The sequence below is a fragment of the Stenotrophomonas maltophilia genome (assembly GCF_025642255.1).
In the GTDB taxonomy this organism is placed as follows: Bacteria; Pseudomonadota; Gammaproteobacteria; order Xanthomonadales; family Xanthomonadaceae; genus Stenotrophomonas; species Stenotrophomonas maltophilia_P.
Window position 1 is genome coordinate 1,239,841 of sequence record NZ_CP106759.1, and the last position, 913,917, is coordinate 2,153,757.

At 66.5% G+C, this 913,917-nt stretch carries 804 protein-coding genes, 21 tRNA genes, 1 other RNA gene, 7 pseudogenes and 1 riboswitch (2 of these 834 cut by a window edge); of the genes and pseudogenes, 449 read left to right on the forward strand and 384 right to left on the reverse strand.

Annotated features, from left to right (window positions below):
- A protein-coding gene (locus N8888_RS05765) for an autotransporter family protein (protein ID WP_262219284.1) crosses the window boundary here: on the forward strand, positions 1-2,342 show its 3' portion. Its footprint begins 55 nt before the window's first position; the window shows 2,342 of its 2,397 coding nt (coding positions 56-2,397); its start codon lies beyond the left edge, outside the window; it ends in the stop codon at positions 2,340-2,342.
- 118 nt (positions 2,343-2,460) lie between these two features.
- Here the strand turns inward: N8888_RS05765 and N8888_RS05770 are convergent, their stop codons facing one another.
- The 23 genes from N8888_RS05770 to N8888_RS05880 form a co-directional block, all read right to left on the reverse strand.
- Complete coding sequence (locus tag N8888_RS05770; RefSeq protein WP_053519898.1) at positions 2,461-3,420, reverse strand: acetyl-CoA carboxylase carboxyltransferase subunit alpha; 960 nt, start codon at positions 3,418-3,420, stop codon at positions 2,461-2,463.
- A gap of 150 nt (positions 3,421-3,570) precedes the next feature.
- On the reverse strand, positions 3,571-7,164 hold the full coding sequence (gene dnaE, locus N8888_RS05775; RefSeq protein WP_065174693.1) for a DNA polymerase III subunit alpha: 3,594 nt from the start codon (positions 7,162-7,164) through the stop codon (positions 3,571-3,573).
- Positions 7,165-7,382: 218 nt separating this feature from the next.
- Positions 7,383-8,042 carry a ribonuclease HII gene (locus N8888_RS05780; RefSeq protein WP_065181173.1) on the reverse strand — a complete coding sequence of 220 codons (660 nt, stop codon included), beginning with the start codon at positions 8,040-8,042 and terminating at the stop codon, positions 7,383-7,385.
- Positions 8,039-9,298: a lipid-A-disaccharide synthase gene (gene lpxB, locus N8888_RS05785; protein ID WP_053519895.1), complete on the reverse strand. Its 1,260-nt coding sequence runs from the start codon at positions 9,296-9,298 to the stop codon at positions 8,039-8,041. The genes N8888_RS05780 and lpxB overlap by 4 nt, the downstream gene beginning before the upstream one ends.
- Positions 9,295-10,086, reverse strand: coding sequence for an acyl-ACP--UDP-N-acetylglucosamine O-acyltransferase (lpxA, locus tag N8888_RS05790; protein ID WP_053519894.1), 792 nt, complete (start codon positions 10,084-10,086; stop codon positions 9,295-9,297). Before lpxA ends, lpxB begins: the two co-directional genes overlap by 4 nt.
- Positions 10,087-10,104: 18 nt before the next feature.
- Positions 10,105-10,563 carry a 3-hydroxyacyl-ACP dehydratase FabZ gene (gene fabZ, locus N8888_RS05795; protein ID WP_053519893.1) on the reverse strand — a complete coding sequence of 153 codons (459 nt, stop codon included), beginning with the start codon at positions 10,561-10,563 and terminating at the stop codon, positions 10,105-10,107.
- Positions 10,560-11,582 carry a UDP-3-O-(3-hydroxymyristoyl)glucosamine N-acyltransferase gene (lpxD, locus tag N8888_RS05800; RefSeq protein ID WP_053519892.1) on the reverse strand — a complete coding sequence of 341 codons (1,023 nt, stop codon included), beginning with the start codon at positions 11,580-11,582 and terminating at the stop codon, positions 10,560-10,562. The genes fabZ and lpxD overlap by 4 nt, the downstream gene beginning before the upstream one ends.
- Positions 11,583-12,023: 441 nt before the next feature.
- Positions 12,024-14,444, reverse strand: coding sequence for an outer membrane protein assembly factor BamA (gene bamA, locus N8888_RS05805; protein WP_065174695.1), 2,421 nt, complete (start codon positions 14,442-14,444; stop codon positions 12,024-12,026).
- Positions 14,445-14,518: 74 nt separating this feature from the next.
- On the reverse strand, positions 14,519-15,877 hold the full coding sequence (rseP, locus tag N8888_RS05810; protein WP_053518305.1) for an RIP metalloprotease RseP: 1,359 nt from the start codon (positions 15,875-15,877) through the stop codon (positions 14,519-14,521).
- Positions 15,878-15,937: 60 nt separating this feature from the next.
- Positions 15,938-17,128, reverse strand: coding sequence for a 1-deoxy-D-xylulose-5-phosphate reductoisomerase (gene dxr / locus N8888_RS05815; protein WP_263177860.1), 1,191 nt, complete (start codon positions 17,126-17,128; stop codon positions 15,938-15,940).
- Positions 17,129-17,130: 2 nt separating this feature from the next.
- Positions 17,131-17,967, reverse strand: a complete 837-nt coding sequence (locus N8888_RS05820) for a phosphatidate cytidylyltransferase (protein ID WP_074900963.1) — start codon at positions 17,965-17,967, stop codon at positions 17,131-17,133.
- A complete protein-coding gene (gene uppS / locus N8888_RS05825; protein ID WP_065174698.1) occupies positions 17,964-18,731 on the reverse strand; it encodes a polyprenyl diphosphate synthase in 768 nt (255 codons plus the stop codon). Before uppS ends, N8888_RS05820 begins: the two co-directional genes overlap by 4 nt.
- Before the next feature lie 5 nt (positions 18,732-18,736).
- A complete protein-coding gene (frr, locus tag N8888_RS05830) occupies positions 18,737-19,291 on the reverse strand; it encodes a ribosome recycling factor (RefSeq protein WP_053518312.1) in 555 nt (184 codons plus the stop codon).
- A 97-nt stretch (positions 19,292-19,388) separates the two neighbouring features.
- Positions 19,389-20,117, reverse strand: a complete 729-nt coding sequence (gene pyrH / locus N8888_RS05835; RefSeq protein ID WP_263177861.1) for a UMP kinase — start codon at positions 20,115-20,117, stop codon at positions 19,389-19,391.
- Positions 20,118-20,237: 120 nt separating this feature from the next.
- Positions 20,238-21,773 carry a sensor domain-containing diguanylate cyclase gene (locus N8888_RS05840; RefSeq protein WP_111185787.1) on the reverse strand — a complete coding sequence of 512 codons (1,536 nt, stop codon included), beginning with the start codon at positions 21,771-21,773 and terminating at the stop codon, positions 20,238-20,240.
- 203 nt (positions 21,774-21,976) lie between these two features.
- Positions 21,977-22,855 (reverse strand): translation elongation factor Ts, encoded by an 879-nt coding sequence (tsf, locus tag N8888_RS05845; protein ID WP_053518318.1) that lies wholly within the window; start codon positions 22,853-22,855, stop codon positions 21,977-21,979.
- Between the two features lie 125 nt (positions 22,856-22,980).
- Positions 22,981-23,787, reverse strand: coding sequence for a 30S ribosomal protein S2 (gene rpsB / locus N8888_RS05850; RefSeq protein ID WP_053518321.1), 807 nt, complete (start codon positions 23,785-23,787; stop codon positions 22,981-22,983).
- Positions 23,788-24,006: 219 nt separating this feature from the next.
- Positions 24,007-24,705: a fimbrial biogenesis chaperone gene (locus tag N8888_RS05855; protein ID WP_263177862.1), complete on the reverse strand. Its 699-nt coding sequence runs from the start codon at positions 24,703-24,705 to the stop codon at positions 24,007-24,009.
- 5 nt (positions 24,706-24,710) lie between these two features.
- A complete protein-coding gene (locus tag N8888_RS05860) occupies positions 24,711-24,959 on the reverse strand; it encodes a hypothetical protein (RefSeq protein WP_229765838.1) in 249 nt (82 codons plus the stop codon).
- An 84-nt stretch (positions 24,960-25,043) separates the two neighbouring features.
- Entirely contained in the window at positions 25,044-26,090 is a 1,047-nt protein-coding gene (locus N8888_RS05865; RefSeq protein WP_263177863.1) for a Csu type fimbrial protein, read from the reverse strand.
- Positions 26,087-28,441, reverse strand: a complete 2,355-nt coding sequence (locus tag N8888_RS05870; protein ID WP_263178357.1) for a fimbria/pilus outer membrane usher protein — start codon at positions 28,439-28,441, stop codon at positions 26,087-26,089. The genes N8888_RS05865 and N8888_RS05870 overlap by 4 nt, the downstream gene beginning before the upstream one ends.
- Before the next feature lie 7 nt (positions 28,442-28,448).
- Positions 28,449-29,201: a fimbrial biogenesis chaperone gene (locus tag N8888_RS05875; RefSeq protein ID WP_065174701.1), complete on the reverse strand. Its 753-nt coding sequence runs from the start codon at positions 29,199-29,201 to the stop codon at positions 28,449-28,451.
- A complete protein-coding gene (locus tag N8888_RS05880; protein WP_263177864.1) occupies positions 29,201-29,731 on the reverse strand; it encodes a Csu type fimbrial protein in 531 nt (176 codons plus the stop codon). The genes N8888_RS05875 and N8888_RS05880 overlap by 1 nt, the downstream gene beginning before the upstream one ends.
- Positions 29,732-29,971: 240 nt before the next feature.
- Between N8888_RS05880 and map the strand changes: the two genes are divergently transcribed.
- The 8 genes from map to N8888_RS05920 all read left to right on the forward strand — a co-directional run bounded on the left by map (position 29,972) and on the right by N8888_RS05920 (position 40,355).
- The gene (gene map / locus N8888_RS05885) at positions 29,972-30,748 is read left to right on the forward strand and encodes a type I methionyl aminopeptidase (RefSeq protein ID WP_111185881.1); all 777 of its coding nucleotides are present in this window, start codon (positions 29,972-29,974) and stop codon (positions 30,746-30,748) included.
- Between the two features lie 20 nt (positions 30,749-30,768).
- Positions 30,769-33,381 carry a [protein-PII] uridylyltransferase gene (locus tag N8888_RS05890; RefSeq protein ID WP_429001219.1) on the forward strand — a complete coding sequence of 871 codons (2,613 nt, stop codon included), beginning with the start codon at positions 30,769-30,771 and terminating at the stop codon, positions 33,379-33,381.
- The gene (gene dapD / locus N8888_RS05895) at positions 33,381-34,430 is read left to right on the forward strand and encodes a 2,3,4,5-tetrahydropyridine-2,6-dicarboxylate N-succinyltransferase (protein WP_263177866.1); all 1,050 of its coding nucleotides are present in this window, start codon (positions 33,381-33,383) and stop codon (positions 34,428-34,430) included. Before N8888_RS05890 ends, dapD begins: the two co-directional genes overlap by 1 nt.
- Positions 34,431-34,432: 2 nt before the next feature.
- Positions 34,433-35,299, forward strand: a complete 867-nt coding sequence (locus N8888_RS05900; RefSeq protein ID WP_263177867.1) for a hypothetical protein — start codon at positions 34,433-34,435, stop codon at positions 35,297-35,299.
- Positions 35,300-35,330: 31 nt separating this feature from the next.
- Positions 35,331-35,702, forward strand: a complete 372-nt coding sequence (locus tag N8888_RS05905) for an arsenate reductase (RefSeq protein ID WP_180875666.1) — start codon at positions 35,331-35,333, stop codon at positions 35,700-35,702.
- Entirely contained in the window at positions 35,699-36,826 is a 1,128-nt protein-coding gene (dapE, locus tag N8888_RS05910; RefSeq protein ID WP_263177868.1) for a succinyl-diaminopimelate desuccinylase, read from the forward strand. The genes N8888_RS05905 and dapE overlap by 4 nt, the downstream gene beginning before the upstream one ends.
- Positions 36,827-37,192: 366 nt before the next feature.
- Positions 37,193-38,884: an asparagine synthase B gene (asnB, locus tag N8888_RS05915; RefSeq protein ID WP_053518338.1), complete on the forward strand. Its 1,692-nt coding sequence runs from the start codon at positions 37,193-37,195 to the stop codon at positions 38,882-38,884.
- Positions 38,885-38,966: 82 nt separating this feature from the next.
- Positions 38,967-40,355 (forward strand): cation:proton antiporter domain-containing protein, encoded by a 1,389-nt coding sequence (locus N8888_RS05920; RefSeq protein WP_263177869.1) that lies wholly within the window; start codon positions 38,967-38,969, stop codon positions 40,353-40,355.
- A gap of 82 nt (positions 40,356-40,437) precedes the next feature.
- On the opposite strand, the gene N8888_RS05925 is transcribed toward N8888_RS05920, so the two are convergent.
- Positions 40,438-42,765, reverse strand: a complete 2,328-nt coding sequence (locus N8888_RS05925) for a penicillin acylase family protein (RefSeq protein WP_263177870.1) — start codon at positions 42,763-42,765, stop codon at positions 40,438-40,440.
- A 123-nt stretch (positions 42,766-42,888) separates the two neighbouring features.
- On the opposite strand from N8888_RS05925, the gene bfr reads away from it, so the two are divergent.
- On the forward strand, positions 42,889-43,377 hold the full coding sequence (gene bfr, locus N8888_RS05930) for a bacterioferritin (protein ID WP_053518345.1): 489 nt from the start codon (positions 42,889-42,891) through the stop codon (positions 43,375-43,377).
- 210 nt (positions 43,378-43,587) lie between these two features.
- Here bfr and parC read toward each other — a convergent pair whose 3' ends face one another.
- Together parC and N8888_RS05940 are read right to left on the reverse strand one after the other, a co-directional pair.
- Entirely contained in the window at positions 43,588-45,831 is a 2,244-nt protein-coding gene (gene parC, locus N8888_RS05935; RefSeq protein ID WP_053518348.1) for a DNA topoisomerase IV subunit A, read from the reverse strand.
- Between the two features lie 59 nt (positions 45,832-45,890).
- Complete coding sequence (locus tag N8888_RS05940) at positions 45,891-46,799, reverse strand: helix-turn-helix domain-containing protein (protein ID WP_065181185.1); 909 nt, start codon at positions 46,797-46,799, stop codon at positions 45,891-45,893.
- A gap of 144 nt (positions 46,800-46,943) precedes the next feature.
- On the opposite strand from N8888_RS05940, the gene emrR reads away from it, so the two are divergent.
- Genes emrR through emrB form a run of 4 tightly spaced genes read left to right on the forward strand, consistent with a single transcriptional unit; the run spans position 46,944 to position 51,661 of the window.
- Positions 46,944-47,387, forward strand: a complete 444-nt coding sequence (emrR, locus tag N8888_RS05945; protein ID WP_053518351.1) for a multidrug efflux system transcriptional regulator EmrR — start codon at positions 46,944-46,946, stop codon at positions 47,385-47,387.
- Complete coding sequence (emrC, locus tag N8888_RS05950; protein WP_263177871.1) at positions 47,384-48,877, forward strand: multidrug efflux transporter outer membrane subunit EmrC; 1,494 nt, start codon at positions 47,384-47,386, stop codon at positions 48,875-48,877. Before emrR ends, emrC begins: the two co-directional genes overlap by 4 nt.
- 11 nt (positions 48,878-48,888) lie before the next feature.
- A complete protein-coding gene (gene emrA / locus N8888_RS05955; protein WP_053518354.1) occupies positions 48,889-50,067 on the forward strand; it encodes a multidrug efflux MFS transporter periplasmic adaptor subunit EmrA in 1,179 nt (392 codons plus the stop codon).
- Positions 50,068-50,074: 7 nt separating this feature from the next.
- On the forward strand, positions 50,075-51,661 hold the full coding sequence (gene emrB, locus N8888_RS05960; RefSeq protein WP_053518356.1) for a multidrug efflux MFS transporter permease subunit EmrB: 1,587 nt from the start codon (positions 50,075-50,077) through the stop codon (positions 51,659-51,661).
- A gap of 177 nt (positions 51,662-51,838) precedes the next feature.
- Here the strand turns inward: emrB and N8888_RS05965 are convergent.
- Together N8888_RS05965 and N8888_RS05970 are read right to left on the reverse strand one after the other, a co-directional pair.
- A tRNA-Leu gene (locus N8888_RS05965) sits at positions 51,839-51,923 on the reverse strand.
- Between the two features lie 50 nt (positions 51,924-51,973).
- Positions 51,974-52,873: a LysR family transcriptional regulator gene (locus N8888_RS05970; protein WP_065181187.1), complete on the reverse strand. Its 900-nt coding sequence runs from the start codon at positions 52,871-52,873 to the stop codon at positions 51,974-51,976.
- 100 nt (positions 52,874-52,973) lie between these two features.
- On the opposite strand from N8888_RS05970, the gene N8888_RS05975 reads away from it, so the two are divergent.
- Positions 52,974-53,720 (forward strand): sulfite exporter TauE/SafE family protein, encoded by a 747-nt coding sequence (locus tag N8888_RS05975; protein ID WP_180875661.1) that lies wholly within the window; start codon positions 52,974-52,976, stop codon positions 53,718-53,720.
- A 63-nt stretch (positions 53,721-53,783) separates the two neighbouring features.
- Here N8888_RS05975 and N8888_RS05980 read toward each other — a convergent pair.
- Positions 53,784-53,868: transfer RNA gene (locus N8888_RS05980), tRNA-Leu, on the reverse strand.
- Positions 53,869-53,998: 130 nt separating this feature from the next.
- A tRNA-Leu gene (locus N8888_RS05985) sits at positions 53,999-54,083 on the reverse strand.
- Between the two features lie 359 nt (positions 54,084-54,442).
- Between N8888_RS05985 and rnr the strand changes: the two are divergent.
- From rnr to rlmB, 3 genes and pseudogenes are all read left to right on the forward strand, one after another.
- Positions 54,443-56,671, forward strand: a pseudogene (gene rnr, locus N8888_RS05990) (ribonuclease R); the annotation flags it as partial.
- Between the two features lie 30 nt (positions 56,672-56,701).
- The gene (locus N8888_RS05995; RefSeq protein ID WP_128987820.1) at positions 56,702-57,196 is read left to right on the forward strand and encodes a GFA family protein; all 495 of its coding nucleotides are present in this window, start codon (positions 56,702-56,704) and stop codon (positions 57,194-57,196) included.
- Positions 57,197-57,288: 92 nt separating this feature from the next.
- Positions 57,289-58,032, forward strand: a complete 744-nt coding sequence (rlmB, locus tag N8888_RS06000; RefSeq protein ID WP_053518184.1) for a 23S rRNA (guanosine(2251)-2'-O)-methyltransferase RlmB — start codon at positions 57,289-57,291, stop codon at positions 58,030-58,032.
- A 93-nt stretch (positions 58,033-58,125) separates the two neighbouring features.
- Here the strand turns inward: rlmB and N8888_RS06005 are convergent, their stop codons facing one another.
- The 3 genes from N8888_RS06005 to N8888_RS06015 are packed head-to-tail and all read right to left on the reverse strand — an operon-like array spanning position 58,126 to position 62,761.
- Positions 58,126-59,565 carry an efflux transporter outer membrane subunit gene (locus tag N8888_RS06005; RefSeq protein ID WP_317629483.1) on the reverse strand — a complete coding sequence of 480 codons (1,440 nt, stop codon included), beginning with the start codon at positions 59,563-59,565 and terminating at the stop codon, positions 58,126-58,128.
- A complete protein-coding gene (locus tag N8888_RS06010) occupies positions 59,562-61,520 on the reverse strand; it encodes a MacB family efflux pump subunit (protein WP_111185759.1) in 1,959 nt (652 codons plus the stop codon). The genes N8888_RS06005 and N8888_RS06010 overlap by 4 nt, the downstream gene beginning before the upstream one ends.
- On the reverse strand, positions 61,517-62,761 hold the full coding sequence (locus N8888_RS06015) for an efflux RND transporter periplasmic adaptor subunit (RefSeq protein ID WP_111185757.1): 1,245 nt from the start codon (positions 62,759-62,761) through the stop codon (positions 61,517-61,519). Before N8888_RS06015 ends, N8888_RS06010 begins: the two co-directional genes overlap by 4 nt.
- Positions 62,762-62,966: 205 nt before the next feature.
- On the opposite strand from N8888_RS06015, the gene N8888_RS06020 reads away from it, so the two are divergent.
- The 8 genes from N8888_RS06020 (at position 62,967) to N8888_RS06055 (ending at position 74,278) form a co-directional block, all read left to right on the forward strand.
- Positions 62,967-63,695 carry a response regulator gene (locus N8888_RS06020; protein ID WP_053518224.1) on the forward strand — a complete coding sequence of 243 codons (729 nt, stop codon included), beginning with the start codon at positions 62,967-62,969 and terminating at the stop codon, positions 63,693-63,695.
- Positions 63,696-63,701: 6 nt separating this feature from the next.
- A complete protein-coding gene (locus N8888_RS06025) occupies positions 63,702-65,111 on the forward strand; it encodes an ATP-binding protein (protein ID WP_053518188.1) in 1,410 nt (469 codons plus the stop codon).
- Between the two features lie 213 nt (positions 65,112-65,324).
- Positions 65,325-67,043 (forward strand): PAAR domain-containing protein, encoded by a 1,719-nt coding sequence (locus N8888_RS06030; protein ID WP_263177874.1) that lies wholly within the window; start codon positions 65,325-65,327, stop codon positions 67,041-67,043.
- 13 nt (positions 67,044-67,056) lie between these two features.
- A complete protein-coding gene (locus N8888_RS06035) occupies positions 67,057-67,818 on the forward strand; it encodes a PoNe immunity protein domain-containing protein (protein WP_263177875.1) in 762 nt (253 codons plus the stop codon).
- Between the two features lie 277 nt (positions 67,819-68,095).
- Positions 68,096-68,863 carry a PoNe immunity protein domain-containing protein gene (locus tag N8888_RS06040; RefSeq protein ID WP_128987823.1) on the forward strand — a complete coding sequence of 256 codons (768 nt, stop codon included), beginning with the start codon at positions 68,096-68,098 and terminating at the stop codon, positions 68,861-68,863.
- Positions 68,864-69,264: 401 nt separating this feature from the next.
- Positions 69,265-70,038 (forward strand): PoNe immunity protein domain-containing protein, encoded by a 774-nt coding sequence (locus N8888_RS06045; protein WP_197601367.1) that lies wholly within the window; start codon positions 69,265-69,267, stop codon positions 70,036-70,038.
- A gap of 115 nt (positions 70,039-70,153) precedes the next feature.
- On the forward strand, positions 70,154-70,921 hold the full coding sequence (locus tag N8888_RS06050) for a PoNe immunity protein domain-containing protein (protein ID WP_263177876.1): 768 nt from the start codon (positions 70,154-70,156) through the stop codon (positions 70,919-70,921).
- 330 nt (positions 70,922-71,251) lie between these two features.
- Complete coding sequence (locus N8888_RS06055) at positions 71,252-74,278, forward strand: ligand-binding sensor domain-containing diguanylate cyclase (protein WP_065181197.1); 3,027 nt, start codon at positions 71,252-71,254, stop codon at positions 74,276-74,278.
- A gap of 63 nt (positions 74,279-74,341) precedes the next feature.
- Here N8888_RS06055 and rnt read toward each other — a convergent pair whose 3' ends face one another.
- The 15 genes from rnt to N8888_RS06130 form a co-directional block, all read right to left on the reverse strand.
- Positions 74,342-74,926 (reverse strand): ribonuclease T, encoded by a 585-nt coding sequence (gene rnt / locus N8888_RS06060; protein ID WP_053518226.1) that lies wholly within the window; start codon positions 74,924-74,926, stop codon positions 74,342-74,344.
- A 140-nt stretch (positions 74,927-75,066) separates the two neighbouring features.
- The gene (locus N8888_RS06065) at positions 75,067-75,597 is read right to left on the reverse strand and encodes an HvfX family Cu-binding RiPP maturation protein (protein WP_111185747.1); all 531 of its coding nucleotides are present in this window, start codon (positions 75,595-75,597) and stop codon (positions 75,067-75,069) included.
- Between the two features lie 23 nt (positions 75,598-75,620).
- Positions 75,621-76,376 (reverse strand): HvfC family RiPP maturation protein, encoded by a 756-nt coding sequence (locus tag N8888_RS06070; protein WP_128987826.1) that lies wholly within the window; start codon positions 76,374-76,376, stop codon positions 75,621-75,623.
- Entirely contained in the window at positions 76,369-77,247 is an 879-nt protein-coding gene (locus N8888_RS06075; protein WP_253119040.1) for an HvfB family MNIO-type RiPP peptide maturase, read from the reverse strand. Before N8888_RS06075 ends, N8888_RS06070 begins: the two co-directional genes overlap by 8 nt.
- Positions 77,234-77,584: an HvfA family oxazolone/thioamide-modified RiPP metallophore gene (locus N8888_RS06080; RefSeq protein ID WP_053518199.1), complete on the reverse strand. Its 351-nt coding sequence runs from the start codon at positions 77,582-77,584 to the stop codon at positions 77,234-77,236. Before N8888_RS06080 ends, N8888_RS06075 begins: the two co-directional genes overlap by 14 nt.
- A 257-nt stretch (positions 77,585-77,841) precedes the next feature.
- Entirely contained in the window at positions 77,842-78,549 is a 708-nt protein-coding gene (phoU, locus tag N8888_RS06085; protein WP_053518201.1) for a phosphate signaling complex protein PhoU, read from the reverse strand.
- 67 nt (positions 78,550-78,616) lie between these two features.
- Positions 78,617-79,447, reverse strand: coding sequence for a phosphate ABC transporter ATP-binding protein PstB (pstB, locus tag N8888_RS06090; protein ID WP_053518202.1), 831 nt, complete (start codon positions 79,445-79,447; stop codon positions 78,617-78,619).
- Positions 79,448-79,466: 19 nt separating this feature from the next.
- Positions 79,467-80,330 (reverse strand): phosphate ABC transporter permease PstA, encoded by an 864-nt coding sequence (gene pstA, locus N8888_RS06095; RefSeq protein ID WP_053518203.1) that lies wholly within the window; start codon positions 80,328-80,330, stop codon positions 79,467-79,469.
- Positions 80,330-81,298: a phosphate ABC transporter permease subunit PstC gene (gene pstC / locus N8888_RS06100; RefSeq protein ID WP_053518204.1), complete on the reverse strand. Its 969-nt coding sequence runs from the start codon at positions 81,296-81,298 to the stop codon at positions 80,330-80,332. The genes pstA and pstC overlap by 1 nt, the downstream gene beginning before the upstream one ends.
- A gap of 82 nt (positions 81,299-81,380) precedes the next feature.
- Positions 81,381-82,469, reverse strand: coding sequence for a phosphate ABC transporter substrate-binding protein PstS (gene pstS / locus N8888_RS06105; protein WP_053518206.1), 1,089 nt, complete (start codon positions 82,467-82,469; stop codon positions 81,381-81,383).
- 351 nt (positions 82,470-82,820) lie between these two features.
- Positions 82,821-83,840 carry a phosphate ABC transporter substrate-binding protein PstS gene (gene pstS, locus N8888_RS06110; protein WP_065174722.1) on the reverse strand — a complete coding sequence of 340 codons (1,020 nt, stop codon included), beginning with the start codon at positions 83,838-83,840 and terminating at the stop codon, positions 82,821-82,823.
- 208 nt (positions 83,841-84,048) lie between these two features.
- On the reverse strand, positions 84,049-85,260 hold the full coding sequence (locus N8888_RS06115) for an OprO/OprP family phosphate-selective porin (protein ID WP_053518208.1): 1,212 nt from the start codon (positions 85,258-85,260) through the stop codon (positions 84,049-84,051).
- Positions 85,261-85,452: 192 nt separating this feature from the next.
- Complete coding sequence (nth, locus tag N8888_RS06120; RefSeq protein ID WP_065181202.1) at positions 85,453-86,142, reverse strand: endonuclease III; 690 nt, start codon at positions 86,140-86,142, stop codon at positions 85,453-85,455.
- Entirely contained in the window at positions 86,142-86,495 is a 354-nt protein-coding gene (locus tag N8888_RS06125; RefSeq protein WP_053518210.1) for a hypothetical protein, read from the reverse strand. The genes nth and N8888_RS06125 overlap by 1 nt, the downstream gene beginning before the upstream one ends.
- 4 nt (positions 86,496-86,499) lie before the next feature.
- Positions 86,500-87,282: an enoyl-CoA hydratase/isomerase family protein gene (locus N8888_RS06130; RefSeq protein ID WP_065181203.1), complete on the reverse strand. Its 783-nt coding sequence runs from the start codon at positions 87,280-87,282 to the stop codon at positions 86,500-86,502.
- Positions 87,283-87,449: 167 nt separating this feature from the next.
- Between N8888_RS06130 and N8888_RS06135 the strand changes: the two genes are divergently transcribed.
- The 3 genes from N8888_RS06135 (at position 87,450) to N8888_RS06145 (ending at position 90,029) form a co-directional block, all read left to right on the forward strand.
- A complete protein-coding gene (locus N8888_RS06135; RefSeq protein ID WP_005408797.1) occupies positions 87,450-88,151 on the forward strand; it encodes an FKBP-type peptidyl-prolyl cis-trans isomerase in 702 nt (233 codons plus the stop codon).
- A gap of 166 nt (positions 88,152-88,317) precedes the next feature.
- Entirely contained in the window at positions 88,318-89,130 is an 813-nt protein-coding gene (locus N8888_RS06140; RefSeq protein ID WP_065181204.1) for a CoA pyrophosphatase, read from the forward strand.
- The gene (locus N8888_RS06145) at positions 89,127-90,029 is read left to right on the forward strand and encodes a sulfurtransferase (protein ID WP_053518214.1); all 903 of its coding nucleotides are present in this window, start codon (positions 89,127-89,129) and stop codon (positions 90,027-90,029) included. Before N8888_RS06140 ends, N8888_RS06145 begins: the two co-directional genes overlap by 4 nt.
- A 71-nt stretch (positions 90,030-90,100) precedes the next feature.
- Here N8888_RS06145 and N8888_RS06150 read toward each other — a convergent pair whose 3' ends face one another.
- Positions 90,101-90,667 carry an N-acetylmuramoyl-L-alanine amidase gene (locus N8888_RS06150; protein ID WP_065174726.1) on the reverse strand — a complete coding sequence of 189 codons (567 nt, stop codon included), beginning with the start codon at positions 90,665-90,667 and terminating at the stop codon, positions 90,101-90,103.
- Positions 90,668-90,739: 72 nt separating this feature from the next.
- On the opposite strand from N8888_RS06150, the gene N8888_RS06155 reads away from it, so the two are divergent.
- Together N8888_RS06155 and rlmKL are read left to right on the forward strand one after the other, a co-directional pair.
- The gene (locus N8888_RS06155) at positions 90,740-91,267 is read left to right on the forward strand and encodes an alpha/beta hydrolase (protein ID WP_111185879.1); all 528 of its coding nucleotides are present in this window, start codon (positions 90,740-90,742) and stop codon (positions 91,265-91,267) included.
- Positions 91,268-91,412: 145 nt separating this feature from the next.
- Positions 91,413-93,551, forward strand: coding sequence for a bifunctional 23S rRNA (guanine(2069)-N(7))-methyltransferase RlmK/23S rRNA (guanine(2445)-N(2))-methyltransferase RlmL (gene rlmKL / locus N8888_RS06160; RefSeq protein WP_263177877.1), 2,139 nt, complete (start codon positions 91,413-91,415; stop codon positions 93,549-93,551).
- A gap of 31 nt (positions 93,552-93,582) precedes the next feature.
- On the opposite strand, the gene N8888_RS06165 is transcribed toward rlmKL, so the two are convergent.
- From N8888_RS06165 to N8888_RS06190, 6 genes are all read right to left on the reverse strand, one after another.
- Positions 93,583-93,912 carry a DUF3325 domain-containing protein gene (locus N8888_RS06165; protein WP_065181206.1) on the reverse strand — a complete coding sequence of 110 codons (330 nt, stop codon included), beginning with the start codon at positions 93,910-93,912 and terminating at the stop codon, positions 93,583-93,585.
- Positions 93,909-95,537, reverse strand: a complete 1,629-nt coding sequence (locus tag N8888_RS06170; RefSeq protein ID WP_065174728.1) for a PepSY-associated TM helix domain-containing protein — start codon at positions 95,535-95,537, stop codon at positions 93,909-93,911. Before N8888_RS06170 ends, N8888_RS06165 begins: the two co-directional genes overlap by 4 nt.
- Positions 95,534-95,848: a DUF3649 domain-containing protein gene (locus N8888_RS06175; RefSeq protein ID WP_053518219.1), complete on the reverse strand. Its 315-nt coding sequence runs from the start codon at positions 95,846-95,848 to the stop codon at positions 95,534-95,536. The genes N8888_RS06170 and N8888_RS06175 overlap by 4 nt, the downstream gene beginning before the upstream one ends.
- A gap of 275 nt (positions 95,849-96,123) precedes the next feature.
- The gene (locus tag N8888_RS06180) at positions 96,124-97,410 is read right to left on the reverse strand and encodes a DUF445 domain-containing protein (RefSeq protein ID WP_263177878.1); all 1,287 of its coding nucleotides are present in this window, start codon (positions 97,408-97,410) and stop codon (positions 96,124-96,126) included.
- A gap of 115 nt (positions 97,411-97,525) precedes the next feature.
- Positions 97,526-98,404, reverse strand: coding sequence for a ParB N-terminal domain-containing protein (locus tag N8888_RS06185; RefSeq protein ID WP_263177879.1), 879 nt, complete (start codon positions 98,402-98,404; stop codon positions 97,526-97,528).
- Between the two features lie 63 nt (positions 98,405-98,467).
- Positions 98,468-99,820, reverse strand: coding sequence for an omega-aminotransferase AptA (locus tag N8888_RS06190; RefSeq protein ID WP_263177880.1), 1,353 nt, complete (start codon positions 99,818-99,820; stop codon positions 98,468-98,470).
- Positions 99,821-99,967: 147 nt separating this feature from the next.
- Between N8888_RS06190 and N8888_RS06195 the strand changes: the two genes are divergently transcribed.
- The gene (locus tag N8888_RS06195; protein WP_263177881.1) at positions 99,968-101,464 is read left to right on the forward strand and encodes an aldehyde dehydrogenase; all 1,497 of its coding nucleotides are present in this window, start codon (positions 99,968-99,970) and stop codon (positions 101,462-101,464) included.
- A 149-nt stretch (positions 101,465-101,613) separates the two neighbouring features.
- The gene (locus N8888_RS06200) at positions 101,614-102,894 is read left to right on the forward strand and encodes an MFS transporter (protein ID WP_053516563.1); all 1,281 of its coding nucleotides are present in this window, start codon (positions 101,614-101,616) and stop codon (positions 102,892-102,894) included.
- On the opposite strand, the gene N8888_RS06205 is transcribed toward N8888_RS06200, so the two are convergent.
- Positions 102,895-103,356 carry a bacteriohemerythrin gene (locus N8888_RS06205; protein ID WP_053516564.1) on the reverse strand — a complete coding sequence of 154 codons (462 nt, stop codon included), beginning with the start codon at positions 103,354-103,356 and terminating at the stop codon, positions 102,895-102,897.
- An 86-nt stretch (positions 103,357-103,442) separates the two neighbouring features.
- On the reverse strand, positions 103,443-104,786 hold the full coding sequence (locus tag N8888_RS06210) for a diguanylate cyclase (RefSeq protein ID WP_053516566.1): 1,344 nt from the start codon (positions 104,784-104,786) through the stop codon (positions 103,443-103,445).
- Positions 104,787-105,144: 358 nt separating this feature from the next.
- On the opposite strand from N8888_RS06210, the gene N8888_RS06215 reads away from it, so the two are divergent.
- Positions 105,145-105,555, forward strand: coding sequence for a hypothetical protein (locus tag N8888_RS06215; protein ID WP_227255205.1), 411 nt, complete (start codon positions 105,145-105,147; stop codon positions 105,553-105,555).
- Between the two features lie 39 nt (positions 105,556-105,594).
- Here the strand turns inward: N8888_RS06215 and N8888_RS06220 are convergent, their stop codons facing one another.
- From N8888_RS06220 to N8888_RS06230, 3 genes are all read right to left on the reverse strand, one after another.
- Positions 105,595-107,175 carry an MASE1 domain-containing protein gene (locus N8888_RS06220; RefSeq protein ID WP_065176206.1) on the reverse strand — a complete coding sequence of 527 codons (1,581 nt, stop codon included), beginning with the start codon at positions 107,173-107,175 and terminating at the stop codon, positions 105,595-105,597.
- A 194-nt stretch (positions 107,176-107,369) separates the two neighbouring features.
- On the reverse strand, positions 107,370-108,971 hold the full coding sequence (locus N8888_RS06225; RefSeq protein ID WP_263177882.1) for an MASE1 domain-containing protein: 1,602 nt from the start codon (positions 108,969-108,971) through the stop codon (positions 107,370-107,372).
- Between the two features lie 98 nt (positions 108,972-109,069).
- The gene (locus tag N8888_RS06230) at positions 109,070-110,347 is read right to left on the reverse strand and encodes an NAD(P)/FAD-dependent oxidoreductase (RefSeq protein ID WP_065176207.1); all 1,278 of its coding nucleotides are present in this window, start codon (positions 110,345-110,347) and stop codon (positions 109,070-109,072) included.
- Between the two features lie 161 nt (positions 110,348-110,508).
- On the opposite strand from N8888_RS06230, the gene N8888_RS06235 reads away from it, so the two are divergent.
- From N8888_RS06235 to N8888_RS06245, 3 genes are all read left to right on the forward strand, one after another.
- Positions 110,509-111,270, forward strand: coding sequence for a gamma-glutamyl-gamma-aminobutyrate hydrolase family protein (locus N8888_RS06235; protein ID WP_263177883.1), 762 nt, complete (start codon positions 110,509-110,511; stop codon positions 111,268-111,270).
- A complete protein-coding gene (locus tag N8888_RS06240; protein ID WP_065181214.1) occupies positions 111,267-112,664 on the forward strand; it encodes a glutamine synthetase family protein in 1,398 nt (465 codons plus the stop codon). The genes N8888_RS06235 and N8888_RS06240 overlap by 4 nt, the downstream gene beginning before the upstream one ends.
- A 92-nt stretch (positions 112,665-112,756) precedes the next feature.
- A complete protein-coding gene (locus N8888_RS06245) occupies positions 112,757-113,866 on the forward strand; it encodes a polyamine ABC transporter substrate-binding protein (protein WP_065176209.1) in 1,110 nt (369 codons plus the stop codon).
- Between the two features lie 26 nt (positions 113,867-113,892).
- Here N8888_RS06245 and N8888_RS06250 read toward each other — a convergent pair whose 3' ends face one another.
- A complete protein-coding gene (locus N8888_RS06250; protein WP_263177884.1) occupies positions 113,893-115,218 on the reverse strand; it encodes a flavin-containing monooxygenase in 1,326 nt (441 codons plus the stop codon).
- Positions 115,219-115,499: 281 nt separating this feature from the next.
- On the opposite strand from N8888_RS06250, the gene N8888_RS06255 reads away from it, so the two are divergent.
- From N8888_RS06255 to N8888_RS06285, 7 genes are all read left to right on the forward strand, one after another.
- Positions 115,500-116,669: an HlyD family secretion protein gene (locus tag N8888_RS06255; RefSeq protein ID WP_429001039.1), complete on the forward strand. Its 1,170-nt coding sequence runs from the start codon at positions 115,500-115,502 to the stop codon at positions 116,667-116,669.
- Entirely contained in the window at positions 116,666-118,222 is a 1,557-nt protein-coding gene (locus N8888_RS06260) for a DHA2 family efflux MFS transporter permease subunit (RefSeq protein ID WP_053516574.1), read from the forward strand. The genes N8888_RS06255 and N8888_RS06260 overlap by 4 nt, the downstream gene beginning before the upstream one ends.
- The gene (locus tag N8888_RS06265) at positions 118,222-119,763 is read left to right on the forward strand and encodes an efflux transporter outer membrane subunit (RefSeq protein ID WP_263177885.1); all 1,542 of its coding nucleotides are present in this window, start codon (positions 118,222-118,224) and stop codon (positions 119,761-119,763) included. Before N8888_RS06260 ends, N8888_RS06265 begins: the two co-directional genes overlap by 1 nt.
- Before the next feature lie 164 nt (positions 119,764-119,927).
- Positions 119,928-121,064, forward strand: coding sequence for an ABC transporter ATP-binding protein (locus N8888_RS06270; RefSeq protein ID WP_065176213.1), 1,137 nt, complete (start codon positions 119,928-119,930; stop codon positions 121,062-121,064).
- A complete protein-coding gene (locus N8888_RS06275) occupies positions 121,061-121,993 on the forward strand; it encodes an ABC transporter permease subunit (RefSeq protein WP_053516578.1) in 933 nt (310 codons plus the stop codon). Before N8888_RS06270 ends, N8888_RS06275 begins: the two co-directional genes overlap by 4 nt.
- Positions 121,990-122,832: an ABC transporter permease subunit gene (locus N8888_RS06280; protein ID WP_005415928.1), complete on the forward strand. Its 843-nt coding sequence runs from the start codon at positions 121,990-121,992 to the stop codon at positions 122,830-122,832. Before N8888_RS06275 ends, N8888_RS06280 begins: the two co-directional genes overlap by 4 nt.
- Before the next feature lie 63 nt (positions 122,833-122,895).
- Entirely contained in the window at positions 122,896-124,260 is a 1,365-nt protein-coding gene (locus tag N8888_RS06285; protein ID WP_111185697.1) for an NAD-dependent succinate-semialdehyde dehydrogenase, read from the forward strand.
- 57 nt (positions 124,261-124,317) lie between these two features.
- Here the strand turns inward: N8888_RS06285 and N8888_RS06290 are convergent, their stop codons facing one another.
- From N8888_RS06290 to N8888_RS06315, 6 genes are all read right to left on the reverse strand, one after another.
- On the reverse strand, positions 124,318-125,340 hold the full coding sequence (locus tag N8888_RS06290; RefSeq protein WP_053516581.1) for a magnesium and cobalt transport protein CorA: 1,023 nt from the start codon (positions 125,338-125,340) through the stop codon (positions 124,318-124,320).
- Positions 125,341-125,346: 6 nt separating this feature from the next.
- Positions 125,347-126,576, reverse strand: coding sequence for a lipoprotein N-acyltransferase Lnb domain-containing protein (locus N8888_RS06295; RefSeq protein WP_263177886.1), 1,230 nt, complete (start codon positions 126,574-126,576; stop codon positions 125,347-125,349).
- A complete protein-coding gene (locus N8888_RS06300) occupies positions 126,573-127,454 on the reverse strand; it encodes a CorC family transporter (RefSeq protein ID WP_053516583.1) in 882 nt (293 codons plus the stop codon). The genes N8888_RS06295 and N8888_RS06300 overlap by 4 nt, the downstream gene beginning before the upstream one ends.
- 64 nt (positions 127,455-127,518) lie before the next feature.
- Positions 127,519-128,073, reverse strand: coding sequence for a hypothetical protein (locus N8888_RS06305; RefSeq protein ID WP_053516584.1), 555 nt, complete (start codon positions 128,071-128,073; stop codon positions 127,519-127,521).
- A gap of 65 nt (positions 128,074-128,138) precedes the next feature.
- Positions 128,139-128,624, reverse strand: a complete 486-nt coding sequence (gene ybeY / locus N8888_RS06310) for an rRNA maturation RNase YbeY (protein ID WP_053516586.1) — start codon at positions 128,622-128,624, stop codon at positions 128,139-128,141.
- A complete protein-coding gene (locus N8888_RS06315; RefSeq protein WP_053516587.1) occupies positions 128,621-129,607 on the reverse strand; it encodes a PhoH family protein in 987 nt (328 codons plus the stop codon). Before N8888_RS06315 ends, ybeY begins: the two co-directional genes overlap by 4 nt.
- Before the next feature lie 297 nt (positions 129,608-129,904).
- On the opposite strand from N8888_RS06315, the gene N8888_RS06320 reads away from it, so the two are divergent.
- From N8888_RS06320 to N8888_RS06330, 3 genes are read left to right on the forward strand one after another with little or no spacing between them, the layout of a single operon-like run.
- Entirely contained in the window at positions 129,905-133,084 is a 3,180-nt protein-coding gene (locus N8888_RS06320; protein ID WP_263177887.1) for a type VI secretion system Vgr family protein, read from the forward strand.
- Between the two features lie 2 nt (positions 133,085-133,086).
- Positions 133,087-136,395: a phospholipase D-like domain-containing protein gene (locus N8888_RS06325; protein ID WP_263177888.1), complete on the forward strand. Its 3,309-nt coding sequence runs from the start codon at positions 133,087-133,089 to the stop codon at positions 136,393-136,395.
- Positions 136,392-137,948 (forward strand): hypothetical protein, encoded by a 1,557-nt coding sequence (locus N8888_RS06330; protein ID WP_263177889.1) that lies wholly within the window; start codon positions 136,392-136,394, stop codon positions 137,946-137,948. Before N8888_RS06325 ends, N8888_RS06330 begins: the two co-directional genes overlap by 4 nt.
- Before the next feature lie 245 nt (positions 137,949-138,193).
- Here N8888_RS06330 and miaB read toward each other — a convergent pair whose 3' ends face one another.
- Complete coding sequence (gene miaB / locus N8888_RS06335) at positions 138,194-139,615, reverse strand: tRNA (N6-isopentenyl adenosine(37)-C2)-methylthiotransferase MiaB (RefSeq protein WP_263177890.1); 1,422 nt, start codon at positions 139,613-139,615, stop codon at positions 138,194-138,196.
- A 133-nt stretch (positions 139,616-139,748) separates the two neighbouring features.
- Positions 139,749-140,369 carry a glutathione S-transferase family protein gene (locus tag N8888_RS06340; RefSeq protein WP_053516594.1) on the reverse strand — a complete coding sequence of 207 codons (621 nt, stop codon included), beginning with the start codon at positions 140,367-140,369 and terminating at the stop codon, positions 139,749-139,751.
- A gap of 81 nt (positions 140,370-140,450) precedes the next feature.
- Here N8888_RS06340 and N8888_RS06350 point away from each other — a divergent pair.
- The 7 genes and pseudogenes from N8888_RS06350 to N8888_RS06380 all read left to right on the forward strand — a co-directional run bounded on the left by N8888_RS06350 (position 140,451) and on the right by N8888_RS06380 (position 146,501).
- Positions 140,451-141,418 (forward strand): annotated as a pseudogene (locus N8888_RS06350) (helix-turn-helix transcriptional regulator).
- Positions 141,419-141,464: 46 nt separating this feature from the next.
- On the forward strand, positions 141,465-142,382 hold the full coding sequence (locus N8888_RS06355; protein ID WP_263177892.1) for a lytic transglycosylase domain-containing protein: 918 nt from the start codon (positions 141,465-141,467) through the stop codon (positions 142,380-142,382).
- Between the two features lie 189 nt (positions 142,383-142,571).
- Positions 142,572-143,192: a ubiquinol-cytochrome c reductase iron-sulfur subunit gene (petA, locus tag N8888_RS06360; RefSeq protein ID WP_053516597.1), complete on the forward strand. Its 621-nt coding sequence runs from the start codon at positions 142,572-142,574 to the stop codon at positions 143,190-143,192.
- Positions 143,192-144,451, forward strand: a complete 1,260-nt coding sequence (locus N8888_RS06365) for a cytochrome b (RefSeq protein WP_053516598.1) — start codon at positions 143,192-143,194, stop codon at positions 144,449-144,451. Before petA ends, N8888_RS06365 begins: the two co-directional genes overlap by 1 nt.
- On the forward strand, positions 144,444-145,193 hold the full coding sequence (locus N8888_RS06370) for a cytochrome c1 (RefSeq protein WP_053516600.1): 750 nt from the start codon (positions 144,444-144,446) through the stop codon (positions 145,191-145,193). Before N8888_RS06365 ends, N8888_RS06370 begins: the two co-directional genes overlap by 8 nt.
- Positions 145,194-145,327: 134 nt before the next feature.
- A complete protein-coding gene (locus N8888_RS06375; RefSeq protein WP_053516601.1) occupies positions 145,328-145,963 on the forward strand; it encodes a glutathione S-transferase N-terminal domain-containing protein in 636 nt (211 codons plus the stop codon).
- 85 nt (positions 145,964-146,048) lie between these two features.
- Positions 146,049-146,501 (forward strand): ClpXP protease specificity-enhancing factor, encoded by a 453-nt coding sequence (locus tag N8888_RS06380; protein ID WP_053516602.1) that lies wholly within the window; start codon positions 146,049-146,051, stop codon positions 146,499-146,501.
- 116 nt (positions 146,502-146,617) lie between these two features.
- Here N8888_RS06380 and N8888_RS06385 read toward each other — a convergent pair whose 3' ends face one another.
- The 4 genes from N8888_RS06385 to N8888_RS06400 all read right to left on the reverse strand — a co-directional run bounded on the left by N8888_RS06385 (position 146,618) and on the right by N8888_RS06400 (position 149,303).
- Complete coding sequence (locus N8888_RS06385) at positions 146,618-146,968, reverse strand: DUF3301 domain-containing protein (protein ID WP_053516603.1); 351 nt, start codon at positions 146,966-146,968, stop codon at positions 146,618-146,620.
- Between the two features lie 68 nt (positions 146,969-147,036).
- Positions 147,037-148,017, reverse strand: a complete 981-nt coding sequence (locus N8888_RS06390) for a DUF2272 domain-containing protein (protein ID WP_065175856.1) — start codon at positions 148,015-148,017, stop codon at positions 147,037-147,039.
- Positions 148,018-148,185: 168 nt separating this feature from the next.
- The gene (gene nadC / locus N8888_RS06395; protein WP_111186038.1) at positions 148,186-149,037 is read right to left on the reverse strand and encodes a carboxylating nicotinate-nucleotide diphosphorylase; all 852 of its coding nucleotides are present in this window, start codon (positions 149,035-149,037) and stop codon (positions 148,186-148,188) included.
- Positions 149,034-149,303 (reverse strand): Trm112 family protein, encoded by a 270-nt coding sequence (locus N8888_RS06400; protein ID WP_005408847.1) that lies wholly within the window; start codon positions 149,301-149,303, stop codon positions 149,034-149,036. The genes nadC and N8888_RS06400 overlap by 4 nt, the downstream gene beginning before the upstream one ends.
- Positions 149,304-149,361: 58 nt before the next feature.
- Here N8888_RS06400 and purE point away from each other — a divergent pair, with 58 nt between their 5' ends.
- From purE to N8888_RS06415, 3 genes are all read left to right on the forward strand, one after another.
- A complete protein-coding gene (purE, locus tag N8888_RS06405; RefSeq protein WP_053516607.1) occupies positions 149,362-149,865 on the forward strand; it encodes a 5-(carboxyamino)imidazole ribonucleotide mutase in 504 nt (167 codons plus the stop codon).
- Positions 149,862-151,007 (forward strand): 5-(carboxyamino)imidazole ribonucleotide synthase, encoded by a 1,146-nt coding sequence (locus N8888_RS06410; protein WP_053516608.1) that lies wholly within the window; start codon positions 149,862-149,864, stop codon positions 151,005-151,007. The genes purE and N8888_RS06410 overlap by 4 nt, the downstream gene beginning before the upstream one ends.
- Positions 151,008-151,104: 97 nt before the next feature.
- Positions 151,105-151,446, forward strand: coding sequence for a carboxymuconolactone decarboxylase family protein (locus tag N8888_RS06415; RefSeq protein ID WP_053516609.1), 342 nt, complete (start codon positions 151,105-151,107; stop codon positions 151,444-151,446).
- A gap of 58 nt (positions 151,447-151,504) precedes the next feature.
- Here N8888_RS06415 and N8888_RS06420 read toward each other — a convergent pair whose 3' ends face one another.
- Complete coding sequence (locus N8888_RS06420; RefSeq protein WP_263177893.1) at positions 151,505-152,083, reverse strand: superoxide dismutase; 579 nt, start codon at positions 152,081-152,083, stop codon at positions 151,505-151,507.
- Positions 152,084-152,204: 121 nt separating this feature from the next.
- On the opposite strand from N8888_RS06420, the gene grxD reads away from it, so the two are divergent.
- From grxD to N8888_RS06475, 11 genes are all read left to right on the forward strand, one after another.
- Positions 152,205-152,525, forward strand: a complete 321-nt coding sequence (grxD, locus tag N8888_RS06425; protein WP_053516610.1) for a Grx4 family monothiol glutaredoxin — start codon at positions 152,205-152,207, stop codon at positions 152,523-152,525.
- On the forward strand, positions 152,522-153,298 hold the full coding sequence (locus N8888_RS06430) for an SDR family NAD(P)-dependent oxidoreductase (protein WP_164152714.1): 777 nt from the start codon (positions 152,522-152,524) through the stop codon (positions 153,296-153,298). The genes grxD and N8888_RS06430 overlap by 4 nt, the downstream gene beginning before the upstream one ends.
- A 232-nt stretch (positions 153,299-153,530) precedes the next feature.
- Positions 153,531-156,764, forward strand: coding sequence for a TonB-dependent receptor (locus N8888_RS06435; RefSeq protein ID WP_262101170.1), 3,234 nt, complete (start codon positions 153,531-153,533; stop codon positions 156,762-156,764).
- 252 nt (positions 156,765-157,016) lie between these two features.
- The gene (gene ppnN / locus N8888_RS06440; protein WP_053516614.1) at positions 157,017-158,405 is read left to right on the forward strand and encodes a nucleotide 5'-monophosphate nucleosidase PpnN; all 1,389 of its coding nucleotides are present in this window, start codon (positions 157,017-157,019) and stop codon (positions 158,403-158,405) included.
- 162 nt (positions 158,406-158,567) lie between these two features.
- Positions 158,568-159,086 carry a GspH/FimT family pseudopilin gene (locus tag N8888_RS06445; RefSeq protein ID WP_053516624.1) on the forward strand — a complete coding sequence of 173 codons (519 nt, stop codon included), beginning with the start codon at positions 158,568-158,570 and terminating at the stop codon, positions 159,084-159,086.
- Positions 159,083-159,550: a type IV pilus modification protein PilV gene (pilV, locus tag N8888_RS06450; protein ID WP_164152710.1), complete on the forward strand. Its 468-nt coding sequence runs from the start codon at positions 159,083-159,085 to the stop codon at positions 159,548-159,550. Before N8888_RS06445 ends, pilV begins: the two co-directional genes overlap by 4 nt.
- The gene (locus N8888_RS06455) at positions 159,550-160,737 is read left to right on the forward strand and encodes a PilW family protein (RefSeq protein WP_065175861.1); all 1,188 of its coding nucleotides are present in this window, start codon (positions 159,550-159,552) and stop codon (positions 160,735-160,737) included. The genes pilV and N8888_RS06455 overlap by 1 nt, the downstream gene beginning before the upstream one ends.
- 7 nt (positions 160,738-160,744) lie before the next feature.
- Positions 160,745-161,233, forward strand: coding sequence for a pilus assembly PilX family protein (locus N8888_RS06460; protein WP_053516616.1), 489 nt, complete (start codon positions 160,745-160,747; stop codon positions 161,231-161,233).
- Positions 161,230-165,807, forward strand: a complete 4,578-nt coding sequence (locus N8888_RS06465; RefSeq protein WP_263177894.1) for a pilus assembly protein — start codon at positions 161,230-161,232, stop codon at positions 165,805-165,807. Before N8888_RS06460 ends, N8888_RS06465 begins: the two co-directional genes overlap by 4 nt.
- Positions 165,808-165,830: 23 nt before the next feature.
- Positions 165,831-166,244: a type IV pilin protein gene (locus tag N8888_RS06470; protein WP_053516619.1), complete on the forward strand. Its 414-nt coding sequence runs from the start codon at positions 165,831-165,833 to the stop codon at positions 166,242-166,244.
- Positions 166,245-166,310: 66 nt separating this feature from the next.
- Positions 166,311-166,387, forward strand: a tRNA-Asn gene (locus tag N8888_RS06475).
- A gap of 57 nt (positions 166,388-166,444) precedes the next feature.
- On the opposite strand, the gene N8888_RS06480 is transcribed toward N8888_RS06475, so the two are convergent.
- On the reverse strand, positions 166,445-166,975 hold the full coding sequence (locus N8888_RS06480) for a GspH/FimT family pseudopilin (protein ID WP_263177895.1): 531 nt from the start codon (positions 166,973-166,975) through the stop codon (positions 166,445-166,447).
- 128 nt (positions 166,976-167,103) lie between these two features.
- Here N8888_RS06480 and uvrB point away from each other — a divergent pair, with 128 nt between their 5' ends.
- From uvrB to N8888_RS06495, 3 genes are all read left to right on the forward strand, one after another.
- Positions 167,104-169,128, forward strand: a complete 2,025-nt coding sequence (gene uvrB, locus N8888_RS06485; RefSeq protein WP_053520440.1) for an excinuclease ABC subunit UvrB — start codon at positions 167,104-167,106, stop codon at positions 169,126-169,128.
- Positions 169,129-169,233: 105 nt separating this feature from the next.
- Positions 169,234-169,308: transfer RNA gene (locus tag N8888_RS06490), tRNA-Val, on the forward strand.
- A gap of 97 nt (positions 169,309-169,405) precedes the next feature.
- Positions 169,406-169,480 (forward strand) — tRNA-Val (locus N8888_RS06495).
- A 93-nt stretch (positions 169,481-169,573) separates the two neighbouring features.
- Here the strand turns inward: N8888_RS06495 and N8888_RS06500 are convergent.
- Positions 169,574-169,915 carry a hypothetical protein gene (locus tag N8888_RS06500; protein WP_111186045.1) on the reverse strand — a complete coding sequence of 114 codons (342 nt, stop codon included), beginning with the start codon at positions 169,913-169,915 and terminating at the stop codon, positions 169,574-169,576.
- 181 nt (positions 169,916-170,096) lie between these two features.
- Here N8888_RS06500 and N8888_RS06505 point away from each other — a divergent pair, with 181 nt between their 5' ends.
- The gene (locus tag N8888_RS06505; RefSeq protein WP_164972405.1) at positions 170,097-170,237 is read left to right on the forward strand and encodes a hypothetical protein; all 141 of its coding nucleotides are present in this window, start codon (positions 170,097-170,099) and stop codon (positions 170,235-170,237) included.
- A gap of 85 nt (positions 170,238-170,322) precedes the next feature.
- On the opposite strand, the gene N8888_RS06510 is transcribed toward N8888_RS06505, so the two are convergent.
- Positions 170,323-170,607: a hypothetical protein gene (locus N8888_RS06510; protein WP_065175865.1), complete on the reverse strand. Its 285-nt coding sequence runs from the start codon at positions 170,605-170,607 to the stop codon at positions 170,323-170,325.
- A 28-nt stretch (positions 170,608-170,635) separates the two neighbouring features.
- Complete coding sequence (locus N8888_RS06515; RefSeq protein WP_262101174.1) at positions 170,636-171,403, reverse strand: MipA/OmpV family protein; 768 nt, start codon at positions 171,401-171,403, stop codon at positions 170,636-170,638.
- A gap of 137 nt (positions 171,404-171,540) precedes the next feature.
- On the opposite strand from N8888_RS06515, the gene N8888_RS06520 reads away from it, so the two are divergent.
- The 19 genes from N8888_RS06520 (at position 171,541) to N8888_RS06610 (ending at position 189,984) form a co-directional block, all read left to right on the forward strand.
- A complete protein-coding gene (locus N8888_RS06520; RefSeq protein WP_065175867.1) occupies positions 171,541-172,212 on the forward strand; it encodes a response regulator transcription factor in 672 nt (223 codons plus the stop codon).
- A 1-nt stretch (position 172,213) separates the two neighbouring features.
- The gene (locus N8888_RS06525) at positions 172,214-173,557 is read left to right on the forward strand and encodes a sensor histidine kinase (protein WP_053519968.1); all 1,344 of its coding nucleotides are present in this window, start codon (positions 172,214-172,216) and stop codon (positions 173,555-173,557) included.
- 59 nt (positions 173,558-173,616) lie between these two features.
- Positions 173,617-176,016: a DNA internalization-related competence protein ComEC/Rec2 gene (locus N8888_RS06530; RefSeq protein ID WP_263177896.1), complete on the forward strand. Its 2,400-nt coding sequence runs from the start codon at positions 173,617-173,619 to the stop codon at positions 176,014-176,016.
- A 3-nt stretch (positions 176,017-176,019) separates the two neighbouring features.
- A complete protein-coding gene (locus N8888_RS06535) occupies positions 176,020-176,688 on the forward strand; it encodes a MotA/TolQ/ExbB proton channel family protein (protein ID WP_053519966.1) in 669 nt (222 codons plus the stop codon).
- A gap of 3 nt (positions 176,689-176,691) precedes the next feature.
- Positions 176,692-177,114, forward strand: coding sequence for an ExbD/TolR family protein (locus N8888_RS06540; protein ID WP_065181236.1), 423 nt, complete (start codon positions 176,692-176,694; stop codon positions 177,112-177,114).
- Positions 177,111-178,859, forward strand: coding sequence for a lipid A export permease/ATP-binding protein MsbA (gene msbA / locus N8888_RS06545; RefSeq protein ID WP_053519964.1), 1,749 nt, complete (start codon positions 177,111-177,113; stop codon positions 178,857-178,859). Before N8888_RS06540 ends, msbA begins: the two co-directional genes overlap by 4 nt.
- Positions 178,859-179,878 (forward strand): tetraacyldisaccharide 4'-kinase, encoded by a 1,020-nt coding sequence (gene lpxK, locus N8888_RS06550; protein ID WP_262101176.1) that lies wholly within the window; start codon positions 178,859-178,861, stop codon positions 179,876-179,878. Before msbA ends, lpxK begins: the two co-directional genes overlap by 1 nt.
- A gap of 75 nt (positions 179,879-179,953) precedes the next feature.
- Positions 179,954-180,727, forward strand: a complete 774-nt coding sequence (kdsB, locus tag N8888_RS06555; RefSeq protein WP_263177897.1) for a 3-deoxy-manno-octulosonate cytidylyltransferase — start codon at positions 179,954-179,956, stop codon at positions 180,725-180,727.
- Entirely contained in the window at positions 180,724-181,212 is a 489-nt protein-coding gene (locus N8888_RS06560; protein ID WP_065175871.1) for a low molecular weight protein-tyrosine-phosphatase, read from the forward strand. Before kdsB ends, N8888_RS06560 begins: the two co-directional genes overlap by 4 nt.
- Positions 181,209-182,621 carry a hypothetical protein gene (locus tag N8888_RS06565; RefSeq protein ID WP_253119602.1) on the forward strand — a complete coding sequence of 471 codons (1,413 nt, stop codon included), beginning with the start codon at positions 181,209-181,211 and terminating at the stop codon, positions 182,619-182,621. Before N8888_RS06560 ends, N8888_RS06565 begins: the two co-directional genes overlap by 4 nt.
- On the forward strand, positions 182,618-184,462 hold the full coding sequence (gene uvrC, locus N8888_RS06570) for an excinuclease ABC subunit UvrC (RefSeq protein ID WP_053519959.1): 1,845 nt from the start codon (positions 182,618-182,620) through the stop codon (positions 184,460-184,462). The genes N8888_RS06565 and uvrC overlap by 4 nt, the downstream gene beginning before the upstream one ends.
- 18 nt (positions 184,463-184,480) lie before the next feature.
- Positions 184,481-185,110, forward strand: a complete 630-nt coding sequence (pgsA, locus tag N8888_RS06575) for a CDP-diacylglycerol--glycerol-3-phosphate 3-phosphatidyltransferase (RefSeq protein WP_053519958.1) — start codon at positions 184,481-184,483, stop codon at positions 185,108-185,110.
- Between the two features lie 113 nt (positions 185,111-185,223).
- Positions 185,224-185,299: transfer RNA gene (locus tag N8888_RS06580), tRNA-Gly, on the forward strand.
- Positions 185,300-185,478: 179 nt separating this feature from the next.
- Positions 185,479-185,554 (forward strand) — tRNA-Gly (locus N8888_RS06585).
- Between the two features lie 155 nt (positions 185,555-185,709).
- Positions 185,710-189,021, forward strand: coding sequence for a hypothetical protein (locus N8888_RS06590; protein WP_263177898.1), 3,312 nt, complete (start codon positions 185,710-185,712; stop codon positions 189,019-189,021).
- A gap of 55 nt (positions 189,022-189,076) precedes the next feature.
- Positions 189,077-189,152 (forward strand) — tRNA-Gly (locus N8888_RS06595).
- Between the two features lie 155 nt (positions 189,153-189,307).
- Positions 189,308-189,383, forward strand: a tRNA-Gly gene (locus N8888_RS06600).
- A gap of 67 nt (positions 189,384-189,450) precedes the next feature.
- Positions 189,451-189,524 (forward strand) — tRNA-Cys (locus N8888_RS06605).
- Between the two features lie 190 nt (positions 189,525-189,714).
- The gene (locus tag N8888_RS06610; protein ID WP_053520307.1) at positions 189,715-189,984 is read left to right on the forward strand and encodes a hypothetical protein; all 270 of its coding nucleotides are present in this window, start codon (positions 189,715-189,717) and stop codon (positions 189,982-189,984) included.
- Here the strand turns inward: N8888_RS06610 and N8888_RS06615 are convergent.
- Positions 189,981-191,060, reverse strand: a pseudogene (locus N8888_RS06615) (alpha/beta hydrolase). The gene N8888_RS06610 and the pseudogene N8888_RS06615 overlap by 4 nt on opposite strands.
- Before the next feature lie 73 nt (positions 191,061-191,133).
- A complete protein-coding gene (locus tag N8888_RS06620) occupies positions 191,134-191,628 on the reverse strand; it encodes a DUF6265 family protein (RefSeq protein ID WP_263177899.1) in 495 nt (164 codons plus the stop codon).
- Between the two features lie 133 nt (positions 191,629-191,761).
- Between N8888_RS06620 and N8888_RS06625 the strand changes: the two genes are divergently transcribed.
- Positions 191,762-192,595: an AraC family transcriptional regulator gene (locus N8888_RS06625; RefSeq protein WP_128989011.1), complete on the forward strand. Its 834-nt coding sequence runs from the start codon at positions 191,762-191,764 to the stop codon at positions 192,593-192,595.
- Positions 192,596-192,599: 4 nt separating this feature from the next.
- Here the strand turns inward: N8888_RS06625 and crcB are convergent, their stop codons facing one another.
- Both crcB and N8888_RS06635 read right to left on the reverse strand, forming a co-directional pair.
- The gene (gene crcB, locus N8888_RS06630) at positions 192,600-192,992 is read right to left on the reverse strand and encodes a fluoride efflux transporter CrcB (RefSeq protein ID WP_053520303.1); all 393 of its coding nucleotides are present in this window, start codon (positions 192,990-192,992) and stop codon (positions 192,600-192,602) included.
- Between the two features lie 81 nt (positions 192,993-193,073).
- Positions 193,074-193,137: riboswitch (Fluoride riboswitch) on the reverse strand.
- A gap of 22 nt (positions 193,138-193,159) precedes the next feature.
- On the reverse strand, positions 193,160-193,561 hold the full coding sequence (locus N8888_RS06635; RefSeq protein ID WP_053520302.1) for a hypothetical protein: 402 nt from the start codon (positions 193,559-193,561) through the stop codon (positions 193,160-193,162).
- A gap of 111 nt (positions 193,562-193,672) precedes the next feature.
- Between N8888_RS06635 and N8888_RS06640 the strand changes: the two genes are divergently transcribed.
- Both N8888_RS06640 and N8888_RS06645 read left to right on the forward strand, forming a co-directional pair.
- Positions 193,673-193,882 (forward strand): helix-turn-helix domain-containing protein, encoded by a 210-nt coding sequence (locus N8888_RS06640; RefSeq protein ID WP_053520301.1) that lies wholly within the window; start codon positions 193,673-193,675, stop codon positions 193,880-193,882.
- A gap of 349 nt (positions 193,883-194,231) precedes the next feature.
- Positions 194,232-194,468 (forward strand): hypothetical protein, encoded by a 237-nt coding sequence (locus N8888_RS06645; protein ID WP_019337197.1) that lies wholly within the window; start codon positions 194,232-194,234, stop codon positions 194,466-194,468.
- 1 nt (position 194,469) lies between these two features.
- Here N8888_RS06645 and N8888_RS06650 read toward each other — a convergent pair whose 3' ends face one another.
- Positions 194,470-195,516: a 4Fe-4S dicluster domain-containing protein gene (locus tag N8888_RS06650; RefSeq protein WP_263177901.1), complete on the reverse strand. Its 1,047-nt coding sequence runs from the start codon at positions 195,514-195,516 to the stop codon at positions 194,470-194,472.
- On the reverse strand, positions 195,513-195,800 hold the full coding sequence (locus N8888_RS06655) for a hypothetical protein (RefSeq protein ID WP_263178363.1): 288 nt from the start codon (positions 195,798-195,800) through the stop codon (positions 195,513-195,515). The genes N8888_RS06650 and N8888_RS06655 overlap by 4 nt, the downstream gene beginning before the upstream one ends.
- Positions 195,801-195,980: 180 nt before the next feature.
- Here N8888_RS06655 and N8888_RS06660 point away from each other — a divergent pair, with 180 nt between their 5' ends.
- Both N8888_RS06660 and hemN read left to right on the forward strand, forming a co-directional pair.
- Entirely contained in the window at positions 195,981-196,421 is a 441-nt protein-coding gene (locus N8888_RS06660) for a group III truncated hemoglobin (protein ID WP_065175929.1), read from the forward strand.
- Between the two features lie 44 nt (positions 196,422-196,465).
- On the forward strand, positions 196,466-197,875 hold the full coding sequence (hemN, locus tag N8888_RS06665; RefSeq protein WP_253119716.1) for an oxygen-independent coproporphyrinogen III oxidase: 1,410 nt from the start codon (positions 196,466-196,468) through the stop codon (positions 197,873-197,875).
- A 50-nt stretch (positions 197,876-197,925) separates the two neighbouring features.
- Here the strand turns inward: hemN and N8888_RS06670 are convergent.
- Positions 197,926-198,012, reverse strand: a tRNA-Leu gene (locus N8888_RS06670).
- A 131-nt stretch (positions 198,013-198,143) separates the two neighbouring features.
- Between N8888_RS06670 and N8888_RS06675 the strand changes: the two genes are divergently transcribed.
- The 4 genes from N8888_RS06675 (at position 198,144) to N8888_RS06690 (ending at position 202,162) form a co-directional block, all read left to right on the forward strand.
- Complete coding sequence (locus N8888_RS06675) at positions 198,144-198,578, forward strand: BLUF domain-containing protein (RefSeq protein ID WP_053519798.1); 435 nt, start codon at positions 198,144-198,146, stop codon at positions 198,576-198,578.
- A 135-nt stretch (positions 198,579-198,713) separates the two neighbouring features.
- The gene (locus tag N8888_RS06680) at positions 198,714-200,000 is read left to right on the forward strand and encodes a nucleotide sugar dehydrogenase (protein WP_263177902.1); all 1,287 of its coding nucleotides are present in this window, start codon (positions 198,714-198,716) and stop codon (positions 199,998-200,000) included.
- Between the two features lie 55 nt (positions 200,001-200,055).
- Positions 200,056-201,678, forward strand: a complete 1,623-nt coding sequence (locus tag N8888_RS06685) for an FMN-binding glutamate synthase family protein (protein ID WP_053519800.1) — start codon at positions 200,056-200,058, stop codon at positions 201,676-201,678.
- A 22-nt stretch (positions 201,679-201,700) separates the two neighbouring features.
- Positions 201,701-202,162: a GNAT family N-acetyltransferase gene (locus N8888_RS06690; RefSeq protein WP_263177903.1), complete on the forward strand. Its 462-nt coding sequence runs from the start codon at positions 201,701-201,703 to the stop codon at positions 202,160-202,162.
- 50 nt (positions 202,163-202,212) lie between these two features.
- Here the strand turns inward: N8888_RS06690 and N8888_RS06695 are convergent, their stop codons facing one another.
- The gene (locus tag N8888_RS06695; protein WP_263177904.1) at positions 202,213-203,460 is read right to left on the reverse strand and encodes a TIGR03862 family flavoprotein; all 1,248 of its coding nucleotides are present in this window, start codon (positions 203,458-203,460) and stop codon (positions 202,213-202,215) included.
- Positions 203,447-203,881: an FKBP-type peptidyl-prolyl cis-trans isomerase gene (locus N8888_RS06700; RefSeq protein WP_053519803.1), complete on the reverse strand. Its 435-nt coding sequence runs from the start codon at positions 203,879-203,881 to the stop codon at positions 203,447-203,449. The genes N8888_RS06695 and N8888_RS06700 overlap by 14 nt, the downstream gene beginning before the upstream one ends.
- A 69-nt stretch (positions 203,882-203,950) precedes the next feature.
- Here N8888_RS06700 and N8888_RS06705 point away from each other — a divergent pair, with 69 nt between their 5' ends.
- From N8888_RS06705 to N8888_RS06720, 4 genes are all read left to right on the forward strand, one after another.
- Entirely contained in the window at positions 203,951-204,316 is a 366-nt protein-coding gene (locus N8888_RS06705) for a DUF6164 family protein (RefSeq protein WP_053519804.1), read from the forward strand.
- A gap of 68 nt (positions 204,317-204,384) precedes the next feature.
- Positions 204,385-205,152 carry a sulfurtransferase gene (locus N8888_RS06710; RefSeq protein ID WP_053519805.1) on the forward strand — a complete coding sequence of 256 codons (768 nt, stop codon included), beginning with the start codon at positions 204,385-204,387 and terminating at the stop codon, positions 205,150-205,152.
- 148 nt (positions 205,153-205,300) lie between these two features.
- Positions 205,301-206,296, forward strand: a complete 996-nt coding sequence (locus N8888_RS06715; protein WP_065181249.1) for an LLM class flavin-dependent oxidoreductase — start codon at positions 205,301-205,303, stop codon at positions 206,294-206,296.
- A gap of 68 nt (positions 206,297-206,364) precedes the next feature.
- Positions 206,365-206,862 (forward strand): pyridoxamine 5'-phosphate oxidase family protein, encoded by a 498-nt coding sequence (locus tag N8888_RS06720; RefSeq protein WP_053519807.1) that lies wholly within the window; start codon positions 206,365-206,367, stop codon positions 206,860-206,862.
- A gap of 10 nt (positions 206,863-206,872) precedes the next feature.
- Here the strand turns inward: N8888_RS06720 and N8888_RS06725 are convergent, their stop codons facing one another.
- Both N8888_RS06725 and N8888_RS06730 read right to left on the reverse strand, forming a co-directional pair.
- Positions 206,873-207,526 (reverse strand): exopolysaccharide biosynthesis protein, encoded by a 654-nt coding sequence (locus N8888_RS06725; RefSeq protein WP_111186061.1) that lies wholly within the window; start codon positions 207,524-207,526, stop codon positions 206,873-206,875.
- A complete protein-coding gene (locus N8888_RS06730) occupies positions 207,510-208,814 on the reverse strand; it encodes a hemolysin family protein (protein WP_053519809.1) in 1,305 nt (434 codons plus the stop codon). Before N8888_RS06730 ends, N8888_RS06725 begins: the two co-directional genes overlap by 17 nt.
- Before the next feature lie 292 nt (positions 208,815-209,106).
- Here N8888_RS06730 and N8888_RS06735 point away from each other — a divergent pair, with 292 nt between their 5' ends.
- Together N8888_RS06735 and N8888_RS06740 are read left to right on the forward strand one after the other, a co-directional pair.
- On the forward strand, positions 209,107-209,733 hold the full coding sequence (locus N8888_RS06735; protein ID WP_004152833.1) for a DUF47 domain-containing protein: 627 nt from the start codon (positions 209,107-209,109) through the stop codon (positions 209,731-209,733).
- A gap of 13 nt (positions 209,734-209,746) precedes the next feature.
- The gene (locus tag N8888_RS06740) at positions 209,747-210,868 is read left to right on the forward strand and encodes an inorganic phosphate transporter (protein WP_053519810.1); all 1,122 of its coding nucleotides are present in this window, start codon (positions 209,747-209,749) and stop codon (positions 210,866-210,868) included.
- 241 nt (positions 210,869-211,109) lie between these two features.
- Here N8888_RS06740 and N8888_RS06745 read toward each other — a convergent pair whose 3' ends face one another.
- From N8888_RS06745 to parE, 3 genes are all read right to left on the reverse strand, one after another.
- Positions 211,110-212,606 (reverse strand): S10 family peptidase, encoded by a 1,497-nt coding sequence (locus N8888_RS06745; protein WP_111186062.1) that lies wholly within the window; start codon positions 212,604-212,606, stop codon positions 211,110-211,112.
- Between the two features lie 110 nt (positions 212,607-212,716).
- Entirely contained in the window at positions 212,717-213,295 is a 579-nt protein-coding gene (locus tag N8888_RS06750; RefSeq protein ID WP_253119740.1) for a GNAT family N-acetyltransferase, read from the reverse strand.
- Between the two features lie 151 nt (positions 213,296-213,446).
- Entirely contained in the window at positions 213,447-215,336 is a 1,890-nt protein-coding gene (gene parE, locus N8888_RS06755) for a DNA topoisomerase IV subunit B (protein ID WP_053519719.1), read from the reverse strand.
- 160 nt (positions 215,337-215,496) lie between these two features.
- Here parE and N8888_RS06760 point away from each other — a divergent pair, with 160 nt between their 5' ends.
- The 8 genes from N8888_RS06760 (at position 215,497) to truD (ending at position 222,233) form a co-directional block, all read left to right on the forward strand.
- Positions 215,497-215,730, forward strand: coding sequence for a hypothetical protein (locus N8888_RS06760; protein ID WP_053519720.1), 234 nt, complete (start codon positions 215,497-215,499; stop codon positions 215,728-215,730).
- 413 nt (positions 215,731-216,143) lie between these two features.
- Positions 216,144-217,808, forward strand: coding sequence for a CTP synthase (locus N8888_RS06765; RefSeq protein ID WP_065174923.1), 1,665 nt, complete (start codon positions 216,144-216,146; stop codon positions 217,806-217,808).
- Between the two features lie 85 nt (positions 217,809-217,893).
- The gene (locus tag N8888_RS06770; RefSeq protein WP_263177905.1) at positions 217,894-218,274 is read left to right on the forward strand and encodes a hypothetical protein; all 381 of its coding nucleotides are present in this window, start codon (positions 217,894-217,896) and stop codon (positions 218,272-218,274) included.
- 53 nt (positions 218,275-218,327) lie between these two features.
- Positions 218,328-219,620, forward strand: a complete 1,293-nt coding sequence (gene eno, locus N8888_RS06775) for a phosphopyruvate hydratase (RefSeq protein ID WP_053519724.1) — start codon at positions 218,328-218,330, stop codon at positions 219,618-219,620.
- Between the two features lie 4 nt (positions 219,621-219,624).
- Positions 219,625-219,978 carry a cell division protein FtsB gene (ftsB, locus tag N8888_RS06780; protein WP_128989041.1) on the forward strand — a complete coding sequence of 118 codons (354 nt, stop codon included), beginning with the start codon at positions 219,625-219,627 and terminating at the stop codon, positions 219,976-219,978.
- Positions 219,975-220,673, forward strand: a complete 699-nt coding sequence (ispD, locus tag N8888_RS06785) for a 2-C-methyl-D-erythritol 4-phosphate cytidylyltransferase (RefSeq protein WP_074901198.1) — start codon at positions 219,975-219,977, stop codon at positions 220,671-220,673. The genes ftsB and ispD overlap by 4 nt, the downstream gene beginning before the upstream one ends.
- Before the next feature lie 34 nt (positions 220,674-220,707).
- Positions 220,708-221,205 (forward strand): 2-C-methyl-D-erythritol 2,4-cyclodiphosphate synthase, encoded by a 498-nt coding sequence (gene ispF / locus N8888_RS06790; protein WP_164152231.1) that lies wholly within the window; start codon positions 220,708-220,710, stop codon positions 221,203-221,205.
- The gene (gene truD / locus N8888_RS06795) at positions 221,202-222,233 is read left to right on the forward strand and encodes a tRNA pseudouridine(13) synthase TruD (RefSeq protein WP_263177906.1); all 1,032 of its coding nucleotides are present in this window, start codon (positions 221,202-221,204) and stop codon (positions 222,231-222,233) included. The genes ispF and truD overlap by 4 nt, the downstream gene beginning before the upstream one ends.
- A 10-nt stretch (positions 222,234-222,243) precedes the next feature.
- Here the strand turns inward: truD and N8888_RS06800 are convergent, their stop codons facing one another.
- On the reverse strand, positions 222,244-222,783 hold the full coding sequence (locus N8888_RS06800; protein WP_065181254.1) for a Smr/MutS family protein: 540 nt from the start codon (positions 222,781-222,783) through the stop codon (positions 222,244-222,246).
- 209 nt (positions 222,784-222,992) lie between these two features.
- On the opposite strand from N8888_RS06800, the gene surE reads away from it, so the two are divergent.
- The 4 genes from surE to N8888_RS06820 are packed head-to-tail and all read left to right on the forward strand — an operon-like array spanning position 222,993 to position 225,850.
- Positions 222,993-223,772, forward strand: a complete 780-nt coding sequence (gene surE, locus N8888_RS06805) for a 5'/3'-nucleotidase SurE (RefSeq protein ID WP_053519730.1) — start codon at positions 222,993-222,995, stop codon at positions 223,770-223,772.
- On the forward strand, positions 223,769-224,446 hold the full coding sequence (locus N8888_RS06810) for a protein-L-isoaspartate(D-aspartate) O-methyltransferase (protein WP_053519731.1): 678 nt from the start codon (positions 223,769-223,771) through the stop codon (positions 224,444-224,446). Before surE ends, N8888_RS06810 begins: the two co-directional genes overlap by 4 nt.
- A gap of 19 nt (positions 224,447-224,465) precedes the next feature.
- Complete coding sequence (locus N8888_RS06815) at positions 224,466-225,080, forward strand: YqaA family protein (protein WP_053519732.1); 615 nt, start codon at positions 224,466-224,468, stop codon at positions 225,078-225,080.
- Complete coding sequence (locus N8888_RS06820) at positions 225,077-225,850, forward strand: peptidoglycan DD-metalloendopeptidase family protein (protein ID WP_053519733.1); 774 nt, start codon at positions 225,077-225,079, stop codon at positions 225,848-225,850. Before N8888_RS06815 ends, N8888_RS06820 begins: the two co-directional genes overlap by 4 nt.
- A gap of 80 nt (positions 225,851-225,930) precedes the next feature.
- Here the strand turns inward: N8888_RS06820 and N8888_RS06825 are convergent, their stop codons facing one another.
- Positions 225,931-226,305: an Mth938-like domain-containing protein gene (locus tag N8888_RS06825; protein WP_053519734.1), complete on the reverse strand. Its 375-nt coding sequence runs from the start codon at positions 226,303-226,305 to the stop codon at positions 225,931-225,933.
- Between the two features lie 13 nt (positions 226,306-226,318).
- Entirely contained in the window at positions 226,319-226,624 is a 306-nt protein-coding gene (gene yhbY, locus N8888_RS06830) for a ribosome assembly RNA-binding protein YhbY (protein ID WP_263177907.1), read from the reverse strand.
- Positions 226,625-226,689: 65 nt separating this feature from the next.
- On the opposite strand from yhbY, the gene rlmE reads away from it, so the two are divergent.
- From rlmE to N8888_RS06910, 16 genes are all read left to right on the forward strand, one after another.
- Positions 226,690-227,322: a 23S rRNA (uridine(2552)-2'-O)-methyltransferase RlmE gene (gene rlmE / locus N8888_RS06835; RefSeq protein ID WP_053519736.1), complete on the forward strand. Its 633-nt coding sequence runs from the start codon at positions 226,690-226,692 to the stop codon at positions 227,320-227,322.
- 66 nt (positions 227,323-227,388) lie between these two features.
- Positions 227,389-229,326: an ATP-dependent zinc metalloprotease FtsH gene (gene ftsH / locus N8888_RS06840; protein ID WP_053519737.1), complete on the forward strand. Its 1,938-nt coding sequence runs from the start codon at positions 227,389-227,391 to the stop codon at positions 229,324-229,326.
- Between the two features lie 103 nt (positions 229,327-229,429).
- Entirely contained in the window at positions 229,430-229,615 is a 186-nt protein-coding gene (locus tag N8888_RS06845; RefSeq protein WP_065179301.1) for a hypothetical protein, read from the forward strand.
- Between the two features lie 159 nt (positions 229,616-229,774).
- Positions 229,775-230,671 (forward strand): dihydropteroate synthase, encoded by an 897-nt coding sequence (gene folP / locus N8888_RS06850; RefSeq protein WP_263177908.1) that lies wholly within the window; start codon positions 229,775-229,777, stop codon positions 230,669-230,671.
- Positions 230,671-231,624, forward strand: a complete 954-nt coding sequence (gene miaA / locus N8888_RS06855) for a tRNA (adenosine(37)-N6)-dimethylallyltransferase MiaA (protein ID WP_065181258.1) — start codon at positions 230,671-230,673, stop codon at positions 231,622-231,624. The genes folP and miaA overlap by 1 nt, the downstream gene beginning before the upstream one ends.
- A gap of 96 nt (positions 231,625-231,720) precedes the next feature.
- Entirely contained in the window at positions 231,721-231,996 is a 276-nt protein-coding gene (gene hfq, locus N8888_RS06860; protein ID WP_004152891.1) for an RNA chaperone Hfq, read from the forward strand.
- 14 nt (positions 231,997-232,010) lie between these two features.
- The gene (gene hflX, locus N8888_RS06865; protein ID WP_065174932.1) at positions 232,011-233,321 is read left to right on the forward strand and encodes a ribosome rescue GTPase HflX; all 1,311 of its coding nucleotides are present in this window, start codon (positions 232,011-232,013) and stop codon (positions 233,319-233,321) included.
- Positions 233,322-233,441: 120 nt separating this feature from the next.
- A complete protein-coding gene (locus N8888_RS06870; RefSeq protein ID WP_053520002.1) occupies positions 233,442-233,936 on the forward strand; it encodes a CinA family protein in 495 nt (164 codons plus the stop codon).
- Positions 233,937-233,970: 34 nt separating this feature from the next.
- A complete protein-coding gene (gene ubiB / locus N8888_RS06875; RefSeq protein WP_263178365.1) occupies positions 233,971-235,653 on the forward strand; it encodes a 2-polyprenylphenol 6-hydroxylase in 1,683 nt (560 codons plus the stop codon).
- A gap of 89 nt (positions 235,654-235,742) precedes the next feature.
- Positions 235,743-236,378, forward strand: coding sequence for a transcriptional repressor LexA (gene lexA, locus N8888_RS06880; RefSeq protein ID WP_263177909.1), 636 nt, complete (start codon positions 235,743-235,745; stop codon positions 236,376-236,378).
- Between the two features lie 204 nt (positions 236,379-236,582).
- Positions 236,583-237,620 (forward strand): recombinase RecA, encoded by a 1,038-nt coding sequence (gene recA, locus N8888_RS06885; RefSeq protein ID WP_128990793.1) that lies wholly within the window; start codon positions 236,583-236,585, stop codon positions 237,618-237,620.
- Positions 237,621-237,730: 110 nt separating this feature from the next.
- Complete coding sequence (gene recX / locus N8888_RS06890) at positions 237,731-238,225, forward strand: recombination regulator RecX (RefSeq protein WP_111186069.1); 495 nt, start codon at positions 237,731-237,733, stop codon at positions 238,223-238,225.
- Between the two features lie 109 nt (positions 238,226-238,334).
- Positions 238,335-240,983 carry an alanine--tRNA ligase gene (gene alaS / locus N8888_RS06895; protein WP_065181261.1) on the forward strand — a complete coding sequence of 883 codons (2,649 nt, stop codon included), beginning with the start codon at positions 238,335-238,337 and terminating at the stop codon, positions 240,981-240,983.
- Positions 240,984-241,130: 147 nt separating this feature from the next.
- The gene (gene csrA / locus N8888_RS06900; RefSeq protein ID WP_053520007.1) at positions 241,131-241,334 is read left to right on the forward strand and encodes a carbon storage regulator CsrA; all 204 of its coding nucleotides are present in this window, start codon (positions 241,131-241,133) and stop codon (positions 241,332-241,334) included.
- Positions 241,335-241,411: 77 nt separating this feature from the next.
- A tRNA-Ser gene (locus tag N8888_RS06905) sits at positions 241,412-241,504 on the forward strand.
- 179 nt (positions 241,505-241,683) lie between these two features.
- On the forward strand, positions 241,684-242,613 hold the full coding sequence (locus N8888_RS06910) for a hypothetical protein (RefSeq protein WP_263177910.1): 930 nt from the start codon (positions 241,684-241,686) through the stop codon (positions 242,611-242,613).
- Between the two features lie 66 nt (positions 242,614-242,679).
- On the opposite strand, the gene N8888_RS06915 is transcribed toward N8888_RS06910, so the two are convergent.
- On the reverse strand, positions 242,680-244,788 hold the full coding sequence (locus N8888_RS06915) for a phosphocholine-specific phospholipase C (RefSeq protein ID WP_263177911.1): 2,109 nt from the start codon (positions 244,786-244,788) through the stop codon (positions 242,680-242,682).
- A gap of 8 nt (positions 244,789-244,796) precedes the next feature.
- The gene (locus N8888_RS06920) at positions 244,797-247,175 is read right to left on the reverse strand and encodes a TonB-dependent receptor (RefSeq protein ID WP_263177912.1); all 2,379 of its coding nucleotides are present in this window, start codon (positions 247,173-247,175) and stop codon (positions 244,797-244,799) included.
- Between the two features lie 225 nt (positions 247,176-247,400).
- Between N8888_RS06920 and N8888_RS06925 the strand changes: the two genes are divergently transcribed.
- Positions 247,401-248,546 (forward strand): alpha/beta fold hydrolase, encoded by a 1,146-nt coding sequence (locus tag N8888_RS06925; RefSeq protein WP_180876655.1) that lies wholly within the window; start codon positions 247,401-247,403, stop codon positions 248,544-248,546.
- 7 nt (positions 248,547-248,553) lie between these two features.
- Here the strand turns inward: N8888_RS06925 and N8888_RS06930 are convergent, their stop codons facing one another.
- Positions 248,554-249,693 carry an MFS transporter gene (locus tag N8888_RS06930; protein ID WP_065181266.1) on the reverse strand — a complete coding sequence of 380 codons (1,140 nt, stop codon included), beginning with the start codon at positions 249,691-249,693 and terminating at the stop codon, positions 248,554-248,556.
- A gap of 369 nt (positions 249,694-250,062) precedes the next feature.
- Positions 250,063-250,764 carry a pirin family protein gene (locus tag N8888_RS06935; protein ID WP_053520377.1) on the reverse strand — a complete coding sequence of 234 codons (702 nt, stop codon included), beginning with the start codon at positions 250,762-250,764 and terminating at the stop codon, positions 250,063-250,065.
- A 139-nt stretch (positions 250,765-250,903) separates the two neighbouring features.
- Here N8888_RS06935 and N8888_RS06940 point away from each other — a divergent pair, with 139 nt between their 5' ends.
- A complete protein-coding gene (locus tag N8888_RS06940) occupies positions 250,904-251,824 on the forward strand; it encodes a LysR family transcriptional regulator (protein WP_065181268.1) in 921 nt (306 codons plus the stop codon).
- Positions 251,825-252,129: 305 nt separating this feature from the next.
- On the opposite strand, the gene N8888_RS06945 is transcribed toward N8888_RS06940, so the two are convergent.
- The 10 genes and pseudogenes from N8888_RS06945 to N8888_RS06990 all read right to left on the reverse strand — a co-directional run bounded on the left by N8888_RS06945 (position 252,130) and on the right by N8888_RS06990 (position 258,051).
- Positions 252,130-252,206, reverse strand: a tRNA-Arg gene (locus N8888_RS06945).
- A gap of 32 nt (positions 252,207-252,238) precedes the next feature.
- Positions 252,239-252,315: transfer RNA gene (locus N8888_RS06950), tRNA-Arg, on the reverse strand.
- Between the two features lie 58 nt (positions 252,316-252,373).
- Positions 252,374-252,450: transfer RNA gene (locus N8888_RS06955), tRNA-Arg, on the reverse strand.
- A pseudogene (locus N8888_RS06960) lies at positions 252,441-253,368 on the reverse strand (alpha/beta hydrolase family protein). Before N8888_RS06960 ends, N8888_RS06955 begins: the two are co-directional and overlap by 10 nt.
- Entirely contained in the window at positions 253,365-254,174 is an 810-nt protein-coding gene (thiD, locus tag N8888_RS06965) for a bifunctional hydroxymethylpyrimidine kinase/phosphomethylpyrimidine kinase (RefSeq protein WP_111185422.1), read from the reverse strand. The pseudogene N8888_RS06960 and the gene thiD overlap by 4 nt, the downstream one beginning before the upstream one ends.
- 90 nt (positions 254,175-254,264) lie before the next feature.
- Positions 254,265-254,933, reverse strand: a complete 669-nt coding sequence (locus tag N8888_RS06970) for a YoaK family protein (protein WP_053517265.1) — start codon at positions 254,931-254,933, stop codon at positions 254,265-254,267.
- An 11-nt stretch (positions 254,934-254,944) separates the two neighbouring features.
- Positions 254,945-255,451, reverse strand: a complete 507-nt coding sequence (locus N8888_RS06975; RefSeq protein WP_053517266.1) for a hypothetical protein — start codon at positions 255,449-255,451, stop codon at positions 254,945-254,947.
- Positions 255,448-256,848, reverse strand: coding sequence for a PhoH family protein (locus tag N8888_RS06980; RefSeq protein WP_053517267.1), 1,401 nt, complete (start codon positions 256,846-256,848; stop codon positions 255,448-255,450). The genes N8888_RS06975 and N8888_RS06980 overlap by 4 nt, the downstream gene beginning before the upstream one ends.
- 81 nt (positions 256,849-256,929) lie before the next feature.
- Positions 256,930-257,409, reverse strand: a complete 480-nt coding sequence (locus tag N8888_RS06985) for a peroxiredoxin (RefSeq protein ID WP_263177913.1) — start codon at positions 257,407-257,409, stop codon at positions 256,930-256,932.
- Between the two features lie 81 nt (positions 257,410-257,490).
- On the reverse strand, positions 257,491-258,051 hold the full coding sequence (locus tag N8888_RS06990) for a glycine cleavage system transcriptional repressor (RefSeq protein WP_025879444.1): 561 nt from the start codon (positions 258,049-258,051) through the stop codon (positions 257,491-257,493).
- A gap of 164 nt (positions 258,052-258,215) precedes the next feature.
- On the opposite strand from N8888_RS06990, the gene dapA reads away from it, so the two are divergent.
- Both dapA and N8888_RS07000 read left to right on the forward strand, forming a co-directional pair.
- A complete protein-coding gene (dapA, locus tag N8888_RS06995; RefSeq protein WP_053517270.1) occupies positions 258,216-259,109 on the forward strand; it encodes a 4-hydroxy-tetrahydrodipicolinate synthase in 894 nt (297 codons plus the stop codon).
- 32 nt (positions 259,110-259,141) lie between these two features.
- Positions 259,142-259,660, forward strand: coding sequence for a hypothetical protein (locus N8888_RS07000; RefSeq protein ID WP_065174942.1), 519 nt, complete (start codon positions 259,142-259,144; stop codon positions 259,658-259,660).
- Between the two features lie 122 nt (positions 259,661-259,782).
- Here the strand turns inward: N8888_RS07000 and fdxA are convergent, their stop codons facing one another.
- Positions 259,783-260,106 (reverse strand): ferredoxin FdxA, encoded by a 324-nt coding sequence (gene fdxA, locus N8888_RS07005; protein WP_049411316.1) that lies wholly within the window; start codon positions 260,104-260,106, stop codon positions 259,783-259,785.
- A gap of 192 nt (positions 260,107-260,298) precedes the next feature.
- On the opposite strand from fdxA, the gene N8888_RS07010 reads away from it, so the two are divergent.
- The gene (locus tag N8888_RS07010; protein WP_128989055.1) at positions 260,299-261,720 is read left to right on the forward strand and encodes a sugar porter family MFS transporter; all 1,422 of its coding nucleotides are present in this window, start codon (positions 260,299-260,301) and stop codon (positions 261,718-261,720) included.
- 172 nt (positions 261,721-261,892) lie between these two features.
- Here the strand turns inward: N8888_RS07010 and N8888_RS07015 are convergent.
- A tRNA-Glu gene (locus N8888_RS07015) sits at positions 261,893-261,967 on the reverse strand.
- 52 nt (positions 261,968-262,019) lie between these two features.
- On the opposite strand from N8888_RS07015, the gene pcnB reads away from it, so the two are divergent.
- From pcnB to pgi, 6 genes are all read left to right on the forward strand, one after another.
- Positions 262,020-263,399 carry a polynucleotide adenylyltransferase PcnB gene (gene pcnB, locus N8888_RS07020; protein ID WP_065174944.1) on the forward strand — a complete coding sequence of 460 codons (1,380 nt, stop codon included), beginning with the start codon at positions 262,020-262,022 and terminating at the stop codon, positions 263,397-263,399.
- 3 nt (positions 263,400-263,402) lie between these two features.
- Positions 263,403-263,888, forward strand: coding sequence for a 2-amino-4-hydroxy-6-hydroxymethyldihydropteridine diphosphokinase (folK, locus tag N8888_RS07025; RefSeq protein ID WP_053517275.1), 486 nt, complete (start codon positions 263,403-263,405; stop codon positions 263,886-263,888).
- Positions 263,889-263,922: 34 nt separating this feature from the next.
- Complete coding sequence (gene panB, locus N8888_RS07030; RefSeq protein WP_053517276.1) at positions 263,923-264,738, forward strand: 3-methyl-2-oxobutanoate hydroxymethyltransferase; 816 nt, start codon at positions 263,923-263,925, stop codon at positions 264,736-264,738.
- Positions 264,735-265,574, forward strand: a complete 840-nt coding sequence (gene panC / locus N8888_RS07035; RefSeq protein ID WP_074901264.1) for a pantoate--beta-alanine ligase — start codon at positions 264,735-264,737, stop codon at positions 265,572-265,574. Before panB ends, panC begins: the two co-directional genes overlap by 4 nt.
- Before the next feature lie 119 nt (positions 265,575-265,693).
- The gene (panD, locus tag N8888_RS07040; protein WP_053517331.1) at positions 265,694-266,074 is read left to right on the forward strand and encodes an aspartate 1-decarboxylase; all 381 of its coding nucleotides are present in this window, start codon (positions 265,694-265,696) and stop codon (positions 266,072-266,074) included.
- Positions 266,071-267,582, forward strand: coding sequence for a glucose-6-phosphate isomerase (gene pgi / locus N8888_RS07045; RefSeq protein ID WP_065174946.1), 1,512 nt, complete (start codon positions 266,071-266,073; stop codon positions 267,580-267,582). Before panD ends, pgi begins: the two co-directional genes overlap by 4 nt.
- 34 nt (positions 267,583-267,616) lie before the next feature.
- On the opposite strand, the gene N8888_RS07050 is transcribed toward pgi, so the two are convergent.
- Both N8888_RS07050 and N8888_RS07055 read right to left on the reverse strand, forming a co-directional pair.
- Positions 267,617-268,186: a response regulator transcription factor gene (locus N8888_RS07050; RefSeq protein ID WP_053517280.1), complete on the reverse strand. Its 570-nt coding sequence runs from the start codon at positions 268,184-268,186 to the stop codon at positions 267,617-267,619.
- Complete coding sequence (locus N8888_RS07055; RefSeq protein ID WP_263177914.1) at positions 268,183-269,409, reverse strand: ATP-binding protein; 1,227 nt, start codon at positions 269,407-269,409, stop codon at positions 268,183-268,185. Before N8888_RS07055 ends, N8888_RS07050 begins: the two co-directional genes overlap by 4 nt.
- A 114-nt stretch (positions 269,410-269,523) precedes the next feature.
- Between N8888_RS07055 and ispG the strand changes: the two genes are divergently transcribed.
- The 3 genes from ispG (at position 269,524) to N8888_RS07070 (ending at position 272,368) form a co-directional block, all read left to right on the forward strand.
- Positions 269,524-270,789 carry a flavodoxin-dependent (E)-4-hydroxy-3-methylbut-2-enyl-diphosphate synthase gene (gene ispG / locus N8888_RS07060; protein WP_263177915.1) on the forward strand — a complete coding sequence of 422 codons (1,266 nt, stop codon included), beginning with the start codon at positions 269,524-269,526 and terminating at the stop codon, positions 270,787-270,789.
- Positions 270,770-271,519 (forward strand): phosphatase PAP2 family protein, encoded by a 750-nt coding sequence (locus N8888_RS07065; protein ID WP_053517284.1) that lies wholly within the window; start codon positions 270,770-270,772, stop codon positions 271,517-271,519. The genes ispG and N8888_RS07065 overlap by 20 nt, the downstream gene beginning before the upstream one ends.
- Before the next feature lie 201 nt (positions 271,520-271,720).
- Positions 271,721-272,368, forward strand: coding sequence for a response regulator (locus N8888_RS07070; RefSeq protein ID WP_065174949.1), 648 nt, complete (start codon positions 271,721-271,723; stop codon positions 272,366-272,368).
- A 107-nt stretch (positions 272,369-272,475) separates the two neighbouring features.
- Here N8888_RS07070 and eda read toward each other — a convergent pair whose 3' ends face one another.
- The 5 genes from eda to zwf form a co-directional block, all read right to left on the reverse strand.
- Positions 272,476-273,135, reverse strand: a complete 660-nt coding sequence (gene eda / locus N8888_RS07075) for a bifunctional 4-hydroxy-2-oxoglutarate aldolase/2-dehydro-3-deoxy-phosphogluconate aldolase (protein ID WP_065181278.1) — start codon at positions 273,133-273,135, stop codon at positions 272,476-272,478.
- 129 nt (positions 273,136-273,264) lie between these two features.
- Complete coding sequence (gene edd, locus N8888_RS07080; protein WP_065174951.1) at positions 273,265-275,181, reverse strand: phosphogluconate dehydratase; 1,917 nt, start codon at positions 275,179-275,181, stop codon at positions 273,265-273,267.
- A 58-nt stretch (positions 275,182-275,239) separates the two neighbouring features.
- Complete coding sequence (gene pgl, locus N8888_RS07085) at positions 275,240-275,962, reverse strand: 6-phosphogluconolactonase (RefSeq protein ID WP_053517289.1); 723 nt, start codon at positions 275,960-275,962, stop codon at positions 275,240-275,242.
- Positions 275,959-276,966 carry a glucokinase gene (glk, locus tag N8888_RS07090; RefSeq protein ID WP_053517290.1) on the reverse strand — a complete coding sequence of 336 codons (1,008 nt, stop codon included), beginning with the start codon at positions 276,964-276,966 and terminating at the stop codon, positions 275,959-275,961. The genes pgl and glk overlap by 4 nt, the downstream gene beginning before the upstream one ends.
- Positions 276,963-278,399: a glucose-6-phosphate dehydrogenase gene (gene zwf, locus N8888_RS07095; RefSeq protein WP_065174952.1), complete on the reverse strand. Its 1,437-nt coding sequence runs from the start codon at positions 278,397-278,399 to the stop codon at positions 276,963-276,965. The genes glk and zwf overlap by 4 nt, the downstream gene beginning before the upstream one ends.
- Positions 278,400-278,753: 354 nt before the next feature.
- Between zwf and N8888_RS07100 the strand changes: the two genes are divergently transcribed.
- The gene (locus N8888_RS07100) at positions 278,754-279,836 is read left to right on the forward strand and encodes an ABC transporter ATP-binding protein (RefSeq protein WP_065181281.1); all 1,083 of its coding nucleotides are present in this window, start codon (positions 278,754-278,756) and stop codon (positions 279,834-279,836) included.
- Between the two features lie 69 nt (positions 279,837-279,905).
- On the opposite strand, the gene N8888_RS07105 is transcribed toward N8888_RS07100, so the two are convergent.
- Positions 279,906-280,778, reverse strand: a complete 873-nt coding sequence (locus N8888_RS07105) for a CAF17-like 4Fe-4S cluster assembly/insertion protein YgfZ (protein WP_263177916.1) — start codon at positions 280,776-280,778, stop codon at positions 279,906-279,908.
- A 39-nt stretch (positions 280,779-280,817) separates the two neighbouring features.
- Between N8888_RS07105 and N8888_RS07110 the strand changes: the two genes are divergently transcribed.
- The 10 genes from N8888_RS07110 to N8888_RS07155 all read left to right on the forward strand — a co-directional run bounded on the left by N8888_RS07110 (position 280,818) and on the right by N8888_RS07155 (position 287,867).
- The gene (locus N8888_RS07110; protein WP_074901279.1) at positions 280,818-280,988 is read left to right on the forward strand and encodes a DUF1674 domain-containing protein; all 171 of its coding nucleotides are present in this window, start codon (positions 280,818-280,820) and stop codon (positions 280,986-280,988) included.
- Positions 280,989-281,044: 56 nt separating this feature from the next.
- The gene (sdhC, locus tag N8888_RS07115) at positions 281,045-281,437 is read left to right on the forward strand and encodes a succinate dehydrogenase, cytochrome b556 subunit (protein ID WP_004153151.1); all 393 of its coding nucleotides are present in this window, start codon (positions 281,045-281,047) and stop codon (positions 281,435-281,437) included.
- On the forward strand, positions 281,434-281,820 hold the full coding sequence (gene sdhD / locus N8888_RS07120; RefSeq protein WP_053517295.1) for a succinate dehydrogenase, hydrophobic membrane anchor protein: 387 nt from the start codon (positions 281,434-281,436) through the stop codon (positions 281,818-281,820). The genes sdhC and sdhD overlap by 4 nt, the downstream gene beginning before the upstream one ends.
- A 31-nt stretch (positions 281,821-281,851) precedes the next feature.
- A complete protein-coding gene (sdhA, locus tag N8888_RS07125) occupies positions 281,852-283,642 on the forward strand; it encodes a succinate dehydrogenase flavoprotein subunit (RefSeq protein WP_263177917.1) in 1,791 nt (596 codons plus the stop codon).
- Between the two features lie 67 nt (positions 283,643-283,709).
- On the forward strand, positions 283,710-284,495 hold the full coding sequence (locus tag N8888_RS07130; RefSeq protein ID WP_053517298.1) for a succinate dehydrogenase iron-sulfur subunit: 786 nt from the start codon (positions 283,710-283,712) through the stop codon (positions 284,493-284,495).
- A 90-nt stretch (positions 284,496-284,585) separates the two neighbouring features.
- Positions 284,586-284,834 (forward strand): FAD assembly factor SdhE, encoded by a 249-nt coding sequence (locus tag N8888_RS07135; protein WP_053517299.1) that lies wholly within the window; start codon positions 284,586-284,588, stop codon positions 284,832-284,834.
- The gene (locus N8888_RS07140; protein WP_080375252.1) at positions 284,785-285,234 is read left to right on the forward strand and encodes a hypothetical protein; all 450 of its coding nucleotides are present in this window, start codon (positions 284,785-284,787) and stop codon (positions 285,232-285,234) included. Before N8888_RS07135 ends, N8888_RS07140 begins: the two co-directional genes overlap by 50 nt.
- Positions 285,235-285,257: 23 nt before the next feature.
- Positions 285,258-286,499, forward strand: coding sequence for a lipoprotein-releasing ABC transporter permease subunit (locus N8888_RS07145; protein WP_065174956.1), 1,242 nt, complete (start codon positions 285,258-285,260; stop codon positions 286,497-286,499).
- Positions 286,492-287,310, forward strand: a complete 819-nt coding sequence (locus N8888_RS07150; RefSeq protein WP_263177918.1) for an ATP-binding cassette domain-containing protein — start codon at positions 286,492-286,494, stop codon at positions 287,308-287,310. The genes N8888_RS07145 and N8888_RS07150 overlap by 8 nt, the downstream gene beginning before the upstream one ends.
- A gap of 107 nt (positions 287,311-287,417) precedes the next feature.
- Positions 287,418-287,867, forward strand: a complete 450-nt coding sequence (locus N8888_RS07155; RefSeq protein WP_053517332.1) for a DUF6491 family protein — start codon at positions 287,418-287,420, stop codon at positions 287,865-287,867.
- A gap of 18 nt (positions 287,868-287,885) precedes the next feature.
- Here the strand turns inward: N8888_RS07155 and N8888_RS07160 are convergent, their stop codons facing one another.
- From N8888_RS07160 to ftsY, 3 genes are read right to left on the reverse strand one after another with little or no spacing between them, the layout of a single operon-like run.
- Entirely contained in the window at positions 287,886-288,155 is a 270-nt protein-coding gene (locus N8888_RS07160; RefSeq protein WP_065174958.1) for an oxidative damage protection protein, read from the reverse strand.
- Positions 288,156-288,160: 5 nt separating this feature from the next.
- Positions 288,161-289,273 carry an A/G-specific adenine glycosylase gene (mutY, locus tag N8888_RS07165; RefSeq protein ID WP_231107715.1) on the reverse strand — a complete coding sequence of 371 codons (1,113 nt, stop codon included), beginning with the start codon at positions 289,271-289,273 and terminating at the stop codon, positions 288,161-288,163.
- Positions 289,266-290,567 (reverse strand): signal recognition particle-docking protein FtsY, encoded by a 1,302-nt coding sequence (gene ftsY / locus N8888_RS07170; RefSeq protein ID WP_065181286.1) that lies wholly within the window; start codon positions 290,565-290,567, stop codon positions 289,266-289,268. Before ftsY ends, mutY begins: the two co-directional genes overlap by 8 nt.
- Positions 290,568-290,696: 129 nt before the next feature.
- Here ftsY and N8888_RS07175 point away from each other — a divergent pair, with 129 nt between their 5' ends.
- Positions 290,697-290,996 carry a hypothetical protein gene (locus N8888_RS07175; protein ID WP_065174961.1) on the forward strand — a complete coding sequence of 100 codons (300 nt, stop codon included), beginning with the start codon at positions 290,697-290,699 and terminating at the stop codon, positions 290,994-290,996.
- A gap of 70 nt (positions 290,997-291,066) precedes the next feature.
- On the opposite strand, the gene htpG is transcribed toward N8888_RS07175, so the two are convergent.
- On the reverse strand, positions 291,067-292,959 hold the full coding sequence (gene htpG, locus N8888_RS07180) for a molecular chaperone HtpG (RefSeq protein WP_053517309.1): 1,893 nt from the start codon (positions 292,957-292,959) through the stop codon (positions 291,067-291,069).
- 636 nt (positions 292,960-293,595) lie between these two features.
- Between htpG and rsmD the strand changes: the two genes are divergently transcribed.
- From rsmD to N8888_RS07210, 6 genes are all read left to right on the forward strand, one after another.
- The gene (gene rsmD / locus N8888_RS07185) at positions 293,596-294,174 is read left to right on the forward strand and encodes a 16S rRNA (guanine(966)-N(2))-methyltransferase RsmD (RefSeq protein ID WP_065181287.1); all 579 of its coding nucleotides are present in this window, start codon (positions 293,596-293,598) and stop codon (positions 294,172-294,174) included.
- Between the two features lie 26 nt (positions 294,175-294,200).
- Complete coding sequence (coaD, locus tag N8888_RS07190; protein WP_053517312.1) at positions 294,201-294,710, forward strand: pantetheine-phosphate adenylyltransferase; 510 nt, start codon at positions 294,201-294,203, stop codon at positions 294,708-294,710.
- 58 nt (positions 294,711-294,768) lie between these two features.
- Positions 294,769-295,260, forward strand: a complete 492-nt coding sequence (locus tag N8888_RS07195) for a hypothetical protein (protein ID WP_053517314.1) — start codon at positions 294,769-294,771, stop codon at positions 295,258-295,260.
- Positions 295,261-295,392: 132 nt separating this feature from the next.
- Positions 295,393-295,674 (forward strand): YfhL family 4Fe-4S dicluster ferredoxin, encoded by a 282-nt coding sequence (locus N8888_RS07200; RefSeq protein ID WP_053517316.1) that lies wholly within the window; start codon positions 295,393-295,395, stop codon positions 295,672-295,674.
- Positions 295,671-297,401 (forward strand): gamma-glutamyltransferase, encoded by a 1,731-nt coding sequence (ggt, locus tag N8888_RS07205; RefSeq protein ID WP_197600423.1) that lies wholly within the window; start codon positions 295,671-295,673, stop codon positions 297,399-297,401. Before N8888_RS07200 ends, ggt begins: the two co-directional genes overlap by 4 nt.
- Before the next feature lie 120 nt (positions 297,402-297,521).
- Positions 297,522-298,409 carry an MBL fold metallo-hydrolase gene (locus N8888_RS07210; protein WP_053517318.1) on the forward strand — a complete coding sequence of 296 codons (888 nt, stop codon included), beginning with the start codon at positions 297,522-297,524 and terminating at the stop codon, positions 298,407-298,409.
- Between the two features lie 52 nt (positions 298,410-298,461).
- Here the strand turns inward: N8888_RS07210 and upp are convergent, their stop codons facing one another.
- Positions 298,462-299,094, reverse strand: a complete 633-nt coding sequence (upp, locus tag N8888_RS07215; protein ID WP_053517320.1) for a uracil phosphoribosyltransferase — start codon at positions 299,092-299,094, stop codon at positions 298,462-298,464.
- Between the two features lie 210 nt (positions 299,095-299,304).
- On the opposite strand from upp, the gene N8888_RS07220 reads away from it, so the two are divergent.
- From N8888_RS07220 to N8888_RS07245, 6 genes are all read left to right on the forward strand, one after another.
- The gene (locus N8888_RS07220; RefSeq protein WP_262918073.1) at positions 299,305-301,818 is read left to right on the forward strand and encodes a TonB-dependent receptor; all 2,514 of its coding nucleotides are present in this window, start codon (positions 299,305-299,307) and stop codon (positions 301,816-301,818) included.
- Positions 301,818-302,939, forward strand: coding sequence for an NHL repeat-containing protein (locus N8888_RS07225; protein ID WP_263177919.1), 1,122 nt, complete (start codon positions 301,818-301,820; stop codon positions 302,937-302,939). Before N8888_RS07220 ends, N8888_RS07225 begins: the two co-directional genes overlap by 1 nt.
- A complete protein-coding gene (locus tag N8888_RS07230; RefSeq protein WP_164152977.1) occupies positions 302,936-304,300 on the forward strand; it encodes a purple acid phosphatase family protein in 1,365 nt (454 codons plus the stop codon). Before N8888_RS07225 ends, N8888_RS07230 begins: the two co-directional genes overlap by 4 nt.
- A gap of 10 nt (positions 304,301-304,310) precedes the next feature.
- On the forward strand, positions 304,311-304,931 hold the full coding sequence (locus N8888_RS07235; RefSeq protein ID WP_065174967.1) for an inorganic diphosphatase: 621 nt from the start codon (positions 304,311-304,313) through the stop codon (positions 304,929-304,931).
- A gap of 85 nt (positions 304,932-305,016) precedes the next feature.
- The gene (locus N8888_RS07240; RefSeq protein WP_053517325.1) at positions 305,017-306,432 is read left to right on the forward strand and encodes a cryptochrome/photolyase family protein; all 1,416 of its coding nucleotides are present in this window, start codon (positions 305,017-305,019) and stop codon (positions 306,430-306,432) included.
- A gap of 141 nt (positions 306,433-306,573) precedes the next feature.
- On the forward strand, positions 306,574-307,269 hold the full coding sequence (locus N8888_RS07245) for a YiaD family glycine zipper/OmpA-like lipoprotein (RefSeq protein ID WP_053517326.1): 696 nt from the start codon (positions 306,574-306,576) through the stop codon (positions 307,267-307,269).
- Positions 307,270-307,381: 112 nt separating this feature from the next.
- Here the strand turns inward: N8888_RS07245 and N8888_RS07250 are convergent, their stop codons facing one another.
- Complete coding sequence (locus N8888_RS07250) at positions 307,382-308,107, reverse strand: SDR family oxidoreductase (protein ID WP_053517327.1); 726 nt, start codon at positions 308,105-308,107, stop codon at positions 307,382-307,384.
- 122 nt (positions 308,108-308,229) lie between these two features.
- Between N8888_RS07250 and N8888_RS07255 the strand changes: the two genes are divergently transcribed.
- A complete protein-coding gene (locus tag N8888_RS07255) occupies positions 308,230-309,126 on the forward strand; it encodes a LysR family transcriptional regulator (protein ID WP_065174969.1) in 897 nt (298 codons plus the stop codon).
- 18 nt (positions 309,127-309,144) lie between these two features.
- Here the strand turns inward: N8888_RS07255 and N8888_RS07260 are convergent, their stop codons facing one another.
- Positions 309,145-310,176, reverse strand: a complete 1,032-nt coding sequence (locus tag N8888_RS07260; RefSeq protein ID WP_065174970.1) for a LysR family transcriptional regulator — start codon at positions 310,174-310,176, stop codon at positions 309,145-309,147.
- A gap of 147 nt (positions 310,177-310,323) precedes the next feature.
- Here N8888_RS07260 and N8888_RS07265 point away from each other — a divergent pair, with 147 nt between their 5' ends.
- From N8888_RS07265 to N8888_RS07295, 7 genes are all read left to right on the forward strand, one after another.
- Complete coding sequence (locus N8888_RS07265; protein ID WP_053517540.1) at positions 310,324-310,551, forward strand: hypothetical protein; 228 nt, start codon at positions 310,324-310,326, stop codon at positions 310,549-310,551.
- Complete coding sequence (locus N8888_RS07270) at positions 310,548-311,318, forward strand: SDR family NAD(P)-dependent oxidoreductase (protein ID WP_053517454.1); 771 nt, start codon at positions 310,548-310,550, stop codon at positions 311,316-311,318. Before N8888_RS07265 ends, N8888_RS07270 begins: the two co-directional genes overlap by 4 nt.
- An 89-nt stretch (positions 311,319-311,407) precedes the next feature.
- On the forward strand, positions 311,408-312,631 hold the full coding sequence (locus N8888_RS07275) for an efflux RND transporter periplasmic adaptor subunit (RefSeq protein ID WP_263177920.1): 1,224 nt from the start codon (positions 311,408-311,410) through the stop codon (positions 312,629-312,631).
- 112 nt (positions 312,632-312,743) lie between these two features.
- Positions 312,744-315,914, forward strand: a complete 3,171-nt coding sequence (locus N8888_RS07280; RefSeq protein WP_263177921.1) for an efflux RND transporter permease subunit — start codon at positions 312,744-312,746, stop codon at positions 315,912-315,914.
- Positions 315,915-315,978: 64 nt separating this feature from the next.
- Positions 315,979-316,716, forward strand: a complete 738-nt coding sequence (locus N8888_RS07285; protein ID WP_053517458.1) for an SDR family oxidoreductase — start codon at positions 315,979-315,981, stop codon at positions 316,714-316,716.
- The gene (locus N8888_RS07290) at positions 316,710-318,131 is read left to right on the forward strand and encodes an efflux transporter outer membrane subunit (RefSeq protein WP_263177922.1); all 1,422 of its coding nucleotides are present in this window, start codon (positions 316,710-316,712) and stop codon (positions 318,129-318,131) included. Before N8888_RS07285 ends, N8888_RS07290 begins: the two co-directional genes overlap by 7 nt.
- 220 nt (positions 318,132-318,351) lie before the next feature.
- Positions 318,352-318,615 (forward strand): hypothetical protein, encoded by a 264-nt coding sequence (locus N8888_RS07295; RefSeq protein WP_053517461.1) that lies wholly within the window; start codon positions 318,352-318,354, stop codon positions 318,613-318,615.
- Positions 318,616-318,633: 18 nt separating this feature from the next.
- On the opposite strand, the gene N8888_RS07300 is transcribed toward N8888_RS07295, so the two are convergent.
- The 6 genes from N8888_RS07300 to ssrA all read right to left on the reverse strand — a co-directional run bounded on the left by N8888_RS07300 (position 318,634) and on the right by ssrA (position 325,741).
- Entirely contained in the window at positions 318,634-319,488 is an 855-nt protein-coding gene (locus N8888_RS07300; protein ID WP_065181299.1) for an endonuclease/exonuclease/phosphatase family protein, read from the reverse strand.
- Between the two features lie 109 nt (positions 319,489-319,597).
- Positions 319,598-320,302: a PA1136 family autoinducer-binding transcriptional regulator gene (locus N8888_RS07305; RefSeq protein WP_197600414.1), complete on the reverse strand. Its 705-nt coding sequence runs from the start codon at positions 320,300-320,302 to the stop codon at positions 319,598-319,600.
- Positions 320,303-320,307: 5 nt separating this feature from the next.
- On the reverse strand, positions 320,308-321,180 hold the full coding sequence (gene hchA / locus N8888_RS07310; RefSeq protein ID WP_263177923.1) for a glyoxalase III HchA: 873 nt from the start codon (positions 321,178-321,180) through the stop codon (positions 320,308-320,310).
- A 125-nt stretch (positions 321,181-321,305) separates the two neighbouring features.
- On the reverse strand, positions 321,306-323,315 hold the full coding sequence (locus N8888_RS07315; RefSeq protein WP_263177924.1) for an esterase/lipase family protein: 2,010 nt from the start codon (positions 323,313-323,315) through the stop codon (positions 321,306-321,308).
- Positions 323,316-323,600: 285 nt separating this feature from the next.
- Positions 323,601-325,100, reverse strand: a complete 1,500-nt coding sequence (locus tag N8888_RS07320) for a S8 family serine peptidase (protein ID WP_263177925.1) — start codon at positions 325,098-325,100, stop codon at positions 323,601-323,603.
- Positions 325,101-325,387: 287 nt separating this feature from the next.
- Positions 325,388-325,741: a transfer-messenger RNA gene (ssrA, locus tag N8888_RS07325) on the reverse strand.
- Positions 325,742-325,970: 229 nt separating this feature from the next.
- On the opposite strand from ssrA, the gene N8888_RS07330 reads away from it, so the two are divergent.
- Complete coding sequence (locus N8888_RS07330; RefSeq protein ID WP_053519702.1) at positions 325,971-326,543, forward strand: hypothetical protein; 573 nt, start codon at positions 325,971-325,973, stop codon at positions 326,541-326,543.
- Between the two features lie 51 nt (positions 326,544-326,594).
- On the opposite strand, the gene smpB is transcribed toward N8888_RS07330, so the two are convergent.
- Entirely contained in the window at positions 326,595-327,098 is a 504-nt protein-coding gene (gene smpB, locus N8888_RS07335; RefSeq protein ID WP_019661238.1) for an SsrA-binding protein SmpB, read from the reverse strand.
- A 57-nt stretch (positions 327,099-327,155) separates the two neighbouring features.
- Between smpB and N8888_RS07340 the strand changes: the two genes are divergently transcribed.
- Together N8888_RS07340 and N8888_RS07345 are read left to right on the forward strand one after the other, a co-directional pair.
- Positions 327,156-327,581: a type II toxin-antitoxin system RatA family toxin gene (locus N8888_RS07340; RefSeq protein ID WP_053519703.1), complete on the forward strand. Its 426-nt coding sequence runs from the start codon at positions 327,156-327,158 to the stop codon at positions 327,579-327,581.
- Between the two features lie 3 nt (positions 327,582-327,584).
- On the forward strand, positions 327,585-327,842 hold the full coding sequence (locus N8888_RS07345) for an RnfH family protein (protein ID WP_180876306.1): 258 nt from the start codon (positions 327,585-327,587) through the stop codon (positions 327,840-327,842).
- A 36-nt stretch (positions 327,843-327,878) separates the two neighbouring features.
- Here N8888_RS07345 and N8888_RS07350 read toward each other — a convergent pair whose 3' ends face one another.
- Positions 327,879-328,271, reverse strand: coding sequence for an outer membrane protein assembly factor BamE (locus N8888_RS07350; protein ID WP_053519705.1), 393 nt, complete (start codon positions 328,269-328,271; stop codon positions 327,879-327,881).
- A gap of 103 nt (positions 328,272-328,374) precedes the next feature.
- Here N8888_RS07350 and fur point away from each other — a divergent pair, with 103 nt between their 5' ends.
- On the forward strand, positions 328,375-328,782 hold the full coding sequence (fur, locus tag N8888_RS07355; protein ID WP_053519706.1) for a ferric iron uptake transcriptional regulator: 408 nt from the start codon (positions 328,375-328,377) through the stop codon (positions 328,780-328,782).
- A gap of 55 nt (positions 328,783-328,837) precedes the next feature.
- On the opposite strand, the gene N8888_RS07360 is transcribed toward fur, so the two are convergent.
- On the reverse strand, positions 328,838-330,091 hold the full coding sequence (locus N8888_RS07360) for an SGNH/GDSL hydrolase family protein (RefSeq protein WP_263177926.1): 1,254 nt from the start codon (positions 330,089-330,091) through the stop codon (positions 328,838-328,840).
- Between the two features lie 97 nt (positions 330,092-330,188).
- Here N8888_RS07360 and N8888_RS07365 point away from each other — a divergent pair, with 97 nt between their 5' ends.
- Positions 330,189-331,106: a LysR family transcriptional regulator gene (locus tag N8888_RS07365; RefSeq protein WP_053519708.1), complete on the forward strand. Its 918-nt coding sequence runs from the start codon at positions 330,189-330,191 to the stop codon at positions 331,104-331,106.
- Positions 331,107-331,149: 43 nt separating this feature from the next.
- Here N8888_RS07365 and recN read toward each other — a convergent pair whose 3' ends face one another.
- A complete protein-coding gene (recN, locus tag N8888_RS07370) occupies positions 331,150-332,811 on the reverse strand; it encodes a DNA repair protein RecN (protein WP_263177927.1) in 1,662 nt (553 codons plus the stop codon).
- 114 nt (positions 332,812-332,925) lie between these two features.
- Between recN and hrcA the strand changes: the two genes are divergently transcribed.
- The 4 genes from hrcA to dnaJ all read left to right on the forward strand — a co-directional run bounded on the left by hrcA (position 332,926) and on the right by dnaJ (position 337,976).
- Positions 332,926-333,990 carry a heat-inducible transcriptional repressor HrcA gene (hrcA, locus tag N8888_RS07375; RefSeq protein ID WP_053519710.1) on the forward strand — a complete coding sequence of 355 codons (1,065 nt, stop codon included), beginning with the start codon at positions 332,926-332,928 and terminating at the stop codon, positions 333,988-333,990.
- Positions 333,991-334,053: 63 nt separating this feature from the next.
- Positions 334,054-334,569, forward strand: coding sequence for a nucleotide exchange factor GrpE (gene grpE / locus N8888_RS07380; protein WP_053519711.1), 516 nt, complete (start codon positions 334,054-334,056; stop codon positions 334,567-334,569).
- Between the two features lie 206 nt (positions 334,570-334,775).
- On the forward strand, positions 334,776-336,698 hold the full coding sequence (dnaK, locus tag N8888_RS07385; protein WP_053519712.1) for a molecular chaperone DnaK: 1,923 nt from the start codon (positions 334,776-334,778) through the stop codon (positions 336,696-336,698).
- Between the two features lie 153 nt (positions 336,699-336,851).
- The gene (gene dnaJ, locus N8888_RS07390; RefSeq protein ID WP_053519713.1) at positions 336,852-337,976 is read left to right on the forward strand and encodes a molecular chaperone DnaJ; all 1,125 of its coding nucleotides are present in this window, start codon (positions 336,852-336,854) and stop codon (positions 337,974-337,976) included.
- A 145-nt stretch (positions 337,977-338,121) separates the two neighbouring features.
- On the opposite strand, the gene N8888_RS07395 is transcribed toward dnaJ, so the two are convergent.
- Positions 338,122-338,919 (reverse strand): AraC family transcriptional regulator, encoded by a 798-nt coding sequence (locus tag N8888_RS07395; protein ID WP_164152968.1) that lies wholly within the window; start codon positions 338,917-338,919, stop codon positions 338,122-338,124.
- A 72-nt stretch (positions 338,920-338,991) separates the two neighbouring features.
- On the opposite strand from N8888_RS07395, the gene N8888_RS07400 reads away from it, so the two are divergent.
- The 3 genes from N8888_RS07400 to N8888_RS07410 all read left to right on the forward strand — a co-directional run bounded on the left by N8888_RS07400 (position 338,992) and on the right by N8888_RS07410 (position 342,808).
- Positions 338,992-340,191: an MFS transporter gene (locus N8888_RS07400; protein ID WP_065175027.1), complete on the forward strand. Its 1,200-nt coding sequence runs from the start codon at positions 338,992-338,994 to the stop codon at positions 340,189-340,191.
- A 587-nt stretch (positions 340,192-340,778) separates the two neighbouring features.
- Complete coding sequence (pdxY, locus tag N8888_RS07405) at positions 340,779-341,687, forward strand: pyridoxal kinase (RefSeq protein ID WP_053519791.1); 909 nt, start codon at positions 340,779-340,781, stop codon at positions 341,685-341,687.
- Positions 341,684-342,808, forward strand: a complete 1,125-nt coding sequence (locus tag N8888_RS07410; RefSeq protein ID WP_262101260.1) for a prephenate dehydrogenase — start codon at positions 341,684-341,686, stop codon at positions 342,806-342,808. The genes pdxY and N8888_RS07410 overlap by 4 nt, the downstream gene beginning before the upstream one ends.
- Positions 342,809-342,984: 176 nt before the next feature.
- Here the strand turns inward: N8888_RS07410 and N8888_RS07415 are convergent, their stop codons facing one another.
- From N8888_RS07415 to N8888_RS07435, 5 genes are all read right to left on the reverse strand, one after another.
- Positions 342,985-343,179 carry a hypothetical protein gene (locus N8888_RS07415; RefSeq protein WP_053519789.1) on the reverse strand — a complete coding sequence of 65 codons (195 nt, stop codon included), beginning with the start codon at positions 343,177-343,179 and terminating at the stop codon, positions 342,985-342,987.
- Positions 343,180-343,249: 70 nt separating this feature from the next.
- On the reverse strand, positions 343,250-345,022 hold the full coding sequence (locus tag N8888_RS07420) for an ABC transporter transmembrane domain-containing protein (protein WP_065181307.1): 1,773 nt from the start codon (positions 345,020-345,022) through the stop codon (positions 343,250-343,252).
- Entirely contained in the window at positions 345,015-345,611 is a 597-nt protein-coding gene (locus N8888_RS07425; protein ID WP_263177928.1) for an IMPACT family protein, read from the reverse strand. Before N8888_RS07425 ends, N8888_RS07420 begins: the two co-directional genes overlap by 8 nt.
- 34 nt (positions 345,612-345,645) lie before the next feature.
- A complete protein-coding gene (locus N8888_RS07430) occupies positions 345,646-346,617 on the reverse strand; it encodes a hypothetical protein (RefSeq protein WP_263177929.1) in 972 nt (323 codons plus the stop codon).
- Positions 346,614-347,132 (reverse strand): RNA polymerase sigma factor, encoded by a 519-nt coding sequence (locus tag N8888_RS07435; protein ID WP_229765872.1) that lies wholly within the window; start codon positions 347,130-347,132, stop codon positions 346,614-346,616. The genes N8888_RS07430 and N8888_RS07435 overlap by 4 nt, the downstream gene beginning before the upstream one ends.
- Before the next feature lie 247 nt (positions 347,133-347,379).
- On the opposite strand from N8888_RS07435, the gene N8888_RS07440 reads away from it, so the two are divergent.
- Positions 347,380-350,220 (forward strand): bifunctional diguanylate cyclase/phosphodiesterase, encoded by a 2,841-nt coding sequence (locus N8888_RS07440; RefSeq protein WP_263177930.1) that lies wholly within the window; start codon positions 347,380-347,382, stop codon positions 350,218-350,220.
- A gap of 19 nt (positions 350,221-350,239) precedes the next feature.
- On the opposite strand, the gene N8888_RS07445 is transcribed toward N8888_RS07440, so the two are convergent.
- Together N8888_RS07445 and N8888_RS07450 are read right to left on the reverse strand one after the other, a co-directional pair.
- Positions 350,240-350,833 (reverse strand): LOG family protein, encoded by a 594-nt coding sequence (locus tag N8888_RS07445; RefSeq protein ID WP_065175031.1) that lies wholly within the window; start codon positions 350,831-350,833, stop codon positions 350,240-350,242.
- A 264-nt stretch (positions 350,834-351,097) separates the two neighbouring features.
- Positions 351,098-352,594, reverse strand: a complete 1,497-nt coding sequence (locus N8888_RS07450; RefSeq protein WP_065181311.1) for an aminotransferase class III-fold pyridoxal phosphate-dependent enzyme — start codon at positions 352,592-352,594, stop codon at positions 351,098-351,100.
- Between the two features lie 209 nt (positions 352,595-352,803).
- On the opposite strand from N8888_RS07450, the gene queA reads away from it, so the two are divergent.
- The 6 genes from queA to fabV all read left to right on the forward strand — a co-directional run bounded on the left by queA (position 352,804) and on the right by fabV (position 360,440).
- Positions 352,804-353,871 (forward strand): tRNA preQ1(34) S-adenosylmethionine ribosyltransferase-isomerase QueA, encoded by a 1,068-nt coding sequence (gene queA / locus N8888_RS07455; protein WP_111185614.1) that lies wholly within the window; start codon positions 352,804-352,806, stop codon positions 353,869-353,871.
- A 97-nt stretch (positions 353,872-353,968) separates the two neighbouring features.
- Positions 353,969-355,099 carry a tRNA guanosine(34) transglycosylase Tgt gene (tgt, locus tag N8888_RS07460; RefSeq protein ID WP_065181313.1) on the forward strand — a complete coding sequence of 377 codons (1,131 nt, stop codon included), beginning with the start codon at positions 353,969-353,971 and terminating at the stop codon, positions 355,097-355,099.
- A gap of 134 nt (positions 355,100-355,233) precedes the next feature.
- Positions 355,234-355,578, forward strand: a complete 345-nt coding sequence (gene yajC, locus N8888_RS07465) for a preprotein translocase subunit YajC (protein WP_053519780.1) — start codon at positions 355,234-355,236, stop codon at positions 355,576-355,578.
- 61 nt (positions 355,579-355,639) lie between these two features.
- Entirely contained in the window at positions 355,640-357,496 is a 1,857-nt protein-coding gene (secD, locus tag N8888_RS07470; RefSeq protein WP_053519779.1) for a protein translocase subunit SecD, read from the forward strand.
- Between the two features lie 15 nt (positions 357,497-357,511).
- Entirely contained in the window at positions 357,512-358,492 is a 981-nt protein-coding gene (gene secF, locus N8888_RS07475) for a protein translocase subunit SecF (protein ID WP_053519778.1), read from the forward strand.
- A gap of 688 nt (positions 358,493-359,180) precedes the next feature.
- Positions 359,181-360,440: an enoyl-ACP reductase FabV gene (gene fabV / locus N8888_RS07480; RefSeq protein WP_053520465.1), complete on the forward strand. Its 1,260-nt coding sequence runs from the start codon at positions 359,181-359,183 to the stop codon at positions 360,438-360,440.
- 149 nt (positions 360,441-360,589) lie between these two features.
- Here fabV and N8888_RS07485 read toward each other — a convergent pair whose 3' ends face one another.
- From N8888_RS07485 to N8888_RS07495, 3 genes are all read right to left on the reverse strand, one after another.
- Entirely contained in the window at positions 360,590-362,659 is a 2,070-nt protein-coding gene (locus tag N8888_RS07485) for an EAL domain-containing response regulator (RefSeq protein WP_065181393.1), read from the reverse strand.
- A gap of 91 nt (positions 362,660-362,750) precedes the next feature.
- Positions 362,751-363,935 (reverse strand): BaiN/RdsA family NAD(P)/FAD-dependent oxidoreductase, encoded by a 1,185-nt coding sequence (locus N8888_RS07490; protein WP_111185616.1) that lies wholly within the window; start codon positions 363,933-363,935, stop codon positions 362,751-362,753.
- Positions 363,932-364,480 (reverse strand): YaeQ family protein, encoded by a 549-nt coding sequence (locus N8888_RS07495; protein WP_053517781.1) that lies wholly within the window; start codon positions 364,478-364,480, stop codon positions 363,932-363,934. The genes N8888_RS07490 and N8888_RS07495 overlap by 4 nt, the downstream gene beginning before the upstream one ends.
- A gap of 124 nt (positions 364,481-364,604) precedes the next feature.
- Here N8888_RS07495 and N8888_RS07500 point away from each other — a divergent pair, with 124 nt between their 5' ends.
- Positions 364,605-365,486, forward strand: a complete 882-nt coding sequence (locus N8888_RS07500; RefSeq protein ID WP_111185618.1) for a pseudouridine synthase — start codon at positions 364,605-364,607, stop codon at positions 365,484-365,486.
- A gap of 13 nt (positions 365,487-365,499) precedes the next feature.
- On the opposite strand, the gene N8888_RS07505 is transcribed toward N8888_RS07500, so the two are convergent.
- Positions 365,500-365,991, reverse strand: a complete 492-nt coding sequence (locus N8888_RS07505; RefSeq protein ID WP_053517778.1) for a YaiI/YqxD family protein — start codon at positions 365,989-365,991, stop codon at positions 365,500-365,502.
- A gap of 303 nt (positions 365,992-366,294) precedes the next feature.
- On the opposite strand from N8888_RS07505, the gene N8888_RS07510 reads away from it, so the two are divergent.
- From N8888_RS07510 to pcaC, 15 genes are all read left to right on the forward strand, one after another.
- A complete protein-coding gene (locus tag N8888_RS07510) occupies positions 366,295-366,504 on the forward strand; it encodes a cold-shock protein (RefSeq protein WP_005416210.1) in 210 nt (69 codons plus the stop codon).
- Between the two features lie 148 nt (positions 366,505-366,652).
- Positions 366,653-367,342 (forward strand): glutathione S-transferase, encoded by a 690-nt coding sequence (locus N8888_RS07515; RefSeq protein WP_263177931.1) that lies wholly within the window; start codon positions 366,653-366,655, stop codon positions 367,340-367,342.
- Positions 367,343-367,373: 31 nt separating this feature from the next.
- Positions 367,374-368,939, forward strand: coding sequence for a protein adenylyltransferase SelO (locus N8888_RS07520; RefSeq protein ID WP_263177932.1), 1,566 nt, complete (start codon positions 367,374-367,376; stop codon positions 368,937-368,939).
- Between the two features lie 273 nt (positions 368,940-369,212).
- Positions 369,213-370,724: a NosD domain-containing protein gene (locus N8888_RS07525; protein ID WP_263177933.1), complete on the forward strand. Its 1,512-nt coding sequence runs from the start codon at positions 369,213-369,215 to the stop codon at positions 370,722-370,724.
- 22 nt (positions 370,725-370,746) lie between these two features.
- Positions 370,747-372,036, forward strand: coding sequence for a carbohydrate porin (locus N8888_RS07530; protein ID WP_111185624.1), 1,290 nt, complete (start codon positions 370,747-370,749; stop codon positions 372,034-372,036).
- Positions 372,036-372,923 carry a type I 3-dehydroquinate dehydratase gene (aroD, locus tag N8888_RS07535; RefSeq protein ID WP_263177934.1) on the forward strand — a complete coding sequence of 296 codons (888 nt, stop codon included), beginning with the start codon at positions 372,036-372,038 and terminating at the stop codon, positions 372,921-372,923. Before N8888_RS07530 ends, aroD begins: the two co-directional genes overlap by 1 nt.
- A gap of 53 nt (positions 372,924-372,976) precedes the next feature.
- A complete protein-coding gene (locus N8888_RS07540) occupies positions 372,977-374,293 on the forward strand; it encodes an MFS transporter (RefSeq protein ID WP_193396263.1) in 1,317 nt (438 codons plus the stop codon).
- A gap of 169 nt (positions 374,294-374,462) precedes the next feature.
- The gene (locus tag N8888_RS07545) at positions 374,463-375,143 is read left to right on the forward strand and encodes a 3-oxoacid CoA-transferase subunit A (RefSeq protein ID WP_053517770.1); all 681 of its coding nucleotides are present in this window, start codon (positions 374,463-374,465) and stop codon (positions 375,141-375,143) included.
- On the forward strand, positions 375,140-375,787 hold the full coding sequence (locus N8888_RS07550; protein ID WP_111185628.1) for a 3-oxoacid CoA-transferase subunit B: 648 nt from the start codon (positions 375,140-375,142) through the stop codon (positions 375,785-375,787). Before N8888_RS07545 ends, N8888_RS07550 begins: the two co-directional genes overlap by 4 nt.
- A 1-nt stretch (position 375,788) precedes the next feature.
- Positions 375,789-377,003 carry a 3-oxoadipyl-CoA thiolase gene (gene pcaF, locus N8888_RS07555; protein WP_428992951.1) on the forward strand — a complete coding sequence of 405 codons (1,215 nt, stop codon included), beginning with the start codon at positions 375,789-375,791 and terminating at the stop codon, positions 377,001-377,003.
- Positions 377,004-377,070: 67 nt separating this feature from the next.
- Positions 377,071-377,781 carry a protocatechuate 3,4-dioxygenase subunit beta gene (gene pcaH, locus N8888_RS07560; protein ID WP_111185630.1) on the forward strand — a complete coding sequence of 237 codons (711 nt, stop codon included), beginning with the start codon at positions 377,071-377,073 and terminating at the stop codon, positions 377,779-377,781.
- A gap of 4 nt (positions 377,782-377,785) precedes the next feature.
- Positions 377,786-378,349, forward strand: coding sequence for a protocatechuate 3,4-dioxygenase subunit alpha (gene pcaG, locus N8888_RS07565; RefSeq protein WP_111185632.1), 564 nt, complete (start codon positions 377,786-377,788; stop codon positions 378,347-378,349).
- A 90-nt stretch (positions 378,350-378,439) separates the two neighbouring features.
- Entirely contained in the window at positions 378,440-379,783 is a 1,344-nt protein-coding gene (locus N8888_RS07570) for a 3-carboxy-cis,cis-muconate cycloisomerase (protein ID WP_263177935.1), read from the forward strand.
- A gap of 26 nt (positions 379,784-379,809) precedes the next feature.
- Entirely contained in the window at positions 379,810-380,595 is a 786-nt protein-coding gene (pcaD, locus tag N8888_RS07575) for a 3-oxoadipate enol-lactonase (RefSeq protein ID WP_193396267.1), read from the forward strand.
- A 24-nt stretch (positions 380,596-380,619) separates the two neighbouring features.
- Positions 380,620-381,006: a 4-carboxymuconolactone decarboxylase gene (gene pcaC, locus N8888_RS07580; RefSeq protein WP_065181323.1), complete on the forward strand. Its 387-nt coding sequence runs from the start codon at positions 380,620-380,622 to the stop codon at positions 381,004-381,006.
- A 115-nt stretch (positions 381,007-381,121) separates the two neighbouring features.
- On the opposite strand, the gene N8888_RS07585 is transcribed toward pcaC, so the two are convergent.
- Together N8888_RS07585 and N8888_RS07590 are read right to left on the reverse strand one after the other, a co-directional pair.
- Positions 381,122-381,979, reverse strand: coding sequence for an IclR family transcriptional regulator domain-containing protein (locus N8888_RS07585; RefSeq protein WP_197572672.1), 858 nt, complete (start codon positions 381,977-381,979; stop codon positions 381,122-381,124).
- Positions 381,980-382,080: 101 nt separating this feature from the next.
- Positions 382,081-384,498, reverse strand: a complete 2,418-nt coding sequence (locus N8888_RS07590) for a membrane-bound PQQ-dependent dehydrogenase, glucose/quinate/shikimate family (protein WP_263177936.1) — start codon at positions 384,496-384,498, stop codon at positions 382,081-382,083.
- A gap of 296 nt (positions 384,499-384,794) precedes the next feature.
- Between N8888_RS07590 and N8888_RS07595 the strand changes: the two genes are divergently transcribed.
- Positions 384,795-385,334, forward strand: coding sequence for an adenine phosphoribosyltransferase (locus N8888_RS07595; RefSeq protein ID WP_053517758.1), 540 nt, complete (start codon positions 384,795-384,797; stop codon positions 385,332-385,334).
- An 80-nt stretch (positions 385,335-385,414) separates the two neighbouring features.
- On the opposite strand, the gene dbpA is transcribed toward N8888_RS07595, so the two are convergent.
- Together dbpA and N8888_RS07605 are read right to left on the reverse strand one after the other, a co-directional pair.
- A complete protein-coding gene (dbpA, locus tag N8888_RS07600) occupies positions 385,415-386,791 on the reverse strand; it encodes an ATP-dependent RNA helicase DbpA (protein ID WP_263177937.1) in 1,377 nt (458 codons plus the stop codon).
- A gap of 69 nt (positions 386,792-386,860) precedes the next feature.
- Entirely contained in the window at positions 386,861-387,940 is a 1,080-nt protein-coding gene (locus N8888_RS07605) for a YeiH family protein (protein ID WP_263177938.1), read from the reverse strand.
- Positions 387,941-388,041: 101 nt separating this feature from the next.
- Between N8888_RS07605 and N8888_RS07610 the strand changes: the two genes are divergently transcribed.
- Together N8888_RS07610 and N8888_RS07615 are read left to right on the forward strand one after the other, a co-directional pair.
- Positions 388,042-388,917, forward strand: coding sequence for a LysR family transcriptional regulator (locus N8888_RS07610; RefSeq protein WP_065181327.1), 876 nt, complete (start codon positions 388,042-388,044; stop codon positions 388,915-388,917).
- Positions 388,918-388,968: 51 nt separating this feature from the next.
- Positions 388,969-390,849 (forward strand): ATP-binding cassette domain-containing protein, encoded by a 1,881-nt coding sequence (locus tag N8888_RS07615; protein WP_263177939.1) that lies wholly within the window; start codon positions 388,969-388,971, stop codon positions 390,847-390,849.
- A 128-nt stretch (positions 390,850-390,977) separates the two neighbouring features.
- Here N8888_RS07615 and N8888_RS07620 read toward each other — a convergent pair whose 3' ends face one another.
- Together N8888_RS07620 and N8888_RS07625 are read right to left on the reverse strand one after the other, a co-directional pair.
- Positions 390,978-391,439, reverse strand: a complete 462-nt coding sequence (locus N8888_RS07620) for a c-type cytochrome (protein WP_053517751.1) — start codon at positions 391,437-391,439, stop codon at positions 390,978-390,980.
- Between the two features lie 9 nt (positions 391,440-391,448).
- The gene (locus tag N8888_RS07625; protein WP_053517750.1) at positions 391,449-391,841 is read right to left on the reverse strand and encodes a c-type cytochrome; all 393 of its coding nucleotides are present in this window, start codon (positions 391,839-391,841) and stop codon (positions 391,449-391,451) included.
- Positions 391,842-392,046: 205 nt separating this feature from the next.
- Between N8888_RS07625 and N8888_RS07630 the strand changes: the two genes are divergently transcribed.
- Genes N8888_RS07630 through N8888_RS07640 form a run of 3 tightly spaced genes read left to right on the forward strand, consistent with a single transcriptional unit; the run spans position 392,047 to position 399,784 of the window.
- Entirely contained in the window at positions 392,047-393,192 is a 1,146-nt protein-coding gene (locus N8888_RS07630; protein ID WP_262101279.1) for an efflux RND transporter periplasmic adaptor subunit, read from the forward strand.
- Between the two features lie 56 nt (positions 393,193-393,248).
- A complete protein-coding gene (locus N8888_RS07635) occupies positions 393,249-396,710 on the forward strand; it encodes an efflux RND transporter permease subunit (RefSeq protein WP_253118852.1) in 3,462 nt (1,153 codons plus the stop codon).
- On the forward strand, positions 396,707-399,784 hold the full coding sequence (locus N8888_RS07640; RefSeq protein ID WP_263177940.1) for an efflux RND transporter permease subunit: 3,078 nt from the start codon (positions 396,707-396,709) through the stop codon (positions 399,782-399,784). The genes N8888_RS07635 and N8888_RS07640 overlap by 4 nt, the downstream gene beginning before the upstream one ends.
- A 156-nt stretch (positions 399,785-399,940) precedes the next feature.
- On the opposite strand, the gene N8888_RS07645 is transcribed toward N8888_RS07640, so the two are convergent.
- The 6 genes from N8888_RS07645 to ykgO form a co-directional block, all read right to left on the reverse strand.
- Entirely contained in the window at positions 399,941-401,161 is a 1,221-nt protein-coding gene (locus N8888_RS07645) for a TraB/GumN family protein (protein ID WP_263177941.1), read from the reverse strand.
- A 4-nt stretch (positions 401,162-401,165) separates the two neighbouring features.
- Complete coding sequence (locus N8888_RS07650; RefSeq protein ID WP_111185650.1) at positions 401,166-401,696, reverse strand: GNAT family N-acetyltransferase; 531 nt, start codon at positions 401,694-401,696, stop codon at positions 401,166-401,168.
- A gap of 13 nt (positions 401,697-401,709) precedes the next feature.
- A complete protein-coding gene (locus N8888_RS07655; RefSeq protein ID WP_053517744.1) occupies positions 401,710-402,597 on the reverse strand; it encodes a carbon-nitrogen hydrolase in 888 nt (295 codons plus the stop codon).
- Positions 402,598-402,761: 164 nt separating this feature from the next.
- The gene (locus tag N8888_RS07660; RefSeq protein ID WP_180877199.1) at positions 402,762-403,799 is read right to left on the reverse strand and encodes an agmatine deiminase family protein; all 1,038 of its coding nucleotides are present in this window, start codon (positions 403,797-403,799) and stop codon (positions 402,762-402,764) included.
- A gap of 39 nt (positions 403,800-403,838) precedes the next feature.
- Entirely contained in the window at positions 403,839-404,168 is a 330-nt protein-coding gene (locus N8888_RS07665; protein ID WP_053517741.1) for a hypothetical protein, read from the reverse strand.
- A gap of 146 nt (positions 404,169-404,314) precedes the next feature.
- Complete coding sequence (gene ykgO / locus N8888_RS07670) at positions 404,315-404,440, reverse strand: type B 50S ribosomal protein L36 (protein WP_005409283.1); 126 nt, start codon at positions 404,438-404,440, stop codon at positions 404,315-404,317.
- 197 nt (positions 404,441-404,637) lie between these two features.
- On the opposite strand from ykgO, the gene cmk reads away from it, so the two are divergent.
- The 8 genes from cmk to galU all read left to right on the forward strand — a co-directional run bounded on the left by cmk (position 404,638) and on the right by galU (position 412,917).
- On the forward strand, positions 404,638-405,315 hold the full coding sequence (gene cmk / locus N8888_RS07675) for a (d)CMP kinase (protein WP_053517740.1): 678 nt from the start codon (positions 404,638-404,640) through the stop codon (positions 405,313-405,315).
- Between the two features lie 199 nt (positions 405,316-405,514).
- Entirely contained in the window at positions 405,515-407,194 is a 1,680-nt protein-coding gene (gene rpsA, locus N8888_RS07680) for a 30S ribosomal protein S1 (protein ID WP_053517739.1), read from the forward strand.
- A gap of 85 nt (positions 407,195-407,279) precedes the next feature.
- Entirely contained in the window at positions 407,280-407,585 is a 306-nt protein-coding gene (locus N8888_RS07685; RefSeq protein WP_053517737.1) for an integration host factor subunit beta, read from the forward strand.
- A 77-nt stretch (positions 407,586-407,662) separates the two neighbouring features.
- On the forward strand, positions 407,663-407,947 hold the full coding sequence (locus tag N8888_RS07690) for a lipopolysaccharide assembly protein LapA domain-containing protein (RefSeq protein ID WP_111185656.1): 285 nt from the start codon (positions 407,663-407,665) through the stop codon (positions 407,945-407,947).
- A 6-nt stretch (positions 407,948-407,953) separates the two neighbouring features.
- Complete coding sequence (lapB, locus tag N8888_RS07695; RefSeq protein ID WP_053517734.1) at positions 407,954-409,132, forward strand: lipopolysaccharide assembly protein LapB; 1,179 nt, start codon at positions 407,954-407,956, stop codon at positions 409,130-409,132.
- 3 nt (positions 409,133-409,135) lie between these two features.
- Positions 409,136-410,125 carry an MraY family glycosyltransferase gene (locus tag N8888_RS07700; RefSeq protein WP_053517733.1) on the forward strand — a complete coding sequence of 330 codons (990 nt, stop codon included), beginning with the start codon at positions 409,136-409,138 and terminating at the stop codon, positions 410,123-410,125.
- Positions 410,126-410,128: 3 nt separating this feature from the next.
- Entirely contained in the window at positions 410,129-412,039 is a 1,911-nt protein-coding gene (locus N8888_RS07705) for a polysaccharide biosynthesis protein (RefSeq protein WP_262101284.1), read from the forward strand.
- Positions 412,039-412,917, forward strand: coding sequence for a UTP--glucose-1-phosphate uridylyltransferase GalU (gene galU, locus N8888_RS07710; RefSeq protein ID WP_053517730.1), 879 nt, complete (start codon positions 412,039-412,041; stop codon positions 412,915-412,917). The genes N8888_RS07705 and galU overlap by 1 nt, the downstream gene beginning before the upstream one ends.
- A 543-nt stretch (positions 412,918-413,460) precedes the next feature.
- On the opposite strand, the gene N8888_RS07715 is transcribed toward galU, so the two are convergent.
- The 3 genes from N8888_RS07715 to N8888_RS07725 all read right to left on the reverse strand — a co-directional run bounded on the left by N8888_RS07715 (position 413,461) and on the right by N8888_RS07725 (position 417,831).
- Positions 413,461-414,669, reverse strand: a complete 1,209-nt coding sequence (locus N8888_RS07715; RefSeq protein ID WP_053520191.1) for an acetyl-CoA C-acyltransferase — start codon at positions 414,667-414,669, stop codon at positions 413,461-413,463.
- A gap of 92 nt (positions 414,670-414,761) precedes the next feature.
- Positions 414,762-417,134: a 3-hydroxyacyl-CoA dehydrogenase/enoyl-CoA hydratase family protein gene (locus tag N8888_RS07720; protein ID WP_065175049.1), complete on the reverse strand. Its 2,373-nt coding sequence runs from the start codon at positions 417,132-417,134 to the stop codon at positions 414,762-414,764.
- 40 nt (positions 417,135-417,174) lie between these two features.
- Entirely contained in the window at positions 417,175-417,831 is a 657-nt protein-coding gene (locus N8888_RS07725; RefSeq protein WP_065175050.1) for a TetR/AcrR family transcriptional regulator, read from the reverse strand.
- 349 nt (positions 417,832-418,180) lie between these two features.
- Between N8888_RS07725 and ndk the strand changes: the two genes are divergently transcribed.
- From ndk to N8888_RS07795, 14 genes are all read left to right on the forward strand, one after another.
- The gene (ndk, locus tag N8888_RS07730) at positions 418,181-418,606 is read left to right on the forward strand and encodes a nucleoside-diphosphate kinase (RefSeq protein ID WP_005409295.1); all 426 of its coding nucleotides are present in this window, start codon (positions 418,181-418,183) and stop codon (positions 418,604-418,606) included.
- A 10-nt stretch (positions 418,607-418,616) separates the two neighbouring features.
- Positions 418,617-419,822: a dual-specificity RNA methyltransferase RlmN gene (rlmN, locus tag N8888_RS07735; protein WP_053520188.1), complete on the forward strand. Its 1,206-nt coding sequence runs from the start codon at positions 418,617-418,619 to the stop codon at positions 419,820-419,822.
- Complete coding sequence (pilW, locus tag N8888_RS07740) at positions 419,809-420,594, forward strand: type IV pilus biogenesis/stability protein PilW (RefSeq protein WP_053520187.1); 786 nt, start codon at positions 419,809-419,811, stop codon at positions 420,592-420,594. The genes rlmN and pilW overlap by 14 nt, the downstream gene beginning before the upstream one ends.
- An 18-nt stretch (positions 420,595-420,612) precedes the next feature.
- Positions 420,613-421,482, forward strand: coding sequence for a RodZ domain-containing protein (locus N8888_RS07745; RefSeq protein ID WP_065181338.1), 870 nt, complete (start codon positions 420,613-420,615; stop codon positions 421,480-421,482).
- A gap of 64 nt (positions 421,483-421,546) precedes the next feature.
- Positions 421,547-422,185 carry a YfgM family protein gene (locus N8888_RS07750; RefSeq protein ID WP_053520185.1) on the forward strand — a complete coding sequence of 213 codons (639 nt, stop codon included), beginning with the start codon at positions 421,547-421,549 and terminating at the stop codon, positions 422,183-422,185.
- A complete protein-coding gene (gene bamB, locus N8888_RS07755) occupies positions 422,185-423,393 on the forward strand; it encodes an outer membrane protein assembly factor BamB (protein ID WP_053520184.1) in 1,209 nt (402 codons plus the stop codon). The genes N8888_RS07750 and bamB overlap by 1 nt, the downstream gene beginning before the upstream one ends.
- Before the next feature lie 15 nt (positions 423,394-423,408).
- Positions 423,409-424,806, forward strand: coding sequence for a ribosome biogenesis GTPase Der (gene der / locus N8888_RS07760; RefSeq protein WP_053520183.1), 1,398 nt, complete (start codon positions 423,409-423,411; stop codon positions 424,804-424,806).
- A 126-nt stretch (positions 424,807-424,932) separates the two neighbouring features.
- Positions 424,933-426,069, forward strand: coding sequence for a molybdopterin-synthase adenylyltransferase MoeB (gene moeB, locus N8888_RS07765; RefSeq protein ID WP_263177957.1), 1,137 nt, complete (start codon positions 424,933-424,935; stop codon positions 426,067-426,069).
- Positions 426,070-426,455: 386 nt separating this feature from the next.
- Positions 426,456-428,288, forward strand: a complete 1,833-nt coding sequence (locus tag N8888_RS07770; protein ID WP_053517608.1) for a monovalent cation:proton antiporter-2 (CPA2) family protein — start codon at positions 426,456-426,458, stop codon at positions 428,286-428,288.
- Positions 428,289-428,434: 146 nt separating this feature from the next.
- On the forward strand, positions 428,435-429,310 hold the full coding sequence (folD, locus tag N8888_RS07775; RefSeq protein ID WP_053517606.1) for a bifunctional methylenetetrahydrofolate dehydrogenase/methenyltetrahydrofolate cyclohydrolase FolD: 876 nt from the start codon (positions 428,435-428,437) through the stop codon (positions 429,308-429,310).
- 327 nt (positions 429,311-429,637) lie between these two features.
- Complete coding sequence (gene guaB, locus N8888_RS07780; protein ID WP_014036909.1) at positions 429,638-431,095, forward strand: IMP dehydrogenase; 1,458 nt, start codon at positions 429,638-429,640, stop codon at positions 431,093-431,095.
- A gap of 107 nt (positions 431,096-431,202) precedes the next feature.
- Positions 431,203-431,682, forward strand: a complete 480-nt coding sequence (locus N8888_RS07785; RefSeq protein WP_049483145.1) for a hypothetical protein — start codon at positions 431,203-431,205, stop codon at positions 431,680-431,682.
- Positions 431,679-433,244, forward strand: a complete 1,566-nt coding sequence (gene guaA / locus N8888_RS07790) for a glutamine-hydrolyzing GMP synthase (RefSeq protein ID WP_049483147.1) — start codon at positions 431,679-431,681, stop codon at positions 433,242-433,244. The genes N8888_RS07785 and guaA overlap by 4 nt, the downstream gene beginning before the upstream one ends.
- A gap of 248 nt (positions 433,245-433,492) precedes the next feature.
- On the forward strand, positions 433,493-436,039 hold the full coding sequence (locus N8888_RS07795; protein ID WP_263177963.1) for a tetratricopeptide repeat protein: 2,547 nt from the start codon (positions 433,493-433,495) through the stop codon (positions 436,037-436,039).
- A 36-nt stretch (positions 436,040-436,075) separates the two neighbouring features.
- Here the strand turns inward: N8888_RS07795 and N8888_RS07800 are convergent, their stop codons facing one another.
- Together N8888_RS07800 and N8888_RS07805 are read right to left on the reverse strand one after the other, a co-directional pair.
- Positions 436,076-436,432: a hypothetical protein gene (locus tag N8888_RS07800; RefSeq protein WP_263177965.1), complete on the reverse strand. Its 357-nt coding sequence runs from the start codon at positions 436,430-436,432 to the stop codon at positions 436,076-436,078.
- A gap of 555 nt (positions 436,433-436,987) precedes the next feature.
- Positions 436,988-437,911: a LysR family transcriptional regulator gene (locus N8888_RS07805; RefSeq protein WP_263177967.1), complete on the reverse strand. Its 924-nt coding sequence runs from the start codon at positions 437,909-437,911 to the stop codon at positions 436,988-436,990.
- A 97-nt stretch (positions 437,912-438,008) separates the two neighbouring features.
- Between N8888_RS07805 and N8888_RS07810 the strand changes: the two genes are divergently transcribed.
- Together N8888_RS07810 and N8888_RS07815 are read left to right on the forward strand one after the other, a co-directional pair.
- Positions 438,009-438,848 (forward strand): type 1 glutamine amidotransferase domain-containing protein, encoded by an 840-nt coding sequence (locus tag N8888_RS07810; protein ID WP_263177969.1) that lies wholly within the window; start codon positions 438,009-438,011, stop codon positions 438,846-438,848.
- Between the two features lie 98 nt (positions 438,849-438,946).
- Positions 438,947-439,678 carry a hypothetical protein gene (locus N8888_RS07815; protein WP_263177971.1) on the forward strand — a complete coding sequence of 244 codons (732 nt, stop codon included), beginning with the start codon at positions 438,947-438,949 and terminating at the stop codon, positions 439,676-439,678.
- A 66-nt stretch (positions 439,679-439,744) separates the two neighbouring features.
- Here N8888_RS07815 and N8888_RS07820 read toward each other — a convergent pair whose 3' ends face one another.
- From N8888_RS07820 to N8888_RS07830, 3 genes are all read right to left on the reverse strand, one after another.
- Positions 439,745-441,628, reverse strand: a complete 1,884-nt coding sequence (locus N8888_RS07820) for a DUF2075 domain-containing protein (protein WP_197600479.1) — start codon at positions 441,626-441,628, stop codon at positions 439,745-439,747.
- On the reverse strand, positions 441,625-441,897 hold the full coding sequence (locus tag N8888_RS07825) for a nucleotide pyrophosphohydrolase (RefSeq protein ID WP_227255387.1): 273 nt from the start codon (positions 441,895-441,897) through the stop codon (positions 441,625-441,627). The genes N8888_RS07820 and N8888_RS07825 overlap by 4 nt, the downstream gene beginning before the upstream one ends.
- Positions 441,898-442,146: 249 nt before the next feature.
- Positions 442,147-443,526: a M1 aminopeptidase family protein gene (locus N8888_RS07830; protein WP_263177974.1), complete on the reverse strand. Its 1,380-nt coding sequence runs from the start codon at positions 443,524-443,526 to the stop codon at positions 442,147-442,149.
- A gap of 128 nt (positions 443,527-443,654) precedes the next feature.
- Between N8888_RS07830 and N8888_RS07835 the strand changes: the two genes are divergently transcribed.
- Positions 443,655-444,437, forward strand: a complete 783-nt coding sequence (locus N8888_RS07835; RefSeq protein ID WP_197600481.1) for a 3-hydroxybutyrate dehydrogenase — start codon at positions 443,655-443,657, stop codon at positions 444,435-444,437.
- Here N8888_RS07835 and N8888_RS07840 read toward each other — a convergent pair.
- The 6 genes from N8888_RS07840 to N8888_RS07865 form a co-directional block, all read right to left on the reverse strand.
- Positions 444,434-444,805, reverse strand: a complete 372-nt coding sequence (locus tag N8888_RS07840; RefSeq protein ID WP_111186661.1) for a DUF4180 domain-containing protein — start codon at positions 444,803-444,805, stop codon at positions 444,434-444,436. The genes N8888_RS07835 and N8888_RS07840 overlap by 4 nt on opposite strands.
- Complete coding sequence (locus N8888_RS07845) at positions 444,798-445,664, reverse strand: alpha/beta fold hydrolase (RefSeq protein ID WP_263177977.1); 867 nt, start codon at positions 445,662-445,664, stop codon at positions 444,798-444,800. Before N8888_RS07845 ends, N8888_RS07840 begins: the two co-directional genes overlap by 8 nt.
- Positions 445,661-446,080, reverse strand: coding sequence for a helix-turn-helix domain-containing protein (locus tag N8888_RS07850; protein ID WP_263177979.1), 420 nt, complete (start codon positions 446,078-446,080; stop codon positions 445,661-445,663). Before N8888_RS07850 ends, N8888_RS07845 begins: the two co-directional genes overlap by 4 nt.
- A gap of 133 nt (positions 446,081-446,213) precedes the next feature.
- Positions 446,214-446,672, reverse strand: a complete 459-nt coding sequence (locus N8888_RS07855; protein WP_263177981.1) for an SRPBCC family protein — start codon at positions 446,670-446,672, stop codon at positions 446,214-446,216.
- A 2-nt stretch (positions 446,673-446,674) separates the two neighbouring features.
- Positions 446,675-446,989, reverse strand: coding sequence for an ArsR/SmtB family transcription factor (locus N8888_RS07860; protein WP_053517574.1), 315 nt, complete (start codon positions 446,987-446,989; stop codon positions 446,675-446,677).
- Positions 446,990-447,022: 33 nt separating this feature from the next.
- Positions 447,023-447,859 carry an oxidoreductase gene (locus tag N8888_RS07865; protein ID WP_263177982.1) on the reverse strand — a complete coding sequence of 279 codons (837 nt, stop codon included), beginning with the start codon at positions 447,857-447,859 and terminating at the stop codon, positions 447,023-447,025.
- A 102-nt stretch (positions 447,860-447,961) separates the two neighbouring features.
- On the opposite strand from N8888_RS07865, the gene N8888_RS07870 reads away from it, so the two are divergent.
- From N8888_RS07870 to N8888_RS07880, 3 genes are all read left to right on the forward strand, one after another.
- Positions 447,962-448,915, forward strand: a complete 954-nt coding sequence (locus tag N8888_RS07870; RefSeq protein WP_263177983.1) for an AraC family transcriptional regulator — start codon at positions 447,962-447,964, stop codon at positions 448,913-448,915.
- Between the two features lie 54 nt (positions 448,916-448,969).
- Positions 448,970-449,554 (forward strand): TetR/AcrR family transcriptional regulator, encoded by a 585-nt coding sequence (locus N8888_RS07875; RefSeq protein WP_193396291.1) that lies wholly within the window; start codon positions 448,970-448,972, stop codon positions 449,552-449,554.
- Between the two features lie 96 nt (positions 449,555-449,650).
- Positions 449,651-450,136 carry a hypothetical protein gene (locus N8888_RS07880; RefSeq protein ID WP_193396292.1) on the forward strand — a complete coding sequence of 162 codons (486 nt, stop codon included), beginning with the start codon at positions 449,651-449,653 and terminating at the stop codon, positions 450,134-450,136.
- A 24-nt stretch (positions 450,137-450,160) separates the two neighbouring features.
- Here the strand turns inward: N8888_RS07880 and N8888_RS07885 are convergent, their stop codons facing one another.
- Complete coding sequence (locus N8888_RS07885; protein ID WP_263177986.1) at positions 450,161-451,405, reverse strand: hypothetical protein; 1,245 nt, start codon at positions 451,403-451,405, stop codon at positions 450,161-450,163.
- 86 nt (positions 451,406-451,491) lie between these two features.
- A complete protein-coding gene (locus tag N8888_RS07890; protein ID WP_263177989.1) occupies positions 451,492-452,493 on the reverse strand; it encodes a helix-turn-helix domain-containing protein in 1,002 nt (333 codons plus the stop codon).
- 260 nt (positions 452,494-452,753) lie between these two features.
- Here N8888_RS07890 and N8888_RS07895 point away from each other — a divergent pair, with 260 nt between their 5' ends.
- The 9 genes from N8888_RS07895 to N8888_RS07940 all read left to right on the forward strand — a co-directional run bounded on the left by N8888_RS07895 (position 452,754) and on the right by N8888_RS07940 (position 463,352).
- On the forward strand, positions 452,754-455,330 hold the full coding sequence (locus N8888_RS07895; protein ID WP_263177991.1) for a TonB-dependent receptor plug domain-containing protein: 2,577 nt from the start codon (positions 452,754-452,756) through the stop codon (positions 455,328-455,330).
- A 52-nt stretch (positions 455,331-455,382) separates the two neighbouring features.
- Complete coding sequence (gene msuE / locus N8888_RS07900; protein WP_053517566.1) at positions 455,383-455,964, forward strand: FMN reductase; 582 nt, start codon at positions 455,383-455,385, stop codon at positions 455,962-455,964.
- A 159-nt stretch (positions 455,965-456,123) separates the two neighbouring features.
- On the forward strand, positions 456,124-456,486 hold the full coding sequence (locus N8888_RS07905) for a DUF3088 family protein (RefSeq protein WP_053517565.1): 363 nt from the start codon (positions 456,124-456,126) through the stop codon (positions 456,484-456,486).
- Positions 456,487-456,500: 14 nt separating this feature from the next.
- A complete protein-coding gene (locus N8888_RS07910; RefSeq protein WP_053517564.1) occupies positions 456,501-457,496 on the forward strand; it encodes an LLM class flavin-dependent oxidoreductase in 996 nt (331 codons plus the stop codon).
- Positions 457,497-457,514: 18 nt separating this feature from the next.
- Positions 457,515-458,858, forward strand: a complete 1,344-nt coding sequence (locus N8888_RS07915; protein ID WP_263177994.1) for an LLM class flavin-dependent oxidoreductase — start codon at positions 457,515-457,517, stop codon at positions 458,856-458,858.
- Between the two features lie 4 nt (positions 458,859-458,862).
- Positions 458,863-460,077, forward strand: a complete 1,215-nt coding sequence (locus tag N8888_RS07920; protein ID WP_263177996.1) for a M20 aminoacylase family protein — start codon at positions 458,863-458,865, stop codon at positions 460,075-460,077.
- A complete protein-coding gene (locus N8888_RS07925) occupies positions 460,074-460,634 on the forward strand; it encodes a GNAT family N-acetyltransferase (protein WP_065181368.1) in 561 nt (186 codons plus the stop codon). Before N8888_RS07920 ends, N8888_RS07925 begins: the two co-directional genes overlap by 4 nt.
- Positions 460,631-462,361, forward strand: coding sequence for an ABC transporter permease subunit (locus N8888_RS18765; protein ID WP_111186671.1), 1,731 nt, complete (start codon positions 460,631-460,633; stop codon positions 462,359-462,361). Before N8888_RS07925 ends, N8888_RS18765 begins: the two co-directional genes overlap by 4 nt.
- Positions 462,362-462,377: 16 nt before the next feature.
- Positions 462,378-463,352 (forward strand): ABC transporter substrate-binding protein, encoded by a 975-nt coding sequence (locus N8888_RS07940; protein WP_111186672.1) that lies wholly within the window; start codon positions 462,378-462,380, stop codon positions 463,350-463,352.
- A gap of 59 nt (positions 463,353-463,411) precedes the next feature.
- Here the strand turns inward: N8888_RS07940 and N8888_RS07945 are convergent, their stop codons facing one another.
- Positions 463,412-466,528, reverse strand: a complete 3,117-nt coding sequence (locus N8888_RS07945; protein WP_263177999.1) for a galactose-binding domain-containing protein — start codon at positions 466,526-466,528, stop codon at positions 463,412-463,414.
- Positions 466,529-466,726: 198 nt separating this feature from the next.
- Complete coding sequence (locus N8888_RS07950) at positions 466,727-467,806, reverse strand: MBL fold metallo-hydrolase (protein ID WP_065181371.1); 1,080 nt, start codon at positions 467,804-467,806, stop codon at positions 466,727-466,729.
- A 103-nt stretch (positions 467,807-467,909) separates the two neighbouring features.
- Between N8888_RS07950 and N8888_RS07955 the strand changes: the two genes are divergently transcribed.
- The gene (locus N8888_RS07955) at positions 467,910-468,521 is read left to right on the forward strand and encodes a TetR/AcrR family transcriptional regulator (RefSeq protein ID WP_263178001.1); all 612 of its coding nucleotides are present in this window, start codon (positions 467,910-467,912) and stop codon (positions 468,519-468,521) included.
- A 124-nt stretch (positions 468,522-468,645) separates the two neighbouring features.
- Positions 468,646-469,674 (forward strand): aminoglycoside phosphotransferase family protein, encoded by a 1,029-nt coding sequence (locus N8888_RS07960; protein WP_053517554.1) that lies wholly within the window; start codon positions 468,646-468,648, stop codon positions 469,672-469,674.
- Between the two features lie 7 nt (positions 469,675-469,681).
- On the opposite strand, the gene N8888_RS07965 is transcribed toward N8888_RS07960, so the two are convergent.
- The 7 genes from N8888_RS07965 to amaB form a co-directional block, all read right to left on the reverse strand.
- Complete coding sequence (locus N8888_RS07965; RefSeq protein WP_065175629.1) at positions 469,682-470,569, reverse strand: DMT family transporter; 888 nt, start codon at positions 470,567-470,569, stop codon at positions 469,682-469,684.
- A gap of 32 nt (positions 470,570-470,601) precedes the next feature.
- Entirely contained in the window at positions 470,602-471,663 is a 1,062-nt protein-coding gene (gene murB, locus N8888_RS07970; RefSeq protein WP_263178003.1) for a UDP-N-acetylmuramate dehydrogenase, read from the reverse strand.
- 8 nt (positions 471,664-471,671) lie between these two features.
- Positions 471,672-472,727, reverse strand: a complete 1,056-nt coding sequence (locus tag N8888_RS07975; protein WP_263178005.1) for a quinone-dependent dihydroorotate dehydrogenase — start codon at positions 472,725-472,727, stop codon at positions 471,672-471,674.
- Between the two features lie 8 nt (positions 472,728-472,735).
- Positions 472,736-473,503 carry a class I SAM-dependent methyltransferase gene (locus N8888_RS07980; RefSeq protein WP_053517550.1) on the reverse strand — a complete coding sequence of 256 codons (768 nt, stop codon included), beginning with the start codon at positions 473,501-473,503 and terminating at the stop codon, positions 472,736-472,738.
- Between the two features lie 5 nt (positions 473,504-473,508).
- On the reverse strand, positions 473,509-473,793 hold the full coding sequence (locus tag N8888_RS07985; protein ID WP_053517549.1) for a DUF4190 domain-containing protein: 285 nt from the start codon (positions 473,791-473,793) through the stop codon (positions 473,509-473,511).
- A 76-nt stretch (positions 473,794-473,869) separates the two neighbouring features.
- Positions 473,870-474,673 (reverse strand): SDR family NAD(P)-dependent oxidoreductase, encoded by an 804-nt coding sequence (locus N8888_RS07990; protein ID WP_263178008.1) that lies wholly within the window; start codon positions 474,671-474,673, stop codon positions 473,870-473,872.
- Positions 474,673-476,205: an L-piperidine-6-carboxylate dehydrogenase gene (gene amaB, locus N8888_RS07995; RefSeq protein ID WP_065175566.1), complete on the reverse strand. Its 1,533-nt coding sequence runs from the start codon at positions 476,203-476,205 to the stop codon at positions 474,673-474,675. The genes N8888_RS07990 and amaB overlap by 1 nt, the downstream gene beginning before the upstream one ends.
- Before the next feature lie 591 nt (positions 476,206-476,796).
- Here amaB and N8888_RS08000 point away from each other — a divergent pair.
- The 12 genes from N8888_RS08000 (at position 476,797) to N8888_RS08055 (ending at position 490,195) form a co-directional block, all read left to right on the forward strand.
- Positions 476,797-478,146, forward strand: coding sequence for an undecaprenyl-phosphate glucose phosphotransferase (locus N8888_RS08000; protein ID WP_430542975.1), 1,350 nt, complete (start codon positions 476,797-476,799; stop codon positions 478,144-478,146).
- Between the two features lie 143 nt (positions 478,147-478,289).
- On the forward strand, positions 478,290-478,724 hold the full coding sequence (locus N8888_RS08005) for a low molecular weight protein-tyrosine-phosphatase (RefSeq protein ID WP_263178012.1): 435 nt from the start codon (positions 478,290-478,292) through the stop codon (positions 478,722-478,724).
- 57 nt (positions 478,725-478,781) lie between these two features.
- Positions 478,782-480,992, forward strand: coding sequence for a polysaccharide biosynthesis tyrosine autokinase (locus N8888_RS08010; RefSeq protein WP_263178014.1), 2,211 nt, complete (start codon positions 478,782-478,784; stop codon positions 480,990-480,992).
- Between the two features lie 104 nt (positions 480,993-481,096).
- Positions 481,097-482,230: an NAD-dependent epimerase/dehydratase family protein gene (locus N8888_RS08015; protein WP_263178016.1), complete on the forward strand. Its 1,134-nt coding sequence runs from the start codon at positions 481,097-481,099 to the stop codon at positions 482,228-482,230.
- Between the two features lie 28 nt (positions 482,231-482,258).
- Positions 482,259-483,260, forward strand: coding sequence for a WaaS/CpsH family glycosyltransferase (locus N8888_RS08020; protein ID WP_263178018.1), 1,002 nt, complete (start codon positions 482,259-482,261; stop codon positions 483,258-483,260).
- Positions 483,261-483,329: 69 nt separating this feature from the next.
- Positions 483,330-484,676, forward strand: a complete 1,347-nt coding sequence (locus N8888_RS08025; protein WP_263178020.1) for a capsular polysaccharide export protein, LipB/KpsS family — start codon at positions 483,330-483,332, stop codon at positions 484,674-484,676.
- Positions 484,673-485,971: a lipopolysaccharide biosynthesis protein gene (locus N8888_RS08030; protein ID WP_263178022.1), complete on the forward strand. Its 1,299-nt coding sequence runs from the start codon at positions 484,673-484,675 to the stop codon at positions 485,969-485,971. The genes N8888_RS08025 and N8888_RS08030 overlap by 4 nt, the downstream gene beginning before the upstream one ends.
- Before the next feature lie 165 nt (positions 485,972-486,136).
- A complete protein-coding gene (locus tag N8888_RS08035) occupies positions 486,137-487,111 on the forward strand; it encodes an EpsG family protein (protein WP_263178024.1) in 975 nt (324 codons plus the stop codon).
- Positions 487,112-487,198: 87 nt separating this feature from the next.
- A complete protein-coding gene (locus tag N8888_RS08040) occupies positions 487,199-487,753 on the forward strand; it encodes a DapH/DapD/GlmU-related protein (protein WP_263178026.1) in 555 nt (184 codons plus the stop codon).
- A 22-nt stretch (positions 487,754-487,775) separates the two neighbouring features.
- The gene (kdsA, locus tag N8888_RS08045) at positions 487,776-488,621 is read left to right on the forward strand and encodes a 3-deoxy-8-phosphooctulonate synthase (protein WP_263178028.1); all 846 of its coding nucleotides are present in this window, start codon (positions 487,776-487,778) and stop codon (positions 488,619-488,621) included.
- A gap of 1 nt (position 488,622) precedes the next feature.
- Positions 488,623-489,174 carry a KdsC family phosphatase gene (locus tag N8888_RS08050; protein WP_263178030.1) on the forward strand — a complete coding sequence of 184 codons (552 nt, stop codon included), beginning with the start codon at positions 488,623-488,625 and terminating at the stop codon, positions 489,172-489,174.
- Positions 489,175-489,247: 73 nt separating this feature from the next.
- A complete protein-coding gene (locus N8888_RS08055) occupies positions 489,248-490,195 on the forward strand; it encodes a KpsF/GutQ family sugar-phosphate isomerase (protein ID WP_263178032.1) in 948 nt (315 codons plus the stop codon).
- Between the two features lie 45 nt (positions 490,196-490,240).
- Here N8888_RS08055 and N8888_RS08060 read toward each other — a convergent pair whose 3' ends face one another.
- The 6 genes from N8888_RS08060 to N8888_RS08085 all read right to left on the reverse strand — a co-directional run bounded on the left by N8888_RS08060 (position 490,241) and on the right by N8888_RS08085 (position 496,063).
- The gene (locus tag N8888_RS08060) at positions 490,241-492,382 is read right to left on the reverse strand and encodes a YjbH domain-containing protein (protein WP_263178034.1); all 2,142 of its coding nucleotides are present in this window, start codon (positions 492,380-492,382) and stop codon (positions 490,241-490,243) included.
- The gene (locus N8888_RS08065; protein ID WP_263178036.1) at positions 492,382-493,155 is read right to left on the reverse strand and encodes a capsule biosynthesis GfcC family protein; all 774 of its coding nucleotides are present in this window, start codon (positions 493,153-493,155) and stop codon (positions 492,382-492,384) included. Before N8888_RS08065 ends, N8888_RS08060 begins: the two co-directional genes overlap by 1 nt.
- Positions 493,152-493,841, reverse strand: coding sequence for a YjbF family lipoprotein (locus tag N8888_RS08070; RefSeq protein WP_263178038.1), 690 nt, complete (start codon positions 493,839-493,841; stop codon positions 493,152-493,154). The genes N8888_RS08065 and N8888_RS08070 overlap by 4 nt, the downstream gene beginning before the upstream one ends.
- Before the next feature lie 10 nt (positions 493,842-493,851).
- Positions 493,852-494,961: a polysaccharide biosynthesis/export family protein gene (locus N8888_RS08075; protein ID WP_128988627.1), complete on the reverse strand. Its 1,110-nt coding sequence runs from the start codon at positions 494,959-494,961 to the stop codon at positions 493,852-493,854.
- Positions 494,962-495,050: 89 nt separating this feature from the next.
- Positions 495,051-495,350, reverse strand: a complete 300-nt coding sequence (locus N8888_RS08080; RefSeq protein WP_263178041.1) for a hypothetical protein — start codon at positions 495,348-495,350, stop codon at positions 495,051-495,053.
- Between the two features lie 122 nt (positions 495,351-495,472).
- On the reverse strand, positions 495,473-496,063 hold the full coding sequence (locus N8888_RS08085; protein WP_263178042.1) for a phosphatase PAP2 family protein: 591 nt from the start codon (positions 496,061-496,063) through the stop codon (positions 495,473-495,475).
- A 109-nt stretch (positions 496,064-496,172) separates the two neighbouring features.
- Between N8888_RS08085 and N8888_RS08090 the strand changes: the two genes are divergently transcribed.
- Both N8888_RS08090 and N8888_RS08095 read left to right on the forward strand, forming a co-directional pair.
- Positions 496,173-496,249, forward strand: a tRNA-Arg gene (locus N8888_RS08090).
- A gap of 75 nt (positions 496,250-496,324) precedes the next feature.
- Positions 496,325-497,242, forward strand: coding sequence for a HEPN domain-containing protein (locus tag N8888_RS08095; RefSeq protein ID WP_263178044.1), 918 nt, complete (start codon positions 496,325-496,327; stop codon positions 497,240-497,242).
- 7 nt (positions 497,243-497,249) lie between these two features.
- On the opposite strand, the gene N8888_RS08100 is transcribed toward N8888_RS08095, so the two are convergent.
- Positions 497,250-497,729, reverse strand: coding sequence for a tyrosine-type recombinase/integrase (locus N8888_RS08100; protein ID WP_263178046.1), 480 nt, complete (start codon positions 497,727-497,729; stop codon positions 497,250-497,252).
- 98 nt (positions 497,730-497,827) lie between these two features.
- On the opposite strand from N8888_RS08100, the gene N8888_RS08105 reads away from it, so the two are divergent.
- Positions 497,828-498,232 (forward strand): recombination protein NinB, encoded by a 405-nt coding sequence (locus N8888_RS08105; protein WP_263178048.1) that lies wholly within the window; start codon positions 497,828-497,830, stop codon positions 498,230-498,232.
- An 8-nt stretch (positions 498,233-498,240) separates the two neighbouring features.
- Here N8888_RS08105 and N8888_RS08110 read toward each other — a convergent pair whose 3' ends face one another.
- Complete coding sequence (locus tag N8888_RS08110) at positions 498,241-498,528, reverse strand: DUF4145 domain-containing protein (protein WP_263178050.1); 288 nt, start codon at positions 498,526-498,528, stop codon at positions 498,241-498,243.
- 555 nt (positions 498,529-499,083) lie between these two features.
- Here N8888_RS08110 and N8888_RS08115 point away from each other — a divergent pair.
- The 7 genes and pseudogenes from N8888_RS08115 (at position 499,084) to N8888_RS08140 (ending at position 501,937) form a co-directional block, all read left to right on the forward strand.
- Entirely contained in the window at positions 499,084-499,392 is a 309-nt protein-coding gene (locus N8888_RS08115) for a nuclease domain-containing protein (RefSeq protein WP_171955606.1), read from the forward strand.
- Positions 499,389-499,730, forward strand: a pseudogene (locus N8888_RS18810) (RusA family crossover junction endodeoxyribonuclease); the annotation flags it as partial. The gene N8888_RS08115 and the pseudogene N8888_RS18810, both read left to right, overlap by 4 nt.
- Before the next feature lie 106 nt (positions 499,731-499,836).
- Entirely contained in the window at positions 499,837-500,073 is a 237-nt protein-coding gene (locus tag N8888_RS08120) for a hypothetical protein (protein ID WP_263178053.1), read from the forward strand.
- Positions 500,066-500,779, forward strand: a complete 714-nt coding sequence (locus N8888_RS08125) for a hypothetical protein (RefSeq protein WP_263178054.1) — start codon at positions 500,066-500,068, stop codon at positions 500,777-500,779. Before N8888_RS08120 ends, N8888_RS08125 begins: the two co-directional genes overlap by 8 nt.
- A 432-nt stretch (positions 500,780-501,211) precedes the next feature.
- A tRNA-Gly gene (locus N8888_RS08130) sits at positions 501,212-501,285 on the forward strand.
- Between the two features lie 66 nt (positions 501,286-501,351).
- A tRNA-Met gene (locus N8888_RS08135) sits at positions 501,352-501,426 on the forward strand.
- 16 nt (positions 501,427-501,442) lie between these two features.
- Complete coding sequence (locus tag N8888_RS08140) at positions 501,443-501,937, forward strand: glycoside hydrolase family 19 protein (protein ID WP_263178056.1); 495 nt, start codon at positions 501,443-501,445, stop codon at positions 501,935-501,937.
- A 750-nt stretch (positions 501,938-502,687) separates the two neighbouring features.
- Here the strand turns inward: N8888_RS08140 and N8888_RS08145 are convergent.
- From N8888_RS08145 to N8888_RS08155, 3 genes are read right to left on the reverse strand one after another with little or no spacing between them, the layout of a single operon-like run.
- Entirely contained in the window at positions 502,688-503,173 is a 486-nt protein-coding gene (locus N8888_RS08145) for a hypothetical protein (RefSeq protein WP_263178057.1), read from the reverse strand.
- Positions 503,170-503,586 carry a helix-turn-helix domain-containing protein gene (locus tag N8888_RS08150; protein ID WP_263178059.1) on the reverse strand — a complete coding sequence of 139 codons (417 nt, stop codon included), beginning with the start codon at positions 503,584-503,586 and terminating at the stop codon, positions 503,170-503,172. Before N8888_RS08150 ends, N8888_RS08145 begins: the two co-directional genes overlap by 4 nt.
- The gene (locus N8888_RS08155; RefSeq protein ID WP_263178061.1) at positions 503,583-503,951 is read right to left on the reverse strand and encodes a type II toxin-antitoxin system RelE/ParE family toxin; all 369 of its coding nucleotides are present in this window, start codon (positions 503,949-503,951) and stop codon (positions 503,583-503,585) included. The genes N8888_RS08150 and N8888_RS08155 overlap by 4 nt, the downstream gene beginning before the upstream one ends.
- A gap of 245 nt (positions 503,952-504,196) precedes the next feature.
- Between N8888_RS08155 and N8888_RS08160 the strand changes: the two genes are divergently transcribed.
- The 3 genes from N8888_RS08160 to N8888_RS08170 all read left to right on the forward strand — a co-directional run bounded on the left by N8888_RS08160 (position 504,197) and on the right by N8888_RS08170 (position 505,591).
- Positions 504,197-504,274 (forward strand) — tRNA-Arg (locus N8888_RS08160).
- Between the two features lie 837 nt (positions 504,275-505,111).
- Positions 505,112-505,324, forward strand: a complete 213-nt coding sequence (locus N8888_RS08165) for a hypothetical protein (protein WP_146256238.1) — start codon at positions 505,112-505,114, stop codon at positions 505,322-505,324.
- 132 nt (positions 505,325-505,456) lie between these two features.
- Positions 505,457-505,591: a hypothetical protein gene (locus tag N8888_RS08170; protein WP_258012811.1), complete on the forward strand. Its 135-nt coding sequence runs from the start codon at positions 505,457-505,459 to the stop codon at positions 505,589-505,591.
- A gap of 15 nt (positions 505,592-505,606) precedes the next feature.
- Here the strand turns inward: N8888_RS08170 and N8888_RS08175 are convergent, their stop codons facing one another.
- Both N8888_RS08175 and N8888_RS08180 read right to left on the reverse strand, forming a co-directional pair.
- Positions 505,607-505,966, reverse strand: a complete 360-nt coding sequence (locus N8888_RS08175) for a response regulator (protein WP_053516753.1) — start codon at positions 505,964-505,966, stop codon at positions 505,607-505,609.
- Complete coding sequence (locus N8888_RS08180; protein WP_193396309.1) at positions 505,963-507,117, reverse strand: two-component system sensor histidine kinase NtrB; 1,155 nt, start codon at positions 507,115-507,117, stop codon at positions 505,963-505,965. The genes N8888_RS08175 and N8888_RS08180 overlap by 4 nt, the downstream gene beginning before the upstream one ends.
- Positions 507,118-507,269: 152 nt before the next feature.
- On the opposite strand from N8888_RS08180, the gene N8888_RS08185 reads away from it, so the two are divergent.
- From N8888_RS08185 to N8888_RS08210, 6 genes are all read left to right on the forward strand, one after another.
- Positions 507,270-510,371 carry a response regulator gene (locus tag N8888_RS08185; protein ID WP_053516749.1) on the forward strand — a complete coding sequence of 1,034 codons (3,102 nt, stop codon included), beginning with the start codon at positions 507,270-507,272 and terminating at the stop codon, positions 510,369-510,371.
- On the forward strand, positions 510,368-511,192 hold the full coding sequence (locus tag N8888_RS08190) for a CheR family methyltransferase (RefSeq protein ID WP_065175572.1): 825 nt from the start codon (positions 510,368-510,370) through the stop codon (positions 511,190-511,192). The genes N8888_RS08185 and N8888_RS08190 overlap by 4 nt, the downstream gene beginning before the upstream one ends.
- Positions 511,192-511,767 carry a chemotaxis protein CheB gene (locus N8888_RS08195; protein WP_053516743.1) on the forward strand — a complete coding sequence of 192 codons (576 nt, stop codon included), beginning with the start codon at positions 511,192-511,194 and terminating at the stop codon, positions 511,765-511,767. The genes N8888_RS08190 and N8888_RS08195 overlap by 1 nt, the downstream gene beginning before the upstream one ends.
- The gene (locus N8888_RS08200) at positions 511,764-512,891 is read left to right on the forward strand and encodes a hybrid sensor histidine kinase/response regulator (RefSeq protein WP_053516742.1); all 1,128 of its coding nucleotides are present in this window, start codon (positions 511,764-511,766) and stop codon (positions 512,889-512,891) included. Before N8888_RS08195 ends, N8888_RS08200 begins: the two co-directional genes overlap by 4 nt.
- 89 nt (positions 512,892-512,980) lie before the next feature.
- Positions 512,981-513,409, forward strand: a complete 429-nt coding sequence (locus N8888_RS08205) for a BLUF domain-containing protein (RefSeq protein ID WP_065182710.1) — start codon at positions 512,981-512,983, stop codon at positions 513,407-513,409.
- A gap of 83 nt (positions 513,410-513,492) precedes the next feature.
- Positions 513,493-514,545, forward strand: a complete 1,053-nt coding sequence (locus tag N8888_RS08210; protein WP_053516740.1) for a linear amide C-N hydrolase — start codon at positions 513,493-513,495, stop codon at positions 514,543-514,545.
- Here N8888_RS08210 and N8888_RS08215 read toward each other — a convergent pair.
- Positions 514,542-515,315, reverse strand: a complete 774-nt coding sequence (locus N8888_RS08215; RefSeq protein ID WP_053516738.1) for a DUF6491 family protein — start codon at positions 515,313-515,315, stop codon at positions 514,542-514,544. The two genes, N8888_RS08210 and N8888_RS08215, sit on opposite strands and share 4 nt — an antisense overlap.
- 80 nt (positions 515,316-515,395) lie before the next feature.
- On the opposite strand from N8888_RS08215, the gene N8888_RS08220 reads away from it, so the two are divergent.
- The 6 genes from N8888_RS08220 to thrC all read left to right on the forward strand — a co-directional run bounded on the left by N8888_RS08220 (position 515,396) and on the right by thrC (position 522,257).
- Positions 515,396-516,091: a helix-turn-helix transcriptional regulator gene (locus N8888_RS08220; protein ID WP_053516737.1), complete on the forward strand. Its 696-nt coding sequence runs from the start codon at positions 515,396-515,398 to the stop codon at positions 516,089-516,091.
- A gap of 126 nt (positions 516,092-516,217) precedes the next feature.
- On the forward strand, positions 516,218-517,168 hold the full coding sequence (locus N8888_RS08225) for a DMT family transporter (RefSeq protein ID WP_253118767.1): 951 nt from the start codon (positions 516,218-516,220) through the stop codon (positions 517,166-517,168).
- Positions 517,169-517,306: 138 nt separating this feature from the next.
- Positions 517,307-517,441, forward strand: a complete 135-nt coding sequence (locus N8888_RS08230; protein ID WP_258391179.1) for a hypothetical protein — start codon at positions 517,307-517,309, stop codon at positions 517,439-517,441.
- Between the two features lie 84 nt (positions 517,442-517,525).
- Positions 517,526-520,030: a bifunctional aspartate kinase/homoserine dehydrogenase I gene (gene thrA, locus N8888_RS08235; protein WP_263178064.1), complete on the forward strand. Its 2,505-nt coding sequence runs from the start codon at positions 517,526-517,528 to the stop codon at positions 520,028-520,030.
- Positions 520,027-520,941: a homoserine kinase gene (locus N8888_RS08240; RefSeq protein ID WP_263178065.1), complete on the forward strand. Its 915-nt coding sequence runs from the start codon at positions 520,027-520,029 to the stop codon at positions 520,939-520,941. The genes thrA and N8888_RS08240 overlap by 4 nt, the downstream gene beginning before the upstream one ends.
- A 29-nt stretch (positions 520,942-520,970) precedes the next feature.
- On the forward strand, positions 520,971-522,257 hold the full coding sequence (thrC, locus tag N8888_RS08245; protein WP_262101322.1) for a threonine synthase: 1,287 nt from the start codon (positions 520,971-520,973) through the stop codon (positions 522,255-522,257).
- Between the two features lie 91 nt (positions 522,258-522,348).
- On the opposite strand, the gene N8888_RS08250 is transcribed toward thrC, so the two are convergent.
- Positions 522,349-523,101 carry a Crp/Fnr family transcriptional regulator gene (locus tag N8888_RS08250; protein ID WP_263178066.1) on the reverse strand — a complete coding sequence of 251 codons (753 nt, stop codon included), beginning with the start codon at positions 523,099-523,101 and terminating at the stop codon, positions 522,349-522,351.
- 138 nt (positions 523,102-523,239) lie between these two features.
- Between N8888_RS08250 and hisS the strand changes: the two genes are divergently transcribed.
- The 17 genes from hisS to cueR all read left to right on the forward strand — a co-directional run bounded on the left by hisS (position 523,240) and on the right by cueR (position 543,276).
- Positions 523,240-524,637, forward strand: a complete 1,398-nt coding sequence (gene hisS / locus N8888_RS08255) for a histidine--tRNA ligase (RefSeq protein WP_053516730.1) — start codon at positions 523,240-523,242, stop codon at positions 524,635-524,637.
- A gap of 188 nt (positions 524,638-524,825) precedes the next feature.
- Positions 524,826-525,134 carry a YerC/YecD family TrpR-related protein gene (locus N8888_RS08260; protein ID WP_074901503.1) on the forward strand — a complete coding sequence of 103 codons (309 nt, stop codon included), beginning with the start codon at positions 524,826-524,828 and terminating at the stop codon, positions 525,132-525,134.
- A gap of 33 nt (positions 525,135-525,167) precedes the next feature.
- Positions 525,168-526,079, forward strand: coding sequence for an ATP phosphoribosyltransferase (gene hisG, locus N8888_RS08265; RefSeq protein WP_263178067.1), 912 nt, complete (start codon positions 525,168-525,170; stop codon positions 526,077-526,079).
- A complete protein-coding gene (gene hisD, locus N8888_RS08270; protein WP_065175580.1) occupies positions 526,076-527,371 on the forward strand; it encodes a histidinol dehydrogenase in 1,296 nt (431 codons plus the stop codon). The genes hisG and hisD overlap by 4 nt, the downstream gene beginning before the upstream one ends.
- Positions 527,368-528,462, forward strand: coding sequence for a histidinol-phosphate transaminase (hisC, locus tag N8888_RS08275; RefSeq protein WP_263178068.1), 1,095 nt, complete (start codon positions 527,368-527,370; stop codon positions 528,460-528,462). Before hisD ends, hisC begins: the two co-directional genes overlap by 4 nt.
- Entirely contained in the window at positions 528,459-529,532 is a 1,074-nt protein-coding gene (gene hisB / locus N8888_RS08280; protein WP_262218452.1) for a bifunctional histidinol-phosphatase/imidazoleglycerol-phosphate dehydratase HisB, read from the forward strand. The genes hisC and hisB overlap by 4 nt, the downstream gene beginning before the upstream one ends.
- The gene (gene hisH, locus N8888_RS08285) at positions 529,529-530,131 is read left to right on the forward strand and encodes an imidazole glycerol phosphate synthase subunit HisH (protein WP_053516724.1); all 603 of its coding nucleotides are present in this window, start codon (positions 529,529-529,531) and stop codon (positions 530,129-530,131) included. Before hisB ends, hisH begins: the two co-directional genes overlap by 4 nt.
- Positions 530,128-530,862, forward strand: coding sequence for a 1-(5-phosphoribosyl)-5-[(5-phosphoribosylamino)methylideneamino]imidazole-4-carboxamide isomerase (hisA, locus tag N8888_RS08290; protein ID WP_053516723.1), 735 nt, complete (start codon positions 530,128-530,130; stop codon positions 530,860-530,862). Before hisH ends, hisA begins: the two co-directional genes overlap by 4 nt.
- Positions 530,856-531,632, forward strand: coding sequence for an imidazole glycerol phosphate synthase subunit HisF (gene hisF / locus N8888_RS08295; RefSeq protein ID WP_053516721.1), 777 nt, complete (start codon positions 530,856-530,858; stop codon positions 531,630-531,632). The genes hisA and hisF overlap by 7 nt, the downstream gene beginning before the upstream one ends.
- Complete coding sequence (gene hisIE / locus N8888_RS08300) at positions 531,622-532,242, forward strand: bifunctional phosphoribosyl-AMP cyclohydrolase/phosphoribosyl-ATP diphosphatase HisIE (protein ID WP_111186556.1); 621 nt, start codon at positions 531,622-531,624, stop codon at positions 532,240-532,242. The genes hisF and hisIE overlap by 11 nt, the downstream gene beginning before the upstream one ends.
- A gap of 124 nt (positions 532,243-532,366) precedes the next feature.
- Positions 532,367-533,956 (forward strand): calcineurin-like phosphoesterase C-terminal domain-containing protein, encoded by a 1,590-nt coding sequence (locus tag N8888_RS08305; protein ID WP_263178069.1) that lies wholly within the window; start codon positions 532,367-532,369, stop codon positions 533,954-533,956.
- A 157-nt stretch (positions 533,957-534,113) separates the two neighbouring features.
- Complete coding sequence (locus N8888_RS08310) at positions 534,114-535,136, forward strand: glucokinase (protein ID WP_053516768.1); 1,023 nt, start codon at positions 534,114-534,116, stop codon at positions 535,134-535,136.
- Positions 535,137-535,186: 50 nt separating this feature from the next.
- Entirely contained in the window at positions 535,187-536,185 is a 999-nt protein-coding gene (locus tag N8888_RS08315) for a glycosylasparaginase (protein WP_263178070.1), read from the forward strand.
- Positions 536,182-536,922 (forward strand): copper homeostasis protein CutC, encoded by a 741-nt coding sequence (locus tag N8888_RS08320; RefSeq protein WP_111186557.1) that lies wholly within the window; start codon positions 536,182-536,184, stop codon positions 536,920-536,922. Before N8888_RS08315 ends, N8888_RS08320 begins: the two co-directional genes overlap by 4 nt.
- A gap of 295 nt (positions 536,923-537,217) precedes the next feature.
- The gene (locus N8888_RS08325) at positions 537,218-540,175 is read left to right on the forward strand and encodes a TonB-dependent receptor plug domain-containing protein (RefSeq protein WP_263178071.1); all 2,958 of its coding nucleotides are present in this window, start codon (positions 537,218-537,220) and stop codon (positions 540,173-540,175) included.
- Positions 540,176-540,326: 151 nt separating this feature from the next.
- Entirely contained in the window at positions 540,327-542,825 is a 2,499-nt protein-coding gene (locus N8888_RS08330) for a heavy metal translocating P-type ATPase (protein ID WP_263178072.1), read from the forward strand.
- 13 nt (positions 542,826-542,838) lie between these two features.
- Positions 542,839-543,276 carry a Cu(I)-responsive transcriptional regulator gene (gene cueR, locus N8888_RS08335; protein ID WP_065182695.1) on the forward strand — a complete coding sequence of 146 codons (438 nt, stop codon included), beginning with the start codon at positions 542,839-542,841 and terminating at the stop codon, positions 543,274-543,276.
- 88 nt (positions 543,277-543,364) lie between these two features.
- On the opposite strand, the gene N8888_RS08340 is transcribed toward cueR, so the two are convergent.
- Positions 543,365-543,559, reverse strand: coding sequence for a heavy-metal-associated domain-containing protein (locus N8888_RS08340; RefSeq protein ID WP_053516712.1), 195 nt, complete (start codon positions 543,557-543,559; stop codon positions 543,365-543,367).
- 157 nt (positions 543,560-543,716) lie between these two features.
- The gene (locus tag N8888_RS08345) at positions 543,717-546,791 is read right to left on the reverse strand and encodes a TonB-dependent receptor (RefSeq protein WP_263178073.1); all 3,075 of its coding nucleotides are present in this window, start codon (positions 546,789-546,791) and stop codon (positions 543,717-543,719) included.
- Between the two features lie 530 nt (positions 546,792-547,321).
- Here N8888_RS08345 and N8888_RS08350 point away from each other — a divergent pair.
- The 6 genes from N8888_RS08350 to N8888_RS08375 all read left to right on the forward strand — a co-directional run bounded on the left by N8888_RS08350 (position 547,322) and on the right by N8888_RS08375 (position 557,254).
- A complete protein-coding gene (locus N8888_RS08350; RefSeq protein ID WP_193396326.1) occupies positions 547,322-549,787 on the forward strand; it encodes a GH92 family glycosyl hydrolase in 2,466 nt (821 codons plus the stop codon).
- Positions 549,788-549,883: 96 nt separating this feature from the next.
- Positions 549,884-550,936 (forward strand): LacI family DNA-binding transcriptional regulator, encoded by a 1,053-nt coding sequence (locus tag N8888_RS08355; RefSeq protein WP_053516709.1) that lies wholly within the window; start codon positions 549,884-549,886, stop codon positions 550,934-550,936.
- A 59-nt stretch (positions 550,937-550,995) separates the two neighbouring features.
- The gene (gene fucP / locus N8888_RS08360; protein ID WP_053516708.1) at positions 550,996-552,309 is read left to right on the forward strand and encodes an L-fucose:H+ symporter permease; all 1,314 of its coding nucleotides are present in this window, start codon (positions 550,996-550,998) and stop codon (positions 552,307-552,309) included.
- A 7-nt stretch (positions 552,310-552,316) separates the two neighbouring features.
- The gene (locus N8888_RS08365) at positions 552,317-553,312 is read left to right on the forward strand and encodes a carbohydrate kinase family protein (protein WP_053516706.1); all 996 of its coding nucleotides are present in this window, start codon (positions 552,317-552,319) and stop codon (positions 553,310-553,312) included.
- Positions 553,309-554,535 (forward strand): AGE family epimerase/isomerase, encoded by a 1,227-nt coding sequence (locus N8888_RS08370; RefSeq protein WP_263178074.1) that lies wholly within the window; start codon positions 553,309-553,311, stop codon positions 554,533-554,535. Before N8888_RS08365 ends, N8888_RS08370 begins: the two co-directional genes overlap by 4 nt.
- Positions 554,536-554,557: 22 nt before the next feature.
- The gene (locus tag N8888_RS08375; RefSeq protein WP_430542977.1) at positions 554,558-557,254 is read left to right on the forward strand and encodes a beta-mannosidase; all 2,697 of its coding nucleotides are present in this window, start codon (positions 554,558-554,560) and stop codon (positions 557,252-557,254) included.
- 71 nt (positions 557,255-557,325) lie between these two features.
- Here N8888_RS08375 and mtnC read toward each other — a convergent pair whose 3' ends face one another.
- From mtnC to N8888_RS08400, 5 genes are all read right to left on the reverse strand, one after another.
- Positions 557,326-558,021, reverse strand: a complete 696-nt coding sequence (gene mtnC, locus N8888_RS08380) for an acireductone synthase (RefSeq protein WP_053516704.1) — start codon at positions 558,019-558,021, stop codon at positions 557,326-557,328.
- Between the two features lie 3 nt (positions 558,022-558,024).
- Positions 558,025-558,582, reverse strand: a complete 558-nt coding sequence (locus tag N8888_RS08385; protein ID WP_053516703.1) for a 1,2-dihydroxy-3-keto-5-methylthiopentene dioxygenase — start codon at positions 558,580-558,582, stop codon at positions 558,025-558,027.
- 78 nt (positions 558,583-558,660) lie between these two features.
- The gene (locus tag N8888_RS08390; protein WP_053516701.1) at positions 558,661-559,302 is read right to left on the reverse strand and encodes a methylthioribulose 1-phosphate dehydratase; all 642 of its coding nucleotides are present in this window, start codon (positions 559,300-559,302) and stop codon (positions 558,661-558,663) included.
- A 546-nt stretch (positions 559,303-559,848) separates the two neighbouring features.
- A complete protein-coding gene (locus N8888_RS08395) occupies positions 559,849-561,276 on the reverse strand; it encodes an amino acid permease (protein WP_197571283.1) in 1,428 nt (475 codons plus the stop codon).
- Positions 561,277-561,367: 91 nt separating this feature from the next.
- On the reverse strand, positions 561,368-562,843 hold the full coding sequence (locus N8888_RS08400; protein ID WP_053519499.1) for an amino acid permease: 1,476 nt from the start codon (positions 562,841-562,843) through the stop codon (positions 561,368-561,370).
- 131 nt (positions 562,844-562,974) lie between these two features.
- On the opposite strand from N8888_RS08400, the gene N8888_RS08405 reads away from it, so the two are divergent.
- Positions 562,975-563,589 carry an NUDIX hydrolase gene (locus N8888_RS08405; RefSeq protein ID WP_081279755.1) on the forward strand — a complete coding sequence of 205 codons (615 nt, stop codon included), beginning with the start codon at positions 562,975-562,977 and terminating at the stop codon, positions 563,587-563,589.
- A 94-nt stretch (positions 563,590-563,683) separates the two neighbouring features.
- Here the strand turns inward: N8888_RS08405 and serA are convergent, their stop codons facing one another.
- Entirely contained in the window at positions 563,684-564,925 is a 1,242-nt protein-coding gene (gene serA / locus N8888_RS08410) for a phosphoglycerate dehydrogenase (protein WP_111186471.1), read from the reverse strand.
- A 171-nt stretch (positions 564,926-565,096) separates the two neighbouring features.
- Here serA and N8888_RS08415 point away from each other — a divergent pair, with 171 nt between their 5' ends.
- The 3 genes from N8888_RS08415 (at position 565,097) to N8888_RS08425 (ending at position 568,747) form a co-directional block, all read left to right on the forward strand.
- Entirely contained in the window at positions 565,097-566,485 is a 1,389-nt protein-coding gene (locus tag N8888_RS08415) for a D-2-hydroxyglutarate dehydrogenase (protein WP_193396330.1), read from the forward strand.
- Positions 566,486-566,547: 62 nt separating this feature from the next.
- Positions 566,548-566,847 (forward strand): DUF2388 domain-containing protein, encoded by a 300-nt coding sequence (locus N8888_RS08420; protein ID WP_053519503.1) that lies wholly within the window; start codon positions 566,548-566,550, stop codon positions 566,845-566,847.
- Positions 566,848-566,992: 145 nt separating this feature from the next.
- Positions 566,993-568,747, forward strand: coding sequence for a DUF7844 domain-containing protein (locus N8888_RS08425; protein ID WP_263178372.1), 1,755 nt, complete (start codon positions 566,993-566,995; stop codon positions 568,745-568,747).
- On the opposite strand, the gene N8888_RS08430 is transcribed toward N8888_RS08425, so the two are convergent.
- Entirely contained in the window at positions 568,725-569,792 is a 1,068-nt protein-coding gene (locus N8888_RS08430; RefSeq protein WP_065175596.1) for an ATP-binding protein, read from the reverse strand. The genes N8888_RS08425 and N8888_RS08430 overlap by 23 nt on opposite strands.
- Positions 569,792-570,508: a response regulator gene (locus N8888_RS08435; protein WP_196769946.1), complete on the reverse strand. Its 717-nt coding sequence runs from the start codon at positions 570,506-570,508 to the stop codon at positions 569,792-569,794. Before N8888_RS08435 ends, N8888_RS08430 begins: the two co-directional genes overlap by 1 nt.
- Before the next feature lie 129 nt (positions 570,509-570,637).
- Between N8888_RS08435 and N8888_RS08440 the strand changes: the two genes are divergently transcribed.
- The 4 genes from N8888_RS08440 (at position 570,638) to N8888_RS08455 (ending at position 576,127) form a co-directional block, all read left to right on the forward strand.
- Positions 570,638-571,786, forward strand: coding sequence for an efflux RND transporter periplasmic adaptor subunit (locus N8888_RS08440; RefSeq protein ID WP_253118752.1), 1,149 nt, complete (start codon positions 570,638-570,640; stop codon positions 571,784-571,786).
- A gap of 36 nt (positions 571,787-571,822) precedes the next feature.
- A complete protein-coding gene (locus N8888_RS08445; RefSeq protein ID WP_263178078.1) occupies positions 571,823-574,966 on the forward strand; it encodes a multidrug efflux RND transporter permease subunit in 3,144 nt (1,047 codons plus the stop codon).
- Positions 574,953-575,345 (forward strand): nuclear transport factor 2 family protein, encoded by a 393-nt coding sequence (locus N8888_RS08450; protein ID WP_197571288.1) that lies wholly within the window; start codon positions 574,953-574,955, stop codon positions 575,343-575,345. Before N8888_RS08445 ends, N8888_RS08450 begins: the two co-directional genes overlap by 14 nt.
- A gap of 83 nt (positions 575,346-575,428) precedes the next feature.
- Complete coding sequence (locus N8888_RS08455; RefSeq protein WP_197571289.1) at positions 575,429-576,127, forward strand: MliC family protein; 699 nt, start codon at positions 575,429-575,431, stop codon at positions 576,125-576,127.
- Positions 576,128-576,180: 53 nt separating this feature from the next.
- On the opposite strand, the gene yeiP is transcribed toward N8888_RS08455, so the two are convergent.
- The 5 genes from yeiP to N8888_RS08480 form a co-directional block, all read right to left on the reverse strand.
- Positions 576,181-576,747 (reverse strand): elongation factor P-like protein YeiP, encoded by a 567-nt coding sequence (yeiP, locus tag N8888_RS08460; protein ID WP_005409468.1) that lies wholly within the window; start codon positions 576,745-576,747, stop codon positions 576,181-576,183.
- Positions 576,748-576,795: 48 nt separating this feature from the next.
- Positions 576,796-577,566, reverse strand: a complete 771-nt coding sequence (locus N8888_RS08465; RefSeq protein ID WP_128988706.1) for an SDR family oxidoreductase — start codon at positions 577,564-577,566, stop codon at positions 576,796-576,798.
- A gap of 103 nt (positions 577,567-577,669) precedes the next feature.
- Complete coding sequence (locus tag N8888_RS08470; RefSeq protein ID WP_065175602.1) at positions 577,670-578,563, reverse strand: hydroxymethylglutaryl-CoA lyase; 894 nt, start codon at positions 578,561-578,563, stop codon at positions 577,670-577,672.
- Positions 578,560-578,961, reverse strand: a complete 402-nt coding sequence (locus tag N8888_RS08475) for a VOC family protein (RefSeq protein WP_263178091.1) — start codon at positions 578,959-578,961, stop codon at positions 578,560-578,562. Before N8888_RS08475 ends, N8888_RS08470 begins: the two co-directional genes overlap by 4 nt.
- 2 nt (positions 578,962-578,963) lie before the next feature.
- Complete coding sequence (locus N8888_RS08480; protein ID WP_053519513.1) at positions 578,964-579,752, reverse strand: enoyl-CoA hydratase/isomerase family protein; 789 nt, start codon at positions 579,750-579,752, stop codon at positions 578,964-578,966.
- Between the two features lie 119 nt (positions 579,753-579,871).
- Here N8888_RS08480 and N8888_RS08485 point away from each other — a divergent pair, with 119 nt between their 5' ends.
- The 3 genes from N8888_RS08485 to N8888_RS08495 are packed head-to-tail and all read left to right on the forward strand — an operon-like array spanning position 579,872 to position 582,239.
- Positions 579,872-580,126 carry a FeoA family protein gene (locus tag N8888_RS08485; protein WP_053519514.1) on the forward strand — a complete coding sequence of 85 codons (255 nt, stop codon included), beginning with the start codon at positions 579,872-579,874 and terminating at the stop codon, positions 580,124-580,126.
- On the forward strand, positions 580,123-581,985 hold the full coding sequence (feoB, locus tag N8888_RS08490) for a ferrous iron transport protein B (protein ID WP_065175604.1): 1,863 nt from the start codon (positions 580,123-580,125) through the stop codon (positions 581,983-581,985). The genes N8888_RS08485 and feoB overlap by 4 nt, the downstream gene beginning before the upstream one ends.
- Positions 581,985-582,239, forward strand: coding sequence for a DUF6587 family protein (locus tag N8888_RS08495; protein WP_065175605.1), 255 nt, complete (start codon positions 581,985-581,987; stop codon positions 582,237-582,239). The genes feoB and N8888_RS08495 overlap by 1 nt, the downstream gene beginning before the upstream one ends.
- Positions 582,240-582,281: 42 nt before the next feature.
- On the opposite strand, the gene N8888_RS08500 is transcribed toward N8888_RS08495, so the two are convergent.
- The gene (locus N8888_RS08500) at positions 582,282-583,043 is read right to left on the reverse strand and encodes a 3-oxoacyl-ACP reductase (RefSeq protein ID WP_263178093.1); all 762 of its coding nucleotides are present in this window, start codon (positions 583,041-583,043) and stop codon (positions 582,282-582,284) included.
- A gap of 137 nt (positions 583,044-583,180) precedes the next feature.
- Between N8888_RS08500 and N8888_RS08505 the strand changes: the two genes are divergently transcribed.
- From N8888_RS08505 to N8888_RS08555, 11 genes are all read left to right on the forward strand, one after another.
- Positions 583,181-583,864: a 4-hydroxy-tetrahydrodipicolinate reductase gene (locus tag N8888_RS08505; RefSeq protein ID WP_065182679.1), complete on the forward strand. Its 684-nt coding sequence runs from the start codon at positions 583,181-583,183 to the stop codon at positions 583,862-583,864.
- Positions 583,865-584,190: 326 nt separating this feature from the next.
- Positions 584,191-585,318 carry a glutamine-hydrolyzing carbamoyl-phosphate synthase small subunit gene (gene carA, locus N8888_RS08510; RefSeq protein ID WP_053519346.1) on the forward strand — a complete coding sequence of 376 codons (1,128 nt, stop codon included), beginning with the start codon at positions 584,191-584,193 and terminating at the stop codon, positions 585,316-585,318.
- A gap of 150 nt (positions 585,319-585,468) precedes the next feature.
- Positions 585,469-588,711, forward strand: coding sequence for a carbamoyl-phosphate synthase large subunit (gene carB, locus N8888_RS08515; protein ID WP_065182678.1), 3,243 nt, complete (start codon positions 585,469-585,471; stop codon positions 588,709-588,711).
- Between the two features lie 8 nt (positions 588,712-588,719).
- A complete protein-coding gene (greA, locus tag N8888_RS08520; protein ID WP_026347191.1) occupies positions 588,720-589,184 on the forward strand; it encodes a transcription elongation factor GreA in 465 nt (154 codons plus the stop codon).
- A gap of 4 nt (positions 589,185-589,188) precedes the next feature.
- Positions 589,189-590,106 (forward strand): phosphoglycerate mutase, encoded by a 918-nt coding sequence (locus N8888_RS08525; RefSeq protein WP_263178096.1) that lies wholly within the window; start codon positions 589,189-589,191, stop codon positions 590,104-590,106.
- A 175-nt stretch (positions 590,107-590,281) separates the two neighbouring features.
- Entirely contained in the window at positions 590,282-592,039 is a 1,758-nt protein-coding gene (recJ, locus tag N8888_RS08530; RefSeq protein WP_164152632.1) for a single-stranded-DNA-specific exonuclease RecJ, read from the forward strand.
- A gap of 200 nt (positions 592,040-592,239) precedes the next feature.
- A complete protein-coding gene (locus N8888_RS08535; RefSeq protein ID WP_263178100.1) occupies positions 592,240-594,483 on the forward strand; it encodes a type VI secretion system Vgr family protein in 2,244 nt (747 codons plus the stop codon).
- 19 nt (positions 594,484-594,502) lie between these two features.
- Positions 594,503-596,119 (forward strand): hypothetical protein, encoded by a 1,617-nt coding sequence (locus tag N8888_RS08540; RefSeq protein ID WP_263178101.1) that lies wholly within the window; start codon positions 594,503-594,505, stop codon positions 596,117-596,119.
- Positions 596,116-596,244 carry a hypothetical protein gene (locus N8888_RS08545; protein ID WP_006441023.1) on the forward strand — a complete coding sequence of 43 codons (129 nt, stop codon included), beginning with the start codon at positions 596,116-596,118 and terminating at the stop codon, positions 596,242-596,244. The genes N8888_RS08540 and N8888_RS08545 overlap by 4 nt, the downstream gene beginning before the upstream one ends.
- Positions 596,245-596,263: 19 nt before the next feature.
- Complete coding sequence (locus N8888_RS08550) at positions 596,264-600,721, forward strand: RHS repeat-associated core domain-containing protein (RefSeq protein WP_263178104.1); 4,458 nt, start codon at positions 596,264-596,266, stop codon at positions 600,719-600,721.
- 12 nt (positions 600,722-600,733) lie between these two features.
- On the forward strand, positions 600,734-601,321 hold the full coding sequence (locus N8888_RS08555; RefSeq protein ID WP_263178106.1) for an SUKH-4 family immunity protein: 588 nt from the start codon (positions 600,734-600,736) through the stop codon (positions 601,319-601,321).
- 98 nt (positions 601,322-601,419) lie between these two features.
- Here N8888_RS08555 and N8888_RS08560 read toward each other — a convergent pair whose 3' ends face one another.
- Positions 601,420-602,262 (reverse strand): hypothetical protein, encoded by an 843-nt coding sequence (locus N8888_RS08560; RefSeq protein WP_263178107.1) that lies wholly within the window; start codon positions 602,260-602,262, stop codon positions 601,420-601,422.
- Between the two features lie 254 nt (positions 602,263-602,516).
- Between N8888_RS08560 and N8888_RS08565 the strand changes: the two genes are divergently transcribed.
- The gene (locus N8888_RS08565) at positions 602,517-605,423 is read left to right on the forward strand and encodes a DUF2135 domain-containing protein (RefSeq protein ID WP_263178109.1); all 2,907 of its coding nucleotides are present in this window, start codon (positions 602,517-602,519) and stop codon (positions 605,421-605,423) included.
- Positions 605,424-605,487: 64 nt separating this feature from the next.
- On the opposite strand, the gene N8888_RS08570 is transcribed toward N8888_RS08565, so the two are convergent.
- Positions 605,488-606,696 (reverse strand): acyltransferase family protein, encoded by a 1,209-nt coding sequence (locus N8888_RS08570; protein ID WP_065175613.1) that lies wholly within the window; start codon positions 606,694-606,696, stop codon positions 605,488-605,490.
- Between the two features lie 175 nt (positions 606,697-606,871).
- Between N8888_RS08570 and N8888_RS08575 the strand changes: the two genes are divergently transcribed.
- Complete coding sequence (locus tag N8888_RS08575) at positions 606,872-607,732, forward strand: LytTR family DNA-binding domain-containing protein (protein ID WP_065175614.1); 861 nt, start codon at positions 606,872-606,874, stop codon at positions 607,730-607,732.
- A 38-nt stretch (positions 607,733-607,770) separates the two neighbouring features.
- On the opposite strand, the gene N8888_RS08580 is transcribed toward N8888_RS08575, so the two are convergent.
- Complete coding sequence (locus N8888_RS08580) at positions 607,771-608,511, reverse strand: M48 family metallopeptidase (RefSeq protein WP_053519322.1); 741 nt, start codon at positions 608,509-608,511, stop codon at positions 607,771-607,773.
- A gap of 183 nt (positions 608,512-608,694) precedes the next feature.
- On the opposite strand from N8888_RS08580, the gene prfB reads away from it, so the two are divergent.
- The 7 genes from prfB to N8888_RS08615 all read left to right on the forward strand — a co-directional run bounded on the left by prfB (position 608,695) and on the right by N8888_RS08615 (position 620,080).
- A protein-coding gene (gene prfB, locus N8888_RS08585) for a peptide chain release factor 2 (RefSeq protein WP_111186457.1) occupies positions 608,695-609,820 on the forward strand; the annotation gives its coding sequence in 2 pieces (ribosomal slippage) (positions 608,695-608,769 and positions 608,771-609,820; 1,125 coding nt in all).
- A 45-nt stretch (positions 609,821-609,865) separates the two neighbouring features.
- Complete coding sequence (locus N8888_RS08590; RefSeq protein WP_053519318.1) at positions 609,866-610,648, forward strand: helix-turn-helix transcriptional regulator; 783 nt, start codon at positions 609,866-609,868, stop codon at positions 610,646-610,648.
- 598 nt (positions 610,649-611,246) lie between these two features.
- A complete protein-coding gene (locus tag N8888_RS08595) occupies positions 611,247-612,632 on the forward strand; it encodes an NAD-dependent succinate-semialdehyde dehydrogenase (protein WP_164152614.1) in 1,386 nt (461 codons plus the stop codon).
- A gap of 64 nt (positions 612,633-612,696) precedes the next feature.
- Entirely contained in the window at positions 612,697-614,337 is a 1,641-nt protein-coding gene (locus N8888_RS08600) for an acetolactate synthase large subunit (RefSeq protein WP_263178113.1), read from the forward strand.
- A 169-nt stretch (positions 614,338-614,506) separates the two neighbouring features.
- Entirely contained in the window at positions 614,507-616,018 is a 1,512-nt protein-coding gene (gene lysS, locus N8888_RS08605; protein WP_053520221.1) for a lysine--tRNA ligase, read from the forward strand.
- A gap of 206 nt (positions 616,019-616,224) precedes the next feature.
- Positions 616,225-617,364 (forward strand): cyclic di-GMP phosphodiesterase response regulator RpfG, encoded by a 1,140-nt coding sequence (locus N8888_RS08610; protein WP_053520222.1) that lies wholly within the window; start codon positions 616,225-616,227, stop codon positions 617,362-617,364.
- Position 617,365: 1 nt separating this feature from the next.
- Positions 617,366-620,080: a response regulator gene (locus N8888_RS08615; protein ID WP_263178114.1), complete on the forward strand. Its 2,715-nt coding sequence runs from the start codon at positions 617,366-617,368 to the stop codon at positions 620,078-620,080.
- Positions 620,081-620,092: 12 nt separating this feature from the next.
- Here N8888_RS08615 and N8888_RS08620 read toward each other — a convergent pair whose 3' ends face one another.
- The 5 genes from N8888_RS08620 to betI all read right to left on the reverse strand — a co-directional run bounded on the left by N8888_RS08620 (position 620,093) and on the right by betI (position 626,932).
- Positions 620,093-620,962 (reverse strand): diffusible signal factor synthase RpfF, encoded by an 870-nt coding sequence (locus N8888_RS08620; protein WP_053520223.1) that lies wholly within the window; start codon positions 620,960-620,962, stop codon positions 620,093-620,095.
- Between the two features lie 205 nt (positions 620,963-621,167).
- Positions 621,168-622,844 (reverse strand): long-chain fatty acid--CoA ligase, encoded by a 1,677-nt coding sequence (locus N8888_RS08625; protein WP_065175618.1) that lies wholly within the window; start codon positions 622,842-622,844, stop codon positions 621,168-621,170.
- 213 nt (positions 622,845-623,057) lie between these two features.
- Positions 623,058-624,740 (reverse strand): choline dehydrogenase, encoded by a 1,683-nt coding sequence (betA, locus tag N8888_RS08630; RefSeq protein WP_053520386.1) that lies wholly within the window; start codon positions 624,738-624,740, stop codon positions 623,058-623,060.
- A gap of 88 nt (positions 624,741-624,828) precedes the next feature.
- Complete coding sequence (gene betB, locus N8888_RS08635) at positions 624,829-626,301, reverse strand: betaine-aldehyde dehydrogenase (RefSeq protein WP_262218555.1); 1,473 nt, start codon at positions 626,299-626,301, stop codon at positions 624,829-624,831.
- Positions 626,302-626,341: 40 nt separating this feature from the next.
- Positions 626,342-626,932 (reverse strand): transcriptional regulator BetI, encoded by a 591-nt coding sequence (gene betI, locus N8888_RS08640; RefSeq protein ID WP_053520388.1) that lies wholly within the window; start codon positions 626,930-626,932, stop codon positions 626,342-626,344.
- Positions 626,933-627,101: 169 nt separating this feature from the next.
- On the opposite strand from betI, the gene N8888_RS08645 reads away from it, so the two are divergent.
- Complete coding sequence (locus N8888_RS08645; protein ID WP_111186107.1) at positions 627,102-628,652, forward strand: BCCT family transporter; 1,551 nt, start codon at positions 627,102-627,104, stop codon at positions 628,650-628,652.
- Between the two features lie 21 nt (positions 628,653-628,673).
- Here the strand turns inward: N8888_RS08645 and N8888_RS08650 are convergent, their stop codons facing one another.
- From N8888_RS08650 to N8888_RS08665, 4 genes are all read right to left on the reverse strand, one after another.
- Positions 628,674-629,306 carry an ATPase gene (locus tag N8888_RS08650; protein WP_263178122.1) on the reverse strand — a complete coding sequence of 211 codons (633 nt, stop codon included), beginning with the start codon at positions 629,304-629,306 and terminating at the stop codon, positions 628,674-628,676.
- Complete coding sequence (locus tag N8888_RS08655) at positions 629,306-629,680, reverse strand: type II toxin-antitoxin system Phd/YefM family antitoxin (protein WP_053520391.1); 375 nt, start codon at positions 629,678-629,680, stop codon at positions 629,306-629,308. Before N8888_RS08655 ends, N8888_RS08650 begins: the two co-directional genes overlap by 1 nt.
- Positions 629,681-630,293: 613 nt before the next feature.
- The gene (gene acnA / locus N8888_RS08660) at positions 630,294-633,047 is read right to left on the reverse strand and encodes an aconitate hydratase AcnA (RefSeq protein ID WP_263178124.1); all 2,754 of its coding nucleotides are present in this window, start codon (positions 633,045-633,047) and stop codon (positions 630,294-630,296) included.
- Positions 633,048-633,219: 172 nt separating this feature from the next.
- Complete coding sequence (locus N8888_RS08665) at positions 633,220-634,122, reverse strand: LysR family transcriptional regulator (RefSeq protein WP_053519987.1); 903 nt, start codon at positions 634,120-634,122, stop codon at positions 633,220-633,222.
- Between the two features lie 109 nt (positions 634,123-634,231).
- On the opposite strand from N8888_RS08665, the gene N8888_RS08670 reads away from it, so the two are divergent.
- From N8888_RS08670 to acnB, 8 genes are all read left to right on the forward strand, one after another.
- A complete protein-coding gene (locus tag N8888_RS08670; RefSeq protein WP_164152603.1) occupies positions 634,232-635,353 on the forward strand; it encodes a 4-oxalomesaconate tautomerase in 1,122 nt (373 codons plus the stop codon).
- A gap of 77 nt (positions 635,354-635,430) precedes the next feature.
- A complete protein-coding gene (locus N8888_RS08675) occupies positions 635,431-636,486 on the forward strand; it encodes an ABC transporter substrate-binding protein (RefSeq protein WP_053519997.1) in 1,056 nt (351 codons plus the stop codon).
- Positions 636,487-636,499: 13 nt separating this feature from the next.
- Entirely contained in the window at positions 636,500-637,333 is an 834-nt protein-coding gene (locus N8888_RS08680; protein ID WP_263178126.1) for an ABC transporter ATP-binding protein, read from the forward strand.
- On the forward strand, positions 637,317-638,093 hold the full coding sequence (locus N8888_RS08685; protein WP_053519990.1) for an ABC transporter permease: 777 nt from the start codon (positions 637,317-637,319) through the stop codon (positions 638,091-638,093). Before N8888_RS08680 ends, N8888_RS08685 begins: the two co-directional genes overlap by 17 nt.
- Positions 638,094-638,206: 113 nt before the next feature.
- Complete coding sequence (locus tag N8888_RS08690) at positions 638,207-639,643, forward strand: OprO/OprP family phosphate-selective porin (RefSeq protein WP_263178128.1); 1,437 nt, start codon at positions 638,207-638,209, stop codon at positions 639,641-639,643.
- 122 nt (positions 639,644-639,765) lie between these two features.
- On the forward strand, positions 639,766-639,990 hold the full coding sequence (locus N8888_RS08695; protein WP_053519992.1) for an AbrB/MazE/SpoVT family DNA-binding domain-containing protein: 225 nt from the start codon (positions 639,766-639,768) through the stop codon (positions 639,988-639,990).
- A 6-nt stretch (positions 639,991-639,996) separates the two neighbouring features.
- Complete coding sequence (locus N8888_RS08700) at positions 639,997-640,395, forward strand: type II toxin-antitoxin system VapC family toxin (protein WP_053519993.1); 399 nt, start codon at positions 639,997-639,999, stop codon at positions 640,393-640,395.
- A gap of 51 nt (positions 640,396-640,446) precedes the next feature.
- Positions 640,447-643,038 (forward strand): bifunctional aconitate hydratase 2/2-methylisocitrate dehydratase, encoded by a 2,592-nt coding sequence (gene acnB / locus N8888_RS08705; protein ID WP_193396858.1) that lies wholly within the window; start codon positions 640,447-640,449, stop codon positions 643,036-643,038.
- Positions 643,039-643,107: 69 nt separating this feature from the next.
- Here acnB and N8888_RS08710 read toward each other — a convergent pair whose 3' ends face one another.
- From N8888_RS08710 to N8888_RS09030, 65 genes and pseudogenes are all read right to left on the reverse strand, one after another.
- A complete protein-coding gene (locus tag N8888_RS08710; protein WP_111186102.1) occupies positions 643,108-644,184 on the reverse strand; it encodes a protein-glutamate methylesterase/protein-glutamine glutaminase in 1,077 nt (358 codons plus the stop codon).
- Entirely contained in the window at positions 644,181-644,777 is a 597-nt protein-coding gene (cheD, locus tag N8888_RS08715; protein ID WP_053519995.1) for a chemoreceptor glutamine deamidase CheD, read from the reverse strand. Before cheD ends, N8888_RS08710 begins: the two co-directional genes overlap by 4 nt.
- Positions 644,774-645,643: a CheR family methyltransferase gene (locus N8888_RS08720; protein ID WP_053519996.1), complete on the reverse strand. Its 870-nt coding sequence runs from the start codon at positions 645,641-645,643 to the stop codon at positions 644,774-644,776. Before N8888_RS08720 ends, cheD begins: the two co-directional genes overlap by 4 nt.
- A 34-nt stretch (positions 645,644-645,677) precedes the next feature.
- Complete coding sequence (locus tag N8888_RS08725) at positions 645,678-647,933, reverse strand: methyl-accepting chemotaxis protein (RefSeq protein WP_164152593.1); 2,256 nt, start codon at positions 647,931-647,933, stop codon at positions 645,678-645,680.
- Between the two features lie 735 nt (positions 647,934-648,668).
- Positions 648,669-651,045, reverse strand: a pseudogene (locus tag N8888_RS08730) (methyl-accepting chemotaxis protein).
- 102 nt (positions 651,046-651,147) lie between these two features.
- Positions 651,148-651,531 carry a hypothetical protein gene (locus N8888_RS08735; protein ID WP_053520421.1) on the reverse strand — a complete coding sequence of 128 codons (384 nt, stop codon included), beginning with the start codon at positions 651,529-651,531 and terminating at the stop codon, positions 651,148-651,150.
- A 136-nt stretch (positions 651,532-651,667) separates the two neighbouring features.
- Positions 651,668-652,159: a chemotaxis protein CheW gene (locus N8888_RS08740; RefSeq protein ID WP_053520422.1), complete on the reverse strand. Its 492-nt coding sequence runs from the start codon at positions 652,157-652,159 to the stop codon at positions 651,668-651,670.
- Between the two features lie 137 nt (positions 652,160-652,296).
- Positions 652,297-653,070, reverse strand: coding sequence for a flagellar brake protein (locus N8888_RS08745; protein WP_263178136.1), 774 nt, complete (start codon positions 653,068-653,070; stop codon positions 652,297-652,299).
- A gap of 141 nt (positions 653,071-653,211) precedes the next feature.
- The gene (locus tag N8888_RS08750) at positions 653,212-655,404 is read right to left on the reverse strand and encodes a methyl-accepting chemotaxis protein (protein ID WP_263178138.1); all 2,193 of its coding nucleotides are present in this window, start codon (positions 655,402-655,404) and stop codon (positions 653,212-653,214) included.
- A 3-nt stretch (positions 655,405-655,407) separates the two neighbouring features.
- Positions 655,408-655,881, reverse strand: a complete 474-nt coding sequence (locus N8888_RS08755) for a hypothetical protein (protein WP_128990761.1) — start codon at positions 655,879-655,881, stop codon at positions 655,408-655,410.
- Between the two features lie 202 nt (positions 655,882-656,083).
- Positions 656,084-658,327 (reverse strand): methyl-accepting chemotaxis protein, encoded by a 2,244-nt coding sequence (locus tag N8888_RS08760; protein ID WP_263178140.1) that lies wholly within the window; start codon positions 658,325-658,327, stop codon positions 656,084-656,086.
- 345 nt (positions 658,328-658,672) lie between these two features.
- Positions 658,673-660,682 carry a chemotaxis protein CheA gene (locus tag N8888_RS08765; RefSeq protein ID WP_053520424.1) on the reverse strand — a complete coding sequence of 670 codons (2,010 nt, stop codon included), beginning with the start codon at positions 660,680-660,682 and terminating at the stop codon, positions 658,673-658,675.
- A 44-nt stretch (positions 660,683-660,726) separates the two neighbouring features.
- Entirely contained in the window at positions 660,727-661,092 is a 366-nt protein-coding gene (locus N8888_RS08770; protein ID WP_005409521.1) for a response regulator, read from the reverse strand.
- Positions 661,089-661,397, reverse strand: coding sequence for an STAS domain-containing protein (locus N8888_RS08775; protein WP_053520056.1), 309 nt, complete (start codon positions 661,395-661,397; stop codon positions 661,089-661,091). The genes N8888_RS08770 and N8888_RS08775 overlap by 4 nt, the downstream gene beginning before the upstream one ends.
- 118 nt (positions 661,398-661,515) lie before the next feature.
- On the reverse strand, positions 661,516-662,511 hold the full coding sequence (locus N8888_RS08780) for a chemotaxis protein CheW (RefSeq protein WP_065176152.1): 996 nt from the start codon (positions 662,509-662,511) through the stop codon (positions 661,516-661,518).
- On the reverse strand, positions 662,508-663,290 hold the full coding sequence (locus N8888_RS08785) for a ParA family protein (protein WP_111186097.1): 783 nt from the start codon (positions 663,288-663,290) through the stop codon (positions 662,508-662,510). The genes N8888_RS08780 and N8888_RS08785 overlap by 4 nt, the downstream gene beginning before the upstream one ends.
- A 4-nt stretch (positions 663,291-663,294) precedes the next feature.
- Entirely contained in the window at positions 663,295-664,308 is a 1,014-nt protein-coding gene (gene motD / locus N8888_RS08790; RefSeq protein WP_053520059.1) for a flagellar motor protein MotD, read from the reverse strand.
- A 1-nt stretch (position 664,309) separates the two neighbouring features.
- Entirely contained in the window at positions 664,310-665,050 is a 741-nt protein-coding gene (locus N8888_RS08795; protein WP_053520060.1) for a flagellar motor protein, read from the reverse strand.
- Between the two features lie 146 nt (positions 665,051-665,196).
- Positions 665,197-667,026, reverse strand: a complete 1,830-nt coding sequence (locus tag N8888_RS08800; protein WP_111186096.1) for a chemotaxis protein CheA — start codon at positions 667,024-667,026, stop codon at positions 665,197-665,199.
- Between the two features lie 2 nt (positions 667,027-667,028).
- Entirely contained in the window at positions 667,029-667,634 is a 606-nt protein-coding gene (locus N8888_RS08805; protein WP_263178165.1) for a protein phosphatase CheZ, read from the reverse strand.
- A complete protein-coding gene (gene cheY, locus N8888_RS08810) occupies positions 667,634-668,026 on the reverse strand; it encodes a chemotaxis response regulator CheY (RefSeq protein WP_263178166.1) in 393 nt (130 codons plus the stop codon). Before cheY ends, N8888_RS08805 begins: the two co-directional genes overlap by 1 nt.
- Before the next feature lie 57 nt (positions 668,027-668,083).
- Complete coding sequence (locus N8888_RS08815) at positions 668,084-668,827, reverse strand: RNA polymerase sigma factor FliA (protein ID WP_053520064.1); 744 nt, start codon at positions 668,825-668,827, stop codon at positions 668,084-668,086.
- Positions 668,824-669,711: a MinD/ParA family ATP-binding protein gene (locus tag N8888_RS08820; RefSeq protein ID WP_053520065.1), complete on the reverse strand. Its 888-nt coding sequence runs from the start codon at positions 669,709-669,711 to the stop codon at positions 668,824-668,826. The genes N8888_RS08815 and N8888_RS08820 overlap by 4 nt, the downstream gene beginning before the upstream one ends.
- Positions 669,698-671,350 carry a flagellar biosynthesis GTPase FlhF gene (gene flhF, locus N8888_RS08825; RefSeq protein WP_065183039.1) on the reverse strand — a complete coding sequence of 551 codons (1,653 nt, stop codon included), beginning with the start codon at positions 671,348-671,350 and terminating at the stop codon, positions 669,698-669,700. The genes N8888_RS08820 and flhF overlap by 14 nt, the downstream gene beginning before the upstream one ends.
- Positions 671,351-671,495: 145 nt before the next feature.
- Positions 671,496-673,601 (reverse strand): flagellar biosynthesis protein FlhA, encoded by a 2,106-nt coding sequence (flhA, locus tag N8888_RS08830; RefSeq protein WP_065176156.1) that lies wholly within the window; start codon positions 673,599-673,601, stop codon positions 671,496-671,498.
- Positions 673,598-674,728 carry a flagellar biosynthesis protein FlhB gene (gene flhB, locus N8888_RS08835; protein WP_053520068.1) on the reverse strand — a complete coding sequence of 377 codons (1,131 nt, stop codon included), beginning with the start codon at positions 674,726-674,728 and terminating at the stop codon, positions 673,598-673,600. Before flhB ends, flhA begins: the two co-directional genes overlap by 4 nt.
- A gap of 84 nt (positions 674,729-674,812) precedes the next feature.
- Positions 674,813-677,047: a CocE/NonD family hydrolase gene (locus N8888_RS08840; protein ID WP_263178169.1), complete on the reverse strand. Its 2,235-nt coding sequence runs from the start codon at positions 677,045-677,047 to the stop codon at positions 674,813-674,815.
- Between the two features lie 72 nt (positions 677,048-677,119).
- Positions 677,120-679,252, reverse strand: coding sequence for a putative bifunctional diguanylate cyclase/phosphodiesterase (locus N8888_RS08845; protein ID WP_111186092.1), 2,133 nt, complete (start codon positions 679,250-679,252; stop codon positions 677,120-677,122).
- A gap of 163 nt (positions 679,253-679,415) precedes the next feature.
- Positions 679,416-680,207, reverse strand: coding sequence for a flagellar biosynthetic protein FliR (gene fliR / locus N8888_RS08850; protein ID WP_053519606.1), 792 nt, complete (start codon positions 680,205-680,207; stop codon positions 679,416-679,418).
- A gap of 13 nt (positions 680,208-680,220) precedes the next feature.
- Positions 680,221-680,490 (reverse strand): flagellar biosynthetic protein FliQ, encoded by a 270-nt coding sequence (locus N8888_RS08855; protein WP_053519605.1) that lies wholly within the window; start codon positions 680,488-680,490, stop codon positions 680,221-680,223.
- Positions 680,491-680,583: 93 nt separating this feature from the next.
- The gene (gene fliP / locus N8888_RS08860) at positions 680,584-681,366 is read right to left on the reverse strand and encodes a flagellar type III secretion system pore protein FliP (protein ID WP_053519604.1); all 783 of its coding nucleotides are present in this window, start codon (positions 681,364-681,366) and stop codon (positions 680,584-680,586) included.
- A 1-nt stretch (position 681,367) separates the two neighbouring features.
- Entirely contained in the window at positions 681,368-681,775 is a 408-nt protein-coding gene (fliO, locus tag N8888_RS08865) for a flagellar biosynthetic protein FliO (RefSeq protein WP_053519603.1), read from the reverse strand.
- A complete protein-coding gene (gene fliN, locus N8888_RS08870; RefSeq protein WP_053519602.1) occupies positions 681,772-682,107 on the reverse strand; it encodes a flagellar motor switch protein FliN in 336 nt (111 codons plus the stop codon). The genes fliO and fliN overlap by 4 nt, the downstream gene beginning before the upstream one ends.
- The gene (gene fliM, locus N8888_RS08875) at positions 682,104-683,108 is read right to left on the reverse strand and encodes a flagellar motor switch protein FliM (RefSeq protein ID WP_065176161.1); all 1,005 of its coding nucleotides are present in this window, start codon (positions 683,106-683,108) and stop codon (positions 682,104-682,106) included. The genes fliN and fliM overlap by 4 nt, the downstream gene beginning before the upstream one ends.
- Before the next feature lie 10 nt (positions 683,109-683,118).
- Complete coding sequence (locus N8888_RS08880) at positions 683,119-683,637, reverse strand: flagellar basal body-associated FliL family protein (protein ID WP_053519600.1); 519 nt, start codon at positions 683,635-683,637, stop codon at positions 683,119-683,121.
- A 111-nt stretch (positions 683,638-683,748) separates the two neighbouring features.
- Complete coding sequence (locus tag N8888_RS08885) at positions 683,749-684,840, reverse strand: flagellar hook-length control protein FliK (protein ID WP_263178173.1); 1,092 nt, start codon at positions 684,838-684,840, stop codon at positions 683,749-683,751.
- Entirely contained in the window at positions 684,837-685,304 is a 468-nt protein-coding gene (gene fliJ, locus N8888_RS08890) for a flagellar export protein FliJ (protein WP_053519598.1), read from the reverse strand. Before fliJ ends, N8888_RS08885 begins: the two co-directional genes overlap by 4 nt.
- Before the next feature lie 3 nt (positions 685,305-685,307).
- Positions 685,308-686,693 (reverse strand): FliI/YscN family ATPase, encoded by a 1,386-nt coding sequence (locus N8888_RS08895; protein ID WP_053519597.1) that lies wholly within the window; start codon positions 686,691-686,693, stop codon positions 685,308-685,310.
- Entirely contained in the window at positions 686,690-687,331 is a 642-nt protein-coding gene (locus tag N8888_RS08900) for a FliH/SctL family protein (RefSeq protein WP_053519596.1), read from the reverse strand. Before N8888_RS08900 ends, N8888_RS08895 begins: the two co-directional genes overlap by 4 nt.
- Entirely contained in the window at positions 687,328-688,314 is a 987-nt protein-coding gene (gene fliG, locus N8888_RS08905) for a flagellar motor switch protein FliG (protein ID WP_053519595.1), read from the reverse strand. Before fliG ends, N8888_RS08900 begins: the two co-directional genes overlap by 4 nt.
- A 7-nt stretch (positions 688,315-688,321) precedes the next feature.
- A complete protein-coding gene (gene fliF / locus N8888_RS08910) occupies positions 688,322-689,968 on the reverse strand; it encodes a flagellar basal-body MS-ring/collar protein FliF (protein WP_065176166.1) in 1,647 nt (548 codons plus the stop codon).
- A 12-nt stretch (positions 689,969-689,980) separates the two neighbouring features.
- On the reverse strand, positions 689,981-690,346 hold the full coding sequence (gene fliE / locus N8888_RS08915; RefSeq protein WP_053519593.1) for a flagellar hook-basal body complex protein FliE: 366 nt from the start codon (positions 690,344-690,346) through the stop codon (positions 689,981-689,983).
- 258 nt (positions 690,347-690,604) lie between these two features.
- Positions 690,605-692,110, reverse strand: coding sequence for a sigma-54 dependent transcriptional regulator (locus N8888_RS08920; RefSeq protein WP_263178179.1), 1,506 nt, complete (start codon positions 692,108-692,110; stop codon positions 690,605-690,607).
- On the reverse strand, positions 692,107-692,484 hold the full coding sequence (locus N8888_RS08925; protein ID WP_053519591.1) for a response regulator: 378 nt from the start codon (positions 692,482-692,484) through the stop codon (positions 692,107-692,109). Before N8888_RS08925 ends, N8888_RS08920 begins: the two co-directional genes overlap by 4 nt.
- Positions 692,485-692,498: 14 nt before the next feature.
- Positions 692,499-693,908 (reverse strand): RNA polymerase factor sigma-54, encoded by a 1,410-nt coding sequence (gene rpoN / locus N8888_RS08930; protein WP_065183028.1) that lies wholly within the window; start codon positions 693,906-693,908, stop codon positions 692,499-692,501.
- 269 nt (positions 693,909-694,177) lie between these two features.
- Positions 694,178-694,810, reverse strand: coding sequence for a response regulator (locus N8888_RS08935; protein ID WP_053519589.1), 633 nt, complete (start codon positions 694,808-694,810; stop codon positions 694,178-694,180).
- A gap of 91 nt (positions 694,811-694,901) precedes the next feature.
- Positions 694,902-695,480 (reverse strand): PilZ domain-containing protein, encoded by a 579-nt coding sequence (locus tag N8888_RS08940; protein ID WP_053519588.1) that lies wholly within the window; start codon positions 695,478-695,480, stop codon positions 694,902-694,904.
- Positions 695,477-695,770 carry a hypothetical protein gene (locus N8888_RS08945; RefSeq protein WP_053519587.1) on the reverse strand — a complete coding sequence of 98 codons (294 nt, stop codon included), beginning with the start codon at positions 695,768-695,770 and terminating at the stop codon, positions 695,477-695,479. Before N8888_RS08945 ends, N8888_RS08940 begins: the two co-directional genes overlap by 4 nt.
- Positions 695,767-696,183 (reverse strand): flagellar export chaperone FliS, encoded by a 417-nt coding sequence (gene fliS, locus N8888_RS08950; protein ID WP_053519586.1) that lies wholly within the window; start codon positions 696,181-696,183, stop codon positions 695,767-695,769. Before fliS ends, N8888_RS08945 begins: the two co-directional genes overlap by 4 nt.
- A gap of 127 nt (positions 696,184-696,310) precedes the next feature.
- Positions 696,311-697,726: a flagellar filament capping protein FliD gene (gene fliD, locus N8888_RS08955; protein ID WP_053519585.1), complete on the reverse strand. Its 1,416-nt coding sequence runs from the start codon at positions 697,724-697,726 to the stop codon at positions 696,311-696,313.
- A 436-nt stretch (positions 697,727-698,162) separates the two neighbouring features.
- On the reverse strand, positions 698,163-699,341 hold the full coding sequence (locus N8888_RS08960; RefSeq protein WP_263178184.1) for a flagellin: 1,179 nt from the start codon (positions 699,339-699,341) through the stop codon (positions 698,163-698,165).
- 86 nt (positions 699,342-699,427) lie between these two features.
- A complete protein-coding gene (locus N8888_RS08965; protein ID WP_263178186.1) occupies positions 699,428-700,660 on the reverse strand; it encodes a flagellin in 1,233 nt (410 codons plus the stop codon).
- A gap of 72 nt (positions 700,661-700,732) precedes the next feature.
- Entirely contained in the window at positions 700,733-701,950 is a 1,218-nt protein-coding gene (locus tag N8888_RS08970) for a flagellin (RefSeq protein ID WP_262218044.1), read from the reverse strand.
- A 369-nt stretch (positions 701,951-702,319) separates the two neighbouring features.
- Positions 702,320-703,522 (reverse strand): flagellar hook-associated protein FlgL, encoded by a 1,203-nt coding sequence (gene flgL / locus N8888_RS08975; protein ID WP_053517905.1) that lies wholly within the window; start codon positions 703,520-703,522, stop codon positions 702,320-702,322.
- Positions 703,519-705,399 (reverse strand): flagellar hook-associated protein FlgK, encoded by a 1,881-nt coding sequence (gene flgK, locus N8888_RS08980; protein WP_053517907.1) that lies wholly within the window; start codon positions 705,397-705,399, stop codon positions 703,519-703,521. Before flgK ends, flgL begins: the two co-directional genes overlap by 4 nt.
- An 8-nt stretch (positions 705,400-705,407) precedes the next feature.
- Entirely contained in the window at positions 705,408-706,604 is a 1,197-nt protein-coding gene (flgJ, locus tag N8888_RS08985; RefSeq protein WP_263178190.1) for a flagellar assembly peptidoglycan hydrolase FlgJ, read from the reverse strand.
- A gap of 1 nt (position 706,605) precedes the next feature.
- A complete protein-coding gene (locus N8888_RS08990; protein ID WP_414487527.1) occupies positions 706,606-707,733 on the reverse strand; it encodes a flagellar basal body P-ring protein FlgI in 1,128 nt (375 codons plus the stop codon).
- A gap of 8 nt (positions 707,734-707,741) precedes the next feature.
- Positions 707,742-708,434, reverse strand: a complete 693-nt coding sequence (flgH, locus tag N8888_RS08995) for a flagellar basal body L-ring protein FlgH (protein WP_065175710.1) — start codon at positions 708,432-708,434, stop codon at positions 707,742-707,744.
- Between the two features lie 22 nt (positions 708,435-708,456).
- Positions 708,457-709,242 carry a flagellar basal-body rod protein FlgG gene (gene flgG, locus N8888_RS09000; RefSeq protein ID WP_053517910.1) on the reverse strand — a complete coding sequence of 262 codons (786 nt, stop codon included), beginning with the start codon at positions 709,240-709,242 and terminating at the stop codon, positions 708,457-708,459.
- Positions 709,243-709,344: 102 nt separating this feature from the next.
- On the reverse strand, positions 709,345-710,094 hold the full coding sequence (locus N8888_RS09005) for a flagellar basal-body rod protein FlgF (protein WP_065175709.1): 750 nt from the start codon (positions 710,092-710,094) through the stop codon (positions 709,345-709,347).
- A gap of 32 nt (positions 710,095-710,126) precedes the next feature.
- A complete protein-coding gene (gene flgE / locus N8888_RS09010; protein WP_053517912.1) occupies positions 710,127-711,350 on the reverse strand; it encodes a flagellar hook protein FlgE in 1,224 nt (407 codons plus the stop codon).
- Between the two features lie 31 nt (positions 711,351-711,381).
- A complete protein-coding gene (locus N8888_RS09015) occupies positions 711,382-712,065 on the reverse strand; it encodes a flagellar hook assembly protein FlgD (protein ID WP_053517914.1) in 684 nt (227 codons plus the stop codon).
- A gap of 23 nt (positions 712,066-712,088) precedes the next feature.
- The gene (gene flgC / locus N8888_RS09020; protein ID WP_053517916.1) at positions 712,089-712,496 is read right to left on the reverse strand and encodes a flagellar basal body rod protein FlgC; all 408 of its coding nucleotides are present in this window, start codon (positions 712,494-712,496) and stop codon (positions 712,089-712,091) included.
- Positions 712,497-712,499: 3 nt separating this feature from the next.
- Positions 712,500-712,895 (reverse strand): flagellar basal body rod protein FlgB, encoded by a 396-nt coding sequence (flgB, locus tag N8888_RS09025; RefSeq protein WP_053517917.1) that lies wholly within the window; start codon positions 712,893-712,895, stop codon positions 712,500-712,502.
- A 166-nt stretch (positions 712,896-713,061) separates the two neighbouring features.
- Positions 713,062-714,006 carry a chemotaxis protein gene (locus N8888_RS09030; RefSeq protein ID WP_053517918.1) on the reverse strand — a complete coding sequence of 315 codons (945 nt, stop codon included), beginning with the start codon at positions 714,004-714,006 and terminating at the stop codon, positions 713,062-713,064.
- Between the two features lie 129 nt (positions 714,007-714,135).
- Between N8888_RS09030 and flgA the strand changes: the two genes are divergently transcribed.
- The 4 genes from flgA (at position 714,136) to N8888_RS09050 (ending at position 716,817) form a co-directional block, all read left to right on the forward strand.
- Positions 714,136-714,792: a flagellar basal body P-ring formation chaperone FlgA gene (gene flgA, locus N8888_RS09035; protein ID WP_111187003.1), complete on the forward strand. Its 657-nt coding sequence runs from the start codon at positions 714,136-714,138 to the stop codon at positions 714,790-714,792.
- Between the two features lie 75 nt (positions 714,793-714,867).
- Positions 714,868-715,173, forward strand: a complete 306-nt coding sequence (gene flgM / locus N8888_RS09040) for a flagellar biosynthesis anti-sigma factor FlgM (protein WP_053517921.1) — start codon at positions 714,868-714,870, stop codon at positions 715,171-715,173.
- Positions 715,170-715,508, forward strand: coding sequence for a flagella protein (locus tag N8888_RS09045; protein WP_053517922.1), 339 nt, complete (start codon positions 715,170-715,172; stop codon positions 715,506-715,508). The genes flgM and N8888_RS09045 overlap by 4 nt, the downstream gene beginning before the upstream one ends.
- 91 nt (positions 715,509-715,599) lie before the next feature.
- On the forward strand, positions 715,600-716,817 hold the full coding sequence (locus tag N8888_RS09050) for an ATP-binding protein (protein WP_065175707.1): 1,218 nt from the start codon (positions 715,600-715,602) through the stop codon (positions 716,815-716,817).
- A gap of 54 nt (positions 716,818-716,871) precedes the next feature.
- Here the strand turns inward: N8888_RS09050 and N8888_RS09055 are convergent, their stop codons facing one another.
- The gene (locus N8888_RS09055; RefSeq protein WP_053517925.1) at positions 716,872-718,647 is read right to left on the reverse strand and encodes an EAL domain-containing protein; all 1,776 of its coding nucleotides are present in this window, start codon (positions 718,645-718,647) and stop codon (positions 716,872-716,874) included.
- 4 nt (positions 718,648-718,651) lie between these two features.
- Positions 718,652-720,754, reverse strand: coding sequence for a sensor histidine kinase (locus N8888_RS09060; protein ID WP_263178197.1), 2,103 nt, complete (start codon positions 720,752-720,754; stop codon positions 718,652-718,654).
- Between the two features lie 131 nt (positions 720,755-720,885).
- On the opposite strand from N8888_RS09060, the gene N8888_RS09065 reads away from it, so the two are divergent.
- On the forward strand, positions 720,886-723,648 hold the full coding sequence (locus N8888_RS09065; protein ID WP_053517927.1) for a bifunctional diguanylate cyclase/phosphodiesterase: 2,763 nt from the start codon (positions 720,886-720,888) through the stop codon (positions 723,646-723,648).
- A gap of 215 nt (positions 723,649-723,863) precedes the next feature.
- Here N8888_RS09065 and N8888_RS09070 read toward each other — a convergent pair whose 3' ends face one another.
- The 6 genes from N8888_RS09070 to N8888_RS09095 form a co-directional block, all read right to left on the reverse strand.
- Positions 723,864-724,082 carry a hypothetical protein gene (locus N8888_RS09070; RefSeq protein WP_111187001.1) on the reverse strand — a complete coding sequence of 73 codons (219 nt, stop codon included), beginning with the start codon at positions 724,080-724,082 and terminating at the stop codon, positions 723,864-723,866.
- 98 nt (positions 724,083-724,180) lie between these two features.
- Positions 724,181-725,371, reverse strand: a complete 1,191-nt coding sequence (locus N8888_RS09075; RefSeq protein ID WP_053517932.1) for a methyl-accepting chemotaxis protein — start codon at positions 725,369-725,371, stop codon at positions 724,181-724,183.
- Positions 725,372-725,562: 191 nt separating this feature from the next.
- Positions 725,563-726,177, reverse strand: a complete 615-nt coding sequence (gene hflD, locus N8888_RS09080; RefSeq protein ID WP_263178200.1) for a high frequency lysogenization protein HflD — start codon at positions 726,175-726,177, stop codon at positions 725,563-725,565.
- On the reverse strand, positions 726,174-727,316 hold the full coding sequence (mnmA, locus tag N8888_RS09085; protein ID WP_053517935.1) for a tRNA 2-thiouridine(34) synthase MnmA: 1,143 nt from the start codon (positions 727,314-727,316) through the stop codon (positions 726,174-726,176). Before mnmA ends, hflD begins: the two co-directional genes overlap by 4 nt.
- Positions 727,313-727,774 carry an NUDIX hydrolase gene (locus tag N8888_RS09090; RefSeq protein WP_065182192.1) on the reverse strand — a complete coding sequence of 154 codons (462 nt, stop codon included), beginning with the start codon at positions 727,772-727,774 and terminating at the stop codon, positions 727,313-727,315. The genes mnmA and N8888_RS09090 overlap by 4 nt, the downstream gene beginning before the upstream one ends.
- A 1-nt stretch (position 727,775) precedes the next feature.
- On the reverse strand, positions 727,776-728,246 hold the full coding sequence (locus N8888_RS09095; protein ID WP_111186999.1) for a hypothetical protein: 471 nt from the start codon (positions 728,244-728,246) through the stop codon (positions 727,776-727,778).
- Between the two features lie 108 nt (positions 728,247-728,354).
- Here N8888_RS09095 and clpS point away from each other — a divergent pair, with 108 nt between their 5' ends.
- Positions 728,355-728,681 carry an ATP-dependent Clp protease adapter ClpS gene (clpS, locus tag N8888_RS09100; RefSeq protein ID WP_053517940.1) on the forward strand — a complete coding sequence of 109 codons (327 nt, stop codon included), beginning with the start codon at positions 728,355-728,357 and terminating at the stop codon, positions 728,679-728,681.
- Between the two features lie 43 nt (positions 728,682-728,724).
- On the opposite strand, the gene N8888_RS09105 is transcribed toward clpS, so the two are convergent.
- Positions 728,725-729,537, reverse strand: a complete 813-nt coding sequence (locus tag N8888_RS09105) for an APH(6) family putative aminoglycoside O-phosphotransferase (protein WP_164152913.1) — start codon at positions 729,535-729,537, stop codon at positions 728,725-728,727.
- A 135-nt stretch (positions 729,538-729,672) separates the two neighbouring features.
- Here N8888_RS09105 and clpA point away from each other — a divergent pair, with 135 nt between their 5' ends.
- On the forward strand, positions 729,673-731,952 hold the full coding sequence (gene clpA / locus N8888_RS09110; RefSeq protein WP_065182194.1) for an ATP-dependent Clp protease ATP-binding subunit ClpA: 2,280 nt from the start codon (positions 729,673-729,675) through the stop codon (positions 731,950-731,952).
- A gap of 83 nt (positions 731,953-732,035) precedes the next feature.
- Here the strand turns inward: clpA and N8888_RS09115 are convergent, their stop codons facing one another.
- The 6 genes from N8888_RS09115 to trxB form a co-directional block, all read right to left on the reverse strand.
- Entirely contained in the window at positions 732,036-732,905 is an 870-nt protein-coding gene (locus tag N8888_RS09115) for a hypothetical protein (protein ID WP_263178204.1), read from the reverse strand.
- 276 nt (positions 732,906-733,181) lie between these two features.
- A complete protein-coding gene (locus N8888_RS09120; RefSeq protein WP_263178206.1) occupies positions 733,182-733,559 on the reverse strand; it encodes a hypothetical protein in 378 nt (125 codons plus the stop codon).
- 201 nt (positions 733,560-733,760) lie between these two features.
- Positions 733,761-733,979 carry a translation initiation factor IF-1 gene (gene infA / locus N8888_RS09125; protein ID WP_005409596.1) on the reverse strand — a complete coding sequence of 73 codons (219 nt, stop codon included), beginning with the start codon at positions 733,977-733,979 and terminating at the stop codon, positions 733,761-733,763.
- An 86-nt stretch (positions 733,980-734,065) separates the two neighbouring features.
- Complete coding sequence (aat, locus tag N8888_RS09130; protein ID WP_053517945.1) at positions 734,066-734,806, reverse strand: leucyl/phenylalanyl-tRNA--protein transferase; 741 nt, start codon at positions 734,804-734,806, stop codon at positions 734,066-734,068.
- A gap of 43 nt (positions 734,807-734,849) precedes the next feature.
- The gene (locus tag N8888_RS09135) at positions 734,850-735,974 is read right to left on the reverse strand and encodes a GNAT family N-acetyltransferase (RefSeq protein ID WP_065175701.1); all 1,125 of its coding nucleotides are present in this window, start codon (positions 735,972-735,974) and stop codon (positions 734,850-734,852) included.
- An 83-nt stretch (positions 735,975-736,057) separates the two neighbouring features.
- On the reverse strand, positions 736,058-737,029 hold the full coding sequence (gene trxB / locus N8888_RS09140; RefSeq protein ID WP_053517948.1) for a thioredoxin-disulfide reductase: 972 nt from the start codon (positions 737,027-737,029) through the stop codon (positions 736,058-736,060).
- 233 nt (positions 737,030-737,262) lie between these two features.
- On the opposite strand from trxB, the gene N8888_RS09145 reads away from it, so the two are divergent.
- From N8888_RS09145 to N8888_RS09215, 15 genes are all read left to right on the forward strand, one after another.
- The gene (locus N8888_RS09145; RefSeq protein WP_053517949.1) at positions 737,263-739,626 is read left to right on the forward strand and encodes a DNA translocase FtsK; all 2,364 of its coding nucleotides are present in this window, start codon (positions 737,263-737,265) and stop codon (positions 739,624-739,626) included.
- 38 nt (positions 739,627-739,664) lie between these two features.
- The gene (locus tag N8888_RS09150) at positions 739,665-741,608 is read left to right on the forward strand and encodes a DUF3857 domain-containing protein (protein WP_263178248.1); all 1,944 of its coding nucleotides are present in this window, start codon (positions 739,665-739,667) and stop codon (positions 741,606-741,608) included.
- A gap of 111 nt (positions 741,609-741,719) precedes the next feature.
- Positions 741,720-742,358 carry an outer membrane lipoprotein periplasmic chaperone LolA gene (gene lolA, locus N8888_RS09155; protein ID WP_065182198.1) on the forward strand — a complete coding sequence of 213 codons (639 nt, stop codon included), beginning with the start codon at positions 741,720-741,722 and terminating at the stop codon, positions 742,356-742,358.
- Between the two features lie 186 nt (positions 742,359-742,544).
- Positions 742,545-743,822, forward strand: coding sequence for a replication-associated recombination protein A (locus N8888_RS09160; RefSeq protein ID WP_227255445.1), 1,278 nt, complete (start codon positions 742,545-742,547; stop codon positions 743,820-743,822).
- Between the two features lie 81 nt (positions 743,823-743,903).
- Positions 743,904-744,293, forward strand: coding sequence for a DUF805 domain-containing protein (locus N8888_RS09165; protein ID WP_065182200.1), 390 nt, complete (start codon positions 743,904-743,906; stop codon positions 744,291-744,293).
- A gap of 200 nt (positions 744,294-744,493) precedes the next feature.
- The gene (locus N8888_RS09170; RefSeq protein WP_065182201.1) at positions 744,494-745,522 is read left to right on the forward strand and encodes an alpha/beta hydrolase; all 1,029 of its coding nucleotides are present in this window, start codon (positions 744,494-744,496) and stop codon (positions 745,520-745,522) included.
- A gap of 122 nt (positions 745,523-745,644) precedes the next feature.
- On the forward strand, positions 745,645-747,033 hold the full coding sequence (locus N8888_RS09175; RefSeq protein ID WP_128988579.1) for a YncE family protein: 1,389 nt from the start codon (positions 745,645-745,647) through the stop codon (positions 747,031-747,033).
- Between the two features lie 51 nt (positions 747,034-747,084).
- Positions 747,085-748,137: a heme/hemin ABC transporter substrate-binding protein gene (locus N8888_RS09180; protein ID WP_263178252.1), complete on the forward strand. Its 1,053-nt coding sequence runs from the start codon at positions 747,085-747,087 to the stop codon at positions 748,135-748,137.
- Positions 748,134-749,177 (forward strand): FecCD family ABC transporter permease, encoded by a 1,044-nt coding sequence (locus N8888_RS09185; RefSeq protein WP_197599961.1) that lies wholly within the window; start codon positions 748,134-748,136, stop codon positions 749,175-749,177. The genes N8888_RS09180 and N8888_RS09185 overlap by 4 nt, the downstream gene beginning before the upstream one ends.
- Positions 749,174-749,935 carry a heme ABC transporter ATP-binding protein gene (locus tag N8888_RS09190; protein WP_263178253.1) on the forward strand — a complete coding sequence of 254 codons (762 nt, stop codon included), beginning with the start codon at positions 749,174-749,176 and terminating at the stop codon, positions 749,933-749,935. The genes N8888_RS09185 and N8888_RS09190 overlap by 4 nt, the downstream gene beginning before the upstream one ends.
- A 370-nt stretch (positions 749,936-750,305) precedes the next feature.
- Positions 750,306-752,342 (forward strand): elongation factor G, encoded by a 2,037-nt coding sequence (gene fusA / locus N8888_RS09195; RefSeq protein ID WP_263178255.1) that lies wholly within the window; start codon positions 750,306-750,308, stop codon positions 752,340-752,342.
- A 156-nt stretch (positions 752,343-752,498) separates the two neighbouring features.
- Entirely contained in the window at positions 752,499-752,771 is a 273-nt protein-coding gene (locus tag N8888_RS09200) for a hypothetical protein (RefSeq protein ID WP_019659661.1), read from the forward strand.
- 110 nt (positions 752,772-752,881) lie between these two features.
- Positions 752,882-753,634, forward strand: coding sequence for a SapC family protein (locus N8888_RS09205; RefSeq protein ID WP_111186989.1), 753 nt, complete (start codon positions 752,882-752,884; stop codon positions 753,632-753,634).
- Positions 753,635-753,821: 187 nt separating this feature from the next.
- A complete protein-coding gene (locus N8888_RS09210) occupies positions 753,822-755,756 on the forward strand; it encodes a caspase family protein (protein WP_263178259.1) in 1,935 nt (644 codons plus the stop codon).
- A complete protein-coding gene (locus N8888_RS09215; protein ID WP_263178260.1) occupies positions 755,753-756,658 on the forward strand; it encodes a hypothetical protein in 906 nt (301 codons plus the stop codon). The genes N8888_RS09210 and N8888_RS09215 overlap by 4 nt, the downstream gene beginning before the upstream one ends.
- A 31-nt stretch (positions 756,659-756,689) precedes the next feature.
- On the opposite strand, the gene N8888_RS09220 is transcribed toward N8888_RS09215, so the two are convergent.
- From N8888_RS09220 to N8888_RS09260, 9 genes are all read right to left on the reverse strand, one after another.
- The gene (locus N8888_RS09220) at positions 756,690-757,223 is read right to left on the reverse strand and encodes a lipocalin family protein (RefSeq protein ID WP_065175694.1); all 534 of its coding nucleotides are present in this window, start codon (positions 757,221-757,223) and stop codon (positions 756,690-756,692) included.
- A 7-nt stretch (positions 757,224-757,230) separates the two neighbouring features.
- Complete coding sequence (locus tag N8888_RS09225; RefSeq protein WP_065175693.1) at positions 757,231-758,304, reverse strand: SAM-dependent methyltransferase; 1,074 nt, start codon at positions 758,302-758,304, stop codon at positions 757,231-757,233.
- Positions 758,301-759,086: a DUF1295 domain-containing protein gene (locus N8888_RS09230; protein WP_263178262.1), complete on the reverse strand. Its 786-nt coding sequence runs from the start codon at positions 759,084-759,086 to the stop codon at positions 758,301-758,303. The genes N8888_RS09225 and N8888_RS09230 overlap by 4 nt, the downstream gene beginning before the upstream one ends.
- On the reverse strand, positions 759,083-759,631 hold the full coding sequence (locus N8888_RS09235) for a DUF2878 domain-containing protein (protein WP_197599964.1): 549 nt from the start codon (positions 759,629-759,631) through the stop codon (positions 759,083-759,085). The genes N8888_RS09230 and N8888_RS09235 overlap by 4 nt, the downstream gene beginning before the upstream one ends.
- Position 759,632: 1 nt before the next feature.
- Positions 759,633-760,892 carry an SAM-dependent methyltransferase gene (locus tag N8888_RS09240; RefSeq protein WP_180875144.1) on the reverse strand — a complete coding sequence of 420 codons (1,260 nt, stop codon included), beginning with the start codon at positions 760,890-760,892 and terminating at the stop codon, positions 759,633-759,635.
- Positions 760,889-761,656, reverse strand: coding sequence for a DUF1365 domain-containing protein (locus N8888_RS09245; protein ID WP_263178265.1), 768 nt, complete (start codon positions 761,654-761,656; stop codon positions 760,889-760,891). The genes N8888_RS09240 and N8888_RS09245 overlap by 4 nt, the downstream gene beginning before the upstream one ends.
- Positions 761,653-762,930: an NAD(P)/FAD-dependent oxidoreductase gene (locus N8888_RS09250; RefSeq protein ID WP_263178266.1), complete on the reverse strand. Its 1,278-nt coding sequence runs from the start codon at positions 762,928-762,930 to the stop codon at positions 761,653-761,655. Before N8888_RS09250 ends, N8888_RS09245 begins: the two co-directional genes overlap by 4 nt.
- Before the next feature lies 1 nt (position 762,931).
- Positions 762,932-763,882, reverse strand: a complete 951-nt coding sequence (locus tag N8888_RS09255; RefSeq protein ID WP_065182214.1) for an acyl-CoA desaturase — start codon at positions 763,880-763,882, stop codon at positions 762,932-762,934.
- 93 nt (positions 763,883-763,975) lie between these two features.
- Positions 763,976-764,743, reverse strand: coding sequence for a hypothetical protein (locus N8888_RS09260; protein WP_193396569.1), 768 nt, complete (start codon positions 764,741-764,743; stop codon positions 763,976-763,978).
- Positions 764,744-764,874: 131 nt separating this feature from the next.
- Between N8888_RS09260 and N8888_RS09265 the strand changes: the two genes are divergently transcribed.
- Genes N8888_RS09265 through N8888_RS09275 form a run of 3 tightly spaced genes read left to right on the forward strand, consistent with a single transcriptional unit; the run spans position 764,875 to position 766,876 of the window.
- Entirely contained in the window at positions 764,875-765,498 is a 624-nt protein-coding gene (locus N8888_RS09265; RefSeq protein ID WP_065182216.1) for a sigma-70 family RNA polymerase sigma factor, read from the forward strand.
- On the forward strand, positions 765,495-766,175 hold the full coding sequence (locus N8888_RS09270; protein WP_263178269.1) for a ChrR family anti-sigma-E factor: 681 nt from the start codon (positions 765,495-765,497) through the stop codon (positions 766,173-766,175). The genes N8888_RS09265 and N8888_RS09270 overlap by 4 nt, the downstream gene beginning before the upstream one ends.
- Before the next feature lie 32 nt (positions 766,176-766,207).
- Positions 766,208-766,876: an NAD(P)H-binding protein gene (locus N8888_RS09275; protein WP_053518533.1), complete on the forward strand. Its 669-nt coding sequence runs from the start codon at positions 766,208-766,210 to the stop codon at positions 766,874-766,876.
- A 21-nt stretch (positions 766,877-766,897) separates the two neighbouring features.
- Here N8888_RS09275 and N8888_RS09280 read toward each other — a convergent pair whose 3' ends face one another.
- From N8888_RS09280 to N8888_RS09295, 4 genes are all read right to left on the reverse strand, one after another.
- The gene (locus N8888_RS09280) at positions 766,898-769,294 is read right to left on the reverse strand and encodes a PAS domain-containing hybrid sensor histidine kinase/response regulator (protein ID WP_263178271.1); all 2,397 of its coding nucleotides are present in this window, start codon (positions 769,292-769,294) and stop codon (positions 766,898-766,900) included.
- Positions 769,287-769,754: a response regulator gene (locus N8888_RS09285; RefSeq protein ID WP_053518529.1), complete on the reverse strand. Its 468-nt coding sequence runs from the start codon at positions 769,752-769,754 to the stop codon at positions 769,287-769,289. The genes N8888_RS09280 and N8888_RS09285 overlap by 8 nt, the downstream gene beginning before the upstream one ends.
- Positions 769,751-771,988, reverse strand: coding sequence for an ATP-binding protein (locus N8888_RS09290; RefSeq protein ID WP_263178273.1), 2,238 nt, complete (start codon positions 771,986-771,988; stop codon positions 769,751-769,753). The genes N8888_RS09285 and N8888_RS09290 overlap by 4 nt, the downstream gene beginning before the upstream one ends.
- A 97-nt stretch (positions 771,989-772,085) precedes the next feature.
- Positions 772,086-772,697 carry a biliverdin-producing heme oxygenase gene (locus N8888_RS09295; protein WP_155761037.1) on the reverse strand — a complete coding sequence of 204 codons (612 nt, stop codon included), beginning with the start codon at positions 772,695-772,697 and terminating at the stop codon, positions 772,086-772,088.
- A gap of 126 nt (positions 772,698-772,823) precedes the next feature.
- Between N8888_RS09295 and N8888_RS09300 the strand changes: the two genes are divergently transcribed.
- Positions 772,824-773,123, forward strand: a complete 300-nt coding sequence (locus tag N8888_RS09300) for a hypothetical protein (protein WP_065175681.1) — start codon at positions 772,824-772,826, stop codon at positions 773,121-773,123.
- Positions 773,124-773,136: 13 nt separating this feature from the next.
- Here the strand turns inward: N8888_RS09300 and N8888_RS09305 are convergent, their stop codons facing one another.
- The 3 genes from N8888_RS09305 to N8888_RS09315 form a co-directional block, all read right to left on the reverse strand.
- Positions 773,137-773,622: a TspO/MBR family protein gene (locus N8888_RS09305; RefSeq protein ID WP_111186977.1), complete on the reverse strand. Its 486-nt coding sequence runs from the start codon at positions 773,620-773,622 to the stop codon at positions 773,137-773,139.
- Positions 773,623-773,688: 66 nt separating this feature from the next.
- Entirely contained in the window at positions 773,689-775,884 is a 2,196-nt protein-coding gene (locus tag N8888_RS09310; RefSeq protein ID WP_263178278.1) for a translocation/assembly module TamB domain-containing protein, read from the reverse strand.
- A gap of 78 nt (positions 775,885-775,962) precedes the next feature.
- Positions 775,963-776,925 carry an alpha/beta fold hydrolase gene (locus N8888_RS09315; protein ID WP_263178280.1) on the reverse strand — a complete coding sequence of 321 codons (963 nt, stop codon included), beginning with the start codon at positions 776,923-776,925 and terminating at the stop codon, positions 775,963-775,965.
- 38 nt (positions 776,926-776,963) lie between these two features.
- Between N8888_RS09315 and N8888_RS09320 the strand changes: the two genes are divergently transcribed.
- Positions 776,964-777,578 (forward strand): CGNR zinc finger domain-containing protein, encoded by a 615-nt coding sequence (locus N8888_RS09320; protein WP_263178282.1) that lies wholly within the window; start codon positions 776,964-776,966, stop codon positions 777,576-777,578.
- Positions 777,579-777,602: 24 nt separating this feature from the next.
- Here the strand turns inward: N8888_RS09320 and N8888_RS09325 are convergent, their stop codons facing one another.
- Positions 777,603-778,850: an arsenic transporter gene (locus N8888_RS09325; protein WP_263178284.1), complete on the reverse strand. Its 1,248-nt coding sequence runs from the start codon at positions 778,848-778,850 to the stop codon at positions 777,603-777,605.
- 402 nt (positions 778,851-779,252) lie between these two features.
- Between N8888_RS09325 and N8888_RS09330 the strand changes: the two genes are divergently transcribed.
- From N8888_RS09330 to N8888_RS09365, 8 genes are all read left to right on the forward strand, one after another.
- Positions 779,253-782,390 carry a TonB-dependent receptor gene (locus N8888_RS09330; RefSeq protein ID WP_053518517.1) on the forward strand — a complete coding sequence of 1,046 codons (3,138 nt, stop codon included), beginning with the start codon at positions 779,253-779,255 and terminating at the stop codon, positions 782,388-782,390.
- A gap of 137 nt (positions 782,391-782,527) precedes the next feature.
- On the forward strand, positions 782,528-783,286 hold the full coding sequence (locus N8888_RS09335) for a SapC family protein (RefSeq protein WP_263178286.1): 759 nt from the start codon (positions 782,528-782,530) through the stop codon (positions 783,284-783,286).
- Between the two features lie 9 nt (positions 783,287-783,295).
- Positions 783,296-784,312, forward strand: coding sequence for a cupin-like domain-containing protein (locus N8888_RS09340; protein WP_263178288.1), 1,017 nt, complete (start codon positions 783,296-783,298; stop codon positions 784,310-784,312).
- Between the two features lie 8 nt (positions 784,313-784,320).
- Positions 784,321-785,853 carry a tryptophan halogenase family protein gene (locus N8888_RS09345; protein ID WP_263178290.1) on the forward strand — a complete coding sequence of 511 codons (1,533 nt, stop codon included), beginning with the start codon at positions 784,321-784,323 and terminating at the stop codon, positions 785,851-785,853.
- Between the two features lie 197 nt (positions 785,854-786,050).
- The gene (gene xylB, locus N8888_RS09350) at positions 786,051-787,544 is read left to right on the forward strand and encodes a xylulokinase (RefSeq protein ID WP_263178381.1); all 1,494 of its coding nucleotides are present in this window, start codon (positions 786,051-786,053) and stop codon (positions 787,542-787,544) included.
- 46 nt (positions 787,545-787,590) lie between these two features.
- Complete coding sequence (xylA, locus tag N8888_RS09355; RefSeq protein WP_253118467.1) at positions 787,591-788,925, forward strand: xylose isomerase; 1,335 nt, start codon at positions 787,591-787,593, stop codon at positions 788,923-788,925.
- A 45-nt stretch (positions 788,926-788,970) separates the two neighbouring features.
- Positions 788,971-790,380, forward strand: coding sequence for a sugar porter family MFS transporter (locus N8888_RS09360; RefSeq protein ID WP_111187020.1), 1,410 nt, complete (start codon positions 788,971-788,973; stop codon positions 790,378-790,380).
- Between the two features lie 5 nt (positions 790,381-790,385).
- Positions 790,386-792,935: a glycoside hydrolase family 3 protein gene (locus tag N8888_RS09365; protein ID WP_263178293.1), complete on the forward strand. Its 2,550-nt coding sequence runs from the start codon at positions 790,386-790,388 to the stop codon at positions 792,933-792,935.
- 73 nt (positions 792,936-793,008) lie between these two features.
- Here N8888_RS09365 and N8888_RS09370 read toward each other — a convergent pair whose 3' ends face one another.
- On the reverse strand, positions 793,009-794,067 hold the full coding sequence (locus tag N8888_RS09370) for a LacI family DNA-binding transcriptional regulator (protein WP_053516379.1): 1,059 nt from the start codon (positions 794,065-794,067) through the stop codon (positions 793,009-793,011).
- A 92-nt stretch (positions 794,068-794,159) separates the two neighbouring features.
- Here N8888_RS09370 and N8888_RS09375 point away from each other — a divergent pair, with 92 nt between their 5' ends.
- From N8888_RS09375 to N8888_RS09405, 7 genes are read left to right on the forward strand one after another with little or no spacing between them, the layout of a single operon-like run.
- Positions 794,160-796,334, forward strand: coding sequence for an alpha-glucuronidase family glycosyl hydrolase (locus N8888_RS09375; protein WP_263178295.1), 2,175 nt, complete (start codon positions 794,160-794,162; stop codon positions 796,332-796,334).
- Positions 796,335-796,336: 2 nt separating this feature from the next.
- Positions 796,337-798,313 carry a sialate O-acetylesterase gene (locus tag N8888_RS09380; protein WP_430542982.1) on the forward strand — a complete coding sequence of 659 codons (1,977 nt, stop codon included), beginning with the start codon at positions 796,337-796,339 and terminating at the stop codon, positions 798,311-798,313.
- 59 nt (positions 798,314-798,372) lie between these two features.
- Positions 798,373-800,055 (forward strand): glycoside hydrolase family 43 protein, encoded by a 1,683-nt coding sequence (locus tag N8888_RS09385; RefSeq protein ID WP_263178384.1) that lies wholly within the window; start codon positions 798,373-798,375, stop codon positions 800,053-800,055.
- A complete protein-coding gene (locus tag N8888_RS09390) occupies positions 800,055-802,760 on the forward strand; it encodes a glycoside hydrolase family 3 protein (protein ID WP_430542979.1) in 2,706 nt (901 codons plus the stop codon). The genes N8888_RS09385 and N8888_RS09390 overlap by 1 nt, the downstream gene beginning before the upstream one ends.
- The gene (locus N8888_RS09395; protein ID WP_263178300.1) at positions 802,747-804,231 is read left to right on the forward strand and encodes an MFS transporter; all 1,485 of its coding nucleotides are present in this window, start codon (positions 802,747-802,749) and stop codon (positions 804,229-804,231) included. The genes N8888_RS09390 and N8888_RS09395 overlap by 14 nt, the downstream gene beginning before the upstream one ends.
- 16 nt (positions 804,232-804,247) lie before the next feature.
- Positions 804,248-805,285 (forward strand): glycoside hydrolase family 43 protein, encoded by a 1,038-nt coding sequence (locus N8888_RS09400; protein ID WP_263178302.1) that lies wholly within the window; start codon positions 804,248-804,250, stop codon positions 805,283-805,285.
- On the forward strand, positions 805,275-806,126 hold the full coding sequence (locus N8888_RS09405) for an aldose epimerase family protein (RefSeq protein WP_263178303.1): 852 nt from the start codon (positions 805,275-805,277) through the stop codon (positions 806,124-806,126). Before N8888_RS09400 ends, N8888_RS09405 begins: the two co-directional genes overlap by 11 nt.
- 48 nt (positions 806,127-806,174) lie before the next feature.
- Here N8888_RS09405 and N8888_RS09410 read toward each other — a convergent pair whose 3' ends face one another.
- From N8888_RS09410 to ptsP, 4 genes are all read right to left on the reverse strand, one after another.
- Positions 806,175-807,428: a carbohydrate porin gene (locus N8888_RS09410; protein ID WP_111186965.1), complete on the reverse strand. Its 1,254-nt coding sequence runs from the start codon at positions 807,426-807,428 to the stop codon at positions 806,175-806,177.
- A gap of 78 nt (positions 807,429-807,506) precedes the next feature.
- Entirely contained in the window at positions 807,507-809,207 is a 1,701-nt protein-coding gene (locus N8888_RS09415; protein WP_053516393.1) for a PTS fructose transporter subunit IIC, read from the reverse strand.
- Positions 809,208-809,290: 83 nt separating this feature from the next.
- Positions 809,291-810,247, reverse strand: coding sequence for a 1-phosphofructokinase family hexose kinase (locus N8888_RS09420; protein ID WP_263178305.1), 957 nt, complete (start codon positions 810,245-810,247; stop codon positions 809,291-809,293).
- The gene (ptsP, locus tag N8888_RS09425) at positions 810,244-812,754 is read right to left on the reverse strand and encodes a phosphoenolpyruvate--protein phosphotransferase (protein ID WP_263178307.1); all 2,511 of its coding nucleotides are present in this window, start codon (positions 812,752-812,754) and stop codon (positions 810,244-810,246) included. Before ptsP ends, N8888_RS09420 begins: the two co-directional genes overlap by 4 nt.
- Before the next feature lie 159 nt (positions 812,755-812,913).
- Between ptsP and N8888_RS09430 the strand changes: the two genes are divergently transcribed.
- The 3 genes from N8888_RS09430 to N8888_RS09440 all read left to right on the forward strand — a co-directional run bounded on the left by N8888_RS09430 (position 812,914) and on the right by N8888_RS09440 (position 815,052).
- Positions 812,914-813,897, forward strand: a complete 984-nt coding sequence (locus N8888_RS09430; protein WP_111186961.1) for a LacI family DNA-binding transcriptional regulator — start codon at positions 812,914-812,916, stop codon at positions 813,895-813,897.
- Positions 813,898-814,008: 111 nt separating this feature from the next.
- Positions 814,009-814,413, forward strand: coding sequence for a hypothetical protein (locus tag N8888_RS09435; protein WP_263178308.1), 405 nt, complete (start codon positions 814,009-814,011; stop codon positions 814,411-814,413).
- Positions 814,414-814,680: 267 nt separating this feature from the next.
- Entirely contained in the window at positions 814,681-815,052 is a 372-nt protein-coding gene (locus N8888_RS09440; protein ID WP_263178310.1) for a DUF3653 domain-containing protein, read from the forward strand.
- A gap of 96 nt (positions 815,053-815,148) precedes the next feature.
- On the opposite strand, the gene N8888_RS09445 is transcribed toward N8888_RS09440, so the two are convergent.
- Positions 815,149-815,466: a hypothetical protein gene (locus N8888_RS09445; protein WP_263178312.1), complete on the reverse strand. Its 318-nt coding sequence runs from the start codon at positions 815,464-815,466 to the stop codon at positions 815,149-815,151.
- 96 nt (positions 815,467-815,562) lie between these two features.
- Here N8888_RS09445 and N8888_RS09450 point away from each other — a divergent pair, with 96 nt between their 5' ends.
- The gene (locus tag N8888_RS09450; protein WP_263178313.1) at positions 815,563-816,096 is read left to right on the forward strand and encodes a hypothetical protein; all 534 of its coding nucleotides are present in this window, start codon (positions 815,563-815,565) and stop codon (positions 816,094-816,096) included.
- A gap of 13 nt (positions 816,097-816,109) precedes the next feature.
- Here N8888_RS09450 and N8888_RS09455 read toward each other — a convergent pair whose 3' ends face one another.
- The 10 genes from N8888_RS09455 to N8888_RS09500 all read right to left on the reverse strand — a co-directional run bounded on the left by N8888_RS09455 (position 816,110) and on the right by N8888_RS09500 (position 821,241).
- Positions 816,110-817,429, reverse strand: a complete 1,320-nt coding sequence (locus N8888_RS09455; protein WP_263178314.1) for a zonular occludens toxin domain-containing protein — start codon at positions 817,427-817,429, stop codon at positions 816,110-816,112.
- A gap of 1 nt (position 817,430) precedes the next feature.
- Positions 817,431-817,778 (reverse strand): phage coat protein, encoded by a 348-nt coding sequence (locus tag N8888_RS09460; protein ID WP_128990220.1) that lies wholly within the window; start codon positions 817,776-817,778, stop codon positions 817,431-817,433.
- Entirely contained in the window at positions 817,775-818,761 is a 987-nt protein-coding gene (locus tag N8888_RS09465; protein WP_263178316.1) for a hypothetical protein, read from the reverse strand. The genes N8888_RS09460 and N8888_RS09465 overlap by 4 nt, the downstream gene beginning before the upstream one ends.
- 67 nt (positions 818,762-818,828) lie before the next feature.
- On the reverse strand, positions 818,829-818,966 hold the full coding sequence (locus tag N8888_RS09470; RefSeq protein ID WP_193396960.1) for a hypothetical protein: 138 nt from the start codon (positions 818,964-818,966) through the stop codon (positions 818,829-818,831).
- 71 nt (positions 818,967-819,037) lie between these two features.
- Complete coding sequence (locus N8888_RS09475; protein WP_164972359.1) at positions 819,038-819,178, reverse strand: hypothetical protein; 141 nt, start codon at positions 819,176-819,178, stop codon at positions 819,038-819,040.
- Between the two features lie 34 nt (positions 819,179-819,212).
- Positions 819,213-819,464, reverse strand: coding sequence for a hypothetical protein (locus tag N8888_RS09480; RefSeq protein WP_193396959.1), 252 nt, complete (start codon positions 819,462-819,464; stop codon positions 819,213-819,215).
- A gap of 3 nt (positions 819,465-819,467) precedes the next feature.
- Positions 819,468-819,746 carry a single-stranded DNA-binding protein gene (locus N8888_RS09485; protein ID WP_164191972.1) on the reverse strand — a complete coding sequence of 93 codons (279 nt, stop codon included), beginning with the start codon at positions 819,744-819,746 and terminating at the stop codon, positions 819,468-819,470.
- Complete coding sequence (locus N8888_RS09490; RefSeq protein ID WP_263178321.1) at positions 819,728-820,783, reverse strand: replication initiation factor domain-containing protein; 1,056 nt, start codon at positions 820,781-820,783, stop codon at positions 819,728-819,730. Before N8888_RS09490 ends, N8888_RS09485 begins: the two co-directional genes overlap by 19 nt.
- On the reverse strand, positions 820,773-821,057 hold the full coding sequence (locus tag N8888_RS09495) for a hypothetical protein (RefSeq protein ID WP_263174204.1): 285 nt from the start codon (positions 821,055-821,057) through the stop codon (positions 820,773-820,775). Before N8888_RS09495 ends, N8888_RS09490 begins: the two co-directional genes overlap by 11 nt.
- Complete coding sequence (locus tag N8888_RS09500) at positions 821,047-821,241, reverse strand: hypothetical protein (protein WP_263174206.1); 195 nt, start codon at positions 821,239-821,241, stop codon at positions 821,047-821,049. Before N8888_RS09500 ends, N8888_RS09495 begins: the two co-directional genes overlap by 11 nt.
- A gap of 83 nt (positions 821,242-821,324) precedes the next feature.
- On the opposite strand from N8888_RS09500, the gene N8888_RS09505 reads away from it, so the two are divergent.
- On the forward strand, positions 821,325-821,645 hold the full coding sequence (locus tag N8888_RS09505) for a hypothetical protein (protein WP_263174208.1): 321 nt from the start codon (positions 821,325-821,327) through the stop codon (positions 821,643-821,645).
- A 17-nt stretch (positions 821,646-821,662) separates the two neighbouring features.
- Here N8888_RS09505 and N8888_RS09510 read toward each other — a convergent pair whose 3' ends face one another.
- Positions 821,663-821,923, reverse strand: a complete 261-nt coding sequence (locus tag N8888_RS09510; RefSeq protein WP_263174210.1) for a hypothetical protein — start codon at positions 821,921-821,923, stop codon at positions 821,663-821,665.
- Between the two features lie 41 nt (positions 821,924-821,964).
- On the opposite strand from N8888_RS09510, the gene N8888_RS09515 reads away from it, so the two are divergent.
- The 3 genes from N8888_RS09515 to N8888_RS09525 all read left to right on the forward strand — a co-directional run bounded on the left by N8888_RS09515 (position 821,965) and on the right by N8888_RS09525 (position 825,077).
- Positions 821,965-822,642, forward strand: coding sequence for a hypothetical protein (locus N8888_RS09515; RefSeq protein ID WP_263174212.1), 678 nt, complete (start codon positions 821,965-821,967; stop codon positions 822,640-822,642).
- 190 nt (positions 822,643-822,832) lie between these two features.
- A complete protein-coding gene (locus tag N8888_RS09520) occupies positions 822,833-823,318 on the forward strand; it encodes a DUF3693 domain-containing protein (RefSeq protein ID WP_263174214.1) in 486 nt (161 codons plus the stop codon).
- A gap of 658 nt (positions 823,319-823,976) precedes the next feature.
- A complete protein-coding gene (locus tag N8888_RS09525; protein ID WP_263174217.1) occupies positions 823,977-825,077 on the forward strand; it encodes a hypothetical protein in 1,101 nt (366 codons plus the stop codon).
- A gap of 55 nt (positions 825,078-825,132) precedes the next feature.
- On the opposite strand, the gene N8888_RS09530 is transcribed toward N8888_RS09525, so the two are convergent.
- The 7 genes from N8888_RS09530 to N8888_RS09560 all read right to left on the reverse strand — a co-directional run bounded on the left by N8888_RS09530 (position 825,133) and on the right by N8888_RS09560 (position 833,704).
- Positions 825,133-825,957, reverse strand: a complete 825-nt coding sequence (locus tag N8888_RS09530; protein WP_263174220.1) for a hypothetical protein — start codon at positions 825,955-825,957, stop codon at positions 825,133-825,135.
- 623 nt (positions 825,958-826,580) lie between these two features.
- Positions 826,581-827,204 carry a nucleotidyltransferase family protein gene (locus N8888_RS09535; RefSeq protein WP_263174222.1) on the reverse strand — a complete coding sequence of 208 codons (624 nt, stop codon included), beginning with the start codon at positions 827,202-827,204 and terminating at the stop codon, positions 826,581-826,583.
- A complete protein-coding gene (locus tag N8888_RS09540) occupies positions 827,180-828,241 on the reverse strand; it encodes an XdhC family protein (RefSeq protein ID WP_263174224.1) in 1,062 nt (353 codons plus the stop codon). Before N8888_RS09540 ends, N8888_RS09535 begins: the two co-directional genes overlap by 25 nt.
- A 9-nt stretch (positions 828,242-828,250) precedes the next feature.
- On the reverse strand, positions 828,251-830,455 hold the full coding sequence (gene paoC, locus N8888_RS09545) for an aldehyde oxidoreductase molybdenum-binding subunit PaoC (RefSeq protein WP_263174226.1): 2,205 nt from the start codon (positions 830,453-830,455) through the stop codon (positions 828,251-828,253).
- A complete protein-coding gene (locus tag N8888_RS09550; protein ID WP_263174229.1) occupies positions 830,455-831,405 on the reverse strand; it encodes an FAD binding domain-containing protein in 951 nt (316 codons plus the stop codon). Before N8888_RS09550 ends, paoC begins: the two co-directional genes overlap by 1 nt.
- Entirely contained in the window at positions 831,402-832,049 is a 648-nt protein-coding gene (gene paoA, locus N8888_RS09555) for an aldehyde dehydrogenase iron-sulfur subunit PaoA (RefSeq protein ID WP_263178386.1), read from the reverse strand. The genes N8888_RS09550 and paoA overlap by 4 nt, the downstream gene beginning before the upstream one ends.
- A gap of 458 nt (positions 832,050-832,507) precedes the next feature.
- Positions 832,508-833,704, reverse strand: coding sequence for a GAF domain-containing sensor histidine kinase (locus tag N8888_RS09560; RefSeq protein ID WP_081279764.1), 1,197 nt, complete (start codon positions 833,702-833,704; stop codon positions 832,508-832,510).
- Positions 833,705-833,903: 199 nt separating this feature from the next.
- On the opposite strand from N8888_RS09560, the gene N8888_RS09565 reads away from it, so the two are divergent.
- The 4 genes from N8888_RS09565 (at position 833,904) to N8888_RS09580 (ending at position 838,165) form a co-directional block, all read left to right on the forward strand.
- Positions 833,904-834,755: an AraC family transcriptional regulator gene (locus N8888_RS09565; protein ID WP_111187015.1), complete on the forward strand. Its 852-nt coding sequence runs from the start codon at positions 833,904-833,906 to the stop codon at positions 834,753-834,755.
- 209 nt (positions 834,756-834,964) lie between these two features.
- A complete protein-coding gene (locus N8888_RS09570; protein ID WP_263174235.1) occupies positions 834,965-837,271 on the forward strand; it encodes a TonB-dependent siderophore receptor in 2,307 nt (768 codons plus the stop codon).
- Between the two features lie 53 nt (positions 837,272-837,324).
- The gene (locus N8888_RS09575; protein WP_263174238.1) at positions 837,325-837,786 is read left to right on the forward strand and encodes a hypothetical protein; all 462 of its coding nucleotides are present in this window, start codon (positions 837,325-837,327) and stop codon (positions 837,784-837,786) included.
- Complete coding sequence (locus N8888_RS09580; RefSeq protein ID WP_263174239.1) at positions 837,767-838,165, forward strand: hypothetical protein; 399 nt, start codon at positions 837,767-837,769, stop codon at positions 838,163-838,165. The genes N8888_RS09575 and N8888_RS09580 overlap by 20 nt, the downstream gene beginning before the upstream one ends.
- Before the next feature lie 99 nt (positions 838,166-838,264).
- On the opposite strand, the gene N8888_RS09585 is transcribed toward N8888_RS09580, so the two are convergent.
- The 5 genes from N8888_RS09585 to N8888_RS09605 form a co-directional block, all read right to left on the reverse strand.
- Positions 838,265-839,362, reverse strand: coding sequence for a hypothetical protein (locus tag N8888_RS09585; RefSeq protein ID WP_263174241.1), 1,098 nt, complete (start codon positions 839,360-839,362; stop codon positions 838,265-838,267).
- Between the two features lie 176 nt (positions 839,363-839,538).
- A complete protein-coding gene (locus tag N8888_RS09590) occupies positions 839,539-840,525 on the reverse strand; it encodes an acrylyl-CoA reductase (NADPH) (RefSeq protein WP_253118489.1) in 987 nt (328 codons plus the stop codon).
- Positions 840,526-840,603: 78 nt separating this feature from the next.
- On the reverse strand, positions 840,604-841,242 hold the full coding sequence (locus N8888_RS09595) for an acrylate utilization transcriptional regulator AcuR (protein WP_053515927.1): 639 nt from the start codon (positions 841,240-841,242) through the stop codon (positions 840,604-840,606).
- A gap of 119 nt (positions 841,243-841,361) precedes the next feature.
- On the reverse strand, positions 841,362-841,988 hold the full coding sequence (locus tag N8888_RS09600) for a LysE family translocator (RefSeq protein ID WP_065182261.1): 627 nt from the start codon (positions 841,986-841,988) through the stop codon (positions 841,362-841,364).
- On the reverse strand, positions 841,985-843,013 hold the full coding sequence (locus tag N8888_RS09605; RefSeq protein WP_263174251.1) for a glutathione S-transferase family protein: 1,029 nt from the start codon (positions 843,011-843,013) through the stop codon (positions 841,985-841,987). Before N8888_RS09605 ends, N8888_RS09600 begins: the two co-directional genes overlap by 4 nt.
- On the opposite strand from N8888_RS09605, the gene N8888_RS09610 reads away from it, so the two are divergent.
- The 3 genes from N8888_RS09610 (at position 843,012) to N8888_RS09620 (ending at position 845,299) form a co-directional block, all read left to right on the forward strand.
- Entirely contained in the window at positions 843,012-844,007 is a 996-nt protein-coding gene (locus N8888_RS09610; protein WP_263174254.1) for a LysR substrate-binding domain-containing protein, read from the forward strand. The two genes, N8888_RS09605 and N8888_RS09610, sit on opposite strands and share 2 nt — an antisense overlap.
- 469 nt (positions 844,008-844,476) lie before the next feature.
- Positions 844,477-844,833, forward strand: coding sequence for a hypothetical protein (locus N8888_RS09615; RefSeq protein WP_111186949.1), 357 nt, complete (start codon positions 844,477-844,479; stop codon positions 844,831-844,833).
- A gap of 187 nt (positions 844,834-845,020) precedes the next feature.
- Positions 845,021-845,299, forward strand: coding sequence for a hypothetical protein (locus N8888_RS09620; protein WP_053515798.1), 279 nt, complete (start codon positions 845,021-845,023; stop codon positions 845,297-845,299).
- Positions 845,300-845,311: 12 nt separating this feature from the next.
- On the opposite strand, the gene N8888_RS09625 is transcribed toward N8888_RS09620, so the two are convergent.
- Positions 845,312-846,130 carry a S1 family peptidase gene (locus N8888_RS09625; RefSeq protein WP_263174261.1) on the reverse strand — a complete coding sequence of 273 codons (819 nt, stop codon included), beginning with the start codon at positions 846,128-846,130 and terminating at the stop codon, positions 845,312-845,314.
- 116 nt (positions 846,131-846,246) lie between these two features.
- A complete protein-coding gene (locus tag N8888_RS09630) occupies positions 846,247-847,929 on the reverse strand; it encodes an ABC transporter ATP-binding protein (protein WP_263174264.1) in 1,683 nt (560 codons plus the stop codon).
- A 138-nt stretch (positions 847,930-848,067) separates the two neighbouring features.
- Between N8888_RS09630 and N8888_RS09635 the strand changes: the two genes are divergently transcribed.
- The 4 genes from N8888_RS09635 to N8888_RS09650 are packed head-to-tail and all read left to right on the forward strand — an operon-like array spanning position 848,068 to position 853,975.
- On the forward strand, positions 848,068-850,431 hold the full coding sequence (locus N8888_RS09635; protein ID WP_263174267.1) for a TonB-dependent receptor plug domain-containing protein: 2,364 nt from the start codon (positions 848,068-848,070) through the stop codon (positions 850,429-850,431).
- Between the two features lie 5 nt (positions 850,432-850,436).
- Positions 850,437-851,900, forward strand: coding sequence for a DUF3526 domain-containing protein (locus N8888_RS09640; protein ID WP_263174269.1), 1,464 nt, complete (start codon positions 850,437-850,439; stop codon positions 851,898-851,900).
- Positions 851,897-853,255 (forward strand): ABC transporter permease subunit, encoded by a 1,359-nt coding sequence (locus tag N8888_RS09645; protein ID WP_263174271.1) that lies wholly within the window; start codon positions 851,897-851,899, stop codon positions 853,253-853,255. Before N8888_RS09640 ends, N8888_RS09645 begins: the two co-directional genes overlap by 4 nt.
- A gap of 9 nt (positions 853,256-853,264) precedes the next feature.
- Entirely contained in the window at positions 853,265-853,975 is a 711-nt protein-coding gene (locus N8888_RS09650; protein ID WP_053515807.1) for an ABC transporter ATP-binding protein, read from the forward strand.
- Here the strand turns inward: N8888_RS09650 and N8888_RS09655 are convergent.
- The 3 genes from N8888_RS09655 to N8888_RS09665 form a co-directional block, all read right to left on the reverse strand.
- Positions 853,972-855,813: an asparagine synthase-related protein gene (locus tag N8888_RS09655; RefSeq protein WP_263174276.1), complete on the reverse strand. Its 1,842-nt coding sequence runs from the start codon at positions 855,811-855,813 to the stop codon at positions 853,972-853,974. The two genes, N8888_RS09650 and N8888_RS09655, sit on opposite strands and share 4 nt — an antisense overlap.
- Before the next feature lie 13 nt (positions 855,814-855,826).
- On the reverse strand, positions 855,827-856,528 hold the full coding sequence (locus N8888_RS09660; RefSeq protein ID WP_263174278.1) for a lasso peptide biosynthesis B2 protein: 702 nt from the start codon (positions 856,526-856,528) through the stop codon (positions 855,827-855,829).
- 78 nt (positions 856,529-856,606) lie between these two features.
- Positions 856,607-856,768, reverse strand: coding sequence for a hypothetical protein (locus N8888_RS09665; protein WP_195840294.1), 162 nt, complete (start codon positions 856,766-856,768; stop codon positions 856,607-856,609).
- A gap of 192 nt (positions 856,769-856,960) precedes the next feature.
- Here N8888_RS09665 and N8888_RS09670 point away from each other — a divergent pair, with 192 nt between their 5' ends.
- Positions 856,961-857,887 carry a ParB N-terminal domain-containing protein gene (locus tag N8888_RS09670; protein WP_263174282.1) on the forward strand — a complete coding sequence of 309 codons (927 nt, stop codon included), beginning with the start codon at positions 856,961-856,963 and terminating at the stop codon, positions 857,885-857,887.
- 131 nt (positions 857,888-858,018) lie between these two features.
- Here N8888_RS09670 and N8888_RS09675 read toward each other — a convergent pair whose 3' ends face one another.
- Entirely contained in the window at positions 858,019-859,020 is a 1,002-nt protein-coding gene (locus N8888_RS09675) for a glycoside hydrolase family 43 protein (protein WP_197600006.1), read from the reverse strand.
- A gap of 105 nt (positions 859,021-859,125) precedes the next feature.
- Here N8888_RS09675 and N8888_RS09680 point away from each other — a divergent pair, with 105 nt between their 5' ends.
- The 11 genes from N8888_RS09680 (at position 859,126) to N8888_RS09730 (ending at position 872,277) form a co-directional block, all read left to right on the forward strand.
- Complete coding sequence (locus tag N8888_RS09680; RefSeq protein ID WP_197600007.1) at positions 859,126-860,055, forward strand: 2-dehydro-3-deoxygalactonokinase; 930 nt, start codon at positions 859,126-859,128, stop codon at positions 860,053-860,055.
- Between the two features lie 104 nt (positions 860,056-860,159).
- Positions 860,160-861,302 (forward strand): aldose epimerase family protein, encoded by a 1,143-nt coding sequence (locus tag N8888_RS09685; RefSeq protein WP_065182275.1) that lies wholly within the window; start codon positions 860,160-860,162, stop codon positions 861,300-861,302.
- Between the two features lie 116 nt (positions 861,303-861,418).
- Positions 861,419-862,567 (forward strand): cellulase family glycosylhydrolase, encoded by a 1,149-nt coding sequence (locus N8888_RS09690; RefSeq protein ID WP_263174290.1) that lies wholly within the window; start codon positions 861,419-861,421, stop codon positions 862,565-862,567.
- 75 nt (positions 862,568-862,642) lie between these two features.
- A complete protein-coding gene (locus N8888_RS09695) occupies positions 862,643-865,354 on the forward strand; it encodes a TonB-dependent receptor (protein WP_263174291.1) in 2,712 nt (903 codons plus the stop codon).
- Positions 865,355-865,447: 93 nt separating this feature from the next.
- Positions 865,448-866,170, forward strand: a complete 723-nt coding sequence (locus N8888_RS09700; RefSeq protein ID WP_053515824.1) for a FadR/GntR family transcriptional regulator — start codon at positions 865,448-865,450, stop codon at positions 866,168-866,170.
- Between the two features lie 10 nt (positions 866,171-866,180).
- Positions 866,181-866,816 carry a 2-dehydro-3-deoxy-6-phosphogalactonate aldolase gene (locus N8888_RS09705; RefSeq protein ID WP_065182277.1) on the forward strand — a complete coding sequence of 212 codons (636 nt, stop codon included), beginning with the start codon at positions 866,181-866,183 and terminating at the stop codon, positions 866,814-866,816.
- The gene (gene dgoD / locus N8888_RS09710; protein ID WP_065182278.1) at positions 866,813-867,961 is read left to right on the forward strand and encodes a galactonate dehydratase; all 1,149 of its coding nucleotides are present in this window, start codon (positions 866,813-866,815) and stop codon (positions 867,959-867,961) included. Before N8888_RS09705 ends, dgoD begins: the two co-directional genes overlap by 4 nt.
- 5 nt (positions 867,962-867,966) lie before the next feature.
- Complete coding sequence (locus N8888_RS09715; protein WP_197571792.1) at positions 867,967-868,731, forward strand: SDR family NAD(P)-dependent oxidoreductase; 765 nt, start codon at positions 867,967-867,969, stop codon at positions 868,729-868,731.
- Positions 868,728-869,663: an SMP-30/gluconolactonase/LRE family protein gene (locus tag N8888_RS09720; RefSeq protein WP_263174303.1), complete on the forward strand. Its 936-nt coding sequence runs from the start codon at positions 868,728-868,730 to the stop codon at positions 869,661-869,663. Before N8888_RS09715 ends, N8888_RS09720 begins: the two co-directional genes overlap by 4 nt.
- Entirely contained in the window at positions 869,660-871,219 is a 1,560-nt protein-coding gene (locus N8888_RS09725) for a sodium/sugar symporter (protein ID WP_263174306.1), read from the forward strand. Before N8888_RS09720 ends, N8888_RS09725 begins: the two co-directional genes overlap by 4 nt.
- 5 nt (positions 871,220-871,224) lie before the next feature.
- Complete coding sequence (locus N8888_RS09730; protein ID WP_263174308.1) at positions 871,225-872,277, forward strand: sialidase family protein; 1,053 nt, start codon at positions 871,225-871,227, stop codon at positions 872,275-872,277.
- 11 nt (positions 872,278-872,288) lie between these two features.
- Here the strand turns inward: N8888_RS09730 and N8888_RS09735 are convergent, their stop codons facing one another.
- The 12 genes from N8888_RS09735 to N8888_RS09790 all read right to left on the reverse strand — a co-directional run bounded on the left by N8888_RS09735 (position 872,289) and on the right by N8888_RS09790 (position 884,806).
- A complete protein-coding gene (locus tag N8888_RS09735) occupies positions 872,289-872,711 on the reverse strand; it encodes an H-NS histone family protein (RefSeq protein WP_053515935.1) in 423 nt (140 codons plus the stop codon).
- Positions 872,712-872,788: 77 nt separating this feature from the next.
- Positions 872,789-874,270, reverse strand: coding sequence for an OprO/OprP family phosphate-selective porin (locus tag N8888_RS09740; RefSeq protein ID WP_065182288.1), 1,482 nt, complete (start codon positions 874,268-874,270; stop codon positions 872,789-872,791).
- A 32-nt stretch (positions 874,271-874,302) separates the two neighbouring features.
- Positions 874,303-875,343 carry an alpha/beta hydrolase gene (locus N8888_RS09745; RefSeq protein ID WP_263174315.1) on the reverse strand — a complete coding sequence of 347 codons (1,041 nt, stop codon included), beginning with the start codon at positions 875,341-875,343 and terminating at the stop codon, positions 874,303-874,305.
- 59 nt (positions 875,344-875,402) lie between these two features.
- Positions 875,403-876,692: a serine hydrolase domain-containing protein gene (locus N8888_RS09750; RefSeq protein ID WP_430542941.1), complete on the reverse strand. Its 1,290-nt coding sequence runs from the start codon at positions 876,690-876,692 to the stop codon at positions 875,403-875,405.
- A 90-nt stretch (positions 876,693-876,782) separates the two neighbouring features.
- Positions 876,783-877,733, reverse strand: coding sequence for a DUF2268 domain-containing putative Zn-dependent protease (locus N8888_RS09755; protein WP_263174317.1), 951 nt, complete (start codon positions 877,731-877,733; stop codon positions 876,783-876,785).
- A gap of 19 nt (positions 877,734-877,752) precedes the next feature.
- Positions 877,753-878,436, reverse strand: coding sequence for a hypothetical protein (locus N8888_RS09760; RefSeq protein WP_263174319.1), 684 nt, complete (start codon positions 878,434-878,436; stop codon positions 877,753-877,755).
- Positions 878,437-878,447: 11 nt separating this feature from the next.
- Positions 878,448-879,044, reverse strand: a complete 597-nt coding sequence (locus N8888_RS09765; protein WP_263174321.1) for an NADPH-dependent FMN reductase — start codon at positions 879,042-879,044, stop codon at positions 878,448-878,450.
- An 81-nt stretch (positions 879,045-879,125) separates the two neighbouring features.
- Positions 879,126-880,349: a hypothetical protein gene (locus N8888_RS09770; protein ID WP_263174324.1), complete on the reverse strand. Its 1,224-nt coding sequence runs from the start codon at positions 880,347-880,349 to the stop codon at positions 879,126-879,128.
- Positions 880,346-882,877: a TcfC E-set like domain-containing protein gene (locus tag N8888_RS09775; protein ID WP_263174327.1), complete on the reverse strand. Its 2,532-nt coding sequence runs from the start codon at positions 882,875-882,877 to the stop codon at positions 880,346-880,348. Before N8888_RS09775 ends, N8888_RS09770 begins: the two co-directional genes overlap by 4 nt.
- An 83-nt stretch (positions 882,878-882,960) precedes the next feature.
- On the reverse strand, positions 882,961-883,458 hold the full coding sequence (locus tag N8888_RS09780; protein WP_053515864.1) for a CS1 type fimbrial major subunit: 498 nt from the start codon (positions 883,456-883,458) through the stop codon (positions 882,961-882,963).
- A 66-nt stretch (positions 883,459-883,524) separates the two neighbouring features.
- The gene (locus N8888_RS09785) at positions 883,525-884,268 is read right to left on the reverse strand and encodes a CS1 fimbrial subunit B flags: Precursor (RefSeq protein WP_262100613.1); all 744 of its coding nucleotides are present in this window, start codon (positions 884,266-884,268) and stop codon (positions 883,525-883,527) included.
- A 172-nt stretch (positions 884,269-884,440) separates the two neighbouring features.
- Positions 884,441-884,806: a hypothetical protein gene (locus N8888_RS09790; RefSeq protein WP_146256258.1), complete on the reverse strand. Its 366-nt coding sequence runs from the start codon at positions 884,804-884,806 to the stop codon at positions 884,441-884,443.
- Positions 884,807-885,240: 434 nt separating this feature from the next.
- Here N8888_RS09790 and N8888_RS09795 point away from each other — a divergent pair, with 434 nt between their 5' ends.
- Positions 885,241-885,546: a hypothetical protein gene (locus N8888_RS09795; protein ID WP_154582308.1), complete on the forward strand. Its 306-nt coding sequence runs from the start codon at positions 885,241-885,243 to the stop codon at positions 885,544-885,546.
- Positions 885,547-885,581: 35 nt separating this feature from the next.
- Here the strand turns inward: N8888_RS09795 and N8888_RS09800 are convergent, their stop codons facing one another.
- Both N8888_RS09800 and N8888_RS09805 read right to left on the reverse strand, forming a co-directional pair.
- Positions 885,582-885,785 carry a hypothetical protein gene (locus N8888_RS09800; protein WP_065176077.1) on the reverse strand — a complete coding sequence of 68 codons (204 nt, stop codon included), beginning with the start codon at positions 885,783-885,785 and terminating at the stop codon, positions 885,582-885,584.
- A 90-nt stretch (positions 885,786-885,875) separates the two neighbouring features.
- Positions 885,876-886,520 carry a LuxR C-terminal-related transcriptional regulator gene (locus N8888_RS09805; protein WP_065182299.1) on the reverse strand — a complete coding sequence of 215 codons (645 nt, stop codon included), beginning with the start codon at positions 886,518-886,520 and terminating at the stop codon, positions 885,876-885,878.
- An 83-nt stretch (positions 886,521-886,603) separates the two neighbouring features.
- Between N8888_RS09805 and N8888_RS09810 the strand changes: the two genes are divergently transcribed.
- Together N8888_RS09810 and N8888_RS09815 are read left to right on the forward strand one after the other, a co-directional pair.
- Complete coding sequence (locus tag N8888_RS09810) at positions 886,604-887,242, forward strand: response regulator (protein ID WP_065182300.1); 639 nt, start codon at positions 886,604-886,606, stop codon at positions 887,240-887,242.
- 264 nt (positions 887,243-887,506) lie between these two features.
- Positions 887,507-889,939 (forward strand): ATP-binding protein, encoded by a 2,433-nt coding sequence (locus N8888_RS09815; protein ID WP_263174339.1) that lies wholly within the window; start codon positions 887,507-887,509, stop codon positions 889,937-889,939.
- On the opposite strand, the gene N8888_RS09820 is transcribed toward N8888_RS09815, so the two are convergent.
- The gene (locus tag N8888_RS09820; protein ID WP_111186921.1) at positions 889,913-891,487 is read right to left on the reverse strand and encodes a S15 peptidase family protein; all 1,575 of its coding nucleotides are present in this window, start codon (positions 891,485-891,487) and stop codon (positions 889,913-889,915) included. The genes N8888_RS09815 and N8888_RS09820 overlap by 27 nt on opposite strands.
- Positions 891,488-891,693: 206 nt before the next feature.
- Here N8888_RS09820 and N8888_RS09825 point away from each other — a divergent pair, with 206 nt between their 5' ends.
- Positions 891,694-892,608, forward strand: a complete 915-nt coding sequence (locus tag N8888_RS09825; RefSeq protein WP_263174343.1) for a hypothetical protein — start codon at positions 891,694-891,696, stop codon at positions 892,606-892,608.
- A gap of 93 nt (positions 892,609-892,701) precedes the next feature.
- Positions 892,702-893,397: an HAD family hydrolase gene (locus N8888_RS09830; RefSeq protein ID WP_263174344.1), complete on the forward strand. Its 696-nt coding sequence runs from the start codon at positions 892,702-892,704 to the stop codon at positions 893,395-893,397.
- A 5-nt stretch (positions 893,398-893,402) separates the two neighbouring features.
- Here the strand turns inward: N8888_RS09830 and N8888_RS09835 are convergent, their stop codons facing one another.
- Genes N8888_RS09835 through N8888_RS09845 form a run of 3 tightly spaced genes read right to left on the reverse strand, consistent with a single transcriptional unit; the run spans position 893,403 to position 894,518 of the window.
- Complete coding sequence (locus N8888_RS09835; protein ID WP_263174346.1) at positions 893,403-893,624, reverse strand: hypothetical protein; 222 nt, start codon at positions 893,622-893,624, stop codon at positions 893,403-893,405.
- Positions 893,621-894,046 carry a VOC family protein gene (locus N8888_RS09840; protein WP_263174348.1) on the reverse strand — a complete coding sequence of 142 codons (426 nt, stop codon included), beginning with the start codon at positions 894,044-894,046 and terminating at the stop codon, positions 893,621-893,623. The genes N8888_RS09835 and N8888_RS09840 overlap by 4 nt, the downstream gene beginning before the upstream one ends.
- Complete coding sequence (locus N8888_RS09845) at positions 893,997-894,518, reverse strand: helix-turn-helix transcriptional regulator (protein ID WP_263174350.1); 522 nt, start codon at positions 894,516-894,518, stop codon at positions 893,997-893,999. Before N8888_RS09845 ends, N8888_RS09840 begins: the two co-directional genes overlap by 50 nt.
- 204 nt (positions 894,519-894,722) lie before the next feature.
- Between N8888_RS09845 and N8888_RS09850 the strand changes: the two genes are divergently transcribed.
- From N8888_RS09850 to N8888_RS09885, 8 genes and pseudogenes are all read left to right on the forward strand, one after another.
- Positions 894,723-895,595: an NAD(P)-dependent oxidoreductase gene (locus tag N8888_RS09850; RefSeq protein WP_263174351.1), complete on the forward strand. Its 873-nt coding sequence runs from the start codon at positions 894,723-894,725 to the stop codon at positions 895,593-895,595.
- Positions 895,596-895,691: 96 nt separating this feature from the next.
- A complete protein-coding gene (locus N8888_RS09855) occupies positions 895,692-896,831 on the forward strand; it encodes an SPFH domain-containing protein (protein ID WP_065182307.1) in 1,140 nt (379 codons plus the stop codon).
- A 21-nt stretch (positions 896,832-896,852) separates the two neighbouring features.
- Entirely contained in the window at positions 896,853-898,205 is a 1,353-nt protein-coding gene (locus N8888_RS09860; RefSeq protein WP_263174355.1) for a TFIIB-type zinc ribbon-containing protein, read from the forward strand.
- Entirely contained in the window at positions 898,202-898,459 is a 258-nt protein-coding gene (locus tag N8888_RS09865) for a hypothetical protein (protein ID WP_053515893.1), read from the forward strand. The genes N8888_RS09860 and N8888_RS09865 overlap by 4 nt, the downstream gene beginning before the upstream one ends.
- A 136-nt stretch (positions 898,460-898,595) precedes the next feature.
- Entirely contained in the window at positions 898,596-899,207 is a 612-nt protein-coding gene (locus tag N8888_RS09870; protein ID WP_065182310.1) for an AprI/Inh family metalloprotease inhibitor, read from the forward strand.
- Positions 899,208-899,277: 70 nt separating this feature from the next.
- Positions 899,278-900,237 (forward strand): cation diffusion facilitator family transporter, encoded by a 960-nt coding sequence (locus N8888_RS09875; RefSeq protein ID WP_180875229.1) that lies wholly within the window; start codon positions 899,278-899,280, stop codon positions 900,235-900,237.
- A 69-nt stretch (positions 900,238-900,306) separates the two neighbouring features.
- Positions 900,307-900,940: pseudogene (locus tag N8888_RS09880) on the forward strand (DNA-3-methyladenine glycosylase).
- Positions 900,937-901,131 carry a hypothetical protein gene (locus N8888_RS09885; protein ID WP_111186911.1) on the forward strand — a complete coding sequence of 65 codons (195 nt, stop codon included), beginning with the start codon at positions 900,937-900,939 and terminating at the stop codon, positions 901,129-901,131. Before N8888_RS09880 ends, N8888_RS09885 begins: the two are co-directional and overlap by 4 nt.
- 42 nt (positions 901,132-901,173) lie before the next feature.
- On the opposite strand, the gene N8888_RS09890 is transcribed toward N8888_RS09885, so the two are convergent.
- Together N8888_RS09890 and N8888_RS09895 are read right to left on the reverse strand one after the other, a co-directional pair.
- Complete coding sequence (locus N8888_RS09890; protein WP_263174363.1) at positions 901,174-901,965, reverse strand: exodeoxyribonuclease III; 792 nt, start codon at positions 901,963-901,965, stop codon at positions 901,174-901,176.
- A gap of 127 nt (positions 901,966-902,092) precedes the next feature.
- Entirely contained in the window at positions 902,093-903,193 is a 1,101-nt protein-coding gene (locus tag N8888_RS09895) for a DNA glycosylase AlkZ-like family protein (protein ID WP_263174366.1), read from the reverse strand.
- 61 nt (positions 903,194-903,254) lie between these two features.
- Between N8888_RS09895 and pip the strand changes: the two genes are divergently transcribed.
- On the forward strand, positions 903,255-904,214 hold the full coding sequence (gene pip / locus N8888_RS09900; RefSeq protein WP_065176103.1) for a prolyl aminopeptidase: 960 nt from the start codon (positions 903,255-903,257) through the stop codon (positions 904,212-904,214).
- A gap of 9 nt (positions 904,215-904,223) precedes the next feature.
- On the opposite strand, the gene N8888_RS09905 is transcribed toward pip, so the two are convergent.
- The 4 genes from N8888_RS09905 to N8888_RS09920 are packed head-to-tail and all read right to left on the reverse strand — an operon-like array spanning position 904,224 to position 910,559.
- Positions 904,224-905,579, reverse strand: coding sequence for a heavy metal sensor histidine kinase (locus N8888_RS09905; RefSeq protein ID WP_263174369.1), 1,356 nt, complete (start codon positions 905,577-905,579; stop codon positions 904,224-904,226).
- Positions 905,580-905,581: 2 nt separating this feature from the next.
- Entirely contained in the window at positions 905,582-906,271 is a 690-nt protein-coding gene (locus N8888_RS09910; protein ID WP_053515914.1) for a heavy metal response regulator transcription factor, read from the reverse strand.
- Positions 906,268-909,381, reverse strand: a complete 3,114-nt coding sequence (locus N8888_RS09915) for a multidrug efflux RND transporter permease subunit (protein ID WP_263174374.1) — start codon at positions 909,379-909,381, stop codon at positions 906,268-906,270. The genes N8888_RS09910 and N8888_RS09915 overlap by 4 nt, the downstream gene beginning before the upstream one ends.
- Positions 909,378-910,559, reverse strand: a complete 1,182-nt coding sequence (locus tag N8888_RS09920) for an efflux RND transporter periplasmic adaptor subunit (RefSeq protein ID WP_053515919.1) — start codon at positions 910,557-910,559, stop codon at positions 909,378-909,380. Before N8888_RS09920 ends, N8888_RS09915 begins: the two co-directional genes overlap by 4 nt.
- Before the next feature lie 375 nt (positions 910,560-910,934).
- Between N8888_RS09920 and N8888_RS09925 the strand changes: the two genes are divergently transcribed.
- Entirely contained in the window at positions 910,935-911,234 is a 300-nt protein-coding gene (locus tag N8888_RS09925; RefSeq protein ID WP_193395833.1) for a hypothetical protein, read from the forward strand.
- Between the two features lie 64 nt (positions 911,235-911,298).
- Positions 911,299-913,917, forward strand: partial view of a magnesium-translocating P-type ATPase gene (mgtA, locus tag N8888_RS09930; protein WP_263174378.1) — the 5' portion only. The gene runs 141 nt beyond the window's last position; 2,619 of the gene's 2,760 nt are visible here — the first part of the coding sequence; the start codon lies at positions 911,299-911,301; its stop codon lies beyond the right edge, outside the window.

Sequence of the window (913,917 nt, forward strand, 5' to 3'; positions counted from 1 at the left end):
TCTCGCAATGCCTGCTGCTGGCACTGGCCCTGCCGTTGGCCCAGCACGCGTTGGCCGGCAACCTCAACGGCGAGGACCACGAGGTGGTACAGGGTGACCCTACCGAAGCATGGCGGGCGAACAATGGCTCCACTCTTACGGTGTCCAACGCCAGCACCTACGGCATCCAGGTGTTCTATGGCTCCAATGCCTTCCTCACGAGTGCGGATGTGCTGGTCCGCAATGCCCGTGAGAACATTCACGTGCAGTCCGGCTCCCGGCTGGTCGCGCGGGACAGCCGTTTCGATCTGGGCATGACCCAGTTCAACGTTTCGATCGATTCGTCTGCCAGGCTCTACAACACGCAGATCAACTCTGTCGGTGGTGCCATCGCCTTGTACCCGGCAATCTACGGTGGACAGGGCGACGTGTACCTTCTGATGGACAACTCCCACCTGGCGGTGGCACACCGCGACAGCACTGCCTGGAACCACAACGTCGGTCTGAGTATGGGCGCGGGCAGGGCTGACATCGTCAACGGTTCGACGATCCGGGCCAGCCGCAACGGCGCCGTCATGTACTTCGAATATCGGGGTGCGGACAACCTGGTATTGAACGTCGACAATTCCACCCTGGAGTCGCAGACCGGCCCGGCGATCTGGGTCAATCCCGATGTCGACTGGGGCAGTCCCGATGCCGACGTCGACGGCGAATCCGCCGAGATCACCATCCGCAACGGTGCGCGCCTGATTGCCGGCGATGGCACGCTGTTGCTGGTCAAGCATGGCGAGGAGGGGCAGGTCGGCAACGTTGCTGTGCGCTTCAACGTGGAGAACGCGGCGCTGACCGGCGACATCATTGCCGATCGCACCTCCTACACGGGCCAGCTGGATGTCTCGCTGCGCAACCGCGCCACGCTGATCGGCCGCATCGTCGATGCGAGCTCGGTGGCGGTGGGGGAGCAGAGCACCTGGCAGCTGACCGGCGACAGCAGTGTCGGCCGTCTGCAGCTGGATGCGGGCAGCATGGTCAAGCTGGGCGACGGCGCGGGCGGCTTCAACACGCTGTCCCTGGACGAGTTCGTCGGTAACGGCGGCACGCTGGTATTCAACACGGTGCTTGGCGAGGACGACTCGCAGACCGACCGCCTGGTGATCGCCGGTGATGCGACCGGGCAGGCCAATGTGCGGGTGCTCAACGCCAGCGGCCAGGGCGCGCAGACCGACAAGGGCATCGAGCTGATCGAGATCAACGGCGCGTCCGACGCGCAGTTCGACCTGGTCGGCCGTGCGGTCGGCGGGCAGTACGAGTACTTCCTGTTCAAGGATGAGGCCGACGGCAACTGGTACCTGCGTTCGGAACTGCCGGTGACGCCGCCGGATCCCTGTGACCTGGATCCGTCGCTGCCCGACTGCGACCCGACCGGTCCGATCAATCCGGATCCGAAGCCGGTGCTGCGCCCGGAGACCGGCGCGTACCTGGCCAACCAGTACGCCGCAGGGCAGTTGTTCCGCCTGCAGCGCAGTGATCGCGACGGCAATGCGGCCGTTGCCGAGGGTGTGCACGGCTGGGCACGCGTGGACAGCCAGCAGGCGCGCCTGGGGGCCATGCAGGAGCAGCTGGATCTGCGCACGCAGCGCCATGTGGTGCAGGTGGGCGCAGACGTGGGGCTGTTCGATGAAGGGCGTGGCCGCCTGGGCGTGATGCTCGGTAGTGGGCGTGCTGACAGCACCAGCACCTCGGCGCTGACCGGCTTTGCGGCACGCGGCAAGGTCGCCGGCGTGGCCGCAGGGGTGTACGGCAGCTGGAACACTGGTCGTGCCTATGTGGACAGCTGGGTGCAGCACGGCCGCTTCAACAACCGGGTGGAAGGCGATGGCCTGGCCGCGGAGCGCTACGACAGCGACCTGTGGCAGGGTTCGCTGGAGGCGGGTTACCGCTTCGGCGTCGGCACGCTGGGCGACAGCAGGGTCAGCCTGCAGCCGGAGCTGCAGCTGGTCTACACCAACGTCAGCACGGATCGACATACCGAGCAGAACGGCACCGTGGTGCGTGGCCTGGGCGAAAGTGGCCTGTCCGGCCGCCTCGGCCTGCGCCTGGAAGCGGAATCGACCAGCACGCATGGCGCCGTGGTGACCCCGTACCTGACCGCCAACTGGTATCGCGACGCCCGCACGGGTGGCATGGCGTTCGATGACGTGGCCATGGACAGCGACGCGCCGCGCAACCGCTACGCGCTGGGTGCAGGCGCGCGGGTGGAATTCACCAAGGGCTGGACGGGCTGGGGCGGTCTGGACGTGAGCCGCGGTGACTCCGGCTACCGCGAAGTCAGCGCCACGCTGGGCATGTCCTACAACTGGTAAGCAGATCGGCGTACGGCGGGCCCGTACGCGCAGGAACAGGGACGTATCGCCACACGGATGTGGCACTGAAGCCGGGCATTGCCCGGCTTCAGGCGTTACCGTGCAGCGGAAGCAGCGATTACGCCGCCTCGTAGGTGCCGTAGCTGCGCAGGCGCTTGTAGCGCTGCTCCAGCAGTTCCCCGGTGGACAGCTTGTCCAGCGCGTCCAGCTCGTTCAGCAGCACGGCCTTCAGGCGCCGGGCCATCTGCGTCGGGTTGCGGTGGGCGCCGCCGGTCGGCTCGCGCACGACCTTGTCGACCAGGCCCAGGCTCTTCAGGCGCGGGGCGGTCAGGCCCAGCTGTTCGGCCGCGTCCTTGGCCTTGCCGGCGTCCTTCCACAGGATCGAGGCGCAGCCTTCCGGGGTAATGGTCGAATACACCGCGTACTCCAGCATCACGGTGCGGTCGCCCACGCCCAGTGCCAGCGCGCCGCCCGAGCCGCCTTCGCCGATCACGGTGCAGATCACCGGCACCTTCAGTTCGGCCATTTCCATCAGGTTGCGCGCGATCGCTTCGGACTGGCCGCGCGATTCGGCGTCGATGCCCGGCCAGGCGCCGGCGGTGTCGATCAGGGTCAGCACCGGCAGGCCGAAACGCTCGGCCATCTTCATCAGGCGCAGCGCCTTGCGGTAGCCCTCGGGCTTGGGCATGCCGAAGTTGCGCTTGATCTTCTCCTTGGTGTCGCGGCCCTTCTGGTGGCCGATGACCATCACCGCGCGGCCATTGATGCGGGCCAGGCCGCCCATGATGGCCTTGTCGTCGGCAAAGGCGCGATCACCGGCCAGTTCCTGGAACTCATCGAAGATGATGCGGATGTAATCGGCGGTGTAGGGCCGCGACGGGTGGCGGGCCAGCTGCAGCACCTGCCAGGAGGTCAGGTTGCGGAAGATCTGTGCGGTACGCATGCGCAGCTTGTCCTGCAGCGCGTGCACTTCGGCCTCGACATTGACCGCCGGACCGGCACTGGCGTTGCGCAGCTCCTGGATCTTCGCTTCCAGGTCGGCGATGGGTTGCTCGAAGTCGAGGTAGTTCGGATTCATCGGAAGCCGTCGTGTAAAGAAGGAGGAAAGTGTAGCCGAACCCGGTGAAATTCCCCGTACGCCCCTGTCTGGAGCGTACGGAGGGGCTGGCCGGCAGGCAGCGCGCTGCCTTGGCCGCGCCAGCTGGACGCGGGACCTGGCGGGGCGGGATCAGCTGGCCCAGGGCGGGCTGTAGCGCACCTTCAGGGTGCGCACGGCCGGGTCGGCGCGCAGCGCTTCCATCAGCTTCGAGTCGATGCGCACGGCGCTCTGTCCGGACACGTCGAGCATGCCGGCGATACCGCCGTGCGGGCCCTTCAGCAGCAGGTCCAGGCGCAGGGGCGTGCGGCCGGGGCGATGGCGGTCGAGCAGGGCATCGATGCGCTCCCACACCGGCCGCTGCTGGCGCAGGTCCAGCCGCAGCGACAGGCGCGTAGCGTAGTTGGCGCAGACCTCATCGAAATCCCAGCACTGGCGGATGCGCAGGGCGTAGCCACCGTTGAATTCGTCTTCACGCAGGCCGCCCTTGACCACCAGGATGCGGTCCTTGGTCATCAGGTGGCCGAACTCGGCCATGGTGTCGGAGAACGCGCTGCACTCCACGCGTCCACGCCCGTCCTCGAGCTGGATGAAGATCTGGCTTTCGCCCTTGCGGCGAACGCCGACCACCTGGCCGGCCAGCACGGTCTGCACTTCCGGCCGCCAGCGCTTCTCACCGCCACCACCACCACCGCCGCTGCTGGCGCTCCAGATCTTTTCCACCGCGCCCAGATCGTTGCCGACCAGATCGCGCACGTCGTCGCGCCACGGATCGAATGGATGGCCGCTGAGGTAGAAGCCCAGCGTGTCGCGCTCGCCGTTCAGGCGCTGCAGCAGGGGCCACTCTTCGGCCTCCGGCAGGTCCAGCTGGATCGTCGCCGCGCTCGGGTCCGGCCCACCGAACAGCGAGTTCTGCCCGGAGGCGCGCTCGCGTGCCATCTGCTCGGTGGCCTTGATCACTTCCGGCAGCTGCAGCATCAGCGAGGCGCGGTTGCGGCCCAGCTCATCCAGTGCGCCGCAGTTTATCATCGCTTCCAGGGTGCGCCGGTTGAGCTTGGCCGAGCCGACGCGGGTACAGAAATCGAGCAGGTCGGTGTAGTTTCCGCCCCGCAGCCGCTCGTCCACCACCGCTTCGCAGGCACCCTGGCCGACACCCTTGATCGCACCCAGGCCGTACTGGATGGTGTCCGGCGTGGCTGCCTCGAACATGAAGGCGGACTGGTTCACCTTCGGCGGCAGCACGGTCAGGCCGAGGTTGCGCACCTCGTCGAGGAAGCCGACCACCTTGTCGGTGTTGTCCATGTCCGAAGACAGCGTGGCCGCCATGAACTCGGCCGGGTAATGGCGCTTGAGCCACGCGGTCTGGTAACTGACCAGCGCGTAGGCAGCGGCGTGCGACTTGTTGAAGCCGTAGCCGGCGAACTTCTCCATCAGGTCGAAGATCTCGTCGGCCTTGGGGCCGTCGACGCCGCCCTTGGCCGCGCCCTCGCGGAAGATCTCGCGGTGCTTGGCCATTTCGGCCGGCACCTTCTTGCCCATCGCACGACGCAGCAGGTCGGCGCCGCCCAGCGAGTAGCCGCCGACGATCTGCGCCATCTGCATCACCTGCTCCTGGTACACCATGATGCCGTAGGTGTCCTTGAGGATGGCTTCGGTGCGCGGATCGGGATAGATGATCTCTTCCTGCCCGTGCTTGCGCGCGTTGAAGGACGGAATCAGGTCCATCGGGCCGGGGCGGTACAGCGACACCAGCGCGATCAGGTCTTCGAAACGGTCGGGGCGTGCGTCCTTCAGCAGGCGGCGCATGCCGGAGGATTCGAACTGGAAGACCGCACCGGTGTTGCCGTTGGCGAAGATGTCCTTGTAGGTCGGCGCGTCGTCCAGCGGGATCGCCGCGATGTCCACCGGCGGAATGCCGGCGCGCGCGTGGCGCTTGTTGATCGCCTTCACTGCCCAGTCGATGATGGTCAGCGTGCGCAGGCCAAGGAAGTCGAACTTCACCAGGCCCACTTCTTCGACGTCGTTCTTGTCGAACTGGGTGACCGGATTCTTGCCGATGCCGTTCTCGTCGTGTTCGGCGTACAGCGGGCAGAACTCGCTCAGCGGCTCGGGGCCGATCACCACGCCACCGGCGTGCTTGCCGGCGTTGCGGGTGAGGTCTTCAAGCTGCAGCGCCAGATCGATCAGGTCACGGACATCGTCTTCGGTTTCGTAACGCTGGATCAGCTCGGCCGATGCCATCTCCGAGCCCGGGCCTTCCTTGCCCTTGCCGAGCGCATCCTTCAGGTGGATGCCGAGGATGTTCGGGATCAGCTTGGAGACGCCGTCAACCAGGCCATAGGGGAAACCGAGCACACGGCCGGAATCGCGCACCACGGCCTTGGCGGCCATGGTGCCGTAGGTGATGATCTGGCTGACGCGTTCGCGCCCGTATTTGCGTGCGACGTAGTCGATCACTTCGTCGCGGCGGTCCATGCAGAAATCGATGTCGAAGTCGGGCATCGACACGCGTTCCGGATTCAGGAACCGCTCGAACAGCAGGTTGTAGGGCAGCGGATCCAGGTCGGTGATCTTCAGCGCCCACGCCACCAGCGAACCGGCACCGGAACCACGGCCCGGGCCGATCGGGATGCCCTGGTTCTTGCCCCACTGGATGAAGTCGGCCACGATCAGGAAGTAGCCGGGGAAACCCATCTTGATGATGGTATCGAGCTCGAATTCGAGGCGCTCGAAGTACTCCTCGCGGGTCTTGCCCGGCGCCAGCGGATTCTTCTGCAGGCGTTCTTCCAGGCCGTCGCGCGACATCTTCTGGATCCAGGTATCCAGGGTCTCGTCGTCCGGCACCGGGTAGTTGGGCAGGAAGTAGGTGCCCAGCCGCATCTCGATGTTGCAGCGCTCGGCCAGCGCCAGCGTGTTGTCGATCGCATCGGGGATGTCGGCGAACAGCGCGCACATCTCCTCGGCCGACTTCAGGTACTGCTGGTCACTGTACTCGCGCGGCCGCTTGGGATCGTCCAGCACGCGGCCGGTCGAGATGCACACACGTGCCTCATGCGCGCTGAAGTCCGACGGTGCAAGGAAGCGCACATCGTTGCTGGCCACCACTGGCAGGCCGCGCTGGCCGGCGGCCATCAGCGCGAAGCGGTTGAAGGCCTCCTCGCCATCGCGGCCGGTGCGGGTCAGCTCCAGGTGCAGGCCATCGCCGAACACCCGCTGCCAGTCGGCCAGATGCTGCTCGGCAAGGTCGTGCTTGCCGTCCAGCGCCAGGCGCCCGGCCAGGCTCTCGCGCCCGGCCAGCGCGAACAGGTTGGCGTTGCCCGCCTTCAACCAGTCCGGATGCACGGCGACGCCGCCTTCCGGACGATGGCCCTCCATCCAGGCACGGGTCAGCAGCCGTGACAGGCTCAGGTAGCCTTCGCGGTCGCGGCACAGCAGGGTCATCCGCCACGGGTCCTGGCCCTCCTCGGCGATCATCACGTCGGCGCCGGCGATCGGCTTGATGCCCACGCCTTCGGCTGCCTTGTAGAACTTGATCAGGGCGAACAGATTGTTGAGGTCGGTCACCGCCAGCGCGGGCAGGCCCAGCTCGACCGAGCGTGACAGCAGGTTGGCCTGCTTTGCCTTCTTCGGGTCGGCCTGGTCCGGCTTGGCCGGCACACGGATGGTCGAGTCCGCCAGCGAGAACTCGGTGTGGACGTGGAGATGTACGAAACGGGAGTTGGACATGCCGGACCAGGTTGGAGCGCGGGGGCCCCGGGTGCCGACGGGAGTTCGTCGCCGGGGTCGGGAAGCGCTGGAATGCCCGGTCAGGGTAGCGAGGGCAGGGAGAGGCGACAAGCTCTTGACGGCGCGTCGATTGCGCGAACATGCCGCCGGGCATGGCCCGGCGCTACCGCCGCAATGTGGGCGCACGATGCCGCCGGGCCATGCCCGGCGGCGGTTGTTCAGGCGATGGCCGCGGCCGCCGGGTTTTCCAGGCATTCACGCACCGGGGCGAAACTGCGCCGGTGCTCGCCACAGGGGCCGTGTTCACGCAGTGCCGCCAGGTGGGCCGGAGTGCCGTAGCCCTTGTGCTGGTCGAAACCGTAGTGCGGATGCTGTACGTGCAGGTCCTGCATGTACCGGTCGCGCGACACCTTGGCCAGGATCGACGCCGCCATGATCGCGCGGTCGATGCCATCGCCACCAACCAGCGCCTGCGCCGGCAGTACCAGCCCCTTCGGAACCACGTTGCCGTCGATGCGGGCGAAGCCGGCCACGTGGGCCACGGCCGCCACCACGTCGCGCATGCCCTGCAGGGTGGCCTGGTAGATGTTCAGGCGGTCGATCGCTGCTACGTCCACCAGCACCACATGCCAGGCCAGGGCGCGATCGATGATTCGATCGTACAGCTGCTCGCGGCGCGCGGCGGTGAGCTGCTTGGAGTCATCCAGGCCGTTGATGCGCGGGCGGGCAGGATCGAATACCACCGCCGCGACGGCGACCGGCCCGGCCAGCGGGCCACGGCCGGCCTCATCGACACCGGCGACCAGGCGGTCCGGTTCAACCCGCAGTGAACCGTCGAACAGGGCCAGGCTGGCTGCGGCGGCGTGGCGGCGGCTCATGCCTTGTCCAGTTCGCGTACCAGCAGCTCGCCGACAGCGTCGGCGGCGCGTGCCGAGGCATTGCGGCGCAGGCGTTCATGCAGGCGCGAATAGGTTCCCTGCAGGTCGGCGGCCCGTTGCGGATGGTCGAACCACTGCTGGATGGCGGCGGCCAGCTTGTCCGGCGTGCAGTCGTGCTGCATCAGCTCCGGTGCCAGGTCCTGGCCGGCCAGGATGTTGGGCAGGGCGAAGCGGTCGACCTTGATCAGGCCCAGCGCCTTGACCAGGCGGTAGGTCAGTTCGTTGACGCGATAGCCGACCACCATCGGCCGCTTCACCAGCATGGCTTCCAGGGTCGCGGTACCGGAGGCGAGCACCACCACGTCGGCGGCGATCATGGCGTCGCGGGCCTGGCCATCAAGCACATGCGAGTAGGCGACCGGCAGCGCCGAACGCGACAGCTGTTCCTCGATCAGGCGACGGCAGGCGGCATTGGCGGCAGGCACCACGACGTGCAGCCCCGGAATCCGTTCGGAAACCTGCCACGCGGCCTCGAAGAACGGCTCGCCCAGGCGCGAGATCTCGCCCAGGCGGCTGCCCGGCAGCACCGCCAGCACCTTGGCCGTGGCCGGCAGGCCCAGCGCGGCACGGGCTTCGTCGCGGTTGCCCTGCAGCGGAATGTCATCGGCCATCGGATGACCGACAAAGCGCGCGTCGATTCCGTGCCGGGCGTAGATGGGGGGTTCCATCGGGAACAGGCACAGCACGAGGTCGGCACTGTTGCCGATCTTCTCGGCGCGCTTCTCGCGCCACGCCCAGACCGAAGGGCTGACGTAATGCACGGTGCGCACGCCACGCTGCTTCAGCCAGCGCTCGATGCCCAGGTTGAAGTCCGGCGCATCGATGCCGATGAACACGTCCGGCTGCCACTCGAGCGCGCGCTGGCGGAAGGCCGAGCGCAGCTTCAACAGGCGCGGCAGGTGGCGCAGGACTTCGGTCAGCCCCATCACCGCCAGTTCGCTGGCGTCGTGCCAGGTCTGGCAACCGGCATTGCGCATGGCATCGCCGCCGATGCCGGCGAACTCGGCGTTCGGGAAGCGGGCCTTCAACTCGCGCACCAGGCCGGCACCGAGCAGGTCGCCGGAGGCCTCACCGGCCACCAGTGCGATCCGCAGCGGCCGCTCGCTGAGCACCCGCTGTGCAGGCACGCTGCCGGCCAGGGAGGCCAGCGGAATGACAGCGGCGCCGGCCGGCGCCTGGCCGGACGTGCTGCTCATCGCAGCAGGGGCCTCTCTGCGTGTTCGATGAACTCCAGCATGGACTTCACGTCCTCGCTGTCGCGCGCCTGTTCCACCAGCTGCTGCTTGGCTTCGGCCAGCGGCAGGCCGGCCACGTACAGGGTCCGGTAGGCACGCTTGATGGCGGAGATGCGTTCGGCATCGAAACCGCGGCGCTTCAGGCCTTCACTGTTGATGCCGCGCGGACGGCCCAGCGAATCGGAGCCCACCATGGTGAACGGCGGAACATCGCCGTTGGTCAGCGCACCCATGCCGAGGAAGGCGTGGGCGCCGATGCGGCAGAACTGATGGGCACCGGCGAAGCCGCTGATGATCACGTAGTCGCCGACAGTAACGTGGCCGGCCAGCGTGGTGTTGTTGGAGAACACGCAGGCGTTGCCGACGTGGCAGTCGTGTGCCACATGCGTATAGGCCAGCATCCAGTTGTCGTCACCGATCGTGGTGATGCCACCGCCGCCGCCGGTACCGCGGTTGACGGTGACGAACTCGCGGAACACGTTGCGGTCGCCGATCACCAGTTCGGTGCGTTCACCGGCGAACTTCTTGTCCTGCGGCTCGCCGCCGATGGCTGCGTGGCCGATGAAGCGGTTGTCGCGGCCGATCCGGGTCGGTCCGAGAATGCTGCAGTGTGGGCCGACGACCGTGCCTGCGCCGATGTCCACATCGGCACCGATCAGGGTGAAGGCACCGACCTGCACATCGTCGGCCAGCCGGGCGGACGGGTCGATGACGGCGGTGGGGTGGATCCGTGGGGCGTTGTCAGTCATTCCTGGCTCCGTTATGGCTCAGCCCTTGGCACCGGCGCACATGACCTCGGCAGAGGCCACCACTTCGCCGTTGACCTTGGCTTCGCCGTAGTACCAGCCCATGTTGCGGATCAGCCGCTTCATCTGCACGTCCAGCAGCAGCACATCGCCCGGCACCACCTGCTTGTTGAAGCGGGCGTTCTCCACCTTGACCATGTAGAACAGCTTGGACTGCGCATCGCGGCCGAGCGAGAGCTGGGTCATCACACCGCCGGCCTGCGCCAGTGCCTCGATGATCAGCACGCCGGGCATGATCGGGCGGCCCGGGAAATGGCCCTGGAAGAACGGCTCGTTGATGCTCACGTTCTTCTGGGCAAGGATGCGCTTGGCGTCCACATCCAGCTCGAGGACCTTGTCCACCAGCAGGAACGGGTAGCGGTGCGGGATCAGCTCCTGGATCTGGAGGACATCGATCGGAAGCTGCAGCGTGTCGTTCATTCTTTCTCCTTGCTCACAGCCAGGATGCGCCGGGCCAGCGTATCGAGCTGCTTGAAGCGCGCGGCGTTCTTGCGCCACGTGCGGTTGTCGGTCAACGGGGTGCCGGACGAATACTCGCCCGGCTCATGGATGGAGTTGCGCACCACCGATTTGCCGGTGATCACGACCTTGTCGCAGATCTCCAGGTGGCCGACCACGCCTACGTGGCCGCCGAGCAGGCAGTAACGTCCGATCTTGGCGCTGCCGGCAATGCCGGTGCAGCCAGCGATGGCCGAGTGCGCGCCGATCTGCACGTTGTGTGCGATCTGCACCAGGTTGTCCAGGCGCACGTCTTCGTCCAGCACGGTGTCTTCCAGCGCGCCGCGGTCCACGCAGGTGTTGGCGCCGATTTCGCAGTCGTCGCCGATGCGCACGCCGCCAAGCTGCGGCACCTTGATCCACCTGCCCGCGTCCATCGCCAGGCCGAAGCCATCGGCGCCGAGCACGGCGCCGGGGTGGACGCGCACACGCTTGCCCAGCCGGACGCGGGTGACCAGGGTGACCCGCGCAATCAGTTCGCAGCCGTTGTCCAGGCTGCAATCCTCGCCGATCACGCTGCCGGTGCCGATGATGCAGTTCTCGCCGACCACGCTGCGGGCGCCGATGGACACGAACGGACCGATATGGGCGCTGGCTGCGACCTGGGCAGTGGGATCGATGACGGCGCTGGGATGGATGCCCGGCGGGCGCGTCGGTGCGATGTCGAACAGCGCGGCGATCTTGGCGAAGGTGGTGTACGGGTCCTTGGCCACGAGCGCGGCGCCGGGAGCCGCCTCGGCATCGTCGGCACGCAGTACCACCAGCGAGGCCTGGCTGTCGGCCAGCTGGGTGCGATAGCGCGGATTGGCGAGGAAGGTCAGCTGGCCTGGGCCGGCATGGGCGAGGGTGGCCACGCCATGGATGGCGGTGGCGGGGTCGCCATGGACCTGCAGGCCGAACTGCTCGGCGAGTTGCTGGGCGGTGTAGGAGGGAGTATTCACGGCGGGAGTTTAACGTGTGACGCCATTGCGGTCATGCGGGGGGCAGTTGTGCAGCCAACGGCGGGGCCCCTCGCGGCCGGCAGAGCCAGGCTCATGGGCTGGGTCGGACGGGTCGGGGCTGCGGGGGACGGCGCAAGTACGTCCCTGTAGCCTTGATCGCCGCATCCATGCGGCTCACACCCCCGCAGCCCCGACCCGCCCGACCTCTGACAGCGTGGCGCGAGTGCCAGCCGCGGAAAACAGAAAAGATCAAAAGCAGATCGTGCGCTTCAGCCATCCGGGTTAAACGAAAACGCCGGGCAGAGCCCGGCGCTTCGTACCCCGTCTGGTGGAGAGCCCCCCTTCTGTTAAGGGGGGCGCGCCAGCGGCGCGGGGGATAGGGGGTAGGTCGGGACCCACTGCTTGCGCAGCAAGCCGCGGCGCACCTTCGGTGGTCAGTTCTTAGAACTGCCCACCGAAGGTGAATTGCAGACGCTCGATCTTGTCGTCGTCTTCCTTCTTCAGCGGGAACGCATAGCTGATCGAGATCGGACCGACCGGGGCACGCCACAGCAGGGCCACACCGGTGGACACGCGCAGCTCGTTGGCCTTGAAGTTCTTGGTGCCGTTGTAGACGTTGCCGAAGTCGACGAAGGCCGACACGCGCGCCGAGGGGCTGTCGAACAGGCGCGGGAAGTAGGCTTCCACCGAGCCGACCGTCTTCACCGAGCCGCCCAGCGGCTGGCCGTCCGGGTACCCCGGGGTGATTTCGCGCGGGCCCAGCGTATTGTCCTCGAAGCCGCGCACCGAGTTGGTACCGCCGGCGTAGAAGTTCTCGTAGAACGGCAGGCCGCTGGCGGTCACCGTCTTCACGTAGTCCGGCGAGTTCGGGTTGCAGTTCACGGTCTGCACCGGGTTCGGGTTGGCCGCGGTCGGCTCGGTGTAGCAGAGATCACGCGAGGTGTCCTTGCCGTAGCTGTCGCCGTAGCCGATTTCCGCGCGCGTGTTGATCACCAGCGACGGCATGATCGGCCAGTACTTGGAGATCTGGTAGTTCAGCTTGTAGTACTCGACGGTCGAACCCGGCAGCGTGGTCTCCAGGCCGATGCGCTGGTAGGTACCGCGGGTCGGCATGAAGTAGTCGTTGCGCGAGTCGCGTGCCCAGCCGAGCTCGGTGCGCCAGGCATGGAAGGTGCGGCGGCCGACGGCGTTGATGTAGTCGATGATCGATTGCGGCGTCGCGTTCTGGTACGTCGAGATCTGGTTGCTGTCGATGCCGAACATCAGCGAGACCGAGTCGGTTTCGGTCAGCGGCACGCCGAACACCACCTGCGCGGCACCGTTGGTGCTGTTGTACTGCGCGGTGTTGAAGTCGGAGTAGTCCAGTTCGCGCCAGGACAGGTTGTAGCCCAGCGACACGCCGTCATCGGTGAAGTACGGGTTGGTGTAGCTGAAGCCATAGCGCTGCAGGTAGCTGCTGCGCGAGGCTTCCACCGACACGCGGTTGCCGCCGCCGAGGAAGTTGTTCTGCGACAGCTGCACGGAAGTGGTCATGCCGTAGGACTGCGAGTAGCCCAGGCCGAACACGAAGCTGCCGGAGGTGGTTTCCTTGACGTTGTAGACGACGTCGACCTGGTCGTTGCTGCCGCTGACGGCCGGGGTTTCCACATCCACCGATTCGAAATAGCCCAGGCGCTGCAGGCGGATCTTGGAGCGGTCGATCGCGGCCTGCGAGTACCAGCTGTTCTCGAACTGGCGCATTTCGCGACGCATCACCTCGTCGGAGGTGCGGGTATTGCCGCGGAAGACGATACGACGCACCGACACGCGTGGGCCCGGCACCACCTGCATGTTGATGGCAACGGTCTGGTCAGCACGGTTGGTGGTCGGGATCGGGTTCACCTTGGCGAACGCGTAGCCGATGTTGGACAGCGAGTTGGTGATCGTGTCCGAGCTGAATTCCAGCAGCGCCCGCGAGAAGGTGTCGCCGGACTTCTGGATCACCATGCGCTCCACGTCCTCCTGCGGGAGGATGGTGTCGCCGCTGACCTTGATCTCGGAGATCTTGTACTGCTCACCCTCGGTCACGCCGGCGGTGAGGAACATGTCGCGCTTGTCGGGGCTGATCGACACCTGGGTGGAGTCGATGCTGAAGTCGACGTAGCCACGGTCGAGGTACCACGAGTTCAGCTTTTCCAGGTCGCCGGACAGCTTCTCCTTGGAGTACTGGTCATCGCGGCGGTACCACGAGGCCCAGTTGTGCTCCTTGGATTCCCAGGTTTCCAGGATGTCCTTGCTGTCGTACTTCTCGGTGCCGACCAGGTTGACATGGCGGATCTTGGCCGCCTTGCCTTCCTTGATCGCGATGGCGATGTCCACACGGTTGCGGTCCAGCGGGCTCACCGTCGGGGTGATCTCGACGTTGTACTTGCCGCGGTCGTTGTACTGGCGGCGCAGTTCCTGGGTCACGCGGTCCAGGCTCAGGCGATCGAACGTGCCACCTTCGGTCAGGCCGATGTCGGACAGGCCCTTCAGCAGCTGGTCGGACTTGATGTCCTTGTTGCCGGTCACGGTCAGCTTGTTGATCGCCGGGCGTTCCTTGACCGTCACCACCAGGATGTTGCCCTGGCGGTCCAGCTGCACGTCCTCAAAGAAGCCGGTCTTGTACAGGGCGCGGATGGTTTCGCCGACCTTGCTGTCGGTGACCGTCTCGCCACGCTCCACCGGCAGGTAGGTGAATACCGTACCCGAGCTGATGCGCTGCAGGCCGTCGACGCGGATATCGCTGACAGTGAAGGGCTCGGCTGCCTGGGCCAGGGCGGGAGCGCCGGTGACGGCGGCGAGGGCGAGGGCCAGCAGGCGGCGATTGGGGAGTCGCGTCATGTCACGTCCGGTAGGAAGGTCGATTTCATTGGTGCGGGATGCCGACGCTGTAGACGGCAACAACGTGGAAAAGTTCATCGCGGGACCAGGCCGAGGATGTCGTTGTAGAACGCCAACCCCATCAGCCCGGCCAGCAACGCCAGGCCGATGTATTGGCCGGCGGCGATGGCACGCTCGCTCAGCGGGCTGCCCTTGACCAACTCGATAAGGTAATACAGCAGGTGGCCGCCGTCCAAGATCGGGATCGGCAGCAGATTGATGATGCACAGGCTCAGCGACAGCAGCGCGAGGAACTGCAGGAACCAGTCGAGCCCACGTTTGGCCGATACATTGGCCACACGGGCGATGGTGACCGGGCCGGAAACGTTCTGCAGCGAGGCCTTGCCGGTCACGATGCGGGCCATCATGCCCAGCGAGTCGGCGGCCAGCCGGCCGGTTTCACGCACCGCCACGGTGACCGCGTCCAGGGGCCCGTAACGCAGCAGGGTGTCGTAGGCCGGGCTGTAGGTGGTGGGGAAACCGACGCCGATCTGCCAGACCGGCTCGCCCTTGCCGTCCTTGCCCTGGCGCGGAGTCACTTCCAGTGCCAGCCGCTCGCCGCCACGCAGGACTTCGATCATGCCGGGGCCGCCGGTGCGGCCCAGGGCCTGGATTTCGCCGATCACCTGGTCGACGCTGTCAATGCGCTGCCCGTCGATGGCCACGATGAGGTCGCCCGGCTGCAGCTGGCCCGCAACAACGGAATCCGGTGTGAGCCTGTCGACCAGGGCGGGCTGCAGCCATGACTGCCAGTACAGGCCCGCCAGGATCGGCACCCGCCGTTCATCGAAGCCTGCCGGCAGCTGCGACAGCGGCAGGGTACGGGCATGCACCTGATCGCTGCGGTCGATCACGTCCAGCGTGACATCACGACGGTCCATCGCTGCCGCGGTCAGGGCCATGCTGGCCTCGCCCAGGGTGCTGACCGGGCGGTCGTCCACGCGCAGCACGCGGTCACCACTGTTGAGCCCCGCCGTCGCCGCGATGCCGCTGGTGCGGCCGAGGGTGGGCGAATAGTCCTGCTTGCCGATCACGAACATCGCCCACAGCAGCAGGATGCACAGCAGCAGGTTGGCGACCGGCCCGGCAGCAACGATGGCGATGCGCTGCCAGACCGTCTTGTGGTTGAACGCCTGGCCGCGTTCCTGCGGATGCACCTCGACTTCGCGCTCGTCGAGGAATTTCACATAGCCGCCCAGCGGAATCGCAGCAATGGCGAATTCGGTTCCATGCCGGTCGCGCCGCGACCACAGCGGCCGGCCAAAGCCGACAGAGAAGCGCAGCACCTTGACTCCGCACAGGCGGCCGACCCAGTAATGCCCGAGCTCGTGGAAGGTGACCAGCAGCCCCAGGCTGACAATCATCCACCAGACCGATCCGATGAAGTCAGTCATGCAGGCTCACGTTGGCGGGCAGGGGCGGCGGCGTCATGCAGGGCTGGGCAGGCGGGCGGTTCAGGCGGCGTCGATGGCGTTCAGGGTCAGCAGGCGTGCGCGCTGGTCGGCGGACAACAGGACCTCCAGTGTATCGGCTGGCTCGGTCGGCAGTGTTGAAAGAGCGTTAGCAACCAGCGCCGGGATGGTCAGGAAACCGATCCGGCCCTGAAGAAACGCTGAAACGCCCTCTTCGTTGGCGGCGTTCAGCATCGCCGGGGCGGTGCCACCGGCGCGCATCGCCTGCCAGGCCAGCGCCAGGCAGGGGAAGGCCTCGGTATCGGGCGCCTCGAAATCCAGCCGACCCTGCGCCAGCAGATCCAGCCCGGCCACGCCCGAGGCGATGCGTTGCGGCCAGCCCAGGCCAACGGCCAGGGTGGTGCGCATGTCCGGCAGGCCCATCTGCGCCAGGGTCGAGCCGTCGACGAATTCGACCAGCGAATGGACCAGGCTCTGCGGATGGACCAGCACCTCGATGCGTTCACCCGGCACGGCGAACAGGTGGTGGGCCTCGATCACTTCCAGGCCCTTGTTCATCAGGGTCGCGGAATCGACCGAGATCTTCGGCCCCATCGACCACTTCGGGTGGGCCACGGCCTGGGCCGGGGTGACCTGCGCCAGTTCGGCGCGGCTGCGGCCACGGAACGGGCCACCGGAGGCGGTGAGCAGGATCCGGCGCACCCCGGCGCCTTCGAGGCTGGCGTCGCGCGAGCGCAGGCACTGGAAGATGGCGCTGTGCTCGCTGTCGATCGGGATGATCTCGGCCCCGGCACGTTCGGCGGTACGGGTCAGCAGTTCGCCCGCCAGTACCAGTGATTCCTTGTTCGCCAGCAGGATGCGCTTGCCCGCGGCGGCGGCGGCCAGGGTCGAGGACAGCCCTGCCGCGCCGACGATGGCGGCCACCACGGTGTCGCAGGCGTCACTGGCGGCCAGCTGGTCCAGCGCTGCCTGGCCGGCGTGGGCCTGGGTCGCCAGGCCGGCCTCGCGCAGACCGTCGCGCAGCGCAGGGTACAGGGCCTCGTCGGCGATCACCGCGTGCAGGGGCTGATGCTGGCGGCACAGCGCAAGCAGCGCCTGCACCTGGCGGCCGGCGGCAAGCACGGTGGCCCGGTAGCGCTGCGGATGGCGCGCGATCACATCCAGGGTGGAGGCACCGATCGATCCGGTGGCGCCGAACACGGCGACCCGGCGCAGGTCTGCTGCTGCATGCATGGTCAGAATCCGAAGATTTCCTTGCCCAGCGCGAACACCGGCACGGCTGCCAGGACGCCGTCGACACGGTCGAGCACGCCACCATGGCCCGGGATCAGGTTGCCCGAGTCCTTGGCACCGGCATGGCGCTTGATCAGGCTCTCAAACAGATCGCCCAGCACCGAGGCCAGCACGGCGACCACGGACGTGATCAGCAGGCCCGGCAGGTGGGCCAGGTCGATACCGGCCAGCCAGCCCAGGCCGACGGCCACGGCCACGCCGGCCAGCAGGCCGCCGACCAGGCCTTCCCAGGTCTTGTTCGGGCTGATGCGCGGGGCCAGCTTGTGCCTGCCGAAGCGGCGGCCGGCAAAGTAGGCGCCCGAATCGGCGGCCCAGACCAGCGCCAGCGCGGCCAGCAGCCACAGATGCCCCTGCTGGCCGGGCGGGTCGCCGCCGGCGTGGATCAGCACCAGTGCGGCCCAGGCCGGCACGATGGCCAGTGTGCCGGCCAGCAGCTTGAGGATGCGCGCGGGGCTGCCCGGCTGTGCACCGAAGTTGAAGAAGCGCAGCCAGACCAGCGCCGCCAGCCACCAGGCGACGCCGACCAGCGTGGTGATCTGGAACAGCACCAGGGTACTGCCGTCGGCCCACACCAGCAGCACCATCAGCAGCAGGTTCAATACCAGCAGCACGGTGCGCGCCAGGGTGTCTTCGACGTCGGCCAGCTTCAGCCATTCCCACAGGCCGATCAGCAGGACGGCGGCGGCCGCGGCGGCCAGCCATTGCGTCGGCAGCAGCAGGATCGCGGCAATGGCGACCGGCGCCATGATCAGCGCGGCGAGGACTCGGGTCTTGGTCATGGGCTGGACGTCTCGGTGGCCAGGGCGGCGATCTGGGCGCTGGTCAGGCCGAAGCGGCGCTCACGGCCCGCATAGGCATCCAGCGCCTGTTGCAGCATCGCGGCGTCGAAGTCCGGCCACAGTGCCTCGGTGAACCACAGCTCGGTATAGGCCAGCTGCCACAGCAGGAAATTGCTGATGCGGGTGTCGCCACCGGTGCGGATGAACAGGTCCGGTGCCGGCAGGTCGGCCAGGGCCATCTGCCGGCCCAGCAGCGCCTCGTCGATCTGTTCGGGCAGCAGGCGACCGGCCGCCACTTCGGCAGCCAGTGCGCGCGCCGCGCGGGCGATGTCCTGGCGGCCGCCATAGCTGGCGGCGATCGACAGGGTCAGCGTGGTGTTGCCGGCGGTGCGCTGTTCGGCCAGCTGCATGCGGCTGACCAGCGAGGCGCCGAAGCGCTCGCGCTCGCCGATGAAGCGCACGCGCACGCCGCGGCGGTGCAGCTCGTCCACTTCGCGGTCGAGCGCACCCAGGAACAGCTTCATCAACGCATCGACTTCGTCCTGCGGCCGGCCCCAGTTCTCGCTGGAGAAGGCGAACAGGGTCAGCGCCGGGATGCCCAGTTCAAGGCAGCGCTCGATGGTGCGGTTGACCGCGCGCGCGCCGGCACGGTGGCCGATCACGCGCGGGCGGCGGCGCTGCTGTGCCCAGCGTCCGTTGCCATCCATGATGATGGCGACGTGGCGGGGCAGGGCGGCCGGCAGGGGAGGCGGGACTGAAGGCATCGACTTCAGACCGACAACAGTTCCTTTTCCTTGTCCGCGACGACCTTGTCGACATCCTTGATGTTGCTGTCGGTCAGCTTCTGGATATCGTCTTCGCCGCGCTTCTTCTCGTCTTCGCTGATCGCCTTGTCCTTGACCAGCTTGGCGATTTCCTTGTTCGCGTCCTGACGGATGTTGCGGATCGCGATCTTGGCGCCTTCGCCTTCCTTCTGCACCTGCTTGACCAGTTCCTTGCGGCGCTCTTCGGTCGGCGGCGGCATGTTGATGCGGATCGCGGTGCCCAGCGTATTCGGGGTGAACTCGGCGTTGTACAGCCCCTTCTCGATCTCCTTGATCATGCTCTTGTCGAACGGCGTGACCAGCAGCGAGTGGGCGTCGGCGTTGGAGATCGAGGCGACCTGGTTCAGCGGGGTGCTGGCATTGCCGTAGGCATTGACGGTGACGCGGTCCAGCAGGGCCGGAGTAGCACGCCCGGTGCGGATCGAGGTGAGGGTGTGCTTCAGAGCGTCGATGCTCTTGGCCATGCGCGTCTGCGCGTTGTTCTTGATGTCGTTGAGCATCGCCCGGGTCCTGGATGTAACTGGAATCGGGCGATTATAGGCGAATACGGGACGCTGCCGGGCCTGGATCGGCCCGGGCGTCGCCTTGCGCTCAGGCTCAGGCCGGGTCGCGGCCCTGGACCAGGGTGCCGATGTTCTCGCCGCTGAGGATCTTCAGCAGCTCGCCCGGCTGGCCCATGTCGAACACCCGCATCGGCAGATCGCTGTCGCGGGCCAGTGCGAAGGCGGCGGTGTCCATCACTTCCAGGCCGCGGCGGATCACCTCGTCGTAGCTCAGGCTGTCGAAGCGGATCGCGTCGCTGTGCTTGTTCGGATCCTTGTCGTACACGCCATCGACCTTGGTGGCCTTGAGCAGCAGGTCCGCACCGATCTCGATGGCACGCAGGGCTGCGCCGGAATCGGTGGTGAAGAAGGGGCTGCCGACGCCGGCGGCGAAGATCACCAGCCGGCCTTTTTCCAGGTGACGGATGGCGCGGCGGCGGATGTAGTCCTCGCACACGTCGTTGATCTTGATCGCGCTCATCACGCGGGCCTTGGCGCCCAGCTTCTCCAGGGCGTCCTGCATGGCCAGCGCGTTGATGACGGTGGCCAGCATGCCCATCTGGTCGCCGGTGACCCGGTCCATGCCGCCGGCAGCGAGGCCGGCGCCGCGGAAGATGTTGCCGCCGCCGATCACCAGTGCCACTTCGGCCCCTGCCTGCTGGGCCTCGATCACTTCACGGGCCAGGCGGTTGATGACCTTCGGGTCGATGCCGTAGTCCTCGTCTCCCATCAGCGCCTCCCCGGAGAGTTTCAGCAGGATGCGGCGATAGGCGAGCTTGGACATGGGGACCTCGGGTGCGTGGAAATCGCGGGCGATTCTACGCGCATGCGGCGCCCGGCCAAAGTGTTTTGTGCACTGCGGCGCAAAATCGGCTGGATCGCCCCGCTCATCGGGGCGTCCCGTTCAGCCCGCTTCGAGGCCGGCAGTGGCGGACAGTTCGTCGTGGCCCAGCGCGCCGGGGGAGCGGGCGATCACCCGGTTGCGGCCCAGGTTCTTGGATCGATACAGCACGTCATCGGCGGCGCGCAGCAGGTCCTGCACGTCGGCGAAGCGTTCGTAGCCCCCCTGCGTGGCCACGCCGGCGGAGAAGGTGACGAACAGCGGCCCTCCCTCGAGTTCGGCCATCGGCGTGGCGACGATGTTCGCCAGTACGCGCCGGATCACCTCCAGCGCTACCGATTCGCTGGTATTGGGCAGCAGCGCCACGAACTCCTCGCCACCGAAGCGGGCGACGGTGTCGCTGTTGCGCAGCTGGCCCTGCAGTTTGCCGGCGAAGGCGCGCAGCACCTCGTCGCCGGTCAGATGACCGTGAGCGTCGTTGATCTTCTTGAAGTCGTCCAGGTCGATGAAGGCCACCGAAAGCGGCCAGCCATGCCGGCCGGCGCGCAGGAATTCCTGCTCCAGCACCGCTTCCAGCTGGCGCCGGTTGAGTACGCCGGTCAGCGCGTCACGGTGGGCCTGGTCGGCCAGCCGCTTGGCGCGCGCCTCGAATTCATCGGCGCGTCGCCGTGCCTGGTCGGCATCCTGCAGTTCGCGCAGGTTGCGCAGGGTGGCCAGCTCCTGTGCGTGATCGATCAGTTCGTGCACCCGCGCCGGAGAATTCAGGCCGGCTTCGAACAGGCTGGCGATATCGGGCAGGGCATCGCTGATGCGGGCCAGGACCTGGTCGAAGCGGGCGCTGTCCAGATCCAGGCGGTCATGCACCTGCTGCAGCGCCCGTTCGCGGGCCGCGTCGGCGTCGCCGTCCAGCCAGATGTCGGCGACCGCGCCGGACAGTTGCACGCACGCCTGGAAGGGCGAATCGGCGGCGTCCTCGTCTTCGCTGTGGCTGATGCTCTCCACCAGGTAGCGCGGCAGGCCCCACTGCTCGGCCACCCAGGCGCCGACATCGGCGTGGCTGCAGCCCAGCACGTTGCGCTCGCGGGCAACCAGGTCGAGGTTGTCGCGTGCTTCACGCAGCAGGGGCAGGTAGCGCTCGGCTTCGGCCTGGGCCAGGCACAGCACGCCCATGTCCTGCAGCAGTCCGGCCAGCATCAGTTCTTCCAGGCGGCGCAGCCCGCGCGCCTGGCCAAGCTGGCTGGCAGCCAGTGCACTGAGGATGCTGCGCTTCCAGGCCCGCTGCCGCAGGTCGTGATCGGCACCGCTTCCGGTCAGTCCCTGGGTGACCGTGAAACCCAGCGCCAGACTGATGGTGGCGTTGAGGCCCAGCATGGTCAGTGCCTGGCCGAGATTCTCGATGCGCCGCCGGCTGGCATACAGCGGCGAGTTGGCGATGCGCAGCATGCGGGCGCTGAGCGCCATGTCGATGGCGATGATGTCGGCGGCGGTGGCGATGTCCGCTTCCGGATCCTGGGCCAGTTCGATGATGCGCAGGGCAATACCGGGTGGCGAGGGAAGGTTGCGGCAGAGCGCCAGGGCAGCTGTCAGCTCGGGAGGCATGGCGGATCGTTCAATTCCATTAGGGCAAGAATACCTAGGAATTCATCACAGTCTGCGACTTTCTATCCTGCTATGTGACTGAGGATTCCCTGCGCCGAGTATCGGCCTGATTCGCGCGCAACGCAAAGTTCACCGACGGCATAAAAAAAGAGCCGCGGTTCCCCGCGGCTCCTTGTGGTCGCTTCACAGCCGGAAGGCTGGACTCAGACCTGCATCGCCTTGGCAACTTCGGCGGCGTAGTCTTCCACCACCTTCTCGATGCCTTCGCCGACGACCAGCAGCTGGAAACCAGCGACGTCGGCACCGGCGGCCTTGACCACCTGCTCGACGGTCTTGTCGCCGTCCAGCACATAGGCCTGGCCGTACAGGGTCACTTCGCTGACGATCTTGTTGATCTTGCCGCTGATGATCTTTTCCAGGATATCGGCCGGCTTCGACTTGTCCTTCTCGGACATCTTGGCCAGTTCGATTTCCTTTTCCTTCTCGACGAAGTCGGCCGGAACGTCGGCGGCCTTGTTGTGCGGCGGCTTCAGCGCAGCCACGTGCATGGCCAGGCCGCGGGCCAGTTCGGCGTCGCCGCCGACCAGGTCCACCAGGACGCCGACCTTGCCATTGGTGTGCACATAGGCACCCACGGTGTTGTTGCCGTCGACCTTGGCGATGCGGCGGATCTGGATGTTCTCACCCAGCTTCTGCACGGCCAGGGCGCGGGCTTCTTCGACGGTCTCGCCGGAGGCCAGCTTGGCGGTCTTCAGCGCTTCGACGTCGGCAGCGCCCGATGCCAGGGCGGCAGCGGCAACGGCGTCGACGAAGGTCTTGAAGTTGACGTCGTTGGCGACGAAGTCGGTTTCCGAGTTGACTTCGACCAGCACAGCCTTGCCGCCGTCCTGTGCCAGGCCCAGACGGCCTTCGGCGGCCACGCGGTCAGCCTTCTTGTCGGCCTTGGCAGCGCCGGACTTGCGCAGCAGTTCCGCCGCAGCGTCGATGTCGCCGGCGGCTTCGGTCAGCGCCTTCTTGCATTCCATCATGCCGGCGCCGGTGCGCTCGCGCAGTTCCTTGACCAGGGAAGCAGTGATTTCCACGGGATTACCTCACGAAAGAAAGGGGTTGGGCCGGCATGGTGGCCGGCCCGTATGACATGGTCCTGTCACGCGCCGAGGGCGGCATGCAGGAGGGGTGGGCGCTGGGGCCCACCCCGGGGCCTGGATCAGGCCTGGGCTTCGTCGCCCTTCTTGGCGGTCTTCTTGGCCGGAGCGCGACGGGCCGGCTTCTCTTCGCCTTCAGCGGCGGCTTCAGCGAACTCTTCCTCACGCACCGAGGCGGCGTGCGGAGCAGCGGCCTTGCCTTCCAGCACGGCGTCGGCGGCGGCACGGGCGTACAGCTGCACGGCGCGGATGGCGTCGTCGTTGCCCGGGATGGCGTAATCGACCAGCTCCGGGTTGTAGTTGGTATCAACCACGGCGATCACCGGGATGCCGAGCTTCTTGGCTTCCTTGATGGCGATGTCTTCGTGGCCGATGTCGATGACGAAGATGGCGTCCGGCAGACGGTTCATGTCCTTGATGCCGCCCAGCGAGGCTTCCAGCTTGTCGCGCTCGCGACGCAGGCCCAGCACTTCGTGCTTGACCAGCTTCTCGAAGGTGCCGTCGGTTTCACCGGCTTCCAGTTCCTTCAGGCGGGCAACCGACTGCTTGACGGTACGGAAGTTGGTCAGGGTGCCGCCCAGCCAACGCTGGTTCATGAACGGCATGCCGCAACGCTCGGCTTCTTCCTTGATGGTTTCGCGGGCGCTGCGCTTGGTGCCCAGGAACAGGACGGTGCCGCGCTTCTGGGCAACCGACGAGATGAAGTTCATCGCGTCGTTGAACAGCGGGACGGTCTTTTCCAGGTTGATGATGTGGATCTTGCCGCGGGCGCCGAAGATGTACGGAGCCATCTTCGGGTTCCAGTAACGGGTCTGGTGGCCGAAGTGGACGCCGGCTTCCAGCATCTGACGCATGGTGACCTGGGGCATTGCAGTACTCCTGATATGGAACCAGCGATTCCGCCCGCGGGACAGGTATGCGGGACGCGTGGAAGCGCGATCGGTTCCGGGGTTGGGCTTCCCTGTTGCCTCCGTGGCCGAACTCCTTGCGGAGCACCCCGGCACGGATGGGGGCAGCAGGTGTGGATTCACCGGTGACGTCCGGTGTGGACGGGGTCCAGCGCACAGGGCGGCAGGACATCCCGGCGATTATAGCCCGGCGGGCGGGTTCACCGCAATTGACGGGTCCCATGCGTCCAGAACGACCTCCCGGCCGTCCTGCAGGCGGGCCCGGAAGCGGCCGCCGAGATAGCCGTCGCGGCGTGCCGGCAACGTCCAGCGCCTTTCCCGTCCTGCCAGCACATAGCCGGCCAGGCCCGGCAGCAGCACGCTGCGATGGCCGCCGGCGGACTCGAATGAAAGCCCGTCCAGGCGCGCATGCAGGCGGCCCGGGTTGTCCAGTCGCAGATGAGTCTGCGACCCGTTGGTTTCGACGCGGGCACGCACGGCCGGGCGCGCTGACGACGCAGCCGCACCCTGGAACAGCGGCAGCGAGTAGCGTGGCAGGCTGCTTCTGCTGGGGGCAAGCACGATACGGTAGGCCTGCTCGGCAGCGACCGGTACGGCGCTGCGGGGCAGCAGCCAGAGCCGCTGGCGGGCGCCGGGCGCCAGATCCAGTCGGGTCGGACTGGCCAGGATGCGGTCGCTCGGCTGCAGCCGTTCGGCGTCCAGCTGCTGCTCCCACGCCAGGATCTGCACCTCGCCCTGCCAGCGCTCGGGGCCGGGGTTGTGCAGCCAGAGTTCGGTACGGCCCCCTTCGGCGGGCAGCTGCAGGGTCGTGGGCAGCAGGTCCAGTGCGGCGGCAGGCAGCCCCGGCAGCAGCAGGAACAGGGCAAGGAGTGCGCGCATCGGCATCAGTAGATGAATGTCGGCGCGGCGGAAGCGTCGTCGGTGGGCGAGGCTGGCGCGGGGGCGAGTTCACGCAGCTGTGCCGGCAGCTGCGGGGCATCGCTGCGCTGGTGCGGAACGGCACACGCGCGGCCGCCGGCATCGCCCTGGCAGGCTTCCACTACGACCAGGCGCACCTGCACCGGGGCTGCCGGCTCGGCCCAGGCCAGGGGGGCGGCGAGCATCATCGCCAGGATCGGAACTGCGCGAACCACCTGTCATCCACCGTGCCGGGATACCTGCTGGACGCTATCGGCCGGGCGCGCCGGATCTGTAGGGGCAGGTGCTCGCGGCACCGGCTAGTAGGTGATCGTCACCTGTACCACATCGTTGTAGGTACCTGCCGGCGGCTGGCCGGTGATCGGCGGCACCCGGCCGTAGATCGTCAGCTGCTGCGCACTGCCGGTACCGGTTCCGCTGGCGGTATCGACCGTGAGCGTGTTGCCCCAGCGCTGGTTGCGTGCGCTGTCGCGGTACAGTTCATAGGCCAGGTAGTAACTGCTGCCCCCGATGGTGGTGCGCATGCGCCGGGTCGGGGTGGCCGGGGGATTGTTCTGGCCGTTGTCCAGGCCGATCTGGAATGCCGTGTTCTTCAGGCAGGTCAGGGTCAGGGTGGCGGTCTGGTCGATGTTGCTGGTGATGCTGCCGGTGACGTTGCCGAAGTCCAGAGGGGTGGTGAGGTAGCTGCCGCACTGTGGCAGCACGGTCGCGGTCGCGGTGAAGCTGAAGGCCGCGCTGGCGCTGTTGGTACCGGTGGCGCCGCCGTTGCAGGTGGCCGGTACGGTGGCGTTTCCGAGCAGCACTTCGTTCCAGGCCCAGGTCAGCACCACGTCGGCGCCGCTGAAGGTGCTGCTGTAGTTGCCCGCGGCCAGCACCTGGTTGGCGGGGATCTGTGCGAACAGCTGGGTGGACTGCGCGCCGCTGCCGCCGACCACCAGCGGCACGTTGTAGGTCATGGTCAGCTCCTGCGCTGGCGGCGTACCGCGGGGAACCAGGCCGGTGACCTGGCTGTAGCCGGCATTGTTGTAGAGCTGGAAGTTCAGGGTGTCGGGAGGGGTGCCGGTACTGGTGCGCAGGGTCCGCCAGGTGCTGCTGCTGCCACCGCCGCTGCCGGCACCGATGCCCACGCACACGCGCACGCCGGTGGTGGCCAGCAGGCTCAGCGCCGCCGTCGTGCAGGTGACGGTGATGTTCAGCGTGGCCGAGGTGGGGCCGGGGGCATTGCTGTTGACGTTGCCGAACGGCAGGGTGGGGTTGGCGGTGGCCGTGCACACCGCCGCCGCGTGCGCCGGTGTGGCGGCCAGCAGGCCGAGCACGAGCAGCAGTCCGAGCAGGGGCACCTTCATGGCGCCACCTCGGGAATGCACGGTACCGGTGCCGGGCGGGGCCGGGCGCCGCTGGCAGCCACTTCCGGTGTGGCCGGTACTTTCACCCGGCACTGGCTGCGGCTGGTGGTGATGTACAGCACGCTGCCCGGCGCCACGTCCTCCAGGTACAGCAGGCCGTCGTAGCCGACGGTGGCCTGGCGACCCTGCGGCAGCTGCACTTCGCTGCCCACCTCCAGCGGTTGTCCGGCCATGTCCTGCAGGACCAGGGTCAGCGACGGCCGCGAGCGCAGATGGAACGTCACGCCGGTGCCGGCGCGCTGGCGGGGTGTCACCCAGTCCTCGACGCGGTCGGCGCGCATGTCCGCCGGCAGGTCGAGAGTGTCGATGGAGACCCGGTTGCGCTGCCACGACAGCAGGGGGCTGACCAGCAGCAGGCCACGGTCGTCGGTGACGCCGATCAGGCGGTTTTCCAGCCGTACCGGGACACCGGCGACGCCGCTGGTGCTGACCACCGCGAAGGCATCGGAGACCTCGCGGGTGGCAAAGGTGTGCCCGTCCATCCACACCAGGCTGCCGCTGGCGCTGGCATAGGCGTAGTCAATGCCGGCCTGGCGCGATGCGCCGAGCGCGTAACGCCCCACGTCGTTGAGGATGCCGACCTCGGCCAGGCCGCCTGTGCCCTCGTCGCCCCCGCGCACCTGCGCGCGCCAGCCGATGCCGCCGGCACTGCCATCGCCGGGGACCGGCTGGGTGATATCGGCCACCCAGGCCTGGCTGTCGCCGTTGCGCTGGCTGGAGAGGCTGGCCTGGCGGTTGTTGCCGAGGCTGGCGCTCACTGACAGGTAGATGTTGCGGTCGTCACTGCTGTCCAGGTTCTGGTTGACCGACAGGTAGGCCGACCAGCGCTGGCTCCAGGTACGCGACCAGAACAGGCTGGCATAGCGGTTGTCGTCGCCATCGGGGTAGCGCAGCCGCAGGTAGCTTGCGCTCAGCGTTCCCAGCCCCAGCAGATCGAGACCGGCAGTGGCCTGTTCGCTGATGCGCGGGGGCAGATTGTCCTGCAGCGCGCCGAGATCACGGTAGTCGCCGTGGGTGCGTACGCTGCGCACATTGAAATTGAAGCGGCGGTTGTTCCAGCTGTAGCCCAATGCCCATTGGCCGCCCTGCAGGCCCTGCAGGCGGCTGTGCGCATAGGCGGCATTGAACACGCCGGCCTCGCCCGCCAGCCACCAGCCACCGACGCCGGCCTGCAGCAGGCCGCCACCGCCTTCGGCGTGCGCTTCGCCGGTGAAGGTGTCGCTGATGCCACCACGCCAGCTGGCACTGGCCACCGTGCGGCTGTCGTACTCGAAGGAGCGTTCGCCGAACGCTTCGCGCAGTTGTCCGGCACCGACCGACCAGTCGGACAGGCCCTTGGCCAGCAGCTGCTGGGTGCCATAGAAGCTGAAATCCAGCGTCTGCATGCGGCCGAAGGCATCGGTCACCACAACCTGCGCGGTGCCGGTGCCGCTGATGCCCGGCTGTGCCGCCAGCTGGAACGGTCCGACCGGCACCTGGCCGCTGTACTGGCGCAACCCGTCGACGTACAGCTCCACCGTTGACGGCACCACCGCCTCGCCCAGGAAGCCGGGCGTCGGTGTCAGCACGCGGTAGGGCTGCAGCCCGTAGTTGCGTCCGACCTGCACGCCGCCCAGGCGCACCGGCCGGGTCCAGTCGACAAAGCCGCTGTAGAAATCACCGATCTCCAGCGTGGTCGCCGACTCGGGAAAATCCAGTGTCCAGTGCGTATCCAGGCGCACGCTTTCGCTGCGCCAGTGACGGTCGTCCGGCTGCTGGTAGCGACGGGTGACCGCCGTGTTCTCGAAGGTGCCGCTGCCGATGCCGAACAGGCGCAGTTCCGAGCTCAGGGTAAGGTTGCCGAGTGTTTCGATGCGGCTGCCGTACACGTCGTAGTTGAGCAGCAGGCCCGGCGAGGCGCTGCCAGCCGGCGCACGCACCTGCGGGCGGCCGAGCAGGGTGGTGGGCAGGGTCAGCTGGTCCAGCGGCACATCCAGCGCCAGTGTCTGCAGCTGGGCGTCGTAGCGCGCGACCACGCCGCTGATCTGATCCAGAAACACCGGTGCATCGCCGGTGGCGCTGAAGCCGAGCTGGCGCAGCACCTCCGGACTGGCCTGCAGGCGGCCACGTGCTTCAGTGAAGGGCAGCAGGCCGCGCGGCGTGCTGTTCAGTGAGACGTCCAGGTACAGCGTCTGGCTGGCCGTCAGCGGTGTCGGGGGAGGCAGCAGGGCATCGGCGGAGACGCCGGAGATGCCGGACACGTCGGCGGCCGGAGCCGCGGGAACCCACGCGGCAGCGAGCACCGTGCCCACCACCGCCTCAGCGAGCCGGTGGCGGCGATAGCGGTGTCTGCGTCGACTCGCCATTGATCTTGGCCGTGATCTGGTCGTTGTCCCGGTCGACCGCCGTGCGCTCCACGGGCCAGCGCATCACCTGGCCGGGCAGCACATAGCCCAGCAGGCCGGGGTGGACGATACGCGGGCGTTCGACACTGCCCAGCGCCAGGTCGGCGATCTGCGCGTAGCTGTCGCCGGAATTGCCGATCTCGACGCCACTGCGACCATCGTCCAGCCGCAGCAGGCGTGCCTGCAGGCGCGGCGCCGGCGTGCCCCCAGCCGGCTGGATGAACACCGGGATCGAATAGCGCAGCACGAACTGCATGCCGCTGGCGCGGGTGGCCAGGTCCGGCACTTCGTCGACGATCAGGCGGTAATGCTGCTGGGAGGCCGGTGCCTCGCTGTCCGTGCGCATCACCCGCACCAGCTGCTGCTGGCCTGCGGCCAGTTCCTGCATCGGTGGAGTTGCCAGTAGCCCATCGGCAGGCAGCAGCTGCTCATTGCCATCCTGCTGGACCCAGCGGAACACCCGCACCTGCAGCTTCACCGGCGCGGTCCCGCTGTTGGTCAGCCACAGCTCGGCGGCACGCTGGCGGGGCTCCAGCTGCAGGGTGGTGGGCGCGACCTGCAGACTGGTGGCGGCGGAGGTGGCCATGGCGCTGGCCAGCAGGCAGGCGAGCAACGCCACGCCGGCGGCGCGCCACAGGCGGGGTCGGGACATGGAGGCGTGCTCCATCAATAAGTGATCGTGGCGGTGATCGTGTCCAGGTAGTTGCCGGCGGCCGCGTTGTTGGTGCTCAGGTTCAGGATCTGGCCGTAGACGATGTAGGGGACCGCCAGGCCCGTGCCGATGCCGGCCTGGGTATTGGTGCCGGTCGTCGACCCCCAGACCAGGCTGTGTGCCGCGTCGCGGTACAGCTGGTAACCGACGTAGTTGTTGGCGGTCACCGCCGCGTCGGTGTTCTTCATGCGCCGGGTGGTGACGTCGCCGGCCGTACCGGCGTTCGCACCCGCGTTCAGCGCGATCGTATACGGGGTCAGCGCAGAGCACTGGGCGGTCACCGTGCCCTGGCCCAGGGTAGGTATCGCGGTGGTCGATGCGGCGGTACCGAAGTCGACGTTGGTGGCGGCCGCGGCCGTGATCGTGCAGGCCTTGGTGACCACGAGGGTGACGTTGAAGGTGGTGGTATCGGCCGCCAGCGCCGGGCCGGCCAGCAGCAGCGCGATCATGGCCCCGGCAAGGGAGGAGCGCAGTGGGATTCGCATGGACAACCTCCTTGACCCGAAGGTCCGTTGAACAAGGCGAAGGCGGCACGTTCGGGGCCGCTTCGGCGACGCTGGCGCCAGCTTAGGACCGCCAAGTGTCTGTAATCCGTGATAAACAGGGGCTGCGGAATGTGGGCGCGATCACGCTTTCGCTCGCCTTGCCGGAACTGTGCATGGCCGGGAACGTCCAGTTGGGTGGCGTTCGTTCAGATTGCGGCCGGATCGGCGATAATGGGCGCCATGAGCGTGAATCTGAAAACCCCGCAGGAAATCGAGATGATGCGCATCGCCGGCCGCCTGGCCAGCGAAGTGCTGGACATCGTCACCCCCCACGTCAAGCCCGGTGTCACCACCGAGGAACTGGACCGCATCTGCCATGACCATATCGTCAACGTGCAGGGCGCCATTCCGGCCAACGTCGGCTACCGCGGCTTCCCCAAGACCGTGTGCACCTCGGTCAACAATGTCATCTGCCACGGCATCCCGAGCGAAGGCAAGGTGCTCAAGGACGGCGACATCGTCAACATCGACGTGACCGTCATCAAGGATGGCTGGCACGGCGATACCAGTCGCATGTACTTCGTCGGCACACCGTCGGTGATGGCGCGCCGCCTGGTGGAGACCACCTACGAAGCGATGTGGCGCGGCATCCGCGCGGTACGTCCGGGGGCGACCCTGGGCGACATCGGCCACGCGATCCAGAGCTATGCCGAAGGCGAGCGCTTCAGCGTGGTGCGCGAGTACTGCGGCCACGGCATCGGCAAGGTCTATCACGACGAGCCGCAGGTGGTGCATTACGGTCGCCCGGGCCAGGGCCTGGTGCTGCAGCCGGGCATGACCTTCACCATCGAGCCGATGATCAACGAGGGCACCCGCTACAACAAGGTGCTGCCGGATGGCTGGACCGTGGTGACCAAGGACCGCAAGCTGTCGGCGCAGTGGGAGCACATGATCGCGGTCACCGAGACCGGCGTTGACGTGCTGACCCTGTCGCCGGGCGAATCGCAGGTCTCCTGAGGATGCTGCCGGCGAGTTCGCTGCTGGACACGCCGGCCGCGTCGCTCAACGACCCGGACTGGGCTTCCGCTGCACGGCAGGCCTTGCAGCAGGCCGATGCGCGGCTTTACCGCCGTTTCGACCAGGGCGACAACATCGAGCGCCTGCTGGCACTGCGCGCGCGCGCGGCCGATCACCTGATCCGGCTGGCGTGGCAGCGCTGCCTGCCGTCCGACAGCGGGCTGTCCCTGTTCGCAGTGGGCGGCTACGGCCGTGGGGAGCTGTTCCCACGGTCTGACATCGATCTGCTGGTGTTCGGCGCGCCGCCAGCGCAGCTCGCCCACGAAGCGGGCCTGGCGCGGTTGTTCGCCCTGCTGTGGGATTGCGGATTGGCGGTCAGCCATGCCGTGCGCTCGGCGGCGCAGTGCCGCGAGGCGGCCGCCGACCAGACCGTGCTGACCGCGCTGATCGAAGCGCGCCCGATCCTGGCCGACGATGCGGCGCGCCGGGCGCTGCGCGAAGCAACCGACGACGACAGCGGACTGTGGCCGGCGCGCACCTTCTTCCTGGCCAAGCTGGAGGAACTGCGCAACCGCCACCAGCGTTTCGGCGATACCGCCGACAACCTCGAGCCCGATCTGAAGGATGGCCCCGGCGGGCTGCGTGATCTCAATACGCTGGGGTGGATGGCGCTGCGCGCGTTCGGCGTTCGCGACCTTGAGGCGCTGGTCGGGCTGGGCCATCTGGGTGCCGACGAAGCCGCAGCGCTTCAGCGCGAGCGCGCGGTGCTGGCGCGCCTGCGCTTCGGCCTGCACCTGGTGGCACGGCGGCCGGAGGAGCGCCTCCGCTTCGATTACCAGAAGACACTGGCCGCGCGGCTGGGTTTTGAGGACGACGCCGAGAACCTGGGCGTCGAGAAGATGATGCAGGGGTTCTATCGCGCCGCTTCGGTGGTGCGCCGGATCAGCGACCGCCTGCTGCAACGCTTCGAGGAGCAGTTCGACGGCGAAGCGCTGCCGGAACCGCTGACCGTGGGTTTCTCGCTGCGCCGCGGCTATCTGGCGGCGAACGAGGCGGCGTGGCCGCGCGGCGACATCGGCCAGGTGTTCGCCCTGTTCGCCGGCTGGGCCAACAACCCGCAGGTGCGTGGCCTGCATTCGCTGACCGCGCGCGCACTGGCCGAGTCGCTGCCGCTGCTGCCCGCCTATGACCAGGCCGATGCCGATGCGCGTGAGCAGTTCATGGCGCTGCTGCGTGGCCAGCGCCCGGTCGACACGCTCTCGCGGATGGCCCGGCTGGGTGTGCTGGGCCAGTGGATTCCCGCGTTCGCCCAGGTCAGCGGGCGCATGCAGTTCGACCTGTTCCACGTCTACACCGTCGATCAGCACACGCTGATGGTTCTGCGCAATATCGGCCAGTTCGCCAGCAGCCGTGCCGACGAGCGCTTCTCGATCGCGCATGAAGTGTGGCCGCGGCTGCGCAAGCCGGAGCTGCTGCTGCTGGCCGGGCTGTTCCATGACATTGCCAAGGGCCGCGGCGGCGATCATTCCGAGCTGGGAGCGGTGGATGCGCGCGCGTTCTGCCAGGCGCATGCGCTCAGTGCCTCGGATACCGAACTGGTGGCGTGGCTGGTCGAACAGCACCTGCGCATGTCGGTGACAGCGCAGAAGCAGGACATCGCCGATCCGGCCGTGATCCATCGTTTCGCAACCCTGGTCGGCAGCCGCGACCGCCTCGACTACCTGTACCTGCTGACCTGTGCCGACATCGCCGGCACCAGCCCCAAGCTGTGGAACGCCTGGAAGGACCGGCTGCTGGCCGATCTGTACTTCGCCACGCGGCGCGCACTGCGCGAGGGTCTGGAGCATCCGGCGCCGGCCGCCGAGCGCGTTGCCGAGGCGCGTGACAGCGTGCGCGCGCTGGTACGCGAACAGGGCTATGACGACGCCACGATCGACCGCCAGTTCGCCGTCATGCCTGATGAAGGCTTCATCCGCCTGCGTCCGGAGCAGCTGGCCTGGCAGGCCGCTGCGCTGGTGCCGGTGAAGCAGGGCCAGGCGCTGGTGAAGGTGCGCCGCATCAGCGTCGACGACCCCGCGCTGGAAGTGTTCGTGCATTCGCCGGATCGCGACGGCCTGTTTGCTGCCATCGTGATGACGCTGGACCGCAAGGGCTACGGCATCCATCGCGCACGGGTACTGGACGGCCCCGCGGGCACCATCTTCGATACCTTTGAGGTCAGCCCCGCCGATACCTTCGCCGATGGCAGCAGCGCCAACCTGGAAGCTGCGCTGCGCGAGGCGCTGGCCGGTGACCTGGGCCGTCTGCGCCCGTCGCGGCGGGTGGTGCCGCGGCAGCTGCGTCACTTCCGCTTCGTGCCGCGCATCGAGTTCCGCGATGAGCCTGGCGCAACCCGATTCGCCCTGGTCGCACCCGACCGCCCCGGCCTGCTGGCCGACGTGGCGTTCGTGCTGCGCAACCAGGGCCTGCGCGTGCATGACGCGCGCATTGCCACGTTCGGCGAACGCGCCGAAGACACCTTCGTGATCAGTGACGAACACGACCTCCCCCTGACCGAACCCGCCCGGCAGCAGCTGCATGACGCGATGCTGGCCTGCCTGGACCCTGATCGAAACGCCGGAGACCCCACCTGATGGCCACCAAGCCTGCAAAGAAGACCGCCGCGACCGCCAAGAGCGCAGCGGCCCGAAAGACCACTGCCGCGACGGCCGCAAAGAAGACCGTTGCCCCGGTGAAGAAGGTGGCTTCCGCGAAGAAGCCGGCGCCGAAGAAGGCCCCGGCCAAGAGCGCGGAAGCCGCGCGCGCCGAGACCATCGCCCGCAAGTCGCTGCGCAGGCCGGCCGCGCCGGGCGTGGAAGAACTGAAGTTCGGTATCGAAAGCGCCTTCGAGCGCCGCGCGACGCTGACCCTGCATGAACTGGAGGGCTCGACCCGGGTGCTGGTCAACCGCGTGATCGACGGCCTGGAAAGCGGCGAGTTCCGTGTCGCCGAGCCGGACGGGCAGGGGGGCTGGAAGGTCAACGAATGGCTGAAGAAGGCGGTGCTGCTGTACTTCCGTGTCAATGACATGGCAGTGGTCGACGCCCGTCCGGCCCCGTTCTGGGACAAGGTCGAATCGCGCTTTGCCGGGTACGACGAAGCGAAGTTCCGTCGTGCCGGGGTACGCGTGGTGCCGGGCGCGATCGCGCGCCGGGGTACCTACTTCGGCAAGGATGTGGTGCTGATGCCGAGCTTCACCAACATCGGCGCCCATGTCGGCGAGGGCACGATGGTCGATACCTGGGCCACCGTCGGTTCCTGTGCGCAGATCGGCCAGCATTGCCACCTGTCCGGTGGCGCCGGCATCGGCGGCGTGCTCGAACCGCTGCAGGCCAGCCCGACCATCATCGAAGACCATTGCTTCATCGGCGCGCGTTCGGAAGTGGTGGAGGGCGTAGTGGTCGGCCACCACAGCGTGATCGGCATGGGCGTGTTCCTCAGCCAGAGCACCCGCATCTACAACCGCGCCACCGGCGAGATCACCTACGGCTACATCCCGCCGTACAGCGTGGTGGTGTCGGGCTCGCTGCCGAGCAAGGACGGCACGCACTCGCTGTACTGCGCGGTGATCGTCAAGCAGGTCGATGCCCGCACCCGCAGCAAGACCAGCGTCAACGATCTTCTGCGCGGCCTGGCGGACTGACGATGGCTGCGCCGGACGACCTGGCGCAGTCCGCGATCTACCGGCATCCGTTCGACAACGTGTTCGCGCGGATGCTGCCGCGCCTGCTGCACGCACCGCGCTGGACCCGGCTGCGCCGCGCGCTGTCGCGGCGCTGGCCGATGCCGGCGCTGGCCAGCGATGTGCGCGACGTGGTCTACGCGAGCTGGTGGGTCGATGTGCGTCATGCGCCGTCACCGCCGCCTGGCCATCACTACGTGGTCCATGCCGGTCGTACGCCTTACACCATCCTCAGCTATCGCCACGGCCACTTCGGGCCGGCCCTGGCCGGCCCTCTGCGGGCGCTGATGCCATCGCCGCAGCAGAGCAACTGGCGCTGGTACCTGCGCCGCGACGACGATCCGGACGGCACCCCGGTCGTGCTGTTCGACCGCAACGTGATGGATCAGCTGGCCTTCGTCGCCGGTGCGCGTGCCTTCAGCGATGCCATGCAACCTCATCTCTCCGTGCGCTTCGCACATGTGCTTGAGGCCAATGGCGGCGGCCATACCCTGATCGAAGGTGGGCACGGCAGCGCGCCGGCGCTTCGACTGCAGTGGCAGGTTGCCGCAGGCTGGGACGATGCCACGTGGTCGGCGGCCTTTGGCGGCCATCACGCCCTGCTGCGTTTCCTGACCTGCCAGGACGAGGCCATCGCCCGTACCTGTGACGGGCACTGGGCCAGCACCCGCATCGACCTGCCGGTGGAGCTGACCCATCTGCGGCCGCTGCACCTGCAGGGTACGCTGCAGTGCCCACGCCTGCAGGCGATGGGCGTTGCGCTGCCCGACGGGCTGGCCTTCCACCTGCCACGCGTGCCGTTCCGGGTCGTGTCCGAGCGTCTGTTGTGAGATTCTGACCCTCTGTTTTCCAGCATTGCCGATGGCCATGAGCACCACTGTCTACGGATTGAAGAACTGCGATACCTGCAAGAAGGCGACCAAGTGGCTGGACCGCTTCGGCGTGCCATACACCTTCGTCGACTACCGCGAGACCAAGCCCGGCCCGGAAACGCTGGTCGAGTGGGCCGCGCAGCTGGGCGGCCTGTCCGCGATGGTCAACCGGTCATCGACCACCTGGCGGCAGCTGCCGGACAACCGCAAGGCGGCCGCCTCCGATGCCGAGTGGAAGCTGCTGCTGCGCGAGTACCCGCAGCTGATCAAGCGCCCGCTGGTGGTGACGTCCGACGGCAAGGTCAGCCAGGGATTCAGCGACAACGGGTTCAAGGCGCGCTTCGGCGTGGGTGGCGCGTGAGCGCGGTGCTGGACCTGGCCAGCGAGCTGATCGCACGGCCATCGGTCACGCCGGACGATGCCGGCTGCCAGGCGCTGCTTGCGGAGCGGCTGCAGCGTGCGGGGTTCGACTGCGAGCACCTGCGCCTGGGCGACGTCGACAACCTGTGGGCGACCCATGGCAGCGGTGCGCCGGTGCTGGTCCTGCTGGGCCACACCGACGTGGTGCCACCGGGACCGCGCGAGGCCTGGCAGAGCGATCCGTTCGTCCCGCAGATCCGCGATGGCGTGCTGTACGGCCGTGGCGCGGCCGACATGAAGGGCAGCGTAGCCGCGTTCGTGATCGCGGCCGAGCAGTTCGCCGCAGCCCACCCGTATCACGCGGGAACGCTGGCGGTGCTGCTGACCAGTGACGAGGAGGGCGATGCGATCGACGGCGTGCGCCATGTCGCGCGCCTGTTCGCAGAGCGCGGCCAGCGCATCGACTGGTGCATCACCGGCGAACCCTCGTCGACCGCAACGCTGGGCGATCTGCTCCGCGTCGGCCGCCGCGGCAGCCTGTCGGCGAAGTTGCGCGTGCAGGGCGTGCAGGGCCATGTGGCCTACCCGGAGAAGGCGCGCAACCCGATCCACCAGGCGGCGCCGGCGTTGGCCGAACTGAGTGCGCGGCGCTGGGACGAGGGTTACGAGAGCTTTCCGCCGACCAGCCTGCAGATCTCCAACATCCATGCCGGCACCGGTGCCAACAACGTGATTCCGGGCGAGCTGGAAGTGGATTTCAACGTCCGCTACAACCCGCATTGGGATGCGCCGAAGCTGGAAGCGGAGATCACCGCGGTGCTGGACCGCCACGGCCTGCAGTACACGCTGAAGTGGCACCGCAGCGGCGAGCCTTTCTACACGCCCGAAGGCACGCTGCGTGCCGCCGCGCGCGCTGTGCTGGCCGACCACATCGGCGGTGCGCCGGAAGAAAGTACCGGTGGCGGAACGTCCGACGCCCGCTTCATCGCGCCCTTGGGCGCGCAGTGCATCGAAGTGGGACCGGTCAACGCCAGCATTCACCAGGTCGATGAGAACGTCCGCGTGGACGAGCTTGAGGCCCTGCCGGGCCTGTACCTGCGGCTGGTCGAGCGCCTGCTGGTGTGAGGCACGACGCCGGGCATGGCCCGGCGCCGCCCTTGGCCGACGGTAGCGCCGGGCCATGCCCGGCGTACGACGCACCTGGTTGCCAACGCAACTGTTGCGCGGCCCCGGAAACCGGGTTAGGGTCGGGTCATGTCGATCCGCCTGGCCACCGCCGTCAACAACAACCGCAATAATCTGCGCGCGAATAATCGTGCGCGGCCGATGCGGGACTGCGCCCTGGGTAGATAGACAGCAACACACGCCCGGACACCAGAAAACCCGCATCGGCCGATGCGGGTTTTTTTGTGCCCGGGCGCAGCGCTACCCGGGCCTGGATGGCCGGTCGAACACCTTTCCCCTCGTAGAACCGACAACAGGAGTTCCCCCATGTGTTCGATCTTCGCAATCTTCGGCCTGCAGGCCGGTGATGATCTTCCCGCCCTGCGCCGGCATGCGTTGGAGCTGTCGCAGCGGCAGCGTCATCGTGGCCCGGACTGGAGCGGCGTCTACCTTGATGAAGGTGCACTGCTGGTGCACGAGCGGCTGGCCATCGTCGATCCGGCGGGTGGCTCGCAGCCGCTGTTGTCGGCGGACGGTCAGCTGGCGCTGGCGGTCAACGGCGAAATCTACAACCATCAGCTGCTCAAGGCCGCGCTGGCCCACCCCTACGACTTCCAGACCGGCTCGGACTGCGAGGTGATCAACGCGCTGTACCGGCAGGGAGGCTCGCCGTCCCGCTGGCTGGAGCAGCTCAACGGCATCTTCGCCTTCGCGCTGTGGGACCGCGATGCAGGTCGCGTACTGGTGGCGCGCGATCCGGTCGGCGTGGTGCCGCTGTACTGGGGGCACGACGCGCAGGGGCGCCTGCGTGTGGCCTCGGAGATGAAAGCGTTGGTGGATACCTGTGCCGACGTTGCCCAGTTCCCGCCGGGTCATTACTACGACAGTGCCAGTGGCGAACTGGTGCGCTACTACCAGCAGCCCTGGCGCGAGTATGCGGACGTTGAAGGGCGCCAGGCCGATCTGGCCGAGCTGCGACAGGCCTTTGAACATGCAGTGGAACGCCAGCTGATGAGCGACGTGCCGTACGGCGTGCTGCTGTCCGGTGGACTGGATTCGTCGCTGGTGGCCGCCGTCGCCGCCCGCTATGCCCGCCGCCGCATCGAAGATGGCGGCCAGAGCGAAGCCTGGTGGCCGCGCCTGCATTCGTTCGCGATCGGGCTGAAGGGATCGCCCGATCTGGCCGCCGCCGCCGTCGCCGCCGAAGCGCTGGGCACCGTGCACCACGGCTTCGAGTACACCTTCGAGGAAGGCCTCGACGTGCTCCCCGAGGTGATCCGCCATATCGAAACCTACGATGTCACCACCATCCGCGCGTCCACGCCGATGTTCCTGCTGGCACGGCGGATCAAGGCGATGGGGGTGAAGATGGTGTTGTCCGGCGAAGGCAGCGACGAGATCTTCGGCGGCTACCTGTACTTCCACAAGGCACCGGACGCGCGCGAATTCCACCAGGAGCTGGTGCGCAAGCTCGATGCCCTGCACAACTACGATTGCCTGCGTGCCAACAAGTCAATGATGGCCTGGGGCGTGGAGCCCCGCGTGCCGTTCCTGGACCGCGACTTCCTCGATGTGGCGATGCGCATCGACGCCGCGCACAAGATGGTCGGCAGCGGCTTCGGCGGTCGCCGTATCGAGAAGGCGGTGTTGCGTGAAGCGTTCGATGGCTATCTGCCGGACAGCATCCTGTGGCGCCAGAAGGAGCAGTTCAGCGATGGCGTCGGCTATGGCTGGATCGACGGATTGAAGGCGCACGCCGAGGCGCAGGTCAGCGACCGGGTACTGGCCGCCGCCGACAAGCGCTTCCCTCACAACCCGCCGCAGACCAAGGAGGCGTACTACTATCGCCACCTGTTCGAACAGTTCTTCCCGAGCAGGGCCGCGGCCGAAACGGTCCCGGGTGGAAAATCGATCGCCTGTTCCTCGCCGGCCGCGATTGCCTGGGACGCGAGTTTCGCCGCAGCGGCCGATCCGTCCGGCCGGGCGATTGCCGGGGTACACGAGCAGGCCCTGGCGTGACCGGCAGCGCCAGGCCACGACCGGCGGGCGCGCAGCGTCGGCGCAGGCAAGGACGTATCATCGCCCCCCTGCACATTGGGGAATGTTCATGGACGTACAGAGCGAGGGCCGGGCGCCGCCGATGAAGTGGGGGTGGCGCTACGTGGCCTGGGCCGGGCTGCCGTTGCTGGCCGGCCTGCTGCTGGCGCGGTATGCCGGGCCGGCGGCGCCTGAAGCGGTCGCACGCGCCACGGTTGCCGACGAAGGCAGCTGGGCCCGGCATCTGTCATCGCCGCTGGGCCTGTTCCTGCTGCAGCTGCTGGTCCTGCTGCTGGTGGCCAAGGGCGCGGGAGCGCTGCTCAAGCGCTTCGGCCAGCCGGCGGTGATCGGCGAAATGGCGGCAGGCCTGATGATGGGCCCGTTGGTGCTGGGCAGCCTGTTGCCGCAGTTGCATGGCGCGCTGTTCCCGGCGGCGTCGCTGGCGCCGTTGGGCCTGCTCAGCCAGCTGGGTGTGCTGATGTTTCTGCTGGTGGCCGGTGCCGAACTCGACCTGGCCGCACTGCGCGGACGACGGCGGTTCGCGTTCACCGTCAGCCATGCCGGTATCGCCGTGCCATTCATGCTGGGCGTGGCCCTGGCGATCTGGCTGTACCCGCAGCACGGTCCGCAGGGCGTGGGCTTCACGTCCTTCGCGCTGTTCGTCGGGATATCGATGAGCATCACGGCATTCCCGGTGCTGCTGCGGATCCTCGCCGATCGCGGCATCACCCATACGCCGCTGGGACAGACCGCCATTGCCTGCGCGGCACTCGGCGACGCCACGGCCTGGTGCCTGCTGGCGCTGATCGTGGCGGCTGCACAGGCTGGTGGCTGGCTGCCGGCAAGCCTCAACCTGCTGGGCGTGGTGGCCTTCGTGGTGCTGATGCTTGGCCTGGTGAGACCGTGGTTTGCCCGCCAGCAGGTCGTGGCAGGACGCGAAGGACGGTGGTTGCTGGGCATCCTGCTGTTGTCGCTGGCCAGTGCGTTGGTGACCGAGATGCTGGGCATCCATGCGTTGTTCGGTGCATTCGCTGCGGGCGTGGCGGTGTCATCCAATGCGCCGCTGCGCGCACTGCTGATGGCCCGCGTCGAGCCGTTCGCGGTGACCCTGCTGCTGCCCCTGTTCTTCGCCATGACCGGCCTGCGCATGCGCGCCGACGCACTGCACGCCGGCGACATCGTGCTGTGCCTGGTGGTGATCGCGGTGGCCACGGCCGGCAAGCTGCTGGGCACATTCAGTGCCGCCCGCAGCACCGGCCTGCCGGCCCGCGAGGCATGGCGGCTGGGAGCGCTGATGAACACGCGCGGCCTGATGGAACTGATCGTGCTCAACCTGGGCTATGAGCTGGGCCTGCTCGGGGATCGCCTGTTCGCGGTGCTGGTGGTCATGGCACTGGTGACCACTGCGATGACCGGGCCGTTGTTGAACCTGATCGAGCGCCGCCGCACCTGAGCCGGTAGCGCCGGGCCATGCCCGGCGGCTTTGCTGTCCGTCCGCGCTGCGCGCTCGCCGGGCATGGCCCGGCGCTACCCCTCTATCTCGCCGGCACCAGCGTCATCACGTGCTGGGCCTTGCCCGGCAGGAACGGCGAGGGGCGGCCATGCACCCAGTCTTCGTGGCCCGCGCCCCAGTAGGGGGACAGCGGGTGGCCACTCTGGCCACCGGGCATGTGCACGATGCCGTCGGCTTCGTGACCGGGGGAGACAACCATCCGCTGCGAAGCACCGAAATCCGGGGCCTGCACCCGTGGCATGTCGCGGTCGCCGGGCAACGGCTCGGCCGGCATGCACAACGCGCGGCGTGCGAAGGCGGGCAGGGCGCGACTGACCGGGTGGCAGATCGACGCGGTGTTGCGCTCTCCCCAGCGGCGCTGGGCCAGCGGTCCCTGGCCGGCAAGATCTGCTTCCAGCTCACGTGCGGCCTTCGCCAGCAACGCATCCCAGCTGTCGATACCGGGTGGCAGCAGATGTGCCGGGCGCTGTTCCAGCATCGGCCAGACCACGCCTTCCAGCTCGGGCAGCCGCGGCGGCAGGTAGTCGGCGCCCAGCTGTGCGCGGGCAGGCGCGAGCAGCGCGCCTTCGACCGCATCGAGCACCTTGCCACGGAAGCCGCGGGTGATGCGATAGCTCACCGAGTCCACCGATGCCCGTCCTTCCCAGTGCGCATTGGCTTCATGCAGGCGCTGCAGTGCAGGGTCGCTGCTGTGTGCGGTGATCTGCTGCAGCAGCGCCCACCAGCGTTGCAGCATTACCGCGCGGTCATCGAGCTGGATCGCCAGCAGGTCGTGCTCATCGAAACGGTCCTGGACCGCCAGCAGGTCGCGGATCTGCCGCGCGCGGGCGCCAAGGTCGTAGCCGCCATTGCCGGCCACTGCCAGGGCTGCGCCGTCCAGCACGCGGCCGTTGGCCGTCCACAGACGGTGGTCGGCGGGATCGATCAATGCGGGGGCAGCGTCGCTGCGCAGCGACCAGGGTGCGCAGGCGTCATTGCGGGCTGGCGCGTAACCGGCCGCCGCACATCCGGGGCCACGGTCCGGACGGGCGCCGATCAGACGCCAGGCGATGCGCCCGCTGCGGTCGCCGATCACCAGGTTCTGTGCAGGAATGCCGGCGCGGTCGGCCACGCGCAGGGCCTGGTCCAGGTCGCCCGCGCGGGCCATGTCGGCGAAATCCAGGCGCACCGCGCCGGGCAGATGTGCGACCCAGCGCAGTGCGTCGCCGCTGCCATCGGCGTGGGTGTGCAGGATCGGCCCCCAGGCGGTCTCGCGCACCGGGAACACCACGTCATCCTGGCCGGCCACGGCGATGCGCTCTTCGTGCACCGTCACCGGGGCAGTGGCCGGTTCGTTGCGGAAATCCGCGGTGTCGATGTAGCTGTTGGTGAATCCCCAGGCGATGTGCCCGTTGCTGCCGACGATGACGGCCGGTAGACCGGGCAGCGAGAAGCCACTGATGTCGACCTGGCCATCGGCCGCCTGCGGATCGGGATAGCGCAGGCGCACGCGGAACCAGAGACCGGGTGCACGCAGGCCCAGGTGCATGTCGTCGGCAACGATCGCACGGCCATCGGCAGTGAGGGCGCCGGCCACGGCGAAGTTGTTGCTGCCCACTGCGCCGGTTTCCACCGGCACGGGGGCGGCCGAGGCGGCCAGCGTGCGCAGATCCAGTTGCCCTGCATCGGGCAGCAGGGCATTGCCGCGCGGCTCGCCGAACAGGGGCGCATCCCATTCGCTGCCCTGGTGCGCGATCAGCGCATGCAGCGCCGGTGGCACCACCGCCTGGATGCGGCTGAGCGCCAGTTCAGTCCGGTTGCCCGGATCCTGCAGGTCGGCATACATGGCCAGCCCGGCCAGCACGCTGTCGCTGGCGGTCCATGGCTGCGGCGCCTGCCGCAGCAGCAGGTAGGCCCATGGGCGCACGGAGAGATCGGCCAGGCCCTGGTTGACCCCTTCGACATACGCGTTTACCGCCGCGGCGTTGCTGCCAAGGGCGGCCTCCAGATGGGCTTCGGTCCGCGCGCGCAGGCGATGAACCCGCATGCGCTTGTCCACCTCGATGGCCTTCGGGCCGAACAGCGCAGCCAGTTCGCCGGCTGCGCTGCGCCGCATCAGGTCCATCTCGAAGTAGCGCTCCTGCGCGTGGACACGGCCGAGCGCACGCATGGCGTCGGCCTGGCTGCCCGCGGTGATGGTGACCACGCCCAGCGCGTCGCGCTCGACAGTGACTGCTGCGCTTAGGCCGGGCAGGGCATGTTCACCTTCCAGATCGGCCAGGCTGCCGCGCAGCAGCAGCCACGCTGCCAGGGCCACCACCAGCAGGGTGGCGATCAGCACGCCGAGCAGCCAACGCCATGTACGTCGCATTGCAGGTCCTTTCCGAACGCCGGGGCCGATTGTAGCCGCAGGCGCAACTGCGACTGATTCCGATTAGATCACCGTATCCCGAAATGGGGCACCCTATGCCGCATCGATTCACAGGAGCCCCCCATGAAAGGCAACCCGGACGTCATCGCCTGCCTGAAGGAACTGCTGCGCGGCGAGCTTGCCGCGCGTGACCAGTACTTCATCCACTCCCGCCGTTACGAGGACCAGGGCCTGTTCGCGCTGTATGAGCGCCTGAACCACGAGATGGAGGAAGAGACCCAGCATGCCGACGCGCTGCTGCGCCGCATCCTGTTCCTTGGCGGTGATCCTGACATGCGCCCGCACCTGACCGAGCCGGGTACGACGGTGGAGGAGATGCTGCAGAAGGATCTGGACACCGAGTACGCCGTGCGCAACAACCTCGCCGCCGGCATGAAGCTGTGCGAAGAGAAGGGCGACTACGTGAGCCGCGACATCCTGCTGGCGCAGCTGAAGGACACCGAAGAGGACCACGCCTGGTGGCTGGAGCAGCAGCTGGGCCTGATCAAGCGCATCGGCCTGGAGCTGTACCAGCTGAGCAAGATCGACGGCAGCGGCGCCCCGGCGCACTGAACCGGTACCGTCGCCCGCCAGCACCGGAGCATCGCTCGCCAGCCTTCGCCCGCCAGCCGCTCCACCGCCCGCCAGCCGACAACGAAAAAGCCGGGGAATGCCCCGGCTTTTTCGTGTCTGGTGCTGCGTTTCGGTAGCGCCGGGCCATGCCCGGCGGGCAGAGCTGGGGTCAGAGCCCTTTCCGTTGGAAAGGGATCCGACCCCGCTGCGTCATTCCACTGACAGGCCTTCGACCTTCTGCCAGCCACGCGGCAGCAGGTGGCCGCGGGTCGCCCGCGCGCCGAGGTAGGCATCGAGCTCGTTGAACTTCAGGCCCATCGTGCGCTGGCCGGCGCGCACCTGCAGGGTCTGCCCCGGCCCGATCGCCACGATGGCGACCACGCGTTCCGTGGCCAGCTTGGCCTTGGGGATCTCGATGATCTTGTTGCCCTTGCCCTTGTCCAGTTCGGGCAGATCGCTGGCCGGAATCGCCAGCAGGTTGCCCGAGCTGGTCACCGCCACGATGCGGTCGCTCTCGACATTGGCGACCACCGCCGGTGGCAGCACCGACGAGCCGGCGGACAGGTTCAGCATCGCCTTGCCGGCCTTGTTGCGGCCGATCAAGTTCTCGAAGCGGGTGACGAAGCCGTAGCCATGGCTGGACGCGAGCACGAAGCGTGCGTCCGGCTCGGCGCTGGCCAGGGTGACGAAGCTGGTGCCGGGCGCCGGCGAGAAACGGCCGGTCAGTGGCTCGCCGTTGCCCCGCGCAGAAGGCAGGGTGTGCACCGCCGTTGAATAGGCCCGGCCTTCGCTGTCCAGGAATGCGACCTGCTGGGTGCTGCGCGCGCGCACGGCGCCCTGCAGCGCATCGCCATCGCGATAGGACAGGGCCGACGCGTCCACGTCATGACCCTTGGCGGCGCGGATCCAGCCCTTCTGCGACAGCACCACCGTCATCGGCTCGCTCGGCACCAGTTCGGTCTCGTCGATGGCCTGCGCCGCCTGGCGCTGGACCAGCGGCGAGCGGCGCTCGTCGCCGAACTTCTTCGCATCGGCTTGCAGCTCGTCGCGGATCAGCTTCTTCAGCTTGGCCTTGCTGTCGAGGATGCCGATGATCTTCTCGCGTTCCTTGGCCAGCTCGTCCTGCTCGCCGCGGATCTTCATTTCCTCCAGGCGGGCCAGCTGCTTCAGCTTGGTCTCCAGGATGTACTCGGCCTGTTCTTCGGACAGGCCGAAGCGCGCGATCAGTGCGGCCTTCGGTTCGTCCTCGGTACGGATGATATGGATCACCTCGTCCAGGTTGAGGAAGGCCACCAGCAGACCTTCCAGCAGGTGCAGGCGGCGTTCGACCTTCTGCAGGCGATGCTGCAGGCGGCGGGTGACGGTGTTGCTGCGGAACGTCAGCCATTCGCTGAGCAGCATCTTCAGGTTCTTCACCTGCGGACGGCCGTCCAGCCCGATCACGTTGAGGTTGACGCGGTAGCTGCGCTCCAGGTCGGTGGTGGCGAACAGGTGGCCCATCAGCTGCTCGGCATCGACGCGGTTCGAGCGCGGCACCAGCACCACCCGCACCGGATTGGCGTGGTCGGATTCATCGCGGATGTCTTCCAGCCACGGCAGCTTCTTGGCGCGCATCTGCGCGGCGATCTGCTCGATCACCTTCGAGGGCGATACCTGGAACGGCAGTGCGGTGACCACGATGTTGCCGGCTTCACGGCTGAACGTCGCGCGCGCACGCACGCTGCCGTTGCCGGTCTCGTACAGGGTGCGCAGATCGTTGGCGGCCGTGATGATCTCGGCGCTGGAGGGATAGTCCGGGCCTTTCACGTGCTCGCACAGGTCGCGCACGGTGGCATCCGGATCGTCCAGCAGGTGCAGCAGCGCGCTGACGATCTCGTTGAGGTTGTGCGGCGGCACATCGGTGGCCATGCCCACGGCGATGCCCGTGGTGCCGTTAAGCAGCAGGTGCGGCAGGCGGGCCGGCATCCACGTCGGCTCCTGCAGCGTGCCATCGAAGTTGGGCGCCCAGTCGGTGGTGCCCTGGCCCAGCTCGCCCAGCAGCACCTCGGCGATGGGGGTCAGCTTGGATTCGGTGTAGCGCATCGCCGCGAACGACTTCGGGTCGTCGCTGGAGCCGAAGTTGCCCTGGCCCTCGATCAGCGGATAGCGGTAGGAGAACGGCTGGGCCATCAGCACCAGCGCCTCGTAGCACGCGCTGTCGCCGTGCGGGTGGTATTTACCGATGACGTCACCGACGGTGCGTGCGGACTTCTTCGGCTTGGACGCGGCATTCAGCCCCAGCTCGCTCATCGAATAGATGATGCGGCGCTGCACCGGCTTCAGGCCGTCGCCGACGAACGGCAGGGCGCGGTCCAGGACCACGTACATCGAGTAGTCGAGGTAGGCGCGTTCGGCGTACTCGCGCAACGGCAGTTGTTCGAATCCGTGGAACACGGGGCGGGCAAGTTCGGTCATGCGGCGTTGTTACCTATGTCGGGAGGCGGCGACGGCGGTCGCCGCTCGCAATCCTGTGATTATCCGGATGCGGCCGGGGATGCCAAGCCGCGCGCAGGGTCCAGGCCGGTTTCCAGTCCATTCCCGGCCCGCGCCAGGTAGCGCCCGGGCGGCAGGCCGAAATGGCGGCGGAACACGGTGACGAAGGCGCTGGCGCTGCTGAAGCCCAGCGCATGGGCGATATCGGCCACGCTGCGGCCATCGGTCAGCTGCCGCAGCGCTTCGGACAGACGGGCCTGCTGGCGCCACTGCGCGAAGCTCAGCGTGGTCTCGTCGCGGAAGTGGCGGGTCAGGCTGCGCGGCGAAAGCCCGGCCCAATGCGCCCATTCGGCCAGGCTGCGCTCGTCGGAGGGATCGGCCAGCAGCTGCGAGGCGATCTTCAGCAGGCGCCGATCGTGCGGCATCGGCAGGTGCATGCGCTGGCGCGGCGCGGTGCGGATCTCATCCAGCAGAACCTCGATGATGTGCTGGTGCTCGGGCGTGGCGACCTGGTCGAGCGACCAGCTGCAGATCCGGTCCGCCAGTGCCTGCGCCAGCCTGGACAGGCCCAGCACGCAGGGGGCGGCGGGAAGGGCAGTGCAGGCCGGCGCGGCCAGCGCCATGCCCCAGCCACGCAGCGGGCCGTCCAGAGCGACCGTGTGAGGTTCCAAGGGCGGCATCCAGCCGGCCGAACCGGGCGCCAGCGACCACGTTCCATGCGAGGTGCGGGTGGTCAGCAGGCCGCGTTCGACGCAGATCAGCTGCGCACGCTGGTGATGGTGCCAGTCGACTTCACGGGCGAGCCCCTGCGGACTGTCGAAGCGGAAGCCGACGACCGGCGGGCCATCGTTGCGCTCGAACCAGTCCAGCGCCTCGTTGCGCAGCAACTGCCGGGCCGGGGCGATGTCCCCCTTGTTCATCCTGTCCGATGGCTGGAATGTGTCATTCATTGGCTTGATGGTACTACCGGGCCATCCGTGGCGCCATTAAGGTAGGCGCCTTCACTGATCCAGCCCGCTGCTGCAACACAGCATTCGATGCCAGATCGAATATTTCCATTGAGAAATATTTTTTTTGGAAGAGAATGCACTCCCATGATCTGTCCTGCAACCACTCCCCCCAGCTTCGGCCTGCTGCTGCGCCAGGTGCGCGACGGCCTGGTCCGCCAGCTTGACGCGTCCATGGCCGAAGAAGACCTGGGCATCGGCTTCACCCACTACATCGGGTTGAAGGTGCTCTCGAACATGGCCCCCTGTACCGCCAACGAACTGGCCCAGGCCATCGACCAGGTACCCAGTGCCGTCACCCGCCTGCTGGACAAGCTCGAAGCCCTGGGCTGCGTTCGCCGCGAGGCACATGCGCAGGACCGCCGTGCGCTGCAGATCGTGCTGACCGATGAAGGCCGCGCACTGTGGGCGCGCTTGAAGCTGCGCGGCGACGCGGTGATGGATTACGCCCTGCGCGATCTGTCCGCCGACGAGCGCACGCTGCTGTTGTCCCTCCTGACCCGAATCCGCGATTCCCTGACGACCCCATGAACCCGATCCCGCATTCCTCATTCCGCCGGTCCGGGCGCGCGCTGCTGCTGTCGGCGCTGGCGCTGGCGCTGGCCGCCTGTGCCAGCAGCCGCGGCCTCGAACCGCAGGCCCGCCTGCTCGATGTGGACAGCCTGCACAGCGAGCGCACCCTGGCCGACACCGATCTCAGTGCCACCGGCTTCCCCGCACAGGACTGGTGGAAGGCATTGGGCGATGCGCAGCTGGACGCGCTGATCGCCGAAGGCCTGGCCGGTCATCCGAGCCTGGACGCCGCCGACGCACGTCTGCGCCAGGCGCAGGCCAAGGTCGGTACCGCACGCGCTGACCGCCTGCCCAGTCTCTCCGTTTCCGGCGGCTATACCGGGCTTCGCCTGCCCGAGTCGATGGCCGGCGACGAGATCGGTGGCCACTACGCAGGCAGCAGCCAGGTCGCTTTCGACTTCAGCTACGGCATCGACCTGTGGGGCGGCAAGCGCGCCGCCTGGGAAGCGGCCGTGGATGGCGCGCATGCCGCCACCGTGGAGGCCCAGGCCGCACGCCTGAATCTGTCCACCGGCATCGCCCAGGCCTATGCGGACCTTGCTTACGCGTGGCAGCTCGACGATGTCGCCGAGGAAGAACTGACGCGGTCGCAGAAGTCGCTGGAACTGACCCGGCAGCGTCGCCGCGCTGGCATCGACAGCGATCTGCAGGTGCGCCAGGCCGAAGCCCGCGTGCCCGCCGCGCAACAGCAGGTGCAGGCCGCGCAGCAACGTATCGACGCCGCCCGCACCGCATTGGCTGCCCTGGTCGGCAAGGGCCCCGACCGTGGCCTGACGATCGAGCGTCCGCATCCGTTGAATCCGACGGCCCTGCAGCTGCCAGGCGTGCTGCCCAGCGAGCTGCTCGGCCGTCGTCCTGACATCGTCGCCGCACGCTGGCGCGTGGAAGCGGCCAACAAGCAGATCAAGGTCGCCAGGACGAAGTTCTACCCGAGCCTCAACCTGACCGCCCTGGCCGGCGTGGTTGCGCCGAATGTCGGCGATCTGCTGCAGAGCAGTTCCACCTTCGCCTACATCGGCCCGGCGCTGAGCCTGCCGATCTTCGAAGGCGGCAAGCTGCGCGCCAACCTGGCCGACACCGATGCGCAGTACGACCTGGCGGTGGCCAGTTACAACCAGGCGGTGCTTGACGCACTGCGCGACGTGGCCGACCAGGTCAATGCGGTGCGCTCGCTGGCGCAGCAGGCGCAGTCGCAGCAGCAGGCCGTGGACACGGCGCGTGCAGCGTTCGACCTGGCCGGGCAGCGTTACCGCGCCGGCATCGGCAGCTACCTGGATGTGCTGTCCGCACAGTCCACCCTGCTGCAGTCACAACAGCAGCTGGCCAGCCTGCAGTCGCAGCAGGTGCAGACCTCGGTGCGCCTGAGCAAAGCGCTGGGCGGGGGCTTCCAGCCCAGTGATGCCGATCGCGCGCCGCTTGCCTCCCATTCCGATTCCTCGCATTCCTGAAGATCCCCGCCATGAGCCAGACCCAAGACACTGCGGCCCCGGCCGCCTCCAACCGCCGCAGCAACCTGCTGCGGGGCCTGTTCGTCATCGTCGTGCTGCTGCTTGCCGCACTGGCGCTGTGGTATTTCATGTTCGGCCGTTGGTTCGAAGAAACCGACGATGCCTACGTGCAGGGCAACCTTGTACAGATCACCCCGCTGGTGGCAGGCACCGTGGTCGCCATCAATGCCGATGACGGCATGCGCGTGGAGCGTGGCCAGCTGCTGGTGCAGCTGGACCCGGCCGATACGTCCGTGGCCCTGCAGCAGGCTGAAGCCAACCTGGCCAAGACCGTTCGCCAGACCCGTGGCCTGTATCGCAGCGTGGAAGGCGCGCAGGCAGACCTGAATGCCCGTCAGGTGACCCTGAAGCGCGTGCGCGAGGACTTCGCCCGCCGCAGGGATCTGGCCGCCACCGGTGCCATCTCCAACGAAGAACTCGCCCATGCCCGCGATGAGCTGGCGGCGGCGGAAGCAGCGGTGGCCGGTTCGCGCGAGACCGTCGAGCGCAACCGTGCGCTGGTCGACGATACGGTGATCGCCACCCAGCCCGACGTGCAGGCGGCCGCCGCGCAGCTGCGCCAGGCCTACCTCAACAATGCCCGCGCCGGCATCGTCGCGCCGGTCACCGGTTATGTGGCCCGTCGCTCGGTGCAGGTGGGCCAGCGTGTGCAGCCGGGTGCCGCACTGATGGCCGTGGTGCCGACCGAGCAGATGTGGGTCGAGGCCAACTTCAAGGAAACCCAGCTGCGCCACATGCGCCTGGGCCAGGAAGTGGAGCTGAAGTCTGACCTGTACGCCGGCGATGTGAAGTACAAGGGCCGCGTGCAGAGCCTGGGTCTGGGGACCGGCTCGGCGTTCTCGCTGCTGCCGGCGCAGAACGCCAGCGGCAACTGGATCAAGATCGTGCAGCGCGTTCCGGTGCGCATCGCCATCGATGCCAAGCAGCTTGCCGAACATCCGTTGCGTATCGGCCTGTCGATGAAGGCCGAGGTGAGCCTGCGCGACCAGAAGGGCGAGGTGCTGCCGAGCGCCCCGGCCAAGGGCACGGTGTTCGACACCGACGTCTATGCCAAGCAGCTGCATGATGCCGACGAGGTGATCCACTCGATCATCCAGGGCAACGTGCCGCAGCAGTCGAAGGTGGGCTGAGGTCGCCATGTCCGCCCAAGCTCCAGCCGCGCCCGGAAGCCCGGGCGCACCGGCGGCGCCGGGTGCGGCCGCCGGGTTTCTGCCGCCGAGCGTGGCCCTGTGCACCGTGGGCCTGGCGATGGCCTCCTTCATGCAGGTGCTCGACACCACCATCGCCAACGTCTCGCTGCCGACCATCGCCGGCAATCTCGGCGCCAGTTCGCAGCAGGCGACGTGGGTCATCACTTCGTTCGCGGTCAGCACGGCCATCGCACTGCCGCTGACCGGCTGGCTCAGCCGCCGTTTCGGCGAGCGCAAGCTGTTCGTCTGGGCCACGCTGGCCTTCGTCATCACCTCGCTGTTGTGTGGCCTGGCGCAGAGCATGGGCATGCTGGTGGTGTCGCGCGCCCTGCAGGGCTTCGTGGCCGGCCCGATGTATCCGATCACGCAGTCGTTGCTGGTCTCGATCTATCCACGCGAGAAACGCGGGCAGGCGTTGGCGCTGCTGGCGATGATCACCGTGGTCGCGCCGATCTGCGGGCCGATTCTCGGGGGCTGGATCACGGACAACTACAGCTGGGAATGGATCTTCCTGATCAACGTGCCGCTGGGCATCTTCGCCGCGCTGGTGGTGGGCAACCAGCTGAAGGGCCGTCCGGAACACGTGGAGAAGCCGAAGATGGACTACGTCGGCCTGATCACGCTGGTGATCGGCGTCGGCGCACTGCAGCTGGTGCTCGACCTGGGCAACGACGAGGACTGGTTCTCCTCCACCCGGATCGTGGTGCTGGCCTGCGTGGCGGTCGTGGCGCTGACGGTGTTCCTGATCTGGGAACTGACCGACAAGGACCCGATCGTCGACCTGAAACTGTTCCGCCACCGCAACTTCCGCGCCGGCACGCTGGCGATGGTGGTGGCCTATGCCGCATTCTTCAGCGTGGCCCTGCTGATTCCGCAGTGGCTGCAGCGCGACATGGGGTACACGGCGATCTGGGCAGGGCTGGCGACGGCGCCGATCGGCGTGCTGCCGGTGATCATGACGCCGTTCGTGGGCAAGTATGCCTCGCGCTTTGACATGCGCATGCTGGCGACCATCGCCTTCGTGTTCCTGTCGATGACCAGCTTCCTGCGCTCGGGCTTCAATCTGCAGGTGGACTTCCAGCACGTGGCCGGCGTGCAGCTGATCATGGGCATCGGCGTGGCGCTGTTCTTCATGCCAGTTCTACAGATCCTGCTGTCGGATCTGGATGGTCGCGAAATTGCCGCGGGTTCGGGCCTGGCCACGTTCCTGCGCACGCTGGGCGGCAGCTTTGCAGCGTCGCTGACCACCTGGCTGTGGGCACGTCGCACGCAGGTGCACCACGCCGATCTGACCGAACACATTTCGGCCTATCAGCCGGGCATGCAGGACCAGGTTGCGGCGATGGGGCAGGGTGACCTGCAGCATGGTGCAGCGGTGCTCAACACCATGATCAACCACCAGGCATCGCAGATGGGCTTCAACGACATCTTCTTCCTGCTGGGCTGGATCTTCCTGGCCATCATCACCTTCCTGTGGCTGGCCAAGCCGCCGTTCGGTGCCGGTGCCGGTGCAGCGGCCGGTGGCGGGCACTGAAACTGCCCGCAAACACGGCGCTGTATGTCGACCCCGCCGCAAGGCGGGGTTTTTGTCTGTGGGTGAGTTCTGCCAGGCGGCGTTCGCGCAACGCGCGGAAGGCGTCGCCATTGCGTTGACGCTGCGGATTCCGGAAACGAAAAAACCCGCTTTCGCGGGTTTCATCATCATGAGTCGTGGTGCCCAGGAGAGGACTCGAACCTCCACGGTTTTACCCGCTAGTACCTGAAACTAGTGCGTCTACCAATTCCGCCACCTGGGCGACTCAGGAGGGGAATTCTGCGGTACGGCATCGGATGTGTCAACACCATTTCATGCTTTTTTCTCCGCTTCCACGCCGAGGTGCAGCAGCAGGCTGCGCATCGCTGTCGACAGCCGTGTCCAGTCGGCGAAGCAGGCACACAGGCGGCGCTGTGCCCACGCATCCGCGAGGGGCACCGCCAGCGCCTGTGTCGCGCGGCGGTGCTGGCGGGCGATGGTGCGCGGCACGATACCCACGCCGATGCCGTGACCCACCATGATGCACACGCCTTCGAAGGTCTTCATGCGGATGCGCACGTCCAACCGATGGCCGATGTCGCGTGCCTGCGCTTCGATGTAGGTCTGCAGCGCATTGCCATCGGCCAGCGCGACGAAGGTTTCGCTGGCCACATCGGCGAAGGCCAGCGTGCGACGGGCCGCGAAACGATGGCCTGCGGGCAGCAGCATCACCAGGGGATCCTCGGCAACGACATGGCGTTGCAGGCCGGTTGCCTCGACCGCATCACTGATGATTCCCGCTTCGGCTTGGCCAGCGGTCAGGGCGCGGACCACTTCAGGGCTGGTGCGTTCGTGCAGTTCGACGTGCAGGCGTGGGCGTTCGGCCAGCCAGGGAGCCAACCGGGAAGGCAGGTAGCTGGTCAGTGCGGCGGTGTTGGCATACAGGTGCAGGGTGCCGCGCGCGCCCTTCGCGAAGGCCTGCAGTTCGCCCCGCAGCTGTGCCTGTTGATGCAGGATCTGGCGCGCGTGGTGGGCGAGGGCGGCCCCGGCTTCGGTCAGGCTCACGCCGCGCGGGTGACGCACCAGCAGCGCGGTGCCGGCGTCGTTCTCGATCGCGCGCAGGCGTTCGCTGGCAGAGCCCAGCGCCAGGTTCGCCTGCGCGGCGCCTGCGGTGATGCTGCCGGCGTCGGCCACGGCCAGGAACAGGCGCAGGTCGGCGATGTCCATCCGCATGTCACGGCCCTCGTTGCGTGCCGCCTGCCTTCGGGCCAGCCGAAGGGTGGGGCGCATAAGCCGCATTGTGCGCGGAAGGCGCGCTGGTTCCAATGACGGCATGAGTGAGACGACATTCTTCTATGGTCTGCTGGTCGCCGTGTTCATGCTGGCGGGGGTGGTCAAGGGCGTGACCGGCATGGGCCTGCCAACCGTGGCGATGGGCCTGCTGGGAGGGGCGCTGTCGCCGGTGGCGGCGGCGTCGATGCTGTTCATTCCGACCTTCGTCACCAACGCCTGGCAACTGCTGGCCGGGCCATCACTGGGGCCGATCGTGCGACGCCTGTGGCCGATGATGCTGGCCGTGGTGGTGGTGACCCTGGGCGCGGCGACGTTGCTGGTGCGGGTCGACCGCACGTGGTCGCGCGTGACGCTGGGCGTGGCGCTGGTGGTGTATGCGCTGTACGCCTTGGTTGCGCCGGTATTCCGTGTGCCGCAGCGGCGTGAGCGCTGGCTGGGCCCGCTGGTGGGGGCGATGTCCGGCGTGGTGACCGGGGCGACCGGAGTGTTCGTGATGCCGGCGGTGCCGTACCTGCAGTCGCTGGGGCTGCAACGCGAAGAGCTGGTGCAGGCGCTGGGCCTGGCGTTCACGGTGTCGACCCTCTCGTTGACGGGCGGGCTGGTGCTGCACGGCGCATTCGGTGTGCAGCAGCTGGGATTGAGCGCGCTGGCGGTGTTGCCGGCGCTGGCGGGCATGTGGCTGGGGCAGGTGGTCCGGCAGCGGATCAGTGCGCGGGTGTTCCGCGTGTGCTTCCTGGGCTTCCTGCTGCTGCTGGGCCTGGAGCTGGTGCTGCGACCGCTGTTCTGATCCCGTTGGCTGGCGCCCGGACATGAAAAAACCCGCTTTCGCGGGTTTTTCTCAGTCTCGACGTGGTGCCCAGGAGAGGACTCGAACCTCCACGGTTTTACCCGCTAGTACCTGAAACTAGTGCGTCTACCAATTCCGCCACCTGGGCGTCGAGGAGCGAGATTATGGGGTGCCGTGACGGGGGTGTCAACACCCTTGTGAACGCCCGGCCACGCTGCGGAACGACGGCAGGAAACGCGGGCAAAAAAAATCCCCGCCGAGGCGAGGAGATTTTTCGTTGGTGCCCAGGAGAGGACTCGAACCTCCACGGTTTTACCCGCTAGTACCTGAAACTAGTGCGTCTACCAATTCCGCCACCTGGGCGTTCCAGAGGCGCAATTGTGAAGATGAATCCGCAGGCTGTCAACGACTTCGCGGAGTTTTTTCACGTGGCGCCTGCAAGCGGGTCGCTGACCGGTTCTGCACGCCGTCAGCGGCTACCATGGAGGGCGATGACTACCAAAAAACCAAGCAAGGGCGGGAGCAAGTCCCGCAGCCAGGCCCCGAAGAAGGGCGCCAAGACGGGTGCAGCCCGTACCTCCCAGCCGGGCAAGCCACTGCCGGGCTGGTTCCCGGAACTGGGGGGTGGCGGCGCACCGCCGCGCGGTCGCCCGGGCCGTGGCGGCGACGCCCCGGGACCGGCGCCGGGCCGCAAGCTGCCGCCGGCCGGCAAGGTGATCGAGGATCCCTACGCGTCCCGCGAAGCCGAGAAGTACGAACAGCCCATCGCCAGCCGCGAGGCCATTCTGGCCCTGCTGGAGCGCTGCGAAGGGCCGCAGACTGCCGAGGAGCTGGGTGCCCGCCTGGGCCTGACCGCGCCGGACCGGGCCGAAGCGCTGTCGCGCCGGCTGGGTGCGATGGTCCGTGATGGCCAGCTGGTGCAGAACCGCCGTGGAGGTTTCGCGCCGGTGCAGGCGCTGAGTCTGGTCACCGGTGTGGTGATCGCCAATCCGGAAGGATTCGGGTTCCTGCGCCCGGTCGAGGGCGGTGACGACCTGTTCCTGCCGCCCTATGAAATGCGCAAGGTGATGCACGGCGACAAGGTGCTGGCGCGTGTCACCGGCATCGATCATCGCGGCCGCCGCGAAGGCAGCATCGCCCGCGTGCTCGAGCGCGGCATGACCCGTCTGATCGGTCGCTTCAGCATCGAGATGGGCATCAATTACGTGGTGCCTGATGACAAGCGCGTGCAGCGCAACGTGCAGGTGCCGCCTGATCAGACCGGAGGTGCGCGTGATGGCCAGCTGGTGGTCTGCGAGCTGACGCAGGCGCCGGACAGCCGCCGTCCGCCGATCGGCCGCATCATCGCGGTACTGGGTGACAAGCTGACCGCCTCGCTGGTGGTGGAGACCGCCATCCACGGCCACGAGCTGCCGTTCGAGTTTCCGCAGGAGGTGCTGGACGAGGCCGCCGCGGTGCCGCTGGTGGTCGAGCCGGCGATGATCGGCGACCGCGTCGACCTGCGTCGCACGCCGCTGGTGACCATCGATGGCGAGGATGCCAAGGACTTCGACGATGCGGTGTATTGCGAGCCGAACGCGGAGGGTTTCCGCCTGGTGGTGGCCATCGCCGATGTCTCCAACTATGTGCGTCCGGGCACGCCGCTGGATGAGGAGGCACAGAAGCGCGCTACCTCGGTGTACTTCCCGGGCTTCGTCGTACCGATGCTGCCGGAGACCCTGTCCAACGGTATCTGCTCGCTGATGCCCAAGGTCGACCGCATGTGCTTCGTCTGCGACATGCAGATCGACCGCGATGGCCAGGTCGTCCACTCGCGCTTCTACGAAGCGGTGATGAATTCGCACGCACGTCTGACCTATACCCAGGTGTGGCAGGCCGTGGGCGAGGACGATGCCGGCGCGAAGGCCGTCATCGGCGATCTGCTGCCCCAGGTGCAGCGCCTGCACCAGCTGTACAAGGTGCTGGCCAAGGCACGTGCCAAGCGCGGGGCCATCGAGTTCGAGAGCAGTGAAGTGCGCTTCGTGCTGGACAATCGTGGCGAAGTCACCCAGGCCGGCATGCTGGTGCGCAACGACGCGCACAAGCTGATCGAGGAATGCATGATCGCCGCCAACGTGGAGGCGGCCAAGTACCTGCTGTCGCACCATGTGCCGGCGCCGTACCGCGTCCACGAGAAGCCGCCGGAGACCAAGTACGCCGACCTGCTGGAATTCCTCAAGGAGTTCAAGCTGAGCCTGCCGCCGTGGTCGAAGGTGCGCCCCGGTGACTACACCAAGCTGTTGAAGAAGATCCGCGACCGTCCCGATGCCACCCTGCTGGAGTCGGTGCTGCTGCGCAGCCAGAGCCTGGCCGTCTACAGTCCTGACAACCACGGTCACTTCGGGCTCGCGCTGGAGGCGTACGCGCACTTCACTTCGCCGATCCGCCGCTATCCCGATCTGCTGGTGCATCGCGCGATCAAGCATGCGTTGTCGGGCAAGCCGATGGACAAGTTCACCTACACCGCACGCGAGATGGCAGCGCTGGCGCTGCAGTGCTCCGAGCGCGAGCGCCGCGCTGACGAGGCCGAACGCGAGGTCGACGAGCGTTACCGGGCCGCGTGGATGGAGAAGCATGTCGGCGGCCAGTTCGATGGCGTGATCAGTGGCGTGACCAGCTTCGGTCTGTTCGTGGAACTGGACGATTCCAAGGTGCAGGGCCTGGTCCATGTCACCCAGCTGCCGCAGGACTATTACAAGTTCGATGCGACCCGCAAGACACTGACCGGTGAACGTCGTGGCAGCAGCTACCGGCTGGGTGACCGCGTGCGCATCCTCGTACTGAAGGCCAGCATGGAAGAGCGCAAGATCGACTTCCGGCTGGTCGAACACAAGGGCGAGGAAGAAGAGGCAGGACTGTCGCCGCTGCCCGAACGCGGCAAACCGGCCAAGCGCAGGAAAGAGAAGTACTGATCCGTAGAGCCCGTTCCGGAGGAAAGCAGCATGCAGGGCCAACCCGAGTACAGCGGCGGCTGCCAGTGCGGTGCCATCCGCTTCCAGGTGCGCGGTGAGCTGTCCGACAGTTCGATCTGCCACTGCCGGATGTGCCAGAAGGCCTTTGGCGCGTATTACGCGCCTTTGGTCTCGGTGCGCGGCGTGCAGTTCAGCTGGACCCGCGGCCAGCCGCGCCATTTCCAGTCCTCCAATGTGGTCCGGCGCGGTTTCTGCGGCGACTGCGGCACGCCGCTGACCTATGAAGCCCCCGACGGCATGGCCGTGGCGGCGGGGGCGTTTGACCAGCCGGAACGGTTGCCGCCGACGATCCAGTACGGTGTCGAGCGCAAGCTGCCCTTCGTCGATGCCCTGGGCAGCCTGCCGGCACGGCGGACGGAGGAGGACGTGGCGGCACTGGACTTCCTGGCTGCGATCGTTTCCCACCAGCATCCCGACCACGACACGCCACACTGGCCGCCGCGCAGCCGTTCAGCCGAAGGGTGAACGGCGGGTAGCGCCAGGCCCTGCCCGGCGAGCGCGAAGCGCGGCCGTCGCCGATGCTCTACCATAGCCACCCCCTTTCCGGTCCCGCCCGCATGAGCAAGAACAGCCAGTGGATCGTCGGCGTCAACGCCGTCGCCTCCTCCATCGAGAACGACGCCGAGAACGTCCGCGAAGTGCTGGTCGAGGCCGGTGCGAAGAATCCACGCCTGACCGAAATCGAAGAGAACGCGCGCCGCAAGGGCATTGATGTCCGCCGGGTCACCGCGCAGGCGCTGGACGGCGTTGGCGGTGCAGTCCGCCACCAGGGCGTGGCCGCGCGCTATGCCGCTGCGCGCACCTACAGCGAGAATGAACTGGAAGGCCTGGTCACTGCCGCTGAAGGCCGGGCCCTGCTGCTGGTGCTGGATGAGGTACAGGACCCGCACAACCTGGGCGCCTGCCTGCGTTCGGCCGCGGCGGCCGGTGCCACTGCGGTGATCATTCCCAAGGACAAGTCGGCGACGGTGAATGCCACCGTGCGCAAGACCTCGGCCGGCGCCGCCGACCGTATCCCGGTGGTGGCCGTGACCAACCTGTCGCGCTGCCTGAAGGATCTGCAGAAGCAGGGCGTGTGGATCTACGGCCTGGCCGGTGAAGCGACCGCGTCGCTGTACGATCTGGACCTGAAGGGCAACATCGCCCTGGTGCTGGGGGGTGAAGCCGACGGCCTGCGCCGCCTGACCCGCGAGAACTGCGATGGACTGGTCAAGATCCCGATGCCGGGCGAGATCGAGAGCCTGAACGTATCGGTCGCCGCGGGCGTCAGCCTGTTCGAGGCCGTGCGCCAGCGCGGCTGATCGTCCCGTGGCAGCGCCGGGCCATGCCCGGCGGATCCAGTCCGACCACGCTCATGGCGTGCCGCGCTCTACGCCGCCGGGCATGGCCCGGCGCTACCCCGCGCTGCCGCCCAGCGCCTTGAACAGCGTCACATCGTTGGTCAACTGGCTCTGCCGGACGCGGGCCAGTGACAACTCCGCATCGCGCCGGGTCTGCTGGGCTTCCAGCCAGGTCCGCAGGTCGGTGGCACCCACGCGGTAGCGCACTTCCTGCATGCGTTCCACTTCCACCGCCTCGTCATACGAGGCCTGCGACGCCGCCACCTGGCGCGCCAGCTGCTCGCGTGCCGACAGCGCGTTGTCCACTTCCGACAGCGCGGTGTACAGCGTCTTGCGGAACCCGGTCGCGGCGATCTGGTAGTTGGTACCGGCCACGTCGGTATCCAGCTGTGCGCGCTGCAGGTTGAGGAAGGGCAGGGACAGGCCGGCACCGAGCGTGGCCACCGGATTGCGCAGGACATCGCCCAGCGAGGTCGCGCTGGAACCGAGGCTGCCGGTCAGGCTCAACGCCGGGTAGTACTGGGTGGCGGTGACCTTGATCGTCTTCAGGCTGTTGCGCAGCCGCAGCTCGGCCGCGCGCAGGTCGGGACGGCGAGCGAGCAGGTCCGCCGGCAGGCCTTCAGCGATGGCAGGGCTGCGTGCCTGCTGCAGGTTCTGCGGCTCGTCCTGTTGCGGCCAGGGGGTGCCGTCGAGCAGCACGGTCAGCGCATTGCGCACTTCCACGCGCTGCTGTTCCAGCGCACTCTGCGCAGCGCGCTGCGACTGCAGGTTCTGCAGGGCCTGGCGTACTTCCAGGCGCGAAACCGCACCGGCGTCGAAACGGGCCTGGACCAGTTCGCGGGTGCGTTCCAGCCGCTCCAGGTTGGCCTGGCCGGTGCTGATCGACTGGTTGAGATACGCCAACGCCCAGTACTGGCTGATGGCATCGCCGATCACCAGCAGGGCGGTGTTCTGTCGATCTTCCTCGGTGGCTTCAGCCTCCCAGCGTGCGATGTCGCGCTGGGTCCTGAGCCGGCCCCACAGATCGACTTCCCAGGCCAGCGAAACGCCGGTGGAATAGCTGCGGCGCCAGTCGTCGGCCTGGTCGGTGGCACGGCTGCCGCTGCCACTGACGCCCGACGAGGACGGCTGTGGCCAAAGCGCGTTGCTGGCCAGTCCGGCCTGCAGGCGGGAACGCTGCACGGCCAGGCCGGCGGCGGCAAGGTCACTGTTGGCGGCCAGCGCCCGGGCTACCAGCCGGTCCAGACGTTCATCGCCGAAACCGCTCCACCAGACATCCTCGCGGATGTCGCGGGCAGGCGTATCCAGGCTGCTGCGTGGAGCGTCCACCGGTGCGTTGCGTGCGGCATCGCCACGCCCATAAGCAGCAGCCACGTCGGGATCGGCAACCGGATAACGGCCGACCGAGGCACAGCCGGACAGGGCAATCAGTACGGCGCCGGCCAGCAGCAGGCGCGAGGGAGCAGGAAAGGGGAGCATGGGCATCGTCTTCATTCGCGGGCCAGGGCCTCCACCGGGTCGAGCTGCGCGGCATTGCGCGCGGGAAGGAAGCCGAAGCCCACGCCGATCAGGGTGGAACAGGCAAATGCGGCGATGATCGAAGCGGTGGAGAACAGCACCTGGAAGTCGCTGGCGAAACGTCCGATCATCGAGCCCAGCAGCAGCGCCAGGCCGACGCCGAGCAGGCCTCCGAGCAGGCACACCAGCACCGCCTCGATCAGGAACTGCTGGCGGATGTCACTCTGCCGGGCACCCACGGCCATGCGCACACCGATCTCGCGGGTCCGCTCGGTGACCGACACCAGCATGATGTTCATCACGCCGATGCCTCCAACCAGCAGTGCGATGGCGGCGATCGCGCCGATCAGCAGGGTCATCGTGCGTGTGGTCTGCTCGATGGTCTCGCGGATTTCGGCGCTGTTGCTTAGGAAGAAGTCCTCGGTACCATGGCGCATCGTCAGCAGGCGGGTGATCGCCTCCTGCGCGGCGTCCATCGGCGTGGCGTCATCCACGCGCACGGTGATGCTGGAGACGTGACTCTGGCCCAGCATGCGCGACATCACGGTCGTGTACGGCACCCAGACGCTGAGACTGGTGCTGCCACCAAAACCGAAGCTCTGCCGCTTGGCGACACCGACCACCCGCACCGGCACGTTGCCGAGCAGGATGACCTGGCCGACTGGATCGACGCCGGGGAAGAACTGGGTCTGGGTGTTCTCGTCGATGATCGCGACCTGGGCCAGCCCTCGCACCGCATCGGCATCGAAGAAGCTGCCACTGAGCAGGGTCACGCCCTTGACCCGGAAGAACTGCTCGCCAACGCCGCTGACCTGGGCGGTGGAGGACTGGTTGCGGTAACGCGCGGTGACCGAGGTCGACACGCTGGGCGTGGCGCTGTCCACGTAGCTCTGCCGTGAGAGCGCATCGGCATCGCTGGCCTTGAGCGTCTGTACCCGTGCAGAGCGCATGTCGCCGAAACCGCGGCCGGGATACACATCGATGGTGTTGGTTCCCAGCGCGCTGATGTTCTGCAGGATCTGCTGCTGCGAGCCGTTGCCGAGCGCGACCACCGAGACCACCGAAGCAATGCCGATGATGATGCCGAGCATGGTCAGGAACGTGCGCAGGCGATGCGCGTTCATCGCCAGCAGGGCCATGCGGAACGCTTCGGTGAAGCGGTCGCGCGCTGCGCGCCAGCTGTTGCCGTGGGCAACACCGGTGCTGGCCTCGCGTCGCGCGCGGTAGGACGGCGCATCAGGATTGGCGCGGTCGGCGATGATCTCGCCATCGCGGATCTCGATGATGCGCTGGGCATGCTCGGCCACGCTCATGTCGTGGGTGACGATGATGATGGTATGTCCCTCGGCATGCAGCTCGCCCAGGATTGCCATCACCTCTTCGCCGGATTTCGTATCCAGGGCGCCGGTGGGTTCATCGGCCAGGATCACCTCCCCGCCGTTCATCAATGCACGCGCGATCGACACACGCTGCTGCTGGCCACCGGACAGCTGGCCCGGCTTGTGATGCATGCGGTCGCCCAGGCCGAGCCGTTGCAGCAGCTGCTCGGCCCGCGCGTTGCGTACCGGGCCGGGGCTGCCCGCGTATACCGCCGGCACTTCCACGTTGCCGCGTGCATCCAGGTCACCGAGCAGGTGGTAGCGCTGGAAGATGAAGCCGAAATGCCCGCGCCGCAGTTCGGCCAGCTCGTCCGGCTGCATCCGGCCGGTTTCGCGGCCGGCCACCTGGTAGCTGCCCCGGGTGGGGCGATCCAGGCAGCCGAGGATGTTCATCAGGGTGGACTTGCCCGAACCGGACTGGCCGACGATGGCGACCATTTCGCCGGCGTGGATGTCCAGGTTGACGTCGCGCAGCACGGCAATGACGTCGTCGCCGGCCGGGAACTCGCGTCGCAGGTCACGCAGGCGCAGCAACGGCGCCGTCGTGCTCATCGGCGCGGGCCCATGCCCGGGCCGCCGACGCGCATCTGCATGCCTCCCCGGTTGCCGCCGCCCGCAGACGCTGCCGCGGCGCTGGCCTCGCCGACCACCACGCGTTCGCCCTCCTGCAGGCCTGAGAGGATTTCAGCCGATGCACCGTTGTTGATGCCGACCTTGACCTTGCGCGGTTGTGGCTGGCCCCGATCATCCACCACCCGTACCACGCGCTCGCCGTCGCGGGTCTTCGGCCCCAGTGCCACCGCCGGTACCATCAGCACGCCCTTGGCCTGCTTGAGCAGGACCGACACCTGCGCGGTCATGTCGATGCGCAGGGTGCCGTCCGGGTTCTCCACGTCGAACAGGGCGTTGTAGTACACCGCGCTGCTGGAGCTGGAACTGGAAGAGCTGCTGGAGCTGGACGAGCTTTCATTGGCAATCGATGCCGGTGCCGGATTGATCTGCCGCAGCGTGGCGTGATACTTCCGGTCCGGGTCGCCCAGCGTCGTGAAGTACACCGGCATGCCGGCCTTGATCTTCACAACGTCCGCCTCGGACACCTCGGCATTGACCGTCACCACGTCCAGGCGCGCCAGCATGACGATGGTCGGCGCGGTCTGGTTGGCGTTCACCGTGCGGCCTTCCTCGGCCACCACGGCGACCACGGTGCCGTCCATCGGCGCGGTGATCCGGGTGTAGGCCAGGTTGGCCCGGGCGGTACCCAGCTCGGTTTCGCGACCCTTGATCTGTGCCTCGTAGGACTGCAGCTGGGCGCGCGCGGTTTTCAGCTGTGCTTCGGCGGCATCGTACTCCTGGCGGGAGGTGGCCTCGGCGGCCAGCATCTGCTGCTGGCGTGCGAATTCCAGCTCGGCCTGGCGCAGTGTCGCCTGCTGCACCGCCCGCTGCGCGATCACCTGGTCCAGCGAGGCCTGTGCGTTGAGCACCTGGTTCTGCTGGGTGGTGGCGTCGATCTCGGCGATCAGGTCGCCTTCCTTCACCGTATCGCCCAGCTGCACCTTCAGCGATTTGATCTGGCCGGAGGCCTGCGCACCTACGCTGACCAGCTTGTAGGCGTCGATCACGCCGGTCGCCTCAACGGTCTGTTCGATGTCGCCACGGCCTACGGGGGTGGTGGCCAGGGCCGGAGCGGCCGGCTTGCGCAGCAGCCACCAGGCGGCCACGGCAGCGATCAGGACGAGCAGGGCGGCCAGCATCAGGCGGCCCCGGCGGGTTGCGGGCAACAGGCGGCGGATCACGTGGTGGCTTCACTCTCGGTGCCGCGATGGCGGCGATGGTGGGCATTGTGAAGACCGGGCGATCAACCGCTCAATCCTCAGGGTGTGTCTGTGTGTAACACTGTCGGCGAAAGCGCGTATCGACAGGTATCCGGCCCGCGGGTGGATACAGTGGTACGCATTGGCCAGGATGCGGTTCAGCTCCCGACACGGGATGATCCGCGACATGGAGACTGAAAACCCGATGCATCGACTGCTGATCGTCGACGACGACAACGACATCCGCACCCTGCTGGCCGAGCAGCTCGGCCGCGCCGGCTACCAGGTCAGCACGGCGGCCGACGGCACCAGCATGCGCCAGCTGCTGGAGCGCGAACACGTGGACCTGATCGTGCTCGACCTCAACCTGCCGCGCGAGGATGGCCTGACCCTGTGCCGTGACCTGCGGGCACGCTCGAACACGCCGGTGATCATGCTGACCGCCCGCGCGGAACCGATCGATCGCGTGCTGGGCCTGGAAATGGGCGCCGATGACTATCTGGCCAAGCCGTTCGAGCCGCGCGAGCTGCTGGCGCGCATCCGCAACGTGCTGCGCCGTACCGAAGCCCTGCCGGCCAATCTGGAGCCACTGGCGGTGCGCCGTGCACGATTCTCGCGCTGGGTGTTCGATCTGGAGCACCGCCACCTGGTCGATCCGGATGGGCGCGTGGTGGTGCTGTCCGGCGCGGAGTTCCGCTTGCTGCGGGTATTCATCGCACATGCCAACAAGGTCCTGTCGCGTGAGCAGCTGGTCGCGCTCAGCAGCGGCCGCAACTATGAGGCGCAGGATCGCGCGATCGATCTGCAGGTCAGCCGCCTGCGCAACAAGCTGGGTGACGATGGCGGTCCCGATGGGCTGATCAAGACCGTGCGCAACGAAGGCTATGTCCTCGCCTCGGCCGTCAACCTGGAATAAGCCGCGATGAATCGCCTGCGCCACTTTCTGTCCTCGATGGTCGGGCGGCTGTTCGTGATCCTGCTGCTGGGCATGTCGGTGGCGGCGATCGGCGCGACCATGCTGGCCACCTCCAAGCGGCAGCAGGAGTTCGAGCGGCAGAACCTCAACCGCATCGCCGATCGCCTGCAGGGCTACGTCAATCTGCTCGACGGCAATCCCGAGCTGCGCGAGCGCCTGCTGGAAGTGGGCGGGCCGAGCGTGCGCGCGCTGCAGTCCGGTGCGCGCGTGGGACGTGCCGATGCTGCGCTGATGGAAGTGCTGGAGGACCGCCCGGGCCCGGTCGCGCGGGCGCAGGTGCACTTCACTTCGTTCCGCTCCTGCATTCCCAGGCTGCAGGAACTGCTGCCACCGCCGCCGCCCGGCTACCGCAAGCATCCTCGCGAGCGCGATCCGGCGTTCATCCCGCCCAAATGCCGCGCGGTGGACGTCACCCTCAACGACGGTACGTTGCTGAAGCTGGCACTGGATTCCCCTGCGGTGGCCCACAACGGCATCCTGGCCGTGGACCCGCTGTTCCTGACCCTGCTTGTGCTCGCCATCGCGGTACTGGCCTACATCGTGGCCCGCATGGCCAGCGCACCGCTGCAGGAGCTGGCCGCCGCCGCCGAGGATCTTGGCGACGACCTGCAGCGCGATCCGCTGCCGCTGCGCGGCCCGCGTGAAGTACAGCGCGCCGCCGAAGCCTTCAATGCCATGCAGCACCGCCTGCAGCGACACCTGGCCGAGCGTACGCAGATGCTGGCGGCGATCACCCACGATCTGCAGACACCGCTGACCCGCCTGCGCCTGCGGCTGGAGAACGTGACCGATGAGGCGCTGCGCGAGCGCCTGATCGGCGATCTGGCTGCGATGCAGGCACTGGTCCGCGAAGGCCTGGAACTGGCCCGAAGCGCCGAGAGCGCCGAGCAGCGCGCTGCACTGGACCTGGATTCGCTGCTGGAGAGCATCGTCGAGGACACCGCAGAAGGTGGGGCCGATGTCGTCTTCGAGGGCAGGAGCGATGCGGTGCTGATGCTGCGGCCACTGGCGATGCACCGCCTGTTCTCGAACCTGGTGGACAACGCGGTGATGTACGGCCAGCGCGTGCGGGTGCGCATCGAGCGGGGCGGCGGCAGCATCACCGTGGTGGTGGCCGATGATGGCCCCGGCCTGGCCGACGACCAGCTGGAGGCCGTGTTCGACCCGTTCGTGCGGGTGGAGACCTCGCGTTCGCGCGAAACCGGTGGGGCCGGGCTGGGCCTGACCATTGCGCGCGCTCTGGCCGAGAAGGACGGCGCGCGGCTGTGGCTGCGCAACCGTGCCGAGGGCGGACTGGAAGCCGTGGTGCAGTGGCCGGCCAGTGCACAGGTGGTGGCGCCGGGTCGGGCAGGCTGAGCAGACGCGGTGGGGGCTGCGTTCCGGCAGGGCCCACGCAAAACTGACGCGATAGCCCTGCCTGCAGCACGATAGGGCGAATGCGTCACCCACGGTAATTGCCTGCGCTGCAAGGCGTTTTACAGGCAGTCGAGGCAATTGCGTCAGCGTTGAATTGCCTGCGCTGCGTGCGGCCGGTCACCTGAAGCCATCGAAGTTCCTTGCGGATGGCAGATGGCACGGATGTGGATCGTGGTGGGCGACGCCACCACGGGCGGCGGGCGGGTGCTGACCGGATCGTCGAATACGGATATCGAAGGCAAGGCCGTCGCCTGCGTGGGCGACAAGGCAACGTGCCCGAAGCATGGCGGCGCGTTCGAGATCGTCACCGGTGACCCGACGCTGATCCTCGACGGCAAGCCGATCGCGCGCGAAGGCGATTCGCTGGCCTGTGGCTGCAGGCTGCTCGGAGGTGCTCAGTCGCTGGTGTATGTGGTTGACGGCGGAGGCGGTGGCGGTGGCGGTGCGTCGGTCTCCGCGCCGCCTGCCGCGCCGGCAGCAGTGGACCTGTGGAACGCCACGCCGCCGCCCAGCGGTTTCGTTGCCCGCGATGCGGTCGCTACGCGCGAGGTCGTGCTGCATTGCCACTACGGCGACCTGGACTGCACGCCCGCGCGCGGTGTCAGTTACCGGGCGACCCTGTCCGATGGCCGCGTGCTCAGCGGCCATCTCGATGACGAAGGTCGTGCACGCCTGCCGCAGGTAAGCGTGGGGCCGGTGCAGGTGATCTACCAGCACGAGGCCGACAGCACCGACTCGGCTGAGATCGAGGCCTGCCGCGAACGCCTTCGCGCGGCCCTGCAGCGCATCGTGCAGCAGACCCGGCAGGATTTTGCTGCGGACTGGCGGCAATGGAACAGTGCCAGCGCTGCGCATCAGGCCTTCCTGATGGAACTGAATCGCATCGAAGGCCAGGCAAGAGGCACATGGGACTGGGCCAGCGGCAGCGTGGAAGCGGTGTGGCAGCTGGCGGTGCTGCGCTTCAAGGCCGATGCGGAACTGCGCGAACTGAGCGGACTGCTGCTGACGGGCGACTGGGACGGGCTGGATGCACGCATCGCGGGGCATCGTGCAGCAGGCGAGCAGGTGCTGGACAAGGCCAGTGCGATCAAGGAGCAGCTGATCCTGCTGTTCGACGACGGCCCGACCTGGCAGCTGTTGGCGGCGTTCCCCGCGGACTGGGCGAAGGCGGTGCCGCCAGACGAGCTGCAGGAGCTGACCCAGCGCTACGGCAGCCAGTTTGCGCTCGATGTCGTGATCAGCGTGCTGCTGGGCGCGTTCAGCGCAGGCACGGCCGGAACCGCCTATGGCGGCGCAACCTGGGCGGCCCGGATCGGGCGGTTGGGGCAGCGTCTGGCAGCGCTGCTGGACGAGCTGGGCGAGGCGTTCACCGCATTGGCGCGGGCATTGCGCTTGCGCAAGCGTCGGCACACGGAAAGCCGGGCGCCGGACGCCGATGGGGTGGTGGAAACCCGGCTGCCGCGCACGCGCGCCGCAGGTGCCGCGTTCGGTGAGGCGAGGGCGCATCAAGCGATGCTGGACAAGGGCCTGACGCCAGTGGGAAAGACCGATGGCGTGTATCGTCCGGGAGAGAATGGCATCGATGGGGTCTACAGCCACCCGGATCCGCCGCCCGACTATGTGATCACCGAAGCGAAGTACAACACGGGCCGGTTGGGTGGACCGTACAGGGACGGTACGCGGCAGATGGATAGTGAATGGATCGATAAACGCTTGGATGCAAAAGTGGGTGAAGTGGAAGGGGACAGAATCAGAGATTCGACGGCGCGTGGGAGGGTCAAGAGCGTATTGATCCGCACTTCGGAGGATGGCACGGCAGACTTCTACGAACTTGACGTCAACGGACGCGTTGTCGGTCCAACATCAATCTAATCGGTGGCTTACGATGTTGCGGGATACCAAGAAGTCATATGACTACTTCTCGGAAAAAATAGCTTTTCAGTCGCGATCCATTCTTGGCTTCGTGTCTGGTATTCGAGAAGGGCGCTATCCTCCTGAGGGGGCGCTCAAGTGCTCAGGCAGCATTTTTACCAAGCAGCTTCAAGTGATGGTGATGCGTTACTCGAGGGGTGATGACATCGGTGGCCTGTCTGCGGATCTGGACGAGGTTCTCGCCGCTAGAGTCAGGATCAGGCGATGCGCAGACGGACTTCCTTTGGAAGGCCAAGCAATCCGATCTCTGTGGGAGGATCTGCGACTGGATAGATACGTCCAGTACCTTTGGTGGTTGGCATTCACGGTTGCAGTTGGAGCTTCGCGCGACTATCTGCATGAAATGTGGGTATTGATAGACAATACGGGGAAGGACAAACTTCTCGACAGCGTTGCCGTTGCGTCGGGCGGAGCAAAAAGGTCCATCCCCGATCAATTACTGTATCGGCACTACCTCCCGCTCATGGAAGCAATCGCCTCACCCTCGGACCGGCCCGGGCTCGTAAAGAAGTTCCTGGACGGCTGGTATGCAGGCAGCCGCAACGTGTACTGGCACGGGAACCACCATGACGACGACAGCGGCTACATGGGCTACTGGGCCTTCGAGGCCGCGCTGGTCGTGATGCTGTTCGACATCGACGATTCGAGCTTCCGCGACCACGAGTACTATCCGGCCGATCTGGTGGCCTATTACAGGCGTCAATCGGGCGCATGAACCTGATGGTCAGGCGGCTCAGATGTTTGCACCGCGTGCGGGGACGAATCGAACGCGGCGGCGATGCGATCAGCCAGCGGCTTCGTCGCCCGCGACGCGGTCGCCGGAGGTGAGGTAGTGCTGCATCGCCGCTACGGCGACCCTACCCGATACCGAGTGCCCAGCGGCCACATGGATGGCGAGGGCCGCGCACGCGCGCCGCAGGTGCCGCGTTCGGTGAGGCGAGGGCGCATCAGGCGATGCTGGACAAGGGCCTGACGCCAGTTGAACTGGACCGATGATGCGCGATAGCAGGAAATCCAAGGCATATTTCTCTGGAATCATCGAGTTCCGGCTGGATGAGGTTGCAGAGGTCGTTGATCGTATTGATTCACACAGGTACACCGACGTCGGACGCGCCAATGCATCGAGTTCCGTGTTTTCCCTGCTCCTTCAGATAATGGTCATGCGCTACTCGCGTGGCGACGATCTGGTTGAAGTACTGGGGGGGCTGGAAGAATTGCTGCTTGCAAGGCGGCGCGTTGATCTGTGCGCCGATGCCTTGGGCGCACAGGATCAGATGATTCGTGCAGTGTGGGAGGATCTTCGGCCGGACAGGTACACAAAGTACCTCTGGTGGTTGGCATTCTCGGTTGCCGCGGGTATGGAGGGCTCTTATGTGCGAAGTGCACTTGGCTTGATGAAGCACGCCGGGGAAGACGAGCTTTTCGACAGAGTTGCGATTGCATTGGGAGACACAGGCCGACCCGCTGCCAATCACGTGCTGTATCGCCAGTACCTTCCGCTAGCAAAGGCCGTCGCATCGATCCAGGACCGACCGGGGCTCGTAAAGAAGTTCCTGGATGGCTGGTATGCGGGCAGCCGCAACCTCTATTGGCACGGGAATCACCGTGACGACGACAGCGGCTACATGGGCTACTGGGCCTTTGAGGCCGCGCTGGTCGTGATGCTGTTCGATATCGACGATTCGAGCTTCCGCGACCACGAGTACTACCCGGCCGATCTGGTGGCTTATTACAGGCGTCGTGCTGGCGCAGGTATCTGATGGTCAGGCGGCTCAGATGCTTGCACCGGGTGCGGGGACGAATCGAGCGCGGCGGCGATGCGATCAGCCAGCGGCTTCGTCGCCCGCGACGCGGTCGCCGGAGGTGAGGTGGTGCTGCATCGCCACTACGGCGCCCCTACCCGATACCGAGTGCTCAGCGGCCACATGGATGGCGAGGGCGGCGCACGCGTGCCGCAGGCGCCGCGTTCGGCGAGGCGATGGCGCATCAGGCGATGCTGGGCAAGGGCCTGACGCCAGTGGGAAAGACCGATGGCGTGTATCGTCCGGGAGAGAATGGCATCGATGGGGCCTACAGCTACCCGGATCCGCCGCCTGACATACATTGGTGAGGAAAAAATCGGCGACACCGTTTCTTTGATCGGCCCGTGGGACGATGGCGCATGAGTGCGCAGCGTGACACCCGGATGCTGGAGCCGTACTTCACGGATTGGATCGATTATGACTCCGTGGAGGTGGCGCGTATTGATCATTCAATCGCGACTCGAGCCTATCCTCCCAAGGGATGTGTTCTCGGCGCGTCGGACGTGTCCGGTCGCATCCTTCGTCGGTTGGTCATGCGATTCTCAAGGGGCGACGCTATTGTTTTGCTTCATGATGAGCTGAACCAGCTGCTTGTTTCGCGTGCGCAGCTTCTGCATCAGTGTGATCAATTGCCTTTGGAGGACCAGAACTATCGTGCACAGTTCGAGGATCTTCGTGAAGATCACTACGTCGATCACCTCTGGTGGCTGGCGATCGCGGTCAGCGCCGGTATGGGTTCGACCTACCTTGCGAAGGCCCTAACGCTGATTGGGAATGCGGGAAAGGATCGACTCTTTGACGAAATCGCGATACTGCTGGTTGAAGACGGAAGAGTTCCGGGGAGGCAGGTGCTGTATCGCCAGTACCTCCCGCTCATGGAAGCAATCGCCTCACCCTCGGACCGGCCCGGGCTCGTAAAGAAATTCCTGGACGGCTGGTATGCAGGCAGCCGCAACGTGTACTGGCACGGGAATCACCGTGACGACGACAGCGGCTACATGGGCTACTGGGCCTTCGAGGCCGCGCTGGTCGTGATGCTGTTCGACATCGACGATGCGAGCTTCCGCGACCACGAGTACTACCCGGCCGATCTGGTGGCTTATTACAGGCGTCGTGCTGGCGCAGGAATCTGATGGTCAGGCGGCTCAGATGTTTGCACCGCGTGCGGGGACGAATCGAGCGCGGCGGCGATGTGATCAGCCTGCGGACGCGTTGTCGGTCCAGCATCAATCTAATCGGTGGCTTACGATGTTGCGGGATACCAAGAAGTCATATGACTACTTCTCGGAAAAAATAGCTTTTCAGTCGCGATCCATTCTTGACTTCGTGTCTGGTATTCGAGCAGGGCGCTACCCTACTGAGGGGGCGCTCAAGTGCTCAGGCAGCATTTTTACCAAGCAGCTTCAAGTGATGGTGATGCGTTACTCGAGGGGTGATGACATCGGTGGCCTGTCTGCGGATCTGGACGAGGTTCTCGCCGCTAGAGTCAGGATCAGGCGATGCGCAGACGGACTTCCTTTGGAAGGCCAAGCAATCCGATCTCTGTGGGAGGATCTGCGACTGGATAGATACGTCCAGTACCTTTGGTGGTTGGCATTCACGGTTGCAGTTGGAGCTTCGCGCGACTATCTGCATGAAATGTGGGTATTGATAGGCAATACGGGGAAGGACAAACTTCTCGACAGCGTTGCCGTTGCTTCGGGCGGAGTAAAAAGGTCCATCCCCGATCAATTACTGTATCGGCACTACCTCCCGCTCATGGAAGCAATCGCCTCACCCTCGGACCGGCCCGGGCTCGTAAAGAAATTCCTGGACGGCTGGTATGCAGGCAGCCGCAACGTGTACTGGCACGGGAATCACCGTGACGACGACAGCGGCTACATGGGCTACTGGGCCTTTGAGGCCGCGCTGGTCGTGATGCTGTTCGATATCGACGATGCGAGCTTCCGCGACCACGAGTACTACCCGGCGGATCTGGTGGCCCATTACAGGCGTCGTGCTGGCGACAGGACGTAGCTGTCCCTCCGCAGAGGCGCCAGGCGAGGGGTCTTCTGGTCCTGCCTGTGGTCACCGCCTGGGCTCGGGAAGGTGTGCCGGACCACGCCCTTCCGCCAGAAATCCGTACCGCCTGCACGGGTGAGCCAGAAAGCCCGCCGTTGCTGCCCGGGGGAGGGGGGCACGGCTGGGCAGGCGCGGCGGGCTGGCGTTTGCCCTATCATTCGCGCATCTCCCCAGACGCCCCCCGATGAGCCAGCCTGTTCCCGTCGGCACGCCGCCCCGCGCTGCCTGGGCATTTCCACCTGCCGCCCCGCCTGGCCGCAGTACCCGGCCGCCACTGCTGCGGTGATGGGCGGGCAGGGGGACGACGGGCGCTGGGTGGAGCGTCACGCGTGGGACTGGAGGGCGGTGCTGCGACACAGCCTTCTGTGGCTGCTGCTGGCTGCTGCATTGCCGTTGCAGGCACAGAGCGGTGCACCGCCGCTGCGCGACTACGCCATCGATGTGTGGACCTCGCGCAACGGCCTGCCGCACAACTCGCTGCGCGACATCGCGCAGACGCCGGAAGGCCATCTCTGGTTTGCCACCTGGGAAGGCCTGGTGCGCTACAACGGCCTGGATTTCACCGTGTACGACCGCAGCACGCGGCCCGGGCTGCGCGACAACGGCATCGGCGCGTTGTTCGTCGACCGTCAGGGCGGGCTGTGGATCAGCGACTCGCGCGGCAATGTCAGCCGACGTGGCAGTGATGGCCAGTGGCGTGTGTGGGAGCACCAGCCGGATACCCCGCAGGTACTGATCCAGTCGATGCAGATGGACAGCCAGGGGCGCCTGTGGCTGCTCTACGAAGGCAAGGGCCTGGGTTATCTCGCGCCGGACAAAGGCCTTGTCTATCAGGCGCCGGCTGCCGATCTGCCGATGGCGATGAGCTTCACCAAACTGGTGGTGGATGCGCAGGATCGGGTCTGGGTCGGCACGCTCGATGGCCTGGTACTGCGTGACAACGATGGCGTGCTGAAGCGCGCGCCCGCCGCCTGGGGGCTGGGCGCGGGCAGTGGCCTGTCCTGGCCGTACCGGGCGCCGGACGGTGCGCTGTGGATCGTGGCGGGCGAGCGCCTGTACCGGGTCGAGGATGACCGGCTGGTGCTGGTGCACCGGCTGCCGGGCCAGCTGCACCTGACCTCGATGCTGCAGGACCGCCACGGTGATCTCTGGCTGGGCACCGAGAACCAGGGGCTGCTGCGGATTTCCTCGCATGGACTGGAGCGGCTGCCTGCGGGCCTGAGCCTGCCGGGCGGGCGCGTGGTGAGCCTGCGCGAGGATGACGAGGGCAGCATCTGGGTGGGGGCCAACGGCGGCCTCTACCGCCTGCGCGAGACCCTGTTCAGCAGCTACACCGAGCGCGATGGGCTCAGCGGCGATTACGTGCGCACCGTGCTGGAAGATCGTGACCGCCAGCTGTGGGTGGGCAGTGCCAGTGGCCTGGATCGACAGAATGCCGATGGCCGTTTCCAGGCCATGCCGCTGCACAACCGCGGTGGCAAGGCGCCGTCGGTGCTGAGCCTGGCGCAGGGGCCGGACGGCGATCTCTGGGTGGGAACCTTCGGTGACGGCGTCTACCGCCTGTCCCGGGACGGCCGCCTGCGCCACAACTACGCCGCCGACGATGGCATGCCGGGTGGCAACATCCGCGCGATCAGCGTGGATTCGAGCGGGGCGGTCTGGGCCGGAACGCAGAAGGGAGTGGTGCGCATCGACGGCGACCGGGTGCAGGTGTCGCCGGTGGCGGGCATGCCGACCGGGCTGATCACAGCGCTGGAACACGATCACCAGGGCAACCTGTGGATCGGCACGATCGAGGGCATCCGCGTGCTGCGCGGCAACCGTGTGCAGGCGATCGATCTGGCGCCGCTGGGGGGCGGACGCAGTGTGTTCGGCTTCCACCAGCTGGGTGACGCGATGTGGATCAGCAGTGATCGTGGCCTGTACCGCTGGCAGGGCGGGCGGCTGGCCCGCGTCGGCCTGGAGCAGGGCATGCCGGTCGACGCGGTGTTCCAGCTGGTGCCCGACCGGCTGGGCAACGTATGGATCAGCAGCAACCGTGGCGTGCTGCGCACCGACATGGCGACCCTCAATGCCGTGGCCGACGGCCGCGCGCCGCGGGTGAGCGTGGAGCGCTACAACGAGATCGACGGCATGGCCAATGCACAGGCCAACGGCAGCTCCGGCCCCTCGGCGATCCTGCGCCAGGATGGCACCTTCTGGGTGGTCACCGCGGGGGGCCTGAGTACGGTCGATCCGCAGCGCCTGCAGCGCTTCCGCGAACGGCGGGCACCGCCAGCGGCGATCGAGAACGTGCAGGTGGACGGCGCGCCGGTGCACTGGGAGGGCGCCGAACGCAATCTGATTCCCGGTGGTCGTCGCCTCGCGGTGAGCTATGTCGGCCTGAGCTACCTGATGTCGGACCGGATCCGCTACCGCACGCGCCTGGATGGACTGGACAGCGGCTGGGTCGAGCGCGGTCCACAGCGCAGCGTGGAGTTCGTTGGCCTGCCACCGGGCGATTACACGCTGCACGTGGCCGCCGCGCACCCGAGTGGCGCCTGGGGCCAGCAGGAAGCCGTATGGAGCTTCAGCGTGGAGCCGTTCTGGTGGCAACGGCGCAGCGTGCAGGCGCTGGGCGGCATCCTGCTGCTGGCCGGGCTGGTGGCGCTGTACCGCTTCCTGCTGCAGCAGCTGAAGGCCAGCAACCTGCGTCTGGCTCGCCGCGTGGACGAGGCCACCTTCGACCTGCAGGCCCAGACCGTCCATCTGCAGGCGGTGAACCAGGAGAAGACCGAGCTGGCCGAACGCCTCGCACGGCAGGCCGAAGCGTTCGAGCGCCAGGCGCGGGAGGATGCGCTGACCGGATTGGCCAACCGCCGCGGCTTCGATGAAACCCTGGCGCGTGACTTCGCACGATCGCAGCGCAGCGGCCACCCGCTATGCCTGGTGGTGCTGGATATCGATCACTTCAAGGCTGTCAACGATCGCTACAGCCACAGTACCGGTGATGCGGTACTGGTCGAGGTGGCGCGGGTGATCGCCACGGCCTGTCGTGACTCGGACCTGCCTGCGCGCACGGGCGGCGAAGAATTCGCGCTGCTGCTCAACGACACCCGGCTGGAGGAAGCCGCGCAGCTGTGCGCGCGGTTGCGGGGGCTGTTCCATGACCACCCGGACTGGGCGGGCGTGGACGGGCTGAGGGTGACCTTCAGTGCGGGACTGGTCGAACTGGAGGCCGAAGACCGCACCCCGGCCCTGCTGTACCAGCGCGCCGACCGCGCGCTCTACCGTGCCAAGAGCGACGGGCGGGATCGCACGAGCATCGGTTGACGCGCCGGCGGTGCCGGCCCACGGTCGGCACCCACGCCTGCGCGGCGAGAGGGGCGCTGACGGTTACCGCGGCCAGGCGTTGGCGATCGTGCAGAACAGCCGTGCCGTCTGCTCGGTGTCGTACACCGCGCTATGCGCTTCGTTGGCATCCCAGCCCAGTCCCGCCGCATTGGCAGCACGTGCCAGCACCGTCTGCCCGTATGCGATGCCGGCCAGCGTCACCGTGTCGAATACGCTGAAGGGGTGGAACGGATTGCGCTTGTGCCCGGTACGGGCGACGGCGGCATTGACGAAACCGAGGTCGAAATGCGCGTTGTGGCCGACCAGGATTGCGCGCTGACAGCCGTACTTCTTCATTGCGGCGCGAACCGGGGTGAAGATATGGTCCAGCGCGGCGCGCTCTTCCTTGGCCAGCCGGAACGGGTGATCCAGGATGATGCCGGTGACTTCCAGCGACTTCGGATCGATTTCCAGCCCTTCGGCCGGCACGACATGCGCGCTGGCGGTCTGCCCGGGGAAGAGCAGGCCGTTCTCGTCCATCTCGATCGGCACCGCCGCGATCTCCAGCAGCGCGTTGCGCTGGGCGTCGAAGCCGCCGGTCTCCACGTCCACCACCACCGGCAGGAAGCCACGGAAGCGTTGTGACATCGCACGCTGCGCCTGCGGTACTGCGGAAACGGGGGCGACGTCAGGTGCGGGGGTGGGGTCGGTCATGCGTGGATTCTAGCAGAGCGTTCCTGAGCGCCCGGTGCGCGCAGCCGGATGGGGCGTTGCGGGCGGCGCGCCAATCAGCGGCATCGCGGACCGGCTCCCGCCCAGGTGCCCCCGCCAGCGCCATGCCGGGCCAGCAGTGCATCGACGCTCAGCCTGCCGGCGCCAGCGAACAGCAACGGCAGCAGCATCGCCATGAACAGCACGGGCAGTTTGAAGTTGCCGAAACCTTGGTCGCTGATTGCATACCCCATGGCGAGGTCGCCCAGCGAGTGCCATTCCATCGGCCAGTGCACCGCATGGGTCGCCACCACGGTCAGCACCAGCAGGCTGGCAGCGGCAAAGCGGGTGCCGAAACCGACGAGCAGGCAGGCGGCACCCAGCAGTTCGAACCAAGTGGCCAGTTGCCAGTTCAGCGCGGCCGGCAAGTGGTCGAATGGAAACGGAAAGGCCTGCTGCAGGTCGGCGAACCAGTTCTGGCCGTGCAGTTTCTCCAGGCCGGATTCGAAGTACTCCCAGGCCAGCAGTACGCGCAGGCCCAGCGGGGCCAACCAGGGGGCGAGACGGTCCAGCTGGCCACGCGCGGTGGCCAGGATCGGGTAGTTCATCGGGAATCTCCGGGAGTGGGGCGTCAGGGCGGCGGCGTGATCGGGCCGATTACGCCGGCTTGCAGGAACTGTTGCAGCAGGGCGGCACCGGCCTCGTCCAACGCGTGCTCCTCCAGCCCGTGTGCCAGTGCCAGCTGCCGCAGGTAGGTGTTGCCATCGGCGCCGGGCTGCTCGCCGATGCGGGCCAGCAGATGCACCGCCAGTGGGCTGAGGCTGGCGAAACGCACCTCACCGTCAGCATCGCGCCGGACCAGCAGGCCGGTCGGCTCGGCCGGAGCCGTGCGCGGCGCATCGTCCGCGCCAAGCCGGTGGACCGGCCATTGATACAGCAAGGGCCAGGCCAGCGGCGAACGCTGCAGGGCGACCACCCGAGGATCGATCGCGCCGGCCACCGGCAGCGGCTCGGCCTGCAGCTGGTACAACGCCGTTTCCACCCACTCGTAGTGGGCCAGCTCGGCCAGCGCCGGATGCGGAAGCTGCGGCTGTGCCTGCAGCCACTGCACGAACTCGGCGGCCAGTTCGGTGAACAGCGGACTGCGGCAGCGATGCGTCGCGAAGTAGCTGCGCACCAGGGCACTCCAGCCCGGTTCACCGAGCAGGCGCACGCAGACCGGGAACCCGTTGCTCAACAGACCCAGCAGGTTGTTGAACAGCAGGCGCTGGTACACCGCTACGCGTCGCGGCTCCATGCCGGCCGGCGCGGCCACGGTGTCCGGGTCGCGCAGATGGGCGGTGAACGCGTGCTGCTGCGCACGCAGCCGTTCCGGCGCTTCAGCCATGCGTGCTGCCTCCGGCTGGGTCGGCCTGCAGGCGGCGGATGGTCTGCAGCTCGCTCTGGAGCTCGGCGTATGGGGGGAAGTTGAAGTCGCGTTCGAGCAGGGTGGGGCGGGGGCCGATGCGCGCATAGGTACGTGCAAGCAGTTCCCAGACCGGATCGATCACGGCGCTGCCATGGGTGTCGATCTTCAGGTCCGGCGCTTCATCCAGGTGCCCGGCCACGTGCAGGCAGACGATGCGCTGTGCCGGCAGGCCGGCGATGAACGTGTCGGCGTCGTAGCCATGGTTGCAGGCGTTGACGTAGACGTTGTTGACGTCCAGCAGCAGGTCGCAGTCCGCTTCGGCAAGCACCGCGTTGGTGAAGGACAGTTCGTCCATGGACGGTTCCGGTGCCAGGTAGTAGGACACGTTCTCCACCGCGATGCGCCGGCCGAGCAGGTCCTGCACACGGGCAATGCGCGTGGCGGTATGGCGCACGGCTTCATCGGTGAACGGAATCGGCAGCAGGTCGTACAGATGGCCGTCGTCGCTGCAGTAGCTCAGGTGCTCGCTGTAAAGCGGCACGCGGTACTCGTCCAGGAAACGGCCAACCTGTGCCAGCAGCTGCGTGTCCAGCGGTGCACTGCCGCCCAGCGACAGCGACAGGCCATGGCAGCTCAGCGGATGCCGCGCCGCCAGTTCGGCCAGTGCATCGCCTGCCGGGCCGCCTACGTGGATCCAGTTTTCCGGCGCACATTCGAGGAAGTCGAAGTCGCCGGCCGGCGCCTCGCGCAGCGCCTGCAGCAGCGCGCGGCGCAGGCCCAACCCGGCGGCCGCCGCGGGAAGCGGCGACCGCCGGTGGACAGCGCTGGCGCGGACGTCAGTGCTTGCCACCGCACTTGCCTTCGCCGCACTTGCCTTCGGCCGCCTTCTTGTCGCCGGTGCTCTTGGCCTTGGCATCGGTGCCGGCGGCGGCCTTGCCCTTGTCGCCACCACACTTGCCTTCGGCGCTCTTGCCATCGGCGCCGCACTTGCCTTCGGCATGCTTGGCGGCGTCGCCGGTACGCGCGTCGGCGGCCTTGGCATCGGTGGCCTTGGCGGCCTGGCCGGCCACCAGATAGCCCTGCGCCAGATCGCTCATGCTCAGAGCCGAAGCGCTGGCCGTCATGCCCAGGCCGGCGACAAGGGCGGTAGCGGTCAGCAGGGACAGGGTCTTGTTGGTACTGCTCATCGGTTGTGCTCCTGGGTGGTGTGGGCAGGTGCCCGGGTGGCCGGCAGGGGTGCCGGTGGAAGCGATCGTGCGCCGATCCTACTCAACGAATCCTCGCAGAGAACTCAAATTTTCGTGAGATTTTCCGCGCAGTCAGGGGGCGGGGCCTTGCCAGGCAGGCGCGGCGCCTTTGGAAATGCTGGAAGGCCCAAAAAGAAAGGCCGCTGTCGCGCGGACAGCGGCCACTCTGGAGTCGACTCCGGTGTTGCAGTGCAGCGTCAGGGCTGACCGGTGCTGGAGGTTTCGTCGCGCTTCTCGCGCGGCGGCAGCGGCTGCTCTCCATGCACGAGGAACCAGACGTTCTCGGCGATGTTGGTGGCGTGGTCGCCCACGCGTTCCAGATTCTTGGCCATGAACAGCAGGTGGGTGCACGGCGTGATGTTGCGCGGATCTTCCATCATGTAGGTCAGCAGTTCGCGGAACAGCGCGGTGTACTGCGCATCCAGGCGCGCGTCATCCTCGCGCAGGGCCAGCGCCGCCTCGGCATCATTGTCGCGGTAGGCCGCGATGGCGCGGCGCACCTGCTGTGCGGCCAGCCGGCCCAGGGCGCGCAGGCCCTGGATCTGCGGCAGCGGCGGCACCTTGCCCAGTGCGATCGAACGCTTGGCAACGTTGGCCGCGTAGTCGCCGATCCGCTCGATGTCGGCGGGGATGCGCAGGCCCGCAAGAATTTCGCGCAGGTCGCGCGCCATCGGGCCGCGCAGCGCAAGGCGCATCACGTCGTGGCTGATCTGCTGCTCCAGTGCATCGATCGCCTCATCGTTGGCGATGATGCGATGGGCGGCGTTCTCATCGCGCTTCTCGATCACGTCCATCGATGCTTCGAGCTGGGCGACGGCCATCTCGCCCATGCGCACGATTTCGGCCACCAGGCGCTGCTGCTCTTCGTCGTAGCTCTTGACGATGTGGTCGTTGGGAAGATTCATGGTTGTTCCGTCATGTAGAGCCGGGCCATGCCCGACTGGCGTTGTCTGTGAAGAAGCCGCGGTCCGGTCAGCCGAAGCGACCGGTGATGTAGTCCTCGGTCTGCTGCTTGGACGGCTGCGAGAAGATCACTTCGGTGCGGTCATGTTCGATCAGGTCGCCCAGGTACATGAAGGCGGTGTAGTCCGATACGCGGGCGGCCTGCTGCATGTTGTGGGTGACGATGACGATGGTGTAATCGTTCTTGAGCTCTTCCACCAGCTGCTCGATGCGGCTGGTGGAGATCGGGTCCAGTGCCGAAGTCGGTTCGTCCAGCAGCAGCACGTCGGGGCGCAGGGCGACGGCGCGGGCGATGCACAGGCGCTGCTGCTGGCCACCGGAAAGACCCAGCGCGCTCTGGTTGAGCTTGTCCTTCACCTCGTCCCACAGCGCGCCCTGGCGCAGTGCCTGCTCGACGCGGTCGCTCATCTCACCCTTGGACAGCTTCTCGTGGTGGCGGATGCCGTAGGCCACGTTCTCGAAGATCGTCATCGGGAACGGCACCGGCTTCTGGAACACCATGCCTACTTTGCTGCGCAGCCGGTTCATCGGGAACTTCGGCGACAGGATGTTCTCGCCGTCCAGCAGCACTTCGCCGCGTGCTTCCAGCTTCGGGTACAGCGCGTAGATGCGGTTGAAGATGCGCAGCAGGGTCGACTTGCCGCAACCGGAGGGGCCGATCAGCGCGGTGACGCGCTTTTCCGGGATCTCCAGGTTGATGCCCTTGAGGGCGTGGAACTTGTCGTAGTAGAAGTCCAGGCCACGCGCAGCGAGCTTGACCGGAGCCGGGGTATGCAGGTTCTCGTGCGAGGCCGGCACGGCGATGCGCTGCATCGGCACGGCATTGGAAAGATCGTTCATGGTGGTTTCCACGGAAAGGTCAGTCATGGGAGATGCGGTTGCGCAGCAGGAGGCCGCGGGCGGCGAGGCTGACCAGCAACACGAAGACGGTCAGCACCAGGGCACCGGCCCAGGCCAGCACCTGCCAGGATTCGTACGGGCTGCCGGCGAACTGGTTCATCACCACCGGCACCGAGGCCATCGGCTGGAACACGTTGCTGTTCCAGTACTGGTTGCCGAAGGCAGTGAACAGCAGCGGTGCGGTCTCACCGGAGATGCGGGCCAGCGCCAGCAGGATGCCGGTGATGATGCCGGCCGAGGCGCTGCGGTAGAGCACCTGCACGATCACCTTCCATTGCGGGATGCCCAGCGACAGCGCCGCTTCGCGCATCTGCGAGGGCACCAGGCGCAGCATTTCGTCGGTGGTACGCACCACCACCGGCAGCACGATGAAGGCCAGCGACAGCGCACCGGCGAAGGCGGAGAACTGGCCGCCGGTCTGCATCACGTACAGGGTGTAGACGAACAGGCCCAGCACGATCGACGGGGCCGACAGCAGGATGTCGTTGACGAAGCGGACCACGGTGCCGGCCTTGCGGGCATTGCCGTACTCGGCCAGCCAGGTGCCGGCCAGGACACCCAGCGGGGTGCCGATGCCGATCGCCAGCGCACACATCACCGCGCTGCCGAAGAAGGCGTTGGCCAGGCCGCCTTCCTGCATCGGCGGCGGTGTCATCTTGGTGAACAGGTCCAGGTTGATGCCGGCCAGGCCCTTCGCGGCCAGGGTGAACAGGATCCAGCCCAGGAAGAACAGGCCGAACAGCGCGGTGGCGCAGGACAGCGCGATGGCGACGACATTGCCGATGCGACGGCGCAGGTACAGCGAGTCAGCGGTGGTGGACATCAGTTGCCCTCCTTGCGGGCCAGGCGCATCAGCATCAGGCGGGCGATGGCGAGCACCACGAAGGTGACGATGAACAGGACGAAGCCAAGCAGCAGCAGCGCCGACCGGTAGGTTTCGGTGGCCTCGCCGAAGTCGTTGGCGATCAGGGCGGCGATGGTGGTGCCCGGCTCCAGCAGTGACGGCGACAGGCGCACGCTGTTACCGATCACGAAGGCCACGGCCATGGTCTCGCCCAGTGCGCGGCCAAGGCCGAGGAAGACGCCGCCGATCACCGCCGAACGGGTGTAGGGCAGCACGATGTCCCAGCTCACTTCCCACTTGGTCGACCCCAGCGCATAGGCCGATTCCTTCAGGCGGGTCGGTACGGTCAGGAACACCTCGCGCATGACCGAAGAGATGAACGGGATGACCATGATGGCCAGCACGAAGCCGGCGGTCAGCATGCCGATGCCCAGCGGTGGGCCCTGGAAGATCGGGCCGATGACCGGCCATTCGCCCAGCGTTTCGTTGAGGAACGGGGTGACGTACTCGGTCATCACCGGCACCAGCACGAACAGGCCCCACATGCCGTAGATGATGGAGGGAATGCCTGCCAGCAGTTCGATGGCGGTGCCGACCGGCCCCCGCAGCCAGCGTGGCGCCACTTCGGTCAGGAAGAACGCGATGCCGAAGCTGACCGGCACGGCGATGACCATCGCGATCAGCGCGGTGACCAGGGTGCCGTAGATCGGAGCGAGCGCACCGAACTTGTTTTCGACCGGATTCCAGTCGGAAGAGAAGAAGAAGCTCAGGCCCTGCATCTGCAGGGCATGACGGCCGCCCCACAGCATCGACAGAGCCGCGCAGGCCAGGGCGATCAGGACGAAGATGACGGTGCCGACCAGCACCCATCGGAACAGTTTGTCGTTGCGGGCATCACGCGCGTCACGCGTGGACGGGGCGGCTACAGGCTGGGCGATGGCATTCATGGGGACGGCAGGGCCAGGAAGGGGCGGGGCGGCACGGCGTGGAAGACACGGTGCCCGCACGCGGCGGGCACCGTCGGGTCCATCACTTCAGTTCGGTCGCCCAGTAGGCCTCGATCTGCGTGACCAGTTCGGCCGGCAGCGGCACATAGTGCAGCTCGTTGGCCTGGGCCTGGCCGTTCTCGAAGGCCCACTTGAAGAAGGCCAGGGTGTCCTGGTTGCGCTTGGCATCCTTCGGCTGCTTCTGCATCAGCATGAAGTTGGTGGCGGTGATCGGCCACGCCTGCTCACCCGGGGCATTGGTGATGACCAGATTGAAGTCCTTGGCGCTGGCCCAGTCGGCGCTGGCGGCCGCAGCGGCGAAGGTCTCCGCGCTCGGCTGCACCCAGGTGCCGGCGGCATTCTGCAGCGAGGTGTACGGCATGGCGTTCTGCAGCGCGTAGGCCAGTTCGACGTAGCCGATCGAGCCCTTGATCTGCTTGACGTACGAGGCGACGCCTTCGTTGCCCTTGCCGCCCACACCGTCCGGCCACTGCACCGAGGTGCCTTCGCCGACCTTGCTCTTCCACTCCGGGCTGACCTTGGACAGGTAGTTGGAGAAGTTGAAGGTGGTGCCCGAGCCGTCCGAACGGTGGACGATGGTGATCTTGCCGTCCGGCAGGGTCACGCCAGGGTTGGCAGCGACGATCGCCGGGTCGTTCCAGGTCTTGACCTTGCCGAGGAAGATGTCGGCCAGCAGGGCGCCGCTCAGGCGCAGCTTGCCCGCTTCCAGGCCTTCGATGTTGACGACCGGCACCACGCCGCCGATGGCCGACGGGAACTGGGCCAGACCGGCCTGCGCCAGCTCCTCGCTGCTCAGCGGCTTGTCGGACGAGCCGAAGTCGACCGTGCCGGCCTTGATCTGGGCGATGCCGCCGCCGGAACCGATGGACTGGTAGTTGATCTTGGCGCCGGTGCTGGCGTTGTAGTCGGCCGACCACTTCGACACCAGCGGGAAGATGAAGGACGCGCCGGCGCCGGAGACTTCGGCGGTCACCTTCGCACCGGCGGCAGCCGGGGCAGCGGCACCGTCGGCGGCCGGCTGCTGCGCGGCCTGCTTGTCGCCACCGCAGGCCGACAGGCCCAGGGCGATGGCCAGGGAAAGGGCGGCGAGGCCGGCCGAGTGCAGTTTCATGGTCACTCCATAGCGGGGAAGAGCCGACGGCGTCGGCGGATGCGGCTATGAAATGATGTTTTTGTTACAGCCGTATGACGTCCATGACAGAGGTGTCCTGGATCACGTTCCGACAAGGGTTTCACAGGGGCCTCGCCCACTGCGGACATCCCCGGAGACCGCCGCGGCCGCCCGATCTGCGCACCGGCAGGGTTGCCCCGGGCCGGTGCAGGATCGTGCCCCACGCCCCGCTGCGACGGCAGGCCGGACCCCACAAACGAGAAGAGCGCGAGATCCCGAGGATCTCGCGCCCGGTGGGGCCGGCGGGGGAGAGAGGACCCGCCGGCCCCGCTCCTGCGGGGGAGGTCTTGCTCAGTACTTCAGGTTCTGGGTCCAGTAGGTCTCGATCTGGCGGACCAGGGTGTCCGGCAGCGGCACGTAATCAAGCTGCTTGGCCTGCTGGTCGCCGTTCCTGTAGATCCAGCGGAAGAACTCCTGCGTGGCCTTGGCACCGGCGACGTTCTTCGGCTGCTTGCGGACCAGGATGAAGTTGGTGGCGGTGATCGGCCACGCATCGGCACCCGGGGCATTGGTCATCACCAGGTAGAAGTCACGGGCATTGGCCCAGTCGGCGCTGGCGGCGGCGGCCGAGAACGAGGCGTCCGACGGCTGCACGATCTTGCCCGCGGCGTTCTTCATTGCCGCGTACGACATCTTGTTCTGCAGCGCATAGGACAGCTCGACGTAGCCGATGCCACCCTTGATCTGCTTGACGTAGGCGGCCACGCCTTCGTTGCCCTTGCCACCGATGCCCGCCGGCCACTGCACCGAGGTGCCTTCACCGACCTTGCTCTTCCACTCCGGGCTGACCTTGGACAGGTAGTTGACGAAGTTGAAGGTGGTGCCCGAACCGTCGGAGCGGTGCACGATGGTGATCTTGCCGCTGGGCAGGGTCAGGCCCGGGTTCAGTGCAGTGATGGCCGGATCGTTCCAGGTGGTGATCTTGCCCAGGAAGATGTTGGCCAGGGTCGGGCCATCGAGCTTCAGCGCACCCGGCGCGACGCCGGCGACGTTGATCACCGGCACCACGCCGCCGATCACCGACGGGAACTGGGCCAGGCCGGCCGCAGCCAGTTCTTCCGGCTTCAGCGGCGCGTCGGAGGAACCAAAATCGACGGTCGCTGCCTTGATCTGGGCAATGCCGCCGCCGGAACCGATCGACTGGTAGTTGACCTTCTTGCCGGTGGCGGTGCTGTAGTCCGCCGACCACTTGGACATCACGGGGTAGATGAAGGAGGCGCCCGCGCCGGTGACATCGGCAGCATTGGCGGCGAACACGGACGACGCGGCCAGGATGGCGACAGCGGCGCGCGACTTGAAGGCGTGGATCACGGGAGAGACTCCTGGGGTGGTCGAAGGGCGGTTGCCCAACGTATCGGTGCACATTCCATAACGATTCCGTGACACGGAAAGGTCTGTCATATGACGCTGGTGTGACATCGGATGAGGGGGGCGCGCTGCGGTACAGGCGCTACCGCACGTGGCAAGGGCACGACCGCAGTCGTGCCCTTGCCGGTGCGTGATGCGATGACGCGGGGTCTTACCAGAAGAACTGCGCGCGGGCTTCCAGGATGTTCGGATCGTCATTGACGAAGCCGCGGGCGCTGGAGCTGTACTTCTTGCTGTCGACCTTCACGTAGTTCAGCATCAGCTTGAAGTTCGAGCGCCAGTACCAGTTGGCGCCGACGGTCCACACATCCATCTTGCCGCCGAGCACGCCATCGACGATCGGCGGGCGACCGGCGACCGGGTTCGCGGCCAGGTTGCCGTCGTTGAGGTCCATGTGGTCGTAGCGCACGCCCAGCTGCCACTGGCCGCTGGCCGGGTTGTTCGGCAGGCCGGTGCCGGGCGTGCCACCCTTGTAGCTCCAGGTCTCGCCGGTGACATTCCACAGGCCGCTGATGTAGTAGCCGTCGCTGGTGTAGTTGTCGTGGTCGTAGCGCTTGGCCTTGCTGGTGTAGTACTCGGCCTGGGCCTTGAACGGGCCCTGGAAGTACATGGCTTCGGCGCCGACGGTGCTGACGCGGTCGGTGTCGGTCAGGTTGCCGCTGTCGATCAGGCGGGCGGTGGCCAGGTCGGCGTTCGGACGTGCGCGCACGCGCAGGGTGTCGGCGTCGGCGTCGTAGTCCACGTAGCTCAGGCCGAAGTGCAGGACCTGGCCCTTCTCGTTGATCGGAGCCCAGGTGCCACGCGCACCGTAGCCGCTGCCATGGGCCAGGTTGCGGGTCAGCTCGCGGCCGAAGGCGCTGGCGGTGACCGACCAGTTGTCCTGGCCGTAGCTGTAGGCGCCACCCAGGCGGCGGGCGATCGCGTAGGTGTTGGTGACCGCGGCCTTGGAGATGAAGTCGTTGTTCTTGGTGCTGGACAGCTCTTCCAGACTGTTGGGCTGCTTGAACTGGCCGACCTGGATGAAATGGTTGGCATTGCCCAGCAGTTTGTACTTCACGTTGGTGTCGAGGAACTTGTCCGCCTTGGCGTCGTAGCCGAGCACCCACTCCACGTTGCCCGGGCCCTTGCCCTTGAGCACCAGCTCGGCGCGGCGCAGCTCGAACTCGCTGTCCTTGCCGTTGCCGGCATCGCCACCATTGAGGTCCACGACGTCGTTGTGGAACCAGTTGCCGTCGGCCTGGACCAGGCCTTCGAAGGTGATTTCCGAACCGCCGATCACGTCGATGGCGACTTCAGCGTGGGCAGCCGGCACATAGAGCGCAGCGGCCACGGCCACCGTCAGGAGTTGGTGATGCAGTTTCATGGAGAGGAGCCTTGCAGGCAGGTGGGAAGATGCGCGCAGGCTAGAAGGTAAAGATTGCGTAAATGTGACAGTTTCCGCGCGCAGTCTGTCCGCCGCGACCCTTGCCACGACTGGGCCCGGCATTGATGCCGGGCCGATATGACGTGGGGATTGCGCTGCGATGGCATTTACCCGCAGGCGCTGCGGGATGCCTCAGGGGGCCGGTGTCTTGTCCTTGAAGCGGCACAGATCAGCGATCACGCATCCCGGGCAGTCCGGCTTGCGTGCCTTGCAGACGTAGCGTCCGTGCAGTATCAACCAGTGATGTGCGTCGAGCAGGAATTCATCAGGAATCGCCTTGACCAGCCTGTCCTCGACTTCGCGCACGTTCTTTCCCGGCGCCAGTCCCGTGCGGTTCGCAACGCGGAAGATGTGCGTATCCACCGCCATCACAGGTTCGCCGAAAGCCGTGTTGAGCACGACGTTGGCGGTCTTGCGGCCGACGCCGGGCAGGGCTTCCAGTGCCTCGCGTTCGCGTGGTACTTCACCGCCATGTTTCTCCAGCAGGATCGCGCAGGTGGCGATCACGTTTTTCGCCTTGGCGTTGAACAGGCCGATGGTGGCGATGTATTTCTTCAGTCCGTCCTCGCCCAGCGCCAGGATCTGCGCGGGCGTGTTGGCAACGGGGAACAGGCGGCGCGTGGCCTTGTTGACGCCGACATCGGTGGCTTGGGCCGACAAGGCCACCGCCACCAGCAGTTCGAACGGCGAGCTGTATTCCAGTTCGGTCTTCGGATGCGGGTTGAGTTCGCGCAGGCGCGTGAACATTTCCACCACGTCGGCGCGCGGCATGCTGCTGCCACGCCGCGCTGGCGCGCGGGCGGCCTTCTTCGCGGTGGCCATCAGCGCTCCTTGCCGGTGGCGCGTGCCTTGGCACGGGCGAGGATGGCGGCCGCGGCGGCGGGCAGCGCAGGTTTCACGTCCGGCGCCGGGCGCGGCGTGCGACGCGCATCGCGTTCGGCGTCGCGGCGGGCCAGGCGCACCGCGCGTGCGCGGTAACGGTCACGTGCGGCCCACGCGCGCTGCAGCTGCTGCCGCGCCTGGCTGAGCACCTCCGGCAGTTCCGGGTGCCCGGGAACCTCGTGTGTGTCGCCTTCGTTGGCGACATAGTCCATCAGACCGGCCTGCAGGGCACCATCAAGATCGTCTGCCTGGACCCGGGCGAACAGCAGCGCGGGGTTGGGTCGGGATGCCATGGGGTCAACGGTTCTGGAAGGCGGGGGGACGGCGTTGCAGGAAGGCACCGGTGCCTTCGCGCATGTCCTCGGTGGCGAACAGCAGGCCGAACTGCGCGCTTTCGTACTCCAGTCCCGCCTCCAGGCTGCACTCGCCGCCGACGTGGACCGCATCAAGCAGGGCGCGCAACGCCAGGGGCGCCGAGCGTGCCAGCTGCCGGGCGATGTCCTGCACACGGGTGTCCAGATCGGCCGCCGGCACCACCTCGTTGACGATGCCCAGCGCGAGCGCACGGGCGGCATCGATGGGCGCACCCAGCAGGCACAGTTCCAGGGTGGCAGCCCGGCCGCAGAGGCGCAGCAGGCGCTGGCTGCCGCCGAAGCCGGGGATCAGGCCGAGATTGATCTCCGGCTGGCCGACCTTGGCCGAGTCAGCGGCAACGCGCAGATGGCAGGCCAGCGCCAGTTCCAGGCCGCCGCCCAGGGCAAAACCGTTGACGCGGGCGATGACCGGCTTGGGCATGCGTTCGATCTGACGCATCAGTCCTTGGCCGAGCAGGGAGAAATCACGTCCCTGAACCGCACTGAGTGTGTTCATCTCGGCGATGTCGGCGCCGGCGACGAAGGCCTTCTGGCCGGCACCGGTCAGCACCACCACACGCACCTCGGGGTCGGCCGCGGCGTCCCTGAACGCATCGGCCAGACCCTGCAGGGTCGCGGCATTGAGGGCATTGAGCTTGTCCGGGCGCTGGACGGTCACGGTGCGGATGGCGCCATCGTCGGTGACAGCGATCAGGTCATCGGCCACGGTGAAACTCCTGGAACGTTAAAAAAGAGTGATTTTGAACTCTGCCCGCGCAGACAGGTCATAGCCTGCGTGGTGAGTAGCGGTTACACGTTGTGGCCGTTATCCTAACCCGTCGCCTCAGGGCGGCGCAGAACGTCCCTGAGTTACCACCCCTGGAGAACTGTTTGATGAAGTTGCGTTCTATCGCGGTCGCCGTCGCGGCCCTGGCCCTGACGGGCAATGCCTTCGCCCAGGACGTCTCGTCCGAAAAGGGCAAGCTGAGCTACTACTTCGGTTACGACTACGGCAACAACCTGGCGGAGCTGACCGGTCGTGGTGAGCAGCTGGACATCAACTCGGTGGTGAAGGGTCTGCAGGACGCCTACGCCAAGAAGCAGCCGGCGATCACCGCCGAGCAGCTGAAGCCGGCCGTTGAAGCGTTCCAGAAGCGCGAGCAGGGTCGTGCCCAGGCCGCCAAGGCCGAGTACGAAAAGGCCGCTGCCGAAAACAAGACCAAGAGCGATCAGTTCATCGCGGCGAACAAGGCCAAGGCCGGCGTGCAGTCCCTGCCGAGCGGCGTCCAGTACCGCGTGATCGAAGCCGGCAAGGGTGCCAAGCCGACCCAGGCCAGCACCGTGCAGCTGGAAGTTGCCGGTCCGTTCCCGTACGGCCAGCGCCCGACCGAGGCCCGCCCGGCCCAGCAGATTCCGTCGATCAAGGTCAGCGAAGTCGAAATGAAGGCCATGCGTGAGACCCTGCTGCAGATGCCGGCGGGTTCGAAGTGGGAAGTCACCCTGCCGCCGGACCAGGCGTACGGTGCCGACCCGCGCACCCCGTTCCCGCCGAACGTGGCCGTGCAGTTCGAGATCAAGCTGGTCAGCGTCAAGTAAGCCTCCGCATCAACATCAACGCGCCGGTGATCCCACCGGCGCGTTTTTGTTTGCGCCGCGCGCGGCCGGCAGCATCGGGCCATGCTCGGCGAAGGCGCGCGGCGAAGGACCGCATGCCGCATCTTCAGCCCGCGCAAATTCAGCGCAATCGCGCTACTGTTGCAACGTGCAAACTACGGAAGACCCGGCGCGTGTTGTCGCAAGCCCCTGCATCGGAACGTGCAAGCTGGATGGCAACCGGCTGTGCCGCGGTTGCCGGCGGCACATCGACGAGATCACACGGTGGTCGTCGATGAGCGACAGCGAACGCAGCCACATCCTGCATCGCGTGCTGCCGCTGCGCGAGCAGCTGCAGCAATCGCTGCACGGCTCGCTGGCCGACCATGATCGCCTGTTGCGCGCATTGCATCCGCTGGCCGCCCCGCCCGCCGGTGACGGTTGGAACCGCAGTGAACTGATCGACCTGCTGCCGCCGGGTCCGCCGGTGGAAGCGGCGGTGTTGGCCGGCATCGTGCCGCGTGCCAGCGGCGCGCAGGTGATCCTGACCCGTCGCACTGAAACCCTGCGACAGCACGGCGGCCAGGTCGGCTTTCCCGGCGGCCGTACCGAGCCGGATGATCGCGATGCGCTGGCCGCAGCGCTGCGCGAAAGCCAGGAAGAAATCGCGCTGGCGCCTGCGCAGGTGCAGCCACTGGGCTACCTCGATCCGTTCGTGACCATCACCGGTTACCGTGTCACCCCGGTGGTGGCGGTGGTCGATCCGGACTTCGTGCCCGTGCCGCAGCCCAGTGAAGTGGCCGAGGTGTTCGAGGTGCCACTGGATTACCTGATGGCGGCCGACAACCTGCGCCAGGTCGAAATCAACCATCGTGGCCGCATCCGTCATGTGCTCGAGTACGGCTGGCCCGGCCAGCGGATCTGGGGGGCGACGGCGGCCATTCTCTACAACCTGCGTCGCCGCCTGGAGCAAGTGCAATGAAGCCGATCGATCCGCCGTGGACCACCCTGGTCGATGTCGCCACCCTCGCCGCTGCACTGGGCGAGGACGTGCGCGTGGTCGACGCCCGTGCAACGGCGAGCACCGCCGTGCGTGTGGTCGATGCGCGCGCGTCGCTGGGCGATCCGCAGGCGGGCGAGGGCCAGTACCTGGCCGGTCATGTCCCCGGTGCGGTGTACGCCGATCTCAACCGGGATCTGTCCGACCTCACCCGTGCCGGCCACGGTCGCCACCCGCTGCCGGACAGCGACGCGTTCGCCGCACGGCTGGGTCGCTGGGGTATCGCCCCGGAGACCCAGGTGGTGGTCTACGACGGCAGCGATGGCAGCATGGCCGCCGCGCGCCTGTGGTGGCTGCTGCGCCTGATGGGCCACGCGCGGGTGGCGGTGCTCGATGGAGGCATTGCGGCCTGGCAGGCAGCGGGGCTGCCGCTGGCGACCGGTGCGGGCGAGGTTCCGGCCCAGCCTGCCTATCCGGGGCGCTTTGACACCACGCAGATCGCCAATGCCGACGAGATCACCGCCCGGCTCAAGCATGCGCCGGGCTGGTTGCTGGACGCCCGCGCGGGAGAGCGCTTCCGCGGCGAAGTCGAACCGCTGGATCCGGTGGCCGGCCACGTGCCCGGCGCGGTCAACCGCCCGTTCGCATCCAATGTGCTCGATGGCCGCATGCGCGATACGCAGGAGCTGCGTGCCGAGCTGCAGGGCATCATCGGCAATCGCGATCCGCAGCAGGTCGTACTGATGTGTGGTTCCGGCGTGACGGCGTGCCATCTGCTGCTGGCGATGGAAGCGGCGGGCCTGTCCGGGGCGCGCATCTATGCCGATTCCTGGAGCGGCTGGGTGAGCGACAGCAGCCGACCGGTCGCCAGCGGTACCTGAGACAGAACCGGGGTCAGATCCGTTTTCCCGCGCAGAACGGATCTGCCCCCTTCAGGCGGCAGTCCTGCCGGTTACCCGATCGATTGCAGGGGCACCTTCGCCAGCACCCGAGCCCACGGAAACAACGGCCCCGGATCGCGCTTGCGGGCCACGCTCAACGTCGGATCGTCACTGGCCTGCACCTGTTCCCGGTCCAGCTGGTCGTGGCCGGCGATCCGCTGCAGTGACGGGTAGCGCGCCACCAAGGCCAGCAGCAGCTGTTCCAGGGCCTGCAGCTGCGGCTCGGTGTACGGCTCGTCCATCGCCTGGTGACGGCTGTCGAACCAGTCGGGGTAGCGCCCGCTGTTGACCAGCTCGATGCCCAGCGTCCGTGCGTTCATGCCGCGGACGTGGTGGGCCACGCGCTCAGGGGCCACGTACTGCACGACGCTGCCGTCGCGGTCGATGTAGAAATGGCCGCTGTTGCCGGCGCCGCTGTCGTACAGCACCCGCTCGCCATAGGCACGGGCCGTGGCCAGGTCGGGCAGCTCGGTGCAGTGGATCACCACCATCTCCAGCGTGTCCGGCGCGCGCAGCGGCAGAAGGTCGTGATAGGGCAGGGGCTGCAGCAGCAGGCCGGGCAGGAGCGGGTTGGGCATGCGGCGATGCTAGCATTGCGCAATGAACCTGCATTCTCTTTCGTTGTCGGCGCGCGCCTGCGGAGCGTGCGCGTGAGCCGCGGTCACTGCATCCTCTCCCATGGCTTCGAGAGCGGGCCGGAGGCCACCAAGGTCACGGCACTGGCCGAGGTCGCCCAGCGCCTGGGCTGGACCCATGAGCGGCCGGACTACACCGATCTGGACGCGATGAGCGAAGTGAGCCGCGTCGGTGACGTGCCGGGGCGTCTGCAGCGCCTGCTGGAACGCGCTGCACATGCGGCGGCACAAGGGCCGCTGGTGCTGGCGGGTTCCAGCCTGGGCGCCTACATCTCTGCGATCGCCTCGTTGCAGGTACCGGTGGCGGGCCTGTTCCTGATGGTCCCGCCGACCACCATGGGGCCCATGCCGGCGCTGGACGCCGCAGCGGTCCCCACCACCGTGATCCAGGCCTGGCACGATGATGTCGTGCCTGCCGCCGGGGTGATCGCCTGGGCGCAGGCGCGCTCGGCACAGCTGCTGCTGGTGGACGATGGCCACCGCCTGGAACGGCACGTGGAGGCATCCGCACACGCCTTCGAGCGCCTGCTGCGCCAACTGTGAAGCCGGGGCGCACGGCGCGCCGGCCCGCATTGACTACAATGGCAGGCCCGCCGCCCCCGGCGCGGGCCTGCCGGCCGTGCCCACGGCCCTCCTTTCCGACTGGCGCGGCTCCCCTGCCGCGCCCGACCACCTGCGAACCGATCCCGTGAAATTCTTCGTCTCCTGCGCCAAGGGCCTGGAATACCTGCTTGCCGATGAACTGTCGGCCCTGGGCCTGGACAAGGCCACTGCCACCATTGCCGGCGTCAATGCCGAGGGCGAGCTGGAGCAGGCGCTGCGGATCGTGATGTGGTCACGCCTGGCCAGCCGCGTGCTGTGGCCGATCGACGAGTTCGAATGCCCGGACGAGCAGGCGCTGTATGACGGCGTGCGTGCGCTGCCGTGGCATGAGCACATCAAGCCGGAGATGACCCTGGCGGTGGATGCGCATGTGTCCGGCGACAAGATCACCCACGCCCGCTTTGCCGCGCAGCGGATCAAGGACGCCATCGTCGACCGCATGCGCGATGAGGGCCTGGAGCGGCCGTCGGTCAACACCGATCTGCCGGATGTGCGCGTCAACCTGTCGCTGCGCAAGGGCCGTGCCTCGCTGTCGATCGACCTCGGCGGCGGCCCGCTGCACCGCCGTGGCTGGCGGGGGGCCGCGCACGAAGCACCGCTGAAGGAGAACCTGGCGGCCGCGTTGCTGCTGCGGGCGCAGTGGCCACGTCTGCATGCCGCCGGTGGTGGCCTGCTCGACCCGATGTGCGGCAGCGGCACGTTGTTGATCGAAGGCGCGCTGATGGCGGCCGACGTCGCGCCGGGCCTGATGCGCCACGGCAGCCTGCCGCCGAGCCGCTGGCTGGGCTTCGACAAGGTGGCCTGGAAGGCGATCCAGAGCGAAGCGCGCGAGCGCGAGGCCACCGGCCTGGCCGCGCTGAAGCCGGTGATCCACGGCAGCGACATCGATCCGACGGCGATCGAAGCGGCACGCGAGAATGCCGAAGTGGCGGGCGTGGCCCACGCCATCCGCTTCACCCGCGCCGACGTATCCGAGCTCACCTCGCCGGAGCAGGAGATCGGTGCGGTGGTCTGCAACCCGCCCTACGACGAGCGCCTGGCCGCCGATCCGGCGCTGTACCGCGCCTTGGGCAACGCGCTGCAGAAGGCGGTGCCGCAGTGGCGCGCCAGCCTGCTGTGCGGCAACGACGAGCTGGCCTTCGCCACGGGTCTTCGTGCGGCCAAGAAGTACCAGATGTTCAATGGCGCGCTGGAATGCGCGCTGATCGTCTGCGACCCGATCGCGGTGCCGGGGCGTGATCCGGCACTGCCGCGGGAGCTGAGCGAAGGTGCGCAGATGGTGGCCAACCGCCTGCGCAAGAACCTGAAGAAGTTCAAGAGCTGGCGCGCGCGCGAGGACATCACCTGCTTCCGCGCCTACGATGCGGACCTGCCGGAATACGCGGCGGCCATCGATGTCTACGAAGAGGACGGTGGACAGCGCCGTACCTTCCTGCACGTGCAGGAATACGCTGCACCGGCGGCGATTCCCGAGAACGACGTGCGCCGCCGCCGCAACGAACTGCTGGCCGCCGCGCGTGAGGTATTCGGCGTGCCGCCCGAACAGGTATCGATGAAGTCACGCGAGCGTGGCAAGGGCGGCAGCAAGTACGGCCGTTTCGAGCAGCGCGACGAGTTCGTGGTGGTGCGCGAGAATCATGCGCTGCTGCAGGTGAACCTGTTCGACTATCTCGATACCGGCCTGTTCCTGGACCATCGTCCGCTGCGCCGGATGATGGCCGAGCAGGTGCGTGGCAAGCGCTTCCTCAACCTGTTCTGCTACACCGGCGTGGCCAGCGTGCAGGCAGCCGTGGCCGGCGCGGCCAGCACCACCAGTGTCGACCTGTCCGCTACCTACCTGCAATGGTGCTACGACAACCTGGCCCTGAATGGTCAGGGCGGCAACCAGCATCTTCTGGTGCAGGCCGATGCGATGGCCTGGCTGGAAGCCGACCGCGGACAGTACGATGTGATCTTCTGCGATCCGCCGACGTTCTCCAACTCCGCCCGCGCCGATGATTTCGATGTGCAGCGCGAGCAGCTGCGGCTGCTGCGTGCAGCGGTGGCACGGCTGGCACCGGCAGGCGTTCTGTACTTCTCCAACAACTTCCGCCGTTTCAAGCTGGAAGAGAACGCGATCGCCGAGTTCGCCCAGTGCCGTGAGATCACTGCGCGTACCATCGGTCCGGACTTCGAGCGCAACGCACGCATCCACCGTGCGTGGGAGTTGAAGCGTTTGGGTTGAAGGTTCGCCGGGCATGGCCCGGCGCTACCGGCTATGCCAGCGCCACCACCAGGCCCAGCAACGGCAGGGTGATCGCCAGCGGCACGATCCACCGCGGCCGGTAGGGATACAGCCCGAACGACAGCGTCACGCCGCCCACCGTCATCACGCCCAGCCACTGCACCGGGCCCATGGCCCAGCCATGGTCGGCAACGCACAGGGCGAAGGTGACCGCCAGCAGCAACCAGCCCAGCGCCCGCCACTGGGCGCGCCGTGCCGGAACGGCGGCGGCTTTGCCGTGCAGATCGTGCTGGTGCCTTTCCATCGCCAGCGACAACGCGGTGAACGCAGAGAAGGAAAGCGCCAGCGCCAGCAGCATCATGCGCTGGCCTCCACTTCGGTGGCTTCGGTCGGTGCCCTGGGCGCAACGGTTGCCGCGGCACGCTTTTTCTTCTCGGCCGCAGACAGCGGTGGCGTCCAGCGCTGCATGCGCCAGCCGCACAGCGCCAGCATCGCACCGAAGGCGATCATCGACAGGTCGAAGCCCGCCAGCACCCAGTCGCCGCTGCGCAGGGTAATGCCCAGATGGGCGTGGGTGGTCAGCGCGTTGACCACCGGAACCAGCGCGAATGCGGCTGCGCCCAGGTACAGCTGCCACGTCCACATCACCCGTTTCGGCCAGACGAACGCGGCCAGCAGGGCGCCGCCCCACGCATAGAAGAACACGTTGGCTTCGGCATTGGAGCGATCGGCCAGATCCAGCGGCAGCAGCCGATTGCCCCAGAAGTAGGCGGCAAAGGCGATCGGCAGGCCGGCCACGGTACCGATGTTCAACGCATCGACCAGGCGCAGGCCGAAGCCGGTGCGCCCGCTCTTGGCATGCTTCGGTCGTTCCTTCACTGCCCACAGCACCACGCCACTGGCCACCATCAGGCAGCCGACCAGGCCGGACAGGAAGAACAACGCACGCAGCCCCCAGTCGGCGAAGCGCGCCAGGTGCAGGCCATACAGCACGCCACGGGTGGCGGTGGCACCACCGGAGGCCGGGGTCTGTTCCAGCAGCCTGCCGTCCACCATGTCGTAACGCAGCGAAGGCGTGTCGATGGAAAGACGCTTTCCGTCACGCTGGCGGATGTCGATCACCGCGTTGCGCGCGCCCGGATTGGACACGGTGAAGCCGGCCACTTCGGCGCCATGCCAGTGGGCGCGCGCATCGTCCAGCAGGCGGGCGATCGGCAGCGGCGCGGCGCGGCCTTCGGCCGGCGCGGTTACTTCAGGCAGGCCACCGAAGGCTTCGCTGAAGAATTTGTCCTCATCCTGCGGGTAGGCCACTTTCACGCCCCAGGGCAGGTACATGATCATCAGGGTGACGATGCCCGTGTAGGTGATCATCGCGTGGTAGGGCAGCGCCATCACCGCGCTGACATTGTGGAAATCCAGCCAGGAGCGCAGGCCCTTGTCTTTGCGGAAAGTGAAGAAGTCCTTGAAGATCTTCTTGTGGGTGATCACCCCGGTGATGATGGCCACCAGCATGAACATGGCGCAGAAGCCGACCAGGTAACGGGCCCACAGCACGGGGATGTAGTGCAGGTCGAAATGCAGGCGGTAGAAGAAATCTCCGCCGCGCGTCTGGCGGGCGTTCAGTTCGTCGCCGGTGTTCGGGTCGAGCGTGGCATCGCCGAAGGCACCGCGTCGGCCACGGCTTGGATCGGCCAGCTCGGGTGGCAGGCGCCAGAACAGCTGCATGGCCGGGTTGCGCGGCTGCGGCAGGGTCACGAACCAGGTCTGGGCCTGCGCCGCATGGGTCTGCAGGTAGTCCACGCTGCGTTGCGCGGCCACATCGATGCTGACGGTGCTGGCCGGCAGTTCCGGGCGCATCCAGCGGCTGATCTCTTCACGGTAGTAGCTTGCGGTACCGGCCATGAAGATCAGCAGCAGCAGCCAGCCGACCAGCAGGCCGGTCCAGGTGTGCAGCCAGGCCATCGACTGGCGGAATCCGTTCTTCATGCCCAGGCTCCCATCAGCCGCGCGATGCCGGCCATCAGCAGGGCAGGGGCTAGGATGCCGATCCACGCACGCAGGGCACTGCGGGTGGCGAATGCCCACAGCGCGGCACAGGCGGCAACCAGGATGGCCAGCAGCATGCCGGTCAGCACGGTCTGGCCCCGCGCGCCCGGCAGGACGACGGCACAGAACACGCCGGTCATGGAGGCCAGCGCATAGCCACCGAAGATCGCGGCCAGCGAGCGCGACAGGATGCCCCAGCGCGGGTTGCGGAAGAAAACACGGGAGCTGGCGGTTGCGGGCGAGCGGTCCACGGTGGTCCTGTCGGTCGGGGAGGGGATCGAACGCGCATGCGGCCCCCTTGCGCCCCGCGCACGTCGCCCAGCGTGTCCCATCAATGCAGCGCTGCCCGCGCAGACGGGCAGCCGGAGGTCAGGGCTGTACATGGCACCGGACAGGTCTTCCTTGCCCGTGCGGCCAAGCGCACCACCGATCAGTAAATGATAGGCATTCGCATTCTGTTAATCAAGGCTGCGTGACGAAAGAGGAGTCGTTCCGTGCCCACGCAGCAGGTCAGCGGACCCGCCGCTCAGAAGCGGAACACCACCGTTGCCGCGTGCAGCAGCAGGCCGATCAGGCCGCCAACCAGCGTGCCGTTGAAGCGGATGAACTGCAGGTCGCGGCCGACGCTCAGTTCCAGCTGCTCGACCAGATGGCGCTCGTCCCAGCCCCTGACCGTCTGTGCGATGTGCGTGGTGACCCCCTCGCGCAGTCGCCCGGTCAGGCGCTGTGCGCCTTCCAGCAGATGCTGGTTCAGTGCATCGCGCAGTGCCGGGTCGGACTGCAGGGTGCTTCCCAGCGAGGCGAGGCTGCGCTGCAGGTGGCCGACCAGCGCCGAATCCTCGCGCTGCAGGTCGGCGCGCAGACTGGCGTGGATGCGTGCCCAGACCCCCTGCACATACTCCTGCAGGGCAGGATGGTCGATCATCTCCTGCTTGAGCTGTTCGATGCGCTCGGCCAGCGCCGGGTCTTCGCGCAGGCGCTGGACGTAGTTGCCCAGCCACGCCTCGTAATCCTGCCGCAGCGGATGCTGCGGCTCGGCCAGTACCTGCTGCAGCTCCTCCAGCACGGCGCGTGCCAGCCGCTCGGCCAGGCTGTCACCGATCTCGTCGATGGGTTTCACCCAGTTCACCGTGCTTGAGAGCGTCGGCCATTCGCGCTGGATGTAGCGCACGATCAGCTGCGACGCGCGCTCCTTCACTTCCGGCTGCTCCAGCCAGCGTCCCAGTCTCTGCAGGCCCTCGTCCAGCACACGCTGGTGGCGCCCGTCGGCGGTCAGCAGGGCAAGCAGCTCGCCGGCGGTGGATGCCGCGTTCCACTGTCGCAACTGCTGCACCACGAACGCGTGCAGCTGCCGGCGCACCGCGCGTTCATCGAAGAAGTCCAGTGCCTGCAACGCCCAGCCGCGTGCCATGTCGGCCAGCATGCGTGCGCGTGCCGGTTCGGCCAGCCAACTGCCGAGACGGCCAGCCGGATCGAACACCTTCAGCTTGGCCAGCAGCACCTGTGGTTCCAGGAACTGATCGCGCACGAACAGCGCCAGGCTGTCGCCGATGCGCTCCTTGCTGCGCGGAATGATGGCGGTATGGGGAATCGGCAGCCCCATCGGCCTGCGGAACAGGGCGACCACCGCGAACCAGTCTGCCAGCGCGCCCACCGCTGCCGCCTCGCAGAAGGCGGATACCCAGGCCCAGGCGCCGCGCTCGCCCTGCCAGTGGCTGACCGCAAAACCGGCCAACATCAACACCAGCAGGCCCAGGGCGATGGCTTTCAGGCGTCGCAGCTGGGCGCGGCGCGGATCGATTGCGGACGTCATGGCGGCAGTCTAACCGCCACCGGATGATGCCGGCGCATCGGTAGCGCCGGGCCATGCCCGGCGGCTTTTCAGGGCCCGCTGCGCTCGCCGGGCATCGCCCAGCGCTACCCATTCGTTACAGCGCTTCCAGCTGCCTGCGCAATGCCGCCAGCTGCGTGCGCAGGGCATCGTTCTCGCGAGTGAGCGCGACGACGCGTCGGCGCAGCGCCGGCGCATCCTCACCCAACTGCTCCAGCGCGGACAGCACTTCCGCATCGCGCAGGGCGATCTCGTCCTCGCTGGGCTCATCGAATGCCATTTCCGCCGGTTCTGGCTTCGCCGCGCGCGGCTTGCGCTTGGACTCGCGTACGCGCTTGGCGGCCTGCTTCAGTTCGTCCTTGCCGCCTGCGGCTGCCGCGCGCTGCTCTTCCTCGGGCAGGTCGGCCACGGCCGCGGCCGCGCTGATCGAGATCACGCCGGCCTTGACCGCTTCCACGACTTCGGCGGCGGCCTGCGCGTGAATGCGTTCGATCATCCCGACCTGGCTGGTGCTCAGCTTCGCTTCGCGGGCCAGTTCCGCACGGCTGAGTTTCGGCGCGGGTTCCCACGGTGGGCTGTCTTCACCGGCATCGTCGGCCGATGCGGCGGTGCCATCGCTTTCGCGTTGCAGCTGGGCCTGCTCGATCTGCTTGCGTGCCGACAGGATGTCGCGCTTGCGCAGGGCCAGCACGCCGCGCTGGAAATCGGACACGCTGCGGCGGCCCAGGTGCTGTTCGATCATCCACAGGTGCACGTCCTCCATGCTCTGGAAGCGGCTGTTCTGCACCGTGTTGAACGGCAGGCCATGCTTCTGGCAGATGCCGTAGCGGTTATGGCCATCCACCAGGACATCGCCCCACAGTACCAGTGCATCGCGGCAGCCCTCGGCGAGGATGCTGCGCTCCAGCGCCTCATGTTCGTCGGGCGTGAGCGGGTCGATGTAGGCCTTGAGTTCTTCTTTGACGACGATGTCCATGGGCACGGCAACGGGCAGGAACGGAACCGACCATTGTACCTGCTTGCTGTCGCCGGCCCGGGCTTACGCGGTGGCCCGGATCATCTCGCCCAGAGTGCTGGTGATCTGGTCGATCTGGGGCTCGTCCACGATCAGTGGCGGCGACAGCGCGATGATGTCGCCCGTACAGCGCACCAGCAGTCCGCCGTCGTGGAAACAGCGCCGGTAGACCTCGTGACCACGGCTGCCCGGAGCATCCTTGCGCGGGGCCAGCTCGACCGCACCGACCAGTCCGAAGTTGCGGATGTCGATCACGTTGGGGAGCCCCTGCAGGGCGTGCAGCCGCTCCTGCCAGTACTCGCCCAGCTCGATGGCGCGCTCGAACAGGCGCTCCTCTGCATAGACGTCGAGTGTGGCCAGGGCTGCCGCGCAGGCCAGCGGGTGCCCCGAATAGGTATAGCCATGGAACAACTCGATGGCCTGTGCCGGGCCCTGCATCAGGCCGGCGTGCACCGCATCGCTGGCCAGCACGCCACCCAGCGGAACCGCGCCGTTGCTGACTCCCTTGGCAAAGGTCAGCAGGTCCGGCGTGACGCCGAAACGCTGCGCGGCGAACGGCATGCCGACCCGGCCGAAACCTGTGATGACCTCGTCGAACACCAGCAGGATGCCGTGCTGGTCGCAGATTTCCCGCAGCCGCTGCAGATAGCCGGGCGCAGGCAGGATCACCCCCGCAGAACCGGCGATGGGCTCGACGAACACGGCCGCAATGGTGGACGCGTCGTGCAGGCCGATCAGCCGCTCCAGATCGTCGGCCAGTTCCGCGCCCTGGCGCGGCAGGCCCTTGCTGAACGCGTTGCGCTGCAGATCCAGGGTGTGCCGCAGATAGTCCACGCCCGCCAGCTGCAGGCCGAACTGGCGGCGGTTGTTGGGCAGGCCGCCGAGCGCCATGCCGCCGAAGCCCACACCGTGATAAGCCTTCTCGCGGCTGATGAAACGGGTACGCTGGCCTTCGCCGCGCTGGCGGTGATAGGCCAGCACGATCTTCATCGCGGTATCCACCGCCTCGGAGCCCGAATTGGTGAAGAACACGTGGTTGAGCCCGGCCGGAGCCAGCGCGGCCAGGCGCTGCGCCAGCGCGAATGCCGGTGGCGAACCCATCTGGAAGGCGGGTGAGTAATCCAGGGTGCGTGCCTGTTCGACAATCGCCTCGACGATGCGCGGGCGGGCGTGGCCGGCATTGCAGCACCACAGGCCGGCGGTGCCATCGAGAACCTGGCGCCCGTCCACGTCTTCGTAATGCATGCCTTCGGCCCGTACCAGCATGCGCGGCGCGCCCTTGAACTGGCGGTTGGCGGTGAAGGGCATCCAGTACGCCTCCAGGGAGTCGGGGCGCTGGATGGCCAGCTCGTGCACGTCGCTCGCGGGGTTCTTCATGCCGGTTCCGTCGGGTCCGATGCAGGGACTGTAGCGCAGCCGTCATCGCCCGGGCCATGCCCGCCGTGCACGCGGGGCATGGCCTGTCACGGCGAGGTCGCGGCGGCACCGGTATAACCGGAACGACACGCACTGCAGGATCCTGTCATGGCCGATTTCCCCGACCGCAGCCACTGGCAGGCGCTGGCCGGCCAGCTCTCCATTCCCGGCCAGGCCTTCATCGCGGGCCGCTACGTGGATGCCGCCAGCGGTGCCCGCTTCGACTGCGTCAGCCCGATCGACGGCCGCGTGCTTGGCACCGTCGCCGACTGCGACGCGCAGGACGTGGAGCGTGCCGTGCAGGTGGCACGGCGCGCCTTCGAGGCCGGCCACTGGTCGCAGGTGAGCCCTGCGCAACGCAAGCGCGTGCTGTTGGCATTGGCGGCGCTGGTGGAAGCGCATGCCGACGAACTGGCCCTGCTGGAAACGCTGGACATGGGCAAGCCGGTGCGCGATGCGCGGCGCATCGACCTGCCGGGCGTGGTGCGTTGCCTGGCCTGGACCGCAGAGGCGGTGGACAAGCTGTACGGAGAGATCGCACCGACCGGCCCCCGGGAGCTGGGCCTGGTCACGCGTGAGCCTGCGGGTGTGGTCGGCGCCATCGTGCCGTGGAACTTCCCGTTGCTGATGGCCTGCTGGAAGATCGCGCCGGCGCTGGCCATGGGCAATTCGGTGATCCTCAAGCCTTCCGAGCGCTCGCCGCTGACGGCGTTGCGGCTGGCAGCGCTGGCCAGCGAGGCCGGTCTGCCTGATGGCGTGCTCAACGTTCTGCCGGGCGATGGTGCCCGCGTGGGCGAGCCGCTGGCGCTGCACAGGGATGTCGACGTGCTGGCCTTCACCGGCTCCACCGCCACCGGCGCCAAGCTGCTCGAGCATGCCGGGCGCTCCAATCTGAAGCGGGCCTGGCTGGAGTGCGGCGGCAAGAGCCCGCATATCGTGTTTGCCGATGCGCCCGACCTGGAGCGGGCGGCCAAGGGGGTGGCGCAGGGCATCTTCTTCAACCAGGGAGAAGTCTGCACCGCCGGCTCGCGGCTGCTGGCGCAGCGTTCGATCCGCGAGGAGTTCGTGCATCGGGTGATCGCCCATGGCCAGCGCATGCAGCCGCGTCACCCGTTGGAGGCCGACGCACCGATGGGTGCCCTCGTCGATGCCGCGCATGTGGACAAGGTACTGGCGGACATCGCCATGGCCGAAGCTGACGGAGCGCGCCTGCTGCTGGGGGGACGCCGCGCCGAGGTGGAAGCAGGCGGCTGCTACGTGCAGCCGACCGTGTTCGACCAGGTCCGGCCGGAACAGGCCCTGGCGCGCGAGGAGGTGTTCGGTCCGGTGCTGGCGGTGCTGGGTTTCGACGACGAGGCCGAAGCGGTGCGCCTGGCCAATGACAGCCGCTACGGCCTGGCGGCGGGCGTGTGGACGCGGGACCTGGGCCGGGCACACCGGGTTGCGCGGCAGCTGCGCGCGGGCAGCGTCTGGGTCAACGGCTGGGACGGCGGTGACATGACCGCCCCCTTCGGGGGCTACAAGCAGTCCGGCAGTGGGCGCGACAAATCACTGCATGCCTTCGACAAGTACAGCGAGATCAAGGCCACCTGGATCCAGCTGTAGCAGCGGGCCGCGCCCCGAAGGGAGCGGCGGCACCACCGCCCTGAACACATCGGATCGCGTGTGATTGCATCCGTGTCGGCTGAAACCATCGTCACGCCTACCGGGTCATGCGTGGCAGAATCGGACGATCCGGATTGCCTGCCTTGCCGATGTCGACGATCACCGCTGCCGCGTCACCCGTGAATTCCCCTCGCCGTGTACTGCTGGCCAGCCTGATCGGCACGACCATCGAGTTCTTCGACTTCTACATCTACGCCACCGCCGCGGTGCTGGTGTTCCCGCATCTGTTCTTTCCGGAAAGCAGTGACCAGGCCGCGCTGCTGCAATCCCTGGCCACGTTCGCCGTGGCGTTCATCGCGCGGCCGGTGGGTTCGGCGGTATTCGGCCACTTCGGCGACCGCATCGGCCGCAAGGCCACCCTGGTCGCGGCATTGCTCACCATGGGACTGTCGACTGTCGCAATCGGCCTGCTGCCGACCCATGCGCAGATCGGGCTGTGGGCTCCGGCGCTGCTGGCGCTGTGCCGGTTCGGCCAGGGGCTGGGGCTGGGCGGCGAGTGGGGCGGGGCGGTGCTGCTGGCAACCGAGAACGCACCACCGGGCAAGCGCGCGTGGTACGGCATGTTCCCGCAGCTGGGCGCGCCGCTCGGTTTCCTGCTGTCGGCAGGCATCTTCCTGGTGCTGGGCCGAAGCATGGGGCAGGACGACTTCCTGCAGTGGGGCTGGCGTATTCCGTTCGTGGCCAGCGCATTGCTGGTCGGGCTGGGCCTGTGGGTGCGCCTGAACATCCATGAGACGCCGGACTTCCAGAAGGCACTGGAACGCAGAGCGCCGGTGCGGCTGCCGATGTGGACGGTGCTGCGCGACCATCCCGTGCCGATGCTGCTGGGTACGCTGGGCGCATTCGCCACCTTCGTGCTGTTCTATCTGATGACGGTATTCAGCCTGGGCCATGGCACGGCGGTACTCGGTTACAGCCGCGAGCAGTTCCTGCTGATGCAGATGGCCGCCATGCTGTTCTTCGCGCTGGGCATCCCGCTGTCGGCGCGCTACGGCGACCGTTGGGGCACCCGCCGGACGATGATCGTGGCCAGCCTGCTGATCCTGGGCTTCGGCCTGCTGTTTGCGCCGTTGTTCCAGCCCGGTAGCCCGTGGCTGGTGCTGGGCTTCCTGTGCCTGGGTCTGTTCCTGATGGGCCTGACCTATGGCCCCTGCGGCACATTCCTGGCCGAGATCTATCCGGTCGAAGTGCGCTATACCGGCGCATCGCTGTCGTTCAATCTGGCCGGCATTCTCGGTGCGGCGCCCGCTCCGTACCTGGCGACCTGGCTGGCCGAGCGCTTCGGCCTGGTCGCGGTCGGCTACTACCTGTGCCTGACCGCGGTTGCGACGTTGGCCGCGCTGGTGGCACTGCAGCGTCGCGTGCGCTGATCAGCCGAAGATCCGCTTGAGCGTGCGGCCCAGCCAGCCCCCGCCCTGGTGTTCACGGGTGAACTGGTTCAGATGTGACTTGACCTGTTCGGCGTAGGCCTGGTCGTCGCCGCGGATGTGGTTGAACAGCCAGCGCGAGAGCATCGTGCGCAGCTCGTCGCTGATGTCCTCGCCGGCCTGGAACCGCAGCCGGTACTCGGCCACGCGCTTGATGAAGACCTCATGCACGCGCTTGTGGGCAGCGCAGAACGGATATCCGGCTTCCTCCATCAGCTCTTCTTCGAACGCGAAGTGCGACATGGTGTAATCAACCACCTCGTCGATCACTTCGCCGACAGCAGCACGCTGCATGCTGGCCTGGGCCACATGCAGGTGATTGAGCATCTCGATGATGCGGCGGTGTTGTTGGTCGATCACATCGATGCCGATGTTCAGATCGTCCTGCCAGACCAGTAATGCCATCCCCGGCTCCCCTTCATGCGTGATGTCGGGGCCGACTGTAGGGCTGCTGCCGGCAGGCAGCGTTGATCTGGATCAAAGCGGATCGATCAGGGCAGGGCGGGCTCGCGCGGACGCAGCGGGCTGCCCATGGTGGTGCAGCTGACCCGGTTGCGGCCACCGGCTTTGGCCAGGTACAGCTGACGGTCGGCCTCGGAAATCAGGCGATGCAGCGCATCGCGCTGCGGGCGGAGGCAGCACAGGCCGATGCTGACGGTCATGCGCAGTGTGGCGGTGCCGATATCCACTTCCAGCGCCGCGATGCGCTGGCGGAGTTCCTCGAAGTAGAGCATTGCCTCGTCCTGCTCCATGTCCGGCACCAGCAGGCAGAACTCCTCACCGCCGAAGCGCGCGATCAAGTCCTGGCTGCGCGCATGCACGGCCACCGCCCCGGCCACGGCACGCAGGGCGTCATCGCCGGCCTCATGGCCGTGCGTATCGTTGATGTGCTTGAAGTGATCGATGTCGATCATCGCCACCGCCACGCTCTGGCCATGGGTCTGCAGCTGGGGCAGCTGGCGCTGGCTCTGTTCCAGGAAGCAGCGGCGGTTGGGCAGGCCGGTCAGGAAGTCCCGGGTGGCCAGATCCTGCAGGGTGCCGATCAGCTCCAGCTGGTCCACGTTCTGCGACACGCGGCAGAAGAATTCCTCGCGCGAGAAGGGCTTGCGCAGGAAGTCGTTGGCGCCGTTCTTCAGGAAGCGCGGAATCAGTGATGCGTCGGTATTGCCGGAAATGCCGATCACCGCCACCTTGTCGCGCGAGCGCAGGGTGCGCAGGCGGCGGGTGAATTCCACGCCCTGCATGCCTGGCATCTCCTGGTCGACCACCGCCAGCCGGATCGCAGGATGGGCCTCGATCGCCGCCAGGCCTTCATTGCCATCGGCAGCCTCGTACACTTCGTGGCCGTACATGCGCAGCAGCGCGGCCGCATAGCCGCGTGCCGAGGGCGAATCGTCCACCACCAGCGCGGCGATGCGACGGTTGCGTTCCAGGCGCTGCACCAGCCACACCAGATAGTCGATGCTGCCGGGCGTGTTCTTCAGGACGTAGTCGATGATCTGCTGCTGCAGCACGCGCTTGCGCAGATCCTCGTCATACACGCCACTGACCACCACGGTGGGCAGATCGCGTTTCAGGAAGAATTCGACCACCGCGTCCCTGTCGCCATCGGCCAGAACCAGGCCGGTCAGGACCAGGAACCAGCCGCCGCTCTCATTGAGCAGGCGGTCGGCCTCGGCCAGGGTGGAAGCGACCACGACGGGCAGCTCCAGGCGCTGTTCGATCGCCTCGCGCAGCATGCCGGTGAAGGCACGGGAGTTTTCGACCAGCAGGATCCGCTGCGGAAGCGGATCGGCGAGGTCGCCATCGACGGCGGCCTGCGGCAGGACGGGCATGATGCGGAGGCTCACGTCAGGGAAGTCTTGGCACGAGTAGCGGCGGTTTCGGCCGTAACTTTAGTGGTGGTACCGCATGCGTTGTCATCGCGTGAACGCCGGCCGACACGTTCAGTGTCGGGGCCCGACGAGCGGAGTGGCGGAAGTTCTGCTCGTGGCGCTGGTGCTGGATGATGGTTATGCTGGCTGCGCCACCCTGCCGGCGGCCTGAGGTTGACTCCGTCCGGCTGAGGCAGCCCGCAAGCGAGGCCGAGAGCCCATCCAGTCATGGGGTGGCGAAGTGAGTTTGCCTGGCGTTGTCCAACCGAACACGGGGGTGAGTGTGAATTTCTCTGGTCTGCGTTTTTTGATGCCTGCAATGACTCTGTTGTCCGCACCTGCCGTCGCCGAGGCGGCATGCTGCCCGAGTGACGACAACGGAACACATATGGCTCAGGCGGGGCTTGGTGAGTCCCGTCCAGCAGCGACGAATCTGAGTGCAGATCCGAACTGGCTGGTGTATGGGTTCGAGCGTGAGGGAATCAACTATTATCAGGTGAATGACCTCTCCGGACAGGTCCTGCTGATAATCGGCAAGGTTGACACCACGTTCTGGACGCTCCCGGCCGGCAAAAGTCCGATTACCGTGTCATTGCCGTCGCAGCGGCTGGCATTGCCGGAAAAGTCCCAGCGGCATGTGGTACTCAGGCAAGCCGAGTTCTCGCTGGTCGTCTATGGTGCTGGTAGCAACGCAACGTGGGCGATCGAACTGCCGGCTACGAGTCGCTGAAGCATGATCTTTTCCTTGATCGAGGCGGATGAGTGAGAGTCAGGTGATGTCGGCGCGAGCAATCCACGCTGCATGCGTGCTGCCGTGGGTTGCACCCGTGGCCGTTTCCTGCAGTAGCACTCTTACGCGGTTCTGACGTGTCTGCACTTTACCGCCATAGGCCAGTGCACGTGAACTCAGGCGCTCGACGATCAGTTTTGCGGTTTCCAGCGACAAGTGGCGATCTCTGTCCAACAGAGATGCACTGATCAGGATGCCCTGTTGACCATGCAGGCTGCCGCAGCGTGCTTGGATCTGGATCTGCCCCCGTTCGTGTTTGAGCAGCAGTGCGACCGTTTCGGTAAGGGTTCGATAGGCAGCAAGCTGCAGTGCAATGCTCAGCCTGCAGGGGTCGCCCGTCATGCGGGGGAGCGCAACCCTGCTGGTCCGGTCCCAGTTTTCGCTGATGCCGCTGACCTGCAGGGCAACATACAACCCGACCTGCTCGACTTCGGTTGGATACACCAGGCTTGTGAGTTCACGGAACTGGCGTGAATGTGTCGTCGAGGTGTGCAGCAGATCCATTGCAGGTGCATGGTGTCCGTGCATTTTCAGAAGATCGGCAGTCTGGTTCAGTGATTTCTCGACGCCGTCTGCGATCTTCCTGAGATCAAGCGCCCGCTGCCTCAGATCGAGTTCGCTGGCCATATGAGCAGTTCTCGAAAGTCTGGCCGTCTGACTCCCATCCAGATCATGGCGCGCATGCTGATGATAGTGCTGAGTGATGCGGGAACCGAGTAGAAGAAGCGCCGTCCCTGCAACGGCAATGAGCTGCTGCATCATGAATGTTCGCTGGTCGAACGAACCAGGCAGTCCTGATGCTGGTGTTGTCATTGCAATCACTATGTTCAACAGCGGAACACCCACAGCTGCTCCTCGCCAGCCATGGATGCAGGTCAAGGCAACAACCGGCAAAGCCATCACCAGTTGCAGGGATGTCTTGGTGGCATCTGGGAGCTCGACACCCGAGGCCATGAATGCGCCCAGTGATATCAGTAGTGTCAATGCGGCTACGGTAGGCGCGTGCTTCCAAAACTTCCACTCGTACAGTGACCGGCGCCGGATCCAGAGCAGTGCGAGTGGGGCGACAGTCAGTATTGCGATGTAATCACCGAGCACGAAGCGGACAGCTCGTGTCGCAAATGGCACGGAAGACGGGTTCTCGGAGAGCAGGTGGGCCAAGCCCAGTTTCAATGCGGTGGCGATGAGCGCGGCGGAAACCGCCATCGAGAGAAGCCAGCCCTCCGTTGTCGCGGTCATGAATCTGCGATGCGCCCGCACGACCAAGGCTACTGCTGGCATGAGGAACACGGAGCCCAGGATCACCCAAGCCAGCCCATACTTCCCGATGAGTGGATATCGCATCTGGGCAAAGTAAGCATATTCGCCAAGCAGCAGATAGGGCCAGAGGCGGGGAGGGCAGAGCAGCAGCGCAGCGACCCGTATGCCTGCCGGCAGGTAAAACTGGTCGAGCGAGACCTGACGAGCGGCCCAGCACGTGACGGCGTACATCCCAGCGATGAAAAGTCCGATGGGGCGTATCCGGAAGCTCAGCTCGACATCGTTCTTCCACCAGTTCAATCCCAAGCCTCCCTTGCTCGTACCATGGTGGCGTTCCATCCACTCTGGACGTCTACACCTCTGGCGACAGTATCGGCAGATTCCCGCCTACGCAATCGGATCTCTTCTTCGTTACCTGGCTCTTTGCCGCCGACACCAGTTCAGCACTGCTGCGAATTAGTGACATCCATCGCGCTTTGACTGGCAATTCTGTGTCAGGTTGCAGATTGCCGACCTTGGTCGAACGGCCACGGCGCATCTGGACAGTGTGCTGCCAGAGGGGCCTGCGGATAGGTGGCCAGCCCATCCAGCAAGGCGATCCGGATCCTGTTTTTCTGAACATCGACGACCCCGGAATAGGCGACGATCCGGCCCAATAGCTGTGAACGGACCAGTTCCTGAGTCTGTTGCGAAAGCGCATGGTGAGGATCGACAAGAGCGGCGGAAATCAGTACTCCGTGCATCTGTCTGAAGACGCCGCACCTGATGCGCACGGAGATCTGACCGGGCTCATACCTGAGCAGCAACGATACGGCCTCAACCACGGTCCGGTATGCGGCCAGCTGCAGATCCACTCCCAACTGACATGGGTCGCCCGTCAGCCGGGGCTGCGTAACCCGGTGCGTATTGTCCCATGCCTCCCGCACGCCACCTGCACGAAGAGCGACGTAAAGCCCGAGACGCTCCAGGGCGGATGGGTAGATCATGCTCGCCTGCGCGCGGAATTGGCGCGAATGGACTTCTGATGTGTGTTTCAGGCTGTTGGCGACAGCGTGGTGCCCTTGCGCGTGCAGCCAGTTCACCATCTCGTTGAGCGACAGGTCCATCCCCTCGCCCAGCCTGCGCAGGTGCGCCGCTCGCTCTCGCAGATCCATTTCGCTGGCCATGTGCGTACTGCGGGCCAGTTTCATCGAGTTTCTGCCGTCTTCCTCACGCAGCCGATGCTGGCTCTGGAAATGCGTGATGCGCGCACCCAGCAACAACAGGGCGACGCTGGCGATGGCCATGGCCTGCTGGGTGGCAAAGGTCGCCTGATCGAATGATGCGGGGTGGTCAGAAGGGGTGCTCAGACCAAGAATCATGTTCACTGCGGCGACACCGACGGCCGCCCCGCGCCATCCCAGCAGGCAGGTCAGGGCGATTGCGGGAATAGGCAGGATCAACAACAACTGCAGCGAGCCAGGGGCCGTGATCGAGGCGGGTACCGGCGTCGCCTGCAGGCCAATGACCAGCATGGCTACTAGTGCTCCGACTGTGGCCGCAACGGACCGGGGTGTCCATTGTTCCTCGGCGCGACGGATCCAGAGCAGCGCGAGTGGCGCCAGGATGAGGATCCCAGTGAAGTCGCCCAGCGCATAGCGCATTACGTTGGTGATAAACGACGCGTTATGCAGCGGCTCCCAGAGCACGTACGAGATTCCGAGGTTGAGCAGGCTGATGATCGTCGCGGCACAGACCGCGATCGAGATCACGCCGAGGACCGTGGTGCGCGCAAGCAACTTCTGGTGCATGCGTACGATCAGCATCACTGCCGGCATGAGAAATGCCGAGGCCAGAAGCACCCATGCCAACCCGTATTTTTCGAGCAGCGGAATCCGCAGATGGGCGAAGTAGGCGTACTCGCCCAGCAACAGGTAAGGCCACAGGCGCGGTGGACAGAGCAGCAAGGCGGCCACACGCACACCTGCCGGCAGGTAGAACTGGTCTACCGAAAGTTTGCGCGTGGCCACGCAGGCGACGGCATAGATGAGCATCAGCACCAGTCCCTGGGGACTGATCCGGATGTTCACCGGTAGACCTTCCTTCCACCACTGCATCCACGTGCTCCCCCTGCTCCTGTGCAGATTATGCAAACAATCGGTGTGAAGGGATCAAGTCGCACTGTCGTGGAGTCCCGTCAAGGGCGCTGATATCGTCACCACAACGCATCCCGCAGCCTGTACCACGACATCGCAGCCACCAGCAGCGGCATGCGCAGCAGGCGCCCGCCCGGGAACGGCGCGTGCTTCAGGCGCTGGAACACGTCGAGGCGCTCGCTCTGGCCGGCGATTGCCGCGGCGATCACGTCACCCGCCAGTCCGGCTGCCGCCACGCCGTGGCCGGAGAATCCCTGCGCGAAGTACAGATTGCCGTCCAGCCGTCCCCAATGCGGGGCGCGGTTGCGGGTGATGTCGACATAGCCGCCCCAGACCTGATCGAGAGCGACGTCGGCCAGCTGCGGAAAAACCGCGTGCATGCGTCGCTGCATCACTCCGCGCAGCCCGGGCGGCGGTAGCGCCGAGTAGCTGGCGCGGCCCCCGAACAGCAGACGGTGGTCGTGGCTCAGGCGGAAATAGTCCAGCGCCCAGGCAGTGTCTGCTACTGCCATGTCATTACGGATCAGGGCGCGGGCCCGTTCTGGGCCGAGGCACGCACTGGCACCGATATAGGTGCCTACCGGCATGATGCGGTGCTCCAGCGCTGGCAGCAGGCCCTGCAGCCAGGCATTGCCGGCGATCACCAGATGCGCGGCGCTGACGCTGCCGTGCGCGGTGTGCAGGGCCGGGCGGGGCCCGCGCTGCACGCGGGTAACCGCAGAGTTCTCATGGATGACCACCCCGGCCGCGCGCGCTGCGTCGGCCAGGCCGCGCGCATACGCCAGGGGGTGCAGGTGCGCGCTGAGTGGATCGAACATGGCCGCGCGATAGCGCGGGCTGTCCAGCTGCCCACGCAGTGTCTGCCGGTCCCACCACTGCATCGGGTAATCGTAATGCTGTTGCAGGTGCTCGCAGTGGGCACGCAGCTCGCGCTCGTGGCGGGCACGGATGGCGACGCTGGCGTGGCCCTCACGCCAATGGCAGTCGATGCCGTAGCGGTCGATGCGGGTGCGCATGGCCTGCACGGCGTCACGTGACCAGTCGAACAGATGGCGGGCATCGTCCCGGCCCAGCTGCCGTTCCAGTTCGTCCACCTCGCAGCCATAGCCCACCAGAGCCTGGCCACCGTTGCGACCGGACGCGCCCCAGCCGATCCGGTGGGCGTCCAGCAGGACCACGTGCTGGCCGCGTGAGGCCAGTTCCAGCGCCGCCGTCAGGCCCGTGTAGCCTGCACCGAGCACTGCGACATCGGCCTGCACGTCGCCCTGCAACGGAGGCAGGGCGGCCGGCTCCGGCAGGCTGGCGGCATACCAGCTGGCTGGAAAGGCGGACGTCACTGCGGGCCTCGCGGGCGCAGGGTGGGAAGACGGGGCGGAGGAGGTTGATCGGCGTTCACGCCCCCAGTTTCGCCGATACTTGGCACCTCGCGCGTGATGGCGACGACTTGCCGCACTCGTGCACCTGCGGGTAACGTGTCTGCACGCCAAGGAGTTTCCCCATGCGTCGCCTGCCCTGGGTGGGCCTGCCCACCGACAGTACGGTGCTTGGCCATCATCGCTTTGCGGTGGCCGGCGAGAAGTATGTCCGCGCCCTGGCCGAGGCAGCAGAGGTCACGCCGCTGGTGCTGCCCAGCCTGCAGCCGCCGCTGCCGGCGCTCGATTGGCTGCAGGGCCTCGACGGTCTGCTGCTGACCGGTGCGGTCAGCAACATCGAGCCGCAGCATTACGACGGTGGCCGCAGCTGGCCCGGCAATGCGCGTGATCCTGCGCGCGATGCCAATGCCTTCGCACTGCTGGACGAGGCGCTGGCGATGGACCTGCCGGTGCTGGCGATCTGCCGTGGTTTCCAGGAATTGAACGTCGCCCTGGGAGGCAGCCTGCATCCACAGGTCCATCGGGTACCCGGGCTGGCCGATCATCGCGAAGATCCGCAGGCACCCGTGGACGTGCAGTACGGGCCGTCCCACCCGGTCACACTGGTGGCGGATGGGTGGCTGGCGGACTGGCACGGCGAGGGGAGGGTGCAGGTCAATTCGGTGCACGGCCAGGGCATTGCCCGCCTGGCCAGCGGCCTGCAGGTCGAGGCCCGCGCCGATGACGGGCTGGTCGAGGCGGCACGCAGCCCGCGCCACCGCTTCGTGCTCGGCGTACAGTGGCACCCGGAGTGGCGCGTCATGCAGGCGCCGTTCTATCACGCTATTTTCCGTGCGTTCGGCCAAGCTTGCCGGCAGCATCAACAGAACCAACTGGATTCCCGATGAGTTCCCGAACGCGCCCGCGCAAGACGGCAACGCCCCCCGCACCGCAGGAGAGCAGCCTGCTGCGCTGGCTGAAGGAGCGGCGTATCACCGAAGTCGAATGCCTGGTGCCCGACATCACCGGCAACGCGCGCGGCAAGATCATTCCCGCCGATAAGTTCTCGCACGACTACGGTACCCGCCTGCCCGAGGGCATCTTCGCCACGACTGTCACCGGCGAGTTTCCGGATGACTACTACGAACTGACCTCGCCGTCGGACTCGGACATGATGCTGCGCCCGGATCCGGATACCGTGCGCATGGTGCCGTGGGCCGCCGATGCCACCGCGCAGATCATCCATGACTGCTACACCAAGAATGGCGAGCCGCATGAGCTGGCGCCGCGCAATGTGCTGCGTCGCGTGCTGGCGGCCTACGCCGAGCTGGGCCTGCGCCCGGTGGTGGCGCCGGAACTGGAGTTCTTCCTGGTGCAGAAGAACACCGACCCGGATTTCCCGCTGCTGCCGCCTGCCGGCCGCTCCGGTCGCCCGGAAACAGCGCGGCAGTCGTATTCGATCGATGCGGTCAACGAGTTCGACCCCATCCTCGACCTAATGTACGACTACGCCGATGCCATGAAGCTGGACGTGGACACGCTGATCCACGAATCCGGCGCGGCACAGCTGGAAGTCAACTTCACCCACGCCGATGCGATGGATCTGGCCGACCAGGTTTTCCTGTTCAAGCGCACCATGCGCGAGGCGGCGATGCGCCACGGCGTGTACGCCACTTTCCTGGCCAAGCCGATGGAGAACGAACCGGGCAGCGCCATGCACATCCACCAGAGCCTGGTGCGGGTGAGCGATGGCAGCAACGTGTTCGCCGGTGAGACCGATGCCGAAGGCGAGTTCAGCCCGGTGTTCGGCCATTATCTTGGGGGGCTGCAGAAGTATGCGCCGCAGGCGATGGCGTTCTTCGCGCCGAACGTCAATTCCTATCGACGGCTGGTGTTCGGCGAGGTGTCGCCGAGCAACGTGCACTGGGGCTTCGACAACCGCACCTGCGGCCTGCGCGTGCCGCTGGATACACCGGAGAACATGCGGGTGGAGAGCCGATTCGCGGGCTCCGACGCCAATCCCTACCTGGCGATGGCCGCCACCCTGGCCTGTGGCCTGCTCGGCATCCGCGAGCGGCTGGCGCCGGATGCGCCGGTCACCGGCAGCGCCAAGGAGCTGGGCTACAACCTGCCGCGCTCGCTGGGCGAAGCGCTGGACGGGCTTGAGCGCTGCGGCGAACTGCAGGCGCTGCTGGGCGAGCGCTTCTGCCGGGCCTACATCTCGGTCAAGCGCAAGGAGTACGAGACCTTCTTCCGTGTCATCAGCTCGTGGGAGCGCGAGTTCCTGCTGCTGAACGTGTGAAAGCGTGGAATAGAAAAATCCGCCGCCGGGGGGTAGGCTGGCATCCATCGCCGGCCCGAGCCGGCCCCCCTCCCCGCATTCTGGAGCACCCGATGAAGCTGCGTATCCTCACGCTCGGCCTGGCCTCCGCCATGCTCGCCGCCTGTGGCGGTGGCAACGGTGGCAGTCAGGACAGCCAGGTCCTGAACGTCTACAACTACAGCGATTACATTGCCGAGGACACCATCCCGACCTTCGAGAAGGAAACCGGGATCAAGGTGACCTACGACGTGTTCGACAGCGATGAGATGGTCGAGACCAAGCTGCTGGCCGGCAACAGCGGCTACGACGTGGTGGTGCCGACGCTGAACTTCTTCGGCCGGCAGATCCAGGCGGGCGTGTTCCTGCCGCTGGACAAGAGCAAGATCCCGAACCTGGCCAATCTGGACCCGGCGGTGATGAAGCGCATCGCCACCCAGGATCCGGACAACCGCTACGGCGTGCCGTACATGGTCGGCACCACCGGCATCGGCTACAACGTGGACATGCTGAAGGAGCGTTTCGGCGGCAGCACCGACATCGCCAACAGCTGGGACCTGGTGTTCAAGCCGGAGAACATCAGCAAGATGAAGGACTGCGGCGTGACGATCCTGGACACGCCGGCCGACATGATCCCGATCGCACTGCACTATCTGGGCCTGGACCCGCACAGCGGCGATCCGGCCGAGCTGCAGAAGGCGGCCGACCTGTTGAAGTCGATCCGCCCGTACGTGCAGAACTTCCACTCCTCGCAGTATGTCGGTTCGCTGGCCAACGGCGGCACCTGCCTGGTGGTCGGCTGGTCGGGCGACATCATCCAGGCCCGCGACCGCGCCGAGGAGGCCAGCAACGGCGTGCATGTCGCCTATTCGATTCCTAAGGAAGGCGCACCGCAGTGGTTCGACATGCTGGCGATCCCGAAGGACGCCAAGCATCCGGAAGCCGCTTACAAGTTCATCAATTACCTGCTGGAGCCGAAGGTCGCTGCGGCCAATACCAACTTCATCCACTACGCCAACCCGGTGCCGACCGCGACCCCGCTGGTGGACGAGGCGATCCGTACCGACCCGACCATCTACCCGCCGGCCGATGTGGCCGCGAAGATGTTCACCTATTCGATCAACACCCCGGAGACGGACAAGCTGTACACCCGTCTGTGGACCGAGGTGAAGACCGGCAGGTAGTACCGGCCGCTGGCCGGCAAGCCGGCTCAGGCAGCGCTGCGGCACCGCTCAAGGTGCCGCAGGATGTCCGGCAACAGGTCGCGTGCATCGCGGCCTCCGTTGCACAGGAACGACGAACTCATCCGCTGCAGGTTGTGCATGCCGATGAAGAACAGTCCTGGCTCGGGTGACACCCCGAACTCGCCCCGCGGATAGCCATGCGCATCGATCGCGCCGTCCACGGCCAGCCATGGCCATTCGGCGACGAAGCCGGTGGCCAGCACCACCGACCGGATGCCTGCGCTCTGCAGGTCCAGGGAGGAGGGCGACGACGGCAGCTCCCAGTCCAGATAGACCTCCTCGGGAATGTAGCGGGCGTCGTCCGTGCGCGGTTCCGGTCGCGTGGCGTAGTACGCACTGGCCAGCCCATTGAGGTAGGCGAACTCGGCCCGCGTGGCGTCGATTGCACGTCGCAGCTGCGGTCGTACGTCGGCGAAGCTGCACGCATGACCGCTCAGCTGCTGCAGGCGCCCGAGCAGCGTGATGCCGTCGCGGTGCATGCTCATCAGGCTGATCGAACTGCCACGGCCACCATGGCCCTTGCCGGATATCAACGGAAATTCCGCTGTCCTGGCCTTCCGCAGGGCATCGGGTTCGCCCGCGAGCACGCCAGCCGATTCGCTCACATGCTGATGGATGCGCCCGGCCATGTCCCACCAGAGCATCGAGTCCTTGCCACGCAGGCGGCGCGTATGTGATGGACGGTCGGCCAGTGACCAGTAGACCGTTCGCCCGCTGGCATGCAGGTCCTGGGCGATCTGCGCGCCCGACTGCCCCCCACCGATCACCAGCACCGCGCCGTCGGCCAGCTGGCCGGCATTGCGGTACTGGCCCGAGTGCAGCACGGTGAGCGTTGCGCTGGGTGCGAAGGGAACCCGCGGCATGCGGGCCCGGCGATACTCCCCGGTGGCCACCACCACCGACCGCGCGTGGATGCGGCCCTGGTCGGTGGTGATCGCATAGCCGCCCGCAGCGGGAGCGACCCGCTGGACCGTGCAGCCTTCCTTCACCGGCAACGCGCGCGCCTGTGCGTAGCCGGCAAGCATGTCGATGACCTCCGGAGCGGTCATGAAGCCCTCCGGATCGTCGCCGGCATAAGCGTGATCATGCAGCGCCATGGTCATGTTGGCGGTGTTCACCTGGAAGGTGTCCCAGCGCCGTCGCCAGCTGGCACCCACGTGTTCCGATTCCAGCACCAGATGCTCGACGCCGGCCTCCTGCAGGACCGCGCTTGTTGACAGTCCGGCCTGACCGGCCCCGATGACGACGACGTCCAAGGGGCGCGAGGGTGATGCAGCAGTGTGTGCGGGCATGGAGAGGGCAGATCCTTTGGCGGATGGCCACGATTCCGCCCCGCTGGTGGGCACCGGTCAATGATTGCGACTCCAAAAAGCGTTGCAGATACCTGTACGGCTGCTGTGGTGCGGGTCTGGCGGTCATGGCGGCATGCCTTGCAGCGTCCTGGGGCAGGACTATCGCGACATGCGCCGCGCGCAGATCCGCGCAGGGGAGGGCGCGGGAGGCACTTTCACTCCGCGTCCGCACGTCCTCCCCTACCGTCCCGTATGGCACCGACCACCGCCACGACGAGACAATGACCGACCAGCCCTCGCGCACCGATGCCCCCGCCGACGAAGCCCCCTCCACCCACGAGGACAAGCCCTCGCCGCTGAAGAACCCCAAGGTCCGCTGGACGCTGGCCATCATCGGCGTCGTCGTGGTCATCGCCCTGGTTGCCTGGCTGATCTACCACCTGCTGGTCGGCCGCTACCTGCAGGACACCAACAACGCCTATCTGCAGGCCGACGCTGTCGCGGTCGCTCCGCGCATCAACGGTTACGTCACCGAAGTGCTGGTGCAGGACAACCAGTGGGTCAAGGCCGGCGAACCGCTGCTGCGCATCGACCCGCGCACCTACCGTGCCACGCTGGACCAGGCCGAGGCCGTGATCGCCGTGCGCGAAGCCGACATCGCCGCTGCTGCCGCTGGGGTGCAGGGCCAGCAGTCCAGCCTGCTGCAGGCACGCACCCAGCTCACCGCGGCCGCCGCCTCGCTGCGTTTCGGCCGGTCAGAGCTGGCGCGCTTCACCCCGCTGGCGGCCAGTGGTGCCGACACCCATGAACACGTCGAAAGCCTGCGCCACGATGTCGAACGCGCCCAGGCCCAGTACGATGCAGCCAAGGCACAGATCCAGGGCGCGCAGAGCCAGATCGAAGCCAGCCAGGCCCAGCTCGAGCAGGCGCAGGCTGGACTGAAGCAGGCGCAGGCCGACGCTGCGCAGGCCAGAGTGGCGTTTGAGGACACCGAGCTGCGCGCGCGCATCGATGGTCGTGTCGGCAACAAGACCGTGCAGGTCGGCCAGTTTGTTGCTGCCGGTACCCGCACCATGACCATCGTGCCGGTTGCCTCGCTGTACCTCGTCGCCAATTTCAAGGAAACCCAGGTGGGCCTGATGCGCGCCGGCCAGGCGGCCGAAATCAAGGTCGATGCGTTGCCAGGCACCCCATTGCGCGGCACGGTGGAGAGCATTTCGCCGGGTACCGGCTCGCAGTTCGCGCTGCTGCCGCCACAGAACGCCACCGGCAACTTCACCAAGGTCGTGCAGCGCGTGCCGGTGCGCATCCGGGTGGACGCAGGTGCTGAAGCACGCAAGGTGCTGGTGCCGGGCATGTCGGTGGAAGTGACCGTCGATACCCGCAATGCAAAGGATGCGCGCGAGCGCACCCAGGACGAGGCCGAGGCCATGGCCGCGCCGGCGCGATGAACGCCACCCGTGCCCACGCAGCACCTGTCGCCGGAGGCAAGGCGGATGCCGCGGCCTGGCTGGCCGTGGCGGCCGGCACCATCGGTTCGTTCATGGCTACGCTGGACATCTCCATCGTCAACGCCGCGTTGCCCACCATCCAGGGCGAAGTGGGCGCCAGCGGCACCGAAGGCACCTGGATCTCCACAGCCTTCCTTGTCTCGGAAATCGTGATGATTCCGCTGACCGGCTGGTTCGTGCGCACGCTGGGCCTGCGCACTTTCCTGCTGATCTGCGCCACGCTGTTCACTGCGTTCTCGGTGATGTGCGGCCTGGCCGATTCGTTGCCGATGATGATCGCCGGACGGGTAGGGCAGGGTTTTGCCGGTGGTGCGCTGATCCCGACCGCGCTGACCATCGTCGGCACGCGGCTGCCGCCGAAGCAGCAGCCGCTGGGTACGGCGCTGTTCGGCATGACCGTCATCCTGGGCCCGGTGATCGGCCCCTTGCTGGGCGGCTGGTTGACCGAGAACGTCAGCTGGCACTACGCGTTCTTCATCAACGTGCCGATCTGCGCCGGCCTGGTTGCCCTGCTGCTGCTCGGCCTTCCGCATGAAACGTCTGATTGGGGTGGGCTGCTGCGCGCAGACTGGCTGGGCATCGTCGGCATGACCGCCGGCCTGTCCGCGCTTACCGTGGTGCTGGAAGACGGCCAGCGCGAGCGCTGGTTCGAATCGACGATGATCGTGGTTCTCAGCATCGTCTCGGTGCTGGGCTTCGCGCTGCTCGCGCTTTCGCAGTTCACCAGCAAGGCGCCGGTCATCCGCCTCAACATCCTGTTCCAGCGCAGTTTCGGCGCAGTGTTCGTGATGGTGATGGCGGTGGGCATGATCCTGTTCGGTGTCATGTACATGATCCCGCAGTTCCTGGCGATCATCGCCGGCTACAACACCGAGCAGGCCGGCTATGTGCTGCTGCTGGCCGGCCTGCCGACCATCCTGCTGATGCCGTTGATGCCGAAGATGCTGGAAACGGTCGACGTACGCATCATGGTGTTCGGCGGCATGCTGTGCTTCGCCGCTGCCTGCTTCGTCAATCTGGGGCTGACTCCGGACAGCATCGGCCCGCACTTCGTCATAGGCCAGCTGCTGCAGGGCTGTGGGTTGGCGCTGGCGATGATGGCGTTGAACCAGGCGGCCATCACCTCGGTGCCGCGCGAGTACACCAGCGATGCGTCCGGCCTGTTCAACGCCGCGCGCAATCTCGGCGGCTCGATCGGGCTGGCCATCATTTCCACTTTCCAGGAACGCCGCACCACCCTGCACATCGATGCGATCGGCAGCAGCGTTACCGCAAACTCGACCATCGCCCAGGACGCGCTGCATGCCTACGGCCAGCAGCTGGGCGACGCCACCCAGGCGATGGCCGTGCTGGCGCAGACGGTGCAGATGCAGGCGATGGTGATGGCCTACAACGACCTGTTCTGGATCTTCGGCCTGATCGTGGTGGCCACCCTGCCGCTGGTCTTCCTGCTCAAGCCCCTGCCCAAGGGCGTTCCATTGGCGATGCACTGATGACTTCGACGACCTTGCCCGTTTCCCCCCTTCTGCGCCGGCTGTGCCCGGCCACCCTGCCGCTGCTGCTGGCGGGCTGCATGGTGGGGCCGGATTACGTGAAACCGGACGTGGCCACGGTCGCTACCGCGCAGGCGCAGCTCCCACGCGCGGCGCAGGCCGGCGTGCAGCCTGCCAGCCCGCCCAGCCAGTGGTGGCGCGCGCTCAACGATCCGCTGCTGGACCAGCTGGTGGACGAGGCGCTGCGCAACAGCCCCAACCTGCGCGCCGCCCAGGCCAAGCTGCTGGCCTCGCGCGCGCTGCAGCGCCAGCGGCGCGCCGAGCAGCTGCCCAGCGTGGGCGCGGCGGCGGGCTACGCCAACATCAAGGCACCGGATTCGCTGGAAAACAGCGTGCGCGGTCTGGGCGAGAACATCGCCGGGGTGGCCGAGGCCAACGGCCCTCCGCAGGAGGCGGCGCAGCTGCGCCAGCAGTTCGCCGATATCGATCTGGACACCGAGCTGTACGTGGCCGGCTTCGACGCCAGTTGGGAACTGGACCTGTTCGGCCGCCGACGCCGCGCGGCCGAGCAGGCCGCCGCCGAAGCCGAGGCCAACGCCGCAGCACTGGCCGATGCGCAGGTGCAGCTTGCCGCGGAACTGACCCAGGTCTACCTCGGCTACCGCAGCAGCCGCGAGCGTATCGCCCTGGCCGAGCACAACCTCCGAGCCGCCGATGAAAGCCTGCAGCTGACCCGTCAGCGTCGCCAACGCGGTGCGGATTCGGACCTGCAGGTGGAGCGCGCGCAGGCCCAGCTGCAACAGCAGCAGGCTGCGCTGCCGCCGCTACAGGCACAGGCCGACGAAGCCCGAGATGTGCTGGCCCTGATGGTAGGCCGCGAGCCGGGGGCGCTGGATGCACGGTTGGCGGCAGACCAGCCGCTGCCGGTGCTGCCGGCCAGCGTGCCGGTGGACGATGCGGGCGCGTTGATCCAGCGCCGGCCGGATGTGCGCAAGGCTGAGCGCGAGCTGGCGGCATCCTCGGCGCAGATCGGCCAGGCGATCTCGGCGTATTTTCCGCAGGTGACCCTGCTGGGCAGCATCGGCGCGGGCGCCACCTCGGTTTCCGACCTGGGGCGGGATTCAGCCGCCACCATCGTCGCCCCGTTCCTGCGCTGGTCGCTGTTCGACTTCGGCGTGAACAAGGCCCGTGTGGCCCAGGCTCGGGCCGGCAATGAGGCCCGGTTGGCGGCCTACGAGGGCACGGTGCTGGCTGCACTGCAGGATGCCAACACCGCGTTGGCGCGCTTCGGTGCGGCGCGGCAGCAACTGCAGGCCAGTGTCCGCGCCGAGGCTTCGGCGGACCGTTCGCTGGCGTTGATGAGCCAGCGTCGACAGGCGGGTGCCACCTCGCAGATCGATCTGCTGGACGTACAGCGCCAGCGGCTGCAGGCGCAGGATGCCGCCGCCCAGGCGCGGCTGCAGTTGCTGGTGCGGTATGTGGCGCTGCAGAAGAGCCTGGGGCTGGGCTGGCAGGAGGCGCCGCCGGTGGCTGTTCGCTGATCCTCTCCGCCGGGCATGGCCCGGCGCTACCGGAGCCAGGCCATGCGGGTAGCGCCTGGCCATGCCCGGCGGGCAACGGCCGCTCGCCATACCCCGTCATACCGTCATCGCCCCCTGGCCGGTAGAATGGCGCCCGCTGTCCACCGCCCGCTCCCGGAGCCCCCATGCCCGTTGAAGCCCAGCCGGAAGCCGCCGCCGTTGATACGGTGAGTGCGCCCGGCTATCTCTCCATTCGCGACCTGCGCAAGGAATTCGACGGCTTCGTCGCCGTCGACGACGTCAATCTGGATGTGCGCAAGGGCGAGATCTTTGCCCTGCTGGGCGGCTCCGGCAGCGGCAAATCCACCCTGCTGCGCTGCCTGGGCGGCTTCGAGACACCCACCAAGGGCAGTATCACCCTTGATGGGCAGCGTCTGGACGCCTTGCCGCCCTATCAGCGGCCGGTCAACATGATGTTCCAGTCCTACGCCCTGTTCCCGCACATGACGGTCGAGCAGAACATCGCGTTCGGCCTCAAGCAGGACGGGCTGGGCAAGGATGCGATCGGCAGGCGCGTCGGCGAAATGCTGGAGCTGGTGCAGATGGGCCACCTCGGCAAGCGCAAGCCGCATCAGCTGTCCGGCGGACAGCAGCAGCGCGTGGCGCTGGCACGCTCGTTGGCCAAGGGCCCCAAGCTGCTGCTGCTGGATGAGCCGATGGGTGCACTGGACAAGAAGCTGCGCTCGCAGATGCAGCTGGAACTGGTCAGCATCATCGAATCGTCGGGCGTGACCTGCGTGATGGTCACCCACGACCAGGAAGAAGCGATGACCATGGCCACCCGCATCGCGGTGATGGATGCGGGCTGGATCCAGCAGGTCGGCAAGCCGGACGAAGTGTACGAGCAGCCGGCCAACCGGTTCGTCGCCGAGTTCATCGGCTCGGTGAACCTGTTCGACGGCGTGATCGACGAGGACCTGCCGGAGTATGTGACCGTACGATCGCCGCTGTTCCCGGCGCCGATCTACATCGCCCATGGCATCACTGGATATGAAGGGCAGCCGGTCGCATTCGCGCTGCGCCCGGAAAAGGTGATGATCGGCAAGGACGAGCCGGAAGGGCACACCAACAAGGCACAGGGTGTGATCGAGGACATCGCCTACTTCGGCAGTCACTCGGTCTACCACGTGCGCCTTCCCAGTGGAGCCAAGGTGCTGGCCAACTTCGCCAATTCGCAGCGCTGGGCCAGCGATGGCCTGACCTGGGGTGACAGCGTGTGGGTGCACTGGCGCGACAATGACGGCGTGGTGCTGACCTCATGAGTGTCGCCGGGCTGAAGCGCTGGCTGCCGGGACTGCGCGCCACGGTGATCGGTGTCCCGTATCTGTGGCTGCTGCTGTTCTTCGCAGTGCCCTTCCTGATCGTGTTGATGATCAGCTTCTCGCACAGCCGTGTCGGCTCGCCGCCGTACACCTGGCTGCTGCAGTACGTGGACGGCGGGTTCTCGCTCAAGCTCAACCTCGAGAACTATCTGGCGCTGTTCCGCGATTCGATCTACGCCCAGGCGTTCCTGAGTTCCATCAAGATCGCAGCGATCTCCACCTTCCTGACCCTGCTGATCGGCTACCCGATGGCCTATGCCATCGCCCGGCTGTCGCCGGCGGCGCGCAACGTGGCGATGATGCTGGTGGTGTTGCCGTCGTGGACCTCGTTCCTGATCCGCGTGTACGCGTGGAAGGCGATCCTGGACCGCAACGGCCTGCTCGACCAGTTCCTGCAGTTCACCGGCCTGCAGACGCTGATGACCGGTATGGGGCTGCCCAGGCTGCAGCTGATCGATACGCCGACCGCAGCCTATATCGGTATCGTCTACTGCTACCTGCCATTCATGGTGCTGCCGCTGTACGCCAACCTGGTCAAGCATGACCACCGCCTGCTGGAGGCGGCCTACGATCTCGGTGCGAAGCCGTGGCAGGCCTTCCTGCGCATCACCCTGCCGCTGTCCAGGGCCGGCATCATCGCCGGCTGCATGCTGGTGATGATTCCGGCGGTCGGCGAGTTCGTCATCCCTGAGATGCTCGGCGGATCGGAGACGTTGATGGTTGGCCGGCAGCTGTGGAACGAGTTCTTCAACAACCGCAACTGGCCGGGCGCCTCGGCGATGGCGGTGGCGATGATCCTGCTGCTGCTGGTGCCGATCCTGCTGTTCAACCGTTCCCAGCAGCGCCTGCTGGAAGGGAAGCAGGCATGAGCCCGCGTACCGCCAAGGGCCTGGGTCTGGGCGTGCTGCTGCTCGGCTTCGCCTTCCTGTACCTGCCGATCCTGCTGTTGATGTTCTATTCGTTCAACAGTTCGCGGCTGGCGATGGTGTGGGCGGGCTTCTCCACCCGCGCCTACAGCGATCTGTTCGCCGACCGTGCACTGATGGACGCGATGTGGACCAGCCTGGTGGTGGCGTTCTGGACCGCCTGCACCGCCACGGTGCTCGGTACGCTGGCGGCCATGGTGATGACCCGATTCAAGCGTTTCCGCGGCAAGCCGCTGTTCGGCGCGCTGGTCACCGCGCCGCTGGTGATGCCGGACGTGATCCTGGGTTTCTCGCTGATGGCGCTGCTGGCCTCGATGGGGGCCATTCCGGGCTTCCCGGCGCGTGGACTGGCGACCATCTGGATCGCCCACGTCACCTTCACTCTGTGCTTCGTCACCGTGGTGGTGTCTTCGCGCCTGCAGGAAATGGATCTGTCGCTGGAAGAAGCGGCGATGGACCTGGGGGCCAGCCGGCTGACCGTGTTCACCCGCATCACGCTGCCGATCATCGCCCCAGCACTGGTAGCGGGCTGGCTGCTGGCCTTCACGCTGTCGCTGGATGACGTGGTGGTGGCCAGCTTCGTCGCCACGCCGGGCTCGACAACACTGCCGATGAAGGTCTTCGCTTCGGTCCGCATGGGCATCAGCCCGAAGATCAATGCGCTGGCCACGCTGCTGGTATCGGCGGTGTCGATCGCGGCGGTGATCGGCTGGTACATCAACGCGCGCGCCGAGAAGCGGCGCCAGCGCGACCTGCAGCTGGCCCGGCAGGACAACGGCTGATCCGGCAACGCGCGGCTCACGGGCAAGGGCGCACACTGGGGATCTGCCTGAAGGAGATCCCCCATGACTGTCGAGATCATCGATCCCACCACCGGCCAGGTGACCTACCGCCATGAACTGATGGGCGCTGCCGACGTCGAGCAGCGCCTGCAGGCCGCTGCCGACGCATTCCCGGGCTGGGCCGCACGTTCGCTGCAGGAGCGGGGTGCCGTCCTGCGAGGGATCGCCGCGCAGCTGCGCACGCGGCGTGACGAGCTGCAGCAGGCGATGACGCACGAGATGGGCAAGCTGAAGGCCGAGGCATTGGCCGAGGTCGACAAATGCGCGGCGGCCTGCGAGTACTACGCCGATCACGCCGCCGACTACCTCAAGCCCCAGCTGATCGATACCGAGGCACAGCGCAGCTACGTGCGCTACGAGCCGATCGGCTGCGTGTTCGCGGTGATGCCATGGAACTTCCCGGTCTGGCAGGTGTTCCGCTTCCTTGCGCCTGCCTTCATGGCCGGCAACGTGGCGCTGCTCAAGCACGCCAGCAACGTGCCCCAGTGTGCGGACCTGATCCTGGCGGTGTGCCGCGACGGTGGCCTGCCGGCCGGTGTGTTCGACGTTCTGCACATCGACAACGACCAGGCAGCCGAGGTGCTGCGCGATGCGCGGGTGAAGGCGGTGACGCTGACCGGCAGCGAACGCGCCGGGCGTTCGATCGCGTCCAATGCGGGCAGCCAGCTGAAGAAGTCGGTGATGGAGCTGGGGGGCAGTGACGCCTTCGTGGTGCTGGACGATGCCGACCTCGACAAGACCGTGGCGGCCGCAGTGAAGTCACGCTTCGACAACAGTGGGCAGACCTGTATCGCTGCCAAGCGCTTCATCGTGGTGGAGCGCGTGGCCGATGAATTCACCCGCCGCTTCGTCGAGGCGGCTGGTCAGCGCCGGTATGGCGACCCCAGCGAGCGCGAGACCACGCTGGCACCGATGGCCCGCGCGGACCTGCGCGACGAGCTGCACAAGCAGGTGCGGGCGAGTGTGGCCAAGGGGGCGCGGGTGCTGCTGGGCGGCGAGCCGATCGCGGGCACGCATGCCGGCTATCCGGCCACCGTGCTGGACCAGGTCGGGCCGGGCATGCCCGCCTACGACGAGGAACTGTTTGGGCCGGTGGCTGCGGTGATCCGGGTCAAGGATGAAGAGGAAGCGCTGCGCGTGGCCAACGACACCCGCTTCGGGCTGGGCGGCAGTGTCTGGACCGGTGACCCGGTGCGTGGCGAGTCCTTCGCCCAGCGCATGGAATGCGGTGCGGCCTTCGTCAATGCCATCGTCAAGAGTGACGCGCGGCTGCCGTTCGGCGGCAGCAAACAGTCAGGCTTCGGCCGCGAACTGGCGGACCATGGCATCCATGAGTTCATGAACATCAAGACTGTCTACGTGGCCTGATGATGCATTCCGTGTGCCACGCTAAAGAAGCAGCCGAGCCCGAGCCTGGGCTCGGCTCTACAACCACCGCGCGCGCTTGAACAACCGGTACAGGCCCACGCAGACACCGCCCACGCCGACGATCATCAGCGGGTATGCCCATGGCTGGCTCAACTCCGGCATGTGACTGAAGTTCATGCCGTACCAGCTCGTGATCAGTGTTGGCGCCGCCAGCAGGGCCGCCCACGCACCCAGCCGCTTTACGGTTTCGCCCTGCGCCAGCGTCACCAGCGAGAGGTTCACGCTCAGTGCGGTACCCAGCATCTCGCGCAGGGTATCGATCACGTCGCTGATGCGCACCGCATGGTCATGCACGTCGCGCACGTAGAGCTTCACTTCGTCCGGAATCAATTCGCCCTGGTAGCGGCGCAGCTGCGCCAGCACGTCCTGCAAGGGGGCCACGGCCATCCGCATCTTGTTCAACTCGCGCTTGAGCTCGTACAGGCGCACCACGGTGCTGCGCTTGTAGCTCTCGGCGAAGATGTCCTTCTCCAGCAGCTCCAGCGTGTCGCGGAAGCGGTTGGTGATCGGCAGGTAGTTGTCGACCACGAAGTCGGTGACGGCATACAGGCAATACGACGGACCCATCTTCAGCAGCTGCGGCTCGCGTTCCACCCGGGCACGCACTGGCGCATACGACAGCGAAGCGCCGTGGCGCACGGTCACCAGGAAACGCGGCCCGAGGAAGGCGTGGGTTTCACCGTACTGGATGCGCTCATCGACCATCTGCGCGGTGGTCATCACCACAAACAGCGAGTTGCCGTAGGCTTCCACCTTCGGCCGCTGGTGCGCATTGCGCGCGTCCTCGATCGCCAGGTCGTGCAGGCAGAACTCCTCCTGCAGCTTCAGCAGCACGTCTTCATTGGGGTCGAACAGGCCGACCCAGACGAAGCCGTTGCCGCTGGCGATGACGTCGCTGATGGCGTCCAGGCTGATGTCATGGCGGACGCCCTGCTCATCGTAGTGGACGCAGTTGATGACGCAGGCGGGATTGGCCGAAGCAGGTGCGGCAGCGGAGGCGGGCAGTGACATGCCCGCCATCGTGCGTCAGTGCCGCGTATCCGACAAGTGACGATCGCGCCCCAGCACCCAGGCCAGGGCCGCATGGATCGGCAGCAGCAGCACGATCCATTGCACGTTGTACTGCGCCTGCAGGCTCAGCCAGTGCAGGACCAGCGCTGCCAGGGCCTGCAGTGCCACCAGCCACAGCACGACCGTGAACATGCGGCCCGGCGGGCGACGGCGCAGCAGCCGGACCGCGCCCGGCAGCAGCAGCACGCACAACGGCGAAAGCAGCAGCAGGTTGCGGTTGGCCCAGGCGGCGTAATGGGTGCTGAAACCCCAGAGGAACACCAGCAGGCCACCTGCGACGGCACACAGCAGCCACAACGGCAGTCCCAGTCCGGCCAGCAGGCGCGGCCGGTTGCGCAACGCCAGCACGCCGGCAGCGATGGCCAGACCGCACAGCAGCCACGGCCACCAGCGGCGCGGGAATTCCTTGGGCTCCGGATCGATGCGGTGCGGCAGCAGTTCCTGCTCGGACTGCACCAGCGGACGACCGTCGCTGTTGCGCGCCTGGCGCAGGGCATCGGCCAGGCGCATCGGCACGAAGGCTTCCTGCCAGCGTGACAGCGGCTGATCGGCGAACGGGCCCAGGCCCACGTCGAAGCCCAGCCACATCCACGGCGCGGGCGAGGCCAGGCGGACCGATTCGCTGCGGTAGGTATTGCCGCGCGAGCGTCCGGACAGCTGAGCATGCAGTCCACCACCCAGCGCCTTGTCCAGCGTGTCGCGCACCATCGTCGCGCAGTTGGCGGTGTAGTAGTCGTAGTGGTAGCGCGCGTTCTCCGGCCTGGCCCGCTCGGCCAGGTCGGCGGCCAGTGCGCGCGCCTGGTCCGGGCGCAGATCCAGCCACTGCACGCTCGCTCCGCGGCCGGTCTCGTCGTAGTACGACAGGTCCTGCTGAAGGGGCAGCGCCACCAGGTAATACATCATGTCGCCACGCACGAAACGACCGATGAAGTCATCCTCGGACGGATCGAAGTAGCCGAAATTGTACGACGTTGCTTCACCACTGGCCGGATCGAGCACCGCGATGGCGTCATGACCGAAACGCTCGAAGAACACCGTGCCGGGCTGCATCGTCACCACGCCGATGCGCGGCGCCGGGGTTCCGGCGACTGTAGCCGTCGCCTGCGCGAAGGCGATGGCAGGCACGGCCGTGGCCAGCATGCACAGCGCCAGCCACAGGGTGAGGATCAGCCCGCGCCGCTTCAAGCGTCGTCCTGCGCGTCCGGTGGCAGCACCGTCACGTGGAAGGCCTGTACCCGGCGCGCATCGGCACGCGCGACACGGAACATGAAGCGGTCCAGCGCCAGTTCGTCTCCGATCTCCGGAAGGTGACCGACCGCTTCCGTGACCAGGCCGCCGATGGTGTCGTAGTCCTCGTCGGAGAACGTGGCACCGAAGCGCTCGTTGAAATCCCCGATCGGGGTCAGGGCATCGACCACGTACTGGCCGTCGGCCTGGATCGCGATCTGTGCCGACGGATCCTCGGCTTCGTCGTGCTCGTCATCGATGTCGCCGACGATCTGTTCCAGCACGTCCTCGATGGTGACCAGGCCGGCGACGCCGCCGTACTCGTCGACCACGATGGCCATGTGGTTGCGCGACAGGCGGAACTCCTTCAGCAGCACGTTGAGCTTCTTCGCTTCAGGAATCAGCACCGCCGGGCGCAGCAGTTCGCGTACGTTGGCCGGGCCGTGGTCGGCAACCACGCCGCGCAGCAGGTCCTTGGCCAGCAGGATGCCGAGGATGTCGTCCTTGTTCTCGCCATGCACCGGGAAGCGCGAATGGCCGGATTCGACCACCTGCTTCATCAGTTCCAGGAAGGGCGCTTCGACGGGCAGCGAGACCATCTGCGAACGCGAGATCATCACGTCGCCCACGGTCAGCTCGGCCACCGAAATGGCGCCTTCCATCATCTTCAGGGTATCGGCGGCGATCAGACCTTCTTCCTGCGCGGTGTGCAGGACAGCGACCAGCTCGTCGCGGGTATGGGGTTCGCCGGAGAACGCGGACGTCAGGCGTTCCAGCCAGCCGCGCTTCTTTTCACTGTGCTCCTGCAGGGAGCTACTACTGTCGTCTTCAGACATCTCTGGAAAAAGGGCACCCGGCATGCCGGGCGTTGGCGCCAGTCTAGCAGGATGTAGCGGCCTGTCAGCGCCCCCCGCTGCCGGGGCCGGTGATCGGGGGCGGCGCCAGTTCAGGCCGGGACGCCGGTGCTTCGGGCAGGTCCAGGCTGTAGGTGCAGCCGGCCAGCGTCCGGCCTGGGTGGGAGGCCACCGTTGAGACACTGAGGATGATCGACTCGATCTGCGCCTCGCCGGTGGTCGGGTCGGTCACGTCACGGCTGACCAGTTCGCGCCCCGCCATGAACTTGCCGTCCTGGTCGTATCCGGTCTCCAGCCCGAGCCGCCTGGCCAGTGGCCGGGGGTCGGCCTCATCGAGGATGGCCATGATGCTGGCACCGGCCATTGCGACCCGGTCCGTGCGGGTGCCGAACACCGTGATGGGCTGCGCCAGCCGGTACTCGCTCAGGAACCGGTTGCCCTGCGGCAGGGGTTGCAGGCCGCTGGCGACCGCTTTCAGCGGGTCGGCCAGCAGCGGTGCCAGCGCGGCATGGGCGGCCACGTCCTGGCGGCATTCGATCAGTGCCGGCAGGTCCAGCGGAGCGGCGGACGCAGAGGTGGCAAGCAGCAGGGGCAGGAACACAGCGGCACTCCGTGGTGGCGCCGAGCCTGGGCTCGGCTGCCTTCCGGTCAGGGGGGGCGGCGGGCTCAGCGCTCGCCGGCGTAGGGGTCGGCGATGCCGAGCTCGGCCAGGATCTCGCGTTCCAGCTGCTCCATCGCCTCGGCTTCCTTGTCGTCTTCGTGGTCCCAGCCGAGCAGGTGCAGCACGCCGTGCACGGTGAGGTGCGCATAGTGGGCGTTGAGCGCCTTGCCCTGCTCACCGGCCTCGCGCTCGACCACCGGGGCACAGATCACCAGGTCGCCCAGCAGCGGGAACTTCACGCCCTTGGGCAGGCCTTCGGGCACTTCGGCCGGGAAGCTGAGCACATTGGTGGCGTAGTCCTTGCCGCGGTAGTGGCGGTTCAGCGACTGCCCCTCCTTGGCATCGACCACGCGGATCGCCAGGTCGGCTTCGCGGATCCGCCCCTTCAGGGCCGCGGCAACCCACCTGCGGAAGCTCACCGCGGCCGGCAGTCCGGCGCGGGGCAGGGCGTAACTGACGGCGACGTCCAGCCGTACGGGACCACGGGTCATGATGTCGCTCCGGGTTGGATCTGATGCAGGTCGCGGCGGTCGTAGGCACTGACGATGCGGGCCACCAGCGGATGGCGGACGACGTCGCGCGATTCGAAGAAGGTGAAGCTCACGCCCTCGACATCGCGCAGCACGTCGATGGCATCGCGCAGGCCCGATTTCAGGTGCTTGGGCAGGTCGGTCTGGGTCAGGTCGCCGGTGACCACGGCGGTGGAGCCGAAGCCCAGCCGGGTCAGGAACATCTTCATCTGCTCGATGGTGGTGTTCTGCGCCTCGTCCAGGATCACGAACGCATCGTTGAGCGTGCGGCCACGCATGTACGCCAGCGGTGCGATCTCGATGACGTTCTTCTCCAGCAGCTTGACCACCTTCTCCACGCCCATCATTTCGTACAGGGCGTCGTACAGCGGCCGCAGGTAGGGGTCGACCTTCTGGGTCAGGTCGCCGGGCAGGAAGCCGAGCTTCTCGCCGGCCTCGACCGCAGGCCGCACCAGGATCAGGCGCTGCACGCGCGACTCGTTCAGCGCTTCCACCGCGCTGGCCACGGCCAGGAAGGTCTTGCCAGTACCGGCCGGGCCGATGCCGAAGTTGATGTCATGGGTGGCGATCTGGTGCAGGTAGCGGCCCTGGTTGGCGCCGCGACCGCGCACGGTGCCACGCTTGACCCGGATCGCCACGTCCTGTGCTTCGTACGAGCGTTCGGCGATCTGCTCCACGTTGGCCTGGGCCAGGCGCAGGTGGATGGCGTGGTTGTCGAAGGTGGTCTCGCCGGCTTCGGCGTACAGGGCCTCGATCAGCTTCTGCGCTTCCACGCTGGCTTCCTTCGGTCCACTGATACGGAACACGAAGCCGCGATTGGCGATCTCCACGCCGAGTTTCAGTTCGATCTGTCGCAAATGGCCGTCGAACGGGCCGCACAGGTTGGCCAGGCGCGCGTTGTCTTCCGGCGACAGGGTGAAGTCTCGATGCTCGATGTTTTTCATTGCTGGAGGTGGGGCGGAAGCCTTCCACCACAGTGTCTTCAAGGGGAAACAAGGGTAGCGCGCGGGGGCGCACACGGCCAGTACGGGGGCTGCGACGCGGTTTTCCACACGGGGTGTGGATCGGGCCTGCGGGAACCTGTGGATAGACGTTCGCAATGCTTGTGCCACAAGCTTCCTGCGCCGGTGGTGAAAAAAGCGTCACGGCCGGGTGGGGAACGGAAACCGGAAGCAGCGGTGGCCACGGGAAGGTTCACAGGCATTGAGCGTCGGGGCGGAGCGCCCGGCCAGGGAGAGGTCATGGATGTTTCACATACGGCAGCTGCGCACGCGCCGCTGGCGGGGCTCGGGTCGAACGGGCAACTGCATCGGCTGCAGGCTGAGGGCCTGCCTCCCTTGTTCGTCGAACAGTGGTGGGGCCACGAAAGCCTGGTCAACGGTTTCGATTACTGGGTAGATGCCGTGCACCCGGATGCGGGCCTGTCATGCGCAGACTGGCCGGGACTGAGCGCCGCGCTGGTCACCTGCCTCGATGATGGCCAGGACCACCATCGCTGCGGCTACATCGCCGCCGCTCACCTCCTTGGCGCAGACGGCGGTCTGGCGCGCTATCGGCTGCATCTCGTGCCATGGACGTGGTTCCTGCGGCATGCGCGGCGCAGCCGTGTCCATCAGCAGCGGACCGTGCGGGACATCGTCGAGGACGTGTTCGGCACGCACAGCGGACTGGCCCGCTGGCGCTGGAGCGACGATGCCCTGGCCGCTCTGGCCGCCGCACCCGTGCGCGACTGCTGCATCCAGTATCGGGAGCCGGACCTTGAGTTTGTTCAGCGGCTGTTGGCCGATGAAGGCATTGCGGGCACGTTCGAGAGCGACAGTAGCGGCGGATTGACGCTCGTGCTGTTCGCCGACAGCAGCGTGCAACCTGAGAATCCACAATCGGCCCGAGACGGCGGTATCCGTTTCCACCGTGACGACGCCACCGAGCGCGCAGATGCCCTGCAGCAGCTGGGCAGGTGGCGTCGGCTGGGCAGCAGCCGGCTCTCGCTTGTCACCGACGATGGCCCTGCGGCCACCGTCCGACATGTGCAGATGCCACTGCAGGAAGCCGGGCACAGCCCGCGCGAGGTCTATGAGCCGGTGGGCACCCACGTCCTGGCTGGCGCCGATGAGGGGTATCGTCGCGTGCGGCGAGCAGCTGAAGCACACGAGGCCGGCAGTGCAGGCTGGCTGGCGGCAGGCAGCGTACGCAGCCTGCAGGTCGGTCGCTTCATCCGCGTTCTGGCCGCGGGCGCTGGTTCGACGCCGAGCCTGCTGCCGACCGAACTACTGCATTACGGGTGCAATCCGCCGCCGATCACGCAGGGGGCGGAGCAACCACGCGCTGCGGCACCGGCCCGCTGGCTTGAGGCCGGTTCAGCCATACCCGGCGTGGCGCTGGAGACAACCGCGCCCCTGGGTTATGCCAATCGCTTCCGCGCCGTCGATCGGAATCGACCGTGGCGGCCCGTGCTGGCCGACGGCACCGGCGAACGCATCCACCCGCGGCCGCTCGCGCCAGGCCATCAGACCGCTACGGTGATCGCCGGCGATGGCCGTGATGATGCCGCTCTGTACGCCGATCACCTGGGCCGGGTACGGGTACGTCTGCATCTACAGGACGCCACAGATGCCGGTACGACCTGTTGGCTGCGGGTCGCGCAGCGCTACGCTGGACCGGGCGTCGGTGCACAGTTCCTGCCGCGTGTCGGCCAGGAGGTGGTGATCGGCTTTCTGGACGGGAACATCGATCAGCCCTTGGTGCTGGGCGCGCTGTACAACGGTCGTGGCGAGGCGGGCGTTGCGCGCACCCCGGCCGGAGCAGCGGCCGCAGACGAAAGCGGCGGCCTGTTCGGGCATGCCACCGACTCCCGCCCGAGCGCACAGGGCAATGCGGCCGGCGGCCATGCGCCTGTCTGGCACGCGATGGCACCGGGGCAGGACCAGCACCGGCATGCCGGGGCGGTATGGGGCATCCAGTCACGGGAATGGTCCGGAACGGGTTACAACCGGCTGGCCTTCGATGATTCCGACGCACAGCTGCGCGTGCAGCTGGCCAGCAGCCACGCCAGCAGCGAGCTGAATCTTGGTCATCTGCTGCACATGGCTGACAACCATCGTGGTTCCCTGCGCGGAGAAGGCGCGGAACTGCGCACTGACGCGTGGGGCGCGCTGCGTGCCGAACGGGGCGTCTGGTTGACCGCGCGTGGCCACGCTGCGCTGTCACCCGCAGGCGAAGTGGCTGCGGCCGGCGCGCTGCTGCAGCAGGCCGCCCTCCTGGCCGCGTCCAGCCATGGCGCGGCTACGATGCACGGCACGGCTGGCTTGGACAGCCACGCAGTACGGGAGGACAGCACCGGCGTGGCAGGTCTGCAACGGGTTGCGCGGGCCAGTGTGAACGGACTTTCCTATGCGCAGGCCAGCGCCGATGAGGAGGGCCGCCCCGCGCCCGGCGATGTTCCGCATACCGGCCAGCCAACGCTGGGCCTGCATGGGCAGGCCGGTCTGATGATGGTGGCCGGGCAGGCACTGCACTGGGGCGGTGCCCGGAGTGTGGCACTGTCCAGTGGCGGGCACACCGATGCCAACGTGGCCGGCGGTGCGCGCCTGCACGCGGCGCAGGCGGTGGGCATGCTGGCGGCCAGTGGCCGCAGCTTTGCCGGTGATGCGGCATTGACCATCGTCGCTGGGCAGGAGGTACTGGACATCCGGGCCCAGTCCGAAACGATCCACCTGCAGGCGCGCAGCACCGTGCGTGCAGCGAGCGGGCAAGGGGCTGTGGAGCTTGCCGCACCGCGCACCCTGCACATCGCCACCGCCGGTGGCGCCAGCATTACGCTGGAAGATGGCAACCTGGTGCTGGTCTGCCCCGGCACGGTGACCGTGCAGGCCGGGCAGCGCACCTTCGTCGGCCCGGCGCAGCTGGCCCGTCCCCTGCCGGACATGCCGTCCAGCGCGCTGGACGGGCAGGTTCCGAAGCTTGCTTTCAGGCTGCAGGACATCCCGGGCCCACAGGGTGTGCCGCTGGGCGGGCAGCCCTGGAGGATCGTGCGCACGCACCGCGCCCTGGACGATGAGCAGCGTGACAGCGCCCTGCTGCCGGAACGCTGGGCCGAGACCCTGGCCGAAGGTGAGGCCGACGCACAGGGCGATGTCAGCCTGGACGATGCGCTGTGCGCGAGGATCTGGAGTGACGCAGGCCGCCATCCCGGCTGCCTGTTCCTGGTACACGGAATCGACGTGATCCCGCTGCAGCGGCCCCGGCCATACAGCAGCTCCCCGGGGGTGCGGGCAACCCTGGACACGCTGGAGGCGATCAACTATGGCAAGAGTCTGGCCGATCTGCCTGACGATGCCGCACTGCATGCCTACCGGCAGCGCGCCGAGTACGAGTTCCAGTCCCACATCGACGCCAGCCCGGCCCGGCGCAAGGAGATCTGATCATGGCAGACGCCAACGCATGGGGCAGGGTCGAGCGCGCCTCCCTCATCTGCAGGGATGGCCAGAAAGGCACGACCAGCGGCGACTACTACGCACCACCGGACCGTCAGTTCGCGCCGGTGCGGCACGGGAACCGCGTCGACGCGTTCACCGACGGGCGCTCGGCCATGAAGGCGATGGCCGATGCCATCCGCGGCGCGCAGAAATTCATCTTCATCGCCGACTGGCAGATGAACTTCGATACCGAGATGGAGGCGCGCGGTGACGCGCACTCCGCGCGGCTGAGCGAGCTGCTGTTCGACGCTATCAACCAGCGCGGCGTGGATGTGCGGGTACTGCTCTACGACAGCGTGGAGGCGGCCGCCTACACCCACGAGAACGAGGTGCGCACGGCGCTGTACAAGATGCAGGATGACAAGACGCCCGGGCAGGTGCAGGTGGGCCTGCACAACCCGGCAACCGGCCGCACCGATGCCTTCAACATCGCCTTCTCGCACCACCAGAAGATCCTGGTGGTAGACGGACGCATCGGCTTCGTCGGAGGACTCGACGTCGCCCATGGCCGTTGGGACGACGGCAACTTCGACGTGGTCTGCGACCCGACGCTGCACGTGATCAATGACCATTACAACAACTGCCTGAGCAAGTATCGGAGCATGACGGATGATGAGACGGAGCTCACGCTGGACAAGCCCGATACCAGCCCGGATGCGGCAGGCCGCGTTCGTCCCGGCTTCGCACAGGCGTATGTGCCCGGCATGGCCATCGCACTGGACCAGATGAAGGCGCAGTGGGATGCCGGTGCCGCATTGGCCGAACTGCAGGACTATGCAGACAAGCTGGGCGTACCCGACGCGCTTGAGCGCGAAGGCATCCGCAAGCTCGCCGAGATGGTCATTCCGGGAATGGAACAAGCTGTCTGGGTACAGCGTTCGGTCGCCAAGACCTTCCTGGCCATTCAAGGGTGGTTGGCCGAGGTCGAAAAGGAGTACGCCGACGTCATCGCCGCTTCCAACCGAACCGCTGACGAGGCGGTGAAGCTGAACATCGGCGAGGCTGCTGCCGCCGCAGGACGCGCACTGGAAGGCTTTACGAAGATCCAGGCGAAGAAGTTCGGCGAGTGGGTCGACGAGCGCAAGGCCACGATCAAGGACGCCATTCTGGGCCCGATCATGACAGCCACCACCGTCGTGGGGTACATGCGTGATCCCGACTCGCTGGTCACGGACGCCATAACCAAGTATGACGAGATCGAGAGCAAGTTCAACAAGGCCAAACAGGCATGGGAATCGCTGGTGCAGTGGATCAATACACCAGTTGATCGCACCCAGCGGCTGCTCGACAGTGGCCGCCAGCCTCGCATGCCCTGGCAGGACGTGCACGCGCAGATCGCGGGCCCGGCCGTGTTCGATATCTGCAGCAACTTCATGCACCGCTGGAATGCCATGGTCTGGCAGAACCAGCGTGGCGACCGGACCATCGGCTCGCTGCTGCGCAAGGGTCTGAATACTGGCCTTCGCAAGACCAATGAATGGCTCGACACAGCGCTGCCCGAGCAGACCACCCTGGCGCGTGGCATGGAACTGACGCCATTGAGCGATCAGTGGCTGCAGTCCATGGGGGGCATGCAGGCGGTGTTCGGTGACCTGACGGTGCCCGGCACGGCGGGAAAGATCAGCGTGCAGATCGTGCGTTCCTCGGGCACCGCCCTGCATGCGCTGGAGAAGAAGGGGTGCAGGGAACTCGGCCTGAACCTGGACGACGCCAGCTGCCTGCAGCCGTACTGGGAGCGTGAGCAGCCGATGCACTCCATTCTCGACGCAATGGTCAACTGCATCGCATCGGCCAGTGCCTACATCTATCTGGAAACGCAGTTCCTCATTTCCGACTGTGGCTGGTCCGACGCGGATCCGGGCAGCGTGGTGGAAACCGCAGTGAAGGGCGGGGAGCGGCGGGACGCGACGGATGCCGAGAAGGCGAAGCTTGGTCACGTGGGGCGTGGCGTGGGCATGAGCGGCCCGGTAGGCAGGGCCGACATCGTGCAGGATGTGGTGGAACGCAGGCAGGGAGTGAAGTCGGCGGCCAGCAACCCGCTGGTGGCCGCCCTCGCCGCGCGCATCCGCCGCGCGATCCTGGCCCGGCAGGGCTTCCATGTATACATCACCCTGCCGGTGCACCCGGAGGGCAGCCTGGCGGACGGTGCCGTGGTGAAGCAGCAGTACTGGGTGCAGCAGACCCTGCTGCGTGGTGACGACAGCCTGATCCGGCGCATCTGCCGATCATTGATCGCACGTGACAAGGACATCCGCGAGGCCAGCGTGGAGGAGGCCGACCTGCAGGCCGAGGTCAAGGCCGGGCGCTGGAAGGAATACCTGTCGGTGATGAATCTGCGCAGCTACGGCGTGCTGGCCGAAACGCGCAGAAGCGATCATCCGCCGCCGCACACGATCGGCTCCGAGCATGGCCCCTCCCTGTATGTGGTAACTGAGCAGTGCTATGTGCATTCCAAGCTGCTGATCGTTGATGACGCGGTGGCGATCATCGGCAGCGCGAACTGCAATGACCGCAGTCTGCTGGGGACGGGTGATACCGAGATCGCCGCGGTGATCGTTGATGGCGAGGCGAAGCGGATGGATCTGGGCAACGGCGTGCAGGTAATAACCCGAACATTTGCGCGGGAGCTGCGGTTGAAGCTGTGGAGGAAGTTTCTGGGGCAGGAGATTCAAAAGCTGCCGGAGAAGGAGAACAAGCCATACTCGGCAGTGGAAGCGGCGCAGACGTATCTGCCTTGGTTCAACAAGAACGTGCCAACCCTGACGGTGGACAGGCCAGCAAGTGCCGAGACGTGGAGAAGCATCAGGAATCTTGCCGATTCAAATTCCGCCGCTTATCAGCGTGTCTTCACCAATGTCCCCCGCGACTCGTTCCCTCGCTACGACTCCGTGCTTCATGGATTTCCCGCCGCAGGCTTGAATGACAAGGGTCACGTCAAACGCATGTTGCATGCGCAACCACCTGACCTGCAGCCAGATTTCATGGAGGAGCCTAGTGTCGTTAGCGACTATGTGACCAGTGTAGTAGGTCGGCACGATGTGCGTAGGGCGACAGACTTTCTTCGGGGCGAGCCAGGACGCCCACGGATCAAAGGCTTCTGGGTCACCATGCCGCTGCTTTGGGGGAGCAACATGGACGATCCGGTTGCCACGATGCCGAGCGAGATCATTGCAGCCGTGCCTGTTGAGGGAGGCAGTTCAAGTGAATTGGCATATTCGATTCGACATGCTGCATTGAATCAAGGAGAGAAGGTGTGATTGAGCGCTTGCTGTTGAAAGCCCTGCATGCGGTTGGTGCTCTGTGCGCTGTGCAAGCCGCGCATGCAGGTTGTATTTCAATCAATGAAGACGATGGCCGCTCTCAGGGCAACGGATTGGTGGTTAAGTTCACGCCGAGCTTGGTTGGCGGAGGAGATGCAGTGGGCGCCAGTCTCAGTCGCGCGAACGAGGCGGAACCTTACATAAGGATCAGTATCGGTCCTGACCTGTCTGAGTTGAAGAATGAGCCATTCGACTCGAATGGCGGTTCGGTCTACTACTTGGAAAGCAGTGGTCAAGGGCAACGGATTTGCCGTGCTGAGGAATGGAGAAAGCGGAAATCCAAGCTGACTGGTGAAGCACCTCCTGAGCGCCTGCATCCTGCGGTGAGGCCCGTGTATCCGTATTTCGAGCTGCACAAGATGTATGAGCTCGATTATGATTCGGTCGGTCAATTGACGTCGATTCATGCAACTGACGCGAAGGGGCATAGGGAGACTACGTTCTGTGCGCTCTATGATGATGATGGCCGCATAGAGGTGGCCAATCAGAGTTCCGGGATGAGCGTTTCGGATGTTCCTGACTTCACGTGCTCGCAGTTACGTGAAAAGGCCTCGAAGAAGATGACCTGGTACTTCACGTATCGGTCGGATGGCGCGTTGGTTTCAGTTGTTGACAAGGAGGCCACAAGGAAGCGTGGTGAGCAGCCAGAACGTGACGACACGGCAACGGGCGCCGAAACTACGGACGGAGCGTGGATTGCGAGTGGCTACATGTATGTTGATGGGGCGAATGGTCGCAGAGAAGTGGCGATCACCTTTCACGGAAGTGATAGGCAAGGCCTTTTGGGGGTTCGGGACTCCTCCATGACTGTCGTGCAATCCGACGCTACTGCGCTCTTCGCGCAGCGTAGCCGGGACCGTCGGCACAAGCTGCGGTATACCTTCCCCGACGAGCGCGTTCCAATGGAACTTGCCACGGGATTGTTCGAAGGAGTAACTGACTACACCCGCGTCCGGGAGTACTACCATCGCTCGCATCGACGGATCTTCGAGGTATTCGGACCTGGTGCCAAGCAGCCCCACGAACGCCAGTGGCGCACGCTGGATCTGAATCGCCAGGAAAACTACGACGCAAACGGCAGGCTCACGCGGGTGATCCTGTTCGGCCCGGTTCCCGATAGTGGTGGCTACACCGAGAACCTGCGCGCATACGTAGAGAAGGGTGTGTTGAAGCTTACGCCGCTGACCAGCGGCTACACCTCCTACCGCGTCTATGACTATGACGCAGCAGGCAACGAGACGCTCTCGTTCGTGTGCTGGCGCCATGAGGTCTCGGCCAACAAGCCGTATGCCCATTTCCCCTGGTGGGAGCCCGATCCCCGTCCCAAACGCGGTCGTGAAGCCGAACTGCAGTACGGCAGGACGCAGCTGGCAGCCCGCTGTGGCACGCCTGATGGCAAGGTAATCGTAGAGGGTATGGGGCCGGCGAAGAAGCTGATGGAGACCCGGTACGGATTCGGGACGACGAAGCTTGGATTCCTGAGCGAGTAGCCCGGTGCGTCCTTCTGAGGCTCAGAGCAGACCCGCTAAGCGGAGGTTGCGGCAAGCAACGAGGCCCGGCGGGCTCACCCCTGAGACCCACCGCTTTTCCACAATCACTGTGGAACGACGCGCAATCAACCTGTGGATAGGTGACGCAGAGCCTTCTGCACAGAGGGTCTGCGTGGCGTGGTGAGAAAATCACCACGCCTGCCGCGTGGGGCGCAAGCCGTACATGGCTTCCCCCACTCCAGCGATCAGCCTTCCGTCACCACCCGCCCGCGCAGCGAATTGGTCAATGCCTCGGTGATCACCACATCCACGAACTGACCGATCAGGCGTGCCGGCGCCGGGAAGTTCACCGAGCGCATGTTCTCGGTCTTGCCGGTCAGCTCGTTCGGGTTCTTCCGCGACGGGCCTTCCACCAGTACCGTCTGCACGGTGCCGACCATCTTTGCGGAAATGCCGGCGGCGTGCGCGTTGATGCGCTCCTGCAGGCGCGACAGCCGCGCGTGCTTCTCGGCATCGCTGAGCGTGTCTTCCAGGTCGGCGGCCGGAGTGCCCGGGCGTCGCGAATAGAGGAAGGAGAAGCTGTGGTCGAAGCCGATGTCCTCGATAAGTTTCATGGTCTTCTCGAAGTCCGCCTCGGTCTCGCCAGGGAAGCCGACGATGAAGTCCGAACTGATCGAGATATCCGGGCGCACCGCGCGCAGCTTGCGGATCTTCGACTTGAACTCCAGCGCGGTGTAGCCGCGCTTCATCGCCGACAGGACGCGGTCGCTGCCGGCCTGCACCGGCAGATGCAGGAAGTTGGCCAGCTGCGGCACATCCCGGAACGCGTCTACCAGCGAGTCGCTGAACTCCAGCGGGTGCGAGGTGGTGAAGCGGATGCGGCCGACGCCATCGATCTCGGCGATGGTGCGGATCAACAGGCCCAGATCGGCGAACTCGCCATCGCCATACGGGCCACGGTAGGCGTTGACGTTCTGGCCGAGCAGGTTGATCTCGCGTACGCCCTGCGCGGCCAGCTGTGCCACTTCCACCACCACGTCCTCGAATGGACGGCTGACTTCGGTGCCGCGGGTGTAGGGCACCACGCAGAACGAGCAGTACTTCGAGCAGCCTTCCATGATCGACACGAACGCCGACGCGCCTTCAGCGCGCGGCTCCGGCAGGCGGTCGAACTTCTCGATTTCCGGGAAGCTGATGTCCACCTGCGGTCGCTTCTGCTCGCGACGCGCTCGGATCAGCTCCGGCAACCGGTGCAGGGTCTGCGGGCCGAACACCAGGTCCACGAACGGCGCGCGCTTGATGATGGCTTCGCCCTCCTGCGAAGCGACACAGCCACCGACGCCGATGATGACCTCGCGGCCCTGGTTCTTCAGTCCCTTCCAGACGCCGAGCTGGCTGAACACCTTCTCCTGCGCCTTCTCGCGGATGGAACAGGTGTTGACCAGGATGACGTCGGCATCCTCCGGGGTGTCGGTCAGCACCAGGCCGTCGCTGGCGGCGAGCACGTCGGCCATCTTGGCCGAGTCGTACTCGTTCATCTGGCAACCGTGGGTCTTGATGTACAGCTTGCCCTTGATCTGCTCCGGCGTGCGCGGAGCGGAGGGCAGGGCAACGAGCGGGGTGCCGCCCGGCGTGGCGGGCGGAAAGACGTCTGGCGTCCCGGTCATGGCGCTTAATCCATTCGGGTGGCGGGAAAGCGGGCAATTCTACCCGCATCCTGCGCCTCCCGCCGCGGTGCACGCTCATGGGGCACGGCCCCTGCCGCGCCCGGTAGCGCCGGGCCGTGCCCGGCGGGCGCCCTTACGCCGCGATCAGCTCCGCGTCGATCTGCCGCGAGCGGTCGAAGGCCGTCAATGCGCCCATCCGGGCGATGTAGTCCGCCGTGGCGGGGGCGGGCTGCACCAGCCCGAAATCGGTGGTCCATTTCAGGGCATTGCCCCACAGCACGTCGGCGGCGCTCATTTCCTCACCCAGCAGGTAAGGCCCCTGCGCCAGCTGCGCCTCGATCACCTGCAGGACGGTTTCGGCGTCGTTGTAGGGCGACATCGACTGCGGGGGCGGGTCGCGGCGCATCGCGCGGTCGATCATCGCCGGCTCGAAACAGGCGCCGTAGAAAGCCATCCAGCGCAGGTAGGGGCCGCGCAGCGGCGAGCCGATCGGCGGCGCCAGGCCGGCTTCGGGGTAGAGATCGGCCAGGTACAGGTAGATCGCCACCTGCTCGGTCACCAGCGCGCCCTCATGGATGATCGCCGGCACTTTGCCCATCGGGTTGATGGCCAGGTAGGCCGGGGCCAGGTTGGCGCCGGCTTTCAGGTCCAGCACATGCAGGCGGTAGTCGGCACCCAGGGCTTCAAGCAGGGCCACGGCGCCGCTCGAGCGTGAACGGGCAGCGTGATAGAGGGTGATCTGGCGGGACGTCATGGCAGTGCTCCTTGCAGCAGAGGGGTGAACTGGGGCCCATGCTGGGGCACTATTGCGGACGACTTCTGTCCTCGATCCCTCATGCGCCATACCGCCCATCGCCTGCTCCGCCTGATCGCCCTGCTGCAGGCCCGCCGACAGTGGTCGGGGGCTGAGCTGGCCGAGCGCATGGGGGTGGACCGGCGCAGCATCCGCCGCGACATCGAGCGCCTTCGTGAGCTTGGCTATCCGGTCAGGGCATCGGCCGGGGTAGGGGCGGCTATCAGCTGGGGGCGGGCGCACCGGTACTGCCGATGCTGCTGGACGAAGAGGAGGCGACGACCCTGGCCATCGCCCTGCGTGCGGCCTCCGCCACGGTGGCCGGCATCGACGAGACCGCGCGCGGTCTGCTGTCCAAGCTCGATCCACTGGTGCCGACCCGCCGCCGCCAGCAGGCTGGCGAGGTGCACGCCGCTACCGCGACGCTGTCGGATCTGCCTTCCACCGATGCACGTCTGCTGGGGCGCCTGGCCCAGCATTGCCGCCAGGCAACCCGGCTGGCCTTCGAGTATCGCAGCGCGCAGGACGCGGTGACCCAGCGCGAGGTCGAGGCCCAGCATCTGGTCAACTACGGACGTCGCTGGTACCTGCTGGCCTGGGATCTGGGCCGCCAGGACTGGCGCACGTTGCGGGTGGACCGGATGGGCGCGGTGCGCGCGCTGGCCGAGCCCGGCCTGCATCGGCGCACGCCCGCACCGCCGGATGTGATGGTGCGGCAGGCGGTCAGCCAGGCGCCGTTCGCACTGCAGGCGGTGCTGCGCCTGGCCGGCAGCCACACCGAGCTGGAAGGTCGCATTCCCCCCTGGTGTGGCGTGCTCGAAGCCGAGGGTGCCGATCACTGCCTGCTGCGCATGGGCGCGGAAAGCCGCGGCATGATGCTGGCGCAGATTCTCAGCCTCGACCGGGTGCCGCTGGAGCTGTGGACCACGCCGCCGGCGCTGCGCCAGGAACTGGCGCAGCGCCTGGGCGGGCTGGCGCAGCTGCTGGCTGTGCCTGACGTCACAGGCTGAGCCGCACGGCTTGGCAACGCGGGGCGAAGCTGGGACACTCGCGGCCATGAAGGGGAGACTGGGGACAACGGCGATCATCATCGCTGCGCTGACCGCTGCGCCGGCCAGCGCCGGCACCCTGTACAAGTGCCAGGGGGCAGACGGGGTCACCAGCTATGTGAGCAAGCGTGTGGCCGGTGCCCAATGCAGCACCATCAGCTACAGCCGGGAGGCCGCCCGCCCGGCCCGCCCGGCAGCGACTGTCGCCAGGCCTGTGCCGGCCACCGTGGCCAGCATCGAGCGCAATCCGGTGGCGGTGGCCGCCAGTGCAGCCGTGCCCGTGCCGGCTGCACCGGTGCCTGCTTCGACTCCGGCAGTTGCTGCCGGCACGTCCCGCACCGGGCGCATGGTCAGTGGCCAGGTCTATTCCTATATGAAGGATGGGGTGCGCCACTACACCAGTGCGCGGCCCAGCCAGGTTGCCCACCTGGGGCCGGTGCGCACCATCCGCTACAGCTTCATGGAGCGCTGCTACGCCTGCGGGGCCAACCCGCGCGTGGACTTCGGCACCGTGCGTCTGAACACGACGGCGTTCAAGACCGAGATCGCTTCGGCCGCGCGCGAGTTCGGCGTGGAGGAGGCGGTGGTCCGGGCGATCATCCATGCCGAGTCGGCCTACAATCCGACCGCACTCAGCCGCGCCGGTGCGCAGGGCCTGATGCAGCTGATGCCGCCGACTGCCGCGCGCTTCGGGGTCAGTGATTCCTACGATGCGGGCCAGAACATCCGTGGCGGCGTGCAGTACCTGTCGTGGCTGCTGAAGCGATTCAACGGCAACCTCACCCTGGCCGCCGCCGGTTACAACGCCGGGGAAGGTGCGGTCGACCGCCATGGTGGCGTGCCCCCTTACAGCGAAACCCAGTACTACGTGCGTCGGGTGGGCCAGCTGGCCGAGCGTTACCGCAGTGCCTTGAGTCACCAGTAGTCCGGCCGGTGCCGGTGCCGACTGACGGCCCATCGCCGGCTGCCGGTCGGCACACGGTGCAAAGAGTTGTTGCAATGCGTTGTGTGGCGCGTAACGGTTCCGCTACACTCGCCCATGATTCAATGCGGCTCTGGCCCCCACCAGACCGCTGGCAGCCTTAAAGCTACCTAATCAATATCGGAGTGCCGGATGGCCAACGATGGGGTACACGATCCAGTCAATACCGGACGTCGGCGTTTTCTTACTGCCACCACAGCCGTGGTTGGCGCCGTCGGCGTCGGATTCACCGCAGTTCCTTTCATCAAATCGTGGAACCCCAGTGCCCGCGCGAAGCTCGCGGGAGCACCGGTGGTGGCCGATATCAGTGCCCTGCAGGAAGGCCAGCGCCTGATCGTGGAATGGCGCGGCCAGCCCATCTGGATCGTCAAACGGTCCAAGGCGATCCTCGACGCGCTGCATGGGCTCGACGACCGCCTCAAGGACCCGGAGTCCGGCGAGAAGGACCAGCAGCCCGCCTACGTGCTCAAGCAGAATCCCGAGCTGCGCTCGATCAAGCCCGATGTGTCGGTACTGGTCGGCCTGTGCACGCATCTGGGCTGCTCGCCGGAGATGGTGGCCGAGATCCGCCCCGAACCGTATGACCCGCAGTGGAAGGGCGGCTACTTCTGCCCCTGCCACAAGTCGCGCTTCGACATGTCCGGCCGCGTCTTCAAGGACGTGCCGGCGCCGATCAACCTGCTGGTGCCACCGCACCACTACCAGGACGACAACACGCTCATCATCGGTGTCGATCCGGAGGGGGCAGCCTGATGGCCAATATCCTGAGCCGTACCGCGACAGGCGTCGCCGACTGGGTCAACGCCCGCGCGCCGGGGCTGATGCCGATCTACCGCAAGCACGTCAGCGAGTACTACGCGCCGAAGAACTTCAACATCTGGTACTACTTCGGTTCACTGGCGCTGCTGGTGCTGGTCAACCAGATCGTCACCGGCATCTTCCTGACGATGCACTACAAGACCAGCGCGGCGGAGGCCTTCGGCTCCATCGAATACATCATGCGTGATGTCGAGTGGGGCTGGCTGATCCGTTACATGCACTCCACCGGTGCATCGCTGTTCTTCATCGTGGTCTACCTGCACATGTTCCGCGGGCTGCTGTATGGCAGTTACCAGAAACCGCGCGAGCTGGTGTGGATCCTGGGCATGCTGATCTACCTGGTGCTGATGGCCGAGGCCTTCATGGGCTACGTGCTGCCGTGGGGCCAGATGTCGTTCTGGGGCGCCAAGGTGATCATCTCGCTGTTCGGCGCGATTCCGGTGATCGGCAATGGCCTGACCGAGTGGATCATGGGCGATTACCTGCCCAGCGATGCCACGCTCAACCGCTTCTTCGCGCTGCACGTGATCGCACTGCCTCTGGTGCTGCTGCTGCTGGTGGTGCTGCACCTGGGCGCGCTGCATGAAGTGGGGTCCAACAACCCGGATGGCGTGGAGATCAAGAAGGGGCCCAAGGGCAACCGCTGGTCGCCCAATGCACCGGCCGATGGCATTCCCTTCCATCCTTACTACACGCTCAAGGATGGCGTCGGCGCCGGCTTCCTGCTGATCATCGCCGCCTTCATCATCTTCTTCGCCCCCGGCTTTGGTGGCCTGTTCCTGGAGCACGACAACTTCACCGAGGCCAACCGGCTGGTGACCCCGGAACACATCAAACCGGTGTGGTACTACACCCCGTACTACGCGATGCTGCGCGTGGTGCCGAACAAGCTCGGTGGCGTGCTGGTGATGTTCTCGGCGATCGCCATCCTGTTCCTGGTGCCCTGGCTGGACAAGGCGCGGGTGAAGTCGGTGCGCTACCGCGGCTGGATCTCGAAGGTGATGCTGGGCATGCTGGCCGTGTGCTTCGTGTGGCTGGGCGTGATCGGTTCCGGTCCGGGTACGGACGTGCACGAGACCTACATCGGGCGGGTGCTGACCTTCCTGTACTTCGCGTTCTTCATCACCATGCCGCTATGGACAAGGCTGGACAAGACCAAGCCGGTACCGGAGAGGGTGACCACGCATGACTGAGCGCTGGATGGTCCGGCTGGCCCTCGCGGCCGCCCTGATGCTGGGCAGTTTCCTGGCCACCGCTGCCGAAGGCGGCACCAAGCTGCTGCAGGCCGGCAATGACCTCGGTGACCGCGCATCGCTGCAGCGCGGCGCGCAGCTGTACATGAACTACTGCTCCAGCTGCCACGCGCTGAAGTACCTGCGCTACTCGCGGATGGCGCAGGACCTGGGGCTGACCGAGGAAGAGGTGATGAACAACCTCAACTTCACCGGTGCGGCAATCGGCGATCCGGTGCCGGTGGCGATGCCCAAGGAGCAGGCCGAGAAGTGGTTCGGCAAGATGCCGCCGGACCTGAGCCTGATCTCGCGTGTGCGGGGCAGCGACTGGGTCTACACCTACCTCAAGTCGTTCTATCTCGACAGCAGCCGCCCGCTGGGCTGGAACAACGCGTTGTTCGCCAACGCCTCCATGCCCAACCCGCTCTGGGAAATGCAGGGCCTGCAGCATGCCGTGCACGGCAAGGCCGAAGGGCCAGGCATGGACCCGCCGGTGACCGGGCTGCGCATCGACAGCCCCGGCTCGGTTGATGCCGGCCAGTACGACCAGGCCGTGCGGGACATCACCAACTTCCTCGAATACGCCGGCGAACCGGCCGCGCTCAAGCGGCAGCAGCTGGGCGTGTGGGTGATCCTGTTCCTGGCCCTGTTGACCTTCCTGGTGTACCTGCTGAAGAAGGAATACTGGAAGGACGTTCACTGATTCTGCCGCCGGCCGTTGGCTGGGCCTATTGGCTTTTGTGATGGTCGGTTGCACACTCGGGGAGAAGTCGACCGCTGGCACGGTGCTGGCGGCGCCGATGCGGCAGGCGGTCTCCTGTCGTAGGAGAGCCTTTGATGGCGGCGAGCGTACGCATGCGCAATACACTGACGCTGTTTTCCTCGAACGACGATGTACTGTGCCACCGTGTGCGCCTGGTCCTTGCGGCCAAGGGTGTGACGTTCGATTTCGTTGCGGTCGATCCGCAGAATCCGCCCGAAGACCTGATCGACCTCAATCCGTACCATTCGGTGCCGACCCTGGTCGAGCGCGAACTGGTGCTGTACGCCGCTTCGGTGGTGAGCGAATACCTTGACGAGCGCTATCCGCATCCGCCGCTGATGCCGGTCGATCCGCTGTCACGTGCACGCATCCGCCTGGCGATGCTGCGCATCGAGCACGACTGGGTGCCGCAGGTGCAGGCCATCCAGCTGGGCAACAAGACCCAGGCCGAGGCCGGGCGCAAGCGCTTGAAGGAGTTGCTGACCGCGTCGCTGCCGCTGTTCAAGGCCAGCAAGTTCTTCCTGAACCCGGAAATGAGCCTGGCCGACTGCGCGATGGCGCCGATCATCTGGCGCCTGCAGTCACTGGATGTGCCGTTGCCGAAGGACGGCAAGGCCATCGAGGATTACGGCAACCGCATCTTCCGCCACCCGGGGTTCGTGCGCAGCCTGACCGAGCAGGAAAAGAAGCTGCGCGACCTGCCCGTCTGAGCCGGCCGCCGCTTTCCCGTCTGCACGCCGACCGGCGTGCAGGCGATCCGCCCCGGTCGGGGCGTCGGGCGCGTACACTTCACGCATGACCGAAGACTTCTTCCACATGACCAGCCACCGCCCGTACCTGCTGCGGGCACTGGTGGAATGGATCAATGACAACCAGCTGACCCCGCACATCCTGGTCGACGCCGGCGTCCCCGGCGTGCAGGTGCCGCCTTCGGCGGTCAAGGATGGCAGAGTGGTGCTCAACATCGCCGAACGCGCGGTAGTGCGCCTGATGATCGACAACGAGATGGTGAGCTTCTCGGCGCGCTTCTCCGGTACCAGCTACCCGGTGCAGGTGCCGATCAGTGCCGTGCTGGCCGTCTACGCCCGCGAGACCGGGCAGGGCATGGCACTGCCGGATGACATTCCGGGCAGCGAACCGGCGTCGACCGGCGACGAAGTGCTGCATGACGACGACACGCCGCCGGAGGATACGCCGCCGGCAGGGCCGCCGCCGAAGGGCCGGCCGAACCTGCGCGTGGTCAAGTAGCAGGAGCGTCCAGCACAACTTTGCGCCTTGCCGTTTTACAGACCTGGTCGCCGGGCATGGCCCGGCGCTACCGATCCCGGATCAGGAAGATCCACGCCACGCGTGGATGTCCGGGATCAGACATCCTCGGCATCGTCCACATCCGGCCGGATCTGGCTGATCCGCGCCGCGCCCGGGCCGGTGAACGACACCAGCTGATCGCCGCGCAGCACCATCCGGCCCACATGGCGATCGATGCCATCGTAGGAATACTCGAATTTGAAGGTGCGCTCGAAACCGAGCCGGCCATCCTCGCCGCGCGACAGGCGCAGGCCGGTGGCATGCACCGCCTGGTCCAGCCACTGCACATTGGCGGCGCGGCAGGCGTTGCGTCCCAGCTCGACCGCGCGCTCGGCGGCGGAGCGGGCAGCGTTCCAGAAGAAGTAGACGATGGCGCCGGCAATCAGCAACAGCAGCAGGGTGGGCATGGTTCCAGGGCGTCAGGTGTCGATGCGGCAAAGATGGCGGCGAATGCCTGCTGGATCAAGCAGAAGATTCAGTTCATCCGCTGCGGATCACCGGAAGCCGGCTGCACTGCGGGCGCTGTGGTCATCGGTGGCGTTGCCGGTGCCGGTGCGATCAACGGCGCGGTCGCAGTCAGCTGCAGCAGTGCGGCCCAATCCTGGCGGTTGAAACTGCATTCGTCCTCGCGCCCGGGCGTGCAGCTGGGCTCGATGCCGGTGCTGTCGCGTTCGCGGGCCGCAGGCAACTGGATCAGTCCGGTCCGATCCAGCGGCAGCAGCCGCATCGCCACGGTGTTCATGACGTTGCCGCCTACCAGGTACAAGGTCTGGTCACCGCCGAGATTGGCCGCGACCACCACTTCGCAGTGCGACTTCCAATGGCCGACCGAGCCATTGCCAAGCGCCTGTACCAGTCCGCTGTAGCTGAGCGTGGTGCTGCGGTCGCGCAGGAAGCACAGAAGATCACCGGGGGCCGGCTTAGCCGTGGCTGGATCGGCCAGCCGGTAAGGCACGCCGGAAGGGCCACCCTGGTAGGCAGCACGGATGTAGTCGATGTGGCGCGGCGAGGTGTTGAAGCCGGGGACCCCGGCGCGCACCATCACCCAGGAAATGAAGGCAGCCGACCAGGGATTGTCGATCAGGAAGGCACGGCAGTCGCTGTCGGTATAGCGCGAGCCCAGTGGTGCGGCACAACTGCTGGCACCGGCGATGCTGCCCATGGCGTTGAGCGTCCCGCTGTCACGCCAGTAGTGGGAGACGCGCTGCCAGGCAATCAGGCCGTTGTCGGCCAGATGCTCGTTCTCGGCTTCCGTGACGCTGAGGCTGGCGGCGCGGCCATCGCGGTCGATGAAGGGGCGGAACCACAGCCGATGCTCGTTGCATGCCGCGTTGCGGATGGCAATGGCCAAGGGGCTCAGGCCGAAGCGCGGCGGGACATCACAGGCCTCGGCCGCTGCGGCGGACAAGGGCATTGACGCGAGCAGCAGACAGGCAGGCAACAGCATCCGGCGCATGCGCGGCTCCAGTGGGGGATGCGCGCAGCGTCGCAGCGCCGTCGTGAACGCCGGGTGGATCCGTCAATGTCGGCCGGGCATGGCCCGGCGCTCCCCAGTGCATGACGCGTCCGGTAGCGCCGGGCCATGCCCGGCGGGCAACGCGGTTGCGTCAGGCGTTACCGGGCCTCAACCCGGCGGTGGGCCCAGCTTCAGTGACAGATCGATGGCCTGTACATGCTTGGTCAGGCCGCCGATGGAGATGCAGTCCACGCCGTCCTCCGCGATCGAGCGCAGGCCGCCAAGGCCGACGCTGCCGGACACCTCCAGCGGAATGCGGCCGGCGGTGATGCGTACGGCTTCACGGCGCAGGTCGGGGCTGAAATCATCGAGCAGGATGCGCTCGCAGCCGGACTCCAGCGCCTGACGAAGCTGGGTCAGGTCTTCGACCTCGACCACCAGCGGCAACCGTGGCCATTGCCGACGCGCGGCCGCCACCGCAGCGGCCAGCGAACCGGCGGCACGGATATGGTTTTCTTTCAGCATCACCGTGTCGTACAGGCCGAAACGATGGTTTTCCCCGCCTCCGCAGCGCACTGCGTATTTCTGTGCAAGGCGCAGGCCGGGCAGGGTCTTGCGGGTGTCGAGAATGCGCGTGCCGGTGCCTGCCACGGCGGCCACGTAGCGCGCCGTGGTGGTAGCGGTGCCGGACAGGGTCTGCAGGAAGTTCAGCGACGTGCGCTCGGCGCTGACCAGGCTGCGGCTGCGGCCGTGCAGCAGCGCAAGTACCGTACCGGCAGTGACGGACTCGCCTTCGGCGATGCGCCATTCGATGCGCACGTCCGGGTCGAGCGCGCGGTGGGTGGCATCGAACCACGGCCGGCCGGCAATCACCGCATCCTGTTTGCACAGCAGGTAGGCGCTGTCAGCCTGGTCGGGCAGCAGGGCGGCGGTGACGTCGCCGCTGCCCAGATCCTCCGCCAGCGCGCGGGCGACATCGGCGGCGACGACGGCCGCATCCGGCGTCGGCAGCATGCTCATGCGGCCGGGAAGTCAGCGATCTGCGCGGTTGGAATGGCCTCCTCGGCCAGCAGCACCGGGATGCCGTCGTCGACCCGGAACACCTGCTTGCGGTCACGGGTGACCAGGGCCTCGCGCAGCGGCTGTGCCAGCGGGTTGCCGTCGGCCTTGTTCACCGCGCCGGCGGAAATCGCCTTGTTGAGGGCTTCCAGGCCCTTGCCATCCAGCAGGGACAGGGGCTGGCGGGTGTCCGGCGACACCAGCAGGTCGAGCAGCTTGCGATCCATGGTTCTTCGTCTTGCGTGGAAGACGGCTAGAATACGTCTTTAAGGCAGGTGACGGCCAATGACCCCCAATCCGAACGCGCCGCTCGTCGGCATCGTCATGGGTTCCCGCTCCGACTGGGAAACCATGCAGCACGCCGCCCAGAAGCTTGAGGCCCTGGGTGTTCCGTTTGAAGTGAAGGTGGTGTCCGCCCATCGGACGCCGGATGTGTTGTTCAGCTATGCCGAACAGGCGGGTGGACGTGGCCTGCGCGCGATCATCGCCGGCGCCGGCGGTGCCGCGCATCTGCCGGGCATGATCGCGGCCAAGACCGCGGTTCCGGTGCTGGGCGTGCCGGTGCAGTCCAAGGCGCTCAATGGCATGGACTCGCTGCTGTCGATCGTGCAGATGCCGGCCGGCATTCCGGTGGCTACCTTCGCCATCGGCAATGCGGGTGCCTCCAACGCCGCGCTGTTCGCCGCCGCGATGCTGGCCAGCGACCAGCCGGCCATCGGCCAGGCGCTGGATGCCTTCCGCACGCGCCAGACCGAAGATGTGATGGCCCACGACGACCCGCGCCAATGAACCTGACTGTCGGCATCCTCGGCGGCGGCCAGCTGGCCCGCATGATGGTCCTGGCCGGTGCGCCGCTGGGACTGCGCTTCGAACTGTACGATCCGGCGGCGGACGCCTGCAGCGGGCCGCTGGCACCGCTCACCGTCGGTGCCTTCGATGACCGCCAGGCGCTGGCGGACTTCGCCGCCAAAGTCGATGTAGTGACGTTCGACTTCGAGAATGTGCCCGCGGACAGTGCGCAGTGGCTGGCCGAGCGGGTGCCGGTGTATCCGCCGCCCGCAGCGCTGGCTGTAGCGCAGGACCGCCTGAGCGAGAAGACGCTGTTCCAGCAGCTGGGCATTCCGCTGCCGCCGTTCGCCGATATCCGCAGCCGCGAGGAGCTCGCCGCGAAGGCGGCCGCGTTCGGCCTGCCGTGCATCCTCAAGACCCGTCGCCTCGGCTATGACGGCAAGGGCCAGTTCCGGTTGCGCAGCGAAGCTGACATCGACGCTGCCTGGCAGGCCCTGGGCGCCCAGGTCGAGCACACCGGCCTGATCCTGGAGGGCTTTGTGGCTTTCCAGCGCGAGGTCAGCGTGGTGGCCGTGCGCGGCCGTGACGGCGGTTTCCAGGCCTGGCCGGTGACCGGCAACTGGCATGTGGATGGCGTGCTTTCGGCCAGTGTGGCGCCTGCTGTGCTGTCGGCCGCCGAACAGGATGCCGCCATCGGCTATGCCCGACGGCTGGCCGAGCATCTGCAGTACGTGGGCGTGTTCGCCCTGGAGCTGTTCTGCCGGGACGGCGAACTGCTGGCCAACGAGATGGCGCCGCGCGTGCACAACTCCGGCCATTGGACCATCGAAGGCAGCGAGACCTCGCAGTTCGAGAATCATCTTCGCGCCGTGCTGGGCCTGCCGCTGGGCAGTACCCGCATGCTCGGCCACGCCTGCATGCTCAACTGGCTGGGCGAGATGCCGGACCCGGCGCCGGTGCTGGCCCAGGCCAGCGGCCACTGGCACGATTATGGAAAGCGGCCCCGCGAAGGCCGCAAGGTGGGCCACGCCACGCTGCGCGACGACCAGGCCGGCGCACTGGCCACGGCGCTGGAACAGGTGGGCGAGGCACTGGGGCGCCAGCTGCAGGTCGCACCGGCGGTGCGGGCACTGCGCGGTTGACCGCGACGCGGAAGCGCAACGCTGTGACGCGCCGATGCACGCATCGGCGCATCAACCAGGGTGATAGCGTAAGGCTCCTTTCCCCGGAGTCATCGTCATGCTCGACTGGAACGAATACCGCAAGGAACTGAAGGGCCGTATCGGCGAGATCGGCAAGCTCTCGCCGGATACCATCAAGGGTTACGCCACTCTGGCCAATGCCGGTGCCCAGACCCACCATCTCGATGCAAAAACCCGCGAACTGATCGCGCTGGCGGTCGCCGTGACCACCCGTTGCGACGGCTGCATCACGGTGCACGTCGATGCCGCACTCAAGCAGGGTGCCAGCCGCGAGGAGATCGCCGAGGCGCTCGGGGTGGCGGTTTCGCTCAACGCCGGCGCGGCACTGGTGTACTCGGCCCGAGTCATGGATGCGGTGGCGGCGCACGAGAGCGCGTGATGCCCATCGCGTCGCCAGGCATGGCCCGGTGCTGCCGGGCTACGCCCGGCGGATGCTCTCAGCGCAGCCGGCTCTCGGCGAATTCCCAGTTGGCCAGCTGCCAGAACGCCTCCAGGTAGCGTGCGCGGTCGTTCTGGTAGTCGGTGTAGTACGCGTGTTCCCACACGTCGCAGCACAGCAGCGGCGTGCTGTCGCCGGTCAGCGGGGTGCCGGCGTTGCGGGTGGCCTGGATGCCAAGCTGGCCGCCCGGATGCTGCACCAGCCACACCCAGCCGGAGCCGAACAGGCCCAGCGCGGTGCGGTTGAACTCCTCGCGCAGGCGCTGCACGTCGCCGAACTGGCGCTTGACCAGCTCGCCTAGCCGTCCCTGCGGCTCACCGCCGCCGCGCGGGCGCAGACACTGCCAGTAGAAGCCGTGGTTCCAGGCCTGGGCCGCGGCGTCGAACAGCGCGCCCTGGGCATGGCGGACGATCTCCTCCAGCGGGGCCTCTTCCCATTCGGTGCCGCGGATCCCGGCATTGACCGCATCGATGTAGGCACGGTGGTGTGCGCCGTGATGCAGTTCCACGGTCTGCGCGGAAAGATGAGGCTGCAGGGAGCCGGACAGGTAGGGCAGGGCAGGCAGTTCGACGGGCATGGACAGGTTCGTGGCCAGAGGGGCGGCGGCAGCCGGTTCCATCCGCTTACAATGGCGGCTACCTTGGGCAGTCTAGCCGACCATCGCGGTTGGTTTGTCCGGCGAAGCAAGGAGTGTGGTTGTGGCGGTAATGCAGCAAATCCAGGCCGAGGTCGATCGTTACCCGCTCGTGCTGTTCATGAAGGGCACCCCGCAATACCCGACGTGCGGCTTCTCCAGCCGCGCCGTACAGGCGCTGATGGCTGCCGGCGCCGTCTCCCTGCGCACCGTCAATGTGCTGGAGGAGCCGGAAATCCGCGCGAACCTGCCGCGTTTCTCCAACCTGCCGACGTTTCCGCAGCTGTTCATCAACGGGGAGTTGATCGGCGGCTGCGACATCATCATGGAGCTGTTCGAATCCGGCGAGCTCAAGCGCATCGTCGAAGAGGCGACCCTGGGATGAGTGCGCCGCCATCGACGTCACCGACCAACGGGGCGCTCGATGGCCGCCCGTTGCAGGACCGCGTGGTGCTTGTGGCCGGTGCCGGTGGTGGCCTCGGAAGTGCCGCCGCAGTGGCCGCCGCCAGCGCAGGCGCGACCGTGGTCCTGCTGGGGCGCAAGCCGCGCCGGCTGGACCGGGTCTACGCCCAGGTGCAGGCAGCCGGTCCCGAGCCCCTGCTGTATCCGCTGGATCTGGAAGGGGCCGGTCCCGATGACTACGCCGACCTCGCCCAGGCGCTGCAGACGGAGCTGGGGCGACTGGACGGGCTACTTGTCTGCGCCGCCCACTTTCCGGGCTTGACCCCGTTCGAACTGGCCGACCCGGCAAGTTTCGCCCGCGCCGTCCACGTCACCCTGACCGCACCCGCCTGGCTGGCGCAGGCCTGCCTGCCGCTGCTGCGCCAGCGCGAGGATGCGGCGCTGGTGTTCACGGTCGATGACCCGGAACGGGTGGGGCAGGCCTACTGGGGAGGCTATGGCGCCGCCCAGCATGGCCTGCGCGGCCTGATCGCCAGCCTGCATGATGAGCTGGGCCGCAGTCCGGTCCGGGTCAGCGGCCTGTACCCGGGGCCCCTGCGCACGGCCCTGCGCGCCCGCGCCTACTCGATCGACCAGGACCCGGCTGCGCAGGGGCCCGAGGCCGCCGCGGCCGCGGCCGTGACCCTGCTGTCCAGTGCCGGCTCGGCCTGGCGGGGGCAGATCCTGGACGCAGGCAGCGCTCGCCCGGCAGGGTAAAGGGCGACGTAAGGCGGAATGAAGATCCCGTCATGATTGCGTTGCGATCCGGTGCCGTTTGTCGCACAACCGTCACATTGATGGCGTAGCGTGTTAATCTAGTGTTAACCGTTATGGCTGCCTTCAGCCAACACGGTCGGGAACCCCAGATCACTGTCCAGTCGGCCACCCGCAAGGCCGCTTGGATGCGTCTTTTTTCCGCCATCGCCAACTCGTATCGAGGCTACCCTAGATGACCCACCCACTCCGGATGTCCAAGCTCACCCTTGGTCTCGTGGCCGCACTTGCTGCCGCTCCCGCCTTCGCCCAGAGCACCTCTGCAGGTGTCGGCGGCCAGGTCGTGTCCGCCGCTGGCCAGCCTGTCGCCGGTGCTGAAGTCACCATCACCCACACCGAGTCGGGCACCGTTTCGCGCGCCACGACCGATGCGTCGGGTCGTTACAACGCGCGCGGCCTGCGCGTGGGTGGTCCGTACACCATCACCATCACCAAGCCGGGTGAAGGCACCAAGACCGAAGAGGGTGTCTACCTGAACCTGAACCAGGTCAACACCGTCAATGCCAACCTGACCGGCGACGTGGCGGCCACCAACCTGGACGCCGTGAATGTTGTCGCCACCGCGGGCGGCCTGGACATCTTCAGCGCCACCAAGATGGGTACCGGCTCGAACGTGACCCGCGAAACGATGGACGCGCTGCCGTCGGCCAACCGCAACATCCAGGACTACATCCGCCTGGACCCGCGCATCTCGCAGGTCAGCAAGGCTGACGGCGCGATCTCGGCTGGCGGTCAGAACACCCGTTACAACGCGATCCGTATCGACGGCATCAGTGCCTCCGATCCGTTCGGCCTGGGCTCCAACAACCTGCCGACCGAGCGTCAGCCGGTGTCGATGGATGCCATCCAGGAAATCAACATCGATCTCGCGAACTACGACACCACCATCGCCGGTGGTACCGGTGCGGTGATCAATGCCGTGACCAAGTCGGGTACCAACGAGTTCCATGGCACTGTCTACGGTTCCTACCGCGACAAGGACATGGTCCGCGAGGAACTGCGTGGCGAGAAGTTCAACGGCTTCGAGGACGAGAAGACCTACGGCATGACCTTCGGCGGCCCGATCGTCAAGGACAAGCTGTTCTTCTTCAGCAACTACGAGAAGTACGAGCGTTCGGCCGCTGGCATCAGCCTGAGCGACACCCCGATCGGCAAGGGCACCATCACCCAGCAGCAGATCACCGACGTCCAGAATTTCCTGGGTGGACTCGGCTATGACCCGGGCAGCCTGACGGCACCGAACAGCAAGACCGAAATCGAAGAGTACGCGGTCAAGCTGGACTGGAACATCAATGAAAACCACCGTGCGGCCCTGCGCTACAACAAGATGGAGCAGAACGTCGTCCGCTTCCCGCAGGTCAGCACCAGTGCGATCTCGCTGAGCAACTTCTGGTACCAGCAGCCGACCGAATACGAAACCTGGATGGGCGAACTGTTCAGCGACTGGTCCGAGAACTTCTCGACCGAGTTCAAGGTCTCGCACAAGGATTACTCGGCCAACCGCGTTCCGCTGGTCGACATGCCGCAGATCCGCATCCGTTCGGGTAACGACTCGCTGTACGTCGGTACCGAGCAGAACACGCACGTCAACATCGTGGAATCGAAGGAACTGAGCGCCTTCGGTGCCGGTACCTGGTACATCGGCGATCACACCGTCAAGTTCGGCTTCGATTACTCGAAGAACGACCTGATGAACTTCTACGGCCGCAACCTCAACGGCGTCTACGAGTTCAACAGCGTCGAGGACTTCCTGAACGGTCGCATCGCGCGCTACCAGCTGCGTGCCCCGCGCGCCGGCGGCAGCCGCAGTGATATCCCGGCAGACTTCACCCTGAAGAACACCGGTGTGTTCGTCCAGGATACCTGGGCCATCAACTACAACCTGAGCCTGATGTTCGGTGTCCGCGTCGACATGCCTGACTTCAGCAGCCAGCGCCTGTACAACCCGCGCATCGAGCAGCTGTACGGCTTCAACAACACCCAGCTGGTCGACAAGAACCTGGTGCAGCCGCGCGTCGGCTTCAACTACACCTTCGACAGCGAGCGCCCGACCCAGCTGCGTGGTGGCGTGGGCCTGTTCGGTGGCGCTGCCCCGAACGTGTGGCTGGCGGGTGCCTACCAGAACACCGGCCTGAACTACATCGAGTACGATGAGCGCAACCTGACCAGCGGCTTCACCCCGGACGGCAACAATCCGTACATTCCGGCTGGTGGCCCCGCAGCTGCGCGCCAGAACGTCGACATCATCGCCCCGGGCACCCGCCTGCCGTCGGTGTGGAAGGCCAACCTGGCGTTCGACCATGAGCTGCCGTGGTACGGCATCGTGGCGTCGGCCGAAGTGCTGATGACCAAGGTCAAGGACGGCATCTACTTCGACCGTCTCGACGTTTCGGCGCCGACCGCTTACGGCCAGGACGGTCGTGCGATCTACTGGGATGCGAATGGCCGTAATCCGGCGAACAGCCGCATGTCGGGTGGCACCAACTTCGGCATGACCACCGGCACCAACCGTGCCACCGACCGTGCCAACCGTCCGAGCGACATCGGCGACGTGCTGGTCATGCGCAACACCGACAAGGGTCGTGGTACCCAGGCCACCTTCTCGCTGGCCAAGCCGCTGACCGAGAACTGGGGCTGGTCGCTGGGTTACACCTATACCAAGTCCAAGGAAGTCAGTCCGCTGACCAGCTCGCAGAACACCTCGAACTGGAACAACACGCTGATCTTCAATGCCAACGAAGACGTGGCCTACGACTCGCGTTACGCGATCAAGGACCGCGTCACCGGCACCCTGGAGTGGAAGCACAACTTCTTCGGTGACAACGCCACCCGCGTCGGCCTGTTCTACGAAGGTCGTTCGGGCCGTCCGTACAGCTACATCTTCTACAACGATGCCAACGGCGACGGTGCTACCACCAACGATCTGTTCTATGTGCCGAGCGGCCCGGGTGACGTGCTGTTCGGTACGGTGGTCGGCGGTCGCTTCGTGCAGAGCGCGCAGATGGAGCAGGACTTCTTCAACTGGCTGGCGCAGAATCCGGAGCTCGATGCCTACCGTGGCAGCGTGGTCCCGGCCAATTCGCACCGTGCCAAGTGGATCAACACCTTCGACGTCCGCATCAGCCAGGAGTTCCCGGGCTTCGTGAAGAGCCACAAGGGTGAGATCGCGCTGGACATCATGAATGTCGGCAACCTGCTGAACAAGAAGTGGGGCCTGATCGACGACTACGGCTTCTACGCTACCCGTCGCGTCGCCAACTACGCGGGTATCGACCCGGCGACCGGCAAGTACGTGTACTCGTTCACCGGTTCCACCGACAACCCCGCGATCCAGGAAAACAACAACGACAAGGGCAACACTGCCGTGTCGCGCTGGTCGATGCAGCTGACCCTGAAGTACAAGTTCTGATCCGTCGGAACATCACGCAGTAGACGGAAACGGCCGGGGCAACCCGGCCGTTTCCCGTTCGGGCGAAAGTTCTTGCAGTGGTCACGACATCGGCGTAGCATCCGGTTTCGTGCGCGGCGCCGATGCCGCAGCTGCGGTCCCGGAATGGCGAGCGCGGTCAGCACACATCCAACGGTCGGGATCCCCGGCCGTTTTGCTTTTTAAGGGGGCGGCAGTACAGTCGGAAACCTTGAAGGAAGCGAAACGTTGGATATGACCACGAATGAAAAGGCAGCCCGTGCGCTGCCGGTGCAGGACGCGCGGATCTACCCGCGCGGTGGGCTGGATGTGCTGTCGCGGGCAGAAGTGGCGCGCCTGCGCGACGCCTCCGGCGGCGGCATGCACGAGCTGCTGCGCCGCTGCGCGCTGGCCGTGCTGACCAGCGGCAGCGCATCGGATGATCCGCGCGCGGCGCGCGATCTCTATCCCGACTTCGACATCCAGGTCGCGCAGCAGGATCGTGGCGTGCGCATCGACCTGGTCAATGCGCCGGCGATGGCCTTCGTCGATGGCGAAATCATCCGCGGCGTGGCCGAGCTGCTGTTTGCGGTGGTCCGCGACCTCGCCTACATGGCCATCGAAATGGGCCCGGCCTACGCGGCCGAACTGGAATCCTCCGAAGGCATCACCAACGCGGTGTTCGGCCTGCTGCGCAACGCCCGCATCCTCAACCCCGGTGACCCGAACCTGGTGGTCTGCTGGGGCGGTCACTCGATCTCGCGCGATGAATACCTGTACACCAAGCAGGTAGGCTACGAGCTGGGCCTGCGCGGCCTGGACATCTGCACCGGTTGCGGACCGGGTGCGATGAAGGGCCCGATGAAGGGGGCCACGATCGCCCACGCCAAACAGCGCAAGACGGTGACCCGCTACATCGGCCTGACCGAGCCGGGCATCATCGCCGCGGAATCCCCCAACCCGATCGTCAACCACCTGGTGATCATGCCGGACATCGAGAAGCGCCTGGAGGCGTTCGTCCGCATCGGTCACGGCATCATCGTGTTTGCCGGTGGTGTCGGCACCGCCGAGGAGATCCTGTACCTGCTCGGTATCCTGCTGCGTGACGAGAACAAGGACCTGCCGTTCCCTCTGATCCTGACCGGCCCGACCGTGGCTGCGCCGTATTTCGAACAGATCGACCGCTTCATCCGGCTGACCCTGGGCGATGCCGCCGCAGAGCGTTACGAGATCATCATCGGCGACCCGGTTGCCGTGGCCAGGAAGATGTCCGCCGGCATCAAGCGCGTGCGCGAGCATCGCCTGGCGCAGAAGGATTCGTTCTTCTTCAACTGGTCCATCGAGATTCCGTGGGAGTACCAGCAGCCCTTCGTGCCGACGCATGAGGCCATGGCTGCACTGGATCTGCACCATGGGCGTGCGCCGCATGCCCTTGCGGCGGACCTGCGTCGTGCCTTCTCCGGCATCGTTGCCGGCAATGTGAAGGAGGATGGCATGCGCCGCATCGAGCAGTTCGGGCCGTTCCAGATCCACGGTGACCCGGACATGATGCAGGCCCTGGATGCGCTGCTGCGCGCCTTCGTCGAGCAGCGCCGGATGAAGATCTCCGGCGAGTACCAGCCCTGTTACCAGGTGCTGGCCTGAGACCGTACCGGCGCGATGGGGATCGCGCCGGCAGCGGTGGGGAAGGGCGGTTCGTCAAGCGTTTGACGCCCGTCGCCCCGGATTGACCGTTCATCCTGCCGCCGCTTGCTGGCGGCAGGGCGATGGCCCATGGTGGCGATCAATACGCTGGGGAGCGTCCACATGTCTTTGCGCCGGCAGAACGGCTTCACGCTGGTTGAGTTGATGATCACGGTGGTCGTGCTGGGCGTGCTGGCGACGATCGCGTTTCCGAGCTTCCAGAGCACCATCCGCTCCAACCGCATCGCCACCACCAGCAATGACCTCATCGCGTCGATGGCGCTGGCCCGCAGTGAAGCGGTCAAGAACCGCAGGGGTGGCGGCGTGTGTGCCTCTGCCGGAGGCACGTCCTGTGATGGCGACAGCTGGACCGATGGCTGGCTGGTCTGGGCCGACAGCAACGGCGACGGTGCGCTCAGTGCCGGCGAAACCGTCCTGCGCTACAGCCCCGGGCGTTCGGCGCTGGTCGCCGTCGGTACGCCCGACCTGTCGGTGAGTTTCGACCCGCGGGGCCGCAATCGCGCCAATGCCACGCTCGACCTGACGCTGCGCCCGGACAACTGTGGCAAGCAGCCGCTGCAGCGCACGCTGCGCCTGTCCCCGACCGGTCAGGTGCGTCTGTTGAAGGAGGACTGCAAGTGAGAACGCCGCGTTTCCGTTCCCCGCGCCAAGCGCAGGGCGGCTTCAGCCTGATCGAGGTATTGATCGCGATCCTGGTGCTGGGGGTCGGTTTGCTGGGTTTCGCACTGCTGCAGACGATGAACGTGCGCTTCGTGCAGAGCGCCAACTATCGCACCCAGGCGACCAACCTGACCTACGAAATGCTTGATCAGCTGCGGATGAACCGCTCGATGGCTCCGTCCTATGTGGGCGACTACACCGCGACCACCGCGGCCAAGAACTGCCTGCCACCGGTCGGCAACGACATCGGCAAGGACGCGTTCACCCTGGACTGGACCTGCCGTCTCGGCAAGGCGCTGGGGGATGGGGCCACGGCCAAGGTCGCACGTGCCGGCACCCAGTACACGGTCAGCGTGACGTGGGGTGACGAGCGCTGGAACGCTGACGCCAGCGATACCACCTTCAGTGCCGGGAGCCGCCTGTGATGCGCGCGCCTTCCCCGGCCCGGCGCATGGCCGGCCTGTCCATGGTCGAACTGATGATCGCGCTGACCATCGGCGTGATCGTCATGCTCGGTGTCGTCCAGGTGTTCGCGGCCTCGCGTGCTGCCTATCAGCTGTCCGATGGCCTGGCGCGCGTGCAGGAGAACAGTCGCTTCGCCATGGATACCCTGCAGCGCGAACTGCGCATGGCAGGTCATTTCGGCTGCGTCAACGATCAGGCCCGGCAGTCGCCGGATGGCGTCTCGCTGTTTACGACGTTCGCGGCCACGCCTCATCCGGCGCTGGACTTCCAGCGATCCATCCAGGGCTACGAGGCGACCGATACGGCGCCCGGCGATGCGGTGACGCTGCCGGCCACTCCGGCGACGGGCGGCACCGCCTACACACCCGCATTGCCCGATGAATTCGCTGCGGCGCTGCCCAACCGCGTCAATGGCAGCGACATCGTCGCCCTGCGATACCTGATGCCGGACGGCGTGCCGGTCACGGCTTCCGGCGGTACCGTCGCGCAGCCGGTTTTCAGTTTCGACAAGGCGCGACTCGCCGTGCTGCAGAGTGGCGTTGCCGATTCCGGGCTGTACGGCGCTGCCGACTGCGCCAGCGCCACCGTTTTCCAGGCGCGCAGCATCGACAAGGCAGGGGGCACGATCACCTTCGGCGATGCACCGAACAATGCGAGCAACTTCATCCGTCCGGTGACCGCAGGCCAGGCGATGCTGCATCGTGCGGAAAGCGCTGTGTACTACGTGGGCTACGACGCTGCCAGCGCACGTTCCTCACTGTACCGTGTGCGTTTCAACGCCACGCCCAACGGTGCGCTGGTCGCCGGCGCGCCGGAGGCCCTGGTGGAGGGTGTGGAGAACATGCAGCTGCTGTACGGCCAGGATCGTCGCCTGACCAGTGCCTACCCGACCGGCTTCATTGATCGCCAGGGTACCGCTGCCACCGTGCAGGCATCGGCCAATCCCAACATCAACGCCTGGCGGCGCGTGGGCGCCGTGCAGATGGGCCTGGTGATGGCCAGTCCCGATCCCTCGGCAGCCCCTCAGGCCGACCAGAATGCGGTACTGACCTCGATGGGCGTGACGTTCACCGCGCCCGAGGACGGCCGCATGCGCGCCGTTTACCAGACCACCATCGCCCTCCGCAATCGCCTCTTCGGCAACTGAGGCCACCATGCATCCGCGCCCGCGCACCCCCTCCTTCGCATCGCACCGCCAACAGCGCGGCGCGGTGCTGTATGTCGCCCTGATCATGTTGATCCTGCTGGCCCTGATCGGCATCGCCGGCATGCAGGTGACCGGCATGCAGGAACGCATGGCCGCCAACTACCTGCGCTCGAACCAGGCGTTCCAGAACGCCGAGGCCGATGTACGTTCGCAGGAAGCGGCGATCCAGGCGGTCATCGACAGCGGCAAGATCTTCGAGGCCAACCAGGAAGAGTGCAGCCCGGTGTTCGACCCGGCGACCTGGGCCGATGGCAAGACCACGGCAACGGCGATCAATACCCGCCGCCTGGACAAATGCGTGCCGGTCGGGCCGCTGGGCCTGGGGCGGCGCAAGAACGAAGAGACCGAGAACATCTACCAGATCACCGTGTTGGCCAGTGACGATCCGGCCAATCCTTCTTCCAGCGCCGTCATCGACACGATCTTCATTCCATGAATACTCCGCGCCGATTCTCCCGCCTTGTCTCCTCCCCGTGGCTGCGTGCAGGCACCGCCGCTGCCGTGCTGGTGGGCGTGGGCGCACTGGTCTATCCGCTGTTCGCTGCGCTTGGCGACTATGACATCGCGCAGGAGCCGCTCTACAGCAAGAAGACACAGCCGCCGCTGATGATGATGGTGATGTCGCGCGACGAGCAGCTGTTCAACAAGGCCTACAGCGACTACAGCGATCTGGACGAGGACGGCACGCTCGACACCACCTACCAGGACAAATTCGACTACTCCGGGTACTTCGACTCCAATCTCTGCTACACGTACAGCAGCAGCCAGTTCAAGGCCACGGCCCAGGCGACCGGCACGCAGAGACACACCTGTTCGGGTACCTGGTCCGGCAACTTCCTCAACTGGGCGACCATGAGCCGCCTGGATGTGATGCGCTACGTGCTGTACGGCGGCCATCGCATCACCGATACCGCCAGCAAGACGGTGCTGGAGCGGGCGCAGATTCCCAACGACCTGCACGCCTGGGTCAAGGTGTACAGCGGCGCCGACATCAACAACTTCACCCCGTACAAGACGACCATGTCGTTCTGCAATGCCAGCATCAGTGCCACCGGCGCACCGCTGATGCGCGTTGCCAGTGGCAGCTGGGGTGAATGGGCCTCGACTGCCGGCTATCAGTGCATCGTGGGGCGCAGCGACGAGGGCAAGGATGACTCCCCCCGATCGGTCGCGGCCGACCTGAATGTCCGGGTTGAAGTCTGCGCCACCGGTTCTGGAACCTTCCAGGAAGCGTTCTGCCGCAAGTACAACGACGGCACCCGGGACTACCTGAAACCGGCGGGACTGCTGCAGTCCTATGGTGAAAGTGGCCGTCTGCGGTTTGGTCTGGTCACCGGCACCTATGTCAATCCGCGCGATGGCGGCGTGGTCCGTCGCAACATCGGCAAGATCGCCGGCAACGGCACGACCTTCTGTGCGGCCGGCGATGAGATCAACCTGTCCAATGGCCAGTTCTGCAACACGCTGACGGGCGGGGCCGAGGGCATCATCAATACGATCTCCAACTTCCGCATCGACCAGTGGAACTGGAAGGACAAATGGACTGACTGTGACGACTACAGCATCCTGAATCGCCAGGGCTTCGACGGCCGGGGCAACCTGACCGACCCGGGCAACGCATCCAAGAAGTGCAGCGCCTGGGGCAATCCGTTGGCGGAGATGTATGCCGAAGCGCTGCGCTACATCAAGGGAGAAACGAAGGGAATCTACAGCGCCAGCGGTGATCTCAGCGGCCTGCCCAATTCGGTGGCGTGGAAAGATCCGTACCGCTCGCCGAACAACGGCGGCAACTCCTACTGCGCCACCTGCAACATCCTGGTGATGTCCTCGGGCCTGCCGTCCTTCGACAGCGACAACATCGGTACGGTCACTGGCCTGACCACGGCAGCGGCGGCGACCGATGCGATCGGCAACCAGGAGAACATCACCGGTGGCAGCTACATGGCAGGCCGTGTCGGCCTGACCAATCGCTATGCCTCGATCAACACCCATGAGGACATCTGCCGTGCGGTCAAGGTGACAGGCCTTTCGCTCGTGCGCGGCATCTGCCCGGACGTGCCGTCCACGGAAGGCAGTTACCTGATCTCGGGGCTGGCCAAGGCCGCTGCCGAGACCGATCTGCGTCCGGGCGTGCAGGACAAACCCAACACCTACAAGCTGACCGCCACCACCTACACCGTGGCCATGGCTGAGAGCCTGCCGAAGTTCGAGATTCCGGTGGGCAATGGCAAGATCACCCTGGCCCCCCTGTGCCAGGCCAACAACACCGAAGGAGCGGGCATCAACAGCAGCGGCTGGCGCAGCTGTTTCCTCGGCTCGGTCGGCGTCGGCACCAAGCGATCAGCGGTATCGCCGAACTACGTCTATGGCCGTGACTACCGAGCCGATGGCAAGGCCGGCAGTTTCTCGCTGGTCTGGGAGGATTCGCTGTGGGGCAATGACCACGACAACGACGTGGTCTCCATGCTCAGCTACTGCGTTGGCAGCACCTGCAGCGACGGTGGCACGACGCCATTCCGCAACATCTGCTGGCGCTCCAACAGTGGTGAATGCAGCAACAACGCCGTTCGCAACAAGGTCGGCGAAGACGAAGTGCTGGTCCGCATCGAGAACCTGTCCGCCTATGCAGGCAACGCGATGCTGACCGGCTACACGATCGTGGGCTCCAATGCGGCTGACAACGTGCAGCGGCTGGTGCTGCGCCCCGGCAACCGCAACGGTTCGGTGCTGAGCACCAGCGCCGATCCGCCGGCTACCTGGACCGGCGCGGTCGTGATGCGCTACAAACTGGGTACCGGCCAGGCCGGGCAGCTGGAAAGCCCGCTGTGGTACGCCGCCAAGTACGGCGTGCCGGAAGGCAGGAAGTGGGACAGCAAGGTGCCGGGTGTACCGGACAACTACTTCCTGGCGCGCAATCCGGCCAAGCTGAAGTCCGCGCTGGAATCGATCTTCGACAGCGCTGCGGCTGGCGAGGCCCCGGTGGGTGGCAGCGGCACCGGCGCCCGTGTCAACGCCGGCTCCTTCACCGTGTCCGCGCACTACACGGTGCCGTCGGGCTCGAACGACTGGACCGGTGATGTCATCGCCAGCCAGACCACGAGCACCGGAGGCGCCGGCGCTGAACTGTGGCGTGCGTCGACCAAGATGAGCGCCTCCGGGCGGACCATCGTGATGTCGACCGCACCCACCTATGTGAACACGTCCAACCAACTGGTGCCGGTGGCAGCGGCCGATTTCACCGCCGACAACGTTCCCGGGCGTGATCGCGCCGAGAAGCTCGGCAACATGGGGCTCAACACGGTGCCGAACTGGTTCGGTTCGCACACCGTGGCGGATCTGGTCAGTTACCTGCGCGGCTCACCGGTGAGCGGTTTCCGCCCGCGCAGCTCACTGCTCGGCGATATCGTCAATTCCAGCGTGGAGATTGTGTCCAACAAGGACGACTACGGCTTCACCTCGTGGCAGGCGCAGGGGGGAGTGAGCTGGAAGACCACGCTCGGTTTGAGCTATCGGGCCTACCTGGCGACCAAGGTGGCAAACGGTGGCCCACCTTCGATGGTCTACGTCGGTGCGAACGACGGCATGCTGCATGGCTTCAATGCCAGCACCGGCACCTCGGCGGGCAGCGAGCAGTTCGCCTTCATTCCATCGGCTTCGCTGCAGCACATGGCGGAGCTGGCCAACCCCACCTATGGACATCGCTACTACGTGGACGGCGGACTGACCTCGTCGGACGTCTACTACGGCGATGCCTGGCGCACGGTACTGGTCGGTTCGACCGGCGGCGGCGGCGCGTCGCGCGGGCCGTCGGCCACGGCAGTGGGCAACGGTTCGGTGTTCGCCCTGGATATCAGCAATCCGACCGGATTCACCGCCAGCAACGTGCTGTGGGAGATTTCCGGCAAGACCGAGTCGGACCTGGGCTTCGTCATGGGCAAGCCGGTCGTGGTGCCCGTCGCCGGCCCCAACGCGGACAGTCCGCCCCGGTTCGTCGCCCTGTTCGGCAACGGTGTCAATTCCAGCACCGGCCGACCGGTGCTCTATGTGGTCGACATCCGCACCGGCGAGATCCTCAAGCGCGTGTACCCCACGGCGGGCAAGTATGCAGTCGCCAATGGCCTCAACCATGTCACCGCGGTAGCGCTGCACAACAGCAGTGGCCTGGCCGATACCGTCTATGGCGGCGACATGCAGGGCAACATGTGGCGCTTCGACCTGCGTGGCGGTGATCCCAGCGCCTGGAATGTGGCCCTCAACGGCACGCCGCTGTTCACCGCAGTGCGCAGCGCTGTCGCTCAGCCGATCACCGGCGCGATCGAAGTCTCGGCGGGGCCGGGCGGTGGCGTCAGCCTGTTCTTCGGTACCGGTCGCTACTTCACCGCTGACGACAATGCAGTGACCCGTAATTCGCCGGTGCAGACGCTGTATGGGCTCTGGGACAACCTCTCCACTGCCATTTCCAGCCGTGATTCGCTGGTGGGGCAGACCGTCAGTGCCAATGGTGCCGGCTTCCGTGACGTGTCGGGCAACGGCGTGGACTACGCGAGCAAGCGCGGCTGGTACGTCGACCTGATCGTGGGTTCCGACGTGGAGGGTGAGCGCTTCTTCGGCTATCCGACGCTGCAGGGCGGCGCGGTGATGTTCACCACCTATGTGCCCGGGCAGGCGGTCTGCGGCACCGGCGGCGGCACCAACTGGCGCTATCGCCTGAACATGCTGACCGGCCAGCCGGCGATGAGCGGCTTGACCGACGAGGTCGGCGGAAACGCGCTGTGCGGCGCCAACTGCGGTGCCGGTGCGCTGACCCGCGGCGGAGACATCGCAACCGGTGCCCCCGTGCTGTCCACCAATGTCAACAGCACCACCTTGAAGGGCTGCGATCCCAGCGATCCGAAGTGCACGGTCGATGGATCGCTGGACCGCTGCATCGTGGCTCTGAACACGCCGGGCGCGGATACTGCGTATGGCCAGCGTGCCTGTGGTCGCCAGTCGTGGCGCCAGATCCGATGACTACCAGGAATACGGGAGCTGCCATGCGCACATCCAGCAGACAACAGCAGGTAACGGGCTTCACCCTGATCGAACTGATGATCACCGTTGCCGTCATCGCGGTACTTGCGGCTGTGGCGTTGCCTTCCTACCAGCGACATGTGCTGAAGACGCACCGCGCGATGGCCAAGGCTGACCTGGTCGAGATCGCGCAGCTGCTCGAGCGGCATCACACCGTGCAGAACAGCTACGACGGATTCTCGCTGCCGTTCAGCCAGTCGCCGCGGCAGGGCTCGGCCCGCTATGCCATATCGTTCGACGGCAAGGCGACCGCCGGGACCTATACCCTGCAGGCGGTTCCGGAAACCGGCCAGGACAAGGACGCGTGCGGCACGCTGACACTCGATCAGGCGGGCCGCAAGACGCCGGACAGCAAGACCAACCCGGAGTGCTGGTAAGACGGCAGCGGCGAGTGTGGAAGGGGCTTGCACCCCACTTCTGGAATTGGCTAGAATGCGCACCCCGCCCGAATAGCTCAGCCGGTTAGAGCACTTGACTGTTAATCAGGGGGTCGTTGGTTCGAGTCCAACTTCGGGCGCCAGTTTCGAGAAAGCCGCGAGCAATCGCGGCTTTTTTCGTTGGGGCATGCCGCGCGGGATCAGCAGGGCGTAGGCACGCGTGGGCGCAGGCTCCGGATCCGTCCGGGGATGCTGATGATCACGCGGCTGTGTTCCAGGCCCTGCACGCACAGCACGATGGACTGGTTGGTGCCGGCGTTGCGCCCGTCAGCGCGGAATCGGATGTGGGCGCGATGGTCGCTCGCCCGCAGTTCCACATGGCGATGGCGGTTCTCCAGGGTGTGCAGCAGGGTGGTCATTCCCCCGCTGGCCACCCGCGGCTCAACCTGAACGCGCCAGCCCTGGCTCCAGCGGTTGTCGCAGCGGCTGCCGTCGCCGGAGCCGCACACGGTGACCGGGCGTCCCTCGGTGATGGCGGTGCTGCGCGCCAGCGACAGGCTGCCGACCAGCTGGGCACGCAGGGATTCGGCCTGCAGCTGGCGCATCGCGCGCTGCCAGGGGCGCCAAGCCACAGCCAGCAGTACGCACAGGATCATCAGGACCACCAGCATTTCAGGCAGGTGGAGCCCCCGGGCCTTGCGCGCGGGGTGTTTGCAGAGGGTCTGGAGCATGCCCCCAGCCTGCCGGCCCCGCCGGCCGGTCTCCATTGGAGGTTGGCGCGTCGGGGTGTCCGGCTTCCCCTCAGCCGGCCGTCACCGGATGCCCCGTATACTGGCCGTTCCCGGGATCTGGCAACATCATGAGCGACAGTTTTGAACTCGTCTCGCCGTATTCACCGGCGGGCGACCAGCCGAACGCCATCGCGAAGCTGACCAGCAATTTCGAGTCCGGCATCGCCAAGCAGACGCTGCTGGGTGTGACCGGCTCGGGCAAGACCTACACCATCGCCAATGTCATCCAGCAGATCCAGAAGCCGACGCTGATCATGGCGCCGAACAAGACGCTGGCCGCACAGCTGTACGGTGAATTCAAGGCGTTCTTCCCGCACAACGCGGTGGAGTATTTCGTCAGCTACTACGACTACTACCAGCCGGAGGCCTATGTGCCGTCGTCGGACACCTTCATCGAGAAGGACAGTTCGATCAACGAGCACATCGAGCAGATGCGGCTGGCGGCGACCAAAACCCTGCTGTCGCGGCCCGACGCGATCGTGGTGGCCACCGTGTCGGCGATCTACGGCCTGGGTGCGCCCGAGGATTACCTGTCGCTGCGCCTGATCCTGTCCAAGGGTGAACGCATCGACCAGCGCGACCTGATCAATCATCTGACGCAGCTGCAGTACACCCGCAACGAATACGAACTGCAGCGCGGCACCTTCCGCGTGCGCGGCGAAGTGATCGATGTGTTCCCGGCGGAGTCGGACAGCGAGGCGCTGCGCATCGAGCTGTTCGATGGCGAGGTCGAGAAGATCACGATGTTCGATCCGCTCACCGGAGAAACCCTGCGCAACCTGATGCGCTTCACCGTCTACCCGAAGACCCACTATGCGACGACCCGCGAACGCGTGCTCGCGGCGATCGAGACCATCAAGGTGGAACTGAAGGAGCGGCTTGAGCAGCTCTACGCACAGAACAAGCTGGTCGAGGCGCAGCGCCTTGCCCAGCGCACCCAGTTCGACCTGGAGATGATGGCCGAGGTCGGCTACTGCAACGGCATCGAGAACTACTCGCGGCATCTCACCGGCAAGGGCCCTGGCGAGCCACCGCCGACCCTGTTCGATTATCTGCCGGCCGACGCGTTGCTGGTGATCGACGAATCGCACGTGACCATTCCGCAGATCGGCGCAATGTTCAAGGGCGACCGGTCGCGCAAGGAAACCCTGGTCGAATTCGGCTTCCGCCTGCCCTCGGCGCTGGACAACCGCCCGCTGCGTTTCGAAGAGTGGGAAGCGCGCTCGCCGCGCAGCATCTATGTGTCGGCCACGCCAGGCCCGTATGAAATGCGTGAGTCGGGCGACGAAGTGACCGAGCTGGTGGTGCGGCCGACCGGCCTGATCGACCCGATGGTGGAGATCCGCCCGGTCGCCACCCAGGTCGACGATCTGATGAGCGAGGCCAACGAGCGCATCAAGGCTGGCGACCGCGTGCTGGTTACCACGCTGACCAAGCGCATGGCCGAGAACCTGACCGAGTACCTCACCGAGCATGGCATCCGCGTGCGCTACCTGCATTCGGACGTGGACACCGTCGAGCGCGTGGAGATCATCCGTGACCTGCGCCTGGGCAAGTTCGACGTGCTGGTCGGCATCAACCTGCTGCGCGAGGGCTTGGACATGCCCGAGGTGTCGCTGGTGGCGATCCTGGACGCGGACAAGGAGGGATTCCTGCGCTCCACCGGTTCGCTGATCCAGACCATCGGCCGTGCGGCCCGCAATGTGCGCGGCAAGGCCATCCTGTATGCCGACAAGGTGACCCGTTCGATGCAGGCCGCGATCGACGAGACCGACCGCCGACGCGCCAAGCAGGTCGAGTACAACGAAGAGCACGGGATCATTCCGCGCTCGGTGGCGCGTCCGATCACCGACGTACTGGAAGGTGCCCGATCCGAAGCGGCCGAGAAGGAATCGCGCAAGGGAAAAGGCAAGGGCAGGCCTGGAGTGGCCGAGGATGTGGCCGACTACCGCGCGCTCGGGCCGGCGCAGCTGGCGGCGCGTCTCAAGGCGCTGGAACAGCAGATGTACCAGCACGCCAAGGACCTGGAATTCGAGGACGCGGCCCGCGTCCGCGACCAGATCCGACAGCTGAAGGAGGCCAGCCTGGGCTGAACGCGACAGTGCCGCACGTCTTCACAAAAGTGTTGCGCTTCCGGGCCGGCATCCGTAATATACGCGGCCTGCACCGACGCATTCGCGGACGTTCAGACCCCAAACGGGCGGTTAGCTCAGCGGTAGAGCACTACCTTGACATGGTAGGGGTCACAGGTTCGAACCCTGTACCGCCCACCACGACGTTCTCGAAAGAGGGCGGTCGTGAATTGAAAGCCCGGCCCTGGCGCCGGGTTTTTACGTAAAGAGGCCCGCTGGCGGGCCGCAGTAACACGATGGGCGGTTAGCTCAGCGGTAGAGCACTACCTTGACATGGTAGGGGTCACAGGTTCGAACCCTGTACCGCCCACCACCTGGCTCCCGGCCCTGCCGGTGCAGCGGTGGTAATACGAAAAGCCGGCCATCGCCGGCTTTTTTCATGGGCGCATGCAATGGCCGCGTGATGTCACGTCCGCGCGGCCCGGTGGTCAATGACGAGCGTCCGCCGTATCCGCCAGTGCCCATCGATACGCTCCCACAGCTGGATCATGCGTGCCTCGCCGACGATTTCGCGATGGCCATCGGCCTGTTCCTGCGACAGGCACTGCTGTCCCACCCGCAGCAGTCGATCCTGGCGCAGGTGGAAGAGCCGCAGGCTCGCAGGTTCCAGTTCGCGCTGCATGGCGGGCTGCGCCACCCTCGTCGATGATCCGGACTGTAGGGGCAGATCGACCAGCACGGGCTCGTCGGCACTGGTGGCGTGACCGAACGCGCCAGCGCACAGCAGCAACAGGGCAAGCATCGGCATGGCACGGTGCTCCAGCGGGAAAGTGCAGGCAGACTGGCACTTCGCCGCCGGGACCACAGCCGGCCTGCGACGAACGCCCGGATTGAGCCGCCAAACGCAGCCAGGCGCCGATGAATCCGCACCGGGCAGGCGTAGACTTGCGGCGCCCGCGCAATCGCGGCCATCACAAGGAGCAGCTGCAATGAGCGATCACGTTCCCGTTTCCAGGCCCAACCCGCTGCTCGACCTGTTGTTCGGCGGCAACATGCTGGCGGGCACGTTCAAGGCCGTGGTCTGGGTGGCCATCCTGTGTGCAGTGCTGGCCTGGACGACCTGCCGCTGATGGCGCACCTGCGTGCCGGCGTGCCGCACACTCGGACACGCGTGGCCCGCATCGGCTGCGGACGGGTGCCGTTCTGGGGGGGCGGTCAGGCGCTGAAGGCCTGGCGCAGGCTGCGCAGTGTCGCCTGGCGGTGCTCCGTCGTGCAGGGCTCACCCATCTCCAGTTCCTGCAGGCGAAGGCCGATCAGGGTCATCGACAGGGCGTAGCCGCGTGCCGCGTCGGCTACCTTCGACAGGCCCACTGCACGACGGGTCAGTGCATCGACGTGGTCCAGGTCCGGCAGAAGGCCGAGATACGCGCGTTCGGCGCTGTCCAGATCGGGGGCGCGCAGGATCGCGTGCGCATCGGCTGCGGGGCTGGGTGAGGCCATGGGGATTCCTCGTCCGGGGAGCGCTCGGTCAGAACGAACGCATCAGGGAAATGAAGGCGGATGTCTGGCTGCCACGGCGCGCCATCGGGCTGTCCTTGACTGCATCGCCGAACCATTGGTTGGCCACTACGCCGGTGGCGCGCCATCTGCTGCCCAGTGGCGTGCTGACCGCGATCTGCACGCTCGGCGAGGTGGCGCTGCCGGGGCTGTAGGCGGCCAGGCCCGAACGCAGTGCTTCCTCGTCGCTGATGCCGTAGTAGTAATCGAGCAGGCGCGCACTGGAATGCACCACTCCGGCCCTCGGCACCCAGGTGAAACGACCGGCCTGCAGCGGATAGCTGTAGTACAGGCTTGATTCCAGGCCGCCACCATGGCCGCTGATCTCGCGCATCACACTGGCTTCGACGATGCCCCAGTCGGCGCTGTATTCGGCATTGATGCCTCCCATCGCCGACATCTGCCGGCTGTGCAGGCGGCGCAGCTGTGGATCGTTCACGTCATCGGTCTTGAAGCGCAGCGTGTAGGGCGTGAGCGCCGCCGACAGGCGCAGGCCCTCGCCCTTGTACAGGTACATGCCCAGCGAGCCGGGGCTGGCGAAGAAGCGCTCGCCCTGCCAGGAGAGGGCGGGCACGACCAATGGCTTGACGTCGTAGTGCGCGTAGGCGCCCGATGTCGCGCCGACCGTGATCCCGGCCTTCACGCCGGGTGTCTGTTCCGCCGCCTGGGCCAGCAGCGGCATCGACAGCACGGCGGAGAACAGCATCGGGCGCAGAATGGCAGAGGGCGACAAGGGCATCGATCGACAGCTTTGCAGGGGATGAGGCTGCATGCTGCGGTGTCAACATTGTCGCAACATTGCGTCGATGCACACGGAGCGCGACGGGGCCCTGGCTGGCACAATGATCCGAACCGTTTCCCGCAGCAGAGACCTCCATGCGCATTCTTCTGGTCGAAGATGATCCCGACCTCTCGCGGGCCCTGCAGTCCGGGCTGGAGCGGCAGGGCGTAGTCGCCGACGTGGTCGGCAGCCTCGCCGAAGCCGCCATCGCGTTGCGCGAACCGGTGCACCAGCTGATGCTGCTCGACCGCCAGCTGCCGGACGGCGATGGTGCCACCTTCGTCGCTACCGCACGCACGTTGCGACCGAATCTGGCGGTGATCATGCTGACCGCCAAGGGCACGCTGTCGGACAAGGTCGAGGGCCTGGATGTCGGTGCCGATGACTATCTGGTCAAGCCGGTGGCGATCGAAGAACTGATGGCACGCATCCGCGCGGTATCGCGTCGGCCATCGGCGATGGTCACTCCCAGCCTGCGGCTTGGGCAGCTGGAATTCGACTTCGAATCGCTGCAGGCGCAGGTGCAGGGCCAGACACTGGCACTGCCGCGCCGCCAGGTGCTGGTGCTGCAGGCGCTGGCGATGAGGCAGGGGCGCACGGTCACGCGCAGCGCGTTGGAGGCGGCGGTCTACGGTTTCGATGACGAGATCCAGTCCAACGCGCTGGATGCGCACATCTCCAAACTGCGCAAGGCGCTGCAACAGGCGGGCGCTGGCGTGGAGATCCATGTCATCCGCGGCGTCGGCTACCTGCTGGCGGAGGCCTGACATGGCGCGACCGATCCGATCGATCACCCTCGGCCTGGCCTGGCGGTTGTTTCTGGCGCAGGCGTTCACCGTGCTGTTCGCCGTGGTCGCACTGATCCTCACCTGGGGTGACAAGGATTCCTGGGGCATGGACATGTTCACCGCCGAGGCGGTGGCCAAGGCCGTGCACAGCCAGGATGGGGGCCTGGCGCTGGACGAGGCACGCTGGCAGAAGCTGGATGCGCGCGCCGGTGGCAACCTCTGGTTCGCCGCCGTCGATGACCGGGGAGCCTGGCTCGAGCGTGGCAAGGTACCGGCGATCCATGCGCCGCTGCTGGCGCGGCTGCCGACGCTGGGTGCCACCGAACTGGGTTCACTGGTGCCGCCCTATCTGGACGTGGCGCGGGTGATGATCCGCAACGAGGACGGGCGGCGCATCACGGTGATGGTGGGGGGCGCACCGAAGGGCGGCCTGCTGGATGGCGCGCTGATGGTGCTGCGCCTGATTGGCCTGTGGTTCTTCCTGCCGCTGATCGTGGTCACCCTGCTGGTGATGCCGACCGTGATCCACCGCGCGATGCGAGGTGTCCGACGCTCCGCGCAGCAGGCCAAGGAACTGGACATCGGCCAGCCGGGCGCGCGGCTGGACGCGCAGCTGGTCTCGACCGAGGTAGCACCGCTGGTGGAGGCGTTCAACGATGCCATCGACAAGGTGCAGCAGGGCTATGCGGCGCGTGACAAGTTTCTTGCTGATGCCGCGCATGAGCTGCGCGTGCCGATTGCCGTGGTGCAGGCGCGCCTGTCGCAGCTGCCGCAGGGCGAGTTGAAATCGCAGTTGCTGACCGACATTGCTCGCCTGGGCAACGTGGCCGAGCACCTGCTGGATCTGCAGCGGCTGGATCGCAACACCAGTGCGATGCAACGGTTGGATCTGGCCCTGGTGGTGCGCGAAGCGGCGGCCGAACTGGCTCCGCTGGTGGTGGGCGCCGGCTATGGTTTCGAGGTGGACGCACCGGAGACACCGGTGTGGATCCACGGCGACAGCCTGGCGCTGGGGCGGGTCATCGCCAATCTGGTGCACAACGCCATCGTCCATGGCGGGGGGCGTGGCACGATCTGCGTACGTCTTGACCGGACCGGTCTGCTGGAAGTCAGCGACCAGGGCGCGGGCGTGCCGGTCGGCGACCGCGAGGCGATCTTCGAGCCCTTCCATCGACTCCGTGCGGCGGGCAGTGGCAGCGGGTTGGGCCTGCACCTGGTCAAGGAGATCGTCCAGCATCACGGTGGCTCGGTCAGTGTGGGTGAAGCCGTCGGCGGCGGCGCCAGCTTCCGGGTCAATTTCCATCGCGGCAGCGTGCGGCGCTGACCGCTGCGCGGGTCGTTGCCTGATAGGAGGACAGGGGCAGCACGCGGCAGGCTGATGCGATGGCCGCCGATACTCCGTTGCCCGCTCCCATTGGCGGGGTCTGCACTGCCGCGTTCGTCAGCGGCGCCCTGGCGTGCGTGCTGCTGCCCGCGTTGCCACCGCTCTGGAGCTGCGCGCTGGCGAGCACCGTGGCCGGCCTGGGGTGGGCGCTGCCGTGGCGCGGCCGCGCGGTTGCCGCGCTGCTGTTCGGCGCAGCGTGGGCGGCCCTGCATGGTCAATGGACGCTGCAGCAGCAACTGCCGCCGGCCATGCCGGTCCGCGATGCCGTGGTCAGCGGGCGCGTCGTCGATCTGCCGGTAACGGCGGGCGGCCATACCCGTTTCGTCCTGCAGGTCGGCGATGCACCGGGGCATCCCGCACTGGCGGGCAAGCGCCTGCAGATCACCTGGAGCGATCCATGGCCCGGAACCCGCACGCGCGTTGAGGGTGGGGGCCGTCATCAGGTCCGTGCGGGGGCGCAGTGGCGGTTGCCGTTGCGGCTGCGGGCGCCACGCTCGCGGATCAATCCTGGCGGCTTCGACGCCGAACGTCATGCCGTGCTGGCCGGCATTGCCGGTCACGGCACGGTGCGTGCAGCGGGCAGTGCGCGTGAACTGCAGGCGCCGGAGGGGCTGCTGGCCTGGCGCGAGCGCAGCAGCGATGCGATTGCAATGCAGGTTCCCAGCCCCGCATCGCGCTTCATCCGCGCGCTCGCGCTGGGCGATACCCGATGGCTGTCCGACACCGATTGGAATCAGTTGCGTGCGCTGGGGCTGACCCACCTGATCGCCATCTCGGGCTTCCACGTGGGCCTGGTGGGTGGCTGCGCGGCACTGCTGTGCAGCGCAGTGTGGTGGCTGTTGCCGTCGCTGGCCCGTCATTGGCCGCGTCCGCAGGCCGCTGCGTGTGCCGCCGCGCTGGCAGCGGCCGGCTATGCCCTGGTGGCCGGCGCGGAACTGCCGACCGTACGCACGGCGTTGATGATCGGGCTGATTGCCCTGGCACGCGGGGGGCGGCGACCTCCCGACGTGGTCCAGGCCGTGTCACTGGCGGCCCTGGTGCTGCTGTTGCCAGCACCACTGTCCGTGCTGTCGGCCGGCTTCTGGCTCAGCTTCGGTGGCGTGCTCTGGCTGCTGTGGTGCCTGCCGACGGCAAGCGCCGACAGTGTGGGGAGCCGCCTGCAGGCCTTCTTCGCGGCCCAGGGGGTGGCCAGTCTCGGCCTCCTGCCGCTGTGCGTGGCCCTGTTCGGAGGCGCCGCGCGCCTGGGGCCTCTGGTCAATCTGCCCGTCATCCCGTGGTGGAGCCTGCTGGTGGTGCCACTGGCACTGCTTGGCACCGCTCTGGATGCCCTGTACAGCGGGGCGGGACGATGGCCCTGGCGCGCAGCGTCCTGGCTGTTCGACCTCAGCTGGCAGGCCCTGCAGCCGCTGGCAGACCACCCGCAGGCGATGTGGTGGCTGGCCGAGGCTCCGGCGTGGACCGTGCCAGCGGCCTTGGCGGGCCTGTTCTGGTGGTTGCTGCCGCGCGGGGCCGGCGGCGTGCTGGCCGGCGCGCTGCTGTGCCTGCCGCTGTCATGGCCGTCACGTGACATACCGGCTGCCGGGGAGGTGCAGCTGCTGGTGCATGATGTCGGGCAGGGCACGGCGGTGCTGGTGCGCACGGCACGGCATGCATTGTGGTACGACGTCGGCCCTGCGATCGGTGGCGATGGCGATGAACGGGTCCTGCTGCCGGCCGTACGTGCGCTGGGTCAGGTGCCGCCCGGTCGCGTGGTGCTCAGTCATGACCATCTGGATCACACCGGCGCACTGCCGCGGCTGCGCCGGCAGCTGCCGCACCTGGAGCTGCTGGCACCCCCAGGCAGCAGCCTCGACGGTGCCGGCAGCTGCCATCGCGGCGTTCGCTGGCGGTGGGACGGGGTGGGCTTCGAGGTGCTGCATCCCGGGCCCGACGTGCCGACGGCCGGCAACGAGGACAGCTGCGTGCTGCGCATCGCCAGCGCACATGGCGTGATCCTGCTGGCCGGCGACATCGGCGCGGCGACCGAACGGCGCCTGGTGGAGCGGGCGCCCGGCGAGCTGCGCGCGGACGTGGTCCTGGTTCCGCATCATGGCAGCGGGGGCAGTTCGGATCCGGCCTGGGTGGCAGCGGTGGCCCCCCGGCTGGCCGTGGTCTCGGCCGGGCACCAGAACCGTTTTGGCCACCCGAAACGTGACGTGGTGCAGCGCTGGCGCGCCGTGGGCGCCGAAGTGCTGGCTACGGCCGAATCCGGCGCGATCCGCATATGGCTTGGCGCACAAGGCCTGCAGCTGCGTGAACAGCGCATCCACGCGGCCCGGTGGTGGGATGCCGCTGGGCGGGCGCGGTCGGCTGCTATCCTATCGCCGATCGAACAGGCGGCCGCTGGGCCGGAGGGTTGAAACGTGTGGGAACTGGTCAAGGCCGGTGGCTGGCCGATGGTGCCGCTGCTGCTGTTGGGCGTACTGGCTTTGGCAATCGTCCTGGAGCGCTTCTGGTCCCTGCGGCGCGCTGAAGTGCTGCCACCGGGGCTGGGCCAGGAAGTGCGCAACTGGGCTGCGCGCGGCAAGCTCGACCCTGCCCATCTGCAGACGCTGCGTGCCAACTCGCCACTGGGAGCGCTGCTGGCCGCCGCGCTGGAAGCACGCAATCGTCCGCGCGACCAGATCCGCGAGCGTATCGAGGACACCGGCCGCCACCTGGTACACCGCATGGAGCGGTTCCTCAACGCGCTCGGCACCATTGCCTCGGCCGGCCCGCTGCTGGGCCTGCTCGGCACGGTGATCGGCATGATCCAGATGTTCCTGGGCATCCTCGACCACGGCGTGGGCGATGTGAACCAGTTGGCCGGTGGCATCGGCAAGGCCCTGGTCTGCACGGCTACCGGCATGATCGTGGCGATTCCTGCGCTGATGTTCCATCGCTATTTCAAGGGCCGGATCCACGGCTACGTGGTGGAGATGGAACAGGAAGCCAGCGCGTTGCTGGATACGCTCGATGGTCGTCCCGGCGTGATGGCGCCCGCACCGGCATCGGCTGCACGTGCCGCTGCGCCCGCCCCGGCGAAGGCCTGATCGATGCGTATCGGCAACGACCGATCCCAGGATGAGCCGCATATCGATCTGGTACCGCTGATCGATGTCATCCTGGTGCTGATCATCTTCTTCGTGGTCACCACCACCTTCGATGCACGTTCGACGCTGCAGGTGCAGCTGCCCACCGCCAGCCAGCAGCACACCGACGAACCGCCGCGTTCGTTGAGCGTGCTGATCAACGCCGACGGCCGCTATTTCATCAATGACCAGGAAGTGCTGCGCAGCGATGTCGAGTCGGTCAAGCAGACCATTGCCGCTGTAGCGGGCAGTGATCGCGAACAGACCGTGCTGCTGCGTGCCGATGCGCGTACTCCCTACCAGGCCGTCGTGACCGCGCAGGATGCGCTCGGTCAGCTCGGTTTCCGCCGTATTGCAATCGCCACTGCGCCAGAGGTGCGTCCATGAGTTCCAAACACGCGCCGGTGTGGCCGATCTACAAACGCCTGCTGGGCTATACACGGGCCTATTGGGTGTTCATGGTGGCCGCGGTCATCGCGATGGTGGTCGAGGCACTGGCCGGCTATCACTTCACCAAGCTGATGGAGCCGCTGGTCAACCGGGGCTTCGTCAACCCGGAGCCGCGCATGGCGGTGATCCTGCCGCTGACCATCCTGGGCCTGTTCCTGATGCGCAGCCTGGCCACCTGGGTCAGCGACTACACGCTGGCCAAGACCGGGCGCAGCGTGGTCCGCGACCTGCGCGAGCAGGTTCTGCAGAAGTACCTGCACCTGCCGTCTTCGCACTTCGACAACGAGGCGACGCCGGTGATGGTCAGCCGCCTCAACTTCGACACCGAGCAGGTCACCCAGGCCAGCGCCGACGCACTGAAGACCGTGGTCGCCGACACCCTGACCATCATCGCCATGCTGGTGGTGATGCTGCAGATGAGCGTGAAGGTGACCCTGGCGATGCTGCTGGTGGTGCCGCTGATCGGCGGCATCGTGTCCTATGTCGGCAAGCGCTACCGCCGCATCAGCCGCGGCATCCAGGACGGCATGGGCACGATGGCGCAGACGGCGGAACAGTCGCTCGCCGCGCAGCAGGAAGTGAAGGTGCATGGCACGCAGGCGCATGAGATCGCCCGTTACTCGCGCCTGGCCAACCGCATGCTGGCGCTGAACATGAAAGTCGAAGTGACGCGTGCCGCCGCGTCCAGCGTGGTCCAGTTCCTCGCTGCGCTGGCCCTGGCAGTGATCGTCTGGGTGTCCACCCGCGAAGCACTGGCCGGCAAGCTCAATGCGGGCCAGTTCATGGGCCTGATGACCTCGATGATGGCGATCATCCCTTCGCTGCGGCGCCTGACCAGCGTGCAGACCTCGATCTCGCGTGGCGTCGCGGCGGCCGAGCGCCTGTTCGGCATCATCGACATGCCGGTCGAGCGCGACGACGGCACGCATGTCGTGCAGCGCGTACGCGGTGAACTGTCGTTCGAGCACGTGATGCTGCGTTATCGCGAAGACAGCGGCATCGCCCTGGATGACATCAGTTTCGTTGCCAGGCCCGGAACGGTCACCGCCATCGTTGGTCGTTCCGGCAGCGGCAAGACCAGCCTGATCCGGCTGGTGCCACGCTTCTACGAGCCCAATGGCGGCGTCATCCGGCTGGACGGCGTACCCCTGGATGACTATCCGCTGGCTGACCTGCGCCGGCAGGTGGCGATCGTCGGGCAGAAGGTCATGCTGTTCGACGACACCATCGCTGCCAACATCGCCTATGGCATGGATGCGACCGACGAGCAGATCCGTGCCGCGGCCGAAGCGGCCAATGCCTGGGAATTCATCGCACGCATGCCACAGCAGCTGCAGACGCCGGTGGGCGAGAACGGTGCGCTGCTGTCCGGTGGCCAGCGCCAGCGCCTGGCGATCGCCCGCGCGATCCTGCGTGATGCGCCGATCCTGATCCTGGATGAAGCCACCGCGGCGCTGGACAATGAATCCGAACGGCTGGTGCAGGACGCGCTGCAGCGACTGATGCCGGAGCGCACCACGCTGGTGATCGCCCACCGCCTGTCCACCATCGAGCACGCCGACCAGGTGCTGGTGATGGATCACGGCCGCATCGTCGAACGTGGCACCCATCATGAGCTGCTTGCCATGGGTGGCCTGTACCAGCACCTGCACAGCATGCAGTTCCGCGAAAGGCAGGACTGATGGCAGGCAAGGGTACCCAGACCCCGCCGTACTGGTATGACGGCAGTTCGGTTCCATGGCCCATGCGCCTGCTGGCCCCGCTGTATGCCGGCGTCACCGCGCTGCGGCGACGCCTGTACCAGCGCGGTTGGCGCAAGCGCCACACGTTGCCGGTGCCGGTCATCGTGGTCGGCAACATCACCGCTGGCGGCACCGGCAAGACGCCGTTGACCATCGCCCTGGTCGAGCGGCTGCGCGCGGCCGGCTGGACGCCAGGCGTGGCGAGCCGTGGTTATGGCCGCGAGAACGCCGACAAGGCGCAGTGGGTAAAGGCCGATACGCCGGTTGCAACCGGCGGCGATGAGCCGGTGCTGATTGCCTGGAAGACCGGCGTGCCGGTGCGCGTCGATCGCGATCGGGTGGCGGCGGGCCGTGCGCTGATCGAGGCCGGTTGCGATGTGATCGTCTGCGACGACGGCCTGCAGCACTACCGGCTGGCCCGTGACATCGAAATCGAAGTGGTGGATGCGCAGCGCCGCTACGGCAACGGCCGGATGATCCCGGCCGGCCCGTTGCGCGAGCCGGTCAGCCGCGCTGCCGAGTGCGATTTCCGCGTGGTCAACCTGGGCCAGACGGATGAGGACGGCGCGGCGCAGGCCTGCGGATTCGGTCAATGGCCGATGGCCCTGCATATCGACACCGCACAGCCTCTCGCGGGTGGGCGTGCGCGCCCGCTGGGCTATTTCAAGGGCCAGCGCGTGCATGCCGTGGCGGGCATCGCCCATCCACAGCGCTTCTTCGACATGCTGCGCGCGCGCGGCATCGGCGTGGTGCCGCATGCCTTCGCCGATCACCATGCCTACCAGCGGCAGGATCTGTCCTTTGGCAGCCAGCTGCCGGTGTTGATGACCGAGAAGGACGCGGTGAAGTGCCGCGCGTTCGGCAATGACTGGCATTACGCCGTGCCGTTGCGCGCTGAACTGCCTGCCGCGTTCTGGGTGGCGCTGACCGATCGCCTGGACAAGCTGCGACCGAACTGAGCGGCCGGGCGACGCTTGCAATCAGGCGCCGCTGGCCACATTCCCGTTGTAACGATCCTGCCGAGTACCGCCCGCATGACTGAATTCGTCGTTGCCATCCCCGCCCGCTATGCCGCCTCGCGGCTGCCGGGCAAGCCGCTGCGCTTGCTCGGCGGCGATCCGCTGGTGCTGCATGTGGCGCGCCGTGCGCTGCTGGCTGGCGCGCGCGAGGTATGGGTGGCCACCGACGATCAGCGGATCGCCGACGCACTGGCGGGCCTGGGCGAAGTGAAGGTGGCGATGACCGCCACATCGCATGCATCCGGCACGGATCGCCTGGCCGAGTGCGCGCGCATCGCCGGCTGGGACGACGACACCGTGGTGGTGAACCTGCAGGGCGATGAGCCGTTCGCGCCGGCGGCCGGCATCCGCGCCGTGGCCGAGGCGCTGGTCGATGGCGCGGCGCCGATGTCGACCCTGGCTACGACGGTCGAGGACGCCGAGACCTTGTTCGATCCGAACGTGGTCAAGCTGGTGCGCAATGTGCGCAACGAGGCGCTGTACTTCAGCCGCGCCCCGATCGCCTGGCACCGGGACGGTTTCGCACGCAGCCGCGAGGCCCTGCCCGAAGGCCACCAGTGGCTTCGTCACATCGGCATCTACGGTTACCGCGCCGGCTTCCTGCAGCAGGTCGCGGCGATGCCGCCGGGCCGGCTGGAGCAGATCGAAGCGCTGGAGCAGCTGCGCGTGCTGGAAGCCGGCCTCCCGATCAGCGTCGCCATCTCGCCTGAAGCGTTTCCGCCTGGCATCGACACCCCGGAGGACCTGGAGCGGGCCGAGGCGGTGCTGCGGGCCATGACCCCGCAATGAAGCTGCTGGTCGTCTGCCTGGGCAACATCTGCCGCTCGCCGATGGCCGAGGGGGCATTGCGCGCGCGCCTGGAGGCATCCCCATTGGCCGGCCGAGTGCAGGTCGATTCGGCCGGCACCGGCGACTGGCACGTGGGCGAGCCGCCGGACCGGCGGGCGATCGCCTGCGCAGCCGGCCATGGCGTTGACATCAGCGGGCTGCGTGCCCGCCAGCTGCGCGCCGATGACTTCCAGCGCTTCGACTGGATTCTCTGCGCCGATGAGGCCAACCTGCGCGATGCCGGACGGTTGGCCACCGCGCAGGAGCGCCAGCGCCTGGCCCTGTACCTGCCATGGTCAGGCGGGCAGGGCGCGGCCGCCATTCCGGATCCGTACACCGGTGGCAGCGATCATTTCGAGCAGGTCTGGACCCTGGTTGACCAAGCGGCAGAACGTGCGGTGGCACGACTGTTGCATGACGTCGACTCCGGCATAATCAGGGCATGAACGCCCAGCCTGTCCCGGACCTGCCCGAGTTCGCCACCTGGCTCAATGCCACCCCCTGCACCCTGGCGGAACTGCGCGGCCGGCCGGTCGCGCTGCTGTTCGTCAACGCTGCCTCTGCCTGGAGCGCACAACGCCTGGCCGAGTTCGGCCAATGGCTGTCGCGCCATCCGGGCAAGCTGCAGCCGCTGGTGCTGCAGGTGCCGCGCTTCGACTTCGAGCGCGACGCCGATGCCGCGTTGAAACTGCTGCGCCGCCAGGGCCTGACCGCCCCGGTACTGCTGGATGCGGATTGGGACGGCTGGCGCCGTTTCGGTGTCACCGCGTGGCCGACCCTGATCCTTCTCGACGCGCAGGGACGCGAGCGGCAGCGGCTGGTCGGGCAGGGCGCTGCCGGCGAGCTCGAGCGCGCGCTGAACGCACTGTGCGAGGGTGCACCCTCGGCCCCGCCGCGCGGTGGCAACGAGCTGCACCCCGAGCCGCGGCATGCGTTGCGCTTTCCGCTGGGCCTGGCGGTCAGCACCGAGCGCCTGTACATCGCTGACAGCGGCCATCACCGCATTCTCGAATGCAGCCATGGCGGCCGCGTGCTTCGTCAGTTCGGGCTGGGGACCGCGGATTTCATGGATGGCAATCTGGCCGAGGCCGCCTTCCACAGGCCGCAGGCACTGGTGCTCGAGCGCGACGCCCTGTACGTCGCCGACACCGGCAACCACGCCATCCGCCGGATCAACCTGTTGACCGGTCTGGTCGACACTCTGTGCGGCAATGGACGCCCGGGCGCGCCGGTGGAAGGGCCTGTCGCCCAGCCGCGGCAGGTGCCGCTGGATCATCCGGTCGGCCTCGCCATCGCCGACAACCAGCTGCATATCGCCATGGCGGGTGACAACCGGATCTGGAGCTACCACCTCGGCCAGCGCAGCCTGCAATGGCGCGCCGGCAGTGGCGCGATCGACGAGCGTGACGGCAGTGGGCATCTGGCTGCCTTCGCGCAACCCACCGCGCTTGCCGTAGTACAACAGGTCCTGTACGTGGCCGACGCGCTGGGGTCTTCGATCCGCGCGCTGCAGCTGCGTGGGGATCTGGTGCAGACGCTGCTCGGGCAGGGCACATGGCGCTTCGGTGAAGCCGACGGCCCGCGTGCCCACGCCAGCCTGCAGTTCCCGCAGGCGATTGCACTGAGTCCGGGCGCACCGCTGCTGTGGATTGCCGATACCGGCAACGGTCGCCTGCGCACGCTGCGCCTGGGCGGCGGCGAACTGACCACACAACCGCTGCCACGGCGCCTGCATGGCCCGGCCGGCCTGGCCGTGGGCGCGGGCGCGGTGTGGATCGCCGAGACCGACGCGCACGCCGTGCTGCGTTTCGACCCAGACAGTGGTGTACTCAGCGAAGTACCGATCAGCGAATGACCGACGTCCCCGTCCCGGCCTTCGACGGCAAGGCCTTCGCGGCCCAACTCAGTACCGCCCCCGGGGTGTACCGCATGTACGCCGCCGACGACACCCTGCTGTACGTCGGCAAGGCACGCGCGCTTCGCAACCGCGTGGGCAGCTATTTCAATGGCAGCCCGAAGAACGCGCGGATCATGTCGATGATCTCGCAGATCACGCGGATGGATGTGACTGTCACGCGCTCGGAGGCCGAGGCGCTGCTGCTGGAAAACCAGCTGATCAAGTCGCTGGCACCGCGTTACAACGTCTCCCTGCGTGACGACAAGACCTACCCGCACGTGCTGCTGACCCGCGAGGAATGGCCACGCATCGCCCTGCACCGGGGGCCGCGTGCGATCCCCGGCCGCTATTTCGGGCCGTATCCGGGTGTCACCGCGGTGCGCGAGACGCTGAACCTGATGCACAAGCTGTTCAAGCTGCGCAGCTGCGAGGACAGCGTGTTCCGCAACCGCTCACGGCCGTGCCTGCAGTACCAGATCGGCCGCTGCAGTGCCCCCTGCGTCGAGCTGGTACCGGCAGGCGAGTATGCCGAGTCGGTGCGCCGCGCGGCGCTGTTCCTGGAAGGCAAGAGCGATGAGCTGACCCGGGAACTGGGTGAGCAGATGCAGGCTGCCAGTGAAGCACTGGAGTTCGAGCAGGCCGCGCGCCTGCGTGATCTGATTTCGTCGCTGCGCAGCATGCAGACCCGCCAGTACGTCGATGGCCGCGCCGCCGACCTGGACGTGCTGGCCGTGGCCATGCAGGGATCGCAGGCCTGCGTGCTGCTGCTGGCATTCCGCGATGGGCGCAACCTGGGCACCCGCCCGTTCTTCCCCCGCACCAATGGCGAGGACAGCCCGCAGGAAGTGCTGGCGGCGTTCGTCTCCCAGTACTACATCGAGTTCGAGCCACCGCGCGAGATCCTGCTGGATCGCGAGATTCCGGATGCCGATCTGCTGATGGCCGCGCTGTCTGCTTCGGCCGAGCGCAAGGTGCAGCTGAAGTGGAACGTGCGCGGCGAGCGCGCCGGTTATGTAGAGCTGGCCAGCCGCAACGCGCAGCTGACGCTGGCCACCGAGCTCAACAGCCGCAACGCGCAACACGTACGCAGCGAAGCCCTGCGCGAGATGCTGGGCCTGGCCGAGCCGGTCAAGCGCGTGGAGTGCTTCGACATCAGCCACACGCTGGGTGAGGCGACCGTGGCGTCCTGCGTGGTTTTCGATGCGGCCGGTCCGGTGCGTGCCCAATATCGCCGCTACAACATCAGCGGCATCGAGCCGGGCGACGACTATGCCGCCATGCGTCAGGCCATCGACCGCCGCTTCCGCCGTGCCGTGGAAGAGCAGGGCGTACTGCCCGACGTGCTGCTGATCGACGGTGGCGCCGGCCAGCTGGCGCAGGCGCAGGCAGCGCTGGCCGACCTGGGCGTGGAGGGCGTATTGCTGGTGGGCGTGGCGAAGGGCGTGGAGCGCCGCGCCGGTCATGAGGCGCTGGTCATGCCCGACGGCCGCGAGCTGCGCCCTGGTGCCGCCAATCCCGCCCTGCAGTTCATCCAGCAGGTGCGCGACGAGGCGCACCGCTTCGCCATCACCGGTCACCGCGGCCGCCGGCAGAAGGCGCGCATGACCAGCAGGCTGGAAGACATCCCGGGCATCGGCCCGCGTCGTCGTGCCAGCCTGCTGAAGCATTTCGGTGGACTGGTCGGCCTGAAGGCGGCCGGTGAAGCGGAGATCGCCAAGGTGGAAGGCATCAATGATGCCCTCGCGGCCCGTATCTACGCTAACCTGCACGGGTTGGCCACGCCCGATGCGGCCGATTAGAGAGAGAAGCGCGCAAGCATGAAGTTGACCCTGCCCACCTGGCTGACGCTGTTGCGGATCGTGATGATCCCGGTGCTGGTGCTGGTGTTCTACCTGCCCTACACCTGGACCAACTTCGCTTCGGCGGCGATCTTCGGCTTGGCCGCGATCACCGATTGGCTCGATGGCTGGATCGCCCGCCGCTATCAGCTGGAATCCGCGTTCGGCGCCTTTCTCGACCCGGTGGCGGACAAGCTGATGGTGGCGGTGGCGCTGTTCCTGATCGTGCAGGGGCATCCGACGCCGTGGATGGCGTTCTGGGCCGCCGTCATCGTTGGCCGCGAAATCGCGGTCTCGGCATTGCGCGAATGGATGGCCGAGCTTGGCCAGCGTGCCAAGGTGCGGGTGGCGATGATCGGCAAGGTGAAGACAACCGCGCAGATGGTCGCGCTGCTGTGCCTGCTGTACTCGGTCGCGCCCAGCGTGGCGGTCGAGGACATCTGGATGGGCTGGCCCATCTTCCACATCGGTGACTGGACGCTGGCCATCGCGGCAGTGCTGACGCTGTGGTCCGGCCTGCAGTATCTGCACGCGGCCTGGCCGAGCCTGCGCGAGGACGAGCGTGCCGCACGCGAGCGCTCACGACAGAAGAAGCTGGGCAACGGTTAATCGGCGGCACACGGGATGCCCGTCAGGTTGCGAAGCGCGCTGGTTGCTGGATGCGCGCGGTTGAAAAAAGGCCTTGACGCCCCTTCCAGAATGGGTAGAATTTCGCCTCCCAAGCGGGAATAGCTCAGTTGGTAGAGCGCAACCTTGCCAAGGTTGAGGTCGCGAGTTCGAGTCTCGTTTCCCGCTCCAGATTCTGAAAGAGAGGCCTCTGGCCTCTCTTTTTTTTATGTCGTGCCGGCCCTGGATTGCCGGGCTTTCCGCTCATCCGAACCTGAACGGAAAACGGGAATCGCCGAGGAGATTTCTGTTGACGCATTGCTGCAATCTCGACACAATAGCGCTCCTTCGACGCAGGTCGAACGGAATCTGCGGGAATAGCTCAGTTGGTAGAGCGCAACCTTGCCAAGGTTGAGGTCGCGAGTTCGAGTCTCGTTTCCCGCTCCAGATTCAAGAAAGAACGCTCCCGCAAGGGGGCGTTTTTCGTTTCCGGTCAGGCCGGACCCTCCTGCCCGCCATTGCGGACCGGGCCGAATGGATATCATCCGCTGTAGTCGTCGGGGTGACGCAGGGAGCGGGGCAAGGGCTGGCAGATGGAGGCTGTGCACGAAACGAGGCAGGGCGGTGGGCAGACCGCCTACCGGGCGTACCGTAATCGGATGCTGGAGCGTTGCCGGGGACGATCCGCCGGTACGTTCCACGACGACATCGACGACGAGCGGACGGAAGACCAGCCCGAAGCACCACGCAATCGCATCCGCGGCTTCCGCATCGCTGTGGCCGATGCGCTGCGTGGGCAGGACCCGACTGTGGTCACCGAGGAAGACATGGCGCGCCGTGCGCTGGGCATTCCGGCGGACATCGCGCTGCATCCCGGCAAGGGCCGCGGGTGGCCGCTTCTGGTGCAGGTGTTCATGCCGTTCCCATGGGTGCTCAGGTACGTGCGACATGCGCTGTCGCGGATCCGGACGTTCGAGGGCCGCCAGTACGTGTACTGCCAGTTCCACGCACGGCTGTTCCTGCATGCGGAAGCACGCATGTACAGCCGCAGCCTGGACATCGCCCTGCGCCGCTTCGAAGCCACGTCGTGGGAAGAACTGCGGGCGCTGCAGCTGCGGGATGCCGGCTGGCTCATCGCTGCCCATCGCCTGGGCCTCCGTCGGCTGGCGGACCTCGACCGGTGTGCTGGACGGTCTGAAGCGCCTGGATGGTTTGCGCGGTGGATGGTGGATGAAGGCATCATCCAGCACAAGGAAGAGCTGCAGTGGCTGCAGTCCGCGCACACCGCGCACAGGACATGGAGCGTCGGCTGGCGGCCGCGGAGAACGCTGCGCGAGCCGGTGCGTTCCGTTGTACGCCAGCTGAGGCGCGCGGGCGTGGCGCGGCCGCACCTGGCGCGCCTTCATGATGTCGATCTGGAAGAATCTGATGCGGCGCGTCTGGCCGCGAATCTGACACTGCTGGCGGGTGCCGGCGTTGCGCCCGTGCACGGGGTATTCGATTCTGCACGTGATCTGTTATGGCGCACGCCGACGAAGACGTGGGCCTGGGTGCTGGGTGCAGCCGGCGCACGCACACCTGCCGATATCCGCACGCTGCGCGGCTACCTGGGGTTTCATGCTCCACCGCCTGACTGGATCGCCCATCATCTGATCGCGTGTGGTGCAGGCCTCGATGCACTTGCCACTTGCTGTCGGTTGCTGGGCGAGCTGAGCGATGATGTCCCGGCCGAAGATGTGGAGGCCGCCATCGATCTTCTGCTGGCAGCACCTCATTGCCTCGACTTCACGCAGTTGGGGGCCTGCAGCCGGTATCTGCGACGGCCCGATCGGCTGGATCGATTCCTGCAGGTGCTGGTTCGCCATGATCTCGGTGCAGCGGGCCACGTTGTTGCGTTCCAGGCCTGCTATCGCGTCGGTGACGCCGATCGCCTGGACGCGTGGTTGACCCTCATTGCGGGGCGCACAGCGGGCATGGACGTCGATGTGCTGGTCGAATGGGTGGGTCGAATGCTTGCACAGGGGAGCCTGGACGCATTCCAGTACCTGCATTCGGCCATTGCGCCTGCTGATTTTGCAGAGCTGCGGAAGCTGGAAGTGCTGGCGTCCCTCGGTCCGGGACTGCTGCGTTACCTGGTTGAAGACAAAGGCCTGGATTCGGTAAAAGCGCTGCGCGACTGGTACTTCGCTACCCGGGGCCTGCACGGGGTGACCTGGTGGGGCGGCAGCGATCCCGAACTGTGTCGGCTGCTGGCGGATGACGCCTTCCAGCGCCACAACTTCGGCTTCATGATGCAGAACCATCGATGCGTCCTGGAGGTGGTCGAACGACGGGCGCACCAGGTGATTCCGCGCCCGCAGAGAACCGTCGACACAGATGCCATGGCGCGCTACTACGATGCGCTGGCCACGCAGCGTCGCGAAGAGATGGCGCGCCTCCTGCCGCAGTTGCCCGCGATGCTGGAGGGAACCGGCGGACTTCTGCTCGCATCGGTCCTTCGCGCAGGCGCAATCTCGACGACAGCACTGCAGGACAGGCTGGGCCAGTTGCAGCCCGCGGTCGATCAGTTGCTGGCCGGGCAGGGAACAACGTCAGTCGAGCTGGACGAGGTGGATGCGGAGCTCATTTCGATGGTCTACCGCACGTCCGTGGATGTTGTCCGTGGCAGTTGGGCGGCGGCACGCGGATTCCAGTCGCACCTGGATGGATGGAGGCTGGAGCCGTTCCATCCGATGGCCTGGCAACGCTCGATCAGAAAACGCACAGGCGTGCTGGAGCGCAGCAGCCTGCTGGCGCTGAAACGTGCCAGCGAACATGCAACGCGGTTCCAGCACGGCGCGGATGAGGGGCCGCGAACGTTCCGTGACCTGCGATCAAAACGGCTGCGGGATCCCGCGCGGGATCCGTGGTCGGTCTCCGCCCATCTCGGCCTGCTGCTGGCTGCCGCAGGCAATGATCCAGAGATCCTCCAGTGGCGGCGCAGCACCTTCAGCGAAGTCGCCAGCATGCCGGAGGACGGTGCGCAGACCAGCGAGTACCTGGAGCAGCTGGATCGGTTGTTCAACAGCGCATTGCCGGATGCCCTCGACGAACATGCGCAGCGTTTTCTGCATAGCCTCGCTCCCGATGACGCCGCGCGGCTGCTGCAGCGGCTGCTGCCGCCATCGCCGTCCGCTCACACTGCGGTACCGGTCATGTCACTGGATCAGGCCTTCGCGCAGATGCGCAAGCACGTTCTGGATGTCTGCCTGCGCTGGGTGAAGCGCGAGAAGGGCAGGTATGGCCGCCCGGACCCATCCGGATCGTGCACGCATCTGCAGGCGATGTTGACCAAGCACCCGGCGGCGTACTTCGCCAAGCATGCCGCCAATCTATGCTCACGCGATCGCGCTGCGATGTGGCAGGAGGCGCGTCACGCCCACCTGGTCGTGTTCGATCCGAGGCAGCGACGATTGGCGGGCATGGCCATGGTGAACATCGAGGTCGTGCCGTCCCTGCACGCTTCCGGCAGCTGCCTCATCATCCGCGCGATCAATCCCATGGAAGACATGCTTGCGACGCATTGTCTCCGGTCCATCGTGGAGTCCTTCCTGGACATCGCCATCCAGATCGCAGAACGCAACGACCTGGTTGCGGTACTGATGCCCTGGCACAACGGGGCCCATCTGTTGTCGAACCTTCCCGGGATCGAGAAGTACCTCGAGAAGCAGTACCTGCAGAAGGCTCAGGCGGCACCTGCAGACCGGTCTGGCGAGCTGATGGCCAACAACGACCTGCGCCGCCGGCCCCGCAAGGTGCAGGCCAGATTCTCGGCATTCGAGCAGGGAATGGAGATCGTCGGGACGCTGTATGCAATCTGGCAGCGGGCCCCGGCCGATCCAGCCGCGCGTCGCACGCCATCGGAAGACGGTTGACGGCGTGAAGGAACTTCGACACAATAGCGCTCCTTCGACGCAGGTCGAAGAATCTGCGGGAATAGCTCAGTTGGTAGAGCGCAACCTTGCCAAGGTTGAGGTCGCGAGTTCGAGTCTCGTTTCCCGCTCCAGATTCTACAGGGCCCCGGTTGGGGCCTTGTTTTTCTCCCGCACTTGGCAAGGCGGGGCCCGTTGAGCCACAAGGCTTTTCGCGCAGTCAGAAAAGTGAAATCAGGTGTGAAATCGCTGGTGTGAGTTCCGGGCTTCCGGTATCATGACAGCCTATGCGGGAATAGCTCAGTTGGTAGAGCGCAACCTTGCCAAGGTTGAGGTCGCGAGTTCGAGTCTCGTTTCCCGCTCCATGTTCCGACAGGCCCCATCGCGGGGTTTTGTCATGTCAGGGGCTCCATTCCTGGCGCGCGGTACGTTGGCCTCATGGCAGAGTGGCTATGCACCGGATTGCAAATCCGTTTACAGCGGTTCGATTCCGCTTGAGGCCTCCAATTGAAAAGCCCTGACTTCGGTCAGGGCTTTTTTTTTTGCGCCGTCATTGTGCGCTGCCAAGCGTGCCTGACGTCTCAGTCTCAGCCGCCTACGACATGGGAAGGGGGTATGGTCAGTGCACAGGCCTTCGGGCGCGGCAATGGCGGGCAGGGACACGATGGCGCGTGGCGGACAGGCGGCGGATCGGCAATGAGCAAACCCACAACGGAAGTACGCTGGCTGACATTCCGGCTGATGAACGGACAATCGATCGGCCCGGAGCGCCTGCGCGACGGCTGGAGCACTGCTTCGGAAACCCGCCACTGCGGGGTCCGGCGCGAGGCCATCGAGGGGGCAGGTGTGGTCTACGCGCTGTACGGGCCTGCCAACCTGGCATCGCCGCGTCGTGCCGAGATGCGCATGCGTGAGTTCCTGATGAGCAGCGGCTACACCTTCACCATGGGCACGCTGGGCGGCTAGCGCATTGCGGCAGCCTTCAGGGCCGCGACCACCTGTTCTGCGGAGAAGCCGCAGTGGCCCGTGCCTGCTGCGGGCAGTACGCGCGGGAGCGGCGTCGCACCCGCGTGCGCGGCCAGTTGCGGGTAGCGTTCCTGCATGCGCGGTGCGATGGTGGGATCGTCGTTGTTGAACTGGATCACCAGCGGCCGCTTCAGCGCGCCGGTCAATCCGAGTGTTTCGCGCACGCGCGCCTGTGCTGCGGGAACGGCGGCGATGCGCTGCACCCCTGCATTGAACGCGACGTCATCGCCGAATCAACGATAGACGACGCCGACGTTGCCGACTGGCATGCCGCCACTGCGCGTGGCCAGTTCATGCAGGACCAGGGCGTGCAGGCTGATCGTTCCGGGCAGCGCATCGGACGCGACCTGCAACTGTGTGGCCAGCAGCGCAGCGGAGTGCGGCGCGCGTTGCAGGGCGTTGGCGATGCCTTGGTACAGCTCGCCCTGTGGTACCGAAGCCGCTTCGCTGGATGCCAGGCCAGCGGCAGGCAGTCCCTCGGCATGCGGGAAGAAATAGTCGAACGCGACCAAGGTGGTGAGCAGGTCGCCGGCCAGCTGCTCGCCTGACAGGTTGGCGCCGCACAGGGAAACACCACCGGCGTAGTGGGCCGGATGCCGTTCCAGACTGGCCACGGTCACCGCACCGCCCATCGAAAAACCGAGCAGCCAGGTATTGCGCACGCCCTTCAAACCGGCCAGCGTGTGTTGACGCAGGCGTTCCACATCGTTGATGGCATCGGCCACCGCCCACCCCTGGCTCGCGTAGGCGCTCTGTGCGACCGCGTAGCCGGCCGCCAGCAGAGGCGCGGTCGCCTCGTTGGCGGCCATCGGCGATTCGCGTGGCGTGCCCACCGGCTCATAACCGTGCGCCAGCATCACCAGATCGCCGTTCCAGTCCGCAGGGATGTCCAGGCGCCACGGCGCACCCTGCAGCTCGCCACTGAGCATGCGTGGCGGGGCGGGCGGTGCCGCCAGCAGTGACGTGGAAGGTAACGCCAGGGCCAGTGCCAGGGTCAGTCGGAGAAGGGCACGCATCGTGTTCATCCGGGCAGGTGATACGCCGAGCATAGAACCGGCCGCGGTGCCGTGCCCGCTGCAATGCGTCAGGTCAGGGGGCCATCACCGGCCCGCCGCAGGCGACGCGGTGCATCGGAAAATCCATGGCCTGTGCCGGATCGTCCTGTGCGATCTCGATACGTGCGTGCAGGCGCTGCCCAGTGATGCGGCGATAGGTGATCCGTTGCGGGAAATCATTGGCCGGATTCTCGAAGACGACCTCGTCGGCCTCCACCCGGACGGCACTGAAATCAGTAGCGTTGCGGCCGGAGGGCAGCGCGGTGAACACCAGCCGCCCATCGTCGTGCTGGCGCAGCTGCATGAACTCGAAACCCACGGTGCGCCCGTCGCGCAGGCTGCGGCTGCTGCCGAACATCGTTCCGCCGGCCACGGTGGACCACTGCTCACCGGCTCCAGGTGGCTGCCCGTCCAGCTGCCAGCAGCCGGAGAGCCAGCCGAGCTGTTCAATGTCTGCGGTTGCAGCGGCGTGCGCATGGGCGGCGAAAAGCAGCAGAGGCAACACGGCGCGGGCGATCCGGTTCGACATCGTGGGCTCCATGCGCGGGACGGTGGCCCCTGTATAGCGCCGCGCAGCGCCGGCGGCCAGCGCCGCACGCAATGACGTCGAATTCGATACGATCTGCGGGTTCCTCCCCCTTCTGCTTGCCCTGGAGTCCGACATGGTGGATCGCCTCGCCGTCCTGCTTGAGCGTTTCGCGGTCACTGCGTCGGTCTTCCACGCCGGTGCACTGTGCGGCATCAACAGCCTGGAGGGGGAGGACGAAGCCGGCCAGCTGCATCTGGTACGGCGTGGACCGGTGCAGGTCAGCCATGGACAACAGACCGTGCAGGTCGAGGTGCCCAGCCTGCTGCTGTACCCGAGGCCGATGCCCCACCGTTTCCAGACCGACCCGCACCTCGGCGCCGACATGGCCTGCGCCAACCTGCATTTTGAAGGCGGCCGGCTCAATCCGATCAGTGCCGCATTGCCTGATTTCATCTGCCTGCCACTGGCGGACCTGCACGGCAGCGATGCGGTGCTGGAATTGCTGTTCGAGGAGGCGTTCGAGCAGCGTTGTGGCCGTGCGGCAATGGTCAATCGTCTGTTCGAGGTGGTGATGATCCAGGTGCTGCGGCAGCTGATGGAAGGCGGTGAGATGCGCGGCGGTCTGTTTGCTGGCCTCGGTCATCCGCGCCTGCGTCTGGCATTGGTCGCGATGCACGAGGCGCCGTCGCAGGCATGGACGCTGGAAGACCTTGCCGACGTCGCAGGAATGTCGCGCAGCGTATTCGCGGCGAGCTTCCGTGAGGCGATGGGCACCACCCCCGGCCAGTACCTGCAGGGCTGGCGCGTAGGCCTGGCGCAGCAGGCCCTGCGCCAGGGCCGACCGCTGAAGCGGATTGCCGACGAGGTGGGCTACGGCAGTGAAGCGGCGCTTTCGCGTGCGTTCAAGGCGCACACCGGGCAATCGCCCCGGCAGTGGCGGGGGCAGGTGCGGACCTCCGCGGCCTGAGCGTTCAGCCCAGCGCGAGGCGGGCCAGCTTCATGCCCACGAACAGGCCGGCCAGTCCCAGTGCGATCGATCCCCCTGCATACAGCGCGGCCAGTCCGTGCTGCCCCCGTTGCAGCAGCAGGCCGATCTCCAGCGAATAGGTGGAGAAGGTGGTGTAGCCGCCCAGAATGCCCGTGGTCAGCAGCAGCCGCAGCTGCGGCGATGCGCCGTTGCGCAGGGCGAAGGCCTCGACGACCGCCCCCATCAGCAGGGCGCCGCTGATGTTGACCAGGAAGGTGGACCAGGGCCATGGACTGCCGACGGCGAACCGCGTGCCGATCAGGTTGCAGGCATGGCGCAGGCAGGCGCCGGCGCCGCCTCCCAGGAAGACCAGGACGTAATTGTTCAGTGCTTGCATTGCGGGCCTCGAGTACGTGTTCGCAGATGCGGAGGCGAACGCGATGGCGGGCACGGCCTGCCATCGACGAACGCCAGGTTCGTCACAGCAGGAGCCATCAGCCATGCCTGGCGGTTATCGGGGGAGCCCCATCCCCATCGGTCACCATGCTACCAGCGCCGACCCGGTCAGGGCAGGGAGGTCATCACCACGCGGGCCACCCTGCTGCGGCTGACGCCATCCATCAACAGTTCGAATGCCAGCAGATCCAGTGCCGCGTGGCGCCGGTGGTCGATCTCCAGGCCCTTCTCGGCGACCAGCACGCTCACCAGTTCATAGGCATCCTGCCAGACATCCAGGTGCGCTTCGCTGGGCATGTAATAGCTGGTGCGTTCGCCGACGCCCCGCCCATGGATGCCGTACAGCAGTTCGCGTGCATCCAGCTTGGCTGCGTCGGCGATCCGGAACAGCTGTTCGGCCTTCACATGTGAGGGGCTGACGTGGTCGTTGAGCCAGTTGCTGATGGTCGCCGTCGTTGAAGCGGCGGCGCGGGCCAGATCGGCCGGGCGTGGGTGCCCGGCTTTCTTCATGGCAGTGGCGAGTCGTTGGCCGAGAGTATTCATCTATGCAAGCCAGCTTAACGCGTGGAAGCGAAAGAATCCTTGCCGCAAGAATAAGTCTGGTTAACGACAGGACCGACCATGACCGATTTCTGGAGCAAACGGCAGGTGCGCACGCGCCTGGGATTCCAGACCGACGCCGAGCTGGCGCAGTTCTTTGGCATAACGCGATCCGCTGTGTCGCAATGGCCCCAGGAAGCGCCCATTCCTCCATTGCGACAGTTCATCCTCCACCAGCGCCATCCCGACCTGTTCCCTTGGGCTGAGGCCTCTGAAGACGAATCAAGCTAGGTTGCGTCTGCAAATGTCGTATTTAGCACGCTTTGCGGTATGTGTTAAGCATGCTTATCAATATAGGGAAAATTGATCGAAACCCCCGTTGCGATTGATCGCGCCACGAAGCTGCCTTGGCGACGGAGGCACCACGGCGTCGGGATCGGCCCCTTCTTTTGCCTGTGCCGATCACAGACCGTTATGTGAACGATTAATAATTTCAATCGAAAAAGTCGCTGCATGTAATTGACCTGTCGTGAAATCTGTGACTAATTGAGGTCAACCGGTCGTGAAGCCCGGGAGTCTTTCAGCACGCAAGTGAGTCGGTAGACCGTCAACGATGCAGGACAAGTCCAACGGAGGTCGTATGGAATACGGCATGCATGGCTTGGCTGAACGGGTACGCCGCGAACTGGAAGCCAGCTATCACAAACACGGATGCGGCCCTGCCTTCTGGGACACGTACCAGCAGGTGCTGGACCGCCTGGTCCCGCAGGGGACCGAGCGCACGGAAGTGACCAATGAAATGGCGCTGATCATCGAGCAGCTCGGAATCGTACGGCGTGCCCAGCTGGTGCCTCCGCACGCCAACGGGTCGCGCTGATTCAGAGCAGGTGCCAGGCGCCAGCGCTCAGCAGCACCAGCAGCAACGATGCCAGGACCACGGTTCGCGGTCGCCACCCGCGCCGCGGCTGCCCTGCCATCGTCTGCGGGCTGCAGTAGCGGATCAGTCCCGGGCCGAAACCGGCCCGGGACTGTTGCTGCTCGCAGGCATCCAGGCAGGCGCCGCACGCCAGGCAGTCGGCCTGCGGGCCCTGGCGGATGTCGAGCTGCATCGGGCAGGCGTGGAGACAGGCCGCGCAATCGGTGCAGTCGCCGAGGCGGTCGGCGCTGAAGGTGGGCATGGGGCCGGCCAGCCATGGGTGCGCGGCGCGGAACACGTAGTCCTGCGCGGAGGTCGGATCGAGCAGGCCGCGACCGCGGCCGATCACGCCGCCAAGGCCAGCGGGCCGGGGCCCGCGGGGTTCGCCGCGGCGCGCGTCATACAGCATCCGGGGGGTCTGGGGGTCGACCAGCAATGGCTGCGCGCGCGCGAAGGGGCACAGCGAACGGCAGACCTGCTCCCGCAGGAAGCCGGCGTTGCCCCATGTGGCTGCCGCGTAGAACAGCACCCAGAAGGTTTCCCAGCCACTCCAGCCGCCCTGGACACTGGCGGTGACGAGGCCGGTGATCGGGCTGAACAATCCCACGAAGGTGATGCCGGTCCATAGCGACAGCAGTAACCATGCGGCCTGCGTGGCAGGACGCGCCAGGGCGCGTGGCAGGCGTTGGGCAAGAAAGCTGTCGATCAGGCTGAAGGCGTAGCTCCACACCGTCTGCGGGCAGGCATGGCCACACCAGATGCGGCCGGCGAGGTGGGTCAACAGCGCCAGTGCCATCGCCAGCGCCAGCAGCAGGCCCAGCAGCAGACCAACGTCGTCGGGCCACAGGGTCCAGCCGAACAGGTCGAAGCGACGTGCGTCCAGGTCCAGCAGCAGCGCCTGGCGGCCGTCCCAGCGCAACCAGGGCAGCCCAAGGAAGCCAACCAGCACACCGAGCCGCAGTGCGCCACGCCATCGCCACGGTGGGGAAGGGGGCCTTAGTGCGTTCATCCCAGAGGCAGCTCATCATCTGCGTCTGCCGGCATCGGCCGCAGCAGATATCCGGTGATCGCGCTGGACAGCGCCGTCACCGCCCAGAACATGAAGAAGCCGACCGTGTAGCCGAGTTCGCGACTGATCGCCTTGCCCGGAAAACTGATGGCCTGAAGGCGCAACGGGTCGACGAAAGCGAAGAACACCACGCTGGCCAGCCCGGCGGCGATGAAACTGGGCCAGAGGATGGCACCACAATGCTGGATCAGGCGCTGACGCGGGGACGAAGTGGGTGTATTCATGCGGTCGCGGGTCGGGAAGGGGGCGGCGCGTATACTCCGCCATGGCTGGCGCAGCATCCGCAGGGCATGTTTCCTGCTGGCATGTCAGCCTAGGCGCGCCCACGCGCGCCGACATTGATCTGGATCAACGGCGGTGCCGGCCGGTTGGCGCACCCTGCCGGCAATCGCCTGGTGCCTCTGATGAACGCTACGCCATCACTCGTCCCTCCTGTCGCCTCGCCCGCGCTGTGCACCGAAGAGGACGTGACCCGTCTGGTCCACGACTTCTATGCACGCGTGCGTGAGGAGGAGCGTCTGGGCCCCGTGTTCGACGCGCATGTGCACGATTGGCCCGGGCATCTGGCGCAACTGGTGGATTTCTGGTCCGCAATGCTCAGGGGAACGCGTCGCTTCAAGGGATCGCCCATGTCCAAGCACATGGCCATCGCCCTGGACAAGGACCTGTTCGACCGCTGGCTCGCGCTGTTCCGGCGCACCACCGCCGAATGCGGCAATCCACCGATGCAGGCGCTGGCCGATGATGTGGCCGCGCGCATTGCGGAAACGTTCTGGCGCCGGTACCAGATGCTGCGCTGGCCGCAGGTGGCGCTGCCGGTGCTGGGCGTTCCTGCGCGGGATTGATCTGGGTCAAGGCGGCACTGACTGTCCGGCGCGATGCTGGCGGCATGGACACGTTCTCTCCCGCTGCCGGCGGCCTGGCCTGGACCTTCGACCCCGATCTGCTGCGCCGGCATGACCGGCCCGGACCGCGCTACACCTCGTATCCGACCGCTCCGCACTTCCACGATGGTTTCGGCGCGCCCGCACTGCGCCAGGCGATCGCGGACAGCGACCTGCTGGCGCGCGCGCTGTCGCTGTACGTGCATGTCCCGTTCTGCTCCAGCCCGTGCTTCTACTGCGGCTGCAACCGGGTGATCACCCGTGATCGAAGCCGTGGCCACAGCTACGTCTCACGGGTCCTGGCCGAGGCCGATCTGCTGGCGCCGCAGTTCCAGAAGGGCCGTGAGGTGATCCAGCTGCACCTGGGGGGCGGAACGCCGAATTTCCTGGATGCCGAGGCAATGACCACGCTGATCGACGGCCTTCGCCGGCGTTTTGACTTCAGCTGCTCGGCCGAGCGCGATTTCTCGATCGAGCTTGATCCACGCTTCATCGAAACGCGTGACGTGGCGATGCTGGCACGGCTGGGCTTCAATCGCGCCAGCCTGGGCGTGCAGGACTTCGATCCCTCGGTCCAGGCGTCGATCAACCGTGTGCAGGGTGTGCAGCAGACCCTGGATATCCTGCGTGCCTGTCGTGACAGCGGCATGCGCTCGGTCAACGTGGATCTCATCTACGGGCTGCCGGGACAAAGCCAGGAAGGATTCGGCCGCACTCTCGAGCAGGTGCTGGCGCTGCGGCCGGACCGACTGGCGGTGTATGGCTACGCGCACCTTCCGCATCTGTTCCGCGCGCAGCGGCAGATAGACGAGCGCGCGCTGCCCTCGCCGGAGGACAAGCTTGCGCTGCTGGGACTTGCCGTGCAGCAGCTGTCCGCAGCGGGCTACCAGTACATCGGCATGGATCATTTCGCGCTGCCGGAAGAGGATCTTTCGCGCGCCCAGCGCGCTGGCCAGCTGCATCGCAACTTCATGGGCTACACCACCCATGCCGATACCGACCTGCTGGGCCTCGGCGTCAGCGCGATCAGTCATATCGGTGCGACCTACAGCCAGAACCCACGCGACCTGCCGTCCTGGGAGAGTGCGGTCGATCAGGGCCAGCTGCCGGTCTGGCGTGGCGTGGCGCTCAGCGCCGACGATCAGCTGCGCGCAGACTTGATCCAGCAGCTGATGTGCCAGGGAGAGGTCGATGGACGCGCGCTCGGCGATCGCCACGGCATCGTGTTCGACGACTACTTCGCCGAGGACCTGTGCGCCGTGCAACGGCTTCAGGACGATGGCCTGGTCGAGTATCGCGATGGCGTGGTCCGTGCCAGCGAACGCGGCCGGCCGCTTCTGCGCCTGCTGGCGATGTGCTTCGATCCCCATCTGCGTGCAGCGCACGAGCAGCCGCGCTATTCGCGCGCGATCTGAAGTGGTTGGGAGGTTCACGCCACTGCGTGTCGCAAACAGCCCAAAAGCCCTGGTGCCCGGAGCCGGAATCGAACCGGCATGACCTTGCGGTCGGCGGATTTTAAGTCCGATGCGTCTACCAGTTTCGCCATCCGGGCCTGCAGTGCGGCGCCGATTGTAGCCCAGCGGGGGCTCCAGCACCGGCGGCCGGGCATCGCACGGCGTGCTTAACTGTATCGCCCATTCATGCCATAGTCCCGACCATCGTTCCCAGGGGGGGAGCCACCTGATGTCGCTCTACGCGATCGCCTACGTCAGCGATGCCCGCGCCGATCTGCGGACATCCGATCTTGACCGCCTGCTGGCCGATGCCACGGCGTTCAATCGCGTGGCTGGCGTCACCGGGGTGCTGATGTTCGACGGTGCGCGCTTCCTGCAGTATCTCGAAGGTCCGCAGGATGGTATCGATTCGGTGTTCCCGCGCATCCTCAATGCCCGCAGCCATACCCAGTTGAAGGTGCTGTGCCGGGCGCCCGTGCCGCAGCGGGCGTTCCCCCGCTGGAACATGGGGACGCGACGCATCGAGGCGGAGCTGCTGGCACAGATCGTCGGTGAGGCGTGGCCGGGGTTGACGCTGGGCAGCGTGGGGTTCGAGCACCTGCTGCAGGCCTGGACCGGGGCCGATGGCGAGCTGGAGCCTGCCGCGGTCGCACTGGGCTCCTGACCTTGGCGACAAGGTCCTGACACCGTTACGCTGTAGCCCTCTTGCGAAGACTTCCCGGAGTGGGCAGCGAATGAGCGTGATGGCCGAAGCGGCGGCAGTGGGCGATCCGCCGCTGCCGGCATGGCGGGTGCATTGATGAGCGTGCCGGTGTCGGCGGCGGAAGCGCCCCGGTTCGCGGTGATCGGCCTGGGTTACGTGGGCCTGCCACTGGCCGTGGCATTCGGCCGGGAACAGCCGACGCTCGGCTTCGACATCGACCCCGAACGCATCGCCGAGCTGCGCGCGGGCCAGGACCACACGCTGGAGGTGGAGGCCGGGGAACTCGCCGCTGCACGCCAGCTGGAGTACAGCAGCGACCCTGCGCGGCTGGACGAGTGCAACGTGTACATCGTCACCGTGCCGACGCCCATCGATGCCTACGAGCAGCCTGATCTGGAACCCCTGCGCTCGGCGACGCGGTTGATCGCCAGCCATCTGCGCGCCGGCGATCTGGTGATCTACGAGTCCACGGTCTATCCCGGCACGACCGAGGAAGTCTGCGTGCCCTTGCTGGAGCAGGGTTCGGGCCTGCGATTCAACAAAGATTTCTACTGCGGCTACAGTCCGGAGCGGGTCAGCCCGGGGGACCGCCAGCGCCGTCTGGCCGACATCCGCAAGATCACCTCGGGTTCGACACCTGAGGTGGCGTCGGTGGTCGATGGGCTGTACCGCCGCATCATCGACGCAGGCACCTTCCCGGCGCCATCGATGCGCGTGGCCGAAGCGGCCAAGGTGGTCGAGAACATCCAGCGCGACGTCAACATCGCCCTGGTCAACGAGCTGGCGCTGATTTTCGACCGTCTCGGCATCGATACCCAGGACGTGCTGGACGCCGCGGGCAGCAAGTGGAATTTCCTGCCGTTCCGTCCCGGTCTGGTCGGTGGCCACTGCATCGGCGTGGATCCCTACTACCTGCTGCACAAGTCGGAAAGTGTGGGTTACCACCCGGACCTCATCCACACCGCGCGGCAGGTCAACAACCGTGTCGGCGAGCACGTGGCCATGCGCGTCCTGGCCATGTTGGCCGAGCGCGGGCGGACCGCGGCCCAGGCGCGCGTGCTGGTGCTGGGCGTCACCTTCAAGGAAGACTGCCCCGATCTGCGCAACAGTCGTGCGCTGGAGCTGGCGCAGCGCCTGGCAGACGCAGGCGCCCAGGTCGATGTCAGCGATCCATGGGTGGGCCCGGCGGCCTTGGCCGATGCCGGTGTGCGGTGGCTGGCCGAGCCGAAGGCCGGCTGTTACGACGCGGTCGTATTGGCAGTGGCGCATGCCAGTTTCAAGGCGATGGATGAAGCCCGCATCCGCGGCCTGCTGGCGCCCGGCGGCCTGGTGTATGACGTGAAATCGGCCTGGCCGCGCAGCGTGGTCGACGATCGCCTGTAGGCGTTGATGATGGCGGGCGCGGTAGACTCGGCTGCAGTTGCAACCAAGGAACGCCATGCACCGGTACATCGTCTACCTGCTCGCCATCCTGATGTTCCCCGTCTGCCTGTGGCTGGCCACGATATGGCCTGCCTGGTACTGGGGCGTCGGTCTGACCGCCGCGATGGTGGCGCTGGGGACCTGGGATCTGCTGCAGAAGCGCAGCACCCTGCGCCGCAACTATCCGGTCATGGCGCACTTCAGATACGGGCTGGAATCGATCGGCCCGGAGATCCGCCAGTATTTCGTGCAGAGTGATCTGGAAGACGTGCCCTTCTCGCGCCAGCAGCGTGCACTGATCTACCAGCGTGCCAAGAACGAGATGGATACGGTGCCGTTCGGCACGCTGCGTAGTGCGTATGCGGTGGACTACGAATGGATCAACCATTCGCTGGCACCGACCACCATCGCCCGGCACGATTTCCGTGTGCTGATCGGCGCAGGCTGCGCCAAGCCCTATTCGGCCAGTGTGTTCAACATCTCGGCGATGAGCTTCGGCTCGCTGTCGGCCAACGCGATCCGAGCGCTCAACGAAGGCGCACGCCGTGGCGGCTTCTATCACGATACGGGCGAAGGCTCGATCTCGCCGTACCACCGTGAGATGGGCGGCGATCTGGTCTGGGAGATCGGCTCGGGCTACTTCGGTTGCCGCGACGAGAAGGGCGGTTTCAGCGAAGAGCGGTTCGTCGCCAACGCCACCCATGACCAGGTGAAGATGATCGAGATCAAGCTGTCCCAGGGGGCCAAGCCCGGTCATGGCGGCGTATTGCCCGCGCCGAAGGTGACGGCCGAGATCTCCGTGACCCGTGGCGTGCCGATGGGGGTGGACTGTGTATCTCCGTCGCGGCACTCGGCGTTTTCCACGCCGGTCGAACTGCTGCAGTTCGTCGCCCGCCTGCGTGAACTGTCCGGTGGCAAACCGGTCGGCTTCAAGCTGGCCATCGGCCATCCCTGGGAGTGGTTCGGTATCGCCAAGGCGATGCAGGAGACCGGCCTGTTGCCGGACTTCATCGTTGTCGATGGCGCCGAGGGCGGCACGGGCGCGGCACCGGCCGAGTTCGTCGATCATGTGGGCGTGCCGATGCACGAGGCGCTGCTGCTGGTCCACAACACCCTGGTCGGGCTGGACCTGCGCGAGCGCATCCGCATCGGTGCGGCCGGCAAGATCACCAGCGCATTCGACATTGCCCGGACCATCGCGCTCGGCGCGGACTGGTGCAATGCCGGTCGTGGCTTCATGTTCGCACTGGGGTGCATCCAGTCGTTGAGCTGCCACACCGACAAGTGCCCGACCGGCATCGCCACGCAGGACCCGGCGCGCTGGAAGCACCTCGACGCGCCTGACAAGGCCACGCGCGTGCACAGCTACCACGAGCACACGCTGCATGCCCTGAAGGAGCTGTTGTGCGCCGCAGGCCTGAACGATCCGGCCGAACTGGGGCCGGAGCACATCCTGCGCCGCGTGTCGCCGGTGGAGATCCGCTCGCTGGCGACGCTGTATCGCTATCTGGAGCCGGGAGAACTGCTGCGACGGGTGCCGGATCACGCGGTATTCCATGCGTTCTGGGCAGATGCACGCAGTGATTCATTCCAGCCGCCGGCGCGGATCCAGGCGCTGAGAGCCAGCAAGTCGCGGTGATGGGGTTCCACACGGAGGTTGCATGCAGTTCAGGACCGGTACGATTGACGATGTCTCGCCGCTGTGGGCCCTGCGCACGCGGTGCGTGCGCGAGACCTGCAGCAGTCACTATCCGCCGAAGGTGATCGCACCCTGGGCGGCGTCGCCGCCGCCGGCGCAGTATCCGCGGCTGTTGTCGCAGGGCGGATGCGTGGTGGCCGAAGGCGGGCAGGGCGAGCTGCTCGGTTTTGGCGTACTCGATATCGATGGCAATGAGGTGGATGCGCTGTTCGTCGATCCGGATCGTGGTGGACAGGGTGTCGGCCAGGCGCTGATGCAGCGGCTGCTGGCGCTGGCCGATCCGGGGCGCGAGGTGGTGCTGTCGGCCTCGCTCAATGCCGTGTCCTTCTATCAGCGGCAGGGTTTCATCCGCGAACGCGAGGAAATCTATCCCCATCCCAGCGGGGTACCACTCGCCTCTGTACGCATGCGAAGGCCGTGGTGAGGCGCTGCTTCCGGTAGCGCCGAGCCACGCCCGCTGCTACCGCAGGCGATTCAGCGTGTGGCCAACCACTGGATCACGCCTTCGGCGGCGCGCAGGCCACTGGCATAGCAGGCCGTCAGCAGGTAGCCGCCGGTCGGCGCTTCCCAGTCCAGCATTTCACCGGCACAGAACACGCCGGGCAGGGCACGCAGCATCAGCCCTGCATCGAGCGCGTCCAGCCTTACCCCTCCGGCTGTGCTGATCACCTCGGCCATCGGCCGCGGGCGCAGCAGTTTCAGCGGCAGGCGCTTGAGCGTCGCTGCGACCGCAGCAAGATCGTTGCCCGCGTCTTTGCCGAGGTGCTCGAACACAAGTGCCGCTTTCACTGCGTCCACCCCGGCCTGGCGGCGCAGGTGTTCACCGAAGCTGCGGCCCTTGCGTGGACGCGACAGATCGGCCAGCAGGCGTGCTTCATCGCGGGCAGGTGCCAGGTCCAGCCACAATGGCGCACAACCCTCGCGGTTGATGGTTTCGCGCAGGTCGGCCGACAGCGCGTAGATCAGGCTGCCTTCGATGCCATAGTCGCTGGCGACGCATTCGCCCTGCAGTGACCGTGGTTGGCCAGTCAGGTCGATCCAATGCGCTACCACTGGTTTCAAAGGGGCACCGGCATTGCGCTGGGCGAACAGGGGCGTCCAGTCGACGTCGAACCCGCAGTTGGCGGCCTGTAACGGCGCGATGTCCACGCCGCGCGCCTGCAGCGGTGCCACCCAGGCACCGTCGCTGCCGAGATGCGGCCAACTGCCGCCGCCCAGCGCCAGCATGGTGGCATCAGCGTGCACGTCGAGGTGGCCGTCTTCGGTGTTGAAGCGCAGCGCGCCGTCGCTGGCCCATCCGCACCAGCGGTGATTCACGTGCAGGCGTACGCCCTGCTCCTTCAAGCGGCGCACCCAGCCGCGCAGCAGGGGCGCAGCCTTGCGATCGACCGGGAACACGCGGCCGGAACTGCCGACATAGGTCTCCACGCCGAGATCGGCGGCCCAGTCGCGCAGTGCCTGCGCGTCGAACCCGTCCAGCCAGCGGCCGACTTCACCGGCCTGCTCGCGGTAGCGGCTGTCGAACAGCGGGCGCGCATCGGAGTGGGTCAGGTTGAGCCCGCCCTTGCCGGCGATCAGGAACTTGCGACCGGGGGAACCCTTGGCTTCATAGAGGTCCACCTCCAGGCCGGCGGCGCGCAGGCGCTCCGCGGCGAACAGCCCCGCCGGGCCGCCACCGACGACAGCCACGCGGCGCGGTGCATGTGGATCAGGGTTGGACATCGAGCAGCTCGACATCGAACACCAGCGAGGAGCCCGGCGGGATCGGGCCGGCGCGACGGCTGCCGTAGCCCAGGTCCGGGGGGATCATCAGGGTGCGCTTGCCGCCGACCTTCATGCCGGCCACGCCTTCATCCCAGCCGCGGATGACCTGGCCGGCACCGAGCACAAAGGTGAACGGCTGGCCGCGTCCGACCGAGCTGTCGAATGTCTTGCCATGCTTGCTCTCGGTGCGGTTGTCGTAGATCCAGCCGGTGTAGTGCACGGTGACCTTCCGTCCCGCCACCGCTTCGGCCCCGGTACCGGGCTGGGTGTCGATGCGCTCGAAGGTGGTCAGCGTGCCTCCCGGCGGTGGGCCGGACGGCTCCATCGAGCAGCCGGCAGCAGCAAGGGACAGCAACAGGGGAAGCAGCAGTCGGCGCATCGGGCATCTCCGTCGGGCGCAGGGCGAGGGCGGCAAGGGTAGCGCATCGGCGCCGGGTATCATGGCGCCATGGCCAAACTCCTGCTCAATCTGCGCAATGTCGGCGATGACGAATACGCCGACGTCTGCACGCTCCTGGATCGCCACGGCATCGCCTGGTACCGCACCGAACCCAGTCCCTGGGGCATTTCCAATGGCGGGTTGTGGCTGCGCGAGGATGGTGATCATGCGCGCGCCAAGGCATTGATGGCCGAGTACCAGGCCGAGCGCGCGCCACGCATCCGTGCCGAGCGTGAGCAGGCCCTGCGCGATGGCACGGCCGAGACCTTCGGCAGCCTGCTGCGGCGCCGGCCGCTGTATGTCGTGCTGGTACTGCTGGCGATGCTGGGCGCTGCTGCCCTGGTGCTGCTGCCGTTCATGCTGCTGCGGGGGTAGGGCGCTCCAGCCGCCGATCATTGACCCCGGGGCCTGACCCGATGGCGGCCAGGCGCTAAAATGCGCGGATGATCGCCAATACCGCCGCCTATCATTTCACCGCCATCGACGCCCCCGAGGTTCTGTGCGACCAGCTGCTGGCGCGTGCCGAAGCGGCTGGGCTGCGCGGCACGATCCTGGTGGCGGGCGAGGGCCTGAATCTGTTCCTGGCGGGCGCCCCGGCCGCTATCGAGGGCTTCTACGCGGCACTGCGTGAGGATCCGCGTCTGGCCGGAATGCGGGTCAAGACCAGCTTCAGCGAGCATCAGCCCTTCGCACGGCTCAAGGCCAGAGTGAAGCCGGAGATCATCAGTTTCCGCCGCGATGACGGCCAGCCGCTGGCCTATCCACGCGCGCCGGCGGTCGATCCGGCCACCGTACAGCGTTGGTTGCGGCAGGGCCACGACGATGCGGGAAAGCCGGTGGTGATGCTCGATACCCGCAATCTGCAGGAGGTGGAGTACGGCACGTTCAAGGACGCGCTGGTGCTGCCGATCCACAAGTTCACCGATCTGCCGGAGGCCCTGGCGCCGCACCGCGACGCATTGAAGGACAGCACCGTGGTCAGCTTCTGCACGGGTGGCATCCGCTGCGAGAAGGCCGCACTGTGGATGCTCAATGACGGCATGGACAACGTGCTGCAGCTCGATGGCGGCATTCTCGGCTACTTCGAAGAGGTGGGCGGCGAGGGCTACGACGGGCGCTGTTTCGTGTTCGACGAACGGGTGGCGCTGGATGCGGAGCTCAGGCCGCTGGTGGATGAGCCGCTGCCGGAACCACGCCCCAGCGCCTTCTGAGCGGCTGTCCCGGGCGCCGGTCGTGCACGGCTGTCCGGTCCACCTGGGGAGCTGACCCGCCCGGCAGGAATCAGCGTCCCGCCACCGGCACTGGCCGCCGTGCCGGGCCGACCCCATGCAGAGGGGATCTTTTGACGGAAACCGCCTGATGATCCCGTTGTCGATCCTCGACCTGGCCCCGGTCTGCGAGGGCAGCGATACCACCGCCGCCTTCTCCAACATGCTGGAACTGGCCCAGCATGCCGATGCGCTGGGCTACCGCCGCTACTGGCTGGCCGAACACCACAACATGCCCGGTATCGCCAGCGCGGCCACCGCCGTGCTGATCGGGCACGTTGCCGGTGGCACGCAGCGCATCCGTGTCGGTGCAGGCGGCATCATGCTGCCCAACCATGCGCCGCTGCAGGTGGCCGAGCAGTTCGGCACGCTGGCCTCGCTCTATCCGGACCGCATCGATCTGGGGCTGGGGCGGGCGCCCGGCACCGACCAGCCGACCGCCCGCGCGCTGCGGCGCTATTTCGACAGCGCTGACCAGTTCCCGCAGGATGTGCGTGAGCTGCTGCATTACTTCGAGCCGGTCCAGCCCGGTCAGGCGGTGCAGGCCGTGCCTGGCGGCGGCCTGCGGGTGCCGACGTGGATCCTGGGTTCCAGCCTGTTCGGTGCGCGCATGGCGGCATCGATGGGGCTGCCGTACGCCTTCGCCTCGCACTTCGCCCCGGACGCGATGGATGAGGCGCTGGCAGTCTACCGCCGCGAATTCCGTCCTTCGGCCACGTTGAAGCAACCGCACGCGATGCTGGCATTGAACGTGGTGGCCAGCGACAGCGAAGCCGAATCGCGCCGCCTGTTCACCAGCCAGCAGCAGAGCTTCGTCAATCTGCGCCGGGGGCGTCCCGGCAAGATCCCGGCACCGATCGACGACATCGAATCGTTCTGGGAGCCGCACGAGAAACTGGGTGTCGAGCGGGCATTGGCGTGCACGGTGCTGGGTGATCCGCAGCAGGTGGCCGAGGGTATCGCCGCGTTCGTCCAACGCCATCGACCTGACGAACTGATGCTCACCGCCAATCTGTATGACCATCGCGCGAGGCTGCGCTCGTTCGAGCTGACCATGCGGGCGTGGCACGATCGCCACGCGGGCTGAACGATTGCATCACGGCGCATTGCAGACCTTCCGCGTCTGATGGGGGCTCCCTACCCCTGGAGCTCCCCATGTCGGATTCCCGCGCAGAACACATCGCCCAGCTGGCCGAACTGATCAAGGACGTGGAGGTGGCGATGTTCACCACGGTCGGTGTCGATGGTCGCCTGTACAGCCGTCCGCTCGGCACCCAGCAGGTCGCCTTCGATGGTGACCTCTGGTTCGCTACTGCAGCCGACAGCCCGAAAGTGGCGGAAATCGCGCTCAATCCGCGGGTCAACGTGGCCTACGCTTCGACGTCGAAGAACACCTATGTGTCCGTGGCGGGCAATGCGCGCATCGTCGACGATCGGGCCAAGGTGGAAGCGCTGTGGTCGCCAGCGATGAAGCTGTTCTTCCCCGGCGGCAAGGACGATCCGAACCTTCGGCTCATCCACGTGCAGGCTGAATCGGCCGAGTACTGGGATGGACCGGGCACGCTGCTGGGCAGGGCGCTGACGTTCGTGCTGTCTGCGGTACAGGATGAGCCAGGCCAGCTTGCCGACAACGGTTTCGTCGACCTGCGTTGATGGGCCCGGTTCAGAACCAGCGCTGGAACAGTTCGACGGTGTAGCTCACGAGTTGGCCGGAACTGAAACCAAAGAACGCGATTGCCGCCAATGCTCCGATCCAGTTGACCAGCATCAGCGCGCCGTCGCGCTCGAGCAGGGCCAGCGAGAACAACAGCAGCTGGAAGCCGAACAGATAGTTGGTGAACGGGATCGGCAGCGACAGCAGGATGCCCAGCAGGACCAGCAGTGCGCCGGTGAACGCGTGGGCCGGCAGCGGCTTGAGCAGCTGTGGCAGGCGTGGCTTGAGCATGCGGTCCAAGCGCCGCAGCGGGCGGTCGATGCGGTCCAGGAACCGGTGCATGGTGCCGCGCTTCGGCCCGCGGCGGGCAATGAAGCCCGGCAGCCAGGGGCGCCGCATGCAGCACAGCATCTGCAGGCCGATGAGGATCACCAGGGGGCCACTGACCGCACCGCCCAGCCCCGGAATCGGGATGAACGATGGCAGGATCGCCACGAACAGGAAAACGCCGAAGGCGCTCTGCTGCAGATCCTGCAGGATCTGGCCCAGCTTCATGTGCTGGGCCGGATCACCCCAGGCGAACATTTCCAGCAGCGTGCGGATGCCTTCGTTGCGATAGGCAGGTGCTGCGTGGCGCGGGCCGGACTCAGGCGGTGAGCTCATCGGCCTGCTCGTCCGACAGCGTGCGCAGCAGCAGCTTGTCCACACGTGCACCGTCCAGGTCGACGATCTCGAAGCGCCAGCCGGCCCAGTCGAAGTACTCGCCCGCGTGCGGGATGCGGCCGAAGTAGTGGATGCACATGCCGGCTAGGGTGTAGTAGTCGCCCTCTTCGGCGTCGGGAAGCTCGTTGCTGCCGATCAGCTCGCGGAGGTCGTCCACCGGCAGCGAGCCGTCCACCAGCAGCGAGCCGTCCTCACGGGTCACCACCAGTGCGTCCTCGTCGGCATTCTCCACCGCCTGCAGGCGGCCGACCACTGCGCCCATCAGGTCGCTGATGGTGACCAGTCCCTGGATCTCGCCGTATTCGTCGACGACCAGCGCCATCGACTGCTGTTCTTCCCGGAAGATCTCCAGCAGCTTCATCGCATGGGTGGACTCGGAAACGTACAACGGCTCGCGCAGGGTCTGGAACAGCGCGTTGTCGCCGCGTGCCATGCGGGTCGCCAGCGATTTCAGTTCAAGCACACCAACCACATCCATGTCGTTGTCGCGATAGACCGGATAGCGCGAGAACTCATGCTCGGCCATGATTTCCAGGTTGCGGTCCAGGCCGGCCTGCGTGTCCAGCCAGGCGATCCGGTTGCGCGGCGTCATCAGGCTGTCGGCGGTGCGATCGCCCAGCCGCATCACGCGGTTCATCATGTCGCGCTCATGGGTGTCGATCACACCTGCCTCGTGGCTTTCGGCCACCAGCATGCGGATCTCCTCTTCGGTCACCGAGGCGGCTTCGTCCTTGCCCAGGCCAAGTGCCTTCAGCACCAGCTGGGTCGTCCTGGACAGCAGCCAGACGAAGGGCAGGGCCAGTTTGGCCAGCCAGCTCATCGGCATGGCCACCAGGCTGGCAATGGCCTCGGAGCGGGTCAGGGCCAGCCGCTTGGGCACCAGCTCACCAAAGATCAGGGTCACGAAGGTGATGAGGGTCACGGCCAGCGTGGTGCCGACCTGGGAGGCGTAGGCGAAGCCGGGCATCAGGCCCTGCAGCCAGCCGGCAATGGCGTCGCCGATGGCGTCGCCGCCCAGGTAGCCGGTCAGCACGCCGATGACGGTGATGCCGATCTGGACCGTGGACAGGAAGCTCTCGGGCTTTTCGGACAGCTCCAGGGCCTTGGCGGCGCGCTTGGAGCTGCCGGCCATCTGCTTGAGACGGCTCTTGCGCGAGGTCATGACCGACATCTCGGACATGGCGAAGAAGCCGTTCAACAGAACCAGCGCGAAGACAATCAGGATCATTTCAAACACGGGCGTCGTCCCCGGTTGGTGGCAGGGAGGGCGGGTGCTTGCGATGGCGGCAGGCGCTCAGGAGCGAAGTCCGGCGCGGCGCTGGGGGATAAGGGTCGTCGTCCATAAGGTGCGCCCGAGGGCGCGTTGGCATCTTAGCAAAGGGCCGTGGCAAGGTGGCAACTGCCTGTTCAGGTTGGCGGGTTCCACCCCCGGAAAGGGGGCGGGGATACCCGAGATGGTCATCTAGCCGTCATAATTCCGTCCGGTGCCGTCCTTCCCGCGACGGCTGACAGGTTTCTCAATGTTCTCTCTGCAGACCATTTTCGGTTCCGGCAAACAGTTCTACACCCTGCTCGATGAGGCTGCCGTCGCGGCCTCCGACGCCGCCAAGGCGCTGCATTCCATGCTGCGCGAGGCCGACCGCCAGCCCGCGCTGGACGCCTTCAAGCTGGCCCGCCTGCGCGAGCGCGCGGCGTCGGACAAGATCAGCCAGGCGCTGGTGGACAGCTTCATGACGCCGATCGAGCGTGAAGACATCGAAGCGCTGGGGTCGGCGCTGTACAAGATCCCCAAGCAGATCGAGAAGTTCGCCGATCGCTATTCGCTGGCCACGACCCACCTGGAGCACATCGACTTCGCGCCGCGCGCGGCGATGCTGGAGCAGGCCGCCGGCGTGGTGGTGGAGATGGTGGCCGACCTGCGCCACATGAACCTGGACCGGATGACCGCGCTCAACGAGAAGCTGCGCTCGCTGGAGAACGAGGCCGACCGGCTGATGCTGGAGCTGTACCGTGACATCTATTCCGGGCGCCTGGACAACCTGCAGATGTTCCTGCTCAAGGAATTCTTCGAGATCCTGGAAAAAGCCATCGACCGTTGCCGCGAGGCCGGCGTGGTGGCGTACCAGATCGTGCTGAAGAACAGCTGACGGACGCCGCCGCATGTTGACCCTCGTCCTGGTGGTGATCCTGGCTGCGCTCGTCTTCGAGTTCATCAACGGCTTCCACGACACCGCCAACTCCATCGCCACCGTGGTGGCGACCAAGGTGCTCTCGCCCGGCTGGGCGGTGATGCTCGCCGCCTTCATGAACCTGATCGGTGCCCTGACCGGTACGGCGGTGGCGCTGACCATCGCGTCGGGCCTGCTCAACACCAACGTGGTCGATGTCACCCCGCAGGTGATCCTGTGCGCCCTGCTGGGCGGCATCATCTGGAACCTGATCACCTGGTGGAAGGGGCTGCCGTCCTCGTCCTCGCACGCCCTGATCGGTGGCCTGTGCGGCGCCGGCCTGGCGGCCGCCCACAACAACTGGGATGCGCTGATCTGGTCCGAGCGGCTCGGCAGCTGGGCGCAGAACAAGGGCCTGCTGTGGAAGGTGTTCGTGCCGATGATCACCTCGCCGATTGCCGGCTTCCTGCTGGGCATCGTGGTGATGGTGCTGCTGTGGGGCCTGATTGCGGGTCTGGCCAGGATCGGTGGTGCGATCGGCCGCCTGGCCCGTCCGCGCTGGGTCAATGCCTTCTTCGGCAAGGCGCAGATCGTCTCGGCCGCCTACATGGGCTTCGCACACGGGCACAACGACGCACAGAAGACCATGGGCATCATCGCCATGACCCTGATCGGTGCCGAAGCCACCGGTGCACTGGACAACCTGCCGTCCTGGCTGGCCTTCATGCACCCGGATGCGCAGGCCGGTGACGGCATCGCGATGTGGATCGTGCTGACCTGTGCGGTGGTGATGGCCGCCGGTACGGCTTCGGGTGGCTGGAAGATCATCAAGACGCTGGGCCACAAGATGGTCAAGCTGCATCCGATCCACGGCTTCGCGGCGGAGACCAGCTCGGCCACCATCCTGACCCTGGCCGCCCATTTCGGCATGCCGGTCTCGACCACGCACAGCATCTCCACCGCGATCATGGGCGTGGGCTTTGCCAAGAATCCGCGTTCGCTGAAGTTCGGCGTGATCGAGCGCATCGTCTGGGCCTGGATCCTGACCATCCCGGCGGCAGGCGGCTGTGCGTACCTGATCCTGAAGCTGTTCGAGCTGTTCGGCTGGACCTGATGCCAGCAACCCTGGGGTCAGAGCCCTTTCCCTGCAGATAGGGATCTGACCCCGGAAATGAAAAAGCCCGCCGGATTCCGGCGGGCTTTTTTCATGGGCAGATCGTTTTTCCGTATCCAGCGTGTCGACCAAGGTCGACACCCACCAACAGCAGCAGGAACCTCGCCAGCCCACGGAAACCCGGCTTTTGCCGTTGCTGTTGCCGTCAGCGGGCGCCGGGCCGCAGGCGCGGCCGAACCCCTCAGTTGCGCTGGAACAGTGCCTGCACATCCTTGCGGAATGCCGCCTGGCTGTCGGCACGGCTGTAGAACATGTGCCCGCCCGGGTAGCTGCGCACCTGCACGCGGTCCGGGTTGCTGCCCATCGCCGGCATCTGGTCCACGGTCAGGATCGAGCCCATGAACGGGCATGACAGGTCATTCCAGCCGTGCGCGATCAGCACCTGCAGATTCGGATCGATCGCCACCGCCTGGCGCAGCTGGGTCACCGCACCCTGGCGCAGGTCGCCGTTGCGGTCCCACAGCCGGTTCACCTCGTAGTTCAATGCCTGGTAGCGCGCATCGACCTTCCAGCCCACCACGCGGGTGACGAAGTCGACCATCGCGGTGGTGGTTGGCGCGATGATGCTGTCGAGCAGGGGATCGTTGGCGCGCTGTTCCGGATCGTTCGGGAACGGATCAAACGCCGTCACGTTCGAGTCGTAGCGGCTGCCCAGCGTGCCCTTGTCGCGGAACACTTCGCGCAGATAGGCCTGGGTTTCCAGGCGGCCGCCGGCACGACGCACGAACTGCGGGTCCAGCCCGGTCAGCTCGGTGACCCGGCGCAGCATCGCCTCGGTGGCCTGCGGATCGCTGCGGCCCTTCATCAGGGCGGTGGCGTAATCGCCGCGGGTGTACTCGATCACCTCACGCATCGCCGCGTCGGTCAGGCGGCCCTGGCGCTCCAGGTGCGCCGCTGCTATCGACGGCAGCGTCTGCATCCACGCCATCGGCGAGACGTCGGCGTTGTCTTCCAGGGTCGGGCTCAGGTACGGCGAGACCAGCACCAGGCCGTTCATCGCAACGCCCAGCCGCGTCTGCAGGTAGTGGGTGATGCGTGGGCCGCGGTAGCCACCGTAGCTCTCACCGGTGAGATACTTGCGCGACGCCATGCGCTGGTTGCGCAGCAACCAGTCGTAGATCGATCGCGACAGGTACTCGATGTCGGCACTGGGGTTGTACAGTGCCTTCTTGGCTTCGTCATCGCCGATGCGGGCACGGCTGAAGCCGGTGCCGACCGGGTCGATGAAGACCAGGTCGGTGAAGTCCAGCCACGTTCCCGGATTGTCATGCAGCGTGGCCGGCGCCGACGCGCTGTCGCCCTCCGAGCCGAAGGTCACGACCTTCGGGCCGATGGCGCCCAGATTGAGATACACCGAGGACGCGCCGGGCCCGCCGTTGAGCGCGAAGGTCACCGGCCGGTCCTTGCCGGGCATCGTGTAGGCGGTGAACACCACATCGGCGATCACCTTGCCCTTCTCGTCACGTACCGGCAGGGTCCCCACGGTGGCGGTGTAGTCGAGCGTGCGGCCCGCCAGGCGGATGCTCTGGCGGGTGGAGGCGTCGGCCGGCAGCGCAGGTGCTTCGGTCTTGTCGTCCCTGGCGTCGGGCTTGGATTCGGCGGCGGGCGCGGCCAGCACGCTGGCAGGAGCAATGAGCAGGCCGACGCAGAGCGCGGCAGTGTGCAGCAGGGACTTCATGGCACCGGATCGGCAGCGGAAGGGGGTTTCGATGCTAGGCCTCCAGGGTGCCGCGCCGTATGTGTCCAAAGCCATGGCCGGGCGTTGTCGTCGGTTGCGGCCAGATTGGGTCAAGTGGGCAGGGCGCTCGCGGCTTCGTCATCGGCCAGCAGCCCGTACACAGCCGAGTCCGCCAACTCGCCCTGGATGCGCCAGCGTTGGCGCAGGAGGCCCTCACGATGGAAGCCGAGGCGTTCAAGCACGTGCGCGGAGGCCGCATTGCGCGGATCGATCTCGGCTTCGACGCGATGCAGGCGCAGCGTCCGGAACAGGTAGGCCAGCACCTGCTGCAACGCCTCATGCATGTAGCCCCGGCCCTGGACCTCAGGTGCCAGCAGATAGCCGATCTCGGCACGCGCAGCATCGCGATCGACGGCAAACACCACGCAGATGCCCAGCAACGGCCCTTCCAGCGATTCGCGCACGGCCAGCTTGAGCTGGGTGCCGATGGCGTGTGCGGCGAGGTCGTCGTCGATCTGTTCGCGGGCTTCGCCCGGCCGTTTCCAGGCAGGATGGTTCCACCAGCGCATGACCGCCGGGTTGGATTGCAGCGTGAACAACGCAGCAGCGTCATCACGACGGATCGGGCTCAGGACCAGCCGCGTGCTGTGCAGCGGCAGGCCGGGGAACAGCAGCGAGTGGCTGGGCAATGCGGTGGTCCACGCGGATGAGCGCGCATTATGGACCCGCAGGGTTTGCCGATGGGGGTGTAATGCCCCGGTGGGCGGCCTGAACCGGTACTGCCAGGCCATGCAGCCAGAGCCGTTTCCCGACAGGAAACGGCCCCGGCCCGCGCTGGGGTCAGACTTCCAGCGACGCCAGATCGCCCTTGGTCTCCAGCCAGCCCTTGCGGTCAGACGCCCGCTTCTTGGCCAGCAGCATGTCCATCAGCGAACGGGTCTGCTCGCGATCGTCCACGGTCAGCTGCACCAGGCGACGGGTGTCCGGGTGGATGGTGGACTCACGCAGCTGCGACGGGTTCATTTCGCCCAGGCCCTTGAACCGGGTCACGTTGACCGCGCCCTTGATCTTCTCGCGCTCGATCTTGTCCAGCATGGAGCGCTTTTCTTCCTCGTCCAGCGCGTAGAAGACCTGCTTGCCCACGTCGATGCGGAACAGCGGCGGCATTGCCACGAACACGTGGCCGGCGTCGACCAGCGCCGGGAAGTGCTTCAGGAACAGCGCCGTCAACAGGGTGGCGATGTGCAGGCCGTCCGAGTCGGCGTCGGCCAGGATCACCACCTTGCCGTAGCGCAGGCCGCTGATGTCATCCTTGCCCGGATCGCAGCCGATGGCGATGGCCAGGTTGTGCACTTCTTCCGAGGCCAGCACGCTGTTGGAGGAGACTTCCCAGGTGTTCAGGATCTTGCCGCGCAGCGGCATGATCGCCTGGAAATCCTTGTCGCGTGCCTGCTTGGCGCTGCCGCCTGCCGAATCACCTTCCACCAGGAACAGTTCGGTACGCGACAGGTCCTGGCTGATGCAGTCGGCCAGCTTGCCCGGCAGGGCAGGGCCCTGGGTGACCTTCTTGCGGACCACCAGCTTTTCGGTCTTCAGGCGTGCGCTGGCGCGCTCGATGGCGATCTGCGCGATCTTCTCGCCCAGTTCCACGTTCTGGTTCAGCAGCAGGCTGAATGCATCGTGCGCGGCACCTTCCACGAAACCGGCGGCCTGCCGCGAGGACAGGCGTTCCTTGGTCTGCCCGCTGAACTGCGGATCGGTCATTTTCAGCGACAGCACGAACGACACGCGGTCCCACACGTCTTCCGGCGCCAGCTTCACGCCACGCGGCAGCAGGTTGCGGAAGTCGCAGAACTCGCGAAGCGCCTCGGTCAGGCCGGTGCGCAGGCCGTTGACGTGGGTACCGTGCTGGGCAGTCGGGATCAGGTTGACGTAGCTTTCCTGGACCAGCTCGCCTTCCGGCAGCCAGGCCACGGCCCAGTCCACCACTTCGGTGTCCTTCTTCAGGTTGCCGACGAACAGGTCGGCCGGCAGCATTTCGCGCTCGCCCAGCTCCAGCTTCAGGTAGTCGCGCAGGCCGTCCTCGTAGTACCAGGTGTCGACTTCGCCGGTGGCTTCGTCGGTCAGCTTCACGGTCAGGCCCGGGCACAACACCGCTTTGGCGCGCAGCAGATGCTTGAGCGCGCGCACCGCGAACTTCGGCGTATCGAAGTACTTCGGGTCGGGCCAGAAGCGCACGCGGGTGCCCGTGTTCTTCTTGCCGACCGTGCCCACCACTTCCAGCGGCGTGGCGCGGTCACCGTTACGGAAGGTGATGCGGTGTTCGGCACCTTCACGCTTGATGTGCACCTCCACCAGGGTCGACAGCGCGTTGACCACGCTGACGCCGACGCCGTGCAGGCCGCCGGAGAAGGTGTAGTTGTTGTTGCTGAACTTGCCGCCCGCGTGCAGGCGGGTCAGGATCAGCTCGACACCCGGGATCTTCTCTTCCGGATGGATGTCCACCGGCATGCCACGGCCGTCATCGCTGACCTCCACGCTGCCGTCCTTGTACAGGGTGATCTCGATCGAGCGGGCGTGGCCGGCGAGGGCCTCGTCCACCGAGTTGTCGATCACTTCCTGCGCCAGGTGGTTGGGGCGCGCGGTGTCGGTATACATGCCGGGACGGCGCTTGACCGGGTCAAGGCCGGACAGGACTTCAATATCGGCGGCGTTATAGCGGGCGTTCATCTATGTTCTAAAGCGCGGAGCGACGCGCAAGTGTGCGGTCTGGGCGGCGAATTTGCACGCCTGCGGTTCAGCCTCGCCACCGGGGAGGGGGTAAAATGGCAGCCGCTGGAATCCGGACGCCAGCGTCCCCATGTCCCAGCCATACCGCGAGGAGGACTCCATGAAGAAGTTGCTGACCATTGCGATCCTGGCCGCTGCCGCCGTTGCGGTGCCGCTGGTGATGGCGCAGAACGCCGGCCAGCCGGCCCCGCAGCAGGGTGACCAGGCCGACAAGGCACAGGCCGAAGCCGACGCCAAGGCCAAGCGCCGCGCGCAGGCCAATGCGGAGCTGAAGGCCAAGGGCCAGCCGGTTCCGCAGCAGGAAGAAGAGGAAGAGGCGCGCAAGAAGCGCTGAGCGCACGCGCACCCTTCCTTTCCCACGGAAGCCCTGTAGAAGAGGACTTCTGGCGACGCCACGCCCCCGCAAGGGGGCGTTTTTCGTTCGGTCGGCCTGCACAAGCCTCTTGGGTTGGCGGCCATCTATCTGTAAACTATGGCTTTCCGGGAGTAGTGCGTGTCCACCATTTGCGAATGGGCTGGCACGGCCATGCGTGGCCTCCAGCAATGCGGGTCGCAGGTGACGGTCGATGTGACCGGCGCGGTTGCCCCGACCTCGCGCGATGGTTACCGTCTGGCGCCAGCCGCCGCACGGATCGGCACCTCCCTCGCTGCCCCAGCGAACCGGAAAACCCCCTTCAAGCGCCATGTCCGCCCCCAGGGCGTGCGTGGCGCTGTCGTTTTCCATTTCCAGACAGGATGCTTGCAGCCATGACTCCCTTGATTTTCGTAACCGGCGGCGTGGTGTCCTCGCTCGGCAAAGGCATTGCCGCTGCGTCGCTGGCCGCCATTCTCGAAGCCCGTGGCCTGAAGGTCACGATGATGAAGCTCGACCCCTATATCAACGTTGATCCGGGCACCATGAGCCCGTTCCAGCACGGCGAGGTCTATGTCACCGACGACGGTGCCGAGACCGATCTCGATCTGGGCCACTACGAGCGGTTTGTGCGGACGCGCCTGAGCCGCAAGAATTCGGTCACCACCGGTCGCATCTACGAGAACGTGATCCGCAAGGAGCGTCGCGGCGATTACCTTGGCGCGACCGTGCAGGTCATTCCGCACATTACCGACGAGATCCGTCGTTGCATCGACGAAGCCACCGAAGGCTATGACGTCGCCCTGGTCGAGATCGGCGGCACCGTCGGCGACATCGAATCGCTGCCGTTCCTGGAGGCGATCCGCCAGGTGCGTACCGAGCGTGGTCCGGAGAAGGCGCTGTTCATGCACCTCACCCTGGTGCCGTACATCGGCGCGGCCGGCGAACTGAAGACCAAGCCGACCCAGCACTCGGTGAAGGAGCTGCGTTCGATCGGCATCCAGCCGGATGTGCTGTTGTGCCGTTCGGAGCAGGCCGTGCCCGATTCGGAGCGTCGCAAGATCGCCCAGTTCACCAACGTTTCCGAACGCGCCGTGATCAGCGTGCCGGACGTGGATGTGCTGTATCGCATCCCTTCGGGACTGCATGCGCAGGGCCTGGATGAGATTGTCGTCAACCAGCTGAAGCTCGCTGACAAGGCCGGTCCTGTCGATCTGTCGGTGTGGGAGGACGCGGTCGACGCCACGCTGCATCCGCTCGACGAGGTGACCATCGCCGTGGTCGGCAAGTACGTCGACCACCAGGATGCATACAAGTCGGTCGGCGAAGCACTCAAGCATGGTGGCCTGCGCCAGCGCACCCGGGTCAATCTGAAGTGGCTGGAAGCGCAGGACCTGGAAGGCACGGACATGGCCGCGCTGGCCGATGTCGATGGCATCCTGGTGCCGGGCGGATTCGGCGACCGTGGTTTCGAAGGCAAGGTGCTGACCTCGAAGTTCGCCCGCGAGAACCAGGTGCCGTACTTCGGCATCTGCTACGGCATGCAGGCGGCCGTGGTCGATTACGCGCGCAACGTGGTCGGCCTCGAAGGTGCCAACAGCACCGAGAATGATCGCCAGTCGCCAAATCCGGTGATCGGCCTGATCACCGAGTGGCGCACCGCTGCCGGTGACGTCGAGAAGCGCGACGACAAGAGCGACCTGGGCGGCACCATGCGTCTGGGCCTGCAGGAGCAGCGCCTGAAGCCGGGCACGCTGGCGCGTGAGCTGTACGGCAAGGACGTGGTGGCCGAGCGCCACCGCCACCGGTATGAGTTCAACAACCGTTACCGCACCCAGCTGGAAGACGCCGGCCTGGTGATCGCCGGCAAGTCGATGGACGACACCCTGGTGGAAGTGGTCGAGCTGCCGCGCGATGCGCATCCCTGGTTCCTGGCCTGCCAGGCGCATCCGGAGTTCCTGTCCACGCCGCGTGACGGCCACCCGCTGTTCATCGGCTTCATCCGCGCCGCACGCGAGCGCAAGGCCGGTGGCCAGTTGTTGCAGGAAGCGCGCGCCTGACCTGGGCGGGAGCAGGGTCCCGCGCGGGCTGCGCGGGAACCAAGGCGGGCTGCAACTCGAGGCACGTGGGCTCGAAGGTGCTGCGATGAACAGGCCTCCGCACTGGCACCGATGGCCGCTGGGGGCGATCTCGCTGGTATTGGCTGTGCTTGCCTGGGGCGGGATGGCGGTTGGCCTGCTGGTGTTTCTGTCGGCCTCCGGATCCCCTGGTGATGGGGACCAGACCCTGCGTGAGGCACAGCCCGCGCTGTTGTTGGCGATAGGCATGCTGGCCCTGTCCGGCCTGGGCAGCGGCGTGGCTTCGGTGCTGGCCTGGCGACTGCAGCGAGGCCGGGGAATGGCGGCAATTGCGGCGCTGCTGCTCGCTCTGCTGGGGCTGGTGATCAGCCTGCCGGTGCTCGCATCCGTCCGCGATCCGCTGCTGGCCAGCAATGCCATTTGGCAACGGGCGGGCAGCCGGGGATAATCACGCGGCATTCGTTTTGTCGCCCCCTCTCCATACAGGTAACCGGCCCGACCATGAGTACGATCCGCAGCATCCACGCCCGTGAAATCCTCGACAGCCGTGGCAATCCCACGCTGGAAGCCGAAGTCACCCTGGAGGACGGTTCGTTCGGTCGTGCCGCGGTTCCCTCCGGCGCCTCGACCGGTACCAAGGAAGCGGTCGAGCTGCGTGACGGCGACAAGACCCGCTACCTGGGCAAGGGCGTGCGCAAGGCCGTCGACAACGTCAACACGACCATCGCTGCCGCGCTGAAGGGCTTCGAGGCCACCGACCAGTCCGGCCTGGACCGCCGCCTGATCGACCTTGATGGCACCGAGAACAAGGGCCGTCTGGGCGCCAACGCGCTGCTCGGTGTCTCGATGGCGGCCGCGCACGCCGCCGCAGCATCCAGCAAGCAGGCGCTGTGGCAGTACCTGGCCGGCAGGACCGGCGTGACCCCGTCGCTGCCGGTGCCGATGATGAACATCATCAACGGCGGCGCGCATGCCGACAACAACGTCGATTTCCAGGAGTTCATGGTGCTGCCGGTCGGCTTCACTTCGTTCTCCGAAGCGCTGCGCGCCGGCACCGAGATCTTCCACTCGCTGAAGTCGGTGCTGAAGGGGCATGGCCTGAGCACCGCGGTCGGTGACGAAGGCGGCTTCGCACCGGACTTCCGCAGCAACGTCGAGGCGCTGGACACCATTCTCGAAGCGATCGGCAAGGCCGGCTACACCGCGGGCGAGGACGTGCTGCTGGGTCTGGACGTGGCCTCCAGCGAGTTCTTCGAGAACGGCAAGTACAACCTGGTCGGCGAGAACAAGCGCCTGACCTCCGAGCAGTTCGTCGACTTCCTTGCCGACTGGGCCGCGCAGTACCCGATCATCACCATCGAGGACGGCCTGGCCGAGAACGACTGGGCGGGTTGGAAGCTGCTGACCGATCGCATCGGCAAGAAGGTGCAGCTGGTGGGCGATGACCTGTTCGTGACCAATCCGAAGATCTTCCAGGAGGGCATCGACTCCGGTACTGCCAATGCCATCCTGATCAAGGTCAACCAGATCGGCACCCTGAGTGAAACCCTGGAAGCGATTGCGATGGCTGACCGTGCCGGTTATGCCGCTGTCGTCTCGCACCGTTCGGGTGAAACCGAAGACACCACCATCGCCGACATCGCCGTGGCGACCACTGCCACCCAGATCAAGACCGGCTCGCTGTGCCGCAGCGATCGCGTGGCCAAGTACAACCAGCTGCTGCGCATCGAGGAAGCCCTCGGTGCCGGCGCGCGTTACGCCGGTCGTGACGCGTTCGTTTCGCTGAAGCGCTGAGGCCATGCGCGATTGGCGCTGGCTGCTGCTGGTGCTGGCCCTGCTGCTGGCATGGCTGCAGTACCGTTTCTGGTTCGGCCCGGGCAATTCGGGGGAAGTGATGATGCTCGAAGCCCAGGTTGCCGGCCAGGAACGGGACAACGAAGGTCTGCAGCAGCGCAATGATGCGCTGGCTGCCGAAGTGAAGGACCTCAAGGAAGGCCAGTCCGCCATCGAAGAGCGCGCACGCAGTGAGCTGGGCATGATCAAGCCCGGCGAGAAGTTCTACCGGGTGGTCGACGACGCGCCGGTTCGTCCGGCGCAGCCGCCGGTGGCGATGCCCGAACAGGCGGGCGACCACCCGGCGGACGTGCCATGAGCGCGGCGATCTGGGTGGTGGTTCCCGCTGCCGGTCGTGGTGCCCGCTTCGGTGCGCCACTGCCCAAGCAGTATCTGCAGGCGGGCGGGCAGATGCTGCTGGCCCACACCCTGCAGGCACTGCTGGCCCATCCGGCCGTTGCCGGCGCGATGGTGGTGATCGGCGAGAATGACGCGGATTGGCCGGGCTGGAGCGAATGGGCCGGCAAGCCCGTGCTGACCTGCACGGGCGGGGCGACCCGCGCCGCCTCCGTGCTGGCCGGCCTGCTCGCGCTGCCGGAGAGCGTCCGTGCCGACGAGTTCGTGCTGGTGCACGATGCTGCGCGGCCCAATCTGTCGCTGGCCGACCTGGGCCGCCTGCTGGAGGTTGGCCGTACCGATCCGGTCGGGGCCATTCTTGCCGCGCCGGTACGCGACACCCTGAAGCGGGCCGGTGACGATGGTGGCATCGACGGCACCGAGCCACGCGAGCGCCTGTGGCGCGCGCTGACTCCGCAGCTGTTCCGCCGCCATCAGTTGATCCGCGCGCTGACCGACGCCGCTGCGTCCGGCGTGGACGTCACCGACGAAGCCATGGCCATGGAACGCCAGGGCCAGCGCCCGCTGCTGGTTGAAGGCAGCGAGGACAACTTCAAGGTCACCACGCCGGCCGACCTGGACCGCTTCGAATTCGTACTTTCCCGCCGCGCCGGCTGAACGCCCGCGCGGCCCTGCTGCAAGGGTTGCATCCATGAGCACTGCTCCGTTCCCGCCCGTCCGCATCGGCCAGGGCTACGACGTCCACGCCTTTGGTGAGGGTGACCACATCATGCTGGGAGGCGTGCGCGTGCCGCACAGCCACGGTGTGCTCGCGCACAGCGATGGCGACGTGATCCTGCACGCGCTGTGTGACGCCATGCTCGGCGCGCTGGCGCTGGGCGACATCGGCCAGCACTTTCCGCCCAGCGATGATCGCTGGAAGGGGGCCGACAGCAGCGACTTCGTCCGCCACTGCGACGCTCTCCTGCGTGAGCGTGGCTGGTGCGTCGGCAACTCTGATGTCACCGTGATCTGTGAACGACCGAAGGTCGGGCCGCATGCGCTGGCAATGCGTGAATGCATCGCGGCACTGTTGCAGCTGCCACTGGATGCGGTCAGCGTAAAGGCCACCACGTCGGAGAAGCTTGGCTTCACCGGTCGCGGTGAAGGCATCGCGGCACAGGCTGTGGTCCTGCTGGTGGCGGTATGATTCCGCTGCCGCTCGCCTTCGGTGCGCCGCTGCTGCAGGCGCGCATCCGCACCACGCCGGAGGATTTCCAGGTCGACGAGCTGCCGGCCTTTGAGGCCACGGGCGAGGGCGAGCATCTGCTGCTGCATGTCCGCAAGCGCGGTGCCAACACCGTGCATGTGGCCAAGGTGCTGGCCAAGTGGGCTGGCTTGCCGGAGATGGCGGTCAGCTATGCCGGGATGAAGGATCGCCACGCGGTCACCACCCAGCGCTTCAGTGTGCATCTGCCCAAGCGCGTCGCGCCGGATCTGGCGCTGCTGGCCAGCGATGATATCGAAGTGCTCGATGCAACCTGGCACAACCGCAAGCTGCAGCGTGGCGCGCTGGCCGGCAATCGTTTCAGGCTGGTGCTGCGCCAGGTACGCGGCGATGCGGTCGCAATCAGCGAACGCCTGCAGCAGATTGCCGATCGTGGTTTGCCGAACTGGTTCGGCGAGCAGCGTTTCGGCCGCGATGGCGGCAACGTTCCGGCAGCGCTGGCGATGTTCGGTGGCCGCCGCATGCGCAAGGACCAGCGCTCGCTGCTGCTGTCGGCTGCGCGTTCGGCACTGTTCAATCGCGTGCTTGCCGCACGCGTGGAGCAGGGTGTCTGGGACCAGCCGCTGGACGGTGAGGTGTGGATGCTGGATGGCAGCCGCAGCGTGTTTGGTCCGGAGCCTTACACCGATGCACTGGCAGCGCGGCTGGCCGGGTTCGATATCCATCCCAGCGCGCCGTTGTGGGGAGAGGGCGAGCTGCGCAGTACCGGCGCCGCCCGCGAGCTCGAACTGCGTGCGCTCGACGACGAGGAATCGAAGGCGCTGCGTGCCGGACTGGAAGAGGCACGGCTGAAGCAGGAGCGCCGCGCGTTGCGCCTGCGTCCTGCGCTGCTGCAGTACCAGTGGCTGGCGGAAGATGTGCTTGAGCTGTCGTTCGCGCTGCCGCCGGGCTGCTACGCCACCGCGGTCCTGCACGAGCTCGGGCCGGTCGAGGACGCGGCGCAGTCCTGAGCGGATTGCATCAGCGCCGGGACAGCAGCACCAGTACGGCACCCGTTCCGCCCTGGCTGGTCGGCGCCGAATGGAAGGCAAGCACATCATTGCGCAGGCGCAGCAGCCGGTCGACCAGATTCTTCAGGACCGGCGCACCACCGTCGGATTGCAGTCCCTTGCCGTGGATGATGCGCACGCAGCCATACTCATGTGCGTGCGCCTCCAGCAGGAACTGGCGCAGCATGGCCTCGGCCTGCGCTGCGGTCGCGCCATGCAGATCCAGCTCGTCCTGCACCGAGTACTGGCCGCGCTTGAGACGCTGGAACAGCCGCGGCGGAAGGGCGTCGCGCCGGTAGCTGGCCACATCCCCGGCTTCCAGCGGTGCGCTGTCGCGCAACAGCCGGGCGAACTCGCCGGCGGCCTCGGCCTCGTCGCGTTCGGCCATGCGCGCGCGCGGCTTCGGCCGGGCAGCGGCCGGCGCGGGTTCGGCCTCTTTGCGCAGCGGCGTCACTTCGCCGATGGCCGCGCGGAAGAGCGCGGCAGGGTCTTCGTCTTCTGGATGCGACATGCGCACAGGGTAAACCGGTGACGCGGGCCTGCCTATCGCAATGCGAGGCCAGTCGTGACCGCCGGCAGGGTAGGACCTGCGGCTCGCATGCGGCACAATAGACGATGCCCCTGCAGGGTCGTCGGCTTCCGCAGGGAAGCACGACGGTCCCGCCAACACCGCACGGTGACGGAATCGAATTCTTGGAAAATCAAGCGGTTAAATCGAAGATGCGAATTCTGGTCAGTAACGACGATGGCGTCGACGCCGCAGGTATCCGGATGCTTGCCTCGGTACTGCGTGACGCCGGCCACGAAGTGACGGTGGTCGCACCCGACCGCGATCGCTCAGGCGCCAGCAATTCACTGACCCTGGACCTGCCCATCCGGCTCAAGCGCATCGATCACTACACCGTGTCGGTGGCCGGCACGCCCACCGACTGCGTGCATCTGGCGCTGACCGGCCTGCTGGAGTTCGAACCCGACATTGTCGTGTCGGGCATCAACAACGCCGCCAACCTGGGTGACGACGTGATCTATTCCGGAACCGTCTCGGCGGCGATGGAGGGGCGCTTCCTCGGCCTGCCCGCGGTGGCGGTGTCCCTGGTGACCCGCAATCACGATCCCCGTCACTTCGAGACCGCGGCGCGTGCCGCCGTGGAAATCGTCGCCCGCCTCAAGGCCGACCCGCTGCCGGCGGACACCATCCTCAACGTCAACGTGCCCGACCTGCCGTGGACCGAGGTCAAGGGTTTCGAAGTCACCCGGCTGGGCAACCGCCATCGCGCCGAAGGCTGCATCCCGCAGAAGGATCCACGCGGCAACGAGGTGTACTGGATCGGTCCGGCGGGCCGCGAGCAGGACTCCGGCCCCGGCACCGACTTCCACGCGGTGCGTACCGGGCATATCTCGATCACCCCGATCCAGGTGGATCTGACCCGCTATCAGGCGCTTGAGAAAGTGGCCAGCTGGGTCGGCGGTCTCAGCGCCGCGCTGGACCAGCCGGCATGAGCCCACGCCTGCGCCTGCAACCGGAAGCCGTCGGCATCGGCATGACGTCACAGCGCGTCCGCGATCGTCTGGTCGATCGCCTGCGCGAAGCCGGCATCGTCGACGAATCCACGCTGAACGCGATCCGGGTGGTGCCCCGCCATCTGTTCATCGACGAGGCCCTGGCCTCGCGGGCCTATGAAGACACCGCGCTGCCGATCGGCCACGGCCAGACCATCTCGCAACCCTGGGTGGTGGCCCGGATGACCGAAGCGGTCGTGCAGGTGGCGCCCAAGCGGGTGCTGGAAGTGGGGACGGGCTCCGGCTACCAGGCCGCCGTGCTTGGTGCACTGGGTCTGGAGGTCTACACCGTGGAGCGCATCGGCGACCTGCTGCGGCAGGCCCGCAAGCGGTTCCGCGCACTCGGCATGAACATCCGCACCAAGCACGATGACGGCCGTGTCGGCTGGGCCGAGCACGGCCCGTTTGATGCCATCGTCGTCACAGCTGCGGCCCCGGCGCTGGTCGACGCACTGATCGAGCAGCTGGCCGAAGGTGGCCGGCTGGTGGCGCCGGTCGGCGGTGCCAGTGCACAGTCGCTGGTGCAGCTGGACCGCAGGGCCGACGGCAGCGTCGAACAGCGCGTGCTGGCACCGGTCACCTTCGTGCCGCTGCTGTCTGGCATGCTGGATTGAATCCACGGAGCAGGGTTGCATGAAGATTTTCGGACCGCTGTACGAGCGGGCGATGAAGTGGGCGGCGCACGAACGCGCGCCGACCTACCTGACGGTGCTGAGTTTTTTCGAGGCGATCATCTTTCCGGTGATGCCGGAAGTGATGCTGGCCCCGATGTGCGTGGCTCAACCCCGGCGCGGCTGGTGGTTCGCGACCCTCAGCCTGGCCGGTTCGATGGTCGGTGCCGTGGTCGGCTATGCGCTGGGTCACTTCGCATTCGAGGCGATCAAGCCGTTGTTCGAAGTGCTGGGCATGTTGCCGGCAATCGAACAGGGCATCACCACCGTGCAGGAGAAGATGGCCGAATCGCCGTGGGCGGTGTTCACGTTCCTGGTCCTGGGCGGCTTCATGCCGATCCCGATGAAGGTCTTCACGTGGGCATCGGGTATCGTCGGCGTACCGATGCCGCAGTACCTGCTGAGCATGCTGATCGGACGCGGCAAGCGCGTGTATGTGCTCGCTGCCGTGATCCGCATCGGTGGAGCGCGCGCCGAAGCGGCGCTGCGTCGCTGGATTGAACCGCTGGGCTGGATCGCCACCGCGTTGGTGGTGGTGCTGATCGCCTGGCTTGTATGGAGGTCGAAGTTCGCATGAGTGCTGATCGTCTGAGCAAGGGAGTGCGCGTCGGCGCGCTGGTGCTGCTGGTTTCCGGCCTGGCTGCCTGTGGCACTGCCACGGTGGTGCGGCCCAATGGCAGTGGTGGCGGGGCGGCGGTCACTACGCCCAAGACTTCGGTGGCCAAGCCGGGGCAGACCGTGGTCGTGCGCAAGGGCGACACGATCTACGCGCTGGCCCGCATCCACGACATCACCCCGGCCGATCTGATCGCGTGGAACAGCCTGGACAACCCGTCGACGATCTATCCGGGGCAGGTCATCCGCCTGTATCCGCCGGGGGCCAGCAGCGGCCGCGCACCGACCACCGTGGTCACCGCGCCGCGCAGCGGCGGCAGCACGGCACCGGCCACGGCACCGGCCGGTCCGGTGAAGAGCAACATCGCCTGGCGCTGGCCAGCCGATGGCGCGATCGTGGGCCGCTACGTGGCAGGCGACGCAACCAAGCAGGGCGTCGACATTGCCGGCACCAGCGGGCAGGCCGTCAAGGCCACCGCCAACGGTGTGGTGGTGTACTCGGGCGCCGGACTGGTCGGCTATGGCGAGCTGATCATCATCAAGCACAGCGACCAGTGGCTGTCGGCCTACGGCCACAACCGCAAGCGCCTGGTCAACGAGGGACAGAGCGTGAAGGCGGGTGAGCAGATTGCCGAGATGGGGCGCACCGGCGCGAATCGCGACATGCTGCACTTTGAAATCCGCTACAACGGCAAGCCGGTCGATCCGCAGCAGTACCTGCCAGCGCGCTAGCGCAGGCAGGTACGGTAGCGCCGGGCCATGCCCGGCGTATGCGCATCAAGGTAGCGCCGGGCCATGCCCGGCGGTGGTCCTCAACCTTCCAGGATGAACGCGGCCGCCACCTTGCGGCCTTCGCCGGCAAGGATGTTGAAGGTGCGCGCCGCGGCAGGGTTGTTCATCACTTCCAGGCCGATCCCGCGCGACAGGCAGGCGGCCATCACCGCAGCCGACGGAAACACCTGCCGCTCGCCGGTTCCCAGCACGATCAATGCAGGACTCAGTGCCAGCACCGGTTCCAGGTCGGCCACCGTCAGCGCCGCCGCATCGGCGACAGGCCAATGTTCGACCAGCTGGTCCGGCGTCAGCAGAAAGCTGCTGGCCAGCACCGTGTCATTGACCTTGGCCGAGCGGCCATCGGCAGCGCGCAGGCTGTAGGCGTAATCGGGCGGCTCGTGGTTCAGCTGCATGGCGGTAGCGCGATCAGCCGCGCGGCAGCACGATCTGGCGCTGCTCCCTGCTCGGGCGATACAGCACGGCAACGTGACCGATGCGCTGCACCAGCGCACTGTTGGTGGCTTCGACGATCTCGCCGATCATCGCGTCCCGGGCCTCGCGGTCCTCGGCTGCGACCTTGACCTTGACCAGCTCGTGGCGCTCCAGCACTTCGTTCAGCTCCGCGATGAAGGCCGGGGTCACTCCCTTGCCGCCGGTCTGCAGCAGGGCCTTCAGGTCGTGGGCTTGGCCGCGCAGGAAACGGGTCTGGGAGGCGGTCAGGGCGATGGACATGCAGGAAAAGACGGTTGAATGGGGGGATCAGGGTATCATGACGGCCCCATCAGCCCCTATTTCCAATGGCAACCCGCAGCAAAAGCAGCCAGCGCTGGCTCAAGGAACACTTCTCCGACCCCTTCGTGAAGAAGGCGCAGGCCGAAGGCATGCGCTCGCGGGCGGCCTACAAGCTTGAAGAGTTGCTTGAACGTGACCGCCTGCTGAAGCGGAACATGGTCGTGGTGGACCTCGGTGCCGCCCCTGGCGGGTGGTCTCAGCAGGTTCGGAGACAGATGGGCGATACCGGCCGCGTGCTGGCGCTGGACATCCTGGACATGCCGCCGCTGGCGGGTGTGGAGTTCCTTCACGGTGACTTCAGGGAAGAAGCCGTCCTATCTCAGTTCGAAGCCATGCTCGGGGACGAGCCGGTGGACCTTGTGCTGTCGGACATGGCCCCCAATAAAAGTGGCATGGACGCGGTCGACCAGCCGCGGATGATGCATCTGGCGGAGCTGGCGCTGGACTTCGCCGACAACCACCTGAAGACCGGCGGGGCGTTCCTGATCAAGCTGTTCCAGGGTGTGGGCTTTGACGACTACGTGCGTGAAATGCGCCGTCGCTACGACAAGGTCTCCATCCGCAAGCCGGAAGCGTCGCGCAAACGCTCTCCCGAGGTGTACGCCTTGGGTCAGGGCAAACGCGCCCACATGAAGTAAGCTCGCAACGTAAGTTTCAACCCCAACGCAACGCCCGCACTGAGAGGAACACCGGAGCCAATGAGGATGAACGACTTGACCAAGAACCTCCTGCTATGGGTGGTCGTCGCCGTCGTGCTGATGGTGGTCTTCCAGAGCTTCTCGCCCAAGTCCTCCGGGGCCGGTGCGCAGGGTGCGTCCTATTCGCAGTTCCTGGACCAGGTGGACAGCGGCAACGTGCAGAAGGTCGCCTTCGGCGGCGACATGCGCGGCGGCACCAGCCAGATCACCTACACCACCCGGGGTGGACAGTCGTCCACCATCACCGCGCCGTTCGATCGCGACCTGATCAACGTGCTGCGCACCAAGAACGTCGAGATCGTGCAGGAGGAGCCCTCCAGCGGCATCTCCCTGGGCGCGATCCTGATGAATTTCCTGCCGGTCATCCTGATCATCGGCTTCTGGCTGTTCATCATGCGCCAGATGCAGGGCGGCGGCGGCGGCGCCAAGGGCGCGATGTCCTTCGGCAAATCGCGCGCCAAGCTGCAGGGCGAGGACCAGATCAAGGTCACCTTCGCCGATGTCGCCGGCTGCGACGAGGCCAAGGAGGAAGTGGGCGAACTGGTCGACTTCCTGCGCGACCCGTCCAAGTTCACCAAGCTGGGCGGCAAGATTCCGCGTGGCGTGCTGATGGTCGGCCCGCCGGGTACCGGCAAGACGCTGCTGGCCAAGGCCATCGCCGGTGAGGCGAAGGTGCCGTTCTTCTCGATCTCCGGTTCGGACTTCGTGGAAATGTTCGTCGGTGTCGGCGCCAGCCGCGTGCGTGACATGTTCGAGCAGGCCAAGAAGCACGCCCCGTGCATCATCTTCATCGACGAGATCGATGCCGTCGGCCGCCACCGTGGTGCTGGCCTGGGCGGCGGCCACGACGAGCGCGAGCAGACCCTGAACCAGCTGCTGGTCGAGATGGATGGCTTCGAGGGTGGCGAAGGCGTGATCGTGATCGCCGCGACCAACCGTCCGGACGTGCTGGACCCGGCGCTGCTGCGCCCGGGTCGCTTCGATCGCCAGGTGGTGGTCGGTCTGCCCGACGTGAAGGGCCGCGAGCACATCCTGAAGGTGCACATGCGCAAGCTGCCGCTGGCCGACGACGTCGAGCCGCTGGTGATCGCACGCGGTACCCCGGGCTTCTCCGGCGCGGACCTGGCCAACCTCTGCAACGAGGCAGCCCTGTTTGCTGCGCGTGGCAACGAGAAGGAAGTCCGCATGGACCACTTCGACCGTGCCCGTGACAAGATCCTGATGGGTGCCGAGCGCCGTTCGATGGCCATGAGCGAGGAGGAGAAGACGCTCACTGCCTACCACGAAGCCGGCCATGCCATCGTCGGCCGCCTGGTGCCCGAGCACGACCCGGTCTACAAGGTCACGATCATTCCGCGCGGCCGCGCCCTGGGTGTGACCATGTATCTGCCTGAGGGCGACAAGTACTCGATGAACCGCGTGGCGATCCAGTCGCAGCTGTGCTCGCTGTACGGCGGCCGCGTCGCCGAAGAGCTGATCTTCGGCACCGACAAGGTCACCACGGGTGCGTCCAACGACATCGAGCGCGCCACCAAGATGGCCCGCAACATGGTCACCAAGTGGGGCCTGTCCGAAGAACTCGGTCCGATCGCCTATGGCGAGGAGGACGACGAAGTCTTCCTGGGCCGCTCGGTGACGCAGCACAAGAGCGTGTCCAACGACACCGCGCGCCGCATTGACGAGGAAGTGCGCAACATCCTCGACAAGGCCTACGCCCGCACCACCCAGCTGCTGACCGACAACATCGACAAGCTGCACACGATGTCGCAGCTGCTGCTGCAGTACGAGACCATCGACGCGCCGCAGATCGACGCCATCATGGAAGGTCGCGAGCCGCCGCCGCCGGCGGGCTGGAACAAGTCGAACAAGGACGGTGGCAGCAACGACAAGGGCGGTGATGCCCGTCCGCTGCCGCCGATCGCCGGTCCGGCCGAATCGCACTGACGGCCCCGCCGCACGTGACATCAGACGAGGCCGGGGCAACCCGGCTTCGTCGTTTCCGGGCCCTCGGCCCACCCCGAAGAACCGATCTGACGCTGGAGCCCGCATGTCCGCCCCGAAGCCCGAACCGATTTCCCACACCGTCGAGATGGTCATCGCCACCGTGGTCGGCGTGGGTGTGGGCCTGGGGGCCGACAATCTGCTGCTGGGCTGCGTGGTGGGTATTGCGGTGGGCATCGTGCTGAGCATTGCCAGGACCCTGTACGTGGACCGCAAGCGCCGCCGCCGTTGAGGGGTGTCGGCAGGGCTGACGCCCTGCAACCGGACCGGCCCCGCCTTTCATCAGCAAACCAGCCGTTGCTCTGGCTGTTGTTGTCGCTCTGGCCTCTGCGGGTGCAGGGCGCAGCCCTGCCGAACTAAACTACCCGCCGTTGTCCCTGCAGGATTGCCCATGTTCGATACCTCGCCCCAGCTCGACTGCGCCGGTCGCATCCTGCGCCTGGACCGTGCCCGGGTCATGGGCATCGTCAACGTCACCCCGGATTCGTTCTCTGACGGGGGGCACCATGACACCACGGAGGCCGCAGTCGCGCATGGCCTGAAGCTGGTGGAAGAGGGCGCCGACCTGCTCGACATCGGGGGTGAATCGACCCGTCCCGGCGCTGTACCGGTATCGGTGGAGGAAGAGCTCCGCCGCATCGTTCCGGTCATCGAGCAGCTTGCGGCGCGTACCTCCGTGCCGATCAGCATCGATACCTTCAAGCCTGAGGTGATGCGCGCGGCGGTGGCCGCCGGCGCCGGCATGATCAACGACATCTTCGGCCTGCGCCAGGACGGCGCGCTGGAAGCGGCCGCTGCGGCCAACGTGCCGGTGGTGCTGATGCACATGCAGGGCGAGCCGGGCAACATGCAGGCCGATCCGCACTACGACGACGTCGTTGCCGAAGTCCACGGGTTTCTCGTGCAGCGCCTGTTCGCCGCCGAGATGGCCGGCATCGCGAAGAAGCATCTGGTCATCGATCCGGGTTTCGGCTTCGGCAAGAACACCACGCACAACATGACCCTGTTGGCGCGTTCGGAGCGTTTTCTGGAACTGGGTGTGCCGATGCTGGCGGGCCTGTCGCGCAAGCGCAGCCTTGGCGAGCTGACCGGGCGTGACGCGCCGGCCGAGCGGGTGGCGGCGTCGGTGGCCGCGCACCTGATTGCCGTGCAGCGCGGTGCGCGTATCGTGCGTGTGCATGACGTCGCCGCCACCGTCGACGCACTGAAGATCTGGCAGGCGGTGGACGCCGTGCCGGCGCCACGCGATGACACCCGGGCGACGATCAGCTGGCCGGACGAAGACTGATGGGCGTTGACCGGCGGCCGCTGGCGATTGCCGTAATGGGGCCGACCGCCAGTGGCAAGACGGCCACCGCGATCGCCCTGGCCCGGCAGCTGGATGGCGAGATCGTCAGCGTTGACTCGGCGCTGGTCTATCGCCATCTGGATATCGGTTCGGCCAAGCCCGACGTTTCCGAGCGCGCACAGGCGCCGCATCATCTGCTGGACCTGCGTGATCCGTGGCAGACCTACTCAGCGGCGGAGTTCGCCGCCGACGCCGGCCGCGTCGTCGCCGACATCGTTGCGCGTGGACGGATGCCGATCCTGGCCGGGGGCACCGGCCTGTACTTCCGCGCCCTGCTGCAGGGACTGTCGCCCATGCCGGAGGCCGACCCGGCCCTGCGCGCCACGCTGGCAGCCGAGGCCGCCGAGCGCGGTTGGGCCGCGTTGCATGCCGAACTGGCGAAGGTGGACCCCGCCGCGGCTGCCCGCATCCATGCGACAGACCCACAGCGGATCCAGCGGGCGCTGGAGGTCTATCGGCTGACGGGAACGCCGATCAGCGAGTGGCAGCGCCGGCCCGGCGTGGCGCCGCTGCCGGTACGCACCCTGAAGCTGGTCCTGGCGCCGCACGACCGGGCAATCCTGCACCGGCGGATCGAGGCCCGCTTCGATGCCATGCTGGCCCAGGGCTTCCTCGACGAAGTGCGCGATCTGCGCGCGATGCCGGAAATGGCCGCTGTCGCGGCACCGCTGGACCTGCCGGCGGTGCGTGCGGTCGGGTACCGCCAGGCTTGGGAGCATCTGGACGGCCGGATCGATGCCGGCGGCTTCCGCGACAAGGCGATCTTCGCCACCCGCCAGCTGGCCAAGCGGCAGCTGACCTGGCTGCGGGGTGAGCTTGACGCGCGCTGGTTCGACCCCCATATCGACCACGAGCGGCTGGCCGACGCAGTGTCGACCTTCGTCGCACGCTGAACCGCCGCCAGCCGTGTAACATCACTGTCCGGCGGGCGGCTCGGGGGCCGCGGCGGCCGCCGGCAACCCAATAAGAACAATAATCAGGAGTGAGCAATGTCCAAGGGGCAATCGCTGCAGGATCCTTTCTTGAATGCACTGCGGCGCGAGCGCGTGCCGGTTTCGGTGTACCTGGTCAACGGCATCAAGCTGCAGGGCACGATCGAGTCGTTCGATCAGTTCGTGGTCCTGCTGCGCAATACGGTCAGCCAGATGGTCTACAAGCATGCGATCTCCACCGTGGTGCCGGCACGTAATGTGAAGGTTGGGCCGGGCGGTGGTTATGTGCAGTCGGGTGAAGGTGGTCAGGCAGGTGATGAAGCAGACGAGTAAGACCGGAGCGGTGAATGTTTGACCGCTCGAAAAAGGGTGAACATGCCCTGTTGATCCAGCCGCACTTCGGCAAGCTGGAAGACGACGTGCTGGAAGAGTTCGGTGATCTGGCCCGCTCGGCAGGGGCCAGCATCGCTGCCACGATCACCGCGCGCCTGGACCGTCCCAATCCCTCGACCCTGATCGGCAGCGGCAAGCTGGATGAGATCAAGGCAGCAGCCGACGCCACCGGCGCCGATCTGGTGCTGGTCAACCATGCGCTGAGCCCCGGCCAGGAACGCAACCTGGAACGCTTTCTGGAGCGCCGGGTGATCGACCGTACCGGGCTGATCCTGGACATCTTCGCGCAGCGCGCTCACAGCCACGAAGGCAAGCTGCAGGTCGAGCTGGCGCAGCTGCGTCACCTTGCGACGCGGCTGGTGCGCGGCTGGACCCATCTGGAGCGCCAGCGCGGTGGTTCGATCGGCCTGCGCGGCCCGGGTGAAACCCAGCTGGAAACCGACCGCCGTCTGCTGCAGAAGCGGGTGGAGCAGTTGCAGAAGCGGCTGGAGAAGGTCGAAGTCCAGCGCACCCAGATGCGCCGTGCGCGCGTGCGCAGCGAACTGCCACGTGTGGCCCTGGTGGGTTACACCAATGCCGGCAAGTCGACCCTGTTCAACGCGATGACCGGCGCCGAGGCCTATGCGGCCGACCAGCTGTTCGCGACCCTGGACCCGACGGTGCGCCGCATCGCTGTGCCGGGTGGCAACGTCGTGCTGGCCGACACCGTCGGCTTCGTCCGCGACCTGCCGCACGACCTGGTGGCCGCGTTCCGCTCGACCCTGTCCGAGGCCCGCGAGGCCGATTTCCTGCTGCACGTGGTCGATGCGGCCGATCCGCACCGCGAGGAGCGCATCGCCCAGGTCGACGAGGTGCTGGCTGCGGTCGGTGCGGGTGATCTGCCGCAGCTGCTGGTGTTCAACAAGATCGACCGTATCGAGGGCGCCGAAGTGCGCCACGATGGTCAGGATGGCGTGCCGGACGAGTCGCGCCGCGAGCGGGTCTGGATCTCCGCGCGTGACGGGCAGGGCCTGGAGCTGTTGCAGGCGGTGCTGGGCAAGCGCCTGGGGTTGCAGCATGTGACCGGGGAGCTGCGCCTGCCGCCGGATGCGGGCCGCCTGCGCGCGCGCCTGCATCAGCTGGAAGTGATCCGCAGCGAGCAGGCAGACGAGGAGGGCTGGCTGCTGCAGGTCGATCTTCCGATTGCCGAAGCCGAAAAACTCGCGGCGGGCATTGATGGCGGGCCGATCCGTGCCCTGCTGCCGGAAAAGCTGCCGGAATGGTGAGATAGCGCCGCACAATCCCGGTGCGCGCCGCTGCGTAGTCGGGCGCGTACCGGCCGGGACGCGACACGCGTCTGCGATCTGCGGTACAACAGGCGGGTTCTTCACCCCACTGTCATCTCGATGTCCATCCCTACCGACGCCGACCTCAACGCCCAAGCTGCCGCACTCGGGCAGCGCCTGCAGCAGGCCTCGCTGCAGCTTGTGACGGCTGAAAGCTGCAGTGGCGGCTGGATCGCCAAGACCATGACCGACATTGCCGGTTCCTCGGCGTTTTTCGACTGCGGCATGGTGGTCTACAGCTACGAAGCCAAGCAGCGCCTGCTGGGGGTACGTGCGCAGACGCTGGAGCAGTTCGGTGCGGTGAGCCGCGAAACGGTGCTGGAGATGGTGTCCGGCGCCCTGATCAACTCCGGTGCCGGCATCGCGGTGGCGGTTACCGGCATTGCCGGTCCTGGTGGCGGCAGCCCGGACAAGCCGGTCGGCAGCGTCTGGATCGGCTGGAAGCGCCGCGGCGGATACGCCCGGGCGGAACTGTTCCAGTTCGATGGCGACCGCGAAGCCATCCGCAGGCAAACCGTCGCTGCGGCATTGCACGGTATCGACGCCCAGCTGTGACATGCTGCTGCGGTAATCGTCCGGAGCACGCATGATGTGGGAAACGCTGGGCACCGTCCGTGACCTGGGGAGGCTGCAGGAAATTGCAGCGGTCCTGATCCGTTATGGCTTCGGCGACGTGGTGCGCCGGATCGGCCTGGCCACGGTGCTGGAGCGTGCCGGGCGCCTGCTGCACTGGAACGAGGACCGCCAGCATCTGCTGCGGATGACCGCGCCGGTGCGGGTGCGCAGCGCCCTGCAGGACCTCGGTCCGACGTTCGTCAAACTCGGACAGGTGCTGGCGACCCGTGTCGATCTGCTGCCGCCGGAGTGGATCGCCGAGCTTTCCGAACTCCAGAATGCGGTACCGGCCCTGCCGTATGCGCAGATCCGCGCGCAGCTGGAGGCCGATCTGGGCGCGCCTCCGCAGCAGGTATTCGCCTTCCTCGACGAAACACCGATGGCGGCGGCCTCGCTGGCGCAGGCCCATCGCGCGCGCCTGCTGGACGGCCGCGAAGTGGTGCTGAAGGTGCGTCGTCCCGGCATCCGTGACTTGGTCGAAGCCGACCTGCGCCTGCTGGCACGGCTGGCCGAAATCGTCGAGGCGCGTCTTCCGGATCTGCGCCGTTACCGGCCGGCAGAGGTGGTGCAGCAGTTCACCGTATCGCTGCGGCGCGAACTCGATTTCGCGGCCGAATGCCGCAACGCGGAGCGCATCGCACGTAACTTTGAAGGTCGCGACGACATCCTTGTTCCCGGCGTGCATTGGCAGTGGACCTGCGAAAGCCTGAACGTGCAGGACTTTGTGGACGGCATTCCGGGCCGCGATCTTGCCGGCGTGGACGCAGCAGGGCTGGACCGTCGCGAACTGGCGCGGCGCGGTGCCAACATCGTATTGAAGATGGTGCTCGAGGACGGCAGCTTCCACGCCGATCCACACCCGGGCAACATCATCTATCTGCGTGACAGCCGCATCGGCGTGATCGACTTCGGCATGGTCGGGGCACTGTCCGAAGTGCGTCGCTTCCAGGTTGCGCAACTGCTGCACGGGCTGGTCGAACAGGACCCGCAGGGGGTGGCCGACGTCCTGCTGGACTGGGCCGGGGGCGTGGAGGTGGATGAGAACCGGCTGCAGCACGACATCAGCCAGTTCGTCGACCAGTACCGTGGCGTGCCGCTGAAGGATCTGCGCATCGGCCTGATGCTGGGCGACATCACCCAGTTGCTGCGCAGCTACAGCCTGACCCTGCCGGCCGACCTCGCCCTGATGATCAAGGCGTTCCTCACCCTGGAAGGCATGGGCCGGCAGCTCGACCCGGACTTCGACATGGCCAGTGCCGCACGCCCCTTCCTGGAGCGGGTGGTACTGCAGCGCTACGCGCCGCGGGCATTGCTCAAACGCGGCCGGCGCAGCCTGTTGGGAATGATCGACTTCGCCGGCGATCTGCCGCGCGATCTGCGCAAGCTGGTGCAGGCGGCGCGCCGCGGGCGCCTGCAGCTGAAGGTCGAGACCAGTGCGCTGCAGGGCTTTGGCGAGCAGGTGAACCGTGCGGCCAATCGAATGGTGATGGGCATCGTGACTGCAGCGCTGATCATCGGCTCATCGATCGTCATGCACAGCGTCGGTGGGGTCTCCAGCCGCTGGCTGCTGGCGCTCGGGGTTTCCGGATTCGTCGGGGCCGGTATCTGCGGCGTCTGGATCCTGTTCTCCATCTGGAGAAGTGGCAGGCACGACTGAGTGTCGTTCGCTGCGGTATCGCCCGGCACGCTTCGCCCTGTCGTGTCCGGCACTTGCAGTTCCCGTAGTTAGTAGTAATACTACTAACCATGGACCTGACCGACACCCAGCAGGCGATCCTGCAGTTGATCGCCGAGCGTATCGAGAGCGAAGGCGCGCCGCCGTCGCAGACTGAAATCGCACGTGCGTTCGGCTTCAAGGGCGTACGCGCGGCCCAGTACCACCTGGAGGCGCTGGAGCAGGCGGGAGCGATCCGCCGCATTCCCGGCCAGGCCCGGGGCATCCGCCTGGTGCAGGCTCCCCCCGTGGAGGCCCTGGCCGAGCCCGGGCTGCCCGACAGCGTGCTGCGGCTGCCAGTACTGGGGCGGGTCGCCGCCGGCCTCCCTATCGGCGCGGATATCGGCTCGGACGATTTCGTGGTGCTGGACCGGGTGTTCTTTTCGCCCGCGCCGGATTACCTGCTGAAGGTGCAGGGTGACTCGATGATCGACGAAGGCATCTTCGATGGTGACCTGATCGGCGTGCACCGCACCCGCGACGCCCATTCGGGGCAGATCGTGGTGGCGCGCATCGATGATGAGATCACCGTCAAGCTGCTGAAGATCGCGAAGGACCGTATCCGGCTGTTGCCCCGGAACCCCGATTACAAGCCGATCGAAGTGCTTCCCGACCAGGACTTTTCGATCGAAGGCCTGTACTGCGGCCTGTTGCGGCCGAATCGCTGAAGCGTTCGAAGGTGCGTTACCCCGCGGTCTTTTGTGGCGATTCTCTGGTTCCACCGAGGTTGGTACGGATGTCCGATAATTCTTTTCAAAGCGCCGGGCAGAATCTCAGCCTGTGCGATACGTCCGCCTTAAAGTGAACCCATGGCAAAGAAGACCCCCAAAGACAGCACCCCCAACGAAATGACCTCTGCAAGGACCAATACGATGGACGAGAACAAGAAGCGCGCATTGGCTGCTGCTCTGGGCCAGATCGAAAAGCAGTTCGGCAAGGGCTCGGTGATGCGCATGGGCGACCGTGTGGTCGAGCCCGTCGAAGCCATCCCGACCGGTTCGCTGATGCTCGACATCGCATTGGGCATCGGGGGTCTGCCGAAGGGCCGCGTGGTGGAAATCTATGGACCGGAGTCCTCGGGCAAGACCACGCTGACGCTGCAGGCCATCGCCGAGTGCCAGAAGATGGGAGGCACCGCTGCCTTCATCGATGCCGAGCACGCTCTCGACCCGATCTATGCCGCCAAGCTTGGCGTGAACGTGGACGACCTGCTGCTGTCGCAGCCCGATACCGGTGAACAGGCATTGGAAATCGCCGACATGCTGGTCCGTTCCGGCTCGGTGGACATCCTGGTGATCGACTCGGTCGCGGCATTGACCCCGAAGGCCGAAATCGAGGGCGAGATGGGCGACCAGTTGCCGGGTCTGCAGGCCCGCCTGATGAGCCAGGCGCTGCGTAAGCTGACCGGCAACATCAAGCGCTCGAACACGCTGGTGATCTTCATCAACCAGCTGCGCATGAAGATCGGCGTGATGATGCCGGGCCAGAGCCCGGAGACCACCACGGGTGGCAACGCGCTGAAGTTCTATGCCTCGGTCCGTCTGGACATCCGCCGCATCGGTGCCATCAAGAAGGGCGATGAGATCATCGGTAACCAGACCAAGATCAAGGTCGTCAAAAACAAGCTGGCCCCGCCGTTCAAGCAGGTAATCACCGAGATCCTGTATGGCGAAGGCATCAGCCGTGAAGGTGAACTGATCGACATGGGCGTGGATGCCAAGCTGGTCGAGAAGGCCGGTGCCTGGTACAGCTATGGCGAAGAGCGCATCGGCCAGGGCAAGGACAACGCCCGCGGTTATCTGCGTGACAACCCGACCGTCGCCGCCAAGCTCGAAGCCGAGCTGCGCGAGAAATTCCAGCCGTCCGAGGCCGTCCGTGAGGACGGCGACGACGAAGGCGACGACGAGTAAGTCTTGCTGTGGGGTAGGGTGACGCCGTCAGTGACGTCGCTCTACCCCGCAGGTTCGAACCGCCCAGGATGGGCAGGGTGCCAGGGACGGCGCCACCCCTGGAGGGATTGATGTCCGACAGCGACGAACCTACCTCGACAGGCCGAAAGCGCCGGCCTCGCGAGCAGACTCCGGTGCAGCGGGCACTGGGCCTGCTGGTCCGCCGGGAGCATTCACGCAAGGAATTGACCCGCAAACTGACTGCGCGGGGTATCGAAGACGAAGCCGCGCAGGCAGCGGTCGCCAAGCTGACCGAGGCGGGGTGGCAGGACGACACCCGGTTTGCCGAGAACCTGGTACGCATGCGGGCCAACACCGGTTACGGCCCCATCCATGTGCGTGCCGAACTGGGGACCCATGGGCTGGACAGTGCCGCGATTGCCGCAGCGATGGACAGCTACGAGGGCGACTGGCAGGAGAACGCCCGTGATCTGGTCCGCCGCCGCTTTGGCGAGGCCGGCCCACAGGACCTGGCGCAGCGCCGCAAAGCGGCGGATCTGCTGGCGCGGCGGGGCTTCGACGGTGACAGCATCCGCCGTGCGACCCGCTACGACCCTGACGATTGAGACTGGCGGCGCCGGGCCTGATACCCTTTAGGTTTTCGGCGGTCCGTCGCGACCCTGGCCCACGCGGCCGGTGGTCCGGGTCCGCCGGCCCGCAGACTGCCAGCCCCCAATGAACGCACCCGCCAAATTCACGACCTCCCAGATCCGCAGCGATTTCCTTGAATTCTTCAAGGGCAAAGGCCATACCATCGTGCCGTCGGCACCGCTGGTGCCTGGCAACGATCCGACCCTGCTGTTCACCAACTCCGGCATGGTGCAGTTCAAGGACGTGTTCCTCGGTGCCGAGAAGCGCAGCTACGTGCGCGCGGCCGATGTCCAGCGCTGCCTGCGCGCGGGTGGCAAGCACAACGATCTTGACCAGGTTGGCTACACCGCCCGCCATCACACCTTCTTTGAAATGCTGGGCAACTGGTCGTTTGGTGACTACTTCAAGAAGGACGCGATCGCGTGGGCGTGGGAGCTGCTGACCCAGGTCTGGAAGCTGCCGGCCGAGCGCCTGCTGGTGACCGTCTACCAGACCGACGACGAAGCCTACGAACTGTGGCGCGACATGGTGGGGGTGCCGGAAGAGCGCATCGTGCGGATCGGCGACAACAAGGGCGCGCCGTTCGCGTCGGACAACTTCTGGCAGATGGCCGACACCGGCCCGTGTGGTCCGTGCACCGAGATTTTCTACGACCACGGCGACCACATTGCCGGCGGTCCTCCGGGGTCGCCGGATGAGGATGGCGACCGCTTCATCGAGATCTGGAATCTGGTGTTCATGCAGTTTGACCGCCAGCCGGACGGCACTCTGGTGCCGCTGCCGGCGCCGTGCGTGGATACCGGCATGGGTCTGGAACGTCTTGCGGCGATCCTGCAGCATGTCCACACGAATTACGAGATCGACCTGTTCCAGGCTCTGATCCGCAAGGCCGCCGAGCTGACCGGTACCTCCGACCTGGAGAACAAGTCGCTGCGCGTGATTGCCGACCACATCCGCGCCTGCTCGTTCCTGATCGTCGATGGCGTCCTGCCTTCCAACGAAGGACGGGGCTATGTGCTGCGCCGTATCATCCGCCGCGCCCTGCGCCATGGTTGGATGCTGGGTGTGCGCCAGCCGTTCTTCAGCAAGCTGGTGCCGACGCTGGTTGCACAGATGGGCGAGGCCTATCCGGAGCTGCCGGCGGCAGCGGACACCGTGACCCGCGCGCTGCAGGCTGAGGAGGAGCGGTTCGCCGAGACGCTCGACGCCGGCATGAAAATCTTCGAAGACGTTGCGGCAAGGGCCGGCAATGGCGTGATCCCGGGTGGTGACGCCTTCCGCCTTTACGACACCTATGGCTTCCCCCTGGACCTGACCCAGGACATCGCCCGCGAGCGTGACCTGACGGTCGATATCGCCGGGTTCGATGCGGCGATGGAACAGCAGCGCGAGACCGCGCGTGCTGCGGGCAAGTTCGGCGGTGGCGTGACCCTGCCGGCCGAGCTGGTGGCGACGCTCACCCCGACCGTATTCCTGGGCTACGACCGCCTGCAGGCCGGTGACCTGACCGTGCTGGCGCTGCTCAAGGAGGGGCGTCCGGTACAGTCGGCCAGTGCCGGCGATGCCGTCATCGTCATCACCAACCAGACGCCGTTCTATGCCGAGTCCGGCGGCCAGGTCGGCGATACCGGCGTAATGACCGGCAACGGCGTGCGGCTGGCGGTGGAAGACACCCAGAAGTTCGCGGGCCAGTTCCACGGCCATGTCGGTACCCTGACCGAAGGCGACCTGAAGGTGGGCGATGTGCTGGCTGGCGAGGTCGACGGTGAGCGCCGCGGCGCCACCATCCTCAACCACTCGGCCACCCACCTGCTGCACGCGGCCCTGCGCGAAGTGCTGGGTACGCACGTGCAGCAGAAGGGCTCGCTGGTGGCGCCGGACCGCCTTCGTTTCGATTTCTCGCATTTCCAGCCGATCAGTGCCGAAGAACTGGCCGTGATCGAGCGCAAGGTCAATCAGCAGGTGCGTGCCAACAATGTTGCCGAAGTGCACTCCATGGGCATGCAGGAAGCACTCGATTTCGGCGCAATGGCACTGTTCGGAGAGAAGTACGGCGAACAGGTCCGGGTACTGAAAATGGGCGACTATTCCACCGAACTGTGTGGTGGCACCCACGTCAAGCGCACCGGTGATATCGGCCTGTTCAAGATCACCTCGGAAGGCGGTGTCTCCGCGGGCGTGCGTCGCATCGAAGCGGTCACCGGTCAGGGCGCCCTGGATTACGTCGATGCCGAAGAGGCGCGGTTGTCCGAGGCGGCCGAGCTGCTGGGTGGCAGTGCTGCCGACGTGGTCGAGAAGATCCGGGCGCTTGGCCAGCGCCAGAAGCAACTGGAACGTGAACTGGAAGCGGTGAAGGCCAAGGTTGCCGCGGGTGCGACCGCCGACCTTTCCAGCCAGGCGGTCGAGGTCGCGGGCGTGAAGGTACTGGCGGCCCGCCTGGAGGGCTTCGACGCCAAGGCGCTGCGCGATGCCGTGGACCGCCTGAAGCAGCAGCTGGGAGACGCGGTGATCGTGCTGGCAGGTGCCCAGGACGGCAAGGCCGCCCTGGTCGCCGGCGTGAACGGCAGTGCAACGGGCCGGGTCAAGGCCGGGGAACTGTTGTCGCATATCGCCGGTCAGATCGGGGGCAAGGGCGGCGGACGCCCGGACCTCGCCCAGGGTGGTGGCGAGGACGGGCCCGCCCTTGCCACTGCACTGGCTGCCGTCGTCGAATGGGTCAGCCCCCGCCTGTGATGAAGCCTGCCGTCCCCCTTCTTGTAGGAGCGGGACGGCTGACGGTACCATTGCGAATCTTTTCCCTTTGTCGTGGTAGCGCTTCTTGACGAAGCGTCAAGCCGGTGGGGGATACCCTTCCACACGGTTCCATGGAGACTTACAAAAATGTTGATCCTGACTCGCCGCGTCGGCGAAACCTTGATGATCGGTGACTCGGTGAGCGTCACCGTGCTCGGCGTCAAGGGTAACCAGGTACGTATCGGCATCACTGCGCCGAAGGACGTCGCTGTGCATCGCGAAGAGATCTACCAGCGCATCCAGCGTGGTGACGAAGCCGGCAGCGCCGGTGGTGAAAATTCTGCGGAATAAGGCTTTACCTTCGCGCGTGATTAACGTTATGATTCACGCCCCGCTGAGGTGCGACGCACCCCTGCGGTGAAATCCCCGGAGTGATGCCCGAGTGGCCGAAGGGGCTCCCCTGCTAAGGGAGTATAGGGTCAAAAGCTCTATCGAGGGTTCGAATCCCTCTCACTCCGCCAGATACTCTGAAAAGCCCCTGGAGACAGGGGCTTTTTTGTGGCCGGAATTCTCCCGTGCAGCACGTTGCCCATCACCTGCAGGAATCGAGTCTGCGCTGATTGCTGGACTTGGATTGCAGGTTCTGATGTGCTGAGCCGGTACGCCGACGGATCGGCGATCGATGGGACGGGAAGTGCGGATGCAGATTTCATTGAAGCGCGCTCTGATCGTGGGCGGCGTGGCAGTTGTCGTGTTGACCGGCGGTTATGTCCTGTGGGGCCGCGCGGATTCCATGCCGCAGGCGATTGCGGCGCACGCGCCTCACACGCCTCACACGCAAGGCCGCACTGACGTCGCACCCGTGCCCTCAAAGCAGCATCGTGCCGCTGCGCGAACGGGTCCGCAGCCGCCGAATCCCCAGGTCTTCCGCCGGGTAGGTCCGAAGGCATACGAGATTGCCGGCAACCGTGAGCGGCGGCCGCCGGGCGATGCGCTTGAGTACATGAGGGTGATGAAGCGGCGTTCCGACGCCGGTGATGCGGATGCGAGCTATCTGATGGAGTTGACGGTGCGCGAGTGCAGGAACCTGATCAAGCATGATCCGGTCGCGTCATTCGATTTCCTTCGTAATGCAGGCATGACGCCGGATCCTGCCTCGTTGGTCAATGATGAGCGTCGTCTGGGCGAGTGTGCATCTTTGGTAGCTGCGCCTGCCTTCTATCATGGAGCATGGCTTGCCAGGGCCGCCTCGCAGGGTTCAATCGAAGCCAAGCTGCTTTACGCGGCCGATCCCGAGACCGTCATCGGCCCTCCGTCGGAGTGGCTTGCGAATCCGGAATCCCTGGTCAGATGGCGGGAGAGTGCGATGCGCCATCTCCATGATGCTGCGGCAACGGGAAGCCTCGATGCGGTCAGTCACCTGTCCAGCGCGTACGACAAGGGAAGAATCACCGCCTACGATGGCGTGAATGCCTATGCATATGCCTTGGCCGCTGCCAAGGCAAATCCGGCACATATGCCGGCGAGGAGCCTGCAGGAGTTGCAGGCGAAGTTGAGCCCTGCACAGCGCGAGGCTGCGCGCGAGCGGGCGACGCAGGTGTACGCGGACTGCTGCATCGCAGATCAATGACGCGCAGTCCCGATTCCGTCGGTTTCGATGGGGCAGGACGCGGCCTGCCGGGTTTCGTCCTCGACCTCAATCGTGCTGGAACCGCAAGGGTTCACTGCCCATCGCCGGATCGCTGGTGCCGGGGCGGCCATCCTCGACGCGCCCTGCCAGGCGCAGCGCACCGCTTCCAGCGCTGACATGCAGGTCGTACCACCCTGCGGTGGGGGCTGCATCCCAGGCCAGCGATGTTTCCGAGCGCGCGGGGATGTCCAGAGTCTGGTCGGGCATGTGCCCGGCATAGGCGCCTCCCTGCACGCGGACCCGGCAGGGTTCATTGCCCGGGTTACGCAGAAGCAGGCGAAGCTGACCATCGGCGCGCTCCACGTCCGCCAGCAACATCGGGGAGGTGGCATCGCCGCGGAAGTGGCGATGGAATCCATTGGGGCCCAGCAGCCACAGGTCGAAGCGGCCATCGGCAGCAAGTGGCCAGCGCGCCTGCACGGGCGTGCCCGGCACCAGCGTGTAACGCCTCGGAATCGCGTCCAGGCGCAGCCGGTCGTAGACATGCAGTACCGCTGCCGCTCCTTCGCAGGCCAGCTGCAGATCGATGCTTCCGGCGGCCAATGCGGTGATCCGGGCCTGCGGCCGATAGGGCAGGGCGCGTGCCGGTCTTACCCCGGCTTCCTGGCGTGCAGGGTGCAACCCCTCCGGCAGGGCAGGCACGGTCCGGCCCGGCAGGGCCGCCGCGCGCGCGGCCACCGCATCGACGTCAGGCAACGCTTGCACGAAGGGGCGGGTATCGCGCTGGGCGAAATCGAACGCGTGGGTCAGATCGCCACAGACCGCGCGCCGCCACAGTGAGATGCCCGGTGCGGGCACACCGAAGCGGCGTTCGATCAGGCGCAGTACCGAGGTGTGGTCATACACCTGCGAATCGACCCAGCCGCCCCGGCTCCAGGGCGAGATCACATACAACGGCACGCGTGGGCCCAGTCCATAGGGGCGGCCACGCAGCTCGGCGGCGTCGTACTTCTCGTCGCCAGGCGCAGGATGCCGATGGTATTCGCCTTCGGTGCCGACCGACGATGCGCCGGCCCAGCCATCCTCCAGCGGTGAAGGCGGGGCGGGCGGCGGCACGTGGTCGAAGAAGCCGTCGTTCTCGTCGAACATCAACAGCAGGGCGGTACGACTCCAGACCTCCGGGTCAGCGGTCAGCGCGTCGAGCACGCGCGCGGTGTAGGCCGCGCCCTGCGCGGGGCTGGAGGGGCCGGGATGTTCGCTGCCGGCAGCGTCGGCGATGATGAAGCTGACCTGTGGCAACTGCCCGTCGACCACATCCTGACGCAGCTGTGCCAGCCCGCGCGTGCTGACCCCGCGGGCGCGAAGCTGCGGATCGTGACCCGGTGCAGCGCGGTACGCCTGCCGGAAGGTCTCGAATCCCGCCAGCGGGTTGTCGGTGAAGTTGTCGGCCATGTCCTGGTAGATCTGCCAGGACACCCCCGCCTGCTGCAGCTGCTCGACGTAGCTGGCCCACTGGTAGGACGCCGGATGGCCGCCGTGCTCCGGGAAGTTGTCGTGGGAGTTGGCGATCACCGGGCCGCCGGCGCGGGCAAAGGGATCGTTGTGGCCGGTCCACAGGAATACCCGGTTCGGGTTGGTGCCGGCCTGGATCGCGCAGTGATAGGCATCGCAGACGGTGAAGGCATCGGCGAGTGCGAACTGGAAGGGCAGGTCGCTGCGCTGGAAGTAGCCCATGGAGTGATTCTGCTTGGCTTTGGGCCACTGCCCCATGCGCCCATGGTCCCAGGCACGCTGCGCGTCAGGCCAGGTGTGCGGCGTGCCTTCGACGCGCATGTAGCCGAAGTGCGCGGCGGTATCCAGCGGAAACGGTGCGATCGCCCGGCTGCCGCTGGCATCGGGTTGCAGCCACAGGGTGCGCGCAGCGCCACCGCCCGCCAGGGGGGCGGCCGGGGCCACGAAACGATCACCGAATCCTCGCACGCCCGGCAGGGTACCAAAGTAGTGATCGAACGAGCGGTTCTCCTGCATGAACACCACGATGTGCTGCAGGTCCTGCAGGCTCCGGGTGCGTGCATCGGGGGCGATCGCGGCGGCCCGGGCGATGCTCGGCAGCAGCGGTGAAAGGCCGGCGGCAAGGCCGGCCTGCAACAGTCGGCGACGGCCGATATCGTTCACGGGTTCACTCACAGGTCCACGCGGAAGGAGATGCCGACGGTGCGCGGAGCGCCGATGAAGGCGCTGTCGCGGCCGTCGACACCTGCAAGATACCGCTTGTCGGTGAGATTGCTCACCACCAGGTTCGCACCCATGCCCTTCAGGCGTGGCGACAGGCCCTGCAGATCAAAGCCGATGTTGGCATTGAACACCGTGGCCGAGGGGAGGCTGCTGGCGTTGGCGGCATCGAGGTAGCGCGTTCCCAGATAGCGACCTGACAGGCCGAAGTTCCAGTTCTCGCCCTGCCAGTCAGCCGAGACCACCAGGATCTGCTCGGGCTGGCCGATCACCTTGGCGCCATCGACGATGCCCAGCTGGGCGTCACGCGCGGAATCGCCGCTGCCGAGGTACTTCGAGCGGTTGTAGGTATAGGCCGCGTTGATCCGCCAGCCGTTGTCCCAGCCGTATCCGAGCGCCGCTTCCAGGCCATTGCTCTCCACGCCCCCGAAGTTCTCGTAGACGCCGTCGGTCTCGCCCAGGTAATCGATGCCGCTGACGAAACCGGCCGGCAGGTAGACGATGCGGTTGTCGAACTTGATGTTGTACAGGGTGACCGAGGCGGTCAACGGCCAGCGGCTGATGCGCATGCCGAGTTCGATGTTGTCGGCGGTCTCCGGCTCGACGTTGCGGAAGCGCTGCGGATCGGTCTCGCCCAGTACGCCGGAGGGGATGGCCGCGAAGTTCTGCGAGAAGCCTGCGAACAGTTCCATGCCCTGCACACCGGGTGCCCAGGTGAAGCCGGTGGACAGCAGCGGATCGGACTTTGAATCGGACGTGACGTTCTCGGCGGCGCCGATCACACGCCGGCGGGACTGGTCCACGAAGAACTGCTTCACGCCCAGGCGCGCGCTGAAGGGGCCGAAGCGGGCCACGTCCTCGATGTAGTACATCTGCTCATCGACCTTGTACCGGTCTTCGAACTGGACCCAGTACGGCTGGTGATCGAAGGCGATGTCCTGCCCGACGTTGAGCAGCCGGTGCCAGTCGCGGCGTGCGGAGCGGTCCAGCTTTTCCACCCACAGGCCACCGCGCACCGTGTTGTCGATGCTGCCGAAGGTCTGCCGCCACTCGACGTCGGCAGTGACGCCCATGCGGTCGTTGTCGTAGTGGGTGTGGCGGTAGGACTGGGCGCCGAGCACATTTCCGGCGTAGCAGCCCGGATCATACTCGGCCGTGAAGCCCAGCCGCGGCGTGCAGGTGGCCAGACGCTGGGCGGCGCTGCCATCGGGATTGACGAAGTAGATCTGGCCCCGGTTGCTGCCGCCGTACACGGTGCTGCCGCCGGTGTACTCCGACTCGGGGCGACCGCTGCCATCGTCGCTGACCTGCGCCAGGTACGGCGGCAGCCAGTCCCCGCGACCCTGCATGCGATGACCGTAGGCCGCCATCGAGGACTTGAAGCCGTTGCCACCGTCAAAGGCCGCGCGCAGGTAACCGAAGGTGTTCTCGCGCAGGGCACGGGAACCGGAACGGAAGTTCTGGTCCAGATAGGGAATGCCGGTCAGGGTGCCGACCAGGTTGTCGCGGTCCGGATTGGTGGCGAATCCCTGTGGCGAAACGCTGGTGTACTCCGGTTCGTCGGCATCGTTGTAGGACAGATAGCCGGTGAGTGTCCAGCGGTCCAGTTCGGTGACGAACTTGCCGGCGATATGGTCGTTGCGGGTGCGGCCGCTGCCGTCGATCCAATCGTGCACGCGCGCCGAGGATGCACTGACCCAGGCACGGGTGTGGCCGCCAAGCACGCCGGTGTCGTAGCGCACGTAGTACTTGCGCGCTTCATTGTCACCGGCACCGACGACGAAGCGCAGCCGGCTGTCCTGCAGTGGATCGCCGGTGAGGAAGTTCAGGGTGCCGCCCAGCGCCTCGTTCGAGCGCGAGGAGATGTCAGCCGTGCCCTGGCTGACCTCCACCGTTTCCAGGTCCAGAGTGTCGATGTAGCGATTGGCCAGGGAGCCACCGCCGTAGCCCGAGCCACCATTGGGCAGGCCATCGATGGTGGTGCCGATCTGCTGCGTATCGCGGTTGGTGACGAAGCCGCGCATGCTGATCTGCGTGCCCCACACCGACGAACCGGTGGCATCGGCCTCGCTGACGACCACGCCGGGCACTTCGTTGAGCGCGTCGTTGACGCTGCTCATCACCAGCTGCCGGTTCAGTGTTTCCGTGCGCACCGCAGTCTTGGCGTAACTGGTTGCCTGGCCGATCACCTGGACCTGGTCCAGCGTGCGGGCGTCGCTGCGACGTGTCGTGTCACCCTCTCCCCGCGGTGCTTCGGCGAGGGCGTCCAGTGTGGGCGCGATCAGCAGGGCAAGCAACGAGATACGGGGAGTACGCGCATGCGTTGGCATCGAAACCGGACCTTCACGAGTGGGGGAAGCCCCGGAGTGTCGGCAGCGGCAGTGACGTGACGGTGACGTGCAGATGCAGCCTTCATTGCACCCGCGGCGCGGGAGGCGCCCTGCACCAAGCTGAATCGATGCTGCGCTGTCATCAAGCCGTCATCGAGCCGCGATAGATGGCAAGCGCGGTGCCCGCTAGGCTGCCACGCTGTCGCATTTCTTCCCTGATCGCCCATGAAGCGCCCGCTGCTGCTGTTGCTGGCGTGCGCCGGCCTATGGCTGGCTGCATGCTCTTCCTCGATGAATGCCGCATCCACCTCGCTCGCCGACCGCCTGGTCGCGCCCGGCGGCGTGTCGACGCTGCTTGACCAGCCGCGCATCGCTGCGGCCATTGCCGGGATTCCCAATCGCCATGGTTTCGCGCCGGGCCGTGATGGCGTGCCGATCTTCTGGCGCGTGTTCGATCCGGGCGACTACGGCGCCCGCTATCGCTATCTGCCGCAGCGGCATGAGAATGGCCTGCCGCTGGACACCGGACTCAGCCTGTCGGTGCCGCAGCCGTTCCGGGCACAGGCGCCGCGTGGCACCGTGGTGCTCCTGCACGGCTGGATGATGAACGGCGATTCGATGCTGCCGTGGTCATTGCAGCTGGCCGGATCGGGCTATCGCGTGGTCACGCTCGACCTGCGCAACCACGGTCAGTCCGGGGCTGGACCCTCCGGCTATGGCACCTACGAATCGGACGACGTGGTCGATGTGATCGCTGAGCTGCGCGCACGCGGCGAAGTCACCGGGCCCCTGTATCTGTTCGGCGTGTCCTATGGCGCGGCGACGGCGGTGTTCACCGCTGAAAAGCTCGGTGACCAGGTTGCCGGCGTCGTCGCGATGGAGTCGTTCGCCAATGCCGGCGTAGCCATCCGCACGATGATTCCGCACCTGATGGCGCTGCAGCCGGAAGGGTGGAAGGCACAGGCCGTGGCCTCATATGCGCGGTGGCGTTATGGCGGACAGGACATCGACCAGGTGATTGCTGCGGCCAGCCGCCGCATCGATGTCGATCTTGACCATGTGGATGTGGCTCGCGCGCTGGCCGACACGCGCGCCTGCGTGCTGCTGCTGCACGGGCAGGGCGACCAGCACATTCCTGTGAGCCAGGGGCGCGAACTCGCGCAGGCCAACCCGCGGGCGCACTACATCGAGATGCGCGGCGAGGACCATATCACCCTGCCGCTGCGGCTGGATCTGTTGGCCGGTGTGGTCGACGACTGGATGGCGCGCGACGAACGGCACCCCCCGTCCACCTGCCCGGCGCCGCAGCTGCCGGCACAGGCCGAGTGGCTGGTGCACGATGTGCCGGCAGCGGAGCCGGCACGCGGTTGATGCATCGTCAGGACAGCCGGCGCGCTAGTGCCGGCGCCGACAGCGCGACACCGATCAGCAGTGCCGCCACGCAGAGGAACGCGAAGCCCAGGCTGCTGGCATGGGCCAGTGCGCCGATCGCGGCCGGGCCGGCGAGAATGCCGGCATAGCCGAGTGTGGTGACCGCCGTGATGGCGATGTTCTCGGGCATCGCGCGCTGCTGTCCAGCCATCGAGAACAGTGCCGGCACGATGTTGGCGCAGCCCAGGCCGACCAGCGCATGGCCCGCAAGGGCAACCGGCAACGATGGCACCAGGGTGGCCACGGCAAAGCCGGCCGCAGCGGTGATGCCGCCGATGACAAGGGTGCGGGTGCGGCCGAGACGCTCGACGATGCCATCGCCGAACAGGCGCATGGCTGTCATCGCCAGAGTGAACACCGCGAAGCCCGCGCCGGCCTGGTCGCGAGGCACCTGCCGTACCTCGGCCAGGAACACGGCGCTCCAGTCCAGCATCGAGCCTTCGGCGAGAAACACCACGAATGCCAGCACGCCGATGAACAGCACCACGCCATGTGGCAGTGCCAGCAAGGGGCCTTCGTGCAGGATCCGTTGCGGACGCCAGTGCGGTGCCGACAGCACAGCTACCAGCAGCAGTGCCGCCGCCGCGAGCAGCGCGGCCAGCCAGAGCGGTGTGCCCAGGATCAGCAGACCGGTCATGCAGCCGGCGCCGACAAAGCCACCGATGCTGTAGAAGGCGTGGAAGCCGGACATCATCACCCGGCCGGCTTCGCGTTCGACGGCCACTGCCTGCATGTTCATCGTGCAGTCCATCGCACCCACGCCCGCGCCGAACACGAACAGGGCCGCACCGAGCACGAAGGGCGAAGGCGGCACCGCCAGCAGCGGCAGTGCCAGCAGCACGAGTGCACAGGTGACCACCAGCAGCCGACGGCAGCCGAAGCGACCGGTCAGCGCACCGGCCAGCGGCATGGCCAGCAGTGAGCCCAGCCCGAGGCACAGCAGCACGGCGCCCAGACCGGCGTCGGACAGCCCTGCCTGGGCCTTGGCGAAGGGCACCATCGGCGCCCACGCGGCGGTGGCGAAACCGGGAATGAAGAAGGCGGCGCGGGTGGCGTGCTGCTGGGCACGTGGGGAAGAAGGCGTCATGCGCGGTAGGAAGCTCCAGTGAACCGACATGGAAGCGATTTCATGGCGGTTCGGCAAGTGCCAACGGAGGGGGGGCGACATGCATACGATTGCAGCGCGACAAGGGCGAGGCGGCATCGAACCCCGCCCCGCACCGCGACGGTGATCTGTGGCCGCGTATGGACAGACCCCACGAGAGCTTCTGTTCAGAACCCGCAGATGATGGCCGATCGGATCCAGCCCCGGCGTCTTCTGCAACTGGATGCGAGCCATGCTTCGCTGGCGTCGAAACCGGCCGAGGTGACTGCGTTGATTCTGGAGGCCTGCGCCGCCGTCGGCGGTTGAGGCCAGAGGTCGCCCGCGGTACCGGTCGGCACCGCGGGCGTGACTTCACAGCGGCAGGTCGAACACCAGCACTTCGGCGTCGTTGCCGTTCTCCAGCGTCAGCTGCGCTTCGTCGCTGATCTGCAGCGCATCACCGGCTTCCAGGGTGATGCCGTTGACCTGCAGCTGGCCACGGGCGACCTGCACATAGGCACCGCGTCCGCTGCCCAGGGCGTGGTGCAGCTTGTGGCTGCCGTCGAGCAGGGTGGCGAAGATGCGGGCATCCTGGTGGATGCGCAGCGAACCATCTGCACCGTCGGGCGAGGCGATCAGGCGCAGCTGGTTGCGCTTGCTGTCCGGCGTGAAGTGGGTTTCCTCATACGACGGGGTGATGTTCTCCGTGTCCGGGAAGATCCAGATCTGCAGGAAATGCACGGGTTCGGTGGCCGAGTGGTTGAACTCGCTGTGGCTGACGCCGCTGCCGGCGCTCATGCGCTGCACATCGCCGTAGCGCAGTACCGAACCGGTGCCCATCGAGTCCTTGTGTTCCAGTGCGCCGCCCAGCACGTAGGAGACGATCTCCATGTTGCTGTGGCTGTGGGTGCCGAAGCCCTGGCCGCCGATCACCTTGTCCTCGTTGATCACCCGCAGCGGACCGAAGCTGACATAGCGCGGATCGTAGTAGTTGGCGAACGAGAAGGTGTGGCGCGAGGACAGCCAGCCATGTTCGGCCAGGCCACGGGTAGCACTCTTGCGGATCTGCAGCATGGGATATCTCCTTGTTCGATGTTTTCGATGGGGCGGGGCAGGGCATTGATCGCCGTGTTTCCCTGTTGGAGAGAAGTATCCGCTTGCGCCGGTGCTTTGAAAAACGGATAGTTTTGAAAGCCATCATCGAAAAATTCGAATGCTCAAGCTCAGCCTCGAAGCCCTGCAGATCCTGGACGCCATCGATCGCCGCGGTTCGTTTGCGGGCGCCGGCAAGGCCCTGCACAAGGTGCCGTCCACCATTTCCTACACCGTGGCCAAGCTGGAAGAGGATCTTGGCGTGCAGCTGTTCGACCGGGTGGGCCCGCGTGCGGAGCCGACCGAGGCCGGTCGCGCGCTGCTGGATGAGGGCCGGCATCTGCTCCGTGCGGCCCGCGAACTGGAACTGCGGGTGCGCCGGGTGGCCTCCGGCTGGGAAACCGAACTGACCCTGGCAGTGGATTCGGTGTTTCCCACCTGGCTGCTGGGCCCGGACATCGCCGCATTTCGCGGCGCTGAGGCGCCGACCCGCCTGCGCTTGATCGGCGAGGCGCTGTCCGGCACCTGGGAGGCGCTGCTGGACCGGCGTGCCGATCTGCTGGTGGGCGCGCCGGGCGAGGGGCCGAGCGGTGGTGGCTACGTGGTCGAGCCGTTGGGTACGGTCGAGTTCGTGTTCGCGGTTGCCCCGGATCATCCCTTGGCGGCAGTGCCGGGCGTGCTGGGACGTGAGCAGCTGGTCGAGCACTGTGCGATCGCGGTGTCCGATTCGGCGCGGCGCTTGCTGCCCCGTACGGTTGGCCTGCTGATGGGGCAGGAGATGCTGACAGTGCCCGACATGGCCAGCAAGCTGAAACTGCAATGCGAGGGCGTGGGCTTCGGCTTTCTGCCCGAGCCGTGCGCGCGCGCGGCCGTGGCACGAGGCGAACTGGTTATCCGTGAGGTCGAGGAACACAAGCCGGAGGAGACCTTCTGGTTGGCCTGGCGGACCGGTGAGGATGGCGCGGCATTGCGCTGGTGGCGCGAGCGCCTGCGTAGGCCGGAGCTGCTGTCGCAGTGGTGGCGGGCAATGGCCGGGGGGTAGGTGTGCGACAGGGCTGCGCCCTGCACCCGCGACGGGCGGGAACACGGCAACAGCAACAGCTGAAGCGGGCTTGCCGGGGCAGGACGGGGTGGGTCCGGTTGCGGGAGACGCCGTAAACCCGTCCCTGGGGGCTTGGCCGCGGCATCCATGCCGCGGACACTCCCGCAACCGGACCCACCCCACCATCCCACGGAATGCGCGCTGTTGCTGTTGCTCCGGCTTTGGCTTCGGCGGGTGCAGGGCGCAGCCCTGCCGAAGAACACACATAAAAAAACAGCAGGCCGAGGCCTGCTGTTTCGGTGTAATGGTGCGCCCGGAGAGATTCGAACTCCCGACCGCCTGGTTCGTAGCCAGGTACTCTATCCAACTGAGCTACGGGCGCCAATTACATAAACCTGTTGTGTTGATCGTGTATGGTGCGCCCGGAGAGATTCGAACTCCCGACCGCCTGGTTCGTAGCCAGGTACTCTATCCAACTGAGCTACGGGCGCGCGGTACACAATCAAATTTTACTTCATTTCCAGCGGCGGATGCCGGAAACCTGTCGAGTGGTGCGCCCGGAGAGATTCGAACTCCCGACCGCCTGGTTCGTAGCCAGGTACTCTATCCAACTGAGCTACGGGCGCCCTGCGACAGGAGCGGAATTATGCGGATGTCGGCGCGTACCGTCAACCGTTTTTGTGAAGATTTTCATCCAGCTGAATGAAAAATTGGTGGGCGACCGCCTGTGGCGCCTTCATCCACGCGAAGTGGTCGGCACGCGTGCCCAGTTCCCCGTCGGACAGCACATGCAGGTGTGATGCCACATTCGGCAGTTTGTCCAGCAACGCCTGCATCGAACCGGTCGGTGCCAGCCAGTCGTGTTCCATCACCACGGCCTGCGCGCTGCCATGCACGCGTGCCATCTGCGCATCGAGATCCTCGGTCATGCCCGCGGCTGCGTAATGGTTGCTCAGGCCCACCCGCGACCAGTCGGCAATCAGGCCGCGTGCTTCGGTGCCCCCAAAGCCCAGGCGCCGGCCGTGCAGCACGCCCTGGCGGCGGGCGATCCAGGGCAGGAAGCGGTACACCAGCGGCAGAAGCCATCCGCGCGGAGGCGGAAACGTACGCCAGAACGGCGTGCCACTGGCGGCCAGCCACAGGTGCTCGAAGTGCTGCGGCTGCCGTCCTGCATGCACGCAGGCCAGCTGCCCACCCAGGCTGTGCCCACCGACGATCCAGGGCAGCACGCCTTCGCCGGCATCGGCGTTGGCGAGCAAAGCCTGGCTGGCAGGCAGGTCCTGCTCGAGCACTTCACGATAACCCCAGTCCTGCGTGCGCGAAGGGCGCAGTGAACTGCTGCCGTTGCCACGCCACTCGTGCAGGTAGACCGCGATGCCTTTCGCAGCCAGGGCCTGTGCCAGTGGCAGGTAGTGGCGCGCGGCCACGCCCAGTGCGGGGAGCCATAGCAGCCGCGCCAGCGGCTGCTCGGGTACGCAGGCCATCACCTCGAAGCGATGGCCGTCGCCGCATTCCACGGCCAGTGTCCGTGATGGCAGGCTCATGCGTGGGGCGCTGCGCCGAAATGATCCAGCACGCGCACATCGCTGCGCCCCGGCATGTAGCCCAGTTGCAGCCCGCGTGCCACGTAGTCGATCGATGCTTCGCAGGCGTTGGCCAGGCTCAGGCCATTGCACAGTTGCGCGGCGATGGCCGAGGCCAGTGTGCAGCCGGTGCCGTGCGCATCCAGCGGCAGGCGCGCGTGACTGAATTCCTCGCTGCTGACGCCATCGAAGTAGCGATCGATCACCCGGTTGCCCTCGTGCAGGTGGCCGCCCTTGAGCAGCACCGCGCCGGCCCCGAGATCCAGCAGTGCCGACGCGGCCCGCTCGGCGTCGTCTCCATCGCCGATGGTGCGGCCCACCAGCAGTTCTGCCTCCGGTGTGTTGGGAGTGACCAGCGTGGCCAGCGGGAGCAGACGCTCGCGCATTGCCTGCAGGGCGCTGTCTTCCAGCAGGCGCGCGCCACTGGTGGCGACCATCACCGGATCCAGCACCACATGTGCGGGGCGGTGACGCTGCAGTACATCGGCCACGGCGTGGATCACCTCGGCATTGGCCAGCATGCCCAGCTTCACCGCGTGGATGTCGAAATCATCGAAGCACGCGTCGAGCTGCGCGCGCAGGAATTCGATTGGCGGCACGTGCACGGCGGTGACACCGCGGGTGTTCTGCGCGGTCAATGCGGCGATCGCGGAGAGGCCATGCACGCGGTGTGCGGCGAAGGCCTTCAGGTCGGCCTGGATGCCGGCGCCTCCGCCGGAGTCGGAGCCGGCGATGGTGAGGGCGGAAACGGGAGTGGTCGGGCTCATGCGGCGATTGTGCCGTGGTCACCGGTATGGGGGTAGTGCCGGCTGCCCGCAGGGGCGGACGCCTCACGCTGCGCGTGCGTGCGGCGACGCTCAGTACCGCCAGCGTACCCATTGCTGGTACAGCACATAGACCAGCCCGGTCGCGCCGGTCAGCAGCGCGGGGGCAAGCAGGGCATCGTACTGCCAGCGAAGGAACAGCCACGCACCCATCACACCACCGGCCAGGAAGCCGCTGATGATCAGGCCACTGAGCGTCAGCCGCCGCACCTGCAGCGGCAGCCCGCGCAACAGATGGCCCAGGCCGATGCCAAGATCGGTGAACATGCCGCTGAGGTGGGTGGTCCGTATCACCGCGCCGCTGAAGGTGGTGGCCATCGCGTTCTGCAACCCGCAGGCCATCGCTGCCGACAACGCGCCCCAGATCTGCTGCTGCTTGAACAAGGGAATGGCGGCCAGCAACAGCGCCGATTCCAGTGCCAGAGCGACGCCATAGCGCCGGCCGAGCTGCAGTGCGCTGTCCTGGATCAGCAGCCCGCTGAGCATCGCACCCAGCGAAAAAGCGATCAGCAGGCCCCACAGGTGCCCGACCGCGCGCCAGTCGCCCTGCGCCAGTGCCATGCCGAGCTGGCTGGTACTACCGGTCATGTGGCTGACGGCCTGATGCTCGAAGCCCAGAAAGCCGACCACGTTGACCATGCCGGCCACGCACGACAGCGCTACGGCACCGATCCAGACCCAGGTGGGAAGGCGTATGCCCATCGGCGCGACCCTCAGGGACCGCCGAGACCGCCGTTGAACTGCAGCTCGCTGAACGCACCGGTGGCCGGGTCGAACACCGCGCCCCAGAACTGCTTGCCACCATCGCAGACGCGGATGGCCTCGCGCGCCGGCTTGATGCCGCTGTCGTCAGGCAGGCGGAACGCATTGATGTAGATCAGGCGCTTGCCGGCGCTTTCGATGCCGACGTACTGGCGGTCGAAGTCCAGTACGTCGGGCACCTGTGCCTGCAGCGAAGGCAGTGCGGCTTCCAGCTGGTCCACCTGTTGCCGGCTGGGGGCCCAGTAGCCGGTGACGCGGCCGGCATCCCGGCCCGGGCTGTGCCGCGAGCAGGTGTCGAGCACCTGCGCGGCGACGATCGGCCGGGTGACCACCCACGACTGGCCGGTGCGTTCGGCGGTCGGCACGCTGGCCGGCCCGCGGGTGGTGGTGCAGGCACCAAGGACGGCTGCGAGGGTGATCGCAGCCGTCGGCAGCAGCAGGCGGGCAGAACGGTTCACAGCACCTCCGAAGCGTAATCGGCCAGCCGCGAGCGTTCGCCACGGCGCAGGGTGATGTGCGCACTGTGCGGCCAGTTCTTGAAGCGGTCCACCGCGTAAGTCAGGCCGGATGTCGTCTCGGTCAGGTACGGGGTGTCGATCTGCTCGACGTTGCCCAGGCAGACGATCTTGGTGCCGGGACCGGCACGGGTGATCAGCGTCTTCATCTGCTTAGGGGTGAGGTTCTGCGCCTCGTCCAGGATCAGATAGCGCGACAGGAAGGTGCGGCCGCGCATGAAGTTCATCGAGCGGATCTTGATGCGGCTGGCCAGCAGATCGTTGGTTGCCTGGCGTCCCCAGGTTCCGCCTTCCTGGTTGTGCGTGAGCACTTCCAGGTTGTCGGTCAGCGCGCCCATCCACGGTGTCATCTTCTCTTCCTCGGTGCCCGGCAGGAAGCCGATGTCCTCGCCGACGCTGACGGTGGCCCGGGTCATGATGATCTCGCGGTAGCGCTGCTGGTCCATCGTCTGCGCCAGCCCCGCGGCCAGTGCCAGCAGGGTCTTGCCGGTGCCGGCGGTGCCGAGCAGGGTGACGAAGTCGATCTCCGGATCCATCAGTGCATTGAGCGCGAAGTTCTGCTCGCGGTTGCGCGCGCTGATGCCCCACACGGCGTGGCTGCCGTGGCGGAAATCATCAACCAGCGACAGCACCACCTTGCCATCGCCGACCACGCGGCTGACGCGAAGCTCCACCTCGTCCTCGCCCGGCAGGTAGACGTACTGGTTCGGGTACCATTCCTCGTCGTCCCTGGCCAGGATCTCGTAATGGGTGCGGCCCTTGTCGCTCCAGCTGCGCAGGTCGTCGCCATGGAGCTTCCAGAAATCCTCCGGCAGCTCGGTGGCGCCGGTGTAGAGCAGGCTGAAATCGTCCAGTGCGCGGTCGTTTTCGTAATCTTCCGAAACGATGCCGGCGATGGCCGCCTTGATCCGCAGGTTGATGTCCTTGGAGACGAACACCACCGGGATCTCCGGGGTCTGCTCCTTCAGCGCCAGGATGGCACCGAGGATGGCATTGTCCGGGATGACCTTGCCGAAGCTCTTGCCGGCGTCGAAATGACTGGTCTGGAAACGCAGCTTGCCGGCGCTGTGCTTGCCACGCAGCTGCAGGCCCTGTGGCCGCTGCAGCGGAATGCCGTCGGCCAGATTGTCCAGGCCGGAGGCCTGCACCAGCTCGTTGAGGAAGCGGCTGACCTGGCGGGCGTTGCGGCTTGCCTCGGACGTGCCCTTCTTGCCGTTGTCCAGCTCCTCGATCACCTGCATCGGCAGGTAGACGTCATGCTCCTCGAATTTGAACAGCGCGGTCGGATCGTGCATCAGCACGTTGGTATCCAGCACGTAGATGCGCTTGCCTCGGGTCATCGTCGATTCCTGGTTACGGACAGGGAAAAACCACCACGACCTGCGGGGCAGGGTGATGGCGGACAAAGTGGGCGATGGGAATCACTTGGATTGGGCGGCCTTCAGTTCGGCAAGCACGGCGTCGGCATGGCCGGCGACCTTGACCTTGCGCCAGGACTGCGCGATGCGGCTGTCGGGAGAAATCAGGAAGGTGCTGCGCTCGATGCCACGTACCTGCTTGCCGTACATGTTCTTCATCCGGATCACATCGAAGGCGTTGCACAGCGCTTCGTCGCCATCGCTGACCAGCGGGAACGCGAAGCCCTGTTTGGCACAGAAGTTGTCGTGTGATTTCACCGAGTCACGGGAGACGCCGAGTACGGTGGCGCCGGCCTTGCGGAACTCCGGCAGCAGCGCGTTGAAGTCGATGCCTTCGGTGGTGCACCCCGGGGTGCTGTCCTTGGGGTAGAAGTACAGCACCAGCCATTGGCCCGCGAGGTCGCCGAAGGTGGTGTGTTCGCCGCCTGACAGGGCCAGCGGGAGCGAGAGGGTGGTGCGGTCCAGGGTATCGCCGTTGTTCATGAGGTCCTTGGTTCCGGAGCCTGGGGTATTTCTACGACAGTTGCATGAAACGCCGCGCGCCCGTGACGAACGCGCGAAAAATCAGAACTTCATCGGATCCATGATCGCGTCCAGGTTCAGGTGGTCGCAGAATTCGAGGAAATCATCGCGCAGGGCGGCGATGTGCATGTTGGCCGGCACGCCGATGGTGACCTGCGCGCTGAACATTTCCGCACCGGTCTGCATGGCGCGATAGCGCGTGCTCTGCAGGGTCTCGATGGTGATGCCCTGGCGGTCGAAGAAGTCGGCCAGCTGGAACAGGATGCCCGGCTTGTCAGCGGCGATCACTTCAACGATGTACGGCAGCAGATTGGACTGCGCCTGCTTGGCCTCGGTGCGGTACCAGACCAGTTTCAGGCCTTCCTCGCGCTCGAGCCGGGTCAGCATCGCTTCCAGCTTGGCGACCGAGTCCCACGACCCGGTGGCCAGCGCGGTGACCGATACGTCGCGGCCAACCGTGGCCAGGCGCGCGTCCACCAGATTGCAGCCGCTGTCGGCAATGCGTCGGGTGACGGACAGCAGTGGGGACTCCGGATGCGTCGTATAGGCGTTGATCAGGAGGTGGTTTTCGCTCGGCGCGGGGCGCGGGGTGGTGTCGGTCAAGGCGATTCCGGGTAATGCATGCGTGAGTCTGAATGCCCGCCAGAGGCGGGGATCCACCGGAGTGCAGCATACTTGCCCGTGCTTTCGCGCCGCAAGTAACATTCAAGTCGCCCCCGCCCTTTCGTGGCGGGCGTTTTCCCTTCCCAGCCAAGAGCAGCACGTCCTTGTCCCTTTCCGGCCTCATCACCGCGCTGGCGACCCCGTTCCGGGCCGACGGTGCCCTCGATCCCGACGGTTGGCAGCGCCTGCTGCATCTGCAACTGGAAGGTGGCGTCCATGGCGTTGTCGTCGCCGGCTCGACCGGCGAAGCGGCGACGCTGTCCGATGCCGAGTACGACCAGCTGCTGGCCAGTGCGGTCGAACGCATCGGCGGACGCATCCCGGTCCTGGCCGGTACCGGCCTGTCCGGCACCGCCAAGACCATCGAACAGACCCGTCGCGCTGCCGCGCAGGGTGCCAGTCACGCTCTGGTGGTGACACCGCCTTACGTGCGTCCGACGCAGGCCGGGCTGATCGCGCACTACCGGGCCGTGGCCGACCACGGCGGGTTGCCCGTGGTGCTGTACAACGTACCCGGGCGCACCGGATGCGACATGCTGCCGGAGACCGTGGCCGAGCTGGCGGATCATCCGAACATTGTCGGCATCAAGGAGGCCGTCGGCGACATCGGGCGCGTGAAGGCCCTGCTGGCGCTGCGCAGTTCCAGGTTCGCCGTGCTCAGTGGCGACGACGGCACGGCTGCGCGCTCGATCCAGGCCGGTATCGACGGGCTGATCTCGGTCGGCTCCAACGCGCTGCCTGGTGCGTACCGCCGGATGTGCGAGCTGGCTGCCGCCCACGACCATGACGCCACCGCATCCTGGGACGCGCGCCTGCAGCCGTACCACGATTTCTGCGGTATCGAATCCAACCCGATTCCGGTCAAGGCGCTGCTGCGCCGCATCGGCATCGGCCACGACCTGCGCCTGCCGCTGCTGCCACTGTCGGCAGCGCATCATCCGGCAGCCGATCATCTGGCCGGCGACATCGCCGCGCTTGAAGCCCTTTCCAGCCACTGACCTTCCGTCTTGGTCTGATCCAGGAGATCCACATGCGTCAATCCGTTTCCGCCGTCCGCGTGCTGTCCTTCGCGCTCATCGCCCTCACCACGGTCGTGACCACCACCGGCTGCTTCAAGCGCGGTGCCAAGGGCGACTACGCCCTGGCCCCGGAGATGCGTCCGCTGGAAGTGCCGCCGGACCTGAACCTGCCGTCCGCGTCGGGCGAGAACCAGGTGCCGAGGCTGGCCTCGACCACCGCCCCGGCTGCTGTGGCCGCTCCGGCTGCCCCGGCCGTGGGCAATACCGGTTTCACCATTCCGGGCAGCAAGGACGAGGCGTTCGCCAAGGTCGGCACCGCGCTGGAAGGCGTGCAGGGCGTGACCATCGCCAGCCGTGCCCAGCTGCTGGGCTCCTACGACGTGGCCTATGAAGGCAGCAACTTCCTGGTGCGCGTGGTGGCCGTCGATGCCGGCGCTTATGTCTCTGCGGTCGATCCGCGTGGCCTGCCGGCGACCGCCGAGGCCCCGGTGAAGCTGATTGCCGCACTGAAGGCCGCGCTGGCGAAGTAAGGAACCGCCGGCAGCTGCGGACCGGGCCACGCGCCCGGGTTCGGCCGGGCAGGGCCTGGCATTGCCGGAACAGGAAAAGGGCGCCCATGGCGCCCTTTTTCATGGCGGCGGGTGCTGGCGCCTCAGCGCTCGAGCAGCTTCAGTTTGTCCGGTTTGCCATCCCACTCACCGGCGTCCGCCGGCGGGTCCTTGCGCACGGTCAGTACCGGCCAGGCCTTGGCCAGTTCGGCATTGAGGGCGACGAAGCCCTCCTGTCCGGCGGGGACATCGTCCTCGGGGAAGATCGCGTTGACCGGGCACTCCGGCTCGCAGAGGGTGCAGTCGATGCACTCATCCGGGTCGATCACCAGGAAGTTCGGGCCTTCGTGGAAGCAGTCCACGGGGCACACTTCCACGCAATCGGTGTGCTTGCACTTGATGCAGTTTTCGGTGACGACAAAGGGCATGGGCTTGGGGGTGGATCGATTCCTGAACCCGCCAATTCTAGAACAGGTTGCCCCCCGGTGTCGGCGCGGGCCTGAAAAGGGGGATCTGCCGGGCTCGAGGGCACGGCCCATTGGCGATGGGGCGGCGCCTGTGCGAGGCTGCGCGCTGCTGGCTGCCGTGGCAGCCGGACTGTCCTCCCTCCTGGAATGCCCATGTCCCCAGCTCAGCCTGCCGCCGCCGATGGTGGAGAGAACACCGCGTTCATCGTCCTGATCAGCTGCGTGGCCACCTTGGGAGGCTTCCTGTTCGGATTCGACAGTGGCGTAATCAACGGCACGGTTGATGGCCTGCGGCAGGCCTTCAACTCCAGCGAGGCGGCCCTGGGCTTCGAGGTTGCCTCGATGCTGCTGGGCTGCGCGATCGGCGCGTTTCTCGCCGGCTGGCTGGGCGACCGCCTGGGCCGACGCGGCGTGCTGATCGTGGCGGCGGTGCTGTTCCTGCTGTCGGCGCTGGGTGCGGGCGCCGCGCACGCCTCCTGGCTGTTCGTGACCGCTCGCGTGCTGGGCGGCTTCGCCGTCGGTGCGGCCAGCGTGATGTCGCCGGCCTACATCGCCGAGGTCGCTTCCGCACGCTACCGGGGCCGCCTGGCGACGGTGCAGCAGATGGCGATCATCTGCGGCCTGTTCGCCGCTTTCCTCAGCAACTACCTGCTGGCCCGTGCGGCAGGCACCTCCACCGAGCCCCTGTGGTTCGGGCAGGAGGCCTGGCGCTGGATGTTCTGGATGCAGGCGCTGCCGTCGGCGCTGTTCCTGTTGCTGCTGCTGGTGATTCCGGAAAGCCCGCGCTTCCTGGTGGTGAAGGGGCGCCAGGCGCAGGCCAGGGCGGTTCTGTCGCGGCTGTACGGCGACGCCGCGGCGGCCGCCAAACAGGCGGAGATCGAGGCCAGCCTGGACCAGGACCAGCACAAGCCGCGCTTCGGCGACCTGCTGGACAAGGGCACCGGCAGGCTTCGCCCGATCATCTGGGTGGGCATCGGCCTGGCGATGTTCCAGCAGCTGGTCGGCATCAACGTGGTGTTCTACTACGGCGCGGTCCTGTGGCAGGCCGTCGGCTTCTCGGAAAGCGATGCGCTGCTGATCAACGTTCTTTCCGGTGCGCTGAGCATCGGCGCCTGCCTGTTGACGGTGATGCTGATCGATCGGATCGGGCGCAAGCCGCTGTTGTGGGTCGGTTCGGTCGGCATGTCGGTTGCCCTGGTGCTGATGGTGGTGGCATTCGCCAGCGGCAGCCTGGTCGAAGGGCGCCTGCAGCTGTCCGATGGCATGGGCCGGCTGGCGCTGGTGGCGGCCAACGTCTATGTGGTGTTCTTCAACATGTCCTGGGGCCCGGTGATGTGGGTCATGCTGGGCGAGATGTTCCCGAACCAGATCCGCGGCCCGGCGCTCGCGGTGGCCGGTGCGGCGCAGTGGACGTCGAACTTCGCCATCACCGTGACCTTCCCGCTGCTGCTGGCAGGTATCGGCCTGGCCGGTGCCTATGGCATCTACACGGTTGCAGCGATCCTCTCGATCTTCTTCGTCGTCCGCTACGTCCGCGAGACCAAGGGCAAGGAGCTGGAGCAGATGGAAGGCTGATGGCGCCGCCCTGGTTTCCAGCGCCTTCCTGTTCCGTGGCGGCGGCAGGCCAGCCGCTCCAGGACAGGCAGGGGCGGCTCGCCCCGAGGCGACCCGCTCGACGCAACAGGCAAACCCCGGGAAACAGAAAAGCCCGCACGAGGCGGGCTTTTTCGGTTCCTGCTGTGGCGACTGGCGCTCCCTAGGGGACTCGAACCCCTGTTTTAGCCTTGAGAGGGCCACGTCCTAACCACTAGACGAAGGGAGCGTATATGTGTCGCTGCCGAGGCAGGAGCGCTAGTATATGCACCTCGATGCCATTGGGCAATCCCGAAACTTCAACCGGAAGCGCCAACATCATTTCTCCTGCTCCATCACCGTTCAGCCTGCGCGTCATCCCGCGCGACCAGCACACCATTTCCCGCAAGGACATCAGCCCGAACGCCCTGCGCGTGCTTTATCGCCTGCGCGATGCCGGCTTCGGCGCCTACCTTGTCGGCGGCGCGGTGCGCGACCTGCTGGTCAATGGCCAACCCAAGGATTTCGACGTGGCCACCGATGCCACGCCCGAACAGGTCAAACAGCTGTTCCGCAACTGCCGCCTGATCGGCCGCCGATTCCGCCTCGCCCATGTGGTGTTCGGCCGCGAGATCATCGAAGTCGCCACCTTCCGCGCCAACGTCGATGACGGCAGCGGCGACCGCGAAATGGAAAACGGCATGCTCGTGCGCGACAACGTGTACGGCAGCATCGAAGACGACGCGGTGCGCCGCGACTTCACCTGCAATGCCCTGTACTACGCGATCGAGGATTTCTCGGTGCGCGACTACGTCGGCGGTTTCGAAGACGTCCAGGCGCGCCTGATGAAGCTGATCGGCGACCCCGAGCAGCGCTATCGCGAGGACCCGGTGCGCATGCTGCGCGCGGTGCGCCTGGCGGCCAAGCTCGGCTTCCAGATCGAAGAGGGCACCGCCGCGCCGATCCCGCACCTGGCAGGCCTGCTGAACGAAGCCGCGCCCGCGCGGCTGTTCGAGGAAGTGCTGAAGCTGTTCCTGTCCGGCCACGGTGTTGCCAGTTTCGAAGGCCTGGAGCGCTACGGCCTGCTCGACGTCCTGTTCCCTGAAAGTGGCAGGGCGCTGAAGGCGAACCGCACCGGTGCACTGCGCCGCATGCTGGTCGAGGGCCTGGCCAATACCGATGCACGCGTGGCCAACGATGAGCCTGTCTCGCCCGCGTTCCTGTTCGCGCTGCTGCTGTGGCCGGCGTTCTGCCGGGCGCAGGCCACCCTGCTCAAGCAGGGCGTGGCGCCGGAAGAAGCGCAGCGTCGTGCTGCCGACCGCGTGACGGTGCAGCAGCTGAGCACCATCGCGCTGCCGCGCCGTTTCTCGCTGCCGATGCAGGAGATCTGGCTGTTGCAGTCGCGTTTCGGCTCGCGCCAGCGCAAGCGCGTGTTCCGCACGCTCACCCACCCGCGCTTCCGTGCGGCGTTCGATTTCCTGACGCTGCGCCAGGTCGCGTCGGCCGAACACGAGGCAGATGTGGCGTTCTGGCGTGAGGCGCAGGTGCAACCGGGCCGCGAGCTGGAATCGGCGCTGGATGCGATGCATGCCGAACCAGGCGACGAGGATGAGGGCGCACCGCGCAAGCGCCGGCGCCGCCGTCGGCGCTCCGGTGCCACGACCGGCAGCGCTGGCGAGTAAGCCATGACGCTGGCCTGGATCGGCCTGGGCGCCAATCTTGGCGACGCGGCCGCGACCGTCCGTGCGGCGATTGCCGCACTGGATGCGCTTCCTGACACGCGGCGCTGCCAGGCGTCGCGCCTGTATGCCACGCCGGCCTGGGGCAACGAGGATCAGCCGCCGTTCGTCAACGCGGTGGCGTCGGTGGAAACGCGCCTGCCGGCCTCCGGATTGCTGCGGGCGATGCTGGAGCTGGAGCGGCATTTCGGTCGCGTGCGCGATCCAGCCGTGCACTGGGGACCGCGGGCACTGGATCTGGACCTGCTGCTGTATGGCGCGCAGGTACTGGATGAACCGGGTCTGCAGGTGCCGCATCCCTACCTGCACGAGCGTGCCTTCGTGTTGGTGCCGCTGGCCGAGATCGCGCCGGATCTGGCCATTCCCGGCCATGGTCGCGTGCGGGATGCAGTGATGCGGGTGGATGCCTGCGGGATTGCGCCGATAGGGTGATAATGCCCGGGTTATCTCCCCCGGTTATCAGCACATGAGCACCCACGCAGACAGCAAGCCCTGGACCGTTCCCGCCTTGGCCGAGGCCAAGCGGAATGGCCAGAAGCTGGTCATGTTGACCGCCTACGACGCTGGCTTCGCCCGCACCTTCGACGCCAACGGCGTCGACCTGATCCTGATCGGTGATTCGCTGGGCATGGTCGTGCAGGGGCACGATTCCACCCTGCCGGTTACCGTGGCCGACATGGTCTATCACACCCGCGCCGTGGCCCGCGTGCTGCAGCGCGCGCTGCTGGTTGCCGATCTGCCGTTCGGTGCCGATGCAACCCCGGAACGCGCCCTCGATGCGTCGCTGCAGCTGCTGCAGGCAGGCGCGGAGATGGTCAAGATCGAGGGGGCCGGCTTCAAGGTCGATATCGTCCGTTACCTGGTCGAACGCGAGATTCCGGTCTGCTCGCATCTGGGCCTGACCCCGCAGTCGGTGCTGCGCCTGGGCGGGTTCAAGATCCAGGGCCGTGGCGATGCGGCCCGGCAGCTGGTGGAGGACGCCAGGGCCGTGGCCGACGCGGGCGCCAGCATCATCGTGCTGGAATGCGTGCCGACCCCGGTCGCGGCCGAGGTCACCGCTGCAGTGCCGGTGCCCACCATCGGCATCGGTGCCGGTCCGCAGTGCGATGGCCAGGTGCTGGTCCTGCATGACTTCCTGGGCCTGGACAGCGGCCATCGCCGACCGAAATTCGTCAAGGATTTCCTTGCCGAAGGGGGCTCGGTGGCTGGAGCCACCCGCGCCTACGCCGACGCCGTGCGTGACGGCAGCTTCCCCGACGAACAGCACGCTTACGCCCAATGATCCAGACCTTCAATGAGCTCGGCGCGTTGCGCGGGCAGATCGCCCAGTGGAAGCGCGAAGGCTTGCGCGTCGCGCTGGTGCCGACCATGGGCAACCTGCACGGTGGCCATCACGCGCTGGTGAGCCTGGCCCGCCAGTACGCCGACAGGGTGGTGGCCAGCATCTTCGTCAATCCGACCCAGTTCGGGCCCAACGAGGATTTCAGCCGGTATCCGCGCACGCCCGAGGCCGATGTCGCGGGGCTGGAGCAGGTCGGCTGCGATGCGGTGTGGCTGCCGAGCGTCGAGGCGATGTATCCGCTGGGCGTGGACAAGACCACGCGCATGCACGCGCCCGGCATCAGCGAGGTGCTGGAAGGTGCCAGCCGTCCGGGCCATTTCGATGGCGTCTGCACGGTGGTCGCCCGCCTGTTCCTGCAGGTGCAGCCGGACGTGGCTGTGTTCGGCCGCAAGGACTACCAGCAACTGGCGGTGATCCGCCAGATGGTGGCCGAGCTGTCGTTCCCGGTCCAGATCGTCGGTGCGGAGATCGTCCGTGATGACGATGGGCTGGCCAAGAGTTCGCGCAACCAGTATCTGAGCCCGGAACAGCGCCCCGTCGCGACGACCCTTCATCGGACCCTGCTGGCCATGCGCGAAGGCTATGTGGCTGGCCAGCCGCGCGAGCGCATCGAGGCCGATGCCACCGCCGCGCTGCAGGCGGCTGGTTTCCAGGTCGACTACGCCGTGCTGCGCACGCCCGAGCTGGCCGAGCCGGCATTCGAGGGTGGCGGCCGGGTGGCGCTGATCGCCGCGCGGCTGGGCACGACCCGGCTGATCGACAACCTGGAGTTCTGAGTTCCGCTGTGATGGCGCCGCCGGGCATGGCCCGGCGCTACCTGAACGGTTTGCCGGTCGTGATGCCCCGCGTTGTGCGGGTGCTAGAATCCACGCTTTCCTCTGCGTTGTACCGTGCCATGCACCTGTCCCTGCTCAAGACCAAGATCCACCGCGCCACCGTCACCCACTCCGAGCTGAACTACGAAGGCTCGATCGCCATCGATGACAACCTGCTGGCTGCCACCGGTATCCGCGAGTTCGAGCAGGTCCACATCTGGGACGTGACCAACGGTGCGCGCTTTTCGACCTATGCGATCCGCGCCGAAGCCGGCAGCGGCATCGTCTCGCTCAATGGTGGCGCCGCGCGCCACGTGCAGGTCGGCGACATCATCATCATCGCCGCCTTCGCCAGCATGACCGAGCAGGAAGCGGACAGCTTCAAGCCGAAGCTGGTGTACGTGGATGGCAGCAACCAGATCACCCACACCAACGACACGATCCCGACCCAGGCCGCATGACAACGAACAACGGATTCGACTCGCTGCATTCCCACGCCCAGCGCCTGAAGGGCGCAAGCATCCCCAGCCTGCTCGCCGCCGAACCTGGCCGTGTGCAGGAGCTGGCGCTGCGGGTCGGTCCGTTGTATGTGAACTTTGCCCGGCAGAAGTACGACGCCGCGGCGCTGCAGGCGCTGCTGGCGCTGGCAGCAGAACGCGATGTCGGGGGCGCCATCAACCGCCTGATGCGCGGCGAGCAGGTCAACCTGACCGAAGGCCGCGCGGCGCTGCACACGGCGCTGCGTGGTGACGTGGTCGACGCGCCGGTGGCCGCCGATGCCCATGCCACTGCACGCGAAATCCGTCAGCGCATGGGAGTCCTCGTGCGTGCGCTGGAAGACAGCGGCGTGACCGACGTGGTGAGCGTCGGCATCGGGGGATCCGATCTTGGCCCGCGGCTGGTCGCCGATGCGTTGCGCCCGGTCAGCGGCGCGCGCCTGCGCGTGCATTTCGTATCGAACGTGGACGGCGCGGCCATGCAGCGCACGCTGGCCACGCTTGACCCGGCGCGCACCGCCGGCATCCTGATCTCCAAGACCTTCGGCACCCAGGAAACCCTGCTCAACGGCCAGATCCTGCACGACTGGCTGGGTGGCAGTGAGCGCCTGTATGCCGTCAGCGCCAATCCCGAGCGCGCAGCGAAGGCCTTCGCCATCGCCGCAGAGCGCGTGCTGCCGATGTGGGACTGGGTCGGTGGCCGTTACTCGCTGTGGTCGGCGGTCGGCTTCCCGATTGCGCTGGCGATCGGCTTCGAGCGTTTCGAACAGCTGCTGGAGGGTGCGGCGCAGATGGACGCGCACGCACTGGATGCACCGCTGGAGCGCAATCTGCCGGTGCTGCATGGCCTGACCGACATCTGGAACCGCAACCTGCTGGGCTGCGCCACCCATGCGGTGATGACCTACGACCAGCGCCTGGCGTTGCTGCCGGCCTATCTGCAGCAGCTGGTGATGGAAAGCCTGGGCAAGCGCGTGCAGCGTGATGGCCAGCCGGTGACCACCGATACCGTGCCGGTGTGGTGGGGCGGTGCGGGCACCGATGTGCAGCACAGCTTCTTCCAGGCGCTGCACCAGGGCACCAGCATCGTCCCGGCTGACTTCATCGGCTGTGTGCACAACGACGATCCCTATACCGTCAATCATCAGGCGCTGCTGGCCAACCTGCTGGCGCAGACCGAAGCGCTGGCCAACGGTCAGGGCAGCGACGATCCGCACCGCGACTACCCGGGCGGTCGTCCGAGTACGCTGATCCTGCTCGATGCACTGACGCCGCAGGCGCTGGGTGCGCTGATCGCCATGTACGAGCACGCGGTGTACGTGCAGTCGGTGATCTGGAACATCAACGCCTTCGACCAGTTCGGGGTCGAGCTGGGCAAGCAACTGGCCAACCAGTTGCTGCCGGCATTGCAGGGCGAGGGCGTGGCGATCGCCGACCCGATGACCCGCGAGATCCTGGCGCAGATCCGGTAGCGCCGGGCCATGCCCGGCGGACGCGACCCCGGGCTCAACGGCTCGGATCGCGTTCCGGGCTTGGCCGCTTGGCCAGTTTGCGCTGCAGCGACCGTCGGTGCATGCCGAGCAGGCGGGCGGCAGCGGACACGTTGCCGCCCGTCTCGTGCATCGCCTGCTGGATGTGTTCCCACTGCAGGCGACTGATCGGCGTCATCGCGTCGGGGACTTCCATCTCGCCGTCGTCGGCCGGGCCGTCGTCCTCTTCGCCCAGCGCGCGCAGGATCATCGGTACCGTTGCCGGCTTGGGCAGATAATCGTCTGCGCCCAGCTTGATGGCTTCCACGGCTGTGGCGATGCTGGCATAACCGGTGACCAGCAGGATCCGCATGTCCGCACGCAGGGCACGCAGGGGCTGGATCAGGGCCAGGCCGGAATCACTGCCGAGCTTGAGGTCGATCAGCGCGAAAGCCGGTGGATGCTGGCGGGCCAGCATCAGCGCAGTGGCCGCGTCCTGCGCGGTCTGCGTTTCGAGTCCCTTGCGCGCCAGGCTGCGCTGCAGGGTACGCAGGTACAGCTCGTCGTCGTCGACCAGCAGGCCCTGGGTGGAGTGGTGCAGGCTCATGGGGTGTCCTCGCGTGGGGCCAGCGGCAGGCGGAAGCCGACGCGACTGCCGGCCCCCTGGGCCGGGCGCATCCACATCTCGCCGTCGAGGCGTTCGATGGTGGCATGGGACAGGGCCAGGCCGACGCCCATGCCCTCGCTCTTGCTGCTGCCGAACAGCGTGCCCGGCAGCACGGCGGCACGGGCATCGAAGCCGTGGCCGTAGTCGCGGACTTCGCCGATCAGGTCGTCGCCGTCGATGCGCAGGCTCAGGTCCACGCGCGGGCGCCCGGCCTGCTCTCCGGCATCGGCCGCGTTGTTGAGCAGGACCATCAGCAGGTGGCCCACGCCGGGGTCCAGCGGCAGCCGCAGCGGCGCATCGTCGTTGCGGTGCAGGTCGATGGTCGGCCGCACCAGCCGCCATTGTTCCAGCACCTGCTGGGCGCTGGAGCGGCTGCGTCCGGGCATGTCGGCCGATGCCGGCGCGGCCAGTGCCAGCACCCGTTCGCGGCACTGCACGAGCAGTTCGCGCAGGGTTTCCATGTCCTCGCGTACTTCCGGCTCCTCGCTGCGCTCGGCAACGTCGTCGGCCAGCAGGGTCATGGTCGCCAGCGGCGTGTTCAGTTCATGCGCCACCGAGGCGGCGTGGGTGGCCAGGGCGACAATGCCCTCGTTGCGGGCGAAGCGTTCACGCAGTGCCGAGAGCTCCAGTTCCCGTTGCCGCAGGGCCAGGGCCAGGCGCGTGGAGAACGTCAGCACGACAGTGGCGGAGATCAGGAAATTGGCGACCACGCCCCAGCGGTTCAGGTCCTGCGCAAGGAAGTAGCCGTCCGGCAGCGGCTGGCCGAACAGTCCGCTGGCGGCGTAGCCGAGCAGGCAGGCCAGGGCCACCGCCAACGCCCAGCGCAGGGGCAGGGCGAAGGCAGCCAACGCAATCAGGATCAGGAACAGGGAGCTGAACGGATTGGCCATGCCGCCGCTCCAGCTGATCATCCAGGTCAGGATGATCACGTCCACCAGAATGTGGCCGAAGGCTGTCAGTGGTGCGGTATCGGCCGCTTCCGGCCGCAGCTGGGTGTAGACGTTGAACAGCGCGAGCACGGCGACGCCGGCCCACAGCGGCAGCGGCGGCAACGGCAGGCCCAGCACCCAGGTGGCGACCAGGATGGTGGCGGCCTGGCCGGCCACGGCCAGCCATCGCAGGCTGCACAGGGTGCGGAGAAACGGGGCGTCTGGACCGGTCATTCGCGCCCATCGTATGCGTTCGCGGGCGGGTGTGCCTGCGACAATCGGCCGCAGCCGTGCCGGCGGCTGAATGCGAGTCACCCGGAAACCGGAGGCGGGCGCTAGAATGCCCGCATGCACGACGCCGTTACCCGCCCGACCCCGCCTTCCGAGCCCACCGCCTGGTCCCGTCGCCAGACCCACGCCGTCCAGATCGGCGGAGTCACCGTCGGCGGCGGCAGGCCGGTGGTGGTGCAGTCGATGACGAATACCGACACCTCCGACGTGGCCTCCAGCGTGAAGCAGGTCGCCGAGCTCTGGCGGGCCGGTTCGGAAATGGTGCGCTTGACCGTCAACACCGTCGAGGCCGCGGCCGCGATCCCGCGCATCGTCGACAAGCTGGCGATGATGGGCATCGACGTGCCGCTGATCGGTGATTTCCACTACAACGGCCATCAGTTGCTGACCGCCGAACCGGCGTGTGCCGAAGCACTGGCCAAGTACCGCATCAATCCGGGCAATGTGGGCTTCGGCAAGAAGAAGGACCTGCAGTTCGCGCAGTTGATCGAGTTCGCCATCCGCTACAACAAGCCGGTGCGCATCGGCGCCAACTGGGGCTCGCTGGACCAGGTGCTGGCGGCCAGGCTGATGGATGAGAACAACGAGCGCGAGCAGCCCTGGGACGCCGGACGTGTCCTGCGCGAGGCGTTGATCCGGTCAGCGCTGGATTCGGCCGAACAGGCCGTGGAGCTGGGCCTGCCGCGCGACCGCATCGTGCTGTCGGCCAAGGTCAGTGGCGTGCAGGAGCTGATCGCGGTCTACCGTGACCTGGCACAGCGTTCGGAGTTCGCGCTGCATCTGGGCCTGACCGAAGCCGGCATCGGCAGCAAGGGCATTGTTGCGTCGGCAGCGGCGCTGAGCGTGCTGCTGCAGGAAGGTATCGGCGACACCATCCGCATCTCGCTGACGCCCGAGCCGGGCCAGTCGCGGACGCAGGAAGTGATCGTCGCCCAGGAGCTGCTGCAGACCACCGGCCAGCGCGCGTTCACGCCGCTGGTGACAGCCTGCCCGGGATGCGGCCGCACCACCTCCGAGTTCTTCCAGGAGCTGGCCAAGGTGGTGCAGAACCACGTGCGCGAGAAGATGCCGCTGTGGAAAGTGCAGCACCCGGGGGCGGAAAACATGACCCTGGCGGTGATGGGCTGCGTGGTCAACGGCCCGGGAGAATCGCGGCACGCCAACATCGGCATCTCGCTGCCGGGAACCGGGGAGGCGCCGTCAGCGCCGGTGTTCGTCGATGGCGAGAAGAAGGTGACCCTGCGCGGCGAGAACATCGCCCAGGAATTCGTCGCCCTGATCGACGACTACGTCGAACGAACCTATGTCCGAAGCGCAGGATAAGCCCGCGATCCTTGCCGCGCCGGAGCCGGCCTCCGGCTTCCGTCACTGGATGGCGCGCAATGCGTGGCGCCTGGTCCTGCTGTTCGCCGGCGTGCTGTTGCCGCTGGCCGGCTTCGTCGCGCTGGCCGACGAGGTGCATGAGTTTGAATCGTTCCATTTCGACGCGCCGCTGCTGTGGCAGATGCACGGCCTGCATTCGCCGTGGCTGGACCGGTTCTTCGTGCTGCTGTCCCGGCTGGGTTACGAGTGGTTCCTGATTCCCGCCGATGTGCTGATCGTCGCGGCACTGCTGGGCTACCGCCGCTGGCGCGAGGCCACCTTCGTGGCCGTCAGTTTCCTCGGATCGGCACTGTTGAACATGGGCAGCAAGCGGTTCTTCCAGCGGGACCGCCCCAGCCTGTGGGAGTCCATCGCACCGGAATCGACGTTCAGTTTCCCCAGTGGTCACGCCATGGGGTCGATGACCCTGGCGGCAACCCTGGTACTTCTGGCCTGGAATACCCGCTGGCGCTGGCCGGTGCTGGTGCTGGCCCCTGCGTTCAGCTTGCTGGTCAGCGTGTCCCGGGTCTATCTCGGGGTCCATTACCCGTCGGATATCCTGGCCGGATGGTGTGCAGCACTGGTTTGGGTGGTAGGGTGCTACCTGGTCATGTTCAGTCGTCGGCATCCCTGGCGACGCCGCGATTCGCCGCCATCGACGGCCAGCGAAGCATCAACACAGGGGGAGTGACGTGGATGGCTCTTCGCGGGCGTCTACGTGATAGATGAGCTGTTTCGTTGCAGTGGGTTCTGCAAGACAGGGGGTAAGCACAATGCGTGAGACTGTGATCAACCCGGCACTCTTGCCCGGTATGCACTTCGACCGCGCTTGCGAGGGTTCGGCACCCTGCCTAGCTTGACCCGCAATGGCCGCATTCGAAGAGGTACGTGAATGACGATTCGAGTCTACCTGGTGGACGACCACGCACTGGTCCGCACCGGGATGAAGATGATCCTGTCGGGTGAGACCGACATCGAGGTGGTGGGCGAGGCCGAGACCGGCGAGGACGCGCTGCGCGAGATCCGCCAGCTGCAGCCGGACGTGGTGCTGTGCGACCTGCACCTGCCGGGTGTCAGCGGCATGGAAGTGACCGAGCGCATCGTGCGCGGCCATCGCAGCACGCGCGTGGTGATCGTGTCCGTCCTGGAGGATGGCCCGCTGCCGAAGCGGCTGCTGGAAGCCGGCGCGGCCGGGTACATCGGCAAGGGCTGCGACGCCCAGGAACTGCTGCGCGCGGTGCGCGACGTGGCAGGCGGGCGCCGCTACCTGGGCACCAGCATCGCGCAGAATCTGGCGCTGTCGACGGTGGAGGGGAATGGTTCGCCGTTCGACACCCTGTCTCCGCGCGAGCTGGAAGTGGCGCTGCTGCTGACCCAGGGATTGCGCCAGGAAGACATCGCGCGCCGCCTCAGCCTCAGCGCCAAGACCGTCAACACGCACAAGGCGCGCCTGTTCGAGAAGATGGGTATCCACGACAACATCGCGCTGGCGCGCATGGCCAGCCAGTACGGGCTGGTGGATCCGGCACGGCCGCTGTGAGGGTTTCAGCCAACGGCTGAGGTGCATCGCGCGCCCGGAATCTGTCTTCCAGTTCCGGCCCGCGGTCGCGGGGCCAAGCGTCGGCCCCGCGCTCACCCATCGGGCGCTCAGGTGCCGCGCACGCGCTTGACGATGGCCGCCGCCTGCGCGGCACTGGCGCGCACCTTGTCCCAGTCGCCATCCGCAATCCAGTTGCCGGGCACCATCCATGAGCCACCGATGCAGACGACGTTCTTCTGCTCGAGGTACTCGGCGGCGGTATTTTCCGTGATGCCGCCGGTCGGGCACAGCTTCAGATCGGCAATTGGACCGGCCACGCCCTTGATCATCGCCAGGCCGCCGACCGCAGTGGCCGGGAACAGCTTGCACACCCGGAATCCGCGCGCATGCAGCGACAGCAGCTCGGTCGGCGTCGCCGCACCGGGCACCACCGGCAGCGGTGCAGCGGCCAGCGCATCGGCCAGCGCGGGCGGCGTACCCGGGGTCACCAGGAAGTCCGCGCCGGCATCAATCGACTGCTGCATCTGCTCAACGGTCAGCACCGTACCGGCACCCACCACCACGTCCGGCAGTTCGCGCTTGAGCATGGCCAGCGCCTCCATCGCCACCGGCGTGCGCAACGTCAGCTCGATCGCCGGCAGACCGCCTTCCAGCAGCGCCGCACTCACCGCACGGGCCTGGTCCAGCGTATGAATCGTCACCACCGGCAGGATGCCCGCCGCATGCAACAGCTCCGCCGCCTTCAGCTGATGTTGTTCGATACCCATAGCTCTGCTTCTGCCTTTGCTTCCGAATTTGATTTTCAGTGATCACTTCGCGGCGTTGATGCGCCGGAAAGTGTGACGCCGCCACCAGCACACTCGCCGCCGCAACACACCCGCAGCGCTCTTCAACCCTCAGGCGTCCTTCGCCTCATGCGGCGCTGCCGCAGCCGCCGCATCGTGTCCCAGTTCGTACTCGGCGTCGTAGTCCCACGGCCCGCCATCGGCCGCTGCCGGCCCGCACGAAATCGAAATGGCGCCCTGATCGGCCGGCCCGACCACACGACGGTTGATCGCGAACAGGTTGCGGCCCAGATCATTCGCCGCGGGCGCGGTGTTCGGGGCCTGAGTGCGTGCTGCCCATTCCGCAGCGTCCACCAGGACGTCCAGCGTGCCCGCCTCGCCATCCAGGCGGATGATGTCGCCTTCGCGGACTTTCGCCAGCGGACCCCCACGCGCGGCTTCCGGCGTGACATGGATCGCTGCCGGGATCTTGCCCGACGCCCCGGACAACCGGCCATCGGTGACCAGCGCAACGCGTCGGCCCTGGTTCTGCAGAAGGCCCAGCAGCGGCGCCAGGGAATGCAGCTCCGGCATGCCGTTCGCGCGCGGGCCCTGGTAGCGCACCACCGCCACGAAATCCTGGGGAAGCAGCCCGGCAGCATGCAGCTTGTTGAGCACCTGGGGCGCATCAACGACAACGGCCGGTGCTTCGATCGAACGGTATTGCGGCTTCACCGCCGACAGTTTGATCAACGACCGGCCCAGGTTGCCGCGCAGCAGGCGCAGGCCACCCTGGCTCTCGAACGGAGCGTCGACGCCGCGCACCACCTCCTCGTCGGCACTGCGCTCCAGCCCGGGCAGATAGACCAGGGTGCCGTCACGTAGCTGCGGTTCGCGGGCGTAATCGGCCATGCCGCCGCGCGCCACACTGACCAGGTCGCCGTGCATCAGCCCGGCCCTGATCAATTCGCCGAACACGAAAGCCGGGCCGCCGGCCGCCGCGAAGCGGTTCACGTCGGCGTCGCCATTCGGATAGACGCGAGCCAGCAGGGGAATCAGCTGCGACAGCTCGTCGAAGTCGTCCCAGGTCAGCACGATGCCGGCGGCACGCGCGACCGCGATCCAGTGGATGGTGTGGTTGGTCGAGCCGCCGGTGGCCATCAGGGCGATGACGGCGTTGATGATCGCGCGCTCGTCGATGATCCGGCCGAGCGGACGGAAATCCTCGCCCAGCGCGGTGATCTCCAGCGCACGCTCGGTGGCCTCGCGGGTGAGCGCATCGCGCAGCGCAGTGCCCGGGTTGACGAAGGATGCGCCTGGCAGCTGCACGCCCATCGCTTCCAGCAGTACCTGGTTGGAGTTGGCGGTACCGTAGAAGGTGCAGGTGCCTGCGCCATGGTAGGAGGCCGACTCGGCCTCCAGCAGTTCTTCGCGGGTGGCTTCGCCGGCCGCATAGCGTTCGCGCACCTCGGCCTTCTGCTTGTTCGGAATGCCCGGTGTCATCGGGCCGGCCGGAATGAACACCGCCGGCAGGTGGCCGAACGCGAGCGCGCCGATCAGCAGGCCGGGCACGATCTTGTCGCACACGCCAAGGTAGACCGTGGTATCGAACATGTCATGGCTGAGGCCGATCGCGGTGGCCTGCGCGATCACATCGCGCGAGAACAGCGACAGTTCCATGCCGCCGCGGCCCTGGGTGACGCCGTCGCACATCGCCGGCACACCGCCGGCCACCTGCGCGGTGGCGCCCAGTTCACGCGCGATCCCGCGGATCTGCTCCGGATAGGTCTCGAACGGCTGGTGGGCCGACAACATGTCGTTATAGGCGGTGATGATGCCCAGGTTCGGCGTCACCCCGCCGCGCAGGCGGCTCTTGTCAGTTCCGCCGCAGGCAGCGAAACCATGGGCGAGATTGCCGCAGCTCAGGCGGCTGCGGAAGGGGCCTTCGCGCAGGGCGGCGTCGACAGCGGCCAGGTAGGCCGCGCGCGAGGCAGCGCTGCGACGGATGACGCGGTCGGTGATGGCTTGCAGTTGCGGATGGAGGCTCATTGGCTACCGGCGTTCGAGGTGGCGAGAGGTGGGCGGCGGCGATATGCCGCCACCGACATCAATCTGCCCAGTGGACGCGCAGGCGCGCGCCTTCCAGGTGGATTGCGTTGAGGATCGGGTACTGCTGGGCATTGTTGCTGTCCAGCGCCTGCCGCAGCACCTGCAGCTTCTGCTTGCCGCGCAGCAGCAGCAGGCGCTGGCGGCACTGGCGCAGGCCGTGCGGGGTCAGCGTGATCCGCAGCGGCCACTGGTTGGCGCCCGGGCAGCCGGTCGCATCCAGTGCGGCATAGGGCAGGGGGCTTTCCAGCGCGCGGGCCAGGTCCTTCGAGCCGGGGAACAACGAGGCCGTGTGGCCATCATTGCCCATGCCGAGCGCGACCAGGCTGGGCGGCTGGCTGTGCTGTGCCTGCAGATTGGCGGTGTACACGCATTCCGGAAGCGGCTTGCCGATGCGCACCAGCGGGTCGAAATGTGCACCTTCGGCGCGCTTGAGCAGGTGCTCGCGTACCAGCCAGGCATTGCTGTCGCGATCCTGCGGCGACAGCCAGCGCTCATCGGCCAGGCTCACTTCCACGCGGTCCCAGTGCACTTCCATTTCTGCCAGCGCCTGGTACACCGGCGCCGGCGTGGTGCCACCGGACAGCAGGATGCGTGCGCGGCCGACTTCGTTGATGTCACGGTTGATGGTCTGTGCCATTTCGGTGGCCACCGCTTCGATCCAGCCATCGGCATCGCCGTGACTGACAAAATCGATGCGGTCGTCCTGGAAGACAGGGCTCATGCGGCAACTCCCGGAGCGTCACGTTCGGCATCGGCTGCATAGGCGGCAGCGCCCAGCAGGCCGGGGCAGGGGTGCATGATCGCCAGCGAAGGCACCCGCGCCATGATCGAGGAAAACCGGCCCTTGTGCTCGAAGCGCTGGCGGAAGCCGGAGTGCTGCAGCGAATCCAGCATTTTGGGCACCAGGCCGCCGGTCAGGAACACGCCATCCCAGGCACCCTGGATCAGCACCAGGTCGCCGGCGATGGCGCCGAACACTGCGCAGAACACATCCACGGTGCGCATCGCCTGCGGATCGCCGAGCGCGGCACGGGCGGTGACGTCGGCCGGCTGCAGATGGCCCGGGTCGACACCGGCCATCTCACAGACCGCACGATGGATGTTGACCAGGCCGGGACCGCAGATGAGACGCTCGTTGGACACGCGGCCGAACTGCTCGGACAGGATCTCCAGGATCCGCACTTCTTCCGGCGTGCCCGGCGGGAAGCTGACGTGACCGCCTTCGGTTTCCAGCGGGTAGCTGCGGCCGTGGCGCACCACCAGGCCACCGACGCCGAGGCCCGTGCCAGGGCCGATCACTCCGTAGTTGCGTGGCTGGCCCGGCGCGGCCGGCGTCCAGTGCGCACCGCCGATCTGCACCACATCCTGCGGTTGCAGCAGGGCGACGGCCATCGCCTGTGCGGCGAAGTCGTTGATCAGGTGCAGCTCGTCGAAGCCGAGCATCGCTGCGGTGCGGCTGCGCGAGATCACCCACGGATGGTTGGTGATGCGTGCCTCGTCGCCATCGACGCGGCCGGCCACGGCAAACACGCCGCGGCGCGCGCTGGCCCCGGCCTGCTCAAGGTAGTGGCGGGCGGCATCGCCCAGCGACGGGAACTCGGCGACTGCGAACTCGCGGATGCTGTCCTTCTGCAGGGGCGCATCCAGCGAAGTGTCGGCCAGTGCGAAGCGGGCATTGGTGCCGCCGATGTCGGCGACCAGAACCGGCTGCGAGCTGCCACTCATGCCGAAGCTCCGGTGTCCGGCGCATCCACGCCCTGTGGCAGGAAGTCGCTGGCATCGGCCGGACCCCACTGGCCAGCAGGGTAAGGCTGGAGCGGCAGGCCGGCTGCCTTCCAGGCATCGGCGACGCTGTCGATCCACGCCCAGGCGGCGCGCACTTCGTCGTCGCGCACGAACAGTGCATGGTTGCCGTTGAAGGCGTCCAGGAACAGGCGCTCGTAAGCGATGCGGCGGTGCAGTCCCGTCGGCACCGACAGCTCCAGTTCCAGCGGATGCAGTTCCAGCGCGCCCCATTCCGGACCGGCCAGGCTGCTCATCAGGCCCAGCTCGATGTTTTCCTGCGGCTGCAGCTGGAACACCAGGCGATTGGGTGCGGCCTGCGCGCGCTGCGGGCGCTCGAACAGCCAATGGGTGACCGGCTTGAGGGTCACCACCACGCGGGTGGTGCGCTCGGGCAGGCGCTTGCCGGTGACCAGATGGAAGGGAACGCCGGACCAGCGCCAGTTGTCGATGTGCGCGGTGACGCCGGCAAAGGTTTCCACGTCGCTGCCTTCCGGCGGCTGGTAGGCCTGTGCCGGCTGGCCGTTGATGGTGCCGGCGGTATAGCGGCCGCGCACGCTGTCGCGGGCCGCATGCTGGGCGTCGAGGGGGCGCAGGGCGCGCAGCACCTTGACCTTCTCGTCGCGGATGCGGTCGGCTTCGAGCGACGCCGGCGGTTCCATCGCCACCAGGCACAGCAGCTGCAGGATATGGCTCTGCACCATGTCACGCAGGGCGCCGGACCGCGCGTAGTACGCATCGCGGCCGTCCACGCCTTCGCTCTCTGCGACCAGGATGTGCACCGACTCGATGTAGTTGCGGTTCCACACCGCCTCCAGCAGGGTGTTGCCGAAGCGCAGGGCGATCAGGTTCTGCACCGCAGCCTTGCCCAGATAGTGATCCAGGCGGAACACGCGGTCTTCGTCGATCCACTGGCCGATGGTGCTGATGATCTCTTCGGCACTTTCGCTGTCGCTGCCGATCGGTTTCTCCAGCATCAGCCGGGCCGGTGCGGCGAGGGCGCCCCCCTTGGCCAGGCCTTCGCAGGTGGAGATGTACAGGCCCGGCGGAATGGCCAGGTAGCTCACGCAACGGCGGTCCACCAGGTCGGAGACGGCGGCGGCGACCGAGTCGACATCGCGCAGGTCCACCGAACGGTAGTCGATGCGGCGCAGCAGCGCGGCGATGTCGTCCTGCGAGGCCATCGGCATGGCCTGCTGCAGGCGCGGGCGCAGGATGTCATGGAAGGCCTCGGTGTCATGGCCGGACAGGGCCAGCGCACGGATGCGGAAATCCTCCGGCAGCAGACCATCGCCAAGCAGGCGCAGCAGCGAAGGGAACAGGTAGCGCTGGGCCAGATCACCTGTGGCACCGAACAGGAAGAGGGTGTCGTGCATCGCTCGAGTTTCAGATCCGGGTGACATCGTTGTCAATCGCTTCATGGCTGGGTTCGGGGGACATCCGCGCAACTGCCTGTCCGAGGTTCGCGGAACGCGATCTGCAGGGGATACCGGCAGGCCGTTCCATTCGAAACCACCGCACCGGCGAACGTTCCATTGTCCGCCGACGCAGGTCGGTGCGCACCGACCATCGGATAGTGCCACGTGAAAACGTTTACATGGCAGAATGGGCAACTGTATTCGATTGCAGTGCTCGCCGTCATGCGGCAGTCGCGCAATCATTGCTGCCATCGGGAGGGCCGAGGCAGTCCCAAAAGACAGCCCGGCGTCGGGCAGACCGGATCAGGTGATATGGCAAAAGTGCAGTTGCAGGGTGTGCGCAAGGTCTACGACAACGGCCAGGTTGCGGTGAAGGACGCCACTTTCGAGGTCGCCGATGGCGAACTGATGGTGCTGGTCGGTCCTTCCGGCTGTGGTAAGTCGACCCTGCTGCGGATGGTGGCAGGCCTGGAGGAGATCAGCGGTGGCACGCTGAGCATCGGTGACCGCGTGGTCAACGATGTGGCACCGAAGGATCGCGACATCGCCATGGTGTTCCAGAGTTATGCGCTTTACCCGCACATGACCGTGGCCGAGAACCTGGCGTTCGGCCTGAAGCTGCGTGGCCACGACAAGGCCACCATCGACAGGCGGATTGCCGAAGCGGCGCAGACGCTTGGCTTGACCGAGATGATGGACAAGCTGCCCAAGGCGATGTCAGGTGGCCAGCGCCAGCGTGTTGCGCTGGGGCGCGCGCTGGTGCGCGAACCTGCGGTGTTCCTGCTCGACGAGCCGCTGTCCAATCTCGATGCCAAGCTGCGCCACAGCGTGCGTACCGAGATCGCGCAGCTGCACCGCAAGCTGGGTACGACCATGATCTATGTCACGCACGACCAGGTCGAAGCGATGACGCTGGGCCAGCGCATCGTGGTGCTCAAGGACGGCATCATCCAGCAGATCGATACGCCGATGGCGCTGTATGACCGCCCGGCCAACCTGTTCGTGGCCGGTTTCCTCGGCAGCCCGGCGATGAACGTGCTGCGCGGGACGTTGCAGGGCGATGCGGGCGGCGTGACGGTGGTCGAGGGTGAGTGGCGCGCGCCGCTGGGCCAGGCCACGATCGACCCCGCGTGGCTGCAGAAGCCGATCAACGTCGGCGTGCGCCCGGAGCACCTGCAGCCGGCGACGGGAGATGACGCGCATGCGTTCACTGCGCGCATCGAGGGCATCGAGCCGGTCGGCAACGAGATCTTCGTCAACCTCAGCAGCGGCCAGCATGCACTGACCATGCGGGTGGCGCCGCAGGCGCTGCCGGCCGTGGGCGAGGACATCCGCGTGGCGATCCATCCGCAGGGCCTGCACTTCTTCAACGCGGAAACCGGCGAGCGCCTGTAAGACTTGGTGGCGCCGGGCCATGCCCGGCGTCATCGGCAGATCCCCGCCCTGCGTGGATGGGGCGCAGCCTCAGCGCGCCAGGCCATCCAGCAGTGGAATCCGCTGCGCGGGCGCATCGCCGACCTGCAGCGCAGCGTCGCTCGTTTCAAGCGGCAGCACCGCCAGCGCGAGATCGCCGGCTACGCTGGCGATCGTGCCCAGTGCCGCGCCGTCCTGCTGCACGCCGTCACCGGCCTGCGCCGGCGCATGGGTGTGCAGCAGCTGCACCGCGCGCTTGGCCTTGCCGAGGAAGTGGGTGCGGGCGACGATTTCCTGGCCCGGGTAGCAGCCTTTCTTCACGCTGTAGCCGTTCAGACGGTCCAGCCCCAACTGCTGCGGCGTCCACACCTCGCGCTGGCTCTGCTCCAGCCGGGGCAGGCCATACCGCAGGTCAGCCTGGCGCCAGGCCAATGCAAAGGCCACGTCGTCGTCCGGCCCACCGGCCGGGAAGGTGTCAGCGGCACCGATGCGCAGCGCGCGCGGCAGCGCGTCGCTGCCCAGGTCCAGCTCCCAACCGCCTGCATTGGCGGCGATCGCCGCGCCGGTAGCCGCTTCCGGTGCGGTGAACGTGCCGGCCACGGCCAGATCGTCGCGCAGCTGCACCTTGACCTTGCGGCGGAACACGAAACGCTGCAGTTGCGACGCAGTCGCATCCGCGTCGCCATCGGCGAACACCAGCATCACGTGATCCTCAGCCAGCCGGAGCAGCTGGAACACCGCCAGGGTGCGGCCCTTGGCACTCAGCCAGGCGCTCCACTGCCAGTGCTGCTGGGGCAGAGCGAGGACATCGCTGCTGAACTGGGCGTGGGCGAAGGCAGCTGCGTCCACGCCCTGCAGGCTCACCAGCTGGTGGCCCGGAAGGCGTGGATATCCGACGAAAGCAGGGGGCAGGTTGTCAGGCACGTGAACGAGGTCTAAAATTTGTGCGTTGCGAGACCGACCATGATAGGCCAAACAACCCCCACTCCCGACGACGAAACTGAAGCCCCGCTGGTCCCTGCGGCACCCGTGCCCGTGGAACAGGAAAAGGCAGAGGAATTCGGCGGCCGCGGCGGACTCGATCCGGTGCGGTATGGCGATTGGGAGAAAAACGGACGCTGCATCGATTTCTGATCAGCATTGAGCCAACGCGGCCGCGTGCCGCCCAGCCGAGACAACGAGCCCAGCGAATGGCGACCAGACAACGCCCACTTTCCCCGCACCTTCAGGTGTATCGCTGGCAGATTCAGATGGCCACCTCGATCCTGCATCGAGCCACTGGCGTCTTTCTGTCTGTTGGTGCCCTCATCATCGCTGCGGGCCTGCTGGCCCTGATGATGGGGCCCGATTCGTGGAACTGCTTCACCGGCCATGCCGGGGCCTGGTATGGCCGCGTGTTCCTGTTCGCGTGGACATGGTCGTTCGCCTATCACCTGTGCAATGGCATCCGCCATGTGGTGCAGGACTTCGCCATCGGCTTCAGCATCCCCGCCTTCATCCGCAGCAGCTGGCTGTCGGTCATCGGCAGCCTGGTGATCACCCTGCTGGTGTGGGCCTACGTGATGTTTGGAGGTGCCGCGTGAGCAAGTTCCGTACTCCGCTGAAGAACGTGCGTGGCCTGGGTTCGGCCAAGACCGGCACCGAGCACTTCGTGCACCAGCGCCTGACCGCCGCCGCCCTGGTGGTGCTGGGGATCTGGTTCCTGGTCTTCGTGCTGGGCCTGCTGGGTTCCGACTACGCGACCGCCACTGCTGCCATCGCCAAGCCGTGGAACGCGGTGCCGCTGATCGGCCTGCTGATCGCCATGTTCTGGCACGCACAGCTCGGCATGCAGGTCGTGCTGGAAGATTACATCCACGAATCGCTGCTGGCCCTGGTGCTGCAGACCGCGGTGAAGTTCGTCGCCGTGCTCGGCATGATCGTCAGTGTGTTCGCGGTGGGCCGCATCGCCCTCGGCGTTGCCTGAGCCCAGGCACCTACACAGGAATCCAGACTAGATGTCCGCTTACAAGATCACCGAACACAAGTACGACATGGTCGTGGTGGGCGCCGGCGGCGCCGGCCTGCGTGCCACGTTCGGCCTGGCCGCCAAGGGCCTGCAGACCGTGTGCCTGACCAAGGTCTTCCCGACCCGTTCGCACACCGTCGCCGCCCAGGGCGGTATCTCCGCCGCGCTCGGCAACATGGGTGAGGACGACTGGCGTTACCACTTCTTCGACACCATCAAGGGGTCGGACTGGCTGGGCGACCAGGACGCCATCGAATACATGTGCCGTGAGGCCATTCCGGCCATCATCGAGCTCGAGCACTACGGCGTGCCGTTCTCGCGTACCGCCGAAGGCAAGATCTACCAGCGCCCGTTCGGTGGCATGACCACCAAGTACGGCGAAGGCCCGGCGGCGCAGCGCACCTGCGCGGCGGCCGACCGTACCGGCCACGCGATGCTGCATACGCTGTACCAGCAGTCGCTGAAGCACGACGCGCGCTTCATGATCGAGTACTTCGCGCTCGACCTGATCTTCGACGACGAAGGCGTCTGCCGCGGCGTGCTGGCCCTGGACATGTCCGACGGCACGCTGCACCTGTTCCGCGCCCAGGGCGTGGTACTGGCCACCGGCGGCTACGGCCGAGCCTATTTCAGCGCAACTTCCGCGCATACCTGCACCGGCGACGGTGGCGGCCTGGCCATGCGTGCCGGCATCGCCATGCAGGACATGGAGTTCGTGCAGTTCCACCCGACCGGCATCTACGGCGCCGGCTGCCTGATCACCGAGGGTGTCCGCGGTGAAGGTGGCATCCTGCGCAACAGCAGCGGCGAGCGCTTCATGGAGCGCTATGCACCGCATTACAAGGATCTGGCATCGCGCGACGTGGTCAGCCGTTCGATGACCATCGAGATCCGCGAAGGCCGCGGTGTCGGCGAGCACAAGGATCACATCCTGCTCGACCTGACCCACCTGGGCCCGGGCGTGATCGATGACAAGCTGCCGGGCATCGCCGAGAGCGCCCGCATCTTCGCCGGCGTCGACGTGCACAAGCAGCCGATCCCGGTCATCCCGACCGTGCACTACAACATGGGTGGCATCCCGACCAACTACCACGGTGAAGTGGTGCGCAAGGTCGGCGACAACCCCGATGCCGTGGTGCCGGGCCTGTACGCCATCGGCGAAGCCGCCTGCGTGTCCGTGCACGGCGCCAACCGCCTGGGCTCCAACTCGCTGCTGGATCTGGTGGTGTTCGGCCGCGCGGTGGCCAACCGCTGTGCCCAGACCATCAAGCCGGGCGCGGCGCACAAGCCGCTGCCGGCCGATGCCTGCGACAAGGCGCTGGGCCTGCTGGACAAGCTGCGCCACGCCAACGGCGATACCCCGACCTCGGTCATCCGCGACCGCATGCAGCGCACCATGCAGGCCGACGCGGCCGTCTTCCGCACCAGCCAGACGCTGAAGGAAGGCTGCGAGAAGATGGACAAGATCTTCGATTCGTTCCAGGACGTGAAGGTCTCGGACCGTTCGCTGGTGTGGAACTCGGACCTGATCGAGACCTACGAGCTGAACAACCTGCTGCTCAACGCGGTGGCGACGATCAACTCGGCCGAACAGCGCAAGGAAAGCCGCGGCGCGCATGCGCACGAGGACTTCCCGGACCGCGACGACGTCAACTGGCAGAAGCACACCCTGGTCAGCGTCGACGAGAAGGGCAAGTGCAGCTTCGACTACCGTCCGGTGCACATGTACACGTTGACCGATGACGTGTCCGTGGTGCCGCCGAAGCCGCGCGTGTACTGATCCGACCCCGCCTACCATGCAATCCGCGCCTTGAGGGCGCGGGCCGCCTGAGCCAACGAGAGCAGCCATGGCCGAGTTTTCACTCCCCAAGAATTCCAAGATCACGAAGGGCCAGCACTTCCCCGTCAAGAACGGCGGCAAGAACGTGCGTACCTTCAAGATCTACCGCTGGAGTCCGGACGACGACAGCAATCCGCGCACCGATACCTATGAGGTCGATCTGGACGCCTGCGGTCCGATGGTCCTGGACGCGCTGATCAAGATCAAGAACGAGATCGACCCGACCCTGACCTTCCGTCGCTCCTGCCGCGAAGGCATCTGCGGTTCGTGCGCGATGAACATCGACGGCACCAACACGCTGGCCTGCACCCGCGCCATCGCGGACTGCGGCAAGAAGGAAGTGCCGATCTACCCGCTGCCGCACATGAACGTGGTCAAGGATCTGGTTCCGGACCTGACTCACTTCTACGCGCAGTACGCCTCGATCAAGCCGTGGATCCGCACGCAGACCCCGGCGCCGCCGGATCGCGAGCGCCTGCAGTCGCCGGAAGACCGCAAGAAGCTCGATGGCCTGTACGAGTGCATCCTGTGCGCCTGCTGCTCGACCAGCTGCCCGAGCTACTGGTGGAACGGCGAGCGTTACCTGGGTCCGGCGATCCTGCTGCAGGCCTACCGCTGGATCATCGACTCGCGCGATGAGGACACCGGTGCGCGCCTGGACGATCTGGAAGATCCGTTCAAGCTGTACCGCTGCCACACCATCATGAACTGCGCCCGCACCTGCCCGAAGGGCCTGAACCCGGCGCTGGCGATTGCCGAGATCAAGAAGCTCATGATGGAGCGTCGCGCCTGATCCATCCCGCATGCGGCCGCATCGACGGCGGCCGCACGCACCCCAGCCGAGCCACGCCATGCGTGGCTTCGCTGTATCTGGAGGCCTGCAATGGATGAAGAAACCCTGCTGAAGAAGCTGCGCTGGCGCTGCCGGCGTGGCATGCGCGAACTGGACCAGCTGTTCGAACGTTACCTCGACCGCGAATGGAGCGCTGCGCCGACCGAAGAGCGCGAGGTTTTCCTGTTCCTGCTCGACTGTGAGGACGATAAATTGTGGCGCTGGTTCATGGGCTACGAGGTCTGCCCGCATGCGCACGCCATCCCGCTCATGGACAGGATCCGCGCCCTCAAGCCTTGAGTGGCGCCCTTCACGGCTGCAGGCGGGTGCCCATCTGGCGGTACTGCTCGCCGCCCCCTGGCTGCTGCGCGCTTCGGATCTGCCCCGAGACGCCCTGGTTCCCGTCGTACTGCTGGTCTGGGCGCTGGGCCTGGCCGAGCTCTTCTGGCGCCTGCGCCGGCCGAAGGTGAGGGTGTGCCTGCCGGCGTTGCCCGCTCCGCTGCAGGTGGCGGGGCAGGCGCTGGACGCTCCACAGCTGGTGATCCGTGGCCCGTGGCTGTTGCTGCATGGGCGCCAGGGGCGGCGGCAGCGGCGCCTGCTGTTCTGGCCGGATGTGCTCGATGCCGGGCAGCGACGTGAACTGCGACTGGCCGTCGCCGCACGCGCCGTTTCCCGTCGAGCCCGGTCGATGGCACCATAGGCTGAATCGTCCGGCGTGCCTGCATGTTCAAACCCATTCCCGTGGCCATCGGCCTGCGCTACCTGCGCGCCAAACGCCGCAACGGCTTCATCTCCTTCATTTCGATGGCATCGATCCTGGGCATCGCGCTCGGCGTTACGGTGCTGATCACCACCCTGGCGGTGATGAGCGGCTTCCAGAAGGAAATCCGCAGCCGCCTGCTGCAGATGACGGCGCATACCACCATCAGTCGCGACGGCGAGCCCATGCCGGACTGGATGCGCGTGGTGGACGTGGCCAACAAGGACCCGCGCGTGGCGGGCGCCGCACCCTATATCGAGATCCAGTCGATGATCAGCGGCCCGCGCGTGCAGGGTGCGATCATCCAGGGCATCGACCCGGCACTGGAGCCGAAGGTGTCGGTGATCGACCAGAAGGTGGTCAAGGGCAGCTACGACAGCCTGAAACCCGGCAGCTTCAATCTGCTGCTGGGCAAGGAACTGGCGATCTGGCTGGGCGTCGATGTCGGCGACCAGGTGCTGGTGACCTTCGCCGAAGTGCAGGGCACACCTGCAGGCGCCGTTCCGCGGATGAAACGCTTCACCGTCAGCGGTATTTTCGAGGCCGGCTACAACGAGGTCGACCGCGGCGTCGGCTTCGCCAACATGAAGGATCTCGAGCGCGTACTGCGCGCCGATGGCGCGACCGGCGTGCGTCTGAAGCTGCACGACATGGACCGCTCGCTGGAAGTCGGCGTGGACCTTGCGCAGAACCTCGGCGGCGCCTATCGCGTGAGTGACTGGACCCAGCAGAACGCCAATCTCTACCACTCGCTGCGCATGGAGAAAGTGGTGATGGGCATCCTGCTGTCGCTGATCATCGCCATGGGCGCGTTCAATCTGGTGTCCTCGCAGGTGATGCTGGTCACCGACAAGCAGGCGGACATCGCCATCCTGCGCACGCTTGGCCTGACCCCGGCCGGGGTGATGCAGGTGTTCATGGTGCAGGGCTCGTTGATCGGCATCTTCGGCACACTGGCCGGACTGATCGGCGGCATCACCCTGACCTTCAACCTGGAACGCATCCTCGGTGCCATCGAGCGCGTGTTCAACGTCAAGCTGCTGCCGGAAGACGTGTACTACATCACCGGCCTGCCGACGGACATGCAGACCGGCGACGTGGTGGTGATCACCGTGGTCGCACTGCTGATGAGCTTCCTGGCCACCCTGTATCCCGCCTGGCGGGCGGCACGCACCCAGCCGGCGGAGGCCCTGCGCTATGAATGAAGCCTTTGACCGCGGCCAGGAGGTGATCCGCGCCGAGCACCTCGGCAAGATCTATGCCGAAGGGCGCATGCAGACCCCGGTATTCGACGGCCTGAACCTGACCGTCACCGCGGGTGAAACCGTGGCCATCATCGGCGCGTCCGGTGCAGGCAAGAGCACGCTGCTGCACCTGCTGGGGGGACTGGACGTACCCAGTGCCGGCGAGGTGTACGTGGCCGGTCAACGCATGTCGGCGCTGTCGGATACCGCACGTGGCCTGCTGCGCAACCAGGCGCTGGGCTTTGTCTACCAGTTCCATCACCTGCTGCCGGAATTCACCGCGCTGGAAAACGTGATGATGCCGCTGCTGCTGTCCCGCTCGCATTCGCTGATGTCACAGCGGGCGATGTTCGCTGGCCTGGGCGTGGTGGGGACAGCGCTGGCCAGCATCGTCAACGGGGCCACCGCCTTCGTCCGTGGTCGTCCTGAAGTGGAGGAGGCGGCCGCGCGCGCAACCTTGCTGCTGGAGTCGGTCGGGCTGGGCCATCGCCTGGACCACAAACCGGGCGAGCTTTCCGGTGGCGAGCGCCAGCGTGCGGCGGTGGCGCGCGCGCTGGTGAATCATCCGGCCTGCGTGCTGGGCGACGAGCCGACCGGAAACCTGGACGATCGCACGGCCGGCACCGTGTTCGACCTGATGCTCGAACTCAATCGTGCCCGCCATACCAGCCTGGTGCTGGTCACCCACGACCGCGGTCTGGCGCGGCGCCTGGACCGGGTGCTGGAACTGCGCGAAGGGCGCCTGCACGAGCTGGCCCACGCCGACGTCTGAGCGGCCGGCAACGTGCACCTCCCGGCGCCTGAACGGTGGCACCGGGATTCTCGCCGCCCATACCCGGGCAGGCGCATGATGGCCCCCGGTTCCCCGTGGAGATCGACATGAAGACCCCGCTTGTGATCGCAGGGCTCTGCCTTGCCCTGGCCGCGTGTGCGACCACCGGCCGCCTGAGCAGTGCCGAGCGGCTGGACCTGTACCGGGCGCACGCCGGCGCACCGCAGAATGACATGCAGTTCTTCGGCAGCCTCAACGGCTGGACCGAACTGGGCGACAGTGCACTGGCGGTATGGACCCGGCCCAGCGAGGCCTACCTGCTGGAATTGAACGGCCCCTGCCAGGATCTGTCGTTTGCGACCGCCATCGGCCTGACCAGCCGCATGAACCGCGTGTCGGCCCGCTTCGACAAGGTGCTGGTCCGTGACCCGACCGGAGGCCCGCGCCTGCCGTGCTTCATCAGCAGCATCCGCAAGCTTGACGTGAAGGCGCTGCGTGCTTCGGAACAGGAGCTGCGGCAGGCGCAGGTGCAGGAGCGCGAGGAGCCGGCGAACTAGGCCGGCGCCATCTCCGGATCAGGCTTCCGGGATGAAGCCGGCGGGCTTCTCCGCGTCCTTCTCGAACAGGAACTTGACCAGTTCCCCTTCCAGGAACGCGCGGTGCTTCGGGTCGCGCGGTGACAGGCGGTTCTCGTTGATCAGCATGGTCTGGTGCGCCAGCCATGCCGCCCAGGCCTGCTTGCCGATGTGGTTGAAGATGCGCTGGCCCAGTTCGCCCGGATAGGGCACGAAGTCCAGGCCCTCGGCATCGCGTTGTTCGTACTGGCAGAAGACGGTTCGGGGCATGGCACTCACTCGTGGTTGCGGGGTTTCTTGGATCTGCGTTGTGGCGGTTTGATCGCAGTGCCATCAAGCAGCTTGCGGATGGGAGCCGGCAAGCCCAGCGTCGGCAGTTCGTCGGCGGTGACCCAGCGCAGCGAGGATTCTTCCACGCGCAGGCCGCGTACCTGTCGCGACAGGATCTGCAGGTGCAGCCTGTAGTGGCTGAAGGTGTGCTGCAGCACCGGCAGCTCGTCGGCATCTTCCAGCGAGCCGTCCACGTGTGCATCGAACCAGTCCTGCAGCGCTTCACCGGCGTCGGCCTGCGGCAGGGTCCACAGTTGCGCCCAGATGCCGGTCTCCGGTCGCTTCTGCAGCAGCACGCGCTGCTGGGCATCGCGCAGCAGCAGGGCCACGGCTTCGCGTTCGGGCAGGGCCTTGCCTGGCTTCGGCGTGGGCAGCTCGGCGGTCCGGCCTTCGCGGCGCGCCACGCAGTCCTGCTGCTGCGGGCAGATCACGCAGGCGGGCCTGGCGCGGCTGCACACGGTGGCACCGAGGTCCATCTGCGCCTGCGTGTAGTCGGCCATCCGGCCATCCGGCACCTGGGCCGCGTGCGCTTCGGCGATGGCCCACAACTGCTTTTCGATGGCTGGCAGGCCGGGGAAGCCTTCGATGCCGTGATACCGGCTGAGCACGCGCTTGACGTTGCCGTCGAGGATCGGAAACCGGTCGTTCCAGGCCTGGCTGAGGATCGCGCCTGCAGTGCTGCGGCCGATGCCGGGCAGCGCATGCAGCGCGTCGAAATCACGCGGCAGTTCGCCGTCATGCAGTTCCACGCAGCGCTGGGCCGCCGCATGCAGGTTGCGCGCACGGGCGTAGTAGCCCAGCCCGGCCCACTGCGCCATCACTGCATCGTTGCTGGCCGCGGCCAGCGCGGGCAGGGTCGGGAAATGCTGCAGGAACCGCTGGAAGTAGGGGATGACCGTGGCCACCTGGGTCTGCTGCAGCATGATCTCCGACAACCAGACCCTATAGGGGCTGCGCGGATGCTGCCAGGGCAGGTCGTGGCGGCCGTGGTCGTCGAACCAGTGCAGCAGGCGGGCGACGAACGGGTCGCCCGCGGGCACGACGGTGGCCTCAGGCACTGCCAAGCGCTTCGGGCAGCAGCGCGTCGACGAAGGCTTCCGGATCGAATTCACGCAGATCTTCCGGGCGCTCACCGATGCCGGCGAAACGGATCGGAATGCCGAACTCGCGGGCCAGTGCGAACACCACGCCGCCCTTTGCGGTGCCGTCCAGCTTGGTCACCACCAGGCCGGTCACGTTCACCGCGGCGTTGAACTGGCGCAGCTGCGACAGCGCGTTCTGGCCGGTGGTGCCGTCGATCACCATCAGCACCTCGTGCGGCGCAGCGGGATCGATCTTGCCGAGCACACGACGGATCTTGCCCAGCTCGTTCATCAGGCCGGACTGGGTATGCAGGCGGCCGGCGGTATCGGCAATCAGCACCGACGTGCCGCGCGCCTTGCCGGCCTGCAGCGCGTCGTAGGCCACCGAGGCGGCGTCGGCGTTCTGGCCCTGGGCCACCACGGCCACGCCGTTGCGCTCGCCCCAGGCCTGCAGCTGGGCCACGGCAGCGGCACGGAAGGTATCGCCGGCGGCCAGCATCAGGCTGTGCCCGTCGTCCTTGAAGCGCTTGGCCAGCTTGCCGATGGTGGTGGTCTTGCCGACACCGTTGACGCCAACGGTCAGCACCACGAAGGGCCTGGCGTTGCGATCGATCACCAGTGGCCTGGCGACCGGCTGCAGGATCGCGATCAGGTCGGCACGCAGTGCGCCCAGCAGTGCGTTGGCATCGGCGAACTCACGTGCCTTCATGCGTCTGCGCAGGCCTTCGACCAGCTCGGTGGTCGCACCGACGCCGACATCGGCGGTGATCAGCGCGGTTTCCAGTTCGTCCAGCAGGTCATCGTCGAGCTTGGGATTGCGCGAGAACAGGCCGCCAAAGCTGCGCGCGATGACGCTGTTGCGCAGGCGTTCGCGCCAGCCGGACTTGCCGGCGGGGGCCGGTGCGGCATCCACCAGCACCGGCAGGTCGGCGGCCGGTGCGGAGGGCTGCTGTGCGGGGATCACCGGAGCCAGCGGGGCGAGCACGGCTGCGGCGGCACGTGCCTCGGCCTCGAAGTCTTCCGGTGCCAGGACGCGTTCGGTCGCTGCCGGCGCCGGCGGGGACGCCGGGGCAGCGGCGGGCGGCGCCGGGACGGGCACCGCCTCAGCTGGAGCCACGGCTGGCGGGGCGTCGGCTACGACCGTGGTGTCCTCGACGGGCGCGGCCGACGGGAATGCCGCCGCCAGCTCTTCAGCCGAGTAGTGCTGGGTCTTGGGCGCGTCCGGTGTGGCGGCGTCCTGGGGCTTCTTGCGGCGGAAAAAACTGAGCATTGGCAAAAGGCGCTGAAATCAGAGGGATATGCTACCACCCGGGCCCGTCTGCCCGATGTGGACTCAAGGTCGCGGCCGGGCAGCCGCTAATGGCTTCGGAGGGCTGCACCGAGTGGCCTGGAGACCGCCATGGACAACGTGATGGCAACGGCCTGGAGCGGCATGCGGGCCGCAGGGCAAGGCGTGCAGGTGGCCGCGCACAACGTGGCCAACCTGGCGACAGCCGATGCACCGCGCCTGCAGGTGCAGCGCGCGGCGGTGGAGCAGGGTGGGGTGCAGACCCGGGTGACCGCTGCCGGCGCCGATCCCGCCGCGCCGCTGGCTGATCTGCTGGCGGCAAACGCGGAGGTGGTGGCCTTCGCCGCCAACGCTTCGCTGGTCCGCCGCCAGGACCAGATGCTGGGGTCGCTGCTGGATCGCCGGGCCTGAGCAGCCCGGCCTGGCAGATGCCAGCCAGCGCCTGGCAGCGCCGGGCCATGCCCGGCGACCACCCAGCGTGTCAGGCCGACAGCTCCAGCAGCAGCTTGTTCAGGCGCGCAACGTAGGCGCCCGGGTCCTTCAGGCTGTCGCCGGCCGCGAGCGCGGCCTGGTCGAACAGCACGCGGCCGAGATCATCGAAACGATCACCATCGGCCTCGCCATCGAGCTTGGCGATCAACGGGTGCCCCGGATTGATCTCCAGCACCGGCTTGCTGTCAGGCACCTTCTGGCCGCTGGCTTCCAGGATCTGGCGCATCTGCAGCCCCAGATCCTGTTCGCCGATGGCCAGCACCGCTGGCGAATCGGTCAGCCGGTGCGACACGCGGACTTCGGCCACGTCGTCGCCGAGCACCGCCTTCAGCCGCTCGATCAGGGCCTGCTTGTCCTTGGCCGCCGCTTCCTGTTCCTGCTTGTCCGACTCGGTCTCCAGCGCGCCGAGGTCGAGGTCGCCACGGGCGATGTCGACAAAGCCCTTGCCGTCGAAGTCGGTCAGGTAACCCATCAGCCATTCGTCGATGCGGTCGGTCAGCAGCAGCACTTCCACGCCCTTCTTGCGGAACACTTCCAGGTGCGGGCTGTTGCGGACCTGGCTGTAGCTCTCGCCGGTCAGGTAGTAGATCTTGTCCTGGCCTTCGGCCATGCGACCGATGTAGTCGGCCAGCGAGACGGTCTGGGCATCGCCCTCGCCACGGGTGGAGGCGAAGCGCAGCAGGCCGGCCACCTTCTCGCGGTTGTTGTAGTCCTCGGCCGGTCCTTCCTTCAGCACCTGGCCGAACTCCTTCCAGAACGTGGCGTACTGCTCGGGCTTGTCGGTTGCCAGCTTCTCCAGCATGTCCAGCGAGCGCTTGGTCAGCGCGGCCTTCATCGAATCGATGACCGGGCCGGACTGCAGGATCTCGCGCGAGACGTTCAGCGACAGGTCGTTGGAATCGACCACGCCCTTGATGAAGCGCAGGTACAGCGGCAGGAACTGCTCGGCCTGGTCCATCACGAACACCCGCTGGACATACAGCTTCAGGCCCTTGGGCGCATCGCGGTGATACAGATCGAACGGTGCACGGCCCGGCACGTACAGCAGCGAGGTGTACTCCAGCTTGCCTTCGACCTTGTTGTGGCTCCACGCCAGCGGATCGCTGTGGTCGTGTGCCACGTGCTTGTAGAACTCGCTGTACTCGGCGTCGCTGATCTCGGTGCGCGGACGGGTCCACAGCGCGCTGGCACGGTTGACGGTTTCCCATTCGACCGCCGCGCCCTCTTCACCCCCCTCTTTCGGCATCTGGATCGGCAGGCCGATGTGGTCGGAGTACTTCTTGAGGATGCTGCGCAGGCGCCAGCCATCGGCAAAGTCGTGTTCGCCGTCCTTCAGGTGCAGCACGATGCGGGTGCCGCGCTCGGGCTTGTCGAGGGTCGCGACGTCGAAGTCGCCTTCGCCGCGCGAGGTCCAGCGCACGCCTTCGCTGCTGGCCAGGCCGGCCCGCCGCGAGGTGACTTCGACTTCGTCGGCGACGATGAACGCGCTGTAGAAGCCGACACCGAACTGGCCGATCAGCTGCGAATCCTTCTTCTGGTCGCCGGACAGCTGGCGCAGGAAGTCGCCGGTACCGGACTTGGCAATGGTGCCGAGGTGGGCGATGGCCTCGGCGCGGCTCATGCCGATGCCGTTGTCCTCGATGGTGATGGTGTGGGCGGCCGGGTCGAAACTGACGCGCACGCGCAGGTCGCTGTCGTCTTCCAGCAGGGACGGCTGGGTCAGCGCCTCGAAGCGCAGCTTGTCGGCTGCGTCGGCGGCATTGGACACCAGCTCGCGCAGGAAGATCTCCTTGTTGGAGTACAGCGAGTGGATCATCAGCTGCAGCAGCTGCTTGACTTCGGTCTGGAAGCCAAGGGTTTCGGTCTGGGTCGTCTCGGTCATCGATAGGGCTCCGTGTGCAATGCCGCGCCAGCGCGTGCGGCCTCGCCAAGGGGTAGGGGTGATTGTCCCGAAATCAAGGGGGTTGGTCGGGCAGGGCGGCGCCCTGCACCCGCAGAGGCCAGAGCAAAAGCCAGGGCTAAAGCGGCTCTGGGTTGTCTGCTTGCTTGGCGGGGCGGTGTGGGGTGGCAGGACACGCCGTAAACCCGTCCATGGGGGCTCGATGGCGCCATCCATGGCGCCAACGGTCCTGCCACCCCACACCGCCCCGCCTCTGACAGGTCACCGGTGACGGTGACAACGGCTGGACTTCTGATCTGATCAAATCCTTCGATATCTGACAGATGTTCATCCACGCATGGCGTGGATCTGCAGATCGCAGCGAACTGTCGAAGGCGGGGTGGGTCAGGTTATGGGGGTGTCCGCGGCATGGATGCCGCGGCCAAGCCCCCAGGGATGGGTTCACGGCGTCCCCCACAACCTGACCCACCCCGCCAACCCCCAGGAAACCAGCCTTTGCCGTTGCTCCAGCCGTTGCTCCAGCCGTTGCTCTGGCTTCTGCGGGTGCCGGGCGCCGCCCGGCCGAACTACAATCCCGCTCATGCTGAAATTCTCGAACACCCTTCGCCGGTGGCCCCGATGAGCGGCCGTGGAGGCAATGACGGCCAGGTTCGCATCATCGGCGGGCGCTGGCGCAATACCCGCCTGCCGGTGCCGACCCTGCCGGGCCTGCGGCCCAGCAGTGACCGTGTGCGCGAGACCCTGTTCAACTGGCTGATGCCCCGACTGGCCGGGGCCCGCGTGCTGGACCTGTTTGCCGGCAGCGGCGCGCTGGGCCTGGAAGCCGTCTCGCGCGGCGCCGCTCACGCCACCCTGGTCGAGCGCGATGCCCAGCTCGGCCGCAATCTGTCGGCCGCCGTCGCCAAGCTGCAGGCCAGCGCGCAGATCACCGTGGTCCAGGCCGATGCCCTGCGCTGGCTGCAGGGCGCGCCCGCGCAGCAGGCGGATCTGGTGTTCATCGACCCGCCGTTCGCCGATGGCCTCTGGCAGGATGTGCTGGCCCAGCTGCCGCGCCATCTGGCAGCCGACGCCTGGCTCTACCTGGAGTCGCCGGCCGGTCACGTCCCGGTGCTGCCGCCGGACTGGCTGCTGCACCGCGAGGGCGGCACCCGTGAGGTGCGCTTTGCCCTGTACCGCCGCGCCGCTGCTACACTTTGACTTCATCTGAACATCTGCAACTGCCCATGACCGTGGCCAACCGCCGCATTGCCGTCTACCCCGGCACGTTCGATCCGATCACCAACGGTCATATCGACCTGGTGAACCGGGCCGCGCCGCTGTTTGAAAAGGTCGTGGTCGGCGTGGCGCAGAGCCCGTCCAAGGGGCCGACCCTGCCGCTGGAACTGCGCGTGCAGCTTGCCCGGGATGCCCTGGGCCACCATGGCAACGTCGAGGTCTGCGGGTTCGATACCCTGCTGGCCCATTTCGTACGCTCCGTCCAGGGCGGGGTCCTGCTGCGCGGCCTGCGCGCGGTGTCGGACTTTGAATACGAGTTCCAGATGGCGAGCATGAACCGCCACCTGATCCCGGAAGTCGAGACCCTGTTCCTGACGCCGGCCGAGCAGCACAGCTTCATTTCGTCTTCGCTGGTCCGCGAGATCGCGCGCCTGGGCGGCGACGTGTCCGGCTTCGTGCCGGCCGCGGTGCTCGAAGCCCTGCGCAGGGTCCGCGAGGCGAAATCGACCCAGTCGTAAGCCCCGCCGTACCCGCACCCCTTACGTACAACACCACGCACCATTCCGGGAGGAAACCATGAACACCACCATGCGCGCGATGCTGATCGCCTCGTTGGCCCTGGCCTTCACCGCCTGCAAGAAGGAAGAGGCCGCTCCGGTCGACGAAGCCAAGCAGGCGCTGGTCGCCCCGTCCAAGGACGACGACGCAGGCTGGAAGAAGTACCTGCAGGAAGTCGCCATCCAGAACATGGGCAACATCTCCAACAGCCCGTTCCTGTACTACCTCTCGCCGGAATCGGACCCGGACTTCCAGGCCAAGTACGAGCGCCAGACCGAGAGCGCGACCCAGGCCGTGGCCCGTGGCGTGCAGCCGGGTAACATGCTGGCCTTCGGTTCGTCGGCCTCGGGCAAGATGGCGGACATGATCCAGGCCGTGTTCAAGGACGTGTCGCCGGATTCGATGAAGGGCGTGCGCGTCGTCTTCATCGGCCAGTCGGCCGACAACGCCCGCGTGCAGGCGGCCGTGCAGCCGACCGGTGCCGAGTACATTTTCGTCGAAGCCAAGTAAGACCGAGCCGTGGCGGCCACGTTGCAACGTGGCCCGGGTGGCGCCTGTAGCGGGCGCCACCGATGACCTGACCGGCCCGCGCGCCCGCGCTGGCCGGTCCTTTGTCCCAAGGCGCGGGCGAGGAGTATCGCCATGTCGCTGAAAATCAATGAGCTCTGCGTCAACTGCGACGTCTGCGAGCCGGCCTGCCCGAACCAGGCCATTGCGATGGGTGAAACCATCTACGTGATCGACCCCGCCCGTTGTACCGAGTGCGTGGGCCATTTCGACGAGCCACAGTGCGTGGTCGTCTGCCCGGTCGAATGCATCGATCCGGACCCGGAGATCGTGGAAACGGAAGACCAGCTGCTGGCCAAACTGCGCCGGCTGCAGCACGATCATCCCGAACTCTACGCGGAGCCCCCATCCGAATGAAGACGCTGCTCGCCCGTCCCGTGTTGCTGCTCGGCCTGTTGCTGAGCCCGCTTGCCTGGGCCGATGCGCCGGCCCGTGCCGAACGTCCCGATGGCGCTGCCATTGCCAGCGGCCACGCGCTGGCCACCCAGGCTGGCGTCGACATCCTTGCGCAGGGAGGCAACGCGTTCGACGCCGCGGTGGCGGTGTCCTCGACGCTGGCGGTGGTCGAGCCGATCAGTTCCGGCCTGGGCGGTGGCGGCTTCTTCCTGCTGCATGACGCGGCCACCGGCAAGGACGTGATGCTGGATGCGCGCGAGACCGCGCCGGCTGCTGCCACGCCGCAGGCCTTCCTCGACGGGAAGGGCAACCTGGACCGCGACCGCTCGGTCAACGGCGCCTGGTCGGCGGGTATCCCCGGCCTGCCTGCGGCGCTGGTGGAGCTTTCGGCCCGGCACGGCAGGCTGCCCCTGGCGGTTTCGCTGCAACCGGCCATCCGCATCGCCCGCGACGGCTTCCCGGTGTACGAGCGGATGGCCAAGGGCTATGCCTCGCGCCGCGAGGTGATGGAGCGTTACCCCGGGACCCGCGAGGTGTACCTGCGCAACGGCAGGCCGATCGCCACCGGTGATGTGTTCCGGCAGCCGGAACTGGCGCAGACGCTGGAGCGGCTGGCGGCAGGTGGCTTCGATGGCTTCTACAAGGGCCAGACCGGCAAGCTGCTGCTGGCCGGGGTGAAGCAGGCCGGTGGCCGCTGGACCGCCGAGGAGCTGGCCGGCTACCGGGTGAAGCAGCGCGAGCCGATCGTCTTCGACTACAACGGCTGGAAGATCACCACGGCGCCGCCGCCGTCGTCCGGTGGCATTGCCCTGGCCAGCATGCTGCAGATCCTCGAAGGCTGGGACATCAAGCAGATGGATCCGGCGCACCGCGCCCATCTGGTAGTCGAATCGATGCGGCGCGCCTACCGCGACCGCACGTTCTTCCTGGGCGATCCGGACTTCGTGCAGATCCCGCAGAAAGTGCTGACCAGCAAGGATTATGCCCAGGGCCTGCGTGCCACCATCCATCCGGAGAAGGCCACGCCCAGCGACCTGCTGTCGGGCAATCCGACGCCGCTGGAGGACGACGAGACCACCCATTTCTCGATCATCGACCGTGATGGCAACCGCGTCGGCGCCACCCAGACCGTCAACCTGCTGTACGGCTCGGGCCTGATACCCAAGGGCACCGGTGTGCTGCTGAACAACGAGATGGACGATTTCGCGCTGAAGCCGGGCACGCCCAATGCGTTCGGCGTGATGGGCTACGAGGCCAACGCACCGAAGCCGGGCAAGCGCATGCTCAGCTCGATGACGCCGACCTTCATGGAGAACGCCGACAAGGTCGTGGTGCTGGGCACCCCCGGCGGCAGCCGCATCATCACCATGGTGCTGCTGGGCATCCTTGGTTACGACGCCGGCCTGGACGCGCAGCAGGTCGCGGCGCTGCCACGCTACCACCACCAGTGGCTGCCGGACCTGATCGAGGCCGAAGACAACGCGTTCGACGCGGCCACCGTGAAGCAACTGCAGGCGATGGGCCACAAGATCGATCTGCCGGGGAATGTCGCCGCCGGTGGCCGCGGCTCCAGCCACGTCTGGGGCAATCTGCAGACGGTGGAATGGGATCGCAGGAGCAACCGGTTGTTCGGCGGCAGCGATCCGCGCAACCCGGTCGGCAGCGCCCAGGTGGTGCCCGGCAGGTAACGGCCGGGCTCGCCGGGTCCCATCCGGCCGACGGTGAGCCGCAGCGCCCTGCCCGCAACGGCAGGGCGCTGCAGTTTCGTTCTAGCGATTATTTAACGGCCTGCCGACGATAATCGGCGCATGAAACTCTGGTCGATTCGTGGTAACTCGCAGCGCCTCGACGGCGGTGCGATGTTCGGCAACGCACCCCGTGCGTTGTGGGAAAAATGGGCGGCACCGGATGAGCTGAACCGTATCGAGCTGGCATGCCGCGCGCTGTTGGCCAGCCCGCTGGAAGGCAAGACGGTCCTGTTTGAAACCGGCATCGGCGCGTTCTTCGATCCGCGCATGCGCGAGCGCTATGGCGTGCAGGAAAGCCAGCACGTGCTGATCGATTCGCTGCGTGAGGCGGGCTTCGAACACGAGGACATCGACGTGGTGGTCCTCAGCCACCTGCACTTCGACCACGCCGGCGGCCTGCTGGCAGCATGGAGCGAGGGGCGCGAGCCCGAACTGCTGTTTCCCAATGCCACCTATGTGGTCGGTGCACAGCACTGGCAGCGCGCACTTCAGCCGCACCCGCGCGACCGCGCCAGTTTCATCCCGGAGCTGCCCGGGCTGCTGCAGGCCAGTGGGCGCCTGGAAGTGGTCGACGGCGAGTTCTCCCGGGCGCTGGGGAGCAGCGTGCGTTTCAGCTACAGCGATGGGCATACGCCGGGGCTGATGCTGGCCGAGATCGTCGGCCATGGGCATGCAGGCGAGGTCGCGCGCGGTGGTGTGGTGTTCTGCGCTGACCTGATTCCGGGGCGCTCGTGGGTGCACGTGCCGATCACCATGGGATATGACCGCAACGCGGAACTGCTGATCGACGAGAAGCGGCAGTTCCTGGAGGACAAGCTGGCGCGCAACGTGCATCTGTTCTTTACCCACGACCCGCAGGTCGCACTGGCCCAGCTGGGGCGCGACGACAAGGGGCGTTTCGTGACCCTGCACGAGCAGGGTGAACTGAAGGCGCGCGCGCTGGGGTGAGTGCCGGGGTCGGAGCCCTTTCTGCGAAAGGGATCTGACCCCGTCGCACCGGTCAGCCGACGCGGGTGCCGAAGATGCGGTCGCCCGCGTCGCCGAGGCCCGGCAGGATGTAGCCCTTTTCGTTGAGCTGGGCGTCGATTGCCGCCGTGTAGATCTCCACATCCGGATGCGCTGCCTTGACCGCGTCGATGCCCTCCGGAGCGGCGACCAGGAAAATGCCCTTGATGCGTCGCGCACCGGCCCGCTTGAGCATGTCGATGGTGGCGATCAGGGTGCCGCCCGTGGCCAGCATCGGGTCCAGGATCAGCGCATCGCGCTCTTCCAGGCGCCCGGTGAGGCGCTCGAAGTACGGCACCGGCTGCAGGGTTTCCTCATCGCGCTGCAGGCCGACCACACTCACGCGGGCGGCAGGGATCAGCGACAGTACGCCGCTGAGCATGCCCAGGCCGGCCCGCAGGATCGGCACTACGGTGATCTTGGCGCCAGCGATGCGCTGCACGGTCACCGGACCGGCCCAGCCGGGCAGGGTGTGCGGCTCGGTGTCCAGGTCAGCGGTGGCCTCATAGGCCAGCAGCGTGCCCAGCTCGTTGGCCAGTTCGCGGAAATCCTTGGTGCTGAGCGCGGCGTTGCGCATCAGGCCGATCTTGTGCTGCACCAGCGGGTGGCGCACTTCGACGATCTTCATGGTCGGAAAGGGGGAAGGGAGAGGCGATCATTCTGCCGGATCGGGGTGCGGAACCCCAAACGGAGCGCAGCCAGCGGGCGCGGATCGAGGGCGTCTGTCATGGCCATGCAACCTTGCGGACATACCGTCCAGACCCATTCTTAACAGGAATGGGGATTCCCAGTGCATATCAAGACGCCGTTGGCCGTTGCCATCACGCTGACCCTGGCGATGGGGGCCAGCGCTCCGCTGCAGGCCGCCGCCCAGCAGACGGTCGCCGCCACGGGGGCAGCGGCGGTCGATGCGATCGACCTGGACCGCGTCGAGGTGCGTGCGCAGCTCGAATCGCAGATCCGCGCGGTCGATCTGAAGCGCAGCAGCGACGCGATTGAAGATGCCGTGTCTTCCGACGCCCTCGGCCAGTATCCGGACAAGAACGTGGCCGAATCGCTGCAGCGTCTACCCGGCATCAGCGTCACCCGCGACCAGGGCGAAGGCCGTTTCGTGGTCATCCGGGGCCTGGACGCCAACCTCAACAGCGTCAGCGTCGATGGAATCGCCGTGGGTACGCCGGAGGACTCCAGCCGCGCTGCACCGCTGGATGTCATTCCCTCCGACTCCACCGAGCGGCTGCGCGTGGTCAAGTCGCCAACGCCGGACATGCCCGGCGACGCGATCGGCGGTGCGGTCCTGGTCGAATCGGCCTCGGCATTCGATCGCGACGGGCGCAGCCTGCGTGCCAAGATCGAGGGCAGCCACCAGCAGCTCTCGGGCGAAACCAGCCCGAAGGCCGCCTTCAACTACAGCGAAGTGTTCGCCGATACGTTCGGCATCGCGCTGGGCGTGAACTACCAGAAGCGCAGGTTTGAATCGGACAACACCGAAGTGGAGTACGACGGCGAGGATGATGCTGCACCGGGGGATGTCACCGCGATCAACCTGCAGCACCGCAAGTACGAGATCGAGCGCAAGCGCATCGGCGCCAACCTCAACCTGGACTGGCGCCCGAATGAAGACAGCAAGTACTACCTGCGCACGTTGTACAGCCAGTTCGACGATGCCGAGACCCGCCAGCGGGTGATCTTCAATTTCGACGATGCCGACATGGTGCGCACCGGCACCGACCAGTACCGGCTGGATGACATGCCGGGCGATGCGATCGACAAGCGCATGCGTTACCGCACCAAGAAGGAGAACACCTTCGCAGCCAGCCTCGGTGGCGAGAACCGGCTGACCCGCGCGGTGGTCGATTACCGTATCGGCTACACCCGCACCGAGGAGCGGGTGAACGACGAGATGGAGGCGCGCTTCACGCTGGACGGTGATGACTTCAACGGCACCCTGGACCAGCGCAGCCGGCTGCCGACCTACAGTTTCGACAACCCGCAGTGGCTGGACAACGGCAACTACGCCTTCGACCGCATCGTGCTTTCGCCCAAGCAGGTCAACGACAAGGAGCACAGCGCGCAGGTCAACGTACGCTTCGACGGCGACAGCAGCAGCCTGAAGTTCGGCCTGCTGGGCCGCTGGCGCGACCGCGATGTCAATACCGACGAGCGTGAGCTGCGGGTGGGCCCGAAGGTGGCACTGTCGAGTTGGACCACGTCGGCCCCCGAGCATCGCCATGGCAACCTGGGCGATGGCATGGATTCGGCGGCGATGCGGGCCTACTGGGCGGCCAATGGCAGCCAGTACAGCGCCCGGCCGCAGGACGCCGGCGCCAATGCGCTGGCATCGCTGGAAGAGGACTACGTGGCCAGCGAAGACATCTTCGCCAGCTATGCGATGGGGACCTGGGATATCGGTGCGCTGCGCATCATCGGCGGCGCACGCGTGGAGAACACCCGTTTCAAGGCGGTGGGCAACCAGGTCGAGGTGGCGGCCAACGGGCGCAGCTTCACCGTCACCCCGCGCGTGGCCAACAACAGCTATACCAATGTGCTGCCGGGCCTGCATCTGCGCTACGACGCAGCCGATGACTGGGTGCTGCGCGCCTCGGCCAACAAGACCGTCTCGCGCCCGTCCTTCGGCGACGTTTCGCCCCGTGTGGGCTACAGCCGCGGCGACGAGGAAGTGCGGCTGGGCAATCCCGAGCTGGATCCGTACGAGTCGAAGAACATCGACCTGTCGGTGGAAAAGTACATCGGCAGCACCGGCATCGTTTCGCTTGGCCTGTTCCACAAGTCCATCGACGGCTATATCGTGGAAACCGTGCGTACCAATGATCCGGACTACGACGGCTTCGACGTGACCCAGCCGATCAATGGCCGCAAGGCCACGGTACGCGGCGCCGAGTTCAACTGGCAGCAGCAGCTGGCCTTCCTGCCGGCAGGCTTCGACGGTCTTCTGGTCGGGGCCAGCGGCACCTGGCTGGATACCGAATTCGATGCCGGCATCGCGGACCGTGCCGGCGAGGACTTCACGCTGCCGCGTGCCTCCAAGCACGTGTACAGCGCGCACGTCGGCTACGAGAAATATGGCCTGAGCACCCGCCTGGCTGCGGTGTACCGCAGCGAATATCTGGACAGCATCGGCAAGGGCCGTGCATTCGACATCTACGTGGCACCCAACACGCAGCTCGACTTCTCGCTGGATTATCGCTTCAGCCCGCGCGTCAGCCTGTACTTCGAGGCGCAGAACCTGCTGGACAAGCCGTTGGAGCTGTACCAGGGCACGCGCTCGCGCACGCTGCAGATGGAAGAATATGGCCGCACCTACGCGCTGGGCCTGAAGGTGGCGCTGTGATGGGGCGGCACGTTCCGGTGCTCGTGGCAGCGATCGCATCCGCGCTGGTCGTGGGCTGCACGCCAGCGGCCGACCGCGCGCCGGCGGCACATGCGGCGTCGCCGGCGTCGCCGACGCCTCCGGCGCGCACGGTGGCCACCGTTGCCGAGGCGTTCGTCTCGCCACTCACGCCCGCCGACAACATCGATTCGCCCGCAACCTGGCGGACGCCGGACGGGCAGATCTGGCTGATCGCCACCGCCAAGGCCACCGACAAACTGGTGGTGTATGACGGCAGCACCGGCCGTCACCTGCGCGACGTCGGTGCCACCGGTACCGGCCTGGGACAGTTCGATCGCCCCAATGGCATCGCCGTGACCGACGACCTGCTGTGGATCGTGGAACGCGACAATCACCGGGTCCAGGTCCTGTCCCTGCCGGACTTCATACCACTGGCGACGTTCGCTGCCGAAGATCTGCGCAAACCCTACGGGCTGTGGGTCGATCGCAGGGCGGACGGCTACAGCGTCTACGTCACGGACTCTTGGGACAACGGCGAGGACGCACAGGGCCGCGACATCCTGCCGCCGCTGGCGGAACTGGACAAGCGCGTGCGCCAGTACCACGTTTCCCGCGACGGCGCGAAGATCGACGCGAAGCGCATCGCCGACATCGGCGACACCAGTGAGGCCGGTGCGCTGCGCGTGGTCGAATCGATCTGGGGTGATCCGGACAACGACCGTCTGCTGATTGCCGAAGAGGATGAGAGCTACGCCAGCGAGTTCAAGGTCTATACGCTGGCAGGCCGCTTCACCGGCACCACCTTCGGCCGTGACGTGTTCAAGGCGCAGGCCGAAGGGGTGACCCTGCGGACCTGCGGCAAGGACGGCTGGTGGATCACCACCGAGCAGGGCAAGCAGCGCAGCGTGTTCCATCTGTTCGATCGGCACACGCTGAAGCCGGTCGGTGCCTTCCAGGGCAATACCGTGGCCAACACCGATGGCATCTGGCTGATGCAGCAGCCCAGCACGCGGTTCCCGCACGGTGCGCTGTATGCGGTGCATGACGATCAGGGCGTGGTCGCCTTTGACTGGGAAAGCGTTGCCAGGCAGTTGGCGCTGCCGCTGGAGTGTGGCGCATGAGGCGGCACAGCACGCGCGCGTTCGTCGCCAGCCTGCTGCTGGCCCTGCCTCTGCTGGTCACCGCGGCGGTCGAACCCAACACGCAGGTGCCTGCGGGTAGCCGCCACTATGCGGCATCGCCACTGCCGGATCGCATCGTTGCCTCGCCCTCGGCCGACCCCAGCCACGGATTCGCCGTGGCCTGGCGCACGGATGGCAGCGTACAGGCGCCACTGCTGGAGATCGCGCGTGCCGGCGATTCGCCGGCCATCGAAGGCATTCGCGCGCTGCGCGCGACCACGCAGGCGCTGCAGACCGAGAACGGCCTGTCGCACCATCACCGCGTTGACATCGATGGCCTGCAGCCGGATACCGCATACATCTACCGTGTGCAGGGCAGGGCAGGCTGGAGTGCATGGAACCAGCTGCGCACGCTGGCGGCCGCCGGGCAGCCGCTGACGCTGCTGTACTTCGGCGATACCCAGAACAAGAATCTCAGTCACGTCAGCCGAGTGATCCGGGCCGCGCAGAAGGCGGCACCGGACGCTCGCCTGAGCCTGTTCGCGGGTGACCTGGTCAGCGGCGGCGACGGTGTGGACGACAGTGAATGGGGCGAATGGTTCGCTGCCACCGCCTGGCTGGCGCAGGAAACACTGGTGGCGCCTGCCATCGGCAATCACGAGTATTTCGAGGAGTTCCAGGACACTCCGCAGGAACGCCGTGTGCTGGGCCGGCACTGGCCGGTGACCTTCGCACTGCCGGGCAATGGCGCCCCTGCCGCGCAGCAGACCAGCTACTGGTTCGATGCGCAGGGCGTGCGCGTGGCCGTGCTTGATGGAACCTCGGCACTCGATCTCGGCACCGCCCAGGCCCAGGCACACTGGCTGGACAAGGTGCTGTCCGGCAATCCGCAGCCGTGGACCATCGTAATGCTGCACCAGCCGTTCTACTCGCCGCGCGAAGGCCGCGAGAACGCCGCATTGCGTGACGTGCTGCTGCCGGTGGTGCGTCGTCACCAGGTGGATCTGGTGCTGCAGGGGCACGACCACACCTATGGCCGCCGTGGCGAAGGACAGGCCGCCACACCGCAGTACGTGGTGACCGTGGCGGGACCGAAGCAGTACCGTCTTTCCGATGAAGCCCGAAGGACGATGGCCCCGGTGGCCGAGGACACCCAGCTGTTCCAGGTGCTGCGCATCGATCCGCAGCACCTGCGCTATGAGGCGCGCACGGTGACCGGGCAGCTGTACGATGCTTTCGAGCTGCACCGTGACGCCAGCGGGGGCAAGCAGCGCACGGAGCTGACCGAAGGCCGCATCACGCCACGCGACTGCCCGCGCGCGCAGACTGCCAAGGGTCGCGCCGACCGTTGCTGGGAATAAGGAGACGCCGATGACCATGCCCCGACGCATCGTTCCTCTTGCTGCCATCGGTGCCGCTCTGCTGTTGCTGGCCGGTGCGGTGGCCGCCGCTGATGCGGTGCTGCATCCGTTCCTGGCGGCCCAGCCGCAGCAGGCACCGCAGGAGGTGAACCTGGCCGTGGAAATTCCCGCTGGCAGCTTCACCAAGTATGAGATCAAGGACGACGGGCTGGTCCACGTCGACCGCTTCCAGTCGATGCCGGTGGCCTATCCGGCCAACTATGGTTCGATGCCGCGCACGCTGGCGGGCGACAACGATCCGTTGGACGCGCTGGTGCTGACCCGTGAACCCCTGCACCCCGGCGTGATCATCCGCTTCCGCCCGATCGGCTATCTGAAGATGATCGATGGCGGCGAACATGACGAGAAGGTCATCGGCGTGCCGACCGACAAGGTTGATCCGAGCTATGCAGGCGTCCGCGATCTGGCCGATCTGCCGGAGATCGAGCGGCAGCGCATCGAGGCGTTCTTCCGCGTGTACAAGGATCTGCCAGCTGGACGCAACCCGGTGCAGCTGCAGGGCTGGGGCAACGCGGCCGAGGCGCGTACGCTGATCCGCGAAGCCATGCAGCGTTTCGACGCCGGGAAGTAGTCCGGCTGCGGACGGCGTTGCACCCCTGCGCGGTCTTCACCTGTGCTGGCTATCATGGCCGCCTTCCACAGCAAAGGCGGTGCACGTGTCGGTAGCGTTGGTCTGGTTCCGTCGCGACCTGCGGCTGCAGGACAATCCGGCCCTGCAGGCCGCACTGGATGCGGGGCACGATGTGGTCCCTGTGTACATCCACGCGCCGCACGAAGAAGGCGAGTGGGCGCCGGGAGCGGCATCCAACGCCTGGCGTCATCGCTCGCTTGCCGCGCTGGATGCGGATCTGCGTGGCCGCGGTTCTTCCCTGGTGCTGCAGATCGGCGACAGCCTGCCGGTGCTGCAGGCACTGATCGCACGGACCGGTGCCACGGCGGTGTACTGGAACCGCAAGTACGAGCCCGCCACCCAGCCACGTGATGCCTCCATCAAGCGCACGCTGCGCGAGCAGGGCATCGATGCGCAGAGCTGCAACGGCAGTCTGCTGTTCGAGCCGTGGGATATCGCCACCCAGCAGGGGCAGCCGTACAAGGTGTTCACCCCCTACTGGCGCAACGTGCTCAGTCACTGGCGCCTGCCCGGGCTGCAGGCGGCGCCCTCGGCACTGGCAACGCATGCCGTCGAAGGCGAGTCGCTGCAGGCGCTCGGGCTGGCACCGGCGCTCGGCTGGGACGAGGGCTTCTGGGAGCACTGGCAGCCGGGAGAGGCCGGCGCGCTGGAGGCGCTTTCGGTGTTCGAGGACGGCGCGCTGCGAGGCTATCGCGCGCAGCGCGACCTGCCGGACCGGGTCGGCACCTCGCGGCTGTCACCGCACCTGCACTTCGGCGAGATCGCGCCCTGGCGCATCGCCCATGCGCTGGAAGGGCTGCGCAGCGCCGGTACCGACGCCGACATCGATGGCTACCTGCGGCAACTGGGCTGGCGTGACTTCGCCTACCACCTGCTGCATCACTTTCCGGAGACCCCCACCGGCAACCTCAACCCGCGCTTCGACCGCTTTCCGTGGGCCACGCCCAGCGCCGGCCAGCTGCAGGACTGGCAGCGCGGCAACACCGGCGTACCGATCGTGGATGCCGGCCTGCGCGAGCTGTGGCATACCGGGTACATGCACAACCGGGTGCGGATGATCGTCGCCAGCTACCTGTGCAAGCACCTGCGCGCGCACTGGCTGCATGGCGCACGCTGGTTCTGGGACACACTGGTCGATGCCGACCTGGCCAACAACACGATGGGCTGGCAGTGGGTGGCCGGTACCGGTGCGGATGCAGCGCCTTACTTCCGCGTGTTCAATCCGGTCACCCAGGCCGAAAAGTTCGATCCTCAGGCGCGCTACATCACCCGCTGGGTACCGGAACTGGCGGCGCTGCCGGTGAAGGCGCGCTTCGCGCCGTGGCAGCATCCGCAGTGGCTGGCCGAGCACGCGCCGGAGTATCCGCGCAGCCCTCTTGTGGATCTGGCCGCCGGCCGGGATGCAGCGCTCGCCGCCTACCGCCAGTCGGGAGCGGGGTAAAGCGCCGTCGCGGGGTTCCAGACAGCTAGCTGAACAAGGGCCTGTCTAGCGGCGTGTTCATCATCCCGGCATCGCGTCCTGCTGTTTATCCTCTGTGCGGCCCGCAAGCCGCCGGCCCGACCGGAAACCAAGGAGACCATCATGATCCGCAACACCACCCGCAATGTCGCACTGGCCCTGATGAGCGCGGCCGTCCTGTCGGCCTGCGCCACCGGCGGTTCCTACGTGCAGAGCGATCAGTACGGCAACCCGACCGAGCAGCAGAACCGGACCGGTCGCAACGCGCTGATCGGTACCGCCATTGGCGTGGCCGCCGGCCTGCTCAGCGGCGACAGTGCGACCGAGCGCCGCCAGCACGCGCTGATCGGTGCAGGCATCGGCGCACTCAGTGGCGCGGCCGTGGGCCAGTACCAGGATCGCCAGGAACGCGCGCTGCGCGAGCGCACTGCCAACACCGGCATCGATGTGCAGCGCCAGGGCGACAACATCATGCTGAACCTGCCCGACGGCATCACCTTCGATTTCGGCAAGTCGGCACTGAAGCCGCAGTTCTACGGCGCGCTCAACGGCGTGGCCGGTACCCTGCGTGATTACAACCAGACCATGATCGAAGTGGTCGGCCATACCGACAGCATCGGCAGCGATGCGGTCAACAACCGCCTGTCCAAGGAGCGCGCCGATTCGGTCGCCCAGTACCTGATCGGGCAGGGCGTGCAGAGCGTGCGTATCGAAACGCTGGGCGCCGGCAAGGCGTACCCGATCGCCGACAACAGCACCGATGCCGGCCGTGCCAAGAACCGCCGTGTTGAAATCCGCGTGATTCCGCTGCAGCAGTAACGCGCGGCGCGTGCGTGCAGGTCCGGCGCAGCCGGAACGGGAATGCCGCCCTTGCAGGCGGCATTTTCGTTGGGCGAGATGCGCGGCGCCTAGCGCAGGAACGGCGGCCGGGTCATGCTGCGGCCGTCGGCCGCACCACGATCTCGTTCACGTCCACGTCGTCGGGCTGCTCGATGGCGAACCGCACCGCGCGCCCGATCGCGTCCGGCTGCAGGGCGATGGCGCGATAGCCGACCATCATTTCGGCGGCGACCGGGTCGGTGATGCTGTCCGCAAGCTCGCTTTCCACCACGCCGGGGTGGATGCAGGTGACCCGCAGCTCGCGGTGTTCCTGGCGCAGGCCCTCCGAAATGGCGCGTACCGCGTGCTTGGTGGCGCAGTAGACCGCAGCGGTCGGTACGACCGACAGCGCGCCGATGGACGCGATGTTGATGATCTGTCCGCGGCCGCGTGCGCGCATATGGGGCAACACGGCTGCGATCCCGTGCAGTACACCGCGGATGTTGACGTCGATCATCCGGTCCCATTCGTCCACCTTCAGCGATGCCATCGGCGACAGGGGCATCACACCGGCATTGTTGACGATCACATCAAGGGCGCCGAATTCCTCCAGGGCTGACGCGGCGAACGCCTCGACCTGCGCGCGCTGCGTCACGTCCAGCGCATGCACGCGTACGTCGGCGCCGTGCTGGCGCAGTTCATCCGCCAGTGCCTGCAACCGTTCGAGGCGGCGCGCGCCCAGCACCAGTCGCGCACCCGGCTGCGCCAGCGAGCGGGCGATGCCGGCGCCGATGCCGCTGGAGGCACCGGTGATCAGGATGGTTCGGGAATGGCTCATGGCAGGTCTCCGGAAGGGCTAGGGGGAAATGCCGGGTCGTGCCCGGTGCAGTCACGGTAGACGGCCTGCCTCGTCGCGATAAGATGGCGACTGCTGACTACCTTGTATAGATCCGCTAACCAATGTCCGTCGATCTCAATGCCCTCGCGGTGTTCCAGCGGGTAGCCGACTGCAGCAGCTTCACCGCGGCGGCCCAGCAACTGGGCGTGACCCGGTCGGCCGTCAGCCAGACCATCGCCCGGTTGGAACAGTCGCTCGGTGTCGCTCTGGTGCTGCGCACCACCCGCAGCGTCAACCTCACCGATGCCGGCCAGGCGCTGCTTGCGGCGGTCAGACCCGCCCTGGCTGAGCTGGGCAGCGCCGTGGAGTCCACGCTACGTCGCGGCAGCACCCTCAAGGGCCAGCTGCGCTTGGCCGTGTCCTCCATTGCCGAGCATTTCCTGGCCGGTCCCCTGCTGGCCAGCTTCGCCGCCCGGCACCCGGAGCTGCAGCTGGACATCACGGTGACCGATGAGGAGTTCGACATCGTCGAGGCGGGTTTCGACGCGGGCGTGCGTCTGGGCGAGGTGATCGCCCAGGACATGGTGGCGATTCCGGTGTCCGGCCGGCAGCGGCAGGTGGTGGTGTGCACTCCGCGGTATGGGCAGCAGCACGGCATGCCCAGGCACCCGCGCGAGCTGCCCGGGCACCGTTGCATCGGCTGGCGCGCCGCACCACGCAAGGCGCCCTATCGCTGGGAATTCGAAGAGCGCGGACGCGAGTTCAGCGTCGATGTGCAGCCGGAGATCACCAGCAATGACATGGCCACGATGACCCGCCTGGCATTGGCGGGCGCCGGGCTGGCCTTCGGCATGGAGGACACATGGCGCCCGTGGCTGCAGCGTGGCGAACTGGTCAGCGTGCTGGAGCCGTACTGCCCGTGGTTCGCAGGGTTCTTCCTGTATTACCCCAGCCGGCGCCAGGCCGAGCCGAAGCTGCGGGCACTGATCGAGCATCTGCTGGAACAGCGCACCGCATGACGCCGGGCAGGCCCCGCTTCACGCCGCCGGCGCGGCCACCTTCTCCAGGATCCGCTTGCCGCTGATCTCAAGCGCGGCATCTTCCTGCTCCTGCTGCTGCCGCGCCAGCTTCGCGCCAGGGCACTGCGCCAGCATGTAATTGGCGTCGAAGTTGAGCTTCTCCACCAGGAAGTCGACGAATGCGCGCACCTTCGGCGAGACCAGGCGGCCGCCGGCAAAGACCGCGTTGAAATCCACCTCCGGACCTGTCCACCCGGCAAGCACGCGACGGACCATGCCTGACTCGACGAACGGCTTGGCCATCACATCGCCGGTCAGCAGCAGGCCTTCACCGCACACCAGCGCGCCGTTGAGCGCGGACATGTCGTTGGCCGTCATCAGCGGCGTCACCGGGAAGTCACGCAGTTCCCCTCCGTTCTCGCCCAGCTGCCAGGTAAAGCGCGGTGAATTGCCAGTGTGGTAGGGCTTGCGCATGGCCAGGATGCGATGGAACTGAAGCTCTTCCGGGTGCAGTGGTTCGCCGTAGCGCTCGATGTAGGCTGGGCTGGCGAACACCTGCGTGCGCAGGCTGCCGAGCTTGCGTGCGACCAGGTTGGAATCGGGCAGGGCGCCGACGCGCAGGGCCAGATCGGCTTCACCGGCGATCAGGTCGAGCTTCTCGTTGCCCATGTGCATGTCCAGGCGGATTTCCGGGTACTGCGCATGGAACTGGCCCAGCAACGGCGCGATCCAGGTGATACCGATGGAGTAGGGCACAGTGAAACGCAGCCAGCCGCGTGGGCCGGACTGCAACTGGCTGACCGCGCTCTCGGCTTCTTCCAGCTCGCGCGCGATGCGCTGGCAGTGCTCGTGGTAGATCGAGCCCGCCTCGGTCAGGCCAAGACGGCGCGTGGTCCGGTGCAGCAGGCGCGCGCCCAGCCGCGTCTCCAGCTCCTGCACCTTGCGGCTGACAGTGGTCTTGGGCAGGCCGAGCGCTTTGGCAGCTGCGATGAAGCTGCCCTGCTCGACCACTTTGACGAAGATCAGCGTTTCATTGAGATCGTGGGACATGGTCGGGAGTCCTGGACGTCGGGGGTGGGACAATCGTGACAGATCGATTGGACCGGGAACGGGATGATTATTCCCCTTAATCAGGACTAATCAAGTAAAGGTTTGAGGTCTATCGTGGCGCCATTCGTGAAATGGAGTCCCCCCGCCATGAGCCTGCGCAACATTCTTGCCCGTTTCCGGCATGCCGGCCAGAACGCCCTGGATCTGGCGATGACCGTTGAGATCCGCCCGAGTTCCTTGGTGCACAAGGATTTCCGTGAGTTTACCGCGCCCATGCGGCAGCAGCGTGGCGGTGCCATCCGCTTGGCGCCGCAGAAGAGCGATCGACTGCGCCGAATCGGGACTATCCCGGATTTGGGAGGAAATGTCCCGTGAATGGGATTCTGATGCCCGAAGTCCTGGTCCTCGGCGGAACCGGTGCGGTCGGCCAGGGCGTGGTCGGTGCGCTGCTGGAAGCCGGCAGCCCGGTGCTGGTGGTCGGCCGCGATCCAGGACGGCTGGCGTCGCTGGAAGCGCAGTTCGCCGATGAGCCCGGCCTGCAGACCATGCTGGGTTCACTGGCAGACGACGGTTCGGCGCAGGTCCTGGCCGAGCGCGTCGCGCAACGCCCTCGGCCGTTGGCGGCGGTGATCGCGGCCATGGGCGGTCCTTACAACCGTGGCCGGGTGATGGACCGCAAGGGCGACGAACTGCTCGGCGCACTGCAGGCCGACCTGATGCCCCATGTGCATGCGGTACGCCACCTGCTGCCGCTGCTGCGTGACAACGTGCATGCGCGGCGCTACGTGATGATCGGCAGCCCTGCCGGTCTCAAGCCCTGGGCCGGCTACGGCGAGACCTCGATCACCACCGCCGCCCTGCGCATGTACGCGCAGGTGGTGCACCAGGAAGCACAGGCGGTCGGTGTCCGTGCGCAGATGCTGGAGGTGTGCAGCCCGGTGTGTACACCGGCCAACGCCGCCAACGCCTGCATCGAGTGGCCGAGCTCGCTGCTGGTCGGCCGGCGCGTGGTGTCGCTGCTTGATGGCTGCCGCGACAACCGCGCCATCGTTCGCTGCGACAGCAGCGATGCGGAACTGCCGCGGGGCCTGCTGCGACTGGAAGTTCCACCACCGTGGCGCGACGCCGTCGGTGTCGCTTGACCTTGACCTTGGTTGAGGTTGCAGCATACGCCGCACTTTCTGATAGCCATTCTCATTAGCTGTACCACCCCTCCGTACGGATGCATGCCATGACTTCCCCCAAAACCACCCCACATCGTTTCGGCCATCGCATTGCGATGGTCGGCGTGTCGATCCTCGCCGCGGCGGTGCTCGCTGCCTGCAGTGGCGGCCATGCCGAAGAAGCCGGTGCACCGCCCCCGCCGCAGGTCAGCGCAGCCCCGGTGCTGGTCAAGCAGATCAGCCAATGGGACGAGTTCAGCGGCCGCATCGAGGCGGTGCAGAGCGTTGAACTGCGTCCACGCGTGTCCGGCTACATCGACAAGGTCAACTACGTCGAAGGCCAGGAAGTGAAGAAGGGCGATGTGCTCTTCACCATCGACGCGCGCAGCTACCAGGCCGAGTACGATCGCGCCGCCGCTGAACTGGCCCGCGCCCGCACCCAGGCAACCCTGGCCCGCAGTGAATCGGAGCGGGCCAAGCGCCTGGCCGAGCAGCAGGCGATCTCCACCGAGACCGCCGAGCAGCGTCGCGCTGCGGCAGACCAGTCCGGCGCAGCCGTGCAGGCCGCGCAGGCGGCACTGGATGCTGCCCGGCTCAACCTGGAGTTCACCAAGGTGCGTGCGCCGATCGACGGCCGTGCCGGTCGCGCGATGGTCACCGCGGGCAACCTGGTCACCGCCGGCGACAGCGCCAGCGTGCTGACCACGCTGGTCTCGCTGGACACCGTGTTCGTCTACTTCGATGCCGACGAAAGCACTTTCCTGCGTTACGCGCAGATGGCACGCAAGGGCGAGCGCCCGAGCGAGCGCGACAGCGACCTGCCGGTGAAGGTTGGCCTGTCGGGTGAAGAAGGCTACCCGCACGCGGGCAAGGTCGACTTCCTCGACAACCAGGTTGCACGCAGCACCGGCACCATCCGCGTGCGTGCGCTGCTGGACAATGCCGACCGGCAGTTCACCCCGGGGCTGTTCGCCCGTGTGCAGCTGCTGGGCAGTGGCCAGTTCCAGGCGATGCTGATCGACGACAAGGCTGTGCTGACCGACCAGGACCGCAAGTACGTGTACGTGGTCGACAAGGATGGCAAGGCCCAGCGCCGCGACATCCGCCTTGGCCGCACGGCGGAAGGCCTGCGCATCGTCGAGCAGGGCCTGTCCGCAGGCGACAAGGTCATCATCGATGGCGTGCAGAAGGTCTTCATGCCGGGCATGCCGGTGCAGGCCAAGGCGGTGGCGATGCAGCCGGCTGCGGCCGCCGCACCAGGCCGTGATGCCACTGCTGCGCTGAACCACTGATCCGAGTTTCCGCTTAGCTGCCGGCGCCAGCGGCGGCCTTCCCTGCCTTCGTCATATCGGCGAGGGGCAGGGTGGCTGTTGCCCGCCGGCGGCATTTCCCAGGAATTCCTCCATGGACTTTTCCCGTTTCTTCATCGACAGGCCGATCTTCGCGGCGGTACTGTCGATCGTGATCTTCGCCGCAGGCCTGATCACGATTCCGATCCTGCCGATCAGCGAGTACCCGGAAGTGGTGCCGCCGTCGGTGGTCGTGCGCACGGTCTATCCGGGCGCCAATCCCAAGGTCATCGCCGAAACCGTCGCCACGCCGCTTGAAGAGGCGATCAACGGCGTCGAGGGCATGATGTACCTCAAGTCGGTCGCCGGTTCCGACGGCGTGCTGCAGATGACCGTCACCTTCCGCCCGGGCACTGATCCGGACGCGGCGGCGGTGAAGGTGCAGAACCGTGTGGCGCAGGCGCAGGCACGCCTGCCCGAGGACGTACGCCGGCAGGGCGTGACCACGCAGAAGCAGTCGCCCACCTTCCTGATGGTCGTGCATCTGACGTCGCCCAATGGCAAGTACGACACCCTGTACCTGCGCAACTACGCCCGCCTGCACGTCAAGGACGCGCTGGCACGCATTCCCGGCGTGGGCGACGCGCAGATCTTCGGTGGTGGTGACTACGCCATGCGGGCATGGCTGGACCCGGACAAGGTTGCTTCGCGCGGCCTGACGGCCAGCGACGTGGTGCGTGCCATGCGTGAGCAGAACGTGCAGGTCTCTGCGGGTCAGCTCGGCGCCGAGCCGCTGCCGAACAGCCAGTTCCTGACCCTGATCAATGCCCAGGGCCGCCTGCGCAGCGAGCAGGAGTTCGGCGACATCGTGCTCAAGAGCGGTGTCGACGGCGAGATCGTGCGCCTGTCCGACGTTGCCCGCCTGGAACTGGGCGCTGGCGACTACACCCTGCGCTCGCAGCTCGACGGCAAGAATGCGGTGGGTATCGGCATCTTCCAGTCGCCCGGTGCGAATGCATTGGAGATCCGCGACAAGGTCATCGCCACGATGGACGAGATGCAGAAGACCATGCCCGCCGACGTGAAGTACGAAGCGGTGTATGACACCACCATCTTCGTGCGTGATTCGATCAAGGCGGTGGTCTCGACCCTGCTTGAAGCGATCGCCCTGGTGGTGCTGGTGGTGATCCTGTTCCTGCAGACCTGGCGCGCGTCGATCATTCCGCTGATCGCGGTTCCGGTGTCGGTGGTCGGTACCTTCGCAGCGCTGTACGTACTGGGCTTCTCGATCAACACGCTGAGCCTGTTCGGCCTGGTGCTGGCGATCGGCATCGTGGTCGACGACGCGATCGTGGTGGTGGAGAACGTTGAACGCAACATCGAAGAAGGTCTGTCGCCGACCGCAGCCGCCCACCAGGCCATGCGTGAGGTGTCCGGCCCGATCGTTGCGATCGCACTGGTGCTGTGCGCGGTGTTCGTGCCGATGGCGTTCCTGTCGGGCGTCACCGGTCAGTTCTACAAGCAGTTCGCTGTCACCATCGCCATTTCCACGGTGATCTCGGCGATCAACTCGCTGACCCTGTCGCCGGCCCTGGCCGCCCGCCTGCTGAAGGCCCATGGCGCTCCGAAGGATGGCCCGAGCCGTCTGATCGATCGCCTGTTCGGCTGGGTGTTCCGCCCGTTCAACCGCTTCTTCAAGTCCAGCTCGGAGAAGTACGAGCGCGGTGTGGCGCGCATCCTCGGCCGTCGCGGCGCCGTGTTCGTGGTCTATGCGATCCTGCTGGTCGGCACCGGTGTGATCTTCAAGCTGGTGCCGCCGGGCTTCATCCCGACCCAGGACAAGCTGTACCTGATCGCGGGCGTGAAGCTGCCGGAAGGTTCGTCGATCGCACGTACCGATGAAATGCTGCGCAAGGTCGCCAAGATCGCCCAGGAAACCGACGGCGTGGCGCATACCATTTCGTTCCCGGGCCTGAACGCGCTGCAGTTCACCAACACCCCGAACACCGGTGTGGCGTTCATTCCGCTCAATCCGTTCAACGAGCGTCATGGCCGGACCGCGGCGGAGATCAACGCCGAGATCAACCAGAAGATCGCAGGCCTGCAGGAGGGCTTCGCGTTCGCGATGATGCCGCCGCCGATCCTGGGCCTGGGCAACGGCAATGGCTACCAGATGTTCATCGAGGACCGCGGCAACCTGGGCTACGGCGCGCTGCAGAATGCCGTGCAGGCGATGCAGGGGACCGTTGCACAGACCCCGGGCATGGCCTTCCCGATCAGCAGCTACCAGGCCAACGTGCCGCAGCTGGATGCGGAAGTGGACCGTGTGAAAGCGAAGGCGCAGGGCGTGCAGCTGACCGAGCTGTTCGACACGCTGCAGACCTACCTGGGTTCGGCGTACGTCAACGACTTCAACCAGTTCGGCCGCACCTGGCAGGTGATCGCCCAGGCGGACGGCCCGTTCCGTGAGAGCGTCGAGGACATCGCCAAGCTGCGCACCCGCAACGACCGCGGCGAGATGGTGCCGATCGGTTCGATGGTGACCATCAAGCAGACGTTCGGCCCGGACCCGGTGCTGCGTTTCAACGGCTACCCGGCAGCGGACCTGGCCGGCGAGGCCGACCCGCGCCTGCTGTCCTCGGCGGAAGCGATGAACAAGCTGACCGAGATCGCCGGGCAGGTGCTGCCGGTCGGCATGGCCACCGAATGGACCGACCTGAGCTACCAGCAGGCCACCCAGGGCAAGGCCGCGTTCATCGTGTTCCCGGTGGCGATCATGCTGGCCTTCCTCGTGCTGGCCGCGCTGTACGAGAGCTGGTCGCTGCCGCTGGCGGTGATCCTGATCGTGCCGATGACCCTGCTGTCGGCTCTGTTCGGCGTATGGCTGACCGGCGGCGACAACAACGTGTTCGTGCAGGTGGGCCTGGTGGTGCTGATGGGCCTGGCATGCAAGAACGCGATCCTGATCGTCGAGTTCGCCCGTGAGCTGGAGATGGGCGGCAAGGGCATCGTCGAGGCCGCGCTGGAAGCCTGCCGCCTGCGCCTGCGCCCGATCGTGATGACCTCCATTGCGTTCATCGCCGGCACCGTGCCGCTGGTGCTTTCGCACGGTGCGGGTGCCGAGGTGCGCTCGGTGACCGGTATCACGGTGTTCGCCGGCATGCTGGGCGTCACCCTGTTCGGCCTGTTCCTGACCCCGGTGTTCTACGTTGCCCTGCGCAAGTTCGTCACCCGCAACGGCGGTGGCCAGCTGGTGCAGCACGGCGAGCCCACCATTCATCACTGATACGGAACCCCGTCGCCGCCGGTCGATGATCGGCGGCGGCTTCTCCCTCCAAAGGCATGAATCCATGAACACCCATCAGAACAAGATCGCGCTGGTTACCGGCGCTACCCGTGGCATCGGTGCCGAGACCGTGCGTCAGCTGGCGAAGGAAGGCGTGCACACGTTGCTGGCCGGCCGCAAGCGTGAGACGGCGGTGGAGCAGGCACTGAAGCTGCAGGCGGAAGGCCTGCCGGTGGAAGCGCTGCAGCTGGACGTTACCGACGCTGCGAGCATCGCCGACGCGGTCGAGCAGGTGCGCCAGCGTCACGGCCGGCTGGACATCCTGGTCAACAACGCCGGCATCATGATCGAGAACCCGGCACAGGCACCGTCGGAGCAGTCGCTGGATACGTGGCGTCGCACCTTCGACACCAATGTATATGCACTGGTGGCGGTGACCCAGGCGTTCCTGCCGCTGCTGAAGCAGGCCAAGGCCGGGCGCATCGTCAACGTGTCCAGCATCCTCGGCTCGCAGACCCTGCACGCCGACCCGGGTTCGGGCATCTATGACTTCAAGATTCCGGCCTACAACGCCTCCAAGGCGGCGGTGAACAGCTGGACGCTGGCCCTGGCATACGAGCTCCGCAGCTCGCCGATCAAGGTGAACACCGTGCACCCGGGCTACGTCAAGACCGACATGAATGGTGGCCACGGCGAGATCGAGATCGCCGAAGGTGCGCGTTCCAGCGTGCAGATGGCGCTGATCGGCCCTGAAGGCCCGAGTGGCAGCTTCACCTATCTGGGCGAGGTGCTGCCATGGTGATCCGCACCCTGGCGGTGGCCGTTTCCAGCCTCGTGCTGGCCGGCTGTGTCACCGTCGGTCCCAATTACAAGGCGCCCCAGCAGGAGCCTGTCGTCCTGCAGGGCGCGGAGCAGCCGGTGTTCAGCACCACATCGCCCGTTGCCAGCTGGTGGGCGCAGTTCGATGACCCGGTGCTGGAAGAGCTGGTGCACGGCGCACTGTCGAGCAATCTTGACCTGCGCGTGGCCGTGGCGCGTGTCAGCCAGGCGCGGGCGGTGTTCGTCGAAAGCCGCTTCGACCAGGCACCGCACGTGACCGCAGGCGGCAGTTACGACCGCCGCAAGCAACCCGATCCGCAGCTGGGTGGGCAGCGGGTGTTCAGTGAAAGCTACCAGCTCGGCTTCGATGCGGGCTGGGAGCTGGATCTGTTCGGCCGCAAGCGCCGTGCTGCCGAAGCGGCACGCGCCGATCTGGGGGCCGAGCAGGCCAACCTGGCCGATGCGCAGGTACTGGTTGCCGCCGAAGTGGCACGCAACTACTTCGAGCTGCGCGGCACGCAGAAGCGCATCGCCGTGGCCCAGCACACACTGGTCAATCTGCGTGATACGCAGAAGCTGACCGAGGCGCGCTGGGAACTGGGTGCCGGCAGCGAGCTGGATGTGCAGAGCAGCCGTGCCCGGCTGAAGGCGATCGAGGCCGATATTCCCCTGCTGGAAGTGGCCGAGACGCAGTCCCGCAATCGCCTGGCGGTGCTGCTGGGCCAGCGCCCGGAAGTACTGGCCGACATGCTCGCGCCGCATGAGGTGCCGGCGTTCGCCAAGCCGTTGCCGCTGGGCGATACCCGCGAGCTGCTGCGCCAGCGTGCCGACGTGCGTGCGGCCGAGCGGCGGCTCGCAGCCGCCACGGCACGGGTGGGGGTGGCAACGGCCGATCTGTTCCCGCGGTTGTCGCTTTCCGGTTTCGTCGGCTTCCTCGGCGGCGACGCCAATGGCCTGGTCAACGGCAGCAACAAGGCCTGGTCGCTGACGCCGTCGTTGAGCTGGGCAGCCTTCGATTTCGGAACCGTGCGCGCACGTCTGCGTGCCAGCAAGGCCGAGGCCGAGGGCGTTGCCGCGCAGTACGAGCAGACGGTGCTGCTGGCACTGGAAGACACCGAGAACGCGCTGGCACGCTACTCCAAGCAGCAGGCACGGCTGGCGATCGTGGTGGAGCAGGCGCAGGCCGCACGACGAGCCGAGTCGCTGGCGCAGATCCGCTATCGCGAGGGCTCGGAAGACTTCCTGACCCTGCTCGACGCGCAGCGCACCCAGCTGGCCGCCGATGATGCACTGGCGGCCGCCGAGGCGGAGGTCAACGTCAGCGTAGTCGGCGTATACAAGGCGCTGGGTGGTTGGGGCCAGTCCCCGCAGGCGCCGAGCGTGGCACAGGTGAATTGAGCGGACGGGGACGGAGGCAGTGGCCTCCGTCCTCGTTTCCGGTCAGGGCCACAGATGGGCGGGCGCCTGCCGCCCTGCCATGCCGTCCTCCACACTTTGCGAACTCAGGCAGGGCAGCGCGGCGTGAGCCGTGGACACCGTCACATTCGTGACGCTTCTGACTCTCCCGGAAGCGCCTTCTGCCGTGTAACAAGTGGGGCGGGCCACCAGAGGACAGGCGATGACGGACGGCAAGCGGGATACCCAACGAATGTTGTTCGGCGATCCGGGACCACCCGGTGCAGGACTGTCCGTCGCGGTGGTCGTTCTGCTGGTGCTGGCGATGCTGGCCGCGGCCATCGGCTTCGTGCGGCTGCCGGACTCCATGCTGGGCCTGGGCCTGATCGGCGTGGCCGTGCTGCTGGCCATCGGCGCTCGCATCTGCCAGGCGCGCGATCAGCACCAGGCGCTGTATCGCCTGTTGGCGCGGCAGCCGCCGCGGTGAACGCGGCGGCAATCCGACTCAGGGCCGGGGCCAGTCCAGCTCGACCACCAGCGGGAAGTGATCCGAGGGCAGCACGCCGTCGATGCGACGGTCATCGGTCAGGAAGCTGCGCGCACGGAAGCCTCTCACCAATACCCAGTCCAGCTGCGTGGTGGCCTTGCCGGTGAAATCATGGAAGGTCAGGCGCGGCCCCTGGGGAGACGCCACCTGGGTGCGTGCGTCCTGCAGAACGCGGGTGAGCGTCGCGTAGGTTCCGCCCCCGGGTTCACTGTTGAAGTCGCCCGTCAGCACCACCGGCAGATCCGGCGGCAGCGTCGCCACCCGCCTGCCGATCAGCTCGGCTCCCTTGACCCGGCGCGGTTCGTCTTCGTCGCGATAGGGCAGGTGGGTGTCCATGAAGTAGAAGCGGCGGCCATCGTCAAGGCGACGGAACAGGGCCCAGGTCACCATGCGCGGGTACAGGTTGCCCCAGGTGATGCTGCCGGCGACCTCCGGTGTATCGGACAGCCAGAAGTTGCCTGATTCCTCCACGGCCAGCACCCGCGTGTCGTAGAACACGCCCATGTGCTCATCGCCGCTGCCACCGCGCCGTCCTTCACCGAACCACGCGTAGCCGGGCAGGTGGCCGGCGAGATAGTCGGCCTGTTCCTGTACCAGCTCCTGGGTGCCGATGACGGCCGGGCGGGCATCCAGGATGACCTTGACCATCGCATCGCGGCGATCCGGCCAGCGCTTGCCTGGCGCGGTGTCGGCCGGGGTGCGGACATTGAAGGACATCACCTTCAACGGCGCAGGGGCCGCCGCCCAGGCGATGGCGGGAAGAGCGAAGGCCAGCAGCGCACACAGCGCAGGGCGACGGAAACGCGACAGCATCGTGGAATCCCTCCATTCCATGTAAACGATTCCATGAAGGATGGCACGGATTGGCAGGGGAGGGTATGCCGGGATGGGTCATTGGCGTGGCGGCTGCACGGGGGCCCGCTCAGTCTTCGATCTCGCCGCGTCGCGCGGCCGCGCGCACGGCCTGCGCCGTCGTCGCAACGCCCAGGCGCTGGCGCGCGCGGCGCAGGTGGTTCTCCACGGTGCGCGCGGACAACCCCAGCGTGGCGGCGATCTCCGCCTGGCGCCGGCCGGCTGCGACCCAACGCAGAACCTCGCGTTCCCGCGTGCTCAGTTCGCCCAGGGGGCGTTCAGCCGGTGCTTCGGCCAGCCGGCGGGCGGCGCGGAATGCTGCTGTGCCGGCAGACTCCAGCAGCAGCCGGGCAGGCGCGGAAGCGTCGATGATCGTTCCGGCGAAACTGATCGCCCCTTCCAGCCCCGTGGTTCCGAACACGGGTACCTGCAGGCCATGCAGGCCGTCGCCGCGGGGGTGCCTGACCACCTGGTAGCGGGCCCCCCTTACGCCGTCGCGCTTGCTCCAGAAGAACGGGGCATCGCTGTCGAGCACGTGGCGGTTGACCGGGCAGGCATGCAGGTAGCGGGCAAGATCGGTCTCACGCCCTTCGCCCAGCCAGTCGCCCTCGATCCAGTACACGCGGTGTGCGCCGCGTTCCACCCCGGTGCCGGCCGCAAACACCAGCACGCGATCGTAGCCGAGGGGCGCGGCGATCGAGCGAAGCAGCGCGCCGATCCCGGCGATCGAACGCGCCTGCTCCAGTTCCAGCAGCATGGGCACCAGCGCGGCCACGGTGTTCAGCGACCTGCCAGCGCGTCCAGCAGGGTGCGTGCGGCCAACTGGCCGAGTGCATTGCCGGCCAACGGACTATCGCCTGTCAGCAGCAGGCGATCCTGCAGCACGCTGCCGTCAATACCCTCGTTGACGATCTGCACGCCCTGCTGCGCGAGCTTTTCACCGAAGAACCACGGCAGTTGCCCGGGCATGTAGCCGATGTCCGGCGTCTGCCGGTCCATCGCATCGGGGAAGGCGCAGATGCGGTAGCCACGGAACAGCGAATCACCGCCCGCTTCATCGATCCCGGCAGCCAACAGCGCTGCAGGGCCGTGGCAGAGCGTGATGATGTAGCGCTGCTGCGCCATCGCCCAGTGCAGCGCCTTGCTGACCGCGCGGCTCTCCGGCAGACCGATCAGTGCACCATGCCCGCCCGGAATGAAGATGGCTGCATAGTCCGACGCCGCGTCCAGCGAGGCCACGATGTCGTCCAGCACCTTCGGCTGGCGGAACCGCGCCAGGTAACGTTCGTACAGACCGCCGATGTCGCGGTCCTCGCCGGGGAACGCCCACCATTCGAACTTCACGGCGTTGCCGGACAGGGTTGCCACATCGAAGTCGAAGCCGGCCTTGTCCAGGTGATACATCGGCAACAGCGTTTCGACCGGGTGATTGCCGGTGGAGAACAGGTGGCCGTTGGCGGTCGGCAGGTAGCGCTCATCGGCGCCGATCATCAGTATCTTCCAGCGGCCATCCCGGCGTGCGTCGGCATAGTCCGCGCCGGACAGATTGCTGGTGGGTGACGTGAACTGCGAGAGCGACCAGGGCGAGGGAAAGAAGGCATCGCGCTCGGCCGGATCGGGACGGGGTTGGCGGCTGAGGTCCTGGGTGTTCATGTGGCTGGCCTGCTGTCGGGGAGGTGCGGCCAGCATAGGAGGCACTGTGCGTACGTGCGATGAGGGATTTCCCGCAACGCCTGACCCGCCGTCTCCGCCGGTGGCGGAACGGCGATCAGCCTGCGCTATTCATCGCGCCGGTCGTGTGCCTGCATGTCTTCATGCAGGATGCGCCTGAGCTCGACGATGGCGGGCGTGGCTTCCTGCACGCTGTGACCGGACACGATCACCTTCTCCGATTCGGCGCCCGGCAGGTGCGAACTCCAGTACGGCACCAGTCCGTCGCTGGTCTGCTCCAGCGGTCCATCGGCTTTGGCGCGCGCGATGATGGAGTGATAGCGCACGCTCGGGGACATCGGCAGATCGGCGACGGCCTTGACGAAGGGGTCATCCTTGTCGAGATTCTGGATGCTGTTCATCTGGTAGCCGTGCTTGCCGTCGTCGCGGTCGACGTGGCCGTCGTTGGCGATCGTCGCCACGTCCTCCAGCACGGTCAGTGGCAGCCGCACCAGACGGCCGATCCAGCGCCCGAGGCGGGTGCCGGCAACGTCGGTGCCGCGATGTGGGGTGGCAATGAATACCACCCGTGAAATCTCCGGCTCCGGCTTGAACGTGAGCACCGGCGCGCCGCGGGTGCGCAGCAGCTCGCGCTGTGCCGGCGTCATCTGCGCGGTTGCCAGCAGGGTCTCGACCAGATGGTCGCCGGACGAAGACACCATCAGCCGCGAGATCACTCCGCCCATGCTGTGCCCGACCAGCACCATGTCATGCGAGGCCGCGGCCTTTCCGGTGGGATCGAAGTGCTGCAGCACGTCGGCCAGCATGTGGCGGATCGCATCGTGGCTCATCGCGATGGGCATGTTGGTCGGGTAGTAGAACTGCCACACCTGGAAGTCCCGGCGGATCTCGTCGTCGCGCATCAGCTCGTTGGCGACGTTGACCCACGCTTCCGGGCTGCTCGCCAGGCCGTGGATCATCAACAGCACGCGGCGCTTCGGGTCGAAGGGCTGCATCATGTACAGATGCGGCGTATCGATGCCTCCCTTGCTGCCGAACAGCGAGCGCAGCGATTGCCGGCTGAAGTTGGAGCGTGCGAGCCACAGCGCGTAGCCTGCCGTGAAGTTGGCCGCCAGTGGCACCTGCTGGCCATGCAGGGTGACTTCCGAAACCTGGTAGGGATCGTGGATCTCCACCTCCGGCTCGTCGTCGTGCAGCACTTCCCACAGGTTGTTGCCGGAGAACCGCAGCAGCACCGACATCGAGGGCGAAGGCATTTCGCTCCAGCTGCGCTGTACCGGCGCAGCGGCGCTGGCCTCGGCAGCAGGCGTGTCCACGTCGCTGCCGGGATCATCCATTACCGCTACCAGCTCGGCGCCGAAGCCATCCCGGCGATGCACGCTGCGCAGGGTGCCGGTGAACGAGAGCGCTGCGGCGGGAACCAGCTCCCTCGGCGTACGCTCGTCCAAGGGCGAGCCGTCGTCCGATGGGGCCAGCACAAAGGTCCATCGTCCCAGCTGGAAGCGGCTGGTGTCGCTGTGCACCCGGCCGGTAGCGTAGGCCTCGAACAGCTGCACGGAGGCTTCCTGCACGGCCAGGTTGTAGTAGTCCCGCACCTGCGTCTGGCGATCCTCGAAACCCCGCTGGTTGGCGGTGCGCTCGGTGAAGAACAGATAGGCGTAGGCCTGCCTTGCAACCTGCATCCACGCGTCCAGACGCGGCTGGAAGCCGGCGTCCAGTTCGGTGAGCACGGCCTTGGCGCGGCCTTCGGCGGAGTACTCGCGCTTGGGGGCGGGCAGGGTCAATGCGTACTGCAGCCAGAGTTCGGCCAGGGCCGAGCGCTTGTCTTCCTCGCGCACGACGATGCTGGCCTCCATTGCATCGATGCAGGGCGGACCGGGCTTGGCGCAGACACCCTCGTCCAGACCGGCCACGCGCAGGGTTTCCAGGGTGGCCGAGCTGAGCTTGCCGGTGGTGAGGATGTCACCGCGCTTGAGCGCGATGTACTGGCCGGGGGTAACCGAGGCGACCTGCACCGAGGGCCCGAACTGGCGCAGGGTGGCGCAGCCGCTCAGCGCCAGCAGCAGGGTGAAGACGAGAGCCGTGCGGCCGACGATGCCCATTCCCGTGGTTGCCATACGATCCTCCTGCGCGGTCGCGCCACTCTAGCGGGAGGCATGTCAAGGCGGAAGCGGCGTGCGCCGGTTCCTTCAGCGGCCGGTCGTCAATCGTCCAGATCGCTGTTGCGGATTGCCAGGACCACCGCAGCAGTACATGCCAGGACACCGAGCAGGAAGCCGATGGCCATGCCGTCGAACCAGTTCATGGGTTTCGTGCCGGGAATGTGGGAGATGGTGGCCTGTGGATCTGACCGGCGGGCAACGCATGGCGCAGCGGCTGTGGCGGGCCGCTGCGCCCGGGCCTCAGTTGCTGGCCTCCCTGACAGCTTCTGCGGCGTCGATGATGCCCGGACCGCAACCCCCCGGGCAGTTGGCCGCCGCGATCGGATGGGCGGTGCGGCGCAGGATGTCCTTGACCTGGCTGGTGGTCTTCGGCACCGGTGCCACCGCCTGCATCAGCGCGACGACGCCGGCCACGTGCGGTGCCGCCATCGAGGTGCCGGACATGAAGTCAAAGGCATTGTTGCCCACCGTGGACAGAACGCCCTGCGCCGGATGCTGGCGGGTCGGTGCGCAGTTGGTCGAGTTCGGCGGTGTGGCCAGGGGCAGGAACTCGCCCACCGAGGCGCGGCACGACCACGTCTCGCCACCGGGCGCGGTGATATGGATGCCTGCACCGTAGTTGGAGTAGAACGCGCGGCGCCCGCCCTGGTCGTTCGCGGCTACCGCGATCACGCCGTTGCAGTTCGCCGGTGCGAACTCGGACACATCGAGGTTGCTGTTGCCCGCCGCGACCACCACGAGGGTGCCGGTGGCCGTGATGTCGTCGATCGCATCCTGCTCGGCCGGCGAGCAGGGCCGACGGCCGCCCAGGCTGAGATTGATGACCTCGGCCGGATTGGCGTTGGCGGGAACACCCGGCACAGCGATGCCAGCGCTCCAGAGCATGCCGTCGATGATGTCATCCGAGCCGCCATTGCCCTGGTTGCCCAGCACGCGTACCGGTACGACCTTCGCGTTGTAGGCCACGCCTGCCACGCCGATCTGGTTGTTGGTTACCGCCGCGACGGTTCCCGCAACGTGGGTGCCGTGCGCGATGCCCGAGGCATCGAAGGCATCCGCATCGCGGCCATCGCCATCGTCGGAACCGCCACAACCGGGATTCAGCCCGCCCAGGATGCACTGCAGATTGCTGAACGGCCGGGTGGAGGAAATCATGTCGTAGCCTGGCAGCAGGTTCGGCTGCAGGTCGTTGTTGTCGAGATAGCCCGAATCGATCACCGCCACCACGACCCCTTGGCCGGTGGAGCGATCCCATGCCGCCGGCACGCGTGCGCCACTGACGGGATTGCTGTAGTGCCACTGTTCGGCGTAACGCGGATCGTTGGGCGTGGCGAACGCACTCATCATGAAGTTCGGCTGCACGTATTCGACGTCCGGGTCGTCGGCGATGCGCTGCATCAGGATCTCGGCCTCCGGACGATCCAGTGCCTTGTCTGTCCTGATCACATCGGCGCCGCCACCCATGCGGCGCTGATGCGCCACCGCCGCAGCCTGCGCCGCACCCACCGAGCGCTTGCTGCGCTGCTGCGCGCCCAAGCGCTGTTTCAGCGCATCCTGGGCGGTGTCGGCAGAGACGCGTTTGCGGCTGCCATCGCGGTACTTGACGATGAAACTGCTGTACTGCTGGTTGTTGTCCATGCCCCGTGTCCACACCCGTTCGGTGGGTTGGGCGAAGGCAGGGGCACTGGCCAGGACCAGGGTGATGGCACTGGCAAGGGAAACCCGAAGCGACGTACGCATGAATACAGTTCCTTTGTGAAAGGTGCGATGAGCCGGTCGTGCCCTGGGGGCTCGACTCGAGATGAAGGGGGTATGTCCGCGCGGTCTCCTTTCTGATGGCGACCTTGAACGAACGGCTTCGCAGACCGTTCTCCCCCAGTGCGGGGGTAGGAAATTTCTGAACTGATTTACCGATGTCGAGATCGACACGCGCGGCGAGCGGTGTATACCGCAGGCAATAAAAAAGCCCGGAAATCCCCTTCTGGCGGGAATGTCCGGGCTTCTCCGGTCCTTGAAGGACCGCTCGTTGGTGGAGGTGGGCGGAATTGAACCGCCGTCCGAAGGCACTCCATCCCCAGCACTACATGCTTAGCTCGCCGTTGAATCTCGTCCCCGAACAGCACGGCGTGCAAAGCGCATCCGGGAACCAGCCTGTTGTGTTCTAGTGCCGGACTGACAGGCAGCCGTCCAGCGCGATTCCATGATAGTGACTCTACACCGCGAGCATGGACACAAGCGGTTTCGAGGCTTAGGCCTTAAGCGGCCAGAGCGTAGTTGTCGTCGTTGGCAACTAGAGTTTTGCAGCTGGATTTACGAGGAAAGCTACCCCCTCGGCATGCGCCAGGCGACTTCACAACCCCCGTCGAAACCAATGCACCCCCGGTTTCTACAGTGCTGCAAGGTACAGGGCCGATTCCGTGTCACCACGGGCAGGGCCTGCCCAACGGTTGTCATGCTACGGCAAAACAGCTGAACAGTCACCTCGCGCGGCCGGTCAATCCGCAACATGTTGTACTGCCTGTGTCATAGCGGATTGCTAACGTCTCCGGCACGGATTTGCGACACACTGGTCGTGACCATCCAGGGCAGGACAGAAACGGGAGACTGTGGGTGACCGACGCGATGCAACAGCGCAGCCTGCGCCAGCTGGTGGGCCCGGTCGGGGCCGACTATCAGCGACGGGCGTTGCCTCCCGGTTGGGTCTGGGCGCTGCTGGCGGTGCTGCTGGCGGCGACCTGGCTGACCGAACTGCCGGCCACCGCAGCGGTGGCGCTGGTCGCCAGCGCAGTGGTGGTGCATTGGCCGCAGCGTGGGCGCACCCATTGGCTGGGCTGGCGGCTGCCGGCGCTGGCGGTACTGGCGGCGTTGCTGTGGGGGCCGGACGTGCTGGCGCAGTGGTTCGAGCACGGCCTGGCGCTGACCTTGATGACATTGGCCAGCCTGAGCATCGGCGTTCACGTGTGGCAGTCGCGGCAGCTGGCGCGCCAGCTGCAGGGTGCAGCCGATGCCCTCGACGATACGCAGCTGCTGGCCCTGCTGCCGGCCGATGCAGCCCAGCTCGCCCAGCAGTGGCGGGCGGGCGATGACCGCCACGCGCCGGAACTGGCGGTAGTGATGCACCTGGCCGTGATGCACGCGGCCCTGGCGCCGCGCGCGCGCGGGCAGGGCATGCTGGCCGGTTGATGGCCCGGACCGCCGGGCATCGCCCGGCGCCACATGGCGGCGGGGCCTGCCTCAGGCGTCGCGGTTGCCGCGCCGCATCACCCGCTGCTTCTCGATCGCCCAGTCGCGATCCTTGGCCGCATCGCGCTTGTCGTGGTTCTGCTTGCCCTTGGCCAGCGCGATCTCGAGCTTGATCTTGTTCTTGCTCCAGTACATCGCGGTCGGCACGATCGTATAGCCATCACGCTCGACCTTGCCGATCAGCTTGTCGATCTCGTTCCGGTGCAGCAGCAGCTTGCGCTCGCGCCGATCCTCGGCCACCACGTGGGTGGAGGCCTGGATCAACGGAGTGATCTGTGCGCCGATCAGGTAGATCTCGCCACGCTTCACGTAAGCGTAGGCGTCGATGATGTTGCCGCGCCCCGCCCGGATCGACTTGACCTCCCAGCCCTGCAGGGCGAGCCCGGCCTCGAAGCGCTCTTCGATGTGGTACTCGTGGCGGGCACGCTTGTTCAGCGCGATGGTTTTGTTGGCCGTCGCGCTCTTTGCTTTATCCTTGCCGCTGTTCTTGCTCATTTCCGTATTGTCTCCGATTCGGGCCCGCCCGGTCGATTGCCGAAACGTCCCGTATACATGCCTACTATCCGCCGCAGCGCCCTGGTCGAACATTCGGCCGCGCGCATGTTCGACCTGGTCAACGACGTCCAGGCTTATCCGCGCCGCTTCCGCTGGTGCTCCGATGCCCGCATCCTGGAGCAGGGCGAGGACCGGCTGGTGGCGCGTCTGGACCTGGGCCTGGGTTCGTTCAGTACCTGGTTCCAGACCGAGAACACCCTGCAGCGCCCGCACAGCATCGACATGCAGCTGCGCGACGGTCCCTTCAAGCAGCTTCATGGCCGTTGGGAATTCCACGCGCTGGCCGAAGACGCCTGCAAGGTGACGCTGACCCTGGAATTCGAACCCAGCTCACGGCTGCTGGGCCCGGCGCTGGCGATCGGCTTCCAGGGTCTGGCCGATCGCATGGTCAACGATTTCGTCCGGGTTGCCGACGAGGACTGAGCGATGATCGAGGTCGAGGTGGTGCTTGCCTGGCCGCAGCGGGTGCTGTCACGCCGGTTGCAGCTGGAAGAGGGCGCCACGGTTGCCGATGCGATCGCCGCTGCCGCTCTTGAGGGCAGTGCCGGCTGCCCGGCTGCCGCCGTGCATGGTGTGCTGGCCCGCCCGCAGCAGACACTGCTTGATGGGGACCGGGTCGAACTGCTGCGCCCACTGCAGGCCGATCCCAAGGACAACCGCCGGCGTCGCGCGCTCGGCGGTTGAGGGCCAGGGCCCGTCCGTCGGAACGGGCTGGCGGCCTCAGCGGCCCTTCTTCTTCTTGTCCTTCGGCAGGTTGCGGCCGAACTGGCGGACGGTCTGCTGGGCCAGCGCCTTGTCGTTGGCCGGGAAATAGTCACCCTCCCAGCGCGTCACGGCGTCGTTCTCGAAATACACGGTGAAGTTCTTCACTTCCGTGCGGCCGAGACGGTCGACCCGCTGGCTGGAGGTGTAGTCCCAGCGCTGGGCATGGAACGGGTCCGGCACGGAGGGCGTGCCCAGCAGCGCGTTCACCTGCTGCTTGCTTTGCCCGACCTGCAGCTTGGCCACGGCATCTTCCCGGATCAGGTTGCCCTGATAGATGGGTTGCTTGTAGATGATGCCGCACCCGGTGGTGGACAGGGCGACGGCGGCGACCAACAGGAGATTGCGCATCGGGACTGGCGGTTGGGGAAATCGAACCGATGATACACTCCCGGCGTGCCACCGCGACCCAATCCGAGGCAGCTGGCGCTAAATCGCCAATGAACGGAGACCTATGGAAACCCACGACCTGCGTAAAGTCGGCCTGAAGGTAACCCATCCACGGATGCGGATCCTGGCGCTGCTCGAGCAGCGCACTGCCCAGCACCACATGACCGCCGAAGACATCTACCGCCAGCTGCTGGAGCATGGTGACGAGATCGGCCTGGCCACGGTGTACCGGGTACTGACCCAGTTCGAGGCTGCCGGCCTCGTGCTCAAGCACAATTTCGAAGGCGGCCAGGCCGTCTATGAACTGGACCGCGGCGGCCATCACGATCACATGGTCGATGTGGACAGCGGCAAGATCATCGAGTTCGAAAGTACCGAGATCGAGGAACTGCAGCGCAAGATCGCGGCCGATCACGGCTATGAGCTGGAAGAACATTCGCTGGTGCTGTACGTGCGCAAGAAGCGCAGATAGGCACCCCCTGCGTGCCGGTTGCGACGAGACCCCGGGCTGGCCCCGGGGTTTTTCGTCAGCGCGGCGGAGTGACCGCCGGGTGCGATGGCGGCATCAGCATCCGCAGATCCACGGCCTCGGCCATGGCCCGGTTGCCGGCATCGCCCGGATGCAGATGGTCGCCTGAATCGTAGGCGGCGGCCATCCGTGAGGGATCGGCGGGGTCGCGCAGCACTGCATCCAGGTCGATCACCGCATCGAATGGGCTGTCCTGCCGCAGCCAGGCATTGAGCTGCTGGCGCAGTGCGTCCTTGTCCGGCTGGTAGTAGTCGTCCAGCGGGGTGCCGGGCAGGGCACCGGCGAACGGCGGCAGGGTTGCGCCGACAATGCGCAGTCCATGGCGATGGGCCTGTCCGGCCAGGCTGCGATAGCCGGCCTGCAGTTCGGCGAGCCCGGGCCGGTCCTGGCCGCGCGCGAACGCTGTGCCCGGCCAGCTGATGTCGTTGATGCCGATCAGCACGATCACACTGGCGACACCGGGCTGGTCGAGGACATCGCGCGGGAAGCGGGCCAGGGCGGATTCCCCCATGCCGTCGCGCAGCAGGCGTCCGCCGGAGATGCCGGCGTTGACCACTGCGATTCCCTGCGGTGCCAGCCGTGCGGCGAGATGGTCGGTCCAGCGCTGGTCCTGGTCGAGGCTGACCGTTGCGCCATCGGTGATCGAATCGCCGATCACCACCACGCTGCGCGCGCGGGCTGCGGTTTCGACGTCGATGCCGGACAGCAGCAGGCGGGCCGTGGTGCTGCGGGCCCCGTCCAGGTCCGCAGCCAGGCTCTGGTCACCCGGCGCGATCCAACTGGTCTGCCGGCCCTCCCAGTGGAACGTCCGCAGCGGCGTGGGCTGTGGCAGATGGATGCTGACCTGCAGCGACTGCAGGTTGCGCGTGGGCAGTGGCAGCGCGTCGCTGAGTCGGTCCTGGCCAGGCGCGATCAGCACGCCGGGCTGGCCATCGAAGGTCAGCGCCTGCGGCACCTCGCCCGGATGTGCCGCCAGGGTGGCCCGACCCACCTGCAGTGGCTGTGTTCCGTAGGCGTTGCTCAAGCGGACACGCAGGCGCGAGCCGCCCAGGCTGATGCGGACGGTCTGGCGGAAGGTCTGGTCGGCCAGCTCTGCGGGGATCAGCGTCGGAAACAGGAAGTCTGCCTGCCAAACCGGTTGTGGACTGGCTTGCCAGCTGGCCACCCAGTGCCGGGGAGGGGCGGCCGTGGCGCTGGCTGCTGCGGACAGGGTGAGCAGGGCAGCGGTGGTCAACGTGCTCAGGCGGTTCATCGGAAGGGTCCGTCGGAAGGAGGGGCCATGGTGTCCCTGCCGCTTTCTGTGAACTAGACTGCGCCTGGATAATCATCTGTGAACTGGATTCATCACCATGGCGCGACCCGACATCAATCGTTCCGGCGAGCTGGAAGTGTTCGTGAGGGTGATCGAGACCGGCGGATTCTCCGCGGCGGCCCGCAGCCTGGACATGACGCCTTCGGCGGTCAGCAAGCTGGTGGCGCGGCTGGAGCAGCGGCTGGGCACGCGCCTGCTGCAGCGATCCACCCGCCAGCTGCAGCTGACCCCGGAGGGCTGCGCCTTCTACGAGCGCGGGCTGCGCGTGCTTGCTGACCTGGAAGAGGCCGAGCGCTGTGCGAGCGCGCATGCCGAACCGCGCGGGCGGCTGCGGGTGAATGCCAACGTGCCCTTCGGCCAGCATTTCCTGCTGCCATTGCTGCCCATGTTCCTGCAGCAGCACCCGCAGGTGGGGGTGGACCTGACCCTGACCGATGAAGTGATCGATCTGCTCGAGCAGCGCACCGATGTGGCCGTGCGGGCCGGTCCGCTGAAGAGTTCCAGCCTGGTGGCACGACGGTTGGGGGCGACGCGGATGATGATCGTGGCCTCACCCGGCTATGCGCAGCGACACGGTCTGCCTGGCAATGTCGACGACCTGCAGACGCACAACCGGCTGGACATCGGCCATGCGCGGGCGATGCAGGGGTGGCCGTTGCTGCAGGGTGGCCAGGTGCTGCGCGTGCCCACCAGCGGCAATGCCCGCGCCAGCAACGGCGACGCCCTGCGGCAGCTGGTGCTGGGTGGGCTCGGGCTGGCCCGGCTGGCCGCCTTCCAGGTCAGGGACGACATAGCGGCCGGGCGACTGCTGCCGGTGCTGGAAGAGGCCAATCCCGGCGATCTGGAAGAGGTGCACGCGGTATTCCTGGGGCAGGGTGGCTATCTGCCGCTGCGGGTGCGTGCGTTCCTGGATTTCCTGGTGGAAAAGGTGGATCTGGCGCGGCCGCTGGGGTGAACCTGCGGTGGGACGGACCGGGCGTCGCTCGACGCCGCCGGCGTCAGACCTGCAGCAGCTTGCGGGCGGCGGCGCGCGCTTCCTTGCTCACTTCGACGCCACCGAGCATGCGTGCCAGTTCTTCCTCGCGTGCCTTGAGGTCCAGCTTCTCCACCGCACTCTGGGTCATGCCTTCCACCGGTGCCTTGCTGACCCGGTAGTGGGCATGGCCCTTGGACGCGACCTGCGGCAGGTGGGTCACGCACAGCACCTGGCGCTTCTCGCCAAGGGCGCGCAGTTTCTGGCCGACGATGTCGGCCACCGCGCCACCGATGCCCGAGTCGACTTCGTCGAACACCATGGTCGGCACGGCGTCCAGGTCGAGCGCGGCCACTTCGATTGCCAGCGAGATGCGCGACAGTTCGCCACCCGAGGCCACCTTGCGCAGGGCGCGTGGTGGTTGACCGGCATTGGCCGCGACCAGGAACTCCACGCGTTCGGCGCCCTGCGGGTCGGGCTTGCCGCCGTCCTGGGGTTCCAGCTCGATCAGGAACTGGCCACCGCCCATGCCCAGCTCGGCGATGATGCCGGTGGTGGTGGTCGACAGCGCGGCCGCCGCATTGCGCCGGCTTGTGGTCAGTGCTTCGGCCTGCACCCGCCAGGCGGCCGCGGCCTTGTCGATCTCGCCGGCCAGGCGCTGCAGCCGTTCGTCGGCGCCGCGCAGCTGCTCCACTTCGGCATGCATGCGCTCGCGCTGCGCGCCCAGTTCGTCCATCGGCACGCGATGCTTGCGCGCAAGGTCGTGCAGGCGGCCGAGACGGCGCTCGTTCTCCTCGAACTGCTCGGGGTCGGCATCCAGGTCGTCGTGCACGCGGTCGAGCAGGGACAGGGCTTCGTGCAGCTGGATCGACGCGTTTTCGATCAGGCTGTCCACCTCGCCCAGGCGCGGGTCGTGTTCGATCAGCCGGGCCAGTTCGTGCCGCACCTGCTGCAGCTGATCCAGCGCCGAGCTGCCCTCGTCGCCGTTGAGCTGGTTGCTGGCGGCCTGGCAGGCGGTCAGCAGCGCGCTGGCATGGGCCTGGCGCCGATGGCTGGCGCCCAGCGCGAGGATCGATTCGGGCTCCAGATCCTCACGGTCCAGTTCGCGCAGCTGATGCTCGAGGAAACCGATACGGTCACTGACGTCGCCCTGCTGCGACAGCGCCAGGGATTCATCGACCAGTGCCTGCCAGGCGGCTGCGGCGCGGCGGACCTGACGGCGCTCTTCCTCGTTGCCGGCATAGGCATCGAGCAGGGCCAGCTGGGAAGGACGCGCCAGCAGGGCCTGCTGTTCATGCTGGCCGTGGATTTCCACCAGCAGCGCGGCCAGTTCGCCCAGCTGGGCGAGGGTGACCGGGCGGCCGTTGATCCAGGCCCGCGAACCGCCGTCGGCGCGGATCACGCGGCGCAGCTGGCACTGGTCCTCATCGTCCAGCTCGTTGTCGGCCAGCCACTGGCGTGCGGCCTGCAGATGCTCCAGCGCGAACTCGGCCGACAGCTCGGCACGGGCGGCACCGTGGCGGACCACGCCGCTGTCGGCGCGCAGGCCGGACAGGAAGCCCAGCGCGTCGACCATCAGCGACTTGCCGGCGCCGGTCTCGCCTGAAACCACGGTCATGCCAGGCCCGAATTCAAGTTCGGTGGCGCGGACGACGGCGAAATCCTTGATCGATAGGTGTCTGAGCATGGGTCTGGGGGTATCTGAGCCGCGCAACGCTAGCACGCGCACGCGGGCGGTCCAATGGCTTGCCAAGGTGATCCGGCGCCATTATCTAGTCTCCGTGTCTCACAGGTTGATTCCATGCACGGTTCCGCCGACCAACTCGCCCCGCGCGCGCGCCATCTGCTGCGCACGCTGATCGCGCGCCACATCCAGGATGGTGAGCCCGTGGGCTCGCAGACGCTGGCGCGCGTGGCCGGGCTGGAAGTCAGCCCGGCCACCATCCGCAACATCCTCGGCGACCTGGAGGACCTGGGCCTGCTGGCGTCGCCGCATACCTCCGCCGGGCGGATCCCGACCGCGCATGGCTACCGGGTGTTTGTCGACAGCCTGCTGCAGATGCAGCCGCCGGGCGAGGGCGAGCTGGCCCGCTTGCGCCAGGAACTGGCCGGTGGCGGCAGCACCCAGGCCCTGCTCGGCAGTGCCTCCGAGCTGCTGTCGGCGATGAGCCACTTCGTCGGCGTGGTCAGCGCGCCGCGGCGCGAGCAGTTCGCCTTCCGCCAGATCGATTTCGTGGCGCTGGACGGCCGCCGGGTGCTGGCGATCCTGGTGTTCGCCGACAACGAGGTCCAGAACCGGGTGATCGAAACCCGCCAGGACTTCGCGCCGGGCCAGCTGGAGCAGGTCGCCAATTACCTCAACGCCCATTTCGCCGGGCTGCCGCTGGCGGAGATCCGGGCGCGCCTGCTGCTGGAACTGCGCGATGCCCGTTCCGAGCTGGAGCAGCTGCTGGCGCACAGCATCGAACTGGCCGAGCAGGCCCTGCAGCCCGCGGCCGACGACATGCTGGTGGCGGGCCAGACCCGCCTGATGGGGGTCCAGGACCTGTCCGACCTGGAGCGCCTGCGTGAACTGTTCGAGCTGTTTTCCAGCAAGCGCGAGATCCTGCAGCTGCTGGAGCGGACCATCCAGGCCCCGGGCGTGCGCATCTTCATCGGCGAAGAGACCGGGATGATGCCGCTGCAGGGCGTTTCGCTGGTGACCGCCCCGTATGCGGCCAACGGGCAGGTGCTGGGCGTGCTGGGGGTGATCGGGCCGAAGCGGATGGCCTACGACCGCATGATCCCGCTGGTACAGGCCACCGCCGACGTGCTGGGGGCGGCCTTTTCACCGACCGGACGCGGATCCGGTGCCGCGGACGCTTGAAACGCAGCATCCCGCCCACACTAGGGTGGGTGGAGGCGGGGAGTGACCGCCAGGGACCCAGACATGAACCACGAACATCCAGATTTCGAATCCCAGCAGAGCGCCGCCGACGCGGCCGCCGCAGCAGGCGTCAATGACGAAGTGGAGCGCCTGCGCGCGGAAGTCGAGCAGGTCAGGGCCGATGCGCTGCGTGAGCGCGCCGACCTGGAGAACCAGCGCAAGCGCGTGGCCCGCGACATCGAGCAGGCCCGCAAGTTCGCCAACGAGAAGCTGCTGGGCGAACTGCTGCCCGTGTTCGACAGCCTGGATGCCGGCCTGAAGGCCGCCGGCGACGACCCGCACCCGCTGCGCGAGGGCCTGGAGCTGACCTACAAGCAGCTGCTGAAGGTCGCCGCCGACAACGGCCTGGTCCTGATTGACCCGACCGGCCAGCCGTTCAACCCGGAGCACCACCAGGCGATCAGCCAGGTGCCGGCCCCGGACGCCGCCCCGGGCAGCGTGGTGACCGTGTTCCAGAAGGGCTATCTGCTCAACGAGCGCCTGCTGCGGCCGGCGCTGGTGGTGGTGGCCGCCGACTGAGCGGTCGATCCGGGAGCGGCCGCCGGGCATGGCCCGGTGCTACCCCCGGATCGTCATCGCCGGGCCATGCCCGGCGAACCTTGAACGGCTGAACACAGCGTTCGGGAGATGGCTTGAATGTTCCACGAGCCTCCCCCACATCCCATTCATCCACCGGCCGAGCGGCCGGACTGACATCCACACAGCATTTCTCAGGAGTCTCCCCCATGGGCAAGATCATTGGTATCGACCTCGGCACCACCAACTCGTGCGTGGCGATCATGGACGGCGGCAAGGCCCGCGTCATCGAGAATTCGGAAGGCGATCGCACCACCCCGTCGATCGTCGCCTACACCAAGGACGGCGAAGTCCTGGTCGGTGCCTCGGCCAAGCGCCAAGCGGTGACCAACCCGAAGAACACCTTCTACGCGGTGAAGCGCCTGATCGGCCGCAAGTTCACCGACGCCGAGGTGCAGAAGGACATCGCCCACGTCCCGTACAGCATCCTCGCCCATGACAATGGTGATGCGTGGGTGGCCACCAGCGACGCCAAGAAGATGGCGCCGCAGGAAATCTCGGCCAAGGTACTGGAGAAGATGAAGAAGACCGCCGAGGACTTCCTCGGTGAGAAGGTCACCGAAGCGGTCATCACCGTGCCGGCCTACTTCAACGACAGCCAGCGCCAGGCCACCAAGGATGCTGGCCGCATCGCGGGCCTGGACGTCAAGCGCATCATCAACGAGCCGACCGCGGCCGCGCTGGCCTATGGCCTGGACAAGGGCGACAACAAGGATCGCAAGATCGTTGTGTACGACCTGGGCGGCGGTACCTTCGACGTCTCGGTGATCGAGATCGCCAACGTCGACGGCGAGAAGCAGTTCGAAGTGCTGGCCACCAACGGTGACACCTTCCTGGGCGGCGAAGACTTCGACAACCGCGTCATCGAGTACCTGGTGGAAGAGTTCAACAAGGACCAGGGCATCGACCTGCGCAAGGATCCGCTGGCTCTGCAGCGCCTGAAGGACGCTGCCGAGCGTGCCAAGATCGAGCTGTCCAGCGCCCAGCAGACCGAAGTGAACCTGCCGTACGTCACCGCTGACGCGTCGGGTCCGAAGCACCTGAACATCAAGCTGACCCGCGCCAAGCTGGAAGCGCTGGTGGAAGACCTGATCAAGAAGTCGATCGAGCCGTGCCGCGTCGCCCTGAACGATGCCGGCCTGCGTTCGAGCGACATCAGCGAAGTGATCCTGGTCGGCGGCCAGACCCGCATGCCGAAGGTGCAGCAGGCGGTGACCGAGTTCTTCGGCAAGGAGCCGCGCAAGGACGTCAACCCGGACGAAGCCGTGGCACTGGGTGCGGCGATCCAGGGTGGCGTGCTGGGCGGCGACGTCAAGGACGTGCTGCTGCTGGACGTGACCCCGCTGTCGCTGGGCATCGAAACCATGGGCGGCGTGTTCACCAAGATCATCGAGAAGAACACCACCATCCCGACCAAGGCCTCGCAGGTGTTCTCCACCGCCGAGGACAACCAGTCGGCTGTGACCGTGCACGTGCTGCAGGGTGAGCGCGAACAGGCCCGCTTCAACAAGTCGCTGGCCAAGTTCGACCTGTCCGGCATCGAGCCGGCGCCGCGTGGCCTGCCGCAGGTGGAAGTGTCCTTCGACATCGACGCCAACGGCATCCTGCATGTGTCGGCCAAGGACAAGAAGACCAACAAGGAACAGAAGGTCGAGATCAAGGCCGGCTCGGGCCTGTCCGAGGAAGAGATCGCGCGCATGGTCGCCGACGCGGAAGCCAACCGCGAAGAAGACAAGAAGTTCCAGGAGCTGGTGCAGGCCCGCAACCAGGCCGATGCCCTGATCCACGGCACCCGCAGCGCCATCACCGAGCACGGCAGCAAGGTCGGCGGCGATGTCATCGGCAAGGTTGAAGCGGCTCTGGCCGATCTTGAAACCGCGATGAAGGGCGACGACAAGGCACAGATCGAAGCCAAGTCGAAGGTGCTGGAGGAAGCCGGCCAGTCGCTGTTCGCCGCAGCGTCGGCAGAGCAGGGCGGTGCCCCGGGCGCCGATGCCGGCAATGCGGGCAAGGGCAACGACGACGTGGTGGACGCCGAGTTCACCGAAGTCAAGGACGACAAGAAGTCCTGATCCGGACCGACGCGGGACGCTGCCTGGCAGCGTCCCGTTGTCGCATCAGGGTCCTGACCGCCTCCGGCGCGTCGGGGCGCCCGACGCAAGAGCGGACCTGGTTCCGCTCTTCCGCTTTGACGAATCCCGACATTCCGGAAGCCGATTCACGATATGAGCAAGCGCGATTACTACGAAGTGCTGGGCGTGGCCCGCACCGCCAACGAAGAAGAGCTGAAGAAGGCTTACCGCCGCTGCGCGATGAAGTTCCATCCGGACCGAAATCCGGGTGATGCGGCCGCCGAAGCCTCCTTCAAGGAGTGCAAGGAAGCCTACGAGGTGCTGTCCGACGGCAACAAGCGCCGGATGTATGACAGCCACGGTCATGCCGCGTTCGAGCACGGCATGGGCGGGGGCGGTCCGGGTGGTCCGGACATGAACGATATCTTCGGCGACATCTTCGGCAACATCTTCGGTGGTGCCGGCGGCGGTCCGCGCCAGGCACGCCGCGGTGCCGACATCGGTTACGTGATGGAGCTGGACCTGGAAGAAGCGGTGCGTGGCGTCGAGCGCCGCATCGAGATCCCGACGCTGGCCGAATGCGGCGATTGCGATGGCAGTGGCTCGGAAGACGGCAAGGTGGAGACCTGCAACGTCTGCCACGGCCGCGGCCAGGTGCGCATCCAGCGCGGCATCTTCGCCATGCAGCAGGCCTGCCACAACTGCGGCGGCCGCGGCCAGATCATCGCCAAGCCCTGCAAGACCTGCCACGGCAATGGCCGTGTCGAGGAAGACAAGGTGCTGTCGGTGAAGGTGCCGGCGGGCGTCGACACCGGCGATCGCATCCGCTTGGCTGGCGAGGGCGAAGCGGGGCCGGCCGGCACGCCGCCGGGCGACCTGTACGTGGAAGTGCGCGTGCGCGAGCACCCCATCTTCCAGCGCGATGGCGACGATCTGCATTGTGAAGTGCCGATCCGCATCTCGCAGGCGGCGCTCGGCGATACCGTGCGCGTGGCGACGCTGGGTGGCGAAGCGGAGATCCGCATTCCGGCAGAGACCCAGACCGGCAAACTGTTCCGCCTGCGCGGCAAGGGCGTGCGTTCGGTGCGCAGCCGCAGCGAGGGCGATCTGTATTGCCGCGTGGTGGTCGAGACGCCGGTCAACCTGACCAACGACCAGCGCAGGCTGCTGGAGCAGTTCGAGGCCACCTTCGTCGGTGAGGAAGCGCGCAAGCACTCGCCGAAGTCCGCCACCTTCATGGACGGCGTGAAGGGCTTCTGGGACCGGATGACGTCCTGAATTTTCAACGCAAGCGTTGAGCGGTAGCGCCGGGCCATGCCCGGCGTTGTCGTGTATGGGAATGCATTGCGCGCCGCCGGGCATCGGTCCGTGACCTTATGAATCCGGTAGCGCCGGGCCATGCCCGGCGTTGCTGTGCCTCGGGTCAGCGGAAGAACGCCGCCGGGGTCTGCCCCAGCTGGCGCTTGAACATGCTGGTGAACGCGCTGGGGCTGTCGTAGCCCATCGCCAGTGCGACATCGATGACCTTCTCGCCGGTCGCCAGCCGTTCCATTGCCGCCAGCAGCCGCGCCTGCTGCCGCCACTGGCCGAAGGTCATGCCCAGTTCGTTGGCGAAGTGGCGCTGGATGGTTTTCACATCCACTTCCAGTGCCTGCGCCCAGTCCTGCAGCGTGGCGTCATCGCCGGGGTGCTTCTGCAGGTGCCGGCAGATCCGCTGCAGGCGCGGATCGGCAGGCGCGGGCAGGTGCAGCGGCAATACGTCCATGCGATGCAGCTCGTCCAGCAGAAGGCGCACCACGCGGCCATCGCGGCTGTCTTCGATGTGCTCGCCCTTGATCAGGGTGGCTGCCTGCAGCAGTTCGCGCAGCAGCGGTGCCACCTGTACCGCGAACGGTTCGGCCGGCAGTTGCGGGGCGAATGACGGGTCGATGTACAGGCTGCGCATGTGCACGGCGGCAATGCAGTCCACCGCATGCACCATGCCGGCCGGCATCCAGATCGCACGGGTGGAGGGCACGACCCAGCGACCGACTTCCGAGCGCACCACCATCAGCCCGGAGATGGCATAGACCAGCTGGTGGCGCTGGTGCTTGTGGCCTGCGATATGGGTGCCGGCCGGGTACTGGGTAACCCGGTAGGTGACCGGGCGATGCAGCGGCACATCGCGCCACGGCGCAGCCGGATCGACGTCACCGCCAATGTCCTTTTTGCGATAGGCCATGACCCGAACGCGGCAGAAGGGAGGGGAAGGCAACCGTAGCATGCGGAACCGCCCTCAAATCTGACTGCGTCCATGTCGACTCTGGCTTCCCCTGCAACGACCTCCCGCCCGGTGGCGCCCGGCGTACTGGCCGCCATCTCCACCTCGCATGTCGTCAACGACATGATGCAGTCGTTGATCCTGGCGATCTATCCGGTCATCAAGGGCGGCTTCAATCTCAGCTTCACCCAGATCGGACTGATCACGCTGACCTACCAGCTCACCGCGTCGATCTTCCAACCGCTGGTGGGGATGCAGACCGACCGCCATCCAGCGCCGTACTCGTTGCCGATCGGCATGGCCTCGACGCTGTGCGGGATGCTGCTGCTCGGCTTCGCGCCGAACTATGCGATGGTCCTGATGGCCGCCGCGCTGGTCGGCATCGGATCGGCGATCTTCCACCCGGAAGCGTCGCGCATCGCACGGCTGGCGTCCGGCGGGCGCCATGGCTTCGCACAGTCGGTGTTCCAGGTCGGCGGCAACTTCGGTACCGCGCTGGGGCCGCTGATTGCCGCCGCCGTGATCGTGCCGTACGGCCAGCATGCGGCCTCATGGTTTGCCGGTGCTGCGCTGGTCGGCATCGCCCTGCTGACCTATGTGAGCCGCTGGTATGCGCTGCACCTGGGCGCACCCCGCCCGGCCGGCGTGGCGGCGGTGGCGTCGCGGCATCCTCCGCGCACCGTGGCCAAGGTGCTGGCGATCCTGCTGGTGCTGATCTTCAGCAAGTACTTCTACATGGCCAGCATCGGCAGCTACTTCACCTTCTACCTGATCCACCATTTCGGCATTCCGGTGGCGCAGGCGCAGCTGCATCTGTTCGCGTTCCTGGTGGCTTCGGCGGCGGGTGGCTTCCTGGGCGGTCCCCTGGGCGATCGCATCGGCCGCAAGCCGATCATCTGGACCTCGATCCTGGGCGTAGCGCCGTTCGCACTGGCGTTGCCGCATGCGGATCTGCTGTGGACCACGGTGCTGGCGGTGCTGATCGGTTTCGTGTTGTCGTCTGCCTTCTCTGCCATCGTGGTCTATGCGCAGGAGATGATGCCGCACCGGATCGGCATGGTGTCGGGCCTGTTCTTCGGTTTTGCGTTCGGCATGGGCGGCCTGGGCGCGGCGGTGCTGGGCCTGCTGGCGGACAGGACCAGCATCGAATACGTCTATCACCTGACGGCGTTCCTGCCGCTGCTCGGCATCGTGGCGGCATGGCTGCCGCCGTCGCGGCCTGCTGCTCACTGAGGGAGGGTGGGTTTGCAGGGCTTGCAGCCCTGCACCTGCAGAGGCAACGGCAACAACCGAAGCGCGCTATCCGTGGATTGGCGGGGTGGGTCCGGTTGGCGGGGGACGCTGCAAGTACGTCCATGTAAGCTCGGTCGCCGCATCCATGCGGCTCACGCCCCCGCAACCGGACCCACCCCGCCTTCGGTGGTTTTCCGCGATCTGTCGGAACAGCACTCTGCTCTGGTAGGTGTCGACCTTGGTCGACACGGCAGATCCACGCCATGCGTGGATGAATTCATTCGATATCTGACAGATGTGTCGACCAAGGTCGACACCTACCAACAGCCGCGCGGAACAACAGCCGCAGTTACCAACAGCCGCGTGAACCTGTCGAAGTGGGGCGGTGTGGGTGGTCAGGACCGTTGGCGCCATGGATGGCGCCATCGAGCCCCCATGGATGGGTTTACGGCGTGTCCTGACCACCCACACCGCCCCGCCACCCCACGGAATGCCGCTTTGGCTTTGGCTTCGGCCGTTGCCGTTGCATTGAGCAGGTGCAGGGCTGCAAGCCCTGCCGAAAACCCCCTTGGGCGTAGAATGCGGATATGAGCGAATCCCTTGATACCCATCTGGTCCACGGTCGCCGCCAGCGGCCGGATGGGCCGTCGCCGGTCGATGTCATTTCGGTCCAGTCGCAGCTTGTCTACGGCCATGCCGGCAACAGTGCCGCCATGCCGCCGATGCGCGCGCTCGGTGTGCGCGTGGCCGACATCCCGACCACGCTGCTGAGCAACGCGCCGTTCTACGAGACCACCCGCGGCCGCGTACTGCCCAGTGACTGGTTCGCCGATCTGCTGCTGGGCACCCACGAGCGTGGCTTGCCGCAGCGGGCCAGGATGCTGGTCTCCGGCTACTTCGGCAGCACCGCCAATGGTGCGGCGTTCGCCGACTGGCTCGATCAGGTCCTGCCCGCGTGCCCGCAGCTGCGCTACTGCCTGGATCCGGTGATCGGCGATACCCATACCGGCCCCTATGTGGAGCCGGGTCTGGAGGCGATCTTCGCCGAACGGCTGCTGCCGCATGCGTGGCTGGTCACCCCGAATGCATTCGAGCTGGCCCGTCTGACCGGCATGCCGGCACTGGCCGAGGCCGACGCCATCGCCGCCGCGCGTACGCTGCTGGCGCGTGGTCCGCACTGGGTGATCGCGCACAGCGTGGGTGGCACGCCGGGCGAGCTGGTGACGCTGGCGGTGGGACGCGACGAGACCTGGCGTTGGACCTCGCCGCTGCTGCCGGTGGACGTGGCCGGGACCGGCGACGTACTGATGTCGCTGGTGGTGTCGTTCCTGCTGCGGGGAGAGTCGATGCAGCAGGCGATCTCGCGTGCCATCGCGGGTACCCATGCCGCCCTGGAGGCCACGCTGGCCAATGGTTTCGAGGAGTTCGACGTGATTGCCGCGGCGCCCGCCGCACTGGCCGAAGGCACGCGCTTCCGCGCTGAACGCGTGGCATGACGGCAGTGCAGCACTTTGCGCCGCGCACGATCGGCATCGTCGGCAGTGCCGGCGCCTACGGGCGCTGGCTGGGCCGCTTCTTCGAGCAGCAGATGCGACTGCAGGTGATCGGCCACGATCCGGCCGATGCTGCTTCGCATACACCGGAGCAGTTGCTGGCCGAGGCCGATGTACTGGTGTTCTCCGCACCGATCCGGCATACGCCGGAACTGATCGCCGAATACGTGCGCCGCTCGGCGGGTCGTGAACGCGGGCGCCTGTGGCTCGATGTCACCTCGGTCAAGGACGCGCCGGTACAGGCGATGCTTGCCTCACAGGCCGAAGTGGTCGGCCTGCACCCGATGACCGCGCCGCCGAAGGCCCCCACGTTGAAGGGTAGGGTGATGGTGGTCTGCGAAGCGCGACTGCAGCACTGGCAGCCCTGGCTGGATGCGCTGTGCGTGGCGCTGCAGGCCGAGTGCGTGCGCGCCACGCCACAGCACCATGACCAGATGATGGCGCTGGTGCAGGCGATGGTGCATGCCACGCATCTGGCCCAGGCCGGAGTGCTGCGGGAATATCAGCCGCAACTGGGGACACTGGAAGCGATGCTTCCCTATCGCTCGGCGTCGTTCGAACTGGATACCGCGATCATCTCGCGCATCCTCTCGCTGAATCCGGCGATCTATGAGGACATCCAGTTCGGCAATCCGCATGTCGCGCCGATGCTAGAACGCCTGGTCGGCCAGCTGCGCGTGCTGCAGGCCCAGGTCGATCAAGGCGACGACATGGCGCGCGGTGCATTCCGTGAGCAGATGCTGGTGGCGAACCGGGCCGCCTTCGGCGCGCCTGCACTGGCCTCGGGAAACTATACCTTCGAGCGGGTGGGCTACCTGCTGGCCGATCTGACCGAGCGCAACGCCGTGTCGGTCCACCTGCCGGAAGATCGCCCGGGCTCACTGCGTGAGCTGCTGAACATCTTCGAGCAGCACGGCATCAGCCTGGCTTCCATCCATTCCTCGCGCACGCCGGGCGGGGAAGTGCATTTCCGCATCGGCTTCGTCGCCGGCAGTGATCCCCGTGCCCTGGCCGACGCAGCGGCCGCCGTGGATGCCAGCGGAATCGGACGGGTACTGGCGTAGTGCATTCATCCACAGGGGATGTGGATGAATTCTGCGCAAACATGTGGATAACACTGCTCACGCCTTGCCAGCACAGGCTGTCAAGATCTGTGGCGAAAAACTGACCAGGGTGCTGCCGGTGAGGCCGGGCTATGCCCGGCTGCCCTGCGATTGACCCGCGCGACGCTAGCGCGACGCTAGATGGTCAGCCGCAGTTCGCCCCCGCTGGTGCTGAACTCGCGGCCATTGCGCACCAGATGACGCCCGTCGTCGAGCTCGTAGCGCGGGGTGGCTTCGGAATGATGTCCGCTGCCATTGGCCTCGGGCTTGAACTCGATGATGATATGGCTCTCGCCATTGCTGTCGACTGCGGGAAACTGACGGAACGACATCGTCCACCTCCTTCAGCGGATGCTGCTTCTGCGCGGCCAGCTTGGCGCCAGAGGTGTTAGCCGACCGTCATCAATCGATGAACTGCAGCCGCGCCAGCTCCGCGTACAGACCCCCTTCAGCCAGCAACTGTGCGTGCGTGCCTTCGGCGACGATGCGCCCCTGGTCCATGACCACGATGCGGTCTGCCTTGAGCACGGTTGCCAGACGGTGTGCGATGACCAGCGTGGTGCGGCCCGCCATCAGGCGCTCCAGCGCCTGCTGCACACCGTACTCGCTCTGCGCGTCGAGCGCGCTGGTGGCTTCGTCCAGCAGCAGGATCGGCGCATCCTTCAGCAGCGCGCGGGCGATCGCCACGCGCTGCTGCTGCCCGCCGGACAGGCGCGCGCCGCGCTCGCCCAGCTCACTGTCATAGCCCTGCGGCAACGCACGCAGGAAGCCATCGGCCTCAGCGGCACGAGCCGCTTCCTCGACTTCGGCATCGCTGGCCTGCAGGCGGCCGTAGCGGATGTTGTCGCGGGCGCTGGCGGCGAACAGCGTCGGTTGCTGCGGCACCAGGGCCAGCTGGGCGCGCAGGTCGGCGGGATCGACCTCGCGCACATCGATGCCGTCCACGCAGATGCGGCCGTTGGCCGGGTCATGGAAGCGCAGCAGCATCGACAGCACCGTGCTCTTGCCGGCACCCGAGGGACCGACCAGGGCCACGGTCTCGCCGGGGCGCACATGCAGGCTGAAGTGGTCGAGCGCGGCCTGGTCCGGTCGCTGCGGGTAGTGGAACACCACGTCATCGAACTGGATCTCGCCTTGCAGCGGCTGCGGCAGTGCGCGTGGATGCGCGGGCGCGCGGATCTCGACATCCTCCTGCAGCAGTTCGCCGATCCGGCCCATGCCGCCGGCAGCGCGCTGGAGTTCGTTCCAGACTTCGGCCAGAGCGCCCACCGAGCCACCGCCGATCAGCGCATACAGCACAAACTGGCCCAGGGTGCCGGCACTGAGGCGGCCCTCGATGACATCGTGGGCGCCCAGCCACAGCACGCCGACAATGGCACCGAAGATCAGCAGGATGGCACTGGCGGTGACCAGCGACTGTGCGCCGATGCGCCGGCGTGCGGCCCGGATCGCATCGCCCAGCGCCAGGTCGAAGCGGCCGCGCTCGTAAGGCTCGCGCGCATGTGCCTGCACCGTGCGGACGGCACCGAGGGTCTCGCTGGCCAGGCTGTTGGCGTCGGCGATGCGGTCCTGGCTGCTGCGCGCGACGGTGCGCAGCTTGCGTGCGCCGATGATGATGGGCAGTACCGCCAGCGGGATGCCGAGCAGCGACCACGCCGCCAGGCGCGGACTGGTCACGAACAGCATCGCCAGGCTGCCGACCACCGTCACGCTGCTGCGCAATGCGACTGACATGGTCGAGCCCACCACGCTGCGCAGCAGCTCGCTGTCGGCGGTCAGGCGCGAGACCAGCTCGCCGCTGCGGCTGCGGTCATGGAAACCGGCACCCAACTGGATCAGGTGCCCGTACAGACGGCTGCGCAGGTCGGCCACTACCTTCTCGCCGAGCAGCGACACGAAGTAGAAGCGTGCGGAGGTGGCGATCGCCAGCACTACCGCCACCAGCATCAGCAGGGCAAACGCCCGGTTGATCTGGCCGCCGCTGCTGAAGCCGTGGTCGATCATCTGCTTGACGGCCGGAGGCAGGCTGAGGGTGGCGGCCGAGGAGACGGCCAGCGCCAGCAGCCAGGCGGCGAACAGGCCACTGTGCCGGCGCACGAACGGCCACAGCGTTCGCAGGCTGCCGAGGCGGCGCAATGGCGGGGTCGCGGCGGCCGCGTCGTCCTTGTCAGTCATCCTGGTCGTCATCTCGGATACGGATACGGTCACGGGTGGCGTCTCGCAGGCGGATTTTCAATGCGTCGGCCTGGTCGGCGGGTAATTCGATCCGCAGGCGCACGCCTTCAGCGTCGAACTGTTCATCCTGCTTCTCGGCGAAGAACGCGGGCAGGGCCGCATGCAGGGTACCCAGGTCCTCGAAGCCGGCCAGCAGCTGCAGCCGTGCCATCGCCACCAGTGGCAGCCGCGGTGCCGTGCGCAGACACTCGGCGGCGGTACCGCCGTAGGCGCGGACCAGACCGCCGGCGCCGAGCTTGATACCCCCGTACCAGCGGATCACCACCACCATGACCCGGTCGAAGCCCTGGCCATCGATGGCGGCCAGGATCGGCCGGCCGGCAGTCCCCGCCGGCTCGCCATCATCGCTGGAGCGATACTCCTGTCCATGCCGGTAGGCCCAGCAGTTGTGCGTGGCGTCGGCCACCATCACCCGCTGCAGGAACGACATCGCCGCCGCCGCGCCATCGATGGGCGCGGCATGGGCGATGAAGCGGCTGTGCTTGACTTCCAGCGTGTGGCTGACGGGCTGGGCGAGGGTATCGGGCATTCCCTTCATTCTACGGGGTTGCCGCCCCCATGCTTCAGTCGTCCAGCAGAGGACGCAGGTCGCGTGGCAGCCGCGACTCCGGATACTGCTGCACGTAGCGCTCGAGGCTGGCACGGGCGATGTCGCGCTGGCCTTCGTCGCGACGTTCGCGGATCTTCTGCAGCCACTGCCGGCGGGGCAGCTGGGCGTCGGCGGCCACTTCGGCCTGCACGGCCGTAGCGCTGAGCGCGGCATCGCTGCCGCGACGCATCACGCCTGGTGCACTGCGGAGCGGTGCGGCCCGCTTGAGCGTCGTGGTGTCACCGCGCTGTCCCGCGCTGGCCGGGGCGGCCTCCATCGCGCCGGACAGGGGGGCATCGGCGTCGCGCGCTTCCAGCGACGGCGGCGCAGGCGCCGCAGCAGGCAGCGGTGCCGAATAGGCCACAGCGGCCGGAGGTTCCGCAGCCGGCGGCGGAGCTGCGGTGTCGGCGGCGGCGCGCTCGGTGGCCTGAGCCGCCGCTTTCGCTCGTGCCGCCACCGTCGGTGCCGGTGTCTGCGGTGCGGAGGATCGGGCCGGCGCGGCGGGCCTGGGTGCCGCGACCGGCGCCGGTGGTGCCGGTGGTGCCGGCGGCGCACTTGCGATGGCCGGCTCGGCAGGGGAAGGCCGGGTAGGGCCCTCGGCAGGCTGCGCGGCCACTTCGGCAGCGACCTCGTCGGCGACGCGCGGCGCAGTGATCTGTGCATCGTGCGCCGGGACCGCGGGCGGTTCCGGGCGCAGCTGCCAGGCGATTCCGATGGCGAATACCATCGATGCAGCAACGCCGAACACCGCAGGCCAGTGCCGGCGCGGCCGCCGTGCACGCACGCTGCCCGCACCGGGCGCGTCGGCCGGTGGCGCCTGCACCGCCGCACGGGCGGCCGCCAGGATCGTGGCATCCAGCGCCGCCGGAGGCGCCTGTTCGACACGACGGCCGAGCAGGCGCGCCAGCTCGCGCTCTTCAGGCGTCAGGGGTTCGTCTCGGTTCATGCGTTCAGTCCCGCACGCAGCTTGTCCATCGCATAGCGCAGCCGCGATTTCACGGTTTCCCGGCCTACGCCGGTGATCTGGCCGATCTCCTCCAGGCTCAGTTCCTGATCCAGCCGCAGCTGCAGCACTTCGCGCTGCTCCAGCGGCAGTTCTTCCATCGCGCGCTGGATGCGGCGACGTTGCTCGAATTCTGAAAGCTCTGCTTCCGGGGTCTGCCCGTCTTCCAGCGCGGCCAGACGCAGCTCGGCATCGGCCGGCGCCGCCGGGCGGTGGCGTGCGGCGCGCCAGTGATCGTTGAGCCGGTTGTGCGCGATGCGGAACAGCCAGGTGCTGAAGGCGGCATCCGGCTGCCAGCCGGACCGTGCGCTGATGACCCGTTGCCAGACGTCCTGGAAGATCTCCTCGGCCAGGGCGGTATCGCGCAGCTGGCGCAGCAGGAAGCCGAACAGGCGCTTGCGATGGCGCGCATACAGGCTCTCGAACGCGTGCAGGTCGCCGCCGGCCCAGGCGAGCATCAAGGCTTCATCGGTTGGCAGGGCGCTGGCGTCCACGCGGTACAGGTTAAGGCCTGCCGACGATGGCGCATAGCGGGGTGCGGGGGCGGACAGGGCGAGGTTCATGGCTCGGAACGGGGTGCGGACGCCAGGAATAACGAACGGGCGCACGATTCGGGGTTGCCGGGCTTCCATTGCCCCCCCGGTGGCGCGCTATGCTCGGCGGCTCAGGGGAGGCGACGCACAGACGGCGCCAAGAGATTGTCATTTGTCCACGCACGCTGAACCTGCGCAAACGCCATCACACGAGGCCGTGCTGAGTACGGAACTCGTGCGCGCGCTGCATGCGCTGCTGCCGGAATCGGCGGTGGTCCGGGTCGGCTGGGACGATCCCCAGCTGGGGCGCGGTGACGCCATCTGGCCGATACCCCCGGTCGCGGCCGACAGCGGGGCACCGGCTGCCGGCGATGGCCGCCACGGTTGGGATCATGATGGTGCCCGCCTGTACCTGGTGGTGGAAGGCGCGGCGCCTTCGTCCGCATGGTGGGGTCTGGCGCGGCAGGCCATGGAACTGGCCCTGCAGCGGGGCCGCCAGGCGGGACAGATCAAGGCGCTGGAAGAGGCCGAGCGGCTGCAGCAGGCGCTGTTCCAGATTGCCGATCTTGCCGGCGCCGACCTGGAGATGGGGCAGATGCTGCGCCGCGTGCACGACGTGCTGGGCACGCTGATGTACGCGGAAAACTGTTACATCGTCGAATACGATGACCTGCACGACCAGATCAGGTTCCTGTACTTCGCCGACCAGGTGGATGATTTCGTCGCCGATCCGGCGCAGAGCTTCGACGCCAGTGGAATGCCGCGCAGCCTGACGGTGGCGTTGCTGCACCATGGCAGGCCCCTGAGCGGACCTTCGCGGGAACTGTTGGCCCGCGAGGTCGGGCAGGAGCATGACCCGCTTCGCGGCCCCGAAAGCCTGGACTGGCTGGGTGTGCCGATGCTGCGCGATGGCCGGGTGTGCGGTGCCATCGTGGTGCAGAGCTACGAGCAGGCAGACCGCTATGGCGAGGCCGAGCGTGCACTGCTGGGTTTCGTTGCCCAGCACGTACAGACCGCGATGGACCGGCGCCAGGCCCAGGTGCGGCTCGAGCAGCAGGTGGAACTGCGCACGCAGGAACTGCAACGCGCCAACCACAGCCTGCAGGACGAAGTGGCAGAGCGTCGTCGTGCCGAGCAGCTGCAGATCGCGCTGTACGACATTGCAGAGATGGCGATGTCCGCCGAGAGCCTGGAGCAGTTCTACGGCCAGGTGCATGGGGTGGTCGGCCGACTGCTCGACGCGCGCAATTTCTACATCGCGCTGGTCAACGAGGCGGGTGATGGGCTGGATTTCGTCTACTCGGTGGATGAACGCCACGCCAGCCGCGCCTCCCGTGCGTTCAGTCGTGGCCTGACCGAATACGTGGTGCGCAACCGCCAGCCGCTGTTGGCGTCCCGCGCGCAGATCGACTCGCTGCGCGCCAGTGGCGAGGTGCGCGAGTCCGGCGCGCGCTCGCTGTGCTGGCTGGGCGTGCCGCTGCTGCGGGATGACGAAGTGGTTGGCGCGATCGTGGTGCAGAGCTACAGCGAGCAGCGTGCCTTCAGCATCCACGACCAGCGCTTGCTGACCTTCGTCGCGCAGAACATCGGCACCGGACTGGCCCGCCAGCGCGACCAGCAGCGCCTGCGTTCGGCGCATGCCGAACTGGAGAAGCGCGTGGACGAACGCACGCGCGAACTGGCTGAGGTCAACGAAAAGCTGTTGGGCCAGATCGGCGAGCGCCTGCGTGCCGAGCAGCGGCTGACCCACCAGGCCATGCACGACGCGCTGACCGGGTTGCCCAACCGCCTGCACCTGCTGGACCGGCTGCAGGATGCGCTGGTACTGGCCAGGCAGGAGGACGGTCCGGTGTTCGCGGTGCTGTTCCTGGATCTGGACCGTTTCAAGCTGGTCAACGACAGCATCGGCCACGCGGCCGGCGATCACATGCTGGTGGAAGTGGCCAAGCGCATCGTGTCGATGGCGGGCCCCGACGACGTGGTGGCGCGCCTGGGCGGTGATGAGTTCGCGGTGCTGCTGCAGTGCCCGCTGGGCCTGGCGCAGGCCCTGGATTTCGGTCAGCGCCTGCTGTTGGCATTGCAGGAGTCGATGTGGATCGCCGGGCGCGAGCTGTTCCCGTCCGGCAGCCTCGGCATCGCGCTGTGGAATCCGCGTTACCGGACCGGAGAAGAGCTGCTGCGCGATGCCGACGCCGCCATGTACCGGGCCAAGGCGCAGGGGCATGATCGCTGTGCGATCTTCGACGAGGACATGCGCGAGCAGGCCATGCGCAGCCTCGATCTGGAAGCCGATCTGCGGCGGGCGATCAACAACCGGGATTTCGTGCCGTTCTACCAGCCGATCGTGCGCCTGTCCGACGGGGAAGTGGTGGGCCACGAAGCGCTGCTGCGCTGGCAGCACGAACGGCGTGGCCTGCTGTTGCCGGGCGCGTTCCTGGAGCTGGGAGAGGAGAGCGGGTTGATCGAACAGGTCGACTGGCTGATCTACGAACAGGTCATCGCCGGCCTGGCCGCGGGCGGGCAGGGCTATGTGTCGGTGAACGTGTCGCCGCGGCATTTCCGTTCGGCCGGTTTCAGTGCGCGCCTGTTCGGCCTGCTCGACGCCTGCGGGGCCGATCCGCGCCGGTTGCGCCTGGAGATCACCGAGGTCGCGCTGCTGGATGACGGCCCGCACACGCTGCATATCCTGCAGGGACTGCGCGAGCGCGGCATCCAGGTGCAGCTGGACGACTTCGGCACCGGCTTCTCGGCGTTGTCGTACCTGCACCGCTTCCCGATCAGCACGCTGAAGATCGACCAGAGCTTCATTGCCGGCCTGCATGGACCGGAAGTGCAGAGCACCCGCGCGCTGGTACAGGGCGTGCTGTCGCTGGCGCGCACGCTGGGCATCGAAACCATCGGCGAAGGCATCGAAACCGAAGCCCAGCGGCAGACACTGCGCGAACTGGGCTGCGATTACGGCCAGGGCTACCTGCTGGGGCGACCGGCTCCCTGGGCCGACGTGGCGCCCTGAGACGCCACGCGGCGGACGATCAACGCAGGGCGGCGCGGCGCTTCTCGTCGATCCACTTGGAGGCCTGTGCCGGCTGGTAGTTCTTCATCCACTCCAGCATCTGCTCGATGTCCGAGCCGTACCACAGGTCCTGGCGCTGGTCCGGGTGCAGGAAGCGCTCATCCACCATGCGATCGATCATGCCGATCAGCGGCGCGTAGAAGCCGTCCACGTCCAGGAATGCACAGGGCTTGTTGCCGATGCCCAGCTGGCGCCAGGTCAGCATCTCGAAGATCTCCTCCATGGTGCCGAAGCCGCCGGGCAGGGCGACGAAGCCGTCGGCCAGGTCGAACATGCGCGACTTGCGTTCGTGCATCGAGCCGACGATCTCCAGCTCGGTCAGGCCACGATGGGCCACTTCCCAGTCGGCCAGCTGGCGGGGAATCACGCCGGTGACCTCGCCGCCGGCCGCGAGCACGGCATTGGCCACGGTTCCCATCAGACCGACGTTGCCGCCGCCATACACCAGGCGCAGGCCGTCGCGGGCGATGCGGTCGCCCAGTGCAATGGCGCGTTCGGTATAGGCCGGCTTGCTGCCAGCGTTGGAACCACAGTACACACAGATCGATTTCATGGATCTTCCTGTCTCTTGGCCGGAAACGAAAACGCCCCGTCGCCGACCGCAGGGCGGTCAGGGACGGGGTGTCCAAGGATTATGAGGCCTTGAGAGGCCTTCTGTAGAGCCGAGCCATGCTCGGCTGCTCTTCGTTCAGATCGCGGCAATGCCCTAGCCGAGCATGGGCTATGCCGGTCGTCCTGACCGGCACCCTTCGGGCCGTCGCCAGCGACGTTGGCAGCGGCTCCTGCCGCTGCCTTCGGCTCTACAAAAAGCGGGGGCTTACGCCGCCGCAGCCTGCTCGCGTCGCGGGCCTTCACGCAGGGCGCGGCCGACCATGCCCACCAGCAGATCCAGCTCTTCGCTGTCCATGCCGAAGTGGGGCGTGAAGCGCAGCGAGTTTTCGCCGCCATGGATCACATTGATGCCATGCCGGCGCAGCCATTCTTCGGTGGAACCACTGCCGTAGCACTTGAACTGCGGCGCCAGCTCGCACGAGAACAGCAGGCCGGTACCCTGCACCTTGGTGATCAGCCCGCCAAGCTCGCCCTTGAGCTGTTCCAGCTTGCGCACGGCTTCGGCGCCGCGCTCGGCGATGTTGGCGCGCACCTGCGGGGTCAGCTGTGCCAGCGTCGCGCAGGCCACGTCCAGCGCACGCGGGTTGCTGGTCATGGTGTTGCCGTAGATGCCCTTGCGGTACAGCTGTGCGGCATGCTCGGTCACCGCCAGCACCGACAGCGGGTACTGGGCCGCGTTCAGGGCCTTCGAGTAGGTTTCCATGTCCGGCGGATCCAGGCCTTCGAAGCCCGGGTAGTCAACCACCGACAGCACGCCGTGCGCGCGCAGGCCGGCCTGGATCGAATCGAGCAGCAGCAGGCTGCCGTGCGCGCGGGTCAATTCGCGGGCCAGGGCATAGAACGACGGCGGCACCGAGCGGCCCGGATCGCCTTCGCCCATGACCGGCTCCAGGAACACCGCCTCGATGAACCACCTGTTGCGGGCGGCGTCCTCGAACACCGCGCGCAGGCCGGCTTCGTCGTACGGCGCCACGGTGATCACCGAATCCTCGCCACGGTAGCTGGCCAGATGCTGCATGTAGCTCTTGCGGCTGGAATCGGAGTACAGCGCCGGCCGGTCGGTGCGGCCATGGAAGCTGCCCTTGACCACCACACGCTTGATCGCGGCGCCGGCGTGGCGCGCACCCGGGTCGGTCTGCAGCTTGGCGTTGACGTCGGCGATGCGTGCGGCCAGCCCGACCGCTTCCGAGCCGGAGTTCAGGCACATGAAACGGGCGAACGGGCAGCCGCCACGACGGTGGCCGATCTCGGCGCGAAGGGCGGTGATGAAGCGCTGCTGTGACAGGCTGGGGGTCATGATGTTGGCCATCACCTGCGGTCGGGCCATCGCCTCCAGCACCGTGTCGGGGGTATGACCGAAGCCGAGCATGCCGTAGCCGCCAGCGTCATACAGCACCGCCCCCTTGAGGGTGACCACCCACGGGCCGCGCGCGGCCAGCGCCACATAGGGCGTAACGGCGTCGTCGGCGTAGAAATTGACGAACCCGTCCTGCATGGCATCGATCTGCGCCTGTTCGTCCTGCGCCAGCAACGGCCCCAGTTCGCCCTGCACACGGGCGAACTCCGCGGCGGCGGCCTCGACCGCGGCCACCAGCTGCGGATGGCGGACGGACAGGGTGGTCAGGGTGGCGTCGTCCAGGCCGGTGGTGAGGCGGGTGCCGGGCTGGCTGCGCAGGGGGGCGAGGCGTTCGATGAAGCTCATTGCAGATCTCCTGAAACAATGGGGCGCACGGGCCATCAAAAAGCAAAACGCGCGTCATCACGCGCGCTGGGCGGCCTCGTGCAGCGGACTTCCATCTCGATGCTAGCACTTGTTTTTTTGCGCGATAACCCCGCAGAAACCTGTTGCATAGCAGCATTTTGCGCGACGTTCGCCGCGGACCACGCCGGCTCGCAGACGCTGGCCGTACAATGCGCGCCATTGTCGACCTGTTGCCGCCCACTGCCTTGAAGAAGTCCGATTTCCACTACGACCTGCCGGCTGAACTGATCGCGCAGGCGCCGCTGGCTGAACGTTCCGCCAGCCGCCTGCTGCTGGTGCCTCCGGCCCCTGCCGCCTTCACCGACCTGCAGGTGCGTGATCTGCCCTCGCTGCTGCAGCCGGGTGACCTGCTGGTATTCAACGATACGCGCGTGATCCCGGCGCGCCTGTTCGGTCAGAAGGCCAGCGGTGGGCGGGTCGAGATCCTGATCGAGCGCCTGCTCGGCGGCCAGCAGGCGCGTGCCCAGGTCGGCGCCAGCAAGTCGCCCAAGGCCGGCAGCCGCATCGCGCTCGATGCCGGTGGCGAAGCCGAAGTGCTGGGCCGCGACGGCGAGTTCTATGTGCTGCAGTTCCATGTGCCCGAGTCACTGGAGCAGTGGCTGCTGCACGCCGGACGCCTGCCGCTGCCCCCCTACATCCAGCGCGAGCCGGGCGTGGACGACCGCGAGCGCTACCAGACCGTGTTCGCGCGGGAGGTGGGAGCGGTGGCGGCACCGACCGCCGGCCTGCATTTCGATGAACCGCTGTTGGCCGCGCTGAAGGACAAGGGCGTGGAGTTCGGCCACGTCACCCTGCACGTGGGGGCAGGCACCTTCCAGCCGGTGCGAGCCGATGACCTGAAGGACCACGTGATGCACCGCGAGTGGCTGAACGTGGGCGCCGAGCTGGTGCAGCAGGTGCGTCGGACCCGCGCTGCGGGCGGGCGCGTGATCGGTGTCGGCACCACCGTGGTGCGCGCGCTGGAAAGTGCGATGCGTGACGGCGAGCTGTTGCCGTTCGCCGGCGAGACGCAGATCTTCATCACCCCGGGCTATCGGATCCGCAGCGTTGACGCGATGGTGACCAATTTCCATCTGCCGGAAAGCACCCTGTTGATGATGATTTCGGCCTTTGCCGGCAAGGAGCGGGTGTTCGAGGCCTATCAGCACGCGATCCAGCAGCGCTATCGCTTCTTCAGTTACGGCGACGCGATGCTGCTGTTCCCGCAGGCAGGGTAGGGCGCGCCGGGAGGGCAGGGACCCTTGTGGGTGCGCACCTTGGTGCGCACGCCTTCTTGGGAGACAATAGGCAACTATTTGCCTGAACGACCGCTCCATGTCCCGACTGCAGTTCCAGCTCAAGACCCGCGACGGCCGTGCCCGTCGCGGCCGCCTGACCTTCCCGCGCGGCACGGTGGAAACGCCGGCTTTCATGCCCGTGGGAACCTATGGCTCGGTCAAGGGCATCCTGCCGGACCAGGTGCGCGCGCTGGGTGCCGAGATCATCCTTGGCAACACCTTCCATCTGTACCTGCGTCCGGGCCTGGACATCATCGCCGACCACGGCGGACTGCATGGCTTCTGCCGCTGGGACGGCCCGATCCTGACCGATTCCGGCGGTTTCCAGGTGTTCTCGCTGGCCCACCGCCGCAAGATCACCGAACAGGGCGTGACCTTCGCTTCGCCGACCGACGGGGCCCGGGTGTTCCTCGGCCCGGAAGAGAGCATGAAGATCCAGAAGGTGCTCGATTCGGACGTGGTGATGATCTTCGACGAGTGCACCCCGTACCCGGCCACCGAGGACGTCGCCCGCCGGTCGATGGAGCTGAGCCTGCGCTGGGCCCAGCGCAGCCGCAACGCGCATGACGAGCTCGGCAACGATGCGGCCCTGTTCGGGATCGTCCAGGGTGGGGTGCATACCGACCTGCGCAGCCGCTCGGCCGAGGCCCTGCAGGCGATCGGCTTCGATGGCTATGCCATCGGTGGCCTGGCCGTGGGCGAGCCGGAGCATGAGCGCAACGCCATGCTCGACCACCTGGATCCGGAGCTGCCGGGCGACCGCCCGCGCTACCTGATGGGCGTGGGCCGGCCGGAAGACCTGGTCGAGGGTGTCGCACGCGGCGTGGACATGTTCGACTGCGTGATGCCGACCCGCAACGCGCGCAACGGGCATTACTTCACCTCGTTCGGTACCGTCCGCATCCGCAATTCGCAGTATGCGCGGGACATGGACCCGATCGAACCGGGCTGCGGCTGCGTGGCCTGTACCGGCGGCTACACCCGCTCGTACCTGCGCCACCTGGACCGCTGCAACGAGATGCTGGCGCCGATGCTGGGCACCCTGCACAACCTGTTCTACTACGAGAAGCTGATGGCCGACATCCGGGCGGCGATCGAGGCGGGAACCTTCCAGGCCTTCCGCGAGTCCTTCTATGCGGCACGCGGAGCGGTTCCGCCGCCGCTGTAACCCGGCGCCCCCCTGTCGAACGGCCCGGGGACGAACGTCCGGGGCCATGGCATACTTCAAGGCTGACCCAGATCCGCGGTCGACACCCCGCGCCCGTGAAAGGGCCGGAGCGCCGCCCAACCAAAGGACCAAAGATGAACCTGCTTGCCTTCCTGATTCCCGCCGCCCACGCCCAGGCCGCCGGTGGCCAACCGCAGGGCATGGGCCTGACCACGCTGCTGTTCCCGATCATCCTGATCGCCATCATGTACTTCCTGATGATCCGCCCGCAGATGAAGCGGCAGAAGGAGCACAAGGCCATGCTGGAGAAGATCAAGCGTGGCGACGAAGTGCTGACCAACGGTGGCATCGCCGGCGTGGTCACTGACATCGGCGACAACTTCGTCACCCTGGAAGTGGCCGAGAACGTGCGCATCCGCGTGCAGAAGGGCGCTGTCGGCAACGTGCTGCCGGCCGGTACCCTGAAGTCGGCCCAGTAAGCCACTCCCTTTCCGATGCACAACCGCGGCGCCGGGGATGGCGCCGCGCGGGACCCAAGCAATGCTCGAATTTCCACGCTGGAAGTACGTCGTCATCCTGATCGTACTTGCGCTCAGTACGCTGTATGCGCTGCCCAACATCTACCAGAAGGACGCGGCCGTCCAGATCACCGCCAACCGTGGCGGACAGGTCGACGACGCCCTCCGCGACCGCGTGGTGGCTGACCTGAAGAAGGCCGGCATCGCCAGCCTCGGCGCCGAGAAGGAAGGCGAGAGCCTGATCGTCCGCCTGCCGGACCTCAAGACCCAGGCCGCGGCAAGCGACCTGCTGCGCGACAGCGTGGGTGAGAACTACACGGTCGCGCTGAACCTGGCATCCACCGTTCCGGACTGGCTGGCCAATCTTGGCGGTCGCCCGATGACGCTCGGCCTGGACCTGCAGGGCGGCGTGCACTTCGTGCTGCAGGTGGACCAGAAAGCAGCGCTGGACAAGCGCCTGGATGCCTATACCGAAGACGTGCGCAGCACCCTGCGCGACGCGCGCATTCCGTACCAGTCGGTCGAGCGTCGCGCCGACAACAGCATCGTGGCCAACCTGAGCCCGTCCGCCGGTGACGACGCCGCGCAGCGCGCCCGCACGGCCCTGCTCAAGGCGCAGCCGACCCTCGGTTACGACGTCAGCGGCAGCCGCATCACGGTGACCGTGCCGGAGGCCGAGATCTCGCAGATCGCCAACGGCGCCATCGAGCAGAACATCAATACCCTGCGCAACCGCGTGAACCAGCTGGGCGTGGCCGAGCCGATCATCCAGCGCCAGGGCGCCGACCGCGTCGTGGTGCAGCTGCCCGGCGTGCAGGACACGGCCGAAGCCAAGCGCATGATCGGTGCGACCGCCACCCTGGAATACCGTGCGGTGGTCGAGGGCAACGCCCAGGACGCCATCAACGCCGGCCGCATCCCGCCGGAAGCCAAGGTCTACCAGCAGCGTGACGGCCGCGGCCCGATCCTGCTGAACAAGCGCGTGATCGTCACCGGCGACCAGATGGTGGCTGCGCAGGCGGTGACCGACGCCAACAGCGGTGCCCCGGCGGTCAGCGTGACGCTGAACAACGTCGGTGGCCAGCGCATGTTCGACTTCACCAGCGCCAACGTGAACAAGCCGATGGCGGTGGTGTACACCGAACGCGTGCCGACCGTGACCGTGGTCGACGGCCAGGAAGTGCGCGGCTTCAAGGTCAACGAGGAAGTGATCTCGGTGGCCAACATCAATGGCGTGTTCGGCAAGAACTTCCAGACCACCGGCCTGCAGAAGAAGGAAGCCGAAGACCTGGCCAAGCTGCTGAAGTCCGGCTCGCTGGCCGCGCCGATGGACTTCGTCGAAGAGCGCGTGGTCGGCCCGAGCCTGGGTGCCGAGAACGTCAAGAACGGCATGCGCGCCGTGGTCTTCGCCTTCCTGTTCACCCTGGTGTTCTTCAGCATCTACTACCGCATGTTCGGCATCATCACGTCGGTGGCGATGCTGTTCAACCTGCTGATCGTGGTGGCAGTGATGTCGTTGTTCGGCGCGACCATGACCCTGCCGGGCTTTGCCGGCCTGGCGCTGTCGGTCGGCCTGTCGGTCGACGCCAACGTGCTGATCAACGAGCGTATCCGTGAAGAGCTGCGGGCCGGTGTTCCGGGCAAGACCGCGATCGTGACCGGTTACGAGCGCGCTTCCGGCACCATCCTCGACGCCAACCTGACCGGCCTGATCGTCGGCGTGGCACTGTTCGCATTCGGTACCGGTCCGCTGAAGGGCTTCGCGCTGACCATGATCATCGGTATTTTCGCCTCCATGTTCACCGCGATCACCGTGTCGCGTGCGCTGGCGACGCTGATCTACGGCCGCCGCAAGAAGCTCCAGAACGTGGCCATCTGACGGGACGACACGCACATGAAACTGTTTCCGCTGCACATCCTCCCGAACGACACCAAGATCGATTTCATGCGGTGGCGCCATGTCGCCATGGTCGTCACGATCATCGTGTTCCTGGCATCGATCGCCATCATCGGCTTCAAGGGCTTCAACTATGCCCTGGACTTCACCGGTGGCACCCTGATCGAGGCCCGCTTCGAACGCCCGGTGGACGTCGAGCAGGTCCGCACCAAGCTCGAGCAGAGCGGCTTCGACGGCGCCCAGGTGCAGAGCGTCGGTGGCAGTACCGACCTGCTGATCCGCCTGGCGCCGCACGGTGAGCATGCCCCGGGTACCGGCGATTCCGCCGCCGAGGACAAGGCCACCGCGGCGGCCGTGGTCAAGGCGCTGTCCTCGGCCGACAACCAGGCGACGGTGCTGCGCAATGAGTTCGTCGGCCCGCAGATCGGCAAGGATCTGGCGATGAACGGCCTGTACGCCACCATCTTCATGCTGGCCGGCTTCCTGATCTACATCGCCGTCCGCTTTGAATGGAAGTTCGCGGTCACCGCCAGCATCGTGGCCATGTTCGACCTGATCGTGACGGTGGCTTACGTGTCCCTGCTGGGCCGCGAGTTCGACCTGACTGTGCTGGCCGGCCTGCTGTCGGTGATGGGCTTTGCGATCAACGACATCATCGTGGTGTTCGACCGCGTCCGCGAGAACTTCCGCAGCCTGCGCGTGGAACCGATGGAAGTGCTGAACCGTTCGATCAACCAGACGCTGTCGCGTACGGTGATCACCGCGGTGATGTTCTTCCTGTCCGCACTGGCCCTGTACCTGTACGGTGGCAGCTCGATGGAAGGCCTGGCCGAAACGCACATGATCGGTGCGGTGATCGTGGTCATGTCGTCGATCCTGGTCGCGGTGCCGATGCTCACGATCGGCTTCCTGCGCGTGAGCAAGCAGGATTTGCTGCCGAAGGCCAAGGACATCGAGGCTCTGGCCCGCCGTCCGTAAGCGTTCGCGCTGCACGCAACGCACAGAGAACCCCGCGCAAGCGGGGTTTTTTTTGTTGGCCGGGTTGCACCCGGCACCCGCCGAGGCAAGAGCAACATCAGCATCAACATCAACAGCGGGCATTCCGCGGGATGGCGGGGCGGTGTCGGAGTGCGGGGACGCCGTAAACCCGTCCATGGGGGCTTGGCAGCCGCATCCATGCGGCTGACACCCCACACTCCGACACCGCCCCACCTTCGACACGTTCACGCGGCTGTCGGTAGGTGTCGATCTTGGTCGACACATCTGTCAGATTTCGAATGAATTCAATCGTGTCGACCAAGGTCGACACCCACCAGAGCAGAATGCGGTTCCGACAGAACGCGGAAGACTGTCGAAGGCGGGGTGGGTCCGGTTGCGGGGGCGTGAGCGCCATGGATGGCGCGACCGAGCCTACATGGACGTACTTGCGGCGTCCCCCGCAACCGGACCTGCCCCGCCATCCCGCAGATAGCTCGCTTCTGACGTTGACGTTGACGTTGATTCGGCAGGTGCAGGGTGCAACCCTGCAAAACAAACACCACCCTACGGCAGCGTCGGTTGTGCATTCGGCTCTCGCGCACTACGATCCTGCGGTTCGCGCGCGCAGGCGCGCCCTCCGATTCCTGCTGAGCGCCCCGCGCGCCGCATCTGCCAACCCGAGGTATCCATGGTCATCAAACCGCGCGTCCGCGGCTTCATCTGCGTCACCACCCATCCGACCGGCTGCGACGCCGCCGTCAAGCAGCAGATCGACTACATCCGCGCCCGCCCGCCGATCCAGAACGGTCCCAAGCGCGTGCTGGTGATCGGCGCCTCGACCGGCTACGGCCTGGCCGCCCGCATCACTGCCGCGTTCGGCAGCGGTGCGGCGACCCTGGGCGTGTTCTTCGAGCGTCCCGGTAGCGAGACCAAGCCGGGCACGGCGGGCTGGTACAACTCGGCGGCGTTCCACCGCTATGCCGATGAGGCGGGCCTGTATGCCAAGAGCATCAATGGTGATGCGTTCTCGGATGAAGTGAAGGCGCGCACCATCGAGATGATCAAGGCCGATCTCGGCCAGGTCGACCAGGTCGTCTACAGCCTGGCTGCGCCGCGCCGCAAGCACCCAAAGACCGGTGAAGTGATCAGTTCCACGCTGAAGCCGATCGGTGAGCCGATCACGCTGCGTGGCCTGGATACCGACAAGGAAGTGATCACCGAGACCACTTTGCAGCCGGCGACGCCGGAGGAAATCGCAGGGACCGTCGCAGTGATGGGCGGTGAAGACTGGCAGATGTGGATCGACGCGCTGGCCGATGCCGGCGTGCTGGCCAATGGCTGCACCACCACCGCCTTCACCTACGTTGGCGAAGAAATCACCCAGGCCATCTACTGGAATGGCTCGATCGGCGCTGCCAAGAAGGATCTCGACACCAAGGTGCTGGGCCTGCGCGAGAAGCTGGCGAAGATCGGCGGTGATGCCCGCGTGTCGGTGCTCAAGGCCGTGGTCACCCAGGCGAGCTCGGCCATTCCGACAATGCCGCTGTACCTGTCGCTGCTGTTCAAGGTGATGAAGGAAAAGGGCACCCACGAAGGCTGCATCGAGCAGCTGGACGTGCTCTACGACATCCTCTACGGCGGCAAGGCCGACGGCGTGGCGATCGACCGCCTGCGTCACGATCTGGTCGATGGCGATGGCCATACCGTCGCGCTGGTCGATGAAGAAGGCCGCCTGCGTGCCGACTACAAGGAAATGGCGGCAGACGTGCAGGGCAAGGTGGTTGCGCTGTGGCCGCAAGTGACCAACGAAAACCTGTACGAGATCAGCGACCTGGCCGGCTACAAGGCGGACTTCCTGCGCCTGTTCGGTTTCGGCGTTGAAGGCGTCGACTACGAGGCCGACGTCGATCCGGATGTGAAGATCAACAATCTGGTCGATATGACCTGATCGAAAAGGCCGGCGAAAGCCGGCCTTTTCACATAGGGCGCGCCGCTGTGCTCGCCGGGCATGGCCCGGCGCTAGCAGGCTCGTCGTGCATGGGCCGGCGTTACCCCGGCGCCCCTTGGTAGCGCCGGGCCATGCCCCGCGATGCGGGATCACCCGAAGTCGAAACTCATCGTCGGCAGCGCCGGACCGACGAAGTCGCCCTGCACGTAGTCCACGCCTGCACTGAACAGCAGCGTCATGGAGTTGGCATCGCTGACGAACTCGGCGATGGTGCGGATACCGGCCTCCTGCGCGCGCGCCGTGATCTGGCTGATGCGGTCGATGTTCTCGCGGGTCGCCGCCAGGTCGCTGGTGAATCCACGGTCCAGCTTGAGGAACTGCGGCTGGAAGTGGGCCAGCAGCTGGAACGAATCCAGGCCGGACCCGAACTGTTCCAGGCCGATGCGGCAGCCCAGCGGGGCCACGTCGGCCAGGAACTGCTGGGCGCTGCGCAGGTGGGTGAACACCTTCGCTTCCGGCGCATGCAGCCACAGGCGCTCGCCCGGAACCCCGTGCGCCTTCAGTTCACCACGCAGGGTGGCAATCATCTGCGGGTCGTCGAACGATTCGGGGGTGACCTTCACCAGCATCTGGGTGGCGCTGCCTTCGCGCGCGCGCTGCCCCAGCACCGTGATGGCCTTGGACACCACCCAGCGGTTGATCTCGGCCAGCAGCCCGTGTTCCTCGGCGATGCCAAGGAAAGCGGTGGGACTGAGCAGTTCACCGTTGTGCTCCAGTCGCAGATAGGCTTCGTACAGCTCCAGTGGCTCGCCCTGCAGGTTCAGGACCGGCTGGTAATGCAGCTGGAAGCCGTCGCCGTCCAGGGCTTCGCGGATGCGGCCGACCCATCGCTGCACACGTTCTTCCTCGACCCGATCGACCGCGGCCGGATCGAAGATGCGACAGGTGTTGCCCAGCTCGGCGGCCGCCTGCGTGCACTCGCTGGCACGCGCCAGGACCTGGCCGATACTGGCGATCTTCTCGCCGACCTGGACACCGCCGATGCTCACGGTGACCGTGGCCGAACGCGCGCCGATGCTGAACACATGGGCGGCATATGCCTCACGGATGCGTTCGGCCAGTGCCACGGTCTGCGCATAGGGGCCGGCCTGCAGCACGGCGAAGCTGTGTTCGCCGAAGCGCGCCAGCTGCGCGTCCTCCCCCACGACATCGGCCAGCAGGGAGGCCAGCGCGCCGATGAGGGTATCGGCCGAGGCCAGCCCGATGTCCGGCATCAGCCGCGCATAGTGGTCGGGCTCGACCAGCAGCAGGCCGAACTGGCCCTCGCTGCGGCCAGCCTGGGCGACCGCACTTTCGACCTGCAGCATGAAGGTCGGCCGGTTCAGCAGGCCGGTCACCTGGTCGCGCTGGCGAAGATCCTCGACCTCTCGGGCCAGTTCCGGGTCGAACTCGATCCGGCGGCGGAACACGACCTGCAGGCAGGATTCGCCCTCATAGGTGGCTGCGGTGAATTCCATCGTTGCCGGAAACGCACTGCCATCCTGGTGGCGTGCATCGAGCTGGTACTGCGGTGGTGGCGCTTCGCCGCGGCTGAGGCTCTTCAGCAGCTGCTTGAAGTCATCAACATGCTGGGCGGCCACCATGTCCAGCAGCGAGATGCCCTCGATGTCGTCGAAATGCTCGTAGCCGAACATGTCCAGATAGGCATCGTTGGCGCGGATGTGCATGCCTTCGTGCACATAGGCGATGGGTTCGCGGGAGGAGGCAATCAGCGCGTCGCAACGGCGCTCGGTCTCGCGCATCTGTGCCTCGATGCGGCGCAGCCCGCGGCGCGCCTGCAGGTCGACCCACTGGTCGCGGACCACCGCCAGCAGATGCTCCGGCCGTTGGCGCAGGGCAAGGGCGCGGATGCCATGGCTGCTGGCCTGGACCAGCTCATCTTCGTCGATGCGCTCGGCCAGCAGCACCAGCGGAATGTCCTTGCCACTGGCCGCGATGTGCTGGGCCACCAGCGGCAGCGGGATGCCCTGCGAGGGCGAGGCCAGCACCAGATCGATGGCCTGGTTGGCCAGCACCTGCGACAGCTCGGCCGAATCCTGCGGGCGCCAGGGGCGCACGGCGATGCCGCTGTTGCGCAGCGTGCTGACGATGGCTTCCGCATTCTCGCCGCTGTCGTCGACGATCAGCAGGCGGATGGTGATGTCGTTCGCGTTCTGCATGCACTGCTCCCCAATCTGCGGATCTTGATACACGATGCTCGGCGAGCCGTCCATGCGTGCAGGCATCCCGCACCCCGAACGGCGATGCGGTTCACACCACGCTGCCGGCGGCGTGGCCGCTGGCCCAGGCCCACTGGAAGTTGTAGCCGCCAAGCCAGCCGGTGACGTCCAGCACTTCGCCGACGAAATGCAGGCCCGGCACGCGCTTGGATTCCATCGTGGAGGACGAAACGTCGGCGGTGTCCACGCCGCCCAGCGTGACCTCGGCGGTGCGGTAGCCTTCGGTGCCACTGGCCACCAGCGGGAACGCACCCAGCAGCTGCGCAGCCTGGCGCAGCTGGGGCTCATCCAGCTGCCGTACCGGGCGGTCCGGCAGCCAGTGTTCGCACAGGCGCTGGGCCAGGCGCTTGGGCAGGACCTCGGCCAGCACCGTGCGCAGTTCGGCGGCTGGCCGCTCCTGTTTCATCCGTCGCAGCCACTGGCCGGCATCCTGGCCGGGCAGCAGATCCAGTTCCAGTGCATCGCCGGGTTGCCAGAAGGAGGAGATCTGCAGGATCGCCGGGCCGCTGACGCCACGATGGGTGAGCAACATGGAATTCTGGAACTGCATGCCGTTGCAGCGCGCCTCGATCGGCAGGGCGACACCGCTCAGGTCGGCCAGGCGCTCCTGGTGCCTGCCACTGAGGGTCAGCGGCACGAGTCCGGCGCGGGTCGGCAGCACGGCATGCCCGAACTGGCGTGCAATCTCGTAGCCGAAGCCGGTTGCGCCCAGGCTGGGGATGGACAGGCCACCTGTGGCGACCACCAGCGAGGCGCAGTGGAACATCCCCTGCGTGGTGTGCACACGGAAGCCATCCGTCCCGTGCTCGATGCGCTCGACGCTGCAGTGGGTACGGATGTGCGCACCCGCTGCCTGGCACTCGTCCACCAGCATCTTCACGATCTGCTTGGACGAAACGTCGCAGAACAGCTGCCCCAGCTCCTTCTCGTGATAGGCGATGGCATGGCGCTCGACCATCTCGATGAAGTGCCAAGGCGTATACCGGGCCAGCGCCGATTTGCAGAAGTGCGGATTGGCCGACAGGAAGTTGGCCGGGGTGGTGCCGGTGTTGGTGAAGTTGCAGCGGCCACCGCCGGACATCAGGATCTTCTTGCCGATCTTGTTGGCGTGATCGATCACCTGCACCTGGCGGCCGCGCCGGCCGGCGGTGATCGCGGTCATCAGGCCGGCGGCACCGGCACCGATCACCACGACGTCGCAGCGCGTCGTACTCATGCCTTGGCGCGCTTGCGCCAGGTGGGGATGATGTCGAGCTGGATCTGGTCGTTGAGGATCTGCACCTCGCCGTCCTGGATCAGCACGCTGAAGCGCATGGCACGCTGGATCTGCTGGCCCCACTGCTCGACGAAGGTGCCATCGAGGTCGATCACCGACAGGTTGTCGAAGCGCGCCAGGCCCTTGCCCTGCTTGCCCCACCAGATGTCGGACGCATTGCCGCCGTAGTTGACCACCTGCACCTGGCGGCTGCGATTGCTGGCCTTGCGGATACGGGATTCATCGGGGTGGCCGAGGTCGATCCACTGCAGGATGTCGCCGGTGTAGTCGTGCTGCCACAGGTCCGGCTCGTCATCCGTACTCAGGCCCCGGCCGAATTCCAGGCGGTCGTCGGCGTTGAGGGCGAAGGTGAGCAGGCGCACCATCAGGCGCTCGTCGGTTTCCGACGGATGCTGGGCCAGGGTCAGGTTGTGGGTCGCGTAGTAGCCGCGATCCATGTCGCTGATCTGCAACTCGGCCTTGCGGATGGTGGCGGTGAGGGCCATGGGGGATCCGTCGACTAAAGAGGACAATGATAGAGGTTTGCTGCAGGGGTGTCCGTGGCCAGGGTGTCTGCCGCGCGTCAACGGTGGCACGCTTGCGGTTCCTGTTGCCGCCGGAGCGGACGCGATGACCCTGCCCAGCCGGCTGCAGCTGCCACCCGGCCATTGGCCGACCCTGCTGGACGGCCTGTGCGCACGCTTTCCGCGCATCGACCGCAGCCAGTGGCAGGACCGGTTCGCGCGCGGACGGGTACAGGATGCGCAGGGCAGGGCGCTGGCGGCGGACCAGCCGTGGCAGGTGGGGCTGGAAATCCTGTATTTCCGCGAGGTCAGCCACGAGCCGCGCATTCCGTTCAACGAGACGATCCTCTACCAGGACGAGCATCTGCTGGTGGTCGACAAGCCGCACTTCCTGCCGGTGACCCCGGCGGGTGCCCATGTCCGCGAAACCCTGCTGGCGCGGCTGGTGGCGCGGACCGGCAACGCGCAGCTGGCACCGCTGCACCGCCTGGACCGGCTCACCGCTGGGCTGGTCCTGTTCTCGCTGCGACCGGAGTCGCGCGATGCCTACCAGCGCCTGTTCCGCGAGCGCCGCATCGACAAGACCTACGAAGCGCTGGCCCCGGCGCTGCCGGCGCTGGACTTCCCGTTGGAGCGCCACAGCCGCATCGGCCCGGCACAGCCGTTCTTCCGCATGGGCGAAATGGAGGGCGAGCCGAATGCGAGTACCCGCATCGAGGTGATCGACGCGACAGGTCCGGTCTGGCGCTACCGCCTGCAGCCCAGAACCGGTCGCAAGCACCAGTTGCGCGTGCACATGGCGGCGCTGGGCGCGCCCATCATCGGAGACGACCTGTATCCGCAGCTGCGTCCGGCCGCGAGCGGGGCGCAGGCGCCGCTGCAACTGCTGGCGCGGGCGTTGTCCTTCGACGATCCCCTGAATGGGGAACGACGGGTGTTCAGCAGCCAGCGTCAGCTGGGCCTGGAGCTGGGCCCAGTGGTGGCGTGAGCCGGGCCCCGCCTCATCGCGCCACGCGGATGCGGGCCAGCCAGCGGTCCAGCGCGCTGCCGAACGCCTGGCGGTCGCGCGCATGCAGGGGAGGCGGGCCCCCGGTCTGGACGCCGGCGCCGCGCAGCTCTTCCATGAAATTGCGTACCGACAGGCGCTGGGCGATGGTGTCGGCGGTGAACAGCTCCCCGCGCGGATGCAGGGCCAGCGCGCCTCGTTCGAGCACCAGCGCGGCCAATGGAATGTCCTGGGTGACAACCAGATCGCCGGCGGCGACCCGTTCGACGATGGCGCTGTCAGCCACGTCCAGGCCCTGCGGCACCTGGAGGGAGCGGATCCAGCGCGAGGGCGGGGTGCGGATCCACTGGTTGGCGACCAGGGTCAACTCTAGGCCGACCCGCTCGGCGGCCCGGAACAGGATGTCGCGGATGACAACGGGGCAGGCGTCTGCGTCCACCCAGATGCGGGGACGGGGCAGTTCAGCCGGGGTTTCAGCTTCAGTCATTTACCCAGTGTAGGGTAGGAAAAACCTGAATGGGTCCCCGGATCCGGGCCCGACCGACTGCCAGCCCTTGCCACGCCTAGCGGGGGCGGGGTGGCGATGAATGCCGGGGCTATCGCTTTTTGGGGAAAACACGCGTATCGTGCGACCCACTGTGTTTGCTAGGGTCACCGTGAATCGTGGCCTGGTGCAGTTGATCTCACGATCCACTCATCGATCCGCTTTACCAACGCCTGCAACTCAGTCTCGGCCCCGATACCCGGTGGCTGCGATTTTTTTCAACATGTGTTTCAGGAGTTAGTAAATATGTCTGAACGTCAGACCGGCACCGTCAAGTGGTTCAACGACGCCAAGGGCTTCGGCTTCATCACCCCGGAAAGCGGCCCGGACCTGTTCGTGCACTTCCGCGCCATCCAGGGCACCGGCTTCAAGACCCTGCAGGAAGGCCAGAAGGTCACCTTCATCGCCGTCCAGGGCCAGAAGGGTATGCAGGCTGACCAGGTGCAGGCGGTCTAATCCGTCTGCTGCCCTCGGGTAGCCAGAACGCCGGAAGCGCAAGCTTCCGGCGTTTTTTTGTTGCGTCGGCGGGAGCTGGCACGGATCGAATCCACAGGCGCATGCGTGCAGGCGCGTTACGATGCTTGCACCCCTCTGGAGTCCTTTCATGCGCATCGTCCATCACCTCGAGAATTCCCGTTCGCTGCGCGTGCTGTGGATGCTGGAGGAGCTGGGGCTGGACTACGAACTGCGCCGTTACCCGCGCGACCCCAGAACGCTGCTGGCACCGCCGGCACTGCGCCAGGTACATCCGCTGGGGAAATCACCGGTGCTGCAGGACGGCGAGCAGGTGCTGGCCGAATCCGGCGCCATTCTTGATTACCTGGCTGACCGCTACGACACGCAGCGGCAGGTGTCGCCGTCGCCGATACCGGCCGAAGGTGCCGAGCGCATGGCCTATCGCTACTGGCTGCACTACGCCGAAGGCTCGGCGATGCCGCCGCTGCTGCTGACGCTGGTGATGAGCCGCATCCGCAACGCGCCGATGCCGTTCTTCGTGCGCCCGATTGCCCGCAGCATTGCCGACAAGGCCGAGCAGAGCTTCGTCGGCCCGCAGCGCCGCCTGCACCTGGACTGGATGGAGCGCCGCCTGGCCGAGAGCCCGTGGTTCGCGGGTGAGCGTTTCACCGCGGCCGATATCCAGATGAGCTTCCCGATCCAGGCCGCAGCGGCGCGCGGAGGCGGACTGGACGACAAGCCGGCGCTGCGCGCGTTTCTCCAGCGCATCGGTGAACGCCCGGCCTACCAGCGCGCTGAAGCGCACGGCGGATCGCTGCAGGCGCTGCGCGGCGATTGAGGTCGGCGGCGTCCATCCCCATGTCAGGGCCATGGACAGCCCCTTCCCGCGATTCGACAACCGTCTGCTGACCGTCCTGCCGGGCGACCCGGAAGCCGGGCCCCGTCGGCGTGAAGTCCGAGAGGCGGCCTGGTCGTCGGTGATGCCGACGCCGGTCGCCGCGCCGACCCTGCTGGCCTGGTCGCCGGAGGTCGCCGCTCTGCTCGGCATCGATGTGGCTGAAGTGTCGAGCGGCACGTTTGCCCAGGTATTCGCTGGCAACGCGTTGTATCCGGGCATGCAGCCGTGGGCCGCCAATTACGGCGGGCACCAGTTCGGTCACTGGGCGGGCCAGCTTGGCGATGGGCGGGCGATCTCGCTGGGCGAGCTGGTTGCGCCGGATGGCCGGCACTGGGAACTGCAGCTGAAGGGTGCAGGCCCGACCCCGTACTCCCGTGGCGCCGACGGTCGCGCGGTGCTGCGCTCGTCGATCCGTGAATTCCTGTGCAGTGAGGCCATGCACCACCTCGGTGTACCGACCACGCGTGCGCTGTCGCTGGTCGGTACCGGCGAGCACGTGGTGCGCGACATGTTCTATGACGGCCGTCCGCGAGCCGAGCCCGGCGCGATCGTATGCCGTGTGTCGCCCTCGTTCCTGCGTTTCGGTTCGTTCGAACTGCCGGCCTCGCGCGGTGAGACGTCACTGCTGCAGCAACTGGTGGATGCCTGCATCGTCCGTGATTTCCCTGAACTGGCGGGGCGGGGTGAGGCACTGTACGGTGACTGGTTCGCGCTGATCGCGGTGCGCACCGCCGAGATGATCGCGCACTGGATGCGTGTCGGTTTCGTGCATGGGGTAATGAACACCGACAACCTTTCCGTGCTCGGCCTCACTCTCGACTATGGCCCCTATGGCTGGGTCGAGGACTTCGATCCGGACTGGACCCCGAACACCACTGACGCACAGGGCCGTCGCTACCGCTTCGGAACGCAGCCGCAGGTGGCGTACTGGAATCTGGGGCGGCTTGCGCAGGCGCTGTCGCCCTTGTTTGCCGACGTCGCGCCGTTGCAGGCGGGCCTTGCTGCCTATCAGGCCACCTTTGCCGCCTGCACGCGTCGCGATGCGGCGGCCAAGCTTGGCCTGGCAGCTGCCGATGATGCCGATCTGCAGCTCTACCAGCGCTGGCAGCAGCTGCTGCAGGACGGTGGCATGGACATGACCCTGTCCTGGCGCGCCTTGATGCGGATCGATCCTGCATCGCCCGATCCGGCGGCACTGGCTGAGGTCTACTACGACCGGGAGCGGCAGGAGGCCGTGCAGGTGCCGCTGCGGCAGTGGCTGCAGGACTACGCCGCGCGATTGCGGGCGGATCCTCTTCCGGCCGCCGAGCGCCTGGCGAAGATGGGCGCGGCCAATCCGCTGTACGTGCTGCGCAACTGGCTGGCGCAGGAAGCGATCGACCGTGCGGAACAAGGGGACATGGGCGGCGTACACGCCTTGCAGGACGTGCTGCGCGATCCGTACACCCAACGCGCCGGACGTGAGCATTTCGCCAGCAGGCGCCCGGCCTGGGCCGACGACCGCGCCGGCTGCTCGATGCTGTCCTGCAGTTCCTGACCGGTGCTACGGCGCAGCCGTGCGCTTCGCCTGGCAAATGCCAGTGCAGCCTTCCCTACAACGATGGTCGTATCCATTCAGTGCGATATTCGCACGCGTAGTCGATTACCGCACTTGAATGGTGCAGTGCGATAAACCTAATTTCACTTCCGCAGATTCAAAGCAGTCCAAGCGATCCACCCCTGGCGGGGCGAGGGCAGCACCCGACCCGGTGCTGAAGCCAGGTGCAGGGGAAGACCGCAGGATTTCCCTTCACCTGTGCGGAGTGATCGCATGCGCCGTCGCTTGTCCATTGTTTCTCTGTTCCTGCTCGCCCAGTTGCCGACCCTGGCGTTGGCCTACCAGGCCGAACCGCCGCGCGGGCCCCTGCAGGTGCTGCGCGTGGACCGCTACGCCGACGACACCCGTCCCGGCTCCCTGCGCTGGGCGATCACCACCGCCAACACCGCGCCGGGTCGCTATCGCATCGAGATCGACGCAGTGGGTACCGCGCCCCATGTGATCAAGCCGACCTCGCCGCTGCCGGAGATCAAGGGGCCGGTGCAGATCATCGGCACGTCCTGGGGCCGCGATGGCCAGTTCGTCGCCATCGACGGTTCGGCCTACGTCACCGGCACCGGCACCGACGCCTGTCCGGGCGCCGAACCGGGCCAGTCGGGCACCAACGTGCGCACCACCACGTTGCCGGGGCTGGTCCTGCGGGATACCCAGGGCGTTGAACTGGCCGGTCTGGAGATCCGCAATTTCTGCATCGGTGTGCTGGTCAACCGCTCCAGCCACAACGAGATCCACGACAACCGCATCGTCGCCAACAAGGGCGGCGCCGGCATCATGCTCACCGGGGACGACGGCACAGGGCAGTCCACTGCCACCACCACCGTGCACAACCGCATCGTGCGCAATGAATTCCTCGACAACGGCGATGGACTTGAGCTGACCCGTGGCGCGGCCTGGAACCTGGTGGCCGACAACCTGTTCCAGTCCACCCAGGCCAACCCGGAACCGTCGCAGGGCATCGAAATCCTCTGGGGCAACGACAACAGCGTGGTACACAACCGCTTCGTCGATTACTCCGATGGCCTGCAGATCAACTGGGGCAACCGCAACTACATCGCCGCCAACACCTTCACCGGCAATTCGCTGGGCCTGAGCATCACCGGCAGCGGCAACGTGGTCGATGGCAACATCATCACCGGCAATGGCATCGGCATCGGCGTGCGCCCGCAGCCGGTCAGTGCGCCGAACCGCTTCACCGCCAACCGCATCTTCGGCAACGGCCTGCCGATCGAGCGCTGCGAGGCGGGCGGCGCCTGCGTGAAGGGCCAACCGCGCGGCGCCATCGTGTTCGGCGTGCCGGGCCTGGAACACGCCAGCTTCGTCGGTTCACGTGGTCGTGGTGTCGACAATGATCCGTCCAAGCGTGCGCGCATCTGCTCCGCTGCCGGCCAGACCGACTGCCAGCCGCTGCCGAACCTGGGCCAGGCGGCGCCGCAGCTGACTGGCGTGCAGGGCAAGGGTACGCAGCGCCAGTTGATCGGTCGTTTCCAGGGTACGCCCGGCAGCCGTTACCAGGTCGAAGTGTTCGGTAACCGCGCCGCCAGCGGCAGCGAGGCCGAGTGGGTGCTGGGCAGCGTGCAGGCGCGCACCGATGCGCAGGGGCAGGGCCGTTTCACCTTCCCGCTCGGCGCCGCGGCAGATGCTGCGGCTGCCGGCAGCCTGACCGCCACGGTCACCTCGGCGCAGGGCGCCACCTCCCCCCTGAGCGCGCCGCTGTCGCTGCGCTGATCATCTCCACGAGACCGCGATCATGAATCTTGCGAAACCCGTTTCCCTGGCCGTCCTGGCCACCGCGCTGCTGCCCTGCATCGCCAGCGCGCAGTCGAGCAACCGCTACGAAGGCAGGACCCTCACTGGCGACTGGGGCGGCACCCGCACCGATCTGTTCGAGCGTGGCATCGCCTTCCGCGGCGACTACGTGGGTGAAGCCATGGGTGTGGTCGATGGAGGCTACGGCGAAACCGGTGCGCGCTATGCGCAGCAGGTGCGCGTTGGCGTAGACCTGGACATGGGCACGCTGGCCGGCTGGAACGGCGGTGCCTTCCACTTCACCCTCAACGACCGTCGCGGCCGCAGCACCTCGGTGGACTTCGTCGGCAACCGCTTCCCCATCCAGGAAGCGTACGGCGGCCAGTACACGCGGCTGACCGAACTGAGCTACGACCAGACCTTCAACGCGGGGCAGTCGTACTACAAGCTGGGCTATTACGCGATGGGCAACCAGTTCGGCCTGCACAGCCTGCTGACCCACTTCGTCAATGCGGCGTTCTGCGCGCACCCGCTGGCGATGTCGGGCAACAGCGGCTGGTACAACTACCCCGTGGCACGCTGGGGCGGTGAGTTCGCCCAGCAGGTCAGCCCGGCCGTCAACGTTCGCACCGGCTGGTTCCAGGTGAATCCGAACCTGGGTGGCAACATCGAACGCAACGCGTTCCGTCCGCTCGCTTCCGGTACCACCGGTTCGCTGTTCCCGGTGGAAGTGACCTGGACCCCGTCCAAGGGCAGCCGCTACGCGGGCGTCTACAAGTTCGGCGGTTACTACGACACCTCACGCGTGGACAAGCGCGGTCTGGATGCTTCGCCGACGACCGGGCGCCACGGCGCCTACGTGCTCGCCGAGCAGCGTCTGACCCGGGAATCGGCCGATCCCAGCCGCGGCCTGACTGCGTTCGCGCAGTACATGGTGTCCGACACCGACACCGCGCAGATCAAACGCTGGTATGCGCTGGGCGGGGTTTACCAGGGCATTGGCTCGCGCGCCCAGGACAGCATCGCGCTGGGCTACGTAGGCGCCGACATCAACAACCGGCTGGTCGATGCGCGCCGGGCCACGCTGGCCGCCGGTGGCGTGCCTGGCGATTCGCCGCTGTACAACCTCAGCCAGGCCGAGGAGCTGTTCGAACTGTCCTACAGCGTCCAGGTAAACCCGTGGCTGATGATCCGCCCGGATGTGCAGTACATCGTCAACCCGGGCACGTTCAACTACAGCGGTACCGACAACGCCTGGGCCGTGGGCGTACAGGCCAAGGTGACCTTCTGATGGCCATGCGCTCCTTCCATGCTCTGGTGACCGCCATGAAGTTCCCGCTCGCTCCGGTTGTGCTGGCCGGTGCACTGTGCGCCGTCCCGGCGCTGGCCTTGGCCGCACCGCCGCCGGCGGTACTGCAGGTCGGCCAGTTGCGTATCGGCGAGGGCCATCCCCGCACCATCGTGCCGATCACTGGCGCCACCGCTGACGTGGCCCTGCAGCAGGCGGCGGCCATCGCTGCCAGCAAGGCCACCGACATCGCCGAGTGGCGCATCGACTACCTGGACATCGCCACCGATGGCAAGGCGCTGGTCACGCTGGGCAAGCGCATCCAGGCCACGCTGGGCGGCAAGCCGGTCATCGTGACGTTCCGCACCAAGGCCGAGGGCGGCGCCAAGCCGATCAGCGATGCCGACTACGGCGCGCTCTACGCGACGCTGCTGCGCGGCGGCGTGGCCCAGCTGATCGACGTGGAGATGTTCCGTGATCCGAAGGTGGTGCAGGCGCTGGTGGCGCAGGCGCACAAGGCCGGCGTGAAGGTGGTGATGTCCAACCATGACTTCCACGCAACGCCGCCCCGCGATGAGATCGTCGCGCGCCTGCTCAGGCAGCAGGCGCTGGGTGCGGACGTGCTGAAGATCGCGGTGATGCCGCGCGACGCAGGCGACGTGCTGGCCCTGCTCGATGCCACCTGGCAGGTGCGCCAGCAGAGCGACAGGCCGCTGCTGACCATGTCGATGGGGGGCACCGGTGTGGTCTCGCGCCTGGCTGGTGAAACCTTCGGCCAGGCGCTCACCTTCGGCATGATCGGCACTCCGTCGGCACCGGGCCAGGTCGAAGTCGATCGCCTGCAGGACGTCCTGCAGGTCATCCACGCATCCAGCCAGGCCGGTCACTGAGACCTTCCCCGCCGGACGTTCCACCGCATCACGCTGTTGCAGGAAACCGCCCCATGAGCCACGCCGCCCCCGCACCCTCGCTTGTCCTGGAACGGATGAGTCCCTTCCAGTGGACCGCCATCGCCATCTGCGTGCTGTTGAACATGCTCGATGGCTTCGATGTGATGGTCATGGCCTTTACCGCGCCGCATGTGTCGGCGGACTGGGAGCTGTCGGGCAAGGTGCTGGGGATGATGCTCAGCGCCGGCCTGGTCGGCATGGCACTGGGCTCGTTCCTGCTGGCGCCGTTGGCCGATCGCTGGGGCCGGCGGCCGATGATCGTGTGCTGCCTGCTGATCCTGACCAGCGGCATGGCGCTGTCGGCGCTGGCTGCCAACGCCTGGCAGCTGGGCGCGCTGCGCGTGTACACCGGCATCGGCATCGGCGGCATGCTGGCCGGCGTGGGCGTGATCACCGCCGAGTACGCCAATGCCAAGTGGCGCAGTACGGCGGTCGCGCTGCAGGCCACCGGCTATCCGATAGGCGCCACCGCCGGCGGTCTGCTGGCGGCGTGGATGCTGGAACACTGGTCCTGGCACAGCGTGTTCCTGATCGGCGCCGCGGCGTCGCTGGTGTGCATTCCGCTGGTGCTCAGGTGCCTGCCCGAATCGCTGGATTTCCTGGTTGCGCGTCGCCCGGCCGATGCGCTGCCGCGCCTGAACGCACTGCTCTCGCGCATGCGCATGCCGCAGCTGCAGGCGCTGCCGCCTGCGCCGCTGCGTGATGGCCAGCGGCAGGGCTATGCGGCGCTGTTCGTGGGTGACCTGCGGCGCGTCGCGCTGCTGATCGCGTTGGCCTTCTTCCTGCACATGTTCGCCTTCTACTTCGTGCTGAGCTGGACGCCGAAGCTGCTGGTCTCTGCCGGTGTCTCCGCCCAGCAGGGCATCACCGGAGGCGTGCTGTTGAACCTGGGCGGCATCGTCGGCGGCAGCCTGTTCGGCTGGCTGGCCTCGCGCTGGTCGCTGTCGAAGCTGACCGCCGGTGCGCTGCTGCTGGCGATGGTGTCGATGCTGGGCTTTGCCGCCTTCAACACGCAGCTGGGCATGGCCTTCCCGTTGGCGTTCGTGATCGGTGCAGCACTGTTCGCCGCGATGGCGGGCCTGTATGCCGCGGCGCCGGTGGTGTTCGCCGCGCAAGTGCGGACCACCGGTCTGGGATGGGCCATCGGCATCGGCCGCGTCGGTGCGATCCTCTCGCCGCTCACGGTGGGTGTGCTGGTGGATGGCCACTGGCGGCCCTCCGCGTTGTATGTGCTGTGCGCGCTGCCGCTGCTGCTGGCGGCCTGGGCGTGCCTGGGTCTGCGCGTGGGCGTGGGCCGGAACCAGCGTTGAACCGCGAGGGAGTCGTTGACTCAATGTGCGATTATCGAATCATGAGTGCGAATATCGCATTGACCGGACGGAGTGCCATGGCGACCATGTCGAGGCCGTGTTTTCCCTTCGCAGTGGCTCTGAAGCGAGGCGGTGATGACCGCTGGCGCGCAGGGCAAGGAGCAATGCAGTGATCGACAAGACCGTGGCCAGCGTGGAAGCAGCGGTGGCCGATATCCATGATGGCGCCACCGTGATGATCGGCGGCTTTGGCACGGCGGGCATGCCCGACGAGCTGATCGACGCGCTCATCGCACAGGGTGCGCGCGAGCTGTGCATCATCAACAACAACGCCGGCAACGGCGATACCGGCCTGGCCGCGCTGATCAGGCACAAGCGCGTGCGTCGCATCGTCTGCTCGTTTCCGCGCCAGGCCGATTCGCAGCATTTCGACGCCGCCTACCGCGCCGGTGAGATCGAACTGGAGCTGGTGCCGCAGGGCAATCTGGCCGCGCGCATCCACGCGGCGGGTTCCGGCCTGGGCGCGATCTTCACCCCGACCGGCTACGGCACCGAGCTGGCGCAGGGCAAGGAGACGCGTGAGATCGACGGGCGTCACTTCGTGCTTGAGTACCCGCTGCACGCTGATTTCGCGCTGATCAAGGCCGACCGCGGCGACCGTTGGGGCAACCTGGTGTACCGCAAGACCGCACGCAACTTCGGCCCGCTGATGGCGATGGCCGCGCGCTGCGCCATCGTGCAGGTGCGTGAGGTGGTGCCGCTGGGTGAACTGGACCCGGAGGCCGTGGTGACCCCGGGCATCTTCGTGCAGCGCGTGGTGCCGGTGGCCGCAGCGGGGGTGCAGGCATGAACAAGCTCAGCCGCGAACAGATGGCCGCGCGCGTGGCGCGTGACATTCCCGAAGGTGCCTACGTCAACCTGGGCATTGGCCTGCCGACCACGGTGGCCAATTTCCTGCCGGCCGACAAGGAGATCTTCCTGCAGTCGGAGAATGGCCTGCTGGGCATGGGACCGGCGCCGGCGCCTGGCCGGGAGGATCCGGATCTGATCAATGCCGGCAAGCAGCCGGTCACCCTGCTGACCGGGGGCTGCTATTTCCACCATGCCGATTCGTTCGCGATGATGCGTGGCGGCCACCTCGATATCTGCGTGCTGGGTGCCTTCCAGGTCTCGGTGCAGGGCGACCTCGCCAACTGGAGCACCGGGGCCCCCGATGCGATTCCGGCCGTGGGCGGCGCGATGGACCTGGCCATCGGTGCCAAGCAGGTGTTCGTGATGATGGACCTGTTCACCAAGAAGGGCGAGAGCAAGCTGGTGACCGAGTGCAGCTACCCGTTGACCGGGCTGCGCTGCGTGTCGCGCGTGTACACCGATGTGGCGGTGTTCGCTCTGGGGGCTGATGGCGCGACCGTGCTGGAGATGGTGGAAGGCATGGATATCGGACAACTGCGTGAACTGACCGGCCTGCCGCTGGCACTGGCCGAGGGAGCCTGAGATGAGCCTGCACGAGACCTACATCGTCGATGGCATCCGTACCCCGATCGGTCGCTATGGTGGTGCGCTGTCCGGCGTGCGCGCTGACGACCTCGGCGCGGTTCCGCTGAAGGCACTGCTGGCGCGCCACCCGCAGCTGGATCCGGCGCTGGTCGACGACGTCTACCTCGGCTGTGCCAACCAGGCCGGCGAAGACAACCGGAACGTTGCGCGCATGAGCCTGCTGCTGGCCGGCCTGCCGGTGACGGTGCCGGGCAGCACGATCAACCGCCTGTGCGGGTCGGGCCTGGATGCGATCGGCACGGTGGCCCGTGGGATCGCCACGGGCGAGCTGGGTCTGGCCATTGCCGGTGGTGTGGAGTCGATGTCGCGCGCGCCATTCGTGATGGGCAAGGCGACCTCGCCGTTCGCCCGCGACCAGCAGATTGAAGACACCACCATGGGCTGGCGCTTCATCAACTCCCGCCTGCGCGAGCTGCATGGCGTGGAGACCATGGGCCAGACCGCCGAGAACGTGGCCGAGCGCTACGCCATCAGCCGCGAGGACCAGGATGCGTTCGCGCTGCGCAGCCAGCAACGCACCGCCGTCGCGCAGGCGCGTGGATTCTTCGATGGCGAAATCGAGGCGGTGGAGGTGCCGGGCCGCAGGCGCGGCGAGACCGTGACTGTCGACCGCGATGAACACCCGCGCGGCGATACCACCGCAGACGCTCTGGCCGGACTGAAGCCACTGTTCCGGCAACCCGGAACGGTGACCGCAGGCAATGCCTCGGGCATCAATGATGGTGCCGCGGCGTTGCTGCTGGCGTCCGGTGCGCAGGTCAAGGCGCTGGGCCTCACCCCGCGCGCACGCATTCTCGGCTTTGCCAGCGCCGGCGTGGAGCCGGCAATCATGGGCATGGGCCCGGTGCCGGCCAGCCAGAAGCTGATGACGCGCCTGGGCTTGTCCATCGCCGATTTCGATGCCATTGAGCTGAACGAAGCGTTCGCCTCGCAGAGCCTGGCCTGCATGCGCCAGCTGGGCCTGGCCGATGATGCCGCGCACGTGAACCCCAACGGCGGCGCCATCGCACTGGGGCACCCGCTGGGCATGAGCGGTGCGCGCCTGGCCCTGACCCTGCTGCGCCAGCTGGAAGCCACCGGGGGCCGGCGTGGCCTGGCCACGATGTGCATCGGCGTGGGGCAGGGTGTAGCCCTGGCCATTGAGCGCGTGTGAGCCCCAACGAACCCATGATCTGCACGACAGCCGCGGCCTGCGGGCCGCTCGCCAACAGGAGTACGCCATGAGCGATCCCACTCAACTGCGCGGCTACCGCACGCCGTATCCCGGCAGCCAGCCGCCGCGCATCCACCTGCCGTATGCCTCCACCGCGCTGCGTGGCCCGGGTACCGATCCGATCGCCATCCCGGTGACGCTCTCGGAAGTGACCGGCCCGAGCATCAACCGCATCACCCTGGGTGAGCACGCCGCGGACCTGACCGCAGGTTTCCCCGGCCAGCCGCAGGGCGAGCGCATCATCGTCAGCGGCCGCGTGCTGGACGAGAATGGCCGCCCGGTGCGCAACACCGTGGTCGAGGTATGGCAGTGCAACGCTGCTGGCCGTTACCTGCACAAGGGTGACCAGCACGATGCACCGCTGGATCCCAACTTCAAGGGTACAGGCCAGGTGCTGACCGACAGCGAAGGCCGTTACCGCTTCACCACCATCAAGCCCGGCGCCTACCCGTGGCGCAACCACTACAACGCCTGGCGCCCGGCGCACATCCATTTCTCTCTGCATGGCGATGGCATCGGCCAGCGGCTGGTCACGCAGATGTACTTCCCCAACGACCCACTGCTGGCGTTCGATCCCATCTACAACTGCGTGGACGATGCCAATGCGCGCGCGCGCATGGTGTCCTCGTTCGATTGGGAGAACACGGCCAATGAGTTCGCGCTGGGTTACCGCTTCGACATCGTGCTGCGCGGTCGCAAAATGACCGTCTGGGAGTAAGACCATGAGTTTCCAATCCACTCCGTGGCAGACCGTCGGCCCGTACTACCGCCTGGGCCTGGAACCGCTGTACCGCACCGACATCGCCCCGGCCACCGCGCAGGGCGAACGCGTGCACGTGCAGGGCCAGGTGTTCGATGGCAATGGCGTGCCGGTGTCCGATGCCGTGCTGGAAATCTGGCAGGCCGACGCACAGGGCATCTATGCCCATGGCGAAGACCCGCGCCGCGACGACCACGACCCGGCTTTCGATGGCTGGGGCCGCGTGCCGACCGATGAGCAGGGGCGGTTTGCCTTCAGCACCGTCAAGCCGGGCCGCGTGCCGGGCCTGCGCGGCGAGCCGCAGGCACCGCACCTAATCGTGCTGGTGTTCATGCGTGGCCTGCTGCAGGCTGTGCGGGGTCGCATCTACTTCAGCGACGAGACCAGCAATGGCGAGGACGGCATCCTCGCGCTGGTACCGCCCGAGCGCCGTCACACGCTGGTTGCGCAGGCGCAGGGCAAGGGTCTGTACCGGTGGGACGTGCGCATGCAGGGCCCGGATGAGACGGTCTTCTTCGCCTACTGATCGCGGCGCGCGCGACGCGCCTTCCGGCCACTCCACGCCCGCACGCAGCGGGCGCGGGTAAGCTGTGGCCACCCAGGATGGACTGCACCGATGAGCCTCTCCCCAACGCTGCTGGGCGGTCTGTTCGGCGATTCTGCCGTCGACGCCGTGTTCAGTGATCAAGCGCGCCTGCAGGCGATGCTGGACGTCGAGCGCGCGCTGGCACGCGCGCAGGTGCGGTGCGGGGTGATTCCCGCCACTGCACTGGCCCCGATCGAAGCGGCCTGCCGCGCCGATCTGTATGCGCTGCCGGCGCTGTCGGCCGCCACCGCGCTGGCTGGCAACCCGGCCATTCCATTGGTCAAGGCGCTCACTGCGCAGGTCAAGGCGAATGATGCCGAAGCCGCGCGCTGGGTGCACTGGGGTGCCACCAGCCAGGACATCATCGACACCGGCGCCGTATTGCAGCTGCGCACGGCGGTCGGTCACGTGCAGACGCGACTGCAGGCGCTGTGCACGGCGTTGGCGCGGCTGGCCGAGGCCGAGCGCGGCACCGGTCTGCCGGGACGCACGCTGCTGCAGCAGGCCGTGCCGGTAACCTTCGGGTTGAAGGCCGCCGGTTGGCTTGATGCCCTGCAGCGCAGCCAGCGGCGCCTGGATGCGCTGGCCGAAGACACTCTGGTGCTGCAGTTCGGTGGCGCCGCGGGCACGCTGGCCTCGCTGCAGACGCGCGGGTTGGACGTGGCCGAGGCCCTGGCTGCCGAGTTGCAGTTGCCGCTGCCGGCGCTGCCCTGGCACACCGCACGTGATCGTATTGCCGAACTGGGCAGCGTGTTCGCGCTGCTGACCGGCAGCCTCGGCAAGATCGCCAGCGATATCGTGCTGCTGATGCAGTCCGAGGTGGCGGAGGCCTTCGAGCCGGCCGGGGAGGGCAAGGGGGGCTCCTCGGCGATGCCGCACAAGCGCAATCCGGTGGGCTGCGTGGCGGCCATCGCCGCCGCCACGCGCGTGCCGGGCCTGCTGTCCACGTTGTTCAGCGCCATGCCGCAGCCGCACGAGCGCGCGGCCGGGCAGTGGCATGCCGAGTGGGAGACCGTGCCGGAGATCGTCCGCCTGTGTGCGGGCAGCCTGGCCCAGGTGGAGATGGTGGTGCAGGGCCTGCAACTGGACCGCGCACGCATGCGCCAGCATCTGGACAGCCATGGCGGCCTGCTCTACGCCGAGGCCGTGGCGGTCACCCTGGGCGAGCGTATCGGCAAGTCGTCCGCGCACGCCCTGGTGGAGCAGGCCGCGAAGCAGGCGCTGGCGCAATCGCAGCATCTTCGCGACGTGCTGGCGCAGACGCCGGAGGTCACCTCGCAGCTTTCCGCTGCAGAACTGGATGCCCTGTTCGCTGCCGACAGCTGGCGCGGCATGGCCGATACCTGGATCGACCGCGTGCTCGCGCGCGGCTGATCCCCACGTTCACCGCTGGAGCACGCATGCCCTTCCTCGACCTTCCGCAGCACCGCCTGCATTACCAGACCGAGGGCCGTGCCGATGCGCCATGGCTGACGTTCTGCAATTCGCTCGGTACCGACCTGGGCATGTGGCAGCCGCAGGTGGGTGCGCTGGCCTCGCAGTATCGAATCCTGCGTTATGACCGTCGGGGCCACGGCCAGTCCAGCGCTCCGCCGGGCTTGTACACCGTGGCCGAACTGGGCGCCGACGTGCTGGCCCTGTGGGATCACGTGGGCGTCGAGCGCAGCCATTTCTGCGGTCTTTCGATCGGTGGTCTGACCGGGCAGTGGCTGGGCGTGCATGCGGGCAACCGGCTGCGCACGCTCACCGTGGCCGCCACCGCGGCGAAGATCGGCACGCTGGAGAGCTGGCAGGCGCGTATGGCCCAGGTCCAGCACGATGGCTTGTTGCCCCTCGTGGATGGCACCCGCGAACGCTGGTTCACCGCTGCCTTCGCACAGACCCATGCCAGCCAGGTGGAAGAGATCCTGCAGGTATTCCTGGCGACCCGCGTCGACGGTTACGTCGGCTGCTGCAACGCTGTGGCAACGGCCGACTTCCGCGATGTGCTGGGCCGCATCGGCGTGCCGCTGCTGGCCATTGCCGGTGATGATGATCCGGTGTGCGTGCCGACCGATCTGCAGGCAATCGCCGAGGGCGTGGCCCATGGCCACTACGCCGCTGTCCCGGGCCGCCACATCTGCAATCTGGAGTCGCCGCAGGCATTCACTTCCGCACTGGCTGCGCATCTTTCCGCGCAGCACTGACCCCCGCATAACAGGTAGACCACGATGGACGAACAGGAACGCTACGAAGCCGGCCTTGCGGTGCGCCGCCAGGTGCTGGGCGAGGCACACGTTGAACGCTCGCTGCAGGCGCGCACCGATTTCACCACCGAATTCCAGGACTTCATCACCCGCACAGCGTGGGGCACGGTGTGGACGCGCGAGGGGCTGCCGCGGCATACGCGCTCGCTGCTGACCATCGTGATGATGGTGGCGCTGGGCCACGACGAGGAGTTCAAGCTGCACATCCGTGCCGCCCGCAACAACGGCGTCACGCCGGAGCAGATCAAGGAAGTGCTGCTGCAGGCTGCGATCTACTGTGGCGTGCCTGCGGCCAACCACGCCTTCGCGCTGGCTAAGCCGATTCTGGAAGAGCAGGCCGCCGAGGGCTGATGCCGGTTCCGCCGGGCGTGGCCCGGCGCTACCGGGCCGCGTTGTGGTAGCGCCGGGCCATGCCCGGCGAGCGCAGCGGCCCACGATGACGCCGGGCCATGCCCGGCGGCGTGCCTCAATTCAACAACGTGCCCAATCGCTGCGCCGCTTCGCGCAGGCGCGGCAGCAGCTGGGTCTGCATCACGCCCAGACCGATACGGCCCGCCTGGGTGCCGATGTTCAACGCACCAATCACGTCACCGCTGCGCGAACGCACAGGCACTGCGATCGAGCGTAGGCCGATCTCCAGTTCCTGGTCGACCAGGGACACACCTTCGCGGCGCACCTTCTCCAGCGTGTCCAGGAAATCATCCATACGGGTGATGGTGCGCTCGGTGCGCGGCCGCAGCGGATTGCGTTCCAGATAGCCTTCCAGCGTGTCGCGCGGCAACGCCGCGAGCAACACGCGGCCCATCGATGTGCAGTAGGCAGGCAGACGGCTGCCCGCGCGCAGTCCAATCGACATGATGCGTACGGTTTCCGCACGTGCCACGTACAGGATGTCGTCGCCGTCCAGCACGCCCAGCGAGCAGGATTCATGCACGTCGTCGCGCAGGGCATCGAGCACCGGCTGCGCTGCGGCGGTCATCGACGACGACGCCACATAGGCACCGCCCATGCCCAGCACGCGCGGCAGCAGCACGTAGCCACGGCCCTGTTCGCCGACATAGCCCAGCTTTTCCAGCGTATACAGCACGCGCCGCACCGCGGCACGCGAGATGCCGGTATCGGTGCTGATCTGTGACATGGTCACTTCGCGTGGGTGCTGCGAGAACACGCTCAGCACGGCCAGGCCGCGACCGAGCGATGTCATGAAGTCCGGATCGCCCTGGTTGTCCTGGATCTGCTGCATCAGCTCATGGGCCAGGCCACGGTCCTGCGGCGGGACAGGAGCGCGCTTGGGGCGACGGCTGGGAGGAACGGCGGCAGGCATGGCAGCAGCTTTCATCGGGTTCGACCTTGCATGGTAAGCGCTCGCACCAGCAACCGGTACCCGGGTAGCGCCGCCCGGCAGGCGACGCTACGGGGCAGGGTTCACCTGCGCTCGGGCAGCGCGTAGGCAATCACGTAATCGCCGCGGTCCGGCGACTGGCGGGCGCCACCGGCGGAGATCACCACGTACTGACGGCCGGTCTTTGGCGAGACATAGGTCATCGGTGTGCCCTGGCTGCCCACCGGCATGCGTGCTTTCCACAGCTCATCGCCGGTACGGCTGTCGTAGGCACGCAGGTAGTAATCCTGCGTGCCCGCGAAGAACAGCAGGCCTGACTGGGTGGCCAGCGAACCGCCCAGGGTCGGCATGCCGATCGGGATCGACAGGCCCATCTTGATTCCCATCGGACCGGTGTCCTTCACCGTGCCCACCGGTACCTGCCAGACCAGTTTGCGGGTCGCCAGGTTGATCGCCGACATCGTGCCGAACGGGGGCTTCTGGCAGGGAATGCCAAGCTTGGACAGGAAGCGGTCGCGCAGCGAACCATAGGGCGTGCCGGTCTGCGAGGCCGCGCCCATTTCCACGCCGCCGTCGCCGCTGCTCATCTGCGCGCGCGGAATCAGCTTGGTCCACAGGCCCAGGCGCATGTCATTGACGAACAGATAGCCCGTGGTCGGGTCGACCGAGGCGCTGCCCCAGTTCATGCCGCCCAGCGAACCCGGCCATTGCAGCGCCAGGTCTTCGCCCGGCGGCGTGTACATGCCGTCGTAGCGGAACTGCTTGAACTGGATGCGGCACAGCATCTGGTCGATCGGGGTGGCTCCCCACATGTCCGACTCGGTCAGCGTTTCCGCGCCGATCTGCGGCAGGCCCACCGACAGCGGCTGGGTGGCGGCGTAGCGCTCGCCCTCGGCGTTGCCCTGCGGCGCCGGAATGTCGCGCACTTCGCTGATCGGCACGCCGGTCTGCCGGTTGAGCATGAAGATCTGCCCGGCCTTGGTGACCTGCAGCAGCGCCGGCAATGTGCCGCCCTTGCCGTCGGGTACATCGATCAGGGTCGGCTGTGCGGGCAGATCGTAGTCCCACAGATCGTGGTGTACGGTCTGGTACACCCAGCGTTCCTTGCCGGTGGCGACGTCGAGCGCGACCACGGCAGAGCTGTACTTGTCGTCCTGCGGCGTGCGTTCGCCGGCCCACTGATCCGGCGTGGTGTTGCCGGTGGGCAGGTAGACCAGGCCCAGTTGCGGGTCGTAGGCCATCGACGTCCACACATTCGGCGTCGCACGGGTGTAGTGGATCGACGGATCCAGCGGCACGTCCGGGGTCTCCTTTGAAAGATCCCAGATCCAGACCAGCGCACCGGTGCGCACGTTGTACGCACGCACCACGCCGGACGGTTCACCTACTTCGATGTTGTCGGCCACCCGGCCGCCGACCACGATCAGCTCGCCCGCCACCAGCGGCGCGGCGGTGAGGGTGTAGAAGCCGGGCTTGATCTCGCCCATGCCGACCTTCAGGTCGACCACCCCGTTGCTGCCAAAGTCCGGGCACAGGGCACCGGTGTTCGCATCCAGCGCGAACAGGCGGGCGTCGATGGAGGTCATCAGGATGCGCTTCCCGCACAGCGCCGGGCCAGTGCTCGCCACGTCAGTGGCCGGCACTGGTGCCGGTGCAGCCGTCGTCGCGGCGGCCGGTGCGGTGGTCGCATCGAAATAGCCCAGGCCCCGGCAACGCTGCCAGTTCGGTGCAGTGGCCTTGGGATCGAAGGCCCAGCGCTGCTTGCCCGAATCGGCATCAACGGCGATCACCTGGTTGTGGGGGGTGCACAGGTACAGGGTGTCGCCGATCTGCAGCGGGGTGTTCTGGTCTTCGGCGCCGAAGCCGTTGCTTTCCGGTACATCGCCGGTGCGCGCGGTCCAGGCCACCTGCAGCTCTTTCACATTGGCCGGGGTGATCTGGTCCAGTGCGGCAAAGCGGGTACCGGCGGTGGTATTGCCCCAGTGCATCCAGTCGCGCTGCTCAGCGCCCTTGGCCACGGGCACTACGGGGGGTGTGGTGCCCTGCGCCGCCTGCACGGGACGCGGCTGGAACGCTGCGAATGCAGTACCCAGCAGACCCACCAGCAGCACTGCAGCCACGCCATGGGCGCCGCGACCGGCCACCTGGCCGCGGCTGCGGCGCAGCACCGGCCAGGCCAAGGCGACCAGCAGGGCGAGCACGGCTGGCATCACCAGGCGCGAAACCAGCGGCCAGAAATTCCAGCCGGCATCCACCAGCGCCCACGGCAGCGTAGCCACGAACGCCAGGCCGTACAGCAGCGCACCGTTCGGCCTGCGCATCACCAGCAGCACGCCGGCCACGGCAGACGCTACACCCATCAGCAGGAAGTACCAGCTGCCCCCCAGCTGCACCAGGCGTACGCCGCCGACCAGCAGAGCCAGGCCGAACAGCGTCACCAGGATGCCGAGCAGGATCACCAGCACACGGCACACGGCCGGAACCTTCGTCGTCTCGTCCACGTTGCATGAACCTCATTGCAGGAACCCGCGCGAAGGCGGGGAAGCCCCGCGCGCGCCAGGCGTGGCGGGGGGCGACGGCATCCAGGGCGGCTGCGGGCCGTGACGGCGTGCAGGCGTCGATCTGCTTATGACGCAAGGCGGGTGAATGACCGATCACGGCGATTATCGCACGCGTGTGCGATTTTGGCGTGATGCTGTGTCGCCATTGATGGAACGCAGCGGCGCGAAGATGCCGGGAACGGGCAGCGTACGGACGAACCGGTTACCCTATGCCGCCATACAAGCTGGTAGCTGCAATGACCGACGCCACCGTGGCCGTCCCCGCGTGGGCCTCGCGCCTGCGCGACATCGCCGATTTCCCCAAGCCCGGCATCCTGTTCAAGGACATCATGCCGCTGCTCGCGCACGGCGAGGACTTCCGTGATGCCATCCGCGCGATGGCCGACCGCTGGCGCGACCAGAAACTGGACGCGGTGGTGGGTATCGAATCGCGCGGTTTCATCCTGGGCGCCGCGATGGCACTGGAACTGGGCGTCGGCTTCGTGCCGGTGCGCAAGCCGGGCAAGCTGCCCGGCCAGGTGCTGCGCGAGGAATACACACTGGAGTACCGCAGCGACTGCATCGAAGTGCATGCCGATGCGCTGGCGGCCGGCGCGCGCGTGGCGATCATCGATGACGTGCTGGCGACCGGCGGCACGCTGGTGGCCGCATTGTCGCTGGTGCGCCGGCTGGGCGTGGACGTGGTCGGTGCTGGCGTCCTGGTCGAGCTGGATGGCCTGGGTGGCCGCGCCCGTTGGCAGGCGGACCTGCCGCTGCACACCGAGCTGGTGTTCTGAGACTGCCGCCGGGCATGGCCCGGCGCTACCGGCTTTGGAACTGTCGCCGGGCATGGCCCGGCGCTACCTGTCGCTGGGCCTTACATCATCCGTACGCGGAAGCGGCGGCCCTTGATCTTGCCGGCCTCCAGTTTCGCCACGGCGTTGCTGGCCTGCTCGCGCGCGATCGCCACGTAGGAGCGGGTCGGGAAGATCGCGATCTTGCCGATGAACTTGCCCGACAGGCCGGCGTCGCCGGTCAAGGCGCCGAGGATGTCGCCCGGGCGCAGCTTGTCTGTCTTGCCACCGTCGATGCGCAGGGTGCGCATCGCTGCCTGCGGCAACTCGGCGGGGCGTGACGTCGCCAGCGGCGTTTTCTGCCAGTCCAGCGAGCGCCCCATCTGTGCTTCGATCGCTTCGGCGCGGGTCTTTTCGCGGCCCGCCACCAGGCTGATGGCCAGGCCGCTGGCGCCGGCACGGCCGGTACGTCCAACGCGGTGCTGGTAGCTTTCGACATCGGTCGGCAGCTCGTAGTTGATCACCGCCGCCAGCTCTTCCACGTCCAGACCGCGCGCGGCGACGTCGCTGGCGACCAGCACGTTGCAGCTGCGGTTGGCCAGGAGCAGCAGCACTTCCTCACGGTCACGCTGCTCCATGTCACCGTGCAGGGCCAGCGCCGAGAAGCCGAACTGCTGCAGCGAATGGGCGACCTCATCCACGTCCTTGCGGGTATTGCAGAACACCACCGCCGATTCGGGCGTGTACTTGAGCAGCAGGCCGGCCAGCGCCTTCTGCCGATGGGCCGGCTCGACCTCGCAGAACAGGTGGCGGATGGCCGGCGCCTGGTCAGCGCCTTCCACCGTGACTTCAACGGCATCGCGCAGCAGATCACGTGCAATGGCACGGATGCTGTCGGGGAAGGTGGCCGAGAACAGCAGGCTCTGCCGGTCCTTGTGGGTGCGTCCGGCGATTTCGCGGATGGGCTCTTCAAAGCCCATGTCGAGCATGCGATCGGCTTCGTCCAGCACCAGCGTGCGCACCGCGCCAAGATTCAGCGCGCGCTTGCGTGCCAGCTCCTGCACGCGGCCAGGGGTGCCGACCACCACGTGCGGGTCGTGGCCTTCCAGCGAAGCCAGCTGCGGTCCCAGCGGCACGCCGCCGACCAGCAGCAGCAACTTCAGGTTGGGGATGCCGGTGGCCAGCTTGCGGATCTGCTTGCCGACCTGGTCGGCCAGTTCGCGGGTCGGGCACAGCACCAGCGCCTGCACGCGGATCAGGCTCGGATCGATCGCCTGCAGCAGCCCCAGGCCAAACGCAGCGGTCTTGCCGCTGCCGGTCGGAGCCTGCGCGATCACGTCGCGGCCATCGAGGATGGCGGGCAGGCTCTGGGCCTGCACAGGGGTCAGGGTGGTGTAGCCGAGGGCATCCAGGCCGGGCTGCAGGGCCGGGCTCAGCGGCAGGGTCGAGAAATCAGTCATGGCGCATTGTACCTGCGCGCGCGGCCGTCACCGTCTCCCGGGGCAGCGGCCGTATCGGCAGACCTGCGCTCAGTGCAGCATCGCCAGCACGCCCTGGTGGATCGCCAGGCCACCGAACAGCAGCCAGGCGAACAGGAGCAGCGCCAGCACCAGCGGCTTCAGGCCCGCCTGGCGCAGCGCGGAGACATGGGTGGTCACGCCCAGCGCCGCCATCGCCATCGCCAGCAGCACCGTGTCCAGCTGCACCAGCGCTGCGTGAAGTCCGGCGGGCAGCAGCTGCAGCGAGTTCATGCCGGCCACGGCGACGAAACCGAACGCGAACCACGGCACAACGATGCGGGCCTTGCTGCCCCCGGGCGTTGCCCTGCTGCCGCGTGACAGCCAGAGCGACAGCACGACCAGGAAGGGCGCAAGCAGCATCACCCGGACCATCTTGGTGATGACGGCGGTATCGGCAGCCGCCTCACCCACGGCACGGCCGGCAGCCACCACCTGCGCCACTTCGTGCACGGTCGCCCCGGTGAACAGGCCGTACTGCCGCGCGTCCATCGCCAGCCAGCCGTGCGACTGCAGCAACGCATACAGCGCCGGATACAGGAACATGGCAAGCGTACCGAACACCACCACGGTCGATACCGCCACCGTTACCTGTGCCGCACGACCACGCACCACCGGCTCGGCCGCCATCACTGCCGCCGCGCCACAGATGGCACTGCCGGCGCCGATCAGCATCGCCGCCTCACGCTCCATCCTGAACACGCGCGTGCCCAGCCAACAGGCCAGGCCAAATGTGCTGGCGACCACCAGCACGTCCATCAGCACGCCGGCGATGCCGACATGGCCGATGTCCTGGAACGTCAGGCGCAGGCCATACAGCACAATGCCGGCACGCAGCAGCCAGTGCTTGGCGAAGCCGATGCCTGCCGCGCTGCGCGGCGCCAGCCGCGGGTAGAGGGTATTGCCGACCGCGATACCGGCGACGATCGCCACGGTCAGCGCGCTCAGGCCATGCGCCTGCAGCCATGGCAGGTCCGCCAGATGAAGCGATGCCGCAGCGAGCAGGCCCGCCAGCAGCAGCCCGGGCAGGCGCGGCTGCCAGCGCTGCCGCAGAACGGGCAGGGACCAGGTGGAGGGGGCGGAGGTGCTCATCGCGGGACCGGTGTGGGGAACGATGAAAAGCGTGCGCCTGCGCCAATGACCTGTAAAACGAATAATATAAGTAGAATCTACCTGCTTTATAGGTAAAGGCCATGCGCCTGACTCTGCGCCAGCTCCAGGTCTTCGTCGCCATTGCCGACCACGGAAGTACCTCCGCGGCCGGCCAGGCCATCGCGCTCTCGCAGTCGGCCAGCAGTGCCGCCCTGCAGGAGCTGGAGGCGCACTTCGGCACGCCCCTGTTCGACCGTGTCGGTCGCCGCCTGGTGCTGAACGGCCATGGTCGCGCGCTGCTGGAACCGGCCCGCGCGCTGCTGGTCAATGCCGTTGATCTCGAGCGCCAGCTCGCTGCCGGCGGGGACCCCGCGCAGGGGGCACCGTTGCGGCTGGTGCTGGCGGCCAGCACCACCATCGGCAACTACCTGCTGCCGGCGCGCATCGCCGACCTGTTGCGGCAGGCGCCACAGGCGGAAGTCGATCTGCGCATCGACAACAGCGCCGGCGTGGTCGCCGCCGTCCAGCGGCTGGATGTGGATGCCGGCCTGATCGAGGGGCCATGCCACGAGCGGGGTTTGCAGGTGACCGCGTGGCAGCAGGATCCGCTGGTGATCGTTGCCGCCGCCGACGCGGCGGCGCGCTGGTCGCTGGAGGATCTGCGCGCGGCGCGCTGGCTGCTGCGCGAACCCGGGTCCGGCACCCGCGAGGCCGTGGAGCAGGCGCTTCTGCCGCATCTGCGCGGCTTCGCGCAGACCCTGCAGCTGGGCAATACCGAGGCGATCAAGCAAGCCGCGATCGCCGGCCTCGGCGTGGCCTGCCTGTCACGTCACGCATTGGAGGAGCCGCTGGCACTGGGTCGCCTGCGTGTGCTGGATACCCCGCTACCCGCGCTGCAGCGCACGCTGTGGCTGGTGCGCCACCCCGGCAAGCAATGGTTGCCGGGTCTGCAGGCGTTGCTGGGGGAGGTGGGCTGATCGATCTCCGGGAGCAGCCCGGCCGGCGCCCCCAACCCGTACAATATCCGGATGCCTCTGATTACTCTGCAGAACGTCGACTTCAGCGTCGGCGGCCCGTTGTTGCTGGAAAAAGCCGAACTGTCGATCGAGCCGGGTGAACGCATCGCCCTGATCGGCCGCAACGGCGCCGGCAAATCCACCCTGCTCAAGCTGCTGTCCGGCGACCACAAGCCCGATGATGGCGAAGTACGCGTCCAGCAGGGCGTCCGTGTGACCCGCCTGGAACAGGAAGTGCCGCACGGCGCGGCCGGCTCGGTGTTCGACGTGGTGGCCGATGGCCTGGGTGAGCTGGGCCAGTGGCTGGCCGAGTTCCACCACCTCAGCCATGCCGACGAGTTCGACGGCGATGCGCTCGGCCGGGTGCAGGCCAAGATCGACGCGGCCAATGGCTGGGGTCTGGACCAGCGCGTGGCCGAGACACTGACCAAGCTCGACCTGGATGGCGATGCGGAGTTCGCGCGCCTGTCCGGTGGCATGAAGCGCCGCGTCCTGTTGGGCCGCGCGCTGGTCTCCAGCCCGGACCTGCTGCTGCTGGACGAGCCGACCAACCACCTGGACATCGAAGCCATCGACTGGCTGGAAGCATTCCTGAAGGGCTGGAGCGGCAGCGTGGTGTTCGTCACCCATGACCGCCGCTTCCTGCGTGCGCTGGCCACCCGCATCGTCGAGATCGATCGCGGCCAGGTCACCAGCTGGCCCGGCGACTGGGCCAACTACGAACGCCGCCGCGAAGAGCGCCTCAACGCGCAGGCGCAGGAGAACGCGCGCTTCGACAAGCTGCTGGCACAGGAAGAAGTGTGGATCCGGCAGGGCATCAAGGCGCGCCGCACCCGCGATGAAGGTCGCGTGCGCCGGCTGAAAGCGATGCGCACCGAACGGTCGCAGCGACGCGAGCTGAGCGGCAATGTCCGGATGGAAGCGGCACAGGGCGTGAGCTCCGGCAAGAAGGTCATCGACGTCAAGGACATTTCGTTCGCGTTCGGCGACCGCACCATGGTCCGCGACTTCACCACCACCATCCTGCGCGGCGACCGGATCGGCCTGATCGGCCCCAACGGCAGCGGCAAGACCACCCTGTTGAAGCTGCTGCTGGGTGAACTGCAGCCGCAGAAGGGCGAGGTCAACGCCGGCACCAACCTGCAGGTGGCCTATTTCGACCAGTATCGTGCCGTGTTGCGCGAAGACTGGAGCGCCATCGAGAACGTGGCCGAAGGCCGTGATTTCCTCGAGTTCAACGGAAAGCGGAAGCACGTGCATGCCTATCTGCAGGACTTCATGTTCACGCCCGAGCGCGCGCGCGCGCCGATCACCCGGCTGTCCGGTGGGGAGCGCAACCGCCTGCTGCTGGCCAAGCTGTTCGCGCAGCCGTCCAACCTGCTGGTGATGGACGAACCCACCAACGACCTGGACGTGGAAACGCTTGAGCTGCTGGAAGAGCTGCTTGGCGAGTACACCGGCACGCTGCTGCTGGTCAGCCACGATCGTGATTTCATCGACAACGTGGTGACGTCCACGCTGGTGATGGAGGGCGACGGCGTGATCGGCGAGTACGTTGGAGGCTATACCGACTGGCAGCGCTACGCGGCCAGTACCGCAGCGGCAGCAGTGCCCGCCGCTGCCAGGCCGACGGCAGCGGCTGCGCCTGTGGCTGCCGCGGAACCTGCCGCGGCCAAGCGCAAGCTCAGCTACAAGGAAGCGCGCGAACTGGAGCAGCTGCCGAAGACGATCGAGAGGCTGGAAGGTGACGTCGAAGGCCTCACCTCAGCGATGAATGATCCCTCGTTCTACACCCGCAGCAGCGCCGAGGTGACGGCACACACGCAGCAGCTGGCCAAGGTGCAGGCCGAACTGGACGCCGCGTACGCGCGCTGGGAAGAGCTGGAAGGCTGATCGTTGACCGACGCTGACGGTGCAAGGGTAGCGCGGGGCCATGCCCCGCGAGCGCACAGCGCGGGCTTCTGGCGTTCCGCCGGGCATGGCCCGACGCTACGGATGCGGGGCGCCACGGCGCCCTGATCCTATTTGACCCCGTGCAGATCCCGCAGCTGGCTTGGCCGGCTGCCGAAGTACGCCGCCAGGTCGGCGATGTCCTGATCGCTCAGGTCCGTCGCCTGCGGCGTCATCAACGCGTGCTGGCGGTCGCCGGAACGGTAGGCCTGCAGCGCATGCGCGAGGTAATCACCGTACTGCCCACCCAGTTTCGGGTAGGTCGGATCGATCGGGGCGTTGCCGTCGGCACCATGGCAATCGATGCAGCTCTGGTTGGTGGCCTTGCCCTTCACCTTGGCCCGGGCTTCGCCGGCAGCCTCACGGCCGGTGGGCAGGCCTGCCGACGATGAAGAGCCGTGCTCGCCGCTGGCGTGGCCCGGATCGGCGGCGGATTTCTCGCTGTTCTCCACCTGTGACTGCGAGCAGGCCGCCAGCAGCAGGGCGACGGACAGGGCGATGGCATGACGCAGTGGATGCGCGGCTTTCGACATGGGCGGGCCTTACTTGACGGTGGACAGGTAAACAGAGAGATCGGCGATCTCCTGTTCGCTGAAACTCATCGACTGGGCCTGCATCGTCGGATGCCGGCGCTTGCCCTGGCGGTACTCGGTCAGGGCCTGGGTCAGGTACTGCTGGGTCTGGCCACCGATCTTCGGTACCCGGTAACTCGGGTAGGCGTTCTTGTAACCGGTGATGCCATGGCACCCTTGGCAGGTGTAGGCCAGCACCCGGCCATTGTCGTAATTGCCGGCAGGTGCGGCGGCGGCAGCAGCGGCGGGTGCCGGGGCTGGGGCGGGTGCTGCGGTCGTGGTAGCTGGAGCGGGCTGTGCGGCGGCCCCGAGGGGCAGGAGGACGGCCAGAGCGAGACAAGCGGCGAGCGGCTGCGGGCGCATGATGTCGTTTCCGGGGATTCGGGTCTGGTCGTTCCGGCGTGGGGTACGGAACGACCCGAGTATAGCCTCAGGTTTCATCTAGCTGAAATGGGGGTGGGCCGACCAGCGGCGTGAAGACACCATGACCTTTGGGATATGGTGTTGCCGTGAAGTGGTGCATTACTTTGCTACCACACCTGCCCACGCATCCTCCAGGGACCTGACGATGTCGCACCCAATCTTCCTGCATGGCCGCCGCAGCGGACTCTGCGCCGCCGCCCTGCTGATCTCCACCACGCTGATGCTGGGCGGTTGCGCCGCGGGCCCCAACAGCGAGGCCAAGGCCGCCGAAACCAAGGATGAGAAAAAAGTCGAGTCCGTGCCGGTCGAGGTCGCGGTGGCCAGCCGCCGCGCGGTGGCGGCCAGCTACACCGGCACCGCCGCGCTGGAGCCGCGCGCCGAGTCGCAGGTGGTTGCCAAGACCTCTGGCGTGGCGCTGGCGGTGCTGGTCGAGGAAGGTCAGCGGGTCAGCGCAGGGCAGCCGCTGGTACGGCTCGATCCGGACCGCGCACGCCTGGCGGTTGCCCAGAGCGAGGCACAGATGCGCAAGCTCGAGAACAACTACCAGCGCGCACAGAAGCTGGTCGGCCAGCAGATGGTCAGTGCCGCCGACGTCGACCAGCTGCGCTTCGATCTGGAAAACGTGCGCGCGCAGTATCGCCTGGCCACGCTGGAGCTGTCGTACACCACGGTGGTCGCACCGATCTCCGGCGTGATCGCCTCGCGCTCGATCAAGACCGGCAACTTCGTGCAGATCAACACGCCGATCTTCCGCATCGTCGACAACTCGCGCCTGGAAGCCACCCTCAACGTTCCCGAACGCGAGCTGGCAACGCTGCGTGCCGGCCAGCCGGTGACCCTGTCGGCGGATGCACTGCCGGGCCAGAGCTTCACCGGCATCGTTGACCGCATCGCACCGGTGGTGGATTCGGGCAGCGGCACGTTCCGTGTTGTCAGTGCCTTCGACGGCACTGCCCATTCCCTGCAGCCGGGCATGTTCGGCCGGATCCGCATCGATTACGACCAGCGTGCCGACGCCCTGGTCGTGCCGCGCCTGGCGCTGCTCGACGATGGTGAGCCGGCGGTGTTCCGGGTGCGCGACGGCAAGGTCGCACGCGTTCCGGTCAAGCTGGGTTACGCCGAGGGGCCATGGGTGGAGATCCGTGATGGCCTGGCGGCCGGAGACCAGGTGGTCACCGCGGGCAAGGTCGCGCTGCGCGACGGCACCGCCGTGCAGGTGATCGCTGATCCGAAGGCGAAGACGGCGACGGCCTCGGCCAGGCCGGCAGACAAGGCCGGGAGCCGGCAATGAGCCATCCTGACCACGACCACGGTGCTTCGCCCCACGGCGAAAGCGCCGCCGCCGGCATGCGCGGCGGCCTGGTGGAGTTCGCTACCCGCCGCCGCGTCACCATTGCCATGTGCACGGTCACCCTGCTGCTGTTCGGCCTGATTGCGCTGGGCAGTCTCAAGGTCAACCTGCTGCCGGACCTGAGCTACCCGACGCTGACGGTACGCACCGAATACACCGGTGCGGCACCGACCGAGATCGAAACCCTGATCACCCAGCCGGTGGAAGAAGCCGTGGGCGTGGTCAAGAACCTGCGCAAGCTGAAGTCGGTCTCGCGCACCGGCCAGAGCGATGTGGTGCTGGAGTTCGCCTGGGGCACCAACATGGACCAGGCCAGCCTGGAGGTGCGCGACAAGATGGAAGCGCTGAACCTGCCGCTGGAGGCGAAAGCCCCGGTGCTGCTGCGCTTCAATCCGTCCACCGAGCCGATCATGCGCCTGGTGCTGTCCAGCAAGGCGGCGCCGTCCAGCGATGCCGACGCCATCCGCGAGCTGACCATCCTGCGCCGCTACGCCGACGAGGATCTGAAGAAGAAGCTGGAACCGGTCACCGGCGTGGCGGCGGTCAAGGTCGGCGGCGGCCTGGAGGACGAGATCCAGGTCGACATCGACCAGCAGAAGCTCGCGCAGCTGAATCTGCCGATCGATACCGTCATCAAGCGCCTGAAGGACGAGAACATCAACATCTCCGGCGGTCGGCTGGAAGAGGGCTCGCAGCGCTTCCTGGTGCGTACCGTCAACCAGTTCGCCGACCTGGAGGAGATCCGCAACCTGCTGGTCACCACCCAGGCGTCCAATGGCAGTGCGGCGGACTCCGCGCTGCAGCAGATGTTCAACATTGCCGCCTCCACCGGTTCCGCTGCGGCCATCGCCGCAGCCTCGGCCGCACAGAGCGCATCGTCCGGCGGTGGCTCCAGCGTGGTTGCCAATGGCGTTCCTGTCCGGTTGAAGGACGTGGCCACCGTGCGCCAGGGCTACAAGGAGCGTGAAGCGATCATCCGCCTGGGCGGCAAGGAATCGGTCGAGCTGGCGATCTACAAGGAAGGCGACGCCAACACAGTCGCCACTGCAGAAGCGCTGCGCAAGCGCCTGGAGCAGATCAAGGGCACGTTCCCCGGCGATGCCGAACTGACCACCATCGAGGACCAGTCGCGCTTCATCGAGCATGCGATCAGCGACGTCAAGAAGGATGCGGTGATCGGCGGCCTGCTGGCGATCCTGATCATCTTCCTGTTCCTCCGCGATGGCTGGAGCACGTTCGTCATCAGCCTGTCGCTGCCGGTGTCGATCATCGCCACGTTCTTCTTCATGGGCCAGCTGGGTCTCAGCCTGAATGTCATGTCGCTGGGTGGCCTGGCGCTGGCAACGGGCCTGGTGGTGGACGATTCGATCGTGGTGCTGGAGAGCATCGCCAAGGCGCGCGAGCGGGGGCTGGGCATCCTGCAGGCCGCGATCGAAGGCACCCGCGAGGTGAGCATGGCGGTGGTCGCCTCCACCCTGACCACCATCGCGGTGTTCCTGCCGCTGGTGTTCGTCGACGGTATCGCCGGCCAGCTGTTCCGCGACCAGGCGCTGACCGTGGCGATCGCCATCGCCATTTCGCTGCTGGTATCGATGACACTGATTCCGATGCTCAGTTCGCTGAAGGGGCGGCCGCCGCTGGCGTTCCCCGAAGAGCCCGCCAGCGAGGCGTGGCAGCCGGAGCGTCGCTGGCAGAAGCCCGTTGCAGCCGGCCGTCGTGGCTTCGTCGCTGCGGTGCGCTGGACCTTCTATGCGCTGGCCTGGCTGGTGGTGCGTGCCTGCCGCGGCGTTGCCGCCGTGATCGGCCCGGTCATGCGCAAGGCCAGCGATATCGCGATGAAGCCCTATGCGGGGGCCGAACGTGGCTACCTGCGGCTGTTGCCGAGCGCGCTGGCGCACCCCGGCAAGGTGCTGGGCCTGGCCGCGCTGGCGTTTGCAGCCACCATGGCGCTGGTGCCGATGCTGGGCGCCGACCTCATCCCGCAGCTGGCGCAGGACCGCTTCGAGATGACCGTCAAGCTGCCGGCCGGCACGCCGTTGAAGCAGACCGATGCACTGGTCCGCGAACTGCAGCTGGCGCACGGCAAGGGCGAGGGCGTGGCCTCGCTGTACGGCGTCAGTGGCAGCGGTACCCGGTTGGACGCAAGCCCGACAGAGAGCGGCGAGAACATCGGCAAGCTGACCGTGGTGATGGAAGGCGGTGGGGATGCGCGCACCGAAGCGGCCATCACCGAGCGCCTGCGTGGCACCATGGCCGGGCACCCCGGCGCGCAGGTCGACTTCGCGCGGCCGGCACTGTTCAGTTTCTCCACGCCGCTGGAAATCGAACTGCGTGGTCAGGACATGGCCACGCTGGAGCAGGCCGGCCAGCGGCTGGCTGCCCTGCTGCGCGGCAATGCCCACTACGCCGACGTGAAGTCGACGGTGGAAGAGGGCTTCCCGGAGATCCAGATCCGCTTCGACCAGGAGCGCGCCGGTGCACTGGGCCTGACCACCCGCCAGATCGCCGACGTCGTGGTGAAGAAGGTGCGCGGCGATGTGGCCACCCGCTACAGCTTCCGCGACCGCAAGATCGACGTGCTGGTACGGGCACAGGAAGGCGACCGGGCCAGCGTGGAGAGCATCCGCCGCTTGATCGTCAACCCGGGCAGTACCCGTCCGGTCACCCTGGACGCCGTGGCCGACGTGGTGGCCACCACCGGTCCGAGCGAGATCCACCGTGCCGATCAGACCCGCGTCGCGGTGGTCTCGGCCAACCTGCGTGACATCGATCTGGGCGCGGCCATGCGCGAAGTGCAGCAGATGGTCGCCGAACAGCCGCTTGGTGCGGGCGTCGGCCTGCATATCGGCGGCCAGGGCGAGGAACTGGCGCAGGCGGCAACGTCGCTGATCTTCGCCTTCGGACTGGCGATCTTCCTGGTCTATCTGGTGATGGCGTCGCAGTTCGAATCGCTGCTGCATCCGTTCGTGATCCTGTTCACCATCCCGCTGGCGCTGGTCGGCGCGATCCTGGCGCTGATGCTGACCGGCAAGCCGATCTCGGTGGTGGTGTTCATCGGCCTGATCCTGCTGGTGGGACTGGTCACCAAGAACGCGATCATCCTGATCGACAAGGTCAATCAGCTGCGCGAGGCCGGCGTGGCCAAGCACGAGGCGCTGGTGGAAGGCGCGCGCTCGCGCCTGCGTCCGATCATCATGACCACCCTGTGCACGCTGTTCGGCTTCCTGCCACTGGCGGTGGCGATGGGCGAGGGCGCTGAAGTACGTGCGCCGATGGCGATCACCGTGATCGGCGGCCTGCTGGTCTCCACCCTGCTGACCCTGCTGGTGATCCCGGTGGTCTACGACCTGATGGATCGCCGCGGCGACGCCTACTACCGCGAACGCGGCCGCAAGCACGCCGGCGACGGATTGCGAATCGCAGAAGGTGGCCGCGTCGGCGGCGAGGAGCCGGCATGAGTGTCGCCGAGTTCTCCATCCGCCGTCCGGTCACCACCATCATGTGCTTCGTATCGCTGGTGGTGATCGGCCTGATCGCTTCATTCCGGCTGCCACTGGAGGCTCTGCCGGACATCTCCGCGCCGTTCCTGTTCGTGCAGATTCCGTACACGGGCTCGACACCGGAAGAAGTGGAGCGGACCATCATCCGGCCGGTGGAAGAGTCATTGGCAACGATGACCGGGATCAAGCGCATGCGCTCCTCGGCCACGTCCGAAGCGGCGCTGATCTTCATCGAGTTCAGCGACTGGGACCGTGACATCGCCATCGCCGCTTCGGACGCGCGCGAACGTATCGATGCGATCCGCAGCGACCTGCCTGACGACCTGCAGCGCTACAACGTGTTCAAGTGGTCCAGCAGCGACCAGCCGGTGCTGAAGGTGCGCCTGGCCAGCACCACCGACCTGACGACCGCCTATGACATGCTCGACCGCGAGTTCAAGCGGCGCATCGAGCGCATTCCGGGCGTTGCGCGCGTGGACATCACCGGTGCACCGCCGAATGAAGTCGAGATCGCGATCGATCCCAACCGGCTCAACGCGCACGGGCTGAGCATCAACGAGCTGAGCGAACGGTTGCGCACGCTGAACTTTTCGATCTCGGCCGGGCAGATCGATGACAACGGCCAGCGTGTGCGCGTGCAACCGGTCGGCGAGATCACCGACCTGCAGGAACTGCGCGATCTGGTGATCAACGCCAAGGGCCTGCGGCTGGGTGACATCGCCGATGTGCGGCTGAAGCCGGCGCGGATGAACTATGGCCGCCGCCTGGATGGCAACCCGGCAGTGGGCCTGGATATCTTCAAGGAGCGCAGCGCCAATCTGGTCGACGTCTCGCGCGCGGCGCTGGCCGAAGTTGAAGCGATCCGCGCACAGGCCTCGATGCGCGATGTGCAGATCAAGGTCATCGACAACCAGGGCAAGGCGGTGACCTCCTCGCTGCTGGAGCTCGCCGAAGCCGGTGCGGTGGGCCTGATCCTGTCGGTGACGGTGCTGTTCTTCTTCCTGCGCCACTGGCCGTCCACGCTGATGGTGACGCTGGCCATCCCGATCTGCTTCACCATCACCCTGGGCTTCATGTACTTCGTCGGGGTGACGCTGAACATCCTGACCATGATGGGCCTGCTGCTGGCGGTGGGCATGCTGGTGGACAACGCCGTGGTGGTGGTGGAGAGCATCTACCAGGAGCGCGAGCGCATGCCGGGACAGCCACGGCTGGCCTCGATCATCGGCACCCGCAACGTCGCCATCGCGCTCAGCGCCGGCACCCTGTGCCATTGCATCGTGTTCGTGCCGAACCTGTTCGGCGAGACCAACAACATCAGCATCTTCATGGCACAGATCGCGATCACCATTTCGGTATCGCTGCTGGCGTCTTGGCTGGTGGCGGTCAGCCTGATTCCGATGCTGTCCGCGCGCATGGCCACGCCCAAGCTCGTGCACTCGCAGACCGGCCTGATCGCGCGCCTGCAGCGGCGCTACGCGCAGGTGCTGGACTGGTCGCTGCACCATCGTGGCTGGAGCCTGCTGGGCATCGTGCTGGTGGTGGCCGTCAGCCTGGTGCCGATGAAACTGACCAAGGTGGACATGTTCGGTGGTGAAGGTGGCAAGGACATCTTCATCGGCTACATGTGGAAGGGTGCCTACACCTACCGGCAGATGTCCGAGGAAGTGGCTCGGGTGGAGAACTGGATCGACGAGAACCGTGAGCGCCTGCACGTCAAGCAGGTGTACTCCTGGTACAGCGAGCAGGAAGGCAGCTCGACGGTCGTCACCCTGGACGAGAAGTACGCCAAGGACATCAAGTCACTGCAGGAGGAGCTGCGCAAGGGCCTGCCGAAGTCCGCGCGTACCGACTACTTCGTCGGCAACCAGGGCGGTGATGGTGGTGGCGGCAACCAGGGCGTGCAGGTGCAGTTGATCGGCGATTCCAGCAGCATGCTGCAGGAAATCGGCCAGGAAGTGCTGCCCCTGCTGGCCCAGCGTGCGGAGCTGCGCGACGTGCGCATCGACAATGGCGAGAAGGGCGGTGAACTCAAGGTGCGCGTCGATCGCGAGCGTGCCGCCGCCTTCGGCTTCAACGCCGAGCAGGTGGCCAGCTTTGTCGGCCTGGCATTGCGCGGTGCACCGATGCGTGAGTTCCGGCGAGGCGACAACGAGGTGCCGGTCTGGGTGCGCTTCGCCGGGGCCGAGCAGAGCAGTCCGGAGGACCTGGCCGGCTTCAGCGTGCGTACCGGCGACGGCCGCAGCGTGCCGCTGCTGAGTCTGGTCAGCGTCGATGTCGGTTCGTCCGCCACCCAGATCGGCCGCACCAACCGGCAGACCACGCTGACGATCAAGGCCAACCTGGCCGAGAAGGTCACCGCACCGGACGGACGCAAGGCGATCGAGGCCGTACTCAAGCCGATGAGCTTCCCGGCCGGCTATGGCTACACCTTCGATGGCGGCGACTATGGCAACGATGACGAGGCGATGCAGCAGATGGTGTTCAACCTGCTCATCGCGCTGGTGATGATCTACGTGGTGATGGCGGCGGTGTTCGAATCGCTGCTGTTCCCGGCGGCGATCATGAGCGGCGTGCTGTTCTCGATCTTCGGCGTGTTCTGGCTGTTCTGGATCACCGGCACCTCGTTCGGAATCATGTCCTTCATCGGCATCCTGGTGCTGATGGGCGTGGTGGTGAACAACGGCATCGTGATGATCGAGCACATCAACAACCTCCGGCGCAGCGGCATGGGGCGTACCCAGGCGCTGGTGGAGGGTTCACGCGAGCGCCTGCGCCCGATCATGATGACCATGGGAACGGCGATCCTGGCGATGGTGCCGATTTCGCTGACCAACACGCAGATGTTCGGCGACGGCCCGGAGTACGCGCCGATGGCCCGTGCCATCGCCGGTGGACTGGCGTTCTCGACCGTGGTCAGCCTGCTGTTCCTGCCGACGATCTACGCGGTGCTGGACGACCTGCGCAATGCCGTGACGCGGCTGATCCGCCGCGCGCGCGGCCTGGAAAAGGTGGCGGCAACGGCCGCCTAGCGTCGAGCTTGTCCGACTACGGGGAACGACAACGTGTTGTGGTGTGGGGAGGCCGGTCGTAGTGGGGCGGCCTCCCTTTTTTTTCGCCGGGCATGGCCCGGCGCTACCATCACCGCCACACGGTATCGCCGGGCCATGCCCGGCGGGGCGTTGCAATCAACCTGCGACCTTGCCCCACACCTGGAAGCCGGTCAGCCACAGGCCGAGCATGCTGCCGAGATTGGTCAGCATGAACGTCAGCACCACGCGGGTGACCCGATTGCGGTACCAGCCCTTCAACGACTGTGCATCGTCGCGCAGCTGCAGGAAATCCTGGTACGCCGGCTTGCGCAGGCGTGCCTCGACCAGCGCCGAGAACGCGCCGGTGGGAATGCTGAGCCGGAACGGCTTGAACGGGGCGACCACGATCGCCGTGAGAATGCTCAGCGGGTGACTGCCGGCCAGCAGACAGCCGAGGCCGGCCAGGCCGCCGGTGTACATCGCCCACGTGGCCAGCAGTTCGGTGCCCACGCCCAGGCCTCCGCGGTAGAAGCCGACGGCGATGCCGGTGATGACGATGGCAAGGATGCCCAGCGTGAACCACGGGATGTTGCGCTTCTTCGGCACGGCTTCGAGTTTGGCGCGCAACGGTGCCGGTGCATCGGTATCCGTTTCGAGGTATCGCGCCAGGCCTGCCAGATGGCCGGCGCCGACCACCGCCAGCACTTCGCGCTGCCGCGGGTCGTGTTCTTCGCGCAGGCGCGTGGCCATGTAGCGGTCGCGCTCACCGATGATGGTTTCGTACAGCGCGGGATTCTCGGTCGCGAACTCGCCGAAGCTCGACTCCAGCATGTCGCCCTGCTTGAGCTTCTCGATTTCGTTTTCGCCCACCTCTTCCGATGAGAACAGGCCGGCGCCCAGGCCCGCAACCAGCTTCAGCTTGCCGAAGAAGCCCAGCCGCTGCGAGGCGCGGCGGAAGGTCAGGCCCACCTCGCGGTCGATCAGGTGGACGGGCAGGCCGCGCTCACGCCCCAGTTCGACGGCGCGCTTCAGTTCCGCACCCGGCTCGATGCCGAGCTGTTCGGCCAGACGACGCTGGTAGGCGGAAAGCGCCAGGTTGGCGGCGAACAGGGCAACTCGACCCTTGCGGATCACCTCGACCAGGTCCAGCTTGGCCAACGTGTCCGGATCGCTCAGGGCCTGCAGGCGCTGGGGGTCCAGTTCGACCGCGACGGCATCGAAGCGGCCGCTGTTGATTGCTTTCTCCACCGCCTCGACGCTGGCGTGGGAAACGTGGGCGGTGCCCAGAAGGGTGTAGCGCACGCCGTCGCGTTCAACGACGCGCACCGGCTGGCCGGCGAACAGATCGTCGCCGGTCTCGGGAAGGATTTCTGTCATGGAGTCATTCATTGGAAGGTGCGGTGTCGGCGCCGTCGCCGAGCGCGCGTTGCATCTGCACGGTGTCCAGCCAGCGGCCGTGCTTGCGGCCGAGGCCGCGGAACACGCCGACCAGCTCGAAGCCGAAACGCTCGTGCAGCCTGATCGAAGCGGTATTGGTCGGTTCGCCGATCACCGCCACCATCTGCCGGAAGCCACGTGCGACGCATGCGTCGATCAGCGCCTGCAACAGGCCGGTGCCGACGCCCTGGCCCTGGAACCGTGCATCGACATAGACCGAGTTCTCCACGGTCCACTGGTAGGCAATGCGCGTGCGGTAGGTGTTGGCGTAGGCGTAGCCGGCGACCTGGCCGTCGATCTCGGCGACCAGATAGGGAAAACCGCGGTCGATGATGTCGCGCATGCGGCGCAGCATCTCGGCCGGGTCCGGTATGTCGTACTCGTACGTGTTGACGAAGTCGGTCACTTCGACCGCGTAGATCGCGGTGATCGCGGCGATGTCGGCCGGGCCGGCATCACGGATGAGGACGGCCATGCGCGGCTCCGGTTCAGTCGATGTAGCGCTTGAGCAGATCGCCGTAGGCATCGATGCGGCGATCGCGCAGGAACGGCCAGATGCGGCGCACGTGCTCGCTGCGCTGCAGGTCGACGTCGCATACCAGCACAGCGGCATCGGTGCCGGCTTCGGCCAGGAACTCGCCCTGCGGGCCGAGCACGTGGCTGTTGCCCCAGAACTGGATGCCCGACGCGCCCAGCGGCGAGGCCTCATGGCCGACGCGGTTGCAGCTCAGCACCGGCAGGCCGTTGGCGACGGCATGGCCACGGTGGCTCAGTACCCAGGCATCGCGCTGGCGGGTCTTCTCGTCCTGCACGTCGTCCGGGTCCCAGCCGATCGCAGTCGGGTACAGCAGCAGCTCGGCGCCGGCCAGCGCCATCAGGCGCGCCGCCTCCGGATACCACTGGTCCCAGCACACCAGCACGCCCAGGCGGCCCACCGAGGTGTCGATCGGGGTGAAGCCGATGTCGCCCGGGGTGAAGTAGAACTTCTCGTAGAAGCCCGGATCGTCCGGGATGTGCATCTTGCGGTACTTGCCGAGCAGGGTGCCGTCCTTCTCGAACACCACCGCGGTGTTGTGGTACAGGCCGGCGGCGCGGCGCTCGAACAGCGAACCGACCAGCACCACGCCATGCTTCTTCGCCAGCGCACCCAGGCGCTCGGTGCTCGGGCCCGGGATCGGTTCGGCCAGATCGAACTCGTCAACCGACTCGTGCTGGCAGAAGTAGGGGCCGTTGTGCAGTTCCTGCAGCAGCACCAGCTTGGCGCCCTGCGCTGCCGCTTCGGCCACGCGTGCCTCGATCACCGCCAGATTGGCGGCGGCATCGCCGTGGTTGCGCTCCTGGATCAGGGCGACGGTAAGCGGGCTGCGCGAGTTCATGCGGGTGTTCCTGCGGGGGAAAACCCGCATGTTAGCGCGTATGCGATGCCGCAGCGTGTCGGCCGCTGAACAGGTGCACGCAGCCGGTATCGCCGGGCCATGCCCGGCGTACGAACCGAATGCCGCTGTGCTCGCCGGGCGTGGCCCGGCGCTACCGCATCGTGCTACGCCTTCAGCAGGCCTTCCGGCAGCTGCATGGTGATGCAGTGCAGGCTGCCGTTCTGCCAGATCAGCGAGCGGCAGGGCACCTGGACGATCTCGCGGCCCGGATGGGCCTTGGCCAGCACGTCGCGGGCCAGATCGTCGGCCGGATCACCGTACGCCGGCATCAGCACCGCGCCGTTGACGATCAGGTAGTTGGCGTACGAGGCCGCCAGGCGGCGGCCTTCGTCGATCACCGGCTGTGCCCACGGCAGCGGGAACAGGCGGTATGGCTGACCGTCACGGGTGCGCAGCGCAGCCAGTTCCCTGCCCATCGCCTGCAGCTCGGCGTAGTGCGAGTCGTTCTCGTCGTCGCAGGCCTGGTAGACGATGCTGTCCGCCGAGGCGAAGCGGGCGAGGGTATCGATGTGGGCATCGGTATCGTCGCCTTCCAGGTAGCCGTGGTCGAGCCACAGCACGCGCTCCTGCTGCAGCCAGTCGGCGAGGTCGGTGCTCAGGCTGGCGCGGTCACGATCCGGGTGGCGTTCGTGCAGGCACTTCCAGGTGGTCAGCAGGGTACCTTCACCGTCGGTTTCGATGGCGCCGCCTTCCAGCGCGAACGGGATGCTGCGCACCGGCGCGTCGTTGAAAACGCCGGCCTGGTCGAGCGCGCCCACCAGCTGATCGTCGAGGGTGGCATCGAACTTGCCGCCCCAGCCGGTGAAGCGGAAGTCCAGCAGCTGGAAACCGCCGTCGGCACGGCGCAGGGTGATCGGGCCCGAGTCGCGCAGCCAGGTGTCGTCGTAGGCCGCCGTGGTGAAGTGCACCCTGTCCATGTCGATGCGGTTGGAGCGCAGCCGCATTTCGGCATAGGTCTCCACATCGTCATCGGCCACGCAGATCAGCACCGGCTGGAAGCGGGTGATCGCTGCAACCAGTGCGATATAGGTTTCCTCCACCTGTCCCAGGCGGTCGGCCCAGTCGGTATCGGCGGTGGGCCAGGCAATCAGGACGCCGCTCTGGGCTTCCCACTCGGCAGGAAAACGAAGGGTCTGGTTCATGGTCTCGCTACACAGGCCCGCCCGGGGCGGGTAAAGGGGTCAACGGATCGGCGGTTTCGGGCCGATTTCGTTCGGGTCCGCCTGGTTGGCCACCACGTCGATCACCTTCTGCTTCTCGAAGTAGACAGTGAACTGTGGGTACACCCAGCGGTTGATGGTCGGCCATTGCCGCTTCTGCCCGCCGCGCGGCTGCAGCTGCTCGCTGGGCGCACCGAACTGGCTCTGCACCTGCTGCATGGACTGGCCACGAAGGGGCAGGGCGCCGGCCGGCTTCTCGCGGGCGCGGTCGACAAGCAGAGTGTCGGCCAGGGCCGGCGTGGCGGCAGCCAGAGTGGCCAGCACGGCCAGGGTGGACAGGTAACGCTTCATCTCGATCTACTCCCCAGTGGTCAAGAAAGGCGATTACAGCAAAATCGGCAGAAAAAAGCCGCATAAACAAAAAACCGCCCGAAGGCGGCTTTTTGCATCGGGTCGGTCCCGCGCGGGACCAGCCGCAGCCACGAAGGCTGTTGGGCTCAGCGCTGACGCGCCTTGAAACGCGGGTTCGACTTGCAGATCACGAAGATCTTGCCACGGCGACGGACGACCTTGCAGTCACGGTGACGGGCCTTCGCCGACTTCAGGGAGGACAGGACTTTCATGGCATACCTCGGCGTAAACAGTAGTTGTTCGGGTGGAGCGTGGCCGCGATATGCGAAAGACAATCGGCAGTTGACGCTCGTTCAAGCCCGCCATTCTACCGGGCTTTTCCTCATGGTTTCAAGTGGTTGCACAAAAGATCCGTCGCGGGGTGTCTGGCAGGGGCTAGAATGCCCCCTTCACACGTACTGGGACCCCCATGAATCCACTCGCTCCCGTCCTGACCATCGACGGCCCATCAGGGGCCGGCAAGGGTACCATCAGCCGCATCGTGGCGCGCCGGATGGGCTGGCATTACCTGGATTCAGGCGCCCTGTACCGGGCGGTGGGCGTGGCCGCCAGCTGGGCCGACATCGATACCTCCGACGCCTCGGCACTGGTGCGGTGCACGTTCGATACCCATGTTCAGTTTGTTGAACAGGGTGACGCGATGCGGGTCCTGGTCAATGGCAGCGATGCCACCGACGAACTGCGGCTGGAGACCACCGGCGCGCTGGCGTCGGCCATCGCGGCCATTCCCGAAGTCCGGGCGGCCCTGAAGGAGCGGCAGCGCGCATTCAGGGAGCTGCCGGGCCTGGTCGCGGACGGTCGCGACATGGGTACGGTGATCTTCCCGGATGCCCCCTACAAGGTGTTCCTGACCGCCAGTGCCGAAGAGCGCGCCGAGCGCCGGCATAAGCAGTTGAAAGACAAGGGGGTTTCTGTTAACTTTGATGACCTCCTGCGCGAGATCATGGCCCGCGACGCCCGTGATGCTCAGCGTACCGTGGCGCCCCTGAAGCCGGCAGACGATGCCGTCCTCATCGACACCACAGGCATCGGCATCGCAGATGTCGTTGCCCGAGTGATGGATCTGCTTCCGGTTCCGGCTGCCTGATCCGTTCGCGCGGGAGCACTGCCAGCCGCATCGGTAGTGGTCGCGCAATAGCAGTGCTGTACAAGCTCCGTCGCGCAATGATGCGTGGCGGTTTTCCTACTTCACACACGACCTGCTTTTCCGGGGTCGACCAACAGGCGGGCGGTCGCCCATCCCCGAAGGGACGCCACCGACCCATGTGTCCAACAGAGTAAATCTAATGACCGAATCATTTGCCGAACTGTTTGAAGCCAGCCAGGCCAATCTGGCCAAGCTGAAGCCGGGCGCCATCGTCAGCGGTACCGTTGTTGAAGTCCGCGGCGACGTCGTGGTGATCAACGCTGGCCTGAAGTCCGAAGGCATCGTGCCGATCGAACAGTTCCGTAACGACGCTGGCGAGATCGATGTCGCCGAAGGCGATATCGTCAAGGTCGCCCTCGACTCCATCGAGAACGGCTTCGGCGAAACCGTCCTGTCGCGCGAGAAGGCCAAGCGCGCGATGGTGTGGGACGAGCTGGAAGAAGCGTTGGAAAAGAACGAAACCATCACCGGCCGCATCAGTGGCAAGGTCAAGGGTGGTTTCACCGTGGACATCAAGGATGTCCGCGCCTTCCTGCCGGGTTCCCTGGTCGATGTGCGCCCGGTGCGCGATCCGGCCTACCTGGAAGGCAAGGAGCTGGAATTCAAGCTCATCAAGCTGGACCGCAAGCGTAACAACGTCGTGGTCTCGCGCCGCGCTGTCGTCGAAAGCGAGCACTCGGAAGAGCGCGAGCAGCTGATGGACAAGCTGCAGGAAGGCGCGATCCTGAAGGGTGTCGTCAAGAACCTGACCGACTACGGCGCGTTCGTGGACCTGGGCGGTATCGACGGCCTGCTGCACATCACCGACATGGCATGGAAGCGCGTGCGCCATCCGTCCGAAGTCGTGAACGTCGGCGACGAGCTGGACGTGCGCGTGCTGAAGTTCGACCGCGAGCGCAACCGCGTTTCGCTGGGCCTGAAGCAGCTGGGCGAAGATCCGTGGGACAACATCGCCCGTCGTTACCCGGCCAACAGCCGCGTCTTCGGCAAGGTCTCCAACGTCACCGATTACGGCGCGTTCGTCGAGATCGAGCCGGGCGTCGAAGGCCTGGTGCACGTCTCCGAGATGGATTGGACCAACAAGAACGTCAACCCGTCCAAGGTCGTGCAGGTCGGTGACGAAGTCGAAGTGATGGTGCTGGACGTCGATGAAGAGCGTCGCCGCATCTCGCTGGGCATGAAGCAGGTTGCCGCCAATCCGTGGGAAACCTTCGCTGCCACCCACAAGAAGGGTGACAAGGTGTCCGGCCAGATCAAGTCGATCACCGACTTCGGCATCTTCATCGGCCTGGACGGTGGCATCGATGGTCTGGTCCACCTGTCCGACATCAGCTGGAACACCACCGGCGAAGACGTCGTTCGCAACTTCAAGAAGGGCGATACCCTGGACGCCGTCGTCCTGGCCGTCGACCCGGAGCGCGAGCGCATCTCCCTGGGCGTGAAGCAGCTGGAGCAGGATCCGTTCGGCCAGTACATGGCGGCCAATCCGAAGGGCTCCAAGGTCGAAGGCGTGGTGAAGGAAGTCGACGCCAAGGGCGCCGTGATCGAACTGGCCGACGGCATCGAAGGCTACGTTTCGGCTCGCGACATCGCCAACGAGCGCGTTGACGACGCCACCCAGCACCTGAAGGTCGGCGACAAGGTCGAAGCCAAGTTCGTGGGCATGGACCGCAAGGGCCGTACCCTGCAGCTGTCGATCAAGGCCAAGGACGACGCGGAAATGCGCGAAGTGCTGGAGGAATACCAGTCCGCTTCGGGTGGCACCACCCAGCTCGGCGCGCTGCTGCGTGCCCAGCTGAACGGTAGCAAGTCCGAGTAATCGGGCCCGTTGTTCGTTGTTTCCTGGACGGCCCGGGCACTGCCCGGGCCGTTTCAGGCTGAAATGCCCCTGATGTGAGCCGGTGATGACCAAATCCGAACTGATCGAAATCCTTGCGCGCCGTCAGGCGCACCTGAAGGCCGATGATGTCGATCTGGCGGTGAAGTCGTTGCTGGAAATGATGGGCGGTTCCCTCTCTGTCGGGGATCGCATCGAAATCCGCGGTTTTGGCAGCTTCTCGCTGCACTACCGCCCGCCGCGCCTGGGTCGCAACCCCAAGACCGGCGAATCGGTTGCCCTGCCGGGCAAGCACGTTCCCCATTTCAAGCCGGGCAAGGAACTGCGCGAGCGGGTCAGCAGCGTGCTGCCGCTGGACGCCGATCCCGCCTGAGCGTCCCGTCGCGCCACCGCGTGCGAATCCAGCCGCGAGTCGGATAAGCTACGGTCTCCCGCCCCTGGAGCTGTCGCATGAAGGTCTTTCGTCTGCTGGTCCTGCTGGCGGTGCTGATCCTTGGATTGATCATCGGTGCGGTCAACATGACCGCGATGTCGATCAACCTGCTGTTCACCGAACTGCATACCTCCGTCGGCGTGGCATTGATCGCCGCCCTGCTGGTGGGCGTGGTGGTCGGCGCCGGCCTGGTGCTGGTGAGCGTGGTCGTTCCGCTCTACAGCCAGCTGCGCCGCGCCAACAAGTCCGCTGCCGCGTCGCCGGCACCGGCCGCTTCCCCCCAATCTTTTGACGGACGTTGATCGAAGATGGATTTCGTCACCGAGTGGTTCTGGTTTTTTCTGTTCGTGCCGCTGGCCGCCCTGGCCGGCTGGGTGATCGGACGGCGTGGCGGTCAGCGCCATGGTGACAACCAGGTCAGCCGACTGTCCAGCACCTACTTCCGTGGCCTGAACTACCTGCTCAACGAGCAGCCGGACAAGGCCATCGAGCTGTTCCTGCACATCGCCGAGCTCGACAAGGAAACCTTCGAGACCCAGGTCGCGCTGGGCCATCTGTTCCGTCGCCGCGGCGAAGTGGACCGCGCCATCCGCCTGCACCAGGGCCTGGTCAACCGCAACGATCTGAGCGATGCGCAGCGCGTGCAGGCGCTGCTGGCGCTGGGCGAGGACTACATGAAGTCCGGCCTGCTGGATCGCGCCGAGACCGTGTTCACCGAGCTGGCCCAGCTGGACCAGCGTGCGCCGCAGGCGCTCAAGCATCTGATCGGGATCTACCAGGCCGAGCGCGACTGGGAGAAGGCGATCGACAACGCCACCCGCTTCGAGGACGTCACCGGCGAGCCGATGGGCAAGCTGATCGGGCAGTTCGAGTGCGAGCTGGCCGAACGCTTCCGTGGCGCCGGCAAGCTGGAAGAGGCGAGGGCGGCCATTGCCCGTGCCTACCAGGCCGATGCGATGTCGGTGCGCGCCGGCATCATCGAAGGACGCCTGGAGAGCGATGCCGGCAATCCCGAAGCGGCGGTGCGAGCCTTCGAGCGTGCTGCGCGCAATGACCCGGAGTATCTGCCGGAACTGCTGCCAGCGCTGATGCAGAACTACCGCAAGGTCGGCGACCTGGGCGGCGCCCGCGCCTTCCTTTCGGAAATGACCGAGCACTACCGCGGTATCGCGCCGGTGCTGGCGCTGACCCGGCTGATGGAGGAACAGGAAGGTGTCGCCCCTGCGCGCGCCTATCTGGGCCGCCAGCTCAAGGACCGCCCTTCGGTGCGCGGCGAATCGGCGTTGATCGACCTGACCCTCGCCGAAGGTGCCGATTCCACCGCCACCCTGCACGATCTCAAGCACATCACCGACCAGCTGCTGGTGCGCAATCCGGCGTACCGCTGCACACGCTGCGGCTTCGGCGCGCGCACCCACCACTGGCAGTGCCCGAGCTGCAAGGAATGGGGTACGGTCAAGCCGCTGCTGAACTACGCGGTGCTCTGAATCATGCCCTGGCTCGTGATGGGCGCGCTGCTGGCGTTGGCCCTGCTGAGCGCCGCCCTGACCTGGGCGGCGCGCGGCTACGCGCTGCGCCGGCAGCTGATGGACCACCCCGGGGAACGCCGCAGCCATAGCGTCGCCACGCCACGCGGCGGCGGCATCGCCATTGTCATCAGCCTGCTGGCCACCGCAGCCGTGGCCATGTGGGCGTGGCCGCAGGCCATGCCGAGCCTGCTGGTCGCCGCTGCCGGCCTGCTGCTGGTCGCGGGCATCGGCTGGTGGGACGACCATCGCCCGCTGCCGGCCATGCGCAGGCTGCTTGTTCATTTCATTGCTGCGGGCCTGCTGGCCGGGCTGGTGAAGATCCACGGCGGCAGCTGGCTGCTGGCCCTGCTGGTGCTGTTCTTCACCGCCTCGTTGATCAACATCTGGAACTTCATGGATGGCATCAACGGCATTGCCAGCAGCCAGGCCATCGTGGTCGCGCTGGGGTTCGCTCCGGTGCTGCCCTGGCCGTGGTCATTGCTGGCCATCGCCCTCGGGCTGGCCTGCGTGGGTTTCCTGCCCTTCAACTTTCCGCGCGCACGCATCTTCCTCGGGGATGTCGGCAGCGGAGCGCTGGGCTACGCGGTGGCGGCCGTCGTGGCCGTGGCCAGCCTGCGCACGGACATCAACTGGATCCTCCTGCTGGTGCCGCTGTCACCGTTCCTCGTGGACGCGGGCTTCACACTGCTGGCGCGCATCATTTCCGGACAACGCTGGATGGAACCCCACACCCAGCACGTCTATCAGCGCGCTGTGCAGGCAGGAGCCAGCCACGCCCTGGTGACAGGGATGTACTTTGTTTTGGGCCTATTCAGCATTACAGTGTTCAATGTCAGTTCGAATCTGCAGCCGAGGTGGGAGGCTGTCGTGGCAATTGCTTGGTTCATCACGCTGAGCATGCTGTGGCTCCTCCTGCGCAATGGAATGCGCCACCGACAAGGAACTCCTTGAAATATGTCTTCACCCTGGCGGGATAGAATCCTCGGCCTGTTGCCGCGTACGGCCATTGTCTGCCACGACCTGTTCATGGTCTGGGCATGCTGGCAGCTGCTCCACGCCGGTCGTTACTCGATCCTGCCGGACGCGCCTGCGCTGCCGTTGTGGAATGTCGATACCACCCTGGTCCTGCTGCTGCAGGGACTGGTGTTCTGGCGCGTCGGCCTGTATCGCGGCCTGTGGCGGTTTGCCAGCGTCAGCGACCTGCTGAACATCTTCAAAGCCAGCTTCATCGGCATGGTCGCCATCGTCCTGGTGCTGATGTGGAAGCGCTTCAACGGCGTGCCGATGTCGGTGCTGGTGATCTATCCCTTCGCGCTGTCGGCCCTGCTGGGCGCGCCGCGCCTGCTGTATCGCGCATGGAAGGACTACCAGGCGCTGCAGTCCGATTCGAGCGCGCGCCGGGTGCTGATCCTGGGTGCCGGCCAGGCCGCTGAAACGCTGGTCCGCGATCTGCGCCGTTCCGGCAATTTCGAGCCGGTCGGCCTGCTTGATGACGCCCCGCACCTGCGCGGCGCGAAACTGCAGGGCCTGCCGATCCTGGGCACGCTGGACGATGCGCCGGCCGTGGCCCGCGAAACCGCAGCCAAGCTGCTGGTCATTGCCATTCCGTCGCTGGATGCCGCCGGCATGCAGCGCGTGGTCGCCATCTGCGAGAGCACCGGGGTTCCGTTCCGCACCGTGCCCAAGCTCAGTGACATCCTGCAGGGGCAGTCGCTGCCGGGCCAGCTGAAGGAAGTGGCGATCGAGGATCTGCTGGGCCGCAAGCCGATCATGCCGGACTGGAACCTGATCCGTGGCTGGCTGGGCGGGCGCACCGTGATGGTGACCGGTGCCGGTGGTTCGATCGGTTCAGAACTGTGCCGCCAGTGCGCGCGCCACGGTGCAGGCCGCATCGTCCTGCTGGAGATCAGCGAACTGCTGCTGTTGACCATCGAAGGCGAGCTGCGCCGCAGTTTTCCCGACATCGAGATCGAAGCCGTGCTGGGTGACTGCGGTGACCCCGCAGTGATCCGCCATGCGCTGTCGCTGCACCCGGTCGATACGGCCTTCCATGCTGCCGCCTACAAGCATGTGCCGGTGCTGGAACGGCAGCTGCGCGAGGCGGTGCGCAACAACATCCTGGCCACGGAGAACGTCGCCCGTGCCTGCCTGGAGGCACATGTCGAGCACTTCGTGTTCATCTCCACCGACAAGGCGGTCGATCCGGTCAATGCGCTGGGTGCCAGCAAGCGCTACGCCGAGATGATCTGCCAGAGCCTGGACCAGAAGTCCACGCATACCCGTTTCGTCACCGTGCGCTTCGGCAACGTGCTGGCGTCGGCGGGCAGCGTCGTGCCGTTGTTCCGCGAGCAGATCCTCAAGGGCGGCCCGGTCACGGTCACCGACCCGGAGGTCAGCCGCTATTTCATGACGATCCCCGAGGCCTGCCAGCTCATCCTGCAGGCGGCCGCCTCGGCGTCGCATGGCGCCATCTATACGCTCGACATGGGTGAGCCGGTGCCGATCCGGGTGCTGGCCGAGCAGATGATCCGGCTGGCCGGCAAGCAGCCGTACAAGGATATTCCGATCATCTACACCGGGCTGCGCCCGGGTGAGAAGCTGCACGAGACGCTGTTCTATTCCGACGAGGACTATCGTTCGACCGCGCACCCCAAGATCCTCGAAGCCGGCGTGCGCACGTTCTCGCGTGACATGGTGCTCGGCAACGTTCCGAAGCTGCGCGAAGCGATCAGCAGCTACGACATCGACACCATCCAGGAGATCCTGTTCGCGACGATGCCGGAGTTTTCTCCAATCGAACAGGATGCTTACATCTCATCCGCTAAAGTCGTGCCGTTTCCGACACGCGAGGCCAACAGGCACTAATGAGCAAGCGAATTCGTAAAGCAGTTTTTCCCGTGGCAGGGCTCGGGACGCGCTTCCTGCCGGCGACCAAGACGGTGCCGAAAGAAATGCTGCCGATCATCGATCGTCCGCTTATCCAGTACGCTGTTGATGAGGCCATAGAAGCCGGCTGCGATACGCTGGTGTTCATCACCAACCGCTACAAGCACGCGGTGGCCGACTATTTCGACAAGGCGTATGAGCTGGAACAGAAGCTCGAGCGCGCCGGCAAGCAGGAGCAGCTGGAGATGATCCGCCACGTGCTGCCCAACGGCGTGCGTGCGGTCTTCGTGACGCAGGCCGAAGCGTTGGGTCTGGGCCACGCGGTGCTGTGTGCCAAGGCCGTGATCGGTGACGAGCCGTTCGCCGTGCTGCTGCCGGACGATCTGATCTGGAACCGCGGCGACGGTGCGTTGAAGCAGATGGCCGATCTCAATGAGGCCAGCGGTGCCAGCGTGATCGCCGTCGAGGACGTGCCGCACGACAAGACCGCCAGTTACGGCATCGTGGCCACCGAGGCCTTCGATGGCCGCAAGGGCCGTATCTCGCAGATCGTGGAGAAGCCGAAGCCGGAGGACGCCCCCAGCGATCTGGCGGTGGTCGGCCGCTATGTGCTGAGCCCGAAGATCTTCGATCTGCTGGAGCAGACCGGCAGTGGTGCCGGTGGCGAGATCCAGCTGACCGATGCGATCGCGCAGCTGCTGAAGACCGAGCAGGTCGATGCCTACCGTTTCGAGGGCACCCGTTTCGACTGCGGCACGCACCTGGGGCTGGTCGAGGCGACGATCCGCTTCGCGCTGGACAACCCGAAGCTGGCGGGTCCGGCGCGCGAGAAGCTGGCGGCGATGCTGGCGGAATAAGGTTTATCAAGCGCTCCGTTCGCGGCGCCTTGATTGATGCGTGGTGGGCGGTAAGGGTGGGCCTTTGCAGGACACGCCGTAAACCCATCCATGGGGGCTCGATGGCGCCTTGCTCGTGTGCGCTGTCCTGCGCACACGGCAAGACCGGGGTTGGGCGTCCTGCCCAACCCGCCCGAGGCATGCCTCGGGCCCATGGCGCCAACGGTTTTGGAGAGTGCCATCCGCCCCCTCTCGACAGTTTCCTGCGGGCGCGGACGGGAAGGGCGGAATCAAAGACAAGAGCAAAAGCAAAAAGGCAGCCATCGGCTGCCTTTTTGCTTGTTGGGGTCAAATCCCTTTGCGCAGCAAAGGGATCTGACCCCAGCTCTTGCTCATCCCTCCGCCGCGCGGAATGTTGGGTGGCCCGGGTGGGTGAGGCTGGCCGGGACTGTCAGCGGCATGGATGCCGCTGCCAAGCCTACAGGGATGTACTTGCGGCGTGTCCCGGGCAGCCTCACCCACCCGGGCCCCACCATCAGCAATCAGCCGGCAACGCTTTGAACCTTACAGCGCCTCGAAAATACCCGCCGCGCCCATGCCGGTGCCGATGCACATCGTCACCATGCCGTACTTCTGCTGGCGACGACGCAGGCCGTGCAGCAGGGTCGCGGTACGGATCGCACCGGTGGCACCCAGCGGGTGGCCCAGGGCGATCGCACCACCCAGCGGGTTCACCTTGTCCGGGTCCAGGCCGCAGTCACGGATCACCGCCAGCGACTGCGCGGCGAAGGCTTCATTGAGCTCGATCCAGTCCAGCTGATCCTGGTTCAGGCCAGCCTGCTTGAGTGCCTTCGGGATCGCGGCGATCGGGCCGATGCCCATCACTTCCGGGCGCACGCCGGCCACCGAGAAGCTGACGAAGCGCGCCAGCGGGGTCAGGCCGTAGTCCTTGATTGCCTGTTCCGACGCCAGCAGCACGGCACCGGCGCCGTCGCTCATCTGCGACGAGTTGCCGGCAGTGACGGTGCCACCGAACTGGCCATTGCGGAACACCGGACGCAGCTTGGCCAGGCCTTCGGCCGAGGAATCCGGGCGCGGGCCTTCGTCGGTATCGGCAACCTTGTTGCGGGTAATGATGCGCTGGCCATCGGCCAGGTCCGGCAGGTGCGAGACGATCTCGTACGGGCTGATCTCGTCCTTGAACTCGCCCTTCTGGATCGCAGCCATCGCCTTCTGGTGCGAGGCCAGGGCGAAGGCATCCTGCTCTTCGCGCGAGACCTTCCACTCTTCGGCCACCTTCTCGGCGGTGATGCCCATGCCGTAGGCGATGGCCACATGGTCGTTGTCGAACACGCTCGGTGCCATCGCGATCTTGTTGCCCATCATCGGCACCATCGACATCGACTCGGTGCCGCCGGCCAGCATCAGGTCGGCGTTGCCCAGGCGGATCGCATCGGCGGCCTGCGCAACGGCCTGCAGGCCGGAGGAGCAGAAGCGATTGACGGTCTGCGCCGCGATGGTGTTCGGCAGGCCGGCCAGCAGCACGCCGATGCGCGCCACGTTCATGCCCTGCTCGGCTTCCGGCATCGCGCAGCCGATGATCGCATCATCGATGCGGTTGACGTCCACGCCCGGCGCCTGCGCGACAACGCTGCGCAGCACGTGGGCAAGCATGTCGTCGGGGCGGGTATTGCGGAACATGCCCTTGGGCGCCTTGCCCACCGGGGTACGGGTGGCGGCGACGATGTAGGCGTCCTGGATTTGCTTGGTCATTGCAGTGATCTCTCGAATAGGTTTTGTAGAGTCGAGCCATGCTCGACTGCCACAGCAGGTGATGCCGGCCCGGGGCCGGCATCCGCCATCAATCAGTTGCGCAGCGGCTTGCCGGTCTTGAGCATGTGCGCGATGCGGGCCTGGGTCTTTTCCTGCTGGGCCAGTTCGACGAAGTGCTTGCGCTCCAGGGTCAGCAGCCACTCTTCGTCGACCAGGGTGCCGCGATCGACCTTGCCGCCGCACAGCACGGTGGCGATGCGCTCTGCAATCTCGTAGTCGTACGGGCTGATGAAGCGACCTTCCAGCATGTTGACCAGCATCATCTTGAAGGTGGCGATGCCGACGTCGCCGGCCACCTGGATGCGGCGTGCCGGCAGCGGCGGACGGTAGCCGGCTTCGGCCAACGCGCGGGCTTCGGCCTTGGCGATGTACAGCGCCTCATAGCTGTTGAACACCACCTTGTCGGTGCTGCGCAGCAGACCCAGCTCCTTGGCATTGACCGCCGAGTTGGACACCTTGGCCATGGCCACGGTCTCGAAGGTCTTCTTCAGTTCGGCAAACACGTCGCCGCCCGGGCCGGCCGCCTGCGAGGCGCGCACGGCCAGTTCCTTCAGGCCGCCACCGGCCGGCAGCAGGCCGACGCCGGCTTCCACCAGGCCGATATAGCTTTCCAGGAAGGCCACGGTCTTGGCGCTGTGCATCTGGAACTCGCAGCCACCGCCCAGGGCCAGGCCGCGCACGGCAGCCACCACCGGCACCAGCGAGTACTTGATGCGCTGGCTGGTGCGCTGGAAGTTGGCGACCATCTGCTCGAACTGGTCGACCTTGCCGGCCTGCAGCAGGCCCAGGGCGCCGGCCAGATCGGCACCGGCGGAGAACGGTTCCTTCTGCTGCCAGATCACCAGGCCCTGGAAGTCCTTCTCGGCGCGCGAGACGCATTCCTGCAGGCCATCGAGCACCTGGTCGGAGACGGTGTTCATCTTGGTCTTGAAGCTGACCACGGCGATACCGTCGCCGTCGTGCCACATGCGCAGGCCATCGTTCTCGAACACGGTCTCGCCCGGCGCGAACGTTTCGCCCAGCAGCGGATCCGGGAAGCGCTGGCGCTGGTACACCGGCAGCGACGAGCGCGGCAGCTTGGCGTTGCGCGACGGGCTGTAGCTGCCCTCGGCGGCGTGCACGCCGTCGCGGCCATCGAAGACCCAGTCCGGCAGCGGGGCGTTGCTCATGCTCTTGCCGGCGACGATGTCATCGGCGATCCACTGCGCGACCTGCTTCCAGCCCGCGGCCTGCCAGGTCTCGAACGGGCCCAGCGACCAGCCGTAGCCCCAGCGGATCGCGAGATCGACGTCGCGCGCGGTCTCGGCGATGTCGGCCAGGTGGTAGGCGCTGTAGTGGAACAGATCGCGGAAGGTCGCCCACAGGAACTGTGCCTGCGGATGCTGGCTCTCGCGCAGCTTGGCGAACTTCTCGGCCGGGTTTTTGATCTTCAGGATCTCGACCACCTCCGGTGCGGCGCTGCGGTCGGCCGGACGGTAGTCCTGCTTTTCCAGATCGAGCACGACGATGTCCTTGCCGACCTTGCGGAAGATGCCGGCACCGGTCTTCTGGCCCAGCGCGCCCTTGGAGATCAGCGCATCCAGCCACTTGGGCGACTTGAAGAATTCATGCCACGGGTCGTTCGGCAGGGTGTCGCCCATGGTCTTGATCACGTGCGCCATGGTGTCCAGGCCGACCACGTCGGAGGTGCGGTAGGTCGCCGACTTCGGGCGCCCGACCAGCGGCCCGGTCAGGCCATCGACTTCATCGAAGCCCAGGCCGAACTGCTGGGTGTGGTGGATGGTCGACAGGATCGAGAACACGCCGATGCGGTTGCCGATGAAGTTCGGGGTGTCCTTGGCGTAGACCACGCCCTTGCCCAGGGTGGTGACCAGGAACTCTTCCAGGCCTTCCAGCACGGCGGCATCGGTGGTCGAGGCCGGGATCAGTTCGGCCAGATGCATGTAGCGCGGCGGATTGAAGAAGTGCACGCCGCAGAAGCGGTGGCGCAGCTGTTCCGGCAGCACGTCGGCCAGCTTGTTGATGCCCAGGCCGGAGGTGTTGGACGCCAGCACGGCGTGATCGGCCACGAACGGTGCGATCTTCTTGTAAAGGTCCTGCTTCCAGTCCATGCGCTCGGCAATGGCCTCGATGATCAGGTCGCAGTCCTTCAGCTGCTCCAGCCCCGACTCGTAGTTGGCCGGGGTGATCGCTTCGGCCAGCGACTTGCTGGCCAGCGGCGCCGGGCTGAGCTTGCCCAGGTTGGCGATTGCCTTCAGCACGATGCCATCGGCCGGACCTTCCTTGGCGGGCAGGTCGAACAGCACGGTGTCGACGCCGGCGTTGGTGAGGTGGGCGGCGATCTGGGCACCCATGACGCCGGCACCCAGCACGGCGGCGCGGCGGACTAGCAGGGAATTGGACATGGTGTAAGGGCCTTTGTTGGTCAGCAGTTACTGGGTGGAATCAGGCGGAGGCGGGCAGGGCGCTGCCGCTGCGTGCGGCGGCGCGGAACCCGGCTTCGGCGAAATGGATGAGCTCGTGGGCTGCCTGGGCACGATGCGCCGCTTCGGTGACACCGGCGGGACGCTTGATCAGCCCGAAATCGGCCATGGCGTAGGTGAGCGAGCCGGCCAGGAAATCCAGCCGCCAGTACAGCTCTTCCTTGCTCAGGTCGGGCACGCACTCGGCGATGGCCTTGCCGAACGCGCGCAGCACGTGGCCGTAGTGGTCGGACAGGAACTTGCGCAGGTTGTCGTTTTTCTCGGCGTAGGCGCGGGCGATCACGCGGACGAAGGCGCCGCCGCTCTGGCGGTCCTGGGCCAGCGCCAGCGCCGGCTCCACGAAGGCGGCCAGCACCGGGCGCAGTTCACCAGGGTGTTCGCTGCGGGCGCGTTCGAGCTGGGCCATGCGGGCGCCGGTCATCTCGTCCATGCGACGGCGGAACACCTCGTTGACCAGGTTTTCCTTGGAACCGAAGTGGTAGTTGACGGCGGCGATGTTGACGTCGGCCTGGCTGGTGACCTGGCGCAGCGACGTGCCGGCAAAGCCGTGCAGGGCGAACAGCTCCTCCGCGGCACCGAGGATCCGGTCCTTGGTCGAGAAGTGGGCGGGCTTGGCCATCGGGCAGGCGGACCTTAATCAAACGATTGTTTGATACTAGAACCAGACGGCAGCGTATGGCATTTTGCAGTGCAGCAAAACTGCCGGGCCAGTCAGAGGGCATTCACCCCCGGGTGCGGGGCCGGATCCCCGAAGGGGCTCCGACCCCTGTCGGGCTGGGGGATGGGGTCAGGGCCCCTGCGGGGGCCTGACCCCGGCCGGCATGAGGCCTGCCAGCCATGGGCTGGCACTACTTAATGGGATCTCTTACAATTCGCCTACGTTTATCAGGCTAAGCCCGCGTTCCGACGCGGGTTTTTTTCATGTACCCTTCGGGCCATCAGCGGCCCGATTCCATTGGAGACATCCCATGGCGCTGGAGCGCACCCTTTCGATCATCAAGCCGGACGCCGTTGCCAAGAACGTCATCGGCGAAATCTACGCCCGCTTTGAAAAGGCCGGCCTGAAGGTCGTCGCCGCCAAGTACAAGCAGCTGTCGCGCCGTGAAGCCGAAGGCTTCTACGCCGTGCACCGCGAGCGTCCGTTCTTCAACGCCCTGGTCGAGTTCATGATCTCCGGCCCGGTGATGATCCAGGCCCTGGAAGGCGAGAACGCCGTGCTGGCCCACCGCGACCTGCTGGGCGCCACCAATCCGAAGGAAGCCGCGCCGGGCACCATCCGCGCCGACTTCGCTGAATCCATCGATGCCAATGCCGCCCACGGCTCGGACTCGGTCGAGAATGCCGCGATCGAAATCGCCTACTTCTTCGCCGCGACCGAAGTCGTCTCGCGCTGAGAGTGATGCCGTGAACGAGGTCGTACAGACACCCGCCATCCAGCCGCTGCCGAAGTCGGCACCCACGGCCGGCAAGCAGAACCTGCTCGACCTCGATCGCGCGGGCCTGGAGACGTTTTTCGTCGAGGTTCTCGGCGAGAAGAAGTTCCGTGCCCACCAGGTGATGAAGTGGATCCACCACCGCTACGTCACCGACTTCGATGAGATGACCGATCTCGGCAAGGTCCTGCGCGCCAAGCTGCAGGATCATGCCGAGGTCGTCGTTCCCAACATCGTGTTCGACAAGCCCTCCGCCGACGGCACCCACAAGTGGCTGCTGGCGATGGGCGTGGATGGCAAGAACGCCATCGAGACCGTGTACATCCCGGACAAGACCCGCGGCACGCTGTGCGTGTCCTCGCAGGTCGGCTGCGGGCTGAACTGCACGTTCTGCTCCACTGCCACCCAGGGCTTCAACCGCAACCTGACCACCGCCGAGATCATCGGCCAGGTGTGGGTGGCTGCGCGCCACCTGGGCAACGTGCCGCACCAGATGCGCCGTCTCACCAACGTGGTGATGATGGGCATGGGCGAGCCGCTGATGAATTTCGACAACGTCGTGCGTGCCATGAGCGTGATGCGCGACGATCTGGGCTATGGCCTGGCGAACAAGCGCGTGACGCTGTCCACGTCCGGGCTGGTGCCGCAGATCGACCGCCTGTCCAGCGAGAGTGATGTCTCCCTGGCGGTGTCGCTGCACGCACCGAACGACGAGCTGCGCGAGACGCTGGTGCCGCTCAACAAGAAGTACCCGATCGCCGAGCTGATGGCCTCGTGCGCGCGCTACCTGCGCGCCAACAAGCGTCGCGAGTCGGTGACCTTCGAATACACCCTGATGAAGGGCATCAACGACCAGCCCGAGCATGCCCGCCAGCTGGCCCGGCTGATGCGCCAGTTCGACAACGCGGTGCAGGCCAAGGACTCGGGGAAGGTCAACCTGATCCCGTTCAATCCGTTCCCGGGTACCCGTTACGAGCGTTCCGAGGAAGCCGACATCCGCGCGTTCCAGAAGATCCTGCTCGACAGCAACGTGCTGACGATGGTCCGCCGCACGCGCGGCGACGACATCGACGCCGCCTGTGGCCAGCTCAAGGGCCAGGTGATGGACCGCACCCGCCGCCAGGCGGAGTTCAACAAGACGCTGCAGGCGGGGAAGGGGAGCGATGCGGCCGCCTGACCGCTTCCGGCTGGCGCTGCTTGCGGGCGTGCTGGCCATGGCGGTCGGTGCCTGCTCCTCCACGCCCAAGGGCCGGCTCGGTCCCAGCGAAGCGCCGGTCTATTCGGTGCGTGACCCGGACGGCGTGCGTCGCCAGGTGCGCGTGAACGACCTGCTGGTGCTGGCCTCGCGCGACATGCAGCTGGGCAATCTGGACGGTGCCGAGAGCAAGGCCCGACAGGCGCTGAAGCTGCAGCCCGACGAGCCTGACGCACTGGTCCTGCTGGCCGGCATCGATGACCGCCGCGGCCGCACCCGGCAGGCGGGCGAGGGCTTCCGCAGGGCCGCAGAGCTGGCCCCGCAGCGCGGTGACGTACTCAACAACTATGGCGCCTGGCTGTGCCAGCAGGGGCAGGCCGCCGAGTCGTTGGTGTGGTTCGATCGTGCGCTGCAGGCGCCGGGCTATGCCACGCCCGCCGAGGCGCAGGCCAACGCGGGGGGCTGTGCGCTCGACGCGGGGCAGCCCGAACGGGCCGAGCGCGACCTGCGTGCCGCACTCGCGGTGGCTCCGGCCAACCCGGTCGCCCTGGAGGCGATGGCCCAGCTGAGCTTCCGCCAGGGCCGCTACATGGAGGCCCGGGCCTTCGCCGAGCGCAGGATTTCGGCTGCACCCGCAACACGTTCCGTGTTACAACTTGCGTCTCAAATCGAGGCGCGGCTGGGCGATCACGCAGCATCCGATCGCTATCTGCAGCGGATTCGACAGGAATTTCCGCAGGATGCGGGCTCCTAACTCCAGGGTTGATGCATTGTGATTGATGACCAGACTGTGAGCGCTCTCGAGACTGCGGCCGGCTGTGGCACCCGCCTTCGCCAGGCCCGCGAGGCGGCCGGACTGACCCTTGACGACGTCGGACAGCGGCTGCGCATGCCGGTCCAGGTGGTCAGGTCGCTGGAAGAAGAACAGTGGCAGAAGCTCGGTGCGCCGGTGTTCGTCCGCGGCCAGCTGCGCAGCTATGCGCGCCTGCTGAATGTGGATGTGAGCGAACTGCTGGAGCAGGCCCAGGTGGGCCCGGTGGTCCCGCCGACCCTGGTCAGCCATACCCATACCCCGCGTGCGCGCCGGATTGCCGAGAACCTCGGCCGGCGCGTGCTGTATGTCGGCATCACCGCGGTGCTGGCCGTGCCGGTGTGGTTCGCCACGCGCGGCCATTTCGATGGCGGCACGCCGTCGCCGAACACCGCCTCGCTGGACGTGATCCCGGCGACCGTGCCGGTCACCCCCGCCGCCGATGGCGGCGAGCCGGTCGCATCGACGGAGACCTCGGTGGCGTCCACCGCCAAGCCGGCCGCGACCCCCTACGTCGCCTCGCTGGCGCCGGTACCGCGTCCGGCCGCCGCTGCGGCGGGTGCCGGCACCACGCTGGAGATGCAGTTCAACGGAGACAGCTGGGTCGACATCGGCGGCCCCGATGGCAGCACCGTCGAGAAGGCGCTGATCCGGTCCGGCGAGAGCCGCAGCTTCACCCCGGGCCAGGTGACCCGGGTCACTCTGGGCAACGCTTCGGCGGTCCAGGTTCAGCAGAACGGCGCTATCGTCGATCTGGCGCCCTACCAGCGAGCCAACGTGGCACGCTTTCAGGTATCCTCTGAAGGCTCCGTGGTCCCGGTTTCGCACTGAGGCGCGGTTTCACCACCTTCGATAATCCCAATGGTCCCTCCCGATGGGCGGGGCGAGAGTACGCATGGCGATCGACGATCTGCTCGACGAGCACGAACAAAGTGAACGCGTCCGCAGCTGGCTGCGGAAGAATGGCGCCAGCATCATCGGTGGCGTGGCCATCGCCATCGGCGCCATCGCCGGCTGGCAGTGGTGGCAGACGCAGCAGGGCGGCAAGCTGGCCTCGGCCAATGTCGAATACCAGAAGGCACTGGTGGGTCTGCAGCAGAACAAGCTCGACGACGCCGCCAAGGCGGTGAAGGCGCTCGAAGCCGGCCCCTCCAGCATCTACGGCGACCTCGCGGCGCTGCAGCTGGCCAAGGCCCAGGTCGACGCCGGCAAGAATGAAGAAGCCCTGGCGACGCTGCGCAGCGTGAAGGTCGAAGGTGACCTGCAGCGCGTGGTCGACCAGCGCGTGGCCCGCCTGCTGGTCGCTACCGGCAAGGCCGACGAGGCCATCTCCCTGCTGGGCAGCGCCACCGACAGCGGCAGCCTGGAGATCCATGGCGATGCGCTTATGGCCCAGGGCAAGCGTGATGCCGCCCGCGAACAGTACGAGAAGGCGTTGAAGACGCTGGACGTGGCGGCGCCGCAGCGGCGCCTGCTGGAAACCAAGGTTATGGACGCCGGCGGCACCGTCGCCGCCCCTGCGGAGTCGGTTTGATGAGTCAGAAGGTCATGATCACCCGCGTCGCCACCGTGCTGCTGCTCGGCGTGGCGCTGTCCGGCTGCAGCACCATGAAGGGCTGGTTCGCCGGCAAGGACGCGGAAGCGAAGAAGGCGCAGGAGCCGGCCGAACTGGTCAAGTTCGAGCCGACCCTGAAGGTCAACAAGGCCTGGTCGGTCAATCTGGGCAAGGGTGAGCGTCGCATCGGCGTGCGCCAGGGCCCGGCGGTGGCCAACGGTCACGTGTTCGCTGCGGCGATCACCGGGGGCGTGCACGCCATCGACCTGCAGACCGGCAAGAAGGTCTGGACCTGGGAGCCGAAGAAGGAAAAGAAGAAGGACAAGCTGCGCCTGTCCGGTGGCCCGGGTGTTGGCGAGAACCTGGTCGTGATCGGCACGCTCGACGGCCAGGTCATCGCGCTGGACATCAATGATGGCAGCGAGAAGTGGCGCGCCCGCGTGCCCGGCGAAGTGATCGCCGCGCCGGCGGTGGCCCAGGGCATGGTGTTCGTGCGCAGCAACGACGGCCGCATCACCGCCTTCGACGTGGGCAACGGCACCCAGCGCTGGTTCAACCCGAGCGAACTGCCGGCGCTGACCGTGCGTGGCAATGCGCCGGTGGTAACCGGTCCGGGCGTGCTGTTCATCGGCAGGGATGACGGCGCCATCGCCGCGCTGGCCATGCAGGATGGCCGCACCCTGTGGGAACAGAACGTGGGCAGCGCTGAAGGGCGCACCGAGCTGGAGCGCATGGCCGACATCGACGGTGCGCCGGTGCTCGATGGCAACACGCTGTTCGTGAGCAGCTTCAAGAACCAGACGATGGCCATCGAAGGCCCGACCGGTCGCCCGCTGTGGGCGCGCGACCACGGCGGTGCCGGTGGCGTGGCGGTCTCGTCGGGCAATGTGTTCGTCACCGACAACAAGGGTGGCGTGTTCGGCCTGGACAAGGCCAGTGGCGCGGCGATGTGGTCGCAGACCGGGCTCGCCCGGCGCCTGCTGACCGGCCCGGCACTGCACGGCGACTACGTGGTGGTCGGCGACTACAAGGGATACGTGCACTGGCTGCAGACGTCCGATGGCGCGATGGCGGCGCGGGCCAAGAGCGGCGGTGAAGCTCTGCTGGCCCAGCCGATCGTCGTCGACGGGGTGCTGCTGGTGCAGAACGTGGATGGCAAGCTGACCGCCTTCCGGTTGGCAAATTAATACGGAGTAATCGCGATGCTGCCTTTGGTCGCCCTGGTTGGACGGCCGAATGTCGGCAAGTCGACCATTTTCAATGCGTTGACCCGCACCCGTGACGCCCTGGTCCATGACCAGCCCGGCGTCACCCGCGATCGCAACTACGGCGTCTGCCGCCTCGACGAGGACAATCATTTCCTCGTCGTGGACACCGGCGGTATCGCCGGGGAAGACGAGGGTCTGGCGGGCGCTACTACGCGTCAGGCCCGGGCCGCTGCCGCCGAAGCCGACTTGATCCTGTTCGTCGTCGATGCCCGCGAGGGCACGTCGGCGCTGGATGACGAGATCCTGTCGTGGCTGCGCAAGCTGTCGCGTCCGACCCTGCTGCTCATCAACAAGATCGACGGCACCGACGAGATGGCCGTGCGCTCGGAATTCGCGCGCTACGGCTTCAGCGAGATGCTGACGGTTTCGGCCGCGCATCGTCAGGGCCTGGACGATCTGCTCGATGAAGTGATCCAGCGCCTGCCGGAAGAGGGCAGTGGCGAAGAGCTGGACAACGATCCGAACCGTGTGCGCATCGCCTTTGTCGGCCGCCCCAACGTGGGCAAGTCGACCCTGGTCAACCGCATCCTCGGCGAGGAGCGCATGATCGCCTCCGACGTGCCCGGCACCACCCGCGATTCGATCGCGGTGGACCTGGAACGCGATGGCCGCGAATACCGCCTGATCGACACCGCCGGCCTGCGTCGCCGCTCGCGGGTGGACGAGGTGGTCGAGAAGTTCTCGGTGGTCAAGACCATGCAGTCCATCGAGCAGTGCCAGGTGGCCGTGCTCATGCTGGACGCCACCGAAGGCGTGACCGACCAGGACGCCACCGTGCTGGGGGCCGTGCTCGACGCCGGCCGCGCCCTGGTGATCGCCATCAACAAGTGGGATGGCCTGACCGAGTACCAGCGCGAGCAGGCCGAAACCATGCTGTCGCTGAAGCTGGGCTTCGTGCCGTGGGCGGAATCGGTACGCATCTCGGCCAAGCATGGCTCGGGCCTGCGTGAGCTGTTCCGTGCGGTGCACCGCGCCCACGAATCGGCGAACAAGACGTTCACCACCAGCGAAGTGAACAAGGCGCTGGAAGTGGCCTACGAGACCAACCCGCCGCCGACCATCCGCGGCCACGTCTCCAAGCTGCGTTACGTGCACCCGGCCGGGGCCAACCCGCCCACCTTCATCGTGCATGGCACGCGCCTGAAGGAGCTGCAGGAGTCGTACAAGCGCTACTTGGAGAACTTCTTCCGCAAGCGCTTCAAGCTGATCGGCACGCCGGTGGTGTTCCTGTTCCGCGAAGGTGCCAACCCGTACGAGGGCAAGAAGAACGTGCTGACCGAACGGCAGATCAAGGCCAAGCGGCGCTTGATGAAACACGTCAAGGGCAAGTAACCGGAAAGGCGGCCGCAGGGCCGCCTTTTTCGTTTGACGGGGAATGGGGTCAGATCCCTTTCCCGAAGGAAAAGGGATCTGACCCCGGGGGCGCTCGGCGGGCAGGGCCTGCGCGATAATGGCGCCATGAGCATCCGAGAGCTTTCCCCCGCGCAGGCGCATGACCGCCTGGCCCATGGCGCCGTGCTGATCGACGTGCGGGAGGCGCACGAGCGCGCCGGTGGCATGGCCGAAGGCGCCCGCGGTGTGGCCAGGGCGGAACTGCAGGCCGACCCGGCCGCGCACCTGCCACGCCCGGAACAGGAAATCCTGCTGATCTGCCAGACCGGCAAGCGTTCGGCCGACGCCGCGCAGGCCCTGCTCGATGCCGGCTACGCAAACGTGGCGTCGGTCGCCGGGGGCACCGTGGCCTGGCGCGAGCAGGCGCTGCCGCTGGTGCAGCCCGAGGCCAGCGCTGCCGACCGCGATTTCTTCGATCGCTACTCGCGCCACCTGCTTCTGCCGCAGATCGGCGAGGCGGGCCAGCGTCGCCTGCAGCAGTCGCGTGTGCTGGTGCTGGGCGCGGGCGGGCTGGGCGCACCGGCCGGCTTCTACCTGGCCGCCGCCGGGGTCGGGCACCTGCGCTTTGCCGATCACGACCGGGTCGAACGCAGCAACCTGCACCGCCAGATCGTGCATACCGAAGCCAGTGTCGGCCAGCTCAAGGTCGACTCCGCACGCGAGCGCCTGCTGGCGCTGAATCCCGCCATCGACATTGAAGCCGTGCCGCAGCGGGTCACCTCCGACAACGTCGACGCGCTGCTGGACGGGGTGGACGTGGTGCTGGATGGCTCGGACAACTTCCCGCTGCGCTATCTGCTCAACGACGCCTGCATCAAGCTCCGCCTGCCGCTGGTGTATGCGGCGATCGAGCGCTTCGACGGCCAGGTGAGCGTGTTCGACGCCGGCCGCCAGCGCGGCGTCGCGCCCTGCTACCGCTGCCTGTTCCCGGAGCCCCCGCCGCCGGAGTTCGCGCCGAACTGTTCCGAGGCCGGCGTGCTGGGCGTGCTGCCAGGGTTGGCCGGTGTGCTGCAGGCCACCGAGGTGTTGAAGCTGCTGCTGGGCATCGGCGAGCCCCTGGTGGGGCGTCTGCTGCGTTTCGATGCACTGGGCATGCGCTTCCGCGAAACCGGCATCGGCCCGGACCCGCAGTGCCCGGTCTGCGCGCCGGGCGTGCCGTTCCCGGGCTATATCGATTACGCCGCCTTCTGCAAGGGCGGGTGATTCCGGTAGCGCCGGGCCACGCCCGGCGAGCGCAGCGGCACGGGCAGACACATCCGCCGGGCATGGCCCGGCGCTACCGTTGATCCTGGCATCGGCTCCGGTCTGCGCGCCGGGCGTGCCGTTCCCGGGATACATCGATTACGCCGCCTTCTGCCGGGGCGGGTGATCGCGGTAGCGCCGGGCCACGCCCGGCGAGCGCAGCGGGGCCGGCACGCACATCCGCCGGGCATGGTCCGGCGCTACCGTTGATCGTTTCAGAATGATGTGTGGGGTGGCTGCCGGCATCGTTCCACCTCCAAGACAATCCGGCGCAACATGCGTGCTATTGCCGTCATCCACATTGCTCTATCGTGGTGAGCGATTCTGGATTCCGGGGAAAGCACCGCATGGCGGTAGAAGCAGCGACCAGCGAGCTGGTCAAGGTGGTTGCCCTGCTGGGCGCGGCGGTGGTGATGGTGCCCTTGTTCCGGCGGCTGGGCCTGGGGTCGGTGCTGGGCTACTTCGCCGCCGGCCTGGCGATCGGACCGTTCGGGCTGGGCTGGTTCTCGGATCCGCAGGCCATCCTGCATACCGCCGAACTCGGCGTGGTGATGTTCCTGTTCGTGATCGGCCTGGAGATGCGGCCCTCGCACCTGTGGAGCCTGCGCAAGGAAATTTTCGGGCTCGGCACGCTGCAGATCGTCACCTGCGCGCTGGTCCTGACCAGCATCGCCAAGTTGTTCGGCTTCCCGTGGCAGGTGGCCTTCATCGGTGCCACCGGCTTCGTGCTGACGTCCACCGCCGTGGTGATGCAGCTGCTGGCCGAGCGCGGTGATATCGCGCTGCCTTCGGGGCAGAAGATCGTCTCCATCCTGCTGTTCGAAGACCTGCTGATCGTGCCGCTGCTGGCCCTGGTGGCGTGGATGGCGCCCAGCGCGGGCAGCGCCGATGGCGAGGGCTCGCGCTGGCTGTCGGTGGCGATCGGTGTCGGTGCCATCGTCGGCCTGGTGCTGGTCGGCCGCTTCCTGCTCAACCCGCTGTTCCGCCTGCTGGCCGAATCGAAGGCACGCGAGGTGATGACCGCCGCCGCGTTGCTGGTGGTGCTGGGCGCGGCACTGCTGATGCAGCTGTCCGGCCTGTCGATGGCGATGGGCGCGTTCCTGGCCGGCGTGCTGCTGAGCGAGTCGACCTTCCGCCACCAGATTGAAGCCGACATCGAACCGTTCCGCGGCATCCTGCTCGGCCTGTTCTTCCTCAGCGTCGGCATGGCGCTGGACCTGGGCGTAGTGGCCTCGCACTGGCAGCTGATCGCCGGCCTGGTGCTGGCGCTGATGGCGGCCAAGGCACTGTGCATCTACGTCGTTGCGCGTCTGATGGGCAGCGACCACGCGCAGGCGCTGGACCGTGGCGTGCTGATGGCGCAGGGCGGTGAGTTCGCCTTCGTGCTGTTCTCCGCAGCGGCGGCCGCCGGTGTGATCGACGTGGACATCAATGCCAACTTCACCGCCGTGGTGGTGCTGTCGATGGCGCTGACCCCGCTGGTGGTGCTGGTCTACAAGCGCGTGGCACCAAAGCCGACGGTGAACCTGGAGGGCGTGGACGAGGCCGACGGCCTGTCCGGCAGCGTGCTGCTGATCGGCTTCGGCCGCTTCGGCCAGGTGGCCAGCCAGTCGCTGCTGGCGCGCGACGTGGACGTGACCATCATCGACAACGATGTGGAGATGATCCAGAGCGCGGCCCGGTTCGGCTTCAAGATCTACTACGGCGATGGCACCCGCCTGGACGTGCTGCATGCTTCCGGCGCGGCGACCGCGCGCGCGATTGCGGTGTGCGTGGACAAGGCCGACGCCGCCGACCGCATCGTCGAGCTGGTCGCGCACGAATTCCCGCAGGCCAAGCTGATGGTGCGCTCGTTCGACCGCGAGCATTCACTGCGGCTGATCCATGCCGGCGTCGATTTCCAGATCCGCGAGACCTTTGAATCGGCCGTGCTGTTCGGTCAGGCCGCCCTGATCGAGCTGGGCGCCGACGAGGACGACGCGATCGAGATCGCCGAGCAGATCCGTCGCCGCGACGCCGAGCGTTTCGAGCTGGAAATCGCCGGCGGCGGCCTGAACGCCGGCGCCAAGATGGTGTTTGGCAACTCCGGCCAGGGCGTACCGACGCCGACCCCGTTCACCGCGCCGAAGCGGGCAAGCAAGACCTTGAACCCGCAGGACGTGCCCGAAGAGGAAGAATGAGGGATGCGGCCCGTAACGTCACCCGGGGTCAGCGTTCCAAGGTAGCGCCGGGCCATGCCCGGCGAGCGCAGCGGCTGCATTGGCGGTGGGCGAGGGGGCCTGAATCGGGGACAATAGCCTCCCCACCGCCGCCGCCCCCGCATTCGATGAACGATTCCGCCGCCCCGCATCCTGCCCGCATTCTCGATGGCCGCCGCATCGCTGAAGACCTGCTCGACAGCCTGAAGGTGCGCGTCGACGCCCGCATCGCGGCCGGTGGCAGCCGTCCGGGGCTGGCCGTGGTGCTGGTGGGCGGCGACCCGGCCTCGACCGTATACGTGCGCAACAAGCGCCGTGCCGCCGAGAAGGTCGGCATCGAAGCACACGATTACGACCTGCCGGCCGGCACCACCGAGGCCGAACTGCTGGACCTGATCGACCAGCTCAATGCCGATCCGAAGATCAACGGCATCCTGATCCAGCTGCCGCTGCCGGGCATCCCCGATGCGCGCCGGCTGATCCAGCGCATCGACCCGCGCAAGGATGTCGATGGCTTCCACCCGGAAAACGTCGGCCATCTGGCTCTGCGCGAGTTCGGCCTGCGCCCGTGCACGCCGCGCGGCATCACCACGCTGCTGGGCCACACCGACCAGCCGGTGCGCGGTCGCAACGCCACGATTGTGGGTGTCAGCAACCACGTCGGCCGCCCGATGGGCCTGGAACTGCTGATTGCCGGCTGCACCGTGACCAGCTGCCACAAGTTCACCCCGAAGGACGTGCTGGAACAGGCCGTGCGCAACGCCGACATTCTGGTGGTGGCGGTGGGCCGCCCGGGCATCGTGCCGGGCGAGTGGGTGAAGCCGGGCGCGGTGGTGATCGACGTCGGCATCAACCGGTTGGATGACGGCCGCCTGGTGGGCGACGTCGGCTTCGACGCGGCGGCGCAGCGGGCGAGCTGGATCACCCCGGTGCCGGGCGGTGTCGGCCCGATGACCGTGGCCACGTTGATGCAGAACACCCTGGAAGCGGCGGAAGCCTCCTGAGGGTAGCGCCGGGCCATGCCCGGCGGATGTTTGCGGCGCCGCTGCGCTCGCCGGGCATGGCCCGGCGCTACCGGGGTTGCATTGATGCCCCGCGATTCCCGCCGACCCGCTCCTGGCAGGTGCCAACCTTGGTTGGCACACATCCATCAGGGCCATCGGCCCATCTGGGGTACCGGTGCCGGACGGGTTGTGCCAACCAAGGTTGGCACCCACCCAAGCCCTCCTGAACCGACCGCCGCCCGCGCGACACTGCGTCGCATCCACCCCCTGCCACGCGGCGCGAAAACAAGGTAAAATGTCGCGCTTCCCCACATCTCGGGTATGCCGATGCTGCGCATCCAGGCTGAAGCACTCACTTACGACGACGTCTCGCTCGTCCCCGCCCACTCGACCATCCTGCCCAAGGACGTCAACCTCGAAACGCGGTTGACCCGAGACCTGAAGCTCAAGCTTCCGATCCTGTCCGCCGCGATGGACACCGTCACCGAAGCCCGCCTGGCCATCGCCATGGCCCAGCTCGGCGGCATGGGCATCATCCACAAGAATCTCAGCCTGGAACAGCAGGCCGCGGAAGTGGCCAAGGTGAAGAAGTTCGAGGCCGGTGTCATCCGCGACCCGATCACCGTCGGCCCGGAAACCACCATCCGTGACGTGCTGGCCCTGACCCAGGCGCACAACATCTCCGGCGTGCCGGTGGTGGGCAGCGACGGCCTGCTGGCCGGCATCGTGACCCACCGCGACATGCGCTTCGAGACCGAGCTGGACGATCCGGTCCGCCACATCATGACCAAGAAGGATCGCCTGATCACGGTCAAGGAAGGCGCCGCGTCCGACGAAGTGCTGCAGCTGCTGCACCGCAACCGCATCGAAAAGGTGCTGGTGGTCAATGACTCGTTCGAACTGCGTGGCCTGATCACCGTCAAGGACATCCAGAAGAACACCGACTTCCCGAACGCCGCCAAGGATCTGTCGACCCGCCTGCTGGTCGGCGCCGCCGTCGGCGTGGGTGGCGATACCGATCGCCGCGTGGAAGCGCTGGTCGCCGCGGGCGTGGACGTGATCGTGGTCGATACCGCGCACGGCCACTCGCAGGGCGTGCTGGACCGCGTCAGCTGGGTCAAGAAGAACTTCCCGAACGTGCAGGTCATCGGCGGCAACATCTGCACCGGCGAAGCCGCACTGGCGCTGCTGGACAGCGGCGCGGACGCGGTGAAGGTCGGCATCGGCCCGGGCTCGATCTGCACCACCCGCGTTGTCGCCGGCGTCGGCGTGCCGCAGGTCACCGCCATCGACCTGGTGGCCGAGGCGCTGCAGGACCGCATCCCGCTGATCGCCGACGGTGGCATCCGCTACTCGGGCGACATCGGCAAGGCGTTGGCCGCCGGTGCCTCGACCATCATGGTCGGCGGCCTGCTGGCCGGTACCGAGGAATCGCCGGGCGAGACCGAGCTGTACCAAGGCCGTTCGTACAAGAGCTACCGCGGCATGGGCTCGCTGGCTGCCATGGAGAAGGGGTCCAAGGACCGCTACTTCCAGGACGCCGCCACCGCCGACAAGCTGGTGCCGGAAGGCATCGAAGGCCGCGTGCCGTACCGCGGCCCGGTGGGCGGCATCATCCACCAGCTGATGGGCGGCCTGCGCGCCACCATGGGCTACGTGGGCTGCGCCACCATCGACGAGATGCGCAGCAAGCCCAAGTTCGTGAAGATCAGCGGCGCCGGCCAGCGTGAGAGCCACGTCCACGACGTGACGATCACCAAAGAGCCACCGAACTACCGCGCCTGATGCGCTTGCGAACTGCTCTTGCGATTACGGGCAGCCTGCTGATGGCAGGCTGTTCGTTGTCCGAACCGCCGCCGCGCTCCGGGTCTCCGGGCGCGGCGGTTTCGCAATTGCAGCACGTGCAGGCGTGCCAGAACGCGTTCTCGCTGCCGAAGGGCTGGCAGGTGCAGGCCGCTGGCGAGCAGCGCTGGCTGCTGAAAGGGACCGGCGAGCGCCCGTTGCAGGTCATCCTGCGGTGCGTTACCGATCTGGGTGACAGGCTTGAAGATCCTGTGGTCACCGCCGAGCTGGGGCCGCTGGAGCCGAAACGGATGAGCGTGCAGTCCGCGTTCTGGGGCAACGCCGTGGATTCCGGTTACCCGATGCACGCCTTTCAACGGCGCATCGTGCCCGGCACCGAAGTGCAGGAAATCGCCGAACTGCCGCGCGCCGACCGCGCCAACCCCAACGCACCGCACGGCCTGCTGATGCTGCGCTGGGACGAGGAAGATCCCTCACATATTCAACAACGCGAGGCGTTCATCGCCACGCTGACGCAGAGCCTTGAAGCGCCGGGCGCTGCGAAAAACACCACTGGAACGGCACCATGACCAACATCCATAACGACAAGATCCTCATCCTCGATTTCGGCGCGCAGTACACGCAGCTGATTGCCCGCCGCATCCGCGAGCTGGGCGTCTACTGCGAAATCTGGGCGTGGGACCACAACCCGGCCGAGATCGCCGGCTTCGGCGCCAAGGGCATCATCCTGTCCGGTGGCCCGGAATCGACCACGCTGCCGGGCGCCCCGGCCGCGCCGCAGGAAGTGTTCGACAGCGGCCTGCCGATCTTCGGCATCTGCTACGGCATGCAGACCCTGGCTGCCCAGCTGGGCGGTGCCACCGAAGCGGCTGACCAGCGCGAATTCGGCCATGCCGAAGTGAATGTCATCAACCCCGATGCGCTGTTCAAGGGCCTGAGCGACCACGGCGGCGAGCCGAAGCTGAATGTCTGGATGAGCCACGGCGACCACGTCTCCGTTGCGCCGCCGGGCTTCACCATCACCGCCACCACCGACCGCATTCCGGTGGCCGCCATGGCCAACGAAGAAAAGCGCTGGTACGGCGTGCAGTTCCACCCGGAAGTAACCCACACCCTGCAGGGCCAGACGCTGCTGCGCCGCTTCGTGGTGGACGTGTGCGGCTGCCAGACCCTGTGGACCGCCGCCAACATCATCGACGACCAGATCGCCCGCGTGCGCGAACAGGTGGGCGATGACGAAGTGATCCTGGGCCTGTCCGGCGGCGTCGATTCGTCCGTCGTGGCCGCGCTGCTGCACAAGGCCATCGGCGAGAAGCTGACCTGCGTGTTCGTGGATACCGGCCTGCTGCGCTGGCAGGAAGGCGACCAGGTGATGGCGATGTTCGCCGAGCACATGGGCGTGAAAGTCGTGCGCGTGAATGCCGCCGACCGTTACTTCAAGGCGCTGGAAGGCGTGAGCGACCCGGAAGCCAAGCGCAAGATCATCGGCAACCTGTTCGTTGAGATCTTCGACGAAGAGTCGAACAAGCTGAGCAACGCCAAGTGGCTGGCGCAGGGCACCATCTACCCGGACGTGATCGAGTCGGCCGGCAGCAAGACCGGCAAGGCGCATGTGATCAAGAGCCACCACAACGTGGGCGGCCTGCCGGAGCACATGAAGCTGGGCCTGGTGGAGCCGCTGCGCGAGCTGTTCAAGGACGAAGTGCGCCGCCTGGGCGTTGAGCTGGGCCTGCCGCGCACCATGGTCTACCGCCATCCGTTCCCGGGCCCGGGCCTGGGCGTGCGCATTCTGGGTGAAGTGAAGCCGGAATACGCCGAACTGCTGGCCAAGGCCGATGCCATCTTCATTGATGAACTGCGCAAGGCCGACTTGTACGACAAGACCAGCCAGGCGTTTGCCGTGTTCCTGCCGGTGAAGTCGGTGGGCGTGGTGGGTGACGCGCGCGCTTATGAGTGGGTGATTGCGCTGCGGGCCGTGGAGACGATCGACTTCATGACGGCGCATTGGGCGCATCTGCCGTACGAGTTCCTGGGGACGGTGAGCAACCGAATCATCAATGAGTTGCGGGGGGTGTCGAGGGTGGTTTATGACATCTCGGGGAAGCCGCCGGCGACCATTGAGTGGGAATGAGTTGAAAGAACGAGGGCGCCGAGAGGCGCCCTTGTTGTATGTATCCTCTGTCACCGACTTTCCTGCCCTCGTCCCGTGTGTCGGTGTGCCAGGCAGCTCTTGAATTTGATCGATTCTCACATTGCGGGCATTTGATCGCCAGGTCACGGTATGGGTTAGGTATCTGGCGGAGGTCGTAGCGAGAAGCGGTCAGCGCGGGTTGCATTTGAGGCCGCTGGGTAACATGATTCCAAATCTAGGGAGGGATTATGGCTAGCTATCAGCGTGTCGCGCTTTACATCTTCTTTGATGCAATTGAACGGGACCTCGTCGCGCGAATTCGTAGTGCCTGCGGTTTCGAATGTCCGGAAATACTCACTTCTCAGGAGCGGGAGAAGGCAAAGTCGAGGCTTCAGGCTCGTGGGGGTGACATTGGGGTTGACGATTCCGAGCTGCTACATGGGTTGGATCTCGGAGATAAGTACTCAATTCTTCTTAGGCATAAGGAAAAGCTTGATCAGGCGTCAGCTGATTACTATCTAAGAAATAGAGCGGCTTTTGAATTGGCGATTCCTATAAGGAACTCGACGATGCACGGTAGGCCGCTTACTACGGAGGAGTATTCGGTCGGATTCTCCATTGCGCGAGATTTTCTCTCGGCTCCAGCATACTGGCCATCGCTGTTCGCTACTTATAAGGAGTACGGTGAGAATCCTGACGCGCTCTTGAAGGTCACGATCTCGCTTTGGGATGATTTTGTTCCTGGCGAGGTCTTAAATAATTTGCCGGTCCCGGACTACGATGATACGGGATTCCAGCCCCGAAAACAGCTTGAGAAGGAGCTGAAGAAGAAAATTCTGGGGCGACACCCCGTAGTTACGGTGCTTGGTGATGGCGGTGATGGAAAAACGGCTCTGACTCTTCAAACCATCTATGGTTTGCTGCAGTCTAATGACCACGATTTCGATGCTTTTGTCTGGGTTTCAGCAAAATCTAATAGATTGACAGGTAACGAAATTGAGAGGATCGAAGGCGCGATATCGTCATCGCTCGGGATATTTGAAAGTATCGCTGAGCAATTCGAAGCGGGTGATGATCTTCCGATAGAGCGCGTGCGCCGATTGCTTGAACAGAATAAGGTTCTTCTGGTTATAGATAATCTTGAGACGGTTCTGGATGATTCTCTAATTGAATTTGCGTCAGATGTTCCTGGTCAGAGTAAGTTGATCTTCACGTCCAGGGTTCCCTTGGGTGGAGATCTGTCAGTAAAGGTTAGTGCTTTCACGGACGATGAGGCGCTGACATACCTTCGAAGGCTAATTGAGGCTTACGATATTAAGAGCCTCCGTCGCGTGCAAGAGCCGATACTCCGGCGGCACCTTCGCAAGTTGGCAAATAAGCCTCTTCTTATAAAGTGGTTTGCCATAGGGGTTTCCTCGGGTCTGGATCCGGCGCAAATAACGGCGGACCCACAGATCGCTCTGAAGTTCTGCATGGAAAATGTATTTCAGAGGGTTGGTGATAACGCAAAGAAGGTTCTCGCAATTCTGGCAGCTGTCCCTCAGCCCTTGTCGGCTACCGTGATGCAGAATATTTCTCTTGAGAGTTCCGCTCAGATTGAGTCAGGACTTGCCGAGTTAATGCGATTTGGATTGATCGAGAAATCGGATTCATCTGAGTATGAGCGGCTGTATAGATTAAAGCCGTTTGCGAGATCATATGTGATTCGCGTTCTCAGGCTTACGCCGAAAGATGTGGATGATATTCTCTCTAGGTCTAGGGCAATTGGTAGTGCCTTGCAGGAAGAGCGCGGTAGCAGCAAGAGAAATAGGTACGACGCTCGCTCATTTGTGGTTCGAACTCAATCGGAAGCAATTGCAGCTAGGAGACTCAGGCATGCTGCGAGCCTCACGCTTAAATCGCGATTTGAAGATGCGCACGAGATTATCAAGGATCTAAAGATATCTGCCCCTGAGTACTTTGAGGTATACCGAACACTTGCTTTCATTTGTTTTCGTCAAGGAGATCTTCAGGGGGCTATTGCCGCGTACGAAGCTGCGTTCGACGTCGGTGAGGATCAGCCTCAACTATTCTTCTTTCGTGGTGGTTTTCTTATGCGGAGTTATGGTAATCATGCTGATGCCCTCTCCGATTTTGAGGAGGCTTTGAAGGTTGATCCAAATGAAACCGCAGTATTACGAGAAGCCTCTCGCGCCAGCCTATTTTTATATGATTTTGATGCTGCTCAGCAGCACATAGATAGTGCGTGGCGCGCTGGATTTAAAACGTTTCGTGATGAAAAGATTGTGAACGATATACAGGCGCAGCTCCATGTAAGGAAGGCGGAGCATCGTTTGAGTACTGGTGATCCGCGTGGAGCTCTAGAGGCCATCGGACAGTTGAATGATTTCCTTCGGGAAATTAAGCCAGAGGTTGTTGATAATCTGCTGATTGAGCATCTTGCGAAGGGAATTAGGACAATTCAATCTCTAAAGCTTCTGCCGCTCGCTGTTGATAAGGATGTGCTTGATGATACTATTATTTTGATAAAAAACCTCTCTCCTGGATCTGTAATATCGGATGATGAGGGGTCGGATGCCGAGGTGGTGCACGGTCGATCGGGTGTACTCAAGCAGCAAGGCCGAACTGAGAATTTTGGTTTCCTCAAGGATAATTTCGGTGTCGAGGTGTATGTAAATAGGACCTGGGTTACCTCCACACTATGGAAAGATATGTGCGAGGGGCGTGCCGTTCGATATGACATTCACTCTGACTCGACTGGGCGAAAACACGCAGAGCGCATTGTGCTGTTGTAGTTGCTTGGGCTGCTCCAAGGCAGGGGAAATGGCGACTTACTCCGGCCTAACTTCCCGACAAGCCCACTCAACCAACCCCCGGCAAGCCAGAAACAACCCATCAACCACTCCCTCATCCAAATGCCGCTCCGGGTCCGCCGCCACCCGGCAGCGATCCGCGGCGTGCAGCACCTCCAGCACTGTCAGCGCCCCCACCATCGCGCGCTCACTCCTCGCGAGGCTGACTCGGCGTCCAGGCGACACATCGTTTTCCGGCCAGGGCAGCCCATCCGCGCCTTCACACCGACGGATGCGCTTGAGGATGCCGATCAGGGAGTTGAGGTCGGGCGGTGGGATGTCGTCGTTGATGGGCTCAACGGATGTATACGAGGAGAAGTTCTCGGAATCGTTCATGGCGTCGGTTTCCCTGGCTGTGCTTGACAGCGCCACCGCGTAAACGGGGTGGCGGACGATGCGTGGCTGCAAACCGGGACGAAGTAGCGCCATGACCGGTGGGTCCGAAAACCCCCACGCACCGCCCGCCATAAAGGCCGACGGATTGCCCGCCGGCACCGTTCAGGTACGGTGCCGACGGGCAAGCGTAAACAACAGGCACAGCAATCGTCACGGGTTTGCAGACCCGGTGCCACCCGTTGTCGGTGGCGCGCCATGGTGTTTACGCCGTCGCTCCGAATGCCAATAGAAATTCCCGAAGAAATCGCACGAATCGAGAGCGAAGAACTATTGTGGCACGCACCATTCGTGCAGCACGCGACATCGCCAGACGCATTCGCGCAGTCACCCTGCTGATTGCGAATCAAACTGGCGTAATCGCCCATGCCGCAAGCGAATAGCGCGACAGCCTTCTTAACATCCCTTTCGGCTCAAAATCGGCTGGCGTCGCTGCCCGATCACCCGCGCACCTCAAAAAGCGGTTCAATCACGACACGGCCAGCAGGCATCGCACCCTCAACCAACGCCGTCCTCAGCTTCGGCCGCATTCCCCACCAGCAACTCAATCATCGCCCGCGCCGCCGCCGACTGCCGCCGATGCGGCGCATAGATCACCGAGAACGGCCGCGATCTCCCGCGCAGCTGCGGCAGCACCTCCACCAGCTGCCCACGCCGCAACCGTTCGCGCACGATGAACTCATAGCTCTGGCAGATGCCGATGCCCTGTTCGGCCAGCGACACCACGCCCAGCACATCGTCGGAGGTCTCGATGGACGAACGCGGCAGCCAGTCCACGTCGCGCCCGCTGTCGCGGAAGATCCACGGCGCCAGCCGCCCGGTGCGCGGCATCACGAAGGGCAGGCACAGGTGCTGCTGCAGGTCGTCCAGCGTCTGCGGCGTGCCGCGGCGTTGCAGATAGTCCGGCGCAGCCACCAGCAGCAGCGGCGCGTCTTCCAGCTTGCGTGCCACCAGCCCGCTGTCCGGCAGCTGGCCCAGCCGGATGGCCAGGTCGAAGCCTTCGGCCACCAGGTCCACATTGCGGTTGGTGATGTTCAGTTCCACCTGCACCTGCGGGTACTGCTGCGCAAAGCGCGCCAGCACGGGCGGCAGCCGGTAGTGGCCATAGGTGGTCGGCACGCTCAGGCGCACGCGGCCTGCCAGCGCGCCGTCTTGGCCCTGTACGTCGCGCTCGGCGTCGTCCAGCAGGCCAAAGGCCGTGCGCACCTGTTCCCGATAGAGCCGCCCGGCGTCGGTCAGGCCCACGCGGCGGGTGGTCCGCTGCAGCAGCTGGCGGCCCAGCCGCGCTTCCAGGCGGGTGACCGCGCGGCTCAATACCGACGGCGTGGTGGACAGCGCCACCGCGCCGGCCGTGAACGAACCGTGCTCCACCACCGCCAGGAAGACTTCCACGTCGCCCAGATAGTCGAACTTGCGGCTCATTTGGCTCTCCGGGGAACAGATGTTTTGCGATGAGGCCAATTTATCGCCGCTGGGGCGATGAATAAAGTGGCGGCCATTCCCCGATAGGAGCTATCCCATGAACCTGATGACCCGGCTGGCCGCAGCGCTGGCCTTGACTCTGGCCGCCAGCGGCGCGCAGGCCGCCAATGTGTTGGTGGTGCTGTCCGATGAAAACCACTTGGACCTGAAGGACGGCAAGGTGCTGTCCACCGGCTTCTATCTCAACGAGTTGATGCAGCCGGTCAAGCTGCTGCTGGACGCGGGGCACGCGGTGACTTTCGCCACGCCGCAGGGGCGGGCGCCCACGGTGGATGCGTCCTCGGTGACGCCCGCGTACTTCGGCAACGATGCCGCACAGCTGAAGCTGCACAAGGATCTGCTGGACAAGCTGGCGCTGACCTCGCCGACCACCTCACCGGTGGTCAGCCTGGCGCGCATCGAGCAGCAGGGTTACGCGCGCTTCGATGCGGTCTACATTCCTGGTGGCCACGCGCCGATGCAGGACCTGCTGAAGAGCCCGGCGCTGGGCCGGTTGCTGGCCGACTTCCACCAGCGCAGCAAGACCACCGCGCTGGTCTGCCACGGGCCGATCGCGCTGCTGTCCACCCTGCCGGATGCAGCGGGTTTCGTGGCAAAGTTGGACGCGGGTGCGTTGCCGGCCACGCCGAAGTGGATCTACAGCGGCTACCAGATGACGGTGATCAGCAACCAGGAAGAAGAACAGGCCAAGCCGCTGCTGGGCGGCGGCGAGATGAAGTTCTACCCGCAGACCGCGTTGCAGCGGGCGGGTGCGAAGTTCAGCAGCAACACCACGCCGTGGACCGGCCATGTGGTGGTGGACCGCGAGCTGATTACCGGGCAGAACCCGGCCTCGGCGCTGGAAGTGGGGCAGCGGCTGCTTGAACGGTTGAAGTAAGCCGGTTGATTGGGCGTGTGATGGCCGGCGTGGCACCATGGCGGATTGGCCTCGCGCGTTCTGGCGAGGCCCTTTGCCAGGGAAGCCCTCGACACGACATGCGAACGTCCTTCTTCATTCTCTCCGCCCTGTGCCTGGGCCTGCTGTCCGGGTGCGCCAGCGGCCCGGAGCAGCACACCTCGATCCGCGAGATTACCGGTTCCTTCGTGGCCAACGATGGGCAGCTGTACCTGCTGCCGCGCTACGACGAACCGATGCGCTTCGACGCGGCGCCGTTCCGTGACTACCGCGCCCTGATGGACAGCCCGCTGCGCGAGGCGGTGGTGTGCGCGCAGATGTACTTCCACGAGGATTGGCGCGACCCGGCCAACAAGGCCAAGGTGCATGGCAGCTACGCGCTGCTGCTGCGGCCGGAGCAGGTGACGCCGCAACAGGCGTTGCAGTTCAGGCTGGAACGGATTGACGTCACACCGCGAGAAGCCAAGGTGGTCGATGAGCGCGCGCGCTACTACCTGCCGCTGGAGCGGAGCCGTTACTCGCTGGCTTTTGATCGCGCCTGCGACCTTTCAAAGAAGGGTGGCAGCTATTACAGCGCGTTGTTCGAGGGCGATGGCGAACGCGTGCAGTTGCCGGACGCTGCGGCGCTGGCGGAGAAGGCTACGCTGGCGCAGCCGATCAACGCGCGCGCCGAGCGTATCCTGCCGGAGCGGGAGGACACGCCGGGCGTGGGGGCAGCGGCGGGCAAGGTGCTGGGTGCCGCTTTGATTCCTGTGGCGGTTCCGGTGTTTGTGTTGAGCCTGCCGTTTCTGGGGCCGGATCACTGGAAGTGATGGGTTGAGGGGGAGCATCTTCGCCCCGCGTGAATCTACCGCTGATGGCCTGTCAGGTGGAGGCGCTCAGGCCTCCACCTCTACAGCGTGCTCAACGCTGGCGACGGACTGCAGTCGGGCCCTGAAGTAGGCGGCAACCTGCGGATCGGTCGCGTAGACGTAGCAGCCCTTCATCCCTCGGGTCATCAAGGTGCGGTAGGTGTTCTTGATGATGGTGTCCGCGAGTTCAGCGGCGTGGGCGGGATGAGCCTTTGACAGCTTCACGAAACCCTTCATGGTTTTGTCGTGCCGGTCCCGCGCGCGCGGCACGGTCTTGAGCACGCCGTCCTGCATGACGAGGTCCGGCCCGATGATCACCCCGATGTAGTCCACTTCCAGACCCTGGCAGGTATGGATGCATCCCACCTGGTCGATCGAGTCCGGCGAGATGATCCAGAGGCTTCCGTCGTCATTGAGGTTCCATTGGCGCTGGTAGCTGCCGATGACAATGTCCATCTCCTTGCTGTTCTTCTTGCTGTTCCAAGGCCAGCAGTAGCCGGCCACAACGCGCGCACGGTTGACGGTGTTCCTCGCTTCGATGGCGGCATGCAGCGCGGACGGATCATCGAATACCTGGAAGTCGTAGCTGTTCTCGTCCAGCGTCGTGTTTGCGGTAGGCCGGATCTGCAGTACATCGTCCAGCCACGCCAGATAGCCGTCTGAACCCGCGCAACGGAACTGCGAAGACAGTATGTACTCCTCCACCGTCGCTCCACGGGCCATGGCGAAGTCCCGGATGGCCTCTTTGGTGCCGACATCCTTCAGCGTGACGCGCTGGTCTTCATCGATGAAGAACACACTGCACAGTGCGGCATTTATCAGTTCCTGGATCTGGTGCGTGCCCAGGTTTCCATAGAACCCGCTCTTCTCGGTAAGGCGGTGTGCCTCGTCCACGACCAACACGTCATACGCGTTCTGTGCCGACTCGGTAAAGGAGCCGGACCCGCCGAAAAGATGCACCAGATGGGCGTTCTCGGGCTTCTGGATGAGCGTGTTGCTGTAGACGGCGCGAGGTGCCGCATTCTTGGAGATGTACTTGACGGTCAACCCATCGCGAAGCGCGGCAAGAAGATTCACCGCGACAATGGACTTGCCCGTACCTGGACCACCTTCGACGATGACGACGCGGGGCTTTCCGCTGGCGTGCGCTTGGGCACACGCGGCCTTGGCGGCTTCAAATACTTGCTTCTGCTCATCAAGCAGCGCAAAGGCACTGTTTCCCCTCAACAGCCGATGCACATCGTCGGCGAGCGCCTTGGAAGGGCGGATTCGCCCATTCTCCAGCTCGGCAAGCACGGACGCGCCATCGCCTTTGCTGGTGTGCTGACTGATGAAGCCACGCAGCTTTTCGAGGTCCCCGGTGCTCTTCAGGAAGAGCGGGGCACGTTCGATGTAGGGCTGATAGTGGGGCGAATCGATCACACCGTCCGGCACATAGTTGTGCAGGTAGGCGCAGGGGTGGAGCTGGAGTTTTCCTTCATGGACCGCTTCGTTGAAGCCTTCCAGGAATGCAGCATAGGACCACGCCTGATAGCTGGGGTGAACGAGTGATTGCCCTTCGCGAAGCTCCACGATGGCGTCGCGTTTGGTCGGCTTGATGGCGGACCATTGCTTGAGCTCGACGATGATGACGTGGGGCGAGCCGTCCTCGGAGCGACCGGTCAGGACGACGTCGATGCGCTTCTTCGACTGGGGAAGAATGAACTCCACCGCCACGCCGATGTCATCGGGAATGGAGTGATGGGTGAGTGCACGCGCGACGTACCGAAGCGACTCGCGCCAGGAACGGATCTCGGACTCGCCTACGTCGCCCTTCGTCGCCGCCTTGAAGCTGGCGCGGATGACCTCCTCGATCTCCTCGTCGTTGCATTGGCGAAGGAAGGACGCCTTGTCTGCCTGGTAGACGATCATGGCTGCGACAGCTTGTTGTACTTGGTGCTGACGCCCCGCGAGAGGTCCACCGGGTACTTGGCGGCATTGGTGGCCAGCTTGCTGCTGACGGCTTCGTTCAGATCGATGCCGAGCACGTCCGACAGCCGGATGAGGTACAGGGCTACATCGGCAACTTCATCGCGTACGGCCTTGGCGGTGGTTTCCGAAGTCGCCGCCTTGAACGAGTCGGCCTCTGTCATCCACTGGAAGATCTCGTTCAGCTCTCCAACTTCGCCGGAAAGGGCCATGACAAGATTCTTGGGGGAGTGAAACTGGGCCCAGTCACGGGCTTCGGCGAACTCCCTGAGCGCTTGGGCAGCGCCCCGAACCTCGACAAGAGGGTGTTCCATGGCATGGCCTTATACGACAGGGTTTGGCCAATTCTACCCATGCCAGTGGGGCGTAAGCGACGTTTCGGCCTTGCCCTGCAATCAACAAGGGCGCCAATGGGCGCCCTTGTTGGTGATGCGATCAGGCGATGATTGCCCGTCCCGGCATCAGCCCCGACACCTCGGCCTGCCCCCTGCCACACAGCTGGCCTGCCAGTGCTGCCAGGCCTCGGCATCGATACTGGCCTTCAGTGCAATGGCCTGCAGCTCCGCCCAGTCTTTCGGTGAAGGCGCGGCCAGCAGCCCGCGCATGAAGGCCTGCATCTTCGCCTCACCCACCTGCTTTTCCAGCGAAAGTAGCAGCAACGGACCATAGACGTAGCGATACATCTCGCCCAGGTCCGAGTGGCCATCGACGGCATCAAGCGCCGGCAGCGGCGTATCGAGCGCATCGACGGTGGCCTGCAACCTTGCAACATAGTGGTCCGCCGCAGCGTCACCACTGATCTGACGCAGCGCCTTGATCGACAGGAATTCGGCGCTGGATTCCAGCAGCACCCAGTAGTACGGCCCCTGCGGCCGGTTGAGCGTGCCGAAGTAGTAGTGGCCCATTTCGTGCGCGATGTACTGCACGCGCCGTTCGGCCTGTTCACCGCCGGCCAGCAGCGAATCGGCCACGTTGCCGATGCTGCCGCTCATGGCGATGGTCGGCCAGGTGGCAAAGCCCCATTCGCTGCCGTCGCGGTCGCGCTCGGCCTGGTTGAGCGTGACCATGCGCAGGAAGGTGGGGCGGTCGGCCAGCGGCACGCCCATGTAGCGCGCGTGCGCGTCGGCCACCTGCTGCACGACGCGGGACAGCGCGTCGACCTTGGGCGTGGGCAGGCTCTCGTTGAGGAGGGTGACCTGCGCGGTGTGGGTGATCGGGCCGCTGCCACCGAACAGCAGGATGGGCCGCGCGTTGTCGCTGCGAAAGCGGCCCTGCGTGCCTTCGATGGCGGGGCTGCCATTGAGGTACAGGAAGCGGCAGCCGCGGCAGTCCACCTGCAGGTCGTAGCGGCTTTCGCTGCCGCGCACGCGGGCCTTGGGGTCGAACGCCTGAGGCAGCCATGCAGACTGCTCGGTAAAACGGGCGCTGTCGCCGTTGAAGGCCATCATGCCTTTGAAGTCGCCCATGGCATCGTGCTTCGGGTACAGCGGGAACGCGCCCACGTACTGCACGCAGAGCGTGGCCGTGGGCTCGGCCAGAGTGTAGACGCGCGCCTCGCCATCCACGCCCGGGTCGTACCAGCCATCGAATCCGACCGGCTTGCCCTCGTCATCGGTGACCCGTGCGACGTTCAGACCGGCATTGAGCACGAAGTGGCCCTGTGCGTCGGCGGGGCGATTGGACAGGCATGCATCGCCCTCCACGCGGCCACTGGCGATATCCAGGCGCACACTGCCAGTGGTGAGCGGCGTTGCCAGCTGCTCGGGCGATGCGGCTTGGCTGAGGGAAGGAGCGAGCAGTGCGGCGAGGGCCGCCGGCAGCAGGGCCTTGCTGGGGTTCATCGAGCCATCCTTGGGTGGATGGCGCCGACTATAGAGCCAATATGAATTCCTGCCGAGAGGGGCGCATCCACGCGTGGCGTGCAGTTGCGGAGCTACACTGGCCCCCTGCACGTGATGGAAGCTCGCCCATGTTGAACGGAAAGGTCGCGGTGGTCACCGGTTCCACCAGTGGTATTGGCCTTGGCATCGCCACGGCGTTGGCGCGACAGGGCGCCGACATCGTGCTGAACGGCTTCGGCGATGCGGCGCAGATCGAGAGCCTCCGTGCCAACCTCGAAGCGGAGTTCGGTGTGCGCGTGGCGCATGACGGCGCCGATCTGTCCCGGGGCGAGGCCGTACGGAACATGATCGCCAACGCCGTCGCGAGGATGGGCCGCATCGACATCCTGGTGAACAACGCGGGCATCCAGCACACCGCATCGATCGAGGAATTTCCCGTAGAGAAGTGGGACGCGATCCTGGCGCTGAATCTCTCGGCGGTGTTCCATGCCACGGCGGCGGCCTTGCCCTACATGAAGCAGCAGGGCGCCGGCCGCATCATCAACATCGCCTCGGCGCATGGGCTGGTGGGCTCGGTGAACAAGTCGGCCTATGTGGCGGCCAAGCACGGCGTGGTGGGGTTCACCAAGGTGACCGCGCTGGAGAATGCGGGCACCGGCATTACCGCCAATGCAATCTGCCCGGGCTGGGTGCGAACGGCGCTGGTCGAGCAGCAGATCACCGCGTTGGCCGAGCGCGAGGGCATCGACCAAGAGTCCGCCGCGCGTGCGCTGCTGGCTGAAAAGCAGCCCTCGTTGCAGTTTGTCACCCCCGAGCAGCTGGGGCAGACCGTGGTCTTTCTGGCTTCGGACGCCGCGGCGCAGATGACCGGCACGGCGCTGCCGGTGGACGGGGGCTGGACCGCGCGCTAGCGGGCCGGCGCCGCAAGCCGCGCCCGCAGCGCGTCCCAGTCGGCCACGAAGCAGCCGTTGCGGCCGCGGTTGCATTCGGTGATCCACGCGTCCAGCGATTCGCTCTGTGCGCGGTGGGCGCTGACATCCCCCAGCACGGCAAAACGCAGGCGGTAGTTCACCAGCATCTGCAGCCACTGCCCGGCCATGCCGGAGCGCAGCTCAAAGAAGTCCGGAGAGAGGCGTTGCACCGGAATGGCGATCCACTCGGCCTGATGCCCAAGGGCGTCGCCGACCAGGTCGCGCAGGCCGTTGGCATCGAGTGTCGGGCCCTGCGGCGCGATGCGCAGGAGACGGATGGTGCCGATGTACTCAATGGAATCATTCATGCTGGAGGCTCTGCAGTCGACGCAGCCGGGCGAGGATGTCTTCGCGCAGGCCGGGGATGTAGTGGTAGGCGTCTGCCAGCAGGGTGACGTCCGCCGTCGGGACGAGCCGTTTCATGCGTTCGGCGGCGGCAGGGGTGTCGATGAGGGCATCACGCGCGCCCATGACAAGGGCTGCCGGTGGATGCAACGTAGCCAAGCGCTCGTCGCTGATGCGGGGAATGCGCAGCGGACGTGGTCGGACCTCGGCACGGATCAATGCCAACAGGTCGAGCAGCGGCTGCGCACGTGCAGGTGCATGCAGTGGCTCGGGGCCCATGACCGCACGGCGCAGGCGCTCGCGCCCCCATCGGCCAAGCAGCAACAGTGGGAGCGCCTTGAGCAGGAATGCACGCTGGCGCCCGATACCCGAGGGGCTGACCAGAACCAGTGCGTTAACCCGGGCAGGCCTTCGCAACGCGTAATCCATTGCCAGGAATCCGCCGAACGACAGGCCCACGAATGCAGCGCTTTCCACGCCGAGTGCGTCGAGGACATCATCCAGCCATTGCGCATGCGCATCGCTGTCCAGCGCAGGTTGCGTGCCTTCGCTGAGACCCGGTTCGCCAATGATGTCGACGGCATGCACGCGGTAGTACTCGCTCCAACGTGCGGCATCGAACATCCAGCTGGCGGCATTGCTGAGGGTGCCATGCAGCAGCACCAGGGCAGGGCCGTGTTCGGGGCCGCAGCTGACCACAAATGTCGAACCGGCGCGGGTGGCGAAATGGTGCGATTCGTGTGGTACCGGCCAGTCCGAAAGCACCTGGCGGTAGGCGGCAAGTACGCGCTGCGTGGGAATGCCGGGGCGGCGCCGCTTCATGCGCTGTGGTCCTGCAGCAGACGCTGCAGGCTGACCAGCAGCGCCGTGGAACCTGCCAGGCCACCGATCACGATCAGCTTGAGCACATCGTGCTCGGGCGAATAGATCGTCTCCATGCGCAGCGGCTCATCGTCGGCCTCGCGGCCGGTGACGCGCGCATACAGGGCACGGACCAGGTCGGCGGCACGTGCCGCACCGCATCCGGGAATATCCACCACCGTGGTCAGCTGTGGGCGCGCAGCGGAGGGCTCACGCACGGTGCCGGTGAACACGTCGAGGTCTTCAGCGGTGATGCGATAGGACTTGCCGATGCGGGTCGCGCGCAGTTGGCCGCTACGGATATGCCGAAGGACGGTTTTGGGGTGCAGGCTGAGCTGCTGGGCAGCCTGTTCGACGGTTAGCAGCGCGGGGGACATATCGGAACTCGAGAACCATGTGCTCCCTATTGTTCCATAGAATGCAATTGGTGGGATCGATTGGGAGTTTTGCCGAGGCGGCGACAGGGGGGCATCTCCCTGGTGCCGCCTGCGCGGGCAGCCATCCCGACGACTACGCTGGCTTGGCAAACACGTCCAGACCCTTGCCGGTCTCCAGCAACGATTTCAGGCTGGACAGCACGATCGGCCAGCCCTGGCGGATGCCGGTATCCATGCCGCTGCCGGGTTCCAGATCGTCGTGGGTGACGGTCAGCCGCACCATGTCCTGGTAGGGCACGATCTCGAAGGTGACCCGGCTGTAGCTGTCCGGGTTGTCGGCCTGCGAGGCCGCGGCCCAGGTGATGACCAGTCGCGAGGGTGGGGTGCTTTCCACCACTTCGCCGACCAGCTCGACCGAGCGCGTGTCGTTGGCGCGCACGTGCTGCCAGCGCGAGCCGGGTTTCCAGTCCGAGACGTTCTCGTGGCCCCAGTAGCGGCGGGCGATCTCGGGCCGGGTGATGGCCTCGAACACCTTCTGTGGCGTGGAAGCGATGTAGACCACGTGGATGAAGCGGGTGGACGCTGCGGACATCGTCATTCTCCTTCCAGTTCTCGTTTCAGGTCATGCAGCAGGCTCAGGCGCTGCTGCTCGAACTTGCGTACCCAGCGCTCGTAGACGTCATGCAGCGGCACCGGGTTGATGAAGTGCAGCTTCTCGCGGCCACGGCGCACCGTGCTGATGAGGTTGGCGTCTTCCAGCAGGCCCAGGTGCTGGGTGACCGATTGCCGGGCCATGTCCAGGTGTTCGCACAGCTGGCCCAACGTCTGGCCGTTGTCTGCGCAGAGCAGGTCCAGCAGCGTCCTGCGCGTGGGGTCGGCCAGGGCCTTGAACACCTTGTCTGCATCCATGGCGGACAGAATAGGCAGGTAGGTACCTGCATGTCAACCGCCGTCGGTGGATCGGCTCACGACCTCCCACTGGTCGATGCGGCTGGACATGGCCTGCAGCTTGTCACGCACACGTTGCACGGCATCGCTGCCCAGCAACAGGTGGCTGGGCGGTGCGTCGCTGTTGATGATCTTCAGCATGGCCTGCGCCGCCTTTTCCGGATCGCCCAGCTGATGACCGCTCTTGGCCTCGCGCGTACTGCGGATGGGGTCGAACAAGGCGTCGTAATCTCCAATGCTGCGCGGTGCGCGCACCATCGAACGGCCGGCCCAGTCGGTGCGGAACGATCCCGGCGCGACGGCCGTGACGTGGATGCCGAACGCGGCCACTTCCTGGCCCAGCACCTCGCTGATGCCCTCCAGTGCGAACTTGCTGCCGCAGTACCAGGCGATGCCGGGCAGGGTGATGAAGCCGCCCATCGAGGTGATGTTGAGGATGTGGCCACGGCGGCGCGCGCGCATGCGCGGCAGTACGGCCTTGATGAGCGCGGCGGGGCCGAACACGTTGACCTCGAACTGGTGGCGCAGTTCGTCCAGCGTGGATTCCTCGAGGATGCCTTCGTGGCCATAGCCGGCGTTGTTGACCAGCACGTCGATGGCGCCGATGCCGCTTTCGATGGCATCGACCAGCGTGTTGATGGAGGCGTGGTCGGTGACGTCCAGCAGGCGGCCGAACGCGCGGCCGGGAGCGAGGGATTCAAACGCCTGGCGGGCCGGTTCGTTGCGCACGGTACCGACCACGCGGTGGCCGGCCTGCAGGGCCTGTTCGGCGAGGGCGCGGCCGAAGCCGCTGCTGACGCCGGTGATGAGCAGCAGACGGGAGGGGGACATGGTGATGGCCTCATGGAAAGCGGGCTTGCACAGTAGTGCTTGTGGGGGATGCCCTACAGGCCTAAGCTTCGGCCGATCTTGCCTATTCCTCTGAGGTGTGCGGTGCGGTCTGGCGATGATCCGGTGCAGCAGGATGCGCAGGCGCGCATGGTGGGGCTGCTGCACGCGTTGGCGCCGGAGGAGGGCTACACGCTCACCGCCGTGCCGGGCGTACGCCTGCTGCGCTCGAACCGGCCGCTGGCGCGCACGCCGGTGCTGTACGACCCGGGCATCGTGATCGTCTGCCAGGGCGTCAAGCGCGGCTACCTGGGCGGGCAGGTCTACCAGTACGACGCGCAGCACTACCTGGCGGTGTCGGTGCCGGTGCCGTTCACCATGGAAACCGACGCGTCGGCGGAGGCGCCGTTGCTGGCGATCTACCTGCACCTGGACCTGCAGCTGGCGGCGGAGCTGCTGCTTGCGCTGGATGCGCATGAGGCGCCGGGGCAGACACACGCGCGCAGCATGATGGCCAGCCCGATGGACCCGCCGATGCAGGCCACGGTGATACGGCTGCTGCATGCGCTGGGCGACACACGGGAAGCGGCAGTGTTGGGCCCGGCGCTGGTGCGCGAGGTGTACTTCCGCGTGCTGACCGGCGCGCAGGGCGCTGCGATGCGCGAGGCGCTGGCCATGCGCGGCCGTTTCGGCAGCATCGGCCGGGCGTTGCGGCAGATCCATGCGGCCTATGCCACGGCGCTGGACGTGGCACACCTGGCGGCGGAGGCGGGGATGAGCGTGGCGACCTTCCACGATCACTTCCGTGACGTCACCGGCACTTCGCCCATGCAGTACGTGAAGTCCACGCGCCTGCACCAGGCGCGGTTGCTGATGCTGCGCCAGGGGATGACCGCCGAAGCGGCGTCGCTGGCGGTGGGGTATGCCAGCCCGTCGCAGTTCAACCGGGAGTTCAAGCGTCTGTTCGGCCTGCCGCCGGCGGCGGAAGTGGCGCGGATGCGGCGCAGCTTCGCGGTGCCGCCCGCGCCAGCCGGTGCGCTGTATGTGTCTTCCCACTGAACGGCGCGGGTCGGCCCGTTGACAGGCCTATCTACCTACTAGTAGGTTTGCGCCATGAAAGAGTCGCTGTCCCCGAAGGCGCTGGAGATTCTGGCGCAGGCCCGTTCCCTGCTGGAAGCCGGTGGTTACAACGGTTTCAGCTACGCGGACGTGTCCGCGCGGGTGAACATCAGCAAGGCCAGCATCCATCACCACTTCCCCAGCAAGGCCGATCTGGTGCGCACGGTGGTGGTGCTGTACCGGGCCGAGGCGCGCGAGGGACTGGCACTGCTGGACCGGCAGCTGGGTGATCCGCTGCTGGAGCTCAACGCCTATGTCGATTACTGGTCCAGCTGCATTGCCGGCGGAACGGCGTCGTTCTGCATCTGCGCGATGCTGGCCGCGGAAGCACCGATGATCCCGGTGGAGATTGCCGAGGAGGTGCGCGGCCACTTCGAGGACCTGACCGAGTGGTTGACCCGTACCCTGCTGAAGGGCGCTGCGCAGGGGCAGCTGCGCCTGCAGGGCCCGGCGGACGACGAAGCCAAGGCGTTCATGGCGTCCGTGCACGGTGCGATGCTGGCGGCGCGGGGGTTTGGCGATGCGGCCACCTTCGCGGCCCTGGCGCGGCTGGCGATCGCGCGGGTGAGCGCCGCCTGAGAACTGTATGCGGAAGGCCTGCGGCAACGCGGGTCTTCTTTTTGCCCACCAAGCCTACCTACTAGTAGGTTTATTGAAGCCCAATGGAGTACTCCCATGCCACACCCGCTGTCCGCCCTCGGCGTCATCCACACTGCCGTCAGCCTGCTTCCCATCGTGGCCGGTCTCTATGGCTTGGTCCGCCACCGCGCCATCGATCCGGCCACGCGTGCCGGCAAGCTCTACCTGCTGGGCCTGGTGTTGTCGGTGGCAACCTCGTTCACCGTGTCCAGCACGGGCGGACTCAATCCCGGCCACGCCTTTGGCGTGATCGTGCTGCTGGTTGCTTTCGGCGGGGTGCTAGCCGCGCGCCTGCGCTTCCTGGGGCGGGCGGCGCGGTATCTGTCCACCTTCGCGTTGTCGTTCAGCTTCCTGCTCTCGCTGGTGCCGGGTGTGAATGAAACGCTGACCCGCATCCCGGTGGCACATCCGATTGCGGCCGCGCCGATGGCTCCGGTCGTGCTGCAGACCTTGCTGGGGTGTTTCGTGGTGTTCGTGCTCGGTTTCATCGCACAGTGCTGGCGGATGCGTGGCCGCCGCTGAGAACGGGCGCCGCGGCGACGCTGCTCAGTCTGCCAGCGGCGGCGGCGCGTCTTCGCCATAGGTGGCGTAGGCGCTGCCGCAGGTGGCCACCGCAGCGGCCGCCGCGGGCAGGCCGGTGGCGCGGATGCCACGCCGTGTATCGCGGTCGAACATTTCCGCGTAGCGTTCGGCGGCCAGCGCGTCATCAGGCAGCACATACAGCAGCACGCGCTGCAGGGTTGACTGGCCATCGAGGGGCTGCGGCGTGCGGAACGCCGGTACCTGCACGCGGGCGCTGTGCCAGCGCATCGGCTCGCTGCTGGTCTGCCAGCGGACCTGCAGGGGCTGATCGAGCGGAAGCAGCGCGGCGCCGTCCGGGTAGCCGTAGGCGGTGCAGTCCGCGGGTGGCGTCGGGATGTTGGCGATGGCGCCGTCACCGATGTCCAGCGTGAGGCCATTGACCTCCATCCGCACGATGGGCGCACCGCCGTAGTTGTGGACCTTGAACAGCGCCAGGCCTTCGAAGCGGCTGCGCTCCAGATCATCTGCGGTAGTGCCGCTGAGGCGTGCGAGCGCGGGCGCGACCTCCACATGATCGCGGTAGTGGTAATAGAGGTGCACCAGTTCCGGCGTGCCCGGGCGTCTCCATGCCGCGTTGAAGGGCGCAAGGTCCGGATAGGGGCGGCGCAGCAGGGGCACGTCGGTGACGGCACGATCTCCAGAGGGCGTGGCGTAGCGGTAGTGGTCCACCGAGCGCTTCAAGCGCCCGTCTTCATACGGGAATGCCCTGTCTGCATCGGACTGCGCGTTGGGGTAGCGGTGGAAGGCGATGAAACGTTCGGGCGTGTCGCCCTGCATGGGCAGGTCCGGGCCAGCGCCGGAGCCGGTGGATGCATACGGCGAGGTGTCCAGCCACAGCGGTTGCCCGCTGAGATTGACGTGCAGTTCCGCGATGGCGGCACGCGAGCCGCCGGCGAAGCTGTCCCAGGTGTTCTGCAGGGAGTGCCACAGCGGAACGATGAGCATGGCTGCGGCGGTGGGCACGAACATCACAGCGTGCACGCGGCCGGGCACCTGGCCACGGTCCCGTACCATGTAGCGCAGCCACGCCAGCGCAAGCACCAGCAGCAACGGTACGCCCACCCAGATCGCCAGGGTGGCCAGCGCCACAACGCCCCAACCCAGATTGGGGGTGGCCACGGCGATGAGCGAAAGGGTGGCGATGAACGCCGCCAGCACCAGCGACACGCCTATCCCGAAGCGGTAGTTCCTGTAAGGGCGGTCAGTCATCACCGTTCCATCGGCCTGCGGGACATGGCGATATCTTGCCGGTCCGATGGCGGCGTGGAAAGGCGGACGTTGCCGCAGGCCTACCCTCAGCAGCCGACCAGTCGATCGGCTTCGATGCCCTGCCGATGCAGGCTGCGGTACTCGGTGGGGCTGGCATCGACCAGCCCGCGGAAATGGCGGCGGAACGATTCCTGTGAGCCGAAACCGGCCTGCTCGGCGACCCAGTGCAGGGGGCGGTCGGTGGTTTCCAGCAGTTCGCGGGCGAAAGCCACCCGTTCGCGGATCAGCCAGTCAATGGGTGACAGGCCGGTGGCGTCGAGGAACTGCCGTTGCAGGGTGCGTTGGCTCAACGCAGCCTGTTCGGCCAGGCTGCCCAGCGAGTGCGGTTCGCGCAGATTGCGCCGCATCCATTCCATCAGCTTGGCCAGGCGCGTCGGCTCGCCGCTGGGAATGGCGCGGCTGACGCGCTGGCTGCGCCCGGCATCACGCCAGGGCGCCAGCACCAGGCGCTCGGCAACGAGGTTGGCCACGCGCGCGCCGTAATCCTTGCGCACCATGTGCAGCATCATGTCCATGCCGGTGGCCGAACCGGCCGAGGTGATGATGCTGCCGGCGTCGACGTAGAGCACGTCGTCGCGCACGCCGATGCGGGGGAACTGCTGCGCAAGCGTTTCGGTGAGCCGCCAGTGGGTGGTGGCCTGGCGGCCATCGAGCAGGCCGGCCCAGGCCAGCACGAAGGCGCCGGAGCAGATCGAGGCGATGCGGGCGCCGCGCGCGTGGGCGCGGACGAGCGCATGAAGCAACGCCTGCGGCGGGCGTTCACTGGGTTCGCGCCAACCGGGAATGACGATGATGTCCGCATCGTCCACCGCGTTGAGATCATGCGGCAACTGCACCTGCGTATTGCCGAGCATGCGCAGTGCACCGGGTTCGCCCGCGCACAGCTGCGTGCGGTACCACGCCACGCCCAGTTCCGGACGCACCGGTGCGAACAGGCCCACCGCACAACCGAACTCGAACAGGCCCTGGCCGTGGCAGGCCACGATGGCGACGGTCGGCGCGGTGGGATCGGCAGCGTGGATGGGCATGGCCTGATGCTACCGGTGATGGTGCATGCCGCCGCGTGGCATGCGGTCATGAGGTGATGCCTGCGGGATATATGGCGGCTGGGGTCGGATCCGTTTCCTTCGAAAGGGATCCGACCCCATGCAAGTGCGCTGCCTAACGTCATTACCAGCGGTCATGTGGGTGGCCGGATGTTACGGCTGGGTGACGCGATCACGCCTGTCGTGGCGAGTGAACAGGCCCTTGAATGGAACCGTGTTTCCGGCCCACCCCACGAGCCCCCATGCCTGCCGCCTACGCCCCTGTCCTGAGTCCTCTTGCTGTGTTGATCGCCGCCGCCCTGGTAGCGGCCCCCGTGCATGCGGCAGACGCCGATGCGCAGCCGGCAACCACAGCGGCTGCCGCCAACGTTGCTGCATCCACCCTGGACGCAGTGGTGGTGACCGGCTCGCGCACCAGCACGCGCACGGTCAAGAACAGCTCCACGCCCATCGACGTGATCTCCGCCGAGGATCTTGCTGCGACCGGGCAGGCCAACCTGCTCGAAGCGCTGCAGCGCAGCCTGCCGTCGCTGAGCCAGATCGGTGGCTACCAGAGCGACCAGGAGAGCCTGATCCGCGGCTATCAGCTGCGCAATCTTTCACCGGGCTACACGCTGGTGCTGGTCAACGGCAAGCGCCGCAACGCCAGTGCCTATGTGAGCGGTGCCAACGGCGGCGGCTTTCCTGGCCACGCCTGGGCGGATCTGGCGCTGATTCCGGTGTCGGCCATCGACCACGTGGAAGTGCTGCGCGATGGTGCCTCCGCCATCTACGGCTCGGACGCGATCACCGGTGTGGTCAACGTCATCCTGAAATCGCAGGCACAGGGCGGCGAGGTGTCGGTGGAGAGCGGGCAGAGTATCGATGGCGATGGCACCCGTACCAGCGTGCGCGCCAACGTCGGCCTGCCCTGGGGTGAGGACGGCTTCGTCAACCTCTCGGGCGAGACCACGCGCCAGCACCACGCGATCCGGACGCGACGCTACATCGATGGCTATCTGAGCTATCCGGCGATCGATGCCAATGGCAACCGGATCGCGCTGCGGCCGAACAACCGCCTGCCGGCCGGTGCGACGCCGGACCCTGCCGAGGCCACGCGCGATGCCGAAGCCAACACCATCCTCAGCTCACCGTCGTATGCGCTGAAGGCGTTTGCGGTGAACGTGGGCCATGGCCTGGGTGAGAGCGCGCAGTTCTACGCCAACGCCACTGCCAGTGACCGCACCGCGCAGGCGATCCAGAACTTCCGCCTGCCGGCCACGATCTTCACCACGTACCGGACACCGGGGGTGCTGAGCGTGTTTCCCGACGGCTTCCTGCCGGTGCTGGAGACCAAGGAGAAGCAGTACACCGGCACCGCCGGCGTGAAGGGGCAGCTGGCCGGCTGGGACTACGACGCCAGCCTGACCGGCAACCGCAGCACGGTGCGCACCTATACCCGCAACTCGGTGAACTACTCGCTGCCGTACCCGGGCTCGCCCACCGACTTCTATGACGGCAAGCTGGATTACCAGCAGGGCATTGCCAACCTGGACCTGCGCCGGGGCTTTGAGGTGGCGGCCTTTGCCTCACCCCTGGAAGTGAGTGCCGGTGCCGAGTACCAGCACGAGCGCTACGAGCGCGGGGCAGGGCAGTGGGAGTCGTACACCGGATTCGGTGCCGCTGCGTTTGTCGGCTACTCCACCGCCGACGCGGTGAAGGCCACGCGCAACAGCAAGGCGGTGTACGTGGGGGCGGCGACCAACGTCACCTCGCGCTGGTACCTGGATGCGGCCGCGCGCTGGGAAGACCATTCGGACTTCGGCAGCGTCTCGACCGGACGCTTGACCAGCCGCTTCGACATCACCGACGCACTGGGCGTGCGTGCGACGGTCAGCAACGGCTTCCACGCGCCAAGCCTGGGCGCGCAGTTCTACCAGGCCACGGGCAGCTGCCCGTGCGGTACGACGCTGGTGGCGCAGGTGTCCTCGCCCGCTGCGGTGGCACTGGGTGCCACCCCGCTGAAACCGGAGAAGGCCACCAACTACAGCATCGGCGTGACCTGGGACCCGAGCCCGGCCTTCCACCTGGCCGTGGATGCCTACCAGATCGACATCCGCGGCCAGCTCGGCCAGTCCAGCCAGATCGGCTACAACGCGCAGGATCCGGCGCGCATCACCGACAACAGCGGCACCGTATTGACCTCCGCGCAGAAGAACACGATCGATGCGCTGCTGGGTTCGGCCGGCATCAGCATCCTGCCGGGCGACGCGTTCTATGCCAGCTACTTCACCAACGTGGGCGACACCCGCACGCGCGGCGTGGAGCTGACGCTGGAGGCGAACCAGGACACATCGTGGGGCAAGCTGCGCTGGAGCTATGCCGCCAACGTCGGACGCACCACGATCCGCAGCGTCAGCGCCATTCCTGCGGCGCTGCAGGGGCTGCCCAACATCAACCTGCTGACGAAGTCCGGCGAGTACGCGTTGCGCTTCCGTACGCCCAGCTACACCCAGGTGGCCGGACTGGGCTGGCAGAACGGACGCTGGCGCTCGAATGTGGACGTTACCTACTACGGGTCGATCAAGCGCCTCAACAACGGCGTGGAGTACAGGCAGCCACCGGTGCTGGTGACCAACCTGTCCGGCGGTGTGGAGCTGGGCGCGGGCTGGAGTGCGGCGCTGGGCATCAACAACGTGTTCGACAAGCGCACCCGCAAGGTGCCGGAGTACGCGCGCAGCGCCACCGACGTGGCCAGCATCGAGACCACCTGGGACAGCGGTGACGTGCTCAGCAGGATCGGCGCGTTCTGGTACGGGCGGGTCAATTACCGGTTCTGAGGTTCAGGCATGGCGTCGCCGGCCAGCGTCCGGCGTTACCGAGGAGAGTGGCATGTCATCTGGGTTGAAGATTGTTGCGTTGATCGGTTCGCCAACGGCATCGGTGAATTCGCGCACGCTGTTGCTGGTACGGCACCTGCTGGAGGCGCTGCAGCAGCGCCTGCATGCCAGCGTGACACTGGTGGAGCTGGCGCCGATAGCGCGCGCGCTGGGGCAGACGCTGTCGCGCAGCGAGGCCGAGCCCGCGGTGGAGCAGGCGCTGGCCACCCTCGAGGACGCCGAGCTACTGGTGGTGGCCGCACCGGTCCATCGTGGCTCGTACCCGGGGTTGTTCAAGCACCTGGTGGACTTCATCGACCTCGAGGCGCTGGTGGACACCCCTGTGCTGCTGGCGGCCACCGGGGGCAGCGAGCGGCATGCGCTGGTGATCGACCATCAGCTGCGACCTTTGTTCAGCTTCCTGCAGGCGCATACGTTGCCCATCGGCGTGTACGCCACACCAGCCGATTTCGATGGCGAGCAGATCAACAGCGCGGCGTTGCAGGCGCGCATCCAGTTGGCTGCCGAGCGCGCTGCCGGGCATCTGCTGCCGCATGCCGCCAGCGGGCCGGCGCCCCTGCGCCGCATCGCCTGAGCTGCCCATAACGGCCAGCAGTCTGCTTATTGCCAACCTGCATCTGCGTGGCCGGATCCGACCGGCGATTGTCGCCAGCAGGTACGGGCGCGGCGCACAGCTTCTCTAGCATCGATAGCGAAACGGCACTTCATTGCCGGCCCAGACGAGGACGAACCCGTGGCTGCAGCTGCCTCCCCCAAACCCATTCTGTTCCTGCTTGATCGCGAGTTCGTCGACGGCCAGTTGCCGGGCCAGCGCTTCTTCTGCCGGCACAGCCTGCTGCTGGAAGGCGCGCTGTCCAGCATCGACGGCCTGGATGCACAGCTGGACGTGCGCCGCATCGGCTTCGCGCGGCCACGCCGCGAGGTGATCGCGGCGGTGGGCGAGCAGGACCAGTCGCTGCCGAAGCTGGTGCTGCCGCAGGGCGTGCGCAGCGAACACGCCAACGGTGCCTACCAGGACCGGCAGTACGTGACCGGTGCCGAGCCGATCCTGGCCGCACTCAATGGCCTGCTTGGCATTCCTGTGGCCCACCCCTGAGCGAGGACGCGGACATGAGCTACCTCATCAGCGTGCTGGACAAGAGCCCGGTGGCCGAAGGCGCAGGCGCCGAGCAGGCGCTGCGCAACAGCCTGCAGCTGGCCCAGCGTGCCGAACAGCTGGGCTACCACCGCTACTGGTTTGCCGAGCATCACGCCGCACCGACCCTGGCCAGTCCGGCGCCGGAGGTGCTGGCGGCATGGGTGCTGGCACAGACCCGGCGCATCCGCATCGGCAGCGGTGGCGTGATGCTGCGCCACTATGCGCCGTACAAGGTGGCCGAGAACTTCAACCTGCTGGCGGCGCTGGCGCCCGGACGCGTCGACCTGGGGGTGGGCAAGGCACCCGGTGGCCTGCCGGCGTCCACCGCAGCGCTGGCCGCGGGGCGGCCGGCCTTCGCCGATTTCGATCAGCAGCTGCGCGATCTGGAAGGATTCCTGTCCGGCTCGCTGGCCGAAGATCATGCGCATGCCAATGCGCAGGCGCGGCCGGTGCCGCAGGTGGCGGCCGAGCGTTTCCTGCTGGGCGCCAGCCCGCAGAGCGCACGGCAGGCGGCGGAGCTGGGCTGGCGCTTCGTCTATGCCGCCCATTTCGACGGCGACCCGAAGCACATCGAAGCGGCGTTCGAGGCCTATCGCGCCGTATCCACGCAGCCGCCGTTGCTGGCCACCGTCGCTTTCGCGGCGCCCACCAGCGAGGCGGCGGCGCGCCATGTCGGCGCATTGCGTGTCTACAAGCTGCACCTCGGCCCGGGGCAGACGGTGAACCTGCCCAGCCCGGACGCCGCGGCCGAGTATGCCCGCCAGGTGGGCGTGACCGACTTCCGTATCGAAGAGACGCGGCCCAGCGTGCTGTCGGGCGACGCGCAGCAGGTGCGCGGGGAACTGGACGCACTGCACCGCCGCTTCGGCGTGGGCGAATTCATCCTCGATGCGCCGGTGGCCGACCTCGACGCACGCCTGGCATCCCTTGAACTGCTGTCGCCCGCGCCACGCGCGGCGGTGGCCTGACCTGCAGGAGCGATACCCATGAGCAAGACACCGCGCCCCATCCCGTTCGGCATCATGCTGCAGGGACCGGGCAGCCACATGCATGCGTGGAAGCATCCGTCCAACCCGGCCGATGCCAGCGTGAACCTGGACTTCTACATCGACATCGCGCGCACGGCCGAAGACAACGGCATCGCGTTCGGCTTCGTTGCCGATGGGCTGTACATCAACGAGAAATCGATCCCGCACTTCCTCAACCGCTTCGAGCCGATCTCGCTGTTGTCCGCGCTGGCCACGGCGACGAAGAAGATCGGCCTGGCCGGCACGCTGTCCACCTCGTACAGCGATCCGTTCACCGTGGCCCGGCAGTTCGCCTCGCTGGACCTGATCAGCGGTGGGCGCGCCGGCTGGAACGTGGTGACCTCGCCGCTGGAAGGATCGGGCCGCAATTACGGCCGCCCGCATCCGGAACATGCGCTGCGCTACCAGATCGCCGACGAATACCTGGAGGTGGTGCAGGGCCTGTGGGATTCATGGGACGACGATGCCTTCATCCGCGACCGCGAACAGGGCACCTTCTTCGCCACCGACAAGTTCCGCCGCCTCGACCACAAGGGCCGCTTCTTCCAGGTCGAAGGCCCACTGAACATCCAGCGCTCCGCGCAGGGGCAGCCGGTGATCTTCCAGGCGGGCTCGTCCGACGACGGCATCGCGCTGGCCGGCAAGTATGCCGATGCGGTATTCACCCACTCGCCCTCGCTGGAAGAAACCCGTGCCTTCACCCAGAAGGTGAAGAACTCGGCCATCGCCCACGGGCGCAGCGGCAATGACGTTAAGATCTTTCCGGGCATCGGGCCGATTGTCGGCCACACCGCCGAGGAGGCCGAAGCCAAGTACCAGGCGATTGCCGCACTCGCGGGCCTGGACGATGCGCTGGCCTACCTCGGGCGCTTCTTCGACCATCACGATTTCACCCAGTACGATCCCGACGCGCCGTTCCCCGAGCTGGGCGAGATCGGCAGCAATTCGTTCCGCTCCACCACCGATCGGATCAAGCAGGATGCCCGCGAGCAGGGCTTGAGCCTGCGCCAGGTCGCGTTGCAGGCGGTGAGCCCGCGGCCCAACTTCATCGGTACACCCGAGCACGTGGCCGACGAGTTGATCCGCTGGTTCGAGGCGGGCGCCAGCGATGGCTTCATTCTCGGGTTTGCGGCGCAGCGCGAGGGGCTGGACGATTTCGTGGCCCTGGTACTGCCGATCCTGCAGGCGCGCGGGTATCACCAGCGCGAGCTGGAAGGGAAGACGCTGCGCGACCACCTGGGCCTGCCGTACAAGGCCAGCCGTCATTCGACGGCCGCCGAACCGGCGCGGAGGGTGGGGTGAGGCGATGAACGTACTGCGCCGGGCATCGTTGACTGTGGCGTCCACCGGGCCGACGGGCGTGCTGCCTGAAATAGCCGCACGCGCCGATGAGGCCATCGCCATCCGCCACGACCTGCATCGACACCCGGAGCTCGCCTTCGAGGAGCATCGCACCAGCGCACGCGTAGCCGAACTCCTGCAGCAGTGGGGCTATACGGTGACCACGGGCGTCGGTGGAACCGGTGTGGTCGGAACGCTGCAGCGGGGTCAGGGCAGCCGAAGGCTCGGGCTTCGCGCCGACATCGATGCGCTGCCGATCCAGGAGGCGTCCGGGCTGCCCTATGCCAGCCAGAACGAAGGACGGATGCACGCCTGCGGTCATGATGGCCACACTGCGATCCTGCTGTCGGCGGCGCATTACCTGGCCCGGCACGGGCGCATCGATGGCACCCTGCAACTGGTGTTCCAGCCGGCGGAAGAAACCGGCTCCGGTGCGTCAAGGATGCTCGCCGACGGTCTGTTCGAGCGCTTTCCGGTGGATGCGATCTACGGACTGCACAACTGGCCGGGTGTGCCGGTGGGGCACTTCGGCTTCGTCGACGGACCGGCGATGGCATCGGTCGACTGGGCACGGTTGAGGGTGATCGGCAAGGGCGGGCATGGTGCGGAGCCACAGGGAAGCGTGGATCCGATCCTCGCCGCCGCGCACATCGTCACTGCACTGCAGAGTGTGGTGTCGCGCAATGTGGACCCGCGGCAGATGGGCGTGGTGACGGTCGGTTCGATCCACGGTGGGCAGGCGGCCAACGTGATTCCCGACGTGGTGGAGCTGACGCTGACCGTACGCGCCTATCTGCCCGACGTTCGCGACACGCTGCGCCGTCGCGTGACCGAGCTTGCCGAGCAGACCGCCGCCGCGTTCGGGGCGCGCGCCGAGATCGAGTTCCCGCGTGGCTTCCCGAGCGTGATCAACCATCCGCAGCAGACCGCCTATATCCGTGAGGTGGCGCTGCAGGGATTCGGCGCAGGGCAGGTGCTGGATGCCTTCGCGCCGCGCACCGCCAGCGAGGACTTCGCCTTCCTGCTGCAGGCCCGGCCCGGAAGCTTCGTGTTCGTCGGCAACGGTGACAGTGCATCGCTGCACAGCCCGCGCTACGTGTTCAACGATGCGGTCATCGCTCCCGCCGCCAGCCTCTGGGCGCGGCTGGCCGAACACTATCTGGTGGAGGACGCAGCATGAGTACGGCACCGTTCGAGGAGCGCTTCCTCTACACCTCGGTGGACGATCCACTGGCGCGGCCGCTGTTCGATGGGCTCGAACAGGAGTACGACAGTCGTTACGCCGATGTGCGGCGACGCATCGGTGGCAGTGCGCGCGAGGAGCTGCAACGCTATCCAGCGCAGGCATTCGCTGCGCCGGTGGGAGCGTTCGTGCTGCTGCTGCGTGAGGGCGTGGCCATTTCCGGCGGCGCGTTCATGCCTCACCGCGACCCGGATACGGCCGAGTTCAAGCGCATCTGGACACTGCCTGGCCTGCGCCGCCAGGGCATCGCCCGGCGGGTACTGCAGGAGCTTGAAGACCAGGCCGCACGCCAGGGCTATCGCCGCGTGTACCTGACCACCGGCTTCCGCCAGCCTGAGGCGGTCGGCCTGTACCTGAGCCATGGCTACACCGCACTGTTCGATCTGTCTGCCGACCCGGAATCGATCGCCCATCTGCCGTTCGAGAAGCAGCTGCGGGCACCGGCGCGTCCGCCGGCATCAAGCACTGCCGCCGTGCAGGGAGTCCACGCATGAGTACGCCGTCCACCGCGATCGAGGGTCTGGCCGCGCGTCCGGCACCGGCATTGAAGATCGTGCCGGCGCGGCATCCGCTGCAGGTGTTCGGCACGGTCCTGGCGCTGGCGTTGATCCTGATCGGACTGCAGTCGGTACTCGGCAATCCACGTTGGGGCTGGGGCACCTTCGCCGAGTGGTTCTTCGCCCGCCCGGTGCTGGAAGGGCTGGGTCGCACGCTGTTGCTGACCGCGCTCGGCACCGGCCTGGGCTTCGCGCTGGGCACGCTGCTGGCGCTGGCACGGGTATCCGGCTCGCCGTTGCTGTCGGCGGTATCGTGGGGCTACGTCTGGTTGTTCCGTTCGATTCCACTGCTGGTGCTGTTGCTGCTGCTGAACAATCTGGGCTATCTGTACAGCACGATCGAACTGGGCATTCCGTTCACCGGCATCAGCCTGTTCTCGTATCCCACCACCCAGCTGATCGGTGTGTTCACGGCTGCGGTGCTGGGCCTGACACTGAACCAGGCGGCGTTCTCGGCCGAGGTGATCCGCGGTGGCATCCTCTCGGTCGATCACGGCCAGTATGAAGCAGCGGCCGCGCTGGGCCTGCCGCGCGGCCGCCAGGTGCGGCGCATCATCCTGCCGCAGGCGATGCGCTCGATCCTGCCGGCCGCCTTCAACGATGTGATCGGCCTGGCCAAGAGCACGTCGGTGGTCTACGTGCTGGCGTTGCCGGAGCTGTTCTACACCGTGCAGGTGATCTACCGCCGCAACCTGGAGGTGGTGCCACTGCTGATGGTGGCCACGGTCTGGTACCTGGTGATCCTGACCGTGCTGTCGCTGCTGCAGCGGCGCGTGGAGCAGCGCTTCGCGCGTGGCCAGCTGCAGCGTGAGCGCAGCGTGTCGCGGGTATCCTCGCCCGCGCCGCGTGCGGCATCGCCGGCTGCGGTGCGGCCGCGCATCGCGAGCGCGGCCGAGGCCGGACAGGGAGCGCCGATATCGCTGCACGGTGTCGGCAAGGCGTTCGACGGGCAGCCGGTACTGGAGGACATCACCCTGGAACTGCGCGGCGGCAGCGTAACGGTGCTGATCGGCCCGTCCGGTGCCGGCAAGTCGACCCTGCTGCGGCTGATCAACCACCTGGAGCGCGCCGACAACGGCTTCGTCAGCGTCGGTGGCCAGCTGATCGGCTATCGCCGTGACGGCGACACCCTGTACGAGCTGCCGGAGCGCGAGATCCGCCGCCGTCGTGCCGAGGTGGGCATGGTGTTCCAGGGCTTCAACCTGTTCCCTCACCTGACCGCGCTGGAGAACATCATCGAGGCGCCGATGGCGGTGCGCGGTGTGCCGCGTACGCAGGCCGAACAGCAGGCGCGCGTGCTGCTGGAGCGCGTCGGTCTGGCGGACAGGGCCGATGCGTTCCCGCGCCAGCTGTCAGGTGGCCAGCAGCAGCGCATCGCCATCGCCCGTGCACTGGCCCTGCAGCCGAAGGTGCTGCTGTTCGATGAGCCGACGTCGGCGCTGGACCCGGAACTGGTGGCCGAAGTGCTCAGCGTGATCGAAGAGCTCGCCCGTTCCGGCACCACGCTGGTGATCGTCACCCACGAACTCGGCTTCGCCCGCCGCGTTGCCGACCACGTGGTGATGATGGACCAGGGCCGGGTGATCGAGCAGGGCACGCCCGAGGCCGTATTCGAACACCCGCGCCAGCAGCGCACCGCCGATTTTCTCGCCAAGACCCTCTGATCCGGATGTGACCCCCATGAGTCCTGCAACGTCCCGTCGTCCCTCGCGCAGCACCCTGCTGGTCATCGCTGTGCTTGTCATCGGCATTGCCGGCATCGTCTATTCACGGGCACGGCATGCCCCGGAGGCCGTGCCCGCAGCGACCAGCAGCCTGGCCGGTGCCGGCGCGCCAGCGCTGCGGGGGACCGTGGATCCGAAAGCGCAGGCGCTGGTTCCGGCGGACTTCCGCTTCGTGACGCCGGGCACGTTGACCGTCGCGACGCATCCCGGTCAGTTGCCGCTGGCCGACTATGGCGCCGACAGCAAGGAAGTGATCGGCATCGAGCCGGACATCGCACGGCTGGTGGCCGATGCGCTGGGCCTGAAGCTGGTGGTGGTGCCGGTCGCCTGGGCCGACTGGCCGCTGGGACTGGAGTCGGGCAAGTACGACGCAGTGCTGTCCAACGTAACCGTGACCGAAGAGCGCAAGAAGAAGTTCGACTTCTCCAGCTACCGTTATGACCTGCTCGGCATCTATACGCGCACCGACGGGCCCATCCAGAAGATCGAGAAGCCGGCCGATGTCGCTGGCCTGAAGGTGGTGGTCGGTGCCAGCACCAACCAGGACCAGATCCTGCGGCAGTGGGATGCACAGAACATCGCGGCCGGGCTGGAGCCGGTGCAATACCAGTACTTCGATGATTCGGTGGTCGGCCGCCTGGCCGTGATCACCGGCCGGGCCGATGTGTCGTTCGAACCCAACGCCACCGGCGCGTACTCCGCGCGCGATGGCAAGGTGCGGCGCGTTGGCCTGTTTCCGGGCGGTTGGCCGAACGCTGCTGCGATCTCGGTCACCACGCGCAAGGGCAGCGGCCTGGCCGATGCGGTGACCCAGGCGCTCAATACCCAGATCGGCAGCGGCACCTACGCACAGGCACTGGCGCGCTGGAACGTGACCGAGGAAGCCGTGCCGCAGTCGCAGACCAACCCGCCGGGCTTGCCGGATCTCTGACGCCGTGCATGCCCCGGCACCAAGGCTGCTTCTGTAGAGCCGAGCCATGCTCGGCTGCTCTACCAACGCGCCTCCAGCGTCCTGAACGGCTTCGCCAACCGCACACCCTCGGCATCGAAGTCGGAAACGCTATGGCCGTCCACGCGCACCTGCTTCGGTGCCGTGCGCGCGGGCCACCAGACCTTGACGGCCGTGGCGCTGCGCAGCCCTTCGCCGAGCGTCACGGTCAGCGTACCGTCGCGTTGCTGTGCCTGCATCCGCAGCGTGCCGTACGCCGTCGGCAGGCGCTCCACCGCAAGGCCATCGCCGGCCAGCCAGGAGGGCGGCGTACCCGGCAGCAGTGACAGGGCATCGTCGTCCTCGCGCATCAGCATCCCGAACAGGGTGCGGCCGTATTCAGCACCGATCCAGGTGTGCGGCATGTCGCCCAGGTAGCGCGGAAAACGCAGCCGTGAGTGCACGACTTCGGCCAGCACCTGCCATTGCAGCGGGCGACGGTCGCGCAGCAGGCCCTGCAGCAGTTCGTCGGCCGCTGCGGGCTGGCCCAGATGCACATAGCTCAGGACGTTGCGGATTTCATAAGGGGTGTACGCATACAGCGCACCGGGCTGGTTGCGCTTGCGGACGTCGTCAAGATAGCGGGCAAAGGTGGTGCGCAGCGCATCAGCCGGCAGCACGCTCTGCGCACCGGTGGGATCCAGCGCGATGGAGACGCCGGTCGGGTCGCCATCGCCAAGATCGGCGGAGGAGGGAATGAAATCGATGCCCTTCCACGCCATCGTCGCGCGGATCGAAGCGTGCAGTGCGTCATACAGCGCCTTGTACTGCCCGCGTGCCCAGGTGGCGGTGGCGTGGTCGCCGAGTGATTCAGCCAGCCATGCGCCGTCATGCCAGCCCTTCAGGCCCCAGTAGTCGTCCCAGTAGCTGTGGGTGGGAGAGGGATAGCCCTCGTGGCTGATCGACGGTGCCAGGATGCCGGCAAAGCGTTCCGGCGCCGGTTGATCGGCCTTGTAACCGGGTACCAGCGTGCGCTCACGCAGTTCCTGCAGGAAGCGCAGCGCGGCCTTCACTTTCGGCAGGTACGCACGCACGGACTCGGGGCCACCGTCGAGGCGCGCGACATCGGCCACCAACGCGACGTACTGCCCCTGGCTGTCGTACTCGATGTCCGATCCGAAGCCGGTGTTGACGCTGCCATCGTCATTGAGGATCGGCGACACCAGGCCGTTGGCATGTACCCCGTGTTCGCTGTACCACGCCAGGTAGTCGCGCGCGACCTTGGCTTCGCCCATCCGCAGCAGCACCGCCGAGGTGGCCATGCCGTCGCGGATGAAGGAGCGGTTGTAGTTGCGTGGGCCGGGTTGCATGGCCGGGCCGGTCTGGTTGATCAGCATGTACGCGGCCTGGGCACGCAGCATGTCGACCAGCGACGGATCGGGCAGGCGCAGGCCGACCTGGCCCAATCGTGCCTGCCAGTCCGCGGAGGCTTCGGCGGCCAGCGTCTCGAAGCCGGCATCGGCATCGCCTGGCAGGCGCGCGAGGTCCAGTGCCGGTGGCTCCGGAAGTACACCCTTGGCGTCGGCCGCCGCCGTACCCAGCGGGAAGGCGACGACCACGGATTGGCTGGCGCCGGGTGCGAGTGTGATCCGGTAGTCCAGCGCCGCCGCCGCCAGCCCACGCGCATCGGTAGCCTGGCGTGCGCCGGGCAACCGGCCCGAAGCGATGGCGGAGGTGATCTCGGTTTCGCCGTTCGGGCCGAACGGTGCCGCGCCGGAGGCGCTGACCGCCGACAGCGAGTGCAGCAGGGTACGACCATTGACGCGCACGCTCTGGCCGTCGATGGCCACGTCGCGGATCGGCGACAGGCCACCGTTCTGCCACGGCGGGTTCATCTGCATCGGCCGCACCACCAGGCTCAGCGTGCCCTCGACCGGCGTGGTACCGGTATTGCGCAGTCGATGCCGGAGGAAGGTGACGGGCTGGCCGTCGCGCTCGATCGCGAACGCTTCGCTGCGCAGTTCCAGACCGGGCTGCGGCGACCAGGCGGCCGAGGGCATCGGCTTCCAGCCGTCGCGCAGGGCATGCTGCACGGTCTGTTCCGCGGCACCGGCGGCACGCCCATCGGCATTGCGCCAGATCGGCTGCACCAGCGGTGCGCCCTTGAATGCCTCGATGTTGCCGTATTCGTCGAAGATCGACTTCTGCCGTCCGGCATGCACGCCCACGGCCGTCCAGTACGTCTGCTGCATCTGCAACGACGCCGGGAACAAGCCACGCTGCGCGCCGCTGGCGGCGATCTGGTACTGCTTCATCGGCGTCATCACGGCCTTTGGGCCGAGCAGGCGCAGGCGCGTGACCTGTGGCGAGGGCCCGTCGACGATGAGCCGCAGGGCACGCACATCGTGCACCGTATCGCTGGCCAACCAACTCTGGGCATGGCTGGCGGCCTGCGTGTCCTGCGCCAGCGGTTGCCAGCGCCCCTGCGCATCCTGGGCCTGCAGGCGTGCGGCGCCACGCTGGCCCGCCCACTCCACCGCCAGGCCGGTGCCCGGCTGAGCGCGCGGCAGGGTGATTTCAAGCACATGGCTGCCCTTGCCATCGGTAGGGAGGGCGACGCCGCTACCGCCTTGCCACAACGCGGCTGCCTGTGCGCTGTCGAGTCCGTGCACGCGTGCACTGAGCGTGGCGTCCAAGGGTTCCATCTCGAAGATGGAGACCCCCCAGTCCGACGTGCGCTGGGGACTGGCCAGCCTCAGATAGCGCGCCTGGCGCGGTTCGAAGTACAGCGTCTCCACATCGCCCAGCGAGTCGGCCATGGTGTAGGCGGTCTGCCACTGCCGGCCGTCCATCGAGGTCTGCAGCGTGTAGCCCTCGGGATTGGAGACATCCCAGGTCAGGCGCGCGCCCCCGAGCAGGGCAGGCGCGCCCAGATCGATCTGGAACCAGTGTCCGGGGCTGAAGGCGCCGCCGGTGACCGTCTTCGGGTCGTTGTCGATCAGATGGCCGATGGCCATCGCCGGGACCTGCTGTGATGAGCTGCTGGCCTGCCACTGGCTGCGCGATGGCAGTGTCTGCGCCTGCGCGGCGGAGGCCATCACGGCCAGCGGCAGCAGAGCGCGCGCGACGTAGCGCAGGCAGGCCCAGGAGGGGCGGAAGCGATCAGCACGCAGCGTCATGTCGACAGCCTTGGAGGTTCGGCCAGGATCGGGCAGGCGCTACGCTAGCAGGGGGTGTAATCGTTTACATGACGCGCTGCAATAGGGGAAGAGTGCGGACGCGTGGCGCGACGCCCTGCACGGCGTCGCGACAGCCATCGTCCGTAAGGTCACTGCCTGCACGAACCGGCGCCCCGTGACAGCAGCGCCCAGGCAAGCTCAGCGCAGCGCCACCTGTTCCCACCAGCGCGTGCCTGCCTGCGGCGCCTGCATGTCCAGCGCCTCGCCCATCATCGGCGTGGCGATCGGCACATCGTGCGCGGCTGCCAGCGCGGTGATGCGCTCGAAGGGCTGTTGCCAGTCATGCAGGGCCAGGTCAAAGGTGCCGTTGTGGATCGGCAGCAGCCACTTGCCGCGCAGGTCCAGGTGGGCCTGCAGCGTCTGCTCCGGCTGCATGTGCACGAATGCCCAGCGCGGATCGTATGCGCCGGTTTCGATCATGGTCAGATCGAACGGGCCGTACTTCTCGCCGATGGCCTTGAAGCCATCGAAGTAGCCGGTGTCACCACTGAAGAAGATGCGGAAGTCGCCGTCCTGGATGACCCACGAGGCCCACAGGCTGCGGTCGCTGTCGCCCAGGCCGCGGCCGGAGAAGTGCTGGCCGGGTGTGGCGGTCAGGCGCAGGCCATCGGCTTCGGTCGATTGCCACCAGTCCAGCTGTTCGACCTTGTCCGCGTCCACGCCCCAGGCGATCAACTGATCACCCACACCCAGCGGCGCGATGAAGCGCGTGGTCTTGCCCGCCAGCTGCATCACCGCAGCGTGATCCAGGTGGTCGTAATGGTTGTGCGAGAGGATCACGCCGGCGATCGGCGGCAGCTGTTCGATGCTGATCGGCGGGGCGTGGAAGCGCGCAGGGCCCATCCACTGCACCGGTGACGCCCGTTCGGAGAAGACCGGGTCGGTCAACCAGTACTGGCCGCGCAGCTTCAGCAGGATCGTCGAGTGCCCCAGCCGGAACAGGCTGCGATCCGGCGCGGCTTCCAGCGCGGCACGATCCAGCGCCTGCACCGGTATGGCGCCCGCGGGTACGGTCCCCTTCGGCTTGTTGAACAGGAAGGTCCACCAGATCTCCAGCCCGTTGCGCAGGCCCATCGCCGGCCGCGGCAGTACGTTGTGGAACTTGCCCTCGCGGTATTGCGGGGAGTCGGGGAAGTCGGGGAGGGACCAGGACTTGCAGAAGGTGTAGGCGGTCACGGCGAGGATTCCAAGCAGGAGGACAAGGAGCAGGCGCTTCATGGGTGACGTCCGCAGGGTACACTGCACAGTGTAGTTTCCTGCTGCGGAAAAGTATACTCATCGGTGTAAAATGGGGGTGTCCGTTCAGTTATCTGGTGTCGCCATGTCCCGTCCGCCGCAGCGCCTGACCGACCGCAAACGCGAGGCCATCGTGCGCGCGGCGGTGGAGGAATTCCGCACGGCCGGCTATGAAGCCACCAGCATGGACCGGATCGCGGCAGCGGCCGGTGTATCCAAACGCACGGTCTACAACCACTTCCCCAGCAAGGAAGAATTGTTCTCGCTGATTCTGGAGGAACTCTGGGAACGCAGCATAGCCGGCGTCGAGCTGCCCTACCGTGCGGAGCAGCCACTGGAGCCGCAGCTGCTCGCGTTGCTGGAGCAGAAGCTGGAACTGCTGGGTGATGCCAATTTCATCGACCTGGCCCGCGTTGCCATGGCGGAGATCATCCATTCACCCGAACGTGCGCAGGCAATCGTCTGTCGCATGGGCGAGAAGGAGAGTGGGGAAAGCGCCTGGATCCGTGCAGCGATCGCCGATGGCCGGCTGCGTGCGGTCGATCCCGAATTCGCCGCCCATCAGCTGCATGGACTGGTGAAGAGTTTCGCCTTCTGGCCGCAGGTAACGATGGGGCAGGCGCCGCTGGGGGCCGACGAGCGCGCGCGGGTGGCGACATCGGCGGTCGCCATGTTCCTGGGCCACTACGCGCGCTGACGCCGTGGCAACCGCGTCGGCATGGCTCGCCCGGCTCGCAAGCACAGTGCTGTGACGGACATGTCTGTGCCGTCGATGCGCCATCTGCGATAGTGACGTCGGGTATCAATGCACGATTGCTTCCATGTCATCCGCTTCGGCGCGCCATATCGGCGAAGTCCTGCAACAGTCCTATGGCATCACCACCGCCGCCGTGGTGCCTCGCCCGGTTGGCGCAGACGCCAATGCCAGCGTTTACCGCATCGACGCGCGACGCGGTCAGTGGTGGTTGAAATGCCGCACCTACCAGGTGCAACCGGCGGTCTGGGACACGCTGCATTGGCTGCGGGGCACCCTGGGCATCGAGGAGATCGTGGCGCCCTGGCCGGCGTTGACCGGCGGCGCGTCGGTCCAGCGCTGGGGCCTGCAGTTCACGCTGTTTCCCTACATCGAGGGCCAGTCCGGTTTCGAGGCGCCGCTCAGCCATGCGCAGTGGCTGCGCCTGGGCAACGTGCTGCGCCGGCTGCATGACGCTGAGGTGCCCGAATCGCTGCAACGCGCGCTGCCGACCCTGCGCCTTGAAGCGGATGCGTTGACCACCGTTGGGCGCTGGCTGCAGCCGGGCGATGCCTTGCCGGTCGCGCAGGATCGGTTGGGCAGCGCGTTCCTGGCCGTCTGGGAGCTGCGCCGCGAACGCATTGCCGAGGTCCACCGCCGCGCGTCGGAACTGCACGATGAACTGCGCGACGAACGGCCGCCGCTGCGGTTGTGCCATACCGACCTGCATGCGGGAAACCTGCTGATGGGTAACGAGGGCAACCTGCACCTGATTGATTGGGATGGCCTGTCCCTGGCGCCGCGCGAGCGGGATCTGATGTTCCCCGGCGCGGCGGTGGGTGGACGCTGGGGGCGCGAACGTCCGCTCGGTTTCGTGGAAGGGTATGGCCCGGACCTGGGGGACCCACGCTGGATCGCCTGGTACCGGCATTGGCGGATCCTGCAGGACCTGATCGAGTTCGAACAGGTGCTGCTGGGGGGCGACGCGCTGGAGCGCTCGCCGCAGCTGCGCCGTCAGTCGCTGCACTACCTGGGCGAACAGTTCGCGCCGGGCAATGTGTTCGACGCAGCCGAACGCGCGTATCGCGCGCTGGATGCGTCGCCGCTGCAGCGTTGACGGTGGATCATTCGGCGGGCTTGGCCGCCGCTGACGCCGCCGCCGTCGCCGCCCGCCGCGACAGCACGGCCTCGCGGTGGGCGATGTAAGCGTTGGCGGCCAGAATGATGCCCGCACCGACGATGGTCCAGCGGTCCACGGTCTCGTTGAACAGCAGCCACCCGCACAGGGTCACCAGCGGCAGCTGCAGGAAGCTGATCGGCGTCAGCGCCGACACTTCTCCCAGGCGCAGCGCGCGCGTCCACAGCAGCTGGCCGACCGTGCCCATCACGCCGGTGACCAGCAGCCACAGCCAGGCCACGCCACTGGGCCAGACCCAGACAAACACTGCCGGAACCAGCGAAAGCGGCACCCAGAAGACGTAGGTATAGAGCACTACGGTATCGGCGCTGTCCACGCGGGTGAGCTGCTTGATCTGGATGGCCACCAGTGAACTCAGCACCGCAGCGGCGACGGCGACCAGGCTGCCAGCGGTGAAGCCGGTGGTGCCCGGCCGCACGATCACCAGCACACCGATGAAACCGACCACCACTGCGGCCCAGCGGCGCACACGCACGGTTTCGCCCAACCACAGCACGGCGGCGATGGTGACGAACAACGGTGTGGAGTACGAGAGCGATACCGCCTGCGCCAGTGGCAGATGGCCCAACGCCCAGAACGCGCACAGCATCGAACCCAGGCCGATCGCACTACGCACGAAGTAGCGTGGCAGCTGCTGGGTCTTCAGCGGCGCATGGCCCGGCCGCAGCAGCATCGGCAGCAGTGCCAGCAGGCCGAACGCGTTGCGGAAGAAGGCGACCTCCTGGGTCGGTACGTAACGGGTGGCGTAACGGATCGCCACCGCCATCATGCCGAACGCCAGGGTGCTGCCGAGCATCAGCAGCGCCGCCCGCATCGGGGTGGCGCCGGTGGAAAGGGCGGGGGTGTTCACCACTGTGCGCCGAGCAGGCGGGGCTCCGGTTCGATCGGTACGCCGAATTTCTCCAGCACCGACGCGGAAATGCGCCGCGCCAGCGCAAGCAGCTCGGCCCCGGTGGCGTTGCCATGGTTGACCAGGACCAGCGCATGGCTGGCAGCAACGCCTGCATCGCCCTCACGGAAGCCCTTCCAGCCGCAGGCCTCGATCATCCACGCTGCGGAGACCTTGCGCCGGTCCTCACGATCGGCCGGGAACACCGGCAGGTCCGGGAAATGCTGCAGCAGCACGTCGACCTGCTCCAGGGGCAGGACCGGATTCTTGAAGAAACTGCCGGCATTGCCCAGCACCTCCGGATCGGGCAGCTTGCGGCGGCGGATCGCGATGACTGCGTTGGCCACGTCCACGGCACTGGGCAGCTCCACGCCCTGCGCCTGCAGTTCTTCGCGGATGCCGGCATAGTCCATGCGCAGGTCGTGCAGCAAGGGCAGCTTCAGCTCGATGGCGGTGATCAGGTAGCGGTCTGCCTGCTGCTTGAACACGCTGTCGCGGTAGGCGAAGCCACACTGTTCGTTGTCCAGCCGCACCCAGGCCTGCTCGTGGCAGTCCCAGGCTTCCACTGCCTGGATGAACTCGCCGACCTGTGCGCCATAGGCGCCGATGTTCTGGATCGGCGCTGCACCGGCCGTGCCTGGAATCAGGGCCAGGTTCTCCAGCCCGGACAGGCCTTCCTGCAGCGACCACATCACCAGGCCGTGCCAGGGCACGCCGGCACCGGCGCGGATCACCGCATGATCGGCGCGATGCTCCAGGAAACTGATGTCGCGGTTGCCGAACACCAGCACGGTGCCAGGCACATCGTCGGCGATCAGCACATTGCTGCCGCTGCCCAGCACCAGCAGCGGTCCGCCGGAAACCTCCGGCAGCGCCAGCACGTCCGGCAACAGCGATGCGTCATGCAGCTCCAGCAGCTGCGCGGCATTGGCACGCACGTGGAAGGTGTTCAGCGCCTGCAGCGGCGCGTTCCGGGTCAGTGTCCAGCGCAGCGGTGCGGCGGTGTCGAGTCCATCCATGGGGGTGCTCACAGCGGCGCCACCGCGCCACGGCTGGGCGCTTCGCGGCGGCGGCGGATCGCCTCCACGCATTCCGATACCAGCGCCGGCCCGCGGAAGATCAGGCCGCTGTAGCACTGCACCAGCGAGGCGCCCGCCGCCATCTTGGCCACTGCGTCGGCGCCGGACAGGATGCCGCCGACACCGACCAGCGGCACCGACTCGGGCAGGCGCGAGCGCAGCCGCCGCAGGACCAGGGTGGACTGTTCCAGGACCGGGGCACCGGACAGACCGCCGGCTTCGTTCGCCAGGGGATCGCCGGCCACCTTGCTGTGGTCGATCGTGGTGTTGGTCGCGATCACGCCGTCCACCTGCAGCTCGCCGAGCACGCGCGCAGCAGCGTCGATGTCGCGCTCGCTGAGGTCAGGCGCCACCTTCACCAGCATCGGTACGCGCCGGCCATGCCGCGCGGCCAGGTCTTCCTGGCGGTCACGCAGCTGGCTGACCAGCTGGCGCAGTGCGGTCTCCTCCTGCAGCTCGCGCAGGCCGGCGGTGTTGGGCGAGGAGATGTTGACGGTGATGTAGTCAGCCAGCGGGTACACCTTGTCGAGGCAGGCCACATAGTCGTCGACGGCCTGCTCGTTGGGGGTGTCCTTGTTCTTGCCGATGTTGATGCCGAGCAGGCCGCGACGGTTGCGTGCACGCTCGACGTTGCGCACCAGTGCATCCACGCCGGCGTTGTTGAAGCCCATGCGGTTGATGATGGCGTTGTGCTCCGGCAGCCGGAACAGCCGCGGCGTCGGGTTGCCCGCCTGTGGCCGCGGCGTGATCGTGCCGATCTCGACGAAGCCGAAACCCAGCGCGAACAGCGCATCGATGTGCTCGCCATTCTTGTCCAGGCCGGCCGCCAGGCCGACCGGATTGGGGAATGTCAGCCCGAACACGGTGCTCGGCAGCGGCGCGATGCGTGCGGCCAGCAGCGGCGTGGTGCCGGTGCGGTAGGCCACGTCCAATGCGGACAGGCCGAGGCCGTGGGCGCGCTCGGCGTCGAGCGAGAACAGGAAGGGGCGGGCAAGCGAATACATGCGTCGGTTCAGTCCAGCGTGCCGAGGAAGGCTCGGGTTCGATATTCAAAGGCGACCTGGCCGTTGACCGCGTGGGCCGCGAACAGATCCTGCAGTGCCGCCAGCATCGGTGCATGGCGCGGATGCCCGGGCTGTGGCGCATAGGAGGACGACAGCAGGCGGCCGCGCAGGGCGTCCAGATCCAGGTGCTGCACGTTCGGCAGTTCCACCTGGCCGCGCAACCCGGCGCCAAACCATGCCTGCATCGTGGCGTCATCCTGGTAGCGTTCGGCCACGGCGGAATAGTCCGTGCCGTAATCGAGCAGCAGCTGCTCATAGCCGACCAGGAACGGGCTGGCATCGAGCAGGCGTGAGTTCCAGTAGATCAGCGCCAGTCCGCCGGGGCGCAGGATGCGCTGCCATTCGACACGGACGGCGTCGGTGTCGAACCAGTGGAAGGCCTGCGCGGCACTGACCAGATCGACGCTGTGCTCTGCCAGGCCGGTGGCCTCGGCACGCCCATCGACGGCCTGGAACAACGGATATGCAGCCAGCCAGCCTTCGGCGGCGGCGCGCATGGCGGCGTTGGGTTCGACCGCGACCACAGGATGGCCGGTGTCGAGGAACAGACGGCTGGAAATGCCGGTACCGGCGCCGATGTCGGCCACCCGTGCATCGTGGTCGACGCCCATCGGTCCATGCAGCCATTCCATCAACGCCGGCGGGTAGTCAGGCCGGTAACGGACATAATCGGCGACGCGGCTGCTGAAGCGTTCGGTGCTGTCGGAGGAGGTCATGGCGTTCAGTTCGACAGTGCGGCGAGCCAAGCCAGGCCACCGAAGAAGAGGATGAAGGCCAGGACTGCCGCCAGGGCGGCTGCCACCATCACCCAGCCCAGCACCAGCCCGGTGACCGCCAGGCCATCGCCTTCGAGTTCATGCGGGCGGCGGCGGATCTCGGCGCGGGCCATGTGGCCGGTGACGATGGCGACGATGCTGGCCACGAAGGGCAGGACAGTCCAGGCGGCAATGCCCATGACCAGGCTGACCACGGCCAGGGCGCTTGTCTGTCGGGGTGCCACGCTCATCGGGTCCTCCTTGCAGTACGCACATGATAGTGCCTCCGTCCGGGCAATCCCATGGGCAGTGCCCGGCCCGAGCGGTTCAGCCCATCAGTACCTGGCCACCATCGACGTTCAGCACGTGACCGGTGATCCAGCGCGCCAGCGGCGAGCACAGGAACAGCGCGGCATCGGCAATCTCGCGTGGTTGGCCGAAGCGGCCGAACGGAATTCTTGCCAGGGTGCCGTGATACAGCGCCGGGTCGCTGGTTTTGCGCCGGTCCCACAGACCGTCGGCAAACTCGATGGAGCCCGGGGCGATGGCGTTGACCCGGATCCGGTCCGGCGCCAGTGCCAGCGCCTGCGACGTGGTGTAGTGCGAAAGAGCGGCCTTGGCAGCCGCATAGGGAGCGCCCCCCGGCCGGGGTTGCTGCGCGGCGATCGAGGAGAGATTGAGGATGCAGGCGTCGCTCGATTCGCGCAGCCAGGGCAGGGCGAGCCGCGAGGCCCGCACCGCGGCCATCAGGTCGACCTGCAGGCTGGCGGCCCAGCCGTCTTCATCGTCGGTCATGCCGTATCCCGTGGCATTGTTGACCAGCACGTCGATGCCGCCCAGGGACGCTGCGGCCGCATGCAGCCAGGCGTCGATCTGGCCGGGGTCGGCCAGGTCGGCGGCAAAGGCGTGCAGTGATGCCCCCTGGGCCGCTGCGTCGGCCAGCAGGGCGTCGAGCCCCGCCTGTCCTCGTGCGCAGACCGAGACATGGGCGCCGGCCGCAGCGAAGGCCAGGGCCATCTCACGGCCGATGCCCTTGCTGCCACCGGCAACCAGCACCCGGCGGCCGCTGAAGTCGAGGATTGGAGCCCCCGCGGGGGCCCCACCCTCGGCGCCGTCCGTGCCGGGATGCATCACAGGTCGAACTTGATGCCCTGGGCCAGCGGCAGCGAATCGGAGTAGTTGATGGTGTTGGTCTGCCGGCGCATGTAGACCTTCCATGCGTCCGAGCCCGACTCGCGGCCACCACCGGTGTCCTTCTCGCCACCGAACGCGCCACCGATCTCCGCACCGGAGGTACCGATGTTGATGTTGGCGATGCCGCAATCCGAGCCCGCGGCCGACAGGAAGCGTTCGGCGGTCTTCAGATTCTGGGTGAAGATCGACGAGGACAGGCCCTGCGGCACCCCGTTCTGCATGTCGATGGCTTCGTCGATGCTGTCGTAGGGCATCACGTACAGGATCGGCGCGAAGGTCTCGTGCTGGACCACGGCATCGCTGTTCTTCAGGCCGCTGACAATGGCCGGCAGCACGAAGTTGCCGGCGCGGTCGATGCGGGTGCCACCGGTCTCGATGGTGCCGCCGGCGGCCTTGGCCTGGGCAATTGCATCGAGGAACTGCTGCACGGCACCCTCGCTGTTCAGCGGACCCATCAGGTTGGCGGCATCGGTCGGATCGCCGATCTTGCCTTCCACCTGCTTGTACGCCTTGACCAGCGTGGCCAGCACGTCGGCGTAGATCGAGCGGTGCACGATCAGGCGGCGGGTGGTGGTGCAGCGCTGGCCGGCCGTACCGACGGCGCCGAACACGATCCCCGGCACAGCCAGCTTCAGGTCGGCGGTCTCGTCGAGGATGATGGCATTGTTGCCACCCAGTTCCAGCAGGCAGCGGCCCAGGCGGCGCGCCACCTTTTCATTGACGGTGCGGCCGACCTGGGTGGAGCCGGTGAAGCTGATCAGCGGCACGCGACGATCATCAACCAGCTTTTCCGACAGTGCGGTGCCGGCATCGTTGACCAGGTAGAAGATGTCCGGGAAGCCGGCTTCGCGCAGCGCGTCGTTGCAGATCTTCATCGAGGCGATGGCGGTCAGCGGCGTCTTGTTGGACGGCTTCCAGATGCACACGTCGCCGCAGATCGCCGCCAGGAATGCATTCCAGCTCCACACCGCGACCGGGAAGTTGAAGGCCGAAATGATGCCGACCAGGCCCAGCGGGTGGTACTGCTCGTACATGCGGTGGCCGGGGCGCTCCGAGTGCATCGTGTAGCCATACAGCATGCGGCTCTGGCCGACGGCGAAGTCGGCGATGTCGATCATCTCCTGCACCTCGCCATCGCCTTCCGGCTTGCTCTTGCCCATCTCCAGGGCAACCAGCGAGCCCAGCGCGTCCTTGTGCCTGCGCAGCGCCTCGCCGCACAGGCGCACGGCTTCGCCACGGCGCGGGGCAGGGGTGGTGCGCCACTGCTTGAACGCTTCCTGGGCGCGGGCGATCACCGTTTCGTATTCAGTCTCGGTGGTCGCACGCACCTGTGCGATCGGCTCGCCCGTGGTCGGGTTGACCGGGGTGATCAGCTCACCGCTGGCAGCGCTCGACCACTCCCCGTTGCCCAGGTACGTGCCAGCGTTGATCGCGTCCAGGCCAAGGGACTTGAGCAGCTCGGAAGACATGCAGACTCCTGTGTTTCGTTACGTTGTTTGGCGTCATCGCGGGCGGGTGGGGGGCGATGAACAGAACCGCCGATGGTAGCAGAGGGCGATGAGCGGCCTTGGTGCAGTGCAGGGTGCCAGGCCTGGCGGACGTGCTGGGACGGGACGTCCCGGCGGCGCCAATCGGGTTGATCCTTCGGAGCGTGATGGGATGATTCCGTGCAACAAACGTCAATTTCTGGACGCTGCTGGACGTAGTACGAATCATTTTGACGCATTTTGAAATATTAAAAAATAGGAATAGTTCTAATGACTTAGGGTGGGTCGGGCGGGTGAATGGGCGCCCGACGGGCTGCCGCTTCCTACCAATTGCCTTTCACATCATTCACAATCACGTTCGACTTATTGACGCAATTCCGTCTGTTCGCACCGGCTTGGGGAGGCCTGGTATGCGACAGCCATCACATTGTAGTGCTGGATCGGAACACAGCTTGGAGAAGTGCAGTGCTACATGGATCGGTAGATGACCTCCCCGCAGAGCGTGCCGATGCCGGCCGCCGCCGGGTCGAAGCCCGGGCGGCCCTGGAACTGGGGCTTCGCCTCGGAGACCTGTTGCTCCTGCCCGGCATGGCTGCATTGGCTCACGTCGTGTGCTATGGGACGGCGGCGCCCAACCAGTCCCAACGCATCGTCTTCGGTGCGGTGATTCTCAGCGCCATCGTCTGCTTCTCCATCGCACCGGTCTACCGCAACTGGCGCCTGCGTGGCCTGCTGGCCGACCTCTGGCTGCTGCTGCTGGCCTGGTCCGGAAGCTTCGCCCTCTTCTCCCTGTATGCCGTGCTGGTGGGGCTGGCCGATGCCGTTCCGTCGCGCTGGCTGGTGGGCTGGTACATCGGCGGCCTGGCCTCGATGGTCGGCCTGCGCGTACTCCTGCGTGTCCAGCTGCACCGGTTGCGCTCGCGTGGACTGGATCATGAGCGGATCCTGCTGGTCGGGCTCCGGGCCCCGGCGCTCAGGCTGCATCGCCTGCTGCGCGGCAAGCCCGAGATGGGCAAGGAAGTGATCGGCTACTTCACCAGCAAGGGCGACATCGCCACCCGGCGTGGCGGCGATGCCCCGCAGCGCCTGGGCGCACTGGATGATGTGCCGCGCTACCTGGATGCGCACCGGGGGGAGTTCGACCAGGTCTGGGTGTCCCTGCCGCTGGGAGATACCGCGCCCATCCGTGACATGCTCAAGCAGATCGAGCGGTTCCCGGTGCCGATCCGCCTGATTCCCGATACCACGGGCCTGGGAGCACTGAACCCGGGCGTGCACCAGGTGGGCGATGTGCCGATGATCGGCGTGCGCCAGGGCCTGGTGGACCACAATTTCCGCCTGTTCAAGCGCATCGAGGACATCCTCGTGGCCGGCGTGGCGGTCGTCCTGCTGGCGCCGCTGTTCGTGGTGCTGGCGATCGGCGTGAAGCTCAGTTCACCTGGGCCGGTCCTGTTCCGCCAGCGCCGCCACGGCCTGGGCGGGAAGGAGTTCTGGATGCTGAAGTTCCGCTCCATGCGCGTGCATGAGGAAGGGACGGGGCAGATCACGCAGGCGACCCGGGGCGACCCGCGGGTGACCCGGTTCGGTGCCTTCCTGCGGCGCAGCAGCCTGGATGAGCTGCCCCAGTTCTTCAACGTGCTGGGCGGCAGCATGTCGGTGGTGGGCCCCCGTCCGCATGCGATCCAGCACAACAATCACTATGAACGGGTGATCGAACGCTACATGCACCGCCATTACGTCAAGCCGGGCATCACCGGCTGGGCGCAGGTGCACGGGCTGCGGGGCGAGACGCCGGAACTGCGGTCGATGAAGAAGCGCGTGCAGTACGACATCGACTACATCCGTCGCTGGAGTCCGACCCTGGATGTGCGGATCATTGCGTTGACGGCGCTGAAGGTTCTCGGGCAGAAGTCGGCTTATTGACGCCTTCTCCTGTAGACACATTCCGTAATGTGATGAATTTCCTGACGTTTTCATCCCTCGTCATCGCCGTGTAAGGTATCCTGTAAGGCTGTCACCACCCTTGGTGGGGTGGTGCCGCACGGAATGCCACAGGATTCGAGTCAGTGTTCAAGAACGTTCTTTTTGTTTGCGTTGGCAACATCTGCCGCAGTCCGTCCGCCGAAGTCATGCTTCGTCAGGCGCTGCAGGGCAAAGATATCCAGGTGTCCTCCGCCGGCCTGGGGGCACTTGTAGGCCATGGCATCGATGCCACGGCACAGGAACTGTTGATCGAACATGGCCTCACCGGCGACTCGCATCGCGCCCGTCAGATCGACGACGCCATTCTGGCGACGGCTGATCTCGTGCTCACGATGGAGCGCAAGCATGTGCGCCGGATCGCCGAGATCGCGCCGCAGGCCTCCGGAAAAACCTTCCTGCTGGGCAAGTGGCAACAGGACCGGGAAATCCCCGACCCGTACCGCCAGCAACGCCCGGCATTCGAGCATGTCTATACATTGATGGCCGAGGGTGTCCAGAGCTGGGCGCGGCACATGTAGTGCCCGCCGCATCCACCCTCCGACATCCCGCATACCTGATTTGAAGAGCTCTCACAGATGACAACCAATACCCGTAATCCGGCGCAGGACGAAAACGATGAAATCGATCTGCGTCAGCTGCTTGGCACGCTGATTGACCACAAATGGTGGATTGCGGGAATCACAGGAGCCTTCTTCATCGCGGCAGTGGCCTACGCCCTGTTGGCGACGCCGATCTATCGCGCCGATGCGATCGTGCAGGTCGAATCGAAGGTGCCCAGCCTGCCTGGCCTGGCCGACATCAGTCAGTCGCTGGGAATGAGCGCGGGGTCCCCCGAGGCGACGACCGAGATCGCGTTGATCACCTCTCGCGCAGTCGTGGGTAGTGCGGTCAACGCGCTGAAGCTTGACATCGATGTCGAGCCGAATCGCTTTCCGGTGCTGGGTGGGTACTTTGCGCGCCGTGCCGAGCGGAGCGCGCCGGATACCTTGGCGGATGTTCGTTTCGGCCTGGCCCGTTTCGGCTGGGGCGGCGAAAGGCTGGACATCTTCCAGCTTGACGTGCCGCGCCACCTGCTGGCGCGCCCGTTGACGCTGGTTGTTGGTGAGAACAGCAGCTACGAGCTGTTCGATGAAGATGACAACCTGTTGGTAAAGGGGAGTGTCGGCAAGGTTGCGGCCGGGAATGGCGTCACCCTGCAGGTCGCCGAAATGCGCGCGCACCCGGGGATGCGTTTCGAAGTGACCCGCCAGCGTCACCTGACGGTCGTCAACGAGCTCCAGAAGGAGGTGTCCGTCAGCGAGTCGGGCAAGGATTCCGGCATCCTGACGTTGGCCTACCAGAGCGCAGATCCCGATCTGGCGCAGAACTTCCTTCAGCAGGTCGCGCAGGCGTACGTGAGGCAGAACGTTGAGCGCAACTCGGCCGAGGCCTCGGCGCAGCTGACGTTCGTCAAGGAACAGCTGCCGAACGTGCGCAACCAGGTGGACGCAGCACAGAAGTCTCTGAGCGCCTACCAGATGCGTGCCAATTCGGTCGACCTGACGCTCCAGACCAAGGGCCTGCTGGATCAGGAGGTCGCTGTCGAGACCAGCATCCAGCAGCTGCGCCTGCAGCAGGCTGAGATGGACCGCAAGTTCACCCGCGATCACCCGGCCTACCAGGCGTTGATGCGTCAGATCGGGGACCTGGAGTCCCGCAAGAGTGGGTTCCAGGGGCAGGTGAAGCAGCTTCCGGAAGCCCAGCAGGAACTGCTGCGTTTGACCCGTGATCTGCAGGTCAGCAACGAGATGTACACCGCGATGCTGAACCAGGCTCAGCAGTTGGACGTGGCGCGTGCCGGCACGGTCGGCAACGTGCGCATCGTCGATGCTGCCGAAGTCGACGCTACCGAGCCGGTCAAGCCGCGCAAGGGATTGGTCGTACTGGTGGGCACCCTGCTGGGCGCGTTCCTCTCCATCGGTCTGGTGCTGCTGAGGCAGCTGCTCAACCGTGGTGTTGAAGACCCCTCCCAGATCGAGGAGATCGGCCTGCCGGTCTACGCGTCGATTCCGGTCAGCCCCGGCCAGCAGTCCGACTCGGTGCGTGGCAAGTTCCGCGCCGACGGCAAGCTGCACCTGCTGGCGGTAAAGGATCCGGCCGACCTCGCGGTGGAGGCGGTGAGAAGCCTGCGTACCAGCCTGCACTTCGCGCGGCTGGAGGCAAAGAACAATATCGTCCTGATCTCGGGTTCGAGCCCGAATGCAGGCAAGACGTTCGTTTCCTCCAACCTGGCTGCGGTGATTGCCCAAGCCGGCCAGCGCGTGCTGATCATCGACGCTGACATGCGTAAGGGCACGCTGCACAAGGCATTGGGTGCCTCCCAGACGCCGGGCCTGTCGGACGTACTCGTCGGCAAAGCACCCCTGGATACCGCCATCCGTACGGTCCAGGGCCTGGACAACCTGAGCTACATTTCCCGCGGCGACGTACCGCCGAATCCGTCGGAACTGCTGATGCACCGCAACTTCACGGAGTTGCTCGAGCAGGTCGAAAAGCGTTTTGATCTGGTGATCATCGATACGCCGCCGATCCTGGCGGTCACTGATGCGGCGATCATCGCTCATCACGCCGGCACCTGCCTGCTGGTCGCGCGTTTCGGCCTGAACCAGCCCAAGGAGCTGGCACTTGCCCGCAAGCGCTTCGAGCAGAACAACGTTCAGCTGAAGGGCGCCATCTTCAACGCGGTCGAGCGCCGTGCAACCGGCTACTACAGCTACGGCTACTACGAATACAAGTCGACCCGATAAACGGGAGGCGGGCAGGGTGCGACCACGCATCCTCGCCGACAGGGAAGTCACGGCAACTGCGACCTGCAGGCCCGCGACGCAATCGAGATACAGCGGAGATAGGCATGAAAGTACTGATCACGGGTGGCGCAGGATTCATCGGCAGTGCATTGGCGCGCGCGCTGGTTGCGCGGGGAGACCAGGTCACGGTCCTGGACAATCTTTCGCCACAGATCCACGGCGAGAATCCGCAGGACTCTGCACTGCTGGCCTCTCTGCCTGCCGAAGTCACGGTGGTCAGGGGAGACGTGCGCAGGCGCGAGGACTGGCTGCAGGTCCTGCCGGGCCAGGACGTAGTGGTTCATCTGGCCGCCGAAACGGGTACCGGGCAGTCCATGTACGAGATCGACCGCTATGTCGACGTCAACGTTCGTGGTACCTCGCTGTTCCTCGATCTGATCGGCAACAAGGTGCAGGGCTGCGAGTCGGTCAAGCGCGTGGTGGTGGCATCCTCCCGCTCGATCTACGGCGAAGGCCGCTACCAGGGAGCCAACGGCCCGGTCTACCCCGGGGCACGTGTCGATGCCGATCTGCGTGATGGCGTGTTCGAATGCCGTGATCCACAGACGGGTGATCTGGTGGCGCCGCTGCCCACGGACGAGGACTCGCGCATCCACCCCAGCTCGATCTATGGCATCACCAAGCAGGTCCAGGAACAGCTGGTCCTGGTTGGTGCGTCCGCCATCGGCATCCAGGGTATCGCCCTGCGTTACCAGAACGTCTATGGGCCAGGCCAGTCCTTGAAGAATCCGTACACGGGCATCCTCTCGATCTTCTCCACTCTGCTGCTGCAGGGCAAGGATGTGAACATCTTCGAAGATGGCAAGGAAACCCGTGATTTCGTTTTCATCGACGATGTGGTCGTGGCTACCGTTGCGGCAATCGATGCGGATGTCAGCGGTCAGGCGTTCAATGTCGGCACCGGCGAGGCAACCGACGTCATCACCGTTGCCAGCGCGTTGAAGAATGCGTACGGCAAGGGAGGAGAGATCAGGATCTCCGGCAACTACCGTATCGGGGATATCCGGCATAACTTCGCCGATCTCAGCCGCGCTGAGGCCGCCTTGGGCTACCGTCCGCGTGTCACTTTCGCAGAGGGCGTGAAGCGCTTTGCCGCATGGGTTCTGACACAACAGATCGAAGACTCCGGTTACCAGCGGTCGGTGGACGAAATGCGCGCGAAGGGACTGCTGAAGTGAATTCCGCAGTACAGCCGGGGCGTGCAGTATGAGCGAGTCACTCGCCGGCAAGCGCGTGCTTTTCATCGCGCCGATGTTCTTCGGCTATGAGAAGTTGATCAAGGGTGAGCTTGAACAGCTGGGAGCTGTCGTCGATTACTTCAGCGACAGGCCGGGGGCGGACTTCCTGACCAAGGCCCTCATCCGGGTGGACCGGCGCTTCCTCGCAAGGAAGATCGAGCGCTACTACGGTGACATCATCGAACAGACCCGCGATCGCGACTACGATCTCGTGCTGATCATCCGTGCCGAGGCTGTGTCCGGCAGCATTCTTGATCGGCTGCGCAGCATGCATTCGCGCGCGAAGTTCGTGCTGTACCTCTGGGACTCGATGCATTACAACCCGAATGCACGCAAGGTGTTGGGCAAGTTCGACGCCGTTCTCTCCTTTGATCGTGCCGATGTTGATGCCAATCCTCAGATGCAGTTCCTGCCATTGTTCTATGGCAGGGAGTTTGAGCGCGCTGCCAACTGGAGAGGAGAGTTCAAGTACGACGCGTGCTTCATCGGAACCATCCATACCGACCGCTACAAGGTTCTCGAACAGATCATCGATCAGCTTGAGAAGGACGGGATGAAGGTGTTCGTCTACTGCTATTACCCATCCCGCATGCTCTTCCGCTTGCGCGCGCTGTTCGATGGCGGCTTCCGTCGCTTCGCCAGGAAGTACATCGATTTCAAGGGAATGCCGCTGTCCGAAGTGGTTGATCGCATCGCGGAGAGTCGCTCCGTGATCGACGTGAACAGGCCTGGTCAGCTGGGTCTGACGATGCGGACGATCGAGGCGATCGGGGCACAGCGGTTGCTGGTGACCACGAACGAAGACATCGTCAACTACGAGGTCTACTCGCAGAAAGGCATGTACCTGATTGACCGACGTGCGCCGAAAGTGACTCGCGAGTTCATTCTGCGTGAGGGCGTCCCCCACGATGAATCAGTTCGTGTTGGACTTTCTGCCAGGAATTGGGTACTGCGCGTTCTTGGAAAATAGCCGGGGCGGCCCAGTGACGCGTCACGCCGCCCCTCCGTTCGAACGCTCCTCCAATACAAGCTACCTAGCATGAAGTACCTCACCGTCGTCTACTACGATACTTTTGCCCGCTTCTTCTCTGCTATCGAAGATGAAGTCCGGCTGCGGGACGGCGAGGCGGAGTTCCTTCACCTTGCGCTGTTTCCAAGCGCCTATCTTTACCTGGCCATTGAGCGGAAGGCAGTTCGACTGCTTCCTTGGGAGGCCACCAAGGCCTCGTCGGAAGTTGAGGCCGTCGAAGAGGCGGAACTGGATCGTATTGGCGCATATCACTCGTACATCCTTTCCGGAGCGGGAGGGCGGCCCGATCTGCGTGTCCGCGAACGAGCGGCGAAGTATGTCAACGCCGTGTCGGAGATCCTGCGTGAGTTCCGTCCGGACCGCGTCATCATGTCGGGCGACACACGGATCGCCTGCGAAGCGTTGTCCTTCTGCCTGGCCCGCGACTGGCCTGATGTGCCGAAGTTCCACTTCGAGCAGGGGCCGGGCGGCACGACGATTCTTGATCGCAAAGGCGTCAATGCGAACTGTTCTTTCCGTCATGACGTAGCGGCGTTGACGGGGGAGGGCTATTCCGCCGAGGCGCCGCAGAAGCGTTCCCGCTTCAAGCGCAATCCGGTGTTTAGAGCCATGGACCACCTGCTGTCCCGTGCGTTGAAGGCGGTAGCGCGTCTGCCGGTAGAGTGGGAAACACTGCCCATGCCCCGATATCCAGAGCGGCGCTACGCTGCCTGTTTGCAGCAAGAGGCGATCGCTGGTACCAACAGCGCGCCGCATGTGCTGGTGGCGCTGCAGGTCCCGGATGATGCGAACAATATTCACCATAACCCTCTCGGTCTTGGTGATGCGCAGTTCGTCGAACTGGCGACGCGCGCTGTCCGCCAGTCTGGCGGGCATGTCCTTGTTCGCGAGCACCCGCTGTATCGCCGTAAATACAGTGCAGAAATGTATAAGTTCATCTCGGAGACCCCGGGTGTTGCGCTTTCCAGTGCTGAACTGAAGGACGATCTGTTGGGTGCGTCGCTGGTGATCACGGTCAATTCGATGACCGGTTTCGATGCTTACATGTCCGATGTGCCCTCAATCGTGCTGGGGCGCGCGTTCTACGATCATCTTCCGGGCATCGTGCGGGTGGATCGAGAGGAGGAGCTCGTCGCGGCGATTGATTCGGTGAGGGAGAGATCGGTCTGCGAGCTTGTTGGTGGGCGTGACCCTAAGGCGATCTTTGCCGAGGCAAAGGCGCGCTATCTGATCGAAGGGCATTGGCTTGACGCTGATCTCGCCGCAACAGCAGTCATCGCAGACCGTGTTGTTGAGCCCGAAGGATTGCTGTGTGACACGGCGCGGGTTCCTGCTGGCCTGGTGGCAACGGAATGACCGCCAAGGGAATCTACTGGGGAGTGGCATCCAACCTTCTTGGCAACGCGCTGATGCTCGGCGCGACCCTGTGGTTGACCCGATTGATCAGTCCGACGGAGTTCGGTGAGTTCCGGGTAGGTGCCAATTTTTCCACACTGATGATTCCGTTCCTGGCTTTGGGGGGCGAACGGCTGATCAGCCGATTGATCCAGAAGGGCGACTCAGCGGGCGTGGCCAGGACGGTGCGGATGGTCATGACGATCTCCTTAGTCGGTGCCGCCATCCTGCTTCTGGCCTACCCACTGCTCGCTCGCTACGCATTCGCAGGCACTGTGGGATTCCCTGTTTTCGCACTAGGGGTACTGCTTGTTCCACTGACCATCTGTTACAACCTCGCCAACACGATCTGGAGGCATGTGGGATCCCCTGCCAGGGCCCAGATCCACCTGAACTTCCATCAACGTCTTCTGCGGGCACCGCTTCTGATTGTGTTCGCTTGGCTGCATCCGACTGCGGTCTCTGCATCTGCCGCGATGTTCGTCGCGCAGGGGACGTCACTGTTGCAGTTGTGGAAGCACGTGCGGCTGGCGCTGAAGGGTGGCTCTGATCCAGCGAAGCCTCGTGCCCGCAGTAGATCCGTGATCGCTGAGATGCTGGTAATCGGATTGCCGGTGGCGCTTCTGGCAGCAGTCGATCGCGTTGACGTCCTGATCATCAACGCCGTAATGGGTGTGGAGACTGCCGGCGAGTACGATCTGGTCTACATGCTGGCCCTTACCGCCATGTTCCCGGCGATGGCGATGTCCAAGACGTCGGAACCATTGCTGCTCTCTCTGACCGCTGACGTCGGCCGCCAGGACCGCATCAGGTCGCTGCAGAATCGGACACTGTTGTTGTCATGCGCTGCGTTGATCGGGATCGCGGTCATCTCGCCCTTTATTCCGATGGTTCTGGGTGTGGCCGGACCGGATTTTCCGGCTGCGGTGCTGATTCTGTCTGCGGGACTGGCACTTTCCAGTGTATGCGGCCCAGTGCTTGAGTACATGCAGATCAACGGGAGGGCCAGGGTGGCATTAATCCTGGCCATGTCGCTGATGGGTTTGTTCGTCTGGATGAAGTGGCTTGCCGCGACTGCAGACAGTCTTGTGATGTTTGCATTCCTTGGTGGGCTTTTCTACTTCATTCTTCGCCTGTCGCTTGCCGCCTATATTTTCTTCAACGATCGCGTGCTACTCACGAATCCTTACCTACTCGCCGCATCTATCGCGCTCTATGGAGTAGTTGGGGCGTGGGTCATCGGGGGGCAGGGATGAGCACTCATAGATTCGGTGGTGTGTACAGTGCCATACGATTGTGGAATGCGCATCAGGTCATTCAGAGTGGTCTACCTCGCGCTGTTTGCTTTTGTGAAGACGCGTGGAGGCTGCAGTTGAGCTTGAAGTCCAAGCTACATTTCTTTAGCCGCGGGAGGGCTGCGGATGCGATTCTCTTCTGACGTCCTGAAGCATTCGACAGCCGGAAATGGCGGCGGGCTGCGCCTCTTTATTAGGGTTTGCCTCTTCCTGTTGCTGGCTGCCTTGTATGTATTCAAGTACGACGGAAATGATTATTCCATGTACGAGAATTACTATGAGCTTGGAACAGGTTTTGAGATCGGCTATGAGCTCTTGGCGGCGCTGTCAAGAGCATTTGGATTCGACTTCAAGTACTTCTACGGGATGTACAGCGCACTGAATTTACTGCTGTTCTGCATGCTGTGTAGATGGCGCACGGAGCGGATGCTTTTGGCGCTCATTCCACTAATGCTTTTTCCTGGTTTGCCGCTTAACACCATCCGGCAGCTGACCGCCAGCCTCATCTGTGCGCTGGCCTATGACAGGTTCTACCCGCAGGAAAACAAGAAGTTCTCGTTGCTTATCCTGGTGGCGAGTCAATTTCACATTTCCTCTGTCCTGTTCCTGATTCCGCTTGCATGGAAGAGGATTGGAGTCTTTGTCGCAATCTCTCTGATTTCGATAGCGGCGCTTGCATACTTCAGCACCTACACAAGCTATCTGACCGGAAAGATCGTGTACTACACAGGGGGTGCTGCCCAATCTGGGTGGTACGAGCAGGGGGCCGGGAAGTCATTCGCATTCGTGCTGTTTGGACTGATGCTGTTGGCGGGCGGCTTCCTTTGGCGTGTAGGTGACTACAGGAAGTACATGCCGATCCTGTTGCTAGCGGCTGTGGCCATGTTTGCTTCAGCGTATATGAGCATTTTCATGCGGTTCATCTACCTGTTTTTGCCCGCGATATCGGTTTGGATGTACAGCTGTTCGAGACGCATCAAGCTGATGGTGTTCATGCCTCTTTTCCTGGTTGGCGTGGTGAATCTGTACTTCGTCGTGGCCGTCTGGGGTGAGGGCGCCTATCAGCATAGGAATCATCTCATTGAGTATCTTTCTATTTGATGGCTTCGTCACGTGAGATGACATGGCGCCGCATATGGTGCCGGACACGTACGCGCAGGGTCAGAATGGGCCTTTTCTGGAGGCGGAATGCATCATCTGTTCAAGATTTTCTGGGCCGCAAGAGCGGTCGTATACAAGTTGTTCTTCGGACAGTTCGGTTGGCTCAGTTACATTGGCAGGCCGATCTTCCTCTTGGGTGCTCGGCGGATGCACATCGGTAGGCAGGTACGGATATTTCCGGGGTTGCGCGCCGAATGCCATGGTGATGGGCGACTTTTCATCGGTGACAATGTGTCGATAGGGCAGAATTTTCATGTAATTGCCGGTTCCGAGTTGCATATTGGTGGCGGCTCTCTCATTTCGGGTGGAGTTTTCATCACCGATACGGATCACACGTTCGATGAGGTTGGTATTCCCGTGTTCGATCAGCCGGTCAGGGTCACTCCGACTCGCGTTGGGGAGAATTGTTTTCTCGGTATCGGTGCACGCATCCAGGCCGGTACCATTCTGGGCAATGGTTGCGTGGTCGGGGCAAATTCGGTAGTTAAAGGCAATTTCCCGGATCACAGCATGATCGTCGGTACGCCTGGGCGCATCGTCAAACGTTACAACGCTGCCAGCAGCATGTGGGAGCGTTGTTGAATAGTGTTTTTAGGGAGCTATGATGAAAGTTGATATTTCCGACTCGATCTGCGTCGCCAATGATAGGCCCTTCGTCCTCTTCGGCGGTCTGAATGTCCTTGAAGACCTCGACTCGACGCTGTTCGCAGCGGAGAAGTATGTCGAGGTCACCCGCAAGCTCGACATTCCCTACGTCTTCAAGGCCTCGTTCGACAAGGCGAACCGCTCGTCGATCAACTCCTTCCGTGGGGTAGGCCTGGACGAGGGGCTACGCATCTTCCAGGAAGTGAAAAACCGCTTCGGCGTGCCGGTGATCACCGACGTCCATGAGGTAGACCAGGCGGCGCCCGTGGCCGAAGTGGTCGACGTGCTGCAGATACCTGCGTTCCTGGCGCGCCAGACCGATCTGGTCACCGCCATTGCGCGTACCGGCCGCGCCATCAACATCAAGAAGCCGCAGTTTCTCAGCCCGACGCAGATGAAGAACATCGCCAGCAAGATCCGCGAGGCCGGCAATGAGCGGATCATCCTGTGTGAGCGCGGCGCCCAGTTCGGTTACGACAACCTGGTCGTGGACATGCTCGGCTTCCGCGAGATGATCGAGGCCACGGGTGGTCTGCCCGCCATCTTCGACGTGACACACAGCCTGCAGCGTCGCGATGCGGGTAGCGAAGCCTCCGGTGGTCGCCGCCGTCAGGTGGTGGAGCTGGCGCGCTCGGGTATGGCGGTTGGCCTGGCAGGTCTGTTCCTGGAGGCGCATCCGGATCCGGACAATGCGCGTTGCGATGGTCCGAGCGCGTTGCCGCTGAGCGCTCTCGAACCGTTCCTGGCGCAGATCAAGGCGGTCGATGATCTGGTGAAGTCGTTCCCCAAGCTTGATATTGCCTGACATGGCATCGGCGAGGTACCAGGGACCGATCAAGCTGGTCCTGTTCGATGTGGATGGTGTATTGACCGATGGCGGCCTGCACATCGATGGCAAGGGCGAGCAGTTCAAGACCTTCAATGTCCGCGATGGTCTGGCGGTCGCATTGCTGCGCGTGTATGGCATCCGTTGTGGCGTGCTGTCAGGCAAGGCCAGCCCGTCCCTGGATTTCCGGATCCGGCAGCTGGGCATGGATGTGGCTGTGACGGGCCGGCTGGAGAAGCTCGACGCGCTGGCTGCCATCTGTGGTGACGTGGGTGTCTGCGAAAGCGAGATCGCCTATGTCGGGGATGATGTCGTAGACCTGCCGTTAGCCGGCAGGGTGGGGCGCTTCTATGCGCCTTCCGACGCGCATCCTCTGGTGTTAGCCGCCGCCGACGTGGTCACGGATGCTCGAGGCGGCCGCGGCGTGGGGCGGGAAGTGGCCGAGCGTGTCCTTGCCGAGGGCGGCGTGGATCTTCAGGCAGCCTACGCGCCGCTCATAGCAGGATGGAGCGCCGCTGGAGCGGTGCAGTAGCCGGCGCAAGGTTGCGCGGGTAAGCGCGGCGTAGCGAGGTTCGCCGCGAATTATCATCAGAAGGAAACAAGGTATGTCTTCCGTGGTATCAGTCGCCGATCACATCGCATCGGCCAAGCGTGTCCTGCAGATCGAGGCGTCGGCTGTCGCCGCGCTCGCCAGCAGGCTAGATGGGCAGTTCACCCAGGCAGTCGAGCAGGTGCTGGGTTCTCAGGGCCGGGTCATCATCTGCGGCATGGGCAAGTCGGGAATCATCGGGCGCAAGATCGCCGCCACGCTGGCCAGTACGGGAACGCCCAGCTTCTTCATGCATCCAGGTGAGGCTTTCCACGGCGACCTGGGCATGGTGACAGCCACCGATGTGTTCGTTGCGATTTCCTACTCCGGTGAAACCGAAGAAGTGGTGAAGCTGCTGCCGTTCCTCAAGGACAACGGCAATTTCCTGGTGGCAATCACCGGTCGGGCGACATCGACGCTGGCGCAGGCTGCCGATTGCCACCTGGACGCGGGTGTAGCGCAGGAAGCGTGCCCCCTTGCGTTGGCGCCCACCGCATCGACTACGGCGACGCTGGCGATGGGGGACGCGCTGGCGGTTGCGCTGATGGAGGCGCGAGGCTTCCAGCCGGAGAACTTCGCGCGCTTCCATCCGGGAGGTTCGCTGGGTAGGCGCCTGCTGTCGCGTGTCGAGCATGAGATGGTCGCCGGCGACCTGCCGGTAGTGGACGAAGCCGCATCGATGATGGATGTCCTCCAGGCCATCACCCGGTCCAGTCTGGGCTTGGCGATCGTACGGGCCGGCGCGAGCTACGCGATCATCACCGATGGTGATGTTCGCCGGGCGCTCGAGCGTCATGGTCGCGAGGTGTTCGACAAGTCTGCGGCCGAGCTGATGACGGCGTCGCCGGCGCAGGTCAGCGTGGGTACACGGGTCGAGGATGCGCTGGTACTGATGGAGCGACGCAGGATCTCGTCGCTGCTGGTCTTTGACGGCGACGTACTGGTCGGAGTCTTCAAGAAGTAGGAAGAAGAAGGCGCCCGTGCGGGGCGCCTTCTTTCTTTGTCAGCATCATTTCGCGATGGCGTCGAAGTTCCGATAGAAGAACTCCGAATCGCGTTCCGATGTCAGCTGGTACAGGCTGTGGGAATGCGCCAGGCGCGCGCCACCGTCCCGATACAGTGGGTTCCACATGAAATCGGCGCGTGCGCGCGTCGACCGAGGCAGCATGAAATCGAACGGCACCGAGAAGTAGATGCCCTTGTCGAAGCTGCCCTCACCGAAGTCCCGCGATGAAACGTCGGTCTTGGTGGCGTAGGCACCCATCGTCACGCCATTGTCGAACATGCGGGCTACTGACACGGTCGCACCCCAGTCCTTGGCCAGGTATCGGCCTGCGCTGACCGCGCTGATGATGCGGCGCTGGTCGCCCCATAGGTAGTAGAGCGTGGCATGACCGGTGGCGACGCTGTAGTCGCGGAAGCTGAAGCGCTGGTTGAAATCCCGCTGCCTGACCCAGTTCAGTTCAGCACCCAGCGCCCAGCGCTCGTCCATCGGCCGATAGAGAATCTCGCCCCCGACGCCGCCGTACATGTATTCCAGAAGGCCGGCATAAGCCATGCCGTACAGGTCGCGGCCCAGCTGTTTGGTGCCAGTCAACTGCAGGTTGGGCAGGGTGAAGTCGGAGGTTGTCAGATACTGGCGCACGTAGGTGCGTACCCGCGGCAGCCTGCTGGGTGCGTCGTACTTGAACTTGTCGTAGTTGTTGTACGCGTTGTAGCTGGCGGTGCCGCTCAACCACAGGTTGTCGTTGAAGCGGAACGTCGCGCCATACATCGCCGCAACCTGGAACAGGATGAAGCCATCCGGGCCGCCGACGGACTGCCGGTAGCCGACATTGAACGCACCGTCGAAGCGCTTCAGCGGCGCTTCGTACAGCGTTTCCGACCGCCGGGCATAAGGAACGGTCATTTCGACATGGCGGCTGACCGCGGCCAGATCGGTGCGGTCGTCCAGGTAATCGTTGAACGTCTTGCGTTCGAGGCTGGTCTCGACGACAGGCAGACCCAGGCGCACATTACGCAGCGTCCACCAGCTGACATCCGGCGAAGCGTGCCCGTCGAGGATACGCGCAGCGCGTCCAATGCCCTGCGCGGGATAGATGAAACGGCGCTGTTCGGCACTGACGATCAGCTCCTGCCCACTGCGATCGATGCGCTTCACTCGCAGGCCGGCATTGTCCTCCAGTTCGCGCGCGATGGCTGGCCAATCCGTGGTGGCGGTGGCCGCTTGGGCTTCTTCCACACCCGTTGCCTGGCTCACCGTAGCGCCGCGGGGTACTGGCGGTGGGTCCAGGAGCTTGGTCATGGGCGTGGCCTGGGCCAGGTTCGAGCGCAGCGTGATGCCCACCATGGCCGTGTTGCCACGCTCCCAGCCCAGATGCAGCAGCACGTTGTTGTTGACCGTGAACACCGCGCCGAGGTTGATGGGCGATGACTGTTTCTGGTTGTTGCGCTGGGGCTCGTTGCGATAGTCGTTACCGTCGTACTCGAGCTTCAGCTGCAGGCGGTCCCACGGCGTCTGGTAGCTGATGCCACCAAATATGCCGAGACGGCCGCGGAACATGGCGCTGGTGTTGAAATCACCAGGGGTGTTGACGCCGGGACGTTCCTTGAAGCGGTCGTCGATGGCGCCGAGCGGATTGGCGATGTCGCCACGGTTGCCGATGTAGCCGGTGGCCACGCCAAGGCTGGCGTCCACCGGTCCGAATCGCTTGTTGGCGACGAGGTACTCGCTGGAAAACAGTCCGGTGCCACCGAGATCGCGCGCACCGACGGAGACTTCCGGGAGCCAGCGACCTTCCTGCCACAGCCGCAGCTTGAGATCGATGGACTTGTCCTTGTAGTTCTGGTCGCCACTGAGGTCTTCAGAACCATAACGTCGATTGGCGACCGAGATGTAGCGGAACGCACCCTCCACCCAAGGCAATGGCTGCATCACGACCGTGTACCGGCTGTAAGGCGATGTGTGGCTGGCAGTGAGGCTGAGTTCGCCTTCATCGCTCATGCGCGCACTTGGCGTCTGCAGAAGGCCGACGCCGCCCCAGTCGCTGGCGGTGGGGGCGGGGCCTTCCTGGGCGTGCAGGGCAGCGCTGATGCTCAGGCTCAGAAGAGCCACAGCGGCGCTCGCCAGCGGCATTCGATTACGGGACATCAGTTTGAAACTCCCGGCGCGTCCAGCACCTGGGTGGCGAGGAAGCGGGCGGCTTCGTCGTTGATATCGGGGGCGATCGAGCGCACGGCCGAGCCCGCGATGGGGACGTAGATCACCGCACCCGGCGCGAGCGCCACGGGCGCACTGCGGTTCCACAGGGCGATGCCGATCTTCGCGGCGCGGCCGTCGGGTTGGATCACATACAGATCGTCAGGGCTGGCTGCCGGCAGCAACGCGCACTGGCTGCGATAGATGCGGGCATCCTGCATCGCAACGTGCGGTATCGCGCAGGGTTGCGCTACGGCGCCGGTGACGGTGACCGTCTGCGGCCGCGAGGGATAGATCAGCCGATCGCCTGCGCGGGCCGGTCGATCCTGCCTGCGGGCGGCCTCCAGCGAGCGCGGTTCGAGAAGCTGCACTTCGCGGCCAGTGACGGGCAGGTTGTTGAACTCGCGCGCCATGCGATCGGCGGCCTCCGCGACGTCGGTGTCATCCTGCAGGGCCGCAAGCGTCTGCAGGTCGAACAGGAGCCCTGCCTTCAGGCGTGTTTGCGGCAACACGGCATCGGTGCGCAGCAGGGCCGCGCCAAGCATGTAGGCTTGCTCGTCCGGGGCCGCAGCCAGTGCAGCAGCGCTGATGCGCGCGCCGGAGGCCAGACTGTGCACGCCTGGCGCGCGGACGTGGCCGGAGACATCCACGGAAATCGGGGGGGCCGCCAGGGCGGAGTTGGCAAGTGTCAGGCCAAGCGTCAGGCCGATCAATCGCTGCTTCATCGGGGCTGCAGATCCGGCGAATAGGGTTTGAGCTGGATGATTTCCAGGCGGGTGCCCGGTGCGATGGCCTGCACGCTCTTCCAGATGAATCCGTTGGAAGGATCGACCCAGTAATGATTGTCCTGCTTCCAGCCCTGGCCACTCAACCGTTCGCGGACGTGCAGCAGCTCACGCGTGCGTCCCAGAATTTCGACCTTTTCCTGGCCCAGCGGATGCAGCGTTCCGGTGACGTGCTGACCGAACTGGTAGCCGGGCATGACGTCATAGAGCCGCTGCACGGTGTCGCCGTTACGCGCCCTGCGCAGGTCGACGAATGGATCTGGGCCCGCAATGCGCATGCTCTGCAGTTCCGGTGAGCCGCCATGCGTTGCTTCAACCAGGCCGTTGCGCAGGAACACGATGCTGCGCTCGTTGCTGTACCACGCCTGGCGGCCGCCATCCAAGCCGCCCAGGACGAGCACGGCGCCGCCGGCAGGGCCATTGACCTTGATCTGCGGATAGCGGTTGCGTGCAACGTCCTCTGCCGTGGGCTCGACATCGGGCTTGCCCTGGATGGCGAGTTGTACTGCCTTGACACTGCTGCGGCTGACCACGCCGCAGCCCGTTGCTGCGGCGACGGTCAGCACAGCCAACACGCCTGCACGAAGACTCTGGAGGACGAGCGTCGCCCGAGCGTTGCTGCTCATGCCGACCTCGTCAGTTGTTGTCCAGATCGTTGCGAGCGCTGGCCGCGTTGCTGATGATGGCAGTGAACGGCAGCAGCTGGTTCACGAAGCGGCTCCAGCGGGTCACGCCGGCAGCGCCGACGAACACGACGTCGCCCGGCTGCAGATTGAACTGGCTGGCCACCGCGAAGGCGGTCGGTGACTTCGCTTCCAGATGGAACACCTGCGACGGCCGCTCCTGCAGATCGTTGGAGCCACGAATCACGTAGACGGCGTTGCCGTTGGAGGTGGTCTGCAGCAGGCCACGGGCGCGGCCCAGCGCTTGGCTCAGCGAGATCTCGCCGGTCTTGAAATTCATGGCGCCCGGTTGGTTCACTTCGCCCACAACGAAGACTTCCTTGCGGTCGAGATAGGGCACGTACAGATGGTCGCCGGCCTTGAGGAACACGTTGGTGTCGCCGCCACCGTTGCGACCCAGCCGGTCAAGATCAAGTGTATAGGTGGTGCCTTCGCGGGTGAGGCGCACACCGGACAGATCCGCCTGGGTCGGGTCCAGCCCCGCCTGGCTGATCGCATCGCCCAGGGTCAGCGGGGTGACGGTCAGCGGAACGGTGGCCGGTTGGCGCGAGGCGCCCGTGACCCAGACGCGCTGGCTGGCATAGGTCAGGATGGAAACATCAACCTGCGGCGCTTCGATGTAGCGGGCCAGCCTGCTGGTGATTTCCTCGCGCAGCTGCGCGGGGGTCTTGCCGGCAGCGGTGACCTTGCCGATGTAGGGATAGAACAGGGTGCCGTCGGAGTTCACCAGGCGGCCTGCTGCGCTGAGCTGCTGCTGCGGGCCTGCCGGTACGGTCAGCTCGGGGTGGTCCCAGACCGTGATATAGAGAATGTCGCCCGCGCCGATCTGGTAAGGACCAGGCTGGTACTGGGCCAACGCGGCAGGGAGGCCGGGAGCGACCTGGGTCGCGCGATCCATCGCGATCAACTTGGGCGTGATCGGAATCAGTTCAATCTGATCATTGCCAACCTGTTGGCTGTCGCGCACCAGTGAACTTGAACGCATGTGCTGGCCAGGGGCCCACACGCAGCCAGACAGGGTGAAGGCGAACGCCATGGTGGCGACGAGACGCTTGCAGTCCATCGTTAATCATTCCTGGCCCGAGCGGGCATGAAAAAGCCCTCGCCGAACTACCGCCCGGCGAGGGCGTGGGTACTACAGCGGCGTTCCTATCAGCGGGTGCCGGTAGTGCCGGTCGAACCGGTGGTGCCGCCCGGCGGGTTGGTGGTGCCGCCGCCGTTGTCGTTGCCTGCGTCATCGCTGCTGCTGTCAGCAGCGACACTGTAGATCACCGCAGCCGCGGCGACGCCGAGGCCGATCGAGGCAGCAGTGTTCAGGGTGCCGGAGGCGGCAGCGCTGGCGCTGTCGGTGGTGGCCACTTCGTTGCTGCCGTCAGTGGAGGCCGGAGCTTCCTGAGCGAACAGCGGGGAGGACAGACCCAGGAGGGCCAGAACGGCAATCATCTTCTTCATCTACGGGGTCTCCTACTCCGTGAGGGAAATTTTCCAAGGCTATAGTCCCAGCCACAATGAGGCCTGTCAAGGAAACTGGCGGTTTTTCCCGGGGGGATTCATCTGCCTGATGGTCGTTCAGATCAGAAGTGCTCGAAGACCGTCGTGCGACCGGAAAGCAGTTTGGCCAGCGCGATGACAAACCTGTGGGTGTGAAGTTCCGGAACGGCGAGGGGCAGCGCCAGTCCGGCCATCACGGCAGCACCCATCGCCCACGTCGGTATGCGTTCCGTAGGTAGGCCGCGGCGCAGCACCCACACGCTGCTGGCCAGGCCGAGCGCCAGGCCGGCCATCACCTCGGCCAGGCTGTGGGCGTGAAGCGGCAGGCGTGAAGCGGCGATCGCCACCGCAAGGCCAACGCCGGCCGCAGCGCCAAAATAGGCCCTGCTTCTGAAGGCGGTCGCCAGGAGTACGCCGACCACCGGGTAGACGGCGCTGGACATGGCGGCGTGCCCGGAAATGCCGGCGAAGTCCAGACGCTGAATGCCCAGCCCCCAGCCCATGAACGCCAGCTTGGAGGCCAAGGTCAGCCCGGCGGTCACGGCGATGGCGACGGCCCAGCGTCGCCTCAAGGACGATTCGCTTCGCGGCAATGCCAGCAGCAGCACCATGGCCATGGGCAGCAGCCAGCGGCTGTCGCCCAAATTGGAGAGGAAAAGCCAGAACTCGGACATCCGGTGGGACTGATGTGGGGGCGGCCAGCATACCTGCCGCCGATGGCGCCGCCATCGGCGGTGGCTTGGTCCATTCAGCTGGACGCGGTATGCTTTACCGCTTGCGCAAGGCCCCGTAGCTCAGCTGGATAGAGCGTCCCCCTCCTAAGGGGAAGGTCGCCCGTTCGAATCGGGCCGGGGTCACCAGAATCAATGAGTTGCGTCGTTTCTTTAGAGAGGCTCAGCTCTATATCGCCGTGAATAGGCCGATTTCTGGCACAGTTGGCACAGTTCAATCGAGCTGTGCTGACCATGGAAGAGCCTGAGAAGATGGACCTCTACTGCTGCTTGTCGTCTCTTCAGCTGGGAGGCCAGACGTTCGACCTGGGCCGTGGGTTGTCGATTGCCCCCGCTTACACGCATGTCATGTCCAGCGCGATGATTGCCGTTAAGCGACCAGCAGCACCGGGCCGGCATCATCCCGGTCCTTGGGCTGCGACGGGGAACGGGTTCGCTTTCGATTCCGAGGCAGTTCTTTTTATCCCCGCAGGCTACAGTCGCGCCAAGTCTGACTCCGGAGCCGTGGCACGATACATCGCAGGGCTGCTTCGCCTGTGGGTCGATCCTCGGATTCGCTGGATCCTGGCGTCCAATATCCCTCCTCACAAAATTGAATGGGCGCCTGAAAAGGGGAGGGTGCAGGTTGCTTCTGCGGTCGAGGTTCAGCCCTGGTACTTCGAACTGCATCCGGCGACTGAAAGGGATGCTTTGAAGGATTTGGAGTGGATTCGAGATCACTGGGAAGCCGCGATCGATCTGGCTGAATCGAGCGCATCGTTCAGCCTGGCGTTGGACGCAATTTCGAACGTTCAATTGGTTCACAGCTCTGCCCTTGGACTGGTCTCTGTCTGGGGCGCACTTGAAGCTCTTTTCACGGGGGCAAATAGCGAGCTCAGGTTTCGCGTATCAGTGATGATCGCCGCCTACCTGAGAGGTCCGGGGCCCGAGCGAATCGCCCAGCACAAGCGAGTCATGAAGCTCTACGACGCGAGGTCTGCCGCAGCCCACGGGTCTCCAAAGCATTCCTCGGACGACTTGCTGGCATCGCTGGAGCTACTGCGCAAAGTCATCATAAAGATGATCGAGTCCAGGCGTGTACCGACAAAGGAAGAGCTCGAAAGCCTTCTGTTTGGTGCATAGAAGCGAGTCAGTACCTCAGCTTTGAGACGGCGCCGTCATCTCCATCTGGAGTCAGGTGAGCGTAGTACTTCTCAGTGGTTGCATAGTCTGCATGACCCGCGAGTAGCTGAACGCGACGCAATGGCACGCCAGCCATCACCATGTGGGCGCAGAACGTATGGCGAAGCCTGTGCAGATGCCCACCGACGCCGGCCAGCTCCGAATCCTTCTTGAACCAGTCCGACACGGTGTCCTTGTGCACGGTGACGAGCGGATCTGGCAGGTGGCGCAGCGCCCATCTGGCATAACGGTTGAGGGGAACCTCCCGCCACTTCCCTGACTTCGTGCGGCCTTCGCCGCTTTCGTCCGGATCGCTTTCCACGAGGAGGCGCCCGGCCACGACTGAGCTCTTCTCCAGACCGATAATCTCGCCTCGCCTTAGCCCGGTGTGGGCCATGAAGAGCCACAGCGGCGCCCGCTCAGGATTCGCCCGATACAGCCGGCGCATTGCCGCTCGGCCACGCGCGGACAGACGCAATGGCGACTGGGCATGCGGCTGGTGCCAATCACGCACTACGCCGGCCCGCTGTCGAAGAGGGAAGCAGAGTGACCTCCATCCGTCCCGAAGACTGGAAGCAGCGCGGCGAAGGCATGATGACCCCCAAGCAGCAGCGCATGCTCAACGCCATCTGCGGCGACTTGGCCGAGGGCCTGTCCTGGCACGGCCAGCGTCTGACGAAGGACGACTGGCGCCACATGGTGGCGGGCACGATGCTGGGTTGGCGCCTGATGCCGGCGATCGACCGGGGGCAGGGCGCCCCCGGAATGATCATGCTCGGCGGCTCAAGCTTGAAGCTCACCAGGTCGATGGCATGCGACGCAATCACCGTGCTGGTTCAGATCGGTGATCACCCCGAAGAGCAGGGCCTACGCGCCACGCCGGTTCGCTGGTCCGACACCGTGCTGCTCGGTCTTGGGTTCAATCCTCACGATTTTTCGGAGGCTGCGTGAGCACGAACCTATTCAGCAGTACCTGCTGCAGCTTCCGCTGCAGCGGCTTTTCTTGCTGCGACCTGGGCCGGAAGAGTGAACGTGTAGGTCAGGAACAGTTCCGTGAAACTCGCAAGTTGTGCAATTTCCTCTTCGCTCAGTTCGTCGTCATCGTGCGCACCGTGGTTTCCGTCAAGCCGAATCAAGTGCGCCCATTCCTTCAGGTCATCGGTCAGCTTTCCAGCTTTATGAAGGGCGTCAATTCGTGGAGCGAGGTTCTTTCCGGCCAGAGCGGGATCGATCTCTCGCGTAGCCACGTCAAGCGCCTTTCTGTACATCGCCGCAGCGGCGTCCGCATGGCCTCGCGCCGCATTGTGGGCACCCTGTATGTACGCCCTTTCTACCGACGGGGATATGTGCTGGGGGACCTCAAGTCGCCCTGGAGCTGGATATATCTTGCGTATTTCAGCTCCCTGGCTACGACAAACCTTCTGAAACTCACCATTTTCTCCCGTTATCCAGCCATGATTCGTGGATCTATAACTGATGGAAACGCAAACGAGATCATTACAGGCGTTGCATCGAAACACGACAGTTGGATCGACACCCTTAGGAGCAGCGGTCGCCACGTAAGACATTCCGACCGATTCCGCCAAGCAATGTGGGCATGTGCCCACGAAGGTAGTTGCCATGAATGAAATTCCTGTCCGGTCAATGGTAATTTCCGAGGAACTGAGGACGATCGACTGCAGGACTCCGGGGAGGCTGCTGGAGCATTATGAACGATGCTCAGAGGGGCAGCGACTCGAATATGTGGCCGCACTGGCGGTCGCCCTATGCGTCAGCGAACAGCGGCGAAGGGCGGCCAAGTAATGCACGGAAACTACCGCGACCGCGACCTGCTGGACCTGGCGTATCGGATCCAGTGCACGCTCCTTATCCCTGGCGTCTGCGTGGGCGGATACGGCGAGCCTTGCCACAGCAACCAGAGCCGGCACGGTAAGGGTGGGGCGATGAAGGCCCACGACTGCTTCTTCGCCAGTGGCTGCCGGGCCTGCCATCAGGAGCTGGATCAGGGCCGCAGATACACCGAGGAAGAGAAAGCCCTCATCTGGCAGGCCGGCCATGAACGAACCGTTCTCGCCATGTGGCAGGACGGACTGGTCATGGTGGCCGTATGACCATCCGGATCGTGGTCTACGGATCCCCGGCACCTCAGGGGAGTAAAGCCTTCAAGGGCACCTACAAGGGCCGGGATGGGCTCGTTCACGCCAAACTGGTGGAGGCGTCGAAGAAGGTGCGCCCATGGCGACAGGACGTGAAGCTGGCCGCCGAACAGGTGCGCAAGGCACTGGGTCTTGCCGTGCTGGACGAGCCGCTGCAAGTCCGGATGACCTTCACGTTGTCCAAGCCGCTGAGCGCCCCGAAGCGCCGAAGGGTCTTCCCCAGTAAGTTGCCCGACCTGTCCAAGCTCGTGCGATCGACTGAAGACGCTCTGACCGACGCCGGCATCTGGCGCGACGACGCCCGAGTTGTGGAGTGCACCGCGGCGAAGCGCTACCCGGGCGAGGGGCGGACGCGCTCGATGCACCTGGTTGCGTCATCGAGATCAGCCGGGTCGGACCATGAGCCTCGCCGCCGCTGTCCGGTTCTGGATGGGAGAGCACCCCGGCTGGCACCTCGCTTCCGAGATCGCCGATGGCATGCAGGCGTGCGGAATCAACAGAAGGAAGGCCATCAAGGCGCTTTGCAACATGGCCGACGCCGGGCTTGTCCAGGTGGCCGGCAACCGCCGACACATGCGCTACACCATTGACCGGCCAAGCCGGGACCATATGCAACAGGAGAGAAGAGATGGCTGACCGACGCGAACTGCTGGCACGGCTCAATCCCCAGACCTGCAGGTTTGATGTCGGGCAGGGCGGTGGCACGCCCTCGTTGCAGACATCCGACATCGCCGCCGCGCTGGGAATGGTTCCGCCCGGGCTTGGCCGTGAGGTCATGGAGGCCGTCTACCTACCGGACGGGGCAATGCGGCATCGGGCTAAGTTGGCCGAGGCGGTGCTTGCAATCGTGCGCCCCGAGTTCACCCGGCGAGCGCGTGCACTGGCCGAGGCCGAAGAGGATCTGAGCTTCTCCAAGGAAATGGTCAGCCTGAGCCGGCGCAGTCTGTCCGACGCCCAGCGGCGGATCCTGGGGGAGCGGGAGGCTGCGGTGGCGAGCGCACGCGCCAACGCCTGGCCGAGGAACACCTACCAGCACCTTTCGCGCATGGTCGACGCAGTGGTGGCGGAACTTTCCAGCGGCAACCGCTGCCCCCACTGCAAGGGCGCCGGACTGGTGAACGACAAGGGGTGTCCTGAGTGCAGGTGCACCGGGATAGAGCCGTTGCCGGATCGCCGGCGAGCGATGGCCATCGACTGCCATCCTACGGACTATCCGAAACGCTGGAAGCCCGTGTTCGAATGGTTGCTTGCCGAGTTGAATCACGCCGGTGAGGCCGCAGCGCGACAGCTGTCCCGCGCATTGAGCAATCGCGACCAACCAGCTCAGCCGCGCGCTGCGTAGGTTTCAAAAATGTAGAGTTGCTGACTCTACGAAATCCCCTGTAGATTCCCTACCATCGCGAGGCTTGGCCACCGGCCAACACTGACTTTGCTGTAAAATCAGCTCCGCGGAATGAGCCGCGCCCGTTCGAGTTGGATTTCTATGCGAGTCACTTTGTCTGTACGAAAGCTCGGTGGACAATGGATGTTTAACAAGGGCAGTCATCTTGGCGTCGGAGCGATGCCGGGACGGTGGCCGAATCTCGAAATGGCTCTGCAGGCGGCTGAGGACGAAGCGATGAGCCATCACAGCCGGACTGGCGACACTGTAGAGATAGTTGTGCACGAAGAAGGCCGTCAGTACCGGCACAATTACCAAGCCGGGATCAAGCCTTAACAGGCTTTACATTGTTGCTTTGAAGGGCCCCGCCATCCCGCGGGGCTTTTTCGTTTTGCGGGTCTGGCCGAGTGGTCAGGCTGCAGCCTTCCAAGCTGCCCACATGGGTTCGATTCCCATGGCCCGCTCCATCTACGCCCGTGACCCCCGACCGGATCAACCCTCGCGCCCAGCCGGCAGCGGGGCGGGCACCTACCTGCAGCGTAGAGAAGCGGCATCTCGCCGGGCTCATTACCCGGAGGTCGCCCGTTCGAGTCGGGTCGCTGCTGCCACCGCAATGAGGAACCCATGGTGAGCATCGAGACTGTCGCCGCCGGTATGGGGTTCTCCCCGGGCCTGGCGCTGGCGCTGGAACAAGCCTGCATTCGCTTCGGCATCAACACCGAGCTGCGGGTCTGCCATTTCCTCGCCCAGGTGGCGCACGAAAGCGGAACCGGGCGATGGCTCAAGGAGCTGTGGGGTCCAACCCCGGCCCAGTCGCGCTACGAGGGCCGCAAGGATCTGGGCAACACACAGCCCGGCGATGGCTTTCGCTTCCGAGGGCGGGGTGGCATCCAGCTGACTGGCCGGGACAACTACACCCGTTACAGCCAGGCCATCTACGGCGATGATCGCGCGGTCCGCAATCCGGACCTGCTGGCCAACCTTCCGGACGCTGCGCTGGCCGCTGGCTACTTCTGGCAGCGGGATGGGATCAACTCGGTCGCAGATGCTGCTGATCCCCCAGCACAACCTTCTCTTAGCCGCGCGCGGATCGACCCAGTTCTTTCTCCGGATCTATGAGCTGGCTCTGCAGGCGAGCTTCCGGGCGGAGTTCACGCTGGAAAAGCTGAGTGGTGAGCTTGGCTCGGTCATGATCAGCTCTGGCCCAAGTACGAAGCGGCGGTGGCCGAGGCCGGTCTCCCTGTTGAGCGGCTGGGGACGGAGATCGTCCTGGGCGGGTGGTCGCCACAGCAAAGCTGGATGGTGGCGACCGCGTACCTGAAGAATGCCGACGGTCGACCTGCGACAGTACAGCCCATCGCTGGTCAGCTGGCGTCGCCAGGTGAGCCAGTCAGAGGCCTGACCCCGAGCATGGCTCAGGCAGAGATCTTGGCGGCCGGCCGCCTACAGGCGAGCTACCTCAACGCAGTTGAAGGGCGGCGGGTAGCCGGTGGCCGGCTCTTACTCGGATTCCTGCAGAAGGGCCAGGCAGTAGTGAAGGACCTAGGGCCGATCGGAGGCTCAGACGCAGCGGGCTAGACGATTTGGCCGCACATTGCCGGAGGGTGGCCCGACCGGCTGTACCAGGGGCGTGTAGGGGCACCTGACACGCCAAGGTGAGGGTCCGCCGCTGCCGCCGCCACTGCCCGGCCTGCCGCCTACGCCTGAGCAGCAGCAACAGGCGTGCCGTCTCGCTGAGTCTGGGGCATACGATCTTGCAGGGATCAAAGAAGCGCTGGATCAGCGTCTGTCGCGACCGGAGACAAGCTCAAGAACCCAACGATCCAAGGACGGTAAGCTGTGGCTAAGTGTCGTTCTAATGCGGGAAGCTTACTGGCAGTCGGCGTCATCAACTGGATGCTCCGGCGGACGGAACACTGGAACCGTAATACTCGTAAGGCCGACGCGTCCACTAATCGACTGAACGAGCTCGCGCCAGTACGGCCAAGCGTTATAGGGGCCGTTGACCTTTGCGAAGTGCTCGAGGCACTTCGCGTCTAAGTCAACATCGCGGTCAATCGAGTACGTGATCCCATACTCGGCTTCGACTACGAGCGCGTCGCTGTCGCTCGGCTCGGTATCCTCATCCTCAGGAGCGTCGGAGGCATGAAAGACGAACCCGACCAAGATCGTGAGAATGCCCTCGGATCGGAAGCGCGAGTCATCGCAAGCCGCACGGTAACCCTGTCGGAGTCCGAGAGACCCAGGGATGTTGAGCACATCAAAATTGGTCTTGACGCTGCTGCTGCGGAGCGTAACAACTTGAATTTCGACGTGCTTAGCTACCCGTCGCGCCAAATCGAGATTGGTAGTCACCACATGGCACCCGCGCGGGCTTCACGCTGCCCGAGAGGATTCAAGTCGTCCTTCCACTGCGTCTTTTGCCGCAGAGGAATGACGGTATTCAACGCATGCGGCCTAACAGGAGCAGGAATGAACTGTCCAAAACGAAGCGGCTCAAATTTCACAACGGCGCGCTTCCCGCAGGCCCATGCCAAGTCGGAGATGGTTGCGAGGGTCGCATTACGCGCGCCAGAGAAAACCTGGCTCACATGAGATCTGCTCGTGCCCAAAGTACGGGCAACGTCAGCTTTCGTGATTCCGGCCGCCTCCATCATTTCGGCAATAGAGTCAAGTGTCCAGAGCTGCAATCGCTCGCGCTCGTACTCTCTGCGCGCCTCTTCGCTCTCTTCCTGACGGTTAACCCACAGCTCATTTGCCGTATTCATCCATCTTCTCCGTTAAAACGCTCTTTGCAGGCTTCCGCAAAGCTGATATCGGCCTTGCCGTGCTTATCCTTCTTTTTCCGAAGTGCACGACAGATGATCAAGCGCCCCCCAGGCGCATAGAAGCAAAGCAACCGGATTTGGAACGACTTGAATTCGAAAATTCCGTTGCTCCCTTCCAGCTTCTTAAACTTCTGATCGTTGGAAATCCGGCCTCGCTCTCCCATGAGCTCGAAAAGCGTATCCACCTTGCGTCGATCTGAAGAATCGAGCGCGTCCAAGAATTCTTGGACCTGTGATACGCCATCGTCCGTGCAGAGAAGTTCAATGCATTTCTGGGCCCCCTGATACGCAATCTTGGTAGCCAACTAGCGCCCTCCGTCGAAGACGAAGCACGGGCAAGCCTCTCGGCGAGGAGCATTGTTAATTCGAGTATTAACAGTGTCAATAGCCTGCGCGTTCAGCTTCGCGAGGCCCGAGCCTACGTTCACCGCTCTACGAGACATCCGTGCCCCTCGCGCCCCTAATTTGTCGCTTGGCCTTTGTACCATGTGAACGAGGTCACGGTCACGGTTGGCAAGCTCGGCCACCCAAACATGGCACACCGCCGCATGACAGTCTTGAGGCAACTGCGCTGGGCGCCCCCCTCCTAAGGGGAAGGTCGCCCGTTCGAATCGGGCCGGGGTCACCATCGGTCAATTGCCCGCAGATGATCAGGCGGGTACCGCTTCTGCTTGCGGCGTGCTTGCCACCCGCCACAGTGCGTTGGAAAAGGGCGTGCGGCGGCCTTGTCTGCCTTCCGCCAGGCTCACCTAGGGGCGATCCAGGTCGTCTGGCAGCAGGCCAGCGAGTGCGAGTATTCGATCGTGCCTGATCTGCTGCACCCAGTGGCCCCAGGCATCCGCCGCCGTCAGGACATCGATCGAGCCGCAGGCGGGACACCTCAGTTGCACCCCCCCGTGCACATCGGTGAGCCCGCACCCATGCGACATCCGTGATTCGTCCCCGCATGACTTGCACTTGGCCTGCACGGAATCCAACCGTTCGATGGTGGCATCCAGGCGCAGCAAAGGGCGGATCCGCAGGATCCGGAATGCAACAGGAGTGGTCATGTGTCTTGCCGGTCAGGGGCTGGACACGGAGGCGAGGAATTTCGCGCCCAAGAGAAGCCGAATGCAGTGACCATACAGCATGAACTGTTAAGACTCTCGTTCTTGACAGCCCTTATTTCGTTCTGGTGAGGGGCCGAGGGTTCGCGAGAGAGGCGAGGAGCCTGAACATCCAGTCAGGTAAGCATGCCGTTTTCACACAAGGCTAACTGCTGAGCGCCCAGTTTCACTGCAGCGTGACGGGTCGGCAGGGGGACTCGTGGCAGGCGTTGGTCTGCGATGCGCAGCGCTTCCCCCATGACCAGCAGGATCCGAATGAAACGCAATGCCGTGACGTCCGTTGGCGTCGGACCGGGCGCCGTGCCCCTGTGCTGCCGGGGGCGCCATGCCGTCTTCCCTGCACGCGCACGTCGACCCGCTTGCCCGATCACTCCCCCGGCGGCCGGGTGATGGGGCGTTTCCAGTACGCCTTCCGCAAGGCGCGGGGCTGGCAGGCCTCCCTGGTCGCCGCCGCGTGGGCAGCGCTGCGCTATACCGTGAGCGGGGACACCGGCTACTTCCGCTCCCACGGCGGCTGGCGAAGATCGCGGATCAGCCGGAAACCGGGCGAGGCCGATTCTCTGGATGACTGAGACCGCGGGTGATTCTTGCCGGAAACGCATAGCAGTCTGCGGGCTGCATGGGTTTGCCGGGCCTACAGTGGCCCCCAATGCCGGGAGGGGTACCCGGCCACCTGCACGCCTTCGGTCCAGACGGGAGTCGCCATGCACCTGCTGATCGCCCTTGGCAAAGTGGCCGCGGTGTTTGCCTGCGTGCTCGGAATTCTTGAAATCTGCAGCCGGGTTCACCGTCGGCGCAGGGGCCGCAGCCGGCGTGCGGACAGGGAAAAACTCCCCTGACGCACTTGGCGAGGCTCAGTCCTGCCTGAGCAGCTCCACCAGTTGCCGCAGCCGATAGGGTTTGGGCAGGAACTCGACCTGTTCGGGCAGGGGAGGCAGCTGCGAACGCGCATAGCCGGAGGAGAGGATCATGCGGGCGTGCGGCTGGTCGCGCGCGACGTGTTCGCTCAGTTCAATGCCGGACATGCCATTGGGCATGCTGACGTCGCTGAACACCACGTCGAAGCGGGTATCGCCGCGCAGCAGGGCCACTGCTTCATGACCGTCGGCCGTGGTCGCCACGTCGATGCCGAAATCGCGCAGGGCCAGCCCTATCATTTCGCGCAGGTCGGTCTGGTCCTCCACCATCAGCACGCGGATCGGATCATCGGTCATGGGGCGGGTTCCTCTAGTGCGGGTAACAGCAGGCTGACTGTGGTGCCGACGCCTGGCGTGGTGGAGACATCGACGAAGCCGCCGCTCTGGGTGGTGAATCCGAACACCTGGCTCAGGCCCAGTCCGCTGCCTTTGCCGATGTCCTTGGTGGTGAAGAAAGGCTCTGTCGCGCGTTCCGCCACATCGACGGGCATGCCACGCCCCTGGTCACGCACGCTCACCGTCACGTATCGGCGCTGCTGGCCAGCCTCTCCATCCGGATCAAGGCGATGCTCCAGTGCGGTGGCGATCAGCACATGGCCGCCATCGGCCGTGGCTTCGACAGCGTTCGCGACCAGGTTCGCCAGGGCGGTCTGCAGCTGCAGCGCGTCGGTGCAGACCGGCGGCAGATCGTGAGCCAGTTCCGTGCCCAGCAGTGTACCCGAGGCATGCGCGCGCCGCAGGCCCGGCAAGGACTCGACGATCAGTTCGTTGACGTCCACCGGTTCACGGATCAGGGTCTGCCCGGTGCTGAAGGCAAGCAACTGGCGGGTCAACAATGCGCCGCGGTCGGTCGCCGTCTGTGCAGTGGAAAGCAGTTCGTGGGCCCGCGGATCACTGCCCACGCGCAGCGCCAGCAGATCCAGTGCGTTGCCGATGGTGGTCAACAGATTATTGAATTCATGCGAGAGCCCACGACTCAGCCGGCCGACCGTCTCGAACTGCTGGGTCTGCCGGAGTGCACGCTGTGCGTCACGCAGCAGGCGCTGCGCCTGCCATTGTTCGGTGATGTCGCGGGTGATCTTGACGTAGCCGAGCAGCTCGCCGTTCTCCAGGACCGGCTCGATCACGATGCTGGCGCGGAACGAGGCACCGTCGCGCCGGACGCGCCAGCCTTCGGCGGAGCAATGACCCTGCTGCGCGGCCAGCCGGAGCAGCCGCTGCGGCTCGCCGGCGTCGCGGTCTGCTGGCAGGTAGAAGCGTCCGAAGTGGGTCCCGATGACTTCGTCGGCTGCATACCCCTTGATGCGTTCGGCCCCGGGGTTCCAGCTGCAGACGATGCCCTCGGGATCGAGCAGATACAGCGCATGGTCCCGCACGCTGTCTATCAGCAGGCGCAGCTGTTGGGAAGTGTCCGTCAGAGCGGACCTCGTAGAAGCGGGTGCGTCCACGTGGAAATGAGCATTACCCCTGTGAGGGCCGGAAAGCTAGGCACTGCAGTGTGAAGGATGTGTGCAGGGATTGCCCGTGCCATTGGTCGTATGCGGCTGAATACGACACGGGGTACCATCACGCACTTCTTTGCCTTCTGGAATCGCCCCGTATGCGTCCCGGTGCAACCTCGCGCGACCGCTGGATATGGATGACTGCCGCCGCATTGCTGGCCGCAACCATCGCGTTGGAACTTGTCGTGCCTCTGGGTTATGCGGTGTGGCTGGCCTACTTCCTGGCCGTTGGCGTGACGGTGTTCCAGCGGAGTGCGCGCGCACCGTTCGTGGTCGCGGTGCTGGCCTGCGCGCTGCTGATGGTGGGCTATCACATTGCCCCGGCAAGCACGAATTCGGCGTTCTCGCTGGTGAACCGCACCATCGGCGGTGCGGCCTTCCTGATGATCGCGCTGATCGTGTCCCGCGCCATCCAGGCGCGCCGGCAGGCCATGCGCGCCCTGTGGCTGCAGGAGGCGGAGAACGCCGTGGCCATGAGCCTGCGGGGAGACCTGGGGCCGGAGCAGATCGCCGAGGCGGCGGCGACCAGCCTGGCCTCGCAGCTGCAGGCCGATGTCGGCGCCGTGTACCGGCTTGAGGGCGGCCGCCTGCAATTGACGGGCGGACTGGCGTTGCCGGCCGGCATGCCGGCGTCGCTGGCACTGCAGGAGGGGCTGGCCGGACAGGTCGCGCGCGACCTGCGCACCCGCCACCTGCAGGGCGATGAGGCCTCGGTACTTGAACTCCAGAGCAGCCTGGGGCGGGTTCCGGTGCGTGAGCGGATCCTTGCACCGATCACCAGTGACGGTGCCGTGGTCGGCATCGTCGAGCTGGGTCGATCCAGCGTCGGCGAACAGCGTGATCTGGACCGCGAACTGCTGGAGCGCTGTGGCGACACCATCGGCATGGCCCTGCGGGCGTCGCTGCTGCGCGCGCAGCTGGTCGTGCTGCTGGAGGAGTCGCAGCGTCAGGGAGAGGAGCTGCAGGCCCAGCAGGAAGAACTGCGCGTGGCCAACGAGGAGCTGGAAGAGCAGAGCCGCAGCCTGCTGCAGTCGCAGACCCATCTGGAACAGCAGCAGGCCGAACTGGAGCAGAGCAACGTACAGCTTGAGGAGCGCACGCACGAGCTGGAGGCGCAGAAGCAGGCCCTGCTGGTTGCGCAGAGCCAGCTGGTGCGCAACAGCAACGAGCTGGCGGCGACGTCGCGCTACAAGTCCGAGTTCCTGGCCAACATGTCGCACGAGCTGCGTACGCCGCTGAACAGCTCGTTGATCCTGGCCAAGCTGCTGGCCGACAACAAGGACGGTACGCTCACCGAAGAGCAGGTGAAGTACGCACGGGCAATCCTGTCGTCGAACAACGATCTGCTGGCGCTGATCAATGACATCCTCGACCTGTCGCGCATCGAAGCCGGGCATGTCGAACTGAGCGATGAAGTGGTCGCGGTCGACAGCGCGCTGCAGCGGCTGCGCGAGACCTTCGATCCGATCGCGCGGCAGAAGGGGCTTGCCCTGGAGATCAGCGCCGATGCGCTGGCGCCGGGTCAGCTGGTGGTGGACAGCCAGCGCCTGCAGCAGATTCTGAAGAACCTTCTGGCCAATGCACTGAAGTTCACCGAGCACGGCAAGGTCAGCCTGCAAGTGCGTCCCGGCGGCAGTGGCCGCATCCGATTCGAGGTCTGTGATACGGGCATCGGCATCGCACGCGAGCAGTTGCAGGTGATCTTCGAGGCTTTCCGCCAGGCTGATGGCAGTACCCGCCGGCGCTATGGCGGCACCGGGTTGGGCCTGTCGATCTCGCGCGACCTGGCTGCCCGCATGGGCGGCGAAATCCAGGTGGACAGCGAACCGGGGCGTGGCAGCTGCTTCGTGCTGGAGCTTCCGCTGCAGGGCGCCCCCGTGTCCGCGCCGGAGCCGGGAGCGGAGCCCGCGCGCGTGGCCACTCCGGCAGCGCGTCCGGTGGTTGCACAGATGGCGCCGACTGCGCCTGCGCCCCCGCCCGCAGCTGCCACACACGTTCCAGATGATCGTGGCCGGCGGCAGCGCATGGGACGCCTGATCCTGGCGGTGGAGGACGACGTGGCATTCGCCGAAGCGCTGGTGGTGCTGGCGCATGAACTGGACTTCGACTGCGTGGTTGCCGGCACGGCAGAGGAAGCGCTGGCGCTGGCTGCCGAACTACGGCCGAACGGCATCCTGCTCGACATCGGCCTGCCCGACGTGTCAGGTCTGAGCGTGCTGGAGCGTCTGAAGCGCAACCCGGACACGCGGCACATCCCCGTGCACGTGGTCTCGGCGATGGACCGCAGCCAGGTGGCCCGTGAGCTTGGCGCGATCGGCTATGCGATCAAGCCGACCACGCGCGAGCGGCTGGCGGCGGCCATCGAGCAGCTCGAGCAGACCAGCCAACGCGATGTCAGGCGCCTGCTGATCGTCGAGGATGACAGCGAGCTGAGGCGCAACCTGGAGCTGCTGCTGGGGCGTGATCAACTGCAGATCGTCGCCGTCGGCACACTGGCCGCAGCGCTGGAGCAGCTCAGCAGTGTCACGTTCGACTGCATGGTGATGGATCTTTCCCTGCCGGACGGCAGCGGTTACGACCTGCTTGAACACATGGCCGGCAATGATGACGTCGGCTTCCCGCCGGTGATCGTCTACACCGGACGTGCGCTCAGCCGCGAGGAAGAACAACGGCTGCGTCGTTATTCCAAGAGCATCATCATCAAGGGTGCGCGCTCTCCCGAGCGCCTGCTGGACGAGGTCACCCTGTTCCTGCACAGCGTGGAGGCGAGCCTACCCACCGATCAGCAGCGCCTGCTGCGCGAGGCGCGCCGGCGCGACACCATCCTTGATGGGCGCACCGTACTGCTGGCCGAGGATGATGTGCGCAACATCTTCGCGCTGTCGAGCGTGCTCGAGCCGCTGGGCGTCAACCTCGAGATCGCGCGCAACGGCCAGGAGGCGGTCGATCGGCTGGCGCAGCGCGAGGTGGACCTGGTGCTGATGGACATCATGATGCCGGAGAAGGATGGTCTGACGGCGATGCGCGAGATCCGGGCGCAGCGCCACCTGCAGGATCTCCCGATCATCGCGTTGACCGCAAAGGCCATGCCCGATGACCGCGAGCGTTGCCTGCAGGCCGGCGCCAACGACTACATCGCCAAGCCGATCGATGTCGACAAGCTGGTTTCGCTGTGCCGGGTGTGGTGCTCGCGTCAATGAACGAGCAGGCCTTGTTCGACCTGGAGCTGAAGGTGCTGCTGGAGGCGATCTATCAGCGCTACCACTACGATTTCCGCAGTTACGCGGTGTCGTCGCTGCGACGGCGCATGCGCCAGGCCATGCAGCGCTACGAGTGCGAGAAGCTGTCGGACCTGCAGCATCGCCTGCTCCACGAGCCGGAGCTGTTCACGCAGGCGATGCAGTTCTTCACCGTGCAGGTCTCGGAGATGTTCCGGGACCCGGCATATTTCCGTACCCTGCGCGAACAGGTGGTGCCGGTACTGCGCACCTATCCTTCGGTGAAGCTGTGGGTTGCGGGCTGCAGCACGGGCGAGGAGGTGTGGTCGTTGGCGGTGCTGCTGCACGAAGAAGGGCTGCTGGAGCGCAGCATCGTCTATGCCACCGATATCAATCCCGGCGCCCTGGTCACCGCCGAGGCCGGCGCATACCCGATCGACCGCCTGGCGCAGTTCAGCCGCAATTATCTGGCGGCGGGGGGCAGGGCGTCGTTGTCGGACTACTATTCGACGGCATATGACGGGGCCGTGTTCGACCGTCACCTGCGACGCAACATCATGTTCGCCGACCACAGCCTGGCGACGGATACGGTGTTCTCCGAAGTGCACCTGGTGTCGTGCCGGAATGTACTGATCTATTTCAACCGGGACCTGCAGGACCGGGCCGTGGGCCTGTTCCGGGAGGCGCTCGTGCACCGTGGCTTCCTCGGCCTGGGCAGCAAGGAGTCGCTGCAGTTCGGTTGCCATCACGACGCGTTCGATGTGTGTTCGCGCGAACATCGGCTGTACCGGAAGGTCGCCTGATGAATGACGCCGGTCTGCCGGAAGTGATGGTGGTCGGTGCATCCGCTGGCGGGGTCGCTGCCCTGCAGGCCATCGTGCAAGCGCTGCCGGCGGGCCTGTCGGTGCCGGTGCTGGTGGTTCTGCATGTGCCCCGTGACCGCAACAGCCGCATCGTCGAGGTGCTGGCGCCGCATTGCGCGGTGCCGGTGCGCGAGGCGGAGGACAAGCAGCCGATAGAGCGCGGTACGGTGACGTTTGCGCCGCCGGACTATCACCTGCTGGTGGAAGACCGGTCCTCGGTTGCCCTGTCGATCGATCCCCCTGTGCTGTATTCGCGTCCGGCCATCGACCCCCTGTTTGAATCGGCCGCGGCGGTGTTTGGTCCGCGCGTGCTGGCACTGCTGCTGACCGGCGCCAGCAGTGACGGCTCCGAAGGCGTGGCGGCAGTGCGCGAGGCGGGAGGTCGCGCCTGGCTGCAATGCCCCGAAGAGGCCGAAGCTTCCATGATGCCGGCCTCGGCCCTGCAGCATGCCGGCGCCGATGCGGTGCTGCCCCTTGAACTGATGTGTCGCCGCTTGAAGGAGTTGTTTTCATGAACCTGTTGCCACCGGACCCTGCGCAGGCCCAGGCCCCGGTCAACCTGTTGATCGTCGATGACGTTGCACAGAACCTGGTGGCGATGCAGGCACTGCTGCAGCGCGAGGGCGTCAACCTGCTGCTGGCCAGCTCCGGCGCCCAGGCGCTCGAACTGCTGCTCGAGCACGAGGTGGCGCTGGCGCTGCTGGATGTGCACATGCCCGAGATCGACGGCTTCACGCTGGCGGAACTGATGCGGGGCTCGCTGCGCAGCCGCGACGTGCCGATCATCTTCCTCACCGCGTCGCCGGATGATCCGGTGCGCGCGTTCAAGGGATACGAGACCGGCGCGGTGGATTTCCTGCACAAGCCGGTGGCGCCGCAGGTGATCCTCGGAAAGGTCAATGTGTTCATCGAGCTGTACCAGCAGCGGCAGCTGCTGAAGGTGCGCAACGAAGCCCTGGAGCGCGCGCTGAAGTTGAACGAGACCATGGCCGCGGTGCTTACCCACGACCTGCGGACGCCGCTGTCAGCCATCCTGCTCTGCGCGGACAAGCTCAGCCTGGAACTGCCTGCGGGCAATTCCGCTGCACAGCAGACATTGCAGCACCTGGAAGCAAGCACGCTGCGCATGGCACGGATGGTCGAGCAGCTGCTGGACTTCTCGCGCATCCGCAGCGGCGGCCTGCGATTGCAGACCACGACCTGCGACCTCGACGCCCTGGCCCGCGCGGTCATTGCGGAGGCGGGCAGTGCCCACGGACTCGAGCGGATCCGCTTCCAGGCGCAGGGCGATACCGTCCTGCAGGGCGACATGGACCGGTTGGGGCAGGTCGCATCGAATCTGATCGGCAACGCACTGACGCATGCTGGCGAAGCACATGTCCAACTGGACGGGCGTGATCCGCAGCGGGTGGTGTTGCGGGTCAGCAATGCCGGCCACATCGACGCGGCGCTGCTGCCGCGGCTGTTCGAGCCCTTCAAGGCCAGCTTCCACCAGAGCAAGGGCCTCGGCCTGGGGCTGTACATCGTCGATCAGTTCGTGCGCGCTCACGGCGGTCGATTGACCGCGCGCAACGACGCAGGGCAGGTTGTGCTGGAGGCGGCACTGCCACGGCGGTGCGGTGGACCGGACATGGCCTGAACCTGAATTCTTCAGCAAGCGGGGCGCAGCCTTATGACGGGCTCATCCGCAACTGCTACCGTGGCTGCATATCTTGCCAGGGAAGCGCTATGCCATTGCGAGCCATCGCCTACGTCAGCCAGGCGCTGCCGGATCTTTCCGCAGATCGCCTGCAGGCGCTGGTGGACGACGCCGCCCGTTTCAACAAGCTGGCTGGCGTGACCGGGGTGCTGCTGCATGATGGCGGGCGCTTCCTGCAGTACATCGAAGGGCCGCCGGATGGCATTGATTCGGTGTATGAGCGCATCCTGCAGGCCGGCAGCCATGCCGACATCGTCGAGCTGGCGCGCAGCAGGCTTGGCCAGCGCCAGTTTCCCTATTGGGCGATGCGTGTCCTGCAGGTGGAGGCGTCCATGCTGCATGGACTCACGGTGGGCGACTGGGCCGGATTCAGCCGTGCGCTGCAGGGCGACCGCGCGGCGCCGACGGCGGTGGACCTGCTCGCCGACATCGTGCAGCCGGCGCTCCACGCCGGCTGAGTCGCGGCAGGGGTGCCGGGCTTCACCGCTGTCTCACTCTGCATGCGCTGAGATTGGATCTCCAGGGCATGGAAGGGGGCGACATGGTACGGATGAAGCACACAGGGGCCGCGCTGCTGGTGGCGGCCCTGGCAGGCGCTGCAATGCCTGCCTTGGCCTGCACACGTGCGGTCTATCTGGGTGACAACGGCGATGTGATCACGGCGCGGTCGATGGACTGGAAGGTCGATGTGGCGACCAACCTGTACGTGTTGCCGCGCGGAATTGCACGGACCGGCGAGGCCGGGCCGAAGTCGTTGGCATGGACTGCACGGTACGGCAGTGTGGTGGCCACCGGCTACGACGTGTCGACCACCGATGGCATGAACGAGAAGGGGCTGGTCGCCAATCTGCTATGGCTGGTGGAATCGGAGTATCCGCAGCAGCGCGGCAGCAAGCCCGGCCTGGCCATTTCATTGTGGGCGCAGTACGTGCTGGATAATTTCGCGACAGTCGCAGAGGCCGTGGCGGCGCTGCAGCGCGAGCCGTACTCCATCGTCACCGACAAGGTGCCCGGCGAGGACCGGCAGGCGACCCTGCATCTCTCTCTGTCCGATGCCAGCGGCGACAGCGCGATCGTGGAATACATCGGTGGCCGTCAGGTCATCCATCATGATCGCCGCTACCAGGTGATGACGAATTCGCCCATCTTCGAGCATCAGCTTGCGCTCAACAGCTACTGGCAGCAGATCGGCGGCACGGTGATGCTGCCGGGCACCAACCGATCGGCCGACCGTTTTGCACGCGCGTCGTTCTACATCAATGCGATTCCCAAGGCGGAAGACCCCGTGGTGGCACTGGCCAGTGTGTTCAGTGTGATCCGCAATGTCTCGGTGCCGTACGGAATCACCACGCCGGGCGAGCCCAACATCTCGTCCACGCGCTGGCGCACCGTGGCCGACCACAAGCGACGCCTGTACTTCTTCGAGTCCGCGATGACGCCGAATACGTTCTGGGTGGACCTCAACAGGATCGACTTCGGTGGCAAGGTGCTCAAGCTGGACCTGGGCAAGGACCAGCGCAACACCTTCTCCGGCGATGCGCTGGAGCATTTCGTTCCCAGCGCACCGTTCACCTTCCTCGGTGTCGGGAGCTAGTTCGACGCCTGGGTCGCGGCCGGGTAGACCGCCTGGATCTGGCAGCTGCCGCGGGTGTACAGCGGCAGCGGCCCCAGGCCGCGCTCGTCGCCGGGCTCGAACTCGGCACTGAGGATGCGATCACCCGGATTGCCGCAGATCAGGCCGTTCTGCAGCCCGGACTGGAAGCTGACCTGAGGCGCGCGGTCCAGCTGGCGGCAACTGCCGCCCAGTTCGACGCGGTAGTAGCGGTGGCCGCCATTGCGGCGTGGATTGGTCTCCACCAGCAGCCCCTGCTGATCGGAGGACCAGGCACGGACGTTGCGGGTTGCAAAACAGTAGGCGGGCGATCCGCCGAAGCTGCGGCGCTGCTCGCGCCGCTCGCTGATGGTCACCGCAGGCAGGGTCGCGGTGCTCAGGCGGTCACTGTCACGGGCGACAGTGGCGTAGTCGCGGTTCTGCACTGGACTGACCGCGCTGACCGCGCAGCTGTGCCCGTCCACGACAACACGTTCGCTGGGGCGGCCGCAGGCCCAGCCTGCCGGCGCTTCCAGCTTCAGGGAGGTGGCGGCACGCACGTTCGGGCAGTCTTCGCTGAAGTCGATCCGGTAGGCCTGGCCGGAAGCGGCACGGACGGCGATCGAGCGCGGCGAGGCCTGCTCCACCTCCTGCACGCCCACGGCGTCGAGGCAGTGCGGTGCCGGCGCCCGGCGTTCCTGCCCGCTGGCGGTGACGGAAAGGGACAGGCCGATGCTCGCGGCCAGAGCCAGGGAAACCTGTCGATATGCCATGACCTGCACTCCTTGCTGGATAGACGGCCCGACTATAGCAGTCAATTGCACCGCCGGTGTCAGGCGCGCAGACTTGCCGAATGGGCGCCATTTTCCACCTCCGGCACTATGGCCAGGCCACCGGCCTGGATCGCCACGACTACGCGCAATGGGTGCTGCCACTGCAGGGCGAGCTGCAGTTCGAGCTGGAAGGGCGGGGCGGCCGGCTGGACCTTCTGCAGGGCGCATTCGTGGCCGCCGGCGAGGCGCATGACCAGATGGCGGAGGGTCCGAACGGTTTCGTGATCGTTGATTGCGGTCCGGATGTTCTGGACGACGACACGCAGGAGCACCTGTGCAGGCAGCGGTGGCTGCATCTGCCGCTGGCCCTGCGCCAGGGGCTGGCCGAGGTGCGGCAGGGGCAGCCGCTGCCGTTGCTGCTGCCTGCCTTGCTGAGGGTGTTTGCACCGGCAGGCAGTGGCGCGCGCATGCAGGGGCTGTGCACGGCGGTACAGGCCGACCCGGGGCAGCCCTGGCCGGTCGCGCGCATGGCGGCATTCGTCGGCGTCAGCGAAAGCCGGCTGCATGCGTTGTTCCAGCGCGAATTCGGCTTGAGTCCGCAGGCCTGGGTCAGTGCCTGCCGCCTGCGCTGGGCCAAGCACCAGCTGCGGACCAGTGCGCTGCCGATCAGCGAGATTGCGCTGGCCGCGGGGTATTCCGAACAGAGCGCATTGACCCGAGCGCTGCGCCGGGAGAGCGGCGTAACCCCTGCGGCCTGGCGGCGGGGCAGCCTCTGATCCATGGCGCTGCGGGAACGCCGCCGAGTGCGTCCGGCTCTGCCGGGACAGCAATAGCCTGGGTCAAGAGAGGTCGTCCGGTGGGCGGCTACACTGCGCGGCCTCTTCTCCCCCGAAGAATCCGCAATGCGCAACAATCCGATGGTCCTGGGCATCGCCAATGGCGTAGCCGCGGGCGCGCTGTGGGGCGTGGTGTTCCTGGCGCCTGCCGTGCTGCACACGTTCAACGCCCTGCAGCTGTCTGCCGGCCGTTATCTGGTCTATGGCCTCATCGCCGTGATCCTGCTGCTGCCGCGCTGGATGCGGCTGGCGCCGAGGCTGGGGCGCGCGGAATGGTACGCCCTGCTGTGGCTGAGCCTGGCGGGCAACCTGGTGTACTTCCTGCTGCTGGCCACGGCCGTGCAGTGGGCCGGTGGCGCTGCGGCCTCGCTGATCGTCGGCCTGATTCCGGTCGTGGTGACCCTGGTGGGCGTGCGCGAGCAGGGGGCGGTTCCCCTGAAGCAGCTGTTGCCCGCCTTGGCGCTGTGCGTGCTCGGCGTGGCCCTGGTCGGGTGGGAGGCGCTGATGTCCGAACACCTGGCGACGCCCTGGCGGCAGCGCCTGATCGGCCTGCTGTGTGCCTTCGGTGCACTGTTCTCGTGGGCGTTGTACTCGATCGGCAACAGCCGCTGGCTGGCGCGGCGCCCGGATCTGTCCAGCCATGACTGGTCGTTGCTGACGGGTGTCACCACCGGCGGGTTGTCCCTGCTGCTGGTACCGATGGCCTTCGCCGGGTCCGCCGGCAGCCATACGGCCGCACAATGGGGCGCATTCTGGGCCATCAGCGCAGGTGTCGCGGTCGTGGCGTCGATCGTGGGCAACGCATTCTGGAACCGTGCCAGCCGTCTGCTGCCGCTGACTTTGACCGGGCAGATGATCGTGTTCGAAACCCTGTTCGCGCTGCTGTACGCATTTGCCTGGCAGCAGCGCTGGCCAACCGTGCTGGAGGCACTGGCGATCGTGTTCCTGGTGGCGGGAGTGATGCTGTGCGCGCACGCTCACCGCGCGCCACGCGCGATCGCCGAACATGCCGGCTGAATGGCCATCTCAGAGTCGACGATCGCTGCTTTGTCTCAGTTGCAACCAAATGACGGCACGTTGGCAGATGATCGGCGCAGGGAGTTTTTGCGCTGCAGCACTTGACAGCAGCGGGGCGAACAGTGTTTTCTGTCCGCCATGGTCCTTGATGCCGCCACCGCCAGCCTGATCGCACCCGCTACTGCGGGGCGTCCGACTGCACCGGTCGCCATCACCACCATTACCACCACCACCGTCACCACTGCCCTGGTGCGGCCCGTCGTCTTCGTGTAACTCCCGAAAACCACGGCCCCGCACCATCCAGGTGGCGGGGAAACTCGACACCTGCATGCGACGGGGCCTCCTGCCGAGGTCTGCATGTCTTCCCACGTTCTCCCCCCTCCTGTTGCCCCGGCCGAGCTGGCCTCGCCGTCCATGGTCGTGCACAAGTTCGGCGGCACTTCGGTGGCCGACGCCGAGCGCTACCGCCATGTCGGCGGCCTGCTGCGAGCCCGCCCCGAATCGCAGCAGGTCACCGTTGTCTCGGCCATGAAGGGCGTCACCGATGCGTTGATTGAACTGGCCCAGCTGGCGGCGCAGGGAGACGAGGGGTGGCGCGAGGCCTGGCATGCGTTGCGTGCCCGCCATCGTGGGGCCGCGGTGGCCCTGCTCGGCGAACAGGTGGGCGACACCGTGGAGTGGATCGACGCGCGTTTCGAGCAGCTGTCCGAAGTGCTGGCCGCGCTGACCGTGATCGGGGAGCTGCCGCGTGAAGTGCTCGACCGCGTGCAGGGCCTGGGCGAGGTGTTCTCCGCGCAGCTGCTGGGTACGTACCTGCGCGCATGCGGCGAGGACTGCGCCGTCCTTGATGCACGCGACGTGCTCGTGGTCGGCCACGGCGAGCTGGGCGTGGATGTGGACTGGGAAGCCAGCGCCGACCGTCTGGCGAAATGGCGCCTGCAGCATCCGCAGACGCGCGTGGTCGCCACCGGGTTCGTCGCCCGGGACCGCAACGACCGCATCACCACGCTTGGCCGCAACGGCAGTGACTACTCCGGCGCGATCTTCGCCGCGCTGTTCAATGCCGACGAGCTGCACATCTGGACCGATGTCGATGGTGTGCTGTCGGCCGACCCGCGACTGGTGCCGGAGGCGGTGCAGCTGGAGTCGCTGAGCTACGACGAAGCCTGCGAGCTGGCGTACTTCGGCGCGAAAGTGGTGCACCCGCAGACGATGTCGCCGGCGATCCGGCTCGGGCTGCCGATCTTCATCCGCAACACCTTCCAGCCGACCCACCCGGGTACGCGCATCAGCGCCGAGCGCTCGCCGCGCGGACCGGTGAAGGGGCTCACGCTGAGTCCCGACCTGGCCCTGCTGAATCTCGAGGGGACCGGCCTGATCGGCGTGCCTGGCACCGCCGAGCGCGTATTCGCAGCGTTGCGCCAGGCGCAGGTGTCGGTGGTGATGATCTCGCAGGGTTCTTCGGAGCACTCGATCTGCTGCGTGGTGCGGGCTGCCGAAGCGGGCCGTGGCCGCGGAGCGTTGCTGCAGGCCTTTGCCCATGAACTGTCGGTCGGCCAGGTGCAGCGCGTACAGGTCCACGAAGGGGTCAGCGTGCTGGCGGCGGTGGGCGATGGCATGGCCGGCCAGCCCGGTGTGGCTGCGCGCCTGTTCGAGGCGCTCGGCCGGGCGCAGGTCAATATCCTGGCGATCGCCCAGGGTTCCTCCGAGCGCAACATCTCGGTGGCCGTGGACAGCGCTGACGCGACGCGCGCGCTGCGCGCCGCCCACGCCGGATTCTGGTTGTCGCCGCAGACGTTCGCGGTGGGCGTGATCGGGCCGGGCAACGTCGGTGCCGCGCTGCTGGATCAGTTGCTGGCGGCGCGCCCGCAGCTGCTGGCCAAGGCCAATGTCGATCTGCGCCTGCGTGCACTGGCATCGCGTTCGCGGATGCGGCTGGAGGCCGATGGTCTGCATGCCGACTGGCGGCAGGCGCTGCAGGCGGGCGGTGAGGCCAGCGATCTCGACCGCTTCACCGAGCACCTGTTGGCCGCGCACCTGCCGCATGCGGTGGTGATCGACTGCAGTGGCAGCAGCGAGGTCGCCGAGCGCTATGCCGATTGGCTGGCCGCGGGCATCCATGTGGTCACCCCGAACAAACAGGCGGGCGCCGGCCCGCTGTCGCGCTACCAGCGGATCCGTGCGGCGGCGGCTGCCAGTGGCGCGCGCTTCCGCTATGAGGCGACGGTGGGCGCCGGCCTGCCGGTGATCACCACGCTGCGCGACCTGGTCGATACCGGCGACGAGGTGCTGGCCATCGAAGGCATTTTCTCGGGCACGCTGGCCTGGCTGTTCAACCGCTTCGACGGCAGCCAGCCGTTCTCCTCGCTGGTGGCGCAGGCGCGTTCGATGGGCTACACCGAGCCGGATCCCCGCGATGACCTGTCGGGGGTGGATGTCGCGCGCAAGCTGGTGATCCTGGCGCGCGAGGCCGGCCACGCACTCAGTCTTGAACAGGTGCAGGTGGAAAGCCTGGTGCCGGCGCTGCTTCGCGAAGGCAGCGTCGAGGACTTCATGGCCCGCCTGGGCGAGTCTGATGCATCACTGCAGCAACGCCTGCAGGACGCGCGCGAGCGCGGCGCAGTGCTGCGCTATGTGGCCAGGCTTGACGCGGACGGCGCGTCGGTGGGTCTGCACGAGCTGCCGGCGGCACACGCGTTCGCCAACCTGCGCCTGACCGACAACGTGGTGCAGTTCCGTACCCGCCGCTACTGTGAGAATCCGCTGGTGGTGCAGGGGCCCGGCGCGGGACCGGAGGTCACTGCTGCAGGCGTGTTTGCCGACCTGCTGCGGGTGGCGGCCGGTGAAGGGGCGCGCCTGTGATCGCACGTGCATTCGCGCCGGCATCGGTGGCCAATGTGGCAGTGGGGTTCGACATTCTGGGCCATGCCATCGCCGGTATCGGCGACACGGTCAGCGTGCGCCGCATCGATGAGCCTGCGGTGCGTATCGCGGCGATCCGTGGCAGTGCGGTCGAGCTTCCACTGGAGGCAGCGGGCAACACGGCTGGCGCGGCACTGCTGTCACTGCGCGAAGGCCTGGGCCTGGGCTACGGGTTCGAGCTGGAGATCGACAAGGGCATTCCGTTCGGCTCCGGCATGGGTGGCTCAGCAGCATCCTGCGTCGCGGCACTGGTTGCAGCCAACGCGCTGCTGGATGCGCCGCTGCCACGCGCCGCCCTGTATCCGCACGCGCTCGACGGCGAAGCGGTGGCCAGCGGCGGTCGCCATGGCGACAACGTCGGACCCTTGCTGGCGGGCGGGCTGGCGCTGTGCACCGCCGACAGGGTGGTGTCGGTGCCGGTGCCTGCGTGCTGGCACAGCCTGCTGGTGCATCCGCATGCCGTGCTGGAAACGCGCAGGGCACGGCAGGCGCTGCAGGGCAGTTACGCGCTGCGCGAGTTTGTCGCCCAGAGCGCGAATCTGGCCCTGGTCCTCAGCGGCTGCCATCGCGGCGATGCCACGCTGGTGCGCGCCGGCTTGCGCGATGTGCTGATCGAGCCACGACGTGCCGGCCTGATCGCGGGATTCGAGGCAGCGCGTGACGCCGCGCTGTCGGCGGGCGCAATGGGCGCGGGTATTTCCGGTGCCGGTCCCAGCGTGTTCGCCTGGTTCGAAGATGCGGTGCAGGCGCAGGCTGCCGCAGGGCAGGTTCGGGCGGCATTTGCGGCTGCCGGCTTCGACAGTGACGCCTGGGTCTCGCCGTTGGACGCGGCGGGAGCACGACTGTGCTGACTTCTTTCCTCTCATTGGATACCGATCCCATGCAATTCGTTTCCACCCGCGGCCAGTCGCCGGCCGTCGGCCTGAGTGCCGCCATCGCCGCCGGCCTCGCCCCCGATGGGGGGCTGTATGTGCCCAGCGCCTTGCCTGCGCCGCATCATGTGCAGCAGGGCGAGACCCTCGCCGAAACCGCCGCCGATCTGCTGGCACCCTTCTTCGACGGCGACGCGCTGCAGGAGGCGCTGCCTTCGATCTGCCGTGAGGCGTTCGATTTTCCGGTGCCGTTGCGTCCGCTTGGCGGTGGCGACTACGTCCTCGAGCTGTTCCATGGTCCCACTGCGGCCTTCAAGGACATCGGCGCACGTTTCCTGGCAGGCGCGCTGTCGAGGCTGCAGGCGGGCAAGGGACGCGACCTGACGATCGTCGTTGCCACGTCCGGTGATACCGGTGCCGCCGTGGCGGCGGCCTTCCATCGCCAACCGGGCGTGCGCGTGGTGGTGCTGTATCCGGATGGCCGGGTATCGCCGCGCCAGGCGCACCAGCTCGGCTGCTTCGGCGACAACATCCAGGCGCTGCGCGTGGCGGGTTCGTTCGACGACTGCCAGGCCATGGTCAAGCAGGCGCTGGCCGATCGGGCGTTGCAGGCGGACGTGCCGCTGAGTTCGGCCAACAGCATCAGCCTGGGGCGTCTTCTGCCACAGATGAGCTACTACGCGCATGCGGCACTCGTCCATCATGGGCAGCATCGGCGCCGGCTCAATCTGGTGGTGCCGACCGGCAACCTGGGCAACGCGATGGCTGCGGTGCTCGCACGCACGCTGGGGGTTCCCATCGGCCAGATCGTGCTGGCCACCAATGCCAATGATGTGCTGCCGAAGTACTTCGAGGGCGGCGCGTATCAGCCGCAGGCCAGTGTCGCCACGGTCGCCAATGCGATGGATGTGGGCGCGCCGAGCAACTTCGAGCGCCTGCGGTGGCTGTACGACGGCGACGATGCCGAACTGCGCGCAGCCCTCCGTGCTTTCGCGGTGGATGATGTGACCATCCGCGCCACCATCGCCAGTGCGCACGCCAGCGGGGGCGAGCTGTTCTGCCCGCATACCGCGACGGCAGTGAAGGTGCTGAAGGACCTCCGCGCGGGCGGGGCGAAGGGCGACTGGGCGGTGGTGGCAACCGCGCACCCGGCCAAGTTCGAGGCGGTGGTGGAGCCATTGATCGGCGAAGCAGTGCCGGTGCCTCCGGCGCTGGCGGCGCTGCTGCAGCGTCCCGCGCATGCGGAACCGCTGGCTGCCGACTATGCGGCGCTGCGCGAGGTGCTGCTGCGTTGACCCACAGGCGCCGGACACGGCGCGGCGTCGTCTGAAGCAAGGGGCAGGGTGGGGCGCCCGGTACCACCGGGCGCAGGTCGTGGCGCGACGCTCAAGCCTGGACGTCGCCCGCCAGCTGGCGCAGCCCGTCCTCGTCGAGGATCTCCACGACGTTCAGATGCGGCAGCGCGATCAGCGCCTGCTGACGCAGCTTGGTGAAGGTGCGGCTGACTGTCTCCATGGTCAGGCCGAGGTGGTCGGCGATGTCGCCGCGCCCCATCGGCAGCGAGACGCGCAGGCCGTCGCCGCCCAGTCGCGCCTCGCGCGCGGCCAGGCGCAGCAGGAAGTCAGCCAGCTTTTCCGCAGGCTGCAGCCGCGCCAGGGCGAGGGCCGCATCCTGCGCAGCGTCCAGCTCCTGGCAGGCGCGTTGCAGCAGCTTGCGCTCCAGGTGCGGATAACGCCCGCGCAGCGCCTTCATCTGCGGCAGCGCGACGCGGCAGACCCGGCTGTCAGCGATCGCCTCGATGTCGTAGCGGTGATGGTCGCTGCCGCTCAGGCCCAGGTAGTCGCCCGGCAGCACGAAGCCATTGATCTGGCGGCGGCCGTCGGCCAGCGTCCGCACCAGGCGCAGTGCGCCGGCGGTCAATGTATAGACATGCTGGCGCTCTTCGCCGGTGCGGGCGAGGGTGCTGCCCATCGTCACCGCCTGCGAGACGGTCACCTGTTCAAGTGCCTGCACTTCATCAGGAGACAGCGCCGAACACACCGCCAGGTGGCGGACCGAGCAGTGCAGGCAGTCCAACGTGGAGCAGGACTGCCCGGCGATGTCGTTGTTGGCGGACGGGGCGCCGGAAGGCCGGGACATGGTGCGTGGGCGTATCGCGGGCGGGGAGGGCCTTATGATACTTCAAGCGGCTGTTCGACCCTGCGTCAGGCGGCCGCGCGCTCCAGGGCGCTAGAATGTCGCCCCCTCCCACGTCCCGTTCCAGCAGGAGTTGCTCCCGTGATCAAGCCCCGTACCCCGCCCGGCACCCTTGAGCTGCTGCCGCGCGAGCAGATTGCGTTCCAGCGCATGCTGGACGTCATCCGCCGCAACTACGAGCGCTTCGGGTTCCTGCCGGTGGAGACGCCGGTGTTCGAGCTGTCCGATGTGCTGCTGACCAAGTCCGGTGGCGAGACCGAGCGCCAGGTGTACTTCGTGCAGTCCACCGGTGCGCTGGCCAATGCCGCCGAGTCGGGTGACCGCTCGCTTCCGGAAATGGCCCTGCGCTTCGACCTGACCGTGCCGCTGGCGCGCTATGTGGCTGAGCATGAGCACGAACTGACATTCCCGTTCCGGCGCTACCAGATGCAGCGGGTGTACCGTGGTGAGCGTGCCCAGCGCGGCCGTTTCCGCGAGTTCTACCAGTGCGACATCGACGTGATCGGCAAGGACAGCCTGAGCGTGCGGTACGACGCCGAAGTGCTGGCGGTGATCCACGCGGTGTTCTCGGAGCTGCGCATCGGAGACTTCAGCATCCAGTTGAACAACCGCAAGCTGATGCGTGGCTTCTTCGAAAGCCTGGGCGTGGCCGAGGGCGAGCGCCAGCTGGCGGTGCTGCGTGAAGTGGACAAGCTGGACAAGCGGGGCGCCGACTACGTGCGCGAGACGCTGGTGGGCGACGGGTTCGGCATTCCGGCCGGACAGGTCGAGAAGATCCTGGCATTCGTGGCCGTGCGTTCGCAGGGGCATGCCGATGCGCTGGCCCAGCTTTCGGCGCTGGAGGACGCTGCGGGGTCCTCGGAAACGCTGCGTGCCGGCGTGGCAGAGCTGCGCGAAGTGCTGCAGCTGGTGCAGGCGCTGGGTGTGCCGGAGAGTGCCTACTGCCTCAACTTCTCCATCGCCCGTGGCCTGGATTACTACACCGGCACCGTCTATGAGACCACGCTGACCGACCACCCGCAGATCGGTTCGATCTGCTCCGGCGGCCGCTATGAAGACCTGGCCAGCCACTACAGCAAGTCGAAGCTGCCCGGCGTCGGCATTTCGATCGGCCTGTCGCGCCTGTTCTGGCAGCTGCGTGAGGCGGGCCTGATCGACGGAATCGAGGCCAGCAGCGTGCAGGCGCTGGTGGCGCTGATGGACGAGCAGGGCATGGCGCAGTCACTGGATATCGCCCGCCGCCTGCGGGCCGGTGGCATCAACACCGAAGTGCAGATGGAGCCGAAGAAGATCGGCAAGCAGTTCCAGTACGCGGCCAAGGCGGGCATCCGCTTCGTGGCGCTCGCCGGCGAGGACGAACTGGCGCGGGGGGTGGTGGCGGTGAAGGATCTGCTCCGCGAGCAGCAGTTCGAGGTATCCCGCGAGGAGCTGGCCAGCACCCTGCAGGTGGAACTGGAACAGTCGAAGGTGATGGTGTGAACTGACATTGCCGTGCCGCCGCTCTCCTGATGGGGCGGCGCTGACCTGGAAGACGCCCGCCTCTGGCGGGCGTTTTTCGTTTCCGGAACCTGAATGCTCGGGTGGAGGCGATGGGGTGGTTTGACGCACTGCGCAAGAATGCGCTAATGTACTAGCGCGCTATTACATTGATGCAAGAGATCCGCCCCGTGAAAGCCCGCCCCGACATCGCCGCCAAAGACCCCCAGGCCGATCTGGAAGCCCTGGCCCAGGCGTTCGCGGCCCTGCGTGAGCCGGAGCAGGTCATGGCTTTCCTGCGTGACCTGTGTACTCCGGCCGAGCTGGAGGCCATGGCCGACCGCTGGAAAGTGGTGCCGCTCCTGCAGCAGGGGGTGCCGTACCGCGAGATCCACGAACGCACCGGGGTCAGCGTGACCACCACCGGGCGGGTGGCGCGCTCGCTCGAGCATGGCCATCGAGGCTATGCCGCTGCCATCGACCGTCTGGCCTCGCGCTGATCCGCGCCCCGTACCGAACTTCGAGACCTTCCCATGAGTGCAACCCAGGCAGCCCCGGCACGAGACCGGCTGCGTATCGCCATCCAGAAGAGCGGGCGGCTTGCCGAGCCCGCCCGCAACCTGCTCAGTGCCTGCGGCCTGAGCTGGCGCGAAAGCCGTGACAAGCTGTTCTGCTACGGAGAATCGTTGCCGGTGGACCTGCTGCTGGTGCGCGACGACGACATTCCTGGCCTGATTGCCGACGGTGTCTGCGACCTGGGCATCGTCGGTCGCAACGAACTGGACGAGCAGGCCGCCGCGCGTCGCCAGATCGGCCTGCCGGATGCCTATCAGGCCCTGCGGGGGCTGGGTTTCGGCCAGTGCCGGCTGATGCTGGCGGTGCCGGAGGACTGGCAATGGCAGGGGCCGGCGCAGCTGGCCGGCATGCGGATCGCCACCAGCTATCCCGCCATCCTCAAGGCATGGCTGGTTGAGCAGGGCGTGGACGCGCAGGTGGTGGAGCTGTCCGGTTCGGTTGAGATCGCCCCACGGCTGGGCACGGCCGACCTGATCTGCGATCTGGTGTCGAGTGGTGCCACCCTGCGTGCCAACCAGCTTGTGCCGGTGCACAACCTGCTGGACAGCGAGGCGGTGCTGGCCGGTGCGGTGCGCGTGCCCGATGACGCTCGAGCGGGCCTGCGCGCCATGCTGCTGCGCCGTCTCGATGGCGTGGTACAGAAGCAGGACCGCAAGCTGCTGATGTTCCGCGCCAGCGAAGACCGTGTTGATGCCCTGGCCCATCTGCTGGCCGATGCCGGGCCGCTGGAGCGCCTGCCGGCTGACGGCGGCACGCTGCGGCTGCAGACCATGTGCCCCGGACCACTGAGCTGGCAGCGCATGGAAGAGCTTGAGCGTGCGGGCGCGCAGGGCCTGATGGTGTTGAGCGTGGAGCGGTCGCTGGCATGAATCGTCTGATCTGGTCGCAACTTGATGAGGCTGCGCGCAGCGCGGCACTGACCCGCCCGGTGCAGGCCGTGGCCCAGCAGACGCGCGATGCGGTCGCGACCCTGATCGCGCAGGTGCGCGCGCAGGGCGACGAGGCGCTGCGTGTGATCACCGCACGCTTTGACGGTGTGCAACTGCCGTCTTTCGAAGTGTCTGACGCCGAATTCGCGACTGCCGAAGCGGCGGTGCCAGGCGATCTGCGCCAGGCCATGGTGGAAGCGGCCGGGCGCATCGCGCGCTTCCACAGCGCAGGCATGGGCCAGGGCTATGCGGTGGAGACCGCGCCGGGCGTGGTCTGTGAACGCATGCTGCGGCCGATCGGCCGGGTCGGCTTGTATGTGCCGGCCGGCAGCGCACCGTTGCCATCCACGGCGTTGATGCTGGGCGTGCCGGCGCAGCTGGCCGGGTGCCCGCAGGTAGTGCTGTGCACACCCCCGCGCGCCGATGGCAGCGCCGATCCGGCGGTGCTGGTGGCTGCCCGGCTGACCGGCGTGCAACGCGTTTTCAAGCTGGGCGGCGCGCAGGCGATCGCTGCGATGGCCTATGGCACCGCCAGCGTTCCGGCCTGCGACAAACTGTTCGGGCCCGGCAACAGCTTCGTCACCGAAGCCAAGCAGCAGGTCGCGCAGAACGGTGCAGCGGCGATCGACATGCCTGCAGGGCCGTCGGAAGTTCTGGTGATTGCCGATGCCGGTGCCAATCCGGCGTTTGTGGCTGCCGATCTGCTGTCGCAGGCCGAACACGGCCCCGATTCGCAGGTGCTGCTGCTGACCGATGATGCCGCGATGCTGGCCGCGGTCGAGGCCGAAGTGGAACGCCAGGTCGCGCTGCTGCCGCGGCAGGATATCGCCCGCCAGGCGCTTTCGGCGTCGCGCCTGATCCTGGTCGACACGCTGGCCGATGCCTTCGCGATCAGCAACCGCTACGCCCCTGAGCACCTGATCCTGGCCCTGCGCGAACCACGCGGCTGGCTTGATCGGGTGCAGGCTGCAGGCTCGGTGTTCCTGGGTGATTACACCCCCGAGGCATTGGGCGACTACTGCAGTGGTACCAACCATGTGCTGCCCACCGCAGGCGCCGCACGTGCGTACAGTGGTGTCAGCGTGGCCAGCTTCCAGAACTTCATCAGCGTGCAGAGTGCCAGCGCCGCCGGGTTGGCGGCGATCGGCGGCTGCGCGCGCACCCTTGCCAGCGCCGAAGGGCTGGACGCGCACGAGCGCGCCGTTGCCCTGCGCATGGAGGTGGCTGCATGAATGCCGGGATCGACGAGGTACTGGCGCTGGTGCGCACCGACCTGCAGGCCTTTGCAGGTTACAGCTCGGCGCGCAGTGCGGCAGTGCAGGGCGATGTCTGGCTGAACGCCAACGAATCGGCCTGGGCCAACCCCGCGGACGCCGAGGGCCGCAGCCGGCGCTATCCAGAGCCCCAGCCACAGGCGTTGCGCGATGGACTGGCTTCGCTGTACGGCGTGCAGCCGCAACAGGTGCTGGTCGGGCGTGGCAGCGATGAAGCCATCGACCTGCTGGTGCGTGCGCTGTGCGTGCCGGGGCGCGATGGTGTGCTGGTCACGCCGCCGGTGTTCGGTATGTATGCAGTCTGTGCACGGCTGCAGGGCGCGCCCCTGATCGAAGTGCCCCTGGTCGATGCCGCCGACGGCCTGCACGCCGACCTGGATGCGGTGATCGAATCGGCCAGAGCACGCAATGCGAAGCTGGTGTTTCTGTGCGCGCCCTCCAATCCGGCCGGCAGCGATATCGCCCTGGCCGACATCGAGCGTGTGGCCGAAGCCTTGCGCGGTCGGGCGCTGGTCGTGGTCGATGAAGCCTATGTCGAGTACGCGCAGCGTCCTTCGGCGACCTCCCTGCTTGCCACGCACGCCAATGTGGCAGTGCTGCGTACGCTTTCAAAGGCCCATGCGCTGGCGGCCGCACGGATCGGAACGTTGATCGCCGCAGCGGAACTGATCGCGGTGCTGCGTCGCTGCCAGGCACCGTATCCGGTGCCGACGCCGTGCGCGGAACTGGCGGTGCAGGCGCTGCAGCCGGCGGCGCTGGCACGCACACGCGAGCGCGTGGCCACCGTGATCGCCGAACGCGAGCGCCTGCGCACTGCGCTGCAGGGCCTGCCTGGCGTACGCCAGGTCCATGCGTCCGCAGGCAACTACCTGCTGGTGCGCTTTGCCGATGCCCAGGGCGCGTTCGATGCGTTGCTGGCGGCCGGCGTGGTGGTGCGCGACCAGCGTGCAGCCCCGCAGCTGGACGATGCGCTGCGGATCAGCATCGGCAGCCCCGAAGAGAATGACCGCGTGCTTGCGGCCCTGTCGGCCCGGAGGGCCGTTGCATGACCCCGATCCTGTTCATCGACCGCGACGGTACCCTCATCGAGGAACCTTCCGACTTCCAGATCGACGCCTACGAGAAGCTGCGCTTCGTGCCGCAGGTGATTCCGGCACTGCTGAAGCTGCGTGATGCAGGCTACCAGTTCGTCATCGTCACCAACCAGGATGGGCTCGGCAGCGAGGGCTATCCGCGCGCCAGCTTCGATGGACCGAACGATCTGATGCTGCAGATCTTCGAAAGCCAGGGCATCGTGTTTCGTGATGTGCTGATCGACTGCAGCTGGCCACAGGACAATGCCCCGACCCGCAAGCCCGGCATCGGCCTGATGACGGCCTACCTGCAGGACCGCAGCATCGACTGGGCACGCTCGGCGATGGTCGGCGACCGCATCACCGACCTGCAGTTCGCCGACAACCTCAACATCCGTGGCTTCCAGTTGCGCACGGAGCAGTTCGGCGGTGACTGGGACTGGCCGGGCATCGCCCACGCACTGGCCGATGCGCCGCGCACGGCCGTGGTCCAGCGCAACACGAAGGAAACGAAGATACGCGTCGAGCTGGATCTGGATCGCGCCGGTGACGCCAACATCCGCACCGGGTTGCCGTTCTTTGACCACATGCTGGAACAGATCGGCAAGCACGGTGGTTTTGCGCTGGACATCCGCGCCGAGGGCGACCTGCACATCGACGAGCATCACACCATCGAGGACACCGGGCTGGCGCTGGGCCAGGCGCTGCGCGAAGCCTTGGGTGACAAGCGCGGCATCGGCCGCTACGGGTTCACCCTGCCAATGGACGAGACCCTGGCCAGCGCAGCGCTGGACCTCAGTGGCCGGCCCTATTTCGTCTTCGAGGGCGAGTTCAAGCGTGAGCGCGTTGGCGACATGCCGACCGAACTGGTGCCGCATTTCTTCCGCTCGCTGTGCGATGCAAGTGGATTGAACCTCAATCTGCAGGTGCGCGGTGACAATGACCACCACAAGGTGGAGGCCTGCTTCAAGGCGCTGGCCCGCGCGCTGCGCCCGGCACTGGCGCGCCAGGGCACGGCGCTGCCCTCGACCAAGGGGGCCCTGTGAGCGAAGTCGCGCTGATCGATGCCGGCGGTGCCAATCTGGGTTCCGTACGCTATGCGTTGGAACGGCTGGGCGCCAGTGTCCGGCTGGTACGCGACGCAGAGGGGCTGGCGGGCGCACGGCGGGTGATCCTGCCCGGCGTCGGTGCGGCAGGGCCCGGCATGCAGCGCCTGCATGCGCAGGGACTGGTGGAGCCGTTGCGACGGATCGAGGTGCCGTTGATGGGCATCTGCCTGGGCATGCAGCTGCTGTTCGAGCGCTCGGAAGAAGCCGGCGTGGAAGCGCTCGGCCTGATTCCCGGGGTGGTGCGCAAGCTGGTACCGGCGTGCGGCATCCGCGTGCCGCACATGGGCTGGAACCGCCTGCTGCCACTGCGGTCCTCGCTGCTGCTGCGCGATGTGCCTGATCGCGCAAGCGCTTACTTCGTGCACAGCTACGCAGCGCCGTTGAACAGCCATACGGTGGCCGCCTGCGATCACGGCGGCCTGTTCACTGCCGTGGTGGAGCAGGGGCGCTACTTCGGTGCGCAGTTCCATCCCGAACGCTCCGGCGATACCGGATCGCTGATGTTGCGCAACTTCCTCGAGGGCACCGCTGCATGAGTTTCACCGTCTACCCCGCACTGGATATCCGCGAAGGCCGTGTGGTGCGGCTGCGGCAGGGCGATTACGCGCAGGAAACGCACTACGGCGACGATCCCCTGCCGCGCGCGCAGGCATTCGCCGCGCAGGGCGCGCGTTGGATGCACCTGGTCGATCTGGACGCAGCGCGTGCCGGTGGCTACACGCTGGCCCCGCTGCTGGCGGCAGTTCGCACGCAGACGACGTTGCAGGTGCAGACCGGCGGCGGTGTGCGTGGGCGTGATGATGTGGCGCGCATTCTCGATGCGGGCGCGAGCCGGGTGGTGGTAGGGTCGCTGGCAGTGCGCAGGCCCGATGAAGTGGTCGGCTGGCTGCAGGCGTTCGGTGCCGATCACATCACCATCGCGCTGGATGCACGCCAGGACCCTCAGGGCCAGTGGCAGTTGCCGGTGCATGGCTGGACCGAGAACGCGGGCGTGACCCTGGATGACCTTGCGCTGCGGTATGCACGGGCGGGCATGCGCCACCTGTTGTGTACCGATATCGCCCGCGACGGCATGCTGGCCGGGCCGAACATCGGCCTGTACCAGCACCTGGTGTCGCTGCTGCCGGGCGTGCAGGTGCAGGCCTCCGGTGGCATCCGCGATGTGGCCGACGTGGCCGATGCGCGTGCTGCCGGCTGTGGCGGCGCCATCCTTGGCAAGGCGCTGCTGGAACAGCGCATGGACCTGGCGGAGGCGCTGGCATGCTGAGTCGCCGCATCATTCCCTGCCTGGACGTGCGCGAAGGACGGGTGGTCAAGGGGGTGCGCTTCCGTGACCACGTGGACATGGGGGATATCGCCGAGCTGGCGCAGCGTTACCGCGACCAGGGGGCCGATGAGCTGGTGTTCTACGACATCGGCGCCAGCCCCGAGGCGCGTTCGGTCGATGTGGCCTGGGTCGAGCGCATCGCGCGGCTGATCGATATCCCGTTCTGCGTAGCCGGTGGCATCGACAGCGTGGAAACCGCACGGCGGGTGCTGTTTGCCGGTGCCGACAAGATCTCGATCAATTCGCCGGCACTGGGCCGTCCCGCACTGATCGACGAGCTGGCTGCCGAGTTCGGCGTGCAGTGCGTGGTGGTCGGCGTCGACTCGGTGCGCGAGGCCGATGGCGAATGGCGGGTGCGCCGCTTCAGCGGCGACCCGGACAAGACCCGGGCGGTACCCATACGGACGCTGGATTGGATCGTCGAGGCACAGCGCCGCGGCGCAGGCGAGATCGTGCTGAACTGCATGGACAGCGATGGGGTGCGCCGCGGCTACGATGTGGCCCAGCTGCAGCAGGCGCGTGCGTTGTGCCAGGTGCCGCTGATCGCGTCGGGCGGTGCGGGCACGATGGAGCATTTCGCCGAGGCCTTCGACCGCGCCGACGTGGATGGTGCGCTGGCCGCCAGCGTGTTCCACAGCGGCGCCATCGCCATTGCAGACCTGAAGCGCTACCTGCGCGAACAGCAGATCGAGGTACGGGATGTCTATTGAGGTGCGACCGTCGCTGGAGGCCCTGCAGGGGCTGGACTGGAGCAAGGGGGACGGCCTGCTGCCCGCGGTGGTGCAGGACGCCGATACCCTGCAGGTGCTGATGCTGGGTTACGTCAGCGCGGAGTCGCTGGCCGCGACGCTTGCCGTCGGGCACATGACCTTCTACAGCCGCAGCAGGCAGCGCCTGTGGACCAAGGGCGAGCAGTCCGGCAACGTGCTCGTGGTGCAGTCCATCAGCGTGGACTGCGATGCCGATACGCTGCTGGTGCTGGCCCGCCCGGCAGGACCGACCTGCCACACCGGTGCGGAGAGCTGCTTCGACCAGGCGCCGAAGGATTTCCTGGGCGGGCTGGGGCAACTGGTGGCCACGCGTGAAGCACAGCGTCCACCCGGCAGTTACACCACCCGCCTGTTCGAGGACGGCATCCGCCGTATCGCGCAGAAGGTGGGCGAGGAGGGCGTGGAAACCGCTCTGGCCGCAGTCGCACAGGATGACGCGGCGCTGCTGGGCGAGGCTTCGGACCTGCTGTACCACCTGCTGGTGCTGCTGCGCGCACGCGGCCTGTCGCTTGACGACGCGCGCCGGGTGCTGGAAACGCGCCATCGTTGATGGCTGCATGTGGCCTGCGGTCCGCACGCGCTTTCGGCGCCGGCGCCGGCCCGGCTGCATCCGCGCGGCAGACAGCCATGGCTCCGCTCTACAATAGGCAGTCCTCTTCTTTGCCGGATTGCCCATGAAATCGCCCGCTGCGTGGCTGTGCTGCCTGTTGCTGACCTCGCCGGCCTGGGCTGCGGATGCGGTTGTCAGCGGCAAGGTCTACCTGGAACGCGACGGCAGGCCCGGCCGTGGTGCGACCGACCCGGGCCTGGCCGGGGTGCAGGTGTCCAACGGCGAGCGCATCGTGAAGACCGCAGCCGATGGCAGCTACAGCCTGCCCGTGCGCGAGGGCCAGACGGTGTTCGTGATCAAGCCGGATGCGTACGCGTTCCCGAAGGCGAGCGACGGGCTGCCGTCGTTCTGGCGTCATTTCCAGCCCAACGGCTCGCCTGCACTGAAGTACGGTGGCATCGCCGCAACCGGCGATGCCACCCGCAACTGGGACTTCGCGCTGCAGACGGATCGTCATGACAACCGGCGTGGTTTCCAGATGCTGGTGTTCACTGATTCACAGACCGCGAGCCTCAAGGACATCGGCTACTACCAGCAGTCCATCGTGGCGCCGCTGGTCGGCCAGACCCGGGCGCGGCTTGGCACGACGCTCGGCGATATCGTCAATGATGACCTGACGCTGTATCCGGCCATCAACAAGGTCACCACGCAGCTGGGCGTGCCGTGGTTCCATGTGCCGGGCAATCACGATCTCGATTTCGATGCCGCCGTTGACGAGCATTCGCTGGACAGCTGGCGCAACGTCTACGGCCCGGACACGTACGCTGTGGAGGAGGGCGGTGCCAGCTTCGTGTTCCTCGATGATGTGGTGTACGACCCGAAGGCGAGGCCGAGCTACGTCGGTGGCCTGCGCGAGGAACAGTTCGCGTTCCTTGCCGCCTACCTCAAGGGTCTGCATCGCGACCGCCTGCTGGTGCTGGGCATGCACATTCCGCTGTTCGATGCAGCGCCGGGTCGTGAGAGCTTCCGGCACGCCGACCGGCAGCGCCTGTTCGACCTGCTGAAGGACTTCCGCAACGTGCTGGTCCTGAGCGGCCACAGCCACACCCAGCAGCATGTCTACCATGGCAAGGCCGAGGGCTGGCACGGCGAGAAACCGCTGCACGAGTACAACGTCGGTGCCAACTGCGGCGCGTTCTGGTCCGGTGTGAAGGATGCTGCCGGTGTGCCGGACAGCACCATGAGCGACGGCACGCCAAAGGGCTACGCGTTGCTGGATGTGGCTGGCAACGGCAGCTATCGCCTGCAGTATCGCGTGGCCGGCGCGCCAGCCAGCGAACAGATCGGCCTGCATGCGCCGAAGGTGCTGCGCCAGGGCGCGTATCCGGCGTGGGGCGTGTACGCCAACGTGTACATGGGTGAGGACGCGAGCGTGGTCGAGTACCGCGTGGACGGTGGGGCATGGCAGCCGATGAAGCAGGTCCGCCAGCCCGACCCGCGGCTGCTGGTGGAGAACGCGGCGGACGACCTGTCCAGCGTGCTGCGCGGTTACGATCGCTCGCCGGAGGCCACCGCTTCGCCGCATCTGTGGCGCGGCGCGCTGCCCACCCACCTGGCCGTGGGCGACCACAGGATCGACGTGCGTTCGACCCAGCCGGATGGTGCGGTATTCACCGCCACCACCCGTTATAGTCTGCAGACCGCAGAGCCCTGATCCGCAGGTGCCGCTGCGCGCTGCGTCCGGGCTGCCGCCACCCGGGCGCTGCGGACAAGGCCATGGCAGGGTCGGCATGCCGGCGCGGCGCCGCGCTAGGCAAAGCGACCCTGATGCCTGAGAATCGGTGCGATTCAATCGATTCAAGCAGGCCAGAGTGACCATCGCAGCAGTGCCCCCGGTTTCCACCGACTCCTCCCGCGGCGGTCTTCCGCGAAGCCTGGTCGTCGCCGATGTCGGCGGTACCTTTGCCCGCCTGGCGCTGGCTGAAACGCTGCCGGGACAGGCGCCACGGCTGGGCAGTCATCGCACCTACGCGTGTGCCGATCATTCCAGCCTGGCGGCGATTCTGGCCGACTTCACCCGGAGCCTCGCACTGCCGGTGCGGTCGGCGGTGGTCGCCATCGCCGGCCTGCTCGATGGCGATGTGCTGATCAACGCCAATCTGCCGTGGACGGTGTCGTTGTCCGCCACCCGCGCACAGTCCGGTCTGGACGATCTGCAGCTCATCAATGATTTCGAGGCGGTGGCACTGGCCATTCCCTACCTGCAGGCCGACACCCTGGTTCCATTGAACGGCGATGCCGACCCGGCGATGGCATTCCCGGCGCTGGTGCTGGGGGCCGGTACCGGCCTGGGCGCGGCGCTGCGCTTCGCCGATGGCGGGCGTCCGGTGCTGCCCAGCGAGATCGGCCACGCTGCCCTGGGGGCCGGCAACGCGCTGGAGCTGGAGGTGCTGGGCAGGCTGCTGCAGCGGTGGCCACATGTGGACAACGAGCGTGTGCTGTCCGGCAGCGGTCTGATGAATCTGTATCCGTGCCTGTGCGAGCTGCGTGGCGTCACTCCGGTGTGGTCCAGCACCGAAGCGCTGATCGGCGCCGCACGCAGCGGCGAAGACGCACTTGCAGTGGAGACGCTGCAGGTGTTCTGCGCCTGGCTGGGCAGCCTGGCCGGCGATGCCGCCATCGCCGTGGGGGCCCGCTCGGTGTACCTGGCGGGCGGCATTTCCACCCACGTGCAGGATTTCCTCGCCGATGGCCGCTTCCGCGAGCGCTTCCTCAACAAGGGCGTGCTGGCCGACGTGCTGCGGCAGGTGCCGGTATGGCGGGTCGAACACGGCCAACTGGGCGTGCTGGGCGCCGCCGTCTGGCATGCGGCGCGGTACCCCGTACACGATTGATCGGTGCTGCCGGCATCGGGCCGGCGACACGTTGCAGACTGGGAGGCAACATGGTGGATCGCAGGCAGTTCCTGCAGGCCGGAGCGCTGGCGGCAGGCATGGCCGCCCTGCCGGGCGTACAGGCACGTGTGCAGGGCGGAGCGAAGGTGGTCTCGACCTGGGACTTCGGTGTGCCGGCCAACCAGGCGGCATGGAAGGTCCTGGCGCAGGGCGGCAGTGCCCTGGACGCAGTGGAGGCCGGCGCACGCTGGGCCGAGAGCGAGCTGTGCAATCCCACCGTGGGCCATTGCGGCAATCCGGATCGGGAGGGCGTGCTGAGCCTGGACGCGAGCATCATGGACGGAGATGGCCGCTGCGGTGCGGTGGCCGCGCTGGTCGACATCCCGCACCCGGTGTCGGTGGCCCGCAAAGTGATGGAAAACAGCCCGCACGTGTTGCTGGTGGGTGAAGGGGCGCAGCAGTTCGCCGTGCAGCAGGGCTTCGAGCGCAGGCGTCTGCTGACGCCGCAGGCCGAAGCGGCCTGGCGCGAGTGGTTGAAGACCGAGAAGTACCAGCCCCAGATCAACGCCGAGCGACGTGGCCTTCCCGGCAACAGCGACAACCACGACACCATCGGCATGCTGGCGCTGGATGCCCGGGGCCATCTCGCCGGTGCCTGCACCACCAGCGGCATGGCCTGGAAACTGCACGGCCGGGTCGGCGACAGTCCGATCATCGGCGCCGGCCTGTACGTCGACAACGAGGTCGGTGCCGCCACCGCATCGGGCGTGGGCGAAGAGATGATCCGCAATGCGGCCTCGTTCCTGGTGGTCGAGCTGATGCGCCAGGGTCGAACGCCCGCCCAGGCCTGCCGTGAGGCGATCGACCGCGTGGTACGCAAGCGTCCCGAGGCAAGCAGGACCCTGCAGGTGTGCTTCCTGGCCATGAACAAGCAGGGCGAGGTGGGCGCCTATGCGCTGCATCGCGGTTTCGTCTATGCCGTCTGCGATGCGCAGCGCCAGGACGACCTGCGCGATTCACCGTCGATCTACACGAGCACACAGGCGTGAGCACGCGGCTCACCCTGGAGATCGCCAGCAACTCGCTGGCTTCGGCGTTGGCCGCGCAGGCCGGTGGTGCCGACCGCATCGAACTGTTCGACAACCTTGCCGAGGGCGGCACCACACCGTCGTTCGCCAGCATCGCCATGGCCCGCGAACGCCTGTCGATTCCGCTGTTCGTGCTGGTGCGGCCGCGGCCGGGCGATTTCCACTACGACGCCCTGGAGGCCGAGCTGATGCTGCGCGATATCGCACAGTGCCGTGCGCTGGGCTGCGATGGCGTGGTGATCGGTGCGTTGGACCGGCAGGGCGATATCGATCTGCCCCTGTGCCGCGTGCTCATCCAGGCGGCGGGTCCGCTGCAGGTGACGTTCCACCGTGCCTTCGACGCCGCGCGTGACCTTCCGGCGGCGTTGGAGCAGGTGATCGCTCTGGGGTGCAGCCGTGTATTGACGTCTGGCGGACAGGCCAGCGCGGTTGCCGGTGTCGACGTGCTGGAAGGCCTGGTCGCCCGGGCGGCGGGGCGCATCAGCGTGATGGCGGGTGCTGGCCTGAACCCGGCCAACATCGCTGCGGTGGCGCGGCACAGCGGCTGCGTTGAGCTGCACGCGTCGGCCAAGAGCCGCCGGCACTCGGCCATGCAGTTCCACAACCCGGCACTGCGCGGGCTGGACCCGCACTGGGATCAGACCGATGCCGCAATCGTGGCGGGGCTGCGGCGGGCGCTGGACGGCGATCTGTCCTGATACCGGGCGAAGTCGGTTCCGCGCGGGTCTGCCGCTCGCGTGTCATCAGTTCATCTCCGGCCTGCGGCGGCCAACCTGCGCAAGCCACTGATTCATCGACTTTTCAAGCGGGGATGGCAGCGGATCCGCAGCGGCGTGTTGCGCCGCGGAATGCTCTCTCCGGTTCAGCCGTGCTTTAGTTTGGATCGATCCACAGGGGGGCGCCGGAACCGGCTTGAACCGACCCGGCACCTGGATCTTCCGTAGTGCCGCGCCACCACCCATCAGTGCGACCACACCCTCCGAGAGCGACCACATGGCTCAGTTCGTCCGCAATCGTCGTCACCTGCTGTCCCAGGCCCTGGTCCTGGCCCTGCTTCCGCTGGCTGCCAATGCACAGGAAGTCTCAGGCTCGTCCACCAAGGATCTCGACGCGGTCACCGTCACTGGCTCGCGCATCAAGCGCGCCAGCGTCGAAGGCCCAGCTCCCGTCAACGTGATCACCGCGCAGCAGATCCAGAAGGAAGGCTTTGTCAGCGTGTACGATGCGCTGAAGACATTGACCGAAGCCACCGGCACCGTGGAGGCGGCGTCGCAGTGGGGCTCGCACACGCCCAACGCCAGCGGCCTGAATCTGCGCGGGATGGGCCCCAACCGCTCACTGCTGCTGGTCAATGGCCGTCGCGTGGCCGACTACCCGTTGCCCTATGGCGGGGAGACCAATTTCTCCAACTACGGCAACATTCCCGCCGCGGCGGTGGAGCGCATCGAGGTCCTGACCGGCGGCGCCTCTGCGATCTACGGCTCGGATGCCATTGCAGGCGTGGTCAACGTCATCCTGAAGACCCACTACGACGGCGACGAAGTGCGCGTGCGCGGCGGCACCTCCACTGAAGGTGGTCGCGATACCTGGGATCTGTCGTGGGCGGGTGGCAGGACCGGAGACAACTGGAGCGTGACCTACGCGCTGCAGTACGCCAAGCGCGATCCGCTGTTCGGCCGTGACCGGCCGCAGATGGATGATGCCGATGATGCGCCGCGCCCTTCCTGGAACATGGAACAGCGCAAGGTCGGTTTCCGTCCTACCGCCGGCCTGGCCCTGATCGACCCGGGTACCGGCCAGCGACTGGCGCCGCCGACCGGCACCTGCGAGAAGTTCGACGGCGAGTACTACACCGCCGATCGACTGGTCTACAACTACAACACCGATACGATCACCAATACCGGGCAGTTGTGTGGCATGACGGCCGACTATGCCAACTGGCTGCTGACCGGTGGTGCCGAGAATGTGTCCGGCAATCTGTATGCCACGTTCGATTTCGACAGCGACCTGCAGGGCTGGACCAACCTGGCGGTGTACCGGTCGGAGGCGATCTGGGGGACCAATCCGCCCAGCGTGACGCTCATCGATGATGACAACGGCTACTACTGGGATGCCAACCGCAACCGCGCGATCCTGGGCGTGCGCCAGTTCACGCCCAACGAAGTGGGCGGCCTGGACACCCTTCGCAACACCAACCGGGAGCTGTCCTGGGACTGGAGTGCAGGCCTGCGCGGGCGCCTGGCGGACCGCTTCGACTGGAGTGCCACCATCGGCCGTTCCTACTACCGCGTGGAAGAGCGGCAGAATGTAGTGGACGAGCAGAAGTCCTATGACTTCTTCCTCGGCCCGCGCCTGGGTACGACGGCGGATGGTGAAGCGATCTACGCACTGGACGAAGCACGCTGGTGGAACCCGCTCACGCCGGACCAGTACTGGCAGATGGGTACGGTGGCGAAGAACCGTGCGTCTTCCTGGGTCAACCAGGCGTCGGCGGACATCACCGGTGAGTTGTTCCAGGGCTGGGCGGGGCCTGTTTCGTTCGCGGCGGTGGCCGAGGTGGCGCAACAGGGATATCACCTCGCTCCCGACCCTCGCGCCGGCATCGATTTCGACCTGCAGAACGTTGATCGCGGTGGCGGCGAGCGCACGCGCTACTCGGCGGGCGTGGAGTTCAAGATTCCACTGCTGGACAGCGTGATCGCCACCGCGGCGGCACGCTATGACCGTTACGGCAGTTACAAGGCCGACGCCAATGCAGAGGCGCTGGACATCGGCAGCCAGAAGGAGACCACCTGGAATGTCGGTCTGGAATGGCGGCCGGTGGAGTCGCTGCTGGTACGCGGTTCCTACGCCACCAGCTTCCACGCGCCTGACATGCACTACCTGCTGGGGCAGCCCAGCAGTTCCGAGGTGCAGACCTATGACCGCCTGCGTTGCATCGAAAGCGGTGCCTATCTGGTCAACAACTGTGGAGTGGGCAATACCGATGTCTGGTACACGTTCGACGTGAATCGTCGCGGTACTCCGCTGCTGCGCTCGGAAACGGGGGATTCATGGACGGTCGGATTCGTCTGGGATGTGATGTCCAATCTTTCGATCAGTGCCGACTACTGGGCGATCAAGCTGGAGGACATGATCGTCGATGTCGGCGCCGACGAGGTGCTGGCCAGCGAAGCGGGCTGCCGCACGGGCCTGAACATCGACGGCACGCCGTGGGCCAATCCGGCCGGTGCGGACTACTGCGCCGGCATCCTCGCGCGCGTGAACCGCGACAGCAATGGCCGCCTGGTGTCGATCGAGCGGGGGCCGTTCAACCTGGCCAGCCGGGAGGTCCGCGGTATCGACCTGACCGCGCGTTACCGGTGGGACAGCGCAGCATGGGGAAGCTTCCAGTTCGGCGTGAACTACACCAACCAGCTGTCGACCAAGGAGCAGCGCTATGCCGCGGATCCGAATCCGCAGCGCCGTGACCGCGACCTGCGCAGCAAGCTGCGAGCGAGCCTGGCCTGGCAGCGTGGTCACTGGAACGCGAATGTGTACGCCGACCGCATCGGCTCGGTGCCGGGCGTGCGTTACCACTGGGGCACCGACCGCCTGGACAATCCCGGCGGCTGCCTGCCGTTCTCCGATGGCTACGCACCCAGCGACAGTCCTTCGCTGGACTGCCTGGAACCTGCCACGCGTCCCGACGGTTCGCCGAATCCGAATCCGAACGCCGGCCAGCGCACGGCGCGCTACTACGGCCGGGTTGGACCGTTCATCACCTGGAACGTCAATGTGGGCTATCAGGTGACTGAACGCGCCAAGGTCAATGTGTACGTCAACAACGTCTTCAACTCGGCCAGCTGGAACCACAAGGATCCCTACAAGCTGGACTACGATTTCGCGCCGACCCGGTTGCTCGGTGCGGTCGGCCGCGAGTTCGCGCTGGAATACGTGTTCACGTTCTGAGCCCGCGCCATGGATCCACCCTCGACCGGTGGGTCCATGCCCCGCGGATGAACTGACCGCTGGGCCGCCGGACATGACAGGCTGGATTTGACCTTCCCACGATGGCAAGGTTTAGCCTGTTCCGGTCCAGAAGGAACCCGGGAATCCAGTCATGAGCCTGTCGCACGCCACCACCGCCGCTTCCGTGCCTGATCCGATCAGCCTGCCCATCGAAGGCATGACCTGCGCGAGCTGCGTAGGCCGGGTCGAGGCCGCGCTGGCCAAGGTGGAGGGGGTCGGCAGCGTCTCGGTGAACCTGGCCACGGAACGTGCCGATATCCGTCCGTCGGGGCCGGTGGACCGCGCCGCCTTGATCCAGGCGGTGCACAAGGTCGGCTATGAGGTTGCGGCCACGACCGTGGAGCTGGCCGTGGAGGGCATGACCTGCGCGTCCTGCGTGGGCCGGGTCGAACGCGCACTGCTGGCCGTGCCGGGCGTGAGCGCGGCGAGCGTCAACCTGGCCACCGAGCGTGCCACCGTTCGCGGCGCAGCAGACGTGGAGGCGCTGCTGGCGGCGATCGACAGGGCGGGCTACGGCGCTCGTCTTCTCGATGGCAGCGCGCAGGCCGATGACGGCGGGGAGAAGAAGGACGCCGAGCGTGCTGAACTCAAACACGCGCTGATACTGGCCAGCGTGCTGGCCCTGCCGGTGTTCGTACTGGAAATGGGATCGCATCTGATCCCGGGCATGCACCACTGGGTGATGTCGACCATCGGGTTGCAGGCCAGCTGGTATGTGCAGTTCGTGCTGACCACGCTGGTTCTGGTGATTCCCGGCCGGCGCTTCTACCAGAAGGGCATTCCGGCACTGCTGCGTTTGGCACCGGACATGAACTCGCTGGTCGCGGTGGGCACCGCGGCGGCGTTCGGCTACTCGGTGATCGCGACCTTCGCACCGCGGCTGCTGCCGCCCGGCACGGTGAACGTCTATTACGAAGCTGCGGCGGTGATCGTCGCGCTGATCCTGCTGGGCCGCTTTCTCGAGGCGCGTGCCAAGGGCCGTACGTCGGAAGCCATCAAGCGGCTGATCAAGCTCCAGGCCAAGGTCGCCCACGTAGTACGCGATGGTCGGGTGGTCGACGTCCCGGTGGGCGAGGTGGTCAGTGACGACCTCGTGGAAATACGTCCTGGCGAACGCGTCCCGGTGGATGGCGAGGTGGTCGAGGGGCGCAGCTTCGTCGATGAGTCGATGATCAGCGGTGAGCCGGTTCCGGTTGAAAAGGCATCGGGCGCGGCCGTGATCGGTGGTACGGTCAACCAGCAGGGAGCACTGACCGTGCGTGCCACGGCGGTAGGTGCGCAGACCGTGCTTGCGCAGATCATCCGCCTGGTTGAACAGGCACAGGGGTCGAAACTGCCGATCCAGGCCGTGGTCGACAGGGTCACGCTGTGGTTCGTGCCTGCGGTGATGCTGGCCGCGTTGGCCACCTTCGTGGCGTGGCTGCTGCTCGGGCCGTCCCCGGCGCTTACCTTCGCCCTGGTCAATGCCGTGGCCGTGCTGATCATTGCGTGCCCCTGTGCGATGGGGCTGGCAACGCCGACCTCGATCATGGTCGGCACCGGGCGGGGCGCGGAGATGGGCGTGCTGTTCCGCAAGGGCGAGGCACTGCAGTTGCTGAAGGATGCGCGGGTGGTGGCGGTGGACAAGACCGGAACCCTGACCGAGGGCCGCCCGCGATTGACCGATCTGGAACTGAGCAACGGTTTTGCGCGAGCGGCGGTGCTGGGCGCGGTCGCGGCTGTTGAATCGCGCTCGGAGCATCCGATCGCACGCGCGATCGTGATGGCCGCCGAGGAGGAGGGCATCTCCGTGCCGGCCCTGCAGGAGTTCGAATCGGTCACCGGCATGGGGGTGCGTGCGATCGTGCAGGGAAGCCGCATTGAAGTCGGGGCCGACCGGTTCATGCGAACGCAGGGCGTTGATATCGGTGGCGTTGCCGCGCTGGTGCAGCGTCTGGGAGGTGAAGGCAAGTCGCCGCTGTACGCCGCCTTCGATGGCCGGCTGGCAGCGGTGATCGCAGTGTCCGACCCGATCAGGACGAGCACGCCGGCCGCCATCACCGCACTGCATGCGCTGGGACTGAAGGTGGCGATGATCACCGGCGACAATGCGCGCACCGCACAGGCGATCGCACGCCAGCTGGGCATCGACGAGGTCGTGGCCGAAGTGCTGCCCGAAGGCAAGGTGGAGGCGGTGCGACGCCTCAAGGCTGCGCATGGTCACGTCGCCTTCGTCGGCGACGGCATCAACGATGCGCCGGCGCTGGCGGAGGCGGATGTGGGCCTGGCCATCGGCACCGGTACCGATGTGGCGGTGGAATCGGCCGATGTGGTGCTGATGTCCGGCAGTCTGCTGGGCGTGCCCAATGCCATCGCGCTGTCCAGGGCCACCCTTGGCAACATCCGGCAGAATCTGTTCTGGGCCTTCGCCTACAACACCGCGCTGATTCCGGTGGCTGCCGGCGTGCTGTATCCGGCCTTCGGCATCCTGCTGTCGCCGGTATTCGCTGCCGGTGCGATGGCGCTGTCCAGCGTGTTCGTGCTGGGCAATGCACTGCGCCTGCGTCGCTTCCGGGCGCCGATGGCCGACGCCGCCAGCCCCAGCCACTGAAAAGGAGACTGTCTTGAACATCGGTGAGGCCGCGAAGGCATCGAGCGTTTCGGCGAAGATGATCCGCTACTACGAGCAGATCGGGCTGATTCCTGCTGCCGACCGTACGGCATCCGGCTACCGGGCCTATTCGCACGCCGACGTGCATCGACTGCGGTTCATACGCCGCGCGCGGGACCTGGGATTCTCGGTCGCGGAGATCACGGATCTGCTGGGCCTGTGGAACGATACCTCGCGCCACAGCGCCGACGTCAAGCGCCTGGCCGAGCAGCACATCGATGATCTCGAGCAGCGCATCGACCACATGCGGCAGATGGCCGATACGCTGAAGTCGCTGATCAGCTGCTGTGCGGGCGACGAGCGGCCGGAGTGCCCGATCCTGCAGCGGCTGGAGGAGGGCGAGGAAGGCGCGGAGCCAGTCGCGGCGCGGCGGCAGGCGCGCCGGAGCTGAGCCGCGGGGCGCAGGGGTCTTCGCACCTGCGCGGCGGGAGTGCTGTAGCTCCTTCAGAAGGACGTGAGCATCGCCCGGAGCCGGGCGATCAGGCGGTGCGCGGCGGGAAGCCTGCGTCCTTCACAGCGGCGAAGATCTCCGCTTCGCTGGCCGTGGTCTGCACCTGCACGCGGCCTGTCGGCGGATCGGCGACCACGCGTGCCTGCGGATCAACGCTCTGGATCGCGCGGGTCACGCTGCGCGCGCATCCGCCGCAGGTCATGCCGTCAACATGGAAGTCCATCTGTAGCTCCTTCGGTTCCGGGGAATGCAGCCAGTGTGCACCTTCCAACGATGGCAGGGTCAAGTGATGCCTCCGCGGTGCCCATGAAAAACGGCAGCCACCTGTACCAGCGTGGCTGCCGTGGAGGAATGTCCCCGCGCCGGGCGGGGCGACTGCCTTAGAACTTCCAGGTCGCGCCGAAGTACAGCTGGCGGCCCGCGTAGGTATTGGAGATCAGGCGGGCCTTGGTGTCATTGCCCAGATGCACGCGCTGCTCGGACTTGGTGGCGTTGATCACCGACGCGGTCAGGGTCCACTCCGGGGTGAGGTTGTAGGCCACGTTGAGATCAAGCTGGTCGTACGGCTCGGTGTAGACCGTCATGCCGTTGTTCAGTCCGCCGACCACCTGGCCGCGACGGTTGTACGAGGCGCGGGCAAGGAACTTGTCGTTCTCGTAGAACACCGTCACGTTGGCCTGGTTCTTGGCGCTGCCGACCAGCGGCGACGAGCCGATGTTCTGCCCATCCAGCACGATCGAGGCCAGGTTGGTGTCGTTGTAGGTGTAGTTCGCCTGCACGCCGACGCCGAAATCGAAGGTGTACTGGCCGTACAGCTCCACGCCCTGCGACACACCGTCCTGGCCGTTGGCACGGGTCTCGTAGTCCTGCACGGTCACGGTTTCGCCACCGACCTGCATCTGCATGTCGCGCACGACAGGCACGGTGAAGTTGTCCACGTTCTTGCGGAACAGGCCCACGCCGGCCACCGCGCCCGGCTGGAAGTACCACTCCAGGCCGAGGTCGAACTGGGTGGCCTCGAAGGGTTCAAGCTGCTTGTTGCTGCCGTCGCCGGTCCAGCCCGGGGTCGGTGCACCGCCGGCCACGCGGCGGTCGTTGACGTACTCCTCGCTGTAGTAGCGCAGGCTGCCCGGAGCGCCGATCTCGGTGTAGCCGGGGCGTGCGATGACCTTCGAGGCGGCGCCGCGCAGCAGCAGGGTATCGGTGATGTCCCAGGCGATGTTGAAGCTCGGCAGGACGTCGGTGTAGGTGCGGTCCACGCCCAGCAGCTCGAAACTCTTGCTCTGTGCCAAGTTGTAGGGCAGGCGCACGAAACCGCTCTCGCAGCTGTAGTTCGGGTAGGCCGCCGCGGCCGGGTCGGAGCACGCCATCGGTGCGCCTGCGGCGTTGTCGAGGAAGTAGTCGTCGAAACGCTCGATCGAATCGGTGGACTGCGCCAGCTGCTTGGTGCGCACCACGCGCACGCCCACGTTGCCGCGCACCCGCTCGGTGCGGAAGTTGGCCTGGAAGTAGCCCGAGTAGATCTTCTCGTTGACGTTGTAGATGAAGTCGTCCTCGACACGGTTGTGCGAACCGCCGTAGGTCTTGTTCAGGTAATCGATGTAGGCCGGATAGTTGATGCCCGGGAACACGTTGGTATTGAAGCCGCCGGGGATGTTGCTGATCGGGTTGGACAGGAAGAAGCCGGGCTGGGCGATATTGGCCGTAGGGTCGCAGCCGCTCTGGTAGCGGTTGTTGTCGTAGTCCGACGGGTCTCGGCCCTGGCACACCCAGTAGGTATTGCCGGTGTTGCGGTGCACCGTGCCGTCACGATACTTGGCACCGAACTGGATCGAGTCCAGCCAGCCGGATTCGAACAGCTTGGTGACATCGGCCTGGAAATAGTTCTGCTTGATCTCGGTCTGCTTCCAGGACGAGTCGGTCGAACCGGTGTCGATCTCGGCGATGCCGGCCATGAGCTGCTGCTGCAGGTCGGGTGCGAAGGTGCCCGACGGCGTGCCGGTCAGGTCCCAGGAGGTGCTGCTGGACGATTCCCACACGCCATTGGTCTGCCGACGCGGTTTGGCTGACATGCGGAAGTTCATCGAGGGGCCGCCTTCGGACCAGGTACGGCCGCCGGTGAACGACGCCTTCCACAGCGGGCTGATATCCCAGTCGATGCTGAGGTCGGCGGTCTGCGAGAGCGCCTTTTCGCGGCTGTAGCCGCCGGTGAGCTGCGGGGTCGGAATGGTGCAGTCATCGGGGCCCCAGCCCCCCGGCTCGAGCCCGGCCGCTTCGGCCTCGGCTTCATTGCAGTAATAGGTCTTGCCGGCCAGCTTCTCGAACTGCGCGCCGGTGACGACGGTGCCGCTGGGATCGAAGTCCAGCCCGTTGAGCATGCGGCCGCCGGCCCAGTTGCCGTCACCATTGAAGCGGGCCATGCTCCACTCCGGCACCTTCAGCATGTGCTGGGCGTAGTTGCCCTCCAGCTCGAAGCGGAAGTAGTTGGCCGTCATGGTCACGTTGTCGACCGGCTTGAACTGGAAGGTCAGCTGCCCGCCCTTGCGCTGGCGCGTTTCCTCCTTCACCGCGAAATTGACCGATGTCGGCATGAAGAAGTCGGTGTAGTTGCGACCGTTCTGGTTGTTGAAGCCGGAGTTGCCCCACCAGTACTCGATGCCGTCCTGCAGCATGGGGTTGCCATGCACGTCGCGCGCATCGGTATCGGTGCCGTACCACTGATAGTTCTCGGTGGTGACTTCCATGGTGCGGCTGGTGCGTTTCTGCTGGGTCACGCCGACCAGCACGCCGAAACGCTCGTCCTTGCTGTGCCACGAGTACAGTGCGGAGGCCTGCGGATCGATGTCGTGACTGGTGTCTGACGAGGTGCCTTCAAGGGTGACGAAGCCCGAGTTGGACTCCATGTCCAGAGGGCGCCGGGTGTGCAGGATGACCGTGCCGCCGATGCCGCCTTCATCGATGCGCGCTTCCGGCGATTTGAACAGCTCGGCGCTGGACAGCATGTTGGACGGCAGAAGGGTGTAGTTGAAAGAGCGGGTCGCCTCGTCGTTGGTCTCGGAGGTGGCGACGTAGTTGCCGTTCAACTGGGTCAGCGTCAGGTCTGCAGCGAGGCCGCGCACGCTGACCGTCTTGCCTTCGCCGCCGTCGCGGGTGATGACCACGCCCGGTACGCGCTGCAGCGCGTCGGCCACGTTCTTGTCGGGGAACTTGCCGACGTCTTCGGCCGTGATTACTTCGACCACGGCGTTGGCGTCGCGCTTCTGCTCAAGGCTCTTTTCGATGGCGTAGCGGTAGCCGGTGACCTGGACGCTGTCCAGGGTGGTGGCATCGGGCGTGCCGGTGGTGGCCTGCTGCGCCGCGGCGCCCGCCGGCAGGACGGCAGCGGCCAATGCCAGCGCGATGGCCAGCGACAGTGCGTCCTGGCCATGCATGCGTTTTGAGTGACTCATTCCCATCTCTCCCTCTCTCCTGGATTGATCCGCTGACGTGTGACGTGGTGCGGATGACTTGAATCGATCTAATCTGTGGTGATGCCGGTGCGGTCGCTACGCAGTTGCAACTGCATCCTGTGTCTGTGCCGGCCCGTCCTGTCGCTGCTTCCCCAAACTCCCGGCCACCGCAACGTCGTCTTGGATCGATCTAAGCGATGGGCGGGCGTTTTTTAGCATGGGTTGCCCGTCGGCGCATGCTGCTGCGCAATATGGTATTGCCGTGGCGGGGGCATGACGTTTTTCTGAATCGGCTGGAAACGTTTTCTCGCGCGATTCCCCGGCAGGCCGGCCAAGAGGCCGCGCGGCGGGACGTATGCTGCGGCGCAGAATGCATTGGCGCGAATCGCCATGCTCTACTTGAATCGATCTAAATTCACGGTTGCGCGGGTCTCGCGCCATTCCACGGGGAGCAGGCTGCCGGCAGGCAGCGCTCAGCGGAAGGCGTTGCAGGCTCCAGCCGTCTGCCACCGCACCATCGACCACAGGAACCCGACATGCGCCCAGTGCCGTCCGCTCCCGCTGTCCCCTCGACGCCGCGCCCGTTGACGCGATTGGCCTGGCTGCTCGCACTGGCGATGTCGCCGGTGCTGCTGCAGGCCGCCCCGGCCGCACTCGAGCGCGAGGTGAACACCTTCATCGGCAGCAAGGACGATGGCAATACGTTCCCGGGCGCCTCGGCACCCTTCGGCCTGATCCAGGTCAGCCCCATCGGCAGCCACTATTCGGGGTGGCGCTACGACGACGAGAAGATCCGTGGCTTCGGCCACTCCTTCCTGTCCGGTGCCGGGTGCTGGGAGCAGGGCGGCCAGGTCTCGGTCCTGCCCGTGACCGGCAGCATCGGTCCCGGTGGCGATTTCGACACCGCCGACGCCAAGAGCTTCAACCACAAGACCTATGCCGCGTCGTACACGCATGACGGCGAAATCGGCCAGGCCGGCTACTACAAGGTGCGCCTGACCAGCTACGGTGGCATCGATGCCGAGGCGACCGCGCGCACCCGTGCCGCCGCCGAGCGCTACACCTTCAGCCAGCGAAGCGGCGATGGCCACGTGCTGGTAAATGTCGGCCAGGCGAATGAACGCCATTCGGTGATCGGCAGCGTGATCGACGTGGTCGGCGACCGCGTGGTCGAGGGCAAGCTGGTCACCAAGAGTTTCTGCGGTGGCCACCAGTACACGACGTGGTTCCGCATCGAGTTCGATCGCCCGTTCAAGGCGCATGGGACCTGGGGCGAGGCCGGTGGCCTGCCGGGGGCGCGCCACAGCATGGAAGGCGAGCAGAAGCCGAACGGTGCCTGGTTGAGCTTCGACCTGGCCAAGGGGCAGTCGGTCACGGCGGTGAGCGCGATTTCGCATGTCGATGCCGAAGGCGCGCGCACCAACCTGCGCACCGAGGGCATGCAGGGCGGAGCGCTGATGGGCTTCGACCGCATGCGCGCGCTGTCGCAGCAGGCGTGGCGCGAGGAGCTGGGCCGGGTGCGCGTGCAGGGCGGCAGTGCTGATGACCGCACGGTGTTCTACAGCGCCGCCTACCACGCGCTGCTGCAGCCGCTGACCGGCAGCGATGCCGACGGCCGCTACCGCGGCTACGACGATGGCATCCATCGCGCGGATGGCTGGACCTACTACGAGTACTTCTCGCTATGGGATACCTACCGTGCGCAGAACCAATGGCTGGCGCTGACCCGCCCCGATGTGGCGCGTGACATCGGCCGCACGCTGCTGGCGATCGACGAGCAGGGGGGCTGGCTGCCACGCTGGGGTTACGCCAACTTTGAGACGAACATCATGACCGGCGATCCGGTGACCCCGTTCATGGTCGACCTGTGGCGTTTCGGTGCGTTCAAGGGCCGTGAATCGCAGGCGTGGGATGCGCTGCGCCGCAATGCGTTCGGCACCCCGCCGTTGAATTCCCGTCATGCGGGCCGGTCGGGCAATCCGACCTATCTGGACAAGGGCTACGTGGTCTACGACCGTGCGTTCCCGTCCAAGGGCATGGACGTCGATCCGCATCACGGCGGCTCGGCCACTCTGGAATATGCACTGGCCGACTGCGCGCTTTCGCAGATGGCCGATGGCCTGGGTCACGCCCGGGATGCGGCGACGCTGCGAGAGCGCGGCCGCAACTGGCGCAAGGTGTGGGACCCGCAGGTCCGCGACGCCGAGACCGGCTTCAGCGGCTTCCCGCGGCCTCGCACCGAGGATGGGCAGTGGTACACCCCGGCCGACGGGCACTACAGCCCCCGTTCCCACCACGGCTTCCATGAAGGCACCGCGTGGCAGTACCAGTGGCTGGCGCAGCAGGACATGCCGGGGCTGGTCGAGGCGATGGACGGTCGTGAGCAGGCCGGGCGCCGGCTCGATGCCTTCTTCGCGATGGATGCACTGCAGGCCGACCCGCTCAATGCCGCGCGGCGCGAATGGGTGGTCGGACCCTACAGCTACTACAACCAGTTCCGCTACAACCCGAACAACGAACCCGATCTGCACGCGCCGTGGCTCTACACCCTGATCGGCCAGCCGTGGAAGACCGCCGCGGTGGTGCGGGCCGCGCAGCAGCTGTTCACCAATGCGCCCAATGGCGTGACCGGCAACGACGATCTTGGAACGATGTCGGCGTGGTACCTGTTCAGTGCGATCGGCATGTACCCGGCAGTACCGGGCAGTGGCCAGTTCCTGCTGCATACGCCGCGCTTTGCCCGGGTCGAGGTCGACATGGGCAATGGCCGCACCCTGCGCATCAATGCCCCGGGGGCGGACGGCCGCCGCCTGCAGTACGTGCAGGGCGTGCAGGTCGATGGCCAGGCGCATGCCCCGGTCTGGCTGGACTGGGAGCGCCTGCAGCAGGGCCCGCGCCTGCACTTCGCCCTCGACGCGCAGGCGCCGACCCAGGGGTGGGGCACGGCGGTGAAGGATCTGCCGGTGTCCTGGTGCGCGGCACCTGGCAGCCAGCTGCGTTGATCGGGGCTGTGCCGTTCGCGGCGACCCAGCGAACGGCACGGCACGAGACGGCCGCGATCCATTAGGCTTGAGCCCTCAGCGGAGCCCGGGAATACGATGAACGACAACGGCAGCAGCACTTCCAGCAAACGCGCCGGCAAGGCAGTGACGGTGACCGACATCGCGCGCGCCATCGGCGTGTCGCGGGCGACCGTGTCGCTGGTGCTGCGCGGCAGCCCGCTGGTCAACGTCGATACCCGGGCCAAGGTCGAGGCCGAGCTGCGGCGCCAGCGCTATGTCTACAACCGCGCAGCAGCCAACCTGCGGCGGCGCACGTCCTCCAGCATCGCACTGGTGATCAACGACCTGTCCAATCCATTCTTCGCCGAATTCGCCTCCGGCGTCGACGAGGCGCTGGGTGGGCGTGGCTACGTGACCCTGCTGGGCAGCACCGGCGAATCGCCGGAACGCCAGCAGGCGGTGCTGTCCACGCTGATGGAACACACCCCGGCGGGGCTGATCCTGTCGCCGGCCGAAGGCAGCGATGCCACGCAGCTGCGCCAGGCACTGGGAGCCAATGCCAACGTCCTGCTGTTCAACCGTGAGCTGGACGGGGCCGATTGGGACTTCCTGACGCTGGACAACCAGCATGGGGCCTATCTGGCCACCCGCCACCTGATCGAGCGCGGCCATCGCCATATCGCCTTCTTCGGCGGCCACGCGGCGTCCAGTTCCTGCCACCAGCGCCGTGCCGGCTTCCAGCAGGCGCTGGCTGAGGCTGGACTGTCGCTGCCACCCGGCTGGATGATCGAATCGGCGCCGAACCGGCTGGAGGCGGCTGCACGCACCGACGAACTGTTCGCCGATGGCCATCGGCCGAGCGCAGCGGTCTGCTACAACGACACCGTCGCGCTGGGGCTGATGCTGGGCCTGAACTCGCGCGGCATCCGGCCGGGCGGCGATTTCGCTGTCACCGGCTTCGACGATATTTCCGAGGCTTCGGTGGCGGTGCCACCGTTGACGACGCTGACCGCCGACCCGCGCGAGCGTGGCCGGCAGGCGGCGGCACTGCTGCTGCAGCGCCTGGACGAACCGGATGCGCCGCCACGGCGCACGGTGGCTCCGGTGCAGCTGCGGATCCGCGAAAGCAGTGCCGCCCGGCCGACCTGATTTCACTGCCGTTACTCCTTCCACGCAACAACGATTCCGCGCAACGAGGCGCGTTCCGCATGCCGATCTCAGCAACGCCCCGTCCGTCGGGTTCCCCGGGCAACGCACCGGCCGTCACCAACGGCAAGGCCCTGGCCGTGGTGACCACCATCTTCTTCATGTGGGGCTTCCTGACCTGCCTCAACGACATCCTGATTCCACACCTGAAGGCGGTGTTCGAGCTGAACTACGCGCGGGCGATGCTGGTGCAGTTCACCTTCTTCGGTACGTACTTCCTGATGTCGCTGCCCGCTGGCCGCCTGGTCGCGGCTCTCGGCTACAAGAAGGGCATCGTGGCCGGCCTGCTGATTGCAGGTGTGGGCGCGCTGGGCTTCTGGCCGGCGGCCGAACTGCGGATCTACGGCGCCTTCCTGGGTGCATTGTTCGTGCTCGCCACCGGCATCACCGTGCTGCAGGTGGCGGCCAATCCCTATGTGGCGCTGCTGGGCCCGGAGCAGACCAGCTCCAGCCGGCTGACCCTGGCGCAGGCGTTGAACTCGCTGGGTACGGCAATCGCGCCGATCTTCGGCGGCATGCTGATTCTCTCCAATACGGTCAAGAGCGCCGATGAAATGGCGGCGATGCCGGCCGCCGAACAGCTGGCCTATCGTGCTGCCGAGGCGCAGGCCGTGCAGGGCCCGTATGTGGGCCTCGCGGTGGCGCTGGTGCTGCTGGCGTTGTTCGTGTTCCTGTTCCGCCTGCCGGCGCTGAGCGATGCGACCGAACAGGCCGACCAGGGGCATCACCACAGCTATCTGGATGCGCTGCGCCAGCGTCATCTGCTGCTGGGCGTGCTTGGCATCTTCTTCTATGTCGGTGCGGAAGTGTCGATCGGCAGCTTCCTGGTGAACTACCTGTCGATGCCCGACATCGGCGGATTCAGCGAGCAGGAGGCCACACACTACGTTTCCGCCTACTGGACGATGGCGATGGTCGGCCGCTTTGCCGGCTCGGCGCTGCTGGCACGCTTCTCGCCGAGCCGCCTGCTGGCGATCTTCGCACTGGTCAACGTCGGCCTGCTGGCGCTGACCATGGCCAGCGCCGGCAGTGTCGCGCTGTACTCGGTGGTGGCGATCGGCCTGTTCAACTCGATCATGTTCCCCACCATCTTCGCGCTCAGCATCGAGCGCCTGGGGCCGCTGACCAACAAGGGCTCGAGCCTGCTGATCATGGCCATCGTCGGCGGCGCCGTGGTGCCGTACCTGCAGGGTGTGCTGGCCGACCACATCGGGGTGCAGGCCAGCTTCATCCTGCCGCTGCTGTGCTACGTCTACATCATTTTCTACGGACTGGTCGGCGCACGTACGCCGGCCTCCGCAACGCAGGGAGGCTGAGTCCGGAATGGGTGCGATTGTCTGCTTCGGCGAAATTTTGATCGATCTACTGGCGCAGCCGCCGGCCAATGCGGACACGCCGCGCGCGTTCCTGCAATACGCCGGCGGGGCACCGGCCAACGTCGCGGTGGCTGCCGCGCGGCTGGGCGCGAAGACGCAGTTCGTCGGCATGCTGGGCCGCGACATGTTCGGCGACTTCCTGGCCGAAAGCCTGGCCGAGCACGGTGTCGGTACCGACTACATCGTCCGCACCGATGCCGCCAAGACCGCGCTGGCGTTCGTCGCTCTCGATGCAGAGGGGGAGCGCAGCTTCAGCTTCTACCGTCCGCCGGCGGCCGATCTGCTGTTCCGCGACAGTGATTTCCAGGCCGCCTGCTTCGACAGTGCGCAGTGCTTCCACGTCTGCTCCAACAGCCTGACCGAGGCGGCCATCGCGGACGCAACCTTCGCGGGCATGGAGCGCGCGCGCGCTGCCGGGGCTGTGGTCAGTCTCGACCTCAACCTGCGGCCGGCGCTGTGGCCGGCCGATGTCGATCCGTCGCCGCGCCTGTGGCAGGCGCTCGAACGCGCGGACCTGGTCAAGCTGTCGCGCGAAGAACTGGACTACCTGGCGGCGCCCCTGGGCGACGGCGGCGAGGACGCGGTGCTGCAGCGGCTGCTGGCGGCGCAGGCTCGCTGGGTGATCGTGACCGATGGTGCGGCCACGCTGCGCTGGTACACCCGCCAGGCGCAGGGCACGGTGACCAGCTTCCAGGTCGCCGCTGTCGATACCACCGCAGCCGGTGATGCCTTCGTGGGAGGCGTGCTGGTGGGACTGCTGGAGCGGGGTGGCGCAGGCGCGGGATTCAGCGCGTTCTGCCGGGACCCGCAGGCCATCGACGCCACGCTGCGCTTCGGTGCCGCGGTCGGCGCGCTGGCCGTTACCCGCAAGGGCGCGTTCGCCGCGATGCCCTCGCTCGACGAAGTGCAGCAGCTGCTGCAGGCACAGGACATTACCGCATGAGCACCTCGCCCGACTTCCGTTCGCCCGCGTTCCTGCGCGCGCATATCGCCGATACCCTGGCGTTCTATCATCCGCGCTGCATCGATCCGGCCGGTGGTTTCTTCCATTATTTCCGTGACGACGGCAGCGTCTACGATGCCAGCCATCGCCATCTGGTAAGCAGCACCCGTTTCGTCTTCAACTACGCGATGGCCTATCGCGAGTTCGGCAAGGCCGAGTACCGCGAGGCCGTCGAGCATGGCGTGCGCTATCTGCGTGAGGTGCACCGCAATCCGGCCACCGGTGGCTATGCCTGGACCCTGCGCGATGGCCAGGTCGAGGACGACATGAATCACTGCTATGGCGTGGCGTTCGTCCTGCTGGCCTACAGCTGCGCGTTGAAGGCCGGCATCGAGCAGGCCCGCGCGTGGATGGATGAGACCTGGCAGCTGCTGGAGGCGCGCTTCTGGGAGCCGCAGCACGGTCTGTACCGGGACGAGGCGGACGGCCAGTGGAACTTCACCGGTTACCGTGGACAGAACGCCAACATGCACATGTGCGAGGCCATGCTGGCTGCGTTCGAGGCCAGTGGCGAACAGCGCTATGTGGAACGTGCCCTGCAGCTGGCCGACAACATGACCCGTCGCCAGGCAGCCAAGGCCGGTGGCCCGGTATGGGAGCACTACGATTCCAACTGGGAGATCGACTGGAACTACAACCTGGACGACCCCAAGCATCTGTTCCGTCCCTGGGGTTTCCAGCCGGGCCACCAGACGGAGTGGGCCAAACTGCTGCTGATCCTGGATCGGCACGTGCAGGCCGACTGGCTGGTGCCGACGGCGCGTCATCTGTTCGACGTGGCCGTGGAGCGCAGCTGGGACGAGGCCCGTGGTGGCCTGTACTACGGTTTCGCGCCGGAGTCACGGCGGCAGCCGGGCATGGACGGCGCGCCGATCGGCGGCGACAGCTTCGTCTGCGACGACGACAAGTACTTCTGGGTACAGGCCGAAACCCTGGCAACCGCTGCGCTGATGGCTGCGCGCACCGGTGATGACCGCTACTGGCAGTGGTACGACCGCATCTGGGCCTATTCCTGGGAGCACTTTGTCGATCACCGCTACGGCGCCTGGTTCCGCATTCTCGATGCAGACAACCGCAAGTACAGCGATGAAAAGAGCCCCGCAGGCAAGGTGGATTACCACACCATGGGTGCCTGCTACGAAGTGCTGAACGTCGTGCGTTGAGCATGATCGGTAGCGCCGGGCCATGCCCGGCGGAAGCATGATCGGTAGCGCCGGGCCATGCCCGGCGGACACAACAGGAGTCCCGCCCGTGCATCGCCCTTTCCGTGCCGTTTGCCCATTCGCCTCTCTGGCCCTGTTGTGGATTGCCACTCTCGTATTCCCGGCAGCGGCCGCTCCGTTACAGGCAAGCTGGGAGTTCCGCATGCTGCCGGGCGACGCGCAGGGCGCGGCGCATCCCGGCCTGCAGCAATGGCGCAGCGCGCAGGTGCCGGGCAGCATCCACACCGACCTGTTGGCGCATGAACTGATCCGTGATCCTTACGTCGGCGCCGCCGAGGCCGAGCTGCAGTGGATCGGCCTGGCGGCATGGGAATACCGTGCACGCTTTGATGTGGACGCCGCGACCCTGGCCAGGCCGAACGCGGAACTGCGCTTTGACGGTCTGGATACGTACGCGGAAGTCACCCTCAACGGCAGGCCGCTGCTGCGCGCCGACAACGCTCACCGCAGCTGGCGCGTGCGCGTGGACGGCCGCCTGAAGGCGACGGGCAACACGCTGCAGATCGTGTTCCGTTCGCCGATCCGCACGCTGCTGCCCGCTGTCCGGGCGATGCCGCACAGGATTGCTGGCAATTATCCTTCGCCCTACGGTGACGAGCCGAAGGATGCGATGGTCGGTAATTTCGCGCGCAAGCCGGCCTACCATTTCGGCTGGGACTGGGGTCCGCGCTATGTCACCGCCGGGGTCTGGCGTGGCATCGACCTGGAGTCCTGGGGGGAGCGCCGCCTCGGCGATGTGGCCGTACGCACCGACATGCTGGACGCGCAGCAGGCGAAGCTTGCGGTCGTGCTGCAGGTGGAACAGGACGCTGCCGCGGGTACCGCGGCCGTCGATGTGGAGGTGTTCGATCCGGAGATGCGCAGTGTCGCGCGGGTGCAGCGGCAGGTTGCAGTGGCCCCGGGAGCGAATACGGTGGAGCTGCCGGTGGCGCTTGCCCAGCCGCGCCGCTGGTGGCCGGTCGGCTACGGGGCACAGGATCGCTACGTGGTGGCGGTCCGCCTGGACGGCGGCGATAGCGGGTCGCTCGCGCGCGAGCAGCGCATCGGCCTGCGCACGGTCGAACTGCGCCGCGACAAGGACGCTGACGGCGGCCAGGGCTTCGCATTCGTGATCAACGGCGTGCCGGTCTTCGCCAAGGGCGCGAACGTGATTCCCTTCGACGCGTTCCCGGCCCATGTGGATCCCGCGCGCGTGCGCCAGGTGCTGACCGCCGCGCGCGACGCCAACATGAACATGCTGCGCAACTGGGGCGGCGGCTACTACGAAAACGATGTGTTCTTCGATATTGCCGATGAACTGGGCCTGCTGGTCTGGCAGGACTTCATGTTCGGCGGCGGCATGCAGCCCGGCTACGACCCGGCATTCCGCGCCAGCGTGGTTGCCGAAGCGCGCGACAACGTGCGCCGCCTGCGCCATCACCCCAGCATCGTGTTGTGGTGTGGCAACAACGAAGAGGAAACCGCGTGGAAGGACTGGGGCCATGGCCGCGACCTGAAGGCCGCAGATCCGGTCTTCGCCGCAAAGGTCTGGCAGGGCTATGTGGACCTGTTCGGCAATGACCTGCGTGCGGTGGTCCGCGAAGAAGGGCTGGGGGTGCCGTACTGGTCCAGTTCGCCCAGCAACGACCTCGACGAGAAGGCCAACGACTCCACCCGTGGCGACAAGCACTACTGGCAGGTGTGGGGCAATCCGGCGTTGCCGGTGCAGGCCTATCTGCGCGAGACGCCGCGCTTCATGTCCGAGTACGGCCTGCAGGCGTGGCCGGCCGTGGCTACGGTGGACCAGATCGCAACCCGCGCCGAGCAGCGGATCGACAGCCCGGTGATCCGCGCGCACCAGAAATTCATGGCGGGCGAGGGCAACAGCCGTCTGCTGCACTATATCGAGCGGGGTTACGGTACGCCGAAGGATTTCGGGGACTTCGTGTATCTCAGCCAGGTGATGCAGGCCGATGGCATCGCTCTGGCAGCGCTGCACCATCGCGCCTCACGCCCCTACACGATGGGCTCGCTCTACTGGCAGCTCAATGACGTATGGCCGGGTGCGTCCTGGTCGAGTGTGGACTACTTCGGGCGCTGGAAGGCGCTGCACTACCAGGCGCGGCGCTTCTTCGCTCCCGTTGCCGTGGCGGCGCTGCGTGACGAGGGCACGACACGCGTGCGTCTGCTCAACGATGGCGACGCCGGCGAGGCGCGCTGGCGGCTGCGGGTGATGGATGTCGACGGCAAAGTGCTACGTCGTCGCGAGCAGGCGGTGACCCTGGCGGCCGCGGGCGTGACGGCGGTCGGCGATTTCAGTGATGCCGAACTGCTGGCGGGTGCCGATCCGAAGCGCACGATTGCCGTGTTCGAGGTGCTGCAGGGAGGGAAGACGACTGCACGTCAGGTCGTGGGATTCGTCGAGGCCAAGGATCAGGTGCTGCCCCGCCAGGCGCTCAGGGCCACGCTGGACGTCGAGGGGGACCACTACCGGCTGCGGCTGCAGAGCAGGGCATTCGTGCGCGCGGCATGGGTGGACTTCGGTGCCCTGGAGGTGCAACTGGAGGACAACCTGCTCGATCTGCTGCCGGGAGAGAGCCGCGACATCAGCGTGCGCGGCCCGGTGGATCTGGCCACGCTGCGCGAGGCGCTGGAGGTGCGCAGCCTCAACGATCGTTGAGGGGCGCCGTCGGCGGTACCTGGCCTGGGCCGGTGCCAACCCGGGTTGGCAGCGACCAGAAAGGGATCGTGTTACAGCTGGATCTGCTGGAAGTTCTCGACCCGCTCGTGACCGTGGGCGGCGTCGCCGACGCGCGGCATCGGGTAGTCGTCCAGACGGTCCAGCAGGCGGGTCTGCAGACCCGCCTCGCGCGCGGCATCAAGCTCTTCCACCACGTCGGACAGGAACAGGATCTCGCCTGCCGGCACGCCGATGGACTGGACGATGCGGCGGTAACTGTCGGCCTCACGCTTGCCGCCGATCTCGGTGTCGAACCAGCCTGACACCAGCGGGCTGAGATCGCCCGCGTCGCTGAAACCGAAAAACAGCTTCTGCGCCGGCACCGAACCGGAGGAGTAGACGTACAGCGGCAGGCCCGAGGCATGCCATCCCTTCAGCACCGGCGCCACTTCCGGATAGAAGTGCGCGGTGTAGTCGCCACGGCGATAGCCGGCGTCCCAGATCAGGCCCTGCAGCGCCTTCAGCGCCGTGTGCTTGCGGTCCTGGTCGATCCAGCCCTGCAGGGTCTCGGCGACCACGCTGTCCTGGCAGGCGCCGCCGATTTCGCTGGCCACCGTATCCAGCCAGCGGCGCACGTCCGGTCGCTGGCCATGCTCGGCCACGAAGCCGGGCAGCGCCTGGCGCGCATAGGGGAACAGCACGTTCTTGACGAACGAGATGCTGCTGGTGGTGCCTTCGATGTCGGTCAGGATGACGCGGGGCTGCATGGATCAGGATGCCTGGGTCGGAACGTAACGGGGGAATTTCTGCGCGATGTCGGTGCCGGTGAAGTGGCCGACCCAGCCATCCGGCTCGGTGAAGAAGCGGATGGCCACGAAACTCGGCTCCTCGCCCATGTCGAACCAGTGCGTGGTGCCGTCGGGCACGGCGATCAGGTCGTCCTTCACGCATTCGATCTCGTAGACCTTGTCACCCACGTGCAGGGTGAACAGCCCCGAGCCGGCAACGAAGAAGCGCACTTCGTCTTCCTTGTGGAAGTGCTCGTCGAGGAACTTCCTGCGCAGCTCGGCGCGGTTGGGATTGTCCGGCGCGATCGACGCCACATCCACGCTCTTGAAGCCGCGTTCGGCGACCAGGCGATCGATGTCGGCGCGGTAAGCGGCGAACACCTCGTCCTGGCTGGCGCCCGGCGCGACCGGTGCGGTGGCCTGCCAGCGCTCGAAGGTCACGCCGATCTTCTGCAGCTCGGCAGCGATGATGGCGCCGTCCTGGCTGTCCAGCAGCGGGGATTCGGGGCGGGTGTCGTCGTAGATGCGCAGTCGGCTCATGGCGGCAGCTTGAACGTCTCGGGGGGAGGACAGGGTAGCAGGGTGGCGGGCGGGCGCAGATTGCGGTTTGGAATCTGCTCAGCCACGCAGCCTGCGCAGTTCCAGTTCGCAGTGCAGCAGGAACTCGAATGCCTCAAGGTGGCGGCGCGCTTCGGCCATGTCGCGGCCCCAGGCGTACAGGCCGTGGCCATCGATCAGGTAGCCCCACAGCGTCTGGCGGTCCAGCAGATCCTCGACCTGGGCCGACAGCACGTTCATGTCCTGGGTGTTGGCGAACACCGGAACGTCGATGGCCATCTCGTGCGTGCTGTTGCCGGCAAAGGCTTTCAGCAGCTCATAGCCTTCCAGGCGGATGTGCCCCTGCGGTGCATACAGGCGCGAGGCGACGGTCTGCACCGGCGAATGCGTGTGCAGGACGCAGCCGACTTCCGGGAAACGCCGGTACAGCTGCGTGTGCAGCAGCGTCTCGGCGGACGGGCGCAGGGGACGGCCGACGGCCTGGCCATCGAAGTCGACGACCATGATGTCGTCCTCGATCAACCGCCCCTTGTCCTTGCCGGAGACGGTGATTGCCGCATGGCGGTCGTCGAGCCGATGGGAGAAGTTGCTGCTGGTGGCCGGGGTCCAGCCGGCCTGGGCCAGTTCGCGGACGTTGTCGATCAGCAGCTGGGCGAGCTCGCTCAGGCGCGCGGTGTCGTAGGGGAGGGGGGCGGCGTTCATGCGGGCGATTTTACTGGATTCGGCCAACGGCTGAGCCCCTCGTGGCTGTCTCGCCGGGCGGGATTTCTTGCTTTGGCCGGGCGGGTGGGCTGTGCAGAGGACGCCAAACCCATCCTTGGGGGCTTGGCCGCGGCATCCCTGCCGCGGACATCCCTGCACAGCCCACCCGCCCGGCCACGGACAGGTTCCGTGCGCGTCAGCCACGGAGTGAAGAAGGAAAAGCGAAAAGCGGGTCGCTTCGCTGCGCTTGCTCGGAGCGGAGCATGGCTCCGCTCTACAGAGGATTCATCGACCTACGAAAATTCATTCCCTGGACGAATTCATCCACGCATGACGTGGACCAACCAGACGCGCCGGGAGACTGCCAGGGGTGGGGAGGCATGGGTGCGCGGGGGTGTCAGCCGCAGGGATGCGGCTGCCAAGCCTACATGGACGTACTTGCGGCGTCCCCCGCGTACCCATGCCTCCCCGCCAAACCAACACACCCGCTCTTGCCGTTGCTCCGGCTTCAACGGCGGGTGCAGGGCCGCAGGCCCTGCAATCCTCTTACTTACCCCGCAGGCGGCTGTGCCGGAAGCCGTAGCAGAAATAGATCACGAACCCGAAGAACGTCCACACGCCCATCAGCATCCAGTTGTGCATGGTCATCGCCGACAGCAGCGCCAGGCAGCTGAGCACGCCCAGGCTGCAGATCAGCCACGCCATCGGCATGCGGAACGGGCGCGGCAGGTCCGGTTGGGTGCGGCGCAGGATCAGCACGCCCGCACACACCGCCGCGAAGGCGATCAGCGTGCCCATCGAGGTCAGTTCGCCGAGCACGTCCAGCGGGAACAGCGCAGCCAGCAGGGCGATGCCGATTCCGGTGATGACCGTATTGATATGCGGAGTGCGGTACTTCGGATGGATCCGGGTGAACACGGGCGGCAGCAGGCCATCGCGACCCATGATCATGAAGATGCGCGGCTGCGCGATCACCATCACCAGTACGACCGAAGAAAGGCCGACCAGTGCCCCGATTTCCACCACCACCCGCAGCCAGCCCAGCTGGGGATGCGCCGCGACGGCGGTGACCACCGGCTCATCGGTGCCGAGCAGGGTGTACGGCACCAGGCCGGTCATGACGGCCGCCATGGCGATGTACAGCACCGTGCAGACCACCAGCGAGAGCATCATGCCGATCGGCATGTCGCGCTGCGGACGGTGTGACTCCTGGGCCGCCACCGAGACCGCCTCGAAACCGATATAGGCGAAGAACACCATGGCAGCGCCACGCAGCACGCCCTCCATGCCGTACTTGCCGGGCCCCTGATTCTCCGGAATGAACGGGGTCCAGTTGGCCGGATCGACGTACTTCCAGCCAACCACGATCACCAGCACGATCAGGCCGGTCTTGAGCACCACCATGGCCATGTTCATGGCCGAGGACTTGCTGATGCCCACGTAGCACAGCCAGGTCAGCAGCAGCACCAGGATGGCCGCCGGCAGGTTGGCGATCGCGCCGGTCGGGCGCAGCTGCCCGTCCAGCGGTGCGCTCACCAGTGCGGCCGGCAGGTGGATGTCGAAGTGACTGAGCAGGCTCAGGAAGTAGCCGGTCCAGCTGACCGCCACTGCCGAGGCGGACACGCCGTACTCCAGCACCAGCATCCAGCCGATGAACCAGGCCGAGAGCTCGCCGAAGGTGGCATAGGTATAGGTATAGGCGCTGCCCGAGACCGGCACCATCGAGGCGAACTCGGCGTAGGCCATGGCGCAGAACGCGCAGCAGATGGCGGCCAGCACGAAGGACAGCATGATGGCCGGGCCGGCATGGTTGGCTGCGGCCTGTCCGGTGATGACGAAGATGCCGCCGCCGATCACTGCGCCGATGCCCAGGGCGGTCAACCCCCAGGGTCCGAGGTGGCGGCGCAGGCTCAGGCCATTGGCGTCTTCATGGGCGGCATGCGGGTGCTTGGTGGCCCAGAGTTGCTTGAACATGTGTGGGGATCTTGTCGATGCGCGCCGGGTGGGCGCGCGGGCGGAAACACTGGCAGGAGCAGACGGGCCGGCGCAGGGCCGGCCCGCAGGTTCAGGCGGACTTGGCCAGCTTGCTGTTGCGCATGCCGTAGCCGAAGTAGATCAGCAGGCCCAGCACCGTCCAGCCGACGAACAGATGCCAGTGCACCACGAAGGCCTGCCAGAACAGGAACAGGCAGGCCGCCGCGCCCAGCGGGCAGATGATCCACACCACCGGGACGCGGAACGGACGATGCAGCTCCGGACGGGTATAGCGCAGAACCAGCACGCCGATGCATACGGTCGCGAACGCCAGCAGGGTACCCATCGAGACCAGTTCGCCCAGCACGTTCAGCGGCATCAGGCCGGCCAGTGCCGCAGCGATCACACCGACCACGATCGTGGCCCAGTACGGGGTGCGGAAGCGGGCATGGACCTTGCCGAAGAACTTCGGCAGCAGGCCGTCGCGGGAGATCGTGTAGGCGATGCGGGTCTGGCCCATCATCATTACCAGCACCACCGAGGACAGGCCGGCGATGGCGCCGATCTCGACTGCGGTCTTCAGCCAGGACAGGCTGGCATAGGGCTCCAGCGCGGTGGCCACGGGCTTGTCGGTGCCCAGCAGGTGATACGGCATCATGCCGGTCAGCACGGCGCAGACGATGATGTAGACGAGGGTGCACACGGCCAGCGACCCGAGCAGGCCGATCGGCATGTTGCGCTGCGGGTCCTTGGTTTCGCCGGCTGCGGTGGAAACCGCGTCGAAGCCGATATAGGCGAAGAACACGATGGTGGCGGCACGGAACACGCCGCTCCAGCCGAACTCGCCGGATACGCCGGTGTTTTCCGGAATGAAGGGCTGCCAGTTGGCCGGATCGATGTGGGCGGCGCCGAAGCCGATGAACAGGCAGATCACGGTGACCTTGATGGCCACGATGATGGCGTTGACGAAGGCCGACTGGGTCACGCCGACATACAGCAGGCCCGAGACCGCAGCGACGATCAGGACCGCCGGCAGGTTGAACAGCTTGCCGGAAGAGATGAACTCGCTGCCGGTCCATGCGATCGGTGCCGCACTGAGTGCGTCAGGGAACGGCATGTGCAGCGTGGTGGTGATGAAACTGATCAGGTAGGCCGACCAGCCCACCGCGACCGAGGCCGAGGCGAACAGGTACTCCAGTACCAGACACCAGCCGATGAACCAGGCCATGCCCTCGCCGAGCGTGGCGTAGGAGTAGGAGTAGGCGCTGCCCGATACCGGCATCATCGCGGCGAACTCGGCGTAGCACAGGCCGGCGAGTGCGCAGGCGATGCCGGCGAAGACGAACGAGAGCATCACTGCCGGGCCGGCGTGGTTGGCCGCGGCCTGACCGGTCAGTACGAAGATGCCTGCACCGATCACCGCCCCTACGCCAAGCAGGATCAGGTGTTTCGCCGTGAGGGTCCGTTTCAGCGTGGCTTCGCCGTCCAGGCTGCCTTCGATGGGTTCGCCGGCATCGACGTGCCCGGCCGGTTGCACCGGCTTGACCCTCAACAGAGCTTTCAGCATGCAGTACTTCCCTAATGATCGGTTTGGGGGCCGTCGATACGTTGCCGGCAGCCCTGAATGGTGAAGGCCGCGCGAACGGCCCGCTGTACCTTAGCCAAAGCTGAAGCCAACGCACAAGCGCAATCGCAACAATGAGCGGCGATAATGAACAGTATTTTTCCGAACCACCCCCATTCATGAGCCACACCGCCGAAACCCTTGCCGCGCTTGATGATCGCCTGCGCAGTCTGCTGCGGGACCATGCGCGCCTCGAGCCCGCCCACGACGCCCTGGCTGCCGAATTCGGCACATTGCTGGACGATCCGGAAGATCCGTTCCGGCGCGAGCGGTTGGCCGGCCACTTCACCGCGAGCTGCTGGCTGGTCAGCGCCGATGGCCAGCGCCTGCTGCTGACCCACCACCGCAAGCTGCAGCGCTGGCTGCAGCTGGGCGGCCACGCCGACGGCGACCGCGACCTGGCCCGGGTGGCGCTGAAGGAGGCAGAGGAGGAGTCGGGGCTGTCCGGGCTGGTGCTGGACGATCCGGCGATCTTCGACCTGGACAAGCACTGGATCCCCGAACGCGGGGACGTGCCGGGGCATTGGCACTACGACGTGCGCTTCGTGATCCGGGCGCTGGGGGGCGAGGACTTCGTGCTCAGCGAGGAATCGCTGGACCTGGCCTGGCGGCCGGTGACCGAAGTCGCGGCCGACCCGGAATCGGACGAATCGATGCAGCGCATGGCGCGCCGGTGGTTGGCGCGCTGACGGGGACGTCCACCTCATGCGCGGGCCGCCGGGCATGGCCCGGCGCTACCGTGATCGTGTGGACAGTGCCGGGCCGTGCCTGGCGAACCTTCAATCAATACAGGATGCGGGTGCGCAACGTGCCCGGAATGGCTGCCAGTTCTTCGCGCACCGCGGTGGCCTGCTCCTCGCTGGCGGTGATGTCGATCACCACGTAACCCACCTTCGGGTCCGTGCGCAGGAACTGGCCGTCGATGTTGACGTTGTGGCGCGAGAAGATCTCGTTGACCTTGGACAGCACGCCCGGCACGTTCTGGTGGATGTGCAGCAGGCGCAGGCTGTCTTCGTGTTCGGGCAGGGTCACTTCCGGGAAGTTGACCGCCGACAGGGTGCTGCCGTTGTCGCTGTAGCGCACTAGCTTGGCGGCGACTTCCACGCCGATGTTGTCCTGCGCTTCCAGCGTGCTGCCGCCGACATGCGGGGTCAGGATCACGTTGTCGTGGCGGGTCAGCGGTGATTCGAAGATGTCGCCGTTGCCCTTCGGCTCCACCGGGAACACATCCAGTGCAGCCCCACCGACATGGCCGCTGGCCAGCGCTGCGTCCAGCGCATCGATGTCGACCACGGTGCCGCGCGCCGCATTGATCAGGTGCGCGCCCTTGCGCATCTTCGCCAGCTCGGTGCTGCCGATCATCCACTGCGTGGCCGGGGTCTCCGGCACGTGCAGGGTAACGATGTCGGCACGTGCCAGCAGGTCGTCCAGGCTGGCCGCGGCACGCGCATTGCCCAGCGCCAGCTTGGTTTCCACGTCGTGGAAGATCACCTGCATGCCCAGCGATTCGGCCAGCACGCCGACCTGGGTGCCGATGTGGCCGTAGCCGATGATGCCCAGCGTCTTGCCCCGTACCTCATGGCTGCCGCTGGCGGACTTCGACCAGCCGCCGCGGTGGCATTCAGCGTTCTTCTGCGGGATGCCACGGGTCAGCATGATCGCCTCGGCGATCACCAGTTCGGCCACGCTGCGGGTGTTGGAATAGGGCGCGTTGAACACCGGGATGCCGGCCAGCTCGGCCGCGTCCAGATCGACCTGGTTGGTGCCGATGCAGAAGCAGCCCACCGCGATCAGGCGCTTGGCCTCGGCCAGCACCTCGGCGCTGAGCTGGGTGCGCGAACGGATGCCGACGATATGCGCCTCGGCGATGCGCGCCTTCAGTTCGTCCTCGGGCAGCGCCTTGGTGTGTGCCTCGATCTGGCTGTAGCCGGCGGCGCTGAACACCTCCACGGCGGTCTGGCTGACCCCCTCCAGCAACAGCACGCGGATATCCTGCTTCGGGAACGAGGTCTTCTTCGGCGACATGGGGCAACACGGCCAGTGGGACAGGGGCTGACCACTATGCCAGATCGGACCGCCCATGGTGCAGTGCGCAATTGGTTGCATCGGTAGCTATCTGTGCGGCACTGCGGGGCTGGACGCTGGCGCGTGCCACTGGCACGCTTGCCCGTTCGTCACGCACCGCGCTGGACCGACATGACCGATTCCCGCATTGCCTCGCTGCTGCAGGCCTGTCCCGGCCTGAAGCTGAAGACCGACCCATCCGACCTGGAGCATTACGGTCGCGACTGGACCCGGCGCTGGACGCCGGCGCCGCTGGCGATCGCGCTGCCGGCCACGGTCGAGGAGGTGCAGGCGGTGATGCGCTGGAGCGCGGCCGAAGCGGTTGCGGTCGTGCCCTCCGGCGGCCGTACCGGGCTGTCCGGCGGCGCGGTAGCCGCCCACGGCGAACTGGTGCTGAGCCTGGAACGGATGAACAAGGCCCTGGCCTACGACGCGGTCGACCGGACCCTGGTGGTACAGGCCGGCATGCCGCTCGAAGCGCTGCACAACGCCGCGCTGGAGCATGGATTGATCTATCCGGTCGACTTCGCCGCACGCGGGTCGTGTTCGATCGGCGGCAACATCGCCACCAATGCCGGCGGCATCCGCGTGATCCGGTACGGCAACACCCGTGAATGGATCGCCGGGTTGAAGGTGGTCACTGCCAGCGGCGAGCTGCTGGAGTTGAACAAGGGCCTGATCAAGAACTCCAGCGGCTACGACTTCCGCCAGCTGCTGATCGGTTCAGAAGGCACGCTGGGCGTGATCGTCGAGGCGACGGTGAAGCTGACCGATCCCCCGCCGGCCAGCAACGTGATGCTGCTGGCGTTGCCCAGCTTCGAGGTGCTGATGCAGGTATTCGCCGCCTTCCGTGCGCGCCTGCAGCTGCAGGCGTTCGAGTTCTTCACCGACCGGGCGCTGGAACACGTGCTGGCACATGGTGCGCAGGCGCCGTTCGACGAAGTGCATCCGTACTATGTCGTGACCGAGTTCGCTGCCAATGACGAGGCACAGGAAGCCGCGGCCATGGCGGCCTTCGAGGACTGCATGGGCAACGGCTGGGTCAGCGACGGCGTGATCAGCGCCAGCGACGCACAGGCGGCCCAGCTGTGGCGCCTGCGGGAGGGCATCACCGAATCACTGGCGCGCTACAAGCCCTACAAGAATGACGTCTCGGTGCGTATCTCGGCGATGCCGGCATTCCTGGCCGAGACCCAGGCGCTGATCGGCCAGGCTTATCCACACTTCGATGTGGTCTGGTTCGGCCATATCGGCGACGGCAACCTGCACATCAACGTGCTGAAGCCGGACGACACCAGCGACGCCGAGTTCCTTGCCCAGTGCGAGCAGGTGACCAAGCTGCTGGCGCAGGTGCTGGCGCGTTTCGATGGCAGCATTTCGGCCGAACACGGGATCGGCCTGGTCAAGAAGGGTTACCTGGACAGCACGCGCGGGTCGGCGGAAATCGCGTTGATGAAGGCGGTCAAGCGCGCGTTCGATCCCGAAGGGCGGCTGAACCCGGGCAAGCTGTTCGACGCCTGATCTGGGCAAACCCTTCACGCACCCGTTACGCTCCTCCCATTCCTTCAACCGGCCTTCGACCGATGATCCGACCGTTCCTGCTGATTGCCCTGCTGTCCCTGCCGCTGGCCGGCTTCGCTTCCAGCTTCGCCGGCACCTCGGCCGGTTCGGCAACCGGTGCATCGTCCGGCTCGTCGGGCAGCAGCTCGGGTGACGACAAGGTCGTGCGCGCAGCGCGCGATGATGCCGCGGCCTTTGTCGCCAGCGACGGCCAGATCCGTGGCGCGCGCCTGCAGGCCGCGCTGGTCCATCTGCGCGAGCAGGACGCTGCCGCGCAGCAGCAGAGCGATCTGGAACTGGCGCGCGCCCTGCTGGCGCGTTGATCCGGACCGCATGCCGCCCGCGGTTTCGTTTGCCGTGGCGCCGGCCGATGCACGGCTGAACGTCTTGCGTACGCGGGCAGCAGCAGATGCCGGCCGCGACCCGGCGCTGTCCAAGCGTGCCCTGCATGCAGGATGGGGTATCGCATTGGCGTGGCTGGCGATACCGGTGGCGCATGCGACCGACCGCCTGCAGCTGGACCCCGCAGGCCTGGACCCAACACAACAACGGCTGGCCCGGCAGACCCTGGCCGACGTGCAGTCGCTGCTGCCCGAGGGGCTGCTGCGCGCGTTGCCGCCGCAGGTGCAGGTGCGCTGGAGTGAGGCCCTGCCGGCCGATGTGCACGGTCGGGCCTTTGGCGTACGCGTGTCGCTGCGTCGCGACCTGCTGGATGAGGACGTGCCCGGCGCCCGCCGCGCGCGACGCAGCGCGCTGGTGCACGAACTGGCCCACGTTGCCGACCGCAACGGTGCAGGCTGGTCGCGCAGCGCGCGCTGGCGCGATCTGTCCGGCTGGCAGCGCAGGCCGTGGCATCTGGGCCGCGGTGACAATGATTTCCGTGACCGCAGCCCGGATCCCTACGAGCTGACGGATGCGGCCGAGTACCTGGCAGTGAATGCCGAGCATTTCGTGCTCGATGGTGCGTTCGCCTGCCGCCGTCCAGCCCTGGCGCAGTGGTACCGGGCGCATTTCGGCACGCCGCCATCGCTGCCACGCCCGCACTGTGAGGCAACCCTCCCATTGCTGCAGGCCGAAGCGGAGGAGGGGGCAGCCTCGTTGCTGCAGCTGGATCCCGCGCGCGTCTATGCGGTGGACTACCTGTTTGCTGAAGGCAGCCGGCAGCCGATGAGCCGCTGGGGCCACAGCATGCTGCGGCTGGTCATCTGCCGGCCGGGCCGGACGCCGGGACCGGCGTGCCGACTGGATCTCGAACATCACCGCGTACTGTCCTTCCGCGCGTTCGTGGGTGATGTGCAGATTTCCAACTGGCGTGGCCTGACCGGCGACTATCCGTCGCGCTTGTTCGTGCTGCCGCTGCAGCAGGTGGTGGATGAATACACCAAGGTCGAGCTGCGTGGCCTGCAGTCGCTGCCCCTGCGCCTGCAGCGCGAAGAAATCGCCAGCCTGCTGGAACGCACCGCGCAGGTGCATTGGACCTATGACGGACGCTACTACTTCGTCAGCAACAACTGCGCGGTGGAGACTGCGAAACTGCTGCAGGCCGGCGTGCCTCGGCTCGGCCAGGCCGGGCTCGCCCAGCTCACCCCGCGGGGACTGCGGCGTCGGCTGGCACGGCTGCATGTTCTGGACGACCAGGTCCTGGCGGATCGGGCGGGTGCGCAGGCCCAGGGGTATTACTTCGCCTCCGCGCGTGATCATTACCAGCAGCTTTTTTCGGTGGCTGCCACCCAGCTCGCCTTGCCCGCGCGCGACGTGCGCGCATGGCTGAAGCTGCCCGCGCGCGAACGCGGCCCCTGGCTGCTGCAGGGTGATCTGCGCGCGAGTGCTGGCCTGCTGCTGCTGGAACAGGCCGCGCAGCGACGCGCGGAGCTGCGCGCGCGTGACGTGCTGAAGCGCGGTCTGCTGGCGGCGCCGGAGAGCGCTGAGGCACAGAGCCTGCGTGAACTGCTGGACCTGAGCGGGCAGTGGCTGCGTCCCGGGGAGCTGCTGGCGGACGGCGGCTACGGCTTGCCGCTGCCTGAGGAGCAGGTACTGCTGGCCGACCGCGTTGCGCTGGCCAGCGCCCAGGCGGTGCCGGCATGGCGGACCCTGCGCATGCAGCTGCGACAGCAGCTGCCGGCGTCGCAGCGGGGGGAACTCGATGACATCGACGCGAACCTGGCGGCGCTGGGTGAGCGTCTGCGACGGCAGGCGACGCCTACTGACGCGGCAGTTCGATGACGAAGCGGCTGCCGCCGCTGCCACCGGGCGCGCAGTAGACCTTTCCGCCATGTGCATCGGCAATGGCCTTGACCACGGCCAGGCCCAGGCCGCTGCCACCGCCCTGGCGCGAACGTGAACCGTCGGCGCGCATGAAGGGGCTGAAGATGTCCGCGTGCAGTGCCGGATCGATGCCGGGGCCCTCATCCTCGATGGAAACCTGCACGTGTCCCGGGGTGTCATGCACGGCGATCCGCACCCGGCCCGGGCTGGCGTAGCGCCGTGCGTTCTCCAGCAACGCAAGAAGCGCCTGCCGCAGGCGGGTCGGATCGCAGTGGGCGTTGTGCTCCTCGCGGCTGGTCTCCAGTTCCAGCACGAAGCCGGCCGCGCGGAACTGGGGATCGACCAGGGTCATCACCGAGTGCACCTCGGCCACCACATCGGTGCGGGCGCGGCGCACGTCCAGCCGGGCGTTGTCCGCCAGGCTCAGCACGCGCAGATCCTCGATCAGCCGCGACAGCCCTTCCACCTGCGCCAGCAGGCTGCGGAACTGCGATTCGTCGGGGTGGAACACGCCTTCGGCCAGGCCCTGCAGGCGACCACGCAGGATGGTTACCGGCGTGCGCAGTTCGTGGGCGATGGCGGCGTGCCACATCATCCGTTCGCTTTCCATGTGCTGCAGGCGGCGCGCCATCGCGTTGAAGTCGTCGACCAGCGCGGCGACCTCGCCGGGAGAGTTGCCGTCGGCGCTGGCGCGTGCGCCCAGGTCGCCGCTGGCCAGCGCGCGCACGCTGTCGACCAGCGAATTCAACGGGGACAGGATACGGTGGGCGAGGCGGAACGATGCGGCGATCGCAAGGGCCAGCCCGGTCAGGATGACACCGACCATCCAGGCCAGTTCGGGACCGGTGGGCAGCCAGCTCTCCGGCTCGACCGTACTGGCCGGCGAAAACTCGACCAGCACCGCATACAGCAGCCAGGACGAGAGGATCATCATCACGATGACGCCGATCACCATCAGCGACATCGAGACGACGATGTGCCGGCTGAGCCCGGACCGGCGCATCAGCGGTCGGCCATCAGGCGGTAACCGACGCCGCGCACGCTGCCCGGGATGTTGACCATGCCCACGTCGTCCAGCTTGCGGCGCAGCTTGCTGACATGGCTGTCGACCGTGCGCTCCAGCGCTTCACTCTCAGGCAGGCATTCATGCATCAGTTCGCTGCGGCTGAAGATGCGGGTCGGTGCCAGAGCCATGCAGTGCAGCAGCTTGAACTCGGTCAGCGTCAGCAGGACTTCATGGCTGTAGCCATCGCCTTCCACATGCACGGCATGGGTTGCCGGATCGATCAGCAGCTGCCCGATGCGCAGTGCCGCCGGTGCATCCACGCGTGAGGATCTGAGCGTCCGCCGCAGCACCGCGCGCACGCGCGCAGCCACCTCGGCCGGGTTGAACGGCTTGACCACGTAGTCGTCGGCGCCCATGCGCAGCGCGGTCAGCTTGTCCAGGTCCTGGTCGAGCGCGGTCAGCATGATCACCGGCGTTTCCCCGCGCTGGCGCAGCTGGCTCAGCACGCTCCATCCGTCCAGCCGCGGCAGTTGTACATCCAGCAGGACCAGGTCCGGACGCATGTTGCGGTGCAGGTCCAGTGCACTGTGGCCGTCGCCGGCGCGCAGGGTGCGCAGGCCCTCACGTTCAAGATAGGCAGTGAGGATGTCGGCGATCTCGGCCTCGTCCTCCACGATCAGGACCAGGGCGGCGAGGGCAGTGGAGGCGTGCATGCGTGGATCAGGCCATAAGGTGCTTGCCTCCATCGTATCTCCACACTTCCTCCATCGAAACCCCATCATCGCCGCGCAGACTGCGCGCTTCATGACCTATCCGCCGCGCCTGCGGCATTGTGCACAGCAATGAGAACCTTCAGGACCCCGGCCGCGTTGATCGCGGTCCTCGCCTTGGCCATGACGGCCTGTTCCTCGCCCGAAGCCAGCCCCGAACCCGCACCGCGCGTGAGTGTGGTCACCGTCGGCCCACAGGTCGTGCAGCGCGACGATGAGCTGCCGGGCCGCGTGACGGCCGTGCGTACCGCACAGATCCGTGCGCAGGTCGGCGGCATCGTGCAGCGTCGCCTGTTCGAGCAGGGGGCCGAAGTCACCGCCGGGCAGGCGTTGTTCCAGATCGATCCGGCGGCCTTCCGTGCGGACGTCGATTCGGCGCTGGCGGCCCTGCAGCGCAGCGAGGCGGCGCTTGCCCGCAGCCGTGTGCAGTCGCAGCGGCTGCACGCCCTGGCGGCGGCGCAGGCCGTCAGCCAGCAGCATCGCGACGACGCCAGCGCCGAGTACGAGCAGGCGCGCGCCGCGGTGAATGAAGCCCGGGCGATTCTTGCCCGCCGCCAGCTGGACCTGCGCTATGCGACGGTCAGCGCGCCGATCAGCGGACGCGTCGATCAGGCATGGGTGACCGAGGGAGCGCTGGTCGGCGTGGCCGATGCCGAGCCGATGGCGGTGGTGCAGCAGATCGACCAGGTCTACGTGGATGTTCGCCAGCCTGCGTCCCAGCTGGAGTCGCTGCAGCGCAGCGCCGCGAGCGGTGGACAGTCGTCGGTGGCGATCATCGGCCCGGCGGGCCGGCCTTTGTCGGAACGTGGCGAGCTGCTGTTCTCCGGCATCAGCGTCGATGCGCGTACGGGCGATGTGATGCTGCGCATCCTGGTGAACAACCCGCAGCGCCAGCTGCTGCCCGGAATGTACGTACGGGCAAGAGTGCCGCGCGGTGCTCCGTCCAGTGCGCTGGTTCTGCCGCAGCAGGCCGTACTGCGCAGTGCCGGTGGTCAGGCCTACGCCTGGGTGGTCGGCAGTGACGGCAAGGCGGTGATCCGCACGCTGGAGATCGATGGCAGCGTGGATCGGCAGTGGCTGGTCCGGCATGGCCTGAAGGCGGGCGAGAAGGTGGTCGTCGAAGGCCAGGAGCGCCTGCAGGAGGGCGTGGTGGTCCAGATGCACGACTGGTCACGGCCCGTCGCCATTGCCGGGGCTGCACCGTCAGGTCGTCAGGGCTGAGTCCGCCAGGACCCGGCCGATCCAGGAAAATCCAACATGGCACGTTTCTTCATCGATCGCCCGGTGTTCGCCTGGGTGCTGGCGATCTTCATCATCCTTGCCGGTGTCCTGGCGATTCCGCGGTTGGCCGTGGAGCGTTACCCGGCAGTCGCTCCGCCCAGTGTCAGCATCTATGCGAGCTATCCAGGCGCAAGCCCGCAGACATTGAACGATGCGGTGGTCGCGCTGATCGAGCGCGAACTGTCCAGCGTCAAGCACCTGCTGTACTTCGAATCGTCGGTGGATACCTCCGGGGAGGCGTCGATCACGGCGACCTTCCAGCCGGGAACCAACCCCGAACTGGCCCAGGTCGATGTGCAGAACCGGATCAAGGCGATCGAGCCGCGGTTGCCGCGCAGCGTGCGCCAGAACGGGCTGTACGTGGAGGCGGCCGATTCCGGTTTCCTGATGCTGGTCGGCCTGCGTTCGCCGGATGCCAGCGTCAGCGAGGCCGCGCTGGGTGACTTCATGGCGCGCAACATCATCGAGGAACTGCGCCGCATCGACGGTGTCGGGCGCGTGCAGCTGTTCGGCGCGGAGCAGGCGATGCGCGTCTGGCTCGATCCCACGCGGCTGACCGGGTACGGCCTGACCATCGGTGACGTTGCCAGCGCCATCGAGCAGCAGAACCTGGAGATCGCACCGGGTCGCATCGGCGACTCCCCCGGTCTGCCCGGCCAGCGCCTGACCGTGCCGCTGACCGCCGATGGCCAGCTGTCCACGCCCGCGCAGTTCGCTTCGATCGTGCTGCGTGCGCGGGCGGATGGCTCGCGGGTACTGCTGGGTGACGTCGCCCGGGTCGAACTGGGGGCGCAGAGCTACGCCTGGGGTACCCGAGAGGATGGTCAGCCTGCGACGGCGGCGGGCGTCCAGCTGCGGCCCGGAGCGAACGCCGTACGCACTGCGGCAGCGGTGCGCGAAAGGATGGCCGAGCTGGCGCCGCTGCTGCCGCGTGGTGTCGAGGCGAGCATTCCGTTTGATACCGCACCCTTCGTCAGCATCTCGATCCGCAAAGTAGTGCAGACACTGCTGGAGGCCATGCTGCTGGTGTTCGCGGTGATGTACCTGTTCCTGCAGAACTGGCGCTATACGCTGATACCTGCCATGGTCGCGCCGATTGCGCTGCTGGGTACGTTCGCGGCGATGCTGGCGCTGGGGTTCTCGATCAACGTCCTCACCATGTTCGGCATGGTGCTGGCGATCGGCATCATCGTCGATGATGCGATCGTGGTGGTCGAAGGCGTGGAACGGATCATGGCCGAGGAGGGGTTGCCACCCCGCGAGGCGACGATCAAGGCAATGCGCGAACTGACCGGCGCGGTAATCGGCATCACCCTGGTACTGACCGCGGTGTTCATTCCGATGGCGTTCGCCAGTGGTTCGGTAGGCGCGATCTACCGTCAGTTCACCGTCGCGATGTCGGTATCGATCCTGTTCTCCGCACTGCTGGCGCTCAGCCTCACGCCTGCACTGTGCGCCACGCTGCTGCGCGGAAGTACACGCGGGCATCATGGCCGCAGTGGCCTGTTCGGCGCCTTCAACCGCGGCTTCGAGCGGATGACCGGCCGCTACCAGCGTGGCGTGGCCGCTGTGCTGCAGCGAAGCGGGCGCGTGATGGGGGTGTTCGTCGCACTGGTGGCAGCGCTTCTGCTGGGCCTGAACGGGTTGCCCGGGGCATTCCTGCCGGAGGAGGACCAGGGGTACTTCATGACCTCGATCCAGCTGCCGGCCGAGGCGACCGCCGAGCGCACGCTTGCCGTCGTTGAAGCGTACGAACGTCACGTGGCCTCGCGCCCCGGCGTTGCATCCAACCAGTCGATCCTCGGGTACAGCTTCTCCGGCTCGGGGCCGAGTGCTGCACTGGCCTACACGATGCTGAAGGATTGGGGGGAGCGTGCCGGTGCGACGGCTGCCGGCGAGGTGGAGGCGGTACGGAAGGCGATGTCGACGCTGGTCGAGGGCGAAGTCATGAGCGTGATGCCGCCGGCCATCGACAGCCTCGGCCGCTCGTCAGGCTTCTCGCTGGCGCTGCAGGCGCGGACCGGGCAGACCCAGGCCGAGCTGCGCGCTGCCCTCCAGCAGCTGCTGCAGCTGGCCCAGGCCAGCACACTGCTGTCCGATGTGCATGCCGATGGAATGCCCGCAGGTACCAGCGTCCGGCTTGACATCGATCGCGCCAAGGCCGAGGCGATGGGCGTGGCGTTCAGCGAGATCAGCGGAACGCTGTCGGCGGCAATGGGCTCGCAATACGTCAACGACTTTCCGAACAAGGGACGGCTGCAGCAGGTCATCGTCCAGGCCGATGCGCCGTATCGGATGGAGCTGGGCGACGTGCTCAAGCTGTATGTCCGCAACAGCGAAGGGGGCATGGTGGCGCTGTCGGAGCTGGTCGATCCGCAGTGGACGGAAGCGCCCCTGCAGCTGCAGCGCTATCTCGGCTTCCCGGCATTGAATCTGTCCGGCGCGCCCGCGTCGGGCGTTTCCACCGGGCAGGCGATGGACGAGATGGAGCGCCTGGCCCGGCAGCTGCCGGCGGGCTTCGCACTGCAGTGGACCAGTCAGTCGCTGCAGGAGCGCGAGTCCGGCGCGCAGGCCCCGTGGTTGCTGCTGCTGTCGATGCTGGTGGTGTTCCTGGTCCTGGCGGCGCTGTACGAGAGCTGGTCCATACCAATGGCGGTGATGCTGGTGGTGCCGCTGGGCCTGCTGGGAGCCGTAGCGGCGGTGCTGCTGCGGGGCATGCCCAACGACGTTTTCTTCAAGGTCGGCATGATCACGGTGATCGGCCTGTCGGCGAAGAACGCGATCCTGATCGTCGAGTTCGCGCGACAGCTGCAGCAGCAGGGACGCGGGCTGGTGGAAGCGGCCGTGGAGGCAGCGCGCCTGCGCCTGCGGCCCATCGTGATGACGTCGCTGGCGTTCGCGCTCGGCGTGGTGCCCCTGATGGTGGCGCAGGGTGCCTCGAAGGAAACACAGCAGGCAATCGGTACTGGTGTGTTCGGTGGCATGGTCAGCGCGACCGTGCTCGCGGTGTTCTTCGTGCCGGTGTTCTATGTGGTGGTGCAGGGGGTGCGGCAACGGATCGCGCGGCGCCTGCGCAGGCGCCGGCCACTGCCGGAAGGATCTGTGGATGGGAACGGATAACGGTCAAACGCTGCACGACGTACAGCTGAAGGCGCTGGAACGGCGCCTGTGCCAGGCCCTGATCGAGGGTGATCGGCAGGCACTGTCGCTGCTGTTGTCGCCGGCGATGTTCATGATGGATGGCGATGGCGGGCGTCTGTTTGATCTGCCCTGGCTGGATGACTGGTTGGGCGGGCACCTGCAGGTGCGGGCGCTGCATCTGCAGGCGGTGGACACCCTGCTGTGCGGTCGGCTGGCGCTGCTGTCCAGCCCGGTGCAGATGGTGGTCGTCCGGCACGGGCAGGAGCAGGCATTGCGGATGCGTCTGTTGCGGGTCTGGGCCTGTAGTTCCGGCGGGGAGGGCGCGCAGCTGCTGTCGATGACGGTGCTCGCGGCGTGAACGCGATCACATCGGTTTCAGCGCCGGCTCATCGCCGGATGATAGGGTGGTTATCTTAAGTACGGTCGACAAGGAGTCGAGTCATGCGTGTAGTTTCCAGTCTGTCGACGGCTTCGCTGGCCCTGGTGCTGGCGGCCTGCCAGCCATCGACGCCGCCTGCCGCAGCAGGTGGCACGGCTGACCCGGCGCCGCCGGAGCCGCAGCCGCTGTCCACGAACTCGACCGCCAGCCAGACGGCCTATCAGTGTGGCGATCTGGCCGTGCGTGCGACGTTCAACGGCGAGGACGCAGCCACCGTGGTGATCGGGGATCGCACGTTCGCCATGACCTCCGAGCGTGCTGCTTCGGGGGCGAAGTACGGCGACGGGCAGGGCAACAGTTTCTGGACGAAGGGCCACGATGACGGGCTGCTCAGCCTGAAGGGCGAAGCGGACCGCGAGTGCCGCGCGGTGGAGGCCACGGAAGGCGACGGCCGTGCCGGTGCTGCCGCGTTCAGGGCGACCGGCAACGAACCGGGCTGGCTGGCGGTGGTCGACGGTGACACGCCGGGCCTGCAGGTGCAGGTCGATTATGGCCAGCGGCACTTCGACGTGGGCGCACCCAACGAGGGAGCCGACGGGTGGAGTGGCAAGGCCGCGGACGGTACCGACATCAAGCTCACCTTCCAGCGCACGACGTGCACGGACGACATGAGTGGGGAGCCGTTCGAGGCGAAGGCGATGCTGACCGTCGGCACGCGCCAGTACCATGGGTGTGGCAATTTCGGCGCCAGGCAGCCGTAAGTTGGTCGGCAGAGCCGAGCGGGGCTCGGCTCTGCCAGGCGCGTGCGGTCAGCTCAGTCCGCGCGGCCTGCGAACTCGCCGGTGGCAGTGTTCACCAGCACGCGTTCGCCATTGACGATGTACTCCGGCACCATGATCTCGATACCGGTATTGAGCTTGGCCGGCTTGGGACGCTTGGTGGCGGTGCCGCCCTTCAGTTCCGGCGGGGTCTCGATCACTTCCAGCACCACCGAGGCCGGCAACTGGATGGCCACCGGCTGCTCGTCGATCACCTGCACGTAGATGCCGGTCAGGCCATCGGTGATGTAGCCGGCGTCGTCGCCGATGACGTCCGCATCCAGGGTGTAGGGGGTGTAGTCCTCGTCATCGAGGAAGACGAATGCATCGCCATCCTTGTACGAATAGGTGGACTGGCGGCGCAGCAGTTCGACCTCGACCAGATTGTCGTCGGCATCGAAGCTGGCATCGAGCTTGTTGCCGCCCGGCACGCTGTACATGATGAAGCGGAAGCGGACGTTGCCACCCCGGCCCTGCGGGGAGCTGCGCTCGATGTCGCGGATCTGGTAGACGCCGTTGTTGTACTCGACGACGTTGCCCTTCTTGATGTCGTTGGCTTTCATGGTGATCTGGGTCGTTGGGGGTGGACGCCGTCCCGGCGCCCGGGGGAATCACTTCGGAGCGAGGCGGGTAGCGCCGTCCAGGCGGATGGTCTCGCCATTGAGGTAGGTGTTGCCGAGGATGAAGCCGACCAGGCTGGCGAAATCCTCCGGCTTGCCCAGCCGCGACGGGAACGGGATCGAGGCGGCAAGCGACTGCTGTACGGCTTCGGGCATGCCATCGACCATCGGTGTCCAGAACACGCCCGGGGCGATGGTGTTGACGCGGATGCCGAAGCGCGAGAGCTCGCGGGCCATCGGCAGCGTCATCGACACCACACCGCCCTTGCTGGCGGCGTACGCGGCCTGGCCGATCTGGCCCTCATAGGCGGCGATGCTGGCGGTGTTGATGATGACACCGCGTTCGCCATCGGCGCCGGCCTCGTTGTGCTGCATGCGGTTGGCGGCGGCCTTGGCCACGTTGAAGCTGCCGACCAGGTTGACCATCACCGTGCCCTGGAAGCCGGCCAGCGGCATCGGGCCTTCCTTGCCGAGCACACGGCCCGCGCCGAGGATGCCGGCGCAGTTCATCGCCACGTTGAGGCCGCCGAGGAAATCGTGGGCCTGGTCGATGGCCGCCGCCACGGCAGCTTCATCACTGACGTTGACGTTGAAATAGCGGGCGTTGTCGGCACCCAGCGCGGCGACGGCGGCGCTGCCTTTGTCGTCGTTGAGGTCGAACAGGGCCACCTTGCCGCCTTGGGCGACGAGGTGCTCGGCCACGGCCAGGCCAAGGCCGGAAACGCCGCCGGTGATCACGGCACGTACGGAAGACAGCTGCATTGCACGGTCCTGCAGGTTCGAGAACCGCCGATTCTAACGGAAGCCACGACCGCTGCCGTTGTGCACCGCGCCGCCCGGAGCCCGGGCGACGCGCCCTGATGGATCAGACGGCCGCGAGGGCCTGGCCGGTGCGGCTGGCGGTCGCACGCCCGAGCAGGCCGGCCAGCCAACGACCGGTTTCCGCCAGCGCCGGCAGGTCCACCCCGCTGTCCAGGCCAAGGCCCTGCAGCAGATAGACCACGTCCTCGCTGGCGACGTTGCCGCTGGCGCCTTTCGCGTAAGGGCAGCCGCCCGCGCCGGAGACGGCGCTGTCGACCACGCGCACGCCTTCTTCCAGGCAGGTGGCGATGTTGGCAATGGCCTGCCCGTAGGTGTCATGGAAGTGCACGGCCAGCGCGCTCATCGGGATCTCCGTGGCGACTGCCTGCAGCATCGCCCGCGCCTTGCGCGGCGTGCCGACGCCGATCGTGTCGCCCAGCGAGATCTCATAGCAGCCCATCTGGTGCAGGGCGCGCGCCACCCGCACCACATCGGCCAGGGGGACCTCGCCCTGGTAGGGACACCCCAGCACGGTGGAGACATAGCCGCGTACCCGTACGCCATCGGCGGCGGCGCGGCGCAGGATCGGCTCGAAGCGGGCCAGCGACTCGTCGATGCCGGCGTTGGTGTTGGTGCGGTTGAACGCCTCGGAGGCGGCCGTGAACACCGCCACTTCCTCCACGCCGACCGCGAGCGCCCGCTCGTAGCCCTGTTCATTCGGTACCAGCACTGGATAGTGGATGCCGGGCCGGCGCTGGATGCCGGCATAGACCTCAGCGGCATCCGCCAGCTGCGGCACCCACTTCGGGCTGACGAAACTGGTCGCTTCGATGCTGCGCAGGCCGGTGGCCGACAGGCGGTTGATCAGCTCGATCTTGTCGGCCGTAGAGACCGGTTGCTTTTCGTTCTGCAGCCCGTCCCGCGGGCCGACCTCGACGATGCGGACGTAGTCGCTCATGCCTCCGTCTCCGCAGCGGGGCGCTGGCAGACCGCCTCGATGTTGTTGCCGTCCGGGTCGAGCACGAAGGCGGCGTAGTAGTTCGGGTGATACCAGGGACGTACGCCGGGAGCACCATTGTCGCGTCCTCCGGCGGCCAGGGCGGCGGCATGGAACGCGTCCACCTGCGCGCGGTCGGTACAGGCGAAGGCGACGTGCACGCCATGGCTGACGCTGCCGCCATTGCCGATCCAGAAGAACGGCTTGCCATCGCGGCCGAAGCCGACCTGGTCATGGGTGCCGGTCTGCTCCGCGGTGACTTCCATCACCACGCCGATCTGCAGTGGGGCCAGTGCCTGGCTGAAGAACGCCCTGCTGCGCGCCAGGTTGGCGCTGGTCAAACCAAGATGATCGAGCATGTTCAGGCCTCCGTGACCCAATGGGGGGCGCGCTTGTCGAGGAAGGCGCCCAGGCCTTCCTGACCCTCGGCCGAGACCCGCAGGCGCGCGATCAGGGCGGCATTGTCGCGGTCGAGCGCATCGCGGTCATGGCTGTCACGGACCTGCCGGACCAGGCGCTTGGCCGACGCTGAGGCGATCGGGCCGGCCTTGTCGAGCAGGGCCAGCTGGCGCTGCACCGCCTCGTCCAGCCGCTCCGGTTCCACCAGCTGGTGCACCAGGCCGATGCGCAGCGCGGTGTCGGCGTCGAAGTGCTCGCCGGTCGCGAACCAGCGGCGGGCCTGACGCGGCCCGATCGCCTCGATCACGTACGGTGAGATCACGGCCGGCAGCAGGCCAAGGCGGCTTTCGGTCAGGCCGAACCGGGCGCTGGTGCTGGCGATGGCGATGTCGCAGCAGGCGACCAGGCCGACACCCCCGCCGAAGGCGGCACCGTGGACCCGGGCCAGGGTCGGCTTGGGCAGTTCGTCCAGGGTGCGCATCAGGCGCGCCAGGGCCAGAGAATCCTCGCGGTTGTCAGCCTCGCTGGCGGCGGCCATGCCCCGCATCCACTGCAGGTCGGCACCGGCCGAGAAGGATGCGCCGTGGCCGGCCACCACCACCGCGCGCACCGCGTCTTCCCGCCCGGCCGCCTCCAGCGCGGCGGTCAGCCGGGCGATCAGGCCGGCATCGAAGGCGTTGTGCAGCTCCGGCCGGTTCAGCCAGAGGGTGAGGACGGCGCCACTGCGCTCGATCTGCAAAGCATCGTTCATGGGATTCCAGGGTCACTCCATACCTGTATGGATCATAGCGGGCCATTGGTCATGGGCCATGACGCGACGCGGGAATGTTAGAATCGAGAACCATTTACATCCAGCAGAGAACAGGCTAGATGACGCTGTCCGAACTGCCCCTGCATACCTCGGCCGTGGTCGACTCCGTGCAGGACCTGCATGCCAACGATGCCATTGCCCGCCGCCTGCGCGAGCTGGGCTTCGTCAAGGGCGAGGAGGTCCGCCTGGTGGCCAAGGGCCCACTGGGGGGAGAGCCGTTGCTGGTGCAGGTCGGGTTCACCCGTTTCGCACTGCGTATCAGTGAAGCCAAGCGCGTCGTGATCGACGCTGCCAGCCAGGAAAGACGTGCATGACCGCATCCGCCACTGCCGCCCCCCTGCGCATCGCGCTGGTCGGTAACCCGAACAGCGGCAAGACCGCCCTGTTCAACCAGCTGACCGGCAGCCGGCAGAAGGTCGCCAATTACACCGGCGTGACCGTCGAGCGCAAGGAAGGACGCCTGCGCGCACCCTCCGGCCGCGAGTTCGCCGTGCTTGACCTGCCGGGTGCGTACAGCCTGCACCCGGCGAGCCTGGACGAGGCGATCACCCGCGACCTGTGCCGGGGCTTCTATCCGGGCGAGGCCGCGCCGGACGTGCTGCTGTGCGTGATCGATGCCACCAACCTGCGCCTGCACCTGCGCTTCGCACTGGAACTGCGCGAGTTGGGCAAACCGATGGTGGTGGCGCTGAACATGGTGGATGCGGCCGAGCGCCGTGGCATCCAACTGGACGTGGCAGCGCTGGAGCGCGAGCTGGGCGTGCCGGTGGTCGAGACCGTGGCGGTACGCAAGCAGGGCGCGCGTGCGCTGGTCGAGCGCCTGGACCGCATGGTGCCGCACCTGGATGCGCCGATGCCGCCGGCCGAGGACGGCATCGACTACCACGCCCGGGTACGTGACATCCTGGCGGTGGCCGTGCGCATGCCGGCACGCACCGCGAAGATCGACGACACGCTTGACCGCTGGCTGCTGCATCCGGTGTTCGGACTGGTGACGCTGGTCGTGGTGATGTTCCTGATCTTCCAGGCGGTGTTCGCCTGGGCGACACCGCTGATGGATGGCATCGAGGCCGGCTTCGGCTGGCTGGGCGAGGTGGTCGGTGGCGCGCTGCCGGAGGGGCCGCTGACCAGCCTGCTGACCGACGGCATCATCGCCGGCCTGGGAGGCGTGGTGGTGTTCCTGCCGCAGATCCTGATCCTGTTCGCGTTCATCCTCGCGCTGGAAGAGTCCGGCTACCTGCCACGTGCAGCGTTCCTGCTCGATCGGCTGATGGCCGCGGCCGGCCTGTCGGGGCGTTCGTTCATCCCGCTGCTGTCCAGCTTCGCCTGCGCGGTGCCGGGCATCATGGCCACCCGCAGCATCCAGGATCCACGCGACCGGCTGGCGACGATCCTGGTGGCGCCGCTGATGACCTGTTCGGCCCGCCTGCCGGTGTATGCCCTGCTGATCGCCGCCTTCATTCCCGATGGCAAGGTCGGCATCTTCAACCAGCAGGGCCTGGTGCTGTTCGGACTGTACGTGGCCGGCATCCTCAGCGCGCTGGCGATGTCGTGGGTCATGAAGAAGTGGCGCCGCGACAAGAGCGAGCATCCGTTGATGCTGGAGCTGCCCTCGTACCGTATTCCGCATCCGCGTGATCTGGCAGTCGGCCTGTATGAGCGCGGCATGATCTTCCTGCGGCGCGTGGGCGGCATCATCCTGGCGTTGACCGTGCTGCTGTGGTTCCTGCTGTCGTTCCCCGGTGCGCCCGCCGACGCCACGCTGCCGGCCATCGATTACAGCTACGCCGGCCGCATCGGCCATGCGATGACCGCGGTTTTCGCCCCGCTGGGTTTCAACTGGCAGATCTGCATCGCACTGATTCCGGGCCTGGCCGCGCGTGAAGTGGCGGTTTCCTCGCTGGCGACCGTGTACGCGCTGTCCGCGGCCGACGACGATGCGGCGATCTCGGCGCTCACGCCAGTGGTGGCCGATGGCTGGTCGCTGGCCACGGGCCTGTCGCTGCTGGTGTGGTTCATCTATGCGCCGATGTGCATCTCCACGCTGGCCACCATCAAGCGTGAGACCAACTCGTGGAAGAAGATGGGTTTCGCGGCGTTCTACCTGTTCGCAGCGGCCTACGTTGCAGCGCTGATCACCTACCAGGTGACCGTGGCGCTGGGAGGCGGCTGATGGACGCAGGACTGCTGCTCCAGTACCTGCTCGTTGCGCTGGCCGTGCTGGTCAGCGCGTGGGTCGTACTGAAAAAGCAGTTCCCCGGCACCGTGCGCAGAATGCGCGGTGCCTTGGCACTGGCGCTGCTCAAGCCCGGCCGCGCCGGCTGGCTGCAGGCGCTGGGCCGCAGGATCGCGCCCCCTGTCAGTGGCGGCGGCGGTGCCTGTGGTGGCTGCGACAGCTGCGGGCCGACGCCGCCGAAGCAGCACTGACGATGGCGGGAGAGAGCGGGGGCTGCTGCGCTCGCCGAAGCCTCAATCCCGCACCAGCCCACCGTCCACCACCAGATTCTGGCCGGTGACCGCGCGCGCCCAGGGGCTGGCGAAGAACAGCGCGGCGTCGGCGAACTCGGCCGGCGTGGTCACGCTGCGCAGTGGCGTGTTGGCGGCGATGTAATCGAACACCGCCTGCGGTGTCGCGGCGCTGGCATCGGTGCTGCGCAGCAGGCCGCCGGACAGCATGTTGACGGTGATGCCCTGCGGCCCCAGGTCGCCGGCCAGGGTGCGGGTCAGCGAAAGCAGGGCGGCTTTGGCGGCCGTGTAGTCGTGATAGGGCACCACCGGGTTCTGGAACAGATTGGTGCCGATGTTGATGATGCGGCCGAAACCGCGCGCCTGCATGCCGGGCAGGGCGGCCTGCACGGTGTTGAGCGCGCCGCGCACGCTGCCTTCGAACTGCGCCTGGAACGCCGGCCAGCCAATGTCGGCGGCGCCGTCGCGCGCATCACCATTGAAGGAGAAATCGGCCAATGCGTTGTTGACCACGGTGGTCACGCCCTGGCCGAAATGCGCCAGCGCCTGCTGCAGCAGTGCCCCGATCTGGCCCCGGTCGGTGACGTCGGCGCGGAGCGCGAGTGCCTGCCCGCCCAGCTCCACCGCCAATGCACGTGCGGCCGCCTCGCTGCGGTGATAGTTGATGATGACCCGGGCACCCTGCGCGGCGAATGCGCGGGCGATATGCTGGCCAAGGCCGCGGCCAGCGCCGGTGACCAGTACCAGCTGTTCGCTGATCTGCATGGGAAATGCGGTCCATTGCATGAAGAGTCCTGCAGCGTAGCAGCGATGATGCTTGCCGGACCGGGCATGCTGCCGCTAGCCTGCGGGGCATGAACCAGACTCCCCTGCGATTGCTCATTCACGGCGCTTCCGGGCGCATGGGCCAGGCCCTGCTGCGGCTGGCCGCCGATCATCCCGAAACCCTGCAGATCGTGGCGGCGGTGACCGGCCGCGCGCCGGCCCAGCGGGTGGTCGACGGAGTGCCGTTCTTTGCCGCCAGCGAGCTGGCAGGGGCGCCGGCATTCGATGTGGCCATCGACTTCAGCCTGCCGGAAGGCTTCGATGCGATGCTGGCCCTGTGCGTTGAACGCGGCGCAGGCCTGGTCTCGGGTACCACCGGCATCTCCAGTGCGCAGCGCCAGGCGCTGGACGCCGCCGCGGCGCGCATTCCGCTGGTGTGGGCTTCGAACTTCAGCCTCGGTGTCGCGGTGCTGGACGAGCTGGTCGAGCGCGCTGCGCAGGCCCTGTCGGGCTGGGACTGCGACATTGTGGAATCGCACCATACGCAGAAGAAGGATGCGCCCTCGGGAACGGCACTGACCCTGGGCGCAGCCGCGCAGCGGGGTGGGGCGGATCCGCAGTACGCCAGCCTGCGGGCCGGCGATATCGTGGGTGAGCATCTGGTGCAGTTCACCGGCCTGGGCGAGCGCATCGAACTGGTCCACCGGGCGACCAACCGCGACATCTTCGCCCGCGGTGCGCTGTTCGCCGCACGCCAGCTGCAGGGGCGGGCGCCCGGGAGCTACCGGGTGCGCGACCTGCTGGACACCCCGGCGGACTGATTCACGGGGTCAGATCCCTTTCCCACGGAAAGGGATCTGACCCCTCGCCGCGATTGGGATCAGAGCCCTTTTCCCGCATGAAAAGGGATCCGACCCCGGCCATCGCGCTTTGCACACGCGGGCGTATTGAAATGAATACGCAGTCGCCTGTTCATGAAACGATTCAACCGCTGGCGCGAGCGCTCCGGCAGCGCTACAATTCGCACTCGCCGAATCACCAAAGCCGGACCGGTCCTGAACCGTACGTCCGCGCTTTTTTGCAACCGGATTTCCGTGAAGCACAGGCGTGACTTCGGCACCCCCTCGGTAGCCAAAGTGAGATTTCCGTGACCCAAGCCGCAATCCTCGTCCTCGAAGACGGCACCGTATTCGAGGGCGAATCCGTAGGCGCGCCCGGCCTGTCCGTCGGTGAAGTGGTGTTCAACACCGCCATGACCGGTTACCAGGAAGTGCTGACCGATCCGTCCTACGCCCGGCAGATGGTCACGCTGACCTATCCGCATATTGGCAACACCGGCATGACCGACCAGGACGACGAAGCCTCCAAGGTGTGGTCGGCCGGACTGATCGTGCGCGATGTGCCGCGCCGCCCCAGCAACTGGCGCAGCCAGGTGTCGCTGCAGGACTGGCTGATCCAGCGTGGCGTGGTGGCCATCGCTGGCATCGATACCCGCAAGCTCACCCGCATCCTGCGCGAGAACGGCGCCCAGAACGGTGCGCTGATGGCAGGTGACATCGATGTTGAGAAGGCGCTGGAAGCCGCCCGCAAGTTCCCGGGCCTGAAGGGCATGGATCTGGCCAAGGTCGTCACTACCGAGAAGACCTATGTCTGGACCGAGGGCCAGCTGGACCTGGATGCCAACGCCTTCGTCAGCGTGCCGGCCCGCTTCAAGGTCGTGGCCTACGATTTCGGCGTGAAGACCAACATCCTGCGCATGCTGGCCGAACGCGGCTGCGAAGTGACCGTGGTGCCGGCGCAGACCCCGGCGGCTGAAGTGCTGGCGCTGAAGCCCGACGGTGTCTTCCTGTCCAATGGCCCGGGTGACCCGGAGCCGTGCGATTACGCGATCGCCGCGATCAAGACCTTCATCGACGTGAAGATTCCGACCTTCGGCATCTGCCTGGGCCACCAGCTGCTGGGCCTGGCCTCGGGCGCGCAGACCGTCAAGATGGGCCATGGCCACCATGGTGCGAACCATCCGGTGCAGGACCTGGACAGTGGCCGGGTGATGATCACCTCGCAGAACCATGGTTTCGCGGTCGATGAAGCCACCCTGCCGGCGACGTTGCGCGTGACCCACCGGTCGCTGTTCGATGGCACCAACCAGGGCATCGCACGCACCGATGTGCCGGCGTTCTCCTTCCAGGGCCATCCGGAAGCGTCGCCGGGCCCGCACGACGTCGGTCCGCTGTTCGACCGTTTCGTAACCCTGATGGAACAGGCCAAGGCGTGATCCGCAGGCCACCGGCCACCGGTGGCACCGCGATGGACCGTAAGCCCCCGCATTGCTGCTGCCTCGCGGCGCGGCGCTGCGAATCGAGATTCCTGATCGACAGCGTGCGATCACTCCCCCTTGTCACGCTGTACTGACTTAGAGAAGAAAATGCCCAAGCGCACTGACCTAAAGACCATCCTCATCATCGGTGCCGGCCCGATCGTCATCGGCCAGGCCTGCGAGTTCGACTACTCCGGTGCCCAGGCTTGCAAGGCCCTGCGCGACGAGGGTTACCGCGTGGTGCTGGTCAACAGCAACCCGGCCACGATCATGACCGACCCGGAGATGGCCGACGCCGTCTACATCGAGCCGATCAACTGGCAGACGGTCGAGAAGATCATCGCCAAGGAGAAGCCCGACGCGCTGCTGCCGACCATGGGGGGACAGACCGCGCTGAACTGCGCGCTGGACCTGGCCGACAACGGCGTGCTGGAGAAGTACAACGTCGAGCTGATCGGTGCCAAGCGCGAAGCGATCCGCATGGCCGAAGACCGCGAGCTGTTCCGCGTGGCGATGGGCGAGATCGGCCTGGAGTGCCCGACCGCCGCCGTCGCTCACACGCTGGACGAAGCGCTGGAGATCCAGACCCGCGTCGGCTACCCGACCATCATCCGTCCGAGCTTCACCCTGGGCGGCAGTGGCGGTGGTATCGCCTACAACCGCGAAGAGCTGGTGGAAATCGTCAGCCGCGGCCTGGAACTGTCGCCGACCACCGAAGTGCTGGTGGAAGAGTCGGTGCTGGGCTGGAAGGAATTCGAGATGGAGGTGGTGCGTGACACCGCCGACAACTGCATCATCGTGTGCTCGATCGAGAATCTCGATCCGATGGGCGTGCACACCGGTGACTCGATCACCGTGGCCCCGGCGCAGACCCTGACCGACAAGGAATACCAGCGCCTGCGCGATGCCTCCATCGCCGTGCTGCGCAAGATCGGCGTCGATACCGGCGGCTCCAACGTGCAGTTCGGCATCAACCCGAAGACCGGCCGTGTGGTCGTCATCGAGATGAATCCGCGCGTGTCGCGCTCCTCGGCGCTGGCCTCCAAGGCCACCGGCTTCCCGATCGCGAAGGTGGCCGCCAAGCTGGCCGTGGGCTACACCCTGGACGAACTGAAGAACGAGATCACCGGTGGCCTGACCCCGGCGTCGTTCGAGCCGTCCATCGACTACGTGGTCACCAAGATCCCGCGCTTCGCCTTCGAGAAGTTCCCGGCCGCCGATGCACGCCTGACCACCCAGATGAAGTCGGTGGGCGAAGTCATGGCGATGGGCCGCACCTTCCAGGAATCGGTACAGAAGGCGCTGCGCGGCCTGGAAACCGGCAAGGTCGGCTTCGACCCGACCGGCCTGGACCTGGCCAACGAGGAAGACCTGCAGACCCTGCGCCGCGAGCTGAAGGCACCGGGTCCGGAGCGCCTGTTCTACGTGGCCGACGCGTTCCGCGCCGGCATGAGCGTGGAAGAGATCCATGCGCTGTCGTTCATCGACCACTGGTTCCTGGACCAGATCGAGGAAATCATCGCTGCCGAAGGTGAAGTCGCTGCCGACGGCATCGACGCGCTCGACGCTGCGCGTCTGCGCAAGCTCAAGCGTGCCGGTTTCTCCGACGCCCGCCTGGCCCAGCTGACCGGCACCAACGAAGCGGCCATCCGCGCACTGCGTCGTGCCCACAAGGTGCGCCCGGTCTACAAGCGCGTGGACTCCTGTGCTGCCGAGTTCGCCACCGGCACCGCCTACCTGTACTCGACCTACGAGGACGAGTGCGAGGCCGCGCCGAGCAACCGCGACAAGATCATGATCCTGGGCGGCGGTCCGAACCGCATCGGCCAGGGCATCGAGTTCGACTACTGCTGCGTGCATGCGGCGCTGGCGCTGCGCGAGGATGGCTATGAAACCATCATGGTCAACTGCAACCCGGAAACCGTTTCGACCGACTACGACACCTCCGACCGCCTGTACTTCGAGCCGCTGACGCTGGAAGACGTGCTGGAGATCGTCGAGCTGGAACAGCCGAAGGGCGTGATCGTGCAGTACGGCGGGCAGACGCCGCTGAAGCTGGCGCGCGCGCTGGAAGCCAATGGCGTGCCGGTGATCGGCACCAGCCCGGACTCCATCGACCTGGCCGAGGACCGCGAGCGTTTCCAGCAGCTGGTGGACAAGCTGGGCCTGAAGCAGCCGCCGAACCGTATCGCCCGCAACGACCAGGAAGCCCTGCTGCTGGCCCGCGAGATCGGCTACCCGCTGGTGGTGCGTCCGAGCTACGTGCTCGGTGGCCGTGCGATGGAGATCGTGTACGGCGAAGCCGATCTGGCCCGCTACGTGCGTGATGCGGTGAAGGTGTCCAACGATTCGCCGGTGCTGCTGGACCGCTTCCTCGACAACGCTGTCGAGTGCGATGTCGACATCATCGCCGACAAGGATGGCAACGTGCTGATCGGTGGCGTGATGGAGCACATCGAAGAAGCCGGCGTGCACTCGGGCGACTCCTCGTGCTCGCTGCCACCGTACTCGCTGTCGGCCGAGACCCAGGCCGAGCTGCGTCGCCAGGTGGTGGAGCTGGCCAAGGCGCTGAACGTGGTTGGCCTGATGAACACCCAGTTCGCGATCCAGACCAGCGACGAGGGCGACGACACCGTCTACCTGCTTGAAGTGAACCCGCGTGCCTCGCGCACGGTGCCGTTCGTGTCCAAGGCCACCGGCATGCCGCTGGCCAAGATCGCCGCACGCTGCATGGCCGGCAAGACCCTGGCCGAGCAGGGCGCGACCGAAGAGATCGTGCCGGACTACTACTCGGTGAAGGAAGCGATCTTCCCGTTCGCCAAGTTCCAGGGCGTCGACCCGATCCTCGGGCCGGAAATGCGGTCCACCGGCGAGGTGATGGGCGTCGGTCGCAGCTTCAACGCCGCCTTCGCACGCGCGCAGGAAGCCGGCGGCATCAAGGCCCCGCCGATCGGCAAGGCCTTCGTGTCGGTGCGCGACCCGGACAAGAAGCGCGTGTTGCCGGTCGCCAAGGCGCTGCTGGCGCGCGGCTACAGCCTGGTGGCCACCCGTGGCACCGCCGCCTGGCTGCAGCAGCATGGCATGCAGTGCGAGATCATCAACAAGGTGGTCGAGGGTCGTCCGCACATCGTCGATTCGATCAAGAACGGCGAGATCGTCTACATCGTCAACACGACCGAAGGTCGCTCGGCGATCAACGACTCGTTCTCGATCCGTCGCGAGGCGCTGCAGCACCGCGTCACCTACTCGACCACCATTGCCGGCGCCAAGGCGCTGGTGGATTCACTGGAATTCCGCGGCACCGGCCCCGTCTGGTCGCTGCAGGAGCTGCACAAGGAGTTGAATGCATGAGAGCCCCCATCACGATGAAGGGCGCGCAGAAGCTGCGCGACGAACTGGATCACCTGAAGTCGGTCAAGCGGCCGAAGGTGATCGCCGCGATCGCCGAAGCGCGTGAGCATGGCGACCTGAAGGAGAATGCCGAGTACCACGCCGCGCGCGAGGAACAGGGCTTCATCGAAGGCCGCATCAAGCAGCTGGAAGGCGAGCTGTCGCACGCCGAGATCATCGACGTGAGCAAGCTCAATGCCGGCTCCAAGGTGGTGTTCGGCGCCAGCGTGACCCTGGCCGACGTGGAAACCGACGAAGAGAAGAAGTACCAGATCGTGGGTGACCTCGAAGCGGATATCAAGCTGGGGTTGATCGCGATTTCCTCGCCGGTGGCGCGCGCGATGATCGGCAAGCTGGAAGGCGATTCGATCGTGATCGACGCCCCGGCTGGGCAGCGCGAGTACGAGATCGTCAGCGTCAGCTACGTGGACTGAGCACGTGGCGACGGCGACCCTGCTGTTGCCCGCACGCAGCCGCTTTGCCGCGGCTGCGCTGCCGGACGATGTGGCACGTGCGCTCGGCCGTGCCACTACGGTGCAGGTCGAGCCGGGTGAACGGGCGCAGCTGATGCGCCATTTCAAGGTCGCCGCGCCGCACTGGCCGGTGGCCGCGCTGACCCGCCAGCGTGACGTGGGCGATGCGGCCGGTGCCAGCTGGCTGCGCGCCGATCCGGCCTGCATGGTGCCGGACATGCATGGCGCGCGGATGATGGCCTACGGCGAAACCCTGCGACCAACCCTGGCAGACAGCCTCGCCCTGCTGCCGGTGCTGCAGCCGTTGTTCGCCGAGGCCGGCTTCGTGCTCGACGCGCCTGATCCGTCGCGCTGGTATCTGCGGCTGCCGATCGATACCGCACTGCCGGCGTTCGACGGTCCCGACGAGGTGCTCGGCGATGACCTGTTCTCGCACCTGCCGGAAGGCGAGGGCGGCCGCCGCTGGCGGGCGCTGATGACCGAGGCGCAGGTGCTGCTGCACAACCACTCCTGGAACCAGCAGCGTGCCGCGCAGGGCCAGCAGCCGATCAATTCGCTGTGGTTCTGGGGCGGTGGCGTGATGCCGGTGTCGGTCAGCACGGTGCATGCGCAGGTGCGCAGCCGCGATGCGCTGCTGCAGAGCCTGGCGCAGGCCGCTGGCGTGGCGGTGGATGGTGAGCAGGCTGTCGATGCGCTGGTTGACCTGCGCCAGCTGCGTTCGCTGCAGCAGTTGGGCAACGAGGCGATCCGCCCGCTGCTGGCCGCGTTGAAGCGTGGCGAACTGCAGCGGCTGGTGCTCGATTTCGAGGACGGCCTGCAGTTCCAGCTGGATCGCGGACAGCGCTGGCAGTTCTGGAAGAAGCCGCGCCAGCTGCACGACTGACCGGGGACTCGGTCGAGCGGGGGTCGGATCCGTTTTCCATCGGAGAACGGCTCTGACCCCGATGTTTGCCGGGGTTGCCGCCAGCGGCCGGCACTACCGCAGGTGCCGGGCGCAATCCCGCCAGCCTCTCCCACGCGCGGTATCATCCCTCTGTCTTTCGTAACCGGCGATGCCGATGTCCCTTGCCGCCGATCCAGCGCTGCCGTCTTCCGATACGCCGACAATCCGACGCCGTGAGGCAGCGACGCCGGCTGCATGGCCGGAGGGAACGCTGCCACTGCTTGCACGTCTCTATGCCAGCCGTGGCGCGGGGACGCCGGAACTGGCGCTGCCGAAGCTGGGCAATCTGCATGCCCCCGAACTGCTGACCGGCATCGACGCTGCGGTCGACCTGCTGGTCGAGGCCATCGCCAATGACAAGCGCATCCTGGTGGTCGGCGATTTCGACTGTGATGGCGCTACCGCCTGTGCGGTCGGCGTGCGCGGCCTGCGCATGCTCGGCGCACAGCATGTCTTCCACGCGGTGCCCAACCGGATGGTGCACGGCTATGGACTGTCGCCCTCGCTGGTGGAGGAACTGGCCGCGCTGAAGCCGGACCTGCTGGTCACCGTCGACCATGGCATTGCATGCCATGCCGGCGTCGCGGCCGCCAAGGCGCGTGGCTGGCAGGTGCTGGTCACCGACCATCATCTGCCGGGCCCGCAGCTGCCTGCGGCCGACGTGATCGTCGATCCGAACCTGGATGGCGACGCATTTCCCAGCAAGTCGCTGGCCGGTGTCGGCGTGATCTTCTACGTGCTGATGGCGCTGCGCCGGCGGATGCGCGAGGCCGGCGTGTTCGCCGATGGCAAGGGCCCGGACCTGACCACGCTGCTGGACCTGGTGGCGGTCGGCACCGTGGCCGACCTGGTGGCGCTGGATCCGAACAACCGCGCACTGGTCAGTGCGGGCCTGCGCAGATTGCGTTCGGGGCAGGGCTGTGTCGGCCTGAAGGCGCTGATCGAAGCCAGTGGGCGCGACGCGGCGCGGCTGACCGCGACCGACATCGGCTTCGCCCTGGGCCCACGCCTGAATGCCGCCGGTCGGCTGGAAGACATGGCGCTGGGCATCGCGCTGCTGCTGACCGAGGACCCGCGGCAGGCGCGGGAGATCGCGCAGACGCTGGAGCAGATCAATGCGGAACGCCGCGCCGTGCAGCAGTCGATGACCGACGATGCCGAGCAGGCGCTGACCCGAGTTGTGCTGGACATGGCCGGGCAGCGGCCGGTGGCGGCCTGCCTGTTCGATGCCGAGTGGCATCCGGGCGTGGTCGGTCTGGTGGCCTCGAAGATGAAGGATCGCCTGCACCGGCCGGTGATCGCCTTCGCGCCGGCCGAGCCCGGTGCCGACACCCTGCGTGGCTCCGCGCGTTCGATTCCGGGCCTGCATATCCGTGACGCGCTGGCATTGGTCGATTCACGGCATCCCGGCCTGATCGAACGCTTCGGCGGTCACGCCATGGCGGCCGGCCTCAGCCTGCGGCTCGATCATGTCGACGCCTTCAAGGCGGCCTTCGTTGCCGTCGTGCTGGAGATGCTCGACCCAGCGGCACTTCAACAGCAGGTGCTCAGCGACGGCGAACTGGCAGCGGACGAGCTCGACCATCGCCATGCCGATGCGCTGCGCCTGGCCGGTCCTTGGGGGCAGGGCTTCCCGGAGCCGCTGTTCGATGGCCATTTCGAAGTGGCCAACTGGCGCGTGCTGAAGGAACGCCACCTCAAGCTGGAACTGCGCCTGCCGGGCGTGCCCGGCACGATCAACGCGATCCATTTTGGCGGCTGGCACGGCAATGCGCCGAGCCGCCATGTGCATCTGGCCTACCGGCTGGCCTGCGACGACTATCGCGGTGGTAGCGCCATCCAGCTGATTGTCGAGCACTGCCTGCCGGCGTGAGGCAGCGTTCGCGCACTGCCGCCGGGGCCAGCGTTGGCGACAGGGTCGCGGGGAAGGAAATGTGAGGAAATTCGCAGTTCCTTGAATTTCCTTAATGAATTCATCTCTTTATCCAGAGGCAAAAGCGTCAAAAAGCTGGCGCATGTCACCTGCCGGTGGCAAAGTCGGGCCACGACCAACATGGGACGACGGAACGCCCGATGTACGCCGATTCACTGCTTCCCGGCGCCGCACTGCAGCGCCTGCACCAGGACCGACGCCTGATCCGCGTCGAAACCGCACTGGATCCGGGCACTTTCCTGGTCAAGCGTTTCGAGGGCAGCGAGGCGGTGTCCAGCCCGTTCGCCTACCGTATCGAACTGCTGTCGGTCCAGCCGCGGCTGGAGCTGAAACAGCTGGTCGGGCAGCCGCTGCGCCTGCAGCTGGGCGATGAATTCGGCAACCGCAGCGTGCACGGCTACGTTCGCGAGTTCGCCAGTACCGGCCAACAGGCCCAGTTCAGTGCCTACCGGGCCGAGCTCGCGCCCTGGTTCGCCTTCCTCGATTACACCTGCAACTGCCGGATCTTCCAGGACCGCAACGTGCTGCAGATCATCGAGGAGGTGTTCCAGGGCTACGCACAGCTGGCGAAGTTCCGCTACGACCTCAATGCCGGCAAGCTGCCGCCGCTGCCGTACTGCGTGCAGTACAACGAGTCCGATTTCGCCTTAGTCAGTCGCCTGCTGGAAGATGCCGGCCTGTACTACAGCTTCGTCCATGACGAAGAGGGCCATACGATGGTGATCAGCGACGATTCAACGCTGAGCACCGCGCACGGCGAACCGCAGCCCATCGCGTTCGTGTCCGACCAGGGCACGTTGGCCAGCACCGGTCTGCACCGCTGGGGTGCACGCCGACGCGTCGGGCCCAGCGTGCAGACCCTGCGCAGTTTCGACTTCAAGCAGCCGGGCCAGACGCTGGATGGCAACCAGGGCAATCAGGTGCCGCTGGGCCTGCTGCCGCCGCTCGAGCAGTACCGCTACGACGGTGCGGCGCGTTTCACCAACAGCCGCATTGGCCAGGCGCTGGCGGCGGTGCGCAACGAGGAAGTGGCGTGGCCGACCAAGCTGTTCGAGTGCGCGGGCAATGCCGGTGAACTCGATGCCGGCGCCTGCTTCGAACTGGAGCGGCACCCGGATTTCATCGGACGTGACGATACCGACCGCAGCTTCTTCGTGGTGAGTGTGCAGCGGGAAGGCCACAACAATTTCGCTGCCGATTTCGGCAGCGCTGAAGCCCCGAGTGTTGAAGTGCAGGCCGAGGTGCTGCGCCGTCGTATCCCCTACAGGCCGCTGCGGCGGACGCCGTGGCCGCGCATGCCGGGACCGCAGACCGCCACCGTGGTCGGTCCGCCGGGGGAGGAACTGCATGCCGACCGCTATGGCCGGGTGAAAGTGCAGTTCCATTGGGACCGCCAGCTCGATCGCCGCGAGAATGCCTCGTGCTGGATCCGCAGTGCGAGTCCGTGGGCAGGCGCCGACATGGGTGGCGTGTCGCCGCCGCGCGTGGGCCAGGAGGTGATCGTCGATTTCCTCGATGGCGACCCGGACCGCCCCATCATCACCGGTCGTGTCTACAACGAGGACAACATGCCGCCGTTCGGCATGGAGGTGAGCGGCCTCAAGTCGAAGACGGTCAAGGGCGCGGGCTGGAATGAGATCACCATGCATGATGGCGCCGGTGGCGAGCTGCTGAACATGCGGGCGCAGCGTGACATGGTCACCACCGTGCTCAACGACCAGAACGCCAGCGTCAAGAACAACAAGTCCACATCGGTGTCGGTCAACCATCGAATGGACGTCGGCGCCAACCAGGACATCAGCGTCGGCGGCAACCGTGGCATCACGGTCACCGGCACCGACACGCTCGGCGTTACCGGCACCCGCACCACCAATGTGACCGGCGCGGTGACCGAGAAGTACGAAGCAGGGGAAACCAAGACGATCTCTGCGGCCGGCTATACCGAAACCATCACCGGCGACTTCAAGACCACCCTGACCGGCAACTTCACCAGCCAGCGCACCGGCACGTGGACCGAGACCGTCACCTCGACCTCCAGTCGCACGGTTGGCGGACTGGTGACGGAGACGCTGAATGCCGCGCGGGAGGTGACCATTACCGGTCATGACAAGCGCAGCGTGCAGGGCAAGGTCGACGACAGCAATGTCGGCGAGCGGGTGATCGACGTCACCGGCAATTTCAGCCAGGACGTGACCGGTACGCACAGCCAGGGCTCGGATGGCGCGATGAGCCTGGAGTCGGCGGTCAATCTGTCCACCAAGGTGGGTGGCTCGGTCATCGAGATCACCGACAGCGCCATCAAGATCACCGCCGGTGGCTCGGAAGTGGTCATCGACGCAGGCGGTGTGTCAGTCAACGGCAGCGAGATCAAGCTCAACTGCTGAACAGCACGGGAGATACACCATGCAGGACACCCCCATGCTGCGCGGCCTGAACGCATTGCGCGATGCCTGGCTGGAGGCCAGCGCCGACAGCAGCAGGCGCCTGTTGGTATGGCGTCTGCCGGCTGCCGCCAGCCGCCTGCTGGCCGCGTTCTTCGAGATGCAGCGCAACGACGCAGGGCGTGATACGCCGGACTGCTTCCTGCGCATCGATACCGCCTATGAGCTGGGCTTCCGTTACAGCCGGCAGGTCAAGCAGGATCTGCTCGACCGTTATCTGGCCAGCCAGGACGATCTGCGCGCGCAGCAGGTGCCATTGGGCTGGCGTGGCCCGAGCGAGGCGCATCCGGACAGCGCGCAGGGTGTGGTCGATGTGCTGGAGAGTTTCATCGACCATCACGGCGAGCATCTGCGCCTGCTGGCTGCCGTGCTGGAACCGGAGCGTTGCGTGCCCGGTGAAGGCTTCGAGCGCTGGCTGGATGCGGCGCTGGCCGCTGCGCCGGGAGAGCGCCTGCGACTGGTGCTGGTGGATACCGAAGAGGACCCGCGCTGGCAGCCGCTGCTGGAGCGTCATGCCAGGACCGCACGGGTGGTCACCGCACCGGTCGACATGTTTGCGATTGCCCGGGATACCGCCGCGCAATCCGGTGGTCGCGGTCCGGAAGTGCTGTACCGGCAGCTGCTGGCGGACCTGATGCTGCTGCTGGAGCGAGGCAGTCCGTCGCAGGTGGTGGCCCGCGCCGGACGCGCGCAGGGCCTGGCGCAGCGGCATGGCTGGCAGGACCAGCAGTCGGTGGTGCAGATGATGGTGGCTGGTGCCTGGCTGAAACATGGCGATCACAGCCAGGCGATCAACAGCTACCGGCAGGCACGCAGCGCCGCCGAAGGTGCACGTGCCGGCGGCAATCCTGCCGCGCCGGAACTGGTGATGCAGAGCTGGTTCGGTGAAGCGGGCTGCTGGTTGGCGGCCAAGCAACCCGAGCGTGCGGCACACACCTACCTGCAGGCATCCGCGTCCGCAGCCAGCATTCCGCACCCCATGTTCGCACTGGAGGGCCAGCGCATGGCGGGCTGGTGTCATGTGCAGGCGGGCCAGCGAGAGGCTGCGCGCACGCAGCTGCTGGAGGCGATCCGCATCGCCAAGCCGCTGGCGCCGGCCGACCGCAAGGCGACGACGCTGCCCCAGGCACTGTGGGATCTGCTGCAGCTTCAGGACGCACGACGCTGCGAACAACTGCGGCAGGTCGCCACTGACTACCTGCAGGCCAGCACCGGCCTGCTGGAGAAGGCGGACGCGCAGGGGCGCGCACTCGGCCCGCGTCCTCCGCGTCCGGCGCTGGATGCCATCGACGCCGAGCTCGATGCCGCGCTGGAGCGCGGCTTTCATCGTGCGCAGCAGGAACGCGAGCGGCTGATCCAGGGCGGTGACGAATTCTTCCGCAAGATCGTGGCCGTTGGCCGTGATTTCCTCGACCCGGGCTGGAACGGCCTGCCGGCGATCGAACACCCGCTCGACCACGAGATTCCGGTGTGGAGCGAGCCCCCGGCGATGCAGCCGCTGCCCGATCCCAGTGGCCTGCTGCAGCCGCCCGTGGCCGCGCCTGCCGGGCCCGCCGTTACAGGAGTGGCTGTTGCATGAAGTCGAACAAGACCGTGGTGATGCTGGTGGCCATCGTGCTTGGCATCATCGTCGTGACCTGGATCAGCGCCGAGTACCGTGACGAAGTAAAGGCGTTCCTGCGCGCGTTGTTCCGCGCCTTGTAAAGCAACAGGGAGTGTTGCCGTGAGCATCGCCGCCAAGCATTTCGATCCGCAGTTGGGTATCGACATCCACATGTATGCGGTGCCGCCGTGCCCGCTGCCGACGCCGCACATCGGCCTGGTGCTGGATCCGTTCGACTACATCCCGTTCATCGGTTCGACCATCAAGGTCAACGGCGTGCATCGCGGCACCGCCGGTACCGGCGGCCTGGATATCCACATCCCGCTCGGTGTGTGGGGGCCGCCGTTGGCGGCACCGATGGGCCCTCAGTTCGACGGCGAAGAGATCTTCATGGGCAGTCGTACCGTGTCGGCCGATGGCGAGCCGTTCTCGCGGCTGGCGATGCCGGTGCTGGACTGCAATCTGGCCGGCATGATCAACCCGTTCCGGGTGAAGAAGCCGAAGAAGCCACTTCGGGCGATGTCACTGCCGACCGGCCTGAACGTGGCCATTCCCACCAGCGTCAAGGTGGGAGGACCACCGACGGTGTCATGGACGGCGCTCGCATTCCGCGCGGCGTTCGCAGGCCTGGGCAAGCTGCGCAAGAGTGCGTTCTTCCGCAAGAAGATGGATGCCTTTGCCAATTGGCGGCGGGGCAAGTGGGGAAACCTGCCCTCGGGTTTCCTGAAGTGCAAGGTGCTTCGCGCCGAGCCGGTGGATATCCGTGATGGCAGCGTGGTGGTCAACCACCAGGATTTCGATGTACCGGGCCGCTTGCCGCTCACTTGGCAACGCAGCTACGGCTCGCGCCACGCGGACGCGCCGGGTCTGTGCGGCGCGGGCTGGCAGACGCCGGCAGACATCCGCCTGGAGCTGCTGGCCGATGGCAGCGTCTGGCTGTCCGGCCCCGACCAGGTCGCGTTCTTCCCCGAGCTGCCGCCCGCTGAGGGAGAGGCTGGGGCGATTCTCGATTTCGTCGATGGCGCGCGCCTGCTGAGGCGGCGCGGGCAGTGGCGGGTGCGCTTCAAGAACGGCCTGCAGTACGTGTTCGGTGGCGAGCTGCCTGCAGGTGTCAGCGCGTTGCCGGGCCCGCAGTCCTGGCCGATCGAGCGCATCGAGGATGCGCATGGCAACCACTGGCGCTTCGAGCGTCGCGACGGCCATCTGGTGCGCATCGTCGAGAGCGGTATCGGTGACCTGCAGGGCCGCTTCATCGAAGTGGAGGCGCGCCACGGCCACATTGAGCGCATGGCCCTGCACGACCCCGCCACCGGCCTGGCCCATCCGCTGGTGAGCTACCGGTACAGTGCCGAAGGTGACCTGCTGGCGGCAGTCGACGCACTGGGGGCGCCACGCACGTTTGCCTATGAACGTCACCGCATGGTGCGGCATACCGACCGCGTGGGCCTGTCGTTCCACTATGCGTTCGATGCGCAGGGCAGGGTGGTGCATTCGTGGGGCGATGGTGGTCTCTACGATTATCACTTCGAGTACGACGCGCTGCTGCGCGAGACCCGGGTAACCGACTCGCTGGGCCACCTGAGCGTGGTCAAATTTGACGAGAACCAACTGCCGCTATGCGAGATCGACCCGCTCGATGGCGTGACGCTGTTCGAGTACGACGATTTCGGGCGGACCGTGGCGGTGACCGATCCGGAAGGACTGCGAACGGCATTTGCCTATGATGCGCATGGCAATGTTGTCGAGCTGCTACGGGCTGACGGCAGCCGCATACTTCACGAGTACGGCGACCTGGATCTTCTGACTGCAGTGCATGTTCCAGATTCTGGAACATGGACCCAGAGCTACAATGAATTCGGAGATATCGTCGCGCAGACGGATCCTCTGGGCGCAGTGACTGAATTCGCCTATGACGCCGCGGGGCAACTACTGCAGCAGACAAGCGCAAGAGGAGGTGCGACGAGGCTTACCTATGACAGGCATGGTGCCGTCGCGAGCGTCATCTCTGCCACGGGTCGGGAAGTCAAGTTCGAGCACGATGGCAGGGGCCTGCTCATGCGGCAGGTGGATGCTGGAGGGAATCAGACCCAGTTCCGATATGACGTGAAAGGTCGATTGACGGAGTGCATCGAGCCAGATGGTCGGAGTGTCGCCTATTCGTTCGATGCAGAAGATCGGATCTCGGTTTATGTCGATGCGCTGGGAAACCGCACTCTCCTGGAGTACGCAGGCCTGGGGCAGGTTTCGCGGAGGCGGTCGCCGGATGGGTCGCGGGTCGAGTATTTCTACGATACCGAAGAGTGTCTGGTTGGGCTCATCAATTCCGATGGGCAGCGCTACGAGATCGTGAGAGATGCTCTCGGCCGGATTGTCAAGGAAATCGATTACTGGGGGCAGGCCCGGAGCTATCGATACGACGGTGCGGGGCGGCTCGAAGAGTGCGTCGATTCTGAAGGCAGGGTTGTTCGATACACATCCGACAAGCTCGGCCGTGTGTCGCGGCGCTCCGTGGTGTGCGCTGGATATATCGAAGAGGATTACTTCACCTACGACGCCTGCGGAAATCTAATCGAGTGCGGCAATGCAAGTCGGGTCGTCAAGCGCGTGTTCGACGCTGTGGGAAATCTGGTGGAAGAGTCCCAGGACGGCTTCCGCGTGCTCAGCAGTTTCGACAGGTCAGGCAACCGCGTGCGCAGGAGCACATCGACCGGAAACACGATTGAATATGCTTACGATCTTGACGATGAGCTTGTAACGCTTGCCATCAATGGAGAACGTTGTCTGAGTGTTGCCCGGGATGAATCCGGGCGTGTGGTCGAAGAGAAGATCGGGCGGTTCAGCCGATATCTGCAGTACGACCCGTCCTCGAACGTGAGCTCGCAAGCGGTCAGATGCGGGGATGCGCCGCTGTTCGATGTTGCCTACGAATATGATCGCGCCGGAAATCTGATCCGACGCATGGACAGCGTGCAGGGGACTGACCAGTATCGCTACAACGCCTTGGGCAAGCTCAAACAGCGGATTGATCCCCAGGGCCGACTGCACAATCTGCTCGACGGATCTTCCGTCTCACGACTGAAGACGGACATCCGAAGACATGCGCCGGCAAAGCGTGTGGGTGGGGCCGAGGAGGATGAGCTGTGGACTCGTGAAGGCGTGCTCGATGGCGTGAGTTACGTTTTCGATCGAAACGGCGCATTGGTCTGCAAGCGTAGCCTCGACGGCGGTCGGCACCTCGAGCTGACCTGGGATGGCCATCAGCGTCTGGTAGCGGCGACGGTCGATGGCTCCCGATGGGTCTATGGCTATGACTCTTTGGGGCGCCGTGCATTCAAGTCGAACGGGAAGAGAACGGTCTGGTTCTTCTGGGACGCGAATGTATTGCTGAGTGAGGTCGAGGAGGTGAGGGCTGATGTCGGGCGGATTGTGGCGGAGCCCGGGAGTCGAACAAGCCTGGTGGAATCGAGACGGCGCCAGCGTCGTCTAGCCGCGCTATCTGGCAGGGCGAGGGAGTACGTTCATTACCCCGACGGGTTTATCCCGTTCGCTATGGTTGATCCCAAGACAGAGCCTGATGCGGCAGATGGATCAAGGGGCCTCGAAGGTGAAGGGCAGGCTGCTCGGCGTCCGCGGCTGGAACTGCTGCAAAGTGCTGCGCCGGTTCAAGTCGAGGACCATGGTGCGCTCGGTATGTTGGGAGGGGCAATTCTGGGCGGAGCAAAGCCAAAGGATGCTTCAACCGCAATGATCCTTGGCAGTGCGGGTTCGCAGCTTGGTGCAGCACGTGCCGGACCTCCCCGCGATGTCGGCGCACCCGTAAGCGCTCCGGATGCGGAAGTCGCAGCAGCAAAGGTCTATTACTTCTTCAACGATCTCAACGGCCGACCGGTCAGGCTGCTGGATGCTGACGGAACTGTGCTGTGGGAGAGAGCTGCAGGCGCGTCGTTGAGTGATCGGCCTTCCGTCCGGCAGATTGCTGTCAATCTTGGCTACCAGGGGCAGTACGTCGATGAGGAGACGGGCCTGTGTTACAACCGGCATCGGTACTTCGACCCTGCAATCGATGAGTTCGTGTCGCAGGATCCGATGCGGCTTGCCGCGGGAGAGAACTTGTATGCGTACGCGCTGAACCCGTTCGGCTGGGCTGACCCGCTTGGGCTACACTCCACCCAGGTGGACTACGGCAGTACCGACCTCAGCCAGATGGCTCAGATGCATCGCTTGGAGAACGGCATCAAGGGAGGGCGGAACATCGCGGTTTTCGAGTATGTCGATGGTGCGGGGAATCCAAGTTACATCGTGGATGCCAGTGGGGGTGGTCTACACTCTGAGAGGAGGATCGCGGCCAAGTTGACCCAGATGAACATTCCTCCTGAAAATGTCAAACGTGTCTATACTGAACTCGCTCCCTGTCCGCCGGTCAGAGGAATGCAGTACTGCGGAAGAATGCTGTCCAGTGTTTTCCCCGGTGCAGCGGTCACGCACAGCTTTGATTACGGTGTGACGCGGGCATCCAGACGATCAGGTGTCAAGGCGCTGAAGGCGGCGGTCAGGAAGCTATTCAATGGTTGTGGCTGATGAGGTTCATGCGTGACTGAAACTGCATTCTCCCGCGTTTATGGCTCGGGTTCGTTGGAGGTGAGTGCCCAGGTCCTTCGGGATTTCGGACTGGAGCCGTCGACGAGTGAGCTGATGTTGCGGCTGCGGCTTCCTTCAAGGCTGCCCGGCGATGTGCCTATTGTTCAGTTCGAAGTGCCCCGCGTGGTCGAGATCGATGGCACCAGACTTCTGGCTATCGCGCGAGAGCCATGGGGTGAGGATCTGCTGCTGTGCCTGTCGGTGAGTGGCGAGGTGCTTGCCGTGGGTGATGGTGGACGTCAGATCGTGAATGGACGCCTGTCGAGCTTCCTCGGCTTTCTCGAAGCGTATGAGGCATTCCAGGCTCAGGCAAAGGCGGGCGATTCCGGTCCCGTGGTCTACTCCCAGGCGGAGATGCAGGCCCGGCTGGAGGCATTCAAGCGGGGTGAGATTCCCAAGCGCTCTGCAAAGCCGCGATTCGATCGCGGTGAGGCGATCAAGGCCATGGTGTCGGAGTGGAGGAGCCTTGATGCCGCTGCACTGACGGAAGGGTCATGGTGGTCAATCGTTCTGGAGCAGATCCAGGATGGCCTTATTTGAGGTGTCGGCCCCGTGAGGCGGCATCTGGTTGTCGCGGCACAATCGGGACGGCACGGATCCGCTTGGCCCAGCAGACCGACATCGGGCATGGAATGTGGCTAGGTCGTCGCGCCAATGGTGTGCTTCTGAAGCGACTCGATCGTTGCCTGTATTTTCTCCAGACCCACCTTTCCGCAACCCACGAGCGTCAAGTCACGAAGCGCGGGAAGATCATTGATGACCTCGACGTTGGCAATCTTCTTGCAGTACTGGATATCCAGCTTCTGAAGCTGCTCAAGACCGACCAGTGCACGGATGTCTGTCAGCGAGCTCAGATTCTTCAGCCATACCGACGTCAACGCGGCAAGTGTCTCGATGCCACCGAGGCTTTTCAGCTTCATGCCACCCAACAGTCCCAGGCGTTGGAGGCCACCAGCCGATGCAGACAGGATGTTGAAGATCTCACCATCCACCGGGACATCCAGAATGTTCAGTTCCTCCAGAGGCAGGGCCAGGGCCTGCCTGAGATTCCTCAGTGACTTGTCTGGATAGAGCGAAAGTACTTTCAACGCGGGGAAGCTTGATGTGTCGAAGCGCACCGGCACGTCGACATACAGCGTCCTGAGATTGGGTAGCACAACGCCCGGCCAGGCCAACGTCCCCGTTCCAAGATGGATGCTCAATGCCTCGATGCTCTCAGGCACAAGTCCTTCCTCGAGTGCATCCATGATCGACGGTGCGATTGATCCCGGCCCTATGCTGAGCGTCTTGAGACCTCGCATTTCCCTGAGGATCTCTGGAAGCGCTTGGAGCTTGTCGCCGGGAGGTGACCAGAGATGAACCTGCTCGATTCGGGCGAGCCTCTCTGTGTTGAAGGGGGCATTGAAGAACACCCGCTCAGCACCGGGAGTCGGGAATGCTGCTTCGTGTCTGCCATGCATCAGGACAACTTTTCTGTTCATGTTCTTTTCATTACTACTGGGTGACGTCCTGCAGCAAGATCTCCCAGTCACTTGGAGTAACGAACAGCCACATTGACGTCTCTTCCTGCTCCGGCCTGCTTCTTTGAGAGGGCATCTTCTGCGGAGCCTGGCGTGGGTCATGGCAAGCCTGCATCCGGTATGCACACGCAGCAGCCATCGCGGACGATCACCCGATCAACCCCGATCCGGCCTGCCATGCGTTGAACAGTTCGTCCTCGCTCTGGAGACGTACCATGTCGCCCGTCCTTCGTCGTGTGCTGTGCCTGCTGGCGCTGCTGCTCTGTGCCTTCACCACGGCCGCCCAGACCCACGGCCGTCCGGCCGTCCGCCCGGTTCGTGCGGTCCCGTTGCTGCAGGTCGCGGGCGCCGAGCAGCCCATCGTGCTGCGTCGGGCCTCCATCGAAGGGGAGGTCCAGGCGGGTATCGCCCAGACCCGCGTCACGTTGGAGTTCCATAACCCCAACCGCCGGGTCATGGAGGGCGAGCTGCAGTTCCCGCTGGCTGACGGCCAGCAGATCACCGGCTTCGCCCTGGATATCGATGGCCAGTTGCGCGAGGCGGTGCCCGTGCCCAAGGACCGGGGGCGTCAGGTGTTCGAGGACATCGCGCGTCGCGGCGTCGATCCGGGCCTGCTGGAGCAGACCGCCGGCAATCAGTTCCGCCTGCGCGTCTACCCGTTGCCCGCCGGTGGCAGCCGCCGTGTGCAGCTGGTGCTGCGCGAACCGCTGGCGTTTGCCGCCGACGGCTGGCAATGGACCTTGCCGTTGCAGTTCGCCGCCGGCGCGGCTTCGGTCGAGCTGACGCTGCAGGCGCCGGAGGCGGCGACCACGGGCGCAGGGCCGTTCCGCTTCGCTGAGGGGCAACTGCATTGGCAGGGCCGAGGCGCCCTGTTGCCGGCGCAGCTGCAGTGGACGCTCCCGGCATCACGTCAGGCACGGGTACAGGTCGCACCGTGGCAGGACGGTCACTATCTGCTGGCACAGCTGCCGGTGCCGGTCGATAACACGCCGCGTACGCTGCCGACCGATATCGGCCTGCTGTGGGATGGCTCCGGCTCATCAGGTCGGCGCGACCGGTCGCGGGAGTTTGCACTGCTGGACCGTTACTTCGCTGCGTTGGGAAACGGCACGGTCGCGCTGACGGTCCTGCGTGACCGGGCCGAGCCGATGCGTCGCTTCCGTATCCGCGGCGGTGACTGGTCGGCATTGCGGCAGGCGTTGCAGGCCGTCCGCCCGGATGGCGCCAGCGCGCTGGCGCAGTGGCAGCCGCAGGCAGCCGTGAAGGAGTACCTGCTGGTCAGCGACGGTCTATTGACCTACGGCCCGCAGGTGTTGCCGACGCTCGCCGCCGACCAGCGCCTGTTCGCGGTCAGCAGTGCGGGCGCACATACCGATGTCGTTCGGCTGCGCGGTTGGAGCGAATCACATGGCGGTCGCTTCGTCGCCCTGGGAACGGATGTCGATGCCGCTGCACGCGAACTGCTGTCTTCGCCGCTGGACGTGCAGGTCGATGCGGGCCGCGGTGTACAGGACGTGGTGATCGATCGTCGCAGTGAAGCGCAGGGCTGGCTGTGGCTGCACTCGCGGCTGGCGGCGGACGGCGTGCCGATGCGGGTCCGCGTCGGCGGCCAATGGCTGGCGCTGCCCGCGACACAGACGAGCGGCAATGGAGAACTGCTGGCCGGCCTGTGGGCGCAGGCGCGGCTGCAGCAGCTGGCCGCCGACCGTCGCTGCAACCGTGAGGCGATGCAGCGCCTGTCGCAGCAGTTCGGCCTGGTCGGTCCGGATACCTCGTTGATCGTGCTGGAGACGCTGGACGATTACCTGCGCTACGCGATCCGGCCTGCCGGCGCGCTGCGGACCGAGTACGACGCCCGCTTTGCACGCGTGGTCGCTGACCGCAGCGCCGCCGAGCGCCGTCGCCTGGACGACATCGCCGCACAGTGGCAGGAGCGCCGGGAGTGGTGGCGCCGCAGCTGGCCGAAAGACACACCGCCGCAGTTGCAGGGAAAGGCGTTGGACAGGGTTGCCGTCTCTGCTTCGGCCGCCGCGCCGGTAGCGATGCTGGCGGCCGCACCTCCCGCGCCCGCACCGATGCTTGCGGCCGCGGAACGCGACGTCCAGGTGTCGCGTGCACGCGCCCGTCGCTCGGCACCTGCACAGGAAGCCGCACGCGATGCGAGCACAGGGAGCGGCGCTGCCGCAGCGGCAGGGGCGGCAGCGAACAGCGGTGCGCTCGGCATCCAAATGGCCGGATGGCAGCCAGATTCGGACATTGCCCGGCGCCTGCGCCAGGGGCCGTCCTCGCAGCTGTACGACCGCTACCTGGCCGAGCGCGCCGCGCATGCCGACAGCAGTGCGTTCTTTCTCGACGTGGCCGATCTGTTGCTGGAGCAGGGGCAGCGGGACCTGGCCCTGCGCGTGCTGTCCAACCTGGCCGAGATGGACCTGGACAACCGTCATCTGCTGCGCGTGCTCGGCTACCGCCTGATGCAGGCCGACGCACCGATGCTGGCGGTGCCGGTGTTCGAGCAGGTGTTGGCGATGGGCGAGGAGGAGCCGCAGAGCTTCCGTGATCTCGGCCTGGCCCTGGCGGCGGCGGGCCGGCCACAGCAGGCGCTGGCGCCGCTGTACCAGGTGGTGACGCGGCCCTGGGACAGCCGGTTCAACGGCATTGCACTGATCGCGCTGGACGAGCTGACCCAACTGGTTGCACGCAGCACGCCAGGGCTTGATACCTCGGCCATCGACCCGCGCCTGCTGCAGCCGATGCCGCTGGACCTGCGGGTAGTGCTGTCGTGGGATGCGGACAACAGCGACATGGACCTGTGGGTGACCGACCCGAACGGCGAGCGCGCGTACTACGGCAATCGTCTGACCTACCAGGGAGGACAGATGTCACAGGACTTCACCGGAGGCTATGGACCCGAGCAGTTCTCACTGCGTGATGCCAAGCCGGGCAGGTACAAGGTGGAGGCCAATTATTTCGGCAGTCGCCAGCAGCTGGTGACCGGTGCCACGACCCTGATGCTGCACCTGACCACCCATTGGGGCACGCCGAAGCAGAAGGACCAGAGGGTGACGATGCGGTTGAAGGATCGTGCCGAAACGGTGCTGGTGGGCGAGTTCGAGGTCAGATAGCGCCGAGCTCAGTTCGGGCAGGCTTGAGTCGGAGCTGGGCATGACCCGGCTCCACGCGATGGTGTCACGGTGCCGTCGCTGCGCCTGCCACCGAAGGCGATGGCGGATGGACGCGCAGGCCGAACAGGGGACGCAGCCAGCGGACACGACGGATCAGCAGCTCGTGGATCAGCAGGCAGCCGGCGACGGTGCCGGCAACCAGCAGAGCCGGTTCCAGCCAGGGGCCGAGCTGAAGGGGCCGCAGCCAGTAGAGCAGGACGATCAGCACGGTCTGGTGCAGGATGTACCAGCTGAAGACCGCCTCTCGGCAGTAGTCGAGGCCACGCCACGGCTGGTCGAGCAGCACGCGGGCCCAGCCGAACATCGCCAGCAGTGCGCACCAGGTGTACAGGGCCCGGCCGACGCGCTCGGTCTGCGCCCATGGCAGCGACAGCACCCATGGATCGAGCTGGCCAAGGTCCGGCATCCGGCCCAGGGCGCGGATGCCGAGTTCGACCAGCAGCCCGATCAAGGCCAGCGCCAACGTCAGGCGCCGGCCGCGGACGAGCAGGTCCCAGCCGCGTTGCCAGCGTGCGGCCCAGAAACCGGCCAGGAACAGGGGCAGGGATTCGGCATGCACGTAGAGGTCGTTCAGCAGCGCATGGGTGGGCGGCCACGCAGGCATCACCACCAGCAGGGCCCAGGCCAGCCAGAGCACCGGCAGCACCAGGCCGATGATCGCGATCAGGCGGTCATCGGGCCGCCATGACGGCAGCCGCGCCCACAGGGCCTGCATCGGACCGGCCAGCGCGATGGCCAGCAGGGTGTAGGGCACCAGGTACGCCAGATACCACAAGTGATTCCAGGTGAACCCGTAGGCTGCGCCGTCGAAATGCGCGCCCGGCCACGGCCGGAACTGCCAGTAACGCCACAGGAAGGCGCCGAGTCCTGGCGTCACATCGCCCTTGTCCACCGCTTCGCAGTAAGCCTGCAGCGAGACGACAGCGACGATGCCGAACAACAGCGGCAGCAGCAGGCGTCCGCTGCGTTTCAGTGCGAACCGGTGCCGCCCGTGCCGCGGCAGCGAGAGGCCCAGAGCGATACCCGAGATCACGAACAGCAGTGGCATGCGCCAGCGGTTCAGAGCGATCATCGGCCACTGCAGCCACTCGGCGGTGTAGGCGCTCTTGAGATGGAAGCCCCAGCCATCCACATAGGCCATGGCCGCGTGGTAAAGGATGAGCAGGGCGAAGGCGAGCACGCGGAGCGTGTCGATGTCATGGCGTCGGGTCATGGCCGCAACCGGCAGGAAGGTGACGCCAGACTGCGTCCGCAAAGGTGGAGGCGTAAGCGGCAGGGGGCCACCGGTGCCGCGGTAGTGACCAATGGCGGGCGTGCCGGGATCAACGGGGAGGCTACGCTCGCTCCCTTGATGCACGCTGAGGGACCGCGACGAGATGGATGCAGCAATGGCTCAGGGCAGACTGCCGCGCTGGCGAACGTCAAGTCGTCTGCTGGTGTGGGCCGCGATCCTGTCGGCGACCGCAGTGACGAACGCGCTGGTGGAAGTGATGGATTCCGGGCGCCACGGCACCGCCCTGGCCCTGTGGGAGCCCCTGGTCTGGGAGTTCAGCAGTGCCGGAGCGGTGCTGCTGACCCTGCCGCTGCTGTGGTGGGGGTGCGAGCGCTGGCCGTTGCATGCCGACACCTGGAAGCGCCTGCTGCCGCTGTACCTGCTGGCCAGCGTGGGGTGGTCGCTGCTGCACGTGGTGGGGATGATGGTGATCCGCCACCTCGCGTACGCCGCACTGGGCCATCACTACCAGGACGATGACGGCTGGTTGCAGCGCTTTGCCTACGAGTACCTGAAGGATGTCCGCACGTTCGCGTTGTTCGTGGCGCTGGAGCACCTTGCCGGCTGGTTCGGCCGCCGCCGCCAGGGTGAGGCATCCCTGCTGGCCGCGCCGGATGTCGGTCCGCCGGTCGAGCCGGTCGAGCGCCCGCAGCACTTCCTGGTGCGCAAGCTGGGCAAGGAATTCCTGGTCGCCACCGAGGACGTCGAGTACGCCCAGGCCGCTGGCAACTACGTGAATCTGAGGGTCCGCGGCCATGACTATCCGCTGCGGATCACCATGGCGGTGCTGGAGCTGCGGCTGGATCCGCTGGTGTTCCTGCGGCCGCATCGGAGCTGGCTGATCAACCGCGGGCAGCTGCGCTCCATCGAGCCGCTGGATGGCGGCGAGGCCCTGCTGCACATGGCCGATGGGGCCAAGATTCCCTGCAGCAGGCGCCAGCTGCCGCTGCTGCGGCAGGCGCTGGCGGGAGGATAGGGGCGGGCGGACCTGCGGAGCGCCCGCCCCCTTCGTGCTTACTTCCTGTCCTTCTTGATCATCGCGTCGATGCGCGCGGCGCGGGCTTCCGAGCCGGGGTGCGACGACATCAGGCCGCCTTCGCTGGACAGCTTGCGGAACATGCTGGCCAGGGCTGCCGGATCATAGTTGTGGCGCTTCATGAACTGGTAGCCGTACTCGTCCGCCGCGCTCTCTTCCTTCTGCGAGAACTGGGCGTTGACGAAACCCTCGGCGAGGTCGCCGAGCTGGCCCTGGCTGAGCTGGGTCAGGTTGCCGTTGCCCGACGCTGCCAGGCCTTCGCGGCCGGCCGATGCGAGCAGCGCGGTGCGCATCTTGGTCTTGCTGTGGCCCAGCTTCACGTGGCCGATTTCGTGGCCGATCACGCCACGCACCTCGTCATCGCTGGCCATGTCCATCAGGCCGGTGTAGACGCGGACGCAGCCGTTGGCCATCGCCCAGGCGTTGACATCGGCGGTCCGGTAGACCTTGAAGTTCAGGTTCAGGCCGTCCTCGTTGGCGAGCCCCTGGGTGATCTTGGCCAGGCGCTGGGCATAGGGATCGTTGGCGGGTGCCAGCTGGTTCTCCTTGTCCATGTAGGCGCAGGCCTGGTCGGCGGCCGCCGAGACCTCTGCGTCGGACAGGGTCAGCGCCTTGCCGGCCTTCAGGCCGGTGCTGGTCAGGCCCTTCAGGTCGATGGCCGAGGCATTGGCGGCCAGCAGGCAGGCGGCCAGGCACAGGGTGGAACGCATGATCTTCATTGAAATGGTGCTCCTTGGATTGGGATGGGCCGCGCGTCCCCCTGTTGCCGCGGCGGCCGGGAAGTCTACCGGCTTCAGCCCGCCCCGTGTCCAGCCGCCGGCCGGGCCGCTGGGGGTGCCTCGCCGCCTGCCGGGCGCCTGCGTTATCATTGGCAGTCATTTTTTGAACGCACGACCGCCGACATGATCGAACTGAATCCTGTCCGCCAGCGCATCACCGATCTGACCGATCGCGTGCTGTCGCTTCGGGGGTATCTTTGACTACGACGCCAAGAAAGAGCGTCTTGAAGAAGTAACGCGGGAGCTTGAAAACCCCGACGTCTGGAACAACGCCGAGTACGCCCAGAACCTGGGGCGCGAGCGATCCAGCCTGGAAAAGACCGTGGGCGGCATCGCCTCGGTGCTCGATGGCCTGAAGGATGCGACCGAGCTGCTGGAGCTGGCCGAGTCCGAGCAGGACGAGGACACCGCGCTGGCCGTGGTTGCCGATCTGGACAAGCACCAGTCGCACGTCGAGAAGCTGGAGTTCCAGCGCATGTTCTCCGGCGAGATGGACAATGCCGCTGCGTTCGTCGACATCCAGGCCGGTGCCGGTGGTACCGAAGCCCAGGACTGGGCCGAGATCCTGCTGCGCATGTACCTGCGCTGGTGCGAATCGCGTGGCTGGAAGACCGAGCTGATGGAAGTTTCCGGCGGTGATGTGGCGGGCATCAAGTCGGCCACCCTGCGCGTGGAAGGTGACTATGCCTATGGCTGGCTGAAGACCGAGACCGGCGTGCACCGCCTGGTGCGCAAGTCGCCGTTCGACTCGGACAACCGTCGCCACACCAGCTTCACCTCGGTGTTCGTTTCGCCGGAGATCGACGACAACATCGACATCACCATCAACCCGGCCGATCTGCGCACCGACGTCTACCGTTCGTCCGGCGCCGGTGGTCAGCACGTCAACAAGACCGAGTCGGCGGTGCGTATCACCCACATTCCGACCAACATCGTGGTGGCGTGCCAGACGGGCCGCAGCCAGCACCAGAACCGCGACAACGCGATGAAGATGCTGGCCGCAAAGCTCTACGAGCTCGAGATCCAGAAGCGCAACGCGGAGAAGGATGCCGTGGAAGCGACCAAGTCCGACATCGGCTGGGGCAGCCAGATCCGCAATTACGTGCTTGATCAGAGCCGCATCAAGGACCTGCGCACGGGCATCGAGCGTTCCGATACGCAGAAGGTGCTCGATGGTGACCTCGATGAGTTCGTCGAGGCCAGCCTGAAGGCCGGCCTGGCGGTGGGGTCCAAGCGCGTCGATGCCTGATGCGCACGCCTGCGCCGATATCATCGCCTTCCGCAACGGAGGGCGATGATGCGCAGCGAGAGTGAACGCAGGGAGCTCGGCGGTTTCCTCAAGGCCTGCCGCGCCCGTGTCGACCCGGCCACGCTGGGCCTGCCGGCCGGGCGCAGGCGTACCCCCGGCCTGAAGCGCGAGGAAGTGGCGCTGGCGGTGGGGGTCAGTGTCAGCTGGTACACCTGGATCGAGCAGGGACGTGAAGTGCGTGCGTCGCCGGAAGTGCTCGAGCGCCTGGCCCGGGTATTGCGGATGAGCGATGACGAGCGTGCATATGCGTTCGCGCTGTCCGGCTATGGCGTTCCGCTGGAGTCTCCAGATGAAAGCGTGACCGATGGCCTGCGCCAGCTGGTGGACGCGATGCAGCCGATCCCGGCCTACGTACGCAACACCCGTTTCGACATCCTGGCCTGGAATCCGGCCATTGCCGAACTGTTCGTCGACTACAGCCAGCTGGCGCCGCATGAGCGCAACACGCTGCGGCTGATGTTCCTGTATCCGCCTTATCGCACGTTGATCCTCAACTGGGAGGAGATGGCCCGGGGCCTGCTGGCCGGCTTCCGCGCGGCGATGGCGCAGGCGCAGGACAAGGCGCCTTTCCTGGCGCTGGCCGAGGACATCGCTGCCCACAGCGATACGTTCCGGCAGTGGTGGCCGGAGCATGATGTGCGCCGCTTCGACGAGGGGGCGAAGAAGCTGAACCACCCCACGCGCGGGTTGCTGGACCTGCAGTACGTGGCGCTGGTGCCGGAGAGCCGGCACGACCTGTCGTTGGTCACCTACCTGCCGCGAAAGTAGGTGGGTCGGCAGGGCTGCGCCCTGCACCCGCAGAGGCTTCAAGCCACGGCAACGGCAACGGCGTGCATTCCGTGGGATGGCGGGGCGGCGTCGAAGTGCGGGGACGCCGTGAACCCGTCCATGGGGGCTTGGCAGCCGCATCCATGCGGCTGACACCCCGCACTCCGACGCCGCCCCGCCTCTGACAATTTCCCGCGGCTGTGGGTGGGTGTCGACCTTGGTCGGCACATCTTTCAGATATCGAATGAAATTCCGGGGTCAGATCCGTTTTCCTGCGGAAAACGGATCTGACCCCGAGAGTACTTCCAACAGATCGCGGGAAACTGTGTCCGCGGCATGGATGCCGCGGCCAAGCCCCCATGGAGGGGTTCACGACGTCTTCCGCCATCGGCCCCACCCCGCCATCCCGCAGGAATCCAGCTTCTGCTGTTGCTTGGCTGTGGCGTAGGGGGCAGGGCGCAGCCCTGCCAGCAACCCATTCAGGCAGGTAAGTGCAGGTCACAGGATAAGCAGACGCCTTGTTGCGCGGCAGCTTCGGGTCCACATTCCTGACAGGAGACGGGCAATCGGCCCGTTGCCGAGACAACAGGAGCCCTGCATGTCCGCTGCCCCCGCCATTGCGATTTCCCTCGATCCGGCCACCGGCCAGGAAATCGCCCGCCATCCCTTCGTTACCGACACCGAGCTGGAGGTGATCCTCGATCGAGGCCAGGCCGGCTTTGCCGCCTGGAGCGCGCAGTCGCTGGAGCAGCGCGCCGATGTACTGCGTGCGATGGCCGCGGTCCTGCGCCGCGACCGCGAATCGCTTGCGGCGCTGGCCACCGCCGAGATGGGCAAGGTCCATGCCGAATCGTTGGCCGAAATCGAGAAGTGCGCGGTGCTCTGCGAGTGGTATGCGGATAACGGCGCACAGTATCTGCGCGACGAGCCGACGCTGGTTCCCGATGACAAGGCCTACGTGTCCTACCTGCCACTGGGCGTGGTGCTGGGCATCATGCCGTGGAATTTCCCGTACTGGCAGGTGATGCGCGCAGCCGTGCCGATCCTGATGGGTGGCAATGGTTTCCTGCTCAAGCCGGCCGAGAACATCGTCGGTACCGCCCATCTGCTCGATGCCGCCTGGCGCGACGCGGGCCTGCCGGAAGGCACCTTCATCGCCGCCAACATCAGCCGTGAGGGCACCAGTCGTGCCATCGCCGATGACCGCATCGCAGCTGTCACCCTGACCGGCAGCGTCGGCGCAGGCCGCAGCATTGCCGCGCAGGCCGGGCAGGCATTGAAGAAGGTCGTGCTGGAACTGGGGGGCTCGGACCCCTTCATCGTGCTGGACGATGCCGACCTCGACGCGGCGGTGGATGCGGCACTCGCCTCGCGCTTCCAGAACACCGGACAGGTCTGCATCGCCGGCAAGCGCATCATCGTCGAGGACGGCGTGTACGACCGTTTCGTGGCGCAGTTCTGCGCGAAGGTGCAGGCGCTGACCGTCGGTGATGGCCGTGAACCGGGCAACCGCATCGGTCCCATGGCCCGGCAGGACCTGCTCGAGCAGCTCGATGCGCAGGTGCGTGCATCGGTAGAGGCCGGTGCGCAGCTGCTGGTCGGCGGTCATCAGCTGGATCGTCCGGGCAGCTTCTATGCCCCCACGGTGTTGGCCGGTGTCGAGCCGGGCATGCAGGCGTTCGATACCGAGACCTTCGGCCCGGTGGCTTCGATCAGCCGCGCACGCGATGCCGATCATGCGGTGGAGCTGGCCAACCAGAGCGAATTCGGCCTCAGCGGCAACCTGTGGAGCGGCGATCGCGAGCGCGCGATGCGGCTGGCACGCAGGCTGCAGACCGGCGGCGTGTTCGTCAACGGCTTCTCCGCGTCCGACCCGCGCGTGCCGATCGGTGGCGTGAAGAAGAGTGGCTTCGGCCGCGAGCTGTCGCATTTCGGCATCCGCGAGTTCGTGAACGCGCAGACCGTGTGGTTCGACCGTCGTTGACGCACGGCTTGCATCCTTCCTGTAACGATCCACCACCAGTCCAGTGAAGAGGGACGGCATTCCCATGTCCAAGGGTTCAGATCTGCTTGTCGCGGCGCTCGAGAACGAGGGCGTCGAACGTATTTTCGGTATTCCCGGCGAAGAGAACCTCGATGTCGTCGAGTCGCTGCGCCATTCCAGCATCGAGCTGGTCATCACCCGCCATGAGCAGGCGGCGGTGTTCATGGCGGCCACCTACGGACGCCTGACCGGCAAGCCGGGCGTGTGCCTGGCCACGCTCGGCCCGGGTGCCCTCAACTTCACCACCGGTGCGGCCTACGCGCTGCTGGGCGCATGGCCGGTGATCATGATCACCGGGCAGAAGGGCATCGTCGCCAGCAAGCAGGCGCGCTTCCAGATCGTCGACATCGTCAGCACGATGAAGCCGCTGACCAAGCAGGCGCGGCAGATCGTATCGGCGCGCACCATCCCGACCATCGTCCGCGAGGCATTCCGTGTCGCGCAGGAAGAACGTCCGGGCCCGGTCCTGCTGGAACTGCCGGAGGACATCGCGGCCACTGAAGTCGAGGATGTGGCATTGATCCCGACGCATGCGGTGGATCGACCGATCGCCAGTCCCGAGGCGCTCGATCGCGCCGCGCAGATCATCCGCAATGCGAAGCGTCCGCTGCTGATGATCGCGTCCGCGGCGTCACGGCCGCAGTCCAGCGAGGCGCTGTCAGCCTTCGTACTGCGTGCCGGCATTCCCTTCTTCACCACGCAGATGGGCAAGGGTGCGGTAGCGGGCGGATCGGGCCTGTACATGGGGACCGCCGCGCTGACCGAGCGCGACTATGTGCACATGGCCATCGACCAGGCCGACGTGATCGTCACCATCGGCCATGAAGTGACCGAGAAGCCGCCTTTCGTGATGCGACCCGGCGGACCGACCGTCATCCACATCGGCTATTCGCAGGCGGCGGTCGAGCAGGTCTACTTCCCGCAGGTGGAGGTGATCGGCGATATCGGCCGCTCGCTGACCCAGCTGGCCGACCGCATTGAAGGCCAGGTGGCCCATGCCGATGCACTGCTGCCGCTGCGGGCCACCATCCTCGACCATCTCGCCGACCGTGCCGAAGAGGCCCGGTTCAGCCCGCAGCGGCTGGTCCACGACGTGCGCCGGGTGATGCCGCCCGACGGCATCGTGGCGCTGGACAATGGCATGTACAAGATATGGTTCGCGCGCAATTACCGCACCCAGGTAGCCAATACGCTGCTTCTGGACAATGCGCTTGCCACGATGGGTGCGGGCCTGCCTTCGGCGATCATGGCCTCGATCCTGTACCCGCAGCGCCGGGTGCTGGCGGTGTGTGGCGACGGCGGCTTCATGATGAACAGCCAGGAGCTGGAAACCGCGCGGCGGCTGGGGCTGAACCTGGTGGTGCTGATCCTCAACGATGGTGCCTACGGCATGATCCGCTGGAAGCAGGCGGTGGATGGCTTCACCGACTATGGGATGACCTTCGGCAATCCGGACTTCGTCAGGTACGCCGAGGCCTATGGTTGCAAGGGCCACGAAGTGACGGCCATCGAGCAGTTCATCCCGACGCTGGAGGCGGCGTTCAACGAAGGCGGGGTGCACCTGGTGTCGGTGCCGATCGACTATTCGGAGAACGAGCGGGTGCTGGTGGATGAATTGCGGCAGGCGTTCCCCGGGAATGCCTGAGGTAGCGCCGGGCCACGCCCGGGGATTCCTGCCGACTGACCGCCGGGCATGGCCCGGCGCTACCGGGCCGTGGGCGCCGGCCAGGGCCGGGGCAGGGTGGTTTTGCTATGCTGTGCAGCCGGCCGTGCCGGGCGCAAGACTCCCCCAACTACACGATTCCCGCAGATCCATGAGCGAAGCTACCGAAACCCCTTCCGTCGACGAAAACAAGTTGATCGCCGAGCGCCGCGAGAAACTCAAAGCGCTGCGCGGGCAGGGGATCGCGTACCCGAACGACTTCCGTCGCGAGGACTTCGCCGGCCAGCTGCAGGACGAGTACAGCGACGCCGAAACCTGGACCGCCGAGGCCCTGGAAGCCAATGGCCGCCAGGTGCGCATGGCCGGACGCCTGATGGCCAAGCGCATCATGGGCAAGGCCAGCTTCGCCCAGATCCAGGACGAGTCCGGCCGCATCCAGCTGTTCCTGCAGGGCGCGGCCCTGGGCGATGACTACGCTGCTTTCAAGGGCTGGGACGTGGGTGACATCATCGCCGTCGAGGGCGGCCTGACCCGTACCCGTACCGGCGAACTGTCGGTCAAGGCCGCAACGATCCGACTGCTGACCAAGTCGCTGCGTCCGCTTCCGGACAAGTGGCATGGCCTGGCCGACGTCGAGCAGCGCTACCGCCAGCGTTACGTCGATCTGATCGTGACCCCGGAGTCGCGCGCGGTGTTCATCAAGCGCTCGAAGATCATCCGTGCCATGCGCGCGTGGCTGGACAACCGCGACTTCCTCGAAGTCGAGACGCCGATGATGCATTACATCCCCGGCGGTGCGGCGGCCAAGCCGTTCACCACCCATCACAACGCGCTGGACCTGGACCTGTACCTGCGCGTAGCGCCGGAGTTGTACCTGAAGCGCCTGACCGTCGGTGGCCTGGAGCGGGTGTACGAAATCAACCGCAATTTCCGCAATGAAGGCGTCAGCACCCGGCACAACCCGGAGTTCACCATGATGGAGCTGTACGAGGCCTACGCCACGTACAACGAGATCATGGACCTGACCGAAGGCGTGATCCGGGACGTGGCCAGGACGGTGAACGGCACTACCGAAGTGGAGTGGGACGGCGCGAAGATCGATCTCGGCCCGGCGTTCCGCCGCTGGCGGATGGACGAGGCCGTGCGGCACCACAATCCGGAGATCTCCGCTGCCGACTGCACCGACCGCGAAGCGCTGCTGCGGCACTGCGAGCGCCTGAAGATCAAGGTCAAGCCGTCCTACGGCTGGGGCAAGCTGCTGCTGGAGATCTTCGAAGCCACCGTCGAGCACACCCTGATCCAGCCCACCTTCATCACCGATCATCCGGTGGAGGTCTCGCCGCTGGCGCGTGCCAACGACAACGACCCCGGCTACACCGATCGCTTCGAGCTGTTCGTGAACGGCAAGGAGCTGGCCAACGGCTTCTCCGAGCTGAACGACCCGGAGGATCAGGCCCAGCGTTTCCAGGCCCAGGTGGCCGCCAAGGAGGGGGGCGATGACGAGGCCATGCACTACGACGCCGACTACATCCGCGCGCTGGAGTACGGCATGGCGCCGACCGGCGGCCTCGGCATCGGCGTCGACCGCCTGGTGATGCTGCTGACCGGCAGCAGCTCCATCCGCGACGTGCTGCTGTTCCCGTACATGCGTCCGGAGCACTGAGCCGGGGTTTTGTGACTCCCGTTTGTGCGCGCCGTCCCGAAACGGGACGGCGCAATTGACGTCTCTGGCACTCGGCGTATCGTAATTGCACTACCTTGACGCCGGCTATGGCTTGATCGGTGACGGGGAAGAGCGCAATGTGGAGAGCCCGCTTCACAATGTGACCACGATCATGAACCGGGACGCATGACACGGGAGTCAGTCCGATGCAGGGTGCCAGCGTGCGCAGCGGCAGCGTTTCCACGCCTGCTGATGACCAAGCGTGGTCGAGAAACCAGGCGGAGTACACGTTGAACATCGTCATCGTCGATGACCAGACCTCCGCGCGGACGATGCTGCGGCACGTCATCGAGGACATCGCGCCGGAACTGAGCGTGCATGACTTCGGCGATCCCCTGACCGCGCTGGCCTGGTGCGAATCGCACCCGGTCGACCTGCTGCTGCTCGACTACCGCATGCCGGAAATGGACGGGCTGGAATTCGCCCGCCGCTTCCGGCGCCTGCCCAAACATCGCGACATCCCCGTGATCCTGATCACCGTGGTGGGCGACGAGCCGATCCGGCAGGCCGCGCTGGAGGCAGGCGTGATCGACTTCCTGGTCAAGCCGATCCGCCCGCGCGAACTGCGGGCGCGCTGCTACAACCTGCTGCAGCTGCGCCAGCAGACCGAGAACGTGAAACAGCGCGCGCTGTCACTGGAACAGCGCCTGCTCGCCAGCATGCACGAGGTCGAGGAGCGGGAGCGCGAGACCTTGTCGCGATTGGCTCGTGCGATCGAGTTTCGTGACGCCGGCACCAGTGCCTACCTGGAGCGGATGGCCCGCGTGGCCGGGCTTATCGCCGAGCAGCTGGGCCTGCCGGAAGACGAGGTGCGGCTGATCGAGATGGCGGCGCCCCTGCACGACATGGGCAAGATCGCCATACCGGATGCGGTGCTGCTCAAGCAGGGCAAGCTCAATGAAGAGGAGCTGGCGATCATGCGCCGTCACCCGCGCATCGGCCATGAACTGCTCAGCGGCAGCCAGAACCGCTTCATCCAGGTCGGTGCGCTGATCGCGCTGCGCCACCATGAACGCTACGACGGCAGTGGTTACCCCGATGGGCTGGTAGGCGAAGCGATTCCACTGGAAGCGCGCATCGTTGCCGTCGCCGATGTCTTCGACGCCCTGATTTCCCCGCGTCCATACAAGGAAGCCTGGACGATGGAAGCAACGCTGGCCTATCTGTATGCCCAGCGTGGCCGCCTGTTCGACCCCCGCTGCGTGGATGCGCTGCTGCGGGGCCGCCAGCAACTGCTGGACATCTGCGCGCAGCACTCGACGGCCTCCACGCGACCGGGTGGATGAGATGCAGGACCTGTTCGCACGGCTGAAGCGCCGGCTGTCGCAGCGGCCCGACTCCGAGCACGGGCAGGTGATAGTGCGGATCGCGCTGATCTCGCTGATCCTGGTTTACGTACTGCTGTCCGGGGCCCGGATGCATCGCCTGGAGCAGTACCAGGGCGTGCTCGTGACCGTGCTGACCGGGCTGTCGATATCCCTGCTGCTGTTCGCCTGGTTGCTGTGGAAGCCGGGGCGCTCCGATGCGCGCAGGGTGGTCGGCATGGTCGCCGACTATGGGTTGATGACGGTCGGCATGGTGCAGATGGGCGAGCCTCTGGCCTGGGTCTATGCGGTGGTGATGTGGGTCACGGTGGGCAATGGCCTGCGCTTCGGCAACCGCTACCTGGGCGTGGCGATCGCCATGGCCCTGGTCAGCTTCGGTACCACCGTGCTGTTGACACCCTACTGGCGTGACAACCCCAGCCTGGCCGTGCCCCTGTGGCTGGGCCTGGTGGCGGTTCCGCTGTGCTGCTCCTCCCTGTTGCGACGATGGATGCGACATCCCCCCATGGACACTCCTGCCGTTGAATCCTCCCCGGCCCGGTCGCTGCTGGCCCGGGTGAAGCAACGGCTGTCCGGACGCGAGGACAGCGAGCACGCGCAGAACCTGATCCGCATCGTGATCACCGCGCTGTTCATCAGCTATCTCGGCTGGCGCTACCTGAGCGCGGGTGGCGAGACGCTGACCACGACTTGGCTGATCCTCGCCTTCGAGCTGGCCATCTCGGCGGGCCTGCTGGTGGCGATCCTGGTCGATCCCGGGGTGTCACACGTCCGCCGCGTGATCGGCATGCTGACCGACTACACCTGCATGGCCTGGATCATGACCATCCAGGGTGAGCCGGCAGCTCCGCTGTACGCGGTGATGCTGTGGGTCACGATCGGCAACGGCATGCGCTACGGCAGCACCTACCTGCGGGTGGCAACCGCAATGGGGTGCCTGGCTTTCCTGTGTACCGTGATGCTGTCGCCCTACTGGCGCAGCCACGACTACCTCGGCTGGGGCCTGCTGCTGGGCCTGGGCGCGATTCCGCTGTACTTCGATTCGCTGCTGCATGCCTTGACCCGTGCGGTGGCCGAAGCGCGCCAGGCCAACGAAGCCAAGAGCCGTTTCCTGGCGAACATGAGCCACGAATTCCGTACGCCGCTCAACGGCCTGGCCGGCATGACCGAAGTGCTGGCCACCACGCGGCTGGATGAGGAGCAGCGCGAGTGCCTCAGTACCATCCAGGCGTCCACCCGCAGCCTGCTGGCGCTGGTGGAGGAGGTGCTGGACATCTCGGCGATCGAGGCCGGCAAGGTCCGGGTGGAATGGCATGAGTTCGCGCTGGCCGACGTGCTGCAGGCGATCAACCTGATCCTCACCCCGCAGACGCGTTCCAAGTCATTGGAGTATCGCGTCGACGTGGACGACAACGTTCCGCCACGGTTGTTCGGCGACGCCGGCCATCTGCAGCAGATTCTGCTGAATCTGATGGGCAACGCGGTGAAGTTCACCGACAGTGGCTTCGTCCATCTGCGTGTCAGCAGCCATGACGAGCGTGGCAGCGAGCGTGCCCGGCTGCGTTTCGAGATCCTCGACAGCGGCATCGGCGTACCCGTGGCCCTGCGCAGCCGCCTGTTCAACGCCTTCGAGCAGGCCGACGTCGGCCTCGCCCGCCGCCATGAAGGCACCGGACTGGGTACGGCGATCGCCAAGGGACTGGTCGAATCGATGGGCGGGCAGGTCGGTTACCTGCCGAACACGCCGCGCGGCAGCGTGTTCTGGGTGGAAATCGCGCTGGACGTGGCGCCGACGCCGGACGTGCAGGGCGAGCTGCCGGAGGGCGGCAACGTCATTGCGTTCTCCAATCCATTCCTGCGCCATCGGGCCCGTGTACGCAGCCTGCGGGTGCTGGTTGCCGATGACCATGCCGCCAACCGCATGGTGCTGCAGCGGTTGCTGGAGAAGGCCGGCCACAAGGTCACATGCGTCAATGGTGGGGTCGAGGTGCTCGACGCTCTCGAGCAGGCCAATTACGACGCAGCCATCGTTGATCTGCACATGCCCGGCATGAGCGGCCTGGACCTGCTCAAGCAGCTGCGGGTGATGCAGGCCAGTGGCCTGCCGTATGTGCCGGTGATGGTGCTCAGCGCCGATGTCACCCCGGAATCCATCCTGCGCTGTGAGCAGGCAGGTGCACGTGCATTCCTGGCCAAGCCGGTCGTCGCGACGCGTCTGCTGGAGGTGTTGGCCGATGTGGCCGCCAACACGCGTACCGAGCCGGGCATCCAGTCGGTACCGGCCATGGAGGTCGGTGACGGCGTACTCGACACCGCCGTGCTGGACGAGCTGGCGTCACTGGGCATGGGCGATGGCTTCGAACGCAAGTTCATCGACCAGTGCCTGGTCGATGTGGACGCGAGCATGGCGCAGATGCAGGCCTGTGGCGAGCGGCTGGACTGGGAGGACTTCCGCGAACACGCCCACGCCCTGCGCGGCGTGGCGAGCAACCTGGGCCTGGTCCAGGTTGCTGCCGCCAGTGGCGAGATGATGCGCATGGCCGACTGGCAATTGAAGGCCGAGTGGACAATGCGCCTGTCCAGCCTGGTAGGTGCACTGCGCATCGGCAGGAAAGCGCTGGCGTCCCGCGTCGCAGGCATCCAGCAACGCGACGACGGGGAACGCACGCCCTCCTGACCGCGAGGTCTGTCAGCCCGCCTCGCCATTGCGGCGGGCCTGGGCGCGGACCAGCCGGTCCATGGTCCGCAGCGACTTCTCGCCCAACTGCATGGCGGTGTCGACCCAGATCTCGGTGATGCGCATCATTTCGTGCAGCGGCACCATGGTGGCGATCTCGTTCACTTCGCGCATGGCCGCCCAGGCGTGCGGAATGCGCCGGCTGTCCCGGATCACCTGTTCGACCGCCGCAACGCCTTCGCCCACCGGCACGACGACATCCACCAGGCCCATGTCCTTCAACTGCCGGGCGGTGAAGAGGTTGCCCTCCAGCATGATCTTCTCGGCCAGCCGCGGGCTGACCCGCTGGCACAGGAAGGAGTAGGCGCCCATGCCCGGGAACAGGTCGAACAGCACCTCCGGCAGTCCCATCAGCACGCCTTCTTCGGCGACGATGGTATGGCAGCTCAGCGCGGCCTCGAAGCCGCCGCCCAGTGCATTGCCCTGGACCAGCGCGATGCTGTGGGCGCGTGCGCCCAGCCCGGCGTGGAACGCATGCACGCCGCGCACGCAGCGCTGCGCATAGTCGAGCAGGCGGGCACGGTCGCCCTCGCGGATCAGCCGGCAGAACAGTTCCAGGTCGCCGCCCAGGTTGAATACGTCACTATCGGAGGCCAGGACCACGTGAGGCGAGAGAACGTGGGCGGCACTGAGACGGTCTCCCAGTTCACGCTGATAGTCGACGATGTCGTCTACCAGGCGTGAGGCAAAGCACGGGCGGCCCGGCTGGTTGACCAGGTTGGCATGCATGTGGATCCAGTAGACATCCCGTTCGGTTTCCTCGGTGATGCGCAGGGTCGGGTGCTGCGACGGACGGGTGATGATGGGGCGTACTGCAGACATGGGTGTTCTCCGAGTGACCGTCCGGCCAACCGCAGAGCGGACGGAGAGATGGAATGTGAGGGAGTGGGCGGAACGTGCGGTGGCGAGTGATTCTATGCACCGCTCGTGAACCGCCTGCAAGCGGCCGCCGCCCGTGCTGGCCGCCAACGAAAAGGGCCCCGCCGTCGCCGGCGGGGCCCTGAGCTGCGTCGAACCGTGGAAACCCTTACTGTGCGGGCGTATCGCGCAGCTCGCGACGGAGTATCTTGCCGACATTGGTCTTCGGCAGTTCCTTGCGGAACTCCACGATGCGCGGGTGCTTGTAACCGGTCAGATTTGCCCGGGCATGCTCCTTGACCATTTCGGCGGTCAGGTTCGGATCCTTCTTCACGATCACCACCTTGACCACTTCGCCGGACTTCTCGTCCGGCACGCCGACCGCGGCCACTTCCAGCACGCCCGGCATCATCGCGATGACGTCTTCGACTTCGTTCGGATACACATTGAAGCCGGACACCAGGATCATGTCCTTCTTGCGGTCGACGATGTAGAAGAAACCCCGTTCATCCATCTTCGCCATGTCGCCGGTATGCAGCCAGCCGTCGCTGTCGATCGCCTGGGCGGTCTCTTCGGGGCGCTGCCAGTAGCCCTTCATCACCTGCGGGCCCTTGATGCACAGCTCGCCCACTTCACCCAGCGGCAGGATGTTGCCGTTGTCGTCCTTGATGCACGCATCGGTGGACGGGATCGGCAGGCCGATGGAGCCGTTGTACTCCGGCAGGGTAAGCGGGTTGATGCAGGCGGCCGGCGAGGTTTCGGTCAGGCCGTAGGCCTCGACCAACGTCACCCCGGTAACCTTCTTCCAGCGCTCGGCCACAGCGCGCTGCACCGCCATGCCGCCGCCCAGGGTGAACTTCACCGACGAGAAATCGATCTCATCGAAACCGGGCGTATTGAGCAGACCGTTGAACAGCGTGTTGACGCCGGTGATGGCGGTGAAGCGCGTGCCCTTGAGCTCCTTGACGAAGCCCTTCATGTCGCGCGGATTGGTGATCAGATGATTGCAGCCGCCGAACTTCATGAAGACCAGACCGTTCGCGGTCAACGCGAAGATGTGGTACAGCGGCAGCGCGGTGATGATCACTTCCTTGCCCGGCTCGATGCCGGAGGTCGACAGCCATGCCGAGGCCTGCTGCATGTTGGCGATCAGGTTGCGGTTGGTCAGCATCGCGCCCTTGGCCACGCCGGTGGTGCCGCCGGTGTACTGCAGGAACGCCACGTCGTCGTGGTCGATCTCGACCTCGGGCAGGGTGTGGCGGCTGCCGAGCTTGAGTGCCTGCTTGAAGCGGATGGCACCCTTCACGTGATAGTTGGGCACCATCTTCTTGACGTACTTCAGCACGAAGTTGACGATCGCGCCCTTCGCGCCGAGCAGATCGCCCAGGCCGGTGGTGACCACCTGCCTGACCGGCGTGTCGGCGATGACCTGCTGGACGGTGTCGCCGAAGTTGTCGACCACCACCAGCACCGAGGCGCCGGCGTCGACCAGCTGATGCTTGAGTTCGCGTGCGGTATACAGCGGGTTGACGTTGACCACGGTCAGGCCCGCACGCAGCACGCCGAAGGTGGCGACCGGGTACTGCAGGCAGTTGGGCATCATCAGGGCGACGCGGTCGCCCTTCTTGAGCTTGAGCTCACCCAGCAGGTAGGCCGCGAACTGGTCAACCAGCGCATCGGTCTCGCCATAGGTGAGGACCTTGCCGAAACTGGAGTAGGCGGGGCGGTCGCGGTACTTGGCGACGGAGGCGTCGAAGACGGAGGCTACCGAATGGAACTCGTTGACGTCGATCTCGGCGGGAACGCCTTTCGGATAGCTCTGCAGCCAGGGACGATCCAGACTCATATTCCCCCTCCAGGAATCGTGATTGTTGGGTCCGACCCTGAGCGTACTGACAGCGGCCGGTCATTGCAGCATACCCCGCCGTAGGGGAAACGCGAAGAGGGCATCGCGCGACGGCCTGTGCGATCGCGTCAAATGCCGCCGGGCATGGCCCCGCGCCACCGAGCTGGCAGCGCTGGGCCATGCCCGGCGGGTGTTTCAGGGTGCGTGCGGTGCTCAGCCCTGCCTGCGCACCGGCGCACCATTGGCCTTGTAGTAGGGCGCGGTGCTGCGGGGCAGCGGCGCACGGCCGCGGATCACGTCGGCGAGCTTTTCGGCGATCATGATGGTCGGCGCGTTGAGATTGCCGGTCACCACCTGCGGCATGATCGAGGCGTCGACGATGCGCAGGGCCTCCAGGCCATGCACGCGGCCCTGGCCGTCCACCACCGCCATCGGATCATCGGCGTGGCCCATCTTGTTGGAGCAGGACGGGTGGTATGCCGTTTCAGCATGCTCACGGACGAACGCGTCGATCTGCGCATCGGTCTGCAGTGCACTGCCCGGCGAAATCTCGCGGCCGCTGTATGGAGCCAGTGCCGGCTGCGCGAAGATCTCGCGGGTGATGCGGATCGCCGCGCGGAACTCGCGCCAGTCCTGGTCGTGCGACATGTAGTTGAACAGGATGCTCGGATGCTCGCGCGGATCCTTGGAGCGGACATGGATGCGGCCCCGGCTGGGCGAGCGCATCGAGCCGACATGCATCTGGAAGCTGTGTGCCTTGATCGGATTGGACCCGTTGTAGTTGATGGCCACCGGCAGGAAGTGATACTGCAGGTTGGGCCAGTCGAACTCGGCATCGCTGCGGATGAAGCCGCCGGCTTCGAACTGGTTGCTGGCGCCGATACCGGTGCCCAGGAACAGCCATTCAGCGCCGATTGCCGGCTGGTTGTACAGCTTCAGCGCCGGCGCCAGCGAGACCGGCTTCTTGCATTCGTACTGGAGATACATCTCCAGGTGATCCTGCAGATTGGCGCCGACGCCCGGCAGGTGATGCACCAGGTCGATGTCGAGGCTGCGCAGCAGATCGGCCGGGCCCACGCCGGAGCGCTGCAGGATCTGTGGCGAGGCGATGGCGCCGCCGCACAGCAGCACCTCGCGGCGGGCAGTGGCACGCTGCGGCTGGTCGTTGCGCAGCCACTGCACGCCCACCGCGCGCTTGCCGGAGAACAGGATGCGGTCGGTCAGCGCGTGGGTGACGATGGTCAGGTTCGGGCGCGGCCTGGCCAGATCCAGATAGCCGCGGGCGGTGCTGGAGCGGCGGCCCTTCGGCGTGACCGTGCGGTCCATCGGGCCGAAGCCTTCCTGCTGGTAGCCGTTGAGGTCATCGGTGCGCGGATAGCCTGCCTGCACGCCGGCTTCAACCATGGCTGCGAATAGTTCGTTGTTGCCGGCCTTGGGGGTGGTCACCCGCAGCGGGCCATCGCCCCCGTGGTAATCGTTCGGGCCGATGTCGCGGGTCTCGGCCTTGCGGAAGTAGGGCAGGCAGTCCAGATAGGTCCAGTCGTCCAGGCCGGGCATGCTCGCCCAGTTGTCGTAGTCCATCGCGTTGCCGCGGATGTAGCACATGCCGTTGATCAGCGACGAACCGCCCAGGCCTTTGCCACGGCCGCAGTCCATGCGGCGGTTGTTCATGAAGGGCTCTGGATCGGTCTTGTAGGCCCAGTTGTAGCGCTTGCCCTGCAGCGGAAACGCCAGCGCCGCCGGCATCTGGGTGCGGAAGTCGAGCCGGTAGTCCGGGCCACCCGCTTCCAGCAGCAGTACGCTCACATCGGCATCTTCGGTCAGGCGGGTGGCCAGCACGTTGCCGGCCGAGCCGGCGCCGATGATGATGTAGTCGTACTCGTTATGGGTGCTCATGGTTGTTCTCCTTCAGGCCGGGACACGCTGCAAACAGGCGTCCCGGCGGAATGTCGGATCGGCGCGGTGGCCGGACGAGGGGCGCGGCTCAGAACACGCTGGCGTAGTCGCCCAGTTCGACCTGCACCGACTTGATGCGGGTGTAGTGGCCCAGGGTCGAGAGGCCGTTCTCGCGGCCGACACCGGACTCCTTGTAGCCACCCACCGGCATTTCGGCTGGCGATTCGCCCCAGGTGTTGATCCAGCAGATGCCGGCTTCCAGGCGATGGATGATGCGGTGGGCGCGGCTGATGTCCTTGCTGACCACGCCGGCGGCGAGGCCGAAGGTGGTGTCGTTGGCGCGGCGGACCACTTCATCTTCGCTGTCATAGGCAAGGATGCTCATGACCGGCCCGAAGATCTCTTCCTTGACGATGGTCATGTCGTCGCGGCAGTCGGAGAACACGGTCGGCAGCACATAGGCGCCCTGGGCCAGCGTGCCGTCGGTGGCACGGCCGCCGCCGATCAGCAGGCGCGCGCCTTCGGTCTTGCCGCTTTCGATGTAGCGCAGCACGTTCTCCATGTGCGGGAAGCTGGTCAGCGGGCCGAAGTTGGTGTCCGCGGCCATCGGATCGCCGATGCGGATGCGCTTGACGCGCTCGACCACGGCGGCCTCGAACGCGGCCAGCATGCCGCGCGGCACAAACACGCGGGTGCCATTGGTGCACACCTGGCCGGAGCTGAAGAAATTGGCCATCACCGCGATGTCGGCGGCGCGGTCGAGATCGGCGTCATCGCAGATCACCAGCGGCGACTTGCCGCCCAGTTCCATGGTCACTTCCTTCAGCGAGGAGGAGGCGGCTGCAGCCATCACCTTCTTGCCGGTGGCCACGCCGCCGGTGAAGGAGATCTTCTCGATCACCGGATGTTCGGTGAGCCAGTTGCCGATTTCGCGACCGGGGCCCTGCACGACATTGAACACGCCGGCCGGCACGCCGGCTTCGGTGTAGATCTCGGCAAGCCGGAGGGCGGTCAGCGGCGTGACCTCGGACGGCTTGAACACCATCGCATTGCCGGCGGCCAGTGCCGGCGCCGACTTCCACAGGGCGATCTGGATCGGGTAGTTCCAGGCACCGATGCCGGCGACCACGCCCAGCGGTTCACGGCGGGTGTAGAAGAAGCTGGATTCGCGCAGCGGCAGCTGGATGCCTTCGATGGCGGTCGCCAGGCCAGCGTAATACTCCAGCACATCGGCGCCGGTGACGATGTCCACCGTGGTGGTTTCCGCCAGCGCCTTGCCGGTATCGAGCGTTTCCAGGCGGGCCAGTTCGTCATTGCGCTCGCGCAGGATCTCCACGGCGCGGCGCAGGATGCGCGAACGTTCCATGGCGGTCATTGCCGCCCATGCCTTCTGGCCTTCGGTGGCGCTTTCGACGGCGCGTTCGACGTCGGCCTGGCTGGCGACCTGCACCTCGGCGATGACCTCACCGGTGGCGGGGTTGACCGTGGCGAAGGTCTTGCCGCTGGTGGCATCGACCCGGCGGCCATGGATGTAGAGCTGTTGGACGGGCAGGGTAGTCATGGGGCGTACTCCTCGAAAGGGGGCGGGAAGCTGAAAGCGCTTATAGCGCGTCGGCCTGCAACTGGAAGTCGATGTAGCCGTAGGCGATGCGTCGGGCCTTGTCAGCATCGAAGGCGCCGCCGACCAGGCTGCCGCGCAGCCAGAGGCCATCGATCATCGCGGCCAGGCCGCGGGCGGCGAGGCGTGCCTGTGGGCGTGGCAGCACGCGGTTGAACTGGTGGCACAGGTTGGAGAACAGGCGCTGGTCGTTGGCGTGCTGCAGGCGCGCCAGTTCCGGCTGGTGCATGCTCGCGGCCCAGAAGGTGAGCCAGACACGCATCGCGGTGCCATTGATCTGGCTGTCATCGAAGTTGCCATCGACGATGGCGCGCAGCTGGTCGCGGGGATCGTCGCCCACCCCGGCCCGGCAGCGGGCGACCGCGTCCCGCAGTTCGCGCAGGATCTGCCGCATCGCAGCGTTGAGCAGGCCGTCCTTGTCGCCGAAGTAATGGGCGACGATGCCGCTGGACAGCCCGGCCTTCCTGGCGATGGTGGCGACGGTGGCATCGGCCATGCCCATTTCGTCGATGGTCTGGAAAGTGGCCCGGATCAACTGTTCGCGACGGACCGGCTCCACGCCCTTCTTCGGCATTGTCTCTCCACGGATTGCGACCCGAGGCGTCGGGTTGGCCATCATTATGCTTTTTATTGATTGAACGTTCAATCAATAAACCCTAGGATGCGCTCGCGCCCCACGCCATGGGCCCGGTTTCCCGGTCCGGCCCCGCCCATGTGCTCCTTCGGACTGATGAGACGATCCCATGTCTTCCCAGGCTCATCCCAAGCGTTCGCCCCTGCGCTTGAACCGCTTTGTCTTCCTCAGCTCCTCGGTGTCGATCGGCATTCTCGGGCTGCTCACCGTCCTCTATCCCGATGCCAGCGAGCACTGGCTGCAATGGGCGCAGGCCGAGGTCTCGGCTGCGTTCGGCGCGTGGTACATGCTGCTGGTCGTGCTGTGCCTGGGATTCGTGCTGTGGCTGGCGTTCTCGCCCTATGGCCGTATCCGCCTGGGCCACAACGAGGAATCGCCGGCCTTCGGCTACGTCGCGTGGGTGTCGATGCTGTTCTCGGCGGGTATCGGTATCGCACTGCTGTACTACGGTGCCTACGAGCCGCTGGACCATTTCCTCAACCCGCCGGGCCAGCCGGGCGGCACGGTGGCGGCCGGGCGCGAGGCGATGGTGCTGACCTTCCTGCACTGGGGCCTGCATGGCTGGGCGCTGTACGCGCTGGTCGGGGTGGCGCTGGGCTATTTCGCCTATCGCCGCAACCTGCCGCTGGCATTGCGCTCGGCGCTGTATCCGATCTTCGGTGAGCGCATCCATGGCCGCATCGGCGACATGGTCGATGGCTTCGGCATTCTCGCCACGCTGATCTCCATGGTCACCAATCTCGGCATCGGTGCGCTGGTGGTGCAGTCCGGCCTGGTCTATCTGTTCCACATCCCGGACACACCGCAGGTGCTGGTCGCGATCGTGCTGGTGATGATGGTGGTGGCCACCATCGGCGTAGTGGCGGGGGTCGAGAAGGGCATCGCCTGGCTGTCCAACCTCAACGTGCGCCTGTTGTGCGCGCTGTTGCTGTTCGTGCTGGTTACCGGCCCGACCCTGCATCTGTTCGATGGCCTGGTGCAGAACACGGGCGACTATCTCGGCGCATTCGTGCGCAAGAGCTTCGACATGTATCTCAACGATCCGCAGGGCCGCGCCTGGATGGGTTCCTGGACGCTGTTCTACTGGGCGTGGTGGATCGCCTGGGCGCCGTTCGTGGGCCTGTTCGTGGCACGCATCTCGCGCGGCCGCACCATCCGCGAGGTAGTGATGGGCGTGCTGTTGATACCGCTCGGCTTCACGCTGGCGTGGCTGTCGATCTTCGGCAACACCGCCATCGACCTGGTGCTCAACCATGGCCAGGCGGTGCTGGGGCAGGTGGCGCAGCACGATGCAGCGATGACCCTGTTCAAGCTGCTGGAGTACCTGCCCGGCGCACCCTATGTAGCCGGTGCCGCAGTGGTGATCGGTTTCGTACTGTTCCTGACCCCGGTCGATTCGGGCACGCTGATGATCGCCAACCTGTGCACCCGCCGTGTCGACGACGGGGTGGAGGATGGTCACGATGCGCCGATCTGGCTGCGCGTGTTCTGGGCGGTGGGCATCACCGTGGCCAGCATCGGCCTGCTGCTGGCGGGCAACTTCAGCGCGATGCAGACGGCCGTGGTCCTGTGCGGTCTACCGTTCTCGTTCACCCTGGCGTTCTACATGCTGGGCCTGCTGCGCGCATTGCGCACCGATCCGGACGCGCCGCGGCGCTGAGCGCACTGCCGGCCCTTGGCATTACAGGCGCAGGGCGGCTTCCAGCAGAGCTGTCGCCCATGGGGGCGTGCGCTGCAGCTGCCGCAGGTCATCGGCGGCCGGCCATTGCAGGTGGCCGTCCTCCATCTGCAGCAGCAGCTGTGGATCGGGCACGGCCTCGCCCGGCGCGGCGTCGGCGCTGTTGTCGTAGACCTGCAGCTGCGCCAGCACCGGCATCAGCCCGATCAGGTTCTGCTGCGCCAGCGGCCAGCGGCGGCGGATGTCGACTTCGGAAATGGGGTGGCCACCGGCCTGCACCCGTGCGCGTACCCGGGCGATGTGCTGCTCCGGGCTGGACAGTCCACAGAACCACATCAGCACGTCATGGGTGCGGCTGGCCTCACGCAGCAGGGCGGTGATCGAGTTGCCCCCCAGCGTGGTCTCGAAGGCATGGTTGCGGGCGTGATCCAGGGCGTCGCGGATACGGTTGACACCCTCCTGCCAGGCTTCGGCATTGGCCTCCATGGGGTCCAGGCCGGCCCGCTCGCGCAGCCCGCGGGCGAACGTATCGGGGTTGAACCATTCCAGGCCGGCTTCGCGCAGCACGTGGCCACCCACCGAACTCTTGCCGGCGCCATTGACGCCGGCAAGCACATACAGGAACGGGCGTGGCATCAGTGGCCCGTGCCCGCCTTGACCTGGCCCTTCAGGCGGGCAGGGCGACGCAGCAGTGCGCGTGCGGCATCACCGGCCTGGGCGTGCTGCAGCACCGCCAGGCGCTGGTCGAAGCCGGCACGCAGATCCGCCAGGGCCGGGTCCTGCCCACGCAGTTCCTCCAGCGAGCTTTCCAGCGCTTCGACCTTGGCCTGCAGCGCGCGGTACTGCTCGATGGAAACGATCACCGCCTGCGGTTCGTTGTGATTGGTGACCACCACCATGTGCTGGTCGCGCACTTCCTGCATGACCTTGCGCCAATGTTCCTTCACCGACGAGGCGGTGGTGTGGGTCAGCTCGTTGATCGGGTCGAAGCGGACGGGGGCGTGCAGCATGGCGGTGCTCCAGGGGACCTGTGCGATCACCTTACGCCTGTTTCATGCAAATTGCATGAATGGTGAAAAATATCAAAAATATGATTCATGGGCGATTCGGCCCCGGCGGTGACGCCGGGGCCGAGCTTCCGCCCGCCGGATGCCGCGCGCCGGGTCAGCGGGCAGCCAGCTGACGCAGCACGTACTGCAGCAGGCCGCCGTGGTGGGCGAGGAGGCGCAGTTGCGAACCACCGGTTCGCGCGCCTCCGCAGCGCCCCGGCGGTGACGCCGGGGCCGGGCTTCCGCCCGCCGGATGCCGCGCGCCGGGTCAGCGGGCAGCCAGCTGAAGCAGCACGTACTGCAGCAGGCCGCCGTGGTGGGCGAGGAGGCGCGGTTGCGAACCACCGGTTCGCGCGCCTCCGCAGCGCCCCGGCGGTAACGCCGGGGCCGGGCTTCCGCCCGCCGGATGCCGCCCGCCGGGTCAGCGGGCAGCCAGCTGACGCAGCACGTACTGCAGCAGGCCGCCGTGGTGGGCGAGGAGGCGCGGTTGCGAACCACCGGTTCGCGCGCCTCCGCAGCGCCCCGGCGGTGACGCCGGGGCCGGGCTTCCGCCTGCCGGATGCCGCGCGCCGGGTCAGCGGGCAGCCAGCTGACGCAGCACGTACTGCAGCAGGCCGCCGTGGCGGAAGTATTCCACTTCCTTCGGTGTCAGCAGCATCACCGACACCTCGAAGCGCTTCTGCGTGCCATCGGCCCGGGTCGCGGTGACCGCGGCGCGCTTGCTGGCACCGTCTTCCAGGCCGGTGATATCGATGACTTCCGAGCCATCCAGCCCCAGCGACTGCGCGTTCTCACCATTGCGGAACTGCAGCGGCAGCACGCCCATGCCGACCAGGTTGGAGCGGTGGATGCGTTCGAAGCTCTCGGCGATGACCGCCTTCACGCCCAGCAGCAGGGTGCCCTTGGCGGCCCAGTCGCGCGACGAACCGGTGCCGTACTCCTTCCCGGCCAGCACGACCAGCGGCACCTTGTCGGCCTTGTACTTCATTGCCGCGTCGTAGATCGCCAGCTTCTCCGGCTGACCACCGCCGGCCGGGTAGTACAGGGTGTTGCCACCCTCCTCGCCGCCGAACATCAGGTTCTTGATGCGGATGTTGGCGAAGGTGCCGCGGACCATCACGTCATCATTGCCGCGGCGGCTGCCGTAGCTGTTGAAGTCGGCGGGCTGCACGCCCCGGGCCTGCAGGTAACGCCCCGCGGGCGAATCCTTCTTGATGTTGCCGGCCGGCGAGATATGGTCGGTGGTGATCGAGTCGCCGAACAGACCCATCACGCGCGCGCCATGCACGTCGTCGATGCTGCCGGTCTGCATGGTCATGCCATCGAAGTACGGCGGGTTCTTGATGTAGGTGGAGTCATCACTCCACTCGTACAGATTGCCGTCCGGCGAGGCGATGGTGTTCCAGCGCGTATCGCCCTTGAACACGTCGGCGTAGTTCTGCTTGAACATCTCCGGGCCGATGGTGGCGGCGATGACATCGCCGATTTCCTTGTTGCTCGGCCAGATGTCGCGCAGGTAGACCGGCTGGCCGTCGCTGCCGGTGCCCAGCGGCTGGGTGGTCAGATCGATGTCGGTGGTGCCGGCGATGGCGTAGGCGACCACCAGTGGCGGGCTGGCCAGGTAGTTCATCTTCACTTCGGGATGCACGCGGCCTTCGAAATTACGGTTGCCCGACAGCACGGAGGTCACCACCAGGTCACCGGCGGCGATGCCGGCACTGACCTCGGTCGGCAGCGGGCCGGAGTTGCCGATGCAGGTGGTGCAGCCGTAGCCGACCACGTAGAAGCCGATCTTCTCCAGCTCCTTCAGCACCCCGGCCTTTTCCAGATAGTCGGTGACCACGCGCGAGCCTGGGCCCAGCGAAGTCTTCACCCAGGGCTTGCGATCCAGGCCCTTGGCCGCCGCGTTGCGCGCCAGCAGGCCGGCACCGATCATCACCGCCGGGTTGGACGTGTTGGTACAGGAGGTGATCGCGGCGATGACCACCGCGCCATCCTTCAGGCGGACCTTCCGGCCTTCGATCTCGATGTCGGCGAAGCCCTTGGCCAGCTGTTCGTTGCCGACCGCGGTGCCGCCGCCCTCGTTGAGGAAGGAGGCCACATCGTCGCTGCGCCTGTCGCGGTTGCTGGTCAGGCCGACCAGGGCTTCGCGGTAGTTCTTCTGCACGTCTTCCAGCAGCACGCGGTCCTGCGGGCGCTTCGGTCCGGCCAGCGACGGCTTCACCGTGCCCATGTCCAGCTCCAGCGTGGTGCTGTACTGGGCATGGGGGCTGTCCGGTTCGTGCCACAGGCCCTGCGCCTTGGCGTAGGCCTCGACCAGTTCGATCTGTTCTTCGCTGCGACCGGACAGGCGCAGGTAGTTCAGTGATTCGGCGTCGATCGGGAAGATGCCGCAGGTGGCGCCGTATTCCGGTGCCATGTTGCCGATCGTGGCGCGGTCGGCCAGTGGCAGGTGCTGCAGGCCATCGCCATAGAATTCGACGAACTTGCCGACCACGCCCAGCTTGCGCAGCATCTGGGTGACGGTCAGCACCAGGTCGGTGGCGGTGGCGCCCTCAGGCAGCCGGCCGGTGAGCTTGAAGCCGACCACCTGCGGGATCAGCATTGACGACGGCTGGCCCAGCATGGCCGCTTCGGCTTCGATGCCGCCCACGCCCCAGCCAAGCACGCCGATGCCGTTGATCATCGTGGTGTGGCTGTCAGTACCGAACACGGTGTCCGGGTAGGCCACGGCCCTGCCATCCTTGTCCGCGGTCATCACCACGCGGGCCAGGTTCTCCAGGTTCACCTGGTGGACGATGCCGGTGTTGGGCGGCACCACCTTGAAGTTGTCGAACGCCTTCTGGCCCCAGCGCAGGAACCCGTAGCGTTCCTGGTTGCGCTGGAATTCGATCTTGCCATTGAGATCGAGCGCGTCCGGCTTGCCGAACACATCGACCTGTACCGAATGGTCGATCACCAGTTCCGAAGGGATCTGCGGGTTGATCTGTTCCGGCTTGCCACCCAGCTTGACCACCGCATCGCGCATGGCGGCCAGATCGACGACACACGGTACGCCGGTGAAGTCCTGCAGGACCACGCGCGCGGGCATGAAGGCGATTTCGGTGTCCGGCTCGGCCGCCGGGCTCCAGCGGGCAACGGCCTCGATGTGCTCCTTGCCGACGGTGACGCCGCCGTCTTCGTGCCGGAGCAGATTCTCCAGCAGGATCTTCATCGAGTAGGGAAGGTGGGAGATGTCGAAGCGCTGGCCCAGTGTGGGCAGGCTGAAGTAGTCGTAGGTCTTGCCGCCGACGTCCAGCTGGCTGCGGGTGGAGAACGAATCGCTCATGCGGGATGACTCCTTCTTGCGGATGGCTTGCAGTGGCCCGTGCATGGACGGACCTGCTTGCGTATGCCGGGGCTCTCCGCCACCGGATCCCCGCCAGTATGGCGGAGCCGGCGCGGCCGGGAACGTCCTCGGCGCAGGACGCAAGGTTACATGGCTGTATGTAGTGCCGATGTCACGGCTTGCCCCGCCACTGGCTCATCAGCATCTGCAGGAAGCGTTCGGCCGTGGGCGAGAGCAGGGCACCACGGCGGCGCACGATGCCGATGGTGCGCGAGACCACCGGATTGCCGATCGGCCGGGTCACCAGGATGGGATGGTCGCCGTCCGGGGTCGCCATCTTCGGCAGCACCGACACGCCGATCCCGGCCTCGACCATGCCCAGGGAGGTGGACAGGTGGGTCACTTCGTAATGCCAGCTCAGCTTCAGGTTCTCACGGGCGAGGGCGCCATCGAGCAGGGTCCGGTTGCCACTGGTGCGATGCACGGTGATCAGCTGGTGCTGGGCAAGATCGGCCCATTCCACGCGGCGCTTGCGGGCCAGCGGATGATCGCGGCGGCAGGCCAGCACGAACGGGTCCTCGGCCAGTACATCGAAATCCAGGTTGGGATCGTTGGCACCCATGAAATTGATGCCGAACTCCACTTCGCCGCGTTCCACTGCCTGCAACCCCTCGGTGGCGGGAATGTCGAGGATGCGGAAGCGGACGTGCGGATGCGCGTCGTGGAAGCGTGCCATGACACTGGGCAGGAAGTAGAACGCCGCGGTGGGCAGGCAGGCGATGGTGACCGTGGCGCCGCGCGTGTCGTCGTGCCCGCGCAGCGAGAACAGCGAACCATCGAATTCCTCCAGCATGCGCCGTACCAGCGGCAGCAGGTTCTCGCCGACCGCGGTGGTGCTGACGCTGCGGGTGGTGCGTTCGAGCAGCGGTGAGCCGACGGCCTGCTCCAGCTTCTGGATCCGGCGGCTGAGCGCGGGCTGCGAGACGTGCAGGGTTTCAGCGGCGCGATGGAAGCTGCGCGTCTCGGCGACGAGCAGGAACGCGCGCAGATCGAGGATTTCGCAATTGATGCTCATACGGTATCAATCATCCAAAAATCAGCAATTCACAGATCAATCCGGCTCATGCCAGTATCGAATCACAGAGGGGTCATTCATCCCCTATACGCATCAATCTAGCACACGTATGTCGAACGATCTGCTCAGTATCCCCTGCGTCCTCATGCGTGGCGGCACGTCCAAGGGGCCGTTCTTCCTGGCCTCGGACCTGCCGGCCGACGCCGGCCTGCGTGACCAGCTGCTGCTGGAGGTGATGGGCTCGGGCCATCCGCTGCAGATCGATGGCATCGGCGGTGGCAATGCGCTGACCAGCAAGGTGGCGATCGTCAGCCCCGCCAGCCGCGCCGATGCCGATGTCGACTATCTGTTCGCGCAGGTCCGGGTCGAGCAGCGGGTGGTGGATACCACCCCCAACTGCGGCAACATGCTGGCGGCGGTCGGTCCCTTCGCGATCGAACGCGGACTGGTTCCTGCGCGCCACCCGCGCACCGAAGTGCGCATCCACAACGTCAACACCGGCAAGTTGATCGTGGCCACGGTGGAAACCCCGAACGGCCAGGTGGCCTACCGGGGCGACACGCGTATCGCGGGCGCGCCTGGCGCTGCCGCGCCGGTCCGCCTGGCCTTTCTCGATGCGGCCGGTGCACGTACCGGCCGGCTGCTGCCCAGTGGGCGGCCGCAGGATATGATCGACGGCATCGCCGTCAGCCTGGTGGATTGCGCGATGCCGATGATGATGGTGCGCGCGGCCGATATGGGTGTCCGCGGTGACGCCTCGCCGGCGGAACTGAACGCGGATCATGCGCTGCTGGCGCGGTTGGAAGCGATGCGCATCGAGGCGGGTACGCGCATGGGCATCGCAGACGCGGGCAGCAAGGTGATTCCCAAGCCAGTGCTGCTTTCCGCACCGCAGCAGGGCGGCGACCTGCAGGTGCGCTACTTCATGCCCCACCAATGCCACACCGCGCTTGCCATCACCGGCGCGGTCGGTCTGGCCACCGCCGCAGTCACGCCCGGCACCCTGGCCAACACTTTCGTCGGATGCCTGCCGATGCCGGGCAGCATTACCCTCGAACATCCGAGCGGCCTGCTGGAAGTGGGCCTGAGCCGCAGCTCGGACGATGCGCCGGTCGTTGCCAGCGTGGTCCGTACCGCGCGCCGCCTGTTCGAAGGGCGCGTGTTCGCGACTTCGCCTGCCACTGCCGAAACCCATTCCACCGAAGCCCGCCAATGGACCTCAGCGGCATGACCTGAAACCGGTCGGGGCCGCGCAGATGCGCGTGGCCAGGCCACTACAACGCAGATGCTTCACTCCTGGGAGGGATGATGTACAAGCAGTTCTTCATGGCCGCGCTGTGCGCGGCGAGCCTGGCCGTGTCCGGTTGCGGCAAAGACGATGCCAGCGGGGCCTCGGCGCCCGGCGGCGACAATGCGCCGGTGCGGATCAGCGTCGGTTCCTACAACCTCAACAACCTGCCGTTCTTCATCGCCGACGCCAAGGGCTACTTCAAGGACGTCGGCCTGCAGGTGAAGACCGAGAACTTCGCGCAGGGCGGCTCCAAGGTGCTGCAGGCCCTGGTCGCCAACTCGACCGACGTGGCGGTCGGCTTCTACGACCACACCATCCAGATGCAGGCCAAGCACAAGGACGTGGTCGGCTTCGTGCTGCTGTCGCGCAATTCGGGCCTGGTGATGGCCGGCCGCGAGGATGCCAGCTTCGATCCGGCGCGCCCGCAGACCATCAAGGGCCAGAAGATCGGCATTACCGCCCCGGGTTCGTCATCGGACTTCTTCGTGCGCCACTTCCTGGCCCAGCACGACATCCCGGTGGACAGCATCTCGCTGATCGGCGTGGGTTCTGGTGCGGCGGCGGTGGCGGCGCTCGAGCAGGGCAAGATCGACCTGCTGGTCAACTACGATCCGGCCGCGACCCTGATCACCGAGCGCAAGGTCGGCAGGATCATCATTGATGCGCGCAGCGACGAGGGGGCACGCCAGGTGTACGGCGGTCTCTATCCCACCTCGGTGATGTACGCCAACCGCAGCTTCCTGGAAGCACGTCCCGAAGCAGCCGAGAAGATCGCCCGCGCCGAGCAGATGGCATTGAAGTTCATCGCCGACAACAGTGCCGAGGACATCGTCGCTGCGCTGCCGGACAGCTACGTCTCCGGCGACCGCGCCACCTACGCGCGCGCCGTGGAGAACGCCCGCGCCATCTTCACCACCGATGGCCACTTCACGCCCGCGGACCTGGAAACGCCGTTGAAGGTGCTGCGCGAGTTCAACAAGGACGTGGCCAACGCGGACATTGACCTGTCCCGGACCTACACCAATGCCTTCGTCGAGCGCGCCAGCGCCGCGACGCAGGCAACCCAACCGTAAGCGGAGATAACCCATGGCCCTCAATGCCACCGTGCGCCAGTTCAATGGCGCACCGCAGCTGGAGCCCGCACAGACCATGGTCGCCATCAACAAGGTGACCATGTCCTTCGGTGACTTCACCGCCGTGCGCGATGTCGATATCCAGGTCGGTGATGGCGAGTTCCTCGCCATCGTCGGTCCCACCGGGTGCGGCAAGAGCACCATCCTCAATTCCGTGGCGGGCCTGCTCAAGCCCAGCGCCGGTGACGTGAGCATCGACGGACGCGCCGTCAATGGCGTGCAGGCGTCCGTCGGCTACCTGTTCCAGCAGGACGCGCTGCTGCCGTGGAAGACCGCCTTCCAGAATGTGGAACTGGGCCTGAAGTTCCGCGGCGTCGATGAAGCCGAGCGCCGGCAGAAGGTCACCACCTGGTTGGCCAAGGTCGGCCTGACCGGCTTCGAGCACCGCTATCCGCACCAGCTCTCCGGCGGCCAGCGCAAGCGCGTGCAGATGGCACAGGCATTGATCGTGGAGCCCAAGGTGATCCTGATGGACGAGCCGTTCTCGGCATTGGACATCCACACCCGCCATCTGATGCAGAACGAACTGCTGCGGCTGTGGCAGGAAGACCGTCGCTCGGTGATCCTGATCACCCACGACCTGGAAGAGGCCATCGCGCTGGGCGACCGCGTGGTGGTGCTGTCCTCGGGTCCGTCAAGCCGCGTGGTGCGCAGCTTCGATGTGGACCTGGAACGCCCCCGCAACGTTGCCGAGATCAAGCTCGACGAACGTTTTACCGGCCTGTACCGCGACATCTGGGCCTGCCTGCGCGGCGAAGTGGAGAAGAGCTATGCACGCCAGGACTGACCGTTTCATCCAGATCGCACTGGTCATCGCCGTGTTCGGTGGCTGGGAAGGCGGCATCGCGCTGGGCTGGATCGACCCGTTCTTCTTCCCCGCGCCCACGGCCATCGCCCAGCAGGCGTGGAACTGGTTGTCGGATACCTCGTTCTACCAGCACGTGTACATCACCCTGACCGAAACCGCGCTGGGCTACCTCATCGGTACCGGGCTGGGCGTTGCAGGCGGTGTGTGGCTGGGCCTGAGCCGGCGCTCGGCGCGCATCCTCGATCCCTTCATCAAGGGCTTCAATGCCATCCCGCGCGTGGTGCTGGCGCCGATCTTCGTGCTGTGGCTGGGCCTGGGTCTGTGGTCGAAGGTGGCACTGGCGGTGACGCTGGTGTTCTTCACCACGTTCTTCAATGCCATGCAGGGCGTGCGCGAAGTGAACCCGGTGGTGCTGGCCAATGCCCGCATTCTCGGCGCCAGCCGCAGTGACCTGCTGCGTCACGTGTACTTCCCGGCGGCGGCGAGCTGGATCCTGTCCTCGCTGCGCACCTCGGTGGGCTTTGCCGTGGTCGGCGCGATCATCGGCGAATACCTGGGTGCCTCGGCGGGCCTGGGTTACCTGATCGCGCAGGCAGAAGGCAACTTCAATGCCGTGGGCGTGTTCGCCGGCATCATCATCCTGGCCGCCTTCGTGCTGGTCATCGATGCACTGCTCGACGTGGTCGAGAACAAGCTCATCACCTGGCGTCCAAACGCCCAGGCCCAGGCCACCAGCTGAGCCTGCCTGGCGCGCCGCTGGAATGATCCGGCGGCGCGCCCTTCCGTAATTCCCCCGCATCATCGCAACGGGCCAGCGCCAGGCCAGGGGGCCGGCTGGCTGGAGAGAACACCATGCATAGCCATCCCGTGCTGCCGCGTGCAGCGCTGACGGTCGCCCTTGGCCTGCTGCTGGCCAGCGGCCATGCCGGAGCACAGGCCGCCACAGCCCCACCGGCCCCGCTGAGCCAGGCCGAACTTGCCGCGCTGGTGCAGCAGCAGGCGCAGCAGATCCAGCAACTGCAGTCGCGACTGGATGCGCTGGAAGGCGTCGGTACGACCGCCGGCAACGCGGCGGCTGCCCCTCCTGCGCCTGCCCTGGAAACCCGTGTTGCGGCGCTGGAAACCCAGCAGTCCAAGGCGCCGAAGGTGTCGTGGTCGAAGGGCGCGCCGGAATTCAGCAGCGCTGACGGCAACGTGATCTTCCGCCCGCGCGGTCGTCTGTTCGTGGACGGCTCCAGCACCGACGGCTCGTCCAGCAGCGACCGCAACATCTCCGGTACCGAGATCCGTTCGGTGCGCCTGGGCGCGGAGGGCCGCTACGGCACGCTCGGCTGGGTGGTGGAGGGCGACTTCGCTGACAACGAGGTGGCGTGGAAGTCGGTGTATGCCACTGTGGACCACAGGCTGTTCGGCCTGCCTGCCGACCTCACCGTGGGCAACCGCCTCAACGACCGCGGCATCGATGGCTCCAGCAGCACCTCCAACACGCCGTTCCCGGACCGCAACGTGGTGGGCACGCTGATGCTGCCGCAGCGGGGCCTGTTTGGCGTCGGCCTCACCGAGCGCGTGTACGGAAAGGGCTGGCACGCCAGCCTGTCAGTGGCCGGCAACGACCTCAACAATGCCGGTGACAACAACGACAGCCAGACCTGGGCCACCCGCGTCCACTGGAACCCGATCGACAGCAAGGCCGCGACCGTGCATCTGGGGGCGTGGGCGTTCCACGAAGAGATCGCCGCAGGCTCCTCGGGCGTGCTGCGCAGCTCCGCCATTGCCGGCCACTTCAACGATCTGGTCAAGATCACACCGGGCACGCTGGTCGGCACCGATCGCAGCACCGCCTACGGTGTGGAGGCGGCGGGCTTCTTTGGCCAGGGCTGGGCCACGGGCGAGTGGGGTACGCGCAACCTGCGCGGTGCCGATGCCAGCGGCCGTTACGACCTCGATCACCAGGCCTGGGCGATTTCCGCCGGCTGGTTCCTTGGCGGGGCCAGCCCGGCGTACTCGGGCAAGACCGGCACCTGGGGCCGGGTCAAGGTGGCCGATCCGGTCACCCGTGGCGGGCGGGGCGCATGGGAGCTGCGTGCGCGCTACGAAGACGTGGACTACTCGGAACTGCCGACCGGCGGCACCGGACATGCGTGGACGGTGGGTGCCAACTGGTATCTCAACGACTACAGCCGGGTGATGCTCGACGTGATCCGCTGGCAGACCGACAACCCCACCGGTACGGTGCGCGGCAAGGACGAGGGCACGACGGTCAATACCCGGCTGCAGGTTGCGTTCTGAGTGAAGGCATCAAGCTGAACGGACAATGCCGGCCACGTGCCGGCATTGCCGTAAGGGGGGGGCGGCTGGCGGTATGACGCCTTGAGTATGTATAATTCGTACATACCGAAGAGGGCCTACCCATGGAAGCCACTGTCGCCGAACGCGGTCAGATCACCCTGCCCAAGGCTGTGCGTGACGCCCTGGGCCTGACCAAGGGCACCCAGCTCAAGGTCGAACTGGACGGCAGCCGCATCATTCTGCGCAAGAGTGTCGACGACGCGATTTCACGGGCGCGCGGCAAGTTCGCGCTGGACGGCTTTGATTCCGCCGACGCCGCCGTACGCGCGGTGCGCGACGAGGACTAAGCCGTGATGATCGCCGTCGATTCCCCTGTGCTGGTCGAACTGCTGAGCAATGGCCCGCAGGCCGACGCCGTCGAGGCCTGCCTGCGGCAGAGCCTGGTCGGCGGCAAGGTGGTGGTGTGCGGGGCGACCCTGGCCGAAGTCTGCGCCAGCCTGCGTGGCGGGGCCGAGGTGCTGGAAGCGCTGGAAGAGATGGGCGTCCACTTCAACGCGCTGGAAGCCAAATCGGCATTGCGCGCCGGCGAGATGCATCGCCGCCACCGCCAGCGTGGTACCCAGCGCCGCAGCCTGGACGACTTCATGGTGGGGGCCCATGCACTGCTGCAGTGCGACGGGCTCATCACCTGGAACGACACGTTTTACCGCGACTACTTCAAGGGCCTGAAGCTGATCGTGCCGCACGCCTGAGCCCGTTGCATTCCTTTCACTGTTCCATAACCGCATTACCCGGGAGTTGTCATGTTGGAAGCCTATCGCCACCACGTAGCCGAGCGCGCCGCGCTTGGCATCCCGCCGCTGCCGCTGACCGCCCAGCAGACGGCAGACGTCATTGAACTGTTGAAGAACCCGCCGGCGGGCGAGGCCGAGTTCCTGCTCGACCTGCTGACCCACCGTGTGCCGGCCGGCGTGGACGACGCCGCCAAGGTCAAGGCCTCGTACCTGGCCGCGATCGCGCTGGGCAGCGAGCAGAACCCGCTGATCAGCCGCGAGCGCGCCACCGAGCTGCTGGGCACCATGCTGGGCGGTTACAACGTGGCCCCGCTGGTGCAGCTGCTGGACGACGCCAGCGTCGGCACCATCGCCGCCGACGGCCTGAAGAACACCCTGCTGGTGTTCGATGCGTTCCACGACGTGCAGGACAAGGCCAAGGCCGGCAATGCCAATGCCCAGGCCGTGCTGCAGAGCTGGGCCGACGCCGAGTGGTTCACCAGCAAGCCGGAAGTGCCGCAGAGCCTGACCATCACCGTGTTCAAGGTGCCGGGCGAGACCAACACCGACGACCTGTCGCCGGCGCCGGACGCCACCACCCGTCCTGACATTCCGATGCACGCACTGGCGATGCTGAAGAACAAGCGCGATGACGCGCCGTTCACTCCGGAAGAAGACGGCAAGCGCGGCCCGATCCAGCAGATCCTGTCGCTGAAGGACAAGGGTCACCTGGTGGCCTACGTCGGCGACGTGGTCGGCACCGGCTCTTCGCGCAAGTCGGCCACCAACAGTGTGCTGTGGTGGACCGGCGACGACATCCCCTACATCCCCAACAAGCGCGCCGGTGGCGTGTGCCTGGGCGGCAAGATTGCCCCGATCTTCTACAACACCATGGAAGATGCCGGCGCGCTGCCGATCGAGCTGGATGTCTCGAAGATGGAGCACGGCGACGTTGTCGAGCTGCGTCCGTATGACGGCAAGGCACTGAAGAACGGCGAAGTGATCGCCGAGTTCGAAGTGAAGTCCGAAGTGCTGTTCGACGAAGTGCGTGCCGGCGGCCGCATTCCGCTGATCGTCGGCCGTGGCCTGACCGGCAAGGCGCGCGAAGCGCTGGGCCTGGCCCCGACCACTCTGTTCCGCCTGCCGGTGCAGCCGGCCGACACCGGCAAGGGCTTCTCGCTGGCGCAGAAGATGGTCGGCCGCGCCTGCGGTCTGCCGGAAGGCCAGGGCATGCGCCCGGGCACCTACTGCGAACCGAAGATGACCTCGGTGGGCTCGCAGGACACCACCGGCCCGATGACCCGCGACGAGCTGAAGGACCTGGCCTGCCTGGGCTTCTCGGCCGACCTGGTCATGCAGTCGTTCTGCCACACCGCCGCGTACCCGAAGCCGGTGGACGTGAAGACCCACCACACGCTGCCGGAGTTCATCTCCACCCGCGGTGGCATCTCGCTGCGTCCGGGCGACGGCGTGATCCACAGCTGGCTCAACCGCATGCTGCTGCCCGACACCGTCGGCACCGGCGGCGACTCGCACACCCGTTTCCCGGTGGGCATTTCGTTCCCGGCCGGCTCGGGCCTGGTGGCCTTCGCCGCCGCTACCGGCGTGATGCCGCTGGACATGCCGGAATCAGTGCTGGTGCGCTTCAAGGGCCAGATGCAGCCGGGCGTGACCCTGCGTGACCTGGTCAACGCGATTCCGCTGTACGCGATCAAGTCGGGCCTGCTGACGGTTGCCAAGGCTGGCAAGAAGAACATCTTCTCCGGCCGCATCCTGGAAATCGAAGGCCTGCCGGAGCTGAAGGTCGAGCAGGCATTCGAGCTCTCCGACGCCTCGGCCGAGCGTTCGGCCGCCGGTTGCTCGGTGCGCCTGAACAAGGAACCGATCATCGAGTACCTGACCAGCAACATCACCCTGCTGAAGTGGATGATTGCCGAGGGTTACCAGGATCCGCGTTCGCTGCAGCGTCGCATCGAGAAGATGGAAGCCTGGCTGGCCAACCCGCAGCTGCTGGAGCCGGACGCCGACGCTGAGTACGCTGCCGTCATCGAGATCGACCTGGCCGACATCCACGAGCCGATCGTGGCCTGCCCGAACGATCCGGACGACGTGAAGACCCTGTCCGAAGTGGCCGGCGCCAAGATCGACGAAGTGTTCATCGGTTCGTGCATGACCAACATCGGCCACTTCCGTGCGGCCGCGAAGCTGCTGGAAGGCAAGCGCGACCTGCCGACCCGTCTGTGGGTGGCCCCGCCGACCAAGATGGACGCCTCCGAGCTGACCAAGGAAGGCGTTTACGGCACCTTCGGTGCGACCGGCGCGCGCATGGAAATGCCGGGCTGCTCGCTGTGCATGGGCAACCAGGCCCAGATCCGCGAAGGCTCCACCGCGATGTCGACCTCGACCCGCAACTTCCCGAACCGTCTGGGCCGCAACACCAACGTGTACCTGGGTTCGGCCGAGCTGGCCGCGATCTGCTCGCGTCTGGGCCGCATCCCGACCAAGGAAGAGTACATGGCCGACGTCGGCGTGATCGCCGCCAGCGGCAGCGAGATCTACCGCTACATGAACTTCGACCAGATCGAGGAGTACCAGGACGTGGCCAATACGGTCGCCGCCTGATGCGTTGAAACGAAAACCCCCGGCGAAAGCCGGGGGTTTTTTCATGCAGTGCGGAGCGTGCGTTCGTCGCTATTGCCCGCGGGCGAGGGCGAGCAGGCGCTCGGCGATCCGTTCCAGCGGCACCTGTTCCTCGGCCGCGCCGAGCTTGAACGCGGCGCCGGGCATGCCCCAGACCACACTGGTGGCTTCATCCTGCACCAGCGTCGGAGCGCCTGCCTGGCGCATTTCCAGCAGGCCGCGCGCGCCGTCATCGCCCATGCCGGTGAGAATGGCGCCGATGGCATTGCCGCCGGCACTCTGGGCCACCGAACGGAACAGCACATCGACCGCAGGCTTGTGCCGGTTCACGGCTGGGCCGTCATCGACGCGGCAACGCCAGCGCGCACCATCGCGGATGATCCGCAGGTGCCTGCCGCCCGGCGGCAGATAGGCATGGCCGGGCAGCACGGCTTCGCCGTCGCTGGCCTCGCGCACGGCCATCGCCGAATGCCGGTCGAGGCGTTCGGCGAAGGCGCTGCTGAAGCTGGCCGGCAGGTGCTGGGTCATAACCACCGCCGGTGCATCGGCGGGCAGGCCTTCCAGCACCACGCGCAGGGCTTCGGTGCCACCGGCTGACGAACCGATCGCGATCAGGCGGTCGGTGGTGCGGAACTGTGGTGCCACCGGGCGCGATGCCGGTGCCGCATCCAGGGTGAGTTTCGGTGCCGCAGCCCGCAGCAGCGGACGCACCCGCGAGCGTGCGGCCATCTTCACCTTGCCGATGATTTCTTCGGCATAGCCCTGCAGTCCGCGCGCCACATCGAGCTTCGGCTTGGAAACGAAATCCACGGCACCCAGTGCCAGCGCCTGCAGGGTCGTGTCGGCCCCCCGCTCGGTCAGCGAAGAGATCATCACCACCGGCAAGGGATGCAGGCGCATCAGGTTTTCCAGGAAGGCCAGCCCGTCCATGCGCGGCATCTCCACGTCCAGGGTGATCACGTCCGGAGCGAGGCGCTTGATCTTCTCGCGTGCCAGCAGCGGATCGGCGGCGGTGCCGACCACGTCGATGGCCGGATCGCTGGAGAGGATTTCGGTCAGCATCTGCCGCACGACGGCGGAGTCGTCCACGATCAGGACCCGGCAGGGGGCGTTGCCGGTCAGGGTCATTCGAACAGCTCCACGCCACCGGTGACCGGGGCCCTGGACAGACGGGCACGCACTGCCGATTCGGTGGCGGCCACTTCCGCTTCGTGGGCATGTGGCAGGCGCTGCACGACCACGCGCCCGGTATCGGCAAAGAACCAGATCTTGCGTGGATGGATGCCGCACAGATCTTCGGCGATGATCGGAATGTGCTCGGCCTGCAGGTACTGGCGCACGAACTCGGCGTTGCGGGTTCCTACTGGATTGCTGGTGAAACCCTTGAGCACGTTGGCGCCGCCGAACACCTTGGCTTCCAGGCGCTTGCGGTGCGCGCCGCGCTTGAGCATGTCGTTGATGAGAAGCTCCATCGCATAGCTGCCGTAGCGTGCAGGCGCGCCGTCACCGGCATTGCCTTCCGGCAGCAGGAAATGGTTCATGCCGCCTATCTTCAGCACCGGATCGCGCAGACACGCAGCCACGCAGGAGCCCAGCGTGGTGGTCAGCGCAGTGGTGTCGTCGACCACCAGGTACTGGGTCGGCAACAGCTTGGCGGCGAGGGTCTGGAAGCGCGCGTCCTGGTAGCGCATCACCTCGTCGGTGCGCAGCGAGGCGTTCATGCCCCGGCCCCCTGCGCGCGGCGGTACAGGGTGCGGCCACAGGGCTGGATCAGATCGGCCGCGTGCAGGTAGTTCTCCGAGTGGCCGGTGTAGAGCAGTCCATCATCGGTGAGATGCTGCACCAGCCGGCCGAGGATGGCGCGTTGGGTCGGCTTGTCGAAATAGATCATCACGTTGCGGCAGAACAGCGCATCGAACGGGCCGCCAACGTCGTAGCGCGGGGCAAGAAGATTCAGCGGGCGGAACTCGATCAGTTCGCGCAGTGCGGGCAGCACCCGGCACTGGCCCTCGTTGGGGCCACTGCCACGCTGGAAATACCGGCGGCGGAGCTCCGGATCGAGGCTGGCGACGCGGTCGATGGCGTACACGCCACGGCCTGCGGTGGCCAGGACCTGTGTGTCGACATCGGTGGCGATGATGCGGACCGGCGGCTTCAGGCTGCCGAACGCCTCGCACGCGGTGATCGCCATGGAGTAGGGTTCCTCGCCGGTGGACGCGGCGCAGGACCACAGCAGCAGCGGGGCGTGGCCGGAGCGCTGCCGCAGTTCCTCGCGCAGCTTGTCGAAATGGTGGGGCTCACGGAAAAAGGAGGTGAGGTTGGTGGTCAGGGCGTTGGTGAACGCCTGCCATTCGTCACCGCCCTCCTGTTCCAGATGGTCCAGGTACTGCTGGAAGCTGCGCATGCCGAGTGTGCGCAGGCGACGCGACAGGCGGCCATAGACCATGTCGCGCTTGGCGGGCGCGAGGGCGATGCCCACCCGCTGGTAGATCAGGTCGCAGACACGGCGGAAATCGCGGTCGGCGAACTCGAACTCGCGCGGACCGGTGACGATGGGGCTGGGACTATGCACGGGGGACGTGTCCATCGGCGTGGGCGGTGGCCGCAGCCACCGCGGGTTCTCAGAATTCCTGCCAGTCGCTGGCGACGACGGGGGGAGTGTGGGCGCGGCGGACCGGCGCGGCCGGCGCATGCGCGCGTGCCGTGTTGGCGGTCACCGTTGGTTCCACCCGTGCGGCCACCGCCTTCACTGCGGCGGCCACTTGGTTGTCGAGGCGGAAGATCGCCACGGCATCGGCCAGCTGCGCGGCCTGCTCCTCCATCGCCCGTGCAGCGGCGGTGGCTTCCTCCACCAGCGCGGCGTTCTGCTGGGTGGTCTCGTCCATCTGCACCACGGTCTGGTTGACCTGCTCGATGCCGGCGCTTTGTTCCTGCGAGGCCGCGGAAATCTCGGCCATGATGTCGGTCACGCGCTGCACCGAGGCAACGATCTCGCCCATGGTGGCACCGGCCTTGTGCACCAGCGCAGAACCATCGGCGACCTTGCCCACCGAGTCGTCGATCAGGCCCTTGATCTCCTTGGCGGCAGCGGCCGAACGCTGGGCGAGGGTGCGCACTTCGCTGGCGACCACCGCAAAGCCGCGGCCCTGTTCACCGGCACGGGCGGCCTCGACCGCGGCGTTCAGGGCCAGGATGTTGGTCTGGAAGGCGATGCCGTCGATGACGCTGATGATCTCGGCGATCTTCTTCGAGGAGGCTTCGATGGCGGACATGGTGGTGACCACCTGGCCGACCACTTCGCCGCCCTGGGAGGCGACGCCATGGGCACCGATGGCGAGCTGGTTGGCCTGGCGGGCGTGCTCGGCGTTCTGGCGCACGGTGGAGGTCAGTTCCTCCATCGAGGCGGCAGTTTCTTCCAAGTTGGCGGCCTGCTGTTCGGTGCGGCGCGACAGGTCGTTGTTGCCCGAGGCGATTTCGCCGGCGGCCAGGGTGATGCTGGAGGCGCTGGCCTGGATCTGGCCAACGATGCGGGTCAGCTGGGTGACGGTGGCATTGGCATCGTCACGCATACGTGCGAACACGCCCTGGTAGTCGCCCTGCATGCGGGCGGTCAGGTCGCCTTCGGCGATGGCTGACAGCAGCTGTGACAGCTTGCCGAGGTTCTCATCGCTGACTGCCATCATTGCGTTGAGGTTTTCCAGCATGGTGCGGAAATCGTGATCGAAGCGCTGTGCGTCGCCGCGACGGCTGAAGTCACCGGCAGCGGCGGCGCCGGCCAGCTGCTTGATCTCGGCATTGATGCGGCCGAGGTTGTCCTTGACGGTATCGACGGCGTGGGTCATCGCCGCCTTCTCGCCCGGGTAGCGGGCGATATCACGGCTCAGATCGCCAACGGCGTATTGCTGGACGACATCGAGCACATCATGAAGGGTCTGTACGTGGCCGCCGACCAGCGCATTGGTCTCCTGCACCATCAGCCCATACTCGCCGGGGAATGCGCTGGCATCGATGCGGTAGCTGAGTTCGCCGGCGTCGTGGCGTCGCGCCATCTCGCGTTGGCCGCCGATCACGGCGTGCAGCTGCCGCTGCATGGCGGACATCGCATCCAGCAGGCGGCCGGGCTCGTCATGCGGCTGCGGGCCGATATGGCTGTCCAGTCTGCCAGCAGCGATGCCTTCGGCCACGGCCGTAGCCTGCTTCAACGGTACCGCGATGCGGTTGCCGATCAGCCAGCTCAAGGCCAGCACGATCAGAACCACCACACCACCGGAGATCGCCATGATCGTGGTGAACACCAGGGCCTGCTTCTGCACGTCGTCCGTGTAGACGCCACTGCTGATGACCCAGTTCCACGGCGCGAACAGCCCGGCATAGGCGATCTTGCCGACGGTGCCTTCGCTGCCGGGCTTGGCCCAGCGGTAGTCGACGAAGCCGCCCCCGGCCTTGGCTGCCTCGACCTGCTGGTAATAGATGCGCACCCCTTCATCGGTGCGGAAATCCTTCATGTCCTTGCCGACCAGGTCCTTGCGGAACGGGTGCATGAGTACCCGGTAGCCGGTGTCGTAGACGTTGTAGTAGTAGGTGTCGTTCTCGGCACGCATCCTCTCCAGCGCCTGCAGGGCGGCGGCCTTGGCTGCCTCTTCGCTGAGCTCGCCGGTACCGGCCAGGCGGTGGTAGTGCTGGACAATGCCGTAACTCAGTTCGACCTGGGTCTTCAGCGAGGTCTTGCGCGTTTCAGTCAGGTCGAGGTACTGCATGCGGGCGGCGATCACCGACAGCGCGACCACGCCCAGCGCGATGAGCAGCGTGAGCAGATTGAGCTTGCGCCGGACGGAGAGATTGCTGAAGTAGTGTTGCCAGCGATGCATGAGGTTCATCGAGCAGGACCAGTTTGAAGCAGGCGGGCGGCGCCGAGCCGGCCACGGCGGAATACACCATGACACCCCCGTTATCGGCCGCGGGCGCGCGGGATTGAGGTGGAGTGCCGGAACGCATTCAGGTTTCCTTGCAGCGGCGGCTGCGGCGCTGCCTGCGGCAGGCTTTTGAAGCGACGGCAACGGCAACGGCAACGGCAGGTCATGGCGATGGGGTGTCATGGATTGGCCGGGTCGGGGTGGGCAGGCAGGACACGCCGTGAACCCATCCATGGGGGCTCGATGGCGCCATCCATGGCGCCAACGGTCCTGCCTGCCCACCCCGACCCACCCCGCCAGGGCTGCACTTCGACGGACGGCAAAGGCGTTGGGTTTCCAAGTGGAAAGAGGGGTCAGATCCGTTTTCCTGCGGAAAACGGATCTGACCCCCGAAGTGGCCTGGCTTTTGCTTTTTGCTTTCTTTCTTCAATCCGGGGTGGACGCGCACGGAAACTGTCCGTGGCCGGGAGGGTGGGTCGCGCAGGGGCGTAAGCGCCATGGATGGCGCGCCCGAGCCTACAGGGACGTATTCACGGCGTCCCCTGCGCGACCCACCCTCCTGGCCCAAACGAAGGAAATCCGCAGCTCTCCGCGGCCACTCCGAGGGGCTTCGCCGTTGGCTGGACAATCAGATGCCCCTTAAACGAAAACGCCCCGGCGCAGGGCCAGGGCGTTGTCGTGCGTCAGGTCAGGCAGGAATCAGAACTCCTGCCAGTCTCCGTCGGCCAGTTCCGCGGCCATCGGGCGACCGCCGCTGCTGCGGCGGTAGGCATGGTGCAGCCGGCGCCGGGGCGGCGGGTGCAGCGGTGCGCGGGGCGGGGGCGGCGACGCGGGGCGCGACCACGGTTTCGGCTTCATCGAGCACGAAGATGGACACCGCTTCACTCAGATGGCCTGCCTGTTCCTCCATGGCCCGCGCAGCGGCGGTGGCTTCCTCCACCAGCGCGGCATTCTGCTGGGTGGTCTCGTCCATCTGCACCACGGTCTGGTTGACCTGCTCGATGCCGGCGCTTTGTTCCTGCGAGGCCGCGGAAATCTCGGCCATGATGTCGGTTACGCGCTGCACCGAGGCGACGATCTCGCCCATGGTGGCCCCGGCCTTGTGCACCAGCGCAGAACCATCGGCGACCTTGCCCACCGAGTCGTCGATCAGGCCCTTGATCTCCTTGGCGGCAGCGGCCGAACGCTGGGCGAGGGTGCGCACTTCGCTGGCGACCACCGCAAAGCCGCGGCCCTGTTCACCGGCACGGGCGGCCTCGACCGCGGCGTTGAGGGCCAGGATGTTGGTCTGGAAGGCGATGCCGTCGATGACGCTGATGATCTCGGCGATCTTCTTCGAGGAAGCTTCGATGGCGGACATGGTGGTGACCACCTGGCCGACCACTTCGCCGCCCTGGGAGGCGACGCCATGGGCACCGATGGCGAGCTGGTTGGCCTGGCGGGCGTGCTCGGCGTTCTGGCGCACGGTGGAGGTCAGCTCCTCCATCGAGGCGGCAGTTTCTTCCAGGTTGGCGGCCTGCTGTTCGGTACGGCGCGACAGGTCGTTGTTGCCGGAGGCGATCTCGCCGGCGGCAGTACTGATTGCCCGGCTGGACTGCTTGATGCGGGTGACGATCTCGCTCAGCTGCGCGGCAGTGGCATTGGCATCGTCACGCATGCGTGCGAATACGCCCTGGTAGTCGCCATGCATGCGCACGGTGAGGTCACCCTGCGACAGCGCGGCGAGCAGGCCGGAAATCTGTTCGATGCTGCCGGCGTTGGCGTCGAGCAGGCCGTTGATCTGCTGGGCCAGCTGCAGGAAGAAGCCTTCCTTGTCGCTGGTTTCGATCCGGCCGGACAGGTCGCCGACGGCGGCGCGGGCGATCACCCGGGCCACTTCGGCCTCGACCTGCGCTTCCTGGGTACGGTCACGCCATTCCACCACGCAGCCGACGGTGTCGCCGTCCTCGTTGCGGATGGTCGACACGACCTGGGCGAACTGGGCATCGCCGTACTGCATCGGGCGGCGGGCCACGCCGTGCTGCTTGAGGTTCGCCAGCAGGGACGGGTCCATCTCGCCACGGTGTTCCAGCACCGTGACCGGCTTGCCGATCAGCGAGTCCTGCGCATCGAAGTCAGGCAGGTCGCGGCGCACATCGTCCTGGTACTGGCTCAACGTCTGCTGCAGGGCACGGTTGCTGTAGACGATGGTGTTGTTGGCATCGGTCAGGTAGACGCCGGTCGAACTGTAATCCAGCGCGGTCCGGATGCGCAGGTTCTCACGGGCGATGGCCTGGTCGGTCTCGATGCGCTCACGCAGATCACGCTGCATGCGCTGCATGGCCTGCATCAGTTCGCCCACTTCATCCTGGCGGCTGACATCGATGTGACCGTCGAGCTTGCCGCCGGCGACATCATTGGCCACCGAGACGGCACCACGCACGCTGCCGACGAGGGCGCGGGCGAACAGCCACACCAGCACCAGGCCGAGCGCGGCGCCACCCAGCAGGGCGATCACGGTCAGGACGGACGAAGCGGCATAGGTGGATTCGGCCTGTTCGCGCGAGGCGCGTGCGAGGCGGTTGTCTTCGGCAATCAGGGCTTCCAGCGCCGCGGCGGCCTTGCGGTGCTTGGTGCGGGTCTCGCCGACGAAGGTATCGATGGCGTCGTCCGGCAGGTCCAGTTCCAGCATCTCGGTGACGCTGTCGTAGGAGGCCAGTGCGTCCTTCCAGTCCTTGGCGAAGGTGTCGAACAGCTTCTTCTGCTGGGCGTTGTCCACCAGCTTCGGATAGTCCTTGATGGAACTGTCCATGCTGGTACGCAGCGCGGCAGCCTGCTTGCGCGCGTCGGCCTTGACGTCATCGCTGGCACGGATCAGCTGCTGGTAGGCACTGTTGCGGTACTCGCCGAGCATGCCGCGCATCTCGCCGGCCAGGCGGATGCTTTCCATGCGCGATCCGGCCAACTCGGTGGTGACGTTGTTCAGCGAATGCAGGCCACGATAGGCGACGATGCCCTGCAGCAGCATCACCAGCAGGATGACGCCGAAGGTCACCATCAGCTTCGGCATCAGTTTCAGGTTGTTGATCCAAGGCATGGGCGTTGCGATCTCCTAAGGCAGACGCGCACGGGCATCGGGCCCGGTTGCGGCGGCGGCCACGCCGGCACCAGGACCGGCGTGACTGCGACGGACAGCGGATTACTTGATGTTGGCCAGCTTCAGGCCGGCCGGCGAGCTGACTTCGATCTCGGCGCGCGAGGCATCACGCTGGATCTTGCCGATCACGCACACGGTCTTGCCTTCCAGCGTTTCCAGCGGGAACGAGAACTTGCTGCGGTTTTCACCGGCGATGCGCGCCGAGAAGGTGTGGCGCGGGAAAGCGCCGCCCATGTACAGGAACGTCGGCTGGCCTTCGGAACCTTCGGCGAAGCGGGCCTTCTCGACCTTGCCGCAGACCATGCCGTCCTTGCCCACCGAGCGCGGGGCCAGTTCCGGCGGGATCATGTCCGAGGACTGGGCGAGGGCGGACGACGCGGTGGTGGCCAGGGCGGCAGCCGAAACGAGCGCGAGCAGGGACTTCATCGGGGTGGTTCTCCGGGAGGGTGATGGTTTTTTGCCGGTGGTACGCGTTCCCGCGCGGCCGGCCTCTGTCCCCCTATCGGCACCGCCGCAGGGAACTGAAGGGTTTCGTGACAGCAACGTGAAGCGGTACGCAGACTCAGGCGGCGGCGTCCTCGAGCAGGGCCGGCTGGCCCATGTCCGCGCTGTCCAGCAGGGTCTCGATGTCCAGCAGGATCAGCATGCGGTCGTCCTGGGTGCCGATGCCCGAGATGAACCGGGTATCGACCGCAGCGCCGAACTCAGGGGTCGGGCGGATCTGTTCGGACGACAGCGGGATGACGTCCGAGACGCTGTCCACCACGATGCCGACCACGCGGTCATCGACATTGAGCACGATCATCACGGTAAAGGCGTCGTAGCGCGCGTTCTCCAGGCGCAGCTTCAGGCGCAGGTCGATCACCGGCACGATGGTTCCGCGCAGGTTGATTACGCCCTTGATGTAATCCGGTGCGTCCGGCACCCGGGTGACGGCATCGTAGCCGCGGATTTCCTGCACCTTGAGGATATCCACGCCGTAATGCTCGGCGCCGAGCGTGAAGCTGAGGAATTCGCCGCCGGCGCTGGCGGCGGAGCGGGTCTGGTCGTTCATCGAGGGGTCCTGGTTCTGCCGGAAGTCCCGGTGTCAGGCTCGATATCGGCCCCGCGCGGGGGGACTTTAGGCAGGGCCGTGACAGGACATTCCCGTCTGGTGAGGACCGGATGGCGCCAGGCCACGGCCGGCGCCAGCTACATCTCTCCGTTCCGGCGTGCCTTGCGCTGGCGGTCGATCCGGAAGATGTAGCGCTGGATGGCGCTGTCGCCACCGCGAGGCAGGCTGTCGAAGCGCATCCCCACGCGCTTGATTTCGGTACCGTTGGGCTGGCGCTGCGGCAGCAGGTTGCAGACCACCAGCTCGATATCCAGATCCGGCCCATCCGACAGCGACAGCACCGCCGCGTAGCGCTGCTGCAGGCCGAACACGGCGCAGTCGCTGGGCACCGCGACGGCAAGGCCACCGCCGCTGATGTCCACCACGCGCATCGACAACGCCTCGGGGCGTCCGTCCGCAGCCGGCAGCAGCAGCTGGGGCGAGTCGGTGATGGGGGTTTCCAGCCGGTACAGTTCGCGCCGCTGCAGATGCATCAGTTCCTCTGGCAGCGCAGCGCGGAAGGCGACGTGGCCGTCGTTGTCCACGCGCTGCAGCCCATGCAGACGGAAGCGCACCAGCACGCGCTCAAGCTGGGCGAAACACAGCACATGATCGGCCTGCTCGGCTGCCCGGTTGGACGCCTCCTGCGGGCTGCCATCGATCAGCAGCACGTCCTCGTCTTCGTCCAGTTCCAACAGCGCGGTCGGGAACGAGCGATCACGGCCGTCGATATGCGCGTTTATCAGGGAGCGCTGCTCGATCAGCGAGCGCAGCAGCTGCCGCAGCTGGCGCGGATTACGGACCAGGAAGCGTTCATCCGCGGCGTCGGCCGCATGGACATCGTGCACTGCTGTGTCGTTGCCGTCGGACATGGAATCTGTGGTCAGGGGCGGGCGCCTGCGCGCGCCGGCGCGTGGCTCGATGGGGATATCGGCCACCGCGCCGGATTATGAAGTGTGAGTTTCATCACCTTCCATCGGCCGGGCCGGGATCGAAGGAATGGGCCGAAGGCATCATTCCTCGATACCGGCGATCTGCCGCACACGCTGCATCACCGCCCGATTGTCGTCCCCTCCGTGCAGGTGGAAGCGCGCTACCGCGGCCGCCAGCAGCTGTGCCTGTTCGGCCATGCCGTGGGTGGCCGCGGTGGACGCCTCCACCAGCGTGGCGTTCTGGCGGGTGCTGGCGTCCATCTGCGCGATGCTCTGGTTCACCTGCTCGATGCCCATGCTCTGTTCCTGCGAGGCGGAGGAGATCTCGCCCATGATCTGGTTCACCTGCTGCACCGCGGCCACGACCCGCTGCATGGTGCTGCCGGCCTGTTGCACCAGTGCGGCGCCATCGCTGACCTTGCCGACAGAGGCGTCGATCAGGCCCTTGATCTCCTTGGCAGCACCCGCCGAGCGTTGGGCGAGGGTGCGCACTTCGCTGGCGACCACGGCAAAGCCGCGGCCCTGCTCACCGGCACGGGCGGCTTCGACCGCGGCATTGAGGGCCAGGATGTTGGTCTGGAAGGCGATGCCGTCGATGACGCTGATGATCTCGGCGATCTTCTTCGAGGAGGCTTCAATGGCGGACATGGTGGTGACCACCTGGCCGACGACCGTGCGCCCCTCGCCGGCGATGTCGGCCGCATCGGTGGCCAGCTGGTTGGCCTGCCGCGCATGTCCCGCGTTCTGGCGCACCGTCGCGGTCAACTCCTCCATGGTGGCGGCGGTTTCCTCCAGGCTGGCCGCCTGCTGTTCGGTACGGCTGGCCAGGTGGCCGTTACCCTGCGCCAGTCCGGCGGCGGCGCCGGTGAGGCGGCTGGAGGCTGCCTGGATGCTGCCGACGATGCGGGTCAGCTCGGCGATGGTGGTGTTGGCATCGTCGCGGATGCGGGCGTAAACGCCGTGGAAGTCGCCCTGCATCTGCACGGTGAGATCGCCGCGCGAGAGCGAGGACAGCAGCTGCGAGATCTGCTCGATGCTGCGTGCGTTGGCATCCAGCAGGCCGTTGAGGCGTTCCGCCAGCTGCAGGAAGAAGCCTTCCTTGCCAGCGGTGCCGACGCGGCCGCTGAAGTCGCCCTGCGCGGCGGCATCGACGATATGGCCGAGTTCTTCTTCGACCTCGATCTCGGCTGTGCGGTCGGCCCACTCCACCACGAATCCCTGGCGCTGTTCGTCGTCGCCGATGATCGGATTGACGATCAGCTGCAGGGCCCGGCCGCCGACGCGGATCTGCGTGCGGTAGGTGCCGGTGAGGCGGTCGAGCAGGGTGGCCTGGTGGGCCGGATTGCGGTGGAAGATGTCGATGTTGCGGCCCAGCAGGTCGGCGGCGCTGAACTGCGGCAGGTCACGGCGCAGGTCGGCTTCGGCGGCGGCCAGCATTTTCTGCAGTGGGCGGTTGACGAAGACGATGTTGCGGTCACGGTCAGCGATCATCACGTTGGTGGTGACATCGTCCAGCGCGCTGCGGATGCGCAGCGATTCGCCACTGGCCGCCAGCTCGCGCTGGCGGCGGTGCAGCAGCCGGGTGCTGGCCTGGACCAGGGCGGCGGCCAGCGAGTCCTGCGGGAACTGGCTGGCATGCAGCGCCTCGGGCAGGGGCTGGTCGTCGGCCAGGCCGCGTGCCAGGTGTGCCAGTTGCTGCGGGTCGTGGCCGAGCAGCAGAAGCTGGCGGCGCATCTGGACGGCCATCACCGACAGCAGGCCGGCCTCGATGGTGACGTACAGGGCGTGCAGGACCAGCACGCCCAGACCACTGCCGGCGGCGAATACCGGGTACGGCAGGCCGCGCGTCTGCAGGGCGAAGAACAGCACGTGATGCACGGCAATCGCCACGGCGGCCACCACGATCGGCAGCCAGTCGCGGTAGTACAGCAGCAGTGCGATCAGCACGATGACCGTGAAGTGGGTCTCCAGCTGTCCGTGCGTCTGGTGGATCAAGGTGGCCGACAGCACCATCCACGCCAGCGCTGTCGTGCAGCGGCTGAGGCGGCTGCCGGGTTGCAGGTGGACCTGCACCGCGCTGACCAGCAGCGCGGGCAGTGCGACCAGCAGCCACGGTGTCCATTGACCATGGCGCACGGCCAGTGCCAGCGAGGCCAGGACCAGCCCTGCACTGACCAGCAGGAACAGGCGGTCGGCACCCGCGGCCAGCGTGCGCAGGTAAGGCGGTGTCGGCTGACCGGTCGGCGCGGCGGTATTACGGGTGGAGGCATGCATGCGCTACTCCTTGTGGCATGGGCAATGATGGGAAAGGATCACGGGCGCCTGTGCATTGCGCAGCAGCCCCGCAACCAGTGGAGCGGCTGCGAGCGGACGGCCGCCGCAGCCCGCGTCGAGAAGGGAGGGCCCGGCATAGACAAGGCGCTGCTGGTACAGCACCAACCATTCGAAGGGCAGCGGCGTGCGGGCCTCCCGCAGGTCGATGCCGTCGGGTGTGCGCGCCGGTGGGGCGCAGCCACAGACGATGGACTGCCGCAGCAGCAGGGGATGCTGGTGGCTGGCGGCAAGCACGGCGGGCGACAGCTGCGCCAGCACGTCCGCGGCGCGCCAGCGGCCGGCCGGTGGCTGTGAAGCATCGGCCTGCGCCCACAGCGCGGCGAGGGTCCATCCCAGCCACGCAGCGAGCAGCAGCACGCCGGCCAGCATTCGCCCACGCTGTACCGGTATCGGGTCGGGGTCGTTGCTGGCTGGCATCGCTGGCTCGCGTAGGACCGTGTCCCGTTAGCGGCGAGCGGCGGCTGAACCTGAAGAAAAATTCAATCAGTTGGCCGGGGCAACGCTGGAACTGTGATGCGTTGCGACGACCGGCGAGGAGTCACGGCGATCAGACCGGGCCGGTCGAGGGTCGGATCCCTGCCAGTGTGCAGGAATCCGACGCGTCCCAGTTCCGATGAGGTCAGAACTCCTGCCAGTCGCCGTCGAGTGCCAGCGCCGGCTGCGCCGCCGCGGCGCGTGCGACGCGCTGGGGGGCCGGCCTGGCCGCTGGAGCTGCCGCTGGCGCTCTGCGCTGCGCCGCCACGACCACCGCCGGTAGCGGTGCTTCGTTCTGTGACTCCAGGCGGAAGCGGGCCACGGCCTCACCCAGCTGCACAGCCTGTTCCTCCATCGCCCGTGCAGCGGCGGTGGCTTCCTCCACCAGCGCGGCGTTCTGCTGGGTGGTCTCGTCCATCTGCACCACGGTCTGGTTGACCTGCTCGATGCCCGCGCTCTGTTCCTGCGAGGCCGCGGAAATCTCGGCCATGATGTCGGTCACGCGCTGCACCGAGGCAACGATCTCGCCCATGGTGGCGCCGGCCTTGTGCACCAGCGCAGAACCATCGGCGACCTTGCCCACCGAGTCGTCGATCAGGCCCTTGATCTCCTTGGCGGCAGCGGCCGAGCGCTGGGCGAGGGTGCGCACTTCGCTGGCGACCACCGCAAAGCCGCGGCCCTGTTCACCGGCGCGGGCGGCCTCGACCGCGGCGTTGAGGGCCAGGATGTTGGTCTGGAAGGCGATGCCGTCGATGACGCCGATGATCTCGGCGATCTTCTTCGAGGAGGCTTCGATGGCGGACATGGTGGTGACCACCTGGCCGACGACTTCGCCGCCCTGGGAGGCGACGCCATGGGCACCGATGGCGAGCTGGTTGGCCTGGCGGGCGTGCTCGGCGTTCTGGCGCACGGTGGAGGTCAGCTCCTCCATCGAGGCGGCGGTTTCTTCCAGGTTGGCGGCCTGCTGTTCGGTGCGGCGCGACAGGTCGTTGTTGCCCGAGGCAATTTCGCCGGCGGCCAGGGTGATGCTGGAGGCGCTGGCCTGGATCTGGCCAACGATGCGGGTCAGCTGGGTGACGGTGGCATTGGCATCGTCACGCATCCGTGCGAACACGCCGTTGAACTGCCCGTCCATGCGCGCGGTGAGGTCCCCGGCAGCGATCGATTGCAGCAGCTGCGAGAGCTGGCCGAGATTGCTGTCGGCGACCTCCATCATGGTGTTCAGGTGATCGATCATCACCTTGAAGTCGTGCTGGAAGCGCTGTGCGTCGCCGCGCTGGCTGAAGTCGCCCGCGGCGGCTGCGGCCGCGAGCTGCTGGATCTGCGTATTGATCGCCAGCAGGCTGGACTTGGCCGCATCCATCGACTCATGCAGGATGGCGCGGCTGCCGGGCAGGCGGCGCGCGTCCGGTGCGAGATTGCCGACGGCATACTGGTTGAGTACGTCGATCGCATCGCGGATCGCGTCCAGGTGCTCGAAAATGACCGTATTGATGCCGCTGGCGAGCTGGCCGTAGACACCCGGGAAGTCTTCCGGGATGCGATGGCTGATATCCGGTCCGGCATGCATCTGCGCCATCAGCTGCGTCTGCTCGGAGAAACGGCGCAGCATTGCGGTCATTTCCGCGGTGGCGGACAGCATCTGGCCGGCCTCGTCGTTGCTGGTGGCGCGGGTGCTGACGCTCAAGTCACCGCGGGCGACTGCCTGGATGGCCTGCACGGCCTTGCCGAGCGGACCGGTCACGGCCCGCGAGATGACCGTGGCCAGCGCGGCGGCCAGCAACGACAGCAGTACGATGCAGCCGATGATGGCGATCATGCTGGCGCGATGGGTGGCGTTGGCATCGGCGATCCGCGCGTCCATCAGGCCGGCGATGTGGGCACCCAGTGCCTTCAGGGCGTCGAACAGTTCACGCCGTGCCGGGCGCGACTGCTCGTCGGAAATCTGCTGCGCCATGATGCCGTCGCCGGCGGCCACTGCGTCACGCATGGCCTTGTTGGCGGCGAAGTAGCGATCCACCTGCGCCGAGGCGGCGCGATACAGTTCGCGTTCCTTGTCCTGGGCCGGCAAGGCGGCATAGGCCGCCAGTTCATCGCGTACGGCTTTGGCGGTGGTGTCCATGCGCTTGTTGTAGTCGGCCACCTTGTCCGGCTGGTCCAGCATGGTCAGCTGGGCCAGCTCGTAGGTACGGAATTCACCAAGCTGCGAGCGGGCTTCGCCCAGATGCTGCACCGACGGAATATCGTTGCTGGCCATCGCCCCCAGCTGGTCGTTGGCCTGGCTCAGGCGCAACAGTGCGAACGCACCCAGCAGCAGGGTCATCAGGGTGGTGAGGGTGAACCCCACGGCCAGCTTGCGGGCGATGGGCAGATCGTGGAACCACTTCATGCAGGTGCTCCAGGTGGGCAGAGTGGCGGGCGTGCGTGCCGGCCGGGGAGTGCAGCGTGAACCGGAGCCGATGCGCGTCCGGTCACGACTGTCACTGCGAGATAGCGGCGCACGGCCGGCGGACTTTATGGATGGGCGTCACATCCGGATGCGTAGGGACGGCGGCGCGGACGCGTTGCAGGGGCCGTGTTCCGGCCTGCACGCGGGTGGTTTCCGGCGGCGCCGTGGGCCGACGGAGTTCACGAAATGGAGCGGGAGGCGCACACTCGCCTTGCTACCGGGCTGCACACAAACGAAAGCCGCCGCCCGTGTGGGGCGGCGGCCCTGGATCACCTGCGCTCGGACTCAGGCGGCCTGCGGCACGCGCAGCGAGCGCACCAGCCCACCGATGTCGACGATCAGTGCAACGCGGCCATCGCCGAGGATGGTGGCGCCGGACACGCCGCCGATACGCCGGTAGTTGTTCTCGATGTTCTTGACCACGACCTGCTGCTGGCCGACCAGTTCGTCCACTTCCAGTGCGATCTTCTGCCCGTCGCCTTCCACCACCACCACCAGCGATTCGCTGCCGGGCATGCGGGCGCCGTACCCGTAGTACTCGCTGAGGGACAGGATCGGCAGGTACTCGCCACGCACGCGCAGCACGCGCCCTTCGCCGGCCATGCTGCGGATGTCCTCCGGCTGCGGCTGCAGGGCTTCCAGCACATAGGCCAGCGGCAGGATCAACGTCTCGCCCGCCACCGCCACGGTCATGCCGTCGAGGATGGCCAGGGTCAGCGGCAGCCGGATCAGGGTACGCGTTCCAGTGCCCAGGCTGCTTTCGATCTGTACTTCACCGCCCAGTGCCTGGATGTTGCGACGGACGACGTCCATGCCCACGCCGCGCCCGGAGAGATCGGTGACGGCGTCGGCGGTGGAGAAGCCCGGCTGGAAGATCAGGTCCCAGACCTGCGAGTCGGTGGGATTGTCGGGCACGCTCAGGCCGCGTTCGGCCGCCTTGGCGAGGATCCTGGCGCGATCCAGGCCGCGTCCGTCGTCGCTGACTTCGATGACGATGTGGCCTCCCTGGTGCGACGCCGCCAGGGTGATGGTGCCGGTCTCGTCCTTGCCTGCGCCCTTGCGCACGTCCGGCATTTCCAGCCCGTGGTCGATGGAGTTGCGGACCAGGTGGACGAGCGGATCGGCGATCTTCTCGATCAGGCCCTTGTCCAGTTCGGTGCCTTCACCGATGGTGCGCAGGCGGACCTGCTTGCCGAGGCGGGTGGAGAGGTCGCGGACCAGGCGCGGGAAGCGGCGGAACACGGCGTCGACCGGCAGCATGCGCACGCCGATGACGGCTTCCTGCAGGTCGCGGGTGTTGCGTTCGAGCTGATCCAGGCCGGCGAACAGGCTCTCGGCAAGCACCGGATCCAGCGCATGCGAGACCTGCTTGAGCATGGCCTGGGTGATGACCAGTTCACCGACCAGATTGATCAGTGCGTCCACCTTGTCGACACTGACGCGGATCGAGGTTTCCGCGTCCTGGCTGGTGCCAGGGGTGCCACTGGCGGCAGGGGCGGCGGCAACGGGGGGTACTGCAGCAACGGGCGTGGAAGGGGCGTTGGCTGTTGTATCGGGGGCGCGGGTGGCCAGGCTCGGCGGCGCGGCCGGACGGATGTCCAGTTCGCAGTCGTCCAGCACCCACGCAAAGGTGTCTTCGATCTTGCTGCGCGGCACCTTGCCGACCAGGCCGAGGTCCCACGCAAGATGGGCTTCGAGAGGGTCAAGCTGGGCAAAGCCGGGCAGGCGTTCGAGCCGCGCAGCGACCTGCAGCGAGCCGAGATGTTCCAGTTCGCGGATGATGCGCAGCGGATCATTGCCACTCATGAACAGTGAGGGCGCGGGGGTGAAGCCGATCTGCCAGGCTTCGGGCGTATCGTCCACCGGTGCTGCGGCGGCAGCCGCGGCCGGGGCGCTGGCTGCCGGCTGGCCGGACAGCACTGCCTCCAGCCGCGCCTTCACCGCGGCGACGGCCGCCGGATCGGCCGCCTGGCCGTGCTCGGCCTCGCGCAGCAGGGCGCGCAGCACATCCACGGACGACAGCATCGCATCGACCGCGTGGCCTTCCAGCGCGCGCTTGCCGGCGCGCAGCTCGTCCAGCAGCGTTTCCAGTACGTGGGTGAGCGCGGCGATGGCATCGAAGCCGAACGTACCGGCACCGCCCTTGATGGAGTGGGCGGCGCGGAACACCGAGTTGATGATCTCCGCGTCCTGCTGCCCCGACTCCAGGGCCAGCAGGCCGGCCTCCATCGCGTCGAGGCCTTCGCGGCTCTCTTCGAAGAAGGTGGCGTGGAAGCGTTGCAGGTCCATGCTCATGCAGTGGTGATCCGGAAGCGAAGAAGGGGAACGGTGCGGGGCGATCAGCCCAGCACTTTCTGCACGGTGGCGACCAGCTGTTCCGGGTTGAACGGCTTGACCAGCCAGCCGGTGGCGCCGGCGGCCTTGCCTTCGGACTTCTTGTCGGCGGCGGACTCGGTGGTCAGCATCAGCAGCGGCGTGAACTTGTAGTCCGGCAGCTGGCGCAGCTCGCGGATCAGCGCAATGCCGTCCATGTTCGGCATGTTGACGTCGGTGACCACCGCGTTGAAGCGCTGTCCCTTCGCGCGGCCGAGCGCGACCGCGCCGTCTTCAGCTTCTTCGACGGCAAAACCGGCCGAGGTGAGGGCGAAGGACACCATCTGGCGCATCGACGCCGAATCGTCCACCACCAAGATACGTGCGCTCATGCAGCGTTCTCCACAGATTTCAGGTTGTCATGGGGTACGTCCAGGCCCAGGGCCTGGGTGACGCCCAGCAGGCGCGCGGCGTCACGGAAGGTTGCAGTGCAACCGTGGAAGCCGGTGTCCAGGCCCGCCTCGCGGCGTGCCTGCACGAATGCACACAGCACCTGCACGGCGGCGGTGTGGACGCGGCCGACCTGGCTTGCATCCAGGGTCAGCTCGCCAACCTGCGCTACCAGCGGGGCGAGGCGGTTCTTGAGCTCGGTGCTGGTCTCGATGCCGAGATCCTCACCCAGTTCGACAGTGCTCATCGTTGCTCCGGACAAACGGTTCCGTCATCCATATCGGCACCCGCCAGGGGTTCTTTAGGGGGGCGGTGAGGCCCTGCGTGCCCGTTCCGACGGGCCCGGGCAACGCGTGGACCCCGCCTCAGTTGAGCAGGCGGGTGGCGTCGAGCAGGATCATCGGCCGTTGGCTGACGCGGGCCACACCACGGAAGAGGTCGTTGGAGATCTGGCAGATGCGGGCGGTATCCGGTGGCTCGATCTGCGAATCAGTGAGATTGGCGACGTCTTCCACGGCCGAGACGCGCAGGCCGATGGTCTCGCCGTCTTCCTCCAGCACCACGATGCGGGTCTGTGCGTCGTCCTCGGCCGCCGCTGCGCCCAGGTGCAGCCCAAGGTCCATCACGGGCACCACCTGGCCGCGCAGGTTCATGATCCCCAGCATCGCCGGCGCAGTGCCGCGCAGCGGCAGCAGGGGTACCGGCAGTACCACTTCCTGCACTTTCAGCAGTTCCAGTGCATAGGCCTGGCTGCCACAGCGCATCCGCAGCCAGCGCGAGGTGCGCTCGTTCGCGCGGCGGTGCTGCGGATGCGGGCTGTTGGCGGGTCGATGGGCCTGCGCCTGCAGTTCCTGCCAGCTGGCAGGGCGGCTGGCGGCGGGTGCTTCGAGGGCGACACGCGGCGGTGCAGCCGCTACCGGCGGCGCAGCGGCGGGTGCCGGGGGCACGATCCGCGCGGGCGCCACCGGATCCACCCCTTCGCCGCTGGCGGCGGCCTCGAAGGCAGCCTGCAGCGCGGGGCTGTCGGTGTGGGCCAGCAACGGGCTTTCCGCGCCGTCGGTCTCGTAGATCACCTCATCGGGCAGATCGTCCCAGGTCGGCTGGCGTTCGGCAGATGCCGGTGCAGAGGACTGGCTGGCGGCCTCGAAGGCGGCCGCCAGAGCGGCGTCATCCACGGGCACCACGTCGCTGCTGCCGGTTTCGTAGATGACCTCTGCCGGCAGGTCGTCCCAGGTCGGCTCGCGTTCGGCGATCGCCGCCGGAAGCGCCGTGTTGCCTGCATCGGGGCTGGCCGCCACCGGGGCGATCGCTTCGCCCAGCAGCTCGTCCAGATAGTCGTCCAGCACGCCGGTGGTGTTCATGCGGCTTGCTCCAGCGCGCGCGCATCCTCGCCAAGGATCCAGTTCAGCGCGCGACGGTAGGCCGCGAGCCCGCGGCCGGGATAGTCCTCGCCGACGCTCGGCAGGGTCAGGCCGGCCGCGTTGCTGACCCGCGTGTCGATCGGAATCGCATCCTCCCAGACGCGTGCGCCGTGACGGTCCTGCATGCTGCGCAGTGATTCGTTGCCGGTGCGGGTGCGGCGGTCGAACAGGGTGGGCAGGATCGAGATCGGCAGCGGGCGCCGGCGCGAGCGCTCGACCATCTCACCGGTGCGCACCATGCCGTCCAGCCCGTGCAGTGCCAGCGGCTCGGCCTGCGTCGGAATGATCAGGCGGTCCGCTGCCGCGAGCGCATTGATCATCAGCAGGCCGAGTGTGGGCGCGCAGTCCAGCAGGATGTAGTCGTGCTGGCCCTGGTGCCGTGCCAGCGCGTTCTGCAGCGCCAGGCCAAGGCCCGGCTGGTTGGCGCTGCGGCGCTCCAGCGTGGCCAGTGCCGGCTGTGCACAGACGTAGTCCAGGCCGCTGACGCTGCTGGTGTGGCAAAGGCTGGACAGCTCGGCCGGAGGTGCGCTGAACAGCTCAAGTACGCCGGTCGGTGGCGGGTCCACCGGCACGCCGAAGGCGCGGCTGAGCGAGGCGTGGGGATCAAGATCGATCAGCAGCACGCGATGGCCCTGCGTGGCCAGGTTGCGGCCGAGGGCCAGGGTGGTCGTCGTCTTGCCGACTCCGCCCTTCTGGTTGGCGACTGCCCAGATGCGCATGGGGTTACTCCTTCATTGCCGGGGGAGCGGCGGCGCCGACACGGCTGCCAGCCGGCACCGGTGGCAACTGCACCGGTGCGATGGGGGACGGGGAGGGCACTGTGGCGGGTGTTGCCGCAGGCCCGGCGGACGGGTCGGCCGCGCCGTTGGCGGCGTTCAGGCGCTGCCCCAGCGGGTCGACCGAGTGCGAGGTGTCGGCCAGGATGATGACCATCACCCTCCGGTTGCGGTTGCGACCCTGCGCACTGTCGTTGTCCTCGCGCGGGCGGAATTGGCCGTAGCCGACCATGGCCAGACGCGAAGGCTGCAGGCCCTGGTCGGCGAACAGGTGGACCACGCTGGCGGCCCGCGCGGCCGACAGTTCCCAGTTGGAGGGGAAGGTGGCGGTGGCGATCGGCACGTTGTCGGTGTGGCCTTCCACCCGCACGCTGTTGGGTACGTCGCGCAGCACACCGGCCAGGCTGGACAGCGTCCCGCGCGCGTGCACGTCCAGCGCCGCCGAGCCGGTCGGGAACAGGATGTCGCTGTTGATCTCCACTTCGATCCACAGCTCGGTGCGGCGCACGCTGATCATGCCGCGCTCGATCAGCGGCGACAGCGCGGCGGTCAACCGGTCGGCGATGCTGCTGAGCTGGCGCTCGGCACGGGCGATCTGCTGCTGGTCGTGCACCGAGACCGGCATGCGCATCTGCGAGGCCATGGCCGGCAGCAGGGTAGGGTCGTGCGAGGGTGCCGGTGCGGACGGGCCGATCTTGGTGCCGGACTTGATCACCGAAGGACTGTCCCAGCCGCCCCCCTGCACCTGCTTGTTGCCGACCTGCACCGGATTGATGGTGCGCGGCGCGCCACCAAAGGCATCGGTGAGCGCATCGGCCATGATCCGGTACTTGCCTTCGTTGATCGAGGAGATCGCATACATCACCACGAAGAAGGCCAGCAGCAGCGTCATCAGATCGGCATAGGGGATCGCCCATGCTTCATGGTTGGCGTGCTCTTCGTGGTGTCTGCGGCGGGCCATGTCAGTGCAGGAAGCCGGACAGGTTGGTTTCGATGTTCCGCGGGTTCTCGCCCTGCGCGATCGAGATCAGGCCTTCGATGACCATCTCGCGGTCGCGGCTGTTGTGGGCGATCACCCCCTTCAGCTTGGCGGCGATCGGCAGGAACAGCAGGTTGGCCGACGCGATGCCGTAGATGGTGGCGGTGAAGGCGGCGGCGATGCCATGCCCCAGCTTGCTGGGGTCGGCCAGGTTCTTCATGACGGCGATCAGGCCCAGCACCGCACCGATGATGCCCAGCGTCGGCGCATAGATGCCCATGCCCTCGAAGACCTTGGCAGCGGCCTGGTCACGGTGTTCCTGGCTGCCCAGCTCGATCTCCAGCATGTGCCGGATCGATTCGGGCTCGACGCCATCGACCAGCAGCTGCAGGCCTTTTCGCAGGAACGGATCCTGCTGCGCTTCCACCTGCGCTTCCAGGCCCAGCAGGCCCTGGCGGCGGGCGATGTTGCTCCACTCGACGATCTGCTGGATCAGCTCGCGACGATCGCTGTGCGGCGGGCGCACGACCCAGCGCACGATCCGGAAGGCATGCCTGAATACGGCGGGTGCGGTGTGCAGCAGGATCGCGGCGATGGTGCCGACGATGACGATCACGAACGCCGCAGGCGACCACAGGGACGCCAGTCCGGCGCCCTTGAGGATGCTGCCGCCGACCAGCGAGGCCAGGGCGAGAAAGAGTCCGATGAGGCTGAGTCTATCCATGGGTCCGGTATCGGCGTGTGTGAATGGGACTTGAGACACCGGTCGATCGCGTACAGACGGTAGTCACAGTTTCTGGTTCGCCGGGCATGGCCCGGCGCTATCGCGCGAGGCCGTTTCCGGTAGCGCCGGGCCATGCCCGGCGAGCGTCATCGCAGGCCATCCACGTCGAGGATGAGGGCCATCCGGCCATCACCGATCAGCGTCGCACCGGCGTAGCCGCGCAGGCCGCGCAGGGCCTTCGGCAATGGCTTGATGACCACTTCCTCGCGCCCACGGACCTGGTCCACGACCAGGCCGAAGCGCGCCTCGCCGGCCTGCAGCACCACGATGGTGAGCAGCGCCGAGGCGGCGGGCGTCACATCCAGCCACTGGCGCAGATCGACCAGCGGCAGGGTGTGCGAGCGACGATCCAGCACCGCCCGGCCATCGAACCAGCCCAGCGAGGTGCGCGGTGCATGCAGCACTTCCATCACGCGCGCCAGCGGCAGCGCATAGACGTCCTCGCCGGCCTGCACCAGCAGGGTTGGCAGGATCGCCAGGGTCAGCGGCACGCGGATCAGGAAGCGGCTGCCCCGGCCCAGTTCCGACTGGATCTGGATCTGCCCACTGAGCTCGCGGATGCGCGACTGCACCACATCCATGCCGACGCCGCGGCCGGAGATGTCGGTCACCTGCTGCTTGGTGGAGAAGCCGGGCAGGAACACCAGGTGCAGACATTCCTCGCTGCTCAGCCGGGCCGCCGCCTCCGGGTCGATCAAGCCCTTTTCGCGTGCTTTCGCGCGCAGTTTTTCCGGATCGATGCCGGCGCCATCGTCCTGCACCTCGATGCTGACGTAGTCGCCTTCCTGCTGGGCCGACAGACGCACGTGGCCCATGCGTGGCTTGCCCTGTGCTTCGCGCAGATCGGGCATCTCCACACCATGGTCGATGGCGTTGCGGACCAGGTGCACCAGCGGGTCGGCCAGGGCCTCGACCAGGTTGCGGTCAAGCTCGGTTTCGGCGCCGACCAGCTCCAGGTCCACTTCCTTCTTCAGCGAGCGGGCAACATCGCGGGCGACCTTGGGGAAGCGCGAGAACACCTTGCCGACCGGTTGCATGCGCGTGCGCATCACTGCCGACTGCAGGCGCGCGGTGGCGATGTCCAGGGTCGACACGGCGCGGTCCAGTTCCTCGTCGCGCAGGCGCGCACGCAGGGTCTTGAGCCGGTTGCGCGACAGCACCAGCTCGCCGATCAGGTTGACGATGGCATCCAGCCGCTTGGTATCCACGCGCACGGTGTGCTCGGCCTCGGCCACCGGTTTGTTGGCGGGGGGCTTGGCCGCGGCGGCCGCCGGGCGCGGTGCGGGCAGTGCAGGCGCCGCCGCCGGGGCAGCCACGGGTTTCGCGCCGGGGGCGGCGCCGCCGTGCAGCTGGTCCAGCAGGGCTTCGAACTCATCCTCGCTGATCAGGCCATCGTCGGCCTTGGCCGGCGTCGCCACTGCGGTGGGGGCGTTGCTGCCGTGCAGCTGATCGAGCAGGGCCTCGAACTCGTCGTCGGTGATCAGGTCACCGGCAGCGGGCGCGGCCGCTGCGGGAGCGGCGGCGGCCGGCGCAGCAGCGCCGTGCACGTCGAACTGGGCGATCAGGTCCGGCGGGGCATAGCCGGGTTCGTTGCCGGAAGACACGGCATCCAGCATCGATTGCAGGTAGTCCAGGGATTGCTGTGCGGCATCGAAGTGATGCGGCTGCAGCACCGCCTGGCCAGCGCGGGCGGCGCCCAGTGCCTCTTCGGCGGCATGGCACAGCTCGACCATGGCGGTGATGCCGAGGAAGCCGGCGCCGCCCTTGAGCGTGTGATAGCCACGGAACACGGCGTTGAGCTGGTCGGCGTCCTGCGGCGCCTGTTCCAGCGACACCAGCTGTTCGCCGAGGCGATCCAGGATTTCCTGTGCCTCGATGATGAAATCGGCGGTGATGTCGTCGGATACCGCGCTCATGCTTACAGTCCCAGGTCCGACAACAGGTCGTCGGCGTCGTTCTGAGAGACCGCGTGGCGGTCCAGTCCCTTCAGTGCCGGTCCGGCCAGCGCCGGATCGGTGCGATGCTGCTCCGGTGGCAGGCCCAGCGCGCCAAAGCCTTCGTGCACGCGGCGGACGATGCCGACCACGCGACGGATGATCTGTCCGGTCAGGTCCTGATAGCTCTGGGTCAGGGCAATCTCGGTCAGGTTGTGGCGGATGCGTTCCAGCTGCACATCCTGCCCCGGCTGCAGGCCTTCGGCGCGCAGCTGTTCGGTGAGGCTGCGGCACTCTTCGGCCAGGTCCAGGGTGCGGTGCGTGGCCTGTTCGGTCATCGCCACCACATGGTCCAGGCGCGCGCAGGCGTCGTCCAGCTCGCCCGCCTCGCTGGGGACGGTCGGCAGTTCGCCCAGGGCCTGGCCCAGTTCGCGGGCCAGCCGTGACAGGCCGCTCATCATCGGCTGCGTGCGTGCGGCCACCAGGGCGTCGATGCGCTGGCGCCAGGCGCTCTCGTCGCCGGATTCGAGCGCGTCGAGGGCTTCCTGCAGGCGCAGGACGAGGGCGTTCTTGTCGACCGTGGCGTCCATCAGGCGCTGGCCGCCAGGCGTTCGAAGATCTTGCCCAGTTTCTCTTCCAGCGTCTGCGCGGTGAACGGCTTGATGATGTAGCCGTTCACGCCGCTCTGCGCCGCTTCGATGATCTGCTCGCGCTTGGCCTCGGCGGTGACCATCAGGACCGGCAGGGTCCTGAGCTTGGCATCGGCGCGGATCGCCTTGAGCAGTTCGATGCCGGTCATCACCGGCATGTTCCAGTCGGTGACCACGAAGTCGAACGGCTGGCTCTGCAGCATCGACAGCGCAGCATGCCCGTCCTCGGCTTCGGCGGTGTTGGTGAAGCCCAGATCGCCCAGCAGATTCTTGACGATGCGACGCATGGTCGAGAAGTCGTCGACGATCAGGATGCGCATGTTCTTGTTCAAAGCGGAGTTCCTTTGTTGTTCAGTCGCCCGCGGTGGCCGTGGCCGCCGCAGGCATGTTCATTCTTCAAGCCCGGCATCCGCAGCCTCGAAGATCTTCAGCCGGCCGCGCAGGCGCAGCACGGCCTGGCCGTGGATCTGGCAGACGCGCGATTCGCTCACGCCGAGCACCGCGCCGATCTCCTTCAGGTTCAGCTCCTGCTCGTAGTACAGCGAGAGCACCAGCTGTTCGCGTTCGGGCAGATGGCCGATGGCCTTGCCCAGTTCGCGGCCGAATTCGCCACGTTCCAGGACCTGCTGCGGTGTCGGTCCGCCCTGGGCGACGGTGTCCAGTTCGCCCTGGTCTTCGATGCGCGATTCCAGGCTCAGCACCTGGCCGCGCGAGGCGTCCTCCATCAGCCGCAGGTACTCGGGCAGTGGCATGTCCATGGCCGCCGCCACCTCGGTGGCACTGGCTGCACGGCCCGTGGTCTGCTCCAGGCGGCGGATGGTGGCGGCCGCATCGCGGGCGCGCCGATGCACCGAGCGCGGTACCCAGTCGCCGCGGCGGATCTCGTCGATCATCGAGCCGCGGATGCGGATCGAGGCATAGGTCTCGAACGAGGCACCCTGGTCGGCGTCGTAGCTGCGCGAGGCTTCGATCAGGCCCATCATGCCGGCCTGGATCAGGTCGTCCACTTCGACGCTGGCCGGCAGGCGTGCGGCCAGGTGATGGGCGATGCGCCGCACCAGGTCCGAGTGCTGGGCGATGACCTCGGTCGCCGCCGAGCGCTGGACTTCCCTGTACTGGGCCGCGCCTTTCATGCTGCCACCCCGCGTTGCTTGAGGATGCGCTCGAGGAAGAATTCAACGCCACCGCGTGGCTCGGTGGGGGCCTGCCAGCGGGCGGTGCGACGGGCGATCTCGGTGATCGCCAGCGCCGCCGGGCTGGATGGATAGGCCTTCACCACCGGCTGCTGGCGCTGCACCGACAGGCGCAGCCAGTCATCCTGCGGCACGCAGCCCAGGTAGTTCAGCGAGACATCGGCAAGGAACTTCTCGCAGACCCGGGTCAGCTTTTCATACAGCACGCGGCCCTCGTTGGGGTCGCGCACCATGTTGGCCACCACCTGGATGCGGTCCACGCCGCGCTCGCGCGACAGCACCTTGATCAGTGCGTAGGCGTCTGTGATCGAGGCCGGTTCGTCGCAGACCACGACAACCGTGTCCTGTGCGGCCTGGCAGAAGGTCAGCACGCCGTCGGTGATGCCGGCGGCGGTGTCCACCACCATGATGTCCAGCTCGCGTTCCAGTTCGGAGAACACGTTCACCAGGCCGATGTGCTCGGCCGGGGCCAGCTCGGCCATGTGCCGCCGACCGGACGCGGCCGGCACCACCAGCACGCCGTTCGGACCTTCGACGATCACGTCTTCCAGCGAGCAGCGGCCGGCGACCAGATCCGCCAGGGTGTGGGTGGGATTCAGGCCCAGGATCACGTCGATGTTGGCCAGGCCCAGGTCGGCGTCGAGCAGCAGCGTGCGCTTGCCCATGCCGGCCAGCGCCACGGCCAGGTTGGCCGAGACGTTGGTCTTGCCGACGCCGCCCTTGCCACCGGTCACGGCGATGGTGCGCACAGGGCCGAGCGGCTCGCTGCGGGTGGCCGACAGCGGGAAGGTCTTGGTCAGCTTGGCGTACTCACGCGACGGCATGGTTCAACTCCGGGTTGCAGGGCATATCGGCCGCTCGGCGCAAATCTTCAAGGCGAAGTACGAGATTGGCCGCGCTGGCCCGGTGCAGGTCGTCCGGAACGTCCTGGCCATCGGTCACCCAGGTGATCGGCAGCGCGTGGTCTACCGCCACTGACAGGGCGTTGCCGAAGCGGCCGGTCTCATCCAGCTTGCTCAGCACCAGGCCCTGCAGGTTGGCCGCGCCGAAGCGGCGCACCACCTCGTCCATGTCGCCAAAGCTGGTATTGGCCGGCAGCACCAGCAGAGTGCGGACCTGGCGGGCGGCACGCAGCCACTGCAGCTGCGCGGCCAGGGCGCGGTCACGCGGGCCCAGGCCGGCGGTATCGATCAGCACCAGCTTGTAGTCCTTCAGCCGCTCCAGCAGCTGGTCCAGGTCGGTGCCGCTGTTGGCTTCATGCACCGCGATGCCGAGCTGGCGGCCATAGCCGTACAGCTGCTCGCGGGCACCGATGCGCAGCGTGTCGGTGGTGACCAGGGCCACATCGCGCGGCGCGTGCTTCTCGGCGAAGCGCGAGGCGAGCTTGGCGATGGTGGTGGTCTTGCCGGCCCCGGTCGGACCGACCAGAGCGATCACGCCGCCTTCTTCCAGCGGATCGACCGGCGCGATCGGCAGCCTGCGCGAGATCAGGCCCAGCATCAGCCCGCGGCCCCGGTGGGCTTCGGTTTCCAGCGGTATCTGCATGGCCACATCGCGGGCCAGCCCGGCATCGAATCCGTACTCGTCCATCAGGTCCAGGGCGGTCGCCCGCACCGGGCAGCCGCGCAGGCGCTCGTCGGTGAAGCGGTTCATCTCGCGCTCGATGACCTGGCGCATGCCGGCCACTTCGTGGCGCAGCTGGCGGATCTCGGCATCGTCCTGTGCAACCACCGTCAGTACCGGCGCCGGGGCAAGGAGCGGCGCCGGGGCCGGCGCGGTCTCCGCTTCAGCGGCAGCGGCAGGGGCTGGCGTGGTCTCGGCAACGTCCTGCGCGTACGGCGGCTCGGGGTGCACGGACTCGGCCTGCGCCGTGGCCGCAGCGGTGATCGGCAGCGGCGGCGGCAGCACTGCCGGCGCGGGGGATTCGTGATGCTCGTCCTGCGGCGGGTCGATCAGGAAACGGGCGCGGTTGGCGGGCGCCGGTGCGGGAGCCACGACGGCGCTCGCGAACGGCGCGAAGATCTGCTCCGGCAGTGCCGGATCGTTGACGGTGGCACGCGCCAGGGTGGCAGCGAAGCCGGAACTGCCGCGGGTGGGCACGATCTCGTCCGCACTGTCCAGGGTGCGGCCGGTGGCACCGACGGCCGCGCGGGCGAGGGCGGCCACGGCCGATGTGGTGGCGGTCACCGGCTGCTGGGCCGGTGTCGCGGAGCGGCGACGGGTGACCGCGGCGATCACTGCATCCGCGGCGGTGCGCGGTTTCGGCGGCGGCGGAGCCACGTCGCGCCGCGAGGCTTCCAGCGCGCGTTGCACCGCGCTCTCGTCATAGTTGGCTGCGGCGACGATCTCGACGCCTTCCTCGATCCGGCGGTTGGACAGGATCACAGCATCGGGACCATGTTCCTTGCGCACCAGGTTCATGGCCGAGCGCATGTCGGCGGCGACGAATCGTTTGATTTTCATGCTGTGGTCACGGGACGGGGACGGCGGGGTGGGGGTGGGAGAACGCGGGTGGTCGGTGGTCTGCACGGAACGGGTTCCCCTTGGCATCTGTCTGTTGCGGTGGTTCGAAGGTGGTGTCTGTTTTCTGACGCATCGGTGGGCGGCGTCAGCTGATCGTTCCGACCAGCTTCAGGCGCTTGTCCTCCGGCACTTCGCTGTACGCCAGTACCGACAGCGACGGAACGCTGTGACGGACCAGGCGTGCCAACGCGGCACGTACCGGGCCGGGAACCAGCACGACCGCGGGCTCGTTGCGGGCTTCCTGCTTGCTGACACATTCGGCCAGACTCTGATGCAGTCGCTCGGCAAGCCCGGGTTCCAGCGCGGCGCCGTTGCCCTGCGTGGACTCCTGCAAGACGCGTTCCAATTGCGGGTTGAGGGTGAACACCGGCAGCTCCGCCGACATTCCGGCGATCTCCTGCACGATGAAGCGGCCGAGCGCGGTGCGCACTGCGGCGGTGAGCGTGGCTGGGTCCTGGCTGGACGGCGCGTGCTCCACCAGTGCTTCGGCGATCTTGCGCAGCTGGCGGATCGGAATGCGTTCCACCAGCAGGTTCTGCAGCACCCGCACCACGGCCGACAACGGCAGCGCCTTGGGCGTCAGATCTTCGACGAGCTTGGGTGCGCTCTTGGCGAGGTTGGCCAGCAGGTGCTGCACCTCTTCGTGGCCCAGCAGCTCCGGCGCATGCTCGCGGATCAGGTGGGAAAGATGGGTGGCGACCACGGTGGCCGGGTCGACCACGGTGTAGCCCATGGTTTCGGCCTGGGCGCGCTGGTGCGGCTGGATCCAGGTAGCGTCCAGGCCGAAGGCGGGATCCTTGCCGGCGATGCCGTCCAGCGGGCCGAGCGCACTGCCGGGGTCCAGCGCCAGTTCGCGGTCGGGATGGATCTCGGCGGTTGCCACCGGCACGCCATGTACCAGCACGCGGTAGCCGTTGGCAGGAAGTTCCAGGTTGTCGCGGATGTGCACGGATGGAATCAGGAATCCCACGTCCTGGGTCAGCTTGCGCCGCACACCCTTGATGCGTGCCATGAGTTCGCCGCCCTGATTGCTGTCCACCAGCGGAATCAGCCGATAACCGACCTCCAGCCCCAGCGGGTCGACCGGGCGCAGTTCGTCCCAGCTCAGTTCCGCGGTGGGGGCCGGCGCCGCCGGTCGGCCCAGCGCACTGACCGCGCCGGGGTCGCTGCCGGCAGCGTCGCTCGGGGCCGGGGCCTGTCCCTTCCGGTACAGCTTCCAGGCGATGAAGCCGAGAATGGAGGCAAGCGTCAGGAAAGCGACGTTGGGCATGCCGGGCACCAGGCCGACCAGGCCGATGATGCCGGCCGTGATGGCCAGGGCACGGTACTGGCCGAACACCTGGCCGGTCATCGCCTGTGCCATGTCCTGCGAGCGCGAGGCACGGGTGACCAGCATCGCCACTGCGCTGGAAACCAGCAGGGCCGGCAGCTGCGCCACCAGACCGTCACCGATGGACAGCAGGGTGTAGGTCGCAGCGGCATCGCCGAACGGCATGCCATGCTGCAGCACGCCCACGGCGAGGCCACCGAGCATGTTGATGAACAGGATCAGGATGCCGGCAATCGCATCACCCCGGATGAACTTGCTGGCGCCGTCCATCGCTCCATAGAAGTCGGCTTCCTCGCGGACCTCCTCGCGGCGCAGCTTGGCTTCTTCGCGCGTCAGCAGGCCGGCGTTGAGATCGGCATCGATGGCCATCTGCTTGCCGGGCATGGCGTCGAGGATGAAGCGCGCGGTCACTTCCGAGACACGGCCGGCGCCCTTGGTGATGACCACGAAGTTGATGATGGTCAGGATGGCGAACACCACGATGCCGACCGCATAGTTGCCGCCGATCACGAATTCACCGAACGCCGCGATGACCTTGCCAGCCGCGTCGTGGCCGTTCTGGCCATTGAGCAGGATGACGCGGGTGGAGGCCACGTTCAGTGCCAGCCGCAGCATGGTGGTGACCAGCAGCACGATCGGGAAGATGGTGAAATCCAGCGGGCGCTTCACGTACACCACCGCCAGCAGCACCATTAGCGAGATGGCGATGTTGAAGGTGAACAGCGCATCGAGCACGGGCGCCGCCAGCGGCACCACCACCATCGCCAGCAGCGCCAGCACGATCAGCGGTGCGCCGAGGCCTTGGCGGATCATCTCCAGCAGCCGGCGGGTGTTGAATCCGGACGAGGCCTGCGCGCTCATGCCCGGCCTCCCTTGCCGAATTCATCCACCTCGATGTGCGGGGCGCCCGGCATCGGGCCGGTGCGCCAGGCGCGCAGCTGGTAGACGTAGGACAGGACCTGGGCCACGGCCGAATACAGTCTCACGGGGATTTCCTTTCCGAGTTGGCCTTCCCGATACAAGGCGCGTGCCAAAGGCGGGGCGGAGACGATGGCGACCTTGTTGCCATCGGCGACTTCACGGATGCGCAGGGCGGTCTCGTCCACGCCCAGCGCGACCACGGTGGGCGCGTTCATGGCGCCGCCCTCGTACTTCAGAGCCACGGCGTAGTGGGTCGGGTTGACCACCACCACGTCCGCGGTGGGCACCGCTTCCATCATCCGGCGGTTGGCCATCTGCTGCTGCAGCTGGCGGATGCGGCCCTTCACCTCCGGGCTGCCTTCGCTTTCCTTCATTTCCCGCCGCAGTTCCTCGCGGGTCATCTTCAGCTTGCGCATCCAGTTCCAGCGCTGGTACGGCGCGTCGATCGCCGCCAGCACCAGCATTGCCCCGGCGGTGGCCAGCAGCAGTCGCAGGGTGAAGCCCAGGCCATCGGTGATGGCGGTTTCCAGTGGGTGGTGGATCAACCCGCGCAGGGTGTCGAAGCCGCTCCACACCACCAGTCCGGCGGCGACGCCCACGAACGCCACGCGCAGCAGTGACTTGGTGAATTCAGCGATGGCTTCCGGCCCGTACAGACGTTTGAGGCCGGTCAGCGGGTTCAGCCGATTGATGTCGGGCATCATCGCTTTGGCCGACCAGCGCAATCCGCCCATCACCAGCGGGGCGACGAAGCTGGCCAGCAGGCAGACCAGCACCAGCGGGGTGATCACCAGCATGAACTGCAGCAGCAGGTCGCCAAAGTGGCCGAACAGTTCCTTCGGGTTCTGCCGCAGCCCCTGCTCGGGACTCAACGCCTGTTTCATCCATTGCGTGGCACCACGGCCGATCGAGCCGCCCATGGCCATCACCGCCAGCACGCCGCCACCGAACACCGCGGCGGTCCCCAGTTCGCGGGAACGCGGCAGGTTGCCCTGTTCCCGGGCCTCACGCAGGCGTTTTTCGGTGGGTTGTTCGGTCTTTTCGCCGGCGGATTCGTTCTCGGACATCACGGGCACTGCGGCAGGGGATGCCGGGCTGCCTGCAAGAACTGTTCCGCGGCGCGCGGTTCACCGCCGGGGCAACGCCCGACGCTAGCCGGGCAGGGCCGGCCGCAGCGGGATGCTCAGCGTGCTGTCGCTGTGCCAGTCCACCTGCAGGGGCTCACCGGCATCGGCGGCTGACTCGTCGCTGACATCGCGTCCGGTGCCGTGGTTCACCTGGTGCATGGCGTCCTTGAGCACGTCCACCTTCACCAGCAGCCGGCTGCCCGCGCCCACACGGCGGGCGACCATGCGGGTGCGATCGAAGGGCAGGTCGGTCCATCGCCCCGGCACCAGCAACTGCCGCGTGGTCGGGTCGCGTACGTGGCTGGCCCGGCCGACGTAGTAGGACAGCTGCATCCGGCGCCCATCGGGCAGCAGCTCGTACAGGGTGACCGTGAAGTCCATGTCGCGCTTGTTGATGCGGACCTTCAGATCGCCCGAGAAGCGTCCGATCAGGTCCATCGGTGCTGGGAAGGGCTCGGAGAGGAAGGTCAGTGCCGTGTCCGGCTCGTCCCCGGCGGCCACGATCGGGAACGGATAGTAGCCATGCCGGACCTCCGTGCGGTCAGCGAGGTCCACCGTCTGCCGCAGTGTTCCCGGCGTTGGCCGCTGTTCCTGCAACGGGTGATGGTCGCCCTCAGCGGCTGCCGACAGGTAGTACGTGCGATGGCCGCCCGCAGCGGCATCAAGGGTGGCTGCATGCCCCCAGGTGTTGCTGCCCATCAGCTGGAAGTTGACCTGGTCGGCCAGAAGCGCCGGGCGCGGGGCATCGCGAAGTACGTGGTCCAGCCACTGGAAGGTCAGCGCAGGCGTATCGAACTGCGCGACCGGGTCCACCGTGTAGCCGCGCAGCTGCATCGGCTTGCTGGCGGCTTGGGCACCGCCGTGGTCATACGGCCCGATCAGCAGGACATGATCGGCGTCCGGCCGGTAGCGCATGTGATCGGTGAAGTACTGCAACGCGGAAATCTGGCCGTCGTCGTAGTAGCCGGTAATGGTCAGCACCGGAATGCGGATGTCCCTGAAGTCTTCGGCGTACGGCACCATGGCCTGCCAGTAACCATCATAGGCCGGGTGGGCGAGCCAGCGCTGCAGCCAGGGATTGGGGGTGCCATCGATCTGGTCGATCTGCCGGTACGGCCGGCCGGAGGCATACCAGCGGCCGGGCAGCTGTGACCACCGGTCCTGCTGCCCATAGGTGTCGGTATCCAGCATCGGGCCATTGGCCACGTAGAAGGCCCAGCCGTAGTTGGCGCTGAGGAATACGTTGTTCTCCATCGGCAGGCCCTGGCCCGGAATGGCAGCGACGTAGGGCACGATGGTCTTCAGTGCCGGATGGTGATGGCGCGCTGCCGCCCATGCGGTGAATCCTTCATAGCTGCCGCCATACATGGCGACCCGACCGTCGCTCCAGGGCTGGCGGCTGACCCAGTCGATCGCGGCATTGGCGTCCACCCCGTCGTGTTCGTAGGGGGCGATGGTGCCGGTACCCCGACCTTTTCCGCGTGCGTCGACCACGATGCCGGCGTAGCCGTGGGCTGCGGCCAGCAGCATCTTCAGACGGTTCTTGGGCGGGTCGGTGTAGATGGTGAACAGCATGGCCGTCGGCAGCGGCGCGGACGCGCTGCGGGGCCGTGCCAGCTGTGCGGACAGCACCACCCCTTCGGCCACGGGGATACGCAATCCGCTGTCGATCACGAAGCGGCGTTGCTGTTCTGCGTCAAGCAGTGCAGGGGCGAGTGCCGCAGCCAGGGTCTGCGCGCGCAACACAGCCTGCAGGCGCACCAGCTCCAGCGCGGCTGACTGCGGCACGGTGGCGGCATCGGCCTGTGCCGCAAGCGCCTGCGTCAGCTGCGCCTGTACCGCAGCGGGAGGCACGGCAAGCGCTGCATCGGCCTGCACGGCGGCAACATCATCCAGGCCAGCAAAGGCCGAATGGAAGGCGCGCGAATACGCTTCCGCATCCCGCGCGCCAGTGCTTGCCAGCAGCATCGGCATCCAGCGCTGGGCCGCCGCGCCATCGCCGGCAGCGGCCAGCGTCGCGCGCAGCTTCTCGATCATGGCGCGTGCCTCGGCGTAGCGACCCGTGGCCAGCAGCGCATGGCAGCGCTGTGCATCGGTCAGCGTTGCCGACTGCAACAGCTCCGTACCCAGCGCCTGCAGTGCCGTATCCACCTGTGCTGGCGGCGCATCGCGGGGCAGCGACCACCGCAGATCGCTGGCGGCCACGCGGGTGCAGGTGAGCGCCAGCAGCAGGCCAGCAAGAAGAGCGCGTAAGGTCACGGGGTGTTCCTTGCAATGGCGGGCGCGTGGCCATCATACGGTGGGTGGCCGCCCGCCGCGGAGAGTCCGACGTTACCCCGGCGGGGCCGGTGGGGGCGGGGTCTGCGCCAGCTCCACCCGTGGCCGCGGCAGGTCGTGCAGTTGCATGAAACGGCCCGCATCGACCGGGCGGCCGAGCAGGTAGCCCTGCAGGTAATCGCACCCCAGCCGCTCAAGGTAGGCACGCTGGGCAGCCGTTTCCACGCCCTCGGCAACAATGTCCATGTCCAGTGCATGGCCCAGCGCCACGATCGCCGATACGATCACCACGTCCTCCGCGCTGTGTTCGAGATCGCGCACGAAGGCGTGGTCGATCTTGATCTCGGTGGCCGGCAGGCGCTTGAGGTACAGCAGACTGGAATAGCCGGTGCCGAAATCGTCGATGGAGATGCCGACCCCCAGCACCGACAACGCCTGCAGCAGCCGCAAACTGGTGTCGGTGTCGCGCATCACGGTGCTTTCGGTGATCTCCAGCACCAGGTTGCGCGGCGTGATGCGATGCCGTTCGATCACGTCGCGCACATCGCGCAGCAGGTGCGGCGAGCTGAACTGGACCGGCGACAGGTTGACCGATATCGACCAGCCCTCGTGGCCGGCGTCGTGCCAGTGCCGCAGTTGCAGGCACGCCTGGTCCAGCGCCCAGCGGCCGATCTCGTTGATCGCGCCGCTGCGCTCGGCCAGGCGGATGAAGCGATCCGGTGGAATAAGGCCCTGTTCCGGATGACGCCAGCGGATCAGCGCCTCGGCGCCGGCGACCTTCTGGGTGGCCACGCGGATCTTCGGCTGGTAGTGCAGGAACAGCTGTTCGCTGCCGATCGCCCGGCGCAGGTCGGCCAGCAGGCGGAACTGCTGTTCGGCGCTGTCGTTCATCCAATCCGCGAACAGGACAAAGGAGTTTCGGCCGGATTCCTTGGCCTGGTACATCGCAGCGTCGGCGAAGGCCATCAGCTGGCGTTCGCTGGCGGCGTGGTCGGGGCAGATGGCGATGCCGATGCTGGCAGTCACCTGCAGTTCGTTGTCGGGCAGCAGCGGGCCGCCTCCCACCGCCTGCAGGATGCGCCGGGCCAGGGTCGGCAGGTCCTCGTCATGGTCGATGCGCACCACCAGCACGAACTCGTCGCCGCCGAGCCGCGCCAACAGGTCGTTCGGCCGCAGCAGCTGGCGGGTGCGCTCGGCGACGGCCACCAGCAGGGCATCGCCGGCCTGGTGGCCATAGGCATCGTTGACCTGCTTGAAGCCATCCAGGTCCATGAACATCACCGCGAAGCGGCTGCCGCCCTGTTCGGCTTCGGCCAGTGACTGCACGATGCGCCGTTGCAGCAGCAGCCTGTTCGGAAGGCGGGTCAAGGGGTCGTGCAGCGCGGCCTGGGTCAATTCCTCCTGCGCATCCGTCAGCGAGGTGCTCAGCATCGCGTTGCGAAGGCGCAGCAGCTGCGCTTCCACCCGCTGGTCCAGCCAGGACACCACCAGCACCACCGCCAGGATCGCGACGGTCAGCACCACCACCAGCATCGCCAGCCAGGTGCTCTGCAGGCCATCGCCCACTGCAGCGCCGCAGATGCTGCCCTGTGGAAAGCGTGCGGCGGCCATGCCGGTGTAGTGCATGCCCACGATGGCCAGACCGAGCAGGCCGGCGGCGGCCAGCCGGTCACCGACCCGGGTGCGCTGCGCGCGCAGGCGGAAGGCGACGTAGAGGGCGGTCCAGGATGCAGCGACCGCAACCAGCAGCGACAGCAGCAGCCAGCCCGTGTGGTAGTCGATGCCGGGTTGCATGCGCATCGCGGCCATGCCGACGTAATGCATGCCGGCGATGCCGGTGCCCATCAGCAAGGCGCCCCCTGCCAGGCGTGGATGTGGCAGGGTGGGCAGCGAGACCAGCCAGAGCGCGAACACCGACGAGGCGATGGCCAGGGCGAGCGACAGCAGGGTGATCGGCAGGTCGTAGCCCAGTGGAATGGGCAGGTCGAAGGCCAGCATGCCGATGAAGTGCATCGACCAGATGCCCAGGCCCATCGCGAAGCCGCCACCGAGCCGCCACCACCAGGTCGCGCCTCTGCCGGGTGCCGTGACCGTGCGTCCGGCCATCGCCAGTGCCGTGTAGGAAGCCATCACGGCCACCAACAGCGAGACTGCCACCAGCCATGCGTTGTACGTGCCTACCAGCATTCGTCAGTCTCCCGGACCTGCCTGTCGACGGAAACTACGGTGGGGCATGCATGTGGCAGGCAGCCAGAAGCGGCCGCCAGGTGCGGCATCCCCCCGGTTGCCGCGTATTCACTCTAACGCGCGTCCCCGGGGGGACGGCAAGCAGCAAAGCGTGATGGAAGCGTCAGTGTGTGACCGCGTCCGCAGCCTGGAACGCCGCATCGAACAGTCGTTGCACCGGGGGCCCCATTTCGCCGGCCAGCAGGACCAGCAGGAACAGGCCCAGCAGCAGCGACACCGGCAGGCCGAGCTGGATCGGATTGAGCGCAGGTGCCGCACGGGCGAGCACGCCGAACGCCAGGTTCACCGCCAGCATCGCCACCGTCAACGGAATGGCCAGTGTCAACGCACCGCGCAGCACGGTCAGCAGGAACGTCGGGGCGATGCTGAAGAACGCGTGCGGATCGGGCAGCGGCGCACCGATCGGCAGTGCCCGGTAGCTGTCCACGACCAGCGAGATCAGCGCGAGGTGGCCGTTCGCGGTGAAGAACAGCAGGCCGAACAACAGGTAGAACCACTGCCCGATCACGCCGGAGGTGCCGCCGCGCAGGGGGTCGCTCATCTGCGCGAACGCCAGGCCGGTGCCCTGTGCCACCAGTTCGCCGGCCATCGCGCCAGCTTCGAACACCAGCCGCAGCAGGAAGCCGATGGCCACGCCGATGGCCAGCTCACGGGCGATGGTCAGCACGGTGGCCGCATCGAAGCCGGTCCACTCCGGCACGGGCGGCAGCAGCGGGGCGAGCGCGATGGCGAGGGTACCGGCCAGTACCACGCGGATCCGCGCCGGCACCGCACGGGTGCCGACCATGGGCATGGCCATGGCTACCGCGCCGATGCGCAGCATCGTCCACAGCACGGTGCCGATCATGCCGAAGGCCTGCAGGCCGTCGGCAGCCATCTGGGTGGCGGCATCCATCGCGGTGCGCGTCCTAGCCGATCAGGTGCGGAATGCGCTGGAACAGCAGCGTGGTGTATTCGACCAGATGGCCGATCAGCAGGCTGCCCAGGGCGAACAGCACGGCGGTCAACGCTGCCGCCTTGGCGACGAAGGCGATGGTGGGCTCATTGAGCTGGGTCGCGGCCTGCACGACACCGACCACCACACCTACCACCAGTACGGTCAGCAGCAGCGGGCCAGCCACCCACAGTACGGCAATCAGGCCGCCACGCAGTTCTGTCAGGGCAAGTTCGGGAGACATCGTCTTTCCATCGGTAGCGCCGGGTCCTGCCCGGCGGTGGTCAATGCGGCCGCCGGCAATGGCTGGCGGCCCCTGCAATCACGCCGGTCCGGGTCACGCCGGATTGAAGCTGGCCGCCAGCGTTCCCACCGTCAGCACCCAGCCGTCGACGAGCACGAACAGCAGGATCTTGAAGGGTGCCGAGACCAGCATCGGCGACAGCATCATCATGCCCATCGACATCAGCACGCTGGCCACGACCAGATCGATGATCACGAACGGGATGAAGATCAGGAAACCGATCTCGAAGGCGGTCTTCAGTTCGCTGGTCACGAACGAGGCGACCAGGACCGGGAACGGGATCGCATCCGGGCTGGCATAGGTGCCGTGCCCGGCGATGCCGGCGAAGGTCATCAGGTCGGTCTCGCGGATCTGCGCCAGCATGAAGCCGCGCAGCGGCTGGGTGGTCAGTGTCCACGCGGTCTGGAAGTCGATCTGGCCGTTGAGGTAGGGCGCCATTCCGCTGCTCCACGCCTTGTCCCAGGTGGGCATCATCACCATCGCGGTGAGGAACAGGGCCAGGCCCAGCAGCACCTGGTTGGACGGGGTCTGGCCGGTGCCCAGTGCCTGCCGCAGCAGGCCCAGCACGATGATGATGCGGGTGAACGAGGTCAGCACCAGCAGCATCGACGGGATCAGGGTGATCGCCGTCATCAGCAGCAGTGTCTGCAGCGGCAGGCTGACCGGCTGGCCACCGATCCTGCCCACGTTGACATCCGGCAGTGGCGTGGTCGGAGCAGCGCCCGGCGCGGCAAAGGCGAGCGCGGGCAGCAGGCACAGGGCAATCAGCAGCAGCCACGCGATCAGGGTAGCTGGACGGGTACGGATGACACGCATGTCAGGGATCCTTGCGCAGCCGCTGCTGCAGCAGCTGGGCGAAATTCGGCAGGTTCTTCAGGTCCGGCACGCGCACCGGCGCGGGCGGCGGCAGCGGTTCGGAAAGGGTGTGCAGGGCGTTGATGCTGCCGGCGGTGACGCCCAGCAGCAGTTGTTGGCCGTTGACCTCCACCACCACGACGCGTTCCTTGGCGCCGACGCTGAGGCTGGCCACCAGCTTCATGCCGTCGGCCGGGCGGAAGCCGCTGCCGGGCAGGCGCTTCAGCAGCCAGCCCAGGCCGACCACCAGGGCCAGCACGGCCAGCAGCGCCAGCACCGCGCCGAACAGGCCCGGTGCCGAGGCCGCGTGCTGGCCGACCGGGGCGGCGGCCTTGCCGACGCCCAGCAGGGTGGACGCCAGCAGGCTCAACGCAGTCTCCGGATGCGTTCGCTCGGGCTGACCACATCGGTCAGGCGCACGCCGAAGCGGTCATTGATCACCACGACCTCGCCATGCGCGATCAGGGTGCCGTTGACGAATACGTCGAGCGATTCACCGGCGCCACGCTCCAGCTCCACCACCGAACCCTGGTTGAGCTGCAGCAGGTTGCGGATCGGCAGGCGGGCGCGGCCGACTTCCAGCGACAGGGTCACCGGCACGTCGAGGATCACGTCCAGATTCAGATCGACCCCGGAGGCCTCGTCGGCGTGCAGGGTGCCGAACTGGGCCGGAGTCGGTTCGAGGGCGTCGGTATCGTTCATTGCGGGTCTTCCTGGATGACGGGTACGCGCGGGCGGGTGCCCGGCGGATGGGTAGCAGTGATCTTCACGGCATTCATGCCGTTGGCGATGCCGAATTCGCCGGTGAACACCGGGATGTTCTCCACGCACAGCGGCACCTGCGGGCTCAGCTCGATCGGCAGGATGTCGCCGACCTTCAACCGGGTCAGGTCACGCAGGGTCATGCGCTTGCTGGCCAGCACGCTGGACAGGGTCACTTCGGCGATGTTGAGCTGCTCGCGCAGGGTCTGGCCCCAGCTTTCGTCGCGGTCGTTGCGATCGCTCTGGATGCCGGCATCGAGCAGCTCCCGGATCGGTTCGAGCATCGAGTACGGCAGGGTGACGTGGATGTCGCCGCCACCGCCGTCGAGCTCGACGTGCAGGCGGCACACCACCACGTATTCGCGCGGGGTCACGATGTTCGCGAAGTGCGGGTTGATCTCCGAGTTGATGTACTCGAATTCCACGTCCATCACCGGTGCCCACGCTTCGCGCAGGTCGGCGAAGGTCTGCTTCAGCAGCAGATGGATCACGCGCATCTCGGTGGCGGTGAACTCGCGGCCTTCGATCCGGGTGGGGTAGCGCCCGTCGCCGCCGAAGAAGTTGTCGACGATGGCGAACACCAGGGTCGGCTCGAACACGATCAGGCCGGTGCCGCGCAGTGGCTTGAAACGAATCAGGTTCAGGTTGGTCGGCACATACAGCGAATGCATGTAGTCGTTGAACTTGATCAGCTCGATGCCGCGCACCGACAGTTCGGCCGAGCGCCGGATCAGGTTGAACAGGCCGATGCGCCACAGGCGCGCAAAGCGCTCGTGGACCATTTCCAGCGTCGGCATACGGCCGCGGATGATGCGGTCCTGGCTGGCGAAGTCGTATGAACGCGCTTCGCCGGAGGGCGGCTCCGGGTCGGTCTCGACCGCGCCGCTGTCCACGCCGTGGAGCAGGGCATCGATCTCGTCCTGGGACAGCAGATCATTCATCGGTGGGCCCTTACTGGGTCACGAAGCTGGTGAACAGCAGATCGTCGGCACCATTGCTGCCGGTCTCGGCCTTGAGCACCTTCTGCACCTCGGCCAGCGAATCGGCCTGCAGCTTCTTCTTGCCGGCGATATCGGCAATCTGTGCCGGCTCGACCTGCGAGAACAGCATCAGCAGTCGTGCACGCAGGGCCGGGGCGTGGGTCTTGATCGCCTCCAGCGCGGCCGGATCACGGGTCATCAGCTGCACTTCCAGCTGCAGGTAGCGCGGGCCGTCGATGGGACCATTGAGGTTGACCACGAACGCGGGCTCCAGCGCGAAGTACTGCGCCGGTGCCGGCGTGGCGTTCTTCTTCTTCGGCGCCTGGCTGGTCTTTTCTTCCTGCGTGGACTGGGTGAAGAACCACACGCCGCCACCGGCGGCAGCGGCAGCCAGTACGGCCACCAGCGCGGTGATCAGGATCGGACTGCGCGGCGTGCGGGCCTTGTCCTTTTCGACGTTCTTCTTGGTTTTGTCAGCGGCTGCGGCCACGAGGTGAAGCTCCTGAGGGTTGCTTCACCGGGATATGCAAGGGGTGTGCCGATGCACCGGGAACAGGGTGCGACGGAAATCCGTCGGCAGGGCCTGCGTCGGTCGCGCACGTCAGGCGTAGGCGTCCAGCAGGCCACGCTGGCGGATCAACGGGGTGGCCGGCAGGCTGGCATCACCCCGCGTCGGTTCTCCGTCACCCCGACCTGCCTCCTGCCCGGCCTGGCCGGCAGGTGCGCCACCGCCGCCCGGCTGATGGCCGACATCGGCGTGGGCCAGCTGGAAGCCTTGTTCGCCCAGCAGTTCACGCAGGCGTGGCAGGCTGCTTTCCAGCGCCTGGCGGACATCCACGTGCGGGCTGCTGAAACTGGCGTGGACCTTGTCGCCGTTGAGCTGCAGGCGTACGTCCACCGGCCCCAGATCGTCCGGGCTCAGTCGGATGTGGGCGTGGCCGATCTTCTGGTCGGCCAGCCAGCCCAGGCGGGCGCCAATGGCCTGGTCGAATCCATCGTCGCCAAGCACCGGCTTCGGCGTCGGTTCACCGTTGAAGACCGCGTTGCTGGACAGCGCCGCCTTCAGATCCTGCAGTGCGGCGGGCAGGGGCGCCTGCAGGGGTGCAGGCGGGGCACGATCACCCTGCAACGTGCTGTCGGTGTCACCGCTGCGCTCCAGCGCGGCGTCGCCCATCGGCAGAGCGGGCAGGGGCAGTGCGCCGTCTTCGCCATCGACGCCCGGGGCGGGTGCCTGCACCGCGGCGGCAGGCGACGCGGCAACCGGCGATGGCGGTACGGCGGTTGCCGCCAGGGCCGGCGGCGCTGTGCCCGTGGCGGACGGTGGGACGCTGGCCGCAGGGTCGGCGGGCAGTGGAGCGGCCAGCACCAGCCCGGCCAGACCGAATGGCGGCCAGGGCGCCTCGTCGGTTTCGGTCGTCGCGTCCTGGTCGGTCGCAGCCTTGCCGGCCGGTGGCGCAGCGGCCTCGCTCGCGACCTGCTCGCTGGCGGGGGGCCGCACGCTGGCGGCGTCATCGCTGCCGGTGGCCGCAACGCCGGTCGGCGCGGGGCTGTCCGTGGGCGGGACGGGCGCGCCGCCCTGCAGCAGCTGACCGAAGTCCTTGCCGCCTTCGCTGCGTGCCGTGCGCGACGGGCTGCTGCCCACGCCGGGCGGAGTGGCCGTCGTGCTGCTGCCCGAAAGCGCGGCGGGCGTCACGAACGGCCTCCGGTGTCTGTGCCGTCCTGGTCCTCGGCCTGCGCCAGGCGGGAGCGGCGCGCGCCGATGTCATCCATCTCGCGCTGGTCACGGCGGTCTGTCACCACCTTTTCCTGTGCGCGATAGCTGGCGGCCAGCTGCTCCAGCACCGCCTTGTCCCGGCTGGCCAGGATCAGGCGCGCGCGTTCGGCTTCGACCTTCTCGCGGTTGCCGTCGACGGTGCGCTGCTGTTGCTCCACCGCACTGTCGAGGCGGTCAAGGAACGCACGCCGGTTCAACAGCTGGGCGGGACTGGTCGCGGCCATCTGTGCGTTGGCGTACTCCTCGGCATAACGTCGCAGTTCGTCCAGACGCGACAGGTGAGTGTCGAGAAGGCGCTGGCGCTCGGCCAGGTCGCGGGCGACCGCATCTTCATGTTCCTGTGCCCGCCTCAGCAGAGGGTCGATACGCTTGGACTGGTTCATCGCTTACACCTCGTTTTCCACCAGGCGCTGCAGCGCCGCCTGGCTGTGCGGGAGATCCGCGGCCTTGGCCACGTCCTGTCCCAGGAATTCCATGATTTCCGGCCAGCGTTCCAGGGCTTCGTCGGTGGCTGCGTCGTTGCCGCGCTGGTAGGCGCCGATGGCGATCAGGTCGCGGTTGGCCGAGTAGGCCGAGACCAGCCGCTTGAGCTTGCGGATGCGCAGGCGCCACGGTTCGTCGGCGATTTCCGTGACCACGCGGCTGACGGACGATTCCACGTCGATGGCCGGGTACAGGCCGCTGTCCGCGACCCGGCGCGACAGCAGGATGTGGCCGTCGAGGATCGCGCGTGCGGCGTCTGCGATCGGATCCTGCGGATCGTCGCCTTCGGTCAGTACGGTGTAGAACGCGGTGATGGAGCCGCGCCCCTTGGCGCCGTTGCCGGCGCGTTCGACCAGCGCGGGCAGCTTGGCGAACACCGACGGCGGGTAGCCGCGCGTGGTCGGCGGTTCGCCCACCGACAGGCCGATCTCGCGCTGTGCTTGCGCGAAGCGGGTCAGCGAGTCCATCAGCAGCAGGACGTTCAGGCCCTGGTCGCGGAACCATTCGGCAATGGCGGTTGCACGGTAGGCGCCATGCAGGCGCGCCAGCGGTGGCCGGTCGGCCGGGCTGGCGACCACCACCGCGCGGCGCAGGCCTTCCTCGCCCAGCGTGGTTTCGACGAAATCGCGCACTTCGCGGCCGCGTTCGCCGATCAGCCCGACCACGATGACGTCGGCAGCGGTGTAGCGGGTCATCATGCCCAGCAGTGTCGATTTGCCGACGCCGGAGCCGGCGAACAGGCCGACACGCTGGCCACGGCCGATCGGCAGCAGTGCGTTGATGGCGCGCACGCCCACATCCAGTGGCTGGGTGATCGGCTCGCGCGCGAGTGGATTGATCGACACACCGGCCATGCCGACGTGGCCTTCGGCACGGATCGGGCCCTTGCCGTCCAGCGGCACGCCATCGCTGTCGATCACCCGGCCGAGCAGGCCTTCGCCCACTTCCACGCCGCCGCGCCGTGCCGATGGCACGACCCGCGCGTTGGGCAACAGGCCATGCAGTTCGGCGCTGGGCATCAGGTAGGTGCGCTCACCGGCGAAGCCGACCACTTCGGCATCCACCCAGCCACCGTCGACCACTTCGACCTTGCAGCTGGCCCCCAGCGGTGCTTCGCAGCCGACCGCTTCCAGGGTCAGCCCGACCGCGCGGCGCAGCACGCCTTCGCGGATCAGGCCACGGCCGTGTGCGGTGTCCACGCGCAGCCCGTCCAGGCGACGGGCCAAGCGCAGATTGCGGGCCAGGGCCCAGTCTGCCGCAGGTGGCGGCAGTGGCGTTTCGGCCGTCATGCGTTCGCTCCGGTCTGGCGGATCACTGCGTCCAGCGCGCCACGCAGGCGGGCTTCGAGAGTGCCGTCGATGCGCACGGCCTCGGCATGCACGCGCAGGTCGCCGCGGCTGAGGCTGGTGTCGGCAACCAGCCGCTGCTGCGGTGGCAGGGTAAGCAAGGGGGCGAGGGCAGCGATGTCGTCCGGGTGCAGGCGCACTTCCACTTCGCGCGTGCTGCCGCCGACCGCATCGATGGCTTCGCCGACCAGCTGTGCCAGCAGCGCCGGTTCGGCCTCGTAGGCGCGACCGACCAGGGCACCGGCGATGCGGACCGCCAGCTCTCCCAGCGCACCGACCACCTCGTTCTCCAGGCGGACCAGCGGGCGGCTGAAGTTGTCCAGGATGCCCTCGATCTGCGCGGCAAGCCGGCGCACCTCGGCCTGGCCCTGGCCATAGCCCTCCGCATGGCCGTGCTGGAAGCCTTCCTTCTCGGCACTGTCCTGGATGGCCTGTATCTCTTCCAGGGTCGGCAACTGCAGCGGCGGTTCCGGCTCGTGCTCCGGGTCCGGCCCGGCATGCCCGGACGCGTCCTCCTGTTCCAGCACGGGTTCCGGCTGGGCCAGCAGGTCAGGGGCGAGCCAGCGCACGACGGTGCTCACAGCATGGCCTCCGCGCTGCCGCCGATGGTGATGGTGCCTTCATCGGCCATGCGCTTGACGATGGCCAGGATCTCGCGCTGCGCGCCTTCCACGTCGGACAGACGCACCGGCCCACGGGCCTCCATGTCCTCCAGCAGGATCTCGGCGGCACGCTGGGACATGTTGCGGGTGATCTTGTCGCGGACCTTGATGTCGGCGCCGCGCAGGGCCAGTCCCAGCCGCTCGCCGCTGACTTCGCGCAGCACCAGCTGCATCTCGCGGTCGTCCAGATCCACCAGGTCGTCGAACACGAACATCAGGTCCTGGATGCGGCCACTCAACGGCGCGTCGATGCGTGCGATCTCGCCCAGGATCGCCTGGTCCTGGCCGCTGTCCATGAAGTTGAGGATGTTGGCCGCGCACTGCACGCCGCCGATGTTGGATGACTTCAGGTTCTGGTTGCCGGCGAACTGGCGCTCCATGATCTCGTTGAGTTCATTGAGTGCGTTCGGCGGAATGCCATCGAGGGTGGCGATGCGCAGCAGCACGTCCACGCGGGTGCGGTCGGGCAGCAGTTTCAGCGCATCGGCGGCCTGGTCGGTTTCCAGGTGGGCCATGACGATGGCGATGATCTGCGGGTGCTCGTTGCGGACCAGGTCGGCGACCGCACGCGGATCCATCCACTTCAGCGCATCCAGGCCGGTGGTGTTGCGGCCCAGCAGGATGCGATCGATCAGGTTGCCGGCCTTTTCGCTGCCCAGTGCCTGCACCAGCATGTTGCGGATGTAGTCGTCCGACCCCACGCCCAGCGAGGTCTTGGAGCCCAGCTCCTGGCCGAACTGGTCCATCACCCGTTCCACCTGTTCGCGGGTGATGTCGGACATGGTGGCCATCGCGATGCCGATCTTCTGGACTTCCTTGGGTTCCATGTGACGCAGCACTTCGGCCGCGTCCAGTTCACCCAGCGACAGCAGCAGCACGGCGGCGCGCTGCACTCCGGTCAGCGGTACCTCAGTCATTGGCCACCCAACCCTTGACCACCTGGGCCACGCGCTTGGAGTCGGTCTTCACGGCTTCACGGGCCATCCGCAGTCGTTCCTCGTAGGAGTCCACCGGCAGGGCCAGCGCCTCCGGTCCACCCAGGCCAGCGCGCTCGGCACCCAGGGCCGGCAGCGGGCTGCCATCGTCATCGACCAGCTGTACGTCAGCGGTATGCGGTTCCAGTGCCAGCGGGTCGTGCTTCTTCGCCTGGCCGGTGATGGCACGCAGCGCCGGACGCAGTACGCCGAACAGCAGCGCCAGCACCACAATGGCCCCCAGCAGCATGCGGCCGGCATCGTGCACCCACGGCAGCTCCCACCAGGCCGGGCCTTCCACCGGTGTGGTCTCGCGCACGAACGGGGCATTCATCACCGAGACCGTATCGCCCCGCTCGGCGCTGAAGCCGACGGCCTGCTTGACCAGCGCCTCGACGCGGGTCAGTTCGGCAGCCGACAGCGGCTGCGGGGTAAGTGCACCATTGGCGCCGGGGCGCGGCACGTTGTCCACCAGCACCGCCACCGACACGCGCTTGATGCGGCCGGCCGGCTGGCGGGTGTGCTGCAGCGTGCGGTCCAGCTCGTAGTTGCGCGTGGCGTTCTTGCTGCTTTCGCTCGGCGTCTGCGCGGTCTGTGGCGGCGCAGCCTGGCCCGGAGGCGTGTTGCTGGTTGCGCCAGGCACACCCTGCGGTCCGGGCGTGCTGGTGGTGTTCTCGCTCATCTGTTCGCTGCGCAGCTTGGCCGGCTCGCCGTTGTACAGCTCACGCGCTTCCTCGGTGACCGAGAAGTCCATGTCCACGCTGACTTCCGGATTGACGCGGCCCGGGCCGGTCATCGGTTCCAGCAACTCGCGGATGCGCTGGTTGAAGGAGGTCTCCTGCCGGCGGACCTGCTCGAACTGGGCGGCATTGACCGCCGCTTCGCTGTTCGGGTCGCTGATGCTGAGCATGCGCCCGCTCTGGTCGACCACGGTCACCCGTTCCGGCGACAGGTCCGGAATGCTGGCGGCGACCATGTGCACGATCGCATCCACCTGGCTGCGCTCCAGCTGCTGGCCACCGCGCAGTTCCAGGGTCACCGAAGCACTGGCGACGTCGCGCTGGCGGGTGAAGGCACTGGGCTTGGGGATGGCCAGGTGCACGCGTGAGTCACGCACCGGTCGCAGCGTATTGATGGTGCGCGACAGTTCGGTTTCCAGCGCGTGCTGGTAGCGCGCGCTTTCCACGAACTGGCTGACACCGAAGCCCGGGTCGCGCTCCATCAGCTCGAAGCCCAGCTTGCCGCTGTCGGTCAGGCCGGAGCCGGCCAGCTTCAGGCGGGCGTCATGCAGGTTCTTCTCCGGCACGGTGATGCCACCGGTTGCCGGGTCCAGGGCGAACGGGATCTGCGCTGCACGCAGCAGGTCGGTCGCTTCAGCGGTGGCCTTCTGGTCCAGGCCGGTATACAGCGGAACCATGCCGGGCTTCTGCGACCAGAAGAACACGAACAGGCCCGCCGCCACCGCCACTGCGATCATCGCCATCAGCCCCAGCCGACGGGTGATCTGCAGGCTCTGTAGGCGGTCGAACCATTGCCCCGCCTTCTCGGCGTTCAGGCTGTCCTTGGAAAGCGTCAGTGCCATGCGTCAAGTTCCTTACAGCGGCATGTTCATCACGTCCTGGTAGGCCTGGACGAGACGGTTGCGGACTTCCACGGTGGCGCGGAAGGCGATCTGGGATTGCTGCGAGGCGACCATCACCTTGGCCAGGTCGGCGCCGGGTTCGCCCATCTCGAACGCCTTGGCCAGCGCGCCGGACGTCTGCTGCGCATTGTTGACGCCGGCAATCGCACCGCGCAGGGTCTCGGTGAAGCTGGCCGGCTGCACCTGCGGCGCATCCAGCACCGCACCAGGAAGGGCATTGCTGCGCGGCGCTTCAGCCAGCGGATTGAGCACCGGCTGTCCCATCTGGGACTGGTAGGTGCGGATCTGCGAAAGGATCGAAGTGACGGAGTGGGACATCTGCAACGGTTCCAGGAACAGGGATGGGGAATCTGCAGGGATCACTGCAAGTGCCGTGCCGGAACGCCTGAGCGGTTCAGAAACGTGACGGAAGTTTGCGTTCGGCGGAGGACGGGCGAGCTGGCGTGCCGATACGCTGTCGTCATCTGCCGGTGTCAGTGAACCGGCGTCGGTTTTTTGGCCTTGCCGGCGGCGCCGGATACACGAACGCCCGGGCAAGCCCAGGCGTCCGTGCCCCCTTCATGCTGGCGATCACGCTCAGCTGGCCAGTTCGGCCTGCTCGCGTTCGATGCCGTACTTGCGCAGTTTTTCCACCAAAGTGGTGCGGCGCAGGCCCAGCAGCTGCGCGGCGTGGGCGACCACCCCCTGCGTCCGCTCCAGCGCTTCATTGATCAGGCCCAGCTCGATGCTGGCCATGTGGTTGCGCAGGTCCAGGCCGTCGTCGGGCAGGGCCGTGGCAGCCGCAGCGCGGTTGACCGCGATGCCGTGCTCCAGCGACGGCTGGCCGCCGCTGCCGGGGGTGTGGAAGGAGAAGCTGCGCAGATCCAATCGCTCTTCGCTGGGTGCTGCCGGTACCGCCGCCGGGGTGCTGACGGGGGCCAGCATGGCGTCGCCCCGGTAGCGCGCGGGAAGGTCCTGCACGCGGACCGAACCACCCGGATGCAGCACCGCCAGGCGTTCGACCAGATTGGTCAGCTCGCGTACGTTGCCTGGCCATTCGTAGCCCGCCAGCGCCTGCAGGGCTTCGGCAGTGAAACGGACTTCGCCGCGGCCGGTGCGCGCCAGCTGCGCGGCAATGGTTTCCACCAGTGCCGGCAGATCCTCGCGCCGGTCGCGCAGGGCCGGCACGTCGATCGGGAACACATTGAGGCGGTAGAACAGGTCTTCGCGGAACTTGCCGTCGGCGATCCGGCTCTCCAGATCGCGGTGGGTCGCGGCGATCACCCGCACGTTGCAGCGGATGGTCTGGTTGCCGCCGACACGCTCGAAGCTGCGCTCCTGCAGCACGCGCAGCAGCTTGACCTGCATCGGCAGGCTCATGTCGCCGATCTCATCCAGCAGCAGGGTGCCGCCCTCAGCCATTTCGAAGCGGCCCTTGCGCGCGGTCAGCGCGCCGGTAAAGGCCCCCTTCTCGTGGCCGAACAGTTCGCTCTCCAGCAGGTCGGCTGGAATGGCGCCACAGTTGATCGCCACGAATGGCCCGTCGCGGCGCGGCGAGCGCTGGTGGATGGCGCGCGAGACCACTTCCTTGCCGGTGCCCGACTCGCCCAGCACCAGTACGGTGGTGTCGAATGCCGCGACCTGGTCGATCATCGTGCGCAGCGCGCTCACAGCGGCACCATTGCCGGTGGGTCCCTGCTCCTGCACGGCGCCCGCCTGGTGCTCGGCATCCAGGCGCTTGAGGCTGGCACGGCGCAGCAGGGCTTCCATCTGCGCATGGCGCAGCGGCGTCTCCAGCGGCCAGATGTTGGCTTCATGCAGGCCGTGGCGGTGGGCGAAGGCACTGGCCTCGCCATCGGCCAGCAGCACCGGCGGCGGCAGGCTGCTGCCGCCCAGCCACGCGTAGAGGGCGGTGCTGGCAGCGCTATCGTCGAGGCTGCCGACGATCACCGCCATCCAGTCGCTCTGGCGCTGCCGGCCCAGGTCGAAATCGGCCGCGTCGGAAACCCAGCGCGGATTGAAGTCCATGAATTCCAGCAGGGCAACGGTGCGTTCGGCACGCACGGCGTCGTTGTCCAGCACCAGGATGCGCGACTCGCTCACGATCGATCCTCCCTGAGGCCTTCCAGGATCGGCATCACTTCCTGGATGTAGGACAGCTTGCTGACGAAATTGTCGGCGCCGGCGCGCAGTGCATGCTCGCGGTGCTCGGCGTCATCGAAGTGGCTGGCGATGACGATGTACGGGGCGTCATCCTGCGACTTGATCAGGCGGGTCGCCTGCAGGCCACCCATTTCCGGCATCGCCAGGTCCATCAGCACCACCTGCGGGCGCAGGGTCTCCGAGCGCTCGATCGCTTCCAGGCCGTTGCCGGCACTGCCGACGATCTGCAGCCAGTCGATCTTGCGGAAATGGCGCATCGCTGCGTTGATGAAACCTTCGTGGTCGTCGACCAGCAGGACCGTGAGCGTGTTCATGTCCAACATCCTTTTCAGCCCACCCGGGCCAGCTGTGGTTGCCTGGCGCTGAGCCGGCGCCGTTCGCGGGCCGGGGCGATATCCAGTTGTTCTCGGTATTTTGCGACGGTTCGGCGGGCAATGTTCACCCCCTGGCGCGAAAGCAGGGCGGCGATGGCCTCATCGGCCAGCGGCCGACCGGCCGGCTCGGCATCGATCAGGCGGCGCACCATGGCCTTCACCGCCTGGCCGGAGACGCTGGCGCCTTCCAGGCGCACTGCGAAGAAGTGCTTCAGCTCGAAGGTGCCACGCGGGGTCTGCAGGTACTTGCCGGTGGTGATGCGCGAGACGGTGGACTCGTGCATGCCGATCTCCTCCGCTACTTCCTTAAGCGTCAGCGGCGCCATCGCTTCCTCGCCCCGGACCAAGAACGCGGCCTGGCGCTCGACGATCACCCGCGCGGTACGCAGCAGGGTGTCATAGCGCATCGACAGGCCACGGCTGAACCAGCGCGCTTCCTGCAGCATCTCGCGCAGCGCCGGTGCAGCCTCGTTGCTGTCGGCCAGGGCCTGTTCGTACTGCGTGTTGATCGATACGCGACGGCTGGTCGCCGGATTCAGGGCCACTTTCCACTGGCCGTCGGCGTGCCAGGCGACCACGTCCGGTACCACCACGGCATTGCGCTCCGGCAGCAGGTTGTCACCCGGGCGGGGTTGCAGCGAGAGGATCAACCGCACTGCTTCGCGCACGTCACCGATCTCGGCGTCATGCAGGCGGGCGAGGGCGGGGTAGTCGTGCGCGGCCAGCGGCTCGAGCGCGCCGGCAAGGATGCGGGTGGCCAGATGCCGCGCGGGAACCACGCCGTCCAGGCTGCGCAGCTGGGCCTGCAGGCTTTCGCGAAGGTCCCGCGCGGCCATGCCGGCGGGCTCGCCATGCAGCAGGCGCTGGCGGACCGCTTCCACGCCATCGGCGGCGATGTCGAACTGGGCGCTGGCCAGCAGCTGCAGCTGTGCCAGCGGTGCCTGCAGATAGCCGGCGTCATCGCAATGCTCGAGCCAGAAGGCGGCGACCGCCAGCTCGCGGTCATCCAGGTCCAGTGCCAGCCGCTGCAGCACGCGCAGCTGCGGATCGCTCGATTCGCCCGCCGCGATGCGTGCCATGCGGTCATCGTCGCCGTCCTGCCAGCTGGCGCCGGCAACGTCCCACATCGAGGATTCGGGCAGCTCGTCGAACGCCGCGGTCTCCAGCGTGGTGGCGCCGGCGTCGACGGGTTCGGGCGCAGGCGCTTCGGCATCCTCGATGTCCAGCATCGGGTTGGAGTCGAGCAGGCGCTGGATTTCCTGTTCCAGATGCAGTCCGTCCAGCTGCAGAAGCCGGATCGACTGCAGCAGCTGCGGGGTGAGGTGAAGTTGTTGGCCCAGCTGGGCGGAGAGTGCAGCCTTCATCGTGGTTCCCCGGCGCCGCTCCCCGACGCCTTGTGGAACGCATCTTGCTTCTGATCCGGCAGGTGCGGAATCAGGGGGTTCCTGAGGTGGTTGGTGAATTACCCGACAGCGTGTAGGGGTTTTCCCGACATCGGCGCGGGATGTTGACGTTTCCCGGTCGCAAGCCATTGATTTCCTGTTGCGCACGCGGTCGGGGCGTCGTGCCGGCGTGTACGGGATTCCGTCAGTGCCTGTGGGGGTGACGGGAACCCGTCATCCGGATGGCGCGGTCACTCCAGCTCGTGCTGGTGGCGGGCGGCGAGCAGCAGCAGGTCGTTGGCGCGGCGGCACCCCAGCGACTCCATCATGCGCGCGCGGTGGGTTTCCACGGTCTTGACGCTGATGCCGAGATCGGCGGCGATTTCCTTGTTGCTTTCGCCTTTGCCGATGCGGCGCAGGATCTCGCGCTGGCGGGGTGACAGCGCGGCGATACCGGTGGGCTTCTCGCGGCCCAGCATGGGCGCCAGCATCTTCGCCGAGATCTGCGGGCTCAGGAACACCTGGCCTGCGTGTGCAGCGCGCAGCGCCAGTTCCAGTTCCTGCGGAGCGGCATCCTTGACCACGAAGCCGACGGCACCGCGATCCAGTGCGTCGCGCACGTGGGCGGCATCATCGTGCATGGTCATCATCACTACCCGGGTGCCGGGTGCGCGCATGCGGATGTCGCTGAGTGCTTCCAGGCCGGTGCGTCCGGGCAGGGACAGATCCATCAGCACCACGTCCGGCGCGTGCTGCAGGGCCAGTTGCAGCGCCTGCTCGGCGTTGCTGGCCTCGGCCACGAGCTGCACGTCGGCAAACCCCTGCAGCAGCCGCGCCAGGCCGGCGCGGACCAGGGTGTGATCGTCGACGATGAGAACTCGCACAGGCACGCTGGAGGTCCGGGAGGGGAGTCCACCTTAACTTAGCTGAACGGGCGAGCCAAGCGTCGTCCGTTGCGGGCGGGCGTGCCAGGGTTCAGCGCGCCCGCCTTGCTTCGGCCACCTGACGTCTGTGCAGGCGGAACAGATGCCGCTCCATGGCCATTTCCAGTCCGTCGCCGAGGCGATGGAAACGCAGCCAGAGATAGTGGCCTCCGCTGCCGTCGGCGGCCTCGGCAACCACTTCCACCGGCAGATCGATATGGTCGGGCAGCCAGTCGCTGGGCTGCACGCGGACCACGCCGGCCTGGCCCGGGGCCGCGCCACTGCGGGGCCCCAGCTGCAGGCGGATGCCGCGCCGGGACCAGCGCACCGGGCGCAGGGTCAATGCCGGGCCCTGCTGGCGCACGAGCCGGCCCAGCAGCACCATGGCCAGATCCAGCTTGGCTTCCAGCCGCTGCAGCGGAAGGCTGGCCTCGCTGCGCTCGTCGTGTTCATCGACACGGCTGTCCTCGACCAGCGCCAGGCTGCGCAGCAGGCCTTCGGCGCTGCTGGTACGTCCCGCCGCATTGCCGGCCTGGAACTCGACCGGCAGCGCCAGTTCGCAGCTGAGCGTCTCGTCGAACAGCTCGCTTTCGGCCGGGTGATGCAGCGACGTGGTCGGCAGGAGGGTCATGCCAGCGATTCTGCCTGCAGGTAGGCGTGCGCGGCGCGAAGGGAGCGCCGTCCATCGTGCAGCTGCACGGCCACCGCGTCGCGGCGATGGCGCAGCAGGGTGAGCAGGCTCTGCTGGCGTTCGAACAGCGCGGTCAGGGGCGCATGGTCGGCGGCCGCCAGCGGTTGGCTCAACAGCGCGTGCAGCTTGCTGTCATGGCCTTCGAGCAGGCTGTCGGCGGTGTCGAAGGCATCTTCACCCAGCGCCTTCTCGAAAGCATCCAGCTGCGCATGCAGTGCCTGCAGGCTCATGGTGCCACCGCTGCCGTACGGCGCTGCTCGTGCGGAATTGCGTTCCAGGCGCTGTCGATCTCGCCCAGCAGCTGCAGCGATTCGTCCAGAGCGGCGCGGTCGTTGTGCAGGTTGGCCTCGGTCAGGCGCTGCAGCACGTAGTCGTAGAGGGACGAAAGATTGCCGGCAATTTCGCCGCCGGCCTCATGGTCCAGCGAGCCGTTGAGGTGGCCGACGATGGCGCAGACCTCGCCGATCGCCTTGCCCTTGCCGGCATGGTCGCCGCGCTCGAGGCTGGCCAGTGCGCGCCGCACGCGCTCCAGCGCGCCCGCCAGCAACAGGGCCACCAGCTTGTGCGGATCGGCATCGGTGACCGCACTGGTCACTCCCACCTGGCGGTACTGCTCGGCGTACTGACGGCTGGAACCGTACATTCGTGATTCTCCTTGCGCTGGGTGCTGCAGCAGGATCGTGACGATCACTGCCGGCAGTACCGCGATGATTGCTGTTGCGTCCGTTATCGGTGCGTTCGGCACCAAACTTGAGTGCCGCGCGCGTCCGTCAACCGTTCAACTGCGCCAGCTGCTGCTGCAGTGCCGAACTGCTCTGCTGCAGCTTGCCCATCAGGCTGTCCAGTGCGAGGAACTGCTTCTTGTACCGTGCCTCCACACCGACCATGCGTGTATCCAGGTCCTTGCGGCGCTTGTCGATGCTGTCCAGGGTGTTGTTCAGGCCCTTGGTGCGGGCCACGAACGCACCCTCCTTGCCGACCGTCGTGCTCACGTAGCCGTCGACCAGCGAGTACAGCTGGCCCGCACCGCCGGCATCGCCAGTGATCGCCTGGCGGATCTTCTCCGGCTGGCTGGCAAGCGCGGCAGCGAACTTGGTGGTATCAAGCACCAGGCTGCCATCGGCATTGGGGTAGCCACGGGTCTGCAGGCCGATGGCCTTGGCGTCCAGGCCATCGCCGGACAAGGATTTGAGCACGCCCGACATCACCGAGCGCAGCTGGCTGGCGGCGCCGCGCATCTGTGCGTCGCCCGTGAGGGCTGCCGCTTCCTTGGTCTTGGCGTCGTACTTGGTTTCGGTGTTGATGGCGGCGATGGCCGCGTTGTACGCGGTCACGAAATCCTGCATCACCTTGGTTGCCGCGGCCGTGTCGGTGCTGATCGTGACCGTGCTCTGTCCTTCCTTCTTCAGGTTCAGGGTCAGGCCCGGCACGGCGTCGGCCACGGTGTTGCTGGCGCTCACCACTTCAACGCCATCGATGGTCAGTTTGGCATCGGCGGCCGCGGTGTTCTGCTTCAGGCTGCCGACCAGCGCTCCCAACTTCGGGTCGCTGCCGGCGTATTCGAGCTTGATCGCGTTTGCCGCGCCGGTCTTTTCCTGTGCGATCGACAGGTACTGGTTGTCGCCGGAGCTGATCAGGGTGGCCTGCACGCCTTCCTTGCGGCCGGCGGCGTCGATCTTGTTGCGGATCGTGGTCAGCGTGTCGCCTTCCTCGACCTCCACGTTCATGGTCTTGGCCTTGTCGCCGACGCCGACGGTCAACGTCAAGGTTCCGGCGGCGAACGTATCGGTCTTGGGCACGGAGGTGTCGGCGATCAGCTTGTGTGCGGTCGCCAGCGACTTGACGTCGATGATGTGCGTGCCATTGGACGCTGCCGCCTTGGTGGTGCCGACGTCATACAGCGCCACGCTGGCCGTCAGGATCTCGTCGGTACCGCCGCTGCCGCCCTTGCTGGCGGTGACCGTGCGGGTGTCGAAGGCCGTGGTGGCCTTCAGTGCAGTGAGTGCGGTCTTCAGCTTGTCGAAGGCCGCGGTGACGGTGCCGATCGACGACAGCTGCATCTTGGTCTTGGACTGCTGCAGGTTCAGCGCATTGTCGGCGGGCTTGCGGTCGGCCGCGACCAGCTGGCTGACGATGCTGGAGATGTCCAGGCCCGAGCCGATGCCACCGTATCCAAAGTCTGCCACGTCGTTTCTCCTGGTAATCCGGGCGCCGCGCTGCGGCCGCCCGTCGTCAACGAAAATAGCGGCCTGCGCCGCTGGGTCTTGAGGACTTCGTTGATGCATGCGCCGTGCCAGTGCCGGACGGCAGGTTTGGCATGCAGGTTGCAGGAGTGACGGGGCAGGGTGCGGTCGGGACGACGCAGGCTGCCGGGAGTCTGCAAAAAACCCTCCCCCAAAGCAGGGGAGGGATCAGGCTACTGACAATCGGGGGGAGACGAAGCCGCCCGGTGCGTACAGTCAAAGGTACAGCGCTGAAACAGAGGTCCGCAGGGGCGGGCGATGCCAAGCCGGTTCGGGAAGCGTCCCGGGCCGGGCATGGCCCGCGCCTGCGTGCGCCGTGGCTGTCGGGTTGCCGCTGCCGCCGGTTCGACCGGCGGCAGCGGTACCTTCTTGCCGTGGATCAGCGCAGCAGGCTGAGCACGCCCTGCGGTACCTGGTTGGCCTGGGCCAGCATGGCCGTACCGGCCTGCTGCAGGATCTGGGTACGGGTCAGTTCAGCGGTTTCCTTGGCGAAGTCGGTGTCCTTGATGCGGCTGCGCGACGCGGACAGGTTCTCCGTCGAGGTCTGCAGGTTGGCAACCACCGAGGTGAAGCGGTTCTGGATCGCACCCAGATCGGCGCGGGTGTTGTTGATCGAACCCAGTGCCTTGTCGACCACTTCCAGCGCCTGCTGGGCGCCGAGCACGGTGCTCACGTCCAGCTTCTGCACGCTGGCATCGGTGGCGGTGCCAGGGGCGTAGGCCGCGACTGCAGTCTTTGCACTCCACACGCCGGTTGCGGCCGTCAGGTTGCTGCGCTCCAGCGCGATGTCAGCGGCAACGACATCCTTGCCTTCCTTCACCGAGCTCAGCTTCAGGGTACCGTTGCTGTTGGCTTCTGCATAGATGCCGGCTTCACCGATCTTGGCGTTGATGGCGGTGGCCACGGCCTTGGCGGCCTCTTCGGTGGTCGCGCCGGCCTTGATCTCGACGGTGCCGATATCCACGTCCATCACGGTACCGGTGATGCGTGCGCCGTCGCCGCCCGCTGCCAGGGCAGCCGTAGTGCCGGTGGCGAAGGTCGCGGTGCCCAGCGATTCGGTCTTGGCGTCCACCACCTTGTCGATGGCGATGGCCTGGCCGGCGTTGGCGCCGACCTGGAACAGCTGGCTGGAGAACGAGCCGTCCAGCAGCTTGGTGCCGTTGAACTCGGACTGCTTGGCGACGCGGTCGATTTCGCTGACCAGCTGGGTCACTTCAGCCTGCAGGGCCTTGCGGTCGCTGGCCGAGTTGGTGGCGTTGGACGACTGCACCGACAGCTCACGGATGCGCTGCAGGTTGTTGCCGATCTCGGTCAGCGAACCTTCGGCGACCTGGGCCAGCGAGATGCCGTCGTTGGCATTGCGGATGGCCACGTCGGTGCCGCGGATCTGGGTGCCGAAGCGCTCGGAGATCGCCAGGCCGGCGGCGTCGTCCTTGGCGCTGTTGATGCGCGAGCCCGAGGACAGGCGCTGGATGGTGGTGGCCAGCGAGGCGCCGCTGGTGCTCAGATTGCGCTGAGCATTCAGCGACATCGTATTGGTGTTGATGACTTGTGCCATGGTGCATTTCCTTTGGCGGAGGTGGTGCGTGGTTCAGGGTCCGGGCGCCGGCCTGGCCGACGCCCGGGAGTGGATCGCGGTGCGGATCAGCGCAGCAGGCTGAGCACGCCCTGCGGTACCTGGTTGGCCTGGGCCAGCATGGCCGTGCCGGCCTGCTGCAGGATCTGGGTACGGGTCAGTTCAGCGGTTTCCTTGGCGAAGTCGGTGTCCTTGATGCGGCTGCGCGAGGCGGACAGGTTCTCCGTCGAGGTCTGCAGGTTGGCGACCACCGAGGTGAAGCGGTTCTGGATCGCACCCAGGTCGGCGCGGGTGTTGTTGATCGAACCCAGTGCCTTGTCGACCACTTCCAGCGCCTGCTGGGCACCCTTCACGGTGCTGATGTCGACGTCCTTCAGCAGCTTGCCCGCTGCGGCGCTGGGGCTGGCGGTGGCGGCATCGCTGTCGAACCCGGCGACGCCGGTGCTGGCGCCCGCGGTGGCCGACATGGCGACGAACTTGCCGTCCTTGTCGACGCTTTCCTTCACCGAGGTCAGGTTGATCTTGCCGGCGGTGGTGCCGTCGAGTTCGGCGTAGACGCCGGTCTCACCGATCTTGGCGTTGATCGCGGTCACGGTCGCCGCGGCCAGGGCAGCCTGGTCCTTGGCGGCGTCGCCGGTGGAGGTGATCTTGACGTCGGCGATCTTGATCGCCGAGGTCAGGCTGCCGCCACCGATGGTCAGGCCGGAATAGGTGATTTCCTTGCCGGCATCGGCTGCCAACGAGCCACCTTCTTCGATCGTGATCGAGTTGGAGTCGAAGACGGCATTGCCCAGCGCGTCGGCCTTGGCATCGACCACCTTGTCGATGGCAATAGCCTGGCCGGCGTTGGCGCCGACCTGGAACAGCTGGCTGGAGAACGAGCCGTCCAGCAGCTTGGTGCCGTTGAACTCGGACTGCTTGGCGACGCGGTCGATTTCGCTGACCAGCTGGGTCACTTCGGCCTGCAGCGCCTTGCGGTCACTGGCCGAGTTGGTGGCATTGGCGGCCTGCACCGACAGCTCGCGGACGCGCTGCAGGTTGTTCCCGATCTCGGTCAACGAGCCTTCGGCGACCTGGGCCAGCGAGATGCCGTCATTGGCATTGCGGATGGCCACATCGGTGCCGCGGATCTGGGTGCCGAAGCGCTCGGAGATCGCCAGGCCAGCGGCGTCGTCCTTGGCGCTGTTGATGCGCGAACCGGAGGACAGGCGCTGGATGGTGGTGGCCAGCGAGCTGCCGCTGGTGCTCAGGTTACGCTGAGCATTCAACGACATCGTGTTGGTGTTGATGACTTGTGCCATGAGGAGAGGTCCTTGAGCGGTTGCACGTGAGTTGGGTCAGACGCCCCCGACGTGCCCCGGGAGCGGCTCATGTCAGCGCTGCAACAGGCTGAGCACGTTCTGCGGCACCTGGTTGGCCTGGGCCAGCATGGCCGTGCCGGCCTGCTGCAGGATCTGGGTGCGGGTCAGTTCGGCGGTTTCCTTGGCGAAGTCGGTATCGCGGATGCGGCTGCGCGAGGCCGACAGGTTTTCGGAAGAGGTCTGCAGGTTGGCGACCACCGAGGTGAAGCGGTTCTGGATCGCGCCCAGGTCGGCGCGGACGCTGTTGACCGATTCCAGGGCCTTGTCGACGATCTCCAGGGCCTGCTGGGCGCCGGCGACGGTATCGATCTGGATGTCGGCGACGTGGGCAGCAGCAGTGCCGGCGGCGGGGGCGTTCAGATCAGTTGCGGTGGCGGTCGGCCCCATCTTCACGGTCACACCGGCCACGGTGTTGTCGGCCTTGACCGAGGTCAGGGTGACTTCGCCCGCGGTGGTGGACTGCGCGGCATGCAGGCCGGTTTCGCCGATCTTGCCGTTCAGGGCAGCAGCCAGCGCCTTGGTGGCGTTGTCCTGGTTGACCTTGCGCACCGCAGCGATCTCGGCGGCGGTGGCCGGCGCGCCCGGCGGGGTGGTGTAGTCGAACGTGACGTCGCCGATGCTGACACCGCCCACCGTGATGTTGGCCAGCGTACCGGCGGCGGCGTCGACGGCTGCGTCATCCAGGGTGGCGCTGCCGGCGTCGACGAAGGTGGTTGCGCCCAGCGAGTTGGCCTTGGCGTCGACCACGCTGTTGATGGCGATGGCCTGGCCGGCGTTGGCACCCACCTGGAACAGCTGGCTGGTGAAGCTGCCGTCGAGCAGCTTGGTGCCGTTGAAGTCGCTCTGCTTGGCGACGCGGTCGATTTCGCTGACCAGCTGGGTCACTTCGGCCTGCAGGGCCTTGCGGTCGCTGCTGGAGTTGGTGGCATTGGAGGCCTGCACGGCCAGTTCGCGGATGCGCTGCAGGTTGTTGCCGACTTCGCTCAGCGAACCTTCGGCGACCTGGGCCAGCGAGATGCCGTCGTTGGCGTTGCGGATGGCCACGTCCAGGCCGCGGATCTGGGTGCTGAAACGCTCCGAGATCGCCAGGCCGGCGGCGTCGTCCTTCGCGCTGTTGATGCGCAGGCCGGACGAGAGGCGCTGGATGGTGGTGGCCAGCGAGTTGCCGCTGGTGCTCAGGTTGCGCTGAGCGTTGAGCGACATCGTATTGGTGTTGATTACCTGTGCCATGGGGTCGTCTCCTCTTATTTGGAACCCGTAGGTGAATGGAACGAAGCGCCGCCTGTTTTTTGTTTGGCTGTGTGCTTCGCCGTTGCCAAATGAATAACGGCGCTTTGTCAACAACCTTTAGGCGTGAATTCCGATGAACCGGAAAAAGCCCGCGGGACGCTGTTTTTCCGGGGTTTCACCGGCCTGGAAGGGGGCGGGCAGGGGGGGCGGGCGCCGCTGGTGGCGCCGGGTGGGGCGGACCTGGGCGCGCGGGTCGTCAATGAACGCGCGCGGCGCACCGGCGGGCGAGGCAGCGGCAGGGTGCTGCGGAAACGAAAAAGGCCGCGATGCAGGGCATCGCGGCCTTCATGGGCGTGTGCGGGGAACGGATCAGCCGATCTTGTTGAACAGCGACATCGACTGCATCTGCGAGAAGATCGTCTGTGCAGCCTGCAGCGCGGTGCTCTGCAACTGGTACTGGCTCAGGGCATCGGCGTAGTCCAGGTCGCGCATCTGTGACAGGGTGGTCTTCAACGTCACACTGTTGGCTTCGCGCATGTCCGCTGCATTGTCCAGCGCCTTGAGCTGCGATCCGCCGGCAGCACGCGAATCGATCATCCGCTCGGACGCGCGGCCTACGTCGCGCAATGCACTCTGCAGCTGGTTCTGCTGCGCCGCCAGCTGTGCGGTGCTGCCGGTATCGGCGTCGAGTGCGGCGATCAGCTTGTCCATCGTCGCGAAGATGTCGCGGCTGCCGGCCGGCTGCACGTTGAAGGTATCGCCGGGCTCGGCAGCGCCGGTGATCTGCAGGCGCACGCCGTTCACTTCCAGTTCGTCGCCGGGCTTCAGGGAGCCGGTACTGGTCACGTTGCCCGTTGCGTCCAGCACCTCGTACTGGTCGCTGGCGGTGAAGCGCACGCTGAAGGCCTGGCCGTTCCAGCTGTCGCTGCCGTCGCGGGTGATGTTGGTCAGCACGCCCTTGCCGGTGTTGCCTGCGGCGGCGCTGCCGTCGACGAAGCCATCGCCGGTTGGAATGCGCATGAAGATCTCGCTGCCGGGCAGGGCGTCGAGCACGTAGGTGTCCGGCCCCACTTCCACCTGGCGCTGGGTCTGGTCGCCGCGATAGACCACCTTGCCGTCGATCTTGGCGAACGGCGGATCGCCGTCATGGGTGCCACCGAATACATAGCGGCCGGTACCATCGCTGCTGTTGGCCAGCGACAGCAGGCCGTCGCGGATCTGGTTCAGCTCGGTGATCAGGGTCTTCTTGTCCGCGGCGCTCAGCGCCGGATTGCTGGCCTGCAGCGTCAGATCGCTGACGCGGCCCATCAGATCGTTGACCTGGGCCAGTGTGTTCTCCTGCACGCCGAGCCGGTTCTGCACGTTGCCGGCGTTGAGGCCCATGCGCTCGAGTGCCGCCAGGCTGCGGTCCAGGCCCACGGCGGTGCCCGCGGCCACGGGATCGTCCTTGGCGCTGACGATCTTGCTGCCGGTGGCGATCTGCTGCTCCAGGTGATTGAGCTTGGCCTGCTTGGCCAGCATCAGCGTCACCGACTGGTTGAACATCATTCCGGTGGAGATGCGGCTGCTCATCGGCGGACGGCTCCCAGGATGGTCTGGAACATGTTGTCGGCAGTGGAAATCAACTGCGAGGCGGCCTGGTAGGCCTGCTGCAGGCGGAGCATGTTCGCCGCCTCCTCATCCAGGTTGACGCCGGAGATTTCGTCGCGCGCGTCCTGGGCCTTCTCGTTGATCACCAACTGCGCTTCAAGCGAGTACTCGGCCGAGCGCGCTGCCGCGCCGACCTGGGTGGTCAGCCCGCCCAGTGCGCCGTTCAGGGTGACGGTGCCGCTGCTGAACGCCTTGGCGCTCTCCACCTTGGCCAGCCTTGCCGCGTTGCTGTTGTCCGAAGAGCCGGCCGGGGTCGGGGTGATGTTGAAGGTGTCGCCGGTACGCGGTGCACCGTCGAGAACGAAACTCCAACCGTTGGCGCTGATGGTCTGGCCGGGGGTGTAGGTCTGCGGAGGGCCACCATCGATGGTGTAGGTGGTGGCGGAGGTGAAGACGATCGCCGCAGGATTGCGCAGGTCCGCATGGCCGGCATCGGTCACGGAGACGCCGCTGAGCTTGCCCGTACCGGTATTGGCGGTGGCGGCGGCGCCCTTCACGGCAGCCGCGGCTGCGATGCGCGAGGGATCGGTGATGGCGATCTCCAGGCTGCCGGCCACGCCGGCAGTGGGCTGCAGCAGGAAGCGGTCGTTGATTGCCGGCGTGCCGCCGACCACCAGCTCGACGCCGTTGATCACCAGCGGATCGGCCGCAGTGCCGGTGCCGGTCAACGGAATGCTGGCGCCGGTGTCGGCGCGGCTCGCCTTCCACTGCGTGCCATCGAACTGCAGGACGACGTTCTGCGCGTCCAGCTTGCCGAGATCGCCGAAGCTGGCACTGATGCTGGCCGTCCCGCTGTTGCCACTGTTGGCCGTCACCCGCGGCGTGCCGATGTTGAAGAAGTCACCGCCGAGCTGGCCGTAGAGATCCACGCCCTGGTGGTGGACCTGGTTGAAGCTGTCGGCCAGGCCGATCGCCAGCTTGCCCAGTTCCGCCTGCGCCGGGGTCAGCACGGTGTCGCGGAACTCCATCAGCCCACCGATCTGGCCGCCGACGGCCTTGGGATCCAGGGTGATGGTGTTGCCCTGCGTTTCCAGTGCCAGCTGCAGGCGCTCGGGCTGGTACGGATCGGCCACGGTGGTGACCCGGGTGGCGGTGGTGCCGACCACCAGTGCGTTGCCGCCGGCGGTGTAGACGTTCATCACGCCGCCGTCCTGGATCACCGCGGTGCCACCGGTATAGCCGATCAGCTGCGAGATCAGCTGGTCGCGGCGATCGAGCAGGTCCGGGGCCGCGCTGGCGATGTTGGTGCCGATGGCGCCGTTGATCTGGGCGATCTCCTGCGCCAGCCGGTTGACCTCGGTCGCTCCGGCGAGCAGGCCGTTGTTGACCTCGCTGTTGAGGTTGTTCAGATGGGTATTGAGCTGCACGAAACGGTTGGCCAGGGCCTTGCCGCCGTCCAGCATGCTCTGCCGGTCGGCCGTGCCGGAGGCATTGGAAGACAGGCCGCTGACCGAATCGAAGAAGCTGGACCAGACGCCTGCGACGTTGGTGGCGGCGTCGGAGAACAGCGCGTTGACTCGGTCGGCCATGCCGGACAACTGCTTCAGGCGTGCCAGCTCACCGCTGCTGTCGAGCAGGCGCGAGATCGCCAGCTGGTCGGCAGTGCGCCGGATGTCGGTGATGCGCGTGCCGTTGCCCACCGTGCCGTAGCCGAAGTTCTGCGGATCGGCCGTGGCGAAATTGACCTTCTGCCGGCTGTAACCCGGCGTGTTGAGGTTGGCCACGTTGTGGCTGGTGGTTGCCAGGGCGCGCTGGAAGGCGAGCAGGGCACCGGTACCGGTGGAAAGTACGCTGGACATGGGGTTCCTCAACGACGGGTGATACCCAGCGCCGCTGTCGCGGTGCTGGCGAAGGTCTGGCCAAGGCGACTGCCGACATCGGTCACGGCGGCGACGGCACGCTCGATGGTCGGGCCGCCGGCGATCGCGGCGATCTTGGCCGCGTAGCGCGGATCGGTGGCATAGCCGGCCCGCTGCAGGCCCCGGGCGAAGCCCTGCACATCGGTGCCGGCCTGCAGGGCCTGCTGGTAGCGCGGGCTGGTCTTCAGCAGGCGCACGTAGTCGGCGAAGCTCTCGGCCGGCGAGGAGTAGGCGCGGAAGCTTGCGGTTTCATTGCGGCGCACGCCATCGACGTACTCATGGGTGCCGGCCACCGCACGCTGCCCGTTCCAGCCATTGGCCTTGATGCCGAACAGGTTGTGCGAGGTGCTGCCATCGGCGTGCTTGATCTGGCGCTTGCCCCAGCCGGTTTCCAGTGCGGCCTGCGCAACCAGCGCGCGGGCGTCCACGCCCAGCTCCCTGGCTGCGCTCTGCGCGTGCTGCCAGATGCTGGCGACGAAGCCTTCCGGGGTATGCGCGCCCAGCTGGGCAACCGCGGTGCGGGTCGCCAGCGCATCGGTCGTAGTGCCGCTGCCACGGTTGCTGGCGGTGGCGGCCCACTGGTCGTTGCGGGCTGCCCAGTCGGGGCCCTCGAGCCCGGCGATGTACGGATCATCGGTGCCCAGCGACCGGTGGACGCTGCTGCTTTCGCGGCCGGCGATCAGGTCCAGGGCCTGTTCCATCGGCGCGATGGCGGCCGATGCATCCTGCTGTGCACCTGCGGCCATCTGCTGCAGCATGCGTACGGCCTGGCCGGCGTCCTCCAGCGGCAGCGACGGCGCCGCCTTCGCGGGCGCGTTGAGCTGATAGGCCCGGCTGGCCTTCGCAGCGCCGATGCCGGTATCCAGCGCCGGTCCTTCGGCGGTCGCTCCGGACAGCTGGCGGGTGATCATGGCCGACAGCCCGAGTCCCTTGCCACGGGTCATCGCCTCGGCGATCTTCTGGTCGTACATCTCCCGGAACATCTTGTTCTCACCGGGAAAGAGCGAGTCGCCGAAACTGGCATCGCGCATGCTCTTGACCAGCATCTGCGCGAACTGGCCTTCCAGCTGCCGCGCGACCTTGTCGATCCTGGCCGGGTCGTTCTGCTGCGCCGGATTCAGCTCGAAGGCGGGGGTGATGCGCATGTCAGATCACCTCGAGTTCGGCGCTCAGCGCGCCGGCCTGCTTCAGTGCTTCCAGGATCGCGATGAGGTCGCCCGGCGCGGCGCCGACGGCGTTCACCGCGTGCACGATCTCATCCAGTGTGGTGCCGCCATTGAACTTGAACATGCGGCTGCCATCGTTGGTGGCGGTGATGGTCGACTGCGGGCTGACCACCGTGCTGCCGCCGGCCAGTGCGTTGGGCTGGCTGACGTTGGTGTTCTCCTGGATGGTCACCGTCAGCGAACCGTGCGAGATCGCCGCAGGGCCGACGCGGACCTGCTGGCCGATGACCACCGTGCCCGTACGCGAGTTGACCACGACCTTGGCCGGGGCGCTGCCCGGGGTCAGCTCCAGGTTCTCGATGCGGGCAAGCAGGCCGATGCGTGCACCCGGGTCGGTCGGCGCGGCCACCGCCACAGTCACGCCGTCGACGGCGCGTGCCGCGCCTTCGCCGAAGGCGTTGTTGAGCGCGGCGACCATCCGCGAGACGGTGGTGAAGTCGTTGTTGTGCAGGTTCAGGGTGATTTCGCCGTTGGCACCGAACACATCCGGCAACGCGCGTTCGACCGTGGCACCGTTGGGAATGCGGCCGACGCTGGGCACGTTCACCGACACCCGCGAGCCATCCTTGCCCTGGGCACCGAAGCCGCCCACGATCAGGTTGCCCTGTGCGATGGCGTAGACCTGGCCATCAGCACCGCGCAGCGGCGCCATCAGCAGCGAGCCGCCACGCAGCGACACCGCGTTGCCGATCGAGGACACGGTGACATCGATGGGCTGCCCCGGCTTGGCGAACGGTGGCAGTTCGGCGTGGATCGCCACGGCGGCGACGTTCTTCAGCTGCGGATTGACGTTGGCCGGCACATTCACGCCCAGCTCCCCCAGCAGGTTCTTCAGGCTCTGCACGGTGAAGGGGGCCTGGCTGGTGCGGTCGCCACTGCCATCCAGGCCGACCACCAGGCCGTAGCCGACCAGCGCGTTGCCGCGCACGCCGCCGACCTGGGCCAGATCCTTGATGCGCTCGGCATTGGCGGGCGCAGCCACTGCCAGCAGCACCAGGCAGCACAGCGATGACAGGCGGTGCCAGGAAGAGAAGAAGGTAAGCGTCATGGCCATGCTCAGAACGGCGTCAGGCCGGAGTTGAAGAAGCGGCTCAGCCAGCCCATCGCGTTGGATTGCGCGACCGGACCGCGGCCGCCGTAGACGATGCGGGCCTCGGCCACACGGCTGGAGGGAAGGGTGTTGTCCGGGCTGATGTCACCCGGGCGCACGATGCCCTGCACCTGCACCAGCTCGTCGCCCTGGTTCAGGCGCAGATTCTTCTGTCCCTGCACGACCAGGTTGCCATTGGGCAGGCGCTGGATCACGGTGACCGTGACGCTGCCCTGCAGGCGGTTGCTCTGTGCGCTGTTGCCCTTGCCGGTGAAGTCGCGCGCGCCCTTGGCGCTGGCGCTGAGGATGTCCTTGCCGCCCAGGGTGACCGGCGCACCGAAGATCGAGGGCGTCCCCAGGCTCAGATTCGATTCCTTGTTGGTGGCGGTGTTGGCGCTGGTCTGCGCGGTGGTGTTTTCCAGCAGCGTGATGGTCAGCAGGTCGCCGACATCACGCGCGCGGCGGTCCGAGTACAGCTGCAGGGTTGGCCCTGCCGCATAGATCGCACCGGCCGTCGGCTCGGCCTGGGGCGGCATGATCGGCTGCAGCGGCGCCATCGCGGGGTAGGGGCGCACGTCGCCGGCAATCACGCAGCCGCCGAGCAGGGCGGCCACCGTGCTGGCGAGGACAGTGCGGGCGAGGGTGGAAATGGGCGACATGGCGTTATCCCGGTTGGGCCGGTCAGATCTTGTTGTTGAGGTAGGCCAGCATGGAGTCGGTGGTCGAGATCGCCTTGGCGTTCATCTCGTAGGCGCGCTGGGTTTCGATCATCGACACCAGCTCCTCCACCACGTTCACGTTGCTGCCTTCGAGCGCACCCTGGACCACGTTGCCGAGCCCGTTCAGGCCCGGGTTGCCGTTCTGCGCCGGCCCCGAGGCGGTGGTTTCCAGGAACAGGTTCTCGCCGCGCGCCTGCAGGCCTGCGGGATTGACGAAGTCGGTCAGGGTCAGCGCACCGATTTCCACCGATGCGGCGTCGTCGGCCATCTTCACGCTGATGGTGCCGTCGCTGCCGATGGTTACCGACTGCGCGCCTTCGGGAATCTGGATGCCGGGCTGCACCGGGTAACCGCTGTTGGTGACCAGTTCGCTGTCCTGGTTGATCTTGAACGAGCCGTCGCGGGTGTAGGCGGAGCTGCCATCGGGCAGCTGCACCTCGAAGAAGCCCCGGCCATTGACCATCACGTCCAGCGCGCGGCCGGTTTGCTGCTGGCTGCCCTGCTCGAAGTTCTTGGCGGTGGCCACCACGCGCACGCCCGTGCCCAGCTGCAGGCCGGTCGGCAGCTGGGTCTGCGCCGACGATGCGCCGCCCGGCTGGCGGACCTGCTGGTACAACAGATCCTCGAAGCTGGCGCGGTCCTGCTTGAAGCCGGTGGTGTTGGTGTTGGCGAGGTTGTTGGAAACCACCGACATGCGCATCTGCTGCGCATCCAGTCCGGTTTTCGCGATCCACAATGCCTGGTTCATCTTCGGAGTCCTGTCTGCTGAAACCGGCCGCGTACTGCGGCCCATGGGGTACGGCGTGCAAGCGGTGTGCCAGTGCCGTTACGCGGCGCCGGCGGAATTCCGTCAGCTGCCCAGTCGCAGCAGGCTGTTGGCGCTGCGTGCGTTGTCATCACCGTGCTTGATCACCTGCACCTGCATTTCGTACTGGCGTTGCAGCTGGATCATCTGCACCAGTGCACCGGCGGCATCGACGTTGCTGCCCTCCAGCTGGCCGCTGTGCACGGTGGGCCCGAGGGCCTGGGCGAACGGCTGCAGCGGATCGGTGTTGCGGAACAGGCCATCAAGACCGCGCTCGAGCCGTTCATCCGGTGCCTGCACCACCTTGATCCGGCCGATCATGGCCATGGTCTGCGGGCCTTCACCCTGCGGGATGATCGAGATCGTGCCGTCGTTGCCGATCTCCATCGCCTGGTACGGCGGAATGGCGATCGGGTTGTTGTTGTCATCCAGTACCGGGCGCCCACCGGAAGTCACCAGCTGACCGTTCGGTGTCACCGACAGTGCCGCGCCGCGCGTGTACGCTTCGCTGCCGTCGGTGGACTGCACGGCCAGCCAGGTGCCGGTCTGCAGCGCCAGGTCCAGCGGCTTGCCGGTGATGTGCTGTGCACCGGGCCGGCGGTTGAAGCCGGCGTCGACGTGCAGCGCATCGACCCGCGAGGCAAAGCCCCGGCCCTGGATCGGGAAGGCCTCGGTGTTGGCCAGCGCTTCCTTGAAGCCGGGGGTATCGGAGTTGGCGAGGTTGTGGCTGAGCGTTCCCTGCGCCTGCAGGGAGGCGCGGGCACCGGTCATCGCCACGTAGAGGGCTTTATCCATGCGGGGAGTTCCGTGACAGGGTCAGCGGCTCATCAACGGATGTTGATGACGGTCTGGGTGATCTGGTCCTGGGTGGTGATCATCTGTGCGTTGGCCTGGAAGTTGCGCTGCGCGGTGATCATGTTGACCAGCTGCTCGGTCAGGTCGACAGTGGACGCCTCCAGCGAGCCGGCCTGGATCTTGCCGAGGTTGGAGGTATCGGGCATTCCGGTACGGGCCGTACCCGAATCGAACGTCTCCGCCCACACGTTGTTGCCCTTCTGCTCCAGGCCCTGCGGGTTGTTGAAGGTGGTCAGCGCAACCTGGCCGAGCGGCTTGTCGTCGCCATTGGAGTAGCGTGCGTAGACCACGCCGGTGTCCGACACCGTGATTTCGTTGAGCTTGCCCGCGGCGTAACCGTCCTGCTGGGTGTTGCGCAGGGCGAACTTCTCGCCGTACTGGGTCGAGCCGCTCACGTCCAGGGTCATGTTCAACTCGCCCGCGCCGGTGGTCGGGGTGAACGTGCCGAGGCTGATCCTGCCGTTGGCCGGTGCGGTCAGCTTGCCGCTGTTGTCGAAGGTGACCGGCGTCGGGGTACCTGCGGGTTCGCCGTCGACGAAGTTGTGCACGGTCCACTGGTTGACGCCGGCTTCCTTGACGAAGTACGACACCTGGATGTGGCTCACGCCCAGCGAGTCATACACGGTAATGCCGCCGCTGGAGTGGTTGTAGCTGTTGGAATTGGTGGCATCGAACGGCTGCACCGTCGGTTCCTTGGCGTTGGCCGGCAGGGTGAAACCAACCTTTACATCGCTGGTCTGCCGGGGCGGGCTGTCGGTGGTCAGCAGCTGCAGGTCGATCATGCGACCGGCGTCGAAGTTGGTGCCGTCGGCGTTGGGCGCGAACACCTGCAGGCGCGCGCCCTGCGGGTTGGTCACGTAGCCTGCGGCATCGGTCTGGAAGTTGCCGGCACGCGAGTACACCCGCTGGCCGTTCATGTTCATGGTGAAGAAGCCCTCACCGGAAATCGCCATGTCCAGGCTGCGGCCGGTCTGCTCGTTGTTGCCCTGGATGAACTGCTGGGCCACGTTGGAGACGCGCACGCCCGAGCCGACCGCGTTCTTCGACAGGCCGTAGCTGGTGGCGGCGAACAGGTCGGCGAACTCGGCGCGCGACTGCTTGAAGCCGGTGGTGTTGACGTTGGCGACGTTGTTGGCGGTGACGCTCAGGTCGGAGTTGGCGGCATTGATGCCGGACAGCGAGACATTGAAGCCCATGGGATGCTCCTGGTAGATGCGGGTAGGCGGCTCAGCTGACGCGGAGCACGTAGTCGATCGGGGCCGTGCCCAGGCCCTTGAGGTTCAGGTACAGGCCATCGGAACCGACGGTCACGCTTTCCACCGGTGCCTGCACATAGGTGGACAGCTTGGTGCTCTTGCCAGCGGTATCGACATGGTTGGCGACCACGCTGTACTTGCCCGGCTCCATGCGGTTGCCGGCGGCATCCTTGCCATCCCACTGGAATGCGGTTTCGCCCGCGGCCTTGGCCTCGACGCTGATCGAGGTGACCTTGGCGCCGTTGGCATCGGTGATGTCCACGGTGATGATGCCGGCGCCGGGCGCGGCCACCGTGCCCTCGACGCTGCCTTCGTTCTCCAGCACCAGCTTCTCGGACGGCACCAGCACCTGGTGCCCCACCAGCGCGGCGCCACGCAGCACCTGGTCGCTGGCCATCGACTGCTGGAAGCCCTGCACCGTGGTGTTCAGATCGGTGATGCCCTGCACGGTCGACATCTGCGCCATCTGCGCGACCATCTGCGTGTTGTCCATGGGCTTGAGCGGGTCCTGGTGCTGCAGCTGCTCGGTCATCAGGCGCAGGAAGTCGGCCTGGTCCAGGGTGTTCTTCTTCTTGGTGGCGTTGCTGTTGGGAGCATTCAGGCCCAGTGCGGAGTAGACGTCCTGGCTGGTCTGGTTGTTGACGGCAGTGGTCATGGCGGTATCCGGTACTGCGGGCCTCAGCGGCCCATGGTCAGGGTGGCCAGGGCCAGTTCCTTGGCGGTGGTCAACATCTCCACGCCGGCCTGGTAGTTGCGCGAGGTCGAGATCAGATTGACCATCTGCGCGACAGGATCGACGTCAGGCTGGTAGATGTAGCCGTCGGCGTCGGCAAGCGGGTGGCCGGGCTCGTAGCGCTTGATCGGCGCCGCCTCGCTGCGGGTGATTTCCTTCACCTGCACCGAGGTGATGTTCGGGTCGTCCTTGCTCGTGACCGCCTGGAAGATCGGCTCCAGCGGCTTGTAGACGGCCTCGGCCGAGCCGGCAACGGTGTCGGCGTTGGACAGGTTGGAGGCGATGGTGCTCATGCGCACCGACTGCGCCTGCAGCGCAGAGCCGGCGATATCGAAGATCGGCAGGTTGCTCATGGCTTATTGCCCCGTGATCGCGGTCAGCATGGAACGGACCTTGCTCTCGACGAAGCTGAGCGATGCGCGGTACTCCAGCGCGGCGCGACCGTAGGCGGCGCGCTCTGCATCCGGATCGACGGTATTGCCGTCAAGGCTGGGTTGGACACCCTCGCGCGCGATCTGGAACGGATTCAGGCCGTTGTTGATCGCATAGTGCTGCTCGTGGGTGGTGGCCATCAGGCCGTTGCCATCCTGTCCCTGTGCGCTGCGCAGGGCGGCGTCGAAGTCCAGGTCCTGGGCTTTGTAGCCGGGGGTATCGGCATTGCCGAGATTGCTGGCGATCAGCTTCATCCGCTGTTCGCGCAACGGCATGGCTTGGGCATGTACGCCCAGGTAGTCGGTAATCAGGTTGCGCACGATGCACTCCCACGGGAACGTTGCCCGGGAAGCTGCAAGCGGTGTGCCAAAAGGTCGTGGGCGGGGCGGGGCGCCGCTACGCTCGCCGGGCACGGCCCGGCGCTACCCAAGGGGCGGCCAACATCCGGTAGCGCCGGGCCATGCCCGGCGGGGAACCCCGGCGGCCTCAGGCCGCCATCGCCACCTTGCGCAGGCGGTCCAGCACGAAATCGGCCAGCTCGTGCGGGGAGTACTTGGCGACGAAGGCATTGGCGCCCACGCGCTCGACCATCGCGTTGTTGAATACGCCCGACAGCGAGGTGTGCAGCAGCACGTACAGCCCCGCCAGCCCCGGATGGCGCCGGATTTCCGTCGTCAGCGTGTAGCCGTCCATCGCCGGCATCTCGATATCGGAGATGACCATGGCGTAGCGGTCGGCGGGATTCTCGCCCGAGGCGTGGATCTGCAGCAGGTGGTCCAGCGCCTGCCGGCCATCGGAGAGCAGGGTGGCGCCGACCCCCAGCTGGTCCAGTACGCTGCGGATCTGCTGGCGTGCCACCCGCGAGTCGTCCACCACCAGCACCTGCAGCTGCGGGCCGTCGGCGGGCATGGCCATCTGTGGATCGAGCACGGCCTCGCCCCGGATCTGCGCGATGTCGGCCAGCACGCTTTCCACGTCGATCACCTGGATCAGCTCGCCCTGGAAGCGGGTGACCGCCGTCAGATAGCTCGATTCAGCGCCCAGTTCCGGTGGCGGATGGATGTCCTCCACCGCGATGTTGACGATGCGCTCCACGCCGCTGACCAGGAAGCCCTGGATCGAGCGGTTGAATTCAGTGACGACCAGGTAGCCGGGCGAGGTATCGGCATCCGGCTCGCGCTCGGGATGACCGATCGCCAGGCCCAGGTCCAGGACCGGCACCGAGCGTCCGCGTACATCGGCCACGCCGGCGAACTGCCCGGGCAGGCCGGGCACTTGGAACAGCTCCGGGCGCCGCAGCACTTCCTGCACCTTGAATACATTGACGCCAAAAAGCTGACGTCCGCCGAGGCGGAACAGCAGCAGCGCCAGTCGGTTGTGGCCGGCCAGGCGGGTCCGCTGGTCGATCCGGTTGAGCAGGTCATGGGACATGGCTGCTGTATCGGCGTGCAGCGGCGGGAACTTGAGGGTCCGATCCAGCGGCGCCGAGTGTGGTGCCGCGCATCGCACTGGCACGCCGCTTGCACGCGTCCGGGCCAGGTCCCATCGACAGGAGGCGCCATGCGCCCGATCTCCTCCATCCTGGCAGTCGCACTGGCCGTTGCCTCGCCCTGGGCAGTGGCCGCCGACTGGCAGCCGGTGGCCAGCATCCGTGCGGCGGCGTTGTCGAGCCTGCCCGCCGGCAGCGAAGGCGAGGCCCAGGTGGCTGACGCGCTGCGTCTTCCCCGGTGCGGGGGAGCGCTGCAGGTGCAGCCGACAGCGAACACCACGGTCGAGGTCAGCTGCCCCGATGCGGGCGGCTGGCGCCTGTTCGTACCGGTGAAGGTGCGGCGCAACCAGACGGTGCTGGTGCTTGCACGCGGCATCGCTGCTGGAGAAACGCTGACGGCTGCCGATATCAGTACCGCCCAACGCGATGCTGCACGCATTGCCGGGGCCGTGCTGGCCGATCCCAATGCAGCGATCGGCCGCATCGCCCGGCGTCCGCTGCAGGCTGGAACGCTGCTGTCGAGCAACGACCTGGTCACCCAGCGTCTCATCAAGCGAGGAGACAATGTTGCGCTGGTGTCGCGGCGCGGCTCGGTCGAGGTGCGCATCGCGGGCCGGGCGATGGGCGATGCCGGCGAGAACGAACGCATCTCGGTGGAGAACCTGTCCTCGCGGCGCATCGTGCAGGGCACGGTGGATGCCCGTGGTGACGTAATCGTGGCGCGTTGAATTCCCGCAAGATTTCCCTAAAGATCACGGCCCTGCGGCCGTTATCCCTTGTGAACGGCAACTCCAGGACACCCCATGAGCCAGAAAATCGACGGCAACCTGCAGGTCCCCCAGGCACTGCGCAGCGTGACGAACCCGGCCAGCAAGCCCGGCGTCAGCAGCGACTCGCCGGCACGCCCGGTGGAGGCGGCCGACAGCCTGCGCCTGACCGGCGAGGCCACCAATCTGCAGGCCATCGAGCGCGAACTGACCACGGCGCCGGCGATCGACGCCCAGCGCGTGGCCGCCGTGCGCGAATCGCTGCAGAACGGCACCTATACGATCAATCCGGACGCGATCGCTTCGCGCATGCTTGAGCTGGACCAGCAGCTGCACGGATGACCGCGGCGATGAGCGAGCCGTTGCAGCGCCTGGCGCTGGCCCTGGACGTCGAACGCCAGGCCCTGGTCGAGCATGACGTGCACGCATTGATCCGCGCCACCGGCGCCAAGCTGGAGGCGCTGCGTGCGCTGGAAGGCGCGCCGCCGGTGGGCGAGGGCGAACAGCTGCAGGAGCTGGCCGAGCGCAATCGTGCCAACGGCGTGTTGCTGTCGCGCAGGCGCCGCGAAGTGAACTGGGCGCTGCGCCAGCTGGGCCGCAGCGAAGAGGCCTCGGCCTACGATGCCAAGGGGCAGGCCCACGCAGTCACCGCTGGCCGTCCTCTGGCGGTGGCCTGACGCAATTTCGCGCGGACCTCCCGGCTCGCAGGCTGTCGCCTGCGGCACGACCGCGTATATTGGGCGCCTGTTCGAATGCCCCTGAGCCGCCGTGTCCGCTGCCAACGTCCTGGTTACCGCCCCCCTTCCACCACAGCCGGTGCTGCAGGCGTTGCTTGAACGCCTGCGCGAGGGCCTGCTGCTGTTCACCGAAGACGGTCAGGTCGCCTTGGCCAATCCGGCCGCGCAGAACCTGCTGGCCAGCGACGAAGGCCTGCTGCCGGCGCCGCAGCGCCTGCGCCAGCTGCTGCCGCCGGACGCGCTGGAGCACGCCCGCCAGAACGGTCACTGGAACGGCAGCCTGCCGCTGGGCGAGGGCGTGGTGATCGCGCATCTGTACCATCACGGTCCGCCCGGGCAGGGCCACTACCTGGCGCTGTTCCGCCACATCGAGGGCCAGGAAGACTACGAGCGCGAGCTGCAGCAGCGCCATGCCGAACTGCGCCAGGCCTACCTTCGATTGAACGGCACGCAGGAAAAGCTGCTGCAGTCGGAGAAGATGGCGTCCATCGGCCAGCTTGCCGCCGGCGTCGCGCACGAGATCAACAACCCGATCGGCTACGTGCACTCCAATCTCGGCAGCCTGCAGGAGTACCTGCGCAGCCTGTTCACCGTGATCGAGGCCTACGAGCGCGCCCTGCGTGCGCCCGACCCGAAGGCGCTCATCCCGGAGATCGACGACATCCGTGACCGGCTGGACATCGACTTCATCAGCCGCGATCTGCCACAGCTGATGGCCGAGTCACGCGAGGGCATCGAGCGGGTGACGCGCATCGTGCGCGACCTCAAGGACTTCTCGTACTCCGGCCGCGATGAGTCGTGGAAGCTGGTCGACCTGCACGCCGGCCTCGAGTCCACCATCAACATCATCTGGAACGAGCTCAAGTACAAGGTCACCCTGGTGCGTGAGTTCGGCCAGCTGCCGCTGGTCGAGTGCCTGCCGTCCGAACTCAACCAGGTCTACATGAACCTGCTGCTCAACGCCGGCCATGCCATCGCCGAACGTGGCACCATCACCGTGCGTACCGGCGTGGAGGGCGACCATGTCTGGGTCGAGTTCGAGGATACCGGTGGCGGCATCTCGCCCGAACTGCGCCAGCGCATCTTCGATCCGTTCTTCACCACCAAGCCGGTGGGCAGCGGGACCGGCCTGGGCCTGTCGATCTCCTACAGCATCATCAACAAGCACCACGGTCGCATCGATCTGGACAGCACCCCCGGCGTCGGCTCGCGCTTCCGCGTGGTGCTGCCGGTGAAGCAGCCGCGCTGAGCCACCGCACGGCACAGGTGCACGGTAGCGCCGGGCCATGCCCGGCGGCCTCCCTCATCGCAATGGCGGGCGATCCTCGCCACCGTCACCTGCGTCCATGGCCACCGGGCCGGCGTTGCTGCGGCGCTGTTCCTCGTAGGTACGGAAGGCCTGGTGGATGTGCTTGCGCAGCTCGTCGTCGTTCCATGGTTTGGTCAGGAAGCGGTAGATCGCGCCGCGGTTGATCGCGTCGGTCACCGTGTTCAGATCGGTGTAGCCGGACAGCACGAGGCGGATGGTGTCGGGGTACAGCATTTTCACCCGGCCCAGGAACTCGGTGCCGCTCATGTCGCTCATGCGCTGGTCGGACAGGATCACCTGCACATCGTTGATCGCCAGCAGATCGAAGGCGTCGCGCACGTTGCCGGCGGCGAGGATGCGGTAGCCGTCGCGACGGAACAGCCGCACCAGCGAGCGCAGCACGTTCTCTTCATCGTCCAGCAGCAGCAGGGTGCGGTCCGGTCGGGTCTCGGCGAATGCTTCCGGGCGCAGGTAGCGCCGGCGCAGGGTCATGCCCGCGGCATCGGCCGACATCGGTTCGCCGAACAGATAGCCCTGGAACACATCGCAGTCGTTGCGGCGCAGGAAGCCCAGCTGTGCCTGCGATTCCACACCGTTGGCGATCACCGTCATGCCCAGCTGGTGGCCCATGGCGATGATCGCACGGGCGATGGCGGCCTCGCGGTTGCCGGCCGGTGCGCTTTTGATGAAGCTGCGGTCGATCTTCAGCTTGTCCACCGGATAGCGCACCAGCGCGCTCAGGCTGGAGTCGCCGGTGCCGAAGTTGTCCAGGCTCAGGCTGATGCCTTCGTTGCGCAGGTTGGCCAGGGTCTCGTGCACGAAATTGACGTTGTTGGTCAGTGCGCTTTCGTTGATCTCCAGCGTCAGCATCTGCGCCGGCACGCCCGCTGCCTGCAGCAGCGACATCACTTCGGCGAAGAAATTCGGTCGCAGCAGCTGCAGGGTGGAGACATTCACCGCAATGGTGAAGTCGTCGAAACCCTGGTCGCGCCACAGCCGGGCCTGCTTGAGCGCGCCCTCCAGCACCCAGGTACCGATCTGCACGATGATGCCGAGCCGCTCGGCCGTTCGCATGAAGCGCTCCGGTACCAGCATCCCCAGCGTCGGCGACTGCCAGCGCAGCAGGGCTTCCATGCCCACCACATGGCCATCGCGTGCGCTGACCAGGGGCTGGTAGCGCAGCTTCAGCTCGGCATTGGGGATGGCATCGACGATCTGGCGCGCGATGATGCTCTCGCTGTGCGCGCTGGGCGGTGTGTCCACGGCATGGATGCGCACCGCGTTGCCACCCTCGCGGGCGGCCTGGTACAGCGCATCTTCAGCATGATCGAGCAGGCGCGAGGTGCTGCTGGCATGCTCCGGGCACAGGCTGACGCCCAGCTTGCCGGTCATGAACAGGGTGTAGGGCAGCACCGACAGCGGCAGTTCCATCTGCTGGCGGATCTCTTCGGCGAAGTCCTCCGGCAGCGGCAGGTCGGCGTCGCGCGGCACGGCGATCAGGAACTCGTCGCTGCCATGGCGCCACAGCTTGCCGCGTCCGCGCAGGTAGGACTGCAGGCGTTGCGCCACCAGTACCAGCGCCTGGTCACCCACTTCCGCGCTCATGTTCTCGTTGACCGACGCGAAGTGGTCGATGTCCACATGCATCAGCATCAGCGGCGTGCCACCCGAAGCGGCTTCGGCCACCATCGCCTGCAGCTCGGGATTGCCGGCGCCAAGGCGGTCAGGGGCATCGTCGATGCTGACCAGCGGCAGATTGGGATTCCACATAGGCTCAGTAATCCGGTGTTTCGACGGCAGCCGCGCAGGCTGCCTGGTAGGGAAGATGGACATCGACCAGGGTGCCGGCGCCGTGCGCCGACTCGATCCGCACGTGGCCGCCCACGCTCTGCGCACGTTCGCGCATGACGATCAGGCCCAGGCCGCGCGGGCCGTCAGGGTCGAAACCCTCGCCGTCGTCGCGGATCTGCAGGTGCAGCCCGCGCTGGCCGACATCGCGCAGCTGCAGCTGCACCTGGCTGGCGCGGGCGTGGCGCAGTACGTTGGTCAGGCTTTCCTGGGCGATGCGGAAGCAGGCCTGCTCGATGCTGTTGTCGGGCCGATGCGGCAGGGGCTCGATTTCGGCCAGCAGTTCCACCGGTGAGGAGCGGAACAGTACCCGTGCCTGCCAGCTCAGTGCCGCCTCCAGGCCCAGCGCATCCAGCTGTGGAGGCCGCAGCAGGGTGGAGATGTCACGCAGCTTGGCCACCGTGGTGTCGGCCAGGCTGACGATCTGTGCCAGATCCTCGCTGCGGCGCTTCGGATCGTCTTCGTCCTGCGCGGCATAGGCGGAGAGCTTGATGGCGGTGATGGCCTGCCCGATGTCATCGTGCAGGTCGCGCGAGATCGCGCGGCGCTCGTCCTCCTGCAGCGAGAACAACCGGCCGGCCATCGCCTGCAGTTCGCGGTTGCTGGTCTCCAGCGCACTGCGGGTGCGCTCGGAGTCGCTCAGGTCACGCACGATCAGCAGCTTGCAGTCGCGACCGCCATACCGCACTTCGCCCACAGCCAGGCCGGCGTGGAAGCTGCGGCCATCGGCACGCTGCATCGCCACCACGCTGCTGTGGCCGGGGCCGTGCTGGGGCTGGCCGGCCCGGAGCTGCACGCGTACCCGCGCCAGATCGCTGTCGGCGACCAGAGCCGCCAGCGGCTCGCCGAGCAGGGCATGGCCGCCATAGCCGAACAGACTCGCGGCCCAGGCGTTGGCGTACAGCACGTGCTCCTCGAAGAGGATGACCACGCCGTCCGGCAGCGCACGCACCAGTTCGCGGAACTGTTCCTCACGTTCGCGCAGCAGCCGCCGCGACTGCTCGCGCTCGGTCACGTCCTGCAGCGTGCCGAGCACGCGGTCGCGGCCGGCCTCGTCAACGCCGCTGGCCGCGCGCAGGTGCACCATCAACGCGCGGCCATCCATCGACAGCAGCGGCAGCAGCACGTCCACCTGCACCGGTTCGCCGGAACACAGTTCGGCCAGCAGCTGGTCCGCCTGCGCGGCAGTGGCCGGATCGGCCGCCACCAGCAGTTCGTCGAAGCGATGCCAGCGGCGCGCTTCCGGCGGGCGCCGGCCGAGCAGGCGATAGACCTGGCTGGAGTACCGGCCCAGCCCGCTGGAGGGGTCCAGTTCCCAGGCGCCGATCTTCGCCAGCTCATGCGCTTCCTCCACCCGTGCCAGTGCCTGGTCCCGGCGCAGCTGTGCAAGGTCCTCGGCGGTGCGATCGATGGCAATGAGCAGGCGTGCGTTGTGGCCGTCGTAACCGATTGCGTTCGAGCGCAGCTCCATCTGCCGCAGGCTGCCATCGCGCAGCTGCAGCTGCGCCCGCAGGATGCACAGCTGCTCGGGCGCCTCCCGGATGGCTTCGAGCTTGGTCTGCAGCGCCTGGTCCTGGCCGGGCGGCCAGAGCACGTCGATGGTGCGCTCAAGCAGTTCCTCACGCTCCCAGCCGAAGGCGCTGCAGGCCGCGGGATTGGCATCGAGAATGGCCAGGCTGTCCAGATCGTAGACCAGGATCGGCCCGGGATTGCCCTCGAACATCTGCCGCAGGCGCAGCTCGGAGGCCTGCAGGCGGGCATGGGTGAGCAGCACGTGCTCGGCCAGCGGCCGCAGCAGCAGGTACAGCAGCCCGGCGCTGGCCAGGGCGAAGAACGACCCTTTCAGGCTCTGCCACAGCGAGGCCTGGTACGGATCGGGTACCAGCAGCTGCACGGCGCTGTCGGTGGCGATCATCCAGGCCAGGGCCATCGCCAAGTAACTCAGCACGATCCGCCGACGATCGCGGCCCAGCGATTGGGCCATCCGCGGGTCGGGAACAGGGGCGGTGCCGGTCGGTTCTGCGGGCATGGACAGGGCAGCAGGTAGGGGCGCCGGCCATCTTACCGCGCAGGTGCCCCGTAGCCACTCAATTATCCGCCGCAGGCGCCGTTAACCACTGCGTGCCCCGCTGTCGGGCGTTTCATCCGGAGCAAGATCGCGTGGACCAAGGGATCATCGCCAGCCTGCTGCAGCATCCGCTCGCGTCGGCGCTGGTCATCGTCGACCGCACTGGCCGTCCGCTGGCGGCCAATCCGGCCGCGCGCGAGCATGGCCTGCCGGCGACGGTCGCGGCCTACGCGCCGATGCTGGAGGACCTGCGTCTGCTGGCGGCCGACGGTGGCATTGTTGCGTGCAGCCTGCCGGGAGGGCCGCGCGGGCATTACGACGGCCACCTGCGCGCCGTGCATGACGGCGCCGGCAATCTGCTGGCCTTCACCCTGAGCGTGCCGGAACCGGTGCCGCTTGCGGGTGGCGGACGCTGGGAACTGGCGCTGGACAGCGCTGGCCACAGCCTGTGGGACTGGGATATTCCCAGCGATCGCGTCACCCGCACCCCTGGCCTGGGCGAAGAGACCGCCAGCGGAATGCTGGCGCGCGTGCACGGCGAGGACATCGGCCACGTGCGCGCCGCGCTGGATCAGCACCTGCGTGGAACCAGCGACCAGTACAGCGCACAGTTCCGCTTCCGCCAGCCCGACGGGCAGTGGCGCTGGGTGCTTGATCGTGGCCGCGTGGTCGCGCGCACTGCCGACGGCCAGCCGCTGCGGATGGTCGGCACCCACACCGACATCGAACAGCAGAAGCAGCTGGAGGCGTTGCTGCACGAACAGCAGGTGCACCTGAGCGAGGCGCAGCGCATCGCCAGCATGGGCAGCTGGTCGTTCGATCCAGGCACGGGCTCCTTCTGGTGGTCGCCCGAACTGCGTTCGCTGCTCGCACTTGAGCCCGGCAACGTGCCCGGCCAGCGACGCTGGCTCAAGCAGCTGCATCCGCGTTCACGTGGAGCGCTGCGGGCAGCCTGGCGCCGCTTGTGGCGCGATGGCCGCTCCGCCAGCCTCGAACTGGAGCTGGCCCGCGGCAGCGGCGAACCATCGCTGCATCTGCGGCTATGGATGCAGCCGCTGCTGGACGGCGAGGGCCAGCCCAAGCGGCTGCTGGGCCAGGTGCAGAACATCACCGAACAGCACCAGACCGATGCGCTGATCCGCTGGCGTACCGAGCTGCTCAACCGCGTTTCGGCCCTGGGCCGCATCGGCGGGTGCGAGATCGAGGTGCAGACCCGGCACATGCAATGGACCGAAGAGTGCTATCGCATCCACGGACTGCGCAAGGAGCCGATCACCCTGGACCAGGCGTTGGCGCTGTACACCGAGGACTCGCGCAGTGCGTTCGAGGCGGCGCTGGGCCGGATTGCCGGTGGCGGACTGCCCGAGCAGCTGGATCTCTGCTTCTATCGTCAATCCGGCCTGCGCGTATGGGTGCAGGTGCTGATCGAGCTGGATCGGCGCGATGGCCTGCCGCCACGCTTCGTGGTGCTGTTCCGTGACATCACGCGAGAGCGCGAGGCCAACGAGCGCATCGAGCTGCTGGCCCATTACGACCTGCTGACCGGCCTGCCGAACCGGGTGCTGCTGGGCGAGCAGACGGCTGAAGCAATCGAGGAAGCGCGTGATCGCGGCACCTCGCTGGCGATGCTGTTCATCGACCTGGATGGCTTCAAGACCATCAACGACAGCTTCGGCCATGCCACCGGTGATGCGCTGCTGAAGGCGGCGGCCACCCGACTGCACCAGAACCTGCGCAACAACGATCTGTTCGGCCGCTTCAGCGGTGACGAATTCATCGTGGTGCTGCGCGACCTGGCCGAACCGGAAGACGCTGGCCACGTGGCGCGCAAGCTGATCGGCTCGCTGGCCGAGCCGCTGCGCCGCGGCGATACCACGCTGAAGGTGGGGGCCAGCGTGGGCATCGCCATGCTGGGCGATACCCAGACCGATTTCGATTCACTGCTGCGCGCCGCCGATGCCGCGATGTATGCGGCCAAGGAAGCCGGTCGCAACACCTACCAGTACTACAGCCAGGATGCACTGGCCCGCATCCAGCGCCGGCTTGAGCTGGAGCATGCACTCCATGGCGCGATCGAGCGCGAGGAGTTCAGCCTGGCCTATCAGCCGCTGCTGCACGCCCACCTTGGCGAGCCACCGGCCATCGAAGCACTGCTGCGCTGGCATCGACCCGGCATCGGCTACTGCAGCCCGGCCGAGTTCATTCCCATCGCCGAGAAGTGCGGTGAAATCGTGCGCATCGGCGACTGGGTACTGAACGAAGCCTGCCGCCAGGCCACTGCCTGGGACAGAGCCGGTCTGCACTTCGACCGCATCGCGGTGAACGTCTCGGCCGTGCAGCTGCGTGATCGCGGCTTCGCCGAGCGGGTGATCGAGATCTGCCATGCCCATGGCTGGCCGCCACAGCGCTTGGAACTTGAGCTGACCGAGTCGGCGCTGATCCGTGACACCGACATCCTGCGTCATTGCTTCGACGTGCTGGAACGGCATGGTGTGCCGCTGGCGGTGGACGATTTCGGAACAGGATTCTCCAACCTCAACTACCTCAACCGGTTCCCGGTGGGCCGCCTGAAGATCGACCGCAGCTTCGTGCAGGGCATGCTGCACGACTCGGGTACGGCCGAGGTGACCCAGGCCATCGTGCACCTGGGTCACGCGCTGGGCATGAAGGTCGTGGCCGAAGGCGTGGAAACGCACCAGGAAGAAGACATGCTGCGCCGCCAGGGCTGCGACGAGATCCAGGGCTACCTGTACTCGCGGCCGCTGAGCCCGCGGGACCTGGCGCAGTGGCTGCGCCAGCAGCATCAGTCACCGTCGCGCACGGACGCCGGCAACGAAGCGCTGCTGGTGCGTTGACGATTTGTGACCGCGTACCCGCGGTCTCCAGGCCTGTCCGGTTGCGATGAACCTGCGGCGCATATGAGCCGAGCATGGGCTCGGCGGCGCTTTCTGGTCGGAGCGATGGACATCCCTGCGCCTCAGCCGAGCATGGGCCTGTTTCACCGTAGAGCCGAGCGGACGCTCGGCTCTTTCATGTTCGGGCCGCGATAGACCCGGCAGACGCCCCGGCGCTACTTCAGGGCATCTCCATCCAACCCCAGGTCCCAGGCCATGCCCAGCAGTTCGCCGGCGGTACCGGGCGAGGGCGGGCGCGCATCGGCGAGCTGCTGCAGCTCGCGGATCTCCTCATGCGCGACCTTTTCCAGCTGCTGCAGCTGTTCTCGCACGCTGGCGTTGCGCGGGCGTTCGATGTCGGTGAGGGAGGAGGGCGGGGCGCTGATCAGGGCCATGGGGCGCGTACAGGATGCATTCGGCGGTGGATCACAGGCAAAGGCCCCGGTCGAGCCGGGGCCTTGCAGACTGCCGGAGAGGGCAGCGGACACGCGTCTCAGAACAGTTCGACGGTACCGGCGCCCATGTTCTGCTGGGCGACCGGCTTGTGCGGCGGGCGCTCCCATTCGTTGCGCAGTTCGCGCAGACGGTTGCCGGTGCGCTGCAGCGCGCTGGCGATCTCTTCGTCGAAGACGCCGCCATTGCGGTGCAGCAGTTCCTGCAGGGCCACCGCTTCGCGGTTGATCGCGGTCAGTCGGTCGAGGTGGGTATGCACGCCACCCAGCGCCTGCGTGGCGATATCTTCGAACTGCAGCGCGCGCACGGCCTCGGCGACGCTGCCGTCGATGGCACGCGCACACTCGGACACCTCTCGCATGCCTTCGCCCAGCGAAGCATTGATCTGTGCCACGTTGTCCAGCATGGCTGCTGCTTCCTGGCGTGCTTCGCGGGAGCGGTCCATGTCGCGCGAAGCCATGTGCGAGACCGTCTCGCGGACCTTGGCGATGGCGTCCTTGGAGCTGTGCGCCAGCTTTCGGATCTGTTCGTTGAAGGTGGTCGAGCGCTCGGACAGGTTGCGCACTTCGTCGGCGACCACCGCGAAGCCGCGGCCGGCCTCGCCGGCACGGGCCGCTTCGATGGCGGCATTCAGCGCCAGCAGGTTGGTCTGGTCGGCAATCGACTTGACGTCTTCCAGCAGGGCGAAGATGCCGTCCAGGTGCTGCGCCATCTGGTCGATGTGCTGCACGGTGGTAGAGCTCTGGCCGCTGACCTGTTCCAGCGCTTCCACCAGCTGCTCCATGCGATGGCTGGCATGCTGGGCGAACCGCGCAACGTCGAGGCCCGCACTGCCTTCATCGCCGGCACGGTCGACGATGCGCGACAGCGCCTGGCTCTGCTGGCGCGACTTGCGGTTCATTGCATCGAAGCTGCCGCCCAGGCTCGATACCGCCTGCCGGATCAGGTCGCGGGCGCGTTCCACTTCACCACGCGAACCGTCGATTTCGTTGCCGACGAAGCTGCGCAGCTCGGTCAGCAGCTGGTCCTGCTCACGCAGGACGCGGGCCTGTTCCGGTGAGCGGTGCGCCTGGGCGCGCGCGGTCCACCACGCAAAGCCCAGCCAGCTCAGCGTCATCGTGGTCAGGATCGCCCAGCGCAGGGCGGCCGGCCATTCGAAACCGATGGCGAAGGGGAGCAGCAGGGTCAGGGCCAGGGGGGCGGCCAGACGAATGAAAATGCGTGAGTACATGGACGTTCTCGGGAGGTGCACGGAGGATGTATCGGCCGTGTGCCCTTTCTCTTTAACGTCGATGCGCTTTCTGAATGCGTCGGATTTCCGGCGCCGGACGCTCGCCGGGCATGGGCCGGCGCTACCCCGGCAGCGCTGCGCGACGGTCAGGCGATGCGGTAGCGCCGGGCCATGCCCGGCGGATGCAGCGGTCAGGCCAGCAGGCGGTCCACGGCCTCGACCATCGCCTTGCGACCAAACAGGAAGTCCCAGTAGCTGCCGCCCACCTGCCGCCACAGCACCGCGGCGCGGACGGCGGCCAGCAGCAGGGCACGGATCTCGGAGACCACACCGGCCTGGCCCAGGTAATGCGGGTTGCCCTGCACCATCACCCGCGGCTTGAGATGGCTGATGGTGTCCGCATAGACGCCGCCGAGGCTGGCCAGCACATCCGGGTGACCGCTGTCGCCCAGTTCGGCGGCCTTGCGCTGCGCCTGCTCGATGCCCGAGGCCACCTTGTTGACGGTTGCGCCGTCCTGCACGAAGCGGCGCTCCAGCTGCAGCACCGACAATGCCAGCTTGGGCAGGATCGGATCCTGGCCCTGGTTGCGGAAGTAGTTGTGCAGCAGGCGCAGGCCCGACTTCAGCGCGTGGCGGTCGCCGAACACCTCCTGCGGAGAGGACGCGTCGACGCGGAATACGCTGTCCACCGCGGTACGTACAGCGGCGGCATCGGAATGGCCGGTATCGGCGATGCGGCGCACCTGCTGCAGGGCCTGGGCAATACCGGCCAGGGCCAGGACGCGGTCGTCGACAGTGAAACTCATGCAGCGATTACCTCAAAAGGAGAAGGGGTGGTGCGCAGGCGCTGTTCCAGCGGCGCATCGGTGGCGGCGATCACCGCACCGCCCAGGCAGATCTCGCCGTCATACAGCACCAGCGACTGGCCGGGCGTGACGGCCCGCTGCGGGCGGGCAAAGGTGACCAGCACGCTGCCATCGTCCAGCACATCGACCGTACACGGCTCGTCGGGCTGGCGGTAGCGGGTCTGGGCAGTGCATTCGAAACGCCGGGCCGGTGGTGCGCCGGCGATCCAGTGCGCGGTTTCCGAACGCAGGCGTTCGGAGAGCATCCACGGGCTGTCGCGGTCCTGATCGACATACAGCACGTTGCTGGCCACGTCCTTGCCGACCACGTACCACGGCGCGGCCGGGCGGCCACGCACGCCGCCGATGTTCAGGCCCTCGCGCTGGCCGAGCGTGAAATAGAACACGCCCGGATGCTCGGCAATCACGCTGCCGTCGGCCGGGTCGAGGATCTGTCCCGGCCGGGCCGGCAGATAGCGGCCCAGGAACTCGCGGAAGTCGCGCTCGCCGATGAAGCAGATGCCGGTGGAGTCCTTCTTGGCATGGGTCGGCAGGCTGACGTCACGGGCGATCCGGCGCAGGTCGCTCTTTTCAAGGTCGCCGATCGGGAACAGGGTGGCGGCCAGCTGCTCCTGCCCCAGCTGGTGCAGGAAATAGCTCTGGTCCTTGGAGCGGTCGGCGCCGCGCAGCAGCAGCCACTGGTGGCCGCGCTGGGTCACCCGCGCGTAATGGCCGGTGGCGATGCGCTCGGCGCCCAGTTCACGCGCCGCGTCCAGGAAGTGCTTGAACTTCACCTCGCGGTTGCACAGCACGTCCGGATTGGGGGTGCGGCCGGCGGCGTACTCGGCCAGGAAATGCTCGAACACGCCTTGCCAGTACTCGCTGGAGAAGTCGCGGAAATGGAAGGGAATGCCCAGCAGGCCGCAGACCGCCACCGCATCGCGGCGATCATCCTCGGCGCGGCAGTCGCCGCTGCCGTCGTCGGCCCAGTTCTGCATGAACAGGCCGGCCACGGCCTCGCCCTGCTGCACCAGCCGCCAAGCGGCGACCGACGAATCGACGCCACCGGAAACGCCCACCATCACGCGCGGGGTGCTCATGCGACCTCCCGGACCAGCGAAAGCGGGTGGCGCTGGCCACCCAGATAGTCCGCCACGACCTGCCATACCAGCGGGCTGCGCTGGCGCTGCCCGGCGGCCTGCAGCTCGGCCGGGGTCATCCACAGCGCGCGGTCGATGCCGGTGTCGAGCGGCTGCGCCGGATCATGCGAGACCGGGCGCGCCGCGTAGCAGAAGCGAAGGAACGTCGTACCGTCGCCCGCCGTCCATTGGTAACAGCCGATGAAGTCGGTCAGCTGAACCGTCCAGCCGGTCTCCTCGCGGGTCTCGCGCAGCGCCGCCTCGGCCAGGCTCTCGCCGGGCTCGAGGTGCCCGGCAGGCTGGTTGAGCACGGCGCGGCCATCGATGGTCTCCTCGACCAGCAGCACGCGGCCGCCGTCAACCACGATGGTGGCGACGGTGGCGTGCGGTGCCCAGCGCGGGTCCGGCGTGGCGTTCACCTCAGAGATCGTCCTTCTTGGTCAGTTCCAGTTCCATCGCGTCGGCGGTGCGGATCGCGGCATCGATGGCGTCGCTGAGCTGGTCGGCGGTGGCATCGGCGTCGATCTTCACCACGAACATCGCGGTCGCCTCCTGTTTCACCCAGCCGCCCATCTTGGCGTCCTGCGAGTCCTCCAGCAGGCGGTTGGCGACCGCGACCGGGAACTGCTTGGTCTTGGACGTGTAGCCTGGCGACCAGATCTCACGGATGTTGTGGCTGCCGAAGTCTTCCACCGCCGAGCGCACGTACACCATCTGGGTGCGGTCGCCCTCGACGTCGAACACCAGGCGGTAGTCGCCATCCTCGTCGACCTCGTAGTTGTAGCCCAGCTTGTCCAGCTGGCGACCGACGGCAGCGTCGGCATCGGCTGCGCTCGCCGGGCCGGCACAGGCCAGGGCGATCAACAGGGCAGGCAGAAGGGTCCTTTTCATGAAAATCCTGTGAAACCGGGGTGGGAAGGACAATTGTGACGGCGGCCGTCCGTGCCGTCCATTCCGGGAGGGCCGACGCGGGCGCGCGGCAACCTCTATAATGACCGGATGCCCCGCGAGTCTTCCCCCGATTCCCACCACGAGCACGGCATCGCCGTGGAGCCCGCGCGCCCGGAAGTGGCGCCGCCGCCGTTCTACCAGGTCATGCTGCTCAACGACGACTACACCCCGATGGATTTCGTGGTGGACGTGCTGCAGCAGTTCTTCAACATGGACCTGGACAAGGCGACGCAGGTGATGCTGCATGTCCATACCCGCGGTCGCGGCGTCTGTGGCGTGTTCACCCGCGAAGTGGCCGAAACCAAGGTCGGCCAGGTCAACGAGTATTCACGGATGAACCAGCATCCGCTGCTGTGCACGATGGAAAAGGCCTGACCGGCCTCTTGTAGAGCCGAGCCCATGCTCGGCTACAGCGGGATCACCCCTCCGCCAGCGCCTCCAGCGCCATCGCCGCGACCGTCTCGTCGATATCGGCCGGGTCGCCATCATTGCGGAACCATACGGCCGACAGCCCGGCGCTGGCAGCGATCCAGCGCAGCAGGCGCGTGCGATCCAGCTCCGCCAGGGCGCTGACCTCGGTCACCCGGGCCGCAAAGCGCTCCGGCCGGGTCGCGACGTGGATGCCGGGACCGCACAGGTCGGGATTGCTGAACAGCGTGGTGTAGTCGAACGCGCGATCACCGATCAGCCGTTTCGGGTCGATCGCCAGCCAGCCGCGCGTGCCGAAGTCGAGCACGTTGTCGTGGTGCAGGTCACCGTGCAGCGGCCGGACCTCCTGTTCGTCCTCCAGCAGCGCGACCGCCAGCGATCTGCACTGTTCCAGCAGTGGCGGCAGCGAGCCCCTTGGCTGCAGCAGGTCGGCGAACCATGTAGGCAGGCAGACCAGCTCCGCTGGCGGTGCGCTCCGTGGCCGGTGCAGCCGCTGCAGGACCTGGCACAGGATCGTGGTACAGGTGCTGTCATCGCCGCCGATCGAGCGCTCCCGCAGCGATTGGCCGCCGGCGCGCTCGATCAGGATGGCCGGCCCCTCGTGCGCCAGCAGGCGCGCGGCACCGTCGCCGTCCCACCAGCGCAGCAGGCGATGGCTGTTCTGTTCTTCGGTTTCACTGCTGATCTTCAGCATTGCCGGCAGGTCGTCGGCGGTCAGTACCGGCCAGAGCCGGGCGTGCGGGGTACGGATGGCGGGACCATCACGTCGCAATCGCCAGCGGCTCAGGTAGGGTTCGCTCATGGGTGGGCTGTCCGGGAGTGAATGAAGATCAAGCAATCCGCACTGCTAACGCCATCTGAACGCAGCAATCCGCTAGGGTGATGGAAATCGCGTAGTCAGGCCGCATATTGTCCCCATCTGCCGCCGGAGTAATCCATGTTCAGCAAAGACCTCGAACACACCATCGGCCAGTGCTACAAGCGCGCCCGTGAGGCCCGGCATGAGTTCATGACGGTCGAACACCTGCTGCTGGCACTGCTCGACAACCCGTCCGCCCAGGCCGTACTGAAGGCCTGTGGTGCCGATGCCGACCGCCTGCGCCAGGAGCTGGAGCAGGCCATCGAGGCCTCCGTGTCCCGCCTGGCGGAAGACGATGGCCGCGACACCCAGCCGACGCTGGGCTTCCAGCGCGTGCTGCAGCGGGCCGTGTACCACGTGCAGTCCTCGGGCAAGAAGGAGGTCACCGGCGCCAATGTGCTGGTCGCCATCTTCGGCGAGAAGGACTCCCATGCCGTCTACTACCTCAACCAGCAGGACGTGACCCGCCTGGACGTGGTCAACTACCTGTCCCATGGCATCGCCAAGCTGGGCGAGGAGGGCGAACAGCCTTCCTCCGAAGGCGAGAGCCGGGCCGAGGGCGGGGAGGGCGAGCCGAAGGGGGATGCCCTGACCGAGTTCGCCAGCAACCTCAACGAGCAGGCCCGGGCCGGACGCATCGACCCGCTGGTCGGGCGTGCCGACGAGATCGAGCGGACCATCCAGGTCCTGTGCCGCCGTCGCAAGAACAACCCGCTCTACGTGGGCGAGGCCGGCGTCGGCAAGACCGCGATCGCCGAAGGCCTGGCCCGGCGCATCGTCGAGGGCTCGGTGCCGGAGGTGCTGGCCGATGCCGTCATCTATTCGCTCGACCTGGGCGCACTGGTGGCCGGCACCAAGTACCGTGGCGACTTCGAGAAGCGCCTGAAGAGCGTGCTGACGGCCCTGAAGAAGGTGCCCAATGCCGTGCTGTTCATCGACGAGATCCACACCATCATCGGTGCCGGTTCGGCGTCGGGCGGCACCATGGATGCGTCCAACCTGATCAAGCCGGCGCTGGCGTCGGGCGAGCTGCGCTGCATCGGCTCGACCACGTTCCAGGAGTACCGCGGCATCTTCGAGAAGGATCGCGCCCTGGCGCGCCGCTTCCAGAAGATCGACATCGTCGAGCCGACCGTGGGTGAGACCTACGAGATCCTGCAGGGCCTGAAGGGCAAGTACGAAGCCCACCACGGCGTGACGTACTCCGACGAGGCGCTGCAGGCCGCGGTGGACCTGTCGGTCAAGCATATCGGTGACCGCCTGCTGCCGGACAAGGCCATCGACGTGATCGACGAGGCAGGTGCGCGCCAGCGGCTGCTGCCGGAGGACCAGCGCAAGGAACTGATCGACGTGGAGGAAGTGGAGGCCATCATTGCCAAGATGGCGCGCATCCCGACCAAGCAGGTCAGCGCCACCGACAAGGATGTGCTGCAGCACCTGGAGCGCAACCTGAAGATGGTGATCTTCGGCCAGGACCCGGCCATCGAGACCCTGTCGTCGGCGATCAAGCTGGCGCGCTCGGGCCTGGGCAATCCGGAGAAGCCGATCGGCAACTTCCTGTTTGCCGGCCCGACCGGTGTCGGCAAGACCGAGGTGACCAAGCAGCTGGCCCTGCAGCTGGGCATCGAGCTGGTCCGCTTCGACATGTCCGAGTACATGGAGCCGCATTCGATCAGCCGCCTGATCGGTGCGCCCCCGGGATACGTCGGCTTCGACCAGGGCGGCCTGCTGACCGAGAAGATCGTCAAGACGCCGCATTGCGTGCTGCTGCTGGACGAAATCGAGAAGGCGCACCCGGACATCTTCAACATCCTGCTGCAGGTCATGGACCGGGGCGTGCTGACCGACACCAACGGACGTGAAGCGAACTTCAAGAACGTGGTGCTGGTGATGACCACCAATGCCGGCGCGGCCCAGGCCTCGCGGCGTTCGATCGGCTTCACCAAGCAGGACCACGCCACCGACGCGATGGAGACCATCCGCCGCAGCTTCACCCCGGAATTCCGCAACCGCCTCGATGCGGTGGTGCAGTTCCAGGCGCTGGGCTTCGAGCACATCCTGCGTGTGGTGGACAAGTTCCTGATCGAGCTGGAGATGCTGCTGCAGGAGAAGCACGTCAGCCTGTCGGCCACGCCGACCGCGCGCGACTGGCTGGCCCACCATGGCTTCGACCCGCTGATGGGCGCCCGTCCGATGGCCCGCGTGATCCAGGACAAGATCAAGCGTCCGCTGGCCGACGAACTGCTGTTCGGCAAGCTGGTCAACGGCGGCAAGGTCAGCATCGATGTCCGCGACGACGAACTGGTGGTCGAGACCCAGGCCGAGCCGGAGCGGCTGCTGCCGGCCACGGTGGAGTGAGCTGACGCCACGGGCTGTGGCGTGAAGGACTGGAAAGGGCAAGGGCGGCTTCGGCCGCCCTTGTCGATTACGGGGGGGGGTGTTCAGGGTGCAGGTGGGATCTGCCACGCCCCTGTGGCGCGCAGTTCGCACAGAGCGTCGGATGGAACGACCTCGACCTTCCAGTCGAGGCGATCGGCCGATGCTGCCTGCAAGACGAAGGAGGCCAGGCGGGCGCGCGAGCAGTCTGTCCATAGCCAGTTGACAATGAGCCGGGTACGCCCGGCCGCGTCCAGCTGGAACAGTTGAGCGTTGGCGGCAGGATTTCCTGTGTCCGGAGCCTGTCCGGCAGGAGGATTGGCCAGGTCGATCGTCCAGGCCAGGACGGTGCCATCGGCCGCATTCCGTGCGTGGCTGGCCAGCATGGCGTCGAGGATGGGCGCGACGGATGAGGTGGTCGCGTCTGCCGTCGCGTCGTCCAGGCGACGCCGACAGCGTTCCGGCGTGGCTTCCAGTACCACATATCGACCATGGAAATGGGCGAGCCAATCGTCTGCTGCGTGCAGGTGGTCTGCCGCCGGCAACGACAGTGTCCAGCGCCGCCGCCCGTCCGTACCGGTCACGAAGCTGGCGCCGCGCTCGCTCCAGCGTCGCTCCAGGGTCTCCGGTGCAACTGTGGTGGAGACCACCAGCAAGGTGTCGCAGCGGTCGCGCCGCTCAAGCAGGGTCATGCTGTGGATCGGTCCGGCGAAGGCTGCGTCCTTGCCGCTTGTCCAGCTTCGCAGCGGGTTGGTGTCCGGGTTCTGCTCGGAGAACGACCGGTAGTGCAGCTCGTCCAGGCTGTCGACCGGTGCGATTGCGGCGGTTGCCGCGAGCATTGCCGGCAGCTCCGCAAGTGTGCCTGCAGGTGGTGTGGGGGCGGCGGCCAGGGAGGCGGCCAGGCCCAGGATGAGGAGGGCAGGCGGCGTGGGCATGTTGATCACACATCAATGCCGCATGGAGCGGCGAGCGTGCCATGCTGCGGGCGGGGCACGGGGCGGGCCATGCAATGAGTTGCAAACGTGCGCCACCGATGTCAGTCGGAATTTCCAGCGCCCACGACAAAGCGCCAGCAGCAAGGCCGGCCCTGTCTGAGTCAGGAGAAGCATGTCGGCCTGCCGGCCACGGTGGAGTGAGCTGACGCCACGGGCTGTGGCGTGAAGGACTGGAAAGGGCAAGGGCGGCTTCGGCCGCCCTTGTGCTGTCAGGTGTCAGCGGCTGCGACGGCGCGCTTCGCGCGTGAACCGCTCGGCATCGATCGGCTCGATGCGCGCCACCTCGCAGGAGCCGCGACCGGTGTCCAGCTTGCTTCGGCCCTCGCTGCACAGCGTGTCAGCCTCCTTGCCGTCGGTCGTGAAGCCGAGGCGGGTGGCCCGCACGGCGGAAGGGCAGCTGTTGCGGAAATGCACGACATAGTGCGCTTCGCCGGAGCGGAGCAGGATGTTCCTGTCGGCACTGGCGCGAACGATCTGCTGTTCGCCGGACAGCGGCACGCACTGCGCCGCCGGGGTGTCGGCCGCATGGGCGGACGGGGCCAGCAGGGCGATGGCGGACAAGACCAAGGGGGCGAGCAGGGAAGTGAGGTTCATGGCGGGGCAGGGGTGGCGATCCGGAGTGGATCGGATCCCAGAATGCTGCCGCTGTCGCAACTGCGAATCTGCCGCAAGCAGGGCTGACTGACGCCATGGTGAGATCGGTCACGATGACCTCCGGCAGGGCCGGAGAGCGGGCATGACAAAAGGCCAGCAACCCAGGCTGGCCTTGTCGAAGTGGCGCGACGCGCCGACCGCTTACTTCATGCGGTAGGTGATGCGACCCTTGGTCAGGTCGTACGGGGTCATTTCAACCTTGACCCGGTCACCGGTGAGGATGCGGATGTAGTTCTTGCGCATGCGGCCGGAGATGTGGGCGATGATCTCGTGCCCATTTTCCAGACGAACGCGGAAAGTGGTGTTCGGCAGCGTCTCGCTGACGGTGCCCTCGAACTCGATGGAATCGTCTTTCGACATGTAGTCCTGTGCGGTTCAGAAAACGGCCACGCTGGGCCTAAGGCGCAGTATTTTACGCGGGACGCGGCCGGCTTGCAAAGTTTATGTTAACCCCCCGCCAGGACGCGGGCCGGCAAGCGGCCCATGTGCCGGGTCCACGGGCCTTCACGCCCCGGGCAGCGCACGGCCTGCCGCACGTGGTCCAGAAACGCGGCGCGTGGCAGGTGCACCGCACCCATCCGCAGCAGATGCGGATTCTCCACCTGTGCATCGATCAGTTCCCAGCCCCAGCCATGCAGGGTGGCCGCCAGCGCGGCCAGCGCGATCTTGGAGCCGCCGCTGGCGCCGCTGAACATGCTTTCGCCGAAGAACACCGTACCGATGGCCACGCCATAGATGCCACCGACCAGGGTCTGCCGGTCCCAGACCTCGACGGAATGGGCGAACCCGAGGTCGTGCAGCCGGCTGTAGGCCTCGACCATTGCCGGGCTGATCCAGGTGCCGTCCTGTCCGGGGCGCGGCGCGGCAGCACAGGCGCGCATCACCTGGCTGAAGGCGGTGTCGGCAGTCACCTCCCAGTGGCTGCCGCGCAGCTGGCGGCGGAAGCGGCTGGACAGGTGTACGCCGGAGGTGCGGAACACCATGCGTGGGTCCGGTGACCACCACAGGATCGGCTCGCCGTCGCTGAACCACGGGAAGATGCCGCCGGCATAGGCATTCAACAGGCGTGCAGGATGCAGGTCGCCGCCTACGGCCAGCAGGCCGTCGGGACTGCGCAGCGCGGTTTCAGCGGGCGGGAAGGGGGCGTCCGGCGCATCGTCCAGGCGCCAGGGCAATTGACGGGTCATGCCGGGAGTGTAGCGATGCCGGCGCATCCATTCTGCGGCGGCGCTAGTCCTGCGTGCGGAACGGGCTGTGTTGCTGCAACGTCTGCTCATAGCGCCGCACGTCCCTGCGCTCCTGCCGGCACCAGTCCTGCAGAGCTTCTGCGAAATCCGCATCGGCCACCCAGTGCCGGCTGCGCACCCGCGTCGGCAGGAAGCCGCGCGCCAGCTTGTGTTCGCCCTGTGCGCCGGGCTCGAAGCGGGTCAGGCCTTCGCGCAGGCAGTACTCGATGCCCTGGTAGTAGCAGGCCTCGAAGTGCAGGCCAGGCAGGGTAGCGCCACCCCAGTAGCGGCCATACAGCGTGTCGCCCCCACGCAGGCACAGGGCGCCGGCAATCGGTTCGCCGTCCTGTTCGGCCAGGAACATCACCAGGCCGCGCCCGAGGCTGCTGGCCAGGTGGCGCAGGAAGGGCTCGGTGAGCGCCGGTGCATTGCCGTACTCGACGAAGGTCTGCAGGTAGAAACGGTACATCGCCTGCAGGTCGGCACGGCTGGCCTCATCGCCGTGCACGACGCGGAAGCCGATGCCCTGGCGGGTGACCCTGGCGCGCTCCTGGCGGATGTTCTTGCGGTGCTTGTGGTCCATGGCGCCAAGGAACTGATCGAACGTCGTCCAGTCGCCCGGGTTCTGCCACTGGAACTGGATGTCCTCGCGCAACAGCCAGTCATCGCCGAACAGCGCTTCATCCGCTGCGGTGTGGAAGTTGATATGCGCCGAGGACACGCCCAGCGTGGGCAGCGCCCCGCGCAGGGCCGACAGCACGCGCGCGCGGGCTGGATCGTCCCGGGCCAGCAGCCGCGGCCCGGTCACCGGCGAGTACGGCACGGCGCCGAGCCATTTCGGGTAGTAGTCGCGGCCATGCCGGGCATAGGCATTGGCCCAGGCGTGGTCGAACACGAACTCGCCGTGGGAGTTGGTCTTCAGGTAGCCGGGAATCGCCGCGACCAGGACGTCGCCCTCCCACAGGGTGAAATGCCATGCCTGCCAGCCCCAATCCCCGCGCAGGCAACCGTGGGCTTCGAGTCCGGCCAGGAAGGCGTAGCTGACGAAGGGATTGCGGCCATCATGCAGCGCGTCCCAGTCGGTGGCGGTAACGGACTGCAGCGAGTCGAGGAAACGGGGGGAGGGCATGGGCCAAGGATAGGTCAGAAGAAAACAGAAAGGCCGGCGCTTCCGCGCCGGCCCCCAGGATCAGTCATGGCGTGGAGCAATCTTCAGCCGGCCTTGCCCTGTGCATCCAGATAGCGCTCGGCATCCAGTGCGGCCATGCAGCCGAAGCCGGCGGAGGTGATGGCCTGCCGATAGTGCTGGTCGGCCACGTCGCCCGCGGCGAACACGCCTTCCACCGAGGTCTGGGTGGCGTTGCCGCCCAGGCCCGAGCGGATTTCCAGGTAGCCGTTGTTCATCGCCAGCTGGCCATCGAACAGGGTGGTGTTCGGGTGATGACCGATGGCCACGAAGAAGCCGTGCGCGTCGATGTCGCGGGTGCTGCCGTCCAGGGTGGACTTCACGCGCACACCGGTCACGCCGGCATCGTTGCCCAGCACTTCCTCGACCTGGTGGTGCCAGACGGTTTCGATCTTGCCGGCCGCGACCTTGGCGAACAGCTTGTCCTGCATGATCTTTTCCGCCTTGAGGGTGTCGCGGCGGTGGACCAGGTAGACCTTGCGGGCGATGTTGGACAGGTACAGGGCCTCTTCCACCGCAGTGTTGCCACCGCCGACCACGACCACGTCCTGGTCACGGTAGAAGAACCCGTCGCAGGTGGCGCAGGCGGACACGCCGCGGCCCTTGAAGGCCTCTTCGGTCGGGATGCCCAGGTACTTGGCGGTGGCGCCGGTGGCGATGATCAGGGCGTCACAGGTGTATTCGTGACTGTCGCCGATCAGCCGGAACGGGCGCTGGGACAGGTCGGCGGTGTGGATGTGGTCGAAGATGACCTCGGTCTCGAAGCGCTCGGCGTGAGCCTGCATGCGCGCCATCAGGTCCGGGCCCATCAGGCCATGGGCGTCACCCGGCCAGTTGTCGACCTCGGTCGTGGTCATCAGCTGACCGCCCTGCTGCAGGCCGGTGATGACGACCGGCTTCAGGTTGGCGCGGGCGGCGTAGACCGCAGCGGTCCAGCCGGCCGGGCCGGAACCGAGGATGACAAGCCGTTGGTGGCGGGAGGGCAGGCTGGTGCTCATGTAAACTCGCGAAAAGGTAAGTGGGACAAGGCGCTGGCGATGTTTGCGCAGCATCCATGGCAGGTCATAGAGTGGCGGCTGGGGCAGGGCGATTCAAGCCGATGAACAGAACGCCGTCGCCCATCGACGGTTTCCGGCCCCGGAGGGCGCCTCGCAGCGTCGCATAACTGAAAACTGACGCCGTCTCATTTATTATCAATCACTAACAGCGCATTCCAAAGGTATGGTCTAAGGTGGCGAAGCAGGTCCCCGAACGCTCCAAGTCCGACGACAGCAAGGCGTCACGTCGCACGGCCGCGGCGGCGGCGACGACCGACAACCCCCGCCGCCAGCGCCTCTGGCGCGACCTGGGCCTGATCGCGATCGCGCCGGCCCTGCTGTACCTGGCGGCAAGTCTGTTCACCTACTCGGCGTCGGACCCCGGCTGGTCGCATACCGGCAGCGTGGTCGCGCCGGTGCACAACATGGGCGGCCGCGCCGGTGCCTGGATCGCCGACGTGCTGCTGCAGTTGTTCGGCTACATCGCGTTCCTGCTGCCGGTGGTGCTCGGCGCACTGGCCTGGATCGCCATGTTCGGCCTCAAGCGGGAAAGCAAGGGCGAGAACGACCTCGATCCGGCCCTGCGCCTGGTCGGTCTGGTCGGCTTCCTGATCGCCGGCACCGGCTTCCTGCATGTGCGCCTGTTCAATGGTGATGTGTCCAGTGCGGGCGGCATCCTTGGCAAGCTGGTGGGCAACTCGCTGACCGTCGGGTTCGGAGCGCTGGGCGCGAACCTGTTCGTGCTGGTGCTGCTGCTGGCCTCGATCACCCTGGCCACCGGCCTGTCGTGGTTCACGGTGATGGAGAAGATCGGCCGTGGGGTGATGTCGCTGGCGCCGCTGCTGGAGCGCAAGAAGGAACAGGCGACCGAGTGGAAGCAGACCCGTGCCCTGCGCGAGGAGCGCCAGGAAGTCCGCAAGGCGGACGCCGAGGTGCGCGCCAAGCGCGAGCCGGTGAAGATTGAACCGCGCCCGGAACCGGTGATCGAGAAGAGCGACCGGGCCAAGCGTGACAACCAGATACCGATGTTCCGCGGCGTCAACGGCGATGGTTCGGACCTGCCGCCGCTGGCCCTGCTGGATGATCCCAAGCCGCAGCCCAAGGGCTACGACGAGGAGACGCTGGAGACCCTGTCGCGGCAGATCGAGTTCAAACTGAAGGATTTCCGCATCGATGCGCAGGTGGTCGGCGCCTATCCGGGCCCGGTCATCACCCGCTTCGAGATCGAGCCGGCGCCGGGCATCAAGGTCAGCCAGATCAGCTCGCTGGACAAGGACATCGCCCGCGGCCTGTCGGTCAAGTCGGTGCGCGTGGTCGATGTGATTCCCGGCAAGTCGGTGATCGGCCTGGAGATTCCCAACGTCACCCGCGAGATGATCTTCCTGTCCGAGCTGCTGCGCTCGAAGGAGTACGACAAGGCCTCCAGCGTGCTGACCCTGGCGCTGGGCAAGGACATCGCCGGCCGCCCCACCGTGGCCGATCTGGCGCGCATGCCACACCTGCTGGTGGCCGGTACCACCGGCTCGGGCAAGTCCGTGGCCGTCAATGCGATGGTACTGAGCCTGCTGTACAAGGGCTCGCCGAAAGATCTGCGGATGCTGATGATCGACCCGAAGATGCTCGAACTGAGCGTCTACCAGGGCATCCCGCATCTGCTCGCGCCTGTGGTCACCGACATGAAGGAGGCCGCCAACGGCCTGCGCTGGTGCGTGGCGGAGATGGAGCGCCGCTACAAGCTGATGAGCGCGGTGGGCGTGCGCAACCTGGCTGGCTTCAACAAGAAGGTGAAGGACGCCGAGGACGCCGGCCAGCCGCTGATGGACCCGTTGTTCAAGCCGAACCCGGAGCTGGGCGAGGCGCCGCGCCCGCTGGAGACGCTGCCGTTCATCGTCATCTTCATCGACGAATTCGCCGACATGATGATGATCGTCGGCAAGAAGGTCGAAGAACTGATCGCACGTCTGGCACAGAAGGCACGTGCAGCCGGCATCCACCTGATCCTGGCCACCCAGCGTCCGTCGGTGGATGTGATCACCGGCTTGATCAAGGCCAACATTCCCACCCGCATCGCGTTCCAGGTGAGCTCGAAGATCGACTCGCGCACCATTCTCGACCAGTCCGGCGCGGAGACGCTGCTGGGTCACGGCGACATGCTGTACCTGCCTCCGGGCACCGCCATGCCCGAGCGTGTGCACGGCGCGTTCGTCTCCGACGATGAAGTGCATCGCGTGGTCGAGCATCTCAAGGCGATGGGTCCGGCCGATTACATCGAGGGCGTGCTGGACGAGGTTCAGACCCTGGGGGACGGCGTGGTGGTGGGTGCCACCGGCCTGCCGGAAACCAGTGCCGGCGGCGACGAGTCGGATCCGCTGTATGACGAGGCACTGAGGGTGGTCACGGAGACCCGCCGCGCGTCGATTTCCGGCGTGCAGCGCCGGCTGAAGATTGGCTACAACCGTGCGGCGCGACTGATCGAGGCCATGGAAGCGGCCGGCGTTGTCAGTGCGCCCGAGCACAATGGCGACCGGACGGTGCTGGCACCGCCGCCGCCGAAGTAAGGCCCGACGTACCCCCACGACGTCCAAGGATCCGACGAATGCTTCATCCCGTACCACGCGCGCTGGCGCTGGCGCTGGCTGGCCTGATGGCCGCCAGCCCGGCCCTGGCGGAGACCGCCACCCCCGCGCCCGCTACGGCGCCGCCTTCCACCAGCGGCGATACCGAAGCCAGCAACAACTTCAGCATCGTCCGCTATCGCGCCGACTACCAGGTGCGGCCCGACGCAGGCAATGTGCAGACCGAGACCTACGAGGTCCTGCTCAAGACCAAGGCCTCGGTCGAGCAGTTCAGCCAGGTGCGGCTGAGCTACAGCGAGAAGATGGAGACGCTGGAGGTGCTCGACGCCTACACCATCACCGCCGATGGCCAGCGCCGTGACGTTCCGGCAGATCGCATCTACACCCAGGAAAGCTATTCCAGCGCCTCGGCAGCGATGTACGCCGACCGCAAGGTGCGGGTGATCGTGTTCCCGAACCTGGCGCCGGGCACGCGCCTGTATTACCAGGTGCGCCGCACCCAGGCCACGCCGTACTTCCCGGGCTACTTCGGCCTGTGGGAGACCTTCAATGTGTTCACCGAATACGAGGATGCCGAGGTGACGCTGAGCGCACCGGCCAACCTGCCGATGTTCGTGGACAGCCGCGGCGTGCAGGGCAGCGATCGCCCGGTGCTGAGGAACGGCCAGGCGCAGTGGCGCTGGCGCTACCAGCGCCGCGAGGCGATGCAGGCGCAGAACTGGTCGGCCGCCGGCTGGGAGTTCGGCCCGAACATCATGGCCAGCACCTATCGTGACTGGGCGCAGATGGGCCGGGCGTACCAGCTCAAGGCCGGTCCCGCCGCGCAGGTCACGGCGGAGATCCAGGCGCTGGCCGACCAGGTCACCGCAGGCATCGGCGACCGTCGCTCGCAGGCCGATGCGCTGTACCGCTGGGTCGCTCAGAACATCCGCTACGTCGCGGTGTACCTGGGCAATGGCGGGCTGGAGCCCAACAGCGCGCAGAGCATCCTCGACAACCACTATGGGGACTGCAAGGACCATGTGACCCTGCTGGAAGCCCTGCTGGCCGCCAAGGGAATTGCCAGTTCGCCGGTGCTGATCGGCGCCGGTGGCGGGCCGACGCTGCCGAAGATTCCGGTGCTGGGGCGCTTCAACCACGCCATCACCTACATTCCCGAGTTCGATCTGTACCTGGATTCGACCACCGCCTGGGCGCGCTTCGGCCAGTTGCCCGAGGGCGACCTGGGCGCGCCGGTGATGCGCACGGCCGACGCGAGCCTGGCACGCACGCCGGCCAATGGTCCGCAGCGCAACGCAACCTCGATGGAGGTGCGCTTCACGTTCGATGCCAACGGCAATCTGCGTGGCGAGACGATTCCGCAGCTGGGCGAGAATGCGGAGATCGGCATGCGCGCACAGTTCGCCCAGCTCAACGCGCAGAATCGGGCGCGCGCCGAGGAGTCGATCATGGCGGCGTCCGGTTTTGATGGCCGCGGCCAGCTGCAGCTGCAGGGCGTCCCGGTCGATCTGACCCGGCCGTTCGGCTACCGCATGGCCTTCCAGGCGGAAGACTACGTGGACTTCAGCGTGGCCGGGGGCATGGCGGTGCCGGATCCGCCAGGCGGCGAGTCGGTGCGCGGGCTGTACGCTACCGCGTCTGCACCGGCCAACGAGACGCCGTTCTACTGCAACGCGAGCCTGCGTGAAGAAACCTATCGCCTGCAGTTCCCGGCCAACGCGCCGATCATCGCCGTTCCGGCCAGCCAGCGTTTTGCCAATGCCGCGGGCGAGTACCGGGTGGACTGGAGCCGGCAGGGCCAGGAGGTGATCGTCCACCATCGCCTGCAGCAGAATGCCGTGCGTGGACCGGAGGCACTGTGCCAGCCCCAGGACTACACCGCGTTCCGCGCGCTGTATCGCGAAGTGCGCCGCGGCTTCCGCGGACAGGTTCTGTATGGAAGGCTGCCTGCACCTGCCAACTGAATCGCCGGTGGACGTGTGGGGCGGCATAATGTCGCCCTGATCGCCCATTCATCTTTGCCCGGGCACACTGGCATCCACCTTTCCTTGCGCCCGCGCCCACAGGATTCCCGCATGAACGTCCGCCTCCGCCGTATTCTTGCCGCCAGCACTCTCGCCATGGCCTGCGCCGCCGCGGGCAGCGCGTGGGCGGGTGCCCGCGATGACCTGAAGAACTTCACCAGCGGCCTGAAGGGCCTGGATGGCCAGTTCAGCCAGCAGGTGTTCGACAGCCGCGGCAAGGTCAAGGAGTCGACCAGTGGCCGCGTGGCACTCTCTGCCCCGCGCCTGTTCCGCTGGGAGTACGTGCGGCCGCACGAACAGCTGATCGTGGCCGACGGCAAGAAGGTCTGGATGTACGAGCCGGACCTGGAGCAGGCCACCGTGCGCGAGCAGGGCAAGGAAGAGCAGAACAGCCCATTGACCGCGCTGATCAACCCGGCGCTGCTGGAGCAGCAGTACGACCTCAGCGAGGAGGCGGCACAACGGGATGGCCTGCAGTGGCTGTCGCTGTCGCCGAAGCGCGATACCGAGGCCAGCTTCCAGTACGCCGCACTAGGCTTCAACGCCCAGGGGCTGGCGAGGATGGAGATCACCGACGCGGTCGGCCAGCGCACCGTGATCAATTTCAGCGGCTGGAAGCGCAACCCGACCTTCGCGGCCTCGACCTTCCGCTTCAGCCCGCCGGCCGGCACCGACGTCATCGGCAACTGATGGGTGACGCCGGGCATGGCCCGGCGCTACCGATGTGCGCATTTCGCCGATCCGCCGGGCATGGCCCGGCGCGACCGACGGGGGGCGCGGTACAATAAGCGGGTGCCAAGACAACGCTCCACTTCCTTCCCCGGCCCCGATCTGCTGAGTGTCGATCGGGATCATCTGCGCCCGCTCGCCGAGCGCATGCGTCCGCAGACGCTCGATGAAATGGTCGGGCAGAAGCGCCTGCTCGCTCCGGACAGCGCACTGCGCCGGGCGGTCGAGTCCGGTCGGGTGCATTCGATGATCCTGTGGGGCCCGCCGGGCTGTGGCAAGACCACGTTGTCGCTGCTGCTGGCCGAGTATTCCGATGCCGAGTTCCGCGCCATCTCCGCCGTGCTGTCCGGCCTGCCGGAGGTGCGCCAGGTCCTGGCAGAAGCGGCGCAGCGTTTCGCCGAAGGCCGGCGTACCGTGCTGTTCGTCGATGAGGTGCATCGCTTCAACAAGGCGCAGCAGGACGCGTTCCTGCCGCATATCGAGCGCGGCACCATCCTGTTCGTGGGTGCCACGACCGAGAACCCGTCCTTCGAGTTGAACTCGGCGTTGCTGTCACGCTGCCGTGTGCACGTGCTGGAGGCGGTCTCGCCCACCGACATCGTCGAGGCACTGCAGCGGGCGCTGGGCGATCGCGAGCGCGGCCTGGGCCAGGAGTCCATCGAGGTTGCGCCCGAGCTGCTGCTGGAGATCGCCACCGCTGCCGATGGCGACGTGCGCCGCGCATTGACCCTGCTGGAAATCGCTGCCGAACTGGCGGGGGGCGAGGGCGGGCACATCACCCCGCAGACGCTCACCCAGGTGCTGGCCGACCGTACCCGCCGTTTCGACAAGGGTGGCGAGCAGTTCTACGACCAGATCTCGGCGTTGCACAAGTCGGTGCGCAGTTCCAATCCCGATGCGGCGCTGTACTGGCTGACCCGCATGCTCGACGGCGGCTGTGATCCGTCGTACCTGGCGCGCCGGCTGACCCGCATGGCGATCGAGGACATCGGCCTGGCCGATCCGCGAGCACAGAGCATGGCGCTGGAAGCGTGGGACATCTACGAACGGCTGGGCAGCCCCGAAGGCGAGCTCGCGTTCGCCCAGCTGGTGCTGTACCTGGCCAGCACCGCCAAGTCGAATGCAGGCTACGCGGCGTTCAACCAGGCCAAGGCCGACGTGCGCCAGAGCGGTACCGAAGAGGTGCCGCTGCACCTGCGCAACGCGCCGACCAAGCTGATGAAGGAACTGGGCTACGGTGCCGAGTACCAGTATGACCACGATGCGGAAGGCGGGATCGCCCTGGATCAGACCGGCTTCCCCGATGCGATGGGCGAGCGCGTGTACTACAACCCGGTGCCGCGCGGACTGGAGATCAAGCTGAAGGAAAAGCTCGACCGGTTGCGCGCCGAGCGCGAGGCGGCGCGGGCGGCGAAGCGGCGTTGATCGCCGTTATGCAACCAATCCGATTGTCGGGTCCACGCTGATTCGAGAGAATCCCCGGTTCACTTCTCAAGGATGACGTTCATGCAGGACATGACTCTGGCGTTGAAGCGCTACGCCCAGTTCGAGGGTCGGGCCAATCGCCGCGAATACTGGATGTTCCAGCTGTTCCTGTTTCTGGTGGCCACGGCGGTGTCGCTGCTGGCCGGCGTGCTGGCGATCCTCATGCGCTCCAGTCCGGATGCACTGAGCGCCATCCTGATCGGCACGATGGTGCTGCTGGGCCTGATGTGGCTGGCGACGATCGTGCCGCTGATCGCCGTCACCGTGCGCCGTCTGCATGACTGCAACCAGTCCGGCTGGCTCTATCTTCTGGCATTGGTGCCGATGGGCGGCCTGGTGATCCTGGTGTTCGCTCTGCTGCCCGGCACGCCGCAGGAAAACCCGTACGGCCCCGTGCCTGCGGGCCCTTGACGCGGCACCCGCCGGGCAGCGCCCGGTCCTGGATCGGCCTTCCCGCCTTGGCGGGAACAATGATGATGCGTCCCATGACGCCGCGGTATCGCGCGCGTGATACACAGTGTGACGTTTGATCGTTGTGATAATCATTCGCGTTTAAGGTAGACTGCGGTCCCTTGTGAAACAGCGGCCCAGGCCGCTGACGTCGCCCGCCGATGAAGCATTTCGTCCTGCCTCCGCACCGTGGTCCGCTGGCCCGCGGCCTTGCCGTCCTGATGATGGGTCTGCTCCTGGCTACCCCGTATGCGTACGCGCAGCAGCGCAATCCGCTGCAGAAGATCGGCCACACCGTGCTGGATGAGCCGGCCGCCAGCTATCGCTTCGAGCATTTCGTGATCGACAGTGCCGACACGCAGCGCCGCTGGCGGGTGAATCTGGCGATTCCGGTCCGCGCCTCCAGTGCACCTTCGCCGGTGCTGTACGCGCTGGACGGCAATGCGGTGGCGATGGTGCTCGACCAGCCGCTGCTGGCTGAACTTGCAGCACTCAAGGCGCCTCCGGTGCTGGTGCTGATCGGCTACGACAATGATCTGCGCATCGACTCGAAGGCGCGGACCCGTGACTACACGGCATGGATCGACCGCGCCGACGATGAGAGCGGCGCAACCCAGGCGGTCGGCGGGGGCGCTGCGGCGTTCCTTGATGTGATCGAACGCCGCATCAAGCCCGAGGTGGAGCGTCGCGCCCGCGTCGACACCGGGCAGCAGGCGCTGTGGGGGCACTCGCTCGGTGGCCTGTTCGTGCTCAACGCGCTGTACACCCGGCCGGCCGCGTTCCAGGCCTATCTCGCCGCCAGTCCGTCACTGTGGTGGGCGCAGGGCGCGGCGCTGGGCGATCCCGAACAGCAGTTCGTGCAGAACGTGCACGGGCAGCCGGCCAGGGTCTGGTTGATGCTGGGAGGCGCCGAGCGCGTCGGCGACCGCGGCAAGCGTGACCTGAACAACCCGCGGGTGGTCGCGCACCTGCGCCGCATCGGCGGCGCCACGCCTGACGCGGCGATGCAGTTGTCCGAGCGGCTGCGCCGGGTGCCGGGGCTGAGCGTGCAGTACCGCGAGTTTCCTGGCCTGGGCCATGGCCCGATGCTGCCGGCGTCCTTCCACGCGGCGCTGCATGAGCTGTACGGGGTGACCGATCGCAGTGCAGGCGATGGCGCCAGTGCAACGGATGGGCCGTCCAGCGAATGAATCCCTTCGCGCGGCGTGCCGTGCGACCCCACTACCCAGGCGAGGCTGCCCGCGTGCAGCGGCCCAGGCAACCGATGAATCCCGCGCCACGTGGCGCGGCCTACGTGTGCAAGGAGCCTGTCATGTCGTTCCGTTCCTCCCTTCGTCCTTCGCTTCGCTTCACCACTCTGGCCACCGGCCTGCTGCTGGCCGTCGCGGCCACCGCGCAGCCGGTATTCGATCAACCGGCCAACGCCACGTTCAAGGGCCAGGTGGTCTCGCGCGGCGACAATGTGGTGCCGGGCAGCACCGCCGATGTGGTCGGTCGCGGCTTCGTGCCGGGCCAGAAGGTCAGCCTGCTGCGCGGCGACAGCGTGTTGAACGCCCAGCCGGTGGTGGTTGATGCCGATGGCAACTTCAAGACCCAGCTGGCCATTCCCGCCGATGCCGTGCCGGGCACCCATCCGGTCGTGGTGCGGGCGAGCCAGCCGGCCGCCGCGACGGTGCTGAAGCTGCGCGTCTCGCCGCAGCTGCCGCTGTCGGGCCAGGCGCAGTTCACCACCCAGTCCAACAAGCTGGTGCCGGGCCTGTACCAGTCCGCCTACAGCGCCGCCAGCAATGCGCTGTTCGTGACCTCCGCGGTCGGCCGGCCGCCGGTGACCCAGTCGCAGCTGCTGAAGATCGACCCGGCGTCGCTGAAGGTCAGCAAGGCGATCACGCCGGCGCAGGTGCCGGGCAGTACCAACGGCGCGGTCTATGCGGTGTACGGCGTGGGCGTGGATGATGCCAACGGCAACGTGTGGGTGACCAATACCCGTCAGAACAGCGTGGCCGTCTATCGCCAGAAGGATCTGTCGCTGGTGCACCAGTTCCCGGTCGATGCGGTGCCGCATGCGCGCGACGTGGTGATCGATGGTACCCGCGGCAAGGTGTTTGCCTCGGCCACCGGTGAGGATCACCTGTCGGTATTCGATGCGAAGACGTTCAAGGAGCTGCCCGCGGTGACGCTTGAATCGGGCGTGGATGACGGCAAGTTCACGCCGATGAGCCTGGTGCTGGACGAGAAGGGCGGCAAGCTGTTCACCGTCAGCATCGGCACGCCGGAGGCGGCGGTGATCGACGTGGCCAGCGGTGAGGTCGAGAAGGTGATCGATCTGGGCAACTCGATCAGCGCGTCGGGCGTGGCGTTCGACGCGGCGCGCAACCGGTTGTACGTGGCGTCGCAGGGCACCGACAACCTGCTGATCGTCGACGTCGCAGCCGGCAAGGTGCTGCACGATGTGCCGGTGGGCGCGGGTGCGCTGAACGTCGCCTTCGATGATGCATCCGGCCTGGCCTATGTCAGCAACCGTGGCGCAGGCACCGTGACCGTGGTCGACCGCGAGGGCAAGGTGGTCGCCAACCTCGACGGCGGCACTTTGCCGAACCACGTCCGTGCCGATGGCAAGGGCAACGTGTTCGCGGTGAACAAGTCGCGCGGCGCTGAAGACCCGAAGGGTGACCGCATCACCCGCATCACCCCGAAGCAGTAAGTCAGACGGCAGGGCGGCGCGCGCGTCGCCCTGCCAGCAAGGAGAACGTCCATGAACATCGTGCCCCGTCTGCGCCTGTGCGCACTTCCGTTGGCTGTTTCGCTGGCACTGGCTGCCTGTGGCGGCTCGTCGGCTCCCTCCGATGCCAAGAAGCCTTCCGAACCGCCGCCGGCGGCAATGGCGGCCGCCGCGGACACCGCGTTGCCGGCAGGCTGGAAACGCGTGGCCGGTGCCGAGATGCCGGCCGTGCATGACCAGAAGGCCGTGCTGCCGGCCAAGGTGCATTCCGATGACGGCGCCGATATCGCGGTGACCGACACCCGCCGGATCGTCGCCGGTGGCGACGACGTCATCGCGGTGATCGAGGCGCTGGGGCTGGGCAAGCAGGTATTTGCCGCCCCGACCAACACCACCACCGAGGCTGGCCGGGCTGCGCCGCACCAGTTCCTGTTCAACCGCACCACGGGTGTGGAGGGTGTGCTGAGCCTGCGGGGTTCGCTGTTCCTGGGCAACAGCCTGCGCCGCCACACCGAGCTGGCGAAGAAGCTGCGCGAGGTGGGGGAGCCGGCGGTGGTCATCGACGATCTGCAGCCGGCGCCGGACAAGGTGCGCAAGGTCGCCGCCGCACTCGGGCTGGCCGAAGCAGGGCAGACGCTTGCCACGCAGGTGCAGCGTCAGCTGGATGAGGCCGCAGCGATCGGCCGGGGCCTGGGCCATGCGCCGCGTGTGATCCATGTGTCGGCCACCGGTGCCGGTGGCGCACCGACCGTTGCGGGCACCGACAGCGCATCGGCGCAACTGATCGCGCTGGCCGGCGGCGTCAACATCGGCACCGAGGCGGGAGTGAAGAACTACTCGCAGCTGAGCAATGAGGGCGTGGTCGCCGCGGCACCGGAGGTGATTCTGGTGACCGAGCACGATCTGCAGCTGTTCGGCGGTGCCGAGGGCCTGTGGAAGTCGTACCCGACGCTGAAGCAGACACCGGCCGGGCAGGCCAACCGGGTCTGGGTGATGCCGGATGTGCAGCTCAAGTACACCAGCGTAGGTTCCGGGGCTGGCGCACTGGCGCTGGCGCGGGCGCTGGCGGCGCTGCCGAAGGCATGAGTCCGGCGGACCGGCGCCGTCGTCGCGGGCGGACGATGTTGATGGTGGCGATGCTGGCACTGCTGGCCGCCATTCTGGCCTCGTTTGCGGTCGGGCCACTGCGCTTGCCACCGCTGGAGGTGCTGCAGGCGCTGGCGGTGAAGATGGGGCTGCTCGATCCGCAGGCGGTGAGCAGCCGCGACCTGGCGGTGGTCTGGCAGCTGCGCATCCCGCGCGCCCTGTTGGGCGCGGTGGTGGGGGCATCGCTGGCGATGGCCGGTGCCAGCCTGCAGGGCCTGTTCGGCAATCCGTTGGCGGACCCGGGAATTGTCGGCGTCAGCCAGGGCGCCGCGCTGGGCGCGGTCGCCGCCATCGTGCTCGGTGCTGCAGGTGCGGCCGGCTGGTTGGTGCCGGTGGCCGCGTTTGCCGGCGGTGCGCTGGCGATCGGCCTGACCTACGCCCTTGCCCGGCCGGGCAAGGGCAGTGGCAATGCCACGCTGTTGCTGGTCGGCATCGCCATGGCGGCGTTCTGCTCGGCGCTGATCGGTTTCCTGACCTACATCGCCAGCGAGAGCGAACTGCAGTCGCTGGTGTTCTGGCAGATGGGTTCGCTGGCCCGCGCCAGCTGGAGTGATGTCGCCGCCGTGGTGCCGTTGTTCGCCATCGGCGTGTTCGCGCTGCAGCGCCTGGCAACGCCACTGGACATGCTGGCGCTGGGGGAACGCCAGGCCCAGCATCTGGGCCTGGACGTGGCACGGACCCGCCGCCGGCTGGTGGCGTTCAGTGCCCTGCTGGTGGGTGCGGCCGTCGCGTTTGCCGGTTCGATCAGCTTTGTCGGCCTGGTGGTGCCACACGTGGCGCGCATGCTGGTGGGGCCGGGGCACCGCTGGTTGCTGCCCCTTTCCGGCCTGCTGGGGGCGCTGCTGATCGTGGTGGCCGATACGGCCGCGCGCACGCTCGACCCGCCGGCGGAGATTCCACTCGGTCTGTTCTCGGCTGCACTGGGTGCACCGTTCTTCCTCTGCCTGGTGCTGCAGCAGCGCCGCAAGGCAGCACCATGACGGCCCTGCTTCATTTGCGCGACGTCGTGGTGCGACGCGGGCAGCGCGAGATCCTGCACGGCATCAACCTGGCGTTCGAGCCGGCGACGGTCACTGCACTGGTCGGGCCCAATGGCGCTGGCAAATCGACGCTGCTGGCAGTGGCTGCGGGCGATCTGCATGCCGATGCGGGTGAGGTGAGCCTGCTTGGCAGGCCGCTGGCCGGCTACAGGGCCGGTCCACTGGCGCGCGAGCGCGCGGTGATGCCGCAGGAGCACGGCGTGCGTTTCGCCTTCAGCGTGGAGGAGGTGGTGGCGATGGGGCGCCTGCCACACCCGCCCGATCCCGTACGCGATGGCACGCAGGTGGAGGCCGCGATCGACGCGACCGAACTGCAGGCGCTGCGCCTGCGCGAGGTGCAGCAGTTGTCCGGTGGCGAGTCGGCCCGGACCACGTTCGCGCGCGTGCTGGCGCAGGATACGCCGCTGCTGCTTCTCGACGAGCCGACCGCTGCGCTGGATCTGCGCCACCAGGAGCGTACGCTGCGCAGCGTGCGTGCCTGTGCCGAGGCCGGGGCCTGCGTGATCGTGGTGCTGCACGACCTGAATCTGGCCGCCGGCCATGCCGACCGCATCGTGCTGCTGGAACAGGGCAGGGTGGCCGCCGACGGCTCACCCGCGCAGGTGTTGACCGTGGACACGCTGCAGCGGGTCTATCAGCAGGACGTGGTCGTGCTGGAGCATCCGAAGCGGGGCGTGCCGCTGGTGGTGGTCACCTGATCCGGGCGGCGAAAGGAATCCTCATCGTTCCACTGGTGCGCGCAATCAGCACTTGCGCGCCAGATTGGCAGGTCTAGAATGGGCCCCATGAACCGGATGCCGCTCCTGAAGTTTTTCACCCTGACCCGCGCAAGCGCGGAACGGGCGTGTCTGCCTGGAGCTCGACGGGGCCGCTGAATCGGCCACCGTTGGACCATCCACAGAGCGCCCTCCGGGGCGCTCTTTTCGTTTCCGCAGTCCCTTTCATCCACCCGCTGCACCGCAAGGAGAACGTGCCATGCACCAGATCGCCGAGACCGAACGCTAGCCGCGCACCCTGTCGCCAACGGGGGTGCGCGGCCCCCGAAGTTGGCTTGCAGGAACCCATCACATGAACACCCAGATCCTTTCCCGTCGTCGCAACCTCGGCATCATTGCCCACATCGACGCCGGCAAGACCACGCTCACCGAACGACTGCTGTGGAAGAGCGGCGAGATCCACCGCGTCGGTGAGGTCCATGACGGCAACGCCACCACCGATTTCTCGGCGATCGAGCGCGAGCGTGGCATCACCATCGGCGCAGCAGCCGTGCAGGCGCAGTGGGCGCCGCGCGATCTGCCGCCGCATCGGCTGACCCTGATCGACACCCCGGGCCACATCGATTTCGCCATTGAAGTCGAGCGTTCGCTGCGGGTGCTCGACGGTGCCGTTGCGGTGTTCTCTGCCGTGGATGGCGTGCAGCCGCAGTCGGAAACGGTGTGGCGCCAGGCGCGCCGGCACCGGGTGCCGTTGATCGCCTTCGTCAACAAGATGGATCGTGTCGGCGCCTCGTTCGAGCGCGTGCTGGAGCAGCTGCGGGACAAGCTGCAGGCGCGGCCGTGGGCGCTGGGTGTGCCGCTGGGCAGCGAAAGCGACTTCAGCGGCTGGGTCGATCTGGTGGATGAGCGCGTGCTGCAGTGGCGCGACGGCGGCGTGGTGACCATCACGCCGTGGGATGACGCTGCACGCAGCCAGTGGCAACCGCGGCGCGACGCGCTGGTGGAGGCCGTGGCCGACCATGACGAGGGTCTGGCCGATGCGTGGCTGGAGGGCCGGGTGATCGATGCGGAACTGCTGCGCGCGGCACTCCGGCGGGCGACGCTGGCCGGTGCGGGCGTGCCGGTGCTTGCGGGTGCGGCGTTCAAGGACAAAGGCATCGAGGCGCTGCTGGATGCGGTGGTCGATTACCTGCCTTCGCCGTTGGATCGGCCTGCCGTCACTGCCGAAGGCGAGGCCGGCGACGTGCTGCTGCCGCCGGATCCGGAGGGTCCGCTGGCGGGCCTGTTGTTCAAGATCACCCATCAGCAGCACGGTGCGCTGAGCTTCGTGAGGCTGTATTCGGGAACGCTGAAGGCAGGCGACGCTGTGGCCAGCTCGCAACATCCGCAGGGTCGGCGCGTGAGCCGCCTGGTGCGGGTGCAGGCAGACCAGACCCATGACATCGAGCAGGCCGTGGCCGGTGACATCGTCGCGGTGCTGGGCTGGAAGGATGCAGTCAGCGGTGAAACGCTGAGCGCACGCGATCAGCCGTTGCGCCTGGAGAGCATCCAGGCACAGGCGCCGGTGCTGGCGTGGCGCCTGGAACCTGCGCGTGCAGCGGACCTGATCCGCATGGCGCAGGGGCTGGCCAGCCTCGCCCAGGAGGATCCGTCATTCCGCGTGGAGACCGATCGCGAGAGCGGCGAAACGCTGGTATGGGGCATGGGCGAACTGCACCTGGAGGTGATGGTCGAGCGCCTGCGCAGCGAATGGAAGGTCGATGTCGGCATCGGTTCGCCGCGCGTTGCCTACCAGGAAACGCCGTTGCGCGCGGTCTCCGGCGTGGTCGGCAGGGTCGTCAAGCAGAGCGGTGGCCAGGGCCAGTTCGCCCATGTGGTGCTGGACGTGGCGCCGCGTGAGGACGACCAGGTGGTGTTCAACGATCGCATCGTCGGAGGCGTGATCCCCCGTGGTTTCATCGCAGCGGTGGAGAAGGGTGCGCGTGCGGCGCTGTCGGAAGGACCGCATGGGCATCCGGTCGTGGGCATCGAAGTGACCCTGGTGGACGGCCAGACCCATGCCAAGGATTCCTCGGACATGGCGTTCCACCGGGCCGGCAGTGAGGCCGTCAGGGCCGCGCTGGCCAGTGCCGGCACGCAGGTGCTGGAGCCGGTGATGGCGGTAACGGTGCATTCGCCCTCGGCGTCGGTGGGCGACGTGGTCGGCGACCTCAACCGTCGCCACGGTCGCGTCGCGCGCATCGAGGACCAGGAGGGCCGTGCCGAAGTGAGCGGCTTTGCACCGCTGGCGCAGCTGGTGGGCTACACCACTGCGTTGCGCTCGCTCAGCCAGGGGCGCGCCAGCAGTGAATCGCACCTGCACGGTTACGAGCCGGTACGCGCTGCCTGAAGTGTGCAAGGGGCCCGTTCGCGGGCCCCTCTTGCTGCCGGCGAGCGGCGGCAGGGCGCATTGCAGTGCAACAAAAGTGTAGAAAAAGCTGGATTAAAGTGATGCCTCACGATAAATTGCGCACCCGTCGTTGCTTGCCGCTGTCTGCCCCCACTCATGCGTGATGACAAAGACCCCGGAACCCTGGAGCTGACCCTGCCGCGCAAGCGCGGTCGTCCGCCCAAATTCGGGTACGCGATGAGCGATGCGCAGCGCGCCGCGCGTTACCGCGCACGCAGGTCGGGCCAGGCCAACCACGCCGATGTGCGCTCCTGCAGTGACATGGTCCTGCTGGACAAGATCCGCGCCGCGGTCAGTGCGCGCGACACCGAACTGGCGGGCTTCCTTGTCCACGTCCTGTGGCAGCGCTATCCGCTGCAGCTGAAATAAGTCAGTGCCGGGGTGGTGGTCGTCACCCGGCTTGTTGATAATGCGGGATTCAGGTTGTTCCCGCTGGCGCGCCCGGGATGGCAGGCGCGCATGATGAAACGGTTCCTACGATGACCACCAGCGACACCACCACCGAAGCGGCGCAGGCCGGCACCCCCCTGTTCTACACCCGTCCGGTGCCGCTGCAGGCTGATGTGCACGCCGACCTGCGCATCCTGCCGGGCAAGCTTGATTTCGCCGCCGGCAACAACGCCATTCCGCTGGTGCTCGGCGAGTTCTCGCTGGCACTGCATCATTTCCCGATCCTGTTCGCCGGCCCCGGCGCCGTTCCGATGGCTGCCGTCGGCGTGACCAACGAGAACCTGTTCATCAAGGACGGGCTGTGGGAAGACGAGGCCTACATTCCGGCCTATCTGCGTCGCCACCCCTTCATCTTCATCGACACCGGCGCGGACAACGATTTCCTGCTCGGCATCGATGAAGCGAGCCCGCGCGTGGTCAAGGGAGGCGAGGAAGGCCAGGCGCTGTTCGCCGACGGCAAGGCCACCGACATGGTGCAGCAGGCGCTGGAGTTCTGCGGGCAGTACACCCGCGAGCACGAACAGACCCAGGCCTTCTCCAAGGCGCTCATCGAAAAGGGGCTGCTGGTCGAGCGCAATGCGACCGTACGCGCTCCGAACGGTCAGGAGTTCAACCTCAACGGCTTCCAGGTGGTCGACGTCGAGAAGTTCGTCGCGCTGCCCGAGGAAACCGTGATCGAATGGCACCGCAGCGGCTGGCTGGCCCTGATCCATCAGCACCTGATGTCGCTGGGCCGCTTCAACGACCTGACCCGTCGCCAGGTCGAACGCCTGGCAGCCTGAGCGGGCTGAAGGGCCGGGCTCCCGCGCAGCGGGGCCCGGTCCGTGCGGGTTGTGTGGCACCTGGCGCGAGCAACATCGGGCGCTTGGGGTGCTGGTTGCTGGAGTGCTAGGCTGGGAAGGAGGGGCAGTCTCCCCAGGGGTGAAGGGGGGGGCTAAGCGGCTGTCGGCAGGTCAGGAGATGACGTGCATGGGGATGAACAAGGCAATGGTCATCATCGCCGTATCCCGTTACATGGGGGCGTACGGCGACCTGCCGGGGACGGTGAATTCAGCGCGCCGCCTGCAGGATTGGGCGTTGCAGGAGAGCTATACCGTTCTCTATCTGGGAGACGATGACGAGAGCCCGGAGATCGCGCAGGATGGCATCACCGTGGACCTGTTGCGGCGCCGGATCGGGCAGTTTCTTGCCACGAATTTCATCGACCGCCTGGTGGTGTATTTCGCCGGACACGGCGCGATTGCTTCGGATGTCAACGAGTTCTGGCTGCTGACCAATGCTGGCAACGACCGGCGGGAAGCGATCGACGTGGAAGCGCTGCGCCGCAGCCTGGCGGAGTACAACATCGGCGGCAGCAACCAGCAGGCGCGCGCGGGTCAGTTGTGCCTGGTCGGTGACGCCTGCCGCGTGGTCGGCAGTGACTCATTGAAGCTGACCGGCGACTCGATCGTGAGCAAGAAGGGGACTGCACGCCCGCTGCAGGTGGACCGTTTCCTGTCCTGCCAACAGGGCCAGGCGGCTTTCCACATCGATGCTACCGGTGAAGCGCCTGCCTATTGTCTTTTCTCAGACGTGCTGATCGATGCGTTGTCCGGCAATGTCGCCGAAGCCGTCGAGCACGACAACCACGAGTTCAGGCCGGTCGTGACCAACCATCGGCTTGCAGACTATCTGGAGTTCGAAGTACCTCGCCGGGCCGAGCTGCTCGGCGAGGCATGTTCCCCGACAATCGACACGCAGATCCGGCCGCCTCACAATGACTACAAGCGGCTGCAGGGTCTCGCGCCAGTGACGGCTCTCCCCGTTGCGGCAGGTCGCTACGGGCCTCCAGCGGACAATCGCCCGGGAGTGGAGCCTCCATCGAGGAATGCCCTCGAGCTCGCGGCGCGACGTTCGCAGATGATGGTCGCGCACATGCAGTTTTCGTTGCAGATGCCCCTTGCGTCTCGTAGTGGGTTGGAGCGGGGTGTGAGGCCGTCCTGGCGGCGCGATGGCTTCGCGGATCGATCACGGGATGATGAACCTTTGGCTGTTTTCTGCGATCACCTGCCGGCATCCGTGGCCGTCGGGACGAGCAGTCGCGTGGATACCCTGCGCGTCGCCGGTATGCGCGCGATCCGTACCTCGCAGTTTGACGGCATGCCGATGCTTATGCCTGCAGGAGACGACTTCCTGCTGCTGTCCAGCTACCCGGGCGTGGCTACGGCAGTCCTGGGAGAGGAGCCGAAGCAGGCCGTTCTCTACCGGCCCGACACCAACGAATGGCAGCCCGGCCTGAACGAGTCGAGCCAGGGCGAGAGGCGTGCGCGCCGCCCCCTGGCGCGCGCCGATGCATTGGCAGCGGCCTTTGCCAGGGATGGAGAGGCATTCCCGCACCTGGCGGTGCTGGCAGGCTACCTCTACGAGTATTCGGGACGGCGTGATCGGGTCATCCAGCTCGCGCAACGTCTGGCACGACGGGGGCTGGACGCGGGAACAGGGCAGCCCGTTCTTCCATTCGATCTGGCCCTGCTGTGTGCCGACAAGATCGAATGGGTGCAGGAGGGTTCACGAAAAATCGCGTTTGCGGCTCTGCCTGCGGTGGAGGGAGAGCGCGATGGCGATGGATTCAAAGCTGTTTCGCCGCACATAGGCTGGCGCGGCTACAGCGGCTTGAGAGGGGTGCCGCTTTGGGGGGCGCTGCCTGCCCATCGCTCGGGCTGGAGCCTGCTGCGCTCAGCGGATTCCTACGTGCCACGCGATATCCGGGTCATCGCCGAACACATCCATGGCGGCGCTACGCCCCGCCTTTTCGGCAAGGGTGTGCCCGTCTTCCTCAAGGCCTTCAACTATCGCTTTGTCGAGCTGGGACAGGGTGGCGGTGATGACGTGCTGATCGATGTCCCAACGGAGGTTCTGCTGTGACCAAGATTCTGCTGATCCATGGAATCAACAACCAGGGAAAGTCCGAGGAGATCATCCGCAGCAGCTGGGGCGATGCCTTGCGCAAGGGGGCGGTGGCGGCGGGCATGAGCATTCCTGACGACGTGACCCTCCACGCGGCCTTCTACGGCGATCTGCTGCATGAGGAGACCGAGTCGTGGGGCAAGAGTGGGCCGGCAGTCACGCCGATGGGGCCGGATGCACTGGACTCGGACTATGTGGATGATCGGATCGCCGAACTCTATATTGAATATCAGCGGGGCAATGGCATCTCCGATGCGCAGGTTGCGCTGGCCCTTGATCCCGGCGATGAACCTTTGTCCGCAAAGCGCATGGCAAAAGGAGTCCACAAAAAGTGGCTGAAAGCGATCGCACGCGCTTTGGAGAGCATCCTGCCGGATCGGGGAAAGGCGGTTGCGCGTCAATTCCTGCGGCAGGCGTCGGCGTACCTGCAGAAGCCCGGATTAAAGGCGCGCATCGACGCAAAGGTCCGTGAACAGTTGTTCGATTCACTCCGGACAGATGAAGAGGTGGTGGTGATCGGGCATTCGCTCGGATCGGTCATCGCCTATGACCTTCTGCGTCGCTTGCATTCCGTGGTCGGCTGCCGGCTCCTGCTGACCTGCGGTTCGCCGCTTGGGGTGAATGTGGTCAAGGTCGGAATTGGCCCGCCGCTTCGATGCCTTCCGAATGTGAAGCATTGGTTGAACGTTTCCGATGAGGAGGACTTCGTCGCCCTGCACCCGGAACTGACCGTCAAGAGCTTTGGCTGCGACCAAGTGCACAACATGGCGGACGTCGACAACGGTGTTGAGGATGCACACGACGTGCTTCGATACCTGGCACATCCAGCTGTGTTCCGGGAGCTGCGGAAGGCTCTCTAGCAGGTGATGGAGCCTCCGCTGAGTCGTTGGACTAGCGCAGTGACTGCGGAACGCGCCGCAGCTCGCGGGTGTCATATCCCATCGCGGCGATGCGTTTCACCGCCTGCGCATAGTCCTCCGCAGAGACCTGCGGGGTGCGCGCCATGTACCACACGTAGTCGCGCTTGCTACGCGCCACGATGGTCTGCTGGTAGTCGCTATCGATCCAGGCAATGACGTACTCGGCCTGAATGGGCCATACGAACTGCATGCCCCAGATGGCGCCGTTGCCTTCCTTCTCGACCCTGCCGATCGGGTGCATCGATCGCTGTGGTGCGTCGAAACTGCCCTTGCGATAGGTGAAGGTGGTCTGGATGCGGCCGTCCGGCCGCGGCGCGTAGCTTTCAATGGCGTCAAACGCTTCGCGTTCCGGCCAGGAAGGGATATGGGCGATGACGTACCAGTCGCCCATGAAGCGGGGAACGTCGACCGCCTGCGGTCGCGGCAGGGGGCGCAGGTCACTTGAACTGCAGCCGGTGCCGAACAGGGCGATCGCCAGGAACGAGAGCAGCGGAAGGGGGCGCATGGTGACCTCAACGTGGCCGGAACAGGTAATGGGCAACCAGCCACTGCTGGCCGTTGTCGTAGCCGAACAACTCGGCGCAGGCCATCCAGAACATGCGCCAGCGGTTCCACCATTGCCTTGCCGCCGGCCTGCCATAGGTTGCCTCCAGGATCGGCATGATGCGTTCACGCGCGGCATCCTGGTTCGCCAGCCAGTGGTCAGCCGTACGCTGGTAATGCGTGCCATCCAGCAGCCAGCGCCGCTGCAGGCGCAGGTCCTGCTGGAAGTGCAGCAGAGTGTCGGCAGCGGGCATCAGCCCACCCGTGAAGAAGTGCCGCCCCATCCAGTTGTCGCCGCCTTCGGTTTCAAAGGGGTACATCAGGGTGCGGTGGGCGAAGATGTGCACGAACAGCGCGCCGTCGGGCTTCAGCCACTGCGCGATGCGTGACATCAGCTGCGCATGGTTGCGGACGTGCTCGAACATCTCCACCGAAACGCAGCGGTCGAAACGGCCGGCGGGCAGCTCCAGCCGGTTGACATCGCAGGTGATCACCTCGACATTGCCCAGCCCGCGGAGCCTGCACTGTTCAAGGATGTGCTGGCGCTGGCTGTGCGAATTGGACACCGCCGTGATGCGCGCGCCCGGGAAGCGCTCGGCCATCCACAGGGTCAGCGAGCCCCAGCCACACCCCAGTTCAAGGATGTGCTGCCCGTCAGCCAGGCTGGCACGCTCGCCGTAGAGCTCGAGCATGGCGACTTCGGCTTCGTCCAGGGTCTCGCGACCGCTCGGGTAGTAGCAGCTGCTGTATTTCAGGCGCTTGCCCAGGCAGGCCTGGAAGAATGCGGCGGGGACTTCATAGTGTTGCCGGTTGGCGGCATCGACATGAAGCGCGACCGGGCTGCCGGCCAACTGCTCAAGGCACTGGTTGAAGCGCGCGGACTGCGCCTCGATGCCCCCGGCACTCTCTTCCTGGAGGCGTTGGGCGCACAGCCGGCGGATACCGGAGCGCAGGGCCACATCCGGAATGAGGCCGCGCTCGGCCCAGGCGATCAGCCCGGTTTCCGGATCGGCAGGCGTTGCGAGTGATGTGGCGACAGTCATGGCAGGTGCTCCTTGGACGAACGCGGGAACCACGGGAAGAACATCGGCGTGCTGCGCTGGTAGTCGCGGTAGTCCTCACCACGGCTGCGCAACGCCTGCTTTTCGGTGAAGGGAATGCCGCTGAGATAGCGCAGGAACAGGTACATCAGCACCGGTCCTGTCCACGCAAGCCAGCCCAATGGCGAGCCGACCGCGAGCAGGACGTAGGTGAACCAGTGCAGCCATTCGAAGAAGTAGTTGGGGTGCCGCGAGTACCGCCAGAGGCCGGTGCGGCAGGTGCGCCCCTTGTTGGCCGGGTCGGCGCGGAACCGTGCGAGCTGATGGTCGGCCAGCGCCTCGCCGCCGACGCTCAACAGCCAGACTACGGCAGCGGCGGCAACCCAGCCCGCCGCGGCGGGCGAGTCGTTGCTGGCGACGGCCACGAATGGCAGGGAGAACAGCACGATCAGCAGCGCCTGGGCGATGAAGAAGCCGAAGATCTTGCCCTGGTGGCTCTGCCAGTGATCTCGCAGGTATCGGTAACGCCCGTCCTCGGCCTCGCGCCGCACGCGGCTCCACAGGTGCAGCGCGAGTCGGCCGCCCCACAGGCCGCCCAGCACCGCAAGGGCCACACGCGGCAGCGCGGCGCCGTCACCGAGCAGGGCCAGTATCAGCGCTGACGCAGCGACGCCCTTCGCCCACAGCACATCGACGATGCCGATGTTGCGGTGGCGGCGCTGCCAAGCCCATCCCCAGATCATGATGAGCAGGGCATACAGGGCAACCCAGAGCAGGGCGTTCATGGTTGGGCTCCGGCAAACGGTGGGCGGATGGCGGGCCTCGACCAGCGACGCGCAGCGATACACAGCAGTGGCAGGGCGATGCTCCAGCCGATACCCAGCGTCAGCAGGCCTTTCCAGGCCGGGGGCGAAAGCTGCACGGCGTCGAAGCCGCGGCTGGCGGACAGGTACGCCAGCGGGGCAAGCAGCAGGCCAAAGCACACGGGGAGCGCCGTGTTCCGCTGCAGGAAGGCCATCGATGCATTGATCGTCATCGCGAAGGACGCCCAGAGTGCGAGGATCCAGGGCGGTGGCACCCAGCCCAGGGGCGCAGCGGCATAACGCACCACGCCCGCGGCGGCAGCGGCGCCATCGACCAGCCACGCACAGGCCAGGGCCAGGACCAGCAGGCGGAGCTCGACCCGGGGCAGGGGACTGGTGCTGAGCTGGCTGGCCACGAACAGTGTGGCGGCCAGCAGTGCTGGCCATTGCAGCCCGCGCCCGGCGCCAGCGACCGCGCACAGCCAGACCGCCTGGTTGCCGAGCAGATTGAGCCAGGTGCGGCGCATGTCAGTGTGCGCCCGTGGCGTGCGCGCTGCCCCGATGGCCGGGGCGTGCCAGCAGCAGGTGTGAAACGCCGATCGAACGTTCCAGGAAGCCGCCCTCGCAGTAGGCCAGGTAGAACTCCCACAGACGGCAGAACCGCGCGTCGAACCCCTGCGCATGCACTGCGGGAAGCTGTGCGAGGAATCGCTGGCGCCACGCCCGCAGCGTGAGGGCATAGGAATGGCCGAAGTCCTGCTGCGCCAGCAGCTGCAGATCGCTGGCACGGGTCTTGGCGGCCATGATCGCGTTGATGGAAGGGATGAAGCTGCCGGGGAACACGTGGCGTTTGATGTAGTCCACGCTTCGGCGCGCCTGCTCATAGCGGTGGTCTTCAATGGTGATCGCCTGCAGCAGGGCCAGCCCGTCCGGCTTGAGCAGCCGTTGCAGGGTGGCCATGTAGGTGTCCAGATACTGGGCGCCGATCGCTTCGATCATCTCGATCGAGACCAGCTTGTCGTACTGCCCGTCGAGGTCGCGATAGTCCTTCATCAGCAGGGTGATGCGATCCTCCAGGCCCGCGGCGCGCACCCGTGCCGTGGCCAGCGCATGCTGCTCGGCGGAGATCGTGGTGGTAGTGACATGGCAGCCGTAATGCTGCGCGGCATGCAGTGCGAACCCGCCCCACCCCGTGCCGATCTCGACCACCCGGTCTCCGGGTGCCAGGCGCAGCTGCTGGCAGATGCGATCGAGCTTGCGCCGCGAGGCGTCCTCGAGCGTGTCCTGCTCGCTGGCGAACAGTGCCGATGAATACATCAGGTCCGTTGACAGGAACAGGGCGAAGAAGTCGTTGCCGAGATCGTAGTGAGCCGCGATGTTGCGCCGGCTGCCTTCGCGGCTGTTGCGGCGCAGCCGGTTCCAGCCGCGCAGCAGCCAGCCGCCGATGCGTGCCGGGCCACGTTCCATGCCGTCCAGCAGATCGCGGTTGCGCACCAGCAGGCGTACCAGCGCAACCAGGTCGTCGCATTGCCAGTCGCCGTGGATGTAGCTCTCGCCTGCGCCTACGCTGCCTTGTGCGGCGACTTTGCGGTAGAACGCCGGGTCATCGATGGTCACAGTGACATGCAGTTCCCCCGCAGCGTCGCCCAGCAGTGTTTCGCCGAGGGCATCGCGTACCCGCAGCTGGCCTTCGCGCAGCGGCGCAAGCTGGGACAGCAGGCGTTGGCGCAGGTATGCGTCGAGCGCGCCGGCCCGGGGCATGGCTGCAGATGGAGTCATCTCGTTCATCGCGGTTTTCCGGCAAGTGTGGGGTGGTCATGGACCGGGTTGCGCTTGAGCCACAACCGCAGCGCATGCCAGTGAATCGCCGCAACGACCTGCACGGTCATCAAGGGATACAGGGTGAGCACCTTCGCCAGGCCGCGCCCGTCCAGCGGTCGTCGCTGCATGTGCTGCGTGGCGTCGAACTGGCGCACGCCCTCCTGCAGAACCTGCATGTGGACCCTGAGGTCCTCGCCGGGCGTGCTGAACCGCCAGTCGTAGGTGCAGTCCATCGCCATGAAGGGCGACACATGGAAGCGCTTCTGGAACTGCCAGCGCAGTGAGCCCGGCTCGCTGGCCGCTTCTGCCACTGACAGGACGTAGGCGTGGCGCTCTTTCCATGGCGTATTGGTGATGTCGGCCACGATGCAGTCCAGTGTGCTGCCGTCAGGCTGGTAGCAGTAATAGAAGCTGACCGGGTTGAAGACGTGCCCGCCGAAGCGCAGATGGGTCAGCAGGCGGATGGGGCCCGCCGGGCGATGACCCCGCACGCCTGCGACATGGCGGCGGACCGCCTCGGCAAGCGGCATCGAGGGGTCGCCGAAGTAGTCGCTGCGCCGGAACTCCGCCAGATTGCGGCGGTTCAAGGACCACAGCCATCGTCCGGCAAAGATCGTGTCCAGCTCGTCGAGATCAAGCAGCAGCTGCGCGACCGGGTAGCGGAAGGCGTGCGCGTGCGGCTGGTGCCTGCGGTGTATCACGTGGCCGAAGTAGAGGGCGCTGGCGCTCATGCGGCGGCCTCGTCCTGCGTCATGAGACGTGGCTGCGGCGAACAGGTCCGCATCGCGTCGACGACGCGACGGGCACTGCGGATGCCATCTTCGTGGAAACCCCACCCCCAATAGGCTCCGGCGAACCAGGTGTGGCGGCGGCCCTGTACGTCGGCCCAGCGCTGCTGGGCTCGGACCGCAGCATGATCGTGCACCGGGTGTGCATAGCTCATACGACGCAGTATGCGGCGTGGGTCGATCGCCTCGGTGCGGTTGAGCGTCACGACCAGCGGGATGTCGCCGGGCAGTCCCTGCAACAGGTTCATGCAGTAGCTCACGGTGCAGGGAGCGGCGGGATCGCGCGGCACATGCGCGTTCCATGCAGCCCATGCCTTGCGGTTGCTGGGCAGCAGGGATGCATCGGTGTGCAGTACGACGTCGTTGGGCTGGTAGCGGATGGCACCCAGTACGTCACGCTCGATCGGATCGGCATCGGCCAACAGTGCCAGCGCCTGGTTGCTGTGGCAGGCGAGGATCACTTCATCGAATCCTTCCACGCCCGCAGCGCTGTGCACGCGCGCGCCCCAAGGCATCCGCTCGACGGCGAGGACGGGACACTCCAGGCGCTCGTGCACCCGCCAGCGGCGGCGCAGGGCGTCCACGTAGCGCGCCGAACCACCTTCCACCACGCGCCACGGCGCGCGGCCGGTCATCTGCAGCATCTGGTGGTTGGCCATGAACTGGGCCAGGTAGCGTGCGGGGAAGTCCAGGACGGTCGCCGTCGGCGACGACCACAACGCCGACGCCATCGGCAGCAGATGCTCGTCGACGAAGGCCTTGCCATAGCGCTGGCTGCGCAGATAGTCGCCAAGCGTTGGGCCTTCCCGCTCGGCCAGCAGCAGCGGCGCATCGCGATAGAAGCGCCGCAGGTCGGAGAGCATTCCCCAGAAGCGCGGCGAAACGAGGTTGCGTCGCTGGCAGAACAGGCCGTCCAGCGAGGTGGCGTTGTACTCCACGCCCGAACGCTCGCTGTGCATGGAGAAACTCATGGTGGTGGGCCGCGAGGTGACGCCCAGCTCGTCGAACAGCGCGCTCAGCAGCGGATAGTGCAGCGGATTGAACACGATGAACCCGGTGTCCACAGCCATCCGCGTCCCGCCCAGCTCGATGTCGTGGGTGTGGGTGTGTCCGCCGAGATAGTCGTTGGCCTCGAACAACGTGACGTCATGTTCGCCGTCCAGCCACCATGCACTGGCCAGACCAGAGATTCCCGAGCCGATGACTGCGATGCGCATGTCAGTATCTCGCCTTGTCCAGGACCCACGCTGGGATGGGTTTGAGTCCGCTGACCAGCCGCAGGGCGGCCATTGCGCGCAGCCCGTACCAGGTCATGTCCACCTCCCACCAGCGGAAGCCCTGCCTGACCGAGCCGGGAAAGAAGTGATGATTGTTGTGCCAACCCTCGCCGAAGGTCAGCAGTGCCAGCCACAGATTGTTGCGGCTGTCGTCACGGGTATCGAAGCGGCGCCGGCCGAAGCGATGCGCCAGCGAGTTGATGGTGACCGTGGCATGGAACAGGACGACGGTGGAAACGAAGAAGCCCCAGACCAGAAGCTGCGGCCCGGACGTGTGCAGGCCGGGCGCCGCCCGTTCGAGCAGTTCGCCCAGTGCATAAAGGCCTGCCGCCAGCAGTACCGGCACCGCGATGTCGAAGCGGTCCAGCCAGCGCAGTTCCGGGAACCGGGCCAGATCAGGCACCCGGGCAAGGTCGGTGGTGAACGCCTCGCGGGTCAGGAACCAGCCCATGTGACTGCGCCAGAATCCGCGCTGGCGTGGGGAATGGGGGTCCTGCGGCTGGTCGGCGTGGCGGTGGTGATGCCGGTGGTGCGCGGCCCACCACAGCGGGCCGCGCTGCACGCTGGAAGCGCCGATCACCGCGAATACGAACTGCACCCAGCGCGGCGCCTGGAAGGTTCGATGCGAGAAGTAGCGGTGATAGAACGCGGTGATCGCAAACATCCTGATCGCGTAGAGCGCAGCTGCCACGGCCACGGCGATCCAGGACACCCCCACCCAGATCACGCCGAGGCAGGCCAGGTGCATCAGTGCGAATGGCACCGCGCGCAGCCAGTCGATCCGATCCGCACGCCCACTGTCGGTGTCCATTGCAGTGCCGGCGTCGAACCAGCGCCGGATGGTGCTCAGAAGGCGTTCGCGTCGGCTGCGGAGGGGCGCTGCGGAAGCCATGGGGCGGATCTCGAGAGAGGCGTGTGTTTCTCTACGCAGCAGGGCGGGAAATGGATGCGCCTCGTCGCAGATTCTTCGTCTTCCTGTTTGTCTTCACTTCGCCGTAACGGCGCACCCGGCGACCAGAGGCCGCGCCCACGCCTGCTGCCACTGGCTGTCCGGCTGGGGCGCAGGCGGGCTGTCGAAGCGCACCACCACGGCGGGGTAAGTGCCACGTGCATCGCGCAGGTTGCTGGTGCCGCGGAACTCCAGCAGGCGACGATCGGCCTCGGCGTAGACCAGTGACAGGCGTGGGGCCACGCCGCCATACCAGGTGTCCAGCTGGACCTCGAATGACTGTGCAGCCAGCCCGCGCCAGCGGTTCGCACCACGCCAGCTGACCTTGACCGGATAGAAGCGCTGGCGCCCGGGGACGAGAAAGGGCAGGGTCACCTCGGCTCCCTGCAGCAGCGGTGTCCAGTGCTGGCGCACGGCCGCATCGAAGCCGGCATCGACGACTGCACCGGCAGGCGCTGGCAGGCGTGCCTGCCGCGATGTGGTCGAGGCACTCTCCTTCCACGAGATGCGGACTGCATCGCTGGACATCTCCACGTCAGCCTGCTGACCGGAGCGCTGGTCGAGCAGCCGGTAGCCGCGCGCCAGCGGTCGATCCGTGGCCGCCATGTGTTTTCTTGCAAAGGGCTGGCCGTCCGGGCACAGGTACTGGACCCAGCGCTCGGCGCCTTCCGTGGCGCCCCGCTGCCAATGCATCTCACGGTAGGCCACCCGGCCATCCGGCAGGGTGGCGATGCCCTCGTTGTGCAGCAGGGTGGCCGCGAGGGCGGGGCAGGGCAGGCACAGCAGCAGGAAGGTGAGGCGCATCGAAGGCGCTCCGGCGGGATGTGTTCTGGCATACGCGGCAGGGCCGTTGCTGGATGCAGGTCGGCGCTGCATCCAAACGGGCCCGTGGCCCGTACTCAGGACAGACCTTCACCAGCCCGCCGCGACCGCAGATGTACCCTGACGCCGCCAGCCCTCCCGTTCCCTTCGACACCGCCCGCCTCGTGTCCAGTTCCCAGCAGCCCAGCACTGACGCACTGAATTGGACCGGTGACATGGACGCGGTGGCGCGGTTGCGCGACCGCGACTGCTTCATGCGCATCTATGACCACTTCATGCCCAGGTTGTGCGTCTATCTGCGCGGACTCGGCGTGCCGGATGCCGTGGCTGAAGAGCTTGCGCAGGAATGCCTGTTGAAGGTGTGGCTGCGCGCTGGAGACTACGATCCGGCGCAGGCGGCACTGAGTACATGGCTCTACCGGATCGCCCGCAACCTGCATATCGACCGGGTCCGGCGCGAGCGCAGCTGGATGCAGGTCCAGGCGGCCGTCGAAGAGGCCGCTGCCGCGGACCTGGTCGAGCGCAGCAGCGCCGAGCAGTTTGCCGACCATGCACGGCTGCGCCAGCGCATCAACGAACTGCCGGCCGTGCAGGCGCGCATGGTCCGGATGTCGTACTTCGAGGCCAAGAGCCACGGTGAGATCGCCTCCATTCTGGGCATGCCGCTGGGGACCGTGAAGTCGCATCTCCGCCGCGCATTCCTGCGCCTGCAGTCGCGGATCGGAGGTGCGCAATGAGCCCGCACCACCATCTGCACGAATCGACGTTGATGAGTTATGCGGCCGGCGCACTGCCGGCGCCACTGAGCATCGTCGCCGGCACGCATCTGGAGCGCTGCCCGGTGTGCCGGCAGCGCCTGCGGGAGGCTGAGGCGATCGGTTCGGCGCTGCTGGAACACACCCAGCCTGCGCTTGCCGAAGACCGCCGGGACGCGCTGCGCGAGGCCATGCTGGCCCATCTGTCCTCGCAGGCGGTCTCGGCAGCGGCCGAGCCATCATCGCCGCGGGAGGTGCCGCATGAACGGCCGGAGGCTGATCCGGACTACCTGCCGGCATCGCTGCACGCGTATTTCGGCAGGTCACTGGCAGCGCTGCGTTGGCGCTGGATCGCGCCTGGCGTGCACTGCATCCGGGCCGAACAGATGCCATCGTTGATCATGCTGAAGATCGCCCCCGGAAAGTGCCTGCCGATGCACAGCCACGGACAGAGCGAACTGACGCAGATCCTGCGCGGTTCCTACAACGATGCGTTGGGCCTGTTCGCGCCTGGCGATGTCGCGGATCTTGACGAGGACGTTGAGCACCAGCCGGTGACGGCGCCGGGCGTGCCCTGCATCTGTGTGTCCGCGCTGGATGCCCCGCTGGTGTTCAGTGGTTGGCTGGCGCGCCGCATCCAGCGTTTCGTGAAACTCTGAGCCCCGTGGACAGTCACGCCGCCCCTGGCCGCATGAAGCTGCTCGTTGCCGGTGCAACAGGGCTGGTCGGGCAGGGCGTTGTCCTGGCCTGCCTGGAATCGCCCCGGGTGCAGCGTGTCACGGCACTGGTCCGCAGGCCGGGCAGCCGGCCGGGGCAGCAGGTCGCCGAGCTGCTGCTCGCCGATTTCCGGCAGGCCGCCGGGAGTGTTGACCTGTTTTCGGGATTCGACGCCTGCCTTTACTGCGCCGGAGCGCCGCCGGTGGGAACCCGCGAAGCCGAGTACCGCGCGGTGACCTTCGATGCCACGCTTGCCGTGGCTTCGGCGTTCGCCCAGGCATGTCCGCAGGGGCGCTTTCTGTACGTGTCCGGGGCTCATGCTGATCCGCAGAGCCGCATCATGCCATTGCGGGTGAAGGGGCAGACCGAACAGGCGCTGGCCCGCTTGCCGATCCGTACGGTGATGTTGCGACCAGGCGGTGTCCAGCCTGTTGCAGGTACAGGCACGGTGCATTCGTGGATGAAGCCACTCTATGGTGTCGGCGCCCCGGTGCTGGGGCTGGTCGCACGCATGGCCCCTTCCATCGCGACCAGCAATCTGGCCCTGGGGCGGGCGATGGTTGCACTGGCCGACATGCCACAGCCGCCGGGCGTCGTTGAGTGCGCGCAGATCAACCGGCTCGGAACCAGGCAAGGCCCCTGAGCCGGCGCGCGCCCCGGTCCGTCAGCTGGAGGACGCCAGCACGCCGCGGATCGATTCGGCCAGATCGGCGCGCGTGAATGGCTTGCTCAGCAGCGCCGCAGAGCGGCCCGCGCCCCCGGGGGCGTCATGATCGCGCGGATAGCCGGATGTGAACAGAATCGCCACCTCAGGCCAGCGCTCCCGGACTTCGCGACCCAGTTCCCAGCCGGACATGCCGGGCATCACGATATCGGAGAACAGCAGATCGATGCGCGCGTCCGGGCGTTCCAGCAGGCGCAGCGCGGACGGCCCGTCATGTGCCTCCAGCACGCGGTAGCCCAGCTGGCGCAGGGCGTCGACGGTGTATGCGCGGACATCGTCATTGTCTTCAGCGACCAGGATGGTCTCGCCGCGCTGTTCATAGCCGGCCAGGCCCGCTGCCGGCGCGGGAGATTCACAGGGCAGTGGCAGCGGCGAGCGCGGGAACATCATGGTGATGCTGGTTCCTCCGCCCTCCACGGAGTCGATCAGGACGTGGCCGCCGGACTGCTTGACGAAACCATGCACCATGGAGAGCCCCAGGCCCGTGCCACGCCCCACCTGTTTCGTGGTGAAGAACGGCTCGAACACCCGCGCCAGCGTATCGGCCGGCATGCCGTGGCCGTTGTCGCGGACGCGCAGCATCACGTACTCGCCCGGAGCCGCATCGGGGAACAGGGCGGCATAGTCGCCGTCGAGATGGCTGTTGTCGATCTCGACCTTCAGCCTGCCGCCGCTGGGCATCGCATCGCGTGCATTCACCGCGAGGTTGAGCACGGAGGCCTCCAGCTGCGCGACGTCCAGTTCCACGCACCAGATGCCGGCAGCCGTGCTGATCTCCAGTCGCACCAGCTCGCCCAGCGCCCGCTGCAGCATGTCCTGCATTCCGAGCATGCAGTCGTTGAGATTGACGGCCTGGCTGCGCAGCGGCTGGCGGCGCGCGAAGGCCAGCAGCCGCTGGGTCAGGCTTGCCGCGCGCGAGACGCCCTTCAGGGCGTTGTCCAGTGCGCGTGTGGTCGCCTCGGCCGACGCTCCAGGATGGCCGCTCAACAGCATCGCGTGCTCGACGTTGCCGGAGATGACCGTCAGGATATTGTTGAAGTCATGGGCGATGCCGCCGGTCAGCTGCCCGACGGCCTCGATCTTCTGCGCCTGCCGAAGTGCATGCTCTGCCTGTAGTCGTGCGGTGGTCTCCACGGCTTCGGACACCACCGCGGTGACCTCGCCTGCGCCGTCCTGCAACGGACGGAATGAAACGTCGAAACTTCGCCGGCCGGTGGGCAGCTCCAGTTCGAGCGAGTGCAGGGAGCTGCGCCCACTTACGGCATCGGCAACCGCCTTGTCGATCACCTCGCTCATTCCGGGCGTGGTGGTGAACCAGGGCGTCTGCCAGTAGGGGGTATCCACAACCTGCGCCTTCTCGGCCAGCACCGCGGCCAGCGAGGCGACGTTGGCGTCGACGACACGCCCGGACAGGTCAAGCAGCACCTGATGCTGGAAGCTGGACTCGAAGATGGACTGCAGACGTCGCTTGCTGGCCCGGAGCTCGGCGGTGCGCGCCTGAACCTGCCGCTCCAGCGACTGGTTGTCCTCGCGCAGGGCCAGTTCGGCGCGCTTGAGCTGGGAAACGTCGCTGCCCACGCAGATGTAGCCGACCACGCGGCCATCGGCTGCGCGCTCCGGTACGCAGTCCATCTGTACGAAGCGTGTCTCACCGCTGCGATGGGCAAGACGTGCCTGGAAGTTGGCGCGCTCTCCCTGGAGGACCTGCTGCAGGCTGGGCAGCGCCTCCTCGAAGGCTGAAATCCCGCTGATCTCGCGCGCAGTCCGTCCCTGCAGCTCGGCCAGGCTTACCCCGTGCCAGTCGAGAAACGCACGGTTGGCGAAGCGGAAGCGGTGTTCGTGATCGAACTGCGCGATCAGCGCCGGAACCACGTCGGTGATCTGCTGCAACTGCGCCTGGCTGTCATTCAGTGCCGCCTGGGCCTGGGCCAGCTCGCCACGCTCGTGGGCCTCCTGCCGTGCACGCCGTATCGCGTCCGGCAGTCGTTGCAGCCGCTGCTTCACCACGTAGTCGCGCGCGCCACGGGTCAGGGCCTGCACCGCCAGTTCTTCGGTAAGCGTGCCGGAAACAAAAATGAATGGCGTATGGGGGACGCGTTCGCGCGCCAGGGCCAGGGCCGCATCGCCATCGAAGCCGGGCAATACATGATCGGCGAGGATGACGTCATGCGTGCCGCTGTCGATGGCATCGAGGAAGCCCCGACGCGTCCATACGCGCTCCGCCTCGAAATCCAGGCCGGCCCGCAGCAGCTGGGCGGAGATTAGCTCCGCATCGAGTGCGCTGTCCTCCAGCATGAGGATGCGCAGGCGCTCGCCGCGGTCGGTGATATCACCCATGGTGGTGTCCCGAGCCGTTCGGGCGATGCGGCGGTGGTTGATTGGTGATTCCCCAGAACATGCCAAGACCCTGGATCGCGTCGAAGAATTCCTTGAAATCCACGGGCTTGACCACGAACGCGTTGACCCCTAGTTCATAGCTGCGGATCAGATCCTGCTCCTCCCGCGACGAGGTCAGCATCACGATCGGGGTGCTGCTGAGAACGGGATCGCCACGAACCTGCTCGAGCACCTCCAGTCCATTGACCTTCGGCAGCTTGAGATCGAGCAGCACGACCACGGGGCCGCCATGGCGGGCACCGGAAAAGGCGCCCTCGCATCGCAGATAGTCCAGCGCCTCGGCGCCGTCACGCACATGGATGACATCATTGAGCAGCTGGCAACGCGACAGCGCGGCCAGGGTCAACTCAGCATCCTTGGGGCTGTCCTCGACAAGCAGGATCGGCCGCAGGTCCCTCATTGAACATCTCCAGAATGCAGGGGCAGGGTGAAATGGAGGGTGGCGCCTTTGCCCGGCTCGCCCTCGGCCCAGGTGCGGCCGCCATGGCGGCCGATGATGCGGCGCACGTTGGCCAGGCCGATGCCGGTACCTTCGAATTCCTCGACATGGTGCAGCCGCTGGAACACGCCGAACAGCTTGTCCACATAGCGCATGTCGAAGCCGCAGCCGTTGTCGCGCACAGTGAAGACATCCTCGCTTTCCGAGCGCTCGTGCGCCACTGCGATCACCGCGTGCGTGCGCTCGCGGGTGAACTTCACTGCATTGGACAGCAGGTTCTGCCAGACCAGGCGCATCATGGTGGGGTCGGCCTCAACCTGGGGCAGGTCCCCGATCTGCCAGTGGACGTCGCGTCCGTGGTATTCGAACTCCAGCATCTTCCGCACATCCTCCACCATGGCTGCCATGTCGATGCGTGCGCGACCCAGCGTCGAGCGGCCCATCTGGGAGAAGCTCAGAAGATCATCCACCAGCGTGCCGGCCGATTTGGCCGAATCAACGATGGTGTCGAGGAAACGCCGCTCGGTCTCGTTCAAGCGCTCGGCTGCCGAGCTGCCCAGCAGTTCGGAATAGCCCACGATATGCCGGAACGGGGCGCGCAGATCATGGCTGATGGAATACGAGAACGCTTCCAGCTCCTTGTTGCTGCGCATCAGCTGCTCGTTCAGTTCGGCCATCTCTTCCGCCTTGCGCAGCACGATGTCGACGATGGCGTTGCGCATCTCGAGCGCCGCATCGCAGTCGGCCTCGTTCCACGGCAGGCTGCGCTGCTGCACGGTCTCTTTCCATGCCTCGAATGAATGCCGTGGCGACAGGGCGTCGCTGCCGCCTGCGCTCTTGCGTGGATCGCCACCCCATCTGACCGTGCGTACCACCTCTGGGCGGAACCACATCAGGTAGCTGTCATGCAGCTGGGAGATGGATACGGCGATCACGCCGCTGGCAACATCGCTGAACTGCTCCGCAGGCGGCCAGGCCGCGGTCAGATGATCGGTGACGTACATTTCCTCGCCCACGTGCGCGGTCGCGAGCCACTGTGCCAGCGCAAGTACCTCCGGATTCCCGGGGCATTGGCCCAGGCGCATGCAGTCGTTCCTGTGCACGATGGCCGCGCCCTGCGCGCCGGTCAGTGAAAGCAGGCTGTCAGGGTCGCGGCGGAGCGCGGCCATGAAGTCCTCGTCGCCGGCCATGCGGCCCAGCAGCTTGACCAGCAAGGACCGGCGCCCGACCCGTTCCTCCACGGCGCGTGCGCGCTGCTTCAGTGCGATCTGCAGCGACAGGATCTGCCCCATGAACTCGCAGGCCGTGCGCACGTGATAGGGCAGCCGGCGCGGCTGTGCGCTGTGGCACGACACCAGCCCCCACAGCTGTCCCTCGTGGATCAGCGAGACCGACATCGATGCCGCCGTGCCCATGTTGCGCATGTACTGCAGGTGCACCGGCGAGACGCTGCGGAGCGTGGAAAGGCTCAGGTCGGTGGGCGGGGCCTGGCGATGATGCCCGGCCCGCACCAGGGGCACGGGCGTGTAATCGCAATCGGCGATCAGCCGCACCCGGTTATGCAGATACAGGGCGCGCGCCTGCGCCGGAATATCCGATTCCGGGAAGCGCAGATCAAGATACGAAGGCAGGATGCCGTTGCCATCTTCGGCCACGACGGTTCCATTCCAGCCGGCGTCGAACTGGTAGACGAGGGTACGGTCGAATCCGGCGATCCTGCGTATGTGCGCAGCCGCCAGCTGGCAGAGATCCTCGACCGTCGCGGCCCCCTCGATGGCGAGCATCAGTTCGCGGATCGCGGGGTACAGCTCCTCCAGCGAGGCGGGTTGACCGGCAACGGGGGCTTCCAGTTCGATCAGAAGATCGTCATCTGAACGATGCGCGAGCAACTGGTGGCGCCCCAGCCCATCCAGGTGGACCGCGCCCAGGTGCAGCGTGCCGCCGGGTGCGATGTGCCGCAGGCGATGTACGAAGGGGCCGATCACACCGCCCAGTGCGTTCTCGACATGCTGCATCAACGGATCACCGTACTGGCGCAGCGCGATGGGCTGGCTAACGGCACATTCCCGCACCAGCAGCGTCAGCGGATCCAGCACCAGCAGCACGCCATAGGGCTGGATGGCGCCCGGTGTGTGGATGGGTTCCCGCGCACAGTCCGACAGTGCATCGTTCCAGGTGCGATCAGCGGAAGGCATCAAGGGCGGTACTCATGATTCGTGACGGGCCGAGCGGAATGGAATGGTGACGGAAAATGCTGCTGCCGCATACCGTCCGGACGATGTGAATGCCTGTTCACGCATTGCTGAACACTTCAGCTGCGCAACGCCGCACGAATGCAAACGCCTGTTGAGCCGCGCTGCAGGCCTGCTGGCGTTGCTGCTGCGTGAGGGGTTCCGCATCCAGATGCGCGCGGGTGATCCGCCATTGCTCGGCCACGCCTGCAGGCGAAGGTGCAAGGTGACGGGCGCCATGGCCGGCACCCAGCCCCAGCGCGGCGGCGTACTTGAGCAGGACGGCCGAACCCAGGGCAGAACCCTCGACGGTATACAGCCAACCCAATGCCGACGCACGGGATGCGTGCTGCAGCCTGGGACGCCAGGCATGCGCGCGTGGCAGCGGGGCGCCCATATCCAGCAGATCCTGTTCAACCAGCTGCAGTCGTGCCGTTGCCGGAAGCATCAGCCCGTCCATGTACAGCGGCGCGGCGGCGTGGTGGAAATGCCATTGGACCTGGAGAAAGCGCCCGTAGCGCAATGTGGATTCGAACAGGCGTTGCCCGATCAGGAACGCATCGAGGCTGCCGTGCACCGACCGCGTGGCGTCCCTCAGGTACACGCTCAACGGACTACCGGCAGACTGCTGGCAGCGGGCGGGTGGATCGGAGGACGGCAATGGACTGTGCATCTGCGGCACCCTAGCAGAATCGGTCCGCGGCCCGCACAAGATTTCGCGGTCACTGCATGTGCACTGCACACCCGCTGCACGCCGGTTTCCATAACGTACGCAGGACACTTCCACTGGCGCTCCGTCGTGAACCTGCACACACCCCCGAACACGTCCCACTCCATGCGCGCGATGCCGGACAGCTGCCAGTTCCAGCTGCTGGATGTGGATCTTCTGCAGGACCCCGGCACCCGCCGCATCGTTCACCTGTATTCCATGGTGGCACGCTGCCTGCGCTGCGAGACGGTGTTCAAGGCGGTGGAGGGGCAGGGCCTGGTCAGTATGTCGGCCATCCGCGTGCTGCGCTGCCCGACCGGCTGCGGGCAGCAGTCGCTGAAGGGCGCGACCCTGCGCAGCTGGCAGCCTGCGCCTGAAGCAACCGCCTGAAGCGCGCACCGCCTTACAGGGCCCCGGGGTTGGCCTGCCACACCGCGTAGTTGAGTACGGCGGCGAACCCTACCCACAGCAGATAGGGCAGTAGCAGGATCGCCGCCAGCGTCCGGACGCGCGCGAAGGCAATCACGGTGGCGATGATGAGCGCCAGCAGGGCCAGGATATCCACGAAGGCGAGCGCACCCTGTTTCCATCCAAAGAACAGCCAGCTCCATGCGGTGTTGGCTGCCAGCTGCACGACGTAGAGCGCCAATGCCACCGTGTTGGGGCGCCGTTCCTTCTCGCGCCAGACCAGCCACGCGGCCACTGCCATCAGCGCGTACAACACCGTCCAGACCGGTCCGAACAGCCCGGCGGGAGGCGCCCACGCGGGCAGCGACAGGGTGGAGTAGAAGTCCGATGCCGAGATCGAGGCCCGTGCGCCAAGCGCCGCTGCCACGAAGGTCAGCGTAAGCCAGCCGGCCAGTCCAAGGGCCTGCGTTGTTCGTTTCATCGGGCATCCTCGCGTGGGTCTCGAACCAATACGAACGAGTGGCACGTTTGGATGCAGCGCCGGCCGTCAGTCCCCAGGCGCTTGTTGCGCAGGTGCCGCCGAGGCGGGCAGCAGGGAGGGGCGCTCATCAAACCACTCGCGGGCCTTTGCCAGGTGCCAGCGGCGCTGCTCGCCGTCGAGCTCGAGGCCGGCCCCGAGCACGCCCCAGCGCAGATAGAGATCGCCGCGCTTGTGCTGACCGGGAAGATCGAGGCGGGCGCGGACGGACCACCGGTCATTCTCCGCAGTCAGCTCGTCCAGGGTGAGATGCCCCGGCCGCCAGCGCAGTGCGGTCTGCGCATCGACCTGGCCAGCGTCGAGCAGCGACAGCACCCAGCGCGGATAGTCGCCGCGCTCGGCAAACACCGCCAGCAGGGGCGAGGCATCGCTCATTGCCACGGCGCCACGTGCGTCCACCTGGAACGGCGACTGTGCATCGATGCGCCCGGACTGGATGTCGATACGTCCGCGCCACGGCGTCTTGCGTGCGACACCGGCGATCTGGATGTTGCGCAGCTCGACGGTGCTGCCGGAGACGTCGAAATGGCGGTCAGTGAAGTTGCCGCGGCGCAGGGCTGCATCCAGCTGCACGTCGCCGGCCAGTGACAGCCCGGCGACCTGCGCACGTGCCTGCCGGCCCAGCAGGCGGGCGCTGCCCTGGCCGATGCGACCATTGGTGTCCAGCCGCATCTCGCCGCTCACCTGGCCGGTGCCGCCGAGCAGCCGTACCTGGTCCGTGCCCAGATAGCGGTTGTAGGCCGCCAGGTCCGGAATGGTGGCGTCACTGAAACGCAGGTGCGCGCGCACACCGTTGCGCAGCTCGCGGATACGGCCGTCACCGCTCAGCGTCACCTGCAGATCGCGGCCATCGAACAGCCGTGTGCGCGGCGCGTCCGTCGGGTTGGCAGTGAAGCGGGGCAGGCGTACCGACAGCTCGGCGCGGGTGGGCGATCCGTCCTTGAGCTCACCATGCGCGCTGGCCGTGCCCGCCATCGTCACGCCGGCAATACCGGCAACCGCTTTGGCGGAGGGAATGTCGACCGTGCTGCCCGCCACCAGTTCACCGTTGCGGAGCTTCAGATCCGCCTGCAGGACGCCGCCGCCATCGAGCTGCAGCCAGGGTTTGCGAACGAACAGCGCGGGGATCCAGTTGAGTGAGGTGAAGGTCCACTCGCCGCGCACCGTTCCCGAGGTCCGTTCGATCAACTGGTCGATCTGGCGGAAAGGAATCTCACGGCCAGCAATCCGCAGATCGGCGTCCAGCGCTGCGCCCGTTCCTTCCTTGGGAGGCAGCCGGGCCTGCAGCCGAATGTCGTCGGCGGTGTTGAGCTGCAGGGCCAGAACGCCACGGCCGGGAGCGCCGTCACCGAGCAGCAGGGGCACGTGCCACAGCGCGTGGCTGCCGGGCTGCAGGCGTCCATGGTCCATGCGGATGTCCATCTGCAGTCGCCCCGGCACCGGGGCACTGGCGATCCGCGGCTGCGCCAGGCCGGTATCCAGGCGCAGCCCCTGGCTTCGTGCGTTGACCTTGAGCGCAGCCCGCAACAGGCCCAGTTTGGCCAGGCCGGGCGCCTGGTCGCGGAAATGGCGGGGATAGCTGAAGCGGGACGTGAGTTCTGTGTCCCCCAGCAGCTGGACGCCGTCATAACTGACGTCGGCGGCATCGAAGCGGACCTGGGAATCGAACAGTTCCGACGGACCGCCGCGCAGTTGCTTGAGGAAACCGACCGTTCCGGCTCCCTTGCCGATGATCAGCAGCTTGCCCAGCCGGGCACTGCGGATGCTGTCGCTATGGATGGCGTTGAAGCGCAGCGTCCACCCGCGGGTGCCGCGGGGGGGCGAGGGGACGACCTGATCGACGCGACTGACGTCGGCCGAAACACCGGTCGCCTGCAGCCGCGGCACCCGGACTTCGCGCCGGAACAGGGGGAGGAGGGCAAGGCGCGCACTGGCACGTTCCGCATGCAGCACATAGACCGTGTGGTTGACGTGGCCGCGCATGTGCACGTTCCAGGCGATCACGTGGCCCGGCACCAGTGTGATCGCCGGGCCCGTGGTCATCACGAACTTCTGCGGCTTGCGGTTGGTGACGTTGTCGAACAGCGGCGTGTTGAGGAAGACGTTGCCCGCCAACAGATAGGCTGCGTAGAGGCCGAGCAGGATGTAGAGCGCTGTGCGCCACCGGCGAGGCAAATGCTTGAGGTGCGCGCGGACTGCTGCCATGAACGCTCAACATGATGACGAACTCCGGCCACTATGGCCGAGTACCGTGGTTCACCATGTGAAGCGGCAGACGACGCATCAGTCGCGGATGTCCTCCTGCGCAGCTTCGCCGACGTGGCGGTCGAGGAACCGGCGGACGACGGGGATGATCTGCGCGGCGTGCGTTTCCAGTGCGAAGTGCCCGGTGTCGTAGAAGTGGATTTCCGCTGCGGGGATGTCGCGCTTCCACGCTTCGGCGCCGGCCGGCAGGAAGTAGGGGTCGTTGCGTCCCCACACCGCCAGCAGTGGCGGTTGATGGTCGCGGAAGTAGGCCTGGAAGACGGGGTACATCGCCACGTTGGAGGCATAGTCCAGCAGCAGATCCAGCTGGATATCCGCGTTGCCGGGCGTGGTGACCTGCAGGCCCTCCAGGATGTATCCGTCGGGAGCGACCGTGCTCGGGTCCTTCACGCCCTCCAGGTACTGCCATTTGATCGAGGCCGGCGTCGGGAAGTCGGCCAGCGCCAGCCGGTTGGCTGCGGTCGGCTGCCGCCAGTAGGTCCGGATCGGGTCCCAACCCTTGGCCAGGCCCTGCTCGTAGGCGTTTCCGTTCTGGGAGATCAGTGCCGTGATCTTCTCCGGGTGCGCCACGGCCAGGCGCCAGCCGACGGGAGCCCCGTAGTCGTGCACCATCAGCGCATAGCGGTCCAGCTTCAGCTGCTGGGTGAAACGGTCGATGGTGGTGGTCAGGTTGTCGAAGGTGTAGGCGTAAGCACCACGCGCCGGCGCCCGGGTGTGACCGAACGAGGGCAGGTCCGGCGCGATCACGCGGTAGCGGTCGGCAAGCGCGCTGATGACGTCGCGGTACATGTACGACGATGCGGCAAATCCATGCAGGAGCAGCACGGTGGGGGCGGTTCGTGGCCCGGCTTCGCGATAGAAGACCTCCACATCGCCGACCTGCTCGTAGCGGTAGTGGATCTGGGCGTCAGCCGCATCGACGTCGCCAGCCAACGCGGCGGCCACGAGTCCCAGAGAGGCCAGTGCGTGTTTCGTACCCATGGCATGTAACCTGTTGTGTGTGTTTTTGAAGGTTACGAATGGCCGTGGTAACCTGTCAACAATTATTTGAGCGGTTACATATGCGCGACGTGCACCCGGCCCCTCCGCTGTTCGTGGGCAATGACCTCGCCCTGGATTTCATCAACACCTGCTACGGGCCGCCAGGCGCGCCCGAGGATGTGCTGGTCGATGACGCATCGGTGCTCCACTGGCTGGCGTCGGCCGGTGTGCTTGCAGATGATGCGGTTCCAGTCGCGCCAGGCCTGCTGGCACTGGCCATCGCGCTTCGGCAGGAGGCGGGCGACGCATTGGCGGCTGCGCGCAGCGGCGTACCGTTCCAGACCCCTGTGGTGAACCGGATCCTGGAAGAAGGGCGCCCGGTGCTGCGGCTCGAGGCGGCCTCTGGCGTTCCCCGGCTCCTGCAGCAGCGCCGTGACGGCAGTGCCGGGAGCCTGCTCGAACCTGTCGCTGCGGCCTTCGCGCGGCTGCTGTCCGAGGGAGATCTGGCGCATGTCCGCAAGTGCGAAGCACATGACTGCACGCTTCTTTTCCACGACACCACCAAATCCAGGCGGCGGCGCTGGTGCAGCATGGCCCAGTGCGGAAACCGCATGAAGGTGGCGGCGTTCCGCTCGCGCAGGCAGCCGCACTGAACCCTGTGCCGGACCTGCGATGGCTCAGAGCAGCAGCAATGCCCCGAGCAGCGCGGGCGGCATCACCAGTACGCCGATGCGCAGGAAGTCGAGCCCGCTGACATGTTCGCCTTCCCGACGCAGGGCCACCAACCACAGCAGGGTCGCCAGCGAACCGGTCACCGACAGGTTCGGGCCGAGGTCTACACCTATCAACAGTGCCGCGCGCGTCTGCGCCGGCAGGTCGGCCATCTGCCCCAGTGAGCCTGCGGCCAGGCCCACCGGCAGATTGTTGGCGAGGTTGCTGAGCAGGGCTGCGGCCGAGCCGGCCATCCACCCGGCCTGCTGCGGTGAGGTGCGGGCAAGGGACTCCAGCGCACTGGCCGCCATCTGTATCACGCCGGTCTGTGCCACGCCTTCGACCAGCACGAACAGACCTGCCACCAGCGGCAGCACGCCCCAGGACACGTTGCGCAGAAGCGGCAGTGGGCTCTGGCGCTGGCGAAGGGCGACGGCGACGACGCTCGCGCTGCCTGCGCAGAAGGTCACCACCCCCAGCGGGCCGTTCAACGCCGACGTCACCAGCAGCGCTGAGCCGGTGAACAGCACGCCGTAAGCACTCAGGCGACCGCCAGCAGACAGGGGGCGATGTTCCGGCGCCGGGGCCAGTGGCTGCGCGATCTCGCGGCGGTGCACCCAGCGCAGGACCAGGTAGGTCGCACCGATCGCCGCCAGCGACGGCAACGCGAACTGCGCCAGCCACTGCTGCAGCGGTGGCATGTGCCTGCCATACACCACCAGATTGGCCGGATTGGAGATGGGCAGCACGAAGCTTGCCGCATTGGCGATGAACGCACAGACGAACAGGTAGGGCAGGGGATTGGCGCGGGCCGCCCTGCACGCGGCATAGACCGCAGGGGTCAGCACGACCGCTGTCGCGTCGTTGGAGAGGAATACCGTCACCAGCGTGCCCACCAGGAACACCAGGTCGAACAGCCGCCGCCCGGAGCCCCCCGCGTGCCGCACCGCGTACAGCGCCAGCCAGTCGAACAGGCCTTCCCGCCGCGCGAGCTCTGCCAGAACCATCATCCCAACCAGGAACAGATAGACATCACCGCCTTCGGCGACCGCACCGAGGACCGTGCCGACCTGCATCACACCGGTCAGCGGCAGCAGCGCCGCCGCCACGACGGCCCAGACATACTCGGGCAGGCGGAAAGGACGGAACAGCAGACCCACGGTGGCGAGCGCCACCGCCGACCAGATGATGGCGGAGGAGTAGGAAGCGAGCATGGGGAGGGGGAGCAGGAAACGCGGCATCATACCGTGTGGGTCGCGCCGCGGCCGCGTGTGCGATGCGCACAAGGGGACTGCCGCAGGAATGATTTGCTGCGCTGCACGGTGACAAGCGGGAACCAGGGTGATTAGTCTGCGCCTCAACGCGATGGTAGCGCTACCAATAGATTCGGGGTTTTGGGTCCAGGGGCTGCCTTCTTTACCGCGTGTTCGTCCTGGCAGGCTTGAAAGCGAGTTTGAGTCGCGGCGCGTCCGGCGCCCGCGATGTTCGGTTTGGAATACGGGCCTCGCCCGTGCGTGCCCCTGGGAGGGGGCGGTACATCCATTCGATCGTATGTCATAGGGGACTTTCATGAGCGCTCGCAGTTTCCGTGCTACTCCAGACCCGAGGACCCGTCCATGAGCCGGACCTTGGCGAAGTTCCGCTCCAGGGCCATGTTCACGTTCGTCGGCGGCGTCCTGGTGATCAATCCCGCCTTCGCACAGGAGGCCTCCACGACCACCGCACAACCGCCTACGGCGCAGACGCAGCCCACGCAGCCTACTCAGCTGGACGCGGTGCAGGTGACCGGTATCCGCAACAGCCTCAGCCAGGCCATGGACATCAAGCGAGATTCGGCTGGCGTGGTGGACGCGATCAGTGCCGAGGACATCGGCAAGTTCCCCGATACCAACCTGGCGGAGTCGCTGCAGCGCATCACCGGCATCTCCATCGAGCGCCGTGACGGCGAAGGTGCGCAGGTCACGGCACGCGGCTTCGGTCCGCAGTTCAACATGGTGACCCTCAACGGACGCCAGATGCCCGGTGCCGATGCATTCGGTGCGTCCGGGCAGGTCGCCATCGGTGGCGTCGACGGTGGCACCCGCGCCTTCAACTTCGCGCAGCTGGCCGCCGAGGCCATCAACGGCATCGAGGTCTACAAGACCAGCCAGGCGCAGGTACCCAGCGGCGGCATCGGCGCGACGATCAACATCCTGACCGCGCGGCCGCTGGATCACGAAGGGATCATCGCCAATGCCGGCGCGAAGCTCGTCTCGGACCGCAGCCAGCCGTTCGACAATGATCTGACGCCGGAGCTGTCGGGCATCTTCAGTTACAGCAATCCGGAAAAGACCTTCGGTGTGAGCCTGAGCGCGAGCCAGCAGAAGCGCAAGGGCGGCTCGGTGCAGGCCACGGAGAACTACTGGAACGTGCAGCCGTGGACGGGCTCGATGCCCGGCAACCCGACGGTGGTCAACGCGCCGGAGATCGGCCAGCTCTATGCACGCCCGAACGACCTGCGCTATGCATTCTCGGAGTTCGAGCGGGAACGCGTGAACGGCCAGGCCGTTCTGCAGTTCGCGCCCACGGACAGCCTGACCCTGACCGTGGACTACACCTACTCGACCAACGAGATCACCGAGAACCGTGGCGAGCAGGGCATGTGGCTGCAGAACAGCAACTACACCAACGTCCAGTTCGATACCAGTGGTGCAGTGGCCACCCCGGTCTACATCCGCGAAATCGCCGGCACCAAGGATTTCGGGTTGGAACAGCAGCGCAGCATGCAGGAGTACAAGCTGGGATCGCTTGGCTTCAATGCCGTGTGGAATGTCACCGACCGCTTCAAGCTGAGCTTCGACGCACACAATTCGAAGAACGAGAGTCGTCCGAATGATCCGCTCACCGGCGGCGGCTCGATCTTCATGAGCATTGCCGGCACCAACAACTGTACCCGTGGCCCCCATTGCGGTGGTTCCTGGGTGCAGGAACTGGAGTTCAACAATGGTCTGCCGGTCGGCACCCAGACCTGGTATCCCAGCACGGCAGATGCGATCGCCGGCACCAACGGCGTGGTCAACCCGGGCTTCCAGGAGGGCGAGATCGGCACCCAGGTGCTGCGTGTCAACGCACAGTCGCAGGTGAGCGAGATCAAGCAGGCCCGCGTGGACGGCGAATGGAACTTCGACCAGGGGCGGTTCCAGTTCGGCGTGGATACCAACAAGTCGACCACGCACCGCATCCAGGCAGCCGAGGCCTACTCGACCCTGGGCGACTGGGGCGTGGCCAACGTGAACCGGGATACCGATGCAGGGCTCATGGATCTGCTGCGTCCGGTCAACATCGTCGGCCTGTTCGACGACTACAGCGCCAGCAGCTGGCCCGCATGGCGCGGCAACGCCGGCCAGCTCGCACAGTGGGCGGCGGACGAATATGGCGTGGGACTGGGAGTCAGCCCGCAACGCGCGGCCGACAACTTCGTGGAAGAGAAGACCAAGGCGGCCTACTTCCAGGTGGAACTGGATGGCCAGCTGGGCAGCATGCGCACCAATACCCGGCTGGGCGTGCGCTACGAGACCACCGACGTGGTCTCGACCTCGGTGATCGCCGTTCCCGAGTCCATCGAGTGGCAGGCCAACAACGATTTCCGCATCGTGCTGTCCGACGAGCAGCAGCCCTTCACCGAGAAGGCAAGGTACAGCTACATCCTGCCCAATCTCGATTTCAGCATCGATTTCACCGATGAGCTGAAGGGCCGTGCGTCGTTCGGCAAGAGCATCGCCCGCGCGCCCTACGGCAATCTCTATGCGGGCCCGGGCGCACAGCAGCCGTTCGGATCGGTGCTGATCGATCCGTCGTCGCGCGCCAGCGGCAACGCGCAGAATCCCAGCCTGAAGCCGCTGGAATCGGACAACCTCGACCTCGGGCTGGAGTGGTATTTCGCCGACGCCAGCTATGTGTCGTTGACCTACTGGAACAAGTCGGTCGACAACTTCATCGGCAATACCGTTGTCCAGGAGAGCCTGTACGGGCTGACCGATCCCACGTCCGGCCCGGATGCGCGTGCGGCTCTGGACTTCCTCACCAGTGCAGCCTGCGTCTCCCAGGTCGGTGCCGCCAATGCGGCCGCCTGCTCGGCCAACGACACCTCGCTGTTCACCGCGCTGGCGTTGCTGCGCAACAACCCCGCCGGACTGGCGGCCTACAACGGAACCGACGCGCAGGTGCTGGCCACCGAAGCGGCCTACGATCTGTATGGCCAGGCGGACGATCCGCTGTACCAGTTCAATGTCAACCGCCCGATCAACCAGAACAAGTCCAAGCTGCACGGCTGGGAGCTCGGCGGGCAGTACTTCTTCGGCGACACCGGTTTCGGCGTGCTGGCCAACTACACGATCGTCAGCGGCGACGTCGGCTACAACAATGGCGGCGATCCGGGCATCGACCAGTTCTCGCTCACCGGTCTGAGTGATACCGCCAACGCCATGCTCATGTACGAGAAGTACGGCTGGTCGGTCCGCCTGGCGTGGAACTGGCGCGACCAGTACCTGATCCTGGCCAACCAGGGCGCCAGCCGCAATCCCTACTATGTGGAGGCTTACGAGCAGTGGGATCTGAGCGTGAACTACACGCTGGACGACCACTGGTCGTTCGGACTGGAAGCGATCAACCTGACCGGCGAGGACGTACGCTGGCGCTCGCGCACGTCGCAGATGATCGTGAAGCTGGCTGACCAGAGCCCACGCTACATGCTGGGTGTCCGTTACAAGTTCTGAGTCTGGCGACGGACCCGTCCGGCGCGGTACCGTTGTCCCGGCAACGGTACCGCACGGGCCTGTCCTGACGCAGCACCTGTCGCACGTGCCGGCGGTACCCTGCCGGCCACTGGCCCCGCACCGGACTGGACGCCCTGATGGCCCGCTATGAAATGCTCAACAACATCGCCCATCGGGACCTGAGGGTCGCCACCGGCTTCGGCCCCGAGTTCGGCGACGCCGTGGGCATGGTGCCGGCCTATCCCAGCGAGTTCGCCGAACTGCAGCGGGAATATCCCATCTTCCTGCGCAAACAGGCCGGATCGGGCGAATGGCAGGCCGTCGCCCTGCTCGGGTTTGAACAGCACGAGAACCTGTTCCTGCAGGACGGCCGCTGGAACGCCTCCTATCTTCCGGGAGCCGCAGCGAAGGGGCCGTTCCTGATCGGATTCCAGGAGCATTACGTCGACGGTGTGCTCACCCGGGAGGCGGTGATGCATGTCGATCTGGACCATCCCCGGGTCAACACCGACGCCGGCGAGCCGCTGTTCCTGCCGCAGGGTGGGAACACCCCCTACCTCGACCACATCGCCGGCGTGCTGCGTGGCATCCATGATGGCAGCGCGTTCGGCGCCGCGATGTTTGCAATGCTCGACGAAAGCGGACTGATCCAGCCGGTCACGCTCGATGTGCAGATCACGCAGCATCACCGGGTGAGCGTGAACGGATTGCACGGCATCGACCGTGAGCGCCTGGCGCTGCTGGACGACTCGACGCTGGCCGCGCTGAATCGCGCTGGCTGCCTTGAGGGTGCCTACCTGATGCTGGCGTCGCTGCACAACATGCGCCGCCTGATCGCCGAGAAGCAGCGACGCCTGCGCGCGCAGGATGCAGCAGCGTCCACGGCCAGGAACTGAGGGCGGGCGATGGGGGCTACGATGCGGATACTGGAGGGCATCGATCCTGCTGCGCTGCCTCTGGCCTCGCTGGTCGAGGCCGGAGAGCCGGTAGTGCTGCGAGGCATTGCGTCAAACTGGCCGCTGGTCGAGGCTGGACAACGCTCCACGCTGGACGCGCTGGCCTACCTGGGCGGCGTCGACGCGGGCGTGCCCATCCAGTACTCGTTCGGCGGGCCAGACATCGACGGGCGCCCGTTCTACACCGCCGACTTCAGCCGGCTGAACTTCGAGGTCCGTCGGGCATCGCTCAGCGAGGTGCTGGACGGGATCGCCTCGACGCTGCATGAGCCAAGACCGCCCACCTACTACGTGGCGTCGCTGCCGGTGGAGCGGGCATTGCTGCCGGCATTCGCACAGGCCAACCAGGCAGGGTTGGCAGGGCAGGGCATCGACGCGTTGGCCAGCATCTGGATCGGCAACCGCGTCACCGCATCGTGCCATTTCGATACCCCCGACAACCTTGCGTGCTGCGCGGTGGGCCGACGCGAGTTCACGCTGTTCCCGCCCGAACAGATCGACAATCTCTACCCAGGCCCGCTGGATCCCACGCCAGGCGGCCAGGTGGTGAGCGTGGTGGACTTCGAACGTCCCGACTTCGACCGGTATCCCCGCTTCAGGGAGGCCCTGGCGAGTGCACGCAGCGCAGTGCTGGAGCCAGGGGATGCCATCTTCATTCCCAGCATGTGGTGGCACCATGTGCGCAGCCTGGCGCCGTTCAATGTGCTGGTGAACTACTGGTGGCGTAGCTCGCCGGCCTTCCTCGGCTCGCCCCTGCCGGCGCTGCACCATGCGATGTGGGCCCTGCGCGATCTGCCCGCGCGTGAAAAGAAGGCGTGGGAAGCGCTCTTCCAGTATTACGTATTCGGCCCCGGCGAGCGAGCGGGGCAGCACCTGCCCGACGATGCGCGGGGGGATCTTGCACCGTTCGACGAGCAGCGCGCGCGCCGCATGCGCGCGATGCTGCTGGGCAGACTCAACCGCTGAGGGGCACCGTGATCGATACCGCGAGCACAGCAGAAGGGCGCATCCGCAAGGTGGTCATTGCCGGCGGTGGCACCGCCGGTTGGCTGGCCGGATGTGCGCTGTCCCATCAATTCCGCGACCAGCTGGACATCACCCTGGTCGAGTCCGAGCAGATCGGTACGGTCGGTGTCGGCGAGTCCACCGTACCGCCCATCCGCACTTTCCATCACTTTCTGCAGATCGACGAGCAGGAGTTCCTGCGCGCGGTGGCCGGCACGTTCAAGCTGTCGATCTCGTTCGAGAACTGGCGCCTGCCGGGCGAGCGCTTCTTCCATCCGTTCGGCACCATCGGACATGGCACCTGGGCCACGCCGTTCCACCATTTCTGGCTGGACAGCCTCCGCCGCGGGATGCCATCGGATCTGGGCGATTTCTGCCTGGAGAGCGTCGCCTCGCGCGACGACCGCTTCTCGCTGCAGACCCAGCCGCAGCCCAGCTACGCCTATCACTTCGATGCCGGTCTCTACGCCCGGTTCCTGCGCCGCAGAGCCGAGGCGCACGGCCTGCGACGGGTGGAGGGCAGGATCGCCGAGGTCAGACAGCATGCGCATGATGGTTCGGTGCAGTGGCTGGTGCTGGACGACGGGCAGGTCATCGAGGGCGATCTGTTCATCGACTGCACCGGCTTCCGTGGCCTTCTGATCGAGCAGACATTGAAGACCGGCTATGAGGACTGGCACGAATGGCTGCCGTGCGATCGTGCCGTCGCGGTACAGACCGAATCGGTCGCTCCACCGGTGCCGTACACCCGGGCCATCGCCCATGAAGCCGGATGGCGTTGGCATATCGCGCTGCAGCACCGCGTCGGATGCGGGCTGGTCTATTCCAGCCGGCACATGTCCGACGACGAGGCGAGGGCGAAGCTGCTGCGCGACGTGGGCGCACCACCGCTGCGCGAACCCTGGCAGGTGCCCTTCCGCAGTGGACGCCGTCTGCAGGCCTGGAACAGGAATGTGGTGGCGCTGGGGCTGGCCAGTGGCTTCATCGAACCGTTGGAATCCACCAGCATCCATCTGACGATCAGCGCCGTGGTGCGGCTGATCCAGTTGTTTCCGTTCGATGGGATCGCGGCCTCACTGGTGCAGCTCTACAACGAGGTCAGTCGCCAGGAGATGGAACACGTGCGCGATTTCATCATCCTGCATTACCACGCCACCCAGCGCGAAGAGCCGTTGTGGAAGGCGTGCCGCGAGATGGCGGTGCCCGAGTCGTTGCAGCAGCGGCTGCGCGCCTGGCGTGAGCGCGCGCACGCGTGGCAGGACCCCGGCGAGCTGTTCCGGGTCGAGTCGTGGACCAGTGTGCTGCTTGGCCAGGGCATCCAACCGGGCCGCCCGCACCCGCTTGCGCGGGCACTGAGTGACGCCGACCTGCGCACGCTGCTGAAACGCATCCAGCAGCCGGTGCGGCAGGCGGCCACGCAGATGCCATCGCAGGCGGAATTCATCGACCGCTATTGCCGGTCGGGCCCCGAGGTATGGCACGCGAACAGGGCGGCGTCGTAACAGGTCTGCCTGCAGATGCCGCGACGGCGAGCAGGGTTTTGCGTTGCAGCACGCTTTTTCCGCCGCGGCTGGTTACAGTGCGGCATCACGGCGGGCGGCACGCACGCCGTGCAAACGAGGAGGCAGTGCAACAAGGCCTCCTTTTTTGAATGTCAGAAATGGTAGCGCTAACTTTTCGGTGTTCGGAGGCGGTTTCGATGGGTCTGGTTGCCGGTATCGACGCAGGAACGCAGAGTTTGAAGGTGCTGGTCTACGACCCGGAGGCGCGTGCCGTTGTCGCCCGTACCAGCGCGGCGCTGGAGATGAGTAGCGGCGCCGATGGCAGCCGGGAACAGGTGCCAGCGGACTGGGTGGCGGCGCTGCGCACCTGCTTCGACGGGATTGATCCATCGCTCCGGTCACGCATTGCAGGTCTGGCCGTATCAGGCCAGCAGCACGGCTTCGTGCCGCTCGATGCGGCGGGCGACGTGCTGGCGCCGGCCAAGCTCTGGTGCGATACCAGCACGTCGGCCGAATGCACCCGGATCATGGACGCCGCCGGCGGAATCGACCGGACCATTGCACTGGCCGGCAATCCGATCCTTGCCGGCTATACGGCCTCCAAGCTGCCGTGGACGAAGACGCATCGCCCGGCAGCCTATGCGCGGCTGGCGACCATCCTGCTGCCGCACGACTATCTCAATTTCGTGTTGACCGGGCAGCGGTTCTGCGAGCACGGAGATGCCTCCGGCACGGGCTGGCTTGATGTGCGCACGCGCACGTGGTCGCAGGCGCTGCTGCGCGCCACGGATCCGGACCGCGATCTTGCTGCCTGCCTTCCGCCCATCGCCCCACCCGACGCGCTGTTCGATATCGACACTGCGGCGGCCCGCATGCTCGGACTGCCGGTGACGGTGAAGGTGGCGGTCGGCGGCGGCGACAACATGATGGCGGCCATCGGCACCGGCTGCGTCATGGAAGGCCGCCTGGCGATGAGCCTGGGCACGTCGGGCACGTTGTTTGCCTACTCCGATTCACCGGTGATCGATCCGGACGGGGCCTGGGCCGCCTTCTGCTCTTCCACCGGCGGCTGGCTGCCGCTGATCTGCACGATGAACTGCACCGTCGTGACCGAGCAGGTAGCGAGCACCTTCGGTTTCAGTACGCGTGACGGCGATGCCCACCTCGACGCGACGTCGCCCGGCGCTGGCGGATTGGTCATGCTGCCGTTCCTCAATGGTGAGCGCACCCCCGACCTGCCGCTGGGCAAGGGTGTGCTGGCCGGCCTGGACACCCACAACTTCACGCCGGCGCACATCTACCGCGCTGCCATGGAAGGGGCGACCTACAGCCTGAAGTTCGGCTACGACGCGTTCAGACGCGCCGGCATGCAGTTCGACCGCATCGTGCTTACCGGGGGTGGCAGCAACAGTGCCGCGTGGCGGCAGCTGGTGGCCGATGTGTTCGGACTGCCGGTCGACGTGCCGGTGCAGGCCGAAGGCGCGGCATTCGGTGCGGCGCTGCAGGCCCTGTGGGCCATCGGGCGGTCGCAGGGTGATGCCGCGCCGATCAGCGAGGTCACCGCGCAGCATGTCCGCGTGGACCCGGCACTGTCCGCGCGTCCGGATTCCGGCCGCAGTGCGGCCTATGCCTCCGCCTATTCGCGCTTTCTCCGCCATCTCGAGGCCGTCACGCCGCTGCAGCGCGGCTGAGGTCCGCCTCCCTCCAACATCCCGCACAACGACAGGAGCACCTACCATGACCACGCAGCCCTTCATCGGCGCCAAAGAGTACTTCCCGGGCGTCGGCCGCATTCCGTTCGAGGGCAGGGACTCGGACAATCCGCTCGCCTTCAAGGTCTACGACGCGAACCGGGTCATCGGCGGCAAGACCATGCAGGAGCACCTGCGCTTCGCCGTGTGCTACTGGCACACCTTCTGCAACGCCGGCCACGATCCGTTCGGACCGGGAACCCGGCAGTTTCCGTGGGAGGCCGGTTCGCCGCTGGCCACTGCAGAGGCGAAGGTCGATGCAGCCTTCGAGTTCTTCACCAAGCTGGGTGTGCCGTACTGGTGCTTCCATGACATCGACCTGGCGCCGGATGCAGACGACATCGGCCAGTACCAGAAGAATCTCACGCACATGGTGCGCCTGGCCAAGGCCCGCCAGGACGCCACCGGGGTCAAGCTGCTGTGGGGTACGGCCAATCTGTTCTCGCACCCGCGCTACATGAACGGCGCATCGACCAATCCTGATTTCGCCGTCGTTGCCCGTGCCGCGGTGCAGGTGAAGGCCGCGCTGGATGCCACCGTCGAGCTGGGGGGCGAGCACTACGTGTTCTGGGGTGGGCGCGAAGGCTACGCGTCGCTGGCCAATACGCAGATGAAGCGCGAGATCGAGCATTTCGCGCGGTTCCTGACGATGGCCCGCGACTACGGCCGCAGCATCGGCCTGAAAGGCAACTTCCTCATCGAGCCCAAGCCGATGGAGCCGATGAAGCACCAGTACGATTTCGACAGCGCGACCGTGGTGGGCTTCCTGAAGGAGCACGGGCTGGACAAGGACTTCAAGCTCAACATCGAAGCGAACCACGCCACGCTCTCGGGGCACACCTTCGAGCATGACCTGCAGGTGGCCTCCGACCATGGCCTGCTTGGCAGCATCGATGCCAACCGTGGCAATGCGCAGAACGGGTGGGACACCGATCAGTTCCCGAGCGATCTGTACGACACCGTAGGCGCGATGCTGGTCGTGCTGCGGCAGGGTGGCCTGGAGGGCGGGCTGAATTTCGACGCCAAGGTGCGCCGGGAGTCGACTGACCTGGAAGACCTGTTCATTGCCCACATCGGCGGCATGGACGCGTTCGCACGAGGTCTGGAAGTGGCACACGCACTGCTCACCGAGTCGCCGTGGGAGCAGTGGCGCAGGGAACGCTACGCCAGCTTCGACACGGGGGCCGGCAAGGATTTCGAGCGCGGCACGCTGAGCCTTGCCGACCTGGCCACGCTGGCCGCCGATAACGGCGAGCCGCGCCAGACCAGCGGCAAGCAGGAACGCTACGAGAACCTGCTCAACCAGTATCTGCTGCGCTGAGCACGGCAGCGTCAAGGCGGCAATGGAGCGATCGAGGGGATGTCGATGAACCAGGCAGCAGATGGCGGAGAGAACACGCGGCTGATCGTTCTGATCAGCGTGGTGGCAACGATTGGCGGGTTCCTGTTCGGGTTTGACAGTGGCGTCATCAACGGCACCCAGGACGGCCTGCACCAGGCGTTCCGCTCCGGGGAATGGATGCAGGGCTTCGAGATCGCCTCGATGTTGCTGGGCTGCGCCGTGGGTGCCTTCAGCGCCGGCAGGTTGGCCGACCGGCTGGGGCGGCGCAATGTGCTGATCCTGTCGGCGGTGATGTTCCTGCTGTCGGCGCTGGGGGCCGGCGCTGCGGGTTCTTCCGCGTGGTTCATCGTCGCGCGGGTGATAGGGGGATTTGCAGTTGGCGCGGCGAGCGTGATTTCACCGGCCTACATCGCCGAGGTGGCACCCGCCCGTTACCGTGGCCGACTGGCTACGGTGCAGCAGATCGCGATCATCAGCGGGCTGACCGCAGCGTTCCTGTCCAACTACCTGCTGGCCGCCGCCGCCGGGGCATCGACGGAGCCTCTGTGGGCAGGGCAGGCCGCCTGGCGCTGGATGTTCTGGATGCAGGCGGTGCCCTCGCTGGTGTTCCTGCTGCTGTTGCTGACCATCCCCGAGAGCCCCCGCTACCTGGTGGTGAAGCGGCGCAAGGAGGACGCACTGCGGGTTCTCACCCGGCTGCTGGGCCGCGACAAGGCACAGCTCACGCTCGACGAGATCGAGGCCTCCCTGTCCACCGACCATCATCGTCCGCGGCTGTCCGACCTGAGGAGCAGAGCGACCGGGCGGATCCGTCCCATCGTCTGGGTGGGTGTCGGCCTGGCCTGTTTCCAGCAGCTGGTCGGCATCAACGTGGTCTTCTACTACGGCGCCGTGCTGTGGCAGGCGGTCGGGTTCTCGGAGAACGACGCGCTGCTGATCAATGTGCTGTCCGGCGCACTGAGCATCGGCGCATGCCTCGTCACCGTGCTGCTGATCGACCGTATCGGTCGCAAGCCGCTGCTGTGGATCGGCTCGGTGGGCATGTCCGTATCCCTGGCGCTGGTGGTGGCGGCCTTCGCCAGCGGCTCGCTGGCCGACGGGCACCTGCAGCTGCCGGGCCGCATGGGCACCCTGGCGCTGGTTGCCGCCAATGCCTACGTCGTGTTCTTCAATCTGTCCTGGGGACCGGTGATGTGGGTGATGCTGGGCGAGATGTTCCCCAACCAGATCCGGGGCTCGGCACTGGCCGTCGCCGGTGCAGCGCAGTGGACGTCGAACTTCGCGGTCACGGTGACGTTTCCGATGCTGCTGGCCGCGGCCGGGCTGGCGGCAACCTACAGCATCTACCTGGTGGCCGCGGTGGTCTCGGTCGTGTTCGTGCTGCGCCATGTGCACGAGACCAAGGGCAAGGAACTGGAGCAGATGGAAGGATGAGCGCCATGACATCGCAGGATTCCATGCGCCGTGCCGGCGCGCTGATCGCCGGACTGATGCTGGCGCTGGTCGGTTGCAAGGGGGGAGACCGGCCAGCGCAGGCCACCGCTACCGAGGCTGATCCATGGCCACAGGTGGCCTGGCCCCTGGCCGAGGATGCCGCACTGGAGAAACGCATCACCGACCTGATGGCCGGCATGACCGTGGAGGAAAAGGTCGGCCAGCTGGTGCAGGGAGACATCGCCAGCATCACCCCCGACGACGTGCGCAGATACCGGCTCGGCTCGATCCTGGCCGGAGGCAACTCCGATCCTGGCGGTCGCTACGATGCATCGCCCGCCGAGTGGCTGGCGCTGGCGGACGCGTTCTACGACGCCTCCATGGACACCTCGCAGGGTGGAAAGGCAATTCCGCTGCTGTTCGGCATCGACGCGGTGCACGGGCAGAGCAACATCATCGGCGCCACGCTGTTCCCACATAACATCGGGCTCGGCGCTGCTCGCAATCCCGAGCTGCTGCGCAGGATCGGCGAGATCACCGCGCTGGAGACACGCGTCACCGGCATGGAATGGACGTTCGCGCCAACGGTCGCGGTTCCGCAGGATGACCGCTGGGGGCGCACCTACGAGGGCTATTCGGAGTCTCCCACCGTAGTGGCCAGTTATGCGGGTGCCATGGTGGAGGGCCTGCAGGGCAGGATAGGGTCGCCTGACTTTCTTGATGGCCGCCATGTGATCGCGTCGGTGAAGCACTTGCTGGGCGATGGTGGCACGACCGGCGGGAAGGACCAGGGCGATACCCGCATCAGCGAGGCCGAGCTGGTGCGCATCCATGCGGCCGGCTATCCGCCGGCGATCGCTGCCGGAGCACAGACCGCCATGGCGTCGTTCAACAGCGTCAACGGCGAGAAGATGCACGGCCACCGGCACTACCTCACCGACGTGCTGAAAGGGCGGATGAACTTCGGTGGCTTCGTGGTCGGCGACTGGAATGGCCATGGACAGATCAAGGGCTGCACGACCACCGACTGTCCAGCCACCATCAATGCGGGCCTGGACATGGCCATGGCGTCGGACAGCTGGAAGGGCTTCTACGAAACCACCCTGGCGGCAGTGAAAGACGGCAGGATCACTGCTGAGCGGCTGGATGATGCGGTGCGCAGGATCCTGCGGGTGAAGTTCCGCCTGGGCCTGTTCGAGGCGGGCAGGCCTTCCACCCGGGCGGTGGGTGGCCAGTTCGCGCTGATCGGCGCCCCCGAGCATCGCGCGGTGGCGCGGCAGGCGGTGCGCGAATCGCTGGTGCTTTTGAAGAACCAGAACGGCGTCCTGCCGCTGTCGCCGAAGCAGCGGATCCTCGTGGCCGGCGACGGTGCCGATGATGTCGGCAAGCAGGCCGGCGGCTGGACGCTGAACTGGCAGGGCACCGGCACGACCCGCAAGGACTTCCCCAATGCGGATACGATCTTCGAGGGCATTGCGCAGCAGGCCAGGGCCGCGGGTGGCGAGGCCACGCTTGCCATCGATGGCAGATACACAGTGAAGCCGGATGTGGCGGTGGTGGTGTTCGGTGAAGATCCGTATGCCGAGTTCCAGGGCGACCTGCCCACGCTGGCCTACAAGCCCGGCGATGAAACGGATCTGGGATTGATTCGCCGGCTCAAGGAAGACGGCATTCCAGTGGTGGCGGTCTTCCTGAGCGGGCGACCTCTCTGGGTGAACCGGGAAATCAATGCCGCGGACGCCTTCGTGGCGGCGTGGCTGCCGGGATCGGAAGGCGGTGGCGTTGCCGACGTACTGCTGCGTGGTCCGGATGGCCGCATGCAGCACGACTTCAAGGGCAGACTCAGCTTCAGCTGGCCACGTACGGCCACGCAGTACGCCAACAACGTCGGCCAGAAGGACTACGCCCCGCTGTTCCCGTTCGGCTTCGGTCTGAGCTATGCCGACAAGGGCGATCTGGCGGCACTGCCGGAAGTTTCGGGCGTCACCGGCAACGAGGGGGCAACCGGTGTCTTCTTTGCCCGCGGCGATGCAGGTGCCGGCATGGCGCTGCGGCTGGAGGATGGTGCCGGGCAGGGCATGACCGTGATCAGCGTGCCGGATGCACTGGCAGATGACCGTCTGAAGATCACCGGTGTGGACCATCTGGCCCAGGAGGACGGCCGGCGTCTTGTCTGGTCGGGTCAGGGGGAAGCTGTGGCCGCACTGCAGTCGCACACGCCGCTGGACCTGCAGCGGGAAGCCAACGGTGATCTGATGCTGTTGACCACGCTGCGTGTCGACGTGGCACCACGTGGCGACGCGTGGCTGGCGGTGGGCTGTGGTGCCGGGTGCTCGGCCCGCATCGCCATCGGGCCCACTCTGGCGGCGCTTCCGGTCGGCCAGTGGACGCGCGTGGGCATTCCCCTGAAATGCCTGGCTGCGGCCGGAGCGAAGGTGGGTGCGCTGGATCGGCCGTGGTCGGTGGGGACGGCTGATGCAATGACGATCTCCGTGTCCCGCGTGGCGCTGGGCGCGCTGAACGAAGCCGAGACCACCCTCGGATGCGGTGCGTGATGGCATCCTGCCTGAAGGCCAGCGCGCTGGACACAGGCACCGTGCGGGTGCCGGCATGACACGGGCCTGTGCGCTACCGGTGCGTAGGCGGGGCCGCCACCGAATCGCGTGCGATCAGGCGATGCGGCACGACATGATCCCGCAGTACGGGGGCGTTTCCGGCCGGGCGACGGATGGTGCGCAGCAGGATATCGATGGCAGCATTGGCCATCGAGGCGATCGGCTGATGGATCGTCGTCAGTTCCGGCCACACGGTGGTCGCGGCCGATGTGTCATCGAAGCCCACCACCGACAGGTCGCGGGGAACCTCCAGGCCGCGTCGGTGCGCCACGGAGATGGCGGCTGCCGCCATGTCATCGTTGCTGGCGAAGATGGCCGTCGGTGGCCGACGCTGGGACAGCAGCTTCTCGGCGGCGGCCAGTCCGGACCGGTAGGTGTAGTCGCCGTGCTGGACCAGGCCGGGTTCCACCGACAGTCCGGCCTCCTGCAACGCGGTGACGAAACCATCGTAGCGACGCGCACTCGCGCTCAGATCCCGGCGCCCTCGGATGAAGCCGATGCGGCTGTGGCCCTGCCGGATCAGGTGCTCGGTCATTTCCTTGCCTGCGTTGAAGTCGTCGATGCGGACGCAGGACAGGGCCTCGCTCAGGCGCCCCGATGCGATGGCCACCACCGGGATGCCGGCCTTCACCAGTTCACTCACGGCCGCCTGCGATTCGCACAGCGGCGGCGGCAGGATCACCCCGTCGACGCGGCTGGCCAGGGCACGCGCTGCCGTGCGCTCGGACTCATCGTCAAGGTTGTCCCAGTAGTCGATGACCAGTTGGATGGCAGAGCTGGACGCGACGCGCAGCAGCCCGACCAGCAGTTCGCGCAGGTAGGCACCGCTGGGATTGGTATAGATCAACGCAATGCGCGTGTGCTGCGCAGCGGCCAGCGAACTGGCCGCCAGATTGGGCGTATAGCCCAGCTCACGCACGGCACGCATCACCCGCTCGCGGGTGACGTCCCGCACCTTGCCCTGGTTGATCACCCGCGACACGGTCATCGGCGAAACGCCGGCAAGGGCCGCAACCTCGTCGATCGTCACGCCCGCGGTTCTGCGGCGAACCGATTTCTTCGGCTTGTCCAATGCACGATCCCTTTGTTCTTGGTGGCGTTGCCGCGCAGGTGCGAGGGCAGATGATGAACCGTTCCGGCGCCGGTCGTAGTCTACAAAGTCGAATGTTAACGCCGTTGTTCCGTGCTGTCGGCGGACGGCTGTGCGCCGCCCTTGCCTTGCTGGCATGCGCCGGTGGCGCACATGCGGAGGATGGCTACGCATTGTGGATGCGCTACGTGCCGGCGGCCGTGGAGGTCGCTGCCGGCTATCGGCTGCAGCTGGGCGAGGTGGTCGCCCCTGACCAGACGCCTACCCAGCGCGCCGCGCGTGATGAACTGGCGCGCGGCCTTCCCGGGGTACTGGGAACGGCACCGCCCATCCGCACGGACCTCGCCGGTGATCACGCCCTGGTGCTGGGCACGCCGCAGTCCTCGATGCTGGTCGCGCCGTTCCGCGAAGACATTGCCACCTTGGGCGAGGATGGCTACCTGATCAGGAAGGTCCGCAGCGGAGGACGCGATCTTCTGCTGGTGGCGGCACGGCAGGACATCGGTGTGCTGTACGGCGTGTTCCACCTGCTGCGGCTGCTGCAGCGTGGCGCATCGCTGGAGTCGCTGGACGTGCGGGAATCGCCCCGGGTTGCGCTGCGGGTGCTCGATCACTGGGACAACCTGGATCGCTACGTCGAACGCGGCTACGCGGGCAGCTCCCTGTGGGACTGGCAGACCCTGCCGCAGTGGCGTGACCCGCGCTATACCGACTACGCCCGCGCCAACGCGTCGCTGGGCATCAATGGCACCGTACTGAACAACGTCAATGCCAGCGCCCTGAGCCTGTCGCCGGCCTATCTCGCCAAGGCCGCCGCGCTGGCGGACCTGTTCCGCCCCTACGGCATCCGTGTGTACCTGAGCGCACGCTTCAGCGCGCCCATCGAGCTCGGCGGCCTGGCCACGGCCGATCCGCTGGATACGGAGGTGCAGCGATGGTGGCGGAGAAAGGTCGAAGAGATCTACGCCCTCATCCCGGATTTCGGCGGCTTCCTGGTCAAGGCGAACTCGGAGGGCCAACCGGGCCCGCAGGATTACGGCCGCTCCCATGCCGCCGGTGCCAACCTGCTGGGCGATGCCCTGGCGCCGCACAACGGCGTGGTGATGTGGCGTGCCTTCGTCTACTCGCACGAGGTACCCGAAGATCGCGCCAAGCAGGCCTACGGTGAGTTCATCGGCCTGGACGGTGCCTTCCGCCGCAACGTGATCGTGCAGGTGAAGAACGGGCCGATCGATTTCCAGCCCCGCGAGCCGTTCCATCCGCTGTTCGGCGCGATGCCACGCACGCCGTTGATGATGGAGTTCCAGATCACCAAGGAGTATCTGGGATTTGCGACGCACCTGGTGTACCTGGGCACGCTTTACGAGGAAGTGCTGCGGGCCGACACCCGGGTACGCGGGCCGGGCTCCACGGTCGCGCGTGTGGTCGACGGTTCGCTGCACGGCCATGCGCTGACCGGCATCGCCGGCGTCGCCAACATCGGCGTGGACCGGACCTGGAGCGGCTCGCACTTCGATCAGGCCAACTGGTATGCCTTCGGGCGGCTGGCCTGGAATCCGCAGCAGTCTGCCCGCGCCATCGCTGAAGACTGGGCCGCGCTGACGTTCTCGCCGGACCCGCAGGTGACCGGCCCGATCGTGCGGATGATGATGGCCTCGCGCGAAGCGGCGGTGGACTACATGACCCCGCTGGGCCTGCATCACCTCATGGCCCGTGGGCATCACTACGGCCCCGGTCCCTGGGTGGATGGGGGGCCGCGCGCCGACTGGACGTCCGTGTACTACCACCGCGCGGACCGGCACGGCGTGGGCTTCGACCGCACCTCGGCCGGGAGCAACGCGGTATCCCAGTACGCCCCGGCGGTCGCCGCGGAGTACGGCGACCTGGCGCGGGTGCCGGAGTCGCTGCTGCTGTGGTTCCATCATGTGCCGTGGGATCACCGCATGCGTTCGGGGCGGTTGCTGTGGGACGAACTGGTAGGACGCTACTCGCGTGGCGTGCGCCAGATGCAGTCCCTGCAGGCTACCTGGGCAACCCTGCAGGGCCGTATCGATCCACAACGCTATCAGCACGTGGCCGCGTTCCTGCAGATCCAGCAGGAGGAGGCGCAATGGTGGCGCGATGCCAGCGTGGCGTACTTCCAGTCGCTCAGCGGCCGGCCGTTGCCGCCCGGCGAACCGCCACCGCCGCACCCGCTGTCGTATTACCAGGCATTGCAGTTTCCTTTCGCACCGGGGGATGGACGATGAGCATGATCGGACGGGCCGGGCGGGCGGCCTTGCTGCTGGCTCTGGCTGCAATGGCCGGGTCCGTCGCGGCACGGGAGCCGGCGGCGTTGCTGCATCCGCTGTTCCAGGATCATGCCGTCCTGCAGCGTGATCAGCCGATCGCGGTCTGGGGCCAGGCGCCTGCGGGGGAGGAGGTTTCCGTGACCTTCGCCGGACAGGCGGTGACCACGCTGGCGGATGCCACGGGCCGATGGCACGCCACGCTGCAGCCGACTCCGGCAGGCGGGCCCCACATGCTGCAGGCAATGTCCGGCAAGGACATCCAGATCGCCCGCGACATCCTGGTCGGCGATGTCTGGCTGTGCTCCGGACAGTCGAACATGGAGCTGCCCGTGTGGCGCGCGCTCAATGCAGGCAGCGAGATCGCCTCCACCACGCTGCCGACGATCCGCCTGTTCACCGTGCCGCAGGCCGCGGCGGTGCAGGCGCAGACGACATTCCAGAGCGCGGTTGCCTGGACGCCGGCATCGCCCGCCACGGTGCGCGACTTCTCCGCGACCTGCCTCTACTTCGCACGCGAGCTGCAGCGCACGGTCGCCGTGCCGATGGGATTGATCCAGGCCGCCTGGGGCGGCTCGCGGATCGAGGCATGGACCAGCGTCGAGGCGCTGCGCGCGCAGCGGGGCATGGCAGAGCCCCTGGATATCCTCGCGCTGTATGCCGGTGACCCCCTGGCGGCACGCGCACGCTGGGGGCGGTACTGGCAGCAGTGGTGGGTGACGCGCGATGAGGCTGTGCCCGGCGCAGCGCCGTGGCGCGCGGAGGCCAGCGACAGCGGATGGCAACCGGCGCCGGCAGCGCTGGGCGCATGGGAGCATTGGGACGTCCCGGCGCTTGCCGATTACAACGGCATGGTGTGGTATCGCACGCAGGTCACGCTGAGTGCGGAACAGGCGGCGCAGGGCGCGACGCTCGAACTGGCATCCGTTGACGAGACGGACATGACCTGGGTGAACGGTGTCGCCGTGGGCAGCCAGTATGGCGCCGGTGAGCGGCGCTATCCGCTGCCGAAGGGGCTGTTGAAGGCCGGGTCCAACAGTGTCGTGGTCAACGTGCTGGACACCTACGGTGAAGGTGGCCTGGCCGGCCCTGCCACCGCACATGCGGTGATCCTGGAGGACGGTCAGCGGGTGGTGCTGGATGCGTCCTGGCAGTACCGGATGGCACCTGGCGGACAAGCGCCCCCGTTCGCTCCCTGGCAGGCGGCGACGGGTCTGTCGACGTTGTACAACGGCATGATCGCGCCGCTGGGCGCGTTCGGACTGCGCGGCATGCTGTGGTACCAGGGGGAGTCGAACACCGGCGACGGCGCCAGATATGCGGCACTGCTGCGCTCGCTGCGGGATGACTGGCGACGCCAGTTCGGTGCAGGCACGCCGTTGCTGCTGGTGCAACTGGCTGGCTATGGCCAACCGCCCGTCGCCCCTGCGGACAGCGGATGGGCGCAGGTGCGCGACGCACAGCGCCGGGTCGCGGCCGAAGATCCCCGCAGTGGCCTCGGCGTGGCCATCGACATCGGCGATGCCTACGACATCCACCCACCGAACAAGCAGGAACTGGGTCGCCGTCTGGCCCGGGTCGCGCGCCACGTCATCTACGGCGAGCACACAGTGGCCCCGTCAGGGCCGGATGCGGCCAGGGCCCTGCGTGTGCCGGCAGGCGTGGCCGTCGAATTCGAGGATGTCGACGGCGCCCTGGCAGCAATCGGTTCGAAGCACCCCATCGGCTTTGAACTCTGCGATGCCGCTGCCCCGCGCTGTGAGTACAGCGACGCCGAACTGGATGGACGCCGGGTGGTGTTGCGCAGCCTGCCTTCCCTGCGCCCGACGCATGTCCGCTACTGCTGGGCCGATGGCCCGGTGTGCACGCTGCGTGACAGCAGCGGGGCGCCGGCCGGTCCGTTCGAACTTCCCATTGCCGACGCCGAGGCCCGACGATGAAGATGTTGTCCCTGCAGCACCCTTCTGCCCGGCGCGCCCGGGTGTCACTGGCGCGCCGGATGCTGGCAGCGATGTTCGCGCTGTCGGCGGCGACCGCCCATGCCGCCTCGCCAGAGGCCGCGCCGCCGGTGTACTTCGACTGGTTCGAGTACCGCGGTCATGACACCGCGTTTGAGGCGCCGCTGCCGGCGGGCCACTACCGCAACCCGATCCTGGCCGGCTTCCACGCCGATCCGAGCATCGTGGGCGCGAACGGGAAGTTCTATCTGGTCAACTCCAGCTTCATCTACTACCCGGGCATTCCGGTGTTCGAGAGCGTCGACCTTGTCCACTGGAAGCAGATCGGCAACGTGATCGACCGTCCGACACAGCTGGATTTCGACGGTCTGAGCGTCTCCCGCGGCATCTTCGCGCCCACCATAGAGTTCCACGAGGGAACCTTCTACGTCGTCACCACCGCGACCGACAGTGGTGGCAATTTCATCGCCACCGCGCGGGATCCGGCGGGACCGTGGTCCGATCCGCACTGGTTGCCCAGCATCGATGGCATCGATCCGTCACTGTTCTTCGACGACGATGGCAAGGTCTATCTGATCAACAATGATGTGCCGCCTGGTCCGGCGCGCTACGACGGCCACCGCGCCATCTGGATGCAGCAGATCGATCTGTCGGCCTTCAAGCCGGTCGGCCCGCGCAGGGTGCTGGTCGATGGTGGCGTGGATCCGTCGAAGAACCCCATCTGGATCGAAGGGCCGCACATCTACAAGCGTGAGGGCTGGTACTACCTGTCCGACGCCGAAGGCGGCACAGGGCCGCAGCATTCGCAGGTGGTGCTGCGCAGCCGTGATGTATGGGGGCCGTACATCCCCTATCCGGGCAATCCCATCCTGACCCAGCGGGAGCTGCCGGACGACCGGCCGCTGCCGATCACCAATGCAGGGCACGCCGATCTGATCGAGGGTCCGGACGGCTCGTGGTGGGCAGTGTTCCTTGCCAGCCGCAATTACCAGAAGCGGCACTACAACACCGGGCGCGAAACCTATCTGCTGCCGGTTCGCTGGCAGGATGGCTGGCCGCAGATCCTGCCGACCGACCAGGCCATTCCCTATGTGGTCAAGGCACCGTCCTGGATGCAGGGGCAGGCGTCCCAGGCGCCGCTGACCGGCAACTTCGTCGACCGCGACACCTTTGATGGGCCGACGCTTGCCGCCCACTGGCTGCGCGTTCGGGTGCCCAAACAGGCCTGGGCCGACCTGGGTGACCGGCCGGGCATGCTGGCCGTGCACCCGCTTGCGGAGAATCTGGACACGCTGCGCAATCCGGCGTTCCTCGGTCGCCGCCAGCAGCATCTGCGCTTCGAGGCGAGTACCGAGATGTCCCGTCCGGCCATCGGCGTCGCGGCGGGCCTGGCTGCATTCCAGAGCGAGGCCTACTGGTACTTCCTTGGCGTCCGCAGCGTGCGCGGTGATCGTCTGTCGGTCTTCCTCGAGGGTCGCGACGGCAGCGGCAGCACGCGAACGCTGGCCAGCCGCGAGGTCCCCGCATCCGCGGTCCTGCGCCTGAAGATCGCCGGGGATGAGGCCGACTACGCGTTCTCGTTCGATACCGGTGACGGGCAGGGCTGGCAGACGCTGGCACGCGGTGTGGATGGCACGGTTCTGAGTACTGATCGCGCAGGCGGCTTCGTAGGCGCACTGCTGGGACCATTCGCGCGCGATGAGCGCGCCGGGAGGAGCAAATGATGATATCGACTTCGTCCAACGGCGCTGTCCACCGCGGCACGCGGCATGGCCGGCGGGTGCTTTACGCTGCGCTGCTGTGCGTGGCGACCGCCGCGTCGGCCGCTGCGCCGCGGCCATGGCTGGATGCTTCGGCCAGCTTCGAGCAGCGGGCCGCATCGCTGGTCGCCCAGATGACGCTGGAGGAGAAAGCCGCGCAGATGCAGAATGCCGCGCCGGCGATCGAGCGCCTCGGCGTGCCGGCCTACGACTGGTGGAACGAGGGGCTGCATGGCGTGGCGCGGGCAGGGCAGGCCACTGTCTTTCCACAGGCCATCGGCCTGGCGGCAACGTTCGACGTGCCGCTGATGGGCGAGGTGGCGACGACCATCAGCGACGAGGCCCGTGCGAAGCATCACCAGTTTCTCCGCGAGGGATCGCACGGGCGTTACCAGGGGCTCACGTTCTGGTCCCCGAACGTCAACATCTTCCGTGACCCGCGCTGGGGCCGTGGCCAGGAAACCTACGGCGAGGATCCTTACCTGACTGCCCGCATGGGCGTCGCCTTCGTACGTGGCCTGCAGGGCGATGACCCGGTGTACCGCAAGCTCGATGCCACGGCCAAGCATCTGGCCGTGCACAGCGGACCTGAAGCCGACCGTCACCACTTCGACGCGCGGCCCAGCCGGCGCGACCTGTACGCCACCTACCTGCCGGCGTTCGAGGCGCTGGTGAAGGAGGGCGATGTCGATGCGGTGATGGGCGCATACAACCGGGTGTACGGCGAGTCAGCCAGTGCCAGCCGGTTCCTGCTGCGCGACGTGCTGCGGCGTGACTGGGGCTTCAAGGGCTACGTCGTCTCGGACTGCTGGGCGATCGTCGATATCTGGAAACATCACCGGATCGTTGCCACCCGTGAAGCCGCCGCAGCGCTGGCGGTCAGGAATGGCACCGAGCTGGAGTGCGGACAGGAGTACGCCACGCTGCCCGCAGCCGTGCGCCAGGGCCTGATCACCGAAGCGGAGATCGACGACGCGGTGACACGCCTGTTCGCCGCACGGATGCGCCTGGGCATGTTCGATCCACCGGAGCGGGTGCGTTGGGCGCGGATTCCCGCCTCGGTCAACCAGGCGCCCGCGCACGACACCCTGGCGCTGAGGGCCGCCCAGGAATCGCTGGTCCTGCTGAAGAACGAGGGGGTACTGCCGTTGTCGCGTGACCTCAAGCGCATTGCCGTGGTCGGTCCCACGGCTGACGACACCATGGCGCTGCTCGGCAACTACTTCGGCACACCGGCCGCGCCGGTCACGATACTGCAGGGCATCCGCGATGCGGCGAAGGGTATCGACGTGCGCTACGCCCGTGGCGTGGACCTGGTCGAGGGGCGTGATGATCCCAGCGCGACGCCCCTGATCGAGCCGACCTTTCTGCGGCCGTCGGCGGCGTCGACCGAGCGTGGCCTGCGTGGCGAGTACTTCCGCACGGCCGACCTGTCGGGCACGCCGGCACTGGTCCGCACCGACGCGCAGATCGGCTTCCGCTGGGACCGCGGTTCGCCAACCGACAATCTGCTTGCCCGTGGTGAGGCGGCGCCGGGGCAGGGCATTCCGAGCGATGGTTTCAGCATCCGCTGGACCGGACAGCTGCTGCCGCCGGTATCCGGGCGCTATCGGCTGGAGGTGGCCGGCGACGACGGCTTCCGGCTGTATCTGGACGGCAAGCGCGTGCTGGACCACTGGGTGAACTCGGATCGTCTGCACGCCGAAGGTATCGACGTCGATCTGCAGGCGGGCCGCACCTACGAGCTGAAGCTGGAGTACTACGACGACGAGCGCGATGCGGGCGTGCGGCTGGGCTGGCGCATGCCGGGCGCCAAGGCACCCTTCGACGAAGCCCTTGATGCGGCCCGCGACGCCGATGTCGTGGTGTTTGTCGGCGGCCTGACCGGCGACGTCGAGGGCGAGGAGATGACCGTCAACTATCCGGGCTTCGCGGGCGGGGACCGGACCGATCTGCGGCTGCCGGCACCCCAGCGCACCCTGCTGGAGGCACTGCATGCCACCGGCAAGCCGGTGGTGATGGTGCTGACCGGCGGATCGGCAATGGCCGTTGACTGGGCCCAGCACCATCTGCCGGCGATCCTGATGAGCTGGTACCCGGGGCAGCGCGGCGGCACTGCCGTGGGCCAGGCGCTGTTCGGCGACGTCAACCCCGCGGGTCGCCTGCCGGTGACCTTCTACAAGGCCGGTGAAGCGCTGCCGGCGTTCGACGACTACAGCATGGAGGGCCGTACCTACCGGTACTTCCGCGGCACCCCCCTGTATCCGTTTGGCCACGGGCTCTCGTACACCCGCTTCGATTACGCAGCACTGCGCATTGATGCGGACAGGATCAATGCCGATGGCCGGCTGGGTGTGCACGTGGACGTGACCAACACCGGCACACGCAGCGGTGACGAGGTCGTGCAGCTCTATGTGCGCCGCCAGCAGGCCGGCAGCGACGAGGCCGTGCAGGAACTGCGTGGCTTCCAGCGTGTCCATCTCGCCGCCGGCGAACGGCGCACCGTGACGTTCTCGCTTGAGGCACCGCGGGACCTGCGCCGTTATGACGAAGCGGGCGGTGCCTATGCGGTGCCACCCGGGGCCTACGAGGTGCGGGTCGGCGCCTCGAGTGCCGATATCCGCGCGCGGGCCGGGTTCTCGGTGGAGGCCGTGCATGGCAAGCACTGAACACACCCTCACGGTGCGCGAGAAGCTGGGCTACAGCCTGGGCGATCTCGCGGCGAACCTGATCTTCCAGACCCTGATCACCTATCTGGCGTTCTTCTACACCGATGTCTACCGGCTGCCGCCGGCAACGGCGGCTACGATCATCTTCGTGGTCGGCATGCTCGGCGCGTTCGTTTTCACCCCGCTGATCGGCATCGCCGCAGACCGCACCTCGACGCGGTGGGGGCGGTTCCGTCCGTGGATCCTGTGGACGGCGATCCCGTTCGGCGTGCTGTCGCTGCTGGCGTTCAGCACGCCAGAACTGGGCGAGCGCGGCAAGGTCATCTATGCGCTGGGCACCTACGCTCTGCTGGTCTTCGTCTATGCAGCGAACAATCTGCCGTACTCCGCACTGAGTGGTGTGCTGACCGGCAGCATGGCACAGCGCAACAGCCTGTCGGCCTACCGTTTCGTGGCCGTGATGATCGCGCAGTTCATCATCCAGGTCCTGCTGATGCCGCTGGTGCTGATCCTGGGTGACGGTGACCGCGTGCGGGGCTTCGAACAGGTGATGACCGTGTTCGCCATCGTCGGGACGGTGTTCTTCCTGATCACCTTCGCCACCACGCGCGAGCGCATCGTTCCCACCCGCGAGCAGACCGGAGGCGTGCTGCAGGATCTGTCTGACCTGCTGCACAACCGGCCGTGGCAGGTGATGCTGGCCCTGACCGTCCTGGTGTTCATCAACCTGGCGCTGAAGGGTGGCACGTACATCTACTACTTCCAGTACTACATGAGCGACGCTGCGCTGACCGGCTTCCTGGAAAACTCAGGATTCAACGGCCTGATCAGCGCGCTGAACGCAGGTCTCGGTAGTGCTGGATTCGCCGGCTTCAGCTGGCCCAGGGACGCGGCAACCTCGGCCTTCAGCCTGTTCAATGCCTGCGGAATCATCTGCATGATCCTGGGCATCGGCGTGTCGCGACGGCTGGCAGACCGCTTCGGCAAGCGTGACGTCTTCGGCGGCGCACTGTTCATCTCAACCCTGTTCCTGCTGGCCTTCTACCTGTTTCCGCCGACGGCGGTCGGCGTGGCATTTGCTGCCTTCATGCTGCATGGATTCTGCTACGGCATCACCATCCCGCTGCTGTGGGCGATGATCGCCGACGTTGCCGACTACTCGGAATGGAAGAACCATCGCCGGGCCACCGCGATCATCTTCTCGGCGATGCTGTGCGGCCTGAAGATCGGCCTCAGCGTGGGAGGCGCCCTGGTCGCCGGCATTCTTGCCCACTACGGCTACCAGGCGGGCATGGCGACACAGCCCGAGGGCGTGGTCGAGGGCATCCGCCTGACCGTAAGCGTCTACTGCTCCCTTCCTTTCCTGCTCGCCGTGGCGCTGCTGTTCGCGTACGAAATCGACAAGCGCGCGGAAGCCCGCATCGAACAGGACCTCCAACTGCGTCGCCACTCGGCCGACGCATCCGCGTAACCCAACGATGACGACCATGATCGACCTCTCTCCAGGCGACGACGGCCGGGCCGACGACGCCCGCCTCGCGCAGCTCACCCGGCACGCCATCTCGCAGCCGCTGGTGACCCATATCTACACCGCCGATCCGTCGGCCCATGTCTTCGAGGGACGGCTCTACATCTATCCCTCGCACGACATCGACGGCGGCCAGCCGTTCGACGACGAGGGTGGGCACTTCGGCATGCAGGACTACCACGTACTGCGGATGGACACGCCCGACGGCGACGCCATCGATTGCGGCCAGGCGCTGCACCTCGACGATGTGCCGTGGGCGCACAAGCAGATGTGGGCGCCCGACGCCGCCTGCCGCGACGGGCGCTACTACTTCTATTTCCCGGCCAAGGATGCGCAGGGCCTGTTCCGCATCGGCGTGGCGGTCGGCGAACGGCCGGAGGGGCCGTTCATTCCCCGGCCCGAACCGATGCAGGGCGCGTACTCGATCGACCCGGCCGTATTCGAGGACGAGGACGGCAGCCACTATCTGTATTTCGGTGGGATCTGGGGCGGACAGCTGCAGCACTACCGGGACAATCGGTACGACGCCGCGCACGAAGAGCCGACAGGCAGCGCGCCCGCACTGGGGCCGAGGGTGGGCCGGCTCGATGCCGGCATGACCGAACTGGCCGAGCCCACGCGCGAGGTGCAGATCCTGGACGAGCACGGCCAGCCGCTGCGCGCGGACGATCATGCGCGCCGCTTCTTTGAAGGGCCGTGGGTGCACAAGTATCAGGGCCGGTACTACCTGTCCTATTCCACGGGCAACACGCATCTGCTGTGTTATGCGATCGGCGACAGCCCCTATGGCCCGTTCACCTATGCCGGCGTACTGCTGACGCCCGTGGTGGGCTGGACCACGCACCACTCCATCTGCAGCTTCAAGGGACAGTGGTATCTGTTCTACCACGATGCGCTGATGTCCGGCGGCGTCACGCATCTGCGCTCGGCCAAGTGCACGCCGCTGCACATGGAGGCCGATGGCCGCATCCGGACCATCGACCCCTATGGTGCATGAGCGCAGGCTGCCGGTGGACGACGCGCTCGCCCCGCTGCCGGCCGGTGAGCTGCACTGGCTTCAGGCAGGCGATCTCGAAGTGGCGCTGGCGGCCGGGGCAGGGGGGCGCCTGGCACAGATGCGCTACCAGGGCGTGGACTGGCTGGTGGATGCAGAGGAGGGTGGAGCGGCGACGATCGCCTGGGGCTGCTATCCGATGGTGCCGTGGGCTGGGCGCATCCGTCGTGGACAGTTCAGCTTCGATGGTGCACCCCATGCATTGCCGGTCAACTTCGGCGGGCACGCCATTCACGGGGTCGGCTTCTCCAGACCCTGGCAGATCGACAGCCTCGATGCGACGAGTGCTACGCTGACGCTTGATCTGCCGCGTGACAGGTACTGGCCCTTCGGTGGTGTTGCCCGACAGGTCATACGCCTGCAGGCACACTGCCTGCAGCTGCACCTCTCGGTGCAGGCTGCGCAGCAGGCCATGCCGGCAGTACTGGGCTGGCACCCGTGGTTCCGTAAGCCGGACCGGCTGCTGTTCAAGCCTCGCGCGATGTACCCGCGTGACGAGGAGGGTATTGCCGTTCTGCCGTGCGTGCCGCCCACGCCAGGTCCATGGGATGACTGTTTCATCACCGACCGTGATCGTGACATCGCGCTGGTGCGCGGCGGGCAGCGCCTGCGGCTGCGATCGGACGGCGACCACTGGGTTGTCTACGACGGTGCCCCCCACGCCACCTGCGTCGAACCGCAGAGCGGGCCACCTGATGGCTTCACGCTTGCGCCGCGCCGGCTGCAGCCCGGTCAGCAGCTGGCGCAGACGTTCGAGCTGGTCTGGGAGCAGGACGTCCCCTGAACTGCGGCGCGGTTCAGCGCAGGGCGGGAACTGCGACGGAACGGGCCATCACAGGCTCCAATCGATGCGCAGGCCTGCAATCAGCGCATCCGGCAGGTCACGCTGGCGCGCAGGTTCGTTGAACTGGTCAGGATGCACGATGTAGTGCAGGTTCGGCGCAATCCGCAGCTGTGGGGTGAGCTGGATGCCGTAGCTCAGCTCCATCATCACCTGGCTCCCATGCGGGGTGCCGCTGCCACCGGCTGCGGCACGCGCCAGGCGCAGGTTCTCCAGGGCGATGCCGCTGTACTTCTGCTGGGTCACAACGAAGGCGATGCTGTCCTGTGGACGGCGGGCGAAGGTGCCTTTCTGCACCAGGCCAGCCTGCAGAAAGTGATCCTCGATCAACTGGCCGGAGGTGCCCTTGAGCACAGCGCCGAAGACCGTCAGGCCGCGATCGCTGCCATCACCGGTCAGCTGCTGCTCGAAACGGGCAAATGCACCGGAGCGGCCGTGGCGGTTCGCGTAGTCCTGGCCACTGAGCACGGCGGGCATTCCGTTGATGTCGCGCAACGGATCACGATAGGTCGAGTTGTCCTGCCAGCCACCCAGTTCATACCGGGCCCGCAACCGCGCCGAAGCCGGGCTGCGCCAGCCGATCGTGTACGGCACGATCCAGCCGGTGGCCTGGTGCGTGCTCCATTTCAGGCCATGCTGGCCGTCTTCGGCCTGACTCGGATCGACCTGGTAGGCGCCGACGCGCAGATAGACATCCGGCGTCAACCAGGTGGTGGCATCGGCCATCCAGCTCGACACCGGCCACCAGGTGAAGTTGCTGGTGCGGAACACGTAGGTCGGGTTGCCGCAGGCCGAATTGCCCTGGAAGTACTGGCACAGTTCGGAGCCGAGGAAGTGGATGTTGGCGACGCTGCGTCCGGCTTCGAGCACCAGGCGGTCGTCGAGCAGTTTCTGTTCGAGGGTCAGATTGGCCAGACGCGTCCCCTGGCCACCGTAGATTTCCTGCACCGAGGTGCTGTTGCCGGTGCTGCTGGCAGCCAGATTGGTGCCATGGCGGTTGATGCCGTAGGCCTTGATCGTTGCCCCCTGCCACCCGAACGCGGCCTCCAGGTTCACGTCCGCGCCGAACATCAGCTGGCCGGCGTAGGCGGTGCCGCTGTTCTTGCCGCCGTCGAGCGTGGCCGCGGCTTCGCCGGTGTAGGAAAGCTTGGGTGAAACGACCTCGCCCCGGTCGGCGGCCGCGGCCAGCGAGGGCAGCGTCAGCAGGAGTGCGGCCAGCAGCAGGCGGCGGGAGGAGCGGGGCATGGGCGGAAGTCCTGTAGATGGGCAACGACGCCGCCCCGGAGAGCCGGGACAGCCGAGTGATCGAGGCAGGGAGAACGGTCAGGCCGCGGCGGTGACCGGCTTCTTGAGGAGACGCAGCGCGAGCGCCGTCACGGTGACGCCGGCCAGCAGCGCCAGCAGGTAGACGCCCAGATGGGTGACCGCGTTCGGGATCGGCAGCACGAACACGCCACCATGGGGGACCTTCAGTTCGACACCGGCGGCCATCGAGATCGCGCCGGCCACGGCCGAGCCAAGGATCAGCGCCGGAATGGTGCGCAGCGGATCGCGCGCGGCGTAGGGGATCGCACCTTCAGTGACGAAACTGAGACCGAGCACGCCGGCGGCTCCGGCAGTGCCGCGTTCCTCGGCCGTGAAGCGGTTGCTGAACAACCACGTCGCCAATGCGATGCCCAATGGCGGCGTCATGCCGCCGATCATCGTCGCTGCCATCGGCGTGTAGACCTGGCTGGAGATCAATGCAGTGGAGAACGCATAGGAAGCCTTGTTGACCGGGCCGCCCATGTCCACCGCCATCATTCCGCCCAGCAGCAGACCGAGCAGGATCGCGCTGCTGCCCTGCATGCCCCGCAGCCATTCGGTCAGCCAGGCCAGCAGCCCTGCGACCGGCGTGCCGATCACGTACATCATCAGCAGGCCCACCAGCAGGGTGCCCAGCACCGGCAGGATCAATACCGGCTTGAGGCCCTCCAGGCTGCGCGGCAGGCGCAGCGCTCGGTTGATCCAGTGCACGCCATAGCCGGCAATGAAGCCGGCCAGGATGCCGCCGATGAAGCCCGCGTCCATGTTGACCGCGACCAGCCCGCCGATCATGCCGGGCGCGATGCCGGGGCGGTCGGCGATGGAATAGGCGATGTAGCCGGCAAGTGCCGGCACCATCAAAGTGAAGCCGGCCTTGGCGCCGATCTGGAACAGGGACCAGGCCAGCGTGCCCTTGTGTGCATCGTCGAAGGCATAGATGCCGCCGAGGGCGAATGCCAACGCGATCAGCAGGCCACCTGCGGTCACGAACGGCAGCATGAACGATACGCCGGTCATCAGGTGCTTGTAGGGGCCGGTGCCCTTGCTCTTCTCGGGTGCGCGGCCCGGGGCAGACGCGCCGGCGTGGACATTGGCCTCGGCCAGCGCCTTGCGGAGCAGGTTCTGGCCATCGTTGATCGCGGGCTTGGTGCCACTCTTGAACAGGCGCTTGCCGGCGAAGCGTGACAGATCCACTTCACGGTCTGCGGCGATCAGCACCAGGTCGGCGGCAGCGATTTCCTCGTCGCTCAACGCATCCTGCGCACCGACCGAGCCCTGCGTTTCGACCCGGATTGCGTGGCCAAGCGCCTTGCCGGCCTGCTGCAGACCTTCGGCCGCCATGAACGTGTGGGCGATGCCGGTCGGGCAGGAGGTGACAGCGACGATGCGCTTGCGAGGGTCCGCCGCATCGGCCTTGGGCACAGCAGTTTCCAGTGATGCCAATGCAGCGAGTGGATCGTCCAGCACTTCGCCGAGGCCGGCGCGCACCACCGTCGCAGTGTCGAAGCGGGTCAGATCGGCCTCGCCGTCGCCCACCAGCAGGAGCGTCGTCGCGGTGGCGTGTGCGGCATCAAGTGCGCCGGTCACGCCCTGTTCGCTGCGGATCTCGATCACCAGTTCGAGGCCACGCTGGCGGGCGGCGCGGCGCAGCGCTTCGGCAGCGAGAACGGCCTCGATGCTGCGCGCGCCAGCGGCGATGATGACGGGGAAAGGGTGCATGGGAACTCCTGGAATTCTTCGGGTTCTGTTCTGCGTGAGGCGCTGGGGCGGGCCGTGGGGCCTGCAGCGCCGCCTGCAGGGTTTCAATCCAATCGTTCGATCAGTACATCGTCCGTCCACCCGCGGACCTGCGCCGGATCCAGCCGTCGCGCGTCGCCGCTGTGCAGGCGACTCATCGAAAAGGCCGTTGCCAGGCGCGCGCAGCTGGCCAGGTCGAACGCCGGCTCAAGCAGTGCGGCGGCGATACCGGCTACCATGGCGTCGCCCGCACCGACCGTGCTGCCCTGCGACAGACGCGGGGGACGCGCGATCAGGGCGCCGTTGCGATCCATGAACAGCGCGCCGTCGACGCCCATCGAAATCACCACCAGCGCAACCCCGCGTTCAAGCAGGCGCAGGCCGGCAGCGCGCAGGGCGCTCCGATCCGGCAGCGGCGTTCCGGCCCACGACTCCAGTTCGTGGCGGTTGGGCTTGACCGCATAGGGCACTGACGCGTGTGCGCTGCTCAGGGCAGCGGCGAGCGCATCGCCGCTGGTATCGAGCAGCACCCGCGCGCCCGCGCCGCCCGCCTGCGCCTGCAACCGCGTCCATGAATCGGCCGGCAGGCCGGAGGGCAGGCTGCCGGACAACACCACCGGCAACTGTGGCTGGAGCACGGCGGCGAGTCGTCGGCACACCGCATCCAGATCGGCGCCGTTCAAGGGCAGGCCGGGCAGGTTGATATCAGTGGTCTCGCCGTGGGTCTCATCCACAAGCTTGATGTTGGTGCGGGTCCGGCCCGGCACACGCAGGCAGCCGTCGGTGATGCCGCGCGCCGAGAACAGCGCACTGAACACGCCCGGGTTGTCCTCGCCGATCACACCCAGTGCGGCTGTTGGCACGCCCCAGTCGGCCAGGCAGGCGGCAACATTGATGCCCTTGCCCCCCGCGTCGTCGCGGCTGCTGGAGGCACGATGCACATGCCCCGGCTGCAGGCCCGCCAGGCGCACGGTCTGGTCGATCGCCGGGTTCAGGGTAACGGTGACGGCGCGGGGGTTCATGCGCGCGCTCCCCCAAGGGCACGCACCTGTTCGGTGGTTTCGCAGTCCAGTGCCTTGCCGGCCAGCGCCTGCAGATCGGCCAACCGGCTACTGCGCAGGCGGGCCTTCACCGCCGGAACATCGTTCGGGGTCATCGACAGCTCGTCCACGCCGAGACCGGCCAGCAGCATGGCGCCGAACGGGTCGCCCGCCAGGCCACCGCAGACGCCGACCCAGCGCCCATGCGTGCGCGCGCCGTCGACCGTGGCGCGGATCGCGCGCAGCACGGCGGGATGCAGGCTGTCGGCCTCGACGGCGAGTTCCGGATTCTGGCGATCGATCGCCAGCACGTACTGGGTCAGGTCATTGGTGCCGATCGAGAAGAAATCGGCATGGCGCGCCAGCACATCGCTCTGGGCTGCGGCTGCGGGCACTTCGATCATGATGCCGATCGGCACTTCGGGCGCCTCCAGCTCGATGCGCAACCGTTCGCAGATGGCACGCAGCGCGATCAGTTCCGGTACGGACGTGATCATCGGGAACATGATCGACAGGCGCGCACCGTCCCTCGCCGCGCGATACAGCGCCCGCAGCTGCGGCTCCAGAAGATCGGGACGGCGCAGCAGCAGGCGCGCGCCGCGCACGCCGAGGAACGGGTTGTCCTCATGCGGCAGCTCCAGGTGCGCAACCTGCTTGTCGCCGCCGATGTCGAGCGCGCGCACGATCAGCGGGCGGCCATCCAGGGCGCTGGCCATCGCCCGATACGTGGCGTACTGCTCATCCTCGCTGGGCGTGCTGCCGCGCTCGAGGAACAGGAACTCGGTCCGCATCAGGCCAACGCCTTCGGCGCCCTGTTCCAGTGCCAACGGCACCTGTTCGGGCAGGTTGACGTTGGCACCGATGTCGATGCGGTGGCCGTCGGTCGTCTGCGCTGGCTGCGCGCGTTGCGCGGCCTCGCGTTCGCGGATGTGCTGCTGCTCGGCGATCCAGGCGCGGGCCGAAGCGAGATCGGCATCGGACGGAGACAGATAGAGCCGCCCGCTGCTGCCGTCGATGATGGCCTCCACACCCGCTTCAATCGTCAGCAGATCCGCGCCACCGGCAACCAGCGCCGGCAACCCGAGCGTGCGCGAGAGGATCGCGGTATGTGAGGTGGGCCCGCCCTGTGCGGTGGCCAGACCGAGCACGCGACGGGTGTCGAGGTTGGCGGTGTCTGACGGTGACAGGTCGGCCGCGAGCAGGATGCAGGGGTAGGCGGGCAGGTCGGCGAGACCACCGCCGGCCGCAGACGGATCAAGCTGTGCCAGCACACGCCGACCCACATCACGCAGGTCGGCTGCGCGCCCGGCGAGCACCGGATTGCCCAGCGCCGCCAGCCCGGAGGCAATCTGTTCGATGGCCTGGTGCCATGACCACGCGACGCCATGACCTTCCACCATCAGCTGACAGGTACGGGTGATCAGGTCTGTGTCGTCGAGCAGCGCGGCCTGGGCCCCGAAGATCGCCGCATCGGACGCGCCGAGCCGGCGCTGGGTGTCGTCCTGCAGCGCCGCCAGCTGCTGGCGGGTGCGGCCGAGCGCGTCCTGCAGGCGTGCACCGCCTTCCCCGAGCGGGGCGGGGTGGTCGGCGACGTTGGTCTGCCTGCTGGCGAGCACATGGATCCGGCCGATCGCCAACCCGGGGCTGGCACCAATGCCGACGATCGCTGCCTGTGCCTCCGGTGGATTCCAGCCCGCGACCGGCGCCGCCTTGCGCTGTGCTGCACGTTCGGCATCGGCCTTTTCCTGAGCCACCAACCCCTCCATGACCCTGCGCAGTGCGGCCAGTAGTGCGGGCGCATCCGCGCCTTCGGCAGACACACTCACCGGGTCGCCATGACGCAGACCCAGCTGCAGCAGCGCGACCAGGCTCTTGGCATCGGCCGCCTGGTCGCCTGCGCGCACCTGGGCACGGGCGCTGAAACTGCGGGCCGTCTCGGCCCAGCGCGTGGCAGGCCGCGCATGCAGGCCATTGGGGTAGGCGATGGTCCAGCCGAAATGCTCGGCCAGATCCTGCGCTGGAACATCGTTGGCCAAGGTGGTGACGTCGCCGGCCAGCGCCGTCACGATCTCGCTCGTCTCGGCGGTCGTGAACAGACGCTGCAGCGTGGCGTCATCCTGGATGAGCCGGGTGAGCCGGCGCAGCAGGGTGATGTGGGTATCGGACTGGGCGGCGATGCCGACCACCAGCCGCGTCACCTGGCCCGGATTCCATTCGACACCGTCCGGCAACTGCAGCACGGCAATGCCATCGCGGCGCACCAGATGGCGGTCCTCGCCGAGCCCATGCGGGATCGCCACACCGTGGCCGAGGAAGGTGTTCGCCAGCTGCTCACGGCGGCCCATGCTGGTTTCGTAGCCCGGCGCAACGCAGCCGGCGGCCAGCAGCATCTGTGCGGCCTGGGCGATGGCGTCTGCCTTGTCACGGGCCCGTGCGCCGAGGCGGATCAGTTCGTGGCTGACGGGAGCAGGGGCGGGGAGGGAAGACAAGGCGGGCTCCGGGAAGGGTGTGCTGGTGTATTGGGAACGTTCCCAGTCCGCATTTCAATGTGCACTGCACAAAAATCCAATAGTACTTTGGCGTTAGCATTGTCCTGAACGGCCGTCGCGCTGCGGCCAGCACAGATGACCGGGAACGTTTCCAATCCAATGAGCATCAGCATCAACGACGTGGCGCGCGTGGCGGGCGTCTCCAAATCCACGGTGTCGCGCGTGCTGGGTGGCGGCCCGGTCAGTGGAGAGGTGCGCAGCCGGGTCGAGGCCGCCATCCGCCAGACCGGCTATCGCCCGAACCTGCAGGCCAGGCGCCTGCGCTCCCGGCATACCGGCATCATCGGGCTGGTCGTGGCGGATATCCGCAACCCCTTCTTTACCGCGCTGATCCGCGCGGTGGAGGAGGTCGCCTATCGCGAGGGCCTGCGCGTCACCCTGTGCAACACCGACGAGGACCCCGAGCGCGAGGCACTGTACCTGCAGTTGATGCACGAGGAGCGCATCAGCGGGCTGATCTTCGCGCCGACCCGGACCACGGTGGGGCGGCTGGAACGGCTCGCGCTGGACTATCCGACGGTACTGGTCGACCGCGCCGCGCCGGGCGGGGCGATCGACAGCGTGGTGCTGGACAATCCGGCGGCCATGGCCGGGCTGGTCGAGCATCTGGTTGAACGCGGCTATCGGCGCATCGGCGGCCTGTTCGGCAGCACCAGCACCACTGCGGCCGAACGTCGTGATGGCTACCTCGCGGCCATGCGCAGGCATGGGCTTGAACCGGACTACCGGGAAGTCGAACCCACGGCCGAGGCCGCCATCAGCACCGCCGGACAGTGGCTGGCTGGGCCCTCGAGGCCCGAGGCGCTGGTTACCAGCAACAGCCTGCTGCTGATGGGAGCACTGAAAGCGGCACGCAGCGCAGGACTGGCGATTCCAGGCGCGCTGGCGCTGGCGGGGTTCGACAACGAGCGCTGGACCGAACTGGTTGAACCGGGCATCACTGTCGTCGAGCAACCGGTGGAGGAGATGGGGCGAGCCGCGATGTCGCTGCTGCTGGAGCGCCTGCGTGCACCTGACATGCCGGTGCGCCGGCTGGTGATGACTGGTCGCTGCGTGGTCCGGGGATCAACCGCTTCGCGATAGTTTCCGGACGCCCGGGGCCTGCGGAACTGCCTTGCAGTCCGCCCCCAATTATCGTGACGCGTCACGCCCAATGTGTAATGGGATGCCTTGCTGACGGACATGGAGGGCGAAATGGACATTCGATCAGGCCTGGTTGTGGCGCTTTTGCTGCTGGCAACGGCGTCGCACGCGCAGGCTATTCGCTCCGCGACGGGTCCGCAGCCGCTGCCCAGGCATACGCCGTCGCCGGCAAAGCCGAACAATCTCGGCGCTGAACCACTCAGATGCCAGCAGCACATCGATCCGCGCGTGCGCCGCTACTGCACGGACATCGAGCGGGCGTTGATCCAAGGTGAGGCGCGTCGCCAAGGCATACCAACACCGTCGAGCGAGATTGTGCGCATGCCGGCTTACGGCAGCGCGGAGGCAAAGCAGTTGGGCGCTGCCTGCATGGGCGGGACCGCAATGCGGCGATTGAGCAACGGCTGGGAGCAGCTGCGCAACGCCAAGGGCGAGTGGCTGCGCTGTCGTGAGTAGCAGATGCTGAGCCTGCACGGACACATGCGAAGTCCTCAGGGAGCAGTTGACGACCCTCACAGGCGTGACCAGACGGCCGTGTAGAAGCCGGGACGTGGTAAGAGGTGTGCCGAGACACTCTTGCTGGAGCGGACTGAACATAATATACATTATGCGAAATGCTATGTCTGGCCTGATCCGGTTCGTAGGCTCGGCTTGGCAATGGCTCCGGCTCTGGCTTGGCTCTTGCCTGCCTGCTGGCTCCCCCGACAAGGATGAGCTTGCAGCATGGTCGAGATGGATCCGCACGACAGAATTGACCTGACCGGCCCTTGGGCCGGTTTCGGCTTCCAAGCTGGACACATGTTCACGCCCGAAGGTCACCAGCTGGAGCCCTGCGACATGGCCTGGTGGTCCCTGACCTGCAACATTGCGCGGGAATGGCGACTGATGATGGCCGAGGCTCGCGCAGACTTGGCTGCACGATCGGCTCCGGCCTCCACGGGATCCGCCAAGGCGAAATCCGGCGTGATCTACCTTGCCGAAGTCCTCAGAATTCGCCGAGAACGGCGGTTGGGCGTCGGTGATCCCGGCTCCGGCGCCGAAACCTCCAATGTGGTCTACATGAGCCGTGGGCCGAGGCCCCGCCAGCGCGTGTGAGGCGCTTCCGTAGGGGCGCCGCCCCTACACCCCGCCCCTCAGCCCACATTCCACCCACAGCACCCCCGCATTGCTGCGAGGGGCTGCGATGACCCGCTAGAACGACACTTCCGCATGGATATCATCAATGCACGTCGACGCAACAGAGTGATTGTCCGCGCTGTACCACGTGCCAGGTACTGCAGCCACGTTGCTGAGCTTACTTAGCTCAAGGCACCGCCAATTGTTTCGAGACGTCGGATCCTTAATCGGGCCCTTACTGGTTTCTCCCCCAAACTGATAGAACAGCGCCTGTTCCTTGCCATTCTTCTCGCCGATAGCATGGGGGCACATCTCCCGGTAGTACCCATCGTAGACAGCGGTTATCTGGTGCTTGTCAAGAATTGCTTGACGAACGATTGCATAGGTACTCATTGCGAATCTCTCCTTGATGCGTAATGGGCTTGCATAATGTGACGCGCGTCACTATGGCGATATAAACGACCGAGCTCGCGGCGTCAAGAGCCCCTCATGAACCTCCCCGAGTGCCTTCGATACAATGGTCCAAGGACGCCATCAGGGGGACGTATGGAGCGCGAACGACCGGAATACCTGCCGCCTATCCAGCGCAGCCGCTGGAACTTCCCGTGGCTGATCACCGGCTTTCTCACGATGTTGAGCCTTGGCGCCCTTGGCGTCTTCATGCTTGGCCGCACCAATGGTGCATGGAATGAGCGATTTCTTGGCGCCGGCCAGCCCGCAGAATCTCAGCGCACGCAACTGCCGGTGCGGGCCGAAGTTGAAACGCGCCCCACGGCTGCGGACCTTGCGGAAATCAGGGCACGGCGTCAGGAAGCTGAGGCCACAGTCAGTCGCCAGAGTGACGGGATGCGCTGCATCAACGGGATGATGTTCCGCCGAATCAACGGTGGCTGGGAGAACCTGCCCGGTTCCCGTTGCGGCGACCAGCCATCGGCCAACGTGCAGTGCTTCGCAGGCAGACCCTATAGACAAATGGCGGCAGATGGCGGCTGGGTGTATTCGCCGCGCGACCGCTGCCCGTGATGCGTCACGTTAATCAGAAGCTTGGCGGGTAGGGTTTGGATTCCGGGAACGTGCCCATGGGGCGCTCACCTACGCGCACGATGGCGCCCCCGCTACTTGCCGCCATGACCGCGCCCGCGCTGCCGCCGCTTCCACTCGCTGCGCTCGCAGAATCAGCGGCAGCACGGTCACTGTCCAGGCGGTACAGCGTTGGCTCTTCTTCGCGCCGGGGTGCTTCCCTCGGCCACGCCGTTGCAACCGTCTCAAAAGAACCCGCCGTGAGGCGAACTCCGTAGACGGCAACCCTGAGCCGGTAGCCCATCGCAATCAGTGCATCGAAGGTCAACTGATCGACCGTGTTCCCTGAGCCATCGACCCATTCGACCATTCCCACCGAACGATCTCCGAACTGGGCGGTAAAGGCCAGTCGAATCCGGTTGGCCTGTGTCATGGCGGCTACGTAGCGCTGTTCGACGGTCATCCCGGCAAGCGGATCGGCGGCGGGCACTGCAACAGCCGCGGCCGGCACAGTGCCGGTGCTGATGGGCTTGTGGGCGCCCTGCCCCTGCGTTGCCTTGGTGCCTGCCGGTGCCTCCACGGTCGCTTCCGGCTCGTCGCTGTGCATCATCCTGATGAAGTAGCCGCCGAATGCCCATATGCCAAAGATCAGTCCCACGGCTGCAATAGCAATCTTGGGTGCAAGCTGTTTCCAAATGTTGGTGCCGCCTTCCTCATACACCTCTGCATTTTCGGCGCCGACTGCATAGCCGTGGTACAGCGGATAGATGGCCGGATCGTACTTGAGCGTCTTCCCGCCAACGACCTCGAATTTGCCCGGGCTGGTGGTGTGGTAATACGTGACGCGATATCGGGATTTCAGGCCCACAGCCGTGAGCTTCTGGAAGACGTTCTTGCGCTCGATACGCGCCCTCACCGCCTGATGCACGCGGTTGATCCACTGCGTCATGATCAGCACGTCGCCGCCGTTCTGGCCGATCAGTGCGAAGAAGTTCTCCACTTCCTCCGGCAGCTGGTTGCGCTGTGCAACGTAGAACTCGTGCACCTCATCGATCACCGTGAGCGCATCCTTGAACTCATCGGGAATGCACCATTGGCCGGTTTCCGGATGCCTGGAGCATACGAAGGTTGTTGCAACGTCCTTGGTCTCCACCAGCGTCAGCAGCTTGTAGACCTCATCCACGGGCATGTTCAGATATTCGGCGATGCGCTCATGGTTCAGGCCATTGAGGCGCGCAAATACCCGGCGCCCCTTCTTGAGTGTGGGCAGAATGTGATTCTTGACCGCATCGTAGCTCTTGCCTGCACGCGGCACGCCCTCGTTGAAAACCAGCATGTCACCACTTCCCCAAGGTCAGAATTTTCCGGGTGATGAAGAACACGATTCCGAGCGACACCACGGTCATGCACTCGGGAATTTTGAAGATGTTGACGAACCACGCGATGGTCGGTCCGGCGTTTGCGAATAGGGTGCCGAGCTTGTACTCGGTCATGAACTCCGGTACCGGCAGCTTCTCCAGCGCGTGTGCGGCCAAGTCCAGGACTTGTTCAATCGCGTACAGCACGAGGTCACGAAAGAACTCAACGATGGCATTCCACAGGCGTTCCACCTGCTTGCGTATGTACTCGGTCAGGTCGTTGAGCCACCCAGCTTGCAGCGTCACGAATGCGATTAGATTGATCATGTGAGCGCGATCTTGATTGCGTGGAAGGCGGCGAACGCGAGCAGCAGCCAGCCCAGCAGTTGAAGGATGGCGACAATCTCAGGCTTGCACAGGAAATCGAACGTCATGGCGTCCCAATACGCCGTCGCCGGGAAGGTGAAGACCGGGCAAGAGGCGCTGACGCTGATCTCAAAGAAGCTCTTGGTGGCGTCAATGATCGGAGCCTTGCTCACCCGCTCGGCGAAGTCGTCATAGAGCTTCTCGACGGTCTTGCCTTCCGACTCATACAGCGCATCACCATCGCCGCCCGGCTGTCCGGGGCCGTCCCCATCACCATCACCGTCGCCGTGACCCGGTCCGGGACCAGTGCCGCCACCTCCATCCCCGCCATCACCGTCACCTTCGCCGTCGCCCGGCCCGGTGCCTCCGCCGCCGTCGCCGTCACCACCCCCGGGATCGGTACCGCCCCCGCCATCGCCACCGCCATCGCCACCGTCGTCGCCACCACCATCGCCGTCCCCGCCCCCGGCCTCGCCACCACCGCCCCCTTCCTCGCCGCCATCACCAACGGGCGTGGGTGCTGGTGCATCTGACTCAGTGCAAATCCCACCAGTGGGCCAGAAGCTGAAACCAGCCGCGCCTTCTGCATCCAGCGAGCTGCTGTACATGCAGCCGTTATGGCAAGCGTTGACGGTTGCAGCTGTATCGCCGCCTTGCCATCCAAGCTCTTCTGCGCGGTCCTTGCAGTCGGTGCCTTTTTTCCACCCGAAGTTGTCCCAGCGGACATCACGGCCAGTCTTATCCAACGCGGTGTAGTAGCCGCCACCCCCGTTATAGAGGCTCTGAGCGCAACGCATTGGCTGCCACGCAGCCGTGCCCTTCGGGATTGCAGCCATACATGCGGCGTAGGCGGCACCTTGATCGGCATACGTCGCCGCTAAAGCCGGTGTTGACGCAGTCAAGAGCATCAGGAGGACGCCGGCAATGAGCGTACGACGAATCACGCACGGATCCCCATGACGACGGCAATGCCGCACAGCGCGCTGATGAAGCCGGCGAACAGACAGAGGATCATTTGACACCCCGCATCAGGAACAGTCGCGCCACCTTCGGGCCTGCCCACAGGCCGAACTTCAACTGCGCAATGAAGGCGCAGCCGCCCAGCACTGCAAGAACCACCATGCCGACCTGGAGGCCGCCGATGATCATCTGATAGTCCATATCGCTCCCCTGAAATAGAAAGGGGAGGCATGGCCTCCCCTACCCCACCACTGCTCGGCTTACGACTTACCGAACAGGCCCGCCACCTTGCGGCCACCCCACAGGGAGAAGCCGACGACGGCGATCAGGGCGAAGCCACCACCCAAGGCGGTGAGCGCAGCAGCGACGGACAGGCCGGTCAGAATCGAATCGAAATCCATGTAAATCCCCTTTCATTGTTGAGTTAATGGCGGCCTACGATTTGTCGAACACAGCTGCAACACGGCCACCGATGTGTGCAGCCAAATACAAGGTCATGATCAGAATGAACGGCCCCGACGCCCATCCTGCGAGTAAGTCTTTGTCCGGCACCTTGAACGCCTCAGCGAACATGGCGACAGAGGAAGCCTCTGCGCTGCTCATCAGCACATACCCCGTGCACTGATCGACGGGCTGACCGGTTGGGATCAGCGTTCCGTTTTCCCCTAAAGCAACGCAGAGGCTCATGACTTAGGCCTTCGACGCGGCCGGCGCAGCCTTGAACCCGATGGGAATCAGGTCCACGTAGCGCTTCAACACGAGGTCGCCATAGGGCGACAGCGCGAACGACTTCGGATCGATGTCGTACTCGCCAGCCGGGTACGGCGGACGCTGGCCGAGGCCCACGCGGAACGGCAGTTCAAAGCCGTTACCCAGGTCGAGGCCGACCATCTGGGAACGGATGATGGAATTGGTCTTGGCGTTGTGCTGTTCATCGACAGCAGCCGACTTCACGCGGCAGATAGGCATAGTTCTTCTCTCACATAGCGATGGAGTGGTTCACCCTTGGCAATACCGCGAAACCGTCCGGGGTGACCGTCACGGAGGATGCGGCTCTCTGCGAAGTCGGCCCATGAATCGCCGAGCGCTCCGCGAAGGACGTTGAGGAAAGGCCCGACCTGTCGATGCGCCCACTCGATGCCGGCTTCGACGGAGGTTTCCACTTGCTTTTGCAGCGTGCGCAGTCGAGTGCATACGCCAGTAATGAGGTTCTGCAGGGCACTGTAAGAACCGCGCAGGTACGCGCCCGGGTTCAACAGCACATCCAGCGGGATTTCCATGTGCTTGCCGTACAGGCGCACTTCCGCGCGCACCCAGCGCGAGGACGGCAGGCCCTCAGCCTTCCCCTTCTCGTATACGCACAGCTCCTTGTGGCCTTTTCCGCCGACGTACAGCGTGCAGCCGGTGTTGTGGCCTTCATCGGAGATGAAGCGGTGACGCGGCGGGCAACCGCCTTCGGTGAAGCCGCCCTGAGCAGCAACCTCGCGGAGCGCATGCACGTCCAGGCGTTCGCCTTCGTAGTCGTCGTGCGCGCAGTCAACGCGGGTAATCTTGGCGTCGAGCATGGAGCACTGCTTGTAGACGCGCGGCCAGTCACGAATCCACTTGCAGCCAATGCCGGTCAGGCTGAGGCACACGGTGTTCTTCTTACCACCGATGCCAACGCGGCCCACTACCTCGTTCTCTCGGTCGATGAGCACTGCCGACTGCTCATAGAAGTTCCAACTCTTCTCACGGATGGCACCGGCAACGACCTCGCCACGGAAACCGAAGATGCGGAACAGCAAGAGGTCGAGCTTCTTGCAATTCACTTCCTCAAGGGCGGAGAGCGGGACCACAATGGTCAGGTAGTCGATGATCGCGTCTTGCTGACCCTTTTGGCCCGTGTTACTCCCCGGGCCAATTCCCGCCGCCGCCCGCTGCCCCTTTTCACCGGGCGAAAGCGGGGAAAAGCCCCCTGCCCCGCCAACGACAGCCATCCTGAAACGAGCGCGATCAACGGCCATCGTCCGCCCCCTCTCGCTCAACAGGGCGCCCCTCAAGCAACAGGGCATCCATGCACCACTTCCAGGCCTCCACGAATGCCCAAAGGCCGACAACAGCGCCGACGATCCCGCCGAGCGTGAGCCAGATCGCGCGAAAGCTAGTCCAGAAGTCATCGCCCAGCAGTGCGCACACGCCAGCGAATGCGGTCACGGCAATGCAGACAAGCATAAGCAGGCCCGCAGCCCCAGCTGTCTTGCGCGCGGCCACGTGAAAGGTCGAGCGATCAACAGCCATATTCCACCTCGTACATGCGGCAGGCGCGGTCGTTACCGGCGATGCAGGCGTTGCGCATTTCGCCGCGCTCGGCCATGACCGCGTTCCAGTCATCAGCGAATACGGTGCCAATCCAGAAGCCAAGCCCTGCTCCGCAGACCATGAAAAGGACGAAGGGAACAAGCCACCAATCGAACTTACGCATGGCGGGCCTCCTGCTGATTGATGAGGCAAGGCGGCGCCAGCGGTGCCGTGCGATGATTCGTGTCCAGGCAAACGGAGACACCCATGCGCACCCCGATGAAGTTCAGCGGCAAGCCGCAGTCGTACGTAAAACAGCTGGAGGCCCGTATTGCGGCACTCGAATCAGCAGTGACGGCACTGGTGATGGTTAACAGATCACCGGAATTTGCGAAGGCGCTGGGCGCGTCCGCAGACTGGAGCGAGGGATTCATGAGCGCCCCCGAGACGCGTGCAACTCCGGAGTTTGTGCGCGACTGGCGGACAGCTCTGATGCACGTTCTGACGGAGCCCCCGGCAGCAGAGGCCCACTCACCTGACGCCAATCGCGGCGAATCCGACGATCCGCAGGCGAGTTCGATAGATTGAAGTCTTTGCGAAGCCCGTCACGCACGGCGCGTCTCCTTTAGGTTCTTCAGGAAAACGCCCTGCTGGCCACGAACGGCTTGGAACGAGGCTTCGTCTTCAGCGGTCCAGCCCGTGGCGGCCAGTTCGGCGCGGGCCTGAGCGACGATAGCCGCTTCCTTGGCGCGCTGGACAGCGGCGCGATCGCGCCGATCCAGTAGCCACGAAACGATGCGAGCAGCGCCGATGGAGACGGCCACAATGGCCCCTATCAGAGAGAAGGCAGGCAGGGGCGAGGTCATGCCAGAATCCCCTCTGTCAACGAAACGCCACGGGGGGCGACATGGATGCTGGGAACCGGGATTTGATTACCAAGCGCGATGCCTTTGTGGCTTGCATGGCGGCTCTCTTGCTTGGAGCGATTCTTTCCGCGCTGGTGCTTGTCGGAAGTGATATTCCTCTCAAGTGCTTTGAGGGAGGAAACTTGGCCGATTGGCTTGCGGCACTGGGAACGTGGGTAATTGGCTACGGTGCATGGAAGGTGGCTAATGAAGCCCATCGGCACCGGACGCAGGAGTGGAAGGAGAGTCGGAGGGCTGAGGCGTCGCTTCGAGCTTCCAAGCTCAGGGCAATGAGCTACGCAAGCTTCGGCGCGACATCCCTGGAGAAATCTCTCAAAGATCTTTTGACGAAAGATCGACGCGTGAATTTGCCCACACTGAAGGCAATCTTTACTTCGAACGAAGAGTTCCTCAGGGACATGGCCTGGTCGGATGGCGATCGTGATGCTCTTGACCTGGACGCACTGTCGGCGCTGGCGAAGCTCAAGACGAGCTTTAGACAGTACTTGGCTACTGTTAAGACTTTCGATGCGCTCGTTTCGAAGGAGGCGGACACATTTGATGCACGAAGTTCGCGCGCTTTCGCTCTTCTTATTAGTAGAGTCGAAAATATGTCGAACGATGCGAAGATCTTTGTGGAGCATTGCAATCGCTTGACGGGAACCCTCGACCTTGAGTGAATTCTTGGTGCCTCCGCTAGCGTCGAACATCCGCGTTCCCCTGCCCCAAGCCCCAAGAAAACCCGCCAGCGGCCTTGGGGTGCCGGTGGCGGGACCGCCTACACCCGTAGGCAACTAGGGCTTTATACGCGCCTACATCCGTAGGCGTCAACACCTGTAGGCTACACCCGTACACGAACCCGAGGCGGCTATGGACTGGAATGACTTCTTTGAGCGGACCCGCGTGGCGGCCAAGGTCGAGAGCTATTCAAAGCTGGCGCCGCTGCTGGGGATTACGGATGGCGCAATCGGCCACTACCGCATGGGCAGGCGTGTGCCACAGGTGTGGGTGGTGGCGGATGCGCTCCGTATCCAAGGGCATCCGGAGCCTGAAAAGCAGGCGATTGAGATCATGAAGCGTGCCGCGCTTACTTCGCCGGAGCGCACCTTCTGGAAGCGCTTAGCGGCGACCGCGATGGCCTTGTGCTTGGCTGTTGGCTTTGCCCTACCCCACAAGGCTCAGGCCGCTGCTGCGGGCTTCGATAAGGCACAAGCTGTATACATTATGCGAAATGCTATATCGGACGGTTGCGGCGTTCGTGTCCTCGGCGTGGCAATGGCTGGGCCGTATGACGACAATGAAGTTCCCTCCTTCAAGCCAACAGACGCCCTTTTTCTGACCAACAATCGCCCCTGACCCGACGGGCGACCGAAAAGATGCCCTCTGGAAGCACAAACTGACTACAAGTTGCCCGAAATGGAAGGCCGAGGTACTCGCTCGCTTTGTGGCAAACCGGAGTTCGCGTGTCTGCGCGCTGCAAACGACCAATCACCTTTGATAGCAGCCTCTATCGATTCCGGTATGCTTGCCCTATGACCTGCCTGGCCTCGCTCGACCCTCGAATACCTGCGAGCGCAGGTGCGAGATGGTGAGTTCCCGCTCCGAAAGCCTCCATCCAATCTTGGTCTCCGCTGCACAAAGGCGCGCGAGGTTGGCGGAGCATTGGCTGACGGCCGAGGAAGTATCTAGGGTCGTCGATCCTGCCTATGAGAGCTCGCTGCCGACAGTGGCAACGAAGCTCCGCCAACAGTGGCGACTTCTCGCCGTATACATGGATCCGCCGTCATCCCACTACCGCTACCCCGCACGGCAGTTTGGGGAAGACGATCAGCCCGTCAGCCAGTTGCATGACATCCTAACGGTCATGCGTGGACTGAGGTCGTGCAGTCACCGTCCGCTGACCCGATCAAACAAAGATCTTTCCCCGACTTGCCGCTTGGTCGGACAATTGAACTGCGCCGGTAACCCAGCCGAGCAATGATGTCTGCCCACGCCAAATTATAAGGATTTACTCGTGCCAACTAATGCGAAAGTCCTCGAAGCGGTTGCGAAAACTGGGTTTGTTCTTGAGCACGAGGTGGTGACAGCGCTACAGAAGGCGGGCTGGAAGACTATCAATGGAAGCTATTACATTGATGACGCAAGCAATCAGGCTCGAGAGCTCGATGTTATCGCCTACAAGACAACAAAAATGGACGATGTACACGTACTCACTTGCGCTCTGATCAGCTGCAAGAAAATCGCAAAGGATGCCGCAGCCTTTCTTTCGCGCAAGCGCCCAGCCAAGGACCCAAATGCTGACTGGGAGCCTGCGCCACAGGCCACGAGACTGCAGCCGATGAAGGCCCATCTCTCCAGCGCGAACTGGAAAGATCGCTATTTTTCATCGATGAGCCCCGCAGTTAGGGCGATGCTAGTGGCGGCTCGGGACGTTTTTGCATTTCAGATGGTGGGCAATGAGGGGCAGGCTAACAATGACAAGCCTTACTACGACTCTTTTACTAGCCTAATCAAGGCTCTCGATCACGAACTCGGAAAGCGGGCCGGGGGCGATATGGCGCGAAGGAAGAGGATCTACAGCTACTCACTGCATGCAGTCTTTGATGCTCAAATGGTGGAAGTTCAATTCAATGAAGACAGGAAGCAGGTGCGCGAGGTCGATCGCATCACTTGCTTCGTTCGATATATGGTGAGAAGGAAAGACACGGCTGCGTCCGTGCATTTCGTGCAATCTTCCGCACTGAAGCAATGGATTGGCGATATCGACTTGCTTCATTCGCATAATGTTAAGTTCTTCTCAGATGAGGTCGGCAAGAGCTTTGCGGCCATTGCGACTTCATCTGAAGTGCGCAGTTACTTCAAAGAAGAAATTGGCTATATGCTCAGGCACTATCTGAGCAAGGCGGCTTCGAGGCTGAGAATTCCCATGCCAAGTGGGGAAGTCATCCTTAGCACTAACAAGCGGGGAATCGAGGTGTCGATGGATTTTTCTGAGAGTGATGCGGATAAGCTGAACAGTGACGCCGAGCTTCGAAGGGAGTTTGCAAGCATCTTTGAAAAAAGAGCTCGGTACAAGGGTGGGATAGAGGTCGGAACGTTCGACATACCATTCTAGGAGCTTGTCGCTTGCGATCGTTTCGCTTCAGCCGAGGGTCATTAGGCAGGCGCCTTTACCGAACTAGTCCGGGCGCAGGCAATGAATGCAAGAACCCATCGAAGAGCCTCCTATCAGTCGGTGAGTCTAAGATCGTTGCAAGTTGGCCAATGTTGTCCTGGGTGGCAAATGCACGCAGCGACGTAATCGTGCGGCCGATTTGATCAAGCCTAGAGTCGATGCCGCTGGTCGCTTTATCAAGATGGCGAGCTTCTTTGTCTGAAATTGTGCTTAGATCGCACTCTGCCAGTCTGTTGAGCGTCGGGTCGAGCTCGTTGAGCAGTCCCCTAAGCGCCTCCGCCTCGTTTAGTGCACTCACGCTACTGATGCGTCCAACAATCTCACTGACATAGTACGGCATGTCCCGCCTAGCCAGCCCCGACTCAATGGCAAATTCTCGCTCTTGAGGGGTCGCCTTTCTATTCTTGGTTATCGCACCGTCTCCGACACGCATCATATTCCGTACCGCGTCGGCTATCTGCCGCGGAACACCTGACCCCCTCAGACCCATAGTAGCTCTGTAAAGTGGTTTCGCGTGGTCCCGCATAGAGCGAAACTGCTCCAGGACCGCCGGCAGCCTACTTTGAAGTGCCTCCAGCCTTTCCCTTCTCTCCTTGGCCTTGAGGTCTCTGTCGAACGCTCTTCGCAAGTTTGTAAACGTAATTGAGAACGCCCGCTTACCGCAAATGCTTCCAATGTTTGTGACGATTCCACTAGTAGTAGTTACTACGTATCCATTGCCGTGGGGCTGTTTGCAGCTCTTGAGACCACACGCTTCTCTCGTTTGAAATGAGTAGACGCCAATGATCTCGCTAAGCTGGACTGACTTAGCGTCAAGCACTTTGACATAGCCAGGTGTCTCATAGAGCTCATCCCAAGAACTAAGGCGAATTAGACCTCTATCGAAACTTAGAGTGATCATTCGGCTTGAGCCTAGGTTAAGTTGAGTCGTAGGCGCTCTGGCAAGAGCGGCAGCATGCATTGACTGAACAATCAGTGTGTCTGCTGCAGTTGCAGATTCTATTCTAGAAAAGCGGTTCCCATCCACCAAGCTGTCCGTCGTTAGAGCCAACGCCCAGAAAGGTTGTCGCATGAGCTCTTGGTAGTGCGCGTATTTTCGTTTAGTTGGACAGACGGGGGCCGCCGCGGATAGAAGTAGCATCGCTTCGTCTATCCTCGATAAATCTTCCTTGTCGCGATTGCATCGGCTACACCCCACGCGTCCTCCTCCATCGATGCAAACCTGTCATATAGCAACATGCGACGCATCGCCCCAAAGGCTTTAATTCGATTAACGTGACGGATCACGGCCGTTTGGTGCCGCCTCATTAGCGCCCCGCCCCTCACCCACTCACAAGGATGAGGCGGCACGCACGACCTATATCGGAATCGGGCCCACGTACTGGCGGCCATTTGTTTCGCGGTGCACGCCATTCACTGGCGCCCGGCGGGTGAGCGCGCGACTCACTCAGTATCGATCCAGCCCGCATCGCGCGCACGCGCAAGATCTTCTGGCGTGTCGACATCCAGGCCCAGTTCCGGTGCCTGTAGGACATGCACCATATCGGCAGGAAGTTGCCGCAGGCGCGCTCCGAAGCCGCGGTCACCGGCTGCACCCACAGGGGTGAACCAGGCGCGCGGTACTACCGCGGGAACGCCAAGCGCACTTCCGTGACGGGTGCCCGCGCACGCTGACGCCGCGGTGCGGGCACCCGAAAGCAGCGCCCGCAGATGGGCGTGCTCGATTGCGGGCTGGTCGCATGCCACGACCATCACCGCGCTCACCGTCGGCAGCAGGTGTGCGCCGGCAACCTGCAGACTGCTCGCCAGGCCGCGTTCCCAGTGGTGGTTGGTTACCGGGGTGGCATCCAGCCCGGCAATGCTGGATGTCACTGCCTGTGCGTTCGCGCCTACTACGACCAGCACCTGCGCTGGCGCGAGCTCCAGCGCCAATCGGACCACGCGATGTACCAGGGTCTCGCCCTGCCGGGTTAGAAGCTGCTTGGGCTGGCCAAGTCGGGTGCTCCCGCCGGCAGCAAGCACGACGACCGCATGCGGGTCAGTCACCTGCCGTGCGCGCTTCGCCATTGCTGCAGCTGCGCGGCGATGCTGAGCGAAATCGCCTCTGGCCCTCGGCCGCCGATTTTCAGGCCAACCGGTGATCGAAGTCTCGGGGACAGGCGGTGGCGCTGATCCGGAGTCAGCAGTTTGAATAAGTCCTCGCGCCTTCGCTGCGGACCCAGCAGTCCAATGAACGCGACTTTGGTATCCGCCAGGGCCACCAGCGCCTCCCGGTCAAGTTCGAAATCGTGATGCATCACCAGTACCGCGTCGCACGGGTCGCCATGGAAGGCCTCGGCCGGGCTGGTCTGCAACTGTGCATCCGCGCCCTGCCCCGCTGAGGCCCAGCGCGCTCGCCGTTCGGCCACGCTGATCCGCCACCCCAGGCCACGCAGCAACGGAACCAGGAAGGGCGTTTCAGGACCGCCCCCCAGGATCAGGGCCCGCGGAAGCCGGGGCAGCGTCAAACACCACGCCCCCTCACCAAAGGGCTGCATACCGTCCATCGGATGCAGCTGCCACGTCCGCTCGCGATGGCCCGCGCGGAAAACAATCTGCCCCGATGCGCGAAGCTCGCGCTGTAGTGGCACACCCTCGCGCAGCCATGCCTCGATGACAACGTCGATGCCGGCCATGGCACGTAATGGCAGGAGCGCAATCCGCAGCCGACCGCGGCACCCAAGCGCGGACCCACTCAGCAGGTCCTCGTCACTGCGCGTGTCGATCTCGATCCAATCGACCTGCCCTGCCACGCTTACCTGCTCTGCACGTCGCGCGAGCTCGGGCTCCAGGCATCCGCCGCTCAGCCAGCCGACCTGGCTGCCGTTGCAGAACAGCACCATGTCGCCGGCACCGGCGTAGGTGGAGCCATCGGTTTCCAGCACCAGCGCGAGCACGGCGTGCTGCCCCGCGCGCACGCGCGTCAAGGCCGTCTCGAGCACGCTCCGCGGGCTTCCTTCGGTGAGGAAGCCCGGCGCTGCCAACAGTTGCCCGGCAGCATCCCTGGGCCCTCCTCCACCCATCGCGGAGGCCTCCAGAGTGGCTGAAGCTGCGGGTTGGTCCATGCGCAAGGGTCAGCCCACGTCGGGCAAGCCGGGCAACAGCTTGTCCAGGGTGATGGGATAGTTGCGTACGCGCACCCCGGTTGCGTTGTAGACCGCATTGGCGATCGCAGCGCCGACCCCACAGATGCCCAGTTCACCCACGCCCTTGGCCTTCATCGGCGAGATCACCGGGTCCAGCGTATCGAGGAAGACCACTTCCTGGTACGGAATATCGGCGTGCACGGGAACCTCGTAGCCGGCCAGGTCGTGGTTGATGAACAAGCCAAGCCGCTTGTCGACCACCAGTTCCTCCATGAGGGTCGCCCCCGCGCCCATCACCATCCCGCCGATGACCTGGCTGCGCGCGGACAGCGGATTGAGGATCCGGCCGCCATCGCATACGGCAAGCATGCGGCGAATGCGCGTCTCTCCAGTGTAGGCATGCACGGCGACCTCGCAGAAATGCCCTGCGTAGGTGCCGACGTCGTAGCCTTGTTTGAAGTCGCCGAAGGCAATGCCGTCCTCCGCCGACAGTGTCCCCGCCTCCGCCAGCTTGATGGTCCGCCCACCCGCCTGGATGCGGCCATTGGCGAAGTTTGCGGTGTCGCCGTCGAAGCCCAGTTTCTCGCCCACCTTGCGGCGCAGGCTGACGCACGCCGCGTACACGCCTGCGGTGGAGCTTGCCGCGCCCCACTGGCCGCCGGAACCGGCGGAGGCGGGATGACGAGAGTCGCCGAGGGTCACCTGGACCCGGTCCAGCGGCACGCCCATGGTCTCGGCTGCCGTCTGCGCGATGATCGTGTAGGAGCCCGTGCCGATGTCGGTCATGTCGGTTTCCACGATCACGCCGCCTTGGCCGTCGAGCCGCACCCGCGCCGCCGACTTCATCGTCGGTGCGCCGCGATACCCCGCGGACACGCCCATGCCGACCAGCCAGTGCCCTTCCCTTACCTGCGCCGGCCTGGCATTGCGCTTGTTCCAGTTGAAGCGCTTGGCGCCTTCGCGCAGGCAGCGCACCAGGTTGCGGTCGGAGAACTTCTTGGACGGGTCGCCGGGTACGACCTCCGGCTCGTTGAGGATGCGGAACGCGATCGGGTCGAGGCCCAGCTTCTCGGCCATCTCGTCCATCGCCACTTCCAGCGCCATGTGGCCTGGCGCTTCGCCCGGCGCGCGCATTGCATTGCCTTCGGGCATATCGAGCGTGGCGATGTAGTTGGCCACCAGGCGGTTGGCGCCCGCATAGAGCTTGGGCGTCTGCAGGGTGCCGTTCTCGCCGTCCTCGCCGTTGATGTTGCCCGACCAGTTCTCATGGGCGATGGCGGAGATCCTGCCGTCTTTCGCGCAACCGATCCGGACGCGTTGAATGGTTGCGTGCCGGTGGGTGGTGTTGTTGGCCATCAAAGGCCGTTGCAGCGCGATCTTCACCGGTCGCCCGACCTGCTTGGCCGCCAACGCGGCCAGCACCGCGTCGGCACGGATGAACAGCTTGCCGCCGAAGCCGCCGCCGATATAGGGCGAGTCCACGCGCACCTTGGCAGGATCGATGCCGAGGATCGCCGCCATGCCCTGCCTGGCCCAGTCGATCATCTGGTTCGCCGTCCACAGCGTGAGCGTGTCGCCCTCCCAGGCGGCGATGGTGGCGTGCGGCTCCATCATCGAATGACTTTCGTCGGAGGTGTGGTAGGTCTCGTCGAGTTTGACCGCGGCGCTCGCGTAGGCGGTGTCGAAATCGCCCAGCGCCTGCCGGTCGGGCTTGCCATCGCGCCCCTTTGCCAGCGGCGCGGACGGCGCCAGTGCGGGAAAATCGAAGCGGCCCTTGCCGCGCTCATAGCGGGTGCGGATCAATGCCGCGGCGGCGCGGGCCTGCTCGAAGGTCTCTGCCACCACGCAGGCGATGGCCTGGTGATAGTGGGCAACTTCGGGGCCGCCGAACAGCGGTGCATTGTTCCAGTTCGATTTGCCGACCGGCTTGGTCTCCGGTGCGGTGATGACCGCCAGCACGCCCGGGGCGGCGCGTGCGCGGGAGGCATCCATCGAAATGATGCGCCCCTTGCCGATGCCCGCGCCGACGATATAGCCGTAGGCCTGGTTCGGTGCCACGTCATGGCGCTCATACGCATAGGGGGCGGTGCCGGTGGTCTTGCGTGGGCCGTCGATGCGCGTCGTCGACTTGCCGACGACCTTCGCTTTGTCGAACAGGTTGTCACCGGCGGGGGCGTTGAATTCAAGGGGCATCAGTGCTCTCCTTCCACCAGCACGGCTGCGAGGGTGCGCTCGGCGAGAGCGATCTTGAACGCGTTCTCCCGCGTCGGACGGGCGCCGGCGAACACCTGCCGGGCCGCGGCCTTTACGCCGTCGCGCAGCAGGGGTTCGGCTGCCTCTATGCGCCACGGCTTCGGCGCAACTCCACCGAAGGCGAACCGCGCCGAGCCGTCTTGCTGCACGACCGCGGCGACCGACACCAGTGCGAACGCATAGGACGCGCGGTCACGTACCTTGTGGTAAACGTGCCGACCGCCCAAAGGTTCCGGCAGCGTGACGTGGGTGATCAGCTCACCGCGCTGCAGCACGTTGTCCTGCTGCGGCCTGTCGCCGGGGGAACGATGGAAATCGGTGATCGGGATGCTGCGCGTACTACCGTCACCCCTGACGGTCTGGATCGAGGCGTCCAGCACCCGCAGGGCCACCGCCATGTCGCCCGGATAGGTCGCGATGCAGCTGTCCGAGGTGCCGATCACGCCCATCTGCCGGGAGAATCCTTCGAGCGCGCCGCAGCCTGATCCGGGCAGGCGCTTGTTGCAGGGAAGATGGGGGTCGTAGAAGTACGGGCAGCGCGTGCGCTGCAGCAGATTTCCGCCGGTGGTGGCTTTGTTGCGCAGCTGCCCGGAGGCGCCTGCCACGATCGCGCGGGTCAGCACCGCGTAGTCGCGGCGCACGCGTTCATGCGAGGCCAGTGCGGTATTGGTGACCAGCGTGCCGATGCGCAGGCCGCCCTCGTCGGTGGGTTCGATCCTGTCCAGGCCGATGTCCTGCACGTCGACCAGGTGCGTTGGCGTCTCGACCTCCAGCTTCATCAGGTCGAGCAGGTTGGTCCCTCCGGCCAGGAACTTCGCACCCTCGGTACCGGCCACGGCTTTGGCGGCCTCGGCCGGGGACTTCGCGCGTTCGTAACTGAAGGCCCTCATGAGGGCCTCCCTGCAGAGGTCACGCCAGCGACCTCTTGCATTGCCTCGGCAATGTTGGAATAGGCGCCGCATCGGCAGAGGTTGCCACTCATGCGTTCGCGCATTTCCATGCTGGTGGCCTGGGGCAGTGCGCTGACGTCCGCCTGCACATGGCTGGGGACACCCCGCTTGATCTCGTCCAGTACCGCTACCGCCGAACAGATCTGCCCCGGCGTGCAATACCCGCACTGGTAACCGTCATGCTTGATGAAGGCGGCCTGCATCGGATGCAGGTCATCGGGGGTTCCGAGGCCTTCGATGGTGGTGATGGCATCGCCCTGGTGCTGCACCGCCAGGCTGAGGCAGGCATTGATGCGCTCACCGTTGACCAGCACGGTACAGGCACCGCATTGACCGTGGTCGCAGCCCTTTTTGGTCCCGGTCAGCTCCAGATGTTCGCGTAGGGCATCGAGCAGCGTGGTTCGCGTGTCGAGCTCAAGCTCCCGGCGCGCGCCGTTGACGGTCAAGGCCACCGTGCTGATGACCGGCGGCCTGGGCGGCGGGGATGCCGCCAGTTCGGCGGCGAGCGATGACGCCCCTGGTGCGGCGGACATCGCCACGGTCGTGGCGCCGCCGGCGATCACCTGGCGACGCGTCAACTTCATTCCTTCATCCCAACTTGGCACAGTGACCTCCTGGCGTTCGGGGAAACCCCGTGGCTGGATGGACGCGCTCACACTACTCAGAGGGCACTATGCCCGTCTTCGGGGTACAGATTTGTGAAGCCGGTCGGAGGCATGCCGGCATCATCGGCCGAGCGTACTGGCCGGTCATCTTCAATGCCGTGTCTGGCAAGCGTGCGCCACAGACACTGATCTGCGGCACTGAGAGAAGGAACTTTCCTACCAACCCCAGCAAGGAGGCACGATCCACGCTGAATGCGCGAGAGCTTCCGTTGGCAGCGCATTGTCCGGCCAACGGGGCCTGACGGTCCGCCTTCGCCCTCGCGCAGCGCACGAAGTGCTTCGACGTGAGCTACCACAGCTTGCTTGAGCGAAAGTCCACCGCGGCCTACCTCCTGGATAGTGCATGCCGCGGCGTCAAGCAGGGCCAGCCCCGGCGCTCAGGCAACATCCGCGCTTGGCATCCGGAACGTGAACACTGTTCCGGCACTTTCACTTGACACCACATCGAGTATCCCGCCGTGAGACTTGGCAATCTCCGATGCGATATAGATGCCCAGACCAAGACCTGGCCTGGGAAGCTCGCCCTTCTCACGCGAGAACGGGTTGAAAATGGTGCTGAGCCTGTCGGGCGCAATGCAGCCTGCGTTGTGCACATCCAGCGTGAGGCGATTGGATGCAGCATGCACCCTCAGCGTGACAGGAAGCGACCGCTCGCCATGCTGCACTGCGTTCGTCAGCAGGTTGGCCAGCAGCTGCGACAGCCTGCCGGGATCGCAGACCACGCTGCCCTCGATCCGCATCTGCACATCGATGTCCTCGCGACCGGTGGCGATCGCCACTTCCGCTGCAACTCGTTCAAGGTCAGCTTGCAGCGTATCGCTTTCCCGGAGCGAGATCGGGATGCCTCCACCCAATCGGCCCCTGGCAAAATCAAGTACATCGTTTATGAGCCCATCCATCCGGGTCACGCCAGATGCGATGTGCGCAAGCATCTGCTGCTGACGCGCGGACGTCGCCTCATCCTCAAGTGCATCTGCTGCTACGCTGATTGCCTGGAGGGGGCTGCGAAGATCATGGCCCAGTACCGCGATGAACTGATCGCGCAAGTCGGAATCCCGCTGCGCGTCCGAAAGCGCCGTCTCCGCTTCCTGTAGGCGGTCCTCCTTGTCCAGATAGTTGCCGACGAGCTCGGCAAGCAGCTCCATGGACCGTCGGACATGGGCTTCATCGAAGTTGCCCGGCGAAGAATCGATGGCGCACAGGGTGCCGAAGAATCTGCCGTCCGGCCGATGAATCGGAACCGACGCGTAACTCTCAAGCCCGTAGATCCGAGGCGTGTGGTGCTTGGAGTACAGCGGGTGGGTACTGGCGCGTGCGAAAACCACGGAGGTTGATGACTGCCTGATCTCGTCACAGATGGTGGTTTCCAGGACCAGCTGCCCGCCTGGAACAAGCCCGAACCCGAGCGTGTCCAGGGTGGCGCAGGCCGTCCAGGTCGTCTCTGTAACCCTGGCAATCGCCGTGAATCTCGAGCCCGTGATATGGGCTACGGTTTCGAGGATGCGCGGCACTGCCTCGATACGACCGATCTCAGCGACGTCATTGAGAAGGTGGGGATCAGTCAGCGTATGCATATGTTGGCAGGCGGGCACAGTGATGCATCATCCCATGAAACCGCCATCGCAAGCCGGCTCCGTTCAGAAGGGGGCGTCCAAAGCGGGCAAACGGGCGATGAGCCCGCAGCCGCGAGCATGCGCCTGCTTCATTGACAAGTGAATGGCCGCAATCCCTAATCGGGCGGCAGATCGCCGTCCGCCTATCGACCCCTTCATCATGTCCAGAGTATCCACCACTGATTTCGCAGCGCACGCGAGCGTCGACAGCCTTCACCAGGCAGTTGTAGCCGTTACTGCCGCTTCGGTGGCGCGGGACTGGGAAAATGAGCGCCACCAGCACCGCAAGGCACAGCTGATCTATTCGGTTCGCGGCGTCTTGACCTGTGAGGTGGAAGATGGCGTCTGGATCGTTCCTCCGCAGTGCGCAGTCTGGATACCGGGCGACCTTCCCCACTCGGCAAGGGGAGCGGGACACACAGAATGCTACTGCCTGTTTGTCGAGCCGGAGGCCGCACCGGACCTCCCAACGTTCTGCTGTACCGTTGCGGTTTCGCCATTGCTGCGCGAACTGCTGTTGAAGGCGGCTGATTTTCCTGAGCAGTATGCAGCTGGAGGCAAGGAGGAGCGCCTCATTGCCACATTGCTCGACCAGCTGGCAGAGGCCCCGGTTGAAGATCTGCATCTGCCGATGCCGCGCGATGCAAGACTCCGTCGCCTGGCCGAGTGCCTGCTGGTCGACCCGACCGACAAGACCCCGAAGGGCGTATGGGCGAGCCGCGTCGGCATGAGCGAGCGCAGCATGAGCCGCCTCCTGCAGGACGAGATCGGCATGGGCTTTGGGCGTTGGCGCCGGCAGCTGCACGTCATCCTTGCGCTCCAACGTCTGGCCCAAGGTGAAAGCGTTCAAACGATCGCACTGGATCTGGGGTACGGCAGTGCAAGCGGCTTTGTAACCATGTTTCGCAAGGCGATGGGAAAGCCACCTGGGCGCTACCTTTCAGAACGCTCCATGCTGGCGCCGCAGATCGCGCCGCCCACAATCACCTTGCCCGGCCATCTGCCGGGCTGAACGGGCTGGCCAGCTCCCGCCCCCCCCCTGGCCTGCTCCACCTCCGGCCCGGTTCGACCTCGCTCCTTCGTGTAGCCGACTCTCGCCTGCCGCCTGCCGCCTGCCGCCGCCGACCTGGCCTGACTGAACAATAGTCTGGCCTGGGTTCGCCAGTATTCCCCTGGAATTCGTTGTTAAATGTGCCGCCCAAACGCGAATGACTATTATTTATGACTGGCCAGCAGAGCGCCGATGCTCCCCATTACCCGATCAACGTGCTTGCCGGTGCGGATGGGAATTCTGCTCTGGAGTACAGGCGCGGGCGCCCGAGGGACGCCCGATACGCTGGTCTGACCGTGGCAGTTGCATGGGCCCTGCTGGGCGCGCCGACCGCATTTGCAGGCGAATCCGTTCCGTCCGATCACGCGGACGAAAGGACAGCGCGGGAAGAGACCGCGTTACCCACGGTCACAGTGCTGGCTCACAAGGACAAGTCGGCCACAGAGGACACAGGATCGTATACGACGCGGGAGTCCTCTGCCGCCACGCGCATGCCGCTGTCGCTCAAGCAGACGCCGCAGGCACTGACTGTACTGACGCGTCAGCGCATGGATGACCAGCACCTGGACTCGGTGCAGGCAGCGCTGGAGAGCACGTCCGGAATCGCCACGTACCAGTCGGACAGTGAGCGTACCAGCTTCTATGCGCGAGGCTTCCTGATCAATAACATCCAGTACAACGGCATACCCACGGTGGTCGGCAGCACCGTCAATGGAAGTGGAATCGGCGCTGTTGATACAGCCTTCTACGACCGCGTGGAAGTCGTGCGTGGTGCATCGGGCCTGCTGACAGGTACCGGCAACCCCTCAGCCGCGATCAATCTTGTGCGCAAACGACCGACACGTGATTTCTCGGCGAGCGCTTCGCTGGGGGCTGGCAGCTGGGAGACCTATCGGAGCGTCGGCGACATCTCCACACCGCTGACCGCGGACGGTCGGATCCGGTCGCGACTGGTGGGGACATACCAGGACGGACATAGCTACCTTGATGGTTACAGGCCGCAGAGGAAGTCGCTATATGGCGTCATCGAGGCCGATCTGACCGCCGACACGACCTTCCGCCTGGGGTACGAATACCAGGACATCACGCCGAAGGGATCGACCTGGGGAGGCCTGCCACTTTGGTTCAGCGATGGTACGCAAGCGGAGTATCCGCGCTCCAGGAACTACGCGCAGGACTGGAGCTACTGGGACAACACCCTCAAGACGGCCTTCGCCGAAATCGAGCATCTCTTCGGAAACGGCTGGAAGTTCCAGGCCACCGCGAATCAATATCGGACCGAGCATGCCGCCGAGCTCCTTGGCCTGATCGGCCGACCTGATCGTGCCACAGGCCTGGGCGTGTTCCCCAACGGGGCCTATCCGGTAGCGCTGGCGTCCGAGGGGCGCAGTCGCCAGAACACGTTCGACGTCATGGCCGGTGGCCCCTTCCAGCTGTTTGGCCGACAGCACGATCTGGTCGTCGGCGCCACCCGCTCTCGGCGCAACGCATATCAGGAGGACGTCGCCCCCTTCTATGCAGGCATCTGGCCGGTGAACGTGTATGAGTTGAGCCCCTCATTCCGCAGGCCTGACTTCGATGCGATGTCCACAACGCCGACGCGAACCCGAATCAAGCAAGGTGGCGTCTACAGCGCGGCGCGACTCTCGCTGGCTGAACCACTGAAGCTGATCGTCGGGGGGCGCCTCAGTACCTATGAAATCGACGATGCGGCCGGTGGAGCACCGGTGCACTACAGAAAAAGTGGCGAGTTCACCCCGTACGCCGGCCTGATCTACGACATCAACGCGACGTACTCGGTCTACGCCAGCCACACAGGAGTGTTCAACCCCCAGACCGAGTATCGGGACAGCAACGGTAACGTGCTGACCCCTTCAAAAGGCAGAACAAGCGAAATCGGGCTGAAGGCAGGGCTTCTTGACGGGCGCTTGACTGCATCGATTGCCCTCTTCCACACCGAACTGGACAACGCCGCGCAATCGGTCGCCGGCACCTACACACCCAGCGGAGCGCAGGCTTACCGCGGCGCCGACGGGACCAGGTCTCGCGGTGTCGAGCTGGATCTTCAGGGAGAGCTGTCCCGTGGATGGAACGTCTACGCGGGTGTCGCGCACTTCACTGCGAAGGACGGTGCCCACGAGCGCTTGAACACGCAGTTGCCCCGCACCACAGCGCAGCTTTTCACGACCTATCGGTTGCCGGGCCAATGGGACCGCTTGACGCTGGGCGGCGGCTTCAAATGGCAAAGCCGCTTCTACAACGCGCCCAACACAGGAACCAGTTCCCTGGGTGGAGAACAGGGATCCTATGCACTTCTCTCGGTAATGGGTCGCTACTCCATCACGGACAAATCCAGTGTGGCTATCAACGTCAACAACGTCCTGGACAGGAAGTACGCGCTTCAGAAGGGAGATTTCGACACCGTCGGCTATGGCGCGCCGCGCAATGTGATGGTGACGCTGGACTACAGATACTGATTCATCACTGTACCCGACAAGATCCATAGAGGCTCATCAGAGAACAATCCGCCATGCCCACTCAGCCCTCCTCGCCCACCGCCCCACCCCGGCCCGGAAGTGTTCCAGACAAAGTTGCATTGCTGTGGCTGACAACTGCCGCTGGCGCCATTCTCTTTGTCACCTTCCAGCTGTTCTTCTACGTCAACGACTTCGCCAGGGCCAAAGGAGCGGCACCGGCGATCACGTTTGATCACGATGCGCTCTGGGCATTTCCCGCCTATTACGGGTGCTGGATAGTGACAGTGCTTCTCGCACTGTCAAATACCCGAAGATCCTGTTGGATTGCGCTGATACTGGGGAGCGCACTTGTGCTGCTGAATACGCTCGGCGGCGTCTTCGACGGTTTCAGGGACGGTTGGCACGTCACCTTTTCCGCAATCTTCTTCATCACGCTGCCGGGCCTGTTCGCTGCAGCGACCACCTGGCGACACATCAAACTCAAGGAAGCCGCCCATGTCGATGAACAGCAGTGATTTTCCCCTGGTCTGGATGGACCTCGCGCAAGGCCCCGAACACGAACATCAGGATGACTTCGACGCATTCGAGGAAAATCTGCGCCGGGGGGAGCCCTTCGTACTTCTCACTGATACGGCGCCATCGGAGGAGCATGACCACTCGCCAGCGGAGAAGAAACGCATGGCGCTGTGGATGAAGCAGCACAAGGCCGAGCTTCGCAGGCTGGTTCTGGCGATGGTCCTGGTCGAGCCCAATCCGGCCAAGCGCGTCGCCTACAAGGCGTTCTCGGTACCCTTTTCCAAGTTCTGGGGCTACCCTCTCCACATTGTCACCTCACGCGAGAAGGCAATAGAAGTGGCGAGGAATCTGCTGTCTCAATTAAACGAGACGCCCTGAGCCGCCTTCGTTGGGCGCTGTACCTGCGGCGCCTCAGCGCTCCTGACAGCATGCCTCCGAGTTCTTCAATGGAAGGTCCTGCTGAGCGCGCGAGGCCGATCAGAAGTAGAAACCGAGGTTCAGATTCAACCGAGAATGCCAGCGCGAAGGGCCTCCCTCGCTGATGCCGATGCCGTCGCCGCCGGCAAACCACATGTTGCGGCCGGCGATCCAATCGACATAGGTGAGCATGACGCCCTTCTGCAGGCTGCAACCGGTCACGTTCTGCCACGAGTTGCGTAGGCCCGCGCGGTGCCCGACCGGGCGGGTCATGCTGAGGTTGTTATAGCAGGTGATGTCATCCAGCCAGCCCTTCTGGCCGAACGAATAGGCGATGTTGGCGCTTGGCACATCCGCCTGCGCTGCAACCTGGAAGGGGGATTGGAACGCCGACATTGCGATGCGATCTCCGGGCACGTCATACCGGTACCGCGCCCACTGCAACTGCGCGGTCCAGCCATCGCGCGTCCACTGTGCATGCAGAGCTGCACCCTGGTGACCGTAATGGCGTCGTGTCTGTGTGTTCTGCACTTTGCCGGCGAACGCGGATGCGCCCAGCAGCAGGTCCCCGCCAGCCCAGTCGCGCGCATTCTCCACGCGTGCATGCAGCCGTTGCCGCTCGCGATACGGCAACGCCTCGGTCTGCGCGACATCGAAGGAGTAGCGATCGTAGCGAGCACCCGATCCGTATTCGTCTCCGGAGAACCAGCCGAGATGCCAGGTTGTGCTGCCGCTGCGGTGAATCACTACAAGGCCCGGATCGTAATCATCCTCGATGCCCAGGTAGTAGCCGGAGCCGAACCAGAAACTCTGCGAAACGGTAGGGAGCAGCCCGAATGGGACTTGCTGGATACCTCCCTTCAGCTGGGTAGCATCGGAGAACTGCCAGCCCGCGTAGGCGTGATGCACAGCGTCGAAACCATCGTACCAGCGGTATTGGGCAGAGAAGGAAAACGGCCCGGTCCCAGCGTCGAGGTCTGCACGCAGCAGTTCAAGCTGGAGGCGGCTGGTCGCGCCGTAGTCGAGCCAGCCGTAGTTGAACCTTACCGCGCCGCCCGGCTCGAAGTAAGCGCCGCCGTTTTGATCGCGTTCCGATGCCTCCGCTGTCAGCGAAGCGCTGACGAGCACGGCAGCGGCAATAGAGGAAATGGCTCTCACGTTGGGGTTACTTGCCTCCCTGTTCCGCATGTGAAAGCGCGCAAGTGTAATGTCGCGGGCAGTGAAGAAGGCGTTGGTCGATGGTCGGCGCGGTGCAGGCCCGCGCCTTCAGGAAATGGCAGAGCCCCCGGCCAGCGGCGGCACGCCATCATCAGGCAGCGGCAACGATCCTCACGTCAACGATTGACGTTGACCACGACGCGTCCGCGGATGCGTCCTGCCATCAGGGCTTCGGCAGTGGCTACAACCTCTCCCAGGCCGATGTGCTGGGAGATGGCGTCGAGCTTGGCCATATCCAGGTCCTTGGCAAGCCGTTCCCACGCCACGAGCCGCTCTGCGGTGGGCCGCGTGACGCTGTTGATTCCCAGCAGGCTCACACCGCGCAGGATGAAGGGCGCCACCGTGGCAGGAAAGTCCATGCCCTGAGCCAGCCCGCACGCGGCCACGGCGCCATCTTCCTTGATGGCGGCACACACATTTGCAAGTGTGTGGCTGCCCACCGAGTCAATGGCGGCACTCCACCGCTCCCGCTGAAGTGGCTTGCCTGGCTGGGACAGCACATTGCGATCAATAACCTCGCTGGCACCCAGGGACTTCAGGTAGTCGGTCTCGTCCAGCCGTCCGGTGGACGCCACGACGTTGTAGCCACGATCGGCCAGCAATGTCACAGCGAAGCTGCCTACGCCCCCGCTCGCTCCGGTAACCAGCACTTCACCGGCATCCGGAGAAAGGCCATGACGCTCCAGCGCGATCAGACTCAGCATGGCGGTATAGCCGGCCGTTCCGATAGCCATGGCCTGCTCGGGTTGCATGCCCTTTGGAAGCGGGATCAGCCAGTCGGCGTTGACGCGTGCCAGCTGCGAAAGCCCTCCCCAGTGCCGCTCACCCACGCCCCAGCCATTGAGAACCACCTGGTCGCCCGGTTGATAGCGCCGGTCCACCGACTCGAGCACAGTGCCGGCCAGGTCGATGCCGGGCACCATCGGAAAGGACCGCACCACCGCACCGCCCTGGCCGGTGATTGCCATCGCGTCCTTGTAGTTCAGTGTGCTGTGCGAAACCTGGACGGTGACGTCGCCCTCCGGCAGGGCCGATTCAGGCACCTGCCTGACGTCGACCTGCAATTCGTTTCCCGTCTTGTCTATGTATACGGCGTTGAACATGGCCTTCCTCCTGGGGCAGCGGCAAGGTTGCTGCATGATTTAGACTGATCGGCTACAAGCCGGCAAAGGAACATGGACTCAGCGGGGCAAGCCCGCCAGGAACGCATTGGCGAAGATCGTGAGCGGCGCAGCGCTGCGCTCAAGCCGTGCTCGTTGGACAGCTCCCTCCCATCCGATCCAGAAGGCGGTGGCGATCTCGGAGCAGCGCGCGTCGGACGAGAGCTCAGCGCGCCCCCGGGCCAGTTCAAGGCACGCGGCCAGCCGGGATTCCCATCCGTTGAACACCTCGATCAATCGGGCACGGTAGGCCTGCGGCAATGTCGAGATCTCCTGGCCAAGGTTGCCGACCAGGCAGCCTCGCCGGAAGTCGAATCGTTCCAGGCCACTGCAGGCGTCGGCGACAAATCCCAGGATCCGCTCAAGCGGATCGCGTTCTTCGTCCAGCAGATGCCGGTCGAGCTTGCGGCAGAAATACTCGTCGTAGGCCTCGAGCACAGCCAAGCCGTAGGCCTCTTTGCTGTCGAAGTAGTGGTAGAACGACCCCTTGGGGACACCCAGCTGCCTGACGATTGCGTCGATGCCCGTTGCAGAGAAGCTTCGCTCCGTCAACAACGCGATCCCAGTGCGCACCAGCTCGCGCCGGGTGTCATCAAAGCCGCGATCCGCCCTCGGCGGGCGCCCCCGGCGGCGCGTAGTCGTAGTGACAGCAGGAGTCATGCCGCACATTTTAGACCGACCGTTTTCTAAATTCAAACGGGCAGTTCTGAACCCTCCGGAGCTGCCAGGCTTCGCCATTCTCAGAGCTGGAACCAGCACCCTGCCGATCATGATTGGGATCATGCGCTCGGCATGTCGGCCGGAGCGAGCACGAGCAACAGTGCTGATGCGAACAGCAGCGCGCCCATCACCCTGTCAATCCAGTTGCGTGCCGCGGTTGTGTCCAGATGGCGCATCATTGAAACGCCCATCGCGCACCAGAGTGCGAGACAAAGTGCGGAGATCACCGTAAACGCTGCCGCCAGCACAAGGGAGGTCCGCAGGGGCTCGGCGCCATTGCCGACGACGGCAGTCACCGTCAGCACCAGCACCCAGCTTTTAGGATTGACGAACTGAAAGCAGAACAGCGCCACCACGCTGCCGTGCCGGACACTGGTCGGCGTGGGCACGTGCTTCTCAGGTGGCCGGAGTGTTTCCAGGACCAGGCGGGCGCCCATCCAGCACAGGTACGCCCCGCCAGCAAGGGTCATCAGGGCGTACAGGTGCGGCACGGTTTGGAATGCGGTGCTTGCTCCGGCCGCCACGAGCGCCCACATGCCCAATCCTCCGGCAACGATGGCGGCGATCGCTGGCAGCGCGCTCACGAATCCGGTTCGCGCGGCGATGCGCATGACCAGCAGGTTGTTGGGACCTGGCGTGATGGTGGCAACGGCGATGACACCTGCGCCGATCAGGAGGGCGCTCATCGCACAGCCTCTCCGCGCTGAAGCGTCATGGGATCGACCTCAATCGCTTGCCCGGAGGCAAGCGTCACCCGCGCCGGTCCGAAGCGCTCGCGACCGTGCGCAGCCGACCAGTCCGCATCGGGTGCGGCGGCAATGATGCCGAACGGGTTGACGCTTCGATCGTGCCAGTAATACCCGTTGCGAATCACGTCGAGATCGACCGTAGCCGCGACACCGCGCCAGGAGTACAGGTCTCGCGCGTAGGCCCACAAGTGCGGGTAGTCGATCAGTCTCCGACGTGCACATTTGAAGTGGCCGTGATAGACGGCGTCGAACCGGACCAAAGTCGGGAACAGGCGCCAGTCCGTCTCGGTGATGATCAGGCCAAACAGATAGCGTGCATTCGCAAGACGCCGCTCCAACTGATCCAGCATGGCGAACACACTCTCGACAGCTTCTTCGTAGGCGTCCTGCCGTTGCGCGAAACCGGCGCGATAGACGGCATTGAACAGCCCGGCCTGAAGCGCGGCGTTGAGGGCATCGATCCGGCCGCGGAAGGCGGGCGGGACGAGCGTGAACGCCCCCGCGACGTTCGCATCGGCCGCATCGAACGCGCGCATGATGTGCGACGACTCATTGCTGACGATCCTGCAGGCCTGACTGTCCCACAGCACCGGCACTGTTGCCCGGCCGGTGTAACGGGGTGCCGACAGACGGTAAATCTCGTGCAGGTGCCGGACCCGCGAGCCGCATCCCGGGACGACCCAGGAGGCACCGCCGGCCACCGCGTAGCCCTGCCTTCGCTCACCACCCGCGATCTGCACCGGCACTGCATGCTCCAGGCGCTTGAGGGCACGCAGCAGCAGGGTGCGATGCGACCACGGACAACTGGACGACGCAATGAGCCAGTAGCGACCCGGTTGTGCACGCAGTCGGCCCGCAATGCCATCCAGACCCTGCCGGAACATGCTTTCCGGTCTCACAAAGCGACCATCGATCATTGTCGAATCGGCATCGACCCAGCGGCCATCGACCAGCATTCCCATGTTCATCCTCTCCGATCTGGACTCGATGCAACATCGTGTGATGGCAAGCTGGTCCAAGGAACGCCGCTTCTGGTCTATTATTGAGTCCACCATGAAGATGCCCCTCAACGGACTTCGGGCGTTCGCCACCGTGTATGCCCACGGCGGGATTCGCTCGGCCGCGCGCGAGCTCGGCATCGTCCACTCGTCGGTGAGCCGCCATCTCGCGGAGCTGGAGCTCTGGCTGGGTGTACGGCTGGTCGGCGACGCTGCAGGCCGGCGAGGAATCACATTTACACCGCAAGGCGAGGCATTGGGCCGAGCCACGCTGTCGAGCTTCCGCGATATCGAGCGCGCAATCACCGCAGTGCAGGAAGCACGCTCCGGGCGATCGGTGACCGTATCGACCACACCTTCATTTGCGGCACGCTGGCTGCTTCCGCGCCTTCCGCGACTCGAGCAGGCGCATCCTCATCTTGAGGTGTCGGTGGTTGTAGACCAGAAGATCGACAACCTGCAGACCGGCGACATCGACCTGGCCATACGCATGGGCCGTGGGCCCTGGCCCGATGCCAGGTGCGAGCCGCTGATGGACGAAGTCCTGTATCCGGTCATGAGCCCGGCGCTGTTCGAAGCTTCCGGCCAACCGGCGCAGCCGGCCGACCTGCTCGGGACGCGGCTGGTGCATGATCGTGATCCACATGCATCGTGGGAGGCATGGCGGCAGCTGTACGGTCCGGCCTCGATGGATGTGACTGCCGGCCCGCGCTTCTCATCGTCAGACCTCGTGCTTCGGGCTGCTGTGCAGGGCCAGGGCGTCGCGCTGGCGCGCCATCGCTTTGCATTCGATGACATCGCCTCGGGCGCGCTGGTAAGGCCATTCAAAGATGCCGCTGTAGTGCTCGGCCCGGCCTACTGGATTGCGCTTCCACTGCACCGCGATGTGCGCAGCGGCGCATCGACGGTGATCGCATGGCTGAAAGAACAGGCGGCGTTTAGCGATACGGTGATCTGAGTGCCCAGCACCTTCAGATCCCTTCTGCCGCGCGTCGTGATTGCCCTGAATTCCAGGCTCCGGGACTCGAGCCATCACCACCACGACAGCCCACGCCTGAAATCAGGCCAAACCCTTGCACGATGGGCGCCTCCCTGCCCCGGCCAGCTATGCAACAATGCCGAAAGCGTCGAGGGCGTTGTCGGCATCAGCCCCAAGCCCTTGGCTTCCCGCATGACCGGGAGTAATTCTTGGCGCGCCACCGAAAACGGCTGGCCGGGCTTCGAAACCCCGGTTCTACGCTGAAGTACAGGCTTGCCAGCCAGCATCACCCATTAGGTGGTGCCGGCTGGCAATCCGTCGGCCGGCTATGGCGGGCGGTGCGCGGAGGCCTTGTGCCTGCCGGTTTAGCGTAGACCGGGTTTCGAACCTCGCACCGTCCGCCACCTTCATCGGTGGCGGCTTCCGTTTATCTGTTCGGAGCCCTGCCATGACCAACGCCTACCCCCCTTCTCCGCACCCGATCCGCCTGCATCCCGCCAACGAGCCCACACCGGATCCCAACGCCTTTGTTTCACTGCTGCACAGCATCGGCGCAGGTGCCGCGTCCAACGGCCGGCCCTGGCCGGAAGGCCATCTTCCGCCAGGGCGACGCATGGCACTGTCCGACGCCGACTGTTCTCTCAATGGCCTGCGCGTGGTGATGGAAATTCTGCTTGCCGCAGAGCGCGCCCGCAAGAATGGAGAGCCTGACCAGTACGTCGGCGACCGTGTGCTGGAAGGGCTGGTCATGGCCGGCCTTGGGCTGACCGCACACGCCAGTGAACGCCTGTTGCCGGAAGGCTGATGCCTCGTCCCGCGGGCGCTGGCGCTCGCGGGACACACAGCCACTCCCGTTGACCGCAGCGTCCGTAGATGTGGGCCCGCCCTGACCGGCGGGCGGCACTTACTAACGTGACGCATCACACCCAACCACGCACCGTTAACAGCCGCGCACTATCCTCGAAGCCCCTGAACCTTCACGAGGCGAGTCCATGACCAAGCTCCACACCGTGCTGATTACCGGCTGCCTGCTGGCCCTGAGTCCGCTGGCCTCAGCCGAAACCGTGAACCTGACCAACAGCGCCGAAGGCGCCAACCGCGATGCCGGCATTGCTGCGGTCAAGAAGAAGCTGCAGGACGCCTGCACCGATCGCAAGGGCTCGCCGGATACCGACTCGTTCGAGGTGGTCTTCGAGAAGACCAGCGACAACCCCAACGTGCCCAAGCCGTACTACGTGGACGGAAAGATGAAGTGCGAGCTGCCGGGTTGAACCCGGCGACCGCTATCGACCGGCGTCGTCCCCGGACATGACGCGGTCGATCCAGCCGGCGTAGCGTGAGATGCGCACGTTGAACACCACCTGGCCATAGAAGCCGGCCTCAAGGGCGTGCTCGGGAACAGCGGTGATCCAGGAACCCAGGCCGACCAGCTGCCAGTGGTCCTGCACATTGATGACCAGCGGGCCACCGCTGTCGCCGTTGCCGAGCACGCCTTCAAGCGGCAGGCCACGCGGCGGCGGATCGAAGCGGTACCAGAGATAGCGGTCGTTGCCGCCGGTGATGGCGTTGAACGCACGCCGCAGAGCGGTGCGATGCGACCCTCCGGGGATCAACCCCTCGGCGCCATTCCCGGTGGCGCCCTTCCCTATCAAGGTGGCCACCTGCGCAACCTCGCCCGCGCCCCGATAGAGGGCGACGGGCTCGACATCGGCAACGGGCGTTGCCAGCCGGATCAGCGCGATGTCATCCGATGCCGCCAGGAACGCGTGGATCTTCCCTGCACTGCCTGTTGCCAGGGCCTCTTCGCCCAGCGCGGCCGGCATCGGCCTAAAGCCGGGGTGCAGATACACACGCGCGACGGCGTAGTTGCGCCCACCGACGGTGACTTCGGCACCCATGCCGTCCATCGGTGCCGCGTGCGCGGCGGTGATCACCCAACGCGGAGCGATCAGTACGCCGTGCCCCTCTCCCGGCAGGTCGGCCAGGGCCGGGAAGGCAGATCCATCGATGCGGTAACGGGCATCGTCCACGTCGTCACGGATGACGATGGCCCCGGCAGCAAACGGGACCGTTACAAGCATCAGGAAGAGCCAACGTTTCATGTATTTCTGCATCCCCGTGTTCAAGTGCCCACGCTAGCCGAAATGCACCTGCCTGGTGAGCGGCATGCGACCAGAGCCCGCGCCGGCCGACGAAGGCCGGCAAAGCGGGCGCGGAATCAGGGCTGCGCTGGCCTGCCAAGGGATTCGATCTGCGCCCCGCCCAGCTCCACCACCCGATCGGCGTCGGTGACGACACTGCGCCGATGGGTGATGGCCAGCACGGTCACCTCGCTGACCAGCGCCCGGATATGACCCATGATCTCGCGTTCGGTGGCCTCATCCAGGGCCGAGCTCGCTTCGTCCAGCAACAGGATCGCGGGCTCGCCATACAGTGCGCGTGCGATGGCGATGCGCTGCCGCTCACCGCCGGAGAGCTTCAGGCCACGCTCCCCGACCGTGGTCTCGAAGCGCTCGGGCAGTGCCTCGATCAAGGTAAGGATGGCAGCCTTGCGTGCGGCGTGCCGCAGCCGCTCGTCATCGCGCGGGCGCCCCAGCAGGATGTTATCGGCCACGCTCTCGTTGAGCAGCATCACGTCCTGCGGCACGACGGCGACGGCCGCGTGCCACGTCGCGCGATCGATCCGTGCCAGGTCGGTACCGTCCACCCGTATCCGGCCGTGCTGGGGCTCGATGGATTTCAGGGCCAGCTTGAACAGTGTCGACTTGCCGGTACCGGTCTCTCCCATCAGGAAGGTGATGCCGCCGCGTCCGGCGTGGAAGGTCGCATCGGTGACGCCGCGACCATTGTCATAGCGATGGCTCACTGCGTCGAACTGGAGCAGGCCGCTGCGGGCGGAGAACCGTTCGGCATGGGCCACCTGCGGTTCCTCGGGCGCGGCCCACAGGGCAGAGAGCGGCGCCAGCATGCTCCACGAGCGCGCGACGTCGTCGATGGAGCGCGCGATCATCTCCAGCGGCAGGTTGAGCTGGAGCAGCAGCAGATTGAACAGCACGATGTCGCCTACGCTCAGCTGCCCGTTCTGGTAACGCGGCAGCAGCAGGGTGAAGGTGACGATGAACTCGATGGCCAGGCCGATGCCCAGCAGGGCGATGAAGCCTACGCGCTGCAGCACGTAGGCACGCCAGCTGTCGCGCACGCTCTGCGCCTTCTGCTCGAAGCGCTGCACCATCCAGCCGCTGCCGCCGAACTGCCTGAGCGTTTCCATGGCATTCATGGCATTGCCGACGAAGCGGGCGTTCTGCTGGCCGGCCTCGACGGCCGCTTCGCGGTGGATGCGTGCACGTCGGGTAGCGAGCGCGGAAAGCGCGACGGCCACCGTGCCGTAGCCCAGCACGATGGCCACGATCTGCAGATTGATCAGCGCGCCCAGGGTGACCAGGGTCAACACGATCTGCAGGGCACTGGGAATGAAGGCCACCAGGCCCAGCTGCACGACGATCTTGAGCGCCCCCCGCCCCTTTTCGCCGGCCACCTGCAGTTCCGCTGCGTTGTATTCCACGAAGAAGCTGCTGGTCTTCTTCAGCAGGCGCGCGAAGTAGCGGGTACTGGTGATGAAGCCCAGATTCTCGCCGCTGAGGAATGACAGGTACTGCACCGTGTTCTGCAGCACGCTGCCCACCCCGAGCAGCACGGCGTAGAGAACGAACCATCCGGCCAGGACGGCTGCGCCCTGCCCGGGGAGGCGGTCGATCAACCGCGAGAACAGATAGGGCGCCGCAACGGTGGCCAGGCCGGAGAGCAGCACGGTGCCGGCGATGAGCAGCAGCAGCGTGCGATCGGCTTTCCAGTAGGCCGTCAGTATCTCGCTGACAGGCGCGGGCACAGCGAACGGCTTCATCACTCTCGGTCCCCGGCGTCTCGGCGGTCCACAGGGCAAGGCAGTCCCTGTATAGTTGAATGATATGATATAACATCGCCCTCAAATGCACGTGACAGTGCTGCAGGCCGATATCGGATGAGAGTGATGGACCGGGGAATGGAACAGGTATTCAAGGGCGGTAGGCGCGCGTTGCTGGCCGCGAGCATCGCTGCCGCGCTGCAGATCGGAGCACCAGCCCAGGCACAGAACGCGGGCACCGACGACGATGCACCCACGGCCACCCTGGACAAGGTGCTGGTCATTGGCAGCAACATCCGCGATGCCGTCGGCGGTGGTGCGTCGCCGGTCATCGTGATCGACCGGGAGGCCATCGACCGCACTGGCGTGGCCTCCCTGCAGCAGCTGTTCGAGAAGCTGCCGCAGAACTTCGGTGGCGGCGCCAATGGTGCCAATGTGGCCAATCTCGGTGTTGACCGTGATACCGGCAACAACTTCGGCCAGGGCACCGCGATCAACCTGCGTGGCCTGGGTACGGGCACTACGCTGACCCTGGTCAACGGCCATCGCGTGACCTCATCGAACCGCTACCAGTATGTCGATGTATCGCTGATTCCACTCAGTGCGGTCGAACGCGTGGAGATCCTCACCGATGGTGCCTCTGCCATCTACGGCACCGATGCCGTCGGTGGCGTCGTCAACATCATCCTGCGCCAGGACTTCACCGGCTATGAGTCGTCGCTGCGGTACGGCACGGTCACCACCGGCAACATGGACGAGTACCAGGTGTCGCAGTCCGCGGGGTGGGCGTGGGACCGCGGCCGTGTGCTGGCAAGTTACGAGTTCCTGAAGCAGGGCAACCTGCCCGCCGCCGACAAGGATTTCTCCCGGAACGTCACGGTCAGGCCCTACGATCTCTATCCCGGATCGAAGCGGCACAGCCTGTATGTCGATGGCGTGCAGGAGCTCAGCGATGTGCTGACGCTGAATCTCACCGGCTCGTTCGCCAAGCGCGAGATGGACACCACCATCTCCGGCACGGCCGACGAAACCCGGTTGTTCCCGCACACGCAGCAGTTCGATGTGTTCGCAGGCCTGACCCTGGAGCTCCCGCGCCAGTGGCAGGCGCGCCTGGACGCTGGATTCGGCAGGAACGAGGTGTCCTACGAGCGCACGACCATTACCGGCAGCACCGTCGGCACGGCGCCACCGACGGATACGAACTCTGAATCGCGCTACCTGGACGTGGTGGCCGACGGCGAGGTGTTCAGCCTGCCCGCCGGCCCGGTACGCGCAGCGGTCGGCGTCGGTTACCGCCGCGATGGCTATGAGCTGCTCGATCACCGTGGGCTGGAAAAGCCGCTCGATCTGCAGCGCACGATCAGGTCCGCCTTTGCCGAGCTCAACATCCCGCTGCTCAAGGAGATGCCCGGCGTTCGCAGCCTGTCGCTGACCGCGGCGGCGCGCTACGACGACTACAGCGACTTCGGCTCCACCTTGAATCCCAAGCTGGGGCTGCTGTGGGAAGCCACCGAGGGACTCTCCTTCCGTACCAGCTACGGCCGCTCCTACCGCGCGCCGGTCTACCAGGACATGCAGCTGAACAACACCGTGGTCGTGGCGAACGTGCCGAACCCGAACGCGGCCAACGGCAGCACCGTCCTGATGATGCTCTCCAACGGCAATCCCGATCTCGGCCCCGAGCGTGCGAAAACCTGGACCGGCGGGTTCTCGTTCGCGCCGCCCTCCGTTCCCGGCCTCACGGTTGATGCCAACTACTATCACATCGACTATGCGGACCGGATCGGCAGCGGCTTCGGCGGCAGCTTCCCGTCCCTGTTCCTGCAGTCCACGGCCCCCTACGCGGACATCCTGACCGTCGATCCATCGCAGCAGCAGATCCAGCAGGCGCGCCAACTGGGCGTGTCGGGCCTGGGGCTGTTCGTCTCACGTGTGGGGCCGTATGCACTCCCTGCCGGTCTGGATGAGACCAGCAGCCAGGTGATCCTGGACAACCGCTTCCGCAACAACGCATACACCTCGCAGCGCGGCGTCGATCTCAACGCGTCCTATCGCGTCGATGTGGGCCAGACGCGGATCGCGATGAACCTGGCCGGGCAGTACATCCTCGAATCGACGCGGCGCGTGACCAGCACATCGCCCGAGCTGGACGCGGTCAACGCGGTGTACTACCCGGTCGACCTCAAGCTGCGCGGCGGCCTGACCCTGGACCGGGGCCAGGCCGCAGGCGGCGTCTTCGTGAACTACGTGGACAGCTACCGCGATCCGGCCAACATCGCCCACCCACACGTCAGCTCCTGGACGACCGTCGACCTGAACCTCAAGTACCACTTCGGCGCCCCGGCCGGCGACCACGAAGGCACGTCGCTCGCCCTCAACGTGCAGAATCTGCTCGACCGGGATCCGCCCTTCATCATCAACAGCATCAACACCGGCTACGACCCCACCAATGCGACCGCGCTGGGGCGCTTCCTGTCGGTGACCCTCACGCATCGCTGGTAAGCCGGATGAGCCCGCCCTCCCCCGCCCGCTTCCGGCCTGCGTCGACGCTTCGGCAAGCTGCCGGTGTCGCGGCAACCCAGCTGACCTTGATGTGGCGTGAGCGGCGCCTGCCGTGGCTCGCCCTGGTCCTGCTGCTGCTTGCGGGCGCATCCGTTGCCACGGGTGCCGCGCGCCTGTCCCTGCAGGCGCAGGAGCGCCAGGCCATAGCAGCGGAGGAAGCGCGGCTGTGGGACGGCCAGGGCGTGATCGATCCCCATGCCGCGGCGCATGTGGGACGCGCCATTCCCGCACCGGTGCGCCCCCTGGCCGCGCTCGATCCGGGACTGACCGATGTACTGGGCACCTCGGTGTTCATCGAAGGTCACGCACAGAACCCGGCCAGGCATCGCGCGATGGACGCGGGTACCGCCCTCAGCCGGTTCGACGGTTTCTCTGCCGCCTGGGCGCTGCAGGTAGTAGCGCCGCTGCTCATCATCCTTGCCGGCTTCGCCACGCTGTCCGGTGACGTCGCCCGCGAAACCCTTCGCCAGGAACTCGGCACCGGGGCGTCGCCTGCGGTGCTGATCATCGGCCGATTGATTGCTCTGGCAAGTGCTTCCCTGCTGCTGGTGCTTGCCATGCTGGCGGCGACGGTTCCCGCTGTGGCGGGACAGAACGCCGGCTGGATGGACATCGCCGCGCTGCTGGCCATGTGCGCGGCCTACGGACTCTATCTGCTGGTGTTCTGTGCCCTCACGGTCGGTGTCTCGGCGTTGTCCAGCTCGGCGCGGACCTCGCTGGTGGTGCTGCTGGGGTTCTGGGTGGTAGCCACCGTGCTGGTGCCACGAATGGCGCCAGCGGTGGCCGAATCGCTGGATCCCACGCCCAGCGCGCCGGCATTCAGGGCCGCCGTGACGGAAGAGGCGGAGAACGGAGTGGATGGCCATGACCCTGCGGACAAGCGGCTGGACGCCCTGCGACACGCGCTGATGGCGCGCTACCAGGTCGACACGGTGGAAGAGCTTCCCGTCAACTTCCGGGGCGTGGCCCTGGAGTTCGCAGAGAGGAACTCGACGGACACCTACAACCGCCACTTCGAGCGGATCCATGCGACCTATCGGCAGCAGCAAGCAACACAGCGCGCATTCGCCTTCGTTTCTCCGGCCATCGCGCTGCAGTCATGGTCACGCGCATTCGCCCGCACCGATTTTGCGGCGCACCTGGCCTTCCTGCAGAGCGTGGAAGACTACCGCTACCGCCTGATCCAGGCACTCAATGCGGAAGTGAAGCAGCACAAGGCGCCGCAGGGGGAGAAGCATCGTGCCGACATCGCGACCCTCACCCGGTCCGTGGCCTACACGCCGGGGCAACAGTGCCTGGCCGGCATTGCCGCGGCACAGGCGGCGAACGTGGCCATTCTGCTGGGCTGGGTGCTGCTGGCGCTTGGACTGGTGTTCTTCTCGGCCCGGCGCCTGGGGACGACTCCATGAGCAGTCTTTCCGTTGCCGGCCATGAGGTGCGCAGGCTGCTGCGCGATCGGGCGCTGCCCACCCTGCTGACGCTGCTGCTGGCGCTGGCCGCCTACGCCGCGTGGAATGGCAGGGCGTGGGTCGAACAGCGTAACGCCGCCATCGGCGTGATCCAGCTCGAAGAGCAGCACACCCATGACCGCAGCCGGGGGTTCGTCGGCAAGGCGCCCTCGGTGTTGCCGCGCGTCCAACCCGTGCTACCGCCGGCTGCGATGGCGTCGGTGTCGATCGGGCAGGCGGAGGCCTATCCCTATACGGCGGATGTGGTGGCGCTGGGCGATCGCACCCAGCTTTTCAGGAACGTGTGGGCCGACATCGGCAATCCGGCAGCGCGGGCCGCAGGCCGGTTCGATCTGGCGTTCGTCATCGTCTTTCTGCTGCCCTTGGTCATCCTGGCAGCCAGTTATGACCTCTGGGCCCGCGAGCGCGAGCGTGGCATCGCTGCGCTGGTACTGTCGCAGCCGGTCGCGGCGGGACGGCTGATTGCGGTAAAGGCGCTGGCCCGGGGCGCAGTGGTGCTGCTGCCTGCGGGAGTGATCCTGGTCGGCGCGGCGGCGTGGTCCGGTGCGGAGAGCCTTGCCGGCCTCGGCCTGCTCTCGCTGGTCATCCTCGCCTATGGCGGCTTCTGGCTGGCGGTGGCGGTGCTGATCGGCTGTTTCGCCCGGCGCACCACGGAGGCGGCCATTGCGGCCGGCGGAGTGTGGTTGCTGATCGTGGTGATGGCCCCGTCGTTGACCCTCGCCGCAGTGAATCTGGCCGTTCCGCCGCCATCACAGATGCAGCTCGCGACCGACGTGAAGGCGCGGCTGGCCGCAACGGCCAGGCAACAGACACTCCATCGCCGCAGTGCTTCAACGGCTGTACGTTCTTCGACACCGGTGATTCCGGACCATGTGCGTGAGGCCTATGCCGACCTGCTGGCGACCGATCTCGACCTTGCGCCGCTGATCGAATCGCATGAGCGGGCGCAGGATGCACGCCGCCGGGTGCTGGACAACGTGCGGTTGCTGATGCCCGCGGTCGCAGTACAGGACGCGCTGGACCGCATCGCCGGCTCGGACGCGGATCGCGCGCTCGCCTTCCAGGACCAGGTTCATGCGTTCTGGCAGGCCCGTCGGTTGCTGCACAAGGCGTACCTGGATCGCGACGCGCCGCAGACACTTGCCGAATATGAAGCCCTGCCCCGCTTCCGGTTCGTGGAGCCGGCCGGCGTGGGCCGGCGTGGAGTGCGTGCCGATCTCGCGGCGTTGCTCGCCGCCACCCTGATTCTGCTGATCGCCGCCGGATCGATGCGTCGCCGGTTGGCGGCCCCTTGAGGAGCCCACATGCTTTCTGCAAAGAACCTGGTCAAGGAACACGGCACCCACCGGGCACTCGACGACGTCAGCTTCGAGGTGGGACCCGGCGAGATCTTCTGTCTGCTCGGAGCCAACGGTGCGGGAAAATCGACCACGATCAAGCTCTTTCTGGGCTTCCTCACCCCTACCTCCGGATCCGCGGAAGTCGATGGACTCAGCGCGCACCGGCACCCGCAGGAGGTGCGACGCAGGCTGCTGTACATCCCCGAGACCGTGGCGCTGTACGACGAGCTGTCCGGTCTTGAGAACCTGGACTACTTCGCGCGTCTGGCCGGCGTGGACGACCGCTCACCCGCCCGGCTGCGGGATGCACTGAGTACAGCGGGCCTGGCGCCGGATGTCTTCGGACGACGCGTGGGCCTCTACTCCAAGGGCATGCGGCAGAAGGTCGGCATTGCCCTGGCCATCGTCAAGGACGCCAAGGCACTGCTGCTTGACGAGCCAACCTCCGGCCTCGACCCCACCGCGTCGGCCGAGTTCCATGACCTGATCGTGCGGCAGCGTGATCGTGGCACCGCCATCCTGATGGCCACGCACGATCTGTTCCGCGCCCGCGAGGTGGCCACCACGATCGGCCTCATGCAGGCCGGGCGGCTGCGCAGGACATTGGATGCCACCACCATCACCGCCAACGATCTTGAGAGCCTGTACCTCGAGGAGATGAGCCGGAGCGCCTAGGCGACTCCGGCTCCCTGCCCTGCGGGCCGCTCTGCCCAGCGCCTGAGCCAGGCTTCGATGTTGACCTGCGGGCCGAAGATGCCGAGCACCTGCGACGAATGATCCGGGCCGACCCGGCGGATGCCAGCGTCGGCCGAGGCGCTGTCGATGTACCCACGCCGGGCCAGCAGCCCATCGACAAGCAGGCTGCGGATGAACGCCTGATGGCCCTGGGTGACCGCGACCGAATGATCGTCGAGGTAGGACTTCACCTTCCGCGACAGCAGAGCGTCCGGCAGCAGCCCCTGCAAGGCACGCCGTGCGATCGTCCGGTCCTCCGCGTCCGCCATGAGCAGACGCAGCGGCATGCGCGCGAACAGTTCGACCAGCGGTTGTGCGCTGATCGGAGAGACACCGTGCCAGCGACCCGCTCCCTCGAACGGATCAAGGACGCTGGTCGGAAACACCATCCGGCTGATATGCGCAAGCTTGTACGGTGACACCTCATGGCCTTCGTTGCGCGCATGGCGCAGCCAGGCCGGTGGCGTGACGTCCTGCTCGGTCGCGTCGACCTTCACCCATTCGCAGGGGTTTCCCCAGCGACCGTTGATGCTGGCCGGCCGCCTGAGCAGCCCATGGATCACCGCATCCTTGAGGACGCCATAAAGCGAATCGCCCGACTGTGCGGTTTCAAAGGCGACCCGGAAGAAGTGGCGGTCGATGCCGCGCCGCCAGGCATGGTCGATCGCCGCAGCGTTGCCCTTGAAGCGCAGGAAGACCGCGTCGCCGCCGACGCCGGTGAACTGCACGGTATCTGCGTCAAAGGCGACATCACGGCGATGCAGAAGGTAGCCCGAGCAATGTGCCGGCCGCGCCGTCCGCGGGAAGGTCATGATTTCTTCCAGCGCGCAGTGGGGTTGCCGCCGGTACTCGACGAACCCGCAGCGCCGGCCCGACGACTCACTGGCACCGGCCACCGCCATGCGGGCGAACATCCGCTCATCGGCACCGATGCCGTCGTCATAGTGGTGGACACAGTCCACTTCCGGCATGGAAGGTGCGTGCAGCAGGCCGGCGAGGATGATGGAGGAATCCAGCCCACCCGACAGCTGCAGCTGGATACGCCGGTGCCGGCTGGCCAGGGCACCGATGCAGCCCAGCAGCGTGGAGCGCGCGAGCTGCACCGCCTCCTGCAGGTCTTCGATCGGTTCGTCGCGGGCCAGGCGCACGATGTCCCAGTGGCACTGCCGGCTGACCGGCTCGCCATCGCGGATCGAAACGGCCTCCCCGGCCTCGATGGCGGTGACCTCCCTGAAGCCGGTCTGCAACCCGTCACGGAACGGAAACAGCAGCGAGTAGGACAGGAAGGGCCAGTCGATGCTGAAATCGCGCAGGCCCAGTGCAAGGCAGTCTTCCATGCTGGAGAAGACCACCGTCAGCTGATCCGCCGTCGTCATGTAACAGGGAATTTCAGCGGTGGGATCACGCAGGACGAACCAGCTCAATGACTGCGGCTGGTAGCCGAACGCTACATAGCGGCCCCAGTAGTGCTGCACGAGGGTTTTTCCCTGCGTGCCGCAGGCCGCATCGGCGGCGGCCGCATCCAGTGGCACGCGCGCGGGCACGGTATCCCGGCCGAAATTCCTGTCGAACAGCGCGCCGAGCACGACCAGCGAGCCGCAGCGGCTGCAGTCCAGGTAGCCCGGGTTGTCACTCTGGACATAGATCGCGGCGCCGTGGTCGTTCATCACGCAGGTGACGCCGGCGTGCATGGCCTCGATGCGCTGCATCGCCTGCTGCGCCCGGGCGGTTGCGGAGTCGCAGGAGGTGTTCCAGAGCACGGCGATGTATCGATACATGCGTGAGGCGCCTCTACAGCACCAGGATGGGAACCATCCGGCGCAGGTTGAAGGGGATATCGGTCAGGACCTGATCGCCGTGCTGTAGCCAGCAGTGCGCCGCGAAGGGCTGGGTCCTGACCGCGAACACCCAGTCCGCGACGATTCCATGCCTGAACAGGAATTCGCGCATCGCCAGGCAGTAGAGAAAGCACTCGTCCGTCTTCCTGAAGGCCAACGGCCGCAGCCAGTCGAACACCCGGACGCGCAGGGCCAGCTCCTGCACGCCTACGTCCGTGCGCTGTGATCCCTGCGCACGCCTGCGCGCCGAGGACACTGTTTGGCTGAAAGGAAGGAACGTCCTGCTGCATCCGGCACGCATGCACGCAGCCATGAATCTGCGGACGTCACGTGCGGTGATGCGCGGACAACCGCGAGGTTCACCGTCGCGTATCCAGTGGCGCGGCAGCGCGATCGAAGCACTGGTCGCGGCTTTGCCTCGCTGCGGATCGTCGGTGATCAGCCCGCGTTGCAGCAGCGACTGCAACAGATCCGGCATCCGCCGGCCGTCTGCCGGCAACGGCCAACCCAGCACCAGCCCGCCCAGGCTGGCAGCACGATGGCGGTCGAGCGACAGGTATTTTCCCGTCGCCTGGTCCAGGATCACCATTGCATCGCCGGTGACACAGACATGGGCCTGCTTCGACAGGAAATAGCGCGCCGCAGGCTGTTCCATTACGTGATCTCTTCAGTCCAGGCGGAGAAGCGGTGCATGCGCAGGGCATGCACCGCAGGTCATGCATGCCGCAGTGGATCAGGGCGAGGTGGTCGGGAACACGCCATCCCACAAGGTGCCGTGGTTGTGTGCCTTGGTTTCCGAAACCACCGAGCCCAGCTCGATCAGATCACCGCCCACACCCTGGCCTTCAGGGTTCTGCTGTCCTGCCACTACACCCAGCTCAATCAGCTCGTTCATGAACATCTCCTCTTGTCAGTGGATGTATCCGGGCGTCGTGCCACGGATACGGAGCAGCCAAGCCACCATCGCTGCGCGTGTTGCTAAGCGATTGCCGTCAAGGCATGCAAATGTTACGATATAACATATTATTTCAGTGTGACGACTGTCGCTGTCCGGCAACGTCGACACGCCTTCTCGAAGGGGAAATGGATGAGCGACCCGACCAGTGACGATGGCCTTGAGCCCACCCTTCTGCTCAAAGGACCGTTCCCGCTGCCGAGGTTCATCCGCTTCATCAGAGAGCGATGCCCGCCCGGATGCTTCGATGAGGCGATGCTGGTGGAGGAATGGAAGAACGCCCGCGCCGACGCGCTGCGCCAGCTGAAGGAAGAGGCCAACGACGCCGACGCGGTCGAGGTGCATGCACTTCCTGCGGAGATGGCGGCGCTGGCCGACCACGCGCCACGCCAACCGTCGATGCACCGCATGACGAACAACGTGCCGCGCGCATGGCAGATGATCGAGATCGACCGGCTGGTGGTCTTCCAGGAGTGCATCAACCTGCGCCATGTCAGCGAGCTTGCCGCGGCCTTCCCCGCCTCCCCCACGGCACAGGACATCATGGAGCTGGTTGCACGCAACGGGCGGCACGCTCACCCGCCGGTCCGCGCGTCCCGGTCCGAAGGCAGCTACACCTTTGCGTCCAGCTCCAACGACCTGCGCTTTCTGGACGTGGCGACGATCGACCCGTCCGCCATCGCCGGCTACGAACCCTTCGGTGCAGCCAGCCACGCGCTGGTCATCTATCTGGGTTTCAGCGACAACCTCGTCAGTGCCACCCGGATCGGCAACCGCCTGATCCTGACCAATGGCTCCCATCGCCTGTACCTGCTGCGCCAGCTTGGGCTCCGCCATGTACCGTGCCTGGTGACTGACGCCTCCGACAGCGACTTCAGTGACGTGCTGTTGCCGGCAGCAGTCAAGCAGGACCGTGCGTTCTATCTGGGCTCGGCACGGCCGCCGTTGTTCAGGGACTACTTCGATCCACGCCTGACCCGCATCGTGCCGGTGATCCGCAAGAACTATGCGCTGCGGGCCACGCTGGACCTGCAGAGGATCACGGTGCCGGCGGTGTAGCGCAAAGCATCGGAACAATCCGGCACCTCCCACCTCCAGCCCTGCGGCGGCGTTTCATCACAGCCGCGCGGCCGCCCTGGCGCCAGACAAGGCTGCTGAAGAAGCGTGAGAGCATTCGACCGCCGACGCAATCACTTCACCCCGACTCCGCGCCCGGACGGCGCATCCAGCAGCGGCATGCCGTCCTGGCTCCAATGCACCGGCTGGATGCGCGGCGAGCGCCTGGCGGTGCAGCCCATGTCCGGCCCCGGGTTGGCGTGGTAGATGATCCACGGCGCACCGTCGGCCATCTGGAAGAAACCGTTGTGCCCCGGCGCGTACACGTTGCCAGCAGGATGCTTGGCAAGGATCGGCTGCTTCGCCTTGTGCCACGCGCTCGCATCCAGCGGATCGGCGCCCGCCTTGGCGTGCAGCAGTCCAATCGCGTAGTCATCCGACCAGCACGCACTGCCCGAATAGGTCAGGAACAGATCGCCGCGTGGGCCCTGCAGGAACTCCGGCCCCTCCAGGATCTGCCGCCCGCCCTGTCGCTCCCACGCCTGGTCGGGCCGCGCAATGATGGTTTCGCTGCCCCGCAGGGTCCAGGGGTTGGCCATGGCCACGATGGCCAGCACGCTGTCCGGTCCCACGTAGGGTGAATACACGAAGTAGCGCTTGCCGCCGGTTACGAAAGTGGTGCCGTCGATGCCGGGGTGTGCCGTGGCCAGCCGTCCGCGATCGGTCCATGTACCCCGGGTCGGATCGGCATTGCTGTTCTCCAGCACGAACACCCCCCGATGGGCGTCTTCCTGGCCTTCGGGTGCATCGCCCGCTGCCGCCGTGTAGTAGATGTACCAGCGCCCATCAATGCGATGCAGTTCCGGCGCCCAGATCGACTTGGCATTCGCCCCCGTTGCCGGCGGACGCCACACCGTGACTTCGCGTGCGTCAGCCAGGTGCGCAAGGTCGCGGGTGGCGCGGATGGCGAGGCGATCACCGTGCGTGCCCATGTAATAGAACACGTCCCCATCGCGGGTGATCCACGGGTCCGGCCCGGAGTCCAGCAGCGGATTGTCCACCGCCGGCGTTGCGGCGGACGCGTTCGTCGATACCTGAAGCAGCGCTGCAAGCGCCATGGAAAGCGTGCCGTTCATTGCGTTCCCCTCCCGACTGGAACTGCGCCGGCAGGCTTGCCAGCGAGCGGCAACCAAACCATATAATCAGACAATAGGCAACACCACCGCCGCCAAGGAACCACCATGCAGCAGGACCACCCCGACAGCATCATCGGCATCAACTGGGGCAGCAGCAATCTGCGCGCCTATCTGATCAGCCCCAACGGTGAGCGGCTTGATGCCCATGAAATGCCTGCGGGCGTGGCCACGCTGGACCGTGACGACATGGTGGTGGCCGCCAACACGATCCGCGCACGCTGGCCGGCTGCACGCCACGCCTATGCGGCCGGCATGATCGGGTCGAATGTCGGCTGGATCGATGCCGGCTACGTGGAGTGCCCTGCAGGTGTTGCCTCGATCGCGCAGCAGCTGGTGCCGACCCGTATCGGCGAGCTCTCCGTGAGCATCGTGCCCGGCATGGCCTGCGTGCGCCCCGTGGATGGCATGCCGGACGTGCTCCGCGGTGAGGAGACCGAGCTGCTGGGGCTGCTGCGCGGCGGCGATGTCGGCCCCGATGCCATCGTGGCGCTGCCGGGTACGCATACCAAGTGGATCCAGCTGATCGACGGCCAGGTGCAGAGCTTCATGACCTCGATGTCCGGCGAACTGTTCGATCGACTGGCCAGTGGCGGCCTGCTTGCCTCGGTGCTGGACGGACCGGGTGAGCCAGGACCGGCCTTCGCCGAGGGTGTGCATGCAGGCGCCGACCGCCGACTGGGCCTGGGTGCGCTGCTCTTCGGCGTGCGGGCACGGATGATCCGCGGCACCCTGCCGCGCACGGCGACCAGCGCTTACCTGCGCGGACTGCTGGCCGGTGCGGAGATTGCAGACGCATTGGCGCTGTTCCCCGGGCTGAGGTCGGCGTCGGTGCCACTGGTGGGCTCCGGACCGGTCACCCGGCTGTACCAGGCGGCGCTGTCGGAAATCGGCATCGCCACGCACGCGGTGGCGTCCGCCGACGCCGTGGTGCGCGGCTTCTCCGCACTGCACGCGATGACCGCGACTGCGCGTTGACCCCAGCCGAACGCGGCGGTCCGATCACGTGCTGCGTCGCAACGTGCGTATTGTCTGATTATATGTTTTTGTACGCATCACGACATCGAGAGGGGTCTTGAGCAATGCGTGCTGGCAAGGGGAAGACGGCAGGGCTGATCGGCGTACTGGCACTGTCTGCAGTGGGCGCAGGTCAGGCACAGGAACGCGCTGTGGTAGGCCGGACGGCCGATGGCACCGTGGTGGAGTCGATCCTGCTGCGTGACGGCACCGGCATGCAGGCCACGGTACTGACGCTGGGCGCTGCACTGCATTCACTGGAAGTGCCGGACCGTGATGGCGCATACGCGGATGTACTGCTTGGCGACGCGACGCTCAAGGCGACGCTCGACAATCCGCAGTACTTCGGCACGATCGTCGGCCGCTTCGCCAACCGCATCGCCAAGGGTCGCTTCACCCTGGATGGCAGGACCTATCAGGTACCGGTCAACAATGGGCCGAACAGCCTGCACGGCGGCACCCGCGGCTTCGACAAGGTGGTGTGGAAGATCGTCGACGCCGCCGCCGATCACGCCACCCTGCAGCATGTCAGCCCTGACGGCGACCAGGGCTATCCGGGCACGCTCACCGTCACCGCAACCTACGCATTGAAGGGCAATGGCCGGCTGGAGGTGGAGTACCGCGCCACGACCGATGCACCGACCATCGTCAACCTCAGCAACCACGCATACTGGAATCTGTCCGGCGAGGGTTCCGGCTCGGCGATGGATCACGAATTGACCATTCCGGCCAGCGCCTATACGCCGGTGGATGCGAGCCTGATTCCCACGGGCGTGCTGCAGCCGGTGCAAGGCACCGCCTTCGACTTCCGCACGGCCAAGCCGATCGGGCGCGACCTGCGCCAGGGCAATGAGCCGCAGCTGCTGCATGGTCGCGGCTACGACCACAACTGGGTCATCAGCAGATCGCCCACGCGCGAGCCGCGTGAGGTCGCCCGCGTGCACGACCCGCGCTCGGGCCGCGTGATGACCGTGCTGTCCACGCAGCCTGGCCTGCAGTTCTATTCGGGCAACTTCCTCGACGGCAGCACCGTGGGCAAGAGTGGCCGTGTCTATCGCCAGGGCGATGCCATCGCGCTGGAACCGCAGCTGTTCCCGGACACACCGAACCAGCCGTCGTTCGGCTCGGCGCGGCTGGCCCCGGGCGAGACCTATGTGAACCGCATCGTCTACGACTTCTCGACCGACCGCACACCGCCCGCCCGCTGATCCCGCGCAGCTGGCACGCCGGTCGCCCACGGCACCGGCAATCCGACGCAGTACGCACCGCCCGCCTCCTGGCTCACGCCAGGACGGGCAGCTCATGAACCAAGGAGATGCATCTCATGCGAAAGTGGCTTACCCCTTTGCTGGCAACGCTGCTCGCCGTCGCACCGATGGCGCATGCGACCGACGCCGCACGCTGGACCCCGGCCGAAGCCGACGCGTGGTATTCCAGACAGCAGTGGCTGGTGGGCGCGAACTACACCACCTCCAACGCCATCAACCAGCTGGAGATGTTCCAGGCCGAGACCTTCGATCCGGCAGCCATCGACCGCGAACTCCGCTGGGCGCACGAGCAGTTCGGCATGAACACCATGCGCGTCTACCTGCATGACCTGCTGTGGCAGCAGGACCCGCAGGGCCTGCTGAAGCGCATCGACACCTTCCTGTCCATCGCCGAGAAGAACGGCATCCGCCCGATGCTCGTGCTGTTCGACAGCTGCTGGGACCCGGATCCGGTGCTCGGCCCGCAGCGCCGCCCGATTCCCGGCGTGCACAACTCCGGCTGGGTGCAGAGCCCGAGCCGCCACATGCTGGTGGACCGCGCCAACGACGCGCACTTCCAGGCCTATGTGGAGGGCGTGATCGGTCACTTCGCCAACGACACGCGCGTGCTGGCCTGGGACCTGTGGAACGAGCCGGACAACCCCGGGGGTGGCAACTACATGGACAAGCAGCTGCCGGGCGAGCAGGAACGCATCGCCGAACTGCTGCCGAAGATCTTCGACTGGGCACGCGCGAAGAAGCCGGTGCAGCCGCTCACCAGCGGCGTGTGGATCGGCGATGACTGGTCGCCGGGCGCCGCATCGCTCACCGCGATCCAGCGCACGCAGCTGGAGCAGTCGGATGTGATCACCTTCCACAACTACGAGCAGCCGGAGGCATTCGTTGCCCGCATTGCACAGCTGCGCAGGTACGGCCGCCCGCTGATCTGCACCGAATGGCTGGCACGCGGCGCAGGCTCGAACGTGGACACGATCCTTCCGATCGCCCGCCGCGAGAACATCGGCATGATCAACTGGGGGTTCGTGGACGGCGCGATCCAGACCCGCTTCCCGTGGGACAGCTGGCAGCGCCCCTACACGATGGAAGCCCCCACCGTGTGGTTCCACGATCTGCTGAATGCCGACGGCACGCCCTACCGGGCACGCGAAGCCGAGCTGTTCCGCAGGCTGGCCAAGACCCCGCGCACCTCCGTTCCCGCTTTCTGACCCTACTGGCGCCCGCCTTCGCATGAAGGCGGGCCACTCAACCGCGACTGCTTTCCGGAATCCGGAGATACCGCCATGACCGCTCGTTCTTCCCGCACCGTGCTTTCCCTGGCCATCCTTTCGGCCCTCGCCCTGCCCTCTCTGGTGCAGGCGCAGGAGGCCGGCTCGCAGGAGGCCGTCAACCTGGACACGGTCACCGTGACCGCGCTGCGCCAAAGCCTGCAGACCGCCCAGTCGATCAAGCAGGAGGCGGAGATGGTCGTCGATTCGATCGTTGCCGAAGACATCGGCAAGCTGCCCGACAACAGCGTGGCCGACGCCCTGCAGCGCGTTACCGGCGTGCAGGTGGCGCAGGGCAACCAGGGCGAGACCACCGGGGTGGTGATCCGCGGCCTGCCGAACGTGATCAGCACCCTCAACGGCCGTGAGATCTTCAGCAGCTCCGGCCGCGGCTACGCCTTCCAGAACCTGCCGGCCACCGCCATCAAGAGCCTGAACGTCTACAAGAGCAGCGAGGCGAGCCTGCCACTGGGCGGCATCGCGGGCCTGGTGGACATCCAGCTGCGCCGCCCGCTGGATTTCGACGGTGCGGAGATCGCCGGCACCGTGACCGGTACGCACAGCAAGTACGGTGGCGACATCGATCCCTCCGCCAGCCTGCTGCTGAGCAACCGCTGGGACACCGATGCCGGCGAGATCGGCGCCATGGTCAACTTCGGCTATGTCGGCAAGCGCTATGCGTACGATGCGGTGTGGGGTGACTTCCCGAAGGTGCTGGAGAATCCGGATGGCACGCCGGCACGTACCGATGACGGCAACCTGATCGCCGCCCCCAATGGCTGGGGCACCAACTACAACCATGGCGACCGCAAGCGCAGTGCGTTCAACTATGCCCTGCAGTGGAAACCCAGCGAACGCACCGAGGTCTATGTCGAGGGCCTCTATGATTTCGTGCGAGACGACTATGACCAGGCGTTCCTGTTCAGTTTCCCGGTCGGGGTGGTGCCGCCGACGGGGCTGCAGGTCGGCGACAACTGCTATGCCAACCGCCTGGACGGGCCGCTCTCCGGCCAGACCATCTGCGACGCCACCGCAGGTACATGGACCGGCGACAGCTATGCCGCCAGCAGCACCCAGGCGCACAAGCAGCGCGGCCAGGACATCCAGAACGCGCTGGGCTTCAAGTGGCGCGGCGACCAGCTGCGGCTGTCCACCGAAGTGGCCCGTACGTCTGGCTACTACCGCGATGAGAACTTCATCATCGACACCTTCCTGGCCGGGCCGATCACCACCGTCTGGGACGGCACCTCGGGCAAGCACCAGAACTGGTACCTGGCCGGCAACCCGGCCATGGACCCGTCGCGCTTCTACCTCAATGGCCTGTTCCAGACCTGGGGCGAGTCGCGCGGCGAGGAAAACAGCTGGCGCGGCGACGGAACGTTCGAGTTCCTCGACGGCCCGATCGCCAACCTCCAGTTCGGCCTGCGCTATGCCGACCGTACCGCCAGCGCAAAGGGCAGCGTGGAAATCAGCACGCCGCCACCAGGCGGTGCCGGTACGGGCAACATCACCGCCTCGCCCAACCCGGCCAACCAGGTGGTGGGGCTGTTCCCGGCCAGCAGCTTCTTCTGCAGCAAGCGCGGCAACTCCGCACTGAGCCAGTCGTTCCTGACGCCCTGCTACGACTACCTGATCGACAACGCCGACGCGCTGCGCCGTTACTACGGTCTGCCGGACGGACTGGCGGCGGAGAATCCCGGCCGCTTCTTCGATATCGAAGAACGCAAGAGCGCCGGCTACCTGCAGGCGAAGTACGACTTCGAGCTGGGCGGCCTGCGCGTGGATGGCCTGGTGGGCGTGCGTGCGGAGAAGATCAAGCGTGAACTCAACGCCTTCTCGTTCGACGCGGGCACGGGTGTCTACAGTGCCATCACCCGCAGCACGCAGGACACCAATGCCCTGCCCAACGCGAGCCTGAACCTGCACTTCAACGATGCCTGGCAGCTGCGCGTGCTGGCGGCCAAGACACTGAGCTATCCGGACTTCGGTGCCTTGAATCCGTCGATCTCGCTGAACCCCGGCACCGTCAACCGGGCGGGCGTGGCCAGCAGTGGCAACCCCGACCTGAGCCCGATCAAGTCGACCAACTACGACATGTCGCTGGAGTGGTACTTCTCCCCGGTGGGCTACGTCAGTGCGGGCGTGTTCTATCGTGACATCGATGGCTACATCCAGAACTACATCACCAATGTGGTCATCGCCGGAGAGGACTACGAGCTGTCATCCCCGCAGAGCGCCGGCAGCGGCCATCTGCAGGGTGTCGAGCTGGCCTACCAGCAGACCTTCGACTTCCTGCCCGGCGCCTGGAGCGGCCTGGGTGCGCAGTTCAACTACACCTACATCGAAGGCGATACCAAGTCTCCGGAGTTCCTTGGCGGGCCCGTGATCTCGCGGCCGCTGCAGAACGTCTCGAAGAACAACTACAACGCCGTGCTGTTCTACGAGAACTTTGGCCTGAGTGCGCGCCTGGCCTACGGCTACCGCAGCCGGTACATCGATTTCTTCACCCAGCCCACGGTCGCCGGAACGGAGGACCAGGTCGAGCCGGCCAGCTCGCTGGACTTCTCGATCAGCTACGACGTGACCCCGCGCACCACGGTGGTGTTCTCGGCCACCAACCTGCTGGGCAACAACCTGCACCAGTACTGGGGCAGCGGCAACACGCGGCCGCGCGACATCCGTTACCAGGACAAGACCCTGGGCATGGGCTTCCGGTTCAAGCTCTGATGAGGACGCTCCCCCACATGCCTCACACCCCTCACCCATCCTTTTGTCGGATAATAGGAGTGACCGCAGCCTGCGGTGCACCAAGCCAAAGGGATGCCTGTGAAACCGATCGAGGTACGCAACCTCTACGACCAAGTGGCCCAGGAGATCGGGCAGCGGATCATCAGCGGCGCACTTCAGCCGGGCGAATTCCTGCCCAGGGAAGAGCTGCTGTCACAGACCTTGTCCGTCAGCCGCTCCGCCCTGCGCGAGGGCCTGAAGGTGCTGGGCTCCAAAGGGCTGATCGAAACCCGGCAGAAAACCGGTTCGCGGGTGCGCGACCCGCGTCACTGGAAGCAGCTGGACAGCGACATCCTGGCGTGGCGCTGCGCGCTGATGCCCACCCAGGACTTCGTGGAAAAGCTGGTGGAGATGCGCGAGGTGATCGAACCGGCGGCCGCGGCTTCCGCAGCCGAGCGGCGTTCGCCCGCGCAGCTGGCCAGGATCAAGAGCGCGTACCAGGCCATGGCCGATGCACCGGACCAGGATGCGTGGGCCAAGGCCGACCTGATGTTCCACGAGAGCGTGCTGGAAGCCACCAACAACGAACTGCTGGCATCCCTGTTCTCGGTCATCGACGCGGCGCTGGGCACCTTCTTCCTGCTCTCGGCGCAGACCGCGCAGGACTTCAAGTACTCGCTGCCGCGCCACTTCGACGTGTACGACGCCATCCGGCAGAAGCAGCCGGACGCGGCGCGCGCCGCCATGCTGGACATGATTGCCGACTCCCGCGCCAATCTGAAGGGCGCGCGGCTGTCCAGAAAACCCCCACGCTGAAGGAAACACCATGAGCACCGCCTGGATGCAACCCCTCCCCTTGGTTGCCATCCTGCGCGGGCTCACCCCGCAGGAAGCGCCCGCCATCGGCGCGGCGCTGGCCGAGGCCGGCTTCCACATCCTGGAAGTCCCGCTGAACTCGCCGCAGCCGCTGCAGAGCATTGAACTGCTCGCAAAGCAGCTCGGCGATCGCTGCCTGATCGGTGCCGGCACCGTCCTGTCCACCGCGCAGGTGCAGGACGTGAACAATGCCGGTGGCCGGCTGGTGGTGATGCCGCACGCGGACGTGGAGGTCATCGCCGCCGCCCACGCCAGCGGCATGGTCTGCACGCCCGGCGTGGCGACGCCCACGGAAGCCTTCGCTGCCCTGCGGGCCGGTGCGGATGCACTGAAACTGTTTCCCGCCGAACAACTGCCCCCCCCGGTGCTGAAGGCGTGGTCCAGCGTGCTTCCCGCCGGCACGCCGCTGCTGCCCGTCGGCGGCATCACCCCGGAGCGCATGGCCGCCTACCGCCAGGCAGGTGCCGCCGGCTTCGGTATCGGCTCCGCCCTGTATGCCCCCAAGACCCCCGCGGACGACGTCGCACGCCGCGCGCGTGCGTTCATCGACGCCTGGAACAGAACGAACACGGACTCCCCCGCATGAAGATCACTGCCATCACGACCTACCTGGTGCCCCCGCGCTGGCTGTTCGTCCGCATCGATACGGACGCCGGCATCTGCGGCTGGGGCGAGCCCATCGTCGAAGGACGCGCGCACACCGTGGCGGCGGCCGTGGAAGAGCTGTCCGACTATCTGGTCGGCAAGGACCCCCGGCACATCGAAGACCACTGGAACGTGCTCTATCGTGGCGGCTTCTACCGTGGCGGTCCGATCCTGATGAGCGCACTGGCGGGCATTGACCAGGCGCTGTGGGACATCCACGGCAAGGCACTGGGCGTGCCGGTGCATGCCCTGCTGGGCGGCCCCGTGCGCGACCGCATCCGCGTGTACTCATGGATCGGCGGCGATCGGCCGGCCGACACCGCCCGTGCCGCCCGCGACGCCGTGGCACGCGGTTTCACTGCGGTGAAGATGAACGCCACCGAGGAAGTGCAGTTCGTCGATAGCCATGACAAGGTCACGCGGGTACTGGAGAACGTACAGGCCGTGCGCGATGCGGTGGGTCGCGATGTGGGAGTGGCCGTGGACTTCCATGGCCGCGTGCACAAGCCGATGGCCAAGGTGCTGATGCGCGAGCTGGCGCCCTTCGGGCTGATGTTCATCGAAGAGCCGGTGCTTTCCGAGCACCTGGAAGCCATCCCGGAACTGGCCGCCCTTTCGCCTGCGCCGATCGCGCTGGGCGAACGCCTGTACTCCCGCTTCGACTTCAAGCGCGTACTGCAGACCGGTGGCGTGGACATCCTGCAACCGGATCCATCGCACTCGGGTGGCATCACGGAAACCCGCAAGATCGCGGCCATGGCCGAAGCCTACGACGTCGCCATCGCTCTGCACTGCCCGCTCGGTCCGATCGCGCTGGCGGCCAACCTGCAGCTGGATGCGGTCTGCTACAACGCCTTCATCCAGGAACAGAGCCTGGGCATCCACTACAACGCCAGCAACGATCTGCTGGACTACCTGGTGGACCGCGCGCCCTTCGAGTACAGGGAAGGCTTCGTCAGGATTCCCGACGGCCCGGGGCTGGGCATCGAGATCAACCAGGCCTACGTTGACGAGCGAGCCGCCGAAGGCCACCGCTGGCGCAACCCCATCTGGCGCCATGCCGATGGCAGCGTGGCCGAATGGTGAGCGCCATGACCGATCAGGCACGTTATCCCAGCCTTGAGAACCGCGCGGTGCTGATCACCGGTGGTGCCACCGGCATCGGCGCCGCCTTCGTCGAGCACTTCGCGCGGCAGGGTGCGAAGGTCGTCTTTCTCGACATCGACGACAGCGGCGCCCAAGCGCTGCTGGAAAGCCTGCGCGACGTTGCGACTGCCCCGCGCTATCTGCATTGCGACATCACCGATATCGAGGCACTCCGGTCCGCCATCGCCCACGCGCGCATCCTGGCTGGACCGTTCTCGGTGCTGGTCAACAATGCCGCCAACGATGCTCGTCATGCCCTGGCCGACACCGGCATCGCGGACTTTGAACGCAGCATGGCGGTGAACCTGCGCCACCAGTACTTCGCCATCCAGGCGCTGGTGCCGGACATGCGCGCCCTCGGCGGCGGTTCGATCATCTGCCTGGGTTCGACGGGCTGGATGATCAAGAACAGCGGGTATCCGCTGTACGCGGTGGCCAAATCCGCGGTCCACGGCCTGGTCAACGGCCTGGCCCGGGAACTGGGGCAGGACCGCATCCGCATCAATGCGCTGGTACCGGGCTGGGTGATCACCGAGAAGCAGCAGCGGCTGTGGCTGGACGCGGAGGGCGAAGCACAGCTGCGTCGTGCGCAATGCCTGCCGGGCTATCTGCGCGCGGATGACCTGGCGCGCGCCGCCCTGTTCCTGGCCGCCGATGACAGCCGCATGTGTACCGGCCAGGACTTCATCATCGACGGAGGCTGGGTGTGAGCGGGTCCGCCACTGTCGCGGTGCCGGCCGCAAACACCCTGGGCGAAGGCGTGCTGTGGTGTGATCGCGAATCGGTGGTGTACTGGACCGACATCGCGCAGGCGCAGCTGTGGCGCTATCGCCCCGGTGACGGCGCGCTCACCCGCTGGCCGATGCCGGAGCGGCTGGCCGCACTGGCATTGTGCGAGGCCGAAGGCTGGCTGCTGCTGGCGTTGGCGTCGCGGCTGGCATTCTTCCATCCGGCGCGCGGCGAGCTGCGTGACGTGCTTGTGCTGCCCGACACAGGGGCGCGTCTGCGCGCCAATGATGGCGCCTGTGACCGCCAGGGCCGCTTCGTGTTCGGCATGCTGCATGAACCCACGAACGGTCCGAAGCAGGCCGTCGCGCCCTTCTACAGGCTCACCGCCGATCTCGTGCTCGAGACGCTTCCGCTACCGACCGTGGCGATTGCCAACAGCGTGGCGTTCAGCCCGGACGGCCGCACGATGTACTTCTGCGACTCGCTGCAGAAGCAGATCCTGCGTTGCGATTACGGCGACAGCCCGGGTGCGGTAACAGTGTTCGCCGATCTGCGCGCCGAGAATGGCGAGCCCGATGGCAGTGTGGTCGATGCTGAAGGCGGACTCTGGAATGCCCGCTGGGGCGGTTCGCGCGTGGTGCGCTACCGGCCCGATGGCCGGCAGGACCGCACGCTTTCCGTCCCGGTCGCGCAGCCCACCCGCCCGGTCTTTGGCGGCAGCACGCTGCGAACGATGTTCATCACCAGCGCGCACGACGGCCTGGACGCGGCCGCGCGTGCGCGCGACCCCTTCGCCGGCCATCTGTTCGCCACCGACGCCGGCATCGCCGGCGTTCCCGAACCCCGGTTCGCCGGCAACCCCAATGACGTGCCGCCGTGCCCACAGCGCGGACCCATCGCGGAGCTTCCATGAGCCTTTCCCCCCTGGATATCAGCATCGTGCTGGCCTATCTGGCCGGCATCTTCATCCTCGCGCAGTGGGTTTCCCGCGAGAAGGCCGGCCGGCAGAAGTCGGCCCAGGACTACTTCCTGGCCAGCCGCAGCCTGCCGTGGTGGGCGATCGGTGCCTCGCTCATCGCGGCCAACATCTCGGCCGAACAGATCATCGGCATGTCCGGCTCGGGCTATGCCATCGGCCTGGCCATCGCATCCTATGAATGGATGGCGGCGATCACGCTGCTGATCGTCGGCAAATGGTTCCTGCCGATCTTCCTGCGCAACGGCATCACCACCATGCCGCAGTTCCTGCAGGAGCGCTACGGCAACCGCATCCGCACGCTGATGGCCGTGTTCTGGCTGGGCCTGTACGTATTCGTCAATCTCACCTCGATCCTGTGGCTGGGTTCGATCGCCATTGCCGGCGTGGCAGGCCTCAACCAAGACGTGGCGCTGGTGCTGCTGGGCGCCTTCGCACTGGCCTACCAGCTGTATGGCGGCCTGAAGGCGGTCGCGCTGACCGACATCGTGCAGGTCTCGCTGCTGGTTCTGGGTGGCCTGCTGGTCACCTTCATCACGCTGGGCCAGATCGGCAACGGCAGCGTCACCGACGGCTTCATGCAGCTGTGGCAGCAGCATCCGGAACGCTTTGAAATGATCCTCAGCAAGGACAACCCGTTCTACAAGGATCTGCCCGGGCTGTCGGTGCTGCTGGGCGGCATGTGGATCGCCAATCTCAGCTACTGGGGTTTCAACCAGTACATCATCCAGCGCGCACTGGCCGCCAAGGATCTGCGTGAGGCGCAGAAGGGCGTGGTGTTCGCAGCGTTCCTGAAGCTGCTCATTCCGGCCATCGTGGTGCTGCCCGGCATCGCCGCGGTCATGCTCGCCCCCGGCCTGGAACGCCCGGACGCGGCCTACCCGACGATGCTGGCGCTGCTTCCCAGCGGCATCCTGGGCCTGGTGTTCGCCGCGCTGGTGGCCGCCATCGTTGCGTCGCTGGCATCGAAGATCAATTCCGTCGCCACCATCTTCACGCTCGACTTCTATGCCAAGCGCGCGCCCGATGCCTCGGAAGCCAGACTGGTGCGTGTCGGCCGGTTCGCGGCGTCCGTCTCGATCATCGTGGCGGTGCTGACCGCGCGCCCACTGCTGGGCGGGTTCGACCAGGGCTTCCAGTACATCCAGGAGTTCACCGGCTTCTTCACCCCCGGCATCGTGGTGATCTTCCTGCTGGGCCTGTTCTGGAAGCGTGCGAACGAAGCCGGTGCGCTGGCTGCGGCGGTCGGCTCCTTCGTACTGTCGCTGGCCCTGAAGCTGCTGTGGCCCTCGCTGCCCTTCATGGACCGCATGGGCGTGGTGTTCCTGGTCACGCTGCTGCTGGGCGTAGGCGTCGCGCTGGGCACCCGCGCCAGTGGCGATCGTGATCGTATCCGCACCGACGATGTGAGCTATGCCACCGCCCCATCGTTCAACATGGCTTCGCTGGCGGTGCTGGCGATCCTGGTGGCCCTCTACGCAACCTACTGGTGACCTCGATGCGCCTGACTGTCCGACACGCATTCGTTCTGCGCAGTGGTATGCGCTGCCTGGCCCTGCTGGCCCTGACCGGGTTCGCCTCTGTGCTGCACGCAGCGGAGATCACATGGACTGGCACCGCCACCGTGGCCGCCCGCAACGCGGGCTGGGGGCGATTGGCGCAGCTGCCGGATGGCCGCTGGCTGGCAGTGACCACGCGCTTCAATGAAGGGCAGCCGACCACCCTGCAGCTCTCGATCAGCAGTGACCGGGCCCGCAGCTGGGCGCCCTGGTCCGACGTGGCCGAGCCCGGCCGGATGATCGACAACGGCGAACTGCTGGTGCTGCCGGAGGGGCGTGTGCTGCTGGCGATGCGTTCGCTGGTCGAAGGCGTCTCCTACCGGCTGCATCTCTATGCCAGCGACGACCTTGGAGCACACTGGACCTTCCTGAGCACCCTCGCCGGCAACGAGGCACCGAACGGGCGCAAGGACCGCGGCGTGTGGGAGCCGGTGTTGACGCGCCTGGACGACGGCACGCTGTCGGTGGTGTATGCCGATGAAACCCGCGCCGATGAGCATCCGTCCTACAACCAGGTCGTTTCACAGCGACTGTCCAACGATGGCGGGCGCACCTGGGGACCTGCGATGACGATTGCCGAACAGCCCGGCGGTGGGCAGCTCCGGCCCGGCATGCCCGTCATGGCACGCCGCCCCGCCGGTGGCTACCTGATGGTGTTCGAGACCTGCGGCGATGATCCGCAATGCCCGGTGTCGTACAAGGTCTCGACGGACGGGCGGACCTGGCCGGCCGGCCTCGGTACGCCGCTCGCCGACCAGCGCTGCGGCCCCCACGTCATGACCAGTACGCGCGGGGTGATGTTCGTGACCTCGTGCCTGAACGAAGTCAGCTGGAGCGAGGACAGCGGATCGAGCTGGCGCACGGTAACACCTCCCGCATGGCCGCTGGGTTTCCGCCATTCCTGGCCCGCCGTGGTCGAGCTCGGCCCGGCGGAGATCGGCGTCGTGAACGTGGTGGACGGCGCAGTGCAGATCCGTTTCGGGAGCTACTAGGGGACGCCCCATCACTTCTGCTTGAACACACTCCTGCGCCCGATGACCACATCCTTGCCCGTCGTCGGCCTGGCCAGGCCCGGAATCAGGAAATCGGTCGCGCTGCGACCGTGCCGGGTCTTGTCCGCTAGCCAGCGCGGCATGCGCCCGCGACCGGTCCAGGTATTCCGCCGGTTCTCGGGGTCGCGATATTTGGGTGCGACCTTGCCTGTCTTCCGGCGCCTGCGGGAAGCGCCGCCCGCAGGCACGGACACCGCGCTGGCGCCGGCGAACAGTTCCTCGATTGAATAACCGCATTCTGCGGCGGCGGCGACCAGCTCACGCCTGACGACGGCCGCGGAACGTCGCTGTGCGAGCAGCTGCAGCCGCCGCTCGGCGGCCGCGATGAGTGCCTTCAGCTGCCGCTCGTCCAGCGCCTTGATATCGATATGCATGGCACGCAGCGTGGTGGTGGCGCCGTGGCCTGTCAAGGGATGCTCCGCGGGTGCCGCACCCGGATCGCCGACCGGGCTCAGAACGAGACCTGCGCCCGTACGCCGACAGTATTGCCGGAATCCGGCCCTTGGGCATTGCCCACCTTGTTGTCGGTCTTCCAGTGAACGTAGTTCAGCATCAGGCGTGACCAGTTGTTGAGGTACCAGTTCAGCCCGAGCGTCCATGCCGTGCCCTCGCCACCGCGGGCAGCATCAAGGAAGTCGTAGCGGTCATAGCGGGCCGCCAGCTCGAAGGCGCCGATGCCGCCTTCCTGCACGGGGCGAAGTACGCGCGTGGTACCCCATACCCCGGAGCGGCTGCTGAATCCAGGGCGCTCACCGGTGATCAGCCAGCCTGCGTAGATCGATGTGGCCTGCTGGTCGACCGGGTCGACCGTGCGCGACTCGATGGTGCGCGTGGTGTGTTCGGCAAAGGCCCACACCGGGCCGTACACCCCACCCAGTTCCAGGCCCCAGGCGCGGTTGTCGGTGACGTTGGCGATGGAACTGGCCGATACGCGCACGTTGCCGTTCCAGCCCAGTGCGATCGGCGAGGTCTTGTTGATGCTGCCGACGTCCTGGCCGAGATCCTCGTACCAGTACCAGCCGCCCAGGTGCAGGAAGCCGGCCTGGCCACGCAGCGGGTTCCAGTGCGCGCGCAGCAGATACGCAATCGTGTCGCTGGCCGTGCTGTCATTGCCGATATCGTCGCCGGTCACCGCGACGCTGGCATGCCAGCCATCGCCGATCACCTTGGTGGTGACGCCCAGTCCGTAGTACCCGCTCTGCTGGGCGCCCACCGAGGCCACGGCATTGCGCTGCATGAAAGGCGTGTTCACTCCACTGGTGCCACCGTCGAGGCCACGGTCCTTGAGCTTGTTGCCCACGTAGATCTCTGTCGGCAGCCCTCCCATCCGCGTGTCCCAGGACAGGTAGGTGTCCTTCAGTGATACCTCGTTGCCAGCAAAGTCCGCATCGATCTTGTAGCCCAGCGGTCCCATCTGTCCCTCTGCACCCAGGCGGCCGCTGGCCAGATCGGTGCCGGTGACGTTGCGCGCGTCGAATCCGGATCCGTGGGTGGTGCTGAAATCCACCAGCACGCGGCCACGGGGATGGAAAGTGAACCGGCCATCACCGCTGCGCAGCTCGGGGCCACCCTTGCGCCAGCGCACATTGCCATCGCCTCCCCCACCGGTCGCGGCAAGCTGGGCCACCTGTGCCTGCAGAATGGCCAGGTCGTCCTGCCGGGTGTCGGCGATTGCGGCGGCTACCTGCGCGTCAACGTTGGCGTCGCTGCCGGGCACTGCGGCAGCGCCCTGCGTTCCCCCTTCCAGCGCAGCCAGGCGTGCGCTCAGCTGCTGCAGCAGGGTTGCCTGTTCGCGCAGCTGTCTGGCCTGCTCCTGCACCTGTGCACGCAACCCGGCTTCGGTATCGCTGGCCGCGGCCAGCACGGAGGGTGACGCCAGCAACAGGCCGCCGCCGGCAGCCGCGGCGAGCGCGGCACGCTTCAGTGAATTCATGGAGTTCTCCCGAATGAAGTACGGTGCGCGGCTCAGTCGCCCGCGCCATCGTCGTCCAGCGCAGGCTGGGGCTGAGGTGCAGCGGCCGGCATCGCCTGGCCACCGTTCGGGGGCAGCCGCGCAGGCGCTGGCCCGAGGTAGCCGTGGCTGCGTGCCCAGTTGGCGAAGAGCCGCGGCCACTGCGCCACCAATGTGCCGGGCCGGCCCAGCCCCCAGCTGTGGCCTCCGGCCTCGAACAGATGCAGCTCCACCGGAATACCCGCTGCATGCGCGGCCTGGTACATCGCCACGCTGTGGCCGACATCCACGATGCGGTCATCCACGGCCTGGGCCAGGAACACCGGCGGCATGTCCTTGCGGATGTGTTCTTCGACCGAATAAGCCTGCTGGGCGTCGTTCTGGCTCGCCAGCTCCCGCTTCGACCGGGTCTGGTCCAGCGGCGCACGCATTGAAACGACCGGATAGATCATGCCGAGGAAATCCGGCCGCGCCGACAGCTGGTCGGCCGCATCCACCGGCGCATACAACGGGGCATCGAAGCGCGTGGCGACGATCCCGGCCAGGTTGCCTCCAGCGGAAAAGCCCAACGCGCCGATGCGCTCCGGATCGACCCCCAGGCTGGGCGCCTGTGCGCGCATCAGCCGCATGGCGCGCTGGCCATCCTGGAAGGGCGAGACAGGTGCCCATCCATCGGCAGGCAGCCGGTAGTAGACGACCGCAGCCGTGACCCCCAGCGACTGCAGCCACTGCGCCGTCGGCTTGGCGGCGCTGCCGATCTGGATCCGGAAGTAGCCGCCACCGCCGAAGATCACCACCGCGGAGCCGTTCGGCTTCAGCGGGCGATAGATTTCCATGCGCGCATCGCTGATGCCCGAGACCGCGCCCTTCGCACTGCCTTCGATCCCGATCCGTTCCGGGCCACGCGCGCGTTGCTGCCAGTGGTCCTGCGGCCACAGCGGAACCACCTCGGGTGCAGGCACCGACGATGCCGCCGGCGCCGCACCCGCAAGCAAGGGATTCAGCAGCAACAAAAGCACTGCCAGCCTGCGCAGTCTCCCCATGTACAGACTCATCTCACGCCCCTCCCGTAGGCCTTCACGGGACGAAGTGTGCGTCGAGCGGCGCTGGGCTCCTATAGCCGGATGGGACTAGCTGTGCTGCGTACTTCTGTGTGCACTGCAACATCATCCTGCGCCCCGCCGATGCCCGTGGCGGGCGCAGCCAACGCAGGCATCGACTTCGCCAGGCGAATGATCTCCGCTGGAAACGTGGCGTAATCGTCGACCGGGAAGGCATGGCTTTCCCTGCGCTGGATCAGCCGGACCGCGACGATGCGCTGCTCCGGTACGACCACCAGGTGCTGGCCAAGATATCCATTGGCGGCGTAGGCGCTGACCGGACCACGCTGGGATTGGAAAAGATCGGCGATCTTCAGCCCGCGGCCGGTGATCTCGGTGGCGTACAACGGCTGCCAATCGTCGCCCAGCTGCTGGCTGAGATGCGCCATCAGCGCCGACTTGCTGGCAAAGGTGCTGCCTTCCGCCGCCAGCAGCGCATGCTGAAGCCGGTCAGATACGCCGCGCTCCCGGAGCGTGCGCTGCGCATCATTCAGCAGCGTGTATCGCTCCCATTCCGGCAGCCGCCACCACAGTAATCCGACGTCCGCAGACTGCGTACTCTCGACGGTCATCAAGGAGATCGCGTGTTCGCTCATCAGGCGCGTTCCGTCCTTGGCCACCCCGCCATCGAGCATCAGCTGACCAATGGCGGCCAGGTCCCGGGCTGACAGGGAGAGCCCGGCCATGCCCAAGGGCGTGCCCGCTTCATCCTTCATCCAGTCGTAGCGCGTGATCCCCAGGGGCCTGAAAAGGCGCGCCTCCAGATAGGCATCCACGGGCTGGCCGGCCAGGCGGGCAATGATGCCCGGCAGAAGATTGGTGGCCTTGTTGTTGTAGGAGAACGCGCTGCCGGGCACGGACGTGATTTCCGCTGCGAGCGCGAGCTGCACGAGATCCGGCGCAGATTCCAGCTCGACCCCCGCGTTGGGAACGTTCTGCAGGCCGGAGGTATGCTCCAGCAACATCCTTACCGTGATGTCCCGCTTCTGGCCCTGGCGCCATTCCGGATAGATCGCACTGACCGGTTCGTCCAGCGACGCAAGCTTCCCGTCATCGAGCAGCAGGCCGATCGCCAGCGCCATGATCGACTTGGTGGCCGACATGAGGTGAATCGGCCCGCTGGTCGAGGCCACATCCAGCAGTGGAACACCGTCCTTCTGGATCAGCACAGCGTCGGAATGGGCAGCACGCCCGTTACGCTCGATATCCGCCAGCACATCGGCAGGCGACTGCCTGGCCTCGGCGAAAGGACAGTACAGCGCGAACGCCAGCAATACGGACGCCACGTGTCGGATGGCAGACAAGGCAATGCTCCTTCCTGGGACATGCGGTCAGAGTGGCGATGGAGGCAGATCGCCTGCAGTGCCTGAAGTCATGGCTTCAGCACGACCTGCCTACCGCGCCCCGGTACTGCCGGGAACGCACGCCGGCGTCCAACCACTGGCGCTGAACAGCGCCTCTGCGGTTTCGGGCCTTACATCCAGCAGCTCGGCGATGGCCTTCTGCCTGTCGTCGGCGCGGTTGACGTACGCCCGCGCGATGCGCTGCCCGATCCAGTAACCCAGATCGCCGCGGCGGGTGTCGTCGCCAGGGCCGTTGTACAGCCACCGCGACAGGTCGGTGCTGTCGCGCTGCGCGACGAATTCCCGTTCCAGGGCGCATTCGCGCCCTGCGGTCCAGCGCTGCAGATGGCTGTTGGCGGGCTGCCCGGAGATCAGTTCACCCACATACTCTGCACCGCCCTCCAGCAGCGTCTGATACAGCAGCGTAGGCGCCGGCACTTCAACCGCGGCACCGTGCTGTTGCACGTGTACATACTCGTGCGCAATCAGGTGCACGAAGCGTTCCGTCACATCGGCCTGCATCCAGTCCGCGTTGCAGAGTGTCTCCAGGCCGATCACCACGCCGTCCGGCGTGGTCACGCCACCGGTGGTGCCCCGTCCGACGAGGAGGGTGACCGGAGGAAAACGGGCCGACGGCACGATATCGCCGAGATTCCGCAGCGCACGGGTCACTCCGCTGCGGATGCCCGGCAGTGCCGCAGCACACGTGCGCGCCTTCACATACAGCGCCGGCTTCTGCTGGATTGCATCGGCAAGCCGCTGCATCGAGCCGATACGCAGTTCGCTGAACTGATGCAGCGCATCGCTGCCCGGCTGCAGATAGCGGCGCTGCAGCAACAATGCATCCGGCCTGCCACCGCTGGCGTCCATCACCGCGAAGAAGCGTGTCACATCATCGGTTCGCACGATGGGCGCGCGCGCCCGGGTCTCCGCCTGTGCGGCCGTCGCCAGCAAGGCTATTGCCAGCCCACCGGCGATCCATCTGCAGATGGCCGATGCCATCGACCGCCGCGTCCGGCGTCTACTGCGCGCCGGCTTCCGGGGCCAGCGTATGCACCACCCTGCCCTGTGCATCGAGGAACTCGATGGCACCATGGCCTTCGGCAGTGACGGTGAGGCGCAGGCGGGTCCGGTCCTGCTTGTCATTCAAGGCGATGGCCGGCGTGCCGTCGGCGCCCACCACCATCTGGATACGCGTCGGAACCTGCACCCCCGGTACCAGCTTGTTGCCCAGTGCGGCATCGCGGATCGGTGGCGGTGCCTGATTGATCGAGAAGCGGACATCGCCATCGGGCGATACCCGCCAGCCGATCGCATCCATCGCCGGGTGATCCAGCGCCAGCACGGCCATCCCGCCCTCGATGTCAGCGGTGCCGAACCCGCCGCGTTCACTGCCTTTGTCGTCGTACAGCACCATGCCCGCGACGTTGAACGCGCGCTTGTACTGGATGCCATCGATGATCGGTGCCGGCGTCTGCCCCGACAGCGTCATGCGGATCACGCCCTTGTCATCCACGATGTCGATGCGGCGGGCTGTGATCCGCTCGCTGTCAGGACGTTCGACGCGAGTCTGCGGCGAGCGGTCGACAATCAGCCGCTGCAACTGCTCGGCCGACGGGCGCTTGGTGCTCTCGTCTGACTCGGCCCAGGCATTGCCGGTCAGCATCGCGGCCAGTGCAAGGGCAAGGCATCCAATCGGTTTCATGCGAGTGTGGTTCATGGCCTGCGCTCCCCGCGCAACTGGTGAATCCAGCTCTGGAACCCCTCCAGGAAGCGGTGCAACCGCTTGCGGGTGGCGTCATCGAAGTCATTCGTTGCGGTGTCGAGTGCCGATGCCGCCTCGGCAATGTACAGCTGCGGCGAGGTCATGACGAGTGCCCCCATCGCGGCCAGCGCGTGGCGCAGCTGCGATTGCGCCAGCCGTGTGCCCCACTGCCCTGGGGTGGCGCCCATGATGGCGACCGGCTTGCCGGACAGCACCTCACCCAGCGCGGCATCGTTGCGCGACAGCCAGTCCAGGGTGTTCTTCAACACGCCCGGCAGGGACTGGTTGTATTCGGGCGTGGCGATCAGCACGCCGTCGGCCGCCGCAACCGCAGCACGCAGGCGCATCACGCCGTCCGGACCACCCGCAGCGTCTGCTTCCAGGTCTTCGTTGAACAGCGGAATGTCAGCGATGCTGTCATGGATGGTCAGCGACAGGCCGGCCGGCGCCGAGCCTGTTGCAGCGTCGATCAGGTGCCGGTTGTAACTGTTCCGGCGCAGGCTGCCGGCGAAAGCGAGTACGCGCAGGGGGGCGGAATTGTCAGGCATCAGAGGTTCCCAGGAAGGACCGGATGGAGAGCACTCGTCCGAATGCTCTGCCGATGATGCCAGACACCACACGTCGCAGCGCTATGGATCTGCGTCGAACACCACGGTGACGCTGCCCTGATACGTGGTGCCCGGGTGATCCAGCATCTTCCGTACCGGCTCGCCGTTCACGGCGAACCGAAGCGTCGACGAACGCCCGATGATGACGGCATCGGCGGTGAATACAGGCGGAGGCTGGTTCACTCGCAGCGGCAGATCCACCACCTGGCGGCCGCTCGCGCGATCACGAAAACCTGGCAATGTCAGGCTGACATCCAACGGAACGTCATCGGCATCAACGCTCGTATTGCGGATCCCGCAGCGCCCGTCTCCCTGCAGGTGCTCGCACTGCATCGAGACACTGAACTGGCCGGAACTGCTGATGTGGAACGGAACTTCCTGCTGCAGCCGCGCCGGTGCGATGCCATGGTCGGTCCACTGGCTCCACCCGCCTTTGGGCGCCAGCACCGCGTGATCCATGCCGGGGGCCACATCCAACCGGAACGCATGGCGCACCTCCAGGCGGAAATGCACGTTCACCAGGCTGTCGGACAGGGATACCCGGTGCCCGAGGTCGAAGTCACTGCCCTGCCCGGTTCCCCCGAACGAGAAGCGGGTCGAACCGGTGTAGATGCCACTGCGCATCTCCAGCGGCGCCGGGGTTTCCAGCGCATAGACGAAATCCAGTGCTGGAATGGCATAGTTGTTGGTGTTCACCCAGTGCAGGCCGCAGGCGACGGCGCCCTGTCCATCGTCGCGGCGCAGGAGCATGCGCATGACAGTATAGGCACTTGATCCTGTCACCCCATACGAGCAGTTGTTCGGTCCGCCGCTGGAGTAGAACCCGCTCGACGCCCCGTCCCTGTCCTCGTCGGTGAACCGCATCGCCGCGCCGATCACCCGCAGGGTGAGGTCGAAGCTGCTGGCGCCATCCTCGGACGTGACGGTCACGATGCGCGGTGCCGGCATCGCGATATAGAAGCCGTCCGGGCCGTAGTCCGCATTGCGGATCACCTCCTTGCTGCCACGGACGGTCGTATCGATGCTCCACCAGTTGTTGGCGATGCAGGTCGCCATATGCGCATTGGCACAGACCCCGCTCCACGGCGTGGTGTTGACGAATCCCCGTTGGTTGGGGTTTGTCAGGTCCGGCTTGAACTCGGCCGTGATGTACACGTCGCCCGCCTGCGCGACCAGGGCGGGCAGCAGCATCGACACGCCGAGCGTGAGCCGGCGAAGGAAGCGGCACAGCAGATGGAACATCATGGCGCTTCTCCAGCATGGCCGGCCGCAGCCTGTGCGGCCACGGCCGAAGGTGGACATCTGAGGATGCCAGCCATCCACATCTCCCCACGCGGGCGGGTTGTGCGGCCATCCAGCTCGAAACTGCATGCGCTGATGTCCGGATGACGCACCACCAGCGTCGGCATCCGGCTGTTCATCTCCAGGGCGAAGAAGCCATCGGCCTCGGCGACACTGCGCCCGGCATGATTGACCACGTGCGCACCCGCGAGCGGCCGCCCCTGCGAGTCCTGCAGATGGCCCATCACGGTGATCGTGCTGACGACATCGACCTGGTTGTAGGCGATGCCGCCCTTGTTGAGGTGATAGGGCAGCACCGACGGCTGGATCGCGGCGGCCGGCGCATGGTGATCATCGAAGTCGAGCTGGATCGACCCGGGCCTGTAGGCGGACACCGGCAGCAGATTGCGGCCGGGGCGCAGGATATGGGAACCGCCACGGCTGTCGTGGGCACGGATCGTGGCGCCGGCCAGGTCCGAACGCACATCGATGATCATGCCGGTGTCAACCATGCTGGCCTGGCCGGCGCCTGCGATCGCCAGGGAGCCTCCGCCCACGGCAAGCGTGCTCTCCAGATTGACGCCCCCGCTCACACCACCGTCCAGCGAAGAGCGCTGCAGATGGAGATCCCCGCGCAGTGCAGCCGACTCGAAGTGGGCGTTGCCGCCCAGGCCGATGCCGGTGCTGTCCACGGTGACCTGCCCGGCGACACTGTGCACGATGCTGTCTGCGAAGCGCTGTTGTACGCCTGCGCTGGCGTAGACGTCACGGCCACCCCGGGCCCCGGTCCGTGAGCCAAGGCTGCCACTGTAGCGGCGCCCATCCTGGCCGAGCGCGATGTTCAAGGTGAACTCCACGCCACGATTGCGTCGCAGGCCCGAGCTGATGCTGCCGGGGCGATCGAAGACCGAGGCCCGCCAGTTGGCGTCACTGCCGAACAGCGTCTGCCGACGGCTGAATGAAAGGTCGAAGCCGGTGCCGCGGCTGATGCCCTGGCTGTGTGAGATCCGGGCCGAGAGCTGGCCATGCCGGCCGAACCCGTGATTGACCCCGACTGCGGAGGTGCGCAACCAGCCCTCGCGCACGGGCGCGCTGGTGTACCCGGGAAACGGCGGAGGTTCGATGAGGTCGCCCTGCGCCTGCCAGCTCCGCGTATGCGAGGCGACCACGCTGCCATTGCGGTAGCGCAGCAGGCCCTGCAGGTCCACGCCCTTGCCGGTCCGGTTGGAGGTATAGGCATTCGTGTAGACATTGGCCCAGTCGTTGACCTGCCAGTCGACTGAACCGGCAAGCGAGCGCTCGTCCCCGATGGATTGCACAGCAACGCCAAGCACCGCACGTGGATGCGCAAGATAGTTGACCACGCCGCCCACGGCAGGCCGGCCCGCGCCGGGATCATCGAAGCTGTCCAGCAGGCTGTCCTGCACGCCGGCAAAGGCACTGTAGCGCCAACGCCGGCTGGGATCGCGCCACTGGGTGGGTTTGTGGATGATGGACGTTGTCCGTGACGTCTCGCGTCCGTCCTCGATCACACGCAGTTCCACTTCATAGATGCCGCTAGGCAGACGTCGCGTCTCCACCTGCTGAAGCCCCGGACGGACCGCCTGGGTCAGGATCAGGCTGCCGTCACGGTAGACCTCGACGCTGCCCTCGCGGTTGGCAGTCACGTGTACCGGGTACAGGCTGGGCGAACGACTGTCCACCAGCAGCGTATCGGACGAACCGGCCATCACCCCGAAGGTGGTGAAACGGGTGCGTCCTGCGCCACGGGGCTGCCGCGTAACGCCGTCGAAATTCGGGAGGAACCATCCTGCACGCAGGAAATGGTCCTTGAACTCACGCTGCGCGTGCAGTGACTGCAGGACATGGCGGACGCGACGATCATCCTCGCCGCTGCGGTCCGCCTGGTAGCTGGCGTCCAGTGTCCAGTTGCCGACGCTGCCCTGTGCGGCGAGCGCGTAGCGACCGGCAGCCCGCTGGCCCTCTCCGCCGTAGGCATTCAACTGGTGGCGCAGGATCAGGCCGCTGCTGCCGGAATCGGGCAGCGACAGGTGGCGCTGCACCGCCAACGCCTGGCCGGCCGCTTCGGAGGCGATCGAAAGCAGGGAGCTCTCGAGGCTGTAGTGCAGGCCGGCGAGCCCATCGCGGCACGGCTTGGTGCACGGGCCGAGGGCATGAGGGGAGCCCAGCACGGCCAGCCAACGCTCGCGCTCGCTCTCGGGCTGGGTGCTGCCGTGCGCGTCGGTGAACTCCAGCAACGACACCGCGTTGTCGCGGGTGAGCACGGCGCGCGCGTCACCCAGGTACTCGCCGTCCCGTTCTACCCGGACCACCAGCGGCACATCGAAGAAGTGATCGCGGAAGTCGTCCGGCAGGGCATCGGACTGCTCCAGCAGGTTCAGTGTGTCCAGCGCGCCCTCGGCAGCCAGCACGGCAGGCGCGGTGCAGAACAGCGCGAGGGTAATGGCGAGAGGGAGGGTGCGCGGAGACATGATGGCTTCTTGTTGAGTCAGAATGAGGCGCGCGCCCGCTCTCCGGGGGGGAGCGGGCGCGCCCGGTCTGCACAGGACTGTGCTTACGGCGAACGGCTTTCGAACATCATCGAAACGGTGCCGCTGTAGTTGCCCTGCAGGTAGTCGCCGCCGGCCGGCGCCGCTGCGATGGACACGAGGGCACGCTTGCCAGCCGCAGCCTCGACTTCAGTCGCGACTTCAACGGCGGCGGCCGGGCCCACGTCCAGGGTCTTGCCGGCCACGGAAACCGTCATCGGCATTTCACCGGCGTCTGCCGCCAGCTTGGCGTCGTAGGCAAGGTGCGCAGTGATCGCGCCCAAGCCGCTCTTCATGTCGATCTGCTTCTGCACCGGCTCCAGACGCTGCGTGGTCATGTTCCACGGCAGGTCCTGGGTTTCGCCGGCCCAGTCACCCACGGGGGAAATCTGCAGGCCGGTCGGCGACGGCACGGTGGCCGTGACGTTGATCTGCAGCGGGAACTGCTCCGGATCGGCGAAGGCGACGGCCGGCGACAGGGTCAGGGTGGCCAGGGCGGCCACGGTGATGGACTTCAGGTTCATTGCAATTGCTCCAGGGTTGGAAAATGCCGACGTGTGCGGCGGTGGACGCAGCTTCAGAGGAAGCTGCTAGTCGAGCAGGACGGATTTGCGGGATTTCCCCTCGACGATTTCAAAGCGATGGTCTTGGCCAGGCAGATGTGCGAATGCCTCGCTGCGTCCGGGCAACAGATGCACCCTGCGCGACGCTCCGCATTGCCCGGGCTGGGTGCCGGTGCTGCACTGGCGCACGTTGTCGAGCACCACGGTGCTGTTGCCCGCGTTGTGCACCACGGTGCGGTCGGCCTGTCGATCAGTGCGCAGATCAGACAACGGCTTTTCCGGATGCACGATGACGAAGACGCCATAGCCGGTGAGCACGTTGACGCCGGCCGCGATGGAACGGCGATAGTCCTCGGACTGCGCCTCGGTCAGTGCGAACTCGTCCTCCTTCTTCGGCAGCACAGGCACGAAGCGGACACGGTAATAGCGCTCCTTGTCACGATTGCCGTGGAAGAGCAGCCGCGTGGCCTGCTGCCCTTGGCGCGGAACGATGAGGCGCGAAGGGCTGGCAATCAGGGCATTGCCACCACCGCCATACACACCCGGCTCCACATCGACCTCGTAAGGCGTGTTGTCCTCCGTGTAGCGCACCTCGGTGACCTGCACACGCACGAATGCCGTGGCGTCACCGCTGTTGCGGACACGCTTCAGCAATGCGCCCTGGTCGGGCAACAGGTACTCGTACATGGCGCCGACGTGGATCGACGGCATTTCGGCGCTGGCGAACGTGGGCAACAGCAAGGCTGCGCCCAGCAGAATGAGGCGTTTCATCGGAGCTTCCTTGAGGTCGGGGTGCGGCGTTGCCGACACCCTCTTCATCGAAGGGCGCTACGATAGGGACGGATACTCTGCCTGGGTATGCAACTATTCCGAATAATTCGAAATCCCGGGCCGCGCGGATGAACGGCTCAGCTTCGTGTACTGCGCACGCTGTAACAGGGAATCAGCGGGTCGCGCCGCAGCTGGAACAGTGGTTCGACAGGCCCATCAGAGCGATCACATGCTGGCGGACCGCATCGTCGGCGCACAGGATCATCACGCCTTCGCCATCGGGCACCGAACGGAACATGCCGTGCAGGGTGATCGGAGCGGCGGTGCGTGTGGATATGGCAACGGTATGGATGCGACCGCGGCCGCACGCGCTGCGCAGCGCACGCTGCTCTGCCCCGGTGGCCTGCCTTCCTGCGTGACCGACGCCACGGGGCTCCAGCCCGATGCTTACCGTCAGTGACCGGCCCATGAACCGGCTGGTGATCACCGGCACATCGCGATCGGGGAATCGGCACAGGAAGGCAATGTGGCTGCGCACGCCTGCCTCTTCCGATGCAGATGACGGCCCCGGGATGGCACCTTCATCATGGGGCATCGTTGCGGAGTCCCGGCACAGGCAGTGACGCAGATCCGACAGTACTCCGGCTCCCGCTGCGAACATCGTCTTGACCCCCTCGACATGGTCCATGTAGGTAACAGCCCCCTCGCCGCTTCCTGCGCCGGCGCGCCGTCCATGCTATGTCCGCCGGCTGGAGCACTCAATCGAACAACTCCGAAGTTCAGCGCGGATCGCCCTGTCCGGCCAGCTCGGCAACGAATGATTGATAAAAGTTCTATGGAAAGAACGCGGACTTGATTGCACTGTTGCCATATTGCACTGCAGCGAAACCCGCTGGAGTTGCACTGTCGGCGCGATGGCGCGCCGTTTGACCCGGCCGGAGATGCGGTGTTCGGATGCGTGTGTGCTTTCTGATGAAGTTCGACCTGCGGCGTGATCGCCATGGCCTCGCGCCCCCGCTCTACGCCTACGTCTGTGCCCATGCGACATCGCGGGAGATCGCACTGCGCAAAGCCTCGCGCGTGCTGTCGAGAATCGTGATGGACGACAGTCAGACGAAGTGGATGATGATGGAGTGCAAGGACGTGGTGCAGGCATGTCGCTCCGGGCTTCTGCCCGTGGAAGAGACACTACTGGAGCAGGCAAGCGCGGCGAGGTCCGGCGTTGCTGCACTGTATCGGGAATCGGTGCAGATCGTGGGCGTCACGGAACAGCGATGATGTGTGCGGGCGCCCCACTCCACACGCGTGGCCGCCTAGGCCTGCCGGGGCACGGCGCTGCGACCGCCCACCTCGTCGTGACGATGGTTCTCCCACGTGCTGCGCAGCTGCCTCCGCTGCGGCGCGGACGCATACATGTAACCGTTCAATGAATCAAGGAACCACCGCTGCTGCTCGACATCCAGTGCAGCGAACCGTGCAAGCACTCCGGCTACGCAGGCATCCAGTTCAATAGTCATTCCGCTCCCCCGGACTACGAGTTAAGTTGCAGTCACTGTATGGATGGCAGTTCACTTCCACAATCGAACTAGTTTGCAAATGCCGCAGGCCTATCCGCCATCGGCACAGGTCACCCAGCCATTGGCAGCAGCATAGCGATGGACATCGATGGTGCTGTTGAGGCCGAGCTTCTTCATCGCCGAGCGCTTCTGTGCACTGATGGTCTGTACGCTGCGGCACAACTGGCGGGCCACCTCGCGCTGGCTGTAACCTTCGACCAGAAGGCGCAGGACCTCCAGCTCGCGCCCGGACAGCACCACGCCCGGCAACTGCTCATGCAGCGAAGCGAGTTCGAGCATCCGCGGCGACAGGTGGTTCCTGCCGACCGCCGCGGCGAGAATGGCCGGTGGCAGGTACTCCAGCGGATCGGACTTGGCAACGATGCATTTCACGCCGGCCCGCTGCGCATGCTCGATGATGTGGCTGCTGTCGTTCCCGGTGAGCAGGACGAGCGCCGTGCGAGGAAAGCGTCGCAGGAGGAAGCGGATCAATGACAGACCGTCTCCGTACTCGCCACCCGGCATCGAGTAGTCGATCACCGCGACCTGCACGCTGGTGGTGGCCAGCAGGTTGACGAGCTCGCTCGAATTCCTGGCACACCCCCGCAGGGACAGGTCCGGGTGTGCGGCGATGAGCCGGGCAACGCCGATGGTGACCACGGGGTGATCATCGGCGATGATGAATTCGACAGGCATGTTTCGCGCCTCCTTCTGTTGACGCTTGTCAGGTTGGCCGTGAAGTTTCCTGTTCGCGAAAACGCAATGCGAAGGAAAACACTATGAAAGACCGAGTCGAGGATGTTGTCATTGCCGACGATCATCCGATCACACGCTTTGCGGTTGAGGCGATCGTCGATGAGCAGGCAGGATTCCAATGCCTGGCCAGCGTTGCAAACGGCGTCGAACTGCTGGACCTCCTCGCTGTCCAGCCTGCCGATGTTGCCGTCGTCGACTACTCCATGCCCGCTGGCGACGGCTGCGATGGCCTGGCGTTGGTGGATACGTTGTGCAGCAGGTACCCGGCACTGCGCATCGTGGTTCTCACCGCGCTGGACCAGTGGCCGATCATCCAGGTTCTGCTCACGCGCGGGGTGGCCGCGGTGGTCAGCAAGTCGGATGACCTGCGGCATGTCGCCAGAGCGTTGCTGGCCGCATCCCAGGGACGCCGGTATTTCTCACCCGCCATCCTGGCCAGCCGCGATGTGAACGGATTCGATTCCGCCGGCGAACTGCTCTCGCCTCGCGAAGCACAGGTGGTACATCTGCTCCTGGCGGGCAAGGGCGTGAATGAGATTGCGCTTGAGCTGGCGGTCACCAAGCAGACGGTCAGCACCCAGAAGCGTGCGGCAATGCGCAAGCTCGGCGTGAGCAGCAATGCCGAACTTTTCAGGTTCGCATCGGAGTTGGGACTGGAATGAGCGCGTCTTCCGACGGGCGCGCCCAGGGTCGCGTTGGCACCTCGTGTAGTGGGAAGGCGGCAGCGGGCCGGGGCAGGAATGATGTACGGCTCGTTCAGGTTCTCCAATACAATTAGTTGCAAAGACGCATCGGGCACTCTTTGCTAGCCTTCCAGCACCGAAATGGAGGAGCACCGCGGGGTGACAGCACCGCGTCGCCACGGCTTCTTCAGCACAACGTCCCGTGAGATCCGCTCACGTGCTTTGCCCGCCTCTGGAAGGCCGATGAAACGATCAACAGGAATGGCCGGGCTGCTGGCTGCAGCCGCGCTTCTGCTCTGCGCGCTTGCCACGGGAGTCCATCACTCCTCCCGCAACCACGACGCCACGCAGGCGCGCATCATCCGTGTGGCCGCCGATCCGCAGTTGGATGGAGGACGTGCGGTTGGCTTCGCCACCGGGAAAGGTGCTTCCGCCTATCGCTACATGATGCACATCGCCGGGCTCGCGGGCGTCCGCTTCCAGTTCGTACCCACCCGATCACCTGCGGACGCCTATCGGCACCTTCAGGCAGGCACGGTTGATCTGGTGCCTTCGGTCATGGACCTGGATCTTCCGCAGGATGACCGCTTCCTGGTGTCGCCGCCCTACTACGAGGGCAGGACACTGCTGTTCTCGCGCGCGGCGGGGCCCGGATTCGCTACGCTGGGCGCGCTGTCCGGCCACGTGGTCGCCGTACGCGAGGGCAGCCAGTACGTCGACTGGATCCGGCGCCATCATCCGGATATCAAGGTGCTGGAGTTCACGGGAGTGCCGCAGATCCTCGGTGCGGTCGAGTCGGGAACGGCGGATGCGGCGCTGGGAACCGATGCGCTGTACAACCCGGTGATCCGCCGATACTTCCAGCATACCCTGGTCGCGTCCGGTGCGGTCGCGGAGCTGCCGATCGTGGTGCGTGCGGTGGTCAGGCGCGAGGACAAGGCGCTGCTGGACACCATCGACAGCGGACTCCGCGCGCTTTCGGTCGCCCATCACCGGGATGTGATCGATGGCTGGCTGGAGACGGTGTACCGCACGCCGCCCTCGGTCGGCGCAATCCTGCTGTACTACCGGACGGAAGCGATTTCCGCCGCCCTCGTCCTGCTGGCGCTGGCGTTCGCGGCCTACCAGATGAAGCGATCACGGGATCTGGCCAAACGCGCCGCGCAGGAGAAGGCAAGGATGCTGGCCGTGGTCAGCCATGAAATCCGCAACTCGGCCAATGCGCTGCTTTCGGCAACCGACCTGCTCGGCAAGGGACCCGTGCTTCCGGAGCAGGAAGAGGCCCTCGATGCAGCCCTGGCCAGTGCCTCCAGCCTCAGTCTTCTGCTGAACAACGCATTGGAGTACTCGCGATTTGAAGGAGGCAGCCGCGCAGCGGAGCCAACGCGGGTCGCGCTGCGCCCCCTGATCGAGGAGTCGGTGCGCGCGTTCCGCCCGCAGGCGCGCGAGCGCAACGTGACATGCCATGTGGAACTGCCCTGTGGCGAGCCGGGCGATCTGTGGATCGATCCCATCGTGGTGCGGCAGGTGGTCGTCAACCTGTTGTCCAACGCGATCAAGTTCACACGCAACGGTGACGTACGTGTACGCCTGTGGGTGGAGGCCGGCACGTCCGGGCACTGCACGCTGAACATCGAGGTCATCGACAGCGGTATCGGCATGAGTGCCGAGGAGCGCGACGCCTTGTTCTCCGACTACTGGCAGAGCCAGCAGGGACGCGCCCTGGGCGGTGCTGGCCTGGGCCTGTCCATCTGCTCGCGCATCACGCAGCGGCTGGGGGGTTCCATCCAGGTGGAGAGCAGCCCCGGAAAAGGCAGTCGCTTCCACGTCGTGCTTCCCGCACGTCACGCGCGAGCCTGCGAACCTTCCGCTCCCACGCTCGCACTCCAACAGCAGGCGACCGCCACGCACGGAAATCCATCGGTACTGATCGTGGAAGATCACATCTACAGTGCACGGATGTTCAAGGCGCAGATCGAGGCGATGGGGCTGTCGGTGACCTTGGCGACGGATGCTGCGCATGCCCTGCGCGTGATCCGGACGGCTCCTCAGTTCGGCTCGATCCTGCTGGACTGCAACCTGCCCGACATGGATGGCTACGCACTGTGCCGGCGGATCCGCGCGATTGAGCACTCGCGGCGGCAAGGACGTGCCAGCATCCTGGCGATCTCAGCGATGGAGGGCGTTGAACATGCGAAGGAGTGCGCCGAGGCGGGGTTCGATCACGTCGTGACCAAACCTCTCCCCACCTTCCAGCTCAGGGCCTGGCTGGGCCGCGGACCGGGGGACGAGATCGCACGCGGAATGCTGGAGATCTTCTGGGAATCGTATGACAGCGACCTGCAGGATCTCCAGGTCGCGGTCGAGGCGGGCGTCTGGGGCAAGGCCAGCGACATGGCCCACCGCATCTGCGGCAGCGCGGCCATCGCTGGCGAGCGTGGCATCGAAGCCATCGCGCGGGCCCTGATGCCGGCACTGCGCCAACGCACGGCAGACCCGGCGTCGGCCAGTGACATCGCCCGCCTCATCGAAGACCTGCGATGGTATGCGGCGCATGGCACGCGGATGCAGCAGGCGCCGCTGGCAGCGGCGCCGTGCGCTTCCTCCGCCGCACGCGGCCGCGTCCCCGTCGAGGAACGCGGCATCGCCTCAGTGCAAGGGCACCCGCAGGACTGAAGGTGCGTTGGCCGGGGAACTGAAGGTGACCGTTCCGCCAAGCTGGCTGACGCCGGCATAGCGCAGGTCCACGGTGTCGATCACCAGGGTCAGCCGGCTTCCGGCCGGGATGTTCCAGCTGCTCGCTTCAAGACGCAGATCGAGCGTGCTGGCCTGCCCTGGGGTCGCGCTGCGCAGGGTGTACGGCTTGTGGCTGATCAGCTGCCCGTTGCCGAGGACGTCCTCGACGAACAGATACGCATAGAGCGTGGTATCGGCCCGGCTGGGGGTGACGGTGACGCGCACTTCCGGCATGCCGTCCAGGCGACGGGCGCTCCAGTAGACCGGGCTCTGCCAGACGCCGGCGGCATTGCGGCCGATGAAGGGCACGTAGGCGCCAGGCGCAACGTTGATCATCTGCAGGGAGCCGGACACCATCGCGACACCGGAGTTGGCAGCGGTCGGCAGGCCACTGCCGATGCGGTAGCTCCAGCCACTGCTGCGCCCGTTCTCGACCAGGCCGCCCGTGGGAAGCAGCAGTCCGCCCGGCGCGGTCAGCGCGTACTGGGTCGCCCCGGCACGGGTCGCCTGCCAGTCTGCATAGGTGTTCCAGCTGCCCTTCTGCGACTTCAGCTGCACGGCCGGGGCACGGTCGATGCCGTTCGCCACGCCCTTGAGGTAGTGATCGAACCAGTCCCCCACCGAGGCGTAGACCTCATTCGGCACCCCCAGCGCACCCAGCGCCTCGTTGAGGGCATGATCGCCATGACGCAGCTGCAGCTGCTTGGGGCCAGTCAACGCATTGAAGAAGTCCACCAGCTGGCCGGGCGGGAACAGGCTGTCGTTGAAGGCATTGGCCAGGAAGATGGCGGGGCGGTTGGCGTTGATCTCCGCCACGCTGGCCGATGGGCTGCGCAGTGCCGCAACCGGCAGCAGCGATTCGACCGCGCCCTGGAAGTTGCCGGTCACCACCCTGCGGTTGATCGTGGCCAGCTCCTCACCGGGACGGCCGGTGGCCAGGCCAGCGGCCACCAGCAGGGCAATGCCCTGCGCGCTGGGCGTGTTGTTGCTGTACAGCGCCGCCTGCAGGTCGGCCCAGCCGCTCAGTGCGGCCACCGCCTTGATGCGCGGATCACGCGCCGCCGCCAGCAGACTGGTGCCGGCGCCGTAGGAGATGCCGGACACACCGATGCGGGCGGGATCGGCCCGGGTGTTGTCCAGCGCCCAGTCGATCAGCGCGCTGACATCCTCCACGGTGGCGGGTCCGGCGATGTCGATTGCCCCACCCGACTCCCAGAATCCGCGCGAACTGTAGCTGAGCACGATATAGCCACGCTGGGCCAACGCCTGCGCGACGCCGACATATTCCACGCTGGGAACGGCCCAACTGCTGGGCATGACCAGCAGCGGAAGGCGTCCCTCGCCCTGCCCCTGCGGCTGGATGACGAATACCCCGAGCGGTGTTCCGTCCCAGCTGGGTATCGTCTGATGGGTGGTGGTAACGGTCACCGCCCAAGCGGCAGGTGACAGGCCGGTCAACAGGATCAACAGCAGCAGCATCTTGCGCATCGTCGTTTCTCCCCGTCGCTGCAGTGCGACGAGCCGGACCGTACCAGTGCGAATGGTGGGAGACACCTTGCGACGCAACATGGCGGGAACGCCCCGTCTCGCCGGGCTTGAACATGAATGCGGCGTGCTAGGCTCGAGCGTGCCGATGCAGGCATACAGACAGCTCCCTCCCCGTGCCGGTGGATCCGGTTGCCAAGAAGAGGTCGATGGTGAAGTTCCCGTTCCGGCTGGCCGCGTGCGTGGCCGCCCTGCTGGTCCTCCTGGCGATGACGCTTGTCGTCGCCTCGCGGCGGTCTGCGGACAGCACGCAATCACCCACGGCCACTACCGGAGCCGAGGCTGCGCTGCACGGTGCGCCGGCGTCGGCAGCCGCCGCAGGTACCGGACAGGCCAAGCCCGTGCTTTCACCCATGGCGCGCTACCGCGAGGCGGCCCGCCTGGATCTGCTCATCGCCGACCTGGAAAAGCGCTCGCGCAGCGGCGACGCCGACGCCAGCCTGGCCCTGAGCCGGATCTACGACGAGTGCACGATGTTCCTCGACCCTGCGGCAATCGCGACGATCGACATCCCTCCCGAGCGCCGTGCGGCTCTGATACGCAGCCACGCATGGTTGCAGAGGCGCTGTGCCGGGTTCTCGCCTGGCATTGTCGAGAGCATCAGGAACGTCCGGCACTACCGAAGCCTGGCCGCCCGGCAGGGTAGTCTGGTGGCCCAGATAGAAGAGCAGATCAGGCATGCAGGTTTTGACCTGCCCCTGGCCGATCACAGGACACTGATTGAAGCCGTCCTCCTGCAGGACGATGGCGAGGCGTATCTCGCCCTTTCCAATCTGATGGGTTCAACGGCGGCCGACCGACGCCAGCAGCTGCAGGCCGTTCCCGCCGGCAGCGAAGTGGCCGCAGCGGCGTGGATCCTCGCAGGATGCCGGCTCGGCGTCCCCTGCGGAATCGACTCTCCGCTGCTCAACCGCCTGTGCAGTCAGGCAGGCATGTGCGGGCCGGAGTCGGTCGAGGACCTGTTCACCAGCCACCTGCAGCCGGAAGACAGGGACGCTGCCCAGGCCGGGGCCGATGCGATCTTCGCATTGGCGCACCGCATGGGACGGGAACCGGGCCTGTAGTCGACGCGCCCTCGGCATCCCATCCGCAGCCCGGCAACCCGGCGCTGCGCGAACCGGCGATAATGATGGGCTTTTCACTGGCAGGAGTTGTCGATGTCCCCCTACCCCTTCGATGCGGTGCTGTTCGACTGCGATGGCGTACTGGTGGATTCCGAGCCGCTGGTGGCCCGCGTGCTCTCCGAGATGCTGAGTGCGCGCGGCTGGCTGCTGACCCCCGCCCAGGCAGGCGAGGTCTTTCTCGGCAAGTCCGTCGCCGGATTGGCCGGCCTGATCGAGGAGCGCACGGGAAAACCCTTCACCGCCGAATGGCTGGAGGAGTTCCGCCAGCAGCGCAATCGTGCCCTGGAGCGGGACCTGACCGCCATCGCAGGTGCCCCTGAAGCCGTGCGGGCCATCCACGCAGCCACCGGCGGCCGCATCGCCTGCGCGTCCGGCGCGGACCTGCACAAGGTGGAACTGCAACTGCGCAAGGTCGGGATGTTCGACGCCTTCGAGGGCCATGTCTTCAGCGGCCAGGACATGCCGCGCAGCAAGCCACATCCGGATGTCTACCTGGCCGCTGCCGCTTCGCTGGGCGCTGAGCCGCGACGCTGTGCGGTGATCGAGGACACCGTGACCGGCGCTGCGGCCGGCGTGGCCGCGGGCGCGACCGTGTTCGGCTTCAGCGAGGGCGGGCCGCACCACAGCACCCCGGAGGCACTGCGCGCCGCAGGCGTCCATCGGGTGTTCCAGCGCATGGACGAGCTGCCGGCCCTGCTGGCCGCCCACGCGGCCGGCGCCGTGGCGTGATGGGGTCAACCGGACACGGCATGGCGGCGCCGCCCGGTGTAGTGCAGCGCAAACAGATACAGACCGGTGAACAGCTGCAGGAACAGGGGCGGCAACGGTGAGTATGTGATCCACGGCGGCGGTTCGCCGCCACCGAGGCCCCTGGCGACGAAGTTGGCAATCACGGCCACGGTGAACACGATCAATGTCCAGCGGTGCACGGGGCGTGCCCAGCGCCCGCGGGTCATGCCCGGCGCCTCGCATCAGACCGGGCCTCAATCATCTTCCAGCCATTGCCGGAAGGATCACGGAATCCGGCATCGACCGCGCCGTAGCGCTCGACCGGTTCCTGGGTGAACTCGACCCCGCGCTGTCGCCAAACTTCGTAGGTGGCCCGGCAATCATCCACTGCGAGCACCAGGGGCGGCATCGCGCCCTTGGCCAGCAGCTGCTGCAGGCTCGCTGCGGTGGCGGCATCGTGGACCGGCGGACCGGGCCGGAACAGGCCAAGCTGGACGCTGTCCTGCCCGGGGCTGCGGACCGTCAGCCAGCGGTAGTCACCGTTGCGCACATCGGTATCCACCTCGAAGCCGAGCTTGCCGACGTAGAAATCGAGTGCTTCATCCTGGTCGCGCACGTACAGGCCGACCACATTCACGCTGTTCGTCATGGGACCTCCCTGAGTCGGGGGCGACGTTAGCAGCGCTGTCGCGTCGCCGCTTCTCCAGAACTGCGCTCTTCAGGTCCGGGCGTCGCGCCGCACGGGCGTGGCACTCCGGCACCAGACCCTGCGCTGCCCCCTTCGCTTGCTCGCGCTCGCGGAGAGCACCCGGGCTGGCGCCGGTGATGTCACGGAAGACGCGACCGAAGGTGCCCAGGCTGGCCCAGCCGGTCGCCAGTGCGATCTCGGTGATGGGCAGGTCTGTCTCGCGCAGCAGGGCAACCGCCCGCTCGATGCGCCGGCTGAGCAGGTAGCGATGGGGCGGTATGCCAAACGCCTGCTTGAAAGCGCGTGCGAAGTGCGCCACGGACACTGCGCTGACGTCGGCCAGACGGGCGACCGGCCACGGTTCGTGGCTGGCGCGGTCCATGCAGTCGCGGGCGCGCAGCAACCGGCGCAGCAGTTCCGGGCTCTGGTTCATGGCCTCCCCGCATGCACGAGGCAGGGCCACGCATCCTCCGCGCACGCCACCCCTTCAATGGCGTGCGGGGATGCGGACAGGGGCGATGGGTGTCGGGCGGCCATGAGCCGGCCCAGCCTGCGTCGCCGACTGTGCGCGGTCAATCCCTGCCGGTCGCCGGCGCCCTGCGGCATGATGGGCGCCTTGTCCCCAGCGGAAGCAGTCATGCCTGTCGGATTCATCGGGCTCGGAGTGATGGGAACGCCGATGGCGTCGCACCTGGCGCGGACGGGAAGCCAGGTACTGGGATGGTCGCGCTCGGGCCGCAACGACGCCGAGGCGGTCGCCGCCGGTGTCGAAGTGGCCGATGGCGTTGAAGACGTGTTCGCTGCCTGCGGCACGATCATCCTCATGCTCGCCAACGACGCGGCGATCGACAGCGTGCTGGCACGCGACAGCCCCGAATTCGCCGCGCGTGCTGCCGGTCGCCTGCTGATCAACATGGGGACCAGCTCCGCGTCCTATTCGCAGACATTGGCACAACAGGTGCGCGCAGCCGGCGGGCGCTATGTGGAAGCCCCGGTGTCCGGCTCGCGGGTGCAGGCCGAAGCCGCGCAGCTGGTCATCCTGCTGGCAGGTGAAGACGAGGACGTCGCAGAGGCCTCCGCGCTGGTGGCGCCGCTGGGCAGGCAATGCGTTCCCTGCGGCAATGTTCCCGCGGCACTGCGCATGAAGCTCGCCGTGAACCTGTACCTGATCACGCTGGTGACCGGCCTGGCCGAGGCCGTGCATTTCGCCGAAGCGCACGGCATTCCGCTGGAGCGCTTCGCGCAGGTGCTCGATGCCGGCCCGATGGCCAGTGACGTTTCGCGGATCAAGCTCGACAAGATGGTGCGCGGCGACTATGCGGTGCAGGCGTCGATCACCGACGTGCTGAAGAACAGCCAGCTGGTGGCTGCGGCGGCGCGCGACGCCGGCATCACGGCACCGCTGATCGAGGCCAGCGATGCTCTCTTCGCTCGCGCCCAACGGCTCGGCCTGGGCGGGCTGGACATGGCGGCCGTGCTGCAGGCGCTGCGAGGACCGCCCGCCGCCTGATTCAGCAAGGGATGGCACGCCCGCCCCCGCCCGCTGCTATATTCAGGCGGGCTCGACAGGCATGGTGCCTGTCCACGCAACAACAGGGAGTTGGCCATGGGTCTGGTACAGGCGGTGAAGGGTGCGGTCGGTGGTGTGCTGGCCGACCAGTGGAAGGACTTCTACACCGTGCCCACCGGCCTACCGGCCACCGCAGCCCTGTTCGCTGCGGTCCCGCAGGGCACCAATGCCGGGCGCGGCTCCAATACCCACGGGTCGTCCAACATCATCAGCAACGGCTCGAAGATCGTCGTGCCCGAGGGCTACGGCCTGCTGCTGTTCCAGGACGGTGCGATCACCGCCTTCGTCGCCGAACCGGGCGGATACGAATGGCGCTCGGACGACCTGAACTCGCAGTCCCTCTTCGCCGGCGATGGCCTGGTCAGCACCTTCATCAAGCAGAGCTGGGAGCGCTTCAAGTTCGGTGGCCAGCCGGGAAGCCAGCAGGCCGCCTTCTTCGTCTCGCTGAAGGAACTGCCGGACAACCGTTTCGGCACCCAGTCGGAGATCTACTGGGATGACGGTTTCCTCAACACCCAGGTCGGCGCGGTCACCCGCGGTTCGTACACGTTGAAGATCGTTGATCCGATCCTGTTCGTGAAGAACTTCGTACCCGCAGCCTACCTGCAACCAGGCAAGGTGTTCGACTTCACCGACCTGGACAACGCTGCCGCCACCCAGCTGTTCAATGAGGTGGTGGGCTCGCTGGCGCCGGCCTTCAGCCTGTACACCAACGATCCGGGCAAGGGCAACCGCATCACCCGGCTGCAGCAGGATTCGATCGGCTTCGCGCAGAGCCTGTCGGCCGCCGTCGAGCAGGCCTACCAGTGGCAGAGCGATCGCGGCCTGGCCATCGTCAAGACGGCGATCGTCTCCATCGAATACGACGCCACTACCCGCGAACTGCTCAAGACCGTGCAGCGCGCCGACGCGCTGGCCGGATCGCGCGGCAACTCCAACCTGCAGGCCAGTGTCGCCCAGGGCATCCAGTCCGCCGGCGAGAACGGCGGCGCGGCAGGCCTGGTGGGGGTCGGCATGGCATCGGGCATGTTCGGTGTCGGCGGCATGCAGCAGCCGGCCACCCCGGCCGCGGATGACCCGGTGGCCAAGCTGAAAAAGGCCAAGGAGATGCTGGACCTGGGCCTGATCACCCAGGATGACTATGATGCGTTGAAGGCCAAGGCGCTGGGCCTGTAACCCGCAGGACGCGAACCGCACATGTCAGATCCACGCAACGGACCGCCTCCGCTGCCCGCTTCCGGCCCTGTGACACCGCCGCCGTTGCCGGGGGCGGCGTTGGACGGTCCGGGCTCGCCGCGGGACGTCCCTCCCCCACCCGGCAGCTTCTCGCTGGACACCTCGCAGCTGCCGCAGGCGATCCGCGACGAAGTGGACGCCCCGGACCCGCTGGCCATCGACACCTCCGCCACCGAGTTGAAGGACGGCCTGAACCGGTGCCCGAAATGCGGCGCCACCGACATCCGGCCCAAGCTCGGCACAGACATCCTGGTCTGCCTGTACTGCCGTCACGAATGGCATGGCGCCCGGGTGGAAGAGGCATTCGGTCTGGGCGAGAACATCGACCAGCTGCGTGGCACCATCATTGCCAGCGGTGCACGCGACATCGATGCCGATGCGTCGGCGCTGATGAGCTTCAAATGCACCGGCTGCGGTGCCGAAGTCACGGTCAACACCGAGAGCACGATGACGGCGCGCTGCCACTGGTGCCGGCATGTGTTCGGCGTCAACGAGCAGATCGCCAATGGCGCGGTGCCGGATGCGGTACTGCCGTTCCACATCAGCAAGGACGATGCGGTTGCCCGCATCCGCCAGTTCGTCGACAAGCGCCGTCTGTTCGCCCTGAAAGCCTTCAAGGATCAGTTCACGCCCGAGAACGTGGTCGGCGTGTACCTGCCGTACATGATCGTGGACAGCAATGTCAGCGCCGCCGTGGCGGGCAAGGGCGAGATCCAGACCCGCCGATACACCGTGGGCAGCGAGAAGAACAAGCGCACCGTATACGATGCCGATGTCTACCAGATCGAGCGCCAGGTGAACTTCACCGTCGACGATCTGCCGCTGGAATCCTCTGCCGAGCGCGGCAATCTGGACATCAGTGCCAACACCAACAACATCATCAACACCATTCTGCCGTTCGACACCAAGAACGCGGTGAAATGGAACGCGTCCTACCTGGCCGGCTTCACGTCCGAGAAGCGCAATCTCGATGTCGAAACGCTGCGCCCGCGGCTGGAGGACCAGCTGCTGTCGATCGCGCGCGCACAGGTGGAAGCGTCGGTGCGCGGCTACAACCGGGGCGTCCGCTGGGAGCAGGAACAGCTGGACGTGCATGGCACCCGCTGGGTATCCATGTACCTGCCGGTCTGGCTGTACTCCTATCATCAGCCCGGCCGCAACCGCGGCATGCTGCACTACATCGCGGTGAACGGGCGTACCGGCGAAACCATGGGAAGCGTGCCCGTGCAGCAGTGGAAGATGCTGCTGGCAGCCCTTACGGCCGGCACGATCATCGAAGCAGTGGCAATCCTCATTCTGATGGCGACCGCATGAGCGACGACAGTGGCCTCTGGCTGTTGGCGGCAGGTCCGGCCGGCGCGACCGCGCTGTACTGGGCGCTGTACCGCTACTACCGCAATACCGACAAATCACACGCCTTCGAGCATGAAACCGAAGTGCAGGCCGCGCCCGTCAGCGGCTCGGACCAGAAGGTGGGCCAGGTGCGCGGCACCGAGGCCACCCGCATCGAGGGCGACAACGTCTACCAGTACCGACGACGCGTGGCGCGGCTGAAACCCAGGCCCTGACGGCCGGGACCGGGGCGACGGGCACCGCCACGGTGCCCGCCATCGAGTGCCGTTGCGCAGCCGGCATGGCACCATCACGCGGTCTCCCACCCTGCCGGTCTCATGCTTTCCGGGTCGCCCTCCCGAGCATCCCGCCATGATCGCCCTGCTCCCGCGTACCTGCCTGGCCGCGCTGTGCTGCCTGTCCCTTCCCGTCATGGCCCAGGATGCATCCTTCGGCTTTGGCCAGCAGAGCACCGAAACCTCGCAGACTACCCAGACCTCGACCACCCAGAGCCAAAGCCAGCGCAGCGATGACACGGCCTTTGGCAGCAGCGGCTCGATGACCTCGCAGTCCAGCACCCATTCCCGGACGCATTCCGAATCGAACAGCGAGAGCACCGGCGTGGATCTGGAGATCGGCGTCCCCGATGACACCGATCGCTGGGGCCAGGAACGCCGCCATCCCCGCGATCTGCGTGACAGCGACCTGTTCGGCACGTGGACGCTGGGCGAGGAGAACGGGAACACCTGCACGATCGAACTGAAGAGCATGGAGTGGTTCGGCGGCTACAGCGCCTATGTGCCGGCGGGCTGTCCAGAGGGATTCTTCCCGGCCAACCGCTGGGTGCTTTCCGGTAACCAGTTGCTGCTGACCGACACCAGCAACACGGTGTACGGCCGTTTCCGTGCATCGGGTGGCGGACGGTGGTCTGGCTTTCGCGAGTCCGACGGCGCGCGGCTCTACCTGAATCCGAAGGGTCGCTGACGGACGCCCTGCACGCCCCGCGGACGGCAGCATCAGGAAGATCAGGCAACCTTCCTTGAACCGCCCTGCGATGTCCGCCCCCACCGGTCCCCGCCTCGTCATCTATGCCGCCCTGGCCGGCAACCTCGCCATTGCCGTGGCCAAATTCATCGCCGCTGGCATCTCCGGCAGTTCAGCGATGCTCAGTGAAGGCGTGCACTCGCTGGTCGACACCCTGAACGAAGTGCTGTTGCTGTACGGGCTGCGCAGGGCCGGCAAGGCGCCGGACACCGTGCATCCATTCGGCTACGGGCGCGAGCTGTATTTCTGGAGCTTCATCGTGGCCTTGCTGGTGTTTGCGGCGGGCGCGGGCGTGTCGGCATACGAGGGCATCCAGCACATCCGCCAGCCGGAACCGGCGACCCACCATGTGCTGAGCTACAGCGTGCTGGGCATTTCCATCCTCTTCGAAGGCGCGTCGTGGTGGGTGGCGCTGCGCGAGTTCCGCCGCACCAAGGGCAGGCTCGGCTACTTCGAGGCGTTCCGACGCAGCAAGGACCCGTCCACGTTCACCGTGCTTCTGGAGGACAGTGCAGCCCTGCTCGGTCTCGGATTCGCGCTGGCCGGGCTGGTCGCGGCGCAACTGCTGGACATGCCGGTCCTGGACGGCGTGGCCTCGCTGTGCATCGCCGCAGTTCTGGCGGTGACTGCGTTCCTGCTGGCACGCGAGACCAAGGGCCTGCTGGTGGGCGAGCCTGCCCATCCAGCGGTGGCCGAGCGCATCCTGGCCGTCGCCGAAACCGATGCCGATCTGCGCCGCGCCAATGGCGTGACCACCATGCAGATGGGCCCGGAGCAGGTGGTGGCCATGCTCAGCGCGGAGTTCGAGGATGATCGGCATACGCCGCAGATCGAGGCCTGCATCACCCGCATCGAAAACGCCGTCAAGCGTGAGTACCCGGAACTGGTGGCGCTGTTCGTCAAACCGCAGACGCCGGAAGTCTACGCCGCCCGGCGTGCGGCGCTTCGCGCGCCGCGTTCACCGGATTGACGCCGCGTCCGCATCCGCTTCACCCTGCCAGCGCCAGACTGATCCCCCGTTCGCCGACCCGCTACCGCCGTGCCTGACTGGCTGCCCGATCACTGGACGCTCCTGCCGCGCAGCTTCTACCAGCGTCCGCCGCAGGAGGTCGCCCCCGAACTCCTGAACGCGCTGCTGGTGCGCAGCGATGGGCGGGCGGCCCGCATCGTCGAGGTCGAGGCCTACGGCGGCAGCCACGACCCGGCCGCGCACTCCTACCGGGGGACCGACGCCGCGGACAGCCAGTATGTTCGGGGAGGCCGGGCACCTGTACGTGTACTTCAGCTACGGCATCCACTGGGGAAGCAACGTGGTGTGCGGGCAGGAACACGAGGGCGTGGCAGTCCTGCTGCGCGCAGCGGAGCCCGTGCAGGGCATCGACAGGATGCGGGAACTCAGGCCAGCCGCACGGCACGACCGCGATCTTGCCAGCGGCCCAGGCAAGCTGTCCCAGGCATTCGGCCTGGACAAGAGCTTCCACGGCGCCGATCTGGTGACGGGCAGCCACGGTGTGGTCATTGCCCGCGACGGCACACCTCCGCCGACGGACCCGGTCATCGGCCCGCGGATCGGCATCAGCCGCGCCGTCGACTTTCCGTGGCGCTGGCATGTCCGCGGCCATCGGCACGTCTCGGCACGCGCCCCCCGGCCTGCATCGGCAGCACGCAGATGACGCCGCTGGACCGGCCACTGCGGCGTGAACTGGAGATCGACGGCCAGCACTACACCCTGACGCTTGATCCGCAGGGCCTGAAGCTGGTGGAAAAAGGCCGGCGCAAGGGTGTGGTCCTGCGCTGGCGTGACCTGGTGTCAGGTGATGCTGCCCTGGCCGCCGCCCTGCAGGCATCGTTGCAGACGCGCTGAGCGGACGCCACCACAGTGCCGACGGACAACGCCGGATCCGGATCAGGTGCGCACCGTCACCCACGTTGGCGCGTGATCGCTGGCCTTGTCCTGCAGGCGCACCCAACGATCCACGCCTGCATCCACCACGCGTGCCGCCAGGACCGGGTTCAGCAGCAGGTGATCGATGCGCAGTCCCCGGTCGCGCTCGGCATGCTGGCGGAAGTAGTCCCAGAATGTGTAGATCGTGCTGTCACCGTGCACGCTGCGCAGGGCGTCGGTCCAGCCCTGCGCGAGCAGATGCTCGAACTGCTCGCGCACCTCCGGCTGGAACAGCGCGTCGCGGCGCCATGCCTTCGGGTCGTATACATCGGCCTCGGTGGGGATGACGTTGAAATCGCCCAGCAGCACTGCAGGGTGCGGGAGATCGACGAGGCTGCGCGCGTGACGGATAAGGCGTTTCATCCAGCGCAGCTTGTAGTCGAACCTGGGGCCCGGCTGGGGATTGCCGTTGGGCAGGTAGAGACCACCCACGACGATGCCGTGCACCGCCGCTTCCAGATAGCGGCTCTGCGTATCCGCCGGTTCGCCCGGCAACCGCCGCCGGCTTTCCACCGGCACCGAATCCCTTGCCAGCAGGGCCACGCCGTTCCATCGCGCTTCGCCCAGCCACAGCGCACCGTAGCCGGCCTGTTCCAGCGCATCGGCCGGGAATGCCGCATCCGTGGCCTTCAGCTCCTGCAATGCGACCACGTCCGGTGATGTCCTGTCGAGCCAGGCAAGCAGATGGGGCAAGCGCGTGCCGATACCGTTGACGTTGAACGTGGCGATGCGCAGCGTCTTGCGACGGGCCATGCAGCACTCCTGAAGCCGGCGGGCAGAGCCACCACTGTGCCTGCGCCGTCATGCAGGCGCCGTCGACGTCATCGAAACGACGCCCGGCGATCATGGCGAACGCGCCCACAGCAGCCTGCTGCGAGCGCTACCCGGCCCCGCGCCCGCCTGCCAGAAACAGCGCCATGCGCTGCAGCTCGTCCTCCAGCGCACTGCGGAACAGCCGGTCGCGCGACAGTGAGCGCCCCGCATAGCCGATCGATGGCTCAAGCTGGCCGTCGCGGACACTCACATTGGCCCACCCCACCACCTGCTCGTGCCACAGCATCGGCAGCGCGTAGTAGCCATACTGGCGCTTGGGCGCCGGCGTGTAGGCCTCGAACCTGTAGACCCAGCCCCACAGCAGCTCGAACCGCCGGCGGTCCCAGACCACCGGGTCGAACGGCGCCAGCAGGCGTACCTGTTTGTCCGGCGCATGCCGTCGTGAACGCGGATTCTCGTCCGCCGGCCAGTACCACGTGGTGCCCTCCACGGTAGCGCTCGCCAGCTGTTCCTTCGCCAGCTTCAGCGCCTGCCGGGTCTGCTCGGCCAGATGCGGTGCGCCGTAGCCCAGCAGCCGGACCAGGTAGGTCATGCTGGCCGATGGAAGCGGCGCGTACTTGCGCACGATCAGCGCGACCAGTGCCGCCGCGCGCCCGTCCTCGCTGTCCTCCGCCGGCGCATGCTCGGCCACGCTGTAGATGCGCGTTCCGCTGTCGCGTCGCTGCACCCGCAGCAGGCCGCGATAGTGCATGCCCTCCAGCAGATGCGTGCTGGCGTTGCTGGTGCCGCCCCAGTAGTTGGTCACCCGCCCGTGCGCGAACGCCTGGTCGACCTCGCGCGGATGCACGCTGCCACGTTCGCGCACGAACGCCAGCACATCCGCCGCACGGCGTTCGGTGTCCGCGTCCCATGCACGCCGGGCCACGCGGGGATGCATCAACGCCAGGTACTCGCGCGGCAGGAAGCCGTAGTTGACCAGGCAGTCCTCCTCTACCGGCAGGCGCGGGTAACGCCGCTCGAGGTCACCGGCCCGATAGTCCTTCACCCGATGCCGCAGTGTCAGATCCTGTGCCCGGGCCGGCGCGCGGATCGGATCGGCCTGTACGAAGCCCAGCCGCCGGATCGCGGCCATCAACGTTGTCGGCGGGAACAGGGTGCGCGCCACCGCGTAGCGGCGCAGGTCGTCGAGAGTGGGCTGCCTGGACATGACGCCATTGTAGGCGCGCGCCGGGGGTATGCTGTCAGGCCCCGGTCCACTGACGTCCATCATGCGCACGCTGTACCCCCCGATCACGCCCTATCGCGAGCACACCCTGCCCGTGAGCACGCTGCACACCCTGCATGTCGAAGAGTGCGGGACGCCCGACGGCATTCCGGTGGTGTATCTGCATGGCGGTCCCGGTGCCGGCATCTCACCCACGCATCGTCGCTTCTTCGACCCGGCGCGGTACCGCATCGTGCTGATCGACCAGCGCGGCAGCGGCCGTTCCACCCCGTTCGGCGAACTGCGCGACAACACCACGCAGGAACTGGTGGCCGATATCGAGAAGGTACGTGAGCACCTCGGTATCGAGCGCTGGCTGGTGTATGGCGGCTCCTGGGGCTCGACGTTGTCGCTGGCGTACGCGCAGGCCCATCCCGCCCGCGCCACCGGCCTCATCGTGCGCGGCGTGTATCTGGGGCGGGACATCGAGAACCAATGGTTTTCCGAGCCGCAGGGCGGTGCGCGCTGGATATTTCCGGAGCGCTGGGACCGCTATGAAGCGCACATTCCCGAAGATGAGCGCGGCAACCTGCTGCAGGCGTACTGGACACGCCTGGACAGCCCGGACCCCGCCATCCGCATTGCTGCCGCAATGGCGTGGCTGGGCTGGGAGGACAATGCTGCGACCCTGCAGCACGAGGTGTCCGCCGAATCCAGCAGCGACCCGATGGATACCCTGGCCAAGGCCCGGATCGAAGCGCACTACTTCCGCAACGGGGCCTTCCTTGAGCCCGGCCAGCTGCTGCGCGATGTGGAGCGGATCCGCCACCTCCCGGCGGTGATCGTACAGGGCCGCTACGACATCATCTGTCCGCCACGCAGCGCGTGGGAACTGGCCAAGGCGTGGCCGGAAGCCAGGCTGGAGATGGTGATTGCCGGCCACAGTGCGAACGAAGCGGCCACGACCGACGCGCTGGTACGCGCGACCGACGACTTCGCCGACCGTTTCGGCCAGCCCGGCTGAATCGTTCCTTCACCGTGCCACGGTGAAGCCGACCGTCGTCAGACCGTCCGAACTGGCCACGAACACTTCGCCGCCATGGAGTGCGGCGATGGCCTTGACGATGGACAACCCCAGCCCGTGATGGCGCTCGCCCCGATACTCACGGGCCTGGTCGACCCGGTAGAAGCGCTCGAACAGCAGGGGCAGATGCTCGGCGGCGATGCCGTTGCCTTCATTCAGCACGGCCACCCGCACGCCGTCGCCTTCGGACTGCAGCTGCACACGCACGTCGCTGCCTGGACGCGCATGCTGCACGGCGTTGTGCAACAGGTTGGTCAGCGCGCGGCGGAACAACGACGGATCGATGCGGGCGGTGGCGTCGCCTTCGACATGCAACGTCAGCTGGGCCTCTTCGAACAGGAATTCCATGAATTCACCGGCGGTGGCGACCTCGTCTGCCAGCTGGACCTGACGCGTTTCCACCGCGATATCGCCCTGGCCGGCCCGCGACAGGAACAACATATCGTTGACGATCGCACGCAGGCGCTCCAGTTCCTCCAGGTTGGACTGCATGACCTCCTGCAGCGCCGCCACATCACGCGGACGGGACAGGGCCACCTGGGTCTGTCCCATCAGATTGGCCAGGGGGGTGCGCAGCTCGTGCGCGACGTCCGCGTTGAACCCGTCCAGCCGCGTGTACGCTGCTTCCAACCGATCAAGAGCGCCGTTGAAGGCATGCGTGAGGTGGCCCAGTTCGGCCGGCAGTCCCTGCGCGGCCAGGCGCTGCGACAGCCGCTGCGGGCTGAGCGAGCGTGCCTCGTTGGACAGCGCCCGCAGCGGGGCCAGCCCCAGCCGGGCGATCCAGTAGCCAAGCCCGGCCACCAGCAGCACGCCCAGCCCGCCGGCCACCCACAACGCAACGCCGAAGCGCTGCAGCGCCTGCGTGTAGGGCTCCGAGTCGATGCCGATCCACAGGTCCACATCCGGTCGCGCACCCTTGCCCGGCACCCGTTCATACAGCGTGCGCAGCGGGTGCCCACCCTCACGCGGCAGCGTACCCATGCCGTTGTCGCCCTTGCCGGGGGCCTGCACCTGCGGCTCTGCCTGGCCGATGCGGAATGTGGGGTTCTCGCTCCATGCCCAGACCAGAGTGTCGCGGTCCCCGGAGATCAGGTTGCCGACCTTCTCGCGCACCTTGTTCCAGCGCTCGGTGCTGTCGCACATCGCGACGCTGCCACTGACCGCGTGCAGCTTGGTCTGCAGTTCCGCATGCTGGTAGCGCACCACCTGCCGCTCGAGCACGCCATAGACGCCCACGCCCAGCAGAGCAAACACCAGCAATGCGGCCAGCGCGAACATCGCCGACAGGCGCTGGGCGATCGACATCCTCATCCCCGCCCACCCTCGTCCTCGCGCACTTCCAGCACGTAGCCCATGCCGCGCACGGTATGCAGCAGCTTGCTCGGGTAAGGGCCGTCGATCTTGCCGCGCAGGCGCTTGATCGCCACTTCGACCACATTGGTATTGCTGTCGAAATTGATGTCCCAGACCTGGGCGGCGATCACCGTCTTGGACAGGATCTGGCCCCGCCGCTGTGCCAGCAGCGCCAGCAGCGCGAACTCCTTGCCGGTCAGGTCCAGCCGCGAGCCATCGCGGTAGGCCCGCCGGGCCAGCAGGTTCACCTGCAGATCGCCCACCTGCAGTTCGGTCGGCTCCTGCTGGCGCCCACGCCGCACCAGGGCCTGCAGCCGCGCCAGCAGTTCGATGAACGAGAACGGCTTGACCAGGTAGTCGTCGGCGCCCTGCCCCAGGCCGTGCACGCGATCATCCACGCGGTCCCGCGCGGTCAGCATGATCACCGGTGTCTGCTTGCTGCGGCGCAGCTCGCGCAGCACGCTGAAGCCATCCATGCCCGGCAGCATCACATCCAGCACGATCACGTCGTAGTCGAACTCGCGCGCCAGATGCAGGCCGGTGACACCGTCCGCAGCCAGATCCACCGCCCAGCCCTGCTCGCCCAGGCCGGTGCGCAGGTAATGGGCGGTCTTGCCTTCATCTTCCACGATCAGCAGTTTCATCCAGGGTCCGCCAGGGCAGCGCCCGCCGCCTCCCTGCGCTCGCGGCGACGCTGCAGGAACAGGCGGTCCAGGGCCAGGTAGATCACCGGGGTACTGTACAGGGTCAACAGCTGGCTGATCAGCAGGCCACCGACCACCGCCACGCCCAGCGGCTGGCGCAGTTCCGAACCCGTACCGAAACCGATCATCAGCGGAATGGCACCGAGCAACGCGGCCAGCGTGGTCATCATGATCGGGCGGAACCGGGTCAGGCAGGCCTCGTGGATCGCCTCCAGCGGCGCCAGCCCGCGGTTGCGCTGTGCGTCGAGGGCGAAGTCGACCATCAGGATGCCGTTCTTCTTGACGATGCCGATCAGCAGCACGATGCCGATCAGCGCCATGATCGAGAAGTCCAGCCCCCACAGCCAGAGCATCAGCACCGCGCCGATGCCGGCCGACGGCAGAGTGGACAGGATGGTCAGCGGGTGCACGAAACTCTCGTACAGCACGCCGAGGATGATGTAGACCGCCAGCAGGGCCGCGAGGATCAGCAGCGGCTGGCTGGCCAGCGACTCCTGGAAGGCCTGTGCCGTGCCCTGGAAGCGGCCGCTGATGCTGGCAGGCATGCCGATCTGCGCCTGCGCCTGCTCCACCAGGCCGACCGCTTCGCCCAGTGAAACGCCGGGGGCCAGATTGAAGGACAGGTTCACCGCCGGCAGCATGCCGTTATGGCTGATCGACAGCGGACCATTGCCCGGGGGCTGCACCTGGGCCACGGCCGACAGCGGCACCATCTGCCCGGTCAGCGGCGAACGCAGGTGGAAGTAGGACAGCGCATCGACCTGCCCCAGCATGCCCGGCGCGATTTCCAGGATGACCCGGTACTGGTTGGTTTCGGTCTGGAACTCGTTGATCTGGCGCTGGCCGAAGGCATCGTAGAGCACCTGGTCGATGTCGTTGGCGGTCAGGCCGAAGCGCGCCGCTGCCGTGCGGTCGATCTCCAGCCGGGTCACGCTGGCGCCGACCTGCTGGTCATTGGACACGTCGCGCAGCTGCGGCAGGCCCCGCAGCCGCTCGGTCAGCTGCTCGGCCCACTGCGACAGCTCGCGGCTGTCCTGTCCGCGCAGGGCATACTGGTACTGCGTCCGCGCCGGCCCGGCGCCGAGATTGATGTCCTGCGCCGCGCGCATGTACACGGTGATGCCGGGCACGCTGGCCATCTTCGCCCGCACCCGGTCAATGAAGCCGTGCACGTCCACATCGCGGTCGCCGCGGTCCTTCAGCACGAACCAGAAGCGGCCGTTGGACAGCGTCTGGCTGCCGGCAGTGGCGCCGACCGCGTGGTTGTAGGCCTGCAGGGCCGGATCATCCGCAACGATGCGCGCGAGCTGCTGGTGCTTGGCCACCATCTCCTCGTAGCCGATGTCCTGCGCCGCCTCGGTGGTGGCGAACACGAAGGCGGTGTCCTGCAGGGGAAAGAAGCCTTTGGGAATCACTATGTACGAGGCCACCGCCACCGCCACGGTCAGGCCGAAGCCCGCCAGCACCAGCCGCTGGCGGCGCAGGGCCCATTGCAGGCTGCGGTCGTAGCCGGCCAGCAGGCGCCCGGCCAGGGTCCGCTCGCTGTCCCGGTGCGCCGGCATGCGCTTCATCAGGTGCGCGGCCATCATCGGTGCCAGGGTCAGCGAGGCGACGATGGAAATCAGGATCGCCACGGTGATGGTCAGCGCGAACTCGGCGAACAGGCGCCCGACCACCCCGCCCATGAACAGCAGCGGGATGAAGGCGGCAATCAACGACAGGCTGATCGAGACCACGGTGAAGCCGATTTCGCCGGCGCCCTTCAGGGCGGCGTCCACCGGACCGAGCCCGGCCTCGCGGTGACGGTGGATGTTCTCAACCACGACGATCGCGTCGTCGACCACGAAGCCGACCGCAACCACCAGTGCCACCAAGGTCAGGTTGTTGAGGCTGAAGCCGGCCACGTACATCGCGGCGAAGGTCGCCACCAGCGCGACCACCAGTACCGCGCCGACGATCAGCGTGGCGGAAAGCTGGCGCAGGAACAGGCCCATCACCAGCACCACCAGCACGATGGTCAGTACCAGGGTGAGCTCCACCTCGTGCAGCGACGCGCGGATGGTGCGTGTACGGTCGTTGAGCACCTCCACATCGACGCTGGCCGGCAGGTTCGCGCTCAGTTCCGGCAAGGCGGCCAGCACCGCATCGGTGGTGCGCACGATGTTCGCGCCGGGCTGCCGGCTGATGATCAGGCCGACCCCAGGCTGGCCGTTCGGCCACGCCTGCACGTAGGCATTCTCGGCGCCGTCGATCACCTGCGCGACATCACCCAGCGCCACCGGTGCGCCGTCACGATAGGCAACGACCAGGCGCCGGTAGTCCTGGGCACTGAACAGCTGGTCGTTGGCTTCGAAGGTGGACGTGCGCTGCTCGCCCATCAGTGCACCCTTGGCCTGGTTGAGGCTGGCGTTCTGCGCCACGCCACGCAGGTCGGACAGGGTCAGGCCCATCGCCGCCAGCCGCTCCGGCTGGGCCTGGATGCGGATCGCCGGACGCTGCTGGCCGACGATGCCGACCTCCGAAACGCCGCTGATCTGGCTGATCGAGCGTGCGAGGCGGCTCTCGGCCAGATCGCTCAGTTCGGTCATCGACATCTGGGTCGACACCACGCTGAGCACCAGGATGGGACTGTCGGCCGGATTCACCTTGCGCCAGGTCGGCATGTTCGGCAGTTCACTGGGCAGGCGGCCGGCGGCGGCGTTGATCGCCGCCTGCACTTCCTGTGCGGCCGTGTCGATGTTCTTTTCCAGATCGAACTGCAGGGTGATCGAAGTGCTGCCCAGTGCACTGGTCGAGGTCATCTCGATGATGCCGGGCACGCCCGTCAGCTGGGTTTCCAGTGGCGTGGCCACCGCCGAGGCCATGGTCTCGGCGCTGGCACCGGGCAGATTGGCATTGACCCGGATTGTCGGGAACTCAGCCTCCGGCAACGGCGCCACCGGCAGGCGCGGCAATGCTGCCACGCCCAGCAGCACCACCGCCAGGGTCAACAGGGTCGTGGCGACCGGGTGATGAACGAACCAGCTGGACAGCGAGGTGCGCGCGCTCACGGTGCCGCCCCGCGCCGGACCGCTGCAGGCGCCGCGGCGGGTTTGGCCTCGGCCACCACCGTGCCCGGCCGCAGCCGCGACTGTCCATCGCGTACCACCACATCGCCGACCCGCAGCTCACCCTGCACGACCACCTGCCCGCCGTCCTGTTCGCCGACCGTGACCGGCAGCGATTCCACGCTGCCATCAGCGACCACGCGGTAGACGAAGCTGCCCTGCACGCCACGCTGGATCGCCGCGGCATCCAGCACCAGCGCGCCCGTGCTCTGGCCGGTGCGCACCCGCACGCTGACCAGCTGTCCGGGCCACAGCTGGTCGGACGCATTGCTGAAGCGCGCGCGCAGCCGCACCGTACCGGAGGCCTCGTCCACCTGGTTGTCGATCACCTGCAACGTGCCCTCAGCCAGCAGCTGGCCACCCTCGCGGTCCAGTGCCTGCACCTGTGCGCCGCCTGCGGCGAGCGCCTGTCGCAGCTGCGGCAGCGCGTCCTGCGGCAGCGCGAACACCACCGAGATCGGATCGGTCTGCTGCACGGTCACCAACCCCTGCGTGTCACTGGCGCGCACCAGATTGCCCGGATCCACCTGGCGCAGACCGATGCGGCCGTCCATCGGCGCCACGATGCGCGTATACGAGAGCTGCACCTGCGCTGCGTCCACCGCAGCCTGGTTGCCGCGGCCGGTGGCCTGCAACTGCTGCACGGTGGCGGCCTGCTGCTCCAGCATCTGCCGCGACACCAGCTGGTCGCTGGACAGATGCTGCAGCCGTGACAGATCCGAGCGCGCCGCGTCCAGCGTGGCGCGGTCGCGCACCAGCGCCGCCTGTGCACCGCCCAGACCGGCACGGATGGCGCGATCATCGATACGCGCGAGCAGTTGCCCCTTGCGCACCTTCTGCCCTTCCTCGAACAGCACTTCGGTCAGCACGCCATCCACCTGCGGGCGCAGCACGGTGCTCTGCAGCGACTGCACCGTGCCGACGCCGCTTCGCCAGTGCGGGACATCACGCTGCTCGACGCGCGTGGTGACCACCGGTACCGGTGGCGGTGCCGCGCTGGGCTGTGCGTCGCCGCGGGAAACGCCGTGGAACAACATCGCCAGCAACAGGGCAACCAGCAGTGCCGCTCCCAGCGCGAGGTGGCGGCGGCGCAGCAGCGCAGTGACATCAGGCAATCGCATGGCAGGGGGTCCAATCCGGTGCCCGCGCCGGTCTGCGCAGGCCTGCCGTCATCCTGGGTGGCAACCTCCGGCACCATGCTGTCGCCTGCCTGACAATTCCGTCAGCTTCGACTGCGGCCGCTATACCAAGGTATAGCGACGCTAACCCACGGGCCTCTAGGCCGTGCCCGGCCAGCGGCCGACAATGGCACCACCGCCGGGAAACGCGCCCGGCAGCCCCTTCCCACCTGCACGGAGACGCCGATGGATCCCGACCCTGCCGGGCGCAACGCGCCCCTGCCTGCCTGCTTCCGCCCGTACCGGGCGCCTGGCGGCCGGTCCCTGCCTGCGTGAGTGCGGGGGGCCGCCAGGCGCACCTGCCTGGAGAGTGCCCCCATGTTCTGCAAGACCCTCTACATCACCCTGCGCCGCCTGATGGGTACGCGCGATGTCACCGCCCTGCGCAGCCAGCTGTGGGTGCATGGCCCAGTGCTGTTTGCCCGTTCGCTGGCGCTGGGCTCGCCACGCGTGGTGGCCGACGTCCTTTCGTTGCTGCCGATCAGCGAGCGCATCAGCGTCCTGCGCCATCTGCCCTACCCCCTCCGCGACGCGATGAAGCCGCTGTGCATCGGCGGCAGCCAGCGCCTTCGCATGCAGCCCTGGTCGCCTGACGTACTGGCCCTGCGCTCCGCCTGACCGGCGAAGCGACGCCCTGCCCCCTGCGTGCCGGTCCTGCGCCGGCCCCATCAAGGAGTTCCCCATGAGCCTGCTCAATGCCTGGTTCAACGCTTTCCTGCGCAGCCGGCGCGCCGGCAACCTGTTCCGGCGCCGGGCGATGCCCGAAGCCGGCTTCGGTCACGGCAACAGCGGGAGCGTACCGTTCAACCTCACCGCCGGACTGGTCACCTTGGCGCAGCTCGATGAAGCGCACCTGCTGAGCAGGCTGGACTCGCACGCCGATGGCCTGGGCCAGCACCAGGCGGACGAACGGCTGGCCGCCCTCGGCCCGAACGAAGTCGATCACGAAAAGCCGCTGCCGTGGTGGCGCCACCTGTGGCAGTGCTACCGCAATCCGTTCAACCTGCTGTTGACCGTGCTGGCAGCGGTCTCCTGGCTGACGGAGGATGCGAAGGCCACGGTGGTGATCGGCGCGGTGGTGCTGTTGTCCACCCTGATCCGCTTCGTCCAGGAAGGGCGTTCCAACCGCGCCGCTGAACGGCTGAAGGCACTGGTGGGGAACACGGCGCGTGTACTGCGGCGCACCCCTGGAACGGAAGCGGCAGACCTGGCCGATCAGTACTTCGGTGCGCACCTGCACAGCCGGCGGCCCTCACGGCTGCTGGACCTGCCGATCCGCGAGCTGGTACCCGGCGATCACCTCGTGCTCTCGGCCGGCGACATGATTCCGGCCGACTGCCGGGTGCTGTCGGCCAAGGATCTGTTCGTGGCCCAGGCGGCCATGACCGGGGAATCACTGCCGGTGGAGAAGTTCGCCCATCCGGGCGATGCGCAGGCCGGCCTGCTCGATCAGCACAACCTGCTGTTCATGGGTACCAACGTGGTCTCCGGCACGGCCACCGCTGTGGTACTGGCTACCGGCAACCGCACCTATTTCGGCACTCTGGCCGAGCGCAGCATCGCCAGCGACCGTGCGCCCACGGCCTTCCAGGCCGGGGTCAACAGTGTCAGCTGGCTGCTGATCCGCTTCGCCCTGGTGATGGTGCCGTTCGTGCTGCTGGTCAATGGCTGGACCAAGGGTGACTGGACCGAAGCCTTCCTGTTTGCCTTGTCGGTGGCGGTCGGCCTGACCCCGGAAATGCTGCCGATGATCGTCACCTCCACCCTGGCCAAGGGGGCGGTGCTGCTGTCGCGCCGCAAGGTGATCGTCAAGCGCCTGGACGCCATCCAGAACTTCGGTGCCATGGACGTGCTGTGCACCGACAAGACCGGCACGCTCACCCAGGACCGGATCGCCCTGGAACGGCATACCGACGTGTTCGGCCGTGACTCGGAAGACGTGCTGAAGTTCGCCTATCTCAACAGCCACTTCCAGACCGGCCTGATCAATCTGCTGGACCGCGCCGTGCTGGAGCACGTGGAACTGCAGAGCTCGCTGCGCCTGAGCCAGGACTACCGGAAGGTGGACGAGATACCGTTCGACTTCGAGCGCCGCCGCATGTCGGTCGTGGTATCCGAATGCGGGAATCACCATGAGCTGATCTGCAAGGGCGCGGTCGAGGAGATGCTCGCGGTGTGCTCCACCGTGCGCGAGAACGGCCACGACATGCCACTGGACGAACGGCGGCTGGCGCGGGTCCGGCAGACCACCGAGGAACTGAACGAACAGGGCCTGCGGGTGGTGGCGGTGGCGATGAACGAAACCAGCGCACAGCAGGCGACCTACACCCAGTCCGACGAATGTGGACTGACCCTGATCGGCTACGTGGCCTTTCTTGATCCGCCCAAGGAATCGGCTGCACAGGCACTGCAGGCACTGGCGATGCATGGCGTCGAGGTCAAGGTGTTCACCGGCGACAACGAACTGGTCACCGCCCGTGTCTGTGCCCAGGTCGGACTCGACGCGGACACGATCCTGACCGGCCCGCAGATCGAACGCATGGGCGATGAAGCGCTGGCACACGCCCTGCAGCACCACCGCGTGTTTGCCCGCCTGACGCCGCTGCACAAGGAACGACTGGTACGCCAGCTGCGCGCGCAGGGCAAGGTGGTCGGCTTTCTCGGCGACGGCATCAATGATGCGCCCGCGCTGCGCGCCGCCGACATCGGCATCAGCGTCGACAGCGCCGTGGACATCGCCAAGGAAGCGGCCGACATCATCCTGCTGGAAAAGAACCTGATGGTGCTGGAGGAAGGCGTGATCCAGGGCCGGCGCACCTTCTGCAACATGCTCAAGTACATCCGCATGACCGCCAGCTCCAACTTCGGCAACGTGTTCTCGGTGCTGGTAGCGTCCGCCTTCCTGCCGTTCCTGCCGATGCTGCCGCTGCAGCTGCTGGTGCAGAACCTGCTGTACGACGTTTCGCAGATTGCCATTCCGTTCGACAACGTGGACGAGGAACTGGTGCGGCAGCCGCTGAAATGGAACCCGACGGACATCGGCCGCTTCATGGTGTTCTTCGGACCGATCAGCTCGGTCTTCGACCTCAGCTGCTTCGCCCTGATGTGGTATGTGTTCGACGCTCGCACACCCGCCGACCAGGGCCTGTTCCAGTCAGGCTGGTTCGTCGTCGGCCTGCTGACCCAGACCCTGATCGTGCACATGATCCGCACGCCGAAGCTGCCGTTCCTGCAGAGCATCGCCGCGCCACCGCTGCTGCTGATGACGGGACTGATCATGGCCCTGGGCGTGATCCTGCCG

Excerpts from the sequence above, each read along its gene's own strand:
- N8888_RS06025 (WP_053518188.1), top strand. The coding sequence starts at position 63,702 with ATGAATCGCCTGCGCCACTTTCTGTCCTCGATGGTCGGGCGGCTGTTC.
- N8888_RS09340 (WP_263178288.1), top strand. The coding sequence starts at position 783,296 with ATGGGGGCTACGATGCGGATACTGGAGGGCATCGATCCTGCTGCGCTG.
- yhbY (WP_263177907.1), bottom strand. The coding sequence starts at position 226,624 with ATGTCCATCGCCCTGACCGCCTCCCAGACCCGTTTCCTGCGCGGCCAA.
- N8888_RS09280 (WP_263178271.1), bottom strand. The coding sequence starts at position 769,294 with ATGGGTGATATCACCGACCGCGGCGAGCGCCTGCGCATCCTCATGCTG.
- N8888_RS09225 (WP_065175693.1), bottom strand. The coding sequence starts at position 758,304 with ATGACTGTCGCCACATCACTCGCAACGCCTGCCGATCCGGAAACCGGG.
- hisA (WP_053516723.1), top strand. The coding sequence starts at position 530,128 with ATGAGTTTCACCGTCTACCCCGCACTGGATATCCGCGAAGGCCGTGTG.
- N8888_RS06675 (WP_053519798.1), top strand. The coding sequence starts at position 198,144 with ATGTCGCTCTACGCGATCGCCTACGTCAGCGATGCCCGCGCCGATCTG.
- N8888_RS06225 (WP_263177882.1), bottom strand. The coding sequence starts at position 108,971 with ATGCAGTGGTGGAAGGAAGGTCTACCGGTGAACATCCGGATCAGTCCC.
- der (WP_053520183.1), top strand. The coding sequence starts at position 423,409 with ATGCTGCCTTTGGTCGCCCTGGTTGGACGGCCGAATGTCGGCAAGTCG.
- feoB (WP_065175604.1), top strand. The coding sequence starts at position 580,123 with ATGACCGCATCCGCCACTGCCGCCCCCCTGCGCATCGCGCTGGTCGGT.
- N8888_RS07530 (WP_111185624.1), top strand. The coding sequence starts at position 370,747 with ATGAATCTTGCGAAACCCGTTTCCCTGGCCGTCCTGGCCACCGCGCTG.
- N8888_RS08610 (WP_053520222.1), top strand. The coding sequence starts at position 616,225 with ATGCAGGGTGCCAGCGTGCGCAGCGGCAGCGTTTCCACGCCTGCTGAT.
- hisIE (WP_111186556.1), top strand. The coding sequence starts at position 531,622 with ATGTCTATTGAGGTGCGACCGTCGCTGGAGGCCCTGCAGGGGCTGGAC.
- trxB (WP_053517948.1), bottom strand. The coding sequence starts at position 737,029 with ATGAGCACCAGCCTGCCCTCCCGCCACCAACGGCTTGTCATCCTCGGT.
- bfr (WP_053518345.1), top strand. The coding sequence starts at position 42,889 with ATGAAAGGCAACCCGGACGTCATCGCCTGCCTGAAGGAACTGCTGCGC.
- N8888_RS06930 (WP_065181266.1), bottom strand. The coding sequence starts at position 249,693 with ATGACGCCTTCTTCCCCACGTGCCCAGCAGCACGCCACCCGCGCCGCC.
- N8888_RS06610 (WP_053520307.1), top strand. The coding sequence starts at position 189,715 with ATGAGCAAACCCACAACGGAAGTACGCTGGCTGACATTCCGGCTGATG.
- acnB (WP_193396858.1), top strand. The coding sequence starts at position 640,447 with ATGTTGGAAGCCTATCGCCACCACGTAGCCGAGCGCGCCGCGCTTGGC.
- N8888_RS06985 (WP_263177913.1), bottom strand. The coding sequence starts at position 257,409 with ATGAACAACGGCGATACCCTGGACCGCACCACCCTCTCGCTCCCGCTG.
- N8888_RS08100 (WP_263178046.1), bottom strand. The coding sequence starts at position 497,729 with ATGCGCCGGCTGTATCGGGCGAATCCTGAGCGGGCGCCGCTGTGGCTC.
- N8888_RS07435 (WP_229765872.1), bottom strand. The coding sequence starts at position 347,132 with ATGCTCGCCTGGGCCGGCGGCGACCTGCACGCGTTCGAGAGCCTGTAT.
- lexA (WP_263177909.1), top strand. The coding sequence starts at position 235,743 with ATGGACCTGACCGACACCCAGCAGGCGATCCTGCAGTTGATCGCCGAG.
- N8888_RS07845 (WP_263177977.1), bottom strand. The coding sequence starts at position 445,664 with ATGAAGCGGCGCCGCCCCGGCATTCCCACGCAGCGCGTACTTGCCGCC.
- N8888_RS08330 (WP_263178072.1), top strand. The coding sequence starts at position 540,327 with ATGAGCCTGTCGCACGCCACCACCGCCGCTTCCGTGCCTGATCCGATC.
- N8888_RS06200 (WP_053516563.1), top strand. The coding sequence starts at position 101,614 with ATGTCGACGATCACCGCTGCCGCGTCACCCGTGAATTCCCCTCGCCGT.
- N8888_RS06385 (WP_053516603.1), bottom strand. The coding sequence starts at position 146,968 with ATGCCCACCCTGCTGCTGTTGCTGATTGCCGGCGCCATCGTCTACTTC.
- N8888_RS08540 (WP_263178101.1), top strand. The coding sequence starts at position 594,503 with ATGCAGGACACCCCCATGCTGCGCGGCCTGAACGCATTGCGCGATGCC.
- N8888_RS07880 (WP_193396292.1), top strand. The coding sequence starts at position 449,651 with ATGCCACACCCGCTGTCCGCCCTCGGCGTCATCCACACTGCCGTCAGC.
- N8888_RS07960 (WP_053517554.1), top strand. The coding sequence starts at position 468,646 with ATGTCATCCGCTTCGGCGCGCCATATCGGCGAAGTCCTGCAACAGTCC.
- N8888_RS08345 (WP_263178073.1), bottom strand. The coding sequence starts at position 546,791 with ATGGGAATGAGTCACTCAAAACGCATGCATGGCCAGGACGCACTGTCG.
- N8888_RS09575 (WP_263174238.1), top strand. The coding sequence starts at position 837,325 with ATGCCCACTCAGCCCTCCTCGCCCACCGCCCCACCCCGGCCCGGAAGT.
- N8888_RS09860 (WP_263174355.1), top strand. The coding sequence starts at position 896,853 with ATGTCAGATCCACGCAACGGACCGCCTCCGCTGCCCGCTTCCGGCCCT.
- N8888_RS09390 (WP_430542979.1), top strand. The coding sequence starts at position 800,055 with ATGATATCGACTTCGTCCAACGGCGCTGTCCACCGCGGCACGCGGCAT.
- N8888_RS08455 (WP_197571289.1), top strand. The coding sequence starts at position 575,429 with ATGCGTGTAGTTTCCAGTCTGTCGACGGCTTCGCTGGCCCTGGTGCTG.
- N8888_RS06135 (WP_005408797.1), top strand. The coding sequence starts at position 87,450 with ATGAAGTTGCGTTCTATCGCGGTCGCCGTCGCGGCCCTGGCCCTGACG.
- N8888_RS08050 (WP_263178030.1), top strand. The coding sequence starts at position 488,623 with ATGGCATCGGCGAGGTACCAGGGACCGATCAAGCTGGTCCTGTTCGAT.
- N8888_RS06370 (WP_053516600.1), top strand. The coding sequence starts at position 144,444 with ATGACTGAGCGCTGGATGGTCCGGCTGGCCCTCGCGGCCGCCCTGATG.
- N8888_RS07300 (WP_065181299.1), bottom strand. The coding sequence starts at position 319,488 with ATGCTGTCGCGTTTCCGTCGCCCTGCGCTGTGTGCGCTGCTGGCCTTC.
- N8888_RS08020 (WP_263178018.1), top strand. The coding sequence starts at position 482,259 with ATGAGCGAGTCACTCGCCGGCAAGCGCGTGCTTTTCATCGCGCCGATG.
- N8888_RS07160 (WP_065174958.1), bottom strand. The coding sequence starts at position 288,155 with ATGCCCCGAACCGTCTTCTGCCAGTACGAACAACGCGATGCCGAGGGC.
- N8888_RS09180 (WP_263178252.1), top strand. The coding sequence starts at position 747,085 with ATGAACATCGTGCCCCGTCTGCGCCTGTGCGCACTTCCGTTGGCTGTT.
- N8888_RS09005 (WP_065175709.1), bottom strand. The coding sequence starts at position 710,094 with ATGGATAAAGCCCTCTACGTGGCGATGACCGGTGCCCGCGCCTCCCTG.
- N8888_RS08470 (WP_065175602.1), bottom strand. The coding sequence starts at position 578,563 with ATGAGCGACTACGTCCGCATCGTCGAGGTCGGCCCGCGGGACGGGCTG.
- N8888_RS08960 (WP_263178184.1), bottom strand. The coding sequence starts at position 699,341 with ATGGCACAAGTCATCAACACCAATACGATGTCGCTGAATGCTCAGCGC.
- fabV (WP_053520465.1), top strand. The coding sequence starts at position 359,181 with ATGGTCATCAAACCGCGCGTCCGCGGCTTCATCTGCGTCACCACCCAT.
- N8888_RS09135 (WP_065175701.1), bottom strand. The coding sequence starts at position 735,974 with ATGCCCTCCCCCCGTTTCCTCGACTCGCTGCAGTCCGTTACCGCCACC.
- murB (WP_263178003.1), bottom strand. The coding sequence starts at position 471,663 with ATGGATGGACTCGACACCGCCGCACCGCTGCGCTGGACACTGACCCGG.
- N8888_RS06030 (WP_263177874.1), top strand. The coding sequence starts at position 65,325 with ATGGCACGGATGTGGATCGTGGTGGGCGACGCCACCACGGGCGGCGGG.
- moeB (WP_263177957.1), top strand. The coding sequence starts at position 424,933 with ATGAGCATCCGAGAGCTTTCCCCCGCGCAGGCGCATGACCGCCTGGCC.
- flgJ (WP_263178190.1), bottom strand. The coding sequence starts at position 706,604 with ATGCGCATCACCCCCGCCTTCGAGCTGAATCCGGCGCAGCAGAACGAC.
- panD (WP_053517331.1), top strand. The coding sequence starts at position 265,694 with ATGCACCTGTCCCTGCTCAAGACCAAGATCCACCGCGCCACCGTCACC.
- pcaF (WP_428992951.1), top strand. The coding sequence starts at position 375,789 with ATGAGCCTGCACGAGACCTACATCGTCGATGGCATCCGTACCCCGATC.
- N8888_RS07855 (WP_263177981.1), bottom strand. The coding sequence starts at position 446,672 with ATGTCCGCAGCGTCCACCCGCTTCATCCACGTGGTCTACATCGCTTCC.
- N8888_RS07990 (WP_263178008.1), bottom strand. The coding sequence starts at position 474,673 with ATGCATCCCGGCACGGACGGCGCCGAGGGTGGGGCCCCCGCGGGGGCT.
- N8888_RS09600 (WP_065182261.1), bottom strand. The coding sequence starts at position 841,988 with ATGAGCGCCCTCCTGATCGGCGCAGGTGTCATCGCCGTTGCCACCATC.
- hisF (WP_053516721.1), top strand. The coding sequence starts at position 530,856 with ATGCTGAGTCGCCGCATCATTCCCTGCCTGGACGTGCGCGAAGGACGG.
- pstS (WP_053518206.1), bottom strand. The coding sequence starts at position 82,469 with ATGAAACTGCACTCGGCCGGCCTCGCCGCCCTTTCCCTGGCCATCGCC.
- N8888_RS09540 (WP_263174224.1), bottom strand. The coding sequence starts at position 828,241 with ATGGACCAACCCGCAGCTTCAGCCACTCTGGAGGCCTCCGCGATGGGT.
- N8888_RS09925 (WP_193395833.1), top strand. The coding sequence starts at position 910,935 with ATGTTCTGCAAGACCCTCTACATCACCCTGCGCCGCCTGATGGGTACG.
- cheD (WP_053519995.1), bottom strand. The coding sequence starts at position 644,777 with ATGAACGCCTCGCTGCGCACCGACGAGGTGATGCGCTACCAGGACGCG.
- infA (WP_005409596.1), bottom strand. The coding sequence starts at position 733,979 with ATGTCGAAAGACGATTCCATCGAGTTCGAGGGCACCGTCAGCGAGACG.
- N8888_RS06735 (WP_004152833.1), top strand. The coding sequence starts at position 209,107 with ATGTTCTCTCTGCAGACCATTTTCGGTTCCGGCAAACAGTTCTACACC.
- N8888_RS07945 (WP_263177999.1), bottom strand. The coding sequence starts at position 466,528 with ATGACGCTGCGTGCTGATCGCTTCCGCCCCTCCTGGGCCTGCCTGCGC.
- N8888_RS07540 (WP_193396263.1), top strand. The coding sequence starts at position 372,977 with ATGAGCCACGCCGCCCCCGCACCCTCGCTTGTCCTGGAACGGATGAGT.
- N8888_RS07570 (WP_263177935.1), top strand. The coding sequence starts at position 378,440 with ATGAGCCTCTCCCCAACGCTGCTGGGCGGTCTGTTCGGCGATTCTGCC.
- N8888_RS09175 (WP_128988579.1), top strand. The coding sequence starts at position 745,645 with ATGTCGTTCCGTTCCTCCCTTCGTCCTTCGCTTCGCTTCACCACTCTG.
- N8888_RS08670 (WP_164152603.1), top strand. The coding sequence starts at position 634,232 with ATGTCGAACGATCTGCTCAGTATCCCCTGCGTCCTCATGCGTGGCGGC.
- hisC (WP_263178068.1), top strand. The coding sequence starts at position 527,368 with ATGAATGCCGGGATCGACGAGGTACTGGCGCTGGTGCGCACCGACCTG.
- N8888_RS08570 (WP_065175613.1), bottom strand. The coding sequence starts at position 606,696 with ATGACCCGACGCCATGACATCGACACGCTCCGCGTGCTCGCCTTCGCC.
- N8888_RS07450 (WP_065181311.1), bottom strand. The coding sequence starts at position 352,594 with ATGAGCTTCATCGAACGCCTCGCCCCCCTGCGCAGCCAGCCCGGCACC.
- hemN (WP_253119716.1), top strand. The coding sequence starts at position 196,466 with ATGGACACGTTCTCTCCCGCTGCCGGCGGCCTGGCCTGGACCTTCGAC.
- N8888_RS06870 (WP_053520002.1), top strand. The coding sequence starts at position 233,442 with ATGTCCATCCCTACCGACGCCGACCTCAACGCCCAAGCTGCCGCACTC.
- N8888_RS07145 (WP_065174956.1), top strand. The coding sequence starts at position 285,258 with ATGTTCAAACCCATTCCCGTGGCCATCGGCCTGCGCTACCTGCGCGCC.
- N8888_RS06070 (WP_128987826.1), bottom strand. The coding sequence starts at position 76,376 with ATGGCTGAAGCGCCGGAACGGCTGCGTGCGCAGCAGCACGCGTTCACC.
- N8888_RS06240 (WP_065181214.1), top strand. The coding sequence starts at position 111,267 with ATGAGTTCCCGAACGCGCCCGCGCAAGACGGCAACGCCCCCCGCACCG.
- N8888_RS06365 (WP_053516598.1), top strand. The coding sequence starts at position 143,192 with ATGGCCAATATCCTGAGCCGTACCGCGACAGGCGTCGCCGACTGGGTC.
- N8888_RS08365 (WP_053516706.1), top strand. The coding sequence starts at position 552,317 with ATGGGTGCGATTGTCTGCTTCGGCGAAATTTTGATCGATCTACTGGCG.
- N8888_RS09095 (WP_111186999.1), bottom strand. The coding sequence starts at position 728,246 with ATGAAAAGGACCCTTCTGCCTGCCCTGTTGATCGCCCTGGCCTGTGCC.
- sdhA (WP_263177917.1), top strand. The coding sequence starts at position 281,852 with ATGTCCGCTTACAAGATCACCGAACACAAGTACGACATGGTCGTGGTG.
- N8888_RS06465 (WP_263177894.1), top strand. The coding sequence starts at position 161,230 with ATGAATACTCCGCGCCGATTCTCCCGCCTTGTCTCCTCCCCGTGGCTG.
- N8888_RS07065 (WP_053517284.1), top strand. The coding sequence starts at position 270,770 with ATGTCCGAAGCGCAGGATAAGCCCGCGATCCTTGCCGCGCCGGAGCCG.
- N8888_RS08765 (WP_053520424.1), bottom strand. The coding sequence starts at position 660,682 with ATGAGCATGGACCTGCAACGCTTCCACGCCACCTTCTTCGAAGAGAGC.
- clpS (WP_053517940.1), top strand. The coding sequence starts at position 728,355 with ATGCCCCGCGAGTCTTCCCCCGATTCCCACCACGAGCACGGCATCGCC.
- N8888_RS09515 (WP_263174212.1), top strand. The coding sequence starts at position 821,965 with ATGGATGCTGGGAACCGGGATTTGATTACCAAGCGCGATGCCTTTGTG.
- N8888_RS08760 (WP_263178140.1), bottom strand. The coding sequence starts at position 658,327 with ATGAAGTGGTTCCACGATCTGCCCATCGCCCGCAAGCTGGCCGTGGGG.
- N8888_RS09480 (WP_193396959.1), bottom strand. The coding sequence starts at position 819,464 with ATGAGCCTCTGCGTTGCTTTAGGGGAAAACGGAACGCTGATCCCAACC.
- msuE (WP_053517566.1), top strand. The coding sequence starts at position 455,383 with ATGTCATCTGGGTTGAAGATTGTTGCGTTGATCGGTTCGCCAACGGCA.
- flgM (WP_053517921.1), top strand. The coding sequence starts at position 714,868 with ATGAGCCAGAAAATCGACGGCAACCTGCAGGTCCCCCAGGCACTGCGC.
- N8888_RS06510 (WP_065175865.1), bottom strand. The coding sequence starts at position 170,607 with ATGGCCTCACCCAGCCCCGCAGCCGATGCGCACGCGATCCTGCGCGCC.
- N8888_RS06380 (WP_053516602.1), top strand. The coding sequence starts at position 146,049 with ATGACCGAAGACTTCTTCCACATGACCAGCCACCGCCCGTACCTGCTG.
- alaS (WP_065181261.1), top strand. The coding sequence starts at position 238,335 with ATGAACGCACCCGCCAAATTCACGACCTCCCAGATCCGCAGCGATTTC.
- N8888_RS06970 (WP_053517265.1), bottom strand. The coding sequence starts at position 254,933 with ATGGGCATACGCCTTCCCACCTGGGTCTGGATCGGTGCCGTAGCGCTG.
- N8888_RS07140 (WP_080375252.1), top strand. The coding sequence starts at position 284,785 with ATGCGCACGCCATCCCGCTCATGGACAGGATCCGCGCCCTCAAGCCTT.
- N8888_RS09285 (WP_053518529.1), bottom strand. The coding sequence starts at position 769,754 with ATGAGGGACCTGCGGCCGATCCTGCTTGTCGAGGACAGCCCCAAGGAT.
- N8888_RS08340 (WP_053516712.1), bottom strand. The coding sequence starts at position 543,559 with ATGGACTTCCATGTTGACGGCATGACCTGCGGCGGATGCGCGCGCAGC.
- N8888_RS08805 (WP_263178165.1), bottom strand. The coding sequence starts at position 667,634 with ATGGACGCCACGGTCGACAAGAACGCCCTCGTCCTGCGCCTGCAGGAA.
- N8888_RS06315 (WP_053516587.1), bottom strand. The coding sequence starts at position 129,607 with ATGAAAAACATCGAGCATCGAGACTTCACCCTGTCGCCGGAAGACAAC.
- N8888_RS07595 (WP_053517758.1), top strand. The coding sequence starts at position 384,795 with ATGACCGACGCCACCGTGGCCGTCCCCGCGTGGGCCTCGCGCCTGCGC.
- N8888_RS09045 (WP_053517922.1), top strand. The coding sequence starts at position 715,170 with ATGACCGCGGCGATGAGCGAGCCGTTGCAGCGCCTGGCGCTGGCCCTG.
- N8888_RS06285 (WP_111185697.1), top strand. The coding sequence starts at position 122,896 with ATGACTGTCGAGATCATCGATCCCACCACCGGCCAGGTGACCTACCGC.
- N8888_RS09415 (WP_053516393.1), bottom strand. The coding sequence starts at position 809,207 with ATGCACCCTTTCCCCGTCATCATCGCCGCTGGCGCGCGCAGCATCGAG.
- N8888_RS09420 (WP_263178305.1), bottom strand. The coding sequence starts at position 810,247 with ATGAACCCCCGCGCCGTCACCGTTACCCTGAACCCGGCGATCGACCAG.
- N8888_RS08195 (WP_053516743.1), top strand. The coding sequence starts at position 511,192 with ATGAATGACGCCGGTCTGCCGGAAGTGATGGTGGTCGGTGCATCCGCT.
- N8888_RS06420 (WP_263177893.1), bottom strand. The coding sequence starts at position 152,083 with ATGCCCGTCGAACTGCCTGCCCTGCCCTACCTGTCCGGCTCCCTGCAG.
- N8888_RS06515 (WP_262101174.1), bottom strand. The coding sequence starts at position 171,403 with ATGCCCTTGTCGCCCTCTGCCATTCTGCGCCCGATGCTGTTCTCCGCC.
- uppS (WP_065174698.1), bottom strand. The coding sequence starts at position 18,731 with ATGCCTTCAGTCCCGCCTCCCCTGCCGGCCGCCCTGCCCCGCCACGTC.
- N8888_RS07110 (WP_074901279.1), top strand. The coding sequence starts at position 280,818 with ATGATAGGCCAAACAACCCCCACTCCCGACGACGAAACTGAAGCCCCG.
- flgH (WP_065175710.1), bottom strand. The coding sequence starts at position 708,434 with ATGTCGCCCATTTCCACCCTCGCCCGCACTGTCCTCGCCAGCACGGTG.
- N8888_RS08735 (WP_053520421.1), bottom strand. The coding sequence starts at position 651,531 with ATGAAGTCCCTGCTCGCGCTCGTTTCGGCTGCCGCCCTGGCCACCACC.
- pgi (WP_065174946.1), top strand. The coding sequence starts at position 266,071 with ATGACAACGAACAACGGATTCGACTCGCTGCATTCCCACGCCCAGCGC.
- N8888_RS08945 (WP_053519587.1), bottom strand. The coding sequence starts at position 695,770 with ATGAGCCTGCAGGCACTGCATGCGCAGCTGGATGCTTTCGAGAAGGCG.
- N8888_RS09455 (WP_263178314.1), bottom strand. The coding sequence starts at position 817,429 with ATGCTGGTTTTCAACGAGGGCGTGCCGCGTGCAGGCAAGAGCTACGAT.
- N8888_RS07840 (WP_111186661.1), bottom strand. The coding sequence starts at position 444,805 with ATGAATGATTCCATTGAGTACATCGGCACCATCCGTCTCCTGCGCATC.
- N8888_RS09200 (WP_019659661.1), top strand. The coding sequence starts at position 752,499 with ATGCGTGATGACAAAGACCCCGGAACCCTGGAGCTGACCCTGCCGCGC.
- N8888_RS09580 (WP_263174239.1), top strand. The coding sequence starts at position 837,767 with ATGTCGATGAACAGCAGTGATTTTCCCCTGGTCTGGATGGACCTCGCG.
- N8888_RS08590 (WP_053519318.1), top strand. The coding sequence starts at position 609,866 with ATGATGCGCAGCGAGAGTGAACGCAGGGAGCTCGGCGGTTTCCTCAAG.
- fliM (WP_065176161.1), bottom strand. The coding sequence starts at position 683,108 with ATGAATGATCTGCTGTCCCAGGACGAGATCGATGCCCTGCTCCACGGC.
- tgt (WP_065181313.1), top strand. The coding sequence starts at position 353,969 with ATGTCCCGACTGCAGTTCCAGCTCAAGACCCGCGACGGCCGTGCCCGT.
- N8888_RS09855 (WP_065182307.1), top strand. The coding sequence starts at position 895,692 with ATGGGTCTGGTACAGGCGGTGAAGGGTGCGGTCGGTGGTGTGCTGGCC.
- N8888_RS05770 (WP_053519898.1), bottom strand. The coding sequence starts at position 3,420 with ATGAATCCGAACTACCTCGACTTCGAGCAACCCATCGCCGACCTGGAA.
- N8888_RS06435 (WP_262101170.1), top strand. The coding sequence starts at position 153,531 with ATGACCCACCCACTCCGGATGTCCAAGCTCACCCTTGGTCTCGTGGCC.
- N8888_RS09150 (WP_263178248.1), top strand. The coding sequence starts at position 739,665 with ATGCTTCATCCCGTACCACGCGCGCTGGCGCTGGCGCTGGCTGGCCTG.
- fliN (WP_053519602.1), bottom strand. The coding sequence starts at position 682,107 with ATGAACGATACCGACGCCCTCGAACCGACTCCGGCCCAGTTCGGCACC.
- N8888_RS08430 (WP_065175596.1), bottom strand. The coding sequence starts at position 569,792 with ATGCGCCGGTCCGGGCTCAGCCGGCACATCGTCGTCTCGATGTCGCTG.
- sdhC (WP_004153151.1), top strand. The coding sequence starts at position 281,045 with ATGGCGACCAGACAACGCCCACTTTCCCCGCACCTTCAGGTGTATCGC.
- N8888_RS07925 (WP_065181368.1), top strand. The coding sequence starts at position 460,074 with ATGAGTACGGCACCGTTCGAGGAGCGCTTCCTCTACACCTCGGTGGAC.
- ubiB (WP_263178365.1), top strand. The coding sequence starts at position 233,971 with ATGTGGGAAACGCTGGGCACCGTCCGTGACCTGGGGAGGCTGCAGGAA.
- N8888_RS07410 (WP_262101260.1), top strand. The coding sequence starts at position 341,684 with ATGACGGCAGTGCAGCACTTTGCGCCGCGCACGATCGGCATCGTCGGC.
- N8888_RS08070 (WP_263178038.1), bottom strand. The coding sequence starts at position 493,841 with ATGAGCAGCAACGCTCGGGCGACGCTCGTCCTCCAGAGTCTTCGTGCA.
- N8888_RS08655 (WP_053520391.1), bottom strand. The coding sequence starts at position 629,680 with ATGCTGCACGCCCCCGTCCGCTTCGACCCGATCAACGAGCTGACCCAC.
- N8888_RS09630 (WP_263174264.1), bottom strand. The coding sequence starts at position 847,929 with ATGAAGCCGTTCGCTGTGCCCGCGCCTGTCAGCGAGATACTGACGGCC.
- flgL (WP_053517905.1), bottom strand. The coding sequence starts at position 703,522 with ATGAGCAGCCGCATCTCCACCGGAATGATGTTCAACCAGTCGGTGACG.
- N8888_RS06190 (WP_263177880.1), bottom strand. The coding sequence starts at position 99,820 with ATGAAGAACCCCGCGAGCGACGTGCACGAGCTGGCCATCCAGCGCCCC.
- N8888_RS09680 (WP_197600007.1), top strand. The coding sequence starts at position 859,126 with ATGCAGCAGGACCACCCCGACAGCATCATCGGCATCAACTGGGGCAGC.
- N8888_RS09220 (WP_065175694.1), bottom strand. The coding sequence starts at position 757,223 with ATGCGCCCCCTTCCGCTGCTCTCGTTCCTGGCGATCGCCCTGTTCGGC.
- dnaK (WP_053519712.1), top strand. The coding sequence starts at position 334,776 with ATGGGCAAGATCATTGGTATCGACCTCGGCACCACCAACTCGTGCGTG.
- N8888_RS06255 (WP_429001039.1), top strand. The coding sequence starts at position 115,500 with ATGACCGACCAGCCCTCGCGCACCGATGCCCCCGCCGACGAAGCCCCC.
- N8888_RS07850 (WP_263177979.1), bottom strand. The coding sequence starts at position 446,080 with ATGTCCCCCGCGCTGCTAACCGTCGAACAGGCTGCCCAGCAGCTCAGC.
- N8888_RS08065 (WP_263178036.1), bottom strand. The coding sequence starts at position 493,155 with ATGAAGCAGCGATTGATCGGCCTGACGCTTGGCCTGACACTTGCCAAC.
- dnaE (WP_065174693.1), bottom strand. The coding sequence starts at position 7,164 with ATGTCCAACTCCCGTTTCGTACATCTCCACGTCCACACCGAGTTCTCG.
- hfq (WP_004152891.1), top strand. The coding sequence starts at position 231,721 with ATGTCCAAGGGGCAATCGCTGCAGGATCCTTTCTTGAATGCACTGCGG.
- N8888_RS07635 (WP_253118852.1), top strand. The coding sequence starts at position 393,249 with ATGCGCGGCGGCCTGGTGGAGTTCGCTACCCGCCGCCGCGTCACCATT.
- recX (WP_111186069.1), top strand. The coding sequence starts at position 237,731 with ATGTCCGACAGCGACGAACCTACCTCGACAGGCCGAAAGCGCCGGCCT.
- N8888_RS09255 (WP_065182214.1), bottom strand. The coding sequence starts at position 763,882 with ATGGCTTCCGCAGCGCCCCTCCGCAGCCGACGCGAACGCCTTCTGAGC.
- N8888_RS08185 (WP_053516749.1), top strand. The coding sequence starts at position 507,270 with ATGCGTCCCGGTGCAACCTCGCGCGACCGCTGGATATGGATGACTGCC.
- N8888_RS06765 (WP_065174923.1), top strand. The coding sequence starts at position 216,144 with ATGACTCCCTTGATTTTCGTAACCGGCGGCGTGGTGTCCTCGCTCGGC.
- ybeY (WP_053516586.1), bottom strand. The coding sequence starts at position 128,624 with ATGACCCGTGGTCCCGTACGGCTGGACGTCGCCGTCAGTTACGCCCTG.
- N8888_RS06355 (WP_263177892.1), top strand. The coding sequence starts at position 141,465 with ATGAAGGGGAGACTGGGGACAACGGCGATCATCATCGCTGCGCTGACC.
- N8888_RS09625 (WP_263174261.1), bottom strand. The coding sequence starts at position 846,130 with ATGAAACGTTGGCTCTTCCTGATGCTTGTAACGGTCCCGTTTGCTGCC.
- N8888_RS06725 (WP_111186061.1), bottom strand. The coding sequence starts at position 207,526 with ATGAGCTCACCGCCTGAGTCCGGCCCGCGCCACGCAGCACCTGCCTAT.
- flgA (WP_111187003.1), top strand. The coding sequence starts at position 714,136 with ATGCGCCCGATCTCCTCCATCCTGGCAGTCGCACTGGCCGTTGCCTCG.
- flgC (WP_053517916.1), bottom strand. The coding sequence starts at position 712,496 with ATGAGCAACCTGCCGATCTTCGATATCGCCGGCTCTGCGCTGCAGGCG.
- N8888_RS07665 (WP_053517741.1), bottom strand. The coding sequence starts at position 404,168 with ATGAAGCGTTACCTGTCCACCCTGGCCGTGCTGGCCACTCTGGCTGCC.
- fliJ (WP_053519598.1), bottom strand. The coding sequence starts at position 685,304 with ATGAACCAGTCCAAGCGTATCGACCCTCTGCTGAGGCGGGCACAGGAA.
- N8888_RS09320 (WP_263178282.1), top strand. The coding sequence starts at position 776,964 with ATGGCCGTGGTAACCTGTCAACAATTATTTGAGCGGTTACATATGCGC.
- N8888_RS08940 (WP_053519588.1), bottom strand. The coding sequence starts at position 695,480 with ATGACCCTCCTGCCGACCACGTCGCTGCATCACCCGGCCGAAAGCGAG.
- fliP (WP_053519604.1), bottom strand. The coding sequence starts at position 681,366 with ATGCGTGTCATCCGTACCCGTCCAGCTACCCTGATCGCGTGGCTGCTG.
- N8888_RS09500 (WP_263174206.1), bottom strand. The coding sequence starts at position 821,241 with ATGCGTAAGTTCGATTGGTGGCTTGTTCCCTTCGTCCTTTTCATGGTC.
- N8888_RS09560 (WP_081279764.1), bottom strand. The coding sequence starts at position 833,704 with ATGCATACGCTGACTGATCCCCACCTTCTCAATGACGTCGCTGAGATC.
- N8888_RS06680 (WP_263177902.1), top strand. The coding sequence starts at position 198,714 with ATGAGCGTGCCGGTGTCGGCGGCGGAAGCGCCCCGGTTCGCGGTGATC.
- N8888_RS07800 (WP_263177965.1), bottom strand. The coding sequence starts at position 436,432 with ATGAACGATTCCGAGAACTTCTCCTCGTATACATCCGTTGAGCCCATC.
- N8888_RS08615 (WP_263178114.1), top strand. The coding sequence starts at position 617,366 with ATGCAGGACCTGTTCGCACGGCTGAAGCGCCGGCTGTCGCAGCGGCCC.
- N8888_RS09490 (WP_263178321.1), bottom strand. The coding sequence starts at position 820,783 with ATGGCCGTTGATCGCGCTCGTTTCAGGATGGCTGTCGTTGGCGGGGCA.
- N8888_RS07815 (WP_263177971.1), top strand. The coding sequence starts at position 438,947 with ATGCGAACGTCCTTCTTCATTCTCTCCGCCCTGTGCCTGGGCCTGCTG.
- N8888_RS09185 (WP_197599961.1), top strand. The coding sequence starts at position 748,134 with ATGAGTCCGGCGGACCGGCGCCGTCGTCGCGGGCGGACGATGTTGATG.
- N8888_RS09685 (WP_065182275.1), top strand. The coding sequence starts at position 860,160 with ATGCGTGCTGGCAAGGGGAAGACGGCAGGGCTGATCGGCGTACTGGCA.
- N8888_RS08325 (WP_263178071.1), top strand. The coding sequence starts at position 537,218 with ATGGCTCAGTTCGTCCGCAATCGTCGTCACCTGCTGTCCCAGGCCCTG.
- emrA (WP_053518354.1), top strand. The coding sequence starts at position 48,889 with ATGAGCCAGACCCAAGACACTGCGGCCCCGGCCGCCTCCAACCGCCGC.
- N8888_RS06695 (WP_263177904.1), bottom strand. The coding sequence starts at position 203,460 with ATGTCCAACCCTGATCCACATGCACCGCGCCGCGTGGCTGTCGTCGGT.
- asnB (WP_053518338.1), top strand. The coding sequence starts at position 37,193 with ATGTGTTCGATCTTCGCAATCTTCGGCCTGCAGGCCGGTGATGATCTT.
- zwf (WP_065174952.1), bottom strand. The coding sequence starts at position 278,399 with ATGCACGACACCCTCTTCCTGTTCGGTGCCACAGGTGATCTGGCCCAG.
- N8888_RS09360 (WP_111187020.1), top strand. The coding sequence starts at position 788,971 with ATGAACCAGGCAGCAGATGGCGGAGAGAACACGCGGCTGATCGTTCTG.
- N8888_RS08795 (WP_053520060.1), bottom strand. The coding sequence starts at position 665,050 with ATGGATAGACTCAGCCTCATCGGACTCTTTCTCGCCCTGGCCTCGCTG.
- N8888_RS07980 (WP_053517550.1), bottom strand. The coding sequence starts at position 473,503 with ATGACCTCCTCCGACAGCACCGAACGCTTCAGCAGCCGCGTCGCCGAT.
- N8888_RS09305 (WP_111186977.1), bottom strand. The coding sequence starts at position 773,622 with ATGAAACGAACAACGCAGGCCCTTGGACTGGCCGGCTGGCTTACGCTG.
- bamA (WP_065174695.1), bottom strand. The coding sequence starts at position 14,444 with ATGACGCGACTCCCCAATCGCCGCCTGCTGGCCCTCGCCCTCGCCGCC.
- fliF (WP_065176166.1), bottom strand. The coding sequence starts at position 689,968 with ATGGCACTGACGCTTTCCAAGGACAGCCTGAACGCCGAGAAGGCGGGG.
- lpxK (WP_262101176.1), top strand. The coding sequence starts at position 178,859 with ATGGCAGGCAAGGGTACCCAGACCCCGCCGTACTGGTATGACGGCAGT.
- N8888_RS05975 (WP_180875661.1), top strand. The coding sequence starts at position 52,974 with ATGAGTGAGACGACATTCTTCTATGGTCTGCTGGTCGCCGTGTTCATG.
- N8888_RS06800 (WP_065181254.1), bottom strand. The coding sequence starts at position 222,783 with ATGTCGCATCCAGAAGACGAAGACCCTGCCGCGCTCTTCCGCGCGGCC.
- N8888_RS07155 (WP_053517332.1), top strand. The coding sequence starts at position 287,418 with ATGAAGACCCCGCTTGTGATCGCAGGGCTCTGCCTTGCCCTGGCCGCG.
- N8888_RS08120 (WP_263178053.1), top strand. The coding sequence starts at position 499,837 with ATGAGCCTCGCCGCCGCTGTCCGGTTCTGGATGGGAGAGCACCCCGGC.
- N8888_RS06560 (WP_065175871.1), top strand. The coding sequence starts at position 180,724 with ATGAAGCTGCTGGTCGTCTGCCTGGGCAACATCTGCCGCTCGCCGATG.
- N8888_RS09745 (WP_263174315.1), bottom strand. The coding sequence starts at position 875,343 with ATGAGTCTGTACATGGGGAGACTGCGCAGGCTGGCAGTGCTTTTGTTG.
- N8888_RS07490 (WP_111185616.1), bottom strand. The coding sequence starts at position 363,935 with ATGAGTACGACGCGCTGCGACGTCGTGGTGATCGGTGCCGGTGCCGCC.
- N8888_RS08970 (WP_262218044.1), bottom strand. The coding sequence starts at position 701,950 with ATGGCACAGGTAATCAACACCAATACGATGTCGCTCAACGCTCAGCGC.
- parE (WP_053519719.1), bottom strand. The coding sequence starts at position 215,336 with ATGAACGCCCGCTATAACGCCGCCGATATTGAAGTCCTGTCCGGCCTT.
- N8888_RS07395 (WP_164152968.1), bottom strand. The coding sequence starts at position 338,919 with ATGGCCTATCGCAAAAAGGACATTGGCGGTGACGTCGATCCGGCTGCG.
- N8888_RS09535 (WP_263174222.1), bottom strand. The coding sequence starts at position 827,204 with ATGGCGAAGCGCGCACGGCAGGTGACTGACCCGCATGCGGTCGTCGTG.
- eda (WP_065181278.1), bottom strand. The coding sequence starts at position 273,135 with ATGGGTATCGAACAACATCAGCTGAAGGCGGCGGAGCTGTTGCATGCG.
- kdsB (WP_263177897.1), top strand. The coding sequence starts at position 179,954 with ATGACTGAATTCGTCGTTGCCATCCCCGCCCGCTATGCCGCCTCGCGG.
- N8888_RS08415 (WP_193396330.1), top strand. The coding sequence starts at position 565,097 with ATGACCGATTCCCGCATTGCCTCGCTGCTGCAGGCCTGTCCCGGCCTG.
- N8888_RS09405 (WP_263178303.1), top strand. The coding sequence starts at position 805,275 with ATGGTGCATGAGCGCAGGCTGCCGGTGGACGACGCGCTCGCCCCGCTG.
- N8888_RS07505 (WP_053517778.1), bottom strand. The coding sequence starts at position 365,991 with ATGACTGAAGCTGAAACCCCGGCTGAACTGCCCCGTCCCCGCATCTGG.
- N8888_RS09895 (WP_263174366.1), bottom strand. The coding sequence starts at position 903,193 with ATGTCCAGGCAGCCCACTCTCGACGACCTGCGCCGCTACGCGGTGGCG.
- N8888_RS07830 (WP_263177974.1), bottom strand. The coding sequence starts at position 443,526 with ATGAACCCCAGCAAGGCCCTGCTGCCGGCGGCCCTCGCCGCACTGCTC.
- N8888_RS09450 (WP_263178313.1), top strand. The coding sequence starts at position 815,563 with ATGAACCTCCCCGAGTGCCTTCGATACAATGGTCCAAGGACGCCATCA.
- mnmA (WP_053517935.1), bottom strand. The coding sequence starts at position 727,316 with ATGAGCACCCCGCGCGTGATGGTGGGCGTTTCCGGTGGCGTCGATTCG.
- N8888_RS07055 (WP_263177914.1), bottom strand. The coding sequence starts at position 269,409 with ATGACCGGTCCAGACGCCCCGTTTCTCCGCACCCTGTGCAGCCTGCGA.
- N8888_RS09375 (WP_263178295.1), top strand. The coding sequence starts at position 794,160 with ATGTTAACGCCGTTGTTCCGTGCTGTCGGCGGACGGCTGTGCGCCGCC.
- N8888_RS09595 (WP_053515927.1), bottom strand. The coding sequence starts at position 841,242 with ATGACTCCTGCTGTCACTACGACTACGCGCCGCCGGGGGCGCCCGCCG.
- N8888_RS06245 (WP_065176209.1), top strand. The coding sequence starts at position 112,757 with ATGAAGCTGCGTATCCTCACGCTCGGCCTGGCCTCCGCCATGCTCGCC.
- N8888_RS08565 (WP_263178109.1), top strand. The coding sequence starts at position 602,517 with ATGTCGCCCGTCCTTCGTCGTGTGCTGTGCCTGCTGGCGCTGCTGCTC.
- N8888_RS07495 (WP_053517781.1), bottom strand. The coding sequence starts at position 364,480 with ATGGCCCTCACCGCCACCATCCGCAAGGCCGAGTTGCAGATCAGCGAC.
- N8888_RS08115 (WP_171955606.1), top strand. The coding sequence starts at position 499,084 with ATGCACGGAAACTACCGCGACCGCGACCTGCTGGACCTGGCGTATCGG.
- kdsA (WP_263178028.1), top strand. The coding sequence starts at position 487,776 with ATGAAAGTTGATATTTCCGACTCGATCTGCGTCGCCAATGATAGGCCC.
- fabZ (WP_053519893.1), bottom strand. The coding sequence starts at position 10,563 with ATGAACGACACGCTGCAGCTTCCGATCGATGTCCTCCAGATCCAGGAG.
- N8888_RS07485 (WP_065181393.1), bottom strand. The coding sequence starts at position 362,659 with ATGCAGAACGCGAACGACATCACCATCCGCCTGCTGATCGTCGACGAC.
- N8888_RS08755 (WP_128990761.1), bottom strand. The coding sequence starts at position 655,881 with ATGCCAGCCAGCAACGACCCCGACCCGATACCGGTACAGCGTGGGCGA.
- N8888_RS07860 (WP_053517574.1), bottom strand. The coding sequence starts at position 446,989 with ATGGATGCAGACAAGGTGTTCAAGGCCCTGGCCGACCCCACGCGCAGG.
- lpxA (WP_053519894.1), bottom strand. The coding sequence starts at position 10,086 with ATGACTGACAACGCCCCACGGATCCACCCCACCGCCGTCATCGACCCG.
- N8888_RS06165 (WP_065181206.1), bottom strand. The coding sequence starts at position 93,912 with ATGATGCTGCTGGCGCTGGCGCTTTCCTTCTCTGCGTTCACCGCGTTG.
- N8888_RS08035 (WP_263178024.1), top strand. The coding sequence starts at position 486,137 with ATGCGATTCTCTTCTGACGTCCTGAAGCATTCGACAGCCGGAAATGGC.
- N8888_RS09650 (WP_053515807.1), top strand. The coding sequence starts at position 853,265 with ATGCTTTCTGCAAAGAACCTGGTCAAGGAACACGGCACCCACCGGGCA.
- N8888_RS08445 (WP_263178078.1), top strand. The coding sequence starts at position 571,823 with ATGGCACGTTTCTTCATCGATCGCCCGGTGTTCGCCTGGGTGCTGGCG.
- N8888_RS06115 (WP_053518208.1), bottom strand. The coding sequence starts at position 85,260 with ATGAAACTGCATCACCAACTCCTGACGGTGGCCGTGGCCGCTGCGCTC.
- hflD (WP_263178200.1), bottom strand. The coding sequence starts at position 726,177 with ATGAGTTTCACTGTCGACGACCGCGTCCTGGCCCTGGCCGGTATTGCC.
- N8888_RS09445 (WP_263178312.1), bottom strand. The coding sequence starts at position 815,466 with ATGAGTACCTATGCAATCGTTCGTCAAGCAATTCTTGACAAGCACCAG.
- ftsH (WP_053519737.1), top strand. The coding sequence starts at position 227,389 with ATGAACGACTTGACCAAGAACCTCCTGCTATGGGTGGTCGTCGCCGTC.
- N8888_RS06710 (WP_053519805.1), top strand. The coding sequence starts at position 204,385 with ATGATCGCCAATACCGCCGCCTATCATTTCACCGCCATCGACGCCCCC.
- N8888_RS06265 (WP_263177885.1), top strand. The coding sequence starts at position 118,222 with ATGACTTCGACGACCTTGCCCGTTTCCCCCCTTCTGCGCCGGCTGTGC.
- N8888_RS07010 (WP_128989055.1), top strand. The coding sequence starts at position 260,299 with ATGTCCCCAGCTCAGCCTGCCGCCGCCGATGGTGGAGAGAACACCGCG.
- N8888_RS09475 (WP_164972359.1), bottom strand. The coding sequence starts at position 819,178 with ATGGATTTCGATTCGATTCTGACCGGCCTGTCCGTCGCTGCTGCGCTC.
- N8888_RS07550 (WP_111185628.1), top strand. The coding sequence starts at position 375,140 with ATGAACAAGCTCAGCCGCGAACAGATGGCCGCGCGCGTGGCGCGTGAC.
- N8888_RS08580 (WP_053519322.1), bottom strand. The coding sequence starts at position 608,511 with ATGAAGATCATGCGTTCCACCCTGTGCCTGGCCGCCTGCCTGCTGGCC.
- N8888_RS07770 (WP_053517608.1), top strand. The coding sequence starts at position 426,456 with ATGGCGGTAGAAGCAGCGACCAGCGAGCTGGTCAAGGTGGTTGCCCTG.
- N8888_RS07865 (WP_263177982.1), bottom strand. The coding sequence starts at position 447,859 with ATGTCCCCCTCCCGTCTGCTGCTCATCACCGGCGTCAGCAGCGGCTTC.
- N8888_RS09735 (WP_053515935.1), bottom strand. The coding sequence starts at position 872,711 with ATGCATATCGATATCAAGGCGCTGGACGAGCGGCAGCTGAAGGCACTC.
- N8888_RS06650 (WP_263177901.1), bottom strand. The coding sequence starts at position 195,516 with ATGAACGCACTAAGGCCCCCTTCCCCACCGTGGCGATGGCGTGGCGCA.
- amaB (WP_065175566.1), bottom strand. The coding sequence starts at position 476,205 with ATGTCTTCCGAGCTGCTCAAGTCCCTTGGCCTGGACGCGATCAACGCT.
- N8888_RS05970 (WP_065181187.1), bottom strand. The coding sequence starts at position 52,873 with ATGCGGATGGACATCGCCGACCTGCGCCTGTTCCTGGCCGTGGCCGAC.
- N8888_RS07655 (WP_053517744.1), bottom strand. The coding sequence starts at position 402,597 with ATGAACTCGCGCAGCCCGCTTACCGTCGCCCTGATCCAGGAGCGCAAC.
- N8888_RS08080 (WP_263178041.1), bottom strand. The coding sequence starts at position 495,350 with ATGAAGAAGATGATTGCCGTTCTGGCCCTCCTGGGTCTGTCCTCCCCG.
- N8888_RS06845 (WP_065179301.1), top strand. The coding sequence starts at position 229,430 with ATGTCCGCCCCGAAGCCCGAACCGATTTCCCACACCGTCGAGATGGTC.
- ppnN (WP_053516614.1), top strand. The coding sequence starts at position 157,017 with ATGACCACGAATGAAAAGGCAGCCCGTGCGCTGCCGGTGCAGGACGCG.
- N8888_RS05865 (WP_263177863.1), bottom strand. The coding sequence starts at position 26,090 with ATGAAGGTGCCCCTGCTCGGACTGCTGCTCGTGCTCGGCCTGCTGGCC.
- N8888_RS07365 (WP_053519708.1), top strand. The coding sequence starts at position 330,189 with ATGGCGCGACCCGACATCAATCGTTCCGGCGAGCTGGAAGTGTTCGTG.
- N8888_RS09190 (WP_263178253.1), top strand. The coding sequence starts at position 749,174 with ATGACGGCCCTGCTTCATTTGCGCGACGTCGTGGTGCGACGCGGGCAG.
- N8888_RS09365 (WP_263178293.1), top strand. The coding sequence starts at position 790,386 with ATGACATCGCAGGATTCCATGCGCCGTGCCGGCGCGCTGATCGCCGGA.
- ggt (WP_197600423.1), top strand. The coding sequence starts at position 295,671 with ATGAAGACGCTGCTCGCCCGTCCCGTGTTGCTGCTCGGCCTGTTGCTG.
- N8888_RS08700 (WP_053519993.1), top strand. The coding sequence starts at position 639,997 with ATGATCGCCGTCGATTCCCCTGTGCTGGTCGAACTGCTGAGCAATGGC.
- N8888_RS07885 (WP_263177986.1), bottom strand. The coding sequence starts at position 451,405 with ATGACTGACCGCCCTTACAGGAACTACCGCTTCGGGATAGGCGTGTCG.
- N8888_RS08895 (WP_053519597.1), bottom strand. The coding sequence starts at position 686,693 with ATGACGGCCGAAACGCCACTGCCGCCACCTGCGGCAGACTGGGCCCTG.
- N8888_RS09030 (WP_053517918.1), bottom strand. The coding sequence starts at position 714,006 with ATGTCCCATGACCTGCTCAACCGGATCGACCAGCGGACCCGCCTGGCC.
- N8888_RS07255 (WP_065174969.1), top strand. The coding sequence starts at position 308,230 with ATGTCCGTCGATCTCAATGCCCTCGCGGTGTTCCAGCGGGTAGCCGAC.
- N8888_RS09325 (WP_263178284.1), bottom strand. The coding sequence starts at position 778,850 with ATGCTCGCTTCCTACTCCTCCGCCATCATCTGGTCGGCGGTGGCGCTC.
- N8888_RS08385 (WP_053516703.1), bottom strand. The coding sequence starts at position 558,582 with ATGAGCCGACTGCGCATCTACGACGACACCCGCCCCGAATCCCCGCTG.
- paoC (WP_263174226.1), bottom strand. The coding sequence starts at position 830,455 with ATGCCCCTTGAATTCAACGCCCCCGCCGGTGACAACCTGTTCGACAAA.
- N8888_RS08485 (WP_053519514.1), top strand. The coding sequence starts at position 579,872 with ATGACGCTGTCCGAACTGCCCCTGCATACCTCGGCCGTGGTCGACTCC.
- N8888_RS09610 (WP_263174254.1), top strand. The coding sequence starts at position 843,012 with ATGTTCATCCTCTCCGATCTGGACTCGATGCAACATCGTGTGATGGCA.
- N8888_RS07290 (WP_263177922.1), top strand. The coding sequence starts at position 316,710 with ATGGTGATCCGCACCCTGGCGGTGGCCGTTTCCAGCCTCGTGCTGGCC.
- carB (WP_065182678.1), top strand. The coding sequence starts at position 585,469 with ATGCCCAAGCGCACTGACCTAAAGACCATCCTCATCATCGGTGCCGGC.
- N8888_RS07915 (WP_263177994.1), top strand. The coding sequence starts at position 457,515 with ATGAGCAAGACACCGCGCCCCATCCCGTTCGGCATCATGCTGCAGGGA.
- recA (WP_128990793.1), top strand. The coding sequence starts at position 236,583 with ATGGACGAGAACAAGAAGCGCGCATTGGCTGCTGCTCTGGGCCAGATC.
- N8888_RS06690 (WP_263177903.1), top strand. The coding sequence starts at position 201,701 with ATGCAGTTCAGGACCGGTACGATTGACGATGTCTCGCCGCTGTGGGCC.
- N8888_RS08595 (WP_164152614.1), top strand. The coding sequence starts at position 611,247 with ATGTCCGCTGCCCCCGCCATTGCGATTTCCCTCGATCCGGCCACCGGC.
- N8888_RS08770 (WP_005409521.1), bottom strand. The coding sequence starts at position 661,092 with ATGAGCGCACGTATCTTGGTGGTGGACGATTCGGCGTCGATGCGCCAG.
- N8888_RS07920 (WP_263177996.1), top strand. The coding sequence starts at position 458,863 with ATGAACGTACTGCGCCGGGCATCGTTGACTGTGGCGTCCACCGGGCCG.
- purE (WP_053516607.1), top strand. The coding sequence starts at position 149,362 with ATGACCCCCAATCCGAACGCGCCGCTCGTCGGCATCGTCATGGGTTCC.
- htpG (WP_053517309.1), bottom strand. The coding sequence starts at position 292,959 with ATGACCGAGACGACCCAGACCGAAACCCTTGGCTTCCAGACCGAAGTC.
- N8888_RS07420 (WP_065181307.1), bottom strand. The coding sequence starts at position 345,022 with ATGACTGACAAGGACGACGCGGCCGCCGCGACCCCGCCATTGCGCCGC.
- cmk (WP_053517740.1), top strand. The coding sequence starts at position 404,638 with ATGAATCCACTCGCTCCCGTCCTGACCATCGACGGCCCATCAGGGGCC.
- N8888_RS09655 (WP_263174276.1), bottom strand. The coding sequence starts at position 855,813 with ATGTATCGATACATCGCCGTGCTCTGGAACACCTCCTGCGACTCCGCA.
- N8888_RS06565 (WP_253119602.1), top strand. The coding sequence starts at position 181,209 with ATGAACGCCCAGCCTGTCCCGGACCTGCCCGAGTTCGCCACCTGGCTC.
- coaD (WP_053517312.1), top strand. The coding sequence starts at position 294,201 with ATGACCGTGGCCAACCGCCGCATTGCCGTCTACCCCGGCACGTTCGAT.
- flhF (WP_065183039.1), bottom strand. The coding sequence starts at position 671,350 with ATGAAAATCAAACGATTCGTCGCCGCCGACATGCGCTCGGCCATGAAC.
- crcB (WP_053520303.1), bottom strand. The coding sequence starts at position 192,992 with ATGCAAGCACTGAACAATTACGTCCTGGTCTTCCTGGGAGGCGGCGCC.
- fucP (WP_053516708.1), top strand. The coding sequence starts at position 550,996 with ATGCCGATCTCAGCAACGCCCCGTCCGTCGGGTTCCCCGGGCAACGCA.
- N8888_RS08010 (WP_263178014.1), top strand. The coding sequence starts at position 478,782 with ATGACAACCAATACCCGTAATCCGGCGCAGGACGAAAACGATGAAATC.
- N8888_RS05875 (WP_065174701.1), bottom strand. The coding sequence starts at position 29,201 with ATGGAGCACGCCTCCATGTCCCGACCCCGCCTGTGGCGCGCCGCCGGC.
- N8888_RS09785 (WP_262100613.1), bottom strand. The coding sequence starts at position 884,268 with ATGAAACGCCTCATTCTGCTGGGCGCAGCCTTGCTGTTGCCCACGTTC.
- N8888_RS08220 (WP_053516737.1), top strand. The coding sequence starts at position 515,396 with ATGGGCGCCATTTTCCACCTCCGGCACTATGGCCAGGCCACCGGCCTG.
- N8888_RS08370 (WP_263178074.1), top strand. The coding sequence starts at position 553,309 with ATGAGCACCTCGCCCGACTTCCGTTCGCCCGCGTTCCTGCGCGCGCAT.
- miaB (WP_263177890.1), bottom strand. The coding sequence starts at position 139,615 with ATGACCGGGACGCCAGACGTCTTTCCGCCCGCCACGCCGGGCGGCACC.
- N8888_RS09635 (WP_263174267.1), top strand. The coding sequence starts at position 848,068 with ATGGAACAGGTATTCAAGGGCGGTAGGCGCGCGTTGCTGGCCGCGAGC.
- N8888_RS08750 (WP_263178138.1), bottom strand. The coding sequence starts at position 655,404 with ATGCATGCCTCCACCCGTAATACCGCCGCGCCGACCGGTCAGCCGACA.
- N8888_RS06325 (WP_263177888.1), top strand. The coding sequence starts at position 133,087 with ATGGCAGACGCCAACGCATGGGGCAGGGTCGAGCGCGCCTCCCTCATC.
- N8888_RS09810 (WP_065182300.1), top strand. The coding sequence starts at position 886,604 with ATGAAAGACCGAGTCGAGGATGTTGTCATTGCCGACGATCATCCGATC.
- N8888_RS09620 (WP_053515798.1), top strand. The coding sequence starts at position 845,021 with ATGACCAAGCTCCACACCGTGCTGATTACCGGCTGCCTGCTGGCCCTG.
- N8888_RS07245 (WP_053517326.1), top strand. The coding sequence starts at position 306,574 with ATGATCCGCAACACCACCCGCAATGTCGCACTGGCCCTGATGAGCGCG.
- N8888_RS08645 (WP_111186107.1), top strand. The coding sequence starts at position 627,102 with ATGTCTTCCCAGGCTCATCCCAAGCGTTCGCCCCTGCGCTTGAACCGC.
- N8888_RS09400 (WP_263178302.1), top strand. The coding sequence starts at position 804,248 with ATGATCGACCTCTCTCCAGGCGACGACGGCCGGGCCGACGACGCCCGC.
- truD (WP_263177906.1), top strand. The coding sequence starts at position 221,202 with ATGATTCCGCTGCCGCTCGCCTTCGGTGCGCCGCTGCTGCAGGCGCGC.
- uvrB (WP_053520440.1), top strand. The coding sequence starts at position 167,104 with ATGAGCGACAGTTTTGAACTCGTCTCGCCGTATTCACCGGCGGGCGAC.
- N8888_RS06210 (WP_053516566.1), bottom strand. The coding sequence starts at position 104,786 with ATGCCCGTCCTGCCGCAGGCCGCCGTCGATGGCGACCTCGCCGATCCG.
- N8888_RS09165 (WP_065182200.1), top strand. The coding sequence starts at position 743,904 with ATGCAGGACATGACTCTGGCGTTGAAGCGCTACGCCCAGTTCGAGGGT.
- fdxA (WP_049411316.1), bottom strand. The coding sequence starts at position 260,106 with ATGCCCTTTGTCGTCACCGAAAACTGCATCAAGTGCAAGCACACCGAT.
- N8888_RS09740 (WP_065182288.1), bottom strand. The coding sequence starts at position 874,270 with ATGAATTCACTGAAGCGTGCCGCGCTCGCCGCGGCTGCCGGCGGCGGC.
- N8888_RS07210 (WP_053517318.1), top strand. The coding sequence starts at position 297,522 with ATGAAACTCTGGTCGATTCGTGGTAACTCGCAGCGCCTCGACGGCGGT.
- dnaJ (WP_053519713.1), top strand. The coding sequence starts at position 336,852 with ATGAGCAAGCGCGATTACTACGAAGTGCTGGGCGTGGCCCGCACCGCC.
- N8888_RS09115 (WP_263178204.1), bottom strand. The coding sequence starts at position 732,905 with ATGCCCACGCCGCCTGCCCTCCTCATCCTGGGCCTGGCCGCCTCCCTG.
- N8888_RS06540 (WP_065181236.1), top strand. The coding sequence starts at position 176,692 with ATGCGTATCGGCAACGACCGATCCCAGGATGAGCCGCATATCGATCTG.
- N8888_RS07360 (WP_263177926.1), bottom strand. The coding sequence starts at position 330,091 with ATGAACCGCCTGAGCACGTTGACCACCGCTGCCCTGCTCACCCTGTCC.
- N8888_RS08030 (WP_263178022.1), top strand. The coding sequence starts at position 484,673 with ATGACCGCCAAGGGAATCTACTGGGGAGTGGCATCCAACCTTCTTGGC.
- N8888_RS09230 (WP_263178262.1), bottom strand. The coding sequence starts at position 759,086 with ATGAACGCCCTGCTCTGGGTTGCCCTGTATGCCCTGCTCATCATGATC.
- N8888_RS07650 (WP_111185650.1), bottom strand. The coding sequence starts at position 401,696 with ATGGCCGTCCTCATCCGTGATGCCGGCCCGGCCGACATCGCCGCGATC.
- N8888_RS06150 (WP_065174726.1), bottom strand. The coding sequence starts at position 90,667 with ATGCCCAACCCGCTCCTGCCCGGCCTGCTGCTGCAGCCCCTGCCCTAT.
- N8888_RS07285 (WP_053517458.1), top strand. The coding sequence starts at position 315,979 with ATGAACACCCATCAGAACAAGATCGCGCTGGTTACCGGCGCTACCCGT.
- N8888_RS05920 (WP_263177869.1), top strand. The coding sequence starts at position 38,967 with ATGTTCATGGACGTACAGAGCGAGGGCCGGGCGCCGCCGATGAAGTGG.
- nth (WP_065181202.1), bottom strand. The coding sequence starts at position 86,142 with ATGGCCACCGCGAAGAAGGCCGCCCGCGCGCCAGCGCGGCGTGGCAGC.
- N8888_RS07705 (WP_262101284.1), top strand. The coding sequence starts at position 410,129 with ATGTCTTCACCCTGGCGGGATAGAATCCTCGGCCTGTTGCCGCGTACG.
- N8888_RS06940 (WP_065181268.1), top strand. The coding sequence starts at position 250,904 with ATGCTCAAGCTCAGCCTCGAAGCCCTGCAGATCCTGGACGCCATCGAT.
- N8888_RS09910 (WP_053515914.1), bottom strand. The coding sequence starts at position 906,271 with ATGAAACTGCTGATCGTGGAAGATGAAGGCAAGACCGCCCATTACCTG.
- guaA (WP_049483147.1), top strand. The coding sequence starts at position 431,679 with ATGACCAACATCCATAACGACAAGATCCTCATCCTCGATTTCGGCGCG.
- N8888_RS09265 (WP_065182216.1), top strand. The coding sequence starts at position 764,875 with ATGTACCCTGACGCCGCCAGCCCTCCCGTTCCCTTCGACACCGCCCGC.
- edd (WP_065174951.1), bottom strand. The coding sequence starts at position 275,181 with ATGAGCCTCCATCCGCAACTGCAAGCCATCACCGACCGCGTCATCCGT.
- paoA (WP_263178386.1), bottom strand. The coding sequence starts at position 832,049 with ATGAAGTTGACGCGTCGCCAGGTGATCGCCGGCGGCGCCACGACCGTG.
- N8888_RS09505 (WP_263174208.1), top strand. The coding sequence starts at position 821,325 with ATGCGCACCCCGATGAAGTTCAGCGGCAAGCCGCAGTCGTACGTAAAA.
- dapD (WP_263177866.1), top strand. The coding sequence starts at position 33,381 with ATGGCCACCAAGCCTGCAAAGAAGACCGCCGCGACCGCCAAGAGCGCA.
- pcaC (WP_065181323.1), top strand. The coding sequence starts at position 380,620 with ATGGACGAACAGGAACGCTACGAAGCCGGCCTTGCGGTGCGCCGCCAG.
- N8888_RS09495 (WP_263174204.1), bottom strand. The coding sequence starts at position 821,057 with ATGGCTGTTGATCGCTCGACCTTTCACGTGGCCGCGCGCAAGACAGCT.
- pcaD (WP_193396267.1), top strand. The coding sequence starts at position 379,810 with ATGCCCTTCCTCGACCTTCCGCAGCACCGCCTGCATTACCAGACCGAG.
- N8888_RS06655 (WP_263178363.1), bottom strand. The coding sequence starts at position 195,800 with ATGAATACACCCACTTCGTCCCCGCGTCAGCGCCTGATCCAGCATTGT.
- N8888_RS09755 (WP_263174317.1), bottom strand. The coding sequence starts at position 877,733 with ATGGCATCGGCCATCTGCAGATGGATCGCCGGTGGGCTGGCAATAGCC.
- N8888_RS06005 (WP_317629483.1), bottom strand. The coding sequence starts at position 59,565 with ATGAAGACGATGCCCATGCTCCCCTTTCCTGCTCCCTCGCGCCTGCTG.
- N8888_RS09060 (WP_263178197.1), bottom strand. The coding sequence starts at position 720,754 with ATGCCCGCAGAACCGACCGGCACCGCCCCTGTTCCCGACCCGCGGATG.
- N8888_RS06500 (WP_111186045.1), bottom strand. The coding sequence starts at position 169,915 with ATGCCGATGCTTGCCCTGTTGCTGCTGTGCGCTGGCGCGTTCGGTCAC.
- N8888_RS08665 (WP_053519987.1), bottom strand. The coding sequence starts at position 634,122 with ATGAGCATCAATTGCGAAATCCTCGATCTGCGCGCGTTCCTGCTCGTC.
- N8888_RS08400 (WP_053519499.1), bottom strand. The coding sequence starts at position 562,843 with ATGCTGAAAGCTCTGTTGAGGGTCAAGCCGGTGCAACCGGCCGGGCAC.
- N8888_RS08620 (WP_053520223.1), bottom strand. The coding sequence starts at position 620,962 with ATGTCTGCAGTACGCCCCATCATCACCCGTCCGTCGCAGCACCCGACC.
- N8888_RS06040 (WP_128987823.1), top strand. The coding sequence starts at position 68,096 with ATGATGCGCGATAGCAGGAAATCCAAGGCATATTTCTCTGGAATCATC.
- N8888_RS06455 (WP_065175861.1), top strand. The coding sequence starts at position 159,550 with ATGCGCGCGCCTTCCCCGGCCCGGCGCATGGCCGGCCTGTCCATGGTC.
- xylA (WP_253118467.1), top strand. The coding sequence starts at position 787,591 with ATGACCACGCAGCCCTTCATCGGCGCCAAAGAGTACTTCCCGGGCGTC.
- N8888_RS05855 (WP_263177862.1), bottom strand. The coding sequence starts at position 24,705 with ATGCGCGCACTCCTTGCCCTGTTCCTGCTGCTGCCGGGGCTGCCTGCC.
- N8888_RS08040 (WP_263178026.1), top strand. The coding sequence starts at position 487,199 with ATGCATCATCTGTTCAAGATTTTCTGGGCCGCAAGAGCGGTCGTATAC.
- mtnC (WP_053516704.1), bottom strand. The coding sequence starts at position 558,021 with ATGCAGCCCCGCGTCATCCTGACCGACATCGAAGGCACCACCAGCAGC.
- N8888_RS09820 (WP_111186921.1), bottom strand. The coding sequence starts at position 891,487 with ATGCGCAAGATGCTGCTGCTGTTGATCCTGTTGACCGGCCTGTCACCT.
- N8888_RS06460 (WP_053516616.1), top strand. The coding sequence starts at position 160,745 with ATGCATCCGCGCCCGCGCACCCCCTCCTTCGCATCGCACCGCCAACAG.
- N8888_RS08225 (WP_253118767.1), top strand. The coding sequence starts at position 516,218 with ATGCGCAACAATCCGATGGTCCTGGGCATCGCCAATGGCGTAGCCGCG.
- N8888_RS08025 (WP_263178020.1), top strand. The coding sequence starts at position 483,330 with ATGAAGTACCTCACCGTCGTCTACTACGATACTTTTGCCCGCTTCTTC.
- N8888_RS06065 (WP_111185747.1), bottom strand. The coding sequence starts at position 75,597 with ATGAACTACCCGATCCTGGCCACCGCGCGTGGCCAGCTGGACCGTCTC.
- N8888_RS07525 (WP_263177933.1), top strand. The coding sequence starts at position 369,213 with ATGCGCCGTCGCTTGTCCATTGTTTCTCTGTTCCTGCTCGCCCAGTTG.
- pilW (WP_053520187.1), top strand. The coding sequence starts at position 419,809 with ATGCGGCCGCCTGACCGCTTCCGGCTGGCGCTGCTTGCGGGCGTGCTG.
- N8888_RS07520 (WP_263177932.1), top strand. The coding sequence starts at position 367,374 with ATGGACAGCCCCTTCCCGCGATTCGACAACCGTCTGCTGACCGTCCTG.
- N8888_RS07985 (WP_053517549.1), bottom strand. The coding sequence starts at position 473,793 with ATGAGCGTGGCACCCCGACAGACAAGCGCCCTGGCCGTGGTCAGCCTG.
- N8888_RS08440 (WP_253118752.1), top strand. The coding sequence starts at position 570,638 with ATGAGAACCTTCAGGACCCCGGCCGCGTTGATCGCGGTCCTCGCCTTG.
- N8888_RS07050 (WP_053517280.1), bottom strand. The coding sequence starts at position 268,186 with ATGAGCCTGCACCACTCCACCCAGGGCCTGCTGGTCGACGACGACGAG.
- yajC (WP_053519780.1), top strand. The coding sequence starts at position 355,234 with ATGAACCTGCTTGCCTTCCTGATTCCCGCCGCCCACGCCCAGGCCGCC.
- N8888_RS09550 (WP_263174229.1), bottom strand. The coding sequence starts at position 831,405 with ATGAGGGCCTTCAGTTACGAACGCGCGAAGTCCCCGGCCGAGGCCGCC.
- N8888_RS08305 (WP_263178069.1), top strand. The coding sequence starts at position 532,367 with ATGAAATCGCCCGCTGCGTGGCTGTGCTGCCTGTTGCTGACCTCGCCG.
- N8888_RS09120 (WP_263178206.1), bottom strand. The coding sequence starts at position 733,559 with ATGAACCTCACTTCCCTGCTCGCCCCCTTGGTCTTGTCCGCCATCGCC.
- N8888_RS09275 (WP_053518533.1), top strand. The coding sequence starts at position 766,208 with ATGAAGCTGCTCGTTGCCGGTGCAACAGGGCTGGTCGGGCAGGGCGTT.
- N8888_RS06525 (WP_053519968.1), top strand. The coding sequence starts at position 172,214 with ATGGCGCGACCGATCCGATCGATCACCCTCGGCCTGGCCTGGCGGTTG.
- N8888_RS06050 (WP_263177876.1), top strand. The coding sequence starts at position 70,154 with ATGTTGCGGGATACCAAGAAGTCATATGACTACTTCTCGGAAAAAATA.
- N8888_RS07660 (WP_180877199.1), bottom strand. The coding sequence starts at position 403,799 with ATGAACCAGACCCTTCGTTTTCCTGCCGAGTGGGAAGCCCAGAGCGGC.
- N8888_RS09770 (WP_263174324.1), bottom strand. The coding sequence starts at position 880,349 with ATGATGTTCCATCTGCTGTGCCGCTTCCTTCGCCGGCTCACGCTCGGC.
- N8888_RS09440 (WP_263178310.1), top strand. The coding sequence starts at position 814,681 with ATGGTCGAGATGGATCCGCACGACAGAATTGACCTGACCGGCCCTTGG.
- N8888_RS06375 (WP_053516601.1), top strand. The coding sequence starts at position 145,328 with ATGGCGGCGAGCGTACGCATGCGCAATACACTGACGCTGTTTTCCTCG.
- N8888_RS08230 (WP_258391179.1), top strand. The coding sequence starts at position 517,307 with ATGGTCCTTGATGCCGCCACCGCCAGCCTGATCGCACCCGCTACTGCG.
- N8888_RS09890 (WP_263174363.1), bottom strand. The coding sequence starts at position 901,965 with ATGGCCCGTCGCAAGACGCTGCGCATCGCCACGTTCAACGTCAACGGT.
- N8888_RS07345 (WP_180876306.1), top strand. The coding sequence starts at position 327,585 with ATGATCGAGGTCGAGGTGGTGCTTGCCTGGCCGCAGCGGGTGCTGTCA.
- N8888_RS09570 (WP_263174235.1), top strand. The coding sequence starts at position 834,965 with ATGACTGGCCAGCAGAGCGCCGATGCTCCCCATTACCCGATCAACGTG.
- queA (WP_111185614.1), top strand. The coding sequence starts at position 352,804 with ATGCGCGCCATTGTCGACCTGTTGCCGCCCACTGCCTTGAAGAAGTCC.
- glk (WP_053517290.1), bottom strand. The coding sequence starts at position 276,966 with ATGAGTGGCAGCTCGCAGCCGGTTCTGGTCGCCGACATCGGCGGCACC.
- N8888_RS09605 (WP_263174251.1), bottom strand. The coding sequence starts at position 843,013 with ATGGGAATGCTGGTCGATGGCCGCTGGGTCGATGCCGATTCGACAATG.
- hrcA (WP_053519710.1), top strand. The coding sequence starts at position 332,926 with ATGCACGGTTCCGCCGACCAACTCGCCCCGCGCGCGCGCCATCTGCTG.
- N8888_RS06445 (WP_053516624.1), top strand. The coding sequence starts at position 158,568 with ATGTCTTTGCGCCGGCAGAACGGCTTCACGCTGGTTGAGTTGATGATC.
- panB (WP_053517276.1), top strand. The coding sequence starts at position 263,923 with ATGAGCACCCACGCAGACAGCAAGCCCTGGACCGTTCCCGCCTTGGCC.
- N8888_RS09260 (WP_193396569.1), bottom strand. The coding sequence starts at position 764,743 with ATGCGCCTCACCTTCCTGCTGCTGTGCCTGCCCTGCCCCGCCCTCGCG.
- N8888_RS09470 (WP_193396960.1), bottom strand. The coding sequence starts at position 818,966 with ATGATCATCGGCGGCCTCCAGGTCGGCATGGTGGTTCTTGCAGTGCTG.
- N8888_RS07615 (WP_263177939.1), top strand. The coding sequence starts at position 388,969 with ATGCCTCTGATTACTCTGCAGAACGTCGACTTCAGCGTCGGCGGCCCG.
- recJ (WP_164152632.1), top strand. The coding sequence starts at position 590,282 with ATGTCCCTTGCCGCCGATCCAGCGCTGCCGTCTTCCGATACGCCGACA.
- N8888_RS09715 (WP_197571792.1), top strand. The coding sequence starts at position 867,967 with ATGACCGATCAGGCACGTTATCCCAGCCTTGAGAACCGCGCGGTGCTG.
- N8888_RS06935 (WP_053520377.1), bottom strand. The coding sequence starts at position 250,764 with ATGCTGCAGATCCGCAAGAGTGCTACCCGTGGCCTGGCCGAACATGGC.
- N8888_RS06720 (WP_053519807.1), top strand. The coding sequence starts at position 206,365 with ATGTCGGATTCCCGCGCAGAACACATCGCCCAGCTGGCCGAACTGATC.
- N8888_RS07940 (WP_111186672.1), top strand. The coding sequence starts at position 462,378 with ATGAGTCCTGCAACGTCCCGTCGTCCCTCGCGCAGCACCCTGCTGGTC.
- N8888_RS09805 (WP_065182299.1), bottom strand. The coding sequence starts at position 886,520 with ATGCCTGTCGAATTCATCATCGCCGATGATCACCCCGTGGTCACCATC.
- N8888_RS09840 (WP_263174348.1), bottom strand. The coding sequence starts at position 894,046 with ATGACGAACAGCGTGAATGTGGTCGGCCTGTACGTGCGCGACCAGGAT.
- N8888_RS06275 (WP_053516578.1), top strand. The coding sequence starts at position 121,061 with ATGAGTGTCGCCGGGCTGAAGCGCTGGCTGCCGGGACTGCGCGCCACG.
- N8888_RS06010 (WP_111185759.1), bottom strand. The coding sequence starts at position 61,520 with ATGAGCACGACGGCGCCGTTGCTGCGCCTGCGTGACCTGCGACGCGAG.
- N8888_RS06645 (WP_019337197.1), top strand. The coding sequence starts at position 194,232 with ATGGAATACGGCATGCATGGCTTGGCTGAACGGGTACGCCGCGAACTG.
- N8888_RS08725 (WP_164152593.1), bottom strand. The coding sequence starts at position 647,933 with ATGAACCTCATGCATCGCTGGCAACACTACTTCAGCAATCTCTCCGTC.
- N8888_RS09295 (WP_155761037.1), bottom strand. The coding sequence starts at position 772,697 with ATGCACAGTCCATTGCCGTCCTCCGATCCACCCGCCCGCTGCCAGCAG.
- N8888_RS05925 (WP_263177870.1), bottom strand. The coding sequence starts at position 42,765 with ATGCGACGTACATGGCGTTGGCTGCTCGGCGTGCTGATCGCCACCCTG.
- N8888_RS09615 (WP_111186949.1), top strand. The coding sequence starts at position 844,477 with ATGACCAACGCCTACCCCCCTTCTCCGCACCCGATCCGCCTGCATCCC.
- serA (WP_111186471.1), bottom strand. The coding sequence starts at position 564,925 with ATGTCGCCGAAGAAGACCTCGTTCCCGAAGCAGGATATCCGCGTGCTG.
- N8888_RS09070 (WP_111187001.1), bottom strand. The coding sequence starts at position 724,082 with ATGGCCCTGATCAGCGCCCCGCCCTCCTCCCTCACCGACATCGAACGC.
- secD (WP_053519779.1), top strand. The coding sequence starts at position 355,640 with ATGCTCGAATTTCCACGCTGGAAGTACGTCGTCATCCTGATCGTACTT.
- N8888_RS08785 (WP_111186097.1), bottom strand. The coding sequence starts at position 663,290 with ATGCGCATCTGGGCAGTCGCCAACCAGAAGGGCGGAGTCGGCAAGACG.
- N8888_RS07220 (WP_262918073.1), top strand. The coding sequence starts at position 299,305 with ATGGGGGCCAGCGCTCCGCTGCAGGCCGCCGCCCAGCAGACGGTCGCC.
- N8888_RS07500 (WP_111185618.1), top strand. The coding sequence starts at position 364,605 with ATGACCCTGCCCAGCCGGCTGCAGCTGCCACCCGGCCATTGGCCGACC.
- N8888_RS09460 (WP_128990220.1), bottom strand. The coding sequence starts at position 817,778 with ATGATCAATCTAATCGCATTCGTGACGCTGCAAGCTGGGTGGCTCAAC.
- N8888_RS07000 (WP_065174942.1), top strand. The coding sequence starts at position 259,142 with ATGCGTCAATCCGTTTCCGCCGTCCGCGTGCTGTCCTTCGCGCTCATC.
- N8888_RS05940 (WP_065181185.1), bottom strand. The coding sequence starts at position 46,799 with ATGAATGACACATTCCAGCCATCGGACAGGATGAACAAGGGGGACATC.
- N8888_RS08745 (WP_263178136.1), bottom strand. The coding sequence starts at position 653,070 with ATGTCCGACGGCAACGACACAGCAGTGCACGATGTCCATGCGGCCGAC.
- N8888_RS06260 (WP_053516574.1), top strand. The coding sequence starts at position 116,666 with ATGAACGCCACCCGTGCCCACGCAGCACCTGTCGCCGGAGGCAAGGCG.
- frr (WP_053518312.1), bottom strand. The coding sequence starts at position 19,291 with ATGCTCAACGACATCAAGAACAACGCGCAGACGCGCATGGCCAAGAGC.
- ftsY (WP_065181286.1), bottom strand. The coding sequence starts at position 290,567 with ATGCTCAGTTTTTTCCGCCGCAAGAAGCCCCAGGACGCCGCCACACCG.
- N8888_RS07585 (WP_197572672.1), bottom strand. The coding sequence starts at position 381,979 with ATGCCTGCCGCCGTTCCTCCCAGCCGTCGCCCCAAGCGCGCTCCTGTC.
- N8888_RS07725 (WP_065175050.1), bottom strand. The coding sequence starts at position 417,831 with ATGGCCAAGCCCGCCCACTTCTCGACCAAGGACCGGATCCTCGGTGCC.
- N8888_RS09830 (WP_263174344.1), top strand. The coding sequence starts at position 892,702 with ATGTCCCCCTACCCCTTCGATGCGGTGCTGTTCGACTGCGATGGCGTA.
- N8888_RS08205 (WP_065182710.1), top strand. The coding sequence starts at position 512,981 with ATGCCATTGCGAGCCATCGCCTACGTCAGCCAGGCGCTGCCGGATCTT.
- N8888_RS09640 (WP_263174269.1), top strand. The coding sequence starts at position 850,437 with ATGAGCCCGCCCTCCCCCGCCCGCTTCCGGCCTGCGTCGACGCTTCGG.
- pstC (WP_053518204.1), bottom strand. The coding sequence starts at position 81,298 with ATGAATGCCATCGCCCAGCCTGTAGCCGCCCCGTCCACGCGTGACGCG.
- lysS (WP_053520221.1), top strand. The coding sequence starts at position 614,507 with ATGAGCGAAGCTACCGAAACCCCTTCCGTCGACGAAAACAAGTTGATC.
- N8888_RS07820 (WP_197600479.1), bottom strand. The coding sequence starts at position 441,628 with ATGATCGTCTACCAGGCAGACAAGGCGTCCTTCCTTCGCCAATGCAAC.
- N8888_RS06280 (WP_005415928.1), top strand. The coding sequence starts at position 121,990 with ATGAGCCCGCGTACCGCCAAGGGCCTGGGTCTGGGCGTGCTGCTGCTC.
- N8888_RS07795 (WP_263177963.1), top strand. The coding sequence starts at position 433,493 with ATGGCTAGCTATCAGCGTGTCGCGCTTTACATCTTCTTTGATGCAATT.
- N8888_RS07130 (WP_053517298.1), top strand. The coding sequence starts at position 283,710 with ATGGCCGAGTTTTCACTCCCCAAGAATTCCAAGATCACGAAGGGCCAG.
- N8888_RS07175 (WP_065174961.1), top strand. The coding sequence starts at position 290,697 with ATGGACAACGTGATGGCAACGGCCTGGAGCGGCATGCGGGCCGCAGGG.
- N8888_RS08505 (WP_065182679.1), top strand. The coding sequence starts at position 583,181 with ATGGGCCAGGCCCTGCTGCGGCTGGCCGCCGATCATCCCGAAACCCTG.
- N8888_RS08150 (WP_263178059.1), bottom strand. The coding sequence starts at position 503,586 with ATGAATACGGCAAATGAGCTGTGGGTTAACCGTCAGGAAGAGAGCGAA.
- N8888_RS07950 (WP_065181371.1), bottom strand. The coding sequence starts at position 467,806 with ATGAAGCGCCTGCTCCTTGTCCTCCTGCTTGGAATCCTCGCCGTGACC.
- N8888_RS07100 (WP_065181281.1), top strand. The coding sequence starts at position 278,754 with ATGGCAAAAGTGCAGTTGCAGGGTGTGCGCAAGGTCTACGACAACGGC.
- hisG (WP_263178067.1), top strand. The coding sequence starts at position 525,168 with ATGAGTGCAACCCAGGCAGCCCCGGCACGAGACCGGCTGCGTATCGCC.
- N8888_RS09015 (WP_053517914.1), bottom strand. The coding sequence starts at position 712,065 with ATGACCACTGCCGTCAACAACCAGACCAGCCAGGACGTCTACTCCGCA.
- N8888_RS08250 (WP_263178066.1), bottom strand. The coding sequence starts at position 523,101 with ATGTCCCGGCCTTCCGGCGCCCCGTCCGCCAACAACGACATCGCCGGG.
- N8888_RS07910 (WP_053517564.1), top strand. The coding sequence starts at position 456,501 with ATGAGCTACCTCATCAGCGTGCTGGACAAGAGCCCGGTGGCCGAAGGC.
- rnt (WP_053518226.1), bottom strand. The coding sequence starts at position 74,926 with ATGTCACAACGCTTCCGTGGCTTCCTGCCGGTGGTGGTGGACGTGGAG.
- N8888_RS09430 (WP_111186961.1), top strand. The coding sequence starts at position 812,914 with ATGAGCATCAGCATCAACGACGTGGCGCGCGTGGCGGGCGTCTCCAAA.
- rpsB (WP_053518321.1), bottom strand. The coding sequence starts at position 23,787 with ATGCCCCAGGTCACCATGCGTCAGATGCTGGAAGCCGGCGTCCACTTC.
- N8888_RS06715 (WP_065181249.1), top strand. The coding sequence starts at position 205,301 with ATGATCCCGTTGTCGATCCTCGACCTGGCCCCGGTCTGCGAGGGCAGC.
- rlmE (WP_053519736.1), top strand. The coding sequence starts at position 226,690 with ATGGCAACCCGCAGCAAAAGCAGCCAGCGCTGGCTCAAGGAACACTTC.
- N8888_RS07515 (WP_263177931.1), top strand. The coding sequence starts at position 366,653 with ATGCGCATCGTCCATCACCTCGAGAATTCCCGTTCGCTGCGCGTGCTG.
- N8888_RS09205 (WP_111186989.1), top strand. The coding sequence starts at position 752,882 with ATGACCACCAGCGACACCACCACCGAAGCGGCGCAGGCCGGCACCCCC.
- N8888_RS05840 (WP_111185787.1), bottom strand. The coding sequence starts at position 21,773 with ATGCCTCCCGAGCTGACAGCTGCCCTGGCGCTCTGCCGCAACCTTCCC.
- parC (WP_053518348.1), bottom strand. The coding sequence starts at position 45,831 with ATGACCGAACTTGCCCGCCCCGTGTTCCACGGATTCGAACAACTGCCG.
- N8888_RS09170 (WP_065182201.1), top strand. The coding sequence starts at position 744,494 with ATGAAGCATTTCGTCCTGCCTCCGCACCGTGGTCCGCTGGCCCGCGGC.
- N8888_RS08435 (WP_196769946.1), bottom strand. The coding sequence starts at position 570,508 with ATGCACGCCTCCACTGCCCTCGCCGCCCTGGTCCTGATCGTGGAGGAC.
- N8888_RS06910 (WP_263177910.1), top strand. The coding sequence starts at position 241,684 with ATGCAGATTTCATTGAAGCGCGCTCTGATCGTGGGCGGCGTGGCAGTT.
- pip (WP_065176103.1), top strand. The coding sequence starts at position 903,255 with ATGCGCACGCTGTACCCCCCGATCACGCCCTATCGCGAGCACACCCTG.
- N8888_RS09385 (WP_263178384.1), top strand. The coding sequence starts at position 798,373 with ATGCTGGCAGCGATGTTCGCGCTGTCGGCGGCGACCGCCCATGCCGCC.
- clpA (WP_065182194.1), top strand. The coding sequence starts at position 729,673 with ATGTTCAGCAAAGACCTCGAACACACCATCGGCCAGTGCTACAAGCGC.
- N8888_RS08375 (WP_430542977.1), top strand. The coding sequence starts at position 554,558 with ATGCCCGGCGGAAGCATGATCGGTAGCGCCGGGCCATGCCCGGCGGAC.
- hflX (WP_065174932.1), top strand. The coding sequence starts at position 232,011 with ATGTTTGACCGCTCGAAAAAGGGTGAACATGCCCTGTTGATCCAGCCG.
- N8888_RS06815 (WP_053519732.1), top strand. The coding sequence starts at position 224,466 with ATGAAGATTTTCGGACCGCTGTACGAGCGGGCGATGAAGTGGGCGGCG.
- N8888_RS08740 (WP_053520422.1), bottom strand. The coding sequence starts at position 652,159 with ATGAACGACCAGACCCGCTCCGCCGCCAGCGCCGGCGGCGAATTCCTC.
- N8888_RS08775 (WP_053520056.1), bottom strand. The coding sequence starts at position 661,397 with ATGAGCACTGTCGAACTGGGTGAGGATCTCGGCATCGAGACCAGCACC.
- N8888_RS09395 (WP_263178300.1), top strand. The coding sequence starts at position 802,747 with ATGGCAAGCACTGAACACACCCTCACGGTGCGCGAGAAGCTGGGCTAC.
- N8888_RS09330 (WP_053518517.1), top strand. The coding sequence starts at position 779,253 with ATGAGCCGGACCTTGGCGAAGTTCCGCTCCAGGGCCATGTTCACGTTC.
- N8888_RS07295 (WP_053517461.1), top strand. The coding sequence starts at position 318,352 with ATGACGGACGGCAAGCGGGATACCCAACGAATGTTGTTCGGCGATCCG.
- N8888_RS07320 (WP_263177925.1), bottom strand. The coding sequence starts at position 325,100 with ATGCGTACGTCGCTTCGGGTTTCCCTTGCCAGTGCCATCACCCTGGTC.
- rpsA (WP_053517739.1), top strand. The coding sequence starts at position 405,515 with ATGACCGAATCATTTGCCGAACTGTTTGAAGCCAGCCAGGCCAATCTG.
- N8888_RS08545 (WP_006441023.1), top strand. The coding sequence starts at position 596,116 with ATGAAGTCGAACAAGACCGTGGTGATGCTGGTGGCCATCGTGCTTGGC.
- N8888_RS08500 (WP_263178093.1), bottom strand. The coding sequence starts at position 583,043 with ATGCAGATCAGCGAACAGCTGGTACTGGTCACCGGCGCTGGCCGCGGC.
- N8888_RS08140 (WP_263178056.1), top strand. The coding sequence starts at position 501,443 with ATGGTGAGCATCGAGACTGTCGCCGCCGGTATGGGGTTCTCCCCGGGC.
- N8888_RS08680 (WP_263178126.1), top strand. The coding sequence starts at position 636,500 with ATGGCCCTCAATGCCACCGTGCGCCAGTTCAATGGCGCACCGCAGCTG.
- N8888_RS07340 (WP_053519703.1), top strand. The coding sequence starts at position 327,156 with ATGCCTACTATCCGCCGCAGCGCCCTGGTCGAACATTCGGCCGCGCGC.
- N8888_RS09905 (WP_263174369.1), bottom strand. The coding sequence starts at position 905,579 with ATGTCGATCGCCCAGCGCCTGTCGGCGATGTTCGCGCTGGCCGCATTG.
- N8888_RS09815 (WP_263174339.1), top strand. The coding sequence starts at position 887,507 with ATGAAACGATCAACAGGAATGGCCGGGCTGCTGGCTGCAGCCGCGCTT.
- flgG (WP_053517910.1), bottom strand. The coding sequence starts at position 709,242 with ATGAACCAGGCATTGTGGATCGCGAAAACCGGACTGGATGCGCAGCAG.
- N8888_RS09920 (WP_053515919.1), bottom strand. The coding sequence starts at position 910,559 with ATGCGATTGCCTGATGTCACTGCGCTGCTGCGCCGCCGCCACCTCGCG.
- N8888_RS07685 (WP_053517737.1), top strand. The coding sequence starts at position 407,280 with ATGACCAAATCCGAACTGATCGAAATCCTTGCGCGCCGTCAGGCGCAC.
- ispG (WP_263177915.1), top strand. The coding sequence starts at position 269,524 with ATGCACGACGCCGTTACCCGCCCGACCCCGCCTTCCGAGCCCACCGCC.
- N8888_RS07195 (WP_053517314.1), top strand. The coding sequence starts at position 294,769 with ATGAACACCACCATGCGCGCGATGCTGATCGCCTCGTTGGCCCTGGCC.
- N8888_RS09660 (WP_263174278.1), bottom strand. The coding sequence starts at position 856,528 with ATGGAACAGCCTGCGGCGCGCTATTTCCTGTCGAAGCAGGCCCATGTC.
- N8888_RS07750 (WP_053520185.1), top strand. The coding sequence starts at position 421,547 with ATGGCGATCGACGATCTGCTCGACGAGCACGAACAAAGTGAACGCGTC.
- N8888_RS09520 (WP_263174214.1), top strand. The coding sequence starts at position 822,833 with ATGGACTGGAATGACTTCTTTGAGCGGACCCGCGTGGCGGCCAAGGTC.
- N8888_RS07070 (WP_065174949.1), top strand. The coding sequence starts at position 271,721 with ATGACGATTCGAGTCTACCTGGTGGACGACCACGCACTGGTCCGCACC.
- phoU (WP_053518201.1), bottom strand. The coding sequence starts at position 78,549 with ATGAATCTTCCCAACGACCACATCGTCAAGAGCTACGACGAAGAGCAG.
- N8888_RS09760 (WP_263174319.1), bottom strand. The coding sequence starts at position 878,436 with ATGAAACCGATTGGATGCCTTGCCCTTGCACTGGCCGCGATGCTGACC.
- ftsB (WP_128989041.1), top strand. The coding sequence starts at position 219,625 with ATGCGCGATTGGCGCTGGCTGCTGCTGGTGCTGGCCCTGCTGCTGGCA.
- N8888_RS09775 (WP_263174327.1), bottom strand. The coding sequence starts at position 882,877 with ATGTCTCCGCGCACCCTCCCTCTCGCCATTACCCTCGCGCTGTTCTGC.
- N8888_RS09730 (WP_263174308.1), top strand. The coding sequence starts at position 871,225 with ATGCGCCTGACTGTCCGACACGCATTCGTTCTGCGCAGTGGTATGCGC.
- N8888_RS08465 (WP_128988706.1), bottom strand. The coding sequence starts at position 577,566 with ATGCAGCTGTCTTCCGTACGTGCCGTGATCACCGGCGGCGTTTCCGGC.
- N8888_RS09675 (WP_197600006.1), bottom strand. The coding sequence starts at position 859,020 with ATGAACGGCACGCTTTCCATGGCGCTTGCAGCGCTGCTTCAGGTATCG.
- flgK (WP_053517907.1), bottom strand. The coding sequence starts at position 705,399 with ATGTCCAGCGTACTTTCCACCGGTACCGGTGCCCTGCTCGCCTTCCAG.
- N8888_RS08560 (WP_263178107.1), bottom strand. The coding sequence starts at position 602,262 with ATGAACAGAAAAGTTGTCCTGATGCATGGCAGACACGAAGCAGCATTC.
- N8888_RS08175 (WP_053516753.1), bottom strand. The coding sequence starts at position 505,966 with ATGACCGATGATCCGATCCGCGTGCTGATGGTGGAGGACCAGACCGAC.
- N8888_RS08650 (WP_263178122.1), bottom strand. The coding sequence starts at position 629,306 with ATGCCACGCCCGTTCCTGTATGTGCTTGCCGGCGTCAATGGCGCCGGC.
- N8888_RS06340 (WP_053516594.1), bottom strand. The coding sequence starts at position 140,369 with ATGACGTCCCGCCAGATCACCCTCTATCACGCTGCCCGTTCACGCTCG.
- N8888_RS08575 (WP_065175614.1), top strand. The coding sequence starts at position 606,872 with ATGGCTCAGGGCAGACTGCCGCGCTGGCGAACGTCAAGTCGTCTGCTG.
- rseP (WP_053518305.1), bottom strand. The coding sequence starts at position 15,877 with ATGACTGACTTCATCGGATCGGTCTGGTGGATGATTGTCAGCCTGGGG.
- flhB (WP_053520068.1), bottom strand. The coding sequence starts at position 674,728 with ATGTCCGAGAACGAATCCGCCGGCGAAAAGACCGAACAACCCACCGAA.
- map (WP_111185881.1), top strand. The coding sequence starts at position 29,972 with ATGAGCGTGAATCTGAAAACCCCGCAGGAAATCGAGATGATGCGCATC.
- N8888_RS09435 (WP_263178308.1), top strand. The coding sequence starts at position 814,009 with ATGGACATTCGATCAGGCCTGGTTGTGGCGCTTTTGCTGCTGGCAACG.
- thrC (WP_262101322.1), top strand. The coding sequence starts at position 520,971 with ATGCAATTCGTTTCCACCCGCGGCCAGTCGCCGGCCGTCGGCCTGAGT.
- N8888_RS06480 (WP_263177895.1), bottom strand. The coding sequence starts at position 166,975 with ATGCTCCAGACCCTCTGCAAACACCCCGCGCGCAAGGCCCGGGGGCTC.
- N8888_RS07810 (WP_263177969.1), top strand. The coding sequence starts at position 438,009 with ATGAACCTGATGACCCGGCTGGCCGCAGCGCTGGCCTTGACTCTGGCC.
- N8888_RS07425 (WP_263177928.1), bottom strand. The coding sequence starts at position 345,611 with ATGCCCGATACCCTCGCCCAGCCCGTCAGCCACACGCTGGAAGTCAAG.
- N8888_RS08685 (WP_053519990.1), top strand. The coding sequence starts at position 637,317 with ATGCACGCCAGGACTGACCGTTTCATCCAGATCGCACTGGTCATCGCC.
- N8888_RS05780 (WP_065181173.1), bottom strand. The coding sequence starts at position 8,042 with ATGAGCCGCCGCCACGCCGCCGCAGCCAGCCTGGCCCTGTTCGACGGT.
- fliR (WP_053519606.1), bottom strand. The coding sequence starts at position 680,207 with ATGGATGCCGCCACCCAGATGGCTGCCGACGGCCTGCAGGCCTTCGGC.
- N8888_RS09290 (WP_263178273.1), bottom strand. The coding sequence starts at position 771,988 with ATGCCTTCCGCTGATCGCACCTGGAACGATGCACTGTCGGACTGTGCG.
- N8888_RS09485 (WP_164191972.1), bottom strand. The coding sequence starts at position 819,746 with ATGCCTATCTGCCGCGTGAAGTCGGCTGCTGTCGATGAACAGCACAAC.
- dxr (WP_263177860.1), bottom strand. The coding sequence starts at position 17,128 with ATGCATGCAGCAGCAGACCTGCGCCGGGTCGCCGTGTTCGGCGCCACC.
- fliE (WP_053519593.1), bottom strand. The coding sequence starts at position 690,346 with ATGTCCCACTCCGTCACTTCGATCCTTTCGCAGATCCGCACCTACCAG.
- N8888_RS09670 (WP_263174282.1), top strand. The coding sequence starts at position 856,961 with ATGAGCGACCCGACCAGTGACGATGGCCTTGAGCCCACCCTTCTGCTC.
- N8888_RS09250 (WP_263178266.1), bottom strand. The coding sequence starts at position 762,930 with ATGCGCATCGCAGTCATCGGCTCGGGAATCTCTGGTCTGGCCAGTGCA.
- N8888_RS07805 (WP_263177967.1), bottom strand. The coding sequence starts at position 437,911 with ATGAGCCGCAAGTTCGACTATCTGGGCGACGTGGAAGTCTTCCTGGCG.
- pgl (WP_053517289.1), bottom strand. The coding sequence starts at position 275,962 with ATGAGCCCTGTCTTCCAGGACGACCGCATCGATTTTGTCAGTCACGGC.
- N8888_RS06430 (WP_164152714.1), top strand. The coding sequence starts at position 152,522 with ATGAGTGCGCCGCCATCGACGTCACCGACCAACGGGGCGCTCGATGGC.
- N8888_RS06700 (WP_053519803.1), bottom strand. The coding sequence starts at position 203,881 with ATGCGCCGACTGCTGCTTCCCCTGTTGCTGTCCCTTGCTGCTGCCGGC.
- N8888_RS05820 (WP_074900963.1), bottom strand. The coding sequence starts at position 17,967 with ATGACCAAGACCCGAGTCCTCGCCGCGCTGATCATGGCGCCGGTCGCC.
- uvrC (WP_053519959.1), top strand. The coding sequence starts at position 182,618 with ATGACCGACGTCCCCGTCCCGGCCTTCGACGGCAAGGCCTTCGCGGCC.
- N8888_RS07965 (WP_065175629.1), bottom strand. The coding sequence starts at position 470,569 with ATGCGGGCGGCGCTGCTGATGCTCGGCAGCACCCTGGCGTTCGGCATG.
- N8888_RS06810 (WP_053519731.1), top strand. The coding sequence starts at position 223,769 with ATGAGCCCACGCCTGCGCCTGCAACCGGAAGCCGTCGGCATCGGCATG.
- pstA (WP_053518203.1), bottom strand. The coding sequence starts at position 80,330 with ATGTCCACCACCGCTGACTCGCTGTACCTGCGCCGTCGCATCGGCAAT.
- N8888_RS08480 (WP_053519513.1), bottom strand. The coding sequence starts at position 579,752 with ATGAACGATGCTTTGCAGATCGAGCGCAGTGGCGCCGTCCTCACCCTC.
- aat (WP_053517945.1), bottom strand. The coding sequence starts at position 734,806 with ATGACCCGTCAATTGCCCTGGCGCCTGGACGATGCGCCGGACGCCCCC.
- N8888_RS07415 (WP_053519789.1), bottom strand. The coding sequence starts at position 343,179 with ATGTCGTTCCGTCAGTTTCCCGCAGTCGACAGCAATGGCGAGAGCCAT.
- N8888_RS08450 (WP_197571288.1), top strand. The coding sequence starts at position 574,953 with ATGGGAACGGATAACGGTCAAACGCTGCACGACGTACAGCTGAAGGCG.
- N8888_RS06195 (WP_263177881.1), top strand. The coding sequence starts at position 99,968 with ATGGCCGATTTCCCCGACCGCAGCCACTGGCAGGCGCTGGCCGGCCAG.
- N8888_RS07690 (WP_111185656.1), top strand. The coding sequence starts at position 407,663 with ATGAAGGTCTTTCGTCTGCTGGTCCTGCTGGCGGTGCTGATCCTTGGA.
- flhA (WP_065176156.1), bottom strand. The coding sequence starts at position 673,601 with ATGAGCGCGCAGGCCTCGTCCGGATTCAACACCCGCCGGCTGCTGGAG.
- N8888_RS08170 (WP_258012811.1), top strand. The coding sequence starts at position 505,457 with ATGCACCTGCTGATCGCCCTTGGCAAAGTGGCCGCGGTGTTTGCCTGC.
- yeiP (WP_005409468.1), bottom strand. The coding sequence starts at position 576,747 with ATGAAAGCCAACGACATCAAGAAGGGCAACGTCGTCGAGTACAACAAC.
- N8888_RS08695 (WP_053519992.1), top strand. The coding sequence starts at position 639,766 with ATGGAAGCCACTGTCGCCGAACGCGGTCAGATCACCCTGCCCAAGGCT.
- N8888_RS08315 (WP_263178070.1), top strand. The coding sequence starts at position 535,187 with ATGGTGGATCGCAGGCAGTTCCTGCAGGCCGGAGCGCTGGCGGCAGGC.
- N8888_RS06125 (WP_053518210.1), bottom strand. The coding sequence starts at position 86,495 with ATGGCATCCCGACCCAACCCCGCGCTGCTGTTCGCCCGGGTCCAGGCA.
- N8888_RS08780 (WP_065176152.1), bottom strand. The coding sequence starts at position 662,511 with ATGAACACCACCGGCGTGCTGGACGACTATCTGGACGAGCTGCTGGGC.
- N8888_RS08710 (WP_111186102.1), bottom strand. The coding sequence starts at position 644,184 with ATGACCCTGACCGGCAACGCCCCCTGCCGGGTCCTGATCGTGGACGAC.
- N8888_RS09690 (WP_263174290.1), top strand. The coding sequence starts at position 861,419 with ATGCGAAAGTGGCTTACCCCTTTGCTGGCAACGCTGCTCGCCGTCGCA.
- ykgO (WP_005409283.1), bottom strand. The coding sequence starts at position 404,440 with ATGAAAGTCCTGTCCTCCCTGAAGTCGGCGAAGGCCCGTCACCGTGAC.
- N8888_RS06925 (WP_180876655.1), top strand. The coding sequence starts at position 247,401 with ATGAAGCGCCCGCTGCTGCTGTTGCTGGCGTGCGCCGGCCTATGGCTG.
- aroD (WP_263177934.1), top strand. The coding sequence starts at position 372,036 with ATGGCCATGCGCTCCTTCCATGCTCTGGTGACCGCCATGAAGTTCCCG.
- N8888_RS06055 (WP_065181197.1), top strand. The coding sequence starts at position 71,252 with ATGGGCGGGCAGGGGGACGACGGGCGCTGGGTGGAGCGTCACGCGTGG.
- N8888_RS06625 (WP_128989011.1), top strand. The coding sequence starts at position 191,762 with ATGGTGGATCGCCTCGCCGTCCTGCTTGAGCGTTTCGCGGTCACTGCG.
- N8888_RS09825 (WP_263174343.1), top strand. The coding sequence starts at position 891,694 with ATGGTGAAGTTCCCGTTCCGGCTGGCCGCGTGCGTGGCCGCCCTGCTG.
- N8888_RS08675 (WP_053519997.1), top strand. The coding sequence starts at position 635,431 with ATGTACAAGCAGTTCTTCATGGCCGCGCTGTGCGCGGCGAGCCTGGCC.
- secF (WP_053519778.1), top strand. The coding sequence starts at position 357,512 with ATGAAACTGTTTCCGCTGCACATCCTCCCGAACGACACCAAGATCGAT.
- N8888_RS09410 (WP_111186965.1), bottom strand. The coding sequence starts at position 807,428 with ATGCCCCGCTCCTCCCGCCGCCTGCTGCTGGCCGCACTCCTGCTGACG.
- N8888_RS06390 (WP_065175856.1), bottom strand. The coding sequence starts at position 148,017 with ATGCGCCGGATGCTGTTGCCTGCCTGTCTGCTGCTCGCGTCAATGCCC.
- thrA (WP_263178064.1), top strand. The coding sequence starts at position 517,526 with ATGTCTTCCCACGTTCTCCCCCCTCCTGTTGCCCCGGCCGAGCTGGCC.
- dbpA (WP_263177937.1), bottom strand. The coding sequence starts at position 386,791 with ATGACTGATTTCTCGACCCTGCCGCTGAGCCCGGCCCTGCAGCCCGGC.
- N8888_RS09235 (WP_197599964.1), bottom strand. The coding sequence starts at position 759,631 with ATGCGCCGCACCTGGCTCAATCTGCTCGGCAACCAGGCGGTCTGGCTG.
- N8888_RS07715 (WP_053520191.1), bottom strand. The coding sequence starts at position 414,669 with ATGACCAAGCAAATCCAGGACGCCTACATCGTCGCCGCCACCCGTACC.
- N8888_RS07235 (WP_065174967.1), top strand. The coding sequence starts at position 304,311 with ATGACCATGCCCCGACGCATCGTTCCTCTTGCTGCCATCGGTGCCGCT.
- N8888_RS08965 (WP_263178186.1), bottom strand. The coding sequence starts at position 700,660 with ATGGCACAAGTCATCAACACCAACACGATGTCGTTGAATGCTCAGCGT.
- acnA (WP_263178124.1), bottom strand. The coding sequence starts at position 633,047 with ATGAGCGATTCGTTCTCCACCCGCAGCCAGCTGGACGTCGGCGGCAAG.
- N8888_RS08495 (WP_065175605.1), top strand. The coding sequence starts at position 581,985 with ATGGACGCAGGACTGCTGCTCCAGTACCTGCTCGTTGCGCTGGCCGTG.
- N8888_RS06400 (WP_005408847.1), bottom strand. The coding sequence starts at position 149,303 with ATGGATCGCAAGCTGCTCGACCTGCTGGTGTCGCCGGACACCCGCCAG.
- N8888_RS07260 (WP_065174970.1), bottom strand. The coding sequence starts at position 310,176 with ATGTCCCACGATCTCAATGAAACGCTGATCTTCGTCAAAGTGGTCGAG.
- N8888_RS08355 (WP_053516709.1), top strand. The coding sequence starts at position 549,884 with ATGAACGACAACGGCAGCAGCACTTCCAGCAAACGCGCCGGCAAGGCA.
- N8888_RS06705 (WP_053519804.1), top strand. The coding sequence starts at position 203,951 with ATGGCCAAACTCCTGCTCAATCTGCGCAATGTCGGCGATGACGAATAC.
- N8888_RS09270 (WP_263178269.1), top strand. The coding sequence starts at position 765,495 with ATGAGCCCGCACCACCATCTGCACGAATCGACGTTGATGAGTTATGCG.
- N8888_RS05900 (WP_263177867.1), top strand. The coding sequence starts at position 34,433 with ATGGCTGCGCCGGACGACCTGGCGCAGTCCGCGATCTACCGGCATCCG.
- pgsA (WP_053519958.1), top strand. The coding sequence starts at position 184,481 with ATGAAGTTGACCCTGCCCACCTGGCTGACGCTGTTGCGGATCGTGATG.
- N8888_RS08060 (WP_263178034.1), bottom strand. The coding sequence starts at position 492,382 with ATGTCCCGTAATCGAATGCCGCTGGCGAGCGCCGCTGTGGCTCTTCTG.
- N8888_RS09865 (WP_053515893.1), top strand. The coding sequence starts at position 898,202 with ATGAGCGACGACAGTGGCCTCTGGCTGTTGGCGGCAGGTCCGGCCGGC.
- N8888_RS08390 (WP_053516701.1), bottom strand. The coding sequence starts at position 559,302 with ATGAACGCCGCCCCCCTCCCCTACGACACCGCGCGCCTGAGCGAGCTC.
- N8888_RS08535 (WP_263178100.1), top strand. The coding sequence starts at position 592,240 with ATGTACGCCGATTCACTGCTTCCCGGCGCCGCACTGCAGCGCCTGCAC.
- N8888_RS09665 (WP_195840294.1), bottom strand. The coding sequence starts at position 856,768 with ATGAACGAGCTGATTGAGCTGGGTGTAGTGGCAGGACAGCAGAACCCT.
- N8888_RS08190 (WP_065175572.1), top strand. The coding sequence starts at position 510,368 with ATGAACGAGCAGGCCTTGTTCGACCTGGAGCTGAAGGTGCTGCTGGAG.
- rsmD (WP_065181287.1), top strand. The coding sequence starts at position 293,596 with ATGAGCGGCCGTGGAGGCAATGACGGCCAGGTTCGCATCATCGGCGGG.
- N8888_RS07265 (WP_053517540.1), top strand. The coding sequence starts at position 310,324 with ATGAGCCTGCGCAACATTCTTGCCCGTTTCCGGCATGCCGGCCAGAAC.
- N8888_RS08395 (WP_197571283.1), bottom strand. The coding sequence starts at position 561,276 with ATGTTCAAGCAACTCTGGGCCACCAAGCACCCGCATGCCGCCCATGAA.
- miaA (WP_065181258.1), top strand. The coding sequence starts at position 230,671 with ATGGGCGTTGACCGGCGGCCGCTGGCGATTGCCGTAATGGGGCCGACC.
- N8888_RS09765 (WP_263174321.1), bottom strand. The coding sequence starts at position 879,044 with ATGCCTGACAATTCCGCCCCCCTGCGCGTACTCGCTTTCGCCGGCAGC.
- N8888_RS09800 (WP_065176077.1), bottom strand. The coding sequence starts at position 885,785 with ATGACTATTGAACTGGATGCCTGCGTAGCCGGAGTGCTTGCACGGTTC.
- N8888_RS06415 (WP_053516609.1), top strand. The coding sequence starts at position 151,105 with ATGCTCGACTGGAACGAATACCGCAAGGAACTGAAGGGCCGTATCGGC.
- N8888_RS06520 (WP_065175867.1), top strand. The coding sequence starts at position 171,541 with ATGCGCATTCTTCTGGTCGAAGATGATCCCGACCTCTCGCGGGCCCTG.
- rpoN (WP_065183028.1), bottom strand. The coding sequence starts at position 693,908 with ATGAAGGCTGCACTCTCCGCCCAGCTGGGCCAACAACTTCACCTCACC.
- N8888_RS08720 (WP_053519996.1), bottom strand. The coding sequence starts at position 645,643 with ATGGACACGTCCCCCGTGCATAGTCCCAGCCCCATCGTCACCGGTCCG.
- pdxY (WP_053519791.1), top strand. The coding sequence starts at position 340,779 with ATGAGCGAATCCCTTGATACCCATCTGGTCCACGGTCGCCGCCAGCGG.
- N8888_RS05995 (WP_128987820.1), top strand. The coding sequence starts at position 56,702 with ATGCAGGGCCAACCCGAGTACAGCGGCGGCTGCCAGTGCGGTGCCATC.
- hchA (WP_263177923.1), bottom strand. The coding sequence starts at position 321,180 with ATGAACACCCAGGACCTCAGCCGCCAACCCCGTCCCGATCCGGCCGAG.
- folK (WP_053517275.1), top strand. The coding sequence starts at position 263,403 with ATGACGCTGGCCTGGATCGGCCTGGGCGCCAATCTTGGCGACGCGGCC.
- N8888_RS09245 (WP_263178265.1), bottom strand. The coding sequence starts at position 761,656 with ATGAGCGCCAGCGCCCTCTACTTCGGCCACGTGATACACCGCAGGCAC.
- betI (WP_053520388.1), bottom strand. The coding sequence starts at position 626,932 with ATGCCGAAGAAGGGCGTGGAGCCGGTCCGTCGCGAACAGTTGATCCGG.
- N8888_RS06820 (WP_053519733.1), top strand. The coding sequence starts at position 225,077 with ATGAGTGCTGATCGTCTGAGCAAGGGAGTGCGCGTCGGCGCGCTGGTG.
- xylB (WP_263178381.1), top strand. The coding sequence starts at position 786,051 with ATGGGTCTGGTTGCCGGTATCGACGCAGGAACGCAGAGTTTGAAGGTG.
- N8888_RS07510 (WP_005416210.1), top strand. The coding sequence starts at position 366,295 with ATGTCTGAACGTCAGACCGGCACCGTCAAGTGGTTCAACGACGCCAAG.
- N8888_RS06270 (WP_065176213.1), top strand. The coding sequence starts at position 119,928 with ATGCCCGTTGAAGCCCAGCCGGAAGCCGCCGCCGTTGATACGGTGAGT.
- N8888_RS07280 (WP_263177921.1), top strand. The coding sequence starts at position 312,744 with ATGGACTTTTCCCGTTTCTTCATCGACAGGCCGATCTTCGCGGCGGTA.
- N8888_RS07700 (WP_053517733.1), top strand. The coding sequence starts at position 409,136 with ATGCCCTGGCTCGTGATGGGCGCGCTGCTGGCGTTGGCCCTGCTGAGC.
- ndk (WP_005409295.1), top strand. The coding sequence starts at position 418,181 with ATGGCGCTGGAGCGCACCCTTTCGATCATCAAGCCGGACGCCGTTGCC.
- N8888_RS08600 (WP_263178113.1), top strand. The coding sequence starts at position 612,697 with ATGTCCAAGGGTTCAGATCTGCTTGTCGCGGCGCTCGAGAACGAGGGC.
- lapB (WP_053517734.1), top strand. The coding sequence starts at position 407,954 with ATGGATTTCGTCACCGAGTGGTTCTGGTTTTTTCTGTTCGTGCCGCTG.
- N8888_RS05905 (WP_180875666.1), top strand. The coding sequence starts at position 35,331 with ATGGCCATGAGCACCACTGTCTACGGATTGAAGAACTGCGATACCTGC.
- lpxB (WP_053519895.1), bottom strand. The coding sequence starts at position 9,298 with ATGAGCAGCACGTCCGGCCAGGCGCCGGCCGGCGCCGCTGTCATTCCG.
- N8888_RS06235 (WP_263177883.1), top strand. The coding sequence starts at position 110,509 with ATGCGTCGCCTGCCCTGGGTGGGCCTGCCCACCGACAGTACGGTGCTT.
- N8888_RS09565 (WP_111187015.1), top strand. The coding sequence starts at position 833,904 with ATGTCCAGAGTATCCACCACTGATTTCGCAGCGCACGCGAGCGTCGAC.
- N8888_RS07640 (WP_263177940.1), top strand. The coding sequence starts at position 396,707 with ATGAGTGTCGCCGAGTTCTCCATCCGCCGTCCGGTCACCACCATCATG.
- N8888_RS07835 (WP_197600481.1), top strand. The coding sequence starts at position 443,655 with ATGTTGAACGGAAAGGTCGCGGTGGTCACCGGTTCCACCAGTGGTATT.
- N8888_RS07825 (WP_227255387.1), bottom strand. The coding sequence starts at position 441,897 with ATGGCCCTTTCCGGCGAAGTTGGAGAGCTGAACGAGATCTTCCAGTGG.
- N8888_RS08815 (WP_053520064.1), bottom strand. The coding sequence starts at position 668,827 with ATGAAAGGCGCGGCCCAGTACAGGGAAGTCCAGCGCTCGGCGGCGACC.
- N8888_RS09700 (WP_053515824.1), top strand. The coding sequence starts at position 865,448 with ATGCCTGTGAAACCGATCGAGGTACGCAACCTCTACGACCAAGTGGCC.
- N8888_RS06410 (WP_053516608.1), top strand. The coding sequence starts at position 149,862 with ATGAACCTGACTGTCGGCATCCTCGGCGGCGGCCAGCTGGCCCGCATG.
- N8888_RS09510 (WP_263174210.1), bottom strand. The coding sequence starts at position 821,923 with ATGACCTCGCCCCTGCCTGCCTTCTCTCTGATAGGGGCCATTGTGGCC.
- N8888_RS07625 (WP_053517750.1), bottom strand. The coding sequence starts at position 391,841 with ATGCGCCCGCAGCCGCTCGCCGCTTGTCTCGCTCTGGCCGTCCTCCTG.
- N8888_RS07400 (WP_065175027.1), top strand. The coding sequence starts at position 338,992 with ATGTCGACTCTGGCTTCCCCTGCAACGACCTCCCGCCCGGTGGCGCCC.
- N8888_RS06080 (WP_053518199.1), bottom strand. The coding sequence starts at position 77,584 with ATGAGCAGTACCAACAAGACCCTGTCCCTGCTGACCGCTACCGCCCTT.
- N8888_RS07620 (WP_053517751.1), bottom strand. The coding sequence starts at position 391,439 with ATGTCGAAAGCCGCGCATCCACTGCGTCATGCCATCGCCCTGTCCGTC.
- hisB (WP_262218452.1), top strand. The coding sequence starts at position 528,459 with ATGACCCCGATCCTGTTCATCGACCGCGACGGTACCCTCATCGAGGAA.
- N8888_RS09315 (WP_263178280.1), bottom strand. The coding sequence starts at position 776,925 with ATGGGTACGAAACACGCACTGGCCTCTCTGGGACTCGTGGCCGCCGCG.
- upp (WP_053517320.1), bottom strand. The coding sequence starts at position 299,094 with ATGAAGATCGTCGAAGTGCGCCACCCGCTGGTGCAGCACAAGATCGGC.
- N8888_RS09310 (WP_263178278.1), bottom strand. The coding sequence starts at position 775,884 with ATGGCAGCAGTCCGCGCGCACCTCAAGCATTTGCCTCGCCGGTGGCGC.
- N8888_RS07200 (WP_053517316.1), top strand. The coding sequence starts at position 295,393 with ATGTCGCTGAAAATCAATGAGCTCTGCGTCAACTGCGACGTCTGCGAG.
- N8888_RS07895 (WP_263177991.1), top strand. The coding sequence starts at position 452,754 with ATGCCTGCCGCCTACGCCCCTGTCCTGAGTCCTCTTGCTGTGTTGATC.
- guaB (WP_014036909.1), top strand. The coding sequence starts at position 429,638 with ATGCTGCGCATCCAGGCTGAAGCACTCACTTACGACGACGTCTCGCTC.
- N8888_RS18765 (WP_111186671.1), top strand. The coding sequence starts at position 460,631 with ATGAGTACGCCGTCCACCGCGATCGAGGGTCTGGCCGCGCGTCCGGCA.
- motD (WP_053520059.1), bottom strand. The coding sequence starts at position 664,308 with ATGGCCCGCCGCAGACACCACGAAGAGCACGCCAACCATGAAGCATGG.
- N8888_RS07230 (WP_164152977.1), top strand. The coding sequence starts at position 302,936 with ATGAGGCGGCACAGCACGCGCGCGTTCGTCGCCAGCCTGCTGCTGGCC.
- N8888_RS07150 (WP_263177918.1), top strand. The coding sequence starts at position 286,492 with ATGAATGAAGCCTTTGACCGCGGCCAGGAGGTGATCCGCGCCGAGCAC.
- N8888_RS06745 (WP_111186062.1), bottom strand. The coding sequence starts at position 212,606 with ATGAAGTCCCTGCTGCACACTGCCGCGCTCTGCGTCGGCCTGCTCATT.
- N8888_RS09850 (WP_263174351.1), top strand. The coding sequence starts at position 894,723 with ATGCCTGTCGGATTCATCGGGCTCGGAGTGATGGGAACGCCGATGGCG.
- betA (WP_053520386.1), bottom strand. The coding sequence starts at position 624,740 with ATGAGCACCCATAACGAGTACGACTACATCATCATCGGCGCCGGCTCG.
- N8888_RS06205 (WP_053516564.1), bottom strand. The coding sequence starts at position 103,356 with ATGGCATTACTGGTCTGGCAGGACGATCTGAACATCGGCATCGATGTG.
- N8888_RS06290 (WP_053516581.1), bottom strand. The coding sequence starts at position 125,340 with ATGGCGGGCATGTCACTGCCCGCCTCCGCTGCCGCACCTGCTTCGGCC.
- N8888_RS08350 (WP_193396326.1), top strand. The coding sequence starts at position 547,322 with ATGCGCCCAGTGCCGTCCGCTCCCGCTGTCCCCTCGACGCCGCGCCCG.
- N8888_RS08200 (WP_053516742.1), top strand. The coding sequence starts at position 511,764 with ATGAACCTGTTGCCACCGGACCCTGCGCAGGCCCAGGCCCCGGTCAAC.
- N8888_RS08990 (WP_414487527.1), bottom strand. The coding sequence starts at position 707,733 with ATGACGCTTACCTTCTTCTCTTCCTGGCACCGCCTGTCATCGCTGTGC.
- betB (WP_262218555.1), bottom strand. The coding sequence starts at position 626,301 with ATGACTACCCTGCCCGTCCAACAGCTCTACATCCATGGCCGCCGGGTC.
- N8888_RS08055 (WP_263178032.1), top strand. The coding sequence starts at position 489,248 with ATGTCTTCCGTGGTATCAGTCGCCGATCACATCGCATCGGCCAAGCGT.
- N8888_RS07630 (WP_262101279.1), top strand. The coding sequence starts at position 392,047 with ATGTCGCACCCAATCTTCCTGCATGGCCGCCGCAGCGGACTCTGCGCC.
- N8888_RS09695 (WP_263174291.1), top strand. The coding sequence starts at position 862,643 with ATGACCGCTCGTTCTTCCCGCACCGTGCTTTCCCTGGCCATCCTTTCG.
- nadC (WP_111186038.1), bottom strand. The coding sequence starts at position 149,037 with ATGAGCATGCTGCCGACGCCGGATGCGGCCGTCGTCGCCGCCGATGTC.
- petA (WP_053516597.1), top strand. The coding sequence starts at position 142,572 with ATGGCCAACGATGGGGTACACGATCCAGTCAATACCGGACGTCGGCGT.
- fur (WP_053519706.1), top strand. The coding sequence starts at position 328,375 with ATGGAAACCCACGACCTGCGTAAAGTCGGCCTGAAGGTAACCCATCCA.
- N8888_RS07610 (WP_065181327.1), top strand. The coding sequence starts at position 388,042 with ATGCGCCTGACTCTGCGCCAGCTCCAGGTCTTCGTCGCCATTGCCGAC.
- N8888_RS07645 (WP_263177941.1), bottom strand. The coding sequence starts at position 401,161 with ATGACAGAAATCCTTCCCGAGACCGGCGACGATCTGTTCGCCGGCCAG.
- N8888_RS06505 (WP_164972405.1), top strand. The coding sequence starts at position 170,097 with ATGAGCGATCACGTTCCCGTTTCCAGGCCCAACCCGCTGCTCGACCTG.
- galU (WP_053517730.1), top strand. The coding sequence starts at position 412,039 with ATGAGCAAGCGAATTCGTAAAGCAGTTTTTCCCGTGGCAGGGCTCGGG.
- N8888_RS08845 (WP_111186092.1), bottom strand. The coding sequence starts at position 679,252 with ATGCTGGTAGGCACGTACAACGCATGGCTGGTGGCAGTCTCGCTGTTG.
- N8888_RS08420 (WP_053519503.1), top strand. The coding sequence starts at position 566,548 with ATGATCCGACCGTTCCTGCTGATTGCCCTGCTGTCCCTGCCGCTGGCC.
- N8888_RS06530 (WP_263177896.1), top strand. The coding sequence starts at position 173,617 with ATGGCCGCCGATACTCCGTTGCCCGCTCCCATTGGCGGGGTCTGCACT.
- N8888_RS08075 (WP_128988627.1), bottom strand. The coding sequence starts at position 494,961 with ATGGACTGCAAGCGTCTCGTCGCCACCATGGCGTTCGCCTTCACCCTG.
- N8888_RS09105 (WP_164152913.1), bottom strand. The coding sequence starts at position 729,537 with ATGAGCGAACCCTACCTGAGCCGCTGGCGATTGCGACGTGATGGTCCC.
- eno (WP_053519724.1), top strand. The coding sequence starts at position 218,328 with ATGAGTACGATCCGCAGCATCCACGCCCGTGAAATCCTCGACAGCCGT.
- thiD (WP_111185422.1), bottom strand. The coding sequence starts at position 254,174 with ATGAGCCCGACCACTCCCGTTTCCGCCCTCACCATCGCCGGCTCCGAC.
- N8888_RS09590 (WP_253118489.1), bottom strand. The coding sequence starts at position 840,525 with ATGTTCAACGCCGTATACATAGACAAGACGGGAAACGAATTGCAGGTC.
- N8888_RS08210 (WP_053516740.1), top strand. The coding sequence starts at position 513,493 with ATGGTACGGATGAAGCACACAGGGGCCGCGCTGCTGGTGGCGGCCCTG.
- fliS (WP_053519586.1), bottom strand. The coding sequence starts at position 696,183 with ATGTACGGTTCCAGCCGTCAGTACGCCGAGCAGTACCGCCAGGTGGGA.
- folP (WP_263177908.1), top strand. The coding sequence starts at position 229,775 with ATGTTCGATACCTCGCCCCAGCTCGACTGCGCCGGTCGCATCCTGCGC.
- N8888_RS09835 (WP_263174346.1), bottom strand. The coding sequence starts at position 893,624 with ATGACCCGCGGGCGCTGGGCACGCCCCGTGCACCGCTGGACATTGATC.
- N8888_RS08085 (WP_263178042.1), bottom strand. The coding sequence starts at position 496,063 with ATGTCCGAGTTCTGGCTTTTCCTCTCCAATTTGGGCGACAGCCGCTGG.
- N8888_RS06300 (WP_053516583.1), bottom strand. The coding sequence starts at position 127,454 with ATGTCTGAAGACGACAGTAGTAGCTCCCTGCAGGAGCACAGTGAAAAG.
- N8888_RS07135 (WP_053517299.1), top strand. The coding sequence starts at position 284,586 with ATGGATGAAGAAACCCTGCTGAAGAAGCTGCGCTGGCGCTGCCGGCGT.
- N8888_RS06770 (WP_263177905.1), top strand. The coding sequence starts at position 217,894 with ATGAACAGGCCTCCGCACTGGCACCGATGGCCGCTGGGGGCGATCTCG.
- N8888_RS07720 (WP_065175049.1), bottom strand. The coding sequence starts at position 417,134 with ATGTCCAATTCCCTGCTAGTCCGCCGCGCCGCCGTGCTGGGTGCCGGC.
- N8888_RS06320 (WP_263177887.1), top strand. The coding sequence starts at position 129,905 with ATGGATGTTTCACATACGGCAGCTGCGCACGCGCCGCTGGCGGGGCTC.
- pyrH (WP_263177861.1), bottom strand. The coding sequence starts at position 20,117 with ATGTCCAAGCTCGCCTATCGCCGCATCCTGCTGAAACTCTCCGGGGAG.
- N8888_RS09380 (WP_430542982.1), top strand. The coding sequence starts at position 796,337 with ATGATCGGACGGGCCGGGCGGGCGGCCTTGCTGCTGGCTCTGGCTGCA.
- N8888_RS09240 (WP_180875144.1), bottom strand. The coding sequence starts at position 760,892 with ATGAACGAGATGACTCCATCTGCAGCCATGCCCCGGGCCGGCGCGCTC.
- N8888_RS09645 (WP_263174271.1), top strand. The coding sequence starts at position 851,897 with ATGAGCAGTCTTTCCGTTGCCGGCCATGAGGTGCGCAGGCTGCTGCGC.
- fusA (WP_263178255.1), top strand. The coding sequence starts at position 750,306 with ATGAACACCCAGATCCTTTCCCGTCGTCGCAACCTCGGCATCATTGCC.
- N8888_RS06825 (WP_053519734.1), bottom strand. The coding sequence starts at position 226,305 with ATGCAGCTGAACCACGAGCCGCCCGATTACGCCTACAGCCTGCGCGCT.
- N8888_RS06180 (WP_263177878.1), bottom strand. The coding sequence starts at position 97,410 with ATGACGTCCGCAATCGATCCGCGCCGCGCCCAGCTGCGACGCCTGAAA.
- surE (WP_053519730.1), top strand. The coding sequence starts at position 222,993 with ATGCGAATTCTGGTCAGTAACGACGATGGCGTCGACGCCGCAGGTATC.
- N8888_RS08625 (WP_065175618.1), bottom strand. The coding sequence starts at position 622,844 with ATGAGTCTGGATCGTCCCTGGCTGCAGAGCTATCCGAAAGGCGTTCCC.
- dgoD (WP_065182278.1), top strand. The coding sequence starts at position 866,813 with ATGAAGATCACTGCCATCACGACCTACCTGGTGCCCCCGCGCTGGCTG.
- N8888_RS06980 (WP_053517267.1), bottom strand. The coding sequence starts at position 256,848 with ATGACCCGAGGCAAGCGCATCTACGTGCTGGATACCAACGTGCTGATG.
- N8888_RS09780 (WP_053515864.1), bottom strand. The coding sequence starts at position 883,458 with ATGAACCTGAAGTCCATCACCGTGGCCGCCCTGGCCACCCTGACCCTG.
- N8888_RS08855 (WP_053519605.1), bottom strand. The coding sequence starts at position 680,490 with ATGTCTCCCGAACTTGCCCTGACAGAACTGCGTGGCGGCCTGATTGCC.
- N8888_RS09055 (WP_053517925.1), bottom strand. The coding sequence starts at position 718,647 with ATGTGGAATCCCAATCTGCCGCTGGTCAGCATCGACGATGCCCCTGAC.
- N8888_RS06685 (WP_053519800.1), top strand. The coding sequence starts at position 200,056 with ATGCACCGGTACATCGTCTACCTGCTCGCCATCCTGATGTTCCCCGTC.
- csrA (WP_053520007.1), top strand. The coding sequence starts at position 241,131 with ATGTTGATCCTGACTCGCCGCGTCGGCGAAACCTTGATGATCGGTGAC.
- N8888_RS07875 (WP_193396291.1), top strand. The coding sequence starts at position 448,970 with ATGAAAGAGTCGCTGTCCCCGAAGGCGCTGGAGATTCTGGCGCAGGCC.
- emrC (WP_263177871.1), top strand. The coding sequence starts at position 47,384 with ATGAACCCGATCCCGCATTCCTCATTCCGCCGGTCCGGGCGCGCGCTG.
- N8888_RS08690 (WP_263178128.1), top strand. The coding sequence starts at position 638,207 with ATGCATAGCCATCCCGTGCTGCCGCGTGCAGCGCTGACGGTCGCCCTT.
- N8888_RS08405 (WP_081279755.1), top strand. The coding sequence starts at position 562,975 with ATGAGCGGCGATAATGAACAGTATTTTTCCGAACCACCCCCATTCATG.
- N8888_RS09885 (WP_111186911.1), top strand. The coding sequence starts at position 900,937 with ATGACGCCGCTGGACCGGCCACTGCGGCGTGAACTGGAGATCGACGGC.
- N8888_RS06185 (WP_263177879.1), bottom strand. The coding sequence starts at position 98,404 with ATGGACATCGTCGTCAAAGAAGAACTCAAGGCCTACATCGACCCGCTC.
- N8888_RS09725 (WP_263174306.1), top strand. The coding sequence starts at position 869,660 with ATGAGCCTTTCCCCCCTGGATATCAGCATCGTGCTGGCCTATCTGGCC.
- N8888_RS06635 (WP_053520302.1), bottom strand. The coding sequence starts at position 193,561 with ATGAAGAAAGCCGGGCACCCACGCCCGGCCGATCTGGCCCGCGCCGCC.
- N8888_RS09705 (WP_065182277.1), top strand. The coding sequence starts at position 866,181 with ATGAGCACCGCCTGGATGCAACCCCTCCCCTTGGTTGCCATCCTGCGC.
- N8888_RS07430 (WP_263177929.1), bottom strand. The coding sequence starts at position 346,617 with ATGAACCGAGACGAACCCCTGACGCCTGAAGAGCGCGAGCTGGCGCGC.
- N8888_RS09870 (WP_065182310.1), top strand. The coding sequence starts at position 898,596 with ATGATCGCCCTGCTCCCGCGTACCTGCCTGGCCGCGCTGTGCTGCCTG.
- recN (WP_263177927.1), bottom strand. The coding sequence starts at position 332,811 with ATGCTCAGACACCTATCGATCAAGGATTTCGCCGTCGTCCGCGCCACC.
- emrB (WP_053518356.1), top strand. The coding sequence starts at position 50,075 with ATGTCCGCCCAAGCTCCAGCCGCGCCCGGAAGCCCGGGCGCACCGGCG.
- N8888_RS08925 (WP_053519591.1), bottom strand. The coding sequence starts at position 692,484 with ATGAACACGCTCACGGTCCTGCTGGTCGACGACCACGAAGGTTTCATC.
- pcaG (WP_111185632.1), top strand. The coding sequence starts at position 377,786 with ATGAGTTTCCAATCCACTCCGTGGCAGACCGTCGGCCCGTACTACCGC.
- N8888_RS07975 (WP_263178005.1), bottom strand. The coding sequence starts at position 472,727 with ATGTATTCGCTTGCCCGCCCCTTCCTGTTCTCGCTCGACGCCGAGCGC.
- N8888_RS07445 (WP_065175031.1), bottom strand. The coding sequence starts at position 350,833 with ATGAAATCGATCTGTGTGTACTGTGGTTCCAACGCTGGCAGCAAGCCG.
- panC (WP_074901264.1), top strand. The coding sequence starts at position 264,735 with ATGATCCAGACCTTCAATGAGCTCGGCGCGTTGCGCGGGCAGATCGCC.
- ispD (WP_074901198.1), top strand. The coding sequence starts at position 219,975 with ATGAGCGCGGCGATCTGGGTGGTGGTTCCCGCTGCCGGTCGTGGTGCC.
- N8888_RS06730 (WP_053519809.1), bottom strand. The coding sequence starts at position 208,814 with ATGATCCTGATTGTCTTCGCGCTGGTTCTGTTGAACGGCTTCTTCGCC.
- N8888_RS06020 (WP_053518224.1), top strand. The coding sequence starts at position 62,967 with ATGGAGACTGAAAACCCGATGCATCGACTGCTGATCGTCGACGACGAC.
- grpE (WP_053519711.1), top strand. The coding sequence starts at position 334,054 with ATGAACCACGAACATCCAGATTTCGAATCCCAGCAGAGCGCCGCCGAC.
- N8888_RS06215 (WP_227255205.1), top strand. The coding sequence starts at position 105,145 with ATGACTCTGTTGTCCGCACCTGCCGTCGCCGAGGCGGCATGCTGCCCG.
- N8888_RS09160 (WP_227255445.1), top strand. The coding sequence starts at position 742,545 with ATGCGTCCGCAGACGCTCGATGAAATGGTCGGGCAGAAGCGCCTGCTC.
- N8888_RS06620 (WP_263177899.1), bottom strand. The coding sequence starts at position 191,628 with ATGTCGAACCGGATCGCCCGCGCCGTGTTGCCTCTGCTGCTTTTCGCC.
- N8888_RS07225 (WP_263177919.1), top strand. The coding sequence starts at position 301,818 with ATGGGGCGGCACGTTCCGGTGCTCGTGGCAGCGATCGCATCCGCGCTG.
- N8888_RS07250 (WP_053517327.1), bottom strand. The coding sequence starts at position 308,107 with ATGAGCCATTCCCGAACCATCCTGATCACCGGTGCCTCCAGCGGCATC.
- N8888_RS07350 (WP_053519705.1), bottom strand. The coding sequence starts at position 328,271 with ATGCGCAATCTCCTGTTGGTCGCCGCCGTCGCCCTGTCCACCACCGGG.
- N8888_RS06760 (WP_053519720.1), top strand. The coding sequence starts at position 215,497 with ATGAAGAAGTTGCTGACCATTGCGATCCTGGCCGCTGCCGCCGTTGCG.
- N8888_RS08820 (WP_053520065.1), bottom strand. The coding sequence starts at position 669,711 with ATGCCGTCGCGTGAGTACGCCAAGCTGACCAAGACCTTCCCGCTGTCG.
- flgE (WP_053517912.1), bottom strand. The coding sequence starts at position 711,350 with ATGGGCTTCAATGTCTCGCTGTCCGGCATCAATGCCGCCAACTCCGAC.
- N8888_RS09845 (WP_263174350.1), bottom strand. The coding sequence starts at position 894,518 with ATGAACCAGAGCCCGGAACTGCTGCGCCGGTTGCTGCGCGCCCGCGAC.
- N8888_RS06640 (WP_053520301.1), top strand. The coding sequence starts at position 193,673 with ATGACCGATTTCTGGAGCAAACGGCAGGTGCGCACGCGCCTGGGATTC.
- N8888_RS08015 (WP_263178016.1), top strand. The coding sequence starts at position 481,097 with ATGAAAGTACTGATCACGGGTGGCGCAGGATTCATCGGCAGTGCATTG.
- N8888_RS07315 (WP_263177924.1), bottom strand. The coding sequence starts at position 323,315 with ATGGCAACCACGGGAATGGGCATCGTCGGCCGCACGGCTCTCGTCTTC.
- N8888_RS09210 (WP_263178259.1), top strand. The coding sequence starts at position 753,822 with ATGGGGATGAACAAGGCAATGGTCATCATCGCCGTATCCCGTTACATG.
- N8888_RS07955 (WP_263178001.1), top strand. The coding sequence starts at position 467,910 with ATGTCCCGTCCGCCGCAGCGCCTGACCGACCGCAAACGCGAGGCCATC.
- N8888_RS06045 (WP_197601367.1), top strand. The coding sequence starts at position 69,265 with ATGAGTGCGCAGCGTGACACCCGGATGCTGGAGCCGTACTTCACGGAT.
- N8888_RS08475 (WP_263178091.1), bottom strand. The coding sequence starts at position 578,961 with ATGCTCGATCATCTTGGTTTGACCAGCGCCAACCTGGCGCGCAGCAGG.
- N8888_RS06920 (WP_263177912.1), bottom strand. The coding sequence starts at position 247,175 with ATGCCAACGCATGCGCGTACTCCCCGTATCTCGTTGCTTGCCCTGCTG.
- N8888_RS07275 (WP_263177920.1), top strand. The coding sequence starts at position 311,408 with ATGACTTCCCCCAAAACCACCCCACATCGTTTCGGCCATCGCATTGCG.
- pstB (WP_053518202.1), bottom strand. The coding sequence starts at position 79,447 with ATGAACGATCTTTCCAATGCCGTGCCGATGCAGCGCATCGCCGTGCCG.
- N8888_RS06170 (WP_065174728.1), bottom strand. The coding sequence starts at position 95,537 with ATGAAGAACGGATTCCGCCAGTCGATGGCCTGGCTGCACACCTGGACC.
- folD (WP_053517606.1), top strand. The coding sequence starts at position 428,435 with ATGAACGATTCCGCCGCCCCGCATCCTGCCCGCATTCTCGATGGCCGC.
- rlmB (WP_053518184.1), top strand. The coding sequence starts at position 57,289 with ATGAGCAAGAACAGCCAGTGGATCGTCGGCGTCAACGCCGTCGCCTCC.
- N8888_RS08800 (WP_111186096.1), bottom strand. The coding sequence starts at position 667,026 with ATGAGCGCGGTATCCGACGACATCACCGCCGATTTCATCATCGAGGCA.
- N8888_RS09075 (WP_053517932.1), bottom strand. The coding sequence starts at position 725,371 with ATGTACTCACGCATTTTCATTCGTCTGGCCGCCCCCCTGGCCCTGACC.
- N8888_RS07605 (WP_263177938.1), bottom strand. The coding sequence starts at position 387,940 with ATGAGCACCTCCGCCCCCTCCACCTGGTCCCTGCCCGTTCTGCGGCAG.
- N8888_RS09875 (WP_180875229.1), top strand. The coding sequence starts at position 899,278 with ATGTCCGCCCCCACCGGTCCCCGCCTCGTCATCTATGCCGCCCTGGCC.
- N8888_RS06660 (WP_065175929.1), top strand. The coding sequence starts at position 195,981 with ATGAACGCTACGCCATCACTCGTCCCTCCTGTCGCCTCGCCCGCGCTG.
- N8888_RS06250 (WP_263177884.1), bottom strand. The coding sequence starts at position 115,218 with ATGCCCGCACACACTGCTGCATCACCCTCGCGCCCCTTGGACGTCGTC.
- N8888_RS09335 (WP_263178286.1), top strand. The coding sequence starts at position 782,528 with ATGGCCCGCTATGAAATGCTCAACAACATCGCCCATCGGGACCTGAGG.
- N8888_RS06740 (WP_053519810.1), top strand. The coding sequence starts at position 209,747 with ATGTTGACCCTCGTCCTGGTGGTGATCCTGGCTGCGCTCGTCTTCGAG.
- N8888_RS06145 (WP_053518214.1), top strand. The coding sequence starts at position 89,127 with ATGAAGCCGATCGATCCGCCGTGGACCACCCTGGTCGATGTCGCCACC.
- lolA (WP_065182198.1), top strand. The coding sequence starts at position 741,720 with ATGAACGTCCGCCTCCGCCGTATTCTTGCCGCCAGCACTCTCGCCATG.
- N8888_RS07890 (WP_263177989.1), bottom strand. The coding sequence starts at position 452,493 with ATGCCCATCCACGCTGCCGATCCCACCGCGCCGACCGTCGCCATCGTG.
- ispF (WP_164152231.1), top strand. The coding sequence starts at position 220,708 with ATGAGCACTGCTCCGTTCCCGCCCGTCCGCATCGGCCAGGGCTACGAC.
- N8888_RS06035 (WP_263177875.1), top strand. The coding sequence starts at position 67,057 with ATGTTGCGGGATACCAAGAAGTCATATGACTACTTCTCGGAAAAAATA.
- pcaH (WP_111185630.1), top strand. The coding sequence starts at position 377,071 with ATGAGCGATCCCACTCAACTGCGCGGCTACCGCACGCCGTATCCCGGC.
- smpB (WP_019661238.1), bottom strand. The coding sequence starts at position 327,098 with ATGAGCAAGAACAGCGGCAAGGATAAAGCAAAGAGCGCGACGGCCAAC.
- bamB (WP_053520184.1), top strand. The coding sequence starts at position 422,185 with ATGAGTCAGAAGGTCATGATCACCCGCGTCGCCACCGTGCTGCTGCTC.
- N8888_RS08125 (WP_263178054.1), top strand. The coding sequence starts at position 500,066 with ATGGCTGACCGACGCGAACTGCTGGCACGGCTCAATCCCCAGACCTGC.
- N8888_RS09795 (WP_154582308.1), top strand. The coding sequence starts at position 885,241 with ATGAAGTTCGACCTGCGGCGTGATCGCCATGGCCTCGCGCCCCCGCTC.
- N8888_RS05880 (WP_263177864.1), bottom strand. The coding sequence starts at position 29,731 with ATGCGAATCCCACTGCGCTCCTCCCTTGCCGGGGCCATGATCGCGCTG.
- N8888_RS06470 (WP_053516619.1), top strand. The coding sequence starts at position 165,831 with ATGCGCACATCCAGCAGACAACAGCAGGTAACGGGCTTCACCCTGATC.
- hisD (WP_065175580.1), top strand. The coding sequence starts at position 526,076 with ATGAATCGTCTGATCTGGTCGCAACTTGATGAGGCTGCGCGCAGCGCG.
- emrR (WP_053518351.1), top strand. The coding sequence starts at position 46,944 with ATGATCTGTCCTGCAACCACTCCCCCCAGCTTCGGCCTGCTGCTGCGC.
- msbA (WP_053519964.1), top strand. The coding sequence starts at position 177,111 with ATGAGTTCCAAACACGCGCCGGTGTGGCCGATCTACAAACGCCTGCTG.
- N8888_RS08215 (WP_053516738.1), bottom strand. The coding sequence starts at position 515,315 with ATGGCATATCGACAGGTTTCCCTGGCTCTGGCCGCGAGCATCGGCCTG.